This window comes from Roseateles oligotrophus, from assembly GCF_014204525.1.
Classification (GTDB): Bacteria; Pseudomonadota; Gammaproteobacteria; order Burkholderiales; family Burkholderiaceae_C; genus Paucibacter_A; species Paucibacter_A oligotrophus_A.
Genome location: NZ_JACHLP010000001.1, coordinates 167913 through 1041590 on the forward strand (window position 1 = coordinate 167913; position 873678 = coordinate 1041590).

General features: G+C 65.5%; 761 protein-coding genes, 12 tRNA genes, 3 other RNA genes and 6 pseudogenes (1 of these 782 cut by a window edge). 364 read left to right on the plus strand and 418 right to left on the minus strand.

Annotated elements, in window-relative coordinates; all coding sequences use genetic code 11:
- A protein-coding gene (locus HNP55_RS00830; RefSeq protein ID WP_184295082.1) for a hypothetical protein crosses the window boundary here: on the plus strand, positions 1-22 show its end. Its footprint begins 479 nt before the window's first position; only the last 22 of its 501 coding nucleotides appear in the window; its start codon lies off the left edge, out of view; the stop codon is at positions 20-22.
- Here HNP55_RS00830 and HNP55_RS00835 read toward each other — a convergent pair.
- Together HNP55_RS00835 and HNP55_RS00840 are read right to left on the minus strand one after the other, a co-directional pair.
- A complete protein-coding gene (locus tag HNP55_RS00835) occupies positions 19-945 on the minus strand; it encodes a tetratricopeptide repeat protein (protein WP_184295085.1) in 927 nt (308 codons plus the stop codon). The genes HNP55_RS00830 and HNP55_RS00835 overlap by 4 nt on opposite strands.
- Positions 946-1058: 113 nt before the next feature.
- Positions 1059-1949 (minus strand): LysR family transcriptional regulator, encoded by an 891-nt coding sequence (locus HNP55_RS00840; RefSeq protein ID WP_184295088.1) that lies wholly within the window; start codon positions 1947-1949, stop codon positions 1059-1061.
- 112 nt (positions 1950-2061) lie between these two features.
- Here HNP55_RS00840 and ilvD point away from each other — a divergent pair, with 112 nt between their 5' ends.
- Entirely contained in the window at positions 2062-3747 is a 1686-nt protein-coding gene (gene ilvD, locus HNP55_RS00845; protein ID WP_184295091.1) for a dihydroxy-acid dehydratase, read from the plus strand.
- Here ilvD and HNP55_RS00850 read toward each other — a convergent pair.
- The 3 genes from HNP55_RS00850 to HNP55_RS00855 form a co-directional block, all read right to left on the minus strand.
- Positions 3744-4640, minus strand: a complete 897-nt coding sequence (locus HNP55_RS00850; RefSeq protein WP_184295094.1) for an alpha/beta hydrolase — start codon at positions 4638-4640, stop codon at positions 3744-3746. The genes ilvD and HNP55_RS00850 overlap by 4 nt on opposite strands.
- A 246-nt stretch (positions 4641-4886) precedes the next feature.
- Positions 4887-5012 carry a hypothetical protein gene (locus HNP55_RS24570; RefSeq protein ID WP_281385214.1) on the minus strand — a complete coding sequence of 42 codons (126 nt, stop codon included), beginning with the start codon at positions 5010-5012 and terminating at the stop codon, positions 4887-4889.
- 76 nt (positions 5013-5088) lie between these two features.
- The gene (locus HNP55_RS00855; protein WP_184295096.1) at positions 5089-5691 is read right to left on the minus strand and encodes a TetR/AcrR family transcriptional regulator; all 603 of its coding nucleotides are present in this window, start codon (positions 5689-5691) and stop codon (positions 5089-5091) included.
- A gap of 103 nt (positions 5692-5794) precedes the next feature.
- Between HNP55_RS00855 and HNP55_RS00860 the strand changes: the two genes are divergently transcribed.
- Positions 5795-6988, plus strand: coding sequence for an acyltransferase family protein (locus HNP55_RS00860; protein ID WP_184295099.1), 1194 nt, complete (start codon positions 5795-5797; stop codon positions 6986-6988).
- Here HNP55_RS00860 and HNP55_RS00865 read toward each other — a convergent pair.
- A complete protein-coding gene (locus tag HNP55_RS00865) occupies positions 6967-7668 on the minus strand; it encodes a YebC/PmpR family DNA-binding transcriptional regulator (RefSeq protein WP_184295102.1) in 702 nt (233 codons plus the stop codon). The two genes, HNP55_RS00860 and HNP55_RS00865, sit on opposite strands and share 22 nt — an antisense overlap.
- 155 nt (positions 7669-7823) lie before the next feature.
- Here HNP55_RS00865 and HNP55_RS00870 point away from each other — a divergent pair, with 155 nt between their 5' ends.
- Complete coding sequence (locus tag HNP55_RS00870) at positions 7824-12665, plus strand: NAD-glutamate dehydrogenase (RefSeq protein ID WP_184295105.1); 4842 nt, start codon at positions 7824-7826, stop codon at positions 12663-12665.
- 93 nt (positions 12666-12758) lie between these two features.
- On the opposite strand, the gene HNP55_RS00875 is transcribed toward HNP55_RS00870, so the two are convergent.
- Positions 12759-13427 carry a choice-of-anchor E domain-containing protein gene (locus HNP55_RS00875; RefSeq protein WP_184295107.1) on the minus strand — a complete coding sequence of 223 codons (669 nt, stop codon included), beginning with the start codon at positions 13425-13427 and terminating at the stop codon, positions 12759-12761.
- A gap of 401 nt (positions 13428-13828) precedes the next feature.
- Positions 13829-14506 carry a choice-of-anchor E domain-containing protein gene (locus tag HNP55_RS00880; protein ID WP_184295110.1) on the minus strand — a complete coding sequence of 226 codons (678 nt, stop codon included), beginning with the start codon at positions 14504-14506 and terminating at the stop codon, positions 13829-13831.
- Between the two features lie 303 nt (positions 14507-14809).
- Between HNP55_RS00880 and HNP55_RS00885 the strand changes: the two genes are divergently transcribed.
- Positions 14810-16165, plus strand: coding sequence for a DUF3422 family protein (locus HNP55_RS00885; protein ID WP_184295113.1), 1356 nt, complete (start codon positions 14810-14812; stop codon positions 16163-16165).
- A gap of 76 nt (positions 16166-16241) precedes the next feature.
- The gene (acnA, locus tag HNP55_RS00890; protein ID WP_184295116.1) at positions 16242-18989 is read left to right on the plus strand and encodes an aconitate hydratase AcnA; all 2748 of its coding nucleotides are present in this window, start codon (positions 16242-16244) and stop codon (positions 18987-18989) included.
- On the opposite strand, the gene HNP55_RS00895 is transcribed toward acnA, so the two are convergent.
- The 3 genes from HNP55_RS00895 to HNP55_RS00905 all read right to left on the minus strand — a co-directional run bounded on the left by HNP55_RS00895 (position 18978) and on the right by HNP55_RS00905 (position 21460).
- Positions 18978-19682 carry a riboflavin synthase subunit alpha gene (locus HNP55_RS00895; RefSeq protein ID WP_184295119.1) on the minus strand — a complete coding sequence of 235 codons (705 nt, stop codon included), beginning with the start codon at positions 19680-19682 and terminating at the stop codon, positions 18978-18980. The two genes, acnA and HNP55_RS00895, sit on opposite strands and share 12 nt — an antisense overlap.
- Positions 19683-19716: 34 nt before the next feature.
- Complete coding sequence (locus HNP55_RS00900) at positions 19717-20919, minus strand: ammonium transporter (RefSeq protein ID WP_184295121.1); 1203 nt, start codon at positions 20917-20919, stop codon at positions 19717-19719.
- 190 nt (positions 20920-21109) lie between these two features.
- Positions 21110-21460, minus strand: a complete 351-nt coding sequence (locus tag HNP55_RS00905; RefSeq protein WP_184295124.1) for an ArsC family reductase — start codon at positions 21458-21460, stop codon at positions 21110-21112.
- Between the two features lie 28 nt (positions 21461-21488).
- Between HNP55_RS00905 and aat the strand changes: the two genes are divergently transcribed.
- Positions 21489-22256, plus strand: a complete 768-nt coding sequence (gene aat / locus HNP55_RS00910; RefSeq protein ID WP_246448093.1) for a leucyl/phenylalanyl-tRNA--protein transferase — start codon at positions 21489-21491, stop codon at positions 22254-22256.
- A gap of 13 nt (positions 22257-22269) precedes the next feature.
- Positions 22270-23004 carry an arginyltransferase gene (locus tag HNP55_RS00915; RefSeq protein WP_184295127.1) on the plus strand — a complete coding sequence of 245 codons (735 nt, stop codon included), beginning with the start codon at positions 22270-22272 and terminating at the stop codon, positions 23002-23004.
- Between the two features lie 4 nt (positions 23005-23008).
- Here HNP55_RS00915 and HNP55_RS00920 read toward each other — a convergent pair whose 3' ends face one another.
- The 5 genes from HNP55_RS00920 to ompA form a co-directional block, all read right to left on the minus strand.
- Positions 23009-24280, minus strand: a complete 1272-nt coding sequence (locus tag HNP55_RS00920) for a putative Na+/H+ antiporter (RefSeq protein ID WP_246448094.1) — start codon at positions 24278-24280, stop codon at positions 23009-23011.
- A 309-nt stretch (positions 24281-24589) separates the two neighbouring features.
- Positions 24590-24962: a transfer-messenger RNA gene (gene ssrA / locus HNP55_RS00925) on the minus strand.
- A 13-nt stretch (positions 24963-24975) separates the two neighbouring features.
- Positions 24976-25686 (minus strand): phosphoglycolate phosphatase, encoded by a 711-nt coding sequence (gene gph / locus HNP55_RS00930; protein WP_184295133.1) that lies wholly within the window; start codon positions 25684-25686, stop codon positions 24976-24978.
- Positions 25683-26384 carry a bifunctional 2-polyprenyl-6-hydroxyphenol methylase/3-demethylubiquinol 3-O-methyltransferase UbiG gene (ubiG, locus tag HNP55_RS00935; protein WP_184295136.1) on the minus strand — a complete coding sequence of 234 codons (702 nt, stop codon included), beginning with the start codon at positions 26382-26384 and terminating at the stop codon, positions 25683-25685. Before ubiG ends, gph begins: the two co-directional genes overlap by 4 nt.
- 154 nt (positions 26385-26538) lie before the next feature.
- Complete coding sequence (gene ompA / locus HNP55_RS00940; protein WP_184295138.1) at positions 26539-27201, minus strand: outer membrane protein OmpA; 663 nt, start codon at positions 27199-27201, stop codon at positions 26539-26541.
- A gap of 266 nt (positions 27202-27467) precedes the next feature.
- Between ompA and gyrA the strand changes: the two genes are divergently transcribed.
- The 13 genes from gyrA (at position 27468) to HNP55_RS01005 (ending at position 42715) form a co-directional block, all read left to right on the plus strand.
- On the plus strand, positions 27468-30137 hold the full coding sequence (gyrA, locus tag HNP55_RS00945) for a DNA gyrase subunit A (RefSeq protein ID WP_184296627.1): 2670 nt from the start codon (positions 27468-27470) through the stop codon (positions 30135-30137).
- A gap of 15 nt (positions 30138-30152) precedes the next feature.
- Entirely contained in the window at positions 30153-30734 is a 582-nt protein-coding gene (locus tag HNP55_RS00950) for a DUF2059 domain-containing protein (RefSeq protein ID WP_184295141.1), read from the plus strand.
- A gap of 91 nt (positions 30735-30825) precedes the next feature.
- Positions 30826-31947, plus strand: a complete 1122-nt coding sequence (gene serC, locus HNP55_RS00955) for a 3-phosphoserine/phosphohydroxythreonine transaminase (RefSeq protein WP_184295144.1) — start codon at positions 30826-30828, stop codon at positions 31945-31947.
- On the plus strand, positions 31940-33058 hold the full coding sequence (gene pheA, locus HNP55_RS00960; protein WP_184295147.1) for a prephenate dehydratase: 1119 nt from the start codon (positions 31940-31942) through the stop codon (positions 33056-33058). Before serC ends, pheA begins: the two co-directional genes overlap by 8 nt.
- A 16-nt stretch (positions 33059-33074) precedes the next feature.
- On the plus strand, positions 33075-33971 hold the full coding sequence (locus tag HNP55_RS00965) for a prephenate dehydrogenase (RefSeq protein WP_184295149.1): 897 nt from the start codon (positions 33075-33077) through the stop codon (positions 33969-33971).
- Positions 33972-34045: 74 nt separating this feature from the next.
- On the plus strand, positions 34046-36133 hold the full coding sequence (locus HNP55_RS00970; RefSeq protein ID WP_184295152.1) for a bifunctional 3-phosphoshikimate 1-carboxyvinyltransferase/cytidylate kinase: 2088 nt from the start codon (positions 34046-34048) through the stop codon (positions 36131-36133).
- A 161-nt stretch (positions 36134-36294) separates the two neighbouring features.
- Positions 36295-38004: a 30S ribosomal protein S1 gene (gene rpsA / locus HNP55_RS00975; RefSeq protein ID WP_184295155.1), complete on the plus strand. Its 1710-nt coding sequence runs from the start codon at positions 36295-36297 to the stop codon at positions 38002-38004.
- A 173-nt stretch (positions 38005-38177) separates the two neighbouring features.
- Positions 38178-38489, plus strand: coding sequence for an integration host factor subunit beta (locus HNP55_RS00980; RefSeq protein WP_184295158.1), 312 nt, complete (start codon positions 38178-38180; stop codon positions 38487-38489).
- Positions 38490-38572: 83 nt separating this feature from the next.
- Positions 38573-38866 (plus strand): lipopolysaccharide assembly LapA domain-containing protein, encoded by a 294-nt coding sequence (locus tag HNP55_RS00985; RefSeq protein WP_184295161.1) that lies wholly within the window; start codon positions 38573-38575, stop codon positions 38864-38866.
- Positions 38856-40004 (plus strand): lipopolysaccharide assembly protein LapB, encoded by a 1149-nt coding sequence (gene lapB, locus HNP55_RS00990; RefSeq protein WP_184295162.1) that lies wholly within the window; start codon positions 38856-38858, stop codon positions 40002-40004. Before HNP55_RS00985 ends, lapB begins: the two co-directional genes overlap by 11 nt.
- A gap of 35 nt (positions 40005-40039) precedes the next feature.
- The gene (locus HNP55_RS00995) at positions 40040-40744 is read left to right on the plus strand and encodes a glycosyltransferase (protein WP_409993718.1); all 705 of its coding nucleotides are present in this window, start codon (positions 40040-40042) and stop codon (positions 40742-40744) included.
- Positions 40745-40752: 8 nt separating this feature from the next.
- Positions 40753-41703 carry a glycosyltransferase family 32 protein gene (locus HNP55_RS01000; RefSeq protein ID WP_184295168.1) on the plus strand — a complete coding sequence of 317 codons (951 nt, stop codon included), beginning with the start codon at positions 40753-40755 and terminating at the stop codon, positions 41701-41703.
- Between the two features lie 7 nt (positions 41704-41710).
- Positions 41711-42715, plus strand: coding sequence for a glycosyltransferase family 2 protein (locus HNP55_RS01005; protein ID WP_184295172.1), 1005 nt, complete (start codon positions 41711-41713; stop codon positions 42713-42715).
- Here HNP55_RS01005 and HNP55_RS01010 read toward each other — a convergent pair.
- The gene (locus HNP55_RS01010) at positions 42712-43851 is read right to left on the minus strand and encodes a glycosyltransferase (protein WP_184295175.1); all 1140 of its coding nucleotides are present in this window, start codon (positions 43849-43851) and stop codon (positions 42712-42714) included. The genes HNP55_RS01005 and HNP55_RS01010 overlap by 4 nt on opposite strands.
- 38 nt (positions 43852-43889) lie before the next feature.
- On the opposite strand from HNP55_RS01010, the gene msbA reads away from it, so the two are divergent.
- Positions 43890-45629 carry a lipid A export permease/ATP-binding protein MsbA gene (gene msbA / locus HNP55_RS01015; protein WP_184295178.1) on the plus strand — a complete coding sequence of 580 codons (1740 nt, stop codon included), beginning with the start codon at positions 43890-43892 and terminating at the stop codon, positions 45627-45629.
- Positions 45630-45648: 19 nt separating this feature from the next.
- Here msbA and HNP55_RS24065 read toward each other — a convergent pair whose 3' ends face one another.
- Positions 45649-47130, minus strand: a complete 1482-nt coding sequence (locus tag HNP55_RS24065; protein WP_184296743.1) for a hypothetical protein — start codon at positions 47128-47130, stop codon at positions 45649-45651.
- A 475-nt stretch (positions 47131-47605) separates the two neighbouring features.
- Between HNP55_RS24065 and HNP55_RS01025 the strand changes: the two genes are divergently transcribed.
- Genes HNP55_RS01025 through HNP55_RS01035 form a run of 3 tightly spaced genes read left to right on the plus strand, consistent with a single transcriptional unit; the run spans position 47606 to position 50431 of the window.
- The gene (locus HNP55_RS01025; RefSeq protein ID WP_184295181.1) at positions 47606-48475 is read left to right on the plus strand and encodes an intradiol ring-cleavage dioxygenase; all 870 of its coding nucleotides are present in this window, start codon (positions 47606-47608) and stop codon (positions 48473-48475) included.
- A 13-nt stretch (positions 48476-48488) separates the two neighbouring features.
- Positions 48489-49229 carry a response regulator gene (locus HNP55_RS01030; protein WP_184295184.1) on the plus strand — a complete coding sequence of 247 codons (741 nt, stop codon included), beginning with the start codon at positions 48489-48491 and terminating at the stop codon, positions 49227-49229.
- Complete coding sequence (locus tag HNP55_RS01035; RefSeq protein WP_184295187.1) at positions 49226-50431, plus strand: ATP-binding protein; 1206 nt, start codon at positions 49226-49228, stop codon at positions 50429-50431. The genes HNP55_RS01030 and HNP55_RS01035 overlap by 4 nt, the downstream gene beginning before the upstream one ends.
- On the opposite strand, the gene HNP55_RS01040 is transcribed toward HNP55_RS01035, so the two are convergent.
- Positions 50403-51710 carry a patatin-like phospholipase family protein gene (locus HNP55_RS01040; RefSeq protein WP_184295190.1) on the minus strand — a complete coding sequence of 436 codons (1308 nt, stop codon included), beginning with the start codon at positions 51708-51710 and terminating at the stop codon, positions 50403-50405. The two genes, HNP55_RS01035 and HNP55_RS01040, sit on opposite strands and share 29 nt — an antisense overlap.
- 106 nt (positions 51711-51816) lie before the next feature.
- Positions 51817-55446: a DNA polymerase III subunit alpha gene (gene dnaE, locus HNP55_RS01045; RefSeq protein ID WP_184295194.1), complete on the minus strand. Its 3630-nt coding sequence runs from the start codon at positions 55444-55446 to the stop codon at positions 51817-51819.
- A 205-nt stretch (positions 55447-55651) separates the two neighbouring features.
- On the opposite strand from dnaE, the gene HNP55_RS01050 reads away from it, so the two are divergent.
- From HNP55_RS01050 to HNP55_RS01060, 3 genes are all read left to right on the plus strand, one after another.
- Positions 55652-55981 carry a cupin domain-containing protein gene (locus HNP55_RS01050; protein WP_184295197.1) on the plus strand — a complete coding sequence of 110 codons (330 nt, stop codon included), beginning with the start codon at positions 55652-55654 and terminating at the stop codon, positions 55979-55981.
- Positions 55982-56062: 81 nt separating this feature from the next.
- Positions 56063-56461, plus strand: a complete 399-nt coding sequence (locus tag HNP55_RS01055; protein ID WP_184296629.1) for a VOC family protein — start codon at positions 56063-56065, stop codon at positions 56459-56461.
- A 198-nt stretch (positions 56462-56659) separates the two neighbouring features.
- Complete coding sequence (locus HNP55_RS01060) at positions 56660-57604, plus strand: peptidylprolyl isomerase (RefSeq protein ID WP_184295200.1); 945 nt, start codon at positions 56660-56662, stop codon at positions 57602-57604.
- Here HNP55_RS01060 and phnE read toward each other — a convergent pair.
- From phnE to HNP55_RS01080, 4 genes are read right to left on the minus strand one after another with little or no spacing between them, the layout of a single operon-like run.
- Positions 57601-58407, minus strand: coding sequence for a phosphonate ABC transporter, permease protein PhnE (gene phnE, locus HNP55_RS01065; RefSeq protein WP_184295203.1), 807 nt, complete (start codon positions 58405-58407; stop codon positions 57601-57603). The genes HNP55_RS01060 and phnE overlap by 4 nt on opposite strands.
- The gene (locus HNP55_RS01070; RefSeq protein ID WP_184295206.1) at positions 58404-59246 is read right to left on the minus strand and encodes a PhnE/PtxC family ABC transporter permease; all 843 of its coding nucleotides are present in this window, start codon (positions 59244-59246) and stop codon (positions 58404-58406) included. Before HNP55_RS01070 ends, phnE begins: the two co-directional genes overlap by 4 nt.
- Positions 59243-60058, minus strand: coding sequence for a phosphonate ABC transporter ATP-binding protein (locus HNP55_RS01075; protein ID WP_184295209.1), 816 nt, complete (start codon positions 60056-60058; stop codon positions 59243-59245). Before HNP55_RS01075 ends, HNP55_RS01070 begins: the two co-directional genes overlap by 4 nt.
- Before the next feature lie 17 nt (positions 60059-60075).
- Positions 60076-60948, minus strand: coding sequence for a putative selenate ABC transporter substrate-binding protein (locus HNP55_RS01080; protein WP_184295212.1), 873 nt, complete (start codon positions 60946-60948; stop codon positions 60076-60078).
- Positions 60949-61099: 151 nt separating this feature from the next.
- Here HNP55_RS01080 and selD point away from each other — a divergent pair, with 151 nt between their 5' ends.
- Together selD and HNP55_RS01090 are read left to right on the plus strand one after the other, a co-directional pair.
- The gene (selD, locus tag HNP55_RS01085; protein ID WP_184295215.1) at positions 61100-62173 is read left to right on the plus strand and encodes a selenide, water dikinase SelD; all 1074 of its coding nucleotides are present in this window, start codon (positions 61100-61102) and stop codon (positions 62171-62173) included.
- Between the two features lie 62 nt (positions 62174-62235).
- Positions 62236-63015: a GDSL-type esterase/lipase family protein gene (locus HNP55_RS01090; protein WP_184295218.1), complete on the plus strand. Its 780-nt coding sequence runs from the start codon at positions 62236-62238 to the stop codon at positions 63013-63015.
- A gap of 18 nt (positions 63016-63033) precedes the next feature.
- Here HNP55_RS01090 and HNP55_RS01095 read toward each other — a convergent pair whose 3' ends face one another.
- Together HNP55_RS01095 and HNP55_RS01100 are read right to left on the minus strand one after the other, a co-directional pair.
- Positions 63034-63537 (minus strand): OmpA family protein, encoded by a 504-nt coding sequence (locus HNP55_RS01095; RefSeq protein WP_184295221.1) that lies wholly within the window; start codon positions 63535-63537, stop codon positions 63034-63036.
- 134 nt (positions 63538-63671) lie between these two features.
- Positions 63672-63926 (minus strand): TIGR04438 family Trp-rich protein, encoded by a 255-nt coding sequence (locus HNP55_RS01100; RefSeq protein WP_184295224.1) that lies wholly within the window; start codon positions 63924-63926, stop codon positions 63672-63674.
- Positions 63927-64117: 191 nt separating this feature from the next.
- On the opposite strand from HNP55_RS01100, the gene HNP55_RS01105 reads away from it, so the two are divergent.
- Positions 64118-64447 (plus strand): c-type cytochrome, encoded by a 330-nt coding sequence (locus HNP55_RS01105; protein ID WP_184295227.1) that lies wholly within the window; start codon positions 64118-64120, stop codon positions 64445-64447.
- Between the two features lie 217 nt (positions 64448-64664).
- On the opposite strand, the gene acs is transcribed toward HNP55_RS01105, so the two are convergent.
- Positions 64665-66626 (minus strand): acetate--CoA ligase, encoded by a 1962-nt coding sequence (gene acs, locus HNP55_RS01110; protein WP_184295230.1) that lies wholly within the window; start codon positions 66624-66626, stop codon positions 64665-64667.
- A 209-nt stretch (positions 66627-66835) separates the two neighbouring features.
- On the opposite strand from acs, the gene HNP55_RS01115 reads away from it, so the two are divergent.
- The 7 genes from HNP55_RS01115 (at position 66836) to HNP55_RS01145 (ending at position 76249) form a co-directional block, all read left to right on the plus strand.
- Positions 66836-67471 carry a TIGR00645 family protein gene (locus tag HNP55_RS01115; protein ID WP_184295233.1) on the plus strand — a complete coding sequence of 212 codons (636 nt, stop codon included), beginning with the start codon at positions 66836-66838 and terminating at the stop codon, positions 67469-67471.
- Positions 67472-67697: 226 nt separating this feature from the next.
- Positions 67698-69245, plus strand: coding sequence for a fumarate hydratase (locus tag HNP55_RS01120; RefSeq protein WP_184295236.1), 1548 nt, complete (start codon positions 67698-67700; stop codon positions 69243-69245).
- A 280-nt stretch (positions 69246-69525) separates the two neighbouring features.
- A complete protein-coding gene (locus tag HNP55_RS01125) occupies positions 69526-70362 on the plus strand; it encodes a response regulator (protein ID WP_221439419.1) in 837 nt (278 codons plus the stop codon).
- Positions 70363-70375: 13 nt separating this feature from the next.
- Entirely contained in the window at positions 70376-71158 is a 783-nt protein-coding gene (locus HNP55_RS01130) for a sensor histidine kinase (RefSeq protein ID WP_184295238.1), read from the plus strand.
- A 6-nt stretch (positions 71159-71164) separates the two neighbouring features.
- Positions 71165-71731, plus strand: a complete 567-nt coding sequence (locus HNP55_RS01135) for a carboxymuconolactone decarboxylase family protein (protein ID WP_184295242.1) — start codon at positions 71165-71167, stop codon at positions 71729-71731.
- A 27-nt stretch (positions 71732-71758) separates the two neighbouring features.
- Positions 71759-73048: a sensor histidine kinase gene (locus tag HNP55_RS01140; protein WP_184295245.1), complete on the plus strand. Its 1290-nt coding sequence runs from the start codon at positions 71759-71761 to the stop codon at positions 73046-73048.
- Positions 73049-73156: 108 nt separating this feature from the next.
- Complete coding sequence (locus HNP55_RS01145) at positions 73157-76249, plus strand: response regulator (RefSeq protein ID WP_184295248.1); 3093 nt, start codon at positions 73157-73159, stop codon at positions 76247-76249.
- An 8-nt stretch (positions 76250-76257) separates the two neighbouring features.
- On the opposite strand, the gene HNP55_RS01150 is transcribed toward HNP55_RS01145, so the two are convergent.
- The 3 genes from HNP55_RS01150 to HNP55_RS01160 form a co-directional block, all read right to left on the minus strand.
- Positions 76258-78069 (minus strand): AI-2E family transporter, encoded by a 1812-nt coding sequence (locus tag HNP55_RS01150; protein ID WP_184295251.1) that lies wholly within the window; start codon positions 78067-78069, stop codon positions 76258-76260.
- Positions 78070-78124: 55 nt separating this feature from the next.
- On the minus strand, positions 78125-79417 hold the full coding sequence (locus HNP55_RS01155) for a mechanosensitive ion channel family protein (RefSeq protein ID WP_184295254.1): 1293 nt from the start codon (positions 79415-79417) through the stop codon (positions 78125-78127).
- Between the two features lie 67 nt (positions 79418-79484).
- On the minus strand, positions 79485-80420 hold the full coding sequence (locus HNP55_RS01160) for a histone deacetylase family protein (protein WP_184295256.1): 936 nt from the start codon (positions 80418-80420) through the stop codon (positions 79485-79487).
- Positions 80421-80483: 63 nt separating this feature from the next.
- Here HNP55_RS01160 and HNP55_RS01165 point away from each other — a divergent pair, with 63 nt between their 5' ends.
- From HNP55_RS01165 to mltB, 4 genes are read left to right on the plus strand one after another with little or no spacing between them, the layout of a single operon-like run.
- Positions 80484-81422 (plus strand): AAA family ATPase, encoded by a 939-nt coding sequence (locus HNP55_RS01165; protein WP_184295260.1) that lies wholly within the window; start codon positions 80484-80486, stop codon positions 81420-81422.
- 20 nt (positions 81423-81442) lie between these two features.
- The gene (locus HNP55_RS01170) at positions 81443-82459 is read left to right on the plus strand and encodes a DUF58 domain-containing protein (RefSeq protein ID WP_184295263.1); all 1017 of its coding nucleotides are present in this window, start codon (positions 81443-81445) and stop codon (positions 82457-82459) included.
- Positions 82456-84549, plus strand: coding sequence for a transglutaminaseTgpA domain-containing protein (locus HNP55_RS01175; RefSeq protein ID WP_184295266.1), 2094 nt, complete (start codon positions 82456-82458; stop codon positions 84547-84549). The genes HNP55_RS01170 and HNP55_RS01175 overlap by 4 nt, the downstream gene beginning before the upstream one ends.
- Positions 84546-85694, plus strand: coding sequence for a lytic murein transglycosylase B (gene mltB, locus HNP55_RS01180; RefSeq protein ID WP_184295269.1), 1149 nt, complete (start codon positions 84546-84548; stop codon positions 85692-85694). Before HNP55_RS01175 ends, mltB begins: the two co-directional genes overlap by 4 nt.
- Here the strand turns inward: mltB and HNP55_RS01185 are convergent.
- Positions 85679-88174: a DNA internalization-related competence protein ComEC/Rec2 gene (locus tag HNP55_RS01185; RefSeq protein ID WP_246448095.1), complete on the minus strand. Its 2496-nt coding sequence runs from the start codon at positions 88172-88174 to the stop codon at positions 85679-85681. The genes mltB and HNP55_RS01185 overlap by 16 nt on opposite strands.
- A gap of 149 nt (positions 88175-88323) precedes the next feature.
- Between HNP55_RS01185 and HNP55_RS01190 the strand changes: the two genes are divergently transcribed.
- From HNP55_RS01190 to HNP55_RS01215, 6 genes are all read left to right on the plus strand, one after another.
- Positions 88324-88815, plus strand: coding sequence for a RidA family protein (locus tag HNP55_RS01190; protein ID WP_184295272.1), 492 nt, complete (start codon positions 88324-88326; stop codon positions 88813-88815).
- Positions 88815-89306, plus strand: coding sequence for a disulfide bond formation protein B (locus tag HNP55_RS01195; protein WP_184295275.1), 492 nt, complete (start codon positions 88815-88817; stop codon positions 89304-89306). Before HNP55_RS01190 ends, HNP55_RS01195 begins: the two co-directional genes overlap by 1 nt.
- 79 nt (positions 89307-89385) lie before the next feature.
- Entirely contained in the window at positions 89386-90651 is a 1266-nt protein-coding gene (gene ubiM, locus HNP55_RS01200; protein WP_184295277.1) for a 5-demethoxyubiquinol-8 5-hydroxylase UbiM, read from the plus strand.
- 164 nt (positions 90652-90815) lie between these two features.
- Positions 90816-91736: a ZIP family metal transporter gene (locus HNP55_RS01205; RefSeq protein ID WP_184295280.1), complete on the plus strand. Its 921-nt coding sequence runs from the start codon at positions 90816-90818 to the stop codon at positions 91734-91736.
- 9 nt (positions 91737-91745) lie between these two features.
- Complete coding sequence (locus HNP55_RS01210) at positions 91746-92204, plus strand: hypothetical protein (protein WP_184295282.1); 459 nt, start codon at positions 91746-91748, stop codon at positions 92202-92204.
- Between the two features lie 12 nt (positions 92205-92216).
- Complete coding sequence (locus HNP55_RS01215; RefSeq protein ID WP_184295285.1) at positions 92217-92831, plus strand: superoxide dismutase; 615 nt, start codon at positions 92217-92219, stop codon at positions 92829-92831.
- On the opposite strand, the gene HNP55_RS01220 is transcribed toward HNP55_RS01215, so the two are convergent.
- The 5 genes from HNP55_RS01220 to HNP55_RS01240 all read right to left on the minus strand — a co-directional run bounded on the left by HNP55_RS01220 (position 92810) and on the right by HNP55_RS01240 (position 99798).
- Entirely contained in the window at positions 92810-93463 is a 654-nt protein-coding gene (locus HNP55_RS01220; RefSeq protein WP_184295288.1) for a DUF2325 domain-containing protein, read from the minus strand. The genes HNP55_RS01215 and HNP55_RS01220 overlap by 22 nt on opposite strands.
- A 76-nt stretch (positions 93464-93539) precedes the next feature.
- Positions 93540-95279 carry a gamma-glutamyltransferase family protein gene (locus HNP55_RS01225; protein WP_184296635.1) on the minus strand — a complete coding sequence of 580 codons (1740 nt, stop codon included), beginning with the start codon at positions 95277-95279 and terminating at the stop codon, positions 93540-93542.
- Positions 95280-95347: 68 nt separating this feature from the next.
- Positions 95348-98323 (minus strand): EAL domain-containing protein, encoded by a 2976-nt coding sequence (locus tag HNP55_RS01230; protein ID WP_184295291.1) that lies wholly within the window; start codon positions 98321-98323, stop codon positions 95348-95350.
- Between the two features lie 129 nt (positions 98324-98452).
- Positions 98453-99091 (minus strand): 3-oxoacid CoA-transferase subunit B, encoded by a 639-nt coding sequence (locus HNP55_RS01235; protein ID WP_184295294.1) that lies wholly within the window; start codon positions 99089-99091, stop codon positions 98453-98455.
- A gap of 2 nt (positions 99092-99093) precedes the next feature.
- Positions 99094-99798 (minus strand): CoA transferase subunit A, encoded by a 705-nt coding sequence (locus HNP55_RS01240; RefSeq protein ID WP_184295296.1) that lies wholly within the window; start codon positions 99796-99798, stop codon positions 99094-99096.
- A 248-nt stretch (positions 99799-100046) separates the two neighbouring features.
- Between HNP55_RS01240 and HNP55_RS01245 the strand changes: the two genes are divergently transcribed.
- Both HNP55_RS01245 and HNP55_RS01250 read left to right on the plus strand, forming a co-directional pair.
- Entirely contained in the window at positions 100047-100454 is a 408-nt protein-coding gene (locus HNP55_RS01245; protein ID WP_184295299.1) for a PaaI family thioesterase, read from the plus strand.
- A gap of 18 nt (positions 100455-100472) precedes the next feature.
- Positions 100473-101027 carry a PAS and helix-turn-helix domain-containing protein gene (locus tag HNP55_RS01250; protein WP_184295302.1) on the plus strand — a complete coding sequence of 185 codons (555 nt, stop codon included), beginning with the start codon at positions 100473-100475 and terminating at the stop codon, positions 101025-101027.
- On the opposite strand, the gene HNP55_RS01255 is transcribed toward HNP55_RS01250, so the two are convergent.
- From HNP55_RS01255 to adh, 3 genes are all read right to left on the minus strand, one after another.
- Positions 101006-101713: a class I SAM-dependent methyltransferase gene (locus HNP55_RS01255; protein ID WP_184295305.1), complete on the minus strand. Its 708-nt coding sequence runs from the start codon at positions 101711-101713 to the stop codon at positions 101006-101008. The genes HNP55_RS01250 and HNP55_RS01255 overlap by 22 nt on opposite strands.
- Before the next feature lie 72 nt (positions 101714-101785).
- The gene (locus tag HNP55_RS01260; RefSeq protein WP_184295308.1) at positions 101786-102166 is read right to left on the minus strand and encodes a DUF779 domain-containing protein; all 381 of its coding nucleotides are present in this window, start codon (positions 102164-102166) and stop codon (positions 101786-101788) included.
- A 14-nt stretch (positions 102167-102180) separates the two neighbouring features.
- Complete coding sequence (adh, locus tag HNP55_RS01265; RefSeq protein WP_184295311.1) at positions 102181-103701, minus strand: aldehyde dehydrogenase; 1521 nt, start codon at positions 103699-103701, stop codon at positions 102181-102183.
- Positions 103702-103941: 240 nt separating this feature from the next.
- Between adh and HNP55_RS01270 the strand changes: the two genes are divergently transcribed.
- From HNP55_RS01270 to HNP55_RS01285, 4 genes are all read left to right on the plus strand, one after another.
- Positions 103942-104724 carry a quinoprotein dehydrogenase-associated SoxYZ-like carrier gene (locus tag HNP55_RS01270; protein WP_184295314.1) on the plus strand — a complete coding sequence of 261 codons (783 nt, stop codon included), beginning with the start codon at positions 103942-103944 and terminating at the stop codon, positions 104722-104724.
- Positions 104721-105677, plus strand: a complete 957-nt coding sequence (locus tag HNP55_RS01275; RefSeq protein ID WP_184295317.1) for a quinoprotein relay system zinc metallohydrolase 1 — start codon at positions 104721-104723, stop codon at positions 105675-105677. The genes HNP55_RS01270 and HNP55_RS01275 overlap by 4 nt, the downstream gene beginning before the upstream one ends.
- A 190-nt stretch (positions 105678-105867) precedes the next feature.
- Positions 105868-107661, plus strand: coding sequence for a PQQ-dependent methanol/ethanol family dehydrogenase (locus tag HNP55_RS01280; protein WP_184295320.1), 1794 nt, complete (start codon positions 105868-105870; stop codon positions 107659-107661).
- Between the two features lie 35 nt (positions 107662-107696).
- Positions 107697-108014: a high-potential iron-sulfur protein gene (locus HNP55_RS01285; protein ID WP_184295323.1), complete on the plus strand. Its 318-nt coding sequence runs from the start codon at positions 107697-107699 to the stop codon at positions 108012-108014.
- A 60-nt stretch (positions 108015-108074) separates the two neighbouring features.
- Here the strand turns inward: HNP55_RS01285 and HNP55_RS01290 are convergent, their stop codons facing one another.
- Together HNP55_RS01290 and HNP55_RS01295 are read right to left on the minus strand one after the other, a co-directional pair.
- Positions 108075-110585 carry a TonB-dependent receptor gene (locus HNP55_RS01290; protein WP_184295326.1) on the minus strand — a complete coding sequence of 837 codons (2511 nt, stop codon included), beginning with the start codon at positions 110583-110585 and terminating at the stop codon, positions 108075-108077.
- 42 nt (positions 110586-110627) lie between these two features.
- Positions 110628-111383, minus strand: a complete 756-nt coding sequence (locus tag HNP55_RS01295; RefSeq protein WP_184295328.1) for an MBL fold metallo-hydrolase — start codon at positions 111381-111383, stop codon at positions 110628-110630.
- 93 nt (positions 111384-111476) lie between these two features.
- On the opposite strand from HNP55_RS01295, the gene HNP55_RS01300 reads away from it, so the two are divergent.
- Together HNP55_RS01300 and HNP55_RS01305 are read left to right on the plus strand one after the other, a co-directional pair.
- Complete coding sequence (locus HNP55_RS01300; protein WP_184295331.1) at positions 111477-112580, plus strand: hypothetical protein; 1104 nt, start codon at positions 111477-111479, stop codon at positions 112578-112580.
- A 58-nt stretch (positions 112581-112638) separates the two neighbouring features.
- Positions 112639-113121 (plus strand): DUF456 domain-containing protein, encoded by a 483-nt coding sequence (locus HNP55_RS01305; RefSeq protein WP_184295334.1) that lies wholly within the window; start codon positions 112639-112641, stop codon positions 113119-113121.
- Here HNP55_RS01305 and HNP55_RS01310 read toward each other — a convergent pair.
- The gene (locus HNP55_RS01310; RefSeq protein ID WP_246448096.1) at positions 113118-115196 is read right to left on the minus strand and encodes a sigma-54-dependent Fis family transcriptional regulator; all 2079 of its coding nucleotides are present in this window, start codon (positions 115194-115196) and stop codon (positions 113118-113120) included. The genes HNP55_RS01305 and HNP55_RS01310 overlap by 4 nt on opposite strands.
- A 261-nt stretch (positions 115197-115457) precedes the next feature.
- On the opposite strand from HNP55_RS01310, the gene pedF reads away from it, so the two are divergent.
- From pedF to HNP55_RS01335, 5 genes are read left to right on the plus strand one after another with little or no spacing between them, the layout of a single operon-like run.
- Entirely contained in the window at positions 115458-115961 is a 504-nt protein-coding gene (gene pedF / locus HNP55_RS01315; protein ID WP_184295340.1) for a cytochrome c-550 PedF, read from the plus strand.
- Complete coding sequence (locus tag HNP55_RS01320; RefSeq protein ID WP_184295343.1) at positions 115958-116788, plus strand: substrate-binding periplasmic protein; 831 nt, start codon at positions 115958-115960, stop codon at positions 116786-116788. Before pedF ends, HNP55_RS01320 begins: the two co-directional genes overlap by 4 nt.
- Positions 116785-118935, plus strand: a complete 2151-nt coding sequence (locus tag HNP55_RS01325; protein ID WP_184295346.1) for a TonB-dependent receptor family protein — start codon at positions 116785-116787, stop codon at positions 118933-118935. Before HNP55_RS01320 ends, HNP55_RS01325 begins: the two co-directional genes overlap by 4 nt.
- Before the next feature lies 1 nt (position 118936).
- Positions 118937-119467 carry a cytochrome b gene (locus HNP55_RS01330; RefSeq protein WP_184295349.1) on the plus strand — a complete coding sequence of 177 codons (531 nt, stop codon included), beginning with the start codon at positions 118937-118939 and terminating at the stop codon, positions 119465-119467.
- A gap of 14 nt (positions 119468-119481) precedes the next feature.
- Positions 119482-120423 (plus strand): beta-propeller fold lactonase family protein, encoded by a 942-nt coding sequence (locus HNP55_RS01335; protein ID WP_184295352.1) that lies wholly within the window; start codon positions 119482-119484, stop codon positions 120421-120423.
- 9 nt (positions 120424-120432) lie between these two features.
- On the opposite strand, the gene HNP55_RS01340 is transcribed toward HNP55_RS01335, so the two are convergent.
- Entirely contained in the window at positions 120433-121053 is a 621-nt protein-coding gene (locus HNP55_RS01340) for a PEP-CTERM sorting domain-containing protein (protein WP_184295355.1), read from the minus strand.
- A 216-nt stretch (positions 121054-121269) separates the two neighbouring features.
- Positions 121270-121491 carry a SlyX family protein gene (locus HNP55_RS01345; RefSeq protein ID WP_184295358.1) on the minus strand — a complete coding sequence of 74 codons (222 nt, stop codon included), beginning with the start codon at positions 121489-121491 and terminating at the stop codon, positions 121270-121272.
- 88 nt (positions 121492-121579) lie between these two features.
- Here HNP55_RS01345 and HNP55_RS01350 point away from each other — a divergent pair, with 88 nt between their 5' ends.
- The 7 genes from HNP55_RS01350 to HNP55_RS01380 all read left to right on the plus strand — a co-directional run bounded on the left by HNP55_RS01350 (position 121580) and on the right by HNP55_RS01380 (position 127607).
- Positions 121580-122377 (plus strand): sulfurtransferase, encoded by a 798-nt coding sequence (locus HNP55_RS01350; protein WP_184295361.1) that lies wholly within the window; start codon positions 121580-121582, stop codon positions 122375-122377.
- Positions 122378-122400: 23 nt separating this feature from the next.
- Positions 122401-123366, plus strand: coding sequence for an alpha/beta fold hydrolase (locus tag HNP55_RS01355; protein ID WP_184295363.1), 966 nt, complete (start codon positions 122401-122403; stop codon positions 123364-123366).
- 85 nt (positions 123367-123451) lie between these two features.
- The gene (locus tag HNP55_RS01360) at positions 123452-124261 is read left to right on the plus strand and encodes an ABC transporter substrate-binding protein (RefSeq protein ID WP_184295367.1); all 810 of its coding nucleotides are present in this window, start codon (positions 123452-123454) and stop codon (positions 124259-124261) included.
- Positions 124262-124295: 34 nt separating this feature from the next.
- A complete protein-coding gene (locus HNP55_RS01365; protein ID WP_409993719.1) occupies positions 124296-125009 on the plus strand; it encodes an ABC transporter permease in 714 nt (237 codons plus the stop codon).
- Complete coding sequence (locus tag HNP55_RS01370) at positions 125009-125695, plus strand: ABC transporter permease (protein WP_409993725.1); 687 nt, start codon at positions 125009-125011, stop codon at positions 125693-125695. Before HNP55_RS01365 ends, HNP55_RS01370 begins: the two co-directional genes overlap by 1 nt.
- Before the next feature lie 8 nt (positions 125696-125703).
- Entirely contained in the window at positions 125704-126828 is a 1125-nt protein-coding gene (locus tag HNP55_RS01375; RefSeq protein ID WP_184295373.1) for a succinylglutamate desuccinylase/aspartoacylase family protein, read from the plus strand.
- A gap of 11 nt (positions 126829-126839) precedes the next feature.
- Positions 126840-127607: an ABC transporter ATP-binding protein gene (locus HNP55_RS01380; RefSeq protein ID WP_184295376.1), complete on the plus strand. Its 768-nt coding sequence runs from the start codon at positions 126840-126842 to the stop codon at positions 127605-127607.
- Here the strand turns inward: HNP55_RS01380 and HNP55_RS01385 are convergent.
- From HNP55_RS01385 to HNP55_RS01400, 4 genes are all read right to left on the minus strand, one after another.
- Positions 127597-127692, minus strand: a non-coding RNA gene (locus HNP55_RS01385) — sX9 sRNA. The genes HNP55_RS01380 and HNP55_RS01385 overlap by 11 nt on opposite strands.
- Before the next feature lie 61 nt (positions 127693-127753).
- On the minus strand, positions 127754-128488 hold the full coding sequence (locus HNP55_RS01390) for a DUF599 domain-containing protein (RefSeq protein WP_184295379.1): 735 nt from the start codon (positions 128486-128488) through the stop codon (positions 127754-127756).
- 65 nt (positions 128489-128553) lie between these two features.
- Entirely contained in the window at positions 128554-129108 is a 555-nt protein-coding gene (locus HNP55_RS01395; protein ID WP_184295382.1) for a flavodoxin family protein, read from the minus strand.
- Positions 129109-129186: 78 nt separating this feature from the next.
- Complete coding sequence (locus HNP55_RS01400; protein ID WP_184295385.1) at positions 129187-129894, minus strand: pirin family protein; 708 nt, start codon at positions 129892-129894, stop codon at positions 129187-129189.
- Between the two features lie 123 nt (positions 129895-130017).
- Here HNP55_RS01400 and HNP55_RS01405 point away from each other — a divergent pair, with 123 nt between their 5' ends.
- From HNP55_RS01405 to HNP55_RS01420, 5 genes and pseudogenes are all read left to right on the plus strand, one after another.
- Positions 130018-131010, plus strand: a complete 993-nt coding sequence (locus tag HNP55_RS01405) for a LysR family transcriptional regulator (RefSeq protein ID WP_184295387.1) — start codon at positions 130018-130020, stop codon at positions 131008-131010.
- Positions 131010-131957 (plus strand): tRNA glutamyl-Q(34) synthetase GluQRS, encoded by a 948-nt coding sequence (gene gluQRS, locus HNP55_RS01410; RefSeq protein ID WP_184295390.1) that lies wholly within the window; start codon positions 131010-131012, stop codon positions 131955-131957. Before HNP55_RS01405 ends, gluQRS begins: the two co-directional genes overlap by 1 nt.
- A gap of 2 nt (positions 131958-131959) precedes the next feature.
- Positions 131960-132316 (plus strand): annotated as a pseudogene (locus HNP55_RS24070) (FKBP-type peptidyl-prolyl cis-trans isomerase); the annotation flags it as partial.
- Positions 132317-132346: 30 nt separating this feature from the next.
- Positions 132347-132694 (plus strand): FKBP-type peptidyl-prolyl cis-trans isomerase, encoded by a 348-nt coding sequence (locus tag HNP55_RS24075; RefSeq protein WP_246448150.1) that lies wholly within the window; start codon positions 132347-132349, stop codon positions 132692-132694.
- Between the two features lie 90 nt (positions 132695-132784).
- Positions 132785-133546: an MgtC/SapB family protein gene (locus HNP55_RS01420; RefSeq protein ID WP_184295396.1), complete on the plus strand. Its 762-nt coding sequence runs from the start codon at positions 132785-132787 to the stop codon at positions 133544-133546.
- Here HNP55_RS01420 and HNP55_RS01425 read toward each other — a convergent pair.
- The 12 genes from HNP55_RS01425 to orn all read right to left on the minus strand — a co-directional run bounded on the left by HNP55_RS01425 (position 133484) and on the right by orn (position 148775).
- The gene (locus HNP55_RS01425) at positions 133484-133963 is read right to left on the minus strand and encodes an EVE domain-containing protein (RefSeq protein WP_184295399.1); all 480 of its coding nucleotides are present in this window, start codon (positions 133961-133963) and stop codon (positions 133484-133486) included. The two genes, HNP55_RS01420 and HNP55_RS01425, sit on opposite strands and share 63 nt — an antisense overlap.
- Before the next feature lie 9 nt (positions 133964-133972).
- Entirely contained in the window at positions 133973-134353 is a 381-nt protein-coding gene (locus tag HNP55_RS01430; RefSeq protein WP_184295403.1) for a VOC family protein, read from the minus strand.
- A 50-nt stretch (positions 134354-134403) separates the two neighbouring features.
- Positions 134404-135102: a helix-turn-helix transcriptional regulator gene (locus tag HNP55_RS01435; RefSeq protein WP_184295406.1), complete on the minus strand. Its 699-nt coding sequence runs from the start codon at positions 135100-135102 to the stop codon at positions 134404-134406.
- Between the two features lie 9 nt (positions 135103-135111).
- Positions 135112-137931 carry an ATP-binding protein gene (locus HNP55_RS01440; protein ID WP_184295409.1) on the minus strand — a complete coding sequence of 940 codons (2820 nt, stop codon included), beginning with the start codon at positions 137929-137931 and terminating at the stop codon, positions 135112-135114.
- A 3-nt stretch (positions 137932-137934) separates the two neighbouring features.
- On the minus strand, positions 137935-138657 hold the full coding sequence (locus HNP55_RS01445) for a hypothetical protein (protein WP_246448097.1): 723 nt from the start codon (positions 138655-138657) through the stop codon (positions 137935-137937).
- Positions 138654-140075, minus strand: coding sequence for a hypothetical protein (locus HNP55_RS01450; RefSeq protein WP_246448098.1), 1422 nt, complete (start codon positions 140073-140075; stop codon positions 138654-138656). Before HNP55_RS01450 ends, HNP55_RS01445 begins: the two co-directional genes overlap by 4 nt.
- 31 nt (positions 140076-140106) lie before the next feature.
- Entirely contained in the window at positions 140107-140466 is a 360-nt protein-coding gene (locus HNP55_RS01455; protein ID WP_184295412.1) for a SirB2 family protein, read from the minus strand.
- 82 nt (positions 140467-140548) lie between these two features.
- Positions 140549-141142, minus strand: coding sequence for a DUF1294 domain-containing protein (locus tag HNP55_RS01460; RefSeq protein ID WP_184295414.1), 594 nt, complete (start codon positions 141140-141142; stop codon positions 140549-140551).
- 58 nt (positions 141143-141200) lie between these two features.
- Entirely contained in the window at positions 141201-142886 is a 1686-nt protein-coding gene (locus HNP55_RS01465; RefSeq protein ID WP_184295418.1) for a DEAD/DEAH box helicase, read from the minus strand.
- A gap of 554 nt (positions 142887-143440) precedes the next feature.
- A complete protein-coding gene (locus tag HNP55_RS01470) occupies positions 143441-146290 on the minus strand; it encodes an SNF2-related protein (RefSeq protein WP_184295421.1) in 2850 nt (949 codons plus the stop codon).
- A gap of 54 nt (positions 146291-146344) precedes the next feature.
- Positions 146345-148183: a chorismate-binding protein gene (locus HNP55_RS01475; protein WP_246448099.1), complete on the minus strand. Its 1839-nt coding sequence runs from the start codon at positions 148181-148183 to the stop codon at positions 146345-146347.
- 4 nt (positions 148184-148187) lie between these two features.
- Entirely contained in the window at positions 148188-148775 is a 588-nt protein-coding gene (orn, locus tag HNP55_RS01480; protein WP_184295424.1) for an oligoribonuclease, read from the minus strand.
- A gap of 60 nt (positions 148776-148835) precedes the next feature.
- Here orn and HNP55_RS01485 point away from each other — a divergent pair, with 60 nt between their 5' ends.
- The 4 genes from HNP55_RS01485 (at position 148836) to HNP55_RS01500 (ending at position 152352) form a co-directional block, all read left to right on the plus strand.
- Positions 148836-150140, plus strand: coding sequence for a M48 family metallopeptidase (locus tag HNP55_RS01485; protein ID WP_184295427.1), 1305 nt, complete (start codon positions 148836-148838; stop codon positions 150138-150140).
- Between the two features lie 10 nt (positions 150141-150150).
- Positions 150151-150504, plus strand: coding sequence for a 4a-hydroxytetrahydrobiopterin dehydratase (locus HNP55_RS01490; protein ID WP_184295430.1), 354 nt, complete (start codon positions 150151-150153; stop codon positions 150502-150504).
- A complete protein-coding gene (gene rsgA / locus HNP55_RS01495; RefSeq protein WP_184295433.1) occupies positions 150501-151409 on the plus strand; it encodes a ribosome small subunit-dependent GTPase A in 909 nt (302 codons plus the stop codon). The genes HNP55_RS01490 and rsgA overlap by 4 nt, the downstream gene beginning before the upstream one ends.
- Positions 151410-151509: 100 nt before the next feature.
- Complete coding sequence (locus HNP55_RS01500; protein ID WP_184295436.1) at positions 151510-152352, plus strand: sterol desaturase family protein; 843 nt, start codon at positions 151510-151512, stop codon at positions 152350-152352.
- Between the two features lie 79 nt (positions 152353-152431).
- On the opposite strand, the gene HNP55_RS01505 is transcribed toward HNP55_RS01500, so the two are convergent.
- From HNP55_RS01505 to HNP55_RS01530, 6 genes are all read right to left on the minus strand, one after another.
- Positions 152432-153166 (minus strand): PEP-CTERM sorting domain-containing protein, encoded by a 735-nt coding sequence (locus HNP55_RS01505; protein WP_184295439.1) that lies wholly within the window; start codon positions 153164-153166, stop codon positions 152432-152434.
- A gap of 241 nt (positions 153167-153407) precedes the next feature.
- On the minus strand, positions 153408-153680 hold the full coding sequence (locus HNP55_RS01510) for a hypothetical protein (RefSeq protein ID WP_184295442.1): 273 nt from the start codon (positions 153678-153680) through the stop codon (positions 153408-153410).
- A 71-nt stretch (positions 153681-153751) separates the two neighbouring features.
- On the minus strand, positions 153752-154519 hold the full coding sequence (locus HNP55_RS01515; RefSeq protein ID WP_184295445.1) for an SDR family oxidoreductase: 768 nt from the start codon (positions 154517-154519) through the stop codon (positions 153752-153754).
- A 22-nt stretch (positions 154520-154541) separates the two neighbouring features.
- On the minus strand, positions 154542-156602 hold the full coding sequence (locus HNP55_RS01520) for a M3 family metallopeptidase (protein ID WP_184295447.1): 2061 nt from the start codon (positions 156600-156602) through the stop codon (positions 154542-154544).
- A 96-nt stretch (positions 156603-156698) separates the two neighbouring features.
- On the minus strand, positions 156699-157367 hold the full coding sequence (locus HNP55_RS01525; protein ID WP_184295450.1) for a hypothetical protein: 669 nt from the start codon (positions 157365-157367) through the stop codon (positions 156699-156701).
- 106 nt (positions 157368-157473) lie between these two features.
- Positions 157474-157746: a hypothetical protein gene (locus tag HNP55_RS01530; protein WP_184295453.1), complete on the minus strand. Its 273-nt coding sequence runs from the start codon at positions 157744-157746 to the stop codon at positions 157474-157476.
- Between the two features lie 65 nt (positions 157747-157811).
- Here HNP55_RS01530 and HNP55_RS01535 point away from each other — a divergent pair, with 65 nt between their 5' ends.
- The 3 genes from HNP55_RS01535 (at position 157812) to HNP55_RS01545 (ending at position 161434) form a co-directional block, all read left to right on the plus strand.
- Positions 157812-158372, plus strand: a complete 561-nt coding sequence (locus HNP55_RS01535; RefSeq protein WP_184295456.1) for a YaeQ family protein — start codon at positions 157812-157814, stop codon at positions 158370-158372.
- A gap of 95 nt (positions 158373-158467) precedes the next feature.
- Positions 158468-160549, plus strand: coding sequence for a prolyl oligopeptidase family serine peptidase (locus HNP55_RS01540; RefSeq protein ID WP_409993726.1), 2082 nt, complete (start codon positions 158468-158470; stop codon positions 160547-160549).
- Positions 160550-160564: 15 nt separating this feature from the next.
- Positions 160565-161434 carry a DUF924 family protein gene (locus tag HNP55_RS01545; RefSeq protein ID WP_184295459.1) on the plus strand — a complete coding sequence of 290 codons (870 nt, stop codon included), beginning with the start codon at positions 160565-160567 and terminating at the stop codon, positions 161432-161434.
- On the opposite strand, the gene HNP55_RS01550 is transcribed toward HNP55_RS01545, so the two are convergent.
- The gene (locus HNP55_RS01550) at positions 161431-163158 is read right to left on the minus strand and encodes a long-chain fatty acid--CoA ligase (protein ID WP_184295462.1); all 1728 of its coding nucleotides are present in this window, start codon (positions 163156-163158) and stop codon (positions 161431-161433) included. The two genes, HNP55_RS01545 and HNP55_RS01550, sit on opposite strands and share 4 nt — an antisense overlap.
- A 229-nt stretch (positions 163159-163387) precedes the next feature.
- Here HNP55_RS01550 and argG point away from each other — a divergent pair, with 229 nt between their 5' ends.
- The 3 genes from argG to HNP55_RS01565 are packed head-to-tail and all read left to right on the plus strand — an operon-like array spanning position 163388 to position 167221.
- A complete protein-coding gene (argG, locus tag HNP55_RS01555) occupies positions 163388-164728 on the plus strand; it encodes an argininosuccinate synthase (protein ID WP_184295465.1) in 1341 nt (446 codons plus the stop codon).
- Positions 164728-165294 carry a molybdopterin-dependent oxidoreductase gene (locus HNP55_RS01560; RefSeq protein ID WP_184295468.1) on the plus strand — a complete coding sequence of 189 codons (567 nt, stop codon included), beginning with the start codon at positions 164728-164730 and terminating at the stop codon, positions 165292-165294. The genes argG and HNP55_RS01560 overlap by 1 nt, the downstream gene beginning before the upstream one ends.
- A 28-nt stretch (positions 165295-165322) precedes the next feature.
- A complete protein-coding gene (locus tag HNP55_RS01565; protein ID WP_184295471.1) occupies positions 165323-167221 on the plus strand; it encodes an ATP-binding protein in 1899 nt (632 codons plus the stop codon).
- Here the strand turns inward: HNP55_RS01565 and murB are convergent.
- The gene (gene murB / locus HNP55_RS01570; RefSeq protein ID WP_184296643.1) at positions 167173-168201 is read right to left on the minus strand and encodes a UDP-N-acetylmuramate dehydrogenase; all 1029 of its coding nucleotides are present in this window, start codon (positions 168199-168201) and stop codon (positions 167173-167175) included. The two genes, HNP55_RS01565 and murB, sit on opposite strands and share 49 nt — an antisense overlap.
- A gap of 120 nt (positions 168202-168321) precedes the next feature.
- On the opposite strand from murB, the gene HNP55_RS01575 reads away from it, so the two are divergent.
- The 13 genes from HNP55_RS01575 to HNP55_RS01635 all read left to right on the plus strand — a co-directional run bounded on the left by HNP55_RS01575 (position 168322) and on the right by HNP55_RS01635 (position 185963).
- On the plus strand, positions 168322-168816 hold the full coding sequence (locus HNP55_RS01575; protein WP_184295474.1) for a YajQ family cyclic di-GMP-binding protein: 495 nt from the start codon (positions 168322-168324) through the stop codon (positions 168814-168816).
- A gap of 3 nt (positions 168817-168819) precedes the next feature.
- Entirely contained in the window at positions 168820-169500 is a 681-nt protein-coding gene (locus HNP55_RS01580) for a TIGR02281 family clan AA aspartic protease (RefSeq protein WP_184295476.1), read from the plus strand.
- A 121-nt stretch (positions 169501-169621) separates the two neighbouring features.
- The gene (prsT, locus tag HNP55_RS01585) at positions 169622-172477 is read left to right on the plus strand and encodes an XrtA/PEP-CTERM system TPR-repeat protein PrsT (protein WP_184295478.1); all 2856 of its coding nucleotides are present in this window, start codon (positions 169622-169624) and stop codon (positions 172475-172477) included.
- A 162-nt stretch (positions 172478-172639) separates the two neighbouring features.
- Entirely contained in the window at positions 172640-173467 is an 828-nt protein-coding gene (locus tag HNP55_RS01590; protein WP_184296644.1) for a PEP-CTERM sorting domain-containing protein, read from the plus strand.
- A 170-nt stretch (positions 173468-173637) separates the two neighbouring features.
- Complete coding sequence (locus HNP55_RS01595; RefSeq protein WP_184295481.1) at positions 173638-174816, plus strand: acyl-CoA dehydrogenase family protein; 1179 nt, start codon at positions 173638-173640, stop codon at positions 174814-174816.
- A gap of 16 nt (positions 174817-174832) precedes the next feature.
- Entirely contained in the window at positions 174833-175960 is a 1128-nt protein-coding gene (locus HNP55_RS01600) for an acyl-CoA dehydrogenase family protein (protein ID WP_184295484.1), read from the plus strand.
- A 20-nt stretch (positions 175961-175980) separates the two neighbouring features.
- Positions 175981-176766: a pseudouridine synthase gene (locus HNP55_RS01605; protein WP_184296646.1), complete on the plus strand. Its 786-nt coding sequence runs from the start codon at positions 175981-175983 to the stop codon at positions 176764-176766.
- Between the two features lie 283 nt (positions 176767-177049).
- Positions 177050-178864, plus strand: a complete 1815-nt coding sequence (locus HNP55_RS24085) for an ATP-binding protein (RefSeq protein ID WP_184295487.1) — start codon at positions 177050-177052, stop codon at positions 178862-178864.
- 47 nt (positions 178865-178911) lie between these two features.
- A complete protein-coding gene (locus tag HNP55_RS01615; RefSeq protein WP_184295489.1) occupies positions 178912-179952 on the plus strand; it encodes a bifunctional riboflavin kinase/FAD synthetase in 1041 nt (346 codons plus the stop codon).
- A 105-nt stretch (positions 179953-180057) separates the two neighbouring features.
- Positions 180058-182934, plus strand: a complete 2877-nt coding sequence (gene ileS / locus HNP55_RS01620) for an isoleucine--tRNA ligase (protein WP_184295492.1) — start codon at positions 180058-180060, stop codon at positions 182932-182934.
- Between the two features lie 3 nt (positions 182935-182937).
- Positions 182938-183450 carry a signal peptidase II gene (gene lspA, locus HNP55_RS01625; protein WP_184295494.1) on the plus strand — a complete coding sequence of 171 codons (513 nt, stop codon included), beginning with the start codon at positions 182938-182940 and terminating at the stop codon, positions 183448-183450.
- 71 nt (positions 183451-183521) lie between these two features.
- Positions 183522-184343: a DUF2189 domain-containing protein gene (locus HNP55_RS01630; protein WP_184295497.1), complete on the plus strand. Its 822-nt coding sequence runs from the start codon at positions 183522-183524 to the stop codon at positions 184341-184343.
- Between the two features lie 96 nt (positions 184344-184439).
- Complete coding sequence (locus HNP55_RS01635; protein ID WP_184295500.1) at positions 184440-185963, plus strand: ATP-binding protein; 1524 nt, start codon at positions 184440-184442, stop codon at positions 185961-185963.
- Here the strand turns inward: HNP55_RS01635 and HNP55_RS01640 are convergent.
- The 4 genes from HNP55_RS01640 to HNP55_RS01655 form a co-directional block, all read right to left on the minus strand.
- Positions 185960-186967 (minus strand): quinone oxidoreductase family protein, encoded by a 1008-nt coding sequence (locus HNP55_RS01640; protein ID WP_184295502.1) that lies wholly within the window; start codon positions 186965-186967, stop codon positions 185960-185962. The genes HNP55_RS01635 and HNP55_RS01640 overlap by 4 nt on opposite strands.
- 121 nt (positions 186968-187088) lie before the next feature.
- The gene (locus HNP55_RS01645) at positions 187089-188396 is read right to left on the minus strand and encodes a CsgG/HfaB family protein (protein ID WP_184295505.1); all 1308 of its coding nucleotides are present in this window, start codon (positions 188394-188396) and stop codon (positions 187089-187091) included.
- A gap of 150 nt (positions 188397-188546) precedes the next feature.
- Positions 188547-189443 carry a DMT family transporter gene (locus tag HNP55_RS01650; RefSeq protein WP_184295508.1) on the minus strand — a complete coding sequence of 299 codons (897 nt, stop codon included), beginning with the start codon at positions 189441-189443 and terminating at the stop codon, positions 188547-188549.
- A gap of 62 nt (positions 189444-189505) precedes the next feature.
- A complete protein-coding gene (locus HNP55_RS01655; protein ID WP_184295511.1) occupies positions 189506-190717 on the minus strand; it encodes an NAD(P)H-dependent flavin oxidoreductase in 1212 nt (403 codons plus the stop codon).
- A gap of 335 nt (positions 190718-191052) precedes the next feature.
- On the opposite strand from HNP55_RS01655, the gene HNP55_RS01660 reads away from it, so the two are divergent.
- The 3 genes from HNP55_RS01660 (at position 191053) to HNP55_RS01670 (ending at position 194660) form a co-directional block, all read left to right on the plus strand.
- A complete protein-coding gene (locus HNP55_RS01660; protein WP_184295514.1) occupies positions 191053-192105 on the plus strand; it encodes a GGDEF domain-containing protein in 1053 nt (350 codons plus the stop codon).
- Positions 192106-192337: 232 nt separating this feature from the next.
- Complete coding sequence (locus tag HNP55_RS01665; RefSeq protein WP_184295517.1) at positions 192338-193903, plus strand: sensor histidine kinase; 1566 nt, start codon at positions 192338-192340, stop codon at positions 193901-193903.
- Positions 193904-194084: 181 nt separating this feature from the next.
- Positions 194085-194660 (plus strand): outer membrane beta-barrel protein, encoded by a 576-nt coding sequence (locus tag HNP55_RS01670; RefSeq protein WP_184295520.1) that lies wholly within the window; start codon positions 194085-194087, stop codon positions 194658-194660.
- Between the two features lie 45 nt (positions 194661-194705).
- Here the strand turns inward: HNP55_RS01670 and HNP55_RS01675 are convergent, their stop codons facing one another.
- From HNP55_RS01675 to HNP55_RS01695, 5 genes are all read right to left on the minus strand, one after another.
- Positions 194706-194888: a hypothetical protein gene (locus tag HNP55_RS01675; protein ID WP_184295523.1), complete on the minus strand. Its 183-nt coding sequence runs from the start codon at positions 194886-194888 to the stop codon at positions 194706-194708.
- A 63-nt stretch (positions 194889-194951) separates the two neighbouring features.
- Positions 194952-196409, minus strand: coding sequence for a sucrose phosphorylase (gene gtfA, locus HNP55_RS01680; RefSeq protein ID WP_184295526.1), 1458 nt, complete (start codon positions 196407-196409; stop codon positions 194952-194954).
- Between the two features lie 16 nt (positions 196410-196425).
- Entirely contained in the window at positions 196426-197739 is a 1314-nt protein-coding gene (locus HNP55_RS01685) for an MFS transporter (RefSeq protein WP_184295529.1), read from the minus strand.
- Positions 197736-198665, minus strand: a complete 930-nt coding sequence (locus HNP55_RS01690) for a PfkB family carbohydrate kinase (protein WP_184295532.1) — start codon at positions 198663-198665, stop codon at positions 197736-197738. The genes HNP55_RS01685 and HNP55_RS01690 overlap by 4 nt, the downstream gene beginning before the upstream one ends.
- Positions 198666-198670: 5 nt before the next feature.
- Positions 198671-200932 carry a TonB-dependent receptor gene (locus HNP55_RS01695; RefSeq protein WP_184295535.1) on the minus strand — a complete coding sequence of 754 codons (2262 nt, stop codon included), beginning with the start codon at positions 200930-200932 and terminating at the stop codon, positions 198671-198673.
- 297 nt (positions 200933-201229) lie between these two features.
- Here HNP55_RS01695 and HNP55_RS01700 point away from each other — a divergent pair, with 297 nt between their 5' ends.
- The 5 genes from HNP55_RS01700 to HNP55_RS01720 all read left to right on the plus strand — a co-directional run bounded on the left by HNP55_RS01700 (position 201230) and on the right by HNP55_RS01720 (position 207386).
- Positions 201230-202735, plus strand: coding sequence for a hypothetical protein (locus HNP55_RS01700; RefSeq protein WP_184295538.1), 1506 nt, complete (start codon positions 201230-201232; stop codon positions 202733-202735).
- A gap of 1020 nt (positions 202736-203755) precedes the next feature.
- Complete coding sequence (locus tag HNP55_RS01705; protein WP_184295542.1) at positions 203756-204172, plus strand: cell wall hydrolase; 417 nt, start codon at positions 203756-203758, stop codon at positions 204170-204172.
- A 15-nt stretch (positions 204173-204187) separates the two neighbouring features.
- Positions 204188-205885 carry a hypothetical protein gene (locus HNP55_RS01710; protein WP_184295545.1) on the plus strand — a complete coding sequence of 566 codons (1698 nt, stop codon included), beginning with the start codon at positions 204188-204190 and terminating at the stop codon, positions 205883-205885.
- A 15-nt stretch (positions 205886-205900) separates the two neighbouring features.
- Positions 205901-206698, plus strand: a complete 798-nt coding sequence (locus HNP55_RS01715) for a M15 family metallopeptidase (RefSeq protein WP_184295548.1) — start codon at positions 205901-205903, stop codon at positions 206696-206698.
- A gap of 25 nt (positions 206699-206723) precedes the next feature.
- Positions 206724-207386: a response regulator transcription factor gene (locus HNP55_RS01720; protein WP_184295550.1), complete on the plus strand. Its 663-nt coding sequence runs from the start codon at positions 206724-206726 to the stop codon at positions 207384-207386.
- Here HNP55_RS01720 and HNP55_RS01725 read toward each other — a convergent pair.
- Both HNP55_RS01725 and HNP55_RS01730 read right to left on the minus strand, forming a co-directional pair.
- Positions 207366-209612: an ATP-binding protein gene (locus HNP55_RS01725; protein WP_184295553.1), complete on the minus strand. Its 2247-nt coding sequence runs from the start codon at positions 209610-209612 to the stop codon at positions 207366-207368. The genes HNP55_RS01720 and HNP55_RS01725 overlap by 21 nt on opposite strands.
- Position 209613: 1 nt before the next feature.
- Positions 209614-210582, minus strand: coding sequence for an ABC transporter substrate binding protein (locus tag HNP55_RS01730; protein ID WP_184295556.1), 969 nt, complete (start codon positions 210580-210582; stop codon positions 209614-209616).
- Positions 210583-210679: 97 nt separating this feature from the next.
- On the opposite strand from HNP55_RS01730, the gene HNP55_RS01735 reads away from it, so the two are divergent.
- Together HNP55_RS01735 and HNP55_RS01740 are read left to right on the plus strand one after the other, a co-directional pair.
- The gene (locus tag HNP55_RS01735) at positions 210680-211021 is read left to right on the plus strand and encodes a hypothetical protein (protein WP_184295559.1); all 342 of its coding nucleotides are present in this window, start codon (positions 210680-210682) and stop codon (positions 211019-211021) included.
- Between the two features lie 34 nt (positions 211022-211055).
- Positions 211056-211772 (plus strand): phosphatase PAP2 family protein, encoded by a 717-nt coding sequence (locus tag HNP55_RS01740; protein ID WP_184295562.1) that lies wholly within the window; start codon positions 211056-211058, stop codon positions 211770-211772.
- Between the two features lie 78 nt (positions 211773-211850).
- On the opposite strand, the gene HNP55_RS01745 is transcribed toward HNP55_RS01740, so the two are convergent.
- The 4 genes from HNP55_RS01745 to HNP55_RS01760 form a co-directional block, all read right to left on the minus strand.
- The gene (locus HNP55_RS01745; protein ID WP_221439420.1) at positions 211851-213533 is read right to left on the minus strand and encodes an MFS transporter; all 1683 of its coding nucleotides are present in this window, start codon (positions 213531-213533) and stop codon (positions 211851-211853) included.
- 304 nt (positions 213534-213837) lie between these two features.
- A complete protein-coding gene (locus HNP55_RS01750; RefSeq protein WP_184295565.1) occupies positions 213838-214491 on the minus strand; it encodes a 2-hydroxychromene-2-carboxylate isomerase in 654 nt (217 codons plus the stop codon).
- A gap of 50 nt (positions 214492-214541) precedes the next feature.
- On the minus strand, positions 214542-214790 hold the full coding sequence (locus HNP55_RS01755) for a DUF1289 domain-containing protein (protein WP_184295568.1): 249 nt from the start codon (positions 214788-214790) through the stop codon (positions 214542-214544).
- Complete coding sequence (locus tag HNP55_RS01760; RefSeq protein ID WP_184295571.1) at positions 214787-215320, minus strand: YbaK/EbsC family protein; 534 nt, start codon at positions 215318-215320, stop codon at positions 214787-214789. The genes HNP55_RS01755 and HNP55_RS01760 overlap by 4 nt, the downstream gene beginning before the upstream one ends.
- 114 nt (positions 215321-215434) lie before the next feature.
- Between HNP55_RS01760 and HNP55_RS01765 the strand changes: the two genes are divergently transcribed.
- The gene (locus HNP55_RS01765; protein ID WP_184295574.1) at positions 215435-216319 is read left to right on the plus strand and encodes a plasmid replication/partition related protein; all 885 of its coding nucleotides are present in this window, start codon (positions 215435-215437) and stop codon (positions 216317-216319) included.
- Between the two features lie 70 nt (positions 216320-216389).
- Here HNP55_RS01765 and HNP55_RS01770 read toward each other — a convergent pair whose 3' ends face one another.
- Positions 216390-217916 (minus strand): cyanophycinase, encoded by a 1527-nt coding sequence (locus tag HNP55_RS01770; RefSeq protein WP_184295576.1) that lies wholly within the window; start codon positions 217914-217916, stop codon positions 216390-216392.
- Positions 217917-218300: 384 nt separating this feature from the next.
- On the opposite strand from HNP55_RS01770, the gene HNP55_RS01775 reads away from it, so the two are divergent.
- Complete coding sequence (locus tag HNP55_RS01775; protein WP_184295579.1) at positions 218301-221093, plus strand: TonB-dependent receptor; 2793 nt, start codon at positions 218301-218303, stop codon at positions 221091-221093.
- A complete protein-coding gene (locus tag HNP55_RS01780) occupies positions 221090-222211 on the plus strand; it encodes a serine hydrolase (protein WP_184295581.1) in 1122 nt (373 codons plus the stop codon). The genes HNP55_RS01775 and HNP55_RS01780 overlap by 4 nt, the downstream gene beginning before the upstream one ends.
- Before the next feature lie 11 nt (positions 222212-222222).
- Here HNP55_RS01780 and HNP55_RS01785 read toward each other — a convergent pair whose 3' ends face one another.
- The 6 genes from HNP55_RS01785 to HNP55_RS01810 are packed head-to-tail and all read right to left on the minus strand — an operon-like array spanning position 222223 to position 227647.
- On the minus strand, positions 222223-222870 hold the full coding sequence (locus tag HNP55_RS01785) for a YceH family protein (RefSeq protein WP_184295584.1): 648 nt from the start codon (positions 222868-222870) through the stop codon (positions 222223-222225).
- A gap of 25 nt (positions 222871-222895) precedes the next feature.
- On the minus strand, positions 222896-223678 hold the full coding sequence (locus HNP55_RS01790) for an SDR family oxidoreductase (RefSeq protein WP_184295586.1): 783 nt from the start codon (positions 223676-223678) through the stop codon (positions 222896-222898).
- A 57-nt stretch (positions 223679-223735) separates the two neighbouring features.
- Positions 223736-224977 (minus strand): dienelactone hydrolase family protein, encoded by a 1242-nt coding sequence (locus HNP55_RS01795; RefSeq protein ID WP_184295588.1) that lies wholly within the window; start codon positions 224975-224977, stop codon positions 223736-223738.
- Positions 224978-225036: 59 nt separating this feature from the next.
- On the minus strand, positions 225037-225570 hold the full coding sequence (locus HNP55_RS01800; RefSeq protein ID WP_184295590.1) for a flavin reductase family protein: 534 nt from the start codon (positions 225568-225570) through the stop codon (positions 225037-225039).
- Positions 225567-226835: a styrene monooxygenase/indole monooxygenase family protein gene (locus HNP55_RS01805; RefSeq protein ID WP_184295592.1), complete on the minus strand. Its 1269-nt coding sequence runs from the start codon at positions 226833-226835 to the stop codon at positions 225567-225569. Before HNP55_RS01805 ends, HNP55_RS01800 begins: the two co-directional genes overlap by 4 nt.
- A 23-nt stretch (positions 226836-226858) precedes the next feature.
- Positions 226859-227647, minus strand: coding sequence for an SDR family oxidoreductase (locus HNP55_RS01810; RefSeq protein ID WP_184295594.1), 789 nt, complete (start codon positions 227645-227647; stop codon positions 226859-226861).
- Between the two features lie 204 nt (positions 227648-227851).
- Between HNP55_RS01810 and HNP55_RS01815 the strand changes: the two genes are divergently transcribed.
- On the plus strand, positions 227852-228895 hold the full coding sequence (locus HNP55_RS01815) for an AraC family transcriptional regulator (RefSeq protein ID WP_184295596.1): 1044 nt from the start codon (positions 227852-227854) through the stop codon (positions 228893-228895).
- Between the two features lie 89 nt (positions 228896-228984).
- Positions 228985-230661, plus strand: a complete 1677-nt coding sequence (locus tag HNP55_RS01820; RefSeq protein ID WP_184295598.1) for an electron transfer flavoprotein-ubiquinone oxidoreductase — start codon at positions 228985-228987, stop codon at positions 230659-230661.
- Between the two features lie 8 nt (positions 230662-230669).
- Here HNP55_RS01820 and HNP55_RS01825 read toward each other — a convergent pair whose 3' ends face one another.
- Positions 230670-231281 carry a GNAT family N-acetyltransferase gene (locus HNP55_RS01825; RefSeq protein ID WP_184295600.1) on the minus strand — a complete coding sequence of 204 codons (612 nt, stop codon included), beginning with the start codon at positions 231279-231281 and terminating at the stop codon, positions 230670-230672.
- A 38-nt stretch (positions 231282-231319) separates the two neighbouring features.
- On the minus strand, positions 231320-231946 hold the full coding sequence (locus tag HNP55_RS01830; RefSeq protein WP_184295602.1) for an FMN-binding negative transcriptional regulator: 627 nt from the start codon (positions 231944-231946) through the stop codon (positions 231320-231322).
- A 93-nt stretch (positions 231947-232039) separates the two neighbouring features.
- Between HNP55_RS01830 and HNP55_RS01835 the strand changes: the two genes are divergently transcribed.
- Complete coding sequence (locus tag HNP55_RS01835) at positions 232040-233572, plus strand: PLP-dependent aminotransferase family protein (RefSeq protein ID WP_184295604.1); 1533 nt, start codon at positions 232040-232042, stop codon at positions 233570-233572.
- A gap of 114 nt (positions 233573-233686) precedes the next feature.
- Here the strand turns inward: HNP55_RS01835 and HNP55_RS01840 are convergent, their stop codons facing one another.
- From HNP55_RS01840 to cysS, 8 genes are all read right to left on the minus strand, one after another.
- Complete coding sequence (locus tag HNP55_RS01840; protein ID WP_184295606.1) at positions 233687-235240, minus strand: methyl-accepting chemotaxis protein; 1554 nt, start codon at positions 235238-235240, stop codon at positions 233687-233689.
- A 112-nt stretch (positions 235241-235352) separates the two neighbouring features.
- A complete protein-coding gene (locus HNP55_RS23980) occupies positions 235353-235592 on the minus strand; it encodes a hypothetical protein (RefSeq protein ID WP_221439421.1) in 240 nt (79 codons plus the stop codon).
- A tRNA-Ser gene (locus HNP55_RS01845) sits at positions 235547-235639 on the minus strand. The genes HNP55_RS23980 and HNP55_RS01845 overlap by 46 nt, the downstream gene beginning before the upstream one ends.
- Before the next feature lie 65 nt (positions 235640-235704).
- A complete protein-coding gene (locus HNP55_RS01850; protein ID WP_184295608.1) occupies positions 235705-236973 on the minus strand; it encodes an aspartate kinase in 1269 nt (422 codons plus the stop codon).
- A 130-nt stretch (positions 236974-237103) separates the two neighbouring features.
- Positions 237104-238477 (minus strand): tRNA lysidine(34) synthetase TilS, encoded by a 1374-nt coding sequence (gene tilS, locus HNP55_RS01855; RefSeq protein ID WP_184295610.1) that lies wholly within the window; start codon positions 238475-238477, stop codon positions 237104-237106.
- Entirely contained in the window at positions 238446-239417 is a 972-nt protein-coding gene (locus tag HNP55_RS01860) for an acetyl-CoA carboxylase carboxyltransferase subunit alpha (RefSeq protein ID WP_184295612.1), read from the minus strand. The genes tilS and HNP55_RS01860 overlap by 32 nt, the downstream gene beginning before the upstream one ends.
- Positions 239418-239467: 50 nt before the next feature.
- Entirely contained in the window at positions 239468-240109 is a 642-nt protein-coding gene (locus HNP55_RS01865; protein WP_409993720.1) for a DNA-3-methyladenine glycosylase family protein, read from the minus strand.
- 10 nt (positions 240110-240119) lie between these two features.
- The gene (gene cysS / locus HNP55_RS01870; protein ID WP_184295614.1) at positions 240120-241502 is read right to left on the minus strand and encodes a cysteine--tRNA ligase; all 1383 of its coding nucleotides are present in this window, start codon (positions 241500-241502) and stop codon (positions 240120-240122) included.
- A gap of 234 nt (positions 241503-241736) precedes the next feature.
- On the opposite strand from cysS, the gene HNP55_RS01875 reads away from it, so the two are divergent.
- The 5 genes from HNP55_RS01875 to HNP55_RS01895 all read left to right on the plus strand — a co-directional run bounded on the left by HNP55_RS01875 (position 241737) and on the right by HNP55_RS01895 (position 245272).
- Positions 241737-242261 carry a tetratricopeptide repeat protein gene (locus HNP55_RS01875; RefSeq protein WP_221439422.1) on the plus strand — a complete coding sequence of 175 codons (525 nt, stop codon included), beginning with the start codon at positions 241737-241739 and terminating at the stop codon, positions 242259-242261.
- 90 nt (positions 242262-242351) lie between these two features.
- Positions 242352-242936, plus strand: coding sequence for a peptidylprolyl isomerase (locus HNP55_RS01880; protein ID WP_184295618.1), 585 nt, complete (start codon positions 242352-242354; stop codon positions 242934-242936).
- A 2-nt stretch (positions 242937-242938) separates the two neighbouring features.
- The gene (locus HNP55_RS01885) at positions 242939-243445 is read left to right on the plus strand and encodes a peptidylprolyl isomerase (RefSeq protein WP_184296652.1); all 507 of its coding nucleotides are present in this window, start codon (positions 242939-242941) and stop codon (positions 243443-243445) included.
- Between the two features lie 49 nt (positions 243446-243494).
- Positions 243495-244238 (plus strand): UDP-2,3-diacylglucosamine diphosphatase, encoded by a 744-nt coding sequence (locus tag HNP55_RS01890; RefSeq protein WP_348648638.1) that lies wholly within the window; start codon positions 243495-243497, stop codon positions 244236-244238.
- Between the two features lie 245 nt (positions 244239-244483).
- Entirely contained in the window at positions 244484-245272 is a 789-nt protein-coding gene (locus tag HNP55_RS01895; protein WP_184295621.1) for a zinc-dependent peptidase, read from the plus strand.
- A 51-nt stretch (positions 245273-245323) separates the two neighbouring features.
- On the opposite strand, the gene clpA is transcribed toward HNP55_RS01895, so the two are convergent.
- Together clpA and clpS are read right to left on the minus strand one after the other, a co-directional pair.
- Positions 245324-247651, minus strand: a complete 2328-nt coding sequence (gene clpA, locus HNP55_RS01900) for an ATP-dependent Clp protease ATP-binding subunit ClpA (protein ID WP_184295623.1) — start codon at positions 247649-247651, stop codon at positions 245324-245326.
- The gene (clpS, locus tag HNP55_RS01905) at positions 247648-248004 is read right to left on the minus strand and encodes an ATP-dependent Clp protease adapter ClpS (protein ID WP_184295626.1); all 357 of its coding nucleotides are present in this window, start codon (positions 248002-248004) and stop codon (positions 247648-247650) included. The genes clpA and clpS overlap by 4 nt, the downstream gene beginning before the upstream one ends.
- Before the next feature lie 226 nt (positions 248005-248230).
- On the opposite strand from clpS, the gene HNP55_RS01910 reads away from it, so the two are divergent.
- The gene (locus HNP55_RS01910) at positions 248231-248476 is read left to right on the plus strand and encodes a cold-shock protein (RefSeq protein ID WP_184295628.1); all 246 of its coding nucleotides are present in this window, start codon (positions 248231-248233) and stop codon (positions 248474-248476) included.
- Positions 248477-248559: 83 nt separating this feature from the next.
- Here HNP55_RS01910 and HNP55_RS01915 read toward each other — a convergent pair whose 3' ends face one another.
- From HNP55_RS01915 to hemN, 5 genes are all read right to left on the minus strand, one after another.
- Positions 248560-248922: an HPF/RaiA family ribosome-associated protein gene (locus HNP55_RS01915; RefSeq protein WP_184295630.1), complete on the minus strand. Its 363-nt coding sequence runs from the start codon at positions 248920-248922 to the stop codon at positions 248560-248562.
- Between the two features lie 159 nt (positions 248923-249081).
- Positions 249082-250335, minus strand: coding sequence for an NADP-dependent isocitrate dehydrogenase (gene icd, locus HNP55_RS01920; protein WP_184295632.1), 1254 nt, complete (start codon positions 250333-250335; stop codon positions 249082-249084).
- Between the two features lie 168 nt (positions 250336-250503).
- Positions 250504-252741 carry an NADP-dependent isocitrate dehydrogenase gene (locus HNP55_RS01925; RefSeq protein WP_184295635.1) on the minus strand — a complete coding sequence of 746 codons (2238 nt, stop codon included), beginning with the start codon at positions 252739-252741 and terminating at the stop codon, positions 250504-250506.
- A gap of 124 nt (positions 252742-252865) precedes the next feature.
- Positions 252866-253576, minus strand: coding sequence for a sulfite exporter TauE/SafE family protein (locus HNP55_RS01930; RefSeq protein ID WP_184295637.1), 711 nt, complete (start codon positions 253574-253576; stop codon positions 252866-252868).
- Positions 253576-254961: an oxygen-independent coproporphyrinogen III oxidase gene (hemN, locus tag HNP55_RS01935; RefSeq protein ID WP_184295639.1), complete on the minus strand. Its 1386-nt coding sequence runs from the start codon at positions 254959-254961 to the stop codon at positions 253576-253578. The genes HNP55_RS01930 and hemN overlap by 1 nt, the downstream gene beginning before the upstream one ends.
- Positions 254962-255207: 246 nt before the next feature.
- Here hemN and fnr point away from each other — a divergent pair, with 246 nt between their 5' ends.
- A complete protein-coding gene (gene fnr, locus HNP55_RS01940; protein ID WP_124446405.1) occupies positions 255208-255942 on the plus strand; it encodes a fumarate/nitrate reduction transcriptional regulator Fnr in 735 nt (244 codons plus the stop codon).
- Between the two features lie 231 nt (positions 255943-256173).
- On the opposite strand, the gene HNP55_RS01945 is transcribed toward fnr, so the two are convergent.
- From HNP55_RS01945 to HNP55_RS01985, 9 genes are all read right to left on the minus strand, one after another.
- Complete coding sequence (locus HNP55_RS01945; protein ID WP_246448103.1) at positions 256174-256506, minus strand: hypothetical protein; 333 nt, start codon at positions 256504-256506, stop codon at positions 256174-256176.
- A 3-nt stretch (positions 256507-256509) separates the two neighbouring features.
- Positions 256510-256761 (minus strand): hypothetical protein, encoded by a 252-nt coding sequence (locus HNP55_RS01950; protein WP_184295642.1) that lies wholly within the window; start codon positions 256759-256761, stop codon positions 256510-256512.
- 113 nt (positions 256762-256874) lie between these two features.
- Complete coding sequence (gene ccoG / locus HNP55_RS01955; protein WP_184295644.1) at positions 256875-258359, minus strand: cytochrome c oxidase accessory protein CcoG; 1485 nt, start codon at positions 258357-258359, stop codon at positions 256875-256877.
- 68 nt (positions 258360-258427) lie between these two features.
- Positions 258428-259345, minus strand: a complete 918-nt coding sequence (ccoP, locus tag HNP55_RS01960) for a cytochrome-c oxidase, cbb3-type subunit III (RefSeq protein ID WP_184295646.1) — start codon at positions 259343-259345, stop codon at positions 258428-258430.
- Positions 259342-259497 (minus strand): cbb3-type cytochrome oxidase subunit 3, encoded by a 156-nt coding sequence (locus HNP55_RS01965; protein ID WP_124446397.1) that lies wholly within the window; start codon positions 259495-259497, stop codon positions 259342-259344. Before HNP55_RS01965 ends, ccoP begins: the two co-directional genes overlap by 4 nt.
- Before the next feature lie 17 nt (positions 259498-259514).
- A complete protein-coding gene (gene ccoO, locus HNP55_RS01970; RefSeq protein WP_184295648.1) occupies positions 259515-260138 on the minus strand; it encodes a cytochrome-c oxidase, cbb3-type subunit II in 624 nt (207 codons plus the stop codon).
- 18 nt (positions 260139-260156) lie between these two features.
- Positions 260157-261602 carry a cytochrome-c oxidase, cbb3-type subunit I gene (gene ccoN, locus HNP55_RS01975; RefSeq protein ID WP_184295650.1) on the minus strand — a complete coding sequence of 482 codons (1446 nt, stop codon included), beginning with the start codon at positions 261600-261602 and terminating at the stop codon, positions 260157-260159.
- A 44-nt stretch (positions 261603-261646) separates the two neighbouring features.
- Positions 261647-261853, minus strand: coding sequence for a cbb3-type cytochrome oxidase assembly protein CcoS (gene ccoS / locus HNP55_RS01980; RefSeq protein ID WP_184295652.1), 207 nt, complete (start codon positions 261851-261853; stop codon positions 261647-261649).
- A gap of 2 nt (positions 261854-261855) precedes the next feature.
- Positions 261856-264150, minus strand: coding sequence for a heavy metal translocating P-type ATPase (locus HNP55_RS01985; RefSeq protein ID WP_246448105.1), 2295 nt, complete (start codon positions 264148-264150; stop codon positions 261856-261858).
- A 92-nt stretch (positions 264151-264242) separates the two neighbouring features.
- Between HNP55_RS01985 and HNP55_RS01990 the strand changes: the two genes are divergently transcribed.
- Positions 264243-264704, plus strand: coding sequence for a DUF192 domain-containing protein (locus HNP55_RS01990; protein ID WP_184295653.1), 462 nt, complete (start codon positions 264243-264245; stop codon positions 264702-264704).
- Positions 264705-264767: 63 nt separating this feature from the next.
- Here HNP55_RS01990 and HNP55_RS01995 read toward each other — a convergent pair whose 3' ends face one another.
- Entirely contained in the window at positions 264768-265349 is a 582-nt protein-coding gene (locus tag HNP55_RS01995; RefSeq protein WP_184295655.1) for a superoxide dismutase, read from the minus strand.
- Positions 265350-265413: 64 nt separating this feature from the next.
- Positions 265414-266724 carry an exodeoxyribonuclease VII large subunit gene (xseA, locus tag HNP55_RS02000; RefSeq protein WP_221439424.1) on the minus strand — a complete coding sequence of 437 codons (1311 nt, stop codon included), beginning with the start codon at positions 266722-266724 and terminating at the stop codon, positions 265414-265416.
- A 430-nt stretch (positions 266725-267154) separates the two neighbouring features.
- Between xseA and HNP55_RS02005 the strand changes: the two genes are divergently transcribed.
- From HNP55_RS02005 to HNP55_RS02035, 7 genes are all read left to right on the plus strand, one after another.
- On the plus strand, positions 267155-267778 hold the full coding sequence (locus HNP55_RS02005) for a MotA/TolQ/ExbB proton channel family protein (RefSeq protein ID WP_184295657.1): 624 nt from the start codon (positions 267155-267157) through the stop codon (positions 267776-267778).
- 26 nt (positions 267779-267804) lie between these two features.
- Positions 267805-268221 (plus strand): ExbD/TolR family protein, encoded by a 417-nt coding sequence (locus HNP55_RS02010; protein ID WP_184295659.1) that lies wholly within the window; start codon positions 267805-267807, stop codon positions 268219-268221.
- A 15-nt stretch (positions 268222-268236) separates the two neighbouring features.
- Positions 268237-269304 carry a tetraacyldisaccharide 4'-kinase gene (gene lpxK / locus HNP55_RS02015; RefSeq protein ID WP_184295661.1) on the plus strand — a complete coding sequence of 356 codons (1068 nt, stop codon included), beginning with the start codon at positions 268237-268239 and terminating at the stop codon, positions 269302-269304.
- Positions 269305-269377: 73 nt separating this feature from the next.
- Positions 269378-269575, plus strand: coding sequence for a Trm112 family protein (locus tag HNP55_RS02020; protein ID WP_184295663.1), 198 nt, complete (start codon positions 269378-269380; stop codon positions 269573-269575).
- 4 nt (positions 269576-269579) lie between these two features.
- On the plus strand, positions 269580-270344 hold the full coding sequence (gene kdsB, locus HNP55_RS02025; protein WP_184295665.1) for a 3-deoxy-manno-octulosonate cytidylyltransferase: 765 nt from the start codon (positions 269580-269582) through the stop codon (positions 270342-270344).
- Between the two features lie 151 nt (positions 270345-270495).
- Entirely contained in the window at positions 270496-271149 is a 654-nt protein-coding gene (gene adk, locus HNP55_RS02030) for an adenylate kinase (RefSeq protein WP_184295667.1), read from the plus strand.
- A 215-nt stretch (positions 271150-271364) separates the two neighbouring features.
- Positions 271365-272123 carry a 3-hydroxyacyl-CoA dehydrogenase gene (locus tag HNP55_RS02035; protein ID WP_184295669.1) on the plus strand — a complete coding sequence of 253 codons (759 nt, stop codon included), beginning with the start codon at positions 271365-271367 and terminating at the stop codon, positions 272121-272123.
- A 116-nt stretch (positions 272124-272239) separates the two neighbouring features.
- Here the strand turns inward: HNP55_RS02035 and HNP55_RS02040 are convergent, their stop codons facing one another.
- The 15 genes from HNP55_RS02040 to guaB form a co-directional block, all read right to left on the minus strand.
- Positions 272240-273511, minus strand: coding sequence for a hypothetical protein (locus HNP55_RS02040; protein ID WP_184295671.1), 1272 nt, complete (start codon positions 273509-273511; stop codon positions 272240-272242).
- Between the two features lie 187 nt (positions 273512-273698).
- On the minus strand, positions 273699-274130 hold the full coding sequence (locus HNP55_RS02045; protein WP_184295673.1) for an ExbD/TolR family protein: 432 nt from the start codon (positions 274128-274130) through the stop codon (positions 273699-273701).
- 21 nt (positions 274131-274151) lie between these two features.
- The gene (locus tag HNP55_RS02050; RefSeq protein ID WP_184295674.1) at positions 274152-274580 is read right to left on the minus strand and encodes an ExbD/TolR family protein; all 429 of its coding nucleotides are present in this window, start codon (positions 274578-274580) and stop codon (positions 274152-274154) included.
- 55 nt (positions 274581-274635) lie between these two features.
- Positions 274636-275478, minus strand: a complete 843-nt coding sequence (locus tag HNP55_RS02055; protein ID WP_184296662.1) for a MotA/TolQ/ExbB proton channel family protein — start codon at positions 275476-275478, stop codon at positions 274636-274638.
- Between the two features lie 115 nt (positions 275479-275593).
- Complete coding sequence (locus tag HNP55_RS02060; RefSeq protein ID WP_184295677.1) at positions 275594-276244, minus strand: hypothetical protein; 651 nt, start codon at positions 276242-276244, stop codon at positions 275594-275596.
- A gap of 1428 nt (positions 276245-277672) precedes the next feature.
- On the minus strand, positions 277673-280444 hold the full coding sequence (locus HNP55_RS02065; protein ID WP_184295679.1) for a TonB-dependent receptor plug domain-containing protein: 2772 nt from the start codon (positions 280442-280444) through the stop codon (positions 277673-277675).
- Between the two features lie 424 nt (positions 280445-280868).
- On the minus strand, positions 280869-282770 hold the full coding sequence (locus tag HNP55_RS02070; protein ID WP_246448107.1) for an ABC transporter ATP-binding protein: 1902 nt from the start codon (positions 282768-282770) through the stop codon (positions 280869-280871).
- Position 282771: 1 nt separating this feature from the next.
- Entirely contained in the window at positions 282772-284289 is a 1518-nt protein-coding gene (locus HNP55_RS02075; RefSeq protein ID WP_246448109.1) for an ABC transporter permease, read from the minus strand.
- A 14-nt stretch (positions 284290-284303) separates the two neighbouring features.
- On the minus strand, positions 284304-285287 hold the full coding sequence (locus tag HNP55_RS02080; protein WP_184295683.1) for an ABC transporter permease: 984 nt from the start codon (positions 285285-285287) through the stop codon (positions 284304-284306).
- On the minus strand, positions 285288-287528 hold the full coding sequence (locus HNP55_RS02085) for an ABC transporter substrate-binding protein (RefSeq protein ID WP_184295685.1): 2241 nt from the start codon (positions 287526-287528) through the stop codon (positions 285288-285290).
- A gap of 251 nt (positions 287529-287779) precedes the next feature.
- Positions 287780-288763 carry an LD-carboxypeptidase gene (locus tag HNP55_RS02090; protein WP_184295687.1) on the minus strand — a complete coding sequence of 328 codons (984 nt, stop codon included), beginning with the start codon at positions 288761-288763 and terminating at the stop codon, positions 287780-287782.
- A 52-nt stretch (positions 288764-288815) separates the two neighbouring features.
- On the minus strand, positions 288816-289400 hold the full coding sequence (gene tadA, locus HNP55_RS02095) for a tRNA adenosine(34) deaminase TadA (protein WP_184295689.1): 585 nt from the start codon (positions 289398-289400) through the stop codon (positions 288816-288818).
- Positions 289401-289614: 214 nt separating this feature from the next.
- Entirely contained in the window at positions 289615-291219 is a 1605-nt protein-coding gene (guaA, locus tag HNP55_RS02100) for a glutamine-hydrolyzing GMP synthase (protein ID WP_184295691.1), read from the minus strand.
- Between the two features lie 39 nt (positions 291220-291258).
- Complete coding sequence (locus HNP55_RS02105) at positions 291259-292536, minus strand: TCR/Tet family MFS transporter (RefSeq protein ID WP_348648639.1); 1278 nt, start codon at positions 292534-292536, stop codon at positions 291259-291261.
- 87 nt (positions 292537-292623) lie between these two features.
- Complete coding sequence (guaB, locus tag HNP55_RS02110) at positions 292624-294093, minus strand: IMP dehydrogenase (protein ID WP_184295693.1); 1470 nt, start codon at positions 294091-294093, stop codon at positions 292624-292626.
- 196 nt (positions 294094-294289) lie between these two features.
- Here guaB and HNP55_RS02115 point away from each other — a divergent pair, with 196 nt between their 5' ends.
- The gene (locus HNP55_RS02115) at positions 294290-294829 is read left to right on the plus strand and encodes a DUF4124 domain-containing protein (protein WP_184295695.1); all 540 of its coding nucleotides are present in this window, start codon (positions 294290-294292) and stop codon (positions 294827-294829) included.
- A 4-nt stretch (positions 294830-294833) separates the two neighbouring features.
- Here HNP55_RS02115 and HNP55_RS02120 read toward each other — a convergent pair whose 3' ends face one another.
- Both HNP55_RS02120 and HNP55_RS02125 read right to left on the minus strand, forming a co-directional pair.
- Positions 294834-295184, minus strand: a complete 351-nt coding sequence (locus HNP55_RS02120) for an RnfH family protein (protein ID WP_184295697.1) — start codon at positions 295182-295184, stop codon at positions 294834-294836.
- Entirely contained in the window at positions 295171-295686 is a 516-nt protein-coding gene (locus tag HNP55_RS02125; protein ID WP_184295698.1) for a type II toxin-antitoxin system RatA family toxin, read from the minus strand. The genes HNP55_RS02120 and HNP55_RS02125 overlap by 14 nt, the downstream gene beginning before the upstream one ends.
- 53 nt (positions 295687-295739) lie before the next feature.
- Between HNP55_RS02125 and smpB the strand changes: the two genes are divergently transcribed.
- The gene (smpB, locus tag HNP55_RS02130) at positions 295740-296261 is read left to right on the plus strand and encodes an SsrA-binding protein SmpB (RefSeq protein WP_184295700.1); all 522 of its coding nucleotides are present in this window, start codon (positions 295740-295742) and stop codon (positions 296259-296261) included.
- 164 nt (positions 296262-296425) lie between these two features.
- Here the strand turns inward: smpB and HNP55_RS02135 are convergent, their stop codons facing one another.
- From HNP55_RS02135 to HNP55_RS02170, 8 genes are all read right to left on the minus strand, one after another.
- Positions 296426-297622, minus strand: coding sequence for a PLP-dependent transferase (locus HNP55_RS02135; protein WP_184295702.1), 1197 nt, complete (start codon positions 297620-297622; stop codon positions 296426-296428).
- 1 nt (position 297623) lies between these two features.
- The gene (gene rimO / locus HNP55_RS02140; RefSeq protein ID WP_246448111.1) at positions 297624-299024 is read right to left on the minus strand and encodes a 30S ribosomal protein S12 methylthiotransferase RimO; all 1401 of its coding nucleotides are present in this window, start codon (positions 299022-299024) and stop codon (positions 297624-297626) included.
- Between the two features lie 45 nt (positions 299025-299069).
- Complete coding sequence (gene phaR, locus HNP55_RS02145; protein WP_184295706.1) at positions 299070-299651, minus strand: polyhydroxyalkanoate synthesis repressor PhaR; 582 nt, start codon at positions 299649-299651, stop codon at positions 299070-299072.
- A 158-nt stretch (positions 299652-299809) separates the two neighbouring features.
- Positions 299810-301828 (minus strand): M13 family metallopeptidase, encoded by a 2019-nt coding sequence (locus HNP55_RS02150; protein WP_184295708.1) that lies wholly within the window; start codon positions 301826-301828, stop codon positions 299810-299812.
- Positions 301829-301986: 158 nt separating this feature from the next.
- Positions 301987-302063, minus strand: a tRNA-Val gene (locus tag HNP55_RS02155).
- A gap of 62 nt (positions 302064-302125) precedes the next feature.
- Positions 302126-302202, minus strand: a tRNA-Val gene (locus tag HNP55_RS02160).
- Positions 302203-302265: 63 nt separating this feature from the next.
- Entirely contained in the window at positions 302266-304524 is a 2259-nt protein-coding gene (locus HNP55_RS02165; protein ID WP_409993727.1) for a RelA/SpoT family protein, read from the minus strand.
- Positions 304525-304641: 117 nt separating this feature from the next.
- Positions 304642-305535, minus strand: a complete 894-nt coding sequence (locus HNP55_RS02170) for an alpha/beta fold hydrolase (RefSeq protein ID WP_184295712.1) — start codon at positions 305533-305535, stop codon at positions 304642-304644.
- A 98-nt stretch (positions 305536-305633) separates the two neighbouring features.
- Between HNP55_RS02170 and HNP55_RS02175 the strand changes: the two genes are divergently transcribed.
- On the plus strand, positions 305634-306404 hold the full coding sequence (locus tag HNP55_RS02175; protein WP_184295714.1) for a 3-hydroxybutyrate dehydrogenase: 771 nt from the start codon (positions 305634-305636) through the stop codon (positions 306402-306404).
- 9 nt (positions 306405-306413) lie between these two features.
- Here HNP55_RS02175 and HNP55_RS02180 read toward each other — a convergent pair whose 3' ends face one another.
- Positions 306414-307172: an SIMPL domain-containing protein gene (locus tag HNP55_RS02180; protein ID WP_246448113.1), complete on the minus strand. Its 759-nt coding sequence runs from the start codon at positions 307170-307172 to the stop codon at positions 306414-306416.
- Between the two features lie 255 nt (positions 307173-307427).
- Here HNP55_RS02180 and ompR point away from each other — a divergent pair, with 255 nt between their 5' ends.
- Together ompR and HNP55_RS02190 are read left to right on the plus strand one after the other, a co-directional pair.
- Positions 307428-308168, plus strand: a complete 741-nt coding sequence (gene ompR / locus HNP55_RS02185; RefSeq protein WP_184295716.1) for a two-component system response regulator OmpR — start codon at positions 307428-307430, stop codon at positions 308166-308168.
- Between the two features lie 20 nt (positions 308169-308188).
- Entirely contained in the window at positions 308189-309523 is a 1335-nt protein-coding gene (locus tag HNP55_RS02190) for an ATP-binding protein (RefSeq protein ID WP_348648640.1), read from the plus strand.
- A 27-nt stretch (positions 309524-309550) separates the two neighbouring features.
- Here HNP55_RS02190 and ispF read toward each other — a convergent pair whose 3' ends face one another.
- Positions 309551-310090, minus strand: a complete 540-nt coding sequence (ispF, locus tag HNP55_RS02195) for a 2-C-methyl-D-erythritol 2,4-cyclodiphosphate synthase (RefSeq protein ID WP_184295721.1) — start codon at positions 310088-310090, stop codon at positions 309551-309553.
- Between the two features lie 126 nt (positions 310091-310216).
- Between ispF and HNP55_RS02200 the strand changes: the two genes are divergently transcribed.
- On the plus strand, positions 310217-312508 hold the full coding sequence (locus tag HNP55_RS02200) for a patatin-like phospholipase family protein (RefSeq protein ID WP_184295723.1): 2292 nt from the start codon (positions 310217-310219) through the stop codon (positions 312506-312508).
- A gap of 7 nt (positions 312509-312515) precedes the next feature.
- Here the strand turns inward: HNP55_RS02200 and HNP55_RS02205 are convergent, their stop codons facing one another.
- Positions 312516-313253: a helix-turn-helix domain-containing protein gene (locus HNP55_RS02205; RefSeq protein ID WP_184295726.1), complete on the minus strand. Its 738-nt coding sequence runs from the start codon at positions 313251-313253 to the stop codon at positions 312516-312518.
- Positions 313254-313460: 207 nt separating this feature from the next.
- On the opposite strand from HNP55_RS02205, the gene HNP55_RS02210 reads away from it, so the two are divergent.
- From HNP55_RS02210 to HNP55_RS02225, 4 genes are all read left to right on the plus strand, one after another.
- The gene (locus HNP55_RS02210) at positions 313461-314087 is read left to right on the plus strand and encodes an outer membrane beta-barrel protein (RefSeq protein WP_184295728.1); all 627 of its coding nucleotides are present in this window, start codon (positions 313461-313463) and stop codon (positions 314085-314087) included.
- Positions 314088-314160: 73 nt separating this feature from the next.
- On the plus strand, positions 314161-314718 hold the full coding sequence (locus HNP55_RS02215) for an ECF-type sigma factor (protein WP_184295730.1): 558 nt from the start codon (positions 314161-314163) through the stop codon (positions 314716-314718).
- A gap of 60 nt (positions 314719-314778) precedes the next feature.
- A complete protein-coding gene (locus tag HNP55_RS02220; protein ID WP_184295732.1) occupies positions 314779-315555 on the plus strand; it encodes a PEP-CTERM sorting domain-containing protein in 777 nt (258 codons plus the stop codon).
- Complete coding sequence (locus tag HNP55_RS02225; protein WP_184295734.1) at positions 315528-318440, plus strand: serine/threonine-protein kinase; 2913 nt, start codon at positions 315528-315530, stop codon at positions 318438-318440. The genes HNP55_RS02220 and HNP55_RS02225 overlap by 28 nt, the downstream gene beginning before the upstream one ends.
- A gap of 30 nt (positions 318441-318470) precedes the next feature.
- On the opposite strand, the gene ispD is transcribed toward HNP55_RS02225, so the two are convergent.
- Both ispD and HNP55_RS02235 read right to left on the minus strand, forming a co-directional pair.
- On the minus strand, positions 318471-319190 hold the full coding sequence (gene ispD / locus HNP55_RS02230; protein WP_184295736.1) for a 2-C-methyl-D-erythritol 4-phosphate cytidylyltransferase: 720 nt from the start codon (positions 319188-319190) through the stop codon (positions 318471-318473).
- 10 nt (positions 319191-319200) lie between these two features.
- Positions 319201-320718, minus strand: coding sequence for an acetyl-CoA hydrolase/transferase family protein (locus HNP55_RS02235; protein WP_184295738.1), 1518 nt, complete (start codon positions 320716-320718; stop codon positions 319201-319203).
- Between the two features lie 135 nt (positions 320719-320853).
- Here HNP55_RS02235 and HNP55_RS02240 point away from each other — a divergent pair, with 135 nt between their 5' ends.
- The 12 genes from HNP55_RS02240 (at position 320854) to rraA (ending at position 332776) form a co-directional block, all read left to right on the plus strand.
- On the plus strand, positions 320854-321909 hold the full coding sequence (locus HNP55_RS02240; protein WP_184295740.1) for an RNA methyltransferase: 1056 nt from the start codon (positions 320854-320856) through the stop codon (positions 321907-321909).
- 196 nt (positions 321910-322105) lie between these two features.
- Positions 322106-322759 carry a CCXG family PEP-CTERM protein gene (locus tag HNP55_RS02245; protein WP_184295741.1) on the plus strand — a complete coding sequence of 218 codons (654 nt, stop codon included), beginning with the start codon at positions 322106-322108 and terminating at the stop codon, positions 322757-322759.
- Between the two features lie 187 nt (positions 322760-322946).
- Positions 322947-323198 (plus strand): GlsB/YeaQ/YmgE family stress response membrane protein, encoded by a 252-nt coding sequence (locus HNP55_RS02250; RefSeq protein ID WP_221439425.1) that lies wholly within the window; start codon positions 322947-322949, stop codon positions 323196-323198.
- A 223-nt stretch (positions 323199-323421) separates the two neighbouring features.
- A complete protein-coding gene (locus HNP55_RS02255; protein ID WP_184295743.1) occupies positions 323422-324066 on the plus strand; it encodes a CCXG family PEP-CTERM protein in 645 nt (214 codons plus the stop codon).
- 254 nt (positions 324067-324320) lie between these two features.
- The gene (locus HNP55_RS02260; protein WP_221439426.1) at positions 324321-324983 is read left to right on the plus strand and encodes a PEP-CTERM sorting domain-containing protein; all 663 of its coding nucleotides are present in this window, start codon (positions 324321-324323) and stop codon (positions 324981-324983) included.
- 182 nt (positions 324984-325165) lie between these two features.
- The gene (gene mfd, locus HNP55_RS02265) at positions 325166-328630 is read left to right on the plus strand and encodes a transcription-repair coupling factor (protein WP_184295747.1); all 3465 of its coding nucleotides are present in this window, start codon (positions 325166-325168) and stop codon (positions 328628-328630) included.
- Between the two features lie 72 nt (positions 328631-328702).
- The gene (locus tag HNP55_RS02270; protein ID WP_184295749.1) at positions 328703-329026 is read left to right on the plus strand and encodes an antitoxin; all 324 of its coding nucleotides are present in this window, start codon (positions 328703-328705) and stop codon (positions 329024-329026) included.
- Positions 329023-329442, plus strand: coding sequence for a type II toxin-antitoxin system VapC family toxin (locus HNP55_RS02275; protein WP_184295751.1), 420 nt, complete (start codon positions 329023-329025; stop codon positions 329440-329442). The genes HNP55_RS02270 and HNP55_RS02275 overlap by 4 nt, the downstream gene beginning before the upstream one ends.
- A gap of 11 nt (positions 329443-329453) precedes the next feature.
- The gene (gene serB, locus HNP55_RS02280; protein ID WP_184295753.1) at positions 329454-330146 is read left to right on the plus strand and encodes a phosphoserine phosphatase SerB; all 693 of its coding nucleotides are present in this window, start codon (positions 329454-329456) and stop codon (positions 330144-330146) included.
- A 272-nt stretch (positions 330147-330418) separates the two neighbouring features.
- Positions 330419-331969 carry a PAS domain-containing methyl-accepting chemotaxis protein gene (locus HNP55_RS02285; protein ID WP_184295755.1) on the plus strand — a complete coding sequence of 517 codons (1551 nt, stop codon included), beginning with the start codon at positions 330419-330421 and terminating at the stop codon, positions 331967-331969.
- 35 nt (positions 331970-332004) lie between these two features.
- On the plus strand, positions 332005-332235 hold the full coding sequence (locus HNP55_RS02290; RefSeq protein ID WP_184295756.1) for an RNA-binding S4 domain-containing protein: 231 nt from the start codon (positions 332005-332007) through the stop codon (positions 332233-332235).
- Between the two features lie 40 nt (positions 332236-332275).
- Positions 332276-332776, plus strand: a complete 501-nt coding sequence (gene rraA, locus HNP55_RS02295; RefSeq protein ID WP_184295758.1) for a ribonuclease E activity regulator RraA — start codon at positions 332276-332278, stop codon at positions 332774-332776.
- A gap of 2 nt (positions 332777-332778) precedes the next feature.
- On the opposite strand, the gene HNP55_RS02300 is transcribed toward rraA, so the two are convergent.
- Complete coding sequence (locus HNP55_RS02300) at positions 332779-334524, minus strand: thiamine pyrophosphate-binding protein (protein ID WP_184295760.1); 1746 nt, start codon at positions 334522-334524, stop codon at positions 332779-332781.
- 47 nt (positions 334525-334571) lie between these two features.
- Positions 334572-335810 (minus strand): MFS transporter, encoded by a 1239-nt coding sequence (locus HNP55_RS02305; protein WP_184295762.1) that lies wholly within the window; start codon positions 335808-335810, stop codon positions 334572-334574.
- Positions 335811-335893: 83 nt separating this feature from the next.
- Between HNP55_RS02305 and HNP55_RS02310 the strand changes: the two genes are divergently transcribed.
- The 3 genes from HNP55_RS02310 (at position 335894) to HNP55_RS02320 (ending at position 338256) form a co-directional block, all read left to right on the plus strand.
- Complete coding sequence (locus HNP55_RS02310) at positions 335894-336769, plus strand: AraC family transcriptional regulator (RefSeq protein ID WP_184295764.1); 876 nt, start codon at positions 335894-335896, stop codon at positions 336767-336769.
- 10 nt (positions 336770-336779) lie between these two features.
- Positions 336780-337880 carry a quinolinate synthase NadA gene (gene nadA, locus HNP55_RS02315; RefSeq protein WP_184295766.1) on the plus strand — a complete coding sequence of 367 codons (1101 nt, stop codon included), beginning with the start codon at positions 336780-336782 and terminating at the stop codon, positions 337878-337880.
- Between the two features lie 85 nt (positions 337881-337965).
- Positions 337966-338256 (plus strand): late competence development ComFB family protein, encoded by a 291-nt coding sequence (locus tag HNP55_RS02320; RefSeq protein ID WP_184295768.1) that lies wholly within the window; start codon positions 337966-337968, stop codon positions 338254-338256.
- A gap of 8 nt (positions 338257-338264) precedes the next feature.
- On the opposite strand, the gene nadB is transcribed toward HNP55_RS02320, so the two are convergent.
- Both nadB and HNP55_RS02330 read right to left on the minus strand, forming a co-directional pair.
- The gene (gene nadB / locus HNP55_RS02325; protein ID WP_246448115.1) at positions 338265-339866 is read right to left on the minus strand and encodes an L-aspartate oxidase; all 1602 of its coding nucleotides are present in this window, start codon (positions 339864-339866) and stop codon (positions 338265-338267) included.
- Between the two features lie 163 nt (positions 339867-340029).
- A complete protein-coding gene (locus tag HNP55_RS02330) occupies positions 340030-340923 on the minus strand; it encodes a hypothetical protein (protein WP_184295772.1) in 894 nt (297 codons plus the stop codon).
- Between the two features lie 291 nt (positions 340924-341214).
- On the opposite strand from HNP55_RS02330, the gene HNP55_RS02335 reads away from it, so the two are divergent.
- Entirely contained in the window at positions 341215-342309 is a 1095-nt protein-coding gene (locus tag HNP55_RS02335; protein WP_348648641.1) for a tetratricopeptide repeat protein, read from the plus strand.
- 56 nt (positions 342310-342365) lie between these two features.
- On the plus strand, positions 342366-343709 hold the full coding sequence (locus HNP55_RS02340) for a murein L,D-transpeptidase family protein (protein ID WP_184295776.1): 1344 nt from the start codon (positions 342366-342368) through the stop codon (positions 343707-343709).
- A 34-nt stretch (positions 343710-343743) separates the two neighbouring features.
- Here HNP55_RS02340 and clpB read toward each other — a convergent pair whose 3' ends face one another.
- Entirely contained in the window at positions 343744-346338 is a 2595-nt protein-coding gene (gene clpB, locus HNP55_RS02345) for an ATP-dependent chaperone ClpB (protein WP_184295778.1), read from the minus strand.
- A 233-nt stretch (positions 346339-346571) separates the two neighbouring features.
- On the opposite strand from clpB, the gene HNP55_RS02350 reads away from it, so the two are divergent.
- From HNP55_RS02350 to HNP55_RS02360, 3 genes are read left to right on the plus strand one after another with little or no spacing between them, the layout of a single operon-like run.
- Entirely contained in the window at positions 346572-347891 is a 1320-nt protein-coding gene (locus tag HNP55_RS02350; protein ID WP_184295780.1) for a hypothetical protein, read from the plus strand.
- 2 nt (positions 347892-347893) lie between these two features.
- Positions 347894-348337, plus strand: a complete 444-nt coding sequence (locus HNP55_RS02355) for a hypothetical protein (RefSeq protein WP_246448116.1) — start codon at positions 347894-347896, stop codon at positions 348335-348337.
- Complete coding sequence (locus HNP55_RS02360) at positions 348338-349999, plus strand: sensor domain-containing diguanylate cyclase (protein ID WP_184295782.1); 1662 nt, start codon at positions 348338-348340, stop codon at positions 349997-349999.
- On the opposite strand, the gene HNP55_RS02365 is transcribed toward HNP55_RS02360, so the two are convergent.
- Positions 349988-350374, minus strand: coding sequence for a CrcB family protein (locus HNP55_RS02365; protein ID WP_348648642.1), 387 nt, complete (start codon positions 350372-350374; stop codon positions 349988-349990). The two genes, HNP55_RS02360 and HNP55_RS02365, sit on opposite strands and share 12 nt — an antisense overlap.
- Positions 350371-350871, minus strand: coding sequence for a molybdenum cofactor biosynthesis protein MoaE (locus HNP55_RS02370; protein WP_184295784.1), 501 nt, complete (start codon positions 350869-350871; stop codon positions 350371-350373). Before HNP55_RS02370 ends, HNP55_RS02365 begins: the two co-directional genes overlap by 4 nt.
- Positions 350872-351199: 328 nt before the next feature.
- Between HNP55_RS02370 and HNP55_RS02375 the strand changes: the two genes are divergently transcribed.
- From HNP55_RS02375 to HNP55_RS02410, 8 genes are all read left to right on the plus strand, one after another.
- Positions 351200-352240 carry an SPFH domain-containing protein gene (locus tag HNP55_RS02375; protein ID WP_184295786.1) on the plus strand — a complete coding sequence of 347 codons (1041 nt, stop codon included), beginning with the start codon at positions 351200-351202 and terminating at the stop codon, positions 352238-352240.
- 48 nt (positions 352241-352288) lie between these two features.
- Positions 352289-353914, plus strand: coding sequence for a DUF4178 domain-containing protein (locus HNP55_RS02380; protein ID WP_184295788.1), 1626 nt, complete (start codon positions 352289-352291; stop codon positions 353912-353914).
- A gap of 41 nt (positions 353915-353955) precedes the next feature.
- Positions 353956-354180: a DUF350 domain-containing protein gene (locus HNP55_RS02385; protein ID WP_124446269.1), complete on the plus strand. Its 225-nt coding sequence runs from the start codon at positions 353956-353958 to the stop codon at positions 354178-354180.
- A gap of 124 nt (positions 354181-354304) precedes the next feature.
- Entirely contained in the window at positions 354305-354712 is a 408-nt protein-coding gene (locus HNP55_RS02390; RefSeq protein ID WP_184295790.1) for a PA2779 family protein, read from the plus strand.
- Positions 354709-355644: a PA2778 family cysteine peptidase gene (locus HNP55_RS02395; RefSeq protein ID WP_184295792.1), complete on the plus strand. Its 936-nt coding sequence runs from the start codon at positions 354709-354711 to the stop codon at positions 355642-355644. Before HNP55_RS02390 ends, HNP55_RS02395 begins: the two co-directional genes overlap by 4 nt.
- A gap of 76 nt (positions 355645-355720) precedes the next feature.
- On the plus strand, positions 355721-356071 hold the full coding sequence (locus HNP55_RS02400) for a YkgJ family cysteine cluster protein (RefSeq protein ID WP_184295794.1): 351 nt from the start codon (positions 355721-355723) through the stop codon (positions 356069-356071).
- Positions 356068-357648 (plus strand): polyamine aminopropyltransferase, encoded by a 1581-nt coding sequence (locus HNP55_RS02405; protein WP_184295796.1) that lies wholly within the window; start codon positions 356068-356070, stop codon positions 357646-357648. Before HNP55_RS02400 ends, HNP55_RS02405 begins: the two co-directional genes overlap by 4 nt.
- 56 nt (positions 357649-357704) lie before the next feature.
- Entirely contained in the window at positions 357705-359297 is a 1593-nt protein-coding gene (locus tag HNP55_RS02410; RefSeq protein ID WP_184295799.1) for a flavin monoamine oxidase family protein, read from the plus strand.
- A 377-nt stretch (positions 359298-359674) separates the two neighbouring features.
- Here the strand turns inward: HNP55_RS02410 and speD are convergent, their stop codons facing one another.
- From speD to HNP55_RS02440, 6 genes are read right to left on the minus strand one after another with little or no spacing between them, the layout of a single operon-like run.
- Positions 359675-360061, minus strand: coding sequence for an adenosylmethionine decarboxylase (speD, locus tag HNP55_RS02415; protein ID WP_184295801.1), 387 nt, complete (start codon positions 360059-360061; stop codon positions 359675-359677).
- A gap of 17 nt (positions 360062-360078) precedes the next feature.
- The gene (locus HNP55_RS02420) at positions 360079-360336 is read right to left on the minus strand and encodes a MoaD/ThiS family protein (RefSeq protein WP_221439427.1); all 258 of its coding nucleotides are present in this window, start codon (positions 360334-360336) and stop codon (positions 360079-360081) included.
- Positions 360336-361583: a gephyrin-like molybdotransferase Glp gene (glp, locus tag HNP55_RS02425; protein ID WP_184295803.1), complete on the minus strand. Its 1248-nt coding sequence runs from the start codon at positions 361581-361583 to the stop codon at positions 360336-360338. The genes HNP55_RS02420 and glp (HNP55_RS02425) overlap by 1 nt, the downstream gene beginning before the upstream one ends.
- Positions 361576-362982, minus strand: a complete 1407-nt coding sequence (gene thrC, locus HNP55_RS02430) for a threonine synthase (protein ID WP_184295805.1) — start codon at positions 362980-362982, stop codon at positions 361576-361578. The genes glp (HNP55_RS02425) and thrC overlap by 8 nt, the downstream gene beginning before the upstream one ends.
- Complete coding sequence (locus HNP55_RS02435) at positions 362979-364289, minus strand: homoserine dehydrogenase (protein WP_184295807.1); 1311 nt, start codon at positions 364287-364289, stop codon at positions 362979-362981. Before HNP55_RS02435 ends, thrC begins: the two co-directional genes overlap by 4 nt.
- Positions 364290-364339: 50 nt before the next feature.
- Positions 364340-365566, minus strand: a complete 1227-nt coding sequence (locus tag HNP55_RS02440; protein WP_184295809.1) for a pyridoxal phosphate-dependent aminotransferase — start codon at positions 365564-365566, stop codon at positions 364340-364342.
- A 215-nt stretch (positions 365567-365781) separates the two neighbouring features.
- Between HNP55_RS02440 and HNP55_RS02445 the strand changes: the two genes are divergently transcribed.
- The 4 genes from HNP55_RS02445 to HNP55_RS02460 all read left to right on the plus strand — a co-directional run bounded on the left by HNP55_RS02445 (position 365782) and on the right by HNP55_RS02460 (position 369783).
- Complete coding sequence (locus HNP55_RS02445; RefSeq protein WP_184295811.1) at positions 365782-366168, plus strand: Mth938-like domain-containing protein; 387 nt, start codon at positions 365782-365784, stop codon at positions 366166-366168.
- A 162-nt stretch (positions 366169-366330) separates the two neighbouring features.
- Positions 366331-366813, plus strand: a complete 483-nt coding sequence (locus HNP55_RS02450; protein WP_184295813.1) for a peroxiredoxin — start codon at positions 366331-366333, stop codon at positions 366811-366813.
- 302 nt (positions 366814-367115) lie between these two features.
- A complete protein-coding gene (locus HNP55_RS02455; protein WP_184295815.1) occupies positions 367116-368861 on the plus strand; it encodes a PhoH family protein in 1746 nt (581 codons plus the stop codon).
- Between the two features lie 73 nt (positions 368862-368934).
- Positions 368935-369783 (plus strand): HAD family hydrolase, encoded by an 849-nt coding sequence (locus HNP55_RS02460; protein ID WP_184295817.1) that lies wholly within the window; start codon positions 368935-368937, stop codon positions 369781-369783.
- Here HNP55_RS02460 and HNP55_RS02465 read toward each other — a convergent pair.
- Together HNP55_RS02465 and HNP55_RS02470 are read right to left on the minus strand one after the other, a co-directional pair.
- Complete coding sequence (locus tag HNP55_RS02465) at positions 369780-369986, minus strand: hypothetical protein (RefSeq protein ID WP_184295819.1); 207 nt, start codon at positions 369984-369986, stop codon at positions 369780-369782. The genes HNP55_RS02460 and HNP55_RS02465 overlap by 4 nt on opposite strands.
- Before the next feature lie 312 nt (positions 369987-370298).
- Positions 370299-370739 carry a YidB family protein gene (locus HNP55_RS02470; RefSeq protein ID WP_184295820.1) on the minus strand — a complete coding sequence of 147 codons (441 nt, stop codon included), beginning with the start codon at positions 370737-370739 and terminating at the stop codon, positions 370299-370301.
- A 456-nt stretch (positions 370740-371195) separates the two neighbouring features.
- On the opposite strand from HNP55_RS02470, the gene HNP55_RS02475 reads away from it, so the two are divergent.
- A complete protein-coding gene (locus HNP55_RS02475) occupies positions 371196-371969 on the plus strand; it encodes a C40 family peptidase (RefSeq protein WP_348648643.1) in 774 nt (257 codons plus the stop codon).
- 10 nt (positions 371970-371979) lie between these two features.
- Here the strand turns inward: HNP55_RS02475 and HNP55_RS02480 are convergent, their stop codons facing one another.
- From HNP55_RS02480 to HNP55_RS02535, 12 genes are all read right to left on the minus strand, one after another.
- The gene (locus tag HNP55_RS02480) at positions 371980-372462 is read right to left on the minus strand and encodes a hypothetical protein (RefSeq protein ID WP_184295822.1); all 483 of its coding nucleotides are present in this window, start codon (positions 372460-372462) and stop codon (positions 371980-371982) included.
- On the minus strand, positions 372459-374528 hold the full coding sequence (gene paaZ, locus HNP55_RS02485) for a phenylacetic acid degradation bifunctional protein PaaZ (protein WP_184295824.1): 2070 nt from the start codon (positions 374526-374528) through the stop codon (positions 372459-372461). Before paaZ ends, HNP55_RS02480 begins: the two co-directional genes overlap by 4 nt.
- A gap of 68 nt (positions 374529-374596) precedes the next feature.
- Positions 374597-375757 carry an ABC transporter substrate-binding protein gene (locus tag HNP55_RS02490; protein ID WP_184295826.1) on the minus strand — a complete coding sequence of 387 codons (1161 nt, stop codon included), beginning with the start codon at positions 375755-375757 and terminating at the stop codon, positions 374597-374599.
- Between the two features lie 108 nt (positions 375758-375865).
- Positions 375866-376528 carry a TetR/AcrR family transcriptional regulator gene (locus HNP55_RS02495; protein ID WP_184295828.1) on the minus strand — a complete coding sequence of 221 codons (663 nt, stop codon included), beginning with the start codon at positions 376526-376528 and terminating at the stop codon, positions 375866-375868.
- A 214-nt stretch (positions 376529-376742) separates the two neighbouring features.
- On the minus strand, positions 376743-377825 hold the full coding sequence (gene paaE, locus HNP55_RS02500; protein ID WP_184295830.1) for a 1,2-phenylacetyl-CoA epoxidase subunit PaaE: 1083 nt from the start codon (positions 377823-377825) through the stop codon (positions 376743-376745).
- Positions 377826-377841: 16 nt separating this feature from the next.
- The gene (gene paaD / locus HNP55_RS02505) at positions 377842-378363 is read right to left on the minus strand and encodes a 1,2-phenylacetyl-CoA epoxidase subunit PaaD (protein WP_184295832.1); all 522 of its coding nucleotides are present in this window, start codon (positions 378361-378363) and stop codon (positions 377842-377844) included.
- Positions 378363-379163, minus strand: coding sequence for a 1,2-phenylacetyl-CoA epoxidase subunit PaaC (gene paaC / locus HNP55_RS02510; protein ID WP_184295833.1), 801 nt, complete (start codon positions 379161-379163; stop codon positions 378363-378365). Before paaC ends, paaD begins: the two co-directional genes overlap by 1 nt.
- 14 nt (positions 379164-379177) lie before the next feature.
- Complete coding sequence (gene paaB, locus HNP55_RS02515) at positions 379178-379492, minus strand: 1,2-phenylacetyl-CoA epoxidase subunit PaaB (protein ID WP_184295835.1); 315 nt, start codon at positions 379490-379492, stop codon at positions 379178-379180.
- Between the two features lie 18 nt (positions 379493-379510).
- The gene (paaA, locus tag HNP55_RS02520; RefSeq protein ID WP_184295837.1) at positions 379511-380512 is read right to left on the minus strand and encodes a 1,2-phenylacetyl-CoA epoxidase subunit PaaA; all 1002 of its coding nucleotides are present in this window, start codon (positions 380510-380512) and stop codon (positions 379511-379513) included.
- A 21-nt stretch (positions 380513-380533) separates the two neighbouring features.
- Complete coding sequence (gene paaK, locus HNP55_RS02525; protein WP_184295839.1) at positions 380534-381844, minus strand: phenylacetate--CoA ligase PaaK; 1311 nt, start codon at positions 381842-381844, stop codon at positions 380534-380536.
- Between the two features lie 13 nt (positions 381845-381857).
- On the minus strand, positions 381858-382322 hold the full coding sequence (gene paaI / locus HNP55_RS02530; RefSeq protein WP_184295841.1) for a hydroxyphenylacetyl-CoA thioesterase PaaI: 465 nt from the start codon (positions 382320-382322) through the stop codon (positions 381858-381860).
- Positions 382323-382336: 14 nt separating this feature from the next.
- Positions 382337-383146 carry an enoyl-CoA hydratase-related protein gene (locus tag HNP55_RS02535; protein WP_184295843.1) on the minus strand — a complete coding sequence of 270 codons (810 nt, stop codon included), beginning with the start codon at positions 383144-383146 and terminating at the stop codon, positions 382337-382339.
- Between the two features lie 145 nt (positions 383147-383291).
- Here HNP55_RS02535 and HNP55_RS02540 point away from each other — a divergent pair, with 145 nt between their 5' ends.
- From HNP55_RS02540 to HNP55_RS02575, 8 genes are all read left to right on the plus strand, one after another.
- Complete coding sequence (locus HNP55_RS02540) at positions 383292-383900, plus strand: phenylacetic acid degradation protein PaaY (RefSeq protein WP_184295845.1); 609 nt, start codon at positions 383292-383294, stop codon at positions 383898-383900.
- 154 nt (positions 383901-384054) lie between these two features.
- Positions 384055-385014, plus strand: coding sequence for an alpha/beta hydrolase (locus tag HNP55_RS02545; protein WP_184295848.1), 960 nt, complete (start codon positions 384055-384057; stop codon positions 385012-385014).
- Between the two features lie 75 nt (positions 385015-385089).
- The gene (moaA, locus tag HNP55_RS02550) at positions 385090-386211 is read left to right on the plus strand and encodes a GTP 3',8-cyclase MoaA (RefSeq protein ID WP_184295851.1); all 1122 of its coding nucleotides are present in this window, start codon (positions 385090-385092) and stop codon (positions 386209-386211) included.
- A 3-nt stretch (positions 386212-386214) separates the two neighbouring features.
- The gene (gene mobA / locus HNP55_RS02555; RefSeq protein WP_184295853.1) at positions 386215-386874 is read left to right on the plus strand and encodes a molybdenum cofactor guanylyltransferase MobA; all 660 of its coding nucleotides are present in this window, start codon (positions 386215-386217) and stop codon (positions 386872-386874) included.
- Positions 386871-387434, plus strand: coding sequence for a GNAT family N-acetyltransferase (locus HNP55_RS02560; RefSeq protein WP_184295860.1), 564 nt, complete (start codon positions 386871-386873; stop codon positions 387432-387434). Before mobA ends, HNP55_RS02560 begins: the two co-directional genes overlap by 4 nt.
- A gap of 24 nt (positions 387435-387458) precedes the next feature.
- The gene (gene glp / locus HNP55_RS02565; protein ID WP_184295862.1) at positions 387459-388775 is read left to right on the plus strand and encodes a gephyrin-like molybdotransferase Glp; all 1317 of its coding nucleotides are present in this window, start codon (positions 387459-387461) and stop codon (positions 388773-388775) included.
- Positions 388776-388807: 32 nt separating this feature from the next.
- Positions 388808-389449, plus strand: coding sequence for a class I SAM-dependent methyltransferase (locus HNP55_RS02570; protein WP_184295864.1), 642 nt, complete (start codon positions 388808-388810; stop codon positions 389447-389449).
- Between the two features lie 30 nt (positions 389450-389479).
- The gene (locus tag HNP55_RS02575; protein WP_184295866.1) at positions 389480-389860 is read left to right on the plus strand and encodes a VOC family protein; all 381 of its coding nucleotides are present in this window, start codon (positions 389480-389482) and stop codon (positions 389858-389860) included.
- On the opposite strand, the gene HNP55_RS02580 is transcribed toward HNP55_RS02575, so the two are convergent.
- The 6 genes from HNP55_RS02580 to HNP55_RS02605 form a co-directional block, all read right to left on the minus strand.
- On the minus strand, positions 389852-390535 hold the full coding sequence (locus tag HNP55_RS02580; RefSeq protein WP_184295868.1) for a PEP-CTERM sorting domain-containing protein: 684 nt from the start codon (positions 390533-390535) through the stop codon (positions 389852-389854). The two genes, HNP55_RS02575 and HNP55_RS02580, sit on opposite strands and share 9 nt — an antisense overlap.
- A 183-nt stretch (positions 390536-390718) precedes the next feature.
- The gene (locus tag HNP55_RS02585) at positions 390719-391267 is read right to left on the minus strand and encodes a YdeI/OmpD-associated family protein (protein ID WP_184295870.1); all 549 of its coding nucleotides are present in this window, start codon (positions 391265-391267) and stop codon (positions 390719-390721) included.
- Positions 391268-391332: 65 nt separating this feature from the next.
- Positions 391333-391782, minus strand: coding sequence for a GNAT family N-acetyltransferase (locus HNP55_RS02590; RefSeq protein WP_184295872.1), 450 nt, complete (start codon positions 391780-391782; stop codon positions 391333-391335).
- 70 nt (positions 391783-391852) lie between these two features.
- The gene (locus HNP55_RS02595) at positions 391853-392560 is read right to left on the minus strand and encodes a DUF502 domain-containing protein (RefSeq protein ID WP_184295874.1); all 708 of its coding nucleotides are present in this window, start codon (positions 392558-392560) and stop codon (positions 391853-391855) included.
- Positions 392561-392759: 199 nt separating this feature from the next.
- The gene (locus tag HNP55_RS02600) at positions 392760-393056 is read right to left on the minus strand and encodes a putative quinol monooxygenase (protein ID WP_184295876.1); all 297 of its coding nucleotides are present in this window, start codon (positions 393054-393056) and stop codon (positions 392760-392762) included.
- Between the two features lie 93 nt (positions 393057-393149).
- Positions 393150-393611, minus strand: coding sequence for a hypothetical protein (locus HNP55_RS02605; RefSeq protein ID WP_184295878.1), 462 nt, complete (start codon positions 393609-393611; stop codon positions 393150-393152).
- A 140-nt stretch (positions 393612-393751) separates the two neighbouring features.
- Here HNP55_RS02605 and HNP55_RS02610 point away from each other — a divergent pair, with 140 nt between their 5' ends.
- Positions 393752-394321: a DUF1697 domain-containing protein gene (locus tag HNP55_RS02610; RefSeq protein WP_184295880.1), complete on the plus strand. Its 570-nt coding sequence runs from the start codon at positions 393752-393754 to the stop codon at positions 394319-394321.
- Here the strand turns inward: HNP55_RS02610 and HNP55_RS02615 are convergent.
- The 8 genes from HNP55_RS02615 to HNP55_RS02650 all read right to left on the minus strand — a co-directional run bounded on the left by HNP55_RS02615 (position 394293) and on the right by HNP55_RS02650 (position 404002).
- A complete protein-coding gene (locus tag HNP55_RS02615) occupies positions 394293-395714 on the minus strand; it encodes a sensor histidine kinase (protein ID WP_246448117.1) in 1422 nt (473 codons plus the stop codon). The genes HNP55_RS02610 and HNP55_RS02615 overlap by 29 nt on opposite strands.
- Entirely contained in the window at positions 395692-397053 is a 1362-nt protein-coding gene (locus HNP55_RS02620; protein WP_184295882.1) for a sigma-54-dependent transcriptional regulator, read from the minus strand. Before HNP55_RS02620 ends, HNP55_RS02615 begins: the two co-directional genes overlap by 23 nt.
- Before the next feature lie 21 nt (positions 397054-397074).
- Positions 397075-398295 (minus strand): ABC transporter permease, encoded by a 1221-nt coding sequence (locus HNP55_RS02625; RefSeq protein ID WP_184295884.1) that lies wholly within the window; start codon positions 398293-398295, stop codon positions 397075-397077.
- Between the two features lie 24 nt (positions 398296-398319).
- A complete protein-coding gene (locus HNP55_RS02630; RefSeq protein ID WP_221439428.1) occupies positions 398320-399639 on the minus strand; it encodes an ABC transporter permease in 1320 nt (439 codons plus the stop codon).
- Positions 399639-401003 carry a TolC family outer membrane protein gene (locus HNP55_RS02635; protein WP_184295886.1) on the minus strand — a complete coding sequence of 455 codons (1365 nt, stop codon included), beginning with the start codon at positions 401001-401003 and terminating at the stop codon, positions 399639-399641. The genes HNP55_RS02630 and HNP55_RS02635 overlap by 1 nt, the downstream gene beginning before the upstream one ends.
- Complete coding sequence (locus tag HNP55_RS02640) at positions 401003-401719, minus strand: ABC transporter ATP-binding protein (protein ID WP_184295887.1); 717 nt, start codon at positions 401717-401719, stop codon at positions 401003-401005. The genes HNP55_RS02635 and HNP55_RS02640 overlap by 1 nt, the downstream gene beginning before the upstream one ends.
- A 31-nt stretch (positions 401720-401750) precedes the next feature.
- Positions 401751-403031, minus strand: coding sequence for an efflux RND transporter periplasmic adaptor subunit (locus HNP55_RS02645; RefSeq protein ID WP_184295888.1), 1281 nt, complete (start codon positions 403029-403031; stop codon positions 401751-401753).
- Positions 403032-403231: 200 nt separating this feature from the next.
- Positions 403232-404002 carry a hypothetical protein gene (locus HNP55_RS02650; RefSeq protein ID WP_184295889.1) on the minus strand — a complete coding sequence of 257 codons (771 nt, stop codon included), beginning with the start codon at positions 404000-404002 and terminating at the stop codon, positions 403232-403234.
- Between the two features lie 102 nt (positions 404003-404104).
- Here HNP55_RS02650 and HNP55_RS02655 point away from each other — a divergent pair, with 102 nt between their 5' ends.
- Positions 404105-404653: a DUF962 domain-containing protein gene (locus tag HNP55_RS02655; RefSeq protein ID WP_184295890.1), complete on the plus strand. Its 549-nt coding sequence runs from the start codon at positions 404105-404107 to the stop codon at positions 404651-404653.
- Positions 404653-405693: a 2-dehydropantoate 2-reductase gene (locus tag HNP55_RS02660; protein WP_184295891.1), complete on the plus strand. Its 1041-nt coding sequence runs from the start codon at positions 404653-404655 to the stop codon at positions 405691-405693. Before HNP55_RS02655 ends, HNP55_RS02660 begins: the two co-directional genes overlap by 1 nt.
- Positions 405694-405704: 11 nt before the next feature.
- On the opposite strand, the gene HNP55_RS02665 is transcribed toward HNP55_RS02660, so the two are convergent.
- The 15 genes from HNP55_RS02665 to HNP55_RS02735 all read right to left on the minus strand — a co-directional run bounded on the left by HNP55_RS02665 (position 405705) and on the right by HNP55_RS02735 (position 425151).
- Positions 405705-406286 (minus strand): nitroreductase family protein, encoded by a 582-nt coding sequence (locus tag HNP55_RS02665; protein WP_184295892.1) that lies wholly within the window; start codon positions 406284-406286, stop codon positions 405705-405707.
- 12 nt (positions 406287-406298) lie between these two features.
- Positions 406299-406700 (minus strand): DsrE family protein, encoded by a 402-nt coding sequence (locus HNP55_RS02670; protein ID WP_184295893.1) that lies wholly within the window; start codon positions 406698-406700, stop codon positions 406299-406301.
- Complete coding sequence (locus HNP55_RS02675) at positions 406670-407107, minus strand: glycine cleavage system protein H (protein WP_184295894.1); 438 nt, start codon at positions 407105-407107, stop codon at positions 406670-406672. The genes HNP55_RS02670 and HNP55_RS02675 overlap by 31 nt, the downstream gene beginning before the upstream one ends.
- Positions 407108-407248: 141 nt before the next feature.
- Positions 407249-407344 (minus strand) — tRNA-Sec (locus tag HNP55_RS02680).
- Positions 407345-407363: 19 nt separating this feature from the next.
- Entirely contained in the window at positions 407364-409352 is a 1989-nt protein-coding gene (selB, locus tag HNP55_RS02685) for a selenocysteine-specific translation elongation factor (protein WP_184295895.1), read from the minus strand.
- Complete coding sequence (gene selA / locus HNP55_RS02690; RefSeq protein WP_184295896.1) at positions 409349-410770, minus strand: L-seryl-tRNA(Sec) selenium transferase; 1422 nt, start codon at positions 410768-410770, stop codon at positions 409349-409351. Before selA ends, selB begins: the two co-directional genes overlap by 4 nt.
- Complete coding sequence (fdhE, locus tag HNP55_RS02695) at positions 410770-411792, minus strand: formate dehydrogenase accessory protein FdhE (protein WP_221439429.1); 1023 nt, start codon at positions 411790-411792, stop codon at positions 410770-410772. Before fdhE ends, selA begins: the two co-directional genes overlap by 1 nt.
- Positions 411793-411852: 60 nt before the next feature.
- On the minus strand, positions 411853-412476 hold the full coding sequence (locus HNP55_RS02700) for a formate dehydrogenase subunit gamma (protein WP_184295898.1): 624 nt from the start codon (positions 412474-412476) through the stop codon (positions 411853-411855).
- A gap of 15 nt (positions 412477-412491) precedes the next feature.
- Positions 412492-413382 carry a formate dehydrogenase subunit beta gene (gene fdxH, locus HNP55_RS02705; protein ID WP_184295899.1) on the minus strand — a complete coding sequence of 297 codons (891 nt, stop codon included), beginning with the start codon at positions 413380-413382 and terminating at the stop codon, positions 412492-412494.
- Between the two features lie 2 nt (positions 413383-413384).
- Positions 413385-416456 (minus strand): formate dehydrogenase-N subunit alpha, encoded by a 3072-nt coding sequence (gene fdnG, locus HNP55_RS02710; RefSeq protein ID WP_184295900.1) that lies wholly within the window; start codon positions 416454-416456, stop codon positions 413385-413387.
- A 223-nt stretch (positions 416457-416679) separates the two neighbouring features.
- Positions 416680-417522 carry a formate dehydrogenase accessory sulfurtransferase FdhD gene (locus HNP55_RS02715; RefSeq protein ID WP_184295901.1) on the minus strand — a complete coding sequence of 281 codons (843 nt, stop codon included), beginning with the start codon at positions 417520-417522 and terminating at the stop codon, positions 416680-416682.
- Positions 417523-417550: 28 nt separating this feature from the next.
- The gene (gene apbC / locus HNP55_RS02720; RefSeq protein WP_184295902.1) at positions 417551-418645 is read right to left on the minus strand and encodes an iron-sulfur cluster carrier protein ApbC; all 1095 of its coding nucleotides are present in this window, start codon (positions 418643-418645) and stop codon (positions 417551-417553) included.
- Positions 418646-418770: 125 nt separating this feature from the next.
- A complete protein-coding gene (locus tag HNP55_RS02725; RefSeq protein WP_184295904.1) occupies positions 418771-420375 on the minus strand; it encodes a glycosyltransferase family 39 protein in 1605 nt (534 codons plus the stop codon).
- 360 nt (positions 420376-420735) lie between these two features.
- Positions 420736-423189 (minus strand): serine/threonine protein kinase, encoded by a 2454-nt coding sequence (locus HNP55_RS02730; RefSeq protein ID WP_184295906.1) that lies wholly within the window; start codon positions 423187-423189, stop codon positions 420736-420738.
- A gap of 51 nt (positions 423190-423240) precedes the next feature.
- The gene (locus HNP55_RS02735; RefSeq protein WP_184295908.1) at positions 423241-425151 is read right to left on the minus strand and encodes a serine/threonine protein kinase; all 1911 of its coding nucleotides are present in this window, start codon (positions 425149-425151) and stop codon (positions 423241-423243) included.
- A gap of 277 nt (positions 425152-425428) precedes the next feature.
- Here HNP55_RS02735 and HNP55_RS02740 point away from each other — a divergent pair, with 277 nt between their 5' ends.
- On the plus strand, positions 425429-425737 hold the full coding sequence (locus HNP55_RS02740) for a DUF485 domain-containing protein (RefSeq protein ID WP_184295910.1): 309 nt from the start codon (positions 425429-425431) through the stop codon (positions 425735-425737).
- Entirely contained in the window at positions 425734-427461 is a 1728-nt protein-coding gene (locus tag HNP55_RS02745) for a cation acetate symporter (RefSeq protein WP_184295912.1), read from the plus strand. Before HNP55_RS02740 ends, HNP55_RS02745 begins: the two co-directional genes overlap by 4 nt.
- A gap of 390 nt (positions 427462-427851) precedes the next feature.
- Here the strand turns inward: HNP55_RS02745 and HNP55_RS02750 are convergent, their stop codons facing one another.
- The 3 genes from HNP55_RS02750 to hrpA are packed head-to-tail and all read right to left on the minus strand — an operon-like array spanning position 427852 to position 434192.
- Complete coding sequence (locus HNP55_RS02750) at positions 427852-428484, minus strand: 3'-5' exonuclease (RefSeq protein ID WP_184295914.1); 633 nt, start codon at positions 428482-428484, stop codon at positions 427852-427854.
- Positions 428481-430325 (minus strand): DUF294 nucleotidyltransferase-like domain-containing protein, encoded by a 1845-nt coding sequence (locus tag HNP55_RS02755; protein ID WP_184295916.1) that lies wholly within the window; start codon positions 430323-430325, stop codon positions 428481-428483. The genes HNP55_RS02750 and HNP55_RS02755 overlap by 4 nt, the downstream gene beginning before the upstream one ends.
- A gap of 60 nt (positions 430326-430385) precedes the next feature.
- The gene (gene hrpA / locus HNP55_RS02760) at positions 430386-434192 is read right to left on the minus strand and encodes an ATP-dependent RNA helicase HrpA (protein WP_348648659.1); all 3807 of its coding nucleotides are present in this window, start codon (positions 434190-434192) and stop codon (positions 430386-430388) included.
- A gap of 141 nt (positions 434193-434333) precedes the next feature.
- Here hrpA and argA point away from each other — a divergent pair, with 141 nt between their 5' ends.
- The 8 genes from argA to HNP55_RS02800 all read left to right on the plus strand — a co-directional run bounded on the left by argA (position 434334) and on the right by HNP55_RS02800 (position 447239).
- Entirely contained in the window at positions 434334-435674 is a 1341-nt protein-coding gene (gene argA / locus HNP55_RS02765; protein WP_184295920.1) for an amino-acid N-acetyltransferase, read from the plus strand.
- Positions 435675-435906: 232 nt separating this feature from the next.
- Entirely contained in the window at positions 435907-436179 is a 273-nt protein-coding gene (locus HNP55_RS02770) for an oxidative damage protection protein (protein WP_184295922.1), read from the plus strand.
- A 202-nt stretch (positions 436180-436381) separates the two neighbouring features.
- Positions 436382-437428, plus strand: coding sequence for a Fe(3+) ABC transporter substrate-binding protein (locus tag HNP55_RS02775; protein WP_184295924.1), 1047 nt, complete (start codon positions 436382-436384; stop codon positions 437426-437428).
- Positions 437429-437622: 194 nt separating this feature from the next.
- On the plus strand, positions 437623-437919 hold the full coding sequence (locus HNP55_RS02780; protein ID WP_124446203.1) for an H-NS histone family protein: 297 nt from the start codon (positions 437623-437625) through the stop codon (positions 437917-437919).
- 313 nt (positions 437920-438232) lie between these two features.
- The gene (locus HNP55_RS02785) at positions 438233-441325 is read left to right on the plus strand and encodes a GGDEF domain-containing phosphodiesterase (RefSeq protein ID WP_184295926.1); all 3093 of its coding nucleotides are present in this window, start codon (positions 438233-438235) and stop codon (positions 441323-441325) included.
- Between the two features lie 10 nt (positions 441326-441335).
- On the plus strand, positions 441336-443300 hold the full coding sequence (dnaG, locus tag HNP55_RS02790) for a DNA primase (RefSeq protein ID WP_409993721.1): 1965 nt from the start codon (positions 441336-441338) through the stop codon (positions 443298-443300).
- 384 nt (positions 443301-443684) lie between these two features.
- Positions 443685-445922, plus strand: coding sequence for an RNA polymerase sigma factor RpoD (gene rpoD / locus HNP55_RS02795; protein WP_184295930.1), 2238 nt, complete (start codon positions 443685-443687; stop codon positions 445920-445922).
- Positions 445923-446270: 348 nt separating this feature from the next.
- Positions 446271-447239: an adenylate/guanylate cyclase domain-containing protein gene (locus HNP55_RS02800; RefSeq protein WP_184295933.1), complete on the plus strand. Its 969-nt coding sequence runs from the start codon at positions 446271-446273 to the stop codon at positions 447237-447239.
- Here the strand turns inward: HNP55_RS02800 and HNP55_RS02805 are convergent.
- Positions 447222-449948 (minus strand): beta strand repeat-containing protein, encoded by a 2727-nt coding sequence (locus tag HNP55_RS02805; protein ID WP_184295935.1) that lies wholly within the window; start codon positions 449946-449948, stop codon positions 447222-447224. The two genes, HNP55_RS02800 and HNP55_RS02805, sit on opposite strands and share 18 nt — an antisense overlap.
- A gap of 93 nt (positions 449949-450041) precedes the next feature.
- Here HNP55_RS02805 and hemH point away from each other — a divergent pair, with 93 nt between their 5' ends.
- On the plus strand, positions 450042-451136 hold the full coding sequence (hemH, locus tag HNP55_RS02810; protein WP_184295938.1) for a ferrochelatase: 1095 nt from the start codon (positions 450042-450044) through the stop codon (positions 451134-451136).
- Positions 451137-451139: 3 nt separating this feature from the next.
- Here the strand turns inward: hemH and HNP55_RS02815 are convergent, their stop codons facing one another.
- From HNP55_RS02815 to HNP55_RS02830, 4 genes are all read right to left on the minus strand, one after another.
- A complete protein-coding gene (locus tag HNP55_RS02815) occupies positions 451140-452636 on the minus strand; it encodes a tripartite tricarboxylate transporter permease (RefSeq protein ID WP_409993722.1) in 1497 nt (498 codons plus the stop codon).
- Positions 452636-453154, minus strand: a complete 519-nt coding sequence (locus HNP55_RS02820; protein WP_184295940.1) for a tripartite tricarboxylate transporter TctB family protein — start codon at positions 453152-453154, stop codon at positions 452636-452638. Before HNP55_RS02820 ends, HNP55_RS02815 begins: the two co-directional genes overlap by 1 nt.
- A gap of 19 nt (positions 453155-453173) precedes the next feature.
- The gene (locus HNP55_RS02825; RefSeq protein WP_184295942.1) at positions 453174-454136 is read right to left on the minus strand and encodes a tripartite tricarboxylate transporter substrate binding protein; all 963 of its coding nucleotides are present in this window, start codon (positions 454134-454136) and stop codon (positions 453174-453176) included.
- Positions 454137-454217: 81 nt separating this feature from the next.
- Entirely contained in the window at positions 454218-455264 is a 1047-nt protein-coding gene (locus HNP55_RS02830) for a porin (RefSeq protein ID WP_184295944.1), read from the minus strand.
- Positions 455265-455426: 162 nt separating this feature from the next.
- Here HNP55_RS02830 and HNP55_RS02835 point away from each other — a divergent pair, with 162 nt between their 5' ends.
- From HNP55_RS02835 to HNP55_RS02870, 8 genes are all read left to right on the plus strand, one after another.
- Entirely contained in the window at positions 455427-456116 is a 690-nt protein-coding gene (locus HNP55_RS02835; protein ID WP_184295946.1) for a response regulator transcription factor, read from the plus strand.
- Between the two features lie 4 nt (positions 456117-456120).
- Positions 456121-457587, plus strand: coding sequence for a sensor histidine kinase (locus HNP55_RS02840; protein WP_246448118.1), 1467 nt, complete (start codon positions 456121-456123; stop codon positions 457585-457587).
- A complete protein-coding gene (locus tag HNP55_RS02845) occupies positions 457584-458030 on the plus strand; it encodes an RNA-binding S4 domain-containing protein (RefSeq protein WP_184295948.1) in 447 nt (148 codons plus the stop codon). The genes HNP55_RS02840 and HNP55_RS02845 overlap by 4 nt, the downstream gene beginning before the upstream one ends.
- Positions 458031-458176: 146 nt before the next feature.
- Positions 458177-458722 (plus strand): nucleotide exchange factor GrpE, encoded by a 546-nt coding sequence (gene grpE / locus HNP55_RS02850; RefSeq protein ID WP_184295950.1) that lies wholly within the window; start codon positions 458177-458179, stop codon positions 458720-458722.
- Between the two features lie 148 nt (positions 458723-458870).
- Positions 458871-460835 carry a molecular chaperone DnaK gene (gene dnaK / locus HNP55_RS02855; RefSeq protein WP_184295952.1) on the plus strand — a complete coding sequence of 655 codons (1965 nt, stop codon included), beginning with the start codon at positions 458871-458873 and terminating at the stop codon, positions 460833-460835.
- A 131-nt stretch (positions 460836-460966) separates the two neighbouring features.
- Entirely contained in the window at positions 460967-462112 is a 1146-nt protein-coding gene (gene dnaJ, locus HNP55_RS02860; RefSeq protein ID WP_184295955.1) for a molecular chaperone DnaJ, read from the plus strand.
- 256 nt (positions 462113-462368) lie between these two features.
- Positions 462369-463988, plus strand: coding sequence for a response regulator (locus tag HNP55_RS02865; protein WP_184295957.1), 1620 nt, complete (start codon positions 462369-462371; stop codon positions 463986-463988).
- Positions 463989-464051: 63 nt separating this feature from the next.
- A complete protein-coding gene (locus tag HNP55_RS02870) occupies positions 464052-464549 on the plus strand; it encodes a NuoB/complex I 20 kDa subunit family protein (protein ID WP_184295959.1) in 498 nt (165 codons plus the stop codon).
- A 52-nt stretch (positions 464550-464601) separates the two neighbouring features.
- Here the strand turns inward: HNP55_RS02870 and HNP55_RS02875 are convergent, their stop codons facing one another.
- The 8 genes from HNP55_RS02875 to ppsA all read right to left on the minus strand — a co-directional run bounded on the left by HNP55_RS02875 (position 464602) and on the right by ppsA (position 473935).
- On the minus strand, positions 464602-465723 hold the full coding sequence (locus HNP55_RS02875) for a PA0069 family radical SAM protein (RefSeq protein ID WP_184295961.1): 1122 nt from the start codon (positions 465721-465723) through the stop codon (positions 464602-464604).
- Between the two features lie 37 nt (positions 465724-465760).
- A complete protein-coding gene (dnaB, locus tag HNP55_RS02880) occupies positions 465761-467209 on the minus strand; it encodes a replicative DNA helicase (protein WP_184295963.1) in 1449 nt (482 codons plus the stop codon).
- Between the two features lie 192 nt (positions 467210-467401).
- Positions 467402-467854, minus strand: a complete 453-nt coding sequence (rplI, locus tag HNP55_RS02885) for a 50S ribosomal protein L9 (protein ID WP_184295965.1) — start codon at positions 467852-467854, stop codon at positions 467402-467404.
- Between the two features lie 13 nt (positions 467855-467867).
- Positions 467868-468158 carry a 30S ribosomal protein S18 gene (gene rpsR, locus HNP55_RS02890; protein ID WP_102767400.1) on the minus strand — a complete coding sequence of 97 codons (291 nt, stop codon included), beginning with the start codon at positions 468156-468158 and terminating at the stop codon, positions 467868-467870.
- 44 nt (positions 468159-468202) lie between these two features.
- Positions 468203-468505, minus strand: a complete 303-nt coding sequence (gene priB, locus HNP55_RS02895) for a primosomal replication protein N (RefSeq protein WP_184295968.1) — start codon at positions 468503-468505, stop codon at positions 468203-468205.
- A gap of 35 nt (positions 468506-468540) precedes the next feature.
- Complete coding sequence (gene rpsF / locus HNP55_RS02900) at positions 468541-468903, minus strand: 30S ribosomal protein S6 (RefSeq protein WP_184295970.1); 363 nt, start codon at positions 468901-468903, stop codon at positions 468541-468543.
- A gap of 146 nt (positions 468904-469049) precedes the next feature.
- Positions 469050-471233, minus strand: a complete 2184-nt coding sequence (locus tag HNP55_RS02905) for a VC_2705 family sodium/solute symporter (protein WP_184295971.1) — start codon at positions 471231-471233, stop codon at positions 469050-469052.
- Between the two features lie 293 nt (positions 471234-471526).
- Positions 471527-473935 (minus strand): phosphoenolpyruvate synthase, encoded by a 2409-nt coding sequence (gene ppsA, locus HNP55_RS02910; protein WP_184295973.1) that lies wholly within the window; start codon positions 473933-473935, stop codon positions 471527-471529.
- Positions 473936-474253: 318 nt separating this feature from the next.
- Between ppsA and HNP55_RS02915 the strand changes: the two genes are divergently transcribed.
- The 4 genes from HNP55_RS02915 to HNP55_RS02930 all read left to right on the plus strand — a co-directional run bounded on the left by HNP55_RS02915 (position 474254) and on the right by HNP55_RS02930 (position 478223).
- Entirely contained in the window at positions 474254-475075 is an 822-nt protein-coding gene (locus tag HNP55_RS02915; protein ID WP_184295975.1) for a pyruvate, water dikinase regulatory protein, read from the plus strand.
- A 4-nt stretch (positions 475076-475079) separates the two neighbouring features.
- Entirely contained in the window at positions 475080-476051 is a 972-nt protein-coding gene (paaX, locus tag HNP55_RS02920) for a phenylacetic acid degradation operon negative regulatory protein PaaX (protein WP_184295976.1), read from the plus strand.
- Positions 476052-476172: 121 nt separating this feature from the next.
- Positions 476173-477198, plus strand: coding sequence for a hypothetical protein (locus HNP55_RS02925; RefSeq protein WP_184295978.1), 1026 nt, complete (start codon positions 476173-476175; stop codon positions 477196-477198).
- Between the two features lie 2 nt (positions 477199-477200).
- Entirely contained in the window at positions 477201-478223 is a 1023-nt protein-coding gene (locus tag HNP55_RS02930; RefSeq protein ID WP_184295980.1) for a 2Fe-2S iron-sulfur cluster-binding protein, read from the plus strand.
- A 163-nt stretch (positions 478224-478386) separates the two neighbouring features.
- On the opposite strand, the gene HNP55_RS02935 is transcribed toward HNP55_RS02930, so the two are convergent.
- From HNP55_RS02935 to rpsB, 16 genes are all read right to left on the minus strand, one after another.
- Positions 478387-479166 carry a TrmH family RNA methyltransferase gene (locus tag HNP55_RS02935; protein WP_184295982.1) on the minus strand — a complete coding sequence of 260 codons (780 nt, stop codon included), beginning with the start codon at positions 479164-479166 and terminating at the stop codon, positions 478387-478389.
- Positions 479163-479792 carry a ribonuclease HII gene (rnhB, locus tag HNP55_RS02940; protein ID WP_184295984.1) on the minus strand — a complete coding sequence of 210 codons (630 nt, stop codon included), beginning with the start codon at positions 479790-479792 and terminating at the stop codon, positions 479163-479165. Before rnhB ends, HNP55_RS02935 begins: the two co-directional genes overlap by 4 nt.
- A complete protein-coding gene (lpxB, locus tag HNP55_RS02945) occupies positions 479761-480909 on the minus strand; it encodes a lipid-A-disaccharide synthase (RefSeq protein ID WP_184295986.1) in 1149 nt (382 codons plus the stop codon). Before lpxB ends, rnhB begins: the two co-directional genes overlap by 32 nt.
- Before the next feature lie 3 nt (positions 480910-480912).
- On the minus strand, positions 480913-481698 hold the full coding sequence (gene lpxA, locus HNP55_RS02950) for an acyl-ACP--UDP-N-acetylglucosamine O-acyltransferase (protein ID WP_184295988.1): 786 nt from the start codon (positions 481696-481698) through the stop codon (positions 480913-480915).
- Between the two features lie 21 nt (positions 481699-481719).
- The gene (gene fabZ / locus HNP55_RS02955) at positions 481720-482166 is read right to left on the minus strand and encodes a 3-hydroxyacyl-ACP dehydratase FabZ (protein ID WP_184295990.1); all 447 of its coding nucleotides are present in this window, start codon (positions 482164-482166) and stop codon (positions 481720-481722) included.
- The gene (gene lpxD / locus HNP55_RS02960) at positions 482163-483218 is read right to left on the minus strand and encodes a UDP-3-O-(3-hydroxymyristoyl)glucosamine N-acyltransferase (RefSeq protein WP_184295992.1); all 1056 of its coding nucleotides are present in this window, start codon (positions 483216-483218) and stop codon (positions 482163-482165) included. The genes fabZ and lpxD overlap by 4 nt, the downstream gene beginning before the upstream one ends.
- Before the next feature lie 8 nt (positions 483219-483226).
- Positions 483227-483745: an OmpH family outer membrane protein gene (locus HNP55_RS02965; protein ID WP_184295994.1), complete on the minus strand. Its 519-nt coding sequence runs from the start codon at positions 483743-483745 to the stop codon at positions 483227-483229.
- Positions 483745-486057 carry an outer membrane protein assembly factor BamA gene (gene bamA / locus HNP55_RS02970; protein WP_184295997.1) on the minus strand — a complete coding sequence of 771 codons (2313 nt, stop codon included), beginning with the start codon at positions 486055-486057 and terminating at the stop codon, positions 483745-483747. The genes HNP55_RS02965 and bamA overlap by 1 nt, the downstream gene beginning before the upstream one ends.
- Before the next feature lie 10 nt (positions 486058-486067).
- Positions 486068-487435, minus strand: coding sequence for an RIP metalloprotease RseP (gene rseP, locus HNP55_RS02975; protein ID WP_184295999.1), 1368 nt, complete (start codon positions 487433-487435; stop codon positions 486068-486070).
- On the minus strand, positions 487432-488634 hold the full coding sequence (locus tag HNP55_RS02980) for a 1-deoxy-D-xylulose-5-phosphate reductoisomerase (protein WP_184296001.1): 1203 nt from the start codon (positions 488632-488634) through the stop codon (positions 487432-487434). Before HNP55_RS02980 ends, rseP begins: the two co-directional genes overlap by 4 nt.
- A 39-nt stretch (positions 488635-488673) precedes the next feature.
- Positions 488674-489519, minus strand: coding sequence for a phosphatidate cytidylyltransferase (locus HNP55_RS02985; RefSeq protein WP_184296004.1), 846 nt, complete (start codon positions 489517-489519; stop codon positions 488674-488676).
- A gap of 28 nt (positions 489520-489547) precedes the next feature.
- Complete coding sequence (gene uppS / locus HNP55_RS02990; RefSeq protein ID WP_348648645.1) at positions 489548-490276, minus strand: polyprenyl diphosphate synthase; 729 nt, start codon at positions 490274-490276, stop codon at positions 489548-489550.
- Positions 490277-490292: 16 nt separating this feature from the next.
- A complete protein-coding gene (frr, locus tag HNP55_RS02995) occupies positions 490293-490853 on the minus strand; it encodes a ribosome recycling factor (protein ID WP_184296008.1) in 561 nt (186 codons plus the stop codon).
- A 33-nt stretch (positions 490854-490886) separates the two neighbouring features.
- Positions 490887-491597 carry a UMP kinase gene (pyrH, locus tag HNP55_RS03000; RefSeq protein ID WP_184296010.1) on the minus strand — a complete coding sequence of 237 codons (711 nt, stop codon included), beginning with the start codon at positions 491595-491597 and terminating at the stop codon, positions 490887-490889.
- Between the two features lie 138 nt (positions 491598-491735).
- The gene (gene tsf, locus HNP55_RS03005) at positions 491736-492632 is read right to left on the minus strand and encodes a translation elongation factor Ts (RefSeq protein WP_184296012.1); all 897 of its coding nucleotides are present in this window, start codon (positions 492630-492632) and stop codon (positions 491736-491738) included.
- A gap of 117 nt (positions 492633-492749) precedes the next feature.
- Positions 492750-493496 carry a 30S ribosomal protein S2 gene (rpsB, locus tag HNP55_RS03010; RefSeq protein WP_184296014.1) on the minus strand — a complete coding sequence of 249 codons (747 nt, stop codon included), beginning with the start codon at positions 493494-493496 and terminating at the stop codon, positions 492750-492752.
- A 342-nt stretch (positions 493497-493838) separates the two neighbouring features.
- Between rpsB and HNP55_RS03015 the strand changes: the two genes are divergently transcribed.
- Both HNP55_RS03015 and HNP55_RS03020 read left to right on the plus strand, forming a co-directional pair.
- The gene (locus HNP55_RS03015) at positions 493839-495167 is read left to right on the plus strand and encodes an FAD-dependent oxidoreductase (RefSeq protein WP_184296016.1); all 1329 of its coding nucleotides are present in this window, start codon (positions 493839-493841) and stop codon (positions 495165-495167) included.
- A gap of 36 nt (positions 495168-495203) precedes the next feature.
- Positions 495204-496718 carry an NAD(P)H-hydrate dehydratase gene (locus tag HNP55_RS03020; protein ID WP_348648646.1) on the plus strand — a complete coding sequence of 505 codons (1515 nt, stop codon included), beginning with the start codon at positions 495204-495206 and terminating at the stop codon, positions 496716-496718.
- Here HNP55_RS03020 and rnr read toward each other — a convergent pair.
- Positions 496715-498991: a ribonuclease R gene (gene rnr, locus HNP55_RS03025; RefSeq protein WP_184296689.1), complete on the minus strand. Its 2277-nt coding sequence runs from the start codon at positions 498989-498991 to the stop codon at positions 496715-496717. The genes HNP55_RS03020 and rnr overlap by 4 nt on opposite strands.
- A gap of 110 nt (positions 498992-499101) precedes the next feature.
- On the opposite strand from rnr, the gene HNP55_RS03030 reads away from it, so the two are divergent.
- Positions 499102-499186, plus strand: a tRNA-Leu gene (locus tag HNP55_RS03030).
- 367 nt (positions 499187-499553) lie between these two features.
- Here the strand turns inward: HNP55_RS03030 and HNP55_RS03035 are convergent.
- From HNP55_RS03035 to HNP55_RS03130, 20 genes are all read right to left on the minus strand, one after another.
- Positions 499554-500075: a phosphoribosyltransferase gene (locus HNP55_RS03035; RefSeq protein ID WP_058720380.1), complete on the minus strand. Its 522-nt coding sequence runs from the start codon at positions 500073-500075 to the stop codon at positions 499554-499556.
- Between the two features lie 34 nt (positions 500076-500109).
- A complete protein-coding gene (locus HNP55_RS03040) occupies positions 500110-501453 on the minus strand; it encodes an adenylosuccinate synthase (protein ID WP_184296691.1) in 1344 nt (447 codons plus the stop codon).
- A 50-nt stretch (positions 501454-501503) separates the two neighbouring features.
- The gene (locus HNP55_RS03045) at positions 501504-502667 is read right to left on the minus strand and encodes an ATP phosphoribosyltransferase regulatory subunit (RefSeq protein ID WP_184296017.1); all 1164 of its coding nucleotides are present in this window, start codon (positions 502665-502667) and stop codon (positions 501504-501506) included.
- 65 nt (positions 502668-502732) lie between these two features.
- Positions 502733-502924 carry a DUF2065 family protein gene (locus tag HNP55_RS03050; RefSeq protein ID WP_184296019.1) on the minus strand — a complete coding sequence of 64 codons (192 nt, stop codon included), beginning with the start codon at positions 502922-502924 and terminating at the stop codon, positions 502733-502735.
- A gap of 15 nt (positions 502925-502939) precedes the next feature.
- Positions 502940-503833, minus strand: coding sequence for a protease modulator HflC (gene hflC / locus HNP55_RS03055; protein WP_184296021.1), 894 nt, complete (start codon positions 503831-503833; stop codon positions 502940-502942).
- A 20-nt stretch (positions 503834-503853) separates the two neighbouring features.
- Positions 503854-505080 (minus strand): FtsH protease activity modulator HflK, encoded by a 1227-nt coding sequence (gene hflK, locus HNP55_RS03060; protein ID WP_246448166.1) that lies wholly within the window; start codon positions 505078-505080, stop codon positions 503854-503856.
- A 119-nt stretch (positions 505081-505199) separates the two neighbouring features.
- Positions 505200-506528 carry a GTPase HflX gene (gene hflX / locus HNP55_RS03065; RefSeq protein WP_184296023.1) on the minus strand — a complete coding sequence of 443 codons (1329 nt, stop codon included), beginning with the start codon at positions 506526-506528 and terminating at the stop codon, positions 505200-505202.
- A gap of 148 nt (positions 506529-506676) precedes the next feature.
- Positions 506677-506922: an RNA chaperone Hfq gene (gene hfq / locus HNP55_RS03070; protein ID WP_058720384.1), complete on the minus strand. Its 246-nt coding sequence runs from the start codon at positions 506920-506922 to the stop codon at positions 506677-506679.
- Positions 506923-507021: 99 nt separating this feature from the next.
- Positions 507022-508359: a ribosome biogenesis GTPase Der gene (der, locus tag HNP55_RS03075; RefSeq protein WP_184296025.1), complete on the minus strand. Its 1338-nt coding sequence runs from the start codon at positions 508357-508359 to the stop codon at positions 507022-507024.
- Positions 508360-508431: 72 nt separating this feature from the next.
- Positions 508432-509568, minus strand: coding sequence for an outer membrane protein assembly factor BamB (gene bamB / locus HNP55_RS03080; protein ID WP_184296027.1), 1137 nt, complete (start codon positions 509566-509568; stop codon positions 508432-508434).
- The gene (locus tag HNP55_RS03085; RefSeq protein WP_184296029.1) at positions 509565-510245 is read right to left on the minus strand and encodes a YfgM family protein; all 681 of its coding nucleotides are present in this window, start codon (positions 510243-510245) and stop codon (positions 509565-509567) included. Before HNP55_RS03085 ends, bamB begins: the two co-directional genes overlap by 4 nt.
- Positions 510246-510303: 58 nt before the next feature.
- Positions 510304-511614 (minus strand): histidine--tRNA ligase, encoded by a 1311-nt coding sequence (gene hisS, locus HNP55_RS03090; RefSeq protein ID WP_184296031.1) that lies wholly within the window; start codon positions 511612-511614, stop codon positions 510304-510306.
- Complete coding sequence (gene ispG, locus HNP55_RS03095) at positions 511615-512904, minus strand: flavodoxin-dependent (E)-4-hydroxy-3-methylbut-2-enyl-diphosphate synthase (protein WP_184296033.1); 1290 nt, start codon at positions 512902-512904, stop codon at positions 511615-511617. It lies immediately after the preceding gene.
- A gap of 8 nt (positions 512905-512912) precedes the next feature.
- On the minus strand, positions 512913-513923 hold the full coding sequence (locus HNP55_RS03100) for a helix-turn-helix domain-containing protein (protein WP_184296035.1): 1011 nt from the start codon (positions 513921-513923) through the stop codon (positions 512913-512915).
- 16 nt (positions 513924-513939) lie between these two features.
- Entirely contained in the window at positions 513940-514791 is an 852-nt protein-coding gene (pilW, locus tag HNP55_RS03105; protein ID WP_246448120.1) for a type IV pilus biogenesis/stability protein PilW, read from the minus strand.
- A gap of 19 nt (positions 514792-514810) precedes the next feature.
- Entirely contained in the window at positions 514811-515929 is a 1119-nt protein-coding gene (gene rlmN / locus HNP55_RS03110) for a 23S rRNA (adenine(2503)-C(2))-methyltransferase RlmN (protein ID WP_184296037.1), read from the minus strand.
- Positions 515930-516001: 72 nt separating this feature from the next.
- Positions 516002-516427: a nucleoside-diphosphate kinase gene (gene ndk / locus HNP55_RS03115; RefSeq protein WP_124446151.1), complete on the minus strand. Its 426-nt coding sequence runs from the start codon at positions 516425-516427 to the stop codon at positions 516002-516004.
- 139 nt (positions 516428-516566) lie between these two features.
- A complete protein-coding gene (locus HNP55_RS03120; protein ID WP_184296039.1) occupies positions 516567-518759 on the minus strand; it encodes a pseudouridine synthase in 2193 nt (730 codons plus the stop codon).
- The gene (gene scpB, locus HNP55_RS03125; RefSeq protein WP_184296041.1) at positions 518756-519562 is read right to left on the minus strand and encodes an SMC-Scp complex subunit ScpB; all 807 of its coding nucleotides are present in this window, start codon (positions 519560-519562) and stop codon (positions 518756-518758) included. The genes HNP55_RS03120 and scpB overlap by 4 nt, the downstream gene beginning before the upstream one ends.
- 180 nt (positions 519563-519742) lie before the next feature.
- Positions 519743-520783, minus strand: a complete 1041-nt coding sequence (locus HNP55_RS03130; protein ID WP_246448121.1) for an RluA family pseudouridine synthase — start codon at positions 520781-520783, stop codon at positions 519743-519745.
- Between the two features lie 56 nt (positions 520784-520839).
- Between HNP55_RS03130 and HNP55_RS03135 the strand changes: the two genes are divergently transcribed.
- Positions 520840-521679: an outer membrane protein assembly factor BamD gene (locus tag HNP55_RS03135; protein ID WP_184296043.1), complete on the plus strand. Its 840-nt coding sequence runs from the start codon at positions 520840-520842 to the stop codon at positions 521677-521679.
- Between the two features lie 51 nt (positions 521680-521730).
- Here the strand turns inward: HNP55_RS03135 and HNP55_RS03140 are convergent, their stop codons facing one another.
- Positions 521731-523623, minus strand: a complete 1893-nt coding sequence (locus tag HNP55_RS03140; protein ID WP_184296700.1) for an ATP-dependent DNA helicase — start codon at positions 523621-523623, stop codon at positions 521731-521733.
- Positions 523624-523916: 293 nt separating this feature from the next.
- Positions 523917-524144, minus strand: a complete 228-nt coding sequence (locus HNP55_RS03145) for a YdcH family protein (RefSeq protein WP_184296045.1) — start codon at positions 524142-524144, stop codon at positions 523917-523919.
- Positions 524145-524285: 141 nt separating this feature from the next.
- Here HNP55_RS03145 and HNP55_RS03150 point away from each other — a divergent pair, with 141 nt between their 5' ends.
- Positions 524286-525053 (plus strand): PP2C family protein-serine/threonine phosphatase, encoded by a 768-nt coding sequence (locus HNP55_RS03150; protein WP_184296047.1) that lies wholly within the window; start codon positions 524286-524288, stop codon positions 525051-525053.
- 19 nt (positions 525054-525072) lie between these two features.
- On the opposite strand, the gene HNP55_RS03155 is transcribed toward HNP55_RS03150, so the two are convergent.
- The 6 genes from HNP55_RS03155 to HNP55_RS03180 all read right to left on the minus strand — a co-directional run bounded on the left by HNP55_RS03155 (position 525073) and on the right by HNP55_RS03180 (position 532925).
- Positions 525073-525780, minus strand: a complete 708-nt coding sequence (locus HNP55_RS03155) for a hypothetical protein (RefSeq protein ID WP_184296049.1) — start codon at positions 525778-525780, stop codon at positions 525073-525075.
- 14 nt (positions 525781-525794) lie between these two features.
- Entirely contained in the window at positions 525795-526895 is a 1101-nt protein-coding gene (zapE, locus tag HNP55_RS03160) for a cell division protein ZapE (RefSeq protein ID WP_184296051.1), read from the minus strand.
- A gap of 64 nt (positions 526896-526959) precedes the next feature.
- A complete protein-coding gene (lpdA, locus tag HNP55_RS03165) occupies positions 526960-528381 on the minus strand; it encodes a dihydrolipoyl dehydrogenase (protein WP_184296054.1) in 1422 nt (473 codons plus the stop codon).
- A 22-nt stretch (positions 528382-528403) separates the two neighbouring features.
- Positions 528404-528733, minus strand: coding sequence for a DMT family transporter (locus HNP55_RS03170; protein ID WP_184296056.1), 330 nt, complete (start codon positions 528731-528733; stop codon positions 528404-528406).
- Positions 528734-528749: 16 nt separating this feature from the next.
- Positions 528750-529994 (minus strand): 2-oxoglutarate dehydrogenase complex dihydrolipoyllysine-residue succinyltransferase, encoded by a 1245-nt coding sequence (gene odhB, locus HNP55_RS03175; protein WP_184296058.1) that lies wholly within the window; start codon positions 529992-529994, stop codon positions 528750-528752.
- A 72-nt stretch (positions 529995-530066) separates the two neighbouring features.
- Positions 530067-532925: a 2-oxoglutarate dehydrogenase E1 component gene (locus HNP55_RS03180; protein WP_184296060.1), complete on the minus strand. Its 2859-nt coding sequence runs from the start codon at positions 532923-532925 to the stop codon at positions 530067-530069.
- Between the two features lie 400 nt (positions 532926-533325).
- Between HNP55_RS03180 and HNP55_RS03185 the strand changes: the two genes are divergently transcribed.
- Complete coding sequence (locus tag HNP55_RS03185) at positions 533326-534168, plus strand: isopenicillin N synthase family oxygenase (protein ID WP_184296062.1); 843 nt, start codon at positions 533326-533328, stop codon at positions 534166-534168.
- A gap of 16 nt (positions 534169-534184) precedes the next feature.
- Here the strand turns inward: HNP55_RS03185 and HNP55_RS03190 are convergent, their stop codons facing one another.
- Positions 534185-535156: a LysR family transcriptional regulator gene (locus tag HNP55_RS03190; protein WP_184296064.1), complete on the minus strand. Its 972-nt coding sequence runs from the start codon at positions 535154-535156 to the stop codon at positions 534185-534187.
- Positions 535157-535278: 122 nt separating this feature from the next.
- Between HNP55_RS03190 and HNP55_RS03195 the strand changes: the two genes are divergently transcribed.
- The 4 genes from HNP55_RS03195 (at position 535279) to HNP55_RS03210 (ending at position 538305) form a co-directional block, all read left to right on the plus strand.
- Entirely contained in the window at positions 535279-535536 is a 258-nt protein-coding gene (locus HNP55_RS03195; protein WP_184296066.1) for a DUF2798 domain-containing protein, read from the plus strand.
- A 16-nt stretch (positions 535537-535552) separates the two neighbouring features.
- Complete coding sequence (locus HNP55_RS03200) at positions 535553-535900, plus strand: hypothetical protein (protein WP_184296067.1); 348 nt, start codon at positions 535553-535555, stop codon at positions 535898-535900.
- Positions 535901-535984: 84 nt separating this feature from the next.
- Positions 535985-537571: an ABC transporter substrate-binding protein gene (locus tag HNP55_RS03205; RefSeq protein WP_184296069.1), complete on the plus strand. Its 1587-nt coding sequence runs from the start codon at positions 535985-535987 to the stop codon at positions 537569-537571.
- 110 nt (positions 537572-537681) lie between these two features.
- The gene (locus HNP55_RS03210; RefSeq protein ID WP_184296071.1) at positions 537682-538305 is read left to right on the plus strand and encodes a PEP-CTERM sorting domain-containing protein; all 624 of its coding nucleotides are present in this window, start codon (positions 537682-537684) and stop codon (positions 538303-538305) included.
- Positions 538306-538324: 19 nt separating this feature from the next.
- Here the strand turns inward: HNP55_RS03210 and HNP55_RS03215 are convergent, their stop codons facing one another.
- The 4 genes from HNP55_RS03215 to HNP55_RS03230 form a co-directional block, all read right to left on the minus strand.
- Positions 538325-539278 (minus strand): NAD(P)H-dependent flavin oxidoreductase, encoded by a 954-nt coding sequence (locus tag HNP55_RS03215; RefSeq protein ID WP_184296073.1) that lies wholly within the window; start codon positions 539276-539278, stop codon positions 538325-538327.
- A gap of 20 nt (positions 539279-539298) precedes the next feature.
- On the minus strand, positions 539299-541089 hold the full coding sequence (locus tag HNP55_RS03220) for an acyl-CoA dehydrogenase (RefSeq protein ID WP_184296075.1): 1791 nt from the start codon (positions 541087-541089) through the stop codon (positions 539299-539301).
- A gap of 89 nt (positions 541090-541178) precedes the next feature.
- Positions 541179-542111, minus strand: coding sequence for an electron transfer flavoprotein subunit alpha/FixB family protein (locus HNP55_RS03225; protein ID WP_184296077.1), 933 nt, complete (start codon positions 542109-542111; stop codon positions 541179-541181).
- Positions 542112-542137: 26 nt separating this feature from the next.
- On the minus strand, positions 542138-542887 hold the full coding sequence (locus tag HNP55_RS03230; RefSeq protein ID WP_184296079.1) for an electron transfer flavoprotein subunit beta/FixA family protein: 750 nt from the start codon (positions 542885-542887) through the stop codon (positions 542138-542140).
- Between the two features lie 170 nt (positions 542888-543057).
- Between HNP55_RS03230 and murI the strand changes: the two genes are divergently transcribed.
- Positions 543058-543915 (plus strand): glutamate racemase, encoded by an 858-nt coding sequence (gene murI / locus HNP55_RS03235; protein ID WP_184296081.1) that lies wholly within the window; start codon positions 543058-543060, stop codon positions 543913-543915.
- Between the two features lies 1 nt (position 543916).
- Here murI and HNP55_RS03240 read toward each other — a convergent pair whose 3' ends face one another.
- The 5 genes from HNP55_RS03240 to HNP55_RS03260 all read right to left on the minus strand — a co-directional run bounded on the left by HNP55_RS03240 (position 543917) and on the right by HNP55_RS03260 (position 549697).
- Complete coding sequence (locus tag HNP55_RS03240; RefSeq protein WP_184296083.1) at positions 543917-544453, minus strand: YfiR family protein; 537 nt, start codon at positions 544451-544453, stop codon at positions 543917-543919.
- Positions 544450-546483, minus strand: a complete 2034-nt coding sequence (locus tag HNP55_RS03245) for a TonB-dependent receptor plug domain-containing protein (protein WP_184296085.1) — start codon at positions 546481-546483, stop codon at positions 544450-544452. The genes HNP55_RS03240 and HNP55_RS03245 overlap by 4 nt, the downstream gene beginning before the upstream one ends.
- Positions 546470-547717 (minus strand): diguanylate cyclase domain-containing protein, encoded by a 1248-nt coding sequence (locus HNP55_RS03250; RefSeq protein ID WP_348648648.1) that lies wholly within the window; start codon positions 547715-547717, stop codon positions 546470-546472. The genes HNP55_RS03245 and HNP55_RS03250 overlap by 14 nt, the downstream gene beginning before the upstream one ends.
- Before the next feature lie 193 nt (positions 547718-547910).
- Complete coding sequence (locus tag HNP55_RS03255) at positions 547911-548558, minus strand: response regulator transcription factor (protein WP_184296089.1); 648 nt, start codon at positions 548556-548558, stop codon at positions 547911-547913.
- On the minus strand, positions 548555-549697 hold the full coding sequence (locus tag HNP55_RS03260; protein WP_184296091.1) for a histidine kinase: 1143 nt from the start codon (positions 549695-549697) through the stop codon (positions 548555-548557). The genes HNP55_RS03255 and HNP55_RS03260 overlap by 4 nt, the downstream gene beginning before the upstream one ends.
- 391 nt (positions 549698-550088) lie before the next feature.
- Between HNP55_RS03260 and HNP55_RS03265 the strand changes: the two genes are divergently transcribed.
- The 7 genes from HNP55_RS03265 to HNP55_RS24585 all read left to right on the plus strand — a co-directional run bounded on the left by HNP55_RS03265 (position 550089) and on the right by HNP55_RS24585 (position 559877).
- Entirely contained in the window at positions 550089-550469 is a 381-nt protein-coding gene (locus HNP55_RS03265) for a hypothetical protein (protein WP_246448122.1), read from the plus strand.
- Between the two features lie 49 nt (positions 550470-550518).
- A complete protein-coding gene (locus HNP55_RS03270; RefSeq protein ID WP_124446129.1) occupies positions 550519-550881 on the plus strand; it encodes a response regulator in 363 nt (120 codons plus the stop codon).
- Between the two features lie 41 nt (positions 550882-550922).
- Complete coding sequence (locus HNP55_RS03275; RefSeq protein ID WP_184296095.1) at positions 550923-553058, plus strand: chemotaxis protein CheA; 2136 nt, start codon at positions 550923-550925, stop codon at positions 553056-553058.
- A 45-nt stretch (positions 553059-553103) separates the two neighbouring features.
- Positions 553104-554939, plus strand: coding sequence for a methyl-accepting chemotaxis protein (locus HNP55_RS24575; protein ID WP_281385215.1), 1836 nt, complete (start codon positions 553104-553106; stop codon positions 554937-554939).
- A gap of 53 nt (positions 554940-554992) precedes the next feature.
- Positions 554993-555523, plus strand: a complete 531-nt coding sequence (locus tag HNP55_RS03285) for a chemotaxis protein CheW (protein ID WP_184296099.1) — start codon at positions 554993-554995, stop codon at positions 555521-555523.
- A gap of 115 nt (positions 555524-555638) precedes the next feature.
- Positions 555639-557771, plus strand: coding sequence for a methyl-accepting chemotaxis protein (locus HNP55_RS24580; protein WP_184296101.1), 2133 nt, complete (start codon positions 555639-555641; stop codon positions 557769-557771).
- 72 nt (positions 557772-557843) lie between these two features.
- A complete protein-coding gene (locus tag HNP55_RS24585) occupies positions 557844-559877 on the plus strand; it encodes a methyl-accepting chemotaxis protein (RefSeq protein WP_184296103.1) in 2034 nt (677 codons plus the stop codon).
- Between the two features lie 67 nt (positions 559878-559944).
- Here HNP55_RS24585 and HNP55_RS03300 read toward each other — a convergent pair whose 3' ends face one another.
- Complete coding sequence (locus tag HNP55_RS03300) at positions 559945-562509, minus strand: ABC transporter permease (RefSeq protein WP_184296105.1); 2565 nt, start codon at positions 562507-562509, stop codon at positions 559945-559947.
- 116 nt (positions 562510-562625) lie between these two features.
- Here HNP55_RS03300 and HNP55_RS03305 point away from each other — a divergent pair, with 116 nt between their 5' ends.
- The 8 genes from HNP55_RS03305 to HNP55_RS03340 all read left to right on the plus strand — a co-directional run bounded on the left by HNP55_RS03305 (position 562626) and on the right by HNP55_RS03340 (position 572516).
- On the plus strand, positions 562626-563498 hold the full coding sequence (locus HNP55_RS03305; RefSeq protein WP_184296107.1) for a dioxygenase: 873 nt from the start codon (positions 562626-562628) through the stop codon (positions 563496-563498).
- An 11-nt stretch (positions 563499-563509) separates the two neighbouring features.
- A tRNA-Gly gene (locus tag HNP55_RS03310) sits at positions 563510-563583 on the plus strand.
- Positions 563584-564005: 422 nt separating this feature from the next.
- Positions 564006-565544: a class I SAM-dependent DNA methyltransferase gene (locus HNP55_RS03315; protein ID WP_184296109.1), complete on the plus strand. Its 1539-nt coding sequence runs from the start codon at positions 564006-564008 to the stop codon at positions 565542-565544.
- Positions 565541-566671 carry a restriction endonuclease subunit S gene (locus HNP55_RS03320; protein ID WP_184296111.1) on the plus strand — a complete coding sequence of 377 codons (1131 nt, stop codon included), beginning with the start codon at positions 565541-565543 and terminating at the stop codon, positions 566669-566671. Before HNP55_RS03315 ends, HNP55_RS03320 begins: the two co-directional genes overlap by 4 nt.
- A 253-nt stretch (positions 566672-566924) precedes the next feature.
- The gene (locus tag HNP55_RS03325) at positions 566925-567539 is read left to right on the plus strand and encodes a nucleotidyltransferase domain-containing protein (RefSeq protein ID WP_221439430.1); all 615 of its coding nucleotides are present in this window, start codon (positions 566925-566927) and stop codon (positions 567537-567539) included.
- A complete protein-coding gene (locus HNP55_RS03330) occupies positions 567493-567933 on the plus strand; it encodes a DNA-binding protein (RefSeq protein ID WP_184296113.1) in 441 nt (146 codons plus the stop codon). The genes HNP55_RS03325 and HNP55_RS03330 overlap by 47 nt, the downstream gene beginning before the upstream one ends.
- A 25-nt stretch (positions 567934-567958) precedes the next feature.
- Positions 567959-569065, plus strand: coding sequence for a protein adenylyltransferase Fic (gene fic / locus HNP55_RS03335; protein ID WP_184296115.1), 1107 nt, complete (start codon positions 567959-567961; stop codon positions 569063-569065).
- Between the two features lie 52 nt (positions 569066-569117).
- Positions 569118-572516, plus strand: a complete 3399-nt coding sequence (locus HNP55_RS03340; RefSeq protein ID WP_184296117.1) for a DEAD/DEAH box helicase family protein — start codon at positions 569118-569120, stop codon at positions 572514-572516.
- A gap of 10 nt (positions 572517-572526) precedes the next feature.
- Here the strand turns inward: HNP55_RS03340 and HNP55_RS03345 are convergent, their stop codons facing one another.
- Positions 572527-574242, minus strand: a complete 1716-nt coding sequence (locus HNP55_RS03345; RefSeq protein WP_184296119.1) for a bifunctional metallophosphatase/5'-nucleotidase — start codon at positions 574240-574242, stop codon at positions 572527-572529.
- Between the two features lie 592 nt (positions 574243-574834).
- Here HNP55_RS03345 and HNP55_RS03350 point away from each other — a divergent pair.
- Together HNP55_RS03350 and HNP55_RS24590 are read left to right on the plus strand one after the other, a co-directional pair.
- Positions 574835-578116 (plus strand): TonB-dependent receptor, encoded by a 3282-nt coding sequence (locus HNP55_RS03350; RefSeq protein ID WP_184296121.1) that lies wholly within the window; start codon positions 574835-574837, stop codon positions 578114-578116.
- 307 nt (positions 578117-578423) lie between these two features.
- Positions 578424-579971, plus strand: a complete 1548-nt coding sequence (locus HNP55_RS24590; protein ID WP_184296123.1) for a methyl-accepting chemotaxis protein — start codon at positions 578424-578426, stop codon at positions 579969-579971.
- Positions 579972-580057: 86 nt separating this feature from the next.
- Here HNP55_RS24590 and HNP55_RS03360 read toward each other — a convergent pair whose 3' ends face one another.
- Positions 580058-581545, minus strand: a complete 1488-nt coding sequence (locus HNP55_RS03360; RefSeq protein ID WP_184296125.1) for an NAD-dependent succinate-semialdehyde dehydrogenase — start codon at positions 581543-581545, stop codon at positions 580058-580060.
- A gap of 202 nt (positions 581546-581747) precedes the next feature.
- On the opposite strand from HNP55_RS03360, the gene alaS reads away from it, so the two are divergent.
- From alaS to HNP55_RS03375, 3 genes are all read left to right on the plus strand, one after another.
- Positions 581748-584387 carry an alanine--tRNA ligase gene (gene alaS / locus HNP55_RS03365; RefSeq protein ID WP_184296127.1) on the plus strand — a complete coding sequence of 880 codons (2640 nt, stop codon included), beginning with the start codon at positions 581748-581750 and terminating at the stop codon, positions 584385-584387.
- Between the two features lie 78 nt (positions 584388-584465).
- A non-coding RNA gene (locus HNP55_RS03370) (sX9 sRNA) lies at positions 584466-584542 on the plus strand.
- Positions 584543-584611: 69 nt separating this feature from the next.
- The gene (locus HNP55_RS03375; RefSeq protein WP_184296129.1) at positions 584612-585313 is read left to right on the plus strand and encodes a UPF0149 family protein; all 702 of its coding nucleotides are present in this window, start codon (positions 584612-584614) and stop codon (positions 585311-585313) included.
- Between the two features lie 274 nt (positions 585314-585587).
- Here HNP55_RS03375 and HNP55_RS03380 read toward each other — a convergent pair whose 3' ends face one another.
- On the minus strand, positions 585588-586073 hold the full coding sequence (locus HNP55_RS03380; protein WP_184296131.1) for an SET domain-containing protein: 486 nt from the start codon (positions 586071-586073) through the stop codon (positions 585588-585590).
- A gap of 268 nt (positions 586074-586341) precedes the next feature.
- Between HNP55_RS03380 and HNP55_RS03385 the strand changes: the two genes are divergently transcribed.
- Entirely contained in the window at positions 586342-586872 is a 531-nt protein-coding gene (locus HNP55_RS03385; protein ID WP_184296133.1) for a GNAT family N-acetyltransferase, read from the plus strand.
- An 82-nt stretch (positions 586873-586954) separates the two neighbouring features.
- Here the strand turns inward: HNP55_RS03385 and HNP55_RS03390 are convergent, their stop codons facing one another.
- The 4 genes from HNP55_RS03390 to HNP55_RS03405 all read right to left on the minus strand — a co-directional run bounded on the left by HNP55_RS03390 (position 586955) and on the right by HNP55_RS03405 (position 590328).
- Positions 586955-587230 (minus strand): hypothetical protein, encoded by a 276-nt coding sequence (locus HNP55_RS03390; protein WP_184296135.1) that lies wholly within the window; start codon positions 587228-587230, stop codon positions 586955-586957.
- Positions 587231-587410: 180 nt separating this feature from the next.
- Positions 587411-588406 carry a cytochrome d ubiquinol oxidase subunit II gene (locus HNP55_RS03395; protein ID WP_184296137.1) on the minus strand — a complete coding sequence of 332 codons (996 nt, stop codon included), beginning with the start codon at positions 588404-588406 and terminating at the stop codon, positions 587411-587413.
- Positions 588403-589761 (minus strand): cytochrome ubiquinol oxidase subunit I, encoded by a 1359-nt coding sequence (locus HNP55_RS03400; RefSeq protein WP_184296139.1) that lies wholly within the window; start codon positions 589759-589761, stop codon positions 588403-588405. The genes HNP55_RS03395 and HNP55_RS03400 overlap by 4 nt, the downstream gene beginning before the upstream one ends.
- Before the next feature lie 3 nt (positions 589762-589764).
- Positions 589765-590328, minus strand: coding sequence for a GbsR/MarR family transcriptional regulator (locus HNP55_RS03405; RefSeq protein WP_221439431.1), 564 nt, complete (start codon positions 590326-590328; stop codon positions 589765-589767).
- A gap of 206 nt (positions 590329-590534) precedes the next feature.
- Here HNP55_RS03405 and HNP55_RS03410 point away from each other — a divergent pair, with 206 nt between their 5' ends.
- The 6 genes from HNP55_RS03410 to HNP55_RS03435 all read left to right on the plus strand — a co-directional run bounded on the left by HNP55_RS03410 (position 590535) and on the right by HNP55_RS03435 (position 594052).
- Positions 590535-590987, plus strand: a complete 453-nt coding sequence (locus HNP55_RS03410) for a carboxymuconolactone decarboxylase family protein (protein WP_184296143.1) — start codon at positions 590535-590537, stop codon at positions 590985-590987.
- A gap of 14 nt (positions 590988-591001) precedes the next feature.
- On the plus strand, positions 591002-591583 hold the full coding sequence (locus tag HNP55_RS03415) for a GNAT family N-acetyltransferase (RefSeq protein WP_184296145.1): 582 nt from the start codon (positions 591002-591004) through the stop codon (positions 591581-591583).
- Between the two features lie 170 nt (positions 591584-591753).
- Positions 591754-592335, plus strand: coding sequence for a DUF2975 domain-containing protein (locus HNP55_RS03420; protein ID WP_184296147.1), 582 nt, complete (start codon positions 591754-591756; stop codon positions 592333-592335).
- Positions 592335-592577: a helix-turn-helix domain-containing protein gene (locus HNP55_RS03425; protein WP_184296149.1), complete on the plus strand. Its 243-nt coding sequence runs from the start codon at positions 592335-592337 to the stop codon at positions 592575-592577. The genes HNP55_RS03420 and HNP55_RS03425 overlap by 1 nt, the downstream gene beginning before the upstream one ends.
- Positions 592561-593169, plus strand: coding sequence for a hypothetical protein (locus HNP55_RS03430; protein ID WP_184296151.1), 609 nt, complete (start codon positions 592561-592563; stop codon positions 593167-593169). The genes HNP55_RS03425 and HNP55_RS03430 overlap by 17 nt, the downstream gene beginning before the upstream one ends.
- Before the next feature lie 91 nt (positions 593170-593260).
- Positions 593261-594052, plus strand: a complete 792-nt coding sequence (locus HNP55_RS03435) for a DUF2987 domain-containing protein (RefSeq protein ID WP_184296152.1) — start codon at positions 593261-593263, stop codon at positions 594050-594052.
- Positions 594053-594076: 24 nt separating this feature from the next.
- Here HNP55_RS03435 and HNP55_RS03440 read toward each other — a convergent pair whose 3' ends face one another.
- Positions 594077-594559 carry a GNAT family N-acetyltransferase gene (locus HNP55_RS03440; RefSeq protein WP_184296154.1) on the minus strand — a complete coding sequence of 161 codons (483 nt, stop codon included), beginning with the start codon at positions 594557-594559 and terminating at the stop codon, positions 594077-594079.
- A 74-nt stretch (positions 594560-594633) separates the two neighbouring features.
- Between HNP55_RS03440 and HNP55_RS03445 the strand changes: the two genes are divergently transcribed.
- Complete coding sequence (locus tag HNP55_RS03445) at positions 594634-595563, plus strand: alpha/beta fold hydrolase (RefSeq protein WP_184296156.1); 930 nt, start codon at positions 594634-594636, stop codon at positions 595561-595563.
- Here HNP55_RS03445 and HNP55_RS03450 read toward each other — a convergent pair.
- Positions 595560-595859: a DUF4212 domain-containing protein gene (locus tag HNP55_RS03450; protein ID WP_348648649.1), complete on the minus strand. Its 300-nt coding sequence runs from the start codon at positions 595857-595859 to the stop codon at positions 595560-595562. The genes HNP55_RS03445 and HNP55_RS03450 overlap by 4 nt on opposite strands.
- 122 nt (positions 595860-595981) lie before the next feature.
- Between HNP55_RS03450 and prfB the strand changes: the two genes are divergently transcribed.
- From prfB to HNP55_RS03490, 8 genes are all read left to right on the plus strand, one after another.
- A protein-coding gene (gene prfB / locus HNP55_RS03455; protein ID WP_184296158.1) for a peptide chain release factor 2 occupies positions 595982-597086 on the plus strand; the annotation gives its coding sequence in 2 pieces (ribosomal slippage) (positions 595982-596062 and positions 596064-597086; 1104 coding nt in all).
- Positions 597087-597171: 85 nt separating this feature from the next.
- Entirely contained in the window at positions 597172-599868 is a 2697-nt protein-coding gene (pepN, locus tag HNP55_RS03460) for an aminopeptidase N (protein ID WP_184296160.1), read from the plus strand.
- Between the two features lie 4 nt (positions 599869-599872).
- On the plus strand, positions 599873-600886 hold the full coding sequence (locus tag HNP55_RS03465) for a class 1 fructose-bisphosphatase (RefSeq protein ID WP_184296161.1): 1014 nt from the start codon (positions 599873-599875) through the stop codon (positions 600884-600886).
- Between the two features lie 34 nt (positions 600887-600920).
- Positions 600921-600996: transfer RNA gene (locus HNP55_RS03470), tRNA-Thr, on the plus strand.
- Between the two features lie 88 nt (positions 600997-601084).
- Positions 601085-601447, plus strand: coding sequence for a VanZ family protein (locus HNP55_RS03475; RefSeq protein WP_184296164.1), 363 nt, complete (start codon positions 601085-601087; stop codon positions 601445-601447).
- A gap of 645 nt (positions 601448-602092) precedes the next feature.
- Positions 602093-603412, plus strand: a complete 1320-nt coding sequence (locus tag HNP55_RS03480) for an ABC transporter substrate-binding protein (RefSeq protein ID WP_184296166.1) — start codon at positions 602093-602095, stop codon at positions 603410-603412.
- On the plus strand, positions 603409-604125 hold the full coding sequence (locus HNP55_RS03485) for a response regulator (protein WP_184296168.1): 717 nt from the start codon (positions 603409-603411) through the stop codon (positions 604123-604125). The genes HNP55_RS03480 and HNP55_RS03485 overlap by 4 nt, the downstream gene beginning before the upstream one ends.
- A complete protein-coding gene (locus tag HNP55_RS03490; protein WP_184296170.1) occupies positions 604115-605629 on the plus strand; it encodes an ATP-binding protein in 1515 nt (504 codons plus the stop codon). The genes HNP55_RS03485 and HNP55_RS03490 overlap by 11 nt, the downstream gene beginning before the upstream one ends.
- A 68-nt stretch (positions 605630-605697) precedes the next feature.
- Here HNP55_RS03490 and HNP55_RS03495 read toward each other — a convergent pair whose 3' ends face one another.
- From HNP55_RS03495 to HNP55_RS03545, 11 genes are all read right to left on the minus strand, one after another.
- Positions 605698-607053, minus strand: a complete 1356-nt coding sequence (locus HNP55_RS03495; protein ID WP_184296172.1) for a sugar MFS transporter — start codon at positions 607051-607053, stop codon at positions 605698-605700.
- A gap of 24 nt (positions 607054-607077) precedes the next feature.
- On the minus strand, positions 607078-609702 hold the full coding sequence (locus tag HNP55_RS03500) for a TonB-dependent receptor (RefSeq protein WP_348648650.1): 2625 nt from the start codon (positions 609700-609702) through the stop codon (positions 607078-607080).
- Positions 609703-609955: 253 nt separating this feature from the next.
- Positions 609956-610624, minus strand: a complete 669-nt coding sequence (locus HNP55_RS03505; RefSeq protein WP_184296176.1) for an aquaporin — start codon at positions 610622-610624, stop codon at positions 609956-609958.
- A 2-nt stretch (positions 610625-610626) separates the two neighbouring features.
- Positions 610627-611139 carry an arsenate reductase ArsC gene (locus HNP55_RS03510; RefSeq protein WP_184296178.1) on the minus strand — a complete coding sequence of 171 codons (513 nt, stop codon included), beginning with the start codon at positions 611137-611139 and terminating at the stop codon, positions 610627-610629.
- 22 nt (positions 611140-611161) lie between these two features.
- Positions 611162-611482, minus strand: a complete 321-nt coding sequence (locus HNP55_RS03515) for an ArsR/SmtB family transcription factor (protein ID WP_184296179.1) — start codon at positions 611480-611482, stop codon at positions 611162-611164.
- Between the two features lie 104 nt (positions 611483-611586).
- On the minus strand, positions 611587-612903 hold the full coding sequence (fahA, locus tag HNP55_RS03520; protein ID WP_184296181.1) for a fumarylacetoacetase: 1317 nt from the start codon (positions 612901-612903) through the stop codon (positions 611587-611589).
- 24 nt (positions 612904-612927) lie between these two features.
- Positions 612928-614214 carry a homogentisate 1,2-dioxygenase gene (gene hmgA / locus HNP55_RS03525; RefSeq protein WP_184296183.1) on the minus strand — a complete coding sequence of 429 codons (1287 nt, stop codon included), beginning with the start codon at positions 614212-614214 and terminating at the stop codon, positions 612928-612930.
- A gap of 31 nt (positions 614215-614245) precedes the next feature.
- Positions 614246-614455, minus strand: coding sequence for a DUF2783 domain-containing protein (locus HNP55_RS03530; protein WP_184296185.1), 210 nt, complete (start codon positions 614453-614455; stop codon positions 614246-614248).
- Positions 614452-616158: an FAD-dependent oxidoreductase gene (locus tag HNP55_RS03535; RefSeq protein WP_184296187.1), complete on the minus strand. Its 1707-nt coding sequence runs from the start codon at positions 616156-616158 to the stop codon at positions 614452-614454. The genes HNP55_RS03530 and HNP55_RS03535 overlap by 4 nt, the downstream gene beginning before the upstream one ends.
- A gap of 96 nt (positions 616159-616254) precedes the next feature.
- Positions 616255-616791 (minus strand): VOC family protein, encoded by a 537-nt coding sequence (locus tag HNP55_RS03540; RefSeq protein ID WP_184296189.1) that lies wholly within the window; start codon positions 616789-616791, stop codon positions 616255-616257.
- A 17-nt stretch (positions 616792-616808) separates the two neighbouring features.
- Positions 616809-617780, minus strand: coding sequence for an MBL fold metallo-hydrolase (locus HNP55_RS03545; RefSeq protein ID WP_184296192.1), 972 nt, complete (start codon positions 617778-617780; stop codon positions 616809-616811).
- Positions 617781-617940: 160 nt separating this feature from the next.
- Here HNP55_RS03545 and HNP55_RS03550 point away from each other — a divergent pair, with 160 nt between their 5' ends.
- A complete protein-coding gene (locus HNP55_RS03550; protein ID WP_184296194.1) occupies positions 617941-618732 on the plus strand; it encodes an IclR family transcriptional regulator in 792 nt (263 codons plus the stop codon).
- A gap of 10 nt (positions 618733-618742) precedes the next feature.
- On the opposite strand, the gene HNP55_RS03555 is transcribed toward HNP55_RS03550, so the two are convergent.
- The 5 genes from HNP55_RS03555 to HNP55_RS03575 all read right to left on the minus strand — a co-directional run bounded on the left by HNP55_RS03555 (position 618743) and on the right by HNP55_RS03575 (position 624738).
- Complete coding sequence (locus tag HNP55_RS03555) at positions 618743-619315, minus strand: N-acyl amino acid synthase FeeM domain-containing protein (protein ID WP_184296196.1); 573 nt, start codon at positions 619313-619315, stop codon at positions 618743-618745.
- 272 nt (positions 619316-619587) lie between these two features.
- Positions 619588-620883, minus strand: a complete 1296-nt coding sequence (locus HNP55_RS03560; protein WP_184296198.1) for an acetyl-CoA hydrolase/transferase family protein — start codon at positions 620881-620883, stop codon at positions 619588-619590.
- 165 nt (positions 620884-621048) lie between these two features.
- Complete coding sequence (locus HNP55_RS03565; RefSeq protein WP_184296199.1) at positions 621049-622479, minus strand: lyase family protein; 1431 nt, start codon at positions 622477-622479, stop codon at positions 621049-621051.
- A gap of 211 nt (positions 622480-622690) precedes the next feature.
- Positions 622691-623437, minus strand: a complete 747-nt coding sequence (locus HNP55_RS03570) for a SapC family protein (RefSeq protein WP_184296201.1) — start codon at positions 623435-623437, stop codon at positions 622691-622693.
- Positions 623434-624738: a hemolysin family protein gene (locus tag HNP55_RS03575; protein WP_184296203.1), complete on the minus strand. Its 1305-nt coding sequence runs from the start codon at positions 624736-624738 to the stop codon at positions 623434-623436. Before HNP55_RS03575 ends, HNP55_RS03570 begins: the two co-directional genes overlap by 4 nt.
- A gap of 108 nt (positions 624739-624846) precedes the next feature.
- On the opposite strand from HNP55_RS03575, the gene HNP55_RS03580 reads away from it, so the two are divergent.
- The 9 genes from HNP55_RS03580 (at position 624847) to HNP55_RS03620 (ending at position 632664) form a co-directional block, all read left to right on the plus strand.
- On the plus strand, positions 624847-625674 hold the full coding sequence (locus HNP55_RS03580) for a symmetrical bis(5'-nucleosyl)-tetraphosphatase (RefSeq protein WP_184296205.1): 828 nt from the start codon (positions 624847-624849) through the stop codon (positions 625672-625674).
- 197 nt (positions 625675-625871) lie between these two features.
- Positions 625872-625961, plus strand: a tRNA-Ser gene (locus HNP55_RS03585).
- A gap of 555 nt (positions 625962-626516) precedes the next feature.
- Complete coding sequence (locus HNP55_RS03590) at positions 626517-626798, plus strand: hypothetical protein (RefSeq protein ID WP_184296207.1); 282 nt, start codon at positions 626517-626519, stop codon at positions 626796-626798.
- A 243-nt stretch (positions 626799-627041) separates the two neighbouring features.
- On the plus strand, positions 627042-627239 hold the full coding sequence (locus HNP55_RS03595) for a hypothetical protein (protein WP_184296209.1): 198 nt from the start codon (positions 627042-627044) through the stop codon (positions 627237-627239).
- Between the two features lie 254 nt (positions 627240-627493).
- A complete protein-coding gene (locus HNP55_RS03600; RefSeq protein ID WP_221439432.1) occupies positions 627494-629017 on the plus strand; it encodes a hypothetical protein in 1524 nt (507 codons plus the stop codon).
- Entirely contained in the window at positions 629017-629304 is a 288-nt protein-coding gene (locus HNP55_RS03605; RefSeq protein ID WP_184296212.1) for a DUF2523 family protein, read from the plus strand. Before HNP55_RS03600 ends, HNP55_RS03605 begins: the two co-directional genes overlap by 1 nt.
- A gap of 3 nt (positions 629305-629307) precedes the next feature.
- The gene (locus HNP55_RS03610; RefSeq protein ID WP_184296214.1) at positions 629308-630594 is read left to right on the plus strand and encodes a zonular occludens toxin domain-containing protein; all 1287 of its coding nucleotides are present in this window, start codon (positions 629308-629310) and stop codon (positions 630592-630594) included.
- Between the two features lie 639 nt (positions 630595-631233).
- Positions 631234-632049 (plus strand): hypothetical protein, encoded by an 816-nt coding sequence (locus tag HNP55_RS03615; RefSeq protein ID WP_184296216.1) that lies wholly within the window; start codon positions 631234-631236, stop codon positions 632047-632049.
- Positions 632050-632070: 21 nt separating this feature from the next.
- Positions 632071-632664 carry a recombinase family protein gene (locus HNP55_RS03620; protein WP_184296218.1) on the plus strand — a complete coding sequence of 198 codons (594 nt, stop codon included), beginning with the start codon at positions 632071-632073 and terminating at the stop codon, positions 632662-632664.
- Positions 632665-632847: 183 nt separating this feature from the next.
- On the opposite strand, the gene cadR is transcribed toward HNP55_RS03620, so the two are convergent.
- On the minus strand, positions 632848-633333 hold the full coding sequence (cadR, locus tag HNP55_RS03625; RefSeq protein ID WP_184296220.1) for a Cd(II)/Pb(II)-responsive transcriptional regulator: 486 nt from the start codon (positions 633331-633333) through the stop codon (positions 632848-632850).
- 66 nt (positions 633334-633399) lie between these two features.
- On the opposite strand from cadR, the gene HNP55_RS03630 reads away from it, so the two are divergent.
- Positions 633400-635757, plus strand: a complete 2358-nt coding sequence (locus tag HNP55_RS03630; RefSeq protein WP_184296222.1) for a heavy metal translocating P-type ATPase — start codon at positions 633400-633402, stop codon at positions 635755-635757.
- A gap of 49 nt (positions 635758-635806) precedes the next feature.
- Entirely contained in the window at positions 635807-636469 is a 663-nt protein-coding gene (locus HNP55_RS03635) for a hypothetical protein (protein ID WP_184296224.1), read from the plus strand.
- Positions 636470-636578: 109 nt separating this feature from the next.
- Here HNP55_RS03635 and HNP55_RS03640 read toward each other — a convergent pair whose 3' ends face one another.
- Together HNP55_RS03640 and HNP55_RS03645 are read right to left on the minus strand one after the other, a co-directional pair.
- Positions 636579-636857, minus strand: coding sequence for an HU family DNA-binding protein (locus tag HNP55_RS03640; protein WP_184296226.1), 279 nt, complete (start codon positions 636855-636857; stop codon positions 636579-636581).
- Between the two features lie 143 nt (positions 636858-637000).
- Positions 637001-637321 carry a YnfA family protein gene (locus HNP55_RS03645; RefSeq protein ID WP_184296228.1) on the minus strand — a complete coding sequence of 107 codons (321 nt, stop codon included), beginning with the start codon at positions 637319-637321 and terminating at the stop codon, positions 637001-637003.
- Between the two features lie 273 nt (positions 637322-637594).
- Between HNP55_RS03645 and HNP55_RS03650 the strand changes: the two genes are divergently transcribed.
- Positions 637595-643309 (plus strand): CHAT domain-containing protein, encoded by a 5715-nt coding sequence (locus tag HNP55_RS03650; protein ID WP_184296230.1) that lies wholly within the window; start codon positions 637595-637597, stop codon positions 643307-643309.
- A gap of 6 nt (positions 643310-643315) precedes the next feature.
- Here the strand turns inward: HNP55_RS03650 and HNP55_RS03655 are convergent, their stop codons facing one another.
- Positions 643316-645226, minus strand: a complete 1911-nt coding sequence (locus HNP55_RS03655) for a hypothetical protein (RefSeq protein ID WP_184296232.1) — start codon at positions 645224-645226, stop codon at positions 643316-643318.
- A gap of 273 nt (positions 645227-645499) precedes the next feature.
- On the opposite strand from HNP55_RS03655, the gene HNP55_RS03660 reads away from it, so the two are divergent.
- Complete coding sequence (locus tag HNP55_RS03660; protein ID WP_184296234.1) at positions 645500-647818, plus strand: metallophosphoesterase; 2319 nt, start codon at positions 645500-645502, stop codon at positions 647816-647818.
- On the opposite strand, the gene HNP55_RS03665 is transcribed toward HNP55_RS03660, so the two are convergent.
- From HNP55_RS03665 to HNP55_RS03700, 8 genes are all read right to left on the minus strand, one after another.
- Positions 647815-649041, minus strand: a complete 1227-nt coding sequence (locus tag HNP55_RS03665) for a sensor histidine kinase (RefSeq protein ID WP_184296236.1) — start codon at positions 649039-649041, stop codon at positions 647815-647817. The genes HNP55_RS03660 and HNP55_RS03665 overlap by 4 nt on opposite strands.
- Complete coding sequence (locus tag HNP55_RS03670) at positions 649038-650738, minus strand: CheR family methyltransferase (RefSeq protein WP_184296238.1); 1701 nt, start codon at positions 650736-650738, stop codon at positions 649038-649040. The genes HNP55_RS03665 and HNP55_RS03670 overlap by 4 nt, the downstream gene beginning before the upstream one ends.
- Positions 650735-654481, minus strand: coding sequence for a response regulator (locus HNP55_RS03675; RefSeq protein WP_184296240.1), 3747 nt, complete (start codon positions 654479-654481; stop codon positions 650735-650737). The genes HNP55_RS03670 and HNP55_RS03675 overlap by 4 nt, the downstream gene beginning before the upstream one ends.
- A 101-nt stretch (positions 654482-654582) precedes the next feature.
- The gene (locus tag HNP55_RS24765; RefSeq protein ID WP_184296242.1) at positions 654583-655767 is read right to left on the minus strand and encodes a diguanylate cyclase; all 1185 of its coding nucleotides are present in this window, start codon (positions 655765-655767) and stop codon (positions 654583-654585) included.
- A gap of 91 nt (positions 655768-655858) precedes the next feature.
- Positions 655859-657871 carry a hypothetical protein gene (locus tag HNP55_RS03685; RefSeq protein WP_184296244.1) on the minus strand — a complete coding sequence of 671 codons (2013 nt, stop codon included), beginning with the start codon at positions 657869-657871 and terminating at the stop codon, positions 655859-655861.
- A 136-nt stretch (positions 657872-658007) separates the two neighbouring features.
- The gene (locus HNP55_RS03690; RefSeq protein WP_184296246.1) at positions 658008-659585 is read right to left on the minus strand and encodes an ABC transporter substrate-binding protein; all 1578 of its coding nucleotides are present in this window, start codon (positions 659583-659585) and stop codon (positions 658008-658010) included.
- Positions 659586-659670: 85 nt separating this feature from the next.
- Positions 659671-660930: an HD-GYP domain-containing protein gene (locus tag HNP55_RS03695; RefSeq protein WP_184296248.1), complete on the minus strand. Its 1260-nt coding sequence runs from the start codon at positions 660928-660930 to the stop codon at positions 659671-659673.
- A 188-nt stretch (positions 660931-661118) separates the two neighbouring features.
- Positions 661119-661778 (minus strand): c-type cytochrome, encoded by a 660-nt coding sequence (locus tag HNP55_RS03700; protein ID WP_184296250.1) that lies wholly within the window; start codon positions 661776-661778, stop codon positions 661119-661121.
- An 87-nt stretch (positions 661779-661865) separates the two neighbouring features.
- Here HNP55_RS03700 and HNP55_RS03705 point away from each other — a divergent pair, with 87 nt between their 5' ends.
- Genes HNP55_RS03705 through HNP55_RS03715 form a run of 3 tightly spaced genes read left to right on the plus strand, consistent with a single transcriptional unit; the run spans position 661866 to position 665026 of the window.
- Entirely contained in the window at positions 661866-662720 is an 855-nt protein-coding gene (locus HNP55_RS03705; protein ID WP_184296252.1) for an AAA family ATPase, read from the plus strand.
- Between the two features lie 12 nt (positions 662721-662732).
- Positions 662733-662972 carry a hypothetical protein gene (locus HNP55_RS03710; RefSeq protein WP_184296254.1) on the plus strand — a complete coding sequence of 80 codons (240 nt, stop codon included), beginning with the start codon at positions 662733-662735 and terminating at the stop codon, positions 662970-662972.
- Complete coding sequence (locus HNP55_RS03715) at positions 662969-665026, plus strand: S9 family peptidase (RefSeq protein ID WP_184296256.1); 2058 nt, start codon at positions 662969-662971, stop codon at positions 665024-665026. The genes HNP55_RS03710 and HNP55_RS03715 overlap by 4 nt, the downstream gene beginning before the upstream one ends.
- Here the strand turns inward: HNP55_RS03715 and HNP55_RS03720 are convergent.
- Positions 665015-667072 (minus strand): EAL domain-containing protein, encoded by a 2058-nt coding sequence (locus tag HNP55_RS03720; RefSeq protein ID WP_184296258.1) that lies wholly within the window; start codon positions 667070-667072, stop codon positions 665015-665017. The two genes, HNP55_RS03715 and HNP55_RS03720, sit on opposite strands and share 12 nt — an antisense overlap.
- Before the next feature lie 144 nt (positions 667073-667216).
- Here HNP55_RS03720 and HNP55_RS03725 point away from each other — a divergent pair, with 144 nt between their 5' ends.
- From HNP55_RS03725 to HNP55_RS03750, 6 genes are all read left to right on the plus strand, one after another.
- On the plus strand, positions 667217-668401 hold the full coding sequence (locus HNP55_RS03725; protein WP_184296259.1) for a vWA domain-containing protein: 1185 nt from the start codon (positions 667217-667219) through the stop codon (positions 668399-668401).
- The gene (locus tag HNP55_RS03730) at positions 668398-670308 is read left to right on the plus strand and encodes an autotransporter assembly complex protein TamA (protein ID WP_184296262.1); all 1911 of its coding nucleotides are present in this window, start codon (positions 668398-668400) and stop codon (positions 670306-670308) included. The genes HNP55_RS03725 and HNP55_RS03730 overlap by 4 nt, the downstream gene beginning before the upstream one ends.
- 11 nt (positions 670309-670319) lie before the next feature.
- Positions 670320-674525, plus strand: coding sequence for a translocation/assembly module TamB domain-containing protein (locus HNP55_RS03735; protein WP_184296264.1), 4206 nt, complete (start codon positions 670320-670322; stop codon positions 674523-674525).
- A 69-nt stretch (positions 674526-674594) separates the two neighbouring features.
- Complete coding sequence (locus HNP55_RS03740) at positions 674595-674867, plus strand: BrnT family toxin (RefSeq protein ID WP_184296266.1); 273 nt, start codon at positions 674595-674597, stop codon at positions 674865-674867.
- Positions 674848-675201, plus strand: coding sequence for a BrnA antitoxin family protein (locus tag HNP55_RS03745; protein WP_184296268.1), 354 nt, complete (start codon positions 674848-674850; stop codon positions 675199-675201). Before HNP55_RS03740 ends, HNP55_RS03745 begins: the two co-directional genes overlap by 20 nt.
- Before the next feature lie 51 nt (positions 675202-675252).
- Positions 675253-675327 (plus strand) — tRNA-Arg (locus HNP55_RS03750).
- A 7-nt stretch (positions 675328-675334) separates the two neighbouring features.
- Here HNP55_RS03750 and HNP55_RS03755 read toward each other — a convergent pair.
- Positions 675335-676942, minus strand: a complete 1608-nt coding sequence (locus tag HNP55_RS03755) for an ABC transporter permease (protein ID WP_184296269.1) — start codon at positions 676940-676942, stop codon at positions 675335-675337.
- Positions 676943-677122: 180 nt separating this feature from the next.
- Here HNP55_RS03755 and HNP55_RS03760 point away from each other — a divergent pair, with 180 nt between their 5' ends.
- The 12 genes from HNP55_RS03760 (at position 677123) to HNP55_RS03815 (ending at position 686554) form a co-directional block, all read left to right on the plus strand.
- The gene (locus tag HNP55_RS03760) at positions 677123-678268 is read left to right on the plus strand and encodes an ABC transporter ATP-binding protein (protein WP_184296271.1); all 1146 of its coding nucleotides are present in this window, start codon (positions 677123-677125) and stop codon (positions 678266-678268) included.
- Between the two features lie 202 nt (positions 678269-678470).
- Positions 678471-679919 carry a S41 family peptidase gene (locus HNP55_RS03765; protein ID WP_184296273.1) on the plus strand — a complete coding sequence of 483 codons (1449 nt, stop codon included), beginning with the start codon at positions 678471-678473 and terminating at the stop codon, positions 679917-679919.
- Between the two features lie 77 nt (positions 679920-679996).
- Positions 679997-680749 (plus strand): HesA/MoeB/ThiF family protein, encoded by a 753-nt coding sequence (locus HNP55_RS03770; RefSeq protein WP_184296275.1) that lies wholly within the window; start codon positions 679997-679999, stop codon positions 680747-680749.
- A gap of 72 nt (positions 680750-680821) precedes the next feature.
- The gene (locus HNP55_RS03775; protein ID WP_184296277.1) at positions 680822-681712 is read left to right on the plus strand and encodes a TIGR00730 family Rossman fold protein; all 891 of its coding nucleotides are present in this window, start codon (positions 680822-680824) and stop codon (positions 681710-681712) included.
- Positions 681713-681820: 108 nt separating this feature from the next.
- Positions 681821-682741, plus strand: coding sequence for an arginase (gene rocF / locus HNP55_RS03780; RefSeq protein ID WP_184296279.1), 921 nt, complete (start codon positions 681821-681823; stop codon positions 682739-682741).
- Positions 682742-682920: 179 nt separating this feature from the next.
- Complete coding sequence (locus tag HNP55_RS03785) at positions 682921-683661, plus strand: hypothetical protein (protein WP_184296281.1); 741 nt, start codon at positions 682921-682923, stop codon at positions 683659-683661.
- Positions 683662-683663: 2 nt separating this feature from the next.
- Positions 683664-683954 carry a DUF6916 family protein gene (locus tag HNP55_RS03790; protein ID WP_184296283.1) on the plus strand — a complete coding sequence of 97 codons (291 nt, stop codon included), beginning with the start codon at positions 683664-683666 and terminating at the stop codon, positions 683952-683954.
- Between the two features lie 41 nt (positions 683955-683995).
- Positions 683996-684508: a phage tail protein gene (locus HNP55_RS03795; protein WP_184296285.1), complete on the plus strand. Its 513-nt coding sequence runs from the start codon at positions 683996-683998 to the stop codon at positions 684506-684508.
- A 62-nt stretch (positions 684509-684570) separates the two neighbouring features.
- The gene (locus HNP55_RS03800) at positions 684571-685089 is read left to right on the plus strand and encodes a phage tail protein (protein WP_184296287.1); all 519 of its coding nucleotides are present in this window, start codon (positions 684571-684573) and stop codon (positions 685087-685089) included.
- Between the two features lie 10 nt (positions 685090-685099).
- On the plus strand, positions 685100-685618 hold the full coding sequence (locus HNP55_RS03805; RefSeq protein ID WP_184296289.1) for a phage tail protein: 519 nt from the start codon (positions 685100-685102) through the stop codon (positions 685616-685618).
- 5 nt (positions 685619-685623) lie between these two features.
- Positions 685624-686139 (plus strand): GNAT family N-acetyltransferase, encoded by a 516-nt coding sequence (locus HNP55_RS03810; RefSeq protein WP_184296291.1) that lies wholly within the window; start codon positions 685624-685626, stop codon positions 686137-686139.
- The gene (locus HNP55_RS03815) at positions 686126-686554 is read left to right on the plus strand and encodes a hypothetical protein (protein ID WP_184296293.1); all 429 of its coding nucleotides are present in this window, start codon (positions 686126-686128) and stop codon (positions 686552-686554) included. The genes HNP55_RS03810 and HNP55_RS03815 overlap by 14 nt, the downstream gene beginning before the upstream one ends.
- A 16-nt stretch (positions 686555-686570) precedes the next feature.
- On the opposite strand, the gene HNP55_RS03820 is transcribed toward HNP55_RS03815, so the two are convergent.
- On the minus strand, positions 686571-687407 hold the full coding sequence (locus tag HNP55_RS03820; protein ID WP_184296295.1) for a DUF429 domain-containing protein: 837 nt from the start codon (positions 687405-687407) through the stop codon (positions 686571-686573).
- Between the two features lie 43 nt (positions 687408-687450).
- On the opposite strand from HNP55_RS03820, the gene HNP55_RS03825 reads away from it, so the two are divergent.
- The gene (locus HNP55_RS03825) at positions 687451-688992 is read left to right on the plus strand and encodes a S10 family peptidase (RefSeq protein WP_184296297.1); all 1542 of its coding nucleotides are present in this window, start codon (positions 687451-687453) and stop codon (positions 688990-688992) included.
- Positions 688989-690050 (plus strand): asparaginase, encoded by a 1062-nt coding sequence (locus HNP55_RS03830; protein ID WP_184296299.1) that lies wholly within the window; start codon positions 688989-688991, stop codon positions 690048-690050. The genes HNP55_RS03825 and HNP55_RS03830 overlap by 4 nt, the downstream gene beginning before the upstream one ends.
- A gap of 8 nt (positions 690051-690058) precedes the next feature.
- On the opposite strand, the gene HNP55_RS03835 is transcribed toward HNP55_RS03830, so the two are convergent.
- From HNP55_RS03835 to hutC, 8 genes are all read right to left on the minus strand, one after another.
- Entirely contained in the window at positions 690059-690394 is a 336-nt protein-coding gene (locus tag HNP55_RS03835) for a protease inhibitor I42 family protein (protein WP_184296301.1), read from the minus strand.
- Positions 690395-690494: 100 nt separating this feature from the next.
- Positions 690495-691307, minus strand: coding sequence for a C1 family peptidase (locus HNP55_RS03840; protein ID WP_184296303.1), 813 nt, complete (start codon positions 691305-691307; stop codon positions 690495-690497).
- Between the two features lie 207 nt (positions 691308-691514).
- Positions 691515-693071, minus strand: a complete 1557-nt coding sequence (locus tag HNP55_RS24595; protein WP_281385216.1) for a methyl-accepting chemotaxis protein — start codon at positions 693069-693071, stop codon at positions 691515-691517.
- A gap of 116 nt (positions 693072-693187) precedes the next feature.
- Positions 693188-694588, minus strand: a complete 1401-nt coding sequence (gene hutF / locus HNP55_RS03850) for a formimidoylglutamate deiminase (RefSeq protein WP_184296305.1) — start codon at positions 694586-694588, stop codon at positions 693188-693190.
- Complete coding sequence (gene hutG, locus HNP55_RS03855; RefSeq protein ID WP_348648651.1) at positions 694585-695388, minus strand: N-formylglutamate deformylase; 804 nt, start codon at positions 695386-695388, stop codon at positions 694585-694587. The genes hutF and hutG overlap by 4 nt, the downstream gene beginning before the upstream one ends.
- A gap of 1 nt (position 695389) precedes the next feature.
- Positions 695390-696610 carry an imidazolonepropionase gene (gene hutI / locus HNP55_RS03860; protein ID WP_184296309.1) on the minus strand — a complete coding sequence of 407 codons (1221 nt, stop codon included), beginning with the start codon at positions 696608-696610 and terminating at the stop codon, positions 695390-695392.
- Positions 696610-697158, minus strand: a complete 549-nt coding sequence (locus HNP55_RS03865) for a HutD family protein (protein ID WP_184296311.1) — start codon at positions 697156-697158, stop codon at positions 696610-696612. Before HNP55_RS03865 ends, hutI begins: the two co-directional genes overlap by 1 nt.
- A complete protein-coding gene (gene hutC, locus HNP55_RS03870; RefSeq protein WP_184296313.1) occupies positions 697155-697892 on the minus strand; it encodes a histidine utilization repressor in 738 nt (245 codons plus the stop codon). Before hutC ends, HNP55_RS03865 begins: the two co-directional genes overlap by 4 nt.
- A gap of 80 nt (positions 697893-697972) precedes the next feature.
- Here hutC and hutU point away from each other — a divergent pair, with 80 nt between their 5' ends.
- From hutU to HNP55_RS24820, 5 genes and pseudogenes are all read left to right on the plus strand, one after another.
- The gene (gene hutU / locus HNP55_RS03875; RefSeq protein WP_184296315.1) at positions 697973-699655 is read left to right on the plus strand and encodes a urocanate hydratase; all 1683 of its coding nucleotides are present in this window, start codon (positions 697973-697975) and stop codon (positions 699653-699655) included.
- Positions 699656-699777: 122 nt separating this feature from the next.
- Positions 699778-701322, plus strand: coding sequence for a histidine ammonia-lyase (gene hutH / locus HNP55_RS03880; RefSeq protein WP_184296317.1), 1545 nt, complete (start codon positions 699778-699780; stop codon positions 701320-701322).
- Positions 701323-701706: 384 nt separating this feature from the next.
- On the plus strand, positions 701707-702792 hold the full coding sequence (locus tag HNP55_RS03885; RefSeq protein ID WP_184296319.1) for an ABC transporter substrate-binding protein: 1086 nt from the start codon (positions 701707-701709) through the stop codon (positions 702790-702792).
- A 158-nt stretch (positions 702793-702950) separates the two neighbouring features.
- A pseudogene (locus tag HNP55_RS03890) lies at positions 702951-704453 on the plus strand (diguanylate cyclase); the annotation flags it as partial.
- Positions 704454-704478: 25 nt separating this feature from the next.
- On the plus strand, positions 704479-704673 hold the full coding sequence (locus HNP55_RS24820) for a hypothetical protein (protein ID WP_409993728.1): 195 nt from the start codon (positions 704479-704481) through the stop codon (positions 704671-704673).
- Position 704674: 1 nt separating this feature from the next.
- Here the strand turns inward: HNP55_RS24820 and clsB are convergent, their stop codons facing one another.
- The 3 genes from clsB to nudB are packed head-to-tail and all read right to left on the minus strand — an operon-like array spanning position 704675 to position 707327.
- Positions 704675-705991 (minus strand): cardiolipin synthase ClsB, encoded by a 1317-nt coding sequence (gene clsB / locus HNP55_RS03895; RefSeq protein WP_348648652.1) that lies wholly within the window; start codon positions 705989-705991, stop codon positions 704675-704677.
- A complete protein-coding gene (locus HNP55_RS03900; RefSeq protein WP_184296323.1) occupies positions 705988-706815 on the minus strand; it encodes an endonuclease/exonuclease/phosphatase family protein in 828 nt (275 codons plus the stop codon). Before HNP55_RS03900 ends, clsB begins: the two co-directional genes overlap by 4 nt.
- 17 nt (positions 706816-706832) lie before the next feature.
- Entirely contained in the window at positions 706833-707327 is a 495-nt protein-coding gene (gene nudB / locus HNP55_RS03905) for a dihydroneopterin triphosphate diphosphatase (RefSeq protein WP_184296325.1), read from the minus strand.
- A 158-nt stretch (positions 707328-707485) separates the two neighbouring features.
- On the opposite strand from nudB, the gene HNP55_RS03910 reads away from it, so the two are divergent.
- A complete protein-coding gene (locus HNP55_RS03910) occupies positions 707486-710956 on the plus strand; it encodes a PAS domain S-box protein (protein WP_184296327.1) in 3471 nt (1156 codons plus the stop codon).
- Positions 710957-711000: 44 nt separating this feature from the next.
- Here HNP55_RS03910 and aspS read toward each other — a convergent pair whose 3' ends face one another.
- The 6 genes from aspS to HNP55_RS03940 all read right to left on the minus strand — a co-directional run bounded on the left by aspS (position 711001) and on the right by HNP55_RS03940 (position 717510).
- Positions 711001-712797 carry an aspartate--tRNA ligase gene (gene aspS, locus HNP55_RS03915; protein WP_184296329.1) on the minus strand — a complete coding sequence of 599 codons (1797 nt, stop codon included), beginning with the start codon at positions 712795-712797 and terminating at the stop codon, positions 711001-711003.
- A gap of 121 nt (positions 712798-712918) precedes the next feature.
- Entirely contained in the window at positions 712919-713572 is a 654-nt protein-coding gene (locus HNP55_RS03920; protein ID WP_184296331.1) for a DUF502 domain-containing protein, read from the minus strand.
- Between the two features lie 11 nt (positions 713573-713583).
- On the minus strand, positions 713584-713862 hold the full coding sequence (locus HNP55_RS03925; protein ID WP_184296333.1) for an FmdB family zinc ribbon protein: 279 nt from the start codon (positions 713860-713862) through the stop codon (positions 713584-713586).
- A gap of 98 nt (positions 713863-713960) precedes the next feature.
- Positions 713961-715415: a sodium:solute symporter family protein gene (locus HNP55_RS03930; protein ID WP_184296335.1), complete on the minus strand. Its 1455-nt coding sequence runs from the start codon at positions 715413-715415 to the stop codon at positions 713961-713963.
- A gap of 113 nt (positions 715416-715528) precedes the next feature.
- The gene (gene ubiB, locus HNP55_RS03935; protein WP_184296337.1) at positions 715529-717085 is read right to left on the minus strand and encodes a ubiquinone biosynthesis regulatory protein kinase UbiB; all 1557 of its coding nucleotides are present in this window, start codon (positions 717083-717085) and stop codon (positions 715529-715531) included.
- Positions 717082-717510, minus strand: coding sequence for a hypothetical protein (locus HNP55_RS03940; protein WP_184296339.1), 429 nt, complete (start codon positions 717508-717510; stop codon positions 717082-717084). The genes ubiB and HNP55_RS03940 overlap by 4 nt, the downstream gene beginning before the upstream one ends.
- A gap of 291 nt (positions 717511-717801) precedes the next feature.
- Here HNP55_RS03940 and HNP55_RS03945 point away from each other — a divergent pair, with 291 nt between their 5' ends.
- The 9 genes from HNP55_RS03945 to rfbC all read left to right on the plus strand — a co-directional run bounded on the left by HNP55_RS03945 (position 717802) and on the right by rfbC (position 727752).
- Entirely contained in the window at positions 717802-719190 is a 1389-nt protein-coding gene (locus HNP55_RS03945) for an undecaprenyl-phosphate glucose phosphotransferase (RefSeq protein ID WP_184296341.1), read from the plus strand.
- A 31-nt stretch (positions 719191-719221) separates the two neighbouring features.
- A complete protein-coding gene (locus HNP55_RS03950; protein ID WP_184296343.1) occupies positions 719222-720466 on the plus strand; it encodes an outer membrane beta-barrel protein in 1245 nt (414 codons plus the stop codon).
- A 13-nt stretch (positions 720467-720479) separates the two neighbouring features.
- Entirely contained in the window at positions 720480-721517 is a 1038-nt protein-coding gene (gene galE, locus HNP55_RS03955) for a UDP-glucose 4-epimerase GalE (RefSeq protein ID WP_184296344.1), read from the plus strand.
- Between the two features lie 21 nt (positions 721518-721538).
- On the plus strand, positions 721539-722990 hold the full coding sequence (locus tag HNP55_RS03960; protein ID WP_246448124.1) for a mannose-1-phosphate guanylyltransferase/mannose-6-phosphate isomerase: 1452 nt from the start codon (positions 721539-721541) through the stop codon (positions 722988-722990).
- A gap of 66 nt (positions 722991-723056) precedes the next feature.
- Positions 723057-724337, plus strand: a complete 1281-nt coding sequence (locus HNP55_RS03965) for a nucleotide sugar dehydrogenase (RefSeq protein WP_184296346.1) — start codon at positions 723057-723059, stop codon at positions 724335-724337.
- Positions 724338-724363: 26 nt separating this feature from the next.
- Entirely contained in the window at positions 724364-725422 is a 1059-nt protein-coding gene (gene rfbB, locus HNP55_RS03970) for a dTDP-glucose 4,6-dehydratase (RefSeq protein ID WP_184296349.1), read from the plus strand.
- Positions 725419-726300: a dTDP-4-dehydrorhamnose reductase gene (rfbD, locus tag HNP55_RS03975; RefSeq protein WP_184296351.1), complete on the plus strand. Its 882-nt coding sequence runs from the start codon at positions 725419-725421 to the stop codon at positions 726298-726300. Before rfbB ends, rfbD begins: the two co-directional genes overlap by 4 nt.
- A gap of 10 nt (positions 726301-726310) precedes the next feature.
- Positions 726311-727198: a glucose-1-phosphate thymidylyltransferase RfbA gene (gene rfbA, locus HNP55_RS03980; RefSeq protein ID WP_184296353.1), complete on the plus strand. Its 888-nt coding sequence runs from the start codon at positions 726311-726313 to the stop codon at positions 727196-727198.
- A gap of 2 nt (positions 727199-727200) precedes the next feature.
- Positions 727201-727752, plus strand: a complete 552-nt coding sequence (gene rfbC, locus HNP55_RS03985; RefSeq protein WP_184296355.1) for a dTDP-4-dehydrorhamnose 3,5-epimerase — start codon at positions 727201-727203, stop codon at positions 727750-727752.
- Between the two features lie 4 nt (positions 727753-727756).
- Here rfbC and HNP55_RS03990 read toward each other — a convergent pair whose 3' ends face one another.
- From HNP55_RS03990 to HNP55_RS04000, 3 genes are all read right to left on the minus strand, one after another.
- Positions 727757-728689 carry a DUF535 family protein gene (locus HNP55_RS03990; RefSeq protein WP_184296357.1) on the minus strand — a complete coding sequence of 311 codons (933 nt, stop codon included), beginning with the start codon at positions 728687-728689 and terminating at the stop codon, positions 727757-727759.
- A 108-nt stretch (positions 728690-728797) separates the two neighbouring features.
- The gene (locus tag HNP55_RS03995; RefSeq protein ID WP_184296359.1) at positions 728798-730147 is read right to left on the minus strand and encodes a UDP-glucose dehydrogenase family protein; all 1350 of its coding nucleotides are present in this window, start codon (positions 730145-730147) and stop codon (positions 728798-728800) included.
- A gap of 69 nt (positions 730148-730216) precedes the next feature.
- Positions 730217-731224 (minus strand): NAD-dependent epimerase/dehydratase family protein, encoded by a 1008-nt coding sequence (locus HNP55_RS04000; protein ID WP_184296361.1) that lies wholly within the window; start codon positions 731222-731224, stop codon positions 730217-730219.
- Between the two features lie 390 nt (positions 731225-731614).
- Here HNP55_RS04000 and wecB point away from each other — a divergent pair, with 390 nt between their 5' ends.
- The 3 genes from wecB to HNP55_RS04015 all read left to right on the plus strand — a co-directional run bounded on the left by wecB (position 731615) and on the right by HNP55_RS04015 (position 736606).
- Positions 731615-732721, plus strand: a complete 1107-nt coding sequence (gene wecB / locus HNP55_RS04005; RefSeq protein WP_184296363.1) for a non-hydrolyzing UDP-N-acetylglucosamine 2-epimerase — start codon at positions 731615-731617, stop codon at positions 732719-732721.
- Positions 732718-733473 (plus strand): WecB/TagA/CpsF family glycosyltransferase, encoded by a 756-nt coding sequence (locus HNP55_RS04010; protein WP_246448125.1) that lies wholly within the window; start codon positions 732718-732720, stop codon positions 733471-733473. The genes wecB and HNP55_RS04010 overlap by 4 nt, the downstream gene beginning before the upstream one ends.
- A 253-nt stretch (positions 733474-733726) precedes the next feature.
- A complete protein-coding gene (locus HNP55_RS04015; RefSeq protein WP_221439433.1) occupies positions 733727-736606 on the plus strand; it encodes a DUF4962 domain-containing protein in 2880 nt (959 codons plus the stop codon).
- A gap of 1 nt (position 736607) precedes the next feature.
- Here the strand turns inward: HNP55_RS04015 and HNP55_RS04020 are convergent, their stop codons facing one another.
- From HNP55_RS04020 to HNP55_RS04105, 18 genes are all read right to left on the minus strand, one after another.
- Entirely contained in the window at positions 736608-738443 is a 1836-nt protein-coding gene (locus HNP55_RS04020) for an alginate lyase family protein (protein ID WP_348648653.1), read from the minus strand.
- 203 nt (positions 738444-738646) lie between these two features.
- Entirely contained in the window at positions 738647-739729 is a 1083-nt protein-coding gene (locus HNP55_RS04025) for a glycosyltransferase family 4 protein (RefSeq protein WP_221439434.1), read from the minus strand.
- Between the two features lie 22 nt (positions 739730-739751).
- Positions 739752-741068, minus strand: a complete 1317-nt coding sequence (locus HNP55_RS04030; RefSeq protein ID WP_184296371.1) for a hypothetical protein — start codon at positions 741066-741068, stop codon at positions 739752-739754.
- Positions 741069-741072: 4 nt separating this feature from the next.
- A complete protein-coding gene (locus HNP55_RS04035; protein WP_184296373.1) occupies positions 741073-742164 on the minus strand; it encodes an NAD/NADP octopine/nopaline dehydrogenase family protein in 1092 nt (363 codons plus the stop codon).
- An 82-nt stretch (positions 742165-742246) separates the two neighbouring features.
- A complete protein-coding gene (locus HNP55_RS04040; protein ID WP_184296375.1) occupies positions 742247-743461 on the minus strand; it encodes a glycosyltransferase in 1215 nt (404 codons plus the stop codon).
- A 146-nt stretch (positions 743462-743607) separates the two neighbouring features.
- On the minus strand, positions 743608-744753 hold the full coding sequence (locus HNP55_RS04045; protein WP_184296377.1) for a glycosyltransferase: 1146 nt from the start codon (positions 744751-744753) through the stop codon (positions 743608-743610).
- Positions 744754-744804: 51 nt separating this feature from the next.
- Positions 744805-746316, minus strand: coding sequence for a hypothetical protein (locus tag HNP55_RS04050; protein ID WP_184296379.1), 1512 nt, complete (start codon positions 746314-746316; stop codon positions 744805-744807).
- Positions 746313-747959: a hypothetical protein gene (locus HNP55_RS04055; protein ID WP_184296381.1), complete on the minus strand. Its 1647-nt coding sequence runs from the start codon at positions 747957-747959 to the stop codon at positions 746313-746315. The genes HNP55_RS04050 and HNP55_RS04055 overlap by 4 nt, the downstream gene beginning before the upstream one ends.
- A 25-nt stretch (positions 747960-747984) precedes the next feature.
- The gene (gene epsI / locus HNP55_RS04060; RefSeq protein ID WP_246448126.1) at positions 747985-748698 is read right to left on the minus strand and encodes an exosortase-associated protein EpsI, B-type; all 714 of its coding nucleotides are present in this window, start codon (positions 748696-748698) and stop codon (positions 747985-747987) included.
- Positions 748667-749566, minus strand: coding sequence for an exosortase B (xrtB, locus tag HNP55_RS04065; protein ID WP_184296383.1), 900 nt, complete (start codon positions 749564-749566; stop codon positions 748667-748669). Before xrtB ends, epsI begins: the two co-directional genes overlap by 32 nt.
- A gap of 1 nt (position 749567) precedes the next feature.
- Entirely contained in the window at positions 749568-750428 is an 861-nt protein-coding gene (locus HNP55_RS04070) for a CpsD/CapB family tyrosine-protein kinase (RefSeq protein WP_184296385.1), read from the minus strand.
- 70 nt (positions 750429-750498) lie between these two features.
- The gene (epsF, locus tag HNP55_RS04075; protein ID WP_184296387.1) at positions 750499-751917 is read right to left on the minus strand and encodes a chain length determinant protein EpsF; all 1419 of its coding nucleotides are present in this window, start codon (positions 751915-751917) and stop codon (positions 750499-750501) included.
- A 9-nt stretch (positions 751918-751926) separates the two neighbouring features.
- Positions 751927-752817 carry a polysaccharide export protein EpsE gene (gene epsE, locus HNP55_RS04080; protein ID WP_246448127.1) on the minus strand — a complete coding sequence of 297 codons (891 nt, stop codon included), beginning with the start codon at positions 752815-752817 and terminating at the stop codon, positions 751927-751929.
- 19 nt (positions 752818-752836) lie between these two features.
- Complete coding sequence (locus HNP55_RS04085; protein WP_246448128.1) at positions 752837-753844, minus strand: EpsD family peptidyl-prolyl cis-trans isomerase; 1008 nt, start codon at positions 753842-753844, stop codon at positions 752837-752839.
- Positions 753845-754364: 520 nt separating this feature from the next.
- A complete protein-coding gene (gene ubiE, locus HNP55_RS04090) occupies positions 754365-755096 on the minus strand; it encodes a bifunctional demethylmenaquinone methyltransferase/2-methoxy-6-polyprenyl-1,4-benzoquinol methylase UbiE (RefSeq protein WP_184296391.1) in 732 nt (243 codons plus the stop codon).
- A 26-nt stretch (positions 755097-755122) separates the two neighbouring features.
- Positions 755123-755536 (minus strand): gamma-butyrobetaine hydroxylase-like domain-containing protein, encoded by a 414-nt coding sequence (locus tag HNP55_RS04095; protein ID WP_184296393.1) that lies wholly within the window; start codon positions 755534-755536, stop codon positions 755123-755125.
- Positions 755537-755755: 219 nt separating this feature from the next.
- A complete protein-coding gene (locus tag HNP55_RS04100; RefSeq protein ID WP_184296396.1) occupies positions 755756-755896 on the minus strand; it encodes a hypothetical protein in 141 nt (46 codons plus the stop codon).
- Positions 755897-755990: 94 nt separating this feature from the next.
- Positions 755991-756500: a DUF1993 family protein gene (locus tag HNP55_RS04105; RefSeq protein ID WP_184296398.1), complete on the minus strand. Its 510-nt coding sequence runs from the start codon at positions 756498-756500 to the stop codon at positions 755991-755993.
- 306 nt (positions 756501-756806) lie between these two features.
- On the opposite strand from HNP55_RS04105, the gene HNP55_RS04110 reads away from it, so the two are divergent.
- Entirely contained in the window at positions 756807-757259 is a 453-nt protein-coding gene (locus tag HNP55_RS04110; protein WP_184296400.1) for a hypothetical protein, read from the plus strand.
- Between the two features lie 83 nt (positions 757260-757342).
- Here the strand turns inward: HNP55_RS04110 and HNP55_RS04115 are convergent, their stop codons facing one another.
- Positions 757343-758245, minus strand: a complete 903-nt coding sequence (locus HNP55_RS04115; protein WP_184296402.1) for an NYN domain-containing protein — start codon at positions 758243-758245, stop codon at positions 757343-757345.
- Between the two features lie 224 nt (positions 758246-758469).
- On the opposite strand from HNP55_RS04115, the gene HNP55_RS04120 reads away from it, so the two are divergent.
- From HNP55_RS04120 to HNP55_RS04175, 12 genes and pseudogenes are all read left to right on the plus strand, one after another.
- Positions 758470-760200, plus strand: a complete 1731-nt coding sequence (locus tag HNP55_RS04120) for a nitrite/sulfite reductase (protein ID WP_184296404.1) — start codon at positions 758470-758472, stop codon at positions 760198-760200.
- 13 nt (positions 760201-760213) lie between these two features.
- On the plus strand, positions 760214-760711 hold the full coding sequence (locus tag HNP55_RS04125; protein ID WP_184296406.1) for a DUF934 domain-containing protein: 498 nt from the start codon (positions 760214-760216) through the stop codon (positions 760709-760711).
- 14 nt (positions 760712-760725) lie between these two features.
- A pseudogene (locus HNP55_RS04130) lies at positions 760726-761460 on the plus strand (phosphoadenylyl-sulfate reductase); the annotation flags it as partial.
- Between the two features lie 188 nt (positions 761461-761648).
- Complete coding sequence (gene cysD, locus HNP55_RS04135) at positions 761649-762608, plus strand: sulfate adenylyltransferase subunit CysD (protein ID WP_184296408.1); 960 nt, start codon at positions 761649-761651, stop codon at positions 762606-762608.
- Positions 762608-763906 carry a sulfate adenylyltransferase subunit 1 gene (locus HNP55_RS04140; protein WP_184296410.1) on the plus strand — a complete coding sequence of 433 codons (1299 nt, stop codon included), beginning with the start codon at positions 762608-762610 and terminating at the stop codon, positions 763904-763906. The genes cysD and HNP55_RS04140 overlap by 1 nt, the downstream gene beginning before the upstream one ends.
- A 51-nt stretch (positions 763907-763957) precedes the next feature.
- Positions 763958-764740 (plus strand): uroporphyrinogen-III C-methyltransferase, encoded by a 783-nt coding sequence (cobA, locus tag HNP55_RS04145; RefSeq protein ID WP_184296412.1) that lies wholly within the window; start codon positions 763958-763960, stop codon positions 764738-764740.
- Between the two features lie 109 nt (positions 764741-764849).
- Complete coding sequence (fdxA, locus tag HNP55_RS04150; protein ID WP_184296414.1) at positions 764850-765173, plus strand: ferredoxin FdxA; 324 nt, start codon at positions 764850-764852, stop codon at positions 765171-765173.
- Between the two features lie 30 nt (positions 765174-765203).
- Positions 765204-766328, plus strand: a complete 1125-nt coding sequence (locus tag HNP55_RS04155) for an NAD(P)/FAD-dependent oxidoreductase (RefSeq protein ID WP_409993723.1) — start codon at positions 765204-765206, stop codon at positions 766326-766328.
- Positions 766329-766664: 336 nt separating this feature from the next.
- A complete protein-coding gene (locus HNP55_RS04160; protein ID WP_184296416.1) occupies positions 766665-768821 on the plus strand; it encodes a TonB-dependent siderophore receptor in 2157 nt (718 codons plus the stop codon).
- Positions 768822-768857: 36 nt separating this feature from the next.
- Positions 768858-768933 (plus strand) — tRNA-Asn (locus tag HNP55_RS04165).
- Between the two features lie 106 nt (positions 768934-769039).
- Positions 769040-769115, plus strand: a tRNA-Asn gene (locus HNP55_RS04170).
- A 56-nt stretch (positions 769116-769171) separates the two neighbouring features.
- Entirely contained in the window at positions 769172-770488 is a 1317-nt protein-coding gene (locus HNP55_RS04175) for a leucine-rich repeat-containing protein kinase family protein (RefSeq protein WP_184296418.1), read from the plus strand.
- Between the two features lie 3 nt (positions 770489-770491).
- Here the strand turns inward: HNP55_RS04175 and HNP55_RS04180 are convergent, their stop codons facing one another.
- Positions 770492-770779, minus strand: a complete 288-nt coding sequence (locus HNP55_RS04180; protein ID WP_184296420.1) for a bacterioferritin-associated ferredoxin — start codon at positions 770777-770779, stop codon at positions 770492-770494.
- Between the two features lie 124 nt (positions 770780-770903).
- Positions 770904-771383, minus strand: a complete 480-nt coding sequence (gene bfr, locus HNP55_RS04185) for a bacterioferritin (RefSeq protein ID WP_184296422.1) — start codon at positions 771381-771383, stop codon at positions 770904-770906.
- Between the two features lie 178 nt (positions 771384-771561).
- Between bfr and hemP the strand changes: the two genes are divergently transcribed.
- A complete protein-coding gene (gene hemP / locus HNP55_RS04190) occupies positions 771562-771879 on the plus strand; it encodes a hemin uptake protein HemP (RefSeq protein WP_184296424.1) in 318 nt (105 codons plus the stop codon).
- Positions 771880-772129: 250 nt separating this feature from the next.
- Positions 772130-773137 (plus strand): choice-of-anchor A family protein, encoded by a 1008-nt coding sequence (locus HNP55_RS04195; protein WP_184296426.1) that lies wholly within the window; start codon positions 772130-772132, stop codon positions 773135-773137.
- Positions 773138-773318: 181 nt separating this feature from the next.
- On the opposite strand, the gene HNP55_RS04200 is transcribed toward HNP55_RS04195, so the two are convergent.
- The 3 genes from HNP55_RS04200 to secA form a co-directional block, all read right to left on the minus strand.
- Positions 773319-774017, minus strand: coding sequence for a PEP-CTERM sorting domain-containing protein (locus HNP55_RS04200; protein ID WP_246448129.1), 699 nt, complete (start codon positions 774015-774017; stop codon positions 773319-773321).
- A 63-nt stretch (positions 774018-774080) separates the two neighbouring features.
- Complete coding sequence (locus HNP55_RS04205; RefSeq protein ID WP_184296428.1) at positions 774081-774629, minus strand: hypothetical protein; 549 nt, start codon at positions 774627-774629, stop codon at positions 774081-774083.
- A gap of 275 nt (positions 774630-774904) precedes the next feature.
- Positions 774905-777649, minus strand: coding sequence for a preprotein translocase subunit SecA (gene secA, locus HNP55_RS04210; protein WP_184296430.1), 2745 nt, complete (start codon positions 777647-777649; stop codon positions 774905-774907).
- A gap of 358 nt (positions 777650-778007) precedes the next feature.
- Here secA and HNP55_RS04215 point away from each other — a divergent pair, with 358 nt between their 5' ends.
- Positions 778008-778361, plus strand: a complete 354-nt coding sequence (locus HNP55_RS04215; protein WP_246448130.1) for a hypothetical protein — start codon at positions 778008-778010, stop codon at positions 778359-778361.
- A gap of 91 nt (positions 778362-778452) precedes the next feature.
- On the opposite strand, the gene HNP55_RS04220 is transcribed toward HNP55_RS04215, so the two are convergent.
- From HNP55_RS04220 to petA, 6 genes are all read right to left on the minus strand, one after another.
- Positions 778453-778528: transfer RNA gene (locus HNP55_RS04220), tRNA-Thr, on the minus strand.
- Positions 778529-778568: 40 nt separating this feature from the next.
- Positions 778569-779210 (minus strand): ClpXP protease specificity-enhancing factor, encoded by a 642-nt coding sequence (locus HNP55_RS04225; RefSeq protein WP_184296435.1) that lies wholly within the window; start codon positions 779208-779210, stop codon positions 778569-778571.
- 10 nt (positions 779211-779220) lie between these two features.
- Positions 779221-779838: a glutathione S-transferase N-terminal domain-containing protein gene (locus tag HNP55_RS04230; protein ID WP_124447121.1), complete on the minus strand. Its 618-nt coding sequence runs from the start codon at positions 779836-779838 to the stop codon at positions 779221-779223.
- A 154-nt stretch (positions 779839-779992) separates the two neighbouring features.
- Positions 779993-780763, minus strand: a complete 771-nt coding sequence (locus HNP55_RS04235) for a cytochrome c1 (protein WP_184296437.1) — start codon at positions 780761-780763, stop codon at positions 779993-779995.
- A 20-nt stretch (positions 780764-780783) separates the two neighbouring features.
- The gene (locus tag HNP55_RS04240) at positions 780784-782193 is read right to left on the minus strand and encodes a cytochrome b (protein ID WP_184296439.1); all 1410 of its coding nucleotides are present in this window, start codon (positions 782191-782193) and stop codon (positions 780784-780786) included.
- A 71-nt stretch (positions 782194-782264) separates the two neighbouring features.
- A complete protein-coding gene (gene petA / locus HNP55_RS04245; protein ID WP_124447127.1) occupies positions 782265-782861 on the minus strand; it encodes a ubiquinol-cytochrome c reductase iron-sulfur subunit in 597 nt (198 codons plus the stop codon).
- Between the two features lie 227 nt (positions 782862-783088).
- On the opposite strand from petA, the gene mscL reads away from it, so the two are divergent.
- From mscL to HNP55_RS04260, 3 genes are all read left to right on the plus strand, one after another.
- Positions 783089-783526, plus strand: coding sequence for a large conductance mechanosensitive channel protein MscL (mscL, locus tag HNP55_RS04250; protein ID WP_184296441.1), 438 nt, complete (start codon positions 783089-783091; stop codon positions 783524-783526).
- A 226-nt stretch (positions 783527-783752) separates the two neighbouring features.
- Positions 783753-786152, plus strand: coding sequence for a DUF1631 family protein (locus tag HNP55_RS04255; protein WP_184296443.1), 2400 nt, complete (start codon positions 783753-783755; stop codon positions 786150-786152).
- A 120-nt stretch (positions 786153-786272) separates the two neighbouring features.
- A complete protein-coding gene (locus HNP55_RS04260; protein WP_184296445.1) occupies positions 786273-786788 on the plus strand; it encodes a sigma-70 family RNA polymerase sigma factor in 516 nt (171 codons plus the stop codon).
- On the opposite strand, the gene HNP55_RS04265 is transcribed toward HNP55_RS04260, so the two are convergent.
- Positions 786753-787913, minus strand: coding sequence for a PepSY-associated TM helix domain-containing protein (locus HNP55_RS04265; RefSeq protein WP_184296447.1), 1161 nt, complete (start codon positions 787911-787913; stop codon positions 786753-786755). The two genes, HNP55_RS04260 and HNP55_RS04265, sit on opposite strands and share 36 nt — an antisense overlap.
- A gap of 34 nt (positions 787914-787947) precedes the next feature.
- Positions 787948-788130, minus strand: coding sequence for a hypothetical protein (locus HNP55_RS04270; protein ID WP_184296449.1), 183 nt, complete (start codon positions 788128-788130; stop codon positions 787948-787950).
- A 215-nt stretch (positions 788131-788345) separates the two neighbouring features.
- Between HNP55_RS04270 and HNP55_RS04275 the strand changes: the two genes are divergently transcribed.
- Positions 788346-790577 (plus strand): TonB-dependent siderophore receptor, encoded by a 2232-nt coding sequence (locus HNP55_RS04275; protein ID WP_184296451.1) that lies wholly within the window; start codon positions 788346-788348, stop codon positions 790575-790577.
- 2 nt (positions 790578-790579) lie between these two features.
- On the opposite strand, the gene pdxA is transcribed toward HNP55_RS04275, so the two are convergent.
- Positions 790580-791611, minus strand: coding sequence for a 4-hydroxythreonine-4-phosphate dehydrogenase PdxA (gene pdxA, locus HNP55_RS04280; protein ID WP_184296453.1), 1032 nt, complete (start codon positions 791609-791611; stop codon positions 790580-790582).
- A 101-nt stretch (positions 791612-791712) separates the two neighbouring features.
- Between pdxA and HNP55_RS04285 the strand changes: the two genes are divergently transcribed.
- On the plus strand, positions 791713-792636 hold the full coding sequence (locus HNP55_RS04285; RefSeq protein ID WP_184296455.1) for a M14 family metallocarboxypeptidase: 924 nt from the start codon (positions 791713-791715) through the stop codon (positions 792634-792636).
- 3 nt (positions 792637-792639) lie between these two features.
- Here the strand turns inward: HNP55_RS04285 and HNP55_RS04290 are convergent, their stop codons facing one another.
- The gene (locus tag HNP55_RS04290; RefSeq protein ID WP_221439437.1) at positions 792640-793389 is read right to left on the minus strand and encodes a Nif3-like dinuclear metal center hexameric protein; all 750 of its coding nucleotides are present in this window, start codon (positions 793387-793389) and stop codon (positions 792640-792642) included.
- 37 nt (positions 793390-793426) lie between these two features.
- Between HNP55_RS04290 and HNP55_RS04295 the strand changes: the two genes are divergently transcribed.
- Positions 793427-794599 carry a trypsin-like peptidase domain-containing protein gene (locus HNP55_RS04295; protein ID WP_184296457.1) on the plus strand — a complete coding sequence of 391 codons (1173 nt, stop codon included), beginning with the start codon at positions 793427-793429 and terminating at the stop codon, positions 794597-794599.
- 12 nt (positions 794600-794611) lie between these two features.
- Here HNP55_RS04295 and tatC read toward each other — a convergent pair whose 3' ends face one another.
- The 13 genes from tatC to argB all read right to left on the minus strand — a co-directional run bounded on the left by tatC (position 794612) and on the right by argB (position 802904).
- Positions 794612-795409 carry a twin-arginine translocase subunit TatC gene (gene tatC / locus HNP55_RS04300; protein WP_184296459.1) on the minus strand — a complete coding sequence of 266 codons (798 nt, stop codon included), beginning with the start codon at positions 795407-795409 and terminating at the stop codon, positions 794612-794614.
- 29 nt (positions 795410-795438) lie between these two features.
- Positions 795439-795933 (minus strand): Sec-independent protein translocase protein TatB, encoded by a 495-nt coding sequence (gene tatB, locus HNP55_RS04305; protein WP_184296461.1) that lies wholly within the window; start codon positions 795931-795933, stop codon positions 795439-795441.
- A gap of 33 nt (positions 795934-795966) precedes the next feature.
- Entirely contained in the window at positions 795967-796197 is a 231-nt protein-coding gene (gene tatA, locus HNP55_RS04310; RefSeq protein ID WP_184296463.1) for a Sec-independent protein translocase subunit TatA, read from the minus strand.
- 329 nt (positions 796198-796526) lie between these two features.
- Positions 796527-796877, minus strand: coding sequence for a histidine triad nucleotide-binding protein (locus HNP55_RS04315; RefSeq protein WP_184296465.1), 351 nt, complete (start codon positions 796875-796877; stop codon positions 796527-796529).
- Positions 796878-796912: 35 nt separating this feature from the next.
- The gene (locus tag HNP55_RS04320) at positions 796913-797302 is read right to left on the minus strand and encodes a DUF4870 family protein (protein WP_184296467.1); all 390 of its coding nucleotides are present in this window, start codon (positions 797300-797302) and stop codon (positions 796913-796915) included.
- Positions 797295-797660 carry a phosphoribosyl-ATP diphosphatase gene (locus tag HNP55_RS04325; protein ID WP_184296469.1) on the minus strand — a complete coding sequence of 122 codons (366 nt, stop codon included), beginning with the start codon at positions 797658-797660 and terminating at the stop codon, positions 797295-797297. The genes HNP55_RS04320 and HNP55_RS04325 overlap by 8 nt, the downstream gene beginning before the upstream one ends.
- Positions 797657-798055, minus strand: a complete 399-nt coding sequence (hisI, locus tag HNP55_RS04330) for a phosphoribosyl-AMP cyclohydrolase (RefSeq protein ID WP_184296471.1) — start codon at positions 798053-798055, stop codon at positions 797657-797659. Before hisI ends, HNP55_RS04325 begins: the two co-directional genes overlap by 4 nt.
- Positions 798056-798083: 28 nt before the next feature.
- The gene (locus HNP55_RS04335) at positions 798084-798563 is read right to left on the minus strand and encodes an NUDIX domain-containing protein (protein ID WP_281385217.1); all 480 of its coding nucleotides are present in this window, start codon (positions 798561-798563) and stop codon (positions 798084-798086) included.
- 9 nt (positions 798564-798572) lie between these two features.
- Positions 798573-799508, minus strand: a complete 936-nt coding sequence (locus HNP55_RS04340) for an ATP-binding protein (protein WP_184296472.1) — start codon at positions 799506-799508, stop codon at positions 798573-798575.
- A gap of 15 nt (positions 799509-799523) precedes the next feature.
- Positions 799524-800228, minus strand: coding sequence for a nucleoid occlusion factor SlmA (gene slmA, locus HNP55_RS04345; protein ID WP_184296473.1), 705 nt, complete (start codon positions 800226-800228; stop codon positions 799524-799526).
- 82 nt (positions 800229-800310) lie between these two features.
- The gene (locus HNP55_RS04350) at positions 800311-801000 is read right to left on the minus strand and encodes a response regulator (protein ID WP_184296474.1); all 690 of its coding nucleotides are present in this window, start codon (positions 800998-801000) and stop codon (positions 800311-800313) included.
- A 223-nt stretch (positions 801001-801223) separates the two neighbouring features.
- Positions 801224-801907, minus strand: coding sequence for a pyrimidine 5'-nucleotidase (locus HNP55_RS04355; protein ID WP_184296475.1), 684 nt, complete (start codon positions 801905-801907; stop codon positions 801224-801226).
- Positions 801908-801983: 76 nt separating this feature from the next.
- Positions 801984-802904: an acetylglutamate kinase gene (gene argB, locus HNP55_RS04360; protein ID WP_184296477.1), complete on the minus strand. Its 921-nt coding sequence runs from the start codon at positions 802902-802904 to the stop codon at positions 801984-801986.
- A 109-nt stretch (positions 802905-803013) separates the two neighbouring features.
- On the opposite strand from argB, the gene dtd reads away from it, so the two are divergent.
- Positions 803014-803454: a D-aminoacyl-tRNA deacylase gene (gene dtd, locus HNP55_RS04365; protein WP_184296479.1), complete on the plus strand. Its 441-nt coding sequence runs from the start codon at positions 803014-803016 to the stop codon at positions 803452-803454.
- On the opposite strand, the gene HNP55_RS04370 is transcribed toward dtd, so the two are convergent.
- The 9 genes from HNP55_RS04370 to HNP55_RS04410 all read right to left on the minus strand — a co-directional run bounded on the left by HNP55_RS04370 (position 803451) and on the right by HNP55_RS04410 (position 813191).
- Positions 803451-804455, minus strand: coding sequence for a tripartite tricarboxylate transporter substrate-binding protein (locus HNP55_RS04370; protein ID WP_184296481.1), 1005 nt, complete (start codon positions 804453-804455; stop codon positions 803451-803453). The genes dtd and HNP55_RS04370 overlap by 4 nt on opposite strands.
- A gap of 93 nt (positions 804456-804548) precedes the next feature.
- Entirely contained in the window at positions 804549-805829 is a 1281-nt protein-coding gene (locus tag HNP55_RS04375; RefSeq protein ID WP_184296483.1) for a phenylacetate--CoA ligase family protein, read from the minus strand.
- Positions 805826-806128, minus strand: a complete 303-nt coding sequence (locus tag HNP55_RS04380) for a hypothetical protein (RefSeq protein ID WP_184296485.1) — start codon at positions 806126-806128, stop codon at positions 805826-805828. The genes HNP55_RS04375 and HNP55_RS04380 overlap by 4 nt, the downstream gene beginning before the upstream one ends.
- On the minus strand, positions 806125-806931 hold the full coding sequence (locus HNP55_RS04385) for an ABC transporter ATP-binding protein (protein ID WP_184296487.1): 807 nt from the start codon (positions 806929-806931) through the stop codon (positions 806125-806127). Before HNP55_RS04385 ends, HNP55_RS04380 begins: the two co-directional genes overlap by 4 nt.
- Positions 806932-807044: 113 nt before the next feature.
- On the minus strand, positions 807045-808370 hold the full coding sequence (locus tag HNP55_RS04390) for an ABC transporter substrate-binding protein (protein WP_184296489.1): 1326 nt from the start codon (positions 808368-808370) through the stop codon (positions 807045-807047).
- Positions 808371-808412: 42 nt separating this feature from the next.
- Positions 808413-809477, minus strand: a complete 1065-nt coding sequence (locus HNP55_RS04395; RefSeq protein WP_184296491.1) for a branched-chain amino acid ABC transporter permease — start codon at positions 809475-809477, stop codon at positions 808413-808415.
- An 18-nt stretch (positions 809478-809495) separates the two neighbouring features.
- Complete coding sequence (locus tag HNP55_RS04400; protein ID WP_184296493.1) at positions 809496-810425, minus strand: branched-chain amino acid ABC transporter permease; 930 nt, start codon at positions 810423-810425, stop codon at positions 809496-809498.
- 10 nt (positions 810426-810435) lie between these two features.
- Positions 810436-811221: an ABC transporter ATP-binding protein gene (locus HNP55_RS04405; protein ID WP_184296495.1), complete on the minus strand. Its 786-nt coding sequence runs from the start codon at positions 811219-811221 to the stop codon at positions 810436-810438.
- Complete coding sequence (locus tag HNP55_RS04410) at positions 811221-813191, minus strand: AMP-binding protein (RefSeq protein WP_184296497.1); 1971 nt, start codon at positions 813189-813191, stop codon at positions 811221-811223. The genes HNP55_RS04405 and HNP55_RS04410 overlap by 1 nt, the downstream gene beginning before the upstream one ends.
- A gap of 203 nt (positions 813192-813394) precedes the next feature.
- Between HNP55_RS04410 and HNP55_RS04415 the strand changes: the two genes are divergently transcribed.
- Positions 813395-814120: a Crp/Fnr family transcriptional regulator gene (locus HNP55_RS04415; protein ID WP_184296499.1), complete on the plus strand. Its 726-nt coding sequence runs from the start codon at positions 813395-813397 to the stop codon at positions 814118-814120.
- Between the two features lie 29 nt (positions 814121-814149).
- On the opposite strand, the gene HNP55_RS04420 is transcribed toward HNP55_RS04415, so the two are convergent.
- On the minus strand, positions 814150-815523 hold the full coding sequence (locus HNP55_RS04420; protein ID WP_184296501.1) for a metal-dependent hydrolase family protein: 1374 nt from the start codon (positions 815521-815523) through the stop codon (positions 814150-814152).
- A gap of 84 nt (positions 815524-815607) precedes the next feature.
- Positions 815608-816195, minus strand: coding sequence for a GNAT family N-acetyltransferase (locus HNP55_RS04425; RefSeq protein ID WP_184296503.1), 588 nt, complete (start codon positions 816193-816195; stop codon positions 815608-815610).
- Between the two features lie 211 nt (positions 816196-816406).
- Here HNP55_RS04425 and imuA point away from each other — a divergent pair, with 211 nt between their 5' ends.
- The 3 genes from imuA to HNP55_RS04440 are packed head-to-tail and all read left to right on the plus strand — an operon-like array spanning position 816407 to position 821692.
- On the plus strand, positions 816407-817228 hold the full coding sequence (gene imuA, locus HNP55_RS04430; RefSeq protein ID WP_184296505.1) for a translesion DNA synthesis-associated protein ImuA: 822 nt from the start codon (positions 816407-816409) through the stop codon (positions 817226-817228).
- The gene (locus HNP55_RS04435; RefSeq protein ID WP_184296506.1) at positions 817194-818525 is read left to right on the plus strand and encodes a DNA polymerase Y family protein; all 1332 of its coding nucleotides are present in this window, start codon (positions 817194-817196) and stop codon (positions 818523-818525) included. Before imuA ends, HNP55_RS04435 begins: the two co-directional genes overlap by 35 nt.
- A complete protein-coding gene (locus HNP55_RS04440; protein ID WP_184296508.1) occupies positions 818522-821692 on the plus strand; it encodes an error-prone DNA polymerase in 3171 nt (1056 codons plus the stop codon). The genes HNP55_RS04435 and HNP55_RS04440 overlap by 4 nt, the downstream gene beginning before the upstream one ends.
- 23 nt (positions 821693-821715) lie before the next feature.
- Here the strand turns inward: HNP55_RS04440 and nagZ are convergent, their stop codons facing one another.
- From nagZ to HNP55_RS04545, 21 genes are all read right to left on the minus strand, one after another.
- Complete coding sequence (gene nagZ, locus HNP55_RS04445; RefSeq protein ID WP_184296728.1) at positions 821716-822783, minus strand: beta-N-acetylhexosaminidase; 1068 nt, start codon at positions 822781-822783, stop codon at positions 821716-821718.
- Between the two features lie 8 nt (positions 822784-822791).
- On the minus strand, positions 822792-823187 hold the full coding sequence (gene acpS, locus HNP55_RS04450) for a holo-ACP synthase (RefSeq protein WP_184296510.1): 396 nt from the start codon (positions 823185-823187) through the stop codon (positions 822792-822794).
- Positions 823184-824023, minus strand: a complete 840-nt coding sequence (locus tag HNP55_RS04455; protein ID WP_184296512.1) for a KilA-N domain-containing protein — start codon at positions 824021-824023, stop codon at positions 823184-823186. Before HNP55_RS04455 ends, acpS begins: the two co-directional genes overlap by 4 nt.
- 29 nt (positions 824024-824052) lie before the next feature.
- On the minus strand, positions 824053-824574 hold the full coding sequence (locus HNP55_RS04460) for a GNAT family N-acetyltransferase (protein WP_184296514.1): 522 nt from the start codon (positions 824572-824574) through the stop codon (positions 824053-824055).
- Entirely contained in the window at positions 824571-825380 is an 810-nt protein-coding gene (locus HNP55_RS04465) for a pyridoxine 5'-phosphate synthase (protein WP_184296516.1), read from the minus strand. Before HNP55_RS04465 ends, HNP55_RS04460 begins: the two co-directional genes overlap by 4 nt.
- A gap of 26 nt (positions 825381-825406) precedes the next feature.
- Entirely contained in the window at positions 825407-826186 is a 780-nt protein-coding gene (recO, locus tag HNP55_RS04470) for a DNA repair protein RecO (RefSeq protein ID WP_184296517.1), read from the minus strand.
- Positions 826187-826198: 12 nt separating this feature from the next.
- Positions 826199-827122, minus strand: coding sequence for a GTPase Era (gene era, locus HNP55_RS04475; protein WP_184296518.1), 924 nt, complete (start codon positions 827120-827122; stop codon positions 826199-826201).
- Positions 827123-827147: 25 nt separating this feature from the next.
- Positions 827148-827864: a ribonuclease III gene (rnc, locus tag HNP55_RS04480; protein WP_184296520.1), complete on the minus strand. Its 717-nt coding sequence runs from the start codon at positions 827862-827864 to the stop codon at positions 827148-827150.
- A gap of 49 nt (positions 827865-827913) precedes the next feature.
- Positions 827914-828321: a DUF4845 domain-containing protein gene (locus HNP55_RS04485; protein WP_184296522.1), complete on the minus strand. Its 408-nt coding sequence runs from the start codon at positions 828319-828321 to the stop codon at positions 827914-827916.
- 64 nt (positions 828322-828385) lie between these two features.
- Positions 828386-829360, minus strand: coding sequence for a signal peptidase I (gene lepB / locus HNP55_RS04490; protein WP_184296524.1), 975 nt, complete (start codon positions 829358-829360; stop codon positions 828386-828388).
- A gap of 22 nt (positions 829361-829382) precedes the next feature.
- Positions 829383-831191: a translation elongation factor 4 gene (gene lepA / locus HNP55_RS04495; RefSeq protein WP_184296526.1), complete on the minus strand. Its 1809-nt coding sequence runs from the start codon at positions 831189-831191 to the stop codon at positions 829383-829385.
- Between the two features lie 526 nt (positions 831192-831717).
- On the minus strand, positions 831718-833208 hold the full coding sequence (locus tag HNP55_RS04500) for a DegQ family serine endoprotease (protein WP_184296529.1): 1491 nt from the start codon (positions 833206-833208) through the stop codon (positions 831718-831720).
- Positions 833209-833367: 159 nt separating this feature from the next.
- On the minus strand, positions 833368-833820 hold the full coding sequence (locus tag HNP55_RS04505) for a hypothetical protein (RefSeq protein ID WP_184296531.1): 453 nt from the start codon (positions 833818-833820) through the stop codon (positions 833368-833370).
- 110 nt (positions 833821-833930) lie between these two features.
- Positions 833931-835175: a beta-ketoacyl-ACP synthase II gene (gene fabF / locus HNP55_RS04510; RefSeq protein WP_184296533.1), complete on the minus strand. Its 1245-nt coding sequence runs from the start codon at positions 835173-835175 to the stop codon at positions 833931-833933.
- Between the two features lie 43 nt (positions 835176-835218).
- On the minus strand, positions 835219-835458 hold the full coding sequence (acpP, locus tag HNP55_RS04515; protein ID WP_102767677.1) for an acyl carrier protein: 240 nt from the start codon (positions 835456-835458) through the stop codon (positions 835219-835221).
- A gap of 148 nt (positions 835459-835606) precedes the next feature.
- Positions 835607-836350: a 3-oxoacyl-ACP reductase FabG gene (gene fabG / locus HNP55_RS04520; protein WP_184296535.1), complete on the minus strand. Its 744-nt coding sequence runs from the start codon at positions 836348-836350 to the stop codon at positions 835607-835609.
- A 14-nt stretch (positions 836351-836364) separates the two neighbouring features.
- A complete protein-coding gene (gene fabD / locus HNP55_RS04525; RefSeq protein WP_184296537.1) occupies positions 836365-837306 on the minus strand; it encodes an ACP S-malonyltransferase in 942 nt (313 codons plus the stop codon).
- A 13-nt stretch (positions 837307-837319) separates the two neighbouring features.
- Positions 837320-838357 (minus strand): beta-ketoacyl-ACP synthase III, encoded by a 1038-nt coding sequence (locus tag HNP55_RS04530; RefSeq protein ID WP_184296539.1) that lies wholly within the window; start codon positions 838355-838357, stop codon positions 837320-837322.
- On the minus strand, positions 838354-839457 hold the full coding sequence (plsX, locus tag HNP55_RS04535; protein ID WP_348648660.1) for a phosphate acyltransferase PlsX: 1104 nt from the start codon (positions 839455-839457) through the stop codon (positions 838354-838356). Before plsX ends, HNP55_RS04530 begins: the two co-directional genes overlap by 4 nt.
- Before the next feature lie 315 nt (positions 839458-839772).
- Complete coding sequence (gene rpmF, locus HNP55_RS04540) at positions 839773-839955, minus strand: 50S ribosomal protein L32 (protein ID WP_009552540.1); 183 nt, start codon at positions 839953-839955, stop codon at positions 839773-839775.
- A gap of 389 nt (positions 839956-840344) precedes the next feature.
- Positions 840345-840905 (minus strand): YceD family protein, encoded by a 561-nt coding sequence (locus HNP55_RS04545; protein WP_184296543.1) that lies wholly within the window; start codon positions 840903-840905, stop codon positions 840345-840347.
- A gap of 89 nt (positions 840906-840994) precedes the next feature.
- Here HNP55_RS04545 and HNP55_RS04550 point away from each other — a divergent pair, with 89 nt between their 5' ends.
- The gene (locus HNP55_RS04550; protein ID WP_184296545.1) at positions 840995-841651 is read left to right on the plus strand and encodes a Maf family protein; all 657 of its coding nucleotides are present in this window, start codon (positions 840995-840997) and stop codon (positions 841649-841651) included.
- Positions 841648-842415: an SAM-dependent methyltransferase gene (locus HNP55_RS04555; RefSeq protein WP_184296546.1), complete on the plus strand. Its 768-nt coding sequence runs from the start codon at positions 841648-841650 to the stop codon at positions 842413-842415. Before HNP55_RS04550 ends, HNP55_RS04555 begins: the two co-directional genes overlap by 4 nt.
- A 41-nt stretch (positions 842416-842456) precedes the next feature.
- On the opposite strand, the gene HNP55_RS04560 is transcribed toward HNP55_RS04555, so the two are convergent.
- On the minus strand, positions 842457-843926 hold the full coding sequence (locus tag HNP55_RS04560) for a DEAD/DEAH box helicase (RefSeq protein WP_184296548.1): 1470 nt from the start codon (positions 843924-843926) through the stop codon (positions 842457-842459).
- Between the two features lie 27 nt (positions 843927-843953).
- Positions 843954-845090 (minus strand): MraY family glycosyltransferase, encoded by a 1137-nt coding sequence (locus HNP55_RS04565; protein ID WP_184296730.1) that lies wholly within the window; start codon positions 845088-845090, stop codon positions 843954-843956.
- A 230-nt stretch (positions 845091-845320) separates the two neighbouring features.
- Here HNP55_RS04565 and HNP55_RS04570 point away from each other — a divergent pair, with 230 nt between their 5' ends.
- The 29 genes and pseudogenes from HNP55_RS04570 to HNP55_RS24155 all read left to right on the plus strand — a co-directional run.
- Positions 845321-847192: an SLBB domain-containing protein gene (locus HNP55_RS04570; protein WP_184296550.1), complete on the plus strand. Its 1872-nt coding sequence runs from the start codon at positions 845321-845323 to the stop codon at positions 847190-847192.
- A 54-nt stretch (positions 847193-847246) separates the two neighbouring features.
- A complete protein-coding gene (locus HNP55_RS04575) occupies positions 847247-848317 on the plus strand; it encodes a Wzz/FepE/Etk N-terminal domain-containing protein (RefSeq protein WP_348648654.1) in 1071 nt (356 codons plus the stop codon).
- A gap of 427 nt (positions 848318-848744) precedes the next feature.
- Positions 848745-849047 carry a MarR family EPS-associated transcriptional regulator gene (locus tag HNP55_RS04580; protein WP_184296734.1) on the plus strand — a complete coding sequence of 101 codons (303 nt, stop codon included), beginning with the start codon at positions 848745-848747 and terminating at the stop codon, positions 849045-849047.
- A gap of 88 nt (positions 849048-849135) precedes the next feature.
- Entirely contained in the window at positions 849136-850146 is a 1011-nt protein-coding gene (pseB, locus tag HNP55_RS04585) for a UDP-N-acetylglucosamine 4,6-dehydratase (inverting) (protein ID WP_184296552.1), read from the plus strand.
- 25 nt (positions 850147-850171) lie between these two features.
- Positions 850172-851332, plus strand: coding sequence for a UDP-4-amino-4,6-dideoxy-N-acetyl-beta-L-altrosamine transaminase (gene pseC / locus HNP55_RS04590; RefSeq protein ID WP_184296554.1), 1161 nt, complete (start codon positions 850172-850174; stop codon positions 851330-851332).
- Positions 851333-851346: 14 nt separating this feature from the next.
- Complete coding sequence (locus HNP55_RS04595) at positions 851347-852204, plus strand: aldo/keto reductase (protein ID WP_184296556.1); 858 nt, start codon at positions 851347-851349, stop codon at positions 852202-852204.
- The gene (locus tag HNP55_RS04600; protein WP_184296558.1) at positions 852201-852989 is read left to right on the plus strand and encodes a cytidylyltransferase domain-containing protein; all 789 of its coding nucleotides are present in this window, start codon (positions 852201-852203) and stop codon (positions 852987-852989) included. Before HNP55_RS04595 ends, HNP55_RS04600 begins: the two co-directional genes overlap by 4 nt.
- 22 nt (positions 852990-853011) lie before the next feature.
- Positions 853012-854301: an aminotransferase class III-fold pyridoxal phosphate-dependent enzyme gene (locus HNP55_RS04605; protein WP_184296560.1), complete on the plus strand. Its 1290-nt coding sequence runs from the start codon at positions 853012-853014 to the stop codon at positions 854299-854301.
- Positions 854302-854324: 23 nt separating this feature from the next.
- Positions 854325-855419, plus strand: coding sequence for a UDP-2,4-diacetamido-2,4,6-trideoxy-beta-L-altropyranose hydrolase (pseG, locus tag HNP55_RS04610; protein WP_184296562.1), 1095 nt, complete (start codon positions 854325-854327; stop codon positions 855417-855419).
- Positions 855413-856048 carry a formyltransferase family protein gene (locus HNP55_RS04615; RefSeq protein WP_221439441.1) on the plus strand — a complete coding sequence of 212 codons (636 nt, stop codon included), beginning with the start codon at positions 855413-855415 and terminating at the stop codon, positions 856046-856048. Before pseG ends, HNP55_RS04615 begins: the two co-directional genes overlap by 7 nt.
- Positions 856048-857100: a pseudaminic acid synthase gene (gene pseI / locus HNP55_RS04620; protein WP_221439442.1), complete on the plus strand. Its 1053-nt coding sequence runs from the start codon at positions 856048-856050 to the stop codon at positions 857098-857100. The genes HNP55_RS04615 and pseI overlap by 1 nt, the downstream gene beginning before the upstream one ends.
- A gap of 14 nt (positions 857101-857114) precedes the next feature.
- Complete coding sequence (locus HNP55_RS04625) at positions 857115-858062, plus strand: sterol desaturase family protein (protein WP_184296566.1); 948 nt, start codon at positions 857115-857117, stop codon at positions 858060-858062.
- A gap of 31 nt (positions 858063-858093) precedes the next feature.
- Positions 858094-859260: an N-acetyl sugar amidotransferase gene (locus HNP55_RS04630; RefSeq protein ID WP_221439443.1), complete on the plus strand. Its 1167-nt coding sequence runs from the start codon at positions 858094-858096 to the stop codon at positions 859258-859260.
- Positions 859257-859874 carry an imidazole glycerol phosphate synthase subunit HisH gene (gene hisH / locus HNP55_RS04635; RefSeq protein ID WP_184296568.1) on the plus strand — a complete coding sequence of 206 codons (618 nt, stop codon included), beginning with the start codon at positions 859257-859259 and terminating at the stop codon, positions 859872-859874. Before HNP55_RS04630 ends, hisH begins: the two co-directional genes overlap by 4 nt.
- Positions 859868-860626: an imidazole glycerol phosphate synthase cyclase subunit gene (locus tag HNP55_RS04640; RefSeq protein WP_184296570.1), complete on the plus strand. Its 759-nt coding sequence runs from the start codon at positions 859868-859870 to the stop codon at positions 860624-860626. The genes hisH and HNP55_RS04640 overlap by 7 nt, the downstream gene beginning before the upstream one ends.
- Complete coding sequence (locus tag HNP55_RS04645; protein WP_184296572.1) at positions 860623-861933, plus strand: DUF4910 domain-containing protein; 1311 nt, start codon at positions 860623-860625, stop codon at positions 861931-861933. The genes HNP55_RS04640 and HNP55_RS04645 overlap by 4 nt, the downstream gene beginning before the upstream one ends.
- Positions 861927-863471, plus strand: a complete 1545-nt coding sequence (locus HNP55_RS04650) for a GNAT family N-acetyltransferase (protein ID WP_184296574.1) — start codon at positions 861927-861929, stop codon at positions 863469-863471. The genes HNP55_RS04645 and HNP55_RS04650 overlap by 7 nt, the downstream gene beginning before the upstream one ends.
- Positions 863472-863508: 37 nt before the next feature.
- Positions 863509-864051 carry a GNAT family N-acetyltransferase gene (locus HNP55_RS04655; protein ID WP_184296576.1) on the plus strand — a complete coding sequence of 181 codons (543 nt, stop codon included), beginning with the start codon at positions 863509-863511 and terminating at the stop codon, positions 864049-864051.
- A complete protein-coding gene (locus tag HNP55_RS04660; protein ID WP_184296578.1) occupies positions 864048-865439 on the plus strand; it encodes a hypothetical protein in 1392 nt (463 codons plus the stop codon). The genes HNP55_RS04655 and HNP55_RS04660 overlap by 4 nt, the downstream gene beginning before the upstream one ends.
- On the plus strand, positions 865418-866686 hold the full coding sequence (locus tag HNP55_RS04665; RefSeq protein WP_184296580.1) for a hypothetical protein: 1269 nt from the start codon (positions 865418-865420) through the stop codon (positions 866684-866686). The genes HNP55_RS04660 and HNP55_RS04665 overlap by 22 nt, the downstream gene beginning before the upstream one ends.
- Positions 866683-867252, plus strand: a complete 570-nt coding sequence (locus tag HNP55_RS24600; protein ID WP_184296583.1) for an acyltransferase — start codon at positions 866683-866685, stop codon at positions 867250-867252. Before HNP55_RS04665 ends, HNP55_RS24600 begins: the two co-directional genes overlap by 4 nt.
- Positions 867236-868165, plus strand: coding sequence for a hypothetical protein (locus HNP55_RS04675; RefSeq protein ID WP_184296585.1), 930 nt, complete (start codon positions 867236-867238; stop codon positions 868163-868165). Before HNP55_RS24600 ends, HNP55_RS04675 begins: the two co-directional genes overlap by 17 nt.
- Complete coding sequence (locus tag HNP55_RS04680; RefSeq protein ID WP_184296586.1) at positions 868165-868947, plus strand: acyltransferase; 783 nt, start codon at positions 868165-868167, stop codon at positions 868945-868947. Before HNP55_RS04675 ends, HNP55_RS04680 begins: the two co-directional genes overlap by 1 nt.
- A complete protein-coding gene (locus HNP55_RS04685) occupies positions 868944-870209 on the plus strand; it encodes a hypothetical protein (RefSeq protein WP_184296588.1) in 1266 nt (421 codons plus the stop codon). Before HNP55_RS04680 ends, HNP55_RS04685 begins: the two co-directional genes overlap by 4 nt.
- Entirely contained in the window at positions 870206-871336 is a 1131-nt protein-coding gene (locus HNP55_RS04690; protein ID WP_184296590.1) for a glycosyltransferase, read from the plus strand. Before HNP55_RS04685 ends, HNP55_RS04690 begins: the two co-directional genes overlap by 4 nt.
- 33 nt (positions 871337-871369) lie before the next feature.
- Positions 871370-871561, plus strand: a pseudogene (locus tag HNP55_RS24150) (IS3 family transposase); the annotation flags it as partial.
- 155 nt (positions 871562-871716) lie between these two features.
- Positions 871717-872118, plus strand: coding sequence for an IS66-like element accessory protein TnpA (gene tnpA, locus HNP55_RS04700; RefSeq protein ID WP_221439444.1), 402 nt, complete (start codon positions 871717-871719; stop codon positions 872116-872118).
- Entirely contained in the window at positions 872115-872456 is a 342-nt protein-coding gene (gene tnpB / locus HNP55_RS04705; protein ID WP_184296592.1) for an IS66 family insertion sequence element accessory protein TnpB, read from the plus strand. Before tnpA ends, tnpB begins: the two co-directional genes overlap by 4 nt.
- A 143-nt stretch (positions 872457-872599) precedes the next feature.
- Positions 872600-873424: pseudogene (locus tag HNP55_RS24155) on the plus strand (transposase); the annotation flags it as partial.
- A gap of 60 nt (positions 873425-873484) precedes the next feature.
- Here the strand turns inward: HNP55_RS24155 and HNP55_RS04710 are convergent.
- A pseudogene (locus HNP55_RS04710) lies at positions 873485-873678 on the minus strand (transposase); the annotation flags it as partial.

Below are 873678 nucleotides of genomic sequence, written 5' to 3' on the forward strand. Positions count from 1 at the left end.
CGCCAAGGGCGACAAGACCTAAGCCAAGGCGGCCAGGCTCTTGCGTGCGTCCTTCACATGGCCGGGCTCGGCCCGCTTGCTGGCCAGATAGCGCTGATAAGCCTGCCGCGCCGCGTCCACCTGGCCCACGGCCGCGAAGGCGTCGCCCAGGCGGTGGTCTATGGGCAGGCCGCCGGCGCCGGCCAGCTTGCTGGCTTTCTCGAACAGCGGGATGGCCTCGGCCGGGCGCTCCAGCTCCTGGGCCAGTCTGGCCAGGTAGTAATAGGGCGCGGCCTGGCCAGGCTGGTCCTTCTGCAACTGTTCGTACATGCGCTTGACGCGCTCGAACTGCTGGCTCTTGATCCAGTGGCGGCCCAGCTCGCCGTAGGCATTGCGCACATCTTCGGCCAGGGCCGCGTCCTCGCCGACGCGCACGGCCATCAGCTCGCGCTCGGCCTCATCCCATTGTTCCTCACGGGCCAGGATCAGCGAGCGCAGCAGGCGTGCCTGCTCGGGCGCCTTGCCGCGGATGGCGGACTCCAGCTCACGCGCCTTGGCCACGCTGCCGCCCAGGAACTCGGGGATCAGCAGATAGATCTGCGCCAGCTTGCTGCGCGCCTCGTACAAATCGGGGTCCAGGCCTAAGGCCGTGCCCAGGCTGGCGCGCACCTTGCCCACCAGGCCAATGGCCTTGAGCTTGCTGCTGATCAAGACCTGCTGGCCCATCACCCGCGCCAGGGCCAGATGGCAGACGGCCTCACGCGGCGCCAGGTCCACGCATTGCTGCGCCGTGCTCAGCGCCTCGTCCAGGGCCCGCCCGTCATAAGCGCCGGTGGCGGCAATCGCCTTCGCGGCCAGGGCCTGGGCGTCCTTGGGTGCCTGGCTCAGGCGCTGCTGGGCGGCCTGGGCCAGGGCGTCGAATTTCTCGGCCTCCAGCAATTGCTGCAGCTGCGGCTCTTTGAACACGGCCGCCTGGGCTGGCACAAGGCCGAGCAGCAGAGCGGCGGAAAAAACAAGGGCTGTCGTTCGCAAGTGAATCACCAGACGCTAGTGGCTGAAGGATGGCGGCGCGCCGATTATCAGCCGGAGATACGGCTGGCAATATGTTCAACAAAACGCCGCACCGTGGGCGCCGCGTCCTGCGGCCAGATCAGGCTGGTTTCGCAGCTAGGCGGCCCGCCCAGGACCGGCTTGTAGCTGACCCCCACGCGGACCAAGGCCTGCACGCTGGCGGGCACCCAGGCCGCCCCCATGCCGGCCGAAACCAGATTGACGATGGTCTGCATCTGTATGGCCTCCTGCTCGATGCGGGGGCTGGCGCCCTGGGCCTGGTAAAAGCCCAGCACGGCGTCGAAGAGCGAGGGCGCGATGGCGCGCGGGAAAATCACCAGCGGCAGCGGCAAGACCTGCTCCGCACGCAGGCTGGCCTGCTTGGCCAGTGCCAGCTCGCTGCTGAGGGCCAGCACCATGGGCTCGCTGGCGATGCGCAGGCGCTCGAAGCCGGGCGGGCAGGCGCCGGGCGCATGGATGATGAAGCCCAGATCCAGCTCGCCGCTGGCGAAGTCGGGCAGTTGCACGTCCAGCGTCGCCTCGCGCAAGCTCAGGGCGATGGCGGGAAAGCGCTCGCGGAATTCGCGCAGCCAGCGCGGCAGCTCGCCATAACCCACGGTGGAGACAAAACCCAGGCGCAGGCGGCCGCTCTCGCCCTTGGCGGCGGCCTGCACCAGCGCCGGCAAGCCCTGGGCCTGGGCCAGCATCTGCCGGGCCTGGGGCAGCAAGGCCTCACCGGCCGGGCTCAGGGCCACCGAGCGGCTGCTGCGCTCGAACAGGCTGACGCCCAAGGCCACCTCCAGCTTTTGAATCGCCTGGGTCAGCGGTGGCTGGGTCATGTGCAGGCGCGCGGCGGCGCGGCCAAAGTGCAGCTCCTCGGCCAAGGCGAGGAACTGGCGCAGGGATCTCAGCTCAATCATGCGAGGCCATTCATATCCAAAACAAATCAATCACACGCAAATAATATATTTGAATCGAAGTCTTGCCGAGCAGATACTGGCGGCAGCTTTCCGCCAACCAGGACCCCAGCCCATGAGCCAGACCCCCGCCAACCGCCGCTCCAAAAACATCACCGAGGGCGTGGCCCGCGCGCCCAACCGCTCCATGTATTACGGCATGGGCTATCAGGAGACCGACTTCGGCAAGCCCATGATTGGCGTTGCCAACGGCCACTCCACCATCACGCCCTGCAACTCCGGCCTGCAAAAGCTGGCGGATGCCGCCGTCATCGGCCTGAAGGCGGCCGGCGCCAATGCCCAGCTCTTCGGCACACCGACGATTTCCGACGGCATGGCCATGGGCACCGAGGGCATGAAGTACAGCCTGGTCTCGCGCGAGGTGATTGCCGACTGCGTGGAAACCTGTGTGGGCGGCCAGTGGCTGGACGGCGTGATGGTCATCGGCGGCTGCGACAAGAATATGCCCGGCGGCATGATGGGCATGTTGCGCGCCAATGTGCCGGCCATCTACATCTACGGCGGCACCATCAAGCCCGGCCATTACAAGGGGCAAGACCTCAACATCGTCAGCGTCTTCGAGGCCGTGGGCCAGTTTTCGGCCGGCAAGATGAGTGAGGAAGACTTCTGCCAGATCGAGAAGCGCGCCATCCCCGGCAGCGGCTCCTGCGGCGGCATGTACACGGCCAACACCATGAGTTCGGCCTTCGAGGCGCTGGGCATGAGCCTGCCCTATTCCTCATCGATGTCTAACGTCGAGGATGAGGTGGTCGAGAACACCCAGCGCGCCGCCGAATACCTGGTGGCCGCCGTCAAGGCCGACCTGAAGCCGCGCGACATCGTCACCAAGAAGGCAATCGAAAACGCCGTCGCCGTCATCATGGCCACGGGCGGCTCCACCAATGCCGTCTTGCACTTCCTGGCCATCGCCCATGCGGCCGAGGTGGACTGGACGATTGACGACTTCGAGCGCATGCGCAAGAAGATCCCCGTGCTCTGCGACCTGAAGCCCAGCGGCCGCTTCCTGGCCGTGGACCTGCACAAGGCCGGCGGCATCCCGGCGGTGATGAAGGTGTTGTTGAAGGCCGGCCTGCTGCATGGCGACTGCATCACCATCACCGGCAAGACCGTGGCCGAGAACCTGGCCGAGGTGCCCGAGCTGAGCGCCGAGCAAGAGGTGATACGCGATGTCAGCCAGCCCATCTACGCCCAGGGCCATCTGGCGATTCTGAAGGGCAATCTCAGCCCCGAGGGCTGCGTGGCCAAGATCACCGGCCTGAAGAACCCCGTCATCAGCGGCCCGGCCCGCGTGTTTGAAGACGAGCAAACGGCCCTGGCCGCCATCCTGGCCGGCAAGATCCAGGCCGGTGACGTCATGGTATTGCGTTACTTGGGCCCCAAGGGCGGCCCCGGCATGCCCGAGATGCTGGCCCCCACCGGCGCCCTGATCGGCCAGGGCCTGGGCGAGACGGTGGGCCTGATCACCGACGGTCGCTTCTCCGGCGGCACCTGGGGCATGGTGGTCGGCCATGTGGCGCCCGAGGCCTTCGAGGGCGGCCTGATCGCCCTGGTGCAGGAAGGCGACCGCATCACCATCGACGCCCACCAGCTGCTGCTGGAGCTGCACGTGAGCGAGGACGAAATCGCCCGGCGCCGCAGCGCCTGGGTACGCCCCGCCCCGCGCTACACCCGCGGCGTGCTGGCCAAGTTCGCCAAGAACGCCTCCAGCGCCAGCAGCGGTGCGGTGCTGGACCTGAGCTAAAACCCCTCACCCCGCAGATGGGCCGCCACCGCCTGGGCCACCGCCGCGTCGCCCAAGATGCGGCGGTGGCCCAGGCCTTGTACCGCCAGCAGGCGAGCGTCCGGCAAGGCCGCAGCAAAGGCCTGGGCATGGGCGAAAGGCGCGGCGCGGTCTTGTTCATCGTGCACCAGCAGCGTGGCCTGGGGCAGGCGCGGGCCTAGCCAGGCGGGCTCAAAAGTCTCCAGCGTCGTGGCACCCAGGCGCTCCAGCCGCTGCTGAATCTGCGTCATGCTTTTGCGCCCAAGCCCAAAGCTCTGAGCAAACCAGCCCAGCACCTGGCGCGGCGGCGCCGAGCAGGCGATCAAGGCCAGCCGGGCCGTCGGCAAGCCGCGTGCCACCGCATGGCTGACGGCCACCGCCCCCAGCGAATGGGCCACGATGCCGTGCAAGGGCCCGAAACGCTGGGCCGCCGCGTGCAAGGCCTGCACAAACTGCGGCATATGCGTTTGCCAACCCTGGCTGTGGCCATGGGCCGGCATGTCCAGCAAGATGGGGGCAAAGCCCTGGGCCCACAGCCGCTCGGCCAAGGGCCGCATCTGCTGGGCGCTGCCGGCCCAGCCATGGACCAGCAAGACCCGGGGCCGGCTGGCCGCGGCGGCCTCATGCTCGCGATGCCGCCAGCTGCACAGGCGCAAGCCCATCAGCTCCCAGGGCTCGGCCACCCAGGGCGCGGCCACCTGGGGGCTAACCGTTTTCTTGAAGGGCATGGGCGTGCTGAACAGCGCAAAAGCCAGGCGCGAGGCAAGACCTGGCCCCAGCGCCTGGGCCGCCCGCATCAGCGCTCGCAGCAGGCGCTGGCTGGCACCTGCGGCGAAAAACAAGCTGGCTGGATTCGGAGGGTTGGGATGACTCATGGCCGCTCTAACCTAGATTCGGCAGTTGGACGCGCCCGAAGGGCTCGCCAGGCGGTGCGCGGGCAAGGCGCGCCGAAGAAGTGGGCTCCTGCCCACGAGGAGAAGCAACGCAGCCAGCGTGCCGTCTGGCGAGACAGGCGGGCGTGTAGCGCTGTCACCCAAATGGTGACGTCTGTTAACGAGCGGGATGATCGTAGGCATCGATGTTTCCAGGTCAGAGCGAGCGGTCAACTGCCGAATCTAGGTTTAACCCAGAAAGAAGTCGCGATTGCTGCGGGGAATGGACTGCCATAGACGGCGCAGGCCACGGTAAGCGCGCAGCAGGCCCAGCAAGCCCAGCAGCAGGCCCAGGGGAATCAGCATCAAGACCATCACACACCTCCACTTCCACTCAAAATTTCGCACGACCGTGCGAAGATAATTCAAAAAAAGGGGCAAGCCCCGGCGACTAAAAAATATAGGGCGCCAAGATGCGCTGATAGGCCAGCAGGCCGCGCCTCTCGGTCTCGGGGTTGCGGATGAAGCGCGCCTCCAGCACCAGGGCGGTGAACAGGCCGTCCAGCTCGAAAGCCAGTTGATCGATGTCCCGGTCGGCGCGCAGATGGCCCGCCTCCACCGCCTGCATCAGGCAGCGCTTGAGCGCCTGGCGCCAGCGGGTCAGGCCGTCCAGCAGCAAATCGCGCAGTGGGCCGTCCCTGTCGTCAAACTCGAAGGCACCCGCCGTGTAGAGGCAGTTACCGCGTGAGCCCGATCGGGTGGCACGCGCCAGCCAGGCCTTGATCAAGGCGTCCAGGCGCGGCAGGCCGCGCGGTTGCAGCAAGGCCGGGGCCATGATGTCCTCCTGAAAACGCCGGTCGAACTCGGCCAGCACGGCACGCTGCAAGGCCTCGCGCGAACCGATGCGTGAAAACACCCCGCTCTTGGACAGATTCAAACGCTTGGCCACCTCGCCGATGCTGAGGCTCTCCAGCCCGTCCAGCGCGGCCATCTCCAGCGCCGTCTCGACGATGGCGGCCTGGGTGGATTCACTGCGTTCTGTCTTGGCTTGCATGGCGCGAATTTAGCACGACCGTGCGAATACTTGCAAGCCAGAAATTTTTCCGTGACGAATGGCATGATGCGCCGCCCGCGCGCTTCTTTCTCTTGCCCAGCCCATGAATGTTTTTCGTCAAGCCAGCTCCCCACACCCCCGCCTGCAAGGCCTGGACACGCTGCGGGCCCTGGCCATCCTGCTGGTCTTCGCCACCCACTACCAGGACTTCGTCAGCGGCCAACCCACTTTTGGCTGGGCCAGCACACTGGGCCGGGTCGGCGTGGACCTGTTCTTCGTGCTGAGCGGCTATCTGATCGCCAACCAGATCTTTGCCGGCATGCAGCGAGATCAGGTCTTGTCACTGCGAAACTTTTACGCCCGCCGCTTTCTGCGCACCCTGCCGGTGTTCTATCTGGTGCTGGCGGCCTATTTTCTGTTCCCGACCTATATGGGTGGCAAGACGCCGCCCGATCTCTGGCGCTTTCTCACCTTTACCCAGAACTGGCAGTTGCAGCCGGGCACGGCCTTCTCGCATGCCTGGTCGCTGTGCGTGGAGGAGCAGTTCTATCTCGTGCTGCCGGCCGTGGTGCTGCTGGCCCAATTCAGCGCTCGCTGGCTCAAATCCATCGCCTGGGCCTGGCTGCTGCTGTTCGGCCTGGTGGGCCTGGCCATCCGGCTGAGGGCCGGCCTGTGGGCCGAACACGGCCTGGAGGTAGACGGTTACACCCGCGGCTACTACCCCCATATCTACTACGCCACCCTGGCCCGCGCCGATGGCCTGCTGCCCGGCGTGGCCATCGCCTTGCTGAAGAACTTCCACCCCAGCGCCTGGGCGGCCGTGCAGAGGCGGGGTCAAGTCTTGCTGCTGGGCGGCCTGCTGGCTTGCGGCCTCACGGCCTGGGGCTTGCTCAATTTCTACTACGTCGAAGGTTATGGCTATGGCCGGGCCATGACGGTCTACGGCTACAGCCTGGTGTCCTGGAGCTTCGGGCTCTTGCTGCTGACCGGGCTTTGCCCCACATCCAGCCTGGCACGCTGGCGGCTGCCGGGTGCGGCCTCGCTGGCCCTGTGGTCTTATTCCATCTACCTGACGCACAAGGCCGTGATGTTCGCCCTGCCCAAGTTTTGGCTGCTGGACAGGCAATCGGGCACGACCTTGCTGGCCATCGCCCTGGCCTGCCTGGCGCTAGGCTGGCTGCTCTACCGCCTGGTGGAGCTGCCCTTGATGAACTGGCGTGACGGGCGGGTGCCCAGCAGCTTCAAAGCAACTGAAACGGCAGCGCCGCTCCCAACTCACTCGCCCAGGCCGGCGTAAATCTCCTGCACATCGTCGTGGGCGTCGATGGCGGCCAGAAAGGCTTCGACCTCTTCCAGCTCGGCCGGGCCCAAGCTCAGCGGCGTCTTGGGCCGGTAACCCAGCTTGGCCGAGTGCACGGTAAAACCGAAGTTAGGCAGGGCGCGCGACACCAGGTCCAGATCGCTGGGCGCGGTCAGGAACAAGGCCTCGCCCTCCTCCGCCGCCTGCACGTCTTGCGCGCCGGCCTCGATGGCGGCTTCCTCGGCGTCCACGCCGGGGCGGCTGGGCGCGGCCTCGATCAGGCCCAGGTGGTCAAACTCCCAGGCCACCGAGCCGGCCGTGCCCAGATGGCCTTTGCGGAACAGCACGCGGATCTCGGAAAAGGTGCGGTTGACGTTGTCGGTCAGGCATTCGACGATCACCGGCACGCGGTGCGGGGCATAGCCCTCGTAGGCCACCAGATCGAAATGCACCGGGTCGCCCAGCAGGCCGGCGCCCTTCTTGACCGCACGCTCCAGGGTTTCGCGCGGCATGGAGACCTTGCGCGCCGCCTCCATCACCATGCGCAGGCGCGGGTTCATATCGGGGTCGGCGCCGTTGCGGGCCGCCACCATCAACTCCTTGCTGAGTTTGCCGAACAAGCGCCCGCGGGCATTGGCCGCCAGATCCTTGTGTTTTGCTTTCCACTGTGCGCCCATGCTGGCTGCTCCTGATATTGGGGATGCCGCATTGTCCACCGCCGGCCGGGGCGGGCCGAGCAGCGACCGGGCGCGGCCGACCCCACTCAGGTAAAAACCGCAACAAGCGGCCCCCAAGCTTGAGGCACACTCCCACTCACAAGGAGACACAAGCGATGACTGATCCACAAGAACTGCTTCAACGCGAACGTATTGACGCCGTCCTGGCGCTGGCCCGCCAACACCAGAGCGCGGCCCATTTCAAACCCATGATTGAGAGCTTCGGCCGCGAGTACTTCGCCCGGCTGGACCCCGAGGATCTGCTGGCCCGCACGCCCGAAGACTTGCTGGGCGCCCTGCTCTCCCATCTGCAATTCGGCGCCAAGCGCGCACCCGGCCAGACCCTGGTGCGGGCCCTGAACCCGGCGGTGGCCGAGAACGGCTGGGCCTCGCGCCATTCGGTGATCGACATCGTCAATGACGATATGCCCTTCCTGGTCGACACCACGACCATGGAGATCAACCGCCACGGTCTGACCCTGCACCTGATCATCCACCCCATCTTCGCCGTCGAGCGCGATGCGCAAGGCCAGTTGCTGGCCATACGGCCGCGTGGCGAGGCGGGCAATGCCCCCGAGCTCAAGCGCGAGTCCTGGATGCATATCGAGGTGGACCGCATGGTGGACGCCCAGCAGCGCGCCGATCTGGTCGCCGGCCTTGAGCGGGTGTTGGCCGATGTGCGCCTGGCCGTGCAGGACTGGCCGGCCATGGTCAGCCAATTGCGCGGCGCCATCGCCGAGCTGGAGCAGGCGCCCGCCAGCCTGCCCAAGGAACAGTTGCAGGAGAACCGCGCCTTCCTGGAATGGCTGGCCGAGGACCACATCACCCTGCTGGGCTACCGCCGCCACGATCTGGTCAGTGAGAACGGCCAGGACGCCCTGCGCCTGGTCAGCGGCAGCGGCCTGGGGCTGTTGCGGGAGAGCGCCGAAGAAAAGCTCTCCAGCAGCTTCGCCGCCCTGCCCGCCAATGCCCGGGCCATGGCGCGTGCGCCCCTGCCCATGATTCTGATCACCAAGGCCAATACCCGCTCCACCGTGCACCGGCCCGGCTATACCGACTACGTCGGCATCAAGCGTTACAACGCCGCCGGCGAGGTGGTCGGCGAGCACCGCTTCATCGGCCTGTTCACCTCCACCGCCTACAGCGCGCGGGTGTCGGAAACCCCGCTGCTGCGCGGCCGTACCCGCGCCATCACCGAGCGCGCCGGCCTGCCGCCGGGCGGCCATCTGGCCAAGGCCTTGCAGCACATCCTCGAGACCTATCCGCGCGACGATCTGTTCCAGATCTCCGACGACGAGCTGTATGAAACCGCCCTGGGCATCCTGGCCCTGGGCGAGCGCCAGCGCCTGCGGCTGTTCGTCTGCCGCGACCCCTTCGATCGCTTCGTCTCCTGCCTGGTCTACGTGCCGCGCGAGGCCTATTCGACCGATTTGCGCATCAAGTTCCAGGCCATCCTGATGTCGGTCTTCAAGGGCAGCAGCGCCGAGTTCGATGTGCAGCTGAGCGACGCCGTGCTGGCCCGCATCCACTTCACCGTGCGCACCACGCCGGGTCAGATGCCCAGCTACGACCGCAAGGAGGTGGAAGCCAGGCTGGCCGCCGCCGCGCGCCGCTGGGACGATGATTTGCGCGACGCCTTGATCGACGCCGAGGGCGAGGCCCGCGGCTTGGCCCTGTTCAAGCGCTGGGCGGCCGGCTTCCCGCTGGGCTACCGCGAGCGCGTCAGCGCCCGTGCCGCCGTGCCCGATGTCGTCAAGATCGCCGGCCTCTCGGCCGAGAACCCGCTGGCCCTGGCCCTGTACCGCCCGCTGGGCGCGCAGCCGGGCGAGCTGGGCTTCAAGGTCTACCACCGCGGCGCGGCCGTCGTGCTGTCCGACAGCCTGCCCATGCTGGAGCATATGGGCGTGCGCGTGCTGGGCGAGTACAACCATCGCGTCAGCGAGAACAGCGGCAGCGAGGCCGGCGAGGCCGCGCAGATCTCCCTGCACGACTTCCAGCTGCAAGCCGTGGTGTCCGACGAGATCGAAGCCGAGGCCCTGGCCCGCCTGTTCGAGGACGCCTTTGCCCGCGTCTTCAAGGGCGAGGTGGAGAACGACGACTTCAACCGCCTGGTCCTGCGCGCCGGTCTGGCCAGCGACGAGATCGTGGTGCTGCGCGCCTATGCCAAATACCTGCGGCAGATCGGCTTTGCGCTCTCGCAAGCCACCATCGAGGCCACGCTGGCCACACACCCCCGCATCGCCCGCATGCTGGTCAGCCTGTTCAAGCTGCGCTTTGACCCGCAGGCCCAGGACGAGGCCGGTGCCGAGGCCCAGGTCAATGGCATCGAGAAAGCATTGGAGAAGGTCAGCAATCTGCAGGACGACCGCGTGCTGCGCCAGTTGCTGGCCCTGATCCTGGCCACTTTACGCAGCAATTTCTGGCGCACCGGCGTCGGCCACACGGGGGCAGCCGGGCCGCGCCGCAGTTTCCTGAGCTTCAAGTTCGACTCGGCCAAGATCCCCGGCCTGCCCCAGCCGCGCCCGCTGTACGAGATTTTTGTCTACTCGCCCCGCTTCGAGGGCATCCATCTGCGCGGCGGCAAGGTGGCGCGCGGCGGCCTGCGCTGGTCGGACCGGCCGGAAGACTTCCGCACCGAGGTGCTGGGCCTGGTCAAGGCCCAGATGGTCAAGAACACCGTCATCGTGCCGGTGGGCAGCAAGGGCGGCTTTGTGCTGAAGAAGGCGCCGCCCGCCAGCGACCGTGAGGCCTATCTGAAGGAAGGCGTGGCCTGCTATCAGGACTATCTGCGCGCCCTGCTCGATCTGACCGACAACCTGGCCGGGGGCCAGGTCTTGCCCCCGCCTCTGGTGGTGCGCAAGGACGCCGACGACCCCTACCTGGTGGTGGCCGCCGACAAGGGCACGGCCACCTTCTCCGACTACGCCAACGCCGTCAGCGCCGAGTACGGCCACTGGCTGGGCGATGCCTTCGCCTCCGGCGGCAGCGTGGGTTATGACCACAAGGCCATGGGCATCACGGCGCGCGGCGCCTGGGAAAGCGTCAAGCGCCATTTCCGCGAGCTGGGTGTGGACACGCAGACGACGGACTTCACGGTGGTCGGCGTGGGCGATATGTCGGGCGATGTGTTCGGCAACGGCATGCTGCTGTCCCGCCACATCCGCCTGCTGGCGGCCTTTGACCACCGCCACATCTTCATCGACCCCAACCCCGATGCGGCCACCTCCTTCGCCGAGCGCGAGCGCCTGTTCAAGCTGCCGCGTTCGGCCTGGACGGACTACGAGGCCCAGCTGATCTCCGAAGGCGGCGGCGTCTGGGCACGCTCGGAGAAGTCCATTCCCATCTCACCCCAGGCCCAGGCGGCATTGGGCATCACGGCGGATCGCCTGGCGCCGAATGATCTGCTCAGCGCCATCCTCAAGGCCCCGGTGGACCTGCTCTACAACGGCGGCATCGGCACCTATATCAAGGCCGCCAGCGAGGTGCATGCCGAGGTGGGCGACCGCGCCAACGACGGCCTGCGCATCAACGGCGCCGAGCTGCGCTGCAAGGTGGTGGGCGAAGGCGGCAATCTGGGCGCCACCCAGCGCGGCCGCGTCGAGGCGGCGCTGGCTGGTGTGCGCCTGAACACCGATGCCATCGACAACTCCGCCGGCGTGGACACCTCGGACCACGAGGTCAATATCAAGATCCTGCTGGGCCTGGCCATGGGCGACGGCGAGATGACGCTGAAGCAGCGCAATACCTTGCTGCCCAAGATGACCGATGAGGTCGCCGCCCTGGTCTTGCGCGACAACTACTTCCAGACCCAGGCCCTGTCCATCGCCGGCCGCCAGGGCGTGGCCTTGCTGGACGCCCAGGCCCGCTTCATCCGCTTCCTGGAGCGCAAAGGCCAACTCAACCGCGCCATCGAGTTCCTGCCCAGCGACGAGCAGATCGCCGAGCGCAAGGCCCGCGGCGTCGGCCTCACCTCACCGGAGCTGGCCGTGCTGCTGGCTTATAGCAAGATGTGGTTGTCGGACGAGCTGATGGCCAGCGACTTGCCGGAAGACGGCTGGATTGGCACGGCGGTGGAGCGTTACTTCCCGGCCCAGCTGCGCGAGAAATACGCCGGCTACATCCCCCGTCATCCGCTCAAGCGCGAAATCATCGTCACCCATGTGCTCAACAGCATGCTCAACCGGGTGGGCTCCACCTTTGTGCACCGCCTGAGCGAATCCACCGGCGCCAAACCCGCGCAGATCGTGCGCGCCTACCTGGCCACCCGCGAGGTGTTCGGCTTTGTGCCGCTGTGGCTGCAGATCGAGGCCCTGGACAACAAGGTCCCCGACGCCGTGCAGGCCGAGATGATCGAGGAGCTGGGCCGGCTGGGCAGCCATGCCACCACCTGGTTCCTGCGCTCGCGCCGCCTGGCCGAGCCCATGGAACAGGTATTCGCCCGCTTCACCCCGGCCGTGGCGGTGCTGCGTCAGCGCCTGGAGACCATGGCCGAAGGTTCGGCCCGCGCCGAGGCCTGGGTGGCGGCCGGCGTGCCCGCGGAGCTGGCCCAGGCCGTGCTGCGAGCCGAGAGCCTGTTCGCCGCGCTGGACATCGCCGAGATCGCCGATGCCAGCCAGCGCCCGCTGGACGAGGTGGCCGATGTGCACGCCAGCCTGGGCCAGCGCCTGGGTCTGGCCGGCCTGCGCCAGCAGATCGACGCCCTGACGCCCGGCAGCTACTGGCAGACCCAGGCCAAGATGGCCCTGGGCGACGACTTGGCCGGCCTGCAGCGCGCCATCGCCAGCGATGTGCTGAGCCATATCAGCGGCGAGGCCAGCGACAAGCTGCAGGCCTGGGAGCAGCGCAACAGCGACGCCCTGGAGCGAGCCCAGCGCCTGCTAGGCGAGCTGAGCGAGGCCAAGGGTGTGGATCTGGCCATGCTCTCGGTCGCCTTGCGGGAGTTGCGCAACCTGGCTTGAGCGCCCACCGGGCTCTTGAATGCGCGGCAGACCAGGAGACTGCCGGCAGGATCACCGAGGCCGCAGCGCGGCCCCGGTGGGTTTCTCAAGCCATCAAGCCGGACGGCGGCGTGCCGCCGCACCCGCCCCAACCAAGGCCAGCGCAACCAGGGCCAACGAGGCCGGCTCGGGCACCTGGGTCGCGGGGCCGTAGGTATAGGTGATCTTGGCGCCGCAAGCCGCGTCCGTCGCCTGACTGGCCTCGATATTGCCGCCGCCGCCGCTGACGGCAATGCCGCTCACCGAGGTGCAACTCACATTGAACGCACCGCCGCCGGCACGGCTGAAGTCGGCCCACATGCTGTTCAGCTGCAGGTCGAACATGGCCGCTTTCTCGGCGTACAGATTGTCGAAAACGCGGGTCTCGCTCGACTGCAGCACGATGTTGTTCACCGTGGCAGACATGGACAAGGGATTGCTGGCGGCAAACAAGAGGTTCAGGGCACCCAGATCGCTGGCGAAGTACAGGTCCACCGTGCCCTTGGCGATCGGCGACTGTTGCTGAGCCGCGTTATTCGTCAAGGTGATGGAGCTGAGCATCTTGCCGTTGATGCTCAGGGCGATGCCACTGAGCACGCCCAGGTTGGTGTCGAAGAAGCCCAGCTGGCCGGATTGATGGATTTCGGTCGTTGCCAGCGAATTGGAAAACTGGTAGCTGACGGTGTCAGCCTGGGCGGCACCTGCGGCCGCGAGGGCCAGAACGAGGGTTGACAGCTTTTTCATATAAGCACTCCTTGAATGTTTTTTTACACTGCCGGGATACCGGCGAGACGGAGTTAGCAATACGCATGCCACCTAATGAATTTAGTTTTAAGTACTTGTTTTACAAGGATTTTTTAAGAGCAACAAATATCAAAGAGTATTAATCGTAAAAATTTTCGACAGAACAAAAGGCGAAAATCATCAGCAAATTCAAAGAATAATTTATTTGCCGTGAAAATTACCTAGATTGATAGTTTATTAAAAATAAATACCATCAAGATAATATAAAACTTATTCACAAATAAAATAGGGCACGCCGACCAGCCCACACCGGCCTCGCGCCGGCAGTCTTGGCATCGAAGCGGCGAAAAAAAACCCGGCAAGCCGGGTTTTTCGATGCCGAGGCCGAATGGCCTCTGGGCTCAAGCCTTGCGGCGACGGGTGCCGATGCCGGCGCCCACCAGGGCCAGGCCCAGCAGGGCCAAGCTGGCCGGCTCCGACACGGGGGTCGGGGGAGTCGGGTTGCTGGCGTAGGTGTAGACGATCTCGGCGCCGCAGGCCGCGCGGGTCTGTTGGCTGGAGCCGATATTGCCGCCGCCGCCAATAACGCTAACGCCGCTCATCGAGGTGCAACCGATATTGAAATTGCCGCCACCAGCGCGGCTGAAATCGGCCCAGAGTCCGTTCAACTGCGTGGTGTAGTGGACGCCTTGGGCATCGCTCAAGGGCCCGAAGGTCGCGCTAGCACCCGAAGCCAGGGTCTGAAAGCCCGTGCTCGAACTCATGGCCAGCGTCTTGCCGGAGAGCAAGGCATTCAAGCTGCCCAGGCTGCTGCTGAAGAGCAGATCGACCGTGCCGGTCGCCTTGGTGGTCTGGGCTTGGGCAGCGTTATTGATCAGGCTGATGGAGGTCACCATTTGGCCATTCAACAGCAGATCGATGCCGGTCAGGTTGCCCAGGCTCGAATCAAACAAGCCCAGGGAACCGGATTGGTTGATTTCGGTCGTGGCCAGCGAATTGGCAAAGTTGTAGCTCACGGTACCGGCTTGGGCTCCCAGGGCAGCCAGCGAAATGAGCATGGAAATAGTCAGTTTCTTCATCGGATTCTTCCTCAAGATATTTTCATAGGACGGCCAAGCCGCCGGGCGACACAGAAAGCAATATGCATGCCCAAGAAAAAGTGAAACATAACCCGTTGATTGCATTGACAAAAACAAGGCCGCCTCCGAGGTCGATACTTGACATGTAAAGAATTCCGACACCTATTGCAATTCACGGGGCTATGCACCAGAAATTCAGAAAAAGCAAGCGCATTAAGCCAGGCTCGGAATCTGGCAAGATCGGGCGCGGCCAGGCTGTAGCCAGCGCCTCCAGACTTTTTTGCGCCACCCGAGGATGCGAATATGAGCCCCCTGCCTCCATGCCATGCCCTGCCCGCCGACGACCTGCTGCGCGTGCAACTGCATAACGAAGTCCATGCCCGCCCCGCGGCCCGCATCCGCCTGCCGGCCCTGGTGGTCTGCGTGGCCGTGCTCAACGAAGGTGTGGGCCGGGCGGACGAGCTGACCCATCTACGCCGCTTGCCGGGCCACGCTGGCCTGCAACTGGCCGATCTGCAAGACAATTTCTTGCGCCTGCGCGGCCAGGAGCACACCCTCAAATGGGAGCGCCACAGCGAATTCACCCGCTACACCCTGGTCCAGACCCTGCCGACTCGGGTAACGCTGGACGGCAGCCCGCGGGCCGCACAGGAGATAGCGGAGGAGGAGTTGCTGTCCGGCCTTTTGCTGGACCGGCAATGGCTGAGCCAGATCCCGGGCCGCACGGTGGCGGCCATCAAGCTCATCATGCTGGAGCAGTCCATCGCCGACACCCAGCAAGCCCTGACCCTGGCCTCGCGCTGGTTTGGCGGGCGCACGGTGGTGGCCTCCCTGCTGGGCCATGGCCATTCCCTGGTGGTGACCGATTTCCGCCTGCGCCAGACGGGCTTCGAGCACATGCTGGTGATGGCCCCGCCGGGCACCTCGGCCACCCGGGTGGGCCGCCTGTCGCAGCGCCTGCTGGAGCTGGAGATCTACCGCCTGATGGCCTTGCGCGGCCTGCCCGTGGCCAAGTCCCTGGCGCCCCAGCTGGCCGCGGCCGAGGCCAGCCTGGCCGAGCTGACGCAGAAGCTGGAGGCCAAGTCCAGCTCGGAGGCGGCGCTGCTGGACACGCTGATCCACCTCGCCGCCGGGGTGGAGCGCGCCACGGCCCAGCATGCCTATCGTTTCTCCGCCACCCAGGCTTATGACAGCCTGGTCAGGCAGCGCCTGACGGAGCTGCGCGAGAAGCCCATCCCTGGCACCCAGACCCTGGGCGAGTTCATGCAGCGCCGACTCTCACCCGCCATCGCCACCGTAGCCGCCACCGCCCAACGCCTGGGCTCGCTGTCACAGCGCATCGAGCGCAGCAGCGGGCTTTTGCGCACCCGGGTGGACATCGCGGCCGAGGCCCAGAACCAGTTGCTGCTGGCCAAGCTGACACGCGGCCAGGAATTGCAGCTGAGCCTGCAGACCACGGTGGAAGGCCTGTCCATCGCGGCCATCAGCTACTACGTCATCAGCCTGCTGCTCTATGCCGCCAAGGCCGCAAAGACCGCCGGCTTGCCCATCAACCCGGAGCTGGCCGTGGGCCTGGCCATTCCGGTGGTGCTGTTCAGCGTCTGGAAGGCCACCCAGCGGGTGCATGCCAAGCTGCACGGGAGCCCGCCGACACCTTGAGGGGAAAAGCCTTGGGATGGCCAGGGCGCATACAAGAGGCCGATACTGGGGCTTCAACAAAGCACCGGAGGCCTTGATGACACAGCACGCTTCTTCGCATGCATTTGCCCACCCATTTGCCCACACCTACGCCCACTTCACGACCCCCTCGCAGCGCAGTGGCGCCTTCTACTCCCTGCCCGAGTTGGCCAAGCAATTCCCCTCGGTGGCGCGCTTGCCGCTCTCGCTGCGAGTGGTGCTGGAGTCGGTGCTGCGTAACTGCGATGGCAAGCGGGTCACGGCCGAGCATGTGACCCAGTTGGCCAACTGGGCACCGCAGGCCGAGCGCAGTGAGGAGATCCCCTTTCTCGTCGCCCGCGTGGTGCTGCAGGACTTCACCGGCGTGCCCCTGCTGGCCGATCTGGCCGCCATGCGCAATGTGGCGGCCGCCGCAGGCAAGGACGCCAAGGCCATCGAACCTCTGGTGCCGGTGGACCTGGTGGTCGACCACTCGGTGATGATCGATTACTTCGGCAGCAAAAAGGCCCTGGACCTGAATATGCAGCTGGAGTTCCAGCGCAACCGCGAGCGCTACGAGTTCATGAAATGGGGCATGCAGGCCTTTGACACCTTCAGCGTCGTGCCGCCGGGCTTTGGCATCGTGCACCAGGTCAATCTGGAGTTTCTGGCGCGCGGCGTGCACAAGACGGGCAAGAAATCAACACAAGGCGCCAAGCTCTACTACCCCGACAGCCTGGTCGGCACCGACAGCCACACCACCATGATCAACGGCATCGGCGTGGTCGGCTGGGGCGTGGGCGGCATCGAGGCCGAGGCCGGCATGCTGGGCCAGCCGGTCTATTTCCTGACGCCCGATGTCGTCGGCTTCGAGTTGAAGGGCCGGCTGCGCGAGGGCGTCACCGCCACCGATCTGGTGCTGACCGTCACCGAGATATTGCGGCGCGAGAAGGTGGTGGGCAAATTCGTCGAGTTTTACGGCGCGGGCACGGCCAGCCTGAGCGTGCCGGACCGCGCCACCATCGCCAATATGGCACCCGAGTACGGCGCGACGATGGGCTTCTTCCCGGTGGACGAGAAGACCATCGCGTACTTCAAGGGCAGCGGCCGCAGCAAGGCCGAGATCGAGGCCTTCGAGGCCTATTTCCGCGCCCAGGGCATGTTCGGCGTGCCGCTGGCCGGGCAGATCGATTATTCCCAGGTACTGACGCTGGACCTGAGCACCGTGGCGCCCTCGCTGGCCGGCCCCAAGCGCCCGCAGGACCGCATCGAGATCACGCATCTCTCCAGCCGCTTTGCCGAACTGTTCAGCGCCGGGCCGGCCGCGGGCGGCTTCAATCAGCCCGCCGCCAAGCTGCATGCCCGCATCAAGCTGGAAGACGGCACAGCCATCGGCAACGGCGATGTGCTGATCGCCGCCATCACCTCCTGCACCAACACCTCCAACCCCAGCGTCATGCTGGCCGCCGGCCTGCTCGCCAAAAAGGCGGTGGAAGCCGGACTCAAGGTGGCGCCGCATATCAAGACCTCGCTGGCGCCGGGCTCGCGCATCGTCACCGAATACCTGGAGCGCGCCGGCCTGCTGCCCTATCTGGACAAGCTGGGTTTCAATGTGGCGGCCTATGGCTGCACCACCTGCATCGGCAATGCCGGCGACCTGCGGCCCGAGATCAACGCCGCCATCACCGGCCAGGACCTGGTCTGTGCCGCCGTGCTCTCGGGCAACCGCAATTTCGAGGCCCGCATCCACCCCAATCTGAAGGCCAATTTCCTCGCCTCGCCGCCCCTGGTCCTGGCCTATGCCCTGGCCGGCAATGTGATGGTGGACTTGATGACCCAGCCCGTCGGCCTGGGGAAAAAGGGACGCGAAGTCTTTCTGGGCGATATCTGGCCCAGCAGCGATGAGATCGAGGCGCTGATGAAGTACGCCATGAATGGCAAGGCCTTCAAAGCCAATTACGAGCGGGTTGCCGCCAAGCCCGGCAAGCTGTGGCAGAAGATCGAAGGCGTCAGCGGAGATGTCTACAACTGGCCGCCCAGCAGCTATATCGCTTGCCCGCCTTTTTTCGAGGGCTTCACCCAGCTGCCGCAATACACCCCAGCGGGCGTCAAGGCGGCCCGCATCATGGCCTTGTTTGGCGACTCCATCACCACCGACCACATCTCGCCCGCGGGCTCCATCAAGCCCAGCTCGCCCGCCGGCCTGTATCTGCAGGCCTTGGGGCTCAAGGCCGCCGACTTCAATAGTTATGGCTCACGCCGAGGCAATCACGAGGTGATGATGCGCGGCACTTTTGCCAATGTGCGCATCAAAAATCTGATGCTGCCTGCCGGACCGGATGGCAGCCGCATCGAGGGCGGCCTGACCCTGCGCCAGCCCAGTGGCGAACAGCAAAGCATTTACGACGCGGCCATGGCCTATATCGCCGAGGGCAGGCCCACGGTGATCTTTGCCGGCGAGGAATACGGCACCGGCTCCAGCCGCGACTGGGCCGCCAAAGGCACCCAGCTCCTGGGCATCAAGGCCGTGGTGGCGCGCAGCTTCGAGCGCATACACCGCAGCAATCTGGTGGGCATGGGCGTGCTGCCTCTGCAGTTCAAGGGCGAGGACAGCTGGCAAAGCCTGGGGCTCAGGGGCGATGAGCTGATCGACATCGTCATCGACGGCGACTTGGCCCCGCAGCGCGAGGCGCAACTGCTGATCCAGCGCGCCGATGGCAGCCACCAAAGCCTGGCCCTGATCCTGCGCATCGACACCCCCATCGAGGTGGACTATTACCGCCACGGCGGCATCCTGCCCTTTGTGCTGAGGCAGTTACTGGCCTAGCTTTGGCGGCTCCGCCAGCGCGTCCAGGCTCTGGCCCGAGGCCGCCAGCAGCTGCTCCAGCGCCGGCAGCAGAGGGCCCAGGCGCTCGTCCAGGGCCTCGCGCACGGTGTCCACGAAGACCTGGGTCTGGCGCTCGATCTCGATGTTCAGGGCCGCACCCTCGGCCTTGCCGCCAAAAGTGGTGGCGCGCAAGGTCTCGGGGATCAGCCAGACCTCGAACCAGCCGGCCTTGCGGTCGGCCTCGGCAACGGTCAGGCTGGCGCCGTTGATGGCGATATAGCCCTTGGCGAAGATATAGCGCATCCAGGGCTGGGGCACCTGGATGCGCAGCACATGGTTGTTCTCGGGCCGGCGGATGCCGGCCAGCGTCGCCATGAAGTCCACATGGCCGGACAAGGGGTGGCCGCCGATCTCGGCGCCATCGCGGGCAGCCCGTTCCACATTGATGGCGCTGCCCACCTGCAAATCGGCCAAAGTGGTCAGGCCCAGGCTTTGCTGCATCACATCGAACTCGGCATGCTGCGCGTCGTGGAGGCGGGTGACGGTCAGGCAGACGCCGTCGCAGGCCACGCTGGCACCGATCTCCAGGCCCTCGCAAAAGCGCTCGGGAAAGCGCAGCAACAGGCTGCGCAGGCCGGGTCTGTCGGTGATGGTCGCCACCTGGGCGACGCCTTGAACAATACCTGTGAACATGGGGCGGCAAAGACGGGAAAAAGAGGGGCCGAGCTTACCAGCTGACCTCGCGGTCGGGCGTGGCGCCAATCTTGTGCAGGGACAGGTCGGCGCCCTCGAATTCCTGCTCCTGGCTCAGGCGCAGCCCGCTCAGCTTCTTGATCACACCGTAGACCAGCAAGCCTCCGCCAAAGGCCCAGGCCAGGCCCAGCAGCGTGCCCAGTAACTGCGAGGCCAGGCTGACCCCACCCAAGCCGCCCAGGGCCTGGCTGCCGAAGATGCCGGCCGCGATGCCACCCCAGGCCCCGCACAAGCCGTGCAAAGGCCAGACGCCCAGCACATCGTCGATCTTCCAGCGGTTCTGCGTCAGGGTGAACATCTTGACGAAGATAAAGCCCGCCACACCGCCCACCACCAGAGCGCCGTAAGGGTGCATCAGGTCCGAGCCCGCGCACACGGCGACCAGGCCGGCCAGCGGGCCGTTGTAGGCAAAGCCGGGGTCGTTACGGCCCATCAAGACGGCGACCAGGGTGCCGCCGGCCATGGCCATCAGGGAGTTGACGGCCACCAGGCCGGAGATCTTGTCCAGGGTCTGGGCGCTCATCACATTGAAGCCGAACCAGCCCACCGTCAGCACCCAGGCACCCAGGGCCAGAAAGGGGATGCTGGAGGGCGGATGGGCGCTGATGGCGCCGTCCTTGCGGTAGCGGTTCAGACGCGGGCCCAGCAGCAGCACGGCGGCCAGGCCTATCCAGCCGCCCACCGCATGCACGACCACGCTGCCGGCGAAATCATGGAACTCGGCGCCGAACTGCGTCTTCAGCCAGGCCTGTAGGCCCAGGCCCTGGTTCCAGGCCACGCCCTCGAAGGCCGGATAGATCAGACCCACGATGAGCGCCGTGGCCATCAGCTGCGGGCCAAAGCGCGCACGCTCGGCGATGCCGCCCGAGACGATGGCGGGGATGGCCGCCGCAAAGGTCAGCAGGAAGAAGAACTTCACCAGCTCATAGCCATTCTTGGCCGCCAGGGCCTCGGCGCCGGTGAAGAAATGCGTGCCGTAGGCCACGGTGTAGCCGAGCATGAAGTACACCAAGGTAGAGACGGCAAAGTCCACCAGGATCTTGACCAGGGCATTGACCTGGTTCTTCTTGCGCACCGTGCCCAGTTCCAGGAAAGCGAAACCGGCGTGCATGGCCAGCACCATGATGGCGCCCAGCAGAATGAACAGCACATCGCCGCTTTGCTTGATGTTCTCCATGAAGTCCTCTGTTAGCTATGAACAGGGCCTTCAAGGTGATTGATGCACCGATTCGGCCCGATGCACCAAAGGAGCAAGAACAATGCCCAACAAGGGGCGCGCTGCGCTGCGGTCGCGCGCACCAAAACAAGGCCTCCCGGCCTGGATTGCCACCGCTTGGTGCGCAGGCCGCACCAATCGGTGGCAAAGTTCAGAGATGGCTCTGGAACAGCTCGGGCGAGAAACCCAGGCTCAAGCGGCCGTCCGCCCATTGCACGATGGGGCGCTTGATCACGCTGGGCTGCTGCTGCATCAGAGCGGCGGCGCTGGCCGCGTCCACCACGGCGGCCTCGCTCGCATCGTCGAGCTTGCGCCAGGTGCTGCCGGCACGGTTGATCACCTTCTCCCAACCCAGCTGGGCCAGCCATTGATCGGCCTGTGCGGCCGGCACGCCGGCTTTCTTGAAATCGTGGAACTCAAAGGCCAGGCCTTGATCGCCCAGCCAGCTACGCGCCCGTTTGACGGTGTCGCAATTGGGAATGCCAAAAACAATGATCTTCATGGCCGAGAGTCTAATTTGAGCCGCTACGATGCGTAGCAAGATGATCGACTGGCTTGACGACACCCCCACCAATTTCCCGCCCAGCGGCCGCGCTCTGGGCCCGGATTCCGAGGCGCCCGGCCTGCTGGCCGCCGGCGGCGACCTGAGCATCGCGCGCCTGCAAGCGGCCTATTCGCGCGGCATCTTTCCCTGGTACGGGCCGGATCAACCGCCGCTGTGGTGGGCGCCCGACCCACGCATGGTCTTGCAAACCGACAACTTCAAGCTCTCCCGCTCCCTGCGCAAAACGCTGGCGCATTTTGTGCGCTCATCCAGCTGCGAGATCCGCATCGACAGCGCCCGCGCCGAGGTGCTGGCGGCCTGCGCCAATGCGCCGCGCGAGGGTCAATCGGGCACCTGGATACTGCCGGAGATGCAGCAAGCCTATCTGGCTTGGGCCGAACAATCAGGCTGCGTGCACAGCATCGAAACCTGGATGGACGGCGAGCTGGTGGGCGGGCTGTACGGCATCAATCTGGGCCGCATGTTTTTTGGCGAGTCCATGTTCATGCGGCGCAGCGACGCCTCCAAGATCGCCCTGGCCGCCCTGGTCTGCCTGTGCCGGCAGTTCGATATTCCCTGGATAGACTGCCAGCAAAACACCCGCCATCTGGCCTCGCTCGGTGCCGCCGAAGTGCCGCGCCAGCTGTTTGAAACCCATCTCGCCAGCGTTTGCCAGCAGGCGCAGCCGGGACCCTGGACCTATCATCCTTCGCTGTGGACCCAGCTTGGCGGCAGCTTTGCCGACCCGTACTAACCAGCTTCTCGCCGTGACCTATCCCAAGGACCTCCCGCTCGCCCAGCTGCAGTTCTATGCCACGGCGGCCTATCCCTGCAGCTATCTGCCCGATAGGCAGGCGCGCTCCCAGGTCGCCACACCCAGCCATCTGATCCATGCCGATGCCTATTCCGGCCTGGTGGAGGCCGGCTTCCGGCGCAGCGGCCTGTTCACCTACCGGCCGTATTGCGATGGCTGCAAGGCCTGTGTGCCCATGCGCATCCCGGTCGAGCAATTCAAGCCCAGCCGCAGCCAGCGCCGGGCCTGGAGCCAGCATCAAGCGATGCAGGTGCGGGTGCTGCGCCTGGGCTATAGCCAGGAGCATTACGAGCTCTACCTGCGCTACCAGAGCGGCCGCCATGCCGGCGGCGGCATGGATAACGACAGTGTCGATCAGTACACCCAGTTCCTGCTGCAAAGCCGCATCAACTCACGCCTGGTGGAGTTCCGCCAGCTGCAGGCCGATGGCCGGGCGGTACTCAAGATGGTGTCCATTCTGGACATCCTCAGCGACGGCCTCTCCGCCGTCTACACCTTTTACGAGCCCGAGGAAAATGCCAGTTATGGCACTTACAACGTGATGTGGCAGATCCAGCAGACCAAGGAGCTGCAACTGCCACATCTCTATCTCGGCTACTGGATCGCCGAGAGCCCCAAGATGGCTTACAAGGCCAAGTACCGGCCGCATCAGCTGCGGCTGGACGGGGTCTGGCAGCAGCTGGACTGAGCGCTCAGAGCAGTTTAAAGGCCAGGGCCGCCACCAGTGTGGGCAGCAAGGCCGCCAGCAGTAGACCCAGGGGATGGACGGCCTTGCCATCGAAATGCTCGCGCAGCACGGCAATGCCGGCCGGATTGGGTGCGTTGGCAATGATGGTCAAGCCGCCACCGGTCACCGCGCCGGCGACCAAGGCGTATTTGAAGCCGTCGGACAGGCCTTCCACCAGGGAGCCCAGATAAGTCAGGGCCGCGTTATCGGTGAAGGCCGTCAACACCGTGGCGCCGAAGAAGATGGCGTCGCTGCTCATGCTCATCAGCACCGGCTGCAACCACCATTGCTGCAGCCCCCCCAGCACCACCAGGCCCGCCAGGAAGAAGGCCACCAACAAGCCCTCGCGCAGGATCAAGCGATCCTGGTGGCGTTCGTAAGCACTGGCCACTCCCAGGAAGAACAGGAACAGGCCCATGAACACGGCCGGGTGATGCGCAAACACCACCACGCCGGCCAGAAAACCCATATGCACCAGCACCAGCGGCAGCGGCACCTTGGCGGTCTCGCCCTGCTCCACCACGGCCATGGGCAAGTTCTTCAACTCTTTGGCAAACAGCAGGGTCACGCCCAGGGTATTGATGAAGACGGCGATCGCCGCCTTCCAGCCAAAGTGAGCCAGCATGAAACTGCTGTCCCAACCCCATTTGCTGGCGACCATCAGGACCGGCGGCGCGGCAAAGGAGGTCAAGGTACCGCCGATCGAAATATTGACAAAAAGCACACCCAGGGTGGCGTACTTCAGGCGGGTGGAGATGCCGCGGCCGAAGAACTGGTCGGCCAGAATCAGCGCCGCCAGCGTCATCGCGGCAGGCTCGGTGATGAAGGAACCCAGCAAGGGCACCAGACTCATCACCAGGAAATACATGCCCACGCTGCCCGGCAGGGGCAAGGCCTTGGCCACGCCACGCACCAGGCGCATGGCGGATTGAATGATGGGGCGGGTGCCCGCGATCACCATGATGGCGAACACAAACATGGGCTCGGTGAAGTTGCGAGTCTCCAGATAGGTCGTCGCTTCCTGCTTGCCCTGATAGGCAAACATGAACAGCATCAGCACCAGGGCCCAGAAACCAAACACCACCTCCACCTCGGCCAGCAAATGCCAGATGCCGCCGTGGCGAGGACTGCGTCGCGCGAGGTCCTCAAAAAACTTGGTGGAAAAGGTGTGCAGCAAGGCCACGACAAAGATCGCAGCGGCCGCAATTTCGGTGATATGGCTTGGATTCAGATTCATGCTCGTCATTTTCCCGCGAGGCGGCCCGACCATCGCAAAAACCTGCTGCCCCGCCATATGCGAGCCATGCACCCAGGCATTGAGTGTAGCCGAGCGAAAAATCAAGCATCTGCAAGCCTGCCCATGCGCTGCACCCGCTTACAGAATCAACACGAATATCACCTGAAACAGTGACAGGAATACCCGGTATTCCCCTGGGTTTTGAAGGGCAATCGGCGTGATTTCAAGCCTCCGGCCTGGCAAGCGGGGGAAGAAATCCTTCGGGCATAAAAAAACCCAACCGATCAGGGTTGGGTTTTTCGAAAAATATGGTGGAGCCGGCGGGAATTGAACCCGCGTCCGCAAACCATCACCGGGCAGTTCTACATACTTAGCCGTCTGATTTGAATCTCACGGAAGCGATCGCGCAGCGGCACGCTATCTCTCCCGCCAGTCACTGAATCTCGTTCTGTACCGAGTAACCCGATGCAAAACCAGCCCATGTGAATGACTTCTCAGCCTGTCGCCTTGCGGCTTGGGCCCGGCCCATGGGCCAACCGTTGAGAAGCTCACGCGCAATTAAGCGGCGAGTGCGAACGTAGAGTCGTTTGCAGTTACTTTGTTTCCAGTGGTTTTACGAGCGAACTGGTGCTCGGTATGCCCTACTCCGGATCCGCATCCACGTCGAAACCTGGTCGGCCCCAGAACTTGCTATTTTAGGCCACTCCGAGCACTTCCAAGAGCTCCGCGGGCCGAGAAATCACAATATCTGCACCCCAAGCGCCCACGGGCTTGCCATTTCCCAGGTATCCCCAGGCCGCGGCAACGGTTTGCATGCCCGCGGCGCGGCCGGCGATGATGTCGCGTTCGTCGTCGCCGACGTAAACACAGTGCTCGGGCAAGACCTGCGCACGCTTGGCCGCCTCCAGCAAAGGCGCCGGATGCGGCTTGGCATGCGGGGTCGTATCACCGCCGATCACAGCGCGCGCCCCGGCCTGCAAGCCCAAGGCCTGCGTCAGTGGCAGCGCAAAACGCTCCGCCTTGTTGGTAACGATGCCCCAGGCCAGGCCGGCCGCGGCAAGGCCGTCCAGCGTCGCCTGCATCTCATCGAACAGCCGGGTTTCCTGGGTCAAACGGCGCTCGTAGCGGTCCAGGAATTCGTTTTTCAAGGCCTCGTAGTCGGCATGGCCCGGCGCGATATCCAGGGCCAGACCCAGCATGCCGCGCGCACCCGCGCCGACCATGGGGCGCAGTTGCGCAAAGCCCAGTGCCGGCAGGCCGCGCTGCAAGCGCATGTCATTGGCGGCCCCGGCCAGGTCGGGCGCGCTGTCGACCAAGGTTCCGTCCAGGTCGAACAAGACCGCGCGAGTCAGGCCAGGCAAAACCCGCACCCGCTGGGCGGGCTCACACAGATCGACGGTGCTCATACGGGCTTGCGGCAGGCCAGCAGGTAGTTGACATCCGTGTCCGAGCCCAGGCTGTAGCGCTGGGTCAAGGGATTGAATGTCAGGCCGCGGCTGGCCTGCAACTCCAAGCCGGCATCACGGCAGAACTGCGCCAACTCCGCCGGTTTCAGGAAACGGGCGTATTCATGCGTACCGGCCGGCAGCATCTTCAGCACATATTCGGCACCGACGATGGCCAGCATGAAGGACTTCAGATTGCGGTTGAGGGTAGACAAAAACACCCAACCACCGGGCTTGACCAGATCGGCGCAGGCCTTGACCACGGAAGCGGGGTCGGGCACATGCTCCAGCATCTCCATGCAGGTCACGACATCGAAGCTGGCGGGGCGCTCCAGCGCCAAGGCTTCCACCGCGATTTCGCGGTATTCCACCCCTTCCGTGCCCGCCTCCATGGCATGCAGTTGCGCGACCTTGAGCGCCTTGGTGGCCAGATCAATGCCCAGGGTCTGGGCGCCACGCCGGGCCAGAGAATCGCTCAGGATGCCGCCGCCACAACCCACATCCAGCGCCGTCTTGCCTGCCAGCGGGCAGTAGCTGGCAATCCAGTCCAGGCGCAGCGGATTGATTTGGTGCAGCGGCTTGAATTCGCTGTCGACATCCCACCAGCGGTGGGCCAGATCGCCAAACTTGGCGAGCTCTTGGGGGTCTGCATTGATCATGGGCGGAAATGGTAATGGATGCGCCGCGGCGGAACACGATTTGTCACAAAGAGATGCGTTTGCCAAGCCGCCCTCCAGGCAAGAACAAGCGGGACAGGCAAAAAAAAGCCCCGCTGAGCGGGGCTTTTGGCAAACGCCCGAAGGCGTCTGGCAATTACTTCGTACGGGTACCGACGACTTCGATTTCCACGCGACGATTCTTGGCGCGGCCTTCGGCAGTCTTGTTGTCGGCGACAGGAGCCTTCTCGCCCTTGCCTTCGGTGTACACGCGGTTCTTTTCAGCACCAGCGCCAACCAAGTAGGCCTTGACGGCTTCAGCGCGCTTGACCGACAGCTTCTGGTTGTAGACATCGGAGCCCACGGAGTCGGTATGACCCACGGCGATGATGACTTCCAAGTTCAGACCCTTGGTCTTGGCCAGCAGGTCGTCCAGCTTGGCCTTGGCATCAGCCTTCAGCACAGCCTTGTCGAAGTCGAAGAAAGCGTCAGCAGCGAAGGTAACCTTCTCGCTCACGGGAGCCGGGGGAGCCACGGGCTTCGGAGGAGCCGGGGGAGCCACGACCGGAGGAGGAGCCACGGGCTTGGGAGCCTCGACCTTGGGTTCGGGCTTCAGGGCACCGTCGCACTCGGCAGCAGCCGTAGCGGGTGTCCAGTTGGCATCGCGCCAGCACAGCTCATTGCTACCGTTCTTCCAAACGGTGCCATCAGTTGCGCGCCAGTTGTCCACTGTCTGTTGTTGTGCAACAGCGCCGGACGCAGCAAAGGCAGCGACCACAGCGACGGACATCAGCGACGCCACTCGATTCAATTTCTTCATGATTCTCCTCTCAAGGAATGCCGCAGTTGCCCTGCGAGTGCCCAGTAAGTGCTAGAACAAAACCTTAGATAGATCCGCGAATGCGGGTTTCTCCTAGGGACTCATCGATTGTGCCATAGGGCACCGATAGGCTCGTATTGTGGCGGCCTCAAACGAAGGAGTCGCCAAAGTTGTTGTGAGAGTGCTACAGCCGCGGGCCTTTAGAATCCTCGCTCCTGTCCCTAACGATGCGGGCCCACCTGATGGGTGCGGCCACGCACATGCGCATGACCCAGTTCGCCAAGGAAACATTGCCCATCAGCCTCGAAGAGGAGATGCGGCGTTCATACCTCGATTACGCCATGAGCGTGATTGTGGGCCGCGCCCTCCCCGATGCCCGCGACGGCCTGAAGCCCGTGCACCGGCGCGTGCTCTTCGCCATGCACGAGTTGAACAACGATTGGAACCGGCCTTACAAGAAGTCGGCCCGTATCGTTGGTGATGTGATCGGTAAATACCACCCGCATGGCGACACGGCTGTTTACGACACCATCGTCCGCATGGCCCAGGATTTCTCGCTGCGCCATATGCTGGTCGATGGCCAGGGTAATTTCGGCTCGGTGGACGGCGATAACGCCGCAGCCATGCGGTATACCGAAATCCGCCTGGCCAAGGTCGCCCACGAAATGCTGGCCGATATTGACAAGGAAACCGTCGATTTCGGCCCCAACTACGACGGCTCGGAAAAAGAGCCCCTGGTGCTGCCGACCCGGCTGCCGAATCTGTTGGTCAACGGTGCCACCGGTATTGCCGTGGGCATGGCCACCAATATCCCGCCGCACAACCTCAACGAGGTGGTGGACGCTTGCCTGCACTCGCTGAAAAACCCGGACTGCAGCATCGATGAATTGATGGAGATCATCCCGGCGCCGGACTTCCCGACCGCCGGCATCATCTACGGCCTGTCCGGTGCGCGCGACGGTTACCGTACCGGCCGCGGCAAGGTGGTGATGCGGGCCAAGGTCCATTTCGAGGACATCGACCGCGGCAACCGGCAGGCCATCATCGTTGATGAGATCCCCTACCAGGTCAACAAGAAGACCTTGCTGGAGCGCATCGCCGAGCTGGTGCACGAGAAGAAGATCGAGGGCATCAGCCACATCCAGGACGAGAGCGACAAGTCCGGCATGCGGGTGGTGATCGAACTCAAGCGCGGCGAAGTGCCCGAGGTGGTGCTGAACAATCTGTACAAGCAGACCCAGCTGCAAGACACCTTCGGCATGAATATGGTGGCGCTGATCGACGGTCAGCCCAAGCTGTGCAATCTGAAAGACCTGATCACGGTCTTCCTGGAGCACCGCCGCGAGGTCGTCACCCGCCGCACCATCTTCGAATTGCGCAAGGCGCGCGAGCGCGGCCATGTGCTGGAAGGCCTGGCCGTGGCCATGGCCAATATCGACGAGTTCATCGCCACCATCAAGGCCTCGCCCACGCCGCCCATCGCCAAGGCGGCCCTGATGAGCAAGAGCTGGGATTCGTCCCTGGTGCGCGAGATGCTGGCGCGCGCTGAAGGGCAGACCGAGGGCGGCCGCAATGCCTACCGTCCGGAGGGCCTGGCGGCCGAATTCGGCCTGCAGGCCGATGGCCTCTACCGCCTGTCGGAAGAGCAGGCCGGCGAAATCCTGCAGATGCGCTTGCAGCGCCTGACCGGCCTGGAGCAGGACAAGGTCGTCGGCGAGTACAAGGACGTGATGTCGCAGATCGCCGATCTGCTGGACATCCTGGCCAAGCCCGCCCGCGTCACCGCCATCATTGTCGAAGAGCTGGTCCAGGTGCGCCAGGAATTCGGTCAGACCAAGATTGGCGCACGCCGCAGCACCATCGAACATAACGCCCAGGAACTTGGCACCGAAGACCTGATCACCCCCACCGATATGGTGGTGACGCTGTCCCACACCGGCTATATCAAGAGCCAGGCCCTGAGCGAATATCGGGCGCAAAAGCGCGGCGGCCGCGGCAAGCAGGCCACCCAGACCAAGGACGACGACTGGGTCGACCAACTCTTCATCGCCAACACCCACGACTGGATCCTGTGCTTCAGCAACCGCGGCCGTGTCTACTGGCTGAAGGTCTGGGAAGTGCCGCAGGGCTCGCGCGCCTCGCGCGGCAAGCCCATCGTCAATATGTTCCCGCTGCAGCAGGACGAAAAAATCACCGTCGTGCTGCCGCTGACCGGCGAGTTCCGCAGCTTCCCCGAAGGCCACTTCATCTTCATGGCCACGGCCCTGGGCACGGTCAAGAAGACCTCGCTGGAAGACTTCGCCAACCCGCGCAAGGCCGGCATCATCGCCATCGCCCTGGATGAAGGCGACCACCTGATCGGTGCCGCCCTGACCGACGGCAAGCACGATGTGATGCTGTTCAGCGACGGCGGCAAGGCCGTGCGCTTTGACGAAGACGATGTTCGTTCGCTGGGCCGCACCGCGCGCGGCGTGCGCGGCATGATGCTGGAGCCCGAGCAGCGCCTGATCGCCATGCTGGTGGCCGAAGACGAAAACCAGAGCGTGCTGACCGCCACGGAAAACGGTTATGGCAAACGCACCGCCATCACCGAATACACCCGCCACGGCCGTGGCACCAAGGGCATGATCGCCATCCAGCAGACCGAGCGCAACGGTCGCGTGGTGGCCGCCACCCTGGTGCGCGCGGAAGACGAGATCATGCTGATCACCGATCGTGGCGTGCTGGTGCGCACCCGCGTCTCCGAGATCCGTGAACTGGGCCGCGCCACCCAAGGCGTGACCCTGATCGCTCTGGATGATGGCGCCAAGCTCTCGGGCTTGCAGCGCATCGTCGAGAACGACGCGAACGAGAACAGCAGTACCGAAGCCACGGGCGACGATCCAGCCGCCGGCACCGACAACGTCAACGACAGCGACGACACCTCCAAGGAATAAATGAACACCAAGCCCATGAAATTTCTGGCCGCGGCCGCGCTGCTGCTTTGCGCCAATCTGAGCCTTGCCCAGTCCGCGACTTCCACCGCCACCCCGGCCAAGAAGGAAATGATCGCCAAGCTGCTGACCCTGCAATCGCAGAGTTATGACCAGTTGGCCCGTAGCCTGATGCAGCAGCCCCTGGGCAATCTGATGCAGGGTGCCGGTGCCGCCTTGCAACAAGTACCGGCCGAGAAACGCGAAGCCACGGCCAAGGCCATCGAAGCCGACATCAAGAAGTTCGTCGACGACAACGCGCCGATGATCAAGGACAAGGCCGTCAAGATCGCCCCCGGCACCGTCGGCACCTTGCTGGACGAGCGCTTCAGCGAAGACGAGTTGAAGCAGTTGCTGGCCTGGCTGGAGTCGCCGGTTTACAAAAAATTCAGCCAGATCAATGGCGAGCTGCAAAAAGCCCTGGGCGACAAGCTGCTGGCCGAAACCGCACCGACCCTGGAAACCCGCTTCAAGGCCCTGCAGCAAAGCGTGGGCAAGCATCTGGGCATCGCGCCGCCGGCCGCTTCCTCGGCCCCGGCCGCCAAGCCCGCCAAGAAGTAAGCAAGCGCAATACCCGCCTCGACTCGTCGGCTCAGCTCGGACGGGCCGAGGCGATCCAATCGTCAGCCCCGTCCCCTCAGCGAAGCAGCCCATGACTCAGCGCCCCTTCAATTTTTCCGCCGGCCCCGCGGCCTTGCCTGAAGAGGTACTGAATCAGGTCGCTGCCGAGATGCTGGACTGGCAGGGTTCGGGCATGAGCGTGATGGAGATGAGCCATCGCGGGCCCGAGTTCACCCGCATCTGTGCCGAGGCCGAAAACGATCTGCGCGAGCTGCTGCAGGTGCCGGCCAATTTCCGCATTCTCTTCATGCAGGGCGGCGGCCTGGCCGAGAACGCCATCGTGCCGATGAATCTCGCGCGAGGCGGCAAGGTGGATGTGGTCGTCACCGGTTCCTGGTCCAAAAAAAGCGCCGAAGAAGCGCGCCGTTATGCCAGCGTGAATATCGCCGCCAGCGGCTCAGACTCCAAATTCACCCAGTTACCCAGCCCAGGCAGTTGGCAGCTCAGCGCCGACGCCGCCTATGTGCACGTCTGCAGCAATGAAACGATTGACGGCATCGAGTTCCACGAACTGCCCGACCTGAAGGCGCTGGGCAGCGCGGCCCCGCTGGTGATCGATTGCTCGTCTCACCAGCTCTCGCGCAGCATTGACTGGTCGCGCGTGGGCCTGGCCTTTGGCGGCGCGCAAAAAAATATCGGCCCGGCCGGCCTGACCCTGGTGTTTGTGCGCGAAGACCTGCTGGGCCATGCCCTGCCCATCTGCCCCTCGGCCTTCGACTACCAGACCGTGGCGGCCGCCCAGTCCATGTACAACACCCCGCCCACCTTCTCCATCTATGTGGCCGGCCTGGTGTTCCAGTGGCTCAAAAAATTCAGCTACGCCGGCAAAACCGGCGTGGCCGCCATCGAGCAGCGCAATATCGACAAGGCCCAGCTGCTCTACGGTGCGCTGGATGGCTCCAAGCTGTTTGAGAACCGCGTCGCGGCGCATGCCCGCTCGCGCATGAACATTCCCTTCTACCTGCGCGGCGAGTACAACACGCCGCAACTCACGAGTGCCTTCCTGGATGGAGCGAAGGCGCGCAATCTGCTGCAACTCAAAGGCCACAAGTCGGTGGGCGGCATGCGTGCATCGATCTATAACGCGATGCCACTGGAGGGTGTGCAAGCCCTGGTGGCGTACTTGAAGGACTTTGAGGCTCAATATGGCTGACATCCCGGCCGGCACACCCGCCCCCACGGCGGCACCGGAACTCTTGGTTCTGCGCGATCAAATCGACGCGCTGGACCAGCAATTGCTTGACCTCCTGAACCGCCGCGCCCATGTGGCCGAGCAGGTGGGCGAGGTCAAGCGCCGCGAAGGCACGCCCTTCTTCCGCCCCGACCGCGTGGCGCAAGTCATCGAGAAGATCAAGACCGCCAACCCCGGCCCCCTGAAGGCCGAGCATGTGGCCGCCATCTGGCGCGAGATCATGTCGGCCTGCCTGGCGCTGGAGTCGCCGCAGCGGGTGGCCGTGCTGGGCCCGGTCGGCACCTTCTGCGAGCAGGCCGCCATCGAATACTTCGGCGGCGCCGCCGACCTGATCTACTGCGCCAGCTTCGACGAGGTCTTCCACGCCACCGCCAGTGGCAGCGCCCAGTACGGCGTGGTCGGTGTGGAAAACATGACCGAGGGCGTGGTGACCCGCTCGCTGGACCTGTTCCTGCACACCCCGACGCATGTGGTGGGCGAGGTCAGCCTCTTGATCCGCCACAACCTGATGCGCAAGGACAATTCCCTGCAAGGCATCGAGGCGGTGCTGGCCCATCCGCAGGCCCTGGCCCAATGCCAGAACTGGCTGAACAAGCATCTGCCCGATGCCGAGCGCCGCGCCGTCTCCAGCAATGCCGAAGGGGCCCGCCTGGCCGCCGCCAATCCGGCCTGGGCGGCGATTGCCAGCGAGCGGGCCTCGGCCCTGTTCGGCCTGCACATCGTCGCCCATGCGGTGCAGGACGAGGCCTATAACCGCACCCGCTTCGCCGTCATCACCCTGCCCCAGACCATGGCCACGCCACCGGCCTCGGGTCGCGACTGCACCAGCCTGATCGTCTCGGTGCCCAACCGGCCCGGCGCCATGCATGATCTGCTGGTGCCGCTGAAGACGCACGGCGTCTCGATGACGCGGCTGGAGTCCCGCCCGGCCCGCACCGGCCAATGGGATTACTATTTCTACATCGATCTGGACGGTCATCCCTCGCAGCCCCATGTGGCGGCGGCCCTGGCCGAACTGCGCGAGTTGTGCGCCTTCTTCAAAATCATCGGCGCCTACCCACTGAAAGCCTGAGGACGGAAGCAGCAGTATGTTCAAGCAACTGGGCGTGATCGGCTGCGGCCTGATGGGCGGATCTTTCGCCCTGGCGATGAAGAAGGCCGGCCTGGTCAAGCATGTGGTGGGCTATAGCAAATCGCCCTCCACCACCGAAACGGCGCGCCGCCTGGGCGTCATCGATGTGGCGGCCGACTCGGCCCTGCTGGCCGTCTCCGGCTCCGACATCGTCTTGCTGGCCGTGCCGGTGTCCGCCACCGAGGCGACGCTGAAAGCCATACGCCATCTGATCGGCCCCCAAGTGCTGCTGATGGATGTGGGTTCCACCAAATGCGATGTGGTGGACGCGGCCCGCCGCGCCCTCGGTGATCGCCTGCCCAGCTTTGTGCCCGCCCACCCCATTGCGGGCAAGGAAACCGGCGGCGTCCAGCATGCCGACGCCGGCCTCTACCAAGGCCGTACCGTCATCCTGACGCCCCTGGCCGGAACCTCGGCCCAGGCCGTGCAGCGCGCCACCGATGTCTGGGCCAATCTGGGCGCCCAGGTGCTGAAGATGTCGCCCAAGAATCACGACGCTGCTTTCGCCGCCGTCAGCCATCTGCCTCATCTGCTGGCCTTCGCCTTTTTCCAGTCGGTGGCAGCTCAGCCCGCCGGACGCGACTTTCTGAGCCTGGCCGGCCCCGGCTTTCGCGACTTCACCCGCATCGCGGCCGGCGACCCGGCCGTCTGGCGCGATATTCTGATGGCCAACAAGGCCGAGGTCTTGGCGCAGTCGCAACGCTTCCGGCAGACCCTGGACGCGCTCGAGGGCTTGCTCAAGGCCGACGACGCCGCCGCCCTGGAAGCGCGCATCCGCCTGATCTCCGATGCCCGCGGCCAATGGCAGATGGGGCAGATGGGCCAAATCGGCACGCCACGCCCGGCCAAGTAAGCGAGGCCGCACCGGGCTCCTCTTGCGGCGCAAGGCCACTGCCTCGGCCGCTCTTTTACTGAATTGCCTTTCCCATGTTCAAGATCCCTTTCCTCGACCTCCCCCCCTTGCGCAGCGCCGCCGGCACCGTGCGCCTGCCGGGCTCCAAAAGCATCTCCAACCGGGTGCTCTTGCTGGCCGGTCTGTCGGAAGGCACGACCGCCGTCCACGATCTGCTGGACTCCGACGACACGGCCGTGATGCTGGCCTCGCTGAAGACCCTGGGCTGTCAGCTCAAGACCGACCATGCCGGCGTGCTGCACCTCACCGGCATTGGCGGCCGCTTGCAAACCCGCCAGGCCCAGCTCTTCCTCGGCAATGCCGGCACCGCCATGCGGCCGCTGACCGCCGCCCTGGCCCTGCTGGCCGCCACCCAGGGCGGCGAGTTCGAGCTCAGCGGCGTGCCGCGCATGCACGAACGCCCCATCGCCGATCTGGTCGACGCCCTGCGCCTGCTGGGCTGCCAGATCGAGTGCCTGGGCAATGAAGGTTATCCGCCACTCAAGCTCACAGGCCCGTCCCCCCTGAAGCTGGACGAGCCCGTCAAGGTGCGCGGTGATGTCTCCAGCCAATTCCTGACCGCCCTGCTGCTGGCCCTGCCGCTGGTGGCGACGCAGCAAGACGTGGTGATCGAGGTGGTCGGCGAGCTGATCTCCAAGCCCTATATCCACATCACCCTGGCCTTGCTGGAGCGCTTCGGCATCCAGGTGCAACGCGAGGGCTGGCAGCGCTTCACCATACCGGCCGGCTCGCGCTACCGCTCGCCCGGTGATCTGCATGTGGAGGGCGACGCCTCCTCGGCCTCCTACTTCATCGCCCTGGGGGCCATCGCCGCCAGCGACGAGCCGCTGCGCATCGAGGGCGTGGGCCAGGCCAGCCTGCAGGGCGATGTGCGCTTTGCCGAGGCCGCCCAGGCCATGGGCGCCATCGTGGCCAGCGGCCCTAACTGGCTGGAAGTGCGGCGCGGTGCCTGGCCGCTGCGCGGCATCGATCTGGACTGCAACCACATCCCCGATGCCGCCATGACCCTGGCCCTGATGGCCTTGTACGCCGACGGCCCCACGACCCTGCGCAATATCGCCAGCTGGCGGGTCAAGGAGACCGACCGCCTCAGCGCCATGGCTACCGAGCTGCGCAAGCTGGGCGCCGAGGTCGAGGAAGGCCCGGACTGGCTGCGCGTCCAGCCCCTGCGCGACTGGCGGGCCGCCAGCATCCACACCTACGACGACCACCGCATGGCCATGTGCTTCTCGCTGGCCGCCTTCAATGGCTTGCTGAGTGATCGGTCGCCCCAGCGCGTGAAACACCACCCCGACCCCGCGGCCATCCGCGGCGAACTGCAGACCAAGGACCGCGCCGTGCCGGTGCGCATCCTCGACCCGCAATGCGTGGCCAAAACCTTCCCCGACTACTTTGAAACCCTGTTCGGCGTGGTGGAGGCGCGCAGCGAGGACATCCCCGTCATCACCATCGACGGCCCCACCGCCTCGGGCAAGGGCACGCTGGCCGATCAGGTCGCCCATGCCCTGGGTTATGTGATCCTGGACTCGGGTTCGCTCTACCGCGCCTGCGCCCTGGCCGCGCACCGCGGCGAGGTCGATCTGGATGATGGCGAGGCCGTGGCCGCCGTGGGCGCCAACCTGAATCTGAGCTTCAAGAACGGCCATGTCTGGCTGGACGAGGAAGACATCAGCGAGGACCTGCGCCGCGAGGCCACCGGCCTGATGGCCTCCCAGGTGGCAGCCCACCCGGCGGTGCGTGCGGCGCTGAACCAGCTGCAGCTCGACTTCCGCCGCCTGCCCGGCCTGGTGGCCGACGGGCGCGATATGGGCACCGATGTATTTCCCGACGCCGGGCTGAAGGTTTTCCTGACGGCCAGCGCGGCGACGCGCGCCGAGCGCCGCCATAAGCAATTGATTTCCAAGGGGATTTCGGCTAATATCGAAGGCTTGCGCCAGGATCTGGAGGCACGAGACGCCAGGGATAAAAACCGTGCGGCCTCACCTTTGCACCCAGCGGCTGACGCAAAAATGCTCGACAACTCGGCCCAGTCGATTGAGGAATCAACTCAGCGGGTGCTGGCTTGGTGGGCACAAACAAGGCCTTTTGCCGTTCAGCGTTGAGCGGTGGATGGCCCGGCCGCGGCCTCACAGCCGGCGGCCAAAAAACCTCGCCTCGGGCTCTCCGCCCGGGCGCTGTCTTCAACCTAACCCGCGAAACGCTCACGCGTCCAGCACACACCGCCTGCGCACAAACGCTTGTCGCGCCAGGTCCAGGAGACCTCATGTCCCAAACCCAAACCGCAGCTTTTGCTCCCGACTCTTTTGCCGCCATGTTCGAGGAGTCGCTGCAGCGCTCCGACCTGCGCGCCGGCGAAGTGATCTCGGCCGAAGTCGTGCGTGTCGAGCACAGCTTTGTGGTTGTGAACGCCGGCCTCAAGTCTGAAGCCTACGTGCCAATCGAAGAATTCAAGAACGACCAGGGCGAACTGGAAGTTCAAATCGGCGACTTCGTTTCCGTGGCCATCGACGCCATCGAAAACGGCTACGGCGACACCATCCTGTCGCGCGACAAGGCCAAGCGCCTGGCCTCGTGGCTGTCGCTGGAAACCGCGCTGGAGTCGGGCGACTTCGTCACCGGCACCGTGTCGGGCAAGGTCAAGGGCGGCCTGACCGTCTTGGTCAACGGCATCCGCGCCTTCCTGCCGGGCTCGCTGCTGGACACCCGTCCGGTCAAGGACATGAGCCCCTACGAGGGCAAGACCATGGAGTTCAAGGTCATCAAGCTGGACCGCAAGCGCAACAACGTCGTGTTGTCGCGTCGTGCCGTGGTCGAAGCTTCGATGGGCGAAGAGCGTGCCAAGCTGCTGGAAACGCTGGCCGAAGGCGCCATCGTCCAGGGCGTGGTCAAGAACATCACCGAATACGGTGCCTTCGTGGACCTGGGCGGTATCGACGGCCTGCTGCACATCACCGACATGGCATGGCGCCGTGTCCGTCACCCGAGCGAAGTGGTGACCGTGGGCCAGGAACTGACCGCCAAGATCCTGAAGTTCGACGCCGAGAAGAACCGCGTCTCGCTGGGCCTGAAGCAGCTGGGCGACGACCCCTGGTTCGGCGTGGCTCGCCGCTACCCCACCAGCACCCGTCTGTTCGGCAAGATCACCAATATCGCTGACTACGGCGCATTCGTTGAGATCGAGCCTGGCATCGAAGGCCTGGTGCACGTGTCCGAAATGGACTGGACCAACAAGAACGTTGCTCCTTCCAAGCTGGTCACCCTGGGCGACGAAGTCGAAGTCATGGTCCTGGAAATCGACGAAGACAAGCGTCGCATCTCCCTGGGCATGAAGCAGTGCAAGGCCAATCCTTGGGAAGATTTCGCCGAGACCGTCAAGCGCGGCGACCGCGTCAAGGGCCCCGTCAAGTCCATCACCGACTTCGGCGTGTTCGTTGGCCTGGCTCAAGGCATCGACGGCCTGGTGCACCTGTCCGACCTGTCCTGGAACGAAACCGGCGAAGCTGCCGTGCGCAACTTCAAGAAGGGCCAAGAAGTCGAAGCCCTGGTGCTGGCCGTGGACGTCGAGCGCGAGCGCATCTCCCTGGGCATCAAGCAGCTGGACAGCGACCCCTTCACCACCTACACCACGGTCAATGACCGCGGCATGACGGTGACCGGCAAGGTCAAGACGGTCGACGCCCGTGGCGCCGAAATCGAACTGGCCGACGAAGTGCTGGGCTATCTGCGCGCTTCCGAAATCAGCCGCGACCGCGTCGAAGACGCCCGCAATGTGCTGAAGGAAGGCGACGAAGTCTCCGCCCTGATCATCAATGTGGATCGCAAGACCCGCAATATCCAGCTGTCGATCAAGGCCAAGGACAACGCCGACAACCAAGAAGCCATGCAGCGCCTGAGCGCTACGGCCGAGCGCGAAAGCGCCGGCACCACCAGCCTGGGCGCCCTGCTGCGCGCCAAGCTGGACAACCAAGGCTGAGCTCGCACACAAACTCCGGAAGGAGTTTGTGGCTAGCGAAGGCCGAAACGCGATACACGCGTTTCGGCCGGATAGACAAGGGCAACCTTGTGCTAATCTCGCCTCGCTCAAAAAGGGCTCGTCACTCGCTGAGTGCGGGCCCTTTTCAATTTCCCACCCAGTCCAAGAAAAACATGACCCGCTCCGACCTGGTTGCTTTGCTGTCAGACCGCTTTGGCCAACTGGCCCAGCGCGACACCGAGTTCGCCGTCAAAACGATTCTGGACGCCATGTCCGATGCCCTGGCACGCGGCCACCGCATCGAGATCCGTGGCTTCGGCAGTTTCCAGGTCAATCGCCGCCCACCCCGCATGGGTCGCAATCCACGCAGCGGCGAGCAGGTCTTGATCCCCGAAAAACTGGTGCCCCATTTCAAGCCCGGCAAGGCCTTGCGTGAGGCCGTCGATGCCAAGGGCGGCGCCGCAGCCGCCACCAGCGAAACCTGAAGCCGGCCTTCGCGGGCACGGGCAGCAAAGCACGGCGCTTGGCCCGCGCCACCCTGGTTGGCGCGGCTTAGAATGCGGGCACCATGCGCATCTTTATCTGGCTGTTCCGAGCCTTCCTCTTCTTCACGCTCTTCGCTTTTGCGCTGAACAACAGCCACGAGGTGGATGTACGCTGGTTCTTCGGCCATGAGTGGCGCGCGCCCCTGGTGATCGTCGTGCTCACCGCCTTCGGCTTCGGCTGCGCCCTCGGCGTGCTGGCCATGGTGCCGGCCTGGTGGAAGCACCGCACGCAAGCCAAGCGCGGCACGCCCGAAGCGGGCCTGCCGGGCAGCAGCAATGAGCCCCAGCCCCCTGCCGTGATACACGATGGAATTTGATCCCCGCTGGCTGCTCTTCGTGCTGCCGGCCGCTTTCGCCCTGGGTTGGCTGGCCTCCAAGCTCGACACCCGGCAGTGGAAGCGCGAACAGCGCGACGCCCCCAAAGCCTATTTCAAGGGCCTGAACCTCTTGCTCAACGAGCAGCAGGACAAGGCCATCGACGCCTTCATCGAAGCCGTCCAGAATGACCCCGACACCTCGGAGCTGCACTTCGCCCTGGGCAATCTGTTCCGCCGCCGCGGCGAGTACGAGCGCGCCGTGCGCGTGCACCAGCACCTCTTGCAACGCGGCGATCTGCCGCGCAGCGAGCGCGAGCGCGCCCAGCACGCCCTGGCGCAGGACTTCTTCAAGGCCGGCCTGTTTGACCGTGCCGAAGAGGCCTTTGCGGCCCTGCGCGGCACGCCCTTCGAGCATGAGGCCGAGCTGGCCCTGCTGTCCCTGTTCGAGCGCTCGCGCGACTGGCGCAAGGCGGTCGACGTCGCCCGCCATCTGGAACAAAGCGGCAGCGCCTCCTTTGCCACCCGGGTCGCCCATTACCTCTGCGAACTGGCGCTGGAGGCACAGGCCCGCGCCCAGACCGGGGAGGCGCAAGTCCTGCTGAGCGAAGCCCGCAAGGCCGCGCCGCAAGCCGCCCGTGCCCATGTGCTGAGCGGCCAGATGCTGGCCCGCGCAGGCCAGGCCGAGGCCGCGATGAATGCCTATGCCGAATTGCTGGCCCTCAACCCCGAGGCCTTCAATCTGGTCGCCAAGGACTATGCCGAGGCCGCCCTGGCCTGCGGCGCCGCTGAGCGCGCCCTGGCCACGCTGGCCAGCCAATACCAACGCGCGCCGGGCCTGCATCTGCTGGCGGCGATCGCCAGGCTGGAACCCGAGACCGCGGCACAACGCCAGCGCCTGGCCGAACACCTCAGGGAGCAGCCCAGCCTGACGGCCGCCCGCAATCTGCTGGCCGTCAGCCAGTCCTGCCTGAGCCCGGAAGAGTCCCCCCTGGTCGCCAGTGCCCTGGACCGCGCCGCCCGCCCCCTGCAGCGCTACCGCTGCGCCGCCTGCGGCTTTGAGGCCCAGCACTATTTCTGGCAATGCCCGGGCTGCCTCAGCTGGGACAGCAATCCACCCCGCCACGTTGAAGAGTTATGACCTCCACCCCTAACAGCCCACGAGTCATCCTCTGCATGAAATGGGGCACGAAATACGGCCCCGAGTATGTGAACCGGCTCTACGCCATGGTGCGCCGGCACTTGAAGGGCGAGTTCCAGTTCGTCTGCCTGACCGACCGCAGCGAAGGCATTCGCGCCGAGGTGCAATGCCTGCCCATCCCCGAGTTGACCCTGCCTAACGGGGAACCCGAGCGGGGCTGGAAAAAGCTCACCACGTTTGAGGCCGATCTGCACGGCCTGCGCGGCACGGCCTTGTTCCTGGACCTGGACGTGGTCATCGTCGACGACATCACGCCCTTCTTCGAGGTGCCGGGCGAGTTCCTGATCATCCACGACTGGAAGCGCCCCTGGCGCATCACCGGCAACTCCTCGGTCTACCGCTTCACGCTGGGCGCGCATGCCGATGTGCTGCAGGAGTTCCGCCAGAACCAGGCCAAGGCCAAGGCCGAGTTCCGCAACGAGCAGGCTTTTCTGACCGCCGTGCTGCACCGCCAGGGCAAGGTGCAGTACTGGGACGGCAGCTGGTGCGCCAGCTACAAATACCACTGCATCCCCTTCTGGCCCAGCAGCTTCTGGCGTGAGCCCTTCATCCCCAAGGGTGCGCGCATCCTGATCTTCCACGGCGTGATGAACCCGCCCGACGCCCTGGCCGGCCGCAATAACGGCAACTGGCGCCATGCCCGGCCGGCACGCTGGATCGCCGACCACTGGCGGGAGTGAGTTCCCCCATGCTGACCTGGCTTTTGCTGCCGCTGGCCCTGCTCTTGCTGGCCGCCACCTGGGAGTTGCTGCGCGTGCTGCGGGCCCAGGTGCCCGCCAGCGTACATCGTTTGACGCTGGGCCAGCCCCTCAGCCCGACACCCCCCGCCATTCCCAAGATCATCTGGGCCTATTGGCATGCCACACCGGCGCCGGACTTCATTCAGCAATGCCAGGCCAACTGGCAGCGCTTTGCGCCGGACCACGAGTTGCGCCTGCTGCACCAGGGCAATATGCGCGACTGGGTCGACGGGGCCGAACAATTGGCCCATCTGGACGCCCTGCCCCATTACCGCCAGGCCGATTGGTTACGCCTGCAACTGCTGGCCCGCCACGGCGGCCTGTGGGTAGATGCCTCCATCCTGCTGTGCCAGAACCTGGACTGGGTGCACCAAACTCAGCAGGCCGAGGCCAGCGAATTTGTCGGTTTTTATATCAACCGTTTCACGACCCGGCCGGATCAGCCCATTGTCGAGAACTGGTTCATGGCCGCCGTCCCCGGCAGCCGCTTTGTCGGCGCCCTGGCGCAGGAGTTCGAGCTGGCCATCGGCCAGGGCGAGGCCGCCTATCTGGCGGGCTTGCAGCAGCAGGGCAAGCTCGCACGCGTGGTGCAAGGGCTGGGGCCCAAGGACCAAAGCTATCTGATCATGCATGTGGCCGCCGCCGTGGTGCTGGATCGCCAGCCGCAAGCCTATCGCCTGGCCCTGACACGCGCCGAGGACAGCGCCTTCGCCTTCCACACCGCCCTGGGCTGGCGCAAGCGCCACCTCTATGCCCGCCTGGCCCTCAGCCCCTGCCCGGCCCGCCTGCCCTGCTTGATCAAGCTGCGCGGCGGTGACCGCCGCGTCTTCGAACGCGGCCTGGCCCGGCAGCGCGTCCTGCCCGGCAGCGCCCTGGCAAGGCTGCTTCCCCGTGGCTGAGGCGGAGATGGGGAGAGCCGCCCCCTGGCTCAGCATCTTGCTGCCGGTCTACAAGGTCGAGGCCTATCTGCAGGCCTGCGCAGACTCCATCCTGGGCCAAGCCGATGCGGGCGTGGAACTGGTCTTTGTGGACGACGCCTCGCCCGATGGATCGGGCCGCCTGCTGCAAGCGCTGCAGCAAGCCCATCCCCAGCAGGTGCGCGTCATCACCCAGGCCAGCAATCAAGGCGTCAGCGTGGCGCGCAACACCTTGCTGGACGCGGCGCGGGGCGACTATCTCTGGTTCATAGACCCGGATGATTTGCTGGAGCCTGGCGTCATTCCCCAGCTCAAGCGTTTGCTCAACCAGGCCCAGCCGCCCGAGCTGATTCTGTGCGACTTCCGAGCCTTCGAGGACGGCAGCGGCCAGGCGCGCAAGGCCCGCCAACGCCATATCAGCACCTTCCAAGGCCCCGGCCGGCAGCTCAGCCGCGACCGCGACGCCTTGATCCAAGGCCTGTTCAAAGCCGGGCAGTTGCACCCCTGGTCCAAGATCGTCAAACGGGCTTGCTGGCCGGCCGAGCTGCGCTTTCCACCGGGCCGCATCTTCGAGGACCTGGCCGTCCTGCCGCGCCTGGCCCTGCAAATTGACAGTTATCTGCACATCCCCGAGGTCTGGCTGGCCTATCGCCAACGGCCCGGCAGCGCCCTGGCCAATTTGTCCGCCGCCCGCATCGAGGACTGGATGCGGGCCTTGCAAGGCTATGGCGCGGCCCTGCATGCGCGGCCGGTCCGGCCGCAGACCGAGTTCGAGGTCGCGCATTTCTGTGCCCGCACCTTTGTGCGGGCCTGCAAGCGCCGCGTCAAGCTAGGCGACGCGGATGCCGCCAAGGCCTTGAAACGCTTTGCCCGCCAGTTCGCGCTCAGCTCGCCGCTGGCGCCGCAAGCCTTGCTGCGCGCCTATCTGAAGCGAGGCCGACTGCTGCGTTTTGCACAGCTGCGCTACTGGCTGATGCGTGCCACACCCCGCTAAAGGCTGAGCAACAAATCCTCGTAGCGCTGAATCATCAGCGGCATGCCGTGCTCGGCCAGGGCCCGCGCGCGCGCCGCCCGGCCCAGGCGCTCGGCCAGGCCGGGCTCACGCAGCAGGCGGGCCAGCGCATCGGCCAGGGCCTGGGCATCGCCCTCGGGCACCAGCAAACCGGTCTCGCCCTGGCTCAGCACCTCGCTGACGCCCACCACATCCGAGGCCACGCAGGCACAGCCCGCCGCCATGCCCTCCACCAGGGCCAGGGGCATGCCCTCGTAATGCGTGGCCAGCACGCAGATCTGCGAGTCCATCAAAAGCTGGGGCATCTGACCGTAATGGCCCAGGAACTCGACCTGGGCCTGCAGGTCCAGGCGCCGCACCAGGTCTTCGGCCGCGCGCCGGTATGAGGCCTTGCCCGCGCCGCCCAGCTTGAGCTTGGGTGCCAGGCCTTGCTGGCGCAGCAGATGCAGGGCGCGGATCAGGGTCAGATGGTCTTTCTGGCGCGCGAAGCGGGCCGACATCACCAGCTGCGGCAGGCGGCCGGCAAATGGCCGGTCCTGCGCCGCCTCGAAGCGCCGCAGATCAATGCCGTTAGGAATCGCCAGCGTCTTGGCCGCCGGCATGCCCAGCTCCAGCAAGCGGCGGCGCACGCCTTCCGACACACCGATCAGTTTGGCGCTGCAGGGTGCCAGCCGGCGCGCCTGCCAGAGCCGCCAGGCGCTGTAGCGCTCGCGGCTGTTGTGCTCCACCTGGGTCAACACCGGCACGCCCGCCCACAGCGCCGCCCAGCGGCCCAGCAGATGCTCGGGAAAGCCATGCGCCATCATCACCCGCGGCCGCAGGGCCAGGCACAGACGGCGCAGCGCCCAGAGCGTGGCCAGATGCGACCAGCCCGGCAGCACCCAGACCTGCAAGCCCTGGTCCCGCAAGGCCTGCACCCGCGCCGCATCGGTATTGCGCTTGCGACGCAGCACCAGCAGGGGGCGGATGCGGCCGGTCCGCAAAGAGGCCAGGCACAGATCGACCGCCACCTGGGTCGCCCCCGAAAAACCGCCGGTGACGAAATGCAGCACCCGCGGGGCCTCGCTGCCTGGCCCAGCTCCGTCGCCGAGCTGCCTGCTTTCCACGTTTTTTGTCATGCCGGGCAGTATAGAAACAGCGGCGACAATGGCGGGCTATGAGTGATGAACAAGCGTCCGATTTCAAGCCGATTGCCCGCCGTCTGGCGGGTTTCGTCATGCCCTATCGCATGGGGGTGGTCCTGACCATCCTGGCCTATCTGGCCCTGGCCGGCACCGAGCCGCTGATCCCCTATCTGATCAAGAACGTGTTTGGCGAGGGCTTCAGCGAACAGGCCTTCTCGATCTGGTGGGTGCCGGCCGTGCTGATCACGCTGTTTGCCCTGCGCGGCCTGTTCGGTTTTCTGGGCCAGTACCTGCTGAACTGGACCGTCACGCGCAGCGTGATGGACTTCCGCCAGGCCTTGTTCGAGGCCTTGCTGCGGGCCGACGCGCGCGTCTTCACCAGCTTGCAGCCGGGCACGGCCGTGACCAAGGTGGTGAATGACCCGCAGCAGGTCATGTCCATGCTCAGCGGCCCCATGCTGAGCATTCTGCGCGACGGCCTGCCGGCCCTGGCCATGCTGGTCTACCTCTTCTTCCTCAACTGGCAGCTGACCCTGCTCTCCCTGGTCACCACACCGGCCATGAGCTGGGTGGTGCAGCAGGTCAACAAGCGCATACGCAAAATGGGCAGCAAGACCTATGACGCCCAGCTGCACCTGGTCAACAAAGTGGACGATGTGACCCGCGCCTGGCGGGTGGTGCGAACCTTCGACGCCGCCGAACACGAGCGTGCCGCCTTCCACCGGCGGGCGGACGATGTGCAGCGCAACGCCTTGAAGACTGCCGCCGCCGGCGCACTCAGCCAGCCGCTCTCGCAGCTGATCGCCAGCGTGGGCCTGTCGCTCATCATCTGCCTGGCCTTGCTGCAGGCCCGCCAGACCCAGACCGGGGTGGGCGAATTCGCGGCCTTCATCACCGCCCTGCTGCTGCTGACCTCGCGCCTGCGCCATCTGAGCGATCTGCTGCCCCCCATCACCAATGCCATGGTGATCGCCCGCGGCTGCCTGCAACTGATGGACCTGCCGGCCGAGCCCGACAGCGGCAGCCGCGTGCTGGACAAGGTGCACGGCGAGGTCGAAATGCGCGATGTGACGCTGCAATACCCCGAGGCCGAGCGCCCGGCCCTGAACGACCTGAACATCCAGTTCAAGGCCGGCCAGACCACCGCCCTGGTGGGCAGCTCGGGTGCGGGCAAGAGCTCCATCATCCATCTGCTGCTGGCTTTTGCCGAGCCGGGCAAGGGTCAGGTCTTGCTCGACGGCGTGCCGATCGGCGAGCTGAAAAAGGCCAATCTGCGCCAGCAGTTCGCCGTGGTCTCGCAGGACATCGTGCTGTTCGACGCCTCGGTGGCCGACAATATCGCCTACGCCCAGCCGCGCGACGAAGCCCGCCTGGAGCAGGCCTTGCGCGCCGCCCATCTGTGGGACTTTGTGCAAGAGCTGCCGCAAGGCCTGGACACCGTGGTGGGCGCCAATGGCAGCAAGCTCAGCGGCGGCCAGCGCCAGCGCCTGGCGATTGCCCGCGCGCTCTACCGCGACGCGCCGATCTGGGTCTTCGACGAAGCCACCTCGGCCCTGGACACCGAGAGCGAGCGCGCCGTGCAACAGGCGCTGGAGCAATGGCAGGGCCGCAAGACCTTGATCGTCATCGCCCACCGCCTGTCCACCATTCGCGCGGCCGACACCATCCATGTGATGAGCCAGGGCCGGGTGCTGGAAAGCGGCACGCACACCGGCTTGCTGGCGCGGGACGGTGCTTACGCGGCGATGGTGAGGGCGCAGAACGGGGAGTGAGGACCGTCCACTCGGAGTGTCAGCTCGGACACCCCACACTCAGCTCCCAGGCCGTGCCGGACTTGGGCGCATTGACATTGACGAAGAGTGTGCGGCTGCCATTCAAGGCGAGCTGAATCGAGGCGCTGCCGCTGACCAGGCCGCCGGTGTCGTACAGGGTCTGGCCATTGGAGATGACGCGGAAACCATCGGGTATGGAATAGGCGTTGCGATAAAAAGTCAGCGTGCCCGCAACGCTGCCGGCGTCGAAGACAAATGAATAAGTGCCCTGCCCGCCCGACTGCTGCAGCGTGGCGCATTGACCCAGCTGGCTGATATTGCCGGTGAAGCTGCCATCCCCCAAGCGGCCGCTGATGCTGCCGGCCACATCGTTGCCACGAACATTGCCGGCAATCCGCACGGTATCGCCGCCGCTATCGGCCGTGGCCACGGCCGCCATATCTCCCTTGGCACCCACCGTCCCCGTGACGCTGTAATTCGTGCCCTGCTGATCCACCCCGTAGCCGCTGACCAAAGTGTCAACAGCGGGTGGCTGCGCGCTCAGGGGGAGCTGGCTGGCGCGATCCAGCAGATTGCCCGCCTTGTCGCTGGCGGCATCAAATACTCTTTGCACGGCGCCCGAGATGCGCGCCGAAATCTTGCCCGCCAAGCTGTCAGCAACAGTCGTTTCCGCCGTGGCGCCGGCACTGAAGCGATCCAGAAAAGTGTTCAGGTTCTCGGACATCTGCTCCAGGCTGTTGGCATTGCTGACGCCATCCGCAATCGGCAGGCCGATGTGTTGCAAACCCCAGGCCACCATGGCGCCCGCCACCAGGGCCGGCACCGCACCCGAGCTGATGCCCACCGCCAGTCCCATGGCCAGGCCGCCCAGCACGGCGCGCCTATCTATGCTGGCAACGGCGGCCGTGCGCGGCCCTGCCGCCATGGGCGTTACCGAGGCGGCGGCCGGTGGCAAGGCATCCACATAGGCCAGCACCCCGGGGCTGAAGGGTTTTGCCGGGCCCAGGCCCGCATCGGCCGCCGGCAGGACGGCGAAGCTGCCGGTCTGCGCAGCCCCGCGCATCTGCGCCGACAACTGGCCCGCCACGGCGGGCGTGCCAAGGATAGGGGCCGCCGACAAGCCTGCCGCCCCCGCTAGGACAGCATAGCCGCCGATATAGGCACCGGCGGCGTCGTAGCTGAGGTAGTCGATTCTGTCGCTGCCACGGCGGCTGATGGTCAGCGCGCGGCCGCTGACCTCGTCCTGGATGCGCTCAGGCAGGCCGTCACTGCCATTGAACACCCGGATCCGCTCGCCCGTCTTGGGGTTGGTGTAAAGGCTTTGCGTGGCGCCGCCGCTGGCCGAGCGGAACACCTCCACCATGGCACCGCTGCGGGACTGGATCTGGTCGTAACTCTTGTCGGCCTTGCCAACCACGCTGAGCTGCGGGGCGGGCGCTGGCGCCGGCGCGGGGGCCGGTGCCGGTGCGGGGGCCGGCGCGGGAGCCGATGCTGCGGGCAAGTTGTCACCGCCACCTCCACCGCAGGCACTCAGGCCAGCGAGTACCAAAGCACTCAACAACAGGCCTGAACCCGGCTTCGAAATCTGCACTGAACTCATGATGGTCTCCAAACTTGATGAGAAGGCGCCGCAAAACCGGTGCATGCCCGGCCAGGGCGGCGCTGAACCGCCTGCATCGGGGCGCTGTTTTTTGGGGGGGGGCACCGGCCTGCTGCTCAGGCGCCGCGCTCACACCGATCACCTCGTCCCCGAAGATGCGCAGTCCAGGCCCAAAGTCTGTCCATCGATCGAGACGGCCACCATCGCCCTGAAGACCCTACGCAATGGGCAATTGCAGCGCGCGAAATTTCGGTATAGGCCGTGAGCCCGCAGCGGCCCTGTGTCAAGCCTGATACAAAGTGGCTGAACGGCCGACAAAAGCCGGCGCTCCAATGCAGACGAGGCGGTATCCCGCCGCCCAGCCCCAGGAGTTTTCATGCGCCCCAACCCCCACCCCTCTCATCACGACCACCCAGGCCTGAGCCAGGACCTGGCTCTTCTCTGCACCCAACAAATGCAGCGCCGCCGCGCCCTGGGCTGGTTGGCCGCCGCCGGTGGCCTGGGCCTGCTGGGCTGTGGCGGCGGCGGCAGCGATGCCAGCGCCTCAAGCAGCAGTAGCGGCGGCGGCAGCAGCACCGGCGGAGGCAGCACCAGCAGCTGCAGCCTGATCCCCGAGGAGACGGCCGGCCCCTATCCCGGCGACGGCTCCAACAGCGCCAATGGCAGCATCGCCAATGCCCTGGCCTTGAGCGGCATCGTGCGGCGCGATATCCGCGCCAGCATTGCCGGCGCCAGCGGCGTGGCGGGCGGCCTGCCGCTGACGCTGACGCTACGCCTGGTGAACAGCGCCAGCAGCTGCGCCGATTTGTCGGGTTATGCCGTCTACCTCTGGCATTGCGACCGCGAGGGCCGCTACTCCATGTACTCCAGCGGCATCACGGACCAGAACTATCTGCGCGGCGTGCAGAGCAGCGGCAGCGACGGCCTGGTGGTGTTCGACACCATCTTCCCCGGCTGCTACGACGGCCGCATGCCCCATATGCATTTCGAGGTCTACCGCTCCGAGACCCTGGCCAAGAGCTATGCCAGCAAGCTGCGCACCTCGCAGATTGCCTTCCCGGTGGACATCTGCAGCCAGGTCTATGCCGGCGTCACGGGCTACAACACCAGCGCCAGCAATCTGGGCCGCATCAGCTTTGCCACCGACAATGTGTTCAGCGACGGTGTGAGCAGCCAGCTCGCCAGCGTCAGCGGCAGCCTCAGCCAGGGCCTGGCGGCCAGCCTGACCGTGGGCATCAACGGCTGATGAAGGAGCTTTGATGGAATGCCTGGTGGTCGATGACGACCGAGACATACGCCTGAGCCTGCAAAGCTATTTGCAAGGCTTCGACATCCGCGCCCAGACGGCGGCCGACGGGGTGGAGATGCGACGCCTGATCGCTGCCCAGCATTTCGACGTGGTCATCCTGGACCTGATGCTGCCGGGCGAGAACGGCCTGTCGCTGTGCCAATGGCTGCAGCAAAGAGGCGGGCCGCCGGTCATCATGCTGACCGCCCATGGCGATCCCATCAACCGCGTGCTGGGCCTGGAGATGGGGGCCGACGACTATCTGGGCAAGCCCTTCGAGCCGCGCGAGCTGGTGGCCCGCATCCACGCCCTGCTGCGCCGCATGCGCAAGGCCGGCGGGCCGGAGGACGGCGCGGCCAGCGTCAAGCCGGCCCAGGCGCGCTTGCTGCAATTCGAGGGCTGGCGCTTCGACCGCCTCTTGCGCCAGCTGCACTCACCCCAGCAGGTGGTGCTGGCCTTGTCCAACGCCGAGTTCCGCCTGCTGAGCGCCCTGGTGGAGCGGCCCGGCCGGGTGCTCAGCCGCGAGCAGCTGATCGAGCTGACCCGAGCGCCCGGCGTCGAGGTGAATGAGCGCAGCATCGACCTCAGCGTCTCGCGCCTGCGCCAGAAGCTGGGCGACTCCTCGCGCGAGCCGCGGCTGATCCGCACCCTGCGCGGCGAGGGCTATCTCTTCGACGCCAAGCCCCAGGCCCTGCCCGAGCCCCCGCCATGAGCAACTCAGCCACCCTCAAGCGGCTGCGGCAATGGCTGGGCCGCGGCCTCGGCTGGGGTCTCAAGGACAGCCTGGCCAAGCGGCTCTTCCTGCTGATCTGGGTCAGCCTGGTGATCAGCCATGTGCTGGCTTTTGCCACCGTGCGCTGGCTGCATGACTCACCACCGCCACCGCCCGCCGGCGAGCCACCACCCGCCCGGCACAGCCATGACGCCCCCCTGCCCACCTTCCCCTCACTGCCACCCGGGCCTATTGCCGATCATCCCGGGCCACCGCCCCAAGGCCTGAGCACCGCGCAAAGCCTGCTGGACTACGGCGTGCGCCTGCTGGTCATCGCCCTGGCGGCCTGGCTGGGCTCGCGCTGGCTGGCCGGCCCCATGCAGCGCCTGGCCCAGGCGGCGACCGGCCTGGGCGATGCCCTCAAGCAGCAGGCCCCGCCACCTCATTTGGACGAGCACAGCGGCACGGTGGAGGTGCGCGAGGCGGCCCGCCTGTTCAACCAGATGGCCCAGCAGCTGCGCCGCCAGTTCCAGGAGCGCGGCCTGCTGGTGGCCGCCATCTCGCATGATTTGCGCACCCCGCTGACCCGGCTGCGCATGCGCCTGGAAACCCTGCCGCTGAGCGAGGACGCGCGCCGGCCGGCGGTGCGCGACATCCAGGAAATGAGCCAGCTGATCGACACCGTGCTGGCCCTGTTCCAGAGCGAGCGAGAGGGTGAGGCCGCCGCCGAGCCCAGCCAGACCCTCGATCTGACGGCCTTGCTGGGCGCCCTCTGCGACGATCTGCAGGAACAAGGCCACTCGCTCAGCTTCAAGCCCGGCCTGCCCCTGCTGGTGCGGGGCCAGGCCGGCGCCCTGCGGCGCGCCCTGGGCAATCTGCTGGGCAATGCGCTGCGCTACGGCGGCAGCGCGACGGTGCAGACGCAGGCCCTGGGCGCCAGCTTGCGCCTGCTGATCCTGGACGAAGGCCCCGGTATCCCCGAGGCCCAGCTGGAAGCGGTGTTCCAGCCCTTCTACCGCCTGGAAGGCTCGCGCAACCGCCACACCGGCGGCGTGGGCCTGGGCCTTTATATTGCGCGGGACCTGCTGCAGCGCCAGGGTGCCAGCCTGCGCTTGCTCAACCGGCCCGAGGGCGGCCTGTGCGCGGAGGTGGAGATGGCCTGCCTGGCCGCGGCTACAGCGCCGCCGGCGCCGACTCGGTGAAGCCCCCACGCCGCCGACGCATGGCGGCGGCATCCACCTGAGGCGCTTGCGTGGGCCAGCCGAAAAAATTCTGCACCTCGGTGCGGCGGGCCAGGGTGTCGCTCATGCCCAGATTGATCAGCTCATTGGTGAAGGAAGGCTCGAACAGCAGATAGCTGGTCAGCGCCGAACCGCTGGCGCCCTTGCCCTCGCCCGCCACGCCCACGCTGCGCAGCAAACCCTTGATGGCGGGCGGCAGGCTGCCCTGGTGCTCGGCCGCCAACTCGTCCAGGCGACGGCTGGGCGCGATCACCAGCACATCGATGGGCCGCAGCGGCGTGGCGCTGCGGGCCGCGGCCGGCAGCAGGGCCAGGGTGCTGTTGATGCGTTGCAGGCGCTCCACATCCACGGCCAGCGCATCCAGAAAGATATTGGACAGGGCATGGCCGGCGATCTGCGCCATGCTGGGCGCGCCCTCGACCAGCACGCGGCGCTGCTGCTCCTCGGCCGGCTCGTGCATGCGGCCCGCGCCTATCACCAGCACCCGCTCGGCGCCCAGATGGACGGCGGGCGAGATCGGCGCGCTCTGCCGCATGGAGCCGTCGCCAAACCATTCGCGATGGCCCTCCAGCTCCAGACGCTCGGCCGGGAAGATGAAGGGAATCGCCGAGGACGCCAGCAAATGCTCCACCGTCATCTGCGTGGGCACGGCGATGCGCTGCGAGCGCATCCAGGGCTGGATGTCCTTGTGGGTCTGATAAAAAGTCACATGCTGGCCCGAGGTGTAGCTGGAGCCGCTGATGGCCAGGGCCCGCATATGGCCGGCCGCCAGCATGGCATCCAGCCGGTCCATGCGTATCCAGCGCCGCAGCAGCTCGCCCAGGGGCGAGTTGTCCAGCAGGCTGCGCGGCCGGGTACGGCGCCAGCGCGCCACGGCCCAGCCCAGGCTCATCATGGTCATCCAGCGCGCGCCGGTACGGATCACGCCAAAGGCATCGGCGCAGTAGATGTTCTCGACATGCAGGTTCTGCCACAGATGGACCAGGCCGTCGACGGCGGAGTCGAAGTCATCGGCATAACAGGCCAGGGTGCCGGCATTGATGGCGCCGGCCGAGGTGCCGGCGATGATGGGGAAGGGGTTGCCCCCGCCCTCGCCCCCGACGCCGGCATCACGCCGCAGCTGAGCCACGGCCGCCAGCACGCCCACCTGGTAGGCGGCACGCGCGCCGCCGCCGGTCAGGATCAGACCGGTGGACGGAGGGCTGGCAGTGAGGGGCGGCGGCGGTTGAAGCTCGGGCATGGCGATGCAGCGCTTTGCGTCGCATCATCGCCGATGTAACTGGGGGTAAAGAACAAGAAATAAGGGGGAAGTCGACGCCAAAGCGACACCCGCCCCCCGCTCATTCCTATCCCGCTTCAAAAGCGATATAGCCCCCCGCCTGCGCCGGCCTGGCGGCCTGGCCGGGCTTGGCGGCCAGCGCCGGCTGGGCGGTGATCTGGGCCAGGCGATCCAAGGCCTCGTCGCAAGGCCAGAAGCGGCTGTCCTCGCCCAGCTCGATCTTGAACTCGGCCCCGGCCTGCTCGCCCGAGAGGAAGTGATGGGTGATCATCCTCAGGCCCTGGCGGACCGTGCCGTTCTCACCCGTCAGCTGCTTGGCCGGCCATTGCTGGACCACCTCCTGCAGCGCGGGCAAGTGCTCGCGCACCGGCACGTAGAAATGCTTGCCATAACGCGCCCGCGCACCGGCCAGGTCCCAGACGGCCTGCACATTCATGCGGAAGCCGCCCGAGAAGCGGTCCATCTGCACCTTGCCCTGCAGGATCAGCAGCTCGTCGTCGACCAGCAGCTCCTTATTGGCATTGAGCAATTCCTCGTTGGCCACGCATTCGATCTGATCGCTCTTGTCGTCCAGCTTGAAGATGGCCACGCGGCCGCGGTTGCCGTTGATGATGCGCAGATCGCTGACGATGCCGGCCACCATCACCGGCTCGCGGATGTCGCTGCAGTTGGCAATGCGCAGCTTGACCATGCGGCGCACCTCCTCGCCGCTCTGGTCGAAGAGATGGCCGCTGAGGTAGAAGCCTATGGCCGTCTTCTCCAGCGTCAACCGCTCCTTGATGCTCCAGGGCTTGGCCTCCACCAGATCGGGTTCGGCCGTGCTGGAAGCATGCGAGTCGCCAAAGTCGAACAGGCCGCCCTGGTCGGCATTGGCCTCCAGGGTTTCGGCATGGGTGTAGCCGCGCGCCACGCTGGCCAGCAGGCGGGCGCGGTCGCTCTCCAGGCTGTCAAAGGCGCCGGCCTTGATCAAGGCCTCGACCACCCGCTTATTGCAGGCCTTGCGGTCGATGCGGGAGCAAAAATCGAAGAAGCTCTTGAAGGGCCCGCCCTTCTCGCGCACCGCCACGATGGAGTCGATCGCGCCCTTGCCCGTGCCCTTGATGGCGCCCAGGCCGTAGTTGATGCGTTTGGGCTTGGCGCCCGCGGCCGGCGCCACCCAGTGCGGGAACACCCCGTCACCCGGCATGATGGGCTCGAAGCGGTGCACACCCAGATTGACGTTAGGCGGCTCGAAGTCAATGCCGAAGAGCTTGGCGTCGTTCAACAAGACCTTGAGCTTGTCGGTGTCGTCCATTTCGATGGTCATGTTCGCGGCGAAGAACTCGGCCGTGAAATGCACCTTCAGCCAACCCGTGTGATAGGCGAGCAGGGAGTAGGCGGCGGCGTGCGATTTGTTGAAACCGTAGCCGGCGAACTTCTCCATCAGGTCGAAGACCTCGTCGGCCTGGGCCTCGTCCAGGCCGTTGACGGCCGCACCCTTGCGGAAGATGGCGCGATGCTCGGCCATCTCCTCGGCCTTTTTCTTGCCCATGGCCCGGCGCAACATATCGGCGCCGCCCAGGGAGTAACCGCCCAGCACCTGGGCCGTCTGCATCACCTGTTCCTGGTAGACCATGATGCCGTAGGTCTCGGCCAGCACCGGCTCCGTCAAGGGGTGCGGGTACTCCACCACCTCCTTGCCATGCTTGCGCGCCACGAAGGTGGGGATCAGGTCCATGGGGCCGGGGCGGTAGAGCGCGTTCAGCGCGATCAAGTCCTCCAGCCGCGAGGGCTTGGCGTCCTTCAGCATGCGCTGCATGCCGGAAGATTCAAACTGGAACACGCTCTCGGTCAGGCCGTCGGAGAAGAGCTTGTAGGTGCGCCGGTCGTCCAGCGGGATGGTCTCGAAGGCGAAGCTTTTTTGATCGGGGTAGCGGGCGACGATGAAGTCCTTGGCCAGCTCCAGAATCGTCAGCGTGGCCAGGCCCAGAAAGTCGAACTTCACCAGGCCTATGGCCTCCACATCGTCCTTGTCGTACTGGCTCACGGCGCTGGTCGAGCCCGGCTGCTGGTACTGGGGGCAGAAGTCGGTGATCTTGCCGGGCGCGATCAGCACGCCGCCGGCATGCATGCCGATATTGCGCACCATGCCCTCGACGCGGGCGGCCAGCTTGAGCAGCTCGGCCACTTCTTCTTCCTGCTGCTCGCGCTCATTGATCTCGGGCGCCTCGTGGCGGGCGTAGATCACCTTCTCCTTGGCGGGGTCGAAGTTCTCGGGCAGCTGGGCCAGGGTGACGGTCTTGCCCGGCGGCGCCGGAATGAGCTTGGCGATGCCGTCCACCTGGCCATAACCCATGCCCAGCACCCGGCCGATGTCCCGCAAGGCCGCCTTGGCGGCCATGGTGCCAAACGTCGCAATCTGACTGACCGCCGGCAGGCCGTATTTGCGCTTGACGTAGTCGATCACCCGGTCGCGATTGCCCTGGCAGAAGTCGATGTCGAAGTCGGGCATGGAGACCCGCTCGGGGTTCAGAAAGCGCTCGAACAGCAGGTTGTACTGGAGCGGGTCCAGGTCGGTGATCAAGAGCACATAGGCCACCAGCGAGCCCGCCCCCGAACCCCGGCCCGGCCCCACCGGGCAGCCATTGTTCTTGGCCCATTTGATGAAGTCGCCCACGATCAGGAAGTAGCCCGGGAAGCCCATCTTGATGATGGTGTTCAGCTCGAACTCCAGGCGCTCCACATAACGCGGCCGCTCGGCGTCGCGCTTGGCGGCATCGGGATAGAGCAGCTGGAGGCGGTCTTCCAGGCCCTCGAAGGAGAGCTGGCGAAAGTACTGCTCCATGGGCATGGGCGTAACGCCATCCTCCAGCAGCGGCGTCGGGAAGTTGGGCAACTGCGGCTTGCCCAGCACCAGGCTGATGGAGCAGCGTTTGGCGATCTCCAGCGTGTTGGCAATGGCCGAGGGAATGTCGGCAAACAAGGCCTCCATATCGGCTTGCGAGCGGAAGTACTGGCCCGGCACAAAACGCTTGATGCGCTTGGGATTGCCCAGGGTCTCGCCCTCGGCCACGCAGACCCGGGCCTCGTGGGCCTCGAAATCCTCCTCGCCCAGGAACTGGACCGGATGGGTGGCCACCACCGGTAGTTTCAGCTCGGCCGCAAAGGGCACGCTGGCCTGCACCAAGGCCTCCTGGCCTGGCAGGCCGGCGCGTTGCAACTCGATGTAGAAGCGGTTCGGAAAGATGTCGGTAAAGCGGCGGGCCCAGTCCAGGGCACGCGGCTTGTCGCCCGCCAGCAGGGCCGCACCCAGACCGCCGTGCTGTGCACCCGAGAGGCAGATCAGGCCCTCGTTCAGCTCGCGCAGCCACTCCCACTTCAGGCAGGCCTGGTTGCGCTGCACGTTCTGAATCCAGGCGCGCGACAGCAACTCGCTCAGGTTGAGATAGCCCTGCTTGTTCTGCACCAGCAGCAGCAGGCGCGAGGGGTTCTTGTCCGAGCCCTCGGGCTCCAGCCAGCAGTCCGCACCCAGGATGGGTTTGACGCCTTTTTTGCGGCAGGCGCTGTAGAACTTGATGGCGCCAAACATATTGGCCAGGTCGCTCAGACCCAAGGCCACTTGGCCATCCTTGGCCGCAGCAGCGGCCGCGTCATCGGTTCTCAGGGTGCCGTCAACGACGGAAAATTCGGTGTGGGTGCGCAGGTGTACGAAAGGCATGGGGCATTGTAGAAGGCGCGCATCGCCGCGGCTTTGCCTGCCCGATCGGCTTTGCGATGCGAGACCTAGGAGCGTGGGCGGCAGAAGGCGTCGAGAGCGAAAAGCGGCCCCAGCGAGGCCAGTTCTTGCCGGATTTGCAGCCGACGTGCCTTCTGCCACCCACGCTCCTAGCCTTGGACGAGCTCCCGGGCGCATACTTGCCGGCATGGCCATCCCTCACATCTCCCCCGGACAAGTGCTGGATCTGCGCCCCCTGGGCGCCGGGCTGCATGAAGCGAAGACCGTCGCCTTGTTCAAGTCCGAGCACCTGGAGCTGATCCGCCTGGTGCTGCTCGCCGGCAAGTCGCTGCCACCCCACAAGGTGGCCGGTGACATCACCATCCAGTGCATTGAAGGCGCCATCACCGTGTCGCTGGAGGCCGATGAATGCCTGCTGCGCGCCGGGCAGATGCTCTACCTGGCCGGCAAGGCCCTGCATGGCGTGCATGCGCTGGAAGACAGTTCCGCCTTGCTCACCATCGCATTGATCAAATAGCCCAAGGGTTACCCCGCCGGCCTGGCGTGGCATGCCAGCCATATACTGTTATTTCATACAGTTAAAGGCAAAACCATGGGCATGCTCCACCACCTCTCTTTCGGCGTCAAAAACCTGCGGCGCGCCGCAGACTTTTATGACGCCGTGCTTGAACCCCTGGGCTATGTGCGCGTGTGGACCGACTTCGAGGGCGATGCAGACACCCAGGCCGTGGGCTACGGAGAACCGGGCAGCGACGACAAGCTCGCGCTGAAGCAGCGCCCCGACAATGCCGTGGCGCCCGGCCCGGGCTTCCACCTGGCTTTTTCGGCACCGAGCCGGGAAGCCGTCGATCGCTTCCACGCAGCCGCCCTTGGCCAGGGCGGCCAGGACAATGGCGCACCGGGGCTGCGGCCGCACTACGGGCCCCATTACTACGCCGCCTTTGTCGTCGATCCCGAAGGCATCCGTATCGAAGCCGTCATCAACACTGAGGTTTAGGTTTCGTTCAAGCGGACACTGTGTTCTCACCCACCCGCAGGAAGACAGCGATGCCCCCCAACAGACGCCCAGAAAATCCTTCCCCCCCTGGCCGACGGTCTTGACCCCGTGAACGGTGAGCGGTGGCCCCAGAAAAGAGCAAGCGTCGCACCCGCCCGATTTGCACGTATGCTGCCGGCCCAAAGGAGACCCAGCGCCATGTTCATCCGCAAGCCCGCCGCTCAGGCAGCAGCCCTCTCAACCGGTTTGATCGCCCTCTTGTTCAGCGGCCTGGCCCTGGCCAAACCGCCCAAGCCCAAACCCAAGCTGCTCACGACCGCCGAGGTGATACAGCAGTCACCCAACAGCGACTGGCGTGATCTGGACCCACAGAACACGCTGGCGATGGAACTGCCCCAGGGCCAGGTGCTGATCGAGCTGGCGCCCCGCTTCGCGCCCAAGCATGTGGCCAATATCCGCAAGCTGGCCCAGCAGGGCTTCTACAACGGCCTGGCCATCGTGCGGGTGCAGGACAACTTCGTCACCCAATGGGGCGACCCGAACGGCGATGAGCCGGCCAAGGCCCGCGGCCTGGGTGCGGCGGCGGCCAAGCTGCCGGCCGAATTCAGCATCGCCTACCGCGGCCTGCCGCTGACCCGCATGACCGAGACCGATGGCTGGGCCCAAGTAACGGGCTTTGTCGACGGCTTCCCCGTCGCCGCCAATCCCAAGCAGAACAAGGCCTGGCTGGCCCATTGCTACGGCATGGTGGGCGCCGGCCGCAACGAGGCGGCGGACTCCAGCACCGGCGCCGAGCTCTACGCCATCATCGGCCAGGCGCCGCGCGCCCTGGATCGCAATATCACCGTGGTGGGCCGGGTGCTCAAGGGCATGGATCTGCTGGCCAGCCTGCCGCGCGGCGGCCCGAATATGGGTTTTTACGAGCTGCCCGAGCAACGCGTGGAGATCAAATCCGCCCGCCTGCTGGCCGACATCCCTGCCGAGGAACGCCCCGCCCTGCAGGTGCTGCGAACCGACAGCAAGAGCTGGTCGCAAATCCTGGACGCGCGCCGCAACCGCGGCGGCTGGTATGTGCACAACCCCGGCCGCACCGAGCTGTGCGGCGGCCCGCCGCCGACCCGGCCGGTGAAAGCAGCGGGCTAAGCCAAGGCCCGTCTCAGCCGGTCGCTGGCCGCATCCACCAGCAGCACCAAGATCAGCATGGCGCCCACCAAGGCGGCCGTCTTGCCCATCTGGAACAGGCTCAGATGGAAGGACAGCATCTGCCCCAGGCCACCCGCCCCCACCACGCCTAACACGGCGGCCGCGCGGATATTGTTCTCCCAGCGGTACAGGGTGTAGCTGATCAGCTGGGGCAGGACCTCGGGCAGGCTGGCGTAGAGAAACACCTGCAGGCGGCCGGCGCCTTGCGCGCGCAAGGCCAAGACCGAGGCCGTGGGCGCGTTCTCCAGCGCGTCGGCAAACAAGCGGCCCAGCACGCCGCTGGTGTGCAGGGCCAGGGCCAGCGTGCCGGCCATGGGCCCCAGGCCGGCGGCGATCAAGAGCAGGCTGGCCCAGACCAGCTCGGGAATGGAGCGCAGCAGGTTCAAGAGCCAACGCACGGGCCGGCGCAGCAGGGCCTGGCGCTGGCCCGGCGCATGAGCCGCGGGCAGGGCCAGCGCCAAGCCGGCCAGGGCGGCCAGCAAGGTGCCCAGGGCCGACATGGCCAGGGTCTCGGCCCCGGCCCAGGCGACCCGGCGCAGGAACTCAGGGCTCAGATCGGGCGGGAAGAACTCGCCCACAAAGCGCCCCATGCTGCGCGCGGACTCGGCCGAGAACATCTGCCCCCACTGCAGGTCCAGGCTGATGAAGCTGGCCACGGTCAGGGCCAGCAAGGCCAGCACCAAGAGCAGACCCTGCAGCCGGGCGCGCCGCAAGGCGGTGGGCATCACGACGGGCCGCGTCATCCCAGGCTCCTGCGTAACAGAACGCCCAGGCCATCGGCCAAGGCCACCAGGAGCACGAACACGATCAGGATGGCCGAGACCTCAGCGCCATTGAACATCTTCATCGCCGAGTCCAGCTGCTGGCCCAGGCCGCCCGCGCCCACCATGCCTAACACCACGGACGAGCGGATCGCGCATTCCCAGCGGTAGACGGTGTAGGAGCTCAGCTCGGCCGCATTCTGCGGCAGCAAGGCGTAGAAAAAGGTTTGCAAGCGGCCGGCCCCCTGGCGCAGCAAGGCCTGGGCGGGGGCGACATCACCACTCTCCAGCACCTCGGCATAGACCTTGCCCAGCATGCCGGCATAGCTCAGCGCAATCGCCAGCACGCCGGCCGTGGGCCCCAGGCCCACCACCCGCACAAAGATCAGCGCCCAGACCAGCTCGGGCACGCTGCGCAGAATCACCAGCACCGCGCGCAGCAGGCCACGCAAGGCACGCGGCACAGGCGCCATCTGCCCCTGGGCCGAAGCCAGGGCCGAGATCGACAAGACCCGCGTCACCCCCAGGGCCATGGGCAGGGCCAGCAGCAGGCCCAGAACCAGGCCGACCGTTGCCATGGCCACGGTGCGCCAGGCCTCGCGGGCCAGCAGGGCCAGAAACTCGGGGCTGTGGGCGGGCGGAAAAAAGTCCGCCACAAAGCGGCCGGTCACCCGCAGATTCTCCGGCGCCAGCAGCAGCCAGGGCCTGAACTCGCTGAAGCGCAACAAGGGCCACAGCAGCAGCAAAGCCAGGCTCAGGCCCAGCACGCGGCCATGCCAGGCCGGGTCGCGCAGCTGCGGCGAGGATGTGGGCAGGCTCATCGGCAGGGGTAGACGGTGACTGCCGCCGTCTCGGCCTGCAGTGGCATCACGGGCGGGGCCAGCAGCTCCTCCTCATGCTGGGCATACAGCTCGCGCAGATGGGCGGGGCTGACCTCGGCCGCCGGCAGGTCGAACAAGACCCGCCCCTCGCGCAGGCCGACGATGCGCGGGAAATGCGCCAGCGCCAAGTCCACATGGTGCAGCGAGGCGAGCAGGCTGACGCCGCGCGCCTGCGCCTCCTCGCGCAGGGCTTGCAAGGCCTGGACGGCGCGCTGCGGGTCCAGGGCCGACAGCGGCTCGTCCACCAACCACAGCCGGGCCGGGCTCAGCCAGGCGCGGGCCAGGGCCACGCGCTGGCGCTCGCCACCCGAGAGGCGGTCCACCCGCTCGAACAATTTGCCCGCCAGATCGAAGCGCGCCAGCGCCGCCTGCACCTCGGCCAGATCGACCGGGGCCAGCAGCGAACGCAGGCTGCGCAGCAGGCTCCAGGCCGGCAGACGCGCGGCCAGCACGGCCGTCACCACGCGCTGGCGCGGCGGCAGCGGCGGCGCCTGCGGGGCCAGAAAGATCTGCGCGCGCAAGGCCCGCAGCTCGGCCGCCGACAAGCGCCAGGGCGATTGCCCTGCGATTTCCAGGCTGCCGCTGCGCGGCCGCAGCGCGGCGGCCAGCACGTGCAGCAAGGTGGTCTTGCCGGCACCCGAGGGGCCGATCAAGGCCAGTTGCTCGCCGGCGGCCACCTGCAGATCGATGCCCTTCAACACATCGGCCTGCGCGCCCGCCGGGGCGGCGCACAGCGCCTTCAAATCAAGCATGGGGAAGCACGGGGAAATCAGAGCAGGCCGGCGCTGCGCGCCGCGGCCTCTATGCCCTTGTAGTTATCGACCTGGCTGGGGACGAAGCGGGTGGCGCGCTGCAGCTCCAGGATCTCGCGGCCTTGCTCGCTGTCGCGGGTGAGGCCGAGGAAGGCGCGGCTGAGCTTGTCGCGCTGGGCGGCCGGCATATCGGCATGGACCGACCAGTTGTAGTCGAAGTATGGCGGGGTGGTGTAGAAGACCTTGACGCGCTCGGCGTCCACTTTCTTCTCGGCCACGAATTTTTCCCAAACGGAGATGTTCAGCGCACCGGCCTGCACCTTGCCGGCGGCCACGGCGGCGATGGTTGCGTCGTGCGCGCCGCTGAAGGCGACGCGGCGGAAGTCGCGCTCGGGGTTCAGCCCGGCCTGCAGGATGAAGCTGCGCGGCATCAAGTGGCCCGAGGTAGAGCTGGCGGAGCCGAAGGAGACATCGCGGCCCTTCAGATCGGCCAAGCTCTTGATGGCGGGCTCGGCGGTGATGAAGACCGAGCGGAATTTCGTGTCCTCCTCGCGCTGCACCAGGGGCAGGATCTTGCCGCCCGAGCGCACATGAGCCTGCACAAAGGTGAAGCCGCCAAACCAGGCCAGATCGACTTTTTTGTTCACCAAGGTCTCGACGGCGGCGGCGTAATCGCTGACCGGCGTGAACTCGACCTTCGCACCCAGCTGCGCTTCCAGATACTTGAGCAGGGGTGCGGCCTTGCGGGCCAACTCGGTGGGCGCCTCGTCGGGAATCGCGGTAACGCGGAACACAGGCCCCTGTGCCTGGGCCGCCAGGCCGCAAACGGTCAGGCTCAGGGCGCTCAGAGTCTGCAGCAGCAGGCGGCGGGGCGTGGAAGAAAGGTGCATGGAAAGCGCTCCAGAAAAGGTGAGAGCGGATTGGAACCCATCCAAACCCTCAGCCAGCTGACAAAACCTGTGTTTTTAGCATAGCCCGGGCGGCGGCCGGACGCTGCGCTTATGCTCTTGCCTTCAACGACACCAAGAGCTCGATCACCCCATGTCCTCCCCTGTTGCTGATGGCGAACCGCGCCTCACCTCCTTGTCCCACGGCGGCGGCTGCGGCTGCAAGATTGCGCCGGGCGTGCTGTCCGAAATCCTCAAGGGCACGGCCGCCCTGCCCATCCCGCCCGAACTGATGGTCGGCATTGAAACGGCCGACGACGCCGCCGTCTACCGCCTCAACAACGAGCAGGCCTTGATCGCGACGACGGACTTCTTCATGCCCATCGTCGATGACCCCTACGACTTCGGCCGCATCGCCGCCACCAATGCCATCAGCGATGTCTATGCCATGGGCGGCCGCCCCATCATGGCCCTGGCCCTGGTGGGCATGCCCATCAATGTGCTGTCCACCGCCACGATAGGCCGCATCCTGGAAGGCGGCGCCTCGGTCTGCCGGGCCGCCGGCATCCCCATCGCGGGAGGCCACACCATCGATTCGGTGGAGCCCATCTACGGCCTGGTGGCCCTGGGCCTGGTCCACCCCGGGCGCGTCAAACGCAATGCCGATGCACGCGCGGGCGATCTGCTGGTGCTGGGCAAGCCGTTGGGTGTGGGCGTCATGTCGGCGGCGCTGAAGAAACAGGCGCTGAGCGCCGAGGGCTATGCCCGCATGATGGCCAGCACCACCCAGCTCAACACCCCAGGCCCCGACCTGGCCGCGCTGGAGGGCGTGCATGCCCTCACCGATGTGACCGGCTTCGGCCTGGCCGGCCATGCGCTGGAGCTGGCCCGGGGCTCGGGCCTGGCGGTGGAAATCGACTGGGCCCAGGTGCCGCTCTTGCCCGGCGTTAGCGAGCTGGCCGAACAGGGTTTTGTCACCGGCGCCTCCGGCCGCAACTGGGCCGCCTACGGCCATGAAGTCGAACTGGCCGCCGGCCTGCCCGCCAAGGCCCAAGCCTTGCTGAGCGACCCGCAGACCAGCGGTGGCCTGCTGCTCAGCTGCGCGCCCGAAGCGCTGGGCGAGGTGATGGCGGTGTTTGCCCAGCACGGCTTCCAGCAGGCGGCGCTTGTGGGCCGCGTCACGCCAGCAGACCATGCCGGCGCGCCGCGCCTGAAAATCCGGGACTGAGACGAGAGTCGCCCCGGCCAGCAAGACGCCGGCAGACAAATCAAGCAAAGGACGCCGCCACCATGCCAAGCCACAGCATTCGCCGCCTTCTCCTTCCCCTGATTTGCCTATTGGGCTGGATGCAGCCGGCCCATGCGGACGAGCCGGCCACCGCGGCGCCCCTGCGCATTCTGGTCTACGGCGACTCCAATACCTGGGGTTGGCGACCCAGCCTGGATGACAGCCCCCTGCCCCGTTATGCCGATGGCGAGCGCTGGGCCGGTGTACTGCAAAACGGCCTGGGAGCCGGCTACCAAGTCATGGTCAACGGCCTCATCGCCCGCACGCTCAATGCCGATCTGCCGCCCGGCGTCGGCCCGCTGAGCGGGGCCGAGCACAACGGCCTGAAGCGCCTGGATTCGGCCTTGATGGAGGCCGGCCCGGTCCATCTATTGATCGTCATGCTGGGCAGCAACGACATGATGGACGTCCTGCATCGCTCACCCAAGCAGATCGCGGCCGGCCTTGGCCAGCTCGTCCGCAAGGCCAGGGCCGGAACCGAGCCCTACGCCGCGCCGGAGGCGCCACGGCTGCTGATCATCGTCCCACCCGCCTTTGGCGATCCGAGCCGGGGGCCTTTCAAGCAGCTGTTCGGTCCGGCCGCAGTCGCCAAATCAGCGCAGCTGGCGCAGGCGATGCGGCAGGAAGCGCTGAGGCTCAAGCTGCCGCTGATGGACGCAGGCCAGCCAGTCTCGCTCAAGGACAGCGCCGACGGCATCCATCTCACGGCGCAAGCCCATGCGGAACTGGGCCGGGCCGTGGCAGCCGAAGTGCGCAAGCGGCTGGCACCCGCAAAGGAGTGACGCCGCCAGCAAGAGGACTCAGTCCAGCAAGCGAATTTCCACCCGGCGGGCCTGCTCGGCCGGGCCGTCGGCCAGGGCGGATTCGGGCTTGCGCAGTTGCAGGCGGGCGGCGTCGATGCCGGCAGCCTTCAAGGCATTGCGGGCGGCGATGGCACGCGCCTTGGCCAGGGCGGCGTTCTTCAGCGGGTCGCCGCTGGCGTCGTGGAAGCCGGCGATGACGATCTTGCGCGAGGGAGCGGCGGCCAGGGCCTCAAGCGCCTTGGCCAGTTCGGCAGCGGCTTCGGCCGGCATGGCGGACTCGGCCACGGCGAAGAACACGGTGCCGACCACCTCGCCGCTCAGCGGCATATCGATCAGCAGCAGCTCTTCTTCGATCACCAGGCCCTGGGCCACCGGGGCCTTGGCATGATGCAGCTGATTGAAGACCACGCGGCCGACCAGCACCAGCAGCACCGCGGCCACCACCAGGCCCACGATCCAGAGCGCGGCGCGTTGGCTGTCGTCTTGTTGTTCGGATGCCATGAAATCTCCAGTCAAAAGTCAAAGAATTGAGGAAAAAGCAGCCTTGGATTCAGGCGGGATTCTAGTGGCCAAGGCCCAGGGGCCAAGCGCCGAGCCGCTCAAACACAGCTGCGACGGTTTTGCGTAAGTCCTACTTACTTGCGCGGCTTCTTCTTGCCGGCCTCGCCCTGACCCAGCGCCTCCAGGCTGCGCTGACGACGCTGGGCCTTTTTTTCATCCATCGCCTCCATGGCCTTGCGCTGGGTGTGACCGCTGGAATCGGCCCAATGCCACCAAGCGGCAGCCATGGCGAAGGGGGCCAGCACGAGCCACCAGTCCCAAGCCGCCACCGGTGCCACCTCAAAAAACTTCAGGCCCAAAAGGCCAAGGCCGATCGCCACAAACCACATCTCTTTTCCCCCAAGCCACAATATTCACGCCACACATACGGGGCTCGCACAGCGACGCCACGCGCAACACGGTCGAGCACTAGAATCTTTCTGATCGTTTTCAAACGACTCGCGCCAGACTGTAGTCCACCCAGGCTCGGTCGGGCGGCTCAAAGGCGATGAACTCTTTGCTTGCTCCTCGAAAGGAATCCATGAAGTCCTCCCTCACCAAGACCGTTCTGACGCTGTCGGCCGCGCTAGGCGCCGGCGTTTTCTTTGCCGCCCCGGCCTTCGCCAATGCCGATCTGGCCCAGAAGAAGAACTGCATGGCCTGCCATGCGGTGGACAAAAAGCTGGTCGGCCCTGCCTTCAAGGACGTGGCCACCAAGTACGCCAAGGACAAGGGCGCCGCCGCCACGCTGGCAAGCAAGATCATCAAGGGCGGCTCCGGCGTCTGGGGCCCCGTGCCCATGCCCGCCAACTCGCAGGTCAGCGAGGCCGAGGCCAAGCAGCTGGTGAGCTGGATTTTGTCGGTCAAGTAAAGCCGACAGCCCCTCAAGACAAAAGGCCCCGTGGGGCCTTTTTGCTTGCTGCCACGTTCACGCGTGGCCCCGGACAGCCAGGTCAGCAGGCCTGACCCAGCTGTTCGAGAATCACCGGATTTTGGTGCCCACCCACATCGCTGCGCGATATGAGTGGACCCCGAATCCCGCCAGCGGCTGCGCCGCTACCCGGCTACGCCGGGCTGGCCCAGCCGGGTCAGTAAGCCTGACCCAGTTGCTCCAGGATGGCGGGATTCTCCAAGGTACTCGTGTCCTGGGTGACGGACTCGCCCTTGGCGACCGAGCGCAGCAGGCGGCGCATGATCTTGCCGCTGCGGGTCTTGGGCAGGTTGTCACCGAAGCGAATGTCCTTGGGCTTGGCGATGGGGCCGATTTCCTTGGCCACATGGTCGCGCAACTGCTTGGCGATGGCCTTGGCCTCGTCGCCACTGGGGCGGCCCCGCTTGAGCACGACGAAGGCGCAGATGGCCTCGCCCGTCGTGTCATCGGGGCGACCCACCACGGCCGCCTCGGCCACCAGCTCGGTGAAGCTGACCAGGGCGGATTCGATTTCCATCGTGCCCATGCGGTGGCCGGAGACGTTCAAGACATCGTCGATGCGGCCGGTGATGGTGAAGTAGCCGGTCTCGGCATCGCGGATGGCGCCGTCGCCCGCCAGGTAGTAACCCTTGAGTTCAGCGGGATAGTAGCTGCTCTTGAAACGCTCGGGGTCGTTCCAGATGGTGCGTATCATCGAGGGCCAGGGCTTCTTGACCACCAGGATGCCGCCCTGGCCGTTCGGCACATCGGTGCCGGTTTCGTCCACGATGGCGGTGGTGATGCCCGGGAAGGGCAAGGTGCAGCTGCCCGGCACCAGGGGCGTAGCACCCGGCAGCGGGGTGATCATGTGGCCGCCGGTCTCGGTCTGCCAGAAGGTGTCGACGATGGGGCAACGGCCGCCGCCGATATGCTTGTGATACCACTCCCAGGCGGCCGGGTTGATGGGCTCGCCCACCGAGCCCAAGAGGCGCAGGCTGCTCAGGTCATAACGGGCAGGGTGCACGGCTTCGTTGCCCTCGGCCGCCTTGATCAGCGAGCGGATGGCGGTGGGCGCGGTGTAGAAGATCGTGACCTTGTGCTTCTCAATCATCTGCCAGAAGCGGCCGGCGTCGGGGAAGGTGGGCACGCCCTCGAAGACGATCTCGGTGCCGCCCAGGGCCAAGGGGCCATAGCTGATGTAGCTGTGGCCCGTCACCCAGCCGATATCGGCCGTGCACCAGAAGATGTCGCTGTCCTTCAGGTCAAAAGTCCATTTGGTGGTCAGCGCAGCATGCAGCAGATAGCCGCCGGTGCTGTGCTGCACGCCCTTGGGCTTGCCGGTGGAGCCCGAGGTGTAGAGCAGGAACAGGGGATGCTCTGCTTCGACCCACTCGGGTTCGCAGACCTCGGACTGGCCGCCGACGACATCGTGCAGCCACAGATCGCGGCCTTGCACCCAATTGATCTTGCCGCCGGTGCGCTGGTAGACGATCACGTCCTTCAGGCTGGGGCAGCTGCCGCCGTCCAGGGCTTCGTCGACGATGGCCTTCAGCGGCAAGGCCTTGCCGCCGCGCAATTGCTCGTCGGCGGTGATGATGGCCACGGCGCCGGCATCCTGCACGCGGTCACGCAGGCTCTGGGCCGAGAAGCCGCCGAACACCACCGAGTGGATGGCGCCGATACGGGCGCAGGCCTGCATGGCGGCCACGCCCTCGACGGACATGGACATATAGATGACCACGCGGTCGCCCTTTTTGACGCCGCGCGCCTTCAGCGCATTGGCCAGGCGGGAGACTTGCGAGAGCAGTTCCTTGTAAGTGACCTTGGTGACCGCGCCGTCATCCGCCTCAAAAATAATAGCGACCTTGTCGCCCTTGCCGGCCTCGATATTGCGGTCCAGGCAGTTGTAGGAGACGTTCAGCAGGCCGTCCTCGAACCACTTGAAGAAAGGCGCCTCGCTGCTGTTCAGCACCTGGGTGAAGGGCTTCTTCCAGCTGACGAACTCACGGGCCAGACGGGCCCAATAGCCTTCGTAATCGCGCTCTGACTCTTGCACCAGGGCCTGGTAGCCCGCCATGCCCTTGACATGGGCCTGGGCTTGCCACTCGGCGCTGGGCAGATATTGATCTGAATGACTCATGAGTTTGTCTCCTCAATGCGGGTTAATCTGGATTCGGCACTGGCCTGGAGCGGATCACCCTCGGCCACGCTTTGATGCAACTGTGCATTCCGTCTCTGACGAAGCGCTTACTCTAAATTGAAGGTCGTTCGGCCGCGGCCAGGCGGCGGCCCTGTGGGGCTTTTAAAATCGCGCACCGCACACTCAGCCAAAAAAGAAAGACAGCGCCCATGTCCCAAGCTCCCCGCCGCCTTCGCCCCCTGCCCAATCTGATCTTTGCCAGCCGCTGGTTGCAGCTGCCGCTGTACATCGGCCTGATCCTGGCCCAGGCGGTCTATGTCTTCCAGTTCTGGACCGAGCTGGTGCATCTGATCGAGGCCGCCTTCGGCAATCAGGAGGCGCTGAGCCTGCTGGTCAAGAGCATTGGCTACAAGGCCACGGCCATCAAGGACATCGCCGGCAATATCACCGGTTATGAGCCCATCGCCAAGCTCAACGAAACCATTCTGATGCTGGTCGTGCTGGGCCTGATCGATGTGGTGATGATCTCCAATCTGCTCATCATGGTGATCGTGGGCGGCTACGAGACCTTTGTCTCCCGCATGGAGCTGGACGGTCACCCCGACCAACCCGAGTGGCTCAGCCATGTCAATGCCTCGGTGCTCAAGGTCAAGCTGGCCACGGCCATCATCGGCATCTCCTCCATCCACCTGCTCAAGACCTTTATCAACGCCGACAACTACGCGGAGAAGACGCTGATGTGGCAGACCCTGATCCACGTCGCCTTCCTGGCCTCGGCGATCGCAATTGCCTACACCGACCGTCTGCTCAGCGCCAGCCACGGCGCCGGCGCAGACAAGCACTGATTCAGTAAACTGCCGCCTTTCCCGCGCTGACGCTCAACCATCGCGTCAGAGGGCGAGAACTTTTGTCGCGAGCGGTCGTCAGGCTAGGTGGGCGGAGCTGCGGATGCCGGAACGTACTCCCTGTACGTGAGGATTCCGAGCACCGCCCAACGACGCATGGCGACCGCGCAGTAAAAAAGTTCTCACCCTCTCAGCCCAGCCCTAGCCTCAAGCCAAGCCACCCATCATGAGCACCTCCACCCCCATCCGCTACGCCGACCTCGTTGAAAGCGTGGCCGCCGCCCTGCAATACATCAGCTACTACCACCCGGCCGACTACATCCAGCACCTGGCCCGCGCCTACGAACGCGAGCAAAGCGCCGCCGCCAAGGACGCGATCGCGCAGATCCTCACCAACTCCAAGATGTGCGCCGAGGGCCGCCGCCCCATCTGCCAGGACACCGGCATCGTCAATGTGTTCCTGAAAATCGGCATGAATGTGCGCCTGGAAGGCTTCCCCGGCTCGCTGGAAGACGCCGTCAACGAGGGCGTGCGCCAGGCCTATAACAACACCGACAACAAGCTGCGCGCCTCGGTGCTGAACGACCCCATCTTCGAGCGCAAGAACACCCGCGACAACACGCCGGCGGTGATCAGCGTCAGCATCGTGCCCGGCAATACCATCGATGTGATGGTGGCGGCCAAGGGCGGCGGCAGCGAGAACAAGAGCAAGTTCGTCATGATGAACCCCAGCGACAACCTGGTGGACTGGGTGCTCAAGACCGTGCCCCTGATGGGCGCGGGCTGGTGTCCGCCCGGCATGCTGGGCCTGGGCGTCGGCGGCACGGCCGAGAAGGCCATGCTGATGGCCAAGGAGGCTCTGATGGAAGACATCGATATGTACGAGCTGCTGGAACGCGGCCCGCAGAACAAACTCGAAGAGCTGCGCATCGAGCTGTACGAAAAGGTCAACGCCCTGGGCATTGGCGCCCAAGGCCTGGGCGGCCTGACCACGGTGCTGGACATCAAGATCAAGACCTATCCCACCCACGCCGCCAGCAAGCCCGTGGCCATGATTCCCAACTGCGCCGCCACCCGCCACGGCCATTTCGTGCTGGACGGCTCGGGCCCCGCCTTCATGACCCCGCCCAGCCTGGACCTGTGGCCCGATGTGCAGTGGGCGCCGGACTACAACAAGAGCAAGCGCGTGGACCTGAACACCCTCAGCAAGGCCGAGGTCGCCAGTTGGAAGCCGGGCGACACCTTGCTGCTGAACGGCAAGATGCTGACCGGCCGTGACGCCGCCCACAAGCGCATCGCCGATATGCTGGCCAAGGGCGAGAAGCTGCCGGTGGACTTCACCAACCGCGTCATCTACTACGTCGGCCCGGTGGACCCGGTGCGCGAGGAGGTGGTCGGCCCGGCCGGCCCCACCACCGCCACCCGCATGGACGGCTTCACCCGCATGATGCTGGAGCAGACCGGCCTGATCGCCATGGTGGGCAAGGCCGAGCGTGGCCCGGTCGCCATCGAAGCCATCCGGGATAACGGTTCGGCCTATCTGATGGCCGTCGGCGGTGCCGCCTATCTGGTCAGCAAGGCCATCAAGGCCGCACCCGTGGTCGGCTTCGCCGATCTGGGCATGGAAGCGATTTACGAATTCGATGTGGTGGACATGCCCGTCACCGTCGCGGTGGACGCTGGCGGCAGCAGCGCCCACATCAGCGGCCCGGCCGAGTGGAAGGAGCGCATCGCCTCCGGCAAATCGCTGGGCATTCCCATCGCCAGCGCCTGAACCGCAAGCCCGGCCCATCGAGCCTGACCGAAGGGCCTGCGGCATCCCTGCGATGCCGCAGGCCCTTTTTTGCCCGCTCGGCCCGGGGTCAAGGGCGCAGACTGTTGCGTCATCCGCACAAATTCGACGCTCCCGCGTCCGCCCCGCCCTGCTACGAGGCCCAGCCGCCAACTGTGAGCAGCTTTGCAGCAAGGCCGGCAAAGTCTCGCCCCCAAACCCTCCCCCGCTATGGCAGACTTTGCCCTAGTGCTAATGGATCAGTCAGTCGGAGAAAACAAGCGTGGCAGATGCAGCGACCGAAGCCGTTTGGAAGATTCTGGTGGTGGACGATGAGCCCGCCATCCACCAGGTCACCAAGCTTGCCTTGCGCAATTTCTCGATCGAAGGCCGCGCCAGCCTGCTGATCAGCGCCATGTCATCGCTGGATGCCAAGGAACAGCTGGAACGCCACCCCGATATCGCCGTCATCCTGCTCGATGTGGTGATGGAGAGCGAGCGCGCGGGGCTGGACCTGGTCAAGCACATCCGCGAGGAGGCCAAGAACTCCCTGGTGCGCATCATCCTGCGCACCGGCCAGCCCGGCCAGGCCCCCGAGCGCAGCGTGATGGTCGAGTACGACATCAACGACTACAAGGAAAAAACCGAGCTCACGGCGGCCAAGCTCTTCACCGCCGTGATGTCCAGCGTGCGCAACTTCAAGCAGATCTACGCCATGGGCCACAGCCGCGCCGGGCTGGCGGCCATGGGCCATCTGAATCGTGAGCTGTTCGCCGCGGCGGACAAGCCGGCCCTGGCGGAATGCCTGTTGCGGCACTTCATGCAGCTGGAGCTGTTCAAAGGCGCGGCCCTGTGGTGGGGCAGCGCCCAAGGTGAGCCCGCGGCGCTGCAAGGCGAGGCTCTGCCGCCCGAGAACGTGAGAGCCCGCTTCCCCCAGGCCCAGGCCACACCCGGGCTCGCGCTGGCGGTGGAAGGCTATCAATTGCTGGCCTTGCCGCATGTGCAGGAGCTTTGCCTGCTGAGCCTGCAAGAAAAGGCGCTGCTGAGCGAGGCCGAGCTTGATGCGCTCCACCTTCTTGCCGATAACGCAGGAGCAGCCCTGACGCGCTGTTCGCTCTGACCGCCCAGCCACCATGCCAAGCCCCTCCCCATCGAGTAGCCCGCCTGCGCAGGACTCGGCAGCCAAGCCGGTGGAGGGGGCCGCTGCGGCCCAGCTGAAGCTGCGCCGCTGGGTCCATGAGCTCAACACGCCGCTGGGCGTGATCCTGATGGCCAACTCGGTGCAAAAGCAGCAGCTCGATGACCTGCGCCGGCAGCTCGATCCCCAGCAGGCCGGCGCGGCCGGCTTGCTGGCCGAGCTGCAGGAGGCCAACGAAATGATCCAGGCCAGCGTGCAATTGGCGATCCAGCTGCTAACGGCACCCGCCGCCGGACAACCAAGCGAAGGCCCGGCGCTGAATCTGGCCGAGACCGTGGCCCAGGTGATCGCCTTGCAGCGTGCCCGTCATGGCGGTGTGGAGCTGCAGATCAGCCTGGACATCGCCCCCAATCTGCGCCTGATGAGCGAGGCCAGCGACTGGCATCTGCTGATCGGCAACCTCATCAGCAATTCGGTGGCGCATGGTTTCCAAGGGCGCAAGGGCGGCCAGATCCGCATCGAGGCCCGCCAGCTGCCCAATGCCAATCTCTATCTGCGCTACGCCGATGACGGTGTGGGCTTGAGCGAGCAAGCCCGCCAGTCCTTGTTCAACAACGGCTTCAGCACCCGCCTGGGCCAAGGCCACCAGGGCTTGGGCATGGGCATCGTCCAAGATCTGGTCAGCAATAAGCTGGGCGGCCGCATGCAGGTGCTGCCCTCCAGCCAGGGCGCGCAGTTCAGCTTCGAGCTGCCAGCCAAGGTATTTCAAGCGGAGTGATTCTCGATGAAACGCTATACCCTGACCCCTTACGAGCAAGCCTGCCCCGGCACCCGCGAGGTCTACGACGAGTTCCTGCGCCTCAGCGGCGCGGCCGAACCCCCGGTGTGGATGCTGAGCCTGGGCCACAACCCCACGCTGATCAAGGCCTACTGGGAAAAAACCCGGGGCTGCCTGCTCGAAGGTGAGCTGCCCCATGTGCTGAAGGAAATGACCGTCTTCGTGGTCTCCCGCGTCAATGGCGCCGAGTACTGCAGCGCCTGCCATGCCCACTCGGCCCTGCAACTGGACCCCACGCTGAGCTACCACGACCTTGTCACCATCCTGGATCCCGACAGCGCCGTGCCGCTGCCGCCCTCGCACCGTGTGGCCTTGCAGTTCGCAGACAAGATGGCGCGGGATGCCAACGGCGTCAGCGACGCGGAGTTCCAGGCCCTGGCAGACGCCGGCTTCAGCGACAGCGAGGTCAAAGAGCTGCTCAGCGTCATCGACCTGGCCATGATGTTCAACTGCTATACCAGCGGCCTGCGCCTGCCCCTGGATCCGCAGTACAAGGCCTTGGTGGACGGGTAACGAGACCGCAAAACAAGCCAGCCGCCCATGCAAGCCAAGGATTGCTTCACCCCGCTCAAGTCCGATGCGCCCGGCTCGCCTCCCAGCGAGCGGGTGATGGACGCCCACCGCAGCATCCGCTTTGATGGGCTGGTGCAGCTGATCGACGAGGTTCAGCGCCGCCGCAGCATCGAGGAGGTGGCCAAGATCGTGGCCACACGCTGGAAGCACTGTGCCAGCGTCAACAACTGGCGCCTGCTCTGCGTCTACGGCCAGCATTGCGCGCTGATCACGGCCCAGGGCAGCCGGACCGAGGTGCAGGAACTGCGCCTGGAAACCCTCAGCCCTTTCGATGCCGAGCAATGGCGGCGCCGCATCCCCCGCCATCTGGGCCCCAAGGAACTGGCCGCCGAACAAGCCCTGCTGCCGCCCGAGCTGGCCCTGCCCCAAGCCCAGGCGCTCAGCGTCCTGCCCATCCAGCAAGACAGCATGACCATAGGCCTGCTCAATGTGCTGGGCCTGGACCAGGCCTTCGACGCCCTGGACCGCAAATTCATCCAGTTGGTGGCCGGTGCCATGTGCACCCGCATCCTGGCCATACTGACCGAACAAAGCCTGCGCGCCGAGCTGCTGCTGGCGGAGCGCGAGCTGATGCAGCAGCGCCAGGCCACCATCCTGAGCCGCCTGGTCAACGGCGTGGCCCACGAACTCAATACCCCGCTGGGCGTGCAGATCTCGGCCTGCGGCGCGCTCAGCGAGCTGTTGAGCCAGCCCGAGAACCTGGCCGAGCTGGCCCCCGACCTGCAGGCAACGGTGCAGCTGATCGAGCAACAAGCCCTCAAGTCCGCTCTCATCGTCAAACGGCTCAAGCAGATCTCGGCCGCGGCCATGTCCAGCCCGCGGCAGCCGACCCCGGTGCTGGAGGAGCTGGGCTATATCGCCGCGAGCTTTGGCGACAGCCTGGACATCCATCTGCACGGCAGCAAGGCGCTGTGCCTGGAGCTGGACCCCAGCGGCTTGCACACCGTGGTCAGCGAGCTGCTGGACAATGTGCTGGCCCATGCCGGCGGCGGTGCGCAAGCCCTGCGGGTCGACATCAGCGTGGAGCAAATCGGCAAGACCGGCTTCATCCACATCCAGGACAATGGCCCCGGCATGGACGCCCAGCAAGCCCTGCGCCTGTTCGAGCCCTTCTACAGCAGCAAGCAAAATCTGGGGCATATCGGCATCGGCGGCTACATTGCCAAGAATGTGGCGCAAGAGGCCTTGGGCGCCGGCTTGCGCTTGCACACCAACGAGCATGGCACCCGGGTCAGCCTCGAGTTTGCGGGCGACTGAGGGCTGGCATGGGCGATAGGAGACAGGAGTCTTGATGTCGGATGCGGCGCTTAGCTTGCTTAGGGCCGGGCTGAAGCCATCCCCCGGACGCATGGGGAGCCCCCTGCCGTGAGCCATTTCGACCCCGCTGACTGCGGCTGGATGGACCTGCTGCCCGACGGCCTGATCATCATCAATGCCGAGGGCGCCATCGTCGCCAGCAACACCCGGGCGACCCAGCTGTTTGGCTACGCCGCCGGCGAGCTGCGCGGCCTGCCCATCGACTTCCTATTGCCGCAATGCCGCGAAGCCTTTCTGAAAACGCAGGCCGGCGATGCCGGCCCGGGTCCGGCCCAGCAACGGCGCCAGACCGTGCATGAATACTGGGTGCAGGACGGTGACGGCAGCACTTTTGCCCTGGACGTCACCATGGCCCTGCTGTCGGGCAGCCCGGCCGAGGCCCCGCATATCTCCCTGGCCTTCCGGGAGGCGACGGCGCGGCGCAATGCCGAACTCGCCCTGGAGGCGGCCAAGCAGCGCTCCGAAAAAGTCCAGGACCAGATCGTCGGCCTGTCCAACACCCTGCCCCTGGTCATCTTTCAGTACGAGAGCGATGACGAGGGCCGCATCCGCTTCAGCTTCGTCAGCGAAAAAATGCTGGCGGTCACCGGCATCTCGGCCGAAGCCTTGCTGCGCGACCCCTCGGTCACCCGCTTCAAGGCCTTGGTGGCCGAGGACAACGAGCTGCTGCTGGGCGAGATCCGCAAATCGCATGAGCTGATACGCCAGGGCGCCAAAGTCGGTCAGTACAGCATCGACGTCAGGGCCATGGTCAGGGGCGAGCTGCGCTGGCTGCATATCTCCACCAGCTTTGGCGGCTGGCAGCTGGATCTGCGCCAGATCTGGAACGGCTATATCGAGGACGTGACGGACGAAAAATCGGCCGAGGCCGCCATCCGCCAGGCCCGCGACATGGCGGAAAGCGCCAACCAGCTCAAATCCGCCTTTCTGGCCAATATGAGCCACGAGATCCGCACACCGATGAACACCATCATCGGCCTCTCGCAGATGGCGCTGCAGACCGAGCTGCAACCGCGCCAGCGCGAGTACATCGAACGCGTCTGCCTCTCGGGCAAGCATCTGCTGGGCATCATCAACGACATCCTGGACTTCTCCAAGATCGAGGCCGAGAAACTGGACATCGAGGCCGTGCCCTTCGAGCTGGACAGCCTGCTCTCCAATGTCGCCAATCTGGTCGCCGACAAGGCGATTGCCAAGGGGCTGGAGCTACTGTTCGAGGTCGACCCCGCCGTACCCCGGCATCTGATCGGCGACCCGCTGCGCCTGGTGCAGGTCATCATCAACTTCGCCAGCAATGCGCTCAAGTTCACCGAGCAGGGCCAGGTCCGCCTGCAGATCGAGCGCCTGCGCAGGGCCGAGGACGCCGCTGAAGAGGCGCAGGTCTGCCTCAAGATCTCGGTGCACGACACCGGCATCGGCCTGTCGGAGGCCCATATGGCCCAGCTGTTCCAGAGCTTCCACCAGGCCGATGCCTCGACCTCGCGCAAATACGGTGGCACCGGCCTGGGCCTGTCCATCTCCAAGCGCCTGGCCGAGCTGATGGGCGGCCAGGCCGGGGTGGAAAGCGTGCTGGGCCAGGGCAGCAGCTTCTGGTTCACCGCCCGCCTGGGCCTGTGCGGCGAGGCCCAGCTCACCGAGGAAGCGCGCGCCAAGCGGGCCCAGACCGAGCGCCTGCGTGCGCGCTTCCAGGGCAAGAAGGCCTTGCTGATCGACGATCACCCCCAGGCCAGCCGGGTGCTGGCCCAGGAGCTGGCCCAATTGGGCCTGCGGGTCAGCGAATGCCCGGACAGCAATGCCGCCCTGCAAGTGCTGCAGCAGGAATCCGGCTTCGACCTGCTGATCGACCGCCAGCCGCTGGCCGAGAACGAGACGGCCCAGCCGGCCCAGGGCGAGCTGCTGACGCGCCGGCCCTACCGCATCCTGACCTCGGAATTCAGCGGCGATGCCCTGCCCCTGCATGGGGTGGAGGCGCTGCTGTTCAAGCCCGTCTACACCGGCACCCTGCATGCGGCCCTGCAACAGGCCCTGACCCGCGACCAGGCCGGGGCGCAGGAGTTCGCCCAGGGCTGCAAGGCCGACCACCGGCTGGCCGGCATCGCCGGCGCGCTGATCCTGCTGGTGGACGACAACGAGTTCAACCAGTATGTGGGCTGCGAGCTGCTGCAAGGCGCGGGCCTGCAGGTGGAGACGGCCGACAACGGCCTGCAGGCGCTGGAGATGGTGCAGCGCAAGCCCTACGACGCCGTGCTGATGGATGTGCAGATGCCGGTGATGGATGGCCTGGAGGCCACGCGCGCCATCCGCAAGCTGCCCGCGCTGGACGGCCTGCCCATCATCTCCATGAGCGCCAATGTGATGCGCTCCGACATCGAGGCCAGCCTGGCGGCCGGCATGTGCGGCACGGTCAACAAGCCCATCGAACCCGAGGAGCTGTGGGCCGCCCTGCTGCGCTGGGTCCGCCCCCGTCCGGGCCTGGGTGAACCGAGCCAGGGCGGGAGCGAAGCCGCGGCGCCCGCAGTCGTCGCAGCGGCCACCGTGGAAGCGCTGCCCGAGCACATCCCCGGCCTGGACATGGCCAGCGGCCTGGGCCGCATCGGCGGCAACCGGACCATGTATCTGAAGATGCTGCGCCTGTTTGCCAGCAACCAGGCCGGCGTGGGCGAGCAGCTCCGCAGCGCCCTGGCCGGCAGCGACTGGGCCACCGCCGAACGCCTGGCGCACAGCTGCAAGGGCGTGGCTGGCAGCCTGGGCGCCGAGGAGGTACAGCAAAGAGCCGAGGAGCTGGAACAGGCCTTGCGGGCCGGCCACGGCGCGGCCCCGCTGCAAACCCTGGTCGAGGCCTTGAACGGGCCGCTGCAGGCCTTGATCCAGGCCCTCAGGCAAAGCCTGCCGGAGAACCCACCGTCCCGCCAGCTGACGGTGGTCGACCCCGCTCAATTGCAGGGCCTGGTGAGCCAGTTGGCCGAGCTGCTGGCGCAGAACGATGTCGAGGCCGAAAGCCTGCTGTCGGCCCATGCCGATCTGTTCCACTCGGCCGACCCGGCCGCCTATCTGCAGCTCAGCCGGGCCATCGACGCCTTCGACTACGAGGGCGCGGCGCTATTGCTGGCGCAACACTTTGCGGCCCGGGCCGAGGGCTAGGGCTAGGGCTAGGACTGCCGCGCCTGCACCAGGGCGACGGCCTCCTCAAAGGAATAGGCCGTGTGATAGCTTCGCTCGGCGGCTATGGGGTCCGCCGTGGCCTGGGTCGCCACGGGCATCAGCAGAACCAATTGGGCCTGCTGCAGCATCAGCAAATGCCTGTTCAGCAGCTCTCTGTCCTGGGCCGACACCGGCGCGGCCGAGGTGCTGACGACAAAGACGGTGCCGATGAGTTCGGCGCGCGCATCCGGAGGCGGGTCGGCCAACTCCTGGACGGTGACGTGGCGGGCATCCAAGCGCTCGCTCCTCAGCACCCTCACCAGCAACTCGGCCGTCAGATAGGCGTCGCTGCCGGCCATGCTGACGCACAGCAAGAGCGAGCCCGGCGCCACGTCCAGCGGCCCCTGCCAACGCCCCTCGGTCTTCAGCCGCTCCTGGCGCAGGCGCAGGCCCAGTTCGCCGCCGTCGTCCAGCACCGTTTTGCATGAGCGCGCGGGCCGCGCGTGCCCCGAGAGTTGGCCAAACACCTGCAGGATGGCGCGCTGGGCGGCCTGCACCTGGGCCGGCTGGATCAGCTGCTTCTCGAAGTCCTGCCTGGCCATCAAAAAAGCCGGCATGACGATCTTGTCGCAATAGCTGGCCAGGGATTTGCGCTTCAGAAAGCTGCGGGCGTTGGCCAGTATCTCCACCGCGTCGCCGCTGAGGATGCGCTGGTAAAAGCGCTGGGACAGGTCCAGCGCGGGCGCGTCGCCCAGCAGCAGGTCCAGGAAATACAGCGACGGCACATGCCGCCCCGCCACCACCAGGCACAGCGTCAGCGGAGTGGACAGCAGCAAGCCGATGGGGCCCCACAGCGCGCTCCAGAAAATGGCCGACACCACCACCGAGAAGGGCGACATGCCGGTGGCATGGCCATAGAGCCGCGGCTCGATCCCATAGGTCACCACCAGCTCCACGGCCAGAAAGACCAGGGCGGTGGACAGGGCCATGTCCCAGCCCGGCACCATGGCGGCGGCCATGGCGCAGGCCAGCAGGGCCGCTGCGGGAAAGCCCACATAGGGCACGAAGCGCAGCAGCCCGGCCAGGGTGGCCCAGATCAGGGCATGCGGCAGCTGCAGCAGGGCCAGCAGGGCCCAGATCGCCAGCGCCACGCCCAGATTGACGCTGAACTGAGAGACGAAGTAGCGCGACAGGCGCTGCCCGGCATCGTTGAGCGCGCTGGTGGCGGCCCTGACGTCGCTCCCCCCCAGCAGCCGGACCAGGCGGTCGCGCAAGGCGTCCTGCTCCAGCAGGGCGAACACCAACACCAGCACGACCACGCCCACGCCGCCCAGCGGCCCCCAGACCAGGGCCAGGAACTGGGCCAACGGGTCGGACTTGCCCTCGGGGCGGGGCTTGTCCGGGCTCAGGGCCTGGGGCTGATCGGGCTCGGCCACCAGTTGGTCCGTCATCATCCGGCTGGCCCGGCCCTGCGCCTCCTGCAAGCGATCAACGGTGAGCTCGCGCAGGGTAGCGATCTTCTGCCGCACCTGGGCCTCATAGGCCGGCAGCTCCTCCGACATCGCCCGCAGTTGCAGCACGATGACCAGGGCAATACCCGCCGTCACCAGCCCGGCCATGCCCAGCGCCAGCAGGGCGGCGGCGCCCTGCCCCAGGCCCAGGCCGCGGAAGCGGCGCACGATGGGCGCGATCACAAAGCTCAGCATGATGGCCAGGGTGATGGGCGCCAGCACCCCGCCCGCCAGATAGAGAAAACCCAGCACGGCCGTGCCGGCCAGAATCTTGGGGATCAGCGGGGAGGCGGCATCCGTGGAGGGCATTGCGGCGGGCTCGGCGAAAATATTTCGGGCGAGTATCGCACCCGCCAAACAGCCCTCAGCCGCCGCTGGCGCCGCCTGCCACAGCAGCCTGGTGCAGCACGCGCTGCGGGAAGGGGATGCCTATGCCCTGCTCGTTCAACACCCGCAGAATCGCCAGATTGACGTCCGAGCGCGGGCCGCCCTGGCCGTTCTCGGGGTCGGCAATCCAGAAGTAAATCGTCAGCTCCAGGCCATCGGCCGCGAAATTGCTCAGCTGCACCGAGGGGCCCGGGGTCTTCAGAATGCGCGGCACGGACTCGACCACCGCCACCAGCATGGGCATCAGGCGCTCCAGATCGGTGCCGTACTCCACCTGCACCACCGTGTTGAGCAGCACTTGCGGATCGGCCAGCGACATGTTTTCGACCCGCTGGGTGATCAGCATCTCATTGGGCAGGATGGCCTCGCGGCCGCTGAGCGCGCGTATCACCGTGTAGCGGGTGTTGATATCGCTGATGCGGCCCTCGAAATTGTCCACCTTGACCATATCGCCGATGCGCAGCGAGCGTTCGGCCAGGATCACAAAGCCCGAGACGTAGTTGGACGCCAGCTTCTGCAGGCCGAAACCGATGCCCACGCCCAGGGCGCCGCCCAGCACGCTGAGGGCCGTCAGGTCGATGCCGGCGGCCGACAGGGCGATCAACAGGCCGGCAAACAGGAACAGCGAGCGCGTGGCATTGGCCGCGATCTTGCGCAGCGACAGGTCCATGGTGCCGCCGCGCAGCAGCCGGGACTCGATGGCCGAGGAGATCCACAAGGCCAGGACCAGCACGATCACGGCATTGAAAGCCCCCTGGATCAGCGCGCCCAGCGAGACCTCCTTGCCGCCCATCTTCCAGGTGATGGCATCGAACTCGTCCAGGATCAGGGGCAGGATGCCCGTCACCCAGAGAATGGAGCCGCCCCAGGCCAGCCAGGACACCTTGCTCTCCACCAGCTTGATCCATTTGGAATTGGGCAGGGCGGCAATCAGCACCCGCACCGTCAGGCGGATCAAGACCAGGGACAGCAGCACCGGAATCGCCAGCTTGAACACGGCCGAGGACACGCCCAGCACTGGCAAGAATTTTTTGGCGATATAGGCCAGGCCCAGGGCCAGCACGGGGAAGAGCACGCCGTCCACCACATGGGTGCCGAACAGCACCGAGGTGGCGCGGTGCTGCACCCGGCGGTGCAGCAGGCTGACCACCAGCCAGGACAGGGCCAGGCAGGCCAGCAGCACGGCCAGGCCCATCAGGGCCGTCGGGGTCAGCAAGGCCTCGAACAGAACACGCAGTTCGGTGAAGTCGAAAGAGAAGTCGTTATTCATGCAGGCGGGCTGGTCCGGGCGGGGAGTGAAGAGGCCGCCATTGTCGCCAAAACAAAAAACACCAGGTTCAGGCCCCGGACAAGGCCCGCAGATGCACACCCACGCTGCGGGCAAGGGCGCCCAGGTGGTAGCCACCCTCCAGGCAGGAGACGATGCGGCCCTTGGCATGGCGTTTGGCCACCTCCATGATGCGCAGCGTCAACCATTCGTAGTCGGCCTCGAGCAGGCCCAGCTGGCCCAGATCGTCATCGCGGTGGGCGTCGAAGCCGGCCGAGATGAAGAGCATCTCGGGCCGGAAGCGCTCCAGCGCCGGCATCCACATGGCCTCCACCAGCTCGCGCACCTCCAGACCCTTGGTGTAGGCCGGCACCGGCACATTGATCATGTTCTCGCCCTTGGGCACGGCGCCGTTATAGGGGTAGAGCGGATGCTGGAAGATGCTGACCATCAGCACGCGCTCATCGCCCGCGATGATGTCCTCGGTGCCATTGCCGTGGTGTACATCGAAGTCCACCACGGCCACCCGTTTCAGGCCCCGCACATCCAGGGCGTAACGGGCCGCCACCGCCACATTGTTGAAAAAACAAAATCCCATGGTCTGGTCGCGCGTGGCATGGTGGCCGGGCGGGCGCACGGCGCAGAACGCGTTCTCATGGCGGCCGTCCAGCACCAGGCGGGTGGCCTCCACCGCCGCACCGGCGGCGCGCAGGGCGGCGGCCCAGGTATGCGGGTTGGCCACGGTGTCGGGGTCCATGGAATGGCTGTTGCCGGAGCTGGCACAGGCCTGCAAGACCTCGGCCAGCTCGGCCACATAACCATGGGTGTGGGCCCGCTCCACATCGGCCAGATCGACCCGCGGTGCCGCCAGCCGCACCAGGGTTTCGCCGATGCCGCTGGCGATCAGCCAGTCCTCGATCGCATCCAGGCGCTGCGGGCATTCGGGATGGCCGGGGCCCATATCGTGCCGGTGACAGTCGGGGTGGCTCAGATAGGCAGTGGACATGGGCAGCGAAGACAAGTCTCTCTTGATTGAATTGAGCGTCAAAGTTTTTGCTATGGTGCGCGCATGACCGCCGCCACACGCCAACAAAGCACCCAACTCTTGACCGCCCTGCAACAGCAGATTAGCACGATCATCAAAGGCAAACCGCAGCAGATCCGGGACTGCGTGGCCTGCCTGATTGCCGGCGGCCATCTGCTGATCGAGGATCTGCCCGGGGTCGGCAAGACCACCCTGGCCCATGCCCTGGCCATCTCCATGGGCTTGAAATTTTCGCGCCTGCAGTTCACCGCCGACCTGATGCCCTCCGACCTGCTGGGCGTCAGCATTTACGAGCGGGAAAAGGCGGCCTTTGTCTTCCACCCCGGTCCGGTATTCGCCCAGGTCTTGCTGGCCGACGAGATCAACCGCGCCGGCCCCAAATCGCAAAGCGCCTTGCTGGAGGCCATGGAAGAAAACCAGGTCAGCGTGGATGGCACAAGCCATGCCCTGCCCCAGCCCTTCTTCGTCATCGCCACGCAAAACCCCAGCGAGCAGCTGGGCACCTACCCGCTGCCGGAGTCGCAGCTGGACCGCTTTCTGATGTGCATCTCGCTGGGCTACCCCGACCAGGCCGCCGAGCGCGAGCTGCTGCTGGGCCAGGACAGCCGCGAGGCCTTGCGGGCCCTGCCAGCGGTGATGAGCCCGGCCGATGTGCTGCAGGCCCAGGCCGATGTGCGCGCCATCCATGCCGCGCCGGCCCTGCTGGACTATCTGCAGGCCCTGATCGCCGCGACCCGCTCGGGTCAGTGGTTTGCCGAAGGCCTGAGCCCGCGTGCCGGCCTCGGTGTGCTGCGCGCCGCGCGCGCCCGCGCCCTGCTGGACGGGCGCGACTTTGTGGCGCCCGACGATGTGCAAGCCATCCTTCCCCAGACCATCGCCCACCGCCTGCGGCCCAAGCCCGGCAGCGCCCGTGGGCCGCGCGAGCAGGTGCGAGCCATGCTCGAAGCCATTCCCCTTCCCTGACACCTGCACGCTCAGTTTTAATGTTAGGTTTCTCACCTCCGCGCCGCTGGCAGGCCTGGTTGGCCGCCCGTCATCCGCTCAGCGACAGCACCGAGCTGCTGCAGCGCAATATCTATATCCTGCCCAGCCGCGCCGGCCTGGCCTTCTGCCTGACCCTGGTCCTGCTCTTGATCGCCTCCATCAACGACCAGCTGAGCCTGGGCTATCTGCTGACTTTTTTGCTCACCGGTGCCGGTCTGGCCTCCATGCAGCAGACCCATGCCAATCTGCGCGGCCTGAGCCTGGACCTGAAAACGCCCGAGCCCGCCTTCGCGGGCCAGGACCTGCAGCTGGAGCTGCGCCTGCACAACCCCGGCACCGCCCGTTACGGTATCGGCCTGCGGGTCCAGCGCGGCGCGCCGGGCTTCGAGTCGGCCAGCGAGGAAATCGCCTGGACCGATGTGCCCGCTCTGGGCCACGCCATCCTGCATCTGCGCCTGCCGGCGGGCACGCGCGGCCACAAGCATCTGCCCACGCTGCAAATCATCAGCCGCTTCCCGCTGGGCCTGTTCCGCGTCTGGAGCGTCTGGCGGCCGGCCGCCCAGGTCTGGGTCTACCCCCAGCCGGAGACGCCCGCTCCGCCCTTTACCCTCAGCTATGCGGGCGAGGAGGCGCAGCCGCAGAACTCAGCCACCCCAGTCGGCCCGCCCGGTCAGGGCCAGGACTTCGAGGGCGTGCGCCCCTACCAGCGCGGTGACTCCCTGCGCCAGGTTTTGTGGAAAAAAGCCGCCCTGAGCATGGAGCAAGGCACGCCCCTGTGGGTACGCGAAACCCGGGCACCGGCCCAGCACGCGCTGTGGCTGGACTGGCGCGACGCCGCCCCGCTGGACGCCGAGGCAGGCCTGTCGCGCCTGACGGCCTGGGTGCTGGCGGCCGAGAAGCTGCAAGCGCCCTACGGCCTGCGCCTGCAGGCCCAGGTCCTGCCCCAGGACCTGGGGCCTCAGCACAAGCGCCAATGCCTGGAACTGCTGGCCAGCCAGCAAGGCGGCCGCGCATGAGCACGCGCCTTGGCCTGGCCCTGGCCCAGCAATCGCGCGAATGCCGCGACACCTTGTTCCTGCTTGGCGGCATCGCCGCCACCCTGATTCCCCATGCCGGCCACCTGCCGCTGTGGGCCAGCGCCATCACCGCCCTGGTACTGCTGTGGCGCGGCCTTTTGGCCTGGCGAGGCCAGGCCTTGCCGGGGCGCTGGCCGCTGCTGGCCGTGCTGGCGGTGTCGGTGGCGCTGACCTGGCTCAGCCACCGCAGCCTGATAGGCCGCGAGCCCGGCGTCACCATGCTGGTGATGCTGATGGCGCTGAAGACCCTCGAGCTGCGCGCCCGCCGCGATGCTTTTGTGGTGTTCTTCCTCGGCTTTTTTCTTGTGCTGACGCACTTTCTGTACTCGCAAAGCCTGCTGAGCGCCCTGTGGACTCTGCTCAGCGTCTGGGCCTTGCTCAGCGCCCTGGTGCTGGCCCAGATGCCGGTGGGCCAGCCCAGCCTCAGGCTGGCCGCCGGCCTGGCGGCGCGCAGCACCTTGTTCGGCCTGCCGGTGATGGTGCTGCTGTTTCTGCTGTTTCCCCGCATCGCGCCGCTCTGGGGCATACCGGCGGACTCGGTGGGCCGCACCGGCCTGTCCAACACCATGGCCATGGGCGCCATGGCCGAGATCGCCAATGACGACAGCATCGCCATGCGCCTGCGCTTCCAGGGCCCGCCTCCGCCGCCACAGACGCGCTACTTCCGCGGCCCGGTGCTGGCCCAGTTTGATGGCCGCGTCTGGCGGCCGGCCACACCGAGCACCAGCGGCTGGCCGGGCAGAAGTGAAGCCCTGCAAGTGCGTGGCCCGGCCCTCAGCTATGAGCTGACCCTGGAGCCGCTGCGCCTCAAGACCCTGCCCCTGCTGGAGATGAGCCCCCAGCAGGCCGGCGCCGAGCTGCTGCTGGACGAGATGACGCTGCGCCGCGAGCCCGAGCTGCAGTGGAGCGCGCCCCGCCCCATCACCGAGCGCCTGCGCCTGAACGCCCAGGCCTTTCTGGACTACCGCCACGGCCCGACCCAGGCCCAGCTGAGCCTGCAGAACTATCTGGAGCTGCCGCCCGGCTTCAACCCGCGCAGCCTGGCCTGGGCCGCGGCCCTGCGCCGCGAACCCCGCTTCCAGGCGCTGGAGCCGGCCGCCCTCGGCCCCGCCCTGGTGCAGGCCGTGCTGCAGCACATCCGCAGCGCGGACTTTGTCTACACCCTCGCCCCCGGCCGCTACGGCGAGATCTCACCCCATCTGATCGACGAGTTCTGGCTGGACCGGCGCCTGGGCTTTTGCGAACACTTCTCCGGCGCTTTTGTCGTCGTGATGCGGGCCCTGGGCATTCCGGCCCGGGTGGTGACGGGCTTCCAGGGCATGGACGCCGAGCCGCAAGACGGTTTCTGGATCGTGCGCAACAGCAATGCCCATGCCTGGGCCGAGGTCTGGCTGCAAGGCCAGGGCTGGCAGCGCGTCGACCCCACGGCCGCAGTGGCGCCCGAGCGCATCCAGCAAGGCCTGGCCCTGCAGCCCCAGGCCGGGGCGATTGCCGGCGCCCTGGGCCAGCTCAGCCCCACGCTATGGCTGAGCCTGCGCGGCGGCTGGGAGGCCCTCAACAACCGCTGGCAGCAAGCGGTGCTGAACTACTCGCGCCAGAACCAGTTCGACCTGCTCAAAAGCCTGGGCGTGGCCGCCCCCGACTGGCTGGCCCTGGGCCGCCTGAGCGCCTTGCTGATCGCCGCCATCGCCTTGGGCGCGGGCCTGTGGACGCTGTGGCGCTCCGGCGCGCTCTGGACCCGCGACCCCTGGCTGCGCCAGCGCGAGCAGGTGATGCGGCGGCTGCGCCGCCTGGGCCTGCAGGCCCAGGCCCACCAAGGGCCGCGCGAATGGGCGCGCCAGCTGCAAAGCCGTTTTGGCGCCGTGAGAACCGACACCGCCGTGCATTTGCTGCTGCAGCTGGAGAGCCAGCGCTACGGCCCGCAAGCCAGCACACGGCCGCCGCCCTGGCGGGCGCGCCTGCGTTGGCGGCGAGAATTCGACCAAGCCCTTCAATCCATCGCCCGCCCCAAGCCTGCCAGCCGCCCATGACTCTTGCCCTCCTGCCGCCGCCCTGCCGCCTTCTGTTCCAGACCCGCTTGCTCAGCCTGACGCTTGCCCTGGGGGCCTTCAGCCTGCACAGCCATGCCGGTGAAGCCCACAAGCCGGTCAAGGCCGCCCCGGCCAGCCAGCACAAGAAAAATACCAGGGCCGCCAACAAGCCCGGCAAGCCCCTGGGCGAGCGGCCCGAGATCCTGCGCTTTGCCGCCGAACTGGCCAAGGAGCAGGGCTGGGACGAGGCCAGCCAAAAGCGCGTGGAGAGCCAGCTGGCTCAGGCCCTGAGCCTGCCCCTGGTGCAGCGCCTGATCATGCCCGCAGCCGCGGGCACGGCCAAGGACTGGGCCGCCTACCGCGCCCGTTTCGTGGAGCCGCGCCGCCTGCAGGCCGGCCTGGCCTTCTGGGAGAAAAACGCCGCCAGCCTGGCCAAGGCCGAGGCCCAATTCGGCGTGCCGGCCGAGCTGATCGCCGGGCTGATCGGGGTGGAGACTTTTTACGGCCAGATCACCGGCGGCTTCCGCGTCATCGATGCCCTGGCCACCCTGGCCTTCGACTTCCCCAGCGGCCGCAGCGACCGCAGCCCCTTCTTCCGCAGCGAGCTGGCCGAGTTCTTCAAGCTCTGTCGCCGCGAGGGCCTGGACCCGCTGAAAATCAAGGGCAGCTTCGCCGGCGCCCTGGGCTGGCCGCAATTCATGCCCGGCAGCTGGAACCGCTACGCCATCGACTTCGACGGCGATGGCCATGTCGATCTGATCAATAACCAGGCCGACGCCATCGGCAGCGTCGCCAACTACCTGGCCCAGCATGGCTGGAAACCCGGCCAACCCACCCACTACAGCCTGGCCATGCCGGTCGAAACCTCGGCCCGTGCCAGCCTGCTGGCCCCCGACATCAAGCCCAGCTTCACCCTGGCCCAGCTGCAAGCCCTGGGCGCCCAGCCCTCGGAGGCGGCGCTGGAGCACACAGGCCTGCTGGCCGTGGTCGAGTTGCAGAACGGCGAGGCCGCGCCCACCTACTGGCTGGGCACCGAGAATTTTTATGCGCTGACGCGCTACAACTGGTCCAGCTATTACGCGTTTGCGGTGATTGATCTGGGGCGCACCCTGGCCAATCTGCGCAAGGATCAATCCGGCCGCTGAATCCCCTCGCCTTCGAACCCGGGGCCCATGGGCTCCGATGTGGAGGCCGGATAGGCATGCCAGTAGCGCCTTTCCCGCTGCCGCCAACACAAGCCCTCGCCCGCCTCGCTGCGCCAATGCCAAGCCCCGCAACCGGGCGAGTCCAGCACCTCCACGCCCTGCGCCTGATAACGCGCCAACACCACGGGTGCCGGGTGGCCGAAGCGATTGCGGTAGCCGGCCTGCGCCAAGGCCCAGCGCGGCGCCACCGCCGCCAGAAACTCGGGTGTGGATGAGGTCTTGCTGCCGTGGTGCGGCAGCAGCAGCCACTCGCTTTGCAGGGCCGCCGGCCCCAGCTCACGCAGCAACTCCAGCTCTTGCGCCGCCTCCAGATCGCCGACCAGCAAGGCCGTGCGGCCCGATTGGCTGCGCAGGCGCAGCACGCAGGACATGGCATTGCTTTTGAGCCCCTGCTCGTAGTGCTCGGCACGCGGATGCAAGACCTCGAAACCGACGCCGTCCCAGACCCAGCGCTGCCCCTGCTCGCAGCGGCGGGTGGCAGTTGCTTGCGCGTGCAAGGGATGGCCGGTTTCCAGCGAGCTGAGCAGCCTGCCGACCGGCATGCCGGCCAGGATGGCGGCGGCGCCGCCCACATGGTCGCTATCGCGGTGGCTCAGCATCAGCATGTCCAGCTGGCTCACGCCCAGGGTGCGCAGCAAGGGCAGCAGCACGCGCTGGCCGGCGTCTATGCCCGGCGCATACTGCGGGCCGCTGTCGTAGAGCAGGCTGTGCGAGGCGGTACGCAAGAACACGGCGTTACCCTGGCCGATGTCGGCGGCCAGGATCTCGAACTCGCCCGCCGCGGGCTGCGGCGGCGCCGGCCACAGCAGGGGCAAGGCCAGGGGCAGGCCCAGCAGGCGCAAGCGCCAGGGCACAGGCAGGATCAGCAGCACGCCCGCCAGCAGGCCCAAGGCCTGCGCCCACAGCGGCGCCACAGGCAGCGTCCAAACCGCCCAGGGCCAGGCGGCCAGCATGCGCAGATAGGCCATCAGCAAGGCCACCATGGCCTCGGCCAGCATCCAGAGCGGCGGCAACAAGGCGCCCGCCAGCGCCAGCGGCGCGATGACAAAGCTGACCAGGGGAATCGCCAGCAGATTGGCCAGCAGGCCGACCAGGGAGAGCTGCTGAAAGAACAGCAGGCTCAGGGGCGCCAGGCCCAGGGTGGCGACCCACTGGCTGCCCAGACCACCCAAGAGATGCTGGCGCCAGCCCTTGGCCGCCTTGTCTTCGCCCGCGCTCGCCATCAACAGCCCCACGGCCACAAAAGACAGCCAGAAGCCCGCCTGGCTGATGGCGAAAGGATCAATCGCCGTCACCAGCACGGCCGCCGCCAGCAGGCACAACCCCCAGGGCCAGCGCAGGCCCAGGGCCCGCAGCGCGGCCAGGCTGGCCAGCATCCAGACCGTGCGCTGGGCCGGCACGCCCCAGCCCGAGAACAAGGCATAGGCCAGGGCCGCCAAGACCCCGCCCCAGCGCGCCGCGGCCGGTGCCGGCCAGGCCTGGCACAGGCGGGCGCTGCGCCGCCACAGCCAGCCCATCAAGCCCTGGGCGGCCCAGGCGAACATGGTGACGTGCAGGCCGCTGACGCTGAGCAAATGCGCCACCCCGGTGTCGCGGAACAAGGCCCAGTCCGATCTTGCGATGGCGGCTTGATCGCCCAGGCTCAGGGCCGCCAGGATGCCGGCCTGGGCGGGATCGGCCACGCGGCGCTGCAGGGCTTCGCGCAGGCTTTGGCGGGCGCCGTCCAGGCTGTACCAGGGGGCGGGCTGCAGGCACCGCAGCAGGGCGGGCCGCTGGCTGCGCACCACACCGCTGCCGCGCAGGTCTTGCTCGAACAGCCACAGCTCGTAGTCGAAGGCATGCGGGTTCATCAAGCCATGCGGCTGCTTCAAGCGCGCCACGACTTGCCAGCGCTCACCCGCCCGCAGAGCAGCTGCGGGCTCGCCGGGCTCGGCATACCAGCTCAGCAGCAGGCGATGGGGCAGCACGGGGCTCAGGTCTTGCCCCTGGGGCTGGGCCGCATCGCGCGCCGAGGCCAGCTCGAATTCGAAGCGCCAGCCCGGCGCGCCGGCCATGCCTTGCACGGCCGTGGGCAGGGAGTCCACCCGGCCTTGCAGCAAGACATCGCGGCCCTCCCAGGCGGCCGGCACGGCCTGGCGCAAACGCAGCTCGGCGCGCCAGGCCATTTGCGCAAATGCCAGCAAGCCCAGGCTCAGGGCGAGGCAAAGCATGGCGGCCCGAGGCCATGGCCGCCGCCAAAAAAACAGGCTCACAGCCAAGCCAGCCAGGCCCAGCAATGCAAAGCCGGCAATCGCCCCCGGGCCGGGCAATGCCGGCAATTGCTGCAGCAAGGCCAGGCCCGCCAGCCAGGCCAAGGCAGGCAGGCTCCACAACAGCGGGCCGGGCGGCCTGCTCAGGCTGGAGACAGAGGTTTGAGGCAAGGCAAGCTCGGCAAAAAGGAGGCAGGCCAAAGACGCCGGAGCCGCAGGCAAGGCGGCCGGCCGGTGTAGGATGCCCGCCAGCCGATGCTAGCGATTGCCACCCGGCAGCGCAGCCGCAATGTTCACCTGTCTTTTTGCCGAGTACCGCCATGAGCTCCAGCGCCCCCGTTTCCGTTTACGACACCCTCAAGACCTTGGGGCTCGAATTGCCCCCGCTGGCCGTGCCGGTCGCCGCCTATGTGCCTTTTGTGCGCACCGGCAATCTGCTCTTCATCTCCGGCCATATCGCCAAGAAGGACGGCAAGCCCTGGGTGGGCCAGCTGGGCCGTGACACCGATACCGCCACCGGCAAAGCCGCCGCCCGCGCCATCGCCATCGATCTGATGGGCACCCTGCACGCCGCCGTGGGTGACCTGAACAAGGTCAAGCGCATCGTCAAGCTGATGAGCCTGGTCAATAGCACGGGCGATTTCACCGAGCAGCATCTGGTCACCAATGGCTGCTCCGAGCTGCTGGCCGAGGTCTTCGGCCCCAGCGTGGGCGCGCACGCCCGCAGCGCCTTCGGCGTGGCCCAGAACCCCATGGGCGCTTGCGTGGAAATCGACATGATTGTCGAGCTGGCCGACGAAGGCCAAGCCTGATGTTTTTGGCCCGCTCCAAACTGCCGGCCCGGGCCCTGGGCCTGATCTGCCTGGCCAGCCTGGCCGCCCTGGCCGCCGCCCTGATCGCCCAGCACGGCTTTGGCATCCGCCCCTGCCCCTGGTGCGTGCTGCAGCGCGGCGTCTTCATGCTGATCGCCCTGGCCGCCGGCCTGGGCTGGCTGCTCAAGCGCCAGCGCGGCCTGCGCCAGGCAGCGCTGGGCCTGGTGGCCTTGCTGAGCCTGGCCGGCGTGGCGGCGGCCTACTACCAGCACGAGGTCGCCAGCAAGCTGGCCTCCTGCGATATGACCCTGGCCGACCGCATCCTCAGCGCCCTGGATCTGGAAACCCGCCTGCCCAGCGTCTTCATGGTGACGGCCTCCTGCAGCCAGGCCTCGGCCTACCGCCTGCTGGGCCTGCCCTATGAGTTGTGGAGCGGCCTGCTCTTTCTGGGCTTTGCCGGCCTGAGCCTGCTGGCCCTGCGCAAACGCTGAGCAAACGCTGATCGAGGTCAAGGCAGCGCCCCTGCCTTGTGACTAAGCTGGAGCGCTTGAGCCACCCAGCACGCCCGCCATGCACAAGAGCCAAAGCCCAAGTTTGACCTCCTCCCCCGATGTCCTGATCGTCGGCGCCGGGCCGGCCGGCCTCAGCATGGCCTGCGCCCTGGCCGACGCCGGCATCCGCTCCTGCGTGCTGGAGGCCGCGCCGCTGGCCAGCCTGGCCGCGCCGGCCGAGGACGGGCGCGAGATCGCCCTCACCCACCAGGGCATTGCCATCCTCAAGGCCCTGGGCCAGTGGGATGAGATCCCCGCCGAAGAAAAAGCACCGCTGCGCCAGGCCCATGTCTTCAACGGCCAGGGCGAACCCGGCGCGCAAAGCTTTCTGGGTTTTGACGCCCAGGGCTCGGGCGGCGATCTGCTGGGCCAGTTGGTGGCCAACCACTGGCTGCGCCAGGTGGCCTACCAGGGCGCCTTGCGGCGTGGCGAGCTGATCGAGATCCGCGCCGGCCAGCGCGTCGCGGGCCTGAGCCTGGGCGAAACCCAGGCCAGCGTGACGCTGGACAGCGGCGAAACCCTCAGCGCGCCCTTGGCCGTCGCCGCCGACAGCCGCTTCTCCGCCACCCGCCGCGCCGCCGGCATCGGCGCGCAGATGCGCGACTTCGGCCGCAGCGTCCTGCTCTGCCGCCTGCAGCACAGCCAGCCCAACCAGGGCATTGCGCTGGAATGCTTCCACTACGGCCACACCCTGGCCCTGCTGCCGCTGAATGGGGATCGCAGCTCCCTGGTGCTGACGATCGCGGCCGATCAGGCCAGCGAGATGATGGCCTGGGACGAGGCCCGCTTCCTCGCCTGGGTGCGCATCCAGGTGAACGGCCGCCTGGGCGACTTGAGCCTGGCCGGCCCACGCCACCTCTACCCCCTGGTGGCCACCTACGCCCACCGCTTTGCCACCCAGCGCCTGGCCCTTGTGGGCGATGCCGCCGTAGGCATGCACCCGGTCACGGCCCATGGCTATAACTTCGGCCTGTACAGCGTCGAGCTGCTGGCCCGCATCCTGGACCAGGCCAAGAAAAAAGGGCAAGACCTGGGCGACGCCGCCGTCCTGCAGCACTATGCCGCCGAGCACCGCCGCCGCACCTGGACGATTTACCAGGGCACCAATGCCGTCGTGCGCCTGTTCACCGATGACAGACCCGCCGCCCGCCTGCTGCGCCGCGGCGTCATCCAGGCGGCCCAGCACCTGCCGCCGCTGAAGGCCGCCATCACGGCCCAGCTGACCGGCCGCCGGCCGGGCTTTTTGCGCCAGTTGCAAGCCCTGCGCGCGGATTTGGGGCGCTGAACCCGGATCAGCCAAACACCCGGTGTCTGCAGGGTTATGTCCGGCCTGATTTGCAATTGAGAATAATTATCATTTAATATCAATCCAGCCGGCATTCGCCCGCGCCTGCAGCCAGGGGCCCACCCAAGCCAAGCCATCTTTCATGCCTTGGATTGGAGGCCCTCATGCCCAGTACCGCCGTGCTGCCCGCGGCAGCCGAAACAGCGCCGCCCACCACTTTGGGTCTGAGGCTGAGGCCGCGCCAACTGCTAGGCCTGGCCATCGTGGCCGCGGGAGCCCTGGCCGGCCTGGCCCTGGCCTGGGCGCAGCTGCGCACCTTTCCACATACCGGCCAGGCCTTGCAAGCGGGCGCCGTGGCCGCCCTGGCCACGGCCCTGGGCGTGCTGCCCATATTGCTGGCCCGCGCGCCCAGCCAGCAAACCCTGGACGGCTTGCTGGGCTTTGGCGCCGGCGTGATGCTGGCGGCCTGCTGCTTCTCCCTGCTGATTCCGGCCCTGCAAGCGGCCCAGGAGACCGGCCGCTGGCTGGGCGCCCTGCAGGTGGGCGCCGGCCTGCTGCTGGGTGCCGGCGCCATGATGGGGCTGGAACGCGTGCTGCCCCACGAGCATTTCTACGGCGGTGCCGGCACCCTGGGACCGGCTCGCCTGCGCCGCCTGTGGTTGTTTGTGTTTGCGATTGCCTTGCACAACATCCCCGAGGGCCTGGCCATCGGCGTGGCCGCCGCCGGCACCGACGCCAGCCGCGCCGCCGCCCTGGCCACCGGCATTGCCATCCAGGACTTGCCCGAGGGCCTGGTGGTCGCCCTGGCCCTGGTGTCCGTGGGCATGCGGCGCCGCTACGCCGCCCTGGTGGGCGCGGCCTCCGGCCTGGTGGAGCCCGTCGCCGCGGTGCTGGGTGCCGCTGCCCTGGGCCAGGGCAGCGCCCTGCTGCCCTGGGGCCTGGCCATGGCCGGCGGCGCCATGCTGTTCGTGATCAGCCACGAAATCATTCCCGAATCGCACCGCCAGGGCCATGAGCGCCATGCCACCGGCGGCCTGCTGCTGGGCTTCGTCCTGATGATGGTGCTTGACACCGCCCTTGCCTGAGAGAAAACCATGCATTGCCCCGAAACCAGTTGGAAGCAGTTGACCCTCAGCGGCAACGAACTGTTCGAACGCGGCCTGCACCGCCAGGCCATGCAGACCTATGAAGACGCGCGCACGGTGGCCTTGCAGCATTTCCAGGCCTGGAGCACACCCGCAGACGCAGTAGCCGCCGTGGTGGTGAGTTATCTCAATCTGTCGGAGGCCCAGGCCCGCAGCGGCTGCCTGGCGCAGGCCAGTGTCTCGCTCTGCACCCTGCATATGAGCTTGCTGCATGCCCGCGCCAATACCGAGCTGAGCTGCTGCCTGCGCAACGCCGCCCAGTCCCATCTGCGTGAAAGCCATGCCGCCTTGCTGCGCTTTCAAGACCTGCATGGCGACTGTCCGCAGGTCCGCCATTGGCTGGAACAAAGCTATGTCAGCCAAGCCGCGACCGAGCCCGAAGCGGGCCAAGCACGAATCCTCCACTGAAACACAGCACCCATGAGCCACAGCCTGCCCGCCCTGCCCTATGCCTACGACGCCCTGGAGCCGCATATCGACAGCGCAACGATGGAAATCCACCACCAGCGCCACCATCAGAGCTATATCAACAATCTGAACGCCGCTCTGGCCGGCAGCGGCCTGGAGGACCTGCCGCTGGAGCAGCTGCTGCGCGGCATCCAGGAGCAGCCGGCCGCTCTGCAGACCGCGCTGCGCAACCAGGGTGGCGGCCACCACAACCACAGCCTGTTCTGGCGCATCATGACGCCCAAGTTCGACGGTGCCCCGAGCGAGCACATGGCCCAAGCCATCACCCGCGACCTGGGCAGCCTGGAGAACTTCAAGGCCGCCTTCACCCAGGCGGCACTGAGCCGCTTCGGCAGCGGCTGGGCCTGGCTGTGCGTGGGGGCGGACGGCAAGACCTTGCAGGTCTGCAGCACGGCCAATCAGGACAGCCCGCTGATGCAGGGCCTGACGCCCATCCTGGGCCTGGACGTCTGGGAGCATGCCTACTATCTGCGCTACCAGAACAAGCGGCCCGACTACATCGCCGCCTTCTACCGCGTCATCGACTGGGCCGAGGTGGAAGCGCTTTACCTGGCGGCCTGCTCGTAAAACCGGATCGTTTGCGCCGCCAGCGGCGCATCCGAGCGGTCCAGCAGGATGCAGGGCTTGCCGGTGCGCCGGCAATGGTCCTGCACCCGCCAGTAGTCGCCGTGGCTGAGGCAGCCGGTCTGGCAGATGACCAGATCGGCCTGCTGCAGATAGGCGTCCAGGCCCGGCTCGTCAGCCCGAGTGGCCTGGGCATCGAAGCGCTTGAAGCGCGCGAAGCTGCCGCCCACCCACTCCACCACGCTTTGCGCGGCCAGCTCACGCGACTCCTCCCGCCCTATGCACAGCACGGCCTTGGCCGGCGTGCGGAACTGGGCGCGGGCACGCTCGCGCAGCAAGTCCTGCACGCGCTGCAGCAAGCCCTCCACCCGCTGCGCCAGCTGGCGCCGTGGCCCCAAGCCCGGCATGGCGGCGGCCAGCTCGGCGCTGTCCTGCTGGGCAAAGGCCAGCGCCGACTCCCGCGCGATAAGGCGGGCCCGCAAGCGCATCTGCTCGGCCTGCAAACGCGCAATCTCAGCGGCCTGGCGCTGGATCAGCTCGCTGCAGCGCTTTTGCACCCGGCCATACTCGGCCAGCAAGACGCCATGGTCCTGGCTTAAATCGGAGAACAAAGAGGTCGGAGAGGTATTGCGCATATGAGGCCATCGGCGGGTTTGCCTTGCATCATAGATGCGAATAATTCCTATTTATAAAAGGCCTACTCCGTCTCCGTCAATTGCCTCTCACCACCCCGTCGCGGCGCGGATCGGCGGCGCCAAACCAGCCGCCATCGCGCCGCTCTATGGCCTGGATGCCGCTGGGCAGATCGGTCTCGACCACCCGCTGGCCGCGGGCCCGCAGACCGGCGATCGTGCTGGCCGGGAACAAGCCGCTCTCCAGCAGCAAGGACCCGCTGTTGAATCCGCCGAAATTCGGCAGGGCCACGGCCTGCTGCACATCCATGCCCCAGTCCTGGGTGGCGATCAAGGTCTTGGCCACGTAGTGGATGATGGCCGGCCCGCCCGGCGCGCCCAAGCTCATCAGCAAGCGCCCGTCGCGGCGGTCGAACACCAGGGTCGGGCTCATGCTGGAGCGCGGGCGCTTGCCCGGCTCGACCCGATTGGCCACCGGCCGGCCCTGGGCATCGCGCGGGGCCAGGGCGAAGTCGGTCAGCTGGTTATTGAGCAGGAAGCCACCGGCCAGGCCGCTGCCGCCGTCGCTCATGATGCGGGCACCAAAGCCAGCCTCGATGGAGCTGGTCATGGCCAGGGCGCGGCCCTCGCCGTCCACGATGCTGATATGGCTGGTGCCGTGCTCGGGCTGCTCGGCCTGCGAGGCCCAGGCCAGGCTGCGGCCGCCGGGCCGGCCCGGCTGGGCCGTACCGGCGGCCTGCTCGGTGATCAGGGCGGCACGGGTGCGCAGATAGTCGGGCGCCAGGAGGCTGCGCCAGTCGCCGGCCGGCGCGGGGACAAAGTCGGGGTCGGCGATGTACAGGGCGCGATCGGCAAATGCCAGGTTGGCGGCCTCGGCATAACGATGCAGCCAAGCGTCACCCGGCAGCCCCTGCGCCAGCACCTGGCTCGGCTGCTGCGGCGCCAGCATGGTCAGGATCTGCATCAGAGTCAGATGGCCGGAGGACGGCGGCGGAAAGCCGCAGACCCGCCAGGCGGCCCGCCAATCGCTGCACAAGGCCTGGCGGAACTTGGGGGCGTAGCCGGCCAGATCGGCCTCGCTGAGCCGGCCCGGATTGCCCGGATGCTCGCGCACCCGGCGCACGATGTCGCGCGCCACCGGGCCCGTCAAAAAGGCATCGGCCCCGCCCGCGGCCACCTGGCGCAGCACGGCCGCCAGGGCCGGGTTGCGCAAGAGATGACCGGCCGGCCAGAGCTGGCCCTGGGCGTCGTAGAAATAAGCGGCGGCCTGGGCGTCCTTGATCAGAAAGCGGTCCTGCTTCAAGAGGCCCACGCTGCGGGCCGTCAACGCATAGCCCTGCTCGCTCAGGCGGATGGCGGGCTCGAACAGCCGCGCCCAGGGCAGCTTGCCGAAGCGCGCATGGGCTTGCTCCAGCATGCGCAGCAGGCCCGGCGTGCCCACCGAGCGCCCTCCCACCACCGCTTGGCTATACGCCATGGGCTGGCCATCGGGCTTGAGGAAGAGCGCTTCGTCGGCGGCGGCCGGTGCGGTCTCGCGGCCATCGAGGGCGCTGACGCTGTGGCCGTCCCAGTACATCAGGAAAGCCCCGCCGCCGATGCCGCTGGACTGCGGCTCCACCAGGCCCAGCACCAGTTGCACGGCGATGCCGGCATCCATGGCCGAGCCGCCGGCATCCAACATTTCCTGCCCGGCGGCGGCGGCCAGAGGATGGGCGGCGGCCACGGCCGCATGGCTGTTGCGCCAGCCCGGCTTGGCCTGCCAGGCGACGGCGGCTTCGGGATTCTGGAGGGCTTGGGCGGCGGGGCCGGGCTGGCCCATGTGCCCGCAGGCGGCAAGTGCCAGCAGGGCCGTGAACAGCAAAGCTTGGGTGGGGCGGGCGAACGGTTTCAGGGCGTGGGCCTTTGCTGCAAATGGTTCCAACAACTTTTCATCACGATAGCGCGCAAAGCCTCGGCATCGATGGGTTTGGCCAGGAAATACGCGGCGCCCCCTAGGTTGATGGCATCCCGCATCACCAGCGGATCCATGCTGGCCGTGACCAGCACCCGCACCGTGTCGGGCATCAGCTGCTTGAGCGAGGCCAGCAGCTGGATGCCGTTCTCGCCCGGCAGGCCCTGGTCGACGATGGCCATGGCGAAGCGGTGTTGATGGAAGAGCTGGCGGGCCTGCTCGGCACTGCGCGCGCACACGACCTTGACGCCGTAGCTGGCCAGCAGGTTTTCCATGATCTCCAGCGAGACCTCGTGGTCCTCCACCAGCAAGACCACCGGCACCTCGTCCGCATGCATGAAGAGGCTGGGGTCCAGCAAGGTGGGCTGCTTGAACAAGCTCTCCACCTGCTCGGGCGCTTGCGGCCGGCCGACCAGATAGCCCTGCACCTCGTCCACATTGAGGGAGAACAGGATGATGGCCTCCTCCTCCGTCTCCACCCCCTCGGCAATGGCGCGCATGTGCAGGTTGTGGGCCAGTTGGATGACGGCGGCGACGATGGCGCGGTCCTGCGGGTTCTTGCTGAGGCCGCGCACAAAGCCCTGGTCGATCTTGAGCCTTTCGGCCGGGAAGCTGCCCAGATAACCCAGATTGGAGTAGCCGGTGCCGAAGTCGTCGATGGCCAGCAAGATGCCCAGACCGCGCAGCTGCTGCATCAGCGCCAGGCTGGCCTTGGGGTCGCGCAGAGCCAGGCTCTCGGTCACCTCCAGCTCCAGCACCCCCTCGGGCACGCCATGCTTTTGCAGGGTCTGGCGCAGCTCCAGCAGGAACTCGGGGTCGGAGAACTTGGTCGCCGCCAGATTCACCGCCACCCGTATCCAGCCATGGCCGGCGGCGGCCCAGGCCGCCATCTGCCGGCAGGCTTCGTCCAGCACAAAAGAGTCCACCAGATCGATCAGATGGGCCTCCTCGGCCATGGGCAGGAACTGGCTCGGCCCCAGGCGGCCGTACTCCGGCGACTGCCAGCGCACCAGGGCCTCCAGGCTGACCAGGGTGCCGCTCTTGAAGTCCACCTGGGGCTGGTACTCCAGGAACAGCTCGCCCTTGGGAATGCCTTCACGCAAGCGCATCTCCATCTGCAGGCGGCGGTCGATGGCGGCCTGCATCTCGGGCGAGAAATGCGCCAGCACCGAGCCGCCGCGGGACTTGGCCTCGTACATGGCGATGTCGGCACGCTTGAGCAGGGTTTCGGTGTCCTCCCCATCGTCCGGGAAGATGGCCACGCCCACGCTGCCGCCCAGGGTGTGGGACTCGCCCTGCACGGCCACCGGCGCGGCCAGGGCCTGGCAGATGCGCGCGCCAACCAATTCGATATCGGCCCGCGCAATGCCTTCGCAAGCCACGACGAACTCGTCGCCACCCAGGCGGGCCACGGTATCGCCCTCGCGGGCCAGCCGGCTCAGGCGCTGCGCCATCTCGCGCAACACCTGATCGCCGGCGCTGTGGCCCAGGCTGTCGTTGATGTATTTGAATTTATTCAGATCGATGAAGAAGAGCACGATCAGGCTCTCGCTGCGCTTGGCGCGGGCGATGGCGTGATTGATGCGGTCCAGCAGCAGCAGCCGGTTGGGCAGATCGGTCAGACCGTCGTGGGTGGCCTGGTAGTGCAAAGCATCCTCATGGCGCCGCTGCTCGCTGATGTCGATGCGGATGGACACAAAGCGCACGATCTGCCCCTCGGCACCGCGCTGCGGCACGATGGCCGAGTCCACCCAGTACAAATCCCCCGATTTGCTGCGATTGCAGATCACATCGCGCCAGACCTCGCCCTTAGAGATGGTGGCCCACATCTGCTCAAAAAAGCCCTGCGGGTGCTGGCCCGAGTTGACGATGCGATGGTCCTGGCCCAGCAACTCCTCCCGGCTGTAACCGCTGATCTCGACAAACTTCTGGTTCACATGGGTGATGCGGCCCCGGCGGTCGGCGACGGAGACGATGGCATGCAGATCGATCGCCTGGATAAAGGTGGACAGCTCGGCAAAAGCCTGCTCCACCCCCTGCTTGGCCTCGAGTTCCAGCACGGCGCTGCGGGATTCCAGCTCGGCCTGGGCCAGCTGATGCTCGGTCTGCAGCAACTCGCGCTGCTGCAGGCCGAGCTTGAGCTTGAACCAGACCAGGGCGGCAAAGCTGGCGGCGAAGATGGCGAAGAAAAACAGCATCGCCGTGTCAATTTCATTGCCCGCCAGCGCTTCCGCCTTGTCCAGCGGGATGGTGACCGACAAGGCCCCCAACAGCTGATGCTGAGCGAACTGCCGCTGCGCGGCCACGCCGGCAGCCAAGCGCCTGCCGATGATTTCAGGGCGCTTCTCATAACTGTTATGGCAGGCGGCACAACTCAGCTGCGAAGCCGGGTCGGCCGACAGATAGCGCAGCACCCGCCGCCCGTTCTGTGTTTCAAAACGCGACACCGCCTTCCACTGGATGGGCGTGGCCGGCGCGGCCTGGTCCTGCGCCTCCAGCTGCGGCCAGGCCCAGCGCAGGAAATCGTCGTGCAGGCCCTGGTTCTCGGCCAGATTCCATTTGCTGACGGGCTGGTACTGGTAGAGCCAATCGGCCTGGCGCGAGGAGGCCTCACCCACCAGCTTGAGGAACTGGGCCGGTATCGGCACATGGCCGGGCTGCTGGGCCGATTCCGCGCTGGCGCCAAAACCGTCCTTGGCCAGCTTGCCCACCACCTCGGTGCTGTAGACCGAACGCGCCGTGCTGGCCTGGCTGGCGACGATCTCGGCCACTACCAGGGCCTCGTGTTCGAGCGTCTTGTTGATGGCGTCGCGCACCACGAAATAGCCCATCAAACAGGCCAAGGCGAACACGGCCAGCAACACCCCCAGGGTGCGAGAGATCTGGACTCGGGTCCTGGACACCAAACTCATCGAGACTCCGTTCACGAACAAGCGCCAACACTGCCAGCATCAAAGCATGCAAGCGCTGCTGAGCAGCCAGCAAAAAGGTCGGCAATCGCCGACCTTTTAATGCAATACTGAGTCCGCAAGTCTCAGGGATTAGCCCAGGGGCACGCCCGTCTTGGCCTGCACCTGCTCGCGCGTCACGCCCTCGGCCAGCTCCACCAGCTTGAGGCCTGCGGGCGTCACGTCCATCACGGCCAGGTCGGTAATGATGCGGTTGACCACGCCCACACCGGTCAGCGGCAAGGTGCAGCTGGGGATGATCTTGAGGTCTTCGGTGCCGTCCTTCTTGCGCGCCACATGCTCCATCAGCACGATCACACGCTTGACGCCGGCCACCAGATCCATGGCCCCGCCCATGCCCTTGACCATCTTGCCGGGGATCATCCAGTTGGCCAGATCGCCCTTCTCGCTGACCTGCATGGCGCCCAGGATGGACAGATTGATCTTGCCGCCGCGAATCATCGCGAAGGAATCGTGGCTGCCGAAGATGCTGGAGCCGGCGATGGTGGTCACCGTCTGCTTGCCGGCATTGATCAGGTCGGCATCGACCTCCTCCTCGGTCGGAAAGGGGCCAATACCCAGCATGCCGTTCTCGCTTTGCAGCCAGACCTCTTTGTCGGCCGGCACGAAGTTGGCCACCAGGGTGGGGATGCCTATGCCCAGATTGACGTAGAAGCCGTCTTCCAGTTCCTGCGCCGCGCGGGCCGCCATTTGGTCTTGTGTCCAGGCCATGATTACTCTCCCTTCACGGTGACCGTGCGTTTTTCGATGCGCTTCTCTGGGTGGGGGTTGTGCACGATGCGGTGCACATAGATGCCTGCCAGATGGACCGAGTCCGGGTCTATGCTGCCGGTCTCGACGATTTCTTCGACCTCCACCACCGTCAGCTTGCCGGCCATGGCCACGGCCGGGTTGAAGTTGCGTGCCGTGCGACGGAACAGCAGATTGCCGCTCTTGTCGGCCTTCCAGGCCTTGACCAGGGACAGCTCGGGGTTCAGCGCCCGCTCCATCACATAGGTATGGCCGTCGAACTCGCGCAACTCCTTGCCCTCGGCCACCAGCGTGCCCACACCGGTGCGGGTGTAGAAGGCCGGGATGCCGGCGCCACCGGCGCGCAGCTTCTCGGCCAGCGTGCCCTGGGGCGTGAATTCCAGCTCCAGCTCGCCGGCCAGGTATTGGCGCTCGAACTCCTTGTTCTCGCCCACATAGCTGGAGATCATCTTCTTGATCTGCCGCGTCTCCAGCAACTGGCCGAGGCCGAAGCCGTCCACGCCGGCATTGTTGGAGATCACGGTCAGGTTCTTGACACCGGTATCGCGCAAGGCCGCGATCAGCGCCTCCGGGATGCCGCAAAGCCCGAAGCCGCCCACCGCCAACAAAGCGCCGTCACTGACGATGCCCTGTAGCGCGGCGGCCGCGCTGGGGTAAATCTTGTTCATAAAGGGGTTCTCCGCTTGTTTAGGAGTCTGTCAGGCTTGACGCTCTTGCAATGGCGGCAAGAGTACTACCGATGGGGGGCTAAATGGCTTACGTAGATTCGCCTAAGCTGAGGCCCGCAGTCCACGGGGCTTGCGCCGCGCCGGCCCCTGGGATAGCTGCGCGAGCAGGCTCACCGGCAGCCCCGCCACCCTGCGACACAATACGCTGCTCCTGCCCCTTCGCCCCGCCTCCTTCCCAGCCACCCGCCATGCCTCTCAACGCCCAAGACCTGCAAGCCGCCATCCCCAGGATCTTTGCGCCCTGGATTCAAGCCTTGCGCCTGCAAGTGCTGAGCGCCGACGCGGACGGCGTCGTGCTCAGGCTGCCGGTGGACCCGGCCCTGGTCCATGTGGGCCAGGTGATGTGCGGGCAGGCGGCGATGGCGGCGGCGGACACGGCCATGGTGCTGGCCTTGATGAGCAGCCTGGGCGAGTTCAAGCCCATGACCACCGTGCAGCTGCAGACCTCGTTTCTGCGCCCCATCGCCGGCGCGTCCTGCACCGTCAGCGCCAAGGTGCTGCGCCGCGGCAAGAAGCTGGCGTTTGGCAGCATAGACATCCATGACGCCGAGGGCCGCCTGGCCGCCCAGTCCACCACCACCTACGCCCTTCTCTGACATCCGCCCGAACGACTCATGCCACTGGACTACCGAACCGCTTTCGACCACGCCCCCATCGGCCTGGTGCTGTCCGCCAAACGCCTGATCAAGGACTGCAACCGCCAGCTGCTGACCATGTTTGGCGCCGAGCGCGAGCAGCTGATAGGCCAGAGCTTCGAGGTGCTCTACCCCAGCCTGGATGAGTTCGAGCGCACCGGCGCCCGCATCGTGGCCAGCCTGGACGCCGACGGCTTTTATGCCGACGACCGGGTGATGCGCAGAGTTGCCGGGCCACACAGAGGCCAGCTGTTCTGGTGCCATGTCTCGGGCCGCGCCATCAACCCGGCCGACCCTCATGCCGAGGGCATCTGGAGCTTTGAGGACTTGTCGGCCCACCGCAAGCTCAAGGCCGACCTGACCGCACGCGAACGCGAGATCGCCGCCCTGCTGATCGAGGGTCTGACCAGCAAGCTGATCGGCAAGCGCCTGGCCATCAGCCCGCGCACCGTCGACGTGTACCGCGCCCGCCTGATGAAGAAATACGCCGCCGCCTCCACGCCGGAGCTGATTCACAAGCTGCTGGTGGCCTGACTCAGCTGGTAGATGAAGAAATCCGCCGGTGAGCCGGTCCGGTAGTCGCCCCGGTAGGGATAGCGGTTAGGGATGTGTTCCAGCAATTGCCAGCCCGGCTGCTGCAGCCGCAGCCAGGCCGTGAAGGCCCGGTGCCGGACATGGGGCTCGCTTGTGCCGGGCGGACTGTCGAAGTCGCTGGAATAGATGATCACATAGTGGGTCGAGGCCGCAAACAGCTGGCGCAGATAGCGCTCGAAGACCTCGTCCTCCACCAGGTGGTAGAGCACATCGAGCGAGAGCGCCAACTCGGCCGTCTCGCCCGCGTATTCGCTGACATGGGCAAAGCGCTTGCTCGTGTCGGCGGCGAAGCGCCGGCGGCATGCGGCCACGGCGCTCGCGCTGATGTCCAGGCCCAGGTATTGCGGGTAGCGGGCCAGGCTCAGCTGATTGCCGTCGCCACAGCCGAACTCGATCACCTGGCTCAGGCCATGGGCGGCCACAAAACCATTCAGCACCTCGGCCTTGAACTCGGCAAACAAGGCATAGGAGCCCACGCCGGAATTGCCGCCCTGGGCATAGCGCGACTCCCAGTAGCTGCCCGAGTCGGCAAAGCGCTGGGCCCGGCGGCGCGCCGAGCTCCAGGCCCACCAGCGCTGCCGCAGCCTCGCCAGCAAAGGAAACTTGGCCAGCAACCAGAGCTTCATGGCGCACCTCCTGAACAGCTCGCACCAGCCTAAACACGGGCGCGGCGGCTGTCCATTCGGTGATGTACGTGCTCAGCCGCGCCCGCTGGCCACGATCTGCGCCCACTCGGCGTCCTCAAACAGGCGCGAGCGGGTCAGAAAGCGCTGGCCCGTCGGCCCTTCGAGCGAGAACATGCCGCCCCGCCCCTCCACCACATCGATGATGAGCTGGGTGTGGCGCCAGTACTCGAACTGCGACTCGCTGATGTAGAAGGGCATGCCGCCGATCTCGCCCAGATGGCGGTCGCCCGCCCCCACCAGCAGCTCGCCGGCGCCGTAGCACATGGGCGCGCTGCCGTCGCAGCAGCCGCCGGACTGGTGAAACATCAGCGGCCCATGCTCACCCGCCAGCCGGGCAATCAAGGCCAGGGCGGCCGGGGTGGCCACGACCTGGGGAACATCATCGGTCGACATGGGCCCGCCCCGGTTCAGAAAAAGCCCAGCGCCTTGGGGTCGTAGCTGACCAGCAGATTCTTGGTCTGCTGATAGTGGTCCAGCATCATCTTGTGGTTCTCGCGGCCTATACCCGATTGCTTGTAACCGCCGAAAGCGGCATGGGCCGGATAGGCGTGGTAGCAATTGGTCCAGACCCGGCCGGCCTGGATATGGCGGCCCATGCGGAAGGCGGTATTCATATCGCGGCTCCACACGCCGGCGCCCAGGCCGTAGAGCGTGTCGTTGGCAATCGCCAAGGCCTCCTCCTCGTCCTTGAAGGTGGTGACCGAGACCACCGGGCCGAAGATTTCCTCCTGGAAGATGCGCATCTTGTTATGGCCCTTGAAGACCGTGGGCTGGACGTAGAAACCGCCCTCCAGATCGCCCGCCAGCTGCTTGCGCGCACCGCCCGTCAGGCAGCTGGCGCCCTCCTGCTTGCCCAGGTCCAGATAGCTGAGGATCTTCTGCAACTGCTCGTTGGAGGCTTGCGCGCCAATCATGGTGCTCATGTCCAAGGGGTTGCCCTGCTTGATGGCGTTGACGCGCTTGATCGCACGCTCCATGAACTGCTCGTAAATGCTCTCCTGGATCAGGGCGCGCGAGGGGCAGGTGCAGACCTCGCCCTGGTTCAGCGCGAACATCGCAAAGCCTTCCAGCGCCTTGTCAAAAAACGCATCGTCCTTGGCCAGCACATCGGCGAAGAAGATATTGGGCGACTTGCCGCCTAACTCCAAGGTGACCGGGATCAGGTTCTGGCTGGCGTACTGCATGATCATGCGACCGGTGGTGGTCTCGCCGGTGAAGGCGATCTTGCCGATGCGCGGGCTGCTGGCCAGGGGCTTGCCGCATTCCAGGCCAAAGCCATTGACCACATTCAGCACGCCCGGCGGCAGCAGGTCGCCGATCAGCTCCATCAGCACCAGGATGGAGACCGGCGTCTGCTCGGCCGGCTTGAGCACCACGCAGTTGCCGGCGGCCAGGGCCGGGGCCAGCTTCCACACCGCCATCAAGAGCGGGAAGTTCCAGGGAATGATCTGGCCCACCACGCCGATGGGCTCGTGGAAATGGTAGGCATAGGTGTTCTCGTCGATCTCGCTGATGCCGCCTTCCTGCGAGCGCACGCAGCCGGCGAAGTAACGGAAATGGTCGACGGCCAGGGGCAGGTCGGCCAGCGTGGTCTCACGGATGGGCTTGCCGTTGTCCCAGGTCTCGGCGGCGGCCAGCATGGGCAGGTTCTGCTCCATGCGGTCGGCGATTTTGTTGAGGATGTTGGCGCGCGTCGCCGGCGAGGTCTTGCCCCAGGCGGCCTTGGCGGCATGGGCGGCGTCCAGGGCGCGTTCGATGTCCTCGGCGCTGGAACGCGGGATCTCGCAGAAGGCGCGGCCGGTCACCGGCGTCACGTTCTCGAAGTAAAGGCCCTTGACGGGGGCCACCCACTCACCATTGATGTAATTGCCGTAGCGCTTCTTGAAAGCGACGGGGGTGCCAAATTTTCCGGGTTCGAGCATGTCCATCTGAGGTCTCCAAATCGAGGTTGGGCGGGGTTTGCATAGCCCCGGCGATTGCCGGGCGGCACAAGCCCTACTGCAGCTTGCGTGCCAGGTCTTGCCTCGGCCCACAAACCGCGGGCGCAGCGCCGCTGGCACGGGGTCGGCCAAGGGTTTACGCGGGCCAGGCCCGGCGGTTTGTTCCATTTATGAGCAAGCTTGAGCGCACGGTTCTTGCTTCGCTGAACAGCAAGGAGAACAAGCCCCATGCAAACACCCACCCTCATCCCCTGGCTGCTGAGCGCCCTGCTGGCCGGCGCACCACCGGCCGGGGCGGCCACTGCGGCCGAACGAGACCCCCTGGGCTCCATGCAATGGCCCGCCTTGCGCGACGAGTTCCTGGGCGCCAAGGCGAAGGTGGGCTTCGACCCGCGGGTGCAGGTCCACAGCCCGGCCTTTGCCGAGGATCCGATGAATGTGCCGGTCAGCGTGGAGGTGCAGGGCCTGGGCGAGGTGGAGCTGATCCTGGTGCTGGTGGACCGCAACCCCATACGCAAGGTGCTGGAGTTCTACCCCCTGGACGCCCTGCCCGCGCTGAGCTTTCGCTTCAAGCTGGAGCAGGCCAGCCCGGTGCGCGCGGCGGTGCGCACCCGCGACGGCCGCTGGCATGTGGGCAGCAGCTGGGTCGAGTCCGCCGGCGGCGGCTGCTCCGCCCCGGCCAGCAGCCGCAGCGACGGCAGCTGGGCCCAGCATTTGGGCCAGGTCAGCGCGCGCCGCTTCAGCGGCCTGGCCCAGCCCAGCGGCACCCGCCTGCGCCTGCGCGTCATGCACCCCATGGACACCGGCCTGGGCGGCGGCGTGCCGGCCTTCTACCTCAAGCAGCTGCAGCTCAAGAACGCCCAGGGCCGCACGCTGAGCCGGCTCAAGACCTTCGAGCCGGTCAGCGAGAACCCCATCTTCAGCTTCGACTTCGCCAGCCCCCTGGCCGGGGCCCTGCGGCTGCAGGGCAGCGACAACAACGGCAACCGCATCGAAGGAGCGATTCCATGAAGCCCGCCCTGCTGCTGGCCCTGACCCTGGCCCTGGCCACCCAGACCAGCCTGGCCGGCCCGGCCGCCGACCCCGCCACGCTGGACTACCGGCTGCAGGCCCGCGCCCTGGCGCCCGACGTCTATGTGGTGGAAGGCGCCAATGCCGACTTCCAGCTCGCCAACGGCTGCAACATCATCAATACCGGCTTCATCGTCACCGAGGCCGGCGTGCTGGTGATCAATACCGGGCCCTCGCGCCGCTACGGCGAGCAGTTACGGGCGCTGATAGCGCGCACGACGACGCGGCCCCTGCTGCAGGTGCTGCTGCTCAACCAGCACCCCGACTACTTCCTCGGCAACCAGGCCTTTGCCGATGTGCCCCGTCTGGCCAGCGCCGCCACCCGCAGCGCGATGGCCGCCAACGCGGCCAGCTATGAGAGCAATCTCTACCGCCTCTGCGGCGACTGGATGAAGGGCACCGAGACCTTGCTGCCCGACGGCCCCGTCCGGCCCGGCGTCCAGCAGCTGGGCGCCCATGAGATCGAGCTGCTGGAGCTGGACGGCCATACCGAGAGCGATCTGGTGCTGATCGATCGCAGCGCGGGCGTGGTCTTCGCCGGCGGGCTGGTCTTCAGCCAACGCGTGCCCACCACGCCACATGCCAGCCTGGCTCCGTGGCAAGCCGGCCTCAAGACCCTGGCCGCCCTGCCCTACCCCTGGTGGGTGCCCAGCCATGGCGGCGTGGACGCGGCGCGCGATGGGGCGGCCATCGCCATGACCCAGCGCTATCTGAGCTGGCTGGACCAGCGCTTTCGCAGCGCCGCCGAGCAAGGCCTGGACATGATGGAGCTGCTGCGCCAGCCCGTGCCCGAGGAATTCCGCCGCTGGGCCGCGTTCGAGACCGAGTACCTGCGCAATGTGGCCCATCTCTACCCGCGCTACGAGCAGGCGCAGCTCCTGAAAACCCCCTGAGGCTGGCGGCAGGCTGGAGCAAGCGGCGCGCTGCCGCTGTTCGAGGATGTAGCAATCGGAGGGCCGCTACCGGCCTGGCTGGGCGGTTTCGGCTCGATTTCCAGCGAGTTTTGGATGGCACGTTTGTTGCGATCAGGCAGGCATCCGCGGGCAACCCGGACCCTTCCCCATCAAACCAACGGAGACCTCCATGCGCATCCCCCCCGCCACCTTGCTGACGACCCGCCTGAGCCTGGCCTGCCTGGCCTGCTGTGGCAGCGCCCTGGCCGCCGGCGTCAGCGACCAGATGATCCAGGACTCGCCGCGCAGCGGCGCCAGCGTGCTGTCCTCGGGCCTGGGCACGCAAGGCCAGCGCTACTCCCCGCTCAAGCAGGTCAGCACGGCCAATGTGAGCCGCCTGGTGCCGGCCTGGGCCTTTTCCTTCGGCGGCGAGAAGCAGCGCGGCCAGGAGTCCCAGCCCCTGATCCATGAGGGCAAGATGTTCGTCACCGCCTCCTACTCGCGCATCTACGCGCTGGACGCGGCCACCGGCAAAAAGCTGTGGAAGTACGAGCACCGCCTGCCCGAGGGCATCATGCCCTGCTGCGATGTGGTCAACCGCGGCGCCGCCCTGTTCGACAACCTGGTCATCTTCGCCACCCTGGACGCCCAGCTGGTGGCCCTGGACCAGGCCAGCGGCGAGGTGGTGTGGAAGGAAAAGATCGACGACTACGCCGCCGGCTACTCCGCCACCGCCGCGCCCCTGATCGCCGGCGGCCTGCTGCTGACGGGTTTGTCGGGCGGCGAGTTCGGCGTGGTCGGCCGGGTCGAGGCGCGCGACCCACGCACCGGCCAGATGGTCTGGAGCCGTCCCACCGTCGAAGGCCATATGGGCTACCGCTACGACAAGGAGGGCAATAAAAGCGAGAACGGCATCTCCGGCACCACCAATAAGAGCTGGCCCGGCGACTTGTGGAAGACCGGCGGCTCCGCCACCTGGATGGGCGGCACCTACGACGCCAAGACCGGCCTGGCCTATTTCGGCACCGGCAACCCGGCGCCCTGGAACAGCCATCTGCGCCAGGGTGACAATCTGTTCTCCTGCAGCACCGTGGCCATCGACATCAAGACCGGCCAGATCAAATGGCATTACCAGGGCACGCCCAACGATGCCTGGGACTTCGACGGCGCGAATGAATTCATCACCTTCGATATGGACGGCAAGCGCCTGGGCGGCAAGGCCGACCGCAACGGCTTCTTCTACGTCAACGACGCCACAACCGGCGAGCTGAAGAACGCCTTCCCCTTTGTGCGCAAGCTCAGCTGGGCCAGCGGCGTGGACCTGAAGACCGGCCGACCCATGTTCATCAAAGAGAACCGCAGCGGCGACCCCACCGCCAGCAGCGACGGCAAAAAAGGCAGCTCGGTGTTCGCCGCGCCCGGTTTCCTGGGCGGCAAGAACCAGATGCCCATGGCCTACAGCCCCGATACAAAACTCTTTTACGTGCCCGCCAATGAATGGGGCATGGAGATCTGGAACGAGCCCGTTACCTACAAAAAAGGCGCGGCCTATCTGGGCGCGGGCTTCACCATCAAGCCGCTCAATGAGGATTACATCGGCGCCCTGCGCGCCGTCGACCCCAAGACCGGCAAGATCGTCTGGGAGGTCAAGAACAACGCGCCGCTGTGGGGCGGCGTGCTGACCACGGCCGGCAATCTGGTCTTCTGGGGCACGCCCGAGGGCTTTCTGAAGGCGGCCGACGCCAAGACCGGCAAGGTGGTCTGGGAATTCCAGACCGGCTCCGGCGTCGTCGCCCCGCCCGTCAGCTGGATGCAGAACGGCGAGCAATACATCAGCGTGGTCTCGGGCTGGGGTGGTGCCGTGCCGCTATGGGGCGGCGACGTGGCCAAACGCGTCAACTTCCTGGAGCAAGGCGGCATGGTCTGGGTCTTCAAGCTGCCCAAGACCGGCGGCGGCAGCGCCAAGCTGGCCTCGGCCAAGTAACTCTCCACCTCAGCAGCCAAGACAAAGGACTCCCCATGGAGCACAGCAAAATCTCGCGCCGTCAACTCCTGATCGCCCCGGCCGCCCTGGCCAGCAGCAGCCTGGCCCTGGCGCAAAACGGCCCGGCCCGGGTCGAGGAAGACAGCGAACAAGCCCAGGCCCTGGGCTATCGCCACGACACCCTCAAGGTCGACGCCAAGAAATACCCCAAGCACCAGGCCGCCCAGCATTGCGCCAACTGCACGTTCTGGCAGGGCAAGCCCAACGAGCCCTGGGCCGGCTGCGCCATGTTCGGCCGCAAGCAGATCGCCAATGCGGGCTGGTGCCAGGTGTGGGCCAAGCTGCCCGCCTAAGCCCTGGCCTTTGCCAAAAGCGCCCGGCATCCAAACCCCGGGCGCCTACGCTTCAGTTCTTCACTCCGCAAACTCATAGCGCAAGCCCAGCCAAGCCGCGCGCGGCGCACCGGGGGCAAAAAAGGTGGCGTGGATCAGCGGGTAATCGCCGTTGGCATTGGCCGGCAGGGGCCGGGCGCGGTAATTGCCCTGGGCGTCGAAGGCATTGGCGCCCAGCTGGGCCGCCGTGCTGTAGCGGGTGTCGAACAGGTTCTTGATCTGCACAAAGAACTTGAGCCCGCTATGGGCCGGGCGGTAGTCCAGGCCCAGATTCAGCAAGGCATACCCCGCCGAACGGCCGGGGCCGGTGTAGAAGACGCCGTCGGGCCGGTGCTGGCCGTTTTCGTTGCCGCGTGCCGTGGCGCCAGCGCTGGCCTGCAGGTCCAGGCCCAGATTCCACTGCGGGCTGACGCGCCAATCCAGCGTCAGCTTGAGCTGCTGGCGCGGCAGCAGGGGGATGCGGTCGCCCGGGCGGATCTGGATCACGCCCTCCAGGCCGGGCAGGCCGGCCTGGGCACTCTCGTTGCTGCTATTGCCCGTGCCGCCGACCTGCTCGGCGCTTTGGTAGGTAGCGTCCAGCAGGCTCAGATTGGCGCCCAGGCGCAGATCCCGGTGGGCCTGCCACTGCAGACTGGCCTCCAGGCCCTGGCGGCGGGTCAGGCCGAAGTTGCGGAAGTAGCCGAAGCCGCTGCTGTTGTCGGCCACAAAGAGCAGATCGTCGTGGTTATCGGCCCGGAAGGCGCCCAGATGCCAGTCCAGACCGGCCCAGCGACCTCTTGCTCCCAACTCCCAGCTGTGGGTGATGACCTGGCGCAGCGGCGGGTCACCGGCCATGGCATTGGGCAGCTTGCAGGGGCTGGCCGGGTCGGCACAGCCCAGCTCCACCGAGGTGGGCGCACGCGCGCCCTGGCTGGCGCTGGCGTAGAGCTGGAGCGCGGGCGAAAGCGCATGCGTCAGGCCCAGGCCGGGGTTGAAGTGGCTGAACACATGCTCGCCGTCCAGCGAGCCCGTGCCGCCGCCCGGCCTGATCTGGTCGCGGTTGCTGATTGCCGCACGGTTGTAGCGGCCCGACAGCGTCAGCAGCGTGGCCGGGCTCAGGCTCAGCGCGCTGCTGGCGAAGAGGCTGGCCGTGTGGCCGCGGCTGCGCAGATCGACGCGGGCGTCAAAGGCATCCTCCGAATTCTGGCTGCCGTCGGCAAAGGCGCCGGGGCCTTCAAGACCGCTGACCGTGCGATCCGGATTGATGAAGCCGAACTGCGTGCTCTGCTGGAAATCGACCCGGCTCCAGTCCAGGGCCGCGCCCAGCAGCCACTGCGATTTCAGCCCCGCCCACTGCGACTCGCCGGCCAGCTGCGCGCCCAGGCCGGCATGCTGCTGCAGGCTGTGTGTGCGGTTGAGCAGGCCGTTGCATTTCTCGTTGGGTTCCTCGTTGAGCAAGACATTGGCAATGCAGCGCCAGCGCGGGAAAGGCGTGTTGGCGGCATTCGCACCCGCGGCCGGGTAGCCGCTATAGCCGGCCGCGGCCAGGGCCTCGCGCTCCTCCGCATTGGGTTGGTAGACGGACTGGCCCAGCGCTTCCTCGTTGATATCGCCGTTCAGCGTGTCCGTCGAAATACGGCGGTAGAACAGATTGCCGCTGAGCCGCATGCCGCCGGCCAGGCCTTGGTTCAGCTCCAGATTGAGCAGCTGGGCCCGGTTGCGAGTGGTATCGGGCGCCGTGTAGATGCTGCGCCAGTCGCGCGCCAGCGCACCCTGCTCCTGCAGGCCGTTGCCGCTCAGCTCGTTGCCGGCCAAGGCCAGGGCGAGGCGCAGCTCGGCCGCGCCCACACGGCCGCCCAGCTTGGCGAAGAGCTGGCTCTGGTCCGAGGGCGAGGCCGCCCGCCAGCCCTGCTCGTGCAGGCGCTTAGCCGTGACAAACCAATGCCGTTGCGGGCTGCCGCCGCCGCTCTCGAATTCAAGCAGCACCCGCCGGTGGCTGCCGCCGCTGAGCTGCAGGGCGCTGCCCGGGCTGCTCAGGCCGGTCTTGGTCTGCAGGGCCAGCGCGCCACCCAGGGTGTTGAGACCAAACAGCGGGTTGCTGCCCGGCATCAGCACGGCCTGCTCGATGGCGCTGCTGGGGATCAGATCCCAGCTCACGACATCGCCAAAGGGCTGGTTCAGGCGCACACCGTCCAGATAGACCGACAGGCCTTGCGGCGTGCCCAGCAGGGGCGAGGCGCTGAAGCCGCGGTAGTTCAGATCGGCCTGCAGCGGATTGCCCTGGGCCTCGTTCAGGCTGACGCTGGCCAGGTTGCGGGCCAGATAGTCCGGCAGGTCCAGGGCCTGGCGGCGCTGCAGATCGGCCGCGCCCAGGCTTTGCACCAGGCCGGGCATCTGCTCGCGCGCCAGCGCGCTGCCGCGCAGCGGCGAGCTGCTGATCACCTCCACCCGCGGCAGCTGGGTGGGCTCGGCCCGGGCCGTGCCGGCGCAGAGCAGGCTCAGGGCGGCGGCCAGCCAGGCCGGCGGCAGGGGCTGGGAACTAGGGCTGTACATGGTCGTTCTCCTCGAATTGTTTGATGGGCTGACTCGGGGCACTCACAGCTCGATCACCATGCCCTCATAAGCCAGCTCGGCATGAGCCGGCACACCCGCATCCTGCGGGCCGAGCAGGATGCGGCGACCCGCGGCTTGCTGCGGGCCGGCCTGGGCGTCCAGCAGCCAGCAGTCCGCCGGCTGGGCCCAGAACAGGCCGCAGGCCTCGGCATCCAGCTCGGCCAGGGGCTCGGGGCCAGGACCGGCGGCGTCGAAGGCCGTGCCGGCCAGGGCGGGGGCAAACACCAGGCATTGGCCGCTGCGACCGTCCTCCACCCGCAGGGCGATGTGGTCACCGACCCGCGGCTCGCGCCGCCGCGCATGGGAGGGCCGCAGCCCCGGCACGGCCTGGGCCTCGAAGCGCAGGCCCTCGAAGCCGGGGATGCTGAAGCCGGCGCTGCGCTCACAACCTGCCACCGGCAAGGGGTGCCAGTGCACGGCGCAATACGGCTCCAGCATGGGCAGCAGGGGCAGGCCCTCGGTCAGGTCCTCGAACACCAGGGGCGTGGCATAGACCTCCAGCGGCCTGTGCTCGCGCAGGCTCAGCAAACCCAGCACGCTTTGCAGCTGGGCGTCCAGCAGCAGCAGGGCCTGGATGGCGCCGCCGGCCTGCAGCGCGGGATGGGCGCGCAGCTGATGGGCGATGTCGGGCGAGGCATTGATCAACAGCCAGGCGCGGCCGTCGAGCGACAAGGCCACCGAACCCTGACGCGCCGGCCGGCCCCCGCAAGCCCCCGACCCCAGCACCAGGATCTTCATGGCCCGGCCCCGCCGCCGCGCCGAGGCGGCAGGATATTTGCTTGCGGCCAGGGCCGGCGCCCCTGCCTCCACCCTGTCTTGAAAGTGCTTCTCATGCCCCAGCTAACGCAATATCCATGCCGCAGGCCTGCAAACGCGAAACCAGGCACAGGCAAGGTCGAACCCTGCGCCAGGCTGCAACGCTTTTGCTGCAGTCTGGAGCAGGCGCTGTCAGGGCTGCTACTGCTCGCCGCCTGCGTGCTGGGCCTGGGCGCGGCGCCCCCTGTCTCGGCGCAGGAGGCCGCCCCCGCTTGCGCCGCCGAGGCGGCAAGCTGGCCACCGCTGCTGCCGGTGGCCCCCGGCCTGTGGCGGATCGCGGCCGCCCGCGGCGAGCCCGATGCCGGCAACGGCGGCTTGACCAGCCAGCTCTTCGTGGCCGAAGACGGCACGGCCCAGGCAAGCCTGTGGCTGGTCGGCAGCGGCCCCACGCCGGCCTTTGCCGCCCGCCTGGCCTGCGCCCTGCAGGCCCGCTTCGGCCGGCTGCCCGGCGATGTCATCAACAGCCGGGCCACGCCCGAGCTGGCCATGGGCAATATCGCCTTCGAGCCGGCCCGCATCTGGGCCCTGCCCGAGGTGATGGCCTTGATGAACAAGCGCTGCCAGCTGTGCCAGGACAAGCTGCGCGCCAAGCTGGGGCCGGTGGCGGGGGCCAGCCTGCTGCCGGCCATCATCCGCACGCCCACCCAGGCCGTGCAGGCGGCCGAGCTGGGGCCTTTCGAGTGGCTGAATCTGGACCGCGGCATGGGCGAGCATGTGCTGGTCTTGCGCCACCGGGCCAGCGCCACGGTGCTGGCCCAGGGCCTGCTGTGGGCCGGCGATGTGCCCGATCTGCTGAAGAGCCGCAGCGATCTGATGCTGGCCGCCCTGCGCACATTGCAAGGCTTTGCGGGCCCGGCCCTGCTGCTGGGCGAGCAAGGTGAACCCGGCCAGGCGGCGGGTGAAGGGCCGGGCAGCCTGGCCGGCCATATCGACTACATCGAACAGCTGCGGGCCCGGGTCTGGGCCCAGCTGAGCGCGGGCCGGGCGCTCGATGTGCAAGACCCCGCGCTGGCCCTGCCGGCCTTTGCCGCCCTGCCCGGCTACGCCCTGCGCCACCCGCTCAATCTGCAGCAGCTGTGGAAGGAGCTGGAGCCCCTGCTGTTCCAGCCCAAGCCTTGATTCCTGATCTGCCACCCCCAAGTCCTGCCCTCCAAAACGATTGTTTCGAGGGGGTTGCATGGCGGAGACGCTCTGGTGGGTCTTGAGTATTGGCTTGATCGGCCTGGGCCTGCTCGGCACGGTGCTGCCGGCCTTGCCGGGCACGGCCCTGGTGCTGGGCGGCATCGTGCTCGGCGCCTGGGTGGGCGACTTCCAGCAGGTGGGCGGCTGGAGCCTGGCCTTGATCACGGCCCTGGCCGTGCTGGCCTGGGTGCTGGACTATGTGGCCGGGCTCCTGGGTGCGCGCAAGGCCGGTGCCAGCAAGCAGGCGATCGCTGGGGCCGCTTTGGGCACGTTGGCGGGCCTGTTCATGGGCCTGGTCGGCGTGTTCTTCATGCCCCTGCTGGGCGCGGCCCTGGGCGAATACCTGGCCCGCAAGGACGAGGCGCGGGCGCTCAAGGTCGGTCTGGCCACCTGGCTGGGCATCATGGTGGGCCTGATCGCCAAGGTGGTGCTGGCCTTCATGATGATTGGCGTGTTCGTGATTGCCTTGCTGGTTTAGCCCTCGGCCGGCCCGGCGTTCCAGTGCAGCTTGCGGTAAATCGTGTTGCGGCTGATACCCAACTGCTTGGAGGCGGCCGAGATATTGCCACCGACGGCCGCCAGGGCGGCGCGGATCATCTCGATCTCGGCCTGCTCCAGGGTCTGGCCCAGGCTGGCCTCCTGGCTCAACGGGATGCGGCTGGCGCGCATGGCGGCCTCGGCCTGCTGCAGCGAGGCAGCGGGCGGCTCCGCAGCGACCGCCGGCAATTCCTGCACGGGCATGACGGCCACGGACGCCGGCTGAGGCCTGGCGGCGGCGGCGCGGCCCAGGCTGGCCGCGGCGTCCTCCAGGAAATCGTCGGACAGATGGGCGGGGGTGATCTGGGCCTCGCCGGCCGACATCACCGCCGCCGTGCGCAAGACATTGGCGAGTTGGCGGATATTGCCGGGCCAGTGATAACTGGCAAACAGCGCGGCCACCGGCGGGCTCAGCGTGGGCGCGTCCTGCGGGCGCTCGGCCAGCAGGATGCGGCGCACGATGGCGTCCAGATCGCTGCGTTCCCGCAGGGCCGGGATGCGCACGGCCAGGCCGTTCAAGCGGTAGTACAGGTCTTCACGGAAGCTCTGGGCGGCAATCATCTCGCGCAGATTGCGGTGGGTGGCACAGAACACCGCGATGTCCACCGGGATGGACTTGGCCGAGCCCAGCGGCGTGACGCTGCGCTCCTGCAGCACGCGCAGCAGCCGCGCCTGCAGGGGCAGAGGCATATCGCCGATCTCGTCCAGGAAGAGCGTGCCGCCATTGGCCTGCAGGATGCGGCCGCTGGCGCCCTTGCGGCGCGCGCCGGTGAAGGCGCCGTCCTCGTAGCCGAACAGCTCGGCCTCGATCAGGCTCTCGGGGATGGAGGCGCAGTTGACGGCCACAAAGGGCTGGCGCGCCCGCTTGGAATCGACATGCACGGCGCGCGCCAGCAATTCCTTGCCGGTGCCGGTCTCGCCGAGGATGAGCAGGGGGATGTCGCGGTCCAGCACGCGCTGGATTTTCTGCACCAGGGTATCGACCTGGGCGTCGCCGGTGCGCAGGTATTGCAGGCCCGAGAGCTTGGCCGCCGGCGCCGGGCCGGCGGCCTCGGCCTGCGGCTTGACCGGAGCGGCCGGGGCCGGCTCGGTGTCCAGCAGGCCCAGGCCCGCCACCACGGGGCGGGAGGGCCAGTCGAAGCGGGCCGTGACGTAAAAGCTCTGCCCGCTGGCCAGACTCAGCCGCATCGGGGCCGACAAAGGCATGCGGAAATGGTCGTAGACGGCGGCCGTGCTGGTGCCCAGCAGGCTGGTCAGGGTCTGGGCACGCAGGGCCGCGCCGCTCAGGCCCAAGAGGTCGAGGGCGCCGCGGTTGGCGCCCAGCAGCTTGCCGTCGGGGCCCACGACCAGAATGCCCTCCAGCAAGGTGCCGATGAACTCGGCCCGGCTGTGGAAGTGCAGGCGCAGGCGATTGTTGTAGTCGTCGCTGAGCCAGTGGTTCTCAATCATCCGGGCCGACATGCGCACCAGGCCCATGGTGTGCTGGTGGTAGCTGCGGTGGTCGCCCGTCACGTCCAGCACGCCCAGCATATTGCCGCGCGGGTCGAAGATGGGCGCGGCCGAGCAGGTCAGGAAGTTGTTGGCATGCATGAAGTGCTCGGGCCCATGGATCAGGGTGGGCGAGCCCTCGAACAAGGCCGTGCCGATGGCGTTCGTGCCCCTGGAATGCTCGGCCCAGTTGGCGCCCGGCGCCAAGGCCACCTTGTCGGCGCGGGCCAGGAAATCGTCGTCCCCCACCGAGTGAAGAATGGTGCCGGCGGCATCGGTCAGCACGATCATGCTTTCGGTATTGACGATCTGCTCGAACAGCATGTGCATCACCGGCGCGGCATGCAGATAGAGGCGCTGGTTGCGCTCGCGTGCCAGATTGAGGTCGCTGCGCACCATGGGTTCGAGCTCGCGCTGTTCGCTGCGCGACAGGCCCAGGCCGCTGCTGCGCTGGTGCGAGCGCTCGATGAACTCGGCGCGCGGCAGCACGGCGGCCAGCCCGAGCGCGGGATTGGAAGTCGTAGACATCATGGTCTTCCTCAGAGTTTTGTTGTGTGCCGCCCCCTGAACAGCGGGTGCGGCTTGCCTCTCGCGGCCTGAACCGGCATCGGGCTTCAGGCTCTGTCCTCTTTTGAGTTCCCACCCTGATGCTGCGGGCTGGAGCAAAGCTTGTCCATGGAACATTCCCCAGCTTGATCTGTGTCAGTCTGGAACAGCCCTCGTGTGGCATGGTCCTTGCACAAGCGGCGGGTGTCAGCTTTCCCCCAACCCTTCCAAGCGGAGACCCCCATGCACAAGCCTGCCCCCATCCATTCCTCGCGCCGCGGCTGGGCGCCCGGCATCGCCCTGGCCCTGCTGCTGGCCAGCGCGGGGGCCTGGAGCCATGGCGACGTCACGCCCCAGGTGGTGGACACCAGCGGCCTGCCGCGCCTGGGCGAGGGCTGGCGCAATCAAAACCCCTACCGTGCCAACGAGGCCGCCATCAAGGTCGGCAACTCGGCCTACGGCCAGAACTGCGCCCGCTGCCACGGGCTGGACGCCATCTCGGGCGGCATCGCCCCGGATCTGCGCAAGCTGGACAACGACTGCAGCGCCCTCAAGGACGCCAAGCGCCGCGAGGCCTGCGTCAAGGACAACGACGAGTACTTTCTGAGCACCGTGCGCCATGGCCGCAGCCGCAATGGCGCGGTCTATATGCCGCCTTTTGAGAGCACCTTCGACCAGGAGGCGATCTGGGCCATCAAGAGCTATCTGGAAAGCCGCCGCGAAAAAGCCCTGCAGGTGACGCCATGAGCATAGACCGCCGCACTCTGCTGGCCGCCCTGGCCACGGGCTGGGCCAGCGGCGCCCAAGCCAATGCCGCCACCGGCATGGACAAGCTGCGCGCCCGCGGCAGCCTGCGGGTGGGCATCTACCAGGACATGCCGCCCTTCCACGTCAAGGGCCGGGGCATCGATGTGGATCTGGCCCAGGCCCTGGCCCAGGCCTTGGGCCTGCGGCTGGAGCTGCTGCCCTTCCATGCCGACGAGAATATGAACGACGATCTGCGCAATATGGTCTGGAAGGGCCATTACCTGGGCTATGGCCCGGCCGATGTGCTGATGCATGTGCCGGTGGACAAGCCCTTGATGGACGCCACGCCCCAGGCCCTGATCTTCGCGCCCTATTACCGCGAGCGCATCGTGCTGGCGCGCCGGCTCGCCCGCCTGCCCCGGCTGGAGCAGCTGTCCCAGCTGGGCGGCGAGACGGTGGCCGTGCCGGGCCAGAGCCTGGCCGGCTGGCTGCTGCTGGGCGCAGACGGCGGCGCCTACCAGAACCAGCTCAACACCCACTGGAAGAACGGGGCCGAATGCGCCCAGGCCTTGCTGCGCGGCGAGTTCGCCGCCGCCGCGGGCCTGGCCTCGGAGCTGGAGTCGGTGCTGCGCGGCCAGGCCGGCTTCGCCATCGAGCCCCTGCCCCTGCCGCGCGCCCCGCGCCAGGGCTGGGCCACCGGCCTGGCCGTCAAGAAGGACGCCGTCGAACTGGCCCAGGCCCTGCAATACGCCGTCAACACCCTGGCCGCCGATGGCGGGCTGGGCCGCATCTTTGAAACCCATCACCTGAGCTGGCAAACCCCATGAGCAAGCCCTGCTTTGCATTGACCCTGCTGCATCGCCAGCTGTCGGCCGGCCTGGCTCTGCTGAGCATCACGGCCCAGGCCCAAGCCCAGCTTGGCGGCCCGCCCGCCAGCCTGGAGCGGGTGGTGGTCAGCGCCACCCGCAGTGAGGCCCAGGCCTTCGACGTGCCGGCCGCCATCAGCCGGGTCGATGGCGAGGAGCTGCGCGAGCGCCGCGCCCAGGTCAATCTCTCGGAGGGCCTGGCCGTCGTGCCCGGCCTGCTGGCGCGCGACCGGCAGAACTATGCCCAGGACACGCAGATCTCGCTGCGTGGCTTTGGCGCCCGCGCCAGCTTCGGCATCCGCGGCCTGCGGCTTTATGTGGACGGCATCCCCGCCACCCTGCCCGATGGCCAGGGCCAGATCAGCCATGTGGACCTGGCCTCGGTGGCGCGCATCGAGGTCTTGCGCGGCCCGGTCTCGGCGCTGTACGGCAATTCCTCGGGCGGGGTGATCCAGGTCTTCACCGAGGACGGCGCCGGACCAAAGCGCCTGGACCTGAGCCTGAGCAAAGGCGCGGACGGCCTGCAGCGCGTCGCCAGCCGGTTCAGCGGTGCCAGCGGCGGCTTCAGCTATCTGCTCAGCCTCAGCCAGTTCGACACCGACGGTTACCGCGAGCACAGCCAGACCCGGCGTCGCCTGGGCAATGCCAAGCTCAGTTGGCGGCCCGACGAGGCCAGCCGGCTGAGCCTGGTGCTCAATCGCGTGGACCTGCCGCTGGCCCAGGACCCGCTGGGCCTGACGCGCGCCCAGATGGAGGCCGACCCACGCGGCGTCGACCCCGCCGCCCTCAGCTTCGACACCCGCAAGACCATGGCCCAGAACCAGCTGGGCCTGGTCTACGAGCGCCAGCTGAATACCGGCAACAAGATCCTGGCCACGCTCTACGGCGGCAGCCGCAGCACGACGCAATTCCAGTCCATCCCGGTCGCCACGCAGAAGAATCCCCTGCACCCCGGCGGCGTGATTGATCTGGAGCGCGACTACCGCGGCGCCGATCTGCGCTGGAGCCTCAGCAGCGAACTGCTGGACGGCCCTCTGCAAATGGTTGCCGGCCTGGCCTACGACCAGCTCAAGGAAGAGCGGCGCGGCTACCTCAACTACGTCGGCAACAGCCTGGGCGTGCTGGGTGAGCTGCGCCGCAAGGAGCACAACGAGGTCAGCAATACCGACCCCTATCTGCAGCTGAGCTGGCAGGCCGCGCCCGGCTGGAACCTCAACGCCGGCCTGCGCCACACCCGCGTGCGCTTCAAGTCCAGCGACGCCTACATCACGGCCGCCAACCCCGACGACAGCGGCAGCGCCGACTACCGCGCCACCCTGCCCGTGCTGGGCCTGCTGTGGAGCGCCGCGCCCGGCCTGCATCTCTACGCCTCGGCCGGCCGCGGCTTCGAGACGCCCACGCTGAACGAGCTGTCCTACCGCCCGAGCGGCGGCACGGGCCTGAACTTCGAGCTGCAAGCCGCCCGTAGCAAGAGCCTGGAGCTGGGGCTGAAGGCGCGCGGCGCGGCCTTGGGTGAACTCGATCTGGCCCTGTTCCAGACCCAGACCTCGCAGGAGATCGTCACCCAGACCAATGTGGGCGGGCGCGCCACCTTCCAGAACGCCGGCCGCAGCCGCCGCCTGGGCCTGGAGCTGGCCTGGCGCAAAACCCTGCTGCCGGACCTGCAGGCGCAAGCGGCCTTCACCCACCTGGACGCCGAGTACCGCGACACTTTCATGACCTGCACGGCCACACCCTGCACCGCCGCCAAGCAGCCCATCGCGGCCGGCAACAAGATCCCCGGCATCGCCAAGCGCTCGCTCTTCATGGCCCTCAACTGGGCGCCGCCCCAGGGCTGGCGCGCCGGGCTGGAGGCGCGGGCGCTGAGCCGGGTCTTCGTCAACGACCTCAATAGCGACGCCGCGCCCGGCCACGGCCTGCTGAGCGCCAACGCCGGCTATCTGCTGAGGTTGGGCGTTTGGGAGCTGAATGGTTTTGTGCGCGTGGACAATTTGTTCGACCGCCAGGTGCCGGGCTCGGTCATCGTCAACGATGGCAACAACCGCTTCTTCGAACCCGCACCGGGCCGCAACTGGCTGGCCAGCGTCTCGGCCGCAATGAGGTTCTGAGATGGACACCCCCGCCTACGAGCGCCGCATCCGCTGGCTGCATGCCTTGATGGCCCTGGCCTTGCTGGCGCAACTCGTCTTCGGCTTTGCGCTGAACGAGATCGCGCCGCGCGGCACGCCGGCGCGCGGCCTGGTGATCAATCTGCACAAGTCCTGCGGGCTGCTGCTGCTGGGCCTGGCGCTGCTGCGCCTGTACTGGCGCCAGCGCGGGCCCGCGCCGGGTTGGCCGGTGAGCATGAGCGCCTGGCAAATCCGGGCCGCGGTCTGGGGCCACCGCGCCCTCTACGCCTGCATGCTCTTGATGCCGCTGAGCGCCTATCTGGCCTCCAACTTCAGCAAGCATGGGGTCAAGTTCTTCGGCCTGCTGCTGCCGCCCTGGGGGCCTGAACTGCCCGCCGTCTACAGCGTCTTCAACGGCTTTCACAAAGGTCTGGCCTGGGTCTTCACCGCCCTGATCCTGGGCCATATCGCCATGGCCTTGAAGCACCACTTGGTGGACCGCGACGGCCTGTTGCAAAGAATCAAACCCTGAAGCCGGAGAATCACATGCTCATCCGCAACCTGCTGGCCCCACTCGCCCTGCTGCTTGTCAACAGCGCCTGGGCCGCGCCCTTTGCCTATGTGCCCAACGAGGGCTCGGGCACGCTCAGCGTCATCGATACCGCCACCGACCAGGTGGTGGGCGAGATCAAGGCCGGCACGAAGCCGCGCGGCACCGTGATCAGTCTGGACGGCAGCCGCGCCTATGTCAGCGATCAGCCCAATAACCGCCTGCTGATGCTGGACCTGAAGACCCGCCAGCCCGCCGGCCAGATCGCGCTGGGTGAATCGCCCGAGGGTCTGGGCCTCTCGCCCGACGGACGCTGGGTGGTGGCCGCCATCGAGGAGAGCAAGGAGGTGGTCTTCGTCGACACCCGCAGCCAGACCAAGGCCTTTGTCGTGGCGGTGAAGGGCAAGAACCCCGAGCACGCCGTCTTCAGCCCGGACGGCGCCCAGGTCTTCGTCAGCGCCGAGGAGGGCGAGGCGGTGGATGTGATCGATGTGGCCACGCGACGCCAGATCGGCCAGGTGCCGGTGGGCGCGCGGCCGCGCGGCATCGGCTTTTCACCCGACGGTGCGCGGGCCTACGTCGCGGCCGAGAATTCCAGCGAGGTTTATGTGATTGACCGGGCCAGCCTGACGGTGGCCGCCAAGATCCCGGCCGGCCTGCGGGCCAATGGCATTGCGGTGAGCCCGGATGGCCTGCAGGTCTACATCTCCAACGGCGGGGCGGCCAGCGTCTCGGTGCTGGATGCCCGCACGCTGCAAATCGTCGCCACCATTGCCGTGGGCCAAAGGCCCTGGAATATGGCGCTGACGCCCGACGGCAGAAAGCTCTACGTAGCCTGCGGCCGCTCCGGCGCGGTCTCGGTGGTGGACACCGAGACGCGAGCCAAGCTCAGCGATATCGCCGTGGGCAAGCTGCCCTGGGGGGTGGCGATTCGCTGACTGACAGGCTCAGCGGGGCGAGTTGCGGCGACGCAAGGCCAGCAAGAGCAGGCCGGCGACGCTCAAGGCCCAGGTCGCGGGCTCGGGCACGGCAGCGACCGCGCCACCGACATAGAAATTCGTGTTGTTGCTGACGGCGGTGTTCAGCGCCGCCAGGCCAGCGGCGTTGAAGTTGACCGTTACCACGCTACCGGCGCTGCCGGCCGTCACCATCACCGTGCCATAGCTGATGCCCGAGCCCAGATCGTTGTAGAGGGCCACGCCCGAACCCAGCGAGGGATTGCCGCCGCTGACATCGAACAAGGTGTAGCTGATGCTGCTGGCCGGTGTGATGAAGCCGTTGCTGGGCTGGTTCAACACCAGGCTGGCGCTGCTGACCGGGCCGCTGAAGAGATTGTTGAAGTTGAAGGCGAAGTAGTTGTGGTACTCGGCATCGTTGCCGCTGCAGCTGTCGGAGCTGCCGCACACACCGGCGATGAAGTTGGCGCTGCTGCCGCCGCCGTTATTGCTGCCGGTCTGGTCAACCCAGCCGCGGGAAAATTCGATCACCTGGCTGCTGCCATTGAGCTGCAGATAGTTGCTGGCCGTACCGCCGGAATAGGCGAAGGTCGCATTGCTGAGACCGGCCATGCTGAGACCCGAAACAGACAGGGCGCTGGCGGCAACCAGAAGACGTAGAGATGAGATTGAAGACATGACAACTCACTTTCACTGCTGTTGAACAAGGTGGGGAACACCTATTCAGAGTAGCCAGCCCGTTTCGTCGATGCACCCCAAAGGCTAGGGGAGGCAGGCCCCATCTCATCAATGGATAGCAGAGGAATACCCGTATTCCGCCGAAGTATTTCAGTAGTGCGGCGGCAGCTCGTCGCGCAGGCTGCGAAAGCCCGGACCACTGCCCTGCTCCAGTTGCTGGGATTGCAGGCGGGCCAGTTCGCGGCCCAGGGCATCGATCTGCTGTTGCTGGCGCACGATGACCTGGTTGAGCTGCTCGACCAGGTCTTCGGTAAAGCTGGCCTTGATCTCCAGCTCGGTCAGGCGTTGCTCGGTGATGTTGTGTTGATCCATGGCCGTATTGGACCCCATCCGCACCGAGGGTGAAAAAAGGCACTTGACGGAAGCAGGGCCGCGGCTTGCCTACAATCCCCCGCTCACCATGCCAAACACCGCCTTGCCCATTCTCAATATCTCCGCCTACAAATTCGTGGGCCTGCCGGACTGCCTGGCATTGCGCGAGCAGCTCTTCGAGCGCGCCCAGGCGCTGGGCCTCAAGGGCACCGTGCTCTTGGCCGAGGAAGGCATCAATCTGTTTCTGGCTGGCGCGGCCGAAGGGGTGCACAGCTGGGTCAAGGCCTTGCAGGCCGACGAGCGCTTTGCCGACCTCGCACCCAAGGAGAGCTGGAGCGAGGGCCTGCCCTTCCGCAAGCTGCTGGTCAAGGTCAAGCCGGAGATCATTCGCATGAACCACCCGGCCATACGGCCGGACGCCCTGCCCCGCGCCCCCGCCCTGCCCGCCGCGACGCTGGCGCGCTGGCTGGCCCAGGGCCATGATGACGAGGGCCGGCCCGTCGTCACGCTGGACACCCGCAATGCCTTCGAGGTGGACTACGGCACGTTCGAGGGCGCGATCGACTGGCGCATCGCCAAGTTCAGCGAATTCCCCGCGGCCGTGCAAGCCCATCGCGAAGAGCTGCTGGGCAAGACGGTGGTGAGCTTTTGCACCGGCGGCATACGCTGCGAGAAGGCGGCCATCTATCTGCAGCAGCAAGACCTGGACGGCCCGGTCTATCAGCTGGAGGGCGGCATCCTGAAATACTTCGAGGAGACCGGCGGCCCGCATTACCAGGGCGCCTGTTTTGTGTTCGACCAGCGCGAGGCGCTGGACGCCGGCCTGGCACCCTCGACCGACATCGTCCGCCCCGCTTCCGAGGCGCATCGCGCCAAGACGGCCTGAGCCCGGTTTCTCTGCCCAAGCCGGTGCCCAAGCTCTCCGAACTCCTGCCCCGCCTGATCGGTGTGGCCTTGCTGCTGTCCGCCCTGGGCTTTGCCGCCACCAAGGCGCCCGACCGACCGCTGGAAAGCCTGGTCGGCCGCTGGGCCCTGCCGCCCTCGGAGTTTCTGGACCTGAACGGCCAGCTGCTGCACATCCGCGACGTGGGCCCGCGGGAGGACCCCGCGCCCCTGCTCCTGCTGCACGGCACCTCCAGCAGCCTGCACACCTGGCAGGGCTGGATCGATGGCTTGCAAAAAGCCGGCGAGCCGCGCCGCATCATCACGCTGGACCTGCCGGGCTTCGGCCTGAGCGGCCCGCAGGCCGAGGGTGATTACAGCAATGCGGCCTATCTGCGCCTGCTCGAGACCTTGCTGAAGCGCCTGGGCCTGCAGCAGGTCGTGCTGGGCGGCAACTCCCTGGGCGGCGAGCTGGCCTGGGAGTTCGCCGCCAGCCACCCGCAAAACGTCAAGGCCTTGATCCTGGTGGATGCGGCCGGCTATGCGCTGGCCCCCGACGCCATGCCGCTGGGCTTTCAGCTGGCCCGCCTGCCCTTGCTCAGCCATATGGGCGACTATCTGCTGCCCCGCGCCCTGGTGGAACGCAGCCTGCATTCGGTCTACGGCGAGCCCAGCCGGGTCAGCCCCGAGCTGGTCGACCGCTATTTCGAGCTGACCCTGCGCAGCGGCAATCGCCCGGCCTTGCGCCAGCGCTTTGCCCAGATGCAGCCCGGTGCCCATATCGACCAACTGCGCCAGCTGCGCCTGCCCACGCTGATTCTGTGGGGCGAAAAAGACCGCCTGATCCCGCCCAGCGTCGCCCAGGACTTCGCCCGCGATATATCGGGCAGCCGCCTGGTGATGCTGGCCGGCCTGGGCCACGTCCCGCAGGAAGAAGACCCGGCCGCCTCGCTGGCGCCCGTGCTGGATTTCCTGCATACGCTCAAACCCTAAGAGCCAAGCCCTGATTCGCATTGCAAGATCAAAGCTTGGACATTTCCTCCCCATACCCTCCCCCAATCCCTTTCTAGGAGAGCTCATGCAACGTCGTTCCCTGATCGCCCGCACCACCACCGCCCTGGCCCTGGCCGCCCTGGCTTGCAGCACTTTCAGCGTCCAGGCCCAGGGCCCGGAATGGAAGAAGATCCGCATCGGCGTGGAAGGCGCCTACCCACCCTTCTCCGAAGTGGGCGCCGACGGCAAGCTCAAGGGCTTCGAGATCGATCTGGCCCTGGCCTATTGCGCCGAGATGAAGGCCGAGTGCACCCTGGTGCAACAAGACTTCGACGGCCTGATCCCCGCCCTGCAGGCCCGCAAGGTGGACGCCATCATCGCCTCCGTCTCCATCACCGATGAGCGCAAGAAGGTCATCGCCTTCTCCAAGCCCTACTACAACACGCCGGCCCGTTTTGTCGCCAAAAACGGCGTCAAGTTCGACCTGAGCCCGGCCGGCCTGAAGGGCAAGAAGATCGGCGTGCAAAGCGCCACCATCCACGAGGCCTATGCCGCAGCCATCTTCAAGCAGAGCGATATCGTGCGCTACCAGTCGCAGGATCAGGTCTTTCTGGACCTCAAGTCGGGCCGCATCGACCTGACCCTGGCCGATATGCCGGCCGCCGACTTCGGCTTCCTGAAAAAGCCCGAGGGCAAGGGCTTCGCCTTCGTCGGCCCCAACTTCGACGATGTGAAGTACTTCGGCGTGGGCTCCGGCGTCGGCATGCGCAAGGCCGATGAAAAGACCTTGGGCAAGAAGTTCAACGACGCCATCGCCGCCGTGCAGGCCAATGGCACATTCAAGAAGATCAACGACAAATACTTCGACTACGACATTTCAATCAAGCAGAAGTAATGCTTGGAGGCGTCGGGCGGCCGCCCGACGCCGCATGTTTGAACTCTCGAAAGATTCAATGCTGCACGGCTTTTTGCCCAGCCTGATCGAAGGCGCCGGGGTCACGCTGAGCGTGGCCCTGGCCTCTTTGGCCATGGCGATGATTCTGGGCTTGTTGGGCGCCCTGGCCAAATTGTCCAAATGGCGTTTCGCCCGTGGCCTGGCCCATCTCTACACCACCTTGATACGCGGCGTGCCCGATCTGGTGCTGATGCTGCTGATCTTCTACGGCGGCCAAGTGGCGGTGAACAGCATCGCCCTCTCGCTCGGCCATGAGGAATACATCGACATCAACCCCTATGTGGCCGGTGTGCTGACGATTGGCTTCATCTTCGGCGCCTATCTGACCGAGGCCTTTCGCGGTGCCTTTCTGGCCGTGCCACCGGGCCAGCGCGAGGCCGGCCTGGCCTATGGCATGAGCGGCTGGCAGATCGCCCGCCGCATCACCTTCCCGCAGATGTTCCGCCACGCCTTGCCGGGCCTGTCGAACAACTGGCTGGTGCTGATCAAGAGCACGGCCATCGTCTCCGTCATCGGCCTGCATGACTTGATGACGCGCGGCCAGCAGGCAGCCGGCTCCACCCGCGAGCCCTTTGTCTTCTACCTGGCCGTGGCCCTGATCTATCTGGCCTTCACCAGCGTGTCCGAACTGCTGTTCGACCGGCTGCAGAAGCGCTTCTCCACCGGCGTGCGCAGGGGGTCGCTGTGATTGCCTACGACACCATTCTTGAAAACCTGCCGCTCTACCTCAGCGGCGCCTGGACCACTTTTCAGCTGCTCGTGATTTCGCTGCTGCTGGGCCTGGCCCTGGCCATCCCGCTGGCGGTGCTGCGCAGCCTCAGCGGCAGCTGGATCTCGCGCGCGATCTGGCTCTATACCTATGTGTTCCGCGGCACGCCCATGCTGGTCCAGCTCTTCCTGATCTATTACGGCCTGGCCCAGTTCGAGGCGGTGCGCAACAGCGCCTTGTGGCCTTATTTCAGCTCGGCCTGGTTCTGCGCCTGCCTGAGCTTTGTGCTCAACACGGCCGCCTACACGACCGAGATCATCGCCGGCAGCATCCGTGCCCTGCCGGCGGGCGAGATCGAAGCCGCCAAGGCCCTGGGCATGAGCCGATGGGTGATGTTCCGCCGCATCGTCCTGCCCTCGGCCCTGCGCCGCTCTCTGCCGGCTTACAGCAATGAAGCCATCTTCATGCTGCACGGCACGGCCCTGGCCAGCATCGTGACCATTCTGGACATCACCGGCGCGGCCCGGCGCGTCAACGCCACCCACTACATCCCTTTTGAGGCCTTCATCACGGCAGCCGTCTTCTACTTCCTAATGACCCTGACCCTGGTGGCCTTGTTCCACAAGGCCGAGGCCAAATGGCTGAAGCCGCTGCTGCCACGCTAGTGAGCCCTATGCAAATCAAAGCCCACGCCCTGATCTCGCCCGCCCCGGGCACCCAGCGCGAGCTGATCTCCCTGCACTACGGCCAGCCCGCCGGCGAAGGGACGCAGAAAGCCTATATCCAGGCCTCCCTGCATGCCGACGAGCTGCCCGGCATGCTGGTCGCCCACCATCTGCGCCAACAGCTGGACGCGCTGCAAGCGGCCGGCCAGATCAGGGGCGAGATCATCCTGGTGCCCATGGCCAACCCGATAGGCCTGTCCCAGCATCTGCTGTACATGCATATGGGCCGCTTCGAGACCACGACCGGCGAGAACTTCAACCGCCACTACCCCGAGCAGACCGAGGCCGCGGCCCTGGCCGCCGAAGCGCAGCTGACGCAAGACGCCGCCCACAATGTGCGGGTGCTGCGGCGCGAGCTGAAAAAAGCGGTGGATGAATCCCCGGTGGACACCGAGCTGCAGTCGCTGCGCCGCCGCCTGATGTCACTCAGCTGCGATGCCGACATCGTGCTGGACCTGCATTGCGACGCCCAGGCCGTCATGCATATGTATACCGAGATCCCCTGCTGGCCGGAGTGCGAGCTGCTGGGCCGCTTCATCGGCTCGCGCGTGGCCTTGCTGGCCCAGGAGTCGGGCGACAGCCCCTTCGACGAGGCCTGCTCCCAGGTCTGGTGGAAGTGGAAGCAGCGTTTCGGCGAGCGTTTCCCCATCCCCCAGGCCTGCATGTCGGTAACGGTGGAATTGCGCGGCGCCGCCGATGTGGAGCATGAGCTGGCGCGCCAGGATGCGCAGAACATCATAGCCTTCCTGCGCTACCGCGGCCTGATTGCCGGCCCCAAGCCCGCCCTGCCCGACGCGGTGGGCGACGCCCGCCCCCTGGCCGGCAGCATGCCCATCAAAGCAACGGCGACCGGCGTGCTGACCTTTGTCCGCCAGGTCGGCGAGCAGGTCGCCGCCGGCGATGTGCTGGCCCATGTGATCGACCCCATCACGGCCGAGGTCACCGAGCTGAAGAGCCCCGTGGACGGGCTCTTCTTCGCACGCGATTTCCTGCGCTTTGCCACCGCCGGCATGCGCGTCGCCAAGGTGGCGGGCAAAGAAGCAATCCGCACCGGCAAATTGCTGGGTGCTTGAAAGAAGAACAAATGACACTCAGTCTGCAAATCGAAGGCCTGCACAAGCGCTACGGCGAACGCGAAGTGCTCAAGGGCGTGTCGCTGGCCGCCAAAAAAGGCGATGTGGTCACCCTGATCGGCTCCAGCGGCTCGGGCAAGAGCACATTTCTGCGCTGCATCAACCTGCTTGAACAGCCCTACGAGGGCAAGCTCTCCCTGAATGGCGAGGAGCTGAAACTAACGCGTGACCGCGACGGCAGCCTGAAGGCCGCCGATGCCAAGCAGCTGCAGCTCTGGCGCGCCCGCCTGGCCATGGTGTTCCAGAACTTCAATCTCTGGGGCCACCGCACGGTACTGGAGAACGTCATCGAAGCCCCCATCTACGTGCTGGGTGTGCCCAGAGCCGAGGCGATTGAAAAAGCCGAGGCCTTGCTGGCCCGGGTGGGCGTGGCCCATCGCAAGGACGTCTATCCCGCCCAGCTCTCAGGCGGCGAGCAACAGCGCGTGGCGATTGCCCGCGCCCTGGCCGTCGAGCCCGAGGTGATGCTGTTCGACGAACCCACCTCGGCCCTGGACCCGGAGCTGGTCGGTGAGGTGCTCAAGGTCATGCGCGACCTGGCCGCCGAAGGCCGCACCATGATTGTCGTGACGCACGAGATGGGCTTTGCCCGCGAGGTCTCCAACCACACCTTGTTCCTGCACCAGGGCCGGGTGGAGGAGGAAGGCCATCCGCGCGAAGTGTTGCTCAAGCCGCAAAGCCAGCGCCTGCAGCAGTTCTTGAGTGGCGGGCTGAAATAAGCCTCAGAGGGTGAGAACTTTTGTAGCGAGCGGTCGTCAGGCTAGGCGGACGGAGCGCAGGAACCGGAACGTACGCCTTGTACGTGAGGATTCCGAGCACCGCCCAACGACGCATGGCGGCCGCGCAGTAAAAAGTTCTCACCCTCTCAGTCCTTCGATGGGGCGTTGCCGGCCCCATCCTGCAAGACCTTCAGCACGTCCGAATGGAACTCGCGCTGGTAGAGCACAAAAATAACGCCCAGCGTGCCGGCCATAAAGGCCCAGGGTGAGAAGAACCAGCAGATGGCGGCAAAGGCCAGGTAGTAGGCGCGCAAGCCGTCGTTGAAGGTCTCGGCCGCCATGCCCATCAGGCGGCCGGCGCGGTCGGCAAAGTCTTCGCGCGACAGGTTCTGTTCGACAAAAGCCTCGGCCGAAGGCGCTGCCGCCACCAGCAAGGCGCCAAAAGTGTATTGGCGCATGCTCCAGGTGAAGCGGAAGAAGGCGTAGACAAAGATGCCGATCAGCAGCACCAGCTTCAGATCGAACACCAGGGCGCTGGTGCGGGCGGTAAAGGGCAATTCCTGCACCAGCTCGGTCGCCTTCTCGCTGGCACCCAGGCTGGCCAGCAGGCCGCCGATGATCAGGATGGTGGTCGAGGCAAAAAATGAAGGGCTGGTGGACAGGTTCTGCACCACCACGCCATCGATCACCCGCACATCGCGGTAGGTGGTCTGCAGCATCCAGCGCCGCCGCTCGCGGTTGGTGGCCGCCAGCAGCGTGCCGTCGAACTGCGATTGCCGCTTGGCAAAGGCCGCATAGCCCAGCCAGCCGATAAAGAACAGCGCCAGCGCCAGCCAGTCGGCGGCGGGCAGGAAGTCGAGGACGGCAAGAAGATTCTTCATGTCCGAACTGTAAAACCTCCTGCCTCGGGGGCAAGCCAATTGATGGCGATCAAGCCAGCAAAATTTCAGGCCGCCCAGCGTGCCGTGACGGCGGCCACGCGCTGACCGAAGACCCTGGCCGTGGCCAGGTCGCCGGCAATCATTTCGTCCACCGAGGCGTCCGAGGGCGTGGCGGTCAACAAGCCGATGCTGGCCCCCAGATTGTTCAGATCGTCGCGGCTCGCGGCCTTGCGATTGGCCGGTAGCTGGCCCAGGCCCGTCCACACCATGCCATGCTGCTGCGAGAGCGTGAACAGGTATTGCAGAGTGGAGAACTTATCGCCGTTGAGCGAGGCGGAGTTGCTGAAGCCGGCCGCGATCTTGTCCTTCCAGCCCTGCGAGAACCAGATCTTGCTGGAGGCGTCGGCGAACTTCTTGAACTGCCAGGAGGGGCCGCCCATATAGGTCGGCGTACCGAAGATGATGGCGTCGGCCGCGGCCAGCGTGGCCCAGCCGGCCTCGCTCAGATGGCCCTCGGCATCGATGGGCAGCAATACCCCGCCGCTGCCCTCGGCAACGGCCTCGGCCACTTTCAAGGTATGGCCGTAGCCGCTATGAAAAACAATCGCTATTTTGCTCATGGGAAGGTTCTTTCACTCTTGCTCTAACAAAGCATTCAAGCGCGCTGGAGCGCCTCTTGAACACGAAAATCTGTGCCCTCAGGCCGCCAGATCGAACACCAGCACCTCGGCGTCCGCGCCGGCGCTCAGCTCGACCCGGGCCTCGTCACGCAGGGCCAGGGCATCGCCACCGCTGAGCCGCTGGCCATTGACCGTCAAGCCGCCGCGGATCAGATGCACATAGGCCAGGCGGCCGGCGGCCAAGGCCAGCTGCGCCTGTTCGGCGCCGTCAAACAAGCCGGCATAAAGCCTGGCATCGGCATGGATGCGCACCGAGTCCTGTTCACCGCTCTTGGACGCGAGCAAGCACAGCTGGCCGCGCTTTTGCGCCTCGGCAAAGCTGCGCTGCTCGTAGCTGGGCGGGATGCCGCGCTCCTCGGGCTGGATCCAGATCTGCAGGAAATGCGTCTCGCGGTCCTGCGCATGGTTGAACTCGCTGTGCATCACACCCTTGCCGGCGCTCATGCGCTGCACCTCACCGGGCCTGATCACGCCGGCCTGGCCCTGGCCAATGCTGTCCTTGTGGGCCAGCTCGCCGTTCAGCACATAGCTGATGATTTCCATGTCCTTGTGGCCATGGGTGCCGAAGCCGGTGCCGGCAGCGATGCGGTCCTCGTTGATCACCCGCAGGGCGCCGAAACCCATGCGCTTGGGCTCGTAGTAATCGGCGAATGAAAAGCTGTGGAAGGACTTCAGCCAGCCGTGATCGGCATAACCGCGCTCGCAAGACTTGATCAGTTCAAACATGATGGGTCGCTCTCCTTGAATGCCTTCACTGTAGAAGTCGGCCGGCCGGCCGGGGTCGCAGGCACTTGAAGCCAGCATTCAAATAAGATGAAGGGCCCAAGATTTCGCCCGCCCCTGCCTCCCATGCAAACCCCTCCCAAGAGCCGCGCCCTCACCCCCGAGGCCCTGGCCATGATGGACGCCATCGCGCGCAGCGGCAGCTTTGCCGCCGCCGCTCGCGAGATGGGCAAGGTGCCCTCGGCCCTGACCTATAACGTGCGCCAGCTGGAAGAGGCCCTGGACGTGCTCTTGTTCGACCGCAGCTCCCGCCAGGCCGTGCTGACGGCCGCCGGCCAGGAGCTGCTGATCGAAGGCCGGCGCCTGCTCAGCGAGATGGACGGCGTGGCCAACCGGGTGCGCCGCATCGCCACCGGCTGGGAGAGCGAGCTGACCATCGCCATCGACGACGCCATCGCCCGCCGCGCCCTCTTCGATCTGATGGAGGCCTTCTACCAACTGCCCGGCGACGACGGCAAAAACGGCGCCAGGCAAGGCCCGCCCACGCGGCTCAAGCTGCGCACCGAGGTCTTGTCCGGCACCTGGGAGGCGCTGCTCTCCGGCCAGGCCGATCTGGCCATAGGCACCTCGGCCCAACCGCCCGATGGCAGCGTGCACTGCGCCTTGCTGGGCGAGCTGGAGATGCTGTTCTGTGTGGCGCCCCACCATCCCCTGGCCAAGCTGGCACAGCCGCTGGAAGCCAGCACCATCGCCGCCCACCGCATCGTCGCCGTGGCCGACACCGCCCGCAGCCTCACCCCCATGACCATAGGCGTGATGCCCGGCCAGGACGTGCTGACCATGCCCTCCATGGCCGCCAAGCTGGAGGCCTTGCTGCGCGGCATGGGCTGCGGCAGCCTGCCGGCCTCCATGCTGCGCCGCCATCTGGAAGCGGGCCGCCTGGTGCATCTGCAAACCGACCGCGGCCGCCGCATCATCCCCCTGCACTACGCCTGGCGCAATCACGGCGCCAACGGCGGCCAGCCGCCCGGCAAGGCGCTGAGCTGGTGGCTGCAACAGCTGGCCAGCCCCACCACCCAGCGCGCCCTGCTGGAGCAGCACGAGGGGCTGATTCTTTGATGAGCGCGGGCTGTTCCGCCTATACCGGCCGCTTCGCCCCCTCGCCCACCGGCCCCTTGCACGCGGGCTCGCTGGTGGCCGCCCTGGCCAGCTGGCTGGACGCGCGCGCCCACGGCGGGCGCTGGCTGGTCCGCATCGAGGACGTGGACCTGCCGCGCTGCCCCAAGGGCGCCGACCAATTCATGCTGGCGCAGCTGCAGGCCTGTGGCCTGCTGCCCGACGAGGCGCCCATCTGGCAGTCGCAGCGCGGCGCGCTCTATGCCCAGGCCCTGGCCCGGCTGCAGGCCGACGGCTGGGCCTATGCCTGCGCCTGCTCGCGGGCCGATATCCAGCAAGCCCTGGCAGCGCAAAACGCCCTGCCCGGCCGCCATGCCGAGCGGGTCTATCCCGGCACTTGCCGCAGCGGCTTGGGTGGCAAGACGGGCCGCGCCTGGCGCCTGCTCAGCACGGCCGATCTTGCGGCCCGGCGAGACCTGACCCTGGCCTGGCAGGACCGCCGCCTGGGCGCGCAAACGCAGAACCTCAGCCAGGCCGTCGGCGACTTTGTGCTCCAGCGTGCCGATGGGCTCTGGGCCTACCAGCTGGCCGTGGTGGTAGACGACGCCGCCCAAGGCATCAGCGACATCGTGCGCGGCCAGGATCTGGCCGACAACACGCCGCGCCAGCTCCGCTTGCAAACCTTGTTAGGCCTGCCGCGCCCGCGCTATCTGCACACGCCGCTGGTGCTGGGCGAGAACGGCGAAAAGCTGTCCAAGCAGAACGGTGCGGCGGCCCTGGACCTGAGCGACCCGGCCGCCAGCCTGCGCGCCGCGGCCCGGCACCTGGGCCTGCATTTGAGCGGCGCCACCGTGGGCGAGGTTTTGGCCGAAGGCGTCGAGGCCTGGCGAGGATTTATGATGCCCGCCTCGCCGCTCGCGCCAGGCAGCGGCATTGCATTGAAGGAATAAACATGAACACCAGCCCCAGCGGCCTGCAATTTGAAGACACCGTGGTCGGCGACGGCAAAGAGGCCAAGTCCGGCCACGACGTCAGCGTGCACTACACCGGCTGGCTCTACACCAAGGACGGCGAAAATTGGGTGAAGGGCGCCAAGTTCGACTCCAGCAAGGACCGCAAGCAGCCCTTCAACTTCGAGCTGGACGGCGGCATGGTCATCCGTGGCTGGGACGAAGGCGTGCAAGGCATGAAGATCGGCGGCTCGCGCACCCTGGTGATCCCGCCCGAGCTGGGCTATGGCGCACGCGGCGCCGGCGGCGTCATCCCCCCCAACGCCACGCTGATCTTTGAAGTGGAGTTGCTGGGCGTCAGCGGCGGCAGCGAGCCCATCACGCTGAACCTGACGACGCTGGACAGCGGCCTGCAGTTCGAAGACACGAAGCTGGGCGAAGGCGCCGAGGCCAAGGCCGGCCAGCGCGTCACCGTGCACTACACCGGCTGGCTGTACAAGGACGGCGCGCGCGGCAAGAAGTTCGACTCCAGCAAGGACCGTGGCGACCCCTTCCGCTTCGGCCTGGGCGAGGGCGAAGTGATCCAGGGCTGGGACCTGGGCGTGCAAGGCATGAAGGTGGGCGGCACCCGCATGCTGGTGATCCCGGCCGAGCTGGGCTATGGCGCGCGCGGCGCCGGCGGCGTGATCCCGCCCAATGCCACCCTGCTGTTCGAGGTGGAGCTGCTGGCGGTTTGATTCACGAAGAGGCCTCGATTGAGGCCTTTTTCCCGGGCTGCGGCCGCCCAGGCAGGCATAGCATGGTCAGACGATTTCAGGAGTTTGACCATGGACCTGCTCGATCTCCCCCACCTGCTGCGCTACTGGTCGGGCCTGCAATGGCAGGCCAATGTGCTGATGCTGCTGCATCTGCTGGGCGCCGGCCTGCTGGGCATGGTGCTGGGCTATGAGCGGGCCTTCCATGGCCGCGCCGCCGGCATGCGCACCTATGCCCTGGTCTGCATGGCCTCCACCGGCCTGATCATTCTGCTGGCCTATCCGCAGCAGTGGTTTGGCGGCCTGCAGGCCGGCGGCGTTAGCGCCCCCACGCTGGTGGACCCGACCCGGGTGGTGCAAGGCATCGTCACCGGCATCGGTTTCCTGTGCGCCGGCGTGATCATGAAGGAGGGCATGAATATCAGCGGCCTGACCACGGCCGCCTCGATCTGGTCCTCCTGCTCGATCGGCGTGATGGTGGGCATGGGCTTTTACCTCGCCGCCATCTCGCTGACCCTGCTCAGCGCCAGCCTGATGATGTGGGGCGCCAAGCTGGAAAGCCGTCTGCCCTCCCACCCCGCCATCGCGGTGATGCTGCGCGGCGAAAAAGGGCGTGAGTTCAGCCAGGAGGAGCTGGCCAGCTTCTCCCGCGAGCTGGGCTATTTCTTCGCCCCCGGCTCCATGAGCGTGGCCTGCACCGAGGGCTGCGAGGAATGGCATTTCGTCTGCGCCTCCTTCCGCAACTACGGTGGCATGACACTGACCCGTTACTCAAGCAGGCTGAAGGCCATGCCCGGGGTGCTCGAGTACCGGGTCACGCACGCGCGCAACTGACATGGCCGCAGCGATCAGGTCCATATCGCGGGCACTGATCTGCAGCAGGCCGAAGCGCAGGGCATAGCCCCAGTTCTTCCTGCCGGCCGTGAAATCCAGTGCCGGCAGGAGCGGCGCGATGGGCGTCTCATGCGCCGACCACCAGGCCACGTCACGCCGGTAGGGCACAAAGCCGCCGCCCATATCGAAGGCATAGGGCGCGGTCTCCCGTACCACACCCAGGGCCGTCAAGGCCTGCAAACCATCCTTGCTGCCCATGCGGGTGCTGGGTGAGTAATAGGCCACTCGGTCGCCGGGTCTGAGCCGGCGCAAGGGCGCCGCCTTGCCGTGGCAGACCTGCATAAAACCCTGGGCCCGGCCCAGGCGCACATGTTCGGCGCTGGCCACGGCCAGCCAATTCGATGGCGAGTGAGGCATGGCCGGCTCCTATTGAGGGCAGAACACCCGCAGGCGGTGGCCATCCGGGTCGGCGGCCGTGAAGGTGTAGCCGAAGTCCATCTGCGTGGGTGCTTGCAGCATGCTGAGCCCCAAGGCCAGCCAGGCCTGGTGCGCGGCCTGCACCGCCGCGATATCGGGCAGGGCAAAGGCGAGTTCGCCGCTGGCATGCTGAGGCAGGCCCTCAACAGCGGGCTCGACGCCGGCGCGCGCCCACAGGCCCAGCTTGAGGCCGGAGTCCAGCGCAAACAGCGCGAAGCCGGGCGAGACCTCGACGGGCCCGCGGCCCAGGATGCGGGTGTAGAAGGCGGCGCTCTCCAGCGGCTTGGCGACGTAGAAGAGAAGGAAATTGGCTTGCAGTGCGCTTGTCATGGCTGAAGTCCTTGAGTTGAAGAAGGCCTTCAGCGTAAGCAGGGCAAGTGTCAATTTCTGGCAGCAGCGATCTTCTCCTGCGCCTGCCATTCCTTCAGCAAGGCCTGGCGCGGCCGCGGGTAGCGCTGGCCCGTGTCCTGCAGGGCCTGGATGTGGTCGACGCGGAAATTACGCAGCGCCTGGCGCTGCTCGCACCAGGCCACGACCAGCTCGACCTGCTCGAAATAGCCCAGCGCAAAAGGCCAGATGCGGCGCTCGCTGAGCCGGCCCTTCAAGTCGCGGTAAGTCAGGCCGAGGATCTGCTCATCGCGTATGGCCGCCCGCAGGCGGGCCAGCCAAGGGCTCTCCGCGGGCTCGGCCGGGGCCGGCCCCACCAGCAAGGCATGGCTGTCCAGCTGATGCCGCGCTTCAGCGGGCAGCACGGCCGAGATCTTGTCCAGGGCGCGGCGCGCGGCCTCGGCCAGGCGGGCGTCCTTGCCGCGCTTGATGACCCAGCGCGAGCCCAGCACCAGGGCCTCCAGCTCTTCCGCCGTGAACATCAGCGGCGGCAGCACAAAGCCGGGCTTGAGCAGATAGCCCAGGCCCGCCTCGCCCTCGATGGCGGCGCCCTGGGCCTGCAGGCTGGCGATGTCGCGGTAGAGCGTGCGCAGGCTGATGCCCAGTTGCTGGGCCAGGGCCGCACCGGCCACCGGCTGGCGGTGGCGGCGCAGCACTTGCAAAAGCTCCAGCAGGCGGGCGGCGCGCGACATGGTGCCGACTCAGTCGTAGACCGACTTCTCCGCCCGCCGCGCCAGCACCGCGATGGGCGGCGCCCAGCGCTCGCCGCGCGCCTTCTTGCTGGTCACCAGGGTGATCTCGGAGGGCTCGAAGACCTCGACGTTATGGGTGATGGGCGTGGTCAGCAAATACTGGGCGCGGGTGGAGCGCAGGAAGTGGCCGACCAGTTGGATATTGCGCACGTCCAGATGGGCAAAGGGCTCGTCGATGAAGACGAAGCCACCGGCGCTGTCGTCGTCCTTCATCAGGCCCACCAAGAGGATCAGGCTCTTCAAGACCTGCTGGCCGCCCGAGGCCTCGCCGTCGTTCAGGCCCACCTCGCCCTTACCGTCGAAGTTGAACTTGACCTGCAGGCCGGCCTGGGCCAGCACCATATCGTCGTTGTCCAGATGCGGCAGCTCGGCCACGGCGATGACGCCTGCCAGCTCGCCCAGCTCCTGCACATTCTTTTTGTAGCGGCGCACGGTGGCGCGCAGCACATCGATATAGCGTTCGCGCGCATTGAAGGCGGCGATGCGGGCCATCTCATTGCTGGCGCGGCGGTCGTCCAGCTGGGCGCTTTGCTCCAGCACGGCCACGCTCATGCGGGCGTGGCGGTCCTGCACCTGGGGGTCGGTCTCCCAGACGCCGTTGTCCAGCTCGGCCTGCACATGGCGGTTGGCGATCTCGGCCTGCTTGGCGTTCTCGAACTCGTTGCGCAAGGCCTGCACGGTGCTGGCTAACACCCAGTTCGCCGGGAAGGCGGCACGCGCCGCGCGCGAGGCCTTGGCGGCCTGCACCAGCTCGGCATAACGGCTGCCATGCTCGCGCTGGGTGCGCGAAACATTGTCCTCGCTGGCCTTGAGCGAGGCCTGCGCCGCCTCGTAATCGCGCTCGCTGCGGGTGTGCTGGGTCAGCGCCCGGTCATGCTCGCCTTCCAACGCCGTCATGCGGCTGGAGGCCTCGATACGGGCCTGCTTGAGCGCGGGCAGGCGCTGGCGGCAGGTGGCGAATTCATCCGCCCGCTCGCCCAGCTCCTGGGCCGCCTTATGGCCCTGGGCGGCGCGCTGGGCGTCCTTGAGCTGGCGCTCGACCTCGGCCTGCTCCTTGGCCAGGCGGCTCAGCTCGCCGTCGTAACGGGCCAGCTCACTCTCCAAGGCCTTGCGGCGCGAGGCCAGGGCCGAGACGCCGAACTGGAAGTCGCGCGGCTCCACCCACAGGCTGCGGCCGCCGCGGGCATCGCGGTAATAGGCATCGGGCGTGATCCACTCGCCGCCCACCTTGGCGCCGGCCTCGGTGTCCTTGACCCGGCGTATGCCACCCAGCTGACGCAAGAGCCAGGCCGGCAGCTTGGCATTGATCTTCAGCGCGGCCAGCAGGGAGTCTTGCGGCACCTGCGCCGGCGCATGCTCGCCCTCGGCCACGACGTAATGGCGATAGCGCTCGCGCGAGGCGAGTGCAAAAGCATGGGCCTCGTCTTTTGAGTGCTCCAGCACCACCACCCAGCGCGAGGGGCGCAACATGCCTTCGGCGGCGGCACGCCAGCTCTCGTCGGCGATGTCGATGCAATCGGCCAGCACATGGTGGTGGATGCCGGCATCGTCCAGGGCGCGGCGGAAGCGCGTCACTTCAGGCGGCGGCGGTGGCAGGCGTTGGCCGCTCAGAGCCTCCAGCGCGATCTGCGCTTTCTTGCTCTGGTCATTGGCGCGGGTGAAGCTCTCGCGCAAGCTGTGCTGGCGACCGCTCAGGTCCTCCATGCGCTGGGCCAGCTCCTGGGCATCGGCCTCCACGGCGGCCAGGGCGCGCAGCTCTTCCTCGCGCTTGGCCAGCAGCTCCATCGGACGCTCGGCCTCGCGGGCGGCGTCGAAGGCGGCGCGGGTCTGCTTGCGCTCCTGTTCGATCTCGGCGAGACGGGTCTTGGCCTGCTCCGAGCCCTCGAACAGATTGTGCAGCTCGGCCCGGCGGGCGCTCAAAGACCGCTCGTCGGCGCGCGCAAACAGGCGCTGGCGATGCAGATCGCGCAGGCCCTGGGCCGTGCGCGCGCGCGCCTCGCTCCACTGCAGCACCGGCACGACCTCGGTGGCCAGGCGCTCGCGCTCGCGCAGGCGCAGCTGGTACTGCTGATAACTCGTGACGCGGTTGGCCAGGTCGGACAGCTGGGCTTGCGTGTGCGAAAGCTCGTGCGCGGCCTGCTCCACCTCCTTCAGCAGATGCTGCTGGTGGCTGCGGGCCTGGTCGTAGCGGTCCAGCACCTCCTGGTCGCCAAAGACCTCGAACACCAGGCGCAGCAGCTCGCGCGGCGAGAGCTCGCACAGGCGGTCGGTCTGACCCTGCTCCAGCGCCAGCACGCGGCCGATGGCGCGGGTCAGGCCGGCGGCCTCCAGGCGGCGGCGCCAGGCCTCGATGCCCATCCAGTCCTTCTCGCCGCGGGCGGCGATGGCCTCGACCTCGTGCACCCCGTCCAGCATCAGATAGCGGCGCTGCCAATCGCCGCCATGGCGCTCGATGCGGCAGACCAGGGTCACCTGATCGGCGTAGAGCAAGGAGCTGGCAAACGGCCGCGAGCTGTTCTGCCGGCCGCGCGGGCGGTTGTCCACCAGGGCGCGCAGCCAGGCGGTTTCGGCGTTGGCGTGGCGGGCATAGGTCTTGTAGGTGCGGCCGCCCGAGCATTCCAGGCCCAGCAGGGTGCGCATGGCGTCCAGCAAGGTGGTCTTGCCCGAGCCATTGGGGCCGGCGATGGTGATGATGGCGCCGTCCAGCGGCATGGTGACGCGCTGGCAGTAGTCCCAGTGCAGCAGTTCTAAAGATTGCAGATGAAACATCGCTCAGGACTCGCTCTCGGGGTCTTGTTCTTCTTCGGGCAGGACTTCGGGCTGGCGCAGCTTGGCGAGCAGGGGCGCGGCCTGCGGGTCGGTGCTGCGCTCCAGCACATCGCCCAGGGCGCCGTCCAGGATGCGCGGGGCCAGGGTGTCGTAGTCCAGCAGCAGGTCCAGCAAAGGGCCTTCGGCAATGTCCTCGCCACGCCGTGTGATGAAGCCGTTACGCTCCAGCAGCTTGAGGTTGGCATCCAGGCGCATCTTCTTGCCCAGTTGGTTGCCGAAGTCGGCCAGCAGGCTGCGGTAGGAGATGGTGGGACTGACGCTGCTGGCCAGCGGTACGGGCTTGTCGGTGGCGAAGAACTCGCCCTGCCCTTCTTCCTTGGCCTCGGCTCTTGCCACCTGGCGCTGACGCTTGGGCAAGACAATCAGCGACCACAGCACCACCAGCAAGGCCACGCCGTCGCGCGGCAGGTCCAGATTGTTATTGGCGGCCAGGCCGGTCTCGCCGAACACGGCCACCTCGGCCGGGCGCAGCATGGCCAGGCTGATGTGGTCGGCGTAAAGGTTGTCGATCACCCGCAGGCCCACGGCCGAGAGGCGCTCGCCCAGGGCCGTCCACACATCGGTATCGATCAGGGCGCGGCGCACCAGGGGGTGGTTGCGGGGCAGCCAGCGGCGTGCCAGCAATTGCGCCGCCAGTGCGGCGGCATCGTCCAGAGCAGCGCTCATTCTTGGGCTTCCTTTGGCTTGGGCGTTCTTGTTTTTCTGGCTCGTTCGGGCTTGGGTGCTTTGTCAGGCTCCGACATCGGCACCTCGGCCGAAAAAGGCTCGCCGACCGGCTCCTTGGGCGGCGCATCGGTGCTGCGCAAAACGCCCTTGCTCATCCAGGCGATGTGTTCATCATCCACCTCGCCCTGCTCGGCCGACCACTGCACCCGCCAGGGCTGGCGGGCCATATCGCCGGTGGCCCCGCTCAAGTGCTGGGCCTGGGCATCGCCCAGCAAGGGCAAGAGCTGGGCGCGGTAGGAGGCGCGCGCATAACTGCCACCCAGCACGGCCGGGGCCAGGTCTTGCTCCATCTCGCCGGCCTCGGTCCAGCGCGCCAGCAAGGCCTGCATCAGCCCCATCTCGGGCGGCAAGCTCATCACCGCCAGCTCGCCCGCGGGCGCGCTCTGGGCGCTGGGCAGGGCCTCGGGCTCGGGGGGCTTGGGACGGTCGCGCTCGAACTCGGCCTCGGTGCTGTCCAGCAACTCGTGCTGGGCCACAAAAATCGGATGAACGGGCCGCGACAAGGCACCCAGGCTGAGGTTTTCCAAAAATGGCACGTTCTGCAACCAGCGCCGCACATCGGTGGTGGTGATGCCGGTGGAGCCCAGGGTGACGCGTTGGCGGTCGGCCTGCTGCAGGGCGCGGTTGAACTGGCTGGCCATGGCCAGCAGGCGGGCCTGGGCCAGGCCCAGCTCGCGCGCCAGGCGTTCCAGCTTGGCATTGCCCTGCTCCTGGGCCTGCACCATGATGGCGGAGAGCGCCTCGCTGGCCTTTTCCACCAGGCTGAGCGCGCGGCCGAAACGCTGGCGGGCGCGGCGCAGATGGAATTCCGAGCCGCTGGCGATGGCGTCGGCAAACTCGTCGTACAGGCGCGAGAGCTGGGCCTGCAGATGCTGCAGCTGGGCCGGGTCCAGCGTGCCCAGCTGATGGGCGCCGGCCACATTGGCCAGCAGGGCGCTCAGATCGGCATCCTGCACCGAGCTGCTCACCAGGGGCTGCAGCACGCCCAGCAGCTGCTGGGCCAGGGGGGTGACGCCGTACTGCTGGTTGCCGCCGTCCCAGGCCAGCAGCTCGGCCTCGCGCAGGCGCTTGAGCACCAGCTCCAGGGCCTCGTCGCGCAGGCTGTGGAAATGCTGGTTCAGCGTCTCGCGGCTGATGCGCGAGGCCGGCATGGCCATCACTTCCATAAAGATCCAGACCCGCAGGCGCACCAGGGCCGCCGGGCCGTGGCACAGGGCCCGCATGGCGTTCAGCAAGCCCTCGTTGCGCTCCAACTGCCACCACAGCAAGGCCTCGGTGGGGGCGGAGCCTTCGCGGAAATAATCTTCAAAGCGCAGCTCGGACTCCAGCGAGTCTGCGCCTACCTCGTGTTCTGTCATGGGGGCATTATCTCTGCCCGCGGCAACCCCCTCAGAACAAGCCCAGGGCCGCGCTGCGGGTGACCGAAGCACCGATCATATAAGCCAGGAACAGCAGGGACATGACATAGCCCAGGCTGCGGAACTCGCCCCGCCCCATGGCCCAGTGGGCGCAGACGGTATAGGCCAGCAGCGCGATCAGCTTGCCCGCCAGCCAGCCGTCGTACAAGGGATTGTGGTGGCGCAAGGCCCACAGGCTCAGGCCGGTGACGGTCATCAAGAGGTCGTTGCCGAACACCACGACCCGCAGCCGCGCATCCATGGGCCAGGCCTGCTCGAACTGGAAGGCCAGGCCGCGCGCCAGGAACAGCGCCAGGCTGAACCAGCCCATCAAGGCGTGGATCTGGCTCATCTGTGAATCAAAGGAATACTCCATAACGCCTCGGCCCCTCAGTCTTTCTAGACCCGAGCTTGGTCCAGCCCGGGCGAGGCTGTCAAGCCTGTTTGAGCAGGGGCGAGCAGAGCAGGATGAAGAGCAGCAGATTGCCCAGCACGCTGGCCCAGAACCAACGCCTGAAGCCCGGCTTGCTGGACTTGTGGCGCAGCAGTTGCTGGGCCAGCAAGGCGCCGGGCCAGCCACCGGCCAAGGCCAGCAGGTGCAGGGTGTTTTCCGACACCCGCCAATCGCCACGCCGGGCGGCACGCTTGTCGCCGGCATAGACGATGAAGCTGGCCAGGCTCAGGGCCATATACAGGCCCCAGACCGCCGGCGGCAGTTGCCAGGCCAGGTGGCAGACCAGGTAGAAGGCGGCAAACAGCGGTACCAGCCAGAGGCTGCGGGCGCTGGCGGCGGCGGCCGGCCGGGCGGGCACGGCAGCCTGCAAGGGCCTGACCTGGAGCGCCCGCCACTTGCCCTGCGCATCCTGCGCCAGTTCATAGCTCAGGCTCTGGCCCAGGCGCGGTGGCTCGGCCTGCAGGGCAAAGGCCTTGATATGGACGAACACGCGGCCCCCACCTTTTTGGGGGCTGATGAAGCCATAACCCTTGGCCTCGTCCCACTGGCTCAGCCGACCTTGTTCTCTTGCCATGTCTTGCGCAAAGTAAAAAGGCCCGCGTCAACAGCGGGCCTTCCGGTTCAATCAAGCATCAACGGCCGAAACCGCTGCGGCGCGGGGCGCCACCGGCGGGGCCGGCGCGCTTGGGACCGCGCGAGTCGAAGCCACCCGGGCGGCGATCGCCACCGAAGCTGGGCTTGTCGCCGAAGGACTGACGGTCGCCACGGGGGGCAAACGCAGGCCTGTCACCACGCGGCGCGAAACCGCGGTTGTCGCCGCCACGGTCGAAGGAGGGGCGATCATTGCCGAAGGAAGGCCTGTCGTTGCCAAAGGCCGGACGCTCATTGCCGCGGTCGAACGACGGTGCGCGGTCGAAGGAAGGACGGGCATCCTGGCGGAAGTCGCCACGGGGGGCGAAACCTTCGGGACGGCCACCTTCACGGACGAAGGGCTTGCCACTGTCGCGATGGAAGGACGGCTTGCCGCCAAACTTATTGCCACCGAACTTGTTGCCGCCGCCGAAGCCGGGCTTGTTGCCCCAGCCTGCGCCACCGAAGCGAGGGCCGCGATCATCGAAGCTGCCGGCGGGCCGGGGCGGGAAGATGCGCGGTTCTTGCGTCTTGGGTTCCAGACCTTCGATCTGGGCCGAAGGAATGGTCTGGGTGGTGAACTGCTGGATGCGGCGGATCATGGAAACATCATCACGCGTGGCCAGGGTCACGGCCAGGCCTTCACGACCGGCGCGGCCGGTACGGCCGATGCGGTGCACATAGTCCTCGGCCTTCATGGGCAGGCCGTAGTTGATCACGTGGGTGATGGTGGGCACGTCGATGCCGCGGGCGGCCACATCGGTGGCCACCAGCACGCGCACTTCGTGACGGCGCAGCGCCATCAGCACGCGGTTGCGGCGGCCTTGCGGCATGCCACCGTGCAGGGGCGCCACGGCATGACCCAGCTCTTGCAGGCGCTCGGCCAGCCAGTCGGCGTCACGCTGGGTGCTGGTGAAGACAACGGCCTGGTCCAGGTCCTTGTCGGCCAGCAGATGCTCCAGCAATTGGTCCTTGTGATTGTTGTTATCGGCCCAGTGCAGGCGCTGGGTGATGTTCTCGTGGGTGTCGGTGTGCGAAGCCACGTCGATGCGCTGCGGATCGCGCATCAGATCATGGGCCAGGCGGCCGACGTGGCCGGCGAAAGTGGCGCTGAACATCACGGTCTGGCGCTCGGCGGGGATGCGGTCGGCAACGAACTTGATGTCGTCGATGAAGCCCATGTCCAGCATGCGGTCGGCTTCGTCCAGCACCAGGATCTCGACGTTATCCAGCACGCACTTGCCCGATTGCAGATGGTCCAGCAGACGGCCGGGGGTGGCGATCAGGATGTCCAGCGGGCCGCTCAGCTGGCGGATCTGCAGGGCGTAAGGCATGCCGCCCAGCACGGTAGCGATCTTCAGGCCGGGCACATGGCGGCCGTAGGTCTGGGCGGCCTTGGCCACTTGCATGGCCAGCTCGCGGGTGGGGCACAGCACCAGCACGCGGGGGCCGTAGTTCTTGCCACGGACGCGCTCTTGCTGAGTCGCGCGGCTGGCCAGGATCTTGCTGAGGGCCGGCAGGATGAAGGCGGCGGTCTTGCCGCTGCCGGTACGGGCCGAGACCATCAGGTCCTTGCCGGCGATGCCGGCGGGGATGGCCAGGGCCTGAACTTCGGTGGCGGTTTCGTAACCGGAATCCTTAACGGCACGCAGGATGGACTCGTGCAGGCCCAGATTTTCAAATGTCATATCTTCTTTCAACAAAGCTGTGCCCCGCCTGCCGGGCGCGCCAAAAAAGCGCTGATGCAGACGAACGCACACGCTTGACCGCGCACAGCAAAGAAAAGCGCGCCAAGCCAGTAAGGTCGCCGGGAGAAAGCTCGCGTCGTGCGCCAGGTCTTGATGAGTCGGCAATGGTTTGCCGAGGGTGCCTGGGGCGGCGCCGGGGGAACAGTCAAAGCGACGGCATCGCCGCCGACCGAACCCGAAGGGCGTTCAGCGCATCACCCAAGGTGGGAGCTCAAGATCACGACAGATGCAGCCTGAATGAATCAGGTCCAAGGCACTGCGCGCTCATCTTGTCACTGCGCGCAAAGCTTCAAATCTTGAAGCGTCTGGGCAGCGGCCTGAACAGAGGTCAGAGGAGACGTACGAAATGCAGGAGCAACAAGCACTAAAAACCAAGGCCCGCACTCCAAGCAAGCCTGCGACTATAGCACACTAGGGTTTTCACGGAAAGTATTTTCTTTGGAACGCCAGGCCGGGGTGTGATTCCATCACGCCCCGGCGGCCCGCAGGCCTGCTTATTCGGGCAACAAGCTGCACAGCAGGGCCAGCGACTGCATCCAGGCAGTCAGCGCTTCCCCTTGCAGCAGCCGCTGGCTGGCGTCACCGTCCAGGCTGCACAGGGGCAGCTCGGGCAAGACATCCATGGCCTGCAACATGGCCTGCTCCAGACCTTGCTGGGCTTGCAGCTGAATCAGCGGCAGGCCGCGCGTGTCCTCCTCGCACATGGCGGACAGACGGCGAGCCAGCAGCTCTTCGCTCCAGGGCAGCTCCAGATTGATCAGGCCCAGGCCGGCATCCGCGCCTTCGCTGATGAGCTGCAGGCCGGTGGCCGCGGCATCGCTGATCAGCAGCACTTGCACACGCTCGTCCTCGCGCCAACGGCCTGCCAGCGCCTGGCGCTCGGCCAGGCCTTGGTCGGCGCTCAGCTGCAGCAGCTCGAAGCCCTGGGACTGCAGGCGCCTGGCCAACAGGCTCAAGGCATCGTCCCACTGGCAGAACACCACCAGGCGCTGTGCGGCCACACCAAGCAGCTCACGCGCCACCGCGGCCACGGCGGCCAGCTTGGGCGCGTCCGCCGGCAGCTCGGCCGCGGCCGGAGCCAGCAGTTGCGGGCTGATGGCCAGGCGACGCAGGCTCTGTACGGCACGCGCCAGCGCCAGTTGCTCGGCGTCCGACACATAGCCGCTACGCTCCCAGCGCTGCACGCCGCGGCGCAGCTCGCGCAACAAAGGCAGTTGCAGCGCTTGCTGGGCCTCGCCCAGGGCCACGCCGCGCAGCTGCACCAGGGCGGGCGGCAACACGGCCGCTAGATCGGCCTTGCTGCGGCTGAGCATCAGGCGCTCCAGCGTCTGGTCCAGCGCATCCAGGCCCACAAAGCCCTGGATCTGGCCGGCCGCATCGCGCCTGACGTGATGGCTCAGCAAGCGCGCGTAAGGGCCGCTGCGCTGCGAGTCCAGCAGGTCCACCAGGGGCAACAAGACCTTGGGCTGGCTATTCAATAGTTGGCCGCTCAGCAGCAGCAAAAAGCCCTGTTCGGGCCGCGCGGCCTCCAGCGCCTTTAGGGCGGCCAGGGCCTGGCCATCCAGGCGACCGGCCTCGTCCACGATGATGAGTTCGGGCGCAAAAGCCTGCAGCTGGCTCAGGTCCTGAGCCAGGGCCGAGCTGGCGCAAATTTTGATCTGCGCCGAGCCATCGGCGAGCTGCTCGGCGCGGGCCGCCGCATCGCCCCAGACCAGCTGGGCCGCACGGCCGCTCAAGGTCTGGGCCTCGGCCAACCAACGGCTCTGGGCCGACTCGGCGCAGAGCAGCAAGACCCGTTCGACGCCGAAATGGCGCATCAAAAGCTCGCTGGCGCCCAGGGCTTGGGCGTACAGGCCCAGGCCCAGCTCATCGGCCAGCAGGCTACGGCCGGCGCTGACGGCAAACAAGGCCGCCTCCAGCTGGAATATGGGCAGGGGCAGCTTGAGCAGATTGCGCAGGGCCGGCGTTGCCAGGCCTTGCGGGTAGTTTTGCTCCAGGCGCAGCACGCGCTGGCCGGCATCACGCTTGTGAGCCAGCAGCGGCCACACGCCCTCCTCCACCCGCAGCTCATGGCCGGCCGCGGCCGCCAGCTGCAGCAGCTGGGCCAGGGCACCGGGCGCCTCCGCGCGCAGCCGGCCGGACTCGTCCAGCAAGGCCTGCGCCGCCTCGGCCAGCGCAGGGGGGCATGCCCGACCCTGGCGCCAACGCAGCTGGCGGCGGGCGCCAAAGCGCAGCAAGACCTCGCTGTAATCGGCTTGCGGGCCGGCACGCAAGGCCTCGGCCGTCACTGGCTGGCTCAGCAGCTGAGCCAGGGCGAAGTCGACATGCTCACAGCTGCCGCGGTCGCTGCGCGGGAAGGCGGCGCAGTCGCAACGGCAGTCCATGGCCAGGGCGCCCTGCACCTGCACGCGCCAGCTCTGACCCGCTGCCTCGATCTCGCTCACCCGGTACTCGCCCAGCACCGAGCCGGCGTTCTGCGCCTGCAAGCGGAAGCGAGGCGGCTCGACCGGCGCTGCGGGAGCAGGAGCCGGGACCGGCGCAGGCTTGGCCTGAGGGGCTGCGGGCGCGGGGGCTGTTTTTTTCGCTGACTTGCTGGGCGCTGGCGAAGGCTTGGCCTTGGCCGGCTGGGCTTCGAGCGGGGCCGGAACAGCAGAGGCCGCGGCTTCAAGAGCCTTGCCGGTCTTGACCTTTTGGACAGGCTTGGCAGGCTTGGCGGGTTTGGCGGGTTCGGCCTTGGCTGCGGCTTTCGGTGCAAGCTTGGGCGCAGCCTCCAGCACGCGCTCGCTGGAGCTCAGCGCACGCTTGGAGGCTTCTTCCACGGCCTTCTTGGCCGCGCCTGCGCGCTTTGCCGCAGCCTTTACGAGCGGCTTGGGCGCGGGTGCAGGCTCGGGCGCGGGCTCAGCCACGGGCTTGGCCGCCGCCTTCTTGGGCTTGGCCGCGAGCTTGGGCTCGGGCTCTGCCTTGGCCACAGTCTTGGCCTTGGGGGCCGCCTTGGCGGGCTTGGCTGCCACAGGCTCGACAACTTCAACAGGCTGAACGATGGGCTTGGCCGCCGCCTTCACCTTCTTGGCCGGAGCCGCCTTGGCCTCGACGGCAGCAGCAGCAGCGGGCTTCGCGACCTTGGTCTTCTTGGCCGCAGGCGCCTTGCTGTCGGCCTTAGGCTTGGCCTTGCTAAGGGCCTTCTTGGCAGCAGCTTTGGCGGCCACCTTCAGCACTGGCTGGGTCGGCTGCACTTCAAGCACCAGCTCAGGCTGCTTGCTTTTGACAGGCGCCGTTTTTTTGGCGGCGACTTTCTTGGGGGCGGACTTGCTCGTCGCGCTGGTCTTTTTGGAGGCTGTAGCCATGGGATGCAATCAGTATTCGCAGTATTCGATTAAGGAGACGATGGGCGCCGCTTGTCAGGCACTCGTCGCACCCTCGTCCGCAGCGGCGGCCCACAAGCGGGCCGGGCACCAGCCGCGCAGGCTATTGAAAAAGGCAAGGTCTTGGGCCCGGGCGAGATCGCTTTTCAGCAAGCGCGCCTCGCTCAAGGTCCCGAGCTGCAGAAGTTCTTCGCGGTAGACGCCGGGCAGCAAGCCTGCCTGCAGCCGGGGCGTTAGCCAGCGGCCGTCCATCTTCAGCGCCACATTGCCGAAAGAGCATTCGGTCAGCTCGCCATCGGCGTTCCAGAGCAGCACGTCAAAGGCTTGCGCCGGTTTCGTGCTGGAGAAAAATTCATAGGCTTCACGCCGTGTCGTTTTGTGTTGGATGAACTCGGCGCCCGGCCCCTGCGTGTCGATAGGGCTGGGCGCGAGCGCAAGTATCACGCACATTGGCGTGGCCGGCAGTGACAAGCACTGCAATTGCACAGCGCCTTGCGGGCTCACGGTGATGCGCAGCCGCCAATCGCCCGAACCCTGGCTCTGGCTCAGGGCATCGAGCTGGCGGCGCAACTCGGCCAGGGAGAACTTGATGCCGAAGTGCTGGGCCGTGCGCTGCAAGCGGGCCAGATGGGCGCTCAGGCGGATGAATACCCCGTCCTGCAGGCGCAGGGTTTCCAGGGCCGAGATGGGCGCCTGGGCGCGCAGCAAAAACCTGGCCTTGGCCCGCCATTCGGCCACCTCGGCGCCGGCCTCGGAGTCCAGCGTGATGGCGCTGCCAACGCCCACTTGCAGGCGCCCGGCGCCGCGCTGCTCGACCGTGCGTATCGGCACATTGAAGCTCGCCACGCCGCCGGGCTGCAGCAGGCCCAGCGCGCCGCAATACCAGCCCCGCGCCTGCGGCTCCAGCTCACGGATGATTTGCATGGCGCGGATCTTGGGCGCGCCGGTGACCGAGCCGCAGGGGAACAGGGCCGCAAAAATCGCCGAGAGCGGCAGGCGCGGCGCGCTCACCGCCGTCACCGTCGAGGTCATCTGCCAGACGGTGGGCAGGGCATGCAGCTCGAACAGGCGCGGCACCCGCACCGTGCCCAGCTGGGCCACCCGGCTCATATCATTGCGCAGCAGGTCCACGATCATCAGGTTCTCGGCCCGCTCCTTCTCGCTGGTGCGCAGATGGGCCTGGGCGGCCTCGTCCTCCACCACATCGCGGCCGCGCGCGGCCGTGCCCTTCATGGGCTGGGCGGCCAGCAGCCAGGCGGTGGCGGCATCGGGCACGGGCCGCCAGTCGAAGAACAGCTCGGGTGAAACGCTGGCCACACCCTGCTCGCGCAGAAAGAGCGAAAAACCACCCGGCTGCCCGCGGTGCAGGGCCAGGAAGTAATCGGCCAGGTCCACGTCCCCAGCATCGGCTTGCAGGCGGGTGGTGAGGTTGACCTGGTAGCAGTCACCGGCGCGAATCCACTCACGGATGCGCTCGATTTGCGCACACTCGGCGGGCTCGGCCTGGCTGTCCGACCAGGGGCCACTCAGCAAACCGGTCTGCGCCTGCACCTCCGGCCAGGGTTGGGGTGCCGCCTCGAACACCGCGAACTCGGCCAGCGCGCCCTCGCAGGCCTGGCTTTGCAGCGCGGCATCGAAGGCGGCCGCCGCCTCGTAGCGCAGCCCCCCCAGCACCCAGGCGCCCGCGCGAGCGGCCTGGTGGGCGGCGTCCAGCACGGCCGCCACCTCGCCGGCCTGCATGGCCCGCAAGACCCGGCTGGGTGGCTGGTAAAAGGCGCCGCGCACCCGCTCGCCGTCCTCGCGCGCCAGCGGGTGGCGGGGGAAGTCGAACGCCGCTTGCAGCTCGGAGGCCTTGTTCACAGCAGGCAGGCCCAAGGCATCAAAGGCTCAGGAAATGCTCGCGGTAATAGGCCAGCTCATCGATGGACTCGGTGATGTCGGCCAGAGCCGTGTGGGCCTGCGCCTTCTTGAAGCCGTCCAGAATCTCCGGCTTCCAGCGCCGCGCCAGCTCCTTCAGCGTGGACACGTCCAGATTGCGGTAGTGGAAGAACTCTTCCAGCTTGGGCATGTAATTGGCCAGGAAGCGGCGGTCCTGGCAGATGCTATTGCCGCACATGGGCGATTTGCCGGCCGGCACGTATTGCTTGAGGAAGGCGATGGTCTGGGCCACGGCCTCGTCTTCCGTGATGGTCGAGGCCTTGACGCGATCGATCAGGCCGCTCTTGCCATGGGTGCCCTTGTTCCAGGCATCCATCTTGTCCAGGGTCGCATCGCTCTGGTGGATGGCGAAGACCGGGCCTTCCACCCGCACATTCAGCTGCGCGTCGGTGACGACCACGGCGATCTCGATGATGCGGTCGCGCTCCGGGTAGAGGCCGGTCATTTCCAGGTCGATCCAGATCAGGTTCTGCTCGTGCGGGGCCAGGGCGGGCGCGGTGACGGCCAGGGTTTCGGGGGTCGTGCTCATAGAGGGAGGAATCAATGGACTTTGAATGGGCGCTATTGTCGCAGCCCTACACTCCAGCCTATGTTTTCAAGCCTCCCCTCAATCTCTTTGAACCCACAGACCCTGGCGCTGGCCTTTGCCCTGGCCATTCTGGTGAGCCTGGTCACCAAGTTCTGGCTCAATGGCCGTCAGGTCCGCCATGTGGCCCGGCACCGCGAGCAGGTGCCCGAGCCCTTCGCCGCTGTCGTGCCGCTGGCCGCCCATCAAAAAGCCGCCGACTACACCATCGCCCGCAGCCGCTTCGGTCTGCTGAGCCTGGCTTTTGGCACCGTGGTGCTGCTGGGCTGGACCTTGCTGGGCGGGCTCAATCTGCTCAACAAATTCCTGGTCGACGCGCTAGCGCCGCAGTTCGGCGGCATGGTCTATCAGCTGGGCCTGCTGCTGACCTTCACCCTGATCGGCGCCCTGCTGGACCTGCCCTGGGAGCTGTACAACACCTTCCGCCTGGAGCAGCGCTTCGGCTTCAACCGCGTCACCTGGCGGATGTATATCGCCGATGCGCTCAAGAGCGCCCTGGTCGGCGCCCTGATCGGCCTGCCCATCGCCGCGCTGATCCTGTGGCTGATGGGCGCGGCCGGCGCCAACTGGTGGCTGTGGGCCTGGGGCGCCTGGGTGGGCTTCAATGTGCTGATCCTGGTGCTCTACCCGACCGTGATCGCCCCGCTGTTCAACAAATTCGAGCCCCTGCCGGATGAAGGCCCCGAGGGCTTGCGCGCCCGCGTCGAGGGCCTGATGCAGCGCTGCGGCTTCGCGGCCAAGGGCTTGTTCGTGATGGACGGCAGCCGCCGCTCCGCCCATGGCAATGCTTACTTCACCGGCTTCGGCCCGGCCAAGCGGGTGGTGTTCTACGACACCTTGCTGAGCCGGCTGAACGGCCCCGAGGTCGAGGCCGTGCTGGCCCATGAGCTGGGCCATTTCAAGCACAAGCATGTGGCCAAGCGCATGGTCCTGATGTTCGCGCTGAGCCTGGCCGCCTTCGCCCTGCTGGGTTGGCTGTCGCGCCAGCTGCCCTTCTACCTGGCCTTCAATGTGGAGCCGAATATGGCGGCGCCCAACGATGCCCTGGCCCTGCTGCTCTTCTTGCTGGTGGTGCCGGTGTTCGGCTTTTTCTTCACGCCGCTGGGCAGTTATTTTTCGCGCCGCGACGAATTCCAGGCCGACGCCTATGCCTGCGCCCAGGCGGGTGGCGCCGACCTGGCCTCGGCCCTGCTCAAGCTGCACGAGGACAATGCCGGCACGCTGACCCCCGACCCGGTCTACGCCCGCTTCTACTACTCACACCCGCCGGCCAGCGAGCGCCTGGCGGCCTTGCAAACCTCGAACTGAAGCCGACACGATGTCCTCTTCCCTGAATCTCTTGACCGCCCAATGCCAGCCGCAGACCACGGCCCTGAGCGAGGCCGAGCTGCCCACCTGGCTGGCCCTGGTGCCGGGCTGGAAGCCGGTGAAGTATGACGATATGCCGCCGGCCATCGAGTCACACTTTGCCTTCGACAACTTCTACCAGACCATGGCCTTCGTCAACGCCGTGGCCGAGATCGCCCATGGCCAGGACCACCACCCCGACCTGATCGTCAGCTTCGGCGCCTGCACCCTGCGCTACAGCACGCACTCGGCCGGCGGCTTGACGCCCAACGACTTCATCTGCGCCGCGCAAGTTTCGGCCCTGCCCGAGGCCACGGCTGCATGAGTCGCCATAGCGACCTCGATCTGGGCCTGGTCGTGCGCGGCCATGGCCGCCACTACATCGTGGAGGACAGCGAGGGCCAGCGCCGGGTCTGCCATCCGCGCGGCAAAAAAAGCGATTGCGTGGTCGGCGACGAGGTGCGCTGGGCGCCCAGCGGTTCCGACGAGGGCGTGATCGAGGCGGTGGAGCCGCGCCGCAATCTGCTGTTCCGCCAGGACGAGTGGAAGACCAAGAGCTTTGCCGCCAATGTCGATCAGCTATTGATCCTGGTGGCCGTGGAGCCGGTGTTCAGCGAAAGCCAGCTCTGCCGCGCCCTGATCGCGGCCGAAGCCGCCGGCATCCCCAGCACCATCGCCCTGAACAAGACCGATCTGCCCGGCAGCGAAGCCGCCCGTGAGCGCCTGGCCCCCTACCGGGCCATGGGCCTGAATATGCTGGAGATCGCCCTGAAGGGCGAGCCTCAGGCCTCGATTGAACAGCTGACGCCCTGGCTGAGCGGCAAACGCAGCTTTGTGATGGGCCCCAGCGGCACCGGCAAGAGCACCCTGATCAATCTGCTGATCCCCGACGCGAAGGCCCAGGTGGGCGACATTTCACAAGCCCTCAACTCCGGTCGCCACACCACCACCACCACCCAGTGGTACTGGGTGGATGGCGAGCGCCAGTCGGCCCTGATCGACTCACCCGGCTTCCAGGAATTTGGTGTGCGACAGGTCGAGCCGGCCCAGCTGCCGCTCTTGATGCCCGATCTGCGCGCCCACGCCGACCATTGCCGTTTCTACAACTGCACGCACCAGCACGAACCGGGCTGCGGCGTGCGTGCGGCGGTGGAGGCCGGCCAGATCAGCGCCAGCCGCTACCGCATCTACGGGGAGATCCTGGCCGAGCTGACGGCCAAGCGCTGGTAGGGCAAAAGTCTCGCAAGCGCCGACTGCGGCGCGGCGTGCCAGGGCGGCCGGCGCACACAGCGCCGATACTGCAAGCCAGCTTCGCCACCCGGCCCCGCCCATGACCGCCACCCTGCAATCCCTGGCCACCGACCTGCTGCGCCTGAGCCTCTGGCTCTTGCTGCTGGCCCTGGTCTTCATCCCCCTGGAACGGTTTTGGGCCGCCAGCACCCAGCCGCTGCGGCGCCAGGGCTGGCTCACCGACCTGGGCCACTACTTCGCCAACGGCCTCTTGCCCGCCCTGGTGCTGGCCCCCTTGCTGGGCCTGGTCGCCCTGGCCCTGCACGGCCTGGTGCCGACCGGCCTGCATGCCTGGGTGGCGCAATTGCCGGTGGGCTTGCGGATTGCCGCCGCCTTGGTGGTGGGTGAGCTCGGCTTCTACTGGGGCCACCGGCTGATGCACACCCTGCCCTGGCTCTGGCCCTTCCATGCCATCCACCACAGCGCCGAGCAGATGGACTGGCTGGTCAACACCCGCGCCCACCCCTTCGACATGGTGTTCCAGCGCCTGTGCGGCTATGTGCCGCTTTACATCAGCGGCCTGGCCCACCCGCTGGCGGCAGGCGGCGACGCCGTCTCCATCGCCGTGCTGCTGCTGGGCGTGGTCTGGGGGTTTTTCGTCCACGCCAATGTGCGCTGGCGCTTCGGGCCGCTGGAGCATCTACTGGCCACGCCCGCCTTCCACCACTGGCACCATGCCAACGACGGCCCGGCCACGCTCAACAAGAATTACGCTGCCTTGCTGCCCTGGATGGACCGGCTGTTCGGCAGCTACCACCTGCCCGCTCATCTGCCCCGTTACTACGGCAGCGACACCCCGGTGCCCCCGACGCTGCTGGGCCAATGGCTGCAACCGCTGGGGCTGAACAAGGCAGCAGCCCCCGCCCGCGAGCCGCCGCCCTGAGGCAGGCCTGTCAAGCAGCAATAAAAAAGGCTCCGAGGAGCCTTTGCTGTAGCGCGGTCCTGTTCCGCCGGGTTCAGCTTCAGGGCTTGGCGCGGCGCCGCGCCACCATCAGCACCCCCAGCCCCAAGCCCAGCAAGACCAGCGAAGCGGGTTCGGGCACGGCCGTCACCGCATGGACCGACACGCCATCCAGCATGGCGATGGGCGGCAGGCCGGCCGGGCCATTGGCCAGAAAACCCAGCACCTGGCTGGTGGCCGAGGCGGTGAACACCATGGTCTGCTTTTGCCAGGCCGTGGTCGGCGGATTGCGGCCGGTGTAATTCGTGCCCACCGTCATGACATCCGAGGCCCTGGAGGCCGAGCCGAAGCTGACCGTCCAGTTCTGGTCAAAAGGCTGGTTGATGTACTGGTAATAGTCCTGGCTGATGCCGGCGGCCTGGTAGAAGCTGAGTTCGTAGGATTTGCCCACCTGCAAGCCGCTCAGGTTCTGCCAGAGAGTGCCGCTGAACTTGGGGTCCGAATCCAGCCAGTAGAACTTGCCCCCCGCCGGGCTGGGGCCGGGATCGGTCGCCACGGTCCAGCCACCGCCCAGTTGCAATACCGCATTGCTGGCCGCTGCGCCGGGCGAGGAGCCGACGCCACCTGACATGCTGCCCAGCGACAGCGGGGTCACATTCCAAGCAACCGGCTGGGCACGGCCGGCCAAGCCGGCTTCGAAATCACCGTTGCTGACCAGATTGGTCGCAGCAGCGGCCGACACCGAACACAGAACACTTGCTGCCAAGGCCAGCAGACTGGGACGCAAACCTTTCAAGACCTTTGATTCCATCGCAACCATCCGTTTCCAACACGAACACGACTCCCTGGCAAAGCCTCCACAGCGCCCCCTTGTTCATGGCTTGGGCCGCCAGGGCCCCGGGTTTTGCTGTTCGGTTGCGTTCAGTCTACGGAACGGTCTGCGAGAGCCCTGGTAGTAGTTGGCAGAACAGGCTTGGAACACCGCAGCACCCCTGGAACAAGGGGGAAAAGCGGCAGTATTTCGTAGCTCAGCAGCCTCAGTGCCTGCCCTCGGGCAGCTCACGCGCCTCGACGTCCACCACATCGGTGGCGGGCGGACGGGCGGGGGTGGCCCGGGCCCGGCCGGCACGGAACTGCTGCGCACGCCTGAAGCCCGACAGATCGACAACAGGCCTGCGCCCGCGCGCCAGGCTCCACAGCAGCAGGCCCAGCATGGTGAACAAGGCCAAGACCAAGAGCGCCAGCACCAGCAGCACCGAGGCCACGGTCAGCACCAGGCGGGACAACAGGGAAACAACAGCAGAAATCATCAACAATCCCTTCTCAAATCAAGGCCCGCGCGAACCCGGATCGCCGCAGATTGGGGCCGGGATCCCGGATTTCAACCCCGCCCCACAAAAGGCATGGTGGTGGCCATCACCGTCATGCTTTGCACATTGGCGCTCAGCGGCAGGCTGGCCATATAAAGCACGGCGCTGACCGCATGGGCCACGTCCATGGTGGCCTCCACGGCGATCTCACCATGGGCCTGGCGCACGCCGCGGGCCATGGGCTGGGCCATCTCGGTCAAGGCATTGCCCAGATCCAGTTGGCCGCAGGCGATGTCGAAGGCACGCCCGTCCAGCGACAAGCTCTTGGTCAGGCCCGTGATCGCATGCTTGCTGGCCGTGTAGGGCGCTGAATTGGGGCGCGGCGCATGGGCGGAGATGGAGCCGTTGTTGATGATGCGGCCGCCACGCGGCGTCTGCGCCTTCATCAGCTTGAAGGCGGCCTGGGCGCACAGAAAGCTGCCGCTCAGATTGACGTCTATGACCGAGCGCCATTGCTCAAAGCTCAGTTCATCGATGGGAACGGCTGCGGCTGCCAGGCCGGCGTTGTTGAAGAGCAGGTCCAGTCGGCCGAACTCGTGGGCGATGCGCTCGAACAGCCGCGCCACCTCGGCGGCCTGGCCGACGTCGCAGGCCTGGACCAAGCTCCGGCCCGGGCCCTGCTCGCGCTCGATCAGCTCGGCCGTCGCCTGCAAGGCCTCGGCACGCCGCCCCGCCAGCGCGACCCGATAACCCGCGCCCGCCAGCCCCAGCGCCGTGGCCCGGCCTATGCCGGAGCCGGCGCCGGTAACCAGGGCGAATTTGCTTGTCGCTGCCTGCATGGCGGACCTCCTTTTCAAACCATCAAACCGGCAACAAGCCCCGGCTCTTCAGCATGGGCCCCACCACCGCATCGCGGCCCCGAAAGGCCCGGAAGGCCTCGCCCGGCTCACGACTATTGCCAGTCGAATAAATGCTGTCGCGCAGGCGCTGGGCCACGACCGGGTCGAAGATATCACCCGCTTCGACAAAGGCCTCGAAGCCATCGGCCTCCAGCACCTCGGCCCACAGATAAACGTAGTAGCCGGCGGCGTAAGAGCTGCCCGAGAACAAGTGCTGGAAATGCGTCATGCGATGGTTCATGCCCACGGCGGGCGGCAGACCATAGGCTGCCATGGTGCGAGCCTCGAAATCAACCACCGCCGGGCCCTCGGCCTCGGTCAGCGAATGCGCGGCCAGGTCCACCAGGGCGCTGGCGGTGTAGCGCACCGTCTCATAACCCTGGTTGAACAGGGCCGCGGCCTTGAGCTTGGCCAGCAAGGCGTCGGGGATGGCCTCGCCGCTCTGGTAGTGGCGGGCATGCTTCTTCAGCACGGCCGGATCGGCCATCCAGTGCTCGAACAGCTGCGAGGGCAGCTCGACAAAATCGCGCAAGACCTGCGTGCCGGAGAGCCGCTCGAATTCGACGTCAGACAAGAGGCCATGCAGGCCATGGCCGAATTCGTGGAACAGGGTGCGGGTGTCGTCAAAACTCAGGAGCGTGAGCTGGCCGGCCGCACCCTTGGCGAAGTTATTGTTGTTCAGGATGATGGGCAGACAGTCCATGCCGTTGCGGGCCTGCAAGCGCAAGGCATTCATCCAGGCGCCGCTGCGCTTGATGCTGCGGGCGAAGTTGTCGTGCAGGAAGATGCCGCGCAGGCGGCCGTCGGCGTCCTGCACCTCGTAGACCTGGACATCGGGGTGGTAGGCCGCCACCTCGGGCTTGGCCTCGAAGCGCAGGCCGAACAGGCGCCCGGCGCAGTCGAACAAGGCCTGCACCATGGCGTCCAGCGGGAAGTAGGGCTTGACCTCGGCCTCGTCCAGATCGTACTGGGCCTTGCGGACCTTCTCCGCGTAGAAGCGCCAGTCCCAGGCCTGCAGCGGCAGGGCATGGCCCAGGCTTTGCATCTGGGCCTCCAGCGCGGCCTGCTCGGCGGCGGCTGCTGCCTTGGCGGGTTCCCAGACCTGCGCCAGCAGGCCGTTGACGGCCGCGCGGCTGCCGGCCATGGTGTCGGCCAGGGCGTAGTCGGCATAGCAGGCATGGCCGTGCAGGCGGGCCTGCTCATTGCGCAGCGTCAGAATCTCCTGGGCCAGCGCGCGGTTGTCGCTGGCGCCCGCGTTCTCGCCCCGGCCCACCCAGGCGCGCCAGGCCTGCTCGCGCAGATCGCGGCGCTCGCTAAAGGTCAGAAAAGGCACGATCAGGGAGCGCGACAAGGTGATGACCCGGCTGCCCGCGGGCAGGCCGCGATCGCTGGCCGCCTGGGCGGCAGCGGCCAGCAGAAAGTCGGGCAGGCCGGCGCTGTCGGCCGCGTCTTGCAGCAAAAGCTGGTAGCCGGTCTCATCGGCCAACACGTTCTGGCCAAACTGGGTATTGAGTTCGGCCAGGCGCTCCATCACCTGGGCATAACGCTTTTGCTCGGCGAATGCCAGCTTGGCGCCGGCACGCACAAAGTCCAGGTGTACCCGCTCCAGCAGGCGCAGGGCCTGGGCATCCAGGCCCAGGGCATGGCGTTCACGGTGCAAGACGTCGACCCGCTTGAACAGGCCGGCATGCATATAGGTCCAGCTATTGTGCGCGGCCAGGGGGCCGGCCAGGGCGCGCTGGGCGGCTTGCAGCTCGGGCGAGGTAGCGGAGGCAGCCAGGCTGTAGAACAAGGACTCCAGCCTTGTGAGCAGGCGGCCGCTACGGTCGAAAACGGCCAGGGTGTTGGCGAAGCTGGGCGGCTCAGGCTGGGCCGCGATGGCATCCAGCTCGGCGCGGTGCTGGGCCAGCGCCTGCTCGAAGGCGGGCAGGAAATGGGCGGCTTCAATCTGGGCAAAAGGCGGCAGGCCGTAAGGGCCGGTCCAGTCCTGCAGCAAGGGGTTGGGAGAGGTCAGCGGGCTCATGGGATGGCGGCTTTCAATGCGGGAGGAGGGAGCAAAAAACAAAAAAAGCGCCAAGCTTTCACAGCGTGGCGCCTCCGGGCGTCTGGCGAAGCGGCCTTACTTGGCGGCGGCCGCGCGCTCCTTCTTGATGGCGGCCTCGTCGGCCTCGTCATAGGACTTGTTGCTGCACTCGGCCTTCCAGGCATCTGCCTTGTCCAGATGGGCTTCGGTGCGGTCTTCCAGCGTCTTGAAGCTGGCGTTGAACTTGTCGACCTTGTCGCTGAAGACCTTGCGCTTGGCTTCCAGGGCCTTGCCGCCCTCGATCGCCGGGCCGGCACTGGCGTCGAACTTGGCGGCGCGCGCCTCGTATTCCTTGCGCTTGGCTTCCAGCTCTTCCTTGCTCATCTTGGGCGCGGCGGCCTTGATGTCCTCATTCATTTTCAGAATGGCTTCGCGCTCTTTCTTCAGCTCGGCGACCTGGGCCGTGTAGGCCTCTTCTTCCTTTTGCAGCGCATCTTTCTCGTTGCGCAGATCGGTGCTTTCCTGCTTGTAGCGTGCCTGTTCATCCTTGATGGCCTGGGCTTCCTTGCCATTGGCGTCGTTCAGGTCCATGCAGCTGCGCAGCTCATCGCGCGTCATCAGCTTGACCTTGGGCTTCTCGACAACGGGCTTGCCGACCTTGTTATTCTTGGGGTCCACCTTGGCATTGGGGTTGACCGTGCTGCCGGACTGGGCGAGCACGGGCAAGGCAGCGGCCAGGGCGAGGGAGAGGAGGATTCGTTTCATGGCAAAGACTCGGCTGAATGCGCCCGGACCCTGGGGCCCGTCAAGCGCTGACAGAAATAGAGGCGCCCATCATGCCATGCGTCGGCCGGCCTGATGGGCGCGGGCCTCAAGACAGACTCTTGCGCAGCAGCTCGGCCACCAGGCCGTTGATGCCGCCCGCATGGCCCGTGGCCTGTTCGCGCAGGCTTTGCGCCAGCTCGGCCGGCAGCTTGCAGGCGAAAGGCACCAGGCCGGCGGCGCTGTCCAGGCGGCGCTGTTCCTTGCGGTCGGGCAGCTGGGCCGCGCCCTGGCCGAAGCGGCCGGGGATGGGGGCGCCACGCATCTGCGTATCGAGTTTGAGGCCGGCGAGGCGGTCGAGATCGGTTTTCTTCATGCTCATGGGGCCGGATTGTCGGTCAAGTCGCAAGGCGATAATCCGCCACCCTCCCACCGAGCCCCGCCCCCATGGCCATCAAAGCCACCATACACAAAGCCCAAATCCAGATCGCCGACATGGACCGCAATGTCTACGGCGAACACAATCTGACCATCGCCCGCCAGCCCTCCGAGACCGATGAGCGCATGATGATCCGCATCCTGGCCTTCGCCCTCAATGTGCCGGCCGACGATTTGCGCGGCCGCCTGGAGCTGAGCAAGGGCCTGGCCGATGCCGACGAGCCCGAGCTCTGGCAGCGCGACCTGACCGGCGACATCCTGCACTGGATAGACCTGGGCCAGCCCGATGAGCGCCGCCTGCTCAAGGCCCATGGCCGGGCCGAGCGGGTCAGCGTCTACGGCTATGCCTACAGCACGCCGATCTGGTGGGCGAATATCGAATCCAAGCTGACACGGGCTCCGCGTTTGTCCGTCTGGCAGATCCCGGCCGAGCAATCACAATCGCTGGCGAAACTGGCCCAGCGCAGCATGCAGTTGCAGGTGACCGTGCAGGATGGCGGCATCTATGTCTCGACCGCCGAGGACTCGCTGGAAATCAACCCGATCGCGCTCAAGCGCCCCCAGGAATGAGCACAATTTCTCGCCCCCAAGCATTTGGATTTGGCCCGCTGAGCCTGGCCGCCCTGGCCGCCCTGAGCCTGCAAATGCTGCCCACGGAGACCGCCATGGCCCAGGCCCAAATCGCCAACACCAGCAGCGCCAGCAGCAGCCCCGCGGAAGACGGCTTCCGCTGGCTGGAAGAGGTGCAGGGCGAGCGCGCCCTGGCCTGGGTGAGAGAACGCAATGCCAAGAGCACCCAGCTGCTGCAAGCGCGCCCCGAATACAAAGGCTTGCGCAAGGAGCTGGTCGAGATCCTGAACGCCAAGGACCGCATTCCCCAGCTGCGCCGCATGGGCCCCTGGCTCTACAACCTCTGGCAGGACGAGCAGCACAAGCGCGGCCTGTGGCGCCGTACCAGCCTGGCCGAGTACCAAAAAACCGAACCCCAGTGGGAGACGGTGCTGGACCTGGACGCCCTGGGTGCGGCCGAGAAGGAAAACTGGGTCTTCGGCGGCGCCCAATGCCTGGCCCCGGACTACCGCCGCTGCCTGCTCTCGCTCTCGCGCGGCGGTGCCGACGCGACGGTGCTGCGCGAGTTCGATACCCAGACCAAGCAGTTTGTGCAGGACGGCTTCAGCCTGCCCGAGGCCAAGTCTGAGGTGGTGTGGGCGGATGAAAACACCGTCTACGTGGGCACCGATTTCGGCCCCGGCTCGTTGACCGATTCGGGCTACCCGCGCGTCATCAAGCGCTGGCAGCGCGGCACACCGCTGAGTGCCGCCCAAACCGTGTTCGAGGGCGAGGCCCAGGACGTCGCGGCCAGCGTCTACGTGGACCGCACGCCCGGCTTTGAGCACACCTTGTTCAGCCGCGCCCTGGACTTCTACAACCAGACCTCTTTCCTGCTGCAGAGCGGCAAGCTTGTTCAGTTGGACCTGCCCAGCGATGTGCAAACCAATTTCTGGGGCCCGCGCCTGCTGCTGCAGCCGCGCAAGGACTGGCAGACCGGCGGCCAGACCTATCCGGCCGGCGCCCTGCTGCTCACCGACGCCGCCGCCTTTCTGAAGGGCGAACGCAAATTCGACATTCTGTTCAGCCCCAGCGCCACCCGCTCCCTGGCCGGCTACACGGTGACGCGCCAGCATCTGATCCTGAACATCAGCGACCAGGTCGCCAGCCGGCTGGAGGAATGGGATTTCAGCAAGCCCAAGCCCACGCATCGCAAGATCCAGGCCCCCTTCCCCGGCACGCTGAGCGTGGCCAGCCTCTACGACAGCGAGCTGGCCAAGGACGAGCTGGCCGAGCGCTACCTCGTCAACTACGCTGACTTCCTGACCCCCGACACCCTCTACCTGGCCCAAGCCGGCAGCGACGATCGCCAGGCGCTGAAGGCGCGCGAGCCCAAGTTCAATGCCGGCGGCATGAAGGCCGAGCAGTTCTTTGCCACCAGCAAGGACGGCACCCGCGTGCCCTATTTCGTGGTCTCTCCGCCCGGCGTCAAGCTGGACGGCAAGAACCCCACCCTGCTCTACGGCTACGGCGGTTTCGAGGCCTCGATGCGGCCCTGGTATTCGGGCGGCTACGGCCGCGCCTGGTACGGTCGCGGCGGCGTCTTCGTGCTGGCCAATATCCGTGGCGGCGGCGAGTTCGGCCCCGGCTGGCACCAGGCCGCGGTGAAAGAGAACAAGCAGCGCAGCTACGACGACTTCATCGCCGTGGCCGAGGACCTGGTCAAACGCAAGATCAGCTCGCCCAAGCATCTGGGCATCATGGGCGGCAGCAATGGCGGCCTGCTGGTCGGGGCCACCTTTGTGCAGCGCCCCGATCTCTTCAACGCCGTGGTCTGCCAAGTGCCCTTGCTGGACATGAGCCGCTATCACAAGCTCTTGGCCGGCGCCTCCTGGATGGCCGAGTACGGCGACCCGGACAAGGCCGAGGAATGGGACTTCATCCGCAAATACAGCCCCTACCAAAACGTCAAAAAAGGCGTGAAATACCCCAAGGTGCTGTTCACCACCTCGACCCGCGACGACCGCGTCCACCCCGGCCATGCCCGCAAGATGGCGGCCCTGATGCAGTCGCAAGGCCATGATCTGCTCTACTACGAAAACATCGAGGGCGGCCACGGCGGCGCCGCCGACAACGAGCAGCGCGCCACCTTGCAAGCGATGGAATACGCCTATCTGTGGCAGCAGCTGAAACGCTGAGTTAGGAGACTCCTGATGACCGAGCCGCAGATCAAACACAGCAGCACACCCCAAGGGCAGGGCCGCTTCCATGCGCGGGTGGATGGCCACCCGATTGAGCTGGACTATCTGCTGCGCGGTGATGTGATCGACTTCCACCACACCGGCGTGGACCCGGCCCTGCAAGGCCGTGGCCTGGCCGCCAAGCTGGTGGAGCACGGCCTGCAATGGCTGGCGGGCCAGGACGGCCTGCAGCTGCGAGCCAGCTGCAGCTATGTGGCCGCCTATCTGCAGCGCCAGCCGCGCTGGCAGCGCCTGAGCCTGCCGCGAGCGGCCCAGCAGGTGCTCAACTACTGGTTCGGCCCCCTGGGCAGTGCCGAGGAGGGGCAGATCCGCAGCCTCTGGTTCACCAAGAGCGCGGCCACCGATGCCGAGATCGGCGAGCGCTTTGGCGCCCTGATCAATACCACCCTGGCAGGCGGCTTGCAGGACTGGCGCCTCAGCCCGCTGGGCCGCCTGGCCCGCATCCTGCTGCTGGATCAGTTCACCCGCAACCACTTCCGCGGCCAGGCCCAAAGCTTTGCAGGCGACCCGCAGGCCCTGAGCGAAGCCCTGGACTTGCTGGCCAGGCCCCAGGACTTGGCCCGCCTGAGCCCGCTGCAGCAGTGGTTTGTGCTGATGCCTCTGGAGCATGCCGAAGACGCCGATCTGCAAGCACGCTGCGTGCAGGCATTCGAGGCCCTGGCAGGGCTTGACCCCAGGCTGGCGGGTGCGCTGGACTATGCCCGCCGGCACCAGGCGGTGATCGCCCGCTTCGGCCGCTTCCCGCATCGCAATACCATCCTCGGGCGGCCCTCCACGGCCGAGGAAACAAGCTTTCTCGCCGAGCCGAATTCGAGCTTCTAGCCTGCCTCTTTTTCCTGCAACAGGCGCCACATCACCTTGCCCGAGCCGGACTTGGGCAGGCTGTCGACAAAGGCCACCAGCTTGGGCGCCTTGTACAGAGCCATATGCTCGCGCGCCCAGTCGATGAGGTCCTGCTCCGTCGTCTGCCCCTTGGCCTCGGCCCGCAGCACGACGATGGCCTTGACCGTCTCGCCGCGGTAGGCGTCCTTGGCCGCGATGACGCAGGCCTCCTGCACCGCCGGGTGTTTGTAAAGCAGCATCTCCACCTCCGAGGGCCAGACCTTGTAGCCGCTGGCATTGATCATGCGTTTGAGCCGGTCGGTGATGAAGAAGTAGCCCTCCTCGTCCATGCGCCCCAGATCGCCGGTGCGGAAAAATGCCTTGCCCTCGATCGGCACAAAGGCCGCCTCGGTGGCCGCCGGCTGGCGCCAATAACCCTTGAAAACCATGGGCCCGTGGGTGACGATTTCGCCCACCTCGCCGATGGGCATTTCCTCCAGGGTCTGGGGATCGATGACCCTGGAGTCGACGCCGAAGATCGGCATACCCAGGCATTGCAGCTTGGCCCGCTCGGGCGGATTGGCATGCGAGGGCGCGGCGGTCTCGGTCAGGCCATAGCCCTCGGCAAAGCTGAGGCCGAACTCCTGCAGCAGACGCTCGGCCACGGCCTGCGGCATGGCCGCCCCGCCGCCGCTCAGATAGACCAGGCTGGACAGGTCAAAAGACTTGTAGTTAGGGCTGCCGAACAGGTCGATGATCATCGTCGGCACACAGGTCCAGTGCGTCACCCGGTAGCGTGAGATCAGGCGGCCGGCCAGTTCGCGCTCCCAGCGCGGCATGATGACCAGAGTCATGCCCTGATAGACCGGCGCCAGCACGCCGTACAACAGGCCGGTGATGTGGAACATGGGCACGACGCCCAGGCCTATGGCCTCGGGCGAGGCATGACCCCACAGGCCGCCGCCGCAGGCATTGGCCATCAGCGTAGCGTTGCTGTGCATGCAGCCCTTGGGCAGGCCGGTGGTGCCGGATGTGTAGGGCAGCAGGGCCAGATCGTCCGGGCCGGCCGTGTGCGGGCCCAGAGGCAGCTCATTGCGCAAGGCCTGGGTCCAGCGGCTCAGATAGCCGGCCGCGGGCAAGACGGGGTCGGCCTGCAGCAGCTGGGCCAAGGGCTCGGCCACGCCCAGGTCCGGGTCTATGCCCGCGGCGGGCAGGCTCTCCGCATAACGCGTGACCAAGACGGCCTTGAGACGCTGCGCGGGCGGCAGCGCCTCGTTGGCGGCGACCACGGTGGCGGCCAACTCGGCGCTGCACAGCACGACCTGGGTGCCGGGGTCCGTGATGTAGTGGCCGAACTCCTCGACCCGGTTCATGGGATTGACCGGCACCGCCACCGCATTGGCGCGGCTGATCGCGTAAAAGCCCACCAGGTATTGCGGGCAGTTCTGCATGAACAAGGCCACCCGGTCCCCGGCGCCCACGCCCTGGGCCTGCAGCCAGGCGGCCAGGCGCTCGGCCTGCACCTTCAGTTCGGCATAACTGAGGGCCTGGCCGCAGAAAATCGTCGCCGCCTTGTCGGGATAGCGCGCGGCCGCCACCTCCAGATTGAACCAGAGCGAGGTGCGCGGAATCTCCAGCCGACGCGGCAGGCGGCGCGGCCAATGGCTGCGCCGGGCCAGGGCCTGGGGTGAAAGCGCGACGTCGGGCCTGGGGCTTGCATCCATCAACACGATCTCCGGGTCTTGAAGTGGGGACTGAACTCGCTGTCAGGCATTCTGGTCGGCCTGCACAAGCCAGTCCTGTCGCTGAAGCGACAAAGCAGGAGCGGAAAATTCATTCAAAACCGCAAGTCTCGACCTTTGCTTGCGCCCCCCGGCAGAGAGAAGGCAAATTTGCCTGAAAATGCGGCCAGAGCTATCCCGCATTTACGTTTCTTTCAGACTGACCCAGCCCATGTCCACCATTCTTCAGCACATCCCCGCCGGCCAGAAGGTCGGTATCGCTTTCTCCGGCGGCCTCGACACCAGCGCGGCCCTGCACTGGATGCGCAACAAGGGCGCCATCCCCTACGCCTACACCGCCAATCTGGGCCAGCCCGATGAGCCGGACTATGAGGAGATCCCCCGCAAAGCCATGCAGTACGGCGCCGAGAAGGCCGTGCTGGTGGACTGCCGCGCCCAGTTGGTGAACGAAGGCATTGCCGCCTTGCAAAGCGGCGCCTTCCACATCAGCACCGCCGGTGTGACCTACTTCAACACCACGCCCATCGGCCGCGCCGTCACCGGCACCATGCTGGTGGCCGCGATGAAGGAAGACGAGGTCCATATCTGGGGCGACGGCTCGACCTTCAAAGGCAATGACATCGAGCGCTTCTACCGCTACGGCCTGCTGACCAACCCGGCGCTGAAGATCTACAAGCCCTGGCTGGACCAGCAATTCATCGACGAGCTGGGCGGCCGCGCCGAGATGTCGGCCTTCATGAGCAAGGCCGGCTTCGGCTACAAGATGTCGGCCGAGAAGGCTTATTCCACCGACTCCAATCTGCTCGGCGCCACCCACGAGGCGAAAGACCTGGAAAGCCTGGCCTCGGGCATGAAGATCGTCCAGCCCATCATGGGCGTGGCCTTCTGGCGCGAGGACGTGGTGGTCAAGCATGAGGAAGTCACCGTGCGCTTCGAGGAAGGCCAGCCCGTCGCCCTCAACGGCGTCGAGTACAGCGACCCGGTGGCCCTGCTGCTGGAGGCCAACCGCATCGGCGGCCGCCACGGCCTGGGCATGAGCGACCAGATCGAGAACCGCATCATCGAGGCCAAGAGCCGCGGCATCTACGAGGCCCCCGGCCTGGCCCTGCTCTTCATCGCCTACGAACGCCTGGTGACCGGCATCCACAACGAGGACACCATCGAGCAATACCGCGAAAGCGGCCGCAAGCTGGGCCGCCTGCTCTACCAGGGCCGCTGGTTCGACCCGCAAGCCATCATGCTGCGCGAGGCCGCCCAGCGCTGGGTGGCGCGCGCCGTCACCGGCGAGGTCACGCTGGAGCTGCGCCGCGGCAATGACTACTCGCTGCTGGACACGCGCTCGCCCAATCTGACCTATAGCCCCGAGCGCCTGTCGATGGAAAAGGTGGAGGACGCGCCCTTCTCGCCGCAAGACCGCATCGGCCAGCTGACCATGCGCAATCTGGACATCAAGGACACCCGCGAGAAGCTGACGACCTATTCCCAGGTCGGTCTGCTGTCGGCCGGCTCGGCCAGCAGCCTGCCCCAGCTCAAGCGCGACGGCGGCAACTGATGCCACGGCCCCTCGCAGGCCTGCGCGCGCTGGCTTGGTCGGGTCTGCTCGTCGGGGCGGCCCTGCTGGCTCCGCGGGTGCAGGCCCAGCCCGGCGCGGTACCGGGCGCCGCGGGCGCCAGCCCGGCCCAGGCCGTGGCCACGCGCCCCGTGGTCCTGAGCATCGCCGGCCGCCTGTTGAAAAACGGCCAGCCGGGCGCCCCCGCCCTGCTGAGCCTGGAGCAGCTCGCCGCCCTGCCCCAGCACAGCTTCACCACCCAGACCCCCTGGTACCCCAAGCCACGTAAATTCACCGGCCCTCTGCTGCGCGATGTGCTGGCCGCCGTGGGCGCCCAGGGCGAGACGGTGGAGGCCCTGGCGCTGAATGACTACAAGGTCGACATCCCCATGCAGGACATCGTCCGGCACCCGGTGCTGCTGGCCCGCCTGATGGATGACCAGCCCATGCCGGTGCGCGACAAGGGCCCGCTCTTCGTCCTCTACCCTTTTGATGCCGACCCCAGCTTTCGCTCCGCGCTGTACTACAGCCGCTCCATCTGGCAGCTCAAAGCCCTGACGGTCAAGTAGCACCGCCGTTTCTGCGCGTCCTCCGATCATGGTTTCCAGCTCCTTTCTCCGGCGCCGCAGCTGGTCGCTGCCGCTCAGCGCCATCACCCTGGCCCTGATCACCAGCTTTGCTGGCGTGGCCCTGCTGCAGCATCGCCAGACCGAGCTGCTCAACGCCACCAACCGCTACGAGGAGGACTATCTGGCCTGGAGCCTGTTCCAGCTGGAGGCCGAGTATCTGAAGCTGCGCCTGGCCCTGCAACAAGCCCTGGACCCGCAAAGCAAGACGGATGCCGAGCAGGTGGCACAGCGCTTCGAGATCTTTGTCAGCCGCATCAATCTGATCGAGAGCGAGCATGCCGCCGCGGTCCTGCAGGCCAACCCCGACTACCTCAGCACCCTGACCCGCAGCAAGCAGTTCGTGCAATGGGCCGACGCCCTGCCCCTGACGGCCCAGACGGTGCGCACGCAGCCCGCCCAGCTGCGCGCCGCCGTCGAGCAGATGGACGATATGGCCGAGGCCATACGCAGCCTGTCGGTGACGGTCTCGCACCACGTGACCGCGCAGACCATGGCGCGCAACGAGCTGGTGCGCCGCCAGGCCCGCTTCAGCATCGCCCTGACCCTGCTGCAATGCACCCTGACCCTGGGCCTGGGCCTGGTGGTGATGCGCCAGCTCAGCCGCCTGACCCGCTACGGCCTGGCCCAGGAGGAACAGGCCGAGGTGCTGCGCGAGGCCCGCCACCAGGCCGAGGCCGGCAGTCGCGCCAAGAGTGTGTTCCTGGCCAATATGAGCCACGAGCTGCGCACGCCCATGCACGGCCTGCTGGGCATGCTGGGCCTGCTCAAGGACACGCCCCTCAGCCCCGGCCAGCGCGACCAGTTGCGCAGCGCCGAAGACTCCGGCCGCCACCTGCTGACCGTGCTCAACGACATCCTGGATGTCTCCAAGATGGAGGCCGGCGCCATCACCGTGCAGTTGGAGCCGGTGCAGCTGAGCCGCTTGCTGAGCGAGCTGCAGGAGCTCAGCCGGCCGCCCGCCCAGGCCAAGGGCCTGGAGTTGCGGGTGGAGCGCGAGCCCGGCCTGCCCGACTGGATCGCCGCCGACCCCACCCGGCTACGCCAGATCCTGCTCAATCTGCTCAGCAACGCGATCAAATTCTCCGAGCGCGGCCACGTCAATCTGCGCCTGAGCCGCCAGGCCGATGGCCAGGGCCGGCCCCTGCTGCGCTGCGAGCTCAGCGACACCGGCCCCGGCATGGACGCCGCCACCCAGGCCAAGCTCTTCCAGCGCTTCAGCCAGGGCGATGCCAGCAGCTCGCGTCGCTTTGGCGGGGCCGGCCTGGGGCTGGAAATCTCCCGCAATCTGGCCCGCCTGATGGGCGGCGACATCACCGTCTGCAGCGAGCCGGGCCAGGGCTCCACCTTCACCCTGGAGCTGCCGCTGGAGGAGCGCCAGCCGCCCGCAAACACGACCAGCCCGGCCGGCGCCAGCACCAAGGCGGCCACCGGCGCACGGCCGCTGCACATCCTGGTCTCCGAGGACCATGCCACCAACCGCATCTTTCTGCAGGCGGTGCTGGACAAGCTGGGCCATCAATCCCTGTTCTGCGAGAACGGCTTCGAGACCCTGGAACAACTCAAGCGCCAGGATTTCGACCTGGTGCTGATGGACCTGCATACGCCGGTGATGGACGGCTTCCAGGCCACCCAGGCCATACGCGCCCTGCCCGCACCCAAGTCCGCCACCCCCATCTTCGCCCTCTCGGCCGACGCCTTCGAGGACTCGCGCCAGCGCGCGCTCGAGGTGGGCATGAACGACTTCCTGGCCAAGCCCGTCAGCGTGGAGCTGCTGGGCCAGCGCCTGCAGGCCTTTGCGGCCGAGCTGGATGCCCAAGACTACAGCAACACCGGCTCCGGCTCCAGCCGAATGCCGAAGCGGCCGTAGACGCTTTCCTGGATGGCGCGCGCCAGGGTCACGACCTCGGCGCCGCGCGCCTCGCCGCGGTTGACCAGCACCAGGGCCTGCTTTTCGTACACGGCCGCGCCGCCCACGGCCTTGCCCTTCCAGCCGCAGGCATCGATCATCCAGCCGGCCGCCAGCTTGATCTGGCCGTCGTCCATCAGGTAATGCACGATGGCGGGGTCGCGGCCGATGATGTCGCGGCATTGCTCGGGCGTCACCAGCGGATTCTTGAAGAAGCTGCCGGCATTGCCGATCACGGCCGGGTCGGGCAGCTTGGCGCGGCGGATCGCGCAGACCCAGTCAAAAATCTGCCGGGATGTCGGCGCCGTGATGCCGGTCTCCGCCATCTTGCGCTCCAGCTCCAGATAGCCCAGCACCGGCTGCCAAATTTTGGGCAGCAAAAAGCGCACCCGGGTGATGACGCTCTTGCCGGCCAGGCCGCCAAAGCCCGTGTGCTTGAACACGCTGTCGCGGTAGCCGAATTTGCACACCGAGGCGGGCAGCACGACGGCACGGCCGCTCACCAGGTCCACCACCTCCACGCTGTCCACCCGGTCCTGCAGCTCCAGGCCATAGGCACCGATGTTCTGCACCGGTGCCGCGCCCACCGTGCCGGGGATCAGGGCCAGGTTCTCCAGGCCACCAAAACCCTGTTCCACCGTCCACCGCACCAAATCGTGCCAGGCCACCCCCGCGCCTGCCTCGATAATCCAGCCCGTGGCGCGTTCTTCCAGCAGGCGGATGCCGGGGATTTCCATCTTCAGCACCACGGCCTCGACATCCTGGGTCAGCACGATATTGCTGCCCCCGCCGAGCACGAATTTGGGCGCGCGCCCGAATTCGGCATGGTCCACCACCCGGCGCACATCGGCGACTTCGCGGATGCGCACCAGGCGGCGGGCTGTTGCCGGCAGGCCGAAGGTGTTAAAAGGCTTCAGATTGACATCCGACTCGATGCTCAGGCCTGTCGATGCGGCCTGCAAAGGAGTCTTCTCGGGAGTACGCGCTGTTTCATCCATGGCAGAATTTTCCCAGATCAAGGGACGGATCTGCCGCCTCACTCAACACAACACCGAATAAACATGCCTAGCTTCGACATCAGCCTCGAACCCGATATGGTCAAGATCAAGAACGGCGTCGACACCAGCGCCAAGGAGATCGGCACCCGTTTTGACTTCAAGGGCACCAGCGCCAGCGTGGAGCTGAAGGAGAAAGAGAAAGAAATCCATGCCGTCGGCGACAGCGACTTCCAGCTGGAGCAGATTGAGGCCGTGGTCTACGGCAAGCTGACCAAGCAAAACGTGGTGATCAGCTTCCTGGACAAGCAGGACAAGGTCGAAAAAATGGGCGGCGACAAGGTGCGCCAGGTCTACAAGATCAAGAACGGCATCGAGGCGCCCCTGGCCAAGAAGATCGTCGCCGCCGTCAAGGACAGCAAGCTCAAGGTGCAGGCCTCCATCCAGGGCGACACCGTGCGCTGCACCGGCAAGAACCGCGACGATCTGCAGGTCGCCATCAATGCCTTGAAGAAAGACTTTGCGGACACGCCTCTGAGCTACGGCAACTTCAGAGACTGAGCCATGCGCCCGGCCGCCCGTCTGCGACTTGTGCTGACCCTGGGCTGGCTCGGCCTGTTGGGCCAGGCCGGGGCCCAACAGGCGCCCAGCGGCGGCCCGGTGATCAGCTTCAACGGCAGCTTGGGCGCCAAAGCCGCCCTGCTGCTGATCGACGGCGAGGCCAAGACCGTGACCGTGGGCGACAGCGTCAAGGGCGTGCGCCTGCTCTCGCTCAGCGAAGAACGTGCCGTGATCGAAAGCGGCGGGCGCCGCCAGACCCTGGTGCTGGGCGCCTCGCCCGGCCGGGTCGGCGATGCCGCGGCGGCCGCCAATGCCGGCCGGCAAATCGTGCTCAGCGCCGGCCCGGGCGGGCATTTCCTCACCCTGGGCTCCCTCAATGGCAAGAGCACCCAATTCATGGTGGACACCGGCGCCACCGTCATCGCCATCAGCCAGGCCGAGGCCGAGCGCATCGGCCTCAAATACCTGGAAGGCCGGCGCGTCCTGACCCAGACCGCCAACGGCGTGGTGCCGGCCCATCTGGTGTCGTTGAACAGCGTGCGCATCGCCGATGTCGAGGTCCGCAATGTCGAGGCCATCGTCACCCCCGGCCAGATGAACTATGTCTTGCTGGGCAATAGCTTTCTGTCGCGCTTCCAGATGAAGCGGGACAACGATTTGCTGACGCTGAATCTGCGCTACTGAGCGCCGTCAGGCCCGAGCAGCCCCCTCGCTTGAGGGGAGCTCGCAACAAGTACAGGTACAAAATCACCCCGCATGGGACTTTGCCCATGGCAAGTTGTAAAGACTTGTCGATACTGGGGGAATGACAGCCTCGACCTCGCCCACCCTCGCCCGTCCCCCGTTCCCAGCACACAAACGCGCCCATGCGCTGAGGCCTTTGGCCCTGGCCGCCCTGCTTTGCCTGGGCCCGAGCCTCGCCCAGGCCAGCCCCGAGAAGGCCGCAAAGTTTTACGAAGACGCCCAGCAGCGCTTTGAAAAAGGCGATCTCAGCGGCGCCAGCATTCAGCTGAAAAACACCATCCAGGAAGACAACAAGATGCTGGCGGCCCATCTGCTGCTGGGCAAGGTCTTGTTCAAGAATGGCGAGCTCAAGGGTGCCGAGGCGGCTTTCGAGGAGGCGATCCGCCAAGGCGTCAGCCGCAGCGAGCTGGCCATCCCCATGGCCCAGCTCTATCTGCAACTGGGCGAGCGCAAGAAATTGCTGGACCAGATCAACACCACCGGCCTCGGCCCGGCCCAGCAGGCCGAGGTGCTGACGCTGCGTGGCACGGCCTATGCGCTGAGCGGCAACAACACCTTGGCGGCCAAGAGTTTTGCCGACGCCAAGGCGATCGACCCGCGCTCCGCCGCACCGCTGATGGCGGAGGCGCAGATGCTGTTGCGCGCCGGTGAACGCGACAAGGCCCGCGCCACCGCCCAGCGCGCCACCGAGTTGGCGCCCGACAACGGCCTGACTTGGTACACCCTGGCCACCATCTTGCAGGCCACGCAAGACCTCAAGGGCGCCCTGGCCGCCCAGGAAAAAGCGCTGGCCATCAATCCCAAGCAGGTCGATGCCCGGGTCTCCCGCGCGGCCCTGCTGCTGAGCCTGGGCCGGCAAAAAGACGCCGAGGACGATCTGGCCCTGCTGGCCGCGGCCAAACAGGCCGACCCGCGCGCCTCCTATATGCGGGCGATTCTGGCCGCCAAGCGCGGCGACGAAGCCGCGGCCAAGAAATCCTATGCCGAGACGGTCACTATGATTGACCCGATGCCGCCCGGCCTGCTGATCGTCAACGAGCCCCTGCTGATGGCCGGCGCCCTGTCCAATAACGCCCTGGGCAATCGCGAGAAGGCCCGCGGCTATCTGGAAACCCTGATCGGCCAGAATCCGCGCCATTACGCCGCCCAGGTCTTGATGGCGAGCATCCTGCTGGAGACCCGCGACTACGGCAAAGCCCAGCCCATGCTGGAGAACCTGCAGCGCGCCAATCCCGAGGACACCCAGGTGATGTATCTGCTGGGCTCCGTCCATCTGGCCCGCAAGCGTTACCAGCAAGCCACCGAGATGTTCGAGCGCGCCGCCCAGCGCGCCGGCGCCAATGCCGGCGACGCCTTGCGCGAGCTGGGCTTCAGCCAGTTAGGCATGGGGCAGGACAAGCTGGGCCAGGGCAATCTGGAAAAGGCCTTTGCCGCCAACCCGGGCGATGCCCGGGCCGGTGTGCAGCTGGCCATGATTTACGCCCGCCAGGGCCAGAGCGCCCGTGCCCTGCAGACCGCCCAGGCCATCGTCAAGCTGGATCCCAATAATCTGACCATGCTCAACTTCCTGGGCAATATCAAGGGCCGTTCCGGCGACAAGGCCGGCGCCCGCGAGGCCTTCACCCAGGTGCTGGCCAAGGATCCCGCCTTCCGCCCCGCCGGCATCAATCTGAGCTGGCTGGACATCGAGGAAAAGCGCTTCGAGGAAGCTCGCGCGCGCCTCAAGCAGATGCTGGGCCGAGTCAAGGACGATCCGGACGTCTTGTTCGAGCTGGGCATTCTGGAACTGCGCGCCGGCCGCAACGCCGAAGCCATGCTGAACTGGCAGCGCGCAGACGAGGTGCAGCGCGCCGACCCGCGACCGGGCCTGTCCATCATCGATCTGCTGTCCAGCCAGAAGCAGTTCGACAAGGCTTTGGAGGCCGCCAAGCTGCTGGCCGGCAAACACCCGGGCAAGCTGCCGGTGCAGCTGGCCCTGGGCCGGGCCTATCTGGCCGTGGGGGATGCCACCAATGCCCGCCTGTCCTTCCAGGACGCGACCAAGCTGGCCGAGTTCGATGCCGAGAAGCAGATCCTGATCGGCCGCATGCAGCTGCAGGCCGGCAACCCCGATGGCGCCGCCTACAACGTGCAAAAAGCCTTGCAAGCCCGGCCGGACGATCAGGCCGCCCTGGTCCTGCAGGTCGAGGTCGAGGCCCGCCGCGGCGACAACGCCAAGCTGGACGCCGCACTCAAGACCCTGAGCAGCAAATACCCCGGCAGCCTGCCCACGCTGATGACGGTGGCCAATGTCGCCATGCTGCGCGGCCAACTGCCGCTGGCGCAGAGCAATTACCGCGCGGCCATGGACAAATCGCCCAATACCGGCACCGCCATCCTGCTGGTGCGTGCCCAGATCGCCGCCGGTGAAACCGACAAGGCCCTGGCCTTTCTGGAGGACTGGGCCAGGAAACAGCCGGACGACAGGCTGCTGCTCAAGGCCCTGGCCGAGGTGCAGTTGCAAGCCGGCAAGAACGAGGCCGCGCGCAAAAGCTATACCAAGCTGATGAGCCTGGAACCCGAAGATCCCAGCATCCTGAGCGGCTATGCCTCCTTGCTGCTGCGCATCGGTGACCCGGCGGCGGCGGCCATGGCCGAGAAGGCGCTCAAACTGGCCCCCGGCAACCCCGATCTGACCGATTTGCTGGGCTGGATCCTGGTCAAGTCCGGCAATCTGGACGCTGGCCTGCGCCATCTGCGCGAGGCCCGGCTGCGCAGCCCCGGCAATGGCGAGATCCGTTTCCATCTGGCCTATGCCCTGGCCAAGTCCGGCCGCAAGGCGGAAGCCAAGGAGGAATTGAACGCCGCCCTGAACGCCAGCAACCGGGTCCAAGCCAGCCCCGAACTGGCCCAACTCAAATCTGAACTGGGAGTTTGAGTCCCCTATCCAGGGGACATCCCGGCCCAGGCTTGCGATGTTAGCAACAAGCCGGCCTGAGCCCCCCCGGGTCGCGGGGTTGCTGTAAAAAACCTCACTGTTAACCTCAATTCCAGCTTAAATAGCGTCGTTCAACGGTCAGCAACACAGGACAAGATTCAAATGAACATCAGCGCACGAATTTCCAGCAAAGTCGGTCAACTGACGGTTCTTGCCACGCTGGCCCTGGTCGGCACTGCCCATGCTGCCAACACCAGCTTGACCACCAATAACGTCAAGCAGTCCACCACCGTGAATACCGAGTTTGGCGGCTCTACCGCCACCGCGGCAAACACGACGGCCGGTGCCTTCCAGGTGGTCGACAACACCAACACCGCCTTCTGGGTTTACTGCCTGGATCCCCTCACCGCCTATCAGTCCAGCGCCACCTATTCAACGGCCTCTCTGAGCGACTTCATGACCCTGGGCGGAACCAGCAGCAGCTACAACCAGCTGTTCACCAAGACGCCCTATGTGAATGTGAACGCAGCTCATGTGGGTGCAGCCAATGCCTACACGGCGCAAAACACCAGCACGGTGCTGAACAAGCTGACCTCGCTGTACTCCCACGCCTACGCGGACAGCCTGACCAGCAGCACCAAGTCGGCCGCCTTCCAGTACGCCATCTGGGAAATCGAAGGCGATGCCAGCTACTCCAGCACCGCCGGCGGCCTGAAGACCGCCAGCACCGGCGCCTTCAAGACCCAGGTCGATGCCTATCTGGCCGCCCTGACGAGCAATAACTGGGCCTCGGTCGGCGGCCTGGATCTCCGTGCTGTCACCAACTACACCTACACCGCCTACGCCTCCAACCCCCTGGGTGGTTCGCAAAGCTTTTTGCGTGTGACACCCAGCAGCACCGTGCCCGAGCCAGGCTCCATCGCCCTGGTCAGCCTGGCCCTGTTTGGCGTGGCCTACACCCGCCGCTCCAAGGCCAGCAAGCAAGACTGATTGCGGCCTCGGCGCCCGCCGAGTTGACACAAACGGCCCTCGAATCGAGGGCCGTTTTTTTTCGTCACCCCCAGCCCAGCCAAGCTTGTCTCAGCCGGGACAGGAGAAAAAGCACGAACGTGCTAAAAATCACATCCAGGATCGCCTGAAAACTATTTCGGAGACTCGTCATGGATTTGAACTTCACGCCCGAGGAGCAGGCCTTCCGCGCCGAAATCCGCGCCTGGGTGGGCGCCCATCTACCGACCGATATCAGCGACAAGGTCCACCACGCCCAGCGCCTGAACAAGGACGATATGCAGCGCTGGGCCAAGATCCTCGGCGCCAAGGGCTGGCATGGCTGGGCCTGGCCCAAGCAGTTCGGCGGCCCAGGCTGGAACGCGATCCAGCGCCATCTGTTTGAAGAGGAGTGCGCCATGGCCGGTGCACCGCGCATCGTGCCCTTTGGCCCGGTGATGGTGGCGCCGGTCATCATGGCTTTCGGCTCGCGCGAGCAGCAGCAGCGTCACCTGCCCGGCATCATGAGTGGCGAGGTCTGGTGGAGCCAGGGCTATAGCGAGCCGGGCTCGGGCTCGGATCTGGCCTCGGTCAAGACCCGGGCCGAACGCCAGGGTGATCGATTCATCGTCAACGGCCAAAAGACCTGGACCACGCTGGGCCAGTACGGCGACTGGATCTTCTGCCTGGTGCGCACCGACAGCACGGGCAAGCCACAGACCGGCATTTCCTTTTTGCTGATCGATATGAAGTCGCCCGGCGTCACGGTGCGGCCCATCCTCATGCTGGACGGTGAACACGAGGTGAACGAGGTCTTTTTCGACAATGTCGAGGTGCCGGCGGAGAACCTGGTCGGCGAGGAAAACAAGGGCTGGACCTATGCCAAATACCTGCTGGCCCATGAGCGGACCAATATCGCCGATGTGAACCGTGCCAAGCGCGAGTTGGAGCGGCTCAAGCGCATCGCCAAGCTCGAAGGCCTGTGGGAGGACATGCGCTTCCGCGACCAGATCGCCCTGTTGGAGCTGGACATCGTGGCGCTGGAAATGATGGTCTTGCGCGTGCTCTCGGCCGAGAAGAGTGGCAAGCAATCGCTGGACGTGGCCGGCTTGCTGAAGATACGCGGCAGCGAAATCCAGCAGCGCTACACCGAACTGCTGATGCAGGCCGGCGGCCCTTACAGCCTGCCCTTCATCTTCGAGGCCATGGAGGCCGGCTGGCAGGGCGACCATGTGGGTGCCGCCCATTGCGCGCCGCTGGCCAGCCACTATTTCAACTACCGCAAGACCAGCATCTACGGCGGCTCCAACGAAGTGCAACGCAATATCGTCGCGCAGACCGTGCTCGGCTGAGGCCAGGAGGCAGATCATGGATTTTGATTTCAACGAAGACCAGCAGTCCTTGCGCGAAGCCGTACGCCGCTGGGTGGAAAAAGACTACAGCTTCGAGCGCCGCCAAGCCATTGTGCGCGGCGGCGGTTTCAGCCGCGAGGCCTGGGACGGCCTGCTAGGCCTGGGCCTGGGTGGCCTGCGGGTGGCCGAGGCGCATGGTGGACTGGGCTTGGGCGCGGTCGACGCCATGGTAGTGATGGAAGAGCTAGGCCGCGGCCTGGTGATGGAACCCTTTGCCCAGGCTGCTTTGATCGCGCCCCTGCTCTTGCAGCAAGCCAGCGCCGAGATCCAGGCCAGTTGCTTGCCGCGCATCGCCGGCGGCGAAGCGCTGATCGTGCTGGCGCAGCAGGAACGCGGGGCGCGTTACCGGCTGACCCAAGTCAGCACACGGGTGCACGAGGGCAAGCTCACGGGCCACAAAAGCCTGGTGCCGGCAGGCGATGTGGCCGATGCCTTCATCGTGCCGGCCCGCATCAGCGGCGCTGACAGCGATGACCAGGGCATTGCCCTTTATCTGGTGGAGCGCAAGACGCCGGGCGTGAGCACCCGCGCCTACAGCCTGCAAGACGGCTCGCGCGCGGCCGAGCTCAGCCTCAACGCTGCCAGCGCCAGCTTGCTGGCCGGCCCCGAACAAGGCCTGGCCCTGCTGGAGTTGGCGCAAGACATTGGCATTGCCGCGCTCTGCGCCGAGGGCGTGGGCGCGATGGAAAAACTCCTGTGCATCACCGCCGACTATCTCAATACCCGCAAGCAGTTCGGCGTGGCAATCGGCAGCTTCCAGGCCCTGCGCCACCGCATGGCCGATGTGAAGATGCAGCTGGAGCTGGCTCGTTCCATGAGCTACTACGCCAGCCTGAAGCTGGGTGAGGCCGCTGCCAGCCGCCGGCTGGCCCTCTCGCAAGCCAAGCTACAGCTGTGCAACTCCCTGCGCTATGTGGGCCAGCAGTGCACCCAGCTGCATGGCGGCATCGGCGTCACCGACGAATACATCGGCAGCCACTACTTCAAGCGCCTCACCGTGATGAGCCTGCAGTTCGGCGACGACTTGCACCACCTCGATCAGGTCAGCCGGCGCATGCAGGACACGGCCGGTGTTTTTTCCTGAGGGACAATCGGCGCATGAAAATGCGCCTATCCCAAATCCTCTTCTCCCAGGGCTTCGGCACCCGCCGCCTGTGCTCGGGCCTGATCTATAACGAAGAGGTCAGCGTCGCTGGCGAGCTGGTGGATGACCCCGATGCCGAGTTTGAAACCGAGGGCCTGAGCTTTGAGGTCAGCGGCAAGACCTGGCCCTTCTACGAGAAGGCGCTGATCCTGCTCAACAAACCCAGCGGCTATGAATGCTCGCGCAAACCCAAGCATCACCCCAGCGTGATGAATCTGCTGCCCGCGCCCCTGCGCGAGCGCGATGTGCAGCCGATTGGCCGCCTGGACGAGGACACCACCGGCCTGCTGCTGCTGACGGACGACGGCGCGCTGATCCACAAGCTGACCAGCCCCAAACACCATGTGCCCAAGGTCTACGAGGCCCAGTGCAAGCACCCGGTCACGCCCGAGATGCTGGCCCAGTTGCTGGCCGGCGTGGAGCTGCGCGAGCCCGAGCCCAAGGTGGAGGCCGCAGGCGCTTTCGGCCACAAGGCCGCCGGTCGGCCCAAGCCCGCCAGCACTGTGGCCAAGCCGGCCTACCAGCCCGAGCTCGCGCGTGCCGAAGGCGCTGAAAGCTTCGGCAGCCATGGCCTGCGCCTGACCCTGACCGAAGGCAAGTACCACCAGGTCAAGCGCATGGTGGCGGCGGTCGGCAACCGGGTGGAAAGCCTGCATCGCCCCCGCTTCGGCGCCCTGGAACTGCCCAGCGATCTCAAGCCCGGCGAGTGGGTCTGGGTGGCCAGCCCCAAGCTGATCTCGCCCTGATTCCGCAAATCCCCTGGGTTTGATTCCGGACAAGTCCACACGGGTTTTCACCTAAAACTGCGGCGTAACCACCACGAAGCAGGGTTGGCCCTTGGTGAATCGTCACATTGCAAGTGTAAAAACACGGCCTATGAAGGGATGGGCCGCTGCAGCTTTGATGTAGCCCCTAGACCCGTATGAGCCGGGACCAGAGACCGGCCGACTTGCCGAGGGGAAATCAATGGTGGCTGTGCCTTGCCAAGGTACGGAAAAGGGTGAGCCGTGCCCGGACATCAGCGCAAGCGTGAAGTCCGAGCAACTGGCGGCCTTGTTCGGCCGCACGTTCACGCCCAGCCTTGCCGGCCTCTTGTTCAGCATCATCCCGGTGGCGCTGCTCTGGCCCCATCTGCCTCATGCGCTGCTGCTGGGCTGGCTGGGCATCCGGGGCCTGATCGTGGCGATCCGCTGCCTCAGCGCCGCCCGCTTTCAACACCAGCGGCAAAGCCTGCAAGACCCGGCCCAGACCGAGAGCTGGCAGCGCCGCTACTACGGCTTGCTGGCCCTGGACGCACTCAGCTGGGGTGCGGTGGGCGTCGGCTTCCATATCGAAGGCCTGCCCGAACTCAATGGCATCCTCCTCGCCACCCTGGTGGGCGTGATGGCCATCGGCCTGTTTTCCCTGAGCAATAGCTTCAAGGCCAATCTGCTGTTCTCCAGCCTAACGCTGGCGCCGCTGGTGCTGCACCAACTGAGCCTGGGCACCCAGACCGGCGCGCTGATCAGCCTCGGCCTGATGAGCTTCTTCGCCCTGGCGCTGAGCGAGGCCCGCAAGATGGAGGCCCGCAACACCGAGCTGCTGCGCCACCGCTTCGCCAACGCCTGGGTGGCCGAACAACGCCAGCTGGCCCTGCTGTCGGCCGAGCATTCCAGCACCAGCAAAAGCCGCTTTGTGGCGGTGATGAGCCACGAGATCCGCACGCCGCTGAACGGCATCCTGGGCATGACCCAGCTGCTGGAGCGTTCCGAGCTGGATCTGCAGCAGCGCGAGCAGATCAGCATCATGCGCCGCTCCGGCCAGCATCTGCTGGCCCTGGTCAACGACATCCTGGACCTGGCCCGCATCGAGTCCGGCAAGCTGGCGGTGGACACCGGCCCGGTCAATCTGGGCGAGACGGTGAACGATGTCTGCCAGCTGCTGTCCCAGACCGCCCAGGACAAAGGCCTGGACTTCGAGCTGATCTTGAGCCCGGCCCTACCCCCTTACGCCCTGGGCGACGCCTCGCGCATCAAACAGGTGCTGCACAACCTGATCGGCAACGCCATCAAATTCACCGACAAAGGTCTGATCAGGGTGGAGGTGGGCAGCACCCTCGATATGCGGGCCGGCAAGCTGCTGCGCTTTGCCGTCCAGGACAGCGGCGAAGGCATACCGGCCGACCAACTGGAGCGCGTCTTCGCCCCCTTCGAACAAGCCCAGGATCTGCGCCGCAATGCCGGCCCGCGCCGCCAGGACGGCACCGGCCTGGGCCTGACCATCTCCCGCGAGCTGGCCCGCGCCATGGGCGGCGATCTGCGCTGCAGCTCGGTGCCCGGCCAGGGCTCGCTGTTTGAGTTCACCCTGCCCCTGCAGAGCTGCCCGCAGCCCGCCCTGGCGGCCGGCCAGGCGGCGGCCCCGCCAGAAACAGCCGTCGGCGACAAGCCCATGCGCGGCACCCGGCAGCTGCCCCAGCTCTCCGGCCGGGTGCTGCTGGTGGACGATAGCGCCGTCAATGTGCTGGTGGCCTCGTCCATGCTGCAGCATTGCGGCTTGCAGGTCGATCAGGCCGAGAACGGCATCGAGGCCCTGGAGCGGCTGGAGGTGCAAGCCTACAACCTGGTGTTGATGGACTGCCAGATGCCCCGCATGAATGGCTTTGAAGCCACCCGCCGCTGGCGCGCTCACGAGCGCAGCCATGGCCTCGGCCATGTGCCCATCGTGGCCCTGACGGCCAGTGCGGTGAACGGCGACCGCGAACGCTGCATCCAGGCCGGCATGGACGACTACCTGGTCAAGCCCTTTGAAATGGATGATTTGCTGGCCGTGGTGCAAGGCCATATCCGGCTCTCCGAGCAAGGCTGAGCGGCCAAGCCTCAAAGCCCGTGGACGGGCCGGGCGATAATCCCGCCATGCAGGTTTTCCGCGGCTTTCACCACCCAGGCATCGCCAGCGCTTGTGCGCTGACGATAGGCAATTTCGACGGCGTCCATCGCGGTCACCAGGCCATGCTGGCCTTGCTCAAGTCCGAGGCCTCGCATCGCGGCCTGCCGACCTGCGTGATGAGCTTCGAGCCCCATCCGCGCGACTATTTCGCCGCCCGCGCGGGCCAGCCCGACCTTGCCCCCGCCCGCATCGCCCTGCTGCGCGACAAGCTCAGCGAGCTGGAACGCTGTGGCGTCGACCAGGCCATCGTGCTGCGCTTCGACGAGGCCCTGGCCTCGCTGAGCGCACAAGACTTCATCCAGCGCGTGCTGCGCCAGGGCCTGGGCGCCAAATACATCCTGGTCGGCGACGACTTCCGCTTCGGCGCCAAACGCCAGGGCGATTACGCCACCCTGGACGCCGCCGGCCGCGCCCAGGGCTTCGACGTGGCCCGCATGATGAGCTATGAAGTGCATGGCTTGCGCGTCAGCAGTTCGGCCGTGCGCGAGGCCCTGGCCCAAGGGGATATGGCCGCAGCGGCCCGCTTGCTGGGCCGGCCCTACGCCATCTCCGGCCACGTCGTGCACGGGGCCAAGCTGGGCCGCAGCCTGGGGGAATCGGCCCCGGCGGCGGCGGACGGTTTCCGCACCCTCAATCTGCGTTTCACCCACGACAAACCGGCCGCGCACGGCATCTTCGCCGTGCGGGTGCACGGCCTCACAAGCCAGGCGCTGGAGGGCGTCGCCTCGCTGGGCGTGCGCCCCACGGTGGAAGACGCTGGCCGCGTGCTGCTGGAGGTGCATTGCCTGGAGTGGCCGACCGAGCTCGGTGCCAACGGCGGCTACGGTAAACTCGTGCGCGTGGAACTCCTGCACAAACTTCGCGATGAAGCCCGTTACGACGGGCTGGACGCCTTGACGGCCGCCATCGCACAAGACGTGCGCGATGCGCGCGTTTTCCTGGCCCAGCAGGCCACGTCCGGGGCCCATGAGGCCTTGCGCCGCCAGACCACCCGCGACCGAATTTGAGGCTGACGGCAGGTCTCGCCCTGCTTTTGCGCCCCGCCCTGCGCCGCTACCAGCCCCACACCCCAGCCCGGCCGCCATTGCGCGCGGACCCTATCGAGTTCTGCCATGACCACCCAAAACTCCGACGACAAGAACAACACCCCCGCGCAGGACTACCGCGCCACGCTGAACCTGCCCGACACCCCCTTCCCCATGCGCGGCGACCTGCCCAAGCGCGAGCCGGCCTGGGTGAAGGAATGGGAAGACCAGGGCGTCTACAAAAAGCTGCGCGAGGCCCGCTGCGGCGCGCCCAAATTCGTGCTGCACGACGGCCCGCCCTATGCCAATGGCCAGATCCACATCGGCCACGCCGCCAACAAGATCCTCAAGGACATGATCGTCAAGGCGCGCCAGCTGAAGGGCATGGACGCCGCCTACATCCCCGGCTGGGACTGCCACGGCCTGCCGATCGAGAACCAGATCGAGAAGACCTTTGGCCGCGGCCTGCCGCGCGACGAGGTGCAGGCCAAGAGCCGCGCCTATGCCGGCGAGCAAATCGACGCGCAACGCCAGGACTTCAAGCGCCTGGGCGTGCTGGGCGAATGGGGCAATCCTTACCGCACCATGAACTTCGCCAACGAGGCCGGCGAGATCCGCGTGCTGCAGCGCCTGTTCGAGCGCGGCTTTGTCTACCGAGGGCTCAAGCCCGTCTACTGGTGTTTTGACTGCGGCTCCTCGCTGGCCGAGTTCGAGATCGAGTACCAAGACAAGCAAAGCCCGGCCGTGGACGTCGCCTTCCTGAGCGCCGAGCCCGCCAAGCTGGCCGCCGCCTTCGGCCTGCCCGCCTTGGACAAGCAAGCCTTCACCGTCATCTGGACCACCACGCCCTGGACCATCCCCGCCAACCAGGCGCTCAACCTCAACCCCGAGCTGAGCTACGCCCTGGTGGACACGCCGCGCGGCATCTTCCTGGTGGCCGAGGCACTGGTGGAGAAGTGCCTGGCGCGCTGGCAGCTGGAGGGCTCGGTCCTGGCCACCACGGCCGGCAAGAACCTGGCGATGCTGCAGTTCAAGCACCCACTGGCCCATGTCGATGCCGGCTACGACCGCACAAGCCCCGTCTATCTGGCCGATTACGCCACCGCCGAGGACGGCACCGGCGTGGTCCACTCCGCCCCCGCCTACGGCCTGGACGACTTCCAGAGCTGCGTGGCCCATGGCCTGGCCTTCAAAGACATCCTCAACCCGGTGCAGGGCAATGGCCAGTACGAGGCCGGCCTGCCCCTGTTCGGCGGCCTGCACATCTGGAAGGCTAATGCCGTCATTGCACAGACACTGGAAGACGCCGGCCGCCTGCTCTCCCACGTCAAGATCACGCACAGCTACCCGCATTGCTGGCGCCACAAGACGCCGGTGATCTACCGCGCCGCGGCCCAGTGGTTTGTGCGCATGGACGAGGCTGAAGTTGGAACTGCGGGTGTATTCGCCCAGGAAAAGCCCGCCAAAAGCCTGCGCCAGACCGCGCTGGACGCCATTGCCGAGACCAGCTTCTACCCCGAGAACGGCCGCGCCCGCCTGCACGACATGATCAAGGGCAGGCCCGACTGGTGCATCTCGCGCCAGCGTAGCTGGGGCGTGCCCCTGCCCATCTTCCTGCACAAAGACACCGGCCAGCCGCATCCGCAGACGCTGGCCTTCATCGCTCGCGCCGCCGACCTGGTCGAGCAAGGCGGGGTCGAGGCCTGGGCCAAGCTGGAAGCGGCCGAATGGCTGGGCGCGGAGGCCGAGAACTACAGCAAGGGCGCCGACATCCTGGACGTCTGGTTCGACTCCGGCTCCACCTTCCAGCATGTGCTGGGGGGCAGCCATGCCGGCGCCGCCCACGCCAGCGGCCCCGAGGCCGACCTCTATCTGGAAGGCCATGACCAGCACCGCGGCTGGTTCCATTCATCATTGCTGATCGCCTGCGCCCTCTACGGCCGCGCGCCTTACAAAGGCCTGCTGACCCACGGCTTCGTCGTCGACGGCCGGGGCCGCAAGATGAGCAAGTCCGAGGGCAATGTGGTGGCCCCACAGGCGGTGAGCGAAAAAATGGGCGCGGAAATCATCCGCCTCTGGTGCGCCTCGACCGACTACTCGGGCGATCTGGGCCTGGACGACAAAATCCTCGCCCGCGTGGTGGACGCCTACCGCCGCATCCGCAACACCTTGCGTTTCCTGCTCGCCAACGTCAGCGACTTCGACGCCGCTGCCGAGGCCCTGCCGCTGGATCAGTTGCTGGAGGTGGACCGCTTCGCCCTGGCCCGCGCCGCCGAGTTGCAGGCCGACATACTCGCCCATTTCGAGCGTTATGAATTCCACCCGGTGGTGGCCAAGCTGCAGGTCTATTGCTCGGAAGACCTGGGCGCCTTCTACCTCGATGTGCTGAAGGACCGCCTCTACACCACCGCCCCCAAATCCCTGGCCCGCCGCTCCGCCCAGACGGCGCTGTGGCACATCACCCAGGCCATGCTGCGCTGGATGGCGCCCTTCCTCAGCTTCACCGCCGAGGAGGCCTGGAAGGTGTTCGCTGCGGCCCAGCCGGGCCAGAGCATCTTCACCGAGACCTACTGGCAATTCAATGAGCCCGATGCCGCCCTGCTGGCCAAATGGGGCCGCATCCGCGAGATCCGCGAGGCGGTCAACAAGGCGATCGAGGACGTACGCAAGACCGGTGGCGTGGGCTCCTCCCTGCAAGCCGAAGTGCGTTTGGGCCTGCAGTCCAGCGACCTGAGCCTGCTGCAAAGCCTGGGCGCGGATCTGAAGTTTGTGCTGATCACCTCGGCCGCCCAGCTCGAGGCGGCCGATGAGCTGACGGTGACGGTGACGCCCTCCGGCCACGCCAAATGCGAGCGCTGCTGGCATTACAGCGCGGACGTGGGCAGCATCAAAGCCCACCCCGGCCTGTGCGGCCGCTGCGACAGCAATCTGCATGGCGCGGGCGAAACCCGCAAGGTGGCCTGAGCGATGGCAACACGCAAGCAAGCCATGAGCGGCGGCAGCAACGGCAATCGACTGGGTCTGTGGCTGGGCCTGGCCCTGATCATCATCCTGCTGGACCAGTTCACCAAGGTGCTGATCCTGGGGAACTTCCAGTTAGGTGACAGCCGCTACGTCACCAGCTTCTTCAACGTCGTGCGGGTCCACAATCTGGGCGCGGCCTTCAGCTTTCTGCACGACGCGGGCGGCTGGCAGCGCTGGTTCTTTGTCGGCCTGGGCGCGGTGGCCACCATCTTCATCACCGTGATGCTGCGCAAGCATGGCCAGCAGACCCTGTTCGCCACGGCGCTCACGCTGATCCTGGGCGGCGCCATCGGCAATGTGGTGGACCGCCTGCTGCACGGCTATGTGGTGGACTTCATCCAGGTTCACTGGGGCGCGCAGTATTACTTCCCCAGCTTCAATATCGCCGACAGCGCCATCACCGTCGGTGCCGCCCTGCTGATCTGGGACGAGATCCGCCGCGTGCGCCGGGGATAAACCCCGACCCGGCCTCTGGCTGATGGAAAGTCCCGGGGCAGGTGGGCGCATCCCTGCCCTAATCTGCGGGCATGACGCCCCCAGACACCCCTCCGACCCCGGCCCCCGGCGACGCCGAGGCCATTCCGGCGGACAGCGCCTTCGCCATCGAGCTGCGCCCCCTGCGCATGGGCGACCCCCTGCGCTGGTTGCGCGCCGGCTGGCAGGACTTCCTCAAGGCGCCCGCCATCGGCCTGTTCTACGGCCTCAGCTTCACGCTGATGGGCTGGGCCTTGCTGGGCGTGTTCAACCATGCGCCGGTCTACACCCTGGCGCTGTCGGCCGGCTTTTTGCTGCTGGGGCCGCTGCTATGCCTGGGGCTTTACCAGGTCAGCTACCGGCTGGAGGTGGGGGAGACGCCCCGCCTGCTGGACTCCCTCACCGCCTGGCGCCGCCGCAGCGCCCAGCTCGCCATCTTCGGCTTTGTCTTGCTGGTGCTGGAGATGCTATGGGGCCGCGCCGCCCTGGTGGTGTTTGCCGTCAGCTTCAACGGCATGCCGGACTTTGCCGGCTCCATCGCCAAGCTGGCCTCGGCCGAGAACCTCGGCTTCATCGCCGCCTACCTGGCCGTGGGCGGGGTGTTTGCCGGCCTGATCTACGCCGTCAGCGTCATCGCCATGCCCATGCTTTTGCACCGTGAGACGGACGCCATCACCGCCGGCCTGACCAGCCTGCGCCTGGTGCTGACGCAGACCGGCGTGATGCTGCTCTGGGGCGCCTTGCTGACGGTGCTGGTGGTGCTGGCCATGCTGCCCTGGTTTGCCGGCCTCATCGTCGTCGGCCCGGTGGTGGGCCATGCCAGCTGGCATGCTTACCGGCATGCGGTGGTGGACGGCCCAGCCACACCCAGCTGACGCCTGGCTAACGCCCCAGCGCCACAGTACCCTTCTGGACGGGCCACAATGGGGCTCGCAAAGCAGTTGCCCCAGCCCCGTCCTCACTGACGCCCCATGCTTGACTTCTCCTGCCTGACCCATTACGACTGGCTCGACGTGCCCATGTGGGTCTATGACCCCGAGCGGCAGCGCAATCTCTGGGCCAATGCGGCGGCGCTGCGCTTTTGGCATGCCAGCAGTGCGGAGGAGTTTCTCTCGCAGGACCACTCCGACACGACCGAGGCGGTGCGCGAGCGCCTGGCCGTCACCGCGGCCGACCACGCCCAGGAAAAAATCGTGCGCGAGCAATGGACGCTCTACCCCAAGGGCCAGCCGACCACGGCCATGCTGGTCTCGCGGGGCATACTCACGCCGGACCGCCGCCAGGTCATGCTGTTTGCCGCCGACTCCCTGGCCAGCGGTGAGGACAAGGCCATGCTGCGCGGCGTCGAGGCCTTGCAACACACCTCGGTGCGCATTGCCGTCTTCAGCCTGCAGGACGGCAGCCTGCTGATGCGCAACCCGGCAGCCGCCCTGGCTTTCGACGGCCTGCGCAAACACCCCGAGGCGCAACGCCATCACAACGATTTCAGCGCCATCTTTGCCGACCCGGCCGATCTGCGGAAGATCCTGGAACAGATCCAGAGCGGCCAAAGCTTCAAGGACGATCTGGAACTGCTGACCACCCAGGGTCGCTGCTGGCATGGCGTCAATGTGCGCGTCATGCGCGACCCGGTGACGGGCCGGCAGGTCGTGCTGCTCAATGCCCGCGACATTGCCGACCTGAAGGCCAGCCAGGCCGCGCTGGAGGCCGCCCGCGAGGTGGCCGAGGCCGCCAGCCTGGCCAAGAGCAGCTTTCTGGCCAATATGAGCCACGAGATCCGCACCCCCATGAACGGCGTGCTGGGCCTGACCGAGCTGGTGCTGCAGACCGAGCTGAGCGACAAGCAGCGCCGCTTCATCGAGTTGGCCCATAACTCGGCCAAGGGCTTGATGGTCATCATCAACGACTTGCTGGACGTGGCCAAGATCGAGTCCGGCCGGGTCATCATCGAGCAAGCACCCTTCTCTCTGCACGACTGCCTGCGCGAGGCCTTGCACCCCCTGCTGCTGCAGGCGCATGAGAAAGGCATACAGCTCAACGCAAGAGTGCAGCCTGGCGTGCCTCAGCATGTGGTGGGCGACGCCCTGCGCCTGCGCCAGGTGCTGGTCAACCTGGTCGGCAATGCGCTCAAGTTCACCGAGCAGGGCGAGGTGCGGGTCGAGGTGCAGCGGCTGGAAGGCGGCGAGGCCGAGGGCGCTGCGGCGCTCGAGTCGGCCGCCCTCGGCCTGCGCTTTTCGGTGCATGACACCGGCATCGGCATGACGCGCGAGCAGATCGCCCACATCTTCGAGCCCTTCACCCAGGCCGATGGCAGCATCACCCGCCGCTTCGGCGGCACCGGCCTGGGCCTGACCATCGTGCAGCGCCTGGTGCTGCTGATGGGCGGCCAGGTGCAGGTGGAAAGCCAGCCCGGCACCGGCTCCTGCTTCAGCTTTGAAGTGCCCTTGCTGCGTGAACTGAAGCCCGCGGCGGCCTCCGCCGAGCAAGGCAGTTAGACCAGCAAGACGCTGCAGCCTGTCGTCTTGCGCGCCTCCATATCGCGGTGCGCCTGCACCACCTCGGCGAGCGGGTAGCGCTGCTCCACCGGGATCTTGATGGCCCCGCTGCTCACCATGGCAAACAGCTCGTCCGCCATCGCCTGGCTGGCCTCGCGCGTGCTCAGATGGGTGAACAAGGTGGGCCGAGTCACGTAGAGCGAGCCCTTGGCCGCCAACTGGCCCAGATTGAGCGGCGGCACCACGCCCGAGGCATTGCCGAAGCTGGCCAGCAGACCGAAAGGCGCCAGGCTGTTCAGCGAGCCCTCCCAGGTGTCGGCACCCACCGAGTCGTACACCACCTTGACGCCACGGCCCTCGGTCAACTCGCGCACGCGGGCGGCAAAATCGGGCTCGCGGCGGTAGTTGATGACGTGGGCGGCACCGGCCTGCAGAGCCAGCGCGCATTTCTCGTCGGAGCCGGCCGTGCCGATCAGGCGCAGGCCCAGGGCCCTGGCCCACTGGCAGGCGATCAGGCCCACGCCCCCGGCGGCGGCATGGAAAAGCACCGTGTCACCGGCCTGCAAGCCGCCTTGCGGCAGGGTGCGGCGCAGCAGGTACTGGGCCGTCAGGCCCTTGAGCATCATGGCCGCGCCCGTTTCAAAATCGATGTTGTCGGGCAGCTTGCAGACCGAGCGGGCCGGCAGCACCCGCGCCGTGGCATAGGCGCCGGGCGGCGGGCTGGCATAGGCCACGCGGTCGCCCACGGCCAGGTGCATAACGCCCTCGCCCACCGCCTCCACCACGCCCGAGCCCTCCATGCCCAAGCCGGCCGGCATGGGCAGGGGGTAGCTGCCGTTGCGGTGATAGATGTCGATGTAGTTGAGCCCGCAGGCCTTGTGGCGCACCCGCACTTCGCCCGCTCCGGGCATGCCGGTTTCCACCGCCTGCAACTGCATCTGCTCGGGGCCGCCGGGGGCCTTGATGCACACGACTTGCTCGGTCGAGGTCCAGGTACTGGTCATGGCTGGCTACTCCTGCAATCGAAACATGGGGATGAAAAAAACAAGCCCGGATTCGCTGTGTGGGCGAATCCGGGCATGCTGCCAGGCTTTCATAGGCTTTGCCCGCCAGGGGGCAAAAGCGTCACTGCCGAACGCCTCGGAAGGATCCGCCGCCCTGCATGCGCCCGCTGTAACGCCAGGTCCCCGACACAATGCCCGACTGGCCATCGATGCGCCCGGTAAAGAGCGCCGCGCCGGCGGTGCCGTGTGCGGACAGATTCACATTGCCGGAGGCATCGACCTGACCATTGACATTGAACTGGCCGGTTTGCTGCGAATAGCCGCTCCCCGTCACATGCCCGTTATTGCTGACGATCACGTCAAAAGTGCCCAGATCGCTGCCCATGAACTTGCCACCGAAATTGCCGAAGATGCCCGGCGGCAACACCGCCTGCACCGGCATCACCGGAGGCGCCGCGCCGTTGCTGGCGCCATTGCCGTCGGCCGGTCCCACCAGGGTGCGCTGCACCCAGCCGCTGAAGTTGGCGGCGTCCACTCGGACAAAACCGTTCTTGACCTCGCCGGTCGCCACCAACTCGTCCGAGCGCTGCAGGGTGGCGAGCACCTTGCTGTCGCGCGAGGGCTGCTCGTAGGCCTTCACATTGGCGATCTTGGCCGCCAGCATCTGGCCGGCCGCCTGCGGCGCTTCGGCCTTGGTGGAGGCGGCCGCATTGGCATCGCCGGCCGCGCTGCTGGTCTTGATCAGCTGGGGCTGGTCGCGGATGGCCAGCACGATCTTGTTGTAGTTGTCCAGCAGGCTGGCCGCCACCATCTTGCCTTCGGGCGTCTTGGTATAGCCGCCCAAAGCACCGGCCGCGCCGCCGCCAAAGGCCCAGCCGCCGATGCCGAAATCGGTCTTGGTCGCCTTGCCCTCGGCCGCGGCGACCTGGATGCTGGAACGCACATCGGCCACCATCAAGCTGGTCGACGCTTCCTTGAACTTGAGGCCGCCGGCGATGGCGCCCAGCACACCCAGGCGGCCGAACAGCGCGCCGCCAATGCCGCCGGTGTCGGACGAGCCCACCTGCACATTGGGAGTCATGACGAAGTCGGCCGCCTGCATCTGGCCCTTGCCGACATTGGATTCATCGCGCAGCTCGCCGCTCTGGCCCAGCGCGCGTTCCTGCTGCAGGTTTTGCATGGCCACGCCGCGCTCCACCACATCGAAGCAGCCCGATTGCTGGATCATCATGCGCAGCAGGGCCGAGGGCGAGCCCAGGCCGTATTGCGAGAGATGGGTCCAGCCGATCTGCGGCTCCACCACGGCCATCACGCCCAGCTTTTTGCTGCACTTCTCTACCGTGGAGGAGGTCTCCTGGGCCAGCACATGGCTGCTGAAGGCAGCCAGCACAAGAGCGGCGGTAGCGGCGATCTGAAACGACTTGTTCATCATCTAAGGCATCTTTCTTTTCAAAGCCTGGGTCTGGCGGCGATTGTGCCAAAGCCCGGCCTCGAATCTGCCGCTGATCCGGTCTCCCCCCAAAGGAGGGACGAGGCCACCGCCAAGGTCCGGCGGCCCTTCAAACCCCCATCCACGCAGTCAGCGCCAACGCGTCAACAACCAGACCCCGCCCATCACCAGCAAGGTGCCGGCCGCCACCCAGGGCGTGAAGGGCTCGCCCAGAATCAGCACGCCCATCAGGATCGTCGACATGGGGCCAATCATGCCGGTCTGCGCCGCCATCGTCGCGCCGACCCGCTCGATCGCCATCATCACCATCAAGACCGGCGCAAAAGTGCAGGCCGTGGCATTCAGCACCGACAGCCAGATCACCTCGGGCGCCAGCGCCTGCAAGCCGCTCAGCGGCCGCAGCAGGAAGAACTGGCCTATGCACAGCAGGCAGGCCACCGTGGTGGCCAGGCCGGTCAGGCGCATGGCGCCCAGGCGCTTGACCTCCTCGCCGCTGAAGACGAGATAGAGCGCATAGCTGATCGCACTGCCAAACACCAGGGCCGCGCCCAGCAGCACATCGCTGCCCTGCAGACGCAGCTCCTGGCCGAACACCAGCAGCACGCCGGCATAGCTCACCGCCAGCGCGATCAATTGCCGCCCGGTGACGCGGCGCTTGAACAGCAGCCAGCCCAGGAACAGGACGATGGTGGGGTTGAGATAGAGGATCAGGCGCTCGAAGCTCGCGCTGACATAGGCCAGGCCGGCGAAGTCCAGATAGCTGGCCAGGTAATAGCCCGAAAAACCCAGGCCCAGCACCACCCGCCAGTCCCGCCCCGTCAGCGGCGGCTTGCCCCGCCCGGCCCACCAGGCCAGGATGAGGAATAAGGGCAGCGCAAACACCATGCGCAACATGATCAGGGTGACGGCATCGACGCCGTGACGATAGGCCAGCTTGACGATGATGGCCTTGCCCGAGAAGGCAATCGCCCCGCAAGTCGCCAGCAAAAGGCCGGGCCAGAGGGCTTTATTGGGAGCAGATGACATTGCTCCGCATTTTAGAGATCGCACCCTGGCCCTGCCGGGCCAGGGCCTTCGTCAATCGGCAATCAAGCCGTCTGCGGCAGCAGGGGCGCGCCCAGCAGACGCTGCATCAGCTCGCGCACCGAGCGGATCTCGGCCCCAAAAGGCAGGGCCCCGGCGCCGCGGAAGAACAAGCCCTTGGCCCGGTCACCGCGCAGGGCGGCGGCCAGCTGGTTGTCGATACAGAACTGGCCCCAGTCCTTGAAGCCATCGCGCAAGCCGCATTGGGCCAGGCAGTCAAAGGCCTTGGTGCAGCGGTTCTTGGCATGGGCCACCGCCTGCAGCTTGGGCACGGCGCGCAGATAGTTGCGCAGCCAGGGCGTGGCCACGGCGCGGGCCGGCAGGCCGGCCACGCTGGTGAACTCGACCAGGTCTTCGTCCCGCGCCTCGGCCAGCACGCGCTTGAACGCCAGATCGGCATCGCATTCGGTGGTGACGGCAAACGGCGTGCCCAGCTGCACGCCGGCCGCGCCCAGGGCTTGCAGGCGCTGGATGTCCTCGAAGCTGCGCACGCCGCCGGCGGCGATCAGCGGGATCTGGCCGGCGATGCCGGCCTTCTCGAAGTAAGTCAGGCACTCGGGGATGACGCGCTCGAAATCGAAGCGCGGGTCGTTCAGGTCCGCAACCTTGGCCGCGCCCAGATGGCCGCCGGCCAGGCGCGGGTGCTCGATCACGATGGCATCGGGCAGGCGCTGCTTGCGCTCCCATTTGCGCACGATCAGCTGCACGCCGCGGGCGTCGCTGAGGATGGGGATGAGGGCCGCCTCGGGGTGCTCGGCCGCCAGCTCGGGCAAGTCCAGCGGCAGGCCGGCGCCCACCACCACGGCTTCGATGCCGGCCTCCAGCGCCCGCTTCACCGACGGGGCGTACTCGGACACCGCCCGCATCACATTCAGGGCCACCAGGCCGCGGCCGCCGCTGCGCTCGCGGGCACCCTGCACCTCGCGCTCCAGCGCCGTCAGATTGACCTCGTCGATCAAGGCCTTGGCCGCGGGGCCGGCGCTGCAGCCCTCGGTGCGATCCATCAGATCGGGGTGGTGGCGGCGCAGGTCCACCGAGCTCAGCGTGCCCACCCCGCCCAGGGCCGCCACGCCGCCGGCCAGGCGCTGGGCACTGACCCCCACGCCCATGCCGCCCTGCACGATGGGCAGCAAGCGCCGCCCGCGAATCAGCAGCGGCGCCAGGCCGCTGCGCTCGAACAAGGGGGCCAGATCGGGGTCGATGATGCTCTGTGTCATAGCTCGCTAACTCGCTGAAGGCAGCGCAACGGACGCACGCCGGCCTCGGGAAATTGCCAAACCGCCACCGTAAACCCTGCCCATCGGGTAATAGTTGACAAATATCAGGCCCGCGTTGAATGGCCCGCATTTTTCCCCTTGTCAGCCGCCTGCAACAGCCGATAGCCCGGGTGTCAAGGGTAACGGTCAACTCAAAAAATAACGGCCAACTTGAAGGCATACTCAATCTCGCCGCCGGCTCGGGGCGCGAATGACGAGGCATCCAGGTTCGGGCCCACCAAGCTTTGACCCCAGAGCGGCAATGCTGAGAAAAAAAGCCGCGCAGAAGGACTTCGATGAGATACCACGACAATATCGCCCGCAGCACCGAGCATTTACGCGCAGCGCTGCCCCTGATGACTCGCCAACGCGCGGCCCTGCATCCGATCAGCTACGCCGTCTGGTACGAATTCGTCAGCGCCATCAACCCGCCCCTGAGCCAGGCCGTGCTCAAACACACGGCCCAGGGCGCCACTCTGGACGAGGCGCAGACCTGGGCCCTCTACCGCGAACACATCGGCGAAAGCCTCAGCAGCAGCGATGCCGAAGAATCCAGGCGGCTCAGCGAGGGCCTGGTGCGGGTGCTGGACACCATGGCCGCCTCGGCCGCGGAGGCGGGCCAGGAAACCGCCCGCTTCGACAACTCCCTGAACAATTGGGTGGAACAGCTGCTGAGCAGCCCCAGCCAGCAGACCCACCAGGATGTGCTGCAGGAGCTGCTCAACGGCACGCGCGAGATCCGCGGCGCCATGGCGGTCTTGCAAAGCCAGCTGGCGCAAAGCCGCCACGAAATCTCCACCCTGCGCGACGAGGTGCAGAAGGCCCGCAGCGAGGCCTTGACCGATGCGCTCACCGGCCTGGCCAATCGGCGCGCCTTTGACCAGCAGCTCAGCGCCTGCATGAGCAACAGCCCGGCCCAAGCCCAGCAAGAAGCGCCCTGCCTGGTGCTGGGCGATATCGACTTCTTCAAACGCATCAACGACAGCTTTGGCCACGGCTTTGGCGACCAGGTCTTGCGCATCGTCGCGCAAACGCTCAAGAACGTGGCGGCCGACCAGGCCCTGGCCGCCCGCGTGGGTGGCGAAGAATTCGCCCTGCTGCTGCCCACCGCCAGCCTCGGCCAGGCCCAGCTGCTGGCCGAAAAGCTGCGCAGCACGGTGGCGGCCGGCCGCATACGCCGGGGCAATGTGGCCCAGGACATCGAACGCGTCACCATCTCCATGGGCGTGACCCAATGGCAGCGCGGCGAGAGCGCCAACAGCTTTTACGAGCGGGCCGACCGCGCGCTCTACGCCTCCAAGCACGGCGGTCGCAACTGCGTGACCGTGCTGGAAGCGCAGGCCGCCTGAGCGTGTTGACGGCCCCGATGAACTCACCCTGCGGCCAGCAAACGGCCTTGCAGCAACACATGACCCAGGGCGATGCTTGCACCTACACTGCGAGCATCGTGTTTCATGGGTTAATGTGTTCGCCATGACGCCTTATCTGCTCAGACCGACTCACAGCGCCAAACACCCGATCAGCCGCCGCGGCAGCAGCCGCGCGCGCGGCAGCCTGCGTCAAGGCCGAGGGAACTGAGCGATGCGGATGCGCCCGTCGCTGCGATTCGCCGTCGTGCTGGCCCTCTTGCTGGGCCTGCTGGTGCCGACCACCCTGGTCCTGCTTTACGACGCCCAACGCACCCGCCGCATCGCGCTGGACGATCTGCGCCGCGACCTCGCCCGCACCACCGAGGTGATGGCGCTCTCGCTGGCCGAACCGGTCTGGCAGGTCTCGCCCGATCTGGCCGAGCCCATGATCAAGGCCCAGTTCGACGACCCGCGCTTTGTCTCGGTGCTGGTGAAGGAACCCGCCACGGCCGAGCCCTTCCAGCAGCACAGCCGCCGGCAAGCCCCCGACGAGCAAGACCTGACCCTGGCCGAAACCCGCGCCGTCATGCGCGACGGCCGCCAGATCGCCTCGCTGACGGTGGAGATGAGCGCCGCGCCGCTGCTGGAGATCAAACATGCGGAGATGCTGCGCACCGTCTGGCGCAGCCTGGCCACGCTGACCTTCTCCCTGGTGCTGATCCTGGCCGTGATGCAGCGCCGCGTGCTGCGCCCCATGACCCAGCTGACCCAGGCCGCCGAGGCGCTGGCGGCCGGCCAGCTGGACAAGCCGCTCAATCTGGGCGGTAGCGACGAGATCGCCCGCGTGGGCTCGGCCATGGAGCGCATGCGCTGCTCCCTGCTGGAGGCGTTCGAAGCCCTGCGCCTGCATGCCAACACCCTGGAGGACCAGGTCGAGCAGCGCACCGTCGAGCTGACCAGCGCCAACGACGATTTGCTGCAGGCCCTGGGGCATTTGAAGACCGCCCAGCACGAGCTGGTGGAGTCCGAGAAGCTGGCCTCGCTGGGCCGCCTGGTGGCCGGCGTGGCGCATGAGCTGAACACGCCGCTGGGCAATTCGCTGACCGTGGTGTCCTCGCTGGAGGACCGCTACCGCCGCCTGGAAGAAATGCTGAACAACAGCACGCCGATGCGGCGCAGCCTGCTGGAAGAGCTGGTGCGCGACACCCGCCGCGGCCAGGACATCTTGCAGCGCAATGTGCAGAAAGCAGCCGATCTGGTGCGCGACTTCAAGCAGGTGGCCATCGACCAGACCACCGACCTGCGCCGCGAGTTCGATCTGGCCCAGGTGGTGGAGGACGTGCTGGTGATGGTGGAGCCCAGCTTCAAGCACACGCCCTATCTGATCAAAGAAGCGCTGAGCAAGGGCATCATGATGAATAGCTACCCCGGCTCCCTGGGCCAGGTGCTGACCAATCTGCTGATCAATGCCTTGGTCCATGGCTTCGAGGGCTGCAAGAGCGGCGAGGTCGAGGTGCGCTGCGAGCGCCTCAGCATCACCGAGGTCGAGTTGAGCATCAGCGACAACGGCATCGGCATGGACGAGTCGGTGCGCCGCCGCATCTTCGACCCCTTCTTCACCACCAAGCTGGGCACCGGCGGCTCCGGCCTGGGCATGCACATCGTGCACAACATCGTCACCCATGTGCTGGGGGGGCAGATCGAGGTTTTCAGCAGCCCCGGCAATGGGGCCCGCATGGTGATACGCATGCCTTGCGTCGCCCCCCAGCGCAGCACGACCAGCGACGTGCTGGGCTGATACCACACCCCCTGCGCCGGCGCCGTCACGCACCGTCACACAAGCGGCACAGGGCCTGCACTGACAGGCCGCCAGGCTTGGCCAAAAATGACTTCATCGCGGCAAGAAGGCGATCCCAAGCCCGGGAGCCCTTCTGCAGCGAAGCCAAATCCATGGCAAACAGTCAATGAAAGGCCAAACCATGAACAAGAACATCATCACCCCGATCGCCGCCATCGCCCTCGCTCTGGGCAGCGCCGGCGCCGCCTTTGCCGCCGGCGGCACGGGCGCCGACAACAAGGGGTTTTACGTCGGTGTGGACCTCGGCCAGTCGCGCAATGACCTGAGCAGCCCGACCAGCCCCGCCCTGCGCCTGGACAAGACCGACACCGCCTACGGCATCTTCGGCGGCTACCAGTTCAACAAATACTTCGCCACCGAGCTGAGCGTGCACAAGCTGGGCCAGCAGCGCATCGGCGACAGCGACGCCAAGACCTCGGCCTACTCGCTGGACGCCATCGGCCGCCTGCCGGTGAACGACAAGTTCAGCGTCTACGGCCGCCTGGGCGGCGCGCACTACGAGCGCGATTTCTCGGGCCTGGACGGCGCCGGCAACAAGATCTCCACCGGCTTCAAGGTGGGCTTGGGCGTCGACTACGCCATCAACAAGGACTGGGCGCTGCGCACCGAGCTGACGCGCTACAACAATCTGCCCGATCTGGGCACTTACGGTCGCACCATGGACAGCTGGAATGTGGGTGTGAGCTACCGCTTCTAAGCCATCCGCAAGGCCCATCCGGCGCTCCTCTCGGAGCGCCTTTTTTTACATCGAAGCGGCCGAGGCCGGCGCGCTGGCCGCAGGCGCGGCTTGGCTGGCTGCGGGCTCGGCGGCATGGCCGGCCACATCGTGCTTCTCGCCGCTCATATCGATATCCCCCCCGCTCTTCATCAAGATGAACATGGCCAGGGCGGCAAAGGCAAAGAAGCCGACAAGCAATTTCCACATGATGCGCATCCTCCAGACGATTTGAATGAGAGCGCATTGTTGGAGGCTTTGCTGACACCGGGCTTAGAACCGTAAGCTCAGCTCGCCGAAGCAAACTTCATGATCCAGCGTCTGCAGATCGATGCGCAACCTGGCCTCGTGCGCGCCGGCTCGCCAGCTCAAGCGCAACTCGTGCGCGGCCGATTCGTGCAGCTGGAACTCACCGCCAAAGGCCGGGCACTCGTTGCGCAGCCGTATCAGCTGCAAGAGCTTTTGCACCACCGGGCGCTGCAGCTCGCTGGCAATCTCGTCCGCCGAATAGCGGTGGCGATTGATGTCCCGCCCGACGCCGCTGCGCGCCAGCAAATCCATATCGTTGTGGCCGGCCAGCAGGCCCACGTAGTAAACCTGGGGCACGCCGGGCAGGAAGAACTGCAGGGCGCGCGCCAGCAGATAGCTGCGCTCGTCCCGGCCCATCGCGTCGAAGAAGCTGCAGTTGACCTGGTAGAGGTCGAGATTCGAGGCTGCCGCCCCGGTGGCCTGGCGGCTCTGGCCCCGGCTGTTGGCGTGGATGCGCTCGACCAGGGCGTCCAGCTCGGCCGGCGGCACCAGGCCGGGTGAGCCGGCGCGGTCGGCACTGTCGGCGCCGATGTCGATGATGCCGATGCCGTCATGCGTGTCCAGCACATTGAGGGCGTTGCAGGGGCGCTGCCTAATCCATTGCTTGAGCGGCTCGGCCGTCTGGAAGAAAAAGGCATGCAGGGCCAGCGGCGGCAGGGCGAAGTCGTAAACCCAGTCCACCCGCGCGGCGATCTCGATCTGGCGCCTGTAGTAGGCATGGACCTCCACCAGCACCTCGATGCCCAGAGCCCGCGCCTGGGCGGCGAACCCGGCGATGAACTCGAAGGTCTCGGCCATCATGAAGCAGGACTCGCCCGCCTTCTTGATCGCATAGCCGGCCGCGTCCAGCCGGATCATGCGTATGCCCGCCTCGGCAAAGCGCTGCAGAATCGCCGCCAGATAGGCCTGGCCCTCGGGGTGGCGCACATCGATGTCCAGTTGCTGCGGGGTGAAGGTGGTCCAGAGAATCTTCTTCTGCCCGTTCTTCAAGGTGATGGGGCGCAGCGGCAGGCCCGGCCGCGGCCGGTAGACCTTGAGCAACTGGGCCTCGCTGGCGCCCAGCGGGAAGACCGAATCCAGGCTCAGAAACAGGCCGGCATAGCGCGAGCCATCGCCCTTCTCCGAATAGTCCTGGAACTGCGGTGAATCGGCCGAGACGTGGTTGACGATCACATCGGCCATCACGTCCACATCCTGGCTCAGGGCCTGGATATCGGCCCAATCCCCCAGGCGCGGATCGACCCGGGTGTGGTCGATGGGGTCAAAGCCCGCATCGGCACCATCGATGGGGTAGAAGAAGGGCAGCAGGTGTACGCCGCCGAACAGGCCTTGCAAGGGCCTCTTCAAGAGCCGGCGCAGATCGGCAACGCCGCCACCGCCCAGGCGGTCCACATAGCTGATCAGTTGAACCTTGTTTTGCATGGAAATAGGTCAGTCATTATTTGGTGTTAGCCGCAGGGGTCTTGACCCGCAAGACCGCGAGGGCCGCCAGCACCAGCAAGGCGCCGGCCAGGCGGATGACATTGCCCGGCTGGCCACCCAGCCAGGCCTTGTAGAACATCGGCAGGGTCAGCATCTGGATCAGCATGGGGATGACGATGAATATATTGAAGATGCCCATATACACGCCCGCCCGCTCCGGCGGGATGCTGCCGGCCAAGAGCACATAGGGGTTGCCCATGATGCTGGCCCAGGCCAGGCCCACACCCAGCATGGGCACAAAGAGCAGCCAGGGCTTGCCGATCTCGGGGATGGCCCACATGCCTATGCCCGCCAGCGTCAAACACAGGGCATGGACCTTCTGCGCGCCAAAGCGGCGGGTGAAGGGCAGCATGGCAAAGGCGGCGAAGAAGGCGACGAAGTTGTAGAAGCCGCCGATCTGCCCATTCAGCAGGCTGGCCTCGCGAAAACCGGCCGAACCGGCCTCGCTGGTGGCGAACACGCTGTGCGCCAGCGCCGGCACGATGTAGATCCAGTAACACATCATGCCGTACCACTGGAACAGCTTCATCCACCAGAGCTGGCGCATGGTGGGCGGCATCTCCCTGAAGGCCTCGGCGATCTCGCCCAGGGTGGCTTTGAGACCGCGCGGTTTGGCCGTCAGCAAGGCTTTTTCTTCGACGCTCAGCGGCAGCTCCGGCACCTTGAACACCGACCACGCCACCGTGCTGAAGGACAGCAAGGCCCCCACCATAAAGGCCACGACGGTGACCTGGGGGATGTGGCTGGCGTTGAGCGCATCGCGATCCATGCCCAGCCAGACCATGATGGAAGGCGTCAGATAGGCCAGGGTCTGGGCCAGGCCGGTGAAGGCGCTTTGCGTCAGAAAGCCCTGCGCATGCTGGGCCTCGTCCAGCCGGTCGCTGACATAGGCCCGGTAGGGCTCCATGGTGACGTTGTTGGCGGCGTCGAGTATCCACAAGAGGCCGGCGGCGAACCACAGCGTGGGGCTGCTGGGCATCAGGAACAGGCCCAGGCTGCACAGCAGCGCACCGATCAAGAAATAAGGCGTGCGCCGGCCCCAGCGGCTGACCGTGCGGTCGCTCATGGCGCCGATGAGGGGCTGCACCAGCAAGCCCGTCAGCGGCCCGGCCAGCCACAGCAGGGGCAGGCTGGCCTCGTCGGCGCCCAGGTATTGGTAGATGGGGCTCATATTGCTTTGCTGCAGGCCGAAGCTGAACTGAATGCCGAAGAAGCCGACATTCATATTCACGATCTGCCAGAAGCTCAGGCGGGGTTTGCTTGCATTCATCGCGACAGCGCTCCACTCGCTACACCCCAGGGCGTGAAGAAGCCATCATCGGCCGGGATGGGGCCACGCACGCCGCAAATGGCGGCGGCGTAGCGGTTGGCCAGGGCCAGGGCGGCTGCGATGGGCTGGCCGGCCAGCAGAGCGGCCAGCAGCATGGCGCTGAAGGCGTCGCCCGCGCCCACCGTGTCCACCAGCGCGGGCAAGACCTGACCCTCGCCCTCGCCTTCCACCTGCCCTTGCGCGTTGAACAGCACATAACCCGCCGAGCCCCGGGTGAGGATCAGCCCTTGCAGATCGAAGCGGGCCATCAGGTTTTGCACCGCCGGCGCGCCAAACCAGGAGAACAGCTGACTCAATTCCTGCTCATTGACCTTGAGCCAATCGGCCCGCCGCAAGCTCTGCTCGGCCAGCTCGGGCGAGCTGCTGCCTTCGCGCAGATTGAGGTCCAGATAGCGTACAGCGCCCAACTCGCCGGCCCGCTCGGCCAGGGCTTGCACGGTGGCCCGCGCGGGCTCGGCGCGCTGGGCCAGGCTGCCGAAGTAGAAGAAGCGAGGGCGCAGCGCTTCGAGCCGGGCCAGGGCCGGGGCCAGCGCCAGCGCGTCCCAGGCGGAGGGGCCGTGAATGGTGAAGGCATGGTCGGCGCCGGCCTGCTCGGTCACCGTGACCCGGCCGCTGGGCAACTCGTCATCGACTTGCAGCCCCGTCTCGTCAAGGCCGAAGCGGCGCAGGCTTTGCAGGATCAAGCGGCCGGCCGCGTCGTCCGCGCCCAGGCGGCTCACCAGCGTGATAGCCCGGCCCCCCAGGGCCGCCAGCGAGCGCGCCACATTGAAGGGCGCGCCCCCGGCGACCGGGCCGTCGTGGAACTCATCCACCAAGGCTTCGCCCACCAGCATCACGCCAGCCGGTTCTTGATGCACAGGGCTCATGGGCTTCAGAAGCTGTACTTGAGGCCAGCACGCAGGCTGCGGCCGTTGAAGGCCCGCGCCGCATGGCCGTCACCCTCGATCTCGGTATAGGCCAGGGTGTTGAAGAGATTGTTGGCCGATAGCGAGAGTTGCAGCTTGTCATTGAACTGGTAGTTCACAAAGGCGTTGACGATGGTGTAGGCCGGCATGGTGATGGTGTTGGCATCGTCGCCATAGGACTTGCCCGAGCCGATCAGGGCCGCGCCCACATCCACGGCGCCAAAGCTGTAGCTGGGCGAGAGCTGGTAGACGAAATCGGCCTGGCGGCGCGGCTTCTTGCCCACCGTGGCGGCGTCGTTCGAGGCCTTGATCTTGGCGTCGGTGAAGGTGGCGCCGGCGGCCAGGCGGAACTCGCCCAGTTGGTAGGCCGCCTCCAACTCCAGGCCGCTGGCCTCGTACTTATTGGCCGTGAACCTCTGCGTCGTCACCTCGTAATTGCTCTCCTTGCTGCGGGCATTGAAGAAGGTGGCAAACAGGCTCAGGCCTTGGCTGCGCCACTTCAGGCCAGCCTCCACCTGGTCGATCTCGTTGACGCTGATAGGCACCGAGCCATCGAGGGGGTTGCCGTAGAGCAGGCGGTCGGCGCTGAAAGACACGCCGTTGCTGAGCCGGGCAAAGGCCGCCAGATCCTTGTTGAAGGCGTAGTTGGCGCCCAGGGAGTAGGAGGTGTGGGCAACCTTGTAGTCCACATTCTTCTTGCTGGCGACGTCCCAGACCTTGTTGCTGTTGTCGCCGCTAAGAGTGTAGCCGCGGGCCTTTTGCTCGTCGCGGCGCAGGCTGCCGTCCAGGCTCAAAGCGCCCAGCTCGACGGTGGCGGCGGCATAGGGCGAGGTCTGGGTGTAGTCGACCTTGAAGGTCCGGGTGCAGCAGCCGCCCCAGGTCTGCCAGCCCGTTGCCACGGGCAGTGAGGAGGGCTTGCCGTTGGCATCCACCACCTGCGGGTTCTCGCCGTCCATGCTCAAGTTGTACTGATTCCAGAACCAGGTCTGGGCCACCGTCTGCCGGCCGTAGAACAGGCCACCGACCAGGGTCGTCTTGAAGCCATTGCCCTGGAAAGCCTTGCTCACTTTCAGGTCGTTGAAGGTGTTGTCCAGATTGTCCAGCGAGGTGTTGAACAAGGTGCCGGTGAAGAATTTGTTAGCACCGTTATTGCCGTTATCAGCCGGGAACATCGCGATGAAGCGGCCCGAGTTACTGGTCTTGCGGAACTTTTCTTCCACCTGAAAGCCGGCCAGGTCCAGCCCCGCCTCGAAGCCAATCGCCGTGCTCTTGACGCGCAAGCCGTCGCGCGGGTCGCTGCTGGTGGTGCCGCCATCCTTGTTGAAGGTCTGGTCGGCCGGCAGGCCAGGCGCGATGAAGAAGGCGGTGCGCGGGTCGATGCCGGGAATGGTGTTGATCTTGCCCTTGCTGACCGTGACCGGCACCGGCATGAAGGAAGGCGTCTTGTCGTTCAGCGCCTTCAGGCTCAGGCGCACATAGCCGGCGTCGAATTTTTGCGTGAGATTGGCCTTGATCTGCCCGCCCTTCTCCACATCCTGGCCGGTCGGCCGGCCGCCCTCGCCCACGCGCTGGAAGCCGCCGATGTGGAAGCTGGTGCCATTCCCCAGGCTGCCGCCGTAGTCGGCGTCCACGCGCCACAGCTTGCGGTCCAGGCCGGCCGTCAGGCCTATCGTGCCGCCCTGCTCCTTGCCGGTCTTGCTGATGAAGTTGATGAGGCCGCCGGGCGAGTTGGAGGCCAGGGTGGAGGCCGAGCCGCCGCGCAGCACCTCCAGCCTCTCGGTGTTGAAGTCGGCCCGCAGGAACTGGTCCGAGGTGCCGAAGGCGATGTCGCCGAACAGCAGCAGGGGCAGGCCGTCCTCCTGGATCTGCACATAGCGCGAGCCGCCGGCCGACAGCGGCACGCCGCGCACGGTGATATTGGCATTGCCCTCGCCGCCGCTGGACTCCGAGCGCAGGCCCGGCACCGAGCGCAGCAGCTCCGCCGCATTGGTGGCGCCGGTCTTGGTGAGCTGCTCGGCGTCCAGGCTGCTGACCGACAGGCTTTGCTTCATCTTGCTCGTGCGGGTGGAGGCCCCCGTCACCACCACCTGGTCCAGCTTGAGGGCGTCGCGTGGCGCCTCGGCCGCCGCAGCAGCTTCTTGCGCCTGAGCCTGGCTCAGCGCCAGGCAGGCCAGGGTCAAGGCGGTGGCGCGCAGAACAGGGGAGCGCAGCTGTTTTTGTGAGGGCATGGTTTGTCTCCGTGGGCAGTGATGAGGCTTGGCGCTCGTACGGCGCGGCGGGGGCGGAACGGAATTCAGACGGCTGGGCCGTGCCGGGATTGTGGAAGTCATCGAAAGTTTTTGCAATCGATTGCAACTAAGCAGATACCCGTATTTCTGCGCATCGATTGCAACCACCGTTTCCCGCGCCTGTCTGGCCAAAGGACTGGGCCAAAGGGCTGATGCGGGGCGGCTGGCGCAGCCCTATATTTTTTGCATGAGCCCTGCTCCGGCAAGGCTGAAGTCATAACCCGCCAGGAGAACGGCATGTCCACACATCCAAGCGCCATGAAGAATCTGCTGCTGCTGACTCTAACTGCCTATCTGGGCGGCTGCGCCAGCCAGCTTTCGCCGCAGCGCTATTCCGAGGGGCTGCTGACGAAGCAAGGCGGCGTCTGCGGTGACAGAGCGTCAAAGTCGCTCCAGCAGGCCTTGCGCTGCACCGAGGATTTGCAGCGCCAATACGTCACGGCCCAGCGCGATCTGTCGGAGATCTCGCCCCAGCTCAGCAACGGGCTGATCGCCTGGACCGGCCTGACCCTGCTGAGCGCCACCGTCAACCCGCACGTCAAGGATTTGGCCGCCATGGGCATCGTCGGCTCCACCGCCTATGCCATGGGCAGCCGAGCCCCGGCCTCGGCCCGCATCAAGGTGTTTGCGGCCGGCGTGGATGCGCTGAACTGCGCCGTCAGGGCCGTGGCGCCCTTGCTGCCGGTGGCCGAGCATGAGGGCGTGCTGGGGCAGCCGGTGGAAGGAACATTGCGAGGCGACCTGGCCCTGGCCGTGCAGGCAAAAACCGATTTGCAGGCCGAGCTGGGCAGGCTGGCCTATCTGAACCAGGACAGAACCCTCGCACCGGCGCAGGCCCAGTCCCTGCGCAAGGGCAGTTGCAAAGAACAAAGGCGGACATGCACTCCGCTGGAATCAGGCGGCAAGGACGACCAGGCCAACTTCGCCGCCAACTGCAAGGCCAAGCAGGCGAGCTGGGACCAGCGCTGTGGCGACAAAATCGTGCCGGCCAAGCCCGCCCAGGTCGAGCTTCCGCATGAGCGGACCGCCAGCACCTTCAAGCTCGCCCGGTGGCAGGTCAAGGAGTCCGAGGCCAACATCCAGCAGGCCCGCGTGCTGGCCCAGGCGCTGGCTGTCGCCGGCAACCTGCTCTGGAGCAAGACGCTGGAGATTCAGAACGCCGTTGGCCTGGAGGTGCAAAAAACCGAGCCCGAGCCCGACAAGGTGTTCGCCAGCATGGGCAATCTGAGCAGTGTGGCCTTGAAAATCAACCCGGGCGATGGCGGCAACAAGGGCAAGCCCGAAGGGGAAGATGCCTTGCTGAAACCAGGTGAGTTCCGCAGCAGCAAGCCGCCCACCGAACTGGCGGCGCTGAACGACAAGGTCAGCGCCGCCCGGGAACGCAGCGACGCCCTGCAAGCCTGGCTGCTGGCCGGCGCTGACTCGGCCAAGGTCGCCAGCAGCCTGGGCGGCTGCAAGCTAGGCGCCCTGGTGGTCAGCCTGAACCCGCCGGCCGGCAAGGACGAAAACGGTGGCGAGCCACCGCCCAACAAACCCGCTGCGCCCTACACGACGCTGCCCGCCGCCGTGCTGGACGGCCTGGGCGGGCTGAAGGCAGACGCCGACCCCAAGACCATTGCCAGCCGCATCAAGCAATGCCAGCAGTCGCTCAGCCAAAGTCCGACCGGCCAGATCGCGCCCGGCGACGCGACCGAGCAGGGCGTGTTGGCGGGCGCCTGCAAGAAACTGAACTGGGACTTCTGAGAAGACAGGAGGCGATCCCCATGAACATCCCGCCCGCACTGCTGCGCATCCGCCACCAACTGCGCCAGCTCATGGCCGGCCCCGCGGACGCCGCCAAACTGGCCCGCCGCATCGGCCTGCATGAAGACGCGCTCGCCCATCTGCTGCAAGTGCGCTGCGCCGTCCAGCCCTCGGACGGGCCGCACCAGCTCGGCCTGGGCCTGGCCGCCGCGTGCCCGGCCCCGGCCATGCCCCACTATCTGCTGGACCCACTGGACGGCAGCCGCGTGCCGGTGCGCAGCCAGCGCTGCAGGCGCGGCCGACTGCAAGCCGCGTGGATACGCAGCCAGAACAGCCAGAGCGGCCGAACAGTCGGCAGCCTGGGCGGCCTGCTGGTACAGCGCCAATCGCCAAACCTGCAATTCGCACTGACCGCCGGCCATGTGCTGGCGGGCGATCCGAGTTGCAAGACCAGCGACACCGTGGACTTCTACCCCGACCCGTCCCCGCAACTGAGCTGCCAGGGCCGGCTCTACGGCTGGGGGCCTGACTTCGTCCGGCCCAGCCAGGACAACCGGCTCGACGCCGCCGTCGCCAGCATTGGGCCCGAGCAGGTGCAGCAATTGCTCAGGCAAGGCTGGCAGCTCCCGATCGGCGCTGCGCCCGTGCCCTGGCATGAGACCTTGCAACTGCGCACCCGCAGCCGGCATTTGCCCGCCCAGGCGCGGGCCACCAATCTGTGCCAAATGGGCAGGGACGATGGCATGCCTGATTACTGCATCGTCGATGGCCTGGAGTACCAGGTGGATGACGGCACCGATGCCGGCGACAGCGGTGCCCCCATCTGGGACTCCCGAGGCCGCTGGGTGGCCATGCACGTAGGGGCCATCGAGGGCGGGAGCAAGAGCGGCGCCAATGCCATCGCCCTCCCCCTGGGCCGGGTGCTGGACTGGTGGTCGGCCGAGGTGCTGACGCAAGCCCATCTGGCTGCGCCCTCAAGCCCCCGCCCGGCCACCCTGCCCCCCGCCCCCCCCCGCCCCCTTGCCGCCCACCAAACAAGCCGATGTACTCGCCCGCACGATCTGGGGCGAAGCCGGCGGCGAGGCCGAGCCCGAGGCGGCCATGCGGGCCGTGGCCTGCGTGGTGCTGAACCGGGTCAAACGGCAAACCTACTGGGGAAAAACGATTGCCGAGGTCTGCCGCAAGCCCTACCAGTTCAGCTGCTGGAACAGCGGCAGCACCCGCCTGCCCGCCATGCGCGCGGCCGACGCCCGCACGCCCAACTTCACGCTGGCCTGCCAGATCGCCCAGCTGGCTGTGCAGGACCAACTGCCCGACAGCACCCAGGCCGCCACCCATTTCTACGCCCCCAAGCTGGTGGCCCCGCCGCGCTGGGCCCAGGGCCGCGCCAGTTGCGCGCGCATCGGCGGCCACCTCTTCTTCAACAACATCCCCTGACGAGGCGAGTCAATCATGGACACAAGAATGTTGGACGTGGTGATCGGCCTGGTGCTGGTCTTTGCCCTCACCAGCCTGCTGGTCACCGCCTGGCAGGAGGCCCTGGCCTCCTTGAAGAACAGCCGGGGGGAGAACCTGCAAAAAGCCGTCACCTCGCTGCTGGGCGATGACGCCGCCTTCGCCGGCCGCCTGATGAGCCACCCCTTGCTGCTGTCGCTGGCGATGGAGCGGCCGGGCAAGACCCAGCGCTCGCCCTCCTACATCTCGCCCGATGTGTTCGTCAACGCCTTGCTGGCTCAGCTGACGAGCGACTACACCGGCGGCCTGCGGCCCGCCACCCCGGCCGACCTGGTGGCCCATCTGCAGCAAAAGCTGCCGCCCGGGCAACAAAAATTCGGCGCCAGCCTGGCCGCCCTGCTGCCCGGCGCCGAGCAGGACTGGTCAGCTTATGAAACCCGTTTGGCCGCCTGGTTCAATGCCGTGGGCGAACGCTCCATCGGCTGGTTCAAGCGCGGCACACAGGCGCAGATGTTCGCGGCCGGCCTGGTGGTGGCGGCGGCCGTGAATATCAATCCCATCCTCATCACCCAGGCCCTGTGGTCGGACGCTGCGCTGCGCAAATCCGTCGCGGCCCAGGCCGAGCTGGCCGTGCAGGCCTATCAAAAGGAAACCGGCCTGGGCGAAGCCAAGCCTGCACCCACCGACAAGGCCGCACCCGTGCTGCAACTGGCAAGCAGCCGCCAGGCCACGCTGGACCTGATCGAGGCCCTGCTGAAACCCGCCAACGCCCAGGGCCTGCCGGCAGCCACCGAGGCGGATGACTTGCTGCGCAGCAGCTACAAGATGAAGGAATTACTCAACCCAGAGAGACCCGCCAGCCTGGCCGAGTTGCAGCACCAGGTGGACAAGCTGGGGGCGCAATTGAAGGGCTCCGGCCTCGATCAGCATGCGGCCACCGCCGCCCTGGTCAAGACGCTGCAAGGCCGCATCCAGGCCCTGAGCCCGGCCGACGCTGCCGCCAGCGCCGTGCTGGCCAGCGCCTGCTCGCCCAAGCTCAGCGCCGAGGACCACCACCTCTGCGCCCAGGATGAGCTGAAGAAGAAGCTGGAAGGCCTGGGCCTGCCGCTGGGTTGGGCGCAGGCCGGCCTGCCCACCGTATGGGCCACGCATTGCAATGGCGGCTTGCCCGCCGGCACGTTCAAGGCCCCCGACTGCACGCCGGGCGAAAAAATGGCCGAGGCCGCCTGGTGGGGCAATCTGCTGCTGGCCCTCGCGGGCTGGTTGGGCACGGCCATGGCCGTCACCCTGGGCGCGCCTTTCTGGTTCGACCTGCTGGGCCGGCTGGTGAAGATTCGCGGTGCCGGTGGCAAGCCCGACGAGGCAGGCAGTACGGGCGCAGCCGCGCCCAGCACCCTGAGCAAGAGCGAGGCCCCACCCGCAGTCGGTGCCGGCGGCCCGACCCAGGAGGCCAGCGACGACGCCCTGAACGATGACGAGCGCAAATTAACGCCCATCCAGATCGGCACCCTGCAAAAACGCCTGCGCATGGCCGCCAGCGACATCTCGCTGCGCCTGGACATCAAGACCCGCGACGCCATCAAGGCCTGGCAGACCCAAGCCTTTGGCCAGGGCGACGGCCTCTTGAACGCCCAGCAAATCCAGCAATTGCTGAGCGCCGATTTCGACCCGCAGGACGACGGCTATCTCGGCTGAACAAAGGAGAACATCATGAGCACCCCACTGGCCGACTACACGGCCGCACCGCAGCAACTCAAGGTACGCGCCAAGCTGAATCTGCGCGTCGGCCCCAGCACGGCGACGACCCGCGTCGGCCGCGCCCGGCCGGGCGAGGTGCTCAGCGCCGACCAGTTGCTGGACGCCGAGCCCTATCTGAACAGCAGCCACTGGTACCGCCAGACCGGCACGGGTTTCCTCTTCTGGGCCGGCGGCGTGGAGCCCGGCAGCGCGGCCAGACCGGCGCCGCCTCTGAGCATGGTCGTCAACCAGCGCAGCGATGGCAGTATCCAGCCGCTGAGCGAGGCCAAGATCAAACTCATCTTCGGCGACTTCAGTTTTGCCCCAGCCACGCCGGCCGGCGCCGTCCAAATCACCACACCGGGCTGGCTGGCCGCCCATCTGGCGAGCTTCAGCCACCCGGTGCTGGCCGCCGTCCACCCCGCCGCCATCACGCTGCACCAGAAAGCCATCCCCAGCTTCCAGGCCGCCTTCGACGCCATCCAGGCCGCCGGCCTGGCCGATCGCATCCTCAGCTTCAACGGCAGCTTTGTGCCGCGCCACAAGGGCTGGAACCCGGCAAGCGGGCTCAGCGCCCACAGCTGGGGCATCGCCATCGACCTCAACACGGCCTGGAACGGCTATGGCAAGACGCCCGCCCCCTTGGGCAGCCTGGGCAGCGTGCAGGAGTTGCTGCCGCACTTTGCCGCCCAGGGCTTTGCCTGGGGCGGCGACTTCGCCAGCCCCGATGTCGACGGCATGCATTTCGAGCTAGCCCGGCTCGATGTGTAGGATGCGGGGCAATGGAGGGACGGCCATGAAAGTGCTGCTGATCGACGACCACGCCATGTTCCGCGAGGGCATTGCCCTGCTCTTGCGCCCGCTGGTGGCCGAGTTGCAGATCAGCGAGGCCGGCTCCTGCGAGCAGGCCCTGGCGCTGCTGGCCGAGCTGGGCGCGGTGGACCTGGTGTTGATGGACCTGGGCCTGCCCGGCATATCGGGTGTCGAGGGCATTGCCCTGCTGCGCGAACGCTTCCCCGAGACCCCCGTCGTCGCCCTCTCCTCCTCGGACGACAAGGCGACCGTGCTGCGCGCGCTGGACGCGGGCGCCATGGGCTTCATCCCCAAAAGCGCCAACTCGGCCATCCTCATCCAGGCCCTGCGCCTGGTGATGGCCAAGGGCATCTACCTGCCGCCCAGCGTGTTCCTCGGCGGCCGGGACAGCGGCCCGGCAGAAGCCGCCGCCAGCGCGCCGGCCAGCGAGAAAAAGTCGCTGCAAACCTTGGGCCTGAGCCCGCGCCAGATCGAGGTGCTCTACCTGCTGCTACAGGGCAAATCGGCCAAGCTGATCTGCCGCGAGCTGGACTTGTCTGCCAGCACCGTCAAGGCCCACACCTCCTCGGTGCTGCGCGCGCTCAACGTTACGACGCGCACCCAGGCCGTGGTGGCGGCAAGCCGCTTAGGCTTGAGGTTTGACTAGGTCTAACAGCGCCTCCAGCAAGCGCTCGGCCGAGGCCGGCTTGGTCAGCAAGACTGCGCCACAGGCGCGTGCCCGCGCGCGCACCTCATCGCCCACCTCGGCACTCAAAATCAAGGCCGGCAAGCGCTCCCCCGTCAGCTCGCGGATGCGCGCAATGGCCTGGTCGCCTTGCTCGGTCGCCGCGAGATGGAAATCGCTCAGAATCAGCTCGGGCGCGCGCAAATGCCCGGCCAGCAAACGCTCGGCCTCGGCGGCACCGTTGGCGGCCACGCACAACATGCCCCATTGCATGCACAGCGACTGCAGGGTTTCACGGTTATCGCAGTCGTCTTCGATGATCAAGACAAACACCCCCTGCAAAGCCTCCACGCCACCGGCCACCTCCACCACCGGCTGGGCCTGCGCCAGGCGGGAAGGCAGGGTCGGCAAGGCCGTGGCCAGCGGCAGCAGAACCTCGAACATCGAACCCCGCCCCGGCCAGGAGCGCAGGCTCAGGCGATGATCCAGCAAGGCGGCACTGCGCTTGACGATGGACAGGCCCAGACCCAGACCCGGGGGCTGGCCGGCCTGGGCGGCGCTGGCCTCGATGCGGTAGAACTCATCGAACACGGCCGCGCGCAAATGCGCCGGTATGCCGCGTCCGCTGTCCCAGACCTGCACCGCCAACTGCTGCGCACCGCGCCGCCGGCAGCCCAGCACGACGCCGCCACTGGCCGTGTAGCGCAAGGCATTGCTGAGCAGATTGGCCAGCACCGACTCCAGCAAGGCCGGGTCGCTGCGCACCAGGGCGCCCGAGCGGCGCACCCGCAGGCGCAGGCCCTGGGCCTCGGCCTGGGCGGCAAAGGTCTGCTCCAGATGGTTCAGCAAACCGTCCAGCGGGAAGCTCTCCGGCTGCACCTGCACGGCGCCCGCATCCAGTTTGGAAATGTCCAGCAGGCCGCCGAACAAGCCCTCCATCAAGGCCACGCTGGTGTTCAGCTTGTCGGCCAGCTCCATGGCCTGGCGGCCGCGCAAGCGCTCGCGCAGCAGGCCTACCAGCAGGCCTATGGTGTGCATGGGCTGGCGCAAATCATGGCTGGCCGCGGCCAGGAAGCGGGTCTTGGCGGCATTGGCCTGCAAGGCCTCGTCACGCGCCAGACTCAGGGCCTCGGTGCGCTCGGCCACCTTGGCCTCCAGGCCGGCATATGAGGCCTGCAGCTGGCCAGCCATCAGATTGAAATCGCCGGCCAACTGGGCCAGCTCATCCTCGCCCTTGACGGCGATGCGCGAGCTCAAATCACCCTGCGCGATGCGCCCGGCCGCCTCGCGCAGCTGCACGATGGGGCGGGCCAGCTGGCGGGCATACAGGCCCGCCAGCAAGGCCGCCAGGCCACCGCCCAGGCCGAATAACAGCAAGGTTCGGCGCAAGGTGGCAAAGGCCGATTGCAAGGCCTCGGCACGGGGCTGCTCGACGAACACCCGCCAGTCCGGTGAGCGCAAGGCCACGGCGGTGACGATCACCGGCTTGCCGTCGAAGTCGGTCGCGTCCATGGCGGCCAAGCCGCCTGCGGCCCTGGCGGCCTGCACCACCGGCTCGTCGCTCAGCTTCAGCTGCCGCAGCACCTGCGTCGCCTGCGGGTGGGCGATCAGCCGGTCGGCCGCGTCCAGCACATAAACCCGGCCGCCCTCGCCCACCCGCAGGCGCGAGATGCCGTCGGCCAGAAAGCGCAGATGAATCGCCGCCCGGATGACGCCGCTCGCCTCGCCCCGGCCGGCCGCCACGCTCAGGTCCACCATGGGCTCGGCGCCCACGCCGAAATAGCTGGGGCTATAGCCCAGCGCGGGCGCTGCCGAGGCCGGGCCACGCGGGCTGTGGCCCAGACGGTCCAGTTCGCTGCGCGAGGCAAACAAGCGCTCCTGGCCCTGGGCGCCCAAATCGCGCATCTGCATGATGGCCGGGAACAAGCTCATCAGGCGGTGGAACTCCTCGCGCTTTTGCGCCTCGCCAAACCCAGGCGTGCCCCAGGGCAGGCGCGCCACCTGATCCACGCCGTTCTCGATGCCCTGCAAAAACTGCCGGATCTCACGCGCCGCACTCTCGGCCTGCGCCGCCTGCAGGCGCGCCATTTCCGCCCGCGCCTCCTGGAAGGAGAAATACATCTCCGTCGCCCCCGAGACCAGCAACAAGGCCAGCGCAATGCCGGCCACTTGCAGGGCGTAGCGGCGGGCGATGGAGGGGCTGGGCATGTCAGAACACCAGATCGGCCTTGCGCACCACGGCCGGGTTGATGCGCTGCCCGCCAAACTGCGCATCTGCACGCACCGCCAGCACGATGCGCCGCGGCCGCTCGACAGGGATGCTGGCGGCGTCTTCACCGTTCAGGATGCGGTGGACGAGCTCGGCCATGGCGGGGATGACAAAGGCGCCGTCCTGGGCATAAGCCATCGCCGCCCCGGCCTGGACCTCGGCCACGGTGATGTGGATGGACGGCTTGTTCAAGCGTTTGAGATGGGCAATGATTTGCTTCTCGGCCACATAGGCGAGATAAGTCGGCGGGAAGTACCAGGCGTCAAAGCGGCGCGCCTGCGGGCTGCGCATCAGCGCATCGAGTTCTTCCACCGTGCCAGGCGTCAGCAACTCGGCCTGCAAGCCAAAGCCTTGCCTGGCAAGGTGCAATATCTCCTGGCCCTCAACCGGCAACCATCTTTTTTCACCCAAAACGGCAATCCTGCGCAGGCCGGGGAAGGCCTCGCAAAGAAGCTCCAGGCGCTTGCCATGCAGGACATCGGCCTGCGTAACCCCGGTGATGGGCAGCGCTTGTGTAAGGCCTGAACTCACCAGGTTCCACTGCACGGGATCCGGGTGAGACGCAAAGACCAGGGGTGTCTGTCCCTGCCAGTGCGAAACCGCAAGGGCCAGGCCGGTGGTGGGCGCCACCAGCACGCGCGTGCCCCTCGCCCGGGCCAGGCCAACTTGCGCCTCGACCGAGCCAGCCTCATCAAGTTTGACGAGATAGTGATCCAGGCGCAGGTTCGGCCCTTGCTGCTGCGGCGGCCGCAGCAGCGCCTGCGCCAGCGTGCGATAGGTCGAATCCGTGCCCAGCGGCCAGCTGCCGAAATAGGCAATTCGTATCTCCTGCGCCGGCACCGAGCTCGCGGCACGCAAGCCCAGAGCCAGGCTCACAACGCAGAGCAACTGGACAAATAGTCTGGCCATCTGGCTCTTCTCCAACATCGCGCCAATACTTATTCTTGCTGAACTCGGCTCGCTGGGGCCGACAACTTCTGCAAACCAGCGCCTCAGGAGCCACACCATGAATGCCAAGGTCCATGAAAAATTCTTCACCTGGTTCAAGCTCGTCGAAGCGGGCGGCATCACGTCTTATAGCTCTCCAGATCGGCCGCCCAAAAATGTCTTTACCGTGCAGGATCTGGAAAACGGCTGGTGCGAGCGCGATCCAGACTACACCGACCTGCCGGGCCCGCCCACCATCGCGCAAAAGGCGCCCGTGAGCCATGCCATCCATCCCAGCCCCGTGTTCCACACGCTGGACGAGGCCCTGCTCTGGATCAAAGACGACGAGAGCAAACCATGGCGCGCCGATGCGCTGCAATACACCTTGTTCGTCCACAGAGCCATAGGGCCAGCCTACTGAATCAAGCCCACACACGATGCCAAGAGGTGAAGACATGAGTGACTGCACAGATTTTCCCGAAAGCGCCTGGACCGAAAGCTTCCGCGTCATCCGCGACAACGCCCTCAGGGCCGATTCTCAAACCCCCGGCTTCGGCTGGCTGCCCCGTGATTGGAAAGACGAACTGCTACGGCAGTTGCCGACAATTCCGGCGCCCGGCTCGGAGTGTGAGCGTCTGAAGGAACTGGCCGAATGCCGCAAGGACGCCCGGGTCATGGCGACCATCATTGCCCAGGCCCGCTTGGACAACGGCGACATGCGGGACGTATGGGCCCCCTTGGGTGGACTCCCGTCAAACCCCAACACGATCGATTCCCGCAGTTTGATGGGTGCGGTGTTCCAGCTTGTGAGGCCGGTCGTCTTCGTGCTCAAAGCCCATTTCCACCGGGGCCGGCCCATGCATTGCTGTCCCGAGCTAGCCCCGTTGTTCCCGCTGCCTGACCCGCTTCACCCCAGCCACGCCTCATACCCGAGCGGACATGCGGCCATTTCCATGGCTTTTGCGCTGGTGCTGGGCGACTTCTTCCCGAGCAAAAAAAGTGACTTCGTCAGGGTGGCAACCCAAATCGGTGTGAACCGCGAGATTGCGGGCCTGCATTTCCCCAGCGATAGCGAAGCAGGACGAACGTTAGCGGGCTACGTCGCAACCCTCTTGATCAAGCACCCGAGTATCTCGAAGCTGCGTGACGGCGTTCTTAAAGAATGGCCTTAAGTCGCAAGCGCAGAACAAATGGAAAAAGGGCGGCCTCCCGGCCGCCCTTCTCATTCAATCAGAACACTAACGCCCCAATCAATCCTGCGCGTAGATGTTCACATCCTTGGTCTCGCGCACAAACAGCAGGCCGATGACCAGGGTCATGGCGGCAACGCCGATGGGGTACCACAGGCCGTGGTAGATATTGCCGTTCTGCGCCACCATCGCAAAGGTGATGGAGGGCAGCAGGCCGCCGAACCAGCCGTTGCCGATGTGGTAGGGCAGGCTCATCGAGGTGTAGCGGATGCGGGTCGGGAACATCTCCACCAGCATGGCGGCGATAGGGCCGTAGACCATGGTCACGTACAAGACCAGGATGCTCAGGATGGCCACCACCATGGGCTTGTTGACCTTGGCAGGATCGGCCTTGGCAGGATAGCCGGCGGCCTTCAGGCCTTCGGACAATTCCTTCTTGAAGGCGGCAATGCCCTTGACCGTGGCTTCGTCGAACTTGTGTTCGTTCAGCTTGGTGGCGTTCAGACCATTGACGATCTTGTCGCCGATCTTGATGACGGCCACTTGGCCGGCCGGACCCGCCACCGTCTCGTAGCTGGCCGAGCTTTGCGCCAGAGCACGCTTGGCGATGTCGCAGGAGCTGGTGAAGTCAACCTCACGGGCCACCGGGCTGCCCTGGAAGGAGCAGGTGCTGGTGTCCACGGTCAGAGTGATCTGCGAGCTTGCCTGGGCTTGCGCCAGATCAGGGTTGGCCGCATGGGTCAGCGCCTTGAACAGCGGGAAGTAGGTCACGATGGCCAGCAGCAGGCCGGCCATGATGATGGGCTTGCGGCCGATCTTGTCGGACAGGGTGCCGAAGATCACGAAGAAAGGCGTGCCGATCAGCAAGGAGACGGCGATCAGGATATTGGCCGTGGCCGAGTCCACCTTCAGCACGCTGGTCAGGAAGAACAGGGCATAGAACTGGCCCGTGTACCAGACCACGCCCTGGCCAGCGACCAGGCCGAACAGCGCCAGCAGCACGATCTTCAGGTTCTTCCACTGGCCGAAGGACTCGGACAGCGGGGCCTTGGAGGTCTTGCCTTCACTCTTCATCTTCTGGAAGGCGGGCGATTCGTTCATGGACAGACGAATCCACACGCTGATGCCCAGCAGCAGGATGGAGAGCAGGAAGGGCACGCGCCAGCCCCAGTCGGCAAAGGCGGCCTCGCCGATGGCACTGCGGGTGCCCAGGATCACCATCAGGGACAGGAACAGACCCAGCGTGGCCGTGGTCTGGATCCAGGAGGTGTAAGCACCTCGCTTACCCTGCGGCGCATGCTCGGCCACATAGGTGGCGGCACCGCCGTACTCACCGCCCAGGGCCAGGCCTTGCAGCATGCGCAGGCCGATCAGGATCACCGGCGCAGCAGCACCGATGGTGGCCGAACCCGGCAGCACACCGACGATGAAGGTGGACAAGCCCATGATCAGGATGGTCACCAGGAAGGTGTACTTGCGGCCGATCATGTCGCCCAAACGCCCGAACACCAGGGCGCCGAAGGGGCGCACGATGAAGCCGGCGGCGAAGGCCAGCAAGGAGGCGATGAAGGCCGCCTGCGGGTCCAGCTGACCGAAGAACTGCTTGGCAATGATGGGTGCCAAGGAGCCGTAGAGGTAGAAGTCGTACCACTCGAACACGGTGCCCAGCGAGGAAGCGAAGATGACCTTCTTTTCCTCGGCCGACATCGGCGCGTTGGTGGTCGCTGCGGTAGCAGTCGCCATGATGAGATGTCTCCGTATCTCGGGCCTTGTTCCCAAACGGCCTGGAGCGGCCTCAAGCGGCTCCAGCCTTTTGCAAGTCCCTTTTGTTTTAGAGCCACCGACCGATAGCTCTTGGGGGCGACTTTGGCGCCCGCCTCTGACCTAACTCTGACACCGCGCTGAATGCTGGCTGACAAAATGGGTTGCAACCCTAGGCTTGGCTTCCACGATACGGAATTCTGCCCCGGTGCAAGGGTAAGTCACAGGGCGAAAAAAAGGCCGCTTGCGCGGCCTTGTCAGAGGGCATGGGAGGGTCCGGCCGCCATCAATGCATGGCGCGGCGCACCACGCCCGGGCGGGCCCGGGCGGCGGCCTCCCAATCGCCCTGCTCGAACCAGGGATCGCCGCGCAGATAGGCGGCCACCATTTCCAGCGCGTCCAGGCCCCAGAACAGCTTGCCGTCCACCTCGATGGTGGGCACGCCGAACACGCCCAGCTTGAGGGCTTGTTCGCTGGCGTCGCGCAGGTTCTCCTTGATCTCCTCGCTGGCCGGGTCGCGCGGCGGGTTCAGCTCCTGCGCCAGCGCGGCCAGGCGCTCGGGCGAGGCGGCATCCGCCCCCTGGGCACGCCAGACGTGGCGGAAGATCTTCTCCACCGTCAGGCGGTTGGGCGTGCCGCCCGCCGGTGCGCTGGCCCAGGCCAGGCGCAGCAAGGGCAGCGGGTTGAAGGGATGCTGGGCCGGCACCTGCATGGGGATGCCCAGCTTGTGCGCGCTCCAGGCGATCTGGCGGAAGGTCCACTGGCGTTTGTGCTCGATCTCGGCCGGGCCCTTCTGGCCCACCGCGTGCAGCAGGGCCGCGAACAGGATGGGGCGGTATTCCACGCTATAGCTGCAGCCGGCCAGGGCCTCGGGCAGGCGCTCGAAAGCCAGGGCCGCATAGGGCGAGATGGGGTCAAAGTAAAAACGCAGATGCTTCATGGAATGCTCTTGAGAAAATGGGGGGCGTCGCCGCTGGGCAGTGCGCCGGTTCAGGGGCCGCTGTATTCGGCCGCCGCGGTAAAGATGCCTTGCGCCAGCAGGATCTCGCGGCGGGCCGGCAACTCGGCCAGGATGGCCAGGCGGGTGGCGTCATCGGCCTTGGACCACAGGGTGATCTCGGGGATGCTGCGCGCGCAGCCCTCGCACCAGCCGGTGGGCTCGTGCATGCGGCAGACATTGCTGCAAGGGGATTTGACGGTGGAGGGCGGTGGCGGCGCCAGCAAGGGTTGGGTGTTCATGGCTTGGCTTCTTGCACCACATCGATCACCGGCGCGCGAGTCAGCACCTCCAGCTGGGCCGGGCTCATGGGGAACACACCGTTAGGATGGCCCGCCGCCGCCCAGATCACCTCGAAACGGAACAGCTCGCGGTCCACAAAGAGCAGCGGCCCGCCCAGCCCCTCTTGCGGCGCAAAGCCCAGCGGCGAGACACCGCCGATGGAGAAACCGGTGCGCGACTTCACATAGTCGGCATCGGCGCGGCCGAGCGGGCCGGTGTGGGCGGCCAGCTTTTTTTCGTCCACCCGCCGGTCGCCGGAGGCGATCACCAGCACCGCGGCCTCATCCGACTTGCGCCGGAACACCACCGATTTGGCGATCTGGCCCAGGCTCACGCCCAGGGCCTCGGCGGCCTCTTGCGAGGTGCGCGCCGTGGCCTCCAGCCACACAGGCGCATGGGGATGTTGGCAGGCCTGCAGGGCGGCCTGCACACGCTGAAAGCCCTCGGGGCGGGTCGGCGCGGTCGGGGTGGGGGTGTCGTCGGAGCTCATGCCCTATTGTCTCAGGCAAACTGCGGGCCCCGCCCGCGCGGCCCGGGCAGGCGATGCCTGGGTGGCTGAGATAATGCCCACCCTTTGGCCGAACCGAGTCCCCGCCCTCTCCTCATGAATATCACCGTCCTTGATGAACTGCGCATCTATATCGATCCCCTGACCCCGGACGAGCACCAGGCCCTGGAGCGCAGCATCCTGGCCGAAGGCTGCCGCGACGCCCTGGTGCTGTGGGGCGATGTGCTGGTGGATGGCCACAACCGCTACGGCATCTGCCAGAAGCACGGCCTGCCCTTCCAGACGATTCAGAACCCCCGTTTCAAGTCCATGGACGACGTCCATCTGTGGATGATCGACCAGCATCTGGGCCGCCGCAGCGTCTCCGACTTCCAGCGCGGCGTGCTGGCCTTGCGCAAGAAAGAAATCGTCGCCGCCCGCGTGATGGGTGGCAATCACGCGCCCGCCGACGCACCCTGGGATGAAGGCGAGGCAAGACCTGACCCCGCCCTGGCCGCCATGGCTGCACAATTGCCGCAGCCCGAGCGCCTGAACACCCGCGAGGCCATCGCCAAGGCCGCCCGCATCAGCGCCAACACCGTGGTGCAGATCGAGAAGATCCAGAAGAGCGCCGCGCCCGAGCTGGTCGAGGCCGTCAAGGCCGGCACCATCTCCATCAACGCCGCCGCCACCGTGGCCAGCCTGCCGCAGGAAGAGCAGGTCGCCGCCGTGGCCGGCGGCAAAAAGGAGCTGCAGCAGGCCGCCAAGCGCGTGCGCGAGGGCAAGGCCGGCAGCCGCCCGCCCAAGGCCGCGGAAGGCAATGAAGCGGGCAGCGCGGCCGAGGGCGAAGAACTCTCGGCCAGCGAGATCGATCTGCGCAACCGCGAGGCTCAGCTCAAGCTGCTGCAGGCCACGGTGGCCGAGCTGAGCGAAGAGAACAAGGCCTTGAAGGCCGAGGTCGAATCGCTGAAAGAACAGCTGGCGGCCGCCAGCGGCGGCTGAGCGAAGCCGCTCTCAAAGCAAAAAGGCCTCGCGATGAGGCCTTTTTCATGGTCTGACGCAGGCGTCTTGCTTACTGCGCGCCGTCGCCGCGCTCGACCGCGCCGGGCGCGGTACCAGGCGCAACACGGGTGCCGGCCTGCCAGGGGCCGAAGATGGGCTGGGGCAGGCGCACCGGGGTCACGTCCAGGAAGACGTTGACGACGGTGTACTCCTCACCCCCCAACTCGTCCGTGCTCCAGCCATAACTGCCCTTGCCCTTGTAGAGGCGGAACAGAAAGCCCAGATCGGCCACCGGGTCGCCCGGCTTGGGCAGCACATCAAAAGTCAGGCCACGCACCTCGTTGCGGTTGCTGTCGATCAGATAGCTCATCGCATTGGAGATGGTGGAGTCGCCCAGCATGTCCAGATGGAACAGCTCCTCGGTGTAGTAGGGCTTGAACTCGGCCGAGAAGGGGTCCAGCTTCTCGCCCCGCAGCTTGACGGCCGAGGGCTGGGTGACACGGGTCTTCAGATTGAAGCGGTCGCCATGGTCCAGATAACTCAGGCGCGCATTGGTGACGTTGAAAGCGCCCAGGGTCGGGTCGGTCTTGACCTCGCCCAGGTCCACCAGCAAGGCGCCCTTGCCACCTATCACCTCGACCTCGTCGCCATGGATGATGGCGGCCGTGTTCTCGTCCACGCCCAGGCCCAGCTTATAGCCCTTGGCCATCATCAGCGGGATCATGCGGCCGAAGCGGCCGCGCTTGAGAAAGTGCTGGTCGACAAACAGATCGGGGCCCACAAAGCCCAGGCCGCGGTCGATCTGCTTACCCTCCACCCACTTGCCCTTCATGATGTTGATGACGCTGGGCGCGTCGCGGAACATCACCGTGCTCATGATGGCCGCGCCCGCCGAGGTGCCCGCCACCACGCCGCCACGACGGTAGACGTCCCAGATCGCCTCCAACATGGGTGTGGGGTGGCCGCCGGGCGCCAGCACATCGACGATGCGCTCCTGCGCGCCGCCGGTGAAGAAGACGCCGCGAGCGTTCTTGATCTTGTTGATCAGCGCCGGGTCGCGCACCACCTTGTTCAGGTCCACCCAGCTGAATTTGGGTGCCACCGGCAAGGCCTCGGCCACGGCGCCGCGGCGCTGCAGCAGCTCCACCGTCTGGCGGGCGCTGGCCTCGGGGTCTTCGGAGGCGGTGCTGAACACCACAAAGCGCGCGCCCTTGCCGCCGGCCAGGGCCACGATGCGGCCCCAGACTTCATCGTTATCGGCCTTCAGCGCACCGCCTATGGGCACGGCATAGCCTTTGATGGCGGGCTCGCCCCCGGGCAGACCCGCCGTGCCGGGCCCGGGCGGCAAGGCCCCCAGGGCCGAAGGCGTGGCGCTGGACGAGGGCGTGGCCGTGGCCGGCGCGGGCTTGCTGGCCTGGTTGCCAGGGCCGCGTATCACCGTCCACACCCCCGTCTTGGGATTGCTGGGGCTTTGCGCCTGGCCGGCACCCAGCACCGAGTCGGCCGCGAACACCGAGCTGCTTGCCCCGATCGAACCCGCGGCAACTACAAGGCAGAACAGCCAGCTGCGCGGCAAAGAGGGCAAAAATTTCTTCATGAAATGGGGGCGGCGCAGGCCGCGCTACAAGTTTCAGGCTGAGGGAATCAGGAGTTAGCGACTCACCGGGTGATGCAGGCAAAACCTGCGGAACCGGGCCACGCAAACTCCTTGCGCATGCGTCGCTTGATGGTAGCCGACCTGGAGCAAGGCACCGGACGCCTCCTTCCCCCTAATTCAATGGACAGACCCCGCAGCCAAGAGTTGCGTCCACGCGACTGAGCATGCGTTTACCCACTGGCCCTGTGGGCCCGAGCTTTCTAGACTGATCGCAACGCTGTGCGAATTTCGCATCTGCCCAGCCCCTGCAAGCCCTGGCCTGCAGGGACTGACACAAGCCTGTCATCACGCCCCTCTACCCCAAAGCCCAAGCGGATCCTCGCCATGCCAAACAAAGCCTCCACGCTTCGCCACGCCCCCCAGCCAACGCCGGTCAGCGCCGGCTTGAAAAAACGCCTGAGCTTGCAAGCCTGCCTGCTGGCCCTGGGTGCGATCTCCGCACTTCCAAGCCAGGCGCAACAGAGCAAGGACGAGGAGGCCAAAAAGCTGGAGCGGGTGGAAATCACCGGCTCGGCCATCAAGCGCATCGAGGGCGAAACGGCACTGCCGGTGCAGGTCATCACCCGCAAGGAGATCGACAAAGCCGGTGTGACGACCGCGGCCGAACTGCTGGCGCGCGTCAGCGCCAGCGCCAACAACCTGACCGACGGTGGCAGCATCGGCTACGGCGGCTTCCGTGACCAGATGGGCATGAATGCCGCCAATCTGCGTGGCCTGGGTGTGTCCTCCACACTGGTGCTGCTGAACGGCCGGCGCATGGCCAATTTCGCCTCGCCCGGCGATGCGGCCGGCGTGGACCTGAACAGCATCCCGGCCGCGGCCATCCAGCGCGTCGAAATCCTGCTCGACGGCGCCTCCTCGCTCTATGGTTCAGACGCCATCGGCGGCGTCATCAACTTCATCACCCGCAAGGACTACACCGGCGCGGAAATCAGCGCCATGGTCGGCAATACGACCGAAGGCGGTGGCGGCAACAAGCGCTCGGCCACCCTGGCCGGCGGCTTCGGCGACTACAGCCGCGACGGCTTCAATGTGATGGCCGTGCTGGATCTCCAGAAAACCACCAGCCTGAACGCCTCGCAACGCAAATTCATCAAGGAGCTGGACATCCCGGGGCGCTTGCCCGATTTGCTGTCCAGCGCCCCCTTCCCCGGCAACATCCTGCTAGATCAGAACCTGGACGGCTCGGAGCAGCGCGACTCGCTGATCGCAGCAGGCTACAAGGCCAACGGCAAAGACCTCATCAGCACCTACCGCGTCAACCCATCCGCCGCCACCGCTTGCAATCCGGCGAATGGCAGCCTCTACCTACCCGCAGGCATCGGCGGTGTGGATGGCTGCACCTTTGACTACATGCGCGATATCGAGCTCTACCCCGAGTCGAACAAGAACAGCCTGTTCGGCCGCGGCGTGTTTAATCTGGGCGGTGGCCATCAGCTCTTCGCCGAGGTGGCGCTGGCCCGGGCACGCACGCTCTACACCGGCACGCCCAACCGCATCGATGCCGAAATGGACATCTCCCTCATTCCGGCCCTAGCCGCTGCCTCGTTGAACACATTGCCCGCCGGGGACGAGCGCCGCCTCATGGTCGTGCGCACCCGCTTGACCGAGGCCGGCTTACGCACCAGCGAACTGGTGTCGGACACTCAGCGCTATGTGCTCGGCACAAATGGCATTCTGGGCGGCTGGGATTATGAGTGGGCGCTGAACCACAGCAACAGCAAGGTCTCTGACCGCGACCACCAGGGCTATCTGAACGAGCAGATGATCAAGGACGGCTTCGCCGCTGGCACGTTGAATGCCTTCGGTCCGTCCAATGCCGCAGGACTGGCACTGTACGAGAAAGCACAACTCCGGGGCGAGGTGCGCCGCGCCAATGGCACGATGGACAGCTTGGACTTCAGGATGTCCAAGGGCCTGATGCCGCTGGCCGGCGGCGAGCTGGCCCTGGCTTTGGGCGGCGAGCTACGCCGCGAAAAGCAGGACTACCACCAATCCGACGCGCTCAAGAATGACCTCATCCTCGGCGAAACCTCGCAAGGCCCCGATTCCGACTTCAGCAAGTCACGCCGGATTTCGGCCATGTTCGGTGAGATCAGCGCCCCCCTCACCAAACAGTTGGAACTGCAGGCGGCGTTGCGCTACGAGCATTACCAGGTCAGCGGTGGCGCGCTGAGCCCCAAACTAGGGCTGAAGTATGTGCCTAGCCCCGAGTTGCTGCTGCGAGCCTCGGTGGGCAAGGGCTTCCGTGCGCCCAGCATGTCGGATCTCTACCGCCCGCTCACCCAGGGCTCCTCCGCCACCCTGGTGGACCCGGTCTGCATGGCCGCCGACCCGAGCAACACGCCCACCGACTGCTCAGACATCTGGGTCACCTACAACTACAGCAATACCAGGCTCAAACCCGAGACATCGCGCCAATTCTCACTGGGTGCCGTGTTCGAGCCGCAGCGCGACCTCAGCTTCAACCTCGACTACTGGAATATCGAGAAGTCCAACCTCATCAGTACCTTGGGCGTGGACGTGATCCTCTCCGACCTCGCCAAATACGGGAGCCTCGTGCATCGCCGGGCCAACACCAAAATCCACCACATCGACCTGGTCAAAGAAAACCGCGGTAAGCAGAAGATCTCCGGTTTGGATCTTGGTTTCGCACTGAGCAATCTGAAGACCGGCTTCGGCCAGTTCGGCCTGCGCTTCAATGGCACGCTGACACTCAGATCCGACCAGCAAACCGGCGACGGCGACCCCTTCGTCAGCAATCTGGGCGTCTTCATCAATGACGGCGTGGTGCAGCGCTGGCGCCATACGCTGAGCGTGGACTGGGAGACGGGGCCCTTCTCGGCGACCCTGTCCAACAACTATCTGCAGGGTTATGACGATCAGCACATCGTCGGCAAGCCCGACCGCAAGGTGGGCGCCTATTCGCTCTGGAATCTCTCGGCAGGGTGGGAGGCGACCAAGGCGCTGACACTGCGGGCTGGTGTACAAAACCTGCTCGACACCTCGCCGCCGTTCTCGCAACAAGCCTACTTCTTCGTGTCGGGCTATGACCCCAGCTACACCGACACGCGCGGCCGCTTCGCCTATCTGAGCGCGAAGTACACCTTCAAGTGAAGCCGCCGCCGCGCCGCCGCCTGCTGCTGGCGGCGGCCACCGGCCTGTTGGCAAGTCGGGCACGGGCGGGGACGCAAGACCTGAGTCCGCAGGCAGGCGAGACCTTGTATGCCTGGCTGGCCGAGCAACTGCCCGCCCTCTGCCAGCAATTCGCCGTGCCCGGCGCCCAGCTCTGCCTGCTGCAGGATGGGCGCAGCGCCTGGTCTTTCCTCTACGGCACAAAACTGGCCGCTCACCCCGAACTCGCGATTCAAGCGGATACCGTGTTCGAGGCCGCCTCGATGAGCAAGCCGGTATTCGCCTGGCTGGCGCTGCGGGCCTGCGAGCGCGGCCGGCTGGCCCTGGACCGCCCGCTGGCCCGGCAAATGCCAGCGGCGGCGCTGCAGGCCTTTTTCGGCGACGCGCGGCCCGCCTCGGCGCAGCAACAGGCCTGGCGCGCGCAGATCACGCCACGCCAGCTGCTAAGCCACCGCTCCGGCCTGCCCAATTGGCGAGACGAAGGGCCCCAAGCCGAGGGGCCGGCCCTGCCGCTGGCCTTCGAGCCCGGCAGCGATTTCCGCTACTCCGGCGAAGGCTATGCCTTGCTGCAGGCAGGCCTGGAGCACATCGAGGGCCTGCCCCTGCAGGACATCGCCCAGCGCCAGCTGTTCGAGCCGCAAGCCATGCCGCACAGCGGCTTTGTGCTGACGCCCAGCCTGGACGGCTTGCGCGCCCGCGGCCATGCCGAGGACGGCCGCCCCCTGCCCGCCGGCCGCTACACACGGGCCAATGCCGGCTACACGCTTTACACCACGGCGCAGGACTACGCCCGCTTCCTGGCCTTGATGATGGCGGATCCGCCGGCGCAGATGCTGGCGCCCCAGGTCGAGGTGAAATCGCGCCCGCCGATACGGCGCCCGCGCGGGGCGCATAGCGAGGCCGTGCAGTGGAGCCTGGGCTTTGCGCTCAACCCCACGGCGCAAGGCCTGATCGCCTACCACTCCGGCGCCAATAGCACGGGCTTTCGGGCTTACAGCCAGTTCTCAGCAACGCGCAAAAGCGGCCTGGTCTTGCTCAGCAACAGCCTCGCCGGCCACGAGGTCTGGCAAAGACTGGTGGCGGAGATCGGCGATCTTTGAGGCCCGGCCTCTCAGGCTATGCCTAACTCCACCGCCATGCGGTTCACCAAGGCCTTGAGCTGCTCGAGCTCGGCGCTCAGGCGCTGCTGCTCGGCGCGCAGAAAGGCGTAGTCCTCATCCCGGGCGGCAGCGGGCGCTGCGCTGCCGGCTTCCGCCTGCACGGCCACCTCACCGCAGAGCAGATGGGCCCAGCGCGGCTCGCGGGCGCCGGGGGCACGCGGCAGCTTGACGGCAAAGGCCGGCGTGCGCTCGGCCAGCTCTTCCAGAAAACCCTCGACCGAGGACACATCGGCAAAGCGGTGCAGTCTCTCGGTGTTCTGCCTCAGCTCGGCCGCCGTCTGCGGGCCGCGCAGCATCAACAAGGTCAGCAAGGCCAGGGCCGCACCGGGCACGCCCAGGGCGCGTGCGCCGTTGTGCTCGTAACGCGCCACCCGGTTGCCGCTGACGCTGCCGACCAGGTGCATGGCCTTCAAGGCCTCCAGCGCGGCCAGCACATCGGCCTCGCTGGCGGCCATCACCGGCTCGCGCGCGGTCTTCTGGTTGCAGCCCAGGGTCAGGGCGTTGAGGGACAGGGGATAACTGTCAGGCACCGTGGCTTGTTTCTCCACCAGCACGGCCAGCACACGCGCCTCCAGGGCGCTCAGGGTTCGCAAGGACATTCGTACGCTCTAAAACAAATAGGTCTCACACACCAAAGCCGTCATCGGCCTGGATCACCGCGCCATTGATGAAATGGCTCTCGTTGGCGCACAGCATCAGCAGCGAGGTGTCCAGATCGCGCGGCTGGCCGACGCGCTTGCGCGGCAGCAGCTCGACCAGCTTCTGGCCCTGCTCGCTGCCCCAGTGGTGGTGGTTGATCTCGGTGTCGATATAGCCGGGGCAGATGGCGTTGACATTGATGCCGTACTTGCCCCATTCCAGCGCCATGGCCCGGGTCATGTGGATGACGGCTGCCTTGCTCATGCTGTAGACGCCGATCTGGCTCAGCACCCGCAGGCCGGCCATGGAGGCGATATTGACGATGCGCCCGCCGATAAAGGTGCCGGGTGCGGCGCCGCGCGCCCGCGCCAGCATGCGCTTGCCCACTTCCTGGGCGACGAAGAAGGCGCCGCGCACATTGGTGTCCATGACGAAGTCGTAATCGTCGGGGCTCACCTCGGTGAGCCGCTGGGTGGTGCTGACGCCGGAGTTGTTGACCAGGATGTCCAGCGTGCCGACCTCGGTCTCGGCATGGGCGACGGCGGACTTGATGCTGTCCAGATCGGTCACATCCAGGCTCACCACATGGGCGTCGCCACCGGCCCCCTCGATCTCGCTGCGCAAGGTCTTCAATCGCTCGGTGCGGCGGCCCGCCAGGACGACGCAGGCACCGGCCTGGGCCAGGGTCTTGGCGAATTGAGCGCCCAGGCCGCTGGAAGCGCCCGTCACCAGGGCCACGCGGCCCGACAAATCAATGCTGTAACTCATCGTTGCTTTCCTCTCAGGAACTGCAATGACGATAGCACGAGCGCCGGGCGCCAAGGCTCAGAGCGGCTGGCCCTGGCTATTGGACCAACGGGCCATCAAACCATTGGAGGGCAGCTTCTCGTCCAGCAGCTTGTGCGCCGTCTCCATGCCCGCCACCGGCAGGCCCGCCGGGTCCAGCAGGCCGATCTGCACCAGCACCGAGGCCTGGTCCCAGTAGATGTGCTCGTGGTAGAGCTTGTCGCCGCGGAACTTGACGATGGCCACCAGGGGGATCTGCACCGCGCGCCCGGTGGGTTTGACGCCGGGCAGCATCCAGTCGATCTCGCAGCTATGGGTGAAGCAGAACAACAGCTCGTCGACGATCTGGGTGGCGCCTATGGTGCGGGAGATGGGGATCAGGCGGGTGTCGGGCGGGTTGCTGTTGACGAAGTGGTATTTGTAAAAACGCTTGAGCGCGTCATGGCCCACGCCACCCGTCATGGTCGGGATGTGATTGACATAGGGCTGGGCCACCATGGTGGCCATGGTGGCGTCCACATCGCGGCTGGCGAACTCGTGCTCGCAATGCTTGTCCCACAGCGCCGAGAAGTCGTAGTGCGGGCCCAGCTCGGCCTTGAAGGCGGCCACCGAGCGCTGGTGGGCCATCAGGCTGGCGGCCTTGTCGAAATGGGGTGAGGCCGGGCGGGCAAAAGCGTGGTCCACACCGGGGTAGACGTAGAGCTCGCTGCGGGGCCGCTGCTGCAAGGCCTGCATGATGGTGGCGCGGGCCTCGGCCGTGCAATAACCGTCTGCTTCAGCGAAGTGCAGCAGCAGGCGGCCGCGGATATGGGCCGCCTCGTCCAGCTTGTGCTCCATGCCCACGCCGTAATAGCCCACGGCCACGTCCACATCCAGCCGGCAGGCGCTCATGAAAGCCAGCATGCCGCCCAGGCAAAAGCCCAGCACGCCGGCCTTGCCGACAAACTCGGGCCGCGCACGCAGGGCTTGCAGGGCGGCGCCCATATCCTCCACCCCCTTGTCCAGGTCAAAGCCCTGGAAGAACTTGAACGCCTGTTGCCACTCGGCTTCGGAATAGCCCAGTTCCACACCGGCCTGCTGGCGCCAGAACAGGTCGGGGGCGATCACCACATAGCCTTCCTCGGCGTAGTGGTCGGCCGTCTGGCGCACGAATTCGTTGAGGCCAAAAATCTCCTGCGCCAGCACGATGCCGGGGCCGCTGCCGCCGGGCGGCAGGGCCAGATAGGCGCCGAAGCTGCCGCTGCCGTCAGCGGCTTGAATCCTGATGGTTTGACCGGCCATGATGGTTTGTCTCCTGATGGTTTTTCGACTGGGATTTTTCTGCGCGGCGGGCGGCCCGTTCAAACGCCAAACTGCCCGCGGTAGAACAGCAGGGGCGCACCCGCCCCGCGGCCGTGCTGCTGGACCCGGCCTATGAACAAGGTGTGGTCGCCCGATTCGATGGCATCCCGACTCTCGCACAGAAACAAGGCATGGCTGTCGGCCAGCAGGGGCGGTGCCTGCTCCCACAGCGGCGGCTGCAGGGCGATGCCGTGGAACTTGTCGGGCAGGCGCGAGTTGGCGAACTGCAGCGCCGTCTCGCCCTGGTGCGCCGCCAGCACATGGATGGCGAAATGCGTGGCCTGCCGGAAGGCCTGGCGATTGGGCGAACGGTTGGCCAGGCTCCAGAGCAGCAGCGGCGGCTCCAGCGACAAGGAGGCGAAGGAGTTGACCGTCAGGCCCAGCGGCCGCCCGTCCACCGCCCGCGCGGTGATGACCGTGACGCCGCTGGGAAAACAGCCCAGGCTTTGGCGCAAGGCCTGGGGACTCAGGTCCTGGCTGAGGTCTTGGCTCAGGGCCGACGCCCCAGGCTCCACATCCAACTGCGCATTCATGCCGCCTGCCCCTGCAGATGCCGGGCCACCAAGCGCTGGCATTCCTGCGCATCGCCCCACCAGGGGAAGAAGGCGGGCGGGTGGTCGAAGTTATTGGCGATCAGGCTGGCCAGGCTGGGGCATTGGCCGGCGGCGCCCAGCAATTGCAGGATGTGCTCGGGCGGCGGGGCCAAAAGCATATTGGTCCAGCGCACCACGTCCTTGGCATAGGCCCAGGATTGGTCGAAGGTGGCCTGCATCCAGGCGGCATCGAAGGCATGCTCGCCGCGCGCGCAGATGGCCTCGAAATAGACCTGAAAGGCTTTCGTCGCGTTATTGCTGCCCTGGCCGGTGATGGGGTCGTTGACCACCACCGCGTCGCCCATGCCCAGCACCAGGCGGCCCGAGGGCAGGCGACCCACGGGCCGGCGCACCGTGGGCGCGAAGCGGCCGGCCAGGGTGCCTAATTCGTCGCTCAGGCGCACATCGCGGCAGCGCTCGGCCTCCCAGGGCAGGTAGCGCTGCAAGATCTCGAGGCTGCGGCCCAGATGTTGCTGGGGCGTCTTCACATCGGCCCAGCAATCCATGGGGCCGCCGGGAATGCCCTCGAACACCATGATCTCGCAAGCCCCGTTCAGCGTCAGGGCCGGGAAGACAAAGTACTCGCCCACGCCGGGGATCAGATTGAAGCAGACGCGCGAAAAAGGCTCGCGCGGCCGCATGCCCTGCACATAGGTCAGGGCCAGGGCGCGCTGGGGGGCGTCGTAACAGCTTTTCTCGGCGTCACGGGCGAAGAGCTGGTTGACGATCTCGCCCTTGCCCGCCGCCAGCACCAGCAGCTCATGGCTGGCCGCCAGTTCCTCCAGCTCCGCGATGCCGGCCTCCTGCAAGACCAGGCGCCCGCCGCGTTGCTCGAAGGCCTCCATCCAGGCCGGCATCTTCAGCCGCTGGTCCACCGCCTGGGCGGGCTTGTGCAGGGGCGCGGCCCAGTCGATCAGCCGGGTGCCGGCTGGCGCAGCGGGGTCGGGGCTGGGTACGCACAGACCTATGCCCTGCACCGGCGGGCAGTCCCGCGCCCACCAATCGAGTTGATGATCGCGCTCGATCTGCAAGGCCGCGTCGAACATGCACTGGCTGGACATGACCCGGCCGGCGCGGATCTGCGCGGCGCTGCGGTTGCTGAGCAGGGTGACTTCGTCACCCCGGGCTTGCAGGGCCAGCGCCAGAGGCAGGCCGGACTGGCCGGCGCCGACGATGGCGATGCGGCGTGAGGGATTGCTCTTCATGGTGGTCTCCGGTTGCGGCCCGTTCAGGCGGCGAGTTTGGGAATGGCGGGCAGCTTCTGCTCGGGCCCCATGGCGGAATAACCACCATCCACCGCATAGTCGGCACCGGTGACGAAGCTGGCGTGGCTTGAGAGCAGAAACGCCACCACCTCGGCCACCTCGGCCGGCTCGCCCACCCGGCCCAGCAGATGGAAGGGGGCGGCCACCGCGTCGGTCTTGGCGCGGTCGCCCTGGCTCAGCTCGTCCATCAAGCGGCACCAGGTCCAGCCGGGCGAGACGGAGTTGACGCGGATGCCATCCGGCGCCAGGTCCATGGCCATATTGCGGGTCAGCTGCAGCAGAGCGGCCTTGGACACCGGGTAAAGCCAGCGTCCGGTCTGCGCCACCTGGGCCGAGATGCTGGTGAGGTTGACGATGGCGCCGCCGCCCCGCGCCACCATGGTCTCGCGCACGGCCCGCACCATCATCGCGGCGCTGACCAGATTGACGTCCAGGGCCTGCAACCACTCGGCGCGCGGCGAGGCCAGGCCCTGGTCCAGATAGCTGCAGGCCAGGTTCACCAGCCCGTCCACCCCGCCGAGGCGCTCGCGCACCTGGCCCAGGGCATAGGCCAGGGCCGCGTCGTCGGTGATGTCCAGCCTCAGCGCCAGCAGCCTGGCGTCCTGGCGCGCCGCCAGCGCCGCCACGCCGGCCGCATCCAGATCCAGCACCGCCACCCGCGCGCCATAGCCCAGCAGGCAATCCACCACGGCGCGCCCTATCAGGGTGGCGCCGCCGGTGACGATCACGACCTTGTCCCGAAGTCCTTGCATGGCTTTGTCTCCGCTTTTGTTGCTCGGTGGCCCATGCTCGGCCCGCGGCCGGCGGGCGGCTATCCGCTGGCCGCAAGCACTATCCAGAAAGTGCAAGAACTTGGCGCCGGCTGCGGGTCTGCCCAGTGACAAGCCGCGGCCAGGCGCTGCTACATTGATTTGCAGCAAATCCCTGCGCCCGACTTCGAGCTAGGAACCCGGCCCATGGCCTCAACGCAGCCCCGCCCCAGCGCCGCCCAGCAACTCAGCCAAGGCTGGGAGCGGGCCGCCGCGCGCCGCCTGCTGTTTGAGTCCAGCGATGTGGAGCGGGCCCAGGCCCTGGTGGGCCGGGTGTTCAAGCCGCACCGCCTGGAACCCCGGCGCAATGGCCCGGCCGGTTCGGGCTGCCGGCCGGTGGCCATGCAGATGGATCATCTGCCGCTGGGCCTGCTGAGCATGAGCCGGCTGCGCTACGGCGCCACGGTAGACATACTGCCCGGCCCGCTGGAGCGCTTCTATCTGATCCAGATCCCGCTGCAAGGCCGGGCCGAGATTGCCAGCGGGGGCTGCGACTTCCTCTCGGACGAGGCCTGCGCCAGCCTGCTCTCGCCCCAGCCCGATCTGCGCATGCGCTGGCATGCGGGCAATGAGCAATTGCTGCTGCGCATCGAGGCCTGTGCGGTGCAGCGCTTTGCGCAGAGCTGGTGCGGCCAGCCCACGCTGAGCGCCCCGGTGTTCGCGCCCCAGCTGCGCCTGGATGCCTTGCCCGCCCTGCAGGATGCCCTGCTCTCCTTGTTCGACTTCGCGGCGGCCACGCAAGAGGCCGAGCGCTACCCGCTCTCGGCCCTGCAGCTGCAGCACCGCCTGATCGCCGCCCTGCTGGCCGGCCAGGCCCATGACCACAGCCCGCTGCTGCGCGGCAGCGGTGCGCCGCTGGCGCCGCGCAGCGTGCGCCTGGTGGAGGAGTTCTTGCTGGCGCATTGCCACGAGGCCTTGAGCCCCGCCCAGCTGGCCGCCGTGGCGGGGGTCAGCGTGCGCAGCCTGTTCCTGGGCTTCCAGCGCTACCGCGGGGTCAGCCCCATGCGCATGCTGCGCGAGCTGCGCCTGCGCCATGCGCACGACGATCTCTTGCGCGCCGAACCCGACAGCCACATCACCGAGGTGGCGCTGCGCTGGGGCTTTTATCATCTGGGCCGTTTCGCCCAGGAGTACCGGGAGATGTTCGACGAATCACCGCGCGACACCCTGGCCTCGTCCCGCCAGGGCTAGGCCTCAGCGTCTACAAAATCGAACGATCGTGCTTTTTAAGCCGCAGGCTGGCTAGAATTGCCGGCAATCGATCTACCAGGACCCTCACGATGACGACAAGCCAGGACCTTCTTGCCCAATACGGCCCCCGCGAATCCATGGAGTACGACGTGGTCGTCGTCGGCGCCGGCCCCGGCGGTCTGGCCACGGCCATACGCCTCAAGCAGCTCAATCCGGAGCTGTCCGTCGTGGTGCTGGAAAAAGGCTCCGAGCCCGGCGCCCACATCCTCTCCGGCGCGGTGATGGATCCGCGCGCCCTGAACGAGTTGCTGCCGAACTGGAAGGAGCTGGGTGCACCGCTGAAGCAAGCCGTCAGCGAAGACGAGATCCTGTTCCTGAGCGAGAGCGGCGAAACCCGCACGCCGCAATGGCTGATCCCCGAGTGCTTCCACAACCACGGCAATTACGTCATCTCGCTGGGCGCCGTCTGCAAATGGCTGGGTGAACAAGCCGAAGGGCTGGGCGTGGAGATCTTCCCCGGCTTCACCGCCGCCGAAGTGGTGTACGGCGAGGACGGCAGCGTGCGCGGCGTGGCCACCGGCAATCTGGGCCTGGGCAAGGACGGCGAGCCGACCGAGAACTTCCAGCTGGGCATGGAGCTGCTGGGCAAGTACACCGTGTTTGCCGAGGGCGCGCGCGGCCATCTGGGCAAGCAGTTGATCGCCAACTACCAGCTCGCGGCAGGCAAGGATCCGCAGAGTTATGCCATCGGCATCAAGGAGTTGTGGGAGATCCCGGCCGAGCAGGCCCAGCCCGGCCTGGTCGTGCATACCGCCGGCTGGCCGATGACGGACAACAGTTTTGGCGGCGGCTTCCTCTACCACCTGGAGGGCAATAAGGTCACGCTGGGCTTTGTGATCGGCCTGGACTACCAGAACCCCTTCATGAGCCCCTTCGAGGAGATGCAGCGCTGGAAGACCCACCCCAGCATCCGCAAGCATATCGAGGGCGGCAAGCGCCTGGGCTACGGTGCGCGCGCCATCAATAACGGCACGCCCCAGGCCCTGCCCAAGACCGTGTTCCCGGGTGGTGCCCTGATAGGCTGCGACGCCGGCTACCTGAACGCCGCCCGCATCAAGGGCAGCCATGCCGCCATCAAGAGCGGCATGCTGTGCGCCGAGGCCATCGTGCCGGCCCTGGCCGCGGGCCGCAGCCACGACGAGCTGAGCGCCTACCCGGCCGCCTTCGAAGCCAGCTGGCTGAACGAGGAGCTGCAGCAGACCCGCAATTTCAAACTCTGGTTCAAGAAGGGCCAGCTGGTCGGCCAGCTGATGACGGGCGTCGAGCAATGGCTGCTGCCCAAGCTGGGCGTGAAAAACCCGCCCTGGACCCTGCACGCCAAGCACCCCGACCATGTCTGCCTGAAGCCGGCCGCCGAATGCCAGCCCATCAATTACCCCAAGCCCGATGGCAAGCTGAGCTTTGACCGCCTCTCCTCGGTATTCGTCTCCAACACCAACCATGAAGAGAACCAGCCGGCCCATCTGACGCTGAAGGACGCCACAGTGCCGGTACGCATCAATCTGGCCCAGTACGCCGGCCCCGAGGCCCGCTACTGCCCGGCCGGCGTCTACGAGTTCATGAAGAACGAGGACGGCAGCGACCGCCTGCAGATCAATGCGCAGAACTGCGTGCACTGCAAGACCTGCGACATCAAGGACCCGACCCAGAACATCGTCTGGGTCACGCCCGAAGGCGGTGGCGGGCCGAATTACGCGGGTATGTAAGTCAGAAATTAGCGCAACAAGCTGGCCAGGCGGGCCTTCACCGCCGGCCACTCCGCGTCGATGATGGAGAAATAGACGGTGTCGCGCACCCGCCCGGTCGAGCAGATCACGTGGCGGCGGAAGATGCCCTCCTGCTGCGCCCCCAAGCGCAGGATGGCGGCCCGGCTCTTGGCGTTCAGCACATCGGTCTTGAGCTCCACCCGCAAAGCGCCTAACGCCTCAAAAGCATGGGTCAGCAACAGTGTCTTGGCCTCGGTATTGGCGCCGCTGCGCTGGTGGCTGGGCGCGACCCAGGTCCAGCCGATTTCCAAGCGCCTGTCCTTGGCCGAGATGCTGCCAAAGCGGGTGCTGCCAATCACCGCACCGCTGGGCGCATCGAGGATGGCAAAAGGCAGGGACTGGCCACGTGACTGCTCGGCCAGGGCCGTCTCCACATAGGCCTGCATCTCGTCCCGGTTGCGCACCTGGGTGGGCACCCAGGTCCAGAGCTCGGGCGCGGTGCCCACGGCGGCTAGCTCATCCACATGGGCCAGGCTCAGCGGTTCGAGGCGCACATGGCGGCCGCTCAGGGTCACGGGGGCGAGCTGCAAGGGCTGCAGCAGGTCTTGCACATTGGGCATCAATCATTGCTCCTGAAAGTGTGTGTGGGGGGAGAGATTCACAGGCCGAGCCGCTGCATCCATTGCGCCACCGCCTGCTCCGATGCCGAGCCCTCGCTCAAGCCGGCCTGGATGCGCTGGCGTTCCAGCGCCGAGCGGTTCTGGCTCAGCTTGGCCTTGGCCTCCAGCCGCGTCACCCGCAGCCTGAAGCCAACGATCGCCGCCAGCAGCCTGGACTGAAAGTCTTCGGCCAGGCCGCGCCACTGCGCCGCGTAGCCGGGCTCGTGCTGCTGGATCAGACGCTTGAGCAAGGCGTCCTTGGCCGGGGCCTCGTCCACCAAGTCCAGCGTGCCGTAGGCATGGACGGCCAGATAGTTCCAGGTCGGCACATTGCGCTCGTGCTCGTAGTGGCGTGGCGAGACGTAGGCGCTGGGGCCGCTGAACACCGCCAGCACCTCGGTCTGCCTGGCCATCTGCGCGGACAGCCAGGCCCAGTGCGGATTGGCCCGCGCCATATGCCCCTCCAGCAGCCATTGCCCGCCCTCCTCCAGCAGGGTCAGCGGCAGATGGCTGACAAAGGCCTGGCCCGCCGCGTCGGGGCCGATCACGGCCGCCAGCGGCTGGGTGGCGAGCAGATGCCGAATCTGCGCATCGTCTTGCAAGCGGAAATGAGCGGGCTGGTACATGGCGGGCGCTTCGATGAGTGAGTGTTGAGGCGGGACGGCGCTCAGCATAGGGCCGGTCTTGGTACCATCAAAGTACCAATTTCGAGGATTTTCATGGGTCCAATTTCAAGCCGCGCCACGCTGACCCTGGAGCCCGACGGCCTGCGGCTGGATGGCCGCCAGGGCCTGGCCCGCTCCCTGCATGCCCAGCTCAAGCAGAAAATCCTGCTGGGCCAGCTCGCCGCCGCCCAGCGCCTGCCAGCCAGCCGGGACTTGGCACAGCGCCTGGGCGTCTCGCGCAACACCGTGTTGCGGGCTTATGAGCAGCTGATGGCCGAAGGCCTGTTGGAGGGGCATCCGGGCGCCGGCTGCTACGTCGCCCAACTCAGGCGGGAACCCCCGCCCACCGCGGCCCGCACGCCGGCCCAGGCCGCAGGTTTTGAGGAGAGCGGGCAGGCGAGCGAGCTCTGGGCCCGGCTGCAAAGCCTGCACTTGACCCCGCCCCTGCGCCCCGGTGAACGTGGCCTGCGCTGGGGCCTGCCGGCCCAGGACAAATTCCCTCATATCCTGTGGTCGCGCCTGCAGCAGCGGTTTTGGCGACGCCACCCGCAACTGGCCAGCGGCTATGCCGACCCGGCCGGCCTGCCCCGGCTGCGCGCACTGATCGCCGCCTATCTCAACAGCTCGCGCGGCCTGGCCTGCACGCCCGAGCAGGTCTTGCTGAGCGCCGGCAGCCAGCAGGCCATCGCCATCGCCGCCCTGGCCTTGCTGAACCCCGGCGACCGCGTTGCCATGGAGTCCCCCGGCTACCGCGCCGCAGCGGCCGCCCTGGGCCTGGGCGGCGCCCAGGTGCTGCCCCTGCCGCTGGACAGCGAGGGCCTGCGCATCGGTGCCCTGGAGGCGCTGGGGGATTGCCGCATGGCCTACATCACACCCTCCCACCAATTCCCCAGCGGCGTGGTGATGAGCGCCCAGCGGCGCCTGGACCTGCTAGCCTGGGCCCAGCGCCATCAGGCCTATCTGCTGGAGGACGACTACGACGGTGAATACCGTTATGCCGGTGTACCTCTGGCGCCACTGGCCAGCTTGAGCGGCGCGCAGCAAAGAGTGCTGTATATCGGCACCTTTTCCAAGCTGCTGTTCCCGGGACTGCGCCTGGGCTATATGGTCGCGCCCAAGGCCTGGGTGCCCACACTGGCCAAGCTGCGCGCGGTGCTGGACCGGCAGTCCAGCATCGTCGACCAGCATGTGCTGGCCGACTTCATCGAGGAAGGCCATTTCCTGCGCCATGTACGGCGCATGCGGCGCACGGCCAGCGCGCGCAGAGACACATTCATCCGGGCCTGGGAACGCGAGTTGGACGGCATCCTGCCCCTGCCCTCGCCCTTGATCGAAGCAGGCTTGCAGCTGCTGCTACGCCTGCCGAATCCGCATTGGGAGCAATGCTTGCTGAAGGCCGCTCAGGCCAAGGGCCTGGAAATCGGCGGCCTGCGCCAAGTGGGCGGCCTGGCCTCGCACAGCCAGGAGGCCGGCCTGGTGCTCGGCTTTGCCGCCACGCCCGAGGCGCAGCTTGAGGCGGTGGTGGCCGACTTGGCGCAATGCTGGCGGCCGGTGCTGGCTGGGCTGAGGCGCAAAGACGAGCAGTAAGCCCGCGCCAGCCACAAGCCACTTCCGGGCCTTGTGCGCGGGCCCAGCCATGCCGCTTGTATCGCGGCCTGGCCCTCGCCAGCCACAAGCCCCTTCCGGGCCTTGTGCGCGGGCTCAGAGTTTGAAGATGGCGACGGCGGAGACTAGTTGCGCGGCTTGCTGTTTGAGGCTCTCCGCCGCGGCCGCGCTTTCTTCAACCAGGGCCGCGTTCTGCTGGGTGTTGCGGTCCATCTGGGTGACGGCCTCGCCGACTTGCGAGACCCCGGTGTTCTGCTCGATGCTGGCCGCGCTGATCTCGCCCATGATGTCGGTCACGCGCCGGATCGCGCCAACCACCTCGCTCATGGTGTTGCCGGCCTGGTCGACCAAGGCCGTGCCTTGCTCCACCCGGTCCACGCTGGTGGAGATCAGGCTCTTGATCTCCTTGGCTGCATCGGCACTGCGCCCCGCCAGATTGCGCACCTCATTGGCCACCACGGCAAAGCCACGGCCTTGCTCACCGGCTCTTGCCGCTTCCACGGCCGCATTCAGGGCCAGGATATTGGTCTGGAAGGCGATGCCATCGATCACGCCGATGATGTCGTGGATCTTCTTGCTGGCATCGTTGATGCCCTTCATGGTCTCGACCACGCGATTGACCACCTCGCCGCCCTTGACGGCCACCTGCGAGGCATTCATCGCCAATTGATTGGCCTGCTGGGCGTTGTCGGAGTTCTGCCTGACGGTGGAGCCCAGCTCCTCCATGGCGGCCGCCGTCTGCTCCAGGGCGCTGCCCTGCTCCTCGGTGCGCCGACTCAGGTCGTGGTTGCCGGTGGCGATCTCGACACTGGCCGTGGCCACGCCTTCGGCGCCCCGGCGCACATCGGAAACGATGCGGGTCAAGTTCTCGGACATGGCGGCCAGGGCCCGCATCAGCTGGCCGGATTCATCCTTGCGCTCGACCCGCTCGACCCGCTGGCTCAGATCGCCATCGGCCACGAACTGGGCGATCTCGGCTGCACGCATCATCGCGCCGCCCAGCATGCGGGCCAGCCAGACACCCACCACCGCCGCCAGGACGATGGCGAGCGCGATGGTGAAGACGATTTTGAGGCGGGCCATCTCGAAATCCTCCGCCGACTGCCGCCCCAGGCCGAGCATGTACTCGGTACAAGCCTCGTCCAGGGCCGACAAGGCATCGTCCACCTTGTTTTCGAATTCGCGCACCTCGCCACGCTTGAGCTTGGCCTCGTCGATCTTGCCGGCCTTGGCCAGAGCCGCCACCTCGGCCTGGCCTTGGCGCAATTTGGGCAGGTTGCTCTCCACAATCGCCATGGCTGCCGCGACCTTGGGCTCGCTGCGATCAACATCCTTGAGCGTCAGGGCATAGAAGTTGTCCACGCCCTTCATGCGCTCCTCCATGTCCTTCACATGCTTGTCCACCCCTTCGGCCGCCGTGTTGTAAATGATCAGATTGCGCATGGCGCGCCCGGCCTTGATCAGTTCGGAATTGGCTTCCTTGATATTGGACAGGGCGGGCACCGCATGGCCGTTGATGCGCTCCAGGGTCTGGTTCACCTTGTGCAGATTGAACAGCCCGACCACCCCCACAAGGCAGGCCAGCGCCGCCATCAAAAGAAAGCTCGCGAGCAGCTTGCTAGAGGTCTTGAGGTTGTAGAGAAAGTCCACGATCGCGCTCCTGGCTATGCACTGAATGGGGCCGCAAGGAGCACGCACAAGGCCAGGTTTCGGGGAGCCTGCCGTACTGCTCCGCAGCTTCGGTCAGCAGTATCCACGGGCGTCATCCGCCCAAATCGGCAAACAGACCTGCTTCAGAGTTGTTTGTTCCACGCTCAAACGCGGATACCGCAACTAGGTCAAGTGCAATCACCCATTGCATGGGCGTAAAAATGCCTGGCACACCCAGGTCAGCCGCACAAAGCAAAAACCCCTGATGCACAAGATTGCTCTTGCAGATCAGGGGTTTGCCATTGTTGGCGGAGTCGGAGAGATTCGAACTCTCGATGCAGGTTTTGCCCACATACTCCCTTAGCAGGGGAGCACCTTCGGCCACTCGGTCACGACTCCAGCGCAGCCTTGCATTCTATACAGGTTTTTCCGGGCTCAAGGGAAGTTTCGGAAAATTTCTGCAATTACTCAGGATTTTTTTCCAGCTCGAAGGCTTTGTGCAGGGCGCGCACGGCCAATTCCATGTACTTCTCGTCGATCACGACGCTGGTCTTGATTTCGCTGGTCGAGATCATCTGGATATTGATGCCCTCTTCGCTGAGCGCGCGGAACATCTTGGACGCCACGCCCACATGCGAGCGCATGCCGATACCGACGATGCTGACCTTGCAGATCTTCGGATCGCCTTGCACCTTGGCCGCCTGGGTGGCCGGGCCCACAGTGCTTTCCAGCAGCGCCATGGTGCGGGCGTAATCATTGCGATGCACGGTGAAGCTGAAGTCGGTCTTGCCGTCTTGCGAGACGTTCTGGATGATGACGTCGATGTCGATATTAGCCTCGGCCACCGGACCCAGGATCTGGAAGGCAATGCCGGGCTTGTCGGGCACGCCCAGCAGGGTCACCTTGGCCTCGTCGCGATTGAAGGCAATGCCGGAAACGACGGCTTGTTCCATTTTTTCGTCCTCTTCAAAACTGATCAGGGTGCCAGACTTGGCTTCCTCGTTGATATCGATGTCCCAGGGCGTGAAGCTGGACAAAACACGCAGGGGCACGCGGTACTTACCGGCAAACTCGACGGAGCGGATCTGCAGAATCTTGGAGCCCAGCGAGGCCATCTCCAGCATCTCTTCGAAGCTGATGGTGTGCAGGCGGCGCGCCTCGGGCACGATGCGCGGGTCGGTGGTGTAGACGCCGTCCACATCGGTGTAGATCAGGCACTCGTCGGCCTTCATGGCGGCGGCAATCGCCACCGCCGAGGTGTCCGAGCCGCCACGGCCCAGGGTGGTGATGTTCATCTCATCATCCACACCTTGGAAGCCTGCAATCACCACCACCTTGCCCGCGGCCAGATCGGCGCGCACGCGGCTGTCCTCGATGCTTTCGATACGGGCCTTGGTGTAGCTGGAGTCGGTGTTGAGCGGCACCTGCCAGCCGGTATAACTGACCGCCTCGACGCCTTCGGCCTGCAGAGCGATGGCCAAGAGGCCCACCGAGACCTGCTCGCCGGTGGAGGCAATCATGTCCAATTCGCGGTTCAGCTCCGGGCTGCTGCCGGCCGGCGCCAGCTCTTTGGCCAGGCCCAGCAGGCGATTGGTTTCGCCGCTCATGGCGGAGGGCACGACCACCATTTGATGGCCAGCGCGCGCCCATTTGGCAACGCGCTTGGCGACGTTGCGGATGCGGTCGGTCGAGCCCATCGACGTGCCGCCGTACTTGTGAACTATCAAGGCCATAGAAGTCTCGCTTGAAGCGAAGAGATGTTGACGCGGGAGGATTGAATCGCTGGGGGCCCTGAGGATAGGCAAGGCACCTTTGACCCATGAGGCCAGGAGGCGGTGTGCGCCGTGGTCGCAACCTTCGATTCTAGCTGCTGCCTTGTGCCAGGCCAGGGGCGTGCGGCAGCCATTTGAGGCTGAGCTGCGCCTCGCCAGGCGCCGCCAACTGGCGCGCATCCAGACCCAGGCCGGGCACGAAAAGCAGGGCCGAATCGATCCAGAGCAAGGGACCCTGGCGATCGGCAGCCGGCATGCCAGCCTCCTGGAACGCCTTCTTCAGGCTGCGCGGCACACTGTGCGGCGCACGTTGAAACTGTTCCCCACCGCTACGGGCAGCCAGGATCACGCGATGCAAGCGCGCGGGCGCCACGCCGCCGGATTCGACCGCTTCGACCCGCCAGCAGCCGCCCCAGTCTTCGCAGTCCACGATACCCACCTTGCCCAGATCCAAACAACGGGGCGCGGGGGCGGTCGGCAAGGTCTTCTGTCCCGAGCAGCGCTGCAAGCGGCCGCGATAAAAACGCAACTGCCCGCCGCCCGGACAAGGCCAGAGGCCGGCCGTGCCCGGCACACACTCCCTCAACAGGCGCCGCACCAGGCTGGCGGAGGCGGCCTGCCCCAGGGCCAGGCTCAACCAGGCCCGCAAGGCATTGCTGGCTCTGGCAGGCGAGAGCGCGAGCACGGCCGCCATCTCCAGGCCCGCCTCGGACACCCGGCCTTGCAGATCCTGCTCAGCCACCTCGGCCTGCAGATCCAGAGCCTGCTGGGCCCAGTCCGCCGCCTGGGCCAGGCTGGCCTCGGCCTGCGGGAAGGCCTCGCCCAAGGCCGGCCAGACCTGCAGGCGCAGGCGGTTGCGCGCATAGCGCGGGTCGCTATTGCTATCGTCCTCGACAAAGCTCAGGCCATGGGCCTGGACATAGGCCTCCACCTGCTCACGCGGCCGCGCCAGCCAGGGTCGGGCCCAGCAAATGCCATCGCGCCATTGCAAGGCCGGCATGGCAGCCAGGCCGGCCGTGCCGGCGCCGCGCAGCGCTTGCAGCACAAAGGTCTCGGCCTGATCGCGCCGGTGGTGGGCCAGCAGCAGCAGGTCGGCGCCGGCCTCAACAGCCATGCTGCGCAGAGCCGCATAGCGCTGCTCGCGCGCCCAGGCCTCGATGCTCTGAGTGGCGGCAGGCCTCTCGCTCAATCGATGGCAGCGCAGCCGCAGCGGCAGGCCTTGGGCCACCCAGGCCTCGCATTGCGCCTGGCAGCGCAACAGCCAGTCATCGGCCAAAGAGCTGAGCCCATGGTGAATGTGCAGGGCCAGCACCTGCAGCTGGGCACCGCCGGCATTGAGCGTTTGGGCCGCATGCGCAGTGGCATGCAGCAGGGCGGTGGAATCGCGGCCGCCGCTGTAGGCGACGGCGATGACGCGTGGGTAATGCCCCAGCTCAGCGGGCCTTGGTGTCGCCGAAGCGGCCATAGGCCTGCAGGCGTTCGTAGCGGCGCTCCAGCAATTCCTTGGGTCGCAGGTCGCTGACCTGGCGCAAGGCCTCGCCCAGCGCGCGCTTCAGATTGGAGGCCATCTGCTTGTTGTCGCGGTGGGCGCCGCCCACCGGCTCGTTGACGATCTTGTCGATCAGGCCCACGGCCTTCAGGCGGTGGGCCGTGATACCCAGGGCGGTGGCGGCCTCGGCCGCGCGCTCCGAGGACTTCCACAGAATCGAGGCACAGCCTTCCGGCGAGATCACCGAATAGGCCGAGAACTGCAGCATCAAGACCTGATCGGCCACGCCGATGGCCAGGGCGCCGCCCGAGCCACCCTCACCGATGACGGTGGCGATGATGGGCACTTCCAGCTGGGCCATCTCGAAGATATTGCGGCCGATGGCTTCCGACTGGCCGCGCTCCTCGGCGCCGATACCGGGGTAGGCGCCCATGGTGTCAATCATGGTGAAGACGGGCAGGCCGAACTTCTCGGCCAGCTTCATCAGGCGCAAGGCCTTGCGATAGCCCTCGGGCCGCGGCATGCCGAAGTTGCGCAGCTGACGCTCCTTGGAATCGGCACCGCGCTGATGGCCGATGACCATGCAGGCCTGGCCGTTGAAGCGGGCCAGGCCGCCGACGATGGCGGCATCGTCGGCAAAGTGGCGGTCGCCATGCAGTTCCTGGAACTCGGTGAAGACCTCGGCGCAATAGTCCAGGGTCTGCGGGCGCTGCGGGTGGCGGGCGATCTGGTAGACCTGCCAGGGTGCGACGTTGGCGTAGACGTCCTTGGTCAGCTGCTGGCTTTTCTTGGAGAGGCGGTCGATCTCCTCGGAGATGTCGACGGCGGACTCGCTCTGCACATAGCGCAGCTCTTCAATCTTGGTTTCGAGTTCAGCGATGGGCTGTTCGAATTCGAGGAAATGTTTCTTGCTCATCCTGGGTGTTCAGTGTTGAGGTCTGTGAACGGGTCGTCGGGCCTGCTGTTTCAGGCGGCCGGAACCGGATCGAGGCTGCGCCAAATGTACCATGTGGCCACCGAGCGATAAGGCGCCCAGGCATCGCCGACCTCCCGGGCTTCCGCCCTTGAGACCGGCTCGCCAGAGAAGTAATTTTCGCTGATGCCCTGGAGCAGGCGCGGGTCATCCAGCGGCAATACATTAGGCCGCATCAGATGGAAGATCAGAAACATCTCGGCCGTCCAGCGGCCGATGCCGCGGATCGCCACCAGCTCTTCGATGATGGCCTCGTCATCCATCTGCGTCCATTGGCGCACATGCACCTGGCCGTCTTCAAAATGCTGGGCCAGGTCCTTCAGATAGTCGACCTTGCGGGCCGACAGGCCCACACCGCGCAAGGCCTCTACCGGCAGGGCCAGCAGGGCGGCAGGCTGCACCTTGGTCGGCGCGCCGCCCATCAGCGCGGCGAATTTCTCCCAGCTCGCCTGGGCCGATTTGACCGAGATCTGCTGCCCGATGATGGAACGGGCCAGGGTGGTGAAGGCGTCGGCCCGGCTCTGCAGGCGCGCCTCGCCAAACTGCGGGATCAGCTTCTTCATCACCCGGTCGCGCTTGGCCAGGTGGCGGCAGGCCTCATCCCAATAGTCCGGGGTGACCCCGGCTGCACTCACGCGCCCCACGTCAAGCCCGCGTCCAGGTCGTGCCCTGGGGCGAGTCCTGCAGGACGATGCCGGCGGCCAGCAATTCGGCGCGGATACGGTCCGCGGCGGCGAAGTCGCGGCCCGCCTTGGCGGCCGCGCGCGCGGCGATCTGCGCCTCGATATGGGACTCGTCCACACCGCTGCCGGCTTGCAGATAGTCGCGCGGCGCCTGCTGCAAAAAGCCCAGCACGCCGGCCAGGGCCTTGAGCAGGGCGGCATCCGCCAGCGACTTGCTGCGGTTGACCTCGCTGGCCAGCTCGAACAGCGCGGCGATGGCGCCGGGCGTGTTGAAGTCCTCGTCCATGGCCGCGCGGAAAGCCGCGGCCTGGGGCTGGGCCCAGTCGATGGCGCTCACCTGCAGTTCGGGCACATTCAAACCGTCCAATGCGGTGTAGAGGCGACGCAGGGCCGTGCGCGCATCGTCCAGATTGACGTCGCTGAAATTGAAGGGGCTGCGGTAATGGGTGCGCAGCATGAAGTAACGCAGGGTCTCGGCGTCATAGCGCCCCAGCACATCGCGGATGGTGAAGAAATTGCCCAGGGACTTGGACATCTTCACATGATCCACATTGAGCAGGCCGTTATGCGCCCAGATGGTGGCCGGCGGCTTGCCGTTGGCACCCTCGCTCTGCGCGATCTCGTTCTCGTGGTGGGGGAACTGCAGGTCGGCACCGCCGCCATGCAGATCAAAGGTTTCACCCAGCAGGGCGCAGGCCATGGCCGAGCACTCGATATGCCAGCCGGGCCGGCCGGCGCCATAGCCGGAGGCGAACTTGGCGTCCTCGGGCTCCTCGGGCTTGGCGGCCTTCCAGAGCACGAAGTCCAGCGGGTCCTGTTTGCCGTCGTCCACGGCCACACGCTCGCCGGCACGCAAATCGTCCAACGACTTGCCCGACAACTTGCCATAACCCCCAAACGAACGGACCGCGTAATTCACATCGCCATTGCCGGCCCGGTAGGCCAGGCCCTTGGCCTCCAGCTTGCCAATCATGGACAGCATCTGCGGCACGAACTCGGTGGCGCGCGGCTCATGCGTGGGCCGCAGCACGCCCAGGGCGCCCAGATCGGCATGCATGGCGTCCACCATCTCCTCGGTCAGCTGACGGATCGGGATCTTGCGCTCCAGCGCCCGGCGGATGATCTTGTCATCGATGTCGGTGATATTGCGCACATAAGTAACCTTGTAGCCCGAGGCCTGCAGCCAGCGGTAGATCAGGTCGAAAGCCACCATCATGCGCGCATGGCCCACATGGCACAGATCGTAGATCGTGATGCCGCAGACATACATGCGGACATGGCCAGCTTCGATAGGGATGAGGGGCTGGACCGCGCGGGTCAGCGTGTTGTAGATGTGAAGAGACATGGAGCTTGTTGGGCCAGGTTGGCGCTGCAAGAGCGCCTTGAGGCTTGGGCGCCGGCTTGCGGTTCAGAGGACGAAGGAGGCGCCGTAGAATAGCTGGCAGTATACCGGCTGGCCCAAAGAGGCCAGGCCCGTACCGACCCTGCCCCACCGGGCGCCACGCCTCCCCCGAGCTGCGCTCGCCAGCCGACTCAGACCCCTCACACCATGCCCCAACAAGCGCACCCAGGATTTTTCGTGCCCAGGCCCGCCGCCTGGCTGCTGGCTCTCGGGCTCGTGCTGGGCCAGGCGCCGGTTTTCGCGGGCGAGCTGGAGCAGGCCCAGAAGCTGTGGCTGGCCGGCCAGCGCCCCCAGGCCCTGGGCCTGCTGGAGCAGTCCCTGGCCAAGACCCCGAACGACTTGAAACTGCGCTTCGCCCTGGGCGTGATGCGCATGGAGCAAGGCGAGCTCAAGCAAGCCCAAGCGATCTTCACCCAGCTGAGCCAGGACTTCCCCGACCTGGCCGACCCCTATAACAATCTGGCCGTCATCCATGCCTCGCAAGGCGAGCTGGACTTGGCGCAGGCCGCCCTCAATCAAGCCCTCAGCCTGCAGGCCGACCACGCGCAAGCCCTGGAAAACCTGGCCGATCTGCTGCTGCGCCAGGCCGAAAAAGCCTATCAGCGCGCCCTGAAAGCCCAGGCCACCCCCTCGGCCAATACCAGCACCAAGCTGCGGCTCACCCAGTCCCTGCTGCGTGAAATGGACGCACGCAGGCCCTGACACATGCCAGGGCTTGCGCCGGCGCCGGCTGAGGGACAATGCGCCCTCGCCTCTCGATTCAAACCATGAATTCAGCGACAAGAATCATCCATGCCTAACTTCTGCCTTACCCCCATTCACACCCTGGGCCTGGCGGCCAGCCTAAGCCTGGCCCTGCTGGCCAGCGCCAATGCCCAGGTCGTCAAACTCAGCACCAGTGAAGGCGATATCCGCATCGAGCTGAATGCCGAGAAGGCCCCCAAGTCGGTGGCCAACTTCGTGCAGTACGTGAAGGCCGGCCATTACAACGGCACGATTTTTCACCGCGTGATCGAGAACTTCATGATCCAGGGCGGCGGCTTCACGCCCAAGATGGCCCAAAAGCCGACCAAACCACCCATTCCCCTGGAGTCGCGCAACGGTCTGCTGAATGTGCGCGGTAGCGTGGCCATGGCCCGCACGGCCGTGCCGGACTCGGCCACCGCGCAGTTCTTCATCAACACGGTCGACAACGCCTTTCTCGATGCCGACAACGCGCGCGACGGCAACGGTTACGCCGTGTTTGGCCAGGTCATCGAAGGCATGGACGTGGTCGACAAGATCCGCGCCGTGCCCGTGGGCAATATGGCCGGCCAGCAGAACGTCCCCAACAATCCCGTCATCATCAACAAAGCCATTGTGGAGTCCAAAAAATGAGCATTGCCAACCCCAAAGTCGAACTGCACACCAACCACGGCAAGATCGTGGTCGAGTTGAACGCCGAGAAGGCCCCGCTGTCGGCGGCCAACTTCCTGTCCTATGTGCGCAGCGGTCACTACGACGGCACGGTGTTCCACCGCGTCATCAAGGGTTTCATGGTGCAGGGCGGCGGCTTTGCCGTGGGCATGCAGCAAAAGCCCACCACCGGCGAGATCCAGAACGAGGCCAATAACGGTCTGACCAACGAGCACTACACCCTGGCCATGGCCCGCACCAACGCGCCGCACTCGGCCTCCAGCCAGTTCTTCATCAACACCACCAACAACGGCTTCCTGAACTTCAAGTCCGAGACCCCTTCGGGCTGGGGCTACGCCGTGTTCGGCAAGGTGATCGAGGGCAAGGAAGTGGTGGACGCGATCGAGAAGGTCAAGACCGGTCGCTCCGGCTTCCACGACGATGTGCCCAAGGAAGACGTGATCATCGAGCGCGCGGTTGAACTCGCCTGATTCTTCGCCAAGTCCTGCGGGGCAGGACTCCCCCCTGCCCTGCTTCCCCGTGCTGCAGGCTGGCGCCGACTGGCGTCGCATCGACTTTCTGTCGGACCTGCACCTCTCTCCCGAGACGCCGGCCACCCTCGCCGCACTTGAATCCCATCTGCAGGAAACCACGGCCGAGGCCGTCATCCTGCTGGGCGATATTTTCGAAGTCTGGGTCGGCGACGACGGCCGCTTCGAGGGCTTTGAAGCCCAGGTGCTGGGCCTGCTGCGGGCCGCCAGCCAGCGGCTGCAACTCTTCTTCATGGCCGGCAACCGGGACTTTCTGCTCGGCCCCGCGATGCTGACCGACGCCGGCATGCAAGGCCTGGCCGACCCCACGGTGCTGATCGCCTTTGGCGAGCGCTGGCTGCTCAGCCACGGCGATGCGCTCTGCCTCTCGGACCAGGCTTATCAAGCCTTCCGCAAGCAGGTGCGCAATCCGGCGTGGCAGGCGCAATTCCTGGCTCAACCCCTGGCGGCACGCCGCGCCATCGCCCGCCAGATGCGCGATGGCAGCAAGGCCCAGCAAGCCGAAATTTCGGAATACGCCGACCTGGACACGGCAGCCTGCATCGCCTGGCTGCAGGCCAGCGGCTGCAAGACCCTGATCCACGGCCACACCCACAGGCCCGCCGTCCATGAGCTGGGCCCGCCGGGCCTGCGCCGCCAGGTCTTGTCCGACTGGGATCTGGAGGCCGAGGTCCCGCGCGCCGAGCTGCTACGCCTGCGCCAGGCCGGCCTGCGCCGAATTCAGCTGGCTTGAACCTAGATTCGGCAGTTGACCGCTCGCTCTGACCTGGAAACATCGGTGTCTACTGTGTTCTTGCCCATTAACAGCGATCACCCTTTGGGTGACAGCGCTACACGCCCGCCTGTCTCGCCAAACGGCGCGCTAGCTGCGTTGCTTCTCCTTGTGGGCAGGAGCCCACTGCGTCGGCGCGCCTTGCCAGCACACCGCCTGGCGAGCCTTTCGGGCGCGTCCAACTGCCAAATCTAGGTTGAATCATTATGTGGACGGCATTGAGCCGCGCCTGGGCGCGGCGGCGTGAAGCCCGGGCCTTGCGCCGCCACGCCATCCCCGAGGCGCTATGGCAGCTGACCCTGCTGCGCTACCCTTTTCTGGCCGAGCGCAATGCGGCGGATCTGGCCGAGTTGCGCCGGCTCTGCTCGCTCTTTCTGTCAGCCAAGGAGTTCCACGGCGTCGGCGGCTTCGAGGTCGGCGACGATGTGGCCGTCGCCGTGGCCGCCCAGGCCTGCCTGCCGGTGCTGCGCCTGGGCCTCAGCTGGTACGAAGGCTTTGTCGGCATCGTCATGCACGCCGATGAGGTCGTGGCCCAGCGCGAGTTCATGGACGAGGACGGGGTGGTCCACGCCTACGAGGAAGAGCTGGCCGGCGAGGCCATGGAAGGCGGGCCCTTGATGCTGACATGGTCGGCCATGGCGGACTGGGACTATCCCACGGCGCCCCAGGACCAGGCCATCTTCAACGTCGTCATCCACGAGTTCGCCCACGTCATCGATATGCGCGATGGCTGGGCCGATGGTGCGCCACCCTTGGCCAGCAGCGGCGCACGCGCGCAGTGGCTGGCCGTGCTGGAGGGCGAATGGCAGCGCTTCTGCGAGCGGGTGGACGCCGGCCTGGCGACGCTGATCGACCCCTATGGCGCCGAGAGCCCGGAAGAGTTTTTCGCCGTCGCCGTCGAGGCCTTTTTCGTGGCCCCCAAGGCCATGCGGACCGAAGAGCCCGCGATGTACCAGCTGCTGGCCGACTTCTTCCGACAAGATCCGGCCGCCTGAACCCGGCTGGAACCATTTGGCCGAAAAAAAGACCCCGAAGGGTCTTTCGCTTCAGCCCGCCGTGGCCGGCTCGGCCTTGGGCTTGTTGTCCCTGACCTTGAGCGGCTGGATGTCCAGCACGACCTGAGCCTCGGCATCCACATCGACGCTGAGGCGGCCGCCATCGACCAGGCGGCCGAACAGCAGCTCGTCGGCCAGGGCCCGGCGTATGGTGTCCTGGATCAGGCGCTGCATGGGGCGCGCGCCCATCAGCGGGTCGAAACCCTTGCGCGCCAGATGCTTGCGCAAGGCATCGCTGAAGGTGACCTCGACCTTTTTCTCCTGCAACTGGCTTTCCAGCTGCAGCAGGAACTTGTCGACCACGCGCAGGATGATTTCCTCGTCCAAAGCGCGGAAGGACACGATGGCATCCAGGCGGTTGCGGAACTCGGGCGTGAACAGGCGCTTGATATCCCCCATCTCATCGCCCTGCTGACGCACGGTGGTGAAGCCTATGGTGGACTTGTTCATCGTCTCGGCGCCCGCATTGGTCGTCATGATGATGATGATGTTGCGGAAGTCGGCCTTGCGCCCGTTGTTATCGGTCAGCGAGCCATGGTCCATGACCTGCAGCAGCACATTGAAGACGTCCGGGTGGGCCTTCTCGATTTCATCGAGCAGCAGCACCGCATGCGGCTTCTTGGTGATGGCCTCGGTCAGCAGGCCGCCCTGGTCAAAGCCCACATAGCCCGGCGGCGCGCCGATCAGGCGGCTGACGGCATGGCGCTCCATGTATTCCGACATATCGAAGCGGATCAGCTCGATGCCCAGGATGTAAGCCAGCTGCTTGGCCACCTCGGTCTTGCCCACGCCGGTGGGGCCGGAGAACAGGAAGGAGCCGATCGGCTTGTCCGGCTTGCCCAGGCCCGAGCGCGCCATCTTGATGGCGGCGGCCAGCGCGTCTATGGCCGGCTCCTGGCCGAACACAACGCTATTGAGGTCGCGGTCCAGGGTCTTGAGCTTGCCGCGATCGTCGCTGGACACGGAGGCCGGCGGGATGCGCGCAATCTTGGCCACGATGTCCTCGACCTCGTTGCGGGTGATGGTCTTCTTCTGCTTGTTCTTGGGCAGGATGCGCTGGGCAGCGCCGGCCTCGTCGATGACATCGATGGCCTTGTCGGGCAGATGGCGGTCATTGATGTACTTGGCCGACAGCTCGGCCGCGGCCTGCAGGGCGCCCAGCGCGTACTTGACGCTGTGGTGCTCTTCGAAACGCGACTTCAGGCCCTTCAGGATCTCCACCGTCTGCTCCACCGAGGGCTCGGCCACATCGACCTTCTGGAAGCGGCGGCTCAGCGCCGCGTCTTTCTCGAAGATGCCGCGGTACTCGTTGAAGGTGGTGGCGCCTATGCACTTCATCGCGCCGGAGGACAAGGCCGGCTTGAGCAGATTGCTGGCATCCAGCGTGCCGCCCGAGGCTGCGCCGGCACCGATCAAGGTATGGATCTCGTCGATGAACAGCACCGCATTGGGCTGCTCCTTCAGCTGTTTGAGCACGGCCTTCAGGCGCTGCTCGAAATCACCCCGGTACTTGGTGCCGGCGAGCAAGGAACCCATGTCCAGCGAGTACACCACGGCCTCGGTCAGCACATCGGGCACATCGCCCTCGGTGATGCGCCAAGCCAGGCCCTCGGCAATCGCCGTCTTGCCCACGCCGGCCTCACCGACCAGCAGGGGGTTGTTCTTGCGCCGGCGGCAGAGGATCTGCACCACCCGCTCGACCTCGTGCTCGCGGCCGATCAGGGGATCGATCTTGCCGTCCTTGGCCAGCTGGTTCAGGTTCTGGGTGAACTGCTCCAGCGGCGAGCCCTTGCCCTGCCCTTCGCCATCTTCACGCTCACCTTCCTGCGAGGACGCACCGCCCTCCTGGCCCTTGCCGGCGCCGGGCGCCTCGGGCGGCTCGATCTTCTTGATGCCGTGGGCGATGAAATTCACCACGTCCAGGCGCGTCACGCCCTGCTGGTGCAGGTAGTAAACGGCATGGGAGTCCTTCTCGCCAAAGATGGCGACCAGCACATTGGCGCCGGTGACGTCCTTTTTGCCACTGCCGGTGCTTTGCACATGCATGATGGCGCGCTGGATCACGCGCTGGAAGCCCAGCGTGGGCTGGGTGTCCACCTCGTCCGTGCCGCCCACGGTGGGCGTGTTTTCCTTGATGAATTGCGTCAGGCTTTTGCGCAAATCGTCCAGATTGGCCGAGCAGGCGCGCAGCACCTCGGCGGCCGAGGGGTTGTCCAACAGGGCCATCAGCAAGTGCTCGACGGTGATGAACTCGTGGCGCTGCTGGCGCGCTTCCACGAATGCCATGTGCAGGCTGACTTCAAGCTCTTGCGCAATCATGCGGCCTCCATAATGCACTGCAAAGGATGGCCGGCTCGCCTTGCGGCGGCCAGCACCAATTCCACCTTGGTGGCCGCGACGTCCTTGGTGAAGACACCGCAAACCCCGCGTCCATCATGATGGATTTTGAGCATGATCTGGGTTGCGGTATCCAGGTCATGACGGAAATATTCCTGCAAAACCATGACGACGAATTCCATCGGAGTGAAATCGTCATTCAACAACAGAACCTTGTAGAGCCGCGGCGGCTCGGTTTTCTGCGGGACACGTTCGACGGTCGTCGTTCCGTCGCCGTCTTCACGGCCCGGCTGATGCACCGGCGGCACTGGCGGTTGACTGGGGAAATCTGGCATGTCCTGATTCTATCGACAGCGGGAAGCCCCCGCGGCTACAAGTCCCATCTTGCGACTGAGCAGGGAAATGCAAGCGTCGAATTGAAGGCTTGGCGATCGTTTTTTCGCCAATCGCACGCATGTTTCAGGGTAGGCCCCATTCGGGCTGCCCCTAAATTGACACTGCAGGGCTCTCGCTCTAAAAATCCCCCCGCGATGCAAAGTACATCGGGATGGAGGAGTATTTATGGCACTAGGTACGGTGAAGTGGTTCAACGACGCCAAGGGTTTTGGCTTTATTGAACCGGAAGCGGGCGGCGACGATGTGTTCGCCCATTTTTCAGCGATCCAGATGGAGGGTTTTCGGACGCTTCAACAAGGAAGCCAAGTCAGCTTCGAGTTGATCCAAGGCCCCAAAGGGCAGTTGGCACACAACATCACGCAACTGAATATGCTCAAGGAAAAAACTCCAGAATTGAGCCAAGCTGCCTGAGTACCCGTCGGCGCTCCGCAGCATGAATCGCAAACACCAAGGCCCGCATCTGCGGGCCTTGGTTTTTTCGGAGCCGCGCTTGCTTACTCGCCAGGCGCACCCGAATCCGCACCGCGAATCGTTTCACGGCCATGAGCGTCACGCAGCTTGCCGCTGGCGGAATCCAGCGCCCGCAGCAACTTCTCGGCCGCACCGTGAACAGCGTCTGCCACCGTGGCAGCGTCATGGCTGACCAACACGGGCTGGCGCCCCGCCAGGCGAGCCTCCAGCTTGCAGCGCTTGTCGTGCTCACCCACACGGGTGGCGCTGGCATCGCTCAGATGCGCCTCGACCCGGGTGATCTGGTCGCGAAAGCGTGCCAGCTTGGCCTTCAATTCGCCATGGATCCAATCGGCAAAAGACTCGCGGCCCTGGATGTTCTCGTCGGTATTCAGCTGAAATTGCATGGCTTCCCTCTCCGTATGCGAGTTGCAAGATGAACCGGGCGGCGCAGGCTGCGCGCCCGGCTCAGGCCCAGTATAGGGTTGCAAAAAAGCCCCCGGGCCTGAAGCGCGCGGGGGCTTTGATCGACATCAAGCGAGACCGGAAGATCCCAGCAAGCCGGCTCACATGTTTTCGATCATGACTCCGCCGAAACCGGAGCAGGACACCTGGGTCGCGCCGTCCATCAGGCGGGCGAAGTCATAAGTGACCTTCTTGCTCAGGATGGCCTTGCCCATGGACTCGATGATCAAGTCGGCGGCCTCAATCCAGCCCATATGGCGCAACATCATTTCGGCCGAGAGGATCTCGGAACCCGGGTTCACATAGTCCTTGCCGGCGTACTTGGGCGCGGTGCCATGGGTCGCCTCGAACATGGCGATCGAGTCGCTCAGATTGGCGCCCGGGGCGATGCCGATGCCGCCGACCTGGGCCGCCAGGGCGTCGGACACATAGTCTCCATTCAGGTTCAGGGTGGCGATCACCGAGTACTCAACGGGGCGCAGCAGGATCTGCTGAAGGAAGGCGTCAGCAATGCTGTCCTTGACCACGATGTCCTTGCCGGTCTTCGGGTTCTTGAGCTTGCACCATGGGCCGCCGTCGATCAACTCGGCACCGAACTCCTTCTGCGCCAGGGCATAGGCCCAGTCGCGGAAGCCGCCCTCGGTATATTTCATGATATTGCCCTTGTGCACGATGGTCACACTGGGCTTGTCGTTATCGATGGCGTACTGGATGGCCTTGCGCACCAGACGTTCGGTGCCTTCGCGCGAGACCGGCTTGACGCCTAGCCCTGAGGTCTCGGGGAAACGGATCTTCTTGACGCCCATTTCCTCCTGCAGGAACTTGATCAGTTTCTTGGCCTTCTCGCTCTCGGCTTCGAACTCGATGCCGGCATAGATGTCTTCCGAGTTCTCTCGGAAGATGACCATATCGGTCTTGTGGGGCTCTTTCACCGGCGAAGGCACGCCGGGGAAATAACGCACAGGACGCAGGCACACATAGAGGTCGAGTTCCTGGCGCAGGGCCACGTTCAACGAACGGATGCCACCGCCCACGGGCGTGGTCAGCGGGCCCTTGATGGAGACCACATAGTCCTTCAAGGCCTCCAAGGTCTCGGCCGGCAGCCAAACATCGGGCCCATAAACCTGGGTGGCCTTCTCGCCGGCAAAAATTTCCATCCAATGGATTTGCCGCTTGCCGCCATAAGCCTTGGCCACGGCCGCGTCCACCACCTTGAGCATGACCGGCGTGATGTCGAAGCCGGTGCCGTCCCCTTCGATATAGGGAATGATGGGCTGATCCGGCACATTCAATGTGTGATCGGCGTTGATGGTGATTTTGGAGCCCTTCGCAGGGATCTGAATATGCTTGAACATGTAGGAAGTTCTCCGGAAAAGACGGGGTGATGTCGCTCGAACTGCGGAAAATTCTAGCGACTTTCAAACGGGCAAGCGGCCAGCAAAAAAGCCGGCGCTTGGCGCCGGCTTTCACAGTTCCAACAGGGGAAGAACTTCAAGCGAAATTCTTCTTGCCTGAGCAAAATTTCAAGCCAGCACGCTGGCCAAAGCGGCATTGAAACTGGCGCTGGGTCGCATCACTTCGGCCAGCTTGTTGGCATCCGGCATGTAATAACCACCGATATCGACGGGCTTGCCTTGGACCGCGGTCAACTCGGCAACGATGGCACCCTCTTTCTCGGCCAGAGTCTTCGCCAGAGGCGCGAACTTGGCGGCCAACTCGGCATCCTCGGTCTGCGCCGCCAAGGCCTGGGCCCAGTACAGGGCCAGGTAGAACTGGCTGCCACGGTTGTCCAACTGACCGGTCTTGGGGCTGGGGTTCTTGTTGTTGTCGAGCAGTTGGCCGGTGGCTGCGTCCAGCGTCTTGGCGAGCAGCTTGGCCTTGGGGTTGTTGTTCTTCAAGCCCAGATCTTCCAGGCTGACCGCCAGGGCCAGGAACTCACCCAGCGAATCCCAGCGCAGATGGTTTTCTTCCACCAGCTGCTGCACATGCTTGGGCGCCGAACCGCCGGCGCCGGTCTCGTACATGCCACCACCGGCCATCAAGGGCACGATGGACAGCATCTTGGCCGAGGTGCCCAGCTCCATGATGGGGAACAGGTCGGTCAGATAGTCGCGCAGGATATTGCCGGTGGCGCTGATGGTGTCCAGGCCGCGGATCACGCGCTCCAGCGTGTAACGCATGGCGCGCACCTGGCTCATGATCTGGATGTCCAGGCCAGCCGTGTTGTGCTCGTGCAGATACATCTTGACCTTGGTGATCAGCTGGGCCTCGTGCGGGCGATACTGATCCAGCCAGAACACCACCGGCATGCCGGAGTTGCGCGCACGGGTGACGGCCAGCTTGACCCAGTCACGGATGGCGGCATCCTTGCACTGGCACATGCGCCAGATATCACCCTGCTCCACCGCCTGGCTCATCAAGACCTCGCCGCTGTCCAGATCGGTGATATTGGCCACGCCATCTTCAGCGATCTCGAAGGTCTTGTCGTGCGAGCCGTACTCCTCGGCCTGCTGGGCCATCAGGCCGACATTGGGCACGGTGCCCATGGTCTTGGGGTCGAAAGCGCCATGCCATTTGCAGAAGTTGATCATCTCCTGATAGATGCGGGCGAAGGTCGACTCCGGCATCACGGCCTTGACGTCCTTCAGGCGGCCGTCGGCGCCCCACATCTTGCCGCCGTTGCGGATCATGGCCGGCATGGAGGCGTCGACGATGACATCGTTGGGCGAGTGGAAGTTGGTGATGCCCTTGGCCGAATCGACCATGGCCAGCTCGGGGCGGTGCTCATGGCAGGCGTGCAGATCGCGCTTGATCTCGTCCTGCTTGCTCTGCGGCAAGGTGGCGATCTTGTTGTACAGATCGACCATGCCGTTGTTGACATTGATGCCCAGTTCTTCAAACAGCTTGCCGTGCTTCTCGAAGGCTTCGCGATAGAAGATCTTCACGCAGTGGCCGAACACGATGGGGTGCGAGACCTTCATCATCGTCGCCTTGACGTGCAGCGAGAACATCACGCCGGTCTTGTGTGCGTCTTCGATCTCGCGCTCGTAGAAGTCCAGCAGCGCCTTCTTGCTCATGAACATGCTGTCGACCACCTCGCGGTCCAGCAGAGCAACCTTGGGCTTGAGCACGATGGTCTGGCCGCTCTTGGTGATCAGCTCCATCTTGACGTTACGGGCGCGGTCCATGGTCATGGACTTTTCACCGTGATAGAAATCGCCGCCATGCATATGCGAGACATGCGAGCGCGAAGCCTGGCTCCAATCGGCCATGCTGTGCGGGTTCTTGCGGGCGTATTCCTTGACGGCCTTGGGCGCGCGGCGGTCCGAGTTGCCCTCGCGCAGCACCGGGTTCACCGCACTACCCACGCATTTGTTGTAACGGGCGCGGATGTCCTTCTCTTCGTCCGTCTTGGGGCTCTCGGGATACTCAGGCAAGGCATAGCCCTTGTCCTGCAATTCCTTGATGGCCGCCTTCAGCTGGCTCACCGAGGCGCTGATATTGGGCAGCTTGATGATGTTGGCCTGCGGCTTCAGGGTCAGCTTGCCCAGCTCGGACAAGCGGTCGGGCACACGCTGCGCTTCACTCAGGAATTCCGGGAATTGGCCCAGCACGCGGCCGGCCACGGAGATATCGCTGGTCTCGACGCGAACGCCTGCCGGCGCCGTGAAGGCCTGCACGATGGGCAGGAAGGAAGCCGTCGCAAGCAGCGGAGCCTCGTCGGTCAGGGTGTAGATGATGGTCGGATGCGTTGCTGTCATAAGGTTTCCAGATCGGCCATCTTCAGGCCCATGGGGTGGAACGATTAGGGCGCCAATTCTAAGTCAGCAGCTCCGGCTGCGGGCTCAAGTCTTATATAAGTCTTAGAAAAAACGCTGGCGCGAATCAGGTCCATTGGCCGCATACCGCCGCCACCTGAGCCCACACGCCGTGGCCCAAGGCCCAGCCCGAGCCCAGGGCCAGGCCGAGCCCGCCGAGCCGCACCGACAGGCGCACGGCGCCGGCGCCGTCACTGCCGCGTCGACGCAGGCGGCTCAATAACCAAGGGCCCAAGGCAAGCCCCGCCCCAGAGCTCAAGGCAAAAGCCGCCATCACCAAGCCGCCCTGAACCGGGCCGGAAGCCAAGGCCGCGAGCAATAGGGCCGAGTGCAGGAGACCGCAGGGCCAGGCCACCCAGGCCATGCCGGCCAGCCCTGCGCCAGCCACCCGCTTGGTGCCGGCAAGGCTGAGCCCGCCGCGCCTCAAGCCGCCCACCGGCACTTCCACCTGGCGCGCAACATCCTGCCCCAAACGCTCAAGCCAAGCGGGCTGGCGCCCGCGCAACAGCAAGGCCATGCCCAGCAAGAAAGCCGCCACCTGCACCAGCACCCAAAGCGGCCGCAAAAGGGCGGTGGACTGGCCCAGCTGGTTCAAGAGCTGCATGCTCCCGGCCGCCACGGCACCGGCCAGGCCGTAGCCCAGCAGGCGGCCCAGCTGAAAGGCGTAGGGCGAGCGCCCACCAGCGGCGGTGCAGGACGCGCCGCACATGGCCAGGCAATGGGGGATGCCGGCCAAGCCCATCATCAGGGCCGAGCCGGCGAGCGCGACATCAAGCATCAGATGATTTTAGAGAATCGGGCACGGCTGCGGTCGGCCTGCAGATAGCGGTCAAACACCATGGCCACGGCGCGCACAAAAAACCAGCCCATGGCGGTGACCTGGATGGCATCGGCCTCCAGGGTCACCAGGCCTTGATCGGCCAGCTCCTGCAGGCGTTCGAACTCGGGCTTGAAATAGTCCCGCACATCGACCAGATGGGCCAGGGCGATGGACTCGAACTCCAGCCGCCCCTGGCACATGATGGCCATGATGACGGCGCGGCGCACGATGTCGTCGCGCGACAGCGCCAGGCCGCGCTCAATGGGCAGCTGGCCCTGGCGCAGGGCGTCGTAGTAAGCGTCCAGATCCTTGGCGTTCTGGCTGTAGCTGGCGCCCACGCGGCCTATGGCCGAGACGCCCAGCGCGATCAGATCGCAGTCCGGCTGGGTGCTATAGCCCTGGAAATTGCGGTGCAGCCGGCCCTGGCGCTTGGCCACGGCCAGGGAGTCGCTGGACAGGGCGAAATGGTCCATGCCGATATAGCTGTAGCCATGGCTCAAAAAGCCCGCGATGGCGCTGTGCAGCATGGCGATCTTGGCGCTGCCCGGCGGCAACTGAGCTTCGTCGATGCGGCGCTGCGGCTTGAAGCGCTGCGGCAGATGGGCGTAACCGTAGAGCGCGATGCGGTCGGGCTTGAGCGCGCCGACCTGTTCAATGGTGCGGGCAAAGGACTCCGGCGTTTGCAGGGGCAAGCCGTAGATCAGGTCCACATTGGTGGACTCGAAACCCAGCTCGCGCGCCGCCGCCATCAAGGCCTCGACGCTGGCAAAGCTCTGCTGGCGATGCACGGCTTTTTGCACCTGGGGATCGAAGTCCTGCACGCCAAAGCTGAGGCGATTGAAACCCAGGCTGCGCAGATGCTTGAGGCGATCGACGCTGACGGTACGCGGGTCCACCTCGATGGCGATCTCGGCGCCCGCGTTGACGCGAAAGCGCTCGCGCAAGGCCTGCATCAGCTGGCTCAACTCGGCATCACTCAAAAAAGTCGGCGAGCCGCCACCCAGATGCAGCTGCGACACACCGGCCCCGCGCCCCAGATGAGCCAGGGTCAGGTCCATCTCCGTCACCAAGGCCTGCAGATACTCGGCGGCCTTGTCGTGGTGCTTGGTGATGACCTTGTTGCAGGCGCAGTAATAGCAAACCGATTCGCAAAAAGGCACGTGCACATAAATCGACAAAGGCGCACCGCCGCCCACCTGCGAGCCGCCGGCTCTGTGCGCCAGCGCCTGGGCATAGTGCTCGGCCGTGAAGGCCTCCACAAAGCGGTCGGCCGTGGGATAGGAGGTGTAGCGCGGCCCCGACACATCGAAGCGTCGCAGCAATTCTTCGCTGATGGTCGTCATGGCAGAGTCTGTGGCTGAAGGCGAACGAGCCTGAGTGATTTGAACCATGGCTTGCATGGTGCCAATCTTGCGGTCACTCGGCTTGACCAGGATCAAGCTTCTCGTGTTTCATTCCCCTAACAATCGCTAGCAAACAGCGTTAGGCTTGAGGAATGTCATGCCGGGCGGCGCGGCTGCACAAAGCACCGTGGCTGTCAATGCTTTTCGCTTCCGTCTCCCGACTCAGGGTCATCCATAATTCACATCATGAACGTCACCGTACCCATCAAGATCGAGCCGCTCAAGGTTGCCTGCTCCAGTTGCAATTTGCGCGAGCTGTGCCTGCCGGTGGGCCTGAATTCCAATGACCTGGATCAACTCGACGAGTTGGTGGCCACCCGCCGCCACGTGGTGCGAGGGGATACCTTGTTCCGTAGCGGCGATGTGTTCCAGTCCATCTATGCGGTGCGCACCGGCTTTTTCAAGACCTGCGTATCCTCGGAAGACGGTCGCGACCAGGTCACCGGCTTCCAGATGGCCGGTGAGCTGCTGGGCCTGGACGGCATCAGCACCGACAGGCACAGCTGCGATGCCGTCGCACTGGAAGACTCGCAGGTTTGCGTGATCCCCTTCGAGCAGTTGGAGGAACTCTCACGCGAGTTCACCGACCTGCAGCGCCAGTTCCACAAAATCATGAGCCGCGAGATCGTGCGCGACCATGGCGTGATGCTCTTGCTGGGCAGCATGCGGGCCGAAGAGCGCCTGGCCGCCTTCTTGCTGAACCTGACCCAGCGCCTGCAGGCCCGCGGCTTCTCGGCCGCCGCCCTGGTCTTGCGCATGACGCGCGAGGAGATTGGCAGTTATCTGGGCCTGAAGCTGGAGACCGTGAGCCGCACCTTCTCCAAATTCCAGGAAGAAGGCCTGCTGGAAGTCAAGCAGCGCCATCTGCGCATCCTCGACCAGGCCGGTCTGCAAAAGCTGGTCAACAACACCAACTGCTAAGAGGGTGAGAACTTTTTACTGCGCGGCCGCCATGCGTCGTTGGGCGGTGCTCGGAATCCTCACGTACAGGGAGTACGTTCCGGTTCCTGTGCTCCGTCCGCCTAGCCTGACGACCGCTCGCGACAAAAGTTCTCACCCTCTGAGCCCACAAGACCGCGGATCACACTCGGTCGACACGAAAAAAAACCAAGCCCGAGTGCTTGGTTTTTTTACGCCCCGATCCGCTGCACGCTACTGCGGCCAGCGCCCGCGGCGCAAGCCCTCCACCGGCTCCGGTGCCGTGGCCAGAGCCAGGCTGACGCTGGACGACAAGCACAGCAGCAGCCAAAAGATCAAAAAGCTCAGGGTGTAGATGGCCTGGCGCGACAAGGCCATGCGCTCCGCACCAAACCAGCTCAGATCGCTGGGATCGATCACCGCGAACACCAGCGCCTCCATCACGCCCGCCATCACAAACGAGGGCCAGATCACCGCCATCGCCCAACGCGCGAGGCGAGAGCTCGCTCCGGCCTCGGACGCAGCAATACCGATGTCCTCGGGCTCGCCGGATGGCTGGGCCTTCATGGTTCAGTGACTGCCGGTTGCGGCGTGATTGCGGGCCTTCTGGGCCGGAGCCAGGGCGGTGGGCAGCTTGGCATTGGCGGCCACCCCGCTGGCCTCGGGCACGCGCTCTTCCAGCACAGGATCGGGGAAATGCAGGGCCAGGGCCAGAGTGACGAAGCTGGCCACCACCACCAGGCTGGGGCCGCCGACCACCAGCCACATGAATTTCTCGCGCCACCAGGGTCCGCTGGACTTGGACGTTTCTTGCTGACTCATCTTCAACTCTCCTGACATTCGTCGCGCCGTTGGCGCTTATCTAAAAATCATTCTGCACATTTGCAAGCCGGACTTCATCGGGCCAGACCCTGGGCCGCGCAAGCACTCTCGACTCAGCGCGGCACGACAAAGGTCGATTTCTCGCCCACCTCAATCGCTTTCGCCTGCGCCCCTTGCTTATCCAAGGCATGGCCGCTGAGGTGGAAGGCGATGGGGTGGGCACCCGCGCCGGCACGCGCCGCGGTCTCCGGCGGCACGCGTACCGCCACCGTCACCCAGCGCGCCTCGGCGGCGGCCACATCGACCTCGATGGGCTTGGCCAATTGAATGCCATCCATGCCGGCCACACTCAGGTCGAAACGCTGGGCGCCCTCGGTGGCGTTCATGATCTGCAGGCGGTAGAGGTTCTCGATGAAGCCCTCCTCCACCAGGCGCGACAAGACACCGCGATCGCGCACCACATCGAGCTTGACCGGGCTGCGCAGGAACAAAAGACTGGCCAGCAAGGCCGTGCTCAGCACGACCAGCACCGTGCTATAGGCCAGCACCCGGGGGCGGAAGATGCGGCGCAGCTTTTGCGCCGGGCTCAGATGCTGGGACAAGCCGTTCTGGGTGTCGTAACGGATCAGGCCACGCGGGTAGCTCATCTTGTCCATCACCGTGTCGCACACATCGACGCAGGCGGCGCAGCCTATGCACTCGTACTGCAAACCCTTGCGGATATCGATGCCGGTCGGGCAGACCTGCACGCACAAGGTGCAGTCGATGCAGGAGCCCAGGCCGGCGGCCTTGGCATCCACCTTCTTGCCACGCGAGCCACGCGGTTCGCCGCGCTCCTCGTCGTAGCTGATGATCAGGGTGTCCTTGTCGAACATGGCGCTCTGGAAACGCGCATACGGACACATGTATTTGCAGACCTGCTCGCGCATATAGCCCGCATTGCCATAGGTGGCAAAGCCATAGAACAGCACCCAGAACCATTCCCAGGGGCCAAAACCCAGGGTGAAGGCCGAGGCCCATAACTCCTTGATCGGTGTGAAGTAGCCGACGAAGCTGAAACCGGTCCACAGGCCCAGCGCGATCCAGCTGATCTGCTTGCCGGACTTGCGCCACAGCTTGTTGAAGCTCCAGGGCGCGGCATCCAGTTTGATGCGCGCCTGGCGGTCGCCCTCGAACTGCTTCTCTATCCACATGAAGATCTCGGTATAGACCGTCTGCGGGCAGGCAAAGCCGCACCACAAGCGCCCTGCCACCGCGGTGAACAGGAACAGGGCATAGGCCGAAATCAGCAGCAGCCCGGTCAGATAGATGAAGTCTTGCGGATAGAGAACCAGGCCGAAGATATAGAAGCGGCGGCTGGCCAGATCGAAGAGGACGGCCTGCCTGTCATTCCATTGCAGCCAGGGCAGGCCGTAGAAAAGAATCTGCGTGAAATAGACCAAACCCCAGCGCCAACGCGCGAACAAGCCGCTGACGGCACGGGGGTAGATCTTCTTCTGAGCCTGATAGAGGGAGACGATTTCGATCACGGCCTCCCGGCCGCCATCCGATTTGCCTTGGCCAGCGGCCGCCGCTGCCTCACCTGAATCAACGCTCATTTTTGCCTTTTGCATTTCACTTCATGACGGCGCAGCCCGCGGGCCGCGCCGTCACACGCCGGTTTCGCTTACTTGGCAGCGACGGCGGCGGCACCGTGGGACAGATTCCAGACATAGGCACCGACCACCTGGATCTGTTCGGGGCTCAAGCGGGTGCTTTGTGCAGGCATCAGATTGTTCTTGCCGTTATTGATGATGGCAACCACCGCATCCTCGCCCCAGCCATGCAGCCATATCTTGTCGGCCAGATTGGGCGCGCCCAGGGCCTGGTTGCCCTTGCCGTCGGCACCGTGGCAGGCCGCGCAGGCGGCGAACTTGGGCTTGCCCAGCTGAGCGGCGATGGCGTTATGTGCACTGCCCGACAGGCTCAGCACATAGTTGGCCACATTGCGCACATCGTCGGGCGTCCCCACGGCCGCGGCCATGGGAGGCATCACGCCATTGCGGCCATTGCTGATGGTTTGCACAATGGTCTCGTGCGAGCCGCCGTAAAGCCAGTCGTTGTCGCTCAGATTGGGGAAGCCCTTGCTGCCCTTGCCGTCGGAGCCGTGGCAGACCGCGCAGTTATTGGCGAACAGACGCTCGCCGATGGCCATGGCCTCGGGCTCCTGGGCCAGTTGCTCGGCCGTCTTGCCATTGAACTTGGCGTAGATGGCGCCCATGGCCTTGTGGGCCTCGGCCTGCTCCTTCTGGTACTCGCCCACGCTGCTCCAGCCCAGGCCGCCCGCATACTTGCCCAGGCCGGGATACATGGCCAGATAGATGCCGGCGAAGATCACCGTCAGCACAAACAGGATGGCCCACCAGCGCGGCAGCGGATTGTTCAGCTCACGCAGGTCCTCGTCCCAGACATGGCCGGTGCTATTGTCATTCGCCATCACCTTGTGACGGGCGGCAATGCCCAGCAGGATCAGGCAGAACACCAGGCCACCCACCGTGGCAATGGCCACGAACAGGGACCACCCATTCGAGAAAAAGTCACTCATTGAGGCCTCCCGCTCACTTCGTCTTCGAGCGGCAACTGGGCCTGCTCGTCAAAGCTCGCTTTGTTGCGGCTGGAATAGGCCCAGCCGACGATCAAGAGAAAAACCAGCATCGATACGAGCGTCACAACGCTGCGCAAGATATTGATGTCCATGGGGCTTGCCCTTTCGATTACTTCACCGCGGTGCCAAGCACCTGCAGATAAGCCACCACGGCGTCCAGCTCCGAACGGCCCTTGACCTCTTCGGCCGCGGCTGCGATTTCGGCGTCCTGATAAGGCACACCGATGGTGCGCAGGGCACGCATCTTGGGCGCCAACTCGGCCGGATCCAGCTGAGCCGTGGCCAGCCAGGGGTAGGCCGGCATATTCGACTCGGGCACCAGATCGCGCGGCTGGGTCAAGTGAATACGATGCCATTCATCGCTGTACTTGCCGCCCACGCGGTGCAGGTCGGGACCGGTACGCTTGCTACCCCATTGGAAGGGATGGTCGTAGACAAACTCACCGGCGGTGGAGTAGTGGCCGTAGCGCAGGGTCTCCGAGCGGAAGGGGCGCACCATCTGCGAGTGGCAGTTGTAGCAGCCCTCGCGGATATAGACGTCACGGCCGGCCAGTTGCAGCGGGGTGTAGGGCTTGAGCCCGGCCACCGCCTCGGTGGTGGAGCGCTGGAAGAACAGCGGCACGATCTCGACGGCACCGCCGACGATGACCGTGAGCAGCACCAGCACAATCATCAAGAAGTTGCTGGTCTCGATCTTCTCGTGACCGCTGGTCTTGTGTTCTGTCGTTGCCATTTTGTTTTTTCTCCTTGATCAGGCGTGAGCCAGGACAGCGGGGATGCGCACCGGCTCGGCACGCCCCACCTGCACCGTCTTCACCACGTTCCAGGCCATGATCACCATGCCGCCCAGGTAGAGCAGACCACCCAGCAGACGGACCACGTAGAAGGGGAAGGTCGCCTTGACGCTCTCGACAAAGGTGTAGACCAGGCTGCCGTCGGGATTGACCGCACGCCACATCAGGCCTTGCATCACACCGGCAATCCACATCGCAGCGATGTAGAGCACGATGCCCAGGGTCGCCACCCAGAAGTGCAGTTCGATGGCGCGCTTGGAGTACATCTCGGTGCGGCCGAACATGCGTGGGATCAGGTGGTACAGCGAGCCCATGGAGATCAGACCCACCCAGCCCAGGGCGCCGGAGTGCACGTGACCAACGGTCCAGTCGGTGTAGTGGCTCAGCGCATTGACCGTCTTGATGGACATCATCGGACCTTCAAAGGTCGACATGCCATAGAAGGACAGGGAGACGATCAGGAACTTCAGGATCGGGTCGTCGCGCAGCTTGTGCCAGGCACCCGACAGGGTCATGATGCCGTTGATCATGCCGCCCCAGCTGGGCGCCAGCAGCACCAGCGAGAACACCATGCCCACCGATTGCGCCCAGTCGGGCAGCGCGGTGTAGTGCAGATGGTGCGGGCCCGCCCACATATAAGTGAAGATCAGCGCCCAGAAGTGGACGATGGACAGGCGGTAGCTGTAGACCGGACGGCCGGCCTGCTTGGGGATGTAGTAATACATCATGCCCAGGAAGCCCGCGGTCAGGAAGAAGCCCACGGCATTGTGGCCGTACCACCATTGCACCATGGCGTCCTGCACGCCGGCATAGGCCGAGTAGCTCTTGAACAGCGAGACGGGGATGGCCGCGCTATTGACCAGGTGCAGCAAGGCCACGGCGATGATGAAGGCGCCGAAGAACCAGTTGGCCACATAGATGTGCTTGACCTTGCGGGTGCCGACGGTGCCGAAGAACACCACGGCATAGGAGACCCAGACCAGGGTGATCAGGACGTCGATGGGCCATTCCAGCTCGGCGTACTCCTTGCCGCTGGTCATGCCCAGCGGCAGGGTCACGACGGCGGACAAGATGACCAGCTGCCAGCCCCAGAAGGTGAACCAGGCCAGGCCGGGCGCGAACAAACGCGTCTGGCCGGTACGCTGCACCACGTGATAGGCCGTGGCGAAAAGCGCGCAGCCGCCAAAAGCAAAGATCACCGCATTGGTATGCAGTGGTCGCAAGCGGCCGTAGCTGAGCCATGAAATGCCCAGATTCAGTTCAGGCCAGGTCAGTTGGGCGGCGATGATCACCCCCACCAACATCCCCACGACCCCCCACAGGACGGAAGCCAGTGCGAAGGCTCGCACCACCCCGTCCTCGTATACGCCCCCGGTTGGCACCGGCGCAGCAGACTTTGCCATTTTTTGGCTCCTTGCAGCTTATTGAACTTCTATGTAAAACGAACTTAACGCTGACTTAACGTGCGCGATTCTTCGCGAGCCTCACCAGGGGGGGATTGACCTTCATCAACCCCCGCTGTTTCTTCCAGGATTCGCCCCCCTTCGCGCTCCAAATCGTCCAGCTGACCGTTGTTTATTGCCCAACCGAAAATACCCACAATCATCAGCACCAGCAGGACCGAAAGAGGGATTAGCAAATACAGGATGTCCATCGTCAGGAAGCCTTGGCAGACAGGGCCAGGCGTTGCGCATTCAGAACCACAAAAACAGAGCTGGCGGCCATGCCCAGACCCGCTGCCCAGGGCGGCAAAAAGCCCGCCAGCGCCAGCGGAATGCAGGCAAAGTTGTAGACCGCCGACCAGGCCAGGTTTTGGCGTATGACTCGCTGGGTGCGCAAGGCCATCTCGCGCGCCGCGGCCAAATCCGACAAGCGGCCGGACAGCAGCAGCGCATCGGCCGTGGCCCGGGCCAGCATGGCGCCCTGCCCCATCACCACGCTGGCATCGGCCCGGGCCAGCACCGGCGCATCGTTGATGCCGTCGCCCACCATCAGCACACAGCGCCCTTGCGCCTGCAGCGCGGCCACGGCCGCCAGCTTGGCGTCCGGGTCGGAGCCCCCCTGGGCGGTCTGGATGCCGGCCTCGGCCGCCAGGCGGGCGACCCGCTCCTGGCCATCCCCCGAGAGCAGCACGGTACGCAGGCCCAAGGCGTGCAGGCGCGCCACCGCCTCGCGAGCATCGGCGCGCAGGACCTCGCCAAAGCGCAGATGCAAAATCCCCTCGCCCGCACCGAAGCAAAGCTGGGAGCCCTTTGAGAGCTGGGCGGCGGAGGCCGCGCCCATGACCCAGTCGGGCCGCCCCAGGCGCAAGACCTGACCCCGGGCGTCACGCGCCTGCAGGCCCAGGCCGGCAAACTCCTGCACCTCGCTCCAGACCTGAGCGTCGGGCTGTGATTCATCGCCCGCCAAGGCACGGGAAAAAGGATGTTGTGAATGCCGGGCCAGGCTGCGCGCCTGAGCCAGCAAGGCAGCTTGCCGCGCGGCCGGCGCGCCCTCGACCCAGGATTGCAGCAACTCCATGCGGTCCTCGGTCAGCGTGCCGGTCTTGTCCAGCACCACGGTGTCGATGCGGCACAGCGACTCCAGCAAGTCCAGGCGCACCAGCAGCAAGCCCCGCTTCGCCAGCGCGCTGGTGGCCGCCAGCCAGGAGGCCGGCGTCGCCAGGGAGAGCGCGCAGGGGCAGGTCACGATCAGCACCGACACCGCCACCCAGACGGCCCGAGAGGGGTCCAGCCAGCTCCACAGGGCCGCGCCAAAGGCCGCCAGCAAGAGCACGGCCCAGAGGAAGAAGGCGGCAAAACGATCGGCAAACAGCAGGGCCGCCGGCCGCTGCGTCATGGCGTCCCGCATCAGGCGTTTGATGCCTTCATGGCGGGTATCCGCCCCCACCCGCAGCACTCGCAGCACCAGCGGCGCCTGCAGATTCATGCTGGCCGCCACCACCTCATCGCCCGGATTCTTGGGCACGGGCTCGGACTCGCCACTCAGCAAGGCCTCGTTGGCCGCGCTGCTGCCGCTCTCCACCACGCCGTCGGCCGGGAAGGCCTGACCGGCGCACACCCGCACCCGATCACCCACGGCCAGGCGGGCCGGCGCGACCTGGCTGCTGCGGCCGTCCGCCTCCAAGCGCTCCACCGTCTCGGGCAGGGCCGCGCTGGCCCGCTCCAGCGTCACCGCCGCGCGATGGCGGGCGCGCAGTTCCAGCAAGCGGCCCGCCAGCAAAAAGGTGACGAACATGGTCAGGGAGTCGAAATAGACCTCGCGGCCAAAGATGCCGCCGGGCTCGAACAAGGCACCGCTGCTGGCCACAAAAGTAACGGCCATGCCCAGCGCCACCGGCACATCCATGCCCAGGCGGCGCGCCTTCAGCTGCTGGTAAGCGCTTTTGAAAAAAGGGCCGGCCGAGAACAGCAGCACCGGCAAGCTCATCACCCAGCTGGCCCATTGCAGCAAGCGATCCAGATCGGGACTCAGATCGCCGGGCTCGGCGAAATAGGCCGGCGCGGCCATCATCATCACCTGCATCATCAGGAAGGCGGCGACGAAGAGCCGCCACAAAGCCTGCCTGTGCTCCTTCTCGCGCAGGACCCGGGCCGGCGCCGCCGCATCGGGCGCGGCGCCATAACCCGCACGTTCGATGGCGGCAATCACATCCGCCAGGCTGCTGCGGCGGGGGTCCCAGCGCAGCTTGAGCCGCGCGCTGGCCGCGTTGACGGTGGCGCCAGCCACACCTGGCACTTCGCCCAGAGCCCGCTCGATGATGCCCGCGCAGGCCGCGCAATGCAGGCCGGAGAGCTGGAACTGGGATTCCGCCAGCGCGGCCGGACTGGGCTCGGCCAGCAACTCGCCACGCGGCCCAATCCAGCGGGTGAAGGGGCTCAGCAACAAAGGATCGTCCAGCGCCAGGCCGGCAGCCAGAGGGGTGGGGAGCGAGAGAGCGGTGGTCATCATGCGTGTGGTGGCCCCAAGGCATGGAAGACGCCCTAGGCAGCATAATCTAGGCGAGCCCAAGGATCAGGCTCATGATATAGATCAAGACCGCCATGCTAAGAATGATTTTTACCACCCTGTTGCTTGGCTGCTGTGGGGTCTGCGGGACGGCCTTCGCACAAGCGGCGGGTTCCGGCCAGGCCCAGCAACTGCCCATCGTCCAGATCACGGCGGGCATGCATCTGATCAAGGCCGAGGTGGCCCGGACCTTCGAGCAACGCCAGATCGGCCTGATGCACAGGCCCAGCTTGCCGCAGGGCGAGGGCATGTTGTTTGTGTTCGAGGAAGCCAATCCGCAATGCTTTTGGATGAAGAACACCTTGATCCCGCTGTCCATCGCCTTTGTGGCGGATGACGGCACGGTGCTCAATCTGGCCGATATGCAGCCCCTGTCCGAGCGCTCCAAATGCTCCGCCAAGCCGGTACGTTATGCCCTGGAGATGAATCAGGGCTGGTTTGCCAAGCGCGGCATCAAGCCGGGCAGCAAGCTGCGCGGCGGACCCTGGCCTCCGTGAACCAGGCACAAAAAAACCGGCCGAGGCCGGTTTTTCTTTGGCGAGCCGAAAGGCTCAGCGAACTCAGGCGAAGTTGGCCTGAGCGAAGTCCCAGTTGACCAGATGGTTCAGGAAGGTCTCGACGAACTTGGGGCGCAGATTGCGGTAGTCGATGTAGTAGGCATGCTCCCACACATCGATGGTCAGCAAGGCCTTGTCGGCGGTGGTCAGCGGAGTGCCGGCGGCGCCGGTGTTGACGATGTCCAGCGAGCCGTCGGCCTTCTTCACCAGCCAGGTCCAGCCCGAGCCGAAGTTGCCCACGGCGCACTTGGTGAAGGCTTCCTTGAAGGCGTCCAGGCTGCCCCATTTGGCATTGATGGCGTCTGCCAGGGCACCGCTCGGAGCGCCGCCGCCATTGGGCTTCATGCAGTTCCAGAAAAAGGTGTGGTTCCAGATCTGGGCCGCGTTGTTGTAGATGGGGCCGCTGGACTTCTTGACGATTTCTTCCAGGCTCAGGGCTTCAAACTCGGTGCCCTTTTGCAGATTGTTCAGGTTGACCACATAGGCGTTGTGATGCTTGCCGTGGTGGAACTCCAGCGTCTCGGCGCTGTAGTGGGGAGCCAGGGCGTCCTTGGCATAGGGCAAGGCGGGCAAAAGATGTTCCATGTTTCAAACCTCGTTGCGTTAAAAATTCGAACCGACTGGGTCGCGCTGGATTGTAGGTAGCTTGTTAAGCCCCTGCGCCGCTGTTGACAACTTGCAATTGGGCTTCGCCATCGACCAGCACGGCATGCACCTGGCGCCCGGGCGGCAGTTGCGCCACCGAGCTCAAGGCCCTGCCCTCGCCATCATCCAGCCAGGCATAGCCGCGCGCCAGCACCTGCTTGGGGTCCAGCGCCGCCAAGCGGGCTTGCAAGCCTTGCAAGTGCTGGGCCTGCTCATGCAGACTCAGAGGCGCGGCTCTGCGCAGGCGCTGCGTCAGGCTGTCCAGGCGCTGGGCTCGCAAGGCCTGGCTGCGGGGCAAGACCTGAGCCCAGCGCTGGGCCAGCAGCTCGACCTGGCGGCGCTGGCGGCTCAATAACTCGCTGGGCCTGGCCAGGCGCAGGCCGACACGGTCGAGGCGCTGGGCGCAGGCATCCAGGCGCTGCTCGAGCCGGCGCCTCAGTGCGGTCTGCAGAGCATCCAGGGCATCGAGGCTGGCCTGGCGCGAGGGTGCGGCCAACTCGGCCGCGGCCGTGGGCGTGGGCGCGCGCAGATCGGCCGCCAGATCGGCCAGGGTCACATCGGTCTCATGGCCGACGCCGCAGATCACCGGCAGGGCCGACTCCACCAGGGCGCGCACCAGCCGCTCGTCATTGAAGGCCCACAAATCCTCCAGCGAGCCCCCGCCGCGCACCAGCAGCAAGGCATCCACCTCGGCCCGCTCATTGGCCACGCGCAAGGCCTGCACCAGCTGGGCCGGCGCCTGCTCGCCCTGCACCAGGCTGGGGTAGACGATCACCTCGATATGGGGCGCCCGCCGCGCCAAGGCGGTCAGAACATCATGCAAGGCGGCCCCGGCGGTGGAAGTGATGACGCCCAGCCGCCGCGGGAATGCCGGCAAGGCGCGCTTGTCCGCCGCATCGAAATAGCCCAAGGCCTCCAGCTTGGCCTTCAGCCGCAGGAATTGCTCGTACAAAGCACCCGCCCCGGCGCGGCGCATGCCTTCCACGACAAACTGCAGCTCGCCACGCGGCTCGTAAAGCGTCAGCCGGCCGCGTAACTCCACCAGGGCGCCATCGCCCGGCGAGAAGTCCAGCATGCTGGCCGCCCGCTTGAACATGGCGCAGCGCAAAAGGCCGACCTGGCCCTCGGCATCCTTGAGGCTGAAATAGCAATGGCCGCTGGAGGCGCGGGTAAAGCCCGAGATTTCGCCGGCCACCACACAGACCGAGAAGCGCGCCGCCAGGCTGTCGCTGACCGCATTCAGCAAGGCCGCCACGCCCCACACCAGACGCGGCGCGGCGGGCGCCATGCGCCCCTCGTTCAAACGCCCTTCCATCAAGCCTGCAGCTCCCCGGCTGTCCACACCCGCCAAGCCGAAACTAGGCTGGCGATGGATACCGTCATGCTGCCGTCACACGCATATAAGCGATTGTTTTTCAAGTTATTTTTCCTGCCCAAGATTTAAGCAAACTGTTCCAGGCCTTGATTTTCCTTGGCTTGCGAGCAGCGGCCCGAGGCTTGCCCACAAAGTTATCCACAGCGGCGGTGGATTGTTTTTCTGGCCATCCCAGGCCCGGGCTTGAAACAGATCAAGCCCGTCTCTTTGCCTGCGCCCAAACGGCCGGAGCGCCGGCCCGAATCTCGCGCCCGGCTCGGCTCGGAGGCCTCGGCTTGGGGCCATAATCGCGCGCAATACCGAACGCAGGCGGCCGGCAAAAACTCATACCGCCCGCGACGACTCACGCATCAACGACAGGGGTAAGTCTTTGTTCTCCATCATACAAGCCGCTGGCTGGCCGATTTGGCCCTTGCTGATCTGCTCCGTTCTGGCCCTGGCCCTGGTGATAGAAAAATTCGCCAGCCTGCGCCGCAGCCGCGTGGCCCCGCCGCGCCTGCTGGACGAAGTCCTGGGGCTCAGCCAGCAAAGCCTGCCCACGCCGGACATGATCGACCGTCTGGCCGAGAATTCCCTGCTGGGCAGCCAGTTGGCCGCCGGCTTCCGCGCCGTGCTGGGCGAGCCCGATCTGAGCGAAGAGAAGCTGCGCCAGACCTTCGAGCTGGCGGGCCGCCGCGCCATCCATCAGATGGAACGTTATCTGAACACCTTGGGCACCATCGCCACGGCCGCCCCGCTGCTGGGCCTGCTGGGCACGGTGGTGGGCATGATCGAGATCTTCGGCAGCCAGGGCCAGGGCGCCACCGGCGGCAACCCGGCCCAGCTGGCGCACGGAATTTCGATTGCGCTCTACAACACCGCCTTCGGCCTGATGGTGGCCATCCCCAGCCTGATGCTGTATCGCTATTTCAAGGGCCGGGTGGAAGAGTATGTGCTGGAGCTGGAGCAGGCCAGCGACCGCTTGCTGACCCAGCTCAAACGCTATCTACCCTAACGAGCTTTTCGCACGGAACCCTGCGCATGAAATTCAGGCACCGCCCGGCCGAAGAGCCCGAAATCAATCTGATCCCCTTCATCGACGTCTTGTTGGTGATCCTGATCTTTTTGATGCTCTCCACCACCTACTCCAAGTTCACCGAGTTGCAGGTGAGCCTGCCCACGGCCGATGCCGACAATCTGAAGGACAGGCCGCGCGAGATCGTGGTGGCCGTCTCGGCCGATGGCCGCTATGTGGTCAATTCCCAGGCCGTCGAAGGCCGGGCGGTGGAACTGCTCAGCGGCGCCCTGAGCCAGGCCGCGGCGGGCAATAGCGAGATCACGGTGGTGGTCTCGGCCGACGCCGCGGCCGCCCATCAATCGGTGATCAATGTGATGGACGCGGCCCGGCGCGCGGGCCTGTCGCGCCTGACCTTTGCCGCCCAATCCAACCCGCGCTGAGGCAGCGCGAGCTCCATGGCACAGGGTTTCGCGGCGCGCCTGCAGCGCGAATGGTATGCCGCCCCCGGCACGCTAAGGCCCTGGCTGAGCGGCCTGCTGAGGCCGCTCAGCCTGCTTTACCGCGGCCTCAGCGGCCTGCGCGCCCTGCTCTACCGCTGCGGCCTGAAAAAGACCGCCACACTGCCGGTGCCGGTGATCGTGGTGGGCAATTGGATCGTCGGCGGCGCGGGCAAGACGCCGACCACCCTGGCCTTGCTGAAACAACTGCAAGCCCTGGGCCTGCGCGCCGGCGTGATCTCGCGCGGCTATGGCCGCAATAACGACGAGTTGCGGCTGATCCAAGCGGACAGCCTGGCCTGCGAAGTGGGCGACGAGCCGCTCTTGATCCATCTGCGCAGCGGCGTGCCGGTGGCCGTGGGGCGCGACCGCGTGGCCGTGGCGCAAGCCCTGCTGCAAGCCCATCCCGAACTGCAATTGCTGATCAGCGACGACGGGCTGCAGCACCTGCGCCTGCCGCGCGATCTGGCCGTGCTGGTGTTTGACGAACGCGGCCTGGGCAACGGCCGCCTGCTGCCCGCCGGCCCCTTGCGCCAAGCACCCCGATCCTGGCTGGCGCCCACGGAACTGGTGCTTTACAACGCCGCCCGGCCCAGCACCGATCTGCCCGGTCATCTGGCCCAGCGCCGCCTCGGCGGCGCGCTGCGCCTGCAGGACTGGTGGCAGGGCCAGGCGGCCAGTCCGCAGGCCTTGCAGGAGCTGCGCCAGCGCCCGGCCCAAGACTTGCTGGCCACGGCGGGCATGGCCCATCCACAACGCTTTTTCCAGATGCTGAGCGAGCAAGGCCTGCGCTTTCAATCCCTGCCCCTGCCCGACCACTACGACTTTGCCGAGCTGCCCTGGCCCGCCAGCACCCCGGCCGTCGTGCTGACGGAAAAAGACGCCATCAAGCTGCGGCCGGAGCGCTGCGGCCAGACCGAGGTCTGGGTCGTGGCGCTAGACTTCCAGCCTGATGCGGCCTTCCAGGAGGCGCTGCACGAACGACTGCAGGCCTGGGGCCTGCCCGTCCACGAGCCGCAGCACTGAACATGGCCCCACGGGCCTGCTGCCGGCTCCGCTCGTTTTTCCCACTCATCTCTCTCTGCCCTGGACCATCGCCATGGATACCCGACTGATCGAAATACTGGTTTGCCCCCTGTGCAAGGGCCCGCTGGAAGACCTGCGCTCGGCGCAGGGCCGCGAACTGCTGTGCCGGGCCGACCGCCTGGCCTTTCCGGTGAAGGACGGCATCCCGCTGATGCTGGAGAACGAAGCTCGCAGCTACGACCCCGAAACCGAAGGCGTGGCCAGGGAATAAGCCCATGTCATTCAGCGTCATCGTCCCCGCCCGCCTGGCCTCGACCCGCCTGCCGGGCAAGCCTCTGGCCGATATCGAAGGCCTGCCCATGATTGTGCGGGTGGCGCGCCGCGCCGCGCTTTCCAAAGCCCGGCAGGTGGTGGTGGCGACGGACTCGCCGGCGGTGCTGGGCGCCTGTGAAGCGCATGGCGTGCAAGCGGTGCTGACCCGGGCGGACCATGTCTCCGGCAGCGATCGCCTGGCCGAGGCCTGCGAGCTGCTGGGCCTGGACGGCACCGATCTGGTGGTCAATGCGCAGGGCGATGAGCCCCTGATCGCACCCGCCATGATTGACGCCTGTGCCGAGTTGCTGGCCGCCCGCCCGCAATGCGTGATGAGCACGGTGGCCCACGCGCTGGACGACACGCCGGAGGGCGCGGCCGAGTTTGCCAACCCCAATGTGGTCAAGGTGGTGACGGACAAGAACGGCCTGGCGCTCTATTTCTCGCGCGCGCCCATGCCCTTCTGGCGCGATGGCCAGGGCCAGCCCAGCCCCGGCTCGGCCTTGCGCCACGTCGGCCTCTACGCCTATCACGCCGGCTTTCTGCGCCGCTTCCCTGGCCTGAGCCTCAGCCCGCTGGAACAGATCGAGTCGCTGGAGCAATTGCGCGTGCTCTGGCATGGCGAGCGCATCGCCGTGCACCTGAGTCCCGAGAAGCCAGGGCCCGGGGTCGACACCCCCGAGGATCTGGAGCGCGTGCGCGCGGTCTTCAAGGCCGGCCGAGGCTGAGCCCTGAATTGAACCCGGGCCTAGGGCAAATATGCAGGCCTGCGTCAGGCTGACGTAGGGCAGCCCATGCTATCCTCGCCCGCAGTTGACGAGGGCTTTGCCGGCCAGGATCCGGGTCGGCAAAGCCCTTTTTAAAGTATCAAGGAGACCCATGCGACTGATTCTTCTGGGCGCCCCCGGCGCCGGCAAAGGCACACAAGCGGCCTTCATCTGCCAGAAATTTGGCATCCCGCAAATCTCCACCGGCGACATGTTGCGCGCCGCCGTCAAGGCCGGCACCCCTCTGGGCCAGCAGGCCGATGCGGTGATGAAGTCCGGCGGCCTGGTCAGCGACGAGCTGATCATCAATCTGGTGAAGGAACGCATCGCCCAGCCCGACTGCGCCAAGGGTTTCCTGTTCGACGGCTTCCCCCGCACCATTCCGCAAGCCGATGCGATGAAGGCCGCGGGCGTCAAGCTGGACTTCGTGCTGGAGATCGATGTGCCCTTCGAGGCCATCATCGAACGCATGAGCGGCCGCCGCTCGCATCCGGCCTCCGGCCGCAGCTACCACGTCAAGTTCAACCCGCCCAAGGTAGAGGGCCTGGACGATGCGACGGGCGAGCCCCTGGTGCAGCGCGATGACGACAAGGAAGAAACTGTCGCTAAGCGTCTGGAGGTCTATCAGGCCCAGACCCGCCCGCTGGTGGACTACTACTCCAGCTGGGCCGCCGCCGGCGATGCCGCCGCCCCCAAGTACCGCCGCATCGAAGGCCTGGGTTCGGTGGACGACATCACCCAGCGCGCCCTGGCCGCACTGGGCTAAACATCCATGATGCGGGGTATCACCCCGGAGCGTGGAACACTTCCACAGTAAGGCGCATCGGCCGCAGGCCGATCCCTCCCACTCTCAAGGCCGCCCCAGTTCACTCGAGGCGGCCTTTGTTTTGGGCTTCAATTTACGTTTACGTCAACGTAAACTAAGCCACCCCAACCCATCAGACTGCGGCGGCTCAGCACGCAGACAAACAAGGAGATCTCATGGAAATCGCAGGCAAGGTATTCATCGTCACCGGCGGCGCTTCGGGCCTGGGCGAGGGCACGGCACGCATGCTGACGGCCCACGGCGCCAAGGTCGTCATTGCCGACCTGCAGCTCGAGCGCGGCGAGGCCATCGCCCAGGAGCTGGGTGGCGCCTTCGTCAAGGCCGACGTCAGCCAGGAGGCCGACGGCCAGGCGGTGGTCGCCAAGGCCCTGAGCCTGGGCAAGCTGATGGGCTTGGTGAACTGCGCCGGCATCGCGCCGGCCGTCAAGACCGTGGGCAAGGAGGGTGCGCATCCGCTGGCCGCCTTCAACAAGGTCATCACGGTCAATCTGATCGGCAGCTTCAATATGATCCGCCTCGCCGCCGAGGCCATGAGCAAGAACGAGCCCGAGTCCACCGGCGAGCGCGGCGTGCTGATCTCCACCGCCTCGGTGGCCGCCTACGATGGCCAGATCGGCCAGGCTGCTTACGCGGCCTCCAAGGGCGGCGTGGTCGGCATGACCCTGCCCATCGCCCGCGATCTGGCCCGCAACGGCATCCGCAATATGACCATCGCCCCGGGCATCTTCGGCACGCCCATGCTGTTCGGCATGCCGCAAGAGGTGCAGGACGCGCTGGCCGCCAATGTGCCCTTCCCTTCGCGCCTGGGCACGCCCAATGACTATGCCAAGCTGGTGCACCAGATCGTCACCAACGAGATGCTGAACGGCGAGGTGATCCGCCTGGACGGCGCCATTCGCCTGGCTCCGAAGTAAGCCCCGGGACGCCCAGGGCGCTCGCCAAACAAAAAAGGCCTCGGCATATGCCGAGGCCTTTTTTTATGCATGCTGTCCGCGACAAAGCCTGCACCAGGCTCCGTCAAAATCAGGCATTAGCGCTTGCGCGACTGGATGATCCAGAGGCGGGCCAGTTCGGCCGAGCCGTCCGTGCCCTTGACGCTGCGCCAGGTCGCCGTCGCCTTGGCATGATCACCGGCCATGGACTGCGCCATGCCCAGATACAGCTTGGCGTCCTCGGGTCGCTTCAGATTGCCCTTGGCAATGCCGTCCTCGATGATCTTGGCTCCCTTGGCGGCGGCACCACGGAAGGCATAGGCCAGGCCCACATTGATCTGGGCATTGCCGTCCTTGGCCTCGTTGGCCGCGCGCTCGGTCTCGGCTTGCGCGGTCTTGGCATCGGCGATGCGCTTGACCAGCAAGTCCAGCAGGCGCTTGTGACGCGCGCCCTCTGCACCCTGACCCAGAATGCCCGCAGCCATGCCCTTCTCGACCACGGCCTTGCCCTCTTCCGGGTAGCCCGCTTGCGCAGACAGCTGAGCCATTTCGAAATAATCGTTGGCATCCTTCAGATTGCCGGTCGCCAGCTTCAGACGGAACACATCGAGATTGAAGCGATCCGAGAAGCCCTTCTTCTGCTGCAGGCCGCCCAGGACCTGGGCCCACAATTCCTTGCGGGGGTAGTAGTTCAGCAGGCGCTCGACGGCGAAGCCTTCGGCGGCCGAATCACCCTTCTTCATCGCCGCGCTCAGCAGCAGATTGAGCTTGTCCTGGCTGGGCGTACGGCCGGCCTTCTCATCGGCCGAGATGTCTTCCTGGGTTTCCTTGACGATGGAGCTCATGTCACCGGACAGGAACTGCGCATTCGTCAGCACCTGCTTCATGGCGGGGCTGTTGCCACCTTCCTTGAAGTAGCGCTGCGCCCAATTCAGCGCCTTGGCATTGTCCTTGTTGCGCAGATAGGTGCCCGCAATGGCTTCGATCATGCGCAGTTGGTCTGCGCCGCTCAGCTTGCCACTGGCCTTCATGGCTTCGAAGCCCTTGACCATGGAGTCGGCATCGCTAGCACCCGAAGCGGCGGCCACACGCATGCCTTCCAGCGCGTAGTTCTCGGTAGCGTTGCGGCCACCCACGGCCTCGGCCTCGCGCACCTTGGCCAGAGCCTCCTTGAACTTGCCCGACTTGATCAAGGCGCTGGCATCCTTCAGGTGCTTGCCCACTTCGGGGCGCACGCCTTCAGATTGAGCCTGAGCTTGCGCGAAGCCAAACTGGCCGTTCGGCGCTGCATTGAAACCGAAGGCCGCCACACCCAGGGCAAGCGCTGCCAGGGTCTTGAGTTGCTGGGGCTTCTTAGTCGTTTTCGTCATCGCTTCATTCCTCACTCATACATTCAATGCTCTCGGCACTGGCAACAGCCCGAGCGCACGCGTTCAAAATTTTCCAGGCACGCGATCATTGCACAAAGGCCAAAAAAAACGCGCCGCCCTTGCGGGAAGCGCGCCTTTTGATTGCGCATCAAATGATCAATGCCTAATACGGTCCGCGAGGGCCGTCTTACTTGACGTACTGCTCGTTGCCGACCATGCCCATCTTCTTAACGCCAAGGCGTTGAGCAGAGGCCATCACGGCAGCCACATAGCCATAGTCCACCAGCTTGTTCGGCTTGATATGGACTTCGGGCTGATCGGGCTCGGCCACCACTTCGGCCAGCTTGGCCGTCACCGAAGCCATATCGGCCAAGGCCACGCCATCCCAGCTGACAGTGCCGTCGAAGTCGATATAGACCTCATGCACCACCGGCTCTTTCAGCGGCTGCTGATTGCTAGGAGGCGGCATATCCAGGTTCACGCTGTGCAGCTGAATTGGAATGGTGATGATCAGCATCACGATCAAGACCAACATGACGTCGATCAAGGGCGTGGTGTTGACGTCCATCATCACTTCCGGCTCATCGCTGCCGGACGAGCTGCCTACATTCATTCCCATGCTTTAGCTCCTGGCTTCTACTCAACCGCCCTTTGCGGGGGGTTCGGTGACGAAGCTAACCTTCATGATGCCGGCACGCTGGCATGCGTAAACAACACGGCCAACCGACTCGTAACGCGACTTGTCGTCACCACGCACATGCACTTCGGGCTGCGGATTCAACACCGCCACCTTGCCCAGGCGTTTGACAAGATCGTCGGTGTCATTGACCAGGGTGGTGCCCCAGTAGATGTCACCTTCTTTTGAAACGGATATTTCAATATTCTCCGGCTTGGTCACCCGGATGACGTTGGTCTCCTTGGGGAGGTTCAACTTCACCGAGCTGATCACGGCCGGAATGGTGAGGAGGAAGATGATCAAGAGCACCAACATCACGTCCACGAGGGGCGTGGTGTTGATGGTCGAAACCACTTCGTCTTCGCCGGAAGAGGATCCGACATTCATTCCCATGGTCGCTTCTCCGCGCTTTTTGGTCTTACTTTGCGATTGCTAAGCAAGCCTGGATTTAGCGCTTGGCAACTTGGCGATTGCCCATCAGCACGCCGTGCAGATCAGCAGCGAAGGCACGCACTTGGCCGACCACGGACTTGTTGCGGTTCACCAGCCAGTTGTAACCCAGCACGGCGGGCACAGCCACGGCCAGACCGATAGCGGTCATGATCAGCGCTTCACCCACGGGGCCAGCAACCTTGTCGATCGAAGCCTGGCCGGCCACACCGATGGCGGTCAGCGCTTGCAGAATACCCCACACCGTGCCGAACAGGCCGATGAAAGGCGAGGTCGAACCGACGGTAGCCAGGAAGCCCAGGCCAGTCTGAACACGCGATTGCACTTCAGAGACCGAGCGCTCGATGTTCATGGTCACCCAGGTGCTGTGATCGATGTTCTCGGTCAGGGCGCCTTCGTGGTGCTCGGAAGCTTCGATCGCGGAAGCAGCGATGTAGCGGAAAGCGCTGCCTTCGGACAGGCCCTTGACGCCTTCAGCCAGGCTGGACTTCTTGAAGAAGGTGGCACGAACTTCCTTGGCTTCCTTGCCCAGCTTCTGGGTGTCCCACAGCTTGGTGATCAGGATGTACCAGCTGCCCATGGACATGATCAGCAGCAGCGCCAGCACGCCCTTGGAGACCATATCGCCGTGAGCCAGCATGGCTTGCAGGCCATAGGGATTGTCCATGGCAGCCTTGCCGGTAGGAGCAGAAGGAGCAGCTTCAACAGCAGCAGGAGCGGCAACCTCAGCGACAGCAGAAGCGGCTTCAGCAGCTTTTTGTTCCTGAGCTTGGGCGGGCGAGAAGCCCAGGGTCGCAGCGATGGCGATGGCGGCGATCAAGCCGGAAAGACGAGAGAACATGAAGTCAACTCCTACGGAAGAAATCTGAATCTGGTTGGGGAAAATTGGAACGGCGGCTTGCCGTTCCTTATGAAAAACTAAGTCGCATGCTTTTGGCAACGACCAAGCAAATGTCTCAGTCAATCTTGAACAGGAATTCCTGAACAAAGACGTGGTCGCCCGGGCACTCGTAGGTGTCCTTCAATGTCGACTCGATCAAGGCAACCATTGCACGCTGAGCCTTGCGATCAACGCCGCCACGCAGCGACTTAACTTCGATCGAAGCCACTCGACCGGCCTTGACCGTCGCCGTCACTTCGTACAAGGCCTCGCCACTCCAATTGACCGAAGGCTGCTCCATCTTGCCCATCTTGGTGCAAACCGCGCCAGCGCGCAGCGGGCCAGCCGGCTTGGGCGCCGCAACTGGTGCAGCAACAGGTGCCGGAGCGGGAGCGGCCTTGACCACTTGCTGAGGCGGCGCCACTTGCGAAGACTGGATCGCAGGCGCATTCACCGGCGGCGGCGCCGTCACCTGGAACTCGGGCGGAGGCACATAAGGTGGCGGGGGAGCCTTCAGATCCGGGGGCGGCGGCACCACCTTCTCGGGCGGCGGCGGCGGCTTGACCTTCTCTTCGATGACCTTGGTCTCGATCGGACCTTTCACCATTTCCACGGCCTTGCGCGCCAAACCACTGGCCAGAGCCCAAGCGATCAAGACGTGGATCAAAACCACCACGCCAATGCCCGTGAACCGGGATGGGCCGTTCTTCTCCTGCGCAAAGTTCATGCGCGCTCCTTCATTTGACTGCGAAATACTTTCATCAACACACCAGGGGAAGTTCGACTCTACGCATCAAAACGAGCGGATGAACCGCTCAAAATCAGCGCCCGTCAAGCCCAGGTCAAGAGCAGATTGCCGGAGGCGCTAGCAGCGTGAGGCCCGAACAAGCGCGCGGCTTGCGTCGGGTGACCGTCGATCGCTCACGCGCAAAGCGTGAATGCGGCGGCGCTGATTGCAGCGTGGACACAAAACTCAAAACCCGGGTTCTCAAAGAGAGCCCAATTCAACCATCTGCCCGCGAACCTTCACCGCGGACTCGCATAGGATCCACTCGCAACCCGCAAGTGCCTGCTGCAATCGATTCTTAAGCTGGCCGCATCATAAACGAGAAAGAAAGTGCCTCATTCATGGGGCTTTCCCGCAGCTTACAAGCAGCGCCCGATCAGCTCGGAAGCCTCATCTAGCACAGCTGAGTAGCTCAGATCACGACACTGGTATTTTAGTGGTGTTGAACTTCGGCGTCTTCAGTTTTAATCCTAGTACTAACCCGAATGCGGCCGAGAGCCGCTCTTCCAGTCGCCCACGACAACACATCAGCCCACTCCATACGGGCACAACTCCACATAAGCAGTTGACCAGGGGAGTCGCTTGAAACCGAACTCGAGGTCGCTTGAGATGGATACCGCCGCCATGCCTCCGCATACAAGGGGCCATGTATTTTTTTCCGATCCCTCGACGCCCAAGACCTCGCAGCGAACAGCGAGGCAACAGCGCCCGCCGGAGGTCATGGTCTCGTAGAGCAATTGATCCATGAGCAGGAGCGCTATCTGCGCGCACTCAAGCAATGCTCATTGCTGCGGCAATAAGGGCGAGCCACCACGGCGACTTCACTTGGACGCAGCGGCTTCGGCGCTGGAGTCTTGAGAAACCTGATTACGTGCCGGCACAAGCACGCGAACGGCCAATCACGCCTCGCACGGCCAGCCAGGAGCACGAAGCAGCGACTGGGTGCGACGGACCCATGAGCACCCGGACTCCAATAACTAATTTCCCCGCGTGGCAGGTTGCTGAGCCCCCATGGCATCGCGCACGGACTCAGCGCCAACCTTCTTCACCCCGGAATTCGCATCCGAATCGCGACGCGGCAAGTTGGAACCCGTCGTGTAGCTGCGCTCCTGAACTGCGGCAGTCGCCGGCCCATCCGGACTCGCGCAAGCCGATAGCAACAACGCCCCCGACAGAGAGAAAACAACCATCAAACCATCAAAAATCTTCATAGTCCGCCCCCTTGTTATCCAAATCAGAATGAGTTCAACCGAGTAGGATGCATATTTCAATGACAGCTTGCATCCTATCTCGGCCAAAATAATATACGGCCTTTGCCAGTGCTTGCACACCAACAAAGGCCACTTCAGTCAATCAGCTGACAAGTGATCAGAACGCGTAAGAGCCATTCAAGTAGAAGGTACGACCACGTGGATCATAGTACCGGCTGTCATACCCCATCGCGTGAGACTTACCAGAACCGCCGGTTGCCAAGGTCAGGGGCGGCGCAGCATCGAACAAGTTCTTGGCACCTGCAACCAAGGTGATTGAGCGCGTCGCAGCCCATGCCGTCTGCCAATCAACAGACAGATAGGATGCCACCGGCAAACGAACATTCTTCAACCGAGCGCCGGTCCGCACACCATTCGCATCCACCTCATACAAAGTGCCTGCGACGGCATCCTTGTATCCAGACAGATAATTGACGTTGAACGCATGCGTCCAATCACCCATCTTCACGGTATTGCCGATATTCAGCTTGGTGCGGAATGTCACCGTACCCAGATTCGCGTTATTGTCACTCACCGACGAATAATACGGACCGTTAATCTTCAGCTGACCCACATCCCGGATCATGTATGTACCCTGAATATTGGTCGTGAACTTTATCGGACCATCAGTCCAACGGAAAATCACATCAACATCCAACCCAGAAGTGTATGACTTGCCCAAGTTCAACTGCTGGTCCACAAAAGCCAAATAAGATCCTGTGGGCGACTTATAGACCGAGAAGTTCGATCGATTTTGCAGCGGAGCACCAAATGCTTCTTGCTGCGTCAGCGAACCAAACGTGTCTTCAATACCAACCCACCAGTAATCCGCGCCCAAGGTAACCGATGAGCTAGGCTCAATACGGAAACCCAGGGTTGCTTGCCTAGACTTCTCGGGCTTCAGATCTGCATTGCCACCGTCGAATACATCATATTGCAACCCATCCGGGCGGCATTTCGCACCCAATTCAGTTGCCAGCTTCTGCAGGTCTGCGGTGCATTTGTAGCCATCATCTGTAGAGCCGGCCAAAGCGCGTGGCGCATACAACTGGTTCAGGGTTGGCGCGCGATAACCCGTACCCACACCACCACGCAACAGCAGACTCCTGAAGGGGGTAAACCGGAAGCTCAGCTTGCCGGTAACAGAACTGCCTGAGCCCTCGAAATTATCGCCGCGCAGTGCTGCATTCAATTCCAATTCCTTCAACACCGGCGCGACCAACTCAGCATAAAGACCGGTGACATTTCTCTTCGCGCTGTAAGGAGTCAGCACATTGGCGTCACCAAAGCGAACATCCGGCTGGCTTGGATCATCAACGCGCGGAACCTTGCCTTGGGCCAATGCACTGTAATCGGTGGAATAGCCTTCATTGGCAAAATAGACGCCAGCACCTACCCCCATAGCGCCACCACGGAGCTGCATCAACTCGCGAGACACTCGCAATTCAACGGTGCTGCGCGTTGTCTTGTCGCTCGAGTACTTCTCGGAACCAGGAATCAAGACCGACGATAACGCGGTCATCGCAGCAGCCGACTGTTGACCGGGGCCGACAAAGGGATTCCACAAACCAGAATTCAACAGCTGCGAGAAGCGGCTGTCATATGGGTAACCCTCATTAAACTGACGAGTCTTGGTTTCATTGTAAGAAGCGGCCAGATTGTAATCCCACCCTGCCAAAGTTCCTTCCAACGAACCCCAAATACCCGCAAAATCACGTTCATCCTTAGAAATCCGCGGCCCCAGATCCATCCCGCGATAATAGACCGTGACATCAGGATTGGCGACATCCCCAGCCTGCAGCGGGCCACCATTATTATACTCGATTTGATCCGCCCTGTTATAGCCCATCTTATCCAGATAACTCTGAAATGGACCATCCGCCTTTACACGAATTTCACCTGGCACTGGCGCAATCTTCGCGGTCGATTTTGTCTTGCTGAAAAGCGAATCCACTTTCAACAGGGCGCTGCCAACTTTCGCCGTACCGGTCGCCAACAAGCTGGCGCGCTCGCGCTCAGGGTAGATTTGCACTGTCGACGCAAAGTCAAAAGTACAAGAAGTATCATCCGTGGTAATGTGCCGCTCCGGGCACTTCCCCGTCGTCAGCAAGGCATAGTTGTTAAATCCATTGGCCATGTCTGCATTGCCAGGGATGCCACGACCAGATCCATAGACAAATTGGTAGGTCTTGCCATTCACTTGCGGATACAAAATGCCAGACTTAGAGAAATCTCGATCAGCGGCAAATAGTTGCGAGCGTTTTTCATATGAACCAGAGACGGAGATGTTAAAGCCATCCTTCTCCAGATCACCAAATCCCTTGCTGAGGCTGACGCGCTTCTCCTCGGCACCCGATTTTGGATAGGAAAAACCAACTGAAATATCGCCGGCCGTGCTGTCACGCTTGGTAATGAAGTTCACCACGCCTGCCACCGCATCCGCGCCGTAAATTGCCGAAGCGCCGTCCGTCAGGATTTCCACACGCTCCAGTGCCGCGATTGGAATGATATTCAGGTCAGCAGGTCCGCCCGCATCACCCACCACGCGGCGTCCGTTCAGCAGCACCAAGGTTCTGTCTGCCCCCAAATTGTGCAAAGAAATGGTGACCGATCCGCCACCGCCACCGCCGATCGAAGTCGCCTCATTAAGACCGCCCTGGAAAACTGCCAGATTCTTCATCAGGTCGACCACTGAAGTCGCACCGGTACGGGCAATCTCGGCCTTGGTCATCACCTGCACCGGCAATGCACCTTCGTTTGCAATGCGCTTGATGGACGAACCGGTGACTTCAACCCGTTCAAGCTGAGCTTGCTGCTGAGCGATGGCTGAATGGGTCAAGGCACCAAACGCCACCAAAACACCGACACAAACCTTGGTTTTCCTAAACATATTTACTCCTGCGAACATGGACGAGACGTCGATAGACGGAATGCAGAAACAAGCTGTCATAGCGCTGCGGATACAGAAACGCTTCAACCTGCTCTTGCGCAAAGCCATTCTTTCCGCTTGGCACCTGAATCGGGGCTAGGGTCAACTCCTAGGTACAACGCGAGCACAAGTGACGATCGTCACACTCCAAATTGTCAAATTTGCCCTAAATAGGCCTTTTTCCCGGGTGAAGCCACGCTTTTCGCACATCGAACCAACGTGGGCGGACGAGCCATGGTCAGCGCCAAATACGGGTTTACCGATGCCATCAACCGTTGCCGATCAACAACAGGCAAAACGTCTGGTTCAAGCGCCTGCGGCGAGCCGAGCAAAGCCTACGCTGATGCGGACAAACACCAGGCGACGAGCCTAGCCGGTCAATCACTCAACCCCAGCGCTTGGGGTGTTGCAGACCTTCTTTTGGCGACAGACGAGGTACGGCTTCCAAGAGTTTTCGGGTGTATGCCTGCTGGGGATGAGCCAACACCTCGGACGACGCGCCACTCTCCACAATCCGCCCCGCCCGCATCACCGCCACTTCATCCGCCACATACTCCACCACCCCGATGTTGTGGGTGATGAACAAGAAGGACAGGCCGCGCTCGCGCTGCAGGTTTCGCAGCAGATTCAGGATTTGCGCCTGCACCGACACATCCAGAGCCGAGGTCGGCTCATCACAAACGATCAGCCGCGGCTCGACGGCCAAGGCACGCGCAATCGCCAGGCGTTGCCGCTGGCCGCCAGAGAACTCATGCGGCCAACGCGTCAGGGCATCCCGCCGCAAGCCCACCTGATCGAGCAATAACTCAAGATTTCGGCGGCGTGCAGCGGAATCCAACTCAGGCCGCAGGGCCAGCAGGCCCTCCTCCAGGATTTCCTGCACCCGCATGCGTGGATTCAGGGACGCAAAAGGATCCTGGAAAATGATCTGCACCGCGCGGCGCGCGGCCAGCAGGGCCGCACCGTCCAGCTTGAACAGGTCCTGCCCCTCCAGCAAGGCCTCGCCCGAGATCGCAGCCGTGCGACGCAGCAGCTGAACAATCGCCTTGCCCGAGCTCGTCTTGCCGCAGCCCGACTCGCCCACCAGGGCCAGGGTGCGCCCCGGTGCGATGCGGTAGCTGACGCCATCCACCGCGACAAAACGCTTGGCCTTGCCGCCCAGCCAGGAGGATGGGGAAGCGAACTCGACCCGCAGATTTTTCACCTCCAGCAAGGCCGGGCCCACCCCTGCCTCGGCAGGCGGCCGGAGCGCTATTTCTGCTGGTCTGGCAGGCGGGGGCGCGGCCCCGGCGGCGGCCTGCGGCTCGCTGTAAAGCAAGCAGCGTACCTGGTGCTTGCCCCCGTCTTGGCCTAGCTCACCGCCCGCGACACCCGAATCGCTCAGCGCCGGCCGCTGGCCATGGCACAGGGCCCAGGCCCGGTCGCAACGCGGTGCGAAACGGCAGCCCTCAAAACTCATCCACAAAGGCGGCACCGTGCCGGCGATGGCCGCCAGGCTCTCGCCGCGCTTGCCAGCGTCCGGCAAGGCCTGCAAAAGTAAACGAGCATAGGGATGCTTGGGGCTGGCGAAGAAGGTGGCGGCAGGCGCCAGCTCGATGATCTGGCCGGCATACATCAGGGCCACCTGATGAGCCATGCCGGCCACCACACCCAGATCGTGGGTGATCAAAAGCACGCCCAGGCCACGTTCACGCTGCAGATCGCGCAGCAGATCCAGGATCTGCGCCTGTATGGTCACGTCCAGGGCGGTGGTGGGCTCGTCGGCGATCAAGTAATCGGGCTCGGCCGCCAAGGTCATGGCGATCATGACCCGCTGTTTTTGCCCACCGCTCATGCGGAAGGGGTAGTCGTCGATGCGCCGGGCCGGCTCGGGGATGCCCACGCGGTCCAGCCAATCGATGGCCTTGGCACGCGCCGCGGCGCCGCGCAGCGGTGTGTGGGTTTCTATGGCCTCGACGATCTGCTCGCCGATGCGCATGACCGGATTCAGGCTGGTGGAAGGTTCCTGAAAAATCATGCCGATGCGCCCGCCGCGCACGGCCCGCATCTGCGCCTCGGGCAAGGCAAAAACGTCCCGCTCATCCAGCAGCAGACGGCCACCGCTGATGCGCCCGTTATCGGGCAGCAAACGCATCAGGGCCAGGGCCGTCATGCTCTTGCCACAGCCGCTCTCGCCCACCAGGGCGAAGGTCTCGCCGCGCTGCAGGCTCAGCCGCATGCCGTCGATGGCGCGCACCAGACCAGCCTCGGCGTCCAGGCTGACCTTGAGGTCTTCGATCTTCAACATATCAAACGCATGCCGCTTCTTGTTTCTTGGCCAGGCTGGGCACGCGAGGGCGCAACTGGCGCGCACGCGGGTCAAAAGCGTCGCGCACGCCATCGGCGAAGAGATTGGCGGCCAGCACCAGGGTCACCATGAAAGCAAAGGCCGCCGCAAAACTCCACCACACCAGCGGGTCGCGAGACATCTCGCTGCGGGCCAGATTGATCATGCCGCCAAAGCTATTCATGCTCGGGTCCACGCCCACGCCCACATAGGTCAGCACGGCCTCGTAAAGAATCAGCTCGGAGAAACTCAGCACCACGCTGATCAGCACCAGATGCATCACATTGGGCACGATGTGTCGGGCCATGATGCGGACGTGGCTGACACCAAAGGCGGTGGCGGCCTGCACATAGTCCAGCTCACGCAGCTTGAGCGTCTCGCCCCGCACCAATCGGCACAGGCCGGCCCAACCGGTCAGGCCCAGAATCAGGCAGAGCAGAAACATCTTCAGATCGGCCCGCTCCGCGCCGGTCTCGTAGGCCTCGGGGTGGGTGTCAAGAAACACCTGCACCATCAGCACGCAGGCGGCGATCAGGAGCACATTGGGCACCGAGGTCAGGGTGGTGTAGAGGTACTGGATCAGCTCGTCCACCCAACCCCGGAAATAGCCGGCCAGAACACCCAGGCAAACGGCAAAAGGCAAGGTCGCCAGGGTCGCCAAGGCGCCGATCACAAACGCCGTGCGTATGCTTTTGAGCGCCTGCACCAGCACATCGTTGCCGGTGCGGTCGGTGCCAAAGACATGGTAGTGCGGCATCAGCATCAGCACCGGGCCTGTCAGCAAAGCCATCACGCCCAGGGTCAGCAAGACGGCTCGCCAGGGGTAGTGCGTGCGGTCCGCCGCCAGGTCTTTGCAGGCTTGCGCGAAACCGCCATGCGCGCGCGCCAGCAGGGCCGCCGCGGCGCCGAACAAAAACAGCGTGAACGCCAGGCCCGCGGCCAGACCCAGCCCCGCCCGGCTCAATACATCGTCCAGCCATTGCTGCCGCGGCTCGCTCAGATGAGCGCCGCCGAACTGCAGGCGTGGGTAGTCCCGCCGTACACCGGCGGACGCGTTCAAAGCCGGGTCCGCTGCACCCGCCGTGTCCAGCACCACTTTGTTGAAGCCCAGATAGGCCAGGGGTTGGGAATAACTCGTCTCCCGCATGGCAATCTGCCGGGCCAGCAGCAGATCCAGCAGGGAGCGGGTGCGGGTGTCGTAGGAAGCACCGCCCTGCCCCGCCTGGTCGGCTTGCGTTGCCGTTTGAGCCCTCGGCACATCGTCCAGGCGAGCGCGAAAATGCACGCTGTCCAGCAGGGTCAGCAGCAGGAAGAAGGCCAGCACCACGCCCGAGCTGGCCGCCACCGGGTCGCGCAAGACCCGCTGCCAGGTGGCGCGCAAGGCGGCATGGCCGCGTATGCGCAGGCCGTAAGCTAACAGGGCGAAGGCCATCAGCCACAGGGCGGCGTCGGTCCAGAGCAGAACGAATTTGAAGTCCATGGGCAGCCCGCTTGCTAGCTCAGACGCACGCGGGGGTCAGCCCAGGTGTAGGCGATGTCGATCAGCGCATTGCTGGCGATATAGAGCACGGCGCCCAGGAACACCATGCTGCGCACGATGGCGAAGTCCTGGCCCGCGATGGCGTCGATGATGAAGGCGCCCAGGCCCGGGATGCCGAAGAAGCTCTCGAACACCAGGCTGCCCAGAAAGACATAGGGCAGATAGCTGCCGGCGCTGGTGATGATGGGAATCATGGCATTGCGCAGCACATGGCGGAACAGCACGATCTGCTCGCTCAAGCCCTTGGCACGGGCGGTGCGCACATAGTCTTTGGCGATCTCTTCCAGGAACATGGCGCGGTAAAGCCGCGCCTCGCTGCCCAGCCGGGACAAAAGCGACAGCAGCACCGGCAAGGCCAGAAACTTGACCGCATCCAGGCCCGGCGCATAGCCGTTGATGGGCACCAGGCGCAGCACGCGGGAGAAAAAATACTGGCCAACGATGATGTAGAACAGGCTGGAGATGGACAGCATCAGCACACACAGCACCACGCCCCAGAAGTCGATGGCGGTGTTGCGGAAGAACACCAGCAACAAGGCGAAGGCCAAGCTGACGATGATTTGCAGAATGAAGAGCGGCAGCGCCAGCTGCAGGCTCACGCCCATGCGGGTCTTGATCTCGTGACCGATATTGACGGCCTGGCGCGCGTCCGAACGGCCGAAGTCCCACAGCATCAGGCTGGCCGAGCGTTCCCACAAAATCGTCTGGGTCAGCTTGGCGCTGCCGGCTTGCTGGGCATCCCAGTAGAGCGGCTTGTCATAGCCGCGCTCGACCTTCCACTTCTCGATCTGCTCCTGGCTGACCCGCTTGCCGCCGATGTTCAGGCGCGCCATATCGTCCGGCGTATTGACCGCGAAGAAGAGAAAGAAGGTGCAGAGATTGACGCCAATCAGCACCAGCACACCGTAGCCAAGGCGGCGCAAAACATAACTCAGCATTCAAGCGCCCCCGGTTTTTTCTGCGGAGAGCCCGGGCGCATATCCGGGCGCCAAGGCCAGCTCGCGCTTTTGGAAGCTGCGCCGCGTCCCCCACACCACCGCCGCCACCCCCACCAGCAAAACACCCAGCGGCCACCACAGGGGGCGATTCCACTGAGCGATCTTGGCGGCGCGCTCGGCCGGGTCCAGGCGCAGATAACGGGCCGGGTCGCGCACCACCACGCCGGGCTTGCCGTTGTAAAGCCAGCTCTGGAAGGCCGAGCCCGAGTAAGACCAGTAGCCAAAGGCCCAGGGCGCGTCCTCGCGCAAGATGCTCAGCATCTCGTCCAGCAGTTGCTGCTTCTCGGGCCCGTCTTCCAGAGTCTGCAACTGGCGGTAGCGGCGGTCGAATTCTGGATTCTGGTAATTGGCCGTGTTCTCGCCCTCATGCCTGGACTTGCTGTTCGGCCCGTAGAGCAGGAACAGGAAATTCTCCGCATCCGGGTAATCGGCAAACCAGCCCCACCAGAAGACCTGGTGCTTGCCCTTCAGCACTTTTTCCTGGAACTGGTTGTAGTCGGTGGCCCGCACCTCCAACTGCACACCGAGCTTGGCGAACTGCTTGACCATCCAGTCGTTCTCGGCCTTGGTCTCGGGCGTGATGGTGCGCATGAAGTCGAAGTTCAGCACCAGCGGCTTGCCGGTCCGGGCATCGCGTCCCTCGGGGTAGCCGGCCTCCACCATCAAGGCGCGTGCCTCCTCGATGGAACGGCGCCGCAGCTTGCCGTCCACCAGCTTGTGCGTCACCGGGTTGTGCGCGCCGGGCTGGCCCAATTGGTTTTCACGCGAACCGAACACGCCTGGCGGCACCGGGCCATGGGCGGCGTCCCCGCCCTTGTGGCGGAAGATGCGGCCATAGCCCTCCTCCCAGTCGATGGCGATGGACAGAGCCTGGCGCAGCGCTCGGTTGCGGCGCTGCTGCTCGGGCGTGTCACCCCGGCCCAGCACCGGGTCCAGCCAGTTGAAGCCCAGATACCAGTTGGTGATGTCCACCATCATCGGGAATTTATAGCCGCGCTCGTCGAAATGCCGGCTCACCTCGGTGGAGTCGTTCTTGTCCACCATGAAGTCCACGCCCCAATCGGCGCGCTCCATCTCCGGCAGGTCGAGATAGCCCTGCTTGAACATCTCCTTGATGGGCACGACCTCCTTCACCGAGGTGGCCACAATCTTGTCGATAAAGGGCAGGCGCTTGCCGCAGTCCTTCAGCAAGCCGGCCTCGGCATCACCGGGTGAGCCCTCGCAGGGATAGGTGTCGACGCGGTAATTGGGGTTGCGCACCATCACATGGCGGCGGTCCTGGCTGTACTCCCTCATCATGTAGGGGCCGGTGCCCACCGGCCACTGGTTCCAGGACAGGCCGTTCTCGGTCATGCCCTGCTGGGCGTAGAAGGCATCCACCTCCCAGGGCACGGGCGCCAGGAAAGTGCTGGACAGCCAGTAGCGCCACTGCGGGTACTTGCCCTTGATGCGTATGCGCAGACCGTATTTACCCACGGACTCGGCACCGGCCAAGGGCCAGCGGCGGAAGTCCAGAAAAGGCTTGTCGCCGGCCGACTCCGCCAGGCCCTTAAGCAGCTTGGCGTTCTCGGCCTGGATCAGACGCCCGTACTCCTTCAGCCCCAGCACATGCTCGGAGAACAGCGCGAACAGGGGCGCCTCCACCCGCGGCGTGGCCTGGCGCTTGAGCGCATAGACATAGTCCTCGGCCAACAACTCGCGCGTGCCCTGCTGGGCAAAGTCCCAGGGCGAGCGCTTATTGCCCAGCTCGGCACGGCTGAGCGAGTGGTAGAGCAAGCGGCCCTGGGCATCGGCGGCGAAGGCCGGATGGGGCGAGTACTTCAGGCCCGGCCTGATCTGCAGCTCGTAAACGGACTGCGCGATCTTCTCCGCCGGCGCATCCTGGGGCAGGCGCCGGCCGGCGGCATCCAGGTAATAAGGCAGCACGACGGCTTCGGCCGCGCGCGGGATCAGCTCGTACGGCCGCTTCAGATAGTGGTAGCCATAGGGTGGCTCGTAGATCTGATAGGCGTAGACCGTCTCGGGCGCGGTGTAGGAGGCGGTCGGGTCCAGATAGCGCGGCGAGCGTTCCTGGAAGGCGATATAGAGGGTGTTTTCCTTCTCGGCACCCTGCGGGTAAGGGCTGTTATTGCAGCCCGCCAGCAGCACGGCCAGCGCCAGGCCTGGCCAAGCCCATGCCAAAGCCCGACCGCCTGCCCGACCCGCACTCCCAGCGAGAAACCGCACACACACCCCTTCATCTGGCACCGCAAGACCCGGCGCCCGACCCCGCGCACCCGGCCTAAAAAATGGAAAGCCTCCTGATCCACGCGGCGCGAGGCCGGGGACCCGAAGGCTGGTGCTTCATCATAGCGGCCGGGGCCGCCGCAAGCCTATGAGGAAAGTCAGGATGGACGCTGCTTCACCGCATTCTTTGCGGCTGGGCTGACAACTCAGTGCGCGTGATGGCCGTCGCAAACCTCGCCCTCGACATGCATATGGGCATGCTGGTGCTGCAGCTTGGGGTCGTTCTGCCAGCCCATCAAAACATCGCGGCCCTGCACATACAGCTCTACCGTGGCCCCCACGGGCAGGCAGACCTTGGTATCCACATGGCCGAAAGGCAGGCCGGTCAGGATGGGTGTCTTGGTGTGCGCTCGCAGCGCGGCAATGGCCGCCTTCAAGTCATAGCCCCGGTCATTGGGCTGCTTGCGCCAGCCGCTGAAATCGCCCAGCAGGATCGCTTTTTGCGCATCCAGAATGCCGGCCTGTGCCAATTGCAAAAGCTGGCGCTCGACCCGGTAAGGGTGCTCGTTGATGTCCTCCAGGAAGAGCACGCCGCCCTTGATCTTGGGCAGATGCTTGGTGCCCAGCAAGGAGTTGAGCACGCTCAGATTGCCGCCCCACAAAGTGCCGCGCGCCTCCAGGCCGTCAAAGCCTTTTTCGCAGCGAAAGCCCACGGCCTCCAGCATGCCGTTCATGGCCTCGACAAAACAGTCCTGCGTCACATCATCCACGCCGCCGTCTTTGTCGCTGCGGCCAAAGTCGCCACAGGCCATGGGGCCGGCCCAGCTCTGCGCCTTGCCATGGGCCAGCAGGCCCAGCTGCAGCGAAGTCAGGTCGCTCAGACCCACCCAGCGGGTGCCCTGCTCCACGCTCTTGGCCAGCAAGGCCCAGTCGATACGGTCCAGCAAACGCGTCATGCCGTAACCGCCACGGCTGGCCATGGCCACGCTGGGCGCGGCCGCGGCCACCCGGTGCAAGGCGGCCAGGCGGGTCTCGTCATCACCGGCGAAGCGCTGATGCTTTTCCAGCACAGCCTCGTCCAGGCTGACCGCAAAGCCCAGCTTGCCCAGGCGCTTGACGGCGCGCTTGAGCAGTTGCGCCTTGGGCACCGCACCGGCGGGGGAGAAGATCGTCAAAGAGGTGCTGCTCATGGGGGTTCTCAAGCCTGGACTCAGGTCTTGCCTTATGAAGTGGGGTTTGATTTCAGCGTCCGGGAAGGGGCTGAAACTCCTTGGGTTCGCTATCGAGATGGGTGGCGTCGCCGGTCGGGATCACGGGCGACTCGCCGGCCTCCAGCGCGCGGGCGGCGGCGCGACGCTGCCGAGCCGCTTCGCGTCGCTGGGCAAAGAATTCGCGCAGGAGTTTGGCCGAAGCCTCGGCCAGGACGCCGCCGGAAACACAGGTATGGTGGTTGAGCTGGGGCTGCTCAAAAAGATTGAGCACCGAGCCGGCCACGCCGGTCTTGGGATCGGTGGCCGCGAACACCACCCGCTTGAGCCGCGCATGCATCATGGCCATCGCGCACATGGCACAGGGCTCCAGCGTCACGAACAGCTCACACTCCGGCAGGCGGTAATTGCCCAACAGGCTGGCGGCGTGACGCAGGGCCACCACCTCGGCATGGGCCGTGGGGTCGTGGGTGGTGATGGGGCGGTTGTAGCCGGTGGCGATCACCTGGCCGGCCCGCATGATGACGGCGCCCACCGGCACTTCGCCGGCCAACCAGGCGTTGTGCGCCTGGTCCAGCGCGATGCGCATGGCATATTCATCGGCCGCGCTGGCGGGCATTGGGGTGGGTGAACAGAGGTCTGACATGATGGGGCGGGCACAGTGTAGCAAGCACGGCACAGGGAATCAGGGCAAATACGGAGTCAGGTCCCTGCCCCAGCCATAACCCCAGCACTCACCGGCTTCGCTCAAACAAAGAAGCAGCCCGCAGGCTGCCTCAGACCTTCCTGCCGCGCGAGCTGGGCTCAAACAAGCCCGGCGCGCCGCGACTGCATCATTCCCACTCGATGGTCGCCGGCGGCTTGGTCGAGACGTCGTAGGTCACGCGGTTGATGCCGCGCACCTCGTTGATGATGCGACCCGAAATCTTGCGCAGCAGGCCGTAGGGCAGCTCGGCCCAGTCGGCGGTCATGAAGTCGCTGGTCTGCACGGCGCGCAAGGCCACGACGTAGTCATAGGTGCGGCCGTCGCCCATCACGCCCACGCTCTTGACGGGCAGGAAGACGGTGAAGGCTTGCGATGTCAGCTCGTACCAGTTCTTGCCCGTGGCCTCGTCCTTCCAGCCGCGCAGCTCTTCGATGAAGATGGCGTCGGCACGGCGCAGCAGGTCGGCGTAGTCCTTCTTCACCTCGCCCAGGATGCGCACGCCCAGGCCAGGGCCCGGGAAGGGATGGCGGTAGACCATCTCGGCCGGCAGGCCTAGCGCCACGCCCAGAGCGCGGACCTCGTCCTTGAACAGCTCGCGCAGCGGCTCCAGCAGCTTCAGACCGAGCTGCTCGGGCAGGCCGCCCACATTGTGGTGGCTCTTGATGGTGGTGGCCTTCTTGGTCTTGGTGCCGCCGCTTTCCACCACATCGGGGTAGATGGTGCCCTGGGCCAGGAAGCTGGCGCCCTTGTGGCCACCGTCGCCCGCCTTGAGCTTGGCCGCCTCGGCCTTGAACACATCGACGAACAGGCCGCCGATGATCTTGCGCTTTTTCTCGGGGTCGGTGACACCGGCCAGCTCGCCCAGGAAGAGCTCGCTGGCGTCCACGCGGATCACCTTGGCGTGCAGCTTGCCTTCGAACATATCCATCACCATATCGCCCTCGTTCAGGCGCAAGAGGCCGTGATCGACGAAGACGCAGGTCAGCTGGTCGCCGATGGCGCGGTGGATCAGCGCCGCGGCCACCGAGGAATCGACGCCGCCGGACAGGCCCAGGATGACCTCTTCATCGCCGACCTGCTCGCGGATCTTGGCCACGGCTTCTTCGATGTAATCGCCCATGATCCAGTCGCCCTTGCAGCCGGCGATCTCGCGGACGAAGCGGGTCAGCATGGCCTGGCCCTTGAGGGTATGCGTCACCTCGGGGTGGAATTGAACGGCGTAATAACCCTTCTCTTCATTGGCCATGCCGGCGATGGGGCAGCTGGGGGTTTCGGCCATCAGCTTGAAGCCCGGGGGCAGCGCCGTGACCTTGTCGCCATGGCTCATCCAGACCTTGAGCATGCCGTGGCCTTCCAGCGTGGCGTGGTCCTGGATGCCGTCCAGCAGCTTGGTGTGGCCGTGGGCGCGCACCTCGGCATAACCGAATTCGCGGTGGTCGCTCCACTCCACCTTGCCGCCCAGTTGCACGGCCATGGTCTGCATGCCGTAGCAGATGCCCAGCACCGGCACGCCCAGATCCCACACGGCCTGCGGCGCGCGCAGCTCATGGTCTTCGTAGGTCGAGGCGTGGCTGCCGGAAAGGATGATGGCCTTGGGCGCGAAGTCGCGGATGAACTGATCCGACACATCGTTGGGATGGATTTCGCAGAACACCGCGGCCTCACGCACGCGGCGGGCGATCAGCTGGGTGACTTGGGAGCCGAAGTCGAGGATGAGGACTTTGTCATGCATGGTATGGCTTCTTGTCTAGATTCAGATTCGGACTCGGATTCAAACCACAGCAGAGGCTGCGGCAGCCGCCTTGCTGCGGCTGAAATGCGCCCAGGCAAACAGCAGCGAGACTGCTTGCAGAGCGGCACAGAAGTAAAACGGCGCGCCAATGCGCCAGTCGCCCTTGGGCAGATGGGAGACCAGGCCCAGCAGGCCGGCACCGATGACGGGAGCCGTTACGGCCATCATGCTGTTGAGCGAGGAGACGGCTCCCATGGTCTCGCCTTGGTTGTTGGCATCGGCCGCATTGGAGATCAGGCTCTGGATGGCCGCGCTGACCGCGAAGCCCAGCACATTGAAGCCGATGATGGCGTACATCATCCAGCCGGCCGTGGCCGCGCCCCACACAAAATTGGTCAGCACGCTGGACAGCAAACCCATGAGTACCAGGCGCTGCGGGGAAAAAATCTTCAGCAGTTTGGGCAGCAAAAAGCCCTGCACCAGCACCGACATCACCCCCACCGCAAACAGCGACCAGCCGTTTTCCTTAGGGCCCCAGCCGAACTTGAAGCTGGTGTAAAGCACCCAGCTGGTCTGCAGCACCAACTGCGCCAGGCCACTCAAGGCGATCACAAACACCAGCGGACCGACACCCTTCAGATTGCTCAGCTTCTTCAGCGCCGACAAGGGGTTGGCCTTGCGCCAGTCAAAGGCCCGCCGATTCTCGGGCTTGAGCGATTCGGGCAGGACGAAATAGCCGTAACACCAGTTGATCACCGCCATGCTGCCGGCCACGTAAAAGGGCAGGTGCAGATTGATATCACCCAGGATGCCACCCATCACCGGCCCCAGGATGAAACCCATGCCGAAGGCCGCGCCCAGCATGCCGAAGCGCTTGGCGCGCTCCTCGGGCGTGGAGATATCGGCCACATAGGCATTGGCCACCGAGGCATTGGCCTGCATGGCGCCGCTGACCAGGCGCACCGCGATCAGCATCCACAAGGCCGTGGCCATGGCGGTGACGAAGAAGCTCAGGGCCAGGCCGGAGAAGCCGATCAACATCACCGGCCGACGGCCGAAGCGATCCGACAGCGCCCCCAGAATGGGCGAACCCACGAAGTTGGCAATGCCAAAAGCCAGCGCTACTGCGCCGTACCAAAAAGCGTGGTCGGACTGATTGGCTGTGAAGGTGCCCACCAAGGGCGGCAGCACCGGGATGATCAGACCGATGGAAATCATGTCGATCAGCACGGCCACCATGATGAAGCCCATGCCCGCAGACTTGGCCTGTTTGCCGCCATTCGGCGCCTGGCCGCTCGTCATTGCACTGTCGCTCACGGATGCTCCTGGGGGAAATCTGGGCTGGTGCTGCGCCGCACTGGCACAACACCAAAAAAGGGGCCGAGGCCCCTTTTCAGTTCGCGATTACTCGCTTCGGTAGTTCGGCGCTTCCTTGGTGATCTGCACATCGTGGACATGGCTTTCGCGCATGCCGGCCGATGTGATCTCGACGAACTCGGCCTTGTTCTGCATGTCTTCGATGGTGGCGCAGCCACAGTAGTGCATCGAAGCCTTCAGGCCGCCGGCCATCTGGAAGATCACCTGCACCACCGAGCCCTTGTAAGGCACTTGGCCTTCGATGCCCTCAGGCACCAGCTTGGAGGTGTTGGGGTTGTTGGCCGAGGTGTCCTGGAAGTAGCGGTCGGCCGAACCCTTGGCCATCGCGCCCATCGAACCCATGCCGCGGTAGCTCTTGTAGGAGCGGCCCTGGTAGAGGATCAGATCGCCGGGCGCCTCTTCGGTGCCGGCGAAGGCACCGCCCATCATCACGCAGTCGGCGCCCGCGGCGATGGCCTTGGCCAGGTCGCCCGAGAAGCGCACGCCGCCATCGGCAATCACCGGCACGCCGGTGCCGCGCAGTGCGGTTGCGACGTTATCGATGGCGGTGATCTGGGGCACGCCCACGCCGGCCACGATGCGGGTGGTGCAGATGGAGCCGGGGCCGATGCCGACCTTGACGCCGTCCGCACCCGCCTCGACCAGGGCCAGGGCGGCCGCGCCGGTGGCGATATTGCCGCCGATGACGTCGACGCCGGGGAAGGTCTGCTTGACCCAACGCACGCGCTCCAGCACGCCGGCGCTGTGGCCATGGGCGGTGTCCACGATCAAGGCGTCCACGCCGGCCTTGACCAGCATGGTGACACGCTCTTCGGTGTCATCGCCGAAACCTACCGCCGCACCCACACGCAGCTTGCCAGAGGCATCGCGGGCGGCGTTGGGGAAGCTGGTCTGCTTGGTGATGTCTTTCACCGTCATCAGGCCGCGCAGTTCGAAGGCGTCGTTGACGACCACGACGCGCTCCAGCTTGTGCTTGTGCATCAAGGCCTTGGCCTCTTCCAGCGAAGCGCCTTCCTTGACCGTCACCAAGCGCTCGGCCGGCGTCATCATCTCGCGCACCGCCAGATCCATGCGGGTCTCGAAGCGCACATCGCGGCCGGTGACGATGCCGACGACTTTTTTGCCCTCCAGCACCGGGAAACCCGACACGCCATGCTGACGCTGCAACTCCACCACTTCGCGCACGGTGGTCGTGGGCGTGATGGTGAAAGGCTCCAGCACAATGCCCGACTCGTAGCGCTTGACGCGTGCGACCTCGATCGCTTGCTGCTTGGCCGTGAGGTTTTTGTGGACGATGCCGATACCGCCTTCTTGCGCAATGGCGATCGCCAGGCGCGCCTCGGTCACCGTGTCCATGGCGGCTGAGACCAGGGGCAGGTTGAGGCGGATATTGCGGGAAAGCCGGGTGGCGAGAGAGGTGTCGCGAGGCAACACATGGGAGAACGCTGGCACCAACAAAACGTCGTCGAAGGTGAGCGCTTTTCCTAAAAGGCGCATGAGGGAAGCTCCAGTCGCAAAGCGGCATTATACGGAAGGCCGGGCCCGTCTTGCTCGAGCGCGCGAAAAGAAGCCTCGCGGCGCCACCCGAGTGCACGACGAAGACGCGCCGCATGTGCACATCCGCACACTCGCTTACACCGACTCGGGGTCCAGGGCTAGCCCTGCTCGCCAAGGCCGCCGCTACACTCAGCCCATGTCAAAAACGCACTCTCTTGCCGCCCTCACCCGCCTTGCGCTGCTCAGCGTTTTGATGCTGGGCGCAGCCCTGCCCGCCAGCGCGCAGTGGAAGTGGCGTGACCCGACCGGCAAGCTGCAATTCAGCGATCTGCCACCCCCCAATGGCACGCCGGAGAAAGACATTCTTCAGCGCCCGGCCAATGCGCGCCGTGCGCCCATCGTGGTCCAGCCCTATGGCCAGACCACCGCCAGCGAAGCCCCGGCCAGTGCCGCCTCGGCCGTGCGCAGCGCGCCCTCCAAGGAAGAGCTGGCCCGCCAGGCCCAGGAAAAACAGCGCGAGAAAGAGCTGCAAGCCCAGCAAAAAGAAGAAGCGCGCCGCAGCGCCGAGCAACGCCGCGCCAACTGCCAAAGCGCCCAGGACAATCTGCGCCTGCTGGAGAGTGGCGTGCGCATCCGCCGGGTCAATGCCCAGGGCGAGCCCGAGGTGCTGGACGACAAGCAGCGCGAAGCCGAGCTGCAGCGCACCCGCGCCGCGGCCAGCTCGGAATGCCGCTAAAAAATCAGCGACTCGTCTTGCCCGCCAGCGGGCGATGCTTGGAGACGATGCGCTCGCCGCGCGCCTTGTAGCGCTGGCGCCGCGCCTCCTTGGGGTCCACCGTCAGCGGCCTGTAGACCTCGATGCGATCACGGGCCCGCAAGACCGCATCCAGACCCTGCACCCGGCCCCAGACACCGATGCGCAGCTGTGCCAAACGGGGGAGTTGCTCGGCAAACTCGGGGCAGGCGCGCAAGGCCTGCTCAATCGTCGTGCCGGCCGGCACCATGAACTCCGCCTGTCGCACATCACCCTTGGCGGGGCTCCAGACCAGTTCGACGCACAGGCTTGGCCGCAGGCCGTCAGCGGGCGCCATACACGGCCTCGGCCCGCTGCACGAAACGCTCGACCAAGGTGTTAGCAACCCGATCAAACACCGGGCTGACTACCGCCTCCAAGGCCATGCTGGAGAAGGCGTAGCGCAACTCGAACTCGATCTTGCAGGCCTTGGGCTCCGCGCCCGCTTGCGCGGGGTCCGTGGCGGCACCCGGCTTGCCCAGCGGCAGGAAATTCCACTCCCCCTCCAGCTCGGAGAAGGGCCCATCCACCAAGGCCATATCGACCCGCCGATTGGGCGTGTGCGTATTGCGGGTGGTGAAGCCATGGCGCACGCCGGCATAAGCCATCTGCAAACGCGCCGTCACCGACTCGCTGGGCGCATCCGCTGCCGCAGCGGGCTGTTCGAGCGCCTGGCAACTCAGCACTTCGGCCTGCTCGCACCAGGGCAGAAACTCCGGATAGCGTGCCACGCCGACCACGAGTTCATACATCTCGCGGGGCGAGTACCAAAGGAGGACAGACTTCTTCACGTGCTTCATACAATGGCTGCATTGTATTGGCGCCCTGCCCGCCCAGAAAAAGAACCCAGCCCATGTCCACATCCACAAACGCCAACCGGCCGCCACCCAAGGCCAAGCCCGCCGTCAGCAGCAAACCCGTCGCCGAAAATCGCCGCGCCCGCTTCGACTACCACCTGAGCGAATTCTTCGAGGCCGGCATCGTGCTCGAAGGCTGGGAGGTGAAGGCCATACGTGCCGGCCAGGTTCAGCTGACCGACGGCTATGTGATGATCAAGAACGGCGAACTATTCCTGATCGGCTGCCGCATCAACCCCTTGCGCACCGCCTCCACCCACATCAGCCCCTTGGCCGACCGGACCAAGAAGCTGATGCTCAAAAAAGACGAGATCCGCCGCCTGGTCGGCAAGACCGAGCAAAAAGGCTTCACCATCGTGCCGCTGAACCTGCACTTCAAGGGCAGCCACATCAAGGCCGACATCGCGCTGGCCAAGGGCAAGGACCAGGCCGACAAGCGCGACACCGAGAAAAAGCGCGACTGGGAGCGCGAGCGAGGCCAGCTGATGCGGCACAAGGCCACGGGGCGCAAGGAATAAGAACTTGTCCGTGAATAGCAGGGTTGAGGATGGCGGGGCGATTTGGACGCAGGGCAAGGCGCAAACCACAGCGATACCCGGGGGTATCGCGAGGATTTGTAACGCCGCCATGCGTTCAAAGCGTCCGCCAGCCGACCCCGGCTATTTGCGGATAAGTTCTAAGCTTACTTCCCCGCCGACAACTGGCTCAGCGCCTGAGCCAGGTCGGCTTGCAGATCGGCCACATCCTCCAACCCCAGGGCAAAGCGCACGATGCGGCCCGGCGCCAGCTTGGAAGGCAAGGCGCGGCTGCGCGACATCTCGTAGGGCACGGCCAGGCTCATGGGCCCGGCCCAGGAATAACCGATGCCAAACAGCTCCAGCGCATCGACAAAGGCATCGACCTGGGCCGCGCTGTACTCGGGCTTGAAGATGGCCGAGTACAGGCAGGCCGCGCCGGCGCTGCTGGTTTGCTGCCAATACGCATGGCCGGGCGAGCCGGGCAGCGCCGGGTGCAGAACCTGGGCGACCTCGGGCCTGCCCTGCATCCATTGCGCCAAGGCACGGGTCGTCGCGTCCTGGGCGCGGTAGCGCAGCGCCAGCGTAGGCAAGGCGCGCAGCACCAGCTCCACATCGTTCTGCCCCAGGCCATAACCCAGATGCTCGTGCATATAGTTCAGCCGCTCATGCAAGGCCAGGTCGCGGGTACAGACCGAGCCCATCAGCACGTCGGCGCCGCCCGAGGGGTATTTGGTCAGGGCCTGCATGGACACATCCACACCTAGACCGGGGGCCAGCTCAAAGGCGTTGAAGGCCAGGCCCGCGCCCCAGGTGTTGTCCATGGCCGTCAGCACGCCCCGCTGCTTGCAGGCGGCCACAATGCCCAGCACATCGGGGAACTCCAGCGTGATCGAACCGGCGGCCTCCAGCCATACCAGCTTGGTCTGCGGGCCCAACATGGCGGCCAGGCCGGCAGCGTCCAGCGGATCGTAAAAGCGGTAGGTGATGCCGAACTGCGGCAGCAGGGATTCGCTCAAATAACGGTTTTGTCCATAGACATTGTCAGGCACCAGCACCTCGTCGCCGGGCCGCAGCAGGCCCAGGCTGACCAGGGTCACGGCCGCCAGGCCGCTGGGCACCAGCAGGCAGTGCTCGGCACTCTCCAGCGTGGCGATGCGGGCCGCCAGGGTGTAGCTGGTGGGTGTGCCGTGCAGGCCGTAGCGATAGCTCTTGCCATCGCGCGGGCGGTAACGGTGCAGGTCGGCGGTGTCCTTGAACAAGACCGTGGAGGCCTTGAACACCCCCACCGGGTGCGCATCCCAGCCCTCGGGCGGGCGATAGGGGTGGTGGATCTGCTCGGTGGAGATGGCGCGTTTGCTCATATCAAACCGGCATGCCGACGAGGTCATGCCCCTCGGCCGCCACGATGCGCAGCTTGGTGAACTCGCCCACCTTGAGCGTACGGCTGGCCTTCTCGGGCGGCAGAATGCGCACCGTGCCGTCGATCTCGGGCGCGTCGGCATAGCTGCGACCCACGCCGCCCTTGCGACCCAGGGCCGGGGCAGAGTCGACCAGCACCTGCATGGTGGCGCCGATGCGCGACCGCAGCTTGGCGGTGGATACCGCCTCGGCCACGGCCATGAAACGGGCCTGGCGCTCTTCGCGCACCTGCTGCGGCAAGGCGCCGGGCAAGTCATTGGCCGAGGCACCTTCCACCGGCGAGTAGGCAAAGCAGCCGGCGCGGTCGATGCGGGCTTCCTGCATAAAGTCAAGCAGGTACTGGAATTCTTCTTCCGTCTCGCCGGGGAAGCCGGCGATGAAGGTGGAGCGGATCACGATGTCCGGGCAGGTCTCGCGCCAGCGCAGGATGCGCTCCATATTTTTCTCGCCATTGGCGGGACGCTTCATGCGCTTGAGCACATCGGGGTGGGCGTGCTGCAGGGGCACGTCCAGATAGGGCAGGACCAGACCCTCGGCCATCAGCGGCAGCACCTCGTCCACATGGGGATAGGGGTAGACATAGTGCAGGCGCACCCAGGCGCCATGGGCCTTGGCCATTTCGCCCAGCTGGGCCACCAGGTCGAACATGCGAGTCTTGACCGGCTTGCCGTCCCAGAAACCCATGCGGTATTTGACGTCCACGCCATAGGCGCTGGTGTCCTGGCTGATGACCAGCAATTCCTTGACGCCGGACTCGAACAGGGCACGCGCCTCGTTCAGCACATCGCCGATGGGACGCGAGACCAGATCGCCGCGCATGCTGGGGATGATGCAGAAGGAGCAGCGGTGGTTGCAGCCCTCGCTGATCTTCAGATAGGCGTAGTGCTTGGGGGTCAGCTTGATGCCGTAGGCAGGCACCAGATCGACAAAGGGGTCGTGCGGCTTGGGCACATGGGTGTGGACGGCGTCCATCACCTCTTGCGTGGCATGCGGGCCGGTGACGGCCAGCACGCTGGGATGCATCTCGCGCACCAAGCTGCCGGCATCCGTGCTGCTGGCGCCGGCCTTGGCACCCAGGCAGCCGGTGACGATGACCTTGCCGTTCTCGGCCAGAGCCTCGCCAATGGTGTCCAGGCTTTCCTTGACGGCGTCGTCGATGAAGCCGCAGGTATTGACGATGACCAGATCGGCACCGGCAAAGGTCTTGGAGGTTTCGTAGCCTTCGGCCCGCAGCTGGGTCAGGATCAGCTCGCTGTCGGTGAGCGCCTTCGGGCAGCCGAGCGAAACAAAGCCAATCTTGGGGGCGCTGGTGCCGAGCGGGCTGGGAGTTTGGATTGCAGTCATCCGGTGATTTTCGCTCATTCCGCGGCGACAGCGTGCCCGACTCCGCTACTTCTTGGGCGGAAAGCCCGGCATGCCCGGGAACAGGGCGCCGGCCTTTTCCATCTGCTCCTTCATCTGCTCCTGCATCTGGCTCAGCAGGCTCTTGCTTTGCTCCACATAGCCGCCCATCAGGTTTTGCATCATCGGCGACTGGGCGCCCATGAACTGGGTCCACAGCTCGGGGCTGAAGGCCAGACCCTGGCTTTGCTCGGCAAAGCGGGATTGCAGCTCGCCAAAGGTCTTGACGTTGCGCTCCAGATAATCACCCATCACGCCCTGCATGGCATGGCCGTAGAAGCGAATGATCTGCTCCAGCGAGCTGGTGCTGAACATGGGCACGCCGCCGGTTTCTTCTTCCAAGATGATTTGCAGCAGGATGCTGCGCGTCAGGTCTTCCGCCGTCTTGGCATCGCGCACCTCGAAGGCCTGACCGTCGAGCACCATCTTCTTGACGTCGGCCAGGGTGATATAGCTGCTGGTATGAGTGTCATACAGGCGGCGGTTTGGGTACTTCTTGAGCACCCGCAGCGCCGATGTCTCTTCGGCCTCGGCCGACTCCGCCGTCTTGCCTCTGCGGGCAGTCACCATGAAACACTCCTTGTCAGACGGTTATTGGGCATGGCCTCATTCTAGAAGTCCGCTCTCGGCGGCGCGGGCAATACTTCTACCGAGATGACCCAAAAAACACAGCCCTGGGAAGCAGGGCTGCGCACATTATCAACCTGCCGCTAGCGCGGCGACTCAGCTCACCAGATACGGATGCGCTGCTCGGCCGGCTTGAACATCGCGTCCCCCGGCTTGCTGCCAAAGGCCTGGTGGAAGCCATCGTGGTTAATGGCCGCGCCATTGGTGCGGAAGTCCGGCGGCGAATGCGGGTCGGTGGTCAGCAATTGCAGCGTGCGCTCATCACGCGCCTTGTAGCGCCAGGCCTGGGCCCAACCGAAGAAGAAGCGCTGCTCGCCACTGAAGCCGTCCAGCACCGGCGCGGGCTTGCCTCCCAGCGAGCGCTGATAGGCCTTGAAAGCCACTTGCAGGCCCGACAAATCGGCGATGTTTTCACCCAGGGTCAACTTGCCCTTGACCTTCTTGCCCGGCAGGGGTTCGTACTTGTTGAACTGCGCCACCAACTGGGCACCGATGGCGTCGAAGCCCTTGCGATCGGCCTCGCTCCACCAATTGCGCAGCTTGCCATCGCCATCGAACTGGCTGCCTTCGTCGTCAAAACCATGGCTGATCTCATGGCCGATGACGGCGCCGATGGCACCGTAATTGACCGCATCATCGGCAGCCATATCAAAGAAGGGCGGCTGCAAAATCGCGGCCGGGAAAACGATCTCGTTCAAGGCCGGGTTGTAGTAGGCGTTGACGGTCTGCGGCGTCATGCCCCACTCGGCGCGATCTACCGGCTGGCCGGCGCGCAGCGCGATGCGCTGGTATTCAAAGGCCGCCGAACGCAGGCCGTTGCCAAAGGCATCGCCCGGGCGCACATCGAGCTTGGAGAAGTCGCGCCAGGCATCGGGGTAGCCGATCTTGACCATGTACTTGCTCAGCTTCTCCCTTGCGGCGGCCTTGGTGGCCGGCGTCATCCAGCTCAGGCCGTCGATGGATTCGCGGTAGGCCTGCATCAAATGACCCACCAGTTCCTGCATGCGCGCCTTGTAGGCCGGCGGGAAATGCTCGGCCACATAGACCTGACCGATCGCCTCGCCCAGCGCCGTATTGACCTCGTTGATGCCTTGCTGCCAGCGCGGCAGCGGCTGCTTGGCGCCCGTCAGCGCCGCGCCGTGGAAGGCGAAATAGGCATCGCGGAAGGCCTGGGGCAGGACTTGCGCGCTCTCATCCAGGGCGCGCAGCTTCAGATATTGCCTCCAGGTCTCCAGCGGCACGGTCTTGAAGAGCTGGGCCAGGCCCGCAATCGCGCTGGGCTGGGTCACGGACAAGCGATCGATACCACCCAGCTGCGCCGCCTGCAAAAACACCGGCCAATCCAGGCCGGGCGCGCGCTTGGCCAGCTGAGCCGGCGTCATCGGGTTATAGGTCTTGACCGGATCGCGGTTGCGAACATTGTCCCAGTGCAGCTTGGCGATGCGCTGCTCCAGGGCCAGCACCTGGCCGGCGATGCGCTCGGGCTGGGCCTCGCCAGCCAGGCGCGCCAGCGTCGTCAAATAGCCCAGATAAGCCTTGCGCACCTGGGCCAGCTTGGCGTCGGCCTTGAGGTAGTAGTCGCGGTCGGGCATGCCCAGGCCGCCCTGCATCGCAACGGCGCGGTTGATATTGGGCTCTTTGACGTCGGCCATCACCGTCAGGGCGATCGGCGTGTTGCTCATGCCCTGGGCCGCACCCAGCCATCTGGCCAACTCGGCCGGCGTCTGGATGGCGGCGATACCACCCAGGCGCTGCTGGATGGGCGCCAGGCCCGCGGCGTCGATCGCAGCGGTGTCCAAAAAGCTGGCGTAGAAGGCGGCGATCTTGGCCTCGGTACTGCCTTCTTTTTGCGGCTTGGCCTGCAAGCCCTCGATCAGCGCACGCACCTGGGCATCGGACTTGTCGGCCAATTGCTCAAACGTGCCGAAAGCCGACTTGTCGGCCGGGATGTCGGTGGACTTCAGCCAGGCCCCGTTGACCGCGCGGAACAAATCGTCCTGGGCCCTTACCTTGGCGTCAAAACCCTTCAGGTCCAGACCCGACAGCGCCGCCGTCTGCGCCCCCACCCAAGCCGAACACATCATCAAGCCCGCCAAGGGGACCAGTCGCCAAATCTTCATGCCAAAGCCTTGAATGGAAAAGCGTGCGAGGGTAGACCAAGCACACCGGGCCGGCAAGATGACTTTCAGCAGGGATGGCCTGGCGGGGCGGAAAGCAAAAAGCCCGGCCACTCAAAGAGTGCTCGGGCTTTTCCGTACCTGAGAGGTACCTACCAATTTGGTAGGCGCGATTGGACTCGAACCAACGACCCCCACCATGTCAAGGTGGTGCTCTAACCAGCTGAGCTACGCGCCTTTAGGGAACTCTTGTTTTTCTTTTTTCAACGTGACTTACTTGAAGTAACGCCTACCGTGTTTTGGTAGGCGCGATTGGACTCGAACCAACGACCCCCACCATGTCAAGGTGGTGCTCTAACCAGCTGAGCTACGCGCCTCAAGAGCTTTGCAGTGTAGCATGGTTTTTACGGCTCCGGCAAGAGTTGGGCCGGAATCGCCAATTACTTTCGCCTTGCGCTGCGCACCCCCGCCACCTGGGAGACGCTGCGCAAGACCTGGGCCAGACGGCCCGAATCCGCCACCTCGACGGTGAAGTTCATCCAGGCCGTCTCGCCCTTGGATTGCTTGAGCGACTGGGTGTTGACCGCCGTGACATTCATCTTCTCCTTGGCCAGTACCTCCAGCACATCGCGCAGCAGGCCTTGGCGGTCGGAGGATTCGACGATCACATCGACCGGATAGAGCGGCGCGCCCTTGCCCGCCGGGCCGGAGCCATAGTCCGCGCCGCCCCAGGTCACGTCGATGACGCGCTCGGCCGCGCGCTGGGCCATCTGGCGGAAGTTGATGCAGTCGATGCGATGGATGGCCACGCCCTTGCCACGGGTGACATAACCACCAATCGCATCGGGTGGCGCCGGGCGGCAGCAGCGCGCCAGATTGGTCAGCAAGGAATCCACCCCCACCACCAGCACACCACCGCGCGGCGCCCCGCTGCCGCCGCCCTTGCTGACGCGCTGGGCCAGGGCCTCGTCGGACAAGGGCTCTTGCACCGTCGGGCGCAGCAGCAGCTCGATATTGCGCAGCGAGTATTCGTCCTTGCCCACCACCTCGAACAAGGCATCGGCATTCTTGAAGCCCAGGCGGCCGGCCAGGTCTTCCAGCTTGATGACGGTCTTGCCCTCGCGTTGCAGCAGTTTTTCTACCGCCTCGCGGCCGCGCGCAATGGTCTGGGCCTGGGCTAGGACATTGAACCAGGCCCGCACCTTGGCGCGCGAGCGCTGGCTGCGCAGATAGCCGGCCTCGGTGTTCAACCAGTCCAGCGAGGGCCCGCCCTCCTTGGCCGCCGTGATCTCCACGGTCTGGCCGCTTTGCAGCGGCGTGTTCAGCTGCACCATCACACCATCGACCTTGGCGCCGCGGCAGCGGTGGCCCAGATCGGTGTGCACCGCGTAGGCGAAGTCGACGGGCGTGGCGCCGGCGCTCAGCTCGACGATGGAGGCCTGCGGGGTGAAGACATAGATGCGCTCATCGAACAAGGCCGCATCCGCAGCTTGACCCTGGCTCTGGCCTTCCACCAGATCCCGCTCCCAGGCCAGCAGCTGGCGCAGCACGGCCTTGCGGGCCTGCGCCACCTGCTCCTCGAAATCACCGGCGGCGCTGACGCCCGCATAGCCCTTGGTGCCCGCCTCCTTGTAAGCCCAGTGGGCGGCCACGCCGTGCTCCGCATGCTCGTGCATGGCCTGGGTGCGGATCTGCACCTCCATGGCCCGGCCGTCCGCCCCCAGCACCACCGTGTGCAGAGACTGATAGCCATTCGGCTTGGGGCGGGCGATGTAGTCGTCGAACTCACCCGCCACCGGCGTGTAGGCCTCGTGCAGCCAGCTCAGGGCGGCATAACAGCTCGTCAGATCGGGCACGACGATGCGCAGGGCGCGCAGGTCGAACACCCGGGAGAGATCCAGGCCCTTGCCCTGCATCTTCTTGAAGATGCTGTAGAGGTGTTTGGGCCGGCCCTGCACCTGGGCCTGGATGCCTTGCGCCGCCAGGCCTTGCTGCAAGGCCTGGCGGGCGTCTTCGACCGCCTGCTCGCGCCGCACCCGGGTTTCAAGCAGGGCCTTCGCCAGGTCTTTGTAAGCCTCGGGCTGCAGAAAGCGGAAGGACAGGTCCTCGATCTCCCACTTGATCTGCCAGATGCCCAGCCGGTTGGCCAGCGGTGCGAAGACCTGCTGCGACTCGGTGGCCAGCGTGCCGGGGCAAGGCTGTTTGCTCTGCGCAAAGTAACGCAGGGTCTGCAGGCGCGAGGCCAAGCGCAGCAGCACCACCCGCAAATCGCGCGAGAAGGCCAGCAGCATCTTGCGCACCCTCTCGGTCTGCTCGCCACGCTGCTGGGCCTCGACCTTGGCCTCGCGTGCGGCGCGCTGGATCTGCACCAGGCGCCGGGTATGCGTGACCAGGCTGGCATAGGACTCGCCAAAGGCCTTGGCCACCACCTCCTCGGGCTTGGCCAGAAAGTCGCCGGCATAGACCAGATAGGCGGCCGCCTGCATGGAGGGCGCGGCCCCGATGCCGGCCAGGATGGCGGCCACACCGTCGGCATGCGCCAGGGCCTCTTCGCCGGTGTCCAGCAACTGGGCGCTGAGCAAGGGCTCGGCAAAAGCGCGCGCCCGCAGGACAGGATTCGCCTCGCGCGCCGGCGCTGGGCAGGCATCGGGGGCAGCGTCGGCGCCACAACCCGGCAGGTCCACATCAAGCAGGGCCACGATGGGCGCGGCCTCTTGGGCGGCGTTCCCGGCCCAGGGTTCACCTGCCAGGCTTCTATTCAATCCCGTCTTCATTTCTTCTTTTCAAACACCCTGCCAAACAACATCAGGCCGCCATCATGCCTCGTTCAGAAAACGTCTCACCGCGGCGATCTGCTCGGGCTGGATCAAGGTAGGGGCATGGCCCACGCCGGCAAAGCCTTGCAAACGCGCCCGCGGCCCGCGCTCTGTCATCTGCTGCGCGGTCTCGGCGCTGAGCAGATCGGAGTCCTCGCCGCGTAGCAGCAGGGTCGGGCAGGCTATGGCCTCGTAGCTCTTCCACAGCGCCGCGGAGCCGTACTCCGCCAACTCCTTGGTGAAGCTGGCAAAAGGCTGGGCGATGGCGGGGTCGTAATGCAGCCTGAACTGCCCGCCCTCGGCCCGCAGCATGGGGGCCGAAAGCGCCGCCCACTGCGCCTCGCTGTGCGGGCCGAAGCCGGCCGAGATGCTGGCCAGATAGGCCGCGCCCTCGGCCGCAGAGGCAAAGCGCTTGGGCAGGCCCAGATAGCCGCCGATGCGCTGCAGGGCCTCGAAGGCAATCGTCGGGCCCACATCGTTGAGCACCAGGCGGCGGATGGGGTTCTTAGGCAGGGCGGCCAGGCCCATGCCGATCAGGCCGCCCATGGAGGTGCCCACCCAGTCCAGCACCGGCGCGTTCAGCCGCGCCAGCAGGCTCACCATATCGGCCACATAGGCCGGCAACTGATAGCCCGCCGGATGGGCCAGCCAATCCGACTCACCGCGCCCGACCACATCGGGGCAGACCACCCGGTAGCGGTCCTGCATGGCGCGGGCCAGGCTGTCGAAGTCACGCCCCTGGCGGGACAGGCCGTGCACACAGACGAGCACCGGCGGTGCACAGCCCTCGGCCAAGGCAGGGCCGCGATAAGGCCATTCCCAGTAAGCCATGCGGTGCAGACCGGCCGCGCCCAGGCATTGCACAAAATTCAGCTGCGGATCAACAAGGGCCATGAATTGCGTCCTTCAGGAGGAGGGTTCTGCGAGGTCCTTATAGTGTGCATGAGCCACACAGCTGTTCACTGAGATCGATTCTTTTAAAAGGACGCACCATGTTGAAAGGCAAGACTGCCATCGTGACCGGATCCACCAGCGGCATCGGACTGGGCGTTGCCCTGGCCCTGGCCCGCCAGGGGGTGAATATCGTGTTGAACGGTTTCGGCGATGTCGAAGGCCCCAAGGCCGAGGTTGCGGCGCTGGGCGTCAAGGTTGGCTACCACGGCGCCGATATGAGCAAGCCCGCCGAGATAGCGGCCTTGATGGACTATGCCGAGGCCGAATTCGGCGGCTGCGACATCCTGGTCAACAACGCCGGCATCCAGTTCGTGGCGCCGGTGGAGGAGTTCCCGGCCGAACGCTGGGACGCCATCATCGCCATCAACCTCAGCTCGGCCTTCCACACCACCCGCCTGGCCCTGCCCGGCATGAAGCAGCGCGGCTGGGGCCGCATCATCAATCTGGCCTCGGTGCATGGGCTGGTGGCCTCGGCCAATAAATCGGCCTATGTGGCGGCCAAGCATGGCCTGGTGGGCTTTACCAAGGCCGTGGCCCTGGAGACGGCCACCAGCCCGGTGACGGTCAATGCCATCTGCCCGGGCTGGGTGCTGACGCCGCTGGTGCAAAAACAGGTGGACGCCCGCGCCCTGGCCGAACAGGTGGACGGCGAGGAAGCCAAGCGCCGCCTGCTGGCCGAGAAGCAACCCTCGCTGCAATTCACCACGCCCGAGCAATTGGGCGAGCTGACGGTCTTCCTCTGCTCAGAGGCCGCCAGCAATGTGCGCGGCCAGGCCTGGAGCCTGGACGGCGGCTGGACCGCGCAGTAATCTGCCAGTTCAACGCACCGTCATCACCACGGTGCCGCTGACATTCACCGTCACGCTGGCCTTGCCGGCCTCGGTCGGCAAGGCCTCATCGGCCGAGGCCGCCATGGCCTTGAAGCGCATCTGCGGGGCGGCCATGGGCATGGGGCCGGAGTCCTGGGTGTTCACATTCACCTCGCCGATGCTGTAGCCGCCGTAACCGAACTGCTGGGCGTAGTCGGCCGCGCGCGCCTTGAAGTTGGCGATGGCCTGCTTGACCACATCGCCCTCCACCTTCTGGCGCTGCTCCTTGGACAAGCTATAGCTCACCCGTGAGATATTCATGCTGCTGATGCGGCCGCTCAGTTGGGCGATGCCGGCGGCGTCCTTGCCCTCGACCAGCAGCTCGGCCGTGCCCTGCCAGCCATTGATGCCACCCTTGGGCGCATAGCGCGGGTAGAGCGAGAAATTGCCGGTCTGCACCTCGATCTGGCCCGGCTTGGCGGCCTTGCGGGCCTCGGCCAGGGCGGCGTCCAGGGCTTGTTTCAAGGCCGTCTGCACGGCGGCGGCATCCGTGCCTTCCTTGGTGGTGGCGAAGCTCACGCCCAGCACATCACGCGTCACTTCGACGCTGGCCGAGGCGCTCAGATTCAGGCGATCACGCGGCAGATTGTCCTGATTCTGGCCGGCCGGGGCGGCCACGGCCAAGCCGGCGGCCGTGGCCGCGCTCATCAGCACCAGCAGGCTGCGCAGGGTCTTGTTCTTGCTGAGGCTTCTATCGGTCTTGTGCATATCTGCTTCTCCTTCGTCATGAGACTCGGTTCTTGGGCCCGCGATCCGGGTTGGATGTTCAAGGCCCTCAGCTTAAGCGCGGGCGGGCCGAAAACGTTGACTTTGCCAAGCGCGCTCGACCCAGTCCCCGCACAAGGCACACAGAGCTCACACAATTGTTACGGGCCTGTAACGGCGGGGCCGGCACATGCCAAATCGACCGAAATCGCTCCACAATGCCGCTGTTACAAATTCAAGAAGTCCTTTTCAAACGCCATGAACAGCCCCAGCAGTACACGTGCCAATCGCATCCTGGTTGTCGACGACGATGCCCGCATCCGTGACCTTCTGCGCCGCTATCTGACGCAGGAAGGCTTTGAGGTGCTGCTGGCCGAAGACGGCCGCGCCCTCAACCGCCAGCTGACCCGCGAGACGGTGGACCTGATCGTGCTCGACCTGATGCTGCCCGGCGAAGACGGTCTGACCCTGTGCCGCCGCCTGCGCGCCGGCAACGACAACACCCCCATCATCATGCTGACCGCCAAGGTCGAGGACGTGGACCGCATCGTCGGCCTGGAAGTGGGTGCGGACGACTACCTCGCCAAGCCCTTCAACCCACGCGAGCTGCTGGCCCGCATCAACGCCGTGCTGCGCCGCCGCCCGGCGCTGGAGGCGCCCGGCGCCCCCTCGCTGGAGCCAATGACCGTCAGCTTCGGCCCCTTCGAGTTCGATCTGGCCCTGCGCCGCCTGTCCAAGGACGGCGAGCCCCTGCCCCTGACCACCGGCGAGTTCTCCATGCTCAAGGCCCTGGTGCGCCACCCCCGCCAGCCGCTGTCGCGCGACAAACTGGCCCAGCTGGCCCGCGGCCGCGAGTTCGAGCCCTTTGACCGCAGCCTGGACGTGCAGGTCTCGCGCCTGCGCAAGCTGCTGGAGACCGACCCGACCCAGCCGCGCTATATCCAGACCGTCTGGGGTGTGGGTTATGTGTTTGTGCCGGATGAGGCAAGCCAGGCCTGATGCCCCGGCCACAAGCGCGCGTGCTTTCCGACCTCGCCAAGCCCAGGCTGGCGCTCACTCTCTTCTGGCGCACCTTCGCCCTGCTGGCCCTGCTGCTATCGGGCGGGGTACTGGCCTGGCAGCAGACCTTCAAGGTGCTGGAGGCCGAGCCGCGCGCGCTGGAATCGGCCCAGCAGTTGGCCGGCCTGGTCAATCTGAGCCGGGTGGCCCTGGCCAATACCGACAGCATCAACCGCGTCGCCATGCTCTCCACCCTGGCGCGCAGCGATGCGGTGCAGGTGCGGGTGGCCGAGCAGAGCGACCGCTGGCAGGCTTACGACGCCAACACCTTTGCCAAACGCCTGGCCGCCGAGCTGCGCGAGCGCCTGGGGCCAGGCACCGTGGTGGCCCGCAGCGTCAACCAGGAGCCGGGCCTGTGGGTGCGCTTCAGCATCGGCGAGGACGCCTACTGGCTGCAAACCAGCGCCGCGCCCCTGTCCGTCAGCCTGTCCGGCAACGCCTGGTGGCTGGGCATTGCCCTGATCGCCACGGCCCTGGGTTCGGCCCTGATCACCCGCCTGATCAACCAGCCCCTGCGCGAGCTGAGCTTTGCCGCCCACCGCATCCGCGAGGGCGAGTACGACTCGCGCCTGGATGAGAGCACCCGCACCAGCGAGATCCGCGAGGTGAATATGGGCTTCAACCGCATGGCCAGGGAACTGGCCAAGATGGAGGACGACCGCGCCGTCATGCTGGCCGGCATCTCGCACGATCTGCGCACCCCGCTGGCGCGGCTGCGCCTGGAGGCCGAGATGAGCGTGGCCGACGAGCAGGCCCGCCAGTTCATGGCCCAGGACATCGCCCAGCTGGACGCCATCATCAATAAATTCATGGACTACGCCCGGCCCTCGGAGGTGCAGCTCAAGCCCATCGCCCTGGCCGAGCTGGCCGAACGCGAGGCCCTGGGGTTCCGCAAGCCGGAGGAGATCCGCATCCTGGTGCGCTTACCGGCCGAGTTACGTGTCTGGGCCGACGAGACCGAGCTGGCCCGCGTGCTGCTCAATCTGTTCGAGAACGCCCGCCGCTACGGCCACGCGCCGGGCGAGGCCAGCCTGGTCATCGTCAGCCACCGCAGCACCGGGCCCTGGGTGGACCTGCTGGTGCGCGATTTCGGCCCCGGCGTGCCGGCCGACAAAATGGATCGCCTGACCACGCCCTTCTTCCGCGGCGACAGCGCCCGCACCGCCGCCACCGGCGCCGGCCTGGGCCTGGCCATCGTGGAGAAATCGGTGCAGCGCCTGGGCGGCCAGCTGCAGATCAGCAATGCCCGCGGCGGCGGCCTGCAGACCATCATCCGCCTGCAGAAAGCGCAGTGAGCCTGCGTCGGCGAAAGCTGGGGGGGGTCAGGTCTTGCCAGCGCAGAGCAGGCAGACGGCCCGCGCCTCGATGGCCTTGCCCTCGCCCACCGGGCCCATCTTCTCGGCCGTCTTGGCCTTCACATTGACCTGCTCGGGCGCCAGGCCCAGCACCGCGGCCAGGCGCTCCCGCATGGCCAGGATATGGGGCGCCATCTTGGGCGCCTGGGCAACGATGGTGCTGTCGATATTGACGACCCGCCAGCCCGCCTCCCCCACCTTGCGATAGGCCTCGGCCAGCAAGACCATGGAGTCCGCGCCCTTGAACTGGGCGGCGGTGTCGGGAAACAGCTTGCCGATATCACCCAGGCAAGCCGCACCCAGCAAGGCATCGGTGATGGCATGGGCCAGCGCATCGGCATCCGAATGCCCCAGCAAGCCGTGGCTGTGCGGAATGGTCACCCCGCCCAGCACAAGGGGTCGGCCCTCGACCAGGGCATGGGTGTCCCAGCCCTCGCCAATCCGCAAGGCAGGCAGGGCAGGCTGAGAAGAGAGGGAGGGCGATGGGGCGGTAGTGGCGGAAGTCATGGGCGCAAATCAATGAAGGCGGCTGAGGCACTTCGGGCGGAAGAATCGGGGGCTGGCAGCTTAGCGCATCCGCAAAAAAAGCGAGCTTTGTACGCTATCGTCACGGCCTCCCATCATGCCACCACCATGCGCCTCCAAGCCCAGCCCGCCCCCATGCCTTGCCCGCGCGCCCCTGCCCGCCTCATGCCTCGCCTGCTGGCCCTGGGCCTGTTTTTTTTGCTGAGCAGGCCAGCACTCGCGCAGACGACGCTAGCACTGCCCAGCAGCACCCAGGCCGCAGAACAGACCGCAAGCGTCAAACCCCGCCCCCGCATCGCCCTCGTACTCTCGGGCGGTGGCGCGCGCGGCCTGGCGCATATCGGGGTGCTGCGGGTCTTGCAGGAGCTGCGCGTGCCGGTGGACATGGTGGTGGGCACCAGCATGGGCGCCCTGGTGGGCGGCGCCTTCGCCTCGGGCCGCAGCGTGGACGAGTTGGAGGCTTTTGTGAACAGCGCCGACTGGACGGCCATCCTGGCCGACCGCCCGCCGCGCCAGGAGCTGAGCTACCGCCGCCGCGAGGACGATCAGTTGCTGCCATCCCGCATCGAGGTGGGCTTGGGTCTAGGCGATGTCAGCCTGCCGCCGGCCGCGGCTGGCAATAGCGGCCTGGAGTTCGCGCTGGAACGCTTGATCGCCAGCCAGTACGCCGACCTGAGCACCGGCCAGCTGCCCCTGCCCTTTCGCGCCATCGCCACCGATTTGCTGACCGGCGAGCTGGCCGATCTGGACGACAGCCCGCTGTTCCTGGCCATGCGCGCCTCCATGGCCATCCCCGGTTTTTTCTCGCCGGTGCGGGTCAAGGGCCGGCTGATGGTGGATGGCGGCCTGGTGCGCAATATGGGCGTGGAGAGCGCCCGCGCCATGGGGGCCGACCTCATCATCGCCGTCGATGTGGGCACGCCGCTGGCCGAGGAGAAGGAGCTGGGCAGCGCCCTGGGCGTGAGCCGCCAGATGCTGTCCATCCTGACCACGCAAAACGTGGCCCGCTCCATCCGCACGCTCAGGCCCGAGGACGTGCTGATCGACCCCGACCTCGGCAATCTGAGCTTTCTCGACTTCGGCCGCCGCGACGAGGCCGTGGCCACCGGCCAGCGTGCGGCCCGCGCAGCGCATGAACGCCTCAGCCAGTTCGCGCTCTCGGCCCAGGAATACGCCTTGCATGAGCAGCGGCGCCAGCGTCCGCCCGCGCTCGCGCCCCAGGCCCTGCCCCTGGCCTCGCTGGACATCGAGGGCGCCAAGCTGACCAATCCCGAGGTGCTGAAAAAAGAAATAGACCTGCTTGTCGGCCAGCCCGCCAGCCAGGCCCAGATCAATGCCGCGACCAGCCAGCTCTACGGCCGCGGCGACTTCGACCGCCTGGACACCCAGGTGCTGGACCGCGACGGCGAGCGCCATGTCACCATCCACGTCAGCGAGGCCGACTGGGCGCGCAGCCGCCTGCGCCTGGGCTTGGAGCTGAGCAGCAATTTCGCCGACGACAACAGCTTCAAGGTCGTGGCCCTGCACAAGCTCAGCTGGATCAATCGCTGGGGCGCCGAGCTGCGCAGCCAGGCCAGCATTGGCAGCCAGCGCAAGCTGGGCAGCAGCTTCTACCAGCCCCTGGGCGCCGGCTCGCCCTGGTATGTGGAGCCGGGCATCAGCTTCAACGGTGAACCCTGGGACTATTACGTCAACGGCAAGCGCCTGGCCCGCTACAACACCCGACTGACCCTGGCCAGCTTCGCGCTGGGGCGCCGCCTGGGCAACTGGGGGGACGTGCAGCTGGGCTATAACCGCTTCAAGGGCGAGGCCGTCGTGCAAATCCCCGAGCAAGCCAGCAACGGACCGCACGAACAAAGCGGCAGTCAAAGCCTGCTGCGGCTGCGCGCCGACACGCTGGACTCAATCGCCTTTCCAACCCGCGGCTATCTGCTGGACCTCAGCACCACCCGCACCCAGATCTACAGCAGCGGACAGACCAGCAACGATGTGTCCTTCTCCGGCCTCGCGGCCTACCGGGCAGGGGACTGGGCCGGCCATGGCTTGGCCGAGTTCTCGCACGCCAGCTTCGGTTCAGCCACCTCGCTGGGCGGTTTCCTGCGCCTGTCAGGCAGCCCCAAGAGCTCGCTGAGCGACCAGAATGTGGGCCTGCTGCGCCTGGTAACGGCCAAACGCATCGGCACCATGCCCGTGGGCCTGGGCGAGACGGTGCGCGGCGGCTTCTCGCTGGAATTGGGCGGTGCCGTCCCCAATGGCCAGCGCCTGCAGCCCAGCGACCTCAAGCTGGCCGGCAGCCTCTTCATCGCGGTGGACACCCGCCTGGGCCCCTTCTACCTCGCCGCCGGCTCCACCCGGGGCGCGGACAGCGCACTGTATTTATTCCTGGGACCGAGTTGGTAAAGGGCGCTCAGGCCTTTCTCCGCATCGCCGTCAGCTGCCTGAACTCCCAGGAGCGGAAGCCCAGCATCAAGGTGTAGCCATCGCGATCTTTCAGCGGCAGGCGCTGGTCGTCCTGGTGCAGGCGGGCCAGCTCACCCGCGAGTTGGCGGATCTTGTGGACCAACTCCATGGCGCTCGCGTCGGACAGGCGGGCGTGCACACACAGCAAAGATTCACCCTGGCCATCGAATCGTCCGGCGAAGTAATCATCCACCACAGCGCGGCGGAAAAAATGCTGCACCGGGCCATCCGGCAGCCAGCGGAAGGCCAAGGACACGCGCATGCGGTAGCGGTTGCCGGGCTTGAGTTCGATCAGGGCCAGGCGATCCAGCTTGACCAGATAGCCGATGCACTCGGTCTCGCTGATCTCATAGGTCTCGACGATCTGCTCCATGGTCCAGTGGCCCAGGCAGCTGATCGCCACCAGCAGGAGCTTGGGATCGCTGACCAGGCTTTTCTCCTGCTCCAGCGTCAGCGTGTCGGCATGCGGCGTGGCATCGGCCGCCTGACGCAGCACGTCGTCCATGGCCACGCCCACGGCCTTGCAGATCTGCGCCATGCGGGTCAGCGACATATCGCCCTGCGAGAACATGCGCTTGATGCTGGACTCGCTCAGGCCCAGCTTGTCGCCCAGGCCTTTATAGGTCAGGCCGGCCACACGCATCTCCGAGCGCAGCACCTGCAGCAGCACTTCAGGGGTGCTCATATCCAAACTCTCCTCTTAGACGGTTTCGCCTCCAGGCGCGGCCCGGAGTAGCGCTTCACGCTACCAATCGAAGCGCATTGTGCTGCCTTGCATGAAGCCGTGGCGTCATTCGGGCAAAGCCTCAACACTGGCGTTGCGGCATGTCGAACAAGAGCGCTGGCAAGCCTCGTCGCGACGCGCCCTTCATCATCACTTCAGGAGTCGGCAATGCCGAAAGTCATCAAAGCCATCCAATCCCACCAAGGCCTGAGCGCCATCGCCCTGACCGGCCTGGCCCTGGCCATAGGCGCGGCCCTGCCCACGCAGGCCCATGCCCAAAGCAAGAATCAAGAAACGCCGTATATCGGCGCCAATATCGGCCTCTACAACAAGTACGCGATGGACTGCAAAGGCGGCGTGGCCTGCGATCTGACGGCACGCGCCGGTGGCAAGGTCTTCATCGGCCAGCAGTTCGAATACCTGGGCGGCCTGGGCCTGGAGGCCATGGCCTACGGCATCAGCAGCGGCCAGGGCACGGTCAAGCGCGGCAGCGGCGAAGAAGCCGGCTGGGTCAAGCAGGCCGGCCTGGGCGTCTATGCCGTGCTGCCCCTGAGTTATGGCGACTTCAGCTTCAAGGGCAAGCTGGGCGCCGGCTATGCGCAGGGCAAGGCCAGCTACGCGGCCGGTGGCAGCGACTCCAAATGGAGCTTCCAGGGCATCTACGGCCTGGGTGTGAGCTACGCCATCAACAAGCAGATCTCCCTCAATCTGGACTATGACAATGTGGGCGCCAAGTACGGCGCCGGCAGCACCCGGGTCGGCATGTTCTCGACCGGCCTGAGCTACCGCTTCTAAACTCCGCGCCGCCCCCACCCACCCTGTCAACCAAGGGGGCGGCAAAGTCGCCATCCTTGGCTACCATCGGGCCATGGAAGAGGACTTGACGGCCTTGATACAGCGCGTGCGCGAGGGCGATGCCCAGGCGCGCTCCGATCTCTTCGGCAGCGCCTATGCCGATCTGCGCCAGCTGGCGCGAGCCCGCCTGCGCGACGGGGGCCGGCACGAGGGCTTCAGCACCACCGCCCTGGTGCACGAGTCCTATCTGCGCTTTCTGCGAGCCGGCGACTTGCGCGCGGTGGACCGCCGGGCCTTCTTCGCCTACGCCTCGCAGGTGATGCGTTCCGTCATCGTCGATCTGGTGCGCGAACAACACGCCCAGCGCCGCGGCGGCGCTGTCCAGCACGAGACCCTGGACAGCCAGTTAGGCCTGCCTGCGGCCCAAGGCGAGAGCGAGATCTTGCAGGTGCACGAGGCCCTGGCCGCCCTGGCCAGCAGCGAGCCCCGCCTGGCCCAGGTGGTGGAGATGCGCTACTTTGGCGGCTACGAAGAGAGCGAAATTGCCCAGGCCCTGGATCTGCATGTGCGCACCGTGCGCCGCGACTGGGAAAAAGCCCGGCTGCTGCTGATCGCCCTGATGCAGGGCTGAGCCAGGCCCTGTCCTGTCCGGGCCATGGATTGCGTCTTTCCCTGTACAAGGAGATTCGCCATGTTGACATCCAGCCCCCGCACTTTCCGCCGCACCTCGCTCTCACTGCTGCTGTCCGGCCTGCTGCTCGCCGGCAGCGGCCAGGCGCAGACGGTGGTGTTCAGCAGCAATTTTGACGCGGCCAGCCTGCCCAGCCAGTTCAATCCAGGCAGCGACGCGGCCCTCACCGGCGTGCAAGGCTTTGCCGGCCTGGGCCCCCTGGGCTACCAGTTCGGCGGCAGCTTTTTGCGCAGCGCCACCGGCAATACCATCACCCTGACGCTGCAAGGCCTGCCCAGCCATAGCGAGCTGAATCTGGGCTTTCTGTTCGCCGCCATCGACTCCCTGGACGGCAGCGGCAGCTTCCCCAGCGGCGACTACTTCCACATCACCCTGGACGGCCAGACCCTGTTCCGTGAGTCTTTTGCCAATGCCGACCCCAGCCAGATCCAGAGCTACGTCCCGCCCCCCGGGGTGGAGCTGGCCCGCCATCAGGACCTGGGCTTTGGCGGCCCCGGCGGCTGGTACACCGACAGCGCCTACAACCTGGCGGCCGACCCGCGCTTCATGCACATCGCCCACAGCGGCGCCACGGCCAGCTTCAGCTTTCTGATCGAAGGCCAGGGCATACAGCCCCTGTCGGATGAATCCTGGGCCATGGACAATCTGGTGGTCAGCGTCAACGCCGTGCCCGAACCCGCCAGCGCCGGCCTGCTGGCCCTCGGCCTGCTCTGCCTGAGCCGGCTGCGCAAATGCCGCCCACATCGCCCATGCAAGCCCATGACCTCGTCAGCCTGAGCCAGTTGCTGGACCAGGCCCTGGACCTGCCCGCCGCCGAGCGGGAGCCCTGGCTGGCCCGGCTGGACGCGGGCCAGCAACGCTGGCGCGAGACCTTGCGCCGCTTGCTGGCCGAGCACGATCATCCGCAGCAGACGCTGGACTCCCTGCCCTCGCTGGCCCCGCTGCAGGAGGGCAAATCAGACCGGCCGGGCGAGCGCGTCGGCCCCTACCGACTGCTGCGCGAACTGGGCCGCGGCGGCATGGGCGTGGTCTGGCTGGCGGAGCGGGCCGATGGGGCCTACCAGCGCCAGCTGGCCCTGAAGCTGCCACGCCTGAGCTGGGAGCCCTCGCTGGACGCCCGCCTGGCCCATGAATGCGAAATGGCCGCCCGGCTGGAGCATGCCCATATCGCCCGCCTCTACGATGCCGGCCGCGACGCCCAGGGCCGCCCCTATCTGGCCATGCAATATGTGGATGGCCTGCCCATCGATCGCTTTTGCCAAGAGCAGGGCTTGGGCCAGGCCGAAATCCTGCGGCTGTTTCTCGCCGTCGTCCGCGCCCTCGCCCATGCCCATGGCCGCCTGGTGGTGCACGGCGATCTCAAACCCTCCAATGTGCTGGTCACCCCCCAGGCCCAGGCTTTTTTGCTGGACTTCGGCATCGCCCGCCTGATCGGCCCCCTGAGCTTGCAGACGCAGATCAGGCAAGGCCTGACCCCCGCCTATGCCGCACCCGAGCAATTGCAGGGCGCGCCGCTGAGCGTGGCCTGCGACGTCTACTCGCTGGGCCTGCTGCTCTACCGGCTGCTGACCGGCAGCCTGCCCTGGGACAAGCCGCCCGCGATCCTGGCCGGCGGCCAAGCAAGCCGCGGCCCGGCCCCTCTGGCCAGCCAACGTGCGCGCCAGCTGGGCCGGCCCGCGCGCGCCCTGCAGGGCGAGCTGGACGCCTTGCTCGCCAAGGCCCTGGCCGAGCAGCCCCTGCAACGCTACGGCAGTGCCGATGCCCTGGCCGATGATGTGCAGCGTTATCTCGACCGCATGCCCCTGGCCGCCGTAGGCAAGAGCCGGCTCTACCGCCTGCGCAAACGGCTGCAGCGTCACGCCTGGGGTTTTGGCCTGACGGCGCTGGCCCTGGCCGCCCTCAGCGCCAGCGCGTGGCTGGCCCACAGCCAGGCGCAGCGCGCCGAGGCGGAGGCCCGCCGCACCGGCGTGGTGAAGGACTTCCTGCTCGACATCTTCCGCATCAATGCCCGCGACAACCCGGCCAAGACCGAGCTGCGCGCCCTGCCCGCCCAGGCCTTGCTGGAGCGCGGCGCCGGCCTGATCGAGCAGAAATTCGCCGCCGAGCCGGCCTTGCGCGCCGAGCTGCACGGCGTGGTGGGCGACATCTTTCTGGACATGGCCAGCCCCCAGCTGGCTGCCCGGCACGCCTTGCTGCAGCGCCAGACCCTGGTCGGCATGGGCGCCCCCATGGCCGAGCAGGCCCAGGCCCAGCTGCTGCTGATCCAGGCCTTGATCGATGCCGAGCAATTGCAGGAGGGCCTGAACCAGGCCCGCGCCCTGCTGGCCCGGGCCGGCACCAGCCCTCGGCAAGCCCTGCAGGCCAGGCTGCTGGCCGCCCGCAGCCTGCTGGCCCAGGGCCAGGACGCCGAGGCAAAGAAGGAGCTGGCACTGGCTCAAACCCAGTTGCAAAGCCTGCCCCAGGCCGCCCCCACGCTGCAGGCCGAGTTGCTGCGCCTGCAGGCCAACCGTCTGAACTTTCTGAACAACCAGTTCGATCAGGCCTTGCCGCTCTACAAACAGGCGACCGCCTTGTTGCAAAACCAGTCCGAAGACCTCAAAGGCCGGGCCGCCGCCGGCTTTGGCATCCGTGCCGATCTGGTGTTCTCGCTGATCAACCGCCACCGCTGGCCCGAGGCCAAACCCCTGCTGGAAGCGGCCCTGCAAAGCCAGCGTGCGCTGGGCGGCGCCAACGACCTGGCCGCCGCCCGCCTGGAGGCCAACTCCCTCAAATGGCTTTATGTGACGCGGCAAATGCCCTATGCCCAGGCCAAGCAAGGCATTGAGGATCTGCGCAAACTCTTTCAGCAAGAGCGCCTGGGGCCACCCAATCTGACCTTGGCCAATCTCGATTACCAACTGGGCAGCCTGCTGCTGGAAGGCGGCGAGATGCCACGCGCCTACGCCTTGCTGGAGGCCTCGGCCAAGATCACCCAAGGCCAGGTCGAACAGGCTTGGGGCCGCTACATGATCGAGCTCAATCTGGGCCAGGCGGCGGCCCATACCGGTCAGCATGCCCTGGCGACCCGCCTGCTGGCCCAAGCCCTGCGCCAGGGGCAACGCATCGTCGGCGCCGACTCGCCCTGGCTGGCGGACGGCTATGTGGCCGCCGCCGAAAATCTGCGCATGCAGGCACGCTTTGACGAAGCCCGGCAATTGCTGGGCGCGCTGCCTCCTTTGCAAGCGGTGCGCGGCAGCGAGCACAACCCGCAAGGCCCGGCCCAGCAAATCCAGCTGGCCACGGCTCATCTGGCACTGGCACGGGGCGAGGCCTTGCAAGCCCTGCAACTATTGCCTGCGGCCGACCCCAAGGCCGATGATCTGGTGATGCAGGACCGCCAACTGCTGCGCGGTGCCGCCCTCTGCCAAAGCCAGCAGGCCAGGCTGGGCCTGCCCCTGATGCAAGCGCATCTGGCCAGCATAGGCAGCGAGCTTTCCCCCCTGCACCCGGGCCTGGCCGACTGGCGCGCCAAGGCCGGGCTGTGTGCCCTGGCGGCCGGCCAGCCGGCACAGGCCGCCAGCCTGGCCGCCCAAGCCCAGGCCGCGCTGAGCCAACAGACCGGCCTGGCGCCGTCTTACTACCCCGCCCTCAGGCAATTGCTGCAAGCGCTGCGCAGCCCCTGATTTGCCGGGGCCTCTTGCGCAAGCGCCGACTCAGCCGCGACTCTTGAGCAAGGCCTCGGCCAGGGCAAAATCCGCGGGCCAGGTGACCTTGAAGTTCTCCATCGGGCTCTCGACCAGCAGGGGCGAATGGCCCAGGGCCTCGACGGCGCTGGATTCGTCGGTGATGGCCTCGCCCAGCTGGGCCAGGGCCGGGCGCAGCAGGCCCAGGCGGAACATCTGCGGCGTCTGAGCCGCCCATTTCTCGCGCCGGTCCACCGTTGCCTGCACCCGCCCGCCGGCCGAGGACTTGAGGGTGTCGGCCACCGGCAGGGCCAGCAGGCCACCCACCTCATCGTCCCAGCAGGTCTCGATCAGGCGCTGCACCCACTCGGGCCGCAGCAGGCAGCGCGCCGCATCGTGCACCAGCACCCAGTCGTGGGCCTGGGCCCCGCGCGCCAGCAACTCGTCCAGGCCCTGGGCCACGCTGGCGGCCCGGCTCTCGCCGCCCACCCGCGCCACCCAGGCGCGCTCGCCCTGGAACTCGGGTACGGCAGCCTCGAACTGATCGTCCTGCGGCGACAGCACCACCAGGGTCGCCTCCAGCTGCGGCACCCGGGCCAGGGCCGCCAAGGTATGGGCCATCATGGCCTTGCCGGCCAGGCTGACGTATTGCTTGGGGATGGCGGCTCCCGAACGGGCACCCGCGCCGGCGGCGGGGACCAGGGCATAACAGCGGGGCTGCAGGCCCAGGGCGTAGGAGGGAGAAGTCATGGGCGCATTTTCACATGTGCCCTTCACGCAGATAGCGCGTGTGCCAGCTGAAGGCCTCGTCCAGCAGATGCGGGGTGTGCAGGCCCGGCGCGCCCTCGGCGGCGCGCCGCACATAGTCGCGCAGGGCGGGCCGGTAGTCGGGGTGGGCGCATTTCTCGATCACCAGCTTGGCGCGCTCCTTGGGCGAAAGCCCGCGCAGATCGGCCAGGCCCTGCTCGGTGACGATGATCTGCACATCGTGCTCGGTATGGTCCACATGCGAGACCATGGGCACGATGCAGGAGATGGCCCCGCCCTTGGCGGTGGAGGGCGTCATGAAGATGGACATATAGGCATTGCGGGCAAAGTCGCCCGAGCCGCCGATGCCGTTCATGATGCTGCTGCCCATCACATGGGTGGAGTTGACGTTGCCGTAGATGTCGGCCTCGATCATGGAGTTCATGGCGATCAGGCCCAGGCGGCGGATGACCTCGGGGTGGTTGCTGATCTCCTGCGGGCGCAAGACGATGCGCTGGCGGAAGAAGGCGATCTCGCGCTCGAACAGCTCGGCCGCCGCCGGGCTCAGCGAGAGTGCGGTGGCCGAGGCATAGGCCAGCTTGCCGGACTTGAGCATCTGCAGCATGCCGTCCTGCAAGACCTCGGTATAGGCCGTCAAATGCTCGAAAGGGCCTTGGTCCAGGCCCGCCAGCACCGCGTTGGCGATATTGCCCACGCCGGACTGCAGGGGCAGCAGATCGGGGCCCAGGCGGCCCAGCTTGACCTCGTGCTGCAGGAACTCGATCAAATGACCGGCAATCGCCTGCGAGACCGCATCGGGCTCGGCAAAAGCGCTGTTGCGATCGGGCTGGTGGGTCTCCACCACCGCGATCACCTTGCTGAGGTCGCAGTGCAGATAGGGCTCGCCGATATGGTCGCCCACCTGCACCAGCGGGATGGGCACGCGCTTGGGCGGCAGCTGGGTGCCGTAGTAGATGTCGTGCATGCCTTCCAGACCGGGGTTCTGCAGGCTGTTGACCTCCAGAATGATTTTGTCGGCCTGCTCCAGCCAGGTCTTGTTATTGCCCACCGAGGTGGAGGGCACGAGCCGGCCATCGGGCAGGATGCCGGCCACCTCGATCACCGCCACATCCAGCTTGCCCAGAAAGCCGAACCAGACGTACTGGGCCACATGGCTCAGGTGGATGTCGGTGTACTCCATCTGACCGGCATTGATCAGCTTGCGGCTGGTCGGGTCACTTTGGTAGGGCAGGCGCATCTCCACCCCGTTGACGCGGGCCAGCGCGCCGTCCAGCTCGGGCGCGGTGGAAGCCCCCGTCCACAAGCCGATGCGGAAGGGCCGGCCGGCGGCGTTTTCTGCGGAGATTCGGGCCGCCAGGGCCTGCGGGATCAGCTTGGGATAGCCCGCGCCGGTGAAGCCGCTCATGCCCACATTGGCGCCGGCGGGGATCAGCTCGGCGGCCTCGCGTGCCGACATCAGGCGCTGGCGCAGGGCGGGGTTTTGCACGCGGGAGGTCGCATCAAGAAGCATGGGGGAGAATCCAGAATTTGAGAGCAGAGATGGGCGCGCAGCTTATCCCATGGACAAGCTAAACCTAGGGTTTACACGGACAATGTCCGATTTTTTCCACCCGTCTCCGCCCGCCTGTTCCCCGCCCGCCACACGATGCGCCTCCAAGACCTCCAACAACAGCTCAGCGATCTGGGCGCCAAGCCCCTGCATGTGCAGCGAGTGCTGCGCCAATGGCTGTGGGCCCTGCCCCTGAGCCAGACCGCCGGCCGCCGCCGGCCCGAGGATTTTTGGCCCCAGGCCCTGCGCGAGGCCTTGCCGGCCCTGGAGCAGCGCTTGCGGGCCCTGGGCCAGATCCAGTCCCAACACCCGGGTGACGACGGCTCGGCCCGCCTGCTGATCGCCCTGCAGGACGGCATGACGGTGGAGAGCGTGCTGCTGCCACGCGAGGGGCTCTGCGTGTCCAGCCAGGTCGGCTGCGCCGTCGGCTGCCAGTTCTGCATGACGGGCCGTGAAGGCCTGATACGCCAGGTCAGCAGCGCCGAAATCATCACCCAGGTGGCCCTGGCCCGTGCGCTGCGGCCGGTCAAAAAGGTCGTGTTCATGGGCATGGGCGAGCCGGCCCACAATCTCGACAATGTGATGGAGGCCATCGCACTGCTGGGCCTGCACGGCAATATCGGCCACAAAAACCTGGTCTTCTCCACGGTGGGCGACCCTCGTGTCTTTGAGCGCCTGCTCGGACCGGACTGCGGGCCGGTCAAGCCGGCCCTGGCCCTGTCCCTGCACACCAGCAAGGCCGAGCTGCGCGAGCGCCTGCTGCCGCGCGCACCGCGCCTGACGCCGGAGGAGCTGGTCGCGCTGGGCGAGCAATACGCCCGCGCCAGCGCCTACCCCATCCAGTATCAGTGGACGCTGCTGGAGGGCGTCAACGACGGGCCGGAGGAGCTGGACGGCATCGTGCGCCTGCTCAAAGGCAAATACGCGCTCCTGAACATGATTCCCTACAACAGCATTCCCGAGCTGCCCTTCCGGCGCCCCAGCTGGGACAAAGCGCGCGAGATCGCCCGCCAGCTGCACCAGCGCGGCGTGCTGACCAAGCTGCGCGACTCGGCCGGCCAGGACGTGGATGGCGGCTGCGGCCAGCTGCGGGCACGCGCCCTGGCCGACCCTTCCCAGCCCATACAGATCCGGCGCAAGCCCGGCGCTTGAGGGCGGACGCAGCGCCCGCGACCGGCCGCACTGTCGGCTTTTCGCCGCAGCAAGCACGACGAATCCGGTAATAGCTCACGGCACTTTGACGCACTTTCCCCGGCCCATTGGAATGAGGGGCGGCACGCGGCTGGGGCACTGGCTACATTGGCAGCCATCGCATCCCCGATGCCTTTTCGCAGCCTGAAGGTTACGCATGAAGATTCTGTCCCAAGCCCTTGTCCTGAGCACTCTTGGCCTGGCCGGCCTGGCCGCTCAAGCCAGTGTGATCACCTTTGAAACCGCCAGCTCCACAGCCGGCGCCCAGGCCAGCGCGGCCGACTACCGCAGCGTGGTCAACGCCGCCCTGGCCCAGCCAGGTGCCAAGCTGGCCGATATCGCCCTCTACGACGGCATCAGCAATAGCTCGGTGTTTGGCGGTTCCAACAGCAATATCGCCTTCCGCTCCACCATCGATTTCGGTGTGGCCGCAGGCCAGGCCGGCAGCTGGAGCCTGCGCGCCGGCGTGGACTTCGGCAAGGGCGGTGCGGTCTTTCTGGACGGCGTGGCCCTGGGCTTCAAAACCAACGATATGTGGTGGGGTGGCAACTACAACGACCCGAGCCAGTCCTTCTCTTTCAGCAATATCAATATCAGCGCCGGCCAGCACAAGCTGCAGATCTTCGGCCTGGAAGGCTGCTGCGATGGTGGCCAGCAAGCCCAGTTCTCGATCAATGGCGCCGGCTTCCAGAGCTTCGCCAAAACCGACGGCCTGATCAGCGCCGTACCCGAGCCCTCCAGCTACGCCCTGATGCTGGCCGGCCTGGCCGCCGCCGGCCTGGTGAGCCGCCGCCGTGCGGCCAAGCCCTGACCCGGCTTGCCCCTGTGCTTGAGACGGCCCTACGGGGCCGTTTTTCATGCCCCCTCAAATCGGTGCCCACCCCTAGTTTGCCGGTCGACCCTGGGCCGGTCCTCGGCGTTGAGGGCTGGCGCAGAACACGGTGCCCCAAAAACCTGGACCGGCCTGCTCTTCTTCAACCTGAACCAAGGAGCTCCTCTTGCACTACCTCTGGATGTTTTTGATTGGCATCGTGGTGGGCGCCATCGCCCGCCTCATCATGCCCGGCTCGCAGAATATCGGTCTGCTGATGACCGGCGTGCTGGGCGTGGCCGGCTCTTTTGTGGGCGGCTTCATCGGCAGGCTGGTCAGCGGCTCGGCCGATGGCAGCCTGCTGCACCCGGCCGGCCTGTTGATGTCGGTGGTCGGCGCCGTGCTGCTGCTCTTCATCTGGGGCAAGCTGAACAGCTGAACCTGACAAACGACCGCCCCCCTTGAAACAGCCCTCTCGCAGGGCTGTTTCTCATGGTGCGAAGCCATGGCCGGCCCGGTTTCCATCGATAAAAATGATAAAAACACCACTTATTCAAGGGATTGGACTAAATGGGCGTTTTTAATAAATTAATCAGCGACAGCCGCACTCCGTGGCTGTTGGCACCGCAGGTGTTTTCTCCAGCAAAACAAAGAACATCCTCATGAAAAAAACCATGGCCAGCGCCTGTCTGCTTGCCTTGAGCGCTCTGAGCGCCGCGCAAGCCAGCATCGTGACCTATGAAACCGGCTTTTCCACCGCAGCCGCCCAGAGCAGCGCGGCCGCCTACCTCAGCACCGTCAAAACGGCATTGAGCACCGGCAAGAACTCGGCCAAGGTCAGCAGTTGGGACAATCTCAGCAACAACACGGTGTTCCACAACAGCAGCAACAGCAATGTGGCCTCGCTGACCACCATCGACTTCTTCGTCTCGGCCAGCCAGGCGGGCAGTTGGAGCCTGCGCAGCGGTGTGGACTTCGGCAAGGGTGGCGCCATGTTTCTGGACGGCCAGGCCCTGGGCTTCAGCAGCGCCGATATGTGGTGGGCCAACTCCTACGCCAACACCAGCGGCATCTTCCAGTTCTCCAACATCAATCTGAGCGCGGGCCAGCACAAGCTGGAACTCGTGGGTCTTGAATCTTGCTGCGACGGCGGCCAGCAAGGCCAGTTCTCCATCAAGGGGGCGGGCTATCAGACCTTCTCCAATTTCGACGGCCTGGGCAACCAAGTTCCCGAGCCTGCCTCGCTCGCCTTGCTAGGCTTGGCCTTCACCGCCATGGGCTTGAGCGGCGGACGCCGCCGCCGGTAACAGCTGCCGCGCACTTGAGTGCTGCGCGATTGCACCGTCAATATCCAGCAGCCCCGGTCGCGGCAGACCGGGGCTGCTTTTTATCAGGCAATTCATGCGCGTCAAGTCCTGTTTTACCTGGAACTCTAGGGTTAGCACCGGCCCTAGGCTAAAGGGTAGCCGCCAGCGTCCTCAAGCCTGAGACTGGGCCCTGCAGTATGGAGCCCACCCGCTCCCGCCCAGGTCCTCAAAGTCTCCAGAAAAGGTTGATGCACATGAAATTCAAGACGCTTCTGGCGCCTATCGCGCTGGCCTCTTTCCTCGCCGTCTCGGGCGGCGCACAAGCCACGGTGACGGTCTACACCAGCCAGGCCGCCTATCTGGCCGCCATCACCCATGCCGGCGTCGACAGCTTCGACGACCTCGACTACACCACCCCCCTGAGCACGCCCCAGGCGCGCACGGCCGGCAGCCACAGCTATACCGCCAGCGTGGGCCCGACCAGCAACTTCTTCCCGGCCACCGATGACGGCGTGGATGTCTGGCTGGCCACCAATAACCGTAGAGACACGGTGACCTTCAGCGGCTTCTCGGCCGGCGTGCAGGCGGTGGGAGGATTCTTCTTCGGTTCGGACATCTCCGGCAACTCCACCTCGGCCACGGCCCTGACGCTGCAGGTCACCGACGCCAGCGGCAGCATCAGCCAGCAATTGCTGAATCCCAACACGGGCAGCTTCCTGGGTTTTGTGTCCACCGGCGGCCTGAGTTCGCTGAAGCTGTGGGTGGGCAGCCAAGGCACGGGTGAGGCCGGTGTATGGCCCACCATCAACGACCTGACCCTGGGCAGTGTGGCCGCCGTGCCCGAGCCTCAGACCTATGCCCTGATGCTGGGCGGCCTGGGCCTGGTGGGCTGGATGGCGCGCCGCCGCAAGGCCTGAAGCCTCTTGCCCCAGAGCTGAACGGCGCTTTCGGGCGCCGTTTTTTATGGCCCTGCCAGGGAAGCCGGCGACGATTCCCTACAATCATCCGCAATCCTTTCCCCGCCTCCCTGCGCTCTCCAAAAGCGCCGCTTTTGACCCGAGGCCTGCCCTCCTATCCAAGCCTCGAAGCCTCCCCGCCAATGCAGTTGCCCCTGATCGCCCCCGGCAAGAAATTCACCCTCGCCCGCCCCACCGGCTCGGCCGATGCCATGATGCTGGCCCGCTTTGCCAGCGCGCAGATGGCGGCCGGGCGCATCACCGCCATCATCACGGCCGAGCCCGGCGACACGCAGCGCCTGGAAGATGAGCTGAAGTTCTTTGCGCCCGAGTTGCGTGTGGCCGTCTTCCCGGACTGGGAGACCCTGCCCTACGACAGCTTCTCGCCCCACCAGGACCTGATCTCCGAGCGCCTGGCCACGCTGTGGCGGCTGCTGCAATCACGCGGCTTGCCCGCCGAGCAGCGCGAGGCCGATGTGGTGCTGCTGCCCGCCACCACGGCGCTCACAAGGCTGGCCCCGCCCTCCTTCCTGGCGGCCACCACCTTCAATTTCAAGACCAAGCAGCGCCTGGACGAAGCCAGCCTGAAGGCCCAGCTGACGCTGGGCGGCTACAGCCATGTTTCGCAAGTGGTGTCGCCGGGCGAGTACGCGGTGCGCGGCGGCCTGATCGACCTCTTCCCCATGGGCTCGCTGGTGCCCTACCGGGTGGACTTGTTTGGCGACGAGGTGGACTCCATCCGCACCTTCGACCCCGACAGCCAGCGCAGCCTCTACCCCGTGCCCGAGGTGCGCTTGCTGCCGGGCCGCGAGTTCCCCATGGACGAGGCGGCACGCCAGACCTTCCGCGCCCGCTGGCGCGAGAAGATGGAGGGCGACCCGACCCGTTCGCGCATCTACAAAGACATGGCCAGCGGCATCGCCACCGGTGGCATCGAGTACTTCCTGCCGGTGTTCTTCGAGCAGACGGCCACCATCTTCGACTTCCTCGGCGAGGGCGCGGCCCTGGCCCTGCATGGCGAGATCGATGAGGCCCTGAACCGCTTCTGGACCGACACCCGCGAGCGCCACCGCTTCCTGCAGCACGACCCCGAGCGGCCCATCCTGGCGCCGGAAGAAATATTCCTGAAGCTTGAAGAATTCTTCGGCCTCACCCACAGCCATGCGGTGCTGGCGCTGCGCGGCAACGATGCCGTCGATTTCGCCCGCCCCCTGCCCGACGTCAGCGTGGAGCGTGGCGCGCAAGAGCCGCTGGCCCGCCTGGCCGCGCATCTGAAGAGCACGCCCCACCGCGTGCTGCTGCTGGCCGAAAGCGAGGGCCGGCGCGAGAGCTTGCTGGAGCTGCTGCGCGACAACAAGATCGACCCGCCCTCGGTCAGCGGCCTGGAGGACTTTCTCTCAAGCCCCGAGAAGTTCGCCATCACCGCGGCGCCCCTGGCCTCGGGCTTTTTCTGGAACGAGCCCGACCTTGGCCGCCAGTTCCAGCTCATCACCGAAACCGAACTCTTCGCCACCACGCCGACGACGCGGCGCCGGCGCAAGCAGGAGCAGGTCAGCGACGTCAATGCGCTGATCAAGGACCTCTCCGAACTCAAGGTCGGCGATCCGGTGGTGCACAGCAACCACGGCATCGGCCGCTACCAGGGGCTGATCAATATCGATATCGGCGATGGCGCGTCCGAGTTCCTGCATCTCGAATACGCGGACAAGGCCACGCTCTACGTGCCGGTGGCCCAGCTGCATCTGATCAGTCGCTACACCGGCGTCTCAGCGGAAGAGGCGCCGCTGCACCGCCTGGGCTCGGGCCAGTGGGAAAAGGCCCGCCGCAAGGCCGCCGAGCAGGTGCGCGATACCGCCGCCGAGCTGCTCAATCTCTACGCCCGCCGCGCCGCCCGCGAGGGCCACGCCTTCCGCTACTCGGGCCCCGACTACGAGGCCTTTGCCGCCAGCTTCGGCTTCGAGGAAACGGCCGACCAGCGCGCCGCCATCCATGCAGTGATCCAGGACATGATCTCGCCCAAACCCATGGACCGCCTGGTCTGCGGCGATGTGGGCTTTGGCAAGACCGAGGTGGCGCTGCGCGCCGCCTTTGTCGCCGTGATGGGCGGCAAGCAGGTGGCCATCCTCGCGCCCACCACCTTGCTGGCCGAACAGCATTACCAGAACATCGCCGACCGCTTCGGCCGCTGGCCGGTCAAGGTGGCGGAGATGAGCCGCTTCCGCTCGGCCAAGGAAATCAAGGCCGCCATGGAGGGCCTGGCCGACGGCACCATCGACATCGTCGTCGGCACCCACAAGCTCTTGTCGGCCGACTGCAAGTTCGCGCGCTTAGGGCTGCTGGTGATCGATGAGGAACACCGCTTTGGCGTGCGCCACAAGGAGGCGATGAAGGCCATGCGGGCCGAGGTCGACGTGCTGACGCTGACCGCCACGCCCATCCCGCGCACGCTGGGAATGGCACTCGAAGGCCTGCGCGACTTGAGCGTTATCGCGACGGCACCGCAGCGCCGCCTGGCCATCAAGACCTTTGTGCGCAGCGAGACCAGCGGCACCATCCGCGAGGCCATGCTGCGCGAATTGAAACGCGGCGGCCAGGTCTACTTCCTGCACAACGAGGTCGAGACCATTGAAAACCGGCGCCAGAAGCTGGAAGAGCTGGTGCCCGAGGCCCGCATCATCATCGCCCACGGCCAGATGCCGGAACGCGAGCTGGAGCGGGTGATGCGCGAGTTCGTCAGCGGCAAACACAATGTGCTCTTGTGCTCGACCATCATCGAGACCGGCATCGACGTGCCCAGCGCCAACACCATCATCATCGCCCGCGCCGACAAATTCGGCCTGGCCCAGCTGCACCAGTTGCGCGGCCGCGTCGGCCGCTCGCATCACCAGGCCTATGCCTATCTGATGGTGCCCGATCTGCAAGGCCTGACCAAGCAGGCCGCCCAGCGCCTGGACGCCATCCAGGCCATGGAAGAACTCGGCTCGGGCTTCTACCTGGCCATGCACGATCTGGAGATACGCGGGGCCGGCGAGATGCTGGGCGAGCACCAGAGCGGGAACATGATGGAGATCGGCTTCCAGCTCTACAACGAGATGCTGGCCGAGGCGGTGCGCTCGCTCAAGGCCGGCAAGGAACCCGATCTGCTCTCGCCGCTGGGCGTCAGCACCGAGATCAATCTGCACGCCCCGGCCCTGCTGCCCGACGCCTATTGCGGCGATGTGCACCAGCGCCTCTCGCTCTACAAGCGCCTGGCCTCGGCCGAGAAGAATGAGCAGATCGACAAGCTGCTGGAAGAAGTCACCGACCGCTTCGGCAAGCTGCCCGCCCAGGGCCAGACCCTGTTCGACACCCACCGCCTGCGCGTGTTGGCCAAGCCTTACGGCGTGGCCAAGATAGACGCCGGTGCGAGCGCCATGAATATCAACTTCCGCCCCAACCCGCCCATCGACGCCATGCGCGTGATCGAGCTGGTGCAGAAGAACAGGAACATCAAGCTGGTGGGCAATGACAAGCTGCGCATCGACAAGGCCTTGAGCGACCCCAAGGACCGCGCACAAGCCATCCGTGAGGTGTTGCGGCTGCTGGGTCAGCCGCAGCGCCAGGACTGATACTTGGGCTTGGCCTATGCCTCGGCATAGGCTAGACTTTTCGCCTATCCCTCCCCTGCCTGGAGCTGTGCCATGCCTGTTGCCAGAGAAAATGCCACCGTCTATTGGCCCGAAGGCGGCGAGCGCCATGTCCGCCTGTTCCGCAATGGTGCCAACCAAGCGGTGCGCATCCCCAAGGAGTTCGAGTTGCCCGGCAACGAGGCCTTGATGCGCCGCGAGGGCGACCGGCTGATCATCGAAGCGATCAAGCCCAAGTTCGAGCCGGGCGCCCCGGCCGCGCTGCTGGCCCTGCTTGAGCAATGGGCGGCCGAAGGCCCGATTGAGGAGCCCATCCCGGACATCGATGCCGGCCTGCTGCCGCTCGACGACATCGTGCTGGGTGAGCCCGAGACATGAGCGTAGCCGCAACGCTCTACCTGCTGGACACCAACATCATCTCGCAGCTGATGCGCCAGCCCACCGGCGCGGCCATGCAGCGCCTGGCGGCCCTGCACAGCGCCAGCAGCCCGGCCAAGATCTGCACCAGCGTGCTGGTGCAATGCGAGCTGTGCTTCGGCCTACGCCTCAGCAGCAGCCTGCGCCTGCAGCGACGCTACGAGGAGGCGATGCGCTATATCACCGTGCTCGCGCTGGACGCCACGGTCGCCGAGCCCTATGCCCTGCTGCGCAGCCGGCTGCAAGCGGCCGGCACGCCCATCGGGCCCCATGACACCTTGATCGCTGCCCACGCCCTGGCCCTGGGCGCCACCCTGGTCACGGCCGACGCTGAGTTTCAGCGTGTCCCGGGGCTGACTCTCGAAAACTGGACCTGAACCCCAAGCCCATGCAAGACCTCGTCATCCAAGGTTTCACCCCGCCCCTGCGCCTGGCGGACTTCCGCCTTGCCGCCTTCGATATGGACTCCACCTTGATCTCCATCGAATGCATCGATGAGATCGCCGCCGTGGCCGGCCGCGGCGCCGAGGTGGCCGCCATCACCGAGGCGGCCATGCGCGGTGAGATCAGCGACTTCAAGGACAGCCTGCGCCGCCGCCTGGCCCTGCTTCAAGGCGTGCCCGCCTCGGTGCTGGAACATGTGTTGCGGGAGCGCCTGCAGTTCAACCCCGGTGCGCGCGAACTCTGCGCCGCGCTCAAGGCGGCCGGGCTCAAACTGCTGCTGGTCTCGGGCGGCTTCACCTATTTCACCTCCTATGTGGCCGAGCAATTGGGCATGGACTTTGTCCGCTCCAATGAGCTGGAACTGGCCGACGGGCGTTTGACCGGCGGCCTGGTGATGCAGGCCTGGGGCGAGATCTGCGACGGCGAAGAAAAACGCCGCATGCTGCTGCAATGCTGCGCCGAGCTGGGCTGCCAACCCAGCCAGGCCATGGCCGTGGGCGACGGCGCCAACGACCTGCCCATGATGAGCGTGGCCGGCCTGTCGGTGGCCTATCACGCCAAGCCCAAGGTGCGCGAGCAAGCCATGGTGGCGATCAATCAGGGAGGCCTGCAAAGCCTGCTCGGCCTGCTGCAGTGAGGCACAGGCGCTACAAAAACAGGGTTTCGAAAGGAATTGACGGGCGATAGCCGCACACCTCGGGCTTTCACGCCGCGCGAGACAAAACTAAATTTCGATCCGGATCAGGGATTTGACAATTATCAAAAGCGCTTCGCCGGACGGAACAACCGCACTGACCAGGCACCGAGCAAGAGGCGCATAACAAGCGAATTCTGCAGGGAGCACTCATCAAGAAGTGCCGTCGCCTGCCGCTTGCGACCCATCGTCTTCAACTCCAAGGAATGCTCGCGATGAGAACCAATCTCCCGGTTACCCAGCACGAATACGACTTCCCGGCCGATGCCACTTTGATGTCGACCACCGACACGCAAAGCCATATCGCCTATGCCAATGCCGCCTTCGTGACCGTCAGCGGCTTCGAGCGCGAAGAGATCATCGGGCAACCCCACAATATGGTGCGGCACCCGGATATGCCGAGCCAGGCATTCGCAGATATGTGGGCAACCTTGAAGGCGGGGCAATCCTGGACGGCTCTGGTCAAGAACCGCCGCAAGAACGGCGACCATTACTGGGTGCGTGCCAATGCCGCGCCGGTGGTGCGTGGAGGGAAGGTAACGGGTTATATGTCCGTGCGGACCAAGCCTTCGCGGGCCGAAATCGCCGCGACCGAAAAGCTCTATGCCGCTTTTCGCGAAAACCGCGCGGGCAAGCTGGCCTTTCATCAAGGCCTGATCGTGCGCACCGGCCTGCTGGGCTGGACCTCCGCCTTGCAAATCATGCCCGTCTGCTGGCGTATCCGCCTGGCGCTGGCCTGCCTGTCCGCCGTCTTCATCGCCACAGCGGCCGCTCTGGGTTTGAGCGGCATGGCCTTGGCCAGCATGGCCGGCGTCGCCGTCCTGTCGGCTGTGGTGGTGGCGCTGTGGCTGGACTCGCAGATCTCCACCCCGCTAGGCCTGGTCAAGCGCCAGGCCCTGAGCGTCGCCTCGGGTCAACCGGGGGAGAACCTCGCCTTCAACCGCGTAGACGAGATCGGCATGATTATGCGAGCGGTCAACCAGGCGGGGTTGAACCTGCGCTCTCTGGTGGACGATGTGTCGGGGCAAGTCTCTGGCGTGCGCAATGCCAGCTCGGAAATCGCCAACGGCAATATGGACCTGAGTTCAAGGACCGAGCAAACCGCATCCAGCCTGGAGCAGACCGCCGCGTCGATGGAGCAAATGACGGCCACCGTCAAAAACAATGCCGACACCGCCCAGCAGGCCGCACAACTGGCGGGCTCGGCCAGCGAAGCGGCAGCGCGTGGCGGCAATGTCGTCGGCCAAGTGGTTGGGACCATGCAGGACATCACCAGTTCGAGCAAGAAAATCTCCGACATCATTGGCGTGATCGATGGCATTGCCTTCCAGACCAATATCCTGGCGCTGAATGCTGCCGTCGAGGCCGCCCGGGCCGGCGAGCAAGGCCGCGGTTTCGCCGTGGTGGCGGGTGAGGTGCGCAGCCTGGCCCAGCGCAGCGCCTCCGCCGCCAAGGAGATCAAAGGCCTGATCAGCGACAGCGTCGACAAGGTCGAGGCCGGCGCCAATCTGGTGAGCCGCGCCCGCGACGAAATGAGTGAAATCGTCAATCAGGTCAATCGCGTCAACAATCTGATCAGCGAGATCAGCGCCGCCACCCGCGAACAGTCCAGCGGTATCGGCCAGGTCAATGTCGCCGTCTCCCAACTGGACCAGATGACCCAGCAAAACGCCGCCCTGGTGGAAGAGTCGGCCGCCGCCGCCGAGAAACTGAAGCAGCAAGCCAGCGTCCTGGTTGAGGCGGTCGGGGTATTCAGCGAGCGCTGAGCGGCCGGGCTGAGCGGAACTGGGACAATAGCGATATGCAAAATATCGACTTTGAATTGCGCGGCGAGTTCATCGCCCTGGACAAACTGCTCAAGGCCACCGGCCTGGTCGAGAGCGGCGGCCGTGCCCGAACCCTGATCACCGAGGGCCAGATCCAGGTGGATGGCCAGACCGAGCTGCGCAAGACCGCCAAGATCCGCCCCGGCCAGAGCGTCTTGGCCGAGGGCGCCAAGATCCTGGTCAAGGCCGACCCCAGCCTGGCCTGAACGCCCGCCCACCGAAAATCCCGGCACCGCCCGAAACGCCATGATCCGCTTTTCCACCTGCGATTTTTGCGACCTCCACAAAAGCAATAGCAGCGGCGAATTCCTCGCCCTGCCCGGCGTGCACCGCAGCTATGGCGGGCGCCAACGCTTTGCCGGCCCAATTGCCACCGTGCGCTGCTTCGAGGACAACAGCCGGGTCAAGGAGGCGGTGGAAAGCGCCGGCCAGGGCCGCGTGCTGGTGGTGGACGGCGGCGGCTCGCTGCGCCGCGCCCTGCTCGGCGGCAATCTGGCCGCGGCCGCGGCCAACAATGGCTGGGCCGGGCTCTTGATCGAAGGCTGTGTGCGCGACCTGGCCGAGCTGGCGCAGGCGCAGACCGGCATCCTGGCCCTCGGCCACTGCCCCATGCCGACCGAGAGAAAAGACCAGGGCCTGGCCGGCCTGCCCGTGCAGATCCAGGGTCACTGGCTGCGGCCCGGCGACTGGCTCTACGCCGATGAAGACGGCGTCGTCGTCAGCACCCAGGCGCTACACCTGGGCTGATTTCAGCTGGGCTGATTCAAACGCTGCTGCGCCGCCTCGCGAATCGCGCTGAGCGTGCTGCGGCTGGTCGACACATCGCTGGACAGGCGCAGATGCAGCAGGCAGGGCCGGCCGGCCGCCAGGGCCTCGCGCAAGGCGGGCTCGAAGTCCTCGGTCCGTTCTATGCGCTGCGCGCTCCAGCCATGCGCCAGCGCCAGCATGGCGAAATCCGGGTTGAACAGATCGCTGCCCGAAACCCGCCCCGGATACTCCCGCTCCTGATGCATGCGTATGGTGCCGTAAGTGCCGTTGTCCACCACCACGCACAGCAGCTTGCCGGCGCCGTAGCCGGTGGCCGTGGCCAGCTCCTGGCCATTCATCAAAAAGTCCCCGTCCCCGGCGATATTGACCACCCAACGCTCGGGCTGCAGCAGGCTGGCCGCCACGGCCGCCGGCAGGCCATAACCCATGGCCCCGCTGGTGGGTGCCAGCTGGGTGCGACCATGCGCTTGCAGGCCGGGGTATTGATGGAAGCGGTGCAGCCAGCCGCTGTAATTGCCCGCGCCATTGGTAAACACCGTGCCCTCGGGGCAGAGCCGGCCCAGGGTCTTGACCACCTCGGCCATGTCCAGCGGCGCCACCGGCTGAGGCTGGAGATTGGCCTGGTAGTCGGCCTGGGCGGCCTGCGTCCAGGTCTGCCAGGGCACGCTGGGGGGTGGCGTTAGCGTCTCCAGCGCCTGGGCGGCGCAGGACATGCTGGCATTGATCATCAGATCGGCCGCATAAACCCGGCCCAGCTCCTCGGCCCCGGCATGGATGTGGGCCAGGGTCTGCTGCGGCCGCGGGGCTTGCAGCAGTTGGTAACCGCCGGTGGTCATCTCGCCCAGGCGTGGGCCGACGGCCAGAATCAGATCGGCCTCGCGCACCCGCGCGGCCAGCTTGGGGTTGATGGCGATGCCCACGTCCCCGGCGTACTGCGGGTGGCGGTTGTCGAACAAGTCCTGGAAGCGGAAGGCGCAGCCCACCGGCAACCGCCAGTTCTCGGCAAAGCGCTGCAGGGCGGCGCAGCTCGCGGGCGTCCAGCCGCCGCCGCCGGCGATCACCAGCGGCCGCTTGGCGGCCAGCAGGCGCTCGCGCAACTCGGCCAGGGCCGCCGGCGCGGGCCAGGCCTGGGCCGGCTGCACGCGGGGCAGCACGGGGGCAGTCGTCAGCTGGGTCAGCATGTCCTCGGGCAGCACCAGCACCACCGGGCCGGGCCGGCCCTGCAAGGCGGTATGGAAGGCGCGCGCCACATACTCGGGCAGGCGCTCGGCGTCCTGCACCTCGCCCACCCATTTGGCAAAACCCAGCGTGCCGGGGCCGAACATCTGGCGGTAGTCCAGTTCCTGGAAAGCCTCGCGGTCACGCTGATCGCTGGCCACCTGGCCGATGAAGAGAATCATCGGCGTGGAGTCCTGGAACGCCGTGTGCAGGCCGATGCTGGCATTGGTGGCGCCGGGGCCACGGGTCACAAAGCAGATGCCGGGCCGGCCCGTCAGCTTGCCTTGCGCCTCGGCCATGAAGGCGGCGCCGCCCTCCTGCCGGCAGGCGATGAAGCGGATCTTGTCGGCATATTCGTGAAAGCCGTCCAGCACCGCCAGATAGCTCTCGCCGGGAACGCCAAAAACGTCGGTCACGCCCTGCGCGACCAGGGCTTCCACCAGCAAATGGCCCGCCAGACGGGGTGATGAAGATGTGTTGCCCAGGGGGCGGGAGGTGTTCGTCGTCATGGCTTGCACTGTAGCTGCGGGGATGGGCGGGCTCAGGTCTTGCCGGCCTAGGGTTTGCGAGCAAGGTTCACCAGATTGGCCGCGATGATCGCCAGCACAAGCGCGAAGGCCGCACCGAGAAAGACCCCGCCGGGATGGGCATGGTCCATCAGCGCGCCGAAGACCGGTGCGGCCACGGCAAAGCCCAGATCCAGGCCCGAATACACCGTGCCATAAACCCGGCCGGTGGCGCCGGGGGGCGCGGCGCGCTTGATCAACATATCGCGCGAGGGCCCGGCCAGGCCGGTGCCAAAACCGGCCAGGGCCACGACGCCGGCCGCCAGCAGGGGCGGCACCCAGCCGGTGGCGGCCAGGCTCAGCAAGGCGGCGGCAATCGCCAGGGCGATGGCGATATTGCGCTCCAGGCTGGCGCTGCGCGCCACCCAGAAGCCGCCGATCAACATGCCGACGGCACCGCACAACATATAGCCCGTCACCACAAAGGCGGTGGCATGGGCCTCCAGGCCGTACAGGCTGCTCAGGGCCGGGCTGGCAAAGCTCTGGATGGCCGTCAGCGCCGCCGTGCCGAAGAAGAAAAAGGAGAAGCACAGCCACACCGAGGGCAGGCGCAGAAAAGCCATGGGGTGTTCGTCCTTGAGCACCGCCGCCCCCGCTTTCTCATGCGACCAACTGCCCTGGCTGTCATCGATGGCCTCGCGCTTGAGGGCCAGCACGCCCATCACCGCCAGCGCAATCAAGGCCGTGCCCAGATAGGCATGGCGCCAGTCGCCGCTGGCCTCGCTGACCCCGATCAGAAAGACCGGCGCAAAAGCCCAGCCCAGATTGCCGGTGATGCCGTGGATGGAAAACGCATGGCCCAGGCGCGGCTGGGAGACCCGCTTGTTGAGAATGGTGAAGTCCACCGGATGGAAGGGCGAGTTGCCCAGACCCGCCAGCGCCGCCGCCAGCAGCAGGCCGCCAAAGCCGCTGGCCAGACCGGCCGCCGCGCTGGCCAGCACAAAACAAGCCAAGGCGGCAAACAGCACCGGCCGCGCGCCCGTGCGGTCGACCAAAAAGCCAGCCAGGGCCTGACCAATCGCCGAGATGATGAAAAAGGTGCTGACCAGCAGGCCCAGCTCCGAGTAATTGAGCCCGAACTCCCGGATGAAGACCGGGAACAGCGGCGGCAGCAGCATATGGAAGAAATGCGATGTGCCATGGGCCAGGCCGATCAGGCTGATGGTGGCGAAATCGCGCCGGGCCTGGTCGCCGGGCGCAATGCCGAGGGTTGCGGTTTGGGTGTTCATGGGCCTGACTTTAGGCAAGCCGGCCTCGGCCAAGTTACGATAGTTCGCCAAGTTCTATCGAGTTTCAGCCAGCCGCCCCGACCATGCCGCCCCGCGCCAAAGCCCGCCCCCAGACCCGCACCAGCTTGCCCCCCCTGGACCCGCTGCGCTTCGCGCCCAGCAGCGCCCGCCCGGTGCGGGCCAAGTCCAGGCTGCTGGAGCACGATGTGGACATCCTGCCCCACCAGCACGATTGGGGTCAGCTGGTGTTTTCGATCAGCGGCGTGGTGCGGGTCAGCACGGCCAGCGCAACCTTTCTGGTGCCGCCCTCGCGCGCGGTCTGGATCCCACCCAAGGTGGTGCACGCGGTCACGGCGGTGGAGCGGGTGGATCTGCGCACGCTCTATCTGCACCAGCATGCCGAGCGCATAGGCCCCGGCCTGGCGCCGGACGAGGCCAGGGCCTGGCGGGATTGCCGGGTGCTGGAGGTCTCGCCCCTGCTGCGCGAGCTGGTGCTGCAGCTGGCGGTGGCGCCCGATGCCCCGCCGCTTGTGAGCTCGCAACAGATCGCCCCACAGGCGCAGCTGCGCGAACACTGCATCGCCACCCTGATCGAGGACGAGCTGCGCCGCGCCCGCAGCCTGCGCCTGGGCGTGGACCTGCCGCAGGACAAGCGCCTGCGCAAGCTCTGCGAGGCGATGCTGAAAGACCCGCAGCGCCATGCCGACCTGGACGGCTGGGCGGCCGAGGTCGGCGCCAGCACCCGCACCCTGGCCCGCTTGTTCAGGCAGGAGCTGGACAGCAGCTATGCCCAGTGGCGCCAGCAGGTGCTGCTGGCCCGCGCCCTCAGCCTGGCCGCCCGCAAGCAGCCCATGAAGCTGATCGCCGCCGAACTGGGCTATGCCAGCGCCAGCGCTTTTTCCGCGATGGTGCGACGCACCGTAGGCATGCCACCCAGCCGGTTTTTCGCCGAAGCCTAAAATTGAGCCCATGAACCAAGTGCTCTTCGACTACCCCCTCCAGGACGCCGCCGGCCAAAGCTGCACGGCCCATGCCTGGGCCAAGGTGCCCGCCCCTCTCCAGCCCAGCCAGCGCCAGGCGCTGAAGGCCGAGGCCGCGGCGCTGTTGAAATCCCACAACGCCGTGCTGGTGGCGCATTACTACGTGGACGGCGATCTACAAGACCTGGCGCTGGAGACCGGCGGCATCGTCTCCGACTCGCTGGAGATGGCCCGCTTCGGCCGCGACCACGCCGCCCAGACCCTGGTGGTGGCCGGCGTGCGCTTTATGGGCGAGAGCGCCAAGATCCTGAGCCCCGAGAAGCGCGTGCTGATGCCCGATCTGGACGCCACCTGCTCGCTGGACCTGGGCTGCCCGGCCGACGAGTTCGCCGCCTTCTGCGACGCCCACCCCGAGCGCAAGGTGGTGGTCTACGCCAATACCAGCGCCGCCGTGAAGGCGCGGGCCGACTGGATGGTCACCAGCTCCTGCGCGCTGGAGATCGTCGCCGACCTGCATGCCAGGGGCGAAAAAATCCTCTGGGCGCCCGACCGCCATCTGGGCCGCTACATCCAGGAGCAGACCGGCGCCGATATGCTGATGTGGAACGGTGCCTGCATCGTGCACGATGAGTTCAAGGGTTTGGAGCTGGAACTGCTGCGCGAGCAGCACCCCGGCGCGATGATTCTGGTCCACCCGGAGTCGCCCAAGAGCGTGGTCGAGATGGCCGATGTGGTGGGTTCCACCTCGGCCCTGATCAAGGCCGTGGTCGAGGGCCAGGCGCAGGAATACATCGTCGCCACCGACAACGGCATCCTGCACCGCATGCGCCAGCTGGCGCCGGGCAAGACCCTGATCGAGGCGCCCACCGCCGGCAACAGCGCCACCTGCAAGAGCTGCGCCCACTGCCCCTGGATGGCCATGAATGGCTTGCAAAACCTGATCGACTGCCTGCGCAGCGGCCAGGGCGAGATCACGGTGGACGAGCCCACCCGCGTCAAGGCCCTGGGCTGCATCGCCCGCATGCTGGACTTCACCGCGGCCTTGAAGGCCAGGCAGGGCGGCCTGGTGCCAGGCATAGGCGCGGCCTGAATTGGGGCCCTGGGGGCCCGCATTTCCGCCCGCCACCGCCAGGCCCCGGGGCTTATCCTGGCGAACCATTGCAAGGGAGACGCAGATGAACCAGGACTTCAGCTCGCTGTACAACTACCACGAGCGCGAGGTGCTCGGCGCCGTGATGAAGGCGGCCGACGACTACCCCGATATCCGGGCCGACAGCGATCTGCTGTGCGATGTGGCCTGCGTGGCGCTGAACCGCCTGCCGCCCCGCTACATCCGCCACGCGGTGGACTTTCTGTTCTACCTGACCGAGCACGAGCGCAGCGAGATCGATGCCGCCATCCTCGAGGCCGTCAACTACGCCTTCGTCTTTGTGCAGGCCCGCAGCAGCTTGCGGGCCAATGGCTGAGCCCCTGCTCAGCGGCTCTTCAAGCCTCGCTCCGCCATCAGCACGGTCGGGAAGCTGACCGGCAGGGTGCGCGGATAGTCGCGGCTGAAATGCAGGCCGCGGCTCTCATGCCGCAAGAGCGCCGAGCGCACGATCAGCTCGCCGCAATCGAGCAGATTGCGCAGCTCCAGCAGATCACGGCTGACGCGGAAATTGGCGTAGTAATCGTCGATCTCGCCGCGCAGCAGCTGGATGCGGTGCAGGGCCCGATCCAGGCGCTTGGTGGTGCGCACAATCCCGACGTAGTTCCACATCAGGAGCCGTAGCTCGTCCCAGTTATGGGCGATCACCACCTGCTCGTCGGCGTCTTCCACCTGGCTCTCGTCCCAGGCCGGCAGCGGCGCCGGGGCCAGCGCCGGCAAGGCCTCGATATGGCTGGCGCAGGTCTGGCCCAGCACCACGCATTCCAGCAAGGAGTTGCTGGCCAGGCGGTTGGCGCCGTGCAGGCCGGTGTAACTGGTTTCACCCACGGCATAGAGGCCGGGCAGATCACAGCTGCCGTTCAGATCGGTCACCACCCCGCCGCAGGTGAAGTGCACGGCCGGCACGACGGGAATCATCTGCTTGGCGATGTCCAGCCCCAGGCTCAGGCAGCGCGCATAAACCGTCGGGAAGTGCTCCTTCAAAAAGGCTTCACCCAGATGGGTGGCGTCCAGCCACACATGGTCCAGGCCATGTTTTTTCATCTCGAAGTCGATGGCGCGGGCGACGATATCGCGCGGCGCCAGTTCCATGCGCTCGTCATGTGCGGCCATGAAGCGGGTGCCGTCGGGCAATTTCAAATGCCCGCCCTCGCCGCGCAAGGCCTCGGTGATCAGAAAGCTGCGCTCCTGCGGGTGGTACAAGCAGGTGGGGTGGAACTGGATGAACTCCATATTCGCCACCCGGCAGCCGGCCCGCCAGGCCATGGCGATGCCGTCGCCGGTGGAGGTGTCGGGGTTGGTCGTGTAGCGGTAGACCTTGCCGGCGCCGCCGGTGGCCAGCACCACGGCCTGGGCGGCCAGGGCCTCGACCTTCTGGCCATCGATGTCGAGGGCGTACAGCCCATAGCAGCGCGGCTCCTCCTCGGCATGCAGATGGCGGGAGGTGATCAGGTCCAGCGCCATCCAGCGCTGGCGCAGATCGATATTGGGGTGGGCCGCGGCGGCGGCCAGCAACTGGTCGTGGATGGCCTTGCCGGTGGCATCGGCCGCGTGCGCGATGCGGCGCACCGCATGGCCGCCCTCGCGGGTCAGGTGCAGACCCAGCGGGCCGGCGCTGTCCGGCGTGAAGGGCACGCCCTGGCGCACCAGCCATTCCACCGCCTGGGCGCTGCGCTCGGCGATGAAGCGGGCCGTGGCCTCGTCCACCAGGCCGGCGCCGGCGTCCTGGGTGTCGCGCACATGGCTGTCTATGCTGTCGTCCGGCCCCAGCACGCCGACGATGCCACCCTGGGCCCAGGCCGTGGCGCCCTCGTTCAGCTCGCGCTTGGCCAGCACGATGACGGGCTGGCGGTCGGCCAGATGCAGGGCCACGGTCAGGCCGGCCAGGCCGGCGCCGACGATGACGATGGGCAGGGTCGGATTCGCCATGGCAGCGTCAGCAACAGAGGAATCGGGAGTTCGGGGGGACGCAGCAGCGGCAGCACTCATGCAAGAGCCTCGCGCCTCGCAAGCAAGGCGCCATCAATAGGAATGGGGCATTCTACGAAGAGCGCGGCCACTGCCAGCCCCAAGGCCCGATAAAGCTGGGCAATCAGCGATCCGAAAGCGAACGCCAGCGCGGCTTCAGCCAGCGATAAGCCAGGCCGGCCAGGGCCAGCATGGCCGTGGCGCCCAGCCAAAGCAGGGGCGAACCGGCGGCCCAGGACGAGGTCTGCCGCTGCGCCAGGCGCTGCGCCAAGCTGTCCAGCTCCCGATTGAGACTGGCCTGCTCCTGCTGCAAGCTGGTGAATTCACGCTCGGCCTGCTGAACGCGCTGGCTTAGGCCCGAGGCCGACGCCAGGGCCTCGGCCGGCGCTGCGGCGGGGGGGCGCCCCGGCTCCAAGCTCATCAGCAACGCAAAGCCCGCGCGCGCCGGATTCTGCGCATCTTGCTGCCAATCCCCCGCCGTCTTGCTGGCGCGCCTGGCCCTGCCGCTGTCGAGATCAAAGCGCAGCCGATCCGGTCCCAGGACCACCGGCTTGACGCGAGCCGGCGCCTTGGCCAAGGTGGCCGTGGATGATGGAGCGGCCAAGGCTGCCGACGGCTTGGCAGCAGCGGCCGGCACGGGGTCGATGAAAGCGGTGATTTGCTGCTGCGGGCAGCCCAGGGCCAGCTTGAGCACCGGCTCCTCGATGGCGACCGTGGTCTTGATCCAGATCCAGCCGCTCTGGCTGTCGGCCGGGTAGTCCACCGTCTTTTGCACCTGCTGCGCGGGCAAGACCTGGTTGGCCGTCTCTATCGTGACCTGGATGCAATCCACATTCAGGGTTTCGCCCGGGCTGAGCCGCAGCGGCAGCTTCAACGACAAGGCCTCGCCCAGGCCGGACAGGGTCTGCGGCCGGCCCAGCTCCATGGCCATGCTGCCCGCGCAAGCCAAACCCAGGCCAAGCGCCAGCACGACCGAACCGGGTCGTTGGCAAAAACGGGCGGGGCCTGGTTTGAGCACGGAGAGTCGACTTTCTCGCTTGGGTTGCTTGTCTGTGCAATTTGGGGGTTTGGCCCGCGCCTTCGAGCGCCGCGGTCGGCCCAGCCACCCGGCATACGGCCCGGATTTCGACCCGGACTCTAGCATGCAGGCCGGGCCAGTTTGCTCGGGGAAATCCGGCTTTCTCGCCGGCAACAACAGCCAGCCAGACCGCCCCGGCCACCCCGACAAGCCGCGGCCGGGGCCGAACAGGGTCGCCGCTACAATCCGCCCACCCAAAATCAAGCCGCGACCATGTCTTCCAATCCGTCCGTGACACGATTTCCCCTGCGCACTCTCGTCCTGCAACTCGGCCTCAGCCTGAGCCTGGGACTGTGCAACGCTGCGGCCCGTGCCGACGATGTGAGCGATGTGCAAGCCCTGCTGTCCCAGGGCAAGGCCGCGGACGGACTGAAGAAGATAGACACCCTGCTGCAGGCCAAGCCCAATGACGCGCGCCTGCGCCTGCAGCGCGGCATCGCACTGTCGCAGCTGAACCGCCAGGCCGAGGCCATTGCCGTCTTCCAGAAGCTGATCGAGACCAACCCCGACCTGCCCGGCCCCTACAACAATCTGGCCGTCATCTACGGCAGCCAGGGCGACTACGAAAAGGCCCGCCAGGCCCTGGAACTGGCCATACGCACCAATCCCGGCTATGCCACCGCCTTCCAGAATCTGGGCGATGTCTACGCCCGCCTGGCCGGCCAGGCCTATAAGAAAGCCCTGGCCCTGGACAAGGGCGACAACCATCTGCCGCTGAAGCTGGCCGTGGTGCAAAACATGTTTGAAGCCAGCGTGGACCCGCGCGCGGCCAAGGTGGCCACGCAAGCCGCTGCGGCCAAGCCAGCCGCGGCAACACCGCCCACGCCGGCAGTCACCAAGCCCGCGCCCGCCGCGACACCGGCACCTGCTCCTGCTCCGGTCGCCGCCAAACCCGTGGCCGTGGCCGCTGCATCGGCGCCAGCCGCGCCGGCCGCCCCGGTCACCCCGGCCGCCAAGCCCGACAACAGCGCCGCACAAGAAGCCCAGGCCCAGGAAGTAGCGCTCAACAAAGCCGTGCAAGCCTGGGCCCAGGCCTGGAGCGAGCGCGATATGAAGGACTATTACAAGGCCTACGCACCCGAGTTCAAGGGCAAGTCCGCCAGCCGCAAGGCCTGGGAAGAAGACCGCCGCGCCCGCATCATGGGCAAGAAGAAGATCAAGGTGGAACTCTCCCAGCTGAAAATCAAGCTGAACGGCGACAAGGCCAGCGTCAGCTTCCGCCAGGACTACAACTCCGACTCGCTGGACGTGAAGAGCAGCAAGACCTTGCAGCTGATCAAGTCCAAGTCCGGTGCCTGGCTGATCACGCAAGAGTCGGCCGGCTGAACTGCAGAACCCCGCTCCTTTCTCTCTCTATTTCTCTTCTTTCTCCCCGGGCTGATATGCAGGACCCCCAACAGGCGCCCGACTCCGCGGCGCCCTCAGCCTCGAAGCGACGGCCCAAGCCGGCCCAATATGGGCTGCTGCGCGCCGCCCTGCTGCTGGCCTGCGTCGGTGGCACGGCCGTCGTGGGCCTGAGCGGCATGAACTTTCTATCCTCCCGGGTGGAGGCCTACGTCCCGCAGCGCCCGGCCGCGGCCACCAGCAGCCCCCAACCCAGCTTGCTGACGGCCCGGCTGAACACCCAGACGCCCGAGGGCCAGCTGATCTCGGCCTACCAGTTGCTGGCCAAAGGCGAAGAAAGCCAAGCCTTCGAGACCGTCGAAGCCCTGGTCAAACGCCAACCCGATTTCTCGCTGGCTCAGCTGGTTTACGCCGATCTGCTGCTGGCCCGCAGCACGCCAGAGGCCGCCGCCCAGGCCTTGGCCGGCGCGAGCGAGGAGCAGCGCGAGCGCAGCCAAGCCCTGCGCCAGGAGGCCCGCCTGCGCCTGGCCGCCCTGGTGGAGCGGCCGCCGCAAGACGCCCTGCCCAAGGAATTGATAGGCCTGCCCGCCACGGTCCAGCACGCCATCGTGGTGGACACGCAAAAAGCCCGGCTCTATCTCTTCCAGAACCGCGGCCAAGGCATGGAGCTGGTCAAGGACAGCTATGTCTCGCTGGGCAAGGCCGGCGTCTCCAAGCAGATGGAAGGCGACCAGCGCACGCCGCTGGGTGTCTACCAGGTGGGCCTGCGGCGCGACGAAGCAGCGGCCCGCTACGGCGCCGCCGCCCTGCCGCTGAACTACCCGAACGAGTACGACCGCATGGTGGGCCGCGGCGGCAGCAGCATCTGGCTGCATGGCGAGCGGGCCGGCAGTTATGCGCGCGGGCCGCAATCGACCGACGGCTGCATCGTGCTCAGCAACGACGATATGCAGTTCCTGGCCGACACGGTCAAGGCGCGCGAGACGCCGGTGCTGATTTTTGAGCATGTGGACTGGGTCGCCAAAAAGGATGGCAAGACCCCGGTGGATGCGCAGTTTGAAAGCGCCTTCAGGCAATGGCAGCAGGCCCGTCTGCAGCAGGACGCGAATGCCTTGCGCGGCCTGTACGAGCCCGGTCTGCAGCGCGGCTCCGACAGCGAAGCCCAGCGCCTGGCCCACAATCTGGCCCGCATGCAAGCCCATGAGCTGCCGGTGCAAAGCCTGGAACGCCTGAGCGTGCTGCCCAGCCAGGACCTGGAGCCGGTGATGATCGTCACCTACCGCGAACTCAGCGCCCTCAACCCCACGCCGGCGCTCAAGCGCCAGTACTGGCGCCAGCAGGAGGGGCGCTGGCGCATCATTTTTGACGGCGTGGTCAGTTGAAGAAAAAGGGCAGCCCAGGCTGCCCTTTTTAGCTTCAGTGCACCGTGCGCCCGAACTGGAACTCGCCCTCGGCATAGTCCACCGGGATCACATCCTTGGGCCCGAACCTGCCCTGCAGAATCAGCTTGGAGAGCGGGTTCTCGATGCGCTGCTGGATGGCGCGCTTGAGCGGGCGGGCGCCGAAGACCGGGTCGAAACCCGCCTTGGCCAGCTCGGCCAGGGCGACGGGGCTGACATCCAGCGTCATCTCCATTTTCTCCAGGCGCTGCTCCAGGATCTTCAGCTGGATCTTGGCGATCGCCTCGATGTGTTTGGCGTCCAGGGCATGGAAGACCACGGTCTCGTCGATGCGGTTCAAGAACTCGGGGCGGAAATGCGCTTTCACCTCGCCCCACACCGCCTCGCGAATCAGCTCGGAGGACTCGCCCGCCAAGGCCATGATCTGCTGTGAGCCCAGATTGCTGGTCATCACGATGACGGTGTTCTTGAAGTCCACCGTGCGGCCCTGGCCGTCGGTCAGGCGGCCATCGTCCAGCACCTGCAGCAAGACATTGAAGACATCGGGATGGGCCTTCTCCACCTCGTCCAGCAAGAGCACCGAATAAGGCTTGCGGCGCACGGCCTCGGTCAGCGCCCCGCCCTCTTCATAACCCACATAGCCGGGCGGCGCGCCGATCAGGCGGGACACCGAGTGCTTCTCCATGAACTCGCTCATGTCCATGCGCACCAGTTGCTCCTCGCTGTCGAACAAGAAACCGGCCAGGGCCTTGCACAGCTCGGTCTTGCCCACACCGGTGGGGCCCAGGAAGAGGAAGCTGCCGGTCGGGCGGTTCGGGTCCGACAGGCCGGCGCGCGAACGGCGGATGGCGTCGGCCACCGCGCTGATGGCTTCGTCCTGGCCCACCACGCGCTGGTGCAGCTTGGTTTCCATCTGCAAGAGCTTGTCGCGCTCGCCCTGCATCAGCTTGGCCACCGGGATGCCGGTGGCACGCGCCACCACCTCGGCGATTTCCTCGGCGCCCACCAGGGTGCGCAGCAGGCGCGGCTTGGCGTCGGGGCCTTTCTTACCGGCCTCGGTGGCCTGGGCGGCCTTGAGCTTTTTCTCCAGCTCGGGCAGCTTGCCGTATTGCAGCTCGGCCACCTTGTCGAAATCGCCCTTGCGGGTCAACTCCTCGATCTGGAAGCGCAGGCGCTCGATCTCCTCCTTGACCTGGGCCGAGCCCTGGGCCTGGGCCTTCTCGGTGGTCCAGATCTCTTCCAGCTCGGCGTACTCGCGCTGCAGCTTGAGCAGCTCTTCCTCGATCAGGCCCAGGCGTTTCTGCGAGGCCTCATCCTTCTCGCGCTTGACAGCCTCGCGCTCGATCTTGAGCTGGATCATGCGGCGGTCCAGCTTGTCCATCACCTCGGGGCGCGAGTCCAGCTCGATCTTGATCTTGGCGGCGGCCTCGTCGATCAAATCGATGGCCTTGTCGGGCAGGAAGCGGTCGGTGATGTAGCGATGGCTCAGCTCGGCCGCGGCGACGATGGCCGGGTCGGTGATCTCCACGCCGTGGTGCAGCTCGTACTTCTCCTGCAGGCCGCGCAGGATGGCGATGGTGGCCTCCACCGTGGGCTCGTCCACCATCACCTTCTGGAAGCGGCGCTCCAGGGCGGCGTCCTTCTCCACGTATTTGCGGTATTCGTCCAGCGTGGTCGCGCCTATGCAGTGCAGCTCGCCGCGCGCGAGTGCGGGCTTGAGCATATTGCCGGCGTCGATGGCACCCTCGGCCTTGCCGGCCCCCACCATGGTGTGGATCTCGTCGATGAAGACGATGGTCTGGCCCTCGTCCTGGGCCACTTCCTTGAGCACGCCCTTTAGACGTTCCTCGAAATCTCCACGGTATTTGGCCCCGGCCAGCAGCAAGGCCATGTCCAGCACCAGCACGCGCTTGTTCTTCAGGCTGTCGGGCACCTCGCCGTTGACGATGCGCTGGGCCAGGCCCTCGACGATGGCGGTCTTGCCCACGCCGGGCTCGCCGATCAGCACCGGGTTGTTCTTGCTGCGGCGCTGCAGCACCTGGATGGCGCGGCGGATCTCGTCGTCGCGGCCTATGACCGGGTCGAGCTTACCGTTGCGGGCGCGCTCGGTCAGGTCCAGGGTGTATTTCTTCAGCGCCTCGCGCTGGCCCTCGGCCTCGGCGCTGTCGACCTTCTGGCCGCCGCGCACGGCATCGATGGCGGCCTCCAGGGCCTTGCGGGTCAGGCCATGGCCACGCGCCACGCCGGCCAGATCGGTCTTGGCATCGCTGAGCGCCAACAGAAACATCTCGCTGGCGATGAACTGGTCGTCACGCTTGGCCGCCTCTTTCTCGGCGCCCTGCAGCAGCGAGATGAGGTCGCGGCCCGCCGTGACCTGCTGGCCCTCGCCCTTGACCTGGGGCAGGCCGGCCACAATGGTTTCCACGGCCGTCTTGAGGCCATTGATATTGACGCCGGCACGCTCCAACAGCGCCCGCGGGCCATCGTCCTGAACCAACATCGCCGCCAGCACATGGGCGGGCTCGATATAGGGGTTGTCGCGAACGACGGCCAGGCTTTGGGCCTCGGCCAGGGCTTCCTGAAAACGGCTGGTGAACTTGTCTGCACGCATGGCTTGAATCCTCCGATGGCTGACAAATGGGCCCGGCCAATCCTATTTCAAGCCCCGGCTTGCCGGCTCCAGCACCAAGCCCTGACAAAGCGCAAGGCCTCGTAGCGCGGGAAATACAGGGCAAACACCCCGTAGCACGCGCCGATTACTAACGCCAAGTCGAGACGTATAGTGGACACAGGCCGCTGTGCCGCCCTGCATTGAACGCCTGCCGTTTCGCGCAAAGGTCCGCCATGCACGATGTCTTGAATCCGCCTGCTCCGCGCCACCGCAACAAGGCTGCCGCCCTGGCCCTGGCCCTGCTGTGTGCCGCCACCGCGCCGGCGCAGGCCGATGAGGGCGCGGCCCCGCTGCGGCTGAGCGGCTTCGGCAGCCTGGGGCTCAGCCACAGCGATGGCGACTGGCTGTTCGCCCGCGAACAAACCCAGGTCGGCGCCGCGGGCCGGCTCAGCGCCTTGCCCGATTCTCGCCTGGGCCTGCAGGCCAACTGGAGCCCGTCGGAGCGCTGGGAAGGGGTGGCCCAGCTGGTCTTGCGCCAGCGTGCCAAGGACAGCCCGGTGAGCGAATCGCTGGAATGGGCTTTCATCGGCTACCACCCCGCCCCCAACTGGCATCTGCGCCTGGGCCGCACCAGCCCCGATGTCTTTCTGCAGGCCGATGTGCGCAACGTCGGCTATGCCCTGCCCTGGGCCCGGCCCAATGTGGAGTTCTATGGCTGGATGCCCGTCAACACCATGGACGGCGCCGACCTCAGCGTGGACTGGCAGGCCGCGCAGGCCGACTGGCGGGCCAAGCTTTCGCTGGGCCGCAGCCGCAGCACGGTGCAGGACTTGCGCAACGATGTTTCGGTGCGTCTGGACGCGCGCAAGCTGCTGGTGCTGAGCCTGAGCCGCGAGAGCGAGAACCTGCTGCTCAAGGCCAGCTATCTGCGCGCCGATCTGCACATCAGCTCGCCCGAAATCCTGCGCCAGCTGCAGCAAGGCATCGAGGCCCTGGCCACCCTGCCCGTCCCCGCCCTGGCGCCCCTGACCGCCCAGGCCCAGGCCCTGGCGCAAGACCTGGACAGCCACAGCACGGCCCAGTACTTCTCGCTGGGGCTGCAATACAACGGCTCGCCCTGGCAGGCCACGGCGGAGCTGAGCCGGGTGCAACTGGCCAGCGGCATGTCGGGCGGCTGGCGGGCTTATGCCTCGCTGGGCCGGCGCTGGCGCCATCTGACCGGCTATCTGATCGCCGGCCGCGCCCTGCCCGACCGGGCCGCCCTGCCCGCCCCGCAGGACTGGGAGGCCCAGCTGGCCCCGCTGCTGGGCCCGCAGGCCGCCGCCGGCGCCGCGGCCCTGGGCGCGGGTGCGGCCGGCGCGCTCAACGCCTTCCGCTTCGACCAGGCCTCGGTCGGCCTGGGCTTGCGCTACGACTTCCATCAGCGCATGGCGCTGAAGCTGCAGCTGGACCAGGTCCACACCTATGCCAACGGTGGCCTCGGCTGGCGGCACAACAGCGCGGAGCCGGGCCATGCCCGGGTGTTCTCGGCCGTTCTCGACTTTGTGTTCTGACCATGCGCCGCCGCCCCCTCCTCCTCCTCCTGCCGGCCTTGCTGGCCCTGGCCCGGGAATCCCAGGCCAAGGACGGCGAACTCTTCGTCGTCGTCCACAGCGCCAATCCCTTGCGCAGCATCAGCAAGAAAGAGCTGATCGCCCTGTACACCGGACGCAGCCGCCAGTTCCCCGACGGCAGCTTGGCCGAGCCCCTGGACCAGCCGCGCGACAGCCTCCTGCGCGAAGCCTTCTACGCCAACCTGACCGGCATGGATCTGGCGCAGATCAATAGCTACTGGGCCCGCCTGCTGTTCACCGGCCGGGTGCAAGCGCCGCAGGCCCTGGCCGATGACGCCGCCCTGCTGGCCGAACTCAAGCGCAACCGCCGCGCCATCGCTTACCTGAGCCGAGAACCCGGCGAGGGCGATTTGCGTGTCCTCATGATCTTGGGACGCTCCAGCTGAATGGATGCCAACGACACCGCCGCCACCCGCAACTACCGGCACAGCCTGCATGGCAAGTTCACCCTCATCCTGCTGGGCACGGCCAGCTTGCTGAGCCTGCTGGCCGCCCTGCTGGGCTTTCGGCTGGCCTATCAAAAAGCCCAGGAGTCGGCCCAGCTGACCCTGGACGCGGTGGCCACGGCGATCGAAAAAACCGTCGCCGTCGGCGTCTATGCCGACGACCGTGTGCTGCTCAAGGAATTGGTGGACGGCGTGGCCCGCGACCCCAACGCCGCCCGCGTCTGGGTGCAGAACAGCCGGGGCGAGGTTCTGGCGGGCAGCGCCGCCAAGCCCGGCGCCGAAGCGGCGGCCCTGGCCGAACCAGCCCCCAGCCTGCGGGTGGAAAAAGCGCTGCGCTCGCCCTTCGACAGCAGCGAGGCCCTGGGCCTGCTGGTGGTGCAGGGCGATGCCGTGCGCATCTCCGCCCAGGCCTTGCAGCAGGCGCGCTGGCTGGGCGCCGCCCTGGCCTGCCTGATCACGGTGCTGGCCCTGGTGCTCAACTTCGTCGTGCTGCGCATGCTGTCCCGGCCGATGACGGGGCTGGCCCGCAAGCTGGTGCAGCTGGAGGTGGGCAGCTCGCAACGCCTGCAGCTGGAGCGGCGGCACCGCCAGGACGAGGTGGGCACCGTGATCCGCGCCGCCAACCGCCTGCTCGCCGCCACCGAGACGGCGCTCAGCACCGAGCGCCGCCTGCATGCCGAGATCGCCGCCATGGAGGCCCAGTACCGGCAGATCTTCGACCACACCAGCGCCGGCATCTTTGTGCTCAGCGCCCAGGGCCGGCTGATCAATGGCAACCCGACGGTGATGCGGGTCATAGGCTCGGACTACGCCCAGCTGAGCGCCCTGCGCGGCGAGGACTTCATCCACAAGGTGTTTGCCGACCCCGCCCATGTGCATCAGATGATTGCCGACTCCGCCGCCCTGGGCCAGACCATGTCGGCCGATCTGGCCCTGCGCAGCGCCGATGCCGAGCCGCGCTGGGTGCACTGCCTGATCTCGGTCCAGGCCCACGGTGCCGAAACGGCCGACCCCATGGTGGAGGGCGTGATCTACGACGTGACCCAGCGCAAGAGCCAGGAATCGGCGGCCAGCCACCAGGCCGAGCACGACGCCCTGACCGGGCTGAAGAACCGGGTGGGCATCACCCATGCCCTGGACCGCCTGCTGTTGCAGGCCAAGGACGGCGGCCATGCCCTGACCCTGTTCTTCATCGACCTGGACGGCTTCAAGCGCGTCAACGACGAGCTGGGCCACCAGGCCGGCGACGAGGTCTTGATCGAATGCGGCCGGCGCCTGAGCGCCCTGGCCCGGCGCGGCAGCGATCTGGTGGGCCGGCTGGGCGGCGACGAGATGGTGATGGTGCTGGAAAAAGTCGCGGCCGACTCACCCTATGCCCAGCAACTGGCCGAACAAGCCCTGCAAGCCATCCAGCAGCCCATTGCCCTGAACGGCGGGGGCTGGGCCCGTGTGGGCGCCAGCATCGGCGTGGCCAGCTACCCCTGTCACGCCAGCCACCGCACGGCCTTGCTGAACGCCGCCGACGCCGCCATGTACGAGGTCAAGCGCCTGGGCAAGAACGGCATCCGGGTGGCGCCGCCGCTGGCGCCCTCAGGACAATAGCCACTGCATCAGGCGCAGACCCAGGGCCGCCGCGGCCAGCGCTCCCAGCACATGGGCGGCCGTGTGGGCCAAGGCCAGGCCGAACTCGCCCCGCTGCAGCATCAGCAAGGACTCGCCAGAAAAGCTGGAGAAGGTGGTCAGGCCGCCCAGCAAGCCGGTCACCAGCAGCAGGCGAAAAAACTCATCCGGCGTGCGGCCAAACCATTCCAGCGCCATGCCGATCAGCAGGCCGCCGACCAGATTCACCAACAAGGTGCCGAGCGGAAAACCCATCCAGGCCTGGTTGAGCCACAGGCCAGCCCCCCAGCGCAGCAAGGCCCCGACCGAGGCGCCGCCGGCCACGGCCAGGATCTTGAGCCACAGGCCGGCCGTCACGGCGGCGACGCCTCAGGCCCGCAATTGCCCGAGGCAATGCCCCAGCGCGCCAGCGCCGCATCGTCGCTGCTGCGGGCATCGACCCAGTGGGCGCCGCCGGGCGTGGTTTCCTTTTTCCAGAATGGCGCCTGGGTCTTCAGATAGTCCATCAGGAATTCGCAGGCGGCAAAGGCCTCGCCGCGATGGGCCGAGGCGACCAGCACCAGCACGATCTGCTCGCGTGCCTGCAGCACGCCCACGCGGTGGATCACCCGCGCGGCACGGATGTCGAAGCGGGCAAAAGCCGCATCGATCATGGCCTCGATGGCGGCCTCGGTCATGCCGGGGTAATGCTCCAGCTCCATCTGGCTGACGGACTCGCCCTGGCTGGACTCACGCACCGTGCCTACAAAAGAGACGACGGCGCCGATGCCGCCATCGGCCTGGCGCAAGGCCAGAGTCTCGGCGCTGAGGTCAAAATCCTCGGGCCGGATCGAAACGCGTGGATGGGATGTCATGGGGGGAATTGTTGCATCCCGGCCCGGCCAGGGCCTGTTAACACTGCGGGAATGGGCCGCGAAGGGTTGTGCCCAGCCAGGGCGCATGCGGCGTTGCAAATCCTCGCCGGGTGTCCAACCCGGCTGCGGTTTGCGCCTTGCCTGCATCCCTGGCTGGACACAACGCGACCCATTCCTGCAGTGTTGACAGGCCCTAACCCAGTTTGACGCCTATCAAGCCGGGCAAGATTCACCCCGCACTGTCCCCCATAGAGCCGAGGAAAGTGCGCTTCGGCTGGCGGATACTCCCGGCCATTGCACAAAAGCATCAATCGACGAGGAGCACGCCATGAGTTTGATGGACTTCATCAAGAAACAGTTCATTGACATCATCCAATGGACCGAAGACGGCGACGGCACCCTGGCCTGGCGCTTCCCCATCGCGGACATGGAAATCCAGTACGGCGGCTCGCTGACCGTGCGCGAATCGCAGCTCGCCGTCTTCGTCAACGAAGGCCAGGTGGCCGATGTCTTCGGCCCCGGCATGTACAAGCTGACGACCCAGACTCTGCCGGTGCTGACCTATCTGAAGAACTGGGACAAGCTGTTCCAGTCGCCCTTCAAGAGCGATGTCTACTTCTTCAGCACCCGCCAGCAGATCGACCAGCGCTGGGGCACGACCCAGCCGGTGACGATACGCGACAAGGACTTTGGCGCCATCCGCCTGCGCGCCTTCGGCAACTTCGCCTACCGGGTAGCCGACGCCAAGCTCTTCCACACCGAGATCTCCGGCACCCGCGAACGCTACACCGTGGCCGATCTGGACGGCCAGCTGCGCGGCCTGATGCTGCAACACATCAGCGACGCGGTGGCCCAGAGCGGCATCCCCTTCCTGGACCTGGCGGCCAACCAGATCGAGTTCGCCAAGCAGTTGCAGACGGCCACCGCGCCCGAGTTCGAGCGCCTGGGCCTGAAGCTGGAGAACGTGACCCTGCAAAGCGTCTCCCTGCCCGAGGAGCTGCAGAAGATCCTCGATCAAAAGATAGGCATGGGCATGATCGGCCAGGACATGGGCAAGTTCATGCAATACCAGACGGCGCAAGCCATCCCCAAGCTGGCCGAAGGCGTGGGCTCGGGCGGCGGCGTGGCCGGCGACGCCATGGGCCTGGGGGCAGGCCTGGCCATGGGCCAGGTGCTGGCGCAGCAGCTGGGCGCGGGCCTGGCTGGAGCGAACGCGGCGCCCGCCGCTGCAGCAGCAGCCCCGGCCGCGGCCAGCAGCGACGAGATCTTCGCCATGCTGGAGAAGCTGGGCGGCCTGGTTTCCAAAGGCATACTGACGGACGAAGAATTCGCCGCCAAAAAGGCGGAGCTGCTGAAGAAACTCACTTAATTGACCCCGCCGAATGAGGGCGGCCCACCGCCCTCCTCCCCCGTCCCATTGCCGAGCCAGCGCCGCTGGCAAGCCGCCTGCCCCAATTGCGGGGCGCCGCTGGAGTTCGCCTCCGCCGCCTCGGCCAGCGCCGTCTGCAGCTATTGCCGCAGCAGCCTGCTGCGCGAGGGCGAGGCCCTGCGCAAGATCGGCGAAAGCGCCGAGCTGATCGAGGACTACTCGCCCCTGCAGCTGGGCGCCTCGGGCCGCTATATGGGCGCAGGCTTCACGGTCGTGGGCCGGCTGCAACTGGGCTATGCCGACGGGCAATGGAACGAGTGGCATCTGCTGTTTGAGGCCAAGGCCCAAGCCGATCCTGCGCGCAGCGCCTGGCTGTCCGAGGACAACGGCAGCTTTGTGCTCGGCTTCGATGCCGCGCTGCCCATGGCGCCGCCGCAAGCGCATGAGCTGGTGCTGGGTGCCAGCCAGATCGTGGCCGGCCAGAACTGGCAGATCGCCGCCCTGACCCCGACGACCTTGCTGGCCGCCCAGGGCGAGCTGCCGCGCCCGCCCGAGCTGGCGCGCGAGTATCTGGTGGCCGAGCTGCGCAATGCACAGGACGAGGTCGGCACGCTGGACTACGGCCCGGCGCTGGCCGGCAAGCCGCCGCTGTGGTCGGTGGGCCGGGCCGTGCGCATCGCCGATCTGGCCATGCGCGGCCTGCGCGAGGACAGCAGCAAGACCTTGCAGGCCAAGTCCCTGGCCTGTCCCAGCTGCGGCGCCGCGCTGGCGCCCAAGCTGAGCACCAGCCTATCCATCGTCTGCGCGCAATGCCATACGGTGGTGGAGATCGCCACAAGCAATGCCGCCGGACTAGCCCATTACGAACAGGCCAAGGGCATGGAACCCCAGCTCAAGCTCGGCAGCCTGGGGCGGCTGGCCGTGGCGGGCGGCCCCAGCCTGCCCTGGCAGGTGCTGGGCTATCAGGAACGCTGCGATCTGCCCGACCCGAATGACGAGGACGCCGAGCAGACCTTCTGGCGCGAGTACCTGCTCTTCAACCAGAAGGAGGGCTTTGTCTTCCTGGTCGATAGCGAGGACGGCTGGAGCCTGGTACGACCACTGACCGGTGCACCGACGCAAAGCCGCAACCTGGGCGCCAGCATCGAGTGGAAGGGCAAGACCTTCCGCCGCCGCTATGCCCAGAGCTACACCGCCAAAACGACTTATGTGCTGGGCGAGTTCTACTGGCGGGTGTTGCGCGAGGAACGCGCCCTGGTCAGCGACTACGAATACCGCAGCGGCGGAAAACGGGAACTGCTCAGCCGCGAACAGACCGGCCGCGAGATCACCTGGAGCTGGGGCCGCAGCATGGACGCCAGCGAGGTGGCCCGCGCCTTCGGCCTGCCGCTGTCCGCTCACGCGGGCCTGCGCTCGGACGCCAGTTCCTTGAGCAGTGGCGGCTCCGGCAGCTGGCTGCGCAATCTCATCATCGGCCTCTTCATCTTTTTCATCCTGATCCTGATGATCAAGGCCATGAACGAAGATGATTGCGGCAGCTACCGCGACACCTATGGCGAGAACAGCGCCGAGTACGCGCAATGCAAGCGCAGCGGCGGTGCCCGCATCAGCTCGGGCGGCGGCGGGGGCGGCTCTTTCGGCGGCTTCGGCAGCAGCGGCGGCGGGCATAAATAGGCCCGCGCCATCAGCAGACATTCAAGCAAGGAGACTTCAACATGACTGGATTTGAATGGCTCAAGCCCGCCATCGTGCTGGGCTCCATCCTGTACGCCTTGATCGGCGTGCTGGTGTTCTGGATCAGCTTCATCGTCATCGACAAGCTGACGCCCTACAAGCTGTGGGAAGAAATCGTCGAACGCAAGAATATGGCCCTGGCCGTCGTCGTCGCGGCCATGTGCATCTCCATCGGCCAGATCGTGGCGGCGGCAATTCACGGCTGAGGGGCCAGGCCGACACGCAAGCGATTGAAACGAAGCGAGCGCTTTTGTCTCCACGTGTAAGAGTGTTAGGCAGTCGGCGGCCCAGCTTCCTACACTTCGCAGCCCTGCTGAACTTCGAACAACCATGGCCGCCCTGCAACGCCTCATCGCCTCCACCCTGATCGTTTCCTGCACCCTGATGAGCTTGCCCCAGCAAGCCCAGGCTGCCATCGTCCCCACCGAGGCCTTGCTGGCCAGCACCGCCGCCAACACGGCCACCGACCCTGCCGCCGCGCGTGAACGCGTCCAGAGCTTTCTGAGCCGTGAAGACGTGCGCGCCACCCTGGTCCAACAAGGCGTCGACGCCGATGCCGCCGCGGGTCGCGTGGCCGCCATGTCGGACGCCGAAGTCGCGCAACTGGCCGGCCGCATTGATCAAGCCCCCGCAGGCGGCGATATTCTGGGCCTGGTCTTCACCGTCTTCATCGTGCTGCTGGTCACCGACATCCTGGGCCTGACCAAGGTCTTCCCCTTCACCCGCTCGGTGCGTTGAAGGCCTCGCGCCTGGCGGGCCTGTTGGTGCTGGCCGCCAGCCTGGGCCTGGCCGGCTGCGTGGCCCTGCCGGTGCAGGAGCTGCAAAGCCACTGGCCCGCCCAATTGCCCGCCCGCGCCCTGCTGAGCCAAACGCCTTTTATCGCCCAACAAGAGTTTGAATGCGGCCCGGCCGCCCTGGCCATGCTGATGCAGGCCGCCGGCCTGCAGATCGAGGCCGAGCAACTGGCGCCACAAGTCTTTGTGCCCGGCCGCCAAGGCTCGCTGCAAGTCGAGATGCGGGTGGCCGCGCGCCGTCAAGGCCTGCCCGCCTATCTGCTGGCACCCAAGCTGGAGGCCGTGCTGCAAGAGGTGGCCGCGGGCCATCCGGTGCTGGTGTTTCAGAATCTCGCTCTACCCATCTATCCGGTCTGGCATTACGCCGTGCTGATCGGTTACGACCGCGAGCGCGGCACGGTGACCCTGCATTCGGGCAGGACGGCGGCGCTGGAGATGTCGCTCTCGGCCTTCGAGCGCACCTGGGCGCGCGGCGGGCATTGGGCCATGCTGGCACTCCCACCCGAGCGCCTGCCCGCCACCGCCGATGCGGTCAGCGCGGGTCAGGCCATCGCCGCGCTGGAGCGCCTGCAGCCGCGGCCCGCGGCGCTGGCCTATGCCCAGGCCCTGCGGCGCTGGCCCGACGACCTGCTGCTACAAATGGGCGCAGGCAATAGCGCTTACGCGCTGGGTGATCTGGCCGCGGCCGAGACGGCCTACCGGGCCGCCACCCAGGTCCATCCGCAGGCCGCGGACGCCTGGAACAATCTGGCCCAGGTGCTGTGGGAGCAGGGCAAAAAAGAAGCGGCCGCCCAAGCCATCGTCCAGGCCACAAGGCTGGGCGGCCCCAGATTGGCCAGCTACCAGGCCCTGGCGCAACAAATCAAAGGGGACTGAAGGCCGGGCCCGAAAAACGCGCTCGCTCCATTCTTTGCAAGAATAGCGGCCGAATCTTTGCAGCCCCAAGGTTTCCATGACACCGCCTCGCCCCCCGGACATCCATCCCTGCCAGCAGTGCGGCGCCTGCTGTGCCTTCTTCAGGGTCTCTTTCTACTGGGCCGAGGCAGCCGATCTGCCGCCCGAGCTGGTCGAGAAAATAAGCCCCCATCTGAGCTGCATGAGCGGCAGCAACCAGGCGCGGCCGCGCTGCCGGGCCTTGAGCGGCGAGGTGGGCGGGCCGGTCAGCTGCGGGGTCTATGCCCAAAGGCCCAGCACCTGCCGGGACGTGCAGGCCGGCGACGAGCAATGCGCCAAGGCCCGCGCCGGGCATGGGCTGCCGCGCCTGAGCCCGGCCGAACCCAGCTGCGTTAACCTGCCGGCATGAGCCTCACGACACCAACCGAACACCTGCAGAAAAACACCGCCGCGAGCATCTCGCTGCACGAGTTGCTGCTGCTGGCCAGCGTCTTCGTGGTGGCGGCCTGCGGCCTGGTCTATGAGCTGGCCGCCGGTGCCCTGGCCAGTTATCTGCTCGGCGACTCCATCCTGCAGTTCTCCACCATCATCGGCAGCTATCTCTTCGCCATGGGTCTGGGCTCCTGGCTGAGCCGCTATCTGGAACGGCAGCTGATCGCGCAATTCCTCAAGATCGAGCTGCTGGTCGGCCTGATAGGCGGCCTGATGCCGGCCGCCCTGTTCGCCGCCCACAGCCTCTTGCCGCCCGGCCAGCAAACCACCTTCCGGGTCCTGCTCTATGCCCTGGTGCTGCTGGTGGGCGCCCTGGTGGGCCTGGAGATTCCCCTGGTCATGCGCATACTGAAGAAGTACTTCAAGCAGCGCTATGCCTTGCGCGACCTGGTCTCCCAGGTGCTGACCTTTGACTACCTCGGCGCCCTGGTCGTGGCCCTGGCCTTCCCCCTGCTGCTGGTGCCGCATCTGGGCCTGGTGCGCACCGGCCTGTTCTTCGGCCTGCTGAACGCCTTCGTGGCTGTGTGGGCGCTCTACCTCTTCCGCCACGAGCTGCGCGCCCTCAAAAGCCATGCGCTGGCCTGCGGGCTGACCATCGCCACCCTGTCCCTGGCCATGTTTTACGCCGATCATCTGAGCACCTGGGCCGAGGACCGCTTCTACGGCGAGCACATCGTCGTGCGCGAAAGCAGCGACTACCAGCGCGTCGTCGTCACCGCGGGCAATGCCGGCGTGCGCCTGTTCCTGAACGGCAATCTGCAGTTCCACTCCAGGGACGAATACCGTTATCACGAGGCCCTGGTCCACCCCGCCATGGCCGGCCACGGCGCGCCCAAAAAGGTGCTGGTGCTGGGCGGCGGCGACGGCATGGCGGTGCGTGAAGTGCTGCGTTATGCCAGCGTGGAAAGCGTCACCCTGGTCGAGCTGGACCCGCATATGACGCGGCTGTTCGCCACCCTGCCCCTGCTGCGCCGGCTCAACCAGGACGCCTTGCTCAGCCCCAGACTCAAGATCGTCAACGCCGATGCCTTTGGCTGGCTGGAGCAAAGCAAGGAGGTCTTTGACGTCATCGTCATCGACTTCCCCGACCCCAGCAATTTCGCACTCGGCAAGCTCTACACCAGCAGCTTCTACCAGTTGGTGGATCAGCATCTGAGCGCTGGCGGCTATGCCGTCGTGCAGACCACCTCGCCCCTGATCGCGCGGCGCAGCTTCTGGACCGTGGTCACCACGGTGGAGGCCGTGGGCCTCAGTACCACGCCCTATCACGCCCATGTGCCCAGCTTCGGTGAGTGGGGCTTTGTGCTGGCCTCGCGCCGGCCTTGGGCGCCGCCGCGCAGCCTGCCGGCAGGCCTGCGCTTTTTGACCCTGGACGGCATCCCCGCCCTGCTCAACTTCCCGCCCGATATGGCGCGCCTGCCCACCGAGGTCAACCGCCTCTCCAACCAGGCCTTGGTGCATGAGTTCGAGACCGAGTGGGGCAAGGTGCATTGAAATAAATAAAGAGTCAACCACAGAGTCACAGAGCCACAGAGAAATGCGGGATCGACTTGAAAAGACGTGAGCTACTCAGCCTCGCGGCAGCGACCACGCTGCTGGGTGCCTGCGATGCGGCGAGACCTGAATTGCAAGGTGGCTGGGTCGGCGCCAGCGATGAGCGCGGCCACCGCCTGCGCCAGCCCCTGCCCCTGCCCCAGGGCCTGGCCGGCGGTACGCCCAAGCGCTGCCACACCCTCATCATCGGCGCCGGGGTGTCGGGTCTTGCCTGCGCGCGCACGCTCAAGCGCTCAGGTCTGGACGACTTCGCCCTGCTGGAGCTGGAAGACCAGGCCGGTGGCAATAGCCGCGGGCACCAGATGGCAGGCATGGCCTGCCCGCTGGGAGCCCACTACCTGCCCCTGCCGGGCAAGGACTCGCCCGAGGTCTATCGTCTGCTGGAAGATCTGGGCCTGGTGAGGCAAGAGCTGGGCCGGGCGGTGTTTGATGAGCGCCATCTCTGCCACAGCCCGCAAGAGCGCCTGTTCTTCGAGGGCCAGTGGCATGAAGGCCTGCTGCCCCCGGCACTCAAACCCGAGACCCGCAAGCAATACCTGGGCTTTGCCGCAGCCGTCAGGCGGGCGCAAAAAGAGCTGGGCTTTGCCATGCCCACACACCGAGCGCCCTGGACGGCGGGCCACCAGGCCCTGGACGCCCAGACCTTCGCCAACTGGCTGGAGCACCAGGGTCTGAACGACAGCCAGCTGCGCTGGTATCTGGACTATTGCTGCCGCGACGACTTTGGCGCCCCGGCAGGCGAGGTCTCCGCCTGGGCCGGCCTGCACTACTTCGCCAGCCGGCACGGCTTCCACCCGCCGGGGGACGAGACCCAGGAACGCGAAGCCGTGCTGACCTGGCCGCAAGGCAATGCCTTTCTGACCCAGCAGATGGCGGCCGAGCTCGGCCCGCATCTGCACTGCGGCCGCAGCGTCCTGAAGATCGAGGGCGGCAGCGGCAAGCAAGGCTTTGAGGTCTGGGCCTGGAACGAGGCGCAGCAAGAAGCCGAGCGCTGGCAAGCCCGCCAACTGGTGCTGGCCACGCCCCTCTTCATCGCGCAAAAACTGCTGGGGCGAGGCGTGTCAGCAGCCCTGGACGATGCCGCCAAGCTGATGAGTTATGCACCTTGGCTGGTGGCCAATCTGCAAACCCGCGGGCCGCTGATGCAACGCGTGGGCGCCGCACCCAGCTGGGACAATGTGGTCTACGGCAGCGCCGCCCTGGGCTATGTGGACGCCACACACCAGAGCCTGCGGCCCGACCAAGGCGCCACCGTGCTGACGGCCTACTGGGCCTTGCCCGCAAGCCAGCGCGCCTCTTTGCTGAAGGACAGCTGGCAGCAATGGAGCACGCGTGTTCTGCAGGAACTCGCCACCGTCCACCCGGACCTGGGCGAGCAATTGCAAGCCGTGGCCCTGATGCGCTGGGGCCATGCCATGAGCATCCCGCGCCCCGGCGTGCGCGGCGCACCCGCCTTGCGGGCCTTGGCCAACTCGCAGACCGGCCGACCAGACCTGCACTTCGCGCATGCGGATCTGTCCGCCTATTCGGTGTTTGAAGAGGCTTACACGCACGGGGCCAAGCTGGCAGGCCGTTTGCGACGGGGCTGAGGCAGGCCGCTTGCATTTGGAGGTAACTTTTACCCTCACCCGACTGCGGGCTCTGCACAACAGACGAGAACACCATCGGCGAAGGCTCTAACGCACTGAAGCTGAAGATCAGCCAAATCAATATCGGCGCGCACTACAGCTTCTGACACAGCGCCAAGCTGAGTTAAAACCGCGCAGGAGCTGAGCGGGCTCACAGCAGGGTCCGCGGGCCCGATCAAAGGGGAAGGTGTTGAACACATCCCCCTTTTTGCTTGATAAGCCCGCTTGGGAGCACCCTGTGGACTTCGATCGATGCGGCGGCCCAGCGCGTTATCTGCTGGGAGATTCTTCCAACGACGTGCTGGCGGGGCCGGCCAAAACCAAGGCCCGGCCCAGCCTCAAACCGCCGTCTCGCCGCCGCGCATGAGGCGCTGACGCAGGGCCTGGCTAGGCGCGAAGGCCGCGATCAAGCACTCCAACAAGGCCTCGGCCTTGGCGCTATTGTCCTGGCCCAGATTGCAGACATAGACGTCCAGCGTCACGCCGCCCAGCTCGGGCCAGGTGTGCACGGCCAGATGCGATTCGGCCAGCAGGACGACGCCGGTGATACCGCTCTGGCTCTCGCTCGGCGCCGGCGTGAATCGGTGGAAGAGCTCACCGACGGGGCTCAAGCCCGCGCGCTCCACCGCCGCCAGGCACAGCCCGCGCAAGGCCTCGGGCGACAGCAGCAAGGGGCTGCGCGCCGCGCAGCCCCGCAGATCGGCGGTGAGATGCAGGCCTTGCACGCGAAAGCTGCTTGAGCTCAGCCGCCCGTCACGGGCGGGAAGAAGGCCAGCTCGGCATCGGCCGAGATCATGGTTTCTTCATTGCACAAGCTCTGATTGAGCGCGCAGCGCAGGGCACGTGTGCGCGCCAGGGCCTGGCCGTGGGCCTCGGAGCGCTGCAGCAGCAGATCACGCACCTGGCCGACGGTCTGGGCCATCTCAAGCACCAGGCTTTCGCCCGCGCCCAGTTGTTCGCGCAGAGAGGCGAAATAGCGCAGCTGGATTTGGATACTCATCAGGACAGCAACTCGCTGAAAGGAATGAAGCGCACGGTCTCGCCGCGGCTGAAGCTGTGGCCGGCCGGGTTGTCCAGCAGTCCATCGGCCCAGACGGCCGAGCTGAGCACGCCCGAGCTTTGGTTGGCGAACAAGTCCAGGCCGCCCTGCTCGTTCAGGCGCACGCGCAGGAATTCGCGCCGGCGGTCGGCCCGCGGCCAGTCGAAATCGGCCCGCAACCGATAGCCACGTGGCGCCAGTTGATTCGCTCCCTGCAGGCGCAGAATCACCGGCCGCACCAGCAGCATGAAAGTCACCAGGCTGGAGACCGGATTGCCCGGCAGGCCGATGAACCAGGCCTTCTCGCCGGCAGCCGGGCGGCGCACTTCGCCGAAAGCCAGGGGCTTGCCGGGCTTGATGGCGATCTGCCAGAGGTCCAGCCGCCCCTCGGCCTGCACGGCGGGGCGCAGATGGTCTTCCTCGCCGACCGAGACACCGCCCGAGGTGATGATGAGATCGGCCCGGGCCGCCGCATCGCGCAGAGCGGCGCGGGTGGCGTCCAGACGGTCGGGGACGATGCCCAGATCCACCACCTCGCAGCCCAGGCCTTGCAGCAGGGCACGCAAGGTGTAGCGGTTGGAGTTGTAGATGGCACCGGGTTTGAGCGGTTCGCCGGGCATCACCAGCTCATCGCCGGTGGAGAACAAGGCCACGCGGGGCCGAGTGCTAACGGTCAAATGCGCTGCACCCACGGTGGCGGCCAAGCCCAGGGCCGCAGCATCCAGGCGAGTACCGGCGGGCAGGACGACGGCGCCCTGGGCCACATCCTCGCCGCGGCGGCGTATCCATTGCCCGGCCTGCGGCGCCGCGTTGACGCGCACCTGGCCCAGGCCCTGCTCCGCGGGCAGGGCCTCGCATTGCTCCTGCATCACGACGACATCGGCGCCCGGCGGGATCTGCGCGCCGGTGAAGATGCGCGCGGCCGTGCCCGGCATCAACGGATGGCCGACCGTGCCGGCGGGCACCCGCTGCGACACCGGCAAGACCGTGCAGTCCACGCTCACATCGGCGGCGCGCAAGGCATAGCCGTCCATGCTGCTGTTGTCGGCCGGTGGCACGTCCAGCAGAGAGCGCACCTCGTCAGCCAACACCCGGCCCAGGGCCTCCTGCGTGGGCAGGGTTTGCGTCTGCGCCAAGGGCTGGACGGCCTCCAGCAGCCGGCCCAAGGCCTCATCCAGACTCTGCATGGGTGAGCGTGCTTCAGACATGGGCTTGCACAAAAGCCTTCACGGCGGCCACGTCCACGGGCATCACGGTCACGCGCTTGGGCAAGGCCTCGATGGCCTCCAGGCCCGCAGGGCGAGCGGGCTCGACGCCAATCGCCTCCACGATGGTGGCCGCGAACTTGGCCGGCAAAGCCGTCTCCAACACCAACATGGGCAGGCCGGGCTGCAGGTTTTGCAAGGCCACCTTCAGGCCGTCGGCGGTGTGGGTGTCGATGATGAGGCCGTAGTCCTTGTAGGCCTGGCGAATCGTGGCCAGGCGGTCGGCATGGCGGCTGGAACCCGAGACAAAGCCATAGCCCTGGATCGCCGCAAACTGCTCGGCGTTCAGCTGGAAACGACCCTGCTCGGCCAGGCCCGCGCCAAACATCTGCTTGACCCGGGCGCCGTCGCGGCCCAGCAGATCGAAGACAAAGCGCTCGAAATTGCTGGCCTTGGAGATGTCCATCGAGGGGCTGGAGGTCTCGTGCGTTTCGGCACTGCCACGCACGCGGTAAACGCCGCTGCGGAAGAACTCGTCCAGCACATCGTTCTCGTTGGTGGCCACCACCAGCTGGGCGACGGGCAGGCCCATCATGCGGGCCACATGGCCGGCGCAGACATTGCCGAAATTGCCCGAGGGCACGGTGAAGCTGACCTGCTCTTCATTCGAGCGCGTGGCCTGGAAGTAACCCGCAAAATAGTAGACCACCTGGGCCAGCAGACGGGCCCAGTTGATGGAGTTGACCGTGCCAATCTTGTATTGCCGCTTGAACTCGAGGTCATTGCTGACGGCCTTGACGATGTCCTGGCAGTCGTCGAACACGCCCTCGATGGCGATATTGTGGATATTCGCGTCCTGCAGGCTGAACATCTGCGCCTGCTGGAAGGGGCTCATGCGGCCGTGCGGGCTGAGCATGAAGACGCTCACGCCGGCCTTGCCGCGCATGGCGTATTCGGCCGCGCTGCCGGTGTCGCCCGAGGTGGCGCCCAGGATGTTGAGGGTCTCGCCGCGCCGGCCCAGCTCGTATTCGAAGAGCTGGCCCAGCAGCTGCATGGCCATGTCCTTGAAGGCCAGGGTCGGGCCGTTGGAGAGGGCTTGCAGGTAGAGATCGCTACCGAGCGATTTAAGCGGCGTGATCGCGGGCGTGCCGAAGACCTCGGCCGTGTAAGTGCGGCGGGTGATGGCGCGCAGGTCCTCGGCCGGGATGTCGTCGATGTACAGCGACAGGATCTCGAAGGCCAGATCGGCGTAGGCCACGCCGCGCCAGCGAATCAGGGTGGCGTCGTCGATCTTGGGATAGCTGACCGGGAGGTAGAGGCCGCCGTCCGGCGCTAAACCTTCCAGCAGAATTTCGCAGAAGCGTCTCTCGGTCTGGTCGCCGCGGGTGCTGATGTACTTCATGCTAGGTCTTCCTTGCGGATGCGCACGATGGGCGCCAGCACGGTGGGCAGGCCTTGCATCTGGGCCAGGGCCTTGTTCATGCGGCCTTCCACGGTTTCATGGGTCAGGATGATGAGGTCGGTCTGCTTCTCGCCATCGGCGGACTCGCGCTGCAGCATGCCGTCAATCGAAATATCGTGCTCGGCCAGGATGGTGGTGATGCGCGAGAGCACGCCCGCCTCGTCCGCCACCCGCATGCGCAGGTAGTAGCCCGAAATCACGTCTTCCATCGGCAGGATGGGGGTATTGCTGATCGCATCGGGCTGGAAGGCCAGGTGCGGCACACGGTGGTCGGGGTCGGCCGTGGCCAGGCGGGTGATGTCCACCAGATCGGCCACCACGGCCGAGGCGGTGGGCTCGGCGCCCGCACCCTTGCCGTAGTAAAGCGTGGTGCCCACGGCATCGCCCTGTACCAGCACGGCGTTCATGGCGCCCTCCACATTGGCGATCAGGCGGTTGGCGGGCACCAGGGTCGGGTGCACACGCAGCTCGATGCCATTCTCACGCCGGCGGGTGTGGCCCAGCAGCTTGATGCGATAACCCAGTTGTTCGGCGTACCTGATGTCGGCCGCCTGCAGCTGGGTGATGCCTTCCACATAGGCCTTGTCGAACTGCACCGGCACGCCGAAGGCGATGGCGCTCATCAGGGTCAGCTTGTGGGCGGCGTCCACGCCTTCGATGTCAAAGGTCGGGTCGGCCTCGGCATAGCCCAGGCGCTGGGCTTCCTTCAGCACCACGTCGAAGTCCAGGCCCTTGGCCTTCATCTCAGACAGGATGAAATTGGTCGTGCCGTTGATGATGCCGGCGATCCACTCGATGCGGTTGGCCGTCAGGCCCTCGCGCAAGGCCTTGATGATGGGGATGCCACCGGCCACCGCCGCCTCGAAGGCCACCATCACGCCCTTGGCGCGTGCGGCTTCAAAAATCTCGGTGCCATGCACGGCCAGCAAGGCCTTGTTGGCCGTCACCACATGCTTGCCCTGGGCGATGGCGGCCAGCACCAATTCACGAGCCAGGCCGCAGCCGCCAATGGTCTCGACGACGATATCGATCTCGGGGTTGTTGATGATGGCATAGGGGTCGGCGGTCACGACAGCCGCATCGCCCACCACGGCCCTGGCCGCAGCCACATCGCGGCGGCACACCATGCTGACCTCGATACCACGGCCGGCACGGCCGCGGATCTCGGCCTGATTGCGCTGCAGCACATGGAAGGTGCCACTGCCCACGGTGCCTATGCCCAACAAGCCAACTTTGATCGCGTTCATGGGAATTCTTCTCTAAGGTTCAATTCAGGTGGAGGGGTCAGCCGGCCAACTCAGCTGCCGTGGCGCTTGCGGTAATGCGCCAGAAAGCGTTCGATGCGGCCGATCGCTTCACGCAAATCGTCCACATTGGGCAGGAAGACCAGTCGGAAATGATCGGGGGCCGTCCAGTTGAAGCCCGTCCCTTGGACGATCAACACCTTTTCCTCGGCCAGCAATTCGTAGGCGAATTGCTGGTCGTCCTCGATCGGGTAGATCTTGGGGTCCAGGCGCGGGAACATATAGAGCGCGGCTTTGGGCTTGACGACGCTGACACCGGGGATCTGGTTCAGCAAGTCATAGGCCAGGTCGCGCTGGCGGCACAGGCGACCCGTGGGGGCCACCAGGTCCTTGATGCTTTGATAGCCGCCCAAGGCGGTCTGAATGGCCAACTGGCCCGGCGTGTTGGAGCACAGACGCAGGCTGGCCAGCATATTGAGGCCATCGATATAGTCTTTGGCGTGGCGCTTCTCGCCCGAGACCACCATCCAGCCGGCGCGGTAGCCGCAGGAGCGGTAATTCTTGGACAGGCCGTTGAAGGTGACGAACAAAACGTCGTCGGCCAGGCTGGCCATGCTGACGTGAATATTGCCGTCATACAGCGTCTTGTCGTAGATCTCGTCGGCAAACACGATCAGCTGATGCTGGCGGGCCAGCTCGATGATGTCCAGCAAGACCTGGGTGGGATAGAGGGCGCCGGTGGGGTTGTTGGGATTGCAGACGATGATGCCGCGGGTGCGCGGCGTGATCTTGGCGCGAATGTCCTCGATATCCGGCGTCCAGCCGGACTGCTCGTCGCAGCGGTAATGCACCGGCCGGCCGCCGCTCAAGCCCACGACGGCGGTGTAGAGCGGGAAGTCGGGCGAGGGGATCAGCAGCTCGTCACCGTCGTTGAGCAAGGCCTGCATGCTCATCTGGATCAGCTCGGATGCGCCGTTACCCAGATAGACGTCGTCAATCGTGACGCCGCGGATCTGCTTCTCCTGGCAGTAATGCACCACCGCCTTGCGCGGGGCGAACAAGCCCTTGGAGTCGGTGTAGCCGGCCGCGGCGGGCAGATTGCGGATCATGTCCTGCACGATCTCGTCGGGCGGCTCCAGTCCGAAGGCGGCGACATTGCCGATATTGAGCTTGATGATCTTCTGGCCCTCTTCCTCCATCTGCCTGGCCTTGTCCAGAACGGGTCCACGAATGTCGTAGCTGACATTGGCAAGCTTGGCGGACTTGGCTATCGGTTTCAAAGCATGGACTCCTGGGCGGGGGCTGAAGAGGCGGTTTTCCGGCAGAACTGGGGGCAAGAAAGACCGGGCTGCGGCAATGCTGCGCTGCAAAAACATACAATTTAATCACAGGGTAGCAGGCCCCGCTGCGGGCCCAAGCCCCGGCCCGGCCGCCCCTGCCGCCATCGGCCCTCCCTCAGCCTCCAGAAGAGAGCGCCAGTTGGCGCGTTTTACCCATGAAATTCCAGCTCGATGAGCCGCAAGGCGGCAATAGCATTTCCCGCCACGACGGACGCAATGTCTGGGTCAACGGCACACAGCACAGCGCCAGCCTGCTGGTGCCCTGGCGCGGTGAGGTGCAGGCCTGGTCACTGGCCCGTTTCGAGGATTTGACCGAAGCCCACTTTGAACAGGTGCTGGCCTGCAAGCCGGAATTGGTGATCTTTGGCAGCGGCAGCCGCATCCGCTTCGCCAAGCCGGCGCTCTACCAGAGCCTGATCCAGGCGCGCATCGGTGTGGAGACCATGGATTTGGCGGCCGCCTGTCGCACATACAACGTGCTGGCCAGCGAGGGACGCACGGTCTTGGCCGCACTTTTGATCGAATCAGACGGCGCCGCCTGAAGTAAGGCCTGTCACAGGCCAAAGTCAATCACCTAAAGGGGCAGAGTGTTGGCACCTGTTCACGCCAAGTCCGTGCGCTAGGCGGCGAATTCTGAGGGCCTCTCCGTTCAACGTATAATCTGCGGCTATGCCTACCCGGGCGCATCATACCCATAACGCCACATGACGCCAGCGCTCAACAAACCTCTCCCGGAAATTGAAGCCCTCGCCACCGGAGGCGTGAAGTTCACACCACATACCTATTCAGGTCAAGCCGTGGTGTTGTACTTCTACCCAAAGGACAACACGCCAGGATGTACCACGGAGGCGATGCAGTTCCGCGATCGCCACAAGGACTTCGTCAAAGCCGGTGCGGTGGTGTTGGGTGTCTCCCGTGACAATATGGCCTCGCACGAAAAGTTCAAGCAGACGCTGGAACTGCCTTTCGAGCTGATCGCCGACACGGAAGAAAAGCTCTGCCATATGTTTGGCGTGGTCAAGAACAAGATCATGTACGGCAAGAAGGTCAAGGGCATCGAACGCTCCACCTTCCTGATCGACGCCTCCGGCGTGCTGCGTGCCGAATGGCGCGGCATCAAGGTCGCCGGCCATGTGGACGAAGTGCTGAAGGCCGTCAAATCCCTGTCCAAAAAGGAAGCCGCTTAATTGCAGCCCTGCGTCGGCAGTGCCAGACCCAAAGTTTGAACAGTAGCAAAAGCCGATCCGGTCCAAGGCCGGGATCGGCTTTTTTTATGCTCGACCCGTCGCGCTGTTGCTTGAAAGACTCGCTCCGGCGAGTCCCTGGGGCGCCACGGCGCTTTGTGCATAATGAGCCCATGCCCGAGCGCCGCGAAGCCAAAGAAATCAAAAAGCCGTACAGCTGTCTGTACGGCTTTTGTCTTTTTGCACGCGGGTTTCCTTCTCTCGACCTCCAGGTTGGCACCCGCTGACCCGAACCACAGCCCACCATGCCTCTGCCCAAAGCTCCGACCAAACGCGCTGCACGCCTCGAGACCTCCGCCTTTGAAACCACGCCGGCAGTCAGCAAGCCCGGCAGCCAGCGCCAGACTCCGCCGGCCAAGGTGGCCAGCAAGACGAGCAGCGCAAAATCCAGCAGCGCCCAGCCCATCAAGGCAAGCACCCCCACTTCGGCCAAGCCCAGCAGCGCAGCGCCGCACCCGGTGGACAGCAGCCCGGCCGTGCAAACCACTTTTGCCCCGGCCCCGGCACCCGCTGTTGTGGCACGCAAGCCGGCCGAGCTTCCAGCCGCCACGCCCAAGCCCAAGGCCCGCAAGAAGAATGCGCACGCCGGCGACAAGCCCAAGCTCTTCGTGCTGGACACCAATGTGCTGATGCACGACCCGATGAGCTTGTTCCGCTTCGAGGAGCACGATGTCTACCTGCCCATGATCACGCTGGAAGAGCTGGACGGGCACAAAAAAGGTATGACCGAGGTCGCCCGCAATGTGCGCCAGGTCAGCCGCGAGCTGGATGCCCTGGCCGGCGGCCTGCAGGGCAGCAGCATCGCCGAGATGGCCAAAGGCATGCCGTTGGATCACACCGGCCACCGCGAAGCCGGCGGCAAGCTCTTCTTCCAGACCCAGCTGATCGACACCCCCCTGCCCGCCGGCCTGCCCCAGGGCAAGGCGGACAACCAGATCCTCGGCGTCGTCCAGGCCCTGAAGCTGCAACAACCCGAGCGCGAGGTGGTGCTGGTGTCCAAGGACATCAATATGCGCATCAAGGCGCGCGCCCTGGGCCTGGCGGCCGAGGACTACCGCAATGACAAGACCCTGGAAGACTCCGACCTGCTCTACACCGGCGTGCAAGCCCTGCCCGCCGACTTCTGGGAGCGGCACGGCAAGACCATGGAGAGCTGGCAGCAAGGCGGCCTGACCTTCTATCGCATCAGCGGCCCCCTGGTGCCCTCGCTGCTAGTGAACGAGCTGCTCTATCTGGAAGCCCCCGGCACCGCCCCGCTCTATGCCAAGGTGATGGAGATCACCGGCAAGACCGCCGTGCTGCGCACCCTGAAGGACTATGGCAACCAGAAGCATGCGGTCTGGGGTGTCACCGCCCGCAACCGCGAGCAGAACTTCGCCCTCAATCTGCTGCTGGATCCGGACTGCGACTTCGTCACCCTGACCGGCACGGCCGGCACCGGCAAGACCTTGCTGACCCTGGCCGCCGGCCTCTCCCAGGTGCTGGACGAGCGCCGCTACTCTGAAATCATCGTCACCCGCGTCACCGTGCCGGTAGGTGAGGACATCGGCTTCCTGCCCGGCACCGAGGAAGAAAAGATGAGCCCCTGGATGGGCGCGCTGGACGACAACCTCGAAGTGCTGGCGCGTGGCGACAACGCCGCCGGCGAATGGGGCCGCGCCGCCACCAATGACCTGGTGCGTAGCAAGATCAAGATCAAGAGCCTGAACTTCATGCGCGGCCGCACCTTCCTGAACAAATACGTCATCATCGACGAGGCGCAAAACCTGACGCCCAAGCAGATGAAGACCTTGATCACCCGTGCCGGCCCTGGCACCAAGATCGTCTGCCTGGGCAATCTGGCCCAGATCGACACGCCCTACCTGACCGAAGGCAGCTCGGGCCTGACCTATGCGGTCGATCGCTTCAAGGGCTGGGCCCACAGCGGCCACATCACCCTGGCCCGTGGCGAGCGCTCGCGCCTGGCGGACTTCGCCTCGGAAGTCCTTTGATCCAATGCCCCACGGGGCAAAATAACGAGGGCGGCCAAGAGCCGCCCTTTTCTTTCCCCTGCTCACAACGCCCATGACGCTTTACGTCTCCGATCTCGACGGCACCCTGCTGGACGCCCAAGGCCGCCTTGCGGACAGCACCCGCCAGGGCCTGACCCGGCTGCTGGACGAGGGCTTGCTGTTCACCGTGGCCAGCGCCCGCCATGTGACTTCCATTCGGCAGATCCTGGGCGATCTGCCGCTGCGCCTGCCCGTCATCGGCTCCAACGGTGCCTATATCAGCGATATGGCCAGCGCCCGGCACGAGATCGTCCATGCCATCGAGCCCGATCTGGCCCAGGCCGTGTTCGCCCTGATCCGCCAGCACGGCCTGATGCCCTTCGTCTCCACCCATGGCGCCTTGGGCGACCAACTCTTCTACCAGTCGGTACACAACGAGGCCCAGCAGAGCTTTGTGGACGAACGCCTGCGCAATGCCGACCCTCGCCTGCGCCACAGCCCGCGCATGCAGGACGAGTTGCGTGACCCGGCCGTGACCCTGGTGGTGGTGGACCGCGAAGAGCCCTTGGCCGCGCTGCAAACGGCCATTGACGAGCTGTGCGGAGACCGGGTGGAGACCCATCTGGCCGAAGACCTCTACAAACCCGGCTGGCCCTGGCTGACCGTGCACGATAGGCGCGCCACCAAAGACCAGGGCATCAAGACCCTGGCCCAGCGCTATGGGCTGGAAGACAGAGAAGTGGTCGTCTTCGGCGACCACGTCAACGACATCAAGATGCTGCGTGCCGCGCATCGCGGCATTGCGGTGGAGAACGCCATCCCGGCGGTCAAGCGCGAGGCCCATCAAGTCATCGGACAGCACCACGAGGACAGCGTGCTGCGCTTCATCACCGCGGACTGGCAGGGCCGCGGCAAGCGCTAATTGTCCCGCCCTGTCGCCTTGATCCGGCCGAGAAGCTGATCACTTTCCGCGACGGCGGCCTTGCAGGCCGCCGCGTCGACCTCGAACTGGTAGTCACGCAAGAGCAGAGACATTTCCACCAATTTGTCGCGCAAGGCATGCAGGCCTTCGACAACATGGGCATAGGGCACTTGCGGCTGGGCGTCGGGACTTTGGGAGTTCATGGTTCACTCCAAATGAGTAAAGGCTGTGGCGCCCATCTTCAACGCTTGGCGGGCGACGGCAACCCCGCGAATGCCGGGCGGCCGGCCAAGCTCGGGCCACAAAACAGCGTGGCGCCTACAGCCTTGGAGCCCGATAAACGCCGCCTCCGGCCGCCACTTCCCCCATGAAAATCCCGTAAAAAAGCCCTGCGGGCGCGAGCCCCAGGGCTTTTGAAATTGGCATCGCCGCAGCCTGCCGGCAAGGGTCATCCCGTCACGGAATCCTGGGACAGCTCAAACCACCCCAAACAGTGCCGCGAGCCCGTCATCGCCTCAACCCTGCTTGAGCAAGCCACCCAGCATGCCGGCCAAATCACCCAGATTGCCCGCGCCACCCTGCGGCACTTGGCCGTTGGGGGTCAGGTGATCGATGATTTGCGGCAGCCATTGAGCCAGTTGCGCACCCACCTCACCCTGCGAGACACCGGCCTGAGCGGCCAGCTTGCCAATCACATCCGAGCCCAGGGCCGAGCTCAGCTGGTCGCCCGAGACCGGCAGATTTGCGCCGGTGGAGATCCAACTCTGCACCTGCTCGGCCAGGCCCGAGCCCTGCAGCTGCTGCAAGAGGCCTGCCAAGCCCCCATGCTGCGAACCATTGGCCAGCAGGCCCGATGCCAGGCTGATCCAATCCACGCCGCCCGCCTGCCCTGCGGCCCCCTGGCCACCGGCCAAAGCCTGTTGGGCAGCACCCAGCAAAGAATCCATCAAACCCATGGTCAAACCCCTTGAATGCAAAAGCGGTGCGATTCACCGCCCGCCATTGTGGGTCAGCAAGCGTTCCCAAAGGTGACAAAAGGTGGGACAAGCCAAAACCACCATCCGTCGGCAGGCAAAGGCTGGCAGACGGCAAACGCTGGGAACTCCAGGCAAAACACGGAAACTCGCGCTTGATCTGCAACAAAAACAGCTCGAGGAATGCACAAAGCACCTCGTTTTGCGTCGGCCACCCGGCGGCCAGGCCCGCCGCCTGTGTTCAAATCAGCACTAACCCTAGTATTTTTGATGCGAATCACGACCTGGGCGGGCAATCCTTTCGGACTTTCCCTTGGTCATCGCCACATTGCTTGACACTCTCGACAGCCGCCCCCTAAGCTGCGCGCCGAACCTATGCTCGACGCCCGCCCCCAGCTCCCTCAAACAACACCTTCTTCATGCAAGCCCACGGGCCGCGTGGGGTCGGGTTTCGCCCGGCCGGTCTTGCTGGCTTGCGCGCTGGGAATACTGGGCACGGCGGCGCTGGCCCAGCAGAGCAATGCCTCTGGCAAGACCCCACCACCCGGCACCATGACCGGCGCCTGGGGCCAAAGCCTGTTGCAAAGTGGTAGCGGCAGCAAACCCAAGAATCCAAGCCCTGCCCAGGAAAGCGCCCTGCCCGTCCAGGCCAAGGCGCCGGATGCCGGCCCGGCGCCCGCGGCCGGCTTGGAAGCCGGGCCAAGTGCGGCGACCGCCAACGACCCGGTCAGCCGCTTTCTGCAGGAGCGCGGCCTGCTGGCGCAGGCCCAGGGTGAATCCAGCAAGCTGCTGAACCAGGTACGGGACGGCGCCTCGGACATGGTGCTGTCCGCCATGAACTTTCTGGGCGTGCGCTACACCCGCGGCGGCAATAGCGCCGAGACCGGTTTCGACTGCAGCGGCTTCACCCGCCACATCTTCGAGAACAGCGTGGGCCTGATCCTGCCGCGCCGGGCCGACGAACAGGCCAAGATGCCCAGCTTGCTGCAGGTCAAGAAGGAAGAGCTCAAGCCCGGCGACCTGGTGTTCTTCAACACCATGCGCCGTACCTTCTCCCATGTGGGCATTTATGTGGGCGAAGGCAAATTCATCCACTCGCCCCGCGTCGGTGGCGCCGTGCGGGTGGAGGATATGCGCGAGGCCTATTGGTCCAAGCGCTTCACCGGCGCGCGCCGCGCCGATCTGAAAAACGCCGGCGTCGGCGGCGACTAAAGCCCCTCGCTCAAACGCGCAGGAAATCCCGCTCCGCCCAGGCCAGGGCCGAGGCCTCGTTGAGCTTGAAGCCGGCCTCCACCTTGAGCTGGCCTATCACCTCACCGGCGGCATCCTTGGCGGTCAGGGTGGCATAGGGGTTATCTTCATCGGGCACGATGTCCAGCAGGACCTGGACCCGGCCCTGGGCGCAATCGATTCTGAGGTTTTTGTGCAGGCGAGCGTGCAATTGCTGCTCGTGCCGGCGCAAGACCTCGGAGGCCGTTTTGACCAAGGTGTGGAAGGCCGGGGCCGATAGCGGCTTGGGGTTCTTCTTGTCGCGGCCCATGGTCCAGGGGCCCACCAGGGCGGGCTCCTGTTCACCGGCCAGGGTCATGGCCACGGCCCAGCCCTCATCGTCTTCGTTCTTGATGACCTGGGCGGTCCAGCGCTCATCGCGCCATAGCAGATCGCCCTGGGTCCAGCTTTCTTCGGGATTCAATATCAAAGTCATGGGGGCGAAGGTAGCACAGGCTTCTTGGCCACCAGGGTCAGGATGTCATAACTGGCCACCAACTCGCCACGCTGATTCATCACCTGCACGTCCCAGGCCACCACGCCTTGGGGCGGCTGGTCTGGGCGATTGCCACGGTCGATGCGGCGCTTGCAGGTCAGGCGGGCCTGGATGGTGTCGCCGATGGCCACCGGGTTCACAAAGCGCAAGGTGTCCAGGCCGTAGTTGGCCAGCACCGGGCCCGGCGCGGGCGAGACAAACAAGCCTGCCGCGGCAGACAGCACGAAATAGCCATGCGCGATGCGCTGGCCGAACTGCGTGTCCTTGGCCGCCACCTCGTCAAAGTGCATGTAAAAGTAGTCACCCGAGACACCGCCGAAGTTGACGATATCGGCCTCGCTGACCGTGCGGCGATGCGTCAGCAGGGAGTCGCCGACCTGGATCTCCTCGAAATGCTTGCGGAAAGGATGGACGGCATCCTCCTGCACCTTGGCGCCGCGCTGGTATTCGCCGGTGATGGCGCTGAGCATGCTGGGGCTGCCCTGCACCGCGCAGCGCTGCAGATAGTGTTTGACCGAGCGTATGCCGCCCAGCTCCTCGCCGCCACCGGCGCGGCCCGGGCCGCCGTGCTTGAGCTGAGGCAGGGGCGAGCCGTGACCGGTGGACTCCTTGGCGGCGTCGCGGTCCAGCACCAGGATGCGGCCGTGGAAGGCCGCGGCGTGGTAGACCGCCTGCGCGGCAATCGCCGGAGTCTTGGTGACGACCGAGCCGACCAGGCTGCCACGGCCCTTGGCCGCCAGGCTCAGGGCCTCGTCCAGCTCCTGGTAAGGCATCAGGGTGGACACCGGGCCGAAGGCCTCCAGATTGTGGACCTGCTGATTGGCAAAGGGATCGCGACACAGCAGCAAGGTGGGCGCGAAGAAGGCCCCGGCACTAACGCCCTCACCCACCGGGGCGAAACCGTCCTTGGCGCCGTAAACCACCTCGTTGCCGGCGCTCAGCAAGGCCACGCGCTCGGCCACATCGGCCTGCTGGGCCAGGGAGGCCAGGGCGCCCATGCGCACGCCGTCCACGGCCGGGTCGCCGACCTTGATCTTGGCCAGGCGGGCGCGCAGCGCCTCGGCCACCGCGTCGATATGGCGGGCCGGCACAAAGGCGCGGCGTATGGCCGTGCACTTCTGCCCGGTCTTGGCCGTCATCTCGCGCGCCACTTCCTTGATGAAGAGCTCGAACTCGGGGTCACCGGCCTCCACATCGGGGGCCAGGATGGCGCAGTTCAGGCTGTCCGCCTCGCCGTTGAAAGGGATGGAGCGGGCCACCAGATTCTTGTTGACCCGCAGCATGGCGGCGGTGTCGGCCGAGCCGGTGAAGGTGACGACATCGGTCTCCTCCAGCCGGTCCAGCAGATCGCCCGAGCCGCCAACGATCAACTGCAGGCTGCCGGCCGGCAGCAGGCCGCTCTCATGGATCAGGCGCACACAGGCCTCGGCCACGAAGGAGGTGGCGGTGGCGGGTTTGACGATGCAAGGCATACCGGCCAGGAAGCTGGGCGCGAATTTTTCCAGCATGCCCCACATCGGGAAGTTGAAGGCATTGATATGCACCGCCACGCCGCGCTTGGGGGCGAGGATGTGGGAGCCTATGAACTGCCCCTCCTTGCTCAGCGGGATGGCCGGGCCTTCGTGGAAAACATTGCTGGAGGGCAGCTCGCGCCGGCCCATGCTCGCATACGCGAACAAGGTGCCGATGCCGCCTTCGATATCGATCCAGTTGTCGCTGCGCGTGCCGCCGGTATGGGCGGAGATGGCGTACAGCCCCTCCTTGCGTTCCAGCAAAAAGGTGGCCAAGGCCTTCAGGATGGCGGCGCGCTGCTGGAAGTCCAGCTTCAGCAGCGCGGGCAAGGCCTGGCCCCGGGCATAGGCCAGGCTCTCGCCGAAATCGATCTCGTCCGCATGGGTGAGCGCCACCGCGTGGCCGTTGATGGCGCTGTGCAGGGCACGCGCGGCTTGGGCGCCGACCCAGCGGTCGGCGATCAGGCTTTGAAGAATGGGAGGGGTGGCGCTCATGGCGGGTCTCTACAAAAGAATAGTTAGGAATTGCGCGGGCGCGCAGCCGCGCTGCGCGCCCTCAGCAATCAAGGCTGAAATTTCCAGGCGCCTTTTTCGATCTTGACCATCACGCGGGCGCGCTGGTCCAGGCCCAGATGGTCGGTCGGCGACATCGTGAACACGCCGTGGGCACCGGGCAGCTCCTTGACGCCCTCCAGCGCATCGCGCAGGGCGGCGCGGAAGGCGGGCGTGCCGGGCTGGGCCTTCTTCAGCGCGACGGGCACGGCGGCTTGCAGCAGCAGGCCGGCGTCCCAGGCATGGCCGCCGAAGGTGGACACATTGCCCTTGCCGAAGGCGGCCTCGTACTTGGCCGTGTAGTCCAGCGCGCTCTTGCGGGCCGGGTGGTCGGCCGGCAGCTGGGTCGCCACCAGCACCGGGCCGGCGGGCAGGAAGGTGCCTTCCACATCCTTGCCGCCCACACGCAGGAAGTCGTTATTGGCCACGCCATGGGTCTGGTAGAACTTGCCGGTGTAGCCGCGCTCCTTCAGCGTCTTCTGCGGCAGCACGGCCGGCGTGCCGGAGCCGCCGATCAAGACCGCATCGGGCTTGGCCGCCAAGACCTTGAGCACCTGGCCGGTGACCGAGGTGTCGGTGCGGTTATAGCGCTCCGAGGCCGCGATCTGCACGCCCTTGATGGCGGCGATCTTGCTGAACTCGGCAAACCAGCCTTCGCCGTAGGCATCGGCAAAGCCGATGAAGCCGGCCGTCTTGACCCCGGCCGCGGCCATGTGCTGGACGATGGCCAGGGCCATCATGATGTCGTTCTGCGGGGTCTTGAAGACCCAGCGCTTCTTGTTGTCCACCGGCTCGACGATGCGGGCCGAGGCCGCCATGGAGATCATCGGCGTGCTGCCCTCCACCACGGCATCGATCATGGCCAGGGAATTGGGCGTCACGGTGGAACCGATGACCACATCGACCTTGTGCTCGCTGATCAGCTTACGGGTGTTGGAGACGGCGGCCGTGGTGTCCGAGGCATCGTCCAGCACGATGTAATTGATCTTCTGCCCCGCGATGGTGCTGGGCATCAGGCCTATGGTGTTCTTCTCGGGGATGCCCAGCGAGGCGGCCGGGCCGGTGGCCGAGACGGTCACGCCCACATTGATATCGGCCCGGGCCGCGGCCACCAGGCTGGCGCCCAGGGCCAAAACCAGCAAAGACTTCTTCGTCAAGTTCTTGAGTTTCATTGCGCTTGTCTCCTGTCTAGAAATATTGAATTCACTAAGCAACCGACTGACTGACCCAATAAATACCGGCGGCCCGAAAATCCTGCCGCCGCCCCTGATCTTGAAGCCTCAAGCCTTCTGCAAGCTTGCTGCTGCGGCAGCCCTGGGCCGGGCCTTGCGCGCCGGGCTCGCAGCCTGGGCGCTCACGGCGCCGAGGCCGCCAAAAAACAAATCGGCCACCATGGGCGCCATATCCTCGTAACTCAGATCACCATCGGGCTTGAGCCAGGTGAAGGTCCAGTTGATCATGCCGAACAAGAGCATGGTCAGGGGCTTGTGCAGCTTGGCCGCCTGCAGCTCGGGCCGCAGGGTCGCCACCGCGTCGGCAAAAGCACCCACCACCTGGCGTTCGATCAGCAGCAGGCGCTGCTGATGGGCCTCGCCCAGGAACTTCACATCCTCGGTCAGCACCCGGTGCTGGTTCTGCGCCTCGCCATAACTCTGCACAAAGCGATTGATCAAGGCCCGCAGATGGGCCTCGGGTGCCAGCTGCTGCGCCTTCACCTCGTCCACCAGACGCGCCAGGCCTTGCACATGGGTCTCGCAGATCTGGGCCAGCAGTTCCTGCTTGTCCTTCACATAGTGGTAGAGCGTGGGCTTGGAGACCTCACAGGCCTCGGCCACCGCATTCATCGAGGTGCCGGCATAGCCCTGGTGGGCGAACAGGCGCGCCGCGGCGGCCAGAATTTCTTCTCGCTGATTTTCGAATCCCGGGGCGCGTCCTCTGGCCATGCTGTTCTTTTCTCGTCGTTTGCTGATGGGCCGCCAGTGTGCCCCAAGCTTAAGGCAACGCTGAACAAGTCCCTCGTGCGCAGCGCATCCTCGCTTCGGGCGTCCAACGGCGTTGCAAATCCTCGCCATAGCTGGGGCTATGGCTGCGGTTTGCGCCTTGTTGGCCATCCCGAATCGAGGCTCGCCGCATCACGGGGACTTATTCAGCGTTGCCTTAGCGTTCGTCGAAAGAGATGACCACGCGCGGCGTCAAGGCATGGGCCTGGCAGCTGAGGATGAAGCCGGCCGCCAGCTCGTGCTTGTCCAGCGCGAAGTTCTTGTCCATGCGCACCTCGCCTTCCAGCAGCTTGCAGCGGCAGGTCGAGCAGACCCCGCTCTTGCAGGAAAAAGGCACGTCCATGCCGGCGCGGGCGGCGGCGTCCAGCAGGCTGGCGTCCTGCTTGGTGAACTCGATCTCGCGGCTGATGCCGTCGCGTATCACTTTCACCTTGGCCGCATCGGCATCGCCCGCCAGCACCGCATGGGGCGCGGGCTTGCCGCTCTGCATCTCGGGCGTGCCGAAACGTTCGACATGGATGCGATCCTCGGCCAGGCCGGCCCCGCGCAAGGCCTGCTCCACCGCCTCATTCATCTCGAAGGGGCCGCAGACGAAGGCATGGGCTATGCCGGCCACGGGCAGGACGCTGCGCAGGAATTCGCCGATCTTGGCCTGGTCCAGGCGGCCGGCCAGCAGGGGCGAATCGACCTGCTCGCGCGAGAACACATGGTGCAGGGACAGGCGCGTCATGTACTGATTCTTCAGGTCCTCGATCTCTTCCTTGAACATGGTCGAGGCCGGGCGGCGATTGCCGTAGATCAGCGTAAATCGGCTCTTAGGCTCGCGCGCCAACACCGACTTCATGATGGACAGGATGGGCGTGATGCCCGAGCCCGCCGCAATGCCCACATAATGCCGCTCGCTGGCGGGCTCCAGGGCCACCGGGCAAAAACGGCCCTGGGGCGGATAGCTCTCGATCACATCGCCGGCCTTGAGCGCACCATGAACCCAGCTGGAGAAGGCGCCGCCTTCGACCTTGCGCACACCGACACGCAGCTCGCCATCGTCCACACCGGCGCAGATGGAATAGGAGCGGCGCAGATCCTGGCCGCCCACTTCGTGGCGCAGGGTCAGGTATTGCCCCTGGGTAAAGCGGAAGGCCTCGCGCTGTTCGGCCGGGACCTCGAAGCTGACGACGACGCTCTCGTCGGTATCCGCCGTCACAGCCTTAACGGTCAGGGGATGGAAATGCAGACTCATGAAAGCGCCTGTTCTCTTAAATGGGTTTGAAATATTCAAAGGGCTCGCGGCAGGCCAGGCAGCGGTACAGCGCCTTGCAGGCCGTGGAGCCAAAGGCCGAGAGCTTCTCGGTGTTCGCGCTGCCGCAGCGCGGGCAGGCCAGCTTGCTCAATGACGCGCGGTGCACCAGACGGATGGGCTGGGCGCCGCTGTCCAGCACTCGGCCGGGTGGCGCGATGCCATAGGCGCGCAGCTTCTCGCGGCCGGCCTCGCTGATCCAGTCCGTCGTCCAGGCCGGTGCTCTTTGCAGAATCACCTCGACCGTGCCGAAGCGTGCCAGGGCGGCGCGCACATCGTCCTGGATCAGCTCGGTGGCCGGGCAGCCGCTGTAAGTGGGCGTCAGCACCACCTCCAGGCCGCCCGCGGTTTCGCGCAGGTCCCGCACAATGCCCAACTCCCACAGCGAGATCACCGGCACCTCGGGGTCGGGGATCTGGCGCAAGACCTCCCAGGCCGCTTCCAGGCGGCCGCAGGCGGACGAGGACGGCTGGGGGTTCATCACCACTTGCCGCCCGGGTAAGCGCGCTGCAGATACTGCATCTCGGCCAGCAGATGGCCCATATGCTCGCTATGTATGCCCAGCCGACCCGAGGGCACGTAGGCGCTGGGCTTAGGCAAGGACAAGCCGGCCTCGGCCAGGATCTCGTTCATCTGCGCCTGCCACTGCGGCTGCAACGTTGACCATTGCGGGCCCAGGCCCTGGGCCGCGGCGGCGGCGCTGACGGCGTCGTCGGCAAACAGCTCGTTGAAATAAGGCCAGAGCAGGGCCAGGGCCGCGCGCATCCTGGCGGCGGACTCGTCCGTGCCGTCGCCCAGGCGCACGACCCAGTCGGCGGCGTGCTGCTGGTGGTAACGCGCTTCCTTGACGGCCTTGGCGGCGATGGCGGCCACCTCGGCATCGCTGGAGCTTTGCAGCTCATGCCACAGCAGCTGCAGCCAGGTGGCCACGGCGAAATTGCGCAGCTGGGTCAGGGCGAAATCGCCCGGCTGGCTGTTGCCGCTGGCACTGTTCGGCAGCTCCATCAGCACGGGGTTGAAGTACTGTCGCTCATCGCGCAGAAAGGCCAGTTGGTCCTCGTCATGGCCCTGGCCGTCCAGCTGGCCGGCACGGGTCAGCAGACCGCGCGCCTGGCCCACCAGGTCCAGCGCCATGTTTGAGAGCGCCAGGTCTTCTTCAAGAATCGGCCCGTGGCCGCACCACTCGCCCAGGCGCTGGGAGAGGATCAGGCAGGCATCGGCCACGCGCAGCAGGTAGTGAACATCGGCCTTGTTGCCGACTTTGATCGAAGCGGTAGACATAGACAGGCTTCCGATCACATATGGTTCACGGACTCGGGGAGCTCGTAGAACGTGGGGTGGCGGTAGACCTTGTCTTCCATGGGGTCGAAGTACATGCCCTTCTCACCCGGGTCCGAGGCCACGATCTGGCTGGACAGAACGACCCAGATGCTGCTGCCTTCCTGGCGGCGGGTGTAGACCTCACGCGCCATCTGCACGGCCATCTTGGCGTCGGGGGCGTGCAGGCTGCCGCAATGCTTGTGGTCCAGGCCGGCCTTGCTGCGCACAAACACCTCCCACAAAGGCCATTCGTTCTGGGTGCTGGGCAGGGTTTTGGGGCTATCGCTCATGATGTTTCTTTCCTTGGCTTAGGCCGCTTGGGGCCGGGTCGCTTGTTTCTTGGCATGGGCCAGGGCGGCTTCGCGCACCCAGGCGCCTTCGTCCCAGGCCTTGACGCGGGCGGCCAGGCGCTCGCGGTTGCAGGGGCCGTCGCCGCCCACCACGCGCCAGAACTCGGCCCAATCGATGGCGCCGAAGTCATAACTCTCACGCTCGGCGTTCCAGCGCAGTGCCGGGTCCGGCACCGTGATGCCCAGCAGTTCGGCCTGGGGAATGGTGGCGTCCACGAACTTCTGGCGCAAATCGTCGTTGGAGATGCGCTTGATGCCCCAGCGCATGCTTTGCTCGGAGTTGGGCGAATCCTTGTCGGCCGGGCCGAACATCATCAGCGAGGGCCACCACCAGCGGTTCACCGCGTCCTGCACCATGGCTTTTTGCTCGGGCGTGCCGTCCCGCATCATCACCAGCAAGGACTCATAACCCTGACGTTGGTGGAAGCTTTCTTCGCGGCAGACGCGGATCATGGCGCGGGCATAGGGGGCGTAGGAGCAGCGGCACAGCGGCACCTGGTTCATGATGGCCGCGCCGTCGACCAGCCAGCCGATCACGCCGATATCGGCCCAGCTCAGCGTGGGGTAGTTGAAGATGGAGCTGTACTTGGCTTTACCGCTGTGCAGGGCGTCCAGCATCTGGTCGCGGCTGGTGCCCAGGGTCTCGGCGGCGGAATAGAGGTAGAGGCCGTGGCCGCCCTCGTCCTGCACCTTGGCCAGCAGGATGGCCTTGCGCTTGAGCGTGGGCGCGCGGGTGATCCAGTTGCCCTCGGGCAGCATGCCGACGATCTCGGAATGCGCATGCTGGCTGATCTGGCGCACCAGGGTCTTGCGGTAATGCTCGGGCATCCAGTCTTTGGCTTCGATGAAGTCGCCGGCATCGATGCGGGCTTCGAAGGCGGCTTCCTTGTGGGCTTGCTCGGCGCTCTTGACCTTGGCGGCCACATCTTGTGGGCCGACGCTCATGGCTTGGGTGTACATGACTGCTCCGTTTGAAAATTCTTAGCGTGGACGCTGATCCACGACGCGGCGGGCCTTGCCCACCAGGGTGCGCTCGATGGAGTCGGGCGCGCCGATCTCGACCCGGGTGGACACGCCCACCAGGGTCTTGATGCGGTGCTGCAAGGACTTGGCGATGGCCCCCACATCGGCCTGACCGACCGCCACCTGCTGCAGCTCGCAGCGCACGACCACCGCATCCAGCGGGCCCTCGCGCGAGACCACGATCTGGTACTGGCCCGAGAGCTGCGGCTCCTGCAGCACCAGCTCCTCGATCTGGGTGGGGAATAGATTGACGCCGCGGATGATCAGCATGTCATCGCTGCGGCCGACGATCTTGCCCATGCGCCGCATGCTGCGCGACGTAGGCGGCAGCAGGCGCGTCAGGTCGCGGGTGCGGTAGCGGATGATGGGCAGGGCCTCCTTGCTCAGCGAGGTGAAGACCAGCTCGCCCTCCTCACCGTCGGGCAGCACCTCGCCGGTTTCGGGGTTGATGATCTCGGGGTAGAAATGGTCTTCCCAGATCACCGGGCCGTCCTTGCTCTCCACGCATTCGCTGGCCACGCCGGGGCCCATCACCTCGGAGAGGCCGTAGATGTCCACCGCATCGATGCCGGCCTTGCCCTCGATATCACGCCGCATGGCCTCGGTCCAGGGCTCGGCGCCGAAGATGCCTATCTTCAGGCTGGACTCACGCGCGTCCAGGCCCTGGCGGGCGAACTCCTCGATGATCACCTGCATATAGCTGGGCGTGACCATGATGATCTTGGGCTTGAAGTCCTGGATCAGCTGCACCTGCTTCTCGGTCTGGCCGCCCGACATGGGAATCACCGTACAACCCAGGCGTTCGGCACCGTAGTGCGCGCCCAGGCCGCCGGTGAAGAGGCCATAGCCGTAGGCGATGTGGATGATGTCGCCGGCCCGGCCACCGGCGGCGCGGATGGAGCGCGCCACCAGGTTCGCCCAGGTGTCGATGTCCTTGGCCGTGTAGCCCACGACGGTGGGCTTGCCGGTGGTGCCCGAGGACGCATGGATGCGCGCGACCTGGTTTTGCGGCACGGCGAACAGGCCGAAGGGGTAGTTGTCGCGCAGGTCGGTCTTGCTGGTGAAGGGGAAATGGCGCAGATCGGCCAGGCTCTTCAGGTCGCTGGGGTGCACGCCCTTGGCGTCGAAAGCGGCCTTGTAATGCGGCACATTCTCGTAGGCATGGTTCAGGGTCCAGCGCAGGCGCTGCAGCTGCAGGGCTTGCAGCTCGTCAGGGCTGGCGGTCTCGATGGCCTCAAGCTCACCGGGGGCAGGAATCTTCGCGCTCATATGCAAGGGGTCCTCAGACGGCCGGATCGGCGGTTTCAGCGGCAGGCAGGGGCAAGAGCACCACGGGCTTGCCCTTGATGCGATAGGACTTGCCGCGGAACACGGCCACCAGCTCATCGACTTGGTTGGTGATGGTGATGTCGTAGACGCCGGTACGTCCGGCCAGCGACACCTCGTGGGCAACGGCTTTGAGCCGATCTCCCAAGCGGGACGGTGCCACGATGTCAATGGCAAAGCCCGAGGCCACCGTCAACTCGTTGTAGGAGTTGCAGGCGAAGGCAAAGGCCGAGTCGGCCAATGTGGTGATGAAGCCGCCGTGGCAGATGTCGAAGCCATTGAGCATGGGCTCGGTCACCGTCATGGCCAGGGTGGCCGAGCCGGGCGCGATGGCCAGGATCTCCATGCCCAGGCCCTTGGACGCGCGGTCGTTGGCAAACATGCCGTCCCTGACCGCTTCGGCAATCTCTTGTGCATTCATGGCTCTGGCCTCGCTCAGCGGTCGGTGAACTTGGGGGCGCGCTTTTGCATAAAGGCCTGCACGCCTTCCTTGTAATCGGCGCTGAAGCCTTGGCGGCTCTGCAGCCTGGCCTCCTGCTGCAAGGCCTGGTCAAAGTCCAGCAGGCCGGCGGCGTCGATGGCGCGGCGGGTCTCGGCCAGGGCGCGCACCGGCATCTGGCTCAGGCGCTGAGCCAGGGCCTGGGCGGCGCTTGCCAGCTCCTCATCGGGCAGGCATTGGTAGATCAGGCCCATGGCTTGCGCGGCCTCGGCCGGCAGCTTCTCGCCCAGCAAGGCCAGTTGCAGGGCACGGGCGCGGCCCACCAGGCGGGGCAGCAGCCAGGTGCCGCCGCAGTCCGGCACCAGGCCGATCTTGGCAAAGGCCTGGATGAAGCTGGCCGATTGACCCGCCAGCACCAGGTCGCAACCCAGGGCGAAATTGGCGCCGGCACCGGCCGCCACGCCGTTCACCGCCGCCACCACCGGCACCGGCATGCTGCGCAGGCGCTGGGCCAGGGGGATGTAGAAGCCGTCCAGCAGCAGGCCGATGTCCTTGGGCGTTTGCTCGGCGTCACCCGCCTCGGCGGGCTTGACCATGGGATCGGACAAATCCTGGCCGGCGCAGAAGGCACGGCCGGCGCCGGTGATGAGCACGCAGCGCACGCTGGCATCGGCGGCGGCCGCATCCAGGGCCTGGCGCAATTCGCTCAACATGCCGGAGGTGAATGCATTCAGCGCCTGCGGGCGGTTCAGCGTCAGCGTCAACACCGCGCCTTCTTGGCTGGAGAGGATTTGCGTTTCTGGCATGGCTTTGGGCTAGGCTGGAGAGTAAGGTGTGCTTGCTTGAGGAAGATCAACACTATTGACCGACCGGTCGGTAGATCGTAGGCTCGGCTTTGATTTAGCGCAAGTCAGGCGCCTCAGTGATAACCCTCAATCAGCGAGTCAACCCATGCCCAGCTATGCCATCGATGGCGTCACCCCCGTCGTCCATCCCAGCAGCCATGTGCACCCCACGGCCGTGTTGATCGGCGATGTGATCGTCGGCCCCGGCTGCTATATCGGGCCTTGCGCCTCCTTGCGTGCGGACTTCGGCCGCATCGTGTTGCAGGCCGGCGTCAATGTGCAGGACAGCTGCGTGATCCACGGCTTCCCCGACTCCGAAACAATCGTCGAGACCAATGGCCATATCGGCCACGGCGCCGTGCTGCATGGCTGCGTGGTCCGCCATGACGCCCTGGTGGGCATGAATGCGGTGGTGATGGACGAGGCCGAGGTCGGCGCCTACAGCATCGTGGCCGCCTGCGCCTTTGTGCGTGCGGGGCTCAAGCTGCCCGAGAAGTCGCTGATCGCCGGCCTGCCCGCCAAGGTCCTGCGGACCTTGAGCGAGGACGAAATCCGCTGGAAGCTGCAGGGCACGCAAACCTATCAAGACCTGACCCTGCGCTGCCAGGCCAGCCTGGTCGAGGTCCAGCCCCTGGCCGAAGAGGAAGCCCATCGGCCGCGCCTGCAGGTGCAAGGGCCCAAAACCCTGGTGGCCAGCAAGCGCGACAAAAGTTGACGCAGCCGTTCTGCGCCACGGCCACCGGCCGCCGCTCATCAGCACCCGCTTGGCCAGGTTTTTTGCCGAATGAACTACCAAGTTGACCGATCAGTTTAGGCGTTACGATTCCAGTCGCCTGGACTTTCCGGACCCTCGGTCCAAACGCAGCGCAATGGGCCTCTCTGAGCAAATTCTGACCGTGCAGCGCCAGGGCTTTGCGCTCAAGGGCAAGCTCTGCCTGCCCGGCGGCGGTGACCGCATGCCCCTGGTGCTGATCCTGCAAGGCAGCGGCCCGGTGGACAGGGACGGCAATCTCGGCGGTGCCGGCGGCAGCCTCTACGCCAAGCTCGCCCAGGCGCTGGCCGGCTACGGCGTCGCCAGTTTTCGCTACGACAAACGGGGTGTGGGCGCCAGCGGCGGCGACTTCCTCGCCACCGGCTACCAGGATCTGGTCGACGATGGCCAGGCCTGCTGGGAGCATTTGGCCAATACACCCTTTTGCGACCACGAACGCATCTACCTGATGGGCCATAGCGAGGGCACGGCCATCGCCGCCCAGTTATCGGCCCGGCTCAACCCGGCGCCGCGCGCCCTCATCCAGCTCTGCCCATTTGGCCAGGGCGCACACACCATGCTGATCCAGCAGTACCTGCAGCTGGAACGGGAAGTGGCCCAGGCGCCGGGCCTGGACGGTGTGCTGCTGCGCGGCTTGAACCGCCTCTTCGGCCCCTTCAGCCAACGCCTGCAAAAGCAGCTGGCCCATGTGCGCACACTGGACGGCGGCACGGCCCGCATGGGCCTGACGCGCGTCAGCGCCCGCTGGCTGCGCGAACTCATCGAGCTGGAGATCGCGCCGCTCTACCGGGCCGTCCCCTGCCCCATGCTGCTGCTGGCCGGCGAGAAAGACCTGCAATGCCCGCCCGACAGCGTCGAAGCCCTGCTGCCCCTGCTCCAGCAGCCCGCCCAGTACCGGCTCATACCAAACATGGTCCACCATCTGGTGGCCTGCGAGGGCCAGGCACGGCTGCTGGGCGGCCCCAGCACCGACGCCTTGCCGCTCGCCCCGCAGTTGCTGGCTTGCTTGCAGGGCTGGTTTGCGCGCGAGGCGGGCGTAAGCGCCTGCAACTCTTGACCTGAATCAAGCCCCTCGCATCGAGCAAGCCCCTGCCGCGGCTTGGACGCCCCCATCAGCGGGCACAATCGCTGCATGACAGCCCGCACCATTCCCATCGTCGACCAGCGCCTGCGTCCCCTGCTGCCCGACGCTTGGGCCGCCCCCCCGCCGGACGGGCCCTTGCTGGACAGCCTGGGCCGGCCGCTGCGCGATCTGCGCATCTCGGTGACGGACCGCTGCAACTTCCGCTGCAGCTACTGCATGCCCAAGGAGGTATTCGGCAAGCAGTACGAGTTCCTGCCCCATGCAGATCTGCTCAGCTTTGAGGAAATCGCCCGCCTGGCCCGCGTCTTCGCGGCCCAGGGCGTGCAGAAACTGCGCCTCACCGGCGGCGAGCCGCTGCTGCGCCGGCATATCGAAAGACTGGTCGCCATGCTGGCCCAGATCCGCACGCCCGAAGGCCGGCCCCTGGACCTGACGCTGACCACCAACGGTTCCTTGCTGACGAAGAAGGCGCAGGCCTTGAAGGACGCCGGCCTGCAGCGCATCACCGTCAGCCTGGACGGCCTGGATGACGCCCAGTTCCAGCGCATGAACGATGTGGGCTTCCCGGTCGCCGAGGTGCTGGACGGCATCGCCGCCGCCCAGGCCGTGGGTCTGGGGCCCATCAAGGTCAATATGGTGGTCAAGCGCGGCACGAACGAGGACCAGATCCTGCCCATGGCCCGCCACTTCCACGGCAGCGGCATCACGCTGCGCTTCATCGAGTACATGGACGTGGGCGCCAGCAATGGCTGGCAGATGGCCGAGGTGCTGCCCTCGCGCGATGTGCTGGCCCTGCTGCAGAGCGAGTTCCGCCTGCAGCCCTTGCAGGCCAGCGCGCCCGGCGAGACGGCGCAGCGCTGGGCCTATGCCGACGGCGGTGGCGAGATCGGCCTGATCTCCAGCGTCAGCCAGGCTTTTTGCGGCGACTGCAACCGCGCCCGCCTGTCCACCGAGGGCCGGCTCTTCATGTGCTTGTTCGCCCACCAGGGCGCCGATCTGCGCGGCCTCTTGCGCGACAACTCAGGCGTCAAGCAGGATGACGCCGCCCTCACCCAGGCCTTGCGCGGCCTGTGGAGCCAGCGCAGCGACCGCTACTCGCAGTTGCGCGCCAGCGGTCAAAATCCCGCCCCCGCCCAGCGCCGGGTCGAGATGCATTACATCGGCGGCTGAGCCATGACTGCTGCCATCGCCTCGGCCGACATCACCGGCCTGTTGCTGGCCGGTGGCCGCGGCAGCCGCATGGGTGGCGTGGACAAAGGCCTGCAGCCGCTGCGCGGCCGGCCCCTGTTTGAATGGGTGCTGGCCCGCCTGCGGCCCCAGGTCGGCCCGCTGCTGATCAATGCCAACCGCAATCTGCCGGCCTATGCCGCCCAGGGCCTGCCGGTGCTGAGCGATGCCGACGACAGCTTTGCCGGCCCGCTGGCGGGCTTGCTGGCCGGCCTGCAGGCCTGCGAGACCGAATGGCTGCTCAGCGCCCCCTGCGACACGCCCATGCTGCCCAGCGATCTGGCCGAGCGCCTGGCCACCGCCGCGCTGGCGGCCGGCGCCGATCTGGCCGTGCCCCTCAGCGTCAACGCCCAGGACGCCGCGCCGGGCGAGCCGCCACGGCCGCAGATCCAGCCGGTCTTCTGCCTGCTGCGCGCCTCGCTCAAGACCTCCTTGGCCGCCTATCTGCAAGGCGGCGGCCGCAAGATCGACACCTGGCTGCGCGCCCAGAACCATGTGCTCGTGCCCTTTGACGCGCCCGGCGATGCGCAGGCCTTTTTCAACGCCAACCATCTGAGCGAGCTGCAGGCCTTGCAAACCCTGTTGCCCGACGCACCGCCCTCATGAGCAGCCCCGCCCCCCCCGCCGCCTGGTCGCCCAAACCCGACGCCCAGATCCGGCCCATGCACACGGCCGATCTGGCGGCCTACAAAGGCCTGCGCGATGCCATGCTGGCGCGCCACCCGGAGGCCTTCACCTCCGACTACGAGACCGAGTTGCTGCGCGATGCCGACAGCTACCGCAGCCGCCTGAGCGGCGGCAATGGCGGCCACTGCCTGTTCACCCTGCTGGCCTGGGTGGGACCCGAACTGGTGGGCGCCATCAGCTGCGAACACGAGGCCAGGCTCAAGGTGAGGCATGTCGCCCACATCGTCGGCATGATGGTGCGCGACGATCTGCACGGCCAGGGCCTGGGCCACCAATTGCTCAGCCGCAGCCTGACCCTGCTGCGCGGCGAAGCGGTGCTGGAGCTGGTCACGCTCAGCGTCACCTCCAGCAATACCGCGGCCATCAAGCTCTACGAGCGCTGCGGCTTCCAGCGCCATGGCCGTCTGCCCGGCGCCATCCGCCTGGCCGACGGCCGCATCCTCGACAAGGACTTGATGAGTCTGCGTCTGCACTCCTGACTGACTGATCGCCCGCCCCTGCACATGCCCAGCCCCACCCACGTCCAAGAATCCCTCGCCGAAATTGCCGCTCGCCTGGCAGCTTATGACCCCCAGGCCTTGCGGGTGGAGCTCGCCCAGCAATTCATCCAGTCCCTGCTCCCGCCGCCCCAGGTCCAGATCCGAGCACAGGAAACCGTGGGCCTGCGCCAGGCGCTGGGCCGGGTGCTGGCGGCGGATGTCATCTCGCCGCTGAATGTGCCGGCGCATGACAACTCCGCCATGGACGGCTACGCCCTGCGCGCCAGCGATCTGCAAACCGAGGGCCCGACCCGGCTGCGCGTGCTGGGCACCAGCCTGGCCGGCCAGACCGCAGCGGCCGAGCCGCCCGCCGGCTGCTGCCAGCGCATCATGACCGGCGCCCTGATGCCCGCGGGCCTGGACACCGTCGTGCCGCAGGAGTTCACCCACGCCCTGGACGATGGCCAGATCAGCATTCCACCCAAGCTGCTGCGCGCCGGCGACAACCGCCGCCGCGCCGGTGAGGACCTGCGCCAGGGCGGCGTCGCGCTGGCCGCCGGCCGCCGCCTGAAGCCGGCCGACATCGGCCTGCTCGCCTCCCTGGGCCTGGCCCAGGTGCAGGTCTGGCGCCGCCTCAAGGTGGCCGTGCTGTCCACCGGCAACGAGCTTTGCGAACTGGGCCAGAACCCCGAAGCCGGTGGCCTCTACGACAGCAATCGCTACACCTTGTGCGCCTTGCTGGAGCAGTTGGGCGTGGAGGTGCTGGACCTGGGCCTGGTGCGCGACGAGCCCGCCGCCCTGCGCGCCGCCTTTGGCCGCGCCGCGGCCGAGGCCGACGCGGTGATCAGCTCCGGCGGCGTCAGCGTGGGCGAGGCCGACCACACCAAGGCCGTGATGGCCGAGCTGGGCGATGTGCTGTTCTGGCGCGTCGCCATGCGGCCCGGCCGCCCGCTGGCCATAGGGCGCATCGCCCAAACAGATGGCCGCAACTGCCTGATGTTCGGCCTGCCCGGCAACCCGGTGGCGGTGATGGTCACCTTCTACGCCTTTGTGCGCCAGGCCTTGCTGCAGCTGAGCGGAGCGACACCCGAGCCTTTGCTAACGCTGCAAGCCATCAGCAACCAAGCCCTGCGCAAAAAGCCCGGCCGCAGCGAATACCAGCGCGGCATCGTCAGCCGCCGCGCGGACGGCCGCTGGCAGGTCGCCATCACCGGCAATCAGGGCTCGGGCATTTTGTCCAGCATGAGCGCGGCCAACGGCCTGGTGGTGCTGGGCCATGAGCAAGAGGATGTGGCGGCGGGGGAACTGGTGGAGGTGTGGCCGTTTGAGGGCCTGGCCTAGGAGTCATACCCACCCGATTGATCGAATACCGCATGCAGGACTACAACGCAGAATCCGTCGCCACCTTCGACAAGAACGCCGCGCGCTACGCAGAGCGGTATTTCGCTCTGAGCGACTACGACCATTTCTTTGCTTGGATTGCCGAGGCCACACCGCTGGGTTCCGTGCGCTTTCTTGACCTTGCTTGTGGCCCGGGCACTGTCTCGGCCTTTATTCGCCGCAAACGGCCCGAGGCCGAAGTCTGGTGCGTAGACCGCTCGCCGCAGATGTTGGCTGAAGCCACGCGACTTGTTGCTAGCGTTCAGGTTCAACAGGCCGATTGCCGTGATCTTTCTACCGTTCCAGGCCTGTTTGATGCAGCGGCGTTCTTCTTTGGCCTGAGCTATTTTGACGATACGGATGCCCGGCTCGTGCTGTCGGAGTTGCATCGCCTGCTGCGCCCCGGTGCTGCCCTGCTGCTGGCTACGGTAGCAGGCGAGCCGGCGCTGACCGGCGCGCAATGCAATGCGGCAGGCGACCGGGTATTCAGCTTTTATCGCCGCAGCCAGGAAATTGAACAAATGATGCAACACGCCGGCTTTGTGATCGAGCAGACGCATCAAATCCCGAGTCCGGCGAATGCCAGCGTCAAAACCGAGGATGTGCTTGTACGAGCAAGAGCCTCACCCAAATGATCCCGCTCAGACTCAAGCGCCCAACATCCCATGCGCCTCAATCAAATCACCCTCCCTGCACTCGACGTTGAGGCCTCCATCGCGTTCTACCAAGGCCTCGGGCTTCGCCTCATCGTGAAGGCGCTGCCGCACTACGCGCGGCTTGAGACCTCTGACGGGGAGTCCACCCTGTCTTTGCATCAAACCATGACAGCGCCCCAGGGAGCGTCTGCAGTCGTCTACTTTGAATGCGACGAGCTTGATGCCCAGGTTGGGCAGTTGCAAGCACGGGGCTACGCCTTCGATCAGCTGCCCAGGGACGAGCCATGGCTCTGGCGAGAGGCGCGACTCAGCGACCCCACCGGGAACACGATCTGCCTTTACTGGGCAGGCGAGAACCGGCGCTTTCCGCCCTGGCGACTGCTAGGTTGAGCGGTGCCTCACCCACCCCATGGCCGCCAATGCCAGCAGGCTCAGGGCCCAGCCGGCGGGTTCGGGCACGGTGGCGGCGCTGGGCTTTCCGGGCTGGGGTGTGGCGATGATGAAGTCTTGCGCCACCGGGCTGTAGAGCCGCTCCACCGAATAAGCACTGCTGACCCCGGGCAGTTGGCCCAACCAGCTGGCGGCCTGCTGGCGCACGGCCTGGCTGCCCCCCGATTCGAGCGCAAAGTTGCCGCCAGTGAGACTGAGCTGCTGGGGCTGGTCGTAAAGGATTTCCCAGATCGAGAGCTGGAAGGCCACGCTCTTGACCGTGCTGTCAATGGCGCCGGCCACGGTGTAGAGCCGGCCCAGCAGATCGGCTTCCTGGCTGCTGAAGCCATGGACCGTGCCATTGGCCACCAAGGTGTAGTCGTAGCCGACGTTCCAGTAGAAGTTCTGGTAGATGTCGGTGCAAAAAGTGATCAGCGTTTCCTGACCGCGGCCGAAGTCCGCGCGGCCCGTGAATTGGCCCACGCCCACCCAGCCCGACATGCTGGTGTCCATGGCCTCATAGCCCTGGGTGAAGCCCGTCATCGTGACGGGGCTAGCGAACGCTGTGCCTATGCAGGCCAGCAGGCCGAGGCTGGCGGCGAGGCGCAGGGGGCGGGCGGATGGCTTGGTTTTCACGTTGCGGCTCCGAAGCTTGTCTAGCGGGTAGCCGCAGTGTGCGCAGATGCGGGCCGGCCGTCTGTCCCTTGCGCAGGGACTGCGGGGCAGGAATACGGGCTTGGCGTGATATCTGCACGCCGGTCACCCGGATTGCGCCCACGCCCTGGACGTCGCGCTTGGCCATCAGCGCCCCACCCAAACTCAGTCCGCCGCCTGCGGCGCACTCAAGCTCTTGCTGTAAAAACCTGAGGCATCAAAACAGCAGACCCGCTTCTTGCCGGCAGAGAGCATGTCGAGCGCGCCCGCCACCCGGCTGCTTCGGGTCTTGGCTTGCTTGGCGGACTCGAGCCAATGTATCCAGTCAAGGCGCGCGAGCGTCGTCGTGCCCTCCCAGGCCGCCTGGGCCGCCGGGCATGCGGCAAGTGCCTCGCGCAGGTCGGCGGGCAGCTGCGGCTCCGGCTCTGGATCGGCCGGAGCAATTTGAACGGTGACCACCGCCCCAGGCTCCACCTGGGCAAGCTCGCGCAGTGCCTGGCTCACCTTGAGCCAGTGGCTCAGCTGGCCATCCGGTTCAAGCGTGGCTTGAAAAGAGTGGCCGTTGAGGCGGCCATCGACCGAGGTCCTGCCACGCCTCGGCAAGATGTCGCTCGCGGCTTTGGGCAGCACAAGAAAAGCCCAGGACTCGTCCTTGCCCGGCTGCGCCGGACGGCATAGCCGGGCCTGGAATGTGAACGGGGCTGTTTTGCTCATTTCAAGTCACCTTGCAGATCTTGCTTGTGCTACCGGGAAGCGCCGACTCCTAGGGCCTGTTAGCGCTAGGGCTGGACCGATCTGTACACATTAGGGCAATGCCGCTCCATGAAGCGAGCCGGGCTGGCCAGCTCGGTGAACCCGAACTGCTTGTACAAGCCATGCGCGTCCCGGGTGGCCAGCATGAAGCGCCGGAGTCCTTGCAGGTCCGGATGGGCGAAGACAAAGGCCATCAGCCGTTTGGACAGGCCCTGGCCTCGATGCGCTTCGAGGATGAACACATCCGCGAGATAGGCAAAGCTGGCCTTGTCGGTGACCACCCTGGCAAAACCCACTTGCTGGCCCCGATGAAAGACGGCAAAGCACAAGGAACCCTCGATGGCACGCTCCACCAACGCCCGCGGGATGCCCGGCGACCAGTAGCTCTGCGTCAGATAGGCGTGGATGGCGGCCACATCGAGGCGCTGCTTGTCCGCGCTGAGTTCATAGCCCTCATCGGTCGTGTTGGCTAGCATTTGGCGTGCTCAAGGTTTCTTGCGGTGAAGCCTGCCTCCGCAGGCCGGGGCTGACATCAACTCAGTTTAATCATGCAGGCGGATGGGCCTGCGGCACCGTAGCCGCTTTCTTCCCCAGCACCTCGGCACTGGTTACCCCCAGCGAGAGGTAGAGGCTGCTCAAACCATCCACTCCCACATCGGCCGGCGTCACCCAGCGCTGCGGCAGATAGAGCAGGCCGCCGCCCACCGGCACCGGCGCGGTGGGTAGGATAACGGCCAGATAGGGCTGACCCTCCAGCAGCACCGGCTCGGGCGTGGACAGCAGGCCCAGCACCCGCGCGCCGCCCTCGCTGCCGGCCGGCTTGGGACCGCCGAAATGACACCACACCGGCGTCATCGCGCCCACGCCCTGGGCATCGCGCTTGGCCATCAGCTCCACCATGCGGCTCAGCAAGTCATAGACCGTGCTGATGACGGGAATACGGTTGATCAAACCCTCCAGCGCCTGCTTGACGCGGCGCTGCAGCTGCGTCTCCACCACCAGGCCCAGCAGATAGATCAGCAGCAGGGCCAGGCCCAGGCCCAGGGCATAGGCCAGGCCCTCGGATTCGGTGACCCGCAGACCCAGGCTGCCCAGCACCGCGCCCACCGCACTGCCCGGTCCCAGAAAACGCGCCAGCAGCGAGATCACCCAGCCCACCAGCATCAGCGTGGCAAGCAGGGGCAGCACGGCCAGGGCACCGGTCAGCAGCGTGCGCAGCAAATGGGCTTGGGTGGACTTCACAAAAGGTTTCATGGGCAGAGAATGCCGGACAAACCGGCGATGCTAAGCGCTGGACTGCTCGCCTGTACCGAAGATCAATCTTGGAGGCGGCCAATGGCTAGCCCTGGTGCTTGAATGCTTGGGAGGGAAAATGGAAGACCCAGAACTTGCGGATGGGTTCAAGCAATCCAACGCCTGCCCCAAGGCCGCCGCAGCCATTCCCAGGCCCCGATCACGCCCCCAGGACGGCACAGCGCTGAACCGAGATCTGGGTGATGAAGGGCCCGGCCTGCTGCTTGAACAAGGCCAGGCTGGCGCCCTCATCGTGGGCCTTCAGCGCCTCTGCGCTTTCGTACAGCTCATACAAGACCAGTGAACTCAGGGAGTCGCCGGGACTCAAGACCTCGAACTGCAGCGTGCCTGCTTCGTTGGCCAGGCTGCGCTGCCTGTGCTCGAGCAAGGCCTGCAAAAATGGCGTCTTGGACGCGGGTTCAAATTCAAGGCTGACGACGAGTGCAATTTTTTCCATACGGCTTTTTAGCACGGTCTCGGCCGCCCCACGGGCAGCGCCCAAGCGCCGCTCCGGCGCGGAGTCGCGTCCAGCCGCTGGGCAGCCAGGCGCTCATTTCTCCGGCGTCAAGGCCTGCGTGATCCTGGGCATGTCCACATAGCGCTCAAAGGCAACAAGATTGCCCGCGACCTCGCGGTTGCTCATCAGCTCCTGCATGGCCAGTTGGCCCAGGAACTCGAAGGCTTTTTTCATGGCGCCCGTGCCCTCGGCCTTGACCAGGGCACGCAGCTCGGTCGCGCAATTTTCGGCCAGCAGACGGCTGAACAGGGCTGCGGCGGTTTTGGAGGCCTGGTCGGCCGCCTCGGGCGTGGCGGCGGAGAGGTTCTTGATCTCGGGATGCGTGGCCATGGCCAGAAAGATCCAGCGGGCCAGATCCTTGCGATCCTTGCCATTGGTGCTGTCGGCCAGGCAGGTGCTGGCCTGCTCCGTCAACGTGGCGGCCGAGGCCGGCACGCTGAACAAGGTGAGGGAGAGAACGGTGGCCAGGGCCAGGGGCTTGAGAATGAAATTCATAGAGAGAGAGGGGGGCAAAAACGTCTGGGCTTCAGAATAGCGGCAAATCCCAGAGCTGCCGGGCCCCGGCCTTGGCGATGAATGCGCCCATCGCCCAGTTTCGCCAGCCCTTCTCCATCAACACATAACTCGATCCCCACATGCCATCCTGCATCGCCCTGCTCCGTGGCATCAATGTCGGCAAAGCCAAGCGCATCGCCATGGCCGATCTGCGCGGCCTGCTGGAGGGTCTGGGCCACGGCCAGGTCAAGACCTTGCTGAACAGCGGCAATGTCGTCTTCGAGGCTAACTTCAAAAAAGGCCGGAGCGAGGCCCAGGAGCTGAGCCGCATCGCCTCCGAAATCTGCGCCGCCGTGCAAGCCCATGCCGGCTTCCATGCCGAAGTCATCGTCATCAGCGGCCAGACCTTGCGCGAGGCCATGCAGGCCAACCCTTTTCCGGCCGCTGTGGCGCAGGCCTCGCAGTTCCTGCTGGCCTTCGCGCCTGACACGGACGGCCTCGCGGCCCTGGCCCCGCTGCAGGCCCAGGACTGGTCGCCCGACCAATTCGCACTGGGCCAGCAGGCGGCCTATCTCTGGTGCAGCGGCGGGATTCTGGAGAGCCGCCTGGCCAAGGAGCTCTTGCGTCAAGGCCTTTGCACCAGCCGCAATTGGGCCACGCTGGGCAAGCTGCTGGAGCTGCTCAATCCAGCAAAGGCAGCACCAGGCTGACCTGCAGGCCACCGCCCTCACGCCTGGCCAGGGCGATGCGCCCGCCGTGCGCCTCGACGATCTCGCGGGCCAGGGCCAGGCCCAGGCCGGTGCCGCCGCCGCTGCGCTTGGTGGAATAAAAAGGCAGCAAGGCCTGGGCCAGCACGGCCTCGCTCATGCCGGGGCCGCGGTCCGACACGATCAGGCGCAGCTGCTGCGAATGCTGACGGCTGGGGCATTCCACCCGCAGGCTCACGACGTCCGCCGGCCCTCCTGCTTCATGGGCGTTCTTGATCAGATTGATCAAGGCCTGCTCGATCTGGCCCGCGTCAAAGCAGGCGCTGCGGCTGGGCAGCTCGCCCTCCAGCACATAACTCTGGTGCGCCGCCAGGCCGTCCAGAAATGCCGGCCAGTCCACCGGCGCCAGCAGGGGCTGGGGCAGCTTGGCGAACTGGGCATAGGCCGACAGGAACTGGTGCAGATGGGCGGCCCGGCTGCCAATGCTCTGCAAGACCTGGGGCAGCCGCTCCGGCTGGCCGCGCCGCAGCAGCTCGCTGCCGCTGTGCGCCATCGAGGAGATCGGCGCCAGCGAGTTGTTCAGCTCGTGGCTGATGACGCGTATCACCCGCTTCCAGCTGGCCACCTCCTGGCGCGACAGCTCGTGCGTCATGCGGCGCAGCAGCAGCAGGCGGTGCGGCCGACCCTGCAGGATGATGGCGCGCTGCGACAGGTGGTAGCGCTCCTCCATGCCGCCCTCTTCCACCGAAAAGAGCTGGTCCTGCCGGCCGACCAGGGCGCTGCGCATGGCCTCGGGCGCGTCGACCAGCAGCTCCTGCAGAGAGCCGCCGCCCAGGCTGCGGCCGCCGGCCAGCAGGGCGCGGGCGGCGATATTGGCATAGGCGATGCGGCCCTGCTCGTCGCAGAGCAGCAGGGCCAGGGGCGTGTTCTGCACCACCGTGTCCAGCAGCAATTCGCGCTGGGCCAGTTGCTGGCGTTGCTCGCGCAAGGCCAGGCCTAACTCATTATGCAAACGCAGCAGCGTGCCCAGCTCGCCGCGCGCCTCGGGGCCGCTGGTGGCCAGCGAGAGGCTGAAGTCGCCATCCCGGTAGCTCAGCACCGCGCCCTCCAGCGCGCGCAAGAGCCGCAACAACGGCGCCATCACCCGCAAGGCCAGCGCCAGCAACAGGGGCAGGACCAGGGCCAGGCTCAGGGCCAGGGAGGCCAGGCTCCAGGGCGCGGGCGGGCCCCAGGTCCAGCCCCAGTGCCGCTGCAGCCAGGCCAGCACCGGCGGCAGCGGCCACACGACGATGGCGGCATGCGCGGCCAGGGCCAGCACGGCCGTCAACATCAGCAGCAGGAACAGACGCTGGCGCAGGCTGAGGCTGAACAGATCAGGCAGCTGGGTCCAGGCCATCGCTCAATCCATAACGCTCCATCCGCCGGTACAAAGCCTGGCGCGACAGGCCCAGCTGCTGGGCCGCGCGGCTGACCACCCCGCCCTGCTGGCTCAGCGCCGCCAGCACGGCCGCGCGGCTGGGCTCGTCCAGATTGCGCGTTATCGACGCAGCCGCCGGCACCTCAAGGCCCAGGTGCTGAGGCGTGATCGCCAAGCCCTCGCCCGCCAGCAGGGCGGCGCGGGCCATCACATTCTTGAGTTCGCGCACATTGCCGGGCCAGGCGTGGGCCTGCAAGGCCTCGCTGGCGGCGTCGGAGAGTTGCGCGCCCGATCCCGCCAGGAAATGCCGGGCCAGGGCCAGGATGTCCTCGCGCCGCTGGGCCAGGGCCGGCAGGCGCAGCTCGAAGACATTGAGGCGGTAGTACAGGTCTTCGCGGAACGTGCCCTGGGCCACCATGGCTTTCAGGTCGGCATTGGTGGCGCTGATGATGCGCAGATTGGACTCGCGCGTGCGGCTAGAGCCCAGGCGCTCGAAGCGCCCCGTCTCCAGCACCCGCAAGAGCTTGACCTGACCGGCCAGAGGCAAGGTGCCAATTTCGTCCAGGAAGAGCGTGCCGCCATGCGCCGCCTCGAAGCGCCCTTCGCGCGCCTTGTGCGCGCCGGTGAAGGCGCCGCTCTCGGCGCCGAAGAGTTCGGCCTCGATCAGCTCGGCCGGCAGCGCGCCGCAGTTCAGCGCGACGAAGGGGCCGCCGCGGCGGGCCGAGTTGGCATGCACGATGGCCGCCACCTTTTCCTTGCCGCTGCCATTGGGGCCGCTGACCAGCACCGGCAGCTCGGTGCGCGCCACCTGGGCCGCCAGCTCCAGCGTGGCCAGCATGGCGTCGGATGCAAACACCAGGCCGTGCAGATCGATGCGCTCGGCCAGGGCCGCGCGTCTGGCCTCGCGCTGCTGCCGCTGGTTTTGCAAGTCACGATTGCTCTGCGCCAGCTCCAGCAGGTTCTCCACCGTGGCCAGCAGCTTGCGGTCGTCCCAGGGCTTGGCCAGATAGTCGGCCGCACCGGCCTTGACCAGGGCCACGGCGCTCTCCAGCCTGGTCCAGGCGGTGAGCAGAATCACCGGCAGATCGGGGCAGCGCGCGCGCAGGGCGCGGAACAAGGCCACGCCCTCCTCGCCCGAGGTGGTGTCGGCCGTGAAGTTCATGTCCTGGATCACCAGGTCCACAGGCTCGCGGGCCAGCAAGGCCAGGCCGGCGGCCGGGCTGGCGGCGTAGTGGCTGCTGATGTCCTGCAAGGACAGCAGCAGGCTCAGGGCCTCGCCCACGCCGGGGTTGTCGTCAATGATCAGAACGCTGCGCATGGGCGAGGAGGATAACGTCGTTTACATGCGCAAAGCGGCCACCGGCGGCAGGGCCGCCGCCCGACGTGCGGGGGCCAGCACGGCCAGCTGGCCCAGCAGGATCAGCAGCGCAGCGCCTATGGGCAGATAGCTCCAGGGCAGGCGCGGCATCTCATAGCTCTGCATCAGAAGCAGGCTCAGGGCATAGGCCCCCAACATGCCCAGGGCGATGCCCAGCAGGGAGAGCAGCAGATTCTCGGTCTGGAAGTAGCGCAGGATCTGGCCCCGGGTCGCGCCCAGGGCGCGGCGCGTGCCTATCATGCGGCTGCGCTGCTGCACCCAGAAGCTGGCCAGGCCGACGATGCCAAAGGCCGTCACCACCAGCAGGGCCACGCAAACCCCCGCCAGCAGGCCCACCATGGCCTTGTCGGGGGCAAAGTAGGCCTCGCGCATCTCGCTCAGGGTTTGCTTGCGGTTGATGATGCGGCGGCCATCCACCTGCTCTATCGTGCCTACCGCTTGTTTCAGCAGTTCGCTGCGCCGGGCCGGGTCCACCCGCAGCAGATAGCTGCCGCTGGCAAAGCTGGGCCGCACCGGAATCAGGAAAGCGGCCTGCTCCTTCAGCGCCGTGCCGCTCTTGGGATGGGGCGGCTGCAAGCGCTCCACCACGCCCACAACGGTCTGCGGCTTGTCGCCAAAGATGTAAATGGCCTTGCCCAGGGCCGACTGGCCGGGGAACAGCTTTTGCGCCAGGGCCCGGTTGATGATGGCGGCGGGCACGGCCATCTCAGGGTCGTGCTCCACCTTGGACTGCAGCTGGTATTCCTGCGGCAGAAAGTCCCGCCCTTCCAGCAGGCGCAAGCCCATCACCTCCAGGGCCGTCTCGCCGACGATATAGGTCGCCGCCTCTTCCTTGGCGACGGCCTCGCCGGGCTGGGTGCTGACGCCGCTATAGCTGCTGTTATTGCCGTAAGGCACCTGATTGACCAGCGCGGCCCCGCGCACGCCGGGCAGGGCCCGCAGGGCTTGCAGATCGCGCACGCTGGTGGCGTCCGCGTCCTCGCTGCGCGTGATGCCAGCGACATCCAGCGCCAGCAACTCGGCCTCGACCAGGCCGCTTTGCTGCTGGAGAGAATCCATGCGCTGCGAGATCAGGTGCAAGGCATTGCTGACGATGGCGCAGCTCAGCGCAATCTCCAGCACGATCAGGGCGGCCGCCGTCTTGTGGCGGCGCAGGGTGGAAAGAATAGGCATCAAGTCCATGATGGGTCGGTCTCCCTGGGAGTTTTATTGGGTCTTCAATTGCAGGGCCGGCGTCACGCCGGCGGCGCGCCAGGCCGGTAGCAGCCCCGCGGCCACGCTGGCCAGCAAGGACAGCAGCAGACTCAGGCCCAGCATGGACAGATCCATCTGCGCCAGGGCGGCATAGCTATTCGGACTCAAGCGCACCAGCCAGAGCCCACCCCAGGCCAGCAGCACGCCCAAGGCGCCGCCGGCCATGCCCAGCGCAGCGGCCTCGACCAGGAACTGCGCAAAGATGTCCTTGCGGGTGGCGCCCAGGGCGCGCCGCACCCCGATCTCGCCCGAGCGCCGCAGGGCCGTGGCCAGCAGCAGGCCCACGGTATTGGTCAGGCAGACCAGCAAAAAGCCGAATGCCAGCCAGACCTGCAGCTTCACGTCCGCGGGCAAGACCTCCTGCTGCACCAGCCAGTCCATCACAGGCCTGGCCCGCGCATTGGGCGGGCGCTGGAAGCGGCCCGCCTCCAGCTGGGCCTTGGAATACTGCTGCAGATAGTCGCGATAGCCCGCCACATCGGCCGGGCTAGCCAGCTCCACCCAGTACTGCAACCAGGCGCAGGGCGCGTTGAGGGCGCGCCGGTCGGCCGGGTTGGCCTCGCCCCAGCAATTCATATTGCCCGAGCTGCCAAAGCGCAGCTGCATGGCGGTCTGAAAAGGCAGGAATAGCTCGGCCCCCTGGCTGTACTTGCCCTGGGTCAGGTCGAAGTAATGCGGCACCGGCCGCCAGGGCTTGAGCACGCCAATCACCCGCAGCGGCACGCCCTTGGCCGTGATCGTGCGGCCCCGGCTGTCGCCGCCACCAAACAGGCGTTCATTGAGCTGGGCGGAAATCACCACCACTCTGGCGGCCTCGGCGTCGGCCTGGGCGTCCCAGCCCGCACCGTAGGCAAAAGGCGCTTCGAACATGGTGAAAAAATCGGCCGAGGCAAAGCGAGAGGGGGCGAAGAAGGGCTTGATCTTGGTGTCCTCCGCCTGCAGCGGGACGTACCCCCCCGTCATCAGCACCTGACGCTGGCCGCGCTTCTCACGCAACAAGGTTTCGGCGTCATAACGGGTCAGCTGCAGGGTCGGTTCGGCGCCGGGTTTGTAGTCGCCGCCGCGGTTCTCGGCGTCCAGCTGCACATTCAGCATGCGGGCGCTCTTGCTCGGGATCGGGTCGGCCGAGAGCACGTGGTAGACGCTCAGCGTGGTCATGCAAGCGCCTATGCCCAGGCCCAGGGCCAGCACCATCAGCACGCTCAGGCCGGGGCTGCGCCGGAAGCTGCGGCGGGCCAGATCGAGGTAGTAGGCAAACATCGAGGCAAACATCAGGAATTCCCCTGCAAAAGAAGATTGACGGCGGCCAGCTCCGCCTCACCCAGCTGGCCAGCCGCCTGCTGCAGCAGCAAGGTGGACAGGACGTGGCGGTGGCGCGCCTGCTGATAAGCCTGTTGCGCGGCCGACTGGCTTTGGATGGCCAGCAAGAGATCGGTCATCGTGCGCGTGCCCAGGGCCTGGCCGGCGCGGGTGGCGGCCAGACCCTGGCTGGCCGCGGCCACGGCGCGGGCCGTGCTCTGCAGCTGGGCCCGGCTGGTCTGGCGCGCCTGGTACTGGGCTTGGGTCTCGCGCACCAGGGCGCGGCGGGCGGCCTCCAGCTCCTCGCGGGCGGCATCGCGCTGGTAGAGCGCCTGGCGCTTTTGCGACTCGGTGGCGCCGCCGGCAAACAGCGGTATCGTCAAACGCAGGGCCAGGGTATGGGCCCAGCGCCCTTCATTGCCGTCGCTGGCCTGACCGGGCCGATTGTCGTAACGCGCGCTGTCCAGCCCCATGCTGAGCGTGGGCAGGTGGGCGGCGCGGGCCGCGGCCACCCGCTGCTCGCCAGCAGCCAGGCCCAGGGCGAAGGCCTGCAGCCCGGGGTTGTGCTGCAGGGCCTGCTCGACCCAGGCCTGGACGCCTTCGTCGCCGCCGGGCTCGGCAGCCAGCTTGAGTTCGACGGCCAGCGGGGCCAGGGCGGCAGCATCGCCGCCCTCCCCGCTGACCTGGCGCAGCGCCTGCCGCGCATCGGCCAAGGCCTCCTGCGCTTCCAGGCCATTGCCCTGGGCCAGGGCGTGGTAGGTGCGCGCCTGGTCCACGTCCACCTGGGCCGACAGGCCGGCCTCGAAGCGGCTTTGCGCCTGCCTGACCTGCTCGGCGAAAGCGGCCTCGTTGGCCTGGACGGTGTGCAAGCTGGCCTGCGCCATCAGCACGGCGAAATAGGCCGTGGCGACGCGGGCGCACAAGGCCTGCTCGGCCGCAAGCAGGCGCGCCTGCTGGGCCGACAACTGCGTCTGCGCCGCATCCCAGCTGCGCAGCTGGCCCAGGTCCAGCAAGACCTGGCTCAGCCGGCTGCTGAGCTCGCTGCGGCGGCTGCCATCGCTGGCCAGACGGCTTTGCGTGGCCTCGGCCTTCCACTGCGGCAGCAGGCCGGCACGGGCTTGTACGACCTGCTCCTGCTGCACGCCGCGCGCGGCCAGCACCTGGCCCAGCACCGGATCGCTGCCACGGGCGCGGGCGTAGACCTGCAGCAAGTCCTCGGCCTGGCTGCTGCGCGGCCAGGCCAGGGCCAGGCCGGCGGCACAGCCCAGCAGGGCCAGCAGCAGCCCCCCGTAGCGACGCGGCCGGTACGTGGGCCCGGATGATTGGGGCCTGGGCATCACGCCGCCTCCAGTTTGAGGCCGGGCAGCTTGAGGCCGGGCAGCTCGGCGGCGATGTCCACCACTTGGCCGTCGATCACATGCACATTGCGCTGAGCGCGGGCGGCCAGCTGCGGATCGTGGGTCACCATCACGATGGTGGCGCCCTCGCGGTGCAGCTCCTCCAGCAGGTCCATCACGCTGCGGGCCATCTGGCTGTCGAGATTGCCGGTGGGCTCGTCCGCCAACAGCAGTTTGGGGCTGCCGGCCAGGGCGCGGGCAATCGCCACGCGCTGCTGCTGGCCGCCCGACAACTCGGCCGGATAGTGCTTGGCGCGGGCCGACAGGCCGACCCGGGCCAGGGCCTCGGTGGCGCGCTTTTTGCGCTCGGCCGCCGGCATACCGCGATACCTGAGCGGCACCTCGATATTGTCCAGCACGCACAGATCGGGGATTAGATTGAAGGCCTGGAAGATGAAGCCGATTTTCTCGTTGCGTATGCGCGAACGGCGGTCATCGTCCATCTGGCTGACGTCCACCCCGTCCAGCCAATAGCTGCCGCCGCTAAAGGCCTCCAGCAGGCCGGCGATGGTCAGAAAAGTGGTCTTGCCCGAGCCCGAGGGGCCGGTGACGGCGACGAACTCGCCCGCCCCCACCGTCAGATTGAAGTCGCGCAAGGCATAGGTTTCCACCATCTCGGTGCGGTAGACCTTGGCCAGCGATGTCATCTTCAGCATGTCTTCACTCCTTGTGTTTGTTTGACTAGATTCAATTCGCAATCGTCACGCGCTCGGCGCCGCGGAAGGCGTCCGCCCCCGACACCACCACCTGCTCGCCGGGCTTGAGCCCCTCCAGCACCTCGACCTTGGCCAGACCTTGCGCCCCCAGGCGGATGGCGCGTTTGACCGCCTGGCCGTCCTGCAGCACATAGGCGCTGTGGCCGCCGCCTTCCTCGATGAAGCTGCCGCGCGCCAGGGTCAGCACGCCTTCGCGGCGGTCCAGCAGCACCCGCACCGACAGGCGCTGGTTCTGGCGCAGCTGCTCCGGCAGCGCGCCATCAAAGCGCAGCCGGGCCGCCACCTCGTTGTTCACCACCTCGGGCGAGATGGAGCTGACCTTGCCGGCCCACTGCTTGCCGTTACCCGTGATCTCACCGGGCATGCCGGCCTGCAGCTCGCGGGCAAAGCTCTCGGCCACCTGCATCTGCACCTCCAGGGCGGACAGGTCGATGACGGAGAGCAGCTTGCCGTCCTTGGCCACGCTCATGCGCTCGCTGACGAAGAGCTGGCCGACCTGGCCGTCCACCGGCGAGCGCAGCCGCAACTCGTCCAGCTGGCGCTCCAGGTCCTTGACCAGCAGTTGCTGGCGCTCCAGGGCCTGGCGCTTGGCCTGCAACTCGAAGCGGGTGGCGTCCAGTTGCAGGCCCTGCAAGGACTGGGCCTGCTTCAAGACCACCTCGGCGCGGGCCAGGGCATCGCCGGCCTGGTCCATCTGCGATTTGGCCGTGGCGCCGGCCGCAAAGGCCTGGGCCTGGCGGGCCAGATCGTTCTGCGCCGATTTGTAGGCGATGGCGGCCGTGTCCAGCGCGCTCTGCGCCTGGGCCTGGCTTTGCCGCACGGCGGCCTCGGCGCGCAAGGCCTCGCTCTTCAAGCCATCGGCATTGGAGCGCTCCTGGGCCAGCCGGGCCTGCAGATCCGGGCTGGCCAGGGTCAGCAAGACCTGACCCTTTTTGACGGAATCGCCGGCCTGCACGGCCAGGCTCACCGTGCCGGCATTGGCCGCATACAGCGTGGGGCTGACGGCCGCCACCACCTTGCCCTCGCCCGCCACATCGCGGGTCAAGCTGCCCCGCTCCACCGTGGCCAGGGTCAGGCGCTCGCGCTTGAAGCTCTCGGCGGCGCCGAGCTGCTGGCGCAACGAGGGCGCGGCCCAGGCCAGCAAGGCCAGCAAGGCCAGGGTGGCCAGGGCGGCCCCCAGCCCGGCCCATTTCTTCAGGCGCCGCGGGGCGGCTTGCAGAACCTGGTCTTGTGCGGAAGTGTCTCGAATCATGGATTTGAAGGGTTTGCTGGCCAAGCCGCTGAACGCGGGACTGCCCCCTTCTTTGCAAGCCGCGTGCCAGCTTGTGTTCGAGCCGCTTTCCCAGGCGGGACAAGCACTTGGCGCCGGCGGCCGGCGCGGCGCCGGTGTCCGCGGACAGTGCTGGACAGTGCCGCGGCCCGCGCCGGACAGTGGCGGACAGGCCGCCGCCCTCAGCCGCCCTCGGCCCGGGCCAGCAGATCGAAGGCCAGCAGCAGCTCGTCCGCCACCGCCAGCAGGCCGGCGCCGACCGAGAAAGGCTGCAGGCCAAAATCCGTCTGCCGCAAGACCAGGGCGCCGCGCAGGCGCAGCCGGTCCGGCTCCAGCCCGGCCTCCACGGCCAGCCATTGGCGACGGCTTTGGCCATGCAGCTCGATCTCCACCTCCAACGCCAGCTTGGGCGCCTCGCCCACCAGGCGCAGGGCGCGCAAGCGCACCCAGGGGTAGGCCTGGGCCTGCAGGCCCGCCAGCATATTGGCCCGGGTCGCCGCCACCGCCTCGGCCGAGAGCGTGCTGGCCCAGCCCGGGCCCAGGGCCGCACGCAGGGCCGGTTCGTCCAGCTGCAACTCGTCCAGGCGCAACAAAAACTCGGCCTGGCCGGGCGCCAAGGCCTGGGCGCCGCCCTGCAAGGCCGCCGCAGGCAGCCAGATCCGGCCCTGCAGGCGCGGCGCACTCAAGACATGGTTATGCCCCAGGCCGGCCGCCCGGCCGGCGCGGAACACATGGATGTGCAGGTGAGATGCGGCCGCGTCCAGGCGGTACAGATGGCTGCCCGCCTGCCCGGCCTTCAGCTCGGCATAACGCTTATTCAACACTGATACCGGATCAGCCTCGCGGGCTTCGGCCACCGGCGGCCTGGGCGCCGGGCTGCTGCATGCCGCCAGGCTCAGCAAGGCCAGCAGCAACAGGGCACGGAAAGCATGGGGGTGGAAACGATGCAGCATGAGAACGGCCGAAAAAGTGGCTCGATTCTGACAGCGCGGACCTGCCCGCATCGACTAGCATGGCGACAAGCCCGCAAAGCCTGATACCCAAGGGGATACCGCATGGCCTCCACCGCATTCCGCCCGGCCCTGGACCTGATGGCCCAATACGCCAGCTACCACCGCGACCAGCGCAATATCGCCACCCATTTCGTCGGCATCCCGCTGATCGTGTTTGCCCTCGGCGTGCTGCTGTCCCGGCTGAGCCTGAGCCTGCCGGGGGGCTGGACCTTCACCCCCGCCGGCCTGACCTGGATCGCCAGCACGCTCTGGTATCTGACCCGCGGCAACTGGGTGTTAGGCCTGACGACCAGCCTGCTCAACGGCCTGCTCTTCGCCCTGGCCGAGCCCCTGGCCGCCGGCAGCGCCGGCGCCTGGCTGGCCTGGGGCCTAGGGCTTTTTGCGCTGGGCTGGGTGCTCCAGTTCATCGGCCATTACTACGAGGGCAAGAAACCCGCTTTTGTCGACGATCTGGTGGGCCTGCTGGTGGGCCCGATGTTCGTCGTCGGCGAGGCCTTGTTCGCCCTGGGCTGGGGGCGTGAGCTGCTGGGCGAGATCGAGCGCCGCGTCGGCCCCACCCATCTGCGCGACCTGGCGCGGCCGCTGGCCTGATGCAAGCCCGGCCCCGCGCCCTGGTCATGGGCGCCGGCAGCATAGGCTGTTATCTCGGCGGCCTGCTGCTTGCGGCCGGCTGGCAGGTGGACTTTGTCGGGCGGCCGCGCGTGCTGCAGGCCTTGCGCGAACAAGGCCTGACCTTGAGCGGCCTGGGCCAGGCCAGCCAGCATCTGCCGGCCACGGCGCTGCAACAGCATCTGCACCAAGCCGGCCCGCCCGCCGGCCTGCAGCCCGACCTCACCCTGCTGTGCGTGAAGAGCGGGGCCACGGCCGAGACCGCCGCCCTTTTGCAAGCCACCCTGCCCGCGGGCAGCCTGGTCCTGTCCATGCAGAACGGCGTGGGCAATACGGCGCTGGCGCAGGCCCTGGCCCCCGCGCTGGACTGGCGTGCCGGCATGGTGCCCTTCAATGTGGCCGAGCTCTCGCCCGGGCAATTCCATCGCGGCACGGCGGGGGTCTTGCGGCTGCAGGGCCGCGCCGACGAAGCCGCCCTGCAAGCCTTGCAAAAAGCCTGGCAAGGCCAGGGCCTGAGCCTGCAACTGCTGCCCACGGCGGCCGCCATGCAGGCCGTGCAATGGGGCAAGCTGCTGCTGAATCTGAACAACCCTGTCAATGCCTTGTCGGGCCTGCCCCTGCGTGCCGAGCTGTTGCAGCGGGGCTATCGCCGCTGTTTCGCGGCCTTGCAGGAAGAGGCCCTGGAGCTGCTGGCCGCCGCTGGCATCAAACCGGCGCCGATGACACCCCTGCCCCCGCGCTACCTGCCGCAGGTCTTACGCCTGCCCTCGCCGCTATTCCGCCTGCTGGCGGCCCGCATGCTCAAGATCGACGCCCATGCGCGCTCCAGCATGGCCGACGATCTGCACCTGGGCCGGCCGACCGAGATCGATGCCTTGTGCGGCGAGCTGGTCCGCCTGGCGGACAAGCTGGGCCGCGCCGCGCCGCTGAACCGCCGCATGGTCGCGCTGGTGCAGGCCTGGCCCGAGCGGCAAGGGCGCAGCTACGCGCCCGGGGAATTGCTGTCGGCCTTACAGGCCTGACTCACAGGCTCTCAGGCCCAGTCCTGCAAGGCCTGATCCACCCCGCCCTTGCGCGAGGGGCCGGCGGGCCGGCGCAGCGGCGTGCCCAGCGCGATCCAGCCCAGCAAGGTCTCGCCGGGGTCACAAAAAGCGGCTTGGATGCCGGGGTCGCGCACCTTGGCGCCGGACAGCATCTTGCCGCCATAACCCAGCAGATGCGCGGCAGTCAGAAAATTGCTGAGCGCCCCGCCCACGCAAGCCCATTGTTCATGGGCCGGCACCTGGGGGTGGCCCAGATCGATGCGGGCCAGCACGGCCACGCTAACGGGCGGGCGCAGGGCGCGCTCGGCGTCCAGCGCGGCGGCGGCCTCGTCCTTGCCGGCCGCGCGCGCGGCCGCGGCAAACAGCTGGGCCATGCGCTCACGCGCCGCGCCCTGGACGATCTTGAAACGAAAAGGCAGCAGCTCGCCGTGGTCGGGTGCGCGCAGAGCGGCCTGGGCCATCAAGGCCAATTCGTCCCGGCCGGGGCCGGGCTCTTGCAAGTGCTTGGGGCCGACGGAGTAACGGCTTAGCAGCGCCTGCAGGGCGGCCTGGCCGCTTGCTTTATCAGTCATGTCCATGTCTCTTCAAAATACCAAGCCGCGCCAGGCCGGATCGGCCACCCGCGCCATGTATTGCACCGCGCCGCCATGGCCCGAGCATTCGGGGATCAGCCCCGCGCGGCTCAGGCCTTGGGCATGCAGGGCATCGGTACAGGCCAGCAGGCGGGCGCCATGCGCCACGGCCTCCTGCATGGCCTGGTAGACCGTCTTGTCCACCCGCTCCGAAGCGCGCAGGCCGGCGGCCACGCCGGGCTGCAGCAGCAGCACCGAGCGGGCGGTGAAATAAATCTCCACCTCCAGGTCCATGGCCGCCGCCGCCGCGGCGTGGAAGAAAGGCGTGACCAGGCGCTCGGGCGCGCTCGGTTCGGCCGCCCACAGCAACAGGGCGATGCCCCTCACGTCTGTGGTTTGATTTGATTCAGCCATGCGTATTGCTCCATGGGCTGGCGTGCCGCCTCACCGCTCAGCAAGGCGGCCTGCTCGCCCACCCAATCGCTGGCCTGCAAGTCCAGCAACCAGCCCTCGCCATAAGGGTCTTGCCAGATCAGCTCCGGCTGTTCTTCCAAGGCCTTGTTGACCTGCAGCACCGTGCCCGACAGCGGTGTCTTGACCGACACAATCGATTTGGCCAGCTCCACCACCGCCATCGCCCGGCCCTGCGCCAGCTCCGTGCCCACGGACTTGGGCCGGCACATATAAATCTCCCCCGAAGCCTTCAGCCCCAGGGCCGTGATGCCCAGGCGGAACACGCCGCCCGGCAACGGCCTGGCCCAGGTCTGCTGCTCGACCAGATAGTGCAAATCGTCGGGGATGAGGAGACCGTGGATCAGCATGATGAGGTTTGGCGTATCTGCACAAGCCTGGGAGCGCCGTAGCGAGCGGGCTCAGGCGGGTTCGAGGAGCGCAGCCGTACTCCTGTACGGCGAGCACCGCAGGGCCCGCATGGGGCCGCGCAGTAGGCGAGCACAGGTTTGTGGCGGAGGGGAATGGGAGTCGAACCCACCCAGCGACGCATGGCGCCACCCACCGGGTTTGAAGCCCGGCCGACCCACCAGGATCGTTTCCCCTCCCAAAAACACGGGGCCGCCCTCATGCGGGCCGGCCTTCTTCATCACCATCATTCTCGCCGCTGAACAGCAGGCTGTCGGGTCGCAGCTTGTGGCTATCGCCCACCCGGCGGCTCAGGCCCACGCGGTCGAAATACTCCAGGATCTGGATCGCCCGCTTGCGGCCCAGGCCGCTCGCGTCGCGAAAGGCCGCCGCCTTCAATTCCTGACCCTCGGCGCCCACGGACTGGCGCGCCAAGGCCGCCAGCCGCGTCATCACCGGGGCCGCATAGTACAGGTCTTTCACCACCTGATGCAGCAGGCCGCTTTGCGCCAGGCGTGCCAGGCTGGTGCGCATCAAGGGCTCGGGCGTCTGGCAGTCGCGAGCCAGATCGCGTGCCCAGGCGCCTTCAAAGCCGGCCTTGTCCAGCCAGGGGGCGATTCTCTGCGCCACCCGCTCGTCGGCCGCATTCAGCTGCAAGCCATGCGCGGGCAGATGGGCCATGGCCCCGCGCTGCTGCAGCTTGCCTTCGGCCAGCAGGCCTTGCACGAGGGCCCGCCACAGAGGCTCGGGCAGGCGGGGCGCGGCCAGGCGGCGCCAGCGCGCCACGTCGGGGCCCAATTCATCGGGAGACTGCGCGTGATAAGCCGCCAGCACGGCCAAGGCGTGCTGGGCCAAGCTCGCGGCCGCGGCCTCGCCCAGCAGCCAGGGGCCGCCGGCCTCATCGGCCGCCGACTTGGCGCGCAAGACCGTGGCCGGCAGTTGCAGGGCCAGGTCTTGCCTGGCGGCCTCCGAGAGCCCCTGGGCCGTGGCCCAGGCGCCCCAGTTCAGGCCCAGGGTCGCTTGCGCCAGCAGCGCTTGCAATCGGTCCTTCACCAAGGGCAGTTGCAAGGCCGCCAGCTCGGCCAGGCGCTGCGGCGTACGCCGATAGCGCGCCGGCGCAGCCGGGTCCAGAACCCGGCCACCAGCCAGTGTGCGGCTGGCCGCGGCATCGCGCAGCACCACGCGGTCGCCGGCCCAGGCGGCCACGGGCTCGCGCAAGACCAGTTGCACCCAGCCCCAGGCGCCGGGCGCCAGGCTGTCTGAGGAACTGGCAGCCTCGCTGTGCAGAATAGCCACCGTACCCATCACCGTGGCCGAGCCCAGATGCACATGCACGGGCGTGCCACTGCGCAAGGCCTTGCTCTCGGCTGGCCAGAGCCGCAGGCGCACGTCCAGGCGCTCGCTGCTCAAGGCCAGCTCGGGGGCGGCCAAGACCTGGCCGCGCGCGACATCCTGCTTGTCCAGCCCCACCAGGCCCAGGGCGCAGCGCTGGCCGGCCTGGGCTTGCTGCACCTGTTGATTCTGCGCATGCAGGCTGCGCACCCGTGCCCGCTTGGGCGCCTGGCCGGCGGCGGGCGGCAGCAGCAATAACTCATCACCCAGGCTGACCTGGCCCGCATGGATGCTGCCGGTGGCCACCGTGCCCACGCCGTCCAGGCTGAAGGCCCGGTCCACCGCCAGGCGGAAGCCCCTTCCCTCGGGCCGGGCCGCCGGGGCCAGCGCCAGCAGATGGGCGCGCAAGGCCTCCACACCCAGGCCGGCAGGGGCGGCCACCTCAAATTGGGCGGCTTGCTCAAAACCGCTGCCCGCCAACAGCTCGGCGATCTCGGCCCGCAGCGCTTGCAGGCGGGCGGCGTCGGCACGGTCGCATTTGGTGATCACCAGCGTCAGCCCGTCCAGGCCCAGCAGGGAGAGCACGGCCAGATGCTCGCGGGTCTGCGGCATCACGCCGTCGTCGGCCGCCACCAGCAGCAAGGCATGGTCCATGCCGGTGGCGCCGGCCAGCATGGTGTGGACCAGGCGCTCGTGGCCGGGCACGTCGACAAAGCCGATGCGCCCACCCCGGCCGTCGTCCATGAAGGCATAGCCCAGCTCGATGCTGATGCCGCGCTTTTTTTCCTCGGGCAGGCGGTCGGTGTCGACACCGGTCAGGGCGCGCACCAGGGTGGTCTTGCCATGGTCGATATGGCCGGCGGTTCCGATGATCAAGCCAGGGCCTCCTGCAGCTGCGGCAGCTGGGCCAGCAGCTGCGCCTCCTGGCGCTCGTCCAGGCAGCGCAGGTCCAGCCAGAGCCGGTCTTGCTGCACCCGGCCCAACACCGGCAAGGGCAGGCCGCGCAAGGCCGTGGCCAGCCCATCCAGAGCCGTGCCCAGGCCTTTTTTCGCCGTGCCCGCCGGGGCAATGAGCAGGCCCGCCGAGGGCAGGGACTCCACCGGCAGCGAGCCCGAGCCGATCTGGCCCAGCATCTCGCTGGTGGCCACGGCATAGCGCGGGCTCAGGGCCTGAGCCAGCGGGGCTTGCAGGCGCGCGGCCTGGGCTTGAATATCGGCCAGCGGCCGGGTCAGCATGCGCAGCGTGGGCAGATCGCGGGTCAGGCGCTCGGGCTGCAGATACAGGCGCAGCGTGGCCTCCAGCGCGGCCAGCGGCAGCTTGGACATGCGCAGGGCCCGCTTCATCGGGAATTTGCGTATGCGCTGAACCAAGGCCTTATCACCCACGATCAGGCCGGCTTGCGGGCCGCCCAGCAACTTGTCACCGCTGAAGGTCACGACGTCGCAGCCGGCCTTGAGCATCTCCTGCGGCAGGGGCTCGCGCGGCAGGCCCCACTGCGCCAGATCGACCAGGGAGCCGCTGCCCAGGTCCGTCACCAGGGGTAGGCCGTGGGCATGGGCGATGGGGGCCAGGCTGGCCTCGTCCACCGCCGAGCTGAAGCCCTGCACACGGTAATTGCTGGTGTGGACCTTCATCAGCATGGCGGTGTTGGGGCCGATGGCGCGCTCATAGTCGGCGGCGTGGGTACGGTTGGTCGTGCCCACCTCCACCAGACGGGCGCCGGCGGCGGCCATCACATCGGGCATGCGGAAGGCGCCGCCTATCTCGACCAGTTCGCCGCGCGAGACGATGACCTCGCGCCCGCCGCCCAGTGCGGCGATGGACAGCAGCACGGCGGCGGCGTTGTTGTTGACCACCGTCGCGGCCTCGGCGCCGGTGATCTCGCACAGCAGGGCTTCGACCATGCTGTCGCGGTCACCACGGCCGCCGCTGCTCAGATCGAACTCGAGGTTATTCGGCGCTGCCATCATGGCCATCACATGCTGCAAGGCCTCGTCGGCCAGCAGGGCGCGGCCCAGATTGGTGTGCAAGACCGTGCCGCTGAGATTGATGACGGCCCGCATGCGCGGCGCCAGCCGGGCCTCGACCCGCTGGCGCAGCGCCGCGCACAAAGCGCCCTCCTCCAGCGCGGCCCTGGCCAGGCCGCCTTGCCGGGCCTGGGCACGCAGCTCGTCCAGCAAGGCGCGCGCCTCCTGGGTCAGCAGGCTGCGGCCATGGGCCTGACAAGGCTCGGCCAGCAGCGGGCTGTTCAGCAGGCGGTCCAGCGAGGGCAGATCCTTGGGCTGGGCCTGCATCAGTGCTGCGCCTCCGAGTCACCCGGCTCGCCCGAGTCACCAAAGAGCAGCTGCAGATTGACGCCGTGGCGGATCAGGCCCGCTTCGGACACCAGCAGGTCCAGGCTTAGCGAGGCCAGATCATCGGCATGGGGCTCGACCTGCTGGTCTTTCTCCATATGCACGATCTTGAGGTAATGGCCGCAGGCTTCGCAGCACTCCACCTGCACACCGCTTGAATGCGGCGGCATGCTGCCGTCTTCGTTCAACAGGCTCTGGAAGCTGATGCCCTGGGTGCTTTGGCAATGCGTGCATTTGACCCGCACATAGTGCCATTGGGCGGCGCAGAGACTGCAGGACAGATAGCGGAAGCCCGAACCCTCGGCGCCGATGCGGGTGATGGAGGCCACCGGGCGCGAGGCGCAGCAGGGGCAGATCAAGGGGTCGTCGATGCGGCCGAAGGGTGCAAGCAATGGGCTGTGCTGGCTGTTCTGCTCGCGTTCGAAGCGCGCCTGCAGCTGGCTCAGCAAGCGCGCCCAATGCACTTGCAGGCCGGCTGCGATCAGGGGGGCGCTGGCCAGGTCCAGACCCGTCATCACGCCGTTCAGCAGGCGGCTGGCTTGCAGCTCCAGATACTGGTCATCGGCGTCGGCCAGTTGCAGCACCGCGGTGCGTGCCGGGCCGGCGGCGATGCGGGCTGCCAATAGCCGCATCAGCTCGCGCAGCTCCTGCAACCAGGCCGGGTCGCGGGCCCAGCTGGCCGCGGGCAAGAGGGGCAGGCCGGCCTTGGCGGCGGCCTCGATCTGGGGCTGCTCGGGCAGGCTCAGGGCCAGCGGGCGGCTGAATACCTCATGCTGGGCCTGGGCCAGCTCGGCCGCAAACAAGAGGTAGTCGCCCATGGCATGGCCCGGCGCCAGCTGGCGCAGGCGCAGGGCGCGCTCGGCAAACAGACCGGGCTGGGGCAGCAGCAGAAAGGGGATCTGCTCGCCGGCACGCACCGCGATTTCTTCGGGGGACATCAACTTGGCAGTGCTTGCACTCATCACGCTTCCAAAAAAGACAGGGCGGGCCCAAGCCCGCCCCTTTTTAACATGGCCGGGGGCTTACTTGCCCTTGCTCATTTCCTCGTACCACAGTGCATGGTTCTGCTTGGCCCAGCCCGCGCTGACCGTGCCCCGGGTCATGGCGCGCACCGTGCCCTTGACCCAGATGGCGGCGTAGACATGCATGATGACGCCCAGAATCAAGGCCACGGCCGAGGCCGAGTGCAGCAGCACGGCGATGCGGCGCAGGGTGATGGGGAAGCTGTTCGCAAACCAGGGCTGCCAGAACATCACCCCGGTCACCAGCAACACGGCCAGGCAGATGGACATCAACCAGAACACGCCCTTCTGGCCGGCGTTGTACTTGCCCACCGGCGGCATCTTGCTCTTGTCGCCTTTCAGCATGTCCAGGCTGTGCTTCTGCCATTCCTTGTCGGCGGCGTTGAGGGTGTTCTCGCGCCAGAGCTTGAAGAACAGGCCCAGAAAGGACAGGAACATCGCCACGCCCAGAAAGGGGTGGAGGATGCGGGCCCAGACCCCGCCACCCAGCAGCGCGCTCAGAAAGAACAGGCTGGGGTGGAAGAAGGCCAGGCCCGAGACCCCGGCCAGGATGAAGAGCAAGGCAATCGCCCAGTGGTTCAGGCGGTCGCGGTCGGAGTAACGTTGTATGTAGCGGGTACTCATGATGCTTGCCTCCTTTTAGACCTTGGACTTTTCGTCGCCGGCCTCGCCTTCGGCCTTCTCTTCGATCGGCCCCACCGTCATGTAATGGAAGAAGCCGGCCACCACCGCGCCCGCCATGGCGGCCACGGCCAGCGGTTTGGCCAGGCCCTTCCAGACCGAGACAAAGGGGCTGATCTTGGGGTCGGCCGGCAGGCCGTGGTAGAGCTCGGGCTTGTCGCCATGCTGGAGCACATACATCACATGGGTGCCGCCCACGCCCGCCGGGTTGTAGACCGAGGCCTGGGCAAAGCCGCGCTCCTTCAGGTCGACGATGCGCTCGGCGCCATAGTCCAGCATGTCCTCCTTGGCGCCGAAGCGGATGGCGCCGGTGGGGCAGGCCTTGACGCAGGCCGGCTCCAGACCCACGCCGACGCGGTCGGAGCACAGCGAGCACTTATAGGCCTTGCTATCGGTCTTGGAGATGCGCGGCACATCGAAGGGGCAGCCGGTGACGCAGTTGCCACAGCCCACGCAATGCTCGGAGATGAAGTCCACAATGCCATTGGCGTATTTGACGATGGCGCCGGGGGCCGGACAGCTTTTCAGACAGCCCGGGTCCTCGCAGTGCATGCAGCCGTCCTTGCGAATCAGCCACTCCAGCCGGTCGGCCTCGACCTCCACCTCGGAGAAACGCATCACCGTCCAGGACTGGGCGGAGAGGTCGCGCGGGTTGTCGTAGGTGCCGACGTTGTCGCCCACCTCATCGCGCAGATCGTTCCACTGCATGCAGGCCACCTGACAGGCCTTGCAGCCTATGCAGGCGGAGACGTCGATGAGTTTGGCGACCTCGATGGTCTTACGCGCCTGCGGGCTGGGCGTGGTGGTGGCCGAGCGCTTGGCGATGTCTAAAGATTGAAGTGAAGACATGGTCAGGCTTTCTCGATATTGACGGTGAAGCTCTTGAACTCCGGCGTCTGGGTATTGGCGTCACCCACAAAAGGCGTCAGCGTGTTCACCAGATAGCCGGGCTTGGCCACACCCACAAAGCCCCAGTGATTGGGCAGACCCACCGTGTGCACCTTCTGCCCCGCCACCTCCAGCATGGGGATGCGCTTGCTCACCACCGCCTTGGCCTTGATGAAGCCGCGGTTGCTGCTGACCTTGACCCAGGCCCCGTTTTCAATGCCCTTCTCCTTGGCCAGTTGCTCGCCGATCTCGACGAATTGCTGGGGCTGGATCACGGCATTGCTTTCGCAGTTCTTGGTCCAGTAGTGGAAGTGCTCGGTCAGGCGGTAGCTGGTCGCCACATAGGGGAAGTCCGCGGGCTTGCCAAAGGCCTCCAGATCGCCCTTGAAGACCCGGGCGGCCGGATTGGCCCGCGCCTTGTCGTTCTTGGGGTGCATGGGGTTGTTGGGCAGGGGCGACTCGAAGGGCTCGTAATGCTCGGGCAGCGGGCCGTCGACCAGGCCGCTGGGCGCGAACAAGCGGGCCACACCCTCGGCCGTCATGATGAAGGGCCGCACGGCGTTCTCGTCGTTAGGGTTGGCGTCGGGCCGGATGTCCGGCACGTCCGAACCCGCCCAGCGCTCGCCATTCCAGGCCACCAGCTTGCGATGGGGGTTCCAGGGCTTGCCGCTGGGGTCGCAGGAGGCCGTGTTGTACAGCACCCGGCGGTTGGCCGGCCAGGCCCAGGCCCAGTTCAGCGTCTGGCCGATGCCGTAAGGATCGCTGTTATCGCGCCGCGCCATCTGGTTGCCGGCCTGGCTCCAGCTGCCGGCAAAGATCCAGCAGCCGCTGGCGGTGGAGCCATCGTCGCGCAAGAGGCCGAAGCCGGACAGCTGCTCGCCCGCCTTGGCCAAGACCTTGCTCGGATCCTTGGGGTCGAGCACGTCGGCCAGCGCCCGTCCATTGGCCTCCTTGGCCAATTCCTCGGCCGAGGGGTTGTGCGGGATCAGATAGGGCCAGGTCAGATTGAGCATGGCGTCAGGGAAGGCGCCGCCGTCCTTCTGATAGGCCTTCTTCATGCGCAGGAACAGCTCGGCGATGATTTCCGGATCGCCCCTGGCCTCGCCCGGAGGCTCGGCGCCCTTCCAGTGCCACTGCAGCCAGCGGCCGGAGTTGGTGATGGAGCCGTCCTCCTCGGCAAAGCAGGTGCTGGGGAAGCGGAACACCGTGGTCTGGATCTCCTCGCTCTTGACCTCGTTGTGCTCGCCGTAGTTCTTCCAGAACTCCGAGGTCTCGGTCACCAGCGGGTCGATGACGACCAGGTATTTGAGCTTGGACAGGCCGGCGACGATCTTCTTCTTGTTGGGGAAGGAGGCGACCGGGTTGAAGCCCTGGCAGATATAGCCGTTGAGCTTGCCCTGGCCCATCATCTCGAAGGCCTGCAGCACATCGTAGGCCTTGTCCCATTTGGGCAGGTAGTGGTAGGCCCAGTCGTTCTCGGCCGTGGCCGCCTTGCCCCACCAGCTCTTCTGCAGGCTGACGAAGAACTTGGGGTAGTTCTGCCAGAAGCTCATCTGCCCGGGGCGCAGGGGCTTGAGCGCGCGCGGCTTGTAATAGCTGGCCAGGTCCTGCTCGCTCTCACGCGGCAGGCTCATATAGCCCGGCAGCGAGGTCGAGAGCAGGCCCAGGTCCGTCAGGCCCTGGATATTGGAGTGGCCACGCAAGGCATTCATGCCGCCGCCGGCCAGGCCCATATTGCCCAGCAGCAGCTGCATGATGGCGCCGGTGCGGATGATTTGCGAACCCTGGCTGTGCTGAGTCCAGCCCAGGGCGTACAGAATCGTCATCGCCTTGGCCGGCTTGGCGGTCTCGGCAATCATCTCGCAGCACTTGAGGAATTTGTCCTTGGGCGTGCCGGTGATATTGCTGACCACCTCGGGCGTGTAGCGCGAGTAATGCTGCTTCATCACATTGATGACGCAGCGCGGATGGGCCAGGGTCTCATCGACCTTGGCATACCCATCCTCGCCCAGCTCGTAAGCCCAGCTCGAGTTGTCGTACTTGCGCTTGCTTTCGTCGTAACCAGAGAACAGCCCATCCTCGAAGCCGAAGGCCTCGCCCACGATGAAGCTGGCATTGGTGTACTTGAGGACGTACTCCTGCTGGATCTTGTTGTTAGACAAGAGGTAGTGGATGACGCCGCCCAGGAAGGCGATGTCCGAGCCGGCCCGGATGGGGGCGTAGTAATCGCTCATCGCAGCGGAGCGCGTGAAGCGCGGATCCACCACCAGCAGCTTGGCCTTGTTCTTGTGCTTGGCCTCGACCACCCACTTGAATCCGACCGGATGCGCCTCGGCGGCATTGCCGCCCATGATCAGCACCAGGTCCGCGTTCTTGATGTCCACCCAATGGTTGGTCATCGCACCGCGCCCAAACGTCGGGGCCAGACTGGCCACCGTCGGGGCGTGTCAAACGCGCGCCTGGTTGTCGAATACCAGCATCCCCATCGAACGCATCGCCTTGTGGGTGATGTAGCCCGATTCATTGGAGGATGCCGAGGCACAGAGCATGCCCGTCGTGAGCCAGCGGTTGACGGTCTTGCCGTCGGCGTTCTGCGCCTGGAAATTGGCGTCGCGGTCGGCCTTCATCAGGCCGACCAGACGGTCCATGGCCTCGTCCCAGCCGACGCGCTTCCACTCCTTGCTGCCGGGCTCGCGGATCTCGGGCCACTTCAGGCGGTTCTTGCTGTGCACAAAGTCCAGCAGGCCGGCGCCCTTGGGGCAGAGGCTGCCGCGGTTGACCGGGTGATCGGGGTCACCCTCGATGTGCATGATGTCGCTGACGACGTTCTTGGCCTTGTCGCCCATGCTGTACATCAGGATGCCACAGCCCACCGAGCAGTAAGGGCAGGTGTTGCGGGTTTCGGTGGCGCGGGAGAGCTTGAAGTTGCGCGCCTCGGCCAAGGCCGCCGTGGGCGAGAAGCCCAGCGCCACCAGGCTGGAGCCTATCAGCCCCGCCCCGCTCACCCGGAAGAAATGCCTCCGGTTCATGTCCATGTCTTGGTCTCCTGAGGGATGGATCCCGTTCTTGAGTTGAGAGGCCGGCACGCGACACACATCTTGATTTCGGCACAAGAATTGACCTTTGTCTATTCCCTGTGACCCGCGGAATTATCTAGGCGTCGCTGGGCGTCGACACAGGGCTCGGTGTCGTTTTTGCGCTCCGCGCATGCAGGCCGGCGTCAGCTTGCTGAAAGCCAGACACCCTTCCCGAGGCGGATCAAAGCGTGGCGTCGAAACGCTCGAAACCGCTGTAGACGATGAAGTGCCGGCCTCGGGCGCGGCCAATCAGGCACAGGCCCAGTTGCAGGGCCAGGTCCAGGCCCATCTGGGTGATGCCGTTGCGCGAGACGATGATGGGCACGCCCATCCAGGCGGCCTTCAGCACCATCTCGCTGCTGATGCGGCCGGTGGTGTAGAGCACCGGTGCGTGCAGGCCGCCGGCGTGCGTCATCCACAGCCAGCCGGCAATGCTGTCGAGGGCGTTGTGCCGCCCCACATCCTCCACCATCACCAGCAGGCGCTCGCCCTCGAACAGGGCGCAACCATGCACCGAGCCGGCTTGCTTGTAGACGCTGTCCTGCGCGCGCATCTGCTCCAGCTGGGCGCACAGCGCACTCCTGCTCAAGCGCGCCTGCGCGGGCGGGGGCAGGGCCAGCTCCTCCAGGCCGGCCATCATGTCGCCGAACATGGTGCCTTGGCCGCAGCCGGTGGTGAGCGTGCGCTTGGCGCTTTGCTGGGCCCAGGCCTGGGACAGGCCCGCATGGCTGCGCACCGCGGCCGCGCCGACTTCCCAGTCGACGGTGATGGACTCGATCTCCTGCGCCGCGCGGATCAAGCCCTGGTTGCGCAGCCAGCCCAGCACCAGCAGCTCGGGCGCCAGGCCCAGAGTCATCAAGGTGATCAGCTCGCGCTTGTCGACAAAGACCGTCAGCGGCCGCTCGCAGGGGATGTGCAGGCGGCGGCGCTGGCCCAGCTCGTCCTGCACCTCGATCTCGCGCGTCAAATCCACCCACGCCTGGGTCAGGCGCGGCAGGCCGGGCTTGCTGGGCGGGTGAGGCATGACAGGCGCCGGCCCTGGATGGGCGCGCTCAGCTGTTCTTGGAGATGGCGATGGTCGGGAACTTGGCCGAATAGTCCTTGGCCTGCCCCGCGATCTTGACGGCCACCTTGCGCGCCAGGGCCTTGTAGAGGCCGGCGATCTCGCTGCCGGGCTCGGCCACCACGCTGGGCCGGCCGGCATCGGCCTGCTCGCGGATGGACAGGGCCAGGGGCAGGCCGGCCAGATAGTCCAGCTGGTACTGCTCGGCCATGCGGCGGCCGCCGTCGGCGCCGAAGATGTGTTCGGCATGGCCGCAATTCGTGCAGATGTGCACCGCCATGTTTTCGACCACGCCCAGGATGGGCACGCCCACCTTCTCGAACATCTTCAGCCCCTTCTTGGCATCGATCAGGGCGATGTCCTGCGGGGTGGTGACGATGACGGCGCCGGTGACGGGCACGCGCTGCGACAGCGTCAGCTGGATGTCGCCGGTGCCGGGCGGCATGTCGACGACCAGATAGTCCAGCTCCTGCCAGCGGGTCTGGCGCAGGAGCTGCTCCAGGGCCTGGGTGGCCATGGGGCCGCGCCAGATCATGGCCTGGTCCTGCTCGACCAGAAAGCCAATCGACATCACCTGCAGGCCATGGGCCAGCAAGGGCTCCATGGTCTGGCCGTCGCTGCTCTCGGGCTTGCCGCTGACGCCCAGCATCAGCGGCAGGCTGGGGCCGTAGATATCGGCATCCAGAATGCCGACGCGGGCGCCCTCGGCCGCCAGGGCCAGGGCCAGATTGGCCGCCGTCGTGCTCTTGCCCACGCCGCCCTTGCCCGAGGCCACGGCGATGATGTTCTTCACCCCCGGCAGCAATTGCACGCCACGCTGCACCGCGTGCGCGGTGATCTTGCTGTGCAGATGCACCGACACATTGCCCACGCCGGCGACCGTGCGCGCGGCGGCCACCAGCTGACGGCGCAGCTCAGCGTGCTGGCTGGCGGCGGGGTAGCCCAGCTCAATCTCGAAGGAGACATCGTCGCCATCGATGCGCAGATGCTTCAGCTGCTTGCCGCGGACAAAGTCCTGGGCGGTATTGGGATCGACAACGGTTTGCAGCGCTTGCAGCAGCGCGGCTTCTTGAATGGAGGACATGGGCGCTCGGATTGGTTGCTTGGGGCCATGCGTTCACAGCCTGGCTGGGCCCCTGGGCGCGCAGTCTAGCCCAGCGCCCGGGGGCCGCGGCTGTTTGGGGCTATTGCCCGGCGGGTCAAGACGGGTCAAGGCGGGCAAGCGGCCGGATTGCGGGCAGGCAGATAGGCCCACATCACCTCCAGCTGAGGGCCTCGGTTGGCGATGCGGGTCCAGTGCAGCTTGACAAAACCGCGCGCCTCGGCGCGGTCGATCAAGGCCTGCACGGCGGGCAGCAAGGGTTGGGCCAGATCGCGGCCGTCGACCAGCACCAGGGCGCCGCAGTCGTCCAGCATATGCGGCTTGATCCAGGGTGATTTCTGCGGATCGGCATCGAGATAGACCAGCGGCTGGAAGCGCGAACGCACCGACACATTGCCGGCCAGCCAGGTCTCGCCCACCACCACCCGCAAAGGCGTCTTGGCATGCTGCAGCCAGACGGCGTCGAGCTGGCGCGCCAGCCTGGCCGCCGGGAAATTGGAGCGCGCACCGCGGCCGCCCATATCGGCCAGCCAACCTGCGCCAAACGCCATGCCCAGCGCCAGCACCAGCTCGGCCACGACGCCCACCCACAGCACGCTGCGCAGCAGCAGGGCCCCGCTGAGCCCCGGCTTGCTGGGCAGCCACAGCAAGGCCAGCACACCGGCCATGACGAAGTAGGTGGCGGCCCAGGCCGAACCCAGGCGTATGCCGAAAGCCCCCAGCAGCGTGGTCAGCAGCATGGGGCCCAGGCCCATGAACAGCACGAAACGCCACTCGGGACTGGTGCTCGGGCAGGCATCCAGTTCCGCCGGCTGGGCCTGCAGCTGAGCCTGCAATTGAGCTTTGTGCAGCGCCCGCTTCAGCAGCAGCAACAAAGCACCCAGGCCCAGCAGCAGGGGCAGGACCCGGCCCAGCTGAACCACCCAGAAATTGGCCAGGCGGGCCCAGTGGCCCAGATTGTCGTGGTCGTTCTTGCCCTGCATGGCCTTGCCCGCATAGCCCAGGCCCGGCGAGCCCTCCTGCAACAACCAGCTGATATGGGGCGAGACCAGCAGCGCGCACACGGCCAGGGCCAGGGCCACACCGACCCAGGCCCGCCAGTGCCACATGCGGCGGTCCTGCGCCAGCCACAGGCCGATCACGGCCAGCCAGACCAAGGCGCTGTACTTGGACAGCAGGCACAGGGCCGCGGCCACCCCCACCAGGGCCCAGCGCCACCAGGGTTGCTGCTGGCCGGCGCCGCCCTGGGCACGCACGGCGCCCAGCGTCAGCCATAACAGCAGGCCCACCGGCATCAGCTGCAAGGTGTTGTGATTGGCCATGATGCCGTGGATGCCGTGGTAGACCAGCAGGCTGCTGAGCACCACGGAGGCAAAGGCACGCACCGGCGTCGTCACCATCAGGGCGATGCGCCAGATGAAGAACTGCATCAGCACCACGCTGAGCTGGGCGGCAAAGAAAGTCACCCACATCTTGCGGCCCAGCAGCTCGGTCCAGCCGTGCACCCACCAGGTCGGAAAGGGCGGATGCTTGTAATAGCCCCATTCCAGCGACTGCATCCAGACCAGTTGCTCGGTATTGTCCCAAGGCGGGGCGCGATGGCTCAGGGTCGCCAGCGCCGTCCACAAGATCAGATGGAAGGCCAGAAAGGCCAGCGTGAGCCATTGCATCTGCGCCGCATCGCGGGTATCCAGGCGCCAAAAACGCAGCAACCTTGTACTGGAACCCGACTGGTCGGCGCCAACAGGCCGCGACTCGGCCTGAGGCCCGGACACCGCGAGCTCTTTATTCCCATCCATCGGATTCCCTCAGCGGGTCTCGAAAAGCGCTTGGCCCCGACCCGACATCGCATCGACCGCCGCGCCCCTGGCGCGGAACAAGGCCGCCATCATAAATTCACAAAGGTTTACAAACCACCACCGGATTGAAGGAGGCTGTGCGGTAAGACAGACAGGACTTGGAGCGGCTAACAAAACTCAGCGCAGCGGTCCTGGCTAGGCGCGCCGTCGAAGACAGTACACCGGGTACGGCGAGACGGCGTAACAACGCCAGGAGAGTTTTGTTGGCCGCTCTTAGCTGGACTGCTTGAAGGCCATCACTGCCTGGTTGCGCAGGGTGCGCAACAGGGACAGCTCTTTCTCGCCCAGATCGATCTCGCCGGCCAGGGGCTTGTCGGCATAGATCAGGGCGAAGGGCTGGCCCTTCAAAGCCATGGGCAGCAGCAAAAAGCTCTGGGCAGCGAGCGCGCCCTGGTACCAGGCGGGCAGGCGCTCGGCGATCTTGTCGGCACCGGCATCGCTGATCAAGGTGTCGGCCCCGCGCTGGCACACGGCCTCGAAGAGATTGGCCTGCGCGCCGGGCGGCGTGCGCAGGGCGATGCGGAAGGCCGGCACCACGCTCTCCACCTCGGCCCCCAGGCCGAAACGGCCGGTCAGGGTCTCGGTCCTGGGGTCGCGCAGGCAGAAGATCACCCGGCGGAAGCCCAGCGCCCGGTAAATGGTCTCCAGAATCATGCGCAGGACTTCGTTGAGCTTGAAGTTCTCCACCATCACATTGGTGATGTCCTGAATGCCGGCGGCCAGGGTTTCGACCGCCAGTTCGCGGTTCAGGCGCTGGCTGCTGCCGGGCTCGTCGGGCGTCAGCACCTGGGTGGCTTGCAGTTGCAGGGCCGTCAGGGAGTCATCCGGCGTCGGGGTCAGCGGCGCCAGCAGGCGCAGGGCCGGGGAATTCTTGGGCAGGACCAGCCCCAAGGCCTCGGTCATCTGGGCCAGGCGCTGGCGGGCCTGGTCGGCGGCCAGGTCGAAGGCCTCGGCCGTTAGCCCCAAGCTGCGCGCATAGCGCTGGGCCATGGCATGCACCCTGGCATGGGCCTGGGCCGGCTCGGTGCGCAGAATCACATCGGCCACATCATTGGCCGCATGGGCCAGCCAGCGCTGGCGCTCGCCGGGGTGCTGGACCAGGCGGTGCGGCGGCTCGCCCTCGGGCCGCTGCATGCTGGCCTGCAAGGTCTCGGGCAAGCCCCATTGCCGGGCCACGCCCAGGCCCAGCTGCTCATAACTCATGCCCAGCACCCGCGCCGAGGCCACCCACTCGGGGATGGGCGCGGGCGCGGGCTTGCCGGCCAGGCTGAGGCGCTCGACCCGGGTCATGCGGCGGATCTGGCCGGCCTCCTCGGGGAAGTAGAACTCGGTCAGCGCACGCCCCAGGTTATGGAACATGGCGCAGAGAAAGGCCTCCTCGTTCTCGCGCGGGCTCAGGCAAAGCTCGCGCGCCAGCGAGGCCGCCATCAGCGAGCGCAGAAACTCCTCGCGCAGCTGCTGGGCATGGGCCTTGTTCTCCATGCGCTCCAGCAGGATCAGCGAGAGCGCCAGATTGCGGATGCCGGCAAAGCCCACCAGGGCCACGGCGCGCGAGATGGTGGTGATGCCGCCGCCACCGCCGCCCTGCCGGTACTGCACCGTGTTGACCAGGCGCAGCAGCTTTTGCGTCAGGGCCACGTCCTTGAGGATTTCATTCGACAGGCTGGCCAGGCTTTCGCTCTCCGACAGGGTCAGGCGCTGGATGCGGCTGACCGCATCCGACATGGCCGGGAAGTCGCTCTTGTGCTGCATGCGGCGCAGCAGAAAGTCCAGGGCCGCGCCCTCGCCCGTCGCGCCCAGGGGCTCGGTCTGGGGCGGTTGCAGCCACTCGGCCAGGGCATCGTGCATGGCCAGGGCGCTGGGCCAGCGCTGGGCCGGTTCGCGCGCCAGCCCGCGCTGGGCGATGGCGCGCAAGGCATCGTCCACATCGGCGGCCAGGCCGCGCGGCACCTGCAGCTCCTGCTCGATGACGCGCTGCACGGCACGCCAGGGATCGGGCTCGTAATTGAGGCGCTGGCCGCTGAGCATCTCGACCAGCACGACGGCGGCGGCAAACACATCCATCTGCGCGCTGGGGGGCTGGCCCTGCGCCGCCTCGGGCGAGAGATAGCCGGGCGTGCCGACGATGCGCTCCGGCTGGCTGCCGCTGCTTGGCTTGTTGGCGCCGTCCAGGCGGGCAGCGATGCCGAAGTCCATCACCCGCGCCCGCCCCTTGGCGTCGATCAGGATATTGCTGGGCTTGAGGTCGCGGTGCACGACGCCGGCCGCATGGGCGGCCTGCAAGCCGTCCAGCACATCCATGCAGAGCTCGACGGCGGCGCGGGCCGGCAGCTGGCGTTCGCGCCTCAGCTTCTCCACCAGGGTGCCGCCGGGCACGTACTCGAAGACCATATAGAACTGGCCATCCTGCGTATCGGCCTCGAACACCGGCACGATGAAGGGATGGGTCAGGCGGCTGACGGCGCGCGCCTCATGCAGCCATTCATCCACCCGGCTGGGCTCGGCGCCGGGGCGCAAGACCTTGAGGGCGACGTCGCGGTCCAGCCGCGGGTCATGAGCCAGCCAGACGGTGGCTTGCGCGCCCTCGCCCAGGCGCTTGAGCAGGCGAAAACGCCCCAGCTGCGGCAAGGCCAGCGCGCTCAGGGCCGGACGTTCATCCTCTTGCATAGGACCTTCTTCTTTGAAACAGGGCCTGCGGGGGTGGCGGCAAGTCTGCGCTCAGCGCGCGCCCCCTGGATCATTTTTTGGCACCGTCCCTGCACTCATGCTGGGCAGGCGCGAACGCAAGGCCGAGGGCTTGGGCAGGGCCTGCGGATCGGGCCGCAAGGCTCTGGCCTCCAATTCATCCAGACTTTCGGCGGGCGTGGCGGGCGGGTGGGCCGCGGCCTCCTCCTGGGCTTGGGCGGCGGCCGGATTGAGGGCCAGATGGACCTCGCGCAGCCCCAGGCCCAGGGCCCGTGCATAACGCCGGGTCGCCACTTCGATGGCCTGTTGCTGGCGCCTGGGGTCCGGGATCTGCAAGGCGTCCACCAGCTCATTGGCCAGGCTACAGCTCAGGCGCAGCAGGTCGGAATCGGTCTCGGAATGCCGCACCGGCGCCTCGGGCGACTGGCGGCGGATCATATGGATCAGCTCGTCGCCCAGATTCCAGTGCCGGGCCACGGCCACGCCCAGGCTGTCCAGATCGCAACCCAGCACGGCAAAGGCCGCCGCCTGCTCGCTCAGGCTGGCCGGATGCGGGTGCTCGGCCGTGGGCTCGGGCGGCAGCATCAGCTGGCGGATCTGCTGGGCGTCATCCGGGAAGTGGTATTGCAAGAGCAGGCGGCCGAGGTTCTGCATCACGGTGATCAGATAGACCACCTCGCCGTCATAACCCGCCGGCCGCAGGGCCTGGGCGATGCGCCCGGCCTGCTGGACCCGGCCCATCAGGCTTTTGAGCATGGCGGCCTGGATCTCGCTCAGCGGCCCGGGCCAGGGCTTGAGCGCACGGGCGGCTTGCTGCAGACCCTCCAGGCCCAGCATGGCGATGGCGCGCTGCATATTCAGCACCGTGCCATCGACGGCGGCGCCGTTCTGCTTCAGCGAATGATTGACCCGGCGCAGCAGCTCCAGGCTCAGGGCCATGTCCTGCAAGGCCAGCGTGGACAGGGCGCTGGCATGCTGGCGCTCCATCGCCGAGGACTGGCCCACCCGCAGCAAGGCGGTGGAGCTGCTGGGCAGATGGCCGATGCGTTGCAGCTTGTCCAGCAGCAAGGCAATCGGGCCGCCCTGGTCCTGGGCCACCGAGGTGCGCCAGCCGTCGAGCGCCCGGTAGAAGCTGCGCGCCATGTGGTAGCGCTGGCGGGCCTGGCGGTCGGTGGCGCGGTTGCAGATGGCGCGCAAGGCCTCGGGAATGGGATGGGGCGTCTCCCAGCTCATGCGCACCAGCTCGCGACCCAGCGGCTGCATCTGCTGCACGGTCAGCTGCAGATCGCTCTGCTCCAGCACATGGCGGCCGCCGAGGATGCGATGCAGCATCAAGCCCACGCACAGCACATCTTCCTGCGCCGATTCGCGCACCGCGCGACGCGCCACCGCATTGAAGTCCACGTTAGCTGGGAACACCTCCTGCGCCACCTCCAGGCCCATCACCCGGACCTGGTTGCCCGGGCTGATGAGCAGGCTGGCGCATTGCACATCGCGGTGGGCATGGCCGGCCTCATGGGCAAAGGCCAGACCCTCCAGATACTGGCAGATCCAGTCCGCCGCATCCACCGGCAGGGGCGCGGCCTGGCGGGCCAGGCGCTCGTCCAGGGTCTCGCCCAGCGCACGGTCGTAGGCGACGAAGGGCCATTGCTCCACCTGCCCCACCTCGATCACCGGGGCCAGATTGGGATGCTGGACCCGCGCCACCGCATTGGCCATGCGCAGCCAATGCGCCAGCGCGGCCGGGCTATTGGGCGCCATGCGCGGCAGGCACAGGATCAGCTCCTGGCCCAGCCTCTCATCGAACACCAACCACACCATGCAGCGCCCGCTCTTGCTGAGCAGGGCACGCAGCTCGAAACGCCCAAAGCGACGCAGCGCCGCGGGCTTGGTGGCCGCAGGTGCAGAGTCGGCAGGCGCTGGCGTGCTGGGAGTGGCGGGCATGTAGGGGCGAGCTTGTACAAATGCTTGTGCAGCCATTGGACCCCATGCCCGCCGTCCTGAAGGCCGGAGCTGCACTCGAATCCACCGCCTTATCCGCCGCCCGCCGCGGACCGGCCCACGCTCCACCACTCGCACGGCCCGGCCTGCCTGCGCACAGCCGAGCCCGGGGTTTTCCCCTGAATTTGCGCTCGGCCGCAGCGCGGGTCAGCTATGGGTCAGACAGGACCAACACACTGGCCCGGAGCCAAGCAGTCTCAACAAACCCGAGGAACAAGACATGACAGACCCCGTGGTGGCCCGCATACGGGCCAATCCCAAGTACCAGGAGCTCAAGGCCAAGCGCAACCGCTTCGGCTGGACGCTCACCGTCGCCATGCTGGTGGTGTACTTCGGCTACATCTCCCTGATCGCCTTCAACAAGGAATTCCTGTCGCAAAAGATAGGCGCCGGCGTGACCTCGCTGGGCATTCCCATCGGCATGGGGGTGATCCTCTTCACCGTCCTGATCACCGGCCTGTATGTGCGCCGCGCAAACAATGAATTCGACCGCCTGACGCGTGAGATTCTCGAGAAGGAAGTCAAATGAGTCAGTGGGGCAAAACCATCATCCTGAGCGCCCTGGTCGGCTTCGCCACCGCAGCCTTCGCGGCCGGCGGCGATGTGGGCCAGGCCGCCAAGCAGGCCACCAACTGGACGGCCATCACCATGTTCGCCGTCTTTGTGGCCGGCACCTTGTGGATCACCAAATGGGCGGCCGCCAAGACCCGCTCGGCGGCCGATTTCTACACCGGCGGCGGCGGCATCACCGGCTTCCAGAACGGCCTGGCCATCGCCGGCGACTATATGTCGGCAGCCTCCTTCCTGGGCATCTCGGCCGCCGTCATGGCCAGCGGTTATGACGGCCTGATCTTCTCCATCGGCTTCCTGGTCGGCTGGCCCATCATCACCTTTCTGATGGCCGAACGCCTGCGCAACCTCGGCAAGTTCACCTTTGCCGACGTGGCCGGCTACCGCTTCAAGCAGACGCCCATCCGCGCCTTCGCGGCCTCGGGCACCCTGGTGGTCGTGACCTTCTACCTGATCGCCCAGATGGTGGGTGCGGGCCAGCTGATCAAGCTGCTGTTCGGCCTGGAGTACTGGATGGCCGTCGTCATCGTCGGTGCGCTGATGATGATTTACGTGCTCTTCGGCGGCATGACGGCCACCACCTGGGTGCAGATCATCAAGGCCGTGCTGCTGCTCTCGGGCGTGACCTTTATGGCCTTTATGGTGATGTCCAAGTTCGGCTTCAGCTTCGAGGCCTTGTTCGCCAAGGGCGTGGAGGTCAAGACCGCCATCGCCGCCAACTCGGGCAAGACGGCCGAGGAAGCCGCCAAGATCGGCGGCTCCATCATGAACCCCGGCGGCTTCGTCAAAGACCCCATCTCGGCCATCAGCTTCGGCATGGCCCTGATGTTCGGCACCGCCGGCCTGCCCCACATCCTGATGCGCTTCTTCACCGTGCCCGACGCCAAGGAGGCGCGCAAATCGGTGTTCTGGGCCACCACCTGGATCGGCTACTTCTACATCCTGATCTTCATCATCGGCTTCGGCGCCATCACCCTGGTGCTGACCAATCCTGAATATGCCGATGTGGCCAAGGGCGTGATCCTGGGCGGTGCCGGCACGGCCAATATGGCGGCCGTGCTGGTGGCCAAGTCGGTGGGCGGCAATGTGTTCTACGGCTTCATCTCGGCCGTGGCCTTCGCCACCATCCTGGCCGTGGTGGCGGGCCTGACGCTGTCGGGCGCCTCGGCCGTCTCGCACGACCTCTATGCCACGGTGTTCAAGCACGGCAAGGCCGACAGCGCCAAGGAGCTGCTGGTCTCGCGCGCCACCACCCTGGCCCTGGGCGTCATCGCCGTAGCCCTGGGCATTGCCTTCGAGAAGCAGAACATCGCCTTCATGGTCTCGCTGGCCTTCGCCATCGCCGCCTCGGCCAACTTCCCCGTGCTCTTCATGAGCGTGTTGTGGAAGGACTGCACGACCAAGGGCGCGGTGATCGGCGGCTTCCTGGGCCTCATCTCCTCGGTGGGCCTGACCATCGTCTCGCCCTCGGTGTGGGAAGCCACGCTGGGCAACCCCAAGGGCTCGGCCTGGTTCCCCTACAGCTCGCCGGCGCTGTTCTCCATGACCATCGCCTTCGTCAGCATCTGGCTGTTCAGCATGCTGGACCGCAGCCCGCAGGCAGCGCAGGAACGGGCGGACTTTGAGGCGCAGCAAGTGCGGTCGGAGACCGGCCTGGGCGCGGCGGGTGCGTCGGGGCATTAAGCTGAAGTGACTCTCTCCGAAACCGGGCCTGGCCCGGTTTTTTTTGGCCGGTGTGACACTGACAGCGCTGATCATTGGCTGCGTCACCCTCTGCCAAGGCCCAGCCGGGAGTTCGCCCCGGCAGGCGACCTCCTTTCTTGGGCGCCCAAGAAAGGAGGCAAAGAAACCGCCCCGAATGCCTGGCCCCTTCGGGGTCCGCTGCGGCACTCGCCTTTGCCGGGCCGCGCCCAACTCACTGCGCTACGCTCCGTTCAAACAAGGGGCGCGAGTCAGTTGTTGATGGCGCTGCGCGCCGCCCGCCAAAGTCAAGCACCGCAGCCCAGGCAACACGGGGAACCCGAAAACCACACGGCTCGCTGCGCGTCGCCTGGGTCGAATACCAAGCCCGATTCAATCCGCCAGCAAACTGCGCAGCTTCAAAAACGCCAGCGCCGCCATGACGGCATCGTTCAGCGCATTGTGGGCGGGGCGCTGGGGCAGGCCCAGGTCCTGCATCAGCGTGTCCAGGCGCAGATCGATCGCAGCGCCCTGTTGATAGGGCGGCAGCTGGCGCTGCTTCCAGTCGTAGTACAGGGACGAGATCTCGATCTTGGGCTGGGGCAGGCGCAGGCCCAGCATCGGAAAGATGGCCCGGTTGATCAGGGCCACATCGAATTCGAGGTAATAGCCCACCAGGGGGCGCGGGCCGATGAAGTGCAGCAGCCGGCGCATGGCCGTGTCGATGTCCAGGCCCTGAGCCAGGTCCTGCTCGCGCAGGCCGTGGATCTTGACGGCAGCGGCCGTGAGGTTCTTCTTCTCGGGCTTGACCAGCAGCTCCAGGCGCTGGCTGCTCAGCACCCGATTGCCCTGGATGCGCACGGCGCCGATGGCGATGATCTCGTCGCGCTGCGCGTCCAGGCCCGTGGTCTCGCAGTCCAGCGAGACCCATTCATCCGCCGGCGTCGGCCCGAACATGGGGGCGAACTCGGGCAGGCCCAGGTGGTAGAGCAGCCAGCGCTGCTTCAATGCCGCCCACACACTCATACCATGTCCAGCCGGAAGCGCAGGAAGAGCAGGGTGCGCAGGCGCTTGACCACGCCCAGCGCCTCCTTGAGCAGATGGCGATCCAGGCTGGAGAGCTGCTCCAGATCAATACCGCCCGGCGCCAGGCCTTGCTCCAGCCGGGCCAGGCCGGTCTTGAGCTTGAGGCCCATGAAGAAGTGCAGGCTGTCGATCAGCTGATCCGCCAGATCGGGCGGCAGATGGCCTTGCTCCGCCAAGGCCTGGATGCGTGCCACCGTGCCCACGGCCTTGACCCGGTGGGCCAGGGCCAGACTGCGGATGCCATGCACCAACGGGAAGCTGCCGACCTTCTTCAAGTCCAGCAGGGGGCCGCCGCCCTCGCCCAGGGCCAGCAGCTTGTTCCACCAGCCCTGGCCCTGGTCGAAGGCGTTGATGGCAGAGCAAAAGCGCGCCATCACGGCGTCGTTGTCCAGCACCTGCTTGAAGACCTCGGCCCGCAGCGCCTCCAGCAGCACGGCGTCGCCGGCCACGGCGTGGGCGTCGATGAAGATGGCCAGATTCATCAGGCTGTCGGGCGTGGGCATCAGCAGCCAGCGCCGCAGCTGCTGGGCAAATTCATCGGCGCCATGGCGCCACGCCGGCCGGCTGAGCATGATGCCGCCCGGGCATTCGGGGTAGCCGAAGTCGCTCAGGGCCTGCGAGAAGCGCTGGCAGATCTGGGCCAGCTCGGCGGGCGGCGCATAGCCCTCGCGCAGGACCAGGCCATTGTCCTGGTCGGTCTTGAGCAATTGCTCGCCGCGGCCCTCGCTGCCCATCACGAACAAGCAGCTATTGGCGCGCAAATCGGCCGGGGCGATCAGCTGCCAGGCACGCTCGAACAGCTGGGCATTGAGCTCCTGCACCAGGCGGGCGATCTGGCCGACCTTGGTGCCGCCGCGCTGCAGCAGGGCGATCAAGGCGTCGATCTGGCGGGCCGCGGCCTGCAGCTCGTCCAGGCCCTGAGCCTCCTGGATCTGGCGCGTGATCAGATAGGAGTGGTTGCTCAGAAAGCTCAGCAGCTCCAGCTGGTCCAGCACGCCGAGGATGGCGCCCTCGGGCTCGCGGCCCTGGCGCACCAGCACCCGGCGCACCTTGTGGCGGGTCATGACGATCAGGGCGTCGAACAGCGAATCCTGTGCCGACACGCAGACCAGTTGCTCGCTGGCCAGCTCGCCCACGGCCAGTTGGTCCAGCGGCCGGCCATCCAGAATGGCCCGCTGCAGATCGCTGCTGCTGAACAGGCCCAGCCGGGGCGGCGTGCTGCGCGCGTCCTGCACCAGCACATGGTCGCAGCGCTGCTCGGCAAAGCAGCGCACGACGCTGACGATGTCGGCATCCGCCGCCACGCGGTGGACGGCGCGCAGACCGGCCTGCCCCACCTGGGCCAGGCCCAGGGACTGCAGCTCGTGCTGGCTGCCGCGCGCCGCCAGGGCGCTGATCTTCTTGGACAGGTCGGCAAACAACAGGGCGCTGAAGGTGGCATTGCTGGCGATCAGCTCGGTCACCGTGCTGCGGGCCAGCTGGTAGGCCAGCACCTCCTGGGCTGCGACAAAGCGGCCGCTGGCCTTGCCGGCCACCAGGGCGCGGCCGTCGAAGCTATCCTCGGGCCCGTAGGTGGCGATATGCTCCTCGCCGCCCTCGCCTTCGAACTGCTGGACAAAGCCCTTGATCAGGATGAAGAGATATTCGGGCGCCGCGCCCGGCGCCAGCAAGACCTCGCCGGGGCGGAAGTAGGCGATGTCCAGCCCGTCCCGCACGCGCTGGCGCTCATCCAGGCTCAGGCAGTCAAAGGGCGAGCTATTGAAGTTGAAGGCGTAGGGCACGGTGGGCGGCGAAGTCTGGGGCCGATCTGAGCACGCCTGGCTGACACCAGGCTTTTTCTCTCAGCTACTCAGACTCGCCCAAACCTTCTCCAGCCGCTTGACGCTGACCGGCTGGGGCGTGCGCAGCTCCTGGGCGAAGAGGCTGACGCGCAACTCCTCCAGCTGCCAGCGGAAGTCCACCAGGCGGCCATCCACCCTGCCCTTCAACTCGATGACGCGGCGCAGATAGCGCTGCTCCAGCGGGCGCAGCTCGGCCAGCAGCTTGGCGTCGCGGGCCGGGTCGGCGCGCAGCTTGTCCAGCCGCGCCGTGATGGCCTTCAGGTAACGCGGCAGATGCTGGAGCTGGGCCCAGGGCGTGGCGCTGACGAAGTTCTTGGGCAGCAAGCGCTGCAATTGGGCCGTGATGTCCTCGGCCACCTCCTTGGCGGCGCGGGCGTCCTTGAGCTTGCGCGTGGCCGCCGTGTAGTCTTGCAAGACCACGCCGGTCTGGCGCGCCACTTCCTGGGCGATCAGGTTCAGGCGCGAGCGCCCTTCTTCCAAGCGCGCCTTGAACTCGAACTCGTTTTTGGGCAGGGGCTCGGCCAGGAAGGCGCGCTCCAGGGCCAGGCCGATGATCTGCTCGCGCAATTCCTCGGCCGTGCCCAGGCTCATGTACAGCACCGACATCTTTTGCAGATCGGGGATGTTTTTTTCCAGGAACTTGAGCGGTTCCTTGAGCTGCAAGGCCAGCAAGCGGCGCAGGCCCAGCAGATGCTTGGCCGCCGCGATTTCGGGCTCGTCAAAGACCTCGATCTCCACATGCGTGCCCCGATCTATCAGGGCCGGGAAGCCGACCAAGGCCTGGGCGCCGCGCTTGACCTCCATCAGCTCAGGTAACTCGCCAAAGCTCCAGGCCGTGTAGGTCTTGCTGGCCTCCTGGGCCGGCTTGGGCGCTGGCGCCACCTCGGCCCGGATGCCGCCCTTGGCGACAGGCGGCAGCGGCGCGGGTGCAGCCGCGGCCGGCAGCTTGAGCGCCGCCAGGGCCTGGAAGGCCGAGCGCGCCTGGCCGCCCAGCTCGGCCTTCAAGGCCGCCAGATTGCGGCCCTGGCCCAGTTGGCGGCCATGCTCGTCCACCACGCGGAAGTTCATGAATAGATGGGGCTGCAATTGCTCCAGCTTGAAGTCATTGCGCTGCACGGCGATCTGGCTGCGCTCCTTGACCGCCTTCAGCAAGACCTCGACCAAAGTACCTTGGGCAAAAGCATGGGTGGCGACGAACTCGGCGATGAAATCCGGCAACGGCACCAGGCGTGAGCGCGGGCGCTGGTGCAAGCTCTTCAGCAAGGCCATCAGCTTGGCCTCCAGCATGCCGGGCACCAGCCATTCGGCGCGCTCCTCGCTGACCTGGTTGAGGGCATAGATGGGCACGGTGACGGTGACGCCATCCCGCGCATCGCCGGGCTGGTGCAGGTACTCGGTCGCGCAATCCACCCCGCCCAGGCGCAAGATCTTGGGAAAGGCGCTGCTGGTGACGCCGGCGGCCTCGTGGCGCATCAGCTCGTCCTGGCTGAGGTGCAGCAGCTTGGGTTCTAACTTGGATGCTTGGCGGTACCAGCGCTCCAACGTCGCGCCCGAGCACACCTCGGCCGGCAACTGGCTGTCGTAATAGGCGTAGATCAGCTCATCATCGACCAGCACGTCCTGGCGGCGCGATTTGTGCTCCAGCTCCTCGACCTTGCGGATCTGGCGTGTGTTGTGGGCCAGGAAAGGCAGGCGGCTGTCCCACTCGCCGTTGACCAGGGCCTCGCGGATGAAAATCTCACGCGCGGCCCGGGCATCCACATTGCCGAAGTTCACCCGGCGGTTGTTGTAGATGACGATGCCGTACAGCGTCGCCCGCTCCAACGCGATCACCTCGGCCGCCTTCTTCTCCCAATGCGGCTCCAGCAGCTGGGTCTTGATCAGATGGCCGGCGATGCCGGGCAGCCACTGAGGCTCGATGTTAGCGATGCCACGGCCGAACAAGCGGGTGGTGTCCACCAGCTCGGCGGCCACGATCCAGCGGCCCGGCTTCTTGCTCAGGTGGGCGCCGGGGTGGCGCCAGAACTTGATGCCGCGCGCCCCCAGATACCAGTCGTCCTCATCGCTCTTGCAGCCCAGATTGCCCAGCAAGCCGGCCAGCATGCTGAGGTGCAATTGCTCGTAGATGGCGGGGCTGCCGTTGATGCGCCAGCCCTGCTCGGCCACCACGGTGTGCAGCTGGGAGTAGATGTCCTTCCACTCGCGCACGCGGCGCGGGCTGATGAAGTTTTCGCGCAGCAAGGCCTCATACCGTCTATTTGACAGCTTATGTTCGCCGTGCCCGCCCTTGGCTTCTTCTATCCACTTCCACAGCTTCAAGTAGCCCATGAACTCCGACTTCTCGTCGTCGAACTTCTTGTGCCGCTCGTCCGCCGCCTGTTGCTGCTCCATGGGCCGGTCGCGCACATCCTGGCCGCTGAGGGCGCTGGCGATGATGAGCACCTCGCTCAAGGCTTCGCGCGAGCGGGCTTCCAGAATCATCCGGCCCACGCGCGGGTCCAGGGGCAGGCGCGACAGCTCCTTGCCCAGCGGGGTCAACTCGTTCAAGTCGTCCACCGCGCCCAGTTCCTGCAGCAGCTGATAGCCATCGGCAATCGCCTTGCGCGGCGGCGCCTCGATGAAGGGGAAGCTGTCCACCTGGCCCAGGCCCAGGGACTTCATGCGCAGAATCACGCCGGCCAGGGACGAACGCAGGATTTCGGGGTCGGTGAAGCGCGGCCGGGCGAGATAGTCCTTTTCGTCGTAAAGCCGTATGCAGATGCCGTTACTTACCCGACCGCAGCGGCCGGCGCGCTGGTTGGCCGAGCTTTGGCTGACCGGCTCGATCTGCAGCTGCTCGACCTTGTTGCGGTAGCTGTAACGCTTGACCCGGGCGGTGCCGGGGTCGATGACGTAACGGATGCCCGGGACGGTCAGCGAGGTTTCGGCCACATTGGTGGCCAAGACGATGCGGCGCTGGCCATGGGGCTCGAAGACGCGATCCTGCTCCTGCTGGGACAGGCGGGCGAACAGGGGCAGCACGTCCACACCGGGCGGGTGGTGCTTGCGCAAGGCCTCGGCCGCCTCACGGATCTCGCGCTCGCCGGGCAGGAAGACCAAGACATCGCCGCCGCCCTCGCGCCACAACTCATCGACGGCGTCGGTGATGGCGTTGTTGAGGTCGTACTCGCGTGACTCCTCAAACGGACGGTAGCGCTGTTCCACCGGGAAGGTGCGGCCCGAGACCATCAGCACCGGCGCCGGACCTTTGCTGGACTCGAAATGCTTGGCAAAGCGCTCGGCATCGATGGTGGCCGAGGTGACGATCAGCTTCAGGTCGGGCCGGCGCGGCAGCAACTCACGCAGATAGCCCAAGAGGAAGTCGATGTTCAGCGAACGCTCATGGGCCTCGTCGATGATCAGCGTGTCGTAGGCGCGCAGCAGCGGGTCGGTCTGAGTTTCGGCCAGCAAGATGCCGTCCGTCATCAGCTTGACGCTGGCGCCCGGCTGCAAGCGGTCCTGGAAGCGCACCTTGTAGCCGACGATCTCACCCAGCGGCGTCTTCAACTCCTCGGCAATGCGCTTGGCCACGCTGCTGGCGGCGATGCGGCGCGGCTGGGTGTGGCCGATCAGCTTGCCGGTATTGGCGCGGCCGCGGCCCAGGGCCAGGGCGATCTTGGGCAGCTGGGTGGTCTTGCCCGAGCCGGTCTCGCCGCAGACGATGATGACCTGGTGCTCGGCCAGCGCCCGCGCGATGTCCTCGCGCCGGCTGGAGACCGGCAGCAATTCGGGGAAGGTGATGGGGGGCAGCGGGTTGGCGCTCTGGATCCGGGCATCTTGCTGGGGCCTGGGTCGGCGCGCTGCGGGCGGCTTGGGAGTGGGGGTCTGATCGTTCACGAGGCGCGGATTATCCGTGCTCCGCAGACGAAAGCTGAAGGAAGCACCGAATCCCTGCGGCACAATCCCGGCATGAGCCTGGTTTTCCCCCACACCTTCGTCCCCTGGTTTCGCGCCGTCGCCCCCTATATCCACGCCTACCGAGGTGAGACCTTTGTGGTCGGCATGACCGGTGAGCTGGTGGCGGCGGGCAAACTCAATGCCTTCGTCCAAGACCTCGCCATCCTGCATGCCATGGGCATCAAGATCGTGCTGGTCCATGGTTTCCGCCCCCAGGTGAACGAGCAATTGGTGGCCAAGGGACACCCGGCCCGCTACAGCCAGGGCATGCGCATCACCGATGCCGTGACCCTGGACTGCGCGCAAGAGGCCGCCGGCCAGCTGCGCTTCGAGATCGAGGCCGCCTTCTCCCAAGGCCTGCCCAACACCCCCATGGCCAATGCCGCAGTGCGGGTGGTGTCAGGTAACTTCCTGACCGCGCGGCCCGTGGGCATCGTCGACGGCGTGGACTTCCAGCACAGCGGCGTGGTGCGCAAGGTCGACGCCACGGCCATCCAGAAGGCGATCGACATCGGCGCCATCGTGCTGCTGTCGCCCTTTGGCTTCTCGCCCACCGGCGAGGCCTTCAATCTGAGCATGGAAGACGTGGCCACCAGCACCGCCATCGCCCTGCAGGCCGACAAGCTCTTGTTCGTCTGCGAGGTGGCGGGCGTGCCCGAGAACCCCAAGGACCCGAACAGCCCCATCGACACCGAGCTGGCCGTCATCGACGCCCAGCGCCTGCTGGCCGCTAGCCCCAAGCCCACCTCGCCGCTGGACGTAGGCTTTTATCTGCAGCACTGCGTGCGCGCCTGTCTGGGTGGGGTGGAGCGCTCCCACATCCTGCCGCTGGCGGTGGACGGCGCCTTGCTGCAAGAGGTCTACACCCACGACGGCATCGGCACCATGGTGGTGGACGAGAAGCTGGAAAGCCTGCGCGAGGCCAGCTCGGACGATGTGGCCGGCATCATCAATCTGATCGAGCCCTTCGAGCGCGACGGCACCCTGGTCAAGCGCGACCGCACCGAGATCGAACGCGATGTCGAGCTCTACACCGTCATCGAGCATGACGGCGTGATCTTCGGCTGCGCCGCCCTCTACCCCTATGTCGAGGCCAAGACGGCCGAGATGGCGGCGCTGACCATCTCGCCCGCCGTGCAAGGCCAGGGTGACGGCGACCGCATCCTGAAGCGGGTGGAGCAGCGCGCCAAGGCCCAGGGCCTGGCCAGCATCTTTGTGCTAACCACCCGCACCATGCACTGGTTCATCAAGCGCGGTTTTGTGCAGGTGGACCCGGAATGGCTGCCCGAAGAGCGCAAGCGCAAATACAACTGGGACCGCCGCTCCCAGGTGCTGGTCAAGAAGCTCGCCTGAGAGGGTGAGAACTTTTTACTGCGCGGTCGCCATGCGTCGTTGGACGGTGCTCGGAATCCTCACGTACAGGGAGTACGTTCCGGTTCCTGCGCTCCGTCCGCCTAGCCTGACGACCGCTCGCGACAAAAGTTCTCACCCTCTGAGCATTCTTGCCCCGCCCTGCCCGCGGTTTTTGGCCGGGCGCTACAGTGCGCCCAAGCATTTTTCTCACCTGTTCTGAAGAGGTATCGCCATGGCTCGCACCGTGCAATGTGTTCATCTGAAAAAAGAGGGCGAAGGCCTGGACTTCGCGCCCTACCCCGGCGATCTGGGCAAGCGCATCTACCAAGAGGTCAGCAAGGAAGCCTGGGCCCTGTGGCTCAAGCACCAGACCATGCTGGTGAATGAAAACCGCCTGAATCTGGCTGATCTGCGCGCCCGCCAATACCTGGCCCGCCAGATGGAGCAATTCTTCTTCGGCACGGGTGCCGAAGCGGTGGCGGGTTATGTCCCGCCATCGGCCTGAACGCCGTGACGGCGAAGAATGGTGGGGCCCACTCATTGGCGCGCTGCGCAGGTGATGAGGGCACCAACCATTCTTCTTCGGCACTTGGATAGGAGCGCAAACAGGCTGGGCAGCGCGGGCTCCGACCCTCGCACGATCAAACAAGAATAATTCTTGTTCCATGTAAACTTTCGGCACCTCACTTTCTAGGTACGGAGTCATCATGCGTTTGTCCAAATTCGTAAAGCCCCTGCTTTCCCTGGCCGTGTTGAGTGCTTTTGCCGCGCCGGCACTGGCACAGGAACAAGTGCTGAATCTATATTCGGCCCGCCACTATCAAACCGATGAGGCGCTGTACGCCAATTTCACCAAGGCCACCGGCATCAAAATCAACCGGGTCGATACCGACGATGCCGGCCTGCTGGCCCGCTTGAAAAGCGAGGGCGCAGCCAGCCCCGCCGATGTGGTTTTGCTGGTAGATGCCGCACGCCTTTGGCAGGCCGACGAAGACGGCCTGTTCCAACCCGTCAAATCCACCGTGCTGGAGCAACGAATCCCCGCCCATTTGCGCGCCAAGCCCAGTGACAAAGGCACGGAATGGTTTGGCTTGTCGACGCGTGCGCGCGTGATCGTTTACAACAAGCAAAACGTCCAGAAACAGGACGTGCAGAACTACGAGGATTTGGGCGAGGCCAAGAATAAGGGCCGGGTTTGCACCCGCTCGGGTTCGCACCCCTACAACCTCTCGCTATTTGGCTCGATGTATGAGCATCTGGGCGCCGCCGCCACCGAAACCTGGCTGAAGGGCGTGGTCGCGAATATGGCCCGCGCCCCCAAGGGCGGCGATACCGACCAAATCAAGGCGGTCGCCAGCGGTGAATGCGGCGTGGCCATCACCAACACTTACTATCTGGCCCGGCTGATGCGTTCGGACAAGCCGGATGACCGCGCGGTGGTGGAAAAAATTGGCGTGGTTTTCCCTAATCAACAAAGCTGGGGCACCCACATCAATATCGCCGGTGGCGCAGTGGCCAAGCACGCCAAAAATCGCGACAACGCCGTCAAATTCCTCGAGTATTTGAGCAGCGACGAAGCCCAGGGCTATTTCGCCAACGGCAATAACGAATGGCCCGTCGTGGCCGGCCTGCGCCCCGCCAATCCGGCCCTGACCGCACTCGGTAACTTCAAGAGTGAAACCATCCCGGTGGCCGCGATTGGCCCGAATCTGCCCAAGGTGCAACAGTTGCTGGATCGGGTCGGCTACAAGTGATTTGAAAGCAGCCGGGGCGGCAGTATCTACTCGGGAGATACCCACCCGCCCTGACTTCCGGCATATGCAAACGCCGACAAAAAGACAACAAAAGGGGCGCCGGTAAAACTCTGGATCTGGCTGTTTCTTTTCACCCATGCCTATAATGGGCCCGTCCAGGTTTTGCCTCACCCCTATTTCGCGAGGATTTGCATATGTCTTCTCTCAAAGACCTTTTGGCCCAACGGGCCGCGCTTGACGAACAAATTTCGCAAACCAAGGAGCGCGAGCGCGCCGAAGCGATTGCGAAGGTCAAGTCTCTGATGTCGGACTATGGTTTGACGGCCGCAGATCTGAGCACCCGCACACCCAAGGCAGCCAAGGTTTCCAAAGTAGCGGTCAAGTACCGCAACCAAGCCACCGGCGAAACCTGGAGCGGCCGCGGCCTGCAACCCAAATGGCTGAAAGCCGCCATTGCAGCCGGCGCTAATCTGGCTGATTTCCACGTCTGAACATACAGATCCCGCCATGGGTTTAAGCTCCCCAGGCCAACCTCAAAAAGCCACCCGCTGCGGTGGCTTTTTTGCGTCTACCGCAATATGGGCATGCACCCAAGGTTTTCCCACCCACCCGAATCGAGGGGGCCACGGCTTCGATAGGCGCGGAGCCAACTGCTAGGATTCCCGCGGGTCCAACAGTTTGACAATATTCACGAGGCGGTTTTCGCGCTGATTGTCGGGTCTGGAAACCTCCCACTGGACCATTGATAAGCCCATGCTCGCCCCTTTTTGCAGCCCTGCGCCGCAACAAATATTCGTGGATGATTTGGACAACATTGCCAGCGCGCCCGCGAACACGCCCCAGCCGCTCCGCCGGCCCTGGTTGCTGGAATTCGCGCAGACGCCTTTGCTGGCCCTGGCCTACCTGCTCTGCGCCTGGCCGTTCCTGAGCAGCCCTGCAGCGGCGACCGCCCCTGCCTTGATCTGGCCGCCGGCCGCGCTCGCCTTGCTGGCTTTTTTCTGGCGCGGCAAGCGCGCATTACCGGGCTTGCTGCTGGGCATAGCCGGCCTGCTGCTGGTGCAAGAACCCAACAACCCGCAGGGCCCCAGCTGGATCTGGGGCGTGCAAAAAATGCTTGAACTGGTCGGGCCGGCCGCCGCCGCCCTGTGGCTGCGGCGCTGGGACTTCCACCCTACGCTGACCCGGCGTCGCGACCTGCTGCTGTTCTGCGCCGCGGCCTTGCTGCTGGGCCCGGCCCTCAGCGGCTTGCTGCCCCTGCTGCTCGGCCCCATGGACCACTCCCCCGGCCTGGCCTGGGCCCTGGGCAGCGCCAGCCATGCCTTCAGCGTGCTGAGCCTGGCACCCGCCTGGCTTGCCCTGCTTGAGCTCTGGCAAGGCAAGACGCCGGGGCAACAAGGTCTTGCCCAGACCCACTGGGCAGAACTGCCGCTGCAGCTGCTGCTGAGCCTGGCCTTGCTGGCCAGCGCCACCCCTTTTTTCGCAAGCCAGAACGGCGCCGCCTCAAGCCGGGCCGCCTGGATATTCCTGCCTCATGGGCTGCTCGCGGCCATGAGCCTGGGCCGGGGCCGCGCCCTGCCCACCTTGGCCGCTCTGGCCTTCAATGCCCTGGTCTTGCTGGCCAGCGCCCAGGGCTTGGGGCCACTGGGCGCGGGGACCGACGGCCCATCCGCAGCGCTGATCTGGGGCTATCTGGCCAGCCTGGCCGCCATCCCCTTGCTGGCCGGCACGCTGAAGGCGCAGCTGCATGAACGCCAGCAGGATTGGCAGCGCGTCCTGGCCAATGCCGATCTGGCGCAGGCCGAATGGCGCTTGGGGCCGCAGGGCGCCAGCCTGGTCAGCGCCTCGGCCCTGTGGCTGCGCGAGCTGGGGCCGCTGTCGGCGGCCAGCGCGCCCATCGGCCATTGGCTGGCGGCCGCCCACCCGCTGGACCGCGAACGGGTGCGCCAAGCCCTGGAAAGCCTGCTGCCCGCCGTGGGCAAGGAAAGCTGCCGCGAGACGGTTCGGCTGCTGGGCAAGAACGGGGAATGGCGGCATTTCGAGCTGCGCGCCCTGGTGCAGGAGCGCAGCTTCCATGCCGGCCGGCCGGGCCGTGCACTCTATCTGCAGTGCACGCTGGCCGACATCTCCTGGCGCCACACGGCGGAGGAGCGGCAGCGCATGAGCATCAGCCTGTTCCAGCACATCCACGAGGGCTTGATGCTGACCGACCTGGACAACCAAGTGCTGGACGTCAACCCCAGCTATTGCGAGATGCTGGGCGCGCCGCGCGAGGCCTTGATCGGCCAGGCGGCCACCCCGCTCAGTGCGGCCACCTTGCGCCGCTCCGGCCTGGACCCGGCGCAGATGCTGGCGGCCCTGGCCAGCCAGGGCTTCTGGCAATGCCGGGTGCATACCGAACGCGCCGATGGCAGCCCCTGCCAGCTGCAGCTGACCGTCTCCACCGTCCCCGAACCCGATGGCCCGCTGCGCTACCGGGTCGTGACCGTCACCGACCTCACCACCACCTTGCTGCAGCAGGAGTTGCTGGAACGCCAGTCCCGCTTTGACGCCCTGACCCATCTGCCCAATCAGGAGGAGTTCATGCGCCGCCTGCATGCCGGCCTGCAACAGGCCGAGCGAGAAGGCTTTCGCCTCAGCATCTGCCGCGTCGACCTGGACCAGTTCAAGCGCATCAACAGCCAGCGCGGCAGCGATGTGGCCGACGCCTTGCTGCAGCAAGTCGGCCTGCGCCTGAAGAACGCCTTGCGCAGCGCCCCGCAATGGGCCGATACCGTTGCCCGCCTGAGCGGCGATGAATTTGCCCTGCTCTTGCGCGGCAGCAGTCAGGAGGAAACCCAGCTGGCCCTGGAGCGCCTGCTCAAGCTGCTGTCCCTGCCCTACCGCCTGGAGTCCGCCACGGCCGGCGCCGAAGCCCAGGTACTCAGCATCACCGCCAGCATTGGCGCCACCGTCTACCCGCAGGACAACTCCGACGCCGAAACCCTGATGCGCCACGCCGGCCATGCGCTCTACCGGGTCAAGCACAGCGGCCGCAACGCCTTCCAGCTGTTCGACACCGCCAAGCGCCTGCGCGATGAGGCCAGCCTGATCGCGCTGGCCCGGGTGCAGCAGGCCCTGGACGCCAACGAACTGCAACTCTTCTACCAACCCAAGATCGATATGCACAGCGGCGAGGTGCTGGGCATGGAGGCCTTGCTGCGCTGGCAGCACCCGGAGCGCGGCCTGCTCTCGCCCCTGCACTTCCTGCCCCTGATCGAATCCACCGGCCTGGCGGTACAGGTAGGGGATTGGGTGATTGAACAAGCGCTGAAGCAATGCGCCCAGTGGCTGTTGGATGGCCTGCCCCTGCAAGTCAGCGTCAATGTGACGGCACGCCAGTTGCAAATGCCGGACTTCTCCCAGCGCCTGCTGGAGCTGATTCGCCGCCACCCCGAGCCCGTCGCCAGCCACCTCTGCCTGGAGGTGCTGGAATCGGCCGCCCTGGCCGATGTGGACGCCACCCACGCCCTGATCCAGCGCTGCCGCAGCTTTGGCGTCAGCTTCGCGCTGGACGACTTCGGCACCGGCTACTCCACCCTCACCTATCTGAAGCGCCTGCCCGTCGATGCCCTCAAGATCGACCGCTCCTTTGTGCAGAATATGCTGCTGGACCCGCAGGACAGCGCCCTGGTGGAGGGCGTCATCGGCCTGGCCCGCAACTTTGGCTGCAGCGTGGTGGCCGAGGGGGTGGAATCGGCCGCCCACGCCCAGGCCCTGCTGGCCATGGGCTGCCAGCTGGGCCAGGGCAATGGCATCGCGCCTGCCATGCCCGCGACCGACGTGCCGGACTGGGTGCAAGGCTTCGCCCAAGCCGGATGGCGCACCCGCATCGGCGGCGGCGCTGCCGGCGTGCCTTAGACTCCCCGGGGTGATCCCACCCGGCTTTATCCAAGATTTAATCTCCCGCGTCGACATCGTCGAAGTCGTGGGCCGCCATGTCGAGCTCAAGAAGGCCGGCATCAACCACAAGGGCCTGTGCCCCTTCCACGGCGAGAAGTCCCCCAGCTTCATCGTCAGCCCCACGCGCCAGACCTACCACTGCTTCGGCTGCGGTGTACACGGCAATGCCCTGGGCTTTTTGATGGAGTACAGCGGCCTGGGCTTTGTCGAGGCGGTGCAAGACCTGGCCCAGCAGGTCGGCATGACCGTGCCCGAGGACGAGCGCTCGGCCGAGGAGCGCGAGCGCGCCGCCCAGCAGAAAAAACGCCAGGCAACGCTGAGCGATGTGCTGCTCAAGGCCAGCGACCACTACCGCCTGCAGCTGAAAAAATCGCCCCGCGCCATCGACTACCTGAAGAAGCGCGGCCTGACCGGCCAGATCGCCGCCCAGTTCGCCCTGGGCTACGCGCCCGAGGGCTGGCGCAGCCTGGCCAGCGCCTTCCCCTCCTACGAAGACCCCCTGCTGGCCGAAACCGGCATGGTGATCGTGCAGAACGCGGAAGGGCCCGAGGCCGAGCAGAAACGCTACGACCGCTTCCGCGACCGCATCATGTTCCCGATCCGCAATGTGCAGGGCGAGACCATAGGTTTCGGCGGCCGGGTGCTGGACAAGGGCGAACCCAAATACCTCAACTCGCCCGAGACCCCGGTATTCAGCAAGGGCCGCGAGCTCTACGGATTGTTTGAAGCCAGGGTAGGCCTGCGCCAGCGCGGCTATGCCCTGGTGGTAGAGGGTTATATGGACGTGGTGGCGCTGGCGCAGAGCGGCTTCCACAATGCCGTCGCCACCCTGGGCACGGCCTGCACGGCCGAGCATGTGCAAAAGCTGTTCCGCTTCACCGAGTCCGTGGTGTTCAGCTTCGACGGCGACGCCGCCGGCCGCCGCGCCGCCGGCCGGGCCCTGGAAGCCGCCCTGCCCCATGCCAGCGATGTGCGCAGCGTCAAATTTCTCTTCCTGCCGGCCGAACACGATCCCGACAGCTATGTACGCGAATTCGGCGCCGAGGCTTTCGAGCGTTATGTCAACGAGGCCGTGCCGCTGTCACGCCAGCTGATGGAGTCCGCCGCCGAGGGCTGCGATCTGGGCAGTGCCGAGGGCCGTGCCCGCATGCTGGCCAATGCCAAGCCCCTGTGGCAAGCCCTGCCCACGGGCCTGCTCAAACGCCAGCTGCTGGGCGAGCTGGCGCGGCGCACCCAGCTGCCGGACCAGGAGTTGATGTCGCTCTGGCAGCTGGGCACCCCTGCACCGGCAGCACGCGGCGGCCCGGCCCACGAGACTTTCGACGCCTTTGATGGCCACGAGCCCTTTTTCGACCACGGCGAGCCCCCCGCCCATCCGGAGGAGCCGGTTGCCAGCGGCCCACCCAAGAGCTGGAAGAAAAAAGAATGGAAGAAGGACTGGAAGCCCAGTGGCAACTGGAAGCGCCGCGGCGAGCCCGAGGATGAAACCCTGGGCACGCCGCGCCACCAACCCGCCGCCAAGGCCGACCACGCCGTGCGCATGCTCTTGCTCAACAGCGCCTGGTGGGTGCAGCTGAGCCCCGAGGATCAGCTGCTCTTGCATGAACTGCCCGGCGTCCACGGCGAGATGATTGCCTGGCTGGAACGCCATCTGATCAACCACGGTGCCGGCGCCTGGTCGGCCCTGGAGGCCGCCCTGGCCGAGGACGAGTTGCTGGACCGGGCCCGCCACCTGAGCCGGGACTTGCACAGCGAACCCGAGCCGGAGTTCGAGGACTTCCAGGCCGTCATCAAGGCCTTGCGCCTGCTTCAGCTCAAGACCGAATCCCAGCGCCTGGCCGCCTCCAATCCGCAAGGCCCGGCGTTTGAGCGCTTCAAGCAAGTGCTGGAGCAGATCCGGGCTTTGGAGGCTGTCAGCAACAGTCCGGGCTGAATCGGTTTTGACCGAGGTCGGCGTTTCGCTGATAATCAACGCTTTTCGCGCGCGGCAAAAGTGACCGCAGCGATTTGCCGGACCCGGCCACCCAGCGAAACTGGGCACCCATCGCGGTATCAAGGCCACTTTTATCCGCCAAGCGCTGCCGACAGTCAAAGGTACACGCTAATTTGCACGCGCCACGCCATGGCCTATCTTTGAAGATCAAAGGTGGCCGCGGCGCATGAAAGCCACCTGGGTCGAGCTCCGCCTTGAAAAGCGCAGTGAACGACCCCAGGTGGCTACTGCATTGTTTAATCGGGTTTTTGCAAAAATATTTTTTGCAAAAACGCTCTGAATTCAATTCCTGGCCCCGCCCGCCCCATCCACCCGAGGATTTGCATGACTGCTAAGAAGACCGCGCCCAAGGCCGCCGAAGTTGACGAGATCAAGAAACCTGCCGTCAGAGTCGTGAAGGCCGCGAAGAATATTGCTGCCGGCGCCAAGCCCGCAGCGGCGGCGGCACCCGTGGCGGCAGCGACCGAAGACAAGCCCAAGCGGGGCCGCAAGCCCAAGGCGGCGACCGAAACGAAAAAGGCCTCGGGCAAGAAGGCCGCCGAGGTTGAAGAAGAAGACTTCTCCGACCTCGAAGCCGATCTGGAAGGCGAACCCGAAGCCGATGCGGAAGTGGCCGAAGCCACCGAAGACAAGCCCAAGGCCAAGCCCCTGCGCATGAAGGTTTCGCGCGCCAAGGAGCGCGCGCTGATGCGCGAGTTCGGCCTGGAAGAAACCGCGCTGACGGAAGAAGAAGCCGCCAAGCGCCGCCACGAGCTGAAGACCCTGATCAAGATGGGCAAGACGCGTGGCTTCCTGACCCACCAGGAAATCAACGACCACCTGCCCGAGAAGCTGGTCAACGAGGAAATCCTCGAGGCCATCATCTCCATGTTGAACGACATGGGCATCGCGGTCTACGAGCAGGCGCCCGACGCCGCCACCTTGCTGATCCAGGGCAGCGCCACCGCCACCTCGACCGAAGAAGAAGCCGAGGAAGCCGCCGAAGCCGCCCTGTCCACCGTGGACTCGGAGTTCGGCCGCACCACCGACCCGGTGCGCATGTATATGCGCGAAATGGGCACGGTGGAGCTGCTGACCCGCGAAGGCGAGATCGAGATCGCCAAGCGCATCGAAGGCGGCCTGCAGGCCATGATGCTGGCCATCTCGGCCTCGCCCACCACCATCGCCCACATCCTGGACCTGGCCGAGAAGATCCGCGCCGGCGAGAAGACCATCTCCGAAGTGGTGGACGGCTTCGTCGCCGCCGATGAGGCCGACGATTATGTGGCCGAGGAAGACTTCGACGAATTCGACGAAGAAGACGATGACGACGGCAATGGCGGCTCCAAGGCCCTGACCAAGAAGCTCGAAGAGCTGAAGAACGCCGCCCTGGTCAAGCTGGACTCGCTGGCCGTCAACTTCGACAAGATGCGCAAGGCCTTCGAGAAGGACGGCTACAAGTCCGCCACCTATAACAAGGCCCAGCACGCCATCAGCGCCGAGCTGATGACCATACGCTTCACCGTCAAGACGATCGAGAAGCTCTGCGATCTGCTGCGCTCGCAGGTGGATGATGTGCGCCGCTACGAGCGGGAACTGCGCAAGATCGTGGTGGACAAATGCGGCATGCCGCAGGAGTACTTCATCAAGACCTTCCCGCCCAATGCGCTGAACCGCGAATGGGCCGAGAAGGAAGTCGCCGCCGGCAAGCCTTACTCCAGCGTGCTGGCCCGCAATCTGCCGCCGGTGCAGGAGCTGCAGCAAAAGCTGATCGACATCCAGAGCAAGGCCGTCGTGCCGATTGATGACCTCAAGGACATCAACAAGAAGATGAACGAGGGCGAGAAGGCCTCGCGCGACGCCAAGAAGGAGATGATCGAGGCGAATTTGCGCCTGGTGATCTCCATCGCCAAGAAGTACACCAACCGCGGCCTGCAGTTCCTGGACCTGATCCAGGAGGGCAATATCGGCCTGATGAAGGCGGTGGACAAGTTCGAATACCGCCGCGGCTACAAGTTCTCCACCTACGCGACCTGGTGGATTCGCCAGGCCATCACGCGCTCGATCGCCGACCAGGCCCGCACCATCCGCATCCCGGTCCACATGATCGAAACGATCAACAAGATGAACCGCATCTCGCGCCAGCATCTGCAGGAATTCGGCTTCGAGCCGGACGCGCCGACCCTGGCCGAGAAGATGGAGATCCCGGAAGACAAGATCCGCAAGATCATGAAGATCGCCAAGGAGCCGATCTCGATGGAAACCCCCATCGGCGACGACGACGACAGCCATCTGGGCGATTTCATCGAGGACACCAACAACACCGCCCCCATCGAAGCGGCGATGCAAGCCGGCCTGCGCGATGTGGTGAAGGACATCCTCGACTCGCTGACCCCGCGCGAGGCCAAGGTGCTGCGCATGCGCTTCGGCATCGAGATGAGCACGGACCACACGCTGGAAGAAGTCGGCAAGCAATTCGACGTCACCCGCGAACGCATCCGCCAGATCGAAGCCAAGGCGATCCGCAAGCTCAAGCACCCGAGCCGAAGTGACAAACTCAGGACCTATCTGGACAATCTTTGATTGGTCAGATAGGAGCCGCTGAAGCGGCTGTGGCCGTGCAGCGGACGCAACTGAGTTTGCGCCGCAGGCACAAACTCAGGACCTATCTGGACAATCTTTGATTGGTCAGATAGGAGCCGCTGAAGCGGCTGTGGCCGCGCAGCGGACGCAACTGAGTTTGCGCCGCAGGCACAAACTCCGGACCTATCTGGACGAGCCGTGATTCACGGTCTGAATTGACCCTCAGGGGCTGGCGCGATCCAGCCCCTTTTTTATGGCCAATTCGCGGTAACAAAGTGTGAACTGCTCGACTAAACTGCGCGGAACTTCCACGCAACGATCCAGCGAGCGCGCTGCGCCGCCCAAGCCATGGCCCAAATCCGGGAACGCACTGTCTTGTTCGCCGACCTGCGCGGCAGCACTGCGATTTTCGAATCCCTGGGCAATGCCGAGGCCACGGCCCTGGTGACGCAAACCGTCAGCCTGATCGGCCAGGCCGTCGGCGAATGCCATGGTCATCTGATCAAGACCCTGGGCGATGGCTTGATGGCCGTGTTCGACAGCCCCAGGGACGGCGTGCGCTCCGCCGTCCGCATGCACGAGTTGCTCGAACGGGTGGTGGCCCGCGGCAAGCTGCAAGGTGGCTCCCCCAGCTTGCGTGCTCTGCGCATGCAGGTTGCGCTGGCGCGCGGCGAAGTGGTAGAGATGAATGGCGACTGCTTTGGCGACGCCGTCAACGTCGCCGCCCGCCTGCTGGACCATGCCGGCGACAACGAAACCCTGATCACCGCCGAAGTCTTGCTAGGCCTGCCCGGCATGCAGAAGGCGAAATTCCGCAGCCTGGACCGCATCGCGGTACGCGGCCGCAGCGAACCGGTGCACGTCCATGTGCTGGACCAGCCCGCCCAAAGCGGCGATATGGCCGCCACCCAGTTCGGCGAGGTCGTCCATGCCGTCGAGCCCGACGGCATACGCCTGCAATGGATGGAGCTGGACCGGGTCTTTGACATCGACAATATGCCCATCGTGCTGGGCCGCAGCGTGCAAGCCACCTACTGCATCACCGACGGCCGGGTCTCGCGCTCGCATGCCCGCATCGACTGGCATGGCGGCAGCTTCTCCGTCACCGACCTCAGCTACAACGGCACTTTTGTGCGCTTCGGGCTTGACGGCGAAATCGTCAGTCTCAAGCGCGGCAGCTGCACCCTGCACGGCAGCGGCGTGATCGGCCTGGGCAGCCCACCCATCGATGCCAGCTCCCCGGTCGTGCGCTTCGAAGTGCTGCACTTTGCCGACACCGAGCCACAGACCATGGGCTCGCTACGCTGCCGGCTTTGAACGACGCAGGCCCAGGCAGGCCAGGCCGGCCAGCAACAAGACCCAGGTCTGCGGCTCGGGCACGGCCTGGGCCGTGAAGACAGCGCCGCCATCGGCCGTGAAGCTGAAGCCGCTGATCGTGTAATGCTCGGCCTGGGCAGAGAAACTGGCCGTGGCAAACAGTGTGTGGGACAGCTCACCGTCCACCCCGCCCGCGCTGCGTGAATGAAAGAAATTGTCGATGTCGAAGCCACCACTGGCCTGGAAGGCATTCGGGTCGGTGGCGCCCAGGAAACGGAACTCGACCTTGAGGGCGCTCAGGTCCAGCCGTGAGCCCTCGCCAAACACCAGCAGATCGGTCTTGAAGCCATGGCTGGCATCGCCCTCCACCTCCATGATCAGGCGACTGCCAGCCTCGGCCGTGAAAGCACCATTGATCAGCATGGTGCCCGGTGAATTGCCGGGGCTGAAAAGCCCAAAATTGTGGACGGCGCCGTTGATCACGCCATTGCCGCCCAGAAAGCCGTTCGTGCCGATGTAAATATCGGCTGCCGTCAGCGTGCTGTTATTGATGACCAGAGTGCCGGTGCCGCCATCGACCGTGCCCGTGCTCGTCTTGTTGCGACCGACGCCCACCCAGCCGGCCGCGATGCTGGAGCCCTCGCTGACCAGCAAGGTGCCGTCCGATCCGCTCAGGCGGCCGACAAAGATGCGGCCATCGCCTACATCCACACTGCTGCCGCCCTTGACCCGCATCAGGGCGCTGCCGTCGTGGGCGACGCTGAGGGCCGCCAGGCCTGCTGCGGCCTGGATGTGGATCTGCGAGCCCCCCGACAGCGTCAGGCTGCCATCGCCCGTGGGCCCATTGGCCGTGCCGCCCAGATTCAGGCTGGCGCCCCGGTCCCCCAGATTGCTGAGCGTCAGCACGCTGCCATTGCCGATATTGGCCACCCCCACGCCGCCCGAGCGGCCGATGGACAAATACGCCCCCGACTGAAAGTTGCCGCTCTGCTGGCCCGAGAAACTCAGGCTGGCGTGATCGACGTTCAACACCCCCAGGCCGCCCGAACGGCCCACATTCATGCCAATGGCCGAGACTTGCGCCTGGTCCGCCACGGTGAGTCGGCCGCTGCTCTGCGGCCCATGGCCCACGCCGATATAGGTGTCGGAGCCGCTCAGCCTGATTTCCGAACCCACCCCCGACACCAGGGCGATGCCCTGCCCGCCATTGCTGGTGTCGCTGCTGCCGCCGATGAACAAGCTGGTGCTGCGGCTGTCGGCCACGGTGGAAACCGCTTGGCCCTCCAGCAGCAGCTTGCCGCCCGCCAGGATGTTGAGCGTGCCCGCACCCTCGCGGCCCACGCGCATCAGCGGGTTGAAGGCCTCGCCCGGGCCGCCGCCGGCCAGCACCGAGGCGGCGCTGAGCGACACCACCGAGCCCACGCCGCTGATATCGAGCCGGCCCGAGGATGCCGCCTCCCGCCCCAGGGACAGCTGGGGCCCGGCGCTCAAGGCCTCGGTGGCGCGCAACTCGATGCGAGCGCCGTTCTGCACCCGCACCGTCCCCGTGCCGTTGCGGCCTATGTCCAGGCGTGCGTTGGTGGCCACACCGTTGGCGGCCGCGCTGGCCGTGCCGGTGATGCTCAGCAAGCTATCGGTGCCATCCAGGTTCAGCTCACCGAAAGCGCCGTCACGGCCCACCGCCACATACCAGACGCCCCGCACCTGGCCGCCATCACTGAGGCTCATATTGGCCGTGCCCAGGCGCTGGCCGACCTGCAAGACGCCCGCATCGCCGACAAAATCGATGGCGGACTGGGCACCGCTGACCGTCATATCGCTGCGCCCGCCGTTGCTGCTCAGATTGACGGCGTTATAGCGTCCAGCAGGCCCGGCAATCTCCAGCCGACCGCCCCGGCTGATGGCCACCGTGGCCCAGGCATTCCGATGGGAGGCGGTGGCGAAATTGGCGCCCGTATTTTCCAGGCTGCCGCCCGTGACACGCCAGATCGAACCCGGCCCATCAATCAGCACCGAGGCAAAGCTGCGCTCGCTGCCCAAGGGGCTGCTGCCGCCCGGGGCTACGCCAAGCGAGGCGCTGTCGGTGCTCAGCAAGCCGCCGTCCAGTACCTGGACCCGGCCCTGGGTCGTGCCGCCCGGCGTGCCAAAGGTGAAGGTCTCGATGGGTGGCCGGAAGACGGCCAGGCCGCCCACGACAAAAGCACGCAGAAAGCTGGCGTTAGAACCGGCGCCTGTGATGGTCAGGCTGGCGTCGGAACCCGCCGCATTGCCGACGAAGTTGTTGCACCAGTGATTGCCCAGCAAGCAGGCCGCCGCATTGGCGCGGCCGTTCAGCGTGGCGCCACCCGAGACGGTCAATTGCCCGCTGCCCCAGGCGCCCAGATCCAGGCGATTGCTATTGCCATCGGCGGTCAGCGTGACCCGGGTGCCCGCACCATCAAACACGCCCGTACCCGAACCCAGGTTGTCACCAAAGCGGATCGACGCTGCCAAAAACTGCGAGCCCGCCGTGACCGAAAAACTGCCTGGTGCACCGCCGCCCACGGTAAGCGTGTTGGCACCGATATCGGTATCTCCGGGGCCGATCGCCAACACGCCGGGGTAGGTGTAGTTAGAACCGCTGCTGGTGATCAGCGCCTGGGCCGACGTGGCCGCCAACGCCAGCAGGTGCACCGCCGCAGCAGTGATGGAGAGTGCAGCTTGTCGCATCTAGGCCTCCGGGGTTGATGGCGGCAGCTTATGCCGGGGCGCGCAGAAGACATCCTCAAGATTGGCGATCACAAGAGCTTGCGACAATGGCGCATGAGCAAACCCCAAGCCGAAGCCCCTTACACCCATGGCAGCGCCAGCAAGACGGCGCTGCTGTTCTGCAATCTGGGCACGCCCGATGCCCCCACCGCGCCGGCCCTGCGCCGCTACCTGGCCCAGTTCCTGAGCGATCCGCGGGTGGTGGAGATACCCCGCATCGTCTGGGGGGCGATTCTGCACGGCATCATCCTGCGGGTACGACCGGCCAAATCGGCGGCCAAATACGCCGGTATCTGGACCCGCGAGGGCTCGCCGCTCAAGGTCTGGACCGAGAAGCAGGCCAAGCTCCTGCAAGGCCAGCTGGGTGAACGTGGCCACAAGATCAGCGTGCGCTACGCCATGCGCTACGGCCAACCCGCCATCGCCAGCACCTTGAGTGCGCTGCGCGCCGAGGGCGTGACTCGGGTGTTGGTCTTGCCGGCCTACCCTCAATACTCGGGCGCCACCACCGCCAGCGTGGTGGATGATGTGGCGCGCTGGGCGCTCAAGACCCGCCACCTGCCCGAGCTGCGCTTCGTTACGCACTATCACGATGAGCCGCTCTACATCGCCGCCCTGGCCGACAGTGTGCGGCGGCACTGGGCGGCCCACGGCCGGCCCGAAAAGCTAGTGATGAGTTTCCACGGCATGCCGGCGCGCAGCCTGGCGCTGGGCGACCCCTACCACTGCGAATGTCTGAAGACCGGCCGCCTGCTGGCCGAGAGCCTGGGCTTGAGCAAGACCGAGTACGAAATCACCTTCCAGAGCCGCTTCGGCAAGGCCAAGTGGCTGGAGCCTTATACCGAACCCACGCTGAAGAAGCTGGCCGCAGACGGCCTGCGCCACGTCGCGGTGATCTGCCCCGGCTTCAGCGCCGACTGCCTGGAGACGCTGGAGGAAATCAATCTGGAGGCCCGTGAGGCCTTTCTCCACGCCGGAGGCCAGCGCTTCGACTACATCCCCTGCCTCAACGACGACCCGGCCGGTATGCGCGCCCTGAGCGCCCTGGCCGAGCGCCATCTGCAGGGCTGGCCCACGCAAGAAACGACGGATGCCGGCGCTCTGCAGCGCCAGCGCGAGCGGGCCCTGGCGCAGGGCGCCAAGGTCTGAGCTTCAGCCGCCGCGCGCCTTTTTGCGCCAGGCCGCCAGGCGCGGCAACAGCAGCAGGGCCGCCAGCACCACAAGCAGCGCCACCGACAGCGGCCGGTCCAGGAACACGCCCCAATGGCCTTCGCCGATGGACAAGGCGTTGCGCAATTGCGCTTCGGCCAAGGGGCCCAGAATCATGCCCACCACGACCGGCGCGGTCGGGAAGCGGTAACGCCGCATCACCACGCCCAGCACGCCGATGGCGTAGAGCAGGAAGAGGTCGAAGGCGCTCTGCCGCATGCCGTAAACACCCACGGTGGCAAAGATCAGGATGCCGGCGTAGAGCGGCGCCTTGGGCAGCTTGAGCAATTTGACCCACAGCCCCACCAGGGGCAGGTTGAGGATCAAGAGCATCACATTGCCGATATAGAGCGAGGCGATCAAGGCCCAGACCAGGGCGCCGTTCGTATCAAACAGCTGCGGGCCGGGCTGAATGCCGTAGTTCTGGAAGGCGCCCAGCAGGATGGCCGCCGTGTTGCTGGTCGGGATGCCCAGGGTCAGCAACGGGATCAGGGTGGCGGTGATGGCGGCGTTATTGGCCGCCTCGGGCCCGGCCACGCCTTCGATGGCACCGGTGGTGCCGAAGGCCTGCTTGTCCTTGGCCAGCTTCTTCTCGGTGGCATAGCTCAGAAAGGTCGGGATCTCGCTGCCGCCGGCCGGAATGCAGCCGAAGGGGAAGCCGATGAAGGTGCCGCGCAGCCAGGAAGGCCAGGAGCGCCGCCACTCGCTCTTGCTCATATGCACCGAGCTCATGCGATTGTGCGTCTCCACCTCCTTGCCCTGGTAGAGCACGGCGTACAGCGCCTCGGCCACGGCGAACAGGCCCACGGCGATCAGCACCACCTCCACGCCGTCCATCAGCTCCGGCACATCGCCGGTGTAGCGGGCCTGGCCGGAAATCTGGTCGATGCCCACCAGGCCCAGGGCCAGGCCCAGGCCTAACGCCGTCAGCCCGCGCACCATGCTCTGGCCCAGCACCGCGCTGACGGTGATGAAGGCCAGCAGCATCAGCAAGAAGTACTCGGGCGGACCCAGCTTGACTGCATGCTCGGCCACCAGGGGCGCGAACAGCGTCACCAGCACGGTGGCGATGGTGCCGGCCACAAAGGAGCCGATGGCCGCCGTCGCCAAGGCCGCACCCGCACGGCCGCTCTTGGCCATCTTGTTGCCCTCCAGCGCCGTCACCATGGAGCCGGCCTCGCCGGGGGTGTTGAGCAGGATGGAGGTGGTGGAGCCGCCGTACATGGCGCCGTAATAGATGCCGGCGAAGAAAATCATCGAGGCGGTCGGGTCCACCTTCAAGGTAATGGGCAAGAGCATGGCCACGGCCGTGGCCGGGCCTATGCCGGGCAGCACACCCACCGCCGTGCCTATGGTGCAGCCCACCAGGGCCCACAGCAGATTGACGGGCGTGCCCGCCGTGGCGAAACCCTGCAACAACTGGTTCCAAACGTCCAACATCAAATCCATCCCGTATTGCTGAGGCCAGGCAGATTGATGGCCAGCAATTGAGTAAAGCCCCAGAACACCGGTGCCGAAATCGCCATGCCCACCAAGGCGTCCTGCAACCAGATGCGCGGGCGCAGGTCCTGCCGGCCCTCGGCCGAGCGGAAGCCGCGTATGGCCAGCACATAGCACAGGGCGCAGCTGAGGATGAAACCCAGGCTGGTGATCAGCCAGGCATTGAGCAGCAAGCCGGCCGAGACCCAGGCAAAGCCCAGCCAGTGGCCGCGGGGCGCACCATCGTCGTCGCCCATTTCACGGAAGCCCCCTTGCAAGGCCTCCTTCAGCAGCCAGAGCGAGCACAGGCCCAGCAGGCCCGCCACCACCCAGGGCAGGAAGTTAGGGGCCACACCGCCGTAGCCGGCGAAGTCGGAGATGGTCCGCGCGCCCGCCCCCAGGCCCAGGGCCAGGGCCAGCACCGCGAGGCTCACGCCCACCTGCCAGCGCGGCTCGCGCTGCGAGCCGGGCTCGGCCATTTGCTGCTCTTCTGCCACCTCAGATCATCCCGCTCTTGACCATCACGGCGCGCAGGCTGGCGAACTCGTCGTCCACGAACTTCTCGAAGGCCGGACCGGTCAACACGGCGCTGGTCCAGTTGTTCTTGGTCAGGGCCTCGGTCCAGGTACGGCTCTTGGTGGCGGCCACGACCAGATCGGTCAAGGCCTTGCGCTGGGCCGGCGTGATGCCGGGCGCGCCGTAAACGCCGCGCCAGTTGCCGATCACCACATCAATGCCCAACTGCTTGAGCGTGGGCACATTGACGCCGGGCAAACGGGTCTCGGCCGTGATGGCCAGGGGCCGCATCTTGCCGCTTTCGATATAGGGTGCGAACTCGCTATAGCCGCTGCCGCCGATGGTGACATTGCCGCCCAGGATGGCGGCCGTGGCCTCACCGCCGCCGCGGAAGGCGACGTAATTGATCTTGCTGGGGTCCACGCCGACGGCGCGGGCCAGCATGGCCGCGGCAATATGCTCGGTGGAGCCGCGCGAACCGCCGCCCCATTTGACGCTGCCGGGGTCTTTCTTGAGCTGGGCCACCACCTCGTCCATGGTCTTGAAGGGCGAGTTGGCGGGCAGCACGAAGACGTTGTACTCGCTGGTCAGACGCGCGATGGGCGTGGCCTTGTCCAGCGACACCGGCGGGCGGCCGGTGATCAAACCGCCCAGCATCACCGCCCCCATCACCATCAAGGCGTTCGGGTCGCCCTTGCTGGCGTTGACGAACTGGGCCAGGCCGATGGCGCCGGCCGCACCGCCCTTGTTGTCGTAACTGACCGTGGCCGCCAGACCGGCATCCTGCAGGGCCTTGCCCAGGGCGCGGCCGGTGGTGTCCCAGCCGCCGCCCGGGTTGGCGGGCAACATCATCTTGAGATTGAGGCCGGAGGCACGGGCCGCCAGCGGCAGGCCGCCTGCGGCGCCCAGCGCCAGCAAGGATTTCAGAAAAGTATCACGACGCATCGTTCTGGCTCCTGTGAACTGCGAGAGAAAAATGAATGGGACCACGGAAGCGAGGCCCTGGGGCCTCGCCAAAATCAAAGATCAAAAGGAGTGGGTGATGCCAGCCTCGAAGCCCGTGGAACTCTGGCCCGCCTGCACCGCGGAGCCGCCACGGATCACGAAGCTGCCCTTGTCGCTGTTGTCGACACGCGAGATTGTGCTGTACAGAGAGGTGCGCTTGGACAGATTGTGGCGATAGCCGACGGCAAACAGATTACCGCTGTAGTCGCCCTTCTTCAGGTCACCACTGTTCTCGCTATGGACATAGCTGGCACGCAGCTGGCCCGCACCGATCTTGTAGATGGCGCCCAGCACATAGTTGGCCTGCTCGCGCGCGCCTTCCTTGCTGACGTGGTAGAGGCCCATCAGCTGCGCATCGCCGATCTTGTAGCTGGCGCCCAGGTTGTAGACCTTGAACTTCTTGCCGCCGGGGTTGTCGGTCTCCGACAGTGCCACCGCCACATCGAAGGGACCGGTCGCATAACCCAGGCGCAGGCCCAGATACTTGCCGTCCGAGCCCTCGCCGGCCGCCACCATGGCCTGGCCGTAGACACCGCCCAGCTTCTCGGGCAGGAAGTAGCCCACCGAATTGTCCGAGCGAACAATGGTCTTGGCCGAAGACGAGCTGCCGTCAAAGCCGTAGATCAGATTGTTGGCGCCACCCACGCCATTGGTGCCGAACACATTGAAGCGGCTGATGCTCCAGAAGGTGGGGGTGAAATCACGGCCCAGGCGGACCTCGCCGGCCGCATCGCTGATCAGGCTGACCGTCGCGCGGCGGCCCCAGAAGCGGTTCGAATCGGCCGTGCCGGTATCGGGGTTGAGCGCGCCTTCCAGATGGAAGCCGGCCTTCAGCCCGCCGCCCAGCTCTTCCACGCCGCGCAGGCCGAAACGGCTGCTTTGCTGGCCATCGGTACTCAGCAGGTGCAAGGTCTTGTCGCCGTTCTTCAGATACTGGACACCCGCGTCCACGATACCGAAAACCGTCACGCTGGACTGCGCCTGGGCCAGGCCACCCAGGCCCAGCAGCAGGGCCGCCAGCAGCGAGGAGGTGACGGGACGGGTCAACAAGGAAAGGTCTTTGCTCATCGAAGGTTTCTCCGCGAAATATTGTTTTGGACGTCGAAGCCCAGCCTCGACGGGTCCGAATGGTGCGCAGCGAGGCTGTCAAATCGCTGTCCGCCACCCTGGGGAAAACCTTGAGCCTCGACGGACAGGGCCGATGGCTGCTGACGCTGGTATCGTGCCGGCATGAATTTGCTGCTGATTGAAGACAATGCGGCGATGCAAGCCACCTTGCAGCGCTCCTTCGAGCGCCGCGGCATCCGTGTGAGCTGCTGCGGCGACGGCGCCCAGGCCCTGGCACGCTGGCGCGAGTGCAAGCCCGATGTGGTGCTGCTCGACCTCTCCCTGCCCGGCCGCGACGGCCTGGAACTGCTGTCCGACGCGCGGGCCGAGAAGCTGAGCACGCCCGTCATCATCCTGACCGCCCGCGGCACCGTGGGCGACCGCATCCTCGGCCTCAATATCGGCGCCGACGACTACCTGCCCAAGCCCTTCGACCTGGACGAGCTGGAGGCGCGGGTGCGCGCCCTGGCCCGCCGCCGCTCGGTGGGCCCGGCCGATGCCGAGGCGGGCGAGGCCGAGGGCGCCAGCTTCTGCGGCCTGCGCGCCGACACGCAAAGCGACGCCGTCTACCACATGGGACTGCCGCTGGAGCTGCCGCCGCGCGAAGCCGCCCTGCTGCGCGCCCTGCTGGCACGGCCCGGCCAGGCGCTGGGCAAGGAGCGGCTCAGCAGCCTGGTCTTCGGCGATGCCGACGAGGTGCAGCCCGATGCCATCGAGGTGGTCGCCTACCGCTTGCGCAAGAAGTTAGCCGCCACCAATGCCCGCATCGTCACCCTGCGCGGTCTGGGCTATCTGCTGAAGGCCGAGCGCTGAGCCCATGACTGCACTGAAGCTGCTGGGCCGGCGCATGAGCGGCCTGTCAATGCGCAGCCGCCTGCTGCTGGGCATCCTGCTGCCGGTGGGCCTGCTGGTGGTGATCAATGCCAACCGGCTCTACCACGACGCCCTGGACGCCATCGACACCGCCTACGACCGCACCCTGCTGGCCTCGGCCAAGGCCATCGGCGAGCTGCTGGAAGTCAGCGACACCGACGGCACACCCCGGCTCAAGGCCACCGTGCCCTACTCCGCCCTGGAGGCCTTCGAGGCCGACAACCGCAGCCGCATGTATTACAAGGTCACCGGCTTCCAGGGCGAGCTGGTGTCGGGCTTTGGCGGCCTGCCCGCTTGGGCAGGCAAGCTGCCCGACCGCGGCATCTACGCCGCCCTGGTGGACTTCTACGACGACCACTATCTGGGCAAGCCGGTGCGGGTGGCGGTGCTGCTGCAACCCGTCTCCGACGAGGCCGGCATGGGCCTGGCCACCATCCAGGTGGCCGAGACCCTGGAGCTGCGCCGCACCCTGGCCCGCCAGGTGCTGCTGGCCACGCTGTGGCGCCAGGCCGCCCTGCTGGCGGTGATTGCCGCCGTGGTCTGGCTGGTGGTGCAGCGCGCCACCCGGCCGGTGCGCGAGCTGAGCCAGGCCATCACCGCCCGCGAAGGCGATGACCTGCGCCCCATCCACGCGCCGCAGACGCCGGTGGAGCTGCTGCCCTTGGTCGCCGCCATCAACGAAGCCTGGGACCGCCAGGCCAGCCTGCTCAGCCACCAGAAACGCTTTGTGCGCGACGCCTCCCACCAGCTGCGCACCCCGCTGGCCGTGCTCAAGGTGCAGGTGCAGTCGGCCCAGCGCGGCGATCTGCCACTGGCCCAGGCCCTGGACGAGATCGGCCTGACGATAGACGGCGCCACCCAGCTGGCCAACCAGATGCTGGCCCTGGCCAAGGTGGAACAGCTGCGCCAGCAGGGCGACCCGCCGGCCCTGGACCTGGCCGAGACGGTGCGCGAGGTGGCGCTAGACCTGGCGCCGCTGATCGCCGAGGCCGGCCTGGACTTCGAGCTCGACACCCAGCCCTGCACCGTGCGGGGCCATGCCTGGGCGCTGCGCGAGCTGGTGCGCAATCTGCTGCACAACGCCCTCAAGCACAGCCCCAGGCAGGGCCGCCTGAGCGTGCGCCTGCGCCCGCTGGAGGGCATGGCGCAGCTGGACATCGCCGACAGCGGCCCGGGCCTACCCGCCAGCCTGCGGCCGCGCCTGATGCAGCCTTTTGCCAGCGGCGGCAGCGATGGCGCCGGCTTGGGCCTGGCCATCTGCCGCGAGATCGTGCAGTCCATGGGCGGCAGCATCAATCTGGAGAACCGCCTGGCCAAAGCCGCGGGCGCGGCCAAGCAGCAGGCCACGGCCCGAGTGCTGGGCCTGGACGCGGTGGTGCGCCTGCCCTTGGCGGACAATCCAAGCCCATGAGTTCGCCTAACACCAAGAACAAGCATGCAGGCAAGGACCCGGCCACAGCGGGTTTGCGTCTGGACAAATGGCTGTGGGCCGCGCGCTTTTTCAAGACCCGCGCGCTGGCGGCCGAGGAAATAGGCCATGGCCGGGTGCAGATCAACGGTCAGGTGGCCAAGGCCTCGCGCGAGATGAAGCTGGGCGACCTCGTGCGCCTGCGCCAAGGGGAACACAGCCGCGAAGTCTGGGTGCGCGGCCTCAGCCACGCCCGCGGGCCCGCCCCGCAGGCGCAGGCGCTGTACGAGGAGACGCCGGCAAGCCAGGCCGAGCGCGCCCGCGCGATCGAGCAGCGCCGTCTCGCCCCCGAGCCGGCCCAGTCCATCACCCAGGGCCGCCCCACCAAACAAGACCGGCGCCGCCTGGCCGATTGGGAGCGCTGGAGCGCCAGCGACGAGGCTTGATCCGAGGGCTGTGCAGGCTTGCAGGCCGCCCGGCCCGCCTGAGCGACAATCCCAGCTTCGGGTTTTCCGAGTGAAAGCTTCCAAAATACCCTCTTGAAATGCAGGGCATGGCTCCCATATGCCCGCCACTGCTTCTTTACTGCACCATGAACAACGCTCAAACAAACCCTCAAGATCCCGCCGGTGAAGCCTCGAATGCGGCCGCCGATCTGAGCCAAGAACAAGGCGCGAGCGCCGGCCCGGAAGCCAGGCTGGCCGAGGTCGAGGCGCGTCTGGCCGAGATGTCCGACGCCTATCTGCGCGCCAAGGCCGAGGTGGAGAACATCCGCCGCCGCTCGGAAGAAGAAATGTCCAAGGCGCGCAAATTCGCCGTCGAGTCCTTTGCCGAGGCCTTGCTGCCGGTGATGGACAGCATGGAAGCCGCGATTGCCATGCCCGAGGCCAAGGTCGAGACCGTGCTGGAAGGCGTGCACGCCACCAAGCGCCAGTTGGCATCCGCGCTGGAGCGCAACAAGGTGCTGGAGATCAACCCCGCCGCCGCCGCCAAATTCGACCCGCACCAGCACCAGGCCATCTCGGTCGTGCCGGCCGAGCAAGACCCGGGCACCGTGGTGGCCGTGCTGCAAAAAGGTTACTCGATCAACGAGCGCGTGCTGCGCCCGGCCCTGGTGACCGTGTCGGCCCCGCGCTGAGCCCTCCAGCCAAAAAATGCACAGGCCGCGCCCCTTGAAAGGGCCGGACTTATCCACAGCTTAGAAGCATCTGCTTCAAACCTTATGACAGCGCCGCCGACCTCCCCCGCCGGCCGCGCCCATCACAGCCTTATCAGGAGAACGAAACATGGGAAAGATCATCGGCATTGACTTGGGCACCACGAACTCGTGCGTGGCCGTCATGGAAGGCAACACGACGCGCGTGATCGAGAACGCCGAAGGCGCCCGCACCACGCCGTCCATCATTGCTTATCAGGAAGATGGCGAGATCCTGGTCGGCGCCTCGGCCAAGCGCCAGGCCGTCACCAACCCCAAGAACACCTTGTACGCGGTCAAGCGCCTGATCGGCCGCAAGTTCAGCGAAAAGGAAGTGCAGAAGGACATCGACCTGATGCCCTACACCATCACCGCCGCCGACAACGGCGACGCCTGGGTGGAAGTGCGCGGCAAGAAGCTGGCGCCGCCGCAAGTCTCGGCCGAGATCCTGCGCAAGATGAAGAAGACCGCCGAGGACTACCTCGGCGAGGAAGTGAGCGAGGCCGTCATCACCGTGCCCGCCTACTTCAACGACGCCCAGCGCCAGGCCACCAAGGACGCCGGCCGCATCGCCGGCCTGGACGTCAAGCGCATCATCAACGAGCCCACCGCCGCGGCCCTGGCCTTCGGCCTGGACAAGCATGGCAAGGGCGACCGCAAGATCGCCGTCTACGACCTGGGCGGCGGCACCTTTGACGTCTCCATCATCGAGATCGCCGACGTCGATGGCGAAATGCAGTTCGAAGTGCTGTCCACCAACGGCGACACCTTCCTGGGCGGTGAAGACTTCGACCAGCGCATCATCGACTACATCGTCAGCGAGTTCAAAAAGGAACAGGGCGTTGACCTGACCAAGGACGTGCTGGCCCTGCAGCGCCTGAAGGAAGCCGCAGAGAAGGCCAAGATCGAGCTGTCGAACTCTTCGCAGACCGATGTCAACCTGCCCTATATCACCGCCGACGCTTCCGGCCCCAAGCACCTGAACATCAAGCTGACCCGCGCCAAGCTGGAGTCGCTGGTGGACGAGTTGATCGAGCGCACCATCGCCCCCTGCCGCACCGCCATCAAGGATGCCGGCGTGTCGGTCTCGGCCATCGATGACGTGATCCTGGTCGGCGGCATGAGCCGCATGCCCAAGGTGCAGGAGAAGGTCAAGGAGTTCTTCGGCAAGGATCCGCGCCGCGACGTCAACCCCGACGAGGCCGTGGCCGTGGGCGCGGCCATTCAAGGCCAGGTGCTGGGCGGCGACCGCAAGGACGTGCTGCTGCTGGACGTGACGCCTTTGTCCCTGGGCATCGAGACCCTGGGCGGCGTGATGACCAAGATGATCAAGAAGAACACCACCATCCCGACCAAGTTCAGCCAGGTGTTCTCCACCGCCGACGACAACCAGCCGGCCGTGACCATCAAGGTCTACCAGGGCGAGCGCGAATTGGCCACCGGCAACAAGAGCCTGGGCGAGTTCAATCTGGAAGGCATCCCGCCGGCACCGCGCGGCACGCCCCAGATCGAGGTGAGCTTCGACATCGACGCCAACGGCATCCTGCATGTGGGCGCCAAGGACAAGGGCACGGGCAAGGAAAACAAGATCACCATCAAGGCCAATTCCGGCCTGTCCGAGGCCGAGATCGAGAAGATGGTCAAGGACGCCGAGGCCAATGCCGCCGAGGACAAGCTCAAGGTCGAGCTGGTGCAGGCCAAGAACCAGGCCGACGGCATGGTGCACTCGGTGAAGAAGTCTGTTCAAGAGCATGGCGACAAGCTCGAAGCCGGCGAGAAGGACAAGATCGAAGCCGCCATCAAGACCCTGGAAGAAGCCATCAAGGGCGATGACAAGGCCGATATCGAAGCCAAGACCGAAGCCCTGATGACGGCCAGCCAGAAGCTGGGCGAGAAGATCTACGCCGAAGGCCAGGGTGCCGAGGCCGCCGCTGCGGCTGCCGCTGGCGCCGCCGGTGCTGGCGAGCATGCCCAGGGTGCTCAGCAAGCTTCCGCCAAGCCGGCCGACGACAACGTCGTCGACGCCGAGTTCAAGGAAGTCAAAGACTCGAAGTAAGACCCCTCTCAAGGCACCGGGGCCGCAAAGCCTCGGCCCTTGAATCCCGCCGCCGCGCCGCAGCTCCCAAAGGGTTTGACACCCCAACGGCTAGGCGCGGCGCTGTTGTTTGATACGCACGGACCCCGCCCATGGCAAAGCGTGACTATTACGAAGCCCTCGGTGTCGCCAAGACGGCGACCGAGGACGACATCAAGAAGGCCTATCGCAAGATGGCCATGAAGTACCACCCCGACCGCAATCAGGGCGAGGGTGCGAAAAAGGCCGAAGAGCAGTTCAAGGAAGTCAAAGAGGCTTACGAGATGCTCTCCGACGCGCAAAAGCGCGCGGCCTACGATCAGTATGGCCATGCCGGCGTGGATCCGAATATGGGCGGCCGCGGCGGTCCGGGCGCGGAAGGCTTTGGCGGCTTCGCCGAGGCCTTTGGCGACATCTTCGGCGACATCTTCAACGGTGGCGCGGGCGGTGGCCGGCGCGGCGGCGGCCAGCAGGTCTACCGCGGCAACGACCTCAGCTACGCCATGGAGATCACGCTGGAAGAAGCGGCGCGCGGCAAGGAATCGCAGATCCGCATCCCCAGCTGGGAAGGCTGCGAGACCTGCGGCGGCTCGGGCGCCAAGCCCGGCACCAGCGCCAAGAGCTGCGGCAGCTGCAATGGCTCGGGCACCGTACACATGCGCCAGGGATTCTTCTCGGTGCAACAGACCTGCCCGCATTGCCACGGCACGGGCAAGATCATTCCCGACCCCTGCACGGCCTGCAACGGCCAGGGCAAGGTGAAGAAGAGCAAGACGCTGGAGGTGAAGATCCCCGCCGGCATCAACGAGGGCATGCGCATACGCTCGGCCGGCAATGGCGAGCCCGGTGTCAACGGCGGCCCGGCGGGCGATCTCTATATCGAGATCCGCATCAAGCAGCACGATATCTTCGAGCGTGACGGCGACGACCTGCACTGCACCATGCCGGTGGGCCTGACCACCGCCACCCTGGGCGGCAGCATCGAGGTGCCCACGCTGGGCGGCAAGGCCGAGATCGAACTGCCCGAAGGCACCCAGCACGGCAAGACCTTCCGCCTGCGCGGCAAGGGCATCAAGGGTGTGCGCTCAAGCTACCCCGGCGACCTCTACTGCCACATCAGCGTGGAGACCCCGGTCAAGCTGACCGAGCACCAGCGCAAGCTGATGAAGGAGCTGGACAAGAGCTTCCGCGACGGCGGCGAACGCCACTCACCCAATGCCAAGAGCTGGACCGACCGGGTCAAGGACATCTTCAAATAAGCCCTGAGGCCCGCAAAAGCAAACGCCCGCACTCGCAAGAGTCCGGGCGTTTTTGTTGGGGCTGCGCCCAGAACTACCGCTGTTTTTGTGCGTATTTCGCACCTTAGGCTTCGCTGCAGCCGCTCAAGCGCTCAAGACATGCTGCCGATAAGGACTTTGTGAACCCCTCCTTGCCTTGCTCCTGCCCTGCCCGCGCATCCACCCCGACTCCGCCCAGGGCCGCGGCTTGCCGCCGCCTGAACCCAGGAGCTAGCAGATGGCCATGATGGACAGCAGCATCCAGGACGCCAGCGCCCTCATCATCGACAGCAACTCCACCTCGCGCAGCCTGATGTCCGCGCAGCTGCGGGATCTGGGCGTGGGCACGGTGCGCCAGGCCACCCGCATCCAGGACGCCCGCATGATTCTGGAGCACAAGGCCTATGACATCGTGCTGTGCGACTATCACTTCGACGGCACCGAGATGTCGGGCCAGGACCTGCTGGACGAGTTGCGCCGCGAGCAACTGCTGCCCTACTCCACCGTCTTCGTGATGGTCACCGGCGAGGCCACCTATGCCAAGGTGGCCGAGGCCGCCGAGGCCGCGCTGGACGCCTACCTGATCAAGCCCTATACCAGCGCCTCCCTGTCCGAGCGTCTGACCCAAGCCAGGCACCGCAAACGCGTGCTCAAGGACATCTTCGAGGCGATTGAAAAACAGGACTACGAAACCGCCGCCAGCCACTGCCTGAAACGCTTCGCCGCCAAGGCGGAGTTCTGGCTTTACGCCGCCCGCATCGGGGCCGAACTGCTGCTGCGTCTAACTCGTTATGCCGACGCCCGCAAGCTCTACGATGCCATCGTCGAGGCCCGCACCGTGCCCTGGGCCCGCCTGGGGGTGGCGCGCACCGAGTTGGTCTCGGGCAATGTGATCGCCGCCCGCCGCACGCTGGAGACCTTGATCGGCGAGATCCCCGATTACGCCGACTCCTACGATGTGATGGGCCGGGTGCAGATGGAACAGGGCGAGATCAGCGCCGCGCTCAAAACCTACCGCATGGCCGCCTCGCTGACACCCGGTTGCCTGCTGCGCCAGCAAAGCTGCGGCAGCCTGGCCTTCTACGCCGGCGAACGCGCCGAGGCCCTGAAGATGCTGGAGCGCACCATCGCCCAGGGCCTGCGCTCCAAGCTGTTCGACATGCTCAGCCTGATGCTGGTGGGCCTGATGCGCTTTGACGCCCGCGACAGCAAAGGCCTCAAATACGCCCAGGACGCCCTGCTGCAGGAGCTGGATCGCAAGCCCAAGGAGCAGCGCTTGCAGCGCTTTGCCCTGGTCTTCCAGGCCTTGCGGGCCCTGCAGGAACGCAAGATAGGCGCGGCGCTGGAACTGGCCCGCCAGCTCTCGGCCGAAATCGATCAGGAAGACTTCAATCTGGAGGCCGCCACCCTGCTGGTCGGCCTGTGGATACGCCTGGCCGCGCAAGACGTGCAGCTCGACGAAATGCCGCCGCTGATGCAGCAGATGGGCCTGCGCTTTTGCACCTCCAAGGCCAGCAGCGAGCTGCTGGTGGCGATGAGCGAGAGCAATACGGCCGTGGCCCAGGAGTTCCAGGCCTGCCACACCCGCATCTTCGAGATCGCGGAAACCGCCATGCGCCACAGCATGCGGGGCTCGGCCCGGGTGGGCGTGGCCCTGCTGATCCAGCAAGGCGAGGCCACCCGCAATGCCAAGCTGATCGATATGGCCAGCCTGGTGCTCAAGCGCCATGCCGAGAAAATCGAGGACGCCCCGGCCCTGGCCGATCAGATCGTCGAGCTGCAAAAACACTTTGTGCTGCCGCTGGGCATCAGCAGCAGCCGCAGCCGCGCGGCGGGCGGGCTGGCCTTGCGCGGCTGAGGCCTGGGCCACCCTGTCGGAATCCTTCAAGACAAGCCGCGCTGGTTCGCCCACCATGCGGCCATGGAAAGCCCCAACAACACCTACTCACTGGAACGCGACGGCTTTGTGCTGAGCAAGCTGGAGGATCTGCTGCATGCCGCTCAAAGCAACAGCCTCTGGTACATGACCTTCGGCCTGGCCTGCTGCGCGGTGGAGATGATCCACGCGGCAGCGGCCCGCTACGATATGGAGCGCTTCAGCATGATCCCGCGCCCCAGCCCGCGGCAGTCGGACCTGATCATCATCTCCGGCACCCTCACCAACAAGATGGCCCGGGCCTTGCGCAAGGTCTACGACCAGATGGCCGAGCCACGCTACGTCATCTCCATGGGTTCCTGCGCCAATGGCGGCGGCTACTACCACTACAGCTATTCGGTGGTGCGCGGCTGCGACCGCATCGTGCCGGTGGACGTCTACGTGCCCGGCTGCCCGCCGACGGCGGAGGCCTTGCTCTACGGTATCTTGCAGCTACAGCGCAAGATTCGCGAGTCTGGCGAACGACCCATACTGCTACGCTAACCAGGCCCAAGACCCCAGCCTGTGGCCCTTGCACCTGCGAGATCAAGAGCGGCTAAAACAACTCGCCCTGCTTCTGGCTGCCGACCGCAGCCTGGGGCGGCCGAAACTGGCCAAGATCCAAGGCGATACGTTCACGGTTCAGGCCCAGGCGTGCGCAGGCCTTGCGCAGGCGCTGGCGTACCAGCTCCGCCCACAGCCCCTCGCCCCTCATGCGGATGCCGAAGCGCGCGTCGTTATCGCGCCCGCCGCGCATATCGTGCAAGCGCGCCATGACGCGTGCGGCCCGCTCGGGCACATGCTGCTGCAGCCAGTCCTGGAACAAGGGGTTCACCTCCCAAGGCAGGCGCAGGGCGATGCTAAAGGCGCTGCGCGCGCCCAATGCCGCGGCGGCTTCCAGCACCCGCTCCAACTCGGGCTCGTTGAGAAAAGGGATCAGGGGCGAGACGCTGACCCCCACCGGCACACCGGCCTCGGCCAGGGCCTTCAAGACCTTCAAGCGGCTTTGCGGCGAGGCCGCCCGCGGCTCCAGGATGCGGGCCAGGCCCGCGTCCAACGTGGTGATGGAGACATAGACCGAGGCCAGGCCGTCCCGGCCCATGGGGCCAAGCAGGTCGAGATCGCGCAGGATGCCGGCCGATTTGGTGACGATGGAGAGCGGGTGGCGGCATTCATGCAGCAAGTCGATCAGGCCGCGGGTGATGCGCAGCTTGCGCTCGATCGGCTGATAGGCATCGGTGGCGGCCCCCAGGCAGATCGGCTGCGGGCGGTAGCCGGGCTTGCTCAGCTCGGCGCGCAGGCGCTCGGCGGCATTCGTCTTGGCGACGATGCGGGTCTCGAAGTCCAGCCCCGGCGAGAGTCCTAGATAGCTATGAGTGGGGCGCGCAAAGCAGTAAACACAACCATGCTCGCAGCCCCGATAGGGATTGATGGAACGGTCGAAGGGGATGTCGGGCGACTGGTTGCGGCTCAGGATGCGGCCGGCCTGTTCCTCGATGATCTGGGTGCGAGGCGGCAGGAGCTGCTCGTCCGCCGCCTGTTCCAGCGTGCCCCAGCCGTCGTCAAAAGCCTCGCGCTGATCGCGCTCGAAGCGGTGGGCAATCGCCCAGGCCGTGCCCCGGCCTTTCAAGGCCTGGGCGGGGATGAGGAGATCGGGCTTGGGGCTTGCGGGCGGCATACTGTTTATTTATACAGTGCGCCACCTTGTTTTTCAATCAGTACTCGTCGCCAACCGGGCTGACGTAGTCGGGCGCCAGGTTCTCGAACTTGGTGTGCATGCGCTGGAAGAAGAGCTTGACCGTGCCCACAGGGCCGTTACGTTGCTTGGCGATGATGATCTCGGCCACGCCCGGTTCCTTGCATTCCTGCTTGGTGTAGTACTCGTCGCGGTAGATGAACATGATGATGTCGGCGTCCTGCTCGATGGCGCCGGACTCGCGCAGATCGGACATCATGGGGCGCTTGTCGGGTCGCGTTTCGACCGAGCGGTTCAGCTGCGAGAGCGCGATCACCGGGCATTGCAGCTCCTTGGCCAGGGCCTTCAGGCCGCGCGAGATCTCGCCGATGACGGTGGCGCGGTTTTCCTCGTTGCCGCCGTTGCCGCTCATCAGCTGCAGGTAGTCGATCACGATCAGGCCTAACTGGCCGCAAATGCGGGCCTGGCGGCGCGCGCGCGCGCGCACCTCGCTGGGCGAAAGGCCGGGGCTCTCGTCGATGAAGATGCTGGCCTTGCCCAGCTTGTCCACCGCCTCGGACAAACGGCCCCATTCGTCATCGGCCAGGCGGCCGGTGCGCAGATGGCCTTGGTCGATGCGGCCGATGGAACCCACCATACGCAGGGCCAGCTGGGCCGCGCCCATTTCCATCGAGTAGATGACGACGGGCAGGCCCTCGTTGATGGCCACATTCTCGGCGATATTCACGGCGAAAGCCGTCTTGCCCATGGAGGGGCGGGCCGCCAGCACGATCAGATCGCCCGGCTGCAGGCCTGCGGTCTGGCGGTCCAGGTCGTAGAAGCCGGTGCGCACGCCGGTGACGTCCTCGGCGCCGTTCTCGGCCAGCTCGTTGACGCGGTCGATCAGCGCGACGACCAGGTTGTCCATGCTCTGGAAACCCTGGCGGCTGCGCGAGCCCTCCTCGCCGATGCGGAAGATCTTGCCCTCGGCCTCATCCAGGATCTGGGTCACGGCCCGGCCCTGCGGCGTCAGGGCCGCGGTGGCGATCTCGTCGCTGGCGGTGACCAGCTTGCGCAGGATGGCGCGCTCGCGCACGATCTCGGCATAACGGCGCAGATTGGCGGCGCTGGGCACGCTCTGCGCCAAGGCATTCAGATAGGCCAGGCCGCCGCAGTCCTCGGCCTTGCCGATGGAGGTCAGCTCCTCGAACACCGTCACCACATCGGCCGGCTTGCCGGCATTGATGAGCTTGCCGGTGGCGCTGAAGATCTGCTTGTGCTCGAAGCGGTAGAAATCGCTCTCGGTCAGCAAGTCGCCCGCGCGGTCCCAGGCCGAGTTGTCGATCAGCAGACCGCCCAGCACGCTTTGCTCGGCCTCAATGGAATGCGGCGGCACGCGCAGGCGCGCGACATCGTCATCGCGGCGCTCGCCGCCGTTGGCGGAGCCGGGAGGGGTCGGCAGGGAAGGAGATGAAAAAGTTGCGCTCATCAATGAACTCGGAAACAGCGATTAGTTGCTGGGGCAGCCTGCGACAAAGGCTCCGGACCTCTCAGGGACAAGGCGGGGCGAGCGGATGCGATGAAAAGCAAAAAGCCGACGGCTTCATCAGCGTCGGCTTTTCCATGCTACCCCGAAAGAGGGCGGCTGACGGGCGATTTTCTCGCCCGATTTGTGCACGATTTACTCGGCTTCGCGAACCACTTGGACGCTGATATCCACGACCACATCGGTGTGGGGAGCGACGTTCACGGAGAACTCGCCCACGGCCTTCAGCGGGCCCAGGGGCAGGCGCACTTGCGACTTGGCGATGGCGAAACCCAGCTTGACCAGCGCGTCAGCGATGTCGGCATTGGTGACCGAGCCGAACAGACGGCCGTCCACGCCAGCCTTCTGGCTGATTTGCACGGTCTTGCCGTTCAGGCTTTCGCCCAGGGCTTGAGCCGCGGCCAGCTTCTCAGCAGCAGCCTTTTCCAGCTCGGCGCGCTTGGCTTCGAATTCCTTGATGGCCGACTCGGTGGCACGACGTGCTTGACGAGTGGGGATCAGGAAGTTGCGTGCATAACCGTTCTTGACCGTGACGACGTCGCCCAGGTTGCCGAGGTTTGCCACTTTTTCAAGCAGAATAATTTGCATGGTTGGCTACTCCTCAAACCTTGTGCTGGTCGCTGTAGGGCAGCATGGCGAGGAAACGCGCACGCTTGATGGCCACAGTCAGCTGACGCTGGAAGAAAGCGCGCGTGCCGGTCAGGCGGGCGGGCGTGATCTTGCCGTTTTCGCCGATGAAATCGCGCAGGGTGTCGATGTCCTTGTAGTCGATCTGCTCGACACCGGTGACGGTGAAGCGGCAGAAACGCTTACGACGGAACAACAGGGATTGGGTATTGCGCTTGGGCTTCTTGTCCTTGGAGAAGCGACCCTTGCCACGTGGTGGTGCCATTTTGTGACCTCTTTAATTTAATCCGGATACGAACATTGCCTTGTTCAAGCGAGGCCGCTGCTGCATTGCTCCAGGCCGGTGATGTGAAAGATCACACCGCGACCATTGCGCTGGGTGGTCAGAAAGCCCGTAAACAAGGCCTCGCCGCCAACCCCCAGACTTTGCAGCCGTTTTCCCATCTCACCGATTACCACCGCCTTCAGCTCCATGGCTACCTTGCGGGGTTTGCCGGCTTCCTGCACCTGGGACTCATGCTTCAAGCTGCAGTCCAGGGCCATCACGCCTGCCGGTGTGTAGCGCACAAGCCCCAGCTCGGCGAGCTGTGCCTGCAACACCAGATGATTCAACGACGCGCCATCACTTCAAACCAGGCCTGGCCTGATTAGGCCGCAGCGACTTGAGGCGCCTTGCGGGCGTCTTCGCGTTCCACGGTCTTCATCATCACCGAGGGGGTGGTCTCGGCCTTGGCCTTGACAACGGTCAGGTGACGCAACACGGCATCGTTGAAACGGAAGCCGGTTTCGAGTTCTTGCAGCGTCTCGACGCTGCACTCGATGTTGACGCACAGATAGTGAGCCTTGGCCAGCTTCTGGATCAGGTAAGCCATTTGACGGCGGCCCCAGTCTTCGACGCGATGCACGGCACCACCACCGGTGGTGATCAGGCTCTTGTAACGCTCCAGCATGGCCGGAACTTGTTCGCTTTGATCCGGATGGATCAGCAGAACGATTTCATAGTGACGCATAAATACTCCTTGTGGATTCCAGGCCGCGCTCAGTGTTGATCGCGGTCCTGAGGAAGCCGTGTCGCAGCGTCGATTCAAACGAGCACGGCAAGGGGGAACCCGCGATTCTAGCCGAGATTTTCAACTTGCGCCAGGCTGGCCAAGAATCAGGCCTCGGGCGGGCTGCGCAGCTGCGTCATCAACTGGCGCTGGGCGGCCGTCGGCGGCGCCGTCAGCAGGCTCACCAGCCCGACGGCGGCAAAGCCGGCGGGCACGCCGAACAAGCCGGCCGAGATCGGCTGTATGCCCCACCACAGCTCGGCCGGCCCCTGCAGGCCCAGGGCGGTGCGCAGCCAGGGCGTGGCCACGGCCATGTAATAACCCGTCACGGCCACGCCCACCACCATGCCGGCCACCGCGCCGCGGCCGTTGGCGCGGCGCCAGAAGATGCCCAGCACCAGGGCCGGGAAAAAGGCCGCAGCCGCCACCGAGAAGGCCGCCGCCACCAGGGCCAGGATGTCGGCCGGCCGCTGCGCCGCCACGGCTGCCGCGGCCAGCGCCGTCACCAGCAGCAAGGCCTTGGACAAGGTGACGCGCCGCGTCATCGCCGCCGCCGGGTTGATGCTGCGGTAATAGACATCGTTGGACATGGCGGCCGAGATGGTCAGCAGCAGGCCGTCGGCCGTGGACAGGGCTGCGGCCAGGCCGCCTGCCGCCACCATGCCCGAGACGACAAAGGGCAGGCCCGCCAGCTCGGGCGTCATCAGCATGATGATGTCGCTGCTGATGCGCATCTCGCCCAGTTGCAGAATGCCGTCGCCGTTGACGTCGGACACCGACAGCAGGCTGGCATCCACCCGGCTCCACTGCCCTATCCAGGCCGGCAGCTCGGCAAAAGAGCTGCCCACCAGCTGGGTGAAGACCTCGTACTTGACCATCACCGCCAGGGCCGGCGCGGTGAAGTAGAGCAAGGCGATGAAGAACAGCGACCAGGCCACCGATTTGCGCGCCTCGGCCACCGTGGGCGTGGTGTAGTAGCGGGTCAGCAGATGCGGCAGGCCGGCCGTGCCCACCATCAGGCAGAACATCAGGGCCAGGAAGTTGCGCCGCGATTCCTCGAACTGCTGGCGTTGCGCCGGCGTGCCCTCGGGGTCGCCCGAGAAGATCTGCGCCTGCGGCGGCATGCCGGCCAGGGGCTGGGCGCGCGCCTCGTTCAAGGCCTTGCCACGCGCCCATTGCTCCTGCGCATCGGCCGGCGTGCGGGGCAAGGCGGCCTGGCGTTTTTCGGCCGCCTGCACCTCGGCCAGCGGTGCGTCCTGGGCCTTCAGCGCCGCCACCTGGCGGGAGGCCTGCAGGCGGTCCTGGGCCAGGGCGCTCGGCACATCCTGCAGCTTTTTGTCAAAGGCCTCGGCCTTCTGGGCAAACAGGGAGCGCACCTGCAATTCGGCCGGGTCCTTGGCCAGCTCCTGCTCGCGCACGCTCAGCTTTTGCAGCTGGTAGCCGTAGACCAGCTGCGGCAAGGGCACGCCGGTCTGCTTGGCGCACAGCCAGATCACCGGCACCAGATAGGCGATCACCAACACGATGTACTGGGCCACCTGGGTCCAGGTGACGGCCCGCATGCCGCCCAGAAACGAGCAGACCAGTACACCGCCCAGGCCCACGAAAACGCCGATCTCGAAGGTCAGGCCGGTCAGCCGCGAGGTGATCAGGCCCACCGCATAAATCTGCGCCACCACATAGATGAAGGAAACCAGGATGGCCGCCGCCGCCCCGATCAGGCGCGGCACATGGCCGCCGTAGCGGGCGCCCAGAAAGTCCGGGATGGTGTACTGCCCGAAGCGCCGCAGATAGGGCGCCAGCAACAAGGCCACCAGACAGAAGCCCCCCGTCCAGCCCAGCACAAAGGCCAGGCCGGCATAACCCGAGAGATACAGGGTGCCGGCCAGGCCGATGAAGGAGGCCGCACTCATCCAGTCTGCCCCGGCCGCCATGCCGTTGTAGATGGCGGGCACGCGGCGGCCGGCCACATAGTATTCGTCGGCATCGGTGCTGCGGCTCAGCAGGCCTATGCAGGCGTACACGCCCACGGTCGCAGCCAGAAAACAAAAGCCTATCCAGGTCTTGGACATGCCCAGCTGTTCGAACAGGGCCAAGGCCAGCACGAACAGGATGAAGCCCAGGGTGTAGCCGAGGTAGATGCGGCGCAGTCGCAGGGCCAAGCCATCATCGCGACGGGTCTTGCTGCCGGCGGGAGCCGAATCGGCGAGTAGAGAGGGCTGAGAATTCACAGGCAGAGGCCCAGCGCAAGGCCCGGGCAGGAGCGAATCAGGTGGGGAGCGGGCTGCCATCATGCGAGCCACGAGCCGGCCCTGTCGATAGCGGAGAACCCGCCCTTGCGCGCAAGCCGCCCGGCCAGGCCTAGGAGGCTGTCGGACTTGGGAATCGCCGGCGGAAAATCGACCGCAGCGGTCCATTTTTCACCGGCTTTTTGCCCCATAGCCGAGCTATGGGGCTGCAAATCCGGCAAAAACTGGCCTCGCTGGGGCCGATTCCCGCTGTCGGCGACCCAAGCCCGACAGCCTCCTCGAAGCACCATGAAAAACGGCCCCCGAAGAGGCCGCCACGCATCAATTTGCCAGGCTTAACGCTTGGCCAGGCGCTGCCAGGTCTCGATCACCGAATCCGGGTTCAGGGAGATGGACACAATGCCCTCTTCCGCCAGCCAGTCGGCAAAGTCGGGGTGATCGCTGGGGCCCTGGCCGCAGATGCCGATGTATTTGCCGGTGGAGCGGCAGGCGCTGATGGCGCGCGAGATCATGGCCTTGACGGCGGGGTCGCGCTCGTCGAAGTCACCGGCCAATTGCTCCAGACCGGAGTCGCGGTCCAGGCCCAGGGTCAGCTGGGTCAGATCGTTGGAGCCTATGGACATGCCGTCGAAATGGGCCAGGAACTGGTCGGCCAGGATGGCGTTGCTGGGCACCTCGCACATCATGATGACGCGCAAGCCATCCGTACCGCCGGCGGCCGCACGCTTCAAGCCACGCTCGGCCAGCATGCCTACCACTCGCTCGGCCTGGCGCACGGTGCGCACGAAAGGCACCATGATCTCCACATTGCTGAGGCCCATGTCCACGCGCACCCGCTTCAAGGCCTCGCATTCCATCGCGAAGGCGTCGCTGAACTCACCGCTGATATAGCGCGAGGCGCCGCGGAAACCCAGCATGGGGTTTTCTTCGTCCGGCTCATAGCGCGAGCCGCCGATCAGCTTGCGGTACTCGTTACTCTTGAAGTCCGACAGACGCACGATCACCGGGCGCGGGAAGAAGGCGGCGGCGATGGTGGCAATGCCCTCCACCAGCTTGTCCACGTAGAAGGCACGCGGCGAGGCATGACCGCGGGCCACCGATTCGACGGCCTTCTTCAGGTCGGCGTCGATATTCGGATAGTCCAGGATGGCCTTGGGGTGGACGCCGATATTGTTGTTGATGATGAATTCCAGCCGCGCCAGGCCCACGCCGGCGCTGGGCATCTGGGCGAAGTTGAAGGCCAGCTGCGGGTTGCCGACATTCATCATGATCTTGACGGGGCAGTAAGGCAGCTCGCCGCGATGCACCTCGCTGACCTCGGTTTCCAGCAGGCCGTCGTAGATATAGCCGGTATCGCCTTCCGAGCAGGCCACGGTGACCAGTTGGCCGTCCTTCAGCTTCTCGGTGGCGTCGCCACAGCCCACCACGGCCGGGATGCCCAGCTCGCGCGCGATGATGGCAGCGTGGCAGGTGCGGCCACCGCGGTTGGTGACGATGGCCGAGGCCCGCTTCATCACCGGCTCCCAGTTGGGGTCGGTCATATCGGTGACCAGGACATCGCCGGGCTGGACGCGGTCCATCTCGGCCACGCTGTCCACCAGACGCACCGGGCCCGTGCCAATCTTCTGGCCGATGGCGCGGCCCTCGGCCAGCACCTGACCCTGACCCTTGAGCTTGTAACTGTGCTCGACCTGACCCTCGGCCTGGCTCTTCACCGTCTCGGGCCGGGCTTGCAGGATGTAGAGGCGGCCATCGACGCCATCACGGCCCCACTCGATGTCCATCGGACGCTCGTAATGCTTCTCGATGATCATGGCGTACTTGGCCAGCTCGATCACCTCGGCGTCGTTCAGCGAATAACGGTTGCGCATTTCGGGCGCGGTGTCCACCGTCTTCACCAGCTTGCCGCTGGCGGCTTTTTCTTCCGCCGTGCTGAACTCCATGCTGATCAGCTTGGAGCCCAGATTGCGGCGGATGATGGGCAGCTTGCCGCGCGCCAGGGCGGGCTTGTGGACGTAGAACTCGTCCGGGTTGACGGCGCCCTGCACCACGGTCTCACCCAGGCCGTAACTGGAGGTGATGAAGACCACATCCTTGAAACCGCTCTCGGTGTCGATGGTGAACATCACACCGGCCGAACCCAGGTCGGAGCGCACCATGCGCTGCACGCCGGCGCTCAAGGCCACATCGGCGTGGGCAAAGCCCTTGTGCACGCGGTAGCTGATGGCGCGGTCGTTGTAGAGGGAGGCGAACACCTCCTTCATCTTGTGCAGCACCTCCTCGATGCCCACCACATTCAGAAAGGTCTCCTGCTGGCCGGCGAAGGACGCATCGGGCAGATCCTCGGCGGTGGCGGAGGAGCGCACGGCGAAGGAGACGCCGGGGTTGTCGGCCGTCAGCTGGGCGAAGGAGCCGCGGATCTGCGCTTCCAGGTCGGCCGGAAAGGGCTGCGCCTCCAGCCAGCCGCGGATCTCTGCACCGGCCTCGGCCAGGGCGCGCACATCGTCGGTATTGAGGGTGGACAAACGCGCAGCGATGCGGGCGTCCAGGCCCTCGTGCTTGAGGAACTCGCGGAAGGCATGGGCCGTGGTGGCGAAGCCACCGGGCACACGCACGCCGGAGGCTGCGAGTTGGGAAATCATTTCGCCGAGGCTGGCGTTCTTGCCGCCGACCACCTCGACATCGGTCATTCTCAGATTCTCAAAGGGAACGACCAGGGCGGTCGGCTCGTAGCGTTGTGACATGGGAAAGCTCCGGGATGTAAAAAAATCGGTGCTCCCGCAATGACGCCAGCCGCCAGGCCTTGGGCGCCATCCATCAGACTGAGGCAGAGGCCATCACTCACACCAATTCTTGCTTTTGATTGTGGGGTGGAGGGGTTCATGCGGCTGACGAGGAAGATTGGCGCCGATTCTACGGGCAAGCTTTGCGCCGGGTCTTTGAGATTTTTGGCAGATTGCTTGAAAACTTTTCAAGCCTTCGGCACGCACACGACGCCCGGATTTGCGGCGGGTGCTGGGGGAAGTGAACCTATGATCGGGCTGAATAAAGGACGCCCCACCATGCCCAATCGCACCGTGTACTTTGTCTCCGACGGCACCGGCATTACCGCCGAGACCTTCGGTAACTCCATCCTGGCCCAATTCCCCATCAAGCCGCGCCATGTGCGCCGGCCCTTTATCGACACGCCGGAGAAGGCCTACGCCGTCGTGCGCGAGATCAACGAAACCAGTGTGCGCGAAGGCATGCGGGCCATCGTCTTCGCCACCCTGGTGGACCGTGAGGTGCTGCAAATCGTGCGCGATCACTGCCAGGCCCGGGTGCTGGACATGTTCGGCACCTTTATCGAGCCGCTGGAAGAAGAATTCGAAACCAAGTCCAACCACCGCGTCGGCCGCTTTTCCGATGTGGCGCGCAGCCAGGAGTACCACGACCGCATCGAGGCCATCAATTTCTCGCTGGCCCACGACGACGGCCAGTCGGCCAAGAACCTGGACGTGGCCGATGTGATCCTGGTCGGCGTGTCGCGCAGCGGCAAGACGCCCACCTCGCTCTACCTGGCCATGCAGCACGGCATCAAGGCCGCCAACTACCCGCTGATCCCCGAGGACTTCGAGCGCGGCCGCCTGCCCTCCATGCTGGTGGCCCACAAGCGCAAATGCTTTGGCCTGACCATAGACCCCGAGCGCCTCAGCCAGATCCGCAACGAGCGCCGCCCCGGCAGCAAATACGCCGACCTGATGAACTGCCGCTACGAGGTCAACGAGGCCGAGGCCATGATGAAGAAGGACGGCATCGCCTGGCTGTCCTCCACCCATAAATCCATCGAAGAGATCGCCACCACCATCTTGCGGGATCTGCGGCCGGACCGCCTGATCTACTGAAGCCGTGCCCCACCCTCCCTCGCTCAGCGACTGGATTGCCCAGGCCCTGGCCAGCGAGCGGCTCAATGCCCAGTCCCTGATCGCCACCCTGCTGGGTGATTCCATCGCGCCCTTCGGCGGCCACTTCTGGCTCAAAAGCCTGATCCGCCTGGCCGAGCCCCTGGGTCTGAACGAGCGCCTGGTGCGCACCAGCGTGTTCCGCCTGACCCAGGACGGCTGGCTGCGCGCCAACCGCCAGGGCCGGCGCAGCGAGTACCAGCTGACGCCCGAGGGCTTCAGCCGTTTCGAGCAAGCCCATAGCCGCATCTACTCGGCCACCCCCGAAGACTGGGACGGTCAGTGGACCTTGCTCGTCATGCAAGCGGGCAGCGAGGCCGCACCCGCCCGCCTGCAGATGCGGCGCGAGCTGGCCTGGGAGGGCTTTACCGCGCTGGGCCCAGGCGTGCTGGCCCACCCGGCGCCACGCCGCGACGCGGTGGCCGGCATCTTGCATCGCCTGGGTCTGCGCGATCAGGTCTTTGTGCTGACGGCCCAGGAAATCGCTCCGCTGCGCGGCCGCTCCTTGCGGGAATTCGCCAGCCAGGCCTGGCCGCTGGAGCAACTGGCCCGGGACTACCAGGCCTTCGTCCTGCGCTTCGCCCCGCTACTGGCCGGGCTGGATCGGTTGCGATCGCGCGAGCAGGCCGTGCCTGCAGGCCCGGCCTTGCTGGCCCGCACCTTGCTGATCCACGCCTTCCGCCGCGTGCAGCTGCGCGACCCGCAACTGCCCCCGGCCCTGCTGCCCAAGGCCTGGCCGGGCGCCCAGGCCTATGCCTTGTCGGCCGCGCTCTACCGAGGCCTGCACCCGGCCGCGAACGCCCATGTGCTGGCGCTGCTGGAGGCCGAGTCCGGCTTTGTGCCGCCGCTGACGCCCTATTTCTTCCAGCGCTTCGGCGGCCTGCTGGACGCGGCCTGCCCCCCCTGGGAAAAGCCCTAGCGGCTCGCCCCCGCATCCATGACCCAGGTCAATACGATACAGATATGGCGCTTACTACCATTTGCCGTATCAGGTCATGAGGCGCGGCCCGGCCTGATCTCAACCTCTTTTGGAGACGGCCATGTCACACCACGAACGGATTGCCCACAGCATGGAACTGCCCCCCGCCACGGCGCAGCCCAATGTCTACCCCCTGAGCTGGCGCAGCCAGACGGCCAAGCTGGAGGAGGTCTGGGACGCCTCGCAGCGCGAGTACTGGGACCCGAAGAAACTGCCCTGGGACACCTTCGATGCCGCGCGCTACAGCTGGGAGGAACGCGAGGCCATGGCTTACTGGTGGACCCTGCTCTCGGTCTTTGACGCCTCGGCCCCGCCGGTGTTTGCCGCCGCCTTCATCAAGACCTACGAGGCGCACGAAGAAGACGCCGTGCGCCGCTGCTTCTTCTCGGTGACCCGCGACGAACAGAACCACGAGCAACTCTGCGGCCTGGCCATCACCAAGCTGCTGGAGCACCCGGACCCGCTGACCTACGAGCCCAAGACCGAGATCGGCCGCAAGGCCTGGAAGAACGCGCACTGGCTCTACCACAATGGCGGCCGCTACTGGAGCGGCTACAAGAACGCCGTGCCCAAGTACAGCCTGGCCGTGCTGTTCAGCTCCTTCCTGATGGGCGAGATCGCCGCGGCCACCATCTTTCACCAGATGGCGGCCAAATGCAGCGAACCGGTGTTCCAGGAAGGCTTCCGCAAGGTGGGGCGCGACGAAGGCCGGCATATGGCCATCTGCATGGCCTTGATGGAGCGCGACTACCCGAAGATGGACTTGTCGGACAAGGCCTTGATCACCAAGCAGATCCGCGCCGGCTTCCTCTTCCTCTCGGGCGTGCTGTTCGAGCCGCCGGAGGACTTCTGGGACATCGGCCCCGACTTCATCCCCAACCAGCGCGAGATCGAGGCCGTGGCCCGCAACGCCGGCTTCTACATCCCCGAGTACGAAGCCAAAAAGGAGAACTGGCGCAACGCCATGCTCAACCTCAAGGGCGTGCTGGACAAATACGGCATCCCCTTCCCCGCCATCCCCGAGGTGGGCATCTCCGGCCAGGAGGTGCGGGATGTGGACATGAAGGACATCATCCCGGTGTTCTGAACATGAGCAACAAAGTCATCACCCTCTCGCCCTCGGGGCAAAACGTTCCCGTGGTCGATGGCGACACGGTGTTGATGAGCCTGGAGCGGGGCGGCTACGCCCTGCCCAATAACTGCCGCGCCGGTGCCTGCGGCGAGTGCAAGGTGCGCGTGCTGGAGGGCCAGTTCGACCAGGGCTTTGTGATGGACATGGCCTTGTCGCAGGAGGAGCGCAAGCAGGGCTTCGGCCTGATGTGCATGGCCAAGCCCTTGTCCGAGCGCCTGGTGATCGAATGGGGTTCGGCCGACGCCTCGCCCAAGCTCTTCCCGCCCCGCGAGGCCATGCCTTTTGTGGTGGTGGAGAAGATCCAGCGCACGCCGCGCATCTGCGAATTCCAGCTCCTGCCCCTGGGCGCGCCGCTGCGCTTCTGGCCGGGCCAGTATGTGGCCATCACCGCCCCCAAGCCGGGCGCCACGCCCAGGCATTACTCGCTGGCCAATGCGCCGCGCCAGGATGGCAGCCTGACGCTACACATCAGCCGGGTGGACGGCGGCCTGACCAGCAACTGGCTGCATGAGGAAGTGGGCATCGGCGAGGGGCTCAGCCTATCCGGCCCCTACGGTAGCTTCATCGGCGACCCCAAGGCCGAAACACCCGTGCTCTGCCTGGCGGCGGGTTCGGGCCTGGCACCCCTGCTCTCGCTCACCGAGGCCGCCCTGAAACGGGGCTATCGCAAGCCGGTGACCCTGCTGTTCTCGGCCCGCCGGGAGGAGGACTTCTACGCCAAAGGCCGCCTGGTTTACTGGTCACGCATGCACCGCAATTTCGGCTGGAAGCTGACGCTGACCGGCGAGGAAAAACCCGGCCTCTTGCACGGCCGCATCCCCGGCCTGCTGCCCAGGCTCTTCCCCGATCTCTCGGCGCACAGCGTGTTCATGGCCGGCAGCACCGAGTTCACCGAGGACTGCTTGAGCGCCGTGCGCGCCCTGGGCGTACAGGAGTCGCTCCTGCATCACGAGCGATTCATATCGCAGCGCATCACTTAGGGCCTGTTAGCGCTACGGCAATGGGCCGCGAAGGGTTGTGCCCAGCCAGGGGCGCATGCGGCGTTGCAAATCCTCGCCGGGTGTCCAACCCGGCTGCGGTTTGCGCCTTGCCTGCACCCCTGGCTGGGCACAACGCGACCCATTGCCGTAGCGCTAACAGGCCCTAGGCCAGGCGTTGCCTGGCGCTCTCGTACAAGCAAATCGCCGCCGCGCTGCCCACATTGAGCGATTCCTCGCCGCCCGGCTGCGGGATGCCCACGGTCAGGGCGCAGCGCTGCATCAGTTCGGCCTGCACGCCCTGGCCCTCATGGCCCATCACCCAGGCGCAGGGCTTGGGCAGGGCCAGTTGGTGGATTTGTGACTCGGCGTAGGAGCTGGTGGCGATCAGGGGCACTTGCAAGGCATCGAGATCGGCCGGGCTCAGGCCCTCGATCAGGCGCAGGCCGAAATGCGCACCCATGCCGGCACGCAAGACCTTGGGGCTCCACAGCGCCGCCGTGCCCTTCAAGGCCAGCACCTGCTTGAAGCCGAAGGCGGCAGCATTGCGCAAAATCGTGCCCACATTGCCGGCGTCTTGCAAACGGTCCAGCACGACGGTGTCCAGGCCGGGGCTCAGGTCTTGCCTGGCTTCCACAGGAATCTCGAAGCCGATCTGCGCCGGCGACTCCAGGCCGCTGATGCCTTTGAACAGGACAGCGGGCACGATCAGCTGGCGCGGCGCGGCATCGGCCAATGCGCGCAGGGCCGGGTTCTGTGCGCCCTCCTCCGTCAACACGGCCAGCGTCACCGCATGGCCGCGCTGCAAGCAGGCGCGGGCCAGATGATCGCCCTCCAACCAGACGCCGCCGAGCTTGCGGTAGGCGCTGCCGTCTTGGCTGAGCTTGCGCAGGCGCTGCAGGGCGGGGTTGTCACGCGAGCTGATGTGCAAAATTTTCTCGCTCACAAGGCCTGCTCCAGAACGGTTCTGACGGGGCCAAAACTGCGCCGATGGAAAGAAGTGGCGCCATGCTCGCGCAAGGCGGCCAGATGCTCGGCCGTGGGGTAGCCCTTGTGGCTGGCAAAACCGTAGGCCGGATGGGCCTCGTGCATGGCCAGGCATTGGCGGTCACGATGGACCTTGGCCAAGATGGAGGCGGCCGAGATGGCCTGCACCTTGGCATCGCCCTTGACGATGGCCTCGGCCGGCACCTTCAGCACCGGCAGGCGATTGCCGTCCACCTGCACAAAAGAGGGCTTGAGGCGCAAGCCCTCCACCGCGCGGCGCATGGCCAGCAGCGTGGCCTGCAGAATGTTCAGGCGGTCGATCTCTTCGACGCTGGCCTCGGCGATGCAGCAGCACAAGGCCTTGGCACGGATCTCGTCAAACAAGGCCTCGCGCTTTTTCTCGCTGAGGATTTTGGAGTCGCGCAGGCCGAGGATAGGCGCGGCATCGTCCAGGATGACGGCGGCCGCGACCACGGGCCCGGCCAGCGGGCCGCGGCCGGCCTCGTCCACCCCGGCCAGCAAGCCGGGGCCGGTCCAGACCAGGCCCAGTTGCTCAGGCTTGGCCGATGATTTGCGCGATGGCATCGCTGGCCTTTTGCGCGGTATTGCAGCGCAACATTTGATGTTGTTGTTCGAAGCGGGCCTGCACGGCCGCATAACGCTCAGGTTCGGCGAGCCAGGCCAGGGCCTCGCGGGCCAGGGCCGCGGGCGTGCAGGCATCCTGAATCAGCTCGGGCACCAGGAACTCGCGCGCCAGCACATTGGGCAGGCCCACCCAGGGCTGGTAGTTGCGGCCCTTCATGCGCCACCAATTGAGCCAGTGCATGCGGTAGGCAATCACCATGGGCCGCTTGAACAAGGCCGCCTCCAGCGTGGCCGTGCCGCTGGCCACCAGGGTGATGTCGCAAGCGGCCAAGGCCTCGTGGGAGCGCCCGTCCAGCAGGCGCAGATTCAGGCCGGGTGCCAGGCGGGCCACCAGGGGCTCGATCAAGGCACGCAAGCCCGGCGCCATGGGCATGATGAAGCGCAGCTCGGGGCGCTGCTGCTGCATCAGAACGGCGGCACGCAAAAAGGGCTCGGCGATGTAACGGATCTCGCTACGGCGACTGCCGGGCAGCAGGGCCACGACCGTGTCGCTCGGTGCCAACCCCAAGCTGGCGCGGCTCTCGGCCTTGGGCGCCTGCAGCGGGATCGCATCGGCCAGCGGGTGGCCCACATAAGTCGCCGCGATGCCGTGCTGGCGCAGGATCTCGGGCTCAAAAGGAAACAGGCACAGCACATGGTCGGCCGAGCGCTTGATCTTCTCCACCCGCTCGGCCCGCCAGGCCCAGATCGAGGGGCAGACGAAATGCACGGTACGGATGCCGGCCTCGCGCAGGCGCTGCTCCAGGCCGAAATTGAAGTCGGGCGCATCGACGCCGATGAAGGCGGCCGGCGCCTGCGCAATCAGCCGCGTGCCCAGCTGCTTGCGTATGGACAGCAGCTCGCGGATATTCAGCAAGGCATCCACATAGCCGAAGATGCTCAGCTTGCTATGCGGCCACCAGCTCTCGAAACCCTGGGCCGCCATGCGCGGGCCGCCGATGCCGCAGGCTTGTAGCGCCGGCCAGCGTTCGCGCAGGCCGGCCAGCAGCAGGCCGGCCAGCAGATCACCGGAGGCCTCGCCGGCCACCATGCCCAAACGAGGCGGGGTGTTGTCCATCGGCTAACGCACAATGCCGCGGGTGGCGGCCGCCAGGAAGTTCAGCATCAGGGCGACATCCTCGTCCGCACCCTGACCGTGCAGGGTGGCGATCTCGGCCTGCGATTGTTCAAACGTCAAGGCCGAGCGGTAGAGCAGCTTGTGGATCTGCTTGATCACGGCGATGCGCTCGGCGCTGAAGCCGCGGCGGCGCAGGCCCACCACATTGACGGCGCGGGCCGTCAGCGGATTGCCGTCCACCGTCATAAAGGGCGGCACGTCCTGGGCCACATGGCCCTGGAAGCCAATCATCGCGTGGGCACCGATCTTGACGAACTGGTGCACGCCCGAGAGCCCCCCCACCGTGGCCCAGTCGCCCACATGCACATGGCCGGCAAGCGTGGCGTTATTGGCCAGCACGATGTGATCGCCCAAGCGCACATCGTGGGCGATGTGGACATAGGCCATCAAGAGATTGTCACTGCCGATGCGGGTCACGCCCTCGTCCTGGGCCGTGCCCAGATTGAGGGTGCAGAACTCGCGGATGCTGTTGCGCTCACCGATCACCAGCTCGGTCGGCTCGCCCGCGTACTTCATGTCCTGCGGGATGGCGCCTATGGAGTTGAACTGGAAGATCTGGTTGTCCGCGCCAATCGTGGTGCGACCTTCGATGACGCAGTGCGGCCCCACCGTGGTACCGGCGGCGATGCGCACATGCGGGCCTATCAAGGTGTAGGCGCCGACGCTGACCGAGCTGTCCAGCTCCGCCGCGGGGTCGATGATGGCGCTGGGATGAATGCGGGACGACATGGCTTGGCGCTCGCTTCAGGCTCAGTCGGAGATTTTGCGCATGGTGCAGATCAGGTCGGCCTCGGCCGCCAGCTGCTCGCCCACAAAGGCCTTGCCGCTGAACTTGAAGATGCCGGCCTTGGCGCGCTCCAGCGTCACCTCCAGGCGCAGCTGGTCGCCCGGCTCCACCGGCCGCTTGAATCTGGCGTTATCGATGCCGGCGAAGTAGACCACCGTGGTTTCATCCAGCACGATGTCCGAGCTTTCCAGGGCCAGCAAGGTGGCGGCCTGGGCCATGGCTTCCAGGATCAGCACGCCGGGCATGACCGGGCGATGCGGGAAATGGCCGAGGAAGAAGGGCTCGTTGATGCTGACGTTCTTGATCGCCAGAATGCGCTTGCCGGCCTCGACCTCCAGCACGCGGTCCACCAGCAGGATGGGGTAGCGATGCGGCAGCTTCTTCAGGATGGCGTGGATGTCCATGGTCATGTGTTCTTTTTTTCAAGGTCGCGCAAGCGGCTGCGCAAGGAATGCAATTGTCTCAGGGTGGCCGCGTTCTTTTCCCAGCTGGCATTGTCCTCGAAGGGATAGACGCCGCTGTACTGGCCGGGCTGACTGATGGAGCGGCTGATCAAGGTGGCGGCCGACACATGCACATGGTCGGCCAGCACCAGATGGCCCACCACATTGGCCGCACCGCCTATGGTGCAGAAGGCGCCGATCTTGGTGCTGCCGGCAATTGCCGCACAGCCCGCGATGGCCGTGTGCCGGCCGATATGCACGTTATGGGCGATCTGAATCAGATTGTCCAGCTTGACCCCGTCTTCCAGCACCGTGTCGGCCAGGGCACCGCGATCGATGCAAGTGTTGGCGCCGATTTCCACATCGTTGCCTATGCGCACACTGCCCAGTTGCTCGATCTTCTCCCAGCCGGGCCGTTCGGATTTGAAGTTAGGCGCAAAGCCAAAACCATCCGCGCCTATCACCACGCCGCTGTGCACGATGCAGCGCTGGCCCAGCACGCAATCAAAACCCACGCTGACCCGCGCCGCCAGCCGCGTGCCGGCGCCGATGCGGGCGCCCTGCCCGATCACGCAATGCGCGCCGATGCGGGCGCCAGCGCCGATCTCGGCCTCGGCCTCGATCACGGCCAGCGGGCCTATGTCCACGCCCGCGCCCAGGCGGGCACTAGGGTCCACCACCGCGCTGGGGTGAACACGCGCAGGCGCAAGCGGCCGCGTGCGCGCCGCCCACCACTGGGTCAGGCGAGCGAAATAGAGATAGGGGTCGGGCGTGACGATGACCGCCCCGCTATTTTCGCCACGCTGGATGGCCGCCTCGGCAAAGGCCGGGGCCACGATCACGCAGGCGGCCTGGGTCTGGGCCAGCTGCGACTGATAGCGCGGATTGGCCAGAAAGCTGATGGTCTCCCCATCGGCCTCGTCCAGCGGCGCGATGCGGCTGATGCGGGTTTGTGCCTCACCATGAAGATCGCCGCCCAAGGCGGCGATCAAATCGGCCAGGTGAACCACGGGGCTCACCGAGTTGCTCACTTCTGGGCGTTGAGCGTGTCGATCACCTTCTTGGTGATGTCAACGCGGGCGCTGGACATGATGGCGTCCTGCACGATCAGGTCGTACTTCTCGGCATCAAAAATCTGCTTGATGACGCGGTTGGCACGGTCGACGATGACCGACATTTCTTCCTGCTTGCGCTGGCTCAGGTCTTCCTGCCACTCACGGCGCTTGCGCTGCAATTCACGGTCCTGCTCGACCAGATCGCGCTGACGGCGGCTGCGCTCGGACTCCGACAGCGTAGGCGCATCTTTTTCCAGCTTCTCGGCGGCGCCGCGCAGCTTGGATTCCAGATCCTTCAGATCCTTCTCACGCTTGCCAAATTCCGCTTCCAGCTTCAGGCCCACGGCCTTGGCCAGATTGGCTTCGCGAATGACTCGCTCGCTGTTGACGTAGCCGATCTTCAGCTCCTGGGCCTGAGCGGCCGCACCGACCATGGCCGACGCCGACAACATGGCGGACAGGGCCACCGCTTTCAATGAGGGGTATTTCATCAGAATGCATTCCCGATTTGGAATTGGAATTTCTCGATTCTATCCGTGGGCTTCTTGCGCAAGGGCGTGCCATAGCTCAAGCGCAGCGGGCCCATGGGCGACAGCCAGCTCAGGCCGATACCGGCCGAGGAGCGGATGGAGTCGGTCGTCATCTTGTCGTCCGGGCCCCAGACATTGCCGGCGTCCAGGAAGCCGAACAGGCGGAAGGTCTTGTCATTGCCGCCGCCCGGCACGGGCAGGTACAACTCGGCATTGACGTTGACGCGGCGATTGCCGCCCGAGTAGGAGCCGGTCACGTCGACCGGACCCAGGGAGCCGGCCTCGAACACCCGCACCGAGCCCAGGCCGCCGGCATAGAAGTTCTTGAAGATGGGATAGGGACGACTGCCCAGGCCCTGGCCCCAGCCCAGCTCGCTGTTCACGCCCAGCGTGATCTTCTTGGTGATGGGGAAATACTCCTGGTACTGCACATTGGCACGCGCATAACGCGCATCGCCCAGGGCGCTGACCTCCAGGTTGACGCGCTGATAGCGGCCGACCGTGGGCGAGATGATGCTGTCGCGGTTGTCGCGCTGCCAGCCTATGGTGAAGGGGAACTCGCGGCTGTTCTTGCCGAACAGGCGGCCGTAGAGCAGATAGCTATTGGGCAGGCCGGACGTCGTGCTCATGGTGGTCTGGGCGTAGCCCAGGCCGAAGAACACGGTGTCGATTTCCGAGAAGGGCACACCGAAGCGTATGGTGGCGCCGCGGGTGATCAACTCGTACTGCTCGCCCAAGGTGTTGATGGGCTTTTGCGTGCGGTAGAACAGGTCCAGCGAGCGCGAGACGCCGTCCACGGTGAAGTAGGGATCGGTCTCGCTGAGCACCAGGGCACGGCCGGTGGAGGCGGTATTGACGCTGATGCCCAGGGAGTGGCCGGAGCCGAAGACATTGTCTTGCTGGATGGAGCCGGTCAGCGAGAGCTTTTGCTGGCTGGAGTAGCCCGCGCCCACCATGATATTGCCGGTGGGGCGCTCGACCACGGTCAGGATCACGTCCACCTGGTCCTGTGCGCCGGGCACTTCCTGGGTGTCTATGGTCACTTCGCCCTGCTTGAAGTAGCCCAGGCGCTCGACCCGGTCTTTCGAAGCCTTGATGCGCTGGCCGTCGTACCAGGCCGATTCGAACTGGCGGAACTCGCGGCGTATCACTTCGTCCCGGGTGCGGGTATTGCCGCCGATGATGACGCGACGCACATAGACGCGGCGCTGCGGCTCGGCGGTGAAGGTCACCACCACCTGGCCGCTGGCCTTGTCGATCTCGGGACGGCTGTCGACCCGCGCGAAGGCGTAGCCGAAAGTGCCGTAGAGGTCGGCGAACAGGCGCGTGGTCTGGGCCACGGCCTCGCCCTGATAGGCCTCGCCGGGTTTGAGCTGAACCAGGCGCTTGAAGTCCTCTTCGCGACCCAGGAAGTCGCCTTCCAGCTTGACCGCCGTGACGGTATAGGGCTGGCCCTCGCTCACCGTGATGGCGATATTGATGCTTTGCTTGTCGGGCGAAATGGTCACCTGGGTGGAGGTGACGGCAAACTCCAGATAGCCACGGTTCAGATAGTAGGAGCGCAGGGTCTCCAGATCGGCATTGAGCTTGGAGCGCGAGTAACGGTCGGTCTTGGTGTACCAGGTCAGCCAGCCCGAGGTGGTCTGCTCCATCAGGCCCACCAGGGTGCTCTCGGAGAAGACCTTGCTGCCCAGGATGCGCACCTCGCCGATCTTGGCCGGCTCGCCCTCGCTGACGGAGAAGCTCACATTGACGCGGTTGCGCTCCAGTGGGGTGATGGTGGTGGTGACCTCGGCACCGTAGAGGCTGCGGGTCAGGTACTGGCGTTTCAATTCCTGCTCGGCGCGGTCGGCCAGAGCCTTGTCGAAGGGCTTGCCCTCGCCGATGCCCACGTCCTTCAGCGATTTGGTCAGGGCTTCGGTGTCGAACTCCTTCAGGCCAACGAAGCTGACGTTGGCGATGATGGGCCGCTCTTCGATGATGAGCACGGCCGAGTTGCCATCGATCTGGATGCGCACGTCCTTGAACAGGCCGGTGGCGAACAAGGCGCGCAGGGCAGCCGCGCCCTTATCGTCGTTATAGGTGTCGCCGATGCGGAAGGGCAGGCTGGCGAACACCGTACCGGGGTCGGTTCGGTTCAAGCCTTCAACACGGATGTCCTTGAGGATGAAGGGTTCCACGGCCCAGGCGGCGCCTGACTGCAGTGCGGCCACCAGGGCCAAGGTCAGGATTGAGGGGCGCAGAAACGCTCCCGGTCTTTGAGATGAGGACATGCAGATAGAGTCAATGCAGACCCGCCAGGCGGGCCACGTCGTTGGAAAGGGCTAAAGCCATCATCAGCATCAGGATCAGCGCCCCTGCGCGCTGCAGCTGCGTTTGCCACCACTCCGAGACGGGGCGGCCGCTCAAACCCTCGAAAAGATAATACATCAGGTGCCCACCATCGAGCATGGGCAGTGGCAGCAGGTTGAGCACGCCAAGGCTGACGCTGACCAGGGCGAGAAAGCCCAGATAGTGCGCCAGGCCCAGGCGCGCGGACTGGCCGGCATATTCGGCAATGGTCAGCGGGCCGCTCAGATTCTTCAGCGAAGCCTCGCCGATCAGCATGCGGCCAAAGACCTTGAGCGTCATCCAGGACACATCCCAGGTGCGCTCAAAACCGCGCAGCAGGCCGTCAAAAAAGCCGTAGCGCTGCAACACCATCTCGGGCGCCGCACCGACCAGGGCTTCGATGCGGCCGATCTTCTTGTCCGCCTCGCTCACCAGCTTGGGGCGCACCTCGATCACCAGGGTCTCGCTGCCACGCTGCACCCGCCACTGCTGGGCCCGCAGCTCGCCCGCACTGCCCGAGGCACGGATCAGCTGACGCAGGCTGGCGGCGTCTTGCACCGTGGCCTCGTCCACGGCCAGCACCCGGTCGCCCTCCTTGAGGCCGGCCTGCTCGGCCGCGCCGCCGGCCGAGATGCGGCCCAGCACCGGCTCGCTGAACGGCCCTCCCAGGCCCAGCTTGGCCGTCAGACTCGCATCCATCTCGGCGCCCTTCAGGCGCTCCATGTCCAGCAGCAGTTCGCGCCGACCATGGCCCTTGGCATCGCTGACGCTCAGATGCAGTTTTTCGCCCTGGGCCAGGGCGGCGGCAAGTTGCTCATGGAGGTCGAGCAGAGAGTCGGTGTCTCGCCAGTCCTGCCCGTTTCTAGACGTGGCCTGCACCCAGTCGCCCGCCTGCATGCCGGCGCGCTCGGCCAGCGAACCCGCCGCGGGCGCGCCCAGCACGGCCTTGGGCAGCGCGATGCCGGCCCAGTTGGCCGCCCCAAAAAGCAGGGCCGCCAGCAATAGATTGGCCAGCGGGCCGGCCGCCACGATGGCCACGCGCTGGCGCAGGGGCCGGTTGTTGAAGGCCTGCTCGCGCATCGCCGGTGTGACCGGCCCTTCGCGCTCGTCCAGCATGCGCACATAACCGCCCAAGGGGATGGCACAGAGCGTGAACTCGGTGGCATCCGGATGGGCCTGGCGGCGCCACAGCACGCGGCCGAAGCCGACCGAGAAGCGCAGGACCTTGACGCCGCAGGCACGCGCCACGCGGTAGTGGCCATACTCGTGCACGACGATGAGCACGGCCAGCGTGACGAGAAAAGCCAGCAAGGTCGTCATGCACCGAGCCCTGCAATCAAGCCCTGGGCATGGCGGCGCACGCGCGCATCCAGGCCTAACAGCCCATCCACGCTGAGGCATTCACCGGCCTGCGGCGGCAGCTCGTCCAGGCATTGCAGATTGACGCGGTGGATCTGGTCGAAGCGCAGGCGCTTGTTCAGAAAGGCCTCGACGGCCTCCTCGTTGGCGGCATTCAGGACGGCGGTCGAACCCTCGGCCGCACGCAGGGCTCGCCAGGACAGGAAGAGGCCGGGGAAACGCTTCTCATCGGCCTCCTCAAAGCTCAGGGCGGCAAGTTTTTCCAGCTCCAGTCGGCTGGCGCCTGCCTCGATGCGCTCGGGGAAGGACAGGCCGTAGGCGATGGGCACGCGCATATCCGGCGTGCCCAGCTGGGCCAGCACCGACATATCGCGGCACACCACCATGGAGTGGATGATGCTCTGCGGATGGATCAGCACGCGGATCTGCTCGGGCGCCAGATTGAAGAGCCAGCGCGCCTCGATCACCTCCAGCGCCTTGTTCATCATGGTGGCGGAGTCCACCGAGATCTTGCGGCCCATCACCCAGTTCGGGTGGGCGCAGGCCTGCTCGGGTGTGATCTCGGCCAGGGTGGCCGGATCGCGCTGGCGGAAGGGGCCGCCCGAGGCGGTCAGCACGATGTGATCAATGCGCTGGGCCCAGCTGCGACGGTCTTCGGGCAGGCACTGGAAGATGGCCGAGTGTTCGCTGTCAATGGGCAGCAGGGTCGCAGCGCCCTGCTCCACCGCTTGCATGAACAAGGCGCCGCCGACGACGATGGCCTCCTTGTTCGCCAGCAACAGGCGCTTGCCGGCCTTGGCCGCGGCCAGGCAGGGCGAGAGCCCGGCGGCGCCGACGATGGCGGCCATCACCATGTCCACATCCGGGTGGGCGGCGATCAGCGACAGGCTGTCCGCGCCGTCCAGCACCTCGGTGCGGCTGCCCTGCTCGCGCAGCAGCTCGCGCAGGCGGGCTGCGGGCTCGGCGGCGGGCATGACGGCAAAACGCGGCCGCCAGCGCAGGCACTGCGCCAACAAGTCCTCCACCCGGCTCATGGCCGAGAGCGCGAACACCTCGTAGCGCTCGGGATGGCGGGCCAAGACGTCCAGGGTGTTGACGCCGATGGAACCGGTGGAGCCCAGCACACAGATGCGCTGAGGCCTAGAGGTAGATGTGTTCATGGGAACAGGCGGGGCCGCACAAGAAATTCTGAAGCGAATTCACAAGGAACTCAGGGCCAGGGCCAGCGGGAACACCGGCAGCAAGGCATCGACCCGATCCAGCACGCCGCCATGGCCGGGCAGCAACTGGCTGCTGTCCTTGGCGCCGACGGCACGCTTGATCAAGGATTCAAACAAATCACCGACCACGCTCATGGCGCTGAGCAGGAGCAGACCCAGCAGGCTGACGATCAGGCCCTGGCGCTTGAGCAGCATGAAGAGCGAGGGGGAGTCAAAGCTGAAATGCGCTTCCAGCCCATGCACCCACAGCAGGGCCAGCAGCAGCACGCCCAGCATGCCCGACCATACGCCCTCCCAGCTCTTGCCGGGGCTGATCGACGGGGCCAGCTTGCGGCGGCCAAAAGTGCGCCCGCCGAAATAGGCGGCCACATCGGCCATCCAGACCAGGCAGAAGATGGAGAGCAGGAAGTTGGTGCCCATGGCCTTGGCCTGGGCCATGGCCAGCCAGGCGGCAAACAGCACCAGGGCACCGAGGGCCAGGCGCAGCCCGGTGGGGGCATGGGGCCAGGCCTTGGGACCGCCGCGCAGGGCGTAAGAGCCACCGGCCACCCAGACCACGCCGGCCAGCCACCAGCACCAATCGGGCGGTGCTTGCAGGCCGTGGCCCAGCAGCGTGATGCCGCAGGCCGAGGCCACGGCGACGCCAAACACGCCCGGCAGCCAGCTCGGCGAGGCCGCGGCGGCATTGAGCTTGGCCCATTCCCAACCGGCCGCTGCGATCAGCAACAAGGTCAGCAGGGCAAAAGGCCAGGGATTGGCGACGAACACGGCGGGCAGCAAGACGGCCAGCAGCACCAAGGCCGTGATGATGCGTTGTTTCAGCATGAAGAGCCTTACCTCGCCAGGAGAGCAATTAGCCCGCTATGACAGCCGGTGCTTCTTTGACACCGCCAAAGCGCCGATCGCGCTCGCGGAAGGCCTCGATGGCCGCATCCAGCTGCGCCTCGCCGAACTCGGGCCAGAGGCAGTCGGAGAACACAAACTCGGTATACGCCACCTGCCACAGCAGGAAGTTGCTGATGCGTACCTCGCCGCCGGTGCGGATGAAGAGGTCGGGGTCCGGCGCATAACTCATGGCCATGAACTCGGACAGACGCGCCTCGCTCAGCTCCTCGGGCGGTACGCCGGCTTGCATGGCGCCCTTGCAGGCCTGCACCACATCCCAGCGGCCACCGTAGTTGAAGGCCACCGACAGGGTCAGCTTGCTATTGTGGGCGGTGGCGCTTTCGGCCTCGTTCCAGGCATTGCGCAGCTTAGGGCTCACCGCCTCGCGGTCACCGACGATGCGGATGCGCACGCCCATGGCCCCCATGCGCGCCAGATAGCGCGACACCGCCGCCAGCACCAGGCCCATCAGGCCCGACACCTCGTCGGAGGGACGCTTCCAATTCTCGGACGAGAAAGCGAACACCGTCAGGTACTCGATCTCACGGTCAATACAGGCCTGCACCACCTTGACCAAGGCATCGACGCCTTGCTTGTGGCCGAAGAAACGGGGCAGGAAACGCTTTTTGGCCCAGCGCCCATTGCCATCCATGACGATGGCAACGTGGCGGGGAACCGCTCTCTGATCGGTGCTCACTCGGGGGCTATTCCGCTCAGACCGCCAGGATCTCGGCTTCCTTGGCCGCGATCAGCCGGTCGATCTCGGCGATGGTACGGTCGGTGAGCTTTTGCGCGTCGTCCAGGCTGCGGCGCTCGTCGTCCTCGCTGATCAGCTTGTCCTTGGTCAGCTTCTTGGCCTGTTCGTTGGCATCGCGGCGCAGATTGCGCACGGCCACCTTGGCGTCTTCGCCGGCATTGCGCACGACCTTGGTCAGCTCGCGGCGCCGCTCTTCGTTCAACGGCGGCACCGGCACGCGGATCAGATCGCCCTGGCTGGCGGGGTTGAAGCCCAGATCGGACTCGCGAATCGCCTTCTCGATCTTGGCGCCCATGCCTTTTTCCCAGGGCTGGACGCTGATGGTGCGCGCATCCAGCAGGCTGACGTTGGCGACCTGGCTGATGGGCACCAGGGAACCGTAATAGTCGACGCTGACCTGGTCCAGGATGCCAGGGTGGGCGCGACCGACACGGATTTTCTGCAACTCGTTCTTGTAGGCCTCAACCGACTTGGCCATCTTGGCCTCGGCGTTCTGCTTGATCTCTGCAATGCTCATGATGCTTCTCGAATGATTGTCCTGACCTCTGGCTCACACATGAACCAGCGTGCCCTCGTCCTCGCCCATCACCACGCGCTTGAGCGAGCCGGGCTTGAGGATGCTGAACACGCGGATCGGCAGCTTCTGGTCGCGGCACAGGGCAAAAGCCGTCGCGTCCAGCACCTGCAGATTCTTGGTGATCGCCTCATCGAAAGTGATGCGCGCGTAGCGCGTCGCGTTCGGATCCTTTTTCGGGTCCGCAGTGTAAACGCCATCGACCTTGGTCGCCTTCAAGACGATCTCGGCACCGATCTCGGCGCCGCGCAAGGCGGCCGCGGTGTCGGTGGTGAAGAAGGGGTTGCCGGTGCCGGCAGCGAAGACGACGACCTTGCCCTCTTCCAGATACTGCAAGGCCTTGGGGCGCACATAGGGCTCCACCACCTGCTCGATGCCGATGGCCGACATCACGCGCGCGGTGATGCCTTCCTGGCGCATGGTGTCGGCCAGGGCGAGGGAATTCATCACCGTGGCCAGCATGCCCATGTAATCGGCCGTGGCACGATCCATGCCGACCGAGCCGCCCGCCACGCCGCGGAAGATATTGCCGCCACCGATGACCACGGCCACCTCAACGCCGAGTTCGGTCACCTCTCTGATTTCTTGCACCATGCGCACGATGGTGGCGCGGTTGATGCCGAAGGCGTCGTCGCCCATCAGGGCTTCGCCGGAGAGTTTGAGCAGGATGCGTTTGAGCGCGGGCATGGTTGACCTCTAAGTGCTGCGTGTTGCTGGATAAATTCTCTGAGCGCCGGCACCCGAATGCCCTGACCCTCGTAAGGTCGGCCGGTGCGGGCTCAAGTGTAAAGGGCGCCGAGAGGCGCCCTTTTTATTACAAGAGGCTTAAGCCCCCTTGGCGGCGGCCACTTGCGCGGCCACTTCGGCAGCGAAGTCGTCCACCTTCTTCTCAATGCCTTCACCGACCACGTAGAGGGTGAAACCCTTCACGGTGGTGGCCTTGTCCTTCAGCATGGCGGCGACGGTTTGCTTGCCGTCGGCGGCCTTCACGAAGACCTGGTCCAGCAGCGAGACTTCCTTCAGGAACTTCTGCACCGAGCCTTCGACCATCTTGGCGACGATGTCGGCGGGCTTGCCGGACTCGGCGGCCTTCTCGGCAGCGATCTTGCGCTCCTTCTCGACCAGCTCGGCGGGCACATCGGCCGAGGACAGGGCGGCAGGCTTCATGGCGGCCACGTGCATGGCGACGTCCTTGGCGGCCACTTCGTCGCCGTCGAACTCAACCATCACACCGATACGGGTGCCGTGCAGATAAGAAGCCAGCTTGTTGCCGGCGGCATAGCGCTGGAAGCGGCGGATGGTCATGTTCTCGCCGATCTTGCCGATCAGGCCCTTGCGAACATCTTCCACCGTCGGGCCGAAGCCTTCTTGCGACAGCGGCAGGGCCGACAGAGCGGCCACATCGGCGGGCGCTTCCGAAGCGATCAGGCCGGCGACGGCGTTGACGAAGGCCAGGAAGGCATCGTTCTTGGACACGAAGTCGGTTTCGCAGTTCACTTCCAGCAGGGCGCCGGCATTGCCGACCACGGCGGTGGCGACCACGCCTTCGGCGGTCACGCGCGAAGCGGCCTTGCCGGCCTTGTTGCCCAGCTTGACGCGCAGGATTTCTTCAGCGCGGCCCAGATCGCCCTCGGCCTCGGTCAGCGCCTTCTTGCACTCCATCATGGGAGCGTCGGTACGAGCACGCAGCTCGGCCACCATGCTTGCGGTAATAACAGCCATCTTGATTCTCCGGTTTCGGTGAGCCTCGCCCGCAGCACGGGGGCAAGACTCGTTGATATCCATTCTTTTTAAAAAAAAGGGGCTGACACAGCCCCTTTTTTCTCAGGCAAGCCGAATTCAGGCGCCTTCGCTGACTTCCACGAACTCGTCGCCAGCGGGGGCTTGCGCCTGCACCACGTCGTTGCCGGCGTTGGCACGGCCTTCCAGCACGGCGTCGGCCACGGCGCGGGCGTACAGGGCCACAGCCTTGGCGGAGTCGTCGTTGCCGGGGATCACGTAATCGATGCCTTCGGGCGAGTGGTTGGTGTCAACCACGCCGATGACGGGGATGCCCAGCTTCTTGGCTTCGGCCACGGCGATCTTGTGGAAGCCCACGTCGATCACGAAGATGGCGTCGGGCAGGCCGCCCATGTCTTGAATGCCGCCGATGTCTTTTTCCAGCTTGGCCAGGTCACGCTGGAACATCAGCGCTTCCTTCTTGATGGCGGGCTGGGTGCCGGCCTCGACCTGGGCTTGCATGTCCTTCAGGTTCTTCAGCGAGGTCTTGACCGTCTTGAAGTTGGTCATCATGCCGCCCAACCAACGCTGGTCGACATAAGGCATGCCGGCGCGCTGGGCTTCCAGGGCCACGACTTCACGGGCTTGACGCTTGGTGCCGACCATCAGGATGGTGCCGCGCTTGGAAGCCAGGTTGCGGACGAACTTCATCGCCTCTTCGAAGGCGGGCACCGTCTTCTCGAGGTTGATGATGTGGATCTTGTTGCGATGGCCGTAGATGTACGGGGCCATCTTGGGATGCCAGAAACGGGTTTGGTGACCAAAGTGGACGCCGGCTTCCAGCATCTCGCGCATAGTGACGGACATTTCAAATACTCCGAAGGTTGTGTCTAAAATCCGGCCCGAATTGCTCTGCGATACATACTTCTGCTTGACTCAGTGACAAGCTTGATCTGAACAGCAGCAACACCTCTCGAATAGCCGGTTTGCGATTGATTTGCCGATCAAGACTTCAGCAAATTGCTTTCAGCCGCCGGCAAAACCCAAAGAGTATACACGACCTATGCCCCACGACCTGAGCGGCGCCGCCGAGCGCCTGCGAGAAGGCCTGTTGCGAGCCCTTCCCTGCCCTGATTGCCGCCGCGACCCAAGCGCCGCCCCACCCCCCACCCAAGGCCTCACGCCGCTCAGCAAGGCGGGAGGCTGAGCATGCACATCGCCATCATCGGCGCCGGCATTGCCGGCGTCACGACCGCTTTTGAGCTGGCCGCCGACGGACATCAAGTCACCGTCTTCGACCGCTGCGGCAGCGTGGCCGCCGAGGGCAGCTTTGCCAACACCGGCATCGTCGCGCCCGCCCTGCGCCTGCCCTGGGTGGCGCCCGGCTGGCCCAGCCTGAGCGCGGGCCGCGACATCGGCTGGCAACTCAAGCGCCGCCGCGCCGCCAAAGACAAGACCGCTGCCGCCGCCCAGCAAAACCTGCTCAAGCTGGCCCAGTTCAGCCTGGAACGCCTGCAAACCCTGCGCCGGACCCTGCAACTGGATTACGAGCGCAGCCAGGGCCAGTTGGTACTGCTGCGCACGGCACGCGAGCTCAAGCAGATTCAGCCCGGCCTGGACCTGCTGGAGCAGTTCGGCGCCCGCCCACAAGTACTGGATGCCCAGCAATGCGCCGCCCTGGAGCCCGGCCTCAATCGAGAGCAAGCCCTGCAGGCCGGCATCCACCTGCCGCAAGCCGAGGTCGGCAACTGCCGCCAGTTCGCCCACCTGCTGCGCCTGGAGGCTCAGCGCCTGGGCGCGCAGTTCCGCTTCCACACCACGGTGCGCAACATCACGCCCGGCAAGCAGGTCGGCCTGGTGCATGAGTACACACCGCCTGCCGAACCGCCCGGCCCCATCTCACGCTCGGGCGAAAGCCTGGACAGGCGCGAAGCCGGCGACACCCACCCCGCAAGACCCGACCCGCAGCAAGACAACTTCGATGCCGTCGTAGTTTGCGCCGGCACGGGGGCGGCCGAGCTGCTGGCGCCGCTGGGCCTGAAGCTGGCCACGACCCGGCTGCACGCCTGCTCCATCACCGCCGCCCTGCGCCAGTTGGAAGCCCACCCGCATCTGGGCCCACAAGCCGCCCTGCTGGACCAGCAAAGCGGTGTCAGCATCAGCCGTCTGGGCCAAAGAGTGCGGCTGAGCCTGAGCGGCAAGTTCAGCGGCGAGATCGAGGACGGCCGAGGCCAGCTCAAACCCGCCACCACCGCCCTGCTGCACAAGGTCTTGAACGACTGGTTTCCGGGCTCCATGCAATCGGGCCAGGCCCTGCAATGGAGCGGCAGCCAAGCCCATCTGGCCGATGAACTGCCCGTGCTGGGCGATAGCGGGCGCAGCGGCATCTGGCTCAATCTGACCCAGGAGTCCTCGGCCCTGGCCGGCTGGACCCTGGCCTGCGGCGCCGCCGCCGTGCTGCGCAGCCAGATCGGCGGCCAGCAAGCGGGCGGCGACATCCCGGACATCAGCGGCCTGGAGATCTCACGCCTGGGCTAAGCTCAGCCATCCACTCACCCCAGCCAAGCCCTCCCCGTGATCAAGCTCAGCCCACCCCAGCGCACATGGCCGCTTTATCGCGTGACGAGCAGCCGGGCCATCGAGGCCCAGGCCTTGCAAGCCCTGCCCGCCATGCAGCTGATGGAGCGCGCGGGCTTGAGCGTGGCCAAGCTGGCCCTGGCCTTGCAGGCCGACGCAGAGCGGGCGATCTGGGTCGTCTGCGGCCCCGGCAATAACGGCGGCGACGGCCTGGTGGCGGCCCGCCTGCTGCACGCCCTGGGCCGCAAAGTAACGGTGAGTCTGATCGGCTCAAAAACCACCGGCCCGGCCGATGCCCGCCAGGCCTTGCGGGCCGCGCAAGCCGCCGGGCTCAGCATCCGCGAGGATCTGAGCCCGCCCGAGCACGCCGGCCTCGTCATCGACGGCCTGCTGGGCCTGGGCGCCAGCCCGCGCCGTGGCCCCGGCGAGTTAGACGGCGCCATCGCCCTGCTGAACCGACTCAGCACACCCAAGCTGGCCATCGACCTGCCCAGCGGGCTCTCGGGCGACAACGGCTGCGCCAGCGGCGCGGCCGTGCTGCAGGCGCAGCACACGCTCTGCCTGCTGAACCTCAAGCCCGGCCTGTTCACCGGCCAGGGGCGCGCCCTGTGCGGCGAGCTTTGGTTCGATGATCTGGGCCTCACGCCCAGCCAGATGGCCGATGCGCATTGGCTGGGCCAGGACTGCCTGCAAGCCTGGTTGCACGCCGGCCCGGCCACGGCCCACAAGGGCAGCCAGGGCGATGTGCTGGTGCTAGGTGGCTCACCCGGCATGCGGGGCGCCGCCCGCCTGGCCGGCCGCGCCGCGCTGGCCGCGGGCGCGGGCCGGGTTTATCTGAGCTTTTTGAACACATCGGCCGAGTCAGCCGAAGACGCCGATGCCCAACGCCCCGAGCTGATGCTCATGCCCAGGCAGCGCCTGCAATACAGCGCGGGCTGGCAGGGCCTGACCGTGGTGGCCGGCTGCGGCGGCGGCAGCGCCATTGCCCCGGAGCTGGCGGCCCTGCTACAGCACAGCGAGCGCCTGCTGCTGGATGCCGACGCGCTCAACAGCCTGAGCCTGAGCCCCAATCTGCAAGAGGCCTTGCGCCAGCGCGCCGCGCGCGGCCTGCCCACGCTGCTAACGCCCCACCCACTGGAAGCCGCGCGCCTGCTGAGCTGCAGCACGGCCGAGGTGCAGGCCGATCGCTTGAACGCCGCCCAAGCCCTGGCCGATCGCTTTGACTGTTATGCGCTGCTGAAAGGCTCGGGCAGCCTGATTGCCGCGGCCCGCAGCGGCGAGCTGCTGATCAATAGCAGCGGCAACGCCGCCCTGGCCACGGCCGGCACCGGCGATGTCCTGGCAGGCTGGTTGGGCGGGCTCTGGGCCCAAGCCCCCAAGCAAGACCCGCAAGCGATCGCCGCAGCGGCCGTGTACTGGCACGGACGGGCGGCCGAAGGCCTGCGCGCCGGGCCGCTGCGCGCCGCCGATCTGATCGAGCGCATGCACGCGCTGAGGCTGGGCAAGCCTTAACGCTTCTTGCCCGTCGCTTTGGGGGCGGCCTTGCCGCGCGCAGCCTGGCGCGCAGCCTTGACCGGATGGGCAGTTGGCGCCGCCGACTTGGTAGAGCGGCGCGCCGGCTTGCCGGCCTTTTTGCCCGCACTCTTCTTCACCTCACGGTCCTGGCGCCGCAAGTCCTCCAGCGCCTCCACCGGCGTCGGCGCCGCGCGGCCAGCGGCAGGCAGCCCTGCCTTGTCACGCTGAGCGCGGGCGATCAGCCTGGCCTCTTCGCTGTCCTGCACCAGGCGGAAATCGATCTTGCGCGCGTCCAGATCAACCCGGCTGACCTGCACCTGCACCTTGGCGCCGGTGGCATAGCGTATGCCGGTGCGCTCGCCGCGCAGCTCCTGGCGCACCTCGTCGAACTTGAAGTACTCGCCGCCCAGCTCGGTGATGTGAATCAAGCCCTCGACGAAGAGCGCATCCAGCTGCACGAACAGGCCGAAGCTGGTCACGGCGCTGACGGTGCCGGCGAATTCCTCGCCCAGATGCTCGCGCATGTATCGGCATTTGAGCCAGGCCTCGACATCGCGCGAGGCCTCGTCGGCGCGCCGCTCGTTGGCGCTGCAATGCGCGCCGACGACCTCCCAGCGCTCCAGCTCGGTGCTGGCCTTGGCCGGATCGATGGGCTGGGCGCGGCCCGGCCGCTTGGCCGGCATGGGCACGGCCATCTTGCCGGCGTCCAGGTGGTAGCGCTTATTGGACAGCAAGGCCTTGATGACCCGGTGCACCAGCAGATCGGGATAGCGCCGGATCGGGCTGGTGAAGTGGGTATAGGCCTCGTAGGACAGGCCAAAGTGCCCCGCATTGGCCGAGGTGTAGACCGCCTGCTGCATGGAGCGCAAAAGCATGGCGTGGATCTGCGTCGCGTCGACGCGCTCCTTGGTCGCCGCGGCGATGGCCTGGAACTCCTGGGGCTTGGGATTGTCGCTGATGGACAGCCCCAGGCCCAGGGCGCGCAGATAGGCTTGCAAGGCCACGCGCTTCTCGGGCGTCGGGCCCTCGTGCACACGGAATAACGAGCCATGCTTGGCGTCGGCAATGAAGTCGGCCGCACAGACATTGGCGGCCAGCATGGCCTCCTCGATCAGTCTGTGTGCCTCATTACGTGTGCGGGGCACGATCTTCTCGATACGACCGTTGTCATCGCACACGATTTGCGTCTCGGTGGTGTCGAAGTCGATGGCGCCGCGCCGGCCACGCTCGGCCAGCAGGGCGCGGTAGACCTCGTGCAGATGCAGCAGATGCGGCACCAACTCGCGCCGCTTGGCGGCCTCGGGCCCATGGGTATTGCCCAGGATGGCCGCCACCTCGTTGTAGGTAAAACGGGCGTGCGAGCAGATCACCGCCGGGTAGAACTGGTAGGCCTGCACCTCGCCCGTTTCACTCACCAACATATCGCAGACCATGGACAGGCGGTCTTCGTAGGGGTTGAGCGAGCACAGGCCGTTGGAGAGCTTCTCCGGCAGCATGGGAATGACGCGACGCGGGAAGTAGACCGAGGTGGCGCGCTCGTAGGCATCGGCATCCAGCGGGTCGCCGGGCTTGACGTAGTGGCTCACATCGGCAATCGCCACCAGCAGGCGCCAGCCATTGAAGGCGGTCTTGCCCCGGCCCTGCTTGTGCGGCTCGCAGTAGACCGCGTCATCGAAGTCGCGCGCGTCCTCACCGTCGATGGTGACCAGGGGCACATCGCGCAGATCGATGCGACCCTTCAGGTCCACCGCCCGCAGCTTCTCGGGCAGCTTGGCGGCCTGGGCCAGGGTCTCGGCGCTGAAGCGATGCGGCACATCGTATTTGCGCACCGCGATCTCGATTTCCATGCCGGGGTCGTCGATCTCGCCCAGCACCTCGACCACCCGGCCCACGGGCTGGGAGTACAGCGAGGGCGGCTCGATCAACTCCACCGCGACCACCTGGCCGGCGGTGGCATTGGCCGTGCCGTTCTTGGGAATCAGGATATCCTGGCCCATGCGCTTGTCTTCCGGCGCCACCAGCCAGACACCGGACTCCAGCAGCAGACGCCCGATGATGGGTTTTTTCTTGCGCTCCAGAATTTCCAGCACCCGCCCTTCGGGCCGGCCGCGCTTGTCATAACGTGTGATCCGCACGCGCAGACGGTCGCCGTGCATGACGGCATGCATCTCCTGCGGCGCCAGATAAATATCTTGCGCGCCCGCATCGGGCAGCAGAAAACCATGGCCGTCGCGATGACCTTGCAGAGTGCCATCGACCTCGCTGAGCAGCGCAGGACCTGTTTGCGGCGAATCGCTTGCGTTATAAAAGTTTTTGATGATAGAATCCTTCTCTTTCCTGAAACGTCAAAACAAATTCATTAGAACTTGTTTTGAACCTTGCCCAGGTGGCGGAATTGGTAGACGCACTAGTTTCAGGTACTAGCGGGTAACTCCGTGGAGGTTCGAGTCCTCTCCTGGGCACCAAATATAGAAGGCTAGCACGCAAGTGCTGGCCTTTTCTTTTTTTGCCCAGGAAGCAAGGTCCAGTGGACCTTGCGGGAGGACGAGAAAGGCGTCCGCATGCTTGCGGCGCCGGGGTCGCGAAACGTGACCGAGTCCTCTCCTGGGCACCAAATACAGAAGGCTAGCACGCAAGTGCTGGCCTTTTTCTTTTGCGCATCTGTTTTCGGGTCTGCCGACATGCGGCCATTTTGCTTCGCGCCCAAGGCCTCGCCGGGGCGAAAAGGCCGGTGCAGTGCAAATTTTCTTTGCCCGCCCACACAAAACAACAAGCCGACAACACTTGCGTGCGGTCGGCCTGGCTTGCATTGCTGGCGTCAAACGCCGACGCTCAAACGACGAACTTCTTGGCCAGCGCGTCCGGCCGCATATCGTCGTACTCCTCGAAGGGCTGATGAATCCAGGGGCTGGTATCCAGCATCTCGACGTAGTAGTCCGGCGTGTAGCTGGACACACCCTTGGTCCAGATCACGGCCGAACGCAGCTCGCTGATCGAAGGCATGCCACGCAGGCGCTCGACCACGGCCTTCAGCGTCACGCCGGAATCGGCCAGATCGTCGACCAGCAACACGCGACCGGCCAACTCGCCCTTGGGCATGGTGATGTATTTGGCGATGTCCAGGCGGCCCTGGATGGTGCCGGCCTCGGCGCGGTAGGAGCTGGTGGACATGATGCCCAGCGGCTTGTCAAACACGCGTGACAGCACGTCACCCGGGCGCATGCCGCCACGTGCCAGGCAAAGAATCTGGTCAAACTCCCAGCCCGAGGCATGGATCTTCAGCGCCAAGCGCTCGGTGAGCATGTGATACTCATCCCAGGACACGTACAAGTGCTTGCCGTCGTCGGTCAACATGATGGGAAACTCCTGTAAATCTGATGAATGCGGATCAGGCGACGACGCCCGCATAGGGGTGACGCAACAGAATGGTGTGCTCGCGGTCGGGGCCGGTGGAGACCATGTCTATCGGCGCGCCGATGACTTGCCGGATGCGCTCGAGATAACGGCGCGCATTGGCAGGCAGCTGATCCCACTGGGTGACGCCGAAAGTCGTCTCGGTCCAGCCCGGGAAGGTCTCGTAGACCGGCACGCAGGCGGCGATCTCGTCGCCATCCAAGGGCAGGATGTCGAGCTGGCGGCCGTCCAGCTCGTAGCCCACGCACATCTTGATCTCGGCCAGGCCGTCCAGCACGTCCAGCTTGGTGATGCACAGGCCGGTGATGCCGTTGATGATGACCGAGCGCTTCAGCGCAGCGGCGTCAAACCAGCCGCAGCGGCGCGCCCGGCCGGTGACCGTGCCGCGCTCCTGGCCCACGGTGGCGAGGTGGTAGCCCACCGTGCCCTCCTTCTCCCACTCCAGCTCGGTCGGGAAGGGACCCGAACCCACGCGGGTCGTGTAAGCCTTGGTGATGCCCAACATGTAATGCAGCATCTGCGGGCCCACGCCGGCACCAGCGGCGGCATTGCCGGCCACGCAGTTGCTGGAGGTCACATAGGGGTAGGTGCCGTGGTCGATGTCCAGCAGCGTACCTTGCGCGCCCTCGAACAGAATGTTGGCGCCGGCCAGATGGGCTTTGTGGATCAGGTAGCCGACGTCGGCCATCATGGGCTTGATCAACTCGGCCATCTTCATGGCCTGGTCGAAGATGGGCTGGAATTCCAGCGCCTTGGCGTTCAGAAAGCCCGCCAGCGCGAAGTTGTGCAGATCCAGCAACTCGCGCAGCTTCTTGGCGAAACGCTCGGGGTGCTTCAGGTCCTGCACGCGCAGGGCACGGCGCGCCACCTTGTCTTCGTAGGCCGGGCCAATGCCCTTGCCGGTGGTGCCGATCTTGCCGCTGCCGCTGCTTTCGCGCAGGGCTTCACGAGCCTTGTCCACTTCCACGTGGAAGGGCAGGATCAGCGGGCAGGACTCGCTGATGAAGAGGCGCGAGCGCACTTCCACACCGGCTTTTTCCAGGCGCTCGATCTCGCTCAGCAAATGGGTCGGGTCGACCACCACGCCGTTGCCGATATAGCAGGCCACGCCGTCACGCATGATGCCCGAGGGGATCAGCTGCAAAGCCGTCTTCACACCCTTGATCACCAGGGTGTGACCGGCGTTATGGCCGCCCTGGAAGCGCACCACGCCCTGGGCATGGTCGGTCATCCAGTCCACCACCTTGCCCTTGCCTTCGTCACCCCACTGGGTACCAACCACCACCACATTGCGGCCGCGGGAGATTTCGCTCTTCATCTTGCTCATTCCGATGATCAAAAAAATGGGTCAGGGCAGCTCGCACGCCTTCACAGCGCGCGCAGCACCCACTCTTGGCCGACACGCAGCAATTCGCGGTCGCACTCAAATTCGTCGCCCTCATGCTCGTGGCCGGGCAACACGCACACTACCGTCTCGCCTGCTTCACGCAGGGCGCGCACGGCAGCGCGTTGGGCGGCATCGCCACCCCAGGGTGCACGTACGGCGGCGCGCAAGCCCTTGTCGGGCGTCAGCGCCACCAGGGTCTTCAGATCCAGGCTGAAGCCCACGGCGGGACGGCGCCGGCCGAACACGGCGCCCACCTCGTCATAGCGGCCGCCACGCAGGATGGCGTCGCTGGAGCCGGCCGCATACAGGGCAAAACGCGCACCACTGTAATAGGCATAGCCGACCAGGTCCGCCAGATCAAAGCTCAGGCTCACCTCGGGATGGGTCTGCTGCAGATGCTCGGCCAGCCATTGCAAATCGTTCAGGGCCGCATGGATGGCGGGATGGGCCGGCAGCCGCGCCCGAGCCTGCGCCAGCACCTCGACGCCGCCGTACAGCGACAGCAAGGTCTGCAGACCTTGCAAGACCTCGGCCGGCAAGACCGCGGCCATGGCTTGCAGGGCCACCGGATCCTTGGTCGCCAGGGCCGCGATGACGGCCTCCAGCTCGGCCGGCGCTAACACCACATCGCCCAGCACACCACGCACCAGGCGGGCATCGCCGAGGTCCAGCGTGGGATTCTTCAGGCCGGCGCGGCGCACCACCTCCAAGGCCATTTCCTGCACCTCGAGGTCGGCCTCCAGGCCGGCGTGGCCATAGATTTCGGCACCGAACTGCAAGGGCTCGCGACTGGCATGCAGGCCCGCGGGGCGGGTGTGCAGAACCGGGCCGCAGTAGCACAAACGGGTCACGCCGGCGCGGTTCAGAAGGTGGGCGTCGATGCGCGCGACTTGCGGTGTGGTGTCGGCACGCAGGCCCAGCGACCGCCCGGAGAGCTGATCCACCAGCTTGAAGGTCTTGAGATCCAACTCATGGCCGGCGCCTGAGAGCAAGGACTCCAGATGCTCCAGCAGCGGGGGCATGACCAACTCGCAGCCATAGGTGCGCGCCATATCCAGCAACTCACGGCGCATCTCTTCGATGCGGCGCGCTTGGGAGGGCAGTACGTCAGCGAGATGCTCGGGTAGCAACCAAGCAGAGGCCATGTGATTTTCGCAAGCGGTTAAAAACGGCATTGTACCGGGCCGCAAGCAAAAACCGGTTTAACCCCTCAGTTCCAGACCAGCAATAACAACAAAGTGCCCGACAAAATACTGGCCAGGCCGACGAAGCGGATCTGCCCATCCGTCATGGCCAGCATGCGGGCGAAGACCTGGCGCCACAGCGTCGGGTTGAGCAAGGGCAGCAAGCCCTCGATCAGCAGCATCAGGGCCAGGGCCGCGAAGATCTGTTCAGACGACACGGCCCAGCCCTGCGCTTATTTGCGGGCCGGCGCGGCGGGCGCCGCGCTATTGCCGCGCATGGTCTTGAAGAACTCGCTGCTGGGGTCCAGCACCATCACATCCGACTTGTTGCGGAAGGTGGAGCGATAGGCCTCCAGCGAACGGTAGAACTGCGCGAACTGCGGGTCACGACCGAAGGACTCGGCATAGATGGCGGAGGCCTTGGCATCGCCCTCACCCTTGATCTTCTGCGCGTCGCGATAGGCCTCGGCGACGATCACCTCGCGCTGGCGGTCGGCATCGGCGCGGATCTTTTCGCCTTCGGCGCCACCGGTGGAGCGGGCCTCGTTGGCCACGCGCAGGCGCTCGGACTTCATGCGGTTGTAGACCGAGTCGGTGATATTGGCGGCGAAGTCCACGCGCTTGATCCGCACGTCCAGGATCTCGATACCAAACTGCTTGGCCTCATCGACCAGGCGGGCACGCACATCGTTCATGACCTTCTCGCGCTCGGTCGCCAACACGGCCAGCACGGTGCGCTTGGTGACCTCCTCGTTGAAGGCCGCCTGCACCACCGGACTCAGCCGATTTTCAACGTTACGCATATTGGCGCCGTTGTTGCGGATGAACTGGCGGGGCTCGGCCACACGCCACTTCACCAGCCAGTCGATGACCAGGGTCTTCTTCTCGGCGGTGAAGATGGGGCGCGACTCGGGGCTGTCCAGGGTCTGCACCCGGCGGTCCAGGAAGACCACGTTCTGCAGCGGCGGCGGCATCTTGAACTTGAGACCGGGCTCGGTCACAACTTCCTTGATTTCACCCAAGGAGTAGACAACGGCAAACTGACGTTGATCCAGGATGAACAGCGTGGAGCTGGCCACCATGAATGCAATAAGAACGCCAACGGCAATGGCGGCAAGACGATTCATTGATATTTCTCCCGGATTCTTCAGCGTCCGTCGCGGCTGCGCAGGCCGTCGCGGGAGCGGATGTCGTTACTGCCGGTGCTGGGCGCCGGGCTCTCCGACTGCACCGGCGCGGGCTGGCTGGCGGTCACGGTGACATTGCCCGCGCCGCTTTGCTGAATCAGCTTGTCCAGCGGCAGATAGAGCAGATTGGAGCCGCTGCGGCTGTCCACCATCACCTTGCTGACGTTGGAGTAGACCTGCTGCATGGTGTCGATATAGAGGCGGTCGCGCGTCACGGCGGGGGCCTTCTGATACTCGGCCAGCACGCTCTTGAAGCGCTGCGCATCGCCCTCGGCCTGCGAGACCACGCGGGACTTATAGCCCTCGGCCTCTTCCAGCAAACGGGCCGACGTGCCCTGGGCCTTGGGGATCACGTCGTTGGCATAGGCCTGGCCTTCATTCTTCAGGCGCTCACGGTCGGCACCGGCCTTGAAGGCGTCGTCAAAGGCGGCCTGCACCTGCTCGGGCGGCGCCACATTCTGCACATTGACGCTCTTGACCAGGATGCCGGTCTTCAGCCGGTCCAGCTGGGCTTGCACCGACTGGGCCAGTTCCACCGCGATGGCATCGCGCTGCTCGTAGAGCACCGAGTCCATCTTGCTCTTGCCGACGATCTCGCGCACGGCCGACTCGGCCGCCAGCACCACGGCCTCGTTGGGGTTGCGGTTCTCGAACAGATAGTCGCGCGCATTCTTCAGCGTGTATTGCACGGTGAAGCGGATGTCGACGATGTTCTCGTCCTGCGTCAGCATGGAGGAGTCGCGCAGGCCGGAGGCCGGCACCACCACGGCGCGCCCCACTTCCACCTGCTGCAACTGGGTCACCGAGACCACCTCGGCGGCCTGGAAGGGATAGGGCAGGCGCCACTGGAAGCCGGCGTCCACCGTGCGGCTGTACTTGCCGAAGGAGGTCACCACGCCCTGCTCGCCTTCTTGCACGATGAAGAAGCCGCTGCCCAGCCAGCCCAGCAAGACCACGCCGCCGATCAAGGCCGCGCCGATGCCGGCGCTCTTCATATCGGGCTGGAAGTTGTTGCCGCCGCCATTGGGATTGCCGCCGTTGCCAGGGCCGCCCTCGTTGCCACCGCCCTTGCCGCCAAACATGCCGGAGAGCTTGCGGTTGAAGTCGCGCCACAGCTCATCCAGATCGGGCGGGCCTTCGTTGCGGCCATTGTTCAGCAGGCGGCCGGCGCGCCAGCCGCTGGGCATCAGCTTGAACAGCGCGCCCGCGGCCAAGGCTTGCGCGGCGGCCGCCACTGACTTCATCTGCCCGCCAACCGGGCTTTTCATCGGCCGCTCGCGGCTCACGGGCTCAAAGGTATTCATGCTCATGCCTGTGTTTTTGGTAAATCGGCGCCCTCGTCAGACGAGAGGGCACCGAGGTTTGCTTCGGATTCGAAGTCCACCCCGTCAACTGGGGGGAAGTCCTGGATTTTCAAGCCACGCGGGTCCTGAGCCAGCGGGTTCAAGTCGCCAGGCGCACGCTGCATGGCCAGGACGATCTGCTCGCGCAGCAGATCCAGGCCCGTGCCGTCCAGCGAGCTGACGAAGACGCGCGGCACGCGAACACCGCCGCCACCGCCATGGCCCGGGCGTTCCAGCCAGTCCATGGCCTCGCGTGGGCGCTGGTCTTCTTCGAGCAGGTCCTGCTTGTTGTAGATCAGGATTTGCGGGATGTCGGCGGCGCCGATTTCTTCCAGCACCCGCTCCACCTCCAGCATCTGCTCGTCCAGCACGGGCGAGGCGGCATCCACCACATGCAAGAGCAGATCGGCATCGGCCGCCTCTTGCAGCGTGGCGCGGAAAGCCTCGACCAGCTTGTGTGGCAGATCGCGGATAAAGCCCACTGTGTCCGACAGCGAGACGCTGGCGCCGGCCTGCTCCAGATAGAGCGAACGGGTGGTGGTATCCAGCGTCGCGAAGAGCTGGTCGGCCGCGTAGGTGCGTGCTTTGACCAAGGCATTGAACAACGTGGACTTGCCCGCATTGGTGTAACCCACCAGCGAGACGCGGAACACGCCGTTGCGGCTGCGCGCGCGCTGCTGGGTGCTGCGCTGGCGCTGCACCTTTTTCAGCTTGTCCTTGATGGTCTTGATGCGGTCGTCGATCATGCGGCGATCCAGCTCGATCTGCGCCTCGCCGGGGCCGCCACGCATGCCGATGCCGCCGCTCTGGCGCTCGAGGTGGCTCCAACGCCGCACCAGCCGGGTGGCCAGGTATTGCAGCCGCGCCAGCTCGACCTGCAGCTTGCCTTCATGGCTTTGCGCACGAGCGGCAAAGATTTCGAGAATCAGGGCCGTGCGGTCGGCCACGGGCACGCCCAGCACCCGCTCCAGATTGCGCTGCTGCGCGGGTGAGATCGCCTGGTCGAAGAGCACGGTGTGTGCCTGGTGCGCCTGCACCAGCAGCTTGATTTCATCGGCCTTGCCCGAACCCACAAACAAAGCGGCATCGGGGGCCTGGCGGCGTGCGATGACACGGGCCACCGGGGCATCGCCGGCCGATTCGGCCAGCAAGGCCAACTCGTCCAGCGTGGGGTCAAAACTGCCCACCGACTTATTGCTGCGGCCGAAATCGACGCCGACGAGAATGGCGCGCGCCGCCTCAGAGGGCGGCGTCGCGGGGGAGGAAGAAGAAGAGGTAGAGGAAGAACTCAAGGTGTAGCAAATGATGGGCTGGTTGGGCGGGAATCAAGCAGCTCGATTCACACCCGGCATTCAAGAGCCTCCCGAACTTGTCCGCCGATCAGCTTGTTGAGAGCCGCCTTGGAAAAGCCCGGGTGGCACACATCGCCCGCAATGCCGATCAGGCCGCGTCGTCCGCCGCGTCGGCCGTATGGAAGTTCACGGCACGGCCCGGCACGACGGTCGAGATCGCATGCTTGTAAACCATCTGGGTGACGGTATTGCGCAACAAGACGACGTACTGGTCGAAAGACTCGATATGGCCTTGCAACTTGATGCCATTGACCAAGTAGATGGAGACCGGAACATGCTCCTTGCGCAGCAGGTTCAGGAAGGGGTCTTGCAGGAGTTGGCCTTTATTGCTCACGATATGCTCCGTGTTGTGAGAGGGAGGTTGAAAAATACGGCGTCCACCTTAACACAGGGCCAGGCTGCGCGCTGCGCTGTGCTGAAGGCTTAGGGAGGTTCAATCCTTGTCGTCGAAGGGATTCTTGGACGAGCGCATCTCGATGCGCATGGGGGTGCCGACCAGCTTGTAGTGGGCGCGGATGCGGCCCTCCAGATAACGCTTGTAGACCTCGGTCACGCCTTCCAGCGAATTGCCGTGCACGATCACCAACGGCGGGTTCATGCCGCCCTGGTGGGCATAGCGCAGCTTGGGACGGAAGTGTCCGCTGCGTTTGGGCGTTTGGTGCTCGACCGCTTCCTGGATCAAACGGGTCAGCACCGGCGTGGTCATCTTCTTGTAGGCCGAGGAATAGGCGTCCGCCAGCGCGCCCCACAGCGGCCCCAGGCCCTGGCGCTTCAGCGCCGAGATATTGTGGATGGGCGCGAACTTCATGAAGGCCAGGCGCTGCTCGATGGAGCGCTGCAGTTGCTCGCGCTGATAGCTGTCGACGGCATCCCATTTATTGACGGCCAACACGACGGCGCGGCCGCTTTCCAGGATGTAGCCGGCGATATGGGCATCCTGGTCGGACACGCCCTGGGTCGCGTCCAGCAGCAGCAGCACGACATTGGCGTCGGCAATCGCCTGCAGGGTCTTGACCACCGAGAACTTCTCGATCGCCTCGAACACCTTGCCCTTGCGGCGCAGGCCGGCGGTGTCGATCAGCTTGAACTGCTGGCCATTGCGCTCAAAGTCCACCGAGATGGCGTCGCGCGTCGTGCCCGGCATATCGAAGGCCACCAGGCGCTCCTCGCCCAGCCAGGTGTTGATCAGCGTGCTCTTGCCCACATTGGGGCGGCCGGCCACGGCCAGGCGGATCACGCCATCCGGCGCGCCGCTGGCCTCTTCCTCGTCCTCATCGAACTCGAAGGGTTCCAGCACCGCCTCCAGCAAGCTGCGAATGCCCTGGCCGTGCGCCGCCGAGATGGGGTGGGGCTCGCCCATGCCCAGCTCGTGGAACTCGGCCAGCAGGGGCGACTCGCTCATGCCCTCGGCCTTGTTGATGGCCACGAAGACGCGCTTATTGGCCTGGCGCAGATAGCGGGCGATGTCGGAGTCGTGGGCGGACAGACCCAGGCGCACATCGACGACAAAAATCACCGCATCCGCCTCGGCCACGGCCTGGCGGGTCTGCTTGGCCATCTCCTTGACGATGCCCGTCGTGCTGTCGGGCTCGAAGCCACCGGTGTCGATGACGATGAACTCGCGGTTGCCCAGGCGGCCGTCACCGTAGTGGCGGTCGCGGGTCAGGCCCGCGAAGTCGGCCACGATGGCGTCCCGGCTCTTGGTCATCCGGTTGAACAGGGTGGACTTGCCCACATTGGGGCGTCCGACAAGGGCGATGACTGGTTTCATATTGTTCTTCTTCTCGTAAAGCAAAAAAGTACTGCAGGGACAGGGCCGGCGGCGGAACGCCGGCCCGGCCCCTCACTCGGGTCGCAGGGCGAACAAGCCGCCCTTGCGTGTGGCCACCAGCACCGTCGTGCCCAGGGCCACGGGCGCGGCCGCAATGGCCGAACCGTCGGTGCTCAAACGCAGCTGGGTCTTGCCCGTCTCGCGATTGAGGAAATGCACATAGCCTTCAAAATCACCCACCAAGACGGTGCTGCCTTGCACCAGGGGCGCGCTCAGGCGGCGGTTCTGGAACTGCTCGGCCGTCCAGTTGACCTCGCCGTTAGCGGCGTTCCAGGCGGTCAGGCGGTCGGAGGCATCGCCGCCGACGACGATTTTCGCATCCCCGCCAACACCGTTGACACCGCCCACATTGCGGCTCCACTGCGCCACGCCGCGCTCGGCGTTGACGCAGCCCACGGCGGACTGGAAGGCGCGCGCGCACAGCAGATCACCGTTGCGCAGCATGGGGCCAACCAGATCGGCCAAGCGCTCCACCTCGTTGGTGCCGCGCGGATTGGCCACGCTGGCCTCCCAGCGCACCGTGCCCTTGAGCGGGTCCACGCCGGTCAGACGCGGGCCTTGGCCGACGATGAGCGTGTCCTTGTAGGCGCCGATCACGCCGGCCTGGGCCAGGGTCAAGGCGTCACCGGGGCGGCGCATTTCCCACAGCTTGCGGCCATCCAGCACATCAAAAGCCAACACCTGGCGATCGACGGTCAGCACAAACACCCGCTCACCGGCCACCAGGGGGGCGGCGATCACGGGCGTGGACAAGGTCTTGCGCCAGACGGTCTTGCCGGCATCCAGCACCACCAACTCGCTATTGCGGGTGACGACGGCGGCAAAACGGCCATCGCTGCCCACACCGGCGCTGAGCTTCTGGCCCACTTCGGCGCGCCACAAAGGCTTGCCATTGCTGGCCTGCAAGGCGCTCACCACGCCGTCGCTGCCGGCCACCACAAACTGCTCGCCCACGGCGGCGATAGAGAGCGGGAACTGCACGCTGTCCAGCCGCGCTTCCCACACCACCCGGCCGGCGATGGCGGGCGTCACTTGCTCCAGCGCGGCGGGCTTGGCGGCGGAGCCGGAGCCGAATATCGAGCAGGCCGACAGCATCAGGCTGCCCGCCAGCACCAGGGCGGCGCTCAGGGCCGAAGGGCGGGCCCTCATTTGGCGGCTCCCTGGCTGGCGGAAGCGGCCTCGTCCGGCTGGGCCACGCCCAACGTGGCCAGCTTGGCTTCGATCAGTTGGCGGTAGTTCTGCGTTTTGTCCATGGCGGCATGGGCTTTCTGGTACTCGGCACGGGCCAGATCGGGCTTGCCCTGCAGCTTGAACAGATCGCCACGGCGGTCGGCCTGCAAGGCGGCAAAGTCGCTGGACTTGATGCCGTCCAGGGTCTTGGCGGCTTCGTCGAACTTCTTGGCGTCCATCTGCAGGCCGGCCAGACGCAGGCGGGCGATGTCGCGGTACTCGGAGCCATTGCCCTTCTCCGCCACCCAGGCCAGGCTGGCTTGAGCCGCGTCCGCCTGGCCCTTGTCGAATTGCAGCTTGGCGGCTTGCAGCGCGCCCTGGGCGGCATAGCCGGTGCCGGGGAAGCGCTCCTTCAGATCGGCAAAGATACGGCCGGCCTTGTCGGCATCGCTGCCCTGCACCGCGCGGTCCAGCTCGTCATACATGGCGGCGGCCTTGATGGATTGCTCGCGCTGCCACCAGTTCCAACCCGTCCAGGCGGCATAACTGGCCAACACCAGGGTCAGCACCCAGGTAATCAGATTGCCCCAGCGCTTCCAGAAAGCCTTCAGCTGGTCCAACTGTTCTTGTTCTTCGAGATCGAGATGCGAGGCCATGGGAGGGATTCTTTTTTAGAGGACGAAAGAATTGGAATAGAAACAGGGTGAGGCGGGATTATGCGTCGAGCAGCTCGGCCGCCCAGCTCGCGACTTGATCCAGCGAACGGGTGAATTGTGCGGAGCCCTCGGCGCGCAGCGGCTTGACGGCCACCTGGCCCTGGGCCAACTCTTGCTCACCGAAGATCAGCGCAAAGGCCGCGCCGCTGGCATCGGCCTTCTTGAACTGCGACTTCATGCTGCTCTGGCCAGGGTGCAGGACGACCGCGACACCGGCGGCGCGCAGGGCCTCCAGCGCCACCATCACCTGGGGCAGGCCCTGGGCCGAGGGCACGATGGCGTAGGCCTGCGGCGCCGGCGCTGCGGGCAGCAAGCCCACCTCTTCCAGCAGCAGCAACATACGCTCGATCCCCATGCCGAAGCCCACCGCCGGCGCGGCCTTGCCACCCAGCTGCTCGATCAGGCCGTCGTAACGGCCGCCGCCACAGACCGTGCCTTGCGAGCCCAGCTTGTCGGTGACCCACTCGAACACGGTCAGGTTGTAATAGTCCAGGCCGCGCACCAGGCGCGGGTTGATGCGGTAGCGCACACCGGCCGCGTCCAGGATGGCACGCACGCCGGAGAAATGCGCCTGCGAGGCCTCGCCCAGGAAGTCCAGCAGCTTGGGCGCGCCATTGGCCATGGCCTGCAGGGCCGGATTCTTGGTATCCAGCACGCGCAAGGGGTTGGCGTAGAGGCGGCGCTGGCTGTCTTCGTCCAGCAGCTCTTTATGCTGCTCCAGATAGGCGATCAAGGCCTCGCGGTGGGCGCGGCGCTCAGCCACCTCGCCCAGGCAGTTCAGCTCCAGGCTGACATGCTCGCCATCGACCAATCCCAGCTCGCGCAGCAGGCGCGAGCCCATCAGAATCACCTCGGCATCGACGTCCGGGCCGGCAAAGCCCAGGGCCTCGACCCCCATCTGGTGAAACTGGCGGTAACGGCCCTTCTGCGGCTTCTCGCGCCGGAACATGGGGCCGAAGTAGTAGAGGCGGCGGCCCGAGTCGCGCAAAAAGGAATGCTCGATCATGGCTCGCACCACGCCAGCCGTCATCTCGGGACGCAGGGCTAGATGCTCGGCCTGGCCGTGCTTGTCGGCACGGTCCTCGAAGGCATACATCTCCTTCTCGACGATATCGGTCACCTCGCCGATGCCGCGCACAAACAAGGCGGTGGGCTCGACGATGGGGGTGCGCACATTGGCATAGCCGTAGCGCTGCAGCACGCTGCGCATCTTGGCTTCCAGCCACTCCCAGTTCGCCGAGTCCGGCGGCAGGATGTCGTTCATGCCCTTGACGGCTTGCAAGGGCTGGGGCTTCTTCACTTCACTCATTCAAGCAAACCGTTTCTCGATATAACTTTCCACCAGCGCGTGGAACTCATTGGCGATGTTGTCGCCGCGCAGGGTCAGGGCCTTCTCGCCGTCGATGAAGACGGGGGCGGCCGGCGCCTCGCCATTGCCGGGCAGGCTGATGCCGATGTCGGCATGCTTGCTCTCGCCGGGGCCGTTGACGATGCAGCCCATCACGGCAACCTTGAGGTTTTCGACACCGGGATACTTGGCGCGCCAGACGGGCATCTGCGCGCGCAGATAGTCGTCGATCTGCTTGGCCAGCTCCTGGAAGGTGGTGCTGGTGGTGCGGCCGCAGCCGGGGCAGGCGGTCACGCTGGGGTTGAAGGCGCGCAGACCCAGGGCCTGCAGAATCTCCAGCGCCACCACCACTTCCTGGGTACGGGCCTCACCCGGCTGGGGGGTCAGCGAGACACGTATCGTATCGCCAATGCCCTCTTGCAGCAGGATGGACAGGGCCGCCGCGGAGGCCACCGTGCCCTTGGTGCCCATGCCGGCCTCGGTCAGGCCCAGGTGCAAGGCGTAATCGCAGCGCTCGCTGAGGGCGCGGTAGACCGAGATCAGGTCCTGCACGCCGCTAACCTTGCAGCTGATGATGATGTTGTCTGGGTTCAGGCCCAGCTCGGCGGCATAGCTGGCGGATGTCAGCGCCGACTGGATCAAGGCCTGGTACATGACCTGCTGGGCGTCCCAGGGCTCGGCCCGGGTGGCGTTCTCGTCCATCAACTCGGCCAGCAGCTCGGCGTCCAGGCTGCCCCAGTTGACGCCGATGCGCACGACCTTGTCGTACTTCATCGCCGCCTCGACCATCATGGCGAACTGGCGGTCTTTTTTGTCGCCCTTGCCCACATTGCCGGGGTTGATGCGGTACTTGGACAAGGCCTGCGCCATGGCCGGGAATTCGGTCAGCAGGCGATGGCCGTTGTAGTGGAAGTCGCCGACCAGGGGCGTGTCTATGCCCATGCGGTCCAGCTGGGCGCGGATATGCGGCACGGCCTCGGCGGCCTCGGGCGTGTTGACGGTGATGCGCACCATCTCGGAGCCGGCAATCGCCAGTTCCTTGACCTGGATGGCCGTGCCTATCACGTCCACCGTATCGGTATTGGTCATGGACTGCACACGCACCGGTGCGCCGCCGCCTATCGTGACCAGGCGGGAGCCCCAGCGCACCTGGGCCTGGCGCGAGCGGCGCTGCGCGGGCTTGGCCGCGGCCACGGCAGCCAGGGCCTGGGCGATGCTGGTTTGGGTATCGATCACTTGTTCGCTGCTCATCGGGGTCTTCAATTCAATTCGATGCGGGCCACGTTGTCACGCGACAAGGCCTTGAGGTCGACCACGGCGCCACGCAGGCTCAGCTCGGTGCCGGCCACATTGCCAACGCGTATCTTCAGCGGCGGCAGGCCTTGCAAATGCTGCTCATCACCGGGACGCAGCAGCTTGGACAGCAAGACCTGACCCCGGGCATCCACCACCTCGACCCAGGACTCGTCCGTGATCTTGACACGCAGCTGGGCCTGACCCTCGACCTTGGCGGGTGGGACCGAGCTGGCGGCTGGCGCGGCCGGCTTGGCGGCAGGGGCCGAAGCCAGCGGCGCGGGAGCCGGCGCCGCACTGGCCGCCGCAGGCACCAGCGGGCCCAGGCGCGCATTCACCGCCATGGCCTGGGCCGAGGCCGAGGCCGACAGAGCCTCGGGCACGGCCGCCAGGGCGCCGGACGCGGCGGAGGCAGCACTGACTTCGGGGGCCGGCGACAGCAGCACCGGGGTGTTGTCAGCCACCGTCGACGGGGTCGAGAGCTTTTGCAGCAGATCGGCCGGCAGCAGGAACAAGGCACCCGCCGCCGCCAGCAAGGCCAGCACGCCCAAGGCCACCGGGCTGCTCAACCAGGCCAGGCTGAAACCCTCGCCCAGGCCGCCACGATCCCGGTAGGGCTGGTTCAGGCCGCGCGAGACATTCAGCTCGGGGTCCTTGCTCGCGGGCAGCAGGCGCAGCACGCCCTCCGCATCGAGCTTGAGCGCCCGGCACACGGTCTTGGCCAGGGCGCGAGCAAAAGTCATATCGGGCAGATCTTGCCAACGGTCGGCCTCCAGGGCCTCCAGCTTGGCCTGCGGCACTTTGAGCATGACGGCCAGGGCGGCGATATGCAGGCCCTTCTTCTGCCGGGCTTCGCGCAGCAGGGCGCCGGCCGATGTGGCGGCCCCGCCGGCCTGCGGCCTGCCCTCGCCGGCCGTTGCGGCCGCGGACAGGGCTTCCGCCGCGGGCGCGTTCGGCTCGCTCAAACTCGTGCTCATGCGTTCTATTCCCTCATCACTCATCGAATCGCCCACCATCCAGGGCCTGCAGTTCTGGCGACTGCGGATAGCGGCGGCGCAGCTGCTGACCCAGCTCTGCCACACCCTGGGCATTGCCCATTCGCCGCTCTATTTTCAGCGCCAGCCACAGGCTTTGCGCATTGCTTTGTTCGGTCTGCGCATTGACGCGCCGGATGTAAAAGCGGGCCCGCTCGTCCTGCTTGCCGCGGTAGAGCACATCGGCCAGGTTATAGGCCACGACCGGGCTGGCGGGGTCGTATTCAAAGGCCTTTTGCAGGCTTTGCTCGGCCTCGAACTGCCGCCCGGCCTTGGCCTCGCAAACGCCCTTGGCCAGCCAGCTGCGCGCGGGCGCGCGGTAACTGCTTTGCGCCAGGGCCAGATCGAACTGGGCCTGGGCCGCCGCCCAACGCTGCTGCTGGCACAGGAACCAGCCGTAGTTGTGCAAGGTGTCGGGGTCTTGCGGATACAGGACGAGGGCGCGGCGGAAGTTCTCATCTGCCAGCTGGGGCTCGCCCATGGCAGCGTAGATCAGGCCGCGCATATTGATAGCCTCGCGCATATTCGGCTTCACCGCCAGCACCTGCTTGATCTCGTCCAGGGCCGTGTTGTACTGACCGCGGGCGAAATAACCGCCCGCCAGCTCCAGGCGCGGCGCGGCGCGGCGGTCGGCCTCGGTCGAATCGAAGTCGGTGCGCGGAGCGCCCCGCTGCTCTTGCACCACCGGCGCGGCGCAGGCCGTCAAACCCAGAATCACGGCCGCCAGCACGATTCGCCACAAAGGGGCCACCAAAGCCGCAGAACGGGCATGCAAGGAGGAGGACGCGGCGACCGGGATTGGATGAGTCATGGGCTGGATGTTTTGAGTGTTAAGACGGGCTCGCGCCTTTTACCACTACTGGCGCTCTCACCATACGGATATGGGCTTGGGTGCGGTCCTGCACCTCGCCCGCCAGCTGACCGCAGGCGGCGTCGATATCGTCGCCACGCGTCTTGCGCACCGTCGTCACCAGGCCGGCGTTCAGCAAGATCTCGGCAAAGGCCTTGACCCGCTCGTTGCTGCTGCGCTTCAGGCCCGAGGCCGGGAAGGGGTTGAAGGGAATCAGATTGATCTTGCAAGCCACCTTGTTGCGCAGCAAGTCCACCAGCTCGCGCGCCTGCTCCGGCGTGTCGTTGACGCCGTCCAGCATGCAGTACTCGAAGGTGATGAAGTCGCGCGGTGCCTTGTCCAGATAGTGATTGCAGGCCGCCAGCAGCTCGGCAATCGGGTACTTCTTGTTCAAGGGCACCAGCTGGTCGCGCAGGGGATCGGTGGGCGCATGCAGGGACACGGCCAGGGCCACCGGGCAGTCATCGCGCAGGCGTTCAATCATGGGCACGACGCCCGAGGTGGAGACGGTGACGCGGCGGCGCGAGAGGCCGTAGCCATGGTCATCCAGCATCATCTTCAGGGCCGGCACCAGGGCGCTGTAGTTCTGCAGCGGCTCGCCCATGCCCATCATCACCACATTGGAGATGACCCGCTCGCTGCTATTGAGGCGCTTGCGCAGGCTGTGCTCGGCAAACCAGAGCTGGGCAATGATCTCGGAGGTCTCGAGATTGCGGCTGAAGCCCTGGTGGCCGGTGGAGCAGAAACGGCAGCCGACGGCGCAACCAGCCTGGCTGGAAATGCACAGAGTGCCTCGATCAGTCTCGGGGATGTAGACCGCCTCGACCGCATTGCCGGCACCGACGTCGAACAGCCATTTGACCGTGCCGTCGGTGGAAATATGTTCGGAGATCACCGGCAGCGCCGTGATCTGGGCCAGACCCGCGAGCTTGTCGCGCAGCGATTTGGCCAGGTCGCTCATCTGATCGAATTCAGAGGCGCCTTTCTGATGGATCCAGCGAAAAAGCTGGGTGGCGCGAAAGCGCTTCTCACCCAGCTGCTCACAGTACGCAGCCAGGCCTTCAAGGTCGAATCCCAGTAGGTTGACTGCTGCGCCCATGATTTCCTCTTGTGTGCGGCCTCTCAGGCCTTTGAAGCCTCCAGGCCGCGGCACAAGAGGCGTGTTGCCGAATCAGCGGCTATAGACATTCATGCCGGGGAAGAAGAAGGCCACTTCGGCGGCGGCGGTCTCGGGAGCATCCGAACCGTGCACGGCGTTGGCATCGATGCTGTCGGCGAAGTCGGCGCGGATGGTGCCCTTCTCGGCCTTCTTCGGGTCGGTAGCGCCCATCAGGTCACGGTGCTTCAGGATGGCGTTCTCGCCTTCCAGGGCCGAGATCACGACGGGACCGGAGATCATGAAGTTCACCAGGTCGTTGAAGAAGGGGCGTGCCTTGTGCACGGCGTAGAAAGCTTCGGCTTCGCCGCGCGACAGATGGGCCATCTTGGCGGCCACGATCTTCAGGCCAGCGCCTTCGAAGCGAGCGTAGATTTGGCCGATGACGTTCTTGGCGACGGCGTCGGGCTTGATGATGGACAGAGTGCGTTCGATAGCCATGGTTTTCTCCTGAAATCTGGGGCTTGGCAAAACCCGCGATTGTACTGTGTGAAGAAGTCCCGCTGGCGTCAACGGCAAGCTGCCCTGCCATGCCCACCCGGCAACTTCTTCACGTCTTCAAAGCTTGGCGGGCCCCACCTCAGCGATTGCGGCCACCGTAGCCGCCGCCGGAGCGACCGCCACCACCGCTATTGCCACCTTGGCCACCACGGCCGCCGCCGTTGCGGCCGGTGCGGCGGACGAAGGCATCCGCACCGATATAGCCGACCGCGGTCTGCAGCGGATCGGGCTGGCGCGGGCCGTCACCCCGATCGCCGCGGCCACCACGGCCGCCACGATCCTGGCTGCTGCTGCCGCCGGCACCGAAGCCGGCAGGGATGCCGCGACCCTTGCTGGTGGCGAAGCGGCGGTCGAAGGTCTGCTCCAGCGGATTGATATTGCGCGGGATGGGTTCGTCGAAATCATCGTCCCGGGCATCCGAGCCGCGCTCGCTGGCACGCTCGTTATAGCGATCCTGGGAACGCTCGACCGGGCGATCATTGCCACGATCGGGGCCACGGCCATTGGGACGCGGGCCCACACCGGCCTGGCGACCATCGGCACGGCGGCCGCGATCCTGGCCACGGTTCGGGCCGCGATCAGCTGCCGCACGCTCGGGGGCGCGGTCATTGCGATCATTGCGCTCGTTAGCCCGGGGGCCGCGCTCCGGCCGCGGACCACGCTCGGGGCGCTCGCCGCGGTCGGCACGCGGCTCACGGTCCTCGCGACCCCGACCCTGGTTCTGCTCACCGCCACCAGCCAAGCGACGGATGATCTTCACATCCTCTTCGCCCAGTTCGATCCAGACGCAGCGCTTCAGACCGCGCGGCAGCACCACGGTGCCGTAGCGGATGCGGATCAGGCGGCTGACCGTCAGGCCCACGGCCTCGAAGAGCTTGCGCACCTCGCGGTTGCGGCCTTCGGTGATGACGACGCGATACCAGTGGTTCACACCCTCACCGCCACCGTCTTCGATGCTCTTGAAGCCGGCCTTCTGGCCTTCGATAACGACGCCTTCCAGCAGCCGCGCCTTCTGCTCGGGCTGCAAGGTGCCCAGCACGCGCACGGCGTACTCGCGCTCCACGCCAAAGCGCGGATGCATCAGCTGATTGGCCAGCTCACCGGAGTTGGTGAACAGCAGCAGGCCTTCGGTATTCATGTCCAGGCGACCGACCGACTGCCACTTGCCCTGCTGCAGGCGCGGCAGGTGACGGAACACCGTCGGGCGGCCCTCCGGATCGTTGAAAGTAACGACTTCCCCGGCCGGCTTGTGATAGGCCAGGATGCGCGGCGCCGGCGGCGAGATGCGCACGCGGATGGGCTTGCCCGCCACCCGCACATTGTCGCCAAAGGAGATGCGCTGGCCGATGTGGGCAACCTCGCCGTTCACCTCGATCTTGCCGTCGGCAATCATGTCCTCGATATCGCGGCGCGAACCGATGCCGGCCTGGGCCAACACCTTCTGCAGCTTGGGCGCATCGGGCTCGGGGGCCAGCACGCGCTTGGTGTCGACGTCCGCCTCGTCCAGCTCGACCAGTTCGTCGTCTTCGCTTTCGTCCACGCTGGCGTCGAAATCACCCGTCACCACCTCGGCAAAACGCTCGCCGACGGCGGCCAGCGCCTCGGGTGCAGGCGCCACGGCCTGCTCGGCCACGCGCGGGGCACGCGCTTCACCACCCTCGCCGCCTTCGGCAAAGTCCTTGCGGCCACGGCGGCGATTGCGATTGCGACTGCGGCGCTCATTGCCCTCCAACGGCTCGCCAGATTCGCCGCGCTCTTCGCCGGCCTCGGCCGCGACCGCTTCGCTGCGCTGGCCTGCATCAGCCGATTCAAGCGCCTCGGGCGCCAGGGTGAACACGGCTGCCTTTTCGGCACGCGGCGCACGGCGGGCCGGTGCAACGGCCTCAGCCTCGGCTGCGAGGGGCACGGCTGCCACGGCAGGCGCCGACTCGGCTGCGGCCTCAGCATCCACCTTGGCGGCCGTCTTGCGCGGCGCACGGCGCTTGGGCGCCTCCTGAGCTTGCTGCGTCTCGGCCACGGGCTGCGGCGCCTCCACGGCCTCTGCCACGACCTCGACCTTCTTGGCCGCAGTCTTGCGGGGTGCACGCGTCTTCACCGGCGCCGTCACCTCCTCGGCCACGGGCGCAGCCGCCTGCTCAGCTCCCGCCTCGGCGGCGAGCTTGGGCTTGGCCGGACTGCGCTTGCGCTTGGGCGCTGCGGCCTCGGTCGATGGAGCCTCAGCAGCCGGAGCGGCTGCGTGATCTGCGGTGGAGTCGTTGTCGTTGGAATTCATGCGTCGGTTTGCACCTGTTCGGCGGCGTCAGACAAAGGGTCCGGCTGGGCCGGAAGGGATGCGCCGTCTTCGGCTGGAATTGGCGCGGTAAGGGACTCGGCAGCGGCCGGGTCCGGGCTAAAACTAGGGCTCGCAAGCTCGGGCTGCGAGGGGACTTCGAGCACTGCCGGCAGCAAAACGGCTGCGGCAGCGGATTCTTCAATATTCAATTCGGCCGGCTCGGCGGCTGCATCCTCGATCAGGATGCCCTGCAGCCCCGCCGCCTCGCTCAAGGCCTGGGCGGGCGAAGCGCCTGCAGCCTCCAGCTCGGGCAATTGTTCCAGGCTGTTCAGACCCAGATCATCCAGAAACTGCTTGGTCGTGGCATACAAGCCTGGCCGACCGGGGGCCTCGCGGTAACCAATCACATCGATCCAGCCCCGGTCTTCCAGTTGCTTGACGATCTGGGTGGACACCACCACGCCCCGTATGTCTTCGATATCGCCCCGGGTCACCGGCTGCCGGTAGGCAATGATGGCCAGGGTTTCCATCACGGCCCGGGAGTAACGCTGCGGCTTCTCGGGATGCAGGCGATCCAGGTACTCACGCAATTCCGGCCGACTCTGGAAGCGCCAGCCCGAGGACACGGCCACCAGCTCAACGCCGCGACCCTCCCAGTCCCGGCTGAGTTCGTCCAAGACATTGCGCAAGGTATCGGGCCCAACGGCGTCGGCAAACAGGCTGCGCATATCGCGCAGGGTCAAAGGCTGTTGGGCGCAAATCAGCGCAGTCTCGAGGACGCGTTTAGCATCCTGTGTGTTCATTGACTTTCGTCATCTTTCCCGATTCAAACGGGGGTTTGCTGTTCCAGGCCTCTGGCGTCTGGGGCGCTAGCCTAAGTCGTGCTTGACAAGCCAGGAGGCGGGGCTTTGTGCATAGCCGCATGCGCGGCGGGCTTGATTACCTGATCCTTCAGGCATCAATGCAGGCCGATTGTAGCGCGCTCAGTAGGCCACCGGCGGAAGCTCAAAGGGCGGCAGGCCCAACAAGTCCCAGGCCGATGCCAAATCCTGTGGCAAAGATGCATCAAAGCGCAGTGCCACCCCCGTCACCGGATGCGCAAACGAGAGCCGCGCCGCATGCAGGGCCTGGCGCGTTAGGCCCAGGGCCGGCACGCCGCCGTACAGCGCATCGGACACCAGGGGATAACCCTTGTAGGCCAGATGCACGCGGATCTGATGGGTACGGCCGCTGTGCAAGACGCAATGCACGGCCGACACGCTGCGCACCCCCACCTCGCCCAGGCCCAGGGCGTAGACATCGGTGCGCGAGGGCTTGCCGGTCGCCAGCACGGCCATCTTGATGCGTGAGATCAGGTCGCGGCGCAGCGGCGCGTCGATGACCAGGGCCTCGGGCACGCGGCCAAACGCCAGGGCCACATACTCGCGATGCACCTCGCGGGCGGCGATCATGCGGGTCAGCGCCGTCACCGCCTCCGAGCTCTTGCCCACCATCATCAGGCCGCTGGTGTCCTTGTCCAGGCGATGGACGATGCCGGCCCGCGGCAAGGTGGCGGCCGCCGGATGGTGGGCCAGCAAGCCATTCATCACCGTGCCGGACCAATTGCCCGAGGCCGGGTGCACCACCATGCCGGCCGCCTTGTTAAGCACCAGCACATGGGCGTCCTCATAGACGATATCGAGCGGCAGCGACTCGGCCCGGAAGGCCCGGCTTTCTTCGGTCGGCAGCAGCACGACCTGCACCTGCTGACCCGCCAAAAGCTTGCGCGAGGCACTGTTGAGCGGCTGGCCATTGACGCTGACACAGCCGCGCTCGATCAGATTCTGCAGATGGTTGCGCGAAAACTCCGGCGCCATCTGGACCAGGAAGCGGTCGACCCGCTGGGTATGCCAATCGGCGTCTACAACAGCCTGGCGTGCCTCGGCGCCCTCGCGGCCGGCCTCGGCGCCCTCCTGATCGGCGCCCCACTCTTCATCGCCGCCCTCCATGGACGCGGTCGAACTTGCAGGCAGGGCCTGAACCATATAATGAAAGCTCCGTCTTCAGCTGAGGGGGTGTCAAGCACCGCCCTGTAGGGATCATGATAGAAAAATGTGTGAAGCGCCGCTCGGCACCCACGTCCGATGCGCGTTCAAGGTCGCGTGCGAGCTGGCTCGCCGGCCTTGCCCTGCTGGCTCTGGCCGCCTGTTCCTCGGCGCCCAAAGAGGACCCGAATTCGCAAGCCAGTCTGGACAAATTGTACGCAGAGGCAAAAGATGACCTCTCGGCCGGCAGTTATGACCGCGCCATCAAGAGCCTGGAGCGCATCGAAGGCCGCGCCGCCGGCACCCTGCTGGCCCAGCAAGCCCAGCTGGATCTGGCCTGGGCCTACCACCGCAGTGGCGAGCGCGCCCAGTCCATCACCGTGCTGGACCGCTTCATCAAGCTCAACCCCTCCAGCCCCGCAATGGACTACGCCCTCTACATGAAGGGCTTGGTCAATTTCAACGAAGACCTGGGCCTGTTCGGCCGCCTGGCCAGCCAGGACATCTCCGAGCGCGACCAGCAGGCCTCGCGCGACGCCCTGCTGTCCTTCCGCCAGGTGGTGGAGCAATACCCCGACTCCAAATACGCCGGCGATGCGCGCGTGCGGGTGGACTTCATCACCAACACCCTGGCCAATTACGAGGTCCATGTGGCGCGCTACTACTACGAGCGCGGCGCCTATGTGGCGGCGGCCAACCGGGCCCAGCAGACGGTGCAGGAATTCCAGCAGGCCCCGGCCGCCGAGCATGCCTTGCAGCTGATGGTCAAGAGCTATGACAAGCTGGGTCTCGCGCCCCTGCGCGACGATGCCCAGCGCGTGCTGGCCAAGAGCTTCCCGAACAGCGCCTACCTGAACCCGAATAGCGAGAAAAAGGCCTGGTGGAAGATCTGGTAAGCACTCACTGAACCAGCCCTCAAAAAAGCGCGCCGCTGCGGCGCGCTTTTTTTACGCGCGGATATCGGCCAGCAGCTGCAGCCAGTCCAGCGCCTGCTGCTCCTCCGCCAGGCGGGTCATGGGCGGCAAGGCCTCGCGCAGGCGGCGGCCGTAATTCATCACCGCCATGCGGGGGTCGCACACCACCAGCAAACCACGATCCTGCTCGGTGCGGATCAAGCGCCCGCCGCCCTGCTTGAGCGAGATCGCCGCCTCGGCAATGAAGTAATGCGCAAACGCATTGCGGCCCGCGGCCTCCAGGCGCTGCACCCGCGCCTCGACCAGAGGGTCATTGGGCGGCGGGAAGGGCAGCTTGTCGATCAACACGCATTGCAGCTTGTCGCCGGGCACATCGATGCCTTCCCAGAAGCTGGCCGAGCCCAGCAGCACGGCGCGCGGGTCGTCCAGAAACTGCTGCAGCAGCTGGCGCTTGGGCGCCACGCCCTGCTGGAGCACGGCGATCTCGTCCCCGCCCTCCTCAAAGTCCTGGCGCAGCGCGTCGCCAATGCTTTGCAGGGCCCGCAGCGTCGTCGTCAGCACAAAAGTACGCCCACCCAGGGCACGCGCACAGCGCGCCGCCAGGGCCGCCACCTGGAGCGGATGGTTCGGCTCATTCGGCTTGGGGAAGTTGCGCGGGATGTAGAGCCTGGCGTTCTCCGCGTAATTGAAGGGGCTGCCGACCCGCAGCACGGTGGCCTCGTCCAGGCCGGCCGGCTCGGTGAACCAGCTGAGGCGCTCGTCGTCGCCCAGCGTGGCCGAGGTGAAGACCCAGGCCTTGTTCTGCCCTTGCGGGCCGCCGAGCTGCTCCAGCATGGCCTCGCGGATGTCCAGCGGCGACTCCACCAGACGGGCCTGATGCGGGCTCAGATCGATCCAGCGCACATCGGCCGGCTCGGGCTCCTGGGCAAACACCTCGACCAGCTTGCGCAGTTGCACGGCCCGCTCGTGCAGGCGCTGGAAGTCGGGCGAGGTCTCGGCCACGGTGGCCAGCTGGTCCACGGCCAGCTCGGTCGTCTCGGCCAAGTCCGCCAGCGCCGCGGCAAAGCCGGGCTGGCCGGCGCGCTCCTTCCAGGCCAGCTTGAGCATGCCGCGCACTTCCCGGCCGCCCGTGGCCAGGGGGCCGGCGCAGGCCAGGCGCAGTTGGCGGGCGGAACGCTCCAGGCGCGCCTGCAGGCCTTGCCAGTCCTGCAGGCCACGGGCCTGGGCCAGGCCCAGGCCCAGCACATCCCGGCCGAAGTCCAGCAGCTGGGCCGTGCCCAGCAAGGTGCCGAGGAATTGCACGCCGGCCTCGGGCAGTTGGTGGGCCTCGTCGAACACCGCCAGGTCCACGCTGGGCAGCAGCTCGGCCACGCCGCTGTCGCGCAGCGTCATGTCGGCAAAGAAGAGATGGTGGTTGACCACCACCACATCGGCCTCCATGGCCTCGCGCCTGGCCTTCACCACATGGCAGGCGCGGAAGTCCGGGCATTCGGAACCCAGGCAGTTGTCGCGCGAGGAGGTCACGAAAGGCAGGACGGGCGAACGCTCGTCCAGGCCCTCCAGCTCGGCCAGGTCGCCGCTGCGCGTCTGCTGCGCCCAGGTCTCGATGCGGGCCAAGGCCATCACCGAGCGCTTGTCCGGCAGATCCGCGCTGTGCCGCGCATGGCCCAGGCGGTGCAGGCAGAGATAGCTGCCCCGCCCTTTGAGCAGGGCGATGCGCACCGGCACCTGCAGGGCGGCGCACAGGCGCGGCAGGTCGCGCATAAAGAGCTGGTCCTGCAGATTCTTGGTGGCCGTGCTGATCAGGGCGCGGCCGCCCGACAGCAGCGCGGGCACCAGATAGGCGAAGGTCTTGCCCACGCCGGTGCCGGCCTCCACCACCAGGGTCTCGCGCCGGGCGATGGCCTGGGCGACGGCCTGACTCATGGCCAGTTGCTGCTCGCGCGGCGAATAAGCGGGGTCGGCGCGCGCGATCGGGCCGCCGGGCGCAAAGGCCGCGGCCACCCATTGCTCCAGCTCGCTGGGTGCGGCCGCTTGCGGCGCAGCCTGGTGGGCGTCGAAAGCCTCGATCAGGCCAAAAGGGTCGGCGGGCGAACCGGCCTGGGCATGCGGGCTGGGGCGGTCGGTGGCGTCTTGGGTTTTCAAATCGGGAGCCTGGCTCGAAAAATCATAGTCCCGAGGGCTGGGGGACGGTCCAGCATGGCGAGGGGTCAGCTTTCTCAGGCCAATTCATCCGGGTCCAACTCCTGCTCCAAGCGCTGGATCAAATCACGCAGGGCCAGGCGGCGCTTTTTCAGGCGGCGCAGGCTCAACTCGTCCGCGGGCTGGCCCTGGGACTTGGCCAGGGTTTCGTCGGCGGCCAGGCGGTCTATCATCAAATCCAGGTCCGCATGCTCCATGCGCAACTCGATCAGGCGGCGCGACAGCGAGTGAAGTTGATCATCCATAGGGGCAGGTTCGCGGTCGGTGGCATGCGCATATAGCGCCGAAATACAACGGGGGCCGCGCTAAGAAGGCGCTGAACGGCGGGACCGAAATCGGGCCACAAACGCCCAGTTCCCCCGGGAATAGCGATTATAGTTTTCGGTATGACGCGCACCCCCCCCGGCTTTCGTTTGCTCGCAGCCACCGGCACCCATCGAGGTGACCGCAGCTACCAACAAGACCAAGTAGAAGTGATCAATCACCCGCGCTACGCCGGCTGCCTGCTGGCCGTGGTGGCGGATGGCATGGGCGGCAAGAGCGGCGGGCGCAAGGCGGCCGACCAGGTCTTGCTGACCGCCCGCCAGCTGTTCGAGCGCTTTGTACCGGGCGAGGAATCGGCCGCGGACCTGCTGCAACAGCTGATCTCAGAAGCCCATCTGATGATCAAGCTGACCGCCCTCTCGGCCGAGGAAGAACCGCACAGCACGGTGGCCGCCTTCCTGATCGACGCCGACCGGCGCTGCTACTGGATCCACTCGGGTGATTCGCGCATCTACCTCTACCGCGGCCATCGCATGCTCAAGCGCACCATGGACCACTCCTATGTGCAGCGCCTGGTCGACGACGGCCAGATCAGCGAACAAGAAGCCCTCAGCCACCCGCAGTCCAATCTGCTGACCGCCTGCCTGGGCACGGTGGCCGAGCCGCAGACCAGCGTCAGCTGCGTCGAAAGCCTGGAGGTCGGTGACAGCTTGATGTGCTGCAGCGATGGCCTCTGGCACTATTTCAGCCCCAGCGAAATGGGCCTGGCCCTGAGCACCCTGCCCCCGCGCGAAGCGGCCGAGGCCTTGATCAACAAGGCCCGCAGCCGCGCCCGGGGCAGCGGCGACAACCTGTCGCTCGCCATCGTCCGCCTGCAAGCCCTGTCCTGAGCAAACCGGACTCAGAGGCTCAAGGTTTGGCGGACCCCGCGCTGGCGGCTCGGGCCGCAGCAGCCAGCTCGGCAGCCGTCGGCTTGGGCAAGGCCAAGGGAGGAGGCTGCGCACCCCGCTCTTGCTCACGCTGGGCCTTGCGCGCCTCGGCCTGGGTCTGGCGGCTCTTGATCTGCAGCTCGCGCTCGTGCGTCTGTTGACGGCGCTGCTGGGCAGCGCGCGCGGCGCGCGCCTCGTCCGCCGCTTTTTGCAGCTCGCGCTCACGCCAATCGGCAGCGGGCTGGCGGGCCGAGCGCAGCTCGCGTGGGACCTGGCTGGCCGGCACGGCGGGCGCGAGCAAGGCCTCGGTACGGCGGCGCGCCTCCTCACTGGCGAATTCGCTTTGGCGGCGCTGCACATCCTCGCGCTGCGCCTGGGCGCGGGCACGGCGCTCGGCGGTGTTGAGCGCGTCTTCGCGCGCCTGCAGAGGGCGCAGATCGGCCTGCTTGCGGGCCCGCGCCTCATCCAGGCAGGAGGTGACGAAGAAGCGCGATTCACAGACCTGGCTGTCGCGGACGAAGCGGGCCTCGATTTCCTGGCGGGCGCGGCCGAGCTGGGCGCGCTCGGTCTCCGTTTCACCGGCCTGTGCCAAGGGTGCGAGCAGACCGACCAAGGCAGCCAGCAAGCAAGAGCCAAGCCCTGGGCGAAAGTCCTGGCCCTCGCGTCGGGGCAGAGCATTGAAAGGCATGCGCTCGTCCTTTCTCAAGTCAGCGAGGTATCCACATCGCGGCGATCCAGCGCCAGATACTCCGAAGACTGCATCTCCTGCAAACGGGACACCGTGCGCGGAAACTCATGCGCCAGCGGGCCGTCGGTGTACAGGCTCTCGGCCGGCACGGCGGCCGACATGATCAGCTTGACCCGCCTATCGTAGAGCACGTCCACCAGCCAGGTGAAACGGCGCGCCTCGCTGCTGAGCCGCGGCGGCATCTCGGGCACATCGGACAGGATCAGGGTGTGGAACTGACTGGCCAGTTCCAGGTAATCGTTCTGCGAGCGCGGCCCGCCGCACAAGGCATTGAAGTCGAACCAGACCACACCGCCGGCGCGGCGCCGGGCGTGAATCTCGCGGTGCTCGATATGCAGCAGCGGGCTTTCCTCGCGCGCCTCGGCCAGGGCCTCGAAGGCCGCCGTCAGGGCCCGATCGGCCGCCTCGCCCAGGGGCTGGTGGTAGAGCTCCACATGGTCCAGGGTGCGACGGCGGTAGTCGAAGCCATTGTCCACATTGATGACCTCCAACTTCTGCTTGAGCAACTCGATGGCGGGCAGGATGCGGTCGCGGTGCAAGCCGTTGGGATAGAGCTCGTCCGGCTGGAAGTTGGAGGTGGTGACGATGGAGACGCGGTGGCGAAACATGGCGTCCAGCAGGCGGTGCAGAATCATCGCGTCGGTGACGTCGGCCACATGGAACTCGTCGAAGCAGATCAGGCGGAAGCGCTTGGCGATGCGCTTGCCCAGTTCCTCCAGCGGGTCGGCAATGCCCTTGAGCTCCTGCAGCTCGCGGTGCACCTCGCGCATGAACTCGTGGAAGTGCAGACGGGTCTTGCGCGTCAGCGGCACGGCCTGGAAGAAGCAGTCCATCAAAAAGCTCTTGCCCCGCCCCACCCCGCCGAACATATAGACGCCGCGCGGCAGCGGCGGATGGCGCAGCAGCTTGGTGACGGCATTGCTGCGGCGCGCCTTGTAGTCGGCCCATTCGTCCTGGCAGCGCTGCAGCGCCGCCACGGCGCGCAGCTGGGCCGGGTCGGCGCTGTAGCCGCGCTCCTGCAGGGTTTGACGGTAAAGCTCAGTAACGCTTGTCATGCACGGATCCCAAAGCGAAAGGGGCGACCCCGGCCGCCCCTTTTGATCAATAGCTGTCCCTAGCTCAGAAGTTCAGCGTACGCTTGTCCACGGCCAAGGCCGCTTCCTTGGTGGACTCGGACAGCGAGGGGTGGGCATGGCAGATGCGCGCGATGTCCTCGCTAGAGGCCTTGAAAGCCATGGCGACGACGGCTTCGGAGATCAGCTCCGAGGCCATGGGGCCGATGATGTGGACGCCCAGGATCTGGTCGGTCTTGGCATCGGCCAGGAACTTGACGAAACCGCTGGTGTCACCCAGGGCGCGGGCACGGCCGTTGGCCAGGAAGGGGAACTGGCCCGCCTTGTAGGCCACGCCTTCGGCCTTGAGTTGCTGCTCGGTCTTGCCGACCTGGGCGATCTCGGGGCTGGTGTAGATGACCGAGGGGATGATGTCGAAGTCCACATGGCCATGCTGGCCGGCGATGCGCTCGGCCACGGCCACGCCCTCTTCCTCGGCCTTGTGGGCCAGCATGGGGCCGCGCACCACATCGCCGACCGCCCAGATATTGGGCAGATTGGTCTTGCAGTCATGGTCCACCACGATGGCGCCGCGCTCGTCCAGCTTCAGGCCCACGGCCTCGGGGTTCAGGCCGATGGTGTTGGGCACGCGGCCGATGGAGATGATGAGCTTGTCCACGGCCAGGCTTTGCTCGGCGCCCTTGGCGTCGGTATAGGCCACGCTGACGCCATTGGCATCGGACTTGACCGCGCCGATCTTGACGCCCAGCTCGATCTTCAGGCCTTGCTTCTTGAAGATCTTGGCGGCTTCCTTGGCGACCGATTCGTCGACGGCAGGCAGGAAGGCCGGCATGGCTTCCAGCACCGTGACCTCGGCACCCAGACGGCGCCACACCGAGCCCAGCTCCAGGCCGATGACGCCGGAGCCGATCACGCCCAGCTTGCTAGGCACGCCGCCGACGCGCAAGGCGCCGTCGTTGGAGAGGATGTTCTGCTCGTCGAAAGGCGTGCCAGGCAGGGCACGGGCGTTGGAGCCGGTGGCCAGGATCACATGCTTGGCGCTGATGGTTTCTTCGCCGGCCTTGATCTCATAAACGCCATCCTTGGCGGCGACAAAGCTGCCGCGGCCGTGGAAGAACGTGACCTTGTTCTTCTTGAACAGGTAGAGGATGCCGTCGTTGTTCTGCTTCACGACCTGGTCCTTGCGGGCCAGCATCTTGGCCACGTCCATCGCCACCTCGCCGGTGGTGATGCCGTGCTCGGCAAAGTGCAGCTTGGCGTGCTCGAAATGCTCGCTGGACTGAAGCAGCGCCTTGGAGGGGATGCAGCCGACATTGGTGCAGGTGCCGCCGGGGGCCGGGCCGCCCTTGTCGTTCTTCCACTCGTCGATACAGGCCGCGTTAAAGCCCAGCTGGGCCGCGCGGATGGCGGCGATATAACCGCCGGGGCCGCCGCCGATCACGACGACGTCAAATTGTTTTGTGCTCATCAAATGCTCCTGCGCCCACGTCTCAGTGGGCGAGCTTGAGGGTGACGACTCCGCCGACGATCATGGCCACGCCCAGGAATCTCCACAGCGTGGCTGCATCGCCAAAGAACATCACCCCGATCAAAAAAGTGCCGGCGCCGCCTATGCCCGTCCAGACGGCGTAAGCCGTGCCGATAGGGATTTCGCGCTGCGCCATCCACAACAGCCAACCGCTCAAACCCATGGAGGCGACGGCAGCAACGATGCCGCTGACGCGGTACTCGGCCTGTTGCGAGATCTTGAAGCCCAGGGGCCAACCGATCTCGCAGACCCCTGCCAGCAGCAGATAGATCCAGGCCGTGGTTTGAGACATTGCGCCGACGCGGGGATTAGATGTCGAACAGCAGGCGGGCCGGGTCTTCCAGCGCTTCCTTCATCGTCACCAGGCCCAGCACGGCTTCGCGGCCGTCGATGATGCGATGGTCGTAGGACATGGCCAGATAGTTGATCGGACGCACGACGACCTGGCCGTTCTCGACCACGGCACGGTCCTTGGTCGCATGCACGCCCAGGATGGCCGACTGCGGCGGGTTGATGATGGGGGTGGACAGCATGGAGCCGAAGGTGCCGCCGTTGGAGATGGAGAAGGTGCCGCCGCTCAGATCGTCCAGCGAGATCTTGCCTTCCTTGGCCTTCTGGCCGAATTCGGCGATCTTCTTCTCGATGTCGGCAAAGCTCAGCTGGTCGGCATTGCGGATGATGGGCACGACCAGGCCGCGCGGCGAACCGACGGCGATGCCGATGTCGAAGTAGCCGTGGTAGACGATGTCATTGCCATCGACCGAGGCGTTCAGCACCGGGAACTTCTTCAGCGCGGCCACGGCGGCCTTGACGAAGAAGCTCATAAAGCCCAGCTTGACGCCGTGCTCCTTCTCGAACTTCTCCTGGAACTTCTTGCGCATCTCCATCACGGGCGCCATATTCACCTCGTTGAAGGTGGTCAGGATGGCGTTGGTGGACTGCGATTGCAGCAGGCGCTCGGCCACGCGGGCGCGCAGACGGGTCATGGGCACGCGCTGCTCGGGGCGGTCGCCCAGGTTGGCGGCCACGGGTGCGGCGACGGCGGGCAGGGGCTTGGCGACAGCGGGCGCTGCGGCCACGGCAACCGGAGCGGCCACGGCGGGCTTGGCGCTGGCGGCCAGGGCATCGCCCTTGGTGACGCGGCCGTCCTTGCCGCTGCCGGCCACGTCGGTGGCGGCCAGGCCCTTCTCGGCCAGCAGCTTGGCGGCGGCGGGCATGGCGATATCGCCCTTGCTGCCACCGGTAGCGGCCGCAGGAGCCGGCACATCGGCGACCACGGCCTTGACTTCGAGCGGGCTGACTTGCGCCGTGCCTTCGGAATCAATACGGGCGATGACTTCCTCGCTGGCCACGCTCTCGCCGTCGTTCTTGACGATTTGCGCCATCACGCCGGCGCTGGGCGCGGGCACTTCCAGCACGACCTTGTCGGTCTCGATTTCGATCAGGATTTCGTCCATCGCCACGACTTCGCCGGGCTTCTTCTTCCAGGTCAGCAGCGTGCCTTCGGACACGGACTCGGACAGCTGGGGGACTTTGACTTCAATGATTGCCATGATGTGAATTCTTTCGGTTCTGAACGCAAACAAGCCCGCGGCACTTCGGCGGCACGGGCTTGGGGCGGTGGATTACTTGGTCAGGATGAAGCCCTTGAGCTTGCCGAAGGCCTGCTCCAGCAGCGACTTCTGCTGATCCTGGTGCAGATGGGCATAACCGCAGGCGGGCGAGGCCGAGGCCGGACGGCCGGCATAGCCCAGCTTCTGGCCTTCGGCCATGTTCTCGTGCACATAGTGCTGCACAAAGAACCAGGCACCCTGGTTTTGCGGCTCGTCCTGGCACCAGACGATTTCGCTGGCATTGGGGTACTTCTTGAGCTCGGCCGCAAAAGCCTTGTGCGGGAAGGGGTAGAGCTGCTCCACGCGGATGATGGCCACATCGGCCAGCTTGCGCTCGGCACGCGCCTTGACCAGGTCGTAATACACCTTGCCGGAGCAGGCGATCACGCGCTTGACCTTGGCGCCCTCGATGGCGGCGTCGCGCTCACCGATGACGGTCTTGAACTCACCCTTGGTGAACTCGGCCAACGGCGAGGTGGCGTCCTTGTTACGCAGCAGCGACTTGGGCGTCATGATGATCAGCGGCTTGCGGAACATGCGCAGCTGCTGGCGACGCAGCAGGTGGAAGATCTGCGAGGCCGAGGTCGGCTGCACCACCTGCATATTGTTGTCGGCGGCCAGTTGCATGAAGCGCTCCAGGCGGGCCGAGCTGTGCTCGGGGCCCTGGCCTTCGTAGCCGTGCGGCAGCATCAGGGTCAGGCCATTGGCGCGGCCCCACTTCACTTCGCCGGAGGCGATGAACTGGTCGATCACCACTTGGGCGCCGTTGACGAAGTCGCCGAACTGGGCTTCCCAGATCGTCAGCGTCACCGGGTCGGCCGAGGCGTAGCCGTACTCGAAGCCCAGCACGGCCTCTTCGGACAGCAGGGAGTCGATGACGACGAAGGGCGCCTGGCCTTCGGCCACGTTCTGCAGCGGCACATAGATGCCGGTGTCCCACTTCTCGCGGTTCTGGTCGTGCAGCACGGCATGGCGGTGCACAAAGGTGCCGCGGCCGCAGTCCTCACCCGACAGGCGCACCGGATAGCCCGAGGCCACCAGGGAGGCGAAAGCCATGTGCTCGCCCATGCCCCAGTCCACATTGATCTCGCCACGGCCCATGGCCGCGCGGTCGGCGATCACCTTCTCGACCAGGGAGTGGACCTTGAAGGTCTCGGGGATGGTGGTGATCTTCTCGGCCAGACGCTTCCACTCGGTCACCGGCAGCGCGGTGTCGCAGGAGTCGGTCCACTTCTTGCCCAGATAGGGCGACCAGTCGGTGGCGTACTTGCTCTTGAAATTGGTCAGCACCGGGTCGACGGTGTGGCGACCTTCGTCCATGGCGGCGCGGAAGGCCTTGAACATATCGTCCGGGCCGCTGGCGCCCAGCACGCCTTGAGCAATCAGCTTGTCGCCGTAGAGCTTGCGGGTGCCGGGATGCTGGGCGATCTTCTTGTACATCAGGGGCTGGGTCAGAGCGGGGGTGTCCTGCTCGTTATGGCCCAGCTTGCGGTAGCAGATGATGTCGACGACCACGTCCTTCTTGAACTGCTGGCGGTATTCCAGCGCCAGCTGGGTGCACAGCACCACGGCTTCGGGATCATCGCCATTCACATGCAGCACCGGCGCTTCGATCATCTTGACGACGTCGGTGCAATACAGGGTGGAGCGGCTGTCGCGCGGGTCGGAGGTGGTGAAACCGATCTGGTTATTGATCACCAGATGCACCGTACCGCCGGTGAAGTAACCGCGGGTCTGGCCCATGGCCAGGGTTTCCATCACCACGCCCTGGCCGGCAAAGGCCGCGTCGCCGTGCACCAGCACGGGCAGCACTTGCGCACCGGCCTTGTCGCCGCGGCGGTCCATGCGGGCCTTGACCGAACCTTCCACCACCGGGTTGACGATTTCCAGGTGCGAGGGGTTGAAGGACAGGGTCAGGTGAACCGGGCCGCCGGGGCTGCTCACATCGCTTGAGAAACCCTGGTGGTACTTGACGTCGCCGGCCGGCAGGTCTTCGGGGGCCTTGTGCTCGAACTCGTCGAACAAGTCCTTGGGCATCTTGCCCAGGGTGTTGACCAGCACGTTCAGGCGGCCGCGGTGGGCCATGCCGATGACGATTTCCTGCACGCCGGCTTCGCCGCCGCGCTGCACCAGCTCGTCCATGGCGGCGATGAAGCTCTCACCCCCCTCCAGGGAGAAGCGCTTCTGGCCCACGTACTTGGTGTGCAGATAGCGCTCCAGGCCTTCGGCCGCGGTCAGGCGGTCAAGGATGTGCTTTTTCTTCTCGGGCGTGAAGCTGGGCTTGGAGCGGATCGTCTCCAGGCGCTCCTGCCACCAACGCTTTTCGTTCTGGTCGGTGGTGTGCATGTACTCGGCGCCGACGCTGCCGCAGTACGTTTCACGCAAGGCCTGCACGATTTCGCGCAGGGTCATCTGCTCGGCCTTGGTGAAATAGGTGTTGGTGGCGCTGAACGGAATGTCCATATCGGACTCCGTCAGGTCATAGAAGGAGGTTTCCAGCTCAGGGATGCGCGGGCGCTCGGTGCGCTGCAGCGGATCCAGATTGGCCCAGCGCGAACCGACATTGCGGTAGGCGGCAATCAGCGATTGCACATGGACTTGCTTGCGGGCGACGGCCAGATCGGCGCCGGAGGCCTTGTTGCCGAAGGCATTGGCCTTGGCACGCTGGGCGAAGGACTCGATCACCGGCGCATGGGCCACATCGCGCGTATCGCTGCCGTCCGTTGCCGGCACATGCTGCAATGCGTCGAAATACGCACGCCAGTTGTCGGGCACGGAGCCCGGATTGTCGAGGTAGGCCTCGTACATCTCTTCGACATAAGGGGCATTGCCCCCGAACAGGTAGGAGTTAGACCTGTATTGCTGCATCATCTTCGCTCACCTTTAACCCCGGCTTCCAGGGCATTGGCTGGTTGATAAACCTTCCGCGACACGGCTCGACCGGTTGGCGGATTGCGACCCGCCTTCGCTGTTGCCAGAAAAGGGGACGGGAAGGACCTGAGTCTAAAAAAAACAGGGGGCACTGTAGCACTTTTGTCTTAATGGGCCACCCGAAGGCGTCGGGCGGACTGTCGCAGTATCGGAACTACAAGGCATTTCTGAAGCGGCTGCAAGGCGGGCCGGGTCGCTAGCACAAGCAGCCTTCCGGGTGAAGTGCTGCATTTGCGCCAGCTCATTCTGCCGCCGAATTGAAGCACCCGGTGCGCACAGGGTAAGCAGCGGGGCTTGACCTAAACTGACAGCCTGCAAGCAAAAAAGTCCAGGAATCAAGATGCAAGTCCAAGTCGTCGACTACCGCGCCCCTGACGCCGCCCGCCTTTTCACCCAGTCATTGCACGACACCGGCTTTGGCGTGCTGGTCAATCACCCCATCCAGCAAGCCCTGGTGGAGAAGATCTACGCCGACTGGCTGGCCTTTTTCAACACCGACCAGAAACACCAGTTCCCCTTCTCCAAAGAGCAGCAGGACGGCTATTTCTCCACCGAAATTTCCGAGACGGCCAAGGGCAGCAGCCAAAAGGACATCAAGGAGTACTACCACGTCTACCCCTGGGGCCGGGTGCCGGCCGCACTGAAGCCCGATGCCGATCTCTACTACGCCCAGGCCAATGCCTTGGCCGCCGAATTGCTGGGCTGGGTGGAGCAATTCACACCGCCGGAGATCGCACAGCACTATCGCGAGCCCCTGTCAAAAATGATCGAAGACAGCCGACAGACCCTGTTGCGGGTGCTGCGCTACCCGCCGCTGACCGGCCAAGAACCCGCCGGCGCCCTGCGCGCCGCCGCCCACGGCGACATCAATCTGCTGACCATTCTGCCGGCCGCCAACGAACCCGGCCTGCAGGTGCAGGGCATGGACGGGGCCTGGTTTGACGTGCCCTGCGACTTCGGCATGCTGATCATCAATATCGGCGACATGCTGGAAGAGGCCTCGCAAGGCTATTACCCCAGCACCCAGCACCGGGTGGTGAACCCCACGGGCGAAGGCGCCGGCCGCAGCCGGGTCTCCTTGCCGCTCTTCCTGCACCCGCGCAACGAGGTGGTGCTGTCGGACCGCCACACGGCCCACAGCTATCTGCAGGAGCGCCTGCGCGAGCTGGGGGTGAAGAGCTGATCAGCGAGTGACGGAGCTACCCGGGATGCCCCTCGGGCGGTCTGTCACGCAAGTCACTGAGACTCAAGGCCGGGTGGTCTTGCAAGGCAGCCAGCAGATAGTCCACCAGCAAGCGATGCCGGCCGACCATCTGGCGCCGATCACGGTAGCAGATGAAAAACGCCAGGCTTTGCGCCCGTAGCTGAGGCGTCTTGCCGCGCCGTGTCGACAGAAAGAGCGGCTTCAGCAAGCCCGCCTCCACCAAGGGCCGGGCGACGAAGCTACCCAGCCGCGTGATGCCTGCTCCGGCAACAGCCATGGCAGCCAGCGCATCGATGTCATTGCACAGGGCCACGATTCTGGGTTCGGGTTCAAAATGAACACCATCGCGCTCAAAACCCCAGCGCAGGCGCCGGCCCTCGACGCTGAAGCGATAGCCCAGGCAGTCGTGCTGGCTCAAGTCCATGGGATCGGTCGGCGTCCCGGCCCGCGCCAGATAGCTGGGCGCAGCACAAAACACCATGGGCAGCTCCAGCAGCTTGCGGGCCACCATGCCGGGTTTGAGCTGGTCACGGAAGCACACGCTCAGGTCCAGGCCCAGCTTGATGGGATCCAATACCTCGTCCGACAGCAGCAACTCCAGCTCGATATGCGGGTGCTGGGCCATGAAGCCGGCCAGCAAGGGCGCGATCAAATGCCGGCCCAGCGTCGTGGTACAGGCAATCCTGACCTTGCCCTGCGGCCGGCCCTGGCTCTGCCCCAGCTCGTCGCGCGCCTGCGCCAGTTGCTCATGGACATCACGCACCCGGGCGTAATAGGCGGTGCCGGCCGGCGTCAGCGCCATCGCCCGCGTGCTGCGGGTCAGCAAGACGGCGCCCAGCTCACGCTCCAGGCGCGCAATATTCTGGCTGGCCGAGCCGGCAGACAGGCCTAGCAAGCGTGCGCCTGCGGCAATGCTGCCCGCCTCGACGGCTTTGACGAAACATTCCAGGCCCCGCATATTCTTCATGCATGAATTATCGCGGCCCTCGGTCGATGGGTTTCACAACAGCTGTTGTCGGCTGGCCCGGGCTGGCTGGGCCGCCCCGGCCTGCCTACAGTAGGCCTCGTCAACACCACACCCAAAACACCATGCCCCGCTACCCCGTCTCTTCACGCTGGAAGCTCCCCAAGTCCAGCACCCCTTTCGTCTCGGCCTTTTACATGGCCGGCATCATGGCCTTCTTGATGTGCATGGTCATCGTGGCCGCCAATGGCGGCCTGAGACCCGATTTCATCGGCCGCGTGCTCAAGGCCTATGCCCTGGCCATGCCGGTGGCCTTTGTCTGCGTGCTGATCGTGCGCCCACTGGTGGCCAGGCTGGTGATGGCCAGCGTGAGGGCAGAATAAGGCGGATCAAGCCGCCATGCACCCAACCATCATCCACATTCACACCGATGCCCCGCCCAAGCCCGCCTGGGGCGCACCCTGCAATGGCTGCGGCCTGTGCTGCTTGAGCGAGCCCTGCCCCATAGGCATGCTGGTCAGCCGCAAGCGCCACGGCATTTGCAAGGCCTTGCGTTGGTCAGATGAGGTAAATCGCTATGTATGCGGCATGCTGCTGGCGCCCGCCGAGGTGCTGGGCTGGCCCGCGCAAGGCCTGCTGAGCCGCTGGCTGGCACCCTGGCTGGCGCGGCGCAGCCGGCGCTGGATTGCGGCCGGCCTGGGTTGCGATGCGCACATACAAGCGTTGCCGCAAGAGCCAGGGCCTTGAATCCCCGGGCAATCCTCTAGCCGGGCCCCAAGCACACAGGGCTAGCATCGCAGCCTTCAAGTTCCTCATGCAGCAAGGATCATCATGACGAAATTCGTTCGGCAAAGCCTTCTTTGTTCAGCCCTGGCACTGGCCGCCGGAATGCCGGCCCTGAACGCCCAGGCCGCCGCGCTGCGCTGGGCCGCGCAGAACGATATCCAAACCCTGGACCCGCATTCGCAGAACCACGCCACCACCAACACCATCGGCGGCCTCGCCTACGAAGGCCTGACCCGCTACAACGAGAAGTTCCAGCCCGAGCCCGCCCTGGCCAGCAAGTGGACGCAGATCAGCCCCACGCAAGTGCGCTTTGAGCTGCGCCGCGGCGTCAAGTTCCATGACGGCACGCCCTTCACGGCCGACGATGTGCTGTTCAGCTTCGGCCGCGTGCGTCAGCCGCAGGCAAATCTGCAGATCTTCGTCAGCGGCATCAAGGAGATCAAAAAGATCGACGACTACACGGTGGACCTGCTGCTGGACGGGCCTAACCCCATATTGCTGCGCAATCTGGTCTACTTCCGCATCATGAGCAAGAGCTGGGCGGAGAAGAACAAGGCCACCAACACCCAGGACTTCAAGGCCAAGGAAGACACTTACGCCTCGCGCAATGCCATGGGCACAGGCCCCTACAAGGTCACCGGCTGGCAGCCCGACCAAAAAATCACACTGGTCGCCAACAAAGACTGGTGGGACACGAACAAGGGCAATGTCAGCGAGATCAGCTATCTGCCCATCAAGAGCGACGCCACCCGCGTGGCCGCCCTGCTCTCGGGCGAGCTGGACCTGCTGACCGACCTGCCCACCCAAGACGTGGCCAAGCTGCGCACCGACCCCAAGCTCAAAGTGCTGGACGGCAACGAGAATCGCACCATCTTCATCGCCATGGACCAGGGCAGCGAAGAACTGAAGGGCAGCAATATCAAAGGCAAGAATCCCTTCAAGGACAAGCGCGTGCGCGAGGCCTTGAATCTGGCCATAGACCGCGAGGCCATCAAACGCAGCCTGATGCGCGGCCTCTCGGTGCCCGCCGCCATCATGGTGGCGCCCGGCGTGCATGGCCACACGGCCGACATCGATATGGCGCCCAAGCAGGACGTGGACAAGGCCAAGAAACTGCTGGCCGAGGCCGGCTACCCGAGCGGCTTCGAGGTACCGCTGAACTGCCCGAACGACCGCTACGTCAATGACGAAGAAATCTGCCAGGCCGTGGTGGTGATGTGGAGCAAGATCGGCGTCAAGGCCAAGCTGGCCACCAGCCCCATGTCCCAGCATTCCCAGTTGTTGCAGCGCCTGGACTCGCCGCTCTACCTCTACGGCTGGGGCGTGGTCACCTTTGATGCCCAGTACACCTTGCAGGACGTGGTCCACACCAAGACCACGGGCGCCGATGGCAAGGGCAATTTTTCGCGCCTGAGCGATGCCAAGCTGGACGCCCTGGTGCAGGCCATGAAGGTAGAGGTCAATGTCGCCAAGCGCGACGCCCAGATGCGCGAGGCCTTGCTGCGGGTACGGGACGAGTTCTTCTTCATCCCCATCCACCACCAGGTGCGGCCCTGGGCAATGCGCAGCAATGTGGAGACCCCACACCGGGCCGACGACCGGCCCGAGCCGCGCTGGACCAGCTTGCGTTAAGTTAGGGGGAGCCCCGCCCCTTTCCACAAGTCGCGTGATGCTGGCAGGGGCACAGGCACCTAATCTCGGGCCGCCGATATTGGCTGGCTTTCCCTCCAGAGGTGCCCGAGATGATCAAATCCAAGGTTTCCCACCATCCTGCCCGACTCCATGGCCTGGCCATGGCCCTATGCCTGGCTGGCCTCGCCTCGACGGCCCAGGCGACCGTCGTGCTCGATACTTTCGGCCCCGGCGATACCAGCCCGGGGCTCAATTGGTCGCTGTACCAGCTCAGCGCCGGCACGGGTCAGAACCTTGCCGTCGCCTTCAGCCTGAGTGCGGCCGCCAAGATCGACAACATCCTGACCTCCATCCAAGGCAGCGGCAGCTTTCAACTGGGCGTGATGGCGGCCTCCGGCACCCTGCCCTCCAACACCTTTCTGTACTCCACCACCCTGGCCAATCCGACGGCCAATTCGGGCGCAAGCGGCCTGGGCTGGACACTGGGCGCCGGCAACTATTTCCTGACCGCCACCGCTGACCTTGGCAGCAATGGCACCTGGCAGGGCGGCGGCACGCCAGGTAGCTCGCTTTGGGCCTTCACAAACAACGGCAACTGGTTCAACACCGGCCCTTCGGATGCGCCCTCGGCACGCATCGAAGTGTCAGCCATTCCCGAGCCCGCCACCTATCTCAGCCTTGCGGCAGGCCTGCTCATGCTGGCCGCCCTGCGCCAACGCCGTACGCGGGACTGATAGCAGTCCTAGCCAGCCCTCAGGCCAGCGCCAGCCGCTGGCGGGCCGCCCGGTACTCACGCACCAAGCGGTCCACCAACTCGGCCGCGGGCACAACGGCATTGACGGTGCCAATGCCCTGGCCACAACCCCAGATGTCCTTCCAGGCCTTTTTGGAGTCGCCGCCAAAGTTCATCGCGCTGGGGTCGCTCTCGGGCAAGCTGTCGGGGTCCATGCCGGCATTGACGATGGAGCCACGCAGATAGTTGCCGTGTACGCCGGTGAAGAGATTGCTGTAGACGATGTCATCGCTATTGCTGTCGACAATCATCTGCTTATAGCCCTCGGCCGCGCGCGCTTCATCGGTGGCGATGAAGGCCGAACCGATGTAGGCGAAGTCCGCGCCCATGGCCTGCGCCGCCAGCACCGCATCGCCCGAGGCGATGGCGCCCGACAAGGCCAAGGGGCCGTCGAACCACTGCCTAATCTCTTGAATCAACGCAAAGGGGCTCTTCACGCCCGCATGGCCGCCGGCACCGGCGGCCACGGCGATCAGGCCATCGGCGCCCTTCTCGATGGCCTTCCTGGCGAACTTGTTGTTGATGATGTCGTGCAGCACGATGCCGCCCCAGGCATGCACGGCCTGGTTGACATCCTCGCGCGCGCCCAGCGAGGTGATGATGATGGGCACCTTGTACTTGGCGCAGACTTCCAGGTCATGCTGCAGGCGCTCATTGCTCTTGTGCACGATCTGGTTGATGGCGAAGGGTGCGGCCGGCTTGTCCGGGTTGGCCTGGTTGTAGGCGGCCAGCTCGGTGGTGATTTCCTTCAGCCACTCGTCCAACTGCTCGGCCGGACGGGCGTTGAGCGCGGGCATGGAGCCGATCACACCGGCCTTGCACTGGGCAATCACCAGCTTGGGTGTGCTGACGATGAACATCGGCGAAGCGATGATGGGCAGGGGCAGGTTTTGCAGGATGGGAGGCAGGGCCATGGGAGTTTCCTTGTGTATGTTCAGAAGGCGTCCAGGGGCATGGCGGTGACGCTGTCGGCACCCTCGACGATGGCGTCGCGCAAGCCGCCCGCGCGGGCCAGGATGTGCTCGGCATAAAAGCGGGCCGTGGCGATCTTGGCGCTCATAAAGGCCGTGTCTTCACCTGCGGTCAGCTTGTCTTCGGCCACCAGCAGGGAACGCGCCAGCTGCCAGCCGGCCACCAGATTGCCGGCCAGCATCAGATAGGGCACCGAACCGGCATAGGCCGCGTTCGGATTGCCCTTGCCCTGGGCGGAGATGAAGTCCACCGCGTCCAGATAAGCCTGGCGGGCGGCGCTCAGGCGCTTGAGCACGGACTTGGCGGCCGCGCTGTCGCGCTGGGCCAGCAGGGCTTCCGTGGCCTCGATCTGGCCGGCAAAGGCGCGCGCCATCTGGCCACCGTCGCGGCTGGTCTTGCGGCCCACCAGGTCGTTGGCCTGGATGGCGGTCGTGCCCTCGTAAATGGTCAGGATCTTGGCGTCGCGGTAATGTTGGGCCGCGCCGGTCTCCTCGATAAAGCCCATGCCGCCATGCACTTGCACGCCCAGGTCGGTGACCTCCAGGCTCATCTCGGTGCTATAGCCCTTGACCAGGGGCACCATGAATTCGTAGAAGGCCTGGTTCTGCTTGCGGGTCTCGGCGTCCGGGTGGTAGTGGGCGGCGTCATAGGCCGCGGCGGCCACGCTGGCCATGGCGCGGCAGCCTTCGGTCAGCGCGCGCATGGTCATCAGCATGCGGCGCACATCGGGGTGGTGGATGATGGCGGCGCTGCCGGCCACCGAGCCGTCCACGGGGCGGCTCTGCACCCGGTCACGGGCATAGGCCACGGCTTTTTGATAAGCACGTTCGGCGATCGCGATGCCCTGCACGCCGACGCCGAAGCGGGCCGCGTTCATCATGATGAACATGTATTCCAGGCCGCGGTTCTCCTGGCCGACCAAGGTGCCGATGGCGCCGCCCTTGTCGCCGAACTGCAGCACGGCCGTGGGGCTGGCCTTGATGCCCATCTTGTGCTCGATGGAGACGCAGTGCGCGTCGTTGCGCGCGCCTAGCGACCCATCTGCATTGACCAGGAATTTGGGCACGATGAAGAGGCTGATGCCCTTCACCCCCTCCGGCGCGCCGGCCACGCGGGCCAGCACCAGGTGGATGATGTTGTCGGCCATATCGTGATCACCGTAGGTGATGAAGATCTTGGTGCCGAAAATCTTGTAAGTGCCGTCGGGCTGGGGCTCGGCGCGGGTGCGCACCAGGGCCAGATCGGAGCCGGCCTGGGGCTCGGTCAGATTCATCGTGCCGGTCCAACTGCCGTCGATCAACTTGGGGATGAAGGTATTGCGCTGCTCCTCGCTGCCGGCCGTCAGCAAGGCCTCGATCGCGCCGTCGGTCAGCAAGGGGCACAAGGCAAAGCTGATGCTGGCGCTGTTCATCATCTCGCCGCAGGCCGCGCCAATCGTCTTGGGCATACCCTGGCCGCCAAAGGCCGTGGGGTGTTGCAGGCCCTGCCAGCCGCCTTCGGCGAACTGGCGGAAGGCCTGCTTGAAGCCGGGCGAGGTGAAGACCTGGCCGTCCTTCAGATAGGAGGGGTTCTTGTCGCTCTCGAAATTCAGCGGCGCGATGATGTCTTGATTGAGCTTGGCGCACTCTTCCAGCACGGCCTGGGCGGTATCAAGGTCGAAGTCGGCAAACTCGGGGATCTGGTTGAGGGCTTGCAGGCCGGCCAGCTCTTGCATATTGAAGAGCATGTCTTTGACGGGGGCGCGGTAAGGCATGGGGGTCTCCTTCTTGTTCAGACAAAACAAAGGCGCCGCGACCGTGAAGTCGGGCGCCTGTTGAAATCAAGCGTTAGTGCGGATCTCGATCAGAGTGCGCTCACCAACTCGGGCACGGCGCTGAACAGATCGGCCTCCAGACCGTAGTCGGCCACGCTGAAGATGGGGGCTTCGGCATCCTTGTTGATCGCAACGATGACCTTGGAGTCCTTCATGCCGGCCAGATGCTGGATGGCGCCGCTGATGCCGCAGGCGATATAGAGCTGGGGGGCGACGATCTTGCCGGTCTGGCCCACCTGCCAGTCGTTGGGGGCATAACCCGCATCGACAGCGGCGCGCGAGGCACCCAGGGCCGCACCCAGCTTGTCGGCCAGGGGCGTCAGCACCTCCATGAACTTGTCATTGCTGCCCATGGCGCGGCCACCGGAGACGATGATCTTGGCGGCGGTCAGCTCGGGCCTGTCGTTCTTGGCGATTTCACGGCTGCCGAAGGTTGACTTGCCGCTGTCGGCCACGGCCGCCAGGGCTTCGACGGCGGCGCTGCCACCGCTGGCGGGCGCTGCATCAAAGCCGGTCGTGCGCACGGTCAACATCTTGGTGGCATCGCCGCTTTGCACGGTGGCGATGGCATTGCCGGCGTAGATGGGACGCTCGAAGGTGTCGGCGCTGATGACCTTGGTCACATCGCTCAATTGGGCCACATCGGCCAGGGCGGCGACGCGCGGCGCCACGTTCTTGCCCGAGGCGGTGGCGGGGAAGAGGATGTGGCTGTAGCCGGAAGCCAGGGCCAGCACCTGGGCGGCCAGATTCTCGGCCAGGCCATCGGCCAGTTGGGCGGCGTCGGCATGCAGCACCTTGGCTACACCGGCGATCTGGGCAGCAGCGGCAGCGGCGGCGCCGGCATTGTGGCCGGCCACCAGCACATGGACCTCGCCACCGCAGGCCAGCGCGGCCGTGACGGTGTTGAGGGTGGCGCCCTTGATGGAGGCGTTGTCGTGTTCGGCAATAACGAGAGCAGTCATGTTTTTTCTCCTGATTCTTTGCAGTCTTAGATGACTTTCGCCTCGTTCTTGAGCTTGTCCACCAGGGCGGCCACATCGGCCACCTTGATGCCAGCGCTGCGCTTGGGCGGCTCCTCGACCTTCAAGGTCTTGATGCGCGGGGCCACGTCCACACCCAGATCGGCCGGCTTGACCACGTCCAGCTGCTTTTTCTTGGCCTTCATGATATTGGGCAGGGTGACGTAGCGCGGCTCGTTCAGACGCAGGTCGGTAGTCACCACGGCGGGCAGCTTGAGCTTGACCGTTTCCAGGCCGCCATCGACCTCGCGGGTCACGGCGACTTCTTCGCCCGTCACTTCCACCTTGCTGGCGAAAGTGCCCTGGGGCAGGCCGGTGAGGGCGGCCAGCATCTGACCGGTCTGGTTGCAATCGTCGTCGATGGCTTGCTTGCCCAGGATCACCAGGCCGGGTTGTTCCTTGTCGACCAGGGCCTTGAGCAGCTTGGCCACGGCCAGGGGCTGCAGCTCGGCATCGGTTTCCACCAGGATGGCGCGGTCGGCACCGATGGCCATGGCGGTGCGCAGGGTTTCCTGGCACTGGGTCACACCGCAAGAGATGGCGATCACCTCGGTGGCCACGCCCTTTTCCTTCAGGCGAACCGCCTCTTCGATGGCGATCTCATCAAAGGGGTTCATCGACATCTTGACATTGGCGATGTCCACGCCGGTGCCGTCGCTCTTGACGCGCACCTTGACGTTGTAGTCGACCACTCGTTTGACAGGAACCAGAACCTTCATTGATGACTCCAAGGCTAATTGACGTTAACGTTAGTTAATCAGATTCTACGGGCGGCGCAGCCGATTCCGCGAGCGCTCTGCAGAAAAAATAGCACGATCGTTCTATTTTAGGCATGAAATCGCCGGCACGGCACAGGCTTGTGCGGACAATCGTTAGACTGCCGCACTCAATGAATGCCCTCCCTGCCTCCCCGCCCCCCTCTCCTCCAGACTCGGCCTTGGCGGCCGGGCCCGCCAGCATCGGTGTCTTCGATTCCGGCGTCGGCGGCCTGACGGTTCTGCGCGAGCTGCGCCGAGTGCTGCCGCAAGTGCCCATGCACTATGTGGCCGACGCCGGCTACGCGCCCTACGGCCTGCGGACGCCGGCCTCCATCATCCAGCGCAGCGAGGCGGTGAGCGAGTACCTGATCGCCCGCGGCGCCCGCCTGCTGGTGGTGGCCTGCAATACCGCGACCGCCCATGCGATCGAGGCGCTGCGGCAGCGCTGGCCCGACATCCCCATCGTCGGCACCGAGCCCGGCATCAAGCCCGCCGTCGCCAGCACGCGCAAGGGCCGCATCGGTGTCATGGCCACGCCGGCCACGATTGCCAGCGCGCGCTTTGCCGATCTGATCAAGCGGCATGCGGGCGAGGTGCAGGTGTTCAGCCAGGCCTGCCCGGGCCTGGTGGAGCTGATCGAGCGCGGCGAGCTGGACACACCGGCCCTGCACCAATTGCTGGCCCAGCTCTGCGCCCCGCTGCGGGCCGCCGAGGTCGACACCGTCTTGATGGGCTGCACCCACTACCCCCTGATACAAGGCCCGCTGCAGCAGGCCTTGGGCGAACAGGTGCAGTTGCTCAATATCGAATCGGCGGTAGCCCAGCAGGCGGCGCGCCTGTGGCAGCGCCTGGCCGCCGGGGCCCAGGACCCGGCCGACCCCGCGCCGCCACCCACCCTGCAGACCACCGGCAGCGCCCCGGCGCTGAGCGCTTTTGTGCGCGATGTGCTGGGTTGGGAGGGCTTGCAAGCCCAGGCCCTGAACATCTGATTTAGCGCACCTCGCGCGCCAGCTTGAGCATCTGCGAGCTCAGCACCAGGCCGCGCCGCTTGGCCTCGGTGTTATTGATCCGGAACGCCAGGCCGTTAGGCTCCTGCACCAGGGCGATGACGGCGCCGTCGTGAAAGGCCAGGGCACTCTCGCCCACGATCAGCACCGGTTCGGCCGCGGCGGCCTCCATCCAGCGCTGCAGATCGGCGCGGTCGCTGAAACCCAGCAGCAGCAACTGGCACTGCCCCACTTGTTGAGGCTCGGTCAGATAACGCATGCGCACCTTGCCGACCTCGTGCGCCTTCAGCGCCAGCGCCTGCATGGCCTCCCGCATGCCGGCCTGGCCGGCCAGGCAGTAGGTGAACTCGCGCAGCGGCGGTGGCGGCCATTGGGTGAACTGGGCAAAGCGGTAAAGGAAGGCAGCCTTGAGCTGGGCGTCCTCCGGTGCCAGCGGCGCGGCGGCCGCCCCAGACCCGGCAGCGGCCAGCCAGCCGGCCACCAGGCCCAGGCGCAAACAGCGGGACAGGAGCCAGCTCATCGGTCGAATCTCCAGCTCAGGCTGATCTGGCCGGTCCGCCCCGGCTGCTTCAAGGCCAAGCCATTTGGGGACGGGCGCTCGATGCTGCGCACATCGCCAAGGTTGTAGACGCCCAGGCTCAGCTCCAGATCCAGGCTGGGACGCCACAACAAGGTCAGATGGTTCAGGCCATAAGCCGGTATCGCCAGGCCCTGGTTGACGCGCCGGCTCGCGGCCAACAGCTGCCAGGAAAGCTGCAGCGCGTCACCGGCCAGGGCCTGGCTGTAGAACAGCTTGAACAAGGCACTGGGCGAATTGCTCAGCCCCTGGCCCGTGGCATCACGGCTGCGCTGCAAGGACAGGCTCAGGCGAAGGACACTGCCCCGCTGCCAGCGCTGCTCCACATCGAGGTCGCCGCCCACATTGTGCAGATTGACGCGATTCTCGAAGATGGGCAGGTCCACCCGGTTCTGCTCGATCAGGTCCGCCAGTTTGGAGCGGTACAGGGAAACACGGTACTGCAAAGCAGGCGTGATCGAGTGCACCCAGGAGGTTTCGAAGGTCTTGATCCGCTCGGGCCCGGGCAGGGGCGCCGCCCAGGACACATTGGTGGCGTACTCATTCAGATTGGGGGCGCGGAAGGCGCTGCCATACATCAGCCGCAAGGTGGCGTTTGGCCATCCATTCCAGACCCAGGCCAGGCGCGGGTTGACGCTGGCGTCGCTGACGTTCGAGCTGTCCCGGCGCAGGCCCAGCAGCAAGCTCTGCGTGGAGCTGAGCCGCCATTCATCCTGGATGAACAAGCCGATGCGGCGGTTGATGCCGTAAAAGGCCTGCAAGGGCGTCTCACCCTCCAGCCCAACGTCGATCTGCTGCGCCTCGTCGCGCTGGAAATCCAGACCCGCCATCACGCGATGCCCTGCCCAGCGCTGGCTGCTCAGACGGACATCGGCATTCCACCAGCGCCCGAAGGCCGTCACGGTAAAAGCGTGCTGCCGCTGGGTCTCGGGGTCCTGCCAGGGCCAGCGCTCCTGGTACTTGCTGCGCTTCAGGCTGAAGCCGGCAAACAGATCCCAGTCCGGCCCCAGGCTGCGCTCGTGGGACAGCGACAGAAAGTCGTTCTCGGTGATCAACTCGCCTTGCTCAAAACGCGGCGGCGCGGCGTCGGGCACCTCGCTGGGCACGCCCTGCTTCAGCGCCGAACTGCCTCCGCGCAACTGCCAACCTGCGGCATTGAAGCTCGCCAGCACATGCTTGCCACGAAGCCAGAGCCGATCCCGCTGGGCCGCCTCCAGCTCGGGCGTAAGCTCGATGGGCACGGGGCGATGCTCCTGCTGGATCTGGCTGGCGGCAATCCAGCCCTCCCATCCGGCTTCGGAGCGATGCCCCCAGCTGGCGCGCAGGCGCTGCAAGCCCGCCGAGTCGCGGCTGGCAAAGGCCTGGGCGCCGGCCAGCTTGTCGGTCCGTTTGCTCATCACCTGGATCACACCCAGAAAGGCGTTATTGCCGTAGAGGGAGGAACCCGGCCCGGGCGTGAACTCCACTCTTTCGATCAAGCCCACGTCGACGAAAAACTCCTCGTCGATCTGGCCCGCGTCGTAGACGTTCTCGTTCAGCCGCACCCCGTCGAGCAGGAACAGCAGGCGCGCATTGAGATCCCCGGGGCGCCCCAGGCCGCGGGCGCCGACATAGCTGAAGTCATAGCCCTTGGAGACATACAAGCCGGGCATGGCGCGCAGGATGTCGGCCATATTGCGGAAACCGAAGCGGCTGATGTCCTCGGCCGTGATGACATAGGTGGTGCCAGGCGCCTGCGCCGCACTTTGGGCAAACCTTGAGGAGGTGCTGACCTCCACGTCGCGCGGCACCTGGCGCAGCGGCTGGCGTAGCAAGGCCTCCAGATCCATGTCTTGCGGCAGCGACGCTGAACCAGCGTCTGCCTGGCCAAAAGCGGCACCCGCCGACAAGGCCAAAACGCAGAAAAGGCTTAGCAGGCCGCTGTGCGAGGGCAGCGGCAGCCGCTGCGCCAAATCCAGACTATTGCGCCGCATGCGCAGCCCTCCGAAAAGTGTTCTTGCCCGCGCGTTTGGCCGCATACATGGCCGCATCGGCGGCGCGCAAGAGATGTGGCGCGTCCATCTCCTCGGTCGGGCAAAAAGCCAGGCCTATGGTGGCGCCTACAGGCATCAGATGGCCGCCCATCATCATGGGTTCCTGCACCGCAGCGATCAGGCGTTGGGCCAGTTGCTCGGCCACCGCCTCGTTCGGCAAGGCCGGCAGGATCAGGGCGAACTCGTCGCCCCCCAGCCGGCACAGCACGTCGGCATTGCGCAAGACCTTGGACATGCGGCTGGCCACCTCGCGCAGCACGGCGTCCCCCACCTCATGCCCGTGCTGATCATTCACCGCCTTGAAATTGTCCAGGTCGATGAACATCAAGGCCATCAAATCGGCCTGCTGGCAGCTTTGCAGCACATGGCGCTGCAGCGTCGATTGGAAGAACAGGCGGTTGGGCAGCTGGGTCAGGCTGTCACGATGGGCCAGTTGCTCGAACTGCTGGCCGGCCTGCTGCTCCAAGCGCACTCTCTGGTTCAGCTCCGCCTGGCCGATCTCAACCCGCTCCAGCATCTGATTGAAACGCTCGCTGAGGCGGCCGACCTCGTCGGGCCCGTGCACCTGGGCCCGGCGGCTGTAGTCCTGGCTCAGCGCGACCTGCTCGGCCAGCACCGACAGCTCCACAATCGGCGCCAGGGCGCGGCGCTGCACCCAGCGCAGCAAACGGCCCGCCTGCCAGATCGCCAGCGCGACCAGCAGGGCCGACAAGGCCACCATGCGCAGCACGGCCAGCTGCACGGCTTGCAGGCTTTCCTTCATATAAAGGCTGCCCACCCGCTCGCCCTTGAGCTTGATGGCGACCCAGACCTCCACGTCCTTGAGATGCCTGCGCTTGAACACATCGGCGCCCGCCAACTCGGCCGGCACGGCGGGCCAGGCCCCTACCTCCTCAAGCGGCCACTGCACAAAAGGCATGGCAGACGCATTCAGCACCCGGATCGCGCGCACCTCGCTGGTTTTCGACAAGATCGACACCTCGGTGATCGCCGCGGCCTTGTCCTCGAACACCAGCGTGGGTGCCAGGCTATTGGCCAGCAGCTGTGCGCTGCGCACCGCGGCCTGAGCCTGCAGCGTACGGGCCGCAAACAAGGAGGCGCCGGCAATCAAGGCAAAGGTCAGCAGCATGGTGACCGACAGCACCTGCAGATTCAGGCGGGTCAGGCGCAGCACCAGGGAGTCCGCCCCTGCGGCGGACCTGCGCTCGGCTAAATCGGGCAGCGGCGATGGGGAAGACGGCGGGGGCGATGAGGTTGGAGCCATAGGCCTTGCAACAGGCGGCCCGCACCATGCGGGCCGCAACACAGCGGTTCTATCACGCCGGCCTCCATCGCGTCCGCTCGAATATCGCGGCACAAAGACGGCTTCAGCTCGCGACCAGGCCGTTACGGATGGCGTAGACCGTCAGTTCGGAGTTGTTCGCCAGGGCCAGCTTCTCCAGCACCCGGGCGCGGTAGACGCTGACGGTCTTGGGGCTGAGCATCAGCTCCTCGGCGATGTCGGACAGGCGCTTGCCCGAGGCAATCATCACCAGGGTCTGCAGCTCGCGGTCGGAGAGCTTTTGGTGCGCCTGCTCGGCGGCCGGCGCGGTCAGGCTTTCCACCAGCATCTGGGCGATCTCGGGCGTCACGTATTTGCGCCCCTGGGCCACGGTGCGCACCGCCTGCACCAGCACCTGCGGGTCGCCGCCCTTGTTGACATAACCATAAGCTCCAGCGCGCAGGGCACGGATGGCGTACTGGTCCTCCGGGTACATGGAAACGATCAGGGTGCGTATCGTCGTGCCCTCGTCCTTCAAGACATGCAGCACATCCAGGCCGCTGCGACCCGGCATATTGATGTCCAACACCAGCACATCGCAGCCCGCATTGGGGCCCAGATCGCGCAGCAGGCTGCGCAGCTCGCCGTAGTCGCCGGCCTCGCCGATGACCTCGATATCGGCCACGTCGGACAAGGTGTCGCGGATGCCGCGCCGGATCAGCGCATGGTCATCGCAAAGAATGACCTTGATCATAGTTGCCCCCAGGCGGACGGATCATGGCCGGCCTCGGCCCCCAGCTCCAGGCCGGCGTCCGGGCCCTGGTCCTGAAGAGGGACGGAAAGAATCAGGCTGACGCCCTTGTTGTTCGTGCTCAAGTCCACCCAACCTCCTACCGTTGCCGCGCGTTCATGCAGACCGCGAATTCCAAAGCTGCGCGCCTTTGCCAGAGCACCGGGCGCTATTCCCTGGCCATTGTCACTGAGCTCCAGGGTCAAAACCCCCGAGTCCACGCTCAACTCGATGTCCACCCGGCTAGCATTGGCGTGTTTGGAGACATTGGTCAGCGCCTCCTGGGCCGTGCGATAGGCCACCAAGGGCACGCCCGGCGGCAGCTGCATCTGCTCGTGGCTGGTACGCACCGTGGTGGCGATGCCGGTGCGGCGCTCAAAACGCGCCGCCATCCACTGCACCGCCGCCACCAGGCCTTGCTCCAGAATGGCCGGCCGCAGGTTGTGCATGATGCGCTGGCTGGCCTCGATGGCCGAGGTCACCGTCTCCAGCGCCGACTGCACCCGCTGCTGCACGGCGGCATCCTTGGCATGCCGGTTGATCCAGGCCAGGTCGAACTTCAGCGCCGTCAGCGAGCCCCCCACATCGTCATGGATCTCGCGGGCGATGGCCGCGCGCTCCATCTCGATGCTGGTCTGCAAATGCCCGGCCAGCTCGTGCAGGCGCTGTTTGGACTTGAGCAGCTCCCGGTCGGCCTCGATACGGGCGCGCTGCGATTCACTCGCCTCGATGGCATGCAAGAGCGCCGGCGCCAGGCGCGCCAAGTCTTTTTTAAGCAGGTAATCCGAGGCGCCGGTGCGCATGGCCGCCACCGCCGTGTCCTCGCCAATCTCGCCTGAAACCAGGATAAAGGGGAGCAAACGGCGGCTTTCCTTCAGCATGTCCAAGACCACCAGGCCCGAAAATCCGGGCAGGTTGTAGTCTGAAACGATGGCATCCCAGGGCTGGGCCAGGGCGGCGCCAATCTCGGCCAGGGAATCCATGCGGACCAGCTCCAGATTGAGGCCGGCCCGGCGCAGCTGGGCCATGATCAATTGGTGATCCAGCTCGGAATCTTCGACATGCAATATGCGCAATTTGCGTTCGGCGTTTGGACTCGACATGGCCCGAAGTATGCCGGTGTTGCGTGAAGGCAGCAGAGCATGGCAAACACGCCTGCGGAAAAGCCAGCCAAAACACCGTCGATTCCTGGGCTTATCAATGAGGGCCGACTCGATACTTCGGCTCAAACACACAAATAGACTGCTTCTGCCCGCTTTGTCTTGTCGACAGCCGAAGCAGAAATGCCGAAGATGCCATACAGCAAATGGTCAATCCCTATCTGTCCGGCTGCTGCCCTTTCAGCGGGGCATGGCTTGAGGGTCAAGGTCCAACAAAAAGGGCCGACATCGGTTCAACAGGCGTGGAGCAAAAATGCTGATGAATGAAACGCAGGAACCTCCCGATCAAGGGATGCTGCCGTTGCTCGCCGCAGCGGAGATCCAAGATCATCTGATGACGGTCACCAATGATTTGGAACGCCTGCAGCGCCTGCTGGACGATGCGGGCGAGGCGCTGTCCGAACATTTCTACAGCGCCTCCAACCATGTCTCGGCGCTCAAGCGCCGGGCCGACGAAGCCTCCAGCGCCGACAGCGCCACGCTGCAAAAGGTGATGGAGCACATCGCCGGCGCCATCACGGCCTTGCAGTTCCAGGACATGGCCACGCAACTGATCGCCCACACCAGCCAGCGCCTGCGCAACTGCGCCGACCAACTGGCTCGCGACACCTTTGGCGATGATGAGGACGGCACCGTCGTGGTCGAGATCGCGCCGCTTCGCCCTAACCCTGTAACCCAGGACGAAATGGACGCGGGCTCCATCGAATTGTTCTAAAGAGCCTAGCAAACTTACCGAAATCAGCTTGATACCCGGAGAGATAACAATGCACTCAATTCTTGCTGTGGACGATTCGGCCTCGATGCGCCAAATGGTCTCCTTCACGCTCAAAAACGCTGGATTCAACGTCGTTGAAGCGGTGGACGGGCAAGATGCCCTGGAGAAATCCAGCACCCGTGACTTCGATCTTGTGCTGACCGACCAGAACATGCCCCGCATGGACGGCATCAGCCTGACCAAGAAGCTGCGCGACAACCCCAAGTTCAAGACCACACCCATCCTGATCCTGACCACCGAGTCCAGCGATCAGATGAAGCAAGCCGGCCGTGCCGCCGGTGCAACGGGTTGGCTGGTCAAGCCCTTCGATCCGGCCAAGCTGATCGAAGTGATTGGCAAGGTCATTCGTTGAGACCCTGTCCCGCCCATTTTGGAACTAAATTGGAGTAAGGCATGGGAGAAATGACTTCCGAAGGCGCAAGCCTGAGCGCAGGGATTGACCTGAGCCAGTTCTATCAAGTCTTTTTCGAAGAGGCGAGCGAGAACCTCGACAATATGGAACAGCTGCTGCTGAACCTGAACGTCGAGACCGCCGACGACGAAGAACTCAACGCCATCTTCCGCTGCGCCCACTCCATCAAGGGCGGTGCCGCGACCTTTGGTTTCGGCGATGTGGCCGAGCTGACCCACCAGATGGAGACGCTGCTGGACAAGCTGCGCCGCCACGAGCTGGCCCCCAACTCCGCCATGGTGGACACCTTGCTGCAGTCGGGCGACGCCTTGCGCGCTCAGCTGGGCCGTCACCAAGGTTCGGGCGCTGCCGCGGTGGACACCTCCGAGCTGCTGGCCAGCATCCGCGGCTTTGTGGACGGCGAGCAAGCGGCGCCGCCTGCCGCGCCCACGGCCGCAGCGGCGCCAGCGGCCCCGGTCGAAACCGCCCCGGCCCCGGCCCCCAAGTCTGGCAAGCCGGCCGCACGCGTGCTGGAGTTGCAGGTCGGCCCGCTGACCGATTTGAGCCTGGCCGACAATCTGGTCGAGCTGTTCAAGGAAATCACCGACCTGGGCACCATCGAGCCCCTGGACGCCGGCATGTCGGCGGACGGCGTGCGCCGCTTCAAGGTGCTGACCAGCAGCAGCGACAGCGATCTGCTGGATTTGTTCACCTTCCACGTGGCCCGCGAGCAGGTCAAGCTGCTGCCCTTCGGCCCCGGCTTCGGCTTCCATGACGGAGCGCCCGGCGCCCCCGAGGTCCAGCCGGAGAACAAGGATCTCGGCTACGGCTTCTTCGACAATGCCCCCGGCACCCCCGAGGCAGCCCCCGCCGGCACCCAACTCAAGGTGCAGGCCAGCGAGGAGGCCAAACCGGTGGCCACCGTTGCCAAGCCGGTGGCCAAGGCCGAGGCCAAGCCGGCCGCCGCCGGCATGGACCAGTCCACGCTGCGGGTCTCCATCGAGAAGGTCGACCAACTGATCAATCTGGTCGGTGAACTGGTGATCACCCAGGCCATGCTGGCGCAGAACAGCCGCGATCTGGCGCCGGGCCTGTACCAACAACTGGCCTCCGGCCTGGCGGACCTGGAGCGCAATACCCGCGATCTGCAGGAATCGGTGATGTCCATCCGGATGATTCCGATGTCCATCGTCTTCAACCGCTTCCCGCGCATGCTGCGCGACCTGGCCGCCAAGCTGGGCAAAAAGGTCGAACTGGTCACCCAGGGCGAAGCCACCGAGCTGGACAAGAGCCTGGTCGAGAAGATCACCGATCCGCTCACCCATCTGGTTAGAAACAGCTGCGACCACGGCATCGAAATGCCGGCCGAGCGCCTGGCCCGCGGCAAACCCGAGCAAGGCACCATCACCCTGGTGGCCTCGCACCAGGGCGGCTCCATCGTGATCGAGGTGCGCGACGACGGCAAGGGCCTGAACCGCAACAAGCTGATCCAGAAGGCGCGCGAGAAAGGCATTGACGCGCCCGACTCCATGACCGATGCCGAGGTCTGGGGCCTGATCTTCGCGCCGGGCTTCTCCACCGCCGATGTGGTGACCGATGTGTCGGGCCGCGGCGTGGGCATGGACGTGGTCAAGAAAAACATCACGGCCCTGGGCGGCACGGTGGAGATCGATTCCGCCGAAGGCTATGGCATGAAGGTCTCGGTGCGCCTGCCGCTGACGCTGGCCATTATGGACGGCATGAGCGTGGGCGTGGGCGAGGAGGTCTACATCCTGCCGCTGTCCTCGGTGGTCGAGTCCTTCCAGGTGCAGGCCGACACCATCAAGACCGTGGCCGGCTCCGGCCGCGTGGTCGAGGTGCGCGACGAGTACATGCCGGTGATAGGCCTGGAGCACATCTTCAATGTGCCGCGCTTCGACTTCGAGCATGTCTCTTCCATCATGGTGGTGGTCGAGGCCGAGGGCGGCCGCGTCGCCCTGCTGGTGGACGAGTTGCTGGGCCAGCAGCAGGTGGTGGTGAAGAACCTCGAGGCCAATTACCGCAAGGTCACCGACGTCTCCGGCGCCACCATCATGGGCGATGGCCGGGTGGCACTGATCCTGGACGTGGGCAGCCTGGTGCGTCGCTCCAGGCACTGAGCCCCGAGTTCTGAGTTGTAGGTATCCAGGGAATAGAGGTTAGCGATGAATATGAGCGCAATGCTCCGGCAGTTCAGCATCCGCACCCGCATGATTGGTGCGATTGCGATGGTGCTGTCACTGCTGTTGGTGGTCGGGGGCGTGGGTCTGTTTGGCATGCGAGCCATGCATGACCTGACGCAGGCATTCAAGGAACAGACCATACAGACCAGCCACCAAATGCACAATTTGGTGCAGTCCATTGGCGATATGCGGCGTTTTGAGAAAGACATTCTCATTGCCTATCAATCGCCCGACTCGGCCCGCGCCTATCAGCAGCGCTGGGATCAGACGCTGCAGCAATTCGGCAAGGCCGCCAAGGATCTGGCGAGCCACCAGCCCGAGACCAAGAGCCTGGCCCTGGACAAGATGAGTGCGCTGGTCGAGGGCTACGCGGGCAAGGCCGCACCGGTTTTCAAGGAAATCATCGGCGGCCATGTGGACAGCGTTGGCTCGGCCAACAAGCAATTGGAAAGCGCCAAGGCGGACATCCAGGCGGCCCAGCAGTTGGTGGACGAGTTGTCCAAGCAGTTGGATACCAACACCAACACGGCCCTGGCCAAGGCGCAGCAGACCGAAGACCGGGTGATGACGGCCTTCATTGCCATTCTGCTGATCAGCGCCGTGGTGGTCATTCCGCTGACGCTGCTGAATATGCAAAGCATCTGCAAGCCCCTGGCCGACGCCGAGGACCTAGCCCAGGCCATCGCGGCGGGCGATCTGACCAAGACGGCCATCGAGGTCGAAGGCCAGGACGAGGCCTCGCATCTGATGCGCTCCCTGCAGAATATGCAGCACGCGCTGCAAACCCTGGTGGGCCAGCTGCGCACCTCGGCCGACAGCATACGCACCGCTTCGGTGGAGATCGCCACCGGCAATCAGGATCTGTCGGGCCGCACCGAGCAGACCGCCTCGAATCTGCAGCAAGCCGCCTCCTCCATGACCCAGCTGACCGGCACGGTCAAGCAAACGGCCGACTCGGCCCGCACCGCCAATCAACTGGCCAACTCGGCCTCCGGCGCGGCGGCCAAGGGCGGTGAGGTGGTGGGCCAGGTCGTCTCGACCATGGACGAGATCAACACCAGCTCCAAGAAGATCAACGACATCATCGGCGTCATCGATGGCATCGCCTTCCAGACCAATATCCTGGCCCTGAACGCGGCGGTGGAAGCCGCCCGTGCCGGCGAGCAAGGCCGCGGCTTTGCCGTCGTGGCCAGCGAGGTGCGCAGCCTGGCCCAGCGCAGCGCCGAGGCCGCCCGCGAGATCAAGACCCTGATCGGCGCCAGCGTTGAGCGGGTGGAAACCGGCTCCCGCCTGGTGCAGGAGGCCGGCGAGTCGATGACGGACATCGTCACCAGCGTGCAGCGCGTCTCCGACATCATTGGCGAGATCACCGCCGCCGCCAGCGAGCAAAGCGACGGCATTGCCCAGGTCAACCAGTCGGTGCTGCAACTCGATCAGATGACGCAGCAGAACGCGGCCCTGGTGGAGGAATCCGCCGCGGCGGCCGAAAGCCTGAAGGACCAGGCCGAACGCCTGGCCGAAGCGGTCGACAAGTTCAAGATCAATAGCGGCAGCGCTGCCGGCAAGCACAGCTTTGGCGGCAGCACGGTCACGCGCCCGGCCACCAGCGTGGGCGCTTCCAGCAGCCACGCCGCCGCCAAGCCCAGCCTTGCCGGCAACGCTGCGCCAGCCATCAGCAAGCCAAACTTCGCACCCGCCAAACCGGCACGCAGCAGCGCGACTGCCACGGCCAGCAGCGCGGCCAAGCCGCCCAGGTCCGAACCCGTCGCCCGCAGTGTCCCGGTCGCGCAGGCCGAAGGCGACTGGGAATCGTTTTGAACAAGCGCTCACAACCCCTGCTCCTTCCATCCCGTACACAAAAGAGGTAAGCCATGGAAACCGTTAGAGAAAACGTGCCGGCAATCCGCCAGGAAGTTGCCAATCTGACCCTGAAGGGCCACACGCCTTCCAGCGGCGAATACCTGACTTTCCGCCTGGGTGCCGAGGAATATGGCATCGACATCCTGAAGGTGCAGGAAATCCGCTCCTACGAGCCGCCCACCCGCATCGCCAATGCGCCCGACTTCATCAAGGGCGTGGTCAATCTGCGCGGCGTCATCGTGCCCATCGTGGATCTGCGCCTCAAGCTGGGCTGCCCCAGCGCCGAGTACAACAGCTTCACCGTGGTGATCGTGCTGAACGTCAAGAGCCGTGTGGTTGGTGCCGTGGTGGACTCGGTCTCCGATGTGCTGGAACTCAACCGCGATGCGATCCGCCCCGCGCCCGAGCTCAGCTCGGCGGCCGTCGACACCAGCTTCATCACCGGCATCGGCACGGTCAGCGAGCGCATGTTGATCCTGATGGATATCGAAGGATTGATGAGCAGCGCCGACATGGGTTTGATGGACTCCCTGAGTCTCTAAGCCCCTTCCTCGCCGGTGCCTCCCGCGCCTTGATGGGCGCGGGCATTCTTCCGTACATCTGTATCCGGCCCACAGTCCAGGGCCCCGCAATGATTCGTCGGATAGGGATCTCTTCATGGCATCTGGTGCAAGTTCGATTGCCCGCCGCGTTTCCGTCACCGGCTTCGTGGCCCTGGCATCGGTTCTGTTGGCGGTCAGCGCCGTCGTCGGCGTCCTGCTGACTCGTGTGGCCCATGAACGGGTGGTGACCTGGGTGGGCGACAAGGCCGAGTCCCTGGTCGATGCCATGCATGCCATGGACGAGACCTCCCGCATCCTGGTGGAGAAGAACTACGGCTCCTTCCGCCAGGAATTCGGCCCCAGCTTCACGCTCGACGAGGCCACGGGCGAATTGCGCGACTGGGGCCCCAAGCTCAACGGCAACACCACCCAGGTCGACAAATTCTTCAGCAATACCGGCGGCGTGGCCACGGTGTTTGCGGCCAAGGGCGACGACTTCGAGCGCATCACCACTTCGCTGAAGAACGCCAAGGGCGAGCGGGCCATGGGCACCCTGCTGGGCAAGCAGCACCCGGCTTACGCCAACGTCTCCGCCGGCAAGCCTTTCTCGGGCCGGGCCGTCCTGTTCGGCCACCCCTTCATGACCTATTACGACCCCATCAAGAACGATGGGGGCAAGATCGTGGGGCTCTTGTTTGTGGGTTTCGAGCTGAGCGCCTTCGAACGCGCCATCGACGCGATGGCCGGCCGCGCCAAGTTCTTCGACACCGGCGGCACCTATGTGATCGATATGAACAAAGACCCGGCCAAGGCGGTCTTCGTCTCCCACCCCACGGCCAAGGGCAAGCTCGTCAGCGAGTTCATGCCCGACTTGGCCAAAACCCTGGCCGAGCATGGCGAAGCCGACACAGCCTACTGGGCCGACCCGCCCAATGTGCTGGGCACGCCGCGCAATGACAATTTCGCCGTGGTCCGCAAGAGCGGCAAGACGGGCTACTGGGTCATCGCCCAGGTCTCGCGCGGCGAGGCCATGGCCTCGCACTGGGCGACCCTGGTGCCCTTCTGGGGCATCTTGCTGCTGACCACCGCGGGCCTGGGGCTGGGCCTGTTCTGGATGATGCGCAACTGGGTGGCCAAGCCCTTGAACGAGCTCAACGCCGCCATCAGCGCGATCGCCCAGGGCGATCTCTCCCAGGCCGTGCACAGCGAGCGCAATGACGAGATCGGCCTGCTGATCAAGCAGACCGAATCCATGCGCAGCCGCCTGGCCGACACGATTGGCGTGGTGCGCCACTCGGTCGACTCGGTGGGCACGGCCAGCACCGAGATCGCCTCGGGCAATCTGGATCTGAGCCATCGCACCGAGCAGACGGCCGCCAGCCTGCAAGTGGCCTCGGGCTCCATGAGCGAGCTGACCAGCACCGTGCGCATGACGGCCGACTCGGCCCGCAGCGCCAATCAGTTGGTCAGCACCGCGGCCGAAGCGGCGGCCAAGGGCGGCGAGGTGGTGGGCCAGGTGGTGGCCACGATGGAGGCGATCAACAGCAGCTCGCACAAGATCAACGACATCATCGGTGTCATCGACGGCATCGCCTTCCAGACCAATATCCTGGCCCTGAACGCCGCCGTAGAAGCGGCGCGCGCCGGCGAGCAAGGCCGCGGCTTCGCGGTGGTCGCCAACGAGGTGCGCTCGCTGGCTCAGCGCAGCGCCACCGCGGCCAAGGAAATCAAGACCCTGATCGGCGCCAGCGTGGAAAGCGTGGAGGCCGGTTCGCGCCAGGTGCAGATGGCGGGCGCGTCCATGAGCGACATCGTCAGCAGCGTGCAGCGGGTGCAAAGCGTCATCGCCGAGATCACCACCACCACCGCCGACCAGAGCGATGGCCTGGCCCAGATCAATCAATCGGTCGTGCAGCTGGATCAGATGACGCAGCAGAATGCCGCGCTGGTGGAAGAGTCCGCCGCGGCGGCCGCAAGCCTGCAGGAGCAGGCGCAGCGCCTGGTCACGGCGGTGGGCATCTTCCATCTGGCCGCCGATCAGCAGCTCAAACACGCGGCGCCCACCGCCAAACCCAGCAGTTCCGGCAACCCGATCAAGGCTGCGGCGAGGCCCGGTTCACCGGCCCACAAGGCCGCCCAGCTCATACGCAAGGCGGCCCAGCCCTCCCCGGCACCGGCCCCCAAAGCGCAAACGGTCCCGAGCCAATCCAGCGCCGCGGCCGGTGAAAGCGATTGGGAAAGCTTTTGAATCCGGCCACCACCACCAAGCCTGCGCGCCCCGCCCAGCCCCTCAAAACCTTTTCTGCAACAGGAGTCGCTGATGTTTGACTCGATCAAGACCCGGCTGATCAGCCTGAGCATTGCCGTCGTGGTGTTCACCCTGTTGGCGGCCACCACCGCGAACTACATCATCGTCCGCAACCATACCCAGTCCCAGGTGCTGTCCAGCCTGAACGAGTTGGCCACGGCCCGCGGCGCCTCCATCGCCCAGTGGGTCAACACCCAGCGCAATATCGTCACCGCCATCCTGCCCACGGCCAAGATGGCGGAGCCCGTGCCCCTGCTGATCCAGGCGGCCAAGTCGGGTGAGCTGCAGTCGGCCTATGTCGGCCATGCCAACAAGCGCATGTTCTTCAATGTGGACGAGCCCCTGCCGCCGGACTACGACCCGACCAGCCGCCCCTGGTACACCCTGGCCGCCGCCAGCAATGGGCCGGTGCTGACCGAGCCCTATATGGACGCCTCGCGCAACCAATTGGTCGTGACCTTCGCGCTCGCCGCCAAGGAAGGCAGCAGCACCAAGGCCGTGGTCGCTTCGGATGTCTTCCTCAACGAGGTGGTGGGCACCGTCAAGGCCATCAAGCCCACGCCCAATGGCTTTGCCTTTCTGGTCTCCAACAAGGGCGTCATCATTGCCCACCCGGACAGCAAGCTCTCGCTCAAGCCCGTCACCGAGCTGGCCGCAGGCCTGGACGCCAAGGCCTTGACGCAACTCCAGGAGAGCGGCGCCAACTGGCAGGAGGCCCGCATCGGCGAGGGCGATTTTCTGCTGCGCGGCGTCGCCATCCCGAATACCGACTGGGTGCTGGTCGCCGCGGCCGACAAGTCCGAGGCCCTGCAGTCCCTGAGCGCCCTGCTGCGGGCCGCGGCCGTCGTGCTGCTGGTGGTGCTGGTGCTGGCCGTCGTGCTGATGACCACCGTGGTCGCCACCCTGATGCGCGGCATCGACCGCATCCGCGCCGCCCTGGACGAAATCAGCGCCGGTGGCGGCGACCTGACCCAGCGCCTGCCCGAGGTGGGGCGCGACGAGCTGTCCCGCATCGCGGCCTCCTTCAATCTGTTTGCCGAGAAGATCCAGCACATCCTGCTGGACGTGCGCTCGGCCAGCAACTCCATCACCACCGCCTCCACCGAGATCGCCATCGGCGCGCAAGACCTGTCCCAGCGCACCGAGCAGACGGCCGCCAATCTGGAAGAGGCCGCCTCCAGCATGGAGGAGCTGACCGGCACCGTGCGCCAGACGGCCGACGCGGCCCTGACGGCCAATCAGCTGGCCTCCTCGGCCTCCTCGGCCGCGGCCAAGGGCGGCGATGTGGTCAACCAGGTCGTCCGCACCATGGACGAGATCAACACCAGCTCCAAGAAGATCAACGACATCATCGGCGTCATCGATGGCATCGCCTTCCAGACCAATATCCTGGCCCTGAACGCGGCCGTGGAAGCGGCGCGGGCGGGTGAGCAAGGCCGCGGCTTTGCCGTCGTGGCCAGCGAGGTGCGTTCGCTGGCCCAGCGCAGCGCCGAGGCGGCCAAGGAGATCAAGGGCCTGATCGGCGCCAGCGTGGACCGCGTGGAGGTCGGCTCCAAGCTGGTCGAGGCCGCGGGCGCCTCCATGACCGACATCGTCTCCAGCGTGCAGCGCGTGACCGACATCATTGGCGAGATCACCGCCGCCGCCAGCGAGCAAAGCGACGGCATCGGCCAGGTCAATGGCGCCGTCGTGCAGCTGGACCAGATGACACAGCAGAACGCGGCCCTGGTGGAGCAGTCCGCCGCCGCCGCCGAAAGCCTCAAGGATCAGGCGCGCCGCCTGACCGAGGTGGTGTCGGTGTTCCGCCTGGGCAGCGATGAGCGCCCGCCCAGCCGCTCCACACCCTCACCCTCGCCCACCGCGGCATCAACCCCCTCGCCCGCTTCGGCCGCCAAGAGTTTCAAGCCCAGCGGCTTCAAGCCCGCACCGGCCAAGGCCAGCCCACCCAGGCCGGCGCCCAGCCCCAAGGCCGCCGCGCCCGCAGCCGCTCCGGCGGCAGCCAGCGCGGGCAAGAACGATGACGAGGGCGACTGGCAGTCCTTCTGAGCGGCCTCGGACCGGAGCCTCTTCCCTCAAAAAGAAAGAGCCGCAGCTTGCGGCTCTTTTCATTTCCTCAGCTGGCCTCGCGCAGCGACTGCATCACCGGCCTTTGCAGCACGCCGCGCAAGCTCCACCAGCCCGCCAGCTGGGCCAGCAAGGCGCCGCTAACGAGGCTCATCAGCGGCACCCAGAGGTTCAGCTGCCAGGCGAAGCCGAACACAAAATGCGCCAGCACCGCGCCCAGACCCACCGCCACCGCACCGGCCAGAAAACCCGCCAGAGCACCCACCCCCAGCAGCTCGGCCCGCTGCACCTGGGCCAGCAGCTGGCCGCTGGCGCCGAGGGCGCGCATCAGGGCGAATTCGCGCGTACGCGCCTCCCGCGTGCTGCCGACCGAGGCCAGCAGCACCAGCAGGCCGGTGGCCAGGGTGAAGGCAAACAGCAGCTGCACCGCCTGGATGACCTGATCCAGCACGGCCTGTACCTGGTTCAGCTGGGCCGAGACATCGACCACGGTGATATTGGGGAAGTCCCGCGCCAGCTCACGGTCCAGCGGCGCAGCACCGGGCACGAGGGGTGAGCGATAGGCCGCCACGAAAGTGCTGGGCAGATCCGGCATGCTGGCGCGCGGGAACAGCACGAAGAAGTTCACCCGCATCGAGGACCAATCCACCTTGCGCAGGCTGCTGATGCGGCCGCCCACCGTCACGCCGGCCACGTCGAAGCTCAACTGATCGCCCAGCTTCAGGCCCAGGGTCTGGGCCAGGCCTTCTTCCACGCTCAGGCCCTCGGCCTCGTTGGGCTGCCAGGCGCCCTGGGCCAGCTGATTTTGCTCCGGCAGCGTGGCGCTGTGGCTCAGATTGAACTCGCGCTCCACCAGGCGCTGAGCCCGCTCATCCTTGAAGGACTGCGGCTTGATCTCCTGGCCGTTGATGCTCAGCAAGCGGCCGCGGATCATGGGGAACCAGTCATAACGCTCCACCCCATGCTGCTTGAGCTGGGCCTGAAATGCGGCGCCCTGATCGGGTTGAATATTGATGACGAAGCGATCCGGCGCATGCTTGGGCGTGGCGCTGCGCCAGCTGGAGATCAGATCGGTACGCAGCAAGACCAGCAAGGCCAGCGCCAGCAGGCCCACGGCCAGCGAAGACACCTGAACCACCACAAAACTGGGCCGCGCCGCCACCTGGCGGGTGGCCAGCAAGAGCCAGCGCGGCGCGCCGCTACCGTTCACGCTCAGCGGCACCAGGCGGCGCAGCAGCAGCACGGCGGCCCAGGCCAGCAGGGCAAAGATTGCCACCGCCAGGGCAAAGCCGCCGGCCGCGATCAGGCCCAGCAGCGCATCCCCCGCCAGCACCACCAGGATGGCGGCAAAGCCCAGCACCCCGGCGGCCAGCACCAGCAGCGAACCCGCCTTCAAGCCGCCCAGATCGCGCCGTATCACCCGCAAGGCCGGCACCGAGGCCAGTTGCAGAATCGGCGGCAGGCCAAAGCCCAGCAAAAGGCTCAGGCCCAGACCCAGGCCCATCAGCGCGGGCTGCCAGCCCGGCGCCGGCAGGCTGACATCGAACAAGCCCGACAGCAAGGCCACAAAAGCGTAGTGCAGGCCCAGGCCGGCCAGCACGCCCAGCCCGCTGGCCAGCAGGCCGGCGCTGGCGAACTCCAGGCCATAGGCCCAGGCGATGCGGCGCTGTGGCTGGCCCAGCACGCGCAGCATGGCGCAGTCGTCCAGATGGCGGTTGGCAAAATCGCGCGCCGCCAAGGCCACGGCCACCGCGGCCAGCAGGGCCGACAACATGGCCACCAGCTTCAAAAACTTGGTGGCGCGGTCCAGGGTCTGGCGCATCTCGGGGCGGCCGGTTTCCAGCGAATCCAGGCGCATGCCGCGCCAGCCGGACTTTTCAATCAAGGCATTGGCCTGCCGCACAAACTGCCGAACATCGGCGTTAGCGCCCTCGGTCGAAGCGGCCAGGGCCAGGCGGTAGCTAACCCGGCTGGCCGGCTGGATCAAGCCGGTGGCGGGCAGGTCCTCATCCGCCAGCATCAGGCGCGGGGCAAAGTTCAGAAAGCCCGCGCCCCGGTCGGGCTCGCTGGCGATCAAGCCGGCCACCCGCAGGCTGGCATCGCCCACCAGAATGGTCTGGCCCACATGCAGATTCAAGGCCTCCAGCACCTGGGCATCGGCCCAGACCTCGCCCGATTTGGGCGCGCCGACCTTGCGCCCGTCCGTCAGCAGCAGGCTGCCACGCAGAGGATAGGCCCCGCCCACCGCCTTGATGGCCACCAGGCGGCTCTGCCCGCCCGCCGCCTCCGGCGCGCGCGCCATGCTGGGGAAATTGACCATGCGCGCCTGCCGCAGGCCCAGGCCGGTGGCCAGGCCGCTCAGCTCGGCCGGCGTGGGCTGGTCGCTGACCAGCACCGCATCGCCGCCCAGCAACTGGGCCGCATCGCGGCGCAGGCCGCCATCCATGCGGTCCGACAAAAAGCCCACGGCGCACAAGGCCGCCACCGCCAGGCCCACGGCCAGCATCAGCAGGCGCAGCTCGCCGGCCCGCCAATCGCGCCAGAGTTGGCGCCAGGCCATCAGGATCACGCCCGGCGGGCGGGGCGGGGAAGTCGAGGCATGGGAAGCATTCATGCCCGGCACTGTAGCGACTCCCGGCCCCGGCGCGACTCGTCATGCAAAAAGCCTGAACGCCGTGTTCAGGCAAATGCCACCCATCGCACAAGCGAGGGGCGTCCAATCATGGAGCCATGACAAAAACTCCCCACTCCTTCCCCCCTTTATTCATCTCCCACGGTTCCCCCATGACCGCGCTGGAGCCCCGCGAAGCCGGCCGCTTCGTGCAGCAACTGGGCCAGGCCCTGGACCAGCAATTCGGCCGGCCACGCGCCGTGCTGGCCTTGTCGGCGCACAGCTTGTCGCGCGCTCCTGTGCTGCTGGCCGGCCCGCGACACCATGCCGTCTACGACTTCGGCGGCTTCGACCCCAAGCTGCAGACCCTGCGCTACGACGCCGAGGGCGCGCCCGAGCTGGCCCAGCAAATCATGACCCTGGCCGCCCAGGCCGGACTGCCCATGCACCAGCTGACGCAAGGCGGGCTGGACCACGGCATCTGGACGCCGCTACGCTACATCTACCCCGAGGCCGATGTGCCCGTGCTGCCCCTGGCCTTCAGCCCCCGGCAAAGCCCGGCCGAGCAATACGCTCTGGGCGAGTTGCTGGCGCCCTTGGCCGATCAAGGCGTGCTCATCTTGGGCAGCGGCAGCCTCACCCACAATCTGGGCCTGGTGTTCGGCCAGGGCCGGCCGCCCGCCATTGATGCCGCGGAAATCCCTGCCTCCGCGCAATTCCGCGAATGGATGCGCGCCCGTGCCGCCGCCGGCGACTGGCAAAGCCTGCAGGCCTACCGCAGCCAGGCGCCGCACGCGGCCGAGATGCATCCGACCGACGAGCACCTGCTGCCCTTCTTCATCGCCGCCGGCGCGGGCGGCCGCAGCGAGCCAGCCCTGCGCCTGCATGCCAGCCTCACCTTTGGCTCCCTGGCCATGGACGCCTACGCCTTCGGCGACTCAGCCCCTCGCCTGGCCGCGGCCCTGCAAGGCGTGGAAGAACGCACCCTATAATCCGCGCCACTGCGGGTGTCGTTCAATGGTAGGACTCTTGCTTCCCAAGCAAATAACGTGGGTTCGATTCCCATCACCCGCTCCAAACCAATGCCTCCGGCCGCAAGGTCGGGGGCATTGGTTTGAAGTGGGCGTTTGGGCTGAGACCCACCGGGGGTTCGCTCAAGACAGTCCAGTGGACTGTCTTGGACGTTGCGCAGCAACGGGCCGAGGGCTTGCCCCGAGGCCGAGCAACAGGCCTGAGCCTGTTGCGAGCATTCCCATCACCCGCTCCAAACAAAAGCCTCCGGCCGCAAGGCCGGGGGCTTTTGTTTGGGGTGGGTGTTTGGGGAGAGACCCACCTGGATTCGCTCAAGACATGCCAGTGGCATGTCTTGGACCTTGCGCAGCAACGGGCCGTGGGCTTGACCCGAGGCCGCGCAACAGGCCCAAGCCTGTTGCGAGCATTCCCATCTTTGCGCCAAAGCAGAGCTTCACCCCAACAACGACTCTTGAGAGGCCCACCCCATGCTGACCGGCGAACTCCGCAACCAAGTTGACGCCATCTGGAACGCCTTCTGGTCCGGCGGTATTTCCAACCCCATGGAGGTGCTGGAACAAATCACCTACCTGCTCTTCATCCGCCGGCTGGACGACGCCCACACGCTGGAAGAGTCCAAGGCCCTGGTACTGGGCAAGCCCATGGCCAAGCGCATCTTCCCGGAAGGCGCCGATGCCAAGGGTCGCCCTTACGACGACCTGCGCTGGTCGCGCTTCAAGCACTTCGCCCCCAGCGAGATGCACACCGTGGTCGGCGAGCATGTCTTCCCCTTCTTGCGCAGCATGGGCGGCGATGGCTCCACCTACTCGCAGCACATGAAGGACGCGCGCTACACCGTCCCCACGGCCGGCCTGCTGGCCAAGGTGGTGGACATGCTGGCCGGCCTGCCCATGGACGACCGCGACACCAAGGGCGACCTCTACGAATACATGCTTGGCAAGATCGCCAGTGCCGGCCAGAACGGCCAGTTCCGCACGCCGCGCCACATCATCCAGCTGATGGTGGCACTGACCCAACCCAACCCAAAAGACAGCATTTGCGACCCGGCCAGCGGCAGCTGCGGCTTCCTGGTGGCGGCAGGGGAATACCTGCGCGAGCAGCACCCCAAGCTGTTCAACGACGCAGTAGCCCGTGAACATTTCCACCACGGCATGTTCAACGGCTACGACTTCGACAACACCATGCTGCGCATAGGCTCCATGAATATGGCCCTGCACGGCGTCGATAACCCGGACATCCGCTACAAGGACTCGCTGGCGCAAGACCACGCGGGCGACGAAGAGAAGTACAGCCTCATCCTCGCCAACCCGCCCTTTGCCGGCAGCCTCGACTACGAGAACACCGCCAAAGACCTGCAAGCCATCGTCAAGACCAAGAAAACCGAGCTACTCTTCCTGGCCCTGTTCCTGCGCCTGCTCAAGCCCGGTGGCCGCGCCGCCGTCATCGTGCCGGATGGTGTGCTGTTTGGCTCCAGCAAGGCCCACAAGGCGCTGCGGCAGATGCTGGTGGAAGAGCAGAAGTTGGACGGCGTAATTTCGCTCCCGGCCGGTGCCTTCAAGCCCTATGCCGGCGTCTCCACCGCCATCCTGCTGTTCACCAAGACCAACTCGGGCGGCACCGATACCGTGTGGTTCTACGACATGCAGGCCGATGGCTGGAGCCTGGACGACAAGCGCCAGCCGCTGCTGGATGAGGGCAGGCTTGGCGTTAGCCCGGCGCAGGCATTGAGCGAGGCCGAACACGCCAAAAATAACCTACCAGATGCACTGACCCGCTGGACTCAGCGCGGTGGCAGCGAGCGTGAGCGCCCGCGCACCGCGCAGAGCTTCTGCGTCCCCAAGACCGACATTGCGGCGCAGGGCTACGACCTCAGCATCAATCGCTACAAGGAGGTGGTGCATGAGGTGGTTCAGCATGAGCTTCCGCTGGAGATTCTTGCCGGGCTGAAGCAGCTGGAAGCTGATATTCAGGCGGGCATGGCGGAGCTTGAGGGGATGTTGAAGTGAGTCGCGCCCTACAACTGTCTGATGTTTGTGAAATCACCATGGGGCAGGCTCCCGACGGTGAAAGCTACAACGACCAAGGGGATGGCCTTCCACTCATTGCAGGTGCGGGGGATTTCGGAGACCTGCACCCGAAAGTCAAAAAATTCACTACGGAAGCGTCAAAGGTCTGCGAAAGCGGGGATATTGTTCTCGGAATCCGAGCCACTATTGGCGAAAAGGTCATTGCCGATGGTCGCTACTGCTTGGGGCGTGGCGTTGCTGGCCTGCGCGCAGGTCCTGACCTGAATGCACGATACCTGTGGCACTGGCTAGCCCACGTCAACCCTCTGCTGGTTTCAAAAGCACGAGGTGCCACGTTCCTACAAGTAAATCGCGGGGATATTGGTGAGCTACCGATTTCCCTCCCACCCCTCCCCGAACAATGCCGCATCGCCGCCATCCTCGACAAAGCCGACGCCCTGCGCAACAAGCGCCGCGAAGCCTTGGCCCAACTCGACCGCCTCGCACAGTCGATTTTTGTGGAGATGTTTGGGGATCCGGTAACGAATCCAAAAGGGTGGACAGTCGTTAAATTTGGCGAAGTTGGGAATCTAGACCGAGGGGTTTCAAAGCACAGGCCGAGAAACGACCCAGCACTTCTCGGCGGGAAACATCCACTCATACAAACGGGGGACGTGGCCAATTCCGGTGGCTATATCCGCACTTACGCGAGCACCTATTCCGATATTGGCCTTCGACAAAGCAAGCTCTGGTCTCGCGGAACACTCTGCATCACCATCGCTGCAAACATTGCCAAGACTGGCATCTTGACGTTCGATGCCTGCTTCCCAGACAGCGTTGTCGGTTTTACTGCGAACGACGAGGCGACCGTTGAGTACGTGCGGGTCTGGCTCTCTTTCTTGCAGAAGACGCTTGAAGAAAATGCTCCTGAGTCCGCGCAAAAAAATATCAACTTGGCCATCTTGCGTGGTCTTGACATTCCTCTCCCGCCTATCGAGTTGCGTGAGAAATTTGGCCAAGCACTTCGGTCACAAATGAAACTGGCTGGTTCGAGTGAAAAGTCTGCGAAGGAGTTGGATGAAATGTTCGCATCCCTCCAACACCGCGCCTTCCGGGGAGAACTCTGATACCCAGAAAACATCAATGAATTCAAAGACTTGACTGATGCTACCCTCGTCAATGAGGGTAGCAAGGCAGGCCTTCATCGCGCGCTCACGTGTCGCAAGAACCGGAAAACATCGCCACGTTGGCGTGATATGTCGCCCGCGACGACACAAGATGAGGACATGTCGCCAAAACAAGAAAACATCGCCATGATTTGACCGTTTGATCGGCATGATGTAGCCTTGAGAGCAACGTTCGTCACAACAGGGATACATATTGAGCACGCTTGCCGACCTGCTGCTCGGCCAACACCGCCGACGGGTGCTTGCCATCCTGCTGCTCAATCCGCAGACCTCGCTGCATGTGCGCGAGCTGGCACGGCAGACCGGCAGCCAGCCGGGCACGCTGAACCGCGAACTCACCAAGCTGGCCAAGGCCGGCGTGCTGCTGCAGCAGCGGGTGGGCAACCAAGTGCATTACCAAGCCAACCGCGCCTGCCCCGTGTTCGATGAACTGGCCGGGCTGCTGCGCAAGACTTCGGGCATGTCGACGGTGCTGGCGGATGCGCTGGCGCCCTTTTCTGGGCGCATCCGGTCGGCGCTGGTGTTTGGCTCGGTGGCGCGCGGCGAAGAGACCTCGACCTCGGACGTTGACGTACTCATCCTGGGTGAATTGGGCTTGGCCGAGGTGGTCGAGGCCTTGCACCCCTTGCAGGACAACTTGCGCCGCGAAATCAACCCCGTGGTTTACCGCCCCGCCGACTTCCTCGACAAGCTCGCCTCGGGCAACACGTGGGCCAAAGAGGTCGTGACCAAGCCCAAGCTCTTCCTGATAGGAACCGCCGATGACTTTGCAGAATTTGTTGGCCATCCAGCGTCTGCTGGCGTTTGAAGCCAGCCGCGGCGACATCCAGCGCCTGCTGGCAGCAGCGGAGCGCAACCTCGCCGATTCGGCCGTGGACGCCATCAGCCCTGAGAACCGTTTCGATGCGGCCTACAAATGCATCATGCAATGCGCCATGGCTGCCCTGTGGGCCAATGGCTACCGCACTTCCACCAGCCAGCCGGGCCATCACCAGACCGCCATTCAAAGCCTGACCCTGACCATCGGCCTCGATGCCAAGACCATGGTGGTGCTCGACACCTTGCGCAAGCAGCGCAACGTCAGCGATTACGACGGCGACCCCATCAGCCCTTCGTCCGTCGAAGAGTGCCTGAAGCAGGCGCAAGCGCTGCTGCGGCGGCTGAAGGCTTGGCTGGCTCAGCAGCGACCCGACCTTGCCTGATGACTCATACGATGGCGGACAACTCATGAACTGGCAACCCGAACAGCCCTTCAACACCTTGCCGCACTTGCCCACCGCTGAGGTGCTGGAAACCCGCGCCGTGCTGAAGGCCTGCATCCCGGCACGGGCAGCCTTGGCCGCACTGAATCAGGCCGCCGCCCTGATGCCCAACCCGGCCATGCTGGTGAACACGCTGCCGATGCTGGAAGCGCGGGACAGTTCGGAAATCGAGAACATCGTCACCACGGCAGACCGGCTGTTCCAGTACGCAGATGCCGCAGAACAACAGGCCGACCCCGCCACCAAGGAAGCCCTGCGCTACCGAGGTGCGCTGTACTGGGGTGCGGCTTCGCTGACCCAGCGGCCACTCTCCACGGCCACGGCGGTGGAGGTGTGCCGGCAAATCAAGGCGGTGGACTTGGACGTGCGGCGCACACCGGGCACGCAACTGGTCAATGACCGCACGGGCGAGGTGGTCTACACCCCGCCGCAGGGCGAGGCGCTGCTGCGTGAACTGCTGGCCAACTGGGAACGCTTTCTGCACAACGCCACCGACATCGACCCGCTGGTGCGCATGGCGGCGGCGCATTACCAGTTCGAAGCCATCCACCCCTTCGTCGATGGCAATGGCCGTACCGGCCGGGTGCTGAACCTGTTGTTCCTCGTGCAGGAAGGCCTGCTGGACCTGCCCATCCTCTACCTGAGCCGCGCCATCTTGCGCAGCAAGGCCGACTATTACCGGCTGCTACGCGAGGTGACCCAGACCGGCGCGTGGGAGCCGTGGCTGCTGTTCATGCTGCAGGGCGTGGAGGAAACGGCGCAGTGGACCACCGCCAAGATTTTGGCCATCAAGCAACTGGCAGACCACACCGCCCAGCATGTGCGCGAACGCCTGCCCAAGCTCTACAGCCGCGAACTGGTGGATGTGATTTTCGAACAGCCGTACTGCCGCATTGCCAATCTGGTCGAGCGTGACATCGCCCAGCGTCAGGCCGCGTCACGCTACCTGCATGCGCTGGCCGAATTGGGCGTGCTGGAGGAGCGCACGGTGGGCAAGGAAAAGCTGTTTGTGCATCCGCACCTGCTGCGCCTGCTGGGCAGCGAGGGGCACGACTACGACCGCTACGCCTGAAACCAGCAGCAAAGTCTGGTAGCCAGCGGCACACATCAGGGGGAAGAAAACAATGAGCAATTTCGCGTTCCTGCAAGCCGAATGGAGCTTCCTGCACGAGGCCGCCCACCGCGCCGAGCAGGCCGTCTACAGCGACCCGCGCACGGCCTGCTTCTACGCGCGCCGCGGCCTCGAATTGGGCGTGGCATGGCTGTACGCCCATGACAAGGCTTTCAAGGTTCCGTATCAGGACAATCTGAGCGCCTTCATCTTCGAGCCCAGCTTCCGCCAGCAGGTGGGCGATGCGTTGTTCACCAAGGCCAAGCTCATCAAAGACCTTGGCAATATGGCCGTGCACAGCCAGAAAAAAGTGCTGGAGAGCGATGCGCTCTCGGCCACCCGCGAGCTGTTCCACTTCTGCTTCTGGCTGGCGCGGCGCTATGGCCGCATGGCAAGACCTGACCCCGGCCTGAGCTTCGCCCCAGCGCTGCTGCCCAAGGTGGCCGCCACGCCGGCCCTGACCCAGCCGCAGCTGCAAAAGCTCTCCGCCGAACTGGCCGAGCGCAATGAGGCGCTGGCCCTGCTGCGCAACGAGAAGGCCGCGCTCGACACCGAATTGCAGCAACTGCGCGCCGAGGTGGCGGCGGCCAAGCAGGCCAATGCGGCCGAGCCGGACACCCACGATTACTCCGAAGCCGAGACCCGCAAGGCCTATATCGACCTCTTGCTACGCGAGGCGGGCTGGAACCTCGACCCGGCCAAGAACTTCGAGATTGAAGTCACTGGCATGCCCAATGGCGAGAACAAGGGCTATGTGGATTACGTGTTCTGGGGCGACGATGGCAAACCGCTGATGCTGGTGGAGGCCAAGCGCAGCACGCGCAGCCCCAAGGTGGGCCAGCAGCAGGCCAAGCTGTATGCCGACTGTTTGGAGGCGATGTACGGCCAGCGCCCCGTCATCTTCTACTCGAACGGCTACGAGCACTGGATGTGGGACGACAAGGCCTTTCCGCCGCGCGCCGTGCAGGGCTTTTACAAGAAGGATGAGCTGGAGTTGCTCGTCCTGCGCCGCAGCAGCCGCAAGAAGCTGGCCGAGGCGCCCGTCAACCCCGCCATCGTGGAGCGTTACTACCAGACCCGCGCGGTGCGCCGCGTGGGCGAGACCTTCGAGGTGGACCACCAGCGCAAGTCCCTGCTGGTGATGGCCACCGGCAGCGGCAAGACCCGCACCGTCATCGCCTTGGTGGACGTGCTGATGCGCAGCAACTGGGTCAAGCGCGTGCTGTTTCTGGCCGACCGGGTGGCACTGGTCAATCAGGCGGTCAATGCCTTCAAGAAGCATCTACCCGACGCGGCGCCGGTCAATCTGGTGAGCGAGAAGTCCACCGAGGGCCGGGTCTTCGTCTCGACCTACCCGACCATGATGGGCCTCATCGACGAGGCGCAGGACGGCCTGCGGCGCTTCGGCGTCGGGCACTTCGACCTCATCGTCATCGACGAGGCACACCGTTCGGTCTACCAGAAGTACCGGGCCATATTCGATTACTTCGACAGCCTGCTGGTGGGGCTGACGGCCACGCCCAAGGACGAAATCGACAAGAACACCTATGGGCTGTTCGACCTCGAAACCGGCGTGCCCACCGATGCCTACACGCTGGAACAGGCCATTGCCGATGGACACCTGGTCAGGCCCATACCTATCTCGGTGCCGCTGAAGTTCCAACGCGAGGGCATCAAGTACAGCGACCTCAGCGACGACGAGAAGGAGCAGTGGGACGCCCTCGAATGGAACGAGGAAGGCACGGTGCCCGACGAGGTGGACGCGGCCGAGCTGAACCAGTGGCTGTTCAACACCGACACCGTGGACAAGGCGCTGCAACTGCTGATGACCCGCGGCCACAAGGTGGCGGGTGGTGACAGGCTGGGCAAGACCATCGTCTTCGCCAAGAACAACGGCCATGCCGACTTCATCGTCGAGCGCTTCAACCTCAACTACCCGCAGCACAAGGGCCACTTCGCGCGCGTCATCACCTACAAGACCGAGTACGCGCAAAGCCTCATCGACGATTTCTCCAACAAGGACAAGATGCCGCACATCGCGGCCTCGGTGGACATGTTGGACACGGGCGTGGACATCCCGGAAGTGGTCAATCTGGTCTTCTTCAAGATGGTCAGGTCGAAGACCAAGTTCTGGCAGATGGTGGGCCGTGGCACGCGCCTGTGCAAAGACCTCTTCGGCCCCGGCGAGGACAAGCGCGACTTCTACATCTTCGACTTCTGCGGCAACCTCGAATTCTTCAGCCAGAACCCGGAATTCAGCGAGGGTGCGAGCACCGAGGCGCTGTCCACCCGGCTGTTCAAGGCTCGGCTGCAAGTCGTCCTCGAACTCGACAAGAAGCTGCAGCAAGGCGTGACCGAGGGCGAGCCACCGCCCTATGGCGGCCACCCCTCCGTGCAGCAACTGCGCGGCGACATCGCCACGATGCTGCATGAGAAGGTGTTGGCGATGAACGTCGATAACTTCGTCGTCCGTCCGCAGCGCCGCTTTGTGGAAAAGTTCGCCAAGCCCGAGGCCTGGGCCGCGCTGGGCGCCGATGAGGTCGAGGAACTGAACACCAAGCTGGCCGACCTGCCGTCTGCGCTCACCGACGACGACGAAGAGGCCAAGCGCTTCGACATGCTGGTGTTGCGCACCCAGCTGGCCATCCTGCAGGCCAAGCCCGAGTTCGCCTCGCTGCGCGAGCGCATCCAGCGCATTGCCGTCGAACTGGAAGGGCAGATGGCCATCCCGGCCATCAAGGCCGAGGCCGTGCTGATTCAGGCGCTGGGCAGCGATGAATGGTGGGAAGGCGTGACCGTGCCCATGCTGGAAACGGTGCGCAGACGGCTGCGAGCACTCATCAAGCTCATCCCCAAGGGCCAGAAAAAGGTGGTCTACACCGACTTCCAAGACGAGTTGGGCGAGGCCTCGGTCATCGACCTTCCGCAGGTCACGGCCGGCCTCAACATGAGCAAGTTCAAGGACAAGGCCCGTGTCTTCCTGAAAGCCCACGAATCGCATTTGTCACTGCAGCGGCTCAGGCGCAACCAGCCGCTGACCGCGACCGATTTGGACGAACTGGAAAAGATGCTGCTGGAGGCCGGCGGCACCCCGGCACTCATCAGCGAGGCCAGCGCGCTGAGCCATGGGCTGGGCCTGTTCGTGCGCTCCTTGGTCGGCTTGGACTTTGAAGCCGCAATGCAGGCCTTCAGCGAGTTCATCAACGGCAGCACGGCCACCCCGAATCAGATTGAATTCATCAACCTGGTGGTGCAGGAACTGACCCAGACCGGCGTCATGGCGCCGGGCCGATTGTTCGAATCGCCGTTTACCGACGTGAATGCCCAAGGGCCGCTAGGTGTCTTCCCGCCGGCCAAGGTGACCCAACTCCTTGGCGTGTTAAATCACATCCGCGAACAAGCGGCCGCCTGACTCTGCCCATTCAGTCCGCGCGCAGTATCCGCCCCGGCTGAATCTGCTTCAGCGCGGCCGGGTTGTCCGTCAGCCACTCGGCCATGGCGTCGATATCCACACCCAGGCTGACCCGGTCGCGGCCTTGGCGCAGCAGGCTGTGGCCGTCGCCCCCATCGGCCATGAAGTTGTTGACCACCAGGCGGTAGGCTTTGTTCTCGTCCAAGGGCTGGCCGTCGACCCTGATGTCTTGCAGCTGGGCCACACCGCCCGCACCGACCTGCCAGCGGTAGCGCAGGCTGCTGGAGACCTGCAAAAAGCGCGGCGGTGCATCGCCCTTGGGCAGTTGGCGCTGCAGCAGCTCGCGCAGCTGGGCACCGCTGAGCGTCATCACCACCAGCTCGTTGGCAAAGGGCTGGATGGCGAAGAGATCGCTCATGGTCACCATGCGGTCGGCTTCCACCACCAGGTCAGCGCGAATGCCGCCGGGGTTCATCAAGGCGATATCGGCCGGGCCGCGCTTCTTGGCGTAGGCCAGCTGGGAGTCGGCAATCAGATTGCCCAGGGTCGAATCACCAAACGGCGCCTTGGCACCGCGCGCCGCCCCCTGGTCGAGCTGGGCCACCGGCTTGTTGCGCACCGCCGCCGTCAGCTCGGCCGCGCGCTGCACCAGGGCCACAAAAGCCGGATTGGGCGTGTAAGCCGACTGCAACACCGGATGGTTGACGGCTTCGGCGGAGAGTACCCGATGGGCGGCATCCAGCTGCAGCCGGCTCTCGGTCACCCAGCCACCGTAGCTGCCGGCCTGTACCAGCAGGCGGCCGTTGATCTTGCAGGTATAGGCCTGATGGGTATGGCCGCTGATGATGAGGGCATAGGCGGGGTCCAGGCGCTTGGCAATGTCCACGCCGCGGCCTTGCAGGCCGGGGCATTCGTAGCTGGCATCATTGGCCGCGCCCGGGTGGCTGGCGCCTTCATGCATCACCGCCACCAGCAGCTGGGCGCCTTCTGCCCGCAACTGAGGGACCAGGGCATTGAGGGTGATGGCCTCATCGGCAAAGCGCAGGCCCTGGATGCTGCGCGGCACTACCACCGAGGGCGTGTCGCGGGTGATGGCGCCCACAAAGGCGATCTTGACGCCGCCCACCTCCTTGATCACATGGCTGGGCAGCAAGGGCTTGCCGGTGTTGGCGTCGAGCAGATTGGCCGCCAGATAGGGGAAGCCCGGGCCCTTGAAACCGGGCCAGGCGCAGCCCTCGCCCGGGCATTCGCCGCGCGCCTTGCGCAGCAGCTCCGGCAGGCCGGAGTCCAGCTCATGGTTGCCCAGGGCACTGGCCGCCAGATCCAGCTCACCGAGGGCGGACAGGGTGGGCTCATCGCGCAGCAGCGAAGACAGCTGGGGCGAGGCCCCGATCAAATCGCCGGCCGCGACAAACACCGAGTGCTCGCGACCCGCGCGCAGCTTTTGCATGGCGCTGGCCAGATAGGCCACGCCGCCGGCAGCCTGGGGCTTCACTTCGCCGGTTTGCGCGTCCGGCAGACGGGGCATCAGGGGCGTGGGTGATTTGGGCTGGATATGGCCGTGGAAATCGTTGATCGAAAAAATGCTCAGCTCACGCGCCACCGCCGGTGCGCTGCTCGCACCCGTGGCTTCGGGGCGGCTGGCACAAGCCGCCAGCAAGGACAGCAGCGCGAGGCTGGCGAGGGTCTGAGCGCACGGGAAACGGTGGTTTTTCGGCAGTTGCAACACAGGAATCTCCGAGGAACGAGGGCCGGCAAAGGCAAGGGGCGGCGGATCTTAACGCCGGCCTGAAACACCTGCCGCGCACCCGGCCAGGCCCGCTGGACGGCGGCCAAGGCTGGACTGTCGCCTTGGCGCGACACCCCTCATCCGGCCTCGGATGTGTCACCGAACTTGCATATTCCTAAATGAAAATTGCAGGTGTCCAGGTTTCGCTGGGTGTCGCTTGGGTAAAGCACGGGGACCGAAAGATTGACCCCCGCCCTAAAGTAAGCCAGTGGAAGCCGAGCAAAAAACAGGCGGGCCCGTCCCAAGACGCGCTGCTCACCTGCCCAGCCCGGCAACCTGAGACAAAAACTCCCGAGATTTGCAGCTGTTTTGCCCTGAAACCGGCGTCCGCAAACGTTGGCGCCGGAGGGTGGAGACGGCTTTCGAAGAGTTTCAACAAGAACATCGACAGGGCGCTTGGCAATTGGGGCGCACCGCAGTTTCTAGGTTCTCAGCGCGGGAATGGCCAACAGCAAACGTTTGCTCTTGCGCTGGGATCAGCAGTTTTGGTTTTGGCGTTTTTACGTGTTCGCTTTGAGGAGCATTCGACATGAGCAGGCAAGATTCAGGGTTTTCAATTTTTTCTAGAACCGCACTCAGCGTGGCGGTGGCCATTGTTGCGGCCGCGCCCGCGATGGCGCAAAACACCACGGCCGCCATCGGTGGTCGCGTGTTAACGGCCGAGGGCAAGCCCGTGGCCGGTGCCAGCGTTGTCATCCTGCACCGCGAGTCGGGCTCGGTGAACAATCTGCTGACGGACAACGAAGGCCGTTACTCCACCCGCGGTCTGCGCGTGGGCGGTCCCTACACCGTCACGGTGAGCAAGGGTGCCGACAAAGATGTGCGCAACGACATCTATCTGCAACTGGCCGAGAGCCTGAACCTCGACATCACCGTGGGTGCCAATGTGCTGGCCACCGTGGTGGTGACCGGCTCCAATGCGGCCGGCGCCAAGATCAATAACAGTAATATGGGCGCCAACACGGCCGTCAGCCGCAAGGAATTGGACGCCTACGCCTCGATCGCCCGCAGCCTGCAGGACTATGCCCGCGTCGACCCCCGCCTGGCACAGACCGACAAAGAGCGCGGCGAGATCTCGGCCCTGGGCCAGAACGCCCGCTTCAACACCATCACCATCGACGGCGTCCGCACCAACGACACCTTCGGTCTGGAGGGCAATAACCTGCCCACCATCAAGCAGCCGATCTCCATCGATGCCATCGAGGCCGTGCAGGTCAATCTGTCCAATTTCGACGTCTCCCAACAAGGCTATACCGGCGCCAATATCAATGCCGTGACCAAGTCGGGCACCAACGAGTTCAAGGGCAGCGTCTACTACGTCTACCGCGACGACAAGCTCTCCGGCAAACGCTTCAACCGCACGAACGAGAGCTTTTACGACGCCCCCGCCTTCAAGGAAGACACCAAGGGCTTCACCCTGGGCGGCCCCATCGTCAAGGACAAGCTGTTCTTCTTTGCTTCCTACGAAGACTTCAAGAGCACCCGTGCTGCCCCCACTTTTGGCCCGATCGGCAGCGCCATGACCAATGTGGGCATCACGCCCGCCCAGATCGCCGCCGCCCAGGCCGTGGCCCAAGGCTATGGCATCGACATTGGCAGCTCCGAGACCACCGGCACCGAGGTGAAGGTGAAGGACTACCTGCTCAAGCTGGACTGGAACATCAATGCCCAGCACCGGGCCAATCTGCGCTTCGCCAAGACCGAGCAGGCAGAGCCGACCTATGCCGGCTTCTCGCCCACCGCCTTGTCGCTGAGCTCCTACTGGTGGACCCAGAAGAAGACCATCCAGACCGTGGTCGGCCAATGGTTCGCGGACTGGACCCCAGACTTCTCCACCGAGTTCAAGCTGTCCAAGCGCGACTACGACAGCGTGCCTCAGAACAATATCGATCTGCCCCAGATCCAGTTGATCTATCCCTCAGACGCCACCTACAAATCGGACCGCACCCTGTTCTTCGGTACCGAAAACAGCCGCCAGTTCAATGTCTTGCGCACCAAGACCTGGGACGGCTACTTCGCCGGCACCTGGAATCTGGACGACCATGAGTTGAAGTTCGGCGCCGACTACAGCAGCAACGACACCTACAACGCCTTCTTGCAGAACACCAAGGGCAACTACAGTTTCCGCGGCACCGATCCGGCAGCACTGTGGAAGGCCGGCATTCCCAGCGGCTATGCCGTCCAACTGCCTCTGGCAGGCAAGTCCCTGGAAGATGGCGTGGCACAGTGGAAGCTCAACAATGTGGGCTTGTTCGTTCAGGACACCTGGACCGTCAACCGCAACCTGACCCTGACCGCCGGCCTGCGCCTGGATCGTGCATCCACGCCCGACTCCCCGATCTACAACGCCAAGGCCCAGGCCGCATTCGGCTACGACAACAGCCAGACCATCGATGGCCAGACCCTGGTCCAACCGCGCTTCGGTTTCAACTATGCCTTCAAGGGCCTGGAACAGAAGAAGGCGCAGCTGCGCGGAGGCTTCGGCCTGTTCCAGGGCTCGGCGGCCAATGTGTGGCTGTCCAATCCCTACTCGAACTCGGGTGCAGCCACCGCTACCTTCAACTGCGGGGCAACCACGACGCCTTGCGCTTCGACCAAGTTCACCACCGACACCAACAACCAACCCCAAGTAGCCGGCCAGCCCCCGGCTTTGAACGTCGACATCCTGTCGCCCGGCCTGAAGCAGCCCTCGGTCTGGAAGTTCAATCTGGGCCTGGACACCGAACTGCCCTGGGCCGGCTTGGTCGCTGGCGTGGACCTCTTGTCCACCAAGACCAAGGACGGCATTTACTACCGCCACCTGAATCTGGGTGCCCCGGTCAATACCGCGCCTGATGGTCGCGAGATGTACTACAACGCCGCGGGCCAAAACGTGAACTGCTGGGTCAACGGCGACTCCACCGCCACGACCGGTTGCGGCGCTCAGGCAAAGAGCAACCGCGACAAGAACTTCAACAATGTGCTGCTCGCCGAGCGCACCAGTCAGGGCGGCGGCAATGCCCTGACCCTGCAGCTCTCGCAGCAGAACCAGGGCTGGTCCTGGTCCACCGCCTACACCCGCACGGCCGCCAAGGAAGTCAGCCCCCTGACCTCCTCGACCTCCAGCTCCAACTACGGCAACCGCGCCGTCTTCAACCCCAATGAAGACGTCAACGCCACCTCGGCCACGCTGATTCAAGACCGCGTGTCCGCGACCGTGAACTGGTCCAAGGCCTTTGTGGGCAAGTACAAGACGACCGTGGGTCTGATGTATGAGGGTCGCACCGGCAAGCCCTATAGCTGGACCTTCAAGAACGATATGAACGGTGACGGCTACGCGGGCAACGACCTGATGTACATCCCCAGCGCCCCCGGTTCGGGCGAAGTGATCTTCCGCGGCACCAAGGCCAGCGGCATGAGCGCCCAGGCCGCCGAGGACTTGTTCTGGCAGGTGGTGAACAGCAACTCGGACCTGAGCGCCGCCAAGGGTGGCGTGATCGGCCGCAATACGGCTCGGTCCAAGTTTGCCAACAACTTTGACCTGCGCCTGAGCCAAGACGTTCCTGGATTTACCTCCAGCCAGAAGGGCGTGATCACGCTGGACATCCTGAACTTCGGTAATCTGCTGAACAAGAACTGGGGTCGCATCGACGAGATTGGCTTCAACTCGGGTGGCGGCAACGGTGGCAACCGCCGCGGCTTCGTCAACTTCGCCGGCATCCAGAACGGCAAGTACGTCTACAGCGTGGTCGGCCCGGATGACTACGAAACCCGCCAGAACAAGGGCGAGTCGCAGTGGGCCATCCAGATCACGGCCAAATACGAGTTCTAAGCCGCTGGCTTTTTGAACGCTTGCGGGCAGGCAGGGCCTGTCCCTCTCGAAAGGGCACTTCGGTGCCCTTTTTTCATGCCCGCGCTTCCCTAGCAAGACCTGACCCCCATCCCAGCAAACCTAAGCTCGCAAACCGACGCATCCACGCGACAGCTCACCATCGCGGCGTGACAGATTGAAGGCTCAGCGCAGGCCTTTTCCCACGGAAGCCCTCCGTCTTGATCTATGCCAAATTGGATCGAAAGCCAATCTTTAGGCTTGCTCCCTTCCTTCCCTCGCTGGACAACAAGAAAAGGAGAAGCCGCCGATGGGTTTCCGAACGATGAAGATTTCCACCCGCCTGAGCCTGGGCTTTGCCAGCATGAGTGTGCTGATGCTGCTGCTCGGCAGCCTGGCCTGGGGCCGCCTGAGCGAGATCGATGCGCAGTTCCGCCTGACCATGCAGGAGCGCTACCCGACGGTGAAGATGCTGCTCTCGGTCAAGGAGGCCAATGGCCAGGTGGCCCGCGCCATGCGCGATCTGATCATCCTGAACGACAAGGCCGAGATCGAGGCCCAGCTGGCGCAGATCGCCGAGATTTCCAAGACCACGGCCGGCACGCTGGAGAAACTCGGCCAAGTGCTGGACGATGCCGAGGGCATGCGCGGCATGGCCCGACTGAATGAAGCCCGCGGCGAGTACCGCCTGCAACGCGAGAAAGTCGGCAAGGCGGTGCAGGCCGGCGATATGGAGCTGGCCAAGACCGTCTTGCTGCACGATATGCGGCCCAGGCATCTGGTCTATATGGCGGCGGTGGACGCCCTGGTCGAACGCAGCGAAGCCCAGATGGCACGCGACGGCCAGACGGCCAGCGAAGACGTGCGCCAAGCCAAGCAGCAGATCGCCCTGCTGGTGGGCCTGGCCCTGCTGCTGGGCAGCTCGGCCAGTTGGTGGCTGGTGCGCTCCATCACCGGCCCCTTGTCGGAGGCGCTGCGGGTGGCCAGCAGCGTGGCCGCTGGCGATCTGGCCATGAAGATCGCGCCCAAGGGCAGGGACGAGACCGCCCAGCTGCTGGGCGCCATGCAGGAGATGCAGAGCCGCCTGGCGGCCATCGTGCAAGAGGTGCGCGAGAACGCCGAGGGCGTGGCCAGCGCCTCGGCCCAGATCTCCTCGGGCAATAGCGATCTGTCGCTGCGCACCGAGAAGCAGGCCTCGGCACTGGAGCAGACGGCCGCCTCCATGAGCGAGCTGGGCAGTACCGTGCGCGGCAATGCCGACAGCGCCGGCGCGGCCAATCAGCTGGCCCTGCAAGCCTCGGAGATTGCGCAAAAAGGCGGCGAGGCGGTGGGCCAGGTGGTCAGCACCATGCGCGAGATCAGCGAGAGCTCGCGCAAGATCTCCGACATCATCGGCGTGATCGATGGCATCGCCTTCCAGACCAATATCCTGGCCCTCAATGCCGCCGTGGAAGCCGCCCGGGCCGGCGAGCAAGGCCGCGGCTTTGCGGTGGTGGCCAGCGAGGTGCGCACCCTGGCCGGCCGCTCGGCCGAAGCGGCCAAGGAGATCAAGAGCCTGATCGGCACCAGCGTGGACCGGGTGGAGCTGGGCTGTGCCCAGGTGGACGGCGCCGGCGCCACCATCCAGGAAGTGGTCCATTCCATCCGCCGCGTCACCGACATCATGGGCGAGATCAGCGCCGCCAGCCAGGAGCAAAGCAGCGGCGTCACGCAAGTGGGCCAGGCCGTTGCGCATATGGACCGGGCCACGCAGGAAAACGCCGCCCTGGTGGAGCAATCGGCCGCCGCGGCCGAAAGCCTCAAGCTGCAGGCGCAGCATCTGGTCGACTCGGTGGCGGTGTTCAAGCTGGCCTCCTGATCGGCTCCGGCCGCAGCCGCAAGACAAAAAAGGGCAGCCTCGGCTGCCCTTTCTCATTGCGACGAAGCGCGCTGCGCTCGCAGCTCTTACTTCTGGATATCACCCAGGCAGAGGTATTTGATCTCCACATAATCCTCCATGCCCTGGTGCGCGCCCTCGCGGCCCAGGCCGCTTTGCTTGACGCCGCCGAAAGGCACTTCGGCCGTGGCGATCAGGCCGGTGTTGACGCCCACCATGCCGTACTCCAGCGCCTCGCCGACGCGGAAGATGCGGCCGATGTCGCGGCTGTAGAAATAGCTGGCCAGGCCGAACTCGGTGTTATTGGCCAGGGTGATGGCCTCGGCCTCGGTTTGGAACTTGAACACCGGCGCCAGCGGGCCGAAGGTCTCCTCGCGCGAGCACAGCATGGCCGGCGTCACATCGGCCAGCAAGGTGGGCTCGAAGTACTGCGCGCCCAGCTCCGTCGCGGCCTTGCCGCCCACCAGCAGGCGCGCGCCCAGGGCCAGGGCATCGTCCACATGGGACTGCACCTTGGCCAGGGCTTGCGCGTCGATCAGCGGGCCCACATTGACGCCGGCCTCGAAGCCATTGCCCAGCTTGAGTGCGCTGACTTTGGCCGTCAGCTTCTCCAGGAAGGCCTCGTACACACCGGCCTGCACATAGAGGCGGTTGGCGCAGACGCAGGTCTGGCCGGCATTGCGGTATTTGCTGGCGATGGCGCCTTCCACCGCGCTGTCCAGGTCGGCGTCGTCGAAGACGATGAAGGGTGCATTGCCGCCCAGCTCCAGCGAGAGCTTCTTGACGGTATTGGCACATTGGCGCATCAGGATGCGGCCCACCTCGGTGGAGCCGGTGAAGGAGAGGTGCCGCACCACATCGCTGTCGCACAGCACATGGCCGATGGCGATGGAGTTGTCGGCATCCGCCGTCAGCACGTTCAAGACCCCTGCCGGCATGCCGGCCCGCTGGGCCAGCTCGGCCACCGCCAGGGCGCAGAGCGGCGTGGCCTCGGCCGGCTTGATCACCACGGTGCAGCCCGCGGCCAGGGCCGGCGCCACCTTGCGGGTGATCATGGCGATGGGGAAGTTCCAGGGCGTGATGGCAGCGCACACCCCCATGGGCTGCTTGATGACCAGATAGCGCTTGTTATTGTCGGTGGTGGGGATGGTCTCGCCGTAGACGCGTTTGCCCTCTTCGGCAAACCAGTCGATGAAGCTGGCGCCATAAGCCACCTCGCCGCGCGCCTCGGCCAGGGGCTTGCCCTGCTCGGCCGTCATGATGCGGGCCAGGTCATCGGCATGCTTGTGCAGCAGCTGGGACCAGCGCATCAGGATGGCGCCACGCTCCTTGGCCGTCTTGCTGCGCCAGGGGCCCCAGGCGTTATTGGCAGCGGCAATCGCGGCCTCCGCCTCGTTGGCGCCCAGATTGGCCACATCGGCCAGATGCGCGCCGCTGCCGGGGTCGATGACGGCGAACTGGCTGGCGCCACTCACCCATTCACCGTTGATCAAGGCCTGGGTGCGCAAAAGGCTGGCGTCGGCCAGGGCGGCCAGAGGGGAAGTCTTGCTATTCATGCTTGAGTCTCCAAGGTTTGCCGCAACAAGCGCCTGGGCGGGCGCTGTTGGACGCAACACTCTACCCGAGGCGAGCAAGGCGGGCTGTCCTGAGGGTGTCAGCCCTATAATTCAGCACTGACTAAGTCGCAGGAATTGACGCGGGCCCGGCCCGCATTTTTTTGTGCCACGCCCCCGCAGCCGACCCGAAAGCAGCTCAAGAATGAAAGCAGCAGACATCCGCCAGACCTTTCTGCGGTTCTTTGAATCCAAAGGCCACAAAATAGTCGCGTCCAGCCCCGTCGTTCCCGGTGACGACCCCACGCTGCTGTTCACCAACGCGGGCATGAACCAGTTCAAGGACGTGTTCCTGGGCTTCGACAAGCGCGCCTACAGCCGCGCCACCACCAGCCAGAAGTGCATACGCGCCGGCGGCAAGCACAACGACCTGGACAACGTGGGCTACACCGCCCGCCACCACACCTTCTTCGAGATGCTGGGCAACTTCTCGTTTGGCGACTACTTCAAGCACGATGCGATTCAGTACGCCTGGGAGCTGCTGACGAAACACTTCCACCTGCCGGCCGAGAAGCTGTGGGTGACGGTCTACGCCGAGGACGACGAGGCTTACGAGATCTGGAACAAGGTGGTGGGCGTGCCGGCCGAGCGCATCGTGCGCATCGGCGACAACAAGGGCGGACGCTATATGTCCGACAACTTCTGGATGATGGGCGACACGGGCCCCTGCGGCCCCTGCACCGAGATCTTCTACGACCACGGCCCCGATGTGGCCGGCGGCCCGCCCGGCAGCGCCAACGAAGACGGCGACCGCTATATCGAGATCTGGAACAACGTCTTCATGCAGTTCAATCGCACCGAAGACGGTGTGATGCACAAGCTGCCCAAGCCCAGCGTGGACACCGGCATGGGCCTGGAGCGCCTGGCCGCCGTGCTGCAGCATGTGCACAGCAATTACGAGATCGACCTGTTCGTGGCCCTGCTGGCCGCGGCCAAGGCCGCCGTCGATGGCGCGGGCGCGCAGGACTGCGACAAGGACAGCGCCTCGCTCAAGGTCATCGCCGACCACATCCGCGCCTGCAGCTTCACCGTCGTCGACGGCGTCATCCCTGGCAATGAAGGTCGCGGTTATGTGCTGCGCCGCATCGCTCGCCGCGCCATCCGCCACGGCTACAAGCTGGGTGCCCGCGCGCCCTTCTTCCACAAAATCGTCGCCGAGCTGGTGGCCCAGATGGGCGAGGCCTATCCCGAGCTGCGCCAGGCCGAAGCCCGCGTGACCGAGGTGCTCAAGCAGGAAGAGGAACGCTTCTTCCAGACCATCGCCAACGGCATGGAAATCCTCGACGCCGCCCTGGCCGAGATGGCCAAGACCGGCAACACCGTGTTCGACGGCGAGACCGCCTTCAAGCTGCACGACACCTACGGCTTCCCGGTCGACCTGACCGCCGACGTCTGCCGCGAGCGCGATGTGACCGTGGACCAGGCCGGTTTCGACGCCGCCATGACACGCCAGCGCGAGCAGGCCCGCGCCGCCGGCAAGTTCAAGATGGCCCAGGGCCTGGAATACAGCGGTGCGCCCACCGCCTTCCACGGCTACGAACATTTGCAATACGAGCGCTCGACCATCACCGCCGTCTACGTGGACGGCGCCCTGGTCGCGCAGGCCAATGCCGGTGACGACGCCGTCGTCGTGCTGGATCACACGCCCTTCTACGCCGAGAGCGGCGGCCAGGCCGGCGACAGCGGCGAGCTGCGCAATGCCACGAGCCGCTTCGCCGTGGAGGACACGATCAAGATCCAGGCCGATGTGTTCGGCCACCACGGCCGCGTGCTGGAAGGCAGCCTCAAGGCCGGCGACAGCTTTGCCGCCCGCGTCGATGCCGAGAACCGCAGCAAGACCGTGCGCAACCACAGCGCCACCCACCTGATGCACAAGGCCTTGCGCGAGGTGCTGGGCGCCCATGTGCAGCAAAAAGGCTCGCTGGTGAACGCCGAGCGCACCCGCTTCGACTTCGCCCATAACGCCCCCGTCACGGCCGAGCAGATCGCCCAGGTCGAGGCCATCGTGAACGCCGAAATCCTTGCCAACGCTGCCGCCAAGGCCGAGGTGATGAAGCTGGACGACGCGCAAAAGAGCGGCGCCATGATGCTGTTCGGCGAGAAGTATGGCGAGACCGTGCGCGTGCTCTCCATCGGTTCCTCCAAGGAACTCTGCGGCGGCACCCACGTCAAGGCGACCGGCGATATCGGCCTGTTCAAGATCGTGGCCGAGAGCGGCGTGGCCGCCGGCATCCGCCGCATCGAGGCCATCACCGGCGCCGGCGCCCTGGCCTATCTGCAAAAGCTGGAGCACACGGTCGCGGCCGTGGCCGGCACGCTCAAGGCCACGCCGGCCGAGCTGGAGCAGCGCGTGCACGCGGTGCTGGACCAGCTCAAGGCCCTGGAAAAAGAGCTCAGCGCCGCCAAGAGCAAGCTGGCCTCGGCCCAGGGCGATGAGCTTGTCCAACAGGCCGTGGACATCAAGGGCGTCAAGGTGCTGGCGGCCGTCCTGAGCGGTGCCGATGCCAAGACCCTGCGCGAAACCATGGACAAGCTCAAGGACAAGCTCAAGACCGCCGCCATCGTGCTGGCCGCCGTGGACGGCGACAAGGTGCAGCTGGCCGCCGGTGTCACCGCCGACAGCACGGCCAAGCTGAAGGCCGGCGAGCTGGTCAACTTCGTCGCCCTGCAGGTGGGCGGCAAGGGCGGCGGCAAGCCCGATCTGGCCATGGCCGGCGGCACGAACCCGGCCGCCCTGGCCGGCGCTCTGGCCGGTGTGCAGGCCTGGGTGGCCGAACGCCTATAACTCTTTATTCAATCTGAGAGGCTGAGAACTTTTTACTGCGCGGCCGCCATGCGTCGTTGGGCGGTGCTCGGAATCCTCACGTACAGGGAGTACGTTCCGGTTCCTGCGCTCCGTCCGCCTAGCCTGACGACCGCTCGCTACAAAAGTTCTCAGCCTCTGACACGAACAAGGGCTCTCGCCAACCGGACCGAGAGCCCTTGTTGTTTTTCCAAGGACGCAAGAATATGAACCAGACCCATATCGACCACGCCAACGCCGAACGCCTGGCCGCCCTGCTGCAAGTGCTGGCCGCCGCCACGCCCGAAGACGCCGACGCCGTACCCATCGACACCCTGGACGGCTATCTGACCGCCCTGATCTGCGGCCCCGTGGTCGCCAGCCCCATCGCCGCCATGGACGCCTTGTTTGGCGACAACTGGGCGGCCGTGCTGGACGAGCAGGAAGCCACCGAGGAATTCATGGACGTGCTGATGGCGCGCTGGAACGAGATCGCCGACAGCCTGGACCCCGAGGCCCTGTCAGCCGACCCCGAGGCCATGCTGCTGGAACCGCTGATCACCGAGTTCGACGAAGCCACCAAGGCCGATCTGCTCCAGCAAGGCGTGCTGAGCGAAGAGCAACTCAGCGAGTTGCCCCCGCCCGGCGTGATGTGGGTGGAAGGCTTTATGCAAGCCGTGGAAGACAACGAGCAGACCTGGTATGTGCACGACAGCGAGAGCGAAGCCGGCCAGATGCTGGATGCCATGCTGATGTCCGTCGCCGCCGTGGCCATGCCCGCGGGCGAGCAACGCGAAGCCTATATCGCCGAGCAGTACGAGCCCGAGGACGAGATCACCCAGGACGTGCTGATCGACGACGCCTTGTTCTCCGCCCAGGATCTGCGCCTGTTCTGGCTGCAGCCGCAAGAGGGTCAGGTCTTGTCCTGAGCGTTCTAGGGCCTGTTAGCGCTACGGCAATGGGTCGCGTTGTGCCCAGCCAGGGGCGCAGGCAAGGCGCAAACCGCAGCCGGGTTGGACACCCGGCGAGGATTTGCAACGCCGCATGCGCTCCTGGCTGGGCACAACCCTTCGGGAAGGCTCGCCCCGGCGGGCAAGGCAAGGCGCAGCGCGCCGCCCGCACTCGCGTGCGGGCAAGCGCTGCAACGCAGCATAGCCCGCCGGGGCGAGCCTTCGCGGCCCATTGCCGTAGCGTTAACAGGCCCTAGAGCCGGCCCTTGCAGCCGGCCGCCCCACAGCGGCAGCTCAGCCGGCCTTCGTGGTGGCTTTCGCCGTAGTCGCAGCTCAGCTCCTCGCCGGCGGCGATTTCGCGCAAGGCATAAAACTCCACCCGGCCCTGGCTGATGCGCAGCTTGGCATTCGGCGCGCAGCTGTGGTTGATATGGCGCAACGCGTCCTTGGACTCGGTGGCGTCGACGGCGCGGGTTTCCGAGACCTCGACGATATGAATCCGCTCGCGGCCCTTGGCGCGCCGGCGGGCTTCACGCACCGAGATGGCCTCGCCGCGCAGCTCGCCAATCTTGCGCTTGGCCGGAATCGGCTCGGCGGCAAACACGCCCAGGCCATCAATGCGGCTGGGGCCCACACGCAGCTCGAAACGCTCGGCAGGCAAGACCTGACCCTTGGGCGGGCAATGCGCCTCGGCAACAACAACGAGGGGCGCGGCGGGAAGAGCAATCAGGCGTGGCATGGCCGCCATTGTCGCAGCCAAGCCTCATTTCCTCTAACGGCCTTGACCCCTGCCACGGGCAGCCCTCACACTGGACCGATGAATTCGCTGCTCACGGTCTCCGTCACCCTGCATTCCCTGCACCTGATGCAGGTGCCAGGTACTTGGGCGAAACCTTTGCAGCGAGCGTGACACCCACCGCCAGATTCAAAATCCCCCCTCAAGCCCGCTGCCCCAGCGGGCTTTTTTGTTTTAAGGCCCTCGCACCGCAACACAAGGAGAGTTTGAAATGGAACTTCTTTGCATACGCCGCCGCCAGATATCCGATGCCGCCGGCATGGCGCGTTTGATGAGCGAGCCCGAGGTCTTCGGCGGCCTGCTGCAAATGCCTTACCCCAGCGAGGAGCAATGGCAGCAGCGCCTGCAAGAAGGCGCCAAGCCGGGCAACGGCATGGTGGATCTGCATCTGGTGGCGCTCCGGGGCGAAGAGTTGCTGGGCTGCGCCGGCCTGCACCCCGTGGGCCCCAGCCTGCGCCGCCGCCATGCCGCCACCATGGGCATCCTGGTCGCCAAACCGGCCCAGGGCCAGGGCGTGGGCGGCGCGCTGATGAGGGCCTTGCTGGACTATGCCGACAACTGGGCGCAGATCCTGCGGATGGAGCTGACCGTCTATTCGGACAATGCCACGGCGATTCGCCTCTACCAGCGCCACGGCTTCGAGATCGAGGGCCGCATGCCGGCCTATGCCTTGCGCAAGGGCCGCTATGTGGAGGCCCTGGCCATGGGCCGCCTGCACCCCGCGCCGCCGGCGCTGCGCTGATAGCCACTTGAACTGAAAAAGCCAGGGCTTGGCCAAGCCCTGGCTTTTTTTGTCAGTGCGGCCCGGCTATGCGGGCTGCCGTTTAGATGGGCCGGAACTGGCTGCGGCGGGCATCGCCCATGCGCGCATCCTCGTCGTCGCCGCGTTGGCTCAGCACCTCGGCCTTGTTGATCGATGAGGGCAGCGGCTTGGTCACCGGCGGTGCACTCAAGCGCTTGCCGGTGATCACCAAACGTGCCAGCTTGACGACCTCGCTGGCCTGGGCCGCCTGCACCGGCAAAGCCAGGCTCACACCCAGCGCCAGGGCCAACACCAAGGCCTTGGTTTTTTCTTTGTTTTTTGTGGAAATCGAATTCAAGCTTTGACCGCAGAACATACGCCTCCCCATTTCAGCCCCCTTGCCCAGCATCCAAGCATTCCAGCTTGGGCTGGCTCCATGCTCGCAGTATCCAGACAAGCTCCCCCGGACTCCACCGCAAAGCGACGAACTGCGTTTCTGGCCGATGAGTTGCGTTGAACGGGGGCATTCGCCGCCGTCTCAGGCGTAGTTCAGCTCCCCCGATTTGCCCCAGAACACCCGGTAGGCAAACACGGTATAGCCCAGAATCGCCGGCACCGTCAGCGCCGCCCCCCACAGAATGAAGCGCAAGGAGTCGGTGGCTGCCGCAGCTTGCCAGACCGTCATGCGATCCATGATGACAAAGGGAAACAGACTGTAGGCCAGGCCCAGAAAGCCCAGGAGCATCACCACCACCATCAGTGCGAAAGGCGCCCAGCAGAGCTTGCCCAGCACCCGGTGCGAGTTCAGCAGGCCGCGCAGGGCCAACAAGGACAGGGCCGTCATCAAGGGGATGGGCAGCAAGGCGATGAACTCCGGCAGGCTGAACCAGCGCGCCGCCACCGTGGGGCTGACCAGGGGCGTGATCACGGACACCAGCAGCAGGCCCAGCAGCACGGCCGGCCAGGCCAGCTTGGCGCGGCGCACGGCCAGGGTCTGCAACTCGCCCTCCATCTTCATGATCAGCCAGGCCGCACCCAGCAAGGCGTAGGCGGCCGCCAGCGCCAGCGCGATCACCGCGGCAAAAGCGGTATAGGCCCAGCCCTCGGCAAAGCCGGTGATGTAGCGCGCCAGCATCCAGCCCTGGGCCGTGGCGGCCAGGGCCGAGCCACCCATAAAGGCCGCGTTCCACAAGGGCTTCCACTGGGCTTGCGCCTTGACGCGGAAGTCGAAGGCCACGCCGCGCAGCATCAGGCCCAGCAGCATCAGCGCCACCGGCAGGTAGAGCGCCTGCAGAATCAGGCCATGGGCCTTGGGAAAGGCCACCAGCAAGAGCCCCACGCCCAGCACCAGCCAGGTTTCATTGGCGTCCCAGAAGGGGCCGATGGAGGCGACCATGCGGTCCTGCTGCGCCTCGCTCGCCCCCAGCATCAACAGGCCCACGCCGAGGTCATAGCCGTCCAGCACCACATAGATCAGCAGGGCCAAGCCCATCAGGCCCAGGAAAACCAGGGGCATCCATTCAGTCGCGCTCATGCTTGCAAGCCCCCCTGAGTCAGCGTTGAAGAAGAAGTCTGCGCTTCGGAGGGCAGCCCCTTCTCCGCCATGTATTTGATGACCGAGACATAGGCCACGATCAGGCCCAGATACAGGCTCACATAGCCTGCCAAGGTGGCGGCGATCATGGGTGCCGGCGTGCTGGAGGCCACGTCCGCCGTGCGCAAGAGGCCGTAGACGATGAAGGGCTGGCGGCCGATCTCGGTCACATACCAGCCGGCCACCGTGGCCAGCCAGCCCGAGAAGCCCATGCCCGTCAGCCCCCACAAGAGCCAACGTGGCATGGCCTCCAGGCGCCAGCCGCGGCGGCGGTACAGCCACAGGCCGGCCCAGCTGAAGGCCAGCATCAAGAGGCCCAGGCCCACCATGATGCGAAAGCCGAAGAACAGCGGCGCCACCGGCGGGTGGGCACCCTGGAACTCGTTCAGGCCGCGGATCTCGCCCTCGGGGTCGTGGGTCAGGATCAGGCTGGCGCCCTTGGGAATGGCCAGCGCAAAGTCGTTGCTGCGCGTGCGCTCATTGGGCCAGGCGAACAGCAGCAGGGGCGCGCCCTTCTCGGTCTGCCACACGCCCTCCATCGCCGCCACCTTGGCGGGCTGATGCGCCAGGGTATTGAGGCCGTGCAGATCGCCCACAAAGATCTGCACGGGAATCAGCACGGCCCCCAGCGTCAGGCCCACCCGCATCACCTTGGCGCTGCTGGCCTGGGCCCGGCCCTTGAGCATCTGCCAGGCGCTGACAGCGGCCAGGAAGAAGGCCACCGTCAGGCCCGAGGCCAGCAGCTTGTGGCTGAGGCGGTAGGGCAGCGAGGGGTTGAAGATGATGGCCCACCAGTCCTTGGCGAAGAACTCGCCGTTGATGAGCTCATGCCCCTGCGGGGTCTGCATCCAGGAGTTGAGGCTGAGGATCCAGAAGGCGCTCAGCGTCGTGCCAACGGCCACCAGCAGGGTCGCGCACAGATGAACCCGCTCGCTCACCCGGCCATGGCCGAACAGCATGATGCCCAGAAAGCCCGCCTCCAGAAAAAAGGCCGTCAGCACCTCATAACCCAGCAGCGGGCCGGCGATATTGCCGGCTTTTTCCATAAAGCCGGGCCAGTTGGTGCCGAACTGGAAGCTCATGGTGATGCCGCTGACCACGCCCAGGGCAAAGCTCAGGGCGAACACCTTGGTCCAGAAGCGGTAGGCCTGCAGCCAGGCGGCGTCCTGGGTCTTGAGCCAGCGCCAGCGGAAGAACAGCAGCATCCAGCCCATCGCGATATTGATGGTGGGGAAGAGGATGTGGAAGGTGATATTGGCCGCAAACTGCATGCGGGCCAGCACGAGGGCGTCCATGGCTCAGCGCTCCAGCCGGCTGGGCGCCGGTTTGACCTTGCCGGTGAATTCCAGCAGCTTCTGCACCTTGGCGCCCATCTTCATCAGCTGGGCCAGGGTCTGCGAGTCCAGGCGCTGCACATCGTCGAACCAGCCCGTCATCAGCTCGATCAGATCGTGCATGCTGCGCATGCGGGCCTGGGCCACCCGGTCCTCCTCGGTCTTGGGCGTCTCCAGCAAGGCATTGCGCAGCATCGACAAGGTGGGCTCGATCTCGCGCCGGCGCCGCTCCTCGGCAAGGGTGCGGAAGATCTCCCAGGCGTCGGCCGGAGCCTCGAAATACTCGCGCCGGTCGCCCGGCAGATGGCGCAGCTTGACCAGGCGCCAGGCCTGCAACTCCTTCAGCCCCATGGACACATTGGAGCGACTGAACTCCAGCGCCTCGGCCATCTCATCGGCATTGAGCGCCTGGGGGGAAACATAGATCAGGGCATAGATCTGCCCCACCGTTCGATTGATGCCCCAGCGGCTGCCCATCTCGCCAAAATGGGCGACGAAGCTGCGCACCAGGGGACTCATGGTCTGCATGATCTAGCACTCTCTTTTCTGCTTGGACTTGAACTGGCGCAAAACGGCTGCACCCCGGCCTTTGATTTGCCGCAAAGTTTATCGAATTTTCAGTAATTATTGAAAACTCAAGAAAAACAAAACCCGACACGGCGCAAGGCGATTGCCCGGCCGCAGCCGTCAATAATGTGGCCATCTTTCTCAGCCAACACAGGGATCAACAGACCATGACCGCCGTTCGCATCGACTACGCAGAATTCGCCAAACTCGCCCCCGGCGTCACCGAGGGCCTGGGCGCCATCGGCAAGGCGGTGGCCGGATCGACGCTGGGCAAGGACTTGATCGAGCTGATCAAGCTGCGCGCCTCCCAGCTCAATGGCTGCGCTTTTTGTCTGCAGTTCCACCTCAATCTGGCCCGCAGCCTGCACCTGCCCGCCGAGAAGCTGGACCTGCTGGCCACCTGGGCCGAGGCACCCGTCTACAGCCCGCGCGAGCGCATCGCCCTGGCCTTTGCCGAGCGCCTGACGCTCAGCGCCCAGGGCGATGTGGACGACGCCTTGTTCGCCCAGGCCCTGGCCGAGTTCGGCCCCGCCGATCTGAGCTTGCTGACCGCCTCGGTGGCCCACATCAATGCCTGGAACCGCATCGGCAAGGTCTTGCGCTTCACGCCGCCCATCTAAGCCCAGGCCCAAAATTGAGGCGGGCACTGACCGTTCTGCAAGGCCCACGCCTGCTGCTGCGCGCCCCGGCCGCCAGCATGCAGGCGCAAGTGCTGGACTACCACTTGCGCAACCAGGCCTTTTTCGCGCCCTGGGACCCCGCTTACCCGGCCGATTTTTTCGAAGCCGAGGGCGTGGCCCAGCGCCTGGCGCAAGGGCTGACGTCGTTTGCCGAAGGCAGGGCCTACCGCTTCTGGCTGAGCCTGGCCAGCGCGCCCGAGCGCCTGATCGGCAGCATCCACTTCTCGCAAGTGGCACGCGGTCCGTTCCAGAACACCTTGCTGGGCTATAGCCTGGACGAGCAGGCCCAGGGCCAGGGCCTGATGAACGAGGGCTTGCGCCTGGCGATTGCCGAGATGTTCAGCCCCCGCGTGCAACTGCACCGCATCCAGGCCGCGGTGCAGCCGCAGAACCGGCCCAGCCTGGCCGTGCTGCGCCGCCTGGGCTTCGCCTCCCAGGGCCTGAGCCCACGCTATCTCTTCATCAACGGGGCCTGGCGGGACCACGAGGTCTTTGCCCTGCTCAACCCGGCCTGGCCGGACGAACAAGCCCCCTGAGCGCAGCGGGCCGCCGCTCAGCCGCGGCTCCACAACAAGCCCAGCGCCAGCAGCAGGGCCAGCAAGGCCAGCAGCAGGCCTGCATAGTGTTGGAGCCATTTCATGCTTTTTACTTTACATTGATTTTTTATTGTTTTACAGTAATTTCTTATCAATACAAAGTAAGTCGCATGGACATGTCCAGACGCCAGAATCAGCCCCCAGCGGCGCCCTCGGCCAGCTCCTCGATGGCCATGAAACGCCTGGCCTGGTGCATCAAGCTGTGCTGCCTGCTGGGTGCTCTGTTCACGCTGGTCGCGCCCGCCATGTTCTGGAGCCAGCCGGACTGGGTGGAGAGTTCCATGCACCAGACGCTGGTGAGCGAGTCCGTCGCCCTGCAGACCGACGGGCCAGCGCTGTTCTACGGCTGGCTGAGCAGCTGGCTGGTCGGCGGCCTGCGCCTGTTCGCCCTGTGGCAGGTCTGGGCCTTGTTCAGCTGCTATCAGCGCGGTGAGGTCTTCGGGCTGGAGCCGGTGCGGCGCCTGCGCCGCTTTGCCGCGGCCCTGGTCGCCCACACCCTGGCCGCCCCCTTGAGCGACACCCTGGCCGTGCTGGCGCTGACGCTGGGCAACCCGCCGGGCAAGCGGGTGCTGACCCTGCACTTCGCCTTCGAACATGGCTACAGCCTGTTTTTCGGCCTGCTGTTCTGGGCCATCGCCCGGGTCATGTTCGAGGCCAGCCGCGTCGCGCAGGAAAACGCGGAGTTCGTCTGATGCCCATCCTCGTCACCTTGGACGTGATGCTGGCCCGCCGCAAAATGCGCTCACGCGAGCTGGCCGAGCTGGTCGGCATCACCGAGGCCAATCTCTCCCTGCTCAAATCCGGCAAGGTGCGCGGCGTGCGCTTCGACACCTTGGCCGCCATCTGCCGCGCGCTGGACTGCCAGCCCGGTGATCTGCTCAGCTATGTGGACGGGCCCGAGCCCAGAGGCGATGGCGATGACGAAGCCGCTTGATCCGCGCCGTGCCGGCCTGCTCGGCCTGTTGGCCCTGCTGCACCTGGGCCTGGCCTGGCTGATGCTTCATCAGCTGCGCACACAAGCGGCCGGCGCGGCGCCGGCCCGCACGAGCATCAGCGTCAGCCTGTTGCTGGATAGCCCCAAACCGCCCAAGCCCAGCAAACCCAGCCCCAGCCCGAACCCGCTGCCCCCAAAACCGGCAGCCACGCTGCGGCCGCCGCCCCCGGTTCAAACCCGCCCAGAACCAGCGCCCCAGGCCACGGCGGTTTCCAGCCTGGCCACCAGCTTGCCGGCGACCTCGGCGCCTGCGACCGCGACTGCGGCCCAGCCCCCGGTGACCGGCTCCATCCTCGACAGCGAAGCCACCCGCCGCGCCCTGCGCATGGCGGCCAAGACCCCGCTGCTATCCGAACGGGCGGCCGGCGCCATGGGCGAAGAGCCGCTCAGCGCCGAACAAAAACTGGCCCAGGAAATGAAAAAAGCCGGCACCGGCGACTGCCTGAAGGGCGAGTTCCTTGGTGCCGGTTCCGGCCTGCTGAGCATTCCCTTCTGGCTGCTGGCCGAGGCCCGCGGCAAGTGCAGCAAATAGCGCCGCGTTTCAAGAACTCCCAGCCCTCGCTTCGCTCCGGTCCGCCATCCCACCACTTTTCACGCTTGCTCCAAGAGAGTCGCCCGCCGATATGAAGAAGCCCCTGCATTCATCAACCCTCCACCGTCCGGCATTGCTGGGCGGTGCCTTGCTGCTGAGCGCAGCCGCCTTCGCACAAATACCGGCCGCCCCCGCGGCCTCGGCCACCGAACAGCTCGAGACCGTCAAGGTGCAGATGCAGAAAGATCCGGCCGCCCTGCCCTACGCCAAGATGAACGAAGTGCTCACCAAACTGCAAAAAGTAGGCGAAGGCCTGGTGCGCCTGGACTTCAAGGTCGAGCCCAAAGACCCCAAGTACAGCGGCCCCGCGCCTAAGCTGGCGGTGGTCAGCGAAGAGCAGTACCTGCCCATCACCATGAACAGCGAAGGCAAGTTCGCCCTGCCCATCCTGCCCGCCGAGCAGGCCAAGAACGCCGACCTGGCCACCAATATGCCCAAGGGCAGCCTGGGCATCCGCGGCCAGTTGGAGATCAACGTCAAGCCCGAGGATCTGGATATGGGCATGGTGCGCCGCATGATGCGGGTGGGCCACAGCTTGCGCAGCGAGATGCTGCCCTTTTATCTGCGCTGGCTGGTCCCGCAGCTGGAGGCCGTGCGCATCTGCAGCCCCCGCCCCGAGTGGGAGCTGAACTGGCGTGAAAACGGCCAGCTGATGGGCCTGCCCCTGCAGATGGACGCCAAGGCCCGCCAACCCGCCCCCAAGGACGACAAGGTGCTGGCGGACTACCGCTGCACCCTGCTCAGCGGCCAGGAGCGCTGGCCCGACTCGGCCAAGCTGATCGCACCCGAGGGCAGCAAGCTGAGCGTGCAGTTCAGCCGTTAGCGCTCCGAATGAGGCTGCGCAGGCTCAGGCGCGGAACTTCTCCAAGGCTGCGCCGCTGATGCGGCAGATGCGCCAGTCGGGCAGCACGGTGGCGCCCATGCGCTGGTAAAAGCCGATGGCATCCTCATTCCAGTCCAGCACCGCCCACTCAAAGCGGCCGTAATCGCGCTCCAGGGCGATCTGCGCCAGGCGGGTCAGCATGCCCTTGCCCAGGCCCGAGCCCCGATGAGCGGAGCGCACATACAAATCCTCCAGATAGAGGCCGGGCTTGCCCAGAAAGGTGCTGAAGTTGGTGAAGAACAGGGCGAAGCCCACCGCCTCACCCTCGATCTCCCCGATCAAGGCCTCGACGACGGCCTTGTCACCAAAGAGGTGGGTGTGCAAGCGGTCTGCCGTCAATGACAGCAGATGGCTCAGGCCCTCGAACTCGGCCAGTTCTTCAATCAGTCCAAGCAGGGCCGGTACATCGCCGGCTTGGGCGGGGCGCAGGGCGTAATTTGTCGTCATGGGCGCATTCTGCATGCGAAGGCTTGTCGCTTGGCCGACAGCCGCCTAAGCAGCCAGACCCTATATTGCGCGACATGAACAGCCCCACACCCTATCTGCCACGCCGCAGCCACCGCAGCCAATTCATCAGCCTGCGCGGGCTGCGCCACCATCTGCTGCGCTGGGGCGAGGACGTGCCCAGCAGCGCCGACCGGCCACTGCTGGTGCTGCTGCACGGCTGGATGGACGTGGGCGCCTCCTTCCAGTTCATGGTGGACGCCTTGTCGCGCCAACGCCCCATCGTCGCGCTGGACTGGCGCGGCTTCGGCCTGAGCGAACGCAGCCCCGCCGACAGCTACTGGTTCCCCGACTATCTGGGCGATCTGGACGCCTTGCTGGACCAGCTCAGCCCCGGCGCGCCGGTCGACCTGCTGGGCCACAGCATGGGTGGCAATGTGGTGATGAGTTATGCCGGCCTGCGCCCGCAGCGCATACGCCGGCTGATCAATCTGGAAGGCTTTGGTCTGCCCGACGCCGCCCCCGAACAAGCGCCCGAGCGCCTGATCGCCTGGCTGGATGAGCTGAAGGCCCCGCCCCAGCTCAAGCCCTACGACAGCCTGCAGGCCGTGGCCCAACGCCTGATCAAGACCAACCCCAGGCTGACGCCCGACAAGGCCGGCTGGCTGGCCCCGCATTGGTCCCATCAAGTCACGAGGCCGGACGGCGGCCTGGAGTGGCAGATCCTCGCCGACCCGGCCCACAAGCAGAGCAACCCCGTGCTCTACCGGCGCGCCGAGGTACTGGCCTGCTGGGCGCGCATCGCAGCGCCAACGCTATGGGTGGAGGGCCGGGACACGGCCGTGCTGCGCTGGTTCGGTGATCGCTACCCCCGCGCCGACTTTGAGGAACGCATCGCCCGCGTGCCCCAGCTGCGCCGCGAAGTGCTGGCGCAGGCCGGCCATATGCTGCACCACGACCAGCCCGAGGCCCTGGCGCGCATTCTGGAGGATTTTTTGGGCGCCTAAGCTTGCGGCTCGTCCGCCCGCGCCAGCTCGTCCAGGCGCCGCATGGCCCAGGCGTAATAAGCCACGATCAGGCAGAACACGGCCACCGCGCCCTGCGAGGCGACCCAGAAGCCGAAGGGCCAGCCGAAGAACTCGAAGGACAGCTGGCGCGCGAAGTAGATCAACACAAAGCTGACCAGGAACCAGGCCAGCAACAAGGCCACGGTCAGGCGCCGGGTGCGGCGCCAATAGGCCGAGCGCGCCGCCGCCACCTGCTGGCTGCGTTGGTTCAGGGCGTCGTAATCGGGCATGTCCATGGCCGCAGTGTGCACCATCCCGGCGGCCGGCGGGGGCGAATGCCGATCCGACAGCCGGCTCATGTAAAAATGCTGAATTGCCCGTCCGCCCAGCGGAACACCCAGAAAGAAGCAGGATCCTCATGGACATCGAACGCATCAACACCATCGGCACGACCCTGGCCGACCTGACAGCGCGTACTGACGCGCTAAGGGGGTATCTTTGACTACGACCGCAAAGCACTGCGACTGAACGAAGTCAATGCCGCGCTGGAGAACCCCAGCGTCTGGAACGAACCCAAGCGCGCCCAGGAGTTGGGCCGCGAAAAGCGCACACTGGAAAACGTGGTCGGCACCATCGACCACCTCAGCAGCAATCTGGCCGACAGCGCCGAGCTGTACGAGATGGTCAAGGAAGAGCAGGACTTCGACGGCCTGGAGGCCATCGAGGGCGACGCCGCCAAGCTGCAGGAAATCGTCGAACAGCTGGAATTCCGCCGCATGTTCAACAACCCGGCCGACCCCAGCAACTGCTTCATCGACATCCAGGCCGGCGCCGGCGGCACCGAGGCCTGCGACTGGGCCGGCATGCTGCTGCGCCAGTACCTGAAGTATTGCGAGCGCAAGGGCTTCACCGCCACGTTGGAAGACGAGACCGCCGGCGATGTGGCCGGCATCAAGAGCGCCACCATCAAGGTGGAGGGCGAGTATGCCTTCGGCCTCTTGCGCACCGAAACCGGCGTGCACCGCCTGGTGCGCAAAAGCCCCTTCGACAGCTCGGGCGGCCGCCACACCAGTTTTGCCTCGCTCTTCGTCTACCCGGAAATCGATGACTCGATCGAGATCGACATCAACCCGGCCGATGTGCGCACCGACACCTTCCGTGCCAGCGGCGCCGGCGGCCAGCACATCAACAAGACCGACTCGGCCGTGCGCCTGACGCATATCCCGACCGGCATCGTCGTGCAATGCCAGGACGGCCGCAGCCAGCACAGCAACCGCGACGTGGCCTGGAAGCGCCTGCGCTCGCGCCTCTACGACCACGAAATGCGCAAGCGTGCCGAGGAGCAGCAAAAGCTGGAGGACACCAAGACCGATGTGGGCTGGGGTCATCAAATCCGTAGTTATGTGCTGGACCAAAGTCGCATCAAGGACTTGCGCACCAATTACGAAACTTCGGCCACACAAAAGGTTTTGGACGGCGATCTCGACCAGTTCATCACCGAAAGCCTGAAGCAAGGCGTCTGAGGCCACAAGCCTCACCCACCCGCCAACACCAGCAACGCGGCGCTCACTGGCGCCGCCTTTTTTTCACACCCCGAGGATGCCCGCCATGCGTGAAGGCTCTGTCACTACTCTGATTCGCCGCGAAGACTATCAAGCACCCGCGTTCTGGATTCGCACCGTTGACCTGACCTTTGATCTGGACCCGGCCAAGACCCTGGTCACGGCCAAGATGCAGATAGCGCGCAACAGCGCCGTCGCCCATGGGCCCCTGCGCCTGCATGGCGAGGAGCTGAACCTCTTGCGCTGCCTGATCAATGGCGAGAGCGTCTCCTTCCGCCAGGAAGGGGCCGAGCTCATCATCGACAACGCGCCCGACGCCGACTTCGCCCTGGAGTTGCGCAACACCTGCGCGCCCGAGAAGAACACCACGCTGAGCGGCCTCTACACCTCGGGCGGCAGCTTCTTCACCCAGTGCGAGGCCGAGGGCTTCCGCCGCATCTGCTACTTCCTGGACCGCCCCGATGTGATGGCCGTCTACACCGTCACGCTGCGCGCCGACAAGGCCAAGTACCCGGTGCTGCTGAGCAATGGCAATCTGCTGGAGTCGGGCGATCTGGATGCCACGCGCCACTTCGCCAAATGGCATGACCCCTTCCCCAAGCCTTCCTATCTGTTTGCCCTGGTGGCGGGCGATCTGGTGGCGCGCGAGCAGCGCGTTAGAACCCGCGCGGGCAAGGACCATCTCTTGCAGGTCTATGTGCGCCGCGGCGATCTGGAGAAGACCGAGCATGCGATGAACTCGCTGATCGCATCGATGGTCTGGGACGAGGCCCGCTTCAAGCTGCCGCTGGATCTGGAGCGCTTCATGGTGGTCGGCGTGTCCGACTTCAATATGGGCGCGATGGAGAACAAGGGGCTGAACATCTTCAACACCTCGGCCCTCTTGGCCTCGCCCGCCACCGCCACCGACACCGACTTCAACCGCATCGAGTCCATCGTCGCGCACGAGTATTTCCACAACTGGACCGGCAACCGCGTCACCTGCCGCGACTGGTTCCAGCTCTCGCTGAAAGAAGGCCTGACCGTCTTCCGCGACCAGGAATTCAGCATGGACATGGCGGGCTCACCCAGCGCCCGCGCCGTCTGCCGCATCGCCGATGTGCGCCAGCTGCGCGCCGCCCAGTTCCCCGAGGACTCCGGTGCCATGGCCCACCCCGTGCGACCCGACAGTTATTCCGAGATCAATAACTTCTACACCGCCACCGTCTACGACAAGGGTTCGGAAGTGGTGCGCATGTACCAGACCCTGGTGGGCCGCGCCGGCTTCGAGAAAGGCATGAGCCTCTACTTCGAGCGCCACGACGGCCAGGCCGTGACCTGCGACGATTTCGCCCAAGCCATCGCCGACGCCAACCCCGGCTCCGCCCTGAGCCTGCGCCTGGAGGCCTTCAAGCGCTGGTACTCGCAGGCCGGCACGCCGCGCCTGCAGGCGCGTGGCGTGTATGACGCCGCCGCACAAACCTACACGCTGAGCCTGACGCAGCACAACCCAGCCTCGCCTGGGCAAGAGCACAAGCTGCCCCAGGTGATCCCGGTGGCCTTGGGCCTGCTGAGCGAGCAGGGTCAGGTCTTGCCCCTGCAGCTACAAGGCTCGACCGAAGTTTCGAACGAACAAGTGCTGGTGCTGGAAGAGGCGCAGCAGAGCTTTGTCTTCGTGGGTGTGGCGAGCGAGCCCGTGCCCTCGCTGCTGCGCGGCTTCTCGGCCCCGGTGCTGCTGGACGACGGCCTGACGGACGCGCAACTGCTGGTGCTGCTGCAGCACGATGTGGATGCCTTCAACCGCTGGGAAGCCGGCCAGCGCCTGGCGCTGAACCGCATCCTGGCGGCCGTGCGCAGCGGCACACCCTTGCAGCTGGACGGCGCCTTCATCCAAGCCATGCGCGCCGTGCTGCGCCACCCCGAGCTGGACGCTGCCTTCAAGGAAATCGCCCTGACCCTGCCAGGCGAGGCCTATATCGCCGAGCAGCTGGCCGTGGTGGACCCACAAGCCATCCACGCCGCCGTCGAGGCCGCCCAGGTGCAACTGGCCGCCGCCCTGCGCGAGGACTGGATCACCGCCTTCGAGGCCAACCAGATCCAGGGCGGCTACACGCCCGACCCGGTCTCCAGCGGCAAGCGCGCCCTGGCCAATCTGGCCCTGAGCATGCTGGTGCTGGACGCGCAAAAGTCGGGCGACACCGTCTGGCCCGGCCGCGCCTACCAGCGCTTCAAGGACGCCGGCAATATGACCGAGCGCTTGGGCGCTCTCGCTGCCCTGGTGAACGCCCATGCCGAGCTGGCTGAAGCCGCGCTGGCCCGCTTCCACGAGCTGTTCAAGGACGACGCCCTGGTCATCGACAAATGGTTCGCCCTGCAAGGCCGCACACCCGAGAAAGACGGCCGCAGCTTTGCCCGCGTGCGCCAGTTGCTGCAGCACCCCGACTTCACGCTGAAGAACCCGAATCGCGCGCGCAGCCTGATCTTCTCGCTGTGCATGTTCAACCCGGCCGCCTTCCACCGCGCCGATGCGGCGGGTTATGTGTTCTGGGCCGAGCAGGTGCTGGCCCTGGACGCCATCAACCCGCAAGTGGCCGGCCGCCTGGCCCGTGTGATGGACCGCTGGAACGTGCTGGCCGAACCCTATCGCAGCGCGGCCCTGCTGGCCGTGCAGCGCGTGGCCGCCAAGCCCGATCTCTCGCCCGATGTGCGCGAGATCATCACGCGCGCGCTGGCCTCGGCCCCTGTACAAACCTTGGAGTCCTAAGACCATGACCCGACGCATCAGCCTGACCCAGTATCTGATCGAACAACAGCGCCAGCACGGCCACATCCCGCAGGAGCTGCGCCTCCTGATCGAGGTGGTGGCGCGCGCCTGCAAGCGCATCGCCATCAGCGTCAACAAGGGCGCGCTCGGCGAGGTGCTGGGCACGGCGGGCAGCGAGAACGTGCAAGGCGAGGTGCAGAAGAAGCTGGACATCATCGCCAACGAGGTGCTGATCGAGGCCAACGAATGGGGCGGCCATCTGGCGGCCATGGCCTCGGAGGAGATGGAAGGCATTTACCTCGTGCCCAACCGCTTCCCCCAGGGCGAATACCTCTTGATGTTCGACCCGCTGGACGGCTCCTCCAATATCGACGTCAACGTCAGCATCGGCACCATCTTCTCGGTCTTGAAAAAGCCCGAAGGCTCGGTGGGTGTCAGCGAGGCCGACTTCCTGCAGCCCGGCACGGCCCAGGCCGCCGCCGGTTACTGCGTCTACGGCCCGCAAACCACCCTGGTGCTGACCGTGGGCGACGGCGTGGTGATGTTCACGCTGGACCGCGAGCAAGGCTCTTTCGTGCTGACCGAGGACGAGGTCAAGATCCCCGAGGACACCAAGGAGTTCGCCATCAATATGTCGAATATGCGCCACTGGGACGCCCCGATGAAGCGCTATATCGACGAATGCCTGGCCGGCAGCACGGGGCCGCGCGGCAAGGACTTCAATATGCGCTGGATCGCCTCCATGGTGGCCGATGTGCATCGCATCCTGACCCGTGGCGGCGTCTTCATGTACCCCTGGGACAAGCGCGAACCAGGCAAGGCCGGCAAGCTGCGCCTGATGTACGAGGCCAATCCCATGGCCTTCCTGGTCGAGCAGGCCGGCGGCGCGGCCAGCAACGCCCGCCAGCGCATCATGGAGATGCAACCCAGCCAGTTGCACGAGCGCGTGGCCGTGGTGCTGGGTTCCAAGAACGAAGTGGAGCGCGTCACGCGCTATCACCTCGAAGCCAAGTCATAAGCACAAAAAACAGTGCTAGAATCTTAGGCTTGATGCCGGTGTAGCTCAGTCGGTAGAGCAGCTCATTCGTAATGAGAAGGTCGGGTGTTCGATTCATCTCTCCGGCACCATCAACAAAAACGCAAAGCCCAGTCCGCAAGGTCTGGGCTTTGTCGCATCTGCAAGCCCATGCCGACAAGCCTTCTCCCTCCCCTGCTGATGAGTGAGCCCGCACGCCGCGGCTGGCGCTGGGCAGGCTTGGCTCTGCTCTGCCTCATCAGCTATCTGGCGCTCAGCCCCGCGCCGCCCAAAAGCCTGGACACCGGCTGGGACAAGGCCAATCACCTGCTGGCCTTCGCCGCGCTGGCTTTCTGCGGCTTCTGGTCTTTGCAAACGCCCAAGCAAAGGCTGCTGGGCCTGCCGCTGGGCCTGCTGGCCTATGGCGGAGCCATCGAGCTGATTCAGTTCTTTGTGCCGGGGCGCTCCTGCGAATGGGCCGACCTCGGCGCCGACAGCATAGGCATTGCCTTAGGCCTCTTGCTGGCCGGCCTGGCCTGGCGGTGGCTGCGCCGCTCAAGCTAAGAACTTATCCGCAAATAGCCGGGGTCGGCTGGCGGACGCTTTGAACGCATGGCTGCGTTACAAATCCTCGCGATACCCCCGGGTATCGCTGTGGTTTGCGCCTTGCCCTGCGCCCAAATCGCCTCGCCATCCTCAACCCTGCTATTTACGGACAAGTTCTAAGGGCCAGGTTCGGAAAAGAGCCGCGAGCGGTCCCGCATTGGTGTTGAGACCGCCCGCGCTGCAACGAGGAGCTTGAGATTTCCAAGCGAAGGCTCGACACCGCGCCAGGCCTTGTTTGCCTCGCACCACATCCTGGCCAACGCCCTGAGGCGTTTCGCAACGCCTCTCTGTGCGCACAGATTAGCCGAGTTCCCGCGCGGCGCCAGCCCCCCTCGCCAGGCCCCAAACGCCGCCGCGGCTGTCGCGCGCAGGCATCGTGTTACCTTTTTTAACCCGGGCGAGGCGAGCCTCCAGGCCCGGCGCTCACGGGGCCTGGCGCACAAGCCAGCCAAGGTCGAGCGAAACCCCCAATCGCCAGCAGCCAGCCCTGCCCCCGAGAATCCACGCAAGGCTTCTTCGGGCACTCCCGTGACTTACACAAACTCACCAAAGTCCAACAAATCCAAAGGCGAAGGAGGAGGGACGCAGGGCAGGATCCATCGCATGTCTGCTCTCGCCGCGATCGCTCTGGGTGCGCTGAGCACGCCCTTGGCCTCGGCCGCGCCCGCGGGTGCCGGCGAGGGCAATGGCGAACTCAATGTGCTGCATTGGTGGACCTCGGCCAGCGAGCGGGCGGCCGCCGACCATGTGGCCGCACGCATGGCCGAGATGGGCCTGCGCTGGGTCGATGGCGCGGTGGCCGGCGGCGGCGGTGGCGCCGCCATCAAGGTGCTGAACGAGCGCACCCTGCGCCGCATGGGGCCCAAGGTGGCCCAGCTCAATGGCCAGTCGATGAGCGAATGGGCGGGCATGGGCCTGCTGCTGGAACTGGACGGCGTGGCGCAGCGCCGCGGCTGGGCCCGCACCATGTTTCCCCAGGTGATGGAGCAGGTGACGGTGCGCGAGCATGTGGTGGCCGCGCCCATGGGCATCCATCGCATCAACAATCTCTATCTCAACAAGGCGGTGTTCCGCCGCCTGAAGATCGAGCTGCCCAGCGACTGGGCCGGGCTGGAGAAAGCCGCCGCGGCCTTGCGCGCGGCCGGCGTGACGCCGGTGGCTTTCAGCGACGAGCCCTGGCAGGTGGCCACGGTGTTCGAGGCCTTGCTGCTGGGCGAGGCCGGGCCGGCCCTGTACCGCCGCATGATGGTGCAGCAAGATGTGCAGGCCTTTGACGACCCGGCCTTGGAGCGCGCCTTCAAACGCCTGCGGGCCTGGCGCAATCTTTCGCTGCCCAGTCTTGCCAACGCCGGCGGCCAGACGGTGGGCGAACGGCCCTGGACCGAGCTGGTGGCCGACTTCGCCGCCGAGCGCTCGGCCATGCTCATCATGGGCGACTGGGCGCGCGGCGAGCTGGGCAGCCTGGGCCTGGAGGGCGGGCGCGACTTTGACTGCAAGGCCGTGCCGGGCTCGGCGCAAGCCCATCTCTACAGCATCGACACCCTGGCCATGCTGGCTGGCAACACCGCCTCGCAGGCCGACCAGGAGAAGATGGCCGAGCTGCTGGGCGGCGCCGCCCTGCAGCTGGGCTACAACCGCATCAAGGGCTCGGTGCCGGTGCGCCGCGATGTGCCGGTGGACGAACTCGATATGTGCGCGCAGCAGTCCTTCCGCCTCTTCGCCAACCCCGGCACGCCGCGCGTGCCCAGCCTGGTCCACCGCATGGCCTTCGGCGAGGTGGGCAAAAACGCCATCATCGAGACGGTGCACCGCTTCGCCCTGGACCCCAACCAGACGCCCGCCGCCGCCCAGCGCAAGCTGCAAGGCCTGCTGCGCGCGCTCAGCCCCAAGACCAACACTTCTGCGAAAGCCGCCTCCTCATGAACCGGACCATCCTCATCGTCGACGATGACCAGAAGATCCGCAGCCTGCTCAAGACCTATCTGGAGAAGAACCAGTACGAGGTGCTGCTGGCCCACGACGGCGCCAGCTTCCTGGCCGAGTTCGAGCGCCACAAAGACATCATCAGCCTGTGCATCCTCGACGTCATGCTGCCCGACACCGAGGGCTTCGCCCTGTGCCAGTCGGTGCGGCGCCGCTCCGATGTGCCCGTCATCATGCTGACCGCCAGCGCCGAGGAGACCGACCGCATCGTCGGCCTGGAGCTGGGCGCCGACGACTACATCGGCAAGCCCTTCAACCCGCGCGAGCTGCTGGCCCGCATCAAGGCCATCCACCGCCGCTCCGGCCAGGAGCGCGCCCAGGCGCCGCGTTACTTCCGCTTCAACGGCTTTTGCCTGGACGTGCTGGAGCGCAGCCTGATCGCCCCCGACGGCGAGGCCTCGGCCCTGTCCGGCATGGACTTCCAGCTGCTCAAGCTGCTGGTGGAACACCCCGGCGAGGTGCTGGACCGCAGCCGCCTGGCCGAGGTCACGCGCGGCCGCGACCTGGGCCCGCTGGACCGCTCGCTGGACGTGCAGGTCAGCCGCCTGCGCCAGCGCCTGCAGGACGATGGCAAGCAGCCGGCCCTGATCAAGACCGTGCGCGGATCGGGTTATGTCTTCGCCACCACGGTGAGCGCCAGCCATGCCCTCTGAGGCCGCGGCCAGGGCCTGGCGCCGCCCTGCCCTGGCCTTCTGGTTCGACAGCCTGCAAGGCCGCTTCACCCTGGCCATGCTGGGGGGCTTGCTGGTGGTGCAGTTGCTGGTCAATCTGCTCTGGTACCGGCAGACCGAGCAGCGCACCCGCCACCAGGCCGAGCTGGCCGCCCACCATGTGGCCACCGGCGTGCTGGGCGCCTTGCGGGCCCTGCGCGAGCTGCCCGTGGCCTACCGGCCGCTGGTGATCGAGCAGCTGCGCACCATGGGCGGCACCCGCTTTCTGGTGTTTCTGAACAAGGCCCAGGTGCCCATCCAGGGCCTGGCCGGCCTGCCGCTGGCGCGTTCGGTCGAGGCCATTGTGCTGCGCGAGCTGCGCGCCCAGCTGGCCCCGGCCACCCAGCTGAGCGTGACCCTGGCCTCGCCCCAGGGGCTCAAGGTGGGCCCCGGCGGCGCCCTGCTGGCCGAGCTGCCCGACAGCTGGGTCGACCCCTCCTTGCTGAGCAGCGAGCGCCCGGCGCCCTTTCTGGTCGTGCAGGCCGAGACCGAGCCGGGTCAGTGGATCTACCTGACCAGTGCCATGCCCGACCCCTATTTTCTGGAGCAGCTGGAGTTCTTCACCTGGCAGCGCCTGGCCCCGCAGCTGATGACGCTGGGCCTGGCCCTGGTGCTGACGCTGATCGCGGCCCGCACCCTGACCCGGCCGCTGCGCGGTCTGAGCCGGGCCGCCGCCCTGGTGGGGCGGCGCACCGCGCCCAAGCCCTTGCTGGTCAGCGGCACCTCGGAGGTGCGGCGGGCCATCCAGGCCTTCAACGAGATGCAGGAGCGCATCCGCCGCTACCTGAGCGACCGCGAGCGCCTGTTCGCCTCCATCTCGCATGATTTGCGCACCCCCATCACCCGGCTGCGCCTGCGCAGCGAGCTGCTGGACGACACCGCCGTGCAGGACGAGTTCCACGAAGACCTGGACGAGCTGGACATGATGGTCAAGACCGCCCTGCAAATCGTCAAGGACACCGATATCCACGAGAACCGCGTGCCGGTGCGCATCGATCTGGTGCTGCAGAAAATGGTGCGCGACGCCCGCATGGCCGGCCAGCACATCGAGTTGAACGACCGGCCGCTGACGGTCTTCGGCAAGCCGCTGGCCCTCAAGCGGGCCCTGGGCAATCTGCTGGACAACGCCATGTTCTACGGCAATGGCGCCGGCCAGAACAAGGCCGAGCTGAGCATGTGCGAAGGCGAGCCGGGCAGCCCGGAGGAGGGTCAGGTCTTGCTGACCGTGCGCGACCACGGCCCCGGCGTGCCCGAGAGCGCCCTGACCCAGCTGGGCCAGCCCTATACCCGGCTGGACCACGGCACCCGGCTGCGCGAGGACGGCCTGGGCCTGGGCCTGTCCATCGTGCGCGATATCGTCGCCGACCACCAGGGCAGCATGAGTTTTCGCAACCACCCGCTGGGGGGCTTCGAGGTCAGGCTGGCCCTGCCAAGCCGCGCGAATTAACAGCTACTTAAAACTCGCCAGCTGCTGGCGCTGGCCGGGGAACTGCTCCAACAGCCAGCCGCCATCATTCAACCCCGCGACCAGCTGCGCAGCCTGTGGCCCCAGGCCGCATAGCCCAGGATCAAGACATAGCAGGGCAACATGATCCAGTAGGCCTGCTGCGAGCCGCTGGTGTCGGACAGGCGACCGTAAAGCATGGGCAGCAAGGCGCCGCCGGCAATGCCCATGATCAGCAGGGCCGAACCCGCGGCCGTGTAGCGGCCCAGGCCTTGCAAGGCCAGCGGCCACAAGGAGGGCCAGACCAGGGCATTGGCCAGGCCCAGCAAGGCCAGGCACAAAACGGTATTGGGCACGGCGGGCACGCCGGCCCAGCCCAGCAGCATTTGCGACCAGCCGCTGTCCGTGGGCGAACTCCACATCACACCCAGGCTGAACAGCAAACCGGCCAGGCCGCAGCCCAGCAAGGCGCTGCGCTGCGTGAGATAGCGCGGGATGGCCAGCACGCCGATGCAATAGCCCAGCACCATAAAGCCCATGGTGTAGGAGGTCAGGATGCCGAAGTTCTGCACCCCCAGCTGATGACCGTAGAGGCCGATGGTGTCGCCCGCGATCACCTCCACGCCCACATAGGCGAACAAGGCGATGGCGCCCAGCACCAGCTGCGGGAACTGCAGCACGCCCAGGGCGCGCACCGGCTTGTCCTGCCCGGCCTCGGCGCCCTCTTCGCCACGCAGCTCAGGCAGGGGCGAGCAGTGGATGAGGACCATAAAGCCCAGCAAGGCCACGGCCATCACGCCATAGGGGTAGATCAGGCGCGCCGCCAGCTCGGCGCGCAGCAGCTCGCGGCCGGCGGGGTCCAGCACGGCCAGGGCGGCGTCGGAGTATTTGTCCATGCCCGACAGCATCAGGGCCGAGAACACCAGGGGCACGACGATGCCCGCGCCCTTGTTGAACAAGCCCATGATGCTGATGCGCATGGCCGCGCTCTCGCGCGAACCGATGCAGACGATATAGGGGTTGATGGCCGTCTGCATCAGCGTCATGCCGGTGGCCAGGGTGAACAAGGCCAGCAGGAAATAGCCGTACTGGCTGGACTGCGCGGCCGGGATGAAGATCAGCGCCCCCAGCGCCATGATGGCCAGCCCCAGACTCATGCCTTTTTTATAGCCCACCCGGGCGAGGACCGCGGCCGAAGGCAGGGCCATCACCGTGTAGGCGATGTAGAAGGCGAAGGTGACCCACAGAGCCTGGAAGTTATTGAGATTGCAGACAATCTTCAAAAAAGGGATCAGCGAGCCGTTCAGCCAGGTGACAAAACCCAGGATGAAAAACAGCAGGCCGATGAACAACATGGCCGTCAGCACCTCCCGGGTCGAGCCAGGGGCGCTGGCGCCCCGCTCCGCTGCATCGTTATTTGCTTGCATGTATGCCTTCATCGCTGGGCGGCCTCAGAACTTGGCGCGCAGGCCCAGGCCGTAGCGGGCCCCGTTCTCGTAGACGCCGATGGGCAGGCCGTCCGAGGTATTGGTGCGCACGAGCTCGTTGCTGACGTTGACGGCCGAGGCGTAGAGGCTGAGCTTGGGCGTGATGTCCCAGTTGGCCGTGGCGTCCCACTGGCCGTAGGCGCTGTTCACGTCCTGGCCGCCCATATTCAGATTGCCATAGGACTTGGAGCGGTAGTTGTAGGACAGGCGCAGGGCGATGCCGTTCTTTTCGTAATAGCCGCTCAGATTGAACTGGTCGCGCGAATTACCCAGCACCTGCAGGCGCGGCTGGCCCGCCACCGCACCGGCCTTGGCGTCGGTATAGGTGTAGTTCAGCACCGAGCCGAAACCGCTATTGCCGAAGGCCTGCTGCCACTGCAGCTCGAAGCCCTTGATGTCGGCGCCGTTGTCGGCGTTGTAGGGGCGGGTCACGGTCAGGGTCTCGCCGTTGATGAGCTCGGACTTGGCGCTCTTGTAGGTGAAGGTATCGAGCTTTTTGATGAAGACCGTGGCCGACAGCAGGGAGGCATCGGCGAAATACCATTCCGCGCCCAGCTCCGCCTGATTCGAATGAATGGGCTTGAGCTGCGGGTTGCCGGCCGTGGCCTTGCTCAGCACCGTGCCGTCGCGCACCATGCCGGGGTTGAGCAGGTCAAAGGATTGGCGTGCCATGGCCCGCGAGACGGCGCCGCGAACAATCACCTCCTTGCTCAGGTCATAGACCAGATTGAAGTTGGGCAGCGCATCGCTGTAGTTATTGCTCATGCTGGTCGGCGCATAACTCGCACCGGCCAGGGCATAGCCTTCCGAGGTCTGCTGGGTCTTGACCAGGCGCAGGCCGAAGTCACCGCGCAGCTTGCCCGAGCCGTACTCGGCCTTGACGTAGGCGGCCGAGATCTTCTCGCGGATCTTGTAGTTCTCGCTCAGCACATCCTTGTAGCTCATGGCCTTCTCGTACATCGGGATGGCCTTGCTGGCGACCAGCCCGTCGTCATACCAGGCGTACTGGGTCAGCGCGCCGGGCGAGGCGGCCTGCTGGCTCAGCAGGGGCGAGGGACCGGTGGACAGATCGGCCAGACTGAAGCTCTGCCAGCCCGGGGAACCCGGGCCCGCCGTGCCCTGGATACGCGTGTTCTGCAAGGTGTTGTCGCGGAATTTGGCACCCACCTTGACGGCATTGATGAAGGCGTTGTCGAAGTCAAAAGTGACATCGCCCTGCACATAGTTCTCCTTGCCCTGCATCTTGCGGATGCGGTCATCGCCGCCCTTCAGGCTCAGGGCCTTGGGGTCCAGCGGGCTGATGTCCAGATACTTCACGCCGTAGCGGTCCTGGCCCATATCGATCTGGCTGCGGGTGTCGCCTTCCATCCAGAAGTGGTAGTCGTGCAAGCTGCCGCCGGAGCTGGTGGTAGTGCCGACCTGGCCATGGGCGCGCCAGGTGGCGCCCTGGTAGCTGGCGTCCAGGTCCAGCACATCGGACTTGACATAGGACTGGCGGTAAATGGGCTCGAAGGACACGCCGGTCTTGGGGCCCAGGATGCCGCCCACCAGGGCCTTGCTCCCGTCCGAGGTGGTGATGAATTTGGGATCGGTGACGGCAATATTGCCGTTCACCGCCAGGCCGCCCGCCTGCCAGAGATAGTTCTGGTTGTTGTTATTCATCTTCATGTCTGAATTCATGTAATTCAGCAGCAGATCGGTATTGGCGTTAGGCCGGAACTGCAGGGCCAGATTGGCCGTGGTGCGCTCGCGGTCCTGGCGGAAGATGGCCGAGCCCCCGCCCCAGGCGGCATAGGCCGGGGTGTTGACGCCGTTCTGGTCCACGATGTTGTACTTGCCGTCGGCGAACATCTCCAGCCCGTCGCGGCGCATCGTGCGCTTTTGCTGGTTGACGGCCAGCATCACCCCCAGGCTCTTGTCCTCGCTCTGCCAGTTCAGCAAGCCCGAGAGCTGGGGGTCGGTCTTGCCGGGCAGCTTGCTATAGACCGCCTCGACGGCGCCCTGCACCGTCAGCCGCTCCTTGAAGTCCAGCGGCTTGCGGGTCTTGACATTGACCAGACCGCCTATGCTGCCCTCGTCCAGATCGGCCGAGGGGCTTTTGAACACATCCAGGCTGCCGACGATTTCGGACGGCAGCATGTCGTAGTTGAAGCTGCGGGTCTGCGGCTCGTTGAGCCACCATTCCGAGGACGAAACGGCCTGGCCATTCATCTGCGTCATATTCAGATTCTTGTCGGTGCCGCGCACAAAAATCGCCTTGCCCTCGCCCCAACCGCGATCCACCGAGATGCCGGGCACGCGCTGCAGGGAGTCGGCCACATTCTTGTCGGGGAACTTGCCCACGTCCTCGGCGCGGATGGAGTCCACGATATTGAGCGACTCGCGCTTCTCCGCCAGATTGCGCTTCAAGGTGGCGCGCACGCCGGTGACCTCCACCAGGTCCAGCTTCGCCGCTTGTTTCTCGGCCGGCTTGTCGGCCGCGGCCGGCGCGTCTTCGGCGGCCAGCGCCGGCGGCAAGGCCAGCGAAGCCAGGACCAGGGTGACGAGATGGGACAGATGCGTCTTCTTGAAGGCAGGGATATGGGCCACGGGGATGCTCCTCGATTGGAATTGGGCAATGAGTCGATCAGGCATCGAAGCCCGGCTGCACAAGAGCCCGGGCATTCGGTGGCAGGAATTTAGCGGCTGCGGACGGCGCTGGCGCGCCACGTTGCGCTTTGATGGACTTCATTGCAAGCCGCTTACAAATACCCGGCGGCTTGCAAGGCCTGCGCTACAAAAAGAAAAGCCGGCCCGGGGTTTCCACCCGGCCGGCTCGCAGCAAAAACGTGCTGGGGAAGGCTTAGCGCCGGCGCAGGCTCCCGCCCAGCCCACCGTGCAGGCCCAGGCCCAGGCCGGCCCCTAGCAATTGCGCCAGCACAAAACCCGGCACGCTGGCCGGCGAGATGCCGGCAAAGCTGTCGCTGAACATGCGGCCGAAAGCGGCCGCCGGATTGGCGAAAGAAGTGGAGGCGGTGAACCAGTAGGCCGCGCCGATATAAGCGGCCACCAGGCCCGCGGCCCGGCCCGCCGGGGCGCGCAGAATCACCAGCAGCAGGCCGGCGGTGGCCACGGCCTCGGCGATCCACTGGCCCAGGCCCGATCGGGGCTTGGCAGAAAGCTGCCACAGGCTCAGATCGAACATGGCGTGCGCCAGCCAGGCGCCCAGCACCGCGCCCAGCAGTTGCGCCAGCACATAGGGCAGCAAATCGCGCCGCGCCAGCTCGCCCCGCCAGGCCATCACCAGGCTGACGGCCGGATTGAAGTGCGCACCGCTGAGCGGCCCCAACACCTCGATCAGCACATAGAGCCCGCCCACCGTCGCCAGGGTATTGGCCAGCAGGGCCAGGGCGATATTGCCGCCGCTCAAGCGCTCGGCCATGATGCCGGAGCCGATGACGATGGCCAACAGCAAGGCCGTGCCCAGGGCTTCGGCGAAATAGCGCTGCCGGGCTTTGCAGGACGGCGCCATGCTCAACTCCGTGCGATAGCGTTGACCGCCTCACGCAAGGCGGCTGGCGCCAGGCTCGCCAAAGGCAAGTCCAGCAGTTGCAGCATGCGGTAGGCGATGGCCTGGCGGGTCAGCTCGAAGGCGCGGCGCTTGCCCTCATCCCCGCCCTCGGCGTTGGAGGGATCTGGGTAGCCCCAGTGCACCTTGATGGGCTGGCCCACGCCGCCAAAGAACACCGGGCAGGTCTCCGCCGCCGCGGCGTCGCAGACGGTGATGACGAGAGACAAGGGCGGCGCATCGGGCCCGGTGAATTCGTCCCAGCTCTTGCTGCGGCAGCCACTCACATCGACACCCGCCTTGCTCAGCGCCTCCAGCGCAAAAGGGTTGAGCCGCCCGCTGGGTGCGCTCCCCGCGCTGAAGGCTCGCATAGCCGCACCGCGCGTGGCGGCCAAATGATTGAGCATGCCCTCAGCCAGCACGCTACGGGCCGAATTGTGGGTGCAAAGAACAAGCACATTGAAGGACGTGGACGTCATGGTTTCCTCAAAAGACGATGGGTCAACAGCAGGGTTTGGCCTGCATCGGCAAACAAGCCTCGCCCTGGCAGCAGTTCTCACTCAAATAGGCCAGCAGACCATTCATCTGCTCAAAAGCCGCGCGGTAAACCAGATTGCGCCCCAGGCGCTGCTGGCTCAACAGCCCCGCCTGACTCAGCTCCTTCAGATGAAAGGACAGGGTGGCGGCCGGCAGCGCCAGGGCTTCGCCCAGGGCGCCGGGTGTCAGGCCCTGCTGCCCGGCCACCACCAGCAGGCGAAAGATGCGCAGGCGGTGGCTTTGGGCCAGGGACGCGAGTGCGCGTATGACATCGTTTTCTTCCATAAATCCATTATTCCATAAGCATGGAAATATAAGATCCAGGCAGAAAAAAACCCGGCAGCGCCGAGGCGGCACCGGGCTTGAGGGGATGAGCACCCTTCCTTATCTCAGCTCAGCGCGGGCGCGGCCACGATGGTGGCGCTGCAGTCACCAAAGCCGATGCGGCGCGCGCCCTCGCGCTGGGCATAGCCGCGCAGGATGACGGTGTCGCCGTCCTGCAGGAATTTGCGCGTCTCGCCATTCGGCAGGCGCAGGTCCTGCTTGCCGCCCATGGACAGCTCCAGCAGCGAGCCGCCCTCGGCCGCGTCGGGGCCCGACAAGGTGCCGGTACCCAGCAGATCGCCCGGCTGCAGATTGCAGCCATTGCTGGCATGGTGGGTCAGCATCTGCGCAAGGGTCCAGTAAGCATGCCTGAAGTTGGAACGCATCAGGCGGGTGGCCGGCTCGCCCTTGGCGCGCATGCTTTCGGTCTGCAGCCAGACTTCCAGCTCGATGTCGTAGCCGCCTTCGGCACGGTTCTTGGCCGAGTCCAGATAGGGCAAGGGCTGGGGGTCGCTGGCCGGGTGCTCGAAGGCGATGCGGAAGGGCTCCAGCGCTTCCATGCTGACGATCCAGGGCGAGATGGTGCTGCCGAAATTCTTGGCCAGGAAGGGGCCCAGGGGCTGGTATTCCCAGGCCTGCACATCGCGGGCCGACCAGTCATTCAGCAGGGTCAGGCCGAACAGATGCTCGTCCGCCTGTGCCATGGGAATGGGCTCGCCCAGGGCGTTGCCAGCCGCGACGAAGGCACCCAGCTCCAACTCATAGTCCAGGCGTTTGCAGGCACTGAAGCCCGGCACTTCGGCGTCCGGGCTTTTGAGCTGGCCCAGGGGCCGGCGTACCGTGCCACCGCTGACGCCAATGGAAGAGCTGCGGCCGTGGTAGCCGATGGGCACCCATTTGTAGTTGGGGAGTAAGGGGTTATCCGGACGGAACAGCTTGCCCACCGTGGTGGCGTGATGGATGCCGGTGTAGAAGTCGGTGTAGTCGCCGATGCGGCAGGGCACGGCCATCTGCGCCTGGGCCTGGGGCAGCAAGGCGGCGCGCAGCGCGGCCTCTTGCGGGCTGCCGGCGCTCAAGGCCTCGAACAGCGCATGACGCAAGAGGCGGCGCTGGGCGGCGGGCTGGGCCATGAAGGCGTTCAGATCGCCATCGGCCAGGGGCTGGAGCAGCACGCTGACGGCGCTGCTCCATTTGCCGGCGGCGGCGGCGATCTTGGTATCCAGGATCTGGTCGCCGATGGCGATGCCGACACGGGCGTTCTCATTCGAGCCGGCGCGGCGAAACAGACCGTAGGGCAGGTTCTGGAGCGGGAACTCGCTGCCCTCTTCATTGGCGCTGGCGACCCAGCTGAGGGCGGCGGGATTGTGGGTGTGGTCGATCATGGGTGAGTCTTCTCTTTGACTATCTCAGGCAGGAAATGAATCGTTCAGGCCTTGCCAGCAGGCCGCGTAATTGGCCTCCAGGCTGCCGCCTTGCAGGGCGAATGCTGTGGGCTGCAGGCGCCAGCGGGTCTCGAACATAAAGGCCAGGGTGTTGTCCAATTTATGCGGCTTGAGCTCGGCGCTGCTGGCCTTGGCAAAGGCTTCGGCGTCCGGGCCGTGCGGCACGAAAGCATTGTGCAGGCTGGCGCCGCCGGGCTTGAAGCCCTCGGGCTTGGCGTCGTACTGGCCCAGCACCAGGCCCATGAACTCGCTCATCACATTGCGGTGGTACCAGGGCGGGCGGAAGCTGTCTTCGGCCACCATCCAGCGCGGCGGGAAGATGACGAAGTCCACATTGGCCCAGCCCGGGGTGTCGGAGGGCGAGGTCAGGACGGTGAAGATGCTGGGGTCCGGGTGATCGAAGCTGATCGACCCGATGGTCATGAAGTTCGCCGTGTCGTATTTATAGGGCGTCAGATTGCCATGCCAGGCCACGACATTGAAGGGGCTGTGGGCTTGGGCCGCGCGCCAGAGCTGGCCGCCGAATTTCTTGATGATCTCGTAGGCGCCGGGCTCGGCCTCGAAGCAGGCCACCGGGGCCAGGAAATCGCGCGCATTGGCCAGGCCGTTGGAGCCGATGGGGCCCAGCTCGGGCAGGCGCAGGGCGGCGCCGTAATTCTCGCAGACATAGCCGCGCGAGGGCCCGTCCACGGCAACCTTGAAGGCCATGCCGCGCGGCACGACACAGATCTCGCCGGGCCTCACGTCCAGCCGGCCTAACTCCGTCGTCAAGCGCAGGCTGCCCTGCTGGGGCACGATCAATAGCTCGCCGTCGGCATTGATGAAGGCGCTGCGCTCCATCGAGCGGTTGGCCAGGTAGAGATGGGCGGCCATGCCGGTATGAGCGTCGGGGTCGCCGTTGACAACCAGGGTGCGCAGGCCTTGGACAAAGTCGGTCGGCTGCTCGGGAATGGCCGTGGGCGCCCAGCGCAGCGGATCGGGCGGCGAAAGCTGCGCTTGCGCCGCGCCGGTTTTCAGAAAGGCATGGTCCAGGGGTTGGTAGCCGCCCACCACCACCGAGGGCTGGCGGCGGTACAGCCAGCTGCGCAGGTTTTCCACCCGCGGCGCGGTGAAGGCCGCGCCGGACAGCAGCTCGGCGTACAGGCCCAGGGGTACGCGCTGCGGGCTGTTGCGGCCCAGGGGCAAGGCGCCGGGGACGGCCTCGCTGCTGTGTTGGTTGCCGAAGCCGGCTTGGTATTTCAGTTCGCTCATGCGTGTTCTTCTTGGCGGCGCTGGAGCCACCCTAGGTTGACAAGGTGTTGTTGCGGGCCAGGCCCAGGGCCTCGCGCAAGACGGCGCGGTCGCCCACATGGTTGGCCAGTATCAGGGCGAGTTTGGACAGGAAGATGTCGGCCTGCTCGTCGCTGAGATCGCGCTGGGCATTGATCAGCTCCTCGTAAAAGCCGTCGGGGTCGGGGATATTGGGCTCGCGGTTCAAGGCCTTGTTATTCATGCCGATGTCTCCTCAAATGCCAGGGCCCGACCCAGCGCCGCGGCGATTTTGGCGGGCGCAAAAGAACGCCAGCGGGCCGCCACATATTGATCGGGACGGATCAGATAGACCGTGCCGGGCCGGGCCTGGTAGCGCTGGGCCAGCAGGCCTTCGCTGTCGATGATGTCCTGCCCCACCCGCAGCAGCTTGGCCCTGATGCCGCCCAGCGAAACGTCCACGCCCGGCCCCCAGCTCAGCAGCACAAAGCCCTGGCCCAGGCTGTGCAGCAGCCAGTCGGCACGGCCGTCCACGCTCACCGGTGCATCGACGCAAGGGCTGCCCGGCGGCAGACCGGCGCTGAACACATCGGCATCCGGCGTGTTCAGCCCGGAATGCAGATAGGGTGTGGGCGTGGACAGGCGGCCGCTATTGACCAGGGGGCGGGCAAAGGGCTCGCTGCGGGCCAGTTCCAGCACCGCATTGCGCAGGCGCAAGGAGGCGCGGCTCTTGGGGCTAATGAAGTCGGTGGAGCGGGTGCTTTGGCGCAGATTGTCATCGCTGGCGTAGGCGCGCTCCTCATGATAGCTGTCCAGCAGACGCTCGGGCGCGGCACCATCCATCACGGCCTTGAGCTTCCAGGCCAGGTTGTCGCCGTCCTGCACGCCGGTATTGGCGCCGCGCGCGCCAAAGGGCGAGACCTGATGCGCGGCATCGCCGGCAAACAGCACACGGCCGTGGCGGAACTGGGCTATGCGGCGGCAGGCGAACTGGTAGACCGAGACCCATTCCAGCTCGAACTCCACCTCGGCGCCCAACATGGCCTGGATGCGCGGGATCACGCGCTCGGGCTTTTTCTCCTCGACCGGGTCGGCATCCCAGCCGAGCTGGAAGTCGATGCGCCAGACGTTGTCGCATTGCTTGTGCAAGAGCACCGATTGGCCGGGGTGGAAGGGCGGGTCAAACCAGAACCAGCGCTCGGGCTCGGTGCCGAGCCGCCTCAAACCGGGCCCGCGCCCCCTCGGGGGGTGGGCGTCGCTCGCGACGACCTGGGGGTCAGCGGACTTGGGGAAGTCGGCCTTCATCACCACATCGGCGATCAGGAAGCGGTCCTGGAAGAACTGGCCGCTGAACTCGGCGCCCAGCATGCGCCGGGTATCGCTGTTAGCACCGTCGCATGCGATCACCCAGTCGGCACCCAGCTCAAACACGCCGTCGGGCGTCTCCACCGTCAGGCGCGCGCCCTCCATGCCCTCGCCCTGCTTGAGGCTCAGCAGCTTGTGCTTCCAGCGCAGGTCCACCAGGGGATGGGCTTGGGCTGCGCGTACCAAGGCCTCTTCCAGGTAGTACTGCTGCAGATTGATCATGGCCGGCATCTGCTGGGCGGCTTGCGGCAGCAGATCGAACTGATAGGCCAGCTCGTCCTTGAAGAAGACCTTGCCCAGCTGCCAGCTCACGCCCTGAGCCACCAGGGGCGCGGCCACGCCCAGGCGGTCCCAGACCTCCAGCGTGCGCTTGGCATAGCAGACGGCGCGCGAGCCTATGCTGACGCTGTTGTTATCGTCCAGCACCACGGTGGCGATGCCGCGCGAAGCGCAGTCCAGCGCCATGGACAGGCCCACCGGCCCGGCGCCGATGATGAGGAGCGGATGCTGGCGGAACTCGGCATCGCGCTGCTCGGCGCTTTGCACATAGGCAAACTCGGGGTAGCAGTAAGTCTTCTGCATGAGGACTCCTGGCCGCGCACAGGGTGCGGGGCATTGGGCAGCACAAGAAACCGGCCCCCACCCCATGGGCGAGGCCCGGCAGGGCTCAGCTCGGCATCAGGCCTGGAATTCCTTGTCGTGCATCCAGGCGGCATGCTTGGGCGCGCGCTTGGTCAGACTCCACTCCTCCAGCATCTCGCGCTTGCAGGCATCGAGCTTGGCGTACATCTCGGGCGTGCCCACGTCGGCGGCCAGCTCCAGGCGGTGGCCATTGGGGTCGAAGAAGTAGATGCTTTTGAAGATGGTGTGATCGGTCACGCCTATCACCTCGATGCCGGCGGCTTGCAGGCGGGCCTTGGCCTCTTCCAGCTCGGCCACGCTGCCGACCTTGAGGGCGATGTGCTGCACCCACTCGGGGGTATTGCTGTCACGCCCCATGGCGGGCGAGTTCGGCAACTCAAAGAAGGCCAGGATATTGCCGCCGCCCGCATCCATGAAGAGATGCATATAGGGGTCGGGCGCCTTGGTGGAGGGCACCTGGTCCTCGGCAATGGCCAGCACAAACTTCATGCCCAGATGCTTCTCGTACCACTCGACGGTGGTCTTGGCGTCCTTGCAGCGGTAGGCGACGTGGTGGATGCGTTCGATCTTCATGATGCTGTCTCCTTTTCTTAGGCTTCCAGGGCCTGCCACATGGCCACATCGCGCTCGGCCGTCCAGATGCGCGGATCCACATGGCCGCTGGCCTCGTCATAGGCGCGGGTGACGTCGAAGGGCATGCAGTGGGCAAAGATCACCCAATGGCCGTACTTCTGCGCCAGGCGCTCATAGGTTTCGCGGTAAACGCTCCTCAGGTCTTGCTTGGCCTCGGCGCCGGCCTTGACGCTGGCGTAGAGCTCGCTGACGAAGGCCCGCGTACCGGCCAAACCAGCGGCCACCTGGGCCTCGGTCTGCAGGGCCGGGCCGCGGCCGGGCACCAGCTTGGCGGGCTTGAGCGAGGCCAAGTTGTCCAGGGTCTGCGGCCAGTCCTGGAAGTAGGCGTCGCCGGCATAGGGCGTGGCGTCAAACTCGACCAAGTCGCCGGAGAACAGCACCCGCTCCTGCGGCAGCCAGACCACCGTGTCGCCCTTGGTGTGGCCACGGCCCAGCTGGAGGATCTGCACCTCCAGCTTGCCCAGCCACAGCGTCATCTTGCCGGCGAAGGTCAGGGTGGGCCAGGTCAGGCCGGGCGGTACGGTTTCCACATTGGCGAACAGGCGCGGGAAGCGGCCGATCTCGCTGGCCTTGTCCTGCTCGCCGCGCTCGACGATCAGCTCGTAAGTGTCCTGGCTGGCGATGATTTGCTCGCAGCCTTCGGCGGCATAGGCCGAGGCGCCCAGCACCCGCACCGCGTGGTAATGGCTCAGCAACACGTATTTGATGGGCTTGTCGGTCACCTCGCGGATGCGACGGATCACGTCCTGCGCCATCGCCGGCGTGGCCTGGGTGTCGATGACCATCACCGCGTCGTCGCCGATCACGATGCCGGTATTCGGGTCGCCCTCGGCCGTGTAGGCATAGGCATGCTCGGAAAGCTTGTCGAAGCTGACTTGCTTGACTTCGAGGTCGGCTTGGGAGGCAAAGGTCTTGGGCGCGTTGGTCATGGCTTATGGCTTGGGTTGACGGAGGTCAAGATGAGCCGTTCAAGACGGCAGAGCGAGCGCGGTGTTCAGCAGGGTTTGAATTTAATCAAAGTTAAATTCATTTGTCTATGGCTAATTTTTTGGATCGATAGCTCACCGAATTCGGGTCTAATCAGCGCCCATGAGTTCCAGCGCCCTCCCCCCAGAAGAAAACGCCGAGCGTGGGCCGCGCGGCATCCAGAGCATCGAGGTCGGCGGCCAGTTGCTGATCGCCCTGGCCCACCACGGCCGCCCCATGGCCTTGAAAGACCTGGCGCGCGAGGGCCAGATGGCGCCGGCCAAGGCCCATCCCTATCTGGTCAGCTTCATCAAGCTGGGCCTGGTGGAGCAGGAGGCCAGCAGCGGCCGCTACGGCCTGGGCCCGCTGGCCCTGCAGCTGGGCCTGATCAGCCTGCAGCAATACGAGCCGGTACGCCTGGCCACGCCGCGCATCGAGGAGTTGGCGCAAAGCCTGGGGCACACGGTGGCGATCGCGGTCTGGGGCAATCGCGGCCCCACCATCGTGCGGGTGGCCGAGTCGCCCAGCCCGGTGCACATCAGCATGCGCCACGGCACGGTGATGAGCTTGCGAGGCACGGCCTCGGGTCGTTTGTTTGCCGCTTTCCTGCCCCGCCCTCAGGTGCAGGAGGCCCTGGCCGCTGAAGACGCCGCAGGCCAGCGGGCGAGGCTGGACAAGGACTTCGAAGCCCAGCTGGCGCTGGCGCGCCAGACCGGCCTGGCCAGCTCACGCGATGGCGTGGTGCAAGGGGTCAGCGCCCTGGCGGCGCCGGTGCTGGATGATCAGGGCCGCATGGTGCTCAGCCTCACGGCGATAGGCCCCAGCGGCAGTTTTGATCTGGCCCTGGACGGGCCACTGGCCCTGGCCTTGCAGAAGGCGGGCCAGGAGCTTTCGCGCCAGTTGGGCTGGCGCTAGGAAAGCGGTCTTACTGGCGCAGCTTGGCCAGCAAGGCCGCCTCTTCCTCGACGCCGTAGAAATACGGGTAGAGACTGCGGGTGCAGCTCGCGCTGGCGGGGCGGCCACCAAAAATGCCCACCTGCTCGCAACCCCAGACCAGGTCCAGCGTCATCAGCACGGCCGGCGCATTGACGCGCGGATTCAGGCGCGCCTCGCTATGGACTTGAAAGCCCAGCATGCGCCGATAAAAAGGCACGTGGCGCGGGTTGACCTCGATCACCAGGGTCTTGCAGCCGGCCAGGCGATGCGCATGTAGATAGGCCAGATGGAAGAGCCGGGCCAGCAGCTCCTTGTTATCGCAGACATGATGGTCCAGCGCCAGGCGACCGAACTCGCACAGCTGGGCGCCGCCGGCGCGCAAGGCCTTCAGCTCCTCACCAAAAATGGTGTCGGCGCACAGGCCTTGCGGGGAATCAAAGCGCACGGCGATGGTGCCCACCGTGGTCAGCCCATCAAAAGCGGAGCAGATGATTTCGGCCCCATCGGCCTGGGTGCTGAGGTCTTTGCAGAGATAGCCGCGGTCGGCGTAGCGACGTGCCACCAAACCGCGTGCCTGACCCAAATTTTCGTGAGCAGCCGTCTGAATGTTCAAGGCGGAAGGATGGCGCCGGAACTCGGCAACTTTGGACGCATCAATCATTCATCGCTCACTTGTCAACCACTGATATCGGGGGATGGAATTCAACAGGCGCAAGTCTAGCGACCCTTATGTGAAATATTGACTGACAAAACTCAAAGTTACATTTGACACCCCTAATTTGCAGATTGAAGCCTGGAGAATCCCTTAGGTGAAAACGCGGAATTTTTCAAGATTCAGAGCAAATTCAATTTCTTGGCCTCGGCCCTCAGCTCGTCGCGGAAGCTGGGATGGGCGATGGAGATCAACTCCTGCGCCCGCTGCCTGGCGGATTTGCCCCGCAGCTGAGCCACGCCGAACTCGCTGACCACATAGTTGATGTCGTTCTTGCTGGTGCTCAGATGGGTGCCCGGGGTCAGCGTGGGCACGATGCGGCTGATGCTGTCGTCCTTGGCCGTGGAGGGCAGGACGATGAAGGCCTTGCCACCCTTGGAGCGGTTGGCCGCCCGCACAAAATCGCTCTGACCGCCGGTGCCGGAGTAGGGCGTGGGGCCCAGGCTCTCGGAACCGCACTGGCCCAGCAAATCGATCTGCAAGGTGGCGTTGATGGCGACCAGATTGTCGTTCTGACCGGCCAGATAGGGGTCGTTGGTGAAGTCCACCGGGTGCATCTCCAGGCCCGGGTTGCGGTCCATGAAGCGGTAGAGCTTGTTGGAGCCCAGGGCAAAGGTGGCCACCATCTTGCCGGGCAGATAGTTCTTGCGCCGGTTGGTGACGGCGCCGGACTCGATCAGGGTCAGGATGCCGTCGCCAATCATCTCGGTATGGATGCCCAGGTCGCGCTTGGACGTCAGCTGCATCACCACCGCATCCGGGATGCCGCCGTAGCCAATCTGCAGCGTCGAGCCGTCATCGATCATATCGGCCACGTATTTGCCGATGGCCTGCTGCACCGGGCCTATCTTGGGCAGGCCCACCTCCATCACCGGCTCGCTGCTTTCCACCAGGGCCGAGACCTGGGAGATGTGCACATGGCAGTTGCCATTGGCATAGGGCACATTGGGGTTGACCTCCAACACGATGACGCGGGCGCGGGCCAGGGCGGCCATGGTGTAGTCCGCCCCCAGGCTGAGCGAGAAATAGCCGTGCGGGTCCATGGGCGAGGCCATGGCGAAGACCACATCGGCCGGGATCAGGCCGCGGGCGATCAGGGCCGGCATCTCGGAGAAATAGCTGGGGATGAAATCGATCCAGCCCTCCTTGCCGCCCTGGCGCGAGGCCGCGCCGTAGAAGAAGGAGACATGGCGCACATGCTCGGTGGTCTCGGGGTCGAAATAGCCGAACTTGCGCACCGGCAGGATTTGCGCCACGCGCACATTGCGCAAGCGTCGGCGCTGCTCGGACAAGGCCGTCAGCAGGGCCGGTGGCTCGCCCACGCCGGTGGGCACGATGATGAAGTCGTCGTTCTTGAGCAGGGCGATGGCGTCGTCGGCGCTGCGACGCTTTTGTTGGTAGAGGTCTTGGACTGACATGGGGCGGGGCTCGCTGGAGATTCAAACAAAATGGCAGGACTTGCTCGTGAGTGTGTACCTGCAATCCTGAGTCAGACCTTACACCCGGCGCCGGCCGCCAGCCCGCTCCCCAAGCCCGCCCTGTTCTCAGCTCGCCCCGCTTTGCGTTTGCTCAACGGCCGCCGCTCACCAATGCGGCGCATCCTGCAGCGCGGTCAGGCCCTCGCGCGCCTGGGCCAAGGCCTTGGCCACCCGCTGATCGGCCTGGGCGGCCACGCGCTCCACATCGAACACGGCCTCCAGCTCGGCGGCCCGGACCTTGTCCCGCAAGCGCTCGTCCCGCTGGACCAGCGCACGGGCCGCGGCGGCCAGGCCCTGGCCCTGGCCCTGCGCCGGCGCACCACCCTCCTCGCCCTCCAGCACCTGGGCGCACAGACCTTCGACCAGATGCTGCGCCTCCAGCCGCCCCAAGGGGCCGGCCAGCAACATCGTCAGGCCCTCGGCGAACACCAGACCTTGCTGCGCCTCGACATTGAGCCGCATGCGCTCGGGATAGATCTTGAGCCCGCTCAGGGCCGTGACCATGGCGCGCACCGAACCGTGGGTGTGCATCAGGAGGCTGACCGTCTCGGCCAGTTCCGCCTGCCAGCCTCCCAGGCCGCGCTCGAACTCCTGCATCATGCTGCCCAGCAAGGCCGCCACCCGCTGTGGCGCCCGCTGCCCGGCGGCCAGCGCCAGCATGGAGTAAACCGGATTGCGCTTGTGGGGCATGGCGCTTGACACGCTGCGCGGCCGGCTCGGGCTCTCGCCATCGGGCTCGGCCAGCTCGGCGATCTCGGGCTGCGAAAGCAGGGAGATGTCGCGCGCCAGCTTGCCCAGCGAGCCGCACAGCACGCCCAGCTCGGCACACAGGCGCACCATGCGGTCGCGCTGCGAATGCCAGGGCATCTCGGGCAGGGGCAGGCGCAGCTCGGCAGCCAGGGCGGCGCTCACCGCATCGCCCTGCTCGCCCAGGGCCGACAGCGTCCCCACCGCGCCACCCAACTGCAGCTGCAGGGCGGCATCCGCCGCCTGGCGCAGGGCTTGGGCCGCACGCAGCAGGGGCAGCGCCCAGCTGGCCACGCGAAAGCGCAGGCTGCTGACCTGGGCCGCCTGCAATAGCGTGCGCGCCAGCACCGGCGTCACCGGCTGCGCATCGGCCAGATCGAGCAAAAGGCTGAGCAGTTGCAGCAAATCGTCCTCGATCAGCTGCAGGGCGCGCCGCGTCAGCAGGATCTGCGAGGTGTCGATGACGTCCTGGCTGGTCGCGCCCCAGTGCACAAAGCCGGCCGCCACCGGGTCGAACAAGGCCACCGTCTCGGCCAGGCGCCGCACCACCGGAATTGCCAGGCTGCCGTCGCGCGCGCTGGCCGCAACCAAAGCATTGATATCGTAGAGCTCGGCCCGGCACAGGCTGGCAATCGCCTGCGCGGCCGAGGCCGGGATCACGCCCACACGCCCCTGGGCTTTCGCCAGCGCCGCTTCAAAGTCCATCATGGCCTGCACGATGGAGGCCTGGGCCAACACCTTCAACATCTCGGGCGTGGACAAAAAACCCTCAAACACCAACACCGACATGGATCATCACCCTCAGAGGATTTCTGGCAAACATCCTAGCGAGATTGGCAAAGATTTCTTGTGTCGAAAAACCCGATCAGGGTTTGTCTGGGCCTGAAATCGCCCAAACACTAACGGTCAAACTGCAATGACAAAGGAGCCGGCAGGCCCATGGCCCGGCGGCTCCTTCCTTATCTAGCCGCGCAATCCGCGCGGCAGCGCTTGAACTCAATCAGGCAGCATTGGCCTGGCTGACCGCCAGACGGTTCATATTGCCCATGGAGAGGCGGTGCATTTCCAGCAGGGCCAGCAAGCCGTTGCGATGCAGTTCGACGATCTTGGCGTCCGGCAGCTCGGCCAGCTTCTTCTCGTCCACGGCCAGGAAGCCGTCCACATCGATCTTCTCGCCATTGCCCAGCGTGGCTTCGAAGCGCATGTCTTGCAGCAGGTCCAGTTCGACCAGCGCCTGGCAGGCATTGCGGGTGCGCTCGGACTCCTGCTCGAAGCTTTCCAGGAAGTTCTTGGCATTGACCAGGAACTCGGTCGGCTGGCCGTCGGCGGCGAAGAGCTGGGTGCCCTCGGTCACCGAGAAGCCGGCCCACTCGCTGTCGTAGCAGACGGCGACGGTGTCGCTGTCCTGCTCGATGCGAGCCATGGCGAAGGGGTAGCGGCGCAGATAGGCCGGCACGTAGTTGCCGGTCCACTTGCCGTCCTTGACGAACAGATTGCTGCCGGCGCGCAGGCCCAGCACGGCCAGCGGCGCGACGGCCTGCTTGGCGCCTTCGGCGGGGGGCTCGCCCACGCGCACGAAGACGATGGGGTATTCCTTGCAGGCTTCGGCGAATTCCACCACGGCCAGGAACAGGGAATTCAATCCCGCCACGCGTTCCACCGTGGACAGCTCGGTCTTCAGGCGCAGGTGCTTGTGGGCCTCACGGTCCAGGGGCACCAGATTGCCATACAGAGGGGGCGTACTCATAACTCTTCATCTCCATCAACAGCCAGTCGACTGACCAGCACTTTGTCCACACGCTTGCCATCGAGGTCCACGACCTCAAATCTCCAAGCATTCCACTCCACCACATCGGCCGTGCGCGGCAAGCGCCCCAGCAGCAGCATGATCATGCCGGCCAGGGTGTTGTAGCGCCCACGGTCCTCCTCGGGCAGTTCCTTCAGGTCCAGGCGGTCCTTCAACTCGGGCACCGGGATCAGGCCGTCCAGCAGCCAGCTCCCATCCTCGCGTTGCACCGCCCAGGCATCGCCGTCGCTGGGCGCATTGAATTCGCCCGCGATCGCTTCCAGCACGTCGCGCACAGAGATCACACCCTGCACCTCGCCGTATTCATCCACCACAAAAACCAGGGGCACGTCCGAGACGCGGAACTGCTCCAGCAACTCCATGCCCGACAAGGTCTCGGGCACGAAGACCGCGGCCTCCAGGTCCTCGGACAAGGACAGGGCCTGGCCGCTCAGCGCACGCTGCAGCAGCAACTGGGCCGAGACCACGCCCTGCACCTCGGCCAGGCTGCCACGGCAGACCGGGTAGCGGCTATAGCCATGGGCTTTGAGCACGTCTAGCACCTGCTGGGGTGAGTCGTTCACATCCAGCCAGGCGATTTCGGCGCGCGGAATCATCATCGAGCCGATCTCGCGCTCGTCCAGGCGGAACACATTGCGCACCATCTGGTGCTCATGGGCCTCGATCACGCCGGCCTCGCGGCCTTCGTCCAGGCTGGCGGCGATTTCCTCTTCCGTCACGCTGCGCGGCACACGGCCACCCAAGCCCATCAGGCCCAGCGTGGTCTCGGTGGCAAAGCTCAAGAGCTTGACCAGCGGGCGCGCCGCCAGGGACAGAAACTCCATCGCCGGCGCCACCCGGCGGGCCACGGTCTCGGGGTAGATCTGGCCCAGACGCTTGGGCACCAGTTCGCCAAAGATGATGGTGACGACCGTGATGATGACGACCACCAGGGCCGTGGCCGTGATGTCCACCAGGCGGTCGCGCCAGCCAAAGGTCTCGCTCAGCCAATGAGCCAGGGGGCCGGAGAAAGCGGCATCGCCCACAATGCCGTTCAGCACACCGATGGAGGTGATGCCGATCTGCACGGTGGACAGAAATTTGGTCGGATCGTCGTGCAGATCCATGGCTTTTTGAGCCCCGGACTCGCCGGCCTCGACCAGCACCTGCAGGCGCGCCTTGCGGCTGGCCGAGAGGGCCATCTCCGAGGCCGCAAAAAACGCATTGAGAAACAACAGGAAAATAAGTAACGCGGTATCCATTGAGTGCGCCGCTGAATTGCGGTCTGAAGCTGCCAGCGCGCGCTTGACTGTGAAACAGCCGCGTAGCGTAGCAGAACCCTTTGAAACTTCCGACCGCACAATCCCGCAATGAACTATCTTGTTGGCGACCTCCAAGGCTGTTGCGATGCGCTCGAGCGCATGCTGGCCACGCTGGACTTCTCACCCTCGCGCGACCGCCTCTACCTGCTGGGCGACCTGGTCAACCGCGGCCCGGCCTCCCTGCCCACCCTGCGCCGCCTGGTCCAGCTGGGCGATGCCGCCAGCTGCCTGCTGGGCAACCACGATCTGCACCTGCTGGCCGTGGCCGCAGGCGTGCGGCCCGCGCACCGCAGTGACACCTTGCAAGCCATTCTCGACGCGCCGGAGCGCGAAACCCTGCTGCTGTGGCTGCGCCAGCAGCGCCTGGCCTGCTTCGAGCAAGGCTGGTTGATGCTGCATGCCGGCGTCGTGCCGCAATGGGATCTGCCCCAGACCCTGGCCCTGGCCGCCGAGGTCGAGACCCTGCTGCGCGGCCCCGATCTGCATGAATTTTTGACCCAGATGTATGGCAACGAGCCCGACACCTGGTCCGACGATCTGCGTGGCCCGGAGCGCCTGCGCTTCGTCATCAACGCCCTCACCCGCCTGCGCTTTTGCACCGCCGAGGGCCGCATGGACTTCAAGACCAAGGACGGCGCCGCCGCCGCCCCGGCCGGCTTTACCCCCTGGTTCGACACCCCCGGCCGCCGCACGGCCGGTGTCCCCATCGCCTTCGGCCATTGGTCCACCCTGGGCCTAATCACCCGCCCCGACCTGCTGGCCCTGGACACCGGCTGCGTCTGGGGCGGCCAGCTCAGCGCCGCCCGGGTGGAGGCCGGCCGCATGCTGGAGATCATCCAACTGCCTTGCGAGCAGGCTCAGCGGCCGGGAAGTTAGGGCATAGATTCACGGCTACAATGCCGCTCTTCTGTCGCGCTGCGGCGCCGCAAAAAGAATCAGGAAGCTTGGCCGAGCGGTTTAAGGCACCGGTCTTGCTCAATCGAAGCGGTAGCGGAGATTGCGCCGAAGCTCATATCGCGCAGCGATGTGAGTGAAGGCAAAACCGGCGTCGTAGCCGGACAGTGAAAGTTGAAGGAAGCTTGGCCGAGCGGTTTAAGGCACCGGTCTTGAAAACCGGCGAGGGTTTATCCCCTCCGTGAGTTCGAATCTCACAGCTTCCGCCACCTAGTAGAGGCCATCAAAAGCGTGTCTCGCGCCTTTGATGGCTTTTCGTTTTCTAGGGCTGCGATTGCGGTCCAGTAGATGACGTCCTCGCCCAGCTCACGGGCCAACATCCCCGCTACCACTGGGCTTAACCGGCCTCGCATCCTTGCGTTGCCCAGTGTCGTTGCGCTGAAACCAAGTGCCTTGGACATCTCTCTTTGCGACGCAAAGTGAGCCGCGGCCCTGTCCAGAAGCTGCATCGTTTTCATTGTTTCGACTCCTACGTTTACTGATTACACGGTGACATCGTATCGTCAGCATTGACGACATGGCGAGATCGAAAGATACTGGCGCCGATCTCTTCAAGGGATCACCCGACAACCGGTTGGCGCCATCTAGCAGTGGCTCGGTCTCCGCAGGCGAAAGCCTGGGCCTAGCGGCCTCATGGACCTGGCGAGGTAAGTACGCAAACCGGGGTTCATCGTCGCTCGCGTCCTTCCAGATGGCTCCGGCCTGGCGGTCTCGATACGGGGCGGCGATTCAATCGCCCTCAGTGGGTTCTTCAGGAGTTATCCATGCAATCGATCATCCAAATTCTCAAGGTCAATGACCTCAAGTCCGGCATATCCAAAAAGACGGGCAACCCGTACGAGATGCAAGACGCCGAAGCCTTGCTGCTCAACGATGACGGCTCCATCGGCTGTGTCGGTGTTCTGCAGGTTCCTAAGGCGTTGCGCGAGGTCGTGAAGCCTGGCACGTTCACTGCGACTTTCGCCCTCCACGCCGACTTCACCAGCCGCCGCATAACGTCAATCCTGACCGGCCTGGTTCCTGTGCCTGGTCGCGCTGCTAAGTGAGTCGTTATGCCGTCGGAATCTGTTGCCATTGACGCTATCGCTGCGGCACTCCGGGCGCTTCAGTTTGCTGTGACCGCGTCGATTGCGGCCGGCCATGGGCTGGTGCTGCGTGGCGAGCTGCTTGAGGCAGTAGATCGCACCCAATTGGCTCTTGACCTGGCAGAGGGCCGCGCCTGATTTCCTGGCTTGGTTGGGCGTGGTGCACCCGCTGGGCTTTTTCAACTCGCACCGTGGGAGTTTTTAATGCTGAAGTTTGTTCAAAAGGCCGCTGTGGCCGTCGCCGGCCTGACTGGCTCTGCCCTGGCCCTGGCCGATAGTTCGGCCGCTACTGCTGCCATTGCCACGGCTCAAACCGATGCGCTGGCCGTCGCCGGTGCCCTGGTCGCCATGGGCGTGGCCGTGTGGGGCGGCATGTTCCTGTATCGCAAGTTCTTCAAGTGATCGGGGCCCGGTGATGGACGGCCTTGCATTCGGCGGGACTTGCTACCGCTCAACTGCGGAGTTAGCGGCGACTGCCTGCGCCTCCATCACCGGCGTAACGTCTGGGGGAGTGGTCAGCTGCTCAGCCCCGGCCGTTACGGGTCGCGTCCTGTCGTACACCTTGCGTGTTGATGGCGCGTCTACATCGACGCGGCCCGTAACTGTCGAGCTTCAACCCTGTGAGCCTATGGATTGGCAGTATTGGGAGCCGGTCATTGCTGCTTGGTTCCTGGCTGGTGTCTGCATCCTTTGCGCCCGCATGGTCTACACCAAGGTTTTCAATCGTGAAACAGCATGAGCGCCTCAACAATTATTCTGGTCGTATTGGTCGTGGGCTTGCTCTGGTTTGCCTTGCAGGGTTGGGATTGAGCGCCCAGGCTGCGCGTGTGACGATGTCCCAATTCCCTCCAAATCCTGGCGTCTTGCCGGGCGGCGGCTGGATATTTACGCCGGGGACCACGTTCGCAAATCCGCCGCCGCCTCGGGCCTGGGTTAACGGCGTGTACGGGTCTGTACCCCAGTTTGTCCGCAGTGACGTTGTCAGTGTTGCGGGCCGCGCCGGTGCTCTGGCTGTTACGGCCAAGGGTGCTATTAGTCTTGCCGATGGCGTTGCGGCTGTTGGGCGGTGCCTTGCTATGTCGACTCCCGTTTGTATGGCGGCCGGGGCTATGGCTGCTGTCGCGTATTCGCATTACAGGATGCGGCCCGATGGCAAGGGTGGCATTGAGTTTGATGAGGGTATGCCGGAAGCTGAGGGCTTTCTGTGGTGCGTCGACGGCAAGGATCGCGGCTGTGGGCGTAGTCCTGAGGAGGTCGCTACCGGCCGGACGGCTGAGGTTTTGCAGGGTATGCAAGGTGTTTCCATCGGGTCCAGTACTTGTGTTATCACTGGTGATTCGGCCGTCTGTAAGACGTCATACTCGCAGACCCTCAAGGATGAATATCCGCCGTTTCAGACGCGTACATACAAGTATTCGAACGGCGTTAACCTGAAGCAAAAGCCGGGGAAGTACTGCCCGCCTGTCATCGATTTTGGGAACCCTGCTTATTCAAATCTGGCTCCAGTTCCTGGGGTTGACGGCAAGTGCCCGACTGGTCGCTATGGCGCGGGTTTAACTCCTGAAGAGGCGGCGGCCAAGGTTATGGCTAACCCGCCGACATTGCCGAACACAGGGTGGGGTCAGGCCGTTTCCGATGCCATTGATGTTGGTGGGCAGTCGGCACCTGCTGAGTTGACAGTTACGGGTCCGGCGTCTCAGACTGGGAGTCCTGTTACCACTACCACTACGTCGCCGACTGGTACCAAGACAGAAACTGTTACACCGCAGTATGACTACACGTATAACGACAATCGTGTTACGTATAACGAAACTACGGTGACCGTGACGAACAACAACGGCGATACCACAACGACGACGACAACTGGAAAGCCGCCGTCCGGTACGCAAGACCCGAAAGACCCGTGCACGGCAAACCCCGAGCGCATCGGCTGTCAACAGCTTGGTGCGGCGCCTGATGACAAGGTCCCCAAGCTGAGCAAGACCCTGCAATTCAGCGCTGAGTCTGTCGGCCTCCCTGGCGGTTGCCCTCCTGATGTTTCCATTTCTATCAACGGTCGCTCGCAGGTCGTCAGCTATGCGCCGACTTGCGCCGCAGCTCAGCAAGCTGCGCCGTGGGTTCGGGCTGGTGGTGCTGTCGCGGCGCTGCTTTTGGTTCTCGCTGCTCTGAGGGAGTTGTGATGGGTTCGGGCATCCTGGCGGCAATTGCGGGGCTCGCCACTCCTATCCTGGCGCGAATCCTGATGGCTATTGGCTTCAGCGTGGTGACGTTTGCAGGTGCGTCGGCGGTGGTCACCCAGTTGCGCCAGCTCATCATTACTAACCTCGGCGGTGCCGCTGGAGCGGGTCTGCAGATCGCCGGTCTTGCGGGCGTCTGGGATGCCCTCGGGATGGTGTTCGGGGCTGTGTCGTTCACGGTCACGCTCTGGGGCCTTACTAAGTCCGTGCGGCTTGTTTCTGGCGGTTAATCCATGGGTGTTCATCACCTAATCACCGGCCTGAATGGCGCCGGTAAAACGCTCTACACGGTTGCAACAAAGCTACTGCCGCTCTCCAAGTCAACGATCAACTGCCAGGGCGCGGACATCCCTCGGCGACTCGTTGTCGGCGGTATTCCTGACCTGCTCATCCCTCATGAGTTGATGGAAATCCCGGAACTTGACCCGGAAATTTTTGTCGATGAGTGGGCTTCTGTCATACGTGAGCGGGGTCAGCCTGCGGTCCGCTTTGTGCGCCGGGCCATCGTCAACGAAAAGACCGGGGCCATGGGCTATGTGGCTTGCGATGAGGACGCTCAAGGTGCCGAGCCTATCGTCTGGTCTGCGCTCAACTGGTGGGCGTGGTGCCAGCCCGGTGATGTGCTTGTCATCGATGAGGCGCAGCGCCTTTTCAGGCCGATGGCGTCTGGCCGGAAGGTGCCTAAGTTCGTGGCTCGCTTGGAGACCGCGCGGCATTACGGCGTCGAGTTCATCTACTTGACGCAACACCCGCAGCTCCTGCATACCAACCTGCGAAACCTTGTCGGCCCGCATGAGGACGTGCGGCGGGTCTTTGGTTCCAGCCGGGTGATGGTCTACCTCTGGGATAAGTGCTCGAATCCTGACCGGATCGCCAAGGCTACGGGCCGCATGTGGCGGCACGATAAGAAGGCCTTCGGGCTCTACAAATCCAGCGAGCTGCATACCAAGTTTGCGCAGCGCCTGCCATTCGCGGTTTGGGGATTGCTCGGCGGTCTGGTGTTACTGGGCGTTATGGGTTGGACGCTCAAGGGCCGTCTGACTGATCGCTTCAGCTCGTCCGCTGCGGCCTCTGGCCCTCATGCTGCGGCGTCGTCGCCGGTCGGCACGGTGCCTGCTCCTGAGCCTCCATCGGCTCAGCCTGGTGTGGCTACTGCGGTCGCTGGTTCTGGGCGTTTTCCCGTCTATGACGCTGAGCCTTTCAAGCTCGGGCGTGAGCCCTACGCGGGGCGTGCTCTTCAGATTGAGGGTGGCTACAGCGCCGGCAACTTTACTTATGCGTTGTTCGGGGTCCTGGTCGATGGCCAGCGCGTGGCTACGGTGACCCTGGCCCAGCTCGTGCGCGCCGGTTATGAATACACCGAGATAGGGCCCTGTGCTGGTCTGTTGCGCTTCGGCCAGGTCGAGCGTGTTCTTGCGTGTGGGAAGCGCCAGGTCGTGCCTGACGCTCAGTCGTCGCCGGCCGCGCCCGCTGCTCCCGCAGGACCTGCGCCTGTGGCAACTGGTGGGGCGTCGGCGTGACCGCTGCGCTCGCCCTTTATCAAGACCCTGCGGCCGCCGCCTGGGGTGCTGGTTGTTTCTTGGGGGCCGGACGCCCGGCCCGACAGAGCGAAGCGACAGAGGGGAACCCCCAAGCTGGCCGATCGTGGCGCGGCCGTAGGCCGGACCTGGCGGCGGTCGAGTCGCAGCGGGCGGCGCTTGCGACGCACGGGGCGGCGCGAAGCGCCGCTAGATTTATTCCTAGGACACTTCAGAACATACGGGGGCATGCATGGCTGATTTCTTGTTTTTGGGTCCTCTGCCTGAGGATGGTTTTCGTTGTGGCGTGTGTGCAGGTCTGGGGTTCGTGCCTGCCGTTGATTCGCGGTCTGAGTGCGGGCCGTTTGAGGGCTGCTTCATGTGTGGCGGTCGGGGCTACCTTACCCAAGGGGATTTTGAGCCCGTAGAGGCCTTGAATGGCTTGGCCTAGGGTATGGGTCCGGCCGGACCTGTTTGGCGGTCCTGGCGTGGTTTACGGCCCTTCACAGGGCAAAAAGAAAGCCCCTTCGAGTGTGTCCAGCACTCAAGGGGCGGTGACTAAAGCAAATAAGGGTTGCTCAAGTGCGAAAGAATGTAGCAGGCGTTTGGTTGGAAAGCAAACCGGCCCCCGATGAGTACGTCATGCGTCTGCATGATCTGGGGCATGGCCATAAAGAGGTTGTCATCAGCAGGCCTACGATTTGGGTCGAGATGGATCCAGACCATGCGGCTATGTTCGGCGATGACTGGGCAGCAGCTGACGCGCGTGAGCGTGAGCGCACCCGGAAGCTTCGGGAGGAGGCGAACCGTGAGCGTGCCGCTCGGCGTGCAAAGACGCGTGTGCGGCGTATGGTCAAGGTGATGGGTCTAGATGCGTTGCTGACGCTGACATATCGTGCAAATCAGACTGACCAAGAGCTGTGCAAGCGCCACATGAAAGAGTTCGTTCGGCGCATGCGTCGGCTCATTCCTGGCTTTCAATACGTGGCGGCTTTTGAGACCCAAAAGCGAGGTGCTTGGCATGTGCACATGGCCATGCATGCTCTTCCTCATGTGCTGGCGTGGCGGGGGGTCAAGGTCAAGAGTTTTAGCGTTGTGCGGGCTGTCTGGCGCTCTGTGGTGGGTGATCTGGGCGGGAACATCGACCAGCAGCGCCGCAAGCGGTTTTCTCGGCAGTCGTCGGGGAAGCTGGCGGCCTACCTGAGCAAATACATGCTCAAGGCATTTCAGGATGGCGACGATTGGTCGAACCGTTACAGCGCCAGTGCTGGTGGTGCGGTGCCTGAGGCTGCGGTTTTGCGTTTCAGGGCGGCCACCATGGCCGAGCTGATTGGCCTGGCCTTTGATGAGGCTGCTTCTGGTGCTTGCGAGTGCATGACCTGGTTGTCGCGTTGGGGTGACACCTTTTTTCTATCGACTGAGGCTGAAAACGTTGGGGCAACCTCTCCCCCGGGATGAGAAGAAAAGTAAAGAGGGAATATGGAGATCGGATACGCTCGGGTTTCGTCGACTGAGCAGGAAACCACGCTGCAGCGCGATGCGCTCAGGCGGGCCAAGGTTCGGCAGGTTGTAGAGGAAAAGCGGAGTTCGATGGTTGTCCGGCCTGCCCTAGAGGCTATGCTTGATGGCCTCCAGTCCGGTGACGTTGTGGTCGTTTACAAGGTGGACCGCTTCGCCAGGTCCTTGTCAGATTTGCTCAGGATCTTGGACCGCATAGAACGTGCTGGGGCGTCCTTCCGTAGCCTTACGGAGCCTATCGATACCGCTAACCCGGCCGGTCGCATGATGATGCATCTGCTGGGCGCCTTCGCCGAATTTGAGCGCAGCATGATCCGTCAGCGGTGCATGGCCGGCCAACTGGCGGCCTGGGAGCGTGGGGTGAAGCTTGGGCGGCGTCGGGTGCTTACGGCGCGCCAGGAGAAGAATTGCTATCGCAAGTGGCAGACGGGTAAGTACACGATGACGGCCCTGGCTGAGCAGTACGGTTGCCACTTGTCCAGCATCAAGCGCGTGATACTGCGTGTTGAGAAGCCTGAGTCCTCGGCCGTCGCTTTCAGGATGGGCAAAAAATAGGGGCCTATCGGCCCCCGGGTGTCTTCTTTTTTCTCAGCTTTCGCAGTTTTGTTGTGCGCTGAGTGTGGTTCGAAACTAACAGCTTCCGCCAAATGAAAAACCCCAAGTGATGCATTTCACTTGGGGTTTTTTCTTTGGTGGATGGGGATTGGGATTGAGATGCCCGTCATCCGACCGAAGCGCTCAAGCACGTCGCGTCGCTCGCCGCCCATGCACCTCGCCCACATGGCTGTGGCCAGAGCGCGTGCCCGGCTTGGCCGGCAGCTCCGCCTCCCCCACCGCTTGCACCAGCGCGGCCAGGATGCCGCAGCTGGATGCCTGCTTATCGGGCTGACAGCGGGCGCGCAGCTCACGCAGCTCGCGCTCCAGAATCTGCAACTCCGCCATGCGGGCGCGCACATGCTCGATGTGATCGTCCAGCAGGCGGTTGACCTCGCTGCAGTCCTCGGTCGGCGCGTCGATGAAGCGCAGCAGGGCGCGCACCTCGTCCAGCGCCATGTCCAGGCCGCGGCAGCGACGGATGAAGACCAGACGCTGCACATGGGCCTCACCGTAGATGCGGTAATTGCTCTCGCTGCGCTCGGGCGCGGGCATCAGGCCCTCGCGCTCGTAAAAACGTATGGTCTCGATGGCCGTGCCCGAGGCTTGCGCCAGTTCGCCGATTTTCATGCTGCGATGGATCTCTTCAAGCTAAGCGCTTGACTCTACACCTGCTACAGAGTTTCCAATATCGACATGGACAAGACACACCGCCACTCAGACCCTGCTTCGACCCGCGCTTGCGGCGCAAAAAGCCATTGCTGCGGCCCGGCTGCCGCTCTGGCCAGCAGCCCCATCAGCATCACGGAGCCGCCGGCCGAGCAGGCCGCATCCGCGGGTCCCGAGCTCAAGCGCTTCCGTATCGCGAATATGGACTGCATGTCCGAGGAGTCGGAGATCCGCCACGCCCTGGCGCCGCTCAGCGGCCTGAGCCAGCTGCGCTTTGACCTCGGCCGCCGCACCGTCTCGCTGGCGGCCGAGCCGGCCGAGCTGCAAGCGGCCCTGGCCGCCATACGCCGCATCGGCTACAAGCCTGAGGCCCTGACCGAGGGGGCGGAGCAGGACGCGGCGCCCGGCGCGGGCGGCGGTGCCTGCTCCGGCGGCCATTCACATGCCCATGCTCACGAGCACGACCACGCAACAGCAAAGCCCGCCGCGGCCGTGCCCGCAGCCGCCGGGTTCGGCTCCGGCCTGCCGCGCCTGCTCGCCGCCCTGGCCCTGGCCGTGGGCGCCGAGGCCCTGGCCTTCTTCGCCCCCGACGCAGCCGTGTTCAAAGGCGCGCAGATGGCGCTGGCCGCGGCCGCCATCTTTTTGGCCGGCTTTGCCACCTACCAAAAAGGCTTGATGGCCTTGCGCGTGGGCCGGCTGAACATCAATGCCTTGATGACGGTGGCGGTGAGCGGCGCTTTTGTGATCGGTCAGTGGCCGGAAGCCGCCATGGTGATGGCGCTGTACGCCCTGGCCGAGCTGATCGAGGCCCGCGCGGTGGACCGCGCCCGCAATGCCATCAAGAGCCTGCTGGACCTGGCCCCGCCCGACGCCGAGGTACTACAAGCCGATGGCAGCTGGCTGCGCCAGCCGACCAGCGCTATCGCCGTGGGCGCCAGCGTGCGCCTGCGCCCGGGCGAGCGGGTGCCGCTGGACGGCATCGTTAGCCAAGGCACGAGCGCCGTGGACCAGGCCCCGGTGACGGGCGAGAGCGTGCCGGTGGACAAGACCGTGGGCGACGAACTTTACGCCGGCACCATCAACCAGAACGCTGCGCTGGAATTCCGCGTTACCGCCCTGGCCGGCGACAGCACCCTGGCCCGCGTCATCCACGCGGTGGAAGAAGCGCAGGCCAGCCGCGCCCCCACTCAGCGCTTCGTCGACCGCTTCGCCGCCCTCTACACCCCGGCCGTCTTTGTGCTGGCCCTGGCCCTGGCCCTGCTGGCGCCCTGGCTGCTGGGCTGGAGCTGGACCCAGTCCGTCTACAAGGCCCTGGTGCTGCTGGTGATTGCCTGCCCCTGCGCCCTGGTCATCTCCACCCCGGTGACGGTGGTCAGCGGCCTGGCGGCGGCCGCCCGGCGCGGCATCCTGGTCAAGGGCGGCGTGTACCTGGAGCAGGCCCGCAGCCTCAAGGCCGTGGCTCTGGACAAGACCGGCACCATCACCGAAGGCCGGCCCAAGCTGGTGGCGCAGGAGTTCTTGCGCGAGGGCGCGCCACAAGCCCCGGCCCTGCAAGCCGCGTTGAGCATTGCCGGCCGCTCCGATCACCCCGTGTCCAAGGCCATCGCCGCGGGCCTGGCCGATCAGGCGGCGAGCGCCGAGGTGCAGGGCTTTGAGGCCGTCGTCGGCCGCGGCGTGCAGGCCAGCCTGGCCGGCAGCGCCTATGTGCTGGGCAATCACCGCTGGATCGAGGAGCGCGGCCATTGCTCGGCCGCACTCGAAGCGCGGCTGCGGCTGCACGAGCAGGCCGGCCGCACGGTGACCCTGCTGGCCGATGCGCAAGGCGTGCTGGCCTTGTTCGCCGTGGCCGACACCATCAAGCCCTCCAGCAAGACGGCCGTGGCCGAGCTGCAGGCCCTGGGCGTCGCCACCGTGATGCTGACCGGCGACAACCAGGCCACGGCCGAGGCCATAGGCGCCGAGGCCGGCATCCGCCAAGTGCGCGGCCAGCTGCTGCCGCAAGACAAGCTGGCCGCCATCACCCAGCTGCAGGCCAGCCACGGCCCCACGGCCATGACGGGCGACGGCATCAACGACGCCCCCGCCCTGGCCCGCGCCGACATCGGTTTCGCCATGGGCGGCGCCGGCACGCACACGGCCATGGAGGCGGCCGATGTGATCGTGATGAACGACGATCTGCAGCGCCTGCCCGAGCTGATCCGGCTCTCACGCCGCACCCACGCCGTGCTGTGGCAGAACATCAGCCTGGCGCTGGGCATCAAGGCCGTCTTCCTGGTGGCCGCCGTGCTGGGCAATGCCAGCATGTGGATGGCGGTGTTCGCCGATATGGGGGCCAGCCTGCTGGTGGTCTTCAACGGCCTGCGGCTCTTGCGCAGCCGGGATTGAGTGCCAAGGGGCTCTGTTCCAATACGGGCTCACCAACGACAAGGCCGTGATGAAGCGACTGCAGACCGAGATCCAACGCCTTTACCTGACCCTGACGGAGGAGCCCGCGCGGGTGCGAGCCGCCGTGCTGGAAGTGGCCACCCCCGCCGATTGGGAGGCCTTGGGCCAGGTCTGGCGCGGCGTGCAGGCCGATCTGGCCCTGCCCGCGCCGGCCATCGCGGTCTCGGGCACCGACGGCTACCAGCTCTGGTTTTCCTTCGCCCAGGCCTTGCCTGCGGCCCGGGCACTGGCCTTGCTTGAAGGGCTGCGGCAGCGCTATTTGCCCGCCCTGCCGGCCAAGCGCCTGAAGCTGTGGCCCTCGGAGTCGCCCCTGCTGCCCCCGCCACGCCTGGCCCAAACAGGGCAATGGGCGGCCTTTCTGGCCCCCGATCTGGCGCCGGTATTTGCCGACGAACCCTGGCTGGACACGCCGCCCAATGAGGAAGGCCAGGCCGATCTGCTGCAGCGCCTGCGCAGCATCAAGGCGGAGGAATTGCAGGAGGCCTTGGCGCAGCTTGGTCAGGTCGAGCCGGAGGCCGCGCCCCTGGCGCCGGCGGCAAGCCTGAGCAGCGCCGCCGCAGCGTCCGATCCCCGCCAGTTCCTGCTGCGGGTGATGAATGATGAATCGCTGGCCATGAGCCTGCGCATCGAGGCGGCCAAGGCCTTGCTCTGAAAAAAAGGCCCGCGGTCAGCGGGCCCTGTCTCCGGTTTGCGGCTGCAGGCATTGGGACCTGGCGCCCATGAGCGCCAGCCAAACTCTTCAGCCCTGCCGCAAAGCGGCCTTACTTCGCGTTGACCGCGTCCTTCAGCGCCTTGCCCGGGGTGAACTTGGGCACGGTCGAGGCGGCAATTTCCAGCACAGCGCCGGTAGAGGGGTTCTTGCCGGTGCGGGCGGCGCGCTCGCTGACCTTGAAGTTGCCGAAGCCCAGGATGGCGACCGAGTCACCGGCCACCAGGGCCTCGGTGATCGCGCCCAGGGTCGCGTCCAGCGACGCAGCTGCGGCAGCGCGGGTCACGCCGGTCTTGTTGGCGATGCTTTCGATCAGTTCACTCTTGTTCATTATTTGCTGTTCCAGTGGCTACAAAGAAAATCCCGTTGCGGGGGCGGCGATTATGCGCTGCTCCGCGCAAGCGGCCCAAAAACCGTGCCCCCGACGCTGTAACAGCGCTTTTCGGCGGGCATCGCCGCGCGGCCGCAAGGCCATCAACGCAGCGGTTGGAACATGATCACCGCCATGCCCAGCAGGGCGATGGCGACCCCGGCCACATCCCAGGCCGTGGGGCGGACCTGATCGACCAGCCAGAGCCAGGCCAGGGCCACGCAGATGTAGACGCCGCCATAGGCCGCGTAAACCCGGCCGGCCGCGGTCTCGTGCAAGCTCAGCAGCCAGGCGAACAGCCCCAGGCTGGCGGCGGCTGGCAGCAGCAGCCAGATCGAACGGCCCTGCTTGAGCCAGAGCCAGGGCAGATAACAGCCCACGATCTCGGCCAGCGCGGTGGCAATGAATAGCAGCAAGGTCTTCATGCCCGCATTGTGCGGGCGGCCTCCCCCCATCCTTCCAATTGGGGATAGCTGGGGTCAGGTCTTGCTCGCATGATGGCCAAGCTTGCCTGCGCCCTGCACGGGCAGGCTAGCATCCTCACTCCGCCCACCGCCGCCCACCGGCCAGGCTAGGAGTCTGTCGGGCTTGGGTCGCCGACAGCGGGAATCGGCCCCAGCGAGGCCAGTTTTTGCCGGCGATTCCCAAGTCCGACAGACTCCTCTAGCAAACCCACCCATCCAACAGGAGTGCATCCCATGGCCAGCGACGTTAGCAACAACAATAGCGGCAGCAGCAAGAGCAAACGAAGCCGTGGCTCCGGCGATGCTGCGGGCCAGCAGATCAACTTCCTCATCCCTGGCCAGTTGCAGGCGGCTGCAGGCGCCGCCACCCGCGGCGGCGGCGCGGCGGCGGCCCCCTCGACGGGCTGCATCAAGGCCTCGGTGCTCCTCCACACGGGCAGGGCACGCGATGGCGCCGACGCGGGCGGCCTGGTGCGCGTCAGCGCCATGCCGGGCGAGGATGTGGTCGTGCTGACGCTTGCCAACGGCCCCACCCTGGTCTTGCACCCCGAGGACGCCCGCGACCTGATGCGGGCTCAGGCCGGCGGCCCCGGAACGCGCGCCGCCAGCGTGGCGCTGGGCGCCGATGAGGTCGCCGTCAGCAGCCATCTGGCCTGGGCCGGACTGGAGGCCAGCGCCACCCGAGGCGCCACCCGCGGCTGGCTGGGCGATGTGGTCTTGCAGGCCTTTGATGTCGTCACCGATCTGTTCAAGGACGAGGCCGTCACGCTGGCCACGGCCGCCATAACGAAAAAAGTCGACGGTCAGGTGGATGCCGGCGTCTACGCGCTCAAAGCCTTTGCCCAGGCCCTGCCCACCACGCTCAAAGGCAGCGGCGCCAAGCTGGCCCAAGTGCCACCGGCGGCCGACGGCCAGCCCCTGCTGGTGCTGGTCCATGGCACTTTTGTCGACACCGTCAGCACCTTTGGCAAGCTCTGGCTGCAGCATCCGGACAAGGTCCGCGATCTCTTCGGCCGTTATGGCGACAAGGTCTACGCCCTGGACCACCCGACCATGGGTGTCAGCCCCATCGCCAATGCCCTGACCCTGGTCCAGGCCCTGCCGGCCGGCGCCCGCCTGCATCTGCTGACGCATTCGCGCGGCGGCCTGGTGGCCGAAATCCTGGCCCGCGCCTGCGGCGGCGGCAAGCTCACGGCGGCCGAGCTGGCACTGTTTGCCGACGAAAAATATGCAGAACATCGCAAGGACCTGGCGGCCCTGGTGCAGCAGGCCCAGGCCAAGGGCCTGAAGCTGGAGCGGGTCGTTCGGGTGGCCTGCCCGGCGCGCGGCACCACGCTGGCCTCGGGCCGGCTGGACGCCTATCTATCGGTGCTGCAATGGGGCTTGCAACTGGCCCAGGTGCCGGTGGCGCCGGCTCTGCTTGATTTTTTGCACGAGGTGGCACGGCGCCGCGCCGACCCGACCGAGCTGCCCGGCATCGAGGCCATGATGCCCGCGAGCGCCGTGGTGGCCTGGCTCAACCGGGGTGAGGTTTCGTTGCCCGGCGAGCTGCGGGTGGTGGCGGGCGATCTGGAAGGCGACTCCGTCGGCTCCTGGGTCAAGACCCTGCTGGCCGATGCCTTCTACTGGGGTGATAACGATTTAGTCGTGCAGACCCGTTCCATGTATGGCGGCGCACCGCGCCAGGGCGAGCCGAGCGGCAGCGCCGCGCCCAGCGCCCAGTTCATGCTGGATCGCGGCGGCAAGGTTACCCACTTCAACTACTTCAGCAATCCCAGCACGGTAGACGCCATCGCCGGCGCCCTGCTGAGCGGCGAGCCGGCCGGCTTTGCCGCCATCGGCCCGCTGTCCTGGGCCGGCAAGGACGCCAGCGGCAGCCGCAGCGCCCGCGCCGTGGCGCGCTCGCGCGGCCTGTTCTGGGGCTCGGATGACAAGCCCGCCGCCCAGAGCGCGGAAGAACTCGCCCTGGCCGCGGCCCAGGCGGCCAAACGGCCGGCCGTGTTTGTGCTGCCCGGCATCCTGGGCTCCAACCTCAAGCTGGACGGCAAGCGGGTCTGGCTGGGCTTTGGCTTCGTCAACGGCTTGATGAAGCTGCGCTGGGACCCGGCCACGGCCGAGCGTGTGCAGCCCGACGGCCCGATTGGCAGCAGCTACGACGATTTGATCGAACGCCTGGCCGACAGCCATGAGGTCATCCCCTTCGCCTACGACTGGCGCCGCCCCATCGAGGACGAGGCCCGGCGGCTTGCGCTGGAGGTGGACAAGGCCATCGCCGCCCGCCGCGCCAGCGGCCAGCCGGTGCGCATCATTGCCCACTCCATGGGCGGCCTGGTGGCGCGCACCCTGCAGCTGGAGGCGCCCGAGACCTGGCGCCGCCTGATGGCCCATGCCGATGCCCGCCTGCTGATGCTGGGCACGCCCAACGGCGGCTCCTGGGCGCCGATGCAAACCCTCTCCGGCGACGACACTTTTGGCAATGCCCTGGTGGCCTTTGGCTCGTTGTTCGACAACGGCGGCGCGCGCAAGATGATGGCTGGCATGCCCGGCTTCATCCAGCTGCAGGCCGGCCTGCTGGATCCGGCCCAGGGCCTGGACCGGGCCGAGACCTGGCAGAAGCTGGCCGAGCAAGACATCGACACCCTGCGCCAGAACAGCTACTGGCACACGCTGGACTCGCAAATCACCATTTACGAATGGGGCGCACCGCCGCAAGCCGTGCTGGATCAGGCGGTGAGCCTGCGACGCCGTCTGGATGCGCAGTTAACGCAGCTGGGCACGGACAAGCAGAAGATGCTGCTGGTGGTCGGCCATGCCGACTTCACTCCGGCCGGCATCCAGATGGACTCGCTCAACGGCCTGGAATACCTGAACACGCCCGACGATGGCGACGGCCGCGTCACCCAGGCCAGCAGCACCCAGCTGGGCCTGCGCAGCTGGAAGCTGGACGCCGAGCACGGCAAGCTGCCCGATGTGGCCGAGGCCTTTGCCGCCTACGTAGAGCTGCTGAACAGCGGCGATACCCGCTTGCTGGACCGCCTGGAGCCGAACACCCGCGGCGCCGCCGGCAAGGCGGCCGACCGCAGGCTGGCGCGCAGCCGCCCCTCGCGCGGCCTGCTGTCCTCGCTGCCGCCCAGCAGGGAGGCCGATGTCTTGGCCAGCGCCGGGGCCACCAGGCGGGGCCAGGGCAAGCCGCGCGGCAATGGCTCGCAAGCCCTGCAGGTGCAGGTGCTGAATGCCGATCTGCGCTTTGTGCAGCAGCCCCTGCTGGTGGGCCATTACCGGGCGCTCAGCCTGACCGGCGCCGAGGCCGTCATCGACGCCCTGGTCCAGCAAGCCATGAGCCGCGCCCTGGCCGCCGGGCTCTACCCGGACGCACCGGGTTCGCACCAGATCTTCGGCAATGCGCGCGACAACCCCGACAACCCCTTCGAGATGGCCCGCCCCCAGGCCGCCATCGTGGTGGGCCTGGGCGAGGAGGGCAAGCTGCGCAGCAGCGAGCTCTCCTTCACCGTGCGCCAGGCCGTGCTGGCCTATGCGCAGCGCCTGTCGGAGCAGGGCGGCGCCAGCCAGCCGCCGGACTTTGAAATGGCCGCCACGCTGATCGGCAGCGGCGGCAGCGGCATCAATGCCGGCAGCGCCGCCCGCGCCATCGCCCAGGGCGCGCTGGAGGCCAAGCAGAAACTGCAGGCCTGCGGCTGGCCCCAGCTGCGCCTGCTGACCCTGGTGGAATTGTTCCTGGACCGCGCCGGCGATGCCTGGCGGGCCCTGCAATTGCAGGAGCTGGCCGCGCCCGAACGCCTGCGCCTGCTGGGCAAGATCCAGAGCGGGCCCGGTGCGATGCGGCGCATGCTGGAGTCCAGCTACCGCGGCGCCAGCTACGACTTCATCAGCGCCCTGTCCCTGCCCGGCCAGGACCCGGCCCACCCGCTGATCAACTACACCCTGGACACCAAGCGCGCCCGCACCGAGATCCGCGCCCAACATGCCCAGGGCAGCCTGCTGCGCGAGCTGGTCGAGAAAGCCTCCAACGTCGCCAACGCCGACCCCATGATTGGCCGCACCCTGTTCAATCTGCTGGTGCCGGTGGAGATGGAACCCTTTCTGGGCGGCAGCAGCGAGATGGTGATCGAGCTGGAAGCCGCCACGGCCGGCATCCCCTGGGAGCTGCTGAACACCAACCCCGACCCCGGCGTGGCCGACCAACGCCCCTGGGCCATACGCAGCAAGCTGATCCGCAAGCTGCAGCTGAAGGACTTCCGCAGCGAGCTGCGCGACGCCAGCCCCGACGACCATGTGCTGGTGATCGGCGAGCCGCTCTGCGACCCCACGCAATACCCCCGCCTGGATGGCGCACGGCGCGAGGCCCTGGCCGTGGCCGCCCAGCTGGGTTCGGCCTTGGGCGGGGTGGACGGCAATGGCGAGGGCAAGGTGCGCCAGCTGGTGGAGCAGAACGATGCGCAGTCCATCATCAACGCCTTGTTCGAGCGCAGCTACCGCGCCGTCCACATTGCCGGCCATGGGGCGCCGGGCGCCAAGGGCGGGGTGGTGCTGTCGGGCAGCAACACCTTCCTCGGCGCCGACGAGGTGCGCGCCATGCGCGTCGTGCCCGAGCTGGTCTTCCTCAACTGCTGCCATCTGGCCGGGCGCGAGGCCGCCACCGTCTTGGACAGCCGCGGTGGCAGCCTGCCCGCCTACGACCGCGCCGGCTTCGCCGCCAATATCGCCGAGGAGCTGATCCGCGTCGGCGTGCGCTGCGTGGTGGCCGCCGGCTGGGCGGTGGAGGACGATGCCGCCGAGCAGTTCGCCACCCGCTTCTATGCCGCCTTGCTGGGCGGCGCCCGCTTCATCGAGGCCGTGGGCCAGGCCCGCGAGGCCGCCTGGCAGGCCAATCCACAGGGCAATACCTGGGCCGCCTACCAATGCTATGGCGACCCCGAATGGCGCTGGCAACGCGAGGGCGGCGATGCGCAAAGGCCGGCCCTCAATCTGGGCGACGAGTTCGCCGGCATCGCCTCGCCGGTGTCCCTGACCCTGGCGCTGGAGAAGATTGCCGTCGAGGCCCAGTACAGCAGGAATAAGGCCGGCAGCGCCCAGCTGGACAAGCTGCGCTATCTGGACGCCCAGTTCAAGGCCTTGTGGGGCGGCATGGGCGCGGTGGCCGAGGCCTTTGCCCTGGCCTACGCGGCCCTGGGCGAAAGAGCCGGCGCGATCGCCTGGTACCGCAGCGCCGTCAATGCCGAGGACGCCAGCGCCTCGCTGAAGGCGGCCGAGCAATTGGGCAATCTGCTGGTGCGCCAGGGCGAAAAGGCCGGCGACCTGGCGGCGCTGCAGGAGGGCACGGCCTTGCTGGAGCGCGTGCTCGCCGTGCAGCCCACGGCGGAGCGCCACAATCTGCTGGGCTCGGCCTGCAAGCTGCAGGCCATGGCCGGGCAAGGCCCGCAGGCGGCGGCGTTTCTGCAGCGCTCCCTGCAGCATTACCAGGAGGCCGAGCGCATCTGCCTGGCCCAGGCCGACCCCAAGCGCTACTACCCCGCGATGAACGCGATGGGCCTGAGCCTGCGTCTGGCCTTCCAGAACCCCAAGCTGCAAAGCCTGCAAGGCCTGATCGCGCCGGCGCGCATCCAGGACGCCCGCGAGGCATTGAACCAGGACAATCAGAGCAAGCCGGACTTCTGGAATGTGGTCGGCCAGATCGAGCTGAATCTGCTGGAAGCCTTGTCGCAAGGCCGTCTGGCCGATGTGGCCGAGGCCTGCCTGGCCAGCTTCAGCCAGCTCAAGCAGCGGGTGCCGGCCGCCACCCAGTGGGACTCGGTGGCCAAGCAGGCCCGCTTCACCCTGCAGCCCTATCTGGGCTGCAAGCTGGGCGGAGCCGCGCAGCAAAAGGCCGAGCATGGCGCGGCCCGGCGCATCCTCGACGGGCTGGCGGCGCTGGCCAAGCCCGGCACCTGAGCGAGCTCAGGGCCTGGGCCTGGCTTCAGCGGCGCTGGCCGTGGGCAGCACGCTCATGAACAGGCCGCTGACATCGCGGCTCAGGCCAATCATGGTCAGGGCCACCTGCTGCTGCAGCGGCGGCTTCCAGCGCAGCTGCTCGCGCGGGAAGTCGCGCAGCAGATCGCTCATATAGCTGCTCAGCAGATCGGCCACCGTGTCCTCGGGGTACAGGCTCAGGTCGACAAACAGCAGAGGCGTGCTGGAGCGCGCCTCCGAGAGGCGCAGCGGCAGCGTGATCAGGAAGGGCCCGGTGCCGCCCTTGGGGCCCAGGCGTTTTTTCATCTCGGGCCGGGTCAGCAGGCCCGATTGGGCACGAAACAGGATCTGCTTGCCGAGATCGTCCGCATAGCTGCTGGCCGAGCCGGGCAGGCAGAACAGATGCACTTGCCGGGCCTCGCTGGCCGCCACCGTGGAGGCCTCGCGCTCACGCTGCAGCACGGCCAGGACCTTGGCATAACGGCGTGCCACATCGGGCTTGGCCAGATCGCTGCCGCTGTGCAAGAGCAGATAGCTGTAGGCGCCAAAACCGGGCAGCTCGGCCCCCAGCTCCTTGAAGAATTGATAGGCGTGGTCGGCCAGATTCGGCGCGGCCAAGGCCGCCGTCGGCCCGGGCGGGGGCGCGACCGGCACCGGCGGTGGTGGTGGCGGCGGTGCGGCCTTGGCCAGGCCTCCACCCGGCAGCTGGCCATGCTGTTCCAGATAGGCTTCGGCCCAGGCCTGCTGGGCCCGCGCCCCGGCCTCGCGCAAGGCGGCCTGCAAAGGCGGCAAAGACAGGCGCGCCTGGGCGGCCGTGGCCGCGGCCTGCTGCTGGGCCGCCGGCAGCTTGTCGGCCAGCAACTGCAGCTGGGCGGCCAGGCCTTGCTGGGTTTGCAGCAAACGCTCCAGCAGCGCTGCCGGGCTTTGTGCGCCGGTTTGCAGGCTCCGCAAGCCCTGATTCAAGTCCTGCTGGGCGCGCTGGCTGCGCTCGCCCAAGGCCTGCGCCTCGGCCTCACCGGCCACCGTCTTGTCCGCCTGACTGGCATAGGCCAGGGCGTCTTGCAGGCGCGGCAAAAGAGCCTGCAGCGGGGCCAGGCCCTGCGCCTGCCGGTTCAGCTCGGCCAGGGCCGACCAGTCCGCCGGCTGCAGGCCCAGGCTTTCGGACGGCACCTGGCCGGCCAAGGCCTGGCGCAAATCCTCCAGGCCGCGGCCCTGGGGCCAGGCGGCTGGCCGGGCCTGGTAGCCCGGCAAGGTCTTGGCCAGGGGCTGGTCCAGCAAGTCCTGGGTCTCGGCCCGCAGGCCTTGCGTCGATTCGGTCAGCGCCAGAGCGCGCTCGCGCAGGCGCCGGCTGCTGCCGGACAAGTCCTGCACATCGCCATCGCCCTGCGCCAGCTGGCTGCGGCACTGGCTCAGGGCCGCCAGCCAATCCTTGCGCGCCAGGCTCAGGGCTTGCTCGGCCGCCTGTCTCTGGTCAAAGGCCTGGTCGGCACTGCGACCGGCCTGGGCCAGCTCGCCCGGCCGCGCGGCGGCCACCGCCTGCACCGCCGCATAACTGGCCTGCAAAGCGGCTTGCCAGGCTTGCACGCCGGCGCTCAGGCGCTGCTGGGCCTGGGGCAAGGCCTGCACGCAGGGCGAGTCTTGCTGCTGGGCCAGCAGGCGGCTGCGCAGCGCCTGGGCGCGCTGGAGCAGGGCCGCGGGCTGCTCGACCAGGCCCTGGCTGCCGCCCTCCAGAGCTTGCGCGCCGGCCTGCGCCTGCTCGGCGCGGCGCTCCAAGGCGCGCAGCTGCTGCAGGCTTTGATAGCGGCTCTCCAGCTGCTGCTCGCTCGGCTTGGCCTGGGCCGGCGGAGCAAGCAGGGCCGCCAGCAGGCCCAGGCCACAGGCCAGACGCGCGGCGCTCATGAGAAACAAAACTCCGAAATGCAACCACAGAGACACAGAGACACTGAGAAATGCAACTTGTAGACCCGATTCAACTCTGTGCCTCCGTGACTCTGTGGTTGCATTTGAATTCCATGTTTCTCCACGAACGCCGGGCGCCGCCAGGGGCTTGGGATGCTCACTATGTTTGGGATCGGTGGCATAACACCACGGCTGGGCGGCAGGGTACTCGGGCCGGTCACAGCCCAAGCGCAAAATAGCTCGATATTGCTGCAGCAACAAGACACGCAAACCATGCCCGCCTCCTTTCCCTTCTTTCCCCTCTTTCGCCGCGGCGCCGCCCCGCTCTGCTCGGCCGCCGTTCTGCTGGCCCTGGGCGCCTGCAGCAGCCTGGGCCCGGTCTTGCAGCCCCGCGCCGGCCTGCTGAACCATGCCGAGGGCCCGGGCGCCCGCGTCTGCCTGGACCTGAACGACAACGCCCGCTGCGACAGCGACGAGCCCGCCACGCAGGCCGGGCCCGAGGGCCGATTCACGCTGGCCAGCGACGGCCGCCATGCCTGGCTGGCGGAAATCGCTGCGGCCCAGGCCGATGCCGAGCAGCCCCGCCTGCGCCTGCGCGCCCTGCCGGGCCAGGGCGATGAGGCGCTGCAGCTGTCCTGGCTCAGCACCGTGCTGGCCGCCCAGGCCGAGGCCGGCCTGACGCGGGAGCCAGCCCTGGCCAGCCTGGCCGCCCGGGCCGGCGTGAGCGTGGCCGAGCTGCTCGAACCCGGCACGGCCGATGCCCTCGGCCAGGACTTGATCCGCCGCTTCGCTCTCGACCAGGAGGCCTTGCTCGAAGCCACGCTGGCAGCCTGGCCGCAAGCGCCCATGACCGCCCTGCGCCTGGCCAGCCCAAGGCTGGAGGCGCCGGGCCGCCTCTACGTCTGGAGCCAGTTCAGCGACAGCAGCCAGGCGCCCTTCTCCACCGCGCATTTCAGCGGCGTGAGCTCGGGCGGCCAGGCCGGCAGCCTGGCCAACGAGCTGCCCATCTCGCCCGCCGGCGCCAAGGTGGCGGCGGCCACGACTGCCGATCTGGCCGCCCGCTACCAGCTCAGCGAGCCCACGCTGGGCCAAGGCCGCCAGGTGGCTCGCAGCATCAGCGCTGGCAGCGACTGCCCGGCCCTGCTGGTGGACGGCCGGCTGCAGGCCATGCAGGTGCGCGCGCCGGCGGTGCGCGGCCTGGCCAGCAATGCGGCCTCGCAGACCGGCGACCGGCTCAAGCCCATCCCGGCCGACTTCGAGGTGCTGACCTGCGAGGCCTTGCTGCCCGAGCAGGCCCAGGTGGTGGCCATCAACGGCCAGCGCCTCAAGCTGCTGCAGCCCGCCGCCCTGCTCAAGCGGGTGGTGGTGGTGGGCGATACCGGCTGCCGGGTGCAAGGCCCCAGCGCCATCGGCCAGGGCAAGCCGGGCGCGCCCCTGCAGGACTGCAGCGACGAGTCCGACTGGCCCTGGCGCAAGATCGCCCGGGCGGCGGCCAGCTTCAACCCCGACCTGATCATCCACAACGGCGACATCCACTACCGCGAGGGCACGCCCAAGGGCACCGAGCCCGGCCAAAGCCTGCCCAACGAGGCCCGCTACGCAAAGTATCTGCAGACCATCACCTATGGCTGGAAGGCCTGGGATGCCGATTTCTTCCACCCGGCCGGCCCCTTGCTGGCGGCCGCGCCCTGGGCCATCACCCGTGGCAATCACGAGTTATGCGACCGCGCGGCGGCGGGCTGGTACCGCTTTCTGGACTATCGCCAGTTCCCCGCCAGCCAGGCCCCGTACAGCCCCGACTACCAGGCCGAGAGCTGCAGCAATTACACCGACCCGCTGGCCGTGCGCCTGGGTGATCTGCAGCTGATCCTGATGGATGTGGGCGGCCTGGCCGACAGCCCGGCCAAGGGCCGCAACCAGGGCTGGACGAATGGCGACCATGTGCGCACCGCCCGCCAGCTGAGCCAGCTCAGCCGCCTGCCCGAGACCCGGTCGGCCAAGATCTCCTGGCTGGTCACGCACAAGCCCCTGTTCGCCTTCTACTCGGGCGGCAAGCAAGCCAGCAGCAGCACCTGGCAGTTCCAGAAAGCCATCCAGCCCGGAGTCGAGAGCTTTGCCGCCGGCAACGGCCTGCTGCCGGCCAATCTGCAGATGGTGCATTCGGGCCATATCCATGGCTGGCAGATGATCAGCCACCCCGAAGACACCGGCTTGCCAACGCAATACCTGATCGGCATGTCGGGCCAGGCCCTGGAGGGCCTGATCCAGAGCCGGCACAGCGCCCAGCCCTACCAGGCCCTGGCGCCGCAGCACCAGGCCTACGACATCCCGGCCGAGGACAAGCGCTGGCCCTGGGAGATTGCCCCCTGGTCCTTCCGCCTGCCCGATGGCCGCATGGCCAGACCCGATGCCTTCAGCACCAGCCCCATCGTGGCCGCCGGCACCGAGCAGGCGCATACCGAGGAGTTCGGCTTTGCGGTGTTCGACCGGGTGGCCGGCACGAGCAACTGGACGGCCCGCCTCTACGACCCCGAGCGCCGCCTGCTGCGTACCTGCGTCACCGAGGGCAAGCGCAGCCGCTGCACAGATTAGGCAGGGGCCGGGCTCGGCGCCGTCAAAGGCAGTTGGATGAGGAACTGGCTGCCCTGGCCTTCCACGCTGCGGGCCTGCAAGGCCCCGCCCAGCAGGCCGGTGACCAGGTTGTAGGCAATGCTCAGACCCAGGCCGCTGCCACCCTGACCAAAACGGGTGGTGAAGAAGGGGTCGAAGACCTTGTCCAGCACCTCCGGCGCCATGCCCAGGCCGTCGTCGGCATAGCAGATCTCCACCTTCTCCATGCCCAGCAGGCGGGCGCTGATCTGGATGTGGCCGCCGCTGCGGCCGGCAAAACCGTGCAGCAGGGAGTTGGCCAGCAGCTCGTCGATCACCCGGCTCAGCGAGCCTACGCAGCTGTACAGGCGCAGGCCCTCGGGCAGGTCCAATTTCAGCTCGACCTTGCGGCTGGCCAGCTCGGCCGCGTGCAGGCCCGCCAGGCCCTGCAGCAGCTCGGCCAGATCGAAGCGGCTGAGCAGCAGATTGTGGTCGCTGAGCGAGACCTGCTTGAAGCGGGCCACGATCGCTATGGCCCGGCTCAGCGCATGGGACAGGATATTGGTGGCCTCGACCTGGTTGTTCAGGAAGAACTCCAGCTCGCTGCGCTTGATACCCTGCTTGGAATGCCATTGCTGCAGCAGCTCGCTGCTGCTCTCACGCAGAATGCTCAGGGTCAGCTGGCAATTGCCCAGCGGCGTGTTCAGCTCATGCGCCACCGCGCTGACCATGGGCATCAGGGCGGCCAGCTTCTCGTGCTGCAGCAGGCTTTGCTGGGCCTCGCGCAGCTGCAGCATGGTCTGCTCCAGCGAGCGGTTGCTGCTCTTGAGCTGCTGGCGGCTCTCGTACAGGCGCTTGTAGATGCGCAGGCGGCTGATCAAGAGATGGTCTTCGATGGGCTTGGCCAGATAGTCCACCGCCCCCAGCTCATAGCCGCGCTGGACAAAGCCTTCTTCCTTGGCGGTGGCGGTCAGAAAGATCACCGGGATGTCGCGGGTCAGCTCGATGGACTGCAGATGCGCGACCACCTCGAAGCCGTCCATGCCGGGCATATTGACGTCCAGCAGCACCAGCTGCACCGGCCGCTCCACCACCATCAGCAAGGCCTCTTCGCCGGAGGCGGCCTCGATCAGCTCGAACTCGGGGAAGCGGCGCAGCACGGCCCGCAAGGCCAGGCGGTTGGCGTCCCGGTCGTCCACGGCCAACACAAGAAATCGATCCGTCATAGCTGCGTCCCGCGCGTGAAGATATGGCTGCCGGGCGCCAACGGGACAAAGCCCAGCTCCCGGGCCATCAAACCCATGCCGTCCTGCGGCCCCAGCACCAGCCGGCCCTCGGAATGCAGGGACTGGGCAAAACATTGCAGCACCTGGCGCTGCAGTTGCGGCTTGAAATAGATCAGCACATTGCGACAAACAATCAGCTGAAACTCGTTGAAGATGCCTTGCTCGGTGAGCGAGTGCAAAAAGAACAGCAATTGCTGCTGCAGCTGGGGCGCGACGCGCAGCAACCGCCCCTGTGCGCGCAGATAACGCGCCAGCTCCTGCTGGCCGCCGCTGTCCCGGTAATTGGCCTGGCTCTGCGCCCAGGCCGCCGCCGGGTAGAGGCCGCTGCGGGCGGCCTCCAGCTGGCGGGCATTGAAATCGGTGGCGAACACATGGCTGCGCGCGGCCAGGCCCGCCTCCTCCAGCAGGACGGCCAGGGAGTAGGCCTCCTCGCCCGAGGAGCAGCCGGCGCACCAGACCTTGAGCAGCGGAAAGCTCTGCAAAAAGGGCAGCACCTGCTCGCGCAATTCGCGCAGCTGCTCGGGGTGGCGGAAGAAGCTGCTCACGCCCACCGGCAGCTCGGCATGGAAGCGCTGCAACAGGGCCGCGTCACCCAGCAGGGCGCGCTGGAAATCGACAAAGGTCTTCAGCCCCAGCTGCCCCATCAGATGGGCGATGCGCCGGCGCAGGCTGTCGGTCTGGTAGCTGCGGTAGTCCTGGCCGCCGAGCGCGTACAAGGCCTCCAGAAACAGGTTCAACAAAGGCCCTTCGGGCACGCCCTGGCCCTGCGCCTCGCCCGACGCCACGGCCGCCGCGGCCAGGCTTTGCAGGGCCGGCAGGGGCAGGACCAGATCGAAGCTCTGCGCCGCGCGCGCCGCATCGGGCAGGATGCGGGCCGGCGCGCATTCCTCGCCCTCCTCCACCAGCACCCAGCCGCCAGCGCGCCGGATGGCCTCGCAGCCCCGCACCCCGTCGCTGCCATAGCCGCAGAGCAAGATGCCCAGCAGACCCTCGCCAAACTCCAGCGCCAGGCTTTCGAACAACAGGTCCAGCGACGGCCGGGCGTGCTTGACCGGCGCATCGCGGGTCAGATAGACCAGGCCATGGGCCACCTTCATATGGTGACCAGGCGGCGCCACATAAATGGTGCCGGGACGCAGCTCACACAGATGCTGCGGCATCAGCACCGTGTAGTCGCTGCGCGCCTTGAGCAGGCGATCGAGCAGATTGGGCTGGTTCTCCAGCACATGCTGGACGACGAAGACCACCGTCTGCGACAGGGGCAAGGCCTCGGCGATGGCCAGCATCTTGTCCAGGCTCTGCGCCGAGCCGCCCAGCACCAGGGCGCGGCAGGGTGCGCCGGCCTTGCTGCTGGGGCTGGCGACCGCCACCCGCACCGGCAAACCCAGGCGTATCAAGGCCTGGGCCAGCAAGGGCTTGTAGACCCACAGCACCAGGCCCTGGCCATGGTCCAGGCGCGCGCACAGGGCCAGCAGCAATTCGGCGGGCAGGGACTCGGCGTCGTAGATGCGCAGCTCCAGGGCCTGCGGGCTGCTGCTCAGCAGGTTCAGCAGCTCCAGCAGATCGTCGCCGGCCAGCTCCTGGCCCAGCACGGCGATCTGGCGGCCCTCGCCCACGGTCTGCGCATGGACGCTCATGCACTACGCCCCTTGCTCCAGCGCCGCAGCGTTGCGATCAGCTGCTCGTAATTGACCGGCTTGGCGATGAAGTCGTCGGCGCCCGAAGCCAGGATCTTCTCGCGGTCCGCGGGCAAGGCCTTGGCGGTCAGCACGATCACCGGCAGGCCGGCCAGGCGCGCATCGGCGCGCAGGGCCGAGAGGGTCTGGTAGCCGTCCATCTCGGGCATCATGATGTCCAGCAGCAGCAGATCCACCTCGTGCGTGGCCAGATGGTCGAGCGCCTTGCGGCCATTGGTGGCGGTGCTGATGCGCGCGCCCTGGCGCTCCAGCACGGCCACGATGGCGAAGAGATTGCGCGGGTCGTCATCGGCCACCAGGATGCGCTTGCCGCTCAGCTCGGTGCTGGCCGGGCCGGCCGCTTCGCGCGGGGCCTGCGCCGCCGGCAGGGCCGGTGCGGGTGCGGCCGGCACGGCCACGGCCTCGCTCAGAAAGCGCTCGATCTTGCCCAGCAAGCGCCGGTGCGCCTGGGCCGACTTCATGATCACGCTGTCGGAGTAGCGGCGCAGCCGGGCTTCGGACTCGCTGTCCAGGCCGCTGTCGGTATAGAACACCAGGGCCAGCTGGGGCTGGGCGGCGCGCAGGCTGGCGCACAGGGCCAGGGCCTCGTCGAGGCTGATGCCGGCCAGGTCCAGCACCGCGGCGGCAAAGCGCTGGCCCGCCAACAAGGCCGGCACATCCATTCCTTGCGTCCAGCGCAGGCTTTGCAGCTGGGCCGCCCGGCCTTGCAGCAGCTCGCGCAGCTCGGCCTCGCGCAGGCTGCCGCTTTCCACCAGCAGCAGGGCTTGCTCGCCCACCTGGCCGGGCAGCACCTGTTCCAGCAAGCAGGCCTCGGCCCGCAGCAAGCCCTCGTCGCTGACCGGTTTTTGCAGATAGCCCAGGGCGCCCTCGCGCAGCAAGGCCTCGTCGCGGTCGCGGCCCGAGATGATGTAGACCGGGGTGCTGGCCAGCGCGGCATCGGTCTTCAGCTGGTGGAGCAGCTGGCTGCCGTCCATATCGGGCAGGCCCAGGTCCAGCAGGATGCCGCGCGGCAGGTGCTGGCGCGCCAGGGCCAGGCCCTCGCGCCCGCTGGCCGCCACCAGGGTCTTGTAGCCGCGGCCGCGGTTCAGCGTCAGCAGGGCACGGCCCAGCACCGGGTCGTCGTCGATCAGCAGAATCACCGCCTCGCCGGGCTTGAGCCCCTGGCGATCGTCCTGCGGGGGCAGCGCGGGCTTGGGCAGGGCCGCAGGCAAGACGGCGGCCGGGGCCGGGGTGGCCGCAGCCTGGCCCGGCGGCAGCGCCAGATCGGGCAGGCAGAGGGTGAAGCTGCTGCCCTGGCCCAGCTCGCTGTGCAACTCGATGCAGCCGCCCAGCAGCTGCACCAGGCGCTGGCTGATGGTCAGGCCCAGGCCGGTGCCGCCGTACTCCCGCGAGGTCGAACCATCGGCCTGGGCAAAGGCCTCGAACACCAGGGCTTGCTTGTCCTTGGCGATGCCTATGCCGGTGTCCTGCACCGTCAGGCGCAGCGGCTTGTCGCTGCCGGGCTGGCGTTGCAGGCGCAGCGTGACCTGGCCTTGCTTGCAGAACTTGAAGGCATTGCTGAGCAGATTGCGCAAGACCTGGCCCAGCAGATGCGGGTCGCTGCAGAAGCTGGCGCGCAGCTGGTCCTCGATCACAAAGCCCAGGCCTTTGTCGGCACCCACCGGCTCGAACAGGGCGCGCAGCTCCTCGCACAAATCCTGGCTGGCGATCAGGCCCGGCTGCAGCTCCAGCCGGCCGGCCTCGACCTTGGAGAGGTCCAGCACATCGTTGATCAGGCGCAGCAACTCCTGGCCCGAACGGTGGATGACGGCCGACCATTCGCGCAGCTCGGCGCTGTCCGGTGCGTCCTCTTCCGAGGAGGCCATCTTGGACAGCAGGATGATGGAGTTCAGCGGCGTGCGCAGCTCGTGCGACATATTGGCCAGGAACTCGGACTTGTAGCGGCTGGCTTGATCCAGCTCGCGGGCGCGCTCGTCGAGGGCGCCGCGGGCGCTTTCCAGGTCGCGGTTCTGCTGCTCCAGCTGGGCCTGCGAGGCCTCCAGCTGGCTGTTCGACTGCTGCAGCTCTTCGGTCTGCTGCTGCAGCTGTTGCTGCTGCTCCTCCATCTGCGCATTCGACTGCTGCAACTCCTCGGTCTGCTGCTGCAACTGCTGCTGCTGTTCTTCCATGCGCTGATTGGCCTCGCGCAGGCTGTCGCTCTGCTCGCGCAGCAGGCGGCCGGCCGCCTCGGAGTCCTGCAGCATCTGCTGCACCCGGTGGCGCTGCTGGGCCAGGTAGAGGGCCGAGGCCAGGGTGGCGCAGGCATTGCCGAGGTATTCGTTCTCGGTCTCGCCCAGCCTGGCCAGGGTGGCCAGTTCCAGCACGCCGATCAGCTCGCTCTCGTACAGCAGGGGATAGGTGTAGGTGTGGGCGGGCGCCGTGCTCTGGGTGCCGCTGAGTATGGGGGCCAGCTCCTCCTGCGGCTGGTGCAGGATGATGGGCTTGCGCTCGCGCGCCACCTGGCCGATGGCGCCCTCGCCCAGGGCGCACTGGGCGCCCACGCGGGGCCGCTCGGAATACATGAAGCTGGCCAGCAGCTCCAACTGGCCCGCTGCCGCTGCGGGGGTGTAGAGCACACCGCGGCCCGCATGCAGATAACGCGCCACCAGGCTGAGGCCTTGCTCGGCCACCGCCTGCACATCGATCTCGCGCGGCAGCGCCTCGGCCAGCTGGGCATAGCCATCCTTCAGCCACATGCGGCGCTGGCCCAGCGCCCGGCCGGCTTTCAGCTGGCTCACCATCTGCTTGACGGCCAGGCCCAGGCGGTCGCGCTCCGAGGCCAGCGGCACCTCCTGGTCCAGATCGCCCTGGCCGATGGCGTCGGCCCGATCGGCCAGGCGGCGCAGGCTCAGCACCATCATCTGCAGGCGCGCCAGCACGCTGTCCTCGGCGCCGGGCCGGGGGCTGAACTCCACCGCCAGATCCCCCTGCGACAGGCGCTCGGCCACCTGGGCGGCCTCGGCCGGTTCGCCGCCCAGCTGACGCAGCAGGCCGCGCAAGGTGTAGAGATTGATGCCGGCAATCAGCAGCAGGACCGCCGCGCCCAGGCTGAGCTGGATCAGGCTGGCTCGCTCCTTGAGCCTTTCGGCCTCCTGGGCCGCCTCGCCGGCGATCTTGGCATTCAAGACCATATGCTTGTCGATGACCTCGGCCAATTCACGCGAGACCAGGTTGTTGCCGAACAGCATGTCGCGCGCTTCGGCAAAACCTTGCGCCCCTTTGCGCGAGGCCGCCAGCATGGGCTCCAGCGTGCTCTCGTAACGGGCGAGCAAGTCCTGCTCGTTGGCGATCAAATCGCCATCCTGCGGACTCGCCACGCAGCTCTGCCCCTGGCAGGCATCCTGGCCATAACGCCGCAAGGCGCGGCGAACCTGCTGCAGCAAGCCGCCGATTTCGGCCTCGATGGCCTGCTTTTTATCGGCCTCGACGACCAGCACATGGCGGGCCACGGCATGGCGCAGCAGCAGGAAGTCACGCCGCATCTCGTCCAGCAAGATGATGCTGGGCACGGCATTGATATTGGCGGCATTGGCGCCGTCAAACACCTTGCCGATCTGCTGCTGGCCCACGGCAACCAGCAGCAACACGGCCAGCAAGGCGCTCAAGGTCGCCAGCAGCAATTTGCGCGAAACAGAAAGCGTCATGAAACCAGCCTCTTTCGTCACGGACGGAAACAGTTTTCCATAGGCCGCGTAACTACACCGTTGGATCAACGGTTTTTTTCAACCCTTTTCGGGCACGGCGCTCACCGGCAGACCCGATTACGCCCGCCTTTCTTGGCCCGGTAGACGGCCGCGTCGGCCCGCCGGACCAAGGCCTCGAAGTCCTCGCCCTCCGCCAGGCTGGCCAGGCCGATGGAGACGGTGATGCGGATGTCTTCCCCTTCAAACTTGAGGGGCAGCATGCCGACGGCGGCGCGGATGCGCTCGGCCACCCGGGGCAGGTGCTCGCCCTCGCCGCCAAACACCAGGCAGAGAAATTCCTCGCCGCCCCAGCGCGCCAGCAGGTCGGCGGCGCGCAGTTGCTCCTTGATGCGCGCCACCAGGGTCAGCAAGGCCTGGTCGCCGGCGGCATGGCCGTAACGGTCGTTGATCGCCTTGAAATGATCAACGTCAATCATCAGCGCGCCCAGAAAGACGTCCTCGCTGCGCCGCCGCTCCTGCAGTTGCTGAAAGCGCTGGCGCAGGGCGCGCCGGTTCAGGCAATGCGTCAGCGGGTCCTGGGCGGCCTGCTCCTCGATCAGCCGGTAGGCCTGGGTCAAATCCCGGTTCTTGCCGATCAACTCCTCGGTCAGGGCCTGCATGGCAAAACGGGCCTTGATCTCGCGCCGTATCGCCCGATTGGCTCCGAGGCCATACAGCAGCACGACCAGATAGCTGAACAAGGCCGCCGTGATCACCAGGCCGGCATGGAGTTGGGCCTGCCAGAAGCCGGACAGGGCGACAGGCAGCAGCAGACCCAGATTGAAGCCGGCCAGGGCCGGCAGATACAGGCAGAGGTTGTGGATGGAAAAGGCCCCGACCACCACCAGCACAAAGACATTGAGCACATAGGGCAGGATCTCGCCCGGCAAGGCCAGGGCCAGGGCCGAAACGCCCCAGCAGCTGCCGAGCAGCAGCAGGCCCAGGCTTTGCAGGCGCAGATAGCGCCGCTTGCGTTCGGGGTGACGCAGCACCGAGCGCCCCCACCAGGCGACAAGGGAGTTGCCAACTTCCAGCAGCAGCATCAGGCCCAGCCAGCCCCAGACCTGGGTTCGAGGCAGCAGGCCCAGGGCCAGATAGGCTTGCAAGCCATAGCCCAGCACCGAGCTGAAGTTGGACAGCAGCACCCGGTCGGCCAACCGACGGGTCAGCTCCAGCAGCAAGGGGTCGAGAGCAGGTCCCGCCGCCGAGGCCTTGTTGATCCGCCCATGCCCTGCAGTGCTGCTCACGCAATGCTCCCTTGCCGACAAGCCCGGTCGCGACCGACATCGCTAACGCCCAGCATAGCCGGATTCAGCGCCACCCCAAAGCCAGCCAGATTCAGGGTTGCAGGGTGTAGCGGGTGAAGTAGCGCCGACCCGCCGAGTCCTGTGCGCCCAGCCAGAGTTCGTAGCGGGTCGGCAGGTAAGCGTCGGGCACGCTGATGCCGGCCAGGTTCAGGCCGCTGGCCGGCGGCAGCGGCGGTGTGCCGTCCTGGATCAAGGGGGCTTTGCTGGCATCTTCGGCGACGCTGAGCACGGTGCGGATGCTGATCAAGCGCATATCCGGGTTGGCGGCCGCCCACGTGGCCCAGCTCAGCGCCGTGCCAACCAGGACCTGTCCAGCGCGCAAGGGCTGGCCGGCACTGACGCCGTCCAGCACCGGGAAGCGCGCCTGGGGCAGTTCGGCCGGCACATCGGCGGGCAGATAGACCGGGCGCGATTCGGCCGCCCCGGCCAGGCTGTAATTGGCGATGTATTTGGCATTGCGCACCGTGTCGGCGCTGCCCAGCCAGCCCACGCTGGACTGTTGCAAGACGGTGTCGGCCAGGCCGCCGGTGGGGATCAGGCTGCTGCTGCCCGGCGTGCCGGAGATGCACAGCTGGGCCTGGCCGCAGTAGCCCAAGGGAATGCTGAAGCCGCCCGGGGTCTGCACGGTGGCCGTGTCCAGCAGCTTGGCGGCACTGCTGCCGTCCTGGGCCTGGATCAGCAGCTGGATGCCCAGGGCCGGATTCGGCGCGAGCGCGCTGCTCGGCGTGCCATCGGCAGACAAGGCCTGGAAGGCCAGGGGATAGACGGCCAGCTCCAGTTTCTTGCCATTGCCGATCAGATTCCAGACGCTGCCGGTGGTCGAGGTTTTGTTATAGCTGATGGCGTCGCTAAAAACGTCGACCACGCTGCCGCTGGAGTCGCTGATGGGGGCGGACACCAGCACCCGCTTGCACAGGCCGCCGGTGACCACCTCGTCGGCACAGCCGGTCAGCATCCAGCGGCCGAACTGGCGGTTCTTGCTGGCGTAGTCCGCCAGCCGGGCGCCCACGCCGGCCTTCAGCCGGCCGTTGTGCTGCTCGTAACCGGCCAGCAGGGGTGAGGCCGCGATGGTGCTGGCATTGGCGCCCTGGGCGATCAGCTTGTTGAGCGCGGCCGAGAGATCGTCCAGCGCGCCCAGATTGGCCAGCGTCGCCGTCGGGCTGGTGGTGGCCTTGAGCGTGGAGACGATGGCGTTGGCGGGCGTGGAGGCCGTGGTCTTGAGCAGCTCGGCCTGGGCCGTGGCCAGCTCCACCACCACCTCGGCGGCCACGCCGGGCTGCAGCTTGTTGCTGAGCTGCAGCTGCTGCACGCCCTTGCTGCTCTTGGCCACATTGACGCGCAGGCTTTCCAGCAGCAGGTCCTGGGCGCTCTTGTTGGCGGCAAAGCCGGGGTCGGCCAGCAGATCGAGCGCGGCGGTGTTGGCGAATTTGAGATCGCTCAGCTGGGTCTTGACCAGGGTTTTGACAAAACCCGCCGCCCCGCTGGCGGCCATGGCCACCGCGGCGACCGCGGCGGCGTTCTGGGTCGGCGCGGCGAACACGGCTTGCGGATCGCTGCCCAGCGACAGCGCCACGATGGCATTGCTGAGCGGGGTGATATGGGCCACCATGGCCGGCGCCGTGGCGCTCAGCAGCGGCACGGCCGAGTGCAGGACCTGCGGGCTGCCGGCGGCGTCCAGGCCGCGCAGCTGCAGCAGCAGGGGCGCGCTGAGGCTTTTGCTGCTGAGCGTGATCTTGTAGGAGCCATCGGCGGCCGAGCTGCTGCCCGAGCCCACGGTCGCGCCCTTGCCGTCCAGCACCAGGATGCGCGCATTGGTCAGCGGCGTGCCCACGGCGGCCACGCCGCTGACGCTGGGGTCCACGCTGAAGACGGTGGGGCCGCTGGCCGAGCCGGGCTCGCTGCTGCCGCCATCGCTGCTATTGCCGCCACCGCTGCCGCAGGCCGCCAGGCCCAGCAAGAGGGCTGCGGCACCGGCCAGGCCGGCGCCCCGCAGGCGGATGGAGGCTTGGGCGGGGATGGAGGTGTGTAGGGGTGGGCGCGGCATGGTGTTGATCAAGGCGAGTACGGACGGAAAGCCCCAAGGCTTTCGGATCGCTTGATCTTGCCTGCGGCGAGCCGGGCGAGGTCGCCGGAGATGCTGGCCGATTCAGGGCCTTGTTCTGCGCTTGCGCGCCGCCGCCCTACTTGCCGATGTGGACCCAGGACAGCTCGAACCAGTTGTCCGCACGGTGCACCACGCTGATATTGCTGCGTACGGCCCAGGGAATCATCTGGCGGTGCAGGGGCAGCACATGGAACTGCTCCTTGTACTCGCTCAGCGCGGCCTTGATCATTTGCTCGCGCCGCTTGGGGTCGGGCTCGACGCTGGACTGGGCCGCCAGTGCATCGAATTTATCGTTGCGCACCCCGCCGTAGTTGTAGGCGCCGACGCCGCGTTCACCACGATTGCGGTAGACCGGGGTCAGGATGGACTCGGCATCGGTGATGGCGCCGCCCCAGCCGTAGAGAAAGAGGCTGCTGTCCAGCTTCTCCAGCTTGGGAAAGAAGGTGACGCGCGGCATGGCCGAGACCCGCACCTTGATCTTGAGCTGGGCCCACATGGCGGCCAGGGCCTGGCAGATTTCCTCGTCGTTGACATAGCGGTTATTGGGGCAGTCCAGCGTGACCTCGAAGCCGTTGGCATAGCCCGCCTCGGCCATCAGCTTGCGGGCCGCCGCGATGTCGAAGGGATAACGCGCATCCAGTGCGGCATCGAAGAAGGACGCGGTGGCCGAGGGCGTCAGCCCGCCGGTCGGGACGCTCAGGCCATTCATCAGCTTGAGGCGCATGGCCTCCACATCGACGGCCTGGTAGAGCGCGCGGCGCACGCGGATGTCTTTGAAGGGGTTTTTATCGCCCGGCGCCTGGCCATGCAGCAGCTTGTCGCGCGCCTGGTCCATGCCGATGAAGATCAGGCGGTTCTCCGGCCCCTCGACGATCTTCACGCCGCTGCTATTGCGCAGGCGCGGCACGTCGCGCGGCGCCGGGTCGAGCACGAAGTCGATCTCACCCGAGACCAGGGCCGCCAGCCGGGTGGCGTCGTTGGCAATGGGGCTGAACACCACCTCCTGCACATTGCCCTCGAACCTGCCCCACCAGCCCGGAAAGCGCTTGAACTGGGTCTTGATGCCGGGCTGGCGTGCGACCAGGCGGAAGGGCCCGGTGCCGTTGGCGTTCAGGCTGGTGTGAGCCTCTTCCTTGTTCTTGAAGTCCAGGGGGCGGACGACCTTGTGCGCCTCGGCCCAGGGCTTGCTCATCATCCACAGCAGGTCGATGTGCTGCAGAAATATGGGGTTATAGCTGCTGAGCTGGAACTCCACCGTCAGCTCGTCCACCTTGCGCGGCTGGCCCACGGCGTTGGCGTAGACGGCAAACTGCGAGCTGGCCTCCTTGGCGCGCTGCACCGAGAACACCACATCGTCGGCCGTGAAGCTCTGGCCCTCGTGGAATTTGACGCCGGGCCGCAGCTTGAAGCGCCACAGCAGGGGCGCGACCTGGCTCCACTCGCTGGCCAGGCCGGACACGATATTGAGCTGGCGATCGCGGCTGGTCAGGCGCTCGTAGACCTGGCCGTTGACCATATTGGTCATGCTCTCGTTCTGTGAGTGGGGATCCATGGTTTGGGGATCGCCCTGGCTGGCCCAGCGCAGGGTCTGGGCCTGCACCAGGGCGCCGCCGCAGGCAGCGAAAACGATGGCCGACAGAAGCACTCGACGCATGGGCAGGCCCCTCAGGAATGGCATTGCCGCGAGTGTAGAGAGCCCGCGCGGCAATACCCGTGGGGGCAACCCTAGCAAGCAAGCCTTACTGCGGTGCGCGCCAGATATCGTCCAGATGGGTAAAGCCCCATTCCTGCGGCGATTCGCGCCCGACCACCTTGTCTTGCACCGCGGGACTGGCGAGATCCAGCAGCTGCACCGGCACCGGCAGCTTGGAGCGGGTGGAATAGAACACCCGCACCACCGGCGCCGCCAGCGCAAGCGGATTGAGATCCACCACCACGCCCAGGCGGCCGGACTCCAGCCGCACCAGGCTGCCCACCGGATAGATGCCCACGCAGCGCACAAAGGCCTTGAAGACCTGCGGATCGAACTGCCCCGTCCACTGCGCCATGCGCTGGATGGAGCCGGCCGGGTCCCAGGCACTCTTGTAAGGCCGGGTCGAGGTGATGGCGTCGTAGACATCGCAGACCGCGCCCATGCGGGCCAGCAGCGAGATCTGCTCGCCCATCAGTTTTTTCGGATAGCCGGTGCCGTCCATCTTCTCGTGGTGGTGCAGGCAGACGTCCAGGGCCGAGGCCGGCACGGCACCGCCCTCCTTGAGCATCTGGTAGCCGCGCACCGGATGGGAGCGGATGACGTTGAACTCGGCCTCGGTCAGGGCGCCGGGCTTGTTGAGCACGTCCAGCGGCATCATCATCTTGCCGATATCGTGCAGCAGGCCGGCCAGGCCGGCTTCGCGCACCTGGCCCTCATCCATGCCCAGTTGCTTGGCCAGGGACACCATCAGGGCGCAGACCGCCACCGAGTGCATATAGGTGTAATCGTCCTTGGTCTTGAGCCGGGCCAGGCTGATCAGGGCGGAGGGATTGCGGGCCACCGAATCGGCCACCTCCTCCACCACCGGCAGGCATTGCTCGGTATCGACCGCCTTGCCCAGCCGGGCCTCGCCAAACAAGGACATCACCGCCTGCTTGGAGCGGTTGATCACCTTGCCGGCCCGCTCCATCTCGGCACCCAGGCTGAGCTTCTCGGCCACCACCGGCGGCGGGGGGGGAGGCGTCTGCACCGTCTCGACGACCGGGGCGCTGGGCTCGGGCACGGCCAGGGCCGCCTGCACCTGGGCCTGGGCCGTGGCCTCGTGTTTCGGGCACGCCTGAACGTCGTCGCCCCGGCTGATATCGATCCAGACCATGGGCACACCGCTGGTCAGCAGGGCTTCCAGATCGGCCTGATCCTTCAGGATGAACTTGGTCTTCCAGAAAGGATGCGAGAGCCAGGAGCCCTCCAGGGACTGGAGGTACATGCCCAACTGAACCTGCTGTGTGGGAATCTTCTTGAGCATCGCTGGGCGCAACCGACGAAAGAATCAGGAACACCCAGTATCACGCGGCCCGAGCGGATACTCATTTTTAAATAACCATGAAAAAACCGCCTTTCTGCGACCTTTTGCAGGCTTTTTCCTGCAATCAATCCAGAGCCAAGGCGGCTTCTCAAAACCGGAGCCTTGCCGCCCCGGCCTAAATGAATAATTCAGCGGAACTTGCTTTGCGGCACGGTGCGCAGCTCGGCCGGCAGTCCGGCCAGATAACCGGCGATGGCCTTCAGCTCGGCATGGCTGAATTGCTTGACCTGGCCGGCCATGATGGCGTTGCCGCGGCCTATCACCGGATTGCCTTCGGTCTGGTAGGACTTCAGGGCCACCAGCAGGTAGTCGGCATGCTGGCCGGCGATCTTAGGGTAGCTGCCGTCGATGGGCTTGCTGAAATTGGCGCCATGACAGGAGGCACAGGCGCCCTTGCTCAGCAAGGCCGACACCTGGGCCGAGGCTGCGGCGGCGGTCTCGGGCACGGCGGGCACGGCGGCCTGCTTTTCGTAATAGGCCGAGATGTCGGCGATGTCTTGCTCGCTCAGCGTCTGCGCGATGCCGCGCATCGTCGGATGCTTGCGCTCACCCTTGGCATAAGCCGTTAGCGCCGAGGCGATGTACTTGGCATTCTGGCCAGCGATCATCGGCACCTTGTGCACCTCCGGGAAGGAGGCCTGATACCCTGCAATGCCATGGCAGCCAATACACATGGCCACCTTGGATTGAACACTGCCCTGACCCGCGGCCGTTGCCTGGGCATGAACGGAAAATGAGGCGCCAAACATAGCGGCCACGACTGCTGAGCTCTGCAATAGTTTTTTCATGGTCTCCGGGGGTCTTGGTCTAGTTCGGCGGCGATTATAGGTCGCGGCCCTATACTGATTTTTCCAATCTATCACTTGATCTACAGCATGAAATTTGCAGGCTCGGACCAATACATCGCCACTCCCGATCTCATGTTGGCGGTGAACGCCGCCGCCACCCTGCAACGCCCCTTGCTGGTCAAGGGCGAGCCCGGCACCGGCAAGACCATGCTGGCCGAGGAAGTGGCCGCAGCCCTGGGTATGCCCCTGTTGCAATGGCACATCAAATCCACGACCAAGGCCCAGCAAGGCCTCTACGAATACGACGCGGTGAGCCGTTTGCGCGACAGCCAGCTGGCCGGCATCGAGGGTTCGGACAAGGTCCGCAATATCGAGAACTACATCGTCAAGGGCGTGCTCTGGCAGGCTTTCGAGTCCGAGCAGCCGGTGGCCTTGCTGATCGACGAGATCGACAAGGCCGATATCGAATTCCCCAACGATCTGCTGCGCGAGATCGACCGCATGGAGTTCTATGTCTACGAGACCCGCCAGCTGATCAAGGCCAAGCACCGGCCCCTGGTCTTCATCACCTCGAACAACGAGAAAGAGCTGCCCGACGCCTTTTTGCGCCGCTGCTTCTTCCACTACATCAAGTTCCCCGACGCCGTGACCATGCAAAGCATCGTCGACGTGCACTTCCCCGGCCTCAAGAAAGAGCTGCTGGCGGCCGCATTGAAGACCTTTTTCGAGGTGCGCAATCTGCCCGGCCTGAAAAAGAAACCCTCGACCTCGGAGCTGTTGGACTGGCTCAAGCTGCTGGTGGCCGAGGACATCCCCACCGAAGCCCTGCTGACCCAGGACGCCGCCACCAGCGTGCCGCCCCTGGTGGGCGCCTTGCTGAAAAATGAGCAAGACCTGAGCCTGTTCGAGAAACTGGTCTTTATGCAGAGCCGCAACCGCTAAGCAGAAAACCACATGGACACAGCAATGAAGAAGGCCTTGCAGCAAGGCATCGCCGACGCTCTCGGTTTCGTCCTGGGTGCCCTGGCCGGCTGGCACCTGGGCCAGGCCTTTGGCCTTGATTTCATCGCCTCCAAGGCCTGGGGTCTGGCCGAGATGGCCAGCCTGGCGCTGATCCTGGCCGGCAGCGGCGCGGGCCGCTGGCTGTGCCGCCAGGCCCTGGCCCAATGGCAGCAAGGCAAGCCGAAGACATGAGCAAGCAAAGCCCGCGGAAACCTTTTGATGTCGATGCTCTCTGGGCCCTGGGCCGCCTGGGCGCGCCCAGCCTCTCGCCCGATGGGGCGCAGGCCGTCGTCAGCCTCGGCCAGTTCTCGATGGAGAAGAACTCGGGGACCAGCAGCCTCTATCTGCTCTCCACCCTGGGCGGCGAGGCACGCCGCCTGACGGCCGCCGGCGACAAGGACGCCGCTCCGCAGTGGAGCCCCGCCTCCAGGTACGGCGAGCAGATCGCCTTCATCGCCCGGCGCGAGCAGGAAGGCCGCAAGGACGAGGAGGCCCAGCTCTATCTGATCGCCCCCGATGGCGGCGAGGCGCGCCGCCTGGGCGGCAGCGAGGGCCAGGGCATAGCCACCGGCGTGGAATGCTTCAAGTGGTTCCCCGACGGCCGCCGCATCGCCTTCGTCTCCTGGGTCTGGCCCGGGCTCAAGGGCAGCAAGGCCCAGGCCAAGGCCTTGGCCGAGTTCAAGGCGCGCAAGAGCACGGGCTATGCCACCTCGGAGAACATCTACCGCTACTGGGATCGGCACATCCCCGAGGGCCGGGTGCCGCATCTGCATGTGCTGGATGTGCAGACCGGCAAGCTCAGCGATCTGTTCGAGGGCACGGAGCTGAGCCTGTCCTGGTCCGCCGTGGACGCCAATAGCTTTGACATCTCGCCCGACGGCCGCCGCATCGTCTTCTCCTTCAACCCGGCCAAGCGCAAGCGCCTGGACGACTGCTTCGCCCTGGGCGAGGTGGAGCTGAAGAGCGGCCGCATCCGCACCCTGCTGCAGGACAAGGGCTGGACCTTCGAAGCGCCCCGCTACAGCCATGGCGGCCAGCACCTGGCCTTTCTGGCCAGCCACCAGGCGCGCGGCCACACCATGCCCTCACAGCTGGCGGTGCTGGACACGCAGGGCCAGTGGGCCGTGGTGTCCGAAACCCTGGATCTGGACCTCGCCGCGCCCCTGCGCTGGGCCGAGGACGATTTGTCCATACTCTTTGGCGCCGAAGCGCGCGGCCGCCGCCATCTCTGGCGTTTCGATCTGCAAGCCCAGCAGGCACAAATCGTTTTCGAAGGCGGCAATGCCAGCAGCTTCGACCTGGCCGCCGGCCTGATCGTCATCAACCACGACAGCGTGCAGCACCCGCCACGCATCTCGGTGCTGGACGAGCAGGGCCGGGCCCAGGCCATCGAACAGTTCAACGACAAGCGCCTGCAGCAACAGCGCTTCGGCCGCCACGAGGAGGTCTTTGTGCAGGGCGCCTTGGACGAGCCGGTGCAGATGTGGCTGATCTACCCGCCCGACTTCGATCCCAAGAAGAAGTACCCGGTGATGCAGGTCATACACGGCGGCCCGCACACCGCGTTTGGCGACTCCTGGCACTGGCGCTGGAACCACCAGGTCTTTGCCGCCCAGGGCTATGTGGTGGCCTGCGTCAACTACCACGGCTCGTCCAGTTTCGGCCATGCTTTCCTGGATTCCATCACCGGCCACTGGACCGAGCTGGAGCTGCAAGACATCGAGGCCGGCAGCGACTGGCTGCTCAAAAAGCCCTGGGTGGACAAGCAGCGCCTGTTCGCCACCGGCGGCAGCTATGGCGGCTACATGGTGGCCTGGATGAACGGCCATATCAAACCCGGCCGCTACCAGGCCTATGTCTGCCATGCCGGCTGCTTCGACTGGCAGGCCATGTTCGCGGGCGACGCCTACCACTGGTTCGCCAAGGAGCTGGGCGCCTACTACTGGGACGATCCGGCCCGGGTGGCGGCGCAGAACCCGCTGGCCTTTGCCCAGCATATGCGCACCCCCACCCTGGTCATCCACGGCGCCAAGGATTACCGCGTGCCCGATGCCCAGGGCCTGGCCTACTACAACACGCTCAAGGCCCAGGATGTGGACGCCCGCCTGCTCTGGTTCCCGGACGAGAACCACTGGATCCTGAAGCCGCAGAACAGCAAGCTCTGGTATGGCGAGTTCTTTGACTGGCTGCGCCGCCACGACCCGGCGCACAAGCCCAAGACCGCGGGAAAACGTTCAGCGCGGTGAGAGCTGCTGCGGACCGAAGCGCTGTGCCAGCGCCGCCACCCCGGCCGGCACGGCCGCCGCCTCCAGGGGGCGGCTGATCCACCAACCCTGCACCAGGGCCACGCCGCAGGCGGCGACGAATTCGCCCTCCTCCGCGGTCTCCACCCCCTCGGCCAGCACCTCATAACCCAGCCTCTGCATGGCCGCGCAAACCTCGCGGTACAGCGCCGCCCCGCGCGGCTCGGCCGCCGCCATCAGCAAGGAGCGATCGAGCTTGACCACATCCACGGCGGCATTGTGGAAGACGGTGAGGTTGGAGTAGCCGGTGCCGAAATCATCCACATTGACCCGGACGCCGGCCTCGCGCAGCCGGCCCAGCCGGGCCCGCACCAGCTCGGGCTGCTGGATCAGGCTGCTCTCCAGCAGCTCGGCCTCCAGGCCCAGGGTCTTGAAGCCGAGCATGGTGGCGAGGATTTCATCAAAAGCCTCCTCCTCGCCCAGGGTGGCGGCCGACAGATTGATGGCCACCCGGGTCTCGAAGCCGGCCGCATGCCAGCGCCGCAGATCATCGGTCACCTGACGCACCACCCACAGGTCCAGCATGTCACCAAAACCGGCCTGCTCCAGCGCCGGCAGAAAGCGGCCGGGCTCGACACAGCTGCCATCCGCCAGCCGCAGGCGCAGCAAGGCCTCCAGGCCCACGATCTCGCCCCGCTGCAGGTCCAGCTTGGGCTGGTAATGCATGCACAGCGTACCGGTCTGCAAGAGGCGCAAGGCCTCCTGCGCCCGCCGGCTCCATTCGTGCTGGGCCTCATGGCGCTTGACGAATCTGGCCTCGGCAAACATCTCCAGCCCCGGCCCCAGATTCATGCGCTGCGCCAGCGCCCAGCTCGCCTCGCCCAATTGCTCCTCGCTCAGCCAGCGCTTCACGAAGGGGCGATAGACCAGCACCGAGAGCACGAAGACCAGCACTTGCAGCAACAAGACGCCCAGCCACTTGCTCTGCATGAAGAAGGCACTGACAAAAAAAGGCGTCATCCAATGCACATCCCAGGAGCCCAGCACGGGCAGCCACTGCCACTCCACCACCACCAGATACACCAGCACGCTATTGAGCATGGGCACCAGCAGAAAAGGCAGCAGCAGGCTGAGGTTGCCGACCACGGGCAGGCCGAAGGTCAGCAACTCGTTGACATTGAAGATCTGCAAGGGCAAGGCCCAGCGCCAGATATGACGGTTGCGCTCGGGCAGCTGCCGCCGGTACCAGATCAGGCAGGCGGTCAAGGCCAGCGTCGCACCGCAGCCGCCGGGCACCATAAAGTTGAAGATCAGGGTCTCGACGGAGACGCCCGGCAGCACATCTTGCTGCGCGAAGTAGTGATGGCTCAGCCAGTTGGTGACCGTCGAACCGCTGATGCCCATCCACCACAGGAAGTTGGAGAGCAGCTGACGCAGCAACAGAAAGAGCCAGGGCGGCAAGTGCTCGCCCAGACGGCCCTGCGGCTCGTGCAAGGCCTGGGGCAGCAGCAGGGCCGGCCCGCTCAGCAGCAACAGCACCAGCACAAAGGGCAGGCCATGAACCAGGGTGCGCGAAAGCGCGGGCGAGAAGCGCGTGGCGCCGCTGCGATCGAAGCGGGGCAGGTGGCGGATCAGCAGGCGCAGCAAGAGCACCGAGGCCAGGGGCATGGCGATGGAGGCCAGCATCAGCCAGTCGGTGAGCTGGGCCTCCGTCTGCCCGGCGGGCGTGTTCAACAGGGAGATCAGGCCCAGGGACAGCAGCAGCAACAGGGCGTAAAGCGGGTCGATGCCATAGGCCCGGGCAAAATGCGTGGCGGTCGAGGCGGCGATGGCCAGCGGCCAGAACAGGCGCGAGAACTGGCCCAGGGCCTGCAACTGCGGCTGATACAGCTGGGCCGCCTCGGGCTGCAGCCAGTGCAGCAGGAACAGGGCCAGGCCCAGCAGCTGCAGCAGCAGATAGACCGGCAGCACGGCCAGAAAGCTCTCCCGCATGCCCAGCACAAAACGGCTCTGCGCCAACTGGGTCAGGCTATGGCGAAGCTGTAGCATGCTGAGGGCGGCCTCCACTCCTAGGAGTATTCGATGGCAGGGCCCGCCTGCCGCCATTTGTTTACAGGCATTGGAAACCAGGCTGGGGGCTACGTCCAGCCGCAGCTTCCCTGTGGATAATCAAGCCCCGCCGCCGAGAACCTCATGCTGATCAAATTTTTCTACACCTTGCGTGCCGCGAAACTGCCGGTCTCCGTGCGGGAATTCTTGAGCCTGCTGGAGGGCTTGCAGGCCGGCGTCATCGGGGCCGAGGGCCCGCCCTCGGTGGACGACTTCTACTTCCTCGCCCGGACCACCCTGGTCAAGGACGAGGCCCATTACGATAAATTCGACCGCGCCTTCAGCGCCTACTTCAAGGGCGTGGAGCTGTTGACCGACTTCAGCAAGGACGTGCCGCTGGAGTGGCTGCGCAAGCATCTGGAGCTGGAGCTGACGCCCGAGCAGAAAGCCGCCATTGAAAAAATGGGCTGGCAGGAGCTGATGGAGACGCTCAAAAAGCGCTTCGAGGAGCAGAAGGAACGCCACGAGGGCGGCAGCAAATGGATAGGCACGGGCGGCACCAGCCCCTTTGGCGCCTATGGCTACAACCCGCAAGGCATACGCATAGGCCAGGACAAGGGCCGCATGCGCAGCGCCGTCAAGGTCTGGGACCAGCGCGCCTACAAGGACTACGACGACAACCTGGAACTGGGCACCCGCAATATCAAGGTGGCCTTGCGCCGCCTGCGCCGTTTTGCGCGCGAGGGCTCGGAGCTGGAGCTGGACCTGGACGGCACCATCCACAAGACCGCGGCCAATGCCGGCATGCTGGACATCCGCATGATTCCGGAGCGCCACAACAAGGTCAAAGTGCTGCTGCTGATGGATGTGGGCGGCACCATGGACGAGCACATCCACCGGGTCGAGGAACTGTTCTCCGCCGCCAAGGCCGAGTTCAAGCATCTGGAGTTCTTCTACTTCCACAACTGCGTCTATGACTTTGTGTGGAAGAACAACCGCCGCCGCTTTGCCGAGAAGACCCCCACCTGGGACATCATTCGCAAGTACAACCGCGACTACAAGCTGATCTTTGTGGGCGATGCCACCATGAGCCCCTACGAGATCCTGCAGCCCGGTGGCAGCGTCGAGTACAACAACGAGGAGGCCGGCGCCGAATGGCTGCAGCGCCTCGCCAATGCCTTCCCCAAATACGCATGGATCAATCCCGAACCGCAGGGCGTCTGGCAGTACCGCCAAAGCGTGGCCCTGATTCAGCAAATCATGCACCAGCGCATGTTCCCCCTGTCCCTGGCCGGCCTGGAAGGCGCGATGCGTTTGCTGAGCAAATGAAGCCCCCGCATTGGTCCGGCCTGGGCCTGCTCGCGCTGGGCCTGCTCGGCGGCTGCTCCAGCCTCGGCGAGCTGCTGCCCAAGAGCGCCACGGCCAAGGCCGCCGAAGCGGCGGGCCAGCCCCGCCTGGTCGCCGAGTACAGGCTCGATGTACAGGCGCCCGCGGGGCTGAAAGCCTTGCTGGAAGAGCATCTGGACCTGGCCCGTTTTCGCAATGCGCCGGAGGACCAGCGCCTCAGCGCCCAGGAACTGGGCCGCCTGACCGCCGCCGCCCCCGAACAGGCCCGAGCCCTGCTGGAGACCGAGGGCTATTTCAATGCCCAGGTCCAGGCCTCGCGCGACTTCGAGCAAACCCCCATCACCGTCAGCGTCAAGGTGGAGCCGGGCCCGCGCACCGTGGTCAAAAAACTGAGCCTGGGCTTTGCCGGCGAGCTGCAGACACCCAGCCCGGCCGGCGAAGAGAGCGCCGACCGGGCCGAAGCACGCGCCCAGGGCCTGCGCCAAAGCCTGCAAGAGGCCTGGCCCATGAAGGAAGGCGATGACTTTGTGCAAAGCCGCTGGTCCAGCGCCAAAAGCGGCCTGCTGGGCCGCGCCCGCGCCCAGGGCTATCCGACGGCCAGGCTGGAGAAATCTGCCGCCACCATCGATGCCGAAAACAATGCGGCCGAGCTGGAGCTGCTGCTGGACAGCGGCCCGCTCTACCGCCTGGGCGAGCTGCGCGTCGAGGGCCTCAAGCACCAGCCCCGCGCCGCCATCGAACGCCTGGCCGGCTACCGTGTCGGCCAGCCCTATACCGAGCGGGCCTTGCTGGACTTCCAGGAGCGCCTGGTCAAGACCACGCTGTTCGACAGCGTCAACGTCAATATCCGGCCCGAGCTGGAGCCGCCCGCCGCGGCGGAAACCGGTGCCAGTGCGCCGACGGCCGGCGGCGTCAGCACCCCGGTCTGGGTCGATGTGCGGGAGGCCCCGCGCCAGCAACTCACCGCCAGCCTGGGCCTGAGCACCACCAACGGGCCCCGCCTGGGCCTGGACCACACCCACCGCCGCCCCTGGGGTCTGGACCTGCGCTCCCGCCTCAAGCTCAAGGTCAGCCAGGACAACCCCTCGCTGGACTGGGAACTGACCTCCCACCCCCAGACCGATATGCAGCGCAATCTGGGCGCCCTCTTCATCGAACGGGTGCCGGACGGCGAGCGCGTCTCCGTCAATCTGCGCGCCCGCCTGGGCCGTCTGCGCGAGACCGACAAGGAAGACCGCCTCTACTACCTCGAAGTGCTGCGGGCCCGCGAGTCCGACCCCGAGCGCGTCGTCAACAGCGGCGCCGTCTCCGGCAATGTGCAATGGACCTGGCGCCGGGTCGACTCCACCCTGGTCCCGACCAAGGGCTACACGGCCAGCTTGGCTCTGGGTCTGGGCCGGGCGGACAACTCCGTCTCCAGCAGCGGCGCCTTCGGCCGCGGCGAGCTGGTGCTGCACGGCTACCAGCCCCTGCCCGGCGGCTGGTTCGGCGCGGCGCGCACCAGCTTCGCGCAAATCTACGCGGGCGAGGATGTGGGCCTGCCCGAGGCCCTGCGCTTCCGCGTTGGCGGCGACGACTCGGTGCGCGGCTACGGCCTGCGCGATCTGGGGCCGGCGGACGCCGACGGCAACCCCACCGGCGGCAAGGTGGCCTGGACCGGCAGCCTGGAGCTGGCCCATGCACTGATGCCTTCCCTGCCCGATCTGCTGGGTGCCGGCTTTGTCGACGCCGGCCAGGCGGCCATGGGCTGGCGCGGCCTCAGGCCCGAGCTGGCCTATGGCCTGGGCCTGCGCTACCGCAGCCCCCTGGGCACGCTGCGCCTGGACTTTGCCCGTGCCCAGGCCTTGCAGAAGTGGCGCATCCATTTCAGCGTGGGCATTGCCCTGTGAGCGAGCCCAGCATGAGCGAGCAGCCCACCGAGGCAAGCGCCTCCCCTGCCCCCATCGCAGCAGCCAAGAAACGTGGCGGCGGCCGCGGTCTGATCCTGGCCTTGCTGGCCGCGCCCCTGCTGCTCGGCGCCGGCGCCACCTCGGCCTGGTGGGCCCTGGCCACCGAGCCCGGCACGGCCTGGCTGCTGAACCAGGTGCCGGGCCTGGAGGTCGAGGCGGCCAAGGGCAGCTTGCTGGGCGACTTCTCCGCCCGGCGCCTGCGCTACAGCCTGCCCGGCGATCTGAAGAGCCCGGACAGCGTCGAGCTGCAAGGCCTGCAGTGGCAGGGCCTGAGCCTGGCCTGGAGCCGCAGCCCCAGGCTGTGGGCCGATGTGTATCTGCCAAGCCTGCAGATCCAGCGCCTGACGCTCAAGCTCAAGCCCTCCGCAGAGCCGACCCAAGCGCCCAGCGACCTGCTGATCCCGGTCGGCCTGCGGCTAGCCGCCCTGAGCATCCAGGAGCTGCACAGCGCCGAGCTGGGCGACAAGCCCCTGCGCGAGCTGCGCGCCAGCCTGGCGCTGAGCGCCGAGCAAGGCCAGCAGCACAGTCTCAAGCTGGAGCATCTGGCCTGGGACCTGCTGCAAGTGAGCGGCGAGGCCAGCCTCCAAAGCGCCGGCGAGCTGCGCCTGAGCTCGGCCCTGCAGATCCAGTCCCTGCCCAGCGCCGCACAAGGCCTGCCCGCCTGGACCGCGCAAGTGCAGGCCAGCGGCCCTCTGCCGGCCCTGCAACTGCAAGCCAAGCTGGACGCCCAGGCCCAGGCGCTGGACGCCCAAGCCCGGCTGGCCCCTTTTGCCGCCTGGCCCTTGCAAGAGCTGCGGCTGAACACCCGCAATCTGGACCTCGCCGCCCTGGTCTCCGGTCTGCCCCGCACCGCTTTCAGCGGCACGGCGCAGATCCGGGCCGTGCCCGATGCCAAGCAGCAGCTGAGCCTGGCGGTCTCCGCCGATCTGGGCAATGGCCTGGCCGGGCGCTGGGACGAACAGCGCCTGCCCCTGCGCAAGCTGGCGCTGGACCTGAGCTTGCTGGCCCAGGATCCGGCCAGCCTGCAGATCAACAGCCTGGACGCCTTGCTGGGCAGCGCCCAACAGCCGGCCGGCCGCCTGCGCGCGACCGGCAGCAACTCCAGCGCCCAGGGTGCCAAGCTCCATCTCGCCTTGGAAGCGCTGCGCGGCGAAGGCCTGCTGCAAGCCCTGCGTCCGCTGCGCGCGAGCGGCAAGATCGAACTCGGCAGCCCCCAGGGCCTGGGCCAGATCGGCGCGCAAGACAGCGCCCCGCTGAGCATCAACGCCAAGCTGGACGGGCAATGGCAGGACCTGGCCGCGCCGGCCAAGTCCATACCCACGCCGCTGCCCCTGTCCCTCGCGCTGCAAGCCCAGGCCAGCAGCAAGGCCCTGAATGTGCAGTCCCTCAAGCTCAGCTCCGGCGAGGCCCAGCTGAATGCAAGCGCCGAGCTGCTGCTGGCCCAGGCGGGCAGCCTGACCCGCGGCTGGACGCTGAAGACCGAGGCCCGCGCCCAGGCCCCCGATCTGCGCCCCTACTGGCGTGGCGAGGCCGGCAGCGCCTGGCAGCAAAACGCCCAAAGCCTGGACGCCGAGCTCAGCGCGCAATTGCAAAGCGGCGCCACCTCGGCCAAGGCCGGGCTTGCGCAACAAGCCCCGCTGGGCAGTGCCCAACTGCAGCTGAAGCCCGGCAGCCTGGGCGGTGTCGCCAGCAGCGGCCTGCTGCGCTACGAGCACAGGGCAGGCGCGGCCCCGCTGGCCCGGCTGGATCTGCAGCTGGACAGCAATCAGCTGCAAGGCCGAGCAGAGCTGCTGCCCGGTGAGCAATTGCAAGCCGCGCTGGAGCTGCGCGCGCCTCAGCTGGCCGGCCTGCAAGCCCTGCTGGCCAGCTTTGCCCCCAAGTCCAGGCTGGCCGGCAGTTTGATGGCCAGCCTGAAGCTGACGGCCAAGGCCGAGACGCCCGGCAAACAAGACCCCAGCGGCTGGAACTGGCGCAGCGAGGGCAATCTGCAGGCCAGCAAACTGCTGCTGGACAGCCCCGGCAACAGCCTGCAGCTGGCCGCGGCCCAGGGCCGTTGGGAACTGGCCAGCGGCCTGGACGCCCCCCTGCAGGCCAGCCTCGATCTGGAGCAGTTGCAGGCCGGCGGTTTCAGCAGCCCCAAGGCCGGCCTGAGCCTGGCGGGCAGCTGGGCCAAGCACAGGCTGCAGCTCAATGCCCAGGGCGAGGGCAAGATTCCGGCGGCCCTGATCCCGCCCGGCCAGCCCAAGGAGCAGATCGCCAAAGGCCCCCTCACCCTGAGCCTGCAAGGCGCTTTGAGCGGCACGCCTGGTCTGCTCTGGTACCAGGGCGGGCGCTGGCAGTTCGAGCAAGGCCAGCTGCTGGCCCGGCCGCAGGAGGCTCAGCTGCAGCCCTGGTTGCAGGCCGGCAATCTGGCCGGCGGCCTGAGCCTGGGGCCGCAGGCCCAGCTGCAGCAAGCCGCCGTCAAACCCGGCCGTCTGGAGCTGCTGGGCGCCGGCCTGCGCTGGGCCGAGCTGGCCTGGCATGGCGGCGATCAAGCCAGCGTCGACCTGCAGTTGGAGCCGCTGGCCGTGGCCCCCCTGCTGGCGCGCTGGCAGCCCGATTTCGGCTGGGGCGGCGATCTGGTGGTGGGCGGCCATGCCCGCATCGCCACCCACCCCCGGCTCGATGTGGAGATCGCCCTGGAACGCAGCGGTGGCGACCTCAGCGTGACCGACGACGGCGGCACGCAAAAGCTGAATCTGAGCGAGCTGCGCATCGGCCTGATCGGCAGCCCCGGCGTCTGGCATTTGACGCAGGCCCTGGCCGGCAGCAATGTCGGCGCCCTGGCCGGCGCCCTGACCGCCCGCAACAGCGACGGCAGCCTCTGGCCCAGCGGCAACTCGCAGCTGCAGGGCGTGCTGGAGGCGCAGGTCGCCAATCTCAGCACCTGGGGCGCCTGGGTGCCCACCGGTTGGCGCATGGGCGGTGGCTTCCATGCCAGCGCCAGCTTTGGCGGCCTTTTGCGGGCCCCCGAGATCAATGGCTCGGCCAGCGCGGCCAAGCTGGCCTTGCGCAATCCGCTGATGGGCGTGGACATGCGGGACGGCGAGCTGGCCTTGAATCTGCACGGTGGCCGCGCCACGCTGGAAAGTTTCAAGGTGCGCGCCGGCGACGGCGAGTTGAGCGGTAGCGGCAGCATGCAGCTGGGCGCCACGCCCAAGGCCGAAATCCAGCTGGAGGCCAGAAAGTTCGCCGTGCTGCGCCGGGTAGACCGCCGCCTGGCCATCAACGGCCAGTTGCAGCTGCTGCTGGACGCCCAGGCCCTGGACCTGCAGGGCAAGCTGGACGTGGAGGACGGCTTGTTCGACTTCTCGCGCGGCAACGCGCCCGAGCTGGGTGCCGATGTGCAAGTGCGCCGCCCAGGCGCCAAACGCGAGCTGGTGGCGGAGGCGCCCAAATCCAGGCGCGCCATCAAGGTCAAGGTCGGCATCAATCTGGGCCAGAAGCTGCGGGTGCGCGGCCATGGCATCGACACCTTGCTGGCCGGCGATCTGGCCCTGAGCCAGGCCGCCACCGGCCCGGCCCTGCACGGTGTGATCAAAACCGTGGACGGCAGCTTCGACGCCTACGGCCAGAAGCTGACGGTGGAGAAAGGCCTGATCAGCTTCAGCGGCGTGATCGACAACCCGCGCCTGGACGTGCTGGCCCTGCGGCCCATGCCTAACGAAGAGGTCAAGGTGGGCGTGGCCGTCACCGGCACGGCGCAGGCGCCACGGGTCAAGCTCTATTCCGACCCCGAGATGATGGACAGCGCCAAGCTCTCCTGGCTGCTGCTGGGCCGCGCGCCCGACCAGTTGGAGGGCGGCGACAGCGCCCTGCTGCAAAGCGCCGCCATGGCCTTGCTGGCCGGCGACGGCGAGGGCGTGACCAGCAAGCTCAAGAAGACCGTGGGCCTGGACGAACTCGCCATCGACGGCAAGGGCAGCGACGTCAAGGGCACGGTAGTACGGGTAGGCAAGAACCTCTCGGAGCGCTGGTATGTCGGCTACGAGCGCGGCCTCAACGCCACCACCGGCGTCTGGCAGGTGATCTACCGCATCGCCCAGCGCTTCACCCTGCGCGCCCAGTCGGGCGATGAAAACGCGGTGGATCTGATCTGGCAGTGGAAGTGGGAGTGAGGGCGATGGATTTTATTGTCACGACAAAAAACAATTGCAGCCCGCTCTTTCCGTGCCCACAATCCAGCTATGCGTTACGCGTTTGACCCAGCAAAGCAGGCGGCCAATGTGGCCAAGCATGGGATCTGGTTCGGCGCTGCCGAAGACTTCGAGTGGGAGACCGCGCAGATCGAGGTCGATGGCCGCAAGAATTACGCCGAGACACGGCTGAATGCCACCGGCCTGATCGGCACGCGCCTGTTCGTGCTCACCTTCACGCTGCGCGAGACCGCCGTGCGTCTCATCAGCTTACGCAAAGCCAATCAACGCGAGGTACACCGCTATGTCCGTCAAGCCACTTAAGACCCGCTCCGGGCGGGTGGTGGAACTACCCACCGACGAGGAAGACGCCCGCATCAACGCCGGCATCGCCGCCGACCCGGACAGCCCCGAGCTGGACGAAGCCTGGTTCAAGCGCGCCAAGCCTGCGGCCGAGGTGTTGCCGCCCGAGGTCTACGCCGACCTGCTCGCCCTGAGGCGCCGGCCCGGGGAGCGTGGGCCGCAAAAAACGCCGACCAAGGAACGCATCTCCATCCGTCTGTCGCGCGACGTGGCCGATTACTTCCGCGCCACCGGCGAGGGCTGGCAAACACGCATCGACGAGGCCTTGCGCGACTATGTCGCCAAGCAACGCTGAGCCAGCCCCAAAACTCATGCGAGAATGCGCCCCGCCCTGCCACAGGGCTGTCTCGCTATAGTTCAATGGATAGAACGGGGTCCTCCTAAGACTCAGATGCAGGTTCGATTCCTGCTGGCGGGACCAAGCCAGCTCACCCTCGCCTCAAAGCCCTCGACAACATCAGCACCGGCACCAGCCCCACGATGACGATGGCCAGCGAGGGCAAGGCCGCCTCGCCCAGGCGTTCATCCCGCGCCAGCTGATAGGCCACCACCGCCAGGGTGTCGCTGTTGAAGGGCCGCAGCACCAGGGTGGCGGGCAACTCCTTCATCACGTCCACAAACACCAGCAAGGCCGCGGCCAGGGCCGAGCGCGCCAGCAGGGGCGCATGCAACTCCAGGAACAGGCGCCGGCGGCTGGCGCCCAGCAGGCGGGCGGTCTCGTCCACATTGCGCGAGATGCGCGCATAACCTGCCTCCACCGACTGCAGGGCCACGCCCGAGAAGCGCACCAGATAGGCGTAGACCAGGCCGGTGATGGTGCCGGTGATGATGGGCGTCAGGCCCAGCTGGGGTGCGTATTCCTGCAGCCAGCCCAGGGGCAGCAGAATGCCCACGGCGATCACCGCACCAGGCACGGCATAACCCAGGGACACGATGCGCGTGGCGCCATTCAGCAGCACACCGCCGGCGCTCATGCGCTGGGCATAGGCCAGCACCAGGGCAATGGCCACGGCCAGCACCGAGGAGATGCCGGCCAGCTTCAGGCTGCTCATTCCCCACTGGGCAAAACGGGCCAGCGGCAGGCCGAACTCGCCGTAGCGGGCCTCCAGCCACATCAGCTTGAGCAGGGCGATCACCGGCAGCACAAAGCCCAGCAAGATGGGCAGGCTGCACAGCAGCACAGCGGCGGCCGCCGCCCAGCCGCGCAAGCGCATGGGCCGGGCCTCCGCCGCATGCAGGGCACCGCTGCGGCTGCCGGCAAAACGCAGGCGGGCCTGGGAGCGCCGCTCCAGCCACAGCAAGGCCGCCACCAAGAGCAGCAGCACCGAGGCCAGCTGGGCCGCCGCCATGCGGTCATTCATCACCAGCCAGGCCTTGTAGATGCCGGTGGTCAGCGTCGTCAGGCCGAAATAAGCGCCCACGCCATAGTCCGCCAGCGTCTCCATCAAGGCCAGGGCCAGGCCCGCCGCCAGGGCCGGCCGGGCCAGGGGCAAGGCCACCTCGCGCACCCGGCGCAGCGTGTCAGCACCCAGCAGGCGGGCCGTTTCCATCAGGCCCACGGCGCGCTCGTTCAGGGCCGTGCGGGTCAGCAGATAGACGTAGGGGTAGAGGCAGAAGATGAACAAGGCGATGGCGCCGGGCAGGCTGCGCACATCCGGCCAGAGCGCGCCCTGGGCGCCGGTCCAGGCGCGCAGCGTCATCTGCAGCATGCCGCTGTACTGCAGGGCGTCGGTATAGGCGTAGGCCGCCACATAGGCCGGCATGGCCATGGGCAGCAGCAAGGCCCACTCGAAGACGCGCCGGCCGGGGAAGTCGAACAAGCTGACCGCCGCCGCCGTGGCCCCGCCCAGCAGCACCACACCCAGGCCCACGCCCGCGCACAGCAGCAAAGAGGCCCAGGCATAAGCGGGCAAGACGGTGGCGAACTGGTGCTGCAACAGGGCCCAGGACTGCGCGTCCAGCACCAGCCAGGAGCCCAGAATCCCCAGCACGGGCAGGGCCAGGGCGAAACAAACAAGGGTGATCAATCGCAACATGCGCAGCGGGGGGGCGGGATTCAAAAGTTCGGCTTGCAAGCGCGGCAACAAGCCCCAAGCCAGCAGTGGAGGAGAAAACAGCGCGCTTCCGCTTGATTTCCGTCAATGAGCGACCAAGAGTCCCCCCAACGCGAACAATGCGCATTCAGGCAATCTTGCCGGGGCGCTATCATAAAGCCCATGTTTCTTGCACTCGACCGTGTCGGGCTGCGCTACCCGGGCTCCGCGGCCACGGCCGGCGCAGCCAAGCCCCTAGCCCTTCCATCCACCACGGCCGACGCCGGCAAGAGCCGAGCCGCTGGCCAGGCGGTACACCAAGTCAGCCTGAGCCTGTCGGCCGGCCAGATCGGCGTGCTGATCGGCCCCTCGGGCTGCGGCAAGACCTCGCTGCTGCGCTGCATTGCCGGCCTGGAACAATTGGAGAGCGGCCGCATCAGCATCGCCGGCGAGGCCCTGGCCGATGCCCAGACCGGCCTGCATCTGGCGCCCGAGGCGCGCCGCATCGGCATGGTGTTTCAGGATTACGCCCTGTTCCCGCATCTCTCGATCAGCGACAACGTGGGCTTCGGCCTGCGCCATCTGGCCCGCAGCGAGCGTGCCCAACGCATCCAGCAGGTGCTGGAGCTGGTGGGCCTGGCGCACGCGGCCAAGCGCGCGCCGCACCAGCTCTCCGGCGGCCAGCAGCAGCGTGTGGCCCTGGCCCGCGCCCTGGCGCCGGCCCCCCGCCTGCTCTTGCTGGACGAGCCCTTCTCCAGCCTGGACGTCGATCTGCGCGAGCACCTTTCCCAAGAATTGCGCGGCATTCTGCAGGCCAGCGGCACCACCGCCCTCTTCGTCACCCACGACCAGGCCGAGGCCTTCGCCATTGGCGATGTGGTGGGCGTGATGCACCAGGGCCAGCTGGAACAATGGGACGCGGCCTACACCGTCTACCACCGCCCGGCCACCCGCTTCGTGGCCGACTTCATCGGCCACGGCGTCTTCACCCCGGGCCGCATCGTCGAGGGCGAGGACGGCCCGCTGGTGCAAACCCCGGTGGGCCAACTCAAGGACATCGAAGCCTGTGCCTTGGCCAGCGCCTTTCCCGGCGGCCGCTGCGATGTGCTGCTGCGCGCCGACGACATCGTGCACGACGACCTGGCGCCGGTGCAGGCCAAGATCGAGCGCAAGATCTTCCGCGGCGCCGACTTCCTCTACACCCTGCGCCTGGCCTCGGGCGAGCAGCTGATGGCCCATGTGCCCTCGCACCACGACCACCAGCTCGGCGAGTGGATAGGCATACGCGTCAATGTGGACCATGTGGTGACCTTCCCGGCCCAAAACTAAGCGTCCACAGACGCGGCACGCAAGCTTTACAGAACAGACACGATTTCGTCTCTTTGTTCACTTGAAAGCGGCAATTTAGCCCGTCAAATAGGGGTGTCTGCGGGCTGCGGCCCTGGGGGCGCCGCATATACTTGAAGGGCGCGAGTGGAAACCTCTGCAGCCAAGCCGTCTCTTGATCACACTCCTAGGAAATACTCGCAATATGGGCGCCAAATTGAAAGTTGCTGGATGGGTCACCGTCGGAGCCCTTGCCGGCGCGCTGACCACCCTGCAATTCCAGGCCAATGCACGCAGCAGCCTCTCGCCGCTGCCGCTGGAGGAGTTGCAGCAGCTCGCCGCCGTCTTCGGCATGGTCAAGTCCGACTATGTGGAACCCGTCGACGAGAAGAAGCTGATCAACGACGCCATCGCCGGCATGGTCTCCGGCCTGGACCCCCACTCGCAGTTCTTCGACAAGAAGAACTTCAAGGAATTCCGTGAAGGCTCGACCGGCAAATTCGTCGGTGTTGGCATCGAGATCGGCATGGAAGACGGCCTGGTCAAGATCGTCTCCCCCATCGAAGGCTCGCCCGCCTTCCGCGCCGGCTTGAAGAGCGGTGACCTGATCAGCAAGATCGACGACACGGCCGTGCGCGGCCTCAGCCTGGACCAGGCCGTCAAGCGCATGCGCGGTGAGGCTAATACCAAGGTTCTGCTGACCATCTACCGCAAGAACGAGAACCGCAGTTTCCCCGTCACCATCGTGCGCGAGGAGATCCACGCCCAGAGCGTGCGCTCCAAGATCGTCGAACCCGGCTATGCCTGGTTGCGCGTCAGCCAGTTCCAGGAAAGCACGGTCGAAGACTTCGCCAAGAAGCTGGAAGAGATTTACAAGCAGGAACCCAATCTGAAGGGTCTGGTGCTGGACCTGCGCAATGACCCGGGCGGCCTGCTGGACGGCGCCGTAGCCATCTCCGCCGCCTTCCTGCCCAAGGATGTGGAAGTGGTCAGCACCAATGGCCAGATCGCCGAATCCAAGGCCACGCTCAAGGCCAGCCCCGAGTTCTACGTCCGCCGCGGCGGCAACGACCCGCTGAAAAAGCTGCCGGCCGCGTTGAAGAAGGTGCCGCTGGTGGTGCTGGTCAACGGCGGCTCGGCCTCGGCCAGCGAGATCGTCGCCGGCGCCCTGCAGGATCACAAGCGCGCCGTCATCATGGGCGAGCAGACCTTCGGCAAGGGCTCCGTGCAGACCGTGCGTCAGCTGGGCCCGGAAACGGCGCTCAAGATCACCACCGCGCGCTACTACACGCCCAGCGGCCGCTCCATCCAGGCCAAGGGCATCGTGCCCGATGTGATGCTGGACGAAACCGCCGAGGGCAATGTCTTCGCCGCCTTCCGCACCCGTGAAGCCGATCTGGAAAAGCATCTGGGCGGACCGGACGAGATGAAGGACGAAGCCGCCAACAAGGCCCGTGAAGCGGCCCGCGAGGAAGCCCGCCAGAAGCTGGAGGCCGAGTACGCCAAGAAGCTGGAGCCGCCCAAACCCCTGCCCGAGTTCGGCTCGGCCCAGGACTTCCCGCTGACCCAGGCGCTCAACCAACTCAAGGGCCAGACCGTGCTGGTGTCCAAGACGGCCGTGGAGCGCAAGCCCGAGGCCAAGCCGGGCGAATAAGCCCAGGCGCTGAACCCCAAGCCCGCCGGATCCGTCCTGGCGGGCTTTGTTTTTTTCTCCTCTTTCCCGCCGCGACCATGAATGACGAGCAACTGCTGCGCTACTCGCGCCACATCCTGCTGGACGAGATCGGCGTCGAAGGCCAGCAAACCCTGCTGCAATCGCAGGCCCTGATCATCGGCGCCGGCGGCCTGGGCTCGCCGGTGGCCCTCTACCTGGCCAGCGCCGGCCTGGGCACATTGACCCTGGTCGACCACGACACGGTGGACCTGACCAATCTGCAGCGCCAGATCGTCCACAGCACGGCCCGCATCGGCCAGCCCAAGGTGGCGTCGGCCGCCCAGGGCCTGGCCGCCATCAATGCCGAGGTGCGGGTCGAGGCCATCCAGCAGCGCGCCGACGCCGCCCTGCTGAACGAGCGCGTGGCCCTGGCCGATGTGGTGCTGGACTGCTGCGACAACTTCGCCACCCGCCAGGCCATCAACCGCGCCTGCGTTCAGCATGGCAAGCCCCTTGTCTCGGGGGCGGCCATAGGCTTTGACGGCCAGATCAGCGTCTTCGACACGCGCCGGCCTGGCGCCCCCTGCTACGCCTGCCTGTTCCCGCCGGACAGCCCGGTCGAGGAAGTGCGCTGCGCCACCATGGGCGTGTTCGCGCCCCTGGTCGGCATCATCGGCAGCGTGCAGGCGGCGGAAGCTTTGAAGTGTCTGCTGAATCTGGGCGTCAGCCTGAGCGGCCGCCTGCAGATGCTGGACGCCCGCCGCATGGAATGGAGCGAGATCCGCGCCCAGGCCGACCCGCACTGCCCCGTCTGCGCCCGAAAAGACTGAAGGGCGGATTGAGGGGCAAACTACCCACTTGTCTGTTCTCAATATGGCCCGCCGGGCTGCGACACTTGCCCCATGAACAAACGCAAAGACCTGACCGCGCGCAACTTCCCCAGCGCCAAGGACGAGGCCCGGGCCCTCCAGCCCCGGCCCGATTACGACGGCCCCAGCAGCGCCTACAAGCTCGCCTTCGGCGACAGCGAGTTCCTGCTGCGCGATGAGTTGCGGCCGGTGCGCATGCAGCTGGAACTGCTCAAACCCGAGTTGATCCAGACGGAGCAAGGCATCAAGTCCACCATCGTGATGTTCGGCAGCGCCCGCATCAAGCCGCGTGAGGACGCGCTCAAGACCCTGGCCACCGCCCAGGCCAAGGGCGATGCCGCCGAGATCAAGCGCGCCGAGGCTCAGCTGGCCATGAGCCATTTCTACGAGGAGGCGCGGCGTTTTGCGGCCATCGTCACCCGCGCCTCGGCCGAGCGCGCCGACCCCATCTACATCGTCACCGGCGGCGGCCCCGGCATCATGGAGGCCGGCAACCGCGGCGCCTACGAGGTGGGCGGCAAGAGCATAGGCCTGAACATCGTGCTGCCCCACGAGCAGCACCCCAACCCCTATATCACGCCCGAGCTGTGCTTCCGCTTCCACTATTTTGCGATGCGCAAGATGCACTTCCTGATGCGCTCGGTGGCCCTGGTCTGCTTCCCCGGCGGCTTCGGCACGCTGGACGAGTTGTTCGAGACCATGACCCTGATCCAGACCGGCAAATGCCGGCGCCGCCCCATCCTGATGTTCGGGCGCGAGTTCTGGACCCGGCTGATCGACTTCGATCTGCTGATCGAGACCGGCATGATCAGCGCCGGCGACGAGCAACTCTTCCACTTCGTCGAGACCGCCGAAGAAGCCTGGGCCCTGCTGGAATCGACCTACGATCTGCACGCCATGCCGGCCTCGGGCGACGGCGTTTGAACAGCGCCCCGGCGCGGGGCGATAGACTGCTGGTTTGACGAAACTCGATACACAGGGAGGGGCCCGCACAAGCGGCCCGCTCCCGCAGCAGCAGCAAGGACTCACGACATGACCACCCTCAGATCCGTTTCCCTGATCGGCGCGCCCACCGACATCGGCGCCGGCGCACGCGGCGCCAGCATGGGCCCCGAAGCCCTGCGCGTGGCCGACCTCGCCGCCACCCTGCAAAGCCATGGCGTTGACGTCGTGGACCGCGGCAATCTGAGCGGCCCCGCCAACCCCTGGCTGCCGCCGGTGAATGGCTACCGCCATCTGAACGAGGTGACGGCCTGGAACCAGTCGGTGCACGACGCCGTCTACGCCGAGCTCAAGCTGGGCCGCATGCCCATCCTGCTGGGCGGCGACCACTGCCTGGGCCTGGGCTCCATCAGCGCCGTGGCCCGCCACTGCCGCGACACCGGCAAAAAGCTGCGCGTGCTGTGGCTGGATGCCCATGCCGACTTCAACACCAGCGAGCTGACCCCCAGCGGCAATATCCACGGCATGCCGGTATCCTGCCTGTGCGGCTTTGGCCCGCAACAGCTGATCGAGATCGGCGGCCATGTGCCCGCCATCAGCCCCAAATGGGTGCGCCAGATCGGCATCCGCAGCGTAGACGCGGGCGAGAAGCGTTTTGTGCACGAGCAGGAGCTGGAAGTCTTTGACATGCGCTATATCGACGAGATGGGCATGCGCCACACCATGGAGTTAGCCCTGGCCACGCTGGACGCCAACACCCATCTGCATGTCAGCTTCGACGTCGACTTCCTCGACCCCGACATCGCCCCCGGCGTGGGCACCACCGTGCCCGGCGGCCCGACCTACCGCGAAGCCCAGCTTTGCATGGAGATGATTGCCGACACCGGCTTCATGGCCTCGCTGGATGTGATGGAACTCAACCCCGCCCTGGACCTGCAGAACAAGACGGCCAAGGTGGCGGTGGATTTGATCGAGTCTCTTTTCGGTAAGTCCACGCTGATGCGGAAGTAAGCTGTCCTCAGCGTTACAGGCCATGAGATCTGGGGACCTGAGCGTCCCCTTCTTTTTGACTCCGTCCACAAAATTGCGAGGACGAGGGGATGACAGCGTCCCCCGTGAGGGCTACATTGCATCGCGAACTCGTGCACAAAGTCACGCGTTCACAAACTGCGTTGCCAAGGAGCTGATGTATGAAGCCTTCCTCCCCTCGCAGCCGGCGCGCCGGCCTCCCCCGCCTCGGATGGGCCTGGGTTTTGAGTACCGCGCTGATCGGCCTTGGCGCCAGCACCACGGCCCAGGCGGCATTTGACGGGCCGGTCACCATCAGCCTGCTGTCACCGGGCGGCTTGGTTGGCGACCCCGGCAACACCATCAACACCTTTGACCAGGTCAGCGGTGCCGACGGCCTCAAACTCGCGCCCGGCGACGGCAGCAATATCGGCGGCTGGATGCTGAGCCTGGAGCAGATCAGCTTTCAGAACCAGAGCATCCAGATCCGCATCGGCGTCGGCGCCGTACTCAATGAGGGCCTGCCCAATGAGCAATGGGTAACGGGTTATCTGGGTAACAGCAGCGGCCACGCCCGCTACCAGTTCAACAACCTCAGCCTCACCGGCAAGACCATCGTCGGCCTCAGCGTCAGCGACAAAGACGGTTTCCTGAGCACCGGCTTCAGCGGCCTGCAAAGCCCCGGCACACCCAGCAGCTATGTACATCTGCTGAGCGGCAACTCCTTCAGCGTGGACCTCGACAGCCTGGTGTTCAAGAACCGCGGCACCGGCCAAAGCGGGGCCTATGCCGATATCAGCGTCAATCTCATCACACAAGCCGTTCCCGAGCCGGCCAGCGCGTTCTTGCTGCTCGGCGGCGGCCTGCTGCTGGCCGCCGGCCTGGGCAAGCGCCTAAACACAAACACCCACGCCTTGGACTGAGCATGGAACTGAGCCAGTTCCAGGCCAGGCTGGGCCAAAGCTATGAGTTGCCCGATATGGCCGTGCCCCTCAAGCTGAGCTTGCAAGAAGCCCAGGCCTTGCCGGCGGCGGCCAGCCCAGGCCAGGCCTTTTCCCTGCTCTTCGCTGGGCCCGCCAGCCCGGCGCTTGAGCAAGGCCTCTACCGCCTGCGCAGCGCCCCCGGAGGCGCGGCCGAGGCCGAGCTGCTGGAGCTCTTTCTGGTGCCCATCGCCGCCGACGCGCAGAGCCGGCATTACGAAGCCATCTTCAACTAAGCCATTATTCCGCCGGGCCTTATCTAGAGATTGGAGACATCATGTCTGAACCGTTTCTTGGCCAGATCAGCATCATCAGCTTCAACTACCCACCCAGGGGCTGGGCGTTTTGCAATGGGCAGCTGCTGCCCATCAACCAGAACCAGGCCCTGTTCTCCATCCTCGGCACCACCTACGGCGGCGACGGGCGCAGCACTTTTGCGCTACCGGACCTGCGCGGCCGCGTCCCGCGTTACAGCAGCAATACCTGGCCCTTGGGCAGCCGCGCCGGCGAAGAAGCCCACAGCCTGAGCAACCAGGAAATGCCGCAGCATCAACACGCCCTGCAGGCCAGCAGCGATCTCGCCAATGCCAGCGTACCGGGCCTGGCCGTGCCGGCCGCCAAGGCCCGCGGCGGGCGCGATATCTATGCCCCGCCCGCGAGTTCGGTCGGGCCGCTCAATCCGGCCGCCGTGACGACCGCGGGCGGCGGCCAGGCGCATACCAATATGCAGCCCTATCTGACGCTCAACTTCGTCATCGCCCTGCAAGGCATCTTCCCCTCGCGCAACTGAGTGTGCACGACTGCAGGGCTCAGCGAACCCATCGCGCCCCAGGCGCACAGCAAAGGAGCACCATGGCCAATCCCTTTGTCGGTGAAATCCGCATCTTCGGTGGCAACTTCGCCCCCGCGGGCTGGATGTTCTGCGATGGCCGCTACCTGCCCATCGCGGAATACGAAGTGCTCTTCAACCTGATAGGCACGAGCTACGGCGGCGACGGCCAGCAGACCTTTGCCCTGCCCGATCTGCGCGGCCGCCTGCCCATGCACCAAGGCCAGGGCCCGGGCACCGGCTCGCACACCCTGGGTGAGATGGGGGGCGTGGAAGACGTCAGCCTGCAGCTCTCGCAACTCCCCGCGCACAGCCACCAGCTGTCCGCAAGCAGCACGGGGGCCGTGGCCACGGCCGGCCCGGCCGGCGTGCTGGCCGCATCGAGCAGCGCCCAGTACTACGGCAGCGGCCAGCTCGCGAGCGATATGGCCGCCGGCGCCATCACGGCCCAAGGCGGCAGCCAGCCCCACAGCAATATGGCCCCTTTCCAAACGCTGAGTTTCATCATCTCGCTGTTTGGCATCTACCCTTCGCAGGCTTGAGGAGCACAGCATGGCCGATCCTTTTGTCGCCGAGATCCGCATCTTTGCGGGCAATTTTCCGCCCCGGGGCTGGGCCACATGCGACGGGCAGTTGCTGCCCATCGCCCAGAACACTGCCCTGTTCTCCCTGCTGGGCACCAATTTTGGCGGCGATGGCCGCAGCACCTTCGGCCTGCCCAATCTGGCGGGCCGCTCGCCCATGTTCTGGGGCAATGGGCCGGGGCTGAGCGAGCGCGTGCTGGGTGAAACCGGCGGCAGCGAAACCGTCACCCTGCTGGCCAGCCAAATGCCCAACCACCGCCACGGCCTGAAGGCCGCGCTCTCCCCCAGCACCGGCACACCCAGCGCCAGCGTCGCCTTGTCCCCCAGCAATGGCGGCAATATCTACCGCGCCTCGGGCACGGCCCAGCTGATGGCGGCGCAGACCCTGGCTGCCGCGGGCGGCGGCCAGCCACACAATAATCTGCAGCCGTTTCTGACGCTGACCTTCATCATCGCCCTGGTCGGCGTCTTCCCCCCACGCGGCTGAGCAGCATGCATCTGCGCCCCGCGACCCCGGCCGACCAAGCCTTTTTGAAGGCCGTCTACGCCAGCACGCGTGCGGAGGAACTCGCCCTGCTCAGCCACTGGGGTGAAGACGCCTTGCAGGCCTTTGTCGAGCTGCAGCAGCAGGCGCAGAACAGCTTCTACCGCCAACAATATCCGCAGGCCGAACTCAGCATCATCGTCTGCGACGGCCAGGCCGTGGGCCGCTTATGGCTGGCTCGCCTGGCCAGCGAATTGCGCCTGCTGGACCTCAGCCTGCTGCCGACCTGGCGGGGCCGGGGCCTGGGCGGGCAATGCCTGCGCCATCTGCAGGCGCAGGCCAGCCGGCTGGGCCAGGGCTTGAGCCTGCATGTCGAGATCAACAACCGCGCGCAGAGGCTTTACCAAGCCCTGGGCTTTGAAGTCCAAGGCCAGCAAGGCCTGCATCTGCAGATGATGTGGCGCCCCGCCGCCACGCCCGATCCCAAAGTTTGCGAAAGGCAAGCCCATCATGAACAAGCGTGAATTTGTCTTGAGCGGCTGCGCCGGCCTGCTGGGCGGCGGCCTGCCGATGGCGGCTCTCGCCGAATGCCGGAGCCAAGCCCTGCCGCAACTGACGGAGGCAGAAGGCCCGAGTGGCTGGCAGGCCTTTGTGGGCCAAAGCTTTGAGGTCCAGGGGCAGCCCGAGCTGAGCTTGCTGCTGCTCGCCGTCGAGGGCGCCGCCTGCGCCCAGGCCCAAGCCGGCTTGCAGCAGTTCCACCTGAGCTTTGCCCTGCAAGGGCCGCCAGCGGCGCTGGCCCAAGCCAAGGCCAGCAGCGGGCAGACCCTGCATCTGCGGCACCGCGCCAGTGCGCAGGAAACCGCACTATTCCTGCAGGCCGCCACACCCTCGCCGGACGGCGGCGCCAGGCTGCAAGCCAGCTTCAGCCTCTTGGGCTGAGGGCCGAGGGCCACGCTCAGGCGCTGACGATCCAGCCTTCCAGCGGATCGAGATCGGCCGGCAGGCCATAGCCCGGCTGGGTCTGCGCCCAGCCCGCCTGCATCAGGCATAACACCGCGTCCAGACGGTCGCCGCTGGCGTCATCCGCCAAGGCCTCGCGCTGGGCATGGCTGAGCTTGAGCCGCAGGCCCAGGCGGCTGCGGCCCTGCTCCAGGGCCTCCAGCAAGTCCTTGCGGGCGATCAGGCGCTCGGGCGTCTGCTTGGCCTTGTCATCACTTTTATAGCTGCGCCGGCCCAGGATCTCACGCGCCAACAGCCCCGGATAAGCCTCCAGCGCCACCCGCTGCGGATCGCCTTCGTGCAGACCTGCCAGCGTCACGCCCGCCGCGCGCAGCAGGGGCACACCGGCATGCAGCATGAAGGCCACCGGCGGGTTGACCCATTTCATGCTGGGTGAGGCGCCAGCCGGGCCGTCACAAGTGCGGTGAGCGAACTTGGCCCCCACCGGCCGCGCGGCGCAAAAGGCCGTGAAGGTGGCGCGGATCTGCTCACGGCTCAGGCCGCAGAAATGGTCCATCAGCGCCGACCAAGGCTGCGGCCAAGCGAGCTGCTCGACCAGCTCGCGCGGCAGGCCAAAAGGCAGATCAAAGCCACCCAGCCAGGGGCCGGGCTGGCGCAGAAATTCGGCCAGCTCGGCCAGGGTGTCAAAGCTTTGCAGCCGCTCCAGGCGCAAGACCTGACCCTGGCGCTGGCCACTGGCCAGCACCACCGGCTTGCGCTTGCTCGGTGCGCTGCTGAAATCAAGCCCTAGCAAGCGCAGGGCCGGCCGGGCGGAGGAAGAGATAGAGTGCATCCACCGCACTGTATCGACAGCCAGCAGCCAGGAGACTTGAGCGATGAATGAGACCCCGAGCCCGGACACGGGCAAGCAAGACATCAAGAACAGCGGCAGCCCCATGCTGGAGCAAAGCGTCACGACCGAGCACAAGCTGCAGATCGGCAAGAGCACCCTGCACTACCAGGCCACTTGCGGCACCGTCCTGCTGCGCGAGCCCGATTCCAGCGAACCCGAGGGCCGAGGCCAGTTCAAGGGCGACAAGGCCCGCGCCAGCGTCTTCTTCATCGCCTACACGCTGAAGGGCAAGAGCGCCCAGGCGGCCGGCCAGCGCCCCATTACCTTCAGCTTCAACGGCGGGCCGGGCAGCTCCAGCGTCTGGCTGCATCTGGGCCTGCTGGGGCCGCAACGCGTGCCCACCGACGAGATGGGTCAATGCGGCGCCCCGCCCTATGGCCTGGTGGACAACGAGCACACGCTGCTGACGGAGTCCGATCTGGTCTTCATCGACCCGGTGGGCACCGGCCACTCGCGCGTGGCCGAGGGCGAGAAGATCGCCGAGTTCCACGACTACCAGCGCGATCTGGACTCGGTGGGCGAGTTCATCCGACTCTATCTGAGCCGCCACGGCCGCTGGGCCAGCCCCAAATACCTGATCGGCGAGAGCTATGGCACGACCCGCGCCGCCGGCCTGTCCCGCCATCTGCAGGACAAGCACAATCTCCACATCAACGGCCTGATGCTGGTCTCGCTGGCGGTCGACTTCCAGACCCTCAGCTTCGACCATGGCAATGAGCTGCCCTACCCGCTCTTCCTGCCCAGCTATGCCGCCACCGCCTGGTATCACCAGGCCCTGGCCCCGGCCCTGCAAAAAAAATCGCTGCAGACCGTGGTGGCCGAGGCCGAGGCCTTTGCCAATAGCGACTATCTGCTGGCCCTGCACCAGGGCAGCCGGCTCGGCGCCGAGCAGCGCCAGCACATCGCCGAGCGCCTGGCCTATTTCAGCGGGCTCTCGGTCGCCTATCTGCTGCGCTGCGATCTGCGCCCCAACGAGTTCCGCTTCTTCAAGGAATTGCTGCGCGAACGCGGCCAGACCGTGGGCCGGCTGGACAGCCGCTTCCTGGGCCTGGACCGCGACGACGCGGGCGAGCAGGCCGAGGAAGACGCCGGCATGAACAATCTGGTCGGCGCCTACGCCGTGGGCATCAACCGCCTGCTGTTCGAGACCCTGCAATTCAAGAGCGACTCACCCTACAAAGTCATCGCGCCGCTGTGGCAGAGCTGGAGCTGGAAGGGCTTCGAGAACAAATACCTCAATGTCGGCGACAGCCTGCGCCGCGCCCTGCACGCCAGCCCGGCCATGCGGGTCTATGTGGCCAGCGGTTATTACGACCTGGCCACGCCCCATGCGGCGGGCGACTACACCCTCAGCCATCTGGGCCTGCGCCAGCCCTTGCAAGCCCAGGTCCAGGTCAGCTATTTCGAGGCCGGCCACATGATGTATATCCACCAGCCCTCGCTGGTCCGCATGGCCGACGAATTGCGCCAATTTGTGCGTGCGGAACCACCCAAACCAAAGAAATCAAAAGGAAGCCTCGCGTGAGCACAAGCAGCAATCCCGTCCTGGTCGAGGTCTTGCGCGGCGACACCGTGGAGTCGCGCCACAGCGGCGCCCTGGCCCTGGTGGATGCCGACGGCCACGTGGTCTGCACCCTCGGCGATGTGGAGCGGCCCATCTTCCCCCGCTCCGCCGTCAAGGTCTTGCAAGCCCTGCCCCTGGTGGCCAGCGGCGCGGCCGAACGCTTTGCCCTGACGGATGCCGAGCTGTCCATCGCCTGCGCCTCGCACAGCGGTGAGCCCGCCCATGTGGCCACGGCCCAGGCCATGCTGAACAAGCTGGGCCTGGACGAAAGCGCGCTGGAATGCGGCACCCAGTGGCCGGGCCGCGAGCCCGTGCTGCGCGGCATGTTGAGCCGCGGCGAGCAGGCCTCGGCCCTGCACAACAACTGCTCGGGCAAGCACGCGGGCTTTGTCTGCGTGGCCTGCCAGATGGCGCTGGCCCAGGGTCGCGAGCCGGCCGAATTTGCAAGCGGCTATGTGGCGCCCGAGCACCCGCTGATGCGCGAGATCACGGCCGCCCTGAGCGCCGCCAGCGGCCGCGATCTGGAGCGGGCACCGCGCGGCACCGATGGCTGCTCCATCCCCACTTTTGCCCTGCCTCTGCGCGATCTGGCCCTGGCCTTTGCCCGCGTGGGCACGGGCCAGGGTCTGAGCCCGGCTCATGCGCAAGCGGCCTTGCGCCTGCGCCAGGCCGTGGCGGCCGAGCCTTTTTACGTGGCCGGCACCGAGCGCTTCGACACCGTGCTGATGCAGGCCCTGGGCGAGCGCCTGTTCTGCAAGGTGGGGGCCGAGGGCGTCTACTGCGCGGCCTTGCCCGAGCTGGGCCTGGGCCTAGCCTTGAAGATCGACGACGGCCAGGTACGCGGCGCCGAATGCGCCATGGCCACGGCCGCCCAAGCCTTGTTGAAAGACCTCAGCCCCGCCGCGGCCGCCTTGCTGGCCCGCTACAGCGATCTGCCCCTGCACAACTGGCGCGGCATCCAGGTGGGCGCGGTGCGCGCCAGTGCCGAGCTGCGCCGGGGTTTGCTGGGGGTGGTTTGAGTTCTACCTCAGGGCTGCACCAGCACCTGCAGGCGAAAGCGCGCCAAAGGAGCAAGGGCATGCTCCCAGGAGCGTGAGTGCTTCAACACCAACTCGGTGCTGCCGGCTTTGCGGGCCCTGAAGACGAAACAGACTTCGCCAGCGGCGCCGGCACCCGCCGCCGGATAGGCGGATTCGAGCGCCCACGGCTCGATCAACGCCGCGTCGTAGTGCTCTACAGTCCAGCGATAGCCGGTGCTGGCGTTTTCGGGCAGGCGGATGCTGAGCCTATCGCCCGGACGAACCTCCAGCTCTCGGCCCTGGTCGGCCTCACTCAGCATCAGCGTTGCTGGCGTCTGCTTCATGCCCAAGGCCTCGCAAGCCGGTGCTGGGCCCGCCAGCGGCAATAGACATGCCAGCAAGAGCGGGCCAAGCAAGCTTGCCATCGTGTGCTGCAACGGCCGCTCAAAGCGTCACGCCATAGCTCTCGTTGAAGAAGGCCGCGGCGATATAGGCCTCGCTGGCATAGGCAAAACCCTTGTCGCCCCAGCCGGTGCCCCAGCTATTGCGGATGATGATGCGACCGTCATTGCGATAACCCACGGCCGTGACGGCATGGCCGCCGCGCACCGTGGCGGGCTGGAAGGTATCCAGCAAGCCCTGGGTGGCGGTGGCATGGTCCCAGGTGGCATCGACGCTCAGCCCCAGCATGATGGGGCCGTGGTTGAACAACCAGCTGCGCCAGTTCGCCGTGTTCTTCAGCAGATTGAAATAGGCGGCAATCTTGCGTGTCGCCGCCGTGGCGTAGAAGGTCGCTTCGCTGCCCGAATACATGCTGCTGGCGATGTGGAAAGGCAGCAGGGTCTCGGGTACGGCACCGAACTTGCGCAAGATGTCCATGGCCGCCTTGAGGCTGGTGCCCGCGCCTTCGATAAAGGTCTCGGGCCGGGTGGTGAAGCTATCGGTTTCCTTGGAGGCCATCCAGGTGTAGCGCGGCGACAGGCGGGCGCTGCTGGCCAGCCGGTCGGATTTGACGAAGTGGTAACGGGCCACCCCATCGGTCGAGGCCCAGCCCACGCAGGAACCAGTGGCTTCCTGGTCACCGATATTCCACCAAGGTGCGCGCAAGTCCACGCTGGCCGGCAGGGCGGCCTTGGAAGCGGTGATGGCGCCTGCGGCCAGGGCCTGCTCCATGCCCCAGTCTTTTTCGGTGCCGCGCGAGGGCAGCAGATTGCAAACGCGCTGAGATTCAGGGCGTGTAGTCGGTACGGAAGACATGATGATCAACTCCCATTGCAGCCAGGCGAAGCTGCGGCAACATCGCCGCAGCTTCCCGGTCCGGCCCGAACTGCAGGCCAGCTACCGGGTTATCGCCACAGCATCTTGCGCGCGGCCGGGCAGGCCGGCATCCTCAGGGCATGGGAGCCGTTTTGAACTCGGCCCAGCGGCGGCCGATCGGCTCGGGCGGGGCGGCTGGGCTGGCCCTCAAGCCAGCTTGAACACCGCCACCGACTGCGCCAGCGCACTGGCCTGCTCCTGCAGGCTTTGCGCCGCGGCGGCGGACTGCTCCACCAGGGCCGCATTCTGCTGCGTCATCTCGTCCAGATTGGCGATGGCCTGGCCGATCTGGTTGATGCCCGTGCTTTGCTCATTCGAGGCCAGGCTGATCTCCGAGACGATATGGCTGACCCGGCCGATGGAGGCCACGATCTCCTGCATGGTGTCACCCGCACGCTCCACCAGCTGGGCACCGCTTTCCACGCTCTCGCTGCTGGCGGTGATCAAGGACTTGATCTCCTTGGCCGCCTCGGCCGAGCGCTGCGCCAGATTGCGCACCTCGGCCGCCACCACCGCGAAGCCACGGCCCTGCTCACCCGCACGGGCCGCCTCGACGGCGGCATTCAAGGCGAGGATATTGGTCTGGAATGCGATGCCGTCGATGACGGCGGTAATGTCGCTGATCTTGCGCGAAGACTCGCTGATGCGGCCCATGGTGTTCACCACATCGCCCACCACCTCGCCCCCACGCCGGGCCACCAGGGCGGCGTCCTGGGCCAGCTGATTCGCCTGCCGCGAGGATTCCGCGTTATGCCCGACGCTGGCGGTCAGCTGCTCCATTGCCGAGGAGGTTTCCTCCAGATTCGAGGCCGCCTGCTCGGTGCGCTGGCTCAGGTCATGGCTGCCCATGGCCACCTCGCGTGAGGCGGTGGCGATGCTGTCGGTGGCACCGCGCACGCCGCTGACGACGGCGCTGAGCGAGTCCTGCATGGCTTGCACGCCGCGCATCATGACGGCGGTTTCATCCCGCCCGCTGGTGGGCACGGCCTGACGCAGATCGTGCTCGGCGATCCGCAGCGTGGCGTCGGCCGCTTCCTGCAACGGCCGCAGGATGGAGCGGATATTGAGCGCGGTGAAGATGCCGATCAGCAGCACACAGCCGATCAGCACAAAGACAAAGGCCAGCTGGATCAAACGGTCCTGCTCGCGAATAGCGGCCAGGGTGTTCTCGGAATTCTTGTCGATCTTGAGCGTCATCTCGGCCAGTATCCTGTCCACGGCACGGACCGGCGCCTTCACCGGCTCCATCGCGCCATTGGCGCTGCGCGTGTCGGCAAACTCATGCCGGGAAGCGCGCTCCGCCACGGCCAGAAAGCCCCGCCGGTACTCGCCCAGCGACTCGGTCAGATCGGCTGGATAACGCTTGAGATCAGCGGGCAGGTCCAGCTTGGCGATGACGCCCAGCCCGGCCACCGTCTTGTCATAGGTGGCGATCCATTCCGCATGGTATTTTTCGGTCGCCTTGCCGTCGCCGAGATTGATCAGCAAGTCTTTCTCATAGCGGCGCAGATTGCCCGCGCCGGCCCGGATATCGGCCAGCCGGGTCAGCGCCTCGACCTCGTTAGCCACATAGTGGGCAAAGGCCTCACGGGACTGCCGCTGGCTCAGCAAGCCGTAGACCCCGATCACCAGCATGGCGGTGATTGCCAGGGCCGCCAGGGCATAAAGCCTGGCTCGAATGGTGTAGTTGCGAAGCGAAAACATCTGACTTCTCCTCACTGCACGATGAGCCTGGGCAAAGGCTAGCAGGAAGGTTCAGGCAGGGGAAGCGAATTTGCCCCCGGGGCCCTGCATTACCAACAAAATGCACGGCCCCCAAGTCAGGGCGCTGAATTCAATGCCTGCATGACGGACTCAAAATCGTCCGCCACCGCGGCCTCCCGCCCCTCCTCCAGCAAGCGCCCTTGCTGCAGGACCTGGCGGCCGGCCACATAGACCGCCTGCAAGACCTGACCCTGGGCGGCGAACACCAGGCCGTCCAGCAGATAGTCCTCGGGCAGGCCCAGCAGGCCCGAGGCGCGGCGATCCAGCACCAGGAAGTCGGCGCGGGCGCCGGCCTGCAAGCCCCATTGCTGGAAGCCCGCTGGCGCCGCGCTGCCGGCGCGTACCGCCTCAAACAAGCGGGCTGCCGTCGCCGGCTGGCGGCCGGGCAAGGCAGCCACATTGCGCTGCTGCAGACCCAGGCGCTGGCCGTATTCCAGCCAGCGCAGCTCCTCACCCCAGGCGCGGGTGACATGGCTGTCCGAGCCCAGGCTGATGGGCACGCCAGCGCCCAACCAGCCCGGCAGATCGCACAGGCCATCGCCCAGATTGCCCTCGGTGCCGGGGCAGATCACCACGCTGGCGCCGGCCTGGGCGATCTGCTCAATTTCCTGCCGCGTGCTGTGCGTGGCATGGACCAGATGCCAACGGGCATCGGGCTTGAAGGCCTTGCACAAATACTCCATGGGCCGCTGGCCACCGAAGGCCAGGCAGTCGCGTACCTCCTGCATCTGCTCGGCGATGTGGATGTGAACCGGCACATCGCTATCACCCAGCAGCGCCTGCAATGCCCGTATGTCGTCGGCGTTAGCGGCACGCAGGGAATGCAGGGCCACACCCGCATTCAGCAAGGGCCGGCCGGCGGCGTTGAGGCGCTGGCTGGCCCGCCAGACCCAGGCGGCATCGGTGCGAAAGCGGCGCTGGTCCTCGCGCAAGCCGGCCTGGCCGAAGCCGGCGCGGGCATAGAGCACGGGCAGCATCGTCAGGCCCAGGCCCACGCTGTGCGCCGCATCGGCCAGGGCCCAGCTCATGGCCAGCTCGTCGGGGTAGGCCTGGCCGTCCGGCTGGTGCTGCAGATAGTGGAACTCGCAGACCTGGGTGTAGCCGCCCTGCAGCAGCTCCAGATAGAGCTGGCTGGCAATCGCCTGCAGCTGGGCCGGCGTGACCTTCAGGGCCAGGCCGTACATGCGGTCGCGCCAGGACCAGAAGTCGTCCTCCCCCGACTCGCGCCGCTCGGCCAGGCCGGCAAAAGCGCGCTGGAAGGCGTGGCTGTGCGTGTCCACCAGGCTGGGCAGCACCGGGCCGGCCAAGGCCTCGACGCCTTCGGGCCGGGTCGCACCGACGGCGATCTCCTGCCAGTGGCCGCGCGCGTCCACCGTCAGCCGCACATCGCGCTGCCAGCGCCCGTCCACCCAGGCCAGCGCGGCCCAGAACTGTTGTGCTTGTTGCGGCTGCTTCATGGCGCGGGCCTCCAGGCCAGCAAGCGGCTCAGCAGCTGGCGGATCAGCGGCTGGACCTGGGCCGCCAGCGCGGGTGCGTAGGCATAGGGCGGCAGCTCGCTCATATAGCAGCGCTGGCACATCTCCAGCTGCACCGCGTGTTGTTGCCGCTCGGGTTGGCCGTAATGCCGGGTGATGTAGCCGCCCTTGAAGCGGCCGTTGACGACCTGGCTGTACTGATTTTGCGCGGCCTGCACCTCGGCCAGGGCGGCGGTGATGGCGGTGTCGCAGGACTTGCCCTCCACCGTACCCAGATTCAAGTCCGGCAGCCGGCCCTCGAACAACCAGGGCAGCTCGGAGCGGATGCTGTGGGCGTCGAACAGCAGGGCATAGCCGTGCAAAGCCTTGATGCGGTCCAGCTCGGCCTGCAGGGCCTGGTGATAGGGGCGCCAGTAGGCCTCGCGGCGGCGCAGCTTCTCGGCGGCGTCTGGGGCCTGGCCCTCCAGATAGAGCGGCTCGCCGGTGAAGAAACGGGTCGGGCACAGCTCGGTATTGGAGGCGCCGGGATACATGGGCGTGTCCTCCGGCGGGCGGTTCAGGTCGATCAGATAGCGCGAAAAGCGCGGAGCTATCAGGCTGGCGCCCAGCTCGGCAGCGATCTCGCCGTACAAGGCTTCCAGATGCCAGTCGGTGTCCTCGCTCTGCAAGGCGCGCGGGACATAACGGGCCTGTTGATCGGCCGGAATCTCGTGACCCACATGGGGCATGCTGATCAGCAAGGGGCTGCTGCCCTGGCTGAGTTTGAACACATCGCTGCTCACTTCAAGCTCCTCGTAGCTGCCCGCCGCGCACGCAGAGGGCGAGCGGGTTGCGGCCAAAGAAATAGGCCAGTTCATTGGGGTGGGCGATGTCCCAGACGCAGAAGTCCGCCCGCAGGCCGGCCTGCAACACACCCCGGTCCTTCAGCCCCAGGGCGCGCGCCGCATGCTGGGTGGCGCCGCGCAAGGCTTCTTCTGGCGTCAGGCGGAACAGGGTGCAAGCCATATTCAGCATCAGCAGCAGGGACAGCGTGGGCGAGGTGCCGGGGTTGTGGTCGGTGGAGATGGCCATGGGCACGCCGGCGGCGCGCAGGGCGGCGATGGGCGGCAGCTTGGTTTCGCGCAGAAAATAGAAGGCGCCGGGCAGCAAGGTGGCCACCGTGCCGCTGGCGGCCATGGCTTGCACGCCGGCCTCGCTCAAATGCTCCAGATGGTCGCAGGACAGGGCGCCGAACTCGCAGGCCAGCTGGGTGCCGCCCTGGTCGCTCAACTGCTCGGCATGCAGCTTGACGGGCAGGCCCAGGGCCTGGGCCGCCTCGAACACCCGGCGGGTCTGGGCGGGGCTGAAGCCTATGCCCTCGCAAAAAGCATCGACGGCGTCGACCAGGCCTTGGGCCTGCAGCTGCGGCAGCCAATCGCAGACGGCGCTGACGTAATCGTCCTGCCGCCCGGCGAATTCGGCCGGCAAGGCATGGGCGCCCAGAAAAGTGGTTTGCACCGCCACATCCAGCTCGGCCCCCAGGCGGCGCGCTACCGCCAAGCTGGCGGCCTCGGCGGTCAGATTGAGACCGTAGCCGGACTTGATCTCGACCGTCGTCACGCCCTCGCTCAGCAGCTGGCGCAGGCGGGCGGCGGCCGAGTCGAACAAGGCCTGCTCGCTGGCCTCGCGCGTGGCCGTGACGCTGGAACGTATGCCGCCACCGGCGCGGGCGATTTCCTCGTAGCTGGCGCCCTGCAGCCGCAGCTCGAACTCATTCGAGCGCAGGCCGCCGTAGACCAGATGGGTGTGGCAGTCGATCAGCCCCGGCGTCACCACGGCACCGTGCAGATCATGGGTTTGGGCCACACCGGCCAGCAGCTCAGCGGGCGCGGTCTCGGTGGCCCCCACCCACAGGATTTGCTCGCCCTCGGTGATCAGGGCGCCGTCGGCGATGCCGCCCCAGGGCGCGTCGCCGGCCAGGGTGGCCAGATGGCCGTGCGTCCAGAGTGTGCGTTGAGCGTCCATCAGAGCGCCTCCTCCTGCCAGCTCATCCACCAGGCCGGGCCCTGGCCTTCGAAAGAACAGGCTTGGGCGCTGGGGTTCTCGCACCAGGCCAGACTCATGGGCTTGAGCGCCATGGCGCGGCCACCATGCAGCAGCTGCCCGCCCTCGGCGCTGAACAGGCCGACCCAGCGCGACTGGGGCAGCCAGCCCTGGGCGGCGGCCTGCACCTGCATGCGGCCCCGGCCGCGCCTGTGCATCAGATTGAAGTCGCGGGTGATGCCGCCCAGCAGGGCGCAGTCCGGCGCCAGCGCGCCGTCGAAGTTCAGCAAGTCATCGCCCACCCGCAGTTCGCCTTGGTCCAGGCGCACGCCTTCGCCTTGCAACACGGCGAACCAGCGGTCCACGCCCTCGAATTTGGAGAAAGGCCCGTCCGCCTCGATATCGGCCACGCTGATGCGCAAGGCCCAGTCCGTGCTATGCGGCCAGGCCAGCAGTTCGCGCGTCTGGCCGCCGCCGTTGCGCCAGGCCTGGGGGGCCACCTCGGCGGCGCTGATGATGCTCCAACTCATGCTTGAAATGCTCCTTCAAGAAGATAGAGAGAGCCCGGATGGGTCAGGCGCACCGTGGTCACGGTCTGGCCGCGGCTGAAGGTGCGGCGCTTGACCACCAGGCAGGGTTCGGTCTTGCTCAAGGACAGCAGTCTGGCCTCCTCGTCCGTGGGCAGCAAGGCTTCGATGGTGTAGCGCGCCTCGGACAGCGGCGCCACCTCCAGCAAATAGTGGGTGGGCGTGATGCGGCTGAAGTCCTGGCCCAGATAGTCGGGGGCGCAGGCGGCGTTGACCCAGCGCTCCTCGCACTGGATGGCCACGCCGTTCTCCAGGTGCACGATCACGCTGTGGAAGAGTGGCGCGCCCGCCGGCAGCTCAAAGTCCGCCGCCTGCGCGGCCGTGGCGCGTTTTTTCTCCAGCAGATGGACGCGCGACTCGTGCTTGTGGCCGCGCGCCTTGATCTCGTCATGCACATCGTGCACCGTCAGCGTGGACGAGATGCGGTGCATGCGGTGGGCCTGGGCCACAAAGGTGCCGACGCCTTGCAGGCGCTCGACCAAGCCCTCCTGCGTCAGCTCGCGCAACGCGCGGTTGACCGTCATGCGGCTGACCTCGAACTGCGCCACCAGCTCCGCCTCCGAGGGCAGCAGATCGCCCGCCACCCAATGCCCGCCGGCGATGCGCTCGCGCAAGAAATTCTTGACCTTGAGATATTGCGGCGCCGGTGCGCTGGCAGACAGGGATCTTTTTGGCATGGACCGAATCGTACTTGACTGTACTTGTATAGACAACTACAGTTCGCCACATTCTTTCGAAGACACGATTGGAGACCGCCATGTCCGCACAGCCCCGCACCGTTCGCGCCCCCACCGGCAGCACCCTGACCTGCAAGAACTGGCTGACCGAAGCCGCCTACCGCATGATCCAGAACAATCTGGACCCGGTGGTGGCCGAGAACCCCGACGCCCTGGTCGTCTACGGCGGCATCGGCAAGGCCGCCCGCAACTGGGACTGCTTCGAGGCCATCCTCGAGTCGCTCAAAAAGCTCGAAGCCGACGAGACCTTGCTGATTCAATCGGGCAAGCCGGTGGGTGTGTTCAAGAGCCACGCCGACGCCCCGCGCGTGCTGATCGCCAACTCCAACCTCGTGCCGCACTGGGCCAACTGGGAGCACTTCAACGAGCTGGACCGCAAGGGCTTGATGATGTATGGCCAGATGACGGCCGGCTCGTGGATCTACATCGGCACCCAGGGCATTGTGCAAGGCACGTATGAAACCTTTGCCGAGGCCGGCCGCCAGCATTTCGGCGGCTCGCTCAAGGGCCGCTGGGTGCTGACCGCAGGCCTCGGCGGCATGGGCGGCGCCCAGCCCCTGGCCGCCACCTTTGCCGGCGCCTGCTCGCTGAACATCGAGTGCCAGCAATCGCGCATCGACTTCCGCCTGAAGACCCGCTATGTCGACGAGCAGGCCGCCGACCTGGACGACGCCCTGGCCCGCATCGCCAAGTACACGGCCGAGGGCAAGGCCATCTCCATCGCCTTGCTGGGCAATGCGGCCGAGATTTTTCCTGAGCTGGTCAAGCGCGCCAAGGCCGGCACGGCCATCAAGCCCGATCTGGTGACGGACCAGACCTCGGCCCACGACCTGATCAACGGCTATCTGCCGGCCGGCTGGACGGTGGAGCGGTGGAAGGCCGCCGCGGCCGACCCGGCCCAGCACGCCGAGCTGAAGGCGGCCGCCGCACGCGGCTGCGCCGTCCATGTGCAGGCCATGCTGGACTTCCAGTCCATGGGCATCCCCACCGTCGACTACGGCAACAATATCCGCCAGGTGGCGCTGGAGCAAGGCGTCAAGAACGCCTTCGACTTCCCCGGTTTTGTGCCCGCTTACGTGCGCCCGCAGTTCTGCGAGGGCCGCGGCCCCTTCCGCTGGGTGGCCCTGTCCGGCGACCCGGAAGACATCTACAAGACCGATGCCAAGATCAAGGAGCTCTTCCCCCAGCACGCCCATGTGCACCGCTGGCTGGACATGGCCAAGGAGCGCATCGCCTTCCAAGGCCTGCCCGCACGCATCTGCTGGCTGGGCCTGGGCGAGCGCCATATCGCCGGCCTGGCCTTCAACGAGATGGTCAAAAACGGTGAGCTGAAGGCCCCCATCGTGATCGGCCGCGACCATCTGGACAGCGGCTCGGTCGCCAGCCCCAACCGCGAGACCGAGAGCATGCAGGACGGCTCGGACGCCGTCTCCGACTGGCCGCTGCTGAACGCCTTGCTCAACACCGCCGGCGGCGCCACCTGGGTCAGCCTGCATCACGGCGGCGGCGTGGGCATGGGTTTCAGCCAGCACAGCGGCGTGGTCATCGTGGCCGACGGCACCGACGCCGCCGCCCAGCGCCTCTCGCGCGTGCTCTACAACGACCCCGGCACCGGCGTGATGCGCCATGCCGATGCCGGCTACGAAATCGCCAAGACGGCGGCCCGCGAGCGCGGCCTGAACATGCCCATGTTGAACCAATAAGCCAAAAGAAAACAAGACAGACCACAGAGACACAGAGCCACAGAGTCAACACAGAGATTTCTTGTATTTCTCTGTGTCTCTGTGTCTCTGTGGTTGAATTTATTTTTGCGAGCCCAAGCCCCATGAAGATCGAAATCACCCCCGGCCATATCACCCTGGACCAGCTGCGTCAGATCCGTAACGGCGATGTCCAGCTGACGCTGCACGCCAGCGCCGCCGAGATCATCCGCCGCAGCGCCGCCGTGGTGCAGGCCGCCGCCGCCGGCGACGCCCCCGTCTACGGCGTCAACACCGGCTTCGGCAAGCTGGCCAGCACCCGCATCAGCAAGGCCGATCTGGCCACGCTGCAATTCAATCTGATCCGCTCGCACTGCGTGGGTGTGGGCGCGCCCCTGCAGCCCTCGGTCGTGCGCCTGATGCTGGCCACCAAGGCGGCCTCGCTGGCACGCGGCTTCTCGGGCGTGCGCCCCGAGGTCGTGCAAAGCCTGCTGGACGTGTTCAACGCCGGCCTGATCCCCTACGTGCCCGCCCAAGGTTCGGTCGGCGCCTCGGGCGATCTGGCCCCGCTGGCCCATATGACCCTGGCCCTGCTGGGCGAGGGCGAGATGCTGGTCGATGGCCAGCGCAAGCCCGCCCTGGCCGAGCTGCAGAAGCACGGCATCGCCCCGCTGGTGCTGCAGGCCAAGGAAGGCCTGGCCCTGATCAACGGCACGCAAACCTCCACCGCCCTGGCGCTGGAAGGCCTGCTGCGCTTCGAGACCGTCTACGCCGGGGCCATCGTCAGCGGCGCGCTGAGCCTGGACGCGGCGCGCGGCAGCGACGGCCCCTTTGATGCCCGCATCCACGCCGTGCGCGGCCAGCCCGGCCAGATCGAGGCGGCCGCCGCCTACCGCCAGCTGCTGGCCGGCAGCGCCATCCGCCAATCCCATGCCGAGGGCGACGACCGCGTGCAAGACCCCTACTGCCTGCGCTGCCAGCCGCAGGTGATGGGCGCCTGCCTGGACCAGGCCCGTTATGTGCGCGAGGTGCTCTTGCGCGAGGCCAATGCCGTCACCGACAACCCGCTGGTGTTTGCCGGTGAGGACGGCAAGAACGCCATGGTTTCGGGCGGCAACTTCCACGCCGAGCCGGTGGCCCTTGCCGCCGACGCCCTGGCCGTGGCCATCGCCGAGGTGGGTGCGATTGCCGAGCGCCGCATCGCCATGCTGATCGACACCAGCGTCTCGCGCCTGCCGCCCTTCCTGACCGAGAACGCCGGCCTCAACTCCGGCTTCATGATCGCCCACGTCACCGCCGCCGCCCTGGCCAGCGAGAACAAGAGCCTGGCCCACCCCGCCAGCGTGGACAGCCTGCCCACCAGCGCCAACCAGGAAGACCATGTCTCCATGGCCACCTTCGGCGCGCGCCGTCTGGGCCCCATGCTGGACAACACCAGCCACATCATCGGCATCGAGCTGCTGGCCGCCGCGCAAGGCATCGAATTCCTGCGCCCCCTGGCCAGCTCGGCCGCGCTGGAGGAGGTGCACGCCCTGGTCCGCAAGAGCTGCCCGCCCATGCCCAGCGACCACTATCTGGCGCCGGACATCGAGCATGCCTTCGAGCTGGTGGGCAGCGGCCAGCTGGCCCAGCTGCTGGACCGCGACACCGGCCTGGTGGTGCTGCCCTGAGGCCCTGAGGCTTTAAACCCGGAAGATCAGACGGCCTGAACAGGCCGGCGGGCGGCGTCGGACTTGCTCCGACGCCGCCTTTGTCGTTTTGGGGCCACGCCGCGGCGCGTCCGGGCCTCAAACTCATGCAGGCTCAAGCCCTGCCCTCCCCACAGACGGGGATGAAAGCCTGAACGCCGGCGAGCTCGGTCGGGCATAAGATGCCTGCCAGACAACATCCAAACCAAACGCAGGGTCGGGTCACAATAATAAGTAGGACTACGCAAAGCCGGTGCAGCAAGGCAGAGCGCCGAAGACGGTACACCTGGTACGGCGAGGCGCTCGAACGCAGCTGCGGCGGTTTTGCGTAAGTCCTGATAAGAAGCAAAGCGGAAACCTGATTCCATGAGATTCCTGATCGCCCTCCTCTGCGGAATGTTCTGCCAACAGGTTGTGGCGCTGTCGGTGACCTTCATCAATCCGGGGCGCTCGGACGAAGCCTATTGGGTCACCGCCGGCAAGGCCGCGCAGGCCGCAGCCAATAGCTTGGGGATGAAATTCGAGCAGATCTATGCCGAGCGCGACCCTCTGCGTGTGCTGGAAATCGCCCGCGGCCTGGCCGCCCGCCCCAAGGAGAGCCGGCCCGATTACGCCCTGCTGACCAATGACAAGCAGACCCTGCTCAGCACCGTGCGGATTCTGGAGCGGGCCGGCATCAAGTCTTTTGCCGCCTTCAGCGGCCTGACGGATGAGGAGCGAGCCCAGTTCGGTGAACCCCGCAGCGGCGTCAGCGGCCTGATCGGCTCGCTCGAACCGCAGGGCCGCGATGCCGGCTACCTGACCGCGCAAGCCCTGATCAAGCAAGGCCGGCGCCTGCGCCTGCAGGCGCCGGATGGCAAGCTGCATCTGCTGGCCCTGGCCGGCGACCGCTCCACCCCCGCCTCGCTGCAGCGCAATCTGGGCCTGCAGCAGGCCCTGGCCGAGCAGCCCGATGTGGTGCTGGACCAGCAGGTCTATGCCGACTGGCGGCGCGACAAGGCCGGCGAGCAGATGAGCTGGCTGCTGCGCCGCCACCCCCAGGCCCGACTGCTCTGGGCCGCCAGCGATCAAATGGCTTTCGGCGCGCTGGAGGTGCTGGAACTTGCCCGCCTCACGCCCGGCCGCGATGCGCTGGTCTCGGCCATCAACACCTCCCCCGAAGCCATGCAGGCCTTGCTCGGCGGGCGGCTCAGCGCCCTGGCCGGTGGCCATTTCATGTGCGGAGCCTGGGGCCTGGTGATGCTGTACGACTACCACCACGGCCGCGACTTCGCCGACCAGGGGCTGGAACTCAGCAAGCCCATGTTCATACTCTTTGACAAAAACCTGGCCGAGCGCTACCTGGCGCGCTTCGGTAACGAGGGCCGGGCCATCGACTTCCGCAGCTACAGCCGCGTGCTGAATCCCGCCCGCCGCCACTACGAGTTCGACTTCGAAGCCCTGCTCAAATGAACTGGCTGCACGAACCCCTGGGCACCACCCTGCCCCCAGCCGCCAGCGGGCCGGACGGTGGCCTGCCGCCCCAGCCCACGCCCGACCCCCGGCCGCTGCGCTCGCTGGCGGAAAGCCTGACGCGCCGCATCGTCTGGCTTTGCGTGGGCGTCACGCTGATGGTGGCGGGCGCCCGCCTGCTGCTGGTCTACAAGCAGGAGCGCCAGGCCTTCGAAGCCGCCGTCAGCAATGTCAGCCAGACCCATCTGCCCCTGCTGGCCAATAGCTTGTGGGATATCGAACCCCTGGCCATCCAGCATCTGCTGCAGGACATCGCCCGCGCGCCGCAGATCCAGGCCGTGCGCCTGAACGTCAGCACCGGCCAGTTCTTCCAGGCCGGCGAGGCCTTGAGCAAGGCCGAGCGCAACGGCGGGCAAGGCGATATCAATCTGGAAGTGCCAGGCCCCAAGGGCGGCAAGTCCCTGGGCCAGCTGAGCCTGGACTTCAACCAGGGCTATCTGCGCCAGCAACTGCTGCACACCTTTGCCCAGGTCGGCCTGATCGGCCTGCTGGCCACGCTGGGCCTGGGCGCACTGACCCTGCGCATCCTGCGCCGCGAGCTGCATCAGCCCTTGCAGGAGCTGGCCCACTTCGCCGGCACCCTGGCCCCCGGCAAGGCCACACCGGCGCTGGAGCTGGCCCGCCCGTCGCGCCCGCAGCGCGACGAGCTGGATGTGGTGGTGGAAGGCTTTCGCACCCTGCAGGCCGAGATCCAGCACTATGTCGACGAACGCCAGCGCCGCGCCGAACAGCTGGAGCAGGCCGTGGCCCGCCGCACCACCGAGCTGCACGAGGTGACGCGTTACCTCGAGACCATGTCACGCCGCTCCAGCCGCTTCCTCAATCTGGCGGTGGACGAGTATCCCGGCATGATCCGCGCCACCTTGCGCGACATCTCCAGCCACTCCGGCGACTGCAGCCTGGCCATCGCCGAGCAGCCGCTGGGCGCGCCCCAGGCCAGCTGCCGCCTCGTCTGGCTGGCGCCGCGCGACAGCGTGGCCGGCGTGGCCCTGGACCAGCCCCTGCTGGCCGATCTGATCGGCCCCTTGCCGCGCGGCTGGATCGTGCTGCGCTTCGAATGCCTGGCCGACGCCGAACCGCAGCGCGCCATCGCCATGCAGCGTCACGGCATCCAGGCCATGGTCTGCTGCGCCTTCACCGGCAGCGCGGGCACCCAACTCCTGCTGGCCATGTCCTCCAGGCCCGAAAAATGGGTGTTCCGCGACGACCGCATGGCCAAGATGTCGGCCGAGATGCTGTTCAACATCATGCGCCACTGGCAGGACCAGCAAGCCCTGCAGCGCCTGCACCAGGAGCTGGAGCAGCGCTCCAACACCGACTCCCTGACCGGCCTGGCCAATCGCCGCTGGTTCGACGAGGTCAAGCTGGAAGAAACCCGCCGGGCCATGCGCACCAGCACCTCGCTGGCGGTGGTGACCATCGATGTGGACTTCTTCAAAAGCTATAACGACACCTACGGCCATGCCCAGGGCGACCAATGCCTGGTGGCCGTCAGCCGCATGATCCAGCAGACCTTCAACCGCGCCGGCGAACTGCCGGCCCGGGTCGGCGGCGAGGAGTTCACCGTGCTGGTGCCCGAGCACGATCTGGCCCAGGCCCTGGGCCAGGCCGAGCCTGCGCCAATGCGTGGCCGATCTGGCCATCCCGCATCTGGGCTCACCGCTGCAGCGAGTCAGCATCAGCGCCGGTGTGGCCTGCGTGCGGCCCGACCGCTTCGAGGCCGGCACCAGCCCCGAGCACTTCATCGCCGAAGCCCTGGAAGCGGCCGACGGCGCGCTCTACCGCGCCAAGCGCAGCGGGCGGGATCGGGTGTCGGACTGAGTCAGTAACGGCCTGTTGCGCCGGCCACGCGCAGATAAACATAAGCCCCCCAGGCCACCAGCGCCCGGCGCAGCATGCCGGCCAGGCCGCTGCCGCCCAGCGTCTTCAGCTCCACCTGGCGCGACACGGCCAGGGCGGCGGCGAACTGCGTGGCCACGGTCTGCGCGAACGGGGCGTCACGCACGATCACATTGGCCTCCAGATTGAGCAGCAGGGAGAGTGGGTCGATATTGGAGCTGCCCACCGTGGCCCAGGCCTGGTCCACCACGCCGACCTTGGCGTGCAGATAGGCGGGGGTGTATTCGAAGATCTGCACCCCATGGCCCAGCAGCTCGGCATACAGGGCTTGCGCGGCCAGGCCGGCGATGCGGTAGTCCAGCTTGCCCTGCAGCAGCAGGCGCACCGTCACGCCGCGCCGGGCGGCGTCGCGCAGGGCGCGGCGAAAGGCCTGGCCGGGGTAGAAATAAGGCGTGACCAGATCGACCTGCTGCCGGGCCCCGCGTATGGCCTCGATATAGGCCCGCTCGATGGTGCGGCGCTGGCGCAGATTGTCACGCAGCACAAAGGCGGCGCAGACCGGCGGCTGCGGCGACTCGGGCTCGGCCGAGCGCCGCCAAAGGCTGGCGCCGCGCGGCATGCGCAGGCGCTGGGCCAGGCGGCGCAGCCGCGCCACCGGCTCCGGGCTGCGTACCAGGGCGCGCAATTCCTCGCCAAAATCGCGGCCCAGCCAGGCCCGCGTCCAGACCGCCCGGGCGGCCTGGGCCACGCCCTGCACGATGGGGCCGCGCAGACCGACGGCAAAGTCCAGGCGCGGCTGATCGGTCGGGCCCTTGTTGATGTCGATGCGGTCGTCGACGATATTGATGCCGCCCACAAAGCCTTGCAGGCCGTCGATGACGCAGAGCTTTTGGTGCAGGCGTCGCAGCTGGCCGGGCTGCAGCCAGCGCCACCAGCGATCGATGGGGCGGAACACCGCCAGGGCCACCTGCGAGCCGGCAAAAGCCTGGCGCAGCCAGGGCAGACTGGCCTTGGAACCGAAGCCGTCCACCACCACCCGCACCCGCACACCGCGCGCGGCCGCGGCCAGCAAGGCCTGGGCCAGCTCGCGGCCGGCCACATCGTCGTTGAAGATATAGGTGGCCAGCCAGACCTCGTGCAAGGCATGCCGGATGGCCTCGTTCTGCAGCGGGAACAGCTCATCGCCGCCGCGCAGCAGGCGGACCTCGTTGCCGCCCTGGTAGCTGGCGCCATGCGGCGCATGCCAGCTCGCCAAGGCCTCGGCCTCGGACAGCTCGGCAGCCGCTTGCGCCTGGCTCACGGCGACTCCAGCGCCAGCTCGGCCAGCAGGGGCAGGTGGTCGGACATGCGGGCCCAGGCCGGGCCCTTGGGCACCTGCAGATTCACGCAGCGCAGGCCGCGGATATAGATCCGGTCCAGCGAAAAAAACGGCATGCGCGAGGGAAAGGTGGCCAGGCGCGAGCGCCCGTCCGGCAGGCAGGCGCGGGCCAGGCCATGGGCGCGCATGGGCGCATCCAGGCGCTCGCCCCAGTCATTGAAGTCGCCCGCCACCACCAGCAAGGCCTCAGGCGGCACATGCTTGTGTACATACTCGACCAGGCGCTGCACCTGGCGCAGGCGGCCGCTGTGCATCAGACCCAGATGGGCCACCACGGTGTGCAACTCGCGGCCCTGCCACAGCACGGGCACATGCAAGAGGCCGCGCTGCTCGAAGCGGTGGTCGGACACATCGTGATGCCCCACATCACCCAGCGGCCAGCGCGAGAGCAAGGCATTGCCATGCTCACCATGCTTGGTGACGGCATTGGTTCGATAGGCCACCTCGTAGCCATCGGGTGCCAGGAACTCGGCCTGGCCTTGCTCGGGCCAGCCAAACCAGGTGCGCTGGAACTGCTGGGCTTCGCGATGGTGGAACTGCCTGACCTCTTGCAAGAACACCAGATCGGCCTTCAGCGCATCCACGCCCTGGCTGAGGTTGTGGATCTCCAGGCGCTTTTGCGGCCCCAGGCCGCGCACCCCCTTGTGGATGTTGTAGGTGGCCACCCGCAGATGCGGCGTGGGTTCAGGACCTGCGGGGCTGGCACTATTGCTCAGCGCGGCACTCAGGGCGGGACTGCTGCTCATAGCGGAATCAAATGGGTTCAGGAGAGTGCCGGCACAAAGCGCGGCAGCTGCAGGATGGCCTCGGCATTGGAGGGCGAGAAGCACAGGTCCGCCGCCTCGCGCCAGGGCAGCCAGCGGTATTGCAGATGTTCGCGCGGCGCCAGGCGCACCGGCGTGCCGGCCGGCACGGTGAGGCCGAACACATGCTCGGTGTTGTGCGTCACGCCGGGGGCATAACGATGCCGCCAGACGGGGTAGATTTCATAATGGTTGGCCAAGCCCCAGTCGCGCAAGGCCGCGCCCGGCAGGCTGGCCAGGGCAATGCCGGTTTCCTCCTGCACTTCGCGCTCGGCGGTCCAGGGCAGGGCCTCGTCCGGGCTGTCCTTGGAGCCGGTCACGCTCTGCCAGAAACCCGGCCGGTCGGCCCGCTCCAGCATCAGGACCTGCAACGCCGGCGTATGGATGAGCACCAGCACGGATTCGGGGATTTTGTAGCTGGCCGGCGGGGCATCTTGATCGGTTCTGGCACTCATGCGCAAAGCATAGCGCCACTTGCCGGCCTCGGCACCCGCCGGGCCCGCTGCGGCTGCGGATGGCGCAATTCACCTCGCGGCCCATCCGCAACAAGCCCCCTCCCTAGCGGCGGACTTACGCGGTATCCTGAGCGCCAAGCCAAGGCCCCCAAGAGTACATGAAACTGCTGCCCCGTATCGTCGTCAGCATCATCCTGCCGATTCTGGTGACGGCGGCTTCCACCCTCTATCTGGCCATTCATTTGCTGCAGAACTCGCTCAGCGAGGAGGTGGAAGAGCGGGCCCGCGCCACCCTCAAGCAAAGCGTGGCACGCCTCAGCCTGGGGCTGGAGGATGCGCTGGACACCCTGCGCATCCTGTCGCGCAGCGAAAGCCTGGCCGGCCCCCAGGCGCAGCCGCGCCTTGATGCCATGCAGCGCTGGCGCGGCAGCACCGAACGCTTTGAGAACTTCTTTTTCTTCGACACGCAAGCGCGCATAGCGGACGGCGCCAAGCTGCCCGCCCCCGCCCTGCAGGGCCAGCTCCAGCCCCTGCTCAAGCAGCAAGGGCCCAGTTACTCAAGCCCGGTGTTCAGCGAGGACACGGGCGAACTGGTGATGCTGGTGATGAACCCGGTCTACGCCGGCCAGGGCGCCCAAGTGGGCAGCCTGGCCGGCAGCGTGAAGCTGCTGCCCTTGCTCTCCTTTGCCATCGGCAATACCACCCAGCGCGACGCCCACCTGATGGTGCTGGACCAGGCCGGCCGCCTGCTGGCCGGCGGCCTGGGTGAGACCGACAAAACAGCAGAGGCCTTGCAAACCCCCGGCCCCGCCAACGCACCGCAGGCCTCGGCCTTGATCCAGGCCCTGGGCCCGGCCGAGCTGGCGATGCCCAAGATGGCACGCATCGTGATTGACGATGTAGCCTGGCGGGCCTTGCAGCTGCGCGTGCCCGAGCTGGAGTGGCGGGTGATTTACGCCCTGCCCGAGCGCAGCCTGTTTGCCCGCGCCCTGGAGCAGCAGCGCCTGGGCCTGCTGGCCCTGCTGGCCTGCACCCTGCTGGCCCTGGCCGGCGCGGCCGTGACGCGCCGCGTGGTGCTGCGGCCGCTGCACCAGCTGCGCCAGGCCCATGCGGCCCTGCAAGCCGGGCAGAAAGAGGCGCGCGCGCCGGTGGTGGGCAATGACGAGATCAGCGAGCTGGCGCGCTCCTTCAACCATATGGCGCAGTCGCTGGCGGAGACCGAGGCGCGTTTTCGCCTGATGTTCGAGCTCTTCCCTCATCCGGTCAGCCTGGTCCGGATCGCGGACGGGCACTATCTGGACATCAACCCCGCCTTCGAACACCTGGTGGGCGTGGATCGGCTGCAGGCCCGCCGGCAAGGCCCGCTGGACTTCCACCTGGCCGGCTCCCAGCCCGACCTGCAGACCCAGTACGATTTGCTGCTGCGGACCGGCCGCGTCGACGGGCATAGCTGCCAGATCCAGAACGCCCAGGGCGAAACGCGCTGGCTGCTGTTTTCCTCGCGCCTGATCGAGCTGGAGGAAGAGCGGCTGGCGCTCTCGGTGGCCACCGACATCACCGCGCTCAAGCAGGTTGAGCGCCAGCTGCAGCAAAGCGAGCAGAGCTTCACCGCCTTGTTTGATTCGGCCCCCTTGCCGATGGCGCGCTCACCGCTGAGCAATCAGCTCAACGTGACCTACTGGAACAAGGCCTGGTACGACAGCTTCGGCTATGCCCCGGGCAGCTGCGATGGCCGCGGCGGCCTGCTGTTCGATTTCTGGGAAGACCCGCAAGCCCGCAGCCTCTTGATCGCCGACCTGGTGCGCGAACAGGCGGTGGTGGGCCGGGAGGCCTTGCTGCGCCATGCCGATGGCTCGGTGAGAATCTGCGAGGTCTCGGGCCGCCATCTCGATGTACAGGGCGAGCGCATCATACTGACCAGTTATCTGGACGTCACCGAAAGCCGCCTCGCCGAACGCGCGCTGCGCGACAGCGAGCAGCGCTTCCGCCAGCTCTTTGAGAACGCGCCGGTGGCCTTGATGCATGCCGCCGAGGATGGGCGCATCCTGGCCCTCAACCAGCAATGGGTGGAGCTGCTGGGCTACACCCTGGACGACATCCCCGCGGCCAGCGACTGGTGGCGGCAGGCCTACCCCGACCCCGAGGCGCGCCGCGCGGCCCGCCAGCTCTGGCAGGAACGCATCGCGGCCGCCCGCCTGAGCGACGGCAAGATCGTCACGCTCAAGATGCTGCCGCTGGCCAAGGACGGCCGACCGCTCACCGCCATCGTCGGGGGCGTCTGGGTGGGCGACAGCCTGCTGCTGAGCTTCTTCGACGTGAGCGAGAACGAGCGGGCCGCCGCCGCCGTGCGCCTGAGCCGCCAGCAGCTGCTGGCCAATCTGGAGAACACCCCGGCCGTCTCGGTGCAGTGGTATGACGAGCAGGGCCGGGCGCTGTACTGGAATCCCGCCTCGCACACCCTGTTCGGCTTCAGCAGCGAGGAAATGCTGGGCCGCAGCCTGGAGGAAGTGGGCTTGCTGAATGCTCGGGAGGCTGAGGATTTTCTGGGCCATCTGGCCCGGATACGCGCGAGCGGCCAGGCCGTCGGCCCGCTGGAGCTGGAGCTGCGCCACCGCGACGGCAGCTCCTTATGGGTGATGGCGACCCTGTTCCCCATGCCCCTGCCCGAGGGCCGCATGGGCTTTGTCTGCATGGATGTGGACATCAGCCACCGCAAGCAGGTGGAGGCCCAGCTGGGCGAGCTGAACGCCCAGCTGGAGCTGCGGGTGGCCGCCCGCACCCAGGAACTGGCCCGACGCAACGAGGAGCTGGACCAGGCCCTGCACCATCTGCAACACACCCAGGGCGAGCTGGTGCGGGCGGAAAAACTCGCCTCGCTGGGCCGCCTGGTGGCCGGTGTGGCCCATGAGCTGAACACGCCGATCGGCAATGCGCTGCTGATGGCCAGCACCTTGAGCGACAAGCAACAGCAGTTCGAAACCGGCCTGCAGACGGGCCTGCGGCGCAGCACGCTGAACGACTTTCTGGCCACCTTGCGCGAGGCCAGCAGCATGCTGGACGCCAGCCTGGGCCGAGCCAATGAGCTGATCGGCAGCTTCAAGCAGGTGGCGGTCAATCAGTCCAGCCACCAGCGGCGCGGCTTCGATCTGCGCGCGGTGCTGCACGAGACGGCGCTGAGCTTAGGCCCCAGCCTGCGCCGCAGCGGCGTGCGCCTGCATGAAGAAGTGCCCGAAGGCATTGCGCTGCAGAGCTACCCCGGCCCGCTGATCCAGGTGCTGATGAACATCATCAACAACGCCGTGCTGCATGCCTACGCGCCGGGCCAGGGCGGGGTGATCAGCATCCGCGCCCAGACCCTGCCCGAGGCCTGGGTGAGGCTGGACTTGCAGGACGATGGCTGCGGCATGCCGCCCGAGCATCTGGCCCGGGTGTTTGACCCCTTCTTCACCACCAAGCTGGGCCAGGGCGGTTCGGGCCTGGGCCTGCACATCGCCTACAACCTGGTGACGGGCCCGCTGGGAGGGCGCATCGAGATCAGCAGCGAACTGGGCCAGGGCACCCGGGTGCGGCTGGAGTTGCCGCTGGAAGCACCCCAGGAGCAGAGCGAAGCGCTTGCGCGCAGCCCATAAAAAAGGCGCCTTGCGGCGCCCTTCTGGCAAGCTCGGAAGCGGGTTCAGGCCGCGCTCGGCGCCACCGCATTGCGCAGGCGGATGTGCAGCTCGCGCAATTGCTTGTCGTCCACATTGCTGGGAGCGCCGGTCAGCAGGCACTGGGCGCGCTGGGTCTTGGGGAAGGCGATCACGTCGCGGATGGACTCGGCCTTGGTCATCATGGTGACGATGCGGTCCAGGCCGAAGGCCAGGCCACCGTGCGGGGGCGCGCCGTACTGCAGGGCTTCGAGCAGGAAGCCGAACTTTTCCTGCGCGTCTTCGGCGCTGATGTTCAGGGCGCTGAAGACCTTGCTCTGCACCTCGGCCTTGTGGATACGCACCGAACCACCGCCCAGTTCCCAGCCGTTCAAGACCATGTCATAGGCCTTGGCGATGCAGGCGCCGGGGTCGGTGACCATCAGGTCCTCATGGCCGTCCTTGGGTGCCGTGAAGGGGTGGTGCACGGCGTTCCAGCGGCCGCCCTCTTCGTCCTGCTCGAACATGGGGAAATCCACCACCCACAGCGGGGCCCAGACATCATTGAACAGGCCGTTAGCCTTGCCGAACTCGCTATGGCCCACCTTCAGGCGCAGGGCGCCGATGGCGTCGTTGACGACCTTGGCACGGTCGGCGCCGAAGAAGATCAGGTCGCCGTCCTGGGCGCCGGTGCGGGCCAGGATGTCGGCCACGGCCTTGTCGTGCAGGTTCTTGACGATGGGGCTTTGCAGGCCTTCGCGGCCCTTGGCCACTTCATTGACCTTGATCCAGGCCAGGCCCTTGGCGCCGTAGATCTTGACGAACTCGGTGTAGCTGTCGATCTCGCCACGGCTGATGCTGGCGCCGCCGGGCACGCGCAAGGCGACCACGCGGCCGCCCTTGGTGGTGGCGGGGGTGCTGAAGACCTTGAAGTCCACATCGCCCATCACATCGGTCAGCTCGGTGAACTGCAGCTTGACGCGCAGATCGGGCTTGTCCGAGCCGTAGAGATGCATGGCGTCGGCATACTTCATCACCGGGTAGTCGCCCAGCTCGACGTTCAAGGCCTTGCGGAAGACGTGACGGATCATGCCCTCGAACATGGCGCGGATTTCTTCCTCGCCCAGGAAGGAGGTCTCGATATCGATCTGGGTGAATTCGGGCTGGCGATCGGCGCGCAGGTCCTCGTCACGGAAGCATTTGGTGATCTGGTAGTAGCGATCAAAGCCGGCCACCATCAGCAGCTGCTTGAACAGCTGGGGCGATTGCGGCAGCGCGAAGAACATGCCGTCGTGCACCCGCGAAGGCACCAGATAGTCGCGCGCGCCTTCCGGCGTGCTCTTGGTCAGCATGGGGGTTTCGATGTCCACGAAGCCCTGCTCGTCCAGGAATTTGCGCACTTCCATCGCCACGCGGTAGCGCAGCATCAGGTTGTTCTGCATATAGGGGCGGCGCAGATCCAGCACGCGGTGCGTCAGGCGGGTGGTTTCCGACAGGTTCTCGTCGTCCATCTGGAAGGGCGGCGTGACGCTGGCGTTCAGCACTTCCAGCTCATGGCACAGCACCTCGATCTTGCCGCTGGTGAGGTTGGCGTTCTCGGTGCCGGCGGGGCGGGCACGTACCTTGCCGATGACCTTGACGCAGAACTCGTTGCGCACCTCTTCGGCCACCTTGAACATCGTGGGGCGATCCGGGTCGCAGACGATTTGCACCAGGCCTTCGCGGTCGCGCAGATCGATGAAGATGACGCCGCCATGGTCACGGCGGCGGTGGGCCCAGCCCATCAGGGTCACGGTTTGATCCAGCAGCTTCTCGCTGACTTGGCCGGCGTAGCAAGTTCTCATTTTTCAGTCACTCCAGAGATTCGTTGAGGGGCTGCCCTGCAGGAGCGGGCAGACCGTGTATTTGAGATTGGCGCTGAGGAGCTGCATTCAAAGCTCTCAGGGTTGAGCACCTGCCGGGCACTCAACCCGGCTGATTTCGCGGCTGGGCGGGCGCTGTGTGCGCCTCTTCGGGCGCCACCACCCCCATCGAGATGATGTGCTTGAGCGCCGCGTCCACGCTCATCTTCAGCGGCCGTACGCTGCTGCGCGGCATCATCAAAAAGAAACCCGAGGTGGGGTTGGGCGTGGTCGGCACGTAGAGGCTGACATGCTCACCACCCAGGGCCTCGGCCACCTCGCCCGAGGGCTTGCCGGTGACGAAGGCAATGGTCCAGGAGCCTGAGTGCGGGTACTGCACCAGCACCGCTTCGCGGAAGGCATTGCCGCTGCTGGAGAACAAGGTGTCGGACACCTGTTTGACCGAGCTGTAAATGCTTTTGACGATGGGGATATTGGACAGCAGGCGGTCCCACTGCATCAACCACCACTGGCCAAAGATATTGGCCACGAACATGCCGGTCAGCAGCATGCCGCTGAGCAGGATCAGCACACCCAGGCCCGGCACATGGCGCAGGCGATCGATGCTCTCGGCCGCCGAGGCCGGCAGCACCGCCTGCGAGGCATTGAGCATGGAGGCGAAAACGCCGTCGATCACGCCCAGCACCGAGTGCAGCACCCAGATGGTGATGGCCAGGGGCAGCCAGACCAGCAGGCCGGTGATGATGTACTTTTTCACGCCGGGCCGACTCAGTGGCAGTTGCTGCCGGAGCAACTGGTTCCACAGGCCGGCGCCGGCGCCGCAGCAGGGGCGGCCTCGGCTGCGGCCGGCGCAAGGGCACTGCCGCCACCTTTGAAATCGGTGGCGTACCAACCCGAGCCCTTGAGCTGAAAGCCGGCGGCGGTGATTTGTTTGCTGAAGGCCTCGGCATGGCAGGCCGGGCAGGTGGTCAACGGGGCATCGGAGAGCTTTTGAAGCACGTCTTTGGCGTGACCGCATTCGGCGCAGCGGTAGGCGTAGATAGGCATGGCTTGTCGAGGTTCGCTAAACCGTTGATTCAAAACCGCAAATTATAGGGGGCAAGGCTTCCATGGATTTGCCGCCGCCCTGCCCTGCCGTTAGGACTTCAGGCCTTTTGCTCGATCCCGGCCAATTTGTGGTGGGAAGCCTGCACATTGCGGATGGCCTGCGGGCCCAGCGAGCCGATCAACATGCCCGCGATGGCGGCCAGAAAGCCGGCCAGCTGGGCCGGGAAGACCTCACCGGCCGGCGTGTTCAGGAAGATCAACCAGCTCAGCATGCCCAGCACGATGGCGAAGATGGCGCCCTGGGTGCTGGCACGCTTCCAGTACAGGCCGAACACCAGGGGCACGAAGGCGCCGACCAGGGTCACCTGGTAGGCGGCCGACACCATCTCGTAAATCGGCGTGCCCTGCAGGGCGATGGCATAGGTGCAGACGCAGACGCTGAAGATCAGCACGGCGGCACGCATGGTGCGCAGCTCCTGCTTGTCGCTGATGCGCGGGAAGACCTGGCGCCAGATGTTCTCCACAAAAGTAACCGAGGGCGCCAGCAGCGTGGCCGAAGCGGTGGACTTGAGGGCCGACAGCAGGGCGCCGAAGAAGATCACCTGCATGATGAAGGGCATGCGCTCCATCACCAGGGTGGGGATGACTTTCTGCGGGTCTTCGGCGATCAGCTGGGTGGCCCGCTCCGGCATGATGATCAAGGCGCTGGTGACCAGGAACATGGGCACAAAGGCGAACAGGATGTAGCTGATGCCGCCGATGACGGGGCCGCGGGTGGCGGCGTATTCGTCCTTGGCCGACATCACGCGCTGGAACACGTCCTGCTGCGGGATGGAGCCCAGCATCATCGTGATGGCGGCCGCGATGAAGAAGACGATGTCGTAGAACTTGGGCTCGGGGAAGAAACGGAACAAGTCCTTGCTGGTGGCCAGGCTCACGACCTTGTCGGCACCGCCGGCCAGATTGGCCGCGAACACGGCGATCAAGGTCAGGCCCACGACCAGGATGATCATCTGCATAAAGTCCGTCACCGCCACCGACCACATGCCACCGAACAAGGTGTAGGCCAGGATGGAGGCCGTGCCTATGACCATGCCCACCGGGATGCTGATGGCGCCGCCCGACAGCAGGTTGAAGACCAGGCCCAGGGCCGTGACCTGGGCCGACACCCAGCCCAGATAGCTCAGGATGATGATGAAGCTGCAGATCACCTCGACCGCACGGCCATAGCGCTCGCGGTAATAGTCGCTGATGGTCAGCAGGGTCATGCGGTAGAGCTTGGCGGCAAAGAAAATGCCCACCAGGATCAGGCAGGTGCCGGCGCCGAAGGGGTCTTCGACCACGCCGTTCAAGCCGCTTTGCACAAATTTGGCCGGAATGCCCAGCACCGTCTCCGAACCGAACCAGGTCGCGAAGGTGGTGGTGATGATCATCACCAGGGGCAGATTGCGGCCGGCGATGGCGAAATCCGCCGTGTTCTTGACCCGTTTGGCGGCCCAAAGCCCAATCGCGATGGTGACCAGGAGGTAGACGATGACGAGGGTCAAAAGCATGGCATCAAGGGTCCGCGGAGCAAGACGGAAGGAGGTTCAGGCGCGTGCGCCAAAAAAAGGAGCGCGCGCATTATCGCCACAGAAGCCCCGCCCCGCCGGCCTCGCAAACCCGATCAGAAGCCCTGTGTGCGCAGAAAGATCGTCGCCCCCAGCAGACCCAGGGTGAAGCCGACGGCACCGTAGAGCAGGGCCTGCAGCAGGCGATTGGTGCGCCGCTGCTCCTGGATCAGCGCCAGCATGGCAGCGCTGTCCTGCCGGCTACCCTGCTGTTTGAGCGCGTCATGCAAGAGGCGCGGCAGCTCGGGGAAGAGCTGGGCATAGCGCGGCGCCTCCTTCTTGACCTGGTTGATCAGGGCGCGCCAACCCACCTGCTCGTTCATCCAGCGCTCCAGAAAGGGCTTGGCCGTGGCCCAGAGGTCTAACTCCGGGTCCAGCTGGCGGCCCAGGCCCTCGATATTGAGCAAGGTCTTTTGCAAAAGCACCAGCTGGGGCTGGATTTCCACATTGAAGCGGCGCGAGGTCTGGAACAAGCGCATCAGCACCTGGCCGAGCGAAATATCCTTCAGCGGCCGGTCGAAATGCGGCTCGCAGACCGCGCGCACGGCGCTCTCCAGCTCGTCCACCCGCGTGCCCGCCGGCACCCAGCCCGAGGCGATGTGCAGCTCGGCCACGCGCTTGTAGTCGCGGCGGAAGAAGGCGATGAAGTTCTGCGCCAGATACTCCTTGTCCACCTCGGTCAGCGTGCCGATGATGCCGAAGTCCAGCGCGATATAACGCCCAAACGTGGCGGGGTTCAGACTGACCTGGATATTGCCCGGGTGCATATCGGCGTGGAAGAAGCCGTCGCGGAAGACCTGGGTGAAGAAGATGGTGACGCCATCGCGCGCCAGCTTGGGGATGTCGACGCCCGCGTCCTGGAGCTTTTGCAGCTGCGAGATGGGCACGCCGTGCATACGCTCCATCACGATAACGTCGGAGCTGCACATATCCCACATCATCTCGGGCACCAGCACCAGGTCCAGGCCCGCCATATTGCGGCGCAGCTGGGCGGCATTGGCGGCCTCGCGCACCAGGTCCAGCTCATCGTGCAGATAGTTGTTGAACTCGGCCACCACCTCGCGCGGCTTCAGGCGCCGGCCGTCGGCCGAGAGTCGCTCCACCCACACGGCCACCGTGCGCAGCAGGGCCATATCGTCGTCGATGGTGTCCAGCATGCCGGGGCGCAAGACCTTGACCGCCACCTCGCGGCCATCCTTCAGGGTCGCAAAATGCACTTGGGCGATGGAGGCGCTGGCCACCGGCTCGGCATCGAAGCTGCCGAACAGCTCGGCCACCGGCCGGCCAAAAGCCTTCTCCACCAGGGCGCGCGACTGGGCCGCCGGGAAGGGCGGCACCCGGTCCTGCAGCTTGGACAGCTCCACAATGATGTCGTCCGGCACCAGGTCGCGCCGAGTGGACAGCACCTGGCCGAATTTGACGAAGATGGGGCCCAGATGCTCTAGCGCCAGGCGCAGGCGCACGCCGCGCGGCTGCTCCCAGCTGCGGCCGAAGGAGACAAAGCGTCTCAGTAACTTGAATCTTCGACGGCGCAGGCCGGACAGAGCCAGCTCATCGAGGCCAAAGCGGAAAATCGTCCAGACGATGACCAGCAGACGGGCAAAGTACCTCATGCGCCGCTGCGTCCGCCCGGCTGCAAGGAGGCCGCCCCACGCGCCAGCGCGGCCAGGGCTGCGGCAACGGCCTTGGACCAGCGCGCCAGCTGATGCGCAGGCGCCGGGCCCAGCAGGGCGGCAAGATCGTCCTCGATGTCCCAGCGCAGGTTTTCCATCAGCCAGTTGATCTCGCCGGCCAGGGCCGCATCGCCCTGCACCGTCACCCGCGGCTTGGTCCCGCTCAGGGCGCCCAAGGCCAGCAAGGCGGGGTTGGAGGCGTCCAACTCGATGCGCAAGGCCTCGCCCCCGCCCTCGGCAAGGCGCTCAAACAAACCGGCCGGCGTGATGGCCAGCACCAGATCAGGCAACGACGGCAAGATCGCCGGCCAGCCCTGCAGATGCACCAGCAGGGAGCGCCCCGCAAACGGTGCCAAACGTGCCATGGCGTGGCTTTCACGCGAAATGACATGATTGAGCAATAGGATTGCGCGATCCTGCAGGGCAGGCGTCAAAAGGGAAAACCAGTTTGAAATCATGGCTGGATTGTAGGCAGTCGCACCCACCCGCCGAATTAGGGGGCGGGGCCGCACAAGTGCCCCCCGGGTTCTGAGCGAGAATCAGCGGAAAATACCTAAAAAGCAAAGGGCGATTCCCCTCAATCGCTCGGCAAAGCAGTACCGAAACAACCGTGTCCGGCGTGCATTCCGCCAAAGACACCAAGGAGCAAGGGATCAATGTTCGAGGATAGAAGCTACAAAAGAACGTTCTATAGCGCGCCGCAATCCGTCGAATCCTTGGTCGCAGCCTTTCTTGAGCCCGGCATCATCGTGCTGTGCTACTTGGCCGTTAACGCCTATTTTGGCGAGCCCATTCTGCGCTCCAGCCTCACCCTCTGCCTGCTGGTCTTCGCCCTCACCTTCCCTGGCCGCAACCGTTTTGCCGACCAGACGATCAGCGCCATCATCGATGTGCTGGGGGCCTGGCTGGCCTTGCTGGCCATCCTGGCGCTGTGCGGCTATGCCACCAATAGCATGGGTTATTTTGATGACCATGTGCTGCTGTGGTGGGCGGCGATCACGCCCGTGCTGCAGGTCTTTGCGCTGGAGATCGGCAAACATATCCGCCGCCACCTCAACCGCGGCACCCGCCGCGGCGCGGTCATCGTCGGCGCCGGCCCCCTGGGCGTCAAAGTGGCCCGCGCCCTGCGTGACAGCCCGGACAAAGGCGTCGACTTCCTGGGCTATTTCGATGACCGCCAGGACGACCGCCTGCACACCGACGCCGCCGGCATGCTGAAGGGCACGCTCAGCGAATTGAGTGAGTTTGTGCGCCAGAACAATGTGCGCGAGGTCTACATCACCCTGCCCCTGGGCTCGCAACCCCGCATCGTGCAGTTGCTGGAGCAGATCCAGGGCACCACCGCCTCGCTGTTCTTCGTGCCCGATGTGTTCGGCATCAGCATCATCCAGGGCCGCTTGCAGGATATGAATGGTGTGCCGGTGGTGGGCATTTGCGAAACCCCCTTCACGGGCACGAACGAACTCGTCAAGCGCATCAGCGATGTGGTGCTGGCCAGCCTGATCCTGCTGCTGATCTCGCCCCTGCTGCTGGCCGTGGCCCTGGGCGTGAAACTCAGCTCGCCCGGCCCCATCATCTTCAAGCAGCGCCGCAACGGCCTGGACGGCGAAGAAATCATCGTCTACAAATTCCGCTCCATGCGCACCCAGGACAACGGCGCCGTGGTCAGGCAAGCCACCAAGGAAGACCCGCGGGTGACCCCCTTCGGCGCCTTCATACGCCGCACCTCGCTGGACGAATTGCCGCAATTCATCAATGTGCTGCAAGGCCGCATGAGCATCGTCGGCCCCCGCCCCCACGCGGTGGCGCACAACGAGGAGTACCGCAAGCTGATCAAGGCCTATATGGTGCGCCACAAGGTCAAGCCCGGCATCACCGGCTGGGCCCAGGTTAACGGCTTGCGCGGCGAAACCGACACCATCGACAAGATGAAGGCCCGGGTCGAACTGGACCTGGAGTATTTGCGCAACTGGTCTTTGGCCCTGGATCTGCAAATCATCGTGCGTACCGCCCGCCTGATGGTGTTTGACCGCAATGCCTACTGAATCCGAACAAACCAACAAGAAAAGGACTGCCATGTCTGCGACAAACACCCACAAAATCCGCCGACTGAGCAGCGCCCTGGGCCTGCTGGGTGCCGCCTGCCTCGGCAGCAGCACGGCATGGGCCGAGCAAAGCCCGTATTACTACGGCGCCTCGCTGGGCCTGAACCATGTGTCCAATATCTACCGGGTGAACAACAACGCCAATAGCGACGAGGTGGCCACCGCCTCCCTGCTGGCCGGCATCGACCAACACCTGGGCCGCCAGCGCCTGTATGCCGACGCCTCGGTACAGGCCAACCGCTACCGCAAAAGCAGCACGCTGAACAATCTGGGCTACAACCTCAAAGGAGGTTTGGACTGGTCCACGATCGGGCGGCTTTCGGGCACCGTCAGCGCCAGCGCCAACCGCGCTTTGGCTAACTACAATATTGATCGCAACAACACCACGCCGATTTTCGCCAAGAACATCGAGACCAATAACCGCCTGGACAGCACGGTCCGCCTGGGCCTGGTGACCAAGCTAACGCTGGAGGGCAGCGTGGGCCTGGTGCAACGACGCTTCACGCTGGACCAGTTCAACCGCTTTGAATACGATCAAAAGCGCTATGCCGTGGACCTGTTCTACAAGCCCAGTGCCGATTTGAGGTTTGGGCTCGGCCTGAGTCGATCCAACACCGATTACCCGCGCTACGAGGCCATTGGCACCCCTGTCACCGACTACAAGCCCGCGGCCTATAAACGCGATGACATCAATCTGACCAGCGATTGGACGATCAGCGGCAAAAGCGCCTTGTATGCGCGGCTGAGTTCGGGCAAATCCAAGCAAACCGTCGGAGGCAACAACGACTTCTCGGGCGTGACGGGCCAACTGACCTGGAACTGGCGCCCCACGGCGCGCTGGAATGTCTCGACCTCGGTGAGCCGGGACACCGGCCTGGAATCCTCGCTATTCCAGAACGGCCCCGTCACCAGCAGCTACGACCAGGACCGCCTGACCAATGCGCTGCAGGTGAACGCCAGCTACGAACTCAGCGCCAAAGTCACCCTCACCGGCGGCATGAGCTTCAGCAACACCGACCGGGCCAAGTCGCTAGCGACCAATTCCCTCAAGGACTTCGACAAGGACAAGGCCTACAACCTGGGCCTGCGCTGGGCCTATTCGCGCGGCATCACGCTGGGCTGCCAAGTCGGCGTCCAGTCACGCGACAGCAGCGTCGCCACCTACGCCTACTCGGCCAATAACTACGGTTGCTACGGCCAGATCCTGGTCAACTGAGCGGACAAATCCCGTGACAAAACCCACCATCCTGCTGACCGGCGCCACCGGCTATATCGGCTCCCACACCTGGCTGGCTTTGCAAGCCGCGGGCTATGCGGTCGTCGGTATCGACAATTTCTCCAACAGCTCGGCCGAGGTACTGACTCGCCTGGAGCGCCTGAGCGGCCGGACGCCGGTGTTCGAGCAAGTGGACGTCTGCGACGCGGCCGCGCTGGGCGCCGTGTTTGCCCGCCATCGCCCGGCAGCCGTCGTGCACTTCGCGGCCTTCAAGGCCGTGGGCGAATCGACCGCCAAGCCGCTGGACTACTACCGCAACAATATCGGCGGCCTGATCAATACCTGCGAGGTGATGCGCCAGCATGGCTGCACCCGTATCGTCTTCAGCTCCAGTGCCACGGTCTACGGCGTGCCCGAGAAGCTACCCCTGGACGAGCAGGCCGCGCTGTCGGCCGTCAACCCCTACGGCGCCACCAAGCTGATGGGCGAGACGATTCTGCGCGATCTGGGTGCCGCAGAGCCGGCCTGGCAAACCGCCGCCCTGCGCTACTTCAACCCGGTGGGCGCGCACGAGAGCGGCCTGATCGGCGAGGATCCCAGCGGCATCCCCAACAACCTGATGCCTTTTGTGGCCCAGGTCGCCGTGGGCCGCCGCGCGCGCCTGCAGGTCTTTGGCAATGACTACGCCACGCATGACGGCACCGGCGTGCGCGACTACATCCATGTGCAGGATCTGGCCGAGGGCCATGTGGCGGCGCTGCGCTTCCTGCTGGCGGGAAGCGAGTCCATCACCGTCAACCTGGGCACCGGCCAGGGCTATAGCGTGCTCGATCTGGTCAAGGCCTACGAGGCCGCCAGCGGACGCGCCGTGCCCTACGACATCGTGGCCCGCCGGGCCGGCGATGTGGCGGCCTGCTATGCCGATCCGCAACTGGCCAAGGACAAGCTGGGCTGGCAGGCCAAGCACGATCTGGCCCGCATGTGCGAAGACAGCTGGCGTTGGCAAAGTCTGAATCCCAAGGGGTTTGCGCAACAAGAAATTTCGGCCTAAACAGACCTAAGCAAGATAACAATGACTCAGCTGAATGAATCCATCCTGGTCCAACCGGTCATCATGGCGGGCGGCAGCGGCACCCGCTTGTGGCCGCTTTCGCGCGCCCGCTACCCCAAGCAATTCCTGATCCTGTCGGGCAATACCAGCTTGTTTCAGCAGGCCGCAACACGCTTGGCGGCCTTGGCCGCCGGCGACCTTGCCCTGGCCAAGCCCTTGATCGTCGGCAATGAAGAACACCGCTTCCTGGTGCTGGACCAATTGCAGGAGTCCGGCCAGGAGCCCAGCGCCGTGCTGCTGGAGCCGGTGGGCCGCAACACCGCGCCGGCCCTGACCCTGGCGGCCCTGCAGGCGCTTGAAGGCGGGCAGGATCCGGTGCTGGTGGTGACGCCGGCCGACCAGACCGTCACCCGACCCGAGGCCTTCACCACCAGCCTGCAGCAGGCCGTGCGCCTGGCGGCGGACGGAACCATCGTCATCCTGGGCATCAAGCCCGACCGGGCCGAAACCGGCTTTGGCTATATCCGCAGCCATCTGGATGGCGCGAGCCTGGCGGTCGAGCAATTCGTCGAGAAGCCCGATGCCGCCACCGCCGAACGTTATGTGGCCGACGGCAATTACTGCTGGAACAGCGGCATGTTTGTGCTGCGCGCCAGCCGCTGGATCGAGGCCTTGCAGCGCTTCCGGCCGGACATCCTGGCGGCGACGCGCGCCGCCTTCGAGGCCCGCAAGATCGACGCCAAATTCATTCGCCCGGGCAAGGCCGAGTTCGCCGCCATTCCTTCGGAATCGGTGGACTACGCGGTGATGGAGCGCTGCCCCGGCAGCGAGTTCCCCCTGCGCATGCTGGCCCTGGATGCGGGCTGGAGCGATCTGGGCGCCTGGGACGCCGTCTGGCAGGTCTCGGACAAGGACGCCGAGGGCAATGCCTGCGTGGGCGACGCGATGATCAGCGATAGCAAGAACACCCTGGTCCACGCCAGCAGCCGCCTGGTCAGCGTGGTTGGGCTGCAAGACGTGGTGGTGGTGGAGACGGCCGACGCCGTGCTGGTCAGCGACCGCGCCCGCAGCCAGGACGTGAAACACATCGTCGCCCGCCTGGACGCCGCCGGGCGCGAGGAACAAAGCCTGCACCGCAAGGTGCACCGGCCCTGGGGCTGGTACGACAGCATAGACTCCGGCGCGCGCTTCCAGGTCAAGCGCATCATGGTCAAGCCCGGCGCCACGCTGAGCCTGCAGATGCACCACCACCGGGCCGAGCATTGGGTCGTCGTCTCCGGCACGGCCGAGGTCACCAATGGCGACAAGGTCCAGTTGCTGAGCGAAAACCAGAGCACCTACATCCCCTTGGGCCAGACCCATCGCCTGGCCAATCCCGGCAAGGTGCCGCTGGAAATCATCGAGGTCCAGTCTGGCGCCTATCTGGGCGAGGACGATATTGTTCGCTTCGATGACAGCTACGGCCGCCAATAGCTGTTCGGCGGCGGATTTTGTCAGCCGTTTTTACCCATTAGAAAATCATCCTCGCAAGGAATTGTCATGAGCGTTTTAGCCGTCGTTGGTCTGGGTTATGTGGGCCTGCCCCTGGTGGTCGAGTTTGGCAAGCACAGCCGCTGCATAGGCTTTGACATCGCCCAGGACAAGGTTGACAAATGCAAGGCCGGCACCGACCCCTCGCGCGAGCTGAGCGATGAGGAGATGAGCCACTCACCCTTCGCCGAGTACAGCAGCGACCCGCGCTGCCTGGCCGAAGCCGACGTCATCATCGTGGCCGTGCCCACGCCGGTGGACGAAGCCCATATCCCCGACTTCCGCCCCCTGGTGGGCGCCAGCACCAGCGTCGGCCGCAATCTCAAAAAGGGCGCCATCGTCGTCTATGAGTCCACCGTCTACCCCGGCGCCACCGAAGAGGTTTGCATCCCGGTGCTGGAGCGCGAGTCCGGTCTGAAGTGGAAGACCGACTTCTTCGTCGGCTACTCGCCCGAGCGCATCAACCCGGGCGATAAAGAGCACACGCTGACCAAGATCCTCAAGATCGTTTCGGGCGACACGCCCGAGACTTTGGACACCGTCGCCAAGGTCTACGAGCGCATCATCAAGCCCGGCGTGCACCGCGCTGCCAGCATCAAGGTGGCCGAGGCCGCCAAGGTGATCGAGAACACCCAGCGCGACCTCAATATCGCGCTGATGAACGAGCTCTCCATCATCTTCGACAAGATAGGCATCGACACCTCCGAGGTGCTGGAAGCCGCCGGCACCAAGTGGAACTTCCTCAAGTTCAAGCCAGGCCTGGTGGGCGGCCACTGCATCGGCGTGGACCCCTACTACCTGACCCACAAGGCCGATATGCTGGGCTACCACCCGCAGGTCATCCTGGCCGGCCGCCGCATCAACGACGGCATGGGCAAGTTCATCGCCGAGCAGACCATCAAGCAGATGATTGCCGCCGGCAGCCCCATCAAGGGCGCCAAGGTCAATGTGCTGGGCCTGACCTTCAAAGAAGACTGCGCCGATCTGCGTAACTCCAAGGTCATCGACATCATCCACGAGCTGCAAACCTATGGCGTGGACGTGATCGTCACCGACCCGGATGCCGATGCCGATGAAGCCGTGCACGAATACGGTGTGCGTCCCGTCAAATGGGCCGAGCTGCCCAAGGCGGATGCCATCGTCGCGGCGGTTGCGCACAAGAGCTACAAGGCTTTGAGTGCGGCTGACTTGGCGGGCAAGGTCGTGGCGGGCGGCGCCTTCATCGACGTGAAGGCCGCCTTTGACCAGCAGGCGCTGGAGGCCGCCGGCCTGCGGGTCTGGCGCCTGTAATTTGTCCTTCTTGAGGCGCGCAAAATATGACTCTCCTCGTCACCGGCGGCGCCGGCTTCATCGGCAGCAATTTCGTGCTCGACTGGCTCAAATCCTCGGATGAGCCCATCGTCACCCTGGACGCGCTGACCTATGCCGGCAATCTGGAAAACCTCGCCTCGCTGCAAGGCGATGCCCGCCACACTTTCGTGAAGGGCGATATCTGCGAGCGCGCCTTGGTGGATCAGCTGCTGAGCCAGCACCGGCCGCGCGCCCTGATCCACTTCGCGGCGGAGAGCCATGTGGACCGCTCCATCAGCGGCCCCGGCGCCTTTATGCGCACCAATATCGAAGGCACTTACACGCTGCTGGAGGCATCGCGCGCCTACTGGAGCGGCCTCGGCGATGTCGACAAGGCTGCATGGCGCTTCCACCATGTGTCGACCGACGAGGTCTACGGCTCTTTGAGCGAGCAAGACCCGCCCTTTGCCGAGACCAAGACCTACGAGCCCAACAGCCCCTACTCGGCCAGCAAGGCCGCCAGCGACCACCTGGTGCGCGCCTGGCACCACACCTACGGCCTGCCGGTGCTGACCACCAATTGCAGCAATAACTACGGGCCCTATCACTTCCCCGAGAAGCTGATCCCGCTGATGATCGTCAACGCCCTGGCGGGCAAGGCCCTGCCCATCTATGGTGACGGCAAGAATGTGCGGGACTGGCTGTTTGTGAGCGACCACGCCAGCGCCATCCGCGCCGTGCTCCAGGGCGGCCGCGTGGGCGAGACCTACAACATCGGCGGCTGGAACGAGATGAGCAATCTGGAGATCGTGCACACCGTCTGCGAGCTTCTCGATGAGCTGCGCCCCGATGCAGCGGGCAGCTACAAGCGTCTGATCACTTTCGTCAAAGACCGCCCCGGCCACGACAGGCGTTATGCCATCGACGCCCGCAAGATCGAGCGTGAACTGGGCTGGCGCCCCGCCGAGACCTTTGCCACGGGCATTCGCAAAACGGTGCAGTGGTACTTGGACCACCCCGAGTGGGTGGTGCGCGTGCAAAGCGGCGCCTACCGCGACTGGGTGGCCCAGCAATACCAAGCATGAAGATTCTCTTGCTGGGCAAGAACGGCCAAGTGGGTTGGGAGCTGCAACGCGCCCTGGCGCCGCTGGGCGAGCTGATCGCGCTGGACCGCAGCGAGGGTGCCGACCTCGCCAACGCGCAGGCGCTGCAGGCCAAGGTCCGCGAAGTCGCCCCCCAAATCATCGTCAATGCCGCGGCCTACACGGCGGTGGACAAGGCCGAGTCGGAGCAAGACCTGGCCCTGGCCATCAACGCCCATGCACCCGGCCTGCTGGCCCAGGAGGCCAAACGCTCACGCGCCTTGCTGATTCACTACAGCAGCGACTATGTGTTTGACGGCAGCGGTGACGCACCTCGCAGCGAAGACGCGGCCACCGGCCCCTTGAGCGTCTACGGTCGCAGCAAATTGCAAGGCGAAGAGGCCATACGCGAAAGCGGCTGCCAACACCTGATCCTGCGCACCAGCTGGGTCTATGCCGCGCGCGGCGGCAACTTCGCCAAGACCATGTTGCGCCTGGCGGCAGAACGGGAACAACTCAAGGTCATCGCCGATCAGATCGGCGCGCCCACGGGTGCCGATCTCCTGGCCGACCTGACGGCACAGATGCTCGCACCAGCGCGAGCTCGGCCCGAACTCAGCGGCACCTATCACGCGGTGGCTAGCGGCGAAACCAGCTGGCATGCCTACGCGCGGCATGTGATCGCGTTCGCCCGCAGCCGGGGTCAGGTCTTGCGCGTGGCGCCGGATCAGGTGCTGGCCATCACTACCCGCGACTACCCCACGCCTGCCCAGCGCCCCCTGAACTCCCGCCTGTCCACGGCCAAGCTGCAAGCGGCCTTTGGCCTGCGCCTACCGCATTGGCAGCCCGGCGTGGAGCGTATGTTGACCGAAATTCTCTAGGGAGAAAACCATGAGCAAAAACCGCAAAGGCATCATCCTCGCCGGAGGTTCCGGCACCCGGCTGCACCCCGCCACCCTGGCTATCAGCAAGCAACTGCTGCCGGTCTACGACAAGCCCATGGTGTACTACCCGCTGGCCACCCTGATGCTGGCCGGCATCCGCGACATCTTGCTGATCAGCACGCCACAAGACCTGCCGCGCTTCGAGGCCTTGCTGGGTGACGGTGCACGCTGGGGCATCCATATCGGCTACTGCGTACAACCCAGCCCCGACGGCCTGGCCCAGGCCTTCATCCTGGGCAAAAACTTCATCGATGGTGCGCCGAGCGCCCTGGTCCTGGGCGACAACATCTTCTACGGTCATAATTTCCAAGGTCTGCTGAACCACGCCAGCGAAACAAAAACCGGCGCCACCGTCTTCGCCTACCACGTGACCGACCCCGAGCGCTATGGCGTGGTGGACTTCGATGCCGACAAGAAAGCCCTGTCCATCGAAGAAAAACCCGCCCAGCCCAAGAGCAATTACGCCGTCACCGGCCTGTACTTCTACGACGAGCAGGTCTGCGATATCGCCGCCAATATCAAGCCCAGCGCACGTGGCGAATTGGAGATCACCGACGTCAACGCCCAGTACCTGCGCCAAGAGCAGCTGCAGGTCGAAATCATGGGCCGGGGCTACGCCTGGCTGGACACGGGCACGCACGACAGCTTGATGGAAGCCGGCCAGTTCATCGCCACCTTGGAAAAGCGCCAAGGGCTCAAGGTCGCCTGCCCGGAGGAAATCGCCTTCCGCGCTGGCTGGATCACGGCCGAGCAATTGGCCGCCCTGGCCCAGCCCCTGGCCAAGAACGGCTACGGCCAGTACCTGCAAAAGCTGCTGGCCGACAAAGCCTTCTGACGATGAAGCTCACGCCCACCAAGCTGCCCGAGGTCCTCATCGTCGAACCCCGTGTGTTCGGCGATGCGCGCGGTTTCTTCACCGAGAGCTGGAACGAGCAAGTCTTCAACCAGACTCTGGGGCAAGAGATCCGCTTTGTACAGGACAACCACTCGCGCTCGGCGCGTGGCGTGCTGCGCGGCCTGCATTACCAGCTGGCCCCGCACACCCAGGGCAAGCTGGTCCGTGTCGTGAAGGGTGCGGTCTTTGACGTGGCGGTCGATATGCGCCGCTCCAGTCCCAATTTCGGCCGCTGGGCCGGGGTGGAGTTGAGTGAAGACAATCACCGCCAGCTCTGGGTGCCGCCGGGCTTTGCGCACGGCTTCCTGGTGCTGAGCGAGTCGGCGGACTTTCTGTACAAGACCACGGACTTTTACGCGCCGCATTCTGAAGCCTGCGTGCGCTGGGACGATCCGGCCATTGGCATCCAATGGCCGGATGAGGGCGTCCCCCCCTTGTTGGCGGAGAAGGATGCGAAGGCACCCCTGCTCGCGCAAGCAAGTACTTTTGCTTGAACTCCTAGCGACTAAAAACAGGCATACCGCGACGGTGAGAGGCCAAGGTCGCCCTGGCTGCGCTCTCGATTTCCTGCCAGAAAGCGCGCCGGGTGGCGGCACGCTTGCGGTGCTTGCTTGAGACCTCACTCAAGGGCTTCATCAAGAACGGCACGGGTATTTCAAATCCCAGGGCATGGGAATCGGTTCCGCCCAGCACGGTCCAAAACGCGTCGTAAGCATTGGCAAAATGCTTCACGTCATTGGGGTCGTAGCAACATTGATCGACACCGCGAATTGCCATGACCCTGGACGCATCCATGGCCAAGGCCAGGCCTTGCAACGCGGCATAGCAGAAGTACGAAGGTGAATTCTGCGGAAACGCGCGCTCGAATTTCTCCAGCGGCTCGGTGTCCTGACGCCAGCGGGCCTGATTCCGGGTGATATAGGGGCGAACCTCCTGCTCACCCTGCTCCCCATGCACGCAGATCCAGCTGAAGGAAATGCTGTGCAGGCGATCCTGGTCGGCAAAGAAATACACCGCTAACTCGCCTTCCGGAATCTTGATCGACCCACGGCGCAAACACATCTGGAAATTCACACCCTCAACATTCTTCTCCCACAGCACCAAACCATCGCCACCGTAAATCGCTGATTTATAGCTGGCGTCAAAAGCCTGGTCATCCACCAGAAAATGATTGAATGCATATTCAATCCGCTGGTCCACCGAGAACTCACCGTTCAAATACTTCTTGGTCGTCAGATGGTGCAGGAAATTTCCCGGATCACCCGCATCGAAGAATTCCAGGCACAAAGAAAGCGCCCATATTTTTTTATTCGACCAAAAATACCAGAAATTACGCAGCGAACGCAGCGCAAAAACGGTTCCACTCCTGACACCAAATACTCTCCCATTCTGTCGGGTGGCCTTGTAGAGACTCTTCGCAATCTTCAGCACACGGGCTCCTCGATGTCCGTCATGACGCAACGCGCTCAGCTTGGCGGGAGCAATACCTCATCCCCAATCAATCTAGTTTTTATCAATCCAGCAAGAAATCCAACACCATCACAGGCAGTCGTTCCGCCCCCGCCCAATCCCCCAATGTTCAATCCCCAAGGCCTTCATCAATGCAGGCTCATACTGGTTGCGGCCGTCAAACACCACAGGCTGCTTGAGGCTGGACTTGATCTGATCAAAGTCGGGGCTTTTGAACTCTTTCCACTCCGTCACCAGCAGCAAGGCGTCCGCGCCCTCCAGAGCCTGGTCCGCACGTTCGCTGAAGCGCAGGCGCTCGGAGGCCAGCTCCTTGGCCAGGAGCCGGCGCGCCTCGGGCATGGCCACCGGGTCGTAGGCGGTGAGGGTGGCCCCGCGCTTGAGCAAGGCTTGCACGATCACCAGGGCCGGGGCCTCGCGCATATCGTCGGTATTGGGCTTGAAAGCCAGGCCCCAGACGGCGAAATGCCGGCCGCTCAGGTCGGCGCCAAAGCGCGCGGTGACCTTGTCCACCAGCAGCATCTTTTGCCGCTCATTGGCCTCTTCCACCGCAGTCAGCACACGCAGCGGAATGCCCTCGCCTTGCGCGGCCTGGATCAAGGCCTTGACGTCCTTGGGGAAGCAGGAGCCGCCATAGCCCGCGCCGGCGTACAAAAAGCTGTAGCCGATGCGCGGGTCGGAGCCGATGCCCCGCCGGACTAACTCGATATCCGCGCCGACCTTCTCGGCCAGCAAGGCCATCTCGTTCATGAAGCTGATGCGGGTGGCCAGCATGGCATTGGCCGCGTACTTGGTGAACTCGGCGCTGCGCAGATCCATCACCACCAGGCGGTCATGATTGCGGGTGAAGGGCGCGTAGAGGGCGCGCATCAGCAAGGTGGCTTGCTCGTCCTCGCTGCCGACGATGATGCGGTCGGGCTTCATGAAGTCCTCCACCGCCGCGCCCTCTTTCAGGAACTCGGGGTTGGAGACCACGGCATAGGCCATCTCGCTCAGGCCGCGCTTGGCCAGCTCCTCGCCCACGGCGGCGCGCACCTTGTCGGCCGTACCCACGGGCACCGTGCTCTTGTCCACGATGACCTTGTAGTCGGTCATGCGCTGGCCGATGGAGCGCGCGGCCGCCAGCACGTATTGCAGATCGGCCGAGCCGTCCTCATCGGGCGGCGTACCCACGCCGATGAAGAGGATGGTGCCGTGCTTCACCGCCAGGTCCACGTCGGTGGTGAACTGCAGGCGGCCCGCCGCCACATTGCGGCGCACCACCTCCAGCAGGCCGGGTTCGTGAATGGGGATTTCGCCGTCGTTGAGGATGCGGATCTTCTCCGCGTTGACGTCCAGGCAAACCACATGGTTGCCCATCTCGGCCAGGCAGGCACCCGTCACCAAGCCAACATAACCCGTACCAATGGCGGTAACTTTCATTCCCTGAAACCCTCTTTACTCAAACGAATACACTTCAATCAGCCCAGCGAGGCGCAAGCCAACGCAGCGTCAAACCTTGAAATAGTCGCGATACCAGGCCACAAACCTGGCCACGCCATCCGGCACCGGCATGGCGGGGCGGAAGTCGGTCCAGGCCGCCAGCTCTTCCACATCCGCATGGGTGGCGGGCACATCGCCGTCTTGCAAGGGCATGAAGTTTTTGAGCGCTTCTTTGCCCACGGCCTGTTCGATGGCTTCGATGAAAGCCATCAGCTGGATGGGCGCATGGTTGCCGATATTGAAGACGCGGTAAGGCGCGTTGGAATGCGCCGGGTCGCTCTTCATCGCGTCATAGCCGGGCTCGGGCGTGGCCACGCGGTCCAGCACCCTCACCACGCCTTCGGCGATATCGTCCACATAGGTGAAATCGCGCACCATCTGGCCGTGGTTGAACACATTGATGGGGCGGCCTTCGATGATGGCCTTGGTGAACAGGAACAAGGCCATATCCGGCCGGCCCCAGGGCCCATAGACCGTGAAGAAGCGCAGGCCCGTGGTGGGCAGGCGGAACAGATGGCTATAGGTATGGGCCATCAACTCATTGGCCTTCTTGGTGGCCGCGTACAGGCTCACCGGATGATCCACGCTGTGATGTTCCGAGAAGGGCATCAAGGTATTGCCGCCATAGACGCTGGAGCTGGAGGCATAGGCCAGATGCTCGACCTGGTTGTGGCGGCAGCCTTCCAGGATGTTGGTGAAGCCGACGATATTGCTCTCGATGTAGGCATGCGGGTTCTCGATCGAGTAACGCACACCGGCCTGGGCGGCCAGATGCACAACGCGGTCGAACTTCTCGGCCTTGAACAAGGCCTCGATGCCGGCACGGTCCGCCACATCCAGCTTGACGAAGCGGAAGCCCGGCAGCGGCGTCAGGCGGGCCAGACGGTCCAGCTTGAGCTGCGGGTCGTAATAGTCATTCAGATTGTCCAGGCCCACCACCTGATCGCCGCGCGCCAGCAGAAGCTGAGCCACATGCATGCCGATAAAACCGGCCGCGCCGGTAATGAGAACTTTCACGCAATCTCTCCGAATCGATGTCCTTGGGCGAACCCGCCCCTTGCTCACACCCTCAGCCTCAGTCAGGCTTTGGTGATGTAGCGCCGACGAAACTTGCGGGCGCTCGGCCCGCACGCTCGGCGCTGCAGCATTCTCTCCCAGTCTCCTGCGTAAATAGTGCCTGCAAAAGGCCTGCCCACCTATTCAGGTGTGACGCTCAACACGGCTTGCAAAAGCATACGCAGGGAAAATGACAGGGTGAAGAATCCTCGCCTCGGCCGAGCCCACGCTTTGACACAAATCCAGCGGGTAAGCCCCCCATAGAATTGCCTGCAAATCGCTCCGGTGCTTGGGCTCTTTGCCCTTGCCCCAATGCGCCCCCCGTTCGAACCCTTGCTGAGACCCCAACCGATGACTCGACCCTGCATCCACCTCATCGCCGGCGCGCGCCCCAACTTCATGAAGATCGCGCCCATCGTGCGGGCCCTGCAGGCCGACGGCCGCCTGGCCTGGAAGATCATCCACACCGGCCAGCATTACGACCGTGATATGAACGAGGTGTTCTTCGAGGAGCTGGGCATCCCGGCCCCCGATGTGCGCCTGGGCTGCGGCGGCGGCAGCCACGCCGAGCAAACCGGCAAGATCATGCAAGCCTACGAGGCCCTGATCGCCACCGACAAACCCGCCGCCTGCCTGGTGGTCGGCGATGTGAACTCCACCGCCGCCTGCTCCATCGTGGCCAAGAAGGCCTGCGTCCCGGTGGCCCACGTCGAGGCCGGCCTGCGCAGCGGCGATATGAGCATGCCCGAGGAGATCAACCGCCTCGTCACCGACGCCATCACCGACTGGTTCTTCGTCACCGAGCCCAGCGCCCGCCAGCACCTGGCGCGCGAAGGCAAGGACATGGGCGCGGTCTGGGACGTCGGCCATGTGATGGCCGACAACGTGCTCTACCAGGCCGAGAAACTTAAACTAACTGCCGATACCAGCGGACTGGAAAGCGATGCCTACAAGCGCCGCCACGCCCGCTACGGCGTCGTCACCCTGCACCGCCCCAGCAATGTGGACAGCGCCGAGGCCCTGGAGCGCATTGCCAGCGTGCTGCGTGCCGTCTCGCAAGAGCTGCCCCTGGTCTTCCCCGTCCACCCCCGCACCCGCGCCAATATCGAGAAGTTCGGCATCGATCTGGGCGCAGGCGTCGAGCTGATGGGCCCGCAGGCCTATATGTCCTTTCTGCATCTGTGGAAGGATGCCCTCGTCATCCTCACCGACAGCGGCGGCCTGCAGGAGGAAAGCACGGCCCTGGGCGTGCCCTGCATCACCATGCGCGAGAACACCGAGCGCCCCATCACCGTCGACGAAGGCAGCAATGTGCTGGCCGGTACCGACCCCGCCGTGATCATCCCCCTGGCGCTGGACGCCATCCGCAATGGCGGCAAACGCGGCCGCAGGCCCGAGCTGTGGGACGGCAAATCGGCCGAGCGCATCGTCAGCATCCTGGCGGAGCGCCTGGCATGAGCAAGACCGACACTCGCCCCCGCATCCAGATGATGGGCTGCAGCATCGACAACCTGTCGATGGAAGACACCTTGCAGACCATCGAAGGCTTTATCGCCAGCGGCAAGCCCCACCAACATGTGGTGGTCAATGTGGACAAGCTGGTCAAGGCCCAGAAAGACCCCGAGCTGCGCCAGATCATCAATGACTGCGCCCTCATCAATGCCGACGGCATGCCCGTGGTCTGGGCCTCGCGCCTGCTGGGCCGGCCGCTGAAGGAACGCGTGGCCGGCGTTGATCTGTTCGAAGCGCTGATGGCGCGCTCCGCCGATAAAGGCTGGCGCGTCTTTCTGCTCGGCGCCAAGGAAGACATCGTCTCCCGCGTGCGCGATCTCTATGCCGCCAAATACCCCCATCTGGTCTTTGCCGGCTACCGCAACGGCTACTGGAAGCCCGAGGAAGAAGGCGCCATCGTCCAGCAGATTGCCGACGCCCGTGCCGACCTGCTCTTCGTCGCCATCAGCTCACCCAAGAAAGAGCAATTCCTGGGCGCCTACCAGGCCACCATGAAGATCCCCTTCGCCATGGGCGTGGGCGGCACCTTCGACGTCGCCGCAGGCAAGGTCAAACGCGCGCCGGTGTGGATGCAAAAGACCGGGCTGGAATGGTTCTACCGCTTCTTGCAAGAGCCGCGCCGCATGTTCCGCCGCTATTTCATCGAGGACATGGCTTTCTTTGGGCTGCTGGTCAAGGAGTGGCGGCAGCCACGGTGAGGCCTATGCCCATTCACAGATGACGCCCCAGCAAGACGGAGACCCCGCAAAGGCCGGCCCCAAACAGTTTGAACAAACTTCCCGCTGCGGAAAAGTTTGACTCAAGCACTGGGCCGAGTTGCCGAAGTATGCGATACCAGCTTCTGGCGAGTGGTATGCCGCCCGCAATTTGCATGCGCCACCGCCCCCAGAACAGCCCCCGCAGCCGCAGCAGTGAGCCCGCCCCAAAATGAAGTCGCCATCCAATCTTCGCTTGCACCCTCTCTCTTTGGTCCTGGCAACATGTACGGCAGTCAGTGCTTGCGGCGGCGGCGGCGGCAATACCGACAATCTCGAAAAATCGATGGCAGCGGTCGGCGTCAACGGACAAGCCTCCGCGGTCGCTGATGGCAGCCCGGCCAGCGCCGACAGTACCGCCAGTGCGGCGTCGGATGCGGCGAGCTCAACCGCAATTTCCAAAACGACTGCGGCCAACTCCAAAGCCGATTCTTCGGCCGGTGCGAGCCAGACTTCGACCACAGCCGCCAAGCCAGCGAACACCGCATCAGCTAGTACCAGTTCAAGCAGCAACTCGCTCCTTGCAGGCACCGCTCAAGCAAACGCCTCAAAAGGTGTTGCGACCGGAGGTGGCTCAACATCGAGCGGTCAAGTCAGTGCCACGGTAAGCGGCAGCCCAATAGCAAACAGCACTCAGTCTGTCTCAGGCCCGGCCCCCACCTCGGGTACGGTCAGTGCGAACAACATGGCAGCGACGGCCGCATCAAGCACGCCCCAGCCCATCCGGCTTGCCGGGACCGGCGTGCCTGGCATGTCCGCGGACGCATGTACCGAAACGGCAAATCAGGACTTTGTCGAAGCGCCTGATGTCTGGACCGCGAAACGGTTGGTCCCCAAAGATTGCGCGATTCTCCGTACGCCTACCCCTGTGTTCGCATGGAGCCAGCCTGCGAATCGGGACACCAGCAAGCCCTGGACCTTTGTCTTGCTGGACAGCAAAGGTGGGGCCATTGAGACCCGGAGCCTGGGGGTTCCGCGCCTGCTGCTCAGCTCCCGTTCCCTGCCTGCAGGAAGGTACGCCTGGAACGTCAGTTATGTGGACAGGGGTGGCAAAACCAGAACCAGCGATACCCGCCGGTTTGAGGTCGCGGCCGGTTCAGAGAAAAACACCTTGCCTACCCCCTTTGCCGTCGTCGCCGCGGCGACGGCCAAAGCACACCCGAGACTTTTGCCTACCGGTACGGGATTCGGGACCATCGTGACGCTGGCGACCAACGGTGAACTCAAGGACTCCTACGCCGCCTTTGTCAAACGCGCCGAGACGGCCTTGGCTCAAACAACGATTTACAACCCGGACGCAAAGTTCAAAGGCACTGCCGCCTCTGGGCTTGCGGGCGCTCAGAACGGCATGCTGATCGTGCATGCGGCCGAAGACGAGCGCAATGCCATTGAGGCCCTGGCCTACGTCGGCAAACTCAAGAACGACTCAAGGTACACCAACGCAGCAGTGACTCGCTTGCTCGCCATGGCTGCGTGGGACTCCAATGGTGTGACCAGTGAAACGAATCAAGATCAAGCCAACCGCGAAGTCTTTCTGGCACTGGCCCAGGGCCTGGATTTCCTCGATGGCAAACTCACCACGGCGCAGTCTGCAACCGTGACCGATGCCCTGAAGATTCGACTGCAACAAGCGACCAGCAGATTCAGCGCACTCGATACCGCGCCCTATAACTCGCACGTCCTGACCGCCGTCGCCTATGCCACCGAAGCCCTGCTCTACACAGCAGGCAACCCCAGCTTTCCCGAAGCCAAGACCTTGCTCGCCCAAGTCTATGAAACATGGATGACCCACATCGGCATCTGGGGCGGCGCTGACGGTGGTTTTGGCAATGGCACCGCCTATGGCTGGTACACCCTCAGCTCGCTGCCACGCCAACTGGCGATATTGAAACTCTGCACAGGCTTGAATCTCGCCAACTGGCAGCCTATCGCCAAAATGGGTGACCAGTTCATGGCAATGACACCCCCAACAGACGGGCTGCGCGGCGCTTTTGGAGATGACGCGGAAGTCCTGAACAACTACACCTCCAATAGCTTCGACGGCTATCGCATGCTTGCCGGCCTCACTCGCGACTCGGCCCAGGAATGGTACTGGCGGCAGTCTGCGACAAACGTCCAGACCAAATACGCACTGCCTCCTGCGCACTACATGCTGCTCGCCTTGGACAGCAGCCGCCCCACGCCCGTCAAACCATCCCGAAATTCCTTTGTGTTCGAAGACGCCGGACTGGTTGCGATGCACTCCGCCACAGCCGATCCACTGCGGTCCAGCCTCTACTTCAGGTCCAGCTCGCTGGGGAGCTTCAACCACTCCCACGCCGACAACAATGCCTTCACCTATGTTTCCAAAGGCAAGGACCTCTTGATCAGTGCCGGCTACTACCCCTATTACGAAAGCCCCCACCACGCCCTGGTCGGGCGCGCCACCCGCTTCAAGAACGCGCTGACTTTTGACGGTGGCATCGGGCAAGCAGAGCCCAGCAAAGCTCCGACGGCACCCGGCAAACCGGTGTTCGCCACCGAAGCCCGAGGCCGCATCACAAACTACTTTGACGACGGCGTATGGGCCGCCACAAGCGGTGATGCCAGCTTGGCCTACCGAGGCCGCGATCCCTCGGCTTTGACCTGGACGCCCTTGCTGACCAATGCCATCCGCTCCGTGGCAATGAATAGAAGCGAGCGTGTGGTCTTGATTTACGACTGGGCCACCAGTGCCACGCCACGCAAATGGGAGCTCAATTTCCAATCCTTGGCCGCCCCCACACTCAACGCCACAACCATCAATGTGAGCAATGGCAGCGCCAAGGCCTGCATCGATGTTTACGGCCCCTCAGGCAATATCAGCACGGCCTCGGGCTTCCCCATTGCGCCCGAGAATGGCGCGCCCAATCACTTCCGCGCCATCTTCAAGGCAGGATCGGCCAGCACGCAACTCGCCTCACTCACGGTCATTCGAGAGGACTGCAGAAGCGTCCCGGTCTCGGTGAATGTCTCAGGGGCCGTCATCAAAGCCAGCATCAACGGCGGGCCGGCTGTGAGCTTTGATCAAAAGACCGTCACCATGTACGCGCCCTGAATTAACGGTCTTCGCCACACCTTCCGGCACGGTCGACGTCACCTGGCCAAGTCATCAAGGTTTTGAGGTCCACCTGAGCAGCGTTCGCTGACCACCGCAAAGTTTGGCAAGGTTCTTTCTCGTTGTAAGCAGACGAACACCACGCAAGCGGCGGATTGGTTTGTGCCTGCAGCAGTTCCAGGCGACCGGGGACATCGGCCTCTACCCGCAAGGTGAGTGCTTGCCCTGGCCTTGACAGCAGCACCTGATTACCATCCAACACGGCAGACCAACCAGGCGCGAAATGCCAGAAAAGCTCGACCAACTCAGGTGATCGCCCACGCACCACATCTTCAACCAAGAGGCTCCGTTCGAGCGGTTCAAACCTCACGCGCCGCTGATGGCGGAAGCGTCCGGCCAGGCGCAAATAGCCATCATGTTCCGCAACGAGTCGGAAGCTTCCACCTAGGCCACGCTGAACCGAACGGTTCTCGATTCGCGCCTTGCGCGTCCACATGAAGCGCCCACCACTCAAAGACTGATCAACCCCGCCAATGCGCACCGTGTTGTGCGCCGAGGTACCACGGAAGTAGTCTCGCCACTCTTTGTCGGCCCAGTAAGAGTAGGTGCCGGGGTCGATCAATACCGGCAGCCCACCTACCGATAGCCACACTTGCAGAGCATCGGCATGGCCATGCGCGGCAATGCCCAGATAGCCCAAAGGCCCGGCATCGACCAGCCCCAAAATCTCATTTGAGCCGCCCAGGTCCCGGCCAAACAAAAAATACCCTCCGTCCGGGAAATCCAATTTCCGCTGGGCCAAACCATCCCGCCCCTTCACTGAGCGCGCGCCGTCTGCCGAAAAATCCAACCAGGCAACGTCATCGCGTCGGAACTGCTCCCGTGGTAGCCAGGCCTCGCAACCGAACAGCGCGGCGCCCTTTTGCTGCATGGCGGCAAAGCAGTCTCGCCCGGGGCGGGGGTCCAGCCTGAAAGCCTCGGCACCATCGGCGTCACCCACTTGAGGCACCGCACCCTTGACGGTGGTAATAGCGGCAGTGAACTCGCACATCGATTGCATACGGGCCAAATAGGCCTGCGACATCGGCTCGCCCGCCGCCGCAGCGGCCCGCTCCACGGCCAGGAAGAAATCAAAGGTAAAGGTCGCGTATTCAAACGCCTGCTCACGCAGCACGCCGTCGGGCGCCACTTGCAGCAGCACCTCGCGCTCCAACTCCAAGCGCGCCTGCTTAGCCAGCGCTTCAAAGCTGGTCCACATGGGCCATGTTTGCGCGGCCACAAAAATGCCGGCCAACTCGCCCACAAGGTGGTTGTTGGCCGACGAATGCCGCGAGAAATGCTTGCTGATTGCCCGCACATGCAGATTGATGCTGTCCAACCAGCGCTGCCGCAAAGCCTGCCCCTCAGCACCGACAAACAGCGGCGACGCCAAGCCGCCAATCAACTGCCAAACCGCCGACCAATTGAGCAGGCGCAGCGCGTATTCCAAGGAGCTGGTCCAGTTGGGGCCAATGCCGTAAGGGCATTGGTCCAGCCATGAGCGCAATTGCACTTCCAAGGCGTGCAGATGCCTGGCGTCACCGCTGAGTGACCAAGCCTGCGCGAGCGCCACCCAATGCAAATGGCGATTCAGCTCCCAAACGTATTTGATGTCACCCACCAAGGCTCGGTCGGTGATCGAAATCGAATGTGCGGCGCGGGCGGGCGCAAGAACACCCGTCAAGGGGCAACGATTCCATTGCGGAGCGGGGCCAACATCGAATCGGTGACTGGCAAACAAACGCACGGAACCATGTCCAATGGCCTGCGCCTCGGCAATGTAGACGTTGGCATCCACAACAGCGGGTGACTGAGGGGAACGGACCCAGCCAAGGCCATCACGCAAAACCTCAGGAGGTTCAGTACGCAAACCACCTATGCCCAACACACGCGCCGACTTTGACTGCACAGCATAGATTGCCCGGTGGGCGACCTCTGCTGGCGCCATGCAGCGCAAGCGATTCCAGAGCCAGGCTAGTCGCCCCTGAGCTTCAGCGCTGCTCATCGACGGTTCCGCTCTGGGACGCCCAGTTCGCGATAGACCTCGCCCACCTGCCGCAACACCACATCGGTACTGAATCGCTCTTGAACTCGCTGCCGCGCCCTGTCGCCCAGGCGATGTCTGAACTCATCGTCTTTGAGCAAACGCAGCAGAGCAACTGCCAATTCATCCGGTTGACCAGGCAGCACGAGCAACCCCTGCTGCTCATGCTGCACAGCCTCAGGAATGCCGCCAACCGGCGTCACCACAATTGCCTTGGCACGAGCCATGGATTCCAACATTGCCATCGGCAAACCTTCGTCATAGGACGGCAGCACAAACACTTGAGCACGCGCTACCTGTGCCAACTTGGCCTCACCCGCCACCCAACCCAACACCTCGACCCGCTCCCCCAAGCCCAAGGCCTGAACGCGCTCTCGCACCGCGGTCAAATCACCGTCCCCCCCGATCGCCAAGCTGGCAGTCGGCAACTGATCCACAACTTGGCGAAAAGCTTCAAGAAGATCAAAAACGCCCTTGTGCTGATCGGCGCGGCCCAAGAAAAGGACACGCCCGGCCTGCTCCGATTCACGCGAAGTCTGGTTTGGCAGATGCACAGGGTTGGCCACCGCCAATACCTTGGCTCCCGGTGCGATGCCCCTTAGATACTCCACCCAAGCTTGCGACAAACCGAAAACATAGGTGCTTCTTTTCAATGTATGAACAATCCATCTCCGCAATCTAGGAGATGCCAGTTCATCAGTGAATTTTCGAAATCCGCCACCATGCAAATGGAACACCGTCGGCACCCCAGCGGCCCGTGCTAGCGCCAAATAAATTGACTTACGCTTGAAACTCCCATGGGACGCAACCTGCGCATGCAGCACCGCGACCTGCCCGGTCACAAGCAAGAAGAATATTTTCAAAAATGCAACGACACTGCAAGCAATTTTCTGAAAAATACTACCTTCTCTATGAGTAGCAATATAGCGAATTGGAAAGGACTCGAACAATCCATTCTCTATATAGACCGACACCACCGAGGCAATGCCGCCTTTTCCCTCTGGTGCGGTACCAACCATCAGAATTCCCGGTTTCTTCACAGCTTCGCCTTCACCCTTTTTTCTATTCGGTCAGCTCAATGTGCACCAGTTTCCGCTTGCCGTTCTTCCCCAAGGGAATGTCTGCCACCAGCTCCAGCTCAACATCAAAAAAACTCCCCCACCGCTTCAACTGCGCATTCAGCACAAACTGCTGTTGCTCGGCGGTCATCGCCGCTCCCCGTGGCACCACTGCAATCGAAATAGCGCCTGCTCTGCGTTGGCGAACCTGATACAGGCGAACAAAGTCCCAAGTCACCTCATCAATGACGATAGACAAACCCGGAATACGGCCACCAAATCGATCAATCAAAAACTCTTGGCTGCGCCCCTCGATCAATTCGCAGGCACCGCGGTCATCAATGGCGCCGAAATCTTTGGTGCAATATCGCACCAACGGCGTCACATCATTCCAAAGCGAAGTACCTACGATCTCAGACCGGCCATCAACCACCCTGTTTTCATTCACCCCATACAAGTCTTCAAACTGAAACCGCAAGGGCTTTCCGCTTTCGTACCGCGCAAAGGCAATATTGGTGCGCTCGGTCAAACCGTAGTTGACGGAGATGGGGCAGTCGAAGGTTCGTACTATCGAACTCAACTGGCCTGCTGTCGCAGGCTCAGAGGCCAGCAATACCGCCCGCACCTGAAAACCCAAATCCTCGCCCGCCAATAAGTCGGCCAAATCGGCAGCGACACTCGGATATGCATGGATATAAGCTGGCTTGAAGCTGCGCAATGCGGCCAGGATGGCTGATCTATGACCGGTGTTGACGTGATAGGGCGACAACATCAAACGATTGCCATTAACTCGCGTCGGCGGTTCATTGGCCTTTGCACGCGCGTCAGCACCAACCCGCAAATACTGCGACTTGTCAAAGCTAAAGCCGAATCTACCCCACTCCGCCGCAAAGAAAGCCCGCTCAATATCAGCAAGGCGTTTATTCCGCCACAAACCAATTCCCTCGCCGGTGGAGCCGCCGCTGGTCGCGTAATGCAAACGGCCCAGGCGGTATCGCTCATTACGAAACTCGGCCTGCCGACTCATTACCGTGGCTTTTTCCAATAAAGGGAACTGCCGCAGCAAGGCATAGGGGTCTTCGTTAGCCAACTCGACAGCGCTCAACTTGACTTCACTGCGGTAAAAGGGCACGTCGCGCACACAAGTGCTCAAGATCGCGCGCAGCCGCTCCCTTCGCTGCTGCAGCAATCCATCGTGTGATTGAGCACGCTGCGCCTGCAAGGCGAGCACCTGAAAGTACTGGGGGTGATACAGCAAGCGCTGTGGAATATAGGCCCGGTATTTGTAGTAGGCCTTCTCCAATTGATCGATCAAACTCATCGCCTCAACCGTTGATCACAGCCACAAATTCATCCGCCGACATACCGGCAAAGCCGAGCTGATCCAAGGTCCTCGCCTTCGACTCAAACTCGGTTCCCAGCAAGGCACCCGCCAACACCACCAGCGAGTTACAAACCGGCGTCGGTACGCCCAAGCGCAGGCCTAAGGAGGCCATCAGGCCCAAACCCATTGGCACATCTTCGGTGACATAGCGGGTCGTCATATCCGTCGGACCCTTGGGCCCACCTTCGCTTGCATACTTGCGGAGAACGTCAAGGGCAGGCATGTCCAGGTCCTGTTCATTGCGGAACTTGAAGGCCTCCAGATAAGCACTGGGTTCCCCCTTGGTCCGGGAAATGATGGCCTTTTTTTCTTCGTCCAAGCGTTCCATCAAACGAATGGTGGATGGCGTGAACGCCTCCCGATACATCCAGAACTCGCCTTGGGAATACTCGATTCGGCTAGCAGACAACAAGGTGCCGACGGTATGCAGAATCAAATTCGGGTTGTGCATCGCCGACTCAACCACATTGCTTCGGGCCGCAACATAACGCGGCAACAACGCTTGAGCGATCTTCAAACCTTCGTCGCTGCGGCTCCGCGGCAAAAACGCCAGCGCATTGCGGGTGTTCTCCCACAAAACGTTGACCACCCCCGGCTCCACAATACGGGCATCAAAAGGCAAGCTCTCGCCCTCGGCCACGATCACATCGGGGGAGGCGCTGTATTTACGGAAATAGCAACTACCCATATAGCCTGGGCTGACGACCACCAATTGCCCGGCGCTCAAACGAGGACCGACCAATTTGGCAATTACCTCATGCTGGGTGGATTGGGTGGCAACAAACACGAGGTCGGGGCGGGTCGAGAAGGCCGCATCCAAGTCACGTGTAGCCAAGTGGAAGGGCTGAAAGCGCCGCTCCCCATGGCGCGGATTGTCAATGACGTCGATGCCCTGGCGCTCCAGCACACGCTCAAAATTGGCGTCATGCATGGACTTCGACGTCTTCAACAAAACGACCTGATGGCCACGAAAAGACAACTCAGCGGCATGGGCACAGCCCGCATTGCCGGCGCCAACGATGACTACGCGCATATCCCTACTCCCCAAAAATAGGCCGATTGAAGGCAACAAACACTTCCAGAAAAAATGAAACTACTGCTAGGCCATATAGCATTCAATCCCTAACGAGCGAACGGTAGACTGCGGCAACAGAATGCGCCAAAACCTGATAGCTGCGATTGGCCGCCACCCAAGGAGGACCCTTGGCGCGCAGCGAAGCTGCCAAATCAGCATTTTGTAGCACCTGCAAACAAGCATCCGCAAAAGCCTGGGCGTCCATGTCCACGCATAGCCCTGCAGCGCTTTGTTCCAGCACCAGTTTCTGGTCAGGAATATCGTTGCCAACGCAAGGCAGGCCAAGAGCCAAATACTCCGCCGCCTTGGTGGGCGAGGACACATCAAACAAAACGCCACGGGGAATAGGCGACAGGCCCACATCCGCATGGCGTAACAAAGCCAATCCCTCGGCCTGAGGCAGCCACCCCGTCAACCACACATGATCGGCCAGCCCACTGTCGACAATAGCTTGCCGTACCCACGCTCGCTCATCTGCGCTAGGGCCATCACCCGCCAGCAGCAATATCGCTGTTGGCTCCTGCACCCGAACCCGCCGCAACACCTCCAGTAAAAAACCCGACTGCCGCGATTGCCCCAAGCTGCCCATATAGGCCAACACCTTGCGTCCGAGCAGCTGCGGCGGCCGCGGCACCACACATTGGCCTGCCGCGAACAAAGCTAAGTCCACGCCCATGGGTACAGCCGTCATCTTGCTGCGCGCCACGCCCTTGCTGGCCATGAAGTCCAGCATGGCCTCGCTTTGCACGAACAGGTGATCCACCCTGGGCGCCAAGCAACGGTAATAAATGTGACCCGCAAACGCGGCCCGAAGGCGATAGAACAACTGGTTCGCCAAGCCTTGGCTGGCCCCAACCTGCTGGGCCCTGAGTTTGAACCCCTCCGCGAATGGGAAGGACATCCAATACGTCATCTTGCGACCGGTCAACCGCGCCACCCCTAGAGCCAGCAAGCCGGTGCGAATTTTGTCTCGTACCTGGATGACGTCGTGCTTAGGCTTAAGGCGAAACAGCAGGGCCACGTCGTGCAAAGGTCGCAGAATTTGGCCAAGCAACCCATCGCGTTGCCTGCCATACACAAATATTTCACCAGCTGGCCAGGCCTTAGCTTCCACCAATGACTTCGCACCAGAGACCTGGCCCAAGAGATCCGTCCCAATACCTAGTTGCTTCAACTCCTTGCCAAACAAGACCGTCACATCCGGTCTAAATGCAGGCAAATAGTCATACATCAAAAAAAGCAACCGAATATTCATAACCCATCCAAATCAAAGGCACCATTCAATCCATGGGAACCAGGAGTACTTTAACGACTTGGAGCCACGAAACCATCACGCGCCACCCATTGAATCACCAGAAGATGAAAGTTAAATTAACAATAATTAATTTAACTTTCACCAAATCAATTGAATTTCTCACTTCCAAAACCAATATAACCCAACGATTCGTTCAACATAGAAAATTGCCAATCATGCCCTGGAATTTCAGAGAATCGCATCTCTGAGATTCGCCTAAACTCCAGCTGTTGCCCCAAGACGAGCCACATTGCGTCCGCCAATGCACCAACATCACCTTGTGGAACAACCAGCCGCTCGTCTAGCAATCGCACAAAAACTTCCGAGCTTCCTACGGCGTTGGAACTCACCACTGGCAGCCCCGCAGACATAGCCTCCAATATGACTAAGGGCCCACCCTCGGTCCGGCCCTGATGCGTCACCGAGGGCACCGCCATCAACGCGCACTCACGCAACAAATAACTTTTTTGCGCAGGATCATGGATGGCACCAAGAAAGTGGGTTCGCTCAGCCACGCCGAGTTCTTGCGCCAAGGCCTGCAAAGCAGCGCGCTCTGTGCCTTCGCCAACCAACAATAGATCAAGTTCAGACTGCCCCGCTTGCTGCAACTGAGCAAATGCTCGCAACAAGACGTCCACCCCCTTTACGGGAATCAAGCGGCCGAGAAACAATATCCGCTGCTCGGATGACTGACCAGGCAAGTCCATTGGGCGCGGTGGCACCTTCGAATAGACCTGCCCCGGATACTCGTTGGCAACGAATATCTTGGCGTCATCGGCACCCATGGACAATAGTGATCTCCGTTGCAATTGCCCCAGCGTGAAAAAACTGTTCACATACTTTTGCGCAAACCGGTAGTACGCGGCTTGCACACGCCCCAGCCTGCTGACGGGGAAGCGACTCAATTCCTCCCATACCGTCAACGGCTTGCCCTGGACCCGGCAAAACAGCAGCAAACAAAGCGTGTATGAATTCCACAGAAAGGAGCTGATGACAGCATCGGCCTCCCGCACCCCTTTCCACATGGTTTTGATTTCAGCCCATGTCAAACGCCAAGGGCGCATAGCAACGTCCTTGGGGCCATCGCAAACCGTTACTTCTGCCTGCTGTCGAAGCTCTGCGCCTGGATCGGCCAATAGCAAGAAATGCACATCCCAAGCGGCACAGGCCTGATCGAAAAGCGGCCGGCGATAGTCCATCAGCTTTGGATGCCACCAGAAAACTTTGGGCTTTATCACACCAGCCAATTTCACATCCCTTTTTTCATAGGTTTTCGAAACCTGGGCCGTGTAGCACAGTCGGCCTCATTTGCCACGCAAAACATCCAACTCGCGCAGGCGAAAGCTCCGAGTCGTCAGCACCAATATCACAAAGCAAAGAAGCAGTAATAGTGAGCCATACAGCACGTCCGACATTGCGGTCTCAAATGGGAGTTGAGCAACCAAAACAGCGCTCAGCATGGCACAGCCAAGCAACTTGAACATGAAGAGCCATTCGCCTTGCCAGGCATAGCCTGCACGCCGCAGGCCGAGCACCATGGTCAGAACCCAGACGCACTCGTCCCACACCACGACAGCAAAAGCACCCCAAACGGCCCACCCTTGGTAGGCTGACCACCAGGACAAAGGCAAGACGACCAAGGCGCACAGGCCAGCCCTTAGAAGCAGGCCACTCAGCTCCACACAATTGACCAGAACCACCGAAATTTGCCGGTGCACTCGAACAATCAGCGTCATGGTGAAGGCGGCTAGCACCCAGCGGCCGGAAGTGATCTTTCCGCCCGAGGCCAGGCTCAGCAAAGTATCTCCATACAAGGCGGTAATGCCTACCAAGGGCGCGACGGTGAGTGCACTCAAACGACTGGCCAATGCAGCCTCACGAGCCACCGGCACGAAGTCTTTAAAGCGGGCGAACATGCCAACAAACCGGGGCCGAAGAACATTCATCAACATCATGCCCGGTAGGTAGCCGCGCATGATTTCGACCAAGCGAACAATGAACCCAAAGCTCGCAACCACGGTCGGCGATCCAATGCTGGAAACCATCAGCAGCAGTGCTTGTAGCGTGAGCGGAAAACTCATCAAACTGCTCAGATAGTTGTTCCAGCCCGCCTTGAATGCCTCTCGAAATGCGGGGGGGCGCCACTCAATTGACACGGCGCGTTGACCACCAACATCGCGCACGGCGATGGCAACCACAATGCCTGCATAGGCCAGCGTGATCAGCGAGACGACAACTTCGATTGTCAGCAAGGTCTGCACGGCGAGCGTGTTCTCATGCCGGCTGAACCAGAGTGCCGCCACGAGCATCAAGCCAGTTCTCAGCATCACACCGAGCTGGGTAAATCCTTGCCTACCCATGCTTTCCAAGGCGTTCTCGCGCAGCAAGCGCATGCTGGCCTCAGACAGCAGAAGCACAGCTAGCAGGGGGCCGACACCCGCTTGAAAGACCAGTGCCGGTTGATGCCGGAAATGCAAAACCGCCATGCCAAGAGCAACGGCCAGACAAGTCGCTGCAATACGCACAACCACGGCCAAGCCTATAAATCGCTTCAGGCGCCCGCCATCTCCATGCACGACATATTCGGGAACGTAACGCAGCAGCAGCCATTCCACGCCGAAGGACGACAGGGCAATACCGGCTTCCAGAGTAGCAATAGCTGCCACATAGACTGCGTAATCCCCAAGGTCGAGCAGCCGCACCAACAAGCCAAGCCAAAAAACATTCAGTGCGGCAGAGCAAGCCTTGCCCAGCACAAAAATCTTGGCATTCCTAATAGTGCGCTGACGTGAGTAGGCCCCTTCAGCCACCGTCACGTACCAATCCTAGGCCTGAACACTTGCCGCTTCACCACCTTCACTTGACTGCTTACAGCCGGAAGAAATGCTTGTTTTTTAGCGAACCTAGTTAACACAAACACCATGCCGATGGCCAGTGAGGCCAACAACTGAACAGAAGAAACGTTAACGCTGGCATTGTTGTACAGGTAGCCAGAGCCAGTGAGCGCGATTGCTACAGCGCAAGACTCCGCCAGCGCAGACAAAGGCGGATCAGCCGCAAGCCGCTTTGCAAGGCTCAATGAACGAACAAAAGCCAACACGAAGATTGCAGCCACCAAACCGCCGCCAACGACACCTAGATCCCAAAGCACCGTCGAAGCAGACGAAGTTTGCAACTGGAACACATACTTCCGCGCCACTGTGCCCTTGCCAAACATGGAACTAAATCCTTTGCTTGCCGCAGGCCCGTAACCAACCAATGACTCAACCAGGCGGCCTCGTCCGATATTTTCTTGGCTCCAAGTCTTAAGTGCGCCCGTACGACTCAACTCGCCGGTCTCCCTATTATAGGTATATGTATCTTGCTCCGCCTTTGTCGCAAACTCAAATATCTCTGACAGGCTTTTTGAGCCCGTCTGCTTATTACTGTAGTGCAATACTTGATAAACCAACAACAAGCCAACGACAAACGCCAAGGTTGCCAATAGCCAAGCAGCAGCACTGACTGCCGACTTCAAGACCTTCGCCCTATTGAGAATAAGCAAAGCGAGAGGCAGAAAAATAACGACGACCTTAACTTCCGCTAAAAATATCGAAGCCATGGCAGCGGCATTGCTCAACCAGGCCAGCCGAGGCGAAATTTGCTGACTCCGCAGCAACGCCAGATTGCTTGCGATACCAAAGCAAAGGAACAACGCCAGGGCACCGCTGGCGCCCCCCCCCTCCGGATTGCCGCCAAAGCTGCCAACCACCGCATCCCAAGCAATGCCGGTGGCACCAAATGCCGTCGATGTCCCTTTCTCAACAAACAAGTATTGATACAAGCACAAAGGCAACTGAGCGATAAGAAACCACGGAATGCTGCGCCAGACTTTCAACCAAAACTCGCGCGGGGCGACCGCCAACGTGACAGCTGCGGTTAAGGCCAAAGGAAAAACATACTGCTTAACACCAACCAATGCCTGCATTGGCGGGTTTTTATTGACTAGTGCTGATGCAAAAACCAGCACGACAAAGGCAATAAGCAGGAAACCAAGTAGATCCACCCCGTCTGATCGCTCACCAGGTTTAGCAGCTCGCATTGCGTCCAGAGGAACTCGCGCCAGCATGACCGCCAAGATCAGAAATGGCATCCAATGCGCCTGTTCCACTCGCGCAAAATACTGCAGGCAACCCGCCACGATCATACTGACTACCAGTAACCAGGCAATCAAGGTGGTCGATTGCATCAGCAGAACCAAAGGTGCCACGATGATCGCCACGATCAAAATAGCGTACTGAATTGAACCTAGCCCCATGATTAGGCCGCAAAGCACGGCCACAATCATCATAAAAATAGGTAGGCCAAGCTTTATCGGAGCCTTCTTCCGACTACTGCCGCGCGCGGTGACTTGGGCCTTTGCTTCGCTACGAAGCCGCAGCTTCGTTCGCCAAGGACTCAGATTAAATGGCAGATTCATGCAGAGGCTTAGGCAATACTAGTTATCAGGTGCCAAATACCCGCGCGCGCCCGTCAAGCGCCATCGCCTGATGCAAATCAGAAATGAATTTCTGCTGTACCCGCTGCGCACGCTCAGGCTCGTTATCAATCGAAGAAACCCTCACCAGCATGCCATCTGGAATGATTCCACGAATGCCAAAGCGCAGTTGGGCAAGCTTTTGCTCCGACGAGCTCGTCGCCACCTTGTCACCCACGACAACCCAGTAAGTGATCGGCTCGTCCCGGCCGCCTAGCTTGGCCATCAACTGCTTGACATGCAGTTTCTTGGGCGCCCCGATATCCAGATCAGCGGTACGTCCCGACATGATCTGGAACCCTTGTGCCGGGTAGCACACCTCGGGACGGTGTGCACGCGTGCCATCCGATTGATCCCCCCCGTAGGCGACCGACAGCATGATGCGCTCGCCTTTCTGGGAAATATAGGTACGACTCAAGACCTGGTTATAAATTGCATCCAGCTTGGCCTGCACATCGGGCGCCGGGAGAATCACCGGCATGCTGTGGTCTTCACGCCATTCACCGAATTGCAGCGGAAATGCCTGACCCAGATTCGGCTGCCCAATTTCGTCGACCAAATGCTTGGTCGGGTGCCAGACATAGGCTGCCGCCGCAGCTGAGACCGCCAGCGCCAGTACCACGATACCTCGCACAATCGCCGCACTCACATCAAGCCCCTCGTCGCTGGCCAGCAAAAACAAAGCTCAGCAGCTTGTCAACAAACAACATCAACATCAGCGCCACCATGAACAAAACCATGCCAGCAAAACCATGCACAAAACCTTGCCCGGCCTCGTCACCAAAATGATAAGTCACCATCACCAAAATCATCACACGCACAATATTTGCACAGAATGATATGGGGACAAGCAATAGAGCAAGCGTTACGTTTCTCCCTGCCGAGGTGTAGTTCATGAGGTTCATGTACAACAAGCCCAGCGCTTCCAAGGTGAACATGGAGTTCAAACCTGCGCAAGCATCAGCCACCAGCAGTTGATACTGCCCCACCGTCAACATGACGCCCGAGCGGCCAATCGGATATCCCAGCCAATACATCAAGCTGCTGGCGACGCTGGACACAGCCATTTTCAAGGGGCTAGTGACCGAGCTGACCAATACGTCGGGCAAGGGCACCATGAACAACAGGAAGAACAGTGGGAACCACGCCTTCCGAAGCGCCCCACGCCCACCGAACAGCAGCATGATCGAGATGAGGACAAAAATCTGCGACCCGACCTCAAACAGCAAAATATCCTGCGATCTTCCAAATGCGTAGAACAACAGCGCAATACATAAGAAAGGATAGGCCAGCCAAGGCAATGGCTTCGTCGCTGCAGCTGCAATTTCATGCCGCTGCCGATATAAAAGCCAGAAACTCACGGCCAAGATAATAGGGCCATGGCCTTGCTCGTCTGAAACCCAGACGCTGTGCGACAAGGCCCAGTAACTGGGCAGATACAAAACCAGAAATGCCAGTGCCACCAGCACGAATGCCCGCAGATCAAACTGCGCAGGGAAAATCGCTGGAGCGACGCTGCGAGGCTGATCGGTCGTGGTATTTCCCACCATATCAGAACTCGTTGACAATCACGCCAACCACTTTGGCCGAAGAGGCAGAAACAGCGTCAACCAGTTCCTGCAGGGCAGCAACCCGGGATGAGTCCTTGCGCGCCACCACCAAGGCACCGCCACATCTCGCCGCAATCACGCTGGCGTCAGAGCCCAGATAGGCCGCGGGGGAATCGACAATCACATGGTCAAACTTGCTCACCAACTCGTGCAGCAATAAACCAAAGGCCGGGCGTTCCACCAACTCCACCGGGTTTGGCGGCGTCACACCTACCGGCAAGACAAACAAACTCGGAATGCCTTTGACCTGCTGTATCACCTTTGCTTCGGCTCGTCCGGACAAAATTCCTGACAAACCAGATGTATTGCTAAGTCCGAAAACTTCGTGCTGCCGCGGCCCGCGCAAGTCGGCGTCCACCAGCAATGTTCGCCCACCCAGTTGCGCCAGGGTGACGGCCAGGTTGGCCGCAAAATAGGTCTTGCCGTCGCCGGAATCCGGGCTCACCACGGCCAGAGCACGACGGGGAGCTTCCGCCTCACCAAAGAAGCGCATGATGATCTGGCTTCGAATCGCCCGAAACACTTCGGCCTGCGGTGAAAATGGGTGATTCAGTGCAATCAGTTCGGAGCTGAAGTTCTGCTGCTCACTCGGCGCGTAGGAATAATGAAATTGCTGCGACAGGGCAAACAAAACATCATCTGAGCTGGCGAGTCCAAGCGCAACCGCAGCCTCCCCAAACTTGACCTTATTGTCGCGCTGGTAGGTGAGAATTTTCTCAACTTGCTCAGCACCAAGATTGCGAGTTTCGGCAATGATGTCGCCAATAGAACGATCTTGAACAGTCGATTCGCTTGCGGTCATGATCTTTTTCAATCCTTGGCATTTGGCCTGAAGCACAAACGCAATCCAGTACGGGCTAACTGCCCAATATTTATCGAGGCGCGGGAGTGGAATTGCCCAGCACCCTTTGCTTCATCAAATTAGGAAGTGCCCGACGGCTTTGTGCGCCCGGCTTTGACAGGACGCCAATGACAGGCAGGTCCAGTGCCATTGCAATGTCATCGCTGCTACGAACACGCCGGTCCATCATTTCCATGACCATGATGGTTCCCAGCGCCAGCATGCCGCCGACAAGGAAAGACAGAACCATGTTCAGCAGTTTCTTGGGAGATGCAGGATCAACCGGAGGAACGGCCGGACTCAGCAAATTGACACTGCTTTGAGTCGTCTGGCTTTCGAGGTTCGTCTGGTTCAGACGCGCCAGCACCGCATCGTAGGAGCGCTGGGCGTTCTCCAACTCGCGAACCAAAACTGCGCCCTCGTCTCGCACCGCCTTCATCGCCAATACCTTGGTACGCTGGGCATCCAGGTCGGCCCGCACCTGCGCTTCGCGCTGCTTGCTGATGTTGTAGCTGACCGTAACCCCACCTGTGATTCTCTTGATTTCAGAATCCATGCGCGCGCGCAGTTCGCTCAAATTGGCCTTGAGCTCAATCACCTGTGGGTGGTTATCGCCGAGCTTGACGTTCACCTCTTGCAAACGCGCTTCTTGACGAGAGATATCAGATTTCAGGCCGGCAACGACCGGGCTGTTGAAAACCTCTTGGATTTTGTCCCCAGAACTCCCTTGCGCCTGTACCTGCCGGCTACCGGACTCGGAAGACATGGCCTGCAACGCCACCAATTGCGTCGAGAGTTCATTCAAACGGGTGTTTTCGATATCAAGGCGCTCATCCGCCGCGGTGATACCTTTTTCGCTCTGGAATGCGCTCAGACGATTTTGGGCTTTTTCCACCGCTTCGCGCGCTTCCTTGGATCGAACTTCAAAGAAGCTGCTGTATTGACGAGCGGGATCAACCCTCAATTCAAGCGATGTTTCGATATAGGCCTGGACAAAGGCATTGGCCAACCCAGCCGCAAAGCGCGGATCGGGCGCACGGTACGAAATGGAAACAACGTTGGATTCGCGCGAGGGCTTCACATCCATATTCTTTTGGAATGAGTCGGCAATCCAGGCATCCATACTTCCCTGGCCACCGGTTGCCTCCATCCATTGCGCGCGAACTTCGGGATTCTCATTCAGCTTCAAATTCCGAACGACTCGCTGAGCGACCCGATCGCTTTGAATAATGTCGACTTGCGTCGCCATAAAACCCGGCGACGGCATGCCCCCGTAGGCCATCACCGAAAGTGGATCGGGCTTCACATCAATCACGACGCTTGCTGTCGCTGCATATTGCTTTGGCAGCAGCAGCGTGATCACCAAGGTCGTCAGCAATGTGGCGCCCAAAACCAGGGTCCCCACCAGCCATCGGGCTCGCAGAATTGAGAAAAGCTGGGTGAGATTCATGGCGCCCTCTTAGAACAAGCTCTCTTTGACATACACAACGTCACCATCCTTCAACGGCGCTTCCATGGGCAGTTGCAGGGCTTCAACCTTGCCTTCGCTGTCCTTGCGGTTCACGCGGATGCCTTTTTCGGTGCCGCGCAGGGTGATGCCACCACCGGTGGCCAGGCTTTGCATGACGGTCATGCCACGCTCCAGCTTCATGGGGCCGGGGCGTTGCACCTCGCCGTAGATGTAGACCATGGGCGCACGGTCGACCCAGATGACGTCGCCGTTCTGAATGAAGATGTCGTTGGCGGCGCCGCCAGCGGCAAAAATGGCCGGGAAGTCGATTTCAACGCGGTAGGGCTGGCCTGCGCGCTTGCCCGTAACCACCAGCACCTCGGCACCGGTACTGGCCACACCACCGGCGGTCGCCACCAAATCGGTCAGACGCATATCTGCCGTTTCGATGGGGTAGCGGCCGGGGCGGTTCACATTGCCCAGCACGCTGGCCTGATTGCCTTTGACCTGCAGTACGACGATGGTGGTCTGCGGGTTCTTGACGAAGCTGCCTTTTCTGAGGCCTTCGGAGATCAGGTTTTCGGCCTGGGTCACGCTCAGGCCGCCGACCTTGATATTGCCCAGCAGGGGGTAGGACACCAGACCGTTCTCGGAAACGCGGGTCTCCAAGGTGAGGTCGGGATTCTGATAGACGGAGACTCGCATCACATCACCCGAGCCCAGACGGTACTCGGCGCTATTGCTGCTCGCCGCGCTTGCGGGCACGGCAGCGGCCGTTTGAGCGGCGGCCGGAGCCGCCGACATCGCCAGCACGGCCGACAAGCTCAAGGCCAGGCCGGTGAGGCCCAGTGGGCGAATCCTGCGGGTGTGCTCTTGCTGCATGCGCGTCAACATCTTCATCGATCCCATCCTCTTCAAATCACTTCAGACCCATGCCCTTGGAGATGTCGGCGGCGTTCAAGCCACCGGCACTGGCGGGCGCCTCGGCAGGCGCCGTCACAGCGGCCGGAGCAGCGCTGGCGGCGGGCGCCGAGGCGGCGCCGGCGGCACCTTCGCCGAACTTACCGACGTATTCCACCTTGGCCGCGTCGCGCAAGGCCTTGATGTCTTTTTGCACCTGTTCACCCTTGCGCTGATTGAGCAGGAAGGCTTCGATGGCGGGCTTGGCGCGGGCTTCGTCCACCGGCTGGCTGCGCGAGCCCACCAGGAAGAGCACGGTCAGGCCGGTCGGGGTTTGCGTAACGGCGGAGTCGCCGTCCTTCATGCGGGCAATCGCGTCCAGGCCGGCCAGGGGCAGTTGCTCGGCGGCGCGCACGGCCTGGTTGCCGGTGAACTTGAAGTCATTGGCCTTCAGGAACTCGGCAAACTCGGCCATGCTCTTGGCGGTTTGCAGCTTGCCGCGGATCTGCTCGAACTGCTCGGGCTTGGCCTCGATGGAGACTTCTTGCAGGCTGTAGATGCGGCGGTCTTTGAAGAGCGCGGGCTTCTCGTTGTAGTACTTGGAGATTTCTTCGTTGCTGGGCTTGGCCACCGACTCGCCGATGCGCTCGACGTAGGCGCGCGAGATGATTTCGCGCTTGGCGGCTTCGATCTGCTGCACCACGCGGGGGTCGCGGTCTAGCTTCAGTTCCTGGGCCTTTTGCACGGCCAGTTCCTGGTCGATCAGACGCTCCAGTACTTGCTTGCTGGCGGCTTCGGCCTGCTCGGGCTTGAGGCCTTGCTGGCGTTGCAGCACGTAGTTGATCTGATGAACGGTGATTTCTTCCTTGTTGACCTTGGCGGCGGTCTGCGAAGCCTTGTCGGACTTCTTGCCATCACCGCAGCCGGTCAGGGCCACGGCCACCACGGCCAGCGCCACGGCAGCGACCCGGAAGTTGGCAAAAGCACTCATGGCGTGGATTTGTTTTTGGTCGTTCTTCAAGTACATGGCAAATTCTCTTTTCTGCACGAAGCGCCGTTTTTCCAGCGCAACACATAGATGCTGCAAAGCAGCGCCCGGCCCAGCCTTCATAGGACGGCCGAGTGTAACTTTGGAAAATGACAATTGCCCTCCCCAAGCTCCCTCTTTCGTCGGGCCCGAACTCACGGTTTACCCGCGGTTACAAGCCTTTGCGATGCGGCCCTAACCCGTCCGGCAGGGCCATGGCGAAGCAAGCCGACGATGCACGCCTACCCCGGTGCAAACGCCGAATCTGAGCGCAATTGTGCGGCGCCGCAAACCAGCGCCTCACAACGCCCAGCCAGGGTCAGGCCAGCTGCCTCTCCAGGCGTCTAGACCATATCGGGTTTCGAGGGGGCGCCACCCCCATGACTAAGGGGGGGCCAATGTGACGGAATACGAGGAAGTGCGGCTTTTATATGCGCCGGGCGGCAGGCAGACAGCGCATGAAGTCAGAGCAGGCGCGGCGACGGCAAAACGGAGCGATGCCCGGTGGCCGCTCAGCGCCTCAGCACTTGATGCCGGCGTGCAGAGCCACCAGGCCGGCGCTGAGGTTGTGCACATCGACGTGGCCAAAGCCGGCCGTCTTCATCATGGCCTTGAGCTCCTGCTGGCCGGGGTGCATGCGGATGGACTCGGCCAGGTAGCGGTAGCTGTCGGCATCGCCGGCCACCCACTTGCCCAGGCGAGGCAGGATGTTGAAGGAATACCAGTCGTAAGGCTTTTGCAGCGGCGCGGCGACCTTGGAGAACTCCAGCACCAGCAGGCGACCGCCCGGCTTCAGCACCCGGCACATCTCGGCCAGGGCCTGGTCCTTGTGGGTCATATTGCGCAGGCCGAAGGAGACACTGACCAGATCAAAGCTGGCCGATTTGAAGGGCAGCTTCTCGGCGTCGCACAAGCCGGTGGGCAGCACCAGGCCTTCGTTGAGCAGGCGGTTGCGGCCCTCGCGCAGCATGGCTTCGTTGATGTCGGTATGCACGACCATGCCGCTATCGCCCACCTTGCGAGCGAAGGCGCGGGTCAGATCGCCGGTGCCGGCGGCGATGTCCAGCACCCGCTCGCCCGGCTTCAGATTGGCCACGGCCACCGTGTAAGCCTTCCAGGCCCGGTGCATGCCCATGGACATGAAGTCGTTCATCAAGTCGTAGTTGCTGGCCACGGAGTCGAACACGCCGCGCACGCGGCTGGCCTTGTCACGCTCGTCAACGGTCTGGAAGCCGAAATGGGTGCTGCTCATATTGGATCTCTTTAACGGGTCGCAGCTCAGTGGCTGCTGCAGGCGCCGGCAGACTTGACCGGCATGGCATCGTCACGGCCCCGGCCGGCGGCGGCCAGGCGGGCCTCGTAGTCGCGCCACAGCTCGGCCTGGCGGGCGCCCAAATCGTACAAATATTCCCAGGAGTAGAGGCCGCTGTCGTGACCATCGGAGAACTGTGGCTGGATGGCGTAATGCCCGACCGGCGCCAGCGCGGTGATATTGACCTCGCGCTTGCCGGTCTGCAGCGTCTCCTGGCCGGGGCCATGGCCCTTGACCTCGGCCGAGGGGCTGTAGACCCGCATCAGCTCAAACGGGATGCGAAAGCGCGCACCGTCGCTGAAGGCCACTTCCAACACCCGGGACTGCTGATGCACGGTGATCTCGGTGGGCGTGGGCGTGTTCGCGGAAAGTCCGGCCATATTGAGGATGCGAGAGGGGATTCTTGAAGGATCGGCTTCGCCACAAGGCTTGCCGGGGCCGCCAGTGTAGCGCCGGGGCTGGGTCCAGCGCAGACCTTGGGGCTGCCGGACGGACGTGAAAAAGCCAAGCCGGCATGCCTGGCTGGGCATGCACAAGCTTGGCTTGTTCGTCTTGCTGGCCCGCGCCGCAAGGCAGCGGCGGGATCGCTTGACCGGGCCTTACTTGGCCTTCTTGCTGCGGTCCGGCACCACGGTGGTGATGGTGGGCATCACGGCGCCGGAGGAGATGGGCTTGGGCGGAGAAGTGTCCTTCTTGGGCTTCTTCGCTTCTTTATTGCTTTTTTGCTGTCCTTTGGCCATGAGCTTCTCCTGGGTTGCTGTGCCTGACGCACGGATAGTGGCTCAGTGTGCCACGCGTTCCGGCGGGCTCAGGGCTCGCCGGCCCATGCCGGGCTCAATAAACGCCCATGTAATCCTTCTTGCCCAGCTCCACGCCTTGATGGCGCAGGATGTTGTAGCTGGTGGTGATGTGGAAGAAGAACTGCGGCAGGCCGTAGTGCAGCAGATAGTCCTGGCCCTGGAAGCGACGCTCCTTGGGCGTGCCGGGGCGCACGACGATCTCGCGGTTGGCGGCCTCGGCGAACTTGGCTTCGTCCAGGCTGGCGATGAAGGCCAGGGTCTGATTGATGCGCGCCTGCAGATCGGCAAAGCTCTGCTCCTTGTCTTCCACCGCGGGCACTTCGACGCCGGCCAGGCGGGCGCACACGCCCTTGGCGAAATCGCAGGCCACCTGCACCTGCTTGGTCAGGGCAAACATATCGGGGAAGAGGCGGCCCTGCAGCAGCACGCCGGGCTCGTAGCCGCGCGCCTGGGCATGGGCTTCGCCCTTGGCCAGGACGGCAGCCAGGCTGCCCAGCATTTGTTTGAAGACGGGCACGCTGGCTTGATACATGGCTTGGCTCATGGCTTGAGGCTCCGCAGGGTCGGAGAAAAAGAGTGGGGAATTGGTACGCAGACTGGGTGAGAACCCAGGGCCCGCATTCTGGCAGCGCCAGCCGCCAGCCGCCGGGCGCTGAGCGCGGAATATGCCCTTGCCCTGCCGAGGGCTTGCCGGCCGCTGCTGTCATGTCCCCTGAAAAATCAGTCGGCTCCTCGCAACAAGCAGGGCTTGCCGGGCGGTGGCCGCACAAAGCCAACCTAGGATCGACGGGTTTGGCCCCAGCAAGTTTCACCGAACACCGTCGTCAACAAGCCAATTCGAGGTAATTCCATGAGCAAATTCCTGCGCACCCTGGCCGCCCTGGCCATCGCCGCCAGCCCCCTGATGGGCGCCGTGGCCCATGCCGCCGATTCCACCGACCCCGTGGTGCAAAACCGCGCCAAGATCAGCAAGGCCGACAAGGTCAAGAACGCCGAGCTGAGCGCCGCGCGCAAAACCCGCAACGAAGCCCGCGCCAGCGCCAAGAAGGAATTGGCCGCCGCCAAGGCCGAGAACGCCGTCAAGGCCAAGGCCGCCGCCGCCGAGGGCAAGGACGCCCTGGTCGTGAAGCGTGAGTTGGATGCCCAGTCCAGCGCAGCCTACAAGGACAAGCTCAAGGCCGCCAACGAGCAGTACAAGAGCGTCGAAGCCCGGGTGAAGGCCGAGGCCGAGGCCAAAAAAGACAAGGCCAATACCGCCATCGCCAAGGAAATCAAGAAGGCGAATGAAGGCCAGAAGAACTGAGCAAGCCGGCGCCTGAAACGGCAAACGGCCCGCCACTTGCACAAGTGGTGGGCCGTTTCTTTGTCGAGCCTCAACTCAGGCCGTCACTCCGCGTCCGGCTGCCCCGGTGCCTGGCCGGCCAGGGCCACATGGCCGCCACTGATGGCGTCCACCTCGACCACCACTTCGGGAAAACGCAGCAAGAACTCGGAGAAATTGCTGCAGCCCAGGGCCTGCTCGTCAAAGCTGGGCAGCAGGCGCTTGATGAAGACCTTGAGCGCGCTGCGGGACACATAGTTCTCGCCATTGCGATCGACCAACTGCTTGAGCGCCCGCTGCAAGGCCAGCCTGGCCTCGTCCAGCGAGGGTGAGCCCACCACCTCGGCATCGTCGCGCGCCTCGGCAGGCGGCAGGGCCTGCACCGGCAGGGCCGGGATCTCGGCCGCACCCAAGCCGACCTCGACCGAGGCGGCCGAGCTGGCCAGCAGGTTTTGGTAGAACTTGAACTCGTTGCAACTGGCCGTCCAGAAGCGGTTGCTATAGCCCGCCACGCCGACACCTGCGATGAAGCGGCCCGCCTGCTTGACCTTTTGCGCCAGGCTGATGAAGTCGCTATCGCTGGAGATCACCACCACATGGGTGAGATGCGGGTGGTGGTGCACATCGCTGAGCGCGTCCAGCGCCATGCGGATGTCGGCGCTGTTCTTCATATTCGAGCCGCGCGGGAACATCTGGATCAGGTCCACCCCGGCCTCGTTCAGCGCATGGCGATAGTTGGCGAAGAACTGCCAGTTGCCATAGGCACGGTTGATGATGATGTCGCCCAGCGAGGCCGCGTACTCCAGGATGGGCTTGAGATCCACAAACACCGGCTGGGGCTGGAAGCGGTTCTCGCGGTAGGCACCGTCGCCGTGGGCGCTATTGGCCAGCACGGCGTGCAGGTTTTCAAAATCCCAGTAAATCGCCACCTTGGTGGCTTCGTTGCGCTGCGTGCTGTAGATGGGCATGGGGACGGGAAGCGGAAAACAAGAGCTGAGCAAGGCCGCGAGCTTAAGCGACGCGGCTGACATCGGTCTTTATATTTGATTGGAGATAAGCAATCTACCAATCGATAGTTTGCTTATATAACCCTCTTCCCTACAGTGCGAGGCTTCGGTTAGCCCTGGGCTGGCCTGCTCGGCACCTCTCTCTTGACGGCTGGCTGGAAAGTCGCCTACCGAACTCACACCTTATGTACGCCTATACCGATTTTGACCGCCAATTCGTCCGTGCCCGTGCGGCCCAGTTCCGCGACCAGCTGGAGCGCAATATCGCCGGCAGCTTGAGCGACGAGGAGTTCCGCCCCCTGCGCCTGCAGAACGGCTGGTATGTGCAGCGCCACGCCCCCATGCTTCGGGTGGCCGTGCCTTACGGCGTCTTGTCGGCGCCGCAGCTGCGCCAACTGGCCAAGATCGCCCGCGAGTTCGACCGCGCCGAGTCCGGCCCCTTTGAAGGCCAGGGCGGCTACGGCCACTTCACCACCCGCCAGAACCTGCAGTACAACTGGATCCCGCTGCACAAATCCGCCGATGTGATGGACGCCCTGGCCGAGGTGGACATGCACGGCATCCAGACCAGCGGCAACTGCATCCGCAACATCACCAGCGACGCCTTTGCCGGCGTGGCCCCGGACGAGATCGTCGACCCCCGCCCCTATGCCGAAGTGCTGCGCCAGTGGAGCACCCTACACCCCGAGTTCGCCTTCCTGCCGCGTAAGTTCAAGATCGCCATCTCGGGCACACGGGAAGACCGCGCCGCCATTGCCTGGCACGATATCGGCCTGCAGTTGCTGAAGAACACGGCCGGCGAGGTCGGCTTCAAGGTGCTGGTGGGCGGCGGCATGGGCCGCACCCCCATCATCGGCCAGGTCATCAACGAGTTCCTGCCCTGGCAGCAGATCCTCGTCTACATCGAGGCCATCGTGCGCGTCTACAACCGCTATGGCCGCCGCGACAACGCCTACAAGGCCCGCATCAAGATCCTGGTCAAGGCCGAGGGCCAAGCCTTCTTCGACGATGTGAACACCGAGTTCAAGCAGATCCTGGAGCTGGACGAGGGCGGCCGCGAGCACCTGATCCCGCAGGCCGAGCTGGACCGCGTGGCGGCCAGCTTCGTGATCCCGGCCGGCGTGCAAGCCACGACAGCCACCGACATCTTTGCCGGCGTGCAGCCCGGCGCCTACAAGCGCTGGCTGGAGCGCAATGTGCACGGCCACCGCCTCAGCGGCTACCGCTGCGTGACGCTGTCGCTAAAGCGCAGCGACATCGCCCCCGGCGACGCCACCGCCGACCAGATGGATGATGCGGCCGAGCTGGCCGAGCGCTTCGGCCTGGGCGAGCTGCGCGTCAGCCACGACCAGAACCTGGTGCTGACCTGGGTGCGCGAGGCCGATCTGCCCGCCGTCTTCGAGGCCGCCCGCGCCAAGGGTTTTGCCACGCCGAATATCGGCCTGCTGACCGACATGATCGCCTGCCCTGGCGGCGACTTCTGCGCCCTGGCCAATGCCCGCTCCATCCCGGTGGCGGCCGCCATCACCGAGCGCTTCGACGATCTGGACGAGCTCTACGACATCGGCGATATCGATCTGCACATCAGCGGCTGCATCAATAGCTGCGGCCACCACCACAGCGGCCATATCGGCATCCTCGGCGTCGACAAGGACGGCAAGGAGTGGTACCAGGTCTCGCTGGGCGGCTCCGACGGCGCCACGCTCTCGGGCACGGCCCAACCGGGCCGCGTCATCGGCCCCTCCTTCGCGGCCGACGAGGTGCCGGACGTGATCGAGTCCCTGATCCAGACCTACCGCGCCCAGCGCAGCCACTGTTCCGAGCGCTTCATCGACACCGTTCGCCGCGTCGGCCTGGAGCCCTTCAAGGCCCCGGCTAACGCCGTCCGCACCCTGACCGGCGCCGCCGCCAACTGATTCCGAAGCTGCCATGAAATTCATCGATTCCCACCACCCCCAGTGGCACCATGTCGTCGGCGAAGACGGTCCCAAGCCCGACCCGGATCCCGCCCCCCATCTGCTGCTGAGCCTGGAGCAATGGCATGCCGTGCGCGATCACTGGCCGGCCGGCCTGCCCACCGGCGTCGAGCTGCCCAATGACTACGCGGTGGAAGACATCGCCGCCGACCTGCCCCGCCTGGCCTTGGTCGTGCTGCAGTTCCCCAAATGGGTGGACGGCCGCGCCTACAGCCAGGCCAAGCTGCTGCGCTCGCGTTACCGCTTTGCCGGCGAGTTACGTGCCGCCGGCGAAGTGCTGGTGGACATGCTGCCCCTGCTGGCCCGCACCGGCTTTGACGCGGTGCAGATGCGCGCCGACCAAAGCCTGGCGGCCGCCCAGCGCGCGCTGGCCTTCTTCCCGGCGCAGGCCCGTTACCAGGGCGATGTGGAAACCGCGCAGCCCATCTTTGCCCGCCAGGAGGCCCCGTGAGCGGTCAGCTCTCCATGCTGGGCGGCGCGCCGGCCCGGGCCTCGGCCCTGGACCTGTATGCCCGCGCCACACCCGGTTTTGAGGAGCGCCTGGCCCGCACGGTGGCCCTGCTGCGCCAGGCCGCCAGCGAGCATGGCAGCGGTCTGATCCAGGCCAGCAGCCTGGGCGCGGAAGACATGGTCATCACCGACCTGATCAGCCGCCACGCCCTGCCCATCTGCGTCGCCACCCTCGACACCGGCCGCCTGCATGCTCAGACCCTGGCCCTGCTGCCGCGCATCCGGCAAAGCTATGGCATTGAGGTGCAGGTCTACAGCCCGCCCGAGCAAGCCGTTATCACCCTGGTGCGCGAGCGCGGCTTGAATTCGATGTACGAGAGCCTGGCCCTGCGCAAGGAATGCTGCGGCATCCGCAAGCTGGAGCCGCTGAAGCGCATGCTGGACGGCCGCACGGCCTGGATCACCGGCCTGCGCCGCGAGCAATCGGCCAACCGCGCCGACGTGCCCTTCACCGAGCCCGACGGCCCCGGCCGCGTCAAGCTCAACGCCCTGGCCGAATGGAGCTGGGCCGATGTCTGGCACTACATCCAGAGCTATGCCGTGCCCTATAACGACCTGCACGACCAGTTCATGCCCAGCATAGGCTGCGAGCCCTGCACGCGCGCCATCGCGGTCGGCGAGGACTTCCGCGCGGGACGCTGGTGGTGGGAAAACGACGATGCCAAGGAATGCGGCTTGCACAAGTCGCATTCCCCGGCGCAAGCCGGTTCCGCGCACGGCGCGGAAATTGGCAGCGGCGTTTCGGCGCAGGCTAACTTCGGCAAGGCCGAAGTTAAGGCCGCGACAGCGGCCGGCCGAAGCCAAGACGAGAACGCCAAAGAGTGCGGCTTGCACAAAGCCCAGTCAAACGAAGAACTGAACAATCACGGAGCCAAGGCATGAATGCCCCCCTGAATCTGCAAGAACTGGTGGCCACGGTGGATCAGCGCCATCTGGACCATCTGGAAGAAGAAGCCATCTTCATCCTGCGCGAGGTGGCCGCCGCCTTCGAGCGCCCGGGCCTGCTGTTCTCCAGCGGCAAGGATTCCTGCGTGGTGCTGCGCCTGGCCGAAAAGGCGTTCAAGACGCGGGTGGCTGGCAATGAATTCAAAGGCAAGCTGCCCTTCCCGCTGGTGCATGTGGACACCGGCCACAACTTCCCCGAGGTGACCGAGTTCCGTGACCGCCGCGTGGCCGAGATGGGCGAGCGCCTGATCGTCGCGCACATGGACGAGTCCATCAAAAAAGGCACGGTGCGCCTGGCCCACCCGCTGGAGTCGCGCAACGGCCACCAGACCGTGACCCTGCTGGAAGCCATCGAAGATAACCGTTTCGATGTGCTGATCGGCGGCGCCCGCCGCGACGAGGAAAAAGCCCGCGCCAAGGAGCGCATCTTCAGCCACCGCGATGCCTTCGGCCAATGGCAGCCCAAGGAGCAGCGCCCCGAGCTGTGGAATCTGTTCAACACCCGCATCCGCCCGGGCGAGCATTTCCGCGCATTCCCCATCAGCAACTGGACCGAGCTGGATGTCTGGCTCTACATCGCCCGCGAAAACATCCCCCTGCCCAGCCTCTACTTCGCGCACCAGCGCCAGGTGATACGCCGCAAGGGCTTGCTGGTGCCGCTGACCGAGGTGACCCCGCCCGAGGCCGGCGAGACGGTGGAAACCGCCACCGTGCGCTTCCGCACCGTCGGCGATATGACTTGCACCTGCCCGGTGGAAAGCACGGCGGCCGACGCCAGCGACATCGTGGCCGAGACCCTGACCGTCACCGTCAGCGAGCGCGGCGCCACCCGCATGGACGACAGAACTTCGGAAGCCTCGATGGAGCGCCGCAAGAAAGAGGGCTATTTCTGATGAACACCGCCTTGAACACCGTGATTCACGACACCGACGTCGACACCCACCACCGCGCCCTGCGCTTCCTGACCGCCGGCAGCGTGGACGACGGCAAGAGCACGCTGATCGGCCGCCTGCTGTTTGACAGCCGCGCCATCCTGGCCGACCAACTCGACGTGCTGGCCAAGCGCGCCGCCGGCGAGCCCATCGACCTGAGCCTCTTGACCGACGGCCTGGAGGCCGAGCGCGAGCAAGGCATCACCATCGACGTGGCCTACCGCTACTTCGCCACCAAGACGCGCAAATTCATCATCGCCGACGCCCCCGGCCACGAGCAGTACACCCGCAATATGGTGACGGCCGCCGCCGGCTCGGACGCCGCCGTCGTGCTGGTGGACATCACCAAGCTGGACACCTCGGTGGACGCCGTCGAGCTGCTGCCGCAGACCCGTCGGCATAGCTTGTTAGCCCATCTGCTGCGCGTGCCCAGCATCGTCTTCGCCGTCAACAAGCTGGACGCCGTGGCCCAGCCCGGCCCCGCGTTTGCAGCGGTCTCGAAAGCCTTGCGCGCCTTTGCCGCCCAGGCCGGCATCGAGATCACCGCCATCGTGCCCGTCTCGGCCCTGCGCGGCGACAACGTCACCCAGCCCCTGGCGGCCGACTGGTATAGCGGCCCATCCCTGCTGCAGGTGCTGGAAAGCCTGCCCGGCGTGCAGGAAAAGGTCGAGGGCCAGCTCTTGATCCCCGTGCAGTACGTGGCCAAAGACGGCGAAGGCACTGGCCACCAGGCCCGCACGCTGTGGGGCCGCATCGCCCACGGCCAGGTGCAGGCCGGCGACGAGGTGCAGATCCTGCCCAGCGGCCAGACGGCACAAGTGGCCGAGGTGCGCCGCGCCGGCGAGACCGTGGCCCATTGCGTCGCCGGTGAATCCGCCGGTGTGGTGCTGGACCGCCAGTTGGACGTCTCGCGCGGCGACTGGATCGTCACCCCCGGTTCGGCCCAGCCCAGGCAGAGCTTCGAGGCCACGCTGGCCTGGCTGGACACCGAGCCCGCCGTGCCCGGCCGCAAATACTGGCTGCGCCACGGCAACCGCTGGGTGCAGGCCCGCATCAGCGCCATCCAGCATCGCCTGGACATCCACAGCCTGCAAGAGCAGGAGGCCACGCAGCTGAACGTCAACGAGATCGGCCATGTGCTGATCGAGACCCAGAGCCCCTTGCCGGTGGAGCCCTACACCAGCAACCGTGTCGGCGGCAGCCTGATCGTGGTGGACCCGACGAGCAACCGCAGCAGCGGCGCCCTGCTGGTGCGCTGAGCGCGCCGCGTCACAATCCACAGCCTAGCAACTGAGCAGCAAGCAAGCATCATGGGAAAAGTCATCTTCGTCAGCGCTGGTCCCGGCGCGGCCGACCTGATCACCGTGCGGGGCGCGCGCGCCCTGGAGGCGGCCCAGGTGGTGCTGTTCGACGCGCTCACCGACCCGGCCCTGCGCGAGCTGGCGCCCACGGCCCAATGGATCGACGTGGGCAAGCGAGGCTTTTGCGACTCCACCAAGCAATGCGCCATCAATGCCGCCCTGGTCAAGCAGGCGCAAACGCATGAGCGGGTGGTGCGCCTGAAGGGCGGTGACGCCAGCGTCTTTGGCCGCCTGGAAGAAGAGCTGATCGCCCTGGCCGAGGCGGGCATAGCCTGCGAGGTCGTGCCCGGCGTGACCGCGGCCATCGCCGCCGCGGCCCAAACCCGCAAGCCCCTGACCCGCCGCGGTGTGGGCCGCAGCGTCAGCCTGACCACGGCCGTAACCCAGGATCTGGAGCTGCAAGCCGGCACGCGCAGCGCCGACACCGAGGTCTTCTACATGGCCGGCCGCCAGCTGGCCGCCCTGGGCCGCAAGCTGCTGGAGGCCGGCTGGGCGGGCGAGACGCCGGTCAGCGTGGTCTCGCGGGCAGGCTGCGAAGATGCCTTGAGCAGCGAACATTCGGTGGCCCAGCTGGCCGCCGCCAGCCTGCTGCACAAGGGCCGGCCCACCGTGGTGGTGGTGGGCGCAGGCGCCCGCCCCGTGCTGTCGCAAAACCACGAGAGGCCAACAAATTCCAGCATCACCCCTGGACTTGCGCGGCATCAAGCCCGGAACCCAAGCCTGACCGATTAAAATCACGGGTTTTGTAAAGCTGCAATTCAGCCTTCAAGGCTTGGCCCTTCACCAGCGCCAGGGATCGCAGCCGCCACATTCCCGCATTCTTTCAAAAACGAGCTGATCTATGACCCACGTCGTCCTCGAATCCTGCATCCGCTGCAAGTACACCGACTGCGTCGATGTCTGCCCGGTGGACTGCTTCCGCGAAGGCCAGAACTTCCTCGCCATCGACCCGGACGAATGCATCGACTGCGCCGTCTGCATCCCCGAGTGCCCGGTCAACGCCATCGTCCCCGAAGAAGATGTGCCCGGCAATATGCAGCACATGATCAAACTGAATGCCGAGCTGGCCCAGAAGTGGCCCAGCATCACCAAGCGCAAGGCCTCGATGCCCGACGCTGAGGACTGGAAGGATCGCACGGACAAGCTGTCCGAACTGATCCGCTAATTCTCCCGGCAGCTTGCCGGGACCAACCCAATGGAACTTCAATTGAACGCAGAGACCGCCCTGATGGCCGCCGACATTCCCACCCCAGGCCCCAACGCAATCGAGACCGATGCCGTCATCGTCGGGGCCGGTCCGGTCGGCCTGTTCCAGGTGTTTGAGCTGGGCTTGCTCGAAATCAAGGCCCACATCATCGACTCGCTGGCCTACCCCGGCGGCCAATGCATTGAGCTCTATCCCGACAAGCCCATCTACGACATCCCGGCCGTGCCCATCTGCACCGGCAAGGAGCTGACCGACAACCTGCTCAAACAGATCGAGCCCTTTGGCGCGACCTTCCATCTGGGCCAGGAAGTGACGACGGTGTTGAAGCAGCCCGATGGCCGCTTCTTCGTCGCCACCTCCAAGGGCACCGAATTCCTGACCAAGACCATCTTCATCGCCGGCGGCGTGGGTAGCTTCCAGCCCCGTACCCTGAAGGTCGACGGCATCGACAAGTTCGAAGGCTCGCAGCTGCACTACCGCGTGCGCAAGCCCGAGCAGTTTGCCGGCAAGAACCTGGTCATCGTCGGCGGCGGCGACTCGGCCCTGGACTGGGCGCTGAACTTCTGCGCCGGCAACGAAGACGGCGGCGCCAACAAGGCCGAGAGCGTGATCCTGCTGCACCGTCGCGACGGCTTCCGTGCCGCCCCGGCCAGCGTGGCCAAGATGCGCGAGCTCTGCGATGCCTACGAGATGCAGTTCGTGGTCGGCCAGGTCAGCGACATCGTCGAGGCCGATGGCGTGCTGAACGCGCTCAAGGTCACCGGCGGTGACGGCGTGACCCGCGTCGTGCCTTGCGACCAGGTGCTGGTGTTCTTCGGCCTTAGCCCCAAGCTGGGCCCGATCGCCGAATGGGGCCTGGCCCTGGAGCGCAAGCAGATCGTCGTCGACACCGAGAAGTTCGAGACCAGCGTGCCCGGCATCTTTGCCGTGGGCGATGTGAACACCTATCCCGGCAAGAAGAAGCTGATCCTGTCCGGCTTCCACGAATGCGCCCTGGCCGCCTTCGCTGCCGCGCCCTATATCTTCCCGGACAAGCGTGTGCATCTGCAGTACACCACCACCAGCCCCAAGCTGCACAAGGTGCTGGGCGTGGAATCTCCCGTATTTGACTGAGCACCCCGCAGGCGCCCCGCGCCCCGGCCAAGAAAGCCCGCTGCCCAGCGGGCTTTTTTCATGGCCTGGCTACAATGCCACATCGCAAGCGGCTTCGCGGCTGCTTGCGTTTCTTCGCTAGGGGTGCTGGCTCATCGCATGAGCCGGCTGAGACAGTCCCTTTGAACCTGATTGACGGCATTCCGCCGTCAGGCCACATAGGCTTGCCTTTGTGGCCCGAGTTAATCCTCGCGCAGGGAAGCCAGCTCGCATGCGGCCCGTGTCCAGGCCTCGTTCATTGGGAACGGGGGCTGCACCCCGCATCTCGCTTGCCCCCTGCCATCGCTTGAAGTCCCGATGGCATACCCAAAAATCCCCCACTCCTTCATTGCCGCAGCCGCTCTGCTGAGCTGCTCGGCGGCCGCCCTGGCTCAATCCGCCCTGCCCACCGTCACCGTGACCGGCCGCAGCGCCGACACGCCCGTCAGCGTCGGCGGTTTTGGCGAGACCCCCCTCGCCAAGCTGCCCATGCAGGCCAGCGTCCTGAACGCCGAGCGCCTGCAGGACCTGGGCCTGAGCAATCTGGCCGGCATCACCGCCCTGGATGCCTCGCTGAGCGATGCCTACAACGCCGACGGCTATGTGTCCTATCTGAAGATCCGCGGCTTTGATCTGGACAACCGCTTCAACTACCGCCGCGAGGGCCTGCCCATCAATGCCGAGACGGCGCTGAGTCTGGGCAATAAATCGGGCCTGGAAGTGCTCAAGGGCAGCAGCGGCATCCAGGCCGGCACCAGCTCGCCCGGAGGTCTGGTGAATCTGCTGGTCAAGCGCCCCACGGCCAAGGACCTGACGGTGCTGGGCCTGAGCGTCAGCGAGCGCGGCACGGTGGAGGGCTCGGTCGACCTGAGCCGCCGCTTCGGCGAATCCCAAGCCTTCGGCCTGCGGCTCAATGCCAGTGCGGCCCAGCTCAAGCCCCTGCTCCGCGACGCGGACGGCAATCGCCAGCTCTTCGCCTTGGCGGGCGATTGGCGCGTGTCGCCCAGCACCTTGCTGGAGGCCGAGCTGGAATGGAATCGCCAAAGCCAGCCCAGCCAGCCCGGCTTCAGCCTGCTAGGCGACAAGCTGCCCGATGCAAGCCAGATCGATCCACGCATCAATCTGAACAATCAGAGCTGGACACAGCCCGTGGTGTTCAACAACCAGCATGCCTCGCTGCGCCTGACGCAAAAACTGAACGCCGACTGGACGGCCCAGGCCCATCTGGGCGTGCAGCGCCTGAAGACCGATGATCGCCTGGCCTATGCCTATGGCCTGTACGACCCGGACACTTACGACTGCGGCTCCACCTGCGACCGCTACAGCGCCGCGGGCACCTTCTCGGTCTGGGACTTCCGCAGCGAAAACGAGCGCCGCAATAGTGATGCCCTGGATCTGAATCTCAGCGGCAGGTTCAATACCGCAGGCTTCGCTCATCGGATCCATAGCGGGGTCTTGTTCAGCCGCTTCAGCAGCCGCTTCCAGCGCCAGGCCTACAACTTGGTGGGCGTCGGCAATATTCAGGGTACGGCGCAACTGCCTTCCGACCCCAGCCTCACCGACGAGAACACCAATCGCGATGAACGCAGCAGCGAGTTCTATCTGCGCGACAGCGTGCAGCTGGGCAGCGATTGGCAGCTCTGGGCCGGCCTGCGCCACACCCGCTTGCAGCGCGACAGCGTGCGCACCGATGGCTCACGCCCCACCGGCTACTCGCAGGCCTTCACCACACCCTGGCTGGGCCTGGGCTACAACATCAACGCACAGCTGATGGCTTATGCCAGCTGGGGCGAAGGGGTGGAGAGCGAAGTCACACCCAATCGCAAGCGCTACGGCGACACGGCCGGCCAGGCCCTGCCGGCCCTGAAGAGCAAGCAGTTGGAAGTGGGCCTGAAGGCGGGCAGCAATACGGTGGACTGGTCCCTGAACTGGTTTGATGTGCAGCGCCCCAGCTGGCGCGACATCGGCCTGTGCAAGGACAGCAAACCCGGCAGCTGCGAGCGCCGCGCCGACGGCACGGCGCATCACCAGGGCTTTGAGGCCCAGGCCGATCTGAAATGGAGCGGCGGCGGTCTGCTGGCCAGCGCCATGAAGCTCAAGGCCCGCCGCGAGGGCAGCGCCGATGCCTCGCTCAACGGCCTGCGCCCGGCCAACGTGCCCGAGAACAATCTGCGCCTGCAGGCCCGCCAGAGCCTGGCCGCCCTGCCCGGCCTGCAACTGCAGCTGGGCCTGGTCTACGAGGGCCCGCGCGCCGTGCTGCCCGACAACAGCGTCAACATCCCGGGCTGGACCCGCATCGACGCCGGTGCGCGTTACGAACAATTGCTGGGCAAAACGCTGCTAACCTGGCGCGTGGGCGTGGACAATCTCGCCAATCGTCGCGCCTGGAAGGAATCACCCTTCCAGTTCGACCATGCTTACCTCTATCCCCTTGCGCCTCGCACTTGGCGAACAAGTTTTGAAATTAGCTTGTAAAGCTCTCAAAATCTGTACTACAATGCAAGGCTCAGTTCCTCGATAGCTCAGTCGGTAGAGCGCCGGACTGTTAATCCGTAGGTCCCTGGTTCGAGCCCAGGTCGAGGAGCCAACTGATAGCTCAGGAAGCCGCTGATTCGCAAGAGTCAGCGGCTTTCGCTATTTATGTAAGCCTATTCTTTTTTTTTTCGAATAGGCCGAAATTTGTACCGATCAATTCCTCGATAGCTCAGTCGGTAGAGCGCCGGACTGTTAATCCGTAGGTCCCTGGTTCGAGCCCAGGTCGAGGAGCCATTAAAAGCCCTGATGCCACACCGCATCGGGGCTTTTTCTTTTTCCGCTCAGCAAGCATGAACACTCTGGAGCAATTGCGTACAGGTCAGTTGTTAGGCACCAAGCATCTGAAGCTGGCCTGTGGGCTGAGCGAGTTCCCACCCGAGATCTTCGAGTTGGAGGACACGCTTGAGGTGCTGGATCTGTCCGGCAACGCCCTGTCCCGCCTGCCCGAGGACCTGCACCGCCTGAAGCGCCTGCGCATCCTGTTCTGCTCCGGCAATCGCTTCACCGAGCTGCCCGCCGTGCTGGGCGCTTGCGCAGCGCTGGAGATGGTGGGTTTCAAGAGCAACCAGATCTGCCGCGTGCCGGCCGAGGCCATTCCGCCGCAGCTGCGCTGGTTGATCTTGACCGACAACCAGATCGAAACCCTGCCCGCGACGCTGGGCCAATGCATGCGCCTGCAAAAGCTGGCCCTGGCGGGCAATCGCCTACGCACCCTGCCCGCCAGCATGGCCGCCTGCACAGGGCTGGAGCTGCTGCGCATCTCGGCCAATCGGTTCAACGAGCTGCCTGGCTGGCTGCTCACCCTGCCCCGCCTCAGCTGGCTGGCGTTTGGCGGCAACCCCATGAATCTGGCGGCCGAGCGGCAAGCCCTTGAGCAAAGCCCTCTGCCCACCATTGCCTGGCCGCGTATCCGGCTGGGCCAGCAGTTAGGTGAAGGTGCATCCGGCTTCATCTATCGCGCCCAATTGGGCGAACCCCAGGCGGGCGAGGCCCTGGCCCTGAAGCTCTTCAAGGGCGAGGTCACCAGCGACGGCCTGCCCAGCAGCGAAATGGCCGCCGCCGTCCAGGCCGGCAGCCATCCACATCTGATCCCGGTGCAGGCCCGCCTGGTCGAACACCCCAAACAAGCCATGGGCTTGCTGATGCGCTTGGTGGACAACGATTTCCAAAGCCTGGCCGGCCCACCCAGCCTGCAATCCTGCACCCGCGATGTGTACGACGCCGAGCGGCGCTTCGAGCTGCCCGCCCTGCTGCGCCTGGCCAGCGGCATCGCCTCGGCGGCCCGGCATCTGCACAGCCGAGGCCTGCTGCACGGCGACCTCTACGGCCACAACATCTTGCACAACGGCCAAGGCAAGGCCTTGCTGGGGGATTTCGGTGCGGCCACATTCTTCGAGCGCGGTGACCGGGAGCTGGCGCAAGCGCTGCAAGCCATCGAGGTGCGCGCCTTTGCCTACTTGCTGGAAGAGTTGCTGGAACGCTGCCTCAGCGATGCGACCATGCTGGCGCCGCTACAGGTCTTGCTGAGGGCCTGCCTGGCGGAACAAGCCGCGCAGCGACCCTCCTTTGCCCAGATCGTTCAGCAGTTGGAACGGCTGCGAGCCTAAGGCCTAGGCCCGCAAAGCATCGGCGGCTACCGCCTGGACCGGCACCAGCACGGCGGCGGCGGCACCGGCGCAGGTCTTGCCGCAAGAAGTCGCGCAGGCACCGCCGCAGCGACCAGCGCAACCGGCCTTCATCAAGGCCTCATCAAACACCTCGCGGGCGCAATCCAGGCAGCAGGCACAGGCCGAGGCCACCCGGGTTTCATCTTGCAGAAGATCAAAATTGCGAACGCCGGACTCCACGCTGCGGCGGATGTCGCGGTCGGAGACGCGATGGCAGAGGCAAACAATCATCGGGGAATCGCCAGCGGTTTGATCGGGCTGCACCAAGGTGCGATGGCCCGAATACTAACGCAAATGCGAATCCCTCTCAATATCTATGGTCTTGGCAAACGCCAAGAACCACATCACCGCTGAATCAGGATGCGGCGCCGCCCATCTGGGTCTGCAGCCAGTTCTGCTCACCCAACTGGGCCACCAGCTCGATCTGGGTTTCCAGATGGTCGATGTGCTCCTCGGTGTCGGACAAGATTTCTTCCAGCACCTCACGGGACACGTAGTCGCGCACGGTTTCGCAGTAGGCGATTGCTTCCTTCAACAGCGGATGCGAGCCGACCTCGATCTTCAGATCACAGTGCAGGACCTCGACCGCGGACTCACCGATATACAGCTTGCCCAGATCCTGCAGATTGGGCAGGCCTTCCAGCATCAGGATGCGATCCATCAGCTTGTCGGCATGCTTCATCTCCTCGATGGACTCCTCGTACTCATGCTTGGCCAGGCGCTCAAAGCCCCAGTTCTTCAGCATGCGGTAGTGCAAGAAATATTGGTTGATGGCCGTCAGCTCATTCTTCAGCTGGGCATTCAGATACTCAATGACCTTGGCGTCACCCTTCATGGCAGGCTCCTCTTTGTTTGTTTGGACAGATGCTTGGTGCCGATTGTGGCTGGAGGCGCGAGCCACTCCCAGCAAATGCCCTCTTTTTCACTTTGCATGCGAAGCGTTCTCATGCAAGCCCTTGCGCTCATCGACATTAAATTTGTTATTAGCAATGATTCTCATTTAGAATTCAAAAATGGATGCTCAATTCAACCCAACCGCCGCCTCGACTCCCTACCCCTCCGAGCTCGATGCGCCGCCCAAGGCCTCGCTTGCTCAGGCTCGTTCGCCCTACTCGACGAGTCAGCAAACCGTGCAACAAGCCTGTCGCCCCAGCGCCTCAAGCCACGCCTCCTTGGCCCCCGCAAGCTCGCACAAGCACGAGCAAGCCACCTTGCCGCGCTTCAATAGCGAGCAGTTGCTGAACGGTGCCCGCGAGATGGAAATCGAACATGGCGGCAGCCTGTATCGCCTGCGCCTGACGGCCTTGGGCAAGCTGATCCTGACCAAATAAACCCACGACGCGGCTCGCACCGAGCCATCTCACCATCGCACAAAGTGAGTTCAAGCCATCTATACAGGGGATTCGTGCAAACCGCACGAACCAATAAGATACCAATTTGAAGGAGAACGAAGAACCCGCGCTCACCTCCCTAGAATGAAGGGAGACGTCAGGGAAGTCTCCTGTCGTTCATTCTGTACACCAAGACACAGGGAAGCTTTTGATGAATAGAAAATCCTCCAAGCGCGCGAGTGGAATCAAATTGGTATCTGCCGCAGCCTTGTTCTGCCTGGCCTCGGCTGCGCAAGCATTGCCGGTGCTGGACTTTGGTCCAGCCAGCCAGTACAGCGGCTTCTTTTTCTCCAACGTCAACGCCGCAGCCGACGTAGAAGGCCGCCTGGCCGTCGGCGGCAATCTGACCAGCGGATTCGACGTCGGCTACCGCAACCCCTACGGCAGCACCGCACCCTCCTTGGTCGTCGCGGGCAATGTATCCCTCACCAGCCAATGGGGCAGTGCCGGTTCGATCTACAACGGCCCGACCTACAGCACCAACACCAACAAGACCATCGGCCCCAGCACCGCACCATGGATTGGCGAGCACAAGCTGGCCGCAGGCAATCTGGTCTACGGCGGCAGCCTGACCGCGGCGAACTGGCAGTACGCCACAGCGACCAAGAACGCCAACTACATCGACTTCGCCGCGGCCAAGACGCAGCTGAGCAATTTGTCGACCCAACTGGCCTCGGCAAGCCAAGTCGGCAGCTGGATCAGCGGCAGTAGCGGCGTGCAACTGATGGGCGACGGCGCTTCCGACATCCAGGTCTTCAATCTGGGTAACACCGAGCTGAAGAATATCTCGCTGAGCAATATCAAGGCCGGCGCTCACATCGTGATCAATAGCACCCTGAGCAATGTGGTGTTCTCGGGCGATCTGGGCGGCAACCTCGGCGCGTCGATCGATGGCCTGGCCAGCTTCCGCGACCGCGTGGTGTTCAACCTCAGCAATGCGAGCTCGGTCAATGTCAGCACCTTTCTGAATGGCAGCGTGCTGGCCGTCAACGCCGATGTGCTGGGTTCCGGTCATCTGGAAGGCACTTTGATCGCCAACTCGCTGAGCGCTGGCGCCAACGGCAAGCTGGAACTGGGCTATGAAACCTTCAGGCCCTATGTGCCCACCTCGCCCGTGCCCGAACCCGAGACCTATGCCTTGATGTTGGCCGGTCTGGCCGCCGTGAGCTTCATCGCCCGCCGCCGCAAGCTGGGCTGATGCAAGACGAGGAGGTGCTGAGTTCCAGCGTCTCCCTCCCTGGCGCCGACAAGAGCTCTGCCTTGTCGGCGCCTTGCATTTGTGCAGCCCAAAGCCCAAGAGCAGGGCCGCGGAAACGACAAAGGCCTCTCTCTCGAGAGGCCTTTGCCAATTGCGCCAGCGAGACTTCGCTGGCCGCGCCTCAAGCAGCGTTACGGCGACGGGCAACAAAGCCGAGCGCGGCCAAGCCCCCCAGCAACATGGCCAGGCTGGTCGGCTCCGGCACCGCCGTGGCCACCACCAGGTCCTGGAAGTTAGCGTTGCTCAGGCGGCTGATGGTGTAGAGGTCCGCACCTTGGTAATTGACGGCAGCATTCAGATAGCTGTGCACCTGGCTCACAAAGGCTGCATCATCCTGCGCCAGGCTGCCGCCCTGGCTCAACGGAGCACTCAGGCCGGTAAAGAAGAATGAACCCTGATGAGCCGCCACGCTGAGGGGTGTGCCGGTGCTTTCATGAGTGATCTCCCACACCGCGGTTTGGAAAGCCGCCTGCTGGAAGGCATTGTTCAGGCCGGCGTAGCTGGTCGAAAACAAGCCCTGCAAAGCGGCCGCCTGGCTGCCGCTGAAGCTGCCCGGCGTATAGGTCTGAAAGCCCAGGAAATTGGGCGCGAACTCTTGCTGCAACTCCACGCAATAGGCGATGAAGCTGCGGCCCTCGCGATCCACATAGTGCAGCCGGCCGGTGCTGTAATCCTGCGTATCGCTGGTACTCATCGCCAGGACGTCCGCGTCCTCCCGGACGAACTTGATGTCCAGGCTTTGAGCCGCCTGAGCATTGCCCACGGCCGCCACCCCAGCCAGCAAAAGGCCGGCGATTGTTGTCATCGTCGTATTTTTCATGGATGGACTCTCCCAAATTCCGCAGTCTTGATGGCGTAATGCCAATTGCATGGAAACGAACGCTCAGGCCTTGCGGCGCTTGCGCAGCACCAGACCCATGGCCGCCAGAGCGGTCAGGCTCAGCACGGCCATCTGAGGCTCGGGAACGGTATTGCTGCTGGGGACCAGGCTCAACCCCCCCTGGTAGGCGCTGTAGTGCTTGCTACCCCAACCTTGTTCCACCACGATCAGCGTCCAGTCTCCGGCACTCAGGTTGACGGGAGCCAAGTTCCACTGCTCCACCCAATTCAAACCATTGCTCCAGTTGCCCGCCCTAGACTCGGTGAAGTCAACCCGCGTCACACCGTCAGACTTGAGCAGATAGGCGCTGGAGATGTCGATGGAGGGCAAGGCTGCCCCCATGCCCAAGGTCTGCAGACTTCCGGAGACCATACCGGCCTGCGCCAGGCGCAGGCTGTAACTGTCTTGCGTCTGCGCCGTGAATTTGATGTTGTCCTTGCCGAACTGGGCCGGCGCACTGGCGCTCAGCAAGATCGGCCCTGCCACGGCTTGGCCAAGAGCCGTCAGCAACAAGCTCGCCACTGCGGCGTACATGGTTTTTTTGTTTCTCATGGCTTCACATTCCCTGTGTTTTGAAAGCAATCCTCGCCGGTGGTTTTCGAATGACGTCGAGCCCAAATTGCTTGCTTGGAATGCTAGAGGATCAGACCGGACATTCGCCCCGCACACCCGGCAGACTTGGGCGATAGGCGTGGAATACGCACGAGTTCTCCCTGCGGATCGCACCGTCGATCTGGCGCGGTAGGACACTGCCAGAAATGACAAAGCCGCCCGGCTTGCACCGGGCGGCTTTGGATTCTTCTCTGGCCTAGGCCAGGCTGGGGCGATCAGGCCAGCTTGCCGTGGCAAACCTTGTACTTCTTGCCGCTGCCGCAGGGGCAGGGATCGTTGCGGCCCACATGGCCAAACTGCGCAGCCTGGCTCTCGGGCGCAGCCTCCTGCGACACCGAGCCATCCTCATTGGGATGGGTGTAGGTCACATTGCTGACGGCTTCGGCGCGTTGCTCGATGGCCTCGGCGGCACGGGTTGCTTCTTCCTGCGACTGGATGCGCACATTCATCAAGGTGCGGGTGACTTCCATCTTCACCACGTCCAGCATCTGCGAGAACAACTCGAAGGCCTCGCGCTTGTACTCCTGCTTGGGGTTCTTCTGAGCGTAGCCGCGCAGATGGATGCCCTGACGCAGATAGTCCAGCGCCGCCAGATGCTCGCGCCAGTGCTGGTCAATGCTTTGCAGCAAGACCATGCGCATAAAGGGTGTGAACTGCTCGATGCCGACCCGTTCGATCTTTTCGGCGAAGGCAGCATTGGCGGCCTTGACCACCTCTTCCACGATCTCTTCATCGGTGATGGAGTTGCTCTTCTCCACCAAGGCCTGCAGGGGCACGTCCAACTGCCATTCGTCCTTGAGCACGCGCTCCAGGCCGACCAGATCCCATTGCTCTTCCAGGCTCTCGACCGGCACAAAGGTCCGCACCACATCATTCATGGTGCTGGCACGCAGATTGCCAATTTGCTCAATCAGGCTCTCGGCCTCGAGGATGTCGTTGCGCTGCTCGTAAATCACCTTGCGCTGATCGTTGGAGACGTCGTCGTACTCCAGCAATTGCTTGCGGATGTCGAAGTTGCGGGCCTCGACCTTGCGCTGCGCGCTCTCGATGGAGCGGCTGACGATACCTGCCTCGATCGCCTCGCCCTCGGGCATCTTCAGGCGGTCCATGATGGCGCGCACGCGGTCACCGGCGAAGATGCGCATCAACTGGTCGTCCAGCGACAGATAGAAGCGCGAGGCACCCGGATCGCCCTGGCGGCCTGCACGGCCACGTAACTGGTTATCGATGCGGCGGCTCTCATGCCGCTCGGTGGCGATGATGCGCAGGCCGCCAGCGGCCTTGACGGCGTCGTGCAGGCCTTGCCATTCGTCCTTCAGCTTCTGGATACGCGCGGCCTTCTCGGCCTCGGGGATGGCGGCGTCGGCCTCCAACACCTTGATCTGGTTCTCGACATTGCCGCCCAGCACGATGTCGGTACCCCGACCGGCCATATTGGTGGCGATGGTGATCACACCCGGACGCCCCGCCTGGGCCACGATCTCCGCTTCCTTGGCGTGCTGCTTGGCGTTCAACACCGCATGCGGCAGTTTGGCCTTGGTGAGCAGGGCCGAGATCAGCTCGGAGTTCTCGATCGAGGTCGTACCCACCAGCACCGGCTGGCCACGCTCGTGGCAGCTGCGAATGTCGGCCGTGACGGCATCGAATTTTTCCTTATTGGTCTTGTAGACCAGATCCTGCTCGTCCTTGCGCTGACGCGGGCGGTTAGGCGGGATGACCACGGTCTCCAGGCCATAAATCTCCTGAAACTCATAGGCCTCGGTATCGGCCGTGCCGGTCATGCCGGCCAGCTTGCCGTACATGCGGAAGTAGTTCTGGAAAGTGATGGAGGCCAGGGTCTGGTTCTCGCTCTGCACCGCCACGCCTTCCTTGGCTTCGACGGCCTGGTGCAAGCCATCGCTCCAGCGCCGGCCGGTCATCAGGCGGCCGGTGAATTCATCGACGATGGTGACTTCGCCGTTCTGCACCACATAGTGCTGATCCCGGTGATACACATGGTGCGCGCGCAGGGCGGCGTACAGATGGTGCATCAGGGTGATGTTGGCGGCGTCGTAGAGGCTGGCGCCTTCGGCCAGCAGGCCGGCCTCGGCCAGCAGGCGCTCGGCGTTGTCGTGGCCGTCTTCGGTCAGATAGATCTGGTGCGATTTTTCATCGACAGTGAAGTCGCCCGGCTCGATGACGCCTTCACCGGTGCGAATGTCGAGCTCGCCGATCTGCTTCTTCAGCTTCGGCGCGACCTGGTTGATGGCCAGATAGACATCGGTCTGGTCGTCGGCCTGGCCGGAGATGATCAGCGGCGTGCGCGCCTCGTCGATCAGGATGGAGTCCACCTCGTCCACGATGGCATAGGCCAGCGGGCGCTGCACACGGTCGCGCACCTCGTGGACCATATTGTCACGCAGGTAGTCGAAGCCGTATTCGTTGTTGGTGCCGTAGGTCACGTCGGCGGCGTAGGCCGCCTGCTTTTGCTCGCGCGGCATCTGCGGCAGGTTCACACCCACCGTCAGGCCGAGGAAGTTGTAGAGCTTGGACATCCACTCCGCGTCGCGCTGCACCAGGTAGTCGTTGACCGTCACCAGATGCACGCCCTTGCCCGTCAAGGCATTCAGGTAGACCGGCAGGGTGGCGGTCAGGGTCTTGCCCTCGCCCGTGCCCATCTCGGGGATCTTGCCATCGTGCAAGACCATGCCGCCGATCAGCTGCACATCGAAGTGGCGCATCTTGAAGACACGCTTGCCGGCCTCGCGGACCACGGCAAAGGCCTCGGGCAACAGCGCATCCAGCGACTCGCCCTTGGCGACGCGGGCCTTGAACTCATCGGTCTTGGCCCGCAGGGCGGCGTCGTCGAGCTGCTCGTACTGAGGCTCCATCGCGTTGATTTGCTGAACAACACGGCGATAGCCTTTTAGCAGGCGCTCGTTACGGCTACCGAATATCTGGGTGAGAAGCTTGGGCAACATGCAGCGTGATGGTTGTATCAATGGACGGGGACGGCGGATGCTTGTGGTCACGCGCCACCCCTCGCTGAGATCCTCGTCGCCGGCATCGCCGATGCCGGGCAGGAGGTCCGATTTTGTTTTCTAAATGGTCTGTCTTCTGGACGCCGGGCTCATATGGGGCCGACCGTGATGCTATGCAATAGCTGCTGCGCAGCTTTTGCGTCCTAGCGCCGCCAGCCTTGGCTTGCCAATTCCACCGAGGTGCAAAACCTTGGCAGTTTAGCATCCGGGTCTGGCGCAGTTTTCTGCAGCAAGCCAGGAACGATAGACAGTCTCCGCGCCTGGCCCGCAGCCAACAACGCGGACTACACTGCCCACCATGCGCCCCAGCTTCAGACCTCGCTCTTCGCCCGCCTCGCAAGGCGGGCGACAAGTGCCCGACCCGATGCCGATTGCCAATGCCTTGGCTCAGCATGAAGGCCTGGCCAGACTGGGCATTTTGCTGCGCGAGTCGAACCGGCGAATGGACATCATCAAACCCGCCCTGCCCGGCGCGCTCACGCGCTTCGTCAAGCCTGGGCCGGTGGACGAAGACGGCTGGACCTTGCTGGCGGCGAATGCAGCCATCGCCGCCAAGCTGCGCCATCTGCAGCCGCGCCTGGAGGCCATGCTGGCCGAGATGGGCATGGTGCCCGCCAAGGTAAGGGTGAAGGTTCAGCAGCAAGGCCTCTGAAGGCCAGCGGGCCGCGACGAAGCCGCGTTGAAAAGCAAAACGGCCGCTGTGATTACCCGTCAGGGCTTTCACAACGACCGTCGCTTGATTCTGGTGCCGGCTATCGGATTCGAACTGATGACCTACCGCTTACAAGGCGGTTGCTCTACCAACTGAGCTAAGCCGGCACAAGCTGAGAATTATAGGGGCATTTTCCGCCCCTCAAATTCATTTGACGCGTTTTAGTGCGGGACGGCCTGCACCGGGAGCGGGGCCGTTAGGTTCGTCGTCGCCATCGTCAGGCGCATCACCACCCACAGGCTCGGTGCTGCCGGCCGCCCCCAGCTCGGGCTTGGGCACATCCACATCCGCCTTGCTGGCCGGAATCGGAGCCAGGCGCAGACCGGGCTTGGCCTGCGCAGGCGCCGAAACGGGCGGCTGCGCCGCTTCGCTTGCCGGCGCCAGGCTGGCACCGGCGACACCGATGGAGTTGCTACCGCCTTGCGCATTGGCAGCCGTGCTGTCGGGCGGCGGAAAAGCCATGCCCTGCCCGTTCTCACGCGCATAGATGGCCACCACATGATCGACCGGCACGATGATCTCGCGGGCCGTGCCGCCGAAGCGCGCCTTGAACTGAATGAACTCGTTGCCGAGGTCCAGGCTGCTGGTCGCTTCGAAGCCGACGTTGAGAACAATCTCCTTATTGCTGACGTACTCCATCGGCACCTGCACGAACTTGTCCACATGCACCGCGATATAGGGCGTGAAGCCGTTGTCGGTGCACCAGTCGTGCAGGGCGCGAATCAGGTACGGCCGCGTCGAGCTGCTCGCCCCGTTTGCCCCTGCGCCTTTGTCGCTGCTTTGATCCATGAGGCGGGCTTTACTTGCGCATGACCTTTTCGGACGGCGTCAGCGCTTCGATATAGGCCGGACGCGAGAAGATGCGCTCGGCATACTTCAGCAGGGGCAGCGCGTTCTTGGACAGGTCGATGCCGTAATAGTCGAGGCGCCACAGCAGCGGCGCAATCGCCACGTCCAGCATGGAGAAATCGTCGCCCAACATGTATTTGTTCTTCAGGAAGATGGGGGCGAGCTGAGTCAGGCGGTCGCGAATCTGGGCGCGCGCCTTTTCCAACTGCTTGTCAGCGGCCTTGACGGCTTGGCTGCGGCCTTCCAGCACATTGACGTGGGCGAACAACTCCTTTTCGAAGTTCAGCAGGAACAGACGCACGCGGGCGCGAGCCACCGGGTCGCCGGGCATCAGCTGGGGATGCGGAAAGCGCTCATCGATGTACTCATTGATGATGTGCGACTCATACAGGATCAGGTCGCGTTCAACGAGGATGGGCACCTCGTTGTAGGGGTTCATCAAGGCGATGTCTTCGGGCTTGGCGAACAGGTCAACGTCGCGGATTTCGAAGTCCATGCCCTTTTCAAACAGCACGAAGCGGCAGCGATGCGAGTAAGGGCAGGTGGTTCCAGAATAAAGCACCATCATGGCGGCAGGCTCCGAGAGGTCAGGTAGAAAAATTCGCGGTCCAGCAGAGAGGATCCGCACAAAAGGCAAACGCAGTGGGTCGCTGCGAGAGCAATCCACTGCGCTTTGTGGCCCGAAGCCTGGTGCAAATCGCACCAGATCGAGGCCCCCAGCTTTACTTCACGTCTTTCCAGTACGCGGCATTCAAACGCCAGGCAAACAAGGTCAGCACAGCCAAGAACATCAGCACGACCACACCGAGGCGGAAGCGCTGGGCCTGGGCCGGCTCGCCCATCCACTGCAGATAGGCTACCAGATCACCAACAGCACTGTCGTATTGATGGGCATCCAACTGGCCGGGCGTCAATTGCTCGAAGCCCTTGAATTCGTGCACGGTCTTGCTGTGGTCGTGCGGATCTTTCACTTCCTCGAACCTGGCCGCGCGCTGGCCTTGCAACTCCCACAGCACATGCGGCATCGCAACGCTGGGGAAGGCCAGATTATTCCATCCCGTGGCCTTGCTGTCGTCGCGGTAGAAAGTCCGCATATAGGTGTAGAGGAAATCAGCCCCCGAACCCTTGGAACCATCGGCGCGCGAACGGGCAATCACGGTCAGGTCGGGCGGGGTCGCACCGAACCAGTCCTTGGCCTGTTTGGGGTCCATGGTGATCTTCATCTGGTCGCCCACCTTGTCGGCGGCAAACATCAGATTGCTCTTGATCTGCGCTTCGCTCAGGCCCAGATCACGCAGACGGTTGTAACGGTTATAGGCCGCCGAGTGGCAGTTCAGGCAGTAATTGACGAACAGCTTGGCACCGTTTTGCAGCGCCGCCACATCCTGCATCTTTTCCTTGGGGAACTTGTCCCACTGGATGCCGCCGCCAGACGCCAGGGCGCCAGAGACCAGGCCAAAGCAGGTCAGCAGCGTAGCGATGAGTTTCTTCATTCTTTGGACTCCGTTGCTTTTCAGTGGGCGTGGAAGGTCACACGATCGGGCACTTGTTTGAACTGCCCCAGCTTGCTCCACCAAGGCATCAGGAGGAAGAAGCCAAAGTAGAAGATCGTGCCGATTTGCGACACCAGGGTGCCCAGATCGGTCGGCGGCTGAATGCCCAGATAGCCCAGCACCAGGAAGAACACCACGAACACGGCGTAGACATAGCCATGCCAGCCCGGACGGTAACGGATGGACTTGACCGGGCTGTGATCCAGCCAGGGCAGGAAGAACAGGATCACGACCGCACCGCCCATCACCACCACGCCCCAGAACTTGGCATCGAAGACCTTGAGCAGGAAGCAGGCCACAGCGGCGATCACCAGCACGGCCAGCTTGGCCTTGGCAGTGAAGCTGCCCTTGATCACCGCCAGCAAGGCCGACAGGCCGATGATGCCCACCAGCACATTGACCATGGTGTCGGTGGTGGCGCGCAGCATCGAATAGAAGGGCGTGAAATACCAGACCGGGGCGATGTGGGCCGGCGTCTTCAGCGGATCGGCCGGGATGAAGTTGTTGTACTCCAGGAAGTAGCCACCCAACTCAGGCGCGAAGAAGATGATGCCGGTGAACACCATCAGGAACAGGCAGACGCCGTAGATATCGTGCACCGAGTAATAGGGATGGAAAGGCACGCCATCCAGCGGATGACCGTTCGCGTCCTTGGGCGCCTTGGGGCCCTTGATCTCGACACCATCCGGGTTGTTCGAGCCCACTTCGTGCAGCGCGATGATGTGTGCCACCACCAGACCCAGCAGCACCAGGGGCACGGCGATGACGTGGAAGCTGAAGAAACGGTTCAGGGTCGCGTCGCCAACGACGAAGTCACCGCGAATCAGCAGGGCCAGGTCGTTGCCCACAAAGGGCACGGCGGCAAACAGATTCACGATCACCTGGGCGCCCCAGTAGGACATCTGGCCCCAGGGCAGCAGATAGCCCATGAAGGCCTCGGCCATCAGGCACAGGAAGATGCCACAACCGAAGATCCAGACCAACTCGCGCGGCTTGCGGTAGGAGCCATAGAGCAGACCGCGGAACATATGCAGGTACACGACGACGAAGAAGGCCGAAGCACCCGTCGAATGCATATAGCGGATCAGCCAGCCCCAGGGCACATCGCGCATGATGTACTCGACCGAGGCGAAGGCCAGGGCCGCATCCGGCTTGTAGTGCATCACCAGGAAGATGCCGGTCACGATCTGGATCACCAGCACCAGCAGGGCCAGCGAGCCGAAGATGTACCACCAGTTGAAATTTTTCGGAGCGTAGTACTCCGACATATGCTCTTTGAAGAGCTTGCTCGCCGGGAAGCGGTTGTCCACCCAAGTCAGGAGCTTGTCGCCCATGGGTGCGCCAGCGGGAGCTTCTTTGAATTCAGCCATTTTGACCTCTGTCCTTCAACCTGTTTTGGCCAGTTTTGGCCTGCCTTGGCCAGTCTTGGCCTGCCTGGGTTTTAAGCCGCCTTGTCTTCGCCAATCAGCAGCTTGGCGTCGGACAGATACATATGGGGAGGCACTTCGAGGTTATCCGGCGCGGGCTTGTTCTTGAACACGCGGCCCGCCAGATCGAATGTCGAGCCATGGCAAGGGCAGAGGAAGCCGCCATGCCAGTCATCCGGCAGCGAGGGCTGAGGACCCATCTGGAACTTATCGCTGGGCGAGCAGCCCAGATGCGAGCAAATGCCCACGACCACCAGAAATTCGGGCTTGATCGAACGCGCGGCATTCTTTGCGTAAGCCGGCGTCGGGTAGGCCGTGCGCGCCGAATTCGGATCTGCCAACTCGTTGTCGAACTTGGACAATGCCGCCAGTTGCTCGGGCGTGCGCCGCACGATCCAAACCGGCTTGCCACGCCATTCCACGGTCAATTTCTCACCCGGCTTGATGCCGCTGATGTCCACCTCCACCGGTGCCCCGGCGGCCTTGGCGCGCTCAGAAGGCGTGAAAGTACTGACGAAAGGTACGGCGGTGGCTACACCGCCAACGGCGCCTGCGCAACTTGTGGCGATGAGCCAGGTACGCTTGCCGTGGTCCACTTGCTGGTCACTCATGAGTATCCTCAAACGAGACTTCTGATCGGGGGCAACCCGGGATTCTAACGGACTGCAGGACCCCCTAGCCTATCAGGCCGGGCCCCACTGGTATCCACACCACAATATCAGTGTTTTACCGCTGGCGAAGCTGTCAATCCGCCCTTCATCATGCACCGGGGCAAGAAACACAGTCTTGCTTTTCAACAACAAATATGGGTTTAGCCCACTGTTTTTTGGAGTCTTCCATGAGTTTCTTTTCCGAGTTCAAAGAGTTTGCCGTCAAGGGCAATGTGGTCGATCTGGCCGTCGGCGTCATCATTGGCGGAGCCTTTGGCAAGATCGTGGATTCGATCGTCAAGGATCTCATCATGCCCATCGTCGGCAAAATTTTTGGCGGCCTGGACTTTTCGAACTACTTCATCCTGCTGTCCAACCCGCCTGCCGATTTCAAGGGGCCCATGACTTATGAGGCCCTCAGCAAGGCCGGTGTGCCCATGTTTGCCTATGGCAGCTTCCTGACGGTGCTGGTCAATTTCATCATCCTGGCCTTCATCATTTTCCTGATGATCAAGCAGATCAACCGCCTCAAGCGCGAAGAGGCACCGGCCGCTCCCGCCGAAGCCCCCGCCACCCCGGAAGACATCCAGCTGCTGCGCGAAATCCGCGACTCGCTCAAGCGCTGAAGCCGCACACGGCCCGCGCAAGGCCGCCAAGGGCTTGCGCGGCCCCGAGCACCCCAGACCCAAACACCCCAGGCCTGTAAGCAAAAGTTTCAACAGCGGCAGGTGTTAGCTAGTTGCCACGAACACCGCCCGCGAAACACCCGACAAGCCCGTGTCGGCATGAATTCGGCGCGATACTTCGGACAAACACTGTAGCGAGAACACTACAGCCTTGGTCCTTCGCGTCATGAATTCCTCCGAATCCCGCCTCAACCCTCATTTGGAGGCCGCCCTCCAGCGCATTCGCACGGCTGTCGAACAGGCGGCCGAACGCTGTGCCGAGGGTCTGGGCCTGGCAGCCCTGTCGGCCGGCATGATCAAACGCCGCGACGCGCTGCTCGCCGCCCAGTTCCAGTTCCGCAAACAGCAAGGCCTGTTCGCCCAAGCATTCAGCCAAAGCCTGCGCAAGCAGATCAGCGAGGTCCGGCAAGAAAGCCCGCTCGCCAGCCCCCGCAAGGAATGGACCGAGCTCTCCCTGATGGACGACGAGCAGGTCGACGCCCTGGTGGCCGCCGACCGCATCGGCCTGGCGATCGGCCACCAAAGTGAGTGGGAACTGCGCGAGGTGGAGTCCTACGCCGCCAGCCTGCAACTGGGCGAGCGTCATCCGCTACGCCCCGAAGCCCTGGGCCAGGCGCTGCTGAATGCCGTGCATGCCGTCAGTGAAGAGGCCGAAATCCGGCAAATCCTGATTGATGAGTTGACCCGGGCCATGGCCCAGGAAATGCGGGCCTGCTATGCCGATATCGCCGCGCTCTTCCGCAGCCGGGGCCTGCGCCCGCAGGATTTGCGGGTGCGCAGCGTGGAGGCCGGCGGTGGCGGGCCCTCCACCCGCTCCTCCCCCCTGCATTCGCTCAGCGGCCAGCCCGCGGACTTCAGTCACTCGGAGGCCGGGCCGTTTGCGGCTGCGAGCGCCAGCGGCGCTGGGCCGGGCTGGGCATCTTCCAGTGCAGGCACCGGCAACTACCCCGGCACAGGCTCAGGCATGGGCGGCGGCGGAAGCAGCGGCGGCACAGCAGCAGGCAGGCCGGGTCAGATCGACCCGCAGTTGATGGACTTGCTACGCCGCCTGGCCCAGGTCAGCCAAACCCTGCCCAGCATGCCCGGCACCCTGCCAAGCGAGACGGACGGAGCCGCCAGCCCAAACCCCGCGAACCCCGCACACTGGCCGATGGAGGGCAATAGCCTGGCCGGCGGCCTGCCCGCCAATCTGATCCAGTTGCACCGGGACGAGCTGCGCCAGGCTGCCACCGGCCGCCTGGACCATATGGTCATCGATGTCGTCAGCAGCCTGTTCGACCAGGTGCTGTCCGACCCCAAGGTGCCGCCGCAGATGGCGCGCCTGCTGGCACGCTTGCAGCTGCCGGTCCTGCGCGCGGCCCTGGGCGACCCCAGCTTCTTCTCCACCCGCCGCCATCCGGTGCGGCTCTTCGTCAACCGCATGGCCTCGCTGGCCTGCGCCTTCGAGGACTTCAGCGAAGACCCGGGCCGCGCCTTCCTGGGCCGTGTGCGGGAACTGGTCGAAGAGCTGGTGGCCGGCGACTTTGAGCACATGCCGCTCTACACCGCCAAGCTGGACGCGCTGGAGCACTTCATCGCCGAGCAGATCAGCGCCAGCCTGCAGTCGCAGGGCGAGCTGCCCGAAAAGCTGGCCCGCAAAGAGCTCGACCTGCGCCTGCAACAGCGCTACGCCAAGCAACTGGCCGCGGCCCTGCAGGTGGTCGAGATGCCGGACTTTCTGCACAACTTCCTGGCCCAGATCTGGAGCCAGGCCATCATGCACGCCGACCGTGACCTGCAAGGTCCGCCCGAACGCGTCCAGCGCTTCCGCCTGCTGGGCCGGGACTTGGTGATGAGCGTGCAGCCCAAGGGCCGCACCGCCCAGCGCCAGGTCTTTCTGGGCCAATTGCCCGGCCTGATGAGCACCCTGGCCGAAGGCCTGGACCTGATCGCCTGGCCGGACGCCGCGCGCAAGCAGTTCTACGGCGAACTGCTGCCCGCCCATGCCGAATCCCTCAAAGGCCAGGCTCCCAGCGCTCTGGAGGCCAATCTGCTGAGCCGCCAGCTGGACGGGATTTTTGCCGTCGCCACGCCGGAGGAACAAAGCCTGGGCTTGCCCGCCCCCGGCCTTGATCTGGACCTGGACCTCAGCAGCAGCGAGGCCAGCCAGCTCGGCCTGATCCAGGAGGCCAGTGTGGACTGGCAGGGCGAGCTGGACATCGATCTGTCGGCCGAAGCCCCGCTACAGGCCGCCGACATCAGCATCAGCGGCCTGCCGGCCGCCAGCGAAGCCCCCGAACCCAGCAGCGGCGAGTTGCTGATCGAGCATCTGCACCTCGGCTTCTCCTACCAGATGCACACCGGCGAGCGCTGGCAAAAGGTGCGCCTGGCCCATGTCAGCGCGGGCCGCAGCTTCTTCATCTTCACTCACGGCAGCAAACACCAGCAGACGGTCACGATGACGGCCCGCATGCTCAAGCGCCTGTGCGAGTCCAAGCGCCTGCGTGCCTTCGAAAACGCCTATCTGCTGGAGCGCGCCATGGCGCGCACCCGCAAGCAGTTGGCCGAGATCGGCAGCAAGGGCTAAACCCCGCCGCAACCGGCCTGTCCGGCCATATATCCCAGTAATTTTGAAGTTATTTGATCGAACCCATTCTCTTTCGAGTGCGTGAGATAATAAGAATCATTATCAATCGCATTCAATACTATGACTACCAGCGAAGAACACTCGCCTGTGACCGCCTGCTTTGTCACACATCGAGTGGCCTTGTGTTTGGCGGCGCAAAAAGTCATCGAGAACCGCGCCCTGGCCGAGGAGATCGCACAAGAGGCCTATCTCAAGCTCAGCGAGCTCAAGCTGGAAGTCAAACATCCGCTGGCCTACTGCTATCAGATCGTGCGCAATCTCGCCATCGACCGCAAACGCCGCCATCGCATGGAATGCCTGCTATTTGTCGCCGAAGAACAGGGCCATGACGTCGCCACAGGCGCCGGCACACCAGAGCAAATCGCCATCGCCCGGCAACAACTGACCCTGGTCATGCAGTTGCTGGACAGACTCCCCGAACGCGTGCGCCAAGCCTATGTGCTGCACCGCCTGGATGGCCTGACCCAGCGCGATATTGGCAAGTTGCTGGGCGTGTCGGCCGCGCTGGTCAATTTCATGATCAGCGAAGCGGCCAAGCTGCTACAGAACCACCGCGCTCTGCGCGTCATCGATTGACGCGTCCGTCCGCAAACTTGGCCGGTAACGCTTGAACCACAGATACAAGCCGCTGCCCAGCACGATAAGGGTGGCGATATCCAGCAAGGCCCAGAGCACCTTCATCGGCATGCCACCGTAATCGCCAAAATGCAGGGGCTGAGAGATCAGCAGTGCGTTCAGATACCAAGGCAGCTCGGGGGCGGCCGTGACCGCGGCCGTGCGTGCATCCACCAGCACGGGTTGGAGCAGGCGCGAAGTCAGCGGCGTATTGCCATGCATCAAAAATGTCAGGTGCTGTGCACTGGAGTAGGCCGTGCCGGGGAAGGCAATGAAGGACAGCTTCTTGCCGGGTTCATGCGCCAGAGCGGCCTCCAACGCTTGCTGCGCGGGGGCCCGGTCGGCGACCGGAACAACAGGCTGCCCCTGATAGGAAGCGAGCAAGCCGGTGAGTTGCTGGTACTGCCAATACTTGACCAGCAGATCGGCCCAGGTATTGATCATGCCGGTAGCGCCGACAACCAGTGCCCAAACCAGGGTCACGATGCCCAGCAGATTGTGCAGGTCCAGCCATTTGATACGCGTCGAGCGCCCTCGGCGCACCTCACCAAAGCGCAAGCGGCGCATGAAGGGGGCGTACAGCAGCACGCCCGACACGATGGCGACCAGCAGCAGCAAACCCATCAGGCCCAGAAACAGCTTGCCGGGCAGGCCCGCAAACATATCCACATGCAGCCTCAGCATCACATACATAAAGCCCTCGTTGACGGCCGGTTGGGCCAGCACGGCGGCCGTGTGCCCATCGACGGTGACGATCTTGTAATCCTCGGTCGGCGCTGGCGTGGGCGTCAGGGTGACCGACCATAGCCGGTCATTCTCCTCATCCTGCGCGGCGAACTGGATCACCCGCTCCGGGTGGCGAGCCTGGGCCGCCGCCAGGATGCGATCCAGGCTGGCCGCCGGCCGCCCCTGCTCCGCCGCGCTCAGTGCCGGCGGATCGACCTCGGTGCCCAATAGATGGCCGATCTCGTGATGAAAGATCAGCGGCAGGCCGGTCAGACAGAGCAGGAACATGAAAACCGTGCAGATGAGGCTGCTCCATTTGTGCAGCCAGGAGCAAATCTTCAGCGAGCGCGTGTTGAGCATGGGGCTTCTTTCAATCGTGTTGTCGGCGACGGGCTCAGGTCTTGCGCAAGGCCAGACCGGCCATCACAGCCACGGGCAGGCCCAGGGCGAACCAAGACCAGACATCGCCCCAACCCTCCGAGACCAGCGCACTCAGCAGGCCGCTGGCGCTGAGCAGGCCCAGCAGCACAGGCCAGGTCCAGAGCCGGACAGCGGCAGATCGTTTGTTTTCATTCATCGGTGACTTTCGGCTATCGGTTGGCAAGCAAGCGGCGAGATGTCGGCGCGCCCGGGACATAGACGAAGGAGGCTTTGTTTTGTTCAGCCTGAACAAAACAAAGCCTCCTTCGTCTACCCACACGCAAGCCGTGATCCAAACGCCAGCCCCAAACACCATGCGCCAACGCCTGGGCAGCACTCAAGCCCAGACACACAAAGCCTCGTACCACCTCCATGAGCTCATATCCACAACACCTAATCACCCATCCCATCGCACTCGGGCTGCGCGCCGCGTGCTCCGCTGCCGCCCTGTCAAGCCTGCTGAGCACAACCGCCCATGCCGACCCCGTGGAGGGCGGCAGCCTGCCCCTCGTGCGCGCCCGCGCCGACCGTGAATCCGCCGCCGGCCCCGTCAATGGCCTCACGGCTAAGCGCAGCGCCACCGGCACCAAGACCGACACGGCATTGACGGAAACACCGCAGTCCATCTCCGTCATCGCGGCGGGCGAGATCGAGGCCCGCGCCGCCACCAATCTGAAAGAGGCCGTGGGCTACACAGCCGGGGTCACGCCCTCGGTGTCCTACGACGCCCGCGAAGACCTGATCAGCTTGCGCGGCTTCCCCTTCGACTGGGCGTCCAGCTATCTCGACGGGCTGCAAATGCCCTCGTCCACTTACGGCAATGCCTTGTTGGAGCCCTATGGCCTGGAGCGCGTCGAGGTGCTCAAGGGACCGGCGTCCATGCTTTACGGGGCCTCGTCAACCGGCGGCTTGCTGAATATGGTGTCCAAGCGCCCGCTGGCCGATGCTTTCCGCGAGCTGCAGCTGCAGCTCGGCGACCACGACCGGCGCCAACTGGCGGCCGATCTGTCCGGCCCGGTCGGGGCAGACAAGACCTGGCGCTACCGCCTGACCGGCCTGCTGCGCAAGAGTGCCAACGAAGTTGAATTTGTGCGCGACAACCGCGTCTTCATCGCCCCATCGCTGAGCTGGCATCCTTCCGCGCAAACACAGCTGACCCTGCTGGCCAGCTACCAAAAGGACGACCTCGGCCAAAGCGGCGGCACACAAGCCTTTCTGCCCGCCTCCGGCATTGCCCTGCCCAACCCGAACGGCAAGATCTCCCGCCGCACCAATGGCGGCGAGCCGGGTTTCGACTTCTACAAGAAAGAGCAGCGCGCGCTGGGCTATGAAGTCGAACATCGCTTTGACCCGCATTGGGCCTTGCAGCAAAGCCTGCGCTGGCGCGAGCTCAGGCTGGACTATCAAAGCGGCTACGGCATGGGTCTGGATGCCGATGATGCCAAGCAACGCACGCTGAAGCGCTCGGCCTTTGGCTCCTTCGGCGGCAACAAGTCGCTGTCGGCAGATACCCGGCTGCTTACCAACTGGGGTACGGAGGCCCTCGCGCACACCAGTATGCTGGGCCTGGACTACCGCCATAGCAAGGTTGACGAACGCAACTACTTCGGTGCTGCCCCATCAATCGACATCTTCGCCCCGGTCTATGGCGCAAACATGGTATTGCCCGCCGTCCCTGATGCCGATCAGACGGTAGAGAACCGCCAGTTGGGTCTCTATCTGCAGGATCAGCTGAAGATCGCGCAGCGCTGGACCGTGACCCTGGGCCTGCGCTGGGATGCCAGCCGCAACAAGGTCAGCGAACGCCGCTCACCTGACACAGCCCTCACCAAGAATGAGAGCCAGCTGACCGGCCGCGCCGGCCTCAACTACCTGTTCGATAACGGCCTGAGCCCCTATCTGAGCGTCGCGACCTCGTTCACGCCAACGCTGGACCCCAATGCCTATGGCGAGCCCTTTGATGCACGCACGGGCAAGCAGTTTGAGTTGGGCCTCAAGTACCAGCCGCTTGGCAGCGACAGCTTGGTCACGGCCGCGGTCTTCGACATCCGCCAACGCAACACGCTGACGGCCGACCCCGACCAGGCCAAGCATCCCTTTGGCCAGGTGCAGACCGGTGAATACCGCTCGCGCGGTTTCGAACTTGAGGCCAGGACGCAGTTCGACCTCGGCGCCCCAAGAGCACTCGGCGCGACGGTCGCCTACACCTATCTGGACCCCAAGTACACCAAGGCCGCGCCGGGCGCCGAGCTTCTGCCGTTCAGCAATCTGGGCCGCGCGCCCAAGGGCATCGCCAAGCACAGCGGCTCACTATGGCTGGACTACCGCCTGCCGCTGCTCAAAGGCAGCAGCGTCGCCCTGGGGGCGCGCTATGTCGGCGAGCGTCCCAACACCGATATGGAAATGCTGGGCGTGCCGAACAGCCGTTTCATGCTGCCGGCCTTCACCGTGTTCGATGCGGCCCTGCGCTACGAGACCGGCGCCTACCGACTGGCCCTGAACCTGGCCAATCTTGCGGACAAGGAAATCTATGACTGCTGGGGTGATCGCTGCTGGTATGGCGCCGGCCGCAGCCTGCGCGCGACGCTGAGCTATAACTGGTGACATCAGCGCAGGGGCTCGCCCACCAAGCGCCGCGCCATGCGGATTGCCGCCACCAGGCTGGCGGCGTCGGCCAGGCCCTGACCGGCGATGTCAAACGCCGTGCCGTGGTCGGGGCTGGTGCGTGCAAAGGGCAGGCCTAGCGTCACGTTGACGCCCTGCTCCACGCCCAGGTATTTGACCGGGATCAGGCCATGGTCATGCGTCATGGCCACGACCAGATCGAATTCACCGGGATGCTCGGCCGTGTTGCGAGCGCGCATGAACACCGTGTCCGGCGCATAGGGGCCGCTGGCGTCCAGGCCCAGGCGGCGGGCATGGGCGATGGCAGGGGCGATGTGCTCGATCTCCTCGCGCCCGAACAAGCCGCCCTCGCCCGCATGCGGATTCAGGCCGGCCACCGCGATGCGCGGCTGCTTGAAGCCAAAGCGCAGCAAGGCCGCGTGGCTGATGCTGATCGTTTCCAAAACCGCCGCCTCGCTGATGCCCTCGATGGCCTCCCGCAGGGCGCAATGAATGGTCACCAGCACCGTGCGCAACTCCTCGTTGGCCAGCATCATGCGCACCGGCGGCGCGACACCGTCCACCGCGGCCAGGGCCTGCAGCATCTCGGTGTGGCCGGGGTAGGCCACGCCGGCCGCATGCAAGGCCTCCTTGTGGATGGGCGCGGTGACGATGGTGCCGCCCTGCCCGGCTTGCACGGCCCGCACCGCCGCCTCGATGCACAGCGCTGCCGCCGCGCCCGCGCGGGCCTCGACGCGGCCTTGCGGCAGCTCGATCAAGCCCGGCGCCAGGCCCGGCGGCTGCCAGACCGGCAAGCTGCCCGGGGGCACCGGCTCATCCGGCGTCTCCAGCCGCAGGACCGGCAGGCTGGCGCCGATTTGACGCAGGGCACGGCGCATAACCGCCACATCGCCCACCACGCGGCAATCCGCCGCATGCCCCTGGGCAAAGGCGCGGGTGATGATCTCGGGGCCGATGCCGCAGACATCACCCTGGGTGATCAGCAGGGGCAAGGGTTTTGTTGTCGTGTTCATGCGGGAGGGGCTCAGGATGGCGGGCTCAGCGTTGATTTTCACTCAGGCGCATGCGCTATTCTTTTGCGCCCCCGGCACTTCGCCGGCTGACCGATCCCACCATGACTCAACACGCCCCCACCTATCCCATCGGCACGCCCGGCCAGCCCTGGGGCCAGCCCGAGATCGCGGCCTGGCGCGCCGGCATCGTCCGGCAGCGTCGCTACGAGGACTTGCTCGCCGCCATCAGGCCACTGGGCGCGGACTTCGACCTCATCGAATACGGCGCGCTGGACTACGAGGACCAGCATTTCCCGCTGCTGGCCCTGCACAGCCGCGGCTGGCGCGATGAGTTGCCGGTACTGGTGGTCACCGGCGGTGTGCATGGTTACGAGACCAGCGGCGTGCTGGGCGCCCTGCAATTCCTGCGCGAGCATGGGCTGGAAACGGCCGGCCGCGCCAATCTGCTGGTCGCGCCCTGCGTAAGCCCCTGGGCTTACGAGCGCATCCAGCGCTGGAACCACGATGCCCTGGACCCCAACCGCAACTTCCGCCCCGGCAGCCCGGTCGGCGAGTCGGCCGCACTGTTCGCCCTGCTGGCGCCGCTGCGCGGCCGGGTGCTCATGCACATCGACCTGCACGAGACCACGGACAGCGATGAAGCCGAGTTCCGCCCCGCCCTGGCCGCGCGCGACGGTGAAGCCTTTGAGCCCGACACCGTGCCCGATGGCTTCTACCTCGTCGATGACGCGGAGCGTCCGCAGCCGGCCTTCCAGCGCGCCGTCATCGAGGCGGTGGCCGCCGTCACCCATATCGCGCCGGCCGACGCCAAGGGCCTGATCATCGGCAGCCCCTTGCAGTCGCCCGGCGTCATCAGCTTCGCGGTGGCGACGAAAGGCCTGTGCGCCGCGATCACGGCCGCGCGCTTCAGCACCACCACCGAGGTCTACCCCGACAGCCCGCGCACGACGCCCCAGCAATGCGTAGACGCCCAGGTCACGGCGGTGCGCGCGGCCATCGCCTACGCGCTGGCGCATCAAAACTAAGCGCTAAGCCGGATTGGCGATGTCGATGAATTGCTGCCTCAGTCCGAACTGGCTTGCCAGCTGCTGGCCCAGGGCCTGCACGCCGTAGCGCTCGGTGGCGTGGTGGCCGGCGGCGATGAAGGCCACGCCGGTCTCGGCGGCGTAATGGGCTTGCGGCTCGGAGATTTCGCCGGTGACGAAAACATCGGCGCCGGCCGCAATCGCCGCCTCAAAGTAACCCTGGGCCCCACCGGTACACCAGGCCACGCGGCGCAGCGGCCGGCCATCGCCCGCCGCCTGCACCGTGCTGCGGCCCAGGGCTTTTTCGAGATGGGTGGCCAACTCGCCCAGCGTGCAGGCCTCGGGCAGCCGGCCCAGCCAGCCCAGCTCCTGCTCGCCAAAGCGGGCCTCGGCCGTCCAGCCCAGCAGCCGCCCGAGTTGGGCGTTATTACCCAGCTCGGCATGGGCGTCCAGCGGCAGGTGGTAGGCGTAGAGATTGATGTCATGCGCCAAGAGCTTGGCCAGGCGCTGCTTCATCCAGCCGGTGACGCGGCCGTCCTGGCCGCGCCAGAACAGGCCGTGGTGTACCAGCAGGGCATCGGCCTTGGCGGCGATGGCCGCGTCGATCAGGGCGGCACTGGCGGTCACGCCGCAGACCAGATGGCCAATCTCCTCCCTGCCCTCGACCTGCAAACCATTCGGCCCATAATCCTTGAAGCGAGCCGTCTCCAGCAAGGCATGGAGATGGCGGTCGAGATCGTTTCTATGCACCATGGCGTGTTTGTTGTTTGATAGAGAGAGGGTTTGAGGCGTGCGCAGACTTTGGTTGATTTTCGCTCAGGCCACCACGGTGGGCCTGGCCCTGCTGTTCGTGCTGAGCACGCTCAAGCCCGATTGGCTGCGCCGTGCGAACCCGGCCCAGCCGATTGTGCTGGGCGCCAGCGCCCCGCTGGCGGCGGGCCGAGCGGAGGCTAAGGCGGTGGACACCCATCGCGGCGGCTACAGCCTCGCCGCCAAGCGGGCCGCACCGGCGGTGGTCAGCGTCATGGCCAGCAAGGCCCCGGCCCGCAATGCCGGCAGCGACGAGCGCTGGCACCGCTTCCACTTCGGCCCGCGCGGCCAGAACCCGCCGCAGGAGCGCCGCCCCCAGACCGGCCTGGGCTCGGGCGTGATCGTCTCCGAACAGGGCTATCTGCTCACCAACAGCCATGTGGTGGAGGGGGCCTCGGATATCGAGGTCATGCTGACCGACGGCCGCCAGGCCCGCGCCAGCCTGGTCGGTACCGACCCCGAGACCGATATCGCCGTACTCAAGATCGATCTGCCCGGCCTGCCCGTCATCCAGCTGGGCCAGGTGGAAGGTCTGCAGGTGGGCGATGTGGTCTTGGCCATAGGCAACCCCTTCAATGTGGGTCAGACCGTCACCTCGGGCATCGTCAGCGCCCTGGAGCGGGATCAGTTGGGCATCAACACCTTCGAGAACTTCATCCAGACCGATGCCGCCATCAACCCCGGCAACTCCGGCGGCGCCCTGGTGGACGAGGCCGGCCGCCTGGTCGGCATCAACACCGCCATCTACTCGCGCAGCGGCGGCAGCTTGGGGATTGGCTTCGCCATCCCCATCAACACCGCCACCCAGGTGATGGAAAGCCTGCTGCGCGATGGCCAGGTGCAGCGCGGCTGGATAGGCGTGCAATTGCGCGAGCTGACCCCTGAGTTCGCCGAGGCCTTCAAGCTGCCCATTCACGAAGGGGTGCTGATCAGCGGCGTGCTGGCCGAGGGCCCCGCCGCCAAGGCCGGCGTCAAACCCGGCGATGTGATCGTGCAGGTGGGCAAGGCCGTGGTCCACAGCCCGGCCCAATTGCTGACGGCCATCTCCGCCGTGCCACCCAAGAGCGCCACCACCTTGAGCCTGCTGCGCGGCCAGCAAAAGCTGGAGATTGCACTGACCGTGGCCCAGCGGCCCAAACCCAGGCCGCAGTGAGCTGTGCGGGGCTCAGGCCTTGGTCTGCGCCTCGCCGGCCTCGTCATCCGGCGTCTTGGAGTAGCGGATGAAATAGCCCGCGGCAAACACCCCCAGCTCGTACAAGATGCACATGGGAATGGCCAGGGCCAGCTGCGAGACCACATCGGGCGGCGTGATGACGGCCGCGATCACAAAGGCCAGGACGATGAAGTAGCCGCGCCACTCGCGCAATTTAGCCACCGTCACCAAGCCCATGCGGGCCGCCACCACCACCACCACCGGCACCTCGAAAGCGGCGCCGAAGGCGATGAACATGGACATCACAAAGCTCAGATAGGCCTCGATATCGGGCGCCGCCATGATGCTCTTGGGTGCAAAACCCTGGATGAACTTGAACACCTGGCCAAAGACGAAGAAGTAGCAGAACGCCACGCCAACGAAGAAGAGCACGGTGCTGGAGACCACCAGCGGCATCACCAGACGCTTCTCGTGCGAATACAGGCCCGGCGCCACAAAGGCCCAGACCTGGTAGAGCACCACCGGCAAGGCCAGGAAGAAGGCCGCCATCAGCGTGATCTTCAGGGGCACCAGAAAGGGCGAGATCACATTGGTGGCGATCATGGTCGAGCCCTTGGGCAGATGCGCCACCAGGGGCGCGGCCAGCAGGTCGTAGAGCGCGGAGGGGCCGGGGAAGACGGCCAGAATGCCGAACACCACCGCCACCGCGATGCTGGCGCGCACCAGGCGGTCGCGCAGCTCGATCAGATGGGAGACAAAAGGCTGTTCGGTGCCGGCGAGCTCATCCTCGGGCTTGTGGGAATCGGTCATGGGGAATCAGGGGTTCGGTGCGAGGAAGCCTAAACCTTGGCAGAGGGCGGACGGAAACGCGCCACCCGGGCGGCGCCCGACTGCACATAACGACGCACGCCTTGACGCTGCTTGTACCACTGCGGGGTGGCGCTGCGCTTGACCCGCCAGTTCTTCTTGGGCGCCTGGTAGCCGGAGCGCGCCGAGCTCAGCGGCCCGCCCTCGTAGGCATAGCTGCTGTCCGGATCCAGGCCGGTGCTCGCATCGCCCCAAGTCTGCTCGAAGACCTGGCTGGCGGAGTTGATCTCCTGCTGCACCGAGGCACCGATATCGCGTGCCGCCTCTTCGATGCCGCCCTTCATCTTCTTGAGCTCTTCCAGCTCGATGGAGCGGTTGACCTCGGCCTTGACGTCGGCCACATAGCGCTGCGCCTTGCCCAGCAAATGGCCCACGGTGCGGGCCACGCGCGGCAGGCGCTCGGGGCCCAGCACGACCAGGGCCACGGCGCCGATCAGGGCGATCTTGTCAAAGCCGAAATCAAGCATGCTGGAGGCGCCGGGTGAGTCGCATCGCGAAGATCAAGATTTGGTCTTGGCTTCGACGTCGACGGTATTGCTGTCGCTGGCCTTGTTGGCCGTGACCTGCTGCGCCGGAGCCTCGGGCGCGGCGCTGCCGTCCTTCATGCCGTCCTTGAAACCCTTGACGGCCGAACCCAGGTCATTGCCGACGTTCTTCAACTTCTTGGTTCCAAACACCAGCACCACGATCACAAGAACGATGAGCCAGTGCCAAATGCTGAATGAACCCATGATTTTTCTCCTACGGTAGATGGTCAGATTCTAGTGGGCCCGCATGACAGTTTTTGCGAAAGAGTCAGGCGGAGCAGACCCGGGCGGCCGCCCGCAGCCGACGCTTGGAGCGCGCCCCTCAAAGGCTGAGAACTTTTGTAGCGAGCGGTCGTCAGGCTAGGCTGAGGTCGGACACAGGAAGTCCTGAGGACTTCCTGTGCCTAGCAAAGGCCAAGGCCTCTGGCCTTGGCGGACGGAGCACAGGAACCGGAACGTACTCCCTGTACGTGAGGATTCCGAGCACCGCCCAACGACGCCTGACGGCCGCGCAGTAAAAAGTTCTCAGCCTCTCAGCCCTTGAGCCAGGGCCGCGGGCCACCCATCACATGCATATGCAGGTGGTAGATCTCCTGCCCGCCGTCCGGCCCGGTGTTGATGACGGTTCTAAAGCCATTCGTCACACCCAGCTCGCGCATCAGGCGCGGCGCCAGCACAGCCATGCGGCCCAGCAGCTCGGCATGTTGCTCGCCCACCTCCGCCATCGTCGCGATATGCAGCTTGGGGATGATCAGCACATGGACCGGCGCCCAGGGGTGGATGTCGTGGAAGGCCAGCAGATGCTCGTCTTCAAAAGCCTTGCGGCTGGGGATCTGGCCCGCGACGATTTTGCAGAACAGGCAGTTGGGATCGGTGGCAGACATAGTTGTTCCGTCAGGCAAATGCGCTCGGCCAGGGCTCAGACAATGGCCCGGCCGGCGTTCATGGTGGTCCAGCCCCGCACGATGCGGTAGAGGAACCAGATCGAGATCAGCGCCCAGGCAATCCAGCCCGGCACCAGCAGCAAGAGCCAGAGCGGAGACGTGAGCAGATACAGGCCGCCCGCCCACATCACGCTGCGCAAGCGCCAGCTGAAGTGCGAGGCCTGCCAGCTGCCGGCCGCCTCATCGCGCTTGACCAGATCCAGAATCACCGCCAGCAGCAGCAAGAAGACGCTGGCCTGCACGCCCGGCAGCACCGCCCCCACCGCCACAATCGTGTGCAGCAGATAACTGACCAAACCCACGCTGCGCAGGGATTGCTCGCGCTGCGGGTCCAGCAGCACCGTATCGGCGATTTCATCAGTCATTGGGTTCCTCCTCCATGCTCTTGCCGCGGGCGGCAAACTCCTGCAGGCCCGACAAGCCCTCGCGGCGCGCCAGCTCGGCCAGGACCTGTTCGGGCTTGAGGCCGAAATGCGCGAGCGCGATCAGCGAGTGGAACCAGAGATCGGCCACCTCGTAGACGATCTTTTGCGCGTCGCCATCCTTGGCCGCCATCACCGTCTCGCAGGCTTCCTCGCCGACCTTTTTGAGAATCGCATCCAGGCCTTTATCAAACAGCTTGGCCACATAGCTGGTGGCGGGGTCGCCGCCATGGCTGGGCTTGCGCGACTCGATCACGGCGGCCACGCGGGCCAGGATGTCCTGATTGCTGATGGCGCTCATTTGTAAATCTTCTCGGGGTCCTTGAGTACCGGCTCGACCGCCACCCAGCTGCCCGCTTCAAAACGTTGGTAAAAGCAGCTGTGCCGCCCGGTGTGGCAGGCAATTGAAGGTGACTCGGGCTCATGCCCCTGCTGCGTGATGCGCAGCAGGATCACATCGTTATCGCAGTCCAGGCGCATCTCGTGCACCTTCTGGATATGGCCGGATTCCTCGCCCTTGTGCCAGAGCTTGTTGCGCGAGCGGCTCCAGTACACCGCCTCGCCCTTGTCCATGGTCAGTTGCAAGGCCTCGCGATTCATCCAGGCAAACATCAGCACATCGCCCGTGCCATGCTCCTGCGCGATCACCGGCACCAGGCCGGCGGCGTCCCATTTGATGTGATCCAAGCAGTTCATCGCCCTGAGTGTAGTGGGGGGGCGGAGCTCAGGCCTCAGCCCCCGTCAGATAGGTGGCGCCGACAAAGCCGCGTTCGGCGGCAAACCAGTCCAGCACGGGAATGGTGCCGGGCAGGACCGGCTGCACCTGCACCGGCAGCTCCTGCCAGGCCATGGCCTGCTGCTCGCGCATCTCGAACTCGCCGCTCCACTCGTAGACCTTGCAGAAGTGCAGGCGCACACGGGCATGCTCGTAGTCCATGGTCAGCTCCTGCCAGGCATGGGCCGAGCCTATCGTGATGCCCAGCTCCTCGTGCAGCTCGCGCGCCAGCGCCTGCTCCACGCTCTCACCCGCCTCCAGCTTGCCGCCGGGGAATTCCCAGTAGCCGGCATAGACCTTGCCGACCGGGCGTGAGGTCAGCAGAAAACGCCCTTCGCGGCCCTGGGCATCGCGCTCCACCAGCACGCCCACGGCCACATCCACGGCCTTGCGGACAGCCGCCACGGATTCTTCTTGTTCTTGCTTCAAATCAAACTCTCAGACATGGTCCAGACCTTCGGGAGGCGGGGTGCTGGCCGCGGCATGGCTAGGTTCCTGCGAGGCCTCCAGCCCGCCGCGCCCGGCCAGATCGCGGGCAAACTGATAAGCCACCCGGCCCGAGCGCGAGCCGCGCTCCAGCGCCCACACCAGGGCCGGCTGGCGGGCGGCCGTGATCTGCGCCTCGCTCACGCCCAGGGCGCGCAACCACTGGGCGGCAATGGCCAGGTATTCGTCCTGGCTGAAGGGGTAGAAGCTCAGCCAGAGGCCGAAGCGCTCGGACAGCGAGATCTTCTCCTCCACCGCCTCGCCGGGATGGACCTCGCCGTCCTCGGTGTGCTTGTAGCCCAGGTTGTCGCGCATCTGCTCGGGCAGCAGGTGGCGGCGATTGCTGGTGGCGTAGATCAGCAGATTGTCGCTGGCGGCGGCGACCGAACCGTCCAGCACCGACTTCAAGGCCTTGTAGCCGGCCTCGCCCTCGTCGAAGCTGAGGTCGTCGCAAAAGATCACAAAACGCTCGGGCCTCTCCGCCACCAGCTCGATCAGATCGGGCAGCTCGACCAGATCGGCCTTGTCCACCTCGATCAGGCGCAGGCCTTGCGGCGCGAACTCGTTCAAGCAGGCCTTGATCAGCGAACTCTTGCCCGTGCCGCGCGCGCCGGTCAGCAAGACATTGTTGGCGGGCCGGCCGGCCACGAACTGGGCGGTGTTCTGCAGCAGGCGCTGCTTTTGCGGCTCGACTTCCTGCAAATCCTGCAGGCGGATCTGCGCCACATGGCGCACCGGCTCCAGCACGCAGCGCCCCGCCCGTTTGCGGTAGCGGAAGGCCAGCGAGGCCGACCAATCGGGCGCCGCCGCAGCCGGCGGCAGCAAGGCCTCCATCCGCGCCAGCAGGCCCTCGGCCCGCGCCAGCAATGCGTGCAGGGAATCCGTCATGGCAAGCCCGCGAAATCAGGCCACCAGCAGCTTGAGCGAGAACTCCAGCTGCTCGGTCGGCAGGCGCTTGAAGCCCGAGCGGGCATAGCGCTGCAGGCGGCCAATCATGAAGCTCAAGAGCACCGAGGCCTGGGCATTGGCCTCCACCGTGGGCGTGGCCGAACCGCGCGCCTCGGCGGCATTGCGCAAGACCTGGCGCAGCGTGGATTCGATGCGGTCGAAGAACTGGTTCATGCGCGCCACCAGGCGCTCGTTCTCGTAGACCAGGGCATCGCCCACCATCACGCGGGTCATGCCGGGATTGCGCTCGCCGAACTGCATCAGCACGGCGACGATCTTCTGCGCCTGGGCCTGGCCCGAACCTTCGCGCTCGACGATCTGGTTCAGCAGGGTGAAGATGCTACCCTCGATGAACTCGATCAGGCCTTCAAACATCTGCGCCTTGCTGGCGAAATGGCGGTACAGCGCCGCCTCGCTGACGGACAGCTTGGCCGCCAGCGCGGCGGTGGTGACGCGGTCGGCGCCGGGCTGCTCCAGCATGCCGGCCAGGGTCTGCAGGATCTGCACGCGGCGCTCGCCGGGCTTGGGTCGCTTGCGGGCCGGTGCGGCCTCGGCCGGAGCCTCATCCGAAGCCGGCAAGGGGGTTTGCGCCACAGGCAGGGCCACCTCCTCGCTGACGGCGGATTCGGACGGAGACAGAGCGGGCAAGGAGGCGGGCATCGGGGGACAGGATTCAAGGGGGAGATTGGCCGGGATTCTGTCACAGCCGGCAAGCCCCTCAAGCTGGCCGCCGCCGCCAGCCTCAGTCGCGCAACCAGCCCAGCCGCCTGGCTTCGTAGATGGCCTCCACCTTGGAGCGCACATGCAGTTTGCGATAGACCCGCTTCACATAGGTGGTCACCGTGTGCGAAGACACGCTCATGAATTGCGCGATCTCGTCAAAGGTGAAACCCTTGGCCGCCAGATGCAGCACCCGCGACTCCTGCTCCGACAGGGCAATCGCATCCTCCTCCAGCAGCGCGCCCATCGAGGGGTCTTGCGGCACGGGCATGGGCGCCCCCGCAGGGGCCGGCGCCAGGCGCAGCAGCAGGCGGCGCGCGATGATGGGGCTGATGGGGCTGCCGCCGGCCCGCAGGCTGCGCAGCTGGCCCGGCAGGTCCAGGGCCAGGCTGTCCTTCAGCAGATAGCCGGTGGCACCGGCCTCGATGCTGGACAGCACATGCTGCTCGTCCCCGAACACCGAGATCACCATCACCTCGCAATCGGGTTTGACATGGGAGGCGTGGCGTATCAGTTCGATCCCGCTGCCGCCCGGCAGGTCCAGATCGACCAGCAAGACATCGGGGCGGTATTGGTCGAACAAACGCATGCCCTGGATCAGATCGGGCGCGACGCCCAGCAACTGGATGTCGCGAACATTGGTCAGGGAGTGCACGAAGGCATCGCGAAACCGGGCCTGGTCTTCAACAATCAGCACGGAAAAAGTAGGCATGGATTTCACGGTAATGACAAAGCTCTTCAAACGGTCGGCCGGTGCCGCGAGCCGCTCAGCACGCGTCACCGGGATGTCACACCATAACGCGCCACCTCTTCAAAACTCACCCTACGATCATGGGATCAATACGCAGCGAAATGCCAACTATCACCGGTATCTTCAGCTTTCATCGAGGCAGACCGGTTGGCCCCGAGGTTTAGACCGAGCTCCTTAATTGCGCTCAACGCAAGAGTTGGCGCAGGCTGCTAAGGCGCCGGTCCACATAGGCCGGGCGGCCGCGCAGGCCGCGCCCGCCAAGCGGGCCTTGGGTCTTGCTGGCGGCACGCAGCCAACGCTGCATCCAGACCGTCCGCATGCCCACGCGGCGGGCGGATTTTTGATGTTCCAAGGTGTCTTCGACCAGGATGCAGTCGGCCGGCCGCAGGCGCAGCCGGGCCAGCAGATGGCGGAATAGGCGGGCGTCTGGCTTGGGCCGCAACTCGCCAAACATGGCCATCTGTTCCATCGCGATCACGGCCTCAAAACAGTCTGCCACGCCCAAGGCCCGCAGCACCCGCAAGGCGTAGGCCAGGGGTGCGTTGGTCAGGAGGAATTTGCGCCCGGGCAGCTCGCGCAGAGCGGCCAGATCGTGGGCATGGCTGTGCACATGCGACTCCAGGCTCGGCAAGGCATGGGTCTCGTGCAGGAAATGGGCGGCGCTGACGCCGTGGTGCTTGACCAGGCCCAGCAAGGTGGCGCCGTAGCGCCGCCAGTAAAGGCCGCGCAAACGGCTGGCCTCGGCGGCATCCACCTGCAGATGGCGGGCGATGTAGTCCGTCATCGCCGCCGACAGCTCGCCAAACACCTGGGCCGAGGCATTGTGCAAGGTGTTGTCGAGATCGAAGAACCAGACGGGCGCCCGCACGATGCCTGCCGAATCAGTGGGGGCGAATCATTGCAAGTCCTCGCTTCGCTCAGACGCGGAACAAGCCTTCGCTCCCTCAATGGGAGCGAATCATTGTTCCGTAAGCTTGATCGCTGAGGATCTCCAGCAGCATCGCATGCGGCACGCGGCCGTCGATGATGTGGACGGCGTTGACGCCGCTGCGGGCGGCGTCCAGGGCCGAGGCGATCTTGGGCAGCATGCCGCCGGACAGGGTGCCGTCGGCGAACAAGGCGTCGATCTCGCGGGCACTGAGGTCGGTCAGCAGATTGCCGGCCTTGTCCAGCACGCCGGGCGTGTTGGTCAAGAGCACCAGCTTCTCGGCCTTCAGCACCTCGGCCAGCTTGCCGGCCACCACATCGGCGTTGATGTTGTAGCTCTCATTGCTCTCACCGAAACCGATGGGGCTGATGACGGGGATGAACTGATCGTCCTGCAGCGCCTTGACCACGCTGGGGTCGATGCTGACGATATCGCCCACCTGGCCGATATCGTGTTCCTTGGCCGGATCGTCCTTGTCCAGCATCTTGAGCTTTTTGGCGCGGATCATGCCGCCGTCGCGGCCCGTCAGGCCCACGGCCTTGCCGCCGGCCACATTGATCAGGCCCACGATGTCTTGCTGCACCTGGCCGGCCAGCACCCACTCGACCACCTCCATGGTCTCCTCGTCGGTGACGCGCATGCCCTGGATGAAATGGCCCTTCTTGCCCAGGCGGCTCAGCGCACCCTCGATCTGCGGGCCGCCGCCATGCACGACCACCGGGTTCAGGCCCACCAGCTTCAGCAGCACCACGTCCTCGGCAAAGTCCTGCTGCAGGGCCGGGTCCGTCATGGCATTGCCGCCGTATTTGATGACGATGGTCTTGCCGTGGAATTTGCGGATGTAGGGCAGGGCCTGGGAGAGGATCTCCGCCTTCTCGCGCGGGGCGATGTGGGAGACATCCGTGGTGGCAGCGGGAGCGGCGGACTCGTGTTTCATGACGGCGATGAAAGTAGCAGGAATGAGGCCGCGATTGTAGGGCGCACCCCGGCAAAACCCGGCGTCAGGGCAGAGACAATGCGGGCCATTTCTTCAATCAGGAGACCCTGTGATCGCCCTGCTGCAAAGAGTCAAACACGCCCAGGTCGAAGTGGCCGGCCGGGTGGTGGGCGCCATCGGCCCAGGCCTGGCTGTGCTGGTCTGTGCCGAGCCCGGCGATACCGAGGCGCAGGCCGACAAGCTGATCAACAAGGTGCTGGGCCTGCGCATCTTCGGCGACGCGGCGGGCAAGATGAATCTGAGCCTGCAGGATGTGCGGGGCGGGCTCTTGATCGTCTCGCAATTCACGCTGGCGGCCGACACCAGCAGCGGCAAACGCCCCAGCTTTACGGGTGCTGCGGGGCCAGAGCTGGGCCGCCGCCTCTACGAGCACTGCCTGGCCCAGGCGCGGCGCCTGCACCCCGAGGTGGCGGGCGGCGAATTCGGCGCCGATATGCAGCTGAGCCTGCTCAACGACGGGCCGGTGACCATCCCGCTACGCGTGAACTAATCGGCATAACTGCCCGCCGCACGTATCACCGCGCCCCATTTGGCGATCTCGGCCTTGACGAACTTCTTGTGCTCGGCGCCCTGGCTGCGGCCGTCTTCGATCAAGGTGGCGCCCTGGGCGGCCTGCGCGGCGCGAAAAGCCGGGTCGGCCCTGAGCTGCTGCAGGGCGGCGGCGAGCTTGTCCAGCGCCGGCTTGGGCGTGCCATGCGGGGCGTACAAGCCATGCCAGACCGAGACCGAAAAACCCTTCAGCCCCAGCTCATCCAGCGTGGGCACGGCGGCCAGATTGGGCAGCGTCGTCAGGCGCTGGGTGCTGGTCACGGCATAGGCCTTGATGCGGCCACGCGCGATCTGGGCGGCGGTGTCGCTGGTCTGGTCGCACAAAAGATCGACCTGATCGGCCAGCAGATCGGCCATGGCCGGCGAAGCACCGCGGTAGCGCACCGTGCGCAGGTCCAGATGGGTGACGCTGCGGAACAGCATGCCGCACAGATGCGAGGCCGAACCCTGGCCGGCATTGGCCAGATTGATCTTGCCGCGGTTGCTCACCATCCACTGGCTCAGCTCCGCATAGTTCTTGGCCGGCAGGCCGGGCCGGCCCACCAGCACCATGGGCAGCTCGTTGATCAGGCCCAGATAGTCAAAGTCTTCCAGCGGCTTGTAGCTCAGGCCCGGCACCAGGGAGGGCGCCGTGGCCATGCCGATGTGATGCAGCAGCAAGGTGTAGCCGTCGGCTGTGGCGCGCGCCACCTTGGCCGCGCCCACCGTGCCGCCACCGCCGCCAATGTTTTCGCGCTGCACCGCCACGCCCAGGGTTTTGCGCAGGGCCTCGGCCAGGTCGCGGGCCAGCAAATCGGTGGGGCCGCCGGCCGGAAAGGGTACGACCAGGGTGATGGGATGTTCGGGGAACTCCGCCCGCGCGCTCTGCGCCGCCAGCAGCCCCAAAGTTACGCTCAAAATAATTGTTAGCCGGCGCCTGCCGAATCGTTTTTTATTTGCCATCTCTCCCACCCGGCGCGAACGACCGCGCAGCTGGCATGCTAGGCCGGGGAGCGGCGGCGCCGCTAACGGGTATTACGTAGATCAGCGCAGGGCTCACTGATAGCTGCGCGCGTCCTCGATCACCTTGCCGTCATTGGGCAGGCTGCCGGCCGGCAGCAGCAGCACCTCGCAGCGCAGCTTGGTGATCTCGCGCATGGCCTGGGCCAGGCCCTCGGCCAGGCCTTCGGGCGCCGCGCCCGCCAGCTCCACCTTCAGGCACATGCGGTCCTGCGCCATCTCGCCCTCCACCACCAGGCGCGCCCGGCCCAGGCCGGGAAAGCGCCGCAAGGCCTCGGCCACCTGGCCGGCATGGACAAACATGCCGCGCACCTTGGCCGACTGATCGGCCCGGCCCAGCCAGCCGCGGATGCGGCGATTGCTGCGCCCCGTGGGGCAGCTGCCGGGCATGAAGGCCGAGAGATCGCCGGTGCCGAAGCGGATCAGCGGGTAGCCGGGCGTCAGCGTGGTCACGACCAGCTCGCCCACCTCGCCATCGGGCAGAGGCTCGCCCGTGCCTGGGCGGACGATCTCGACGATCACGCCTTCGGCCAGCACCAGGCCCTCGCGGGCCGCGGTCTCGTAGGCGATCAGGCCCAGATCGGCCGTGGCATAACACTGAAAACCCTGCACCCCGCGCGCCGCAAACCAGTCGCGCAGCGAGGGCGTGAAGGCCTCGCCGCTGAACAAGGCCTTGCGCAGGCTGCCGACATCCGCGGCGCTCTCGGCCGCCTTGTCCAGCAGAATCTTCAAAAAGCTGGGCGTGCCCACAAAACCCTGCGGGCGCAGCTCGACCATGGCCTGCAGCTGCAGCTCGGTATTGCCCACGCCGCCGGGGAAGACGGTGAGCCCCAAGGCATGGGCGCCGCCTTCCATCATGGCGCCGGCCGGGGTCAGGTGGTAGCTGAAGCCGTTGTGCAGCAAGTCGCCGGCCCGCATGCCGGCGGCATGCAGGGCGCGGGCCACGCGCCAGTAGTCGGGGCCCTCACCATCGGCCTCGGGCTCGTAAATCGTGCCGGGCGACTGGAAGACCCGGCGCGCACCGCTGGCCCGCAGCAGGCCGGTCCAGCCGATGGCTGCAAAACCACCAAAGGGATCCTCGGCCCGCTGTGCCTGCTGGCGGGCTAACAGCTCGCTCTTGCGTATCACCGGCAGCCGGGCCAGGGCGGCACGGCTATCGATGCTGCTGGCCGCCACGCCGGCCAGGATCTCGGCATAGGCCCTGGTGTTGGCCTGGGCATGGGCGATCTGGGCCGGCAAGGCGGCCAGCAAGGCCTGCTCGCGCAGCTGCGGGTCGCGGGTTTCCAGCGCGTCAAAAAATGTGTCGGGGCTGGTCATTGGCTCTCATCCGTCCAGCGCGCCAGGCGGCGCTTGATCTCGTCTTGCAGGCTGCGCACATCGGCGCTGTTCTTGCAGAGCTTCAAATCCCATTCCGGCCTTTGCGCCGGGCGCTTGGCCAGGCGCGCCTGCAAGCACCCGTCGGCAAGGCTGAACTCCAGCACGACCTGGCCCTGCAGCAAAAAGCTGTCGCCGCGGTTCTGCAGCGCGCGCAGATCTCGCAGATGGCGCTTGAGCGTCAGCAAGGCCTGCTCGGGCTTGAAGGCCGGCGGGGCGAAAAAGTCTTCTTCCCCGCTCATGCCAGCCAGCGCTTTCTGCGCTTGTAGCTCTTCACGTCCTTGAAGCTCTTGCGGTCGCCACCGCCGGTGCCGAGGTAAAACTCCTTCACGTCCTCGTTCTCGCGCAAGGCCTTGGCCTCGCCGTCCATCACCACCCGGCCGCTTTCCAGGATGTAGCCGTAGTCGGCATAACGCAAAGCCATGCTGGTGTTCTGCTCGGCCAGCAAAAAGGTCACGCCTTCCTTGCTGTTCAGGTCTTTGACGATCTCGAACACCTCCTCGACGATTTGCGGCGCCAGGCCCATGGAGGGCTCGTCCAGCAAGACCATCTTGGGATTGGCCATCAGGGCGCGGCCGATGGCGCACATCTGCTGCTCGCCGCCCGAGGTGTAGGCGGCTTGCGAAGTGCGTCGGGTCTTCAGCCGGGGGAAGTAGTTGTAGACCTTGTCCAGGGTCTGCTGCACGGCCTTGCTGCCGTCCTTGCGGGTGTAGGCGCCGGTCAGCAGGTTTTCCTCGATGCTGAGGTGGGCGAAGCAATGCCGGCCCTCCATCACCTGAACCACGCCGCGCTCCACCATCTCGGCCGTGCTGAGCTTGTGGATGGGCTCGCCGCGCAGCTCGATGGAACCCTTGGTGACCTCGCCGCGCTCCCCCGCCAGCAGATTGGAGACGGCCCGCAAGGTGGTGGTCTTGCCCGCGCCATTGCCGCCCAGCAAGGCGACGATGCCGCCCTCCTTCACCTGCAGGGACACGCCCTTGAGCACCAGGATCACATGGTTGTAGATGACCTCGATGCCGTTCACATTCAGCAGCACATTGCTCATTCTTGCCTCTTCAAATCAGCCCTAGGTCGGGTTGGCGTTAGCTAAACCCGACCTACCGGCGAAGCGTCGGGTTACGCTTTCGCTAACCCGACCTACCTTCCTCACTCAGCGGATCAAGATTGACAATCAGCGGGGGCGCGGCGCTCCAGCTTCTTTTCGCCGGCGTATTTGTCCGCCGCCGCCCTGACCATGGGCTTGAGGATTTGCTCATCGGCCTGCAGCCAGTCGGAGCTGAAGTTCCACTTGGCACCATCCCAGGTATGGACGCGCGCCCAGGTCGAACCCATATGGTCCTGGCAGGAGGTACTGATGGGGCGCAACACACCGGCAAAGCCCAGGGCGTCGAGGCGCTTCTGGTCCAGGGCCAGGTTCTCCAGGCCCCAGCGCACCTGCTCGGCCGTCATCACCTTGCCCTTGCCGAAGCGCTCCTGCGCGCGGCGCACGGCCTCGATGCCCAGCATCTGGATGATCAGCCCGCGGGTGTAGAGCACCGAGCCGACCTCGTCCTTGGGGCCTGTGCCCTGGCCCTTCTCGTGCACATGCTTGAGGATGTCCTGGATCACCTTGGGGCTTTGGCCCGAGGTGTTCAGGGCCAGGGCGTTATAGCCCTTGGCGCCCTCGCCCACGTCCTTGACATCGGGCTCGGCGCCGGCCCACCAGACGCCATACATCTTCTCGCGCGGATAGCCGGTGGCCTGGGCCTCCTTCAGCGCGGTGGAGTTCATCACGCCCCAGCCCCACAGCAAGACGAAGTCGGGCCGCTGCTGGCGCACCTGCAGCCAGGCGGACTTCTGCTCCACGCCGGGCGCGGTGACGGGGATCTTGATCAGCTCGAAGCCATGCATCTTCTGGCGCTCGTCCAGCAAGGGCATGGGCTCCTTACCGAAGGGCGAGTCGTGGTAGACCAGGGCGATCTTCTTGCCCTTGAGCTTGTCGAAGCCGCCCTCCTTCTTGGCCAGATGCTGGATCAGCATATCGGCCGCCGTCCAGTAACTGCCCATCAGCGGGAAGTTCCACTTGAACACGCCGCCGTCCTGCGAGGCCGCCAGACCATAGCCCAGGGTGATCAGCGGGATCTTGTCCTTGATGACCTTGTCGGTCAGCGCGAAGGTGATGCCGGTGGCCTGGGGGTCGAACAGCGAGGCGCCCTTGCCCTTCAGCCGTTCATAGCATTCCACGCCCTTGTCGGTGGCATAGCCGGTCTCGCATTCCTCGAAAGTCAGCTTGACGCCGTTCACCCCGCCGTCGCGGGCATTGATCATCTTGAGGTAGTCCTGCTTGCCATTGGCCCAGGGCGTGCCGTTCGGCGCATAGGGGCCGGTGCGGTAGACCAGCAGAGGGAAGAACTGCTCCTTGGCCTGCGCCAGGGCCTCGCTCACCAGAGCGCTCAGGCCCAGGGCCGTCAGGGCGCTGGCGATGGCAAATGTCTTCAGCTTCATGATGCTTGTCTCCTGTGAGGGTTGTAGGAATCGATCAGATGTTCAATGCGGGAAGGGCCAGAGGCGCAGCTTCTCCTTGGCCGTGGACCACAGCCGCGCCAGGCCATGCGGCTCTTTGATGAGAAAGAAAATGATCAGGGCGCCGAACACCATCAGCTCCAGATGGGAGGCCGTCTCGGTGCCGATAGGAATGCCCAAGGCCTGCGGCAGCTGATTCAGCACGATGGGCAGGAAGATGATGAAGGCCGCGCCAAAAAAGCTGCCCATCACCGAACCCAGGCCGCCGATGATGACCATGAAGAGCAGCTGGAAACTGCGGTCTATGGAGAAGGCCGCCGGCTCCCAGGAGCCCAGATGCACAAAGCCCCACAGCGCGCCGGCCACGCCGACGATGAAGCTGCTGACGGCAAAAGCACTCAGCTTGGCATAGACCGGGCGGATGCCGATGACGCTGGCGGCCACGTCCATATCGCGCATGGCCATCCACTCGCGGCCGATGGCGCCGCGCACCAGGTTCTTGGTCAGCAGGGCAAAGAGGCCGACAAAGCTCAGCACAAACAAATACTTCTGCACCGGCGCGTCCAGCGAGACGCCCAGCACATGCAAGTCCGACACCGAGACATTGCCCGAGGAGGAGTTGTTGGTGAACCATTTGATGCGCAGAAAAGCCCAGTCGCAAAAGAACTGCGCCGCCAGCGTCGCCACCGCCAGGTACAGGCCCTTGATGCGCAGCGAGGGGATGCCGAACAGCACACCCACCGCGGTGGCGCACAGGCCGCCCAGCAGGATGGAGGCGATCAAGGGCATGCCCTCGATGCGGACCTGGAAGTTATAGGCCGCGTAAGCCCCGACGGCCATGAAAGCCCCCGTGCCCAGCGAGATCTGGCCGCAATAACCGACCAGCACATTCAGGCCCAGGGCCGCCAGCGAGAGGATCAGAAAGGGGATCAGGATGGCGCTGAACAGATAGTCCGAGGCCAGCAGCGGCAGCAGCCCAAAGGCCAGCAGCAGCAAGGCCAGCATGGCGATGCGGTCCTGCCGGATGGCGAAGATCTGGCTGTCGGCGCGGTAAGAGGTTTTGAACTGGCCGTTCTCACGGTAAAGCATGTATTCCCCTTAGCAAGTTCAGACGCGGTCAATAATCTTCTCGCCGAAAAGCCCTTGCGGCCTAACGAGCAGAAACAGCAGCGCCAGCACATAGGCAAACCAGATCTCGATGCCGCCGCCCATCAGCGGGCCCAGATAGACCTCGGAGACCTTCTCGCCCACGCCTATCACCAGGCCGCCAATGATGGCGCCGGGCACCGAGGTCAGGCCGCCCAGGATCACCACCGGCAAGGCCTTCAGCGCCACCAGGGAGAGCGAGAACTGCACCCCTAACTTGCTGCCCCAGATGACACCCGCCACCAGGGCCACGACGCCGGCCACGCTCCAGACGATGATCCAGATGCGCGAGAGCGGGATGCCGATGGACTGGGCCGCCTGGTGGTCGTCGGCCACGGCGCGCAGGGCCCGGCCGGTGGAAGTTTTCTGGAAGAACAGGGCCAGCAAGACCACCATGGCCGCGGCGATCAGGGCGGCATAAAGGTCTTCCTTATTGACCAGCACGCCGCCCTCGAAAGCCTTCTCGAACAGAAAGATCGGGTCCTTGGGCATGCCCACATCGATCTTGTAGATGTCCGAGCCGAACAGGGTCTGGCCCAGGCCTTCGAGCAGATAGGTCACGCCGATGGTGGCCATCAAGAGCGTGATGCCCTCCTGGTTGACCAGCTTGCCCAGCACCAGCCGCTCCACGCCCCAAGCCACCGCCACCATCACCGCGCAGGCGGCGCTAAAGCCCAGCACATTGACCAGCACCGGATGGCTGATGCCCGTCCACAGCGGTATCCATTCGGTGAAGCGCGCCATGGCCAGGGCGGCAAACAGCACCATGGCGCCCTGCGCGAAATTAAACACCCCGCTGGCCTTGTAGATCAGCACAAAGCCCAGCGCGATCAGGGAGTACAGCATGCCCGTCATCAGGCCGCCGAAGATGGTTTCAATCAAAAATCCCATGGCCAGCCCTTTAATGCGTCGTGCCGAGATAGGCGCGGATCACGTCTTCGTTACCCCGCACCTCATCGGGGGCGCCATCGCCTATCTTCTTGCCGTAGTCCAGCACGACGACCCGGTCCGAGATGTCCATCACCACGCCCATATCGTGTTCGATCAGCACGATGGTGGTGCCGAACTCGTCGTTGACGTCGAGGATGAAGCGGCACATATCCTGCTTCTCCTCCACATTCATGCCGGCCATGGGCTCGTCCAGCAGCAGCACCTGGGGCTCCATGGCCAGGGCGCGGCCCAGGTCCACCCGCTTTTGCAGGCCGTAGGGCAGACGGCCCACGGGGGTCTTGCGATGGGCCTGGATCTCCAGGAAGTCGATGATGCGTTCGACCTTCTCGCGCTGGGCGCTCTCCTCGCGCTCGGCCGGGCCCCAACGCAAGGCCTGCATCAAAAGGCCGGTCTTCATATGCAGGCTGCGGCCGGTCATGATGTTGTCCAGCACGCTCATGCCCTTGAACAAGGCCAGGTTCTGGAAGGTGCGGGCCACGCCCATCTCGGCCACCTGGCGTGAGCTGAGGTGCTTGAAGGTCTTGCCGCGGAAAGCGATAGCACCCTGCTGCGGCTGGTAGACGCCGTTGATGCAGTTGAGCATGGAGCTCTTGCCCGCGCCGTTGGGGCCGATGATGGCGCGGATCTCATGCTCGCGCACATTGAAGCTGATGTCCGTCAACGCCTTGACGCCACCGAAGCTCAGGCTGATGTTTTTGATGTCGAGGATGACATCGCCGATCTTTTTGTCAGCCATCAGGCCGCCCTCCTCGTGCTTGCTGGCGCGAATGTCTTGGCATCGCTAATCTTGAGATCCGCTGACACCGAGCCCGTCCGGCCGTCCTCGAAACGCACCGCCGTCTCGATGAACTGCGAGCTTTTCCCCTCGTACAGCGCGTCGATCAAGACCGCGTATTTCTCCGCGATGGCACCACGCCTGACCTTGCGGGTGCGGGTCAGCTCGCCGTCATCGGCGTCCAGCTCCTTGTGCAGGATCAGGAAGCGGCAGATCTGGCTGCCGGCCAGCAGCTCGTCCTCGGCCAGGTCGGCGTTGACCTGCTCCACGCAGTCGCGGATCAGGGCATAGACCTCGGGCTTTTGCGCCAGATCGGTATAGCCCGCGTAGGCGATATTGCGCCGCTCGGCCCAGTTGCCCACCGCGTCGAAATCGATATTGATGAAGGCGCAGACCTTCTCGCGCCCGTCGCCAAAGGCCACGGCCTCCTTGATATGGGCAAAGAACTTGAGCTTGTTCTCCACATATTTGGGCGCGAACATGGCGGCGTCGAAAGCGCCGCCCCGGAGCCGGCCCACGTCCTTGGCACGGTCGATGATCTTCAGATGGCCATGCGCGTCGATGAAGCCGGCGTCGCCGGTGTGGTACCAACCCTCCGCCGTCAGCACCTCGGCGGTGGCCGCCTCGTTCTTGTAATAGCCCCTGAGCAAACCCGGCGACTTGACGAGGATCTCCCCGCTGCCGCTCAACTTGATTTCCACGCCTTCGATGGGCACACCCACCGTGTCGGCGCGCGCCTCATGGTCCGGCTGCAGGCAGACGAAGACCGCCGTCTCGGTCGAGCCATAAAGCTGCTTGAGATTGATGCCTATGCTGCGGTAGAAGCTGAACAGATCGGGGCCTATGGCCTCGCCCGCGGTGTAGGCCACCCGCACCCGGCTGAAACCCAGGGTGTTGCGCAGCGGCCCGTAGATGGCCAGGTTCCCTAATGCGTATTTCAAGCGGTCCAACAAGCCGACCGGCTTGCCGTCCATCAGCGCCGGGCCGACGCGGCGGGCCAGCTTCATGCAGGCCTGGAACAGCCAGCGCTTGGGCGCGGAGGCGTCCTCCATGCGAATCATCACGCTGGTCAGCAAGCCCTCGAAGACCCGCGGCGGGGCGAAGTAGTAGGTCGGGCCGATCTCCTTCAGATCGATGCTGACTGTGCTGCTGGACTCGGGGCAGTTGACCACATAGCCGCAGGCCATCCACTGGGCATAGCTGAAGATGTTCTGGCCTATCCAGGCGGGCGGCAGATAGGCCAGCACCTCCTCGGCGGACGTCAGCTTGTCAAAGCGCGCACCGGCCTGGGCGCGGTCGATCAGGCTGGCGTGGGTGTGGACCACGCCCTTGGGATTGCCCGTCGTGCCCGAGGTGAAGAACATCGCCGCCACGTCGCTGGCGCGGCCCTGGGCCACCGCCTCGGCATAAAAGCCCGGATGCAGCTCGGCATGGGCGCGGCCGGCCGCGCAGAGCTGGTCCAGCGAGGCCAGGCCAGGCTCGGCATAGCTGCGCAGGCCGCGCGGATCGTCGAACCAGATATGGCCCAGCCGGGGCAGCTGCTCGCGCAGCTCCAGCATCTTGTCGACCTGCTCCTGGTCCTCCACCACCGCAAACGCGATCTCGGCGTTATTGACCGGGAACACAAACTCGGCCGCCACGGCGTCCTGATAAAGCGGCACCGGCACGGCCCCCAGGGACTGCGCGGCCAGCATGGCGGCCGACAAGCGCGGCCGGTTCTCGCCCAGCACCAGCAGATGGTCGCCACGCCGCAGGCCCGCCTGCGCCAGGCCGTGCGCCAGCTCGCGCACCAGCGCGGCCAGCTGGGCCCAGCTGAGGGTCTGCCAGATGCCGTATTCCTTCTCGCGCAGGGCGGCAGCCTCGGGCCGCTGGGCCGCATGGGCCAGCAGAAGGCGCGGGAAGGTTGTCCCCTTGCTTGCTTCGTCGTCCACCGGAATTGTCTCCTTCTGGCTCGCTGGGCTGGCCGCAAAACGGCAGGCCCGGCGGCTTTGTTGTGCCTGGATAGTAGGCGCGACTTTGACGCTTGCCTGTCATTACAACGACAATCCTAGGGAGACTCCGGGGCGTGCTTTCCCGGGGGTTTTGCGCCAGCATTTGTAAGCTTCCTGTCACCCTCGGCAAGGAACACTGCGGGATGCACTCCGTCGATGTATCAGGTCATGTCGCCCTGCGCCAACGTGCCAGAACCGCCACCACAGCCGAGCTCGCCGCCATCCCCTGGCTGAGTCTGCTGAGCCCCGAGCAGCGCGAGCGCACGGTGGCCCAATTGGAGGTGGCCGATGCCGAGGTGGGCGAGCGCATCTGTCGCATCGGCCGCAAGGCCAATTTCTGGTTCGGCGTGATCGACGGCCTGCTGAAGATGAGCAATGACGATTCATCAGGCCAGGCCATCACCTTCACCGGCGTGCCACCGGGCGGCTGGTTCGGCGAGGGCACCTTGCTCAAGCGCGAGTGCTACCGCTACAACATCCAGGTGCTGCGGCCCAGCATCGTGGCCGGCCTGCCCATCGACAGTTTTCACGAGCTGCTGGAAAACAGCCTGGCCTTCAACCGCTTCATGCTCAACCAGTTGAACGAGCGCCTGGGCCAGTTCATCGCCGCGCGCGAGATCGACCGCATCAGCGACCCCGATCTGCGCGTGGCCCGCAATCTGGCCGCCCTCTTCCACCCCCAGCTCTACCCCGGCGTGGGCAGCCTGCTGCGCATCACCCAGCAGGAGCTGGGCTATCTGGTGGGCTTGTCGCGCCAGCGCGTCAACCAGGCCCTCAACCGCCTGGCCCGCGATCAGCTGATCAGCATCGAATACGGCGGCCTGCGCGTGCTCAATCTGGCCGGGTTGCAGAGCTTCCCCAAGGCCTGAGCCCAGAGGAAGCGCTGCCGGGCGCAGGCTCAGGACGGCAAGGCGTTCTTGTAGACCTTGCCATCCTTCATGATCACCAAGAAGTTCTTGGCCGGGTTGGCGATCAACTGGATGTTCTCGAGCGGGTTGCCGTCCACCAGCAGCAGATCGGCCAGGGCGCCCTCCGCCACCACGCCCAGGCGGCCGCGATAGGGGCTGCGCGCGCCGGCCAGGGCCAGCAACTCGGCGTTCACCGAGGTGCCCATCTTCAAGACCTCCACCGGGCTGAACCAGCGCGTCATCTTGGCCAGTTGCTCGCCCTGGGTGGCGGCCACGGCGGCGTCGAACAAGGTGTCGGTGCCCCAGGCCGTCTTGATCTTGTACTTGCGCGCCAGGGCGTAGGCGGTGTCGGTGCCGCTGAACATCTCCAACTGCTTCAGGCGGTTGGCGGAACCCTCGGGAAAGGGCGAGGGATGGTCATCGACAAAAGGCTGCAAGCTCCACCAGATGCCCTTCTCGGCCATCAGCTTGGCGGTGGCGTCGTCCAGCAACTGGCCATGGTCGATGCAGCGCACGCCGGCCTCGATGGCCTGGCGCACCGCCCGCGGCGTGTAGGCATGGACGGTCACATAAGTGCCCCAATTCTCGGCCGCCTCGACGGCGGCCCGCAGCTCGGGCACGGTGTACTGGGTCACGTCCAGCGGGTCGTAGTTGGAGGACACACCGCCGCCGGCCATCAGCTTGAGCTGGGAGGCGCCCAGGGCCAGCAGCTCGCGGCTGCGCTGGCGCACGGTGTCAGCGTTGTCGGCGATGACGGCGGCGCCCACACGCTCGCTGAAGCTGTACTCGCCGGGCCGCACGGGTAATTCATTAGGCAGGCGGAAGTCGCCATGGCCGCCGGTCTGCGAGATGAAGGCACCGGAGGGGAAGATGCGCGGCCCATTGACCAAGCCCATATCGATGCCACGCTTGAGGCCGAACACCGGCCCGCCCAGGTCGCGGATGGTGGTGAAGCCGCGCATCAAGGTATCGTTGGCCGCCTTCACCGCCGCCACATTGACGAAGCCCACATCGCTGGTGAGGATGACCAGCTGCGGCACGGTGGCAAACATGATGTGGGTGTGGGCGTCGATCAGGCCCGGCATCAGGGTGCGGCCCTCGCCTTGCACCCGGCTCACCTCGGCGCCGGCCGGCACCGAGATGGGCGCGCTGGAAATCGTCTTCACCACATTGCCCATCACCAGCACATTGGCCGGGGCGGAGAGCTTGTCGGCCGTACCATTGAAAACCCGCACGTTTTCAAACAACACGCCGCTGAGCTTGGGCGTCATGGCGCTGGGCGTCTGGGCCTGCACCAAACCCTGTGTTGCCACGGCAGCCAGCACCAGCAAGGCACTCAGAATTTTTCTACGCTTGTTCTGCATTCGAAACATCCCCGGTTCGAGATGGCGGAAGACCATCTTCGCCGCCGATTCTGCGCCAGAACCGACGTCGGCCCGATGTCAAAATTACGCGCCGAAAGGCGTCGGCATGGGCAGGGTGTGCGGGGTGTTGGCGTAATGCCTGGCCCCCATCTCGTAGAGCAGGCTGGGCGCCTGGCCGGGCACATCGGCGAGCGAGCCCTTGAGCCGCATGCCGATGCGCTCCAGCGTCTTGCGCGAAGGCATATTGGCCGGCCGCACCACGGCCAGCACGGCCGGGGCATGGAGCTGCTCGAAAGCCAGGGCCAGCGCGGCCAGGGCCATCTCCGAGGCATAGCCCTGGCCCCAGGCCTGGGGGCGGAAGCGGAAGTACAGATTCAAGCCCGTCTGCCCCTCGATGGGCTTGGCCATGATGCCGCCAAAGCCCAGCAATTGCTCGGGCTGCTGCCGCGCCGCAATCGCCCAGTAACCATAGCCCTGCGCCCGCCAATGCGCGAGCCAGCCCTGCAGCAAGACCTCGGCCTCCTGGACGGAACGCATGGGGCCGCCGGGGTTGAAGCGGTTGGTGATGGGATCGGCATGGATCTCGAAGATCGCGGCCAGATCGGCTGCGGCCGGCTCGCGCAGCAGTAAACGGCTCGTCTCTATCGCCGCCAAAGGCGTCTGCAAGGTCATGGCTTCCGGCTCCACAAAGATGACGAACTGGTGAAAACCCTGATTTTGACCCCTAAAACAGGACCGGAAGCGAGAGGCCCCTCAATCAAAGGATGTCTGCGAGAAATCTTGAACGCCGGCCCGCCCGGCCTCCCGAGAAGCTTTCTGGCCGCCGCGCCCTGCCATATACTGTACAAATACACAGTATTCCGCTCGTCAAGCCCCTTTCCCCATGCCCACCTCCCCCGCCTCCTGCCCCGCGCAGCCCTTGCCAGGGCTCGCGCCCTCGGCCGGCTCGCCGGGCCTGAGCGCGCAGGCCCTGCACGCCCAGCTCTGGCGCGCCAGCCATCTGAGCAGCAACGCGAAGCCCTGCGTGAGCAGCGGCTTTGCGGCGCTGGACGCGGAGCTGCCCGGCAAGGGCTGGCCCACCCATGGCCTGAGCGAGATCCTGCAACACACCGCCGTGCATCTGGAATGGCGCTTGCTGGCCCCGGCCTTGCGCACCCTGCTGGACGAGCCGGCGCAATACCGCCCGCTGCTGCTGATCAACCCGCCGCTAACACCCAATCTACCCGGCTTGCAAGCCAGCGGCCTGCCCGCACGCCAGCTGGTCTGGATCCAGGCCGACAGCCCCCAGCAGCAGCTCTGGGCCACCGAGCAGGCCATCAAGGCCAATGCCGCGGCCGCCGTGCTGGCCTGGCTGCCCCGGGCCAGGCCCGAGCAGATCCGGCGTTTGCAAAGCCATGCCCAGGCCTCGTCGGCGCCGGTTTTTTTGCTGCGCCCCTTGAACGTGCAAGCCCAGTCCTCGGCCGCGCCGCTGCGCCTGGCCCTGCGGCCCGGGCGCGACTGGTGCCTGCATCTGCACATCCTCAAACGCCGCGGCCCCTGCCACGAAGGCGAAATGCGCCTGCAGGCCCTGCCCGCCGGCCTGCAACAGCTGCTGACGCCCCGCATGCTGAGCCAGCCCTGGCCGCCGCGACCCGCCCTCGCCCCCCGCACCGAAACCACCGAGCTTCGCCATGCATTGGCTCGCCCTGCTCTTACCCCCCACTGAGACGGCGGCTGCCCAGCAGCAGGCCCTGGCCTGGTGGGCCCTGCAGTTCACGCCGCGGGTGGCCTGCCTGGAGGAGGCGGTGCTGCTGGAGGTGCAGAGCAGCCTGCGCCTGTTCGGCGGCGCGGCGGCCCTGCACCGCAGCCTGCGGCCGCGCGCCGAGCAGGCCGGCCTGAGCCTGCACGCCGCCGCCTGGGCACCCAGCAGCCTGGGCGCACTGGCCCTGGCGCGCTGCCAGAGCGGCCTGGATGAATCCTCGCAATGGCCGGCCGAGCAAGCCTTCGGCGCCCAGCTGGACGCCCTGCCCCTGCAGGCCCTCAGCGCCTGCCGCCCCCACCTGGCCATGCTGGCCCGGCTGGGCCTGCGCCGCCTGGGCGAGCTGCGCCGCCTGCCCCGCCCCGCCCTGGCGCGGCGCTTTGGCCAAGGCCTGCTGCTGGCCCTGGACCGGGCCTACGGCCAACTGGCCGAGGCCCATGCCTGGGTGGAGATCCCGGCACGCTTCCAGGCCCGGCTGGAGCTGCCCCAGCGCAGCGATAACGCCCTGGCCCTGCAGCACCATGCCCAGCAGCTGCTGCAGCAGCTCTGCGCCTGGCTGGCCGCCCGCCATGCCGGCGTGCTGGGCCTGACGCTGCGCTGGGAACACGACGCCATGCGCGCCCGCGAGATCGCCAGCCATGGCGAGCTGCGGCTGCAGACGGCCGAGATCAGCCGCGACTACCGCCACCTCGGCCGCCTGCTGAACGAGCATCTGCTGCGCCTGCAGCTGCCCGCCCCGGTGGGCGAGATCAGCCTGCATGCCGACGAGATCCTGCCCCTGCGCGAGCTCAGCGCCAAGCTGCTGCCCCCCAGCGGCGAGCAGGGAAGCAGCGGCGCAGCACAGGAATCCATCACCCAGCTGCTGGAACGCCTGGCCCTGCGCCTGGGGGCCGAACACGTGCGCTGCGGCCAGTTGCGCGAAGACCACCGGCCCGAGCAGATGCAGCAATGGCAGGCCTGGCCGGGGCCGAGTTCCCGGCCGCCGGCCCGCCTGCCCGCATGCCCCCAACCCAGCTGGCTGCTGCCCCAACCCTTGCGCCTGGACGTGCAGCAAGATCAACCGCTCTACCAAGGCCCGCTGCAATTGCTGGCCGGCCCGCAGCGCATCGAGAGCGGCTGGTGGCAGAACGAAGGCCGGCCCGCCCAGCGCGACTACTTCATCGCGCTGAGCGAAGCGGCCGGCACGCTGTGGATTTTTCATGAGCGCCTGCCGGCCGGTGGCCTGGACGAGCAGGGCTGGTTTCTGCACGGCTTCTTCGCATGAGCCCGAGCTCACAACCCACGGCCCTGCCGGCCTATGCCGAGCTGCACTGCCTCAGCCACTACAGCTTTTTACGCGGCGCCTCCAGCCCCGGCGAGCTGGTTGAGCGCGCGCATTATCAAAGTTATGCCGCCCTGGCCATCACCGATGAATGCTCGATGGCCGGCGTGGTGCGCGCCCATGTGGCGGCCAAGGCCTGCGGGCTCAAGCTGCTGATCGGTGCCGAGTTCGCCGTGCATGCGGACGCCGCCGAAGCAGCAGACGCCGCGCCGCAGTTCAAGCTCGTGCTGATCGCCCGCCATCTGCAGGGTTATGGCGACCTCTGCCAGTTCATCACCGATCTGCGCCGCAGCGCGCCCAAGGGCACTTACCGCCTGAGCCTGGCCCGGCTGCAGATCGAGGCCCCTCGCCTGGGCCGCGACTGCCTGGCCCTGCTGCTGCCCCTGCGCAGCAGCCCGGACGCGCAGCTGCTGATGGACACCGCTTGGCTGCAGCGTCACTTCAGCGGCCCCATCTGGTTGGGCGCGGAGCTGCTGCGCGAGCTGGGCGATGAAGCCTGGCTGCAAGGCCTGCGCACGCTCGCCCAGGCCAGCGGCCTGCGCCTGCTGGCCGCCGGCGATGTGCACCTGCATGTGCGCTCGCGCAAGCCCTTGCAGGATGTGATGACGGCCACCCGCCTGAACCGGCCCATCGCCCTGTGCGGCCTGGACCTGCAGCCCAATGCCGAGCGCCATCTGCGCAGCCGCCTGCGCCTGGCCCAGCTCTACCCGCCCGAGCTGCTCGCCGAGACCCTGGCGGTGGCGGCGGCCTGCGAGTTCTCGCTGGACGAAATCCGCTACCGCTACCCCACCGAGGTGGTGCCGGCCGGCAGCACACCGGCCCGCCATCTGCGGGCGCTGACCGAGGCGGGGGCGCTCAGGCGCTGGCCGGGGGGCGTGGATGCACGCTGGCGGGCTTTGATCGAGCATGAGCTGGACCTGATCAACGAGCTGGGCTACGAGCATTACTTCCTCACCGTGGCCGATGTCGTCGCCTTCGCGCGCGGACGGGAAATCCTCTGCCAGGGCCGCGGCTCGGCGGCCAATAGCGTGGTCTGCTTCTGCCTGGGCATCACCGAGGTGGATCCGGCGCGCAGCAGCGTCTTGTTCGAGCGCTTCATCAGCCGCGAGCGCAAGGAGCCGCCCGATATCGATGTGGACTTCGAGCACGAGCGCCGCGAGGAAGTGATCCAGTACCTCTACCGCAAATACGGCCGCGAGCGCGCCGCCCTGACCGCCGTGCTGATCTGCTACCGGCCGCGCAGCGCCCTGCGCGATGTGGGCCGCGCCCTGCAGATCGACGAGGCCTTGATCGAAAGCCTGGCCAAGGACCACAGCGGCTGGAGCGCGGAAGTGCTGCCCGAACACCGTTTGCAGGAGTTGCAGCAGGAGCTAGGGCTGGACCTCGACGCCCCCAGCCTGCGCCAGTTGCTCCTGCTAACCCGCCAGCTGATGGGCATGCCCCGCCACCTCAGCCAGCACCCCGGCGGCTTTGTGCTGACCGAGGGGCCGCTCTCCCGCCTGGTGCCGATCGAGAACGCCAGCATGCCGGAGCGCACCGTCATCCAATGGGACAAGGACGATATCGACGCCCTGGGCCTGATGAAGGTGGACGTGCTGGCCCTGGGCATGCTCAGCGCCCTGCGGCGCAGCTTTGCGCTGATCTCGCAGCTGCGCGGCCGGCCCTTCGGCATGGCCGATGTGCCCGAGGACGACCCCGCCACCTACGACATGATTTGCCAGGCCGACACCATCGGCGTGTTCCAGATCGAGTCGCGCGCCCAGATGTCCATGCTGCCGCGCCTGCGGCCGCGCTGCTTCTACGACCTGGTGGTGGAGGTCGCCATCGTGCGGCCCGGGCCCATCCAGGGCGGCATGGTCCACCCCTATCTGACCAACCGGGCCAAACCGCCGGGCACCATCACATTCCCCAAAGACGCGCTGAAACCCGCGCTCAGCCGCACCCATGGCGTGCCCATCTTCCAGGAGCAAGTCATGCAGGTGGCGATGATTGCGGCCGATTTCAGCGCCGGCGAGGCCGACCAGCTGCGCCGCGCCATGGCGGCCTGGAAGCGACCCGGCGACCTGCAGAAGTTCTACGAAAAAATCCTCAGCGGCATGGCCAGGAACGGCTACACCGAGGACTTCGCCGAGGCCATCTTCCGCCAGATCAAGGGCTTTGCCTCCTACGGTTTCCCGGAATCGCATGCGGCCAGCTTTGCCCTGCTGGCCTATGTGTCCTCCTGGATCAAATGCCATGAGCCGGCGGCCTTTCTCTGCGCCCTGCTGAACTCGCAGCCGCTGGGCTTTTACACCCCCAGCCAGCTGGTGCAGGATGCGCGCCGCCACCGGGTCGAGGTGCGCGCGGCGGACGTCAATCTGAGCGGCGTGGACAGCCGGCTGGAGCCCTGCCCCGGCCAGGCCCAGCCCGCCGTTCGCCTGGGCCTGCGCCTGGTGGCCGGCCTGGCTGAAGCAGCGGCTCAGCGCATCGAGGCGGCGCGCAGCCAGGCCTTGTTCAGCGACACGCAAGACCTGGCCCTGCGTGCGGCGCTGGATCAACAAGACATGCAACAGCTGGCCGCCGCCGACGCCTTGATGAGCCTGGCCGGCCACCGCCGCCAGCAGGTCTGGCAGGCCTCGGCCCAGCACACCCTCCCGGCCCTGCTGCAGGGCTCGCTGCCGCTGGAAGAAAGCCTCCAGCTGCCCGCCGCCCGCGAGGGCGAAGAGGTCTTGTGGGACTACGCCTCGCTGGGCTTGAGCCTGCGCAGCCACCCGCTCAAGCTGCTGCGCCCGCAGCTGGCCCGCCGCGGCCTGCTGACGGCCGAGCAGTTGCAGAACTGGCGCAGCGGCCGCCCGGCCCATGCCTGCGGCATCATCACCGTGCGCCAGCGCCCGCAGACGGCCAAGGGCACGCTCTTCATCAGCCTGGAAGACGAAACCGGCAGCGTGCAGGTGATCGTCTGGTCCGATGTCTACACCGCCAACCGCACGCTGCTACGCCATGCACGACTCCTGGCCGTGCATGGCAAGTGGCAGTTCGAGAACCAGGTACGCCATCTGCTGGCGCAGCGCTTTGAAGACCTGACGCCGATGCTGGGGCGGCTGGGGACGGAGAGCCGGGATTTCCGCTGAGAGGCCGAATCCCGTCTGCGGCTTCAGGCCAGGCGCTCGACGGCGGCCAGATAGCGCGGGTTGCGCATCAGCTCATCCCAGGTCAGGGGCACGGTCTGGGGCAGCAGATCCAGGCGGCGGGACTCGCTATCGGGCTCGGGCGTCCAGCGGCCCTCGGCCTGGGCCTGGCTCAGGCCGGCCAGCAGCTCGTCGATGGCCTCACCGCCGTTCACCGCCGACTGATTGCACAGCAGCACCAGATCGCAGCCGGCCTCCAGCGCGGCCAGGGCCGCCTCGGTATAGCCGATGGCCCGGCCTTCCAGCACGCGGGCACCGGCCATGCCCAGGTCGTCGCTGAAGATGGCGCCGCCAAAGCCCAGCTTGTCGCGCAGCACCTGCTGCAACCAGCGGCGGCTGAAGCCGGCCGGGCGGCGGTCCACCTTGGGGTAGATCACATGGGCGGGCATCACGGCCGAGAGGCTGAGGCTCAGCCACTCGAAGGGCTTGGCATCCGCCGCCAGAATGGCTTTGAGGCTGCGCCGGTCCACCGGCACGTCCACATGGCTGTCGGCCGCCACAAAGCCGTGGCCCGGGAAATGTTTGCCGCAGCTGCTCATGCCGGCCAGCAGCAGGCCTTGCATCAGGCTCTTGGCCAGCACGCTGACGACGCGCGGGTCGCCGTGGAAGGCGCGCTCGCCGATGACGGCGCTGAGGCCATGGTCCAGATCGAGCACCGGCGTGAAGCTGAAGTCCACCCCGCAGGCGCGCAGCTCGGCGGCCAGCACAAAGCCGCTGGCGGTGGCCGCCTCGGTAGCGCGCATGGCGTCCTGCATCCATAACTCACCGAGCGAGCGCATGGCAGGCAAATGGGTGAAGCCATCGCTGCGGAAGCGCTGCACCCGGCCGCCCTCGTGGTCGACGGCGATCAGGATGTCGGGCCTGATGGCCTTGATGCTGGCAGTCAGCGCCACCAGCTGGGCACGGCTCTCGAAATTGCGCGCAAACAGGATCAGGCCGCCCACCAGGGGGTGGTTCAGGCGCTGGGCCTCGGCTTCGCTCAGGGCGAGGCCGGCGACGTCCAGTACGACGGGGGCATGGGGCGTGTCTTGCATTTTTTTCATCAATCCTTGCTTTCCACCACCACAAAGGCGGCGGCGTATTCGGTCTCGTCCGTCACGCTGACATGCGCTTTCAGGCCCTTGGCTTCAAACCAAATCGCTAACTCGCCATGCAGACGAATCTCGGGCTTGCCGCTGGCGGCCTTGACGATCTCGCAGTCGCGCCAGCTCATGGGCATGCGCATGCCCATCCCGATGGCTTTGGAGAAGGCCTCTTTGGCGGAGAAACGGGTGGCCAGATAGCTGATGCCGCGCGCGGGCACGCGCGCGCTGCGCTCGCGGAACACCGCCAGCTCGTGCGGGCCCAACACCTTCTCGGCAAAGCGCTCACCGCGCCGCGCCAGGGTTTCGCGAATGCGGCGGATGTCGCAGATATCGGTGCCGATGCCGTAGATCATGATTGTTTTGACGGGCCGGAATGCCCCAACTGCTTGAGGGAAACCACGCCCACCAGCGAACGCATCTGCGTGATGGCGATGGCGTTCAACTGCACCAAGCGTTCAGCGGCAGCCAGCCCTTGATGAATCAACACCGCATTGATGCTTTCAAGATTGGACAGCACCACCAATTGCTCCAGCGTCGCCGCATCGCGCATATTGCCACTCTGGTTTGCGTTGACCTGCCGCCACTGGGCTGCCGTGATGCCGAACAAGGCGACGTTGAGCAAATCGGCTTCACTGGCATAAACGATAACGGTCTGCGCCGGCGTGAGAAGCGGCGGGATCAGACGCTCCTTGATGGCGTCGGTGTGAATCCTGTAATTGACCTTGGCCAAGGTGCGTTGAAAGCTCCAGGCCAAGGAGGTGGCGCGGGCCTCTTCATCCTTGAGGCGCTGAAATTCCTTGATGAGGTAGAGCTTGAATTCCGGGCTGAGCCAGGAGCCGAACTCGAAAGCGATGTCCTTGTGGGCATAGGTTCCGCCATACCGTCCAGCCTTGGCATGCAGACCGATGGCAGCAGTGGCCGCTATCCACTTCTTCGCTGACAGGAAGAAGCTATTGCGCCCAGCATCATTTTTAATTCCCTCGAATTCGAGGGAATTGAAGCCGGGGTTGTTGAGTTGTTCCCACACGCCCAGGAACAGCACGGTGTCCTTGTTCTTGAGCCATTGCTCGATCAGGGCGCTGCCACCGTCAAAGTTCTTCACCATATCGGTCAGCGAGATGTAGTCCTGCTCGTGACGGCTGGCGATGCTGACTTCGGTCCCTTGAACCTTGATGACACGATTCGTCATGACATCTCCATTTATGAAAGAGCCGTTGATTAGGCTTGCTCCAGCGCCGGCCAGCCCAGCACTTCGTTGCGATGGCGCTCACCGCCCAGCTCGAACCAGGTTTCGCCCCAGTAGGCAGCGCCTTCGCGACGGTAAAAGCGCAGTGCATCGACATTGCCAACCCAGGAGCTCAGCCACAGCGCTTGCTCGGGCCACTCCTGCCGGCACTGGCGCAACAAGCGAGCGCCCAAACCCTGGCCCTGGCTGCGGGGCGAGACGTAGAGTCGCTTCAATTCAACCGAGGGCGCGCCGAGCTCGACCGGGCAAAGTGCGGTCTCGTCCAGCTGTGCCCAGGCCAACAGGGTTGACCCGCGCTCGATCACCCAGCTGCGCCCCAGGTCCATGGCTTGACGCAGAAGCTGCTCATCAAACTCCTGCCTCAGATAGTCGGCCACATCGGCGTTGACGCCATCGTCAATCACATAGCGGTCCAACCAAACCCAGCGCGCCAGGGCGGCGATGCGCTGGGCATCTTCGGGCTTGGCACGGCGCATCAAGAGTTCTGCCGTCATGCGGATTCAGCCCTCACGTAGGCGCGCTGAATGCAGCGCTGGTACTCGCGCACCGTCTCGGCATAGCCCAGCTCCAAGGCGTCGGCGATCAGGGCGTGGCCGATGGAGACTTCTTGCACGCCGGGCACGGCGCGCAAAAAGGCGGTGAGGTTGTCACGGTTCAAATCATGGCCGGCGTTGACGCCCAGGCCCACGGCCAGGGCCGCCTCGGCCGTGCGGGTGAAGCCGGCCAGCACGGCGGCCTCGCGCTCGCTGCCGAAGGCGCTGGCATAGGTCTCGGTATACAGCTCCACCCGGTCGGCTCCCAGCTGGGCCACAAAAGCCATGGCCTCGGGCACGGGGTCCATGAAGAGGCTGACGCGCACACCTAGCGCCTTGGCCTCGGCCACCAGGGGGGCCAAACGTTGCAAATCAGCGGGGAACTGCCAGCCATGGTCGGAGGTGAACTGGTCCTCGCTGTCCGGCACAAAGGTCACCTGATGGGGACGCAGCTCGCGCACAAAGTCCATCAGGTTCTGGGTCGGGTTGCCCTCGATGTTGTATTCCACCTGGGGCCAGTCGCGGCGCAGCATCTCGGCCAGCTCGTGCACGTCCTGGCTGCGGATGTGGCGGGCGTCCGGCCGCGGGTGCACGGTGATGCCCTGCGCCCCGGCCAGCAAACAGGCCTCGGCCGCGCGCAAGACGCTGGGGATGCCCAGATGGCGGGTATTGCGCAACAAGGCCACCTTGTTGACATTGACCGACAGGGCGCAGCGGCCGCCGGCGGCATGGTGGGAGCTGGACTCGGGGGCGACCAAGGGGTTCATGGCTGGCTTTCTCTGCAACTTGTCTGTCATTCGATGAGTTTCTGCACCTCCACCATCACCTGGCGGGTGCGCAAGGGCTTGTGGCCCAGATGATAGTGAAGCAGGCCGCGCAGGCTTTGGCGCAGCGGGGCCAAGCAGGCCGCGCAAGCGTATTGCAGGGCGGCGCTGCTGCCGTGCAGCAAGGCGGCTTGCAGCTGGATCAGGCTGGCGCCGCTGAAGGCCGCGGCCTCGCCGGCATGGGGCAGCACGCCGACCTCGGCGCTGAGCATATAGGTCCGGCCCGGGTCCAGCGGCGCCTGGGTGAGGGTGGACAGGCTCAGATCGGGCAGCAAGCCGATCTCCAGCAGCAGGCGCAGCTCAAAAGCGCGCAAGGCCGCCTGCGATTGCGCATCTTCCTGGGCGTGCAGTTCGGGCAGGGTGTCGGCGTAGGCCTCGAAGAGCTGGGGATGAGGGTCTTGCCGGGCCAGCAGCTTGAGCAGCAGCTCGTTGAGGTAATAAGCCGAGAACAGCGCGGCGCCGGCCGGCAGCGTCATGCCTCCGGCCCATTCGGCCCCGCGCAGGGTGACAACCTCGGCCACGTCGCCCTCGGCCGTCTTGCCCGGCTTGGACAGCGTGACCTGGATGCGCTGAAACGGCAGCAGCACGGCGCGCAGCTGCGAATAGGGCCGCTTGGCGCCCTTGGCGACCACGGCGATGCGGCCCTGCTCGCGGGTGAACAGGTCCAGCACCAGGCTGGTTTCGCTCCAGTCGTACTGGTGCAGAACAAACGCCTGCTGGACCGCAGGCGGGCGCGCAACGCGGGCCATCGAAGGCGAGTCTTACTCGTAGCCGTAGCTGCGCAGATGCTCTTCGGTATCGGCCCAGCCGGAGCGCACCTTGACCCATAACTCCAGGAACACACGGCCATCCATCAGGTGCTCCAGCTCCTGGCGCGCCTCGGAACCGATGCGCTTCAGGCGCTCGCCGCCCTGGCCGATGATCATGCCCTTGTGGGCGTCTTTCTCCACCACGATGGAGGCGGAGATGCGGCGCAGCTCGCCCTCGTCCTCCCATTTGTCGATGATGACGGTGGAGGTGTAGGGCAGCTCGTCGCCGGTCAGGCGGAACAGCTTCTCGCGGATGATTTCGCTGGCCAGGAATTTTTCCGAACGGTCGGTCAGCGCGTCTTCCTCGTAAAACCAGCCCTGCTCGGGCAGATAGGGCTTGAGGATCTTGAACAGCCGCGCCACATCGGCCTCTTTCTTGGCCGAGAGCGGCACGAACTCGGCGAAGTTGCGCCGCTCCTGCATGCTTTTGAGCCAGGGCGCCAGCTCGGCGCGGCGGTTCACCGCATCGAGCTTGTTGGCGATCATCACCACCGGCTTGTCCTCCGGCAGCAGGGACAGCACCTTGGCATCGTCCAGCCCGAAGCGGCCGGCCTCCAGCACATAGAGCACCAGGTCCACATCGCCCAGCACGCTGTGCACGGTGCGGTTCAGATTGCGGTTGAGCGCCGCGTTATGCTTCATCTGGAAGCCGGGGGTGTCGACGAAGACGAACTGGGCTTCATCGACCGTGCGCACGCCGGTGATGCGGTGGCGGGTGGTCTGGGCCTTGTCCGAGGTGATGCTGACCTTCTGCCCCACCAGGGCATTGAGCAGGGTGGACTTGCCCACATTGGGGCGGCCCACGATGGCGATCAGGCCGCAGCGCTGGGGGGCGCCTGCGCCCTCGCTGGAGGACGGCAAATTAGTTTCAGTCATGGTGGGACAGCGCTGAGGCTGCTCATTAGTCGCGCAGGCCGGAGCCTGGCTTGTCGCGGGAAATCAACTCATCCAGCATGCGGCGCGCCGCATCCTGTTCGGCGACGCGGCGCGAACGCCCCTCGCCTTTTCGGCTCAGACTCAGGGATGGCACGGCGCACTCGACCTCAAAGGTCTGGGCATGGGCCTGGCCACGGGTTTCGGTGATGGTGTAGCTGGGCACGGCCAGGCGGCGGGCCTGCAGCCATTCCTGCAAGGCGGTCTTGGCGTCCTTGCCCCAGTTCTCGCCGCCACCGGCTTGGGCGGCCTGGGCGATCACATCGGACAAGAGCTTGCGCACCAGCTCCAGCGCGGGGGCGTAGCCGCCATCGACAAAGGTGGCTCCGATCAAGGCCTCGACCGCATCGGCCAGGATGGAGGCGCGCTGCGCGCCGCCGCCCTTGGCCTCGCCCTCGGAGAGGCGCAGCACCTGGGGCAGCTCCAGCGCCAGCGCCAGGCGATGCAGGCTGTCCTCACGCACCATATGGGCACGGATGCGAGTCAGATCGCCCTCGTCCGAACCGGCAAAACGCTCGTACAGCAGGCTGGACACGGCCAGGCTCAGCACCGCGTCGCCGAGGAACTCCAGGCGCTCGTTGTGATCCGCGCCAAAGCTGCGATGCGTCAGCGCGCGGGTCAGCAGCTCAGGCTGGCTGAAGCGGTAACCCAGGCGTTGCTGAAGAGAGGCGAGCTGCGGATTCATGAAGGCTTGAACAATGGCAAAACAGGAAAGCGGAGAGTCGGGACAGGACTTAACGCGAGCTGCCCTCGTACTTGATCAGCAGATAGGCCGGGCCCATCAAGGGGATCTGCTTGTCGTAGGCAAAGCTGATCTTGACCTTGTCATTTTGCTTGCCGATTTCGAGATCGGACGCGGTAATGCTGACGATGGAGTATTCGATCTGGCGGGCCCGCTCGAAATCGGCGCGCACGGCGGGCACGGTGGCCGGGCTCTCGCTCGCGATGCGGTTGATGACGCGCTGGATGGTGTAGTACTCCAGCACCGTGGGGAAGACGCGTGCACCCACCACGCCGACAAAGGCCAGCAGCACCGCCCAGAACAGCAGGCCGAACAAGCTGATGCCACGCTGCCCTGCCCGAGGGAGGCGGGATACGGTGCTGCGCTGGCTGCGTGTCACTGCGGGACCGTTCTGAGGCATGACGGGATTCCTGTGTTTTGAAAACGGGGCTGCGAGGAAGCTGAACAAGGCTTGCAAAAGCGACTCAGTTAAAGCCACCGACGCGCTTGAGATTACCGAAATTCATCCAAACAAAGAAGGCCTTGCCAACGATGTTCTCGTCCGGCACAAAGCCCCAGTAGCGGGAGTCGCGCGAGTTGTCGCGGTTGTCGCCCAGCATGTAGTAGTAGCCGGCCGGCACCTTGCACGTCACGCCCTCGGGGCTGTACTTGCAATTCTCCTGGAAGGGGAAGGGGCCGTCCTTGCGATCGGGATGGAAGATGGGGTGGCGCGTGGGATCCACCAGCATCTGATGCTCCTTCTCGCCCAGCTTCTCCAGGAAGCGCGGGCGGTAGGACATGGAGCTCTCGTCGTAGAAGTCGCCTTGGGGCTGGACCTCGGTGGGCTTGCCATTGACATAGAGCTTCTGGTTCAGATAGCTGACCTCATCGCCGGGGATGGCGGCCACGCGCTTGATGAAGTCCACGCTGGTGTCCTCGGGGAAGCGGAACACCATCACATCGCCACGCTTGACCTCGTTGTTAGCGATGATCTTTTTGTTGATCACCGGCAGGCGCACGCCGTAGTGGAATTTGTTCACCAGGATCAGATCACCCACCAAGAGCGTGGGCACCATAGAGCCGGAGGGGATCTTGAAGGGCTCGAACAAGAAGGAGCGCAGCAGGAAGACGATCAGGATGACGGGGAACAGGCCGGCCGTCCAATCCATCCACCAGGGCTGTTGCAGGATTTGCTGGCGCGCGCCTTCCACATCGCCGTCAACCCGGGCAATGCCCTGGGCGGCCAGGGTCTGGCGGCGCTTGGCATCGTTTTCCAGCAGCTCGGCGGCGGCCTTGGCGCGGGCGGGGGCGAAGTGGAAACGCTCGGCCAGCCAGAAGGCCAGCGTGACCAGGGTCAGGATGAAGAGCAGCAGCGAGAAATTGCCGCTCCAGTAGCCGGTATACCAGCCGCCCAGGTAGGCCGCGAGGACGGCGTAAAGAATTCCGGTCAGAGCACTCATCGAGTCAGGTTTCTCTTTTCGTTTAATCGTCAACTTGCAGAATGGCCAGGAATGCTTCCTGCGGCACCTCGACGGAGCCCACCTGCTTCATGCGCTTCTTGCCGGCCTTCTGCTTTTCCAGCAGCTTGCGCTTGCGGGTGATGTCGCCGCCGTAGCATTTTGCCAGCACGTTTTTACGCAAGGCCTTGATGTTCTCGCGGGCGATGATGTTGGAGCCGATGGCGGCCTGGATCACCACGTCATACATCTGGCGCGGGATGTGCTCGCGCATCTTGGCGGCCACGCCGCGGCCGCGGAACTGGCTTTGCTGGCGATGCACGATCAGCGACAAGGCATCGACCCGGTCGCCGTTGATCAGGATGTCCACCTTCACCACGTCGGAGGCGCGGTACTCCTTGAACTCGTAGTCCATGGAGGCATAGCCGCGCGAGACGCTCTTGAGCTTGTCGAAGAAGTCCAGCACGATCTCGGCCAGCGGCATCTCGTAGGTCAGCATGACCTGGCGGCCGTGGTAGGCCATATTGATCTGGTTGCCGCGCTTCTGGTTGGCCAGGGTCATGACCGGGCCGACATAGTCTTGCGGCATATAGAGATGCACGGTCACGATGGGCTCGCGGATCTCCTGCATCTGGCCCAGCTCGGGCATCTTGGAGGGGTTCTCGACCTCGATCACCGTGCCGTCGTTCAACAACACCTCGTAGACCACGCTGGGCGCGGTGGTGATCAGGTCCTGATCGAACTCGCGCTCCAAACGCTCCTGCACGATCTCCATGTGCAAGAGACCCAGGAAGCCGCAGCGGAAGCCGAAACCCAGGGCCTGCGAAACCTCGGGCTCGTAGCGCAGCGAGGAATCGTTGAGCTTCAACTTCTCCAGCGCGTCGCGCAATTGGTCGTACTCGCTGGCCTCGGTCGGGTAGAGGCCGGCAAAGACCTGGGGCTGGATTTCCTTGAAACCGGGCAAGGCCGTCTCGGCCGGGCCCAGGTTGTTGGGCAGCTTTTTCTCCAGCGTGATGGTGTCGCCGACCTTGGCGGCCTGCAGCTCCTTGATGCCGGCGATGACAAAGCCCACCTCGCCGGCGTTCAGCTGCTCACGCTTCTCGGACTTGGGCGAGAACACGCCCAGGTGCTCGGCCGGGTAGACGGCGCCCGTGGCCATCATGCGGATGCGCTCGCCTTTTTTCAGCGTGCCATCCACCACCCGCACCAGCATCACCACGCCCACATAGGCGTCGTACCAGCTGTCGATGATCATGGCGCGCAAAGGGGCCTCGACCACACCCTTGGGCGGGGGCATGCGGGCGATCACGGCTTCGATGATCTCGTCGATGCCCATGCCGGTCTTGGCGCTGCAGGGAATGGCGTCGGTAGCGTCGATGCCTATCACGTCCTCGATCTCGGCCTTGGCGTTGTCGGGGTCGGCGCTGGGCAGGTCCATCTTGTTCAAGACCGGCACCACCTCCACACCCAGATCCAGTGCGGTATAGCAGTTAGCGACGGTCTGCGCCTCCACGCCCTGGCTGGCATCCACCACCAGCAGCGCGCCCTCGCAGGCCGACAGCGAGCGGCTGACTTCGTAGGAGAAGTCCACATGGCCGGGCGTGTCGATCAGGTTGAGGTTATAGGTCTTGCCGTCTTTGGCCTTGTACTGCAGGGCCGCGGTCTGGGCCTTGATGGTGATGCCCCGCTCGCGCTCGATGTCCATCGAGTCCAGCACCTGCGCCTCCATCTCACGGTCCGACAGACCGCCACAGCGTTGAATGATGCGATCTGCCAGCGTGCTCTTGCCGTGGTCGATGTGGGCGATGATGGAGAAATTACGGATGTGATTCATGCTGTCTTCTGCGGCGCGGAGCGGATTTACAAGGGCGCAAGCCCTTGCGTTGGAGGCTCTCAATCGCGCGGCGATGTGATGGCCTTGAGAGGCCATGCCGTAAACAAAAAAAAGGCACGTCGAAACGGTGACGCGCCTTCCAACAAAACGTATGGCAACTGCTTGTTGGGCTTCCATTGTAGCGAAAAGCCCTGTTCTGGAAACCGCCCCACCCCGGCTTTCAAGGTCGTTGCGGCCCGCCAACATCAAACTTATCAACAGCTTATCCACATGGCATCTGGGATATCTTGTGGAAAAGCCGAGGCCCCTAGCAGCCTCCTGAGCTTTGAGCCCGTTTGCAGCGCGTCAGCCATGCAAAGAGTGCAATTCGCTGCCGGATTCTAGCCGACCGGCTCAAGAATCCAGGCCGACAGGACTAAGTTAGCGCCTGCAAACGGCAATTCTGGGCGATTGGCGAGCCCTTCTGGATGAAAAACTGCGGGGGCAATTTTTCATGATGAGGAAAGACCCGCCAGTGCACTCCGTTTTAATGCACAGGCCGCAGCAGCACAAAGCTGACCACATCGTCGCGGCGTACCACCAGATTGATGACCTTGGCTTTTTCCAGCTTGGCCAGTTGGGCCTGGAACTGCTTGACGCTGCTGACCTCGACATTGTCCACCGACAGGATCAGATCGCCCTCGCGCAAACCAGCTCGCGCGGCCACACCGCTGGCGCCGTCCACACGCACGCCGGCGCGCAGCTTCAACTCCTTCTTCTGCGCCTCCGGGATCTCGGAGATCTGCAGACCCAGGGCCGCCGTCGAACTGGGCGCTGCCTTGGCATCGGGTTCGCTGCCGGCGCGCGCCTGCTTGTCGCTGGGCATCTCGGCGATGGTGATGCTGAGGTCTTTGTAGGCGCCGCGGCGATAGACCTGCACGCTGCTCTTGGCACCGGGTTTGAGTCCGGCCACAACACGACGCAGATCGCTGGCCTTCTCGATGGTCTTGCCGTCGAACTTGGTGATCACGTCGCCGCCCTCGATGCCGGCCTTGTCGGCCGCGCCGCCCGCCGTGACGCTGCGTATCACCGCACCGGTGGGCTTGCCCAGGCCGATGGACTCGGCCACCTCCTTGCTCAAATCATCGGGCGCCACGCCGATGAAGCCGCGCACCACCTTGCCACTGCTACGCAACTGGTCGGAGACACGGATGGCCTCGTCGATGGGGATCGCAAACGAGATGCCCATAAAGCCGCCGGACTGGCTGTAGATCTGCGAGTTGATGCCCACCACCTCGCCGCGCATATTCAGCAACGGGCCGCCGGAGTTGCCGGGGTTGATGGCCACATCGGTCTGGATGAAGGGCAGGAAGTCGCCAGTGTCGCGCGCCTTGGCGCTGACGATGCCGGCGGTGACGCTGTTGTCGAAGCCGAAGGGCGAGCCTATGGCCATCACCCACTCACCCACCTTGAGCCGGCCCACATCGCCGATCTTCACCGCAGGCAGGCCGCCGGCTTCGATCTTCAGCACGGCCACATCGGTGCGCACATCGGTGCCGATGATCTTGGCCTTGAACTCGCGCTTGTCGGTCAGGGTGACGAAGACTTCGTCCGCGCCATTCACCACATGGGCATTGGTCATCACATAGCCGTCGGCGCTCAGCACAAAGCCGGAGCCTATGCCGCGGCGCTGCGGCGCCTCGTCCTCACCGCCCCGCGGAGCACCGCGACGCTGACCCGGCAAGGGAATGCCGAAGCGGCGCAGAAACTCCTGCATCTGCTCGTCCATCTCGGGCGCACCGTTGGCAGCGGTCTTGGCGCGCTCGGAGGTGCGGATATTGACGACGGCCGGGCCGACCTTTTCCACCAGCTCGGTGAAATCCGGCAGATCCCGCGCCTGGGCCGCGGCCACCGTGGGCGCCAAGCTCAAGCTCAGGGACAGCACCGCGGCCGATATCAGAATGCGGGTGAAGCCCGGTTTGCGGGTGACGGCAAGAGTTGCGGATGAAGGCCGGGAAGTGACGGACGTTGAAGGCATGGTCGATTCAAGTGCTCACAAAGGGTTCAGGGAATGGGGCCGCGGCACGGCGCCCAGTGCTCGGGATTTTGGGGCCAAGACCCAGGGATTCAAGCTTAATTTACGCATGGCAACAAGCGTGCAAACTATATTGGCATGGCCCTGCAGAGCTTGCGAAAGTCATGGGCCTGGCGGCTCGCTGACCTTGGCCGAATAAAGCGTGGCGCGCAGCGCCGTCCAATGCGCGCCGAGCGCCACACGCGCGAGGGGCAGATAGATCGAAGTCCGCCATAGCCCCGCCTCGGCTGGTTGCAAACGCAGCAGCATCCAGTCCCCCAGATCCATCACGACCTGGACCCGGACCCGGGTGAGCACCGGGGCAAGCAGGCTGTCGGCGTAGCGCCAGCTCTCGCCATCCCATTGCAGGCGTCGAGGCGCGAAGGAGGCGCAGCGCCAGGCCCACCAGCCCGCCAGGGGCGTCAGCGCGAGACTGGGCCAGGCCCGATTGAAATGCGCGATCAAGGCGGCACAGGCCGCCACCGCGGCCAGGCAGCTCAACGCAGCAATGAAGAGCTGCAGGCGTGGCTGTGGCCACACATCGATGCGGAAAGCCGGGGCGCGACGCGGGCTCACGAAAAACCAGACCGCGCAGCCCAATGCAAAACAGGCCCGCAGGCCTGTTCAAACATCGCAGGGACAGCGTAGCTTCTTGCTTGCGCGACGCTGGCCCGGTCCATAAGGCCTCAGATCTTCTTGAAGATCAGCGTCCCGTTGGTGCCGCCGAAGCCGAAGTTGTTCTTGGCGGCGTACTCGATCTTCATGGGCCGCGCCTCGTTGGCGCAGTAGTCCAGGTCGCACTCGGGATCCTGGTTGAAGATATTGATGGTGGGCGGCGCCACCTGATTGTGCACGGCCAGCACGGTGAACACGGACTCGATGCCGCCCGCCCCACCGAGCAGATGCCCGGTCATGGACTTGGTGGAGCTGATCACCAGATTCCTGGCGTGCTCACCGAAGGCCAGCTTGATGGCATTGGTTTCGTTCAGATCGCCCAGCGGCGTCGAGGTGCCGTGTGCGTTCATGTAATTGATTTGATCAGCGTTCAGTCCGGCATTGCGCAAGGCCGCCTTCATGGAGCGCTTGGGACCGTCCACGCTGGGCGCGGTCATGTGGAAGGCATCGGCGCCCATGCCAAAGCCCGCGAGCTCGGCATAAATCTTGGCACCACGCTTTTTGGCGTGCTCGTACTCTTCGAGCACCAGCACACCGCCGCCCTCGCCCAAGACAAAACCGTCGCGGTCTTTGTCCCAGGGGCGGGATGCGGTCTTGGGATCCTCGTTGCGCGTGGACAGGGCCCGCGCCGAGGCAAAGCCTCCGATACCCAAGGGCGACACGGTCGATTCCGCGCCGCCGGCAATCATCACATCGGCATCGCCGTATTCGATCAGCCGCCCTGCCTCACCGATGGCATGCAAGCCGGTGGTGCAGGCCGTCACGATGGCCAGGTTCGGACCTTGGAATCCGTACTTGATCGAGACATGGCCCGAGATCATATTGATGATCGAGGCCGGCACGAAGAAGGGCGAGATGCGGCGCGGACCGCGCGCCACGTACTCGGCCTGGGTTTCTTCGATCAGCGGCAAGCCGCCAATGCCCGAACCCACCAGCACGCCGATGCGCTCGGCTTGTTCTTCGCTCAACTGATCACCGGTCGGCAGACCGGCGTCCTGCACCGCTTGAATGGAGGCCGCCAATCCGTAATGGATGAAACGATCCATCGTCCGCGCTTCTTTGCTGGACATGTAGTCGGCAACATCGAAGCCCTTCACCTCACCAGCGAACTGGCAGGAGAAAGCGGAAGCATCAAATCGGCTGATGCGGTCAATGCCGGACTGACCGGCCAGGATATTGGCCCAGCCCTCAGCCACCGTGTTACCCACGGGGCTGATCAGACCAAGACCAGTGACGACGACGCGACGACGGCTCATGCGGTGCGGGGATCAGTTAGTCGAAATGCCGGAGCTTTGCAGCTCAGGCCTTCTGGTGCTTGACGGCGTAGTCAATCGCCAGCTGAACGCTGGTGATCTTCTCGGCTTCTTCATCGGGGATTTCGATGCCGAACTCGTCTTCGAGTGCCATCACCAATTCCACGGTGTCGAGCGAGTCGGCGCCCAGATCGGCCACAAAGGCCTTTTCGTTGGTCACATCGGACTCAGGGACGCCGAGTTGCTCGGCGATGATTTTCTTGACACGTGCTTCGATATCGCTCATGGACTCCTCCGGGAGGGGTTTGCTAGGAACAGCCCGGGATTCTAAGGCCTCTAGGGTGGCGACTCTAGGAAGAGAGGCAAATCACACTGGAGGGCCTTCACCGGCCGGGCAAATCCGGTGGGTGCCGGCGGGATGCCAGCACCTCAAATCAATTCATAAACATGCCGCCGTTGACGTGCAGCTCACTGCCCGTAATGTAGGCGGCCTTGGGCGAAGCCAGGAAGGCGACGGCATCGGCAATTTCCCGCGCCTCGCCCAGGCGTCCCAGCGGGATCTGCGCCAGCAAGGCGGTTTTCTGCGCCTCGGGCAGCACTTCGGTCATGTCGGTGGCGATGAAACCGGGGGCCACGCAGTTGACGGTGATGCCGCGGCTGCCCAGCTCGCGCGCCAGCGAGCGCGTCATGCCCGCCACGCCGGCCTTGGCGGCGGCGTAATTGGCCTGGCCGGGGTTGCCGGAGGCACCCACCACCGAGGTGATATTGATGATACGGCCATAACGCTGTTTCATCATGGTGCGCATAACGGCGCGGCTCATGCGGAAGACGGCCTTGAGATTGGTGTCAATCACCGCGTCCCAGTCCTCGTCCTTCATGCGCATGGACAGATTGTCGCGGGTGATGCCGGCGTTGTTGACCAGCACCTGCAGGCCGCCATTGGCCTTGACGATGGCCTCCACGGCCGCATCCACAGCGGCAGCATCGTTGACGTTGAGCGCGATGCCGCGACCGCCAAAAGGCGCCAGGGCTTCGCCGATGGCGGCGGCGCCGGCTTCGGTCGTGGCCGTGCCGACGACGATCAAGCCTTGCTCGGCCAGGCCCAGGGCGATGGCCCGGCCAATGCCTCGGCTAGCGCCGGTGACCAGGGCGACCTGGCCTTTGAATTGTTCAGTCATGATTTGCTCCACACTCAAGCCAGCAGGGCGCGCGCTTCGGCCAGGCTGGCAGGGTCAAAAATAGTCGCACTGACGATCTCGCCATCGATGCGCTTGGCCATGCCGGCCAGCACCTTGCCGGGACCGCATTCGATGATGGGATTCAGGCCTTGCGCCTTCAAGGCCTGCACCACTTCCACCCAGCGCACCGGGCCGAAAGCCTGGCGGTACAAGGCATCGCGCAGAGCGGCGGCATCGCTGACCGAAGCCACATCGATATTGTTGATAACGGGGAATTGCAGCGGCGCAAACTCGGTGGCGGCCAGGCGCTCTTGCAGGCGCTCGGCGGCGGGCTTCATCAGGCTGGAATGGAAGGGGGCCGACACGGGCAGCAACAGGGCGCGCTTGGCACCCGCAGCCTTCAGCAGCTCGCAGGCCTTGTCCACGCCGGCTTTGCTGCCGGCGATGACGGTTTGCTTGGGGTCGTTGAAATTGACCGCTTCGACCGCCTCGCCCGTGGCCGCTGCTGCGGCGACACAGCCCTCGCGCACGGCCTGGGCCTCCAGGCCGAGGATGGCCGCCATGGCGCCCACACCCACGGGCACGGCCTCCTGCATGGCCTGGGCGCGGAAGCGCACCAGGGGCAGGGCCTGAGCCAGGCTCAGGGCACCGGCGGCCACCAGGGCCGTGTACTCGCCCAGCGAATGGCCGGCTGCGGCGGCGGGCACGAGGCCGGTCTCGGCGACCCAGGCACGGTAGCAGGCAATGCCGGCCGTCAGCATCACCGGCTGGGTGTTGGTGGTCAGGTCCAGCTCTTCCTTGGGGCCCGTCTTGATCAGGGCAGCCATATCCTCGCCCAGAGCTTCCGAGGCTTCGGCCAAGGTGCGCAGCACCTCGGGATGATCACCCCAGGCATCCAGCATGCCCACGGCTTGCGAGCCTTGGCCCGGGAAAACGAATGCGAATTTCTTGCTCATACAAAGACTCGGGTCAAAGGTCCAGGAGCACGGCGCCCCAGGTAAAGCCGCCGCCCACGCCTTCCAGCATGACGGTGTCGCCGGGCTTGATGCGGCCATCGCGCACCGCCACGTCCAGGGCCAGCGGGATGGATGCCGCCGAGGTATTGCCATGCTGGTCGACGGTGACGATCAGCTTGTCCAGCGGCAGCTTCAGTTTCTTGGCAGTGCCATGCATGATGCGGATATTGGCCTGATGCGGGATCAGCCAGTCGATCTCGGCATCGCTGCGGCCGGCCTTGTCCAGCACCGAGCGGGCGACTTTCTCCAGCACGCCCACGGCCAGCTTGAAGACGGCTTGGCCATCCATCTTGAGCAAGGGGTCGCCGGTAACCCGGCCACCCGACACCGAGCCAGGCACGCACAGAATGCCCGAGTGGCGGCCATCGGCATGCAACTCGGTGGCCAGGATGCCCGGGGTCTCGCTGGCGCTCAGCACCACGGCGCCGGCGCCATCGCCGAACAGCACGCAGGTGGTGCGATCCTTGAAATCCAGGATGCGGGAGAACACTTCCGCACCCACGACCAAGGCCTTGCGGGCCGAGCCGGTGCGTATCATCGCGTCGGCCACCGTCAGGGCGTAGACAAAGCCCGAACACACGGCCTGCACGTCAAAGGCAGCACCGCCGGCAATGCCAAGCTTTTGCTGCAAAAGGCAGGCGGTGGAGGGGAAGATCATGTCGGGCGTCGAGGTCGCGACGATGATCAGGTCGATCTCGCTGGCCGCGATGCCGGCCGCTTCGATGGCGGCAAGAGCGGCGGGCAGGGCCAGGTCGCTGGCCGTCGCGCCGGCCTCGGCAAAGTGGCGGGCGCGGATGCCGGTACGCTCGACGATCCACTCATCCGAGGTTTCAACACCATCGGCCGCGAGTTGCGCGGCCAACTCCACATTGCTCAGGCGCTTGGGAGGCAGAAAGCTGCCAGTGCCAATGACGCGCGAGTACAGCGGAGCGGCGGGAGTCGATGAGGGTGAGGAAGAAGGCTGAGAGAAATTCTGATCGGATGTGGTCATGCAGCATGGACGACCGGGGTCGCCTTGTCTCCTGAAGCGCCCGCCTCATCCGCCGGTTTGCCTGCCTCGGTCGCCGAGGGCATGGTCTGCAAGGTCGCGATGATGCGGTCGTGAACCCGGTCCAACAACCGGTTGCGGGCCGCATCATAAGCCCGGTTGAGGGCATTCTCGAAAGCGAAGGCATCGGCGGAACCATGGCTCTTGAAGACCAGGCCCCGCAATCCGAGCAGCGCCGCACCATTGAAACGGCGGTGGTCCACACGCCCTTTGATACGCTTCAAAACCGCCAAAGCCAGCACTGCCGCAGCCTTCGTCAGCCAATTGCGGCCAAATTCTTCGCGCAGGATGGCCCCTATCATGCCCGCCAAACCCTCGGCCGTCTTCAATGCAACATTGCCCACAAAGCCGTCGCAGACGACCAGATCGACCGTGCCCTTGAAGATGTCATTGCCCTCGACATTGCCAAAAAAGTTCAGCTGACCGGCCGCATCGGCCTGGCGCAGCAGCTCGCCGGCACGCTTGATGACCTCGCTGCCCTTGATCACTTCCTCGCCGATATTGAGCAGGCCGACCTTGGGTTCTTCCTTGCCATCGACCGCCGCAACCAGAGCACTGCCCATCACCGCGAATTGCAACAAATGCTCGGCCGAGCAGTCCACATTGGCGCCGAGGTCCAGCATGGTGGTGTAACCGCCCAGCTGGGTGGGCATGACCGAGGCGATGGCCGGGCGGTCAATACCGTCCAAGGTCTTGAGCAGATAGCGCGACACCGCCATCAAGGCCCCGGTATTGCCGGCCGACACGCAGGCATCGGCCCTGGGCGCCTGCTCACCCTGCGCCTTCAGCTGCTGGATGGCGACCCGCATCGACGAGTCCTTCTTGCGGCGCAGGGCCACTTCGACCGGATCGTCCATGGCCACCACCTCGGACGCGCCGACGATGGTGCAGCGAGGCCAGTGAGCCGCAGCAGCCAAGGCTTCGGGCAAGCCCACCAGCAGCAACTCCGCCTGGGGATGCGCAGCCAGAAAGGCCTGGCAAGCCGGCAGCGTGACGGAGGGCCCATGATCGCCACCCATGCAATCCACCGCCAGACGAACCACACCCAGAGGCTGAACGGCAGCCGCCGGCGAGCCCAGGCCTTGAGACGCGGGCTGCGCGGGCGCAGAAGATGAGTTGGTGAGGACAGAGGACATCAGATCAATGCCGGTTGGCCCGAGCAAGAAGACGAGGGAGATGAGAACGCATGAACATGACAGCAGCGCATGCCGCCAAGCCACAAACAAGACCCATCAGAAACACAAAAACCCGGCACTGCAGCAAAGCACAGGCCGGGAAATTGTAAAGACAAGCAAGGATGGCAAGGTTCGAGCTCGGCGGGGCCACGAGGCCTCGCGATCGAACCAGCGTCGCTCTATTTAAGCGTCAGCCTTGGTCTTCAGGACCTTGCGGCCACGGTAGAAGCCGGTGGGGCTGATGTGGTGACGCAGATGCACTTCACCGGTGGTGGGCTCGATTGCCGTGCCCGGGGTCACCAGAGCATTGTGCGAACGGTGCATGCCACGCTTGGAAGGCGACTTCTTGTTTTGCTGAACAGCCATGAAATTCTCCTAATGGCCGACGAGGGCCGACTTAAATCCGGTGATCGAGACTGGTGCTTCGCCGCATTTTCCGATTCGGCTGATTTGGCAACAAAGACGCAAAGCCCCTGCCAAACCCAAAAACCCAGACACACCCCGGACACCGCTTGACGCTGTGCACGATCCTCAGCGCACTGCTGCGCCAGCCGTCGTCTGTGCCGCAGACCTCGAAACCTGGAAAAACCTGGGGCTTCGCGCGCCTTGCCTGTATCTCAACGCCAGTGGCCGTGTGAGCCACCCGCCTGATCTACCGCACCGTCAACAAACTTTGATGATCGAACCGGGGAAAGCCGGCGATTGTAGCACGGCGTTTTTGCGCCATCAATGCCGGCCCCACAAGCCCGCCCGATTCAGGCCTTGCCTTTCTTCAGCGCGGCCAGTGCAGCAAAAGGATTGGGGCGCTCTTCCAAGGCCTCATCCGCGGCATCCAAATCATCCGCCGGCGCGACCAAGGGCTGAGAGCACACCTCGTGGCGCGGCACCAAGGGCAAGGACAGGAGCAACTCATCCTCCACCATCTCCAGCGCATCCAGGCTGCGCGAGAGCACCAGCACATCGTCGTCGCTCTCGGCATCCAATTCGGCGGCTTCAGACTCATTGCGGGCAAAGCGGTATTGGCGCTCGATGTCCAGGACCTCCTCGACCGGCTGCAAGCAGCGCTGGCAGGTCATTTGAACAGTGGCCTTGGCCTGCAGATGCAGCCAAACCTGGGCCTCGCCGCCACGCGGCTCACGCCGCTCGCCGCGCAAGCGCCATTGCACGGCAGGCCAGGCCGCGGCCGGCGCATCGGGGGCGCCGGATTCGGCCAAACGCTGCATTTCCGCCGCGGGCCACGCGCCTTCCAGCGAGGCAGCATCACGGGCAAAGGCCGCGACATCCAATTTTCGAGGGAGAAAAACATGCTCTTTCATGGCTGCAAGTGTAGAGCCCCGCCAGGATCAGGCCGCCACCACCGCTCCGCCCTCGGCCTGCCCTGCGGCGGCAATGCGAAAATCAAAGCATGCATGACACCCCCAACCCTGCCGCACCCAAGCGACCCGCCGAGCCCCAAGCTCCACGCCCCCTGATCCTGGGCTCCACCTCCCGCTACCGCCGCGAACTATTGCAGCGCCTGCGCCTGCCTTTTGAGGTCTACGCGCCCGATGTCGACGAAACCCCCCTGCCCGGCGAGCGCCCGGCCGACTTGGCCCAGCGCCTGGCCCTGGCCAAGGCCCAGGCCGTGGCCCGCCAGCACCCCGAAGCCATCGTGATCGGCTCGGACCAGGTCGCCGATCTGGAAGGCGATTCGATCGGCAAGCCAGGCGACCATGAGCGCGCCGTGGCACAGCTGCGCCGCATGAGTGGCAAGACCGTGGTGTTTCAAACCGCCGTCGCCGTGGTCTGCGCCGCCAGCGGCTTCGCCCGGCAAGACCTGGCAGCGGTGCGGGTGCAGTTCCGCGAGCTCAGCGACGCCGAGATCGAAAACTATCTGCGGACTGAGCAGCCCTATGACTGCGCCGGCAGCGCCAAGTCGGAGGGCCTGGGTATCAGCTTGCTGGCCGCCATCGATTCGGACGACCCGACCGCCTTGATCGGCCTGCCCCTGATTCGCACCAGCCAGCTGCTGCGCCTAGCGGGTCTGGATGCCCTGGCCACACCCACCGGAGCATCCGCATGAAAAAAGGCCGCCTCTATCTCGTCCCCAACACCCTGGACTTTGGCGTCGAGGGGGCTGCCGTTGACCTGCAGACCGTGCTACCCCTGCACATCATCCAGACCGCCGCGCGCCTCGAGCACTGGGCCGCCGAAAGCGCCAAGACCACCCGCGCCTTCCTCAAGCGCGTGGACGCCATCTGCCCGCTGAGCCAGCCCCTGCAGGAGCTGCGCATCACCGAGCTGCCGCGCCCACCCAAGGGCCGGGCGAACGATTTGCTCAACCAGAACCAGGCCTGGAACGCCTTGCTGGCGCCGGCCCTGGCGGGCCAGGACCTGGGCCTGATCTCGGAGGCCGGCCTACCCGCCGTGGCCGACCCGGGTGCCCTGCTGGTGGCCGCCGCTCACGCGGCCGACATCGAGGTCATTCCCTTGAGCGGCCCCAGCGCCCTGCTGATGGCCTTGTCGGCCAGCGGCTTGAATGGACAGAGCTTCGCCTTTGTGGGCTATCTACCGGTCGAAGCGCCGGCTCGTGCGGCACGTATTCGCGAGCTGGAAGCGCTGTCGGCCCGGCAGCAGCAAACCCAGCTGATGATTGAGACACCCTACCGCAACTCTGCCCTGCTGCACGCCCTACTCAGCACGCTGAAGCCGCAGACACGCCTGTCCATCAGCTGCGGCCTGAGCCTGGAACAGGGCTGGACGCGCAGCGCGACGGTGGCCGAGTGGCGCAGCTCGGGCGAGTCCATGCCGGACAAGGTGCCGGCGGTGTTCTCGCTGCTGGCCTGAGAATCAAAAAAGCCCGATCAAGCGATCGGGCTTTTTCGTGCTCAGGACTCGGTGGAGGCCGCCGGCTGCTTGGCGCCAAACAAGGCTGCCACCTTGCGCTTGGGCTTGATATTGGCAGACAAGCCCTTGGGCGCGGCCGCAGCGCCCGCGGCACCCTTGTCCCAGGCCGGCAATTCGGCACTGGTGCTGGGCTCATAAGGCTTGTCAAAGAAGGCATCCCGCGCCGGCTGGCGATACACGGGCCGCGGCGCCACGGGCGCACGGGCCGCCTCGCTGGCGGCGGGCTCAGACTCCCAATCCCGCCTCGGGCGAGGTGCACGCTCGGGACGAGCCGGACGCTCATCCTCCAACTCGATGGCTTGCAACTCGATGCTGCGCTTGAGCAGCTTCTCGATATCGGCGACCAGGCGCGCATCCGAACGCGTCACCAGGGTCACGGCAATGCCCGAGGCGCCAGCGCGACCGGTACGACCGATGCGATGCACATAGTCCTCGGCATTGAAGGGCACGTCGAAATTGAAGACCGCTGGCAGATCGGCAATATCCAGGCCGCGGGCCGCCACGTCCGTGGCAACCAGCAGGTCCACCTCCCCACGCTTGAAAGCCTCCAGCGACTTCAAGCGCTCGTCCTGCGACTTGTCGCCATGCAGGGCGGCGGTGCGCAAGCCATCACGCTCAAACGAACGCGCTAGACGCGCCGCACCGAGCTTGGAATTGACGAAGACGATGGACTGGGTGATCGCTCGCTCGCGCAAGACCTTGCGCACGACGCCGCGCTTGTCATCATCGCTGACGCTGTAAAAGATCTGCTCGACATTGGTGGCCGTGGCATTGGGCCGGGCCACCTCAACCAGCACCGGATCCTGCAAATAGCTTTGCGAGAGGCGCTTGATCTCGGGCGAGAACGTGGCCGAGAACAGCAGGGTCTGGCGAGCCTTGGGCAGATGGCTCAGGATGCGCTGCAGATCCGGCAGGAAACCGATGTCCAGCATGCGGTCGGCCTCGTCCAGCACCACGTACTCCACCTGGTTGAGCACGCAGTTCTTGGCCTCGATATGGTCCAGCAGGCGGCCGGGCGTGGCGATCAAGACTTCGACACCGCCCTTGAGCACCAGGGTCTGAGGCTTCATATCGATGCCGCCGAACACACAGGTTACGCGCAGATTCGTGTGCTTGGCATAGGCCTTGATATTGTTGGCCACCTGATCGGCCAACTCGCGCGTCGGCGCCAAAACCAGGGCGCGCACGGGATGGCGGGCCGGTGAGGCGCTGGCATTCTCGTGCTTGAGCATGCGCTGCAGCAGCGGGATGGAAAACGCTGCCGTCTTGCCGGTGCCGGTCTGCGCCGCGCCCATGACATCGCGACCCTCCAACACAATCGGAATCGCCTTCGCCTGAATAGGCGTCATCATCGCGTAGCCGGAGTCGGCAATTGCGCGAAGCAGCTTGGCGTCGAGGGGTAAAGTGTCGAAGCGCGAGGGCGCGACTTCCGTAGCTTGGGTTTCGGTCATCCCGCGATTATCCGCTATGTGCGGATCTCAATCGGGTTTGCCCGAATCTGCGGTCCCGGGACCGCCCCTCAGCTGCGCGCTGAACACCATCCACTTAGGTGTACGGAAGCGCACGATGCGCCAGTACAGGCCCACATAAATCAAGCCAAACAAGACCATGCAAATCACCAGCATGGTGGTCGAGTCCCAGAACAGCAAAGCCGGCACCAGAGAAGTCATGCACAGCGTCCAAAGATAGGGCGCCGTCATCGAGTTGCGCTGCGTCATCGCCCGCGCGTCACGCGCGCCGACCGCCCAACGCATCAAGCGACGGTAGATCAGGGAATGCAAATGAATGCCGTCCGGCAAACCTGGCGGCGTGGCGCGGATAAAGCGGCGGCGGTAAATGGAGAACAACGTCTCGAACACCGGATAGACGCACACCATCAAGGGGAACAGGGGCGAGACCTGGGAATGCCGGGCAATCAACAAGATGCCGATCTCGGCCAGGAAGAAACCGATGAAGTAGGCCCCGCCGTCACCCAAAAAGATCAGGCCCGCAGGGAAGTTCCAGACAAAAAAGCCCAGCACCGCCCCAACGCCCGCCAGGGCCCAAAGCGTCAACTCCGTATCGCCAACCTGGTAGGCCACATAGGCAAAGCTCAGCAACATCAATGTCACGCACATGGTGGACAGGCCATTGAAGCCGTCAATGATGTTCACCGAGTTGGCCACACCCGCCACGGCGAACACCGTGGCCGCCAGCGCACCCAGGCTTGTCCCCACAATCCAGTCCAAGCCGATGATGTCTGTGCGGGTAATTTTTCCATCCAAGATGTAAAAAGCCAACGCAGCCGAGGCCATCGTGGCCAGCAAGCGCTTGCCCGGCGAGACCTTCTTGGTCAGGTCTTCGATCAAACCAGCAGCAAAAGCAGGCAGACCGCAAACCAGCAAAAGAAAGCCCAATCGAGCAGTTGTTGAGCCTTGCTCCCAGGCCATCAAAACGCAAGCCAGCAAACCCACGAACATGCCCACTCCGCCTATGCGGGGCACGGGATGCGAGTGGAATTTTTGCGGGCCCGAGAGATCGCCGTCAGCGGACAAATGACCGTGCGCATGGGACGAATGGATCACGAACAATGTGACAGCCGCCGCAATGAAAAAGGGAACGAGAAAAAACATCATGTGAACAGTGTAGCCAGCCCCACCGAGGGTTCCACCTAGGCCCGGCAGCCGCAGGGCTAGAATCCGCCGGTCAATAAGTGACGCGACTTGCGTCTGCTTGAAAATTCCCCCAGCGAGCGCCCATGATCTTTTCTGAGTTTCGAACAAGCTTCTCGTCAAATTGTCCTCAGCGCAATACAGCGAAGTCACATGGCACCATCGATCGGGCTCCAGCGTTTGCGCGCCTTGCCTTGATTTCCGCTCTCGTTTCACAGGCACTTTTAGTAGCACCAGGCAGCTTCGCAGCAGACGCCGAGGCAAGCACCGCCAGTAACGGCAACTCAAACAGCGAAGCCGGCCCAGTTCGCCTGCGCTCCAGTACACCGCCCGCCAGCCAAGCCAATCGAACAAGCGACGAGGCTACCGACGAACGACTGCAGACTGCTCGTGCGACCGCCACGGCAGAATCCCGCGAACGCTATTTACCCAGCGAATTCGAACGTTATGTGCAGCGCAGCGCTAGCGCAGAAACGCCGGTTCGGCGCTTTGGCTCCGAACTGATGAGCAACACTGGCCGCCAAGGCATGGCCCAGGAAGCCAGTAGCCAGATCCCGCAAGACTATGTCATCAGCGTGGGCGACGAAGTGCTGGTCACGCTATGGGGTTCGGTTGAGGCCGATTTACGTCTTGCCGTTGACCGCAGCGGGCGCGTCACCCTGCCCCGTGTCGGCCCCGTCATGGTGGCTGGGCTGCGCTACTCGGAGTTGGAGCGCGCCATCGACCAACGCGTCGCCCAGGTCTTCCGCAACTACAAACTCAGCGCCTCGCTGGGCAAGCTGCGCAGCATCCGCATCTATGTCACGGGCTTCACCCAGCGGCCCGGCGCCTACACGGTCAGCAGCCTTGCAACCTTGGTCAATGCCTTGATGCAGGCGGGTGGCCCGTCGTCTGCCGGCAGCTTCCGCCAGATCGAATTGCGCCGCAACGGCAAGACCATCAGCAGCTTCGATTTCTATGACTTGCTAATCAAAGGCGACAAGACGGCGGACCGGGCATTGCTGGCAGAGGACGTGATCCACATCGGCGCAGTGGGCCCCCAGGTCGCGCTTATTGGCAGTGTTAACAAGCCGGCCATCTTTGAGTTGAAGCCGCAAGACACTCTGGAAGACGTCCTGGCTATGGCGGGTGGCTTTACCGCTGTTGCAGACCGCAGTCGCTTCACTGTCGAACACCTGGATGCTCGAAATGACGCGCGAATCACTGAATTGAGCCTGCCCCAGCAAGCCAAACAGAAGCCGCGCGACGGCGACATTTTGCGTGCATTTAGTGCTGTAGAAGCCTCATTACCCCAATTCAGGCAAAGCAAACGCGTCAAGGTTGAAGGCGAAGTTCAGCGCCCCGGCGAGTTCATCCTGCCCGCCAATAGCAGCCTGGCTGACGCTATCCGTGCCGCCGGCGGCCTGACTCCCGATGCCTATGTCTTCGGCACCGAGTTCAGCCGTGAAAGTACCCGCCTCTCCCAGCAGGAAAACTATGACCGAGCACTGCGAGACATGGAAACCGAGTTTGCCCGCAGTAACTCCTCGCAACGCACAGCAAATGCTGATGAAGCTTCGGCTCAAGCAGCAAAGGTTCAAGGCTCAAATCAACTGATTCAACGCCTTCGCGCCATCAAACCCACGGGTCGAATAGTTCTGCAACTAAGCCCGGCTTCCAAAAATCTTCCGGAACTAGCCGTGGAAGACGGCGACCGCCTGTTGATCCCTGCGCACCCCAATACCGTTGGCGTGTTTGGCAGCGTCTTCAACGGCGGCAGCTACTTGTATGGCGACGGCAGCACAGTCAATGACTTCTTGAAACTGGCGGGCGGCCCGACTCGTGGTGCTGACACGGCCAGCATCTTCGTCTTGCGCGCCAATGGCAGCGTGATCAGCTCACGCCAAAAATCTGGTTGGCTACTTTCAGGTGGTGGACTGGACGGTATGACGGCCCTTCCGGGCGACACCGTCTTCGTGCCTGAGGAAATGAACAAAACCACCTTCATGCAAGAAGCCAAGGACTGGACGCAGATCCTCTATCAGTTCGGCTTGGGTGCTGCAGCACTGAAGACTATCAAGAACTGAAATAAATTTTCAAGGAATCCTGTGACTGACGTTACAACCGTAGAGCCATCACCAGTGACGGCCAATATCGAAGACCAATTCACTCGTGTGCTCCATACTACCCTCCAAAATTGGAAGCTCTTAACCATCACTCCGCTGCTCACAGGCGCGCTGGCACTTGGGATTAGCTTCTTGTTACCGCCGATTTTCACTGCCAAAACCACTTTCCTTCAACCTCAACAGCCTCAAAGCTCGGTGTCAGCTGCACTCGCGTCTCTCGGACCTATAGCAGGCATGTCGGGGAGCACCAACTCCGGCCGGACGTCAGCCGAACAATACATTGCGTTTCTACAAAGCGCGTCGGTCACGGATCGAATAATTGATCAGTTTGAACTACAAAAACTCTATGACACGCCATTTAAGACAAAGGCTCGCAAAGCACTAAACGCTAACGTTCGCATTACAGCCAACAAAAAAGATGGCATCATCAGCATAGAAGTAGACGATACCGACCCAAAACGCGCAGCCAGTCTTGCCAATCGTTTCGTTGACGAATTACGCATATTCACTAGCACTCTCGCATTGACCGAAGCCCAACAACGTCGAGCCTTTTTCGATCGTCAATTACAAGCCACCCGCAACAACCTAACTAAAGCTCAAATTGCATTACAAGGTAGCGGCTTCGACGGCAATGCACTGAAAATTGATCCCAAAGCGTCCGCAGAGGCATTCGCCAAAACCAAGGCCGCCGTTGTTGCTGCCGAAGTAAAACTACAAGGAATGCAAACTTCCCTGGCACCCGGCGCGATCGAACTGCGGTTGGCAGAGTCGAATTTAACTGCACTTCGCGCGCAGTTAAAGCTCATGGCCGACACATCGCCAGCGCCATCTGTTAGCAACGAATACATTGAGCGCTACCGAGATTTCAAATACCAGGAAACACTATTTGAACTATATGCAAGACAGCTTGAACTAGCTCGAATGGACGAGGCTCGAGACGGCCCACTGATCCAAGTTATTGATGCAGCAACCCCCCCTGAACTCAAGAGCAGACCACAACGTCTTGATATCGCCATCAAAGCCTCCTTGACTGCATTAATAATTTTGTTGGCCTGGCTCATCTTCCGACTGCGTTTTCACCGCTAACAAGCAGGAAAGCTGCTTTAACTCTGCCAGAGAGAGAGAGAGAGAGAGAGAGAGAGAATGGCATCCACTCCATAATTGGATAAACATAGCCACAATCAAGTCACTTCCAAAGCCCTGGGACTCCCATCAAATGGGGGAAAATACCAAACAGAGAAATGCGCACGAGGAAGTCAGTCGCAAAAATCCAGAACGCCGTTGAAACGCCCACCTACCAGACTCGGCGCAAAACCGCAAGACTTAGTCCCGCAACCTCACGAACGGCGACTCAAACAAGCGATCTTGGCAAGCATAGGTTTACCGATCGCAAGTTCTGATAACATCACAATGTTCACAGACGGAACAGACACCTTCTCTTCTCATCCAACAGCAGCCCATTTTGACTGCCAACGTACCACCCTCTTTCGATGAGGACCTACTTGCCCTAGCTGTGCTCCGGGCGATAACAGAGCGACCGAGCCTCACACAACGCCAGTTGGCCGAATTGCTCGGCATAAGCTTGGGCAAGACAAATTTCATCGTCCAAGCCGTACTAAAACGCGGTTGGTTGAAAGTTGAGAACTTCAAGCGCAGCACTAACAAGTGGGGATACATCTACATCCTCACCTCTCAGGGCATCAGTGAGCGGCTGAGATTAACGCACACTTTCATTCAACGGAAAGAAGAGGAATATGAGTTACTCCGCAGAGAAATTGACCAACTCAAACAAGAAATAAGCCACGCCTCATCTTGAAGCTCATCCGCTGAGCAGAGCGCGACAATCGCCAATACACCCATTCCAAGCAATCGATCAACGCCATTTAGACTAGACCCTTAACGTCATGCTCAACAACAAGTCCATTCTCGTCACCGGTGGCACCGGCTCCTTCGGCAAAGCCTTCATCAGGACAGTGCTTGAGCGCTTCCCCGACGTCAAGCGCCTAGTGGTATTTTCGCGCGATGAACTCAAGCAGTTCGAAATGGCGCAGCAGTTCCCCGGCGAAAATTATCCAGCCATCCGTTACTTCATCGGAGATATCCGCGACGAGGGTCGTCTGCGTCGCGCGCTTGAAGGCATCGACATCGTTGTGCATGCCGCCGCCTTGAAACAGGTACCCGCCGCCGAATACAACCCCTTTGAGTGCATCAAGACCAATGTCCTCGGCGCGCAGAACCTGATTGAAGCCTGCCTGGACAGCCAAGTGCAGCGAGTCGTCGCTCTCTCGACAGACAAAGCGGCTGCGCCGATTAATCTCTACGGCGCCACCAAGCTGTGCTCGGACAAGCTCTTTGTTGCGGCCAACAATATCCGGGGACATCGCAACCTCAGGCTTAGCGTCGTGCGTTATGGCAATGTAATGGGCAGCCGTGGCTCCGTGATTCCGTTTTTCCTCGATAAGCGCAAAACCGGTATCCTGCCTATCACTGACCCGGCGATGACGCGCTTCAACATCTCGCTGCAAGAAGGCGTCGACATGGTGCTCTGGTCGATCGAAAACGCGCTAGGCGGTGAAGTGCTAGTACCGAAGATTCCGTCCTACCGCATCACGGACGTGGCCAATGCCGTCGCCCCGGACTGCGAACAGAAAATCGTCGGCGTGCGCCCAGGTGAAAAGATCCACGAGGAAATGATCACCGCCAGCGACAGCCTCAATACGGTGGACCTTGGTGCCTATTACGCGATCCTTCCTTCGGCAGGCCTGTACTCGGTGGACGAGTATTGCGAGCGCATGAATGGCGTCCGCGTGCCAGTTGGATTTGCCTACGAGAGTGGCTCCAACCCTGATTTCCTGAACGTTGACCAGTTGCGCACTCTGATCGACCAACATGTCATCGGCAAGGCAATTGACTGATCCCGATCACGGCGAGTACTCGATCATGTCCTTCATCCCCTACAGTTGCCAGAACATAAGCGATGCAGACATCGCGTCCGTTGTCGACACCCTGCGCTCGGACTTCCTGACCCAAGGGCCTGCCATCGCGGCATTTGAGTGCGACTTTGCCACGCGCCACCAGGTCGCTCACGCGGTCGCGGTCGCCAACGCAACGGCAGGACTCCATATTGCCTGCTTGGCCTTGGGCATCGGCCCCGGTGATCGCGTCTGGACCAGCCCCAACAGCTTCCTCGCCTCCGCCAATTGCGCACGCTATTGCGGCGCCGACGTCGATTTCGTCGACATCGATCCCGCCACCCGCAATATGTCGCTGGCAGGTCTGCGCGCCAAGCTGGAACAGGCGGCCGCGGTCGACCGTCTACCGCAGTTACTAATCCCCGTGGACTTCGCGGGCCTGCCGTGCGATCTCCGGGAAATGCGAGAACTCGCCGACCGCTACGGATTCCAGATCCTGGCGGACGCTTCTCATGCGACCGGAGCAAGCTACCTAGGTCGACCGGTCGGAAGCCAGTATGCGGATGCCACGGTCTTCAGCTTCCACGCCGTCAAGATTGTGACGACTGCGGAAGGAGGTATGGTCACCACCCAGAATGCCACGCTGGCCGCGCGACTGCGCAGTCTGCGCTCGCATGGCATGACGCGCGAACCCAGTGCTATGGAGGGCACGCCCGACGGGCCCTGGTACTACGAGCAGACCGAACTCGGCTTCAATTATCGCCTTACCGACCTCCAGGCGGCCCTGGGCTCGGCCCAGTTGAAGCGCCTAGACGAGATGCACGCGCAGCGACGCCAATTGGCCGAACGCTATGACAGTCTGCTGACCGGCCTGCCCGTGCGCTGCCCGGCGCGTGTACCAGAGCGTGTGTCAGCATGGCATCTGTATGCGATCGAGATCGACATGGAGCGTACCAGGGTGACCCGGTTGCAAGTTTTCAACGCGCTGCGCGATGCCGGCATCGGCGTCAACGTTCACTACATCCCAATCCACACCCAGCCCTACTACGCGCGGCTGGGCTTCAAGCGCGGCGATTTCCCAGCGGCCGAGCATTACTACGCCAATGCGATCTCGCTGCCGCTGTTCCCGGCACTAACCGAGGCCCAACAACAGCGGGTGGTCGACGTTTTGCGCAACACCCTGGTCTGACGGAGAGATCCGATATGGAGCTAGCACTCGGAACCGTCCAGTTCGGTCTCGCGTACGGTATCGCCGGCAGTGGTCAAGCCGTGCCGGATCAACAGGTACGGCAAATTCTCGCGACGGCCAAGCAGCATGGTGTCCGCACACTTGACACCGCGTCGGCCTATGGCGACATCGAGCAGCGCCTTGCGGACCTATGCGGCGACCACGACTTCAACGCGATCTCAAAGATTGCCCCGGTGCCAGCCGAACTCGACGGCGCGACTGCCGCCGCATGGGTGCTCAAGCAGGCGCAGCAGTCACGTCAACGCCTCGGAGGCCGCCTCAAGGGGCTGATGCTGCATCGCGCCGACGATCTGCTTGATGCCCGCACCGACCGGATCTGGCCCGCGCTCGAGCGCTGGGCAGCAGCAGAGGCCGTCGAACTCGGTGTCTCGTGCTACAACCCCGCCACCTGCCTGCACATTCGCGAGCGCCTGCCAATCCAGCTGGCCCAACTGCCCGGCAACGCCTTCGATCAGCGCCTGCCTCAAGCACTGCCATCCGCATTGCCGGATCTGCAGGTCCATCTGCGATCGGCATTCCTGCAAGGCCTGCTGCTGATAAACGAGTCGGTAGCCGCTCAGCGGCTGCCCGCCGCCGCACCGGCGCTGCGACGCTGGCACGACTGGTGCACGCAGCGAGACCTTACACCGCTGGTTGCTGCATTGTCAGTTGTCAAGTCGTTCGACGCGGTGGCTACCGTCCTCGTCGGCGTCGACTCGGTCACCCAACTCGAGCAAATCGTCACCGCATGGGCTCAGGCTCGCGCCATCAAAGCACCCGAATTGGTCGAGCAATCGCTCGCCGTCATCGACCCCCGATCCTGGAAGCAATGACCCCCTCTTCCGTTACGCCACGCCGCGTCGTCATCATCCAAGCGCGCAGTTCCAGCTCACGTTTCCCTGGTAAGGTCCTGGAGCCGCTGCTGAACCTGCCACTGATCGTCTTCATGGCGACACGTGTGCGCCAGTCTAAGCTGGCCGACCATGTCATGGTCGCCACCAGCACCGACCCCAGCGACGACACGCTGCATCGCACCCTGATCGAGCACGGCATCGCCTGTCACCGAGGTAACCTCAATGACGTCCTCGACCGTTACTACCAGGCGGCCTGTGCCGCCGAGGCCGACCATATCGTGCGGCTGACCGGTGACTGTCCCCTGATGGATGCAGATCTCATTGATCGCGCGCTCGGGTTGCTGGCCAGCGACGATCTCGACTACGTCTCCAACATCGCCCCGCCAAGCTATGCCGACGGCCTCGACGTCGAGGCATTCACCATAGCAGCGCTACGCGAAGCCTGGCAGAACGCGCGGCTGCCGTCAGAGCGCGAACATGTAACGCTCTATCTGCGCGCCGGACATGCGCATCTGCGCACCGCAAATTGGAGCGGCCTGACTGACCTCTCGTCACTCCGCTGGACAATCGATCACCCGGACGATTTGGCTCACGTCAAGGGGTTGCTCAAAGAAATCGGTATCGACGCACCGACCGGCTTCGACCGCTTCGACATCTACCGTGGCATAGAACGTCGCAATCTGGGTGCAGGCGCCCAGCACCAGCGCAACGAAGGCTTGGCCAAATCCTTGGCCGCCGAATCTACCTCTCATCACATCGGCTGAGACCTCAGGAGCAAATCACCCCATGCGCAGCTTTGAAAAATCCCAAGCCTATCTGGAACGTGCAGAGAAGGTCATTCCGCTCGGCAGCCAAACCTTCAGCAAGAGCCGCACGCAGTACCCGATCGGCGTCTCACCGTTCTTCATAACACATGGTCAGGGCAGCCGCGTCTGGGACCTGGACGGCAACGAATACATCGATTTCGTCAGCAGCTTGGCATCGATCACTCTCGGCTACCAGGATCCCGACGTAAACCAAGCCGTGCGCTCCCAGCTCGACGAATCCGGCGTGATCTTCTCTCTGCCCCACCCGCTTGAGACCGCAGTAGCCGAGATGCTCTGCGAGATGGTGCCTTGCGCCGAGATGGTCCGCTTCGGAAAGAACGGTTCGGACGCCACCGCCGGCGCGATCCGCGTGGCGCGCGCATTCACGGGTCGCGACCGCGTGGCCGTCTGCGGCTATCACGGCTGGCAAGACTGGTACATCGGCAGCACAGCGCGCCATTTGGGTGTTCCGAACGCCGTGCGCGACCTGACCCACACTTTCAAGTACAACGACCTCGCTTCGCTAGACACCCTGCTCAGCGCGCATCCGGGCGAGTTCGCCGCCGTGATCCTCGAACCGATGAACGTAATCGAACCCGCGTCGGGCTTCCTCGCAGGCACCAAGGAGCTGGCCGAGAAGCATGGCGCCGTGCTGGTCTTCGATGAGACAATCACCGGTTTCCGCTATGCCAACGGCGGCGCCCAGGAGCTCTTTGGCGTGACGCCGCATCTGGCCACGTTCGGCAAGGGCCTGGCCAACGGCTATCCGATCTCTGCCATCGTCGGCCGACGCGACATCATGAAGACAATGGAGGACATCTTTTTCTCGTTCACCTTCGGCGGCGAAGCGCTCTCGCTGGCCGCAGCGAAGGCCACGCTGACGAAGCTGCGCAGCGCTCCGGTGGTGCAGACCCTGACCGCCCATGGCAGAAAGATCATGGCCGGCCTGAGCGATATCATCGAAACCCACCAGCTCGGTGACATCTTCGGCACCAGTGGCCATCCAACCTGGAGCTTCTTGAACATCAAGGACGGCCGCGGCGTTAACGCCTTCGAGATCAAGACGCTGTGGATGCAAGAGATGCACCAGCGCGGCATCCTCTCAGTTGGCACACACAACGTCAGCTACGCGCATCGCGACAGCGACATCGACGCGCTGCTGCAAGCCTATCGCGAGGTACTGCCCTACATCGGCGACGTGCTGAGCAAGGGGCAGTTGACCAGCGTGCTTCGCTGCGAGCCGCTGGTGCCGCTGTTCAAGGTTCGCTGAGCGCACCACGTCTAGCCCCCGCCATGTCCGCTATGCCGCCGCTGATCGTCATCCGCGCCGATGCGTCGTCGCTGATCGGCTCCGGCCATGTGCGGCGCTGCCAATCGCTGGCCGAGGCCCTGCTCGACCAGGGTGCGGCGGTGTTGTTCGTAGTGCGTGCCGGCATGAGCGGCGAGGCGCTGTTCGATGGGCGGGCGCTCAACACGGTCTTCCTGCCCCCGCGCACGGCGTCCGCCGCCGTCCGGCACGACGATCCGGCGCACGCACACTGGCTCGGCGCAAGCTGGCAGGACGATGCCGCCGACACCCTCGAGATCCTCGGCGAGCGCAAGGTCGCAGCCGTCGTCGTCGACCATTACGCGCTCGACGCGCGCTGGCATGCGCAGGTTTCGGAACGACTCGACTGCAAGATCGTGGCAATCGACGATCTGGCGGACCGCCCGCTCGCGGCCGCGCTGATCGTCGACCACAACCATGCCGAGAGCCACGCCCGGAAGTACGCTGTGGCGAACCAGCACGCCAGCCCCATCCTCGGCGGACCGCACTTCGCCCTGCTCGGCCGGCGATTCCGATCGGCCTCGCGCAATCCAGCCGCCGCAGATGTGCGCAGCATCGGCATCTTCATGGGCGGCATCGACCTCGAGAACTACTCCGAACGCGTCGTGCGAGGCCTGCGCGACACGGCCGATTTCAACGGCGACCTCGAGATCGTCAGCACGCGCTCGAACCCCAACCTCGTGGATCTCCTGAGGCTCGCCGAACTCGACGGGCGCTGCAGCGTCAGTCTAGACCTGCCAGACCTCGCCGATTTTTTCGGCCGCCACGAACTTCATATCGGCGCCGGTGGCGGCGCCACCTGGGAACGCTGCTGTGTCGGCGCGCCATCGCTGGCGGTGATCGTGGCTGACAACCAGCGCCAGGTGCTCGATCCGCTGGCACGTCTAGATGTGCTGGCCGTGACCGATATGCCCGCCCCGGATGCGACAGCGATCGGCGCACGTGCGCGCGCGCTGATCGATAGTCCCGCCCTGCGCCTGCAGTTGTCCCACAACGCAAAGGAACTCGTCGACGGTCAGGGCTGCGTCCGGGTCGCCCGCGAGATCGAATCACTATGCTGAACGTCACCATCATCTGCAGCGACCCGCTGCATCCTATTTATCCACGCCTGCGGCAATGGGCGAGCGCGCAGCCCAAGTGCACGCAGGTTGAGATCGTGCAGAAGGCCGCCGATGCCAAGGGCGGCGATCTGCTGCTGCTCGTGTCATGCCATGAGATTATCAAAACTCCACTGCGCGAGCGCTATCGCCACACTCTCGTGATCCACGCGAGCGATCTGCCGCATGGAAAGGGCATGTCGCCGCATATCTGGCAGATCCTCGAGGGTAGAACCGAGCTTGTCGTCACCTTGCTGGAGGCGGTCGACGGTCTCGACGCCGGTGACATCTGGCACCAGGAACGCATCCACGTCCCGGCGACGGCTCTGCACGACGAAATCCATAGTCGCCTGTTCGATGCCGAACTGCGCTTGATGAGTTGGGCACTCGACAATCATGCGACGGTGCAACCGCGTGCCCAGAGCGGCGAATCCTCCTTCTACCGCAAGCGCACGCCCGAGGACAGCCGTATCGACCTCGACAGCACGCTTGGCGAGGCCTTCAATCAGCTGCGTGTCGCCGACCCGCAGCGCTACCCGGCGTTCTTCGAGTACGAAGACACCCGCTTCAAGATCGTTATTGAAAGAATGTGATGATGGAAATCCAGATTGGCGATCGCAAGATCGGCCCGGCGCATCGCCCCTATCTGATTGCCGAGATGTCCGGCAATCACAACCAGTCGCTCGAGCGCGCGCTGGAAATCGTCGACGCGGCCGCGCTATCGGGCGCCGACGCGATCAAGCTGCAGACATACACGGCCGACACGATGACGCTGAACACGCGGGCGCCCGGTTTCGTGATCGAAGATCCGAACAGTCTGTGGGCCGGGCGGCAGCTCTACGACCTCTATCATGAGGCGCACACGCCCTGGGAATGGCACCGCCCGATCATGGAGCGCGCCAAGGCCCAGGGCATGCATTGCTTTAGCACGCCGTTCGATGACACGGCAGTCGATTTCCTCGAGTCGCTCGACGTTCCAGCCTACAAGATCGCCTCATTCGAATGCACGGATCTGCCGCTGATCCGCAAGGTCGCGGCGACCGGCAAACCAATGATCATCTCGACCGGCATGGCCAAGCTCAGCGAGATCGACGATGCCGTGCGCGCCGCGCGCGCAGCCGGTGCCAAGCAGATCGTGCTGCTCAAATGCACGAGCACCTACCCGGCTAGTCCCGATAACACCAACGTTGTCACGATCCCGAACCTACGCGCCGCGACTGGTTGTGTAGTTGGATTGTCTGACCACACGATGGGCTGCGGCGTCGCAATTGCGGCCGTGGCACTCGGCGCCACGCTGATCGAGAAGCACTTCACGTTGCGCCGCGCCGATGGCGGCGTCGACTCGAGTTTCTCGATGGAGCCGGCCGAGTTTGCTGCGCTTCGTTCCGAGAGCGAACGCGCTTGGCTGAGCCTTGGCACAGTTTCCTATGGCGGCAGCAGCGCCGAGGAGAAATCCAAAATCTTCCGTCGCAGCCTATACATCTCGGTCGACATGAAGGCAGGCGATGTCCTCTCGGCACGGAACATGCGCATCATCCGTCCCGGTTTCGGTCTGCCTCCAAAGTACTATGACACGCTACTGGGCAAGCGAATCAACCGCGACGTGACGGCCGGCACACCAGTCGACTGGGAACTCCTGGCCTGAGCCTCCTACCTGTCATGACCAACTTCGTCGAACGTTTTCACGCACTCGCAGCTTGGCTCATTGCCAAGCTAGAGCGCGGCTGGACGGTCTATGTTGAAAGCCTGCCATCGATGGCCGACAACTTTATGTGGCTGCTGGTCATTTCGGCGTGCGCGTTCGCGATAGAAGCGATCACGGTAGGCTGGCGCGAATGTTCCCTGCGAAAAGTTTTGGGGTTATCGGGGACGGTGCGCAACGATCTGTTTGCGTTGTTCCTCAACTACTCAGGCATAGGCAACTACATCGCCTTATTGATGACCTTTGCGCTGATCTATTTCCCTGTCAAACATCTTCGCGCTTTCATCGGTACACCTCTTCTGCAGTTCGACAGTCTGCTTGTCGCCGGTCTAATCTACATCTTATTGGCCGACTTCTCTATGTATTGGTTCCATCGATTTGCGCATCGATGGGGGGCCCTGTGGTCGGTGCACGCTTACCATCACAGCGCCAGCGATATGACCATCCTCAGCGGCGGGCGTGAGCACCCATTGGTGTTCCCGTTGATTTCCGTGTGGATGATCGTGCCAACAGCCCTACTTGCCCCGCAGCAAGAGGTGGGCTGGCTGCTGGTAGTTCTGGTGCTAACTCGCATTCACGGTCTGCTGATCCACAGCAACATCCTCTCAGATTGGGGTTGGTTCGGCCGCTACGTGCTTGTGTCGCCGGCCATGCATCGAGTCCATCACGGTGTTGCAAACGAGTTCCACAATAGCAATTACGGCAGCCTGCTGACCTTATGGGACCACCTTTTCGGAACCTGGAAGGATCCACGATGCATGGGTGGTTCCCGCATAGCCGTGGGTCTCGACGACGTCGGTGGCGATCTTCCGCCATGGCGATATCTGATGCGAACCTATTCAGCCTTCCTCACCTCATTCTTTTCGCCATTCCAGGGTCTCATCAGGCGCCTGCGCCGCACATGAACTCCTTAACCACCAATCCAATCGAAACAAAATGACCCACGCTTTGATCAAGTGCAGCAAATGCGGCCTGCCGGAAACCTACGAAACGATCGAATTTGACGCGGCCGGCGTCTGCAACATTTGCCGTCAATTCGAGTTCAAACAAGAATCGATCGACTGGAGCGGTCGCAAGACCATGCTCGAGCAACTAATCACCGAGCATCGCGGCAAGCATGACTACGACTGCCTCGTGCCGTTCTCGGGCGGCAAAGATTCAACCTTCACTCTCTATCACCTCGTCAAGGAATATGGGCTGAAACCGCTGGTCATTCAGTTCAATCATGGATTCATGCGCCCTACGCTGCTCGAGAATAACGAGCGCACCTTCAAGAAACTGGGCGTCGATGTCCTCAGCTTCACGCCCAACTGGAAGGTTGTGAAGCGTCTGATGCTTGAAGCGCTTGTGCGTAAAGGAGACTTCTGCTGGCATTGCCACACCGGCATCTTCTCGTACCCGATGCACGTGGCCATCAAGTACAACATCCCGTTGGTCTTCTGGGGCGAGCCCTCTTCGGACTACACCGCCTACTACGACAGCCGGGACGACGAAATTGAGGAAGTGGACGAAACCCGCTTCAACCGCTTCGTCAACCTAGGCATCACGGCGGACGACATGAAGGGCATGATTGAAGGCGACTTCAAGCTCGACCCGCGAGATCTGACGCCTTATTCCTACCCCGCACTGCGCGACCTTAAGCGACTGAAATACAAATCTGTCTGTCTGGGGTCCTTTATTCCTTGGGACACCAAGTCGCAGTCGAAATTGATCATGGACGAACTCGGCTGGAAGGGCGAACAGGTCGAAGGCATGCCGCCTGGCCTTTACCCCTACGAGAAGATCGAGTGCTACATGCAAGGCGTACGCGACTACATCAAGTTCCTAAAGCGCGGTTATGGTCGTGTCACCCAAATGACGGCACTGGATGTGCGCTACGGCCGCATGACACTAGCCGAAGCCAAGGGCTATATTGACGAGCACGAAGGTCGCCGCCCGCAGTCGCTCGATTATTTCCTCGAGTACCTGGACATCAGCGAGGCGGAATTCAACGCCATCGTCCAGAAGACCGTAGTGGCGCCGAATGAGCCGGACTTCCAGAACATCAAACTTTCGCCCCGCCTTCATGACCTTCACCTGCTGTATCGCGAGTTGAAGAAATGATTGGAATCGTTGACGTCGGCATTGGCAATCAGGGCTCAATCCGCGAAGCCATCTATTCGCTCGGAGCAGATCCGGTGTCGGTGTCAAAACCCGGTGACTTGGAGACTGTGAGCCATCTCATTCTTCCCGGTGTGGGTGCGTTCTCTCACGCCGTGGGGTGCCTGCGACGAAGCGGTTTGTTTGAGCCCATCCAGGCCTACGTGGCCACGGGCCGGCCTTTGCTGGGCATCTGCCTGGGCATGCAGTTGCTGGCCAGCATCGGCGATGAAGATGGCCTCAGCGAAGGCTTGGGCCTAATCCCAGGGCGGGTTTCCAAACTACAGGAGCAGGCCGATCTTCGTATTCCTCACGTTGGATGGAATGAGGTTCGCTTTGCACAAGCGCACGCGATCTTTGCCGGCGTGAAAGACAGCATGGATTTCTACTTTGTCCATTCCTATGAATTCCTGCCCGAGTCGACCAGCAACGTACTGGGCCGTACCCATCATGGCGATGACGTCGTCTGCGCCGTAGGGCGAGACAATGTCGTCGGTCTGCAGTTTCACCCCGAAAAGAGCCAGAAGAACGGTCTCAGGATGCTTGAGAATTTTTGTGACTGGGACGGGCAATGCTGAAGCGCCGAATCATTCCCGTTGAGTTGTTACTCAATGGGCGCCTCGTGAAATCCCGGCAATTCACCGACTACCGCGACGTAGGCGACCCAGTCAAGAGTTCCAAGGTGTACTCTGACCAGGATGCCGACGAACTTCTGCTCGTCAACATCGGCGACAGCGATACCTCCTTCAACGAACTGGTCACAAAACTCGCACTCGTGGCTAAATGCTGTTTCGTGCCATTGACCGCGGGTGGGAGGATCCGCACGCTCGAAGACGCATGCCGCCTCTTTGAAGCTGGAGCAGACAAGGTGTCGCTCTGCACGGCCGCCTATCGTAATCCCGAACTGCTTCGCGCCATTGCCTCACGCTTCGGCTCGCAGGCCGTGGTGGTATGCATTGACGTCAAGCGCGAGTCAGATGGGACCCTCACCTTGTATTCCGAACGCGGATGTCGCCCGGAACTTATCTCTCTTGCTGAGCACTTGGCACGCGTGGCTGATGCTGGCGCTGGAGAGATCATGATTCAATCCATAGACCGAGACGGCATGATGGTCGGCTACGACATGGCTCTCGTCGGGGAAGTAGCCTCGCTCACGGCGTTGCCCGTCATCGCCCTGGGTGGCGCCGGCCAGATCGTCCACCTGAAGGACGCCTTCGATGCAGGAGCGGAAGCCGCCGCATGCGGCAGTCTGTTCAATTTCGGAGACAACAATCCGCTGCGCGCCAAAGCACTGTTGAAGAACTACGGGGTACCGTTGAAGAGAATATGAGTCGCACCATCACAGATATCGTCCGCGCGCTTTACCCTTATGCCTACTCCGTAGTTTCAAACGACAGTGACCGCGCGGTCGCTGCCTACAAAGAGGAACTGCCTTTCTCGGTCTTCGAGGTTCCTAGTGGTACTGAACTCAACGGCTGGCTAGTGCCCAACAACTGGCGCGTCGTACGCGCGCGCATCCTGCATGACGATCGGCTGATCCACGACGGTGCCCTCAGTCCGCTGGGCATCGGCGTACTAAGTCCGTCGTTCCAGGGTCGGTTGAATCGCGCGGCACTACGCGAACACTTGTACTTCAGTGAAGACTGCCCAACGGCCATACCCTACCATTGGGTCAATCTGTACCGCCCGGCACAGAAGACCTGGGCGTTTTGCGTGACCAAGGATTTTTACGACCAGTTGCCGGAGGGGGAATTCGAGGTCGATCTGGTCACCGAAGAATTCCCTGGCACGATGAAGGTGCTCGATTTCCTGCTGCCCGGTGAGAGCAAGGAAACGATCCTGCTCAACGGACACAACTGCCACCCCTGGCAAGCCAACGACGATCTCTCAGGTTGCGCGGTGGCGATCCATGTGCTGCAAGAGCTGCAAAAATGGCCAAGCCGAAAGTTCAGCTACCGCGTCGTCATTGCGCCGGAGTTGATTGGTACGGTTCATTGGCTCGACCAACTCGACATGCAAGCGCAGCCCATCACAGGCGCCATCATGCTGAAGTCGGTAGGCAACGAACGCCCGTTGAAGCTGCAACACAGCTTCAACGGCAATACGCAACTCGACAAAGCCGCCCTCTCAGTACTGACCGGGCATCTCGGCAGCTTCGAATCGGGTCCGTTCCGCACGATCTATGGCAACGACGAGACCGTATTCGATTCGCCGGGCTTCGAAATCCCGTCGATCTCGCTAACGCGTTTCCCGTTCACCGAGTACCACACCGATGCCGACACGCCTGAGCTTCTGTCGGAGGCGGCGTTACAGCAGACTGGCCGAGTCGTGCTTGACATCATCCGTGCGTTGGAGAACAACCTGACCCTGCGCTTCGCAGCACGCGGTCTGGTCGCGCTGTCCCATGCACGCTATCAGCTCTATCGCGCGGCACCGGCGCCAGGTCTAGACCGGGAAGCCTACCTCGAGAGTTCGCGCAAGTGGAACCTCTTGATGAACTGCCTGCCGCGTGAGCTCGACGGACGCCACAGCGCCATCGACTTGGCACACAAATACGGCTTGCCCGTGCTCGAGGTCTGCGAGTACCTTGCGCAATGGGAAGCGAAACAACTAGCGATCGTGGAACAAGCATGTTGATCAATCAACGCCTGCGAGTCGATGGACTCGAACTGCGCTGCCTGCACGAGGACGAGGTTGGCGAGGCCTATCTAGGCTGGCTCAACGATCCTCTCGTCAACCAGTATTTAGAAGTTCGCCACGCGCCGCCGGGGAGCGTTGCCGAGTTGCGCCAGTTCGTCCGTGACGTCAACGTCAGCCCAGACAATCTTCTGCTAGGAATGTTCACGCAGAATGGTCAGCACCATATCGGCAACATCAAGCTCGGCCCAATTAACCGGCTCCATCGGCGCGCTGAGATCGGCATCGTCTGTGGCGATCGCGCCGAATGGGGTAAGGGCTATGCGACGACGGCGATCCGCCTGTTGTCTGATTTCGCCGAGCAGCACCTCGACCTCCAGCGTCTGTCGGCGGGCTGCTACGCTGGCAACGGCGGCTCTCTGCGCGCGTTCCAGAAGGCCGGCTTCACGCTCGAGGCGACGCTTCCTGACTATTGGCAGCTAGGCGACGGTGGCTCGGTCAGCCAGCATTTGCTGGGCCGCGTTCGCATACGGGAAGAGTCATCCACCTGGACGGCCAGTGCCATCGATACACTCGTATTCATTGGTGGTGGACTGCTAATGACGAGATGCATGGAGCGCGCCCGTGCACTTGGCTTCCGCACCGGCGCCCTGCTGGCCGAACGGCATGCGAATGAGACACTTGCAGGCGGGCAGACACTCGCTACCATGTTGAGCGCCAACGAACAGCCGCATCGCGTGCTGACCTCAGTCGACCAGGTCGACCCCGCCGCGCTGTTCGCCGAGCCCGGCCGCGCACTGGCCCTATGTTTTGGTCCGGCTTGGATTTTCCCAGAGACCATTATCGAGCGGTTCGCCGTTGGAATGTTCAACTTCAACGGCATTCCAATCCCACGCTATCTGGGCGGTGCTCATTACACTTGGCAAATCCTCAACGACTATCGCCATTCGGGCTGCCATATCCAGCAGATCACGCCCGACGTCGATCGAGGCAACCTGCTAATGAGCGCGAGCTTCGAGTTGCCCGCCATGGCCGCTACGCCGGAAGCTTATTTCGAGGCCAACGATGCCTGCGGCTACAAGTTCCTCGACAACTTCCTTGGCACCCTAGCGCGGCGCGAGACGCTTCAACTTCGACGTTTCGAGGCGATCAACGCCGACCGACTCTACTTCCCACGCCTGATGACGCGGGACAATGGCTGGATCGACTGGTCATGGAGCGGTGCCGATATCCTGCGCTTCTGCAATGCCTTTGCCGCACCCTATCCCGGCGCCAGTACGCACTACCGGGGCCGCCGTCTATTCGTGAAGAAAGCGAGCCTCCTGACCGACGCTGAGCATGCTGGCTTCCATCCGTTTTGCGCCGGCCTGATCGTGCGTATGCAGACCGACAGCTTCACTGTAGTCGTGCGCGACGGTCTGCTACGCATCGAAGCCTGGGCATTCGAGGGTGATTCACCTGCGCTCAAGGAAGGCGAACGCCTTGACACCGATGCAGCACAACTCGCTCGCGCGCGGCTGTACCGGCCCAAGATCTGAGCCATGCCGCCCCTTCAACTTTTTTGGAGACACAACAATGACAGCCGCCAAAGGTCAACTAATCACGCTGCGTGAACTGACGCCCGAGGACATCGACGAGCGCTATCTCTCCTGGTTCCGCGACGGCGTCGTCACGCAATTCCTGAGCGCACGTAACCTGACTCGCCAGGACGTCATTGACTACATCGAGGAAGGGCGCCGTAGCGGTACCTACCACATGTTGGCGCTTTGCGACGCGGCTTCAGGACTGCATATCGGCAATGTCAAGATCGGCCCGATCGATCGTGATAACGGCAACTCAGACTTAGTGACCGTAATCGGGGATCGAAACTTCTGGGGCAAGGGGCTGGCGACCGAGGCAATCTCACTTGCCTCGCAACTGGCCTTTGAGAACTACAACGTCCGCAAGCTCTGCGGCAGCATCATTTCGAACAACGTCGGTTCGATCAAAAGCTACACGCGCGGCGGCTGGCATATTGAATGCGTACGCAAGCACCAGTACCTGATTGATGGCGAATTGCAGGACGAGATCTTCGTCGGCTGTTTCAACCCCAAACTTGCCCCGCCGGCCGCACCTTGAAAATCGTCTTTGTCGAAAATCGCTACACGACCCGGGTGTTCGAGCTCGTGGCCGAGCGCCTCGCGCATGCCGGACACCATATCAGCTGGATCGTGCAGAACCATCGCTTCGGGCCGGCGTGCGCGGTTAACGTCCATCGGGTCCCCTACCCCAAGGGACGCCAGTTGCAACGCCTGCCGCAAGGCTCGAAATATGCACAGCTCGCACAGATCGATCGCGGCATCCGTTATTTTGGAGGTAACGCTGACCACTACCTGCACTATGAGGCGTGCATCGAGCAGGTACTCGAAATCGAACAGCCCGATGTCGTGTTCGGCGAATCGACCCAGTTTCACGAACTGATCACGGTTGAGTTATGCCGTGCCCGCGGCATTTGCTTCCTGCATCCGGCCGCAACGCGCATTCCGCATGGCCGCATTACCTTCCTGAAGGGTGACTCGCTTGATCCCTTCGGCGGCGAAAACGTTGCCCTGCCTGCCGCCGAAGCCAGCGCGATTCTCGAAGCGGTCTCCCAGCGACGCTACAGCGCGTTCACGAACGCGAACTCCACGCTGCCGGCATCTGGCCGCCTCGGCGAGCTAATACGCAAGTTGCGTGATCGTTCAACGATGACTCGCGCTTGGCTCGAGGGCGAACGCTACGTCACGCCATCTCCGCTGCAGAAAGGGCGGATCGAGCGGCGCAAAAAATCGGCCCTTCAGGAGGTATTGCGCCTGTCTCAGCCCAAACTGGCTCAAGGCGAAATGCCCGCCAGCTATGTGCTGTACCCGATGCAGATGCAACCAGAGACCAATCTTGACGTCTGGGGTAAACCTTGGCACGACCAGGCCAACATCATCCGCGCAGCCGCGCGCTCGCTCGCGCCGGCCGGCCATCAACTGATCGTCAAGCTGAACCCAACCGCCAAGTACGAGTTGCTTGAACCGGGCCTGCTTGCGGCACTGCGCGAGCCGAATGTGGTCCTTGCGCCCGCCGGCATGCCGATGGCGCCGTTGTTCGCCGCCGCGGCGGCCGTGCTTAGCGTGACTGGCAGCGTTATCTACGAATCCGTGTTCTCCGGCAAACCGGTGTTCGTGCTCGGCGACCACAGCATGGCGCGACTCGACGGAGTGACAGCACTGAAGCAGCCGGACCAGCTCGGTGCCGCGCTGGCGGGCATGGTCACCATGACGGACTCGCAGGCCTGTTCGCTCACAGCCATCCAGGAGGTCGTTCGCACCAGCTATCCTGGCTACTGGTTCGACCCCGTCACGATGGGTCAGTTCGCGACAGAGGCGAATCTACAGGCGTTGACTGAAGCCTTTGAAAACGTGTTGGCCGCCTTAGCCGCAGACCCCGCCCGTCGAACGATCCTCAAATCGAGTCTATGCGCGCCTACCTCTATCTGATCTGGACACTTCTTGTCTATGGCGCTGGCCTAATGCTGGCTCCACTCGCGCCAAATTTCGCTGTCGTGGACAGCAGTGCATGGCTTTGGGCGACCTCAGCCGCGATGGGTGTGGCCGGCCTGTGGCTCGCCTACTCAGTCGCACGCCCGGCGCCATCGATCGGCCCATCGACCGAGTTCTCGATCACCCAAGCCTCCGTGCGGGCAAACTGGATTGCGGCCTTTGGGCTGCTCTGCACAATAGTCGACCGCTATGTCATCCGAGGGGCCGGCTTCGACTTCGACTTCTTCGCCGCACGCGACGTGCTTGAGAACACACAGCCGAGCCCAGTTGGCTTGATCGGCGCGCTAACGGGTGCCCTCTCCTGCTTTGCGCTAAGCCTGACGGTCGCGCGCGCATTGGCCGAGGGACCGATCTCCCGTCGAGCTTGGCTCGCATCCGGCGCCATCCTAGTGACCTATATCGGAATCTCAATGGGTATAGGCTCGCGCTCCACGCTACTCGTTTCAGTCATATCGACGATGTTCAGCGTAGTCTGGCTGCGCCAAACCTTTGGCAAACCCATGTACTTGCGCTACTGGGCCGTGGCCCTAGCGGTACTGACCGGTGTGGCGACTATCAGCGCCGTATTGATGCTCGAACGACTCGAGCAGATGGGCCTAGACCCCTTCCTGAGCATCGAATTCTCCGGTTATGCCTACACATTGCGGCCAACTGACAGCGCCATGGCATGGCTGAACGCCCAGGGCGAAGCTGCGCCTTTGTGGGTAGCAAGTTTCAGCCTGCTTCAGTATGTGTTCCACGGTTTCTACGAGTTTTGCGTGCTCTCCCAGGAAACACTGAGCTTGCAGACCGGCGGAGCTGTGACCTTTTGGCTCCCGCTAAAGGTTCTAAATATGGTTGGAGTTGGAGCCGCACCGATCGACTTCGAGAGCATCTCTGGTTGGAGAGAAGGGATATTCACCAGTTTCCTCGGCCCGCTCTATCTCGATTTCGGTGGATGGTTACCGCTCGCGACTTTCCTGCTTTTCTTCGTTTTAGGCATGCCAGCCGCGCGCATGCGCGCTGATCGCCTGGAGATGCTCTCCTATTGCTCGGTACTCTGCGCGCTGTGCGTGCTGTTCCCGATCGTCAACTTGCTCGATTCGGCCGCCGGTGCCTACCCGCTAGTAGCCTCCCTGTTCTTACCATGGCTGGGACGGCGACGAACCAATCCCGCCAGCCACGCACTACGAACCATCGCATGAACATTAAGTCTTCTCTGTTGCGACTAGAGTCCGCGTTGTTCGGTGCGGTACCGCTTCGCCCGCTCGTTCTCTTACTCGAGGGGCTGGCGTTTCGCCTCGCCTGGCTTTGGGGCCGCATGCGCTTTGCCGCCAAGGTCCGCAACAAGGGCCATGGCTGCGTATGCCATTGGTCCAGCGAACTCAAGCATCCCGAGAACATCACCCTTGGCGAGCGAGTCGTCATCGGCGTCAACGTAACGATGGGCGCGCACAGCCCGATCCATCTCGGCGACCATGTCCGCATCTCCAAGGATGCCGTCATCGAAACCGCCGGCCTCGACTTCTCCACCGGCGCGCCGCCGTACCGTCACATCTCGGCGCCAATCACCATCGAAGCTGGTGCTTGGATCGGTACACGCTCCATCATCCTTGGCGGCGTCACGATCGGTCGCAACGCGGTCGTGGCTGCCGGATCCGTTGTCACCAAAGATGTGCCGGCCGACTGTGTAGTTGCCGGCATTCCCGCGCGCCTAGTTCGCTCTCCCACAGCCGCTCACATCGAAGCAATCCATGTCGATCAAGTCTAAGCTCAAGCACGCGCTCACGGTCTCACGCGATCCACGCTGGTGGCCCTTCTATCTTCAGCGACGCTTCATGCAACCGCAACGGCGGTCATGGCTCGCGCAGCAGATTGCTCGTGTGCGCCCGCCCGCGGGAGCTTTTCATCGATCCGACCCGCTGCACTTGCGACACACGACTGAGATCGCCGAGCAAGGAATCACCCATCTCCCTCCTCCCCTGAGTCCCAGCCAATGCATGGAGCTGATCACGTACTTCTCGGCCAAAGATGTCTACGATCCATATCGCACCGAAATCGCTCCCTTTAAGCCGCAAGGTCAGGGCAGGCATTCGCATAGCCATGTCGCCCATCACTATCCCGAAGACATCGTTCAAGCACCCTATCTGCTAGCACTCGCCAACGACCCGGCGATCCTGTCAATTGTCGAGAAGTTTCTCGGCTGCAAGCCATCACTTGCCTACATGGCTACTTGGTGGAGTTACGCGACGTCTCTGGGCGCGCAGCAAGCAGAATTTTTTCACCGAGATGTAGATGACTGGCGTTTCATCAAACTGTTTGTGTACTTGACTGACGTTGATGCCGAAAGCGGGCCGCATGTATATGTAAGCCAATCCTCCCAGGACCCTACACTTACGACTATCCGCCGCTTCTCAGATGACGAGATTGCGAAGAACTTCAAGCCCGAACAAATTCGCGTTCTCACAGGCAAGGCCGGAGACGCCTTTCTCGAAGATACCTTTGGCATTCACAAAGGCCAGCCTGTGCAACGTGGGCAACGATTACTGTTCCAGGCCGTCTACAGCATGTGCGCTCTCCCTTATGGCCCCACTAAGCCAGTAGCCTCTCACGCCGAGATCCAGCGGAAACTGCCGCAGCTTGGGTTAGACCCCTGGGTGAACCGCTTCTACCTGGAGGCGTGATGGCGGGTAGCCTTAGCAAACTGATCTGCCTAGTTAGCGCAGCGGTCCTGCCTTCGCCGCTCGCCGTCGTGATCCTACGTGTCTGCGGACATCGCATCGGGCCCGAGTGCCGAATCGGCTTCTCGCTATTATGGGTTGACCGAATGTTTCTGCAGGGCTGCAACCGCATCGGGCATTTCAACCTGATTGCCTGCAAACGACTGTGCATAGGGACCGACGGATATATCGGCCGCGCCAACGCGATCGCGGGACCGCTATCGATTCTGCTGCGTCGCGAAGGTGCGATTGGCAACTCCAATAAGGTCGTCCGTGGCTCACAGGGTCCGGTCACGATCGGCCCGGCCTCGCTGCGCATCGGACGTCTGGCCAAGATCACGGCCGAGCACCGGATCGACTGCACACGCAGCGTCAGCATCGGAGACTACTCGACGCTCGCCGGGGTCGGCATCCAAGTGTGGACCCACGGCTATATTCATGAAACGATCGGACCGGGTCGCTATCGCATCGACGGACCAGTCGCGATCGCCAACAACGTCTACATCGGCGCCAGTTGCATCATCAGTATGGGAACTGACATCTGCGCCGGCGTGATTGTTGGCGCTGGCACGACCATCGCGCGTTCGATCGACCAGCCCGGTCTCTATGTGTCCTCTGCCATTAGGCAACTGCCGCGACCGGCAGATCCGGCCGAACGCCGCGATCTCGTTGCGGAAGTCGATCCAGCGCTCAGCGAACGGGTCTATGTGAAGCGGCCGGTAAGCGAAGTACGCGCGACCCAATGAATCGAATTGTCCGTTTGCTGAGCTATCTAGGCAGTTTCCTGATCGCCCGCTCGCTTCTGTTCGCCTCGCCGCTGCTGCTTGCGAGCGCACTGCCCGCCGATGCCTACGCGCAGATCGAGTGGGCACTCGCAACGGCGACTCTTGGCGCCGCCGTCTGTACCCTCGGCAGCGGGGGGCTTGTGCCGATTGTGATCGTTGGTGGCGAGACCACCGCAACCAGCTTACGCGGGATACGCTGGCACCATCTGCTGGTTGCTGGCACGGCACTCGCAACCGCATTGCTGTTGCATCTCACGACGCAAGACTCCCGCCTGTGGCAAGTGTCCCTATTGATCGGGGTGCTGACGCTGACCACGCTCAAAAGTATTGAACTGCGCTCAAACGAGCATGCGAGCACATCGCTATTCGTCGACGCGCTGCTGCTCGTATCAATGGCGGCGCTCGCATTCGTCGGCACCAGATTCTGGCCCGACCTAGGCCCCTGGCTCGCGCCGATAGCCCTGCTAACAGTGTTCGGCATCCTGCTGGTGCGTGATCTACACGGCGACATTCGCGATGGCAGTTGGCGCACGCCAACTCTGCGCCACGAATGGCGTGGCGCAATGCGCGCAGGCATCCCGCTGATGCTAACTGGTGCGCTTGCCATCATGATCACGACCTCGGGCCGCGCGGGTGTCGGCTGGTTGCTCGTGACACAGGCGGCGGCCGACTACTCGGTACTCTCGCGCGGGGCGGCCCTGCCGATCGTGGCGCACCAAATCCTCGTCGTTGCCGTTTTCCGCAAGCTTTACGCCGCTACGCCTCAAGCACTGGGCCGCCTGCAGACTACTATCGTCGCGCTGGTTGCTACGTCATCGCTGCTACTCTGGTGGCTACTGCCGTTCTATGATGATCTGCTCGGGCCCGCATTCGCTCAAGCCGCCACCGCTCATGGGGGCAGTCTGCTCATGCTGCTGGCACAGGCCGTTCTGTGGTCGGCGATCGCGCTGAACGACACGCTCAACGCGCGCCATGGCACGGCAGGCGCTGTACTGCGCTGGAGCGCACCCTCACTAGCTCTGATCTTCGCAAGCTCCTGGGCAGTGTTCATGGTCGGTCCGGCCTCGCTCGATCGCTTCGTGCTGATCCATTCGGTGGCCATGCTCGCCTTCTTCGTCTGTCAGACTAGCGCCATGTGGCGACACGGCGTCCGTACGCTACCGATGGCTGCGACCGCCTGTCTGGCGTTCCTTTCCCTGTTCGCTTTCGCCCAGTTTTCATGAAAATTCCGGTACGTATCCTGCACCTCGCCAAGTACTACCCGCCCGAGCAAGGCGGCATGGAGAGCGTGACGCAAATCCTTGCCGAAGGTGTGCTTGACCAAGATCACGCCGTCGAGGTGTTGTGCTTCACCAAAACAAAGGCGGCTGTCGAATCGATCGCGGGCGTAAAGATCACGCGAGCGAAAGTTGCACTAGAAAAAGCATCCCAACCACTCGGCTGGGCCTACTTCTGGCAAGGTCTTCGTAAGGCGCGCCAGGCCGACATCGTTCATCTCCACGCCCCCAATCTGCTCGCCTCCGTGCAGAGCCTGCTATTGCCGACTCGGACTCGACTGCTCGTGCACTGGCATAGTGACATCATCGGAAAAGGTTTGCTTGGACGAGTGGTGCGCCCGCTGGAGCGCCGGATGTTGGCGCGCGCCAATATAGTTATCGCAACGTCCCCGACCTATGCGGCAAGCTCACCGCTGCTACGTTCGGTGGCAACGAAGACACAGGTAATACCCATTGGCATTCCCACGCCGCCCTGCAAAAACTCGACCAAAGCAGAACGCGACTTCGACGACTTTCTGCGCGGCCGCCCCCTCGTTCTGGCACTGGGCCGCTTAGTGCCCTACAAGGGGTTCGCCACTCTGATTGAGGCAGCACGTGAACTGCCAGAGCATTGCGCAATCATCATTGGAGGAGCAGGTCCGCTAGACACCGAACTGCGCAATCTGATCGCAGCAAACAGACTCGAAAATCGCATTCTGATGGCAGGCCGCCTCAGCAATGCAGAACTAAATTTGCTGTTTGCCAAGGCGATGTGCTTCTGCCTCCCTTCTGTAGAACGATCAGAGGCATTCGGCGTCGTGTTATTGGAGGCGATGGCTCGGGGAGTGCCCTGCATTGCTACGACGATCGAAGGATCCGGTACCGCCTGGGTCAACGAGCATCAGACTAGCGGACTCAACGTTCCACCGGCAGAGCCATCAGCGCTGGCCGAGGCTCTTCGTACGCTACTCGATGACCCCCTCCTGACGCAACGCCTCGGGGAAGGCGCGCGAAAGCGATTCAATTCACTTTTCTCTGCCGAACGCTTCGTCATAGCAACGCAGAAAAGTTACTCGCAACTACTGCGCGAATAGAAATTTTAGAGATAAGCCTATTTATCTCTAAAACAGGGCTTTATTGCGCAAAGTCACCGGCAATTCGCAACGCGCGATGAAGCGCGCACCGCAGTCACAGAGTGGATCGAGGTCTTCTACAACCGCCTGCGGCTGCACAGCCGGCTGGGTTACCTGGCGCGGCGCGCGTCAAGCTATCTGTCGCCTGAACTAAGCAGCTATTTGCTGTTTTCGTTGTCCTCCTGAGTGCGCTTCAACGATCGCTTCTCGCTCCGGATTCAGGGTCACGGCGCCGATCGGCGACCAGTTGCGCGTGTCACGTGTGAGCGTCCAGCCAGCCCATCTTGAAAGTCGGCCGGCGGCATAGGAGTCTCGTGTCCACCTCAACTCTTGGTGGACACGTGAACACTATCCCCGACAACCAAGCCGGCGCACGTCGGCGGCGTCGCAAGCACAGCGATGAGTTCAAGGCCAACGCTGTGGCCGCCTGCATGCGGCCGGGCATTTCAATGGCGGCCGTGGCGATGGCCCATGGCATCAATGCGAACCTGCTTCGCCGCTGGGTGCAGGAGGTGGAGATGACGCCGTCAGCGGGCCTTACCAGAACGACACCAGCGCCTGTTGCCAAGGCGCCGACATCGAAGACCTTGTTTGTTCCGCTGAGCTTGCCGGCTCCCGCCGCGCCGGTCCCGATGACGGACATCCGCATCGAACTGCAGCACGGCGCCACAGCGGTCACCGTGACCTGGCCGGCCAGCGCCGCCAGCGAATGCGCCGCCTGGATGCGCGAGTTGCTTCGATGATCCGCATTGACGCGATATGGCTGGCCACCGAGCCCATCGACCTGCGCGCCGGTGCGGACCGGCTGCTGGCACGCGTGGTGCAGGTATTTGGCGTTGCCCAGGCCCACCATGGCTACCTCTTTGCCAACGCTCGGGGTACACGGGTCAAACTGCTGGTGCACGACGGCTTCGGCGTGTGGTGTGCCGCCCGGCGTCTGAATGCCGGGCGCTTCGTCTGGGCCTCAGCGGGGGCAGACGCGACGGCGATCTTGGCGCTCACCGTTGCGCAGTTTGACGCCTTGGTGCTGGGCCTGCCCTGGCAGCGCTTGCCTGAGATGCAATGCATCACACGGGCCTGACGCGGCGCGGCTGACAACGGCATTTGTGCCGGTGGCGCGCAAGCCCTGCCCCGGGCAAGATGGCGGGCATGTTCGGCACGCACGACCTCCCGCCTCACGACCTGCAAGGTCTGCCCCCGCAAGCTGCGGCGCTCATCGAGCAGATGCGCCAGCACATTGCGCATCAAGCCGATGAATTGCAACGCAAGGACCGCGAGATCGCGTTGCGCGAGACCAAGATCGAGAAGATCAGCTTCGAGTTGGCTCGTCTCAAGCGCTGGAAGTTTGGCGCCAAAACTGAGGCCATGAGCGCCGAGCAGCGGCGCTTGTTCGAGGAGACCCTGGCCGAGGACGAAGCGGGCCTGCAGGCCCAGCTTGACGCGCTGCGCGCACAGGCCCCCGAAGGCCAGGGCATGCCTGCGAAGACACCGCGCCGCCCACGCCGCCAGGCTCTGCCTGAGCATCTGCGCCGCGTGGAGCACCGCCACGAGCCCGAGAACACCTGCTGCCCGAGCCAGGGTTGTGGTCACCCCATGACGCGCATCGGCGAAGACGTGAGCGAGCGGCTGGACATCGTGCCGGCCGAGTTCTTCGTCCATCGTCACATCTACGGCAAGTGGGCTTGCCGCTGCTGCCAGGTGCTCAAGCAACAAGCCGCAGCCCCCGAGATCATTGACGGTGGCATGGCCGCCAGCGGGCTGCTGGCCCACACCCTCATCAGCCGCTTCGCCGACCACCTGCCGTACTACCGCCAGGAAGCGATCAACGCGAGAAGCGGCGTGCACACGCCACGCTCCTCGCTGGCGGCCTGGGCCGGTCAGGCCGGTGCGGCCTTGATGCCGCTGTACGACGTGCACAAACGCTTCGTGCTGAGCAGCCGGGTGCTACACGCTGACGAGACGCCGGTGGCGCTCTTGGACCCCGGCGCGGGCAAGACCCGTAAGGCCTACGTCTGGGCCTACGCCAGAAGTCACCACGACCCGACCCCTGGCGTGGTCTACGACTTCTGCCCCGGGCGAGGGGCGCAGTACCCATTGGCATTCCTCTTTCGTGAATCGGTCTTCGTAGAGGATTGCGAACTGGTTCATCGCAGATTTCCAGTTATGCCCTGGGCGTCCCCAGTCCTGGGTGATGTTTCTCAAGGCCAGCCAGATCAGCTTGGTGGCCGCATCGTCGCTGGGGAAGTGTCCGCGCGTCTTGATGATCTTGCGTAGCCGCGCGTTCACGCTCTCGATGGCGTTGG

Coding starts and splice junctions, on each gene's coding strand:
- glp (WP_184295803.1), bottom strand. CDS start 361,583: ATGTCTGAAGCACGCTCACCCATGCAGAGTCTGGATGAGGCCTTGGGC.
- secA (WP_184296430.1), bottom strand. CDS start 777,649: ATGTTGCCCAAGCTTCTCACCCAGATATTCGGTAGCCGTAACGAGCGC.
- HNP55_RS03645 (WP_184296228.1), bottom strand. CDS start 637,321: ATGAAGACCTTGCTGCTATTCATTGCCACCGCGCTGGCCGAGATCGTG.
- HNP55_RS03180 (WP_184296060.1), bottom strand. CDS start 532,925: ATGATGCAGCAATACAGGTCTAACTCCTACCTGTTCGGGGGCAATGCC.
- fabD (WP_184296537.1), bottom strand. CDS start 837,306: ATGAGCAAGAAATTCGCATTCGTTTTCCCGGGCCAAGGCTCGCAAGCC.
- HNP55_RS01930 (WP_184295637.1), bottom strand. CDS start 253,576: ATGCTTGATGTCGCGCTCGCCGGCTCGGCCCTGATGATGGGCTTGGCC.
- HNP55_RS03775 (WP_184296277.1), top strand. CDS start 680,822: ATGAACAAACGCAAAGACCTGACCGCGCGCAACTTCCCCAGCGCCAAG.
- HNP55_RS02355 (WP_246448116.1), top strand. CDS start 347,894: ATGCGCCGCCGCCCCCTCCTCCTCCTCCTGCCGGCCTTGCTGGCCCTG.
- lpxB (WP_184295986.1), bottom strand. CDS start 480,909: ATGGACAACACCCCGCCTCGTTTGGGCATGGTGGCCGGCGAGGCCTCC.
- HNP55_RS02560 (WP_184295860.1), top strand. CDS start 386,871: ATGAGCAGCCCCGCCCCCCCCGCCGCCTGGTCGCCCAAACCCGACGCC.
- HNP55_RS02170 (WP_184295712.1), bottom strand. CDS start 305,535: ATGGCCCTTGTTGATCCGCAGCTGAATTTTGTGCAATGCCTGGGCGCG.
- HNP55_RS03930 (WP_184296335.1), bottom strand. CDS start 715,415: ATGCTTTTGACCCTCGTCATCGTCTACCTCCTGGTCACCATCGCGATT.
- HNP55_RS02435 (WP_184295807.1), bottom strand. CDS start 364,289: ATGAACGCGATCAAAGTTGGCTTGTTGGGCATAGGCACCGTGGGCAGT.
- HNP55_RS02010 (WP_184295659.1), top strand. CDS start 267,805: ATGAAATTCAGGCACCGCCCGGCCGAAGAGCCCGAAATCAATCTGATC.
- HNP55_RS02220 (WP_184295732.1), top strand. CDS start 314,779: ATGTTGACATCCAGCCCCCGCACTTTCCGCCGCACCTCGCTCTCACTG.
- prsT (WP_184295478.1), top strand. CDS start 169,622: ATGACAGCCTCGACCTCGCCCACCCTCGCCCGTCCCCCGTTCCCAGCA.
- imuA (WP_184296505.1), top strand. CDS start 816,407: ATGCCCACCTCCCCCGCCTCCTGCCCCGCGCAGCCCTTGCCAGGGCTC.
- HNP55_RS01100 (WP_184295224.1), bottom strand. CDS start 63,926: ATGTGGTTTGTGGCGATCGGCCTTGGCCTTTTGGGCCTGAAGTTTTTT.
- HNP55_RS02845 (WP_184295948.1), top strand. CDS start 457,584: ATGAGTTCGCCTAACACCAAGAACAAGCATGCAGGCAAGGACCCGGCC.
- HNP55_RS02300 (WP_184295760.1), bottom strand. CDS start 334,524: ATGACGACGAACACCTCCCGCCCCCTGGGCAACACATCTTCATCACCC.
- HNP55_RS01945 (WP_246448103.1), bottom strand. CDS start 256,506: ATGAAGGCCCAGCCATCCGGCGAGCCCGAGGACATCGGTATTGCTGCG.
- HNP55_RS02375 (WP_184295786.1), top strand. CDS start 351,200: ATGAGTTTGATGGACTTCATCAAGAAACAGTTCATTGACATCATCCAA.
- HNP55_RS03430 (WP_184296151.1), top strand. CDS start 592,561: ATGACGAAGCCGCTTGATCCGCGCCGTGCCGGCCTGCTCGGCCTGTTG.
- HNP55_RS03205 (WP_184296069.1), top strand. CDS start 535,985: ATGACGAAATTCGTTCGGCAAAGCCTTCTTTGTTCAGCCCTGGCACTG.
- HNP55_RS00860 (WP_184295099.1), top strand. CDS start 5,795: ATGAATGTTTTTCGTCAAGCCAGCTCCCCACACCCCCGCCTGCAAGGC.
- ccoS (WP_184295652.1), bottom strand. CDS start 261,853: ATGGACATCCTGTATTTGCTAATCCCTCTTTCGGTCCTGCTGGTGCTG.
- HNP55_RS03445 (WP_184296156.1), top strand. CDS start 594,634: ATGAACAGCCCCACACCCTATCTGCCACGCCGCAGCCACCGCAGCCAA.
- HNP55_RS01860 (WP_184295612.1), bottom strand. CDS start 239,417: ATGAGCAAGAAACATTTCCTCGAATTCGAACAGCCCATCGCTGAACTC.
- HNP55_RS04420 (WP_184296501.1), bottom strand. CDS start 815,523: ATGCAGAACAAGCGTAGAAAAATTCTGAGTGCCTTGCTGGTGCTGGCT.
- HNP55_RS03545 (WP_184296192.1), bottom strand. CDS start 617,780: ATGACCAACGCGCCCAAGACCTTTGCCTCCCAAGCCGACCTCGAAGTC.
- HNP55_RS03410 (WP_184296143.1), top strand. CDS start 590,535: ATGACCGCCGTTCGCATCGACTACGCAGAATTCGCCAAACTCGCCCCC.
- HNP55_RS04460 (WP_184296514.1), bottom strand. CDS start 824,574: ATGACGGCAGAACTCTTGATGCGCCGTGCCAAGCCCGAAGATGCCCAG.
- HNP55_RS02780 (WP_124446203.1), top strand. CDS start 437,623: ATGTCTTCTCTCAAAGACCTTTTGGCCCAACGGGCCGCGCTTGACGAA.
- HNP55_RS01360 (WP_184295367.1), top strand. CDS start 123,452: ATGCAACGTCGTTCCCTGATCGCCCGCACCACCACCGCCCTGGCCCTG.
- HNP55_RS04115 (WP_184296402.1), bottom strand. CDS start 758,245: ATGCCCATCTACAGCACGCAGCGCAACGAAGCCACCAAGGTGGCGATT.
- HNP55_RS03100 (WP_184296035.1), bottom strand. CDS start 513,923: ATGAGCACGAGTTTGAGCGAGCCGAACGCGCCCGCGGCGGAAGCCCTG.
- HNP55_RS01120 (WP_184295236.1), top strand. CDS start 67,698: ATGAGCACCTCCACCCCCATCCGCTACGCCGACCTCGTTGAAAGCGTG.
- HNP55_RS03635 (WP_184296224.1), top strand. CDS start 635,807: ATGAAGCGACTGCAGACCGAGATCCAACGCCTTTACCTGACCCTGACG.
- HNP55_RS02050 (WP_184295674.1), bottom strand. CDS start 274,580: ATGGGAATGAATGTCGGATCCTCTTCCGGCGAAGACGAAGTGGTTTCG.
- HNP55_RS04260 (WP_184296445.1), top strand. CDS start 786,273: ATGACTACCAGCGAAGAACACTCGCCTGTGACCGCCTGCTTTGTCACA.
- HNP55_RS01105 (WP_184295227.1), top strand. CDS start 64,118: ATGAAGTCCTCCCTCACCAAGACCGTTCTGACGCTGTCGGCCGCGCTA.
- paaD (WP_184295832.1), bottom strand. CDS start 378,363: ATGAACCCCCAGCCGTCCTCGTCCGCCTGCGGCCGCCTGGAAGCGGCC.
- HNP55_RS01810 (WP_184295594.1), bottom strand. CDS start 227,647: ATGCAAGGACTTCGGGACAAGGTCGTGATCGTCACCGGCGGCGCCACC.
- HNP55_RS04650 (WP_184296574.1), top strand. CDS start 861,927: ATGTTGATCAATCAACGCCTGCGAGTCGATGGACTCGAACTGCGCTGC.
- pseC (WP_184296554.1), top strand. CDS start 850,172: ATGTCCTTCATCCCCTACAGTTGCCAGAACATAAGCGATGCAGACATC.
- HNP55_RS02055 (WP_184296662.1), bottom strand. CDS start 275,478: ATGTTCTCTCGTCTTTCCGGCTTGATCGCCGCCATCGCCATCGCTGCG.
- paaE (WP_184295830.1), bottom strand. CDS start 377,825: ATGAGTCTGCATTTCCATCCCCTGACCGTTAAGGCTGTGACGGCGGAT.
- HNP55_RS24600 (WP_184296583.1), top strand. CDS start 866,683: ATGAACATTAAGTCTTCTCTGTTGCGACTAGAGTCCGCGTTGTTCGGT.
- HNP55_RS03375 (WP_184296129.1), top strand. CDS start 584,612: ATGAACCAGACCCATATCGACCACGCCAACGCCGAACGCCTGGCCGCC.
- HNP55_RS04235 (WP_184296437.1), bottom strand. CDS start 780,763: ATGAAGAAACTCATCGCTACGCTGCTGACCTGCTTTGGCCTGGTCTCT.
- argG (WP_184295465.1), top strand. CDS start 163,388: ATGTCCACCATTCTTCAGCACATCCCCGCCGGCCAGAAGGTCGGTATC.
- HNP55_RS01450 (WP_246448098.1), bottom strand. CDS start 140,075: ATGACAGAACACGAGGTAGGCGCAGACTCGCTGGAGTCCGAGCTGCGC.
- HNP55_RS01740 (WP_184295562.1), top strand. CDS start 211,056: ATGAGTGACTGCACAGATTTTCCCGAAAGCGCCTGGACCGAAAGCTTC.
- HNP55_RS02135 (WP_184295702.1), bottom strand. CDS start 297,622: ATGAGCAAACGCGCCATCTCCACCGAGCAGATCCACCACCCCTATCGC.
- HNP55_RS01420 (WP_184295396.1), top strand. CDS start 132,785: ATGGACCTGCTCGATCTCCCCCACCTGCTGCGCTACTGGTCGGGCCTG.
- HNP55_RS02640 (WP_184295887.1), bottom strand. CDS start 401,719: ATGCTGAAGATGACATCGCTGGCCAAGGTCTACCGCACCGAGATGGTG.
- hflC (WP_184296021.1), bottom strand. CDS start 503,833: ATGAATCGTCTTGCCGCCATTGCCGTTGGCGTTCTTATTGCATTCATG.
- HNP55_RS04415 (WP_184296499.1), top strand. CDS start 813,395: ATGCACTCCGTCGATGTATCAGGTCATGTCGCCCTGCGCCAACGTGCC.
- HNP55_RS01515 (WP_184295445.1), bottom strand. CDS start 154,519: ATGCAGGCAGCGACAAGCAAATTCGCCCTGGTTACCGGCGCCGGCTCC.
- tatA (WP_184296463.1), bottom strand. CDS start 796,197: ATGGGTTCATTCAGCATTTGGCACTGGCTCATCGTTCTTGTGATCGTG.
- HNP55_RS03285 (WP_184296099.1), top strand. CDS start 554,993: ATGGAAACCGTTAGAGAAAACGTGCCGGCAATCCGCCAGGAAGTTGCC.
- HNP55_RS02070 (WP_246448107.1), bottom strand. CDS start 282,770: ATGTTGAAGATCGAAGACCTCAAGGTCAGCCTGGACGCCGAGGCTGGT.
- HNP55_RS02235 (WP_184295738.1), bottom strand. CDS start 320,718: ATGCTTCTTGATGCGACCTCCCGCGTGCAAAACCCCGCCCTGCGCCAG.
- HNP55_RS01725 (WP_184295553.1), bottom strand. CDS start 209,612: ATGCCCAGCCCCTCCATCGCCCGCCGCTACGCCCTGCAAGTGGCCGGC.
- ispD (WP_184295736.1), bottom strand. CDS start 319,190: ATGACTTCTCCCTCCTACGCCCTGGGCCTGCAGCCCCGCTGTTATGCC.
- HNP55_RS02750 (WP_184295914.1), bottom strand. CDS start 428,484: ATGAGTGTGTGGGCGGCATTGAAGCAGCGCTGGCTGCTCTACCACCTG.
- HNP55_RS02205 (WP_184295726.1), bottom strand. CDS start 313,253: ATGAGCACCCCTGAAGTGCTGCTGCAGGTGCTGCGCTCGGAGATGCGT.
- HNP55_RS04555 (WP_184296546.1), top strand. CDS start 841,648: ATGAAAAAAGGCCGCCTCTATCTCGTCCCCAACACCCTGGACTTTGGC.
- HNP55_RS03700 (WP_184296250.1), bottom strand. CDS start 661,778: ATGAAAAAACTATTGCAGAGCTCAGCAGTCGTGGCCGCTATGTTTGGC.
- HNP55_RS01330 (WP_184295349.1), top strand. CDS start 118,937: ATGGACACCCCCGCCTACGAGCGCCGCATCCGCTGGCTGCATGCCTTG.
- bamA (WP_184295997.1), bottom strand. CDS start 486,057: ATGTCCTCATCTCAAAGACCGGGAGCGTTTCTGCGCCCCTCAATCCTG.
- hisI (WP_184296471.1), bottom strand. CDS start 798,055: ATGAACTGCTTGGATCACATCAAATGGGACGCCGCCGGCCTGGTGCCG.
- HNP55_RS01830 (WP_184295602.1), bottom strand. CDS start 231,946: ATGTACCAGCCCGCTCATTTCCGCTTGCAAGACGATGCGCAGATTCGG.
- epsF (WP_184296387.1), bottom strand. CDS start 751,917: ATGAATCTCACCCAGCTTTTCTCAATTCTGCGAGCCCGATGGCTGGTG.
- HNP55_RS00870 (WP_184295105.1), top strand. CDS start 7,824: ATGACTGATCCACAAGAACTGCTTCAACGCGAACGTATTGACGCCGTC.
- ccoN (WP_184295650.1), bottom strand. CDS start 261,602: ATGGCAAAGTCTGCTGCGCCGGTGCCAACCGGGGGCGTATACGAGGAC.
- rfbC (WP_184296355.1), top strand. CDS start 727,201: ATGAAGCTCACGCCCACCAAGCTGCCCGAGGTCCTCATCGTCGAACCC.
- HNP55_RS01160 (WP_184295256.1), bottom strand. CDS start 80,420: ATGTCCACTGCCTATCTGAGCCACCCCGACTGTCACCGGCACGATATG.
- acnA (WP_184295116.1), top strand. CDS start 16,242: ATGACACAGCACGCTTCTTCGCATGCATTTGCCCACCCATTTGCCCAC.
- HNP55_RS01035 (WP_184295187.1), top strand. CDS start 49,226: ATGAGCAACTCAGCCACCCTCAAGCGGCTGCGGCAATGGCTGGGCCGC.
- HNP55_RS01525 (WP_184295450.1), bottom strand. CDS start 157,367: ATGAAACGAATCCTCCTCTCCCTCGCCCTGGCCGCTGCCTTGCCCGTG.
- HNP55_RS02320 (WP_184295768.1), top strand. CDS start 337,966: ATGAACCAGGACTTCAGCTCGCTGTACAACTACCACGAGCGCGAGGTG.
- pseI (WP_221439442.1), top strand. CDS start 856,048: ATGATGGAAATCCAGATTGGCGATCGCAAGATCGGCCCGGCGCATCGC.
- HNP55_RS04175 (WP_184296418.1), top strand. CDS start 769,172: ATGAACACTCTGGAGCAATTGCGTACAGGTCAGTTGTTAGGCACCAAG.
- HNP55_RS02815 (WP_409993722.1), bottom strand. CDS start 452,636: ATGTTGGACGTTTGGAACCAGTTGTTGCAGGGTTTCGCCACGGCGGGC.
- pseB (WP_184296552.1), top strand. CDS start 849,136: ATGCTCAACAACAAGTCCATTCTCGTCACCGGTGGCACCGGCTCCTTC.
- HNP55_RS01220 (WP_184295288.1), bottom strand. CDS start 93,463: ATGCGCAATACCTCTCCGACCTCTTTGTTCTCCGATTTAAGCCAGGAC.
- gtfA (WP_184295526.1), bottom strand. CDS start 196,409: ATGCAAAACAAGGTTCAACTGATCAGCTATGTGGACCGCCTGGGCGGT.
- HNP55_RS03170 (WP_184296056.1), bottom strand. CDS start 528,733: ATGTCTCAAACCACGGCCTGGATCTATCTGCTGCTGGCAGGGGTCTGC.
- HNP55_RS02545 (WP_184295848.1), top strand. CDS start 384,055: ATGGGCCTCTCTGAGCAAATTCTGACCGTGCAGCGCCAGGGCTTTGCG.
- HNP55_RS02915 (WP_184295975.1), top strand. CDS start 474,254: ATGCCCAATCGCACCGTGTACTTTGTCTCCGACGGCACCGGCATTACC.
- HNP55_RS03440 (WP_184296154.1), bottom strand. CDS start 594,559: ATGACGACAAATTACGCCCTGCGCCCCGCCCAAGCCGGCGATGTACCG.
- HNP55_RS03400 (WP_184296139.1), bottom strand. CDS start 589,761: ATGGACGCCCTCGTGCTGGCCCGCATGCAGTTTGCGGCCAATATCACC.
- alaS (WP_184296127.1), top strand. CDS start 581,748: ATGAAAGCAGCAGACATCCGCCAGACCTTTCTGCGGTTCTTTGAATCC.
- HNP55_RS01430 (WP_184295403.1), bottom strand. CDS start 134,353: ATGACAAGCGCACTGCAAGCCAATTTCCTTCTCTTCTACGTCGCCAAG.
- HNP55_RS02735 (WP_184295908.1), bottom strand. CDS start 425,151: ATGCCCGCCACTCCCAGCACGCCAGCGCCTGCCGACTCTGCACCTGCG.
- bfr (WP_184296422.1), bottom strand. CDS start 771,383: ATGAAGGGTGACGCCAAGGTCATTGAGTATCTGAATGCCCAGCTGAAG.
- HNP55_RS02620 (WP_184295882.1), bottom strand. CDS start 397,053: ATGCGCAGCGTTCTGATCATTGACGACAACCCCGGCGTGGGCGAGGCC.
- HNP55_RS01395 (WP_184295382.1), bottom strand. CDS start 129,108: ATGAGCAAAATAGCGATTGTTTTTCATAGCGGCTACGGCCATACCTTG.
- HNP55_RS02455 (WP_184295815.1), top strand. CDS start 367,116: ATGCCTCTGCCCAAAGCTCCGACCAAACGCGCTGCACGCCTCGAGACC.
- HNP55_RS01165 (WP_184295260.1), top strand. CDS start 80,484: ATGACCGCCGCCACACGCCAACAAAGCACCCAACTCTTGACCGCCCTG.
- HNP55_RS01605 (WP_184296646.1), top strand. CDS start 175,981: ATGCGCCTATCCCAAATCCTCTTCTCCCAGGGCTTCGGCACCCGCCGC.
- rnc (WP_184296520.1), bottom strand. CDS start 827,864: ATGAATCCGCAGCTCGCCTCTCTTCAGCAACGCCTGGGTTACCGCTTC.
- fdxA (WP_184296414.1), top strand. CDS start 764,850: ATGACCCACGTCGTCCTCGAATCCTGCATCCGCTGCAAGTACACCGAC.
- HNP55_RS01925 (WP_184295635.1), bottom strand. CDS start 252,741: ATGACAGCAACGCATCCGACCATCATCTACACCCTGACCGACGAGGCT.
- HNP55_RS03490 (WP_184296170.1), top strand. CDS start 604,115: ATGCCCTCTGAGGCCGCGGCCAGGGCCTGGCGCCGCCCTGCCCTGGCC.
- nudB (WP_184296325.1), bottom strand. CDS start 707,327: ATGAGTGCCAGAACCGATCAAGATGCCCCGCCGGCCAGCTACAAAATC.
- HNP55_RS04615 (WP_221439441.1), top strand. CDS start 855,413: ATGCTGAACGTCACCATCATCTGCAGCGACCCGCTGCATCCTATTTAT.
- HNP55_RS04385 (WP_184296487.1), bottom strand. CDS start 806,931: ATGAGCAATGTGCTGCTGAATGTGAACGGCATCGAGGTCATCTACAAC.
- HNP55_RS02445 (WP_184295811.1), top strand. CDS start 365,782: ATGAAATTCCAGCTCGATGAGCCGCAAGGCGGCAATAGCATTTCCCGC.
- HNP55_RS01820 (WP_184295598.1), top strand. CDS start 228,985: ATGACGACAAGCCAGGACCTTCTTGCCCAATACGGCCCCCGCGAATCC.
- paaI (WP_184295841.1), bottom strand. CDS start 382,322: ATGAATGCACAAGAGATTGCCGAAGCGGTCAGGGACGGCATGTTTGCC.
- HNP55_RS02615 (WP_246448117.1), bottom strand. CDS start 395,714: ATGGCCTGGACCCAGCTGCCTGATCTGTTCAGCCTCAGCCTGCGCCAG.
- cysD (WP_184296408.1), top strand. CDS start 761,649: ATGAATGCCCCCCTGAATCTGCAAGAACTGGTGGCCACGGTGGATCAG.
- HNP55_RS04680 (WP_184296586.1), top strand. CDS start 868,165: ATGGCGGGTAGCCTTAGCAAACTGATCTGCCTAGTTAGCGCAGCGGTC.
- paaA (WP_184295837.1), bottom strand. CDS start 380,512: ATGTACACCCAAGCCATGAGCGTCGGCCCACAAGATGTGGCCGCCAAG.
- HNP55_RS02825 (WP_184295942.1), bottom strand. CDS start 454,136: ATGCGTCGTGATACTTTTCTGAAATCCTTGCTGGCGCTGGGCGCCGCA.
- gph (WP_184295133.1), bottom strand. CDS start 25,686: ATGAGCACCGTCGATCTGTGTGAGCCCGCCCAGCGGGTGCGGGTTTTG.
- HNP55_RS03495 (WP_184296172.1), bottom strand. CDS start 607,053: ATGCAAGCAAATAACGATGCAGCGGAGCGGGGCGCCAGCGCCCCTGGC.
- HNP55_RS01600 (WP_184295484.1), top strand. CDS start 174,833: ATGGATTTTGATTTCAACGAAGACCAGCAGTCCTTGCGCGAAGCCGTA.
- HNP55_RS03185 (WP_184296062.1), top strand. CDS start 533,326: ATGCAAGTCCAAGTCGTCGACTACCGCGCCCCTGACGCCGCCCGCCTT.
- ccoO (WP_184295648.1), bottom strand. CDS start 260,138: ATGGCAACGACAGAACACAAGACCAGCGGTCACGAGAAGATCGAGACC.
- odhB (WP_184296058.1), bottom strand. CDS start 529,994: ATGGCAATCATTGAAGTCAAAGTCCCCCAGCTGTCCGAGTCCGTGTCC.
- HNP55_RS03770 (WP_184296275.1), top strand. CDS start 679,997: ATGAATGACGAGCAACTGCTGCGCTACTCGCGCCACATCCTGCTGGAC.
- HNP55_RS03130 (WP_246448121.1), bottom strand. CDS start 520,783: ATGGTTCAGGCCCTGCCTGCAAGTTCGACCGCGTCCATGGAGGGCGGC.
- fabG (WP_184296535.1), bottom strand. CDS start 836,350: ATGACTGAACAATTCAAAGGCCAGGTCGCCCTGGTCACCGGCGCTAGC.
- rfbB (WP_184296349.1), top strand. CDS start 724,364: ATGACTCTCCTCGTCACCGGCGGCGCCGGCTTCATCGGCAGCAATTTC.
- HNP55_RS01535 (WP_184295456.1), top strand. CDS start 157,812: ATGGCCATCAAAGCCACCATACACAAAGCCCAAATCCAGATCGCCGAC.
- HNP55_RS01630 (WP_184295497.1), top strand. CDS start 183,522: ATGACGCCCCCAGACACCCCTCCGACCCCGGCCCCCGGCGACGCCGAG.
- HNP55_RS03595 (WP_184296209.1), top strand. CDS start 627,042: ATGCTGAAGTTTGTTCAAAAGGCCGCTGTGGCCGTCGCCGGCCTGACT.
- HNP55_RS04665 (WP_184296580.1), top strand. CDS start 865,418: ATGCGCGCCTACCTCTATCTGATCTGGACACTTCTTGTCTATGGCGCT.
- ompR (WP_184295716.1), top strand. CDS start 307,428: ATGAACAGCCCCAGCAGTACACGTGCCAATCGCATCCTGGTTGTCGAC.
- HNP55_RS02040 (WP_184295671.1), bottom strand. CDS start 273,511: ATGACGAAAACGACTAAGAAGCCCCAGCAACTCAAGACCCTGGCAGCG.
- HNP55_RS00970 (WP_184295152.1), top strand. CDS start 34,046: ATGTTCAAGATCCCTTTCCTCGACCTCCCCCCCTTGCGCAGCGCCGCC.
- ccoP (WP_184295646.1), bottom strand. CDS start 259,345: ATGAGTGACTTTTTCTCGAATGGGTGGTCCCTGTTCGTGGCCATTGCC.
- HNP55_RS01580 (WP_184295476.1), top strand. CDS start 168,820: ATGCGCCCGGCCGCCCGTCTGCGACTTGTGCTGACCCTGGGCTGGCTC.
- rpsF (WP_184295970.1), bottom strand. CDS start 468,903: ATGCGTCACTATGAAATCGTTCTGCTGATCCATCCGGATCAAAGCGAA.
- HNP55_RS03995 (WP_184296359.1), bottom strand. CDS start 730,147: ATGAAAGTTACCGCCATTGGTACGGGTTATGTTGGCTTGGTGACGGGT.
- HNP55_RS04205 (WP_184296428.1), bottom strand. CDS start 774,629: ATGAGAAACAAAAAAACCATGTACGCCGCAGTGGCGAGCTTGTTGCTG.
- hemP (WP_184296424.1), top strand. CDS start 771,562: ATGGATGCTCAATTCAACCCAACCGCCGCCTCGACTCCCTACCCCTCC.
- der (WP_184296025.1), bottom strand. CDS start 508,359: ATGAAACCAGTCATCGCCCTTGTCGGACGCCCCAATGTGGGCAAGTCC.
- HNP55_RS01295 (WP_184295328.1), bottom strand. CDS start 111,383: ATGAAGATCCTGGTGCTGGGGTCGGGGGCTTGCGGGGGCCGGCCGGCG.
- HNP55_RS24580 (WP_184296101.1), top strand. CDS start 555,639: ATGGCATCTGGTGCAAGTTCGATTGCCCGCCGCGTTTCCGTCACCGGC.
- HNP55_RS02635 (WP_184295886.1), bottom strand. CDS start 401,003: ATGCCCAGGCCCCAATCATCCGGGCCCACGTACCGGCCGCGTCGCTAC.
- HNP55_RS01765 (WP_184295574.1), top strand. CDS start 215,435: ATGAATATCACCGTCCTTGATGAACTGCGCATCTATATCGATCCCCTG.
- adk (WP_184295667.1), top strand. CDS start 270,496: ATGCGACTGATTCTTCTGGGCGCCCCCGGCGCCGGCAAAGGCACACAA.
- HNP55_RS03795 (WP_184296285.1), top strand. CDS start 683,996: ATGTCTGAACCGTTTCTTGGCCAGATCAGCATCATCAGCTTCAACTAC.
- HNP55_RS01560 (WP_184295468.1), top strand. CDS start 164,728: ATGCCACGGCCCCTCGCAGGCCTGCGCGCGCTGGCTTGGTCGGGTCTG.
- lepB (WP_184296524.1), bottom strand. CDS start 829,360: ATGAGTGCTCTGACCGGAATTCTTTACGCCGTCCTCGCGGCCTACCTG.
- adh (WP_184295311.1), bottom strand. CDS start 103,701: ATGGACATGCTCGAACCCGGAAAATTTGGCACCCCCGTCGCTTTCAAG.
- HNP55_RS03190 (WP_184296064.1), bottom strand. CDS start 535,156: ATGAAGAATATGCGGGGCCTGGAATGTTTCGTCAAAGCCGTCGAGGCG.
- paaC (WP_184295833.1), bottom strand. CDS start 379,163: ATGTCTACCGCTTCGATCAAAGTCGGCAACAAGGCCGATGTTCACTAC.
- HNP55_RS04275 (WP_184296451.1), top strand. CDS start 788,346: ATGAGCTCATATCCACAACACCTAATCACCCATCCCATCGCACTCGGG.
- lpxK (WP_184295661.1), top strand. CDS start 268,237: ATGGCACAGGGTTTCGCGGCGCGCCTGCAGCGCGAATGGTATGCCGCC.
- HNP55_RS01025 (WP_184295181.1), top strand. CDS start 47,606: ATGCGCCCCAACCCCCACCCCTCTCATCACGACCACCCAGGCCTGAGC.
- HNP55_RS01545 (WP_184295459.1), top strand. CDS start 160,565: ATGACCGAGCCGCAGATCAAACACAGCAGCACACCCCAAGGGCAGGGC.
- HNP55_RS04325 (WP_184296469.1), bottom strand. CDS start 797,660: ATGAGCGCCATCAGCAATCAGGACATCCTGGCCCGCGTGGCCGCCGTG.
- HNP55_RS03040 (WP_184296691.1), bottom strand. CDS start 501,453: ATGAAGAGCGAAATCTCCCGCGGCCGCAATGTGGTGGTGGTTGGTACC.
- HNP55_RS01005 (WP_184295172.1), top strand. CDS start 41,711: ATGGGGAGAGCCGCCCCCTGGCTCAGCATCTTGCTGCCGGTCTACAAG.
- HNP55_RS03465 (WP_184296161.1), top strand. CDS start 599,873: ATGACCCGACGCATCAGCCTGACCCAGTATCTGATCGAACAACAGCGC.
- HNP55_RS00865 (WP_184295102.1), bottom strand. CDS start 7,668: ATGGGCGCACAGTGGAAAGCAAAACACAAGGATCTGGCGGCCAATGCC.
- HNP55_RS02465 (WP_184295819.1), bottom strand. CDS start 369,986: ATGAACTCCCAAAGTCCCGACGCCCAGCCGCAAGTGCCCTATGCCCAT.
- HNP55_RS01260 (WP_184295308.1), bottom strand. CDS start 102,166: ATGTCGACCGATGATGTTCCCCAGGTCGTGGCCACCCCGGCCGCCCTG.
- HNP55_RS01950 (WP_184295642.1), bottom strand. CDS start 256,761: ATGAGTCAGCAAGAAACGTCCAAGTCCAGCGGACCCTGGTGGCGCGAG.
- HNP55_RS01520 (WP_184295447.1), bottom strand. CDS start 156,602: ATGAGCCCGCTGACCTCTCCCAACCCCTTGCTGCAGGACTGGACCGGC.
- HNP55_RS00950 (WP_184295141.1), top strand. CDS start 30,153: ATGAAATTTCTGGCCGCGGCCGCGCTGCTGCTTTGCGCCAATCTGAGC.
- HNP55_RS02600 (WP_184295876.1), bottom strand. CDS start 393,056: ATGGAAAAAATTGCACTCGTCGTCAGCCTTGAATTTGAACCCGCGTCC.
- HNP55_RS01465 (WP_184295418.1), bottom strand. CDS start 142,886: ATGACATTTGAAAATCTGGGCCTGCACGAGTCCATCCTGCGTGCCGTT.
- HNP55_RS02255 (WP_184295743.1), top strand. CDS start 323,422: ATGAAAAAAACCATGGCCAGCGCCTGTCTGCTTGCCTTGAGCGCTCTG.
- HNP55_RS02905 (WP_184295971.1), bottom strand. CDS start 471,233: ATGGCAGCCCGCTCCCCACCTGATTCGCTCCTGCCCGGGCCTTGCGCT.
- smpB (WP_184295700.1), top strand. CDS start 295,740: ATGTCCACATCCACAAACGCCAACCGGCCGCCACCCAAGGCCAAGCCC.
- HNP55_RS02625 (WP_184295884.1), bottom strand. CDS start 398,295: ATGGACTTGATGCCTATTCTTTCCACCCTGCGCCGCCACAAGACGGCG.
- rpmF (WP_009552540.1), bottom strand. CDS start 839,955: ATGGCTGTTCAGCAAAACAAGAAGTCGCCTTCCAAGCGTGGCATGCAC.
- HNP55_RS01655 (WP_184295511.1), bottom strand. CDS start 190,717: ATGACACAGAGCATCATCGACCCCGATCTGGCCCCCTTGTTCGAGCGC.
- HNP55_RS02420 (WP_221439427.1), bottom strand. CDS start 360,336: ATGAGTATCCAAATCCAGCTGCGCTATTTCGCCTCTCTGCGCGAACAA.
- HNP55_RS03395 (WP_184296137.1), bottom strand. CDS start 588,406: ATGAGCGCGACTGAATGGATGCCCCTGGTTTTCCTGGGCCTGATGGGC.
- ppsA (WP_184295973.1), bottom strand. CDS start 473,935: ATGTCACAACGCTACGAGCCGACCGCCCTGGTCGTTCCCTTTGAGAAT.
- HNP55_RS01670 (WP_184295520.1), top strand. CDS start 194,085: ATGAACAAGAACATCATCACCCCGATCGCCGCCATCGCCCTCGCTCTG.
- HNP55_RS00885 (WP_184295113.1), top strand. CDS start 14,810: ATGAGCCCCCTGCCTCCATGCCATGCCCTGCCCGCCGACGACCTGCTG.
- HNP55_RS02595 (WP_184295874.1), bottom strand. CDS start 392,560: ATGAAACCTTTTGTGAAGTCCACCCAAGCCCATTTGCTGCGCACGCTG.
- HNP55_RS02715 (WP_184295901.1), bottom strand. CDS start 417,522: ATGCCTCACCCGCCCAGCAAGCCCGGCCTGCCGCGCCTGACCCAGGCG.
- rpoD (WP_184295930.1), top strand. CDS start 443,685: ATGACTGCTAAGAAGACCGCGCCCAAGGCCGCCGAAGTTGACGAGATC.
- HNP55_RS04560 (WP_184296548.1), bottom strand. CDS start 843,926: ATGACCGAAACCCAAGCTACGGAAGTCGCGCCCTCGCGCTTCGACACT.
- HNP55_RS03220 (WP_184296075.1), bottom strand. CDS start 541,089: ATGCCTTACCGCGCCCCCGTCAAAGACATGCTCTTCAATATGCAAGAG.
- HNP55_RS03690 (WP_184296246.1), bottom strand. CDS start 659,585: ATGCGTCGAGTGCTTCTGTCGGCCATCGTTTTCGCTGCCTGCGGCGGC.
- HNP55_RS02210 (WP_184295728.1), top strand. CDS start 313,461: ATGCCGAAAGTCATCAAAGCCATCCAATCCCACCAAGGCCTGAGCGCC.
- HNP55_RS02745 (WP_184295912.1), top strand. CDS start 425,734: ATGAGTCAGTGGGGCAAAACCATCATCCTGAGCGCCCTGGTCGGCTTC.
- HNP55_RS03565 (WP_184296199.1), bottom strand. CDS start 622,479: ATGTCGGTGTTGGTGTTTGAGGGTTTTTTGTCCACGCCCGAGATGTTG.
- HNP55_RS02605 (WP_184295878.1), bottom strand. CDS start 393,611: ATGAATTTCATTCTCAAGCCCCTGGCCCTGGCCACCGTTCTCTCCCTC.
- HNP55_RS03745 (WP_184296268.1), top strand. CDS start 674,848: ATGTCCGTCAAGCCACTTAAGACCCGCTCCGGGCGGGTGGTGGAACTA.
- hflK (WP_246448166.1), bottom strand. CDS start 505,080: ATGCCCAGCGGCTGGCGCGCCGGCCGCCTGCTGAACAATGGCCGCAAC.
- HNP55_RS01150 (WP_184295251.1), bottom strand. CDS start 78,069: ATGCCCTCCACGGATGCCGCCTCCCCGCTGATCCCCAAGATTCTGGCC.
- HNP55_RS04565 (WP_184296730.1), bottom strand. CDS start 845,090: ATGATGTTTTTTCTCGTTCCCTTTTTCATTGCGGCGGCTGTCACATTG.
- HNP55_RS02175 (WP_184295714.1), top strand. CDS start 305,634: ATGTTGAAAGGCAAGACTGCCATCGTGACCGGATCCACCAGCGGCATC.
- HNP55_RS02575 (WP_184295866.1), top strand. CDS start 389,480: ATGCGCCTCAATCAAATCACCCTCCCTGCACTCGACGTTGAGGCCTCC.
- lapB (WP_184295162.1), top strand. CDS start 38,856: ATGGAATTTGATCCCCGCTGGCTGCTCTTCGTGCTGCCGGCCGCTTTC.
- HNP55_RS02340 (WP_184295776.1), top strand. CDS start 342,366: ATGCAGGACCCCCAACAGGCGCCCGACTCCGCGGCGCCCTCAGCCTCG.
- nadA (WP_184295766.1), top strand. CDS start 336,780: ATGAACCAAGTGCTCTTCGACTACCCCCTCCAGGACGCCGCCGGCCAA.
- HNP55_RS03330 (WP_184296113.1), top strand. CDS start 567,493: ATGACTTTGCAGAATTTGTTGGCCATCCAGCGTCTGCTGGCGTTTGAA.
- HNP55_RS04425 (WP_184296503.1), bottom strand. CDS start 816,195: ATGACCTTGCAGACGCCTTTGGCGGCGATAGAGACGAGCCGTTTACTG.
- HNP55_RS01000 (WP_184295168.1), top strand. CDS start 40,753: ATGCTGACCTGGCTTTTGCTGCCGCTGGCCCTGCTCTTGCTGGCCGCC.
- HNP55_RS03660 (WP_184296234.1), top strand. CDS start 645,500: ATGCCCGCCTCCTTTCCCTTCTTTCCCCTCTTTCGCCGCGGCGCCGCC.
- HNP55_RS02035 (WP_184295669.1), top strand. CDS start 271,365: ATGGAAATCGCAGGCAAGGTATTCATCGTCACCGGCGGCGCTTCGGGC.
- HNP55_RS04405 (WP_184296495.1), bottom strand. CDS start 811,221: ATGGCTGACAAAAAGATCGGCGATGTCATCCTCGACATCAAAAACATC.
- HNP55_RS02770 (WP_184295922.1), top strand. CDS start 435,907: ATGGCTCGCACCGTGCAATGTGTTCATCTGAAAAAAGAGGGCGAAGGC.
- HNP55_RS03350 (WP_184296121.1), top strand. CDS start 574,835: ATGAGCAGGCAAGATTCAGGGTTTTCAATTTTTTCTAGAACCGCACTC.
- HNP55_RS03425 (WP_184296149.1), top strand. CDS start 592,335: ATGCCCATCCTCGTCACCTTGGACGTGATGCTGGCCCGCCGCAAAATG.
- HNP55_RS01230 (WP_184295291.1), bottom strand. CDS start 98,323: ATGAGTTTGGTGTCCAGGACCCGAGTCCAGATCTCTCGCACCCTGGGG.
- HNP55_RS01050 (WP_184295197.1), top strand. CDS start 55,652: ATGGCCATCCCTCACATCTCCCCCGGACAAGTGCTGGATCTGCGCCCC.
- serC (WP_184295144.1), top strand. CDS start 30,826: ATGACTCAGCGCCCCTTCAATTTTTCCGCCGGCCCCGCGGCCTTGCCT.
- HNP55_RS01755 (WP_184295568.1), bottom strand. CDS start 214,790: ATGAACACCCAACCCTTGCTGGCGCCGCCACCGCCCTCCACCGTCAAA.
- HNP55_RS04315 (WP_184296465.1), bottom strand. CDS start 796,877: ATGTCTGCCACCGATCCCAACTGCCTGTTCTGCAAAATCGTCGCGGGC.
- HNP55_RS01440 (WP_184295409.1), bottom strand. CDS start 137,931: ATGTTTCATCTGCAATCTTTAGAACTGCTGCACTGGGACTACTGCCAG.
- HNP55_RS03620 (WP_184296218.1), top strand. CDS start 632,071: ATGGAGATCGGATACGCTCGGGTTTCGTCGACTGAGCAGGAAACCACG.
- HNP55_RS02670 (WP_184295893.1), bottom strand. CDS start 406,700: ATGGCTGAATCAAATCAAACCACAGACGTGAGGGGCATCGCCCTGTTG.
- HNP55_RS03815 (WP_184296293.1), top strand. CDS start 686,126: ATGAACAAGCGTGAATTTGTCTTGAGCGGCTGCGCCGGCCTGCTGGGC.
- tsf (WP_184296012.1), bottom strand. CDS start 492,632: ATGGCTGTTATTACCGCAAGCATGGTGGCCGAGCTGCGTGCTCGTACC.
- guaB (WP_184295693.1), bottom strand. CDS start 294,093: ATGCGCCTTTTAGGAAAAGCGCTCACCTTCGACGACGTTTTGTTGGTG.
- HNP55_RS04140 (WP_184296410.1), top strand. CDS start 762,608: ATGAACACCGCCTTGAACACCGTGATTCACGACACCGACGTCGACACC.
- HNP55_RS01155 (WP_184295254.1), bottom strand. CDS start 79,417: ATGAATAACGACTTCTCTTTCGACTTCACCGAACTGCGTGTTCTGTTC.
- HNP55_RS02590 (WP_184295872.1), bottom strand. CDS start 391,782: ATGCTAGCCAACACGACCGATGAGGGCTATGAACTCAGCGCGGACAAG.
- wecB (WP_184296363.1), top strand. CDS start 731,615: ATGACTCGACCCTGCATCCACCTCATCGCCGGCGCGCGCCCCAACTTC.
- HNP55_RS03340 (WP_184296117.1), top strand. CDS start 569,118: ATGAGCAATTTCGCGTTCCTGCAAGCCGAATGGAGCTTCCTGCACGAG.
- HNP55_RS03275 (WP_184296095.1), top strand. CDS start 550,923: ATGGGAGAAATGACTTCCGAAGGCGCAAGCCTGAGCGCAGGGATTGAC.
- HNP55_RS01340 (WP_184295355.1), bottom strand. CDS start 121,053: ATGGCCGGTCTCAGCAATGCGACCTTCGCCTATTCCGGCGGTACGGCC.
- rsgA (WP_184295433.1), top strand. CDS start 150,501: ATGAGTCGCCATAGCGACCTCGATCTGGGCCTGGTCGTGCGCGGCCAT.
- HNP55_RS03385 (WP_184296133.1), top strand. CDS start 586,342: ATGGAACTTCTTTGCATACGCCGCCGCCAGATATCCGATGCCGCCGGC.
- HNP55_RS01615 (WP_184295489.1), top strand. CDS start 178,912: ATGCAGGTTTTCCGCGGCTTTCACCACCCAGGCATCGCCAGCGCTTGT.
- HNP55_RS01115 (WP_184295233.1), top strand. CDS start 66,836: ATGTCCCAAGCTCCCCGCCGCCTTCGCCCCCTGCCCAATCTGATCTTT.
- HNP55_RS03840 (WP_184296303.1), bottom strand. CDS start 691,307: ATGTCTTCCGTACCGACTACACGCCCTGAATCTCAGCGCGTTTGCAAT.
- HNP55_RS03575 (WP_184296203.1), bottom strand. CDS start 624,738: ATGGATACCGCGTTACTTATTTTCCTGTTGTTTCTCAATGCGTTTTTT.
- HNP55_RS04265 (WP_184296447.1), bottom strand. CDS start 787,913: ATGCTCAACACGCGCTCGCTGAAGATTTGCTCCTGGCTGCACAAATGG.
- HNP55_RS03535 (WP_184296187.1), bottom strand. CDS start 616,158: ATGCAGAAGACTTACTGCTACCCCGAGTTTGCCTATGTGCAAAGCGCC.
- HNP55_RS24595 (WP_281385216.1), bottom strand. CDS start 693,071: ATGTTTTCGCTTCGCAACTACACCATTCGAGCCAGGCTTTATGCCCTG.
- pilW (WP_246448120.1), bottom strand. CDS start 514,791: ATGACTCATCCAATCCCGGTCGCCGCGTCCTCCTCCTTGCATGCCCGT.
- HNP55_RS01645 (WP_184295505.1), bottom strand. CDS start 188,396: ATGAACAAGTCGTTTCAGATCGCCGCTACCGCCGCTCTTGTGCTGGCT.
- HNP55_RS01215 (WP_184295285.1), top strand. CDS start 92,217: ATGAGCCACAGCCTGCCCGCCCTGCCCTATGCCTACGACGCCCTGGAG.
- HNP55_RS04055 (WP_184296381.1), bottom strand. CDS start 747,959: ATGAATCTGCCATTTAATCTGAGTCCTTGGCGAACGAAGCTGCGGCTT.
- HNP55_RS01650 (WP_184295508.1), bottom strand. CDS start 189,443: ATGTCATCTGCTCCCAATAAAGCCCTCTGGCCCGGCCTTTTGCTGGCG.
- HNP55_RS02400 (WP_184295794.1), top strand. CDS start 355,721: ATGACACCGCCTCGCCCCCCGGACATCCATCCCTGCCAGCAGTGCGGC.
- clpB (WP_184295778.1), bottom strand. CDS start 346,338: ATGCGTGCAGACAAGTTCACCAGCCGTTTTCAGGAAGCCCTGGCCGAG.
- HNP55_RS02305 (WP_184295762.1), bottom strand. CDS start 335,810: ATGAACACCCAAACCGCAACCCTCGGCATTGCGCCCGGCGACCAGGCC.
- xseA (WP_221439424.1), bottom strand. CDS start 266,724: ATGGAAGGGCGTTTGAACGAGGGGCGCATGGCGCCCGCCGCGCCGCGT.
- rnhB (WP_184295984.1), bottom strand. CDS start 479,792: ATGCCATCGCGCAAATCATCGGCCAAGCCTGAGCAACTGGGCCTGGTC.
- HNP55_RS04485 (WP_184296522.1), bottom strand. CDS start 828,321: ATGCCTCAGAACGGTCCCGCAGTGACACGCAGCCAGCGCAGCACCGTA.
- HNP55_RS01075 (WP_184295209.1), bottom strand. CDS start 60,058: ATGCTTGATTTGAAGGCGCTGTGCGCCGCCCCGGCGGGCGCGCAGGCC.
- HNP55_RS00850 (WP_184295094.1), bottom strand. CDS start 4,640: ATGAGTCATCCCAACCCTCCGAATCCAGCCAGCTTGTTTTTCGCCGCA.
- HNP55_RS01805 (WP_184295592.1), bottom strand. CDS start 226,835: ATGAAGAGCAATCCCTCACGCCGCATCGCCATCGTCGGCGCCGGCCAG.
- HNP55_RS04595 (WP_184296556.1), top strand. CDS start 851,347: ATGGAGCTAGCACTCGGAACCGTCCAGTTCGGTCTCGCGTACGGTATC.
- HNP55_RS03505 (WP_184296176.1), bottom strand. CDS start 610,624: ATGGCGCCGTCCTGCAAAGCCCGGCAGCGCTATTTCGCCGAAGCCCTG.
- HNP55_RS03725 (WP_184296259.1), top strand. CDS start 667,217: ATGCTGATCAAATTTTTCTACACCTTGCGTGCCGCGAAACTGCCGGTC.
- HNP55_RS00875 (WP_184295107.1), bottom strand. CDS start 13,427: ATGAAAAAGCTGTCAACCCTCGTTCTGGCCCTCGCGGCCGCAGGTGCC.
- HNP55_RS01090 (WP_184295218.1), top strand. CDS start 62,236: ATGCCAAGCCACAGCATTCGCCGCCTTCTCCTTCCCCTGATTTGCCTA.
- HNP55_RS03255 (WP_184296089.1), bottom strand. CDS start 548,558: ATGATCAAGGTCATTCTTTGCGATGACCATGCGCTGATCCGGCGCGGC.
- aspS (WP_184296329.1), bottom strand. CDS start 712,797: ATGAGAACTTGCTACGCCGGCCAAGTCAGCGAGAAGCTGCTGGATCAA.
- pseG (WP_184296562.1), top strand. CDS start 854,325: ATGTCCGCTATGCCGCCGCTGATCGTCATCCGCGCCGATGCGTCGTCG.
- HNP55_RS02150 (WP_184295708.1), bottom strand. CDS start 301,828: ATGAAGATTTGGCGACTGGTCCCCTTGGCGGGCTTGATGATGTGTTCG.
- rpsA (WP_184295155.1), top strand. CDS start 36,295: ATGTCCCAAACCCAAACCGCAGCTTTTGCTCCCGACTCTTTTGCCGCC.
- icd (WP_184295632.1), bottom strand. CDS start 250,335: ATGTTCAAGCATATTCAGATCCCTGCGAAGGGCTCCAAAATCACCATC.
- HNP55_RS01390 (WP_184295379.1), bottom strand. CDS start 128,488: ATGAAGAATCTTCTTGCCGTCCTCGACTTCCTGCCCGCCGCCGACTGG.
- HNP55_RS02450 (WP_184295813.1), top strand. CDS start 366,331: ATGACGCCAGCGCTCAACAAACCTCTCCCGGAAATTGAAGCCCTCGCC.
- HNP55_RS04600 (WP_184296558.1), top strand. CDS start 852,201: ATGACCCCCTCTTCCGTTACGCCACGCCGCGTCGTCATCATCCAAGCG.
- HNP55_RS01565 (WP_184295471.1), top strand. CDS start 165,323: ATGGTTTCCAGCTCCTTTCTCCGGCGCCGCAGCTGGTCGCTGCCGCTC.
- HNP55_RS02865 (WP_184295957.1), top strand. CDS start 462,369: ATGGCCATGATGGACAGCAGCATCCAGGACGCCAGCGCCCTCATCATC.
- HNP55_RS01760 (WP_184295571.1), bottom strand. CDS start 215,320: ATGAGCTCCGACGACACCCCCACCCCGACCGCGCCGACCCGCCCCGAG.
- HNP55_RS01030 (WP_184295184.1), top strand. CDS start 48,489: ATGGAATGCCTGGTGGTCGATGACGACCGAGACATACGCCTGAGCCTG.
- HNP55_RS04200 (WP_246448129.1), bottom strand. CDS start 774,017: ATGAAAAATACGACGATGACAACAATCGCCGGCCTTTTGCTGGCTGGG.
- HNP55_RS02060 (WP_184295677.1), bottom strand. CDS start 276,244: ATGAACTTTGCGCAGGAGAAGAACGGCCCATCCCGGTTCACGGGCATT.
- HNP55_RS01825 (WP_184295600.1), bottom strand. CDS start 231,281: ATGCCCAATGTGCAAGACCTGCTGCAGCCCTTGCAGCTCGCCCCCGTG.
- HNP55_RS03475 (WP_184296164.1), top strand. CDS start 601,085: ATGAGTGAGCCCGCACGCCGCGGCTGGCGCTGGGCAGGCTTGGCTCTG.
- HNP55_RS01325 (WP_184295346.1), top strand. CDS start 116,785: ATGAGCAAGCCCTGCTTTGCATTGACCCTGCTGCATCGCCAGCTGTCG.
- mscL (WP_184296441.1), top strand. CDS start 783,089: ATGAGTTTCTTTTCCGAGTTCAAAGAGTTTGCCGTCAAGGGCAATGTG.
- HNP55_RS02675 (WP_184295894.1), bottom strand. CDS start 407,107: ATGCTGATCCACGGTCTCCTCATCCCCGACGATTTGCACTATCTGGTC.
- HNP55_RS03755 (WP_184296269.1), bottom strand. CDS start 676,942: ATGTTGCGATTGATCACCCTTGTTTGTTTCGCCCTGGCCCTGCCCGTG.
- HNP55_RS01190 (WP_184295272.1), top strand. CDS start 88,324: ATGAGCTCCAGCGCCCCCGTTTCCGTTTACGACACCCTCAAGACCTTG.
- HNP55_RS04500 (WP_184296529.1), bottom strand. CDS start 833,208: ATGCCTTCAACGTCCGTCACTTCCCGGCCTTCATCCGCAACTCTTGCC.
- HNP55_RS03940 (WP_184296339.1), bottom strand. CDS start 717,510: ATGGCACGTTTGGCACCGTTTGCGGGGCGCTCCCTGCTGGTGCATCTG.
- HNP55_RS01695 (WP_184295535.1), bottom strand. CDS start 200,932: ATGCCCTCACAAAAACAGCTGCGCTCCCCTGTTCTGCGCGCCACCGCC.
- rlmN (WP_184296037.1), bottom strand. CDS start 515,929: ATGGGCGCAGCAGTCAACCTACTGGGATTCGACCTTGAAGGCCTGGCT.
- HNP55_RS02655 (WP_184295890.1), top strand. CDS start 404,105: ATGGCCTCCACCGCATTCCGCCCGGCCCTGGACCTGATGGCCCAATAC.
- HNP55_RS02730 (WP_184295906.1), bottom strand. CDS start 423,189: ATGCAAGAGGATGAACGTCCGGCCCTGAGCGCGCTGGCCTTGCCGCAG.
- xrtB (WP_184296383.1), bottom strand. CDS start 749,566: ATGGTGGGAAATACCACGACCGATCAGCCTCGCAGCGTCGCTCCAGCG.
- HNP55_RS01550 (WP_184295462.1), bottom strand. CDS start 163,158: ATGGATGCAAGCCCCAGGCCCGACGTCGCGCTTTCACCCCAGGCCCTG.
- HNP55_RS02630 (WP_221439428.1), bottom strand. CDS start 399,639: ATGTTTGCCTCGATGTTTGCCTACTACCTCGATCTGGCCCGCCGCAGC.
- HNP55_RS01305 (WP_184295334.1), top strand. CDS start 112,639: ATGGCGGAGACGCTCTGGTGGGTCTTGAGTATTGGCTTGATCGGCCTG.
- apbC (WP_184295902.1), bottom strand. CDS start 418,645: ATGTCCTCCATTCAAGAAGCCGCGCTGCTGCAAGCGCTGCAAACCGTT.
- HNP55_RS03655 (WP_184296232.1), bottom strand. CDS start 645,226: ATGAGCGCCGCGCGTCTGGCCTGTGGCCTGGGCCTGCTGGCGGCCCTG.
- HNP55_RS04465 (WP_184296516.1), bottom strand. CDS start 825,380: ATGAACCCCTTGGTCGCCCCCGAGTCCAGCTCCCACCATGCCGCCGGC.
- mfd (WP_184295747.1), top strand. CDS start 325,166: ATGCAGTTGCCCCTGATCGCCCCCGGCAAGAAATTCACCCTCGCCCGC.
- HNP55_RS03685 (WP_184296244.1), bottom strand. CDS start 657,871: ATGCCGCGCCCACCCCTACACACCTCCATCCCCGCCCAAGCCTCCATC.
- HNP55_RS01135 (WP_184295242.1), top strand. CDS start 71,165: ATGAAACGCTATACCCTGACCCCTTACGAGCAAGCCTGCCCCGGCACC.
- HNP55_RS02925 (WP_184295978.1), top strand. CDS start 476,173: ATGTCACACCACGAACGGATTGCCCACAGCATGGAACTGCCCCCCGCC.
- HNP55_RS04435 (WP_184296506.1), top strand. CDS start 817,194: ATGCATTGGCTCGCCCTGCTCTTACCCCCCACTGAGACGGCGGCTGCC.
- HNP55_RS03735 (WP_184296264.1), top strand. CDS start 670,320: ATGAGCGAGCAGCCCACCGAGGCAAGCGCCTCCCCTGCCCCCATCGCA.
- HNP55_RS02075 (WP_246448109.1), bottom strand. CDS start 284,289: ATGGACTTCAAATTCGTTCTGCTCTGGACCGACGCCGCCCTGTGGCTG.
- HNP55_RS02540 (WP_184295845.1), top strand. CDS start 383,292: ATGCCCAGCTATGCCATCGATGGCGTCACCCCCGTCGTCCATCCCAGC.
- HNP55_RS02840 (WP_246448118.1), top strand. CDS start 456,121: ATGACTGCACTGAAGCTGCTGGGCCGGCGCATGAGCGGCCTGTCAATG.
- HNP55_RS03360 (WP_184296125.1), bottom strand. CDS start 581,545: ATGAATAGCAAGACTTCCCCTCTGGCCGCCCTGGCCGACGCCAGCCTT.
- HNP55_RS00985 (WP_184295161.1), top strand. CDS start 38,573: ATGCGCATCTTTATCTGGCTGTTCCGAGCCTTCCTCTTCTTCACGCTC.
- hutI (WP_184296309.1), bottom strand. CDS start 696,610: ATGGACGCTCAACGCACACTCTGGACGCACGGCCATCTGGCCACCCTG.
- HNP55_RS00965 (WP_184295149.1), top strand. CDS start 33,075: ATGTTCAAGCAACTGGGCGTGATCGGCTGCGGCCTGATGGGCGGATCT.
- HNP55_RS01965 (WP_124446397.1), bottom strand. CDS start 259,497: ATGGACATCAATATCTTGCGCAGCGTTGTGACGCTCGTATCGATGCTG.
- HNP55_RS24575 (WP_281385215.1), top strand. CDS start 553,104: ATGAATATGAGCGCAATGCTCCGGCAGTTCAGCATCCGCACCCGCATG.
- HNP55_RS03720 (WP_184296258.1), bottom strand. CDS start 667,072: ATGCTACAGCTTCGCCATAGCCTGACCCAGTTGGCGCAGAGCCGTTTT.
- phnE (WP_184295203.1), bottom strand. CDS start 58,407: ATGACGCGGCCCGTCGTGATGCCCACCGCCTTGCGGCGCGCCCGGCTG.
- HNP55_RS01095 (WP_184295221.1), bottom strand. CDS start 63,537: ATGGCATCCGAACAACAAGACGACAGCCAACGCGCCGCGCTCTGGATC.
- HNP55_RS03965 (WP_184296346.1), top strand. CDS start 723,057: ATGAGCGTTTTAGCCGTCGTTGGTCTGGGTTATGTGGGCCTGCCCCTG.
- hutC (WP_184296313.1), bottom strand. CDS start 697,892: ATGCCAAAAAGATCCCTGTCTGCCAGCGCACCGGCGCCGCAATATCTC.
- HNP55_RS00840 (WP_184295088.1), bottom strand. CDS start 1,949: ATGATTGAGCTGAGATCCCTGCGCCAGTTCCTCGCCTTGGCCGAGGAG.
- ispG (WP_184296033.1), bottom strand. CDS start 512,904: ATGAGCAGCGAACAAGTGATCGATACCCAAACCAGCATCGCCCAGGCC.
- HNP55_RS03560 (WP_184296198.1), bottom strand. CDS start 620,883: ATGTCAGTCCAAGACCTCTACCAACAAAAGCGTCGCAGCGCCGACGAC.
- phaR (WP_184295706.1), bottom strand. CDS start 299,651: ATGGTGACTGCCCGCAGAGGCAAGACGGCGGAGTCGGCCGAGGCCGAA.
- HNP55_RS04685 (WP_184296588.1), top strand. CDS start 868,944: ATGAATCGAATTGTCCGTTTGCTGAGCTATCTAGGCAGTTTCCTGATC.
- HNP55_RS01225 (WP_184296635.1), bottom strand. CDS start 95,279: ATGGGCCAGCCCGGCCCCGCCGCCCAAGCCCTCCAGAATCCCGAAGCC.
- pepN (WP_184296160.1), top strand. CDS start 597,172: ATGCGTGAAGGCTCTGTCACTACTCTGATTCGCCGCGAAGACTATCAA.
- HNP55_RS03305 (WP_184296107.1), top strand. CDS start 562,626: ATGACAAAAACTCCCCACTCCTTCCCCCCTTTATTCATCTCCCACGGT.
- HNP55_RS03045 (WP_184296017.1), bottom strand. CDS start 502,667: ATGGCCTCTGCTTGGTTGCTACCCGAGCATCTCGCTGACGTACTGCCC.
- HNP55_RS01460 (WP_184295414.1), bottom strand. CDS start 141,142: ATGGCAAGAGAACAAGGTCGGCTGAGCCAGTGGGACGAGGCCAAGGGT.
- HNP55_RS02875 (WP_184295961.1), bottom strand. CDS start 465,723: ATGCCGCCCGCAAGCCCCAAGCCCGATCTCCTCATCCCCGCCCAGGCC.
- hmgA (WP_184296183.1), bottom strand. CDS start 614,214: ATGAGCGAACTGAAATACCAAGCCGGCTTCGGCAACCAACACAGCAGC.
- nadB (WP_246448115.1), bottom strand. CDS start 339,866: ATGGCGAATCCGACCCTGCCCATCGTCATCGTCGGCGCCGGCCTGGCC.
- lpxA (WP_184295988.1), bottom strand. CDS start 481,698: ATGTCGTCCCGCATTCATCCCAGCGCCATCATCGACCCCGCGGCGGAG.
- HNP55_RS02065 (WP_184295679.1), bottom strand. CDS start 280,444: ATGTTTAGGAAAACCAAGGTTTGTGTCGGTGTTTTGGTGGCGTTTGGT.
- HNP55_RS02405 (WP_184295796.1), top strand. CDS start 356,068: ATGAGCCTCACGACACCAACCGAACACCTGCAGAAAAACACCGCCGCG.
- HNP55_RS03740 (WP_184296266.1), top strand. CDS start 674,595: ATGCGTTACGCGTTTGACCCAGCAAAGCAGGCGGCCAATGTGGCCAAG.
- HNP55_RS01720 (WP_184295550.1), top strand. CDS start 206,724: ATGAAAGTGCTGCTGATCGACGACCACGCCATGTTCCGCGAGGGCATT.
- HNP55_RS01530 (WP_184295453.1), bottom strand. CDS start 157,746: ATGAGCATGAAGAAAACCGATCTCGACCGCCTCGCCGGCCTCAAACTC.
- HNP55_RS02370 (WP_184295784.1), bottom strand. CDS start 350,871: ATGACATCCCATCCACGCGTTTCGATCCGGCCCGAGGATTTTGACCTC.
- HNP55_RS24570 (WP_281385214.1), bottom strand. CDS start 5,012: ATGGTCTTGATGCTGATTCCCCTGGGCCTGCTGCTGGGCTTGCTGGGC.
- HNP55_RS03145 (WP_184296045.1), bottom strand. CDS start 524,144: ATGGATGATCAACTTCACTCGCTGTCGCGCCGCCTGATCGAGTTGCGC.
- frr (WP_184296008.1), bottom strand. CDS start 490,853: ATGAGCATTGCAGAGATCAAGCAGAACGCCGAGGCCAAGATGGCCAAG.
- ubiE (WP_184296391.1), bottom strand. CDS start 755,096: ATGAGCAGCACCCATTTCGGCTTCCAGACCGTTGACGAGCGTGACAAG.
- HNP55_RS02740 (WP_184295910.1), top strand. CDS start 425,429: ATGACAGACCCCGTGGTGGCCCGCATACGGGCCAATCCCAAGTACCAG.
- tilS (WP_184295610.1), bottom strand. CDS start 238,477: ATGGCCGCTTCGGCGACACCAAGGCCCGCTGAGCTGGGGCATTACCCA.
- tadA (WP_184295689.1), bottom strand. CDS start 289,400: ATGCCCGCCAGCGCGGCCGATGAATATGCCATGCGCATCGCGCTGGAC.
- HNP55_RS03270 (WP_124446129.1), top strand. CDS start 550,519: ATGCACTCAATTCTTGCTGTGGACGATTCGGCCTCGATGCGCCAAATG.
- fabZ (WP_184295990.1), bottom strand. CDS start 482,166: ATGACCATGGACATCCACGCCATCCTGAAGAAGCTGCCGCATCGCTAC.
- HNP55_RS03200 (WP_184296067.1), top strand. CDS start 535,553: ATGCACCCAACCATCATCCACATTCACACCGATGCCCCGCCCAAGCCC.
- HNP55_RS02090 (WP_184295687.1), bottom strand. CDS start 288,763: ATGAGCAGCACCTCTTTGACGATCTTCTCCCCCGCCGGTGCGGTGCCC.
- HNP55_RS01350 (WP_184295361.1), top strand. CDS start 121,580: ATGCCAAACACCGCCTTGCCCATTCTCAATATCTCCGCCTACAAATTC.
- HNP55_RS01575 (WP_184295474.1), top strand. CDS start 168,322: ATGCCTAGCTTCGACATCAGCCTCGAACCCGATATGGTCAAGATCAAG.
- HNP55_RS03580 (WP_184296205.1), top strand. CDS start 624,847: ATGAACTATCTTGTTGGCGACCTCCAAGGCTGTTGCGATGCGCTCGAG.
- zapE (WP_184296051.1), bottom strand. CDS start 526,895: ATGACAAGCGTTACTGAGCTTTACCGTCAAACCCTGCAGGAGCGCGGC.
- argA (WP_184295920.1), top strand. CDS start 434,334: ATGAGCCTGGTTTTCCCCCACACCTTCGTCCCCTGGTTTCGCGCCGTC.
- fabF (WP_184296533.1), bottom strand. CDS start 835,175: ATGAGCCGTCGTCGCGTCGTCGTCACTGGTCTTGGTCTGATCAGCCCC.
- HNP55_RS04390 (WP_184296489.1), bottom strand. CDS start 808,370: ATGAAGCTGAAGACATTTGCCATCGCCAGCGCCCTGACGGCCCTGGGC.
- thrC (WP_184295805.1), bottom strand. CDS start 362,982: ATGAAGTACATCAGCACCCGCGGCGACCAGACCGAGAGACGCTTCTGC.
- HNP55_RS04105 (WP_184296398.1), bottom strand. CDS start 756,500: ATGAGCCAAGCCATGTATCAAGCCAGCGTGCCCGTCTTCAAACAAATG.
- HNP55_RS02215 (WP_184295730.1), top strand. CDS start 314,161: ATGGAAGAGGACTTGACGGCCTTGATACAGCGCGTGCGCGAGGGCGAT.
- HNP55_RS02490 (WP_184295826.1), bottom strand. CDS start 375,757: ATGAAACTCAAGAACTTGACGAAGAAGTCTTTGCTGGTTTTGGCCCTG.
- HNP55_RS03650 (WP_184296230.1), top strand. CDS start 637,595: ATGGCCAGCGACGTTAGCAACAACAATAGCGGCAGCAGCAAGAGCAAA.
- hutU (WP_184296315.1), top strand. CDS start 697,973: ATGTCCGCACAGCCCCGCACCGTTCGCGCCCCCACCGGCAGCACCCTG.
- HNP55_RS03530 (WP_184296185.1), bottom strand. CDS start 614,455: ATGAATAACAAGGCCTTGAACCGCGAGCCCAATATCCCCGACCCCGAC.
- HNP55_RS04215 (WP_246448130.1), top strand. CDS start 778,008: ATGCGCCCCAGCTTCAGACCTCGCTCTTCGCCCGCCTCGCAAGGCGGG.
- HNP55_RS04640 (WP_184296570.1), top strand. CDS start 859,868: ATGCTGAAGCGCCGAATCATTCCCGTTGAGTTGTTACTCAATGGGCGC.
- HNP55_RS03380 (WP_184296131.1), bottom strand. CDS start 586,073: ATGCCACGCCTGATTGCTCTTCCCGCCGCGCCCCTCGTTGTTGTTGCC.
- HNP55_RS03790 (WP_184296283.1), top strand. CDS start 683,664: ATGGAACTGAGCCAGTTCCAGGCCAGGCTGGGCCAAAGCTATGAGTTG.
- selD (WP_184295215.1), top strand. CDS start 61,100: ATGTCCTCCCCTGTTGCTGATGGCGAACCGCGCCTCACCTCCTTGTCC.
- HNP55_RS01175 (WP_184295266.1), top strand. CDS start 82,456: ATGAGCACGCGCCTTGGCCTGGCCCTGGCCCAGCAATCGCGCGAATGC.
- HNP55_RS02460 (WP_184295817.1), top strand. CDS start 368,935: ATGACGCTTTACGTCTCCGATCTCGACGGCACCCTGCTGGACGCCCAA.
- HNP55_RS02480 (WP_184295822.1), bottom strand. CDS start 372,462: ATGACTTTGATATTGAATCCCGAAGAAAGCTGGACCCAGGGCGATCTG.
- rraA (WP_184295758.1), top strand. CDS start 332,276: ATGATCCGCTTTTCCACCTGCGATTTTTGCGACCTCCACAAAAGCAAT.
- HNP55_RS01195 (WP_184295275.1), top strand. CDS start 88,815: ATGTTTTTGGCCCGCTCCAAACTGCCGGCCCGGGCCCTGGGCCTGATC.
- serB (WP_184295753.1), top strand. CDS start 329,454: ATGCAAGACCTCGTCATCCAAGGTTTCACCCCGCCCCTGCGCCTGGCG.
- ispF (WP_184295721.1), bottom strand. CDS start 310,090: ATGACTTCCGCCACTACCGCCCCATCGCCCTCCCTCTCTTCTCAGCCT.
- HNP55_RS01785 (WP_184295584.1), bottom strand. CDS start 222,870: ATGTCCTTGCGAACCCTGAGCGCCCTGGAGGCGCGTGTGCTGGCCGTG.
- HNP55_RS03245 (WP_184296085.1), bottom strand. CDS start 546,483: ATGCGGCGCAATAGTCTGGATTTGGCGCAGCGGCTGCCGCTGCCCTCG.
- paaK (WP_184295839.1), bottom strand. CDS start 381,844: ATGAGCGCGAAGATTCCTGCCCCCGGTGAGCTTGAGGCCATCGAGACC.
- murI (WP_184296081.1), top strand. CDS start 543,058: ATGAATGCCCTCCCTGCCTCCCCGCCCCCCTCTCCTCCAGACTCGGCC.
- hisH (WP_184296568.1), top strand. CDS start 859,257: ATGATTGGAATCGTTGACGTCGGCATTGGCAATCAGGGCTCAATCCGC.
- HNP55_RS01060 (WP_184295200.1), top strand. CDS start 56,660: ATGTTCATCCGCAAGCCCGCCGCTCAGGCAGCAGCCCTCTCAACCGGT.
- HNP55_RS01400 (WP_184295385.1), bottom strand. CDS start 129,894: ATGTTTGAACTGATCAAGTCTTGCGAGCGCGGTTATGCCGATCACGGC.
- moaA (WP_184295851.1), top strand. CDS start 385,090: ATGACAGCCCGCACCATTCCCATCGTCGACCAGCGCCTGCGTCCCCTG.
- mobA (WP_184295853.1), top strand. CDS start 386,215: ATGACTGCTGCCATCGCCTCGGCCGACATCACCGGCCTGTTGCTGGCC.
- ubiM (WP_184295277.1), top strand. CDS start 89,386: ATGCACAAGAGCCAAAGCCCAAGTTTGACCTCCTCCCCCGATGTCCTG.
- HNP55_RS01835 (WP_184295604.1), top strand. CDS start 232,040: ATGGGTCCAATTTCAAGCCGCGCCACGCTGACCCTGGAGCCCGACGGC.
- HNP55_RS01640 (WP_184295502.1), bottom strand. CDS start 186,967: ATGACCAGTACCTGGACCTCGACCGAGCAAGTCGTGTGCATCAAGGCC.
- pedF (WP_184295340.1), top strand. CDS start 115,458: ATGCACAAGCCTGCCCCCATCCATTCCTCGCGCCGCGGCTGGGCGCCC.
- HNP55_RS03615 (WP_184296216.1), top strand. CDS start 631,234: ATGCGTCTGCATGATCTGGGGCATGGCCATAAAGAGGTTGTCATCAGC.
- gyrA (WP_184296627.1), top strand. CDS start 27,468: ATGACCCAGTTCGCCAAGGAAACATTGCCCATCAGCCTCGAAGAGGAG.
- hemH (WP_184295938.1), top strand. CDS start 450,042: ATGAGCAAACCCCAAGCCGAAGCCCCTTACACCCATGGCAGCGCCAGC.
- HNP55_RS03450 (WP_348648649.1), bottom strand. CDS start 595,859: ATGGACATGCCCGATTACGACGCCCTGAACCAACGCAGCCAGCAGGTG.
- HNP55_RS03705 (WP_184296252.1), top strand. CDS start 661,866: ATGAAATTTGCAGGCTCGGACCAATACATCGCCACTCCCGATCTCATG.
- HNP55_RS04625 (WP_184296566.1), top strand. CDS start 857,115: ATGACCAACTTCGTCGAACGTTTTCACGCACTCGCAGCTTGGCTCATT.
- HNP55_RS04320 (WP_184296467.1), bottom strand. CDS start 797,302: ATGACTGATGAAATCGCCGATACGGTGCTGCTGGACCCGCAGCGCGAG.
- HNP55_RS04350 (WP_184296474.1), bottom strand. CDS start 801,000: ATGCCTACTTTTTCCGTGCTGATTGTTGAAGACCAGGCCCGGTTTCGC.
- HNP55_RS03675 (WP_184296240.1), bottom strand. CDS start 654,481: ATGACGCTTTCTGTTTCGCGCAAATTGCTGCTGGCGACCTTGAGCGCC.
- HNP55_RS01290 (WP_184295326.1), bottom strand. CDS start 110,585: ATGTACAGCCCTAGTTCCCAGCCCCTGCCGCCGGCCTGGCTGGCCGCC.
- HNP55_RS01310 (WP_246448096.1), bottom strand. CDS start 115,196: ATGTCTACGACTTCCAATCCCGCGCTCGGGCTGGCCGCCGTGCTGCCG.
- HNP55_RS04400 (WP_184296493.1), bottom strand. CDS start 810,425: ATGGGATTTTTGATTGAAACCATCTTCGGCGGCCTGATGACGGGCATG.
- HNP55_RS01690 (WP_184295532.1), bottom strand. CDS start 198,665: ATGAGCCCTGTGCATCAAGAACCGGCTGGCGTGATGCTGGTGGGCGAA.
- lpdA (WP_184296054.1), bottom strand. CDS start 528,381: ATGAGCACAAAACAATTTGACGTCGTCGTGATCGGCGGCGGCCCCGGC.
- HNP55_RS03510 (WP_184296178.1), bottom strand. CDS start 611,139: ATGACGTCCACGTCCTTCAATGTGCTTGTTCTTTGCACCCACAATTCG.
- HNP55_RS01335 (WP_184295352.1), top strand. CDS start 119,482: ATGCTCATCCGCAACCTGCTGGCCCCACTCGCCCTGCTGCTTGTCAAC.
- HNP55_RS00895 (WP_184295119.1), bottom strand. CDS start 19,682: ATGTTCACAGGTATTGTTCAAGGCGTCGCCCAGGTGGCGACCATCACC.
- HNP55_RS04270 (WP_184296449.1), bottom strand. CDS start 788,130: ATGAATGAAAACAAACGATCTGCCGCTGTCCGGCTCTGGACCTGGCCT.
- HNP55_RS04125 (WP_184296406.1), top strand. CDS start 760,214: ATGAAATTCATCGATTCCCACCACCCCCAGTGGCACCATGTCGTCGGC.
- HNP55_RS01255 (WP_184295305.1), bottom strand. CDS start 101,713: ATGAAGCTCTGGTTGCTGGCCAAGTTTCCTTTGCTGGCGAGGCTGCGG.
- acs (WP_184295230.1), bottom strand. CDS start 66,626: ATGAGTCATTCAGATCAATATCTGCCCAGCGCCGAGTGGCAAGCCCAG.
- cadR (WP_184296220.1), bottom strand. CDS start 633,333: ATGAAAATCGGCGAACTGGCGCAAGCCTCGGGCACGGCCATCGAGACC.
- HNP55_RS01795 (WP_184295588.1), bottom strand. CDS start 224,977: ATGGCCGGTCAAACCATCAGGATTCAAGCCGCTGACGGCAGCGGCAGC.
- HNP55_RS04380 (WP_184296485.1), bottom strand. CDS start 806,128: ATGAGCGGGGAAGAAGACTTTTTCGCCCCGCCGGCCTTCAAGCCCGAG.
- HNP55_RS00995 (WP_409993718.1), top strand. CDS start 40,040: ATGAAATGGGGCACGAAATACGGCCCCGAGTATGTGAACCGGCTCTAC.
- HNP55_RS03260 (WP_184296091.1), bottom strand. CDS start 549,697: ATGTCGAGTCCAAACGCCGAACGCAAATTGCGCATATTGCATGTCGAA.
- HNP55_RS01170 (WP_184295263.1), top strand. CDS start 81,443: ATGTTAGGTTTCTCACCTCCGCGCCGCTGGCAGGCCTGGTTGGCCGCC.
- HNP55_RS01895 (WP_184295621.1), top strand. CDS start 244,484: ATGTGGACGGCATTGAGCCGCGCCTGGGCGCGGCGGCGTGAAGCCCGG.
- HNP55_RS03215 (WP_184296073.1), bottom strand. CDS start 539,278: ATGGCCCTGCCTCCCATCCTGCAAAACCTGCCCCTGCCCATCATCGCT.
- HNP55_RS03950 (WP_184296343.1), top strand. CDS start 719,222: ATGTCTGCGACAAACACCCACAAAATCCGCCGACTGAGCAGCGCCCTG.
- HNP55_RS03810 (WP_184296291.1), top strand. CDS start 685,624: ATGCATCTGCGCCCCGCGACCCCGGCCGACCAAGCCTTTTTGAAGGCC.
- HNP55_RS01070 (WP_184295206.1), bottom strand. CDS start 59,246: ATGAGCCTGCCCACATCCTCGCCGCAGCTGCGCGACCCGGCCTGGCAT.
- HNP55_RS01130 (WP_184295238.1), top strand. CDS start 70,376: ATGCCAAGCCCCTCCCCATCGAGTAGCCCGCCTGCGCAGGACTCGGCA.
- HNP55_RS03800 (WP_184296287.1), top strand. CDS start 684,571: ATGGCCAATCCCTTTGTCGGTGAAATCCGCATCTTCGGTGGCAACTTC.
- HNP55_RS02390 (WP_184295790.1), top strand. CDS start 354,305: ATGGCCGCCCTGCAACGCCTCATCGCCTCCACCCTGATCGTTTCCTGC.
- HNP55_RS02225 (WP_184295734.1), top strand. CDS start 315,528: ATGCAAGCCCATGACCTCGTCAGCCTGAGCCAGTTGCTGGACCAGGCC.
- HNP55_RS01140 (WP_184295245.1), top strand. CDS start 71,759: ATGCAAGCCAAGGATTGCTTCACCCCGCTCAAGTCCGATGCGCCCGGC.
- clpA (WP_184295623.1), bottom strand. CDS start 247,651: ATGATTGCGCAAGAGCTTGAAGTCAGCCTGCACATGGCATTCGTGGAA.
- HNP55_RS01205 (WP_184295280.1), top strand. CDS start 90,816: ATGCCCAGTACCGCCGTGCTGCCCGCGGCAGCCGAAACAGCGCCGCCC.
- HNP55_RS24585 (WP_184296103.1), top strand. CDS start 557,844: ATGTTTGACTCGATCAAGACCCGGCTGATCAGCCTGAGCATTGCCGTC.
- HNP55_RS02800 (WP_184295933.1), top strand. CDS start 446,271: ATGGCCCAAATCCGGGAACGCACTGTCTTGTTCGCCGACCTGCGCGGC.
- HNP55_RS03900 (WP_184296323.1), bottom strand. CDS start 706,815: ATGAGCAGCAGTCCCGCCCTGAGTGCCGCGCTGAGCAATAGTGCCAGC.
- HNP55_RS03730 (WP_184296262.1), top strand. CDS start 668,398: ATGAAGCCCCCGCATTGGTCCGGCCTGGGCCTGCTCGCGCTGGGCCTG.
- HNP55_RS02310 (WP_184295764.1), top strand. CDS start 335,894: ATGCCGCCCCGCGCCAAAGCCCGCCCCCAGACCCGCACCAGCTTGCCC.
- HNP55_RS01040 (WP_184295190.1), bottom strand. CDS start 51,710: ATGCCCGAGCTTCAACCGCCGCCGCCCCTCACTGCCAGCCCTCCGTCC.
- HNP55_RS02470 (WP_184295820.1), bottom strand. CDS start 370,739: ATGGGTTTGATGGATTCTTTGCTGGGTGCTGCCCAACAGGCTTTGGCC.
- ilvD (WP_184295091.1), top strand. CDS start 2,062: ATGAGCCAGACCCCCGCCAACCGCCGCTCCAAAAACATCACCGAGGGC.
- HNP55_RS01635 (WP_184295500.1), top strand. CDS start 184,440: ATGCTTGACTTCTCCTGCCTGACCCATTACGACTGGCTCGACGTGCCC.
- acpP (WP_102767677.1), bottom strand. CDS start 835,458: ATGAGCGATATCGAAGCACGTGTCAAGAAAATCATCGCCGAGCAACTC.
- HNP55_RS01210 (WP_184295282.1), top strand. CDS start 91,746: ATGCATTGCCCCGAAACCAGTTGGAAGCAGTTGACCCTCAGCGGCAAC.
- HNP55_RS01470 (WP_184295421.1), bottom strand. CDS start 146,290: ATGGCTACAGCCTCCAAAAAGACCAGCGCGACGAGCAAGTCCGCCCCC.
- HNP55_RS02285 (WP_184295755.1), top strand. CDS start 330,419: ATGAGAACCAATCTCCCGGTTACCCAGCACGAATACGACTTCCCGGCC.
- HNP55_RS02610 (WP_184295880.1), top strand. CDS start 393,752: ATGCCATCCTGCATCGCCCTGCTCCGTGGCATCAATGTCGGCAAAGCC.
- slmA (WP_184296473.1), bottom strand. CDS start 800,228: ATGCCCGCCTCCTTGCCCGCTCTGTCTCCGTCCGAATCCGCCGTCAGC.
- HNP55_RS01665 (WP_184295517.1), top strand. CDS start 192,338: ATGCGGATGCGCCCGTCGCTGCGATTCGCCGTCGTGCTGGCCCTCTTG.
- HNP55_RS01245 (WP_184295299.1), top strand. CDS start 100,047: ATGCCTCTCAACGCCCAAGACCTGCAAGCCGCCATCCCCAGGATCTTT.
- HNP55_RS04675 (WP_184296585.1), top strand. CDS start 867,236: ATGTCGATCAAGTCTAAGCTCAAGCACGCGCTCACGGTCTCACGCGAT.
- HNP55_RS03240 (WP_184296083.1), bottom strand. CDS start 544,453: ATGAGCTGGCTCCTGTCCCGCTGTTTGCGCCTGGGCCTGGTGGCCGGC.
- kdsB (WP_184295665.1), top strand. CDS start 269,580: ATGTCATTCAGCGTCATCGTCCCCGCCCGCCTGGCCTCGACCCGCCTG.
- HNP55_RS04285 (WP_184296455.1), top strand. CDS start 791,713: ATGACTCAACACGCCCCCACCTATCCCATCGGCACGCCCGGCCAGCCC.
- HNP55_RS01700 (WP_184295538.1), top strand. CDS start 201,230: ATGTCCACACATCCAAGCGCCATGAAGAATCTGCTGCTGCTGACTCTA.
- HNP55_RS02275 (WP_184295751.1), top strand. CDS start 329,023: ATGAGCGTAGCCGCAACGCTCTACCTGCTGGACACCAACATCATCTCG.
- HNP55_RS03035 (WP_058720380.1), bottom strand. CDS start 500,075: ATGTTGACCGACGACGGCAAGCACTTGTACGTGTCCTGGGATGAGTAT.
- HNP55_RS01300 (WP_184295331.1), top strand. CDS start 111,477: ATGCCCCAGCTAACGCAATATCCATGCCGCAGGCCTGCAAACGCGAAA.
- HNP55_RS01985 (WP_246448105.1), bottom strand. CDS start 264,150: ATGATGACCACCGCTCTCTCGCTCCCCACCCCTCTGGCTGCCGGCCTG.
- HNP55_RS01660 (WP_184295514.1), top strand. CDS start 191,053: ATGAGATACCACGACAATATCGCCCGCAGCACCGAGCATTTACGCGCA.
- HNP55_RS04095 (WP_184296393.1), bottom strand. CDS start 755,536: ATGGCCGGACTTTCCGCGAACACGCCCACGCCCACCGAGATCACCGTG.
- HNP55_RS01455 (WP_184295412.1), bottom strand. CDS start 140,466: ATGAGCCAGATCCACGCCTTGATGGGCTGGTTCAGCCTGGCGCTGTTC.
- HNP55_RS02660 (WP_184295891.1), top strand. CDS start 404,653: ATGCAAGCCCGGCCCCGCGCCCTGGTCATGGGCGCCGGCAGCATAGGC.
- HNP55_RS04110 (WP_184296400.1), top strand. CDS start 756,807: ATGAGCAAATTCCTGCGCACCCTGGCCGCCCTGGCCATCGCCGCCAGC.
- rocF (WP_184296279.1), top strand. CDS start 681,821: ATGACCACCCTCAGATCCGTTTCCCTGATCGGCGCGCCCACCGACATC.
- ubiB (WP_184296337.1), bottom strand. CDS start 717,085: ATGAGGTACTTTGCCCGTCTGCTGGTCATCGTCTGGACGATTTTCCGC.
- HNP55_RS03480 (WP_184296166.1), top strand. CDS start 602,093: ATGTCTGCTCTCGCCGCGATCGCTCTGGGTGCGCTGAGCACGCCCTTG.
- pyrH (WP_184296010.1), bottom strand. CDS start 491,597: ATGCCCGCGCTCAAACGCATCCTGCTCAAACTCTCCGGCGAAGCCCTG.
- HNP55_RS03910 (WP_184296327.1), top strand. CDS start 707,486: ATGAAACTGCTGCCCCGTATCGTCGTCAGCATCATCCTGCCGATTCTG.
- HNP55_RS03485 (WP_184296168.1), top strand. CDS start 603,409: ATGAACCGGACCATCCTCATCGTCGACGATGACCAGAAGATCCGCAGC.
- ccoG (WP_184295644.1), bottom strand. CDS start 258,359: ATGAGCGTTGATTCAGGTGAGGCAGCGGCGGCCGCTGGCCAAGGCAAA.
- aat (WP_246448093.1), top strand. CDS start 21,489: ATGCGTAGCAAGATGATCGACTGGCTTGACGACACCCCCACCAATTTC.
- HNP55_RS01080 (WP_184295212.1), bottom strand. CDS start 60,948: ATGCACCTTTCTTCCACGCCCCGCCGCCTGCTGCTGCAGACTCTGAGC.
- rpsB (WP_184296014.1), bottom strand. CDS start 493,496: ATGTCCGTCACTATGCGCGAGATGCTGGAAGCCGGCGTCCACTTTGGT.
- mltB (WP_184295269.1), top strand. CDS start 84,546: ATGACTCTTGCCCTCCTGCCGCCGCCCTGCCGCCTTCTGTTCCAGACC.
- era (WP_184296518.1), bottom strand. CDS start 827,122: ATGACTGAAACTAATTTGCCGTCCTCCAGCGAGGGCGCAGGCGCCCCC.
- rfbA (WP_184296353.1), top strand. CDS start 726,311: ATGAGCAAAAACCGCAAAGGCATCATCCTCGCCGGAGGTTCCGGCACC.
- nagZ (WP_184296728.1), bottom strand. CDS start 822,783: ATGCAAGACACGCCCCATGCCCCCGTCGTACTGGACGTCGCCGGCCTC.
- petA (WP_124447127.1), bottom strand. CDS start 782,861: ATGAGTGACCAGCAAGTGGACCACGGCAAGCGTACCTGGCTCATCGCC.
- HNP55_RS01275 (WP_184295317.1), top strand. CDS start 104,721: ATGAAGCCCGCCCTGCTGCTGGCCCTGACCCTGGCCCTGGCCACCCAG.
- HNP55_RS04240 (WP_184296439.1), bottom strand. CDS start 782,193: ATGGCTGAATTCAAAGAAGCTCCCGCTGGCGCACCCATGGGCGACAAG.
- HNP55_RS04120 (WP_184296404.1), top strand. CDS start 758,470: ATGTACGCCTATACCGATTTTGACCGCCAATTCGTCCGTGCCCGTGCG.
- HNP55_RS04100 (WP_184296396.1), bottom strand. CDS start 755,896: ATGGCCAAAGGACAGCAAAAAAGCAATAAAGAAGCGAAGAAGCCCAAG.
- HNP55_RS04655 (WP_184296576.1), top strand. CDS start 863,509: ATGACAGCCGCCAAAGGTCAACTAATCACGCTGCGTGAACTGACGCCC.
- HNP55_RS03640 (WP_184296226.1), bottom strand. CDS start 636,857: ATGAACAAGAGTGAACTGATCGAAAGCATCGCCAACAAGACCGGCGTG.
- HNP55_RS04375 (WP_184296483.1), bottom strand. CDS start 805,829: ATGACCAGCCCCGACACATTTTTTGACGCGCTGGAAACCCGCGACCCG.
- HNP55_RS02930 (WP_184295980.1), top strand. CDS start 477,201: ATGAGCAACAAAGTCATCACCCTCTCGCCCTCGGGGCAAAACGTTCCC.
- HNP55_RS02645 (WP_184295888.1), bottom strand. CDS start 403,031: ATGATTCGAGACACTTCCGCACAAGACCAGGTTCTGCAAGCCGCCCCG.
- HNP55_RS03540 (WP_184296189.1), bottom strand. CDS start 616,791: ATGAAGATCGAACGCATCCACCACGTCGCCTACCGCTGCAAGGACGCC.
- cysS (WP_184295614.1), bottom strand. CDS start 241,502: ATGTCTCTTCACATCTACAACACGCTGACCCGCGCGGTCCAGCCCCTC.
- HNP55_RS03405 (WP_221439431.1), bottom strand. CDS start 590,328: ATGCAGACCATGAGTCCCCTGGTGCGCAGCTTCGTCGCCCATTTTGGC.
- HNP55_RS02360 (WP_184295782.1), top strand. CDS start 348,338: ATGGATGCCAACGACACCGCCGCCACCCGCAACTACCGGCACAGCCTG.
- HNP55_RS03665 (WP_184296236.1), bottom strand. CDS start 649,041: ATGACGGATCGATTTCTTGTGTTGGCCGTGGACGACCGGGACGCCAAC.
- dnaB (WP_184295963.1), bottom strand. CDS start 467,209: ATGAGCGCAACTTTTTCATCTCCTTCCCTGCCGACCCCTCCCGGCTCC.
- HNP55_RS01345 (WP_184295358.1), bottom strand. CDS start 121,491: ATGGATCAACACAACATCACCGAGCAACGCCTGACCGAGCTGGAGATC.
- HNP55_RS01730 (WP_184295556.1), bottom strand. CDS start 210,582: ATGGCCAGACTATTTGTCCAGTTGCTCTGCGTTGTGAGCCTGGCTCTG.
- scpB (WP_184296041.1), bottom strand. CDS start 519,562: ATGAACACACAGGATGCTAAACGCGTCCTCGAGACTGCGCTGATTTGC.
- HNP55_RS03550 (WP_184296194.1), top strand. CDS start 617,941: ATGAGTTCCAGCGCCCTCCCCCCAGAAGAAAACGCCGAGCGTGGGCCG.
- HNP55_RS01850 (WP_184295608.1), bottom strand. CDS start 236,973: ATGGCCTTGATAGTTCACAAGTACGGCGGCACGTCGATGGGCTCGACC.
- HNP55_RS00880 (WP_184295110.1), bottom strand. CDS start 14,506: ATGAAGAAACTGACTATTTCCATGCTCATTTCGCTGGCTGCCCTGGGA.
- HNP55_RS03265 (WP_246448122.1), top strand. CDS start 550,089: ATGACGGTCACCAATGATTTGGAACGCCTGCAGCGCCTGCTGGACGAT.
- cobA (WP_184296412.1), top strand. CDS start 763,958: ATGGGAAAAGTCATCTTCGTCAGCGCTGGTCCCGGCGCGGCCGACCTG.
- HNP55_RS03120 (WP_184296039.1), bottom strand. CDS start 518,759: ATGAATTCCAACGACAACGACTCCACCGCAGATCACGCAGCCGCTCCG.
- HNP55_RS01270 (WP_184295314.1), top strand. CDS start 103,942: ATGCAAACACCCACCCTCATCCCCTGGCTGCTGAGCGCCCTGCTGGCC.
- HNP55_RS03945 (WP_184296341.1), top strand. CDS start 717,802: ATGTTCGAGGATAGAAGCTACAAAAGAACGTTCTATAGCGCGCCGCAA.
- HNP55_RS03015 (WP_184296016.1), top strand. CDS start 493,839: ATGCACATCGCCATCATCGGCGCCGGCATTGCCGGCGTCACGACCGCT.
- HNP55_RS01710 (WP_184295545.1), top strand. CDS start 204,188: ATGGACACAAGAATGTTGGACGTGGTGATCGGCCTGGTGCTGGTCTTT.
- HNP55_RS03630 (WP_184296222.1), top strand. CDS start 633,400: ATGGACAAGACACACCGCCACTCAGACCCTGCTTCGACCCGCGCTTGC.
- HNP55_RS02820 (WP_184295940.1), bottom strand. CDS start 453,154: ATGGCCGAGCCCGGCTCGCAGCGCGAGCCGCGCTGGCAGGTGGGCGTG.
- hisS (WP_184296031.1), bottom strand. CDS start 511,614: ATGAGTGAAGTGAAGAAGCCCCAGCCCTTGCAAGCCGTCAAGGGCATG.
- HNP55_RS02650 (WP_184295889.1), bottom strand. CDS start 404,002: ATGCTGCATCGTTTCCACCCCCATGCTTTCCGTGCCCTGTTGCTGCTG.
- HNP55_RS01790 (WP_184295586.1), bottom strand. CDS start 223,678: ATGAGTTACAGCATTGATTTGTCGGGCCGCGTGGCCCTGGTGACGGGC.
- HNP55_RS01380 (WP_184295376.1), top strand. CDS start 126,840: ATGACACTCAGTCTGCAAATCGAAGGCCTGCACAAGCGCTACGGCGAA.
- HNP55_RS03825 (WP_184296297.1), top strand. CDS start 687,451: ATGAATGAGACCCCGAGCCCGGACACGGGCAAGCAAGACATCAAGAAC.
- HNP55_RS03590 (WP_184296207.1), top strand. CDS start 626,517: ATGCAATCGATCATCCAAATTCTCAAGGTCAATGACCTCAAGTCCGGC.
- HNP55_RS02115 (WP_184295695.1), top strand. CDS start 294,290: ATGTCAAAAACGCACTCTCTTGCCGCCCTCACCCGCCTTGCGCTGCTC.
- HNP55_RS02965 (WP_184295994.1), bottom strand. CDS start 483,745: ATGAAATACCCCTCATTGAAAGCGGTGGCCCTGTCCGCCATGTTGTCG.
- HNP55_RS01595 (WP_184295481.1), top strand. CDS start 173,638: ATGGATTTGAACTTCACGCCCGAGGAGCAGGCCTTCCGCGCCGAAATC.
- rfbD (WP_184296351.1), top strand. CDS start 725,419: ATGAAGATTCTCTTGCTGGGCAAGAACGGCCAAGTGGGTTGGGAGCTG.
- ndk (WP_124446151.1), bottom strand. CDS start 516,427: ATGGCTATCGAACGCACTCTGTCCATCATCAAGCCCGACGCCGTCGCC.
- HNP55_RS02290 (WP_184295756.1), top strand. CDS start 332,005: ATGCAAAATATCGACTTTGAATTGCGCGGCGAGTTCATCGCCCTGGAC.
- HNP55_RS02985 (WP_184296004.1), bottom strand. CDS start 489,519: ATGCTGAAACAACGCATCATCACGGCCTTGGTGCTGCTGGCCGTCTTG.
- HNP55_RS01510 (WP_184295442.1), bottom strand. CDS start 153,680: ATGATTTCTGCTGTTGTTTCCCTGTTGTCCCGCCTGGTGCTGACCGTG.
- fahA (WP_184296181.1), bottom strand. CDS start 612,903: ATGATCGACCACACCCACAATCCCGCCGCCCTCAGCTGGGTCGCCAGC.
- HNP55_RS04010 (WP_246448125.1), top strand. CDS start 732,718: ATGAGCAAGACCGACACTCGCCCCCGCATCCAGATGATGGGCTGCAGC.
- ompA (WP_184295138.1), bottom strand. CDS start 27,201: ATGAAGAAATTGAATCGAGTGGCGTCGCTGATGTCCGTCGCTGTGGTC.
- HNP55_RS03135 (WP_184296043.1), top strand. CDS start 520,840: ATGATAGAAAAATGTGTGAAGCGCCGCTCGGCACCCACGTCCGATGCG.
- HNP55_RS04155 (WP_409993723.1), top strand. CDS start 765,204: ATGGAACTTCAATTGAACGCAGAGACCGCCCTGATGGCCGCCGACATT.
- HNP55_RS01055 (WP_184296629.1), top strand. CDS start 56,063: ATGCTCCACCACCTCTCTTTCGGCGTCAAAAACCTGCGGCGCGCCGCA.
- HNP55_RS01280 (WP_184295320.1), top strand. CDS start 105,868: ATGCGCATCCCCCCCGCCACCTTGCTGACGACCCGCCTGAGCCTGGCC.
- HNP55_RS01435 (WP_184295406.1), bottom strand. CDS start 135,102: ATGTCGCGCGCCGCCCGCCTGCTGGAGCTTTTGCAAGTGCTGCGCCGC.
- recO (WP_184296517.1), bottom strand. CDS start 826,186: ATGGCCCGCGTTGCGCGCCCGCCTGCGGTCCAGCAGGCGTTTGTTCTG.
- HNP55_RS01815 (WP_184295596.1), top strand. CDS start 227,852: ATGGCCTCAACGCAGCCCCGCCCCAGCGCCGCCCAGCAACTCAGCCAA.
- HNP55_RS01405 (WP_184295387.1), top strand. CDS start 130,018: ATGCAAACCCCTCCCAAGAGCCGCGCCCTCACCCCCGAGGCCCTGGCC.
- HNP55_RS02870 (WP_184295959.1), top strand. CDS start 464,052: ATGGAAAGCCCCAACAACACCTACTCACTGGAACGCGACGGCTTTGTG.
- msbA (WP_184295178.1), top strand. CDS start 43,890: ATGAGTGATGAACAAGCGTCCGATTTCAAGCCGATTGCCCGCCGTCTG.
- HNP55_RS01320 (WP_184295343.1), top strand. CDS start 115,958: ATGAGCATAGACCGCCGCACTCTGCTGGCCGCCCTGGCCACGGGCTGG.
- HNP55_RS04225 (WP_184296435.1), bottom strand. CDS start 779,210: ATGGATCAAAGCAGCGACAAAGGCGCAGGGGCAAACGGGGCGAGCAGC.
- HNP55_RS04290 (WP_221439437.1), bottom strand. CDS start 793,389: ATGGTGCATAGAAACGATCTCGACCGCCATCTCCATGCCTTGCTGGAG.
- HNP55_RS01490 (WP_184295430.1), top strand. CDS start 150,151: ATGTCCTCTTCCCTGAATCTCTTGACCGCCCAATGCCAGCCGCAGACC.
- HNP55_RS03960 (WP_246448124.1), top strand. CDS start 721,539: ATGACTCAGCTGAATGAATCCATCCTGGTCCAACCGGTCATCATGGCG.
- rseP (WP_184295999.1), bottom strand. CDS start 487,435: ATGACGACCTTGCTGGCTTTTCTCGTCACGCTGGCCGTGCTCATCGTC.
- HNP55_RS04340 (WP_184296472.1), bottom strand. CDS start 799,508: ATGACGGATTCCCTGCACGCATTGCTGGCGCGGGCCGAGGGCCTGCTG.
- fdxH (WP_184295899.1), bottom strand. CDS start 413,382: ATGTCTTCACTTCAATCTTTAGACATCGCCAAGCGCTCGGCCACCACC.
- HNP55_RS04690 (WP_184296590.1), top strand. CDS start 870,206: ATGAAAATTCCGGTACGTATCCTGCACCTCGCCAAGTACTACCCGCCC.
- glp (WP_184295862.1), top strand. CDS start 387,459: ATGCCCAGCCCCACCCACGTCCAAGAATCCCTCGCCGAAATTGCCGCT.
- HNP55_RS03865 (WP_184296311.1), bottom strand. CDS start 697,158: ATGAGTTGGAGCATCATCAGCGCCGCCGAGGTGGCCCCCCAGGCCTGG.
- HNP55_RS00980 (WP_184295158.1), top strand. CDS start 38,178: ATGACCCGCTCCGACCTGGTTGCTTTGCTGTCAGACCGCTTTGGCCAA.
- HNP55_RS04440 (WP_184296508.1), top strand. CDS start 818,522: ATGAGCCCGAGCTCACAACCCACGGCCCTGCCGGCCTATGCCGAGCTG.
- HNP55_RS02535 (WP_184295843.1), bottom strand. CDS start 383,146: ATGCCAGAAACGCAAATCCTCTCCAGCCAAGAAGGCGCGGTGTTGACG.
- HNP55_RS04630 (WP_221439443.1), top strand. CDS start 858,094: ATGACCCACGCTTTGATCAAGTGCAGCAAATGCGGCCTGCCGGAAACC.
- HNP55_RS02830 (WP_184295944.1), bottom strand. CDS start 455,264: ATGAGCAAAGACCTTTCCTTGTTGACCCGTCCCGTCACCTCCTCGCTG.
- HNP55_RS01240 (WP_184295296.1), bottom strand. CDS start 99,798: ATGAACAAGATTTACCCCAGCGCGGCCGCCGCGCTACAGGGCATCGTC.
- HNP55_RS01685 (WP_184295529.1), bottom strand. CDS start 197,739: ATGAATGCAAGCAAACCCCGCCTGAGCTTCTGGCAGATCGTGAATATG.
- HNP55_RS04255 (WP_184296443.1), top strand. CDS start 783,753: ATGAATTCCTCCGAATCCCGCCTCAACCCTCATTTGGAGGCCGCCCTC.
- HNP55_RS04030 (WP_184296371.1), bottom strand. CDS start 741,068: ATGAGTTTGATCGATCAATTGGAGAAGGCCTACTACAAATACCGGGCC.
- HNP55_RS04645 (WP_184296572.1), top strand. CDS start 860,623: ATGAGTCGCACCATCACAGATATCGTCCGCGCGCTTTACCCTTATGCC.
- HNP55_RS04530 (WP_184296539.1), bottom strand. CDS start 838,357: ATGACCACATCCGATCAGAATTTCTCTCAGCCTTCTTCCTCACCCTCA.
- HNP55_RS03085 (WP_184296029.1), bottom strand. CDS start 510,245: ATGGCCTCGCATCTCGATCTCGAAGAACAAGAACAGTTGGACCAGCTG.
- HNP55_RS03805 (WP_184296289.1), top strand. CDS start 685,100: ATGGCCGATCCTTTTGTCGCCGAGATCCGCATCTTTGCGGGCAATTTT.
- HNP55_RS03230 (WP_184296079.1), bottom strand. CDS start 542,887: ATGAAGGTTCTGGTTCCTGTCAAACGAGTGGTCGACTACAACGTCAAG.
- HNP55_RS01915 (WP_184295630.1), bottom strand. CDS start 248,922: ATGCAATTTCAGCTGAATACCGACGAGAACATCCAGGGCCGCGAGTCT.
- HNP55_RS01910 (WP_184295628.1), top strand. CDS start 248,231: ATGGCACTAGGTACGGTGAAGTGGTTCAACGACGCCAAGGGTTTTGGC.
- tnpB (WP_184296592.1), top strand. CDS start 872,115: ATGATCCGCATTGACGCGATATGGCTGGCCACCGAGCCCATCGACCTG.
- HNP55_RS03765 (WP_184296273.1), top strand. CDS start 678,471: ATGGGCGCCAAATTGAAAGTTGCTGGATGGGTCACCGTCGGAGCCCTT.
- HNP55_RS01285 (WP_184295323.1), top strand. CDS start 107,697: ATGGAGCACAGCAAAATCTCGCGCCGTCAACTCCTGATCGCCCCGGCC.
- HNP55_RS01590 (WP_184296644.1), top strand. CDS start 172,640: ATGAACATCAGCGCACGAATTTCCAGCAAAGTCGGTCAACTGACGGTT.
- HNP55_RS03695 (WP_184296248.1), bottom strand. CDS start 660,930: ATGCTCAAGAAGATTCCCACACAGCAGGTTCAGTTGGGCATGTACCTC.
- HNP55_RS04395 (WP_184296491.1), bottom strand. CDS start 809,477: ATGCTTTACCGTGAGAACGGCCAGTTCAAAACCTCTTACCGCGCCGAC.
- HNP55_RS04070 (WP_184296385.1), bottom strand. CDS start 750,428: ATGACCGCAAGCGAATCGACTGTTCAAGATCGTTCTATTGGCGACATC.
- HNP55_RS01750 (WP_184295565.1), bottom strand. CDS start 214,491: ATGAAGCATCTGCGTTTTTACTTTGACCCCATCTCGCCCTATGCGGCC.
- HNP55_RS03300 (WP_184296105.1), bottom strand. CDS start 562,509: ATGAATGCTTCCCATGCCTCGACTTCCCCGCCCCGCCCGCCGGGCGTG.
- ubiG (WP_184295136.1), bottom strand. CDS start 26,384: ATGATCAATGCAGACCCCCAAGAGCTCGCCAAGTTTGGCGATCTGGCC.
- tatB (WP_184296461.1), bottom strand. CDS start 795,933: ATGCTTGATTTCGGCTTTGACAAGATCGCCCTGATCGGCGCCGTGGCC.
- HNP55_RS00905 (WP_184295124.1), bottom strand. CDS start 21,460: ATGAAGATCATTGTTTTTGGCATTCCCAATTGCGACACCGTCAAACGG.
- grpE (WP_184295950.1), top strand. CDS start 458,177: ATGAACAACGCTCAAACAAACCCTCAAGATCCCGCCGGTGAAGCCTCG.
- hutH (WP_184296317.1), top strand. CDS start 699,778: ATGAAGATCGAAATCACCCCCGGCCATATCACCCTGGACCAGCTGCGT.
- rimO (WP_246448111.1), bottom strand. CDS start 299,024: ATGACTGCAATCCAAACTCCCAGCCCGCTCGGCACCAGCGCCCCCAAG.
- HNP55_RS01445 (WP_246448097.1), bottom strand. CDS start 138,657: ATGAGCGCTGCTCTGGACGATGCCGCCGCACTGGCGGCGCAATTGCTG.
- paaZ (WP_184295824.1), bottom strand. CDS start 374,528: ATGAGCGCCACCCCTCCCATTCTTCAAAGCCTGATCGCCGACCGCTGG.
- HNP55_RS01250 (WP_184295302.1), top strand. CDS start 100,473: ATGCCACTGGACTACCGAACCGCTTTCGACCACGCCCCCATCGGCCTG.
- HNP55_RS03785 (WP_184296281.1), top strand. CDS start 682,921: ATGAAGCCTTCCTCCCCTCGCAGCCGGCGCGCCGGCCTCCCCCGCCTC.
- HNP55_RS04160 (WP_184296416.1), top strand. CDS start 766,665: ATGGCATACCCAAAAATCCCCCACTCCTTCATTGCCGCAGCCGCTCTG.
- HNP55_RS01675 (WP_184295523.1), bottom strand. CDS start 194,888: ATGTGGAAATTGCTTGTCGGCTTCTTTGCCTTTGCCGCCCTGGCCATG.
- HNP55_RS01365 (WP_409993719.1), top strand. CDS start 124,296: ATGTTTGAACTCTCGAAAGATTCAATGCTGCACGGCTTTTTGCCCAGC.
- HNP55_RS02570 (WP_184295864.1), top strand. CDS start 388,808: ATGCAGGACTACAACGCAGAATCCGTCGCCACCTTCGACAAGAACGCC.
- HNP55_RS02835 (WP_184295946.1), top strand. CDS start 455,427: ATGAATTTGCTGCTGATTGAAGACAATGCGGCGATGCAAGCCACCTTG.
- HNP55_RS03715 (WP_184296256.1), top strand. CDS start 662,969: ATGAGCAAGCAAAGCCCGCGGAAACCTTTTGATGTCGATGCTCTCTGG.
- HNP55_RS03820 (WP_184296295.1), bottom strand. CDS start 687,407: ATGCACTCTATCTCTTCCTCCGCCCGGCCGGCCCTGCGCTTGCTAGGG.
- HNP55_RS04545 (WP_184296543.1), bottom strand. CDS start 840,905: ATGAAAGAGCATGTTTTTCTCCCTCGAAAATTGGATGTCGCGGCCTTT.
- HNP55_RS01715 (WP_184295548.1), top strand. CDS start 205,901: ATGAGCACCCCACTGGCCGACTACACGGCCGCACCGCAGCAACTCAAG.
- HNP55_RS01770 (WP_184295576.1), bottom strand. CDS start 217,916: ATGAAGAAATTTTTGCCCTCTTTGCCGCGCAGCTGGCTGTTCTGCCTT.
- HNP55_RS01745 (WP_221439420.1), bottom strand. CDS start 213,533: ATGGCGACTGCTACCGCAGCGACCACCAACGCGCCGATGTCGGCCGAG.
- guaA (WP_184295691.1), bottom strand. CDS start 291,219: ATGCATGACAAAGTCCTCATCCTCGACTTCGGCTCCCAAGTCACCCAG.
- HNP55_RS04085 (WP_246448128.1), bottom strand. CDS start 753,844: ATGTACTTGAAGAACGACCAAAAACAAATCCACGCCATGAGTGCTTTT.
- HNP55_RS03150 (WP_184296047.1), top strand. CDS start 524,286: ATGACGCGCACCCCCCCCGGCTTTCGTTTGCTCGCAGCCACCGGCACC.
- HNP55_RS01375 (WP_184295373.1), top strand. CDS start 125,704: ATGCAAATCAAAGCCCACGCCCTGATCTCGCCCGCCCCGGGCACCCAG.
- hemN (WP_184295639.1), bottom strand. CDS start 254,961: ATGACGACCATCAGCGAAGAATTGCTGCGACGCTTCGATGTGTCGGGG.
- HNP55_RS03435 (WP_184296152.1), top strand. CDS start 593,261: ATGAAGAAGCCCCTGCATTCATCAACCCTCCACCGTCCGGCATTGCTG.
- HNP55_RS03315 (WP_184296109.1), top strand. CDS start 564,006: ATGCTGACCGGCGAACTCCGCAACCAAGTTGACGCCATCTGGAACGCC.
- lspA (WP_184295494.1), top strand. CDS start 182,938: ATGGCAACACGCAAGCAAGCCATGAGCGGCGGCAGCAACGGCAATCGA.
- ileS (WP_184295492.1), top strand. CDS start 180,058: ATGACCACCCAAAACTCCGACGACAAGAACAACACCCCCGCGCAGGAC.
- lepA (WP_184296526.1), bottom strand. CDS start 831,191: ATGAATCACATCCGTAATTTCTCCATCATCGCCCACATCGACCACGGC.
- HNP55_RS04550 (WP_184296545.1), top strand. CDS start 840,995: ATGCATGACACCCCCAACCCTGCCGCACCCAAGCGACCCGCCGAGCCC.
- clpS (WP_184295626.1), bottom strand. CDS start 248,004: ATGCCAGATTTCCCCAGTCAACCGCCAGTGCCGCCGGTGCATCAGCCG.
- gluQRS (WP_184295390.1), top strand. CDS start 131,010: ATGAGCGCGGGCTGTTCCGCCTATACCGGCCGCTTCGCCCCCTCGCCC.
- HNP55_RS02020 (WP_184295663.1), top strand. CDS start 269,378: ATGGATACCCGACTGATCGAAATACTGGTTTGCCCCCTGTGCAAGGGC.
- HNP55_RS03515 (WP_184296179.1), bottom strand. CDS start 611,482: ATGGAAGAAAACGATGTCATACGCGCACTCGCGTCCCTGGCCCAAAGC.
- HNP55_RS03210 (WP_184296071.1), top strand. CDS start 537,682: ATGATCAAATCCAAGGTTTCCCACCATCCTGCCCGACTCCATGGCCTG.
- HNP55_RS02775 (WP_184295924.1), top strand. CDS start 436,382: ATGCGTTTGTCCAAATTCGTAAAGCCCCTGCTTTCCCTGGCCGTGTTG.
- dnaE (WP_184295194.1), bottom strand. CDS start 55,446: ATGCCTTTCGTACACCTGCGCACCCACACCGAATTTTCCGTCGTTGAC.
- HNP55_RS01500 (WP_184295436.1), top strand. CDS start 151,510: ATGACCGCCACCCTGCAATCCCTGGCCACCGACCTGCTGCGCCTGAGC.
- HNP55_RS04455 (WP_184296512.1), bottom strand. CDS start 824,023: ATGACGAATCGTGTCATCAAGGTTCAAGGGACCGAAGTCAGCATCGCC.
- fic (WP_184296115.1), top strand. CDS start 567,959: ATGAACTGGCAACCCGAACAGCCCTTCAACACCTTGCCGCACTTGCCC.
- HNP55_RS03885 (WP_184296319.1), top strand. CDS start 701,707: ATGAGATTCCTGATCGCCCTCCTCTGCGGAATGTTCTGCCAACAGGTT.
- HNP55_RS01995 (WP_184295655.1), bottom strand. CDS start 265,349: ATGGAACATCTTTTGCCCGCCTTGCCCTATGCCAAGGACGCCCTGGCT.
- HNP55_RS02270 (WP_184295749.1), top strand. CDS start 328,703: ATGCCTGTTGCCAGAGAAAATGCCACCGTCTATTGGCCCGAAGGCGGC.
- HNP55_RS04230 (WP_124447121.1), bottom strand. CDS start 779,838: ATGATGGTGCTTTATTCTGGAACCACCTGCCCTTACTCGCATCGCTGC.
- HNP55_RS03570 (WP_184296201.1), bottom strand. CDS start 623,437: ATGAGTACGCCCCCTCTGTATGGCAATCTGGTGCCCCTGGACCGTGAG.
- argB (WP_184296477.1), bottom strand. CDS start 802,904: ATGAAACACGAGTCCGCCGCTCCCGCTGCCACCACGGATGTCTCCCAC.
- HNP55_RS00855 (WP_184295096.1), bottom strand. CDS start 5,691: ATGCAAGCCAAGACAGAACGCAGTGAATCCACCCAGGCCGCCATCGTC.
- HNP55_RS01010 (WP_184295175.1), bottom strand. CDS start 43,851: ATGACAAAAAACGTGGAAAGCAGGCAGCTCGGCGACGGAGCTGGGCCA.
- HNP55_RS02125 (WP_184295698.1), bottom strand. CDS start 295,686: ATGAAGCACGTGAAGAAGTCTGTCCTCCTTTGGTACTCGCCCCGCGAG.
- dnaK (WP_184295952.1), top strand. CDS start 458,871: ATGGGAAAGATCATCGGCATTGACTTGGGCACCACGAACTCGTGCGTG.
- HNP55_RS02385 (WP_124446269.1), top strand. CDS start 353,956: ATGACTGGATTTGAATGGCTCAAGCCCGCCATCGTGCTGGGCTCCATC.
- HNP55_RS04040 (WP_184296375.1), bottom strand. CDS start 743,461: ATGAATATTCGGTTGCTTTTTTTGATGTATGACTATTTGCCTGCATTT.
- HNP55_RS02240 (WP_184295740.1), top strand. CDS start 320,854: ATGCGCCTCCAAGACCTCCAACAACAGCTCAGCGATCTGGGCGCCAAG.
- HNP55_RS04370 (WP_184296481.1), bottom strand. CDS start 804,455: ATGGCAAATAAAAAACGATTCGGCAGGCGCCGGCTAACAATTATTTTG.
- HNP55_RS02585 (WP_184295870.1), bottom strand. CDS start 391,267: ATGAGCAAAACAGCCCCGTTCACATTCCAGGCCCGGCTATGCCGTCCG.
- HNP55_RS03610 (WP_184296214.1), top strand. CDS start 629,308: ATGGGTGTTCATCACCTAATCACCGGCCTGAATGGCGCCGGTAAAACG.
- HNP55_RS04035 (WP_184296373.1), bottom strand. CDS start 742,164: ATGCGCGTAGTCATCGTTGGCGCCGGCAATGCGGGCTGTGCCCATGCC.
- HNP55_RS01425 (WP_184295399.1), bottom strand. CDS start 133,963: ATGCCTCACTCGCCATCGAATTGGCTGGCCGTGGCCAGCGCCGAACAT.
- fdhE (WP_221439429.1), bottom strand. CDS start 411,792: ATGAGTGCAAGCACTGCCAAGTTGATGTCCCCCGAAGAAATCGCGGTG.
- HNP55_RS02260 (WP_221439426.1), top strand. CDS start 324,321: ATGAAATTCAAGACGCTTCTGGCGCCTATCGCGCTGGCCTCTTTCCTC.
- HNP55_RS02700 (WP_184295898.1), bottom strand. CDS start 412,476: ATGAGTACCCGCTACATACAACGTTACTCCGACCGCGACCGCCTGAAC.
- rplI (WP_184295965.1), bottom strand. CDS start 467,854: ATGCAAATTATTCTGCTTGAAAAAGTGGCAAACCTCGGCAACCTGGGC.
- HNP55_RS01485 (WP_184295427.1), top strand. CDS start 148,836: ATGTTTTCAAGCCTCCCCTCAATCTCTTTGAACCCACAGACCCTGGCG.
- HNP55_RS03670 (WP_184296238.1), bottom strand. CDS start 650,738: ATGAGCGTCCATGCGCAGACCGTGGGCGAGGGCCGCCAGATCGCCGTG.
- HNP55_RS03195 (WP_184296066.1), top strand. CDS start 535,279: ATGCCCCGCTACCCCGTCTCTTCACGCTGGAAGCTCCCCAAGTCCAGC.
- HNP55_RS02120 (WP_184295697.1), bottom strand. CDS start 295,184: ATGGCGCCCGCTGACGGCCTGCGGCCAAGCCTGTGCGTCGAACTGGTC.
- pdxA (WP_184296453.1), bottom strand. CDS start 791,611: ATGAACACGACAACAAAACCCTTGCCCCTGCTGATCACCCAGGGTGAT.
- rpsR (WP_102767400.1), bottom strand. CDS start 468,158: ATGGCACCACCACGTGGCAAGGGTCGCTTCTCCAAGGACAAGAAGCCC.
- HNP55_RS00900 (WP_184295121.1), bottom strand. CDS start 20,919: ATGGAGAACATCAAGCAAAGCGGCGATGTGCTGTTCATTCTGCTGGGC.
- HNP55_RS03710 (WP_184296254.1), top strand. CDS start 662,733: ATGGACACAGCAATGAAGAAGGCCTTGCAGCAAGGCATCGCCGACGCT.
- HNP55_RS03420 (WP_184296147.1), top strand. CDS start 591,754: ATGGACATGTCCAGACGCCAGAATCAGCCCCCAGCGGCGCCCTCGGCC.
- bamB (WP_184296027.1), bottom strand. CDS start 509,568: ATGAGGGCCCGCCCTTCGGCCCTGAGCGCCGCCCTGGTGCTGGCGGGC.
- HNP55_RS02180 (WP_246448113.1), bottom strand. CDS start 307,172: ATGCACAAGACCGATAGAAGCCTCAGCAAGAACAAGACCCTGCGCAGC.
- dnaJ (WP_184295955.1), top strand. CDS start 460,967: ATGGCAAAGCGTGACTATTACGAAGCCCTCGGTGTCGCCAAGACGGCG.
- HNP55_RS02080 (WP_184295683.1), bottom strand. CDS start 285,287: ATGCTGAGTTATGTTTTGCGCCGCCTTGGCTACGGTGTGCTGGTGCTG.
- HNP55_RS03835 (WP_184296301.1), bottom strand. CDS start 690,394: ATGAAGCAGACGCCAGCAACGCTGATGCTGAGTGAGGCCGACCAGGGC.
- paaB (WP_184295835.1), bottom strand. CDS start 379,492: ATGAGCGATAGCCCCAAAACCCTGCCCAGCACCCAGAACGAATGGCCT.
- HNP55_RS02200 (WP_184295723.1), top strand. CDS start 310,217: ATGCGCCTCCAAGCCCAGCCCGCCCCCATGCCTTGCCCGCGCGCCCCT.
- HNP55_RS02045 (WP_184295673.1), bottom strand. CDS start 274,130: ATGGGAATGAATGTAGGCAGCTCGTCCGGCAGCGATGAGCCGGAAGTG.
- HNP55_RS01235 (WP_184295294.1), bottom strand. CDS start 99,091: ATGGCCTGGACACAAGACCAAATGGCGGCCCGCGCGGCGCAGGAACTG.
- HNP55_RS01540 (WP_409993726.1), top strand. CDS start 158,468: ATGGCCCAGGCCCAAATCGCCAACACCAGCAGCGCCAGCAGCAGCCCC.
- HNP55_RS04605 (WP_184296560.1), top strand. CDS start 853,012: ATGCGCAGCTTTGAAAAATCCCAAGCCTATCTGGAACGTGCAGAGAAG.
- hutF (WP_184296305.1), bottom strand. CDS start 694,588: ATGAAGCAGCCGCAACAAGCACAACAGTTCTGGGCCGCGCTGGCCTGG.
- HNP55_RS02245 (WP_184295741.1), top strand. CDS start 322,106: ATGAAGATTCTGTCCCAAGCCCTTGTCCTGAGCACTCTTGGCCTGGCC.
- epsE (WP_246448127.1), bottom strand. CDS start 752,817: ATGAAGATGTTGACGCGCATGCAGCAAGAGCACACCCGCAGGATTCGC.
- HNP55_RS01735 (WP_184295559.1), top strand. CDS start 210,680: ATGAATGCCAAGGTCCATGAAAAATTCTTCACCTGGTTCAAGCTCGTC.
- HNP55_RS02350 (WP_184295780.1), top strand. CDS start 346,572: ATGCACGATGTCTTGAATCCGCCTGCTCCGCGCCACCGCAACAAGGCT.
- HNP55_RS03155 (WP_184296049.1), bottom strand. CDS start 525,780: ATGCCTTTCAATGCTCTGCCCCGACGCGAGGGCCAGGACTTTCGCCCA.
- HNP55_RS02665 (WP_184295892.1), bottom strand. CDS start 406,286: ATGACTGATAAAGCAAGCGGCCAGGCCGCCCTGCAGGCGCTGCTAAGC.
- fnr (WP_124446405.1), top strand. CDS start 255,208: ATGAACGTCACCGTACCCATCAAGATCGAGCCGCTCAAGGTTGCCTGC.
- HNP55_RS01880 (WP_184295618.1), top strand. CDS start 242,352: ATGCCTAACTTCTGCCTTACCCCCATTCACACCCTGGGCCTGGCGGCC.
- HNP55_RS01775 (WP_184295579.1), top strand. CDS start 218,301: ATGCCAAACAAAGCCTCCACGCTTCGCCACGCCCCCCAGCCAACGCCG.
- pheA (WP_184295147.1), top strand. CDS start 31,940: ATGGCTGACATCCCGGCCGGCACACCCGCCCCCACGGCGGCACCGGAA.
- HNP55_RS01990 (WP_184295653.1), top strand. CDS start 264,243: ATGCTAAGAATGATTTTTACCACCCTGTTGCTTGGCTGCTGTGGGGTC.
- HNP55_RS02495 (WP_184295828.1), bottom strand. CDS start 376,528: ATGGCCAGAGGACGCGCCCCGGGATTCGAAAATCAGCGAGAAGAAATT.
- orn (WP_184295424.1), bottom strand. CDS start 148,775: ATGAGCACGACCCCCGAAACCCTGGCCGTCACCGCGCCCGCCCTGGCC.
- HNP55_RS00920 (WP_246448094.1), bottom strand. CDS start 24,280: ATGAATCTGAATCCAAGCCATATCACCGAAATTGCGGCCGCTGCGATC.
- HNP55_RS24590 (WP_184296123.1), top strand. CDS start 578,424: ATGGGTTTCCGAACGATGAAGATTTCCACCCGCCTGAGCCTGGGCTTT.
- HNP55_RS01800 (WP_184295590.1), bottom strand. CDS start 225,570: ATGAATGCGCAGTTGGATGTGGAGCCTGGGGCGTCGGCCCTGAGCCAA.
- HNP55_RS04180 (WP_184296420.1), bottom strand. CDS start 770,779: ATGATTGTTTGCCTCTGCCATCGCGTCTCCGACCGCGACATCCGCCGC.
- acpS (WP_184296510.1), bottom strand. CDS start 823,187: ATGATCTACGGCATCGGCACCGATATCTGCGACATCCGCCGCATTCGC.
- HNP55_RS02805 (WP_184295935.1), bottom strand. CDS start 449,948: ATGCGACAAGCTGCACTCTCCATCACTGCTGCGGCGGTGCACCTGCTG.
- HNP55_RS03140 (WP_184296700.1), bottom strand. CDS start 523,623: ATGAGTCAGGCCGTCGCCCAGGCCATCGCCCGGCGCGAGACCCTGGTG.
- selA (WP_184295896.1), bottom strand. CDS start 410,770: ATGCAGGCCCAGCCCAAGGATCTGCCCTCGCTGGACCGCCTGCTGAAC.
- HNP55_RS03760 (WP_184296271.1), top strand. CDS start 677,123: ATGTTTCTTGCACTCGACCGTGTCGGGCTGCGCTACCCGGGCTCCGCG.
- HNP55_RS03605 (WP_184296212.1), top strand. CDS start 629,017: ATGGGTTCGGGCATCCTGGCGGCAATTGCGGGGCTCGCCACTCCTATC.
- HNP55_RS03225 (WP_184296077.1), bottom strand. CDS start 542,111: ATGACTGCTCTCGTTATTGCCGAACACGACAACGCCTCCATCAAGGGC.
- tatC (WP_184296459.1), bottom strand. CDS start 795,409: ATGACCGATTCCCACAAGCCCGAGGATGAGCTCGCCGGCACCGAACAG.
- HNP55_RS03925 (WP_184296333.1), bottom strand. CDS start 713,862: ATGCCTATCTACGCCTACCGCTGCGCCGAATGCGGTCACGCCAAAGAC.
- HNP55_RS02980 (WP_184296001.1), bottom strand. CDS start 488,634: ATGAACACATCTACCTCTAGGCCTCAGCGCATCTGTGTGCTGGGCTCC.